Origin of the sequence: Rhodococcus koreensis, from assembly GCF_017068375.1 — a bacterium.
In the GTDB taxonomy this organism is placed as follows: domain Bacteria; phylum Actinomycetota; class Actinomycetes; order Mycobacteriales; family Mycobacteriaceae; genus Rhodococcus_F; species Rhodococcus_F koreensis.
Genome location: NZ_CP070609.1, coordinates 3,696,532 through 4,619,277, shown reverse-complemented (window position 1 = coordinate 4,619,277; position 922,746 = coordinate 3,696,532). Strand labels below are relative to the sequence as shown.

Annotated in this window: 805 protein-coding genes, 3 tRNA genes, 19 pseudogenes and 1 riboswitch (2 of these 828 cut by a window edge); of the genes and pseudogenes, 454 read left to right on the top strand and 373 right to left on the bottom strand. The window is 67.1% G+C overall.

Annotated elements, in window-relative coordinates; translation table 11 throughout:
• From JWS14_RS21120 to JWS14_RS21105, 4 genes are all read left to right on the top strand, one after another.
• Nucleotides 1-328, top strand: the 3' end of a protein-coding gene (locus tag JWS14_RS21120; RefSeq protein ID WP_206014272.1) for a hypothetical protein. Its footprint begins 554 nt before the window's first position; 328 of the gene's 882 nt are visible here — the last part of the coding sequence; the start codon falls outside the window, past its left edge; it ends in the stop codon at nucleotides 326-328.
• Between the two features lie 35 nt (nucleotides 329-363).
• Complete coding sequence (locus JWS14_RS21115) at nucleotides 364-1,344, top strand: substrate-binding domain-containing protein (RefSeq protein ID WP_206014271.1); 981 nt, start codon at nucleotides 364-366, stop codon at nucleotides 1,342-1,344.
• Between the two features lie 31 nt (nucleotides 1,345-1,375).
• Nucleotides 1,376-2,227 carry an amidohydrolase family protein gene (locus tag JWS14_RS21110; protein WP_206014270.1) on the top strand — a complete coding sequence of 284 codons (852 nt, stop codon included), beginning with the start codon at nucleotides 1,376-1,378 and terminating at the stop codon, nucleotides 2,225-2,227.
• Nucleotides 2,228-2,339: 112 nt separating this feature from the next.
• Nucleotides 2,340-3,566, top strand: a complete 1,227-nt coding sequence (locus JWS14_RS21105; RefSeq protein WP_206014269.1) for an MFS transporter — start codon at nucleotides 2,340-2,342, stop codon at nucleotides 3,564-3,566.
• On the opposite strand, the gene JWS14_RS21100 is transcribed toward JWS14_RS21105, so the two are convergent.
• Together JWS14_RS21100 and JWS14_RS21095 are read right to left on the bottom strand one after the other, a co-directional pair.
• A complete protein-coding gene (locus JWS14_RS21100) occupies nucleotides 3,563-6,817 on the bottom strand; it encodes a protein kinase domain-containing protein (protein WP_206014268.1) in 3,255 nt (1,084 codons plus the stop codon). The two genes, JWS14_RS21105 and JWS14_RS21100, sit on opposite strands and share 4 nt — an antisense overlap.
• A 131-nt stretch (nucleotides 6,818-6,948) precedes the next feature.
• Nucleotides 6,949-7,974: a LacI family DNA-binding transcriptional regulator gene (locus JWS14_RS21095; protein WP_206014267.1), complete on the bottom strand. Its 1,026-nt coding sequence runs from the start codon at nucleotides 7,972-7,974 to the stop codon at nucleotides 6,949-6,951.
• A gap of 163 nt (nucleotides 7,975-8,137) precedes the next feature.
• Here JWS14_RS21095 and JWS14_RS21090 point away from each other — a divergent pair, with 163 nt between their 5' ends.
• On the top strand, nucleotides 8,138-9,565 hold the full coding sequence (locus JWS14_RS21090) for a purine-cytosine permease family protein (RefSeq protein ID WP_206014266.1): 1,428 nt from the start codon (nucleotides 8,138-8,140) through the stop codon (nucleotides 9,563-9,565).
• 59 nt (nucleotides 9,566-9,624) lie between these two features.
• Nucleotides 9,625-10,743, top strand: a complete 1,119-nt coding sequence (locus tag JWS14_RS21085) for a C45 family autoproteolytic acyltransferase/hydrolase (protein WP_206014265.1) — start codon at nucleotides 9,625-9,627, stop codon at nucleotides 10,741-10,743.
• Between the two features lie 57 nt (nucleotides 10,744-10,800).
• Here the strand turns inward: JWS14_RS21085 and JWS14_RS21080 are convergent, their stop codons facing one another.
• The 4 genes from JWS14_RS21080 to JWS14_RS21065 form a co-directional block, all read right to left on the bottom strand.
• Nucleotides 10,801-11,451, bottom strand: coding sequence for a GntR family transcriptional regulator (locus JWS14_RS21080; RefSeq protein ID WP_072943589.1), 651 nt, complete (start codon nucleotides 11,449-11,451; stop codon nucleotides 10,801-10,803).
• Between the two features lie 116 nt (nucleotides 11,452-11,567).
• Nucleotides 11,568-12,560: a transketolase family protein gene (locus JWS14_RS21075; protein ID WP_206014264.1), complete on the bottom strand. Its 993-nt coding sequence runs from the start codon at nucleotides 12,558-12,560 to the stop codon at nucleotides 11,568-11,570.
• Nucleotide 12,561: 1 nt separating this feature from the next.
• Nucleotides 12,562-13,449, bottom strand: coding sequence for a transketolase (locus tag JWS14_RS21070; RefSeq protein ID WP_072943593.1), 888 nt, complete (start codon nucleotides 13,447-13,449; stop codon nucleotides 12,562-12,564).
• Complete coding sequence (locus JWS14_RS21065) at nucleotides 13,446-14,837, bottom strand: MFS transporter (protein WP_072943595.1); 1,392 nt, start codon at nucleotides 14,835-14,837, stop codon at nucleotides 13,446-13,448. Before JWS14_RS21065 ends, JWS14_RS21070 begins: the two co-directional genes overlap by 4 nt.
• A 238-nt stretch (nucleotides 14,838-15,075) precedes the next feature.
• Here JWS14_RS21065 and JWS14_RS21060 point away from each other — a divergent pair, with 238 nt between their 5' ends.
• The 3 genes from JWS14_RS21060 (at nucleotide 15,076) to JWS14_RS21050 (ending at nucleotide 17,718) form a co-directional block, all read left to right on the top strand.
• Nucleotides 15,076-15,849 carry an SDR family NAD(P)-dependent oxidoreductase gene (locus tag JWS14_RS21060; protein WP_072943597.1) on the top strand — a complete coding sequence of 258 codons (774 nt, stop codon included), beginning with the start codon at nucleotides 15,076-15,078 and terminating at the stop codon, nucleotides 15,847-15,849.
• Between the two features lie 145 nt (nucleotides 15,850-15,994).
• Nucleotides 15,995-16,417 (top strand): YciI family protein, encoded by a 423-nt coding sequence (locus tag JWS14_RS21055; RefSeq protein WP_072943599.1) that lies wholly within the window; start codon nucleotides 15,995-15,997, stop codon nucleotides 16,415-16,417.
• Nucleotides 16,390-17,718: an RNA polymerase sigma factor gene (locus tag JWS14_RS21050; protein WP_206014263.1), complete on the top strand. Its 1,329-nt coding sequence runs from the start codon at nucleotides 16,390-16,392 to the stop codon at nucleotides 17,716-17,718. The genes JWS14_RS21055 and JWS14_RS21050 overlap by 28 nt, the downstream gene beginning before the upstream one ends.
• Here JWS14_RS21050 and acmB read toward each other — a convergent pair.
• From acmB to JWS14_RS21030, 4 genes are all read right to left on the bottom strand, one after another.
• A complete protein-coding gene (acmB, locus tag JWS14_RS21045) occupies nucleotides 17,698-18,900 on the bottom strand; it encodes a methyl acetate hydrolase AcmB (RefSeq protein WP_095865603.1) in 1,203 nt (400 codons plus the stop codon). The two genes, JWS14_RS21050 and acmB, sit on opposite strands and share 21 nt — an antisense overlap.
• Nucleotides 18,901-19,092: 192 nt before the next feature.
• Nucleotides 19,093-21,477: an ATP-binding cassette domain-containing protein gene (locus JWS14_RS21040; RefSeq protein ID WP_072943604.1), complete on the bottom strand. Its 2,385-nt coding sequence runs from the start codon at nucleotides 21,475-21,477 to the stop codon at nucleotides 19,093-19,095.
• A 62-nt stretch (nucleotides 21,478-21,539) separates the two neighbouring features.
• The gene (locus tag JWS14_RS21035; protein WP_072943842.1) at nucleotides 21,540-21,950 is read right to left on the bottom strand and encodes a VOC family protein; all 411 of its coding nucleotides are present in this window, start codon (nucleotides 21,948-21,950) and stop codon (nucleotides 21,540-21,542) included.
• Between the two features lie 5 nt (nucleotides 21,951-21,955).
• Nucleotides 21,956-22,405, bottom strand: coding sequence for a helix-turn-helix transcriptional regulator (locus JWS14_RS21030; protein ID WP_072943606.1), 450 nt, complete (start codon nucleotides 22,403-22,405; stop codon nucleotides 21,956-21,958).
• A 399-nt stretch (nucleotides 22,406-22,804) separates the two neighbouring features.
• Here JWS14_RS21030 and JWS14_RS21025 point away from each other — a divergent pair, with 399 nt between their 5' ends.
• From JWS14_RS21025 to JWS14_RS21015, 3 genes are all read left to right on the top strand, one after another.
• Nucleotides 22,805-23,506: an RNA polymerase sigma factor gene (locus JWS14_RS21025; RefSeq protein ID WP_072943608.1), complete on the top strand. Its 702-nt coding sequence runs from the start codon at nucleotides 22,805-22,807 to the stop codon at nucleotides 23,504-23,506.
• A gap of 3 nt (nucleotides 23,507-23,509) precedes the next feature.
• Nucleotides 23,510-23,734, top strand: a complete 225-nt coding sequence (locus tag JWS14_RS21020) for an anti-sigma factor family protein (RefSeq protein ID WP_072943609.1) — start codon at nucleotides 23,510-23,512, stop codon at nucleotides 23,732-23,734.
• Nucleotides 23,735-23,854: 120 nt separating this feature from the next.
• The gene (locus JWS14_RS21015) at nucleotides 23,855-24,148 is read left to right on the top strand and encodes a hypothetical protein (protein ID WP_072943611.1); all 294 of its coding nucleotides are present in this window, start codon (nucleotides 23,855-23,857) and stop codon (nucleotides 24,146-24,148) included.
• Nucleotides 24,149-24,230: 82 nt separating this feature from the next.
• Here the strand turns inward: JWS14_RS21015 and JWS14_RS21010 are convergent, their stop codons facing one another.
• Entirely contained in the window at nucleotides 24,231-25,247 is a 1,017-nt protein-coding gene (locus JWS14_RS21010; protein ID WP_206014262.1) for an Lrp/AsnC family transcriptional regulator, read from the bottom strand.
• 85 nt (nucleotides 25,248-25,332) lie between these two features.
• Between JWS14_RS21010 and JWS14_RS21005 the strand changes: the two genes are divergently transcribed.
• From JWS14_RS21005 to JWS14_RS20990, 4 genes are all read left to right on the top strand, one after another.
• Nucleotides 25,333-26,811: an MFS transporter gene (locus JWS14_RS21005; protein ID WP_206014261.1), complete on the top strand. Its 1,479-nt coding sequence runs from the start codon at nucleotides 25,333-25,335 to the stop codon at nucleotides 26,809-26,811.
• A 34-nt stretch (nucleotides 26,812-26,845) separates the two neighbouring features.
• Nucleotides 26,846-28,240: an amidase gene (locus JWS14_RS21000; protein WP_206014260.1), complete on the top strand. Its 1,395-nt coding sequence runs from the start codon at nucleotides 26,846-26,848 to the stop codon at nucleotides 28,238-28,240.
• Nucleotides 28,241-28,277: 37 nt separating this feature from the next.
• Nucleotides 28,278-29,684, top strand: coding sequence for a M20 family metallopeptidase (locus tag JWS14_RS20995; protein ID WP_206014259.1), 1,407 nt, complete (start codon nucleotides 28,278-28,280; stop codon nucleotides 29,682-29,684).
• Between the two features lie 127 nt (nucleotides 29,685-29,811).
• Entirely contained in the window at nucleotides 29,812-30,276 is a 465-nt protein-coding gene (locus JWS14_RS20990) for a nitroreductase family deazaflavin-dependent oxidoreductase (protein WP_072943620.1), read from the top strand.
• Nucleotides 30,277-30,334: 58 nt separating this feature from the next.
• Here the strand turns inward: JWS14_RS20990 and JWS14_RS20985 are convergent, their stop codons facing one another.
• The 8 genes from JWS14_RS20985 to JWS14_RS20950 form a co-directional block, all read right to left on the bottom strand.
• Nucleotides 30,335-30,856 carry a universal stress protein gene (locus JWS14_RS20985; protein ID WP_072943622.1) on the bottom strand — a complete coding sequence of 174 codons (522 nt, stop codon included), beginning with the start codon at nucleotides 30,854-30,856 and terminating at the stop codon, nucleotides 30,335-30,337.
• Nucleotides 30,857-30,866: 10 nt separating this feature from the next.
• Nucleotides 30,867-31,232, bottom strand: a complete 366-nt coding sequence (gene crcB / locus JWS14_RS20980) for a fluoride efflux transporter CrcB (RefSeq protein WP_072943623.1) — start codon at nucleotides 31,230-31,232, stop codon at nucleotides 30,867-30,869.
• Complete coding sequence (locus JWS14_RS20975) at nucleotides 31,229-31,720, bottom strand: fluoride efflux transporter FluC (RefSeq protein WP_072943843.1); 492 nt, start codon at nucleotides 31,718-31,720, stop codon at nucleotides 31,229-31,231. The genes crcB and JWS14_RS20975 overlap by 4 nt, the downstream gene beginning before the upstream one ends.
• Nucleotides 31,721-31,926: 206 nt before the next feature.
• Nucleotides 31,927-32,706, bottom strand: coding sequence for an NAD(P)-binding domain-containing protein (locus JWS14_RS20970; protein ID WP_072943625.1), 780 nt, complete (start codon nucleotides 32,704-32,706; stop codon nucleotides 31,927-31,929).
• Between the two features lie 51 nt (nucleotides 32,707-32,757).
• Entirely contained in the window at nucleotides 32,758-33,159 is a 402-nt protein-coding gene (locus tag JWS14_RS20965) for a carboxymuconolactone decarboxylase family protein (protein WP_072943626.1), read from the bottom strand.
• 185 nt (nucleotides 33,160-33,344) lie between these two features.
• Entirely contained in the window at nucleotides 33,345-34,721 is a 1,377-nt protein-coding gene (locus tag JWS14_RS20960) for an NAD-dependent succinate-semialdehyde dehydrogenase (RefSeq protein ID WP_072943628.1), read from the bottom strand.
• 31 nt (nucleotides 34,722-34,752) lie between these two features.
• Entirely contained in the window at nucleotides 34,753-36,372 is a 1,620-nt protein-coding gene (locus tag JWS14_RS20955) for a flavin-containing monooxygenase (RefSeq protein WP_206014258.1), read from the bottom strand.
• A gap of 61 nt (nucleotides 36,373-36,433) precedes the next feature.
• Nucleotides 36,434-37,369 carry an alpha/beta hydrolase gene (locus JWS14_RS20950; RefSeq protein ID WP_095865597.1) on the bottom strand — a complete coding sequence of 312 codons (936 nt, stop codon included), beginning with the start codon at nucleotides 37,367-37,369 and terminating at the stop codon, nucleotides 36,434-36,436.
• 223 nt (nucleotides 37,370-37,592) lie between these two features.
• Between JWS14_RS20950 and JWS14_RS20945 the strand changes: the two genes are divergently transcribed.
• From JWS14_RS20945 to JWS14_RS20930, 4 genes are all read left to right on the top strand, one after another.
• Nucleotides 37,593-38,651 (top strand): alcohol dehydrogenase, encoded by a 1,059-nt coding sequence (locus JWS14_RS20945; RefSeq protein WP_206014257.1) that lies wholly within the window; start codon nucleotides 37,593-37,595, stop codon nucleotides 38,649-38,651.
• A 13-nt stretch (nucleotides 38,652-38,664) separates the two neighbouring features.
• Entirely contained in the window at nucleotides 38,665-40,455 is a 1,791-nt protein-coding gene (locus JWS14_RS20940) for a sigma-54-dependent Fis family transcriptional regulator (protein WP_206014256.1), read from the top strand.
• Between the two features lie 233 nt (nucleotides 40,456-40,688).
• Nucleotides 40,689-41,891: an acyl-CoA dehydrogenase family protein gene (locus tag JWS14_RS20935; RefSeq protein WP_206014255.1), complete on the top strand. Its 1,203-nt coding sequence runs from the start codon at nucleotides 40,689-40,691 to the stop codon at nucleotides 41,889-41,891.
• A complete protein-coding gene (locus JWS14_RS20930; RefSeq protein WP_095865593.1) occupies nucleotides 41,888-42,325 on the top strand; it encodes a WhiB family transcriptional regulator in 438 nt (145 codons plus the stop codon). The genes JWS14_RS20935 and JWS14_RS20930 overlap by 4 nt, the downstream gene beginning before the upstream one ends.
• A 79-nt stretch (nucleotides 42,326-42,404) precedes the next feature.
• On the opposite strand, the gene JWS14_RS20925 is transcribed toward JWS14_RS20930, so the two are convergent.
• The 9 genes from JWS14_RS20925 to JWS14_RS20885 all read right to left on the bottom strand — a co-directional run bounded on the left by JWS14_RS20925 (nucleotide 42,405) and on the right by JWS14_RS20885 (nucleotide 51,047).
• A complete protein-coding gene (locus JWS14_RS20925) occupies nucleotides 42,405-42,737 on the bottom strand; it encodes a helix-turn-helix domain-containing protein (protein WP_241031424.1) in 333 nt (110 codons plus the stop codon).
• A gap of 107 nt (nucleotides 42,738-42,844) precedes the next feature.
• Nucleotides 42,845-43,201, bottom strand: coding sequence for a hypothetical protein (locus tag JWS14_RS20920; protein ID WP_179377883.1), 357 nt, complete (start codon nucleotides 43,199-43,201; stop codon nucleotides 42,845-42,847).
• A 131-nt stretch (nucleotides 43,202-43,332) separates the two neighbouring features.
• Entirely contained in the window at nucleotides 43,333-44,835 is a 1,503-nt protein-coding gene (locus tag JWS14_RS20915) for a long-chain-fatty-acid--CoA ligase (protein ID WP_206014254.1), read from the bottom strand.
• Nucleotides 44,832-45,614: an esterase/lipase family protein gene (locus tag JWS14_RS20910; RefSeq protein WP_206014253.1), complete on the bottom strand. Its 783-nt coding sequence runs from the start codon at nucleotides 45,612-45,614 to the stop codon at nucleotides 44,832-44,834. Before JWS14_RS20910 ends, JWS14_RS20915 begins: the two co-directional genes overlap by 4 nt.
• Nucleotides 45,611-46,150, bottom strand: a complete 540-nt coding sequence (locus JWS14_RS20905; protein ID WP_206014252.1) for a GNAT family N-acetyltransferase — start codon at nucleotides 46,148-46,150, stop codon at nucleotides 45,611-45,613. The genes JWS14_RS20910 and JWS14_RS20905 overlap by 4 nt, the downstream gene beginning before the upstream one ends.
• Nucleotides 46,147-47,250 carry an alpha/beta fold hydrolase gene (locus JWS14_RS20900; protein WP_241031423.1) on the bottom strand — a complete coding sequence of 368 codons (1,104 nt, stop codon included), beginning with the start codon at nucleotides 47,248-47,250 and terminating at the stop codon, nucleotides 46,147-46,149. Before JWS14_RS20900 ends, JWS14_RS20905 begins: the two co-directional genes overlap by 4 nt.
• Nucleotides 47,240-47,539 carry a hypothetical protein gene (locus tag JWS14_RS20895; protein ID WP_206014251.1) on the bottom strand — a complete coding sequence of 100 codons (300 nt, stop codon included), beginning with the start codon at nucleotides 47,537-47,539 and terminating at the stop codon, nucleotides 47,240-47,242. Before JWS14_RS20895 ends, JWS14_RS20900 begins: the two co-directional genes overlap by 11 nt.
• Before the next feature lie 132 nt (nucleotides 47,540-47,671).
• On the bottom strand, nucleotides 47,672-49,291 hold the full coding sequence (locus JWS14_RS20890) for a flavin-containing monooxygenase (RefSeq protein WP_206014250.1): 1,620 nt from the start codon (nucleotides 49,289-49,291) through the stop codon (nucleotides 47,672-47,674).
• 373 nt (nucleotides 49,292-49,664) lie between these two features.
• Nucleotides 49,665-51,047, bottom strand: coding sequence for an MFS transporter (locus tag JWS14_RS20885; RefSeq protein ID WP_241031422.1), 1,383 nt, complete (start codon nucleotides 51,045-51,047; stop codon nucleotides 49,665-49,667).
• A 318-nt stretch (nucleotides 51,048-51,365) separates the two neighbouring features.
• Between JWS14_RS20885 and JWS14_RS20880 the strand changes: the two genes are divergently transcribed.
• Nucleotides 51,366-54,776, top strand: coding sequence for a serine/threonine-protein kinase (locus JWS14_RS20880; protein WP_206014249.1), 3,411 nt, complete (start codon nucleotides 51,366-51,368; stop codon nucleotides 54,774-54,776).
• 56 nt (nucleotides 54,777-54,832) lie between these two features.
• Here the strand turns inward: JWS14_RS20880 and JWS14_RS20875 are convergent.
• Together JWS14_RS20875 and JWS14_RS20870 are read right to left on the bottom strand one after the other, a co-directional pair.
• Nucleotides 54,833-55,192, bottom strand: a pseudogene (locus JWS14_RS20875) (TetR/AcrR family transcriptional regulator); the annotation flags it as partial.
• Nucleotides 55,193-55,298: 106 nt separating this feature from the next.
• Complete coding sequence (locus JWS14_RS20870) at nucleotides 55,299-56,084, bottom strand: GntR family transcriptional regulator (protein ID WP_206014247.1); 786 nt, start codon at nucleotides 56,082-56,084, stop codon at nucleotides 55,299-55,301.
• A gap of 269 nt (nucleotides 56,085-56,353) precedes the next feature.
• Here JWS14_RS20870 and JWS14_RS20865 point away from each other — a divergent pair, with 269 nt between their 5' ends.
• The 3 genes from JWS14_RS20865 (at nucleotide 56,354) to JWS14_RS20855 (ending at nucleotide 58,833) form a co-directional block, all read left to right on the top strand.
• Nucleotides 56,354-56,923: a class I fructose-bisphosphate aldolase gene (locus tag JWS14_RS20865; protein WP_338051551.1), complete on the top strand. Its 570-nt coding sequence runs from the start codon at nucleotides 56,354-56,356 to the stop codon at nucleotides 56,921-56,923.
• Nucleotides 56,924-57,058: 135 nt separating this feature from the next.
• Complete coding sequence (locus tag JWS14_RS20860) at nucleotides 57,059-58,024, top strand: sugar phosphate isomerase/epimerase family protein (RefSeq protein WP_206014243.1); 966 nt, start codon at nucleotides 57,059-57,061, stop codon at nucleotides 58,022-58,024.
• A 128-nt stretch (nucleotides 58,025-58,152) separates the two neighbouring features.
• The gene (locus JWS14_RS20855) at nucleotides 58,153-58,833 is read left to right on the top strand and encodes a class I SAM-dependent methyltransferase (RefSeq protein WP_206014241.1); all 681 of its coding nucleotides are present in this window, start codon (nucleotides 58,153-58,155) and stop codon (nucleotides 58,831-58,833) included.
• Between the two features lie 3 nt (nucleotides 58,834-58,836).
• Here JWS14_RS20855 and JWS14_RS20850 read toward each other — a convergent pair whose 3' ends face one another.
• Nucleotides 58,837-60,066: a cytochrome P450 gene (locus JWS14_RS20850; RefSeq protein WP_206014239.1), complete on the bottom strand. Its 1,230-nt coding sequence runs from the start codon at nucleotides 60,064-60,066 to the stop codon at nucleotides 58,837-58,839.
• Nucleotides 60,067-60,205: 139 nt separating this feature from the next.
• Between JWS14_RS20850 and JWS14_RS20845 the strand changes: the two genes are divergently transcribed.
• Both JWS14_RS20845 and JWS14_RS20840 read left to right on the top strand, forming a co-directional pair.
• The gene (locus JWS14_RS20845) at nucleotides 60,206-60,973 is read left to right on the top strand and encodes a hypothetical protein (RefSeq protein WP_143051423.1); all 768 of its coding nucleotides are present in this window, start codon (nucleotides 60,206-60,208) and stop codon (nucleotides 60,971-60,973) included.
• A gap of 143 nt (nucleotides 60,974-61,116) precedes the next feature.
• On the top strand, nucleotides 61,117-62,523 hold the full coding sequence (locus JWS14_RS20840; protein WP_206014238.1) for an amidohydrolase family protein: 1,407 nt from the start codon (nucleotides 61,117-61,119) through the stop codon (nucleotides 62,521-62,523).
• Between the two features lie 47 nt (nucleotides 62,524-62,570).
• Here JWS14_RS20840 and JWS14_RS20835 read toward each other — a convergent pair whose 3' ends face one another.
• From JWS14_RS20835 to JWS14_RS20820, 4 genes are all read right to left on the bottom strand, one after another.
• The gene (locus JWS14_RS20835) at nucleotides 62,571-63,041 is read right to left on the bottom strand and encodes an SgcJ/EcaC family oxidoreductase (RefSeq protein WP_095865578.1); all 471 of its coding nucleotides are present in this window, start codon (nucleotides 63,039-63,041) and stop codon (nucleotides 62,571-62,573) included.
• Between the two features lie 86 nt (nucleotides 63,042-63,127).
• A complete protein-coding gene (locus tag JWS14_RS20830) occupies nucleotides 63,128-64,291 on the bottom strand; it encodes a Gfo/Idh/MocA family protein (protein WP_206014236.1) in 1,164 nt (387 codons plus the stop codon).
• Between the two features lie 180 nt (nucleotides 64,292-64,471).
• Nucleotides 64,472-64,753, bottom strand: a complete 282-nt coding sequence (locus JWS14_RS20825) for a hypothetical protein (protein WP_072943639.1) — start codon at nucleotides 64,751-64,753, stop codon at nucleotides 64,472-64,474.
• Nucleotides 64,750-65,031, bottom strand: coding sequence for a hypothetical protein (locus JWS14_RS20820; protein ID WP_072943640.1), 282 nt, complete (start codon nucleotides 65,029-65,031; stop codon nucleotides 64,750-64,752). The genes JWS14_RS20825 and JWS14_RS20820 overlap by 4 nt, the downstream gene beginning before the upstream one ends.
• A gap of 423 nt (nucleotides 65,032-65,454) precedes the next feature.
• Between JWS14_RS20820 and JWS14_RS20815 the strand changes: the two genes are divergently transcribed.
• The 3 genes from JWS14_RS20815 (at nucleotide 65,455) to JWS14_RS20805 (ending at nucleotide 68,601) form a co-directional block, all read left to right on the top strand.
• Entirely contained in the window at nucleotides 65,455-66,735 is a 1,281-nt protein-coding gene (locus tag JWS14_RS20815; RefSeq protein ID WP_072943641.1) for a cation:proton antiporter, read from the top strand.
• 215 nt (nucleotides 66,736-66,950) lie between these two features.
• Nucleotides 66,951-67,520 (top strand): XRE family transcriptional regulator, encoded by a 570-nt coding sequence (locus tag JWS14_RS51775; RefSeq protein WP_072943643.1) that lies wholly within the window; start codon nucleotides 66,951-66,953, stop codon nucleotides 67,518-67,520.
• A gap of 10 nt (nucleotides 67,521-67,530) precedes the next feature.
• Nucleotides 67,531-68,601, top strand: a complete 1,071-nt coding sequence (locus JWS14_RS20805; protein WP_072943644.1) for a threonine aldolase family protein — start codon at nucleotides 67,531-67,533, stop codon at nucleotides 68,599-68,601.
• A 127-nt stretch (nucleotides 68,602-68,728) separates the two neighbouring features.
• Here the strand turns inward: JWS14_RS20805 and JWS14_RS20800 are convergent, their stop codons facing one another.
• Entirely contained in the window at nucleotides 68,729-69,940 is a 1,212-nt protein-coding gene (locus JWS14_RS20800; RefSeq protein WP_072943646.1) for a CaiB/BaiF CoA transferase family protein, read from the bottom strand.
• A 232-nt stretch (nucleotides 69,941-70,172) separates the two neighbouring features.
• Nucleotides 70,173-70,661, bottom strand: a complete 489-nt coding sequence (locus JWS14_RS20795; protein WP_072943648.1) for a hypothetical protein — start codon at nucleotides 70,659-70,661, stop codon at nucleotides 70,173-70,175.
• A gap of 531 nt (nucleotides 70,662-71,192) precedes the next feature.
• On the opposite strand from JWS14_RS20795, the gene JWS14_RS20790 reads away from it, so the two are divergent.
• On the top strand, nucleotides 71,193-73,370 hold the full coding sequence (locus tag JWS14_RS20790) for a glutamine synthetase III family protein (protein ID WP_095865576.1): 2,178 nt from the start codon (nucleotides 71,193-71,195) through the stop codon (nucleotides 73,368-73,370).
• 105 nt (nucleotides 73,371-73,475) lie between these two features.
• Here JWS14_RS20790 and JWS14_RS20785 read toward each other — a convergent pair whose 3' ends face one another.
• From JWS14_RS20785 to JWS14_RS20765, 5 genes are all read right to left on the bottom strand, one after another.
• Nucleotides 73,476-74,576 carry a phosphotransferase gene (locus tag JWS14_RS20785; RefSeq protein ID WP_072943651.1) on the bottom strand — a complete coding sequence of 367 codons (1,101 nt, stop codon included), beginning with the start codon at nucleotides 74,574-74,576 and terminating at the stop codon, nucleotides 73,476-73,478.
• Complete coding sequence (locus JWS14_RS20780) at nucleotides 74,573-74,926, bottom strand: hypothetical protein (protein ID WP_072943653.1); 354 nt, start codon at nucleotides 74,924-74,926, stop codon at nucleotides 74,573-74,575. Before JWS14_RS20780 ends, JWS14_RS20785 begins: the two co-directional genes overlap by 4 nt.
• Nucleotides 74,923-75,948 carry a TIGR03857 family LLM class F420-dependent oxidoreductase gene (locus JWS14_RS20775; RefSeq protein WP_095865696.1) on the bottom strand — a complete coding sequence of 342 codons (1,026 nt, stop codon included), beginning with the start codon at nucleotides 75,946-75,948 and terminating at the stop codon, nucleotides 74,923-74,925. The genes JWS14_RS20780 and JWS14_RS20775 overlap by 4 nt, the downstream gene beginning before the upstream one ends.
• A gap of 51 nt (nucleotides 75,949-75,999) precedes the next feature.
• Nucleotides 76,000-77,016: a phosphotransferase gene (locus JWS14_RS20770; RefSeq protein WP_338051190.1), complete on the bottom strand. Its 1,017-nt coding sequence runs from the start codon at nucleotides 77,014-77,016 to the stop codon at nucleotides 76,000-76,002.
• Nucleotides 77,017-77,125: 109 nt separating this feature from the next.
• Complete coding sequence (locus tag JWS14_RS20765) at nucleotides 77,126-78,865, bottom strand: PEP-utilizing enzyme (RefSeq protein WP_095865573.1); 1,740 nt, start codon at nucleotides 78,863-78,865, stop codon at nucleotides 77,126-77,128.
• 267 nt (nucleotides 78,866-79,132) lie between these two features.
• On the opposite strand from JWS14_RS20765, the gene surE reads away from it, so the two are divergent.
• Entirely contained in the window at nucleotides 79,133-79,918 is a 786-nt protein-coding gene (gene surE / locus JWS14_RS20760; RefSeq protein ID WP_072943659.1) for a 5'/3'-nucleotidase SurE, read from the top strand.
• Nucleotides 79,919-80,012: 94 nt separating this feature from the next.
• Here surE and JWS14_RS20755 read toward each other — a convergent pair whose 3' ends face one another.
• Together JWS14_RS20755 and JWS14_RS20750 are read right to left on the bottom strand one after the other, a co-directional pair.
• A complete protein-coding gene (locus JWS14_RS20755; RefSeq protein ID WP_095865572.1) occupies nucleotides 80,013-80,645 on the bottom strand; it encodes a hypothetical protein in 633 nt (210 codons plus the stop codon).
• Nucleotides 80,646-80,689: 44 nt separating this feature from the next.
• Nucleotides 80,690-82,198: an AMP-binding protein gene (locus JWS14_RS20750; protein WP_072943663.1), complete on the bottom strand. Its 1,509-nt coding sequence runs from the start codon at nucleotides 82,196-82,198 to the stop codon at nucleotides 80,690-80,692.
• Nucleotides 82,199-82,348: 150 nt separating this feature from the next.
• Here JWS14_RS20750 and JWS14_RS20745 point away from each other — a divergent pair, with 150 nt between their 5' ends.
• From JWS14_RS20745 to JWS14_RS20720, 6 genes are all read left to right on the top strand, one after another.
• Nucleotides 82,349-83,551, top strand: coding sequence for a cytochrome P450 (locus tag JWS14_RS20745; RefSeq protein WP_095865571.1), 1,203 nt, complete (start codon nucleotides 82,349-82,351; stop codon nucleotides 83,549-83,551).
• Nucleotides 83,544-84,974 (top strand): aldehyde dehydrogenase family protein, encoded by a 1,431-nt coding sequence (locus tag JWS14_RS20740; protein WP_072943665.1) that lies wholly within the window; start codon nucleotides 83,544-83,546, stop codon nucleotides 84,972-84,974. Before JWS14_RS20745 ends, JWS14_RS20740 begins: the two co-directional genes overlap by 8 nt.
• Nucleotides 84,971-85,777: a coniferyl-alcohol dehydrogenase gene (locus JWS14_RS20735; RefSeq protein ID WP_206014235.1), complete on the top strand. Its 807-nt coding sequence runs from the start codon at nucleotides 84,971-84,973 to the stop codon at nucleotides 85,775-85,777. The genes JWS14_RS20740 and JWS14_RS20735 overlap by 4 nt, the downstream gene beginning before the upstream one ends.
• Nucleotides 85,774-87,270 carry a pyruvate, phosphate dikinase gene (locus tag JWS14_RS20730; protein WP_206014234.1) on the top strand — a complete coding sequence of 499 codons (1,497 nt, stop codon included), beginning with the start codon at nucleotides 85,774-85,776 and terminating at the stop codon, nucleotides 87,268-87,270. Before JWS14_RS20735 ends, JWS14_RS20730 begins: the two co-directional genes overlap by 4 nt.
• Nucleotides 87,271-87,347: 77 nt before the next feature.
• Complete coding sequence (locus JWS14_RS20725) at nucleotides 87,348-88,055, top strand: TetR/AcrR family transcriptional regulator (protein WP_206014232.1); 708 nt, start codon at nucleotides 87,348-87,350, stop codon at nucleotides 88,053-88,055.
• An 82-nt stretch (nucleotides 88,056-88,137) separates the two neighbouring features.
• Nucleotides 88,138-89,178: a ferredoxin--NADP reductase gene (locus JWS14_RS20720; RefSeq protein ID WP_206014231.1), complete on the top strand. Its 1,041-nt coding sequence runs from the start codon at nucleotides 88,138-88,140 to the stop codon at nucleotides 89,176-89,178.
• Between the two features lie 22 nt (nucleotides 89,179-89,200).
• On the opposite strand, the gene JWS14_RS20715 is transcribed toward JWS14_RS20720, so the two are convergent.
• From JWS14_RS20715 to JWS14_RS20670, 10 genes are all read right to left on the bottom strand, one after another.
• Complete coding sequence (locus JWS14_RS20715; protein ID WP_206014230.1) at nucleotides 89,201-90,181, bottom strand: NAD(P)H-dependent flavin oxidoreductase; 981 nt, start codon at nucleotides 90,179-90,181, stop codon at nucleotides 89,201-89,203.
• 32 nt (nucleotides 90,182-90,213) lie between these two features.
• Nucleotides 90,214-91,569 carry a flavin monoamine oxidase family protein gene (locus tag JWS14_RS20710; RefSeq protein ID WP_072943676.1) on the bottom strand — a complete coding sequence of 452 codons (1,356 nt, stop codon included), beginning with the start codon at nucleotides 91,567-91,569 and terminating at the stop codon, nucleotides 90,214-90,216.
• A gap of 58 nt (nucleotides 91,570-91,627) precedes the next feature.
• On the bottom strand, nucleotides 91,628-92,323 hold the full coding sequence (locus tag JWS14_RS20705) for a transporter (protein ID WP_206014228.1): 696 nt from the start codon (nucleotides 92,321-92,323) through the stop codon (nucleotides 91,628-91,630).
• Between the two features lie 34 nt (nucleotides 92,324-92,357).
• Entirely contained in the window at nucleotides 92,358-93,656 is a 1,299-nt protein-coding gene (locus JWS14_RS20700) for an NAD(P)/FAD-dependent oxidoreductase (protein WP_206014227.1), read from the bottom strand.
• 2 nt (nucleotides 93,657-93,658) lie between these two features.
• On the bottom strand, nucleotides 93,659-94,036 hold the full coding sequence (locus JWS14_RS20695; RefSeq protein WP_072943681.1) for a hotdog fold domain-containing protein: 378 nt from the start codon (nucleotides 94,034-94,036) through the stop codon (nucleotides 93,659-93,661).
• Nucleotides 94,033-95,697 (bottom strand): flavin-containing monooxygenase, encoded by a 1,665-nt coding sequence (locus JWS14_RS20690; protein WP_206014225.1) that lies wholly within the window; start codon nucleotides 95,695-95,697, stop codon nucleotides 94,033-94,035. The genes JWS14_RS20695 and JWS14_RS20690 overlap by 4 nt, the downstream gene beginning before the upstream one ends.
• 107 nt (nucleotides 95,698-95,804) lie before the next feature.
• On the bottom strand, nucleotides 95,805-97,262 hold the full coding sequence (locus JWS14_RS20685; protein WP_095865560.1) for an aldehyde dehydrogenase family protein: 1,458 nt from the start codon (nucleotides 97,260-97,262) through the stop codon (nucleotides 95,805-95,807).
• A gap of 44 nt (nucleotides 97,263-97,306) precedes the next feature.
• Nucleotides 97,307-98,401 carry a Zn-dependent alcohol dehydrogenase gene (locus JWS14_RS20680; protein ID WP_095865559.1) on the bottom strand — a complete coding sequence of 365 codons (1,095 nt, stop codon included), beginning with the start codon at nucleotides 98,399-98,401 and terminating at the stop codon, nucleotides 97,307-97,309.
• Nucleotides 98,402-98,415: 14 nt separating this feature from the next.
• Nucleotides 98,416-99,195 carry an enoyl-CoA hydratase/isomerase family protein gene (locus JWS14_RS20675; RefSeq protein WP_206014223.1) on the bottom strand — a complete coding sequence of 260 codons (780 nt, stop codon included), beginning with the start codon at nucleotides 99,193-99,195 and terminating at the stop codon, nucleotides 98,416-98,418.
• Nucleotides 99,196-99,205: 10 nt separating this feature from the next.
• Nucleotides 99,206-100,828 (bottom strand): class I adenylate-forming enzyme family protein, encoded by a 1,623-nt coding sequence (locus tag JWS14_RS20670; RefSeq protein WP_241031420.1) that lies wholly within the window; start codon nucleotides 100,826-100,828, stop codon nucleotides 99,206-99,208.
• A gap of 307 nt (nucleotides 100,829-101,135) precedes the next feature.
• On the opposite strand from JWS14_RS20670, the gene JWS14_RS20665 reads away from it, so the two are divergent.
• Complete coding sequence (locus tag JWS14_RS20665; protein ID WP_095865557.1) at nucleotides 101,136-101,816, top strand: TetR/AcrR family transcriptional regulator; 681 nt, start codon at nucleotides 101,136-101,138, stop codon at nucleotides 101,814-101,816.
• 42 nt (nucleotides 101,817-101,858) lie between these two features.
• On the opposite strand, the gene JWS14_RS20660 is transcribed toward JWS14_RS20665, so the two are convergent.
• Nucleotides 101,859-103,328, bottom strand: coding sequence for an MFS transporter (locus JWS14_RS20660; protein WP_206014220.1), 1,470 nt, complete (start codon nucleotides 103,326-103,328; stop codon nucleotides 101,859-101,861).
• 290 nt (nucleotides 103,329-103,618) lie between these two features.
• On the opposite strand from JWS14_RS20660, the gene JWS14_RS20655 reads away from it, so the two are divergent.
• Entirely contained in the window at nucleotides 103,619-104,296 is a 678-nt protein-coding gene (locus JWS14_RS20655) for a TetR/AcrR family transcriptional regulator (RefSeq protein WP_206014219.1), read from the top strand.
• Between the two features lie 66 nt (nucleotides 104,297-104,362).
• Here the strand turns inward: JWS14_RS20655 and JWS14_RS20650 are convergent, their stop codons facing one another.
• Genes JWS14_RS20650 through JWS14_RS20640 form a run of 3 tightly spaced genes read right to left on the bottom strand, consistent with a single transcriptional unit; the run spans nucleotide 104,363 to nucleotide 107,146 of the window.
• Nucleotides 104,363-105,136, bottom strand: a complete 774-nt coding sequence (locus tag JWS14_RS20650; protein WP_206014218.1) for a gamma-glutamyl-gamma-aminobutyrate hydrolase family protein — start codon at nucleotides 105,134-105,136, stop codon at nucleotides 104,363-104,365.
• Nucleotides 105,133-106,488, bottom strand: a complete 1,356-nt coding sequence (locus JWS14_RS20645) for a glutamine synthetase family protein (RefSeq protein ID WP_095865553.1) — start codon at nucleotides 106,486-106,488, stop codon at nucleotides 105,133-105,135. The genes JWS14_RS20650 and JWS14_RS20645 overlap by 4 nt, the downstream gene beginning before the upstream one ends.
• The gene (locus JWS14_RS20640; protein ID WP_206014217.1) at nucleotides 106,481-107,146 is read right to left on the bottom strand and encodes a hypothetical protein; all 666 of its coding nucleotides are present in this window, start codon (nucleotides 107,144-107,146) and stop codon (nucleotides 106,481-106,483) included. The genes JWS14_RS20645 and JWS14_RS20640 overlap by 8 nt, the downstream gene beginning before the upstream one ends.
• 157 nt (nucleotides 107,147-107,303) lie before the next feature.
• Here JWS14_RS20640 and JWS14_RS20635 point away from each other — a divergent pair, with 157 nt between their 5' ends.
• A complete protein-coding gene (locus JWS14_RS20635) occupies nucleotides 107,304-108,269 on the top strand; it encodes an alpha/beta hydrolase (RefSeq protein WP_206014215.1) in 966 nt (321 codons plus the stop codon).
• Between the two features lie 16 nt (nucleotides 108,270-108,285).
• Here the strand turns inward: JWS14_RS20635 and JWS14_RS20630 are convergent, their stop codons facing one another.
• On the bottom strand, nucleotides 108,286-108,996 hold the full coding sequence (locus JWS14_RS20630; protein WP_095865550.1) for a TetR/AcrR family transcriptional regulator: 711 nt from the start codon (nucleotides 108,994-108,996) through the stop codon (nucleotides 108,286-108,288).
• A 141-nt stretch (nucleotides 108,997-109,137) separates the two neighbouring features.
• On the opposite strand from JWS14_RS20630, the gene JWS14_RS20625 reads away from it, so the two are divergent.
• Nucleotides 109,138-110,526 carry an APC family permease gene (locus JWS14_RS20625; RefSeq protein WP_206014214.1) on the top strand — a complete coding sequence of 463 codons (1,389 nt, stop codon included), beginning with the start codon at nucleotides 109,138-109,140 and terminating at the stop codon, nucleotides 110,524-110,526.
• Entirely contained in the window at nucleotides 110,526-111,671 is a 1,146-nt protein-coding gene (locus JWS14_RS20620; protein ID WP_206016134.1) for a serine hydrolase domain-containing protein, read from the top strand. Before JWS14_RS20625 ends, JWS14_RS20620 begins: the two co-directional genes overlap by 1 nt.
• 19 nt (nucleotides 111,672-111,690) lie before the next feature.
• On the opposite strand, the pseudogene JWS14_RS20615 reads toward JWS14_RS20620, so the two are convergent.
• Both JWS14_RS20615 and JWS14_RS20610 read right to left on the bottom strand, forming a co-directional pair.
• Nucleotides 111,691-111,870: pseudogene (locus tag JWS14_RS20615) on the bottom strand (FAD-dependent oxidoreductase); the annotation flags it as partial.
• Between the two features lie 196 nt (nucleotides 111,871-112,066).
• Entirely contained in the window at nucleotides 112,067-115,330 is a 3,264-nt protein-coding gene (locus JWS14_RS20610; RefSeq protein ID WP_206014212.1) for a protein kinase domain-containing protein, read from the bottom strand.
• A 241-nt stretch (nucleotides 115,331-115,571) separates the two neighbouring features.
• Here JWS14_RS20610 and JWS14_RS20605 point away from each other — a divergent pair, with 241 nt between their 5' ends.
• Nucleotides 115,572-116,102: a DUF1269 domain-containing protein gene (locus JWS14_RS20605; RefSeq protein ID WP_072943712.1), complete on the top strand. Its 531-nt coding sequence runs from the start codon at nucleotides 115,572-115,574 to the stop codon at nucleotides 116,100-116,102.
• 103 nt (nucleotides 116,103-116,205) lie between these two features.
• Nucleotides 116,206-117,231: an alcohol dehydrogenase AdhP gene (adhP, locus tag JWS14_RS20600; RefSeq protein ID WP_174705514.1), complete on the top strand. Its 1,026-nt coding sequence runs from the start codon at nucleotides 116,206-116,208 to the stop codon at nucleotides 117,229-117,231.
• A gap of 15 nt (nucleotides 117,232-117,246) precedes the next feature.
• Here the strand turns inward: adhP and JWS14_RS20595 are convergent, their stop codons facing one another.
• From JWS14_RS20595 to JWS14_RS20585, 3 genes are all read right to left on the bottom strand, one after another.
• On the bottom strand, nucleotides 117,247-119,601 hold the full coding sequence (locus tag JWS14_RS20595) for an arylsulfatase (protein WP_095865545.1): 2,355 nt from the start codon (nucleotides 119,599-119,601) through the stop codon (nucleotides 117,247-117,249).
• Between the two features lie 90 nt (nucleotides 119,602-119,691).
• The gene (locus tag JWS14_RS20590; RefSeq protein WP_241031419.1) at nucleotides 119,692-121,173 is read right to left on the bottom strand and encodes a DUF1254 domain-containing protein; all 1,482 of its coding nucleotides are present in this window, start codon (nucleotides 121,171-121,173) and stop codon (nucleotides 119,692-119,694) included.
• A 102-nt stretch (nucleotides 121,174-121,275) separates the two neighbouring features.
• A complete protein-coding gene (locus JWS14_RS20585) occupies nucleotides 121,276-121,569 on the bottom strand; it encodes a hypothetical protein (protein ID WP_072943717.1) in 294 nt (97 codons plus the stop codon).
• Nucleotides 121,570-121,901: 332 nt separating this feature from the next.
• On the opposite strand from JWS14_RS20585, the gene JWS14_RS20580 reads away from it, so the two are divergent.
• From JWS14_RS20580 to JWS14_RS20565, 4 genes are all read left to right on the top strand, one after another.
• Nucleotides 121,902-122,426, top strand: a complete 525-nt coding sequence (locus JWS14_RS20580) for a PRC-barrel domain-containing protein (RefSeq protein WP_206014211.1) — start codon at nucleotides 121,902-121,904, stop codon at nucleotides 122,424-122,426.
• A 179-nt stretch (nucleotides 122,427-122,605) separates the two neighbouring features.
• Complete coding sequence (locus JWS14_RS20575; RefSeq protein WP_206014209.1) at nucleotides 122,606-122,917, top strand: hypothetical protein; 312 nt, start codon at nucleotides 122,606-122,608, stop codon at nucleotides 122,915-122,917.
• 38 nt (nucleotides 122,918-122,955) lie between these two features.
• Nucleotides 122,956-123,444 (top strand): sigma factor-like helix-turn-helix DNA-binding protein, encoded by a 489-nt coding sequence (locus JWS14_RS20570; protein WP_072943723.1) that lies wholly within the window; start codon nucleotides 122,956-122,958, stop codon nucleotides 123,442-123,444.
• Nucleotides 123,445-123,458: 14 nt separating this feature from the next.
• On the top strand, nucleotides 123,459-124,208 hold the full coding sequence (locus JWS14_RS20565; RefSeq protein ID WP_241031418.1) for a rhomboid-like protein: 750 nt from the start codon (nucleotides 123,459-123,461) through the stop codon (nucleotides 124,206-124,208).
• 90 nt (nucleotides 124,209-124,298) lie between these two features.
• Here JWS14_RS20565 and JWS14_RS20560 read toward each other — a convergent pair whose 3' ends face one another.
• Nucleotides 124,299-125,000 carry an MspA family porin gene (locus JWS14_RS20560; protein ID WP_095865539.1) on the bottom strand — a complete coding sequence of 234 codons (702 nt, stop codon included), beginning with the start codon at nucleotides 124,998-125,000 and terminating at the stop codon, nucleotides 124,299-124,301.
• Between the two features lie 730 nt (nucleotides 125,001-125,730).
• On the opposite strand from JWS14_RS20560, the gene JWS14_RS20555 reads away from it, so the two are divergent.
• The gene (locus tag JWS14_RS20555) at nucleotides 125,731-126,432 is read left to right on the top strand and encodes a response regulator transcription factor (protein ID WP_206014207.1); all 702 of its coding nucleotides are present in this window, start codon (nucleotides 125,731-125,733) and stop codon (nucleotides 126,430-126,432) included.
• On the opposite strand, the gene JWS14_RS20550 is transcribed toward JWS14_RS20555, so the two are convergent.
• The 4 genes from JWS14_RS20550 to JWS14_RS20535 form a co-directional block, all read right to left on the bottom strand.
• Nucleotides 126,389-127,789, bottom strand: coding sequence for a sensor histidine kinase (locus JWS14_RS20550; protein WP_072943728.1), 1,401 nt, complete (start codon nucleotides 127,787-127,789; stop codon nucleotides 126,389-126,391). The two genes, JWS14_RS20555 and JWS14_RS20550, sit on opposite strands and share 44 nt — an antisense overlap.
• Nucleotides 127,790-127,849: 60 nt before the next feature.
• A complete protein-coding gene (locus JWS14_RS20545; protein WP_241031417.1) occupies nucleotides 127,850-128,767 on the bottom strand; it encodes a phosphatase PAP2 family protein in 918 nt (305 codons plus the stop codon).
• 161 nt (nucleotides 128,768-128,928) lie between these two features.
• Nucleotides 128,929-129,267, bottom strand: a complete 339-nt coding sequence (locus JWS14_RS51470) for a hypothetical protein (RefSeq protein WP_167372186.1) — start codon at nucleotides 129,265-129,267, stop codon at nucleotides 128,929-128,931.
• 396 nt (nucleotides 129,268-129,663) lie between these two features.
• Entirely contained in the window at nucleotides 129,664-130,365 is a 702-nt protein-coding gene (locus JWS14_RS20535) for a GntR family transcriptional regulator (RefSeq protein WP_072943730.1), read from the bottom strand.
• A gap of 184 nt (nucleotides 130,366-130,549) precedes the next feature.
• Here JWS14_RS20535 and JWS14_RS20530 point away from each other — a divergent pair, with 184 nt between their 5' ends.
• From JWS14_RS20530 to JWS14_RS20515, 4 genes are read left to right on the top strand one after another with little or no spacing between them, the layout of a single operon-like run.
• Nucleotides 130,550-132,331 carry an FAD-dependent monooxygenase gene (locus tag JWS14_RS20530; RefSeq protein WP_072943731.1) on the top strand — a complete coding sequence of 594 codons (1,782 nt, stop codon included), beginning with the start codon at nucleotides 130,550-130,552 and terminating at the stop codon, nucleotides 132,329-132,331.
• Between the two features lie 26 nt (nucleotides 132,332-132,357).
• Nucleotides 132,358-133,224 (top strand): fumarylacetoacetate hydrolase family protein, encoded by an 867-nt coding sequence (locus JWS14_RS20525; RefSeq protein ID WP_206014205.1) that lies wholly within the window; start codon nucleotides 132,358-132,360, stop codon nucleotides 133,222-133,224.
• A gap of 27 nt (nucleotides 133,225-133,251) precedes the next feature.
• Nucleotides 133,252-134,175, top strand: coding sequence for a VOC family protein (locus JWS14_RS20520; RefSeq protein ID WP_072943733.1), 924 nt, complete (start codon nucleotides 133,252-133,254; stop codon nucleotides 134,173-134,175).
• Nucleotides 134,165-136,171, top strand: coding sequence for an acetoacetate--CoA ligase (locus tag JWS14_RS20515; protein WP_206014204.1), 2,007 nt, complete (start codon nucleotides 134,165-134,167; stop codon nucleotides 136,169-136,171). Before JWS14_RS20520 ends, JWS14_RS20515 begins: the two co-directional genes overlap by 11 nt.
• A gap of 45 nt (nucleotides 136,172-136,216) precedes the next feature.
• Here the strand turns inward: JWS14_RS20515 and JWS14_RS20510 are convergent, their stop codons facing one another.
• Nucleotides 136,217-136,813 (bottom strand): TetR family transcriptional regulator, encoded by a 597-nt coding sequence (locus JWS14_RS20510; RefSeq protein ID WP_206014202.1) that lies wholly within the window; start codon nucleotides 136,811-136,813, stop codon nucleotides 136,217-136,219.
• Between the two features lie 85 nt (nucleotides 136,814-136,898).
• On the opposite strand from JWS14_RS20510, the gene JWS14_RS20505 reads away from it, so the two are divergent.
• Nucleotides 136,899-137,435 (top strand): GNAT family N-acetyltransferase, encoded by a 537-nt coding sequence (locus JWS14_RS20505; protein WP_206014201.1) that lies wholly within the window; start codon nucleotides 136,899-136,901, stop codon nucleotides 137,433-137,435.
• 4 nt (nucleotides 137,436-137,439) lie between these two features.
• Here the strand turns inward: JWS14_RS20505 and JWS14_RS20500 are convergent, their stop codons facing one another.
• Together JWS14_RS20500 and JWS14_RS20495 are read right to left on the bottom strand one after the other, a co-directional pair.
• A complete protein-coding gene (locus JWS14_RS20500; RefSeq protein ID WP_072943737.1) occupies nucleotides 137,440-137,886 on the bottom strand; it encodes an Imm63 family immunity protein in 447 nt (148 codons plus the stop codon).
• A gap of 7 nt (nucleotides 137,887-137,893) precedes the next feature.
• On the bottom strand, nucleotides 137,894-138,586 hold the full coding sequence (locus JWS14_RS20495; RefSeq protein ID WP_206014200.1) for a TNT domain-containing protein: 693 nt from the start codon (nucleotides 138,584-138,586) through the stop codon (nucleotides 137,894-137,896).
• Between the two features lie 337 nt (nucleotides 138,587-138,923).
• Between JWS14_RS20495 and JWS14_RS20490 the strand changes: the two genes are divergently transcribed.
• Both JWS14_RS20490 and JWS14_RS20485 read left to right on the top strand, forming a co-directional pair.
• Entirely contained in the window at nucleotides 138,924-139,217 is a 294-nt protein-coding gene (locus JWS14_RS20490; RefSeq protein WP_072943739.1) for a DUF4193 domain-containing protein, read from the top strand.
• A gap of 336 nt (nucleotides 139,218-139,553) precedes the next feature.
• Nucleotides 139,554-140,198: a dihydrofolate reductase family protein gene (locus tag JWS14_RS20485; RefSeq protein WP_072943740.1), complete on the top strand. Its 645-nt coding sequence runs from the start codon at nucleotides 139,554-139,556 to the stop codon at nucleotides 140,196-140,198.
• Between the two features lie 59 nt (nucleotides 140,199-140,257).
• On the opposite strand, the gene JWS14_RS20480 is transcribed toward JWS14_RS20485, so the two are convergent.
• Nucleotides 140,258-140,953, bottom strand: coding sequence for a helix-turn-helix transcriptional regulator (locus JWS14_RS20480; RefSeq protein WP_206014199.1), 696 nt, complete (start codon nucleotides 140,951-140,953; stop codon nucleotides 140,258-140,260).
• 92 nt (nucleotides 140,954-141,045) lie between these two features.
• On the opposite strand from JWS14_RS20480, the gene JWS14_RS20475 reads away from it, so the two are divergent.
• Nucleotides 141,046-141,510 (top strand): hypothetical protein, encoded by a 465-nt coding sequence (locus JWS14_RS20475; protein WP_206014198.1) that lies wholly within the window; start codon nucleotides 141,046-141,048, stop codon nucleotides 141,508-141,510.
• A gap of 88 nt (nucleotides 141,511-141,598) precedes the next feature.
• On the opposite strand, the gene JWS14_RS20470 is transcribed toward JWS14_RS20475, so the two are convergent.
• Nucleotides 141,599-142,648 (bottom strand): type III polyketide synthase, encoded by a 1,050-nt coding sequence (locus JWS14_RS20470; protein WP_206014197.1) that lies wholly within the window; start codon nucleotides 142,646-142,648, stop codon nucleotides 141,599-141,601.
• Nucleotides 142,649-142,830: 182 nt separating this feature from the next.
• Here JWS14_RS20470 and JWS14_RS20465 point away from each other — a divergent pair, with 182 nt between their 5' ends.
• From JWS14_RS20465 to mhpA, 3 genes are read left to right on the top strand one after another with little or no spacing between them, the layout of a single operon-like run.
• On the top strand, nucleotides 142,831-144,126 hold the full coding sequence (locus JWS14_RS20465; protein ID WP_206014196.1) for a nucleotide disphospho-sugar-binding domain-containing protein: 1,296 nt from the start codon (nucleotides 142,831-142,833) through the stop codon (nucleotides 144,124-144,126).
• A 9-nt stretch (nucleotides 144,127-144,135) separates the two neighbouring features.
• Nucleotides 144,136-144,813: a YceI family protein gene (locus tag JWS14_RS20460; RefSeq protein ID WP_206014195.1), complete on the top strand. Its 678-nt coding sequence runs from the start codon at nucleotides 144,136-144,138 to the stop codon at nucleotides 144,811-144,813.
• 6 nt (nucleotides 144,814-144,819) lie between these two features.
• Complete coding sequence (gene mhpA / locus JWS14_RS20455) at nucleotides 144,820-146,403, top strand: bifunctional 3-(3-hydroxy-phenyl)propionate/3-hydroxycinnamic acid hydroxylase MhpA (protein ID WP_206016126.1); 1,584 nt, start codon at nucleotides 144,820-144,822, stop codon at nucleotides 146,401-146,403.
• Here mhpA and JWS14_RS20450 read toward each other — a convergent pair.
• Entirely contained in the window at nucleotides 146,396-146,971 is a 576-nt protein-coding gene (locus tag JWS14_RS20450) for an endonuclease/exonuclease/phosphatase family protein (protein WP_338051550.1), read from the bottom strand. The genes mhpA and JWS14_RS20450 overlap by 8 nt on opposite strands.
• Entirely contained in the window at nucleotides 146,857-147,540 is a 684-nt protein-coding gene (locus JWS14_RS20445; RefSeq protein WP_206014193.1) for a hypothetical protein, read from the bottom strand. The genes JWS14_RS20450 and JWS14_RS20445 overlap by 115 nt, the downstream gene beginning before the upstream one ends.
• Nucleotides 147,541-147,929: 389 nt before the next feature.
• On the opposite strand from JWS14_RS20445, the gene phoU reads away from it, so the two are divergent.
• Nucleotides 147,930-148,577, top strand: a complete 648-nt coding sequence (gene phoU, locus JWS14_RS20440; protein ID WP_206014192.1) for a phosphate signaling complex protein PhoU — start codon at nucleotides 147,930-147,932, stop codon at nucleotides 148,575-148,577.
• A 156-nt stretch (nucleotides 148,578-148,733) separates the two neighbouring features.
• Nucleotides 148,734-149,132, top strand: a complete 399-nt coding sequence (locus tag JWS14_RS20435) for a DUF7144 family membrane protein (protein WP_095865525.1) — start codon at nucleotides 148,734-148,736, stop codon at nucleotides 149,130-149,132.
• 142 nt (nucleotides 149,133-149,274) lie between these two features.
• Here JWS14_RS20435 and JWS14_RS20430 read toward each other — a convergent pair whose 3' ends face one another.
• On the bottom strand, nucleotides 149,275-150,606 hold the full coding sequence (locus JWS14_RS20430) for an MFS transporter (protein ID WP_095865511.1): 1,332 nt from the start codon (nucleotides 150,604-150,606) through the stop codon (nucleotides 149,275-149,277).
• 283 nt (nucleotides 150,607-150,889) lie between these two features.
• On the opposite strand from JWS14_RS20430, the gene JWS14_RS20425 reads away from it, so the two are divergent.
• Complete coding sequence (locus tag JWS14_RS20425; RefSeq protein WP_206014191.1) at nucleotides 150,890-152,479, top strand: GntR family transcriptional regulator; 1,590 nt, start codon at nucleotides 150,890-150,892, stop codon at nucleotides 152,477-152,479.
• Nucleotides 152,480-152,549: 70 nt separating this feature from the next.
• Nucleotides 152,550-152,810, top strand: a complete 261-nt coding sequence (locus JWS14_RS20420; RefSeq protein ID WP_072943759.1) for an acyl-CoA-binding protein — start codon at nucleotides 152,550-152,552, stop codon at nucleotides 152,808-152,810.
• A 61-nt stretch (nucleotides 152,811-152,871) separates the two neighbouring features.
• Here the strand turns inward: JWS14_RS20420 and JWS14_RS20415 are convergent, their stop codons facing one another.
• Nucleotides 152,872-153,828 (bottom strand): alpha/beta fold hydrolase, encoded by a 957-nt coding sequence (locus JWS14_RS20415; protein ID WP_206014190.1) that lies wholly within the window; start codon nucleotides 153,826-153,828, stop codon nucleotides 152,872-152,874.
• A gap of 163 nt (nucleotides 153,829-153,991) precedes the next feature.
• Nucleotides 153,992-155,116, bottom strand: coding sequence for a serine hydrolase domain-containing protein (locus JWS14_RS20410; protein ID WP_206014189.1), 1,125 nt, complete (start codon nucleotides 155,114-155,116; stop codon nucleotides 153,992-153,994).
• 150 nt (nucleotides 155,117-155,266) lie between these two features.
• Here JWS14_RS20410 and JWS14_RS20405 point away from each other — a divergent pair, with 150 nt between their 5' ends.
• Nucleotides 155,267-156,331: an MBL fold metallo-hydrolase gene (locus tag JWS14_RS20405; RefSeq protein WP_072943762.1), complete on the top strand. Its 1,065-nt coding sequence runs from the start codon at nucleotides 155,267-155,269 to the stop codon at nucleotides 156,329-156,331.
• 36 nt (nucleotides 156,332-156,367) lie between these two features.
• On the opposite strand, the gene JWS14_RS20400 is transcribed toward JWS14_RS20405, so the two are convergent.
• Nucleotides 156,368-156,706, bottom strand: coding sequence for a winged helix-turn-helix transcriptional regulator (locus JWS14_RS20400; RefSeq protein ID WP_072943763.1), 339 nt, complete (start codon nucleotides 156,704-156,706; stop codon nucleotides 156,368-156,370).
• 91 nt (nucleotides 156,707-156,797) lie between these two features.
• On the opposite strand from JWS14_RS20400, the gene JWS14_RS20395 reads away from it, so the two are divergent.
• Nucleotides 156,798-157,409: a malonic semialdehyde reductase gene (locus tag JWS14_RS20395; RefSeq protein ID WP_072943764.1), complete on the top strand. Its 612-nt coding sequence runs from the start codon at nucleotides 156,798-156,800 to the stop codon at nucleotides 157,407-157,409.
• On the opposite strand, the gene JWS14_RS20390 is transcribed toward JWS14_RS20395, so the two are convergent.
• Nucleotides 157,410-157,700 (bottom strand): hypothetical protein, encoded by a 291-nt coding sequence (locus JWS14_RS20390; protein ID WP_072943765.1) that lies wholly within the window; start codon nucleotides 157,698-157,700, stop codon nucleotides 157,410-157,412.
• A gap of 260 nt (nucleotides 157,701-157,960) precedes the next feature.
• Between JWS14_RS20390 and gvpJ the strand changes: the two genes are divergently transcribed.
• Nucleotides 157,961-158,329, top strand: coding sequence for a gas vesicle protein GvpJ (gene gvpJ / locus JWS14_RS20385; protein WP_072943766.1), 369 nt, complete (start codon nucleotides 157,961-157,963; stop codon nucleotides 158,327-158,329).
• A gap of 80 nt (nucleotides 158,330-158,409) precedes the next feature.
• Nucleotides 158,410-158,892: a carboxymuconolactone decarboxylase family protein gene (locus tag JWS14_RS20380; RefSeq protein WP_072943768.1), complete on the top strand. Its 483-nt coding sequence runs from the start codon at nucleotides 158,410-158,412 to the stop codon at nucleotides 158,890-158,892.
• 12 nt (nucleotides 158,893-158,904) lie between these two features.
• On the opposite strand, the gene JWS14_RS20375 is transcribed toward JWS14_RS20380, so the two are convergent.
• The 5 genes from JWS14_RS20375 to JWS14_RS20355 all read right to left on the bottom strand — a co-directional run bounded on the left by JWS14_RS20375 (nucleotide 158,905) and on the right by JWS14_RS20355 (nucleotide 165,137).
• Nucleotides 158,905-159,798 carry a LysR family transcriptional regulator gene (locus JWS14_RS20375; protein ID WP_072943770.1) on the bottom strand — a complete coding sequence of 298 codons (894 nt, stop codon included), beginning with the start codon at nucleotides 159,796-159,798 and terminating at the stop codon, nucleotides 158,905-158,907.
• 103 nt (nucleotides 159,799-159,901) lie between these two features.
• Nucleotides 159,902-161,173: a glucarate dehydratase family protein gene (locus tag JWS14_RS20370; RefSeq protein WP_095865507.1), complete on the bottom strand. Its 1,272-nt coding sequence runs from the start codon at nucleotides 161,171-161,173 to the stop codon at nucleotides 159,902-159,904.
• Complete coding sequence (locus tag JWS14_RS20365) at nucleotides 161,173-162,108, bottom strand: 5-dehydro-4-deoxyglucarate dehydratase (protein WP_206014188.1); 936 nt, start codon at nucleotides 162,106-162,108, stop codon at nucleotides 161,173-161,175. The genes JWS14_RS20370 and JWS14_RS20365 overlap by 1 nt, the downstream gene beginning before the upstream one ends.
• A 25-nt stretch (nucleotides 162,109-162,133) precedes the next feature.
• The gene (locus tag JWS14_RS20360; RefSeq protein ID WP_206014187.1) at nucleotides 162,134-163,729 is read right to left on the bottom strand and encodes an aldehyde dehydrogenase (NADP(+)); all 1,596 of its coding nucleotides are present in this window, start codon (nucleotides 163,727-163,729) and stop codon (nucleotides 162,134-162,136) included.
• A 49-nt stretch (nucleotides 163,730-163,778) separates the two neighbouring features.
• Nucleotides 163,779-165,137, bottom strand: a complete 1,359-nt coding sequence (locus JWS14_RS20355; protein ID WP_072943777.1) for an MFS transporter — start codon at nucleotides 165,135-165,137, stop codon at nucleotides 163,779-163,781.
• A 185-nt stretch (nucleotides 165,138-165,322) separates the two neighbouring features.
• Between JWS14_RS20355 and JWS14_RS20350 the strand changes: the two genes are divergently transcribed.
• On the top strand, nucleotides 165,323-165,877 hold the full coding sequence (locus tag JWS14_RS20350) for a GNAT family N-acetyltransferase (RefSeq protein WP_206014186.1): 555 nt from the start codon (nucleotides 165,323-165,325) through the stop codon (nucleotides 165,875-165,877).
• A gap of 16 nt (nucleotides 165,878-165,893) precedes the next feature.
• Entirely contained in the window at nucleotides 165,894-166,718 is an 825-nt protein-coding gene (locus JWS14_RS20345) for a class II glutamine amidotransferase (RefSeq protein ID WP_095865504.1), read from the top strand.
• Between the two features lie 18 nt (nucleotides 166,719-166,736).
• Here the strand turns inward: JWS14_RS20345 and JWS14_RS20340 are convergent, their stop codons facing one another.
• Nucleotides 166,737-168,086: an APC family permease gene (locus tag JWS14_RS20340; RefSeq protein ID WP_095865503.1), complete on the bottom strand. Its 1,350-nt coding sequence runs from the start codon at nucleotides 168,084-168,086 to the stop codon at nucleotides 166,737-166,739.
• Between the two features lie 338 nt (nucleotides 168,087-168,424).
• Between JWS14_RS20340 and JWS14_RS20335 the strand changes: the two genes are divergently transcribed.
• From JWS14_RS20335 to JWS14_RS20315, 5 genes are all read left to right on the top strand, one after another.
• Nucleotides 168,425-169,561, top strand: coding sequence for a M24 family metallopeptidase (locus tag JWS14_RS20335; RefSeq protein ID WP_206014185.1), 1,137 nt, complete (start codon nucleotides 168,425-168,427; stop codon nucleotides 169,559-169,561).
• A 71-nt stretch (nucleotides 169,562-169,632) separates the two neighbouring features.
• On the top strand, nucleotides 169,633-171,087 hold the full coding sequence (gene gadC / locus JWS14_RS20330; RefSeq protein WP_095865502.1) for a glutamate/gamma-aminobutyrate antiporter GadC: 1,455 nt from the start codon (nucleotides 169,633-169,635) through the stop codon (nucleotides 171,085-171,087).
• Nucleotides 171,084-171,530, top strand: coding sequence for a hypothetical protein (locus JWS14_RS20325; protein WP_072943786.1), 447 nt, complete (start codon nucleotides 171,084-171,086; stop codon nucleotides 171,528-171,530). Before gadC ends, JWS14_RS20325 begins: the two co-directional genes overlap by 4 nt.
• Before the next feature lie 3 nt (nucleotides 171,531-171,533).
• Nucleotides 171,534-172,880, top strand: coding sequence for a dipeptidase (locus JWS14_RS20320; protein WP_206014184.1), 1,347 nt, complete (start codon nucleotides 171,534-171,536; stop codon nucleotides 172,878-172,880).
• Entirely contained in the window at nucleotides 172,877-173,266 is a 390-nt protein-coding gene (locus tag JWS14_RS20315) for a DUF7144 family membrane protein (RefSeq protein WP_072943790.1), read from the top strand. Before JWS14_RS20320 ends, JWS14_RS20315 begins: the two co-directional genes overlap by 4 nt.
• On the opposite strand, the gene JWS14_RS20310 is transcribed toward JWS14_RS20315, so the two are convergent.
• Nucleotides 173,256-174,266 (bottom strand): AraC family transcriptional regulator, encoded by a 1,011-nt coding sequence (locus JWS14_RS20310; RefSeq protein WP_072943791.1) that lies wholly within the window; start codon nucleotides 174,264-174,266, stop codon nucleotides 173,256-173,258. The genes JWS14_RS20315 and JWS14_RS20310 overlap by 11 nt on opposite strands.
• 220 nt (nucleotides 174,267-174,486) lie before the next feature.
• On the opposite strand from JWS14_RS20310, the gene JWS14_RS20305 reads away from it, so the two are divergent.
• From JWS14_RS20305 to JWS14_RS20260, 10 genes are all read left to right on the top strand, one after another.
• Entirely contained in the window at nucleotides 174,487-175,461 is a 975-nt protein-coding gene (locus JWS14_RS20305; RefSeq protein ID WP_095865500.1) for a quinone oxidoreductase family protein, read from the top strand.
• A 35-nt stretch (nucleotides 175,462-175,496) separates the two neighbouring features.
• On the top strand, nucleotides 175,497-176,411 hold the full coding sequence (locus tag JWS14_RS20300; protein ID WP_206014183.1) for a TauD/TfdA dioxygenase family protein: 915 nt from the start codon (nucleotides 175,497-175,499) through the stop codon (nucleotides 176,409-176,411).
• 51 nt (nucleotides 176,412-176,462) lie between these two features.
• The gene (locus JWS14_RS20295) at nucleotides 176,463-177,515 is read left to right on the top strand and encodes a beta-keto acid cleavage family enzyme (RefSeq protein ID WP_072943797.1); all 1,053 of its coding nucleotides are present in this window, start codon (nucleotides 176,463-176,465) and stop codon (nucleotides 177,513-177,515) included.
• 124 nt (nucleotides 177,516-177,639) lie between these two features.
• On the top strand, nucleotides 177,640-178,947 hold the full coding sequence (locus JWS14_RS20290) for an MFS transporter (protein ID WP_206014182.1): 1,308 nt from the start codon (nucleotides 177,640-177,642) through the stop codon (nucleotides 178,945-178,947).
• 16 nt (nucleotides 178,948-178,963) lie between these two features.
• Nucleotides 178,964-179,557, top strand: coding sequence for an RBBP9/YdeN family alpha/beta hydrolase (locus JWS14_RS20285; protein ID WP_072943801.1), 594 nt, complete (start codon nucleotides 178,964-178,966; stop codon nucleotides 179,555-179,557).
• A gap of 36 nt (nucleotides 179,558-179,593) precedes the next feature.
• Nucleotides 179,594-181,165, top strand: coding sequence for a long-chain-fatty-acid--CoA ligase (locus JWS14_RS20280; RefSeq protein ID WP_206014181.1), 1,572 nt, complete (start codon nucleotides 179,594-179,596; stop codon nucleotides 181,163-181,165).
• Nucleotides 181,166-181,217: 52 nt separating this feature from the next.
• A complete protein-coding gene (locus tag JWS14_RS20275; protein ID WP_206014180.1) occupies nucleotides 181,218-182,918 on the top strand; it encodes a PHA/PHB synthase family protein in 1,701 nt (566 codons plus the stop codon).
• Between the two features lie 27 nt (nucleotides 182,919-182,945).
• Nucleotides 182,946-183,398, top strand: a complete 453-nt coding sequence (locus JWS14_RS20270; RefSeq protein WP_206014179.1) for a MaoC family dehydratase — start codon at nucleotides 182,946-182,948, stop codon at nucleotides 183,396-183,398.
• Nucleotides 183,395-184,249, top strand: a complete 855-nt coding sequence (gene phaZ / locus JWS14_RS20265; protein ID WP_206014178.1) for a poly(3-hydroxyalkanoate) depolymerase — start codon at nucleotides 183,395-183,397, stop codon at nucleotides 184,247-184,249. Before JWS14_RS20270 ends, phaZ (JWS14_RS20265) begins: the two co-directional genes overlap by 4 nt.
• Before the next feature lie 85 nt (nucleotides 184,250-184,334).
• Nucleotides 184,335-185,915: an MFS transporter gene (locus JWS14_RS20260; protein WP_072943810.1), complete on the top strand. Its 1,581-nt coding sequence runs from the start codon at nucleotides 184,335-184,337 to the stop codon at nucleotides 185,913-185,915.
• A 7-nt stretch (nucleotides 185,916-185,922) separates the two neighbouring features.
• Here the strand turns inward: JWS14_RS20260 and JWS14_RS20255 are convergent, their stop codons facing one another.
• Together JWS14_RS20255 and JWS14_RS20250 are read right to left on the bottom strand one after the other, a co-directional pair.
• Nucleotides 185,923-187,614: an alpha/beta hydrolase gene (locus JWS14_RS20255; RefSeq protein ID WP_206014177.1), complete on the bottom strand. Its 1,692-nt coding sequence runs from the start codon at nucleotides 187,612-187,614 to the stop codon at nucleotides 185,923-185,925.
• A gap of 62 nt (nucleotides 187,615-187,676) precedes the next feature.
• On the bottom strand, nucleotides 187,677-188,084 hold the full coding sequence (locus tag JWS14_RS20250) for a DUF7144 family membrane protein (RefSeq protein WP_072943814.1): 408 nt from the start codon (nucleotides 188,082-188,084) through the stop codon (nucleotides 187,677-187,679).
• Nucleotides 188,085-188,249: 165 nt separating this feature from the next.
• Here JWS14_RS20250 and JWS14_RS20245 point away from each other — a divergent pair, with 165 nt between their 5' ends.
• Both JWS14_RS20245 and JWS14_RS20240 read left to right on the top strand, forming a co-directional pair.
• Nucleotides 188,250-188,648 (top strand): DUF7144 family membrane protein, encoded by a 399-nt coding sequence (locus tag JWS14_RS20245; protein WP_206014176.1) that lies wholly within the window; start codon nucleotides 188,250-188,252, stop codon nucleotides 188,646-188,648.
• A 6-nt stretch (nucleotides 188,649-188,654) separates the two neighbouring features.
• Nucleotides 188,655-190,052 (top strand): hypothetical protein, encoded by a 1,398-nt coding sequence (locus JWS14_RS20240; RefSeq protein WP_206014175.1) that lies wholly within the window; start codon nucleotides 188,655-188,657, stop codon nucleotides 190,050-190,052.
• A 32-nt stretch (nucleotides 190,053-190,084) separates the two neighbouring features.
• Here the strand turns inward: JWS14_RS20240 and JWS14_RS20235 are convergent.
• The 5 genes and pseudogenes from JWS14_RS20235 to JWS14_RS20215 form a co-directional block, all read right to left on the bottom strand.
• Nucleotides 190,085-190,353 (bottom strand): annotated as a pseudogene (locus JWS14_RS20235) (IS630 family transposase); the annotation flags it as partial.
• A gap of 65 nt (nucleotides 190,354-190,418) precedes the next feature.
• Complete coding sequence (locus tag JWS14_RS20230) at nucleotides 190,419-190,796, bottom strand: SHOCT domain-containing protein (RefSeq protein ID WP_072943820.1); 378 nt, start codon at nucleotides 190,794-190,796, stop codon at nucleotides 190,419-190,421.
• Nucleotides 190,797-190,826: 30 nt separating this feature from the next.
• Complete coding sequence (locus tag JWS14_RS20225) at nucleotides 190,827-191,111, bottom strand: SHOCT domain-containing protein (RefSeq protein ID WP_206014174.1); 285 nt, start codon at nucleotides 191,109-191,111, stop codon at nucleotides 190,827-190,829.
• A 33-nt stretch (nucleotides 191,112-191,144) separates the two neighbouring features.
• On the bottom strand, nucleotides 191,145-191,594 hold the full coding sequence (locus JWS14_RS20220) for a DUF6325 family protein (RefSeq protein WP_072943823.1): 450 nt from the start codon (nucleotides 191,592-191,594) through the stop codon (nucleotides 191,145-191,147).
• Nucleotides 191,595-191,685: 91 nt separating this feature from the next.
• Entirely contained in the window at nucleotides 191,686-191,904 is a 219-nt protein-coding gene (locus JWS14_RS20215; RefSeq protein ID WP_072943824.1) for a three-helix bundle dimerization domain-containing protein, read from the bottom strand.
• A 228-nt stretch (nucleotides 191,905-192,132) separates the two neighbouring features.
• Between JWS14_RS20215 and JWS14_RS20210 the strand changes: the two genes are divergently transcribed.
• Genes JWS14_RS20210 through JWS14_RS20195 form a run of 4 tightly spaced genes read left to right on the top strand, consistent with a single transcriptional unit; the run spans nucleotide 192,133 to nucleotide 197,903 of the window.
• Nucleotides 192,133-192,531, top strand: coding sequence for a DUF7144 family membrane protein (locus tag JWS14_RS20210; protein WP_072943825.1), 399 nt, complete (start codon nucleotides 192,133-192,135; stop codon nucleotides 192,529-192,531).
• Between the two features lie 24 nt (nucleotides 192,532-192,555).
• Entirely contained in the window at nucleotides 192,556-193,395 is an 840-nt protein-coding gene (ppk2, locus tag JWS14_RS20205; RefSeq protein WP_072943826.1) for a polyphosphate kinase 2, read from the top strand.
• 28 nt (nucleotides 193,396-193,423) lie between these two features.
• Nucleotides 193,424-196,177, top strand: coding sequence for a cation-translocating P-type ATPase (locus JWS14_RS20200; protein WP_206014173.1), 2,754 nt, complete (start codon nucleotides 193,424-193,426; stop codon nucleotides 196,175-196,177).
• A 10-nt stretch (nucleotides 196,178-196,187) separates the two neighbouring features.
• On the top strand, nucleotides 196,188-197,903 hold the full coding sequence (locus JWS14_RS20195) for a SulP family inorganic anion transporter (RefSeq protein ID WP_206014172.1): 1,716 nt from the start codon (nucleotides 196,188-196,190) through the stop codon (nucleotides 197,901-197,903).
• 5 nt (nucleotides 197,904-197,908) lie between these two features.
• Here JWS14_RS20195 and JWS14_RS20190 read toward each other — a convergent pair whose 3' ends face one another.
• Nucleotides 197,909-198,883: a GlxA family transcriptional regulator gene (locus JWS14_RS20190; protein WP_206014171.1), complete on the bottom strand. Its 975-nt coding sequence runs from the start codon at nucleotides 198,881-198,883 to the stop codon at nucleotides 197,909-197,911.
• Between the two features lie 71 nt (nucleotides 198,884-198,954).
• On the opposite strand from JWS14_RS20190, the gene JWS14_RS20185 reads away from it, so the two are divergent.
• The 7 genes from JWS14_RS20185 (at nucleotide 198,955) to JWS14_RS20155 (ending at nucleotide 207,265) form a co-directional block, all read left to right on the top strand.
• Entirely contained in the window at nucleotides 198,955-200,265 is a 1,311-nt protein-coding gene (locus JWS14_RS20185) for an MFS transporter (protein ID WP_072943829.1), read from the top strand.
• A 50-nt stretch (nucleotides 200,266-200,315) separates the two neighbouring features.
• Nucleotides 200,316-202,166, top strand: a complete 1,851-nt coding sequence (locus tag JWS14_RS20180; RefSeq protein WP_206014170.1) for an AMP-dependent synthetase/ligase — start codon at nucleotides 200,316-200,318, stop codon at nucleotides 202,164-202,166.
• A 39-nt stretch (nucleotides 202,167-202,205) separates the two neighbouring features.
• Nucleotides 202,206-202,967, top strand: a complete 762-nt coding sequence (locus JWS14_RS20175; RefSeq protein WP_206014169.1) for a MerR family transcriptional regulator — start codon at nucleotides 202,206-202,208, stop codon at nucleotides 202,965-202,967.
• Nucleotides 202,968-202,983: 16 nt separating this feature from the next.
• Entirely contained in the window at nucleotides 202,984-203,373 is a 390-nt protein-coding gene (locus JWS14_RS20170; RefSeq protein WP_072943834.1) for a DUF5313 family protein, read from the top strand.
• Between the two features lie 168 nt (nucleotides 203,374-203,541).
• A complete protein-coding gene (locus JWS14_RS20165; RefSeq protein WP_095865491.1) occupies nucleotides 203,542-205,164 on the top strand; it encodes an acyl-CoA carboxylase subunit beta in 1,623 nt (540 codons plus the stop codon).
• Complete coding sequence (locus JWS14_RS20160; protein ID WP_095865490.1) at nucleotides 205,161-205,460, top strand: acyl-CoA carboxylase subunit epsilon; 300 nt, start codon at nucleotides 205,161-205,163, stop codon at nucleotides 205,458-205,460. Before JWS14_RS20165 ends, JWS14_RS20160 begins: the two co-directional genes overlap by 4 nt.
• 26 nt (nucleotides 205,461-205,486) lie before the next feature.
• On the top strand, nucleotides 205,487-207,265 hold the full coding sequence (locus JWS14_RS20155) for an acetyl/propionyl/methylcrotonyl-CoA carboxylase subunit alpha (RefSeq protein WP_206014168.1): 1,779 nt from the start codon (nucleotides 205,487-205,489) through the stop codon (nucleotides 207,263-207,265).
• A gap of 39 nt (nucleotides 207,266-207,304) precedes the next feature.
• Here JWS14_RS20155 and JWS14_RS20150 read toward each other — a convergent pair whose 3' ends face one another.
• Nucleotides 207,305-208,210: an IclR family transcriptional regulator gene (locus JWS14_RS20150; protein WP_072942838.1), complete on the bottom strand. Its 906-nt coding sequence runs from the start codon at nucleotides 208,208-208,210 to the stop codon at nucleotides 207,305-207,307.
• Between the two features lie 115 nt (nucleotides 208,211-208,325).
• On the opposite strand from JWS14_RS20150, the gene JWS14_RS20145 reads away from it, so the two are divergent.
• Nucleotides 208,326-209,249 carry an oxygenase MpaB family protein gene (locus JWS14_RS20145; protein ID WP_095865488.1) on the top strand — a complete coding sequence of 308 codons (924 nt, stop codon included), beginning with the start codon at nucleotides 208,326-208,328 and terminating at the stop codon, nucleotides 209,247-209,249.
• A gap of 116 nt (nucleotides 209,250-209,365) precedes the next feature.
• Complete coding sequence (locus tag JWS14_RS20140; RefSeq protein ID WP_095865487.1) at nucleotides 209,366-209,764, top strand: hypothetical protein; 399 nt, start codon at nucleotides 209,366-209,368, stop codon at nucleotides 209,762-209,764.
• Nucleotides 209,765-209,794: 30 nt separating this feature from the next.
• Here the strand turns inward: JWS14_RS20140 and JWS14_RS20135 are convergent, their stop codons facing one another.
• The gene (locus tag JWS14_RS20135) at nucleotides 209,795-210,475 is read right to left on the bottom strand and encodes a TetR/AcrR family transcriptional regulator (protein WP_072942833.1); all 681 of its coding nucleotides are present in this window, start codon (nucleotides 210,473-210,475) and stop codon (nucleotides 209,795-209,797) included.
• Nucleotides 210,476-210,511: 36 nt separating this feature from the next.
• Nucleotides 210,512-211,357 (bottom strand): SDR family oxidoreductase, encoded by an 846-nt coding sequence (locus JWS14_RS20130; protein WP_206014167.1) that lies wholly within the window; start codon nucleotides 211,355-211,357, stop codon nucleotides 210,512-210,514.
• 41 nt (nucleotides 211,358-211,398) lie between these two features.
• Here JWS14_RS20130 and rraA point away from each other — a divergent pair, with 41 nt between their 5' ends.
• Entirely contained in the window at nucleotides 211,399-211,869 is a 471-nt protein-coding gene (gene rraA / locus JWS14_RS20125; protein ID WP_005563989.1) for a ribonuclease E activity regulator RraA, read from the top strand.
• Nucleotides 211,870-212,024: 155 nt separating this feature from the next.
• Here the strand turns inward: rraA and JWS14_RS20120 are convergent, their stop codons facing one another.
• Nucleotides 212,025-212,252 (bottom strand): RNA-binding S4 domain-containing protein, encoded by a 228-nt coding sequence (locus tag JWS14_RS20120; protein WP_005263380.1) that lies wholly within the window; start codon nucleotides 212,250-212,252, stop codon nucleotides 212,025-212,027.
• Between the two features lie 110 nt (nucleotides 212,253-212,362).
• On the opposite strand from JWS14_RS20120, the gene lysX reads away from it, so the two are divergent.
• From lysX to JWS14_RS20100, 4 genes are read left to right on the top strand one after another with little or no spacing between them, the layout of a single operon-like run.
• Nucleotides 212,363-215,704 carry a bifunctional lysylphosphatidylglycerol synthetase/lysine--tRNA ligase LysX gene (gene lysX, locus JWS14_RS20115; protein WP_206014166.1) on the top strand — a complete coding sequence of 1,114 codons (3,342 nt, stop codon included), beginning with the start codon at nucleotides 212,363-212,365 and terminating at the stop codon, nucleotides 215,702-215,704.
• The gene (locus JWS14_RS20110) at nucleotides 215,701-216,381 is read left to right on the top strand and encodes a DUF998 domain-containing protein (RefSeq protein ID WP_206014165.1); all 681 of its coding nucleotides are present in this window, start codon (nucleotides 215,701-215,703) and stop codon (nucleotides 216,379-216,381) included. The genes lysX and JWS14_RS20110 overlap by 4 nt, the downstream gene beginning before the upstream one ends.
• Before the next feature lie 14 nt (nucleotides 216,382-216,395).
• A complete protein-coding gene (locus JWS14_RS20105) occupies nucleotides 216,396-217,214 on the top strand; it encodes an alpha/beta fold hydrolase (protein ID WP_206016124.1) in 819 nt (272 codons plus the stop codon).
• Between the two features lie 5 nt (nucleotides 217,215-217,219).
• Nucleotides 217,220-217,819, top strand: a complete 600-nt coding sequence (locus tag JWS14_RS20100) for a histidine phosphatase family protein (RefSeq protein ID WP_095865482.1) — start codon at nucleotides 217,220-217,222, stop codon at nucleotides 217,817-217,819.
• Nucleotides 217,820-217,835: 16 nt separating this feature from the next.
• On the opposite strand, the gene JWS14_RS20095 is transcribed toward JWS14_RS20100, so the two are convergent.
• The 5 genes from JWS14_RS20095 to JWS14_RS20075 form a co-directional block, all read right to left on the bottom strand.
• Nucleotides 217,836-219,053 carry a DUF7159 family protein gene (locus JWS14_RS20095; RefSeq protein ID WP_206014164.1) on the bottom strand — a complete coding sequence of 406 codons (1,218 nt, stop codon included), beginning with the start codon at nucleotides 219,051-219,053 and terminating at the stop codon, nucleotides 217,836-217,838.
• Between the two features lie 70 nt (nucleotides 219,054-219,123).
• The gene (locus tag JWS14_RS20090) at nucleotides 219,124-220,578 is read right to left on the bottom strand and encodes a DUF7159 family protein (protein WP_206014163.1); all 1,455 of its coding nucleotides are present in this window, start codon (nucleotides 220,576-220,578) and stop codon (nucleotides 219,124-219,126) included.
• A 232-nt stretch (nucleotides 220,579-220,810) separates the two neighbouring features.
• Nucleotides 220,811-221,512: a dienelactone hydrolase family protein gene (locus tag JWS14_RS20085; protein ID WP_095865480.1), complete on the bottom strand. Its 702-nt coding sequence runs from the start codon at nucleotides 221,510-221,512 to the stop codon at nucleotides 220,811-220,813.
• Between the two features lie 11 nt (nucleotides 221,513-221,523).
• On the bottom strand, nucleotides 221,524-221,817 hold the full coding sequence (locus tag JWS14_RS20080; RefSeq protein WP_072942817.1) for a putative quinol monooxygenase: 294 nt from the start codon (nucleotides 221,815-221,817) through the stop codon (nucleotides 221,524-221,526).
• A gap of 61 nt (nucleotides 221,818-221,878) precedes the next feature.
• Entirely contained in the window at nucleotides 221,879-222,376 is a 498-nt protein-coding gene (locus tag JWS14_RS20075; RefSeq protein ID WP_072942815.1) for a hypothetical protein, read from the bottom strand.
• A gap of 31 nt (nucleotides 222,377-222,407) precedes the next feature.
• Here JWS14_RS20075 and JWS14_RS20070 point away from each other — a divergent pair, with 31 nt between their 5' ends.
• Nucleotides 222,408-223,316 carry an SDR family NAD(P)-dependent oxidoreductase gene (locus tag JWS14_RS20070; protein ID WP_072942814.1) on the top strand — a complete coding sequence of 303 codons (909 nt, stop codon included), beginning with the start codon at nucleotides 222,408-222,410 and terminating at the stop codon, nucleotides 223,314-223,316.
• Nucleotides 223,317-223,409: 93 nt separating this feature from the next.
• On the opposite strand, the gene JWS14_RS20065 is transcribed toward JWS14_RS20070, so the two are convergent.
• From JWS14_RS20065 to JWS14_RS20045, 5 genes are all read right to left on the bottom strand, one after another.
• On the bottom strand, nucleotides 223,410-223,859 hold the full coding sequence (locus JWS14_RS20065; protein ID WP_206014162.1) for an acyl-CoA thioesterase: 450 nt from the start codon (nucleotides 223,857-223,859) through the stop codon (nucleotides 223,410-223,412).
• Between the two features lie 22 nt (nucleotides 223,860-223,881).
• Nucleotides 223,882-224,796 carry a cutinase family protein gene (locus JWS14_RS20060; protein WP_072942812.1) on the bottom strand — a complete coding sequence of 305 codons (915 nt, stop codon included), beginning with the start codon at nucleotides 224,794-224,796 and terminating at the stop codon, nucleotides 223,882-223,884.
• A gap of 181 nt (nucleotides 224,797-224,977) precedes the next feature.
• Nucleotides 224,978-226,429: a glutamate synthase subunit beta gene (locus tag JWS14_RS20055; protein ID WP_072942810.1), complete on the bottom strand. Its 1,452-nt coding sequence runs from the start codon at nucleotides 226,427-226,429 to the stop codon at nucleotides 224,978-224,980.
• A complete protein-coding gene (gene gltB / locus JWS14_RS20050) occupies nucleotides 226,422-231,020 on the bottom strand; it encodes a glutamate synthase large subunit (protein WP_206014161.1) in 4,599 nt (1,532 codons plus the stop codon). The genes JWS14_RS20055 and gltB overlap by 8 nt, the downstream gene beginning before the upstream one ends.
• 306 nt (nucleotides 231,021-231,326) lie before the next feature.
• Nucleotides 231,327-231,875, bottom strand: a complete 549-nt coding sequence (locus JWS14_RS20045) for a TetR/AcrR family transcriptional regulator (RefSeq protein WP_072942804.1) — start codon at nucleotides 231,873-231,875, stop codon at nucleotides 231,327-231,329.
• A 55-nt stretch (nucleotides 231,876-231,930) separates the two neighbouring features.
• On the opposite strand from JWS14_RS20045, the gene JWS14_RS20040 reads away from it, so the two are divergent.
• From JWS14_RS20040 to JWS14_RS20025, 4 genes are all read left to right on the top strand, one after another.
• A complete protein-coding gene (locus JWS14_RS20040) occupies nucleotides 231,931-232,953 on the top strand; it encodes an FAD-dependent oxidoreductase (protein ID WP_179377879.1) in 1,023 nt (340 codons plus the stop codon).
• Between the two features lie 300 nt (nucleotides 232,954-233,253).
• Nucleotides 233,254-234,120 carry a glycoprotein gene (locus tag JWS14_RS20035; protein ID WP_206016122.1) on the top strand — a complete coding sequence of 289 codons (867 nt, stop codon included), beginning with the start codon at nucleotides 233,254-233,256 and terminating at the stop codon, nucleotides 234,118-234,120.
• Nucleotides 234,121-234,190: 70 nt separating this feature from the next.
• Entirely contained in the window at nucleotides 234,191-234,868 is a 678-nt protein-coding gene (locus JWS14_RS20030; protein WP_095865474.1) for a DUF8176 domain-containing protein, read from the top strand.
• On the top strand, nucleotides 234,865-235,632 hold the full coding sequence (locus JWS14_RS20025; RefSeq protein ID WP_206014160.1) for a hypothetical protein: 768 nt from the start codon (nucleotides 234,865-234,867) through the stop codon (nucleotides 235,630-235,632). The genes JWS14_RS20030 and JWS14_RS20025 overlap by 4 nt, the downstream gene beginning before the upstream one ends.
• Before the next feature lie 371 nt (nucleotides 235,633-236,003).
• Here JWS14_RS20025 and JWS14_RS20020 read toward each other — a convergent pair whose 3' ends face one another.
• Complete coding sequence (locus JWS14_RS20020; RefSeq protein WP_174705503.1) at nucleotides 236,004-236,399, bottom strand: SRPBCC family protein; 396 nt, start codon at nucleotides 236,397-236,399, stop codon at nucleotides 236,004-236,006.
• A 113-nt stretch (nucleotides 236,400-236,512) separates the two neighbouring features.
• Between JWS14_RS20020 and JWS14_RS20015 the strand changes: the two genes are divergently transcribed.
• Nucleotides 236,513-236,908, top strand: a complete 396-nt coding sequence (locus tag JWS14_RS20015; RefSeq protein WP_095865684.1) for a VOC family protein — start codon at nucleotides 236,513-236,515, stop codon at nucleotides 236,906-236,908.
• On the opposite strand, the gene JWS14_RS20010 is transcribed toward JWS14_RS20015, so the two are convergent.
• The 4 genes from JWS14_RS20010 to JWS14_RS19995 are packed head-to-tail and all read right to left on the bottom strand — an operon-like array spanning nucleotide 236,898 to nucleotide 239,189.
• Nucleotides 236,898-237,581, bottom strand: a complete 684-nt coding sequence (locus JWS14_RS20010) for a helix-turn-helix domain-containing protein (protein WP_095865472.1) — start codon at nucleotides 237,579-237,581, stop codon at nucleotides 236,898-236,900. The genes JWS14_RS20015 and JWS14_RS20010 overlap by 11 nt on opposite strands.
• Nucleotides 237,582-237,627: 46 nt before the next feature.
• Complete coding sequence (locus JWS14_RS20005) at nucleotides 237,628-238,089, bottom strand: RDD family protein (RefSeq protein ID WP_072942794.1); 462 nt, start codon at nucleotides 238,087-238,089, stop codon at nucleotides 237,628-237,630.
• Entirely contained in the window at nucleotides 238,086-238,739 is a 654-nt protein-coding gene (locus JWS14_RS20000) for a hypothetical protein (RefSeq protein ID WP_095865471.1), read from the bottom strand. Before JWS14_RS20000 ends, JWS14_RS20005 begins: the two co-directional genes overlap by 4 nt.
• Before the next feature lie 54 nt (nucleotides 238,740-238,793).
• A complete protein-coding gene (locus JWS14_RS19995; RefSeq protein WP_072942790.1) occupies nucleotides 238,794-239,189 on the bottom strand; it encodes a DUF6292 family protein in 396 nt (131 codons plus the stop codon).
• A gap of 273 nt (nucleotides 239,190-239,462) precedes the next feature.
• Between JWS14_RS19995 and JWS14_RS19990 the strand changes: the two genes are divergently transcribed.
• The gene (locus JWS14_RS19990) at nucleotides 239,463-239,909 is read left to right on the top strand and encodes a hypothetical protein (RefSeq protein WP_206014159.1); all 447 of its coding nucleotides are present in this window, start codon (nucleotides 239,463-239,465) and stop codon (nucleotides 239,907-239,909) included.
• Nucleotides 239,910-239,990: 81 nt separating this feature from the next.
• Here the strand turns inward: JWS14_RS19990 and JWS14_RS19985 are convergent.
• Nucleotides 239,991-240,076, bottom strand: a tRNA-Leu gene (locus tag JWS14_RS19985).
• A 255-nt stretch (nucleotides 240,077-240,331) separates the two neighbouring features.
• Here JWS14_RS19985 and JWS14_RS19980 point away from each other — a divergent pair.
• The 7 genes from JWS14_RS19980 to pknB all read left to right on the top strand — a co-directional run bounded on the left by JWS14_RS19980 (nucleotide 240,332) and on the right by pknB (nucleotide 250,083).
• Nucleotides 240,332-241,630: a DUF3662 and FHA domain-containing protein gene (locus JWS14_RS19980; RefSeq protein WP_206014158.1), complete on the top strand. Its 1,299-nt coding sequence runs from the start codon at nucleotides 240,332-240,334 to the stop codon at nucleotides 241,628-241,630.
• 256 nt (nucleotides 241,631-241,886) lie between these two features.
• Nucleotides 241,887-242,351, top strand: coding sequence for an FHA domain-containing protein FhaB/FipA (locus JWS14_RS19975; protein ID WP_005249074.1), 465 nt, complete (start codon nucleotides 241,887-241,889; stop codon nucleotides 242,349-242,351).
• A complete protein-coding gene (locus tag JWS14_RS19970) occupies nucleotides 242,348-243,835 on the top strand; it encodes a PP2C family protein-serine/threonine phosphatase (RefSeq protein WP_072942784.1) in 1,488 nt (495 codons plus the stop codon). Before JWS14_RS19975 ends, JWS14_RS19970 begins: the two co-directional genes overlap by 4 nt.
• Nucleotides 243,835-245,289 (top strand): FtsW/RodA/SpoVE family cell cycle protein, encoded by a 1,455-nt coding sequence (locus tag JWS14_RS19965; RefSeq protein WP_009476773.1) that lies wholly within the window; start codon nucleotides 243,835-243,837, stop codon nucleotides 245,287-245,289. Before JWS14_RS19970 ends, JWS14_RS19965 begins: the two co-directional genes overlap by 1 nt.
• Entirely contained in the window at nucleotides 245,286-246,773 is a 1,488-nt protein-coding gene (locus JWS14_RS19960; protein ID WP_095865469.1) for a penicillin-binding transpeptidase domain-containing protein, read from the top strand. The genes JWS14_RS19965 and JWS14_RS19960 overlap by 4 nt, the downstream gene beginning before the upstream one ends.
• 2 nt (nucleotides 246,774-246,775) lie before the next feature.
• Nucleotides 246,776-248,167, top strand: a complete 1,392-nt coding sequence (locus JWS14_RS19955) for a serine/threonine-protein kinase (protein WP_095865468.1) — start codon at nucleotides 246,776-246,778, stop codon at nucleotides 248,165-248,167.
• Nucleotides 248,164-250,083: a Stk1 family PASTA domain-containing Ser/Thr kinase gene (gene pknB / locus JWS14_RS19950; RefSeq protein ID WP_206014157.1), complete on the top strand. Its 1,920-nt coding sequence runs from the start codon at nucleotides 248,164-248,166 to the stop codon at nucleotides 250,081-250,083. The genes JWS14_RS19955 and pknB overlap by 4 nt, the downstream gene beginning before the upstream one ends.
• A gap of 60 nt (nucleotides 250,084-250,143) precedes the next feature.
• On the opposite strand, the gene JWS14_RS19945 is transcribed toward pknB, so the two are convergent.
• A complete protein-coding gene (locus tag JWS14_RS19945; RefSeq protein ID WP_072942778.1) occupies nucleotides 250,144-250,797 on the bottom strand; it encodes an aminodeoxychorismate/anthranilate synthase component II in 654 nt (217 codons plus the stop codon).
• 54 nt (nucleotides 250,798-250,851) lie between these two features.
• Entirely contained in the window at nucleotides 250,852-251,553 is a 702-nt protein-coding gene (locus JWS14_RS19940; RefSeq protein WP_072942777.1) for a DUF881 domain-containing protein, read from the bottom strand.
• A 119-nt stretch (nucleotides 251,554-251,672) separates the two neighbouring features.
• Between JWS14_RS19940 and crgA the strand changes: the two genes are divergently transcribed.
• On the top strand, nucleotides 251,673-251,936 hold the full coding sequence (crgA, locus tag JWS14_RS19935) for a cell division protein CrgA (protein ID WP_005249082.1): 264 nt from the start codon (nucleotides 251,673-251,675) through the stop codon (nucleotides 251,934-251,936).
• A gap of 67 nt (nucleotides 251,937-252,003) precedes the next feature.
• Entirely contained in the window at nucleotides 252,004-252,462 is a 459-nt protein-coding gene (locus tag JWS14_RS19930; RefSeq protein WP_083395680.1) for a PH domain-containing protein, read from the top strand.
• Here the strand turns inward: JWS14_RS19930 and JWS14_RS19925 are convergent.
• Both JWS14_RS19925 and JWS14_RS19920 read right to left on the bottom strand, forming a co-directional pair.
• Nucleotides 252,456-253,373 (bottom strand): rhomboid family intramembrane serine protease, encoded by a 918-nt coding sequence (locus tag JWS14_RS19925; protein ID WP_072942775.1) that lies wholly within the window; start codon nucleotides 253,371-253,373, stop codon nucleotides 252,456-252,458. The genes JWS14_RS19930 and JWS14_RS19925 overlap by 7 nt on opposite strands.
• A 13-nt stretch (nucleotides 253,374-253,386) precedes the next feature.
• Nucleotides 253,387-253,914: a peptidylprolyl isomerase gene (locus JWS14_RS19920; RefSeq protein WP_025431550.1), complete on the bottom strand. Its 528-nt coding sequence runs from the start codon at nucleotides 253,912-253,914 to the stop codon at nucleotides 253,387-253,389.
• 100 nt (nucleotides 253,915-254,014) lie between these two features.
• Here JWS14_RS19920 and JWS14_RS19915 point away from each other — a divergent pair, with 100 nt between their 5' ends.
• Both JWS14_RS19915 and JWS14_RS19910 read left to right on the top strand, forming a co-directional pair.
• Nucleotides 254,015-254,554 (top strand): hypothetical protein, encoded by a 540-nt coding sequence (locus JWS14_RS19915; protein WP_072942774.1) that lies wholly within the window; start codon nucleotides 254,015-254,017, stop codon nucleotides 254,552-254,554.
• A gap of 139 nt (nucleotides 254,555-254,693) precedes the next feature.
• The gene (locus tag JWS14_RS19910) at nucleotides 254,694-255,158 is read left to right on the top strand and encodes a hypothetical protein (protein WP_072942773.1); all 465 of its coding nucleotides are present in this window, start codon (nucleotides 254,694-254,696) and stop codon (nucleotides 255,156-255,158) included.
• On the opposite strand, the gene JWS14_RS19905 is transcribed toward JWS14_RS19910, so the two are convergent.
• The 21 genes and pseudogenes from JWS14_RS19905 to dnaA all read right to left on the bottom strand — a co-directional run bounded on the left by JWS14_RS19905 (nucleotide 255,148) and on the right by dnaA (nucleotide 279,198).
• Nucleotides 255,148-256,119: a helix-turn-helix domain-containing protein gene (locus JWS14_RS19905; protein WP_072942772.1), complete on the bottom strand. Its 972-nt coding sequence runs from the start codon at nucleotides 256,117-256,119 to the stop codon at nucleotides 255,148-255,150. The two genes, JWS14_RS19910 and JWS14_RS19905, sit on opposite strands and share 11 nt — an antisense overlap.
• Before the next feature lie 50 nt (nucleotides 256,120-256,169).
• The gene (locus JWS14_RS19900; RefSeq protein ID WP_072942771.1) at nucleotides 256,170-256,760 is read right to left on the bottom strand and encodes a chorismate mutase; all 591 of its coding nucleotides are present in this window, start codon (nucleotides 256,758-256,760) and stop codon (nucleotides 256,170-256,172) included.
• Nucleotides 256,761-256,779: 19 nt separating this feature from the next.
• A complete protein-coding gene (locus JWS14_RS19895) occupies nucleotides 256,780-257,613 on the bottom strand; it encodes a siderophore-interacting protein (RefSeq protein WP_072942770.1) in 834 nt (277 codons plus the stop codon).
• 94 nt (nucleotides 257,614-257,707) lie between these two features.
• Nucleotides 257,708-257,780 (bottom strand) — tRNA-Ala (locus JWS14_RS19890).
• 120 nt (nucleotides 257,781-257,900) lie between these two features.
• Nucleotides 257,901-257,974, bottom strand: a tRNA-Ile gene (locus tag JWS14_RS19885).
• A 131-nt stretch (nucleotides 257,975-258,105) separates the two neighbouring features.
• On the bottom strand, nucleotides 258,106-259,173 hold the full coding sequence (locus JWS14_RS19880) for a DUF3566 domain-containing protein (RefSeq protein WP_206016120.1): 1,068 nt from the start codon (nucleotides 259,171-259,173) through the stop codon (nucleotides 258,106-258,108).
• A gap of 305 nt (nucleotides 259,174-259,478) precedes the next feature.
• The gene (gene gyrA / locus JWS14_RS19875) at nucleotides 259,479-262,001 is read right to left on the bottom strand and encodes a DNA gyrase subunit A (protein WP_072942768.1); all 2,523 of its coding nucleotides are present in this window, start codon (nucleotides 261,999-262,001) and stop codon (nucleotides 259,479-259,481) included.
• A 151-nt stretch (nucleotides 262,002-262,152) separates the two neighbouring features.
• Complete coding sequence (locus JWS14_RS19870; protein ID WP_095865465.1) at nucleotides 262,153-262,995, bottom strand: MHYT domain-containing protein; 843 nt, start codon at nucleotides 262,993-262,995, stop codon at nucleotides 262,153-262,155.
• Nucleotides 262,996-263,006: 11 nt separating this feature from the next.
• Nucleotides 263,007-263,558 carry a GTP-binding protein gene (locus JWS14_RS19865; RefSeq protein WP_005249094.1) on the bottom strand — a complete coding sequence of 184 codons (552 nt, stop codon included), beginning with the start codon at nucleotides 263,556-263,558 and terminating at the stop codon, nucleotides 263,007-263,009.
• A gap of 13 nt (nucleotides 263,559-263,571) precedes the next feature.
• Nucleotides 263,572-263,946 (bottom strand): DUF742 domain-containing protein, encoded by a 375-nt coding sequence (locus JWS14_RS19860; protein ID WP_072942764.1) that lies wholly within the window; start codon nucleotides 263,944-263,946, stop codon nucleotides 263,572-263,574.
• Nucleotides 263,947-263,953: 7 nt separating this feature from the next.
• Nucleotides 263,954-264,370, bottom strand: a complete 417-nt coding sequence (locus JWS14_RS19855; RefSeq protein WP_005249096.1) for a roadblock/LC7 domain-containing protein — start codon at nucleotides 264,368-264,370, stop codon at nucleotides 263,954-263,956.
• The gene (locus JWS14_RS19850; RefSeq protein WP_206014156.1) at nucleotides 264,367-267,213 is read right to left on the bottom strand and encodes a sensor histidine kinase; all 2,847 of its coding nucleotides are present in this window, start codon (nucleotides 267,211-267,213) and stop codon (nucleotides 264,367-264,369) included. Before JWS14_RS19850 ends, JWS14_RS19855 begins: the two co-directional genes overlap by 4 nt.
• Before the next feature lie 425 nt (nucleotides 267,214-267,638).
• Entirely contained in the window at nucleotides 267,639-269,681 is a 2,043-nt protein-coding gene (gene gyrB, locus JWS14_RS19845) for a DNA topoisomerase (ATP-hydrolyzing) subunit B (protein WP_072942754.1), read from the bottom strand.
• A gap of 197 nt (nucleotides 269,682-269,878) precedes the next feature.
• Entirely contained in the window at nucleotides 269,879-270,817 is a 939-nt protein-coding gene (locus JWS14_RS19840) for an alpha/beta fold hydrolase (protein ID WP_206014155.1), read from the bottom strand.
• Nucleotides 270,818-270,858: 41 nt separating this feature from the next.
• Entirely contained in the window at nucleotides 270,859-271,977 is a 1,119-nt protein-coding gene (locus JWS14_RS19835) for a PDR/VanB family oxidoreductase (protein ID WP_206014154.1), read from the bottom strand.
• Nucleotides 271,974-272,882 carry a metal-dependent hydrolase gene (locus JWS14_RS19830; protein ID WP_072942749.1) on the bottom strand — a complete coding sequence of 303 codons (909 nt, stop codon included), beginning with the start codon at nucleotides 272,880-272,882 and terminating at the stop codon, nucleotides 271,974-271,976. The genes JWS14_RS19835 and JWS14_RS19830 overlap by 4 nt, the downstream gene beginning before the upstream one ends.
• 125 nt (nucleotides 272,883-273,007) lie before the next feature.
• Nucleotides 273,008-273,571 (bottom strand): DUF721 family protein, encoded by a 564-nt coding sequence (locus tag JWS14_RS19825; protein ID WP_072942747.1) that lies wholly within the window; start codon nucleotides 273,569-273,571, stop codon nucleotides 273,008-273,010.
• Nucleotides 273,561-274,793 (bottom strand): DNA replication/repair protein RecF, encoded by a 1,233-nt coding sequence (gene recF, locus JWS14_RS19820; protein WP_095865460.1) that lies wholly within the window; start codon nucleotides 274,791-274,793, stop codon nucleotides 273,561-273,563. The genes JWS14_RS19825 and recF overlap by 11 nt, the downstream gene beginning before the upstream one ends.
• Nucleotides 274,794-275,726: pseudogene (gene gnd / locus JWS14_RS19815) on the bottom strand (phosphogluconate dehydrogenase (NAD(+)-dependent, decarboxylating)); the annotation flags it as partial. It lies immediately after the preceding gene.
• A gap of 40 nt (nucleotides 275,727-275,766) precedes the next feature.
• Nucleotides 275,767-276,951, bottom strand: coding sequence for a DNA polymerase III subunit beta (gene dnaN / locus JWS14_RS19810; protein WP_072942744.1), 1,185 nt, complete (start codon nucleotides 276,949-276,951; stop codon nucleotides 275,767-275,769).
• Between the two features lie 660 nt (nucleotides 276,952-277,611).
• Complete coding sequence (gene dnaA / locus JWS14_RS19805) at nucleotides 277,612-279,198, bottom strand: chromosomal replication initiator protein DnaA (RefSeq protein WP_072942742.1); 1,587 nt, start codon at nucleotides 279,196-279,198, stop codon at nucleotides 277,612-277,614.
• Nucleotides 279,199-279,937: 739 nt separating this feature from the next.
• Between dnaA and rpmH the strand changes: the two genes are divergently transcribed.
• The 10 genes from rpmH to JWS14_RS19755 all read left to right on the top strand — a co-directional run bounded on the left by rpmH (nucleotide 279,938) and on the right by JWS14_RS19755 (nucleotide 288,130).
• Nucleotides 279,938-280,081, top strand: a complete 144-nt coding sequence (gene rpmH, locus JWS14_RS19800) for a 50S ribosomal protein L34 (RefSeq protein ID WP_005263481.1) — start codon at nucleotides 279,938-279,940, stop codon at nucleotides 280,079-280,081.
• Between the two features lie 27 nt (nucleotides 280,082-280,108).
• On the top strand, nucleotides 280,109-280,486 hold the full coding sequence (gene rnpA / locus JWS14_RS19795; RefSeq protein WP_072942740.1) for a ribonuclease P protein component: 378 nt from the start codon (nucleotides 280,109-280,111) through the stop codon (nucleotides 280,484-280,486).
• Nucleotides 280,483-280,848 carry a membrane protein insertion efficiency factor YidD gene (gene yidD, locus JWS14_RS19790; RefSeq protein WP_072942738.1) on the top strand — a complete coding sequence of 122 codons (366 nt, stop codon included), beginning with the start codon at nucleotides 280,483-280,485 and terminating at the stop codon, nucleotides 280,846-280,848. Before rnpA ends, yidD begins: the two co-directional genes overlap by 4 nt.
• Nucleotides 280,849-280,852: 4 nt before the next feature.
• On the top strand, nucleotides 280,853-281,956 hold the full coding sequence (gene yidC, locus JWS14_RS19785) for a membrane protein insertase YidC (protein ID WP_206014153.1): 1,104 nt from the start codon (nucleotides 280,853-280,855) through the stop codon (nucleotides 281,954-281,956).
• Between the two features lie 19 nt (nucleotides 281,957-281,975).
• Complete coding sequence (locus JWS14_RS19780; RefSeq protein ID WP_037234922.1) at nucleotides 281,976-282,530, top strand: Jag family protein; 555 nt, start codon at nucleotides 281,976-281,978, stop codon at nucleotides 282,528-282,530.
• Nucleotides 282,531-283,296: 766 nt separating this feature from the next.
• A complete protein-coding gene (locus tag JWS14_RS19775) occupies nucleotides 283,297-283,698 on the top strand; it encodes a YybH family protein (protein WP_206014152.1) in 402 nt (133 codons plus the stop codon).
• A gap of 721 nt (nucleotides 283,699-284,419) precedes the next feature.
• Nucleotides 284,420-285,103: a 16S rRNA (guanine(527)-N(7))-methyltransferase RsmG gene (gene rsmG / locus JWS14_RS19770; RefSeq protein WP_012690670.1), complete on the top strand. Its 684-nt coding sequence runs from the start codon at nucleotides 284,420-284,422 to the stop codon at nucleotides 285,101-285,103.
• A gap of 69 nt (nucleotides 285,104-285,172) precedes the next feature.
• Nucleotides 285,173-286,186 carry a ParA family protein gene (locus tag JWS14_RS19765; RefSeq protein WP_206014151.1) on the top strand — a complete coding sequence of 338 codons (1,014 nt, stop codon included), beginning with the start codon at nucleotides 285,173-285,175 and terminating at the stop codon, nucleotides 286,184-286,186.
• Entirely contained in the window at nucleotides 286,183-287,274 is a 1,092-nt protein-coding gene (locus tag JWS14_RS19760; RefSeq protein WP_072942730.1) for a ParB/RepB/Spo0J family partition protein, read from the top strand. Before JWS14_RS19765 ends, JWS14_RS19760 begins: the two co-directional genes overlap by 4 nt.
• Before the next feature lie 157 nt (nucleotides 287,275-287,431).
• The gene (locus JWS14_RS19755; protein WP_206014150.1) at nucleotides 287,432-288,130 is read left to right on the top strand and encodes a GNAT family N-acetyltransferase; all 699 of its coding nucleotides are present in this window, start codon (nucleotides 287,432-287,434) and stop codon (nucleotides 288,128-288,130) included.
• A gap of 15 nt (nucleotides 288,131-288,145) precedes the next feature.
• On the opposite strand, the gene JWS14_RS19750 is transcribed toward JWS14_RS19755, so the two are convergent.
• From JWS14_RS19750 to JWS14_RS51770, 5 genes are all read right to left on the bottom strand, one after another.
• Nucleotides 288,146-289,345: an N-acetylmuramoyl-L-alanine amidase gene (locus tag JWS14_RS19750; RefSeq protein WP_072942726.1), complete on the bottom strand. Its 1,200-nt coding sequence runs from the start codon at nucleotides 289,343-289,345 to the stop codon at nucleotides 288,146-288,148.
• Between the two features lie 163 nt (nucleotides 289,346-289,508).
• The gene (gene trxA / locus JWS14_RS19745) at nucleotides 289,509-289,832 is read right to left on the bottom strand and encodes a thioredoxin (protein ID WP_005249122.1); all 324 of its coding nucleotides are present in this window, start codon (nucleotides 289,830-289,832) and stop codon (nucleotides 289,509-289,511) included.
• 47 nt (nucleotides 289,833-289,879) lie between these two features.
• Entirely contained in the window at nucleotides 289,880-290,863 is a 984-nt protein-coding gene (gene trxB / locus JWS14_RS19740; protein ID WP_206014149.1) for a thioredoxin-disulfide reductase, read from the bottom strand.
• A gap of 111 nt (nucleotides 290,864-290,974) precedes the next feature.
• Entirely contained in the window at nucleotides 290,975-292,162 is a 1,188-nt protein-coding gene (gene nox, locus JWS14_RS19735; protein ID WP_206014148.1) for a 4,4'-dithiodibutanoate disulfide reductase, read from the bottom strand.
• A gap of 29 nt (nucleotides 292,163-292,191) precedes the next feature.
• Complete coding sequence (locus JWS14_RS51770; RefSeq protein ID WP_420855119.1) at nucleotides 292,192-292,626, bottom strand: NAD-dependent epimerase/dehydratase family protein; 435 nt, start codon at nucleotides 292,624-292,626, stop codon at nucleotides 292,192-292,194.
• Nucleotides 292,627-292,715: 89 nt separating this feature from the next.
• Between JWS14_RS51770 and JWS14_RS19725 the strand changes: the two genes are divergently transcribed.
• Nucleotides 292,716-293,285, top strand: coding sequence for a TetR/AcrR family transcriptional regulator (locus JWS14_RS19725; RefSeq protein WP_206014147.1), 570 nt, complete (start codon nucleotides 292,716-292,718; stop codon nucleotides 293,283-293,285).
• Nucleotides 293,286-293,288: 3 nt separating this feature from the next.
• On the opposite strand, the gene JWS14_RS19720 is transcribed toward JWS14_RS19725, so the two are convergent.
• From JWS14_RS19720 to JWS14_RS19700, 5 genes are all read right to left on the bottom strand, one after another.
• The gene (locus tag JWS14_RS19720) at nucleotides 293,289-294,038 is read right to left on the bottom strand and encodes a hypothetical protein (RefSeq protein ID WP_072942716.1); all 750 of its coding nucleotides are present in this window, start codon (nucleotides 294,036-294,038) and stop codon (nucleotides 293,289-293,291) included.
• Between the two features lie 90 nt (nucleotides 294,039-294,128).
• Entirely contained in the window at nucleotides 294,129-294,710 is a 582-nt protein-coding gene (sigM, locus tag JWS14_RS19715; protein WP_005263510.1) for an RNA polymerase sigma factor SigM, read from the bottom strand.
• A gap of 47 nt (nucleotides 294,711-294,757) precedes the next feature.
• Nucleotides 294,758-298,669, bottom strand: coding sequence for a murein biosynthesis integral membrane protein MurJ (gene murJ / locus JWS14_RS19710; protein WP_206016118.1), 3,912 nt, complete (start codon nucleotides 298,667-298,669; stop codon nucleotides 294,758-294,760).
• A 113-nt stretch (nucleotides 298,670-298,782) separates the two neighbouring features.
• Complete coding sequence (locus JWS14_RS19705; protein ID WP_206014146.1) at nucleotides 298,783-301,179, bottom strand: DUF6049 family protein; 2,397 nt, start codon at nucleotides 301,177-301,179, stop codon at nucleotides 298,783-298,785.
• Between the two features lie 2 nt (nucleotides 301,180-301,181).
• Nucleotides 301,182-301,757, bottom strand: a complete 576-nt coding sequence (locus tag JWS14_RS19700) for an NUDIX hydrolase (RefSeq protein ID WP_072942710.1) — start codon at nucleotides 301,755-301,757, stop codon at nucleotides 301,182-301,184.
• A gap of 149 nt (nucleotides 301,758-301,906) precedes the next feature.
• On the opposite strand from JWS14_RS19700, the gene JWS14_RS19695 reads away from it, so the two are divergent.
• From JWS14_RS19695 to JWS14_RS19670, 6 genes are all read left to right on the top strand, one after another.
• On the top strand, nucleotides 301,907-303,358 hold the full coding sequence (locus tag JWS14_RS19695; protein WP_072942709.1) for a CCA tRNA nucleotidyltransferase: 1,452 nt from the start codon (nucleotides 301,907-301,909) through the stop codon (nucleotides 303,356-303,358).
• A 238-nt stretch (nucleotides 303,359-303,596) separates the two neighbouring features.
• A complete protein-coding gene (locus JWS14_RS19690; RefSeq protein WP_206014145.1) occupies nucleotides 303,597-307,733 on the top strand; it encodes a bifunctional nitrate reductase/sulfite reductase flavoprotein subunit alpha in 4,137 nt (1,378 codons plus the stop codon).
• Between the two features lie 86 nt (nucleotides 307,734-307,819).
• On the top strand, nucleotides 307,820-308,224 hold the full coding sequence (locus JWS14_RS19685; protein WP_072942706.1) for a TOBE domain-containing protein: 405 nt from the start codon (nucleotides 307,820-307,822) through the stop codon (nucleotides 308,222-308,224).
• Nucleotides 308,221-309,030 (top strand): molybdate ABC transporter substrate-binding protein, encoded by an 810-nt coding sequence (gene modA, locus JWS14_RS19680; RefSeq protein ID WP_072942704.1) that lies wholly within the window; start codon nucleotides 308,221-308,223, stop codon nucleotides 309,028-309,030. Before JWS14_RS19685 ends, modA begins: the two co-directional genes overlap by 4 nt.
• Entirely contained in the window at nucleotides 309,027-309,833 is an 807-nt protein-coding gene (locus tag JWS14_RS19675; protein WP_072942702.1) for an ABC transporter permease, read from the top strand. Before modA ends, JWS14_RS19675 begins: the two co-directional genes overlap by 4 nt.
• Nucleotides 309,830-310,909 carry a sulfate/molybdate ABC transporter ATP-binding protein gene (locus tag JWS14_RS19670; RefSeq protein ID WP_072942701.1) on the top strand — a complete coding sequence of 360 codons (1,080 nt, stop codon included), beginning with the start codon at nucleotides 309,830-309,832 and terminating at the stop codon, nucleotides 310,907-310,909. Before JWS14_RS19675 ends, JWS14_RS19670 begins: the two co-directional genes overlap by 4 nt.
• A gap of 21 nt (nucleotides 310,910-310,930) precedes the next feature.
• On the opposite strand, the gene JWS14_RS19665 is transcribed toward JWS14_RS19670, so the two are convergent.
• Nucleotides 310,931-312,490, bottom strand: coding sequence for a DUF4185 domain-containing protein (locus JWS14_RS19665; RefSeq protein ID WP_420855118.1), 1,560 nt, complete (start codon nucleotides 312,488-312,490; stop codon nucleotides 310,931-310,933).
• 188 nt (nucleotides 312,491-312,678) lie between these two features.
• Here JWS14_RS19665 and JWS14_RS51765 point away from each other — a divergent pair, with 188 nt between their 5' ends.
• Nucleotides 312,679-313,092 (top strand): hypothetical protein, encoded by a 414-nt coding sequence (locus tag JWS14_RS51765; protein ID WP_206014144.1) that lies wholly within the window; start codon nucleotides 312,679-312,681, stop codon nucleotides 313,090-313,092.
• Nucleotides 313,089-313,499 (top strand): PaaI family thioesterase, encoded by a 411-nt coding sequence (locus JWS14_RS19655; RefSeq protein ID WP_072942698.1) that lies wholly within the window; start codon nucleotides 313,089-313,091, stop codon nucleotides 313,497-313,499. The genes JWS14_RS51765 and JWS14_RS19655 overlap by 4 nt, the downstream gene beginning before the upstream one ends.
• Nucleotides 313,500-313,507: 8 nt before the next feature.
• On the opposite strand, the gene JWS14_RS19650 is transcribed toward JWS14_RS19655, so the two are convergent.
• Nucleotides 313,508-314,806: an MFS transporter gene (locus JWS14_RS19650; protein ID WP_206014143.1), complete on the bottom strand. Its 1,299-nt coding sequence runs from the start codon at nucleotides 314,804-314,806 to the stop codon at nucleotides 313,508-313,510.
• A 10-nt stretch (nucleotides 314,807-314,816) separates the two neighbouring features.
• On the bottom strand, nucleotides 314,817-315,758 hold the full coding sequence (locus tag JWS14_RS19645; RefSeq protein ID WP_206014142.1) for an NAD-dependent epimerase/dehydratase family protein: 942 nt from the start codon (nucleotides 315,756-315,758) through the stop codon (nucleotides 314,817-314,819).
• A gap of 143 nt (nucleotides 315,759-315,901) precedes the next feature.
• Between JWS14_RS19645 and JWS14_RS19640 the strand changes: the two genes are divergently transcribed.
• The 3 genes from JWS14_RS19640 (at nucleotide 315,902) to JWS14_RS19630 (ending at nucleotide 317,534) form a co-directional block, all read left to right on the top strand.
• Nucleotides 315,902-316,597, top strand: a complete 696-nt coding sequence (locus tag JWS14_RS19640; protein WP_206014141.1) for a TetR/AcrR family transcriptional regulator — start codon at nucleotides 315,902-315,904, stop codon at nucleotides 316,595-316,597.
• 67 nt (nucleotides 316,598-316,664) lie between these two features.
• Nucleotides 316,665-317,270: a YqgE/AlgH family protein gene (locus JWS14_RS19635; protein WP_095865449.1), complete on the top strand. Its 606-nt coding sequence runs from the start codon at nucleotides 316,665-316,667 to the stop codon at nucleotides 317,268-317,270.
• Nucleotides 317,271-317,357: 87 nt separating this feature from the next.
• Complete coding sequence (locus JWS14_RS19630; protein WP_174705501.1) at nucleotides 317,358-317,534, top strand: hypothetical protein; 177 nt, start codon at nucleotides 317,358-317,360, stop codon at nucleotides 317,532-317,534.
• Here the strand turns inward: JWS14_RS19630 and JWS14_RS19625 are convergent.
• Nucleotides 317,522-318,304, bottom strand: a complete 783-nt coding sequence (locus JWS14_RS19625; protein WP_206014140.1) for a Mut7-C ubiquitin/RNAse domain-containing protein — start codon at nucleotides 318,302-318,304, stop codon at nucleotides 317,522-317,524. The genes JWS14_RS19630 and JWS14_RS19625 overlap by 13 nt on opposite strands.
• Before the next feature lie 9 nt (nucleotides 318,305-318,313).
• A complete protein-coding gene (locus JWS14_RS19620) occupies nucleotides 318,314-319,618 on the bottom strand; it encodes an MFS transporter (protein ID WP_083395683.1) in 1,305 nt (434 codons plus the stop codon).
• A 68-nt stretch (nucleotides 319,619-319,686) separates the two neighbouring features.
• On the opposite strand from JWS14_RS19620, the gene JWS14_RS19615 reads away from it, so the two are divergent.
• Complete coding sequence (locus JWS14_RS19615; protein WP_072942684.1) at nucleotides 319,687-320,364, top strand: FadR/GntR family transcriptional regulator; 678 nt, start codon at nucleotides 319,687-319,689, stop codon at nucleotides 320,362-320,364.
• 32 nt (nucleotides 320,365-320,396) lie between these two features.
• Here JWS14_RS19615 and JWS14_RS19610 read toward each other — a convergent pair whose 3' ends face one another.
• On the bottom strand, nucleotides 320,397-321,368 hold the full coding sequence (locus tag JWS14_RS19610; protein WP_206014139.1) for a DUF1648 domain-containing protein: 972 nt from the start codon (nucleotides 321,366-321,368) through the stop codon (nucleotides 320,397-320,399).
• 22 nt (nucleotides 321,369-321,390) lie between these two features.
• Entirely contained in the window at nucleotides 321,391-321,792 is a 402-nt protein-coding gene (locus tag JWS14_RS19605; RefSeq protein ID WP_072942681.1) for an SdpI family protein, read from the bottom strand.
• A gap of 115 nt (nucleotides 321,793-321,907) precedes the next feature.
• Here JWS14_RS19605 and leuS point away from each other — a divergent pair, with 115 nt between their 5' ends.
• Nucleotides 321,908-324,772 carry a leucine--tRNA ligase gene (gene leuS, locus JWS14_RS19600; RefSeq protein ID WP_206014138.1) on the top strand — a complete coding sequence of 955 codons (2,865 nt, stop codon included), beginning with the start codon at nucleotides 321,908-321,910 and terminating at the stop codon, nucleotides 324,770-324,772.
• Nucleotides 324,773-324,886: 114 nt separating this feature from the next.
• Here the strand turns inward: leuS and JWS14_RS19595 are convergent, their stop codons facing one another.
• Complete coding sequence (locus tag JWS14_RS19595) at nucleotides 324,887-325,621, bottom strand: haloacid dehalogenase type II (RefSeq protein WP_206014137.1); 735 nt, start codon at nucleotides 325,619-325,621, stop codon at nucleotides 324,887-324,889.
• 132 nt (nucleotides 325,622-325,753) lie between these two features.
• Between JWS14_RS19595 and JWS14_RS19590 the strand changes: the two genes are divergently transcribed.
• The gene (locus JWS14_RS19590) at nucleotides 325,754-326,392 is read left to right on the top strand and encodes a GntR family transcriptional regulator (protein ID WP_206014136.1); all 639 of its coding nucleotides are present in this window, start codon (nucleotides 325,754-325,756) and stop codon (nucleotides 326,390-326,392) included.
• 244 nt (nucleotides 326,393-326,636) lie between these two features.
• Here the strand turns inward: JWS14_RS19590 and JWS14_RS19585 are convergent, their stop codons facing one another.
• Complete coding sequence (locus JWS14_RS19585; RefSeq protein ID WP_206014135.1) at nucleotides 326,637-327,065, bottom strand: hypothetical protein; 429 nt, start codon at nucleotides 327,063-327,065, stop codon at nucleotides 326,637-326,639.
• A gap of 256 nt (nucleotides 327,066-327,321) precedes the next feature.
• Here JWS14_RS19585 and JWS14_RS19580 point away from each other — a divergent pair.
• Nucleotides 327,322-327,549, top strand: a pseudogene (locus tag JWS14_RS19580) (type II toxin-antitoxin system RelE/ParE family toxin); the annotation flags it as partial.
• A 5-nt stretch (nucleotides 327,550-327,554) separates the two neighbouring features.
• A complete protein-coding gene (locus tag JWS14_RS19575) occupies nucleotides 327,555-327,860 on the top strand; it encodes a helix-turn-helix domain-containing protein (protein WP_206014134.1) in 306 nt (101 codons plus the stop codon).
• 206 nt (nucleotides 327,861-328,066) lie between these two features.
• Here the strand turns inward: JWS14_RS19575 and JWS14_RS19570 are convergent, their stop codons facing one another.
• The 3 genes from JWS14_RS19570 to JWS14_RS19560 form a co-directional block, all read right to left on the bottom strand.
• A complete protein-coding gene (locus JWS14_RS19570) occupies nucleotides 328,067-329,299 on the bottom strand; it encodes an MFS transporter (RefSeq protein WP_206016114.1) in 1,233 nt (410 codons plus the stop codon).
• Nucleotides 329,300-329,370: 71 nt separating this feature from the next.
• The gene (locus JWS14_RS19565) at nucleotides 329,371-329,793 is read right to left on the bottom strand and encodes a cupin domain-containing protein (RefSeq protein WP_095865680.1); all 423 of its coding nucleotides are present in this window, start codon (nucleotides 329,791-329,793) and stop codon (nucleotides 329,371-329,373) included.
• A gap of 103 nt (nucleotides 329,794-329,896) precedes the next feature.
• A complete protein-coding gene (locus JWS14_RS19560; RefSeq protein ID WP_259375867.1) occupies nucleotides 329,897-331,381 on the bottom strand; it encodes an APC family permease in 1,485 nt (494 codons plus the stop codon).
• A gap of 563 nt (nucleotides 331,382-331,944) precedes the next feature.
• Here JWS14_RS19560 and JWS14_RS19555 point away from each other — a divergent pair.
• From JWS14_RS19555 to JWS14_RS19525, 7 genes are all read left to right on the top strand, one after another.
• Entirely contained in the window at nucleotides 331,945-332,508 is a 564-nt protein-coding gene (locus tag JWS14_RS19555) for a TetR/AcrR family transcriptional regulator (protein WP_095865439.1), read from the top strand.
• A gap of 223 nt (nucleotides 332,509-332,731) precedes the next feature.
• Complete coding sequence (locus JWS14_RS19550; RefSeq protein WP_179377876.1) at nucleotides 332,732-333,970, top strand: aromatic ring-hydroxylating oxygenase subunit alpha; 1,239 nt, start codon at nucleotides 332,732-332,734, stop codon at nucleotides 333,968-333,970.
• Between the two features lie 173 nt (nucleotides 333,971-334,143).
• Entirely contained in the window at nucleotides 334,144-335,115 is a 972-nt protein-coding gene (locus JWS14_RS19545) for a PDR/VanB family oxidoreductase (protein WP_095865437.1), read from the top strand.
• 259 nt (nucleotides 335,116-335,374) lie between these two features.
• Complete coding sequence (locus JWS14_RS19540; protein ID WP_206014132.1) at nucleotides 335,375-338,638, top strand: protein kinase domain-containing protein; 3,264 nt, start codon at nucleotides 335,375-335,377, stop codon at nucleotides 338,636-338,638.
• A gap of 285 nt (nucleotides 338,639-338,923) precedes the next feature.
• Nucleotides 338,924-339,241, top strand: coding sequence for a hypothetical protein (locus JWS14_RS19535; protein ID WP_143051425.1), 318 nt, complete (start codon nucleotides 338,924-338,926; stop codon nucleotides 339,239-339,241).
• A complete protein-coding gene (locus tag JWS14_RS19530) occupies nucleotides 339,234-341,021 on the top strand; it encodes a thiamine pyrophosphate-binding protein (protein ID WP_072942672.1) in 1,788 nt (595 codons plus the stop codon). Before JWS14_RS19535 ends, JWS14_RS19530 begins: the two co-directional genes overlap by 8 nt.
• Nucleotides 341,022-341,106: 85 nt before the next feature.
• On the top strand, nucleotides 341,107-342,159 hold the full coding sequence (locus JWS14_RS19525; protein WP_206014131.1) for an aldo/keto reductase: 1,053 nt from the start codon (nucleotides 341,107-341,109) through the stop codon (nucleotides 342,157-342,159).
• Between the two features lie 99 nt (nucleotides 342,160-342,258).
• Here JWS14_RS19525 and JWS14_RS19520 read toward each other — a convergent pair whose 3' ends face one another.
• From JWS14_RS19520 to JWS14_RS19510, 3 genes are all read right to left on the bottom strand, one after another.
• Nucleotides 342,259-343,494, bottom strand: coding sequence for an NAD(P)/FAD-dependent oxidoreductase (locus tag JWS14_RS19520; protein WP_072942670.1), 1,236 nt, complete (start codon nucleotides 343,492-343,494; stop codon nucleotides 342,259-342,261).
• On the bottom strand, nucleotides 343,491-343,814 hold the full coding sequence (locus JWS14_RS19515; protein WP_206014130.1) for a 2Fe-2S iron-sulfur cluster-binding protein: 324 nt from the start codon (nucleotides 343,812-343,814) through the stop codon (nucleotides 343,491-343,493). The genes JWS14_RS19520 and JWS14_RS19515 overlap by 4 nt, the downstream gene beginning before the upstream one ends.
• Before the next feature lie 88 nt (nucleotides 343,815-343,902).
• Nucleotides 343,903-345,285 (bottom strand): NAD(P)/FAD-dependent oxidoreductase, encoded by a 1,383-nt coding sequence (locus tag JWS14_RS19510; protein ID WP_206014129.1) that lies wholly within the window; start codon nucleotides 345,283-345,285, stop codon nucleotides 343,903-343,905.
• A gap of 242 nt (nucleotides 345,286-345,527) precedes the next feature.
• On the opposite strand from JWS14_RS19510, the gene JWS14_RS19505 reads away from it, so the two are divergent.
• The 3 genes from JWS14_RS19505 (at nucleotide 345,528) to JWS14_RS19495 (ending at nucleotide 348,572) form a co-directional block, all read left to right on the top strand.
• Nucleotides 345,528-346,181 carry a TetR/AcrR family transcriptional regulator gene (locus JWS14_RS19505; RefSeq protein WP_206014128.1) on the top strand — a complete coding sequence of 218 codons (654 nt, stop codon included), beginning with the start codon at nucleotides 345,528-345,530 and terminating at the stop codon, nucleotides 346,179-346,181.
• Between the two features lie 3 nt (nucleotides 346,182-346,184).
• Nucleotides 346,185-347,819, top strand: a complete 1,635-nt coding sequence (locus JWS14_RS19500; protein WP_338051181.1) for a PucR family transcriptional regulator — start codon at nucleotides 346,185-346,187, stop codon at nucleotides 347,817-347,819.
• 237 nt (nucleotides 347,820-348,056) lie between these two features.
• Nucleotides 348,057-348,572, top strand: a complete 516-nt coding sequence (locus JWS14_RS19495) for a VOC family protein (protein WP_206014127.1) — start codon at nucleotides 348,057-348,059, stop codon at nucleotides 348,570-348,572.
• Between the two features lie 160 nt (nucleotides 348,573-348,732).
• Here JWS14_RS19495 and JWS14_RS19490 read toward each other — a convergent pair whose 3' ends face one another.
• From JWS14_RS19490 to JWS14_RS19450, 9 genes and pseudogenes are all read right to left on the bottom strand, one after another.
• Nucleotides 348,733-350,292: a GMC oxidoreductase gene (locus JWS14_RS19490; protein ID WP_206014126.1), complete on the bottom strand. Its 1,560-nt coding sequence runs from the start codon at nucleotides 350,290-350,292 to the stop codon at nucleotides 348,733-348,735.
• Between the two features lie 151 nt (nucleotides 350,293-350,443).
• A complete protein-coding gene (gene aspA, locus JWS14_RS19485) occupies nucleotides 350,444-351,901 on the bottom strand; it encodes an aspartate ammonia-lyase (protein ID WP_206014125.1) in 1,458 nt (485 codons plus the stop codon).
• Complete coding sequence (gene hisD, locus JWS14_RS19480; RefSeq protein WP_072942659.1) at nucleotides 351,898-353,223, bottom strand: histidinol dehydrogenase; 1,326 nt, start codon at nucleotides 353,221-353,223, stop codon at nucleotides 351,898-351,900. Before hisD ends, aspA begins: the two co-directional genes overlap by 4 nt.
• A gap of 416 nt (nucleotides 353,224-353,639) precedes the next feature.
• Complete coding sequence (locus JWS14_RS19475; RefSeq protein WP_072942657.1) at nucleotides 353,640-353,945, bottom strand: Dabb family protein; 306 nt, start codon at nucleotides 353,943-353,945, stop codon at nucleotides 353,640-353,642.
• Entirely contained in the window at nucleotides 353,885-354,253 is a 369-nt protein-coding gene (locus JWS14_RS19470; RefSeq protein WP_206014124.1) for a WhiB family transcriptional regulator, read from the bottom strand. Before JWS14_RS19470 ends, JWS14_RS19475 begins: the two co-directional genes overlap by 61 nt.
• Nucleotides 354,254-354,434: 181 nt before the next feature.
• Nucleotides 354,435-355,360, bottom strand: a pseudogene (locus JWS14_RS19465) (VOC family protein).
• Between the two features lie 12 nt (nucleotides 355,361-355,372).
• Nucleotides 355,373-356,253: pseudogene (locus JWS14_RS19460) on the bottom strand (fumarylacetoacetate hydrolase family protein).
• Nucleotides 356,254-356,344: 91 nt separating this feature from the next.
• Nucleotides 356,345-357,556: an acyl-CoA dehydrogenase family protein gene (locus tag JWS14_RS19455; RefSeq protein WP_095865425.1), complete on the bottom strand. Its 1,212-nt coding sequence runs from the start codon at nucleotides 357,554-357,556 to the stop codon at nucleotides 356,345-356,347.
• Between the two features lie 48 nt (nucleotides 357,557-357,604).
• A complete protein-coding gene (locus JWS14_RS19450) occupies nucleotides 357,605-358,177 on the bottom strand; it encodes a flavin reductase family protein (protein WP_206014123.1) in 573 nt (190 codons plus the stop codon).
• Between the two features lie 224 nt (nucleotides 358,178-358,401).
• Here JWS14_RS19450 and JWS14_RS19445 point away from each other — a divergent pair, with 224 nt between their 5' ends.
• Entirely contained in the window at nucleotides 358,402-359,421 is a 1,020-nt protein-coding gene (locus tag JWS14_RS19445) for an AraC family transcriptional regulator (RefSeq protein WP_241031412.1), read from the top strand.
• Nucleotides 359,422-359,605: 184 nt separating this feature from the next.
• Here JWS14_RS19445 and JWS14_RS19440 read toward each other — a convergent pair whose 3' ends face one another.
• The 5 genes from JWS14_RS19440 to JWS14_RS19420 all read right to left on the bottom strand — a co-directional run bounded on the left by JWS14_RS19440 (nucleotide 359,606) and on the right by JWS14_RS19420 (nucleotide 363,887).
• On the bottom strand, nucleotides 359,606-360,919 hold the full coding sequence (locus JWS14_RS19440; RefSeq protein ID WP_206014121.1) for an MFS transporter: 1,314 nt from the start codon (nucleotides 360,917-360,919) through the stop codon (nucleotides 359,606-359,608).
• Between the two features lie 67 nt (nucleotides 360,920-360,986).
• Entirely contained in the window at nucleotides 360,987-362,222 is a 1,236-nt protein-coding gene (locus JWS14_RS19435) for an alpha/beta hydrolase (protein WP_072942638.1), read from the bottom strand.
• Complete coding sequence (locus tag JWS14_RS19430) at nucleotides 362,219-362,464, bottom strand: hypothetical protein (protein WP_072942636.1); 246 nt, start codon at nucleotides 362,462-362,464, stop codon at nucleotides 362,219-362,221. The genes JWS14_RS19435 and JWS14_RS19430 overlap by 4 nt, the downstream gene beginning before the upstream one ends.
• On the bottom strand, nucleotides 362,461-363,105 hold the full coding sequence (locus JWS14_RS19425; RefSeq protein WP_072942654.1) for a VOC family protein: 645 nt from the start codon (nucleotides 363,103-363,105) through the stop codon (nucleotides 362,461-362,463). The genes JWS14_RS19430 and JWS14_RS19425 overlap by 4 nt, the downstream gene beginning before the upstream one ends.
• 23 nt (nucleotides 363,106-363,128) lie before the next feature.
• Nucleotides 363,129-363,887, bottom strand: coding sequence for a maleate cis-trans isomerase family protein (locus JWS14_RS19420; RefSeq protein ID WP_072942635.1), 759 nt, complete (start codon nucleotides 363,885-363,887; stop codon nucleotides 363,129-363,131).
• Between the two features lie 277 nt (nucleotides 363,888-364,164).
• On the opposite strand from JWS14_RS19420, the gene JWS14_RS19415 reads away from it, so the two are divergent.
• The 10 genes from JWS14_RS19415 (at nucleotide 364,165) to JWS14_RS19370 (ending at nucleotide 379,431) form a co-directional block, all read left to right on the top strand.
• Nucleotides 364,165-366,267, top strand: a complete 2,103-nt coding sequence (locus tag JWS14_RS19415) for a hydantoinase/oxoprolinase family protein (protein ID WP_072942633.1) — start codon at nucleotides 364,165-364,167, stop codon at nucleotides 366,265-366,267.
• Between the two features lie 12 nt (nucleotides 366,268-366,279).
• Complete coding sequence (locus tag JWS14_RS19410; protein WP_206014120.1) at nucleotides 366,280-368,604, top strand: hydantoinase B/oxoprolinase family protein; 2,325 nt, start codon at nucleotides 366,280-366,282, stop codon at nucleotides 368,602-368,604.
• 40 nt (nucleotides 368,605-368,644) lie between these two features.
• The gene (locus JWS14_RS19405) at nucleotides 368,645-370,342 is read left to right on the top strand and encodes a (2,3-dihydroxybenzoyl)adenylate synthase (RefSeq protein ID WP_206014119.1); all 1,698 of its coding nucleotides are present in this window, start codon (nucleotides 368,645-368,647) and stop codon (nucleotides 370,340-370,342) included.
• 158 nt (nucleotides 370,343-370,500) lie between these two features.
• The gene (locus JWS14_RS19400; RefSeq protein ID WP_206014118.1) at nucleotides 370,501-372,084 is read left to right on the top strand and encodes an FAD-dependent monooxygenase; all 1,584 of its coding nucleotides are present in this window, start codon (nucleotides 370,501-370,503) and stop codon (nucleotides 372,082-372,084) included.
• Nucleotides 372,085-372,122: 38 nt separating this feature from the next.
• Complete coding sequence (locus JWS14_RS19395) at nucleotides 372,123-372,923, top strand: TetR/AcrR family transcriptional regulator (RefSeq protein WP_174705500.1); 801 nt, start codon at nucleotides 372,123-372,125, stop codon at nucleotides 372,921-372,923.
• A gap of 401 nt (nucleotides 372,924-373,324) precedes the next feature.
• Entirely contained in the window at nucleotides 373,325-374,371 is a 1,047-nt protein-coding gene (locus tag JWS14_RS19390; RefSeq protein ID WP_072942625.1) for a LacI family DNA-binding transcriptional regulator, read from the top strand.
• 79 nt (nucleotides 374,372-374,450) lie between these two features.
• Nucleotides 374,451-376,070: an acyl CoA:acetate/3-ketoacid CoA transferase gene (locus JWS14_RS19385; protein WP_072942623.1), complete on the top strand. Its 1,620-nt coding sequence runs from the start codon at nucleotides 374,451-374,453 to the stop codon at nucleotides 376,068-376,070.
• The gene (locus JWS14_RS19380; protein WP_241031411.1) at nucleotides 376,067-376,903 is read left to right on the top strand and encodes an enoyl-CoA hydratase/isomerase family protein; all 837 of its coding nucleotides are present in this window, start codon (nucleotides 376,067-376,069) and stop codon (nucleotides 376,901-376,903) included. Before JWS14_RS19385 ends, JWS14_RS19380 begins: the two co-directional genes overlap by 4 nt.
• Nucleotides 376,904-376,949: 46 nt before the next feature.
• Complete coding sequence (locus JWS14_RS19375; protein ID WP_095865419.1) at nucleotides 376,950-378,383, top strand: MFS transporter; 1,434 nt, start codon at nucleotides 376,950-376,952, stop codon at nucleotides 378,381-378,383.
• Nucleotides 378,384-378,420: 37 nt separating this feature from the next.
• Nucleotides 378,421-379,431 carry a LacI family DNA-binding transcriptional regulator gene (locus JWS14_RS19370; RefSeq protein WP_072942619.1) on the top strand — a complete coding sequence of 337 codons (1,011 nt, stop codon included), beginning with the start codon at nucleotides 378,421-378,423 and terminating at the stop codon, nucleotides 379,429-379,431.
• 45 nt (nucleotides 379,432-379,476) lie between these two features.
• On the opposite strand, the gene JWS14_RS19365 is transcribed toward JWS14_RS19370, so the two are convergent.
• Entirely contained in the window at nucleotides 379,477-380,280 is an 804-nt protein-coding gene (locus JWS14_RS19365; protein WP_072942617.1) for a sugar phosphate isomerase/epimerase family protein, read from the bottom strand.
• 1 nt (nucleotide 380,281) lies between these two features.
• A complete protein-coding gene (locus JWS14_RS19360; RefSeq protein WP_206014117.1) occupies nucleotides 380,282-381,439 on the bottom strand; it encodes a dihydrodipicolinate synthase family protein in 1,158 nt (385 codons plus the stop codon).
• 167 nt (nucleotides 381,440-381,606) lie between these two features.
• Here JWS14_RS19360 and JWS14_RS19355 point away from each other — a divergent pair, with 167 nt between their 5' ends.
• From JWS14_RS19355 to JWS14_RS19345, 3 genes are all read left to right on the top strand, one after another.
• Nucleotides 381,607-382,356, top strand: coding sequence for an SDR family NAD(P)-dependent oxidoreductase (locus JWS14_RS19355; RefSeq protein WP_072942614.1), 750 nt, complete (start codon nucleotides 381,607-381,609; stop codon nucleotides 382,354-382,356).
• Entirely contained in the window at nucleotides 382,353-383,186 is an 834-nt protein-coding gene (locus JWS14_RS19350; protein ID WP_072942612.1) for an aldo/keto reductase, read from the top strand. Before JWS14_RS19355 ends, JWS14_RS19350 begins: the two co-directional genes overlap by 4 nt.
• Before the next feature lie 89 nt (nucleotides 383,187-383,275).
• A complete protein-coding gene (locus JWS14_RS19345) occupies nucleotides 383,276-383,920 on the top strand; it encodes a dihydrofolate reductase family protein (protein WP_095865414.1) in 645 nt (214 codons plus the stop codon).
• 81 nt (nucleotides 383,921-384,001) lie between these two features.
• On the opposite strand, the gene JWS14_RS19340 is transcribed toward JWS14_RS19345, so the two are convergent.
• Nucleotides 384,002-384,796, bottom strand: a complete 795-nt coding sequence (locus JWS14_RS19340) for an IclR family transcriptional regulator (RefSeq protein ID WP_072942609.1) — start codon at nucleotides 384,794-384,796, stop codon at nucleotides 384,002-384,004.
• Between the two features lie 87 nt (nucleotides 384,797-384,883).
• Between JWS14_RS19340 and JWS14_RS19335 the strand changes: the two genes are divergently transcribed.
• From JWS14_RS19335 to dmpG, 3 genes are read left to right on the top strand one after another with little or no spacing between them, the layout of a single operon-like run.
• Nucleotides 384,884-385,699 (top strand): 2-keto-4-pentenoate hydratase, encoded by an 816-nt coding sequence (locus tag JWS14_RS19335; RefSeq protein WP_072942608.1) that lies wholly within the window; start codon nucleotides 384,884-384,886, stop codon nucleotides 385,697-385,699.
• Nucleotides 385,696-386,667, top strand: a complete 972-nt coding sequence (locus JWS14_RS19330; RefSeq protein WP_072942606.1) for an acetaldehyde dehydrogenase (acetylating) — start codon at nucleotides 385,696-385,698, stop codon at nucleotides 386,665-386,667. The genes JWS14_RS19335 and JWS14_RS19330 overlap by 4 nt, the downstream gene beginning before the upstream one ends.
• The gene (gene dmpG / locus JWS14_RS19325; RefSeq protein ID WP_206014116.1) at nucleotides 386,664-387,695 is read left to right on the top strand and encodes a 4-hydroxy-2-oxovalerate aldolase; all 1,032 of its coding nucleotides are present in this window, start codon (nucleotides 386,664-386,666) and stop codon (nucleotides 387,693-387,695) included. The genes JWS14_RS19330 and dmpG overlap by 4 nt, the downstream gene beginning before the upstream one ends.
• Here dmpG and JWS14_RS19320 read toward each other — a convergent pair.
• Nucleotides 387,678-389,150 carry a catalase gene (locus tag JWS14_RS19320; RefSeq protein ID WP_206014115.1) on the bottom strand — a complete coding sequence of 491 codons (1,473 nt, stop codon included), beginning with the start codon at nucleotides 389,148-389,150 and terminating at the stop codon, nucleotides 387,678-387,680. The two genes, dmpG and JWS14_RS19320, sit on opposite strands and share 18 nt — an antisense overlap.
• Before the next feature lie 298 nt (nucleotides 389,151-389,448).
• On the opposite strand from JWS14_RS19320, the gene JWS14_RS19315 reads away from it, so the two are divergent.
• From JWS14_RS19315 to JWS14_RS19245, 15 genes are all read left to right on the top strand, one after another.
• Entirely contained in the window at nucleotides 389,449-391,083 is a 1,635-nt protein-coding gene (locus JWS14_RS19315; RefSeq protein ID WP_072942602.1) for a ferritin family protein, read from the top strand.
• A gap of 85 nt (nucleotides 391,084-391,168) precedes the next feature.
• On the top strand, nucleotides 391,169-392,212 hold the full coding sequence (locus JWS14_RS19310; RefSeq protein ID WP_072942600.1) for an FAD-binding oxidoreductase: 1,044 nt from the start codon (nucleotides 391,169-391,171) through the stop codon (nucleotides 392,210-392,212).
• Between the two features lie 51 nt (nucleotides 392,213-392,263).
• Nucleotides 392,264-393,370: an aromatic/alkene monooxygenase hydroxylase subunit beta gene (locus JWS14_RS19305; RefSeq protein ID WP_072942598.1), complete on the top strand. Its 1,107-nt coding sequence runs from the start codon at nucleotides 392,264-392,266 to the stop codon at nucleotides 393,368-393,370.
• On the top strand, nucleotides 393,367-393,708 hold the full coding sequence (gene mimD / locus JWS14_RS19300; protein ID WP_072942597.1) for a propane 2-monooxygenase effector subunit MimD: 342 nt from the start codon (nucleotides 393,367-393,369) through the stop codon (nucleotides 393,706-393,708). The genes JWS14_RS19305 and mimD overlap by 4 nt, the downstream gene beginning before the upstream one ends.
• A gap of 117 nt (nucleotides 393,709-393,825) precedes the next feature.
• Nucleotides 393,826-394,872, top strand: a complete 1,047-nt coding sequence (locus JWS14_RS19295; RefSeq protein ID WP_206014114.1) for a zinc-binding dehydrogenase — start codon at nucleotides 393,826-393,828, stop codon at nucleotides 394,870-394,872.
• A gap of 65 nt (nucleotides 394,873-394,937) precedes the next feature.
• Nucleotides 394,938-395,990 carry an amidohydrolase family protein gene (locus JWS14_RS19290; protein ID WP_072942593.1) on the top strand — a complete coding sequence of 351 codons (1,053 nt, stop codon included), beginning with the start codon at nucleotides 394,938-394,940 and terminating at the stop codon, nucleotides 395,988-395,990.
• Nucleotides 395,987-396,730 (top strand): iron-sulfur cluster assembly protein, encoded by a 744-nt coding sequence (locus JWS14_RS19285; protein ID WP_206014113.1) that lies wholly within the window; start codon nucleotides 395,987-395,989, stop codon nucleotides 396,728-396,730. The genes JWS14_RS19290 and JWS14_RS19285 overlap by 4 nt, the downstream gene beginning before the upstream one ends.
• Complete coding sequence (locus JWS14_RS19280) at nucleotides 396,727-397,752, top strand: NAD(P)-dependent alcohol dehydrogenase (protein ID WP_072942590.1); 1,026 nt, start codon at nucleotides 396,727-396,729, stop codon at nucleotides 397,750-397,752. The genes JWS14_RS19285 and JWS14_RS19280 overlap by 4 nt, the downstream gene beginning before the upstream one ends.
• A gap of 46 nt (nucleotides 397,753-397,798) precedes the next feature.
• Complete coding sequence (gene groL, locus JWS14_RS19275) at nucleotides 397,799-399,448, top strand: chaperonin GroEL (RefSeq protein WP_072942588.1); 1,650 nt, start codon at nucleotides 397,799-397,801, stop codon at nucleotides 399,446-399,448.
• 112 nt (nucleotides 399,449-399,560) lie between these two features.
• Nucleotides 399,561-399,887 (top strand): putative quinol monooxygenase, encoded by a 327-nt coding sequence (locus tag JWS14_RS19270; protein WP_072942586.1) that lies wholly within the window; start codon nucleotides 399,561-399,563, stop codon nucleotides 399,885-399,887.
• A 48-nt stretch (nucleotides 399,888-399,935) separates the two neighbouring features.
• Complete coding sequence (locus tag JWS14_RS19265) at nucleotides 399,936-401,306, top strand: FAD-binding oxidoreductase (protein ID WP_072942585.1); 1,371 nt, start codon at nucleotides 399,936-399,938, stop codon at nucleotides 401,304-401,306.
• Nucleotides 401,303-401,623: a hypothetical protein gene (locus tag JWS14_RS19260; protein WP_095865404.1), complete on the top strand. Its 321-nt coding sequence runs from the start codon at nucleotides 401,303-401,305 to the stop codon at nucleotides 401,621-401,623. Before JWS14_RS19265 ends, JWS14_RS19260 begins: the two co-directional genes overlap by 4 nt.
• A 190-nt stretch (nucleotides 401,624-401,813) precedes the next feature.
• A complete protein-coding gene (locus tag JWS14_RS19255; protein WP_095865403.1) occupies nucleotides 401,814-403,562 on the top strand; it encodes a sigma-54-dependent Fis family transcriptional regulator in 1,749 nt (582 codons plus the stop codon).
• Nucleotides 403,563-403,760: 198 nt separating this feature from the next.
• The gene (locus JWS14_RS19250) at nucleotides 403,761-404,003 is read left to right on the top strand and encodes a hypothetical protein (RefSeq protein WP_072942579.1); all 243 of its coding nucleotides are present in this window, start codon (nucleotides 403,761-403,763) and stop codon (nucleotides 404,001-404,003) included.
• A complete protein-coding gene (locus JWS14_RS19245) occupies nucleotides 404,000-404,362 on the top strand; it encodes a hypothetical protein (RefSeq protein WP_072942577.1) in 363 nt (120 codons plus the stop codon). Before JWS14_RS19250 ends, JWS14_RS19245 begins: the two co-directional genes overlap by 4 nt.
• 21 nt (nucleotides 404,363-404,383) lie before the next feature.
• On the opposite strand, the gene JWS14_RS19240 is transcribed toward JWS14_RS19245, so the two are convergent.
• Both JWS14_RS19240 and JWS14_RS19235 read right to left on the bottom strand, forming a co-directional pair.
• The gene (locus tag JWS14_RS19240) at nucleotides 404,384-405,283 is read right to left on the bottom strand and encodes a DMT family transporter (RefSeq protein WP_206014112.1); all 900 of its coding nucleotides are present in this window, start codon (nucleotides 405,281-405,283) and stop codon (nucleotides 404,384-404,386) included.
• 36 nt (nucleotides 405,284-405,319) lie between these two features.
• On the bottom strand, nucleotides 405,320-405,949 hold the full coding sequence (locus JWS14_RS19235) for a TetR/AcrR family transcriptional regulator (protein ID WP_005249163.1): 630 nt from the start codon (nucleotides 405,947-405,949) through the stop codon (nucleotides 405,320-405,322).
• 254 nt (nucleotides 405,950-406,203) lie between these two features.
• On the opposite strand from JWS14_RS19235, the gene JWS14_RS19230 reads away from it, so the two are divergent.
• The 7 genes from JWS14_RS19230 to JWS14_RS19200 all read left to right on the top strand — a co-directional run bounded on the left by JWS14_RS19230 (nucleotide 406,204) and on the right by JWS14_RS19200 (nucleotide 414,252).
• Complete coding sequence (locus JWS14_RS19230; protein WP_206014111.1) at nucleotides 406,204-407,037, top strand: SDR family NAD(P)-dependent oxidoreductase; 834 nt, start codon at nucleotides 406,204-406,206, stop codon at nucleotides 407,035-407,037.
• Nucleotides 407,034-409,106 carry an acetate--CoA ligase family protein gene (locus JWS14_RS19225; RefSeq protein WP_206014110.1) on the top strand — a complete coding sequence of 691 codons (2,073 nt, stop codon included), beginning with the start codon at nucleotides 407,034-407,036 and terminating at the stop codon, nucleotides 409,104-409,106. The genes JWS14_RS19230 and JWS14_RS19225 overlap by 4 nt, the downstream gene beginning before the upstream one ends.
• Before the next feature lie 19 nt (nucleotides 409,107-409,125).
• A complete protein-coding gene (locus tag JWS14_RS19220) occupies nucleotides 409,126-410,325 on the top strand; it encodes an acyl-CoA dehydrogenase family protein (RefSeq protein ID WP_206014109.1) in 1,200 nt (399 codons plus the stop codon).
• A 4-nt stretch (nucleotides 410,326-410,329) separates the two neighbouring features.
• Nucleotides 410,330-411,058 carry an enoyl-CoA hydratase/isomerase family protein gene (locus tag JWS14_RS19215; protein WP_206014108.1) on the top strand — a complete coding sequence of 243 codons (729 nt, stop codon included), beginning with the start codon at nucleotides 410,330-410,332 and terminating at the stop codon, nucleotides 411,056-411,058.
• Nucleotides 411,059-411,132: 74 nt separating this feature from the next.
• Complete coding sequence (locus tag JWS14_RS19210; protein ID WP_206014107.1) at nucleotides 411,133-412,542, top strand: MFS transporter; 1,410 nt, start codon at nucleotides 411,133-411,135, stop codon at nucleotides 412,540-412,542.
• A 161-nt stretch (nucleotides 412,543-412,703) separates the two neighbouring features.
• Complete coding sequence (locus JWS14_RS19205) at nucleotides 412,704-413,078, top strand: nuclear transport factor 2 family protein (RefSeq protein ID WP_072942565.1); 375 nt, start codon at nucleotides 412,704-412,706, stop codon at nucleotides 413,076-413,078.
• A gap of 70 nt (nucleotides 413,079-413,148) precedes the next feature.
• On the top strand, nucleotides 413,149-414,252 hold the full coding sequence (locus JWS14_RS19200; RefSeq protein WP_206014106.1) for a DUF6777 domain-containing protein: 1,104 nt from the start codon (nucleotides 413,149-413,151) through the stop codon (nucleotides 414,250-414,252).
• A 9-nt stretch (nucleotides 414,253-414,261) separates the two neighbouring features.
• On the opposite strand, the gene JWS14_RS19195 is transcribed toward JWS14_RS19200, so the two are convergent.
• The gene (locus JWS14_RS19195; protein ID WP_206014105.1) at nucleotides 414,262-415,071 is read right to left on the bottom strand and encodes a CPBP family intramembrane glutamic endopeptidase; all 810 of its coding nucleotides are present in this window, start codon (nucleotides 415,069-415,071) and stop codon (nucleotides 414,262-414,264) included.
• A 185-nt stretch (nucleotides 415,072-415,256) separates the two neighbouring features.
• Here JWS14_RS19195 and JWS14_RS19190 point away from each other — a divergent pair, with 185 nt between their 5' ends.
• On the top strand, nucleotides 415,257-416,399 hold the full coding sequence (locus JWS14_RS19190) for a TIGR03364 family FAD-dependent oxidoreductase (protein ID WP_206014104.1): 1,143 nt from the start codon (nucleotides 415,257-415,259) through the stop codon (nucleotides 416,397-416,399).
• Nucleotides 416,400-416,448: 49 nt separating this feature from the next.
• Nucleotides 416,449-417,150 carry a phosphonatase-like hydrolase gene (locus JWS14_RS19185; RefSeq protein ID WP_072942559.1) on the top strand — a complete coding sequence of 234 codons (702 nt, stop codon included), beginning with the start codon at nucleotides 416,449-416,451 and terminating at the stop codon, nucleotides 417,148-417,150.
• Nucleotides 417,151-417,243: 93 nt separating this feature from the next.
• Here JWS14_RS19185 and JWS14_RS19180 read toward each other — a convergent pair whose 3' ends face one another.
• Nucleotides 417,244-417,999, bottom strand: coding sequence for a GntR family transcriptional regulator (locus JWS14_RS19180; protein WP_072942558.1), 756 nt, complete (start codon nucleotides 417,997-417,999; stop codon nucleotides 417,244-417,246).
• A gap of 122 nt (nucleotides 418,000-418,121) precedes the next feature.
• Between JWS14_RS19180 and JWS14_RS19175 the strand changes: the two genes are divergently transcribed.
• Nucleotides 418,122-419,084 (top strand): alpha/beta fold hydrolase, encoded by a 963-nt coding sequence (locus JWS14_RS19175; protein ID WP_072942556.1) that lies wholly within the window; start codon nucleotides 418,122-418,124, stop codon nucleotides 419,082-419,084.
• Here the strand turns inward: JWS14_RS19175 and JWS14_RS19170 are convergent.
• The 3 genes from JWS14_RS19170 to JWS14_RS19160 are packed head-to-tail and all read right to left on the bottom strand — an operon-like array spanning nucleotide 419,065 to nucleotide 421,096.
• Complete coding sequence (locus JWS14_RS19170; RefSeq protein WP_371851553.1) at nucleotides 419,065-419,388, bottom strand: SCO6045 C-terminal-like domain-containing protein; 324 nt, start codon at nucleotides 419,386-419,388, stop codon at nucleotides 419,065-419,067. The genes JWS14_RS19175 and JWS14_RS19170 overlap by 20 nt on opposite strands.
• Complete coding sequence (locus tag JWS14_RS19165) at nucleotides 419,385-420,230, bottom strand: MbnB/TglH/ChrH family RiPP precursor modification enzyme (RefSeq protein WP_206014103.1); 846 nt, start codon at nucleotides 420,228-420,230, stop codon at nucleotides 419,385-419,387. Before JWS14_RS19165 ends, JWS14_RS19170 begins: the two co-directional genes overlap by 4 nt.
• Nucleotides 420,227-421,096 carry a TIGR04222 domain-containing membrane protein gene (locus JWS14_RS19160; protein WP_206014102.1) on the bottom strand — a complete coding sequence of 290 codons (870 nt, stop codon included), beginning with the start codon at nucleotides 421,094-421,096 and terminating at the stop codon, nucleotides 420,227-420,229. Before JWS14_RS19160 ends, JWS14_RS19165 begins: the two co-directional genes overlap by 4 nt.
• 149 nt (nucleotides 421,097-421,245) lie before the next feature.
• Here JWS14_RS19160 and JWS14_RS19155 point away from each other — a divergent pair, with 149 nt between their 5' ends.
• The gene (locus tag JWS14_RS19155) at nucleotides 421,246-421,896 is read left to right on the top strand and encodes a maleylpyruvate isomerase family mycothiol-dependent enzyme (protein ID WP_095865392.1); all 651 of its coding nucleotides are present in this window, start codon (nucleotides 421,246-421,248) and stop codon (nucleotides 421,894-421,896) included.
• A 3-nt stretch (nucleotides 421,897-421,899) separates the two neighbouring features.
• Here the strand turns inward: JWS14_RS19155 and JWS14_RS19150 are convergent, their stop codons facing one another.
• The 5 genes from JWS14_RS19150 to JWS14_RS19130 all read right to left on the bottom strand — a co-directional run bounded on the left by JWS14_RS19150 (nucleotide 421,900) and on the right by JWS14_RS19130 (nucleotide 424,773).
• A complete protein-coding gene (locus JWS14_RS19150) occupies nucleotides 421,900-422,241 on the bottom strand; it encodes a hypothetical protein (RefSeq protein ID WP_072942546.1) in 342 nt (113 codons plus the stop codon).
• Between the two features lie 153 nt (nucleotides 422,242-422,394).
• A complete protein-coding gene (locus tag JWS14_RS19145; protein ID WP_206014101.1) occupies nucleotides 422,395-423,063 on the bottom strand; it encodes an SDR family oxidoreductase in 669 nt (222 codons plus the stop codon).
• Between the two features lie 56 nt (nucleotides 423,064-423,119).
• Nucleotides 423,120-423,524: a TIGR03668 family PPOX class F420-dependent oxidoreductase gene (locus JWS14_RS19140; RefSeq protein WP_072942541.1), complete on the bottom strand. Its 405-nt coding sequence runs from the start codon at nucleotides 423,522-423,524 to the stop codon at nucleotides 423,120-423,122.
• A complete protein-coding gene (locus JWS14_RS19135) occupies nucleotides 423,524-424,105 on the bottom strand; it encodes a hypothetical protein (protein ID WP_206014100.1) in 582 nt (193 codons plus the stop codon). Before JWS14_RS19135 ends, JWS14_RS19140 begins: the two co-directional genes overlap by 1 nt.
• 47 nt (nucleotides 424,106-424,152) lie before the next feature.
• On the bottom strand, nucleotides 424,153-424,773 hold the full coding sequence (locus JWS14_RS19130) for a LysE/ArgO family amino acid transporter (RefSeq protein WP_206014099.1): 621 nt from the start codon (nucleotides 424,771-424,773) through the stop codon (nucleotides 424,153-424,155).
• A gap of 72 nt (nucleotides 424,774-424,845) precedes the next feature.
• On the opposite strand from JWS14_RS19130, the gene JWS14_RS19125 reads away from it, so the two are divergent.
• On the top strand, nucleotides 424,846-425,721 hold the full coding sequence (locus JWS14_RS19125; protein ID WP_206014098.1) for a LysR family transcriptional regulator ArgP: 876 nt from the start codon (nucleotides 424,846-424,848) through the stop codon (nucleotides 425,719-425,721).
• 45 nt (nucleotides 425,722-425,766) lie between these two features.
• Nucleotides 425,767-426,765, top strand: coding sequence for a PHP domain-containing protein (locus tag JWS14_RS19120; protein ID WP_072942652.1), 999 nt, complete (start codon nucleotides 425,767-425,769; stop codon nucleotides 426,763-426,765).
• 33 nt (nucleotides 426,766-426,798) lie between these two features.
• On the opposite strand, the gene JWS14_RS19115 is transcribed toward JWS14_RS19120, so the two are convergent.
• Complete coding sequence (locus JWS14_RS19115; RefSeq protein WP_241031410.1) at nucleotides 426,799-428,721, bottom strand: AfsR/SARP family transcriptional regulator; 1,923 nt, start codon at nucleotides 428,719-428,721, stop codon at nucleotides 426,799-426,801.
• A gap of 86 nt (nucleotides 428,722-428,807) precedes the next feature.
• On the opposite strand from JWS14_RS19115, the gene JWS14_RS19110 reads away from it, so the two are divergent.
• Nucleotides 428,808-429,686, top strand: coding sequence for an alpha/beta fold hydrolase (locus JWS14_RS19110; protein WP_206014097.1), 879 nt, complete (start codon nucleotides 428,808-428,810; stop codon nucleotides 429,684-429,686).
• A 116-nt stretch (nucleotides 429,687-429,802) separates the two neighbouring features.
• On the top strand, nucleotides 429,803-430,696 hold the full coding sequence (locus JWS14_RS19105) for a class I SAM-dependent methyltransferase (protein WP_206014096.1): 894 nt from the start codon (nucleotides 429,803-429,805) through the stop codon (nucleotides 430,694-430,696).
• A 1-nt stretch (nucleotide 430,697) separates the two neighbouring features.
• Here the strand turns inward: JWS14_RS19105 and JWS14_RS19100 are convergent, their stop codons facing one another.
• Both JWS14_RS19100 and thiG read right to left on the bottom strand, forming a co-directional pair.
• Nucleotides 430,698-431,507 (bottom strand): MBL fold metallo-hydrolase, encoded by an 810-nt coding sequence (locus JWS14_RS19100; RefSeq protein WP_206014095.1) that lies wholly within the window; start codon nucleotides 431,505-431,507, stop codon nucleotides 430,698-430,700.
• A 41-nt stretch (nucleotides 431,508-431,548) separates the two neighbouring features.
• A complete protein-coding gene (gene thiG / locus JWS14_RS19095; RefSeq protein WP_072942526.1) occupies nucleotides 431,549-432,316 on the bottom strand; it encodes a thiazole synthase in 768 nt (255 codons plus the stop codon).
• Between the two features lie 206 nt (nucleotides 432,317-432,522).
• On the opposite strand from thiG, the gene JWS14_RS19090 reads away from it, so the two are divergent.
• The gene (locus tag JWS14_RS19090; protein WP_206014094.1) at nucleotides 432,523-432,738 is read left to right on the top strand and encodes a hypothetical protein; all 216 of its coding nucleotides are present in this window, start codon (nucleotides 432,523-432,525) and stop codon (nucleotides 432,736-432,738) included.
• An 8-nt stretch (nucleotides 432,739-432,746) separates the two neighbouring features.
• Here JWS14_RS19090 and JWS14_RS19085 read toward each other — a convergent pair whose 3' ends face one another.
• From JWS14_RS19085 to JWS14_RS19035, 11 genes are all read right to left on the bottom strand, one after another.
• A complete protein-coding gene (locus JWS14_RS19085; RefSeq protein ID WP_206016108.1) occupies nucleotides 432,747-434,918 on the bottom strand; it encodes a serine/threonine-protein kinase in 2,172 nt (723 codons plus the stop codon).
• Between the two features lie 40 nt (nucleotides 434,919-434,958).
• Nucleotides 434,959-435,969, bottom strand: coding sequence for a glutamate ABC transporter substrate-binding protein (locus tag JWS14_RS19080; RefSeq protein WP_072942523.1), 1,011 nt, complete (start codon nucleotides 435,967-435,969; stop codon nucleotides 434,959-434,961).
• The gene (locus tag JWS14_RS19075; protein ID WP_206014093.1) at nucleotides 435,969-437,315 is read right to left on the bottom strand and encodes a hypothetical protein; all 1,347 of its coding nucleotides are present in this window, start codon (nucleotides 437,313-437,315) and stop codon (nucleotides 435,969-435,971) included. The genes JWS14_RS19080 and JWS14_RS19075 overlap by 1 nt, the downstream gene beginning before the upstream one ends.
• A 144-nt stretch (nucleotides 437,316-437,459) precedes the next feature.
• Complete coding sequence (locus tag JWS14_RS19070) at nucleotides 437,460-438,875, bottom strand: amino acid permease (RefSeq protein WP_241031678.1); 1,416 nt, start codon at nucleotides 438,873-438,875, stop codon at nucleotides 437,460-437,462.
• Between the two features lie 300 nt (nucleotides 438,876-439,175).
• On the bottom strand, nucleotides 439,176-439,772 hold the full coding sequence (locus tag JWS14_RS19065) for a short chain dehydrogenase (protein ID WP_072942519.1): 597 nt from the start codon (nucleotides 439,770-439,772) through the stop codon (nucleotides 439,176-439,178).
• Nucleotides 439,769-441,694, bottom strand: coding sequence for an APC family permease (locus JWS14_RS19060; RefSeq protein ID WP_072942518.1), 1,926 nt, complete (start codon nucleotides 441,692-441,694; stop codon nucleotides 439,769-439,771). Before JWS14_RS19060 ends, JWS14_RS19065 begins: the two co-directional genes overlap by 4 nt.
• A gap of 143 nt (nucleotides 441,695-441,837) precedes the next feature.
• Nucleotides 441,838-443,331, bottom strand: a complete 1,494-nt coding sequence (locus tag JWS14_RS19055; protein ID WP_206014091.1) for a gamma-aminobutyraldehyde dehydrogenase — start codon at nucleotides 443,329-443,331, stop codon at nucleotides 441,838-441,840.
• Nucleotides 443,331-444,443, bottom strand: coding sequence for a proline racemase family protein (locus tag JWS14_RS19050; RefSeq protein ID WP_095865381.1), 1,113 nt, complete (start codon nucleotides 444,441-444,443; stop codon nucleotides 443,331-443,333). The genes JWS14_RS19055 and JWS14_RS19050 overlap by 1 nt, the downstream gene beginning before the upstream one ends.
• A gap of 37 nt (nucleotides 444,444-444,480) precedes the next feature.
• Nucleotides 444,481-445,383, bottom strand: a complete 903-nt coding sequence (locus tag JWS14_RS19045) for a dihydrodipicolinate synthase family protein (protein WP_095865380.1) — start codon at nucleotides 445,381-445,383, stop codon at nucleotides 444,481-444,483.
• An 18-nt stretch (nucleotides 445,384-445,401) separates the two neighbouring features.
• Complete coding sequence (locus JWS14_RS19040) at nucleotides 445,402-446,109, bottom strand: GntR family transcriptional regulator (protein WP_072942513.1); 708 nt, start codon at nucleotides 446,107-446,109, stop codon at nucleotides 445,402-445,404.
• A 44-nt stretch (nucleotides 446,110-446,153) separates the two neighbouring features.
• Nucleotides 446,154-447,419, bottom strand: a complete 1,266-nt coding sequence (locus tag JWS14_RS19035) for an NAD(P)/FAD-dependent oxidoreductase (RefSeq protein ID WP_072942512.1) — start codon at nucleotides 447,417-447,419, stop codon at nucleotides 446,154-446,156.
• Between the two features lie 268 nt (nucleotides 447,420-447,687).
• Here JWS14_RS19035 and JWS14_RS19030 point away from each other — a divergent pair, with 268 nt between their 5' ends.
• The 6 genes from JWS14_RS19030 (at nucleotide 447,688) to JWS14_RS19005 (ending at nucleotide 452,813) form a co-directional block, all read left to right on the top strand.
• Nucleotides 447,688-448,416 (top strand): GntR family transcriptional regulator, encoded by a 729-nt coding sequence (locus tag JWS14_RS19030; protein ID WP_095865379.1) that lies wholly within the window; start codon nucleotides 447,688-447,690, stop codon nucleotides 448,414-448,416.
• 387 nt (nucleotides 448,417-448,803) lie between these two features.
• Nucleotides 448,804-449,652 carry a substrate-binding periplasmic protein gene (locus tag JWS14_RS19025; RefSeq protein WP_072942510.1) on the top strand — a complete coding sequence of 283 codons (849 nt, stop codon included), beginning with the start codon at nucleotides 448,804-448,806 and terminating at the stop codon, nucleotides 449,650-449,652.
• Between the two features lie 11 nt (nucleotides 449,653-449,663).
• A complete protein-coding gene (locus JWS14_RS19020; RefSeq protein ID WP_095865378.1) occupies nucleotides 449,664-450,398 on the top strand; it encodes an amino acid ABC transporter permease in 735 nt (244 codons plus the stop codon).
• A 52-nt stretch (nucleotides 450,399-450,450) separates the two neighbouring features.
• The gene (locus JWS14_RS19015; protein ID WP_072942507.1) at nucleotides 450,451-451,239 is read left to right on the top strand and encodes an amino acid ABC transporter ATP-binding protein; all 789 of its coding nucleotides are present in this window, start codon (nucleotides 450,451-450,453) and stop codon (nucleotides 451,237-451,239) included.
• Between the two features lie 45 nt (nucleotides 451,240-451,284).
• A complete protein-coding gene (locus tag JWS14_RS19010; protein ID WP_206014090.1) occupies nucleotides 451,285-452,058 on the top strand; it encodes an SDR family NAD(P)-dependent oxidoreductase in 774 nt (257 codons plus the stop codon).
• On the top strand, nucleotides 452,055-452,813 hold the full coding sequence (locus JWS14_RS19005) for an SDR family NAD(P)-dependent oxidoreductase (RefSeq protein ID WP_206014089.1): 759 nt from the start codon (nucleotides 452,055-452,057) through the stop codon (nucleotides 452,811-452,813). The genes JWS14_RS19010 and JWS14_RS19005 overlap by 4 nt, the downstream gene beginning before the upstream one ends.
• 21 nt (nucleotides 452,814-452,834) lie before the next feature.
• On the opposite strand, the gene JWS14_RS19000 is transcribed toward JWS14_RS19005, so the two are convergent.
• Together JWS14_RS19000 and JWS14_RS18995 are read right to left on the bottom strand one after the other, a co-directional pair.
• Nucleotides 452,835-454,430: an alpha/beta fold hydrolase gene (locus tag JWS14_RS19000; protein ID WP_241031409.1), complete on the bottom strand. Its 1,596-nt coding sequence runs from the start codon at nucleotides 454,428-454,430 to the stop codon at nucleotides 452,835-452,837.
• 93 nt (nucleotides 454,431-454,523) lie between these two features.
• Nucleotides 454,524-456,131: an SLC13 family permease gene (locus tag JWS14_RS18995; protein ID WP_206014088.1), complete on the bottom strand. Its 1,608-nt coding sequence runs from the start codon at nucleotides 456,129-456,131 to the stop codon at nucleotides 454,524-454,526.
• 295 nt (nucleotides 456,132-456,426) lie between these two features.
• Here JWS14_RS18995 and JWS14_RS18990 point away from each other — a divergent pair, with 295 nt between their 5' ends.
• Together JWS14_RS18990 and JWS14_RS18985 are read left to right on the top strand one after the other, a co-directional pair.
• The gene (locus tag JWS14_RS18990) at nucleotides 456,427-457,974 is read left to right on the top strand and encodes an amino acid permease (RefSeq protein WP_206014087.1); all 1,548 of its coding nucleotides are present in this window, start codon (nucleotides 456,427-456,429) and stop codon (nucleotides 457,972-457,974) included.
• A 37-nt stretch (nucleotides 457,975-458,011) separates the two neighbouring features.
• Nucleotides 458,012-459,037: a glutamate ABC transporter substrate-binding protein gene (locus JWS14_RS18985; protein WP_206014086.1), complete on the top strand. Its 1,026-nt coding sequence runs from the start codon at nucleotides 458,012-458,014 to the stop codon at nucleotides 459,035-459,037.
• Nucleotides 459,038-459,085: 48 nt separating this feature from the next.
• On the opposite strand, the gene JWS14_RS18980 is transcribed toward JWS14_RS18985, so the two are convergent.
• The 4 genes from JWS14_RS18980 to JWS14_RS18965 are packed head-to-tail and all read right to left on the bottom strand — an operon-like array spanning nucleotide 459,086 to nucleotide 463,348.
• Nucleotides 459,086-459,769 (bottom strand): phosphonatase-like hydrolase, encoded by a 684-nt coding sequence (locus tag JWS14_RS18980; RefSeq protein WP_206014085.1) that lies wholly within the window; start codon nucleotides 459,767-459,769, stop codon nucleotides 459,086-459,088.
• A gap of 43 nt (nucleotides 459,770-459,812) precedes the next feature.
• On the bottom strand, nucleotides 459,813-461,525 hold the full coding sequence (locus tag JWS14_RS18975; RefSeq protein WP_206014084.1) for a cobaltochelatase CobT-related protein: 1,713 nt from the start codon (nucleotides 461,523-461,525) through the stop codon (nucleotides 459,813-459,815).
• 10 nt (nucleotides 461,526-461,535) lie between these two features.
• A complete protein-coding gene (locus JWS14_RS18970; RefSeq protein WP_072942491.1) occupies nucleotides 461,536-462,504 on the bottom strand; it encodes an AAA family ATPase in 969 nt (322 codons plus the stop codon).
• A 10-nt stretch (nucleotides 462,505-462,514) separates the two neighbouring features.
• A complete protein-coding gene (locus JWS14_RS18965; RefSeq protein ID WP_072942490.1) occupies nucleotides 462,515-463,348 on the bottom strand; it encodes an IclR family transcriptional regulator in 834 nt (277 codons plus the stop codon).
• Between the two features lie 198 nt (nucleotides 463,349-463,546).
• Between JWS14_RS18965 and xsc the strand changes: the two genes are divergently transcribed.
• Nucleotides 463,547-465,355, top strand: a complete 1,809-nt coding sequence (xsc, locus tag JWS14_RS18960) for a sulfoacetaldehyde acetyltransferase (RefSeq protein ID WP_095865371.1) — start codon at nucleotides 463,547-463,549, stop codon at nucleotides 465,353-465,355.
• A gap of 163 nt (nucleotides 465,356-465,518) precedes the next feature.
• The gene (locus JWS14_RS18955) at nucleotides 465,519-466,274 is read left to right on the top strand and encodes a sulfite exporter TauE/SafE family protein (RefSeq protein WP_095865370.1); all 756 of its coding nucleotides are present in this window, start codon (nucleotides 465,519-465,521) and stop codon (nucleotides 466,272-466,274) included.
• A 5-nt stretch (nucleotides 466,275-466,279) separates the two neighbouring features.
• On the opposite strand, the gene JWS14_RS18950 is transcribed toward JWS14_RS18955, so the two are convergent.
• Nucleotides 466,280-467,461, bottom strand: coding sequence for a PucR family transcriptional regulator (locus JWS14_RS18950; protein WP_206014083.1), 1,182 nt, complete (start codon nucleotides 467,459-467,461; stop codon nucleotides 466,280-466,282).
• A 176-nt stretch (nucleotides 467,462-467,637) separates the two neighbouring features.
• Here JWS14_RS18950 and JWS14_RS18945 point away from each other — a divergent pair, with 176 nt between their 5' ends.
• From JWS14_RS18945 to JWS14_RS52225, 4 genes are all read left to right on the top strand, one after another.
• Complete coding sequence (locus JWS14_RS18945; RefSeq protein ID WP_072942478.1) at nucleotides 467,638-467,895, top strand: DUF3311 domain-containing protein; 258 nt, start codon at nucleotides 467,638-467,640, stop codon at nucleotides 467,893-467,895.
• Nucleotides 467,892-469,385, top strand: coding sequence for a sodium:solute symporter family protein (locus JWS14_RS18940; RefSeq protein WP_206014082.1), 1,494 nt, complete (start codon nucleotides 467,892-467,894; stop codon nucleotides 469,383-469,385). Before JWS14_RS18945 ends, JWS14_RS18940 begins: the two co-directional genes overlap by 4 nt.
• Nucleotides 469,386-471,002: an amidohydrolase gene (locus JWS14_RS18935; RefSeq protein ID WP_206014081.1), complete on the top strand. Its 1,617-nt coding sequence runs from the start codon at nucleotides 469,386-469,388 to the stop codon at nucleotides 471,000-471,002.
• A gap of 211 nt (nucleotides 471,003-471,213) precedes the next feature.
• Nucleotides 471,214-471,600 carry a hypothetical protein gene (locus JWS14_RS52225; protein ID WP_257890969.1) on the top strand — a complete coding sequence of 129 codons (387 nt, stop codon included), beginning with the start codon at nucleotides 471,214-471,216 and terminating at the stop codon, nucleotides 471,598-471,600.
• Between the two features lie 374 nt (nucleotides 471,601-471,974).
• On the opposite strand, the gene JWS14_RS18925 is transcribed toward JWS14_RS52225, so the two are convergent.
• Both JWS14_RS18925 and JWS14_RS18920 read right to left on the bottom strand, forming a co-directional pair.
• Nucleotides 471,975-473,069: a CaiB/BaiF CoA transferase family protein gene (locus JWS14_RS18925; RefSeq protein ID WP_206014080.1), complete on the bottom strand. Its 1,095-nt coding sequence runs from the start codon at nucleotides 473,067-473,069 to the stop codon at nucleotides 471,975-471,977.
• Nucleotides 473,070-473,323: 254 nt separating this feature from the next.
• On the bottom strand, nucleotides 473,324-474,553 hold the full coding sequence (locus tag JWS14_RS18920; RefSeq protein WP_241031408.1) for an MFS transporter: 1,230 nt from the start codon (nucleotides 474,551-474,553) through the stop codon (nucleotides 473,324-473,326).
• 355 nt (nucleotides 474,554-474,908) lie between these two features.
• Between JWS14_RS18920 and JWS14_RS18915 the strand changes: the two genes are divergently transcribed.
• Entirely contained in the window at nucleotides 474,909-476,657 is a 1,749-nt protein-coding gene (locus JWS14_RS18915) for a hypothetical protein (RefSeq protein ID WP_206014079.1), read from the top strand.
• 407 nt (nucleotides 476,658-477,064) lie between these two features.
• Here the strand turns inward: JWS14_RS18915 and JWS14_RS18910 are convergent, their stop codons facing one another.
• The 3 genes from JWS14_RS18910 to JWS14_RS18900 all read right to left on the bottom strand — a co-directional run bounded on the left by JWS14_RS18910 (nucleotide 477,065) and on the right by JWS14_RS18900 (nucleotide 481,001).
• Entirely contained in the window at nucleotides 477,065-478,258 is a 1,194-nt protein-coding gene (locus tag JWS14_RS18910) for an acetyl-CoA acetyltransferase (protein ID WP_206014078.1), read from the bottom strand.
• Entirely contained in the window at nucleotides 478,255-479,700 is a 1,446-nt protein-coding gene (locus JWS14_RS18905) for an OB-fold domain-containing protein (RefSeq protein ID WP_206014077.1), read from the bottom strand. The genes JWS14_RS18910 and JWS14_RS18905 overlap by 4 nt, the downstream gene beginning before the upstream one ends.
• A 113-nt stretch (nucleotides 479,701-479,813) precedes the next feature.
• The gene (locus JWS14_RS18900; RefSeq protein ID WP_206014076.1) at nucleotides 479,814-481,001 is read right to left on the bottom strand and encodes a TetR/AcrR family transcriptional regulator; all 1,188 of its coding nucleotides are present in this window, start codon (nucleotides 480,999-481,001) and stop codon (nucleotides 479,814-479,816) included.
• Between the two features lie 276 nt (nucleotides 481,002-481,277).
• Here JWS14_RS18900 and JWS14_RS18895 point away from each other — a divergent pair, with 276 nt between their 5' ends.
• From JWS14_RS18895 to JWS14_RS50130, 9 genes are all read left to right on the top strand, one after another.
• Nucleotides 481,278-482,174: an SDR family oxidoreductase gene (locus tag JWS14_RS18895; protein ID WP_206014075.1), complete on the top strand. Its 897-nt coding sequence runs from the start codon at nucleotides 481,278-481,280 to the stop codon at nucleotides 482,172-482,174.
• Nucleotides 482,175-482,186: 12 nt separating this feature from the next.
• Nucleotides 482,187-482,642: a MaoC family dehydratase N-terminal domain-containing protein gene (locus JWS14_RS18890; protein WP_206014074.1), complete on the top strand. Its 456-nt coding sequence runs from the start codon at nucleotides 482,187-482,189 to the stop codon at nucleotides 482,640-482,642.
• Entirely contained in the window at nucleotides 482,639-483,076 is a 438-nt protein-coding gene (locus JWS14_RS18885; protein WP_206014073.1) for a MaoC/PaaZ C-terminal domain-containing protein, read from the top strand. Before JWS14_RS18890 ends, JWS14_RS18885 begins: the two co-directional genes overlap by 4 nt.
• On the top strand, nucleotides 483,073-484,218 hold the full coding sequence (locus JWS14_RS18880) for an acyl-CoA dehydrogenase family protein (protein WP_206014072.1): 1,146 nt from the start codon (nucleotides 483,073-483,075) through the stop codon (nucleotides 484,216-484,218). Before JWS14_RS18885 ends, JWS14_RS18880 begins: the two co-directional genes overlap by 4 nt.
• Nucleotides 484,219-484,241: 23 nt before the next feature.
• Nucleotides 484,242-485,795, top strand: coding sequence for a long-chain-fatty-acid--CoA ligase (locus tag JWS14_RS18875; protein ID WP_206014071.1), 1,554 nt, complete (start codon nucleotides 484,242-484,244; stop codon nucleotides 485,793-485,795).
• Nucleotides 485,792-486,985, top strand: coding sequence for an acyl-CoA dehydrogenase family protein (locus JWS14_RS18870; RefSeq protein WP_206014070.1), 1,194 nt, complete (start codon nucleotides 485,792-485,794; stop codon nucleotides 486,983-486,985). Before JWS14_RS18875 ends, JWS14_RS18870 begins: the two co-directional genes overlap by 4 nt.
• 31 nt (nucleotides 486,986-487,016) lie before the next feature.
• Complete coding sequence (locus JWS14_RS18865) at nucleotides 487,017-487,871, top strand: acyl-CoA thioesterase domain-containing protein (RefSeq protein WP_338051179.1); 855 nt, start codon at nucleotides 487,017-487,019, stop codon at nucleotides 487,869-487,871.
• Between the two features lie 1,736 nt (nucleotides 487,872-489,607).
• Nucleotides 489,608-489,943 carry an ATP-dependent DNA ligase gene (locus JWS14_RS51460; protein WP_338051178.1) on the top strand — a complete coding sequence of 112 codons (336 nt, stop codon included), beginning with the start codon at nucleotides 489,608-489,610 and terminating at the stop codon, nucleotides 489,941-489,943.
• A complete protein-coding gene (locus JWS14_RS50130; RefSeq protein WP_338051177.1) occupies nucleotides 489,940-490,581 on the top strand; it encodes an ATP-dependent DNA ligase in 642 nt (213 codons plus the stop codon). Before JWS14_RS51460 ends, JWS14_RS50130 begins: the two co-directional genes overlap by 4 nt.
• Before the next feature lie 296 nt (nucleotides 490,582-490,877).
• Here JWS14_RS50130 and JWS14_RS18855 read toward each other — a convergent pair.
• The 4 genes and pseudogenes from JWS14_RS18855 to JWS14_RS18840 form a co-directional block, all read right to left on the bottom strand.
• Nucleotides 490,878-492,095, bottom strand: a pseudogene (locus JWS14_RS18855) (ISAzo13 family transposase); the annotation flags it as partial.
• 543 nt (nucleotides 492,096-492,638) lie between these two features.
• On the bottom strand, nucleotides 492,639-494,039 hold the full coding sequence (locus JWS14_RS18850; RefSeq protein WP_206014068.1) for an amidohydrolase family protein: 1,401 nt from the start codon (nucleotides 494,037-494,039) through the stop codon (nucleotides 492,639-492,641).
• 35 nt (nucleotides 494,040-494,074) lie between these two features.
• Nucleotides 494,075-495,121, bottom strand: a complete 1,047-nt coding sequence (locus JWS14_RS18845; protein WP_206014067.1) for an ABC transporter permease — start codon at nucleotides 495,119-495,121, stop codon at nucleotides 494,075-494,077.
• Complete coding sequence (locus tag JWS14_RS18840) at nucleotides 495,118-496,680, bottom strand: sugar ABC transporter ATP-binding protein (protein ID WP_206014066.1); 1,563 nt, start codon at nucleotides 496,678-496,680, stop codon at nucleotides 495,118-495,120. The genes JWS14_RS18845 and JWS14_RS18840 overlap by 4 nt, the downstream gene beginning before the upstream one ends.
• 487 nt (nucleotides 496,681-497,167) lie before the next feature.
• Here JWS14_RS18840 and JWS14_RS18835 point away from each other — a divergent pair, with 487 nt between their 5' ends.
• The 4 genes from JWS14_RS18835 (at nucleotide 497,168) to JWS14_RS18820 (ending at nucleotide 501,247) form a co-directional block, all read left to right on the top strand.
• Nucleotides 497,168-498,160: a sugar ABC transporter substrate-binding protein gene (locus tag JWS14_RS18835; protein WP_206014065.1), complete on the top strand. Its 993-nt coding sequence runs from the start codon at nucleotides 497,168-497,170 to the stop codon at nucleotides 498,158-498,160.
• The gene (locus JWS14_RS18830) at nucleotides 498,157-499,680 is read left to right on the top strand and encodes an amidohydrolase family protein (protein WP_206014064.1); all 1,524 of its coding nucleotides are present in this window, start codon (nucleotides 498,157-498,159) and stop codon (nucleotides 499,678-499,680) included. The genes JWS14_RS18835 and JWS14_RS18830 overlap by 4 nt, the downstream gene beginning before the upstream one ends.
• A gap of 13 nt (nucleotides 499,681-499,693) precedes the next feature.
• Entirely contained in the window at nucleotides 499,694-500,605 is a 912-nt protein-coding gene (locus JWS14_RS18825; protein ID WP_206014063.1) for an alpha/beta fold hydrolase, read from the top strand.
• A gap of 72 nt (nucleotides 500,606-500,677) precedes the next feature.
• Nucleotides 500,678-501,247, top strand: coding sequence for an NADPH-dependent FMN reductase (locus JWS14_RS18820; protein ID WP_241031407.1), 570 nt, complete (start codon nucleotides 500,678-500,680; stop codon nucleotides 501,245-501,247).
• A gap of 73 nt (nucleotides 501,248-501,320) precedes the next feature.
• Here JWS14_RS18820 and JWS14_RS18815 read toward each other — a convergent pair whose 3' ends face one another.
• The 3 genes from JWS14_RS18815 to JWS14_RS18805 all read right to left on the bottom strand — a co-directional run bounded on the left by JWS14_RS18815 (nucleotide 501,321) and on the right by JWS14_RS18805 (nucleotide 503,430).
• Nucleotides 501,321-501,995, bottom strand: coding sequence for a GntR family transcriptional regulator (locus JWS14_RS18815; protein ID WP_206014062.1), 675 nt, complete (start codon nucleotides 501,993-501,995; stop codon nucleotides 501,321-501,323).
• Nucleotides 501,996-502,130: 135 nt separating this feature from the next.
• Nucleotides 502,131-502,532, bottom strand: coding sequence for a cupin domain-containing protein (locus JWS14_RS18810; protein ID WP_082764510.1), 402 nt, complete (start codon nucleotides 502,530-502,532; stop codon nucleotides 502,131-502,133).
• Nucleotides 502,533-502,584: 52 nt separating this feature from the next.
• Entirely contained in the window at nucleotides 502,585-503,430 is an 846-nt protein-coding gene (locus JWS14_RS18805) for a fumarylacetoacetate hydrolase family protein (RefSeq protein ID WP_206014061.1), read from the bottom strand.
• 176 nt (nucleotides 503,431-503,606) lie between these two features.
• Between JWS14_RS18805 and JWS14_RS18800 the strand changes: the two genes are divergently transcribed.
• The 6 genes from JWS14_RS18800 to JWS14_RS18775 all read left to right on the top strand — a co-directional run bounded on the left by JWS14_RS18800 (nucleotide 503,607) and on the right by JWS14_RS18775 (nucleotide 510,123).
• Nucleotides 503,607-504,071, top strand: coding sequence for a cupin domain-containing protein (locus tag JWS14_RS18800; RefSeq protein WP_133988261.1), 465 nt, complete (start codon nucleotides 503,607-503,609; stop codon nucleotides 504,069-504,071).
• Between the two features lie 64 nt (nucleotides 504,072-504,135).
• Nucleotides 504,136-505,059: a VOC family protein gene (locus JWS14_RS18795; protein ID WP_206014060.1), complete on the top strand. Its 924-nt coding sequence runs from the start codon at nucleotides 504,136-504,138 to the stop codon at nucleotides 505,057-505,059.
• Between the two features lie 19 nt (nucleotides 505,060-505,078).
• A complete protein-coding gene (locus tag JWS14_RS18790; RefSeq protein WP_206014059.1) occupies nucleotides 505,079-506,122 on the top strand; it encodes a ketopantoate reductase family protein in 1,044 nt (347 codons plus the stop codon).
• Nucleotides 506,123-506,134: 12 nt separating this feature from the next.
• Nucleotides 506,135-506,431 (top strand): Dabb family protein, encoded by a 297-nt coding sequence (locus JWS14_RS18785; protein ID WP_206014058.1) that lies wholly within the window; start codon nucleotides 506,135-506,137, stop codon nucleotides 506,429-506,431.
• A 172-nt stretch (nucleotides 506,432-506,603) separates the two neighbouring features.
• Nucleotides 506,604-508,970: an ATP-binding protein gene (locus JWS14_RS18780; RefSeq protein ID WP_241031406.1), complete on the top strand. Its 2,367-nt coding sequence runs from the start codon at nucleotides 506,604-506,606 to the stop codon at nucleotides 508,968-508,970.
• A 430-nt stretch (nucleotides 508,971-509,400) separates the two neighbouring features.
• Nucleotides 509,401-510,123, top strand: a complete 723-nt coding sequence (locus JWS14_RS18775; protein WP_206014057.1) for a FadR/GntR family transcriptional regulator — start codon at nucleotides 509,401-509,403, stop codon at nucleotides 510,121-510,123.
• A gap of 16 nt (nucleotides 510,124-510,139) precedes the next feature.
• On the opposite strand, the gene JWS14_RS18770 is transcribed toward JWS14_RS18775, so the two are convergent.
• The 5 genes and pseudogenes from JWS14_RS18770 to JWS14_RS18750 form a co-directional block, all read right to left on the bottom strand.
• Nucleotides 510,140-510,568: a hypothetical protein gene (locus tag JWS14_RS18770; protein ID WP_206014056.1), complete on the bottom strand. Its 429-nt coding sequence runs from the start codon at nucleotides 510,566-510,568 to the stop codon at nucleotides 510,140-510,142.
• A 734-nt stretch (nucleotides 510,569-511,302) separates the two neighbouring features.
• A pseudogene (locus JWS14_RS50125) lies at nucleotides 511,303-512,181 on the bottom strand (serine/threonine-protein kinase); the annotation flags it as partial.
• Between the two features lie 115 nt (nucleotides 512,182-512,296).
• Nucleotides 512,297-513,361, bottom strand: a complete 1,065-nt coding sequence (locus JWS14_RS18760; protein ID WP_206014054.1) for a hypothetical protein — start codon at nucleotides 513,359-513,361, stop codon at nucleotides 512,297-512,299.
• Nucleotides 513,362-513,363: 2 nt separating this feature from the next.
• Entirely contained in the window at nucleotides 513,364-514,521 is a 1,158-nt protein-coding gene (locus JWS14_RS18755) for a tyrosine-type recombinase/integrase (RefSeq protein WP_420855140.1), read from the bottom strand.
• Nucleotides 514,522-514,573: 52 nt separating this feature from the next.
• Nucleotides 514,574-514,942: a hypothetical protein gene (locus tag JWS14_RS18750; protein ID WP_206014052.1), complete on the bottom strand. Its 369-nt coding sequence runs from the start codon at nucleotides 514,940-514,942 to the stop codon at nucleotides 514,574-514,576.
• A 1-nt stretch (nucleotide 514,943) separates the two neighbouring features.
• On the opposite strand from JWS14_RS18750, the pseudogene JWS14_RS50120 reads away from it, so the two are divergent.
• Nucleotides 514,944-515,220 (top strand): annotated as a pseudogene (locus tag JWS14_RS50120) (NAD(P)H-dependent flavin oxidoreductase); the annotation flags it as partial.
• Between the two features lie 133 nt (nucleotides 515,221-515,353).
• Here the strand turns inward: JWS14_RS50120 and JWS14_RS18740 are convergent.
• A complete protein-coding gene (locus JWS14_RS18740) occupies nucleotides 515,354-515,956 on the bottom strand; it encodes a TetR/AcrR family transcriptional regulator (protein WP_241031405.1) in 603 nt (200 codons plus the stop codon).
• A 315-nt stretch (nucleotides 515,957-516,271) separates the two neighbouring features.
• On the opposite strand from JWS14_RS18740, the gene JWS14_RS18735 reads away from it, so the two are divergent.
• Both JWS14_RS18735 and JWS14_RS18730 read left to right on the top strand, forming a co-directional pair.
• Entirely contained in the window at nucleotides 516,272-517,429 is a 1,158-nt protein-coding gene (locus tag JWS14_RS18735) for a serine hydrolase domain-containing protein (protein ID WP_206014050.1), read from the top strand.
• A 190-nt stretch (nucleotides 517,430-517,619) separates the two neighbouring features.
• A complete protein-coding gene (locus JWS14_RS18730) occupies nucleotides 517,620-518,387 on the top strand; it encodes an IclR family transcriptional regulator (protein ID WP_241031404.1) in 768 nt (255 codons plus the stop codon).
• An 827-nt stretch (nucleotides 518,388-519,214) separates the two neighbouring features.
• Here the strand turns inward: JWS14_RS18730 and JWS14_RS18725 are convergent.
• Nucleotides 519,215-519,796, bottom strand: coding sequence for a dihydrofolate reductase family protein (locus JWS14_RS18725; protein WP_206014049.1), 582 nt, complete (start codon nucleotides 519,794-519,796; stop codon nucleotides 519,215-519,217).
• Nucleotides 519,797-520,046: 250 nt separating this feature from the next.
• On the opposite strand from JWS14_RS18725, the gene JWS14_RS18720 reads away from it, so the two are divergent.
• On the top strand, nucleotides 520,047-520,610 hold the full coding sequence (locus JWS14_RS18720; protein WP_206014048.1) for a dihydrofolate reductase family protein: 564 nt from the start codon (nucleotides 520,047-520,049) through the stop codon (nucleotides 520,608-520,610).
• Between the two features lie 81 nt (nucleotides 520,611-520,691).
• Here JWS14_RS18720 and JWS14_RS51760 read toward each other — a convergent pair whose 3' ends face one another.
• The 9 genes and pseudogenes from JWS14_RS51760 to ald all read right to left on the bottom strand — a co-directional run bounded on the left by JWS14_RS51760 (nucleotide 520,692) and on the right by ald (nucleotide 530,203).
• A complete protein-coding gene (locus JWS14_RS51760) occupies nucleotides 520,692-521,111 on the bottom strand; it encodes a hypothetical protein (protein WP_420855159.1) in 420 nt (139 codons plus the stop codon).
• A 21-nt stretch (nucleotides 521,112-521,132) separates the two neighbouring features.
• Nucleotides 521,133-522,030, bottom strand: a pseudogene (locus JWS14_RS18715) (serine hydrolase domain-containing protein); the annotation flags it as partial.
• 191 nt (nucleotides 522,031-522,221) lie between these two features.
• Complete coding sequence (locus JWS14_RS18710) at nucleotides 522,222-523,763, bottom strand: alpha/beta hydrolase (protein ID WP_241031403.1); 1,542 nt, start codon at nucleotides 523,761-523,763, stop codon at nucleotides 522,222-522,224.
• Between the two features lie 393 nt (nucleotides 523,764-524,156).
• Nucleotides 524,157-524,669: a hypothetical protein gene (locus JWS14_RS18705; RefSeq protein WP_206014047.1), complete on the bottom strand. Its 513-nt coding sequence runs from the start codon at nucleotides 524,667-524,669 to the stop codon at nucleotides 524,157-524,159.
• Nucleotides 524,669-525,427, bottom strand: coding sequence for a ParA family protein (locus JWS14_RS18700; protein ID WP_206014046.1), 759 nt, complete (start codon nucleotides 525,425-525,427; stop codon nucleotides 524,669-524,671). The genes JWS14_RS18705 and JWS14_RS18700 overlap by 1 nt, the downstream gene beginning before the upstream one ends.
• 183 nt (nucleotides 525,428-525,610) lie before the next feature.
• Entirely contained in the window at nucleotides 525,611-525,862 is a 252-nt protein-coding gene (locus tag JWS14_RS18695) for a hypothetical protein (protein WP_241031402.1), read from the bottom strand.
• A 728-nt stretch (nucleotides 525,863-526,590) separates the two neighbouring features.
• Nucleotides 526,591-527,196 carry a dihydrofolate reductase family protein gene (locus JWS14_RS18690; RefSeq protein WP_095865359.1) on the bottom strand — a complete coding sequence of 202 codons (606 nt, stop codon included), beginning with the start codon at nucleotides 527,194-527,196 and terminating at the stop codon, nucleotides 526,591-526,593.
• A gap of 312 nt (nucleotides 527,197-527,508) precedes the next feature.
• A complete protein-coding gene (gene pdxR / locus JWS14_RS18685) occupies nucleotides 527,509-528,978 on the bottom strand; it encodes a MocR-like pyridoxine biosynthesis transcription factor PdxR (protein ID WP_206014045.1) in 1,470 nt (489 codons plus the stop codon).
• A 103-nt stretch (nucleotides 528,979-529,081) separates the two neighbouring features.
• Nucleotides 529,082-530,203: an alanine dehydrogenase gene (gene ald / locus JWS14_RS18680; protein ID WP_206014044.1), complete on the bottom strand. Its 1,122-nt coding sequence runs from the start codon at nucleotides 530,201-530,203 to the stop codon at nucleotides 529,082-529,084.
• Nucleotides 530,204-530,421: 218 nt separating this feature from the next.
• Here ald and JWS14_RS18675 point away from each other — a divergent pair, with 218 nt between their 5' ends.
• From JWS14_RS18675 to JWS14_RS18665, 3 genes are read left to right on the top strand one after another with little or no spacing between them, the layout of a single operon-like run.
• Complete coding sequence (locus tag JWS14_RS18675) at nucleotides 530,422-531,792, top strand: aspartate aminotransferase family protein (RefSeq protein ID WP_179377872.1); 1,371 nt, start codon at nucleotides 530,422-530,424, stop codon at nucleotides 531,790-531,792.
• A 41-nt stretch (nucleotides 531,793-531,833) separates the two neighbouring features.
• Nucleotides 531,834-532,910: a phosphotransacetylase gene (locus JWS14_RS18670; RefSeq protein ID WP_241031401.1), complete on the top strand. Its 1,077-nt coding sequence runs from the start codon at nucleotides 531,834-531,836 to the stop codon at nucleotides 532,908-532,910.
• A 50-nt stretch (nucleotides 532,911-532,960) separates the two neighbouring features.
• Entirely contained in the window at nucleotides 532,961-533,692 is a 732-nt protein-coding gene (locus JWS14_RS18665; RefSeq protein ID WP_072944983.1) for a sulfite exporter TauE/SafE family protein, read from the top strand.
• 7 nt (nucleotides 533,693-533,699) lie between these two features.
• Here JWS14_RS18665 and JWS14_RS18660 read toward each other — a convergent pair whose 3' ends face one another.
• Entirely contained in the window at nucleotides 533,700-534,605 is a 906-nt protein-coding gene (locus JWS14_RS18660) for a LysR family transcriptional regulator (protein WP_206014043.1), read from the bottom strand.
• A 101-nt stretch (nucleotides 534,606-534,706) separates the two neighbouring features.
• On the opposite strand from JWS14_RS18660, the gene JWS14_RS18655 reads away from it, so the two are divergent.
• The 3 genes from JWS14_RS18655 (at nucleotide 534,707) to JWS14_RS18645 (ending at nucleotide 538,623) form a co-directional block, all read left to right on the top strand.
• A complete protein-coding gene (locus tag JWS14_RS18655) occupies nucleotides 534,707-535,762 on the top strand; it encodes a YeiH family protein (RefSeq protein WP_206014042.1) in 1,056 nt (351 codons plus the stop codon).
• Nucleotides 535,763-535,959: 197 nt separating this feature from the next.
• Nucleotides 535,960-536,922 (top strand): MBL fold metallo-hydrolase, encoded by a 963-nt coding sequence (locus tag JWS14_RS18650; protein WP_206014041.1) that lies wholly within the window; start codon nucleotides 535,960-535,962, stop codon nucleotides 536,920-536,922.
• A gap of 36 nt (nucleotides 536,923-536,958) precedes the next feature.
• The gene (locus JWS14_RS18645; RefSeq protein WP_206014040.1) at nucleotides 536,959-538,623 is read left to right on the top strand and encodes an FAD-dependent monooxygenase; all 1,665 of its coding nucleotides are present in this window, start codon (nucleotides 536,959-536,961) and stop codon (nucleotides 538,621-538,623) included.
• Between the two features lie 96 nt (nucleotides 538,624-538,719).
• On the opposite strand, the gene JWS14_RS18640 is transcribed toward JWS14_RS18645, so the two are convergent.
• The 6 genes from JWS14_RS18640 to JWS14_RS18615 all read right to left on the bottom strand — a co-directional run bounded on the left by JWS14_RS18640 (nucleotide 538,720) and on the right by JWS14_RS18615 (nucleotide 543,043).
• Nucleotides 538,720-539,127 carry an arsenate reductase ArsC gene (locus JWS14_RS18640; protein WP_206014039.1) on the bottom strand — a complete coding sequence of 136 codons (408 nt, stop codon included), beginning with the start codon at nucleotides 539,125-539,127 and terminating at the stop codon, nucleotides 538,720-538,722.
• Entirely contained in the window at nucleotides 539,124-540,215 is a 1,092-nt protein-coding gene (arsB, locus tag JWS14_RS18635; RefSeq protein ID WP_206014038.1) for an ACR3 family arsenite efflux transporter, read from the bottom strand. The genes JWS14_RS18640 and arsB overlap by 4 nt, the downstream gene beginning before the upstream one ends.
• Nucleotides 540,212-540,601, bottom strand: coding sequence for an ArsR/SmtB family transcription factor (locus tag JWS14_RS18630; RefSeq protein ID WP_206014037.1), 390 nt, complete (start codon nucleotides 540,599-540,601; stop codon nucleotides 540,212-540,214). Before JWS14_RS18630 ends, arsB begins: the two co-directional genes overlap by 4 nt.
• A gap of 78 nt (nucleotides 540,602-540,679) precedes the next feature.
• Nucleotides 540,680-541,522: a class I SAM-dependent methyltransferase gene (locus tag JWS14_RS18625; RefSeq protein ID WP_206014036.1), complete on the bottom strand. Its 843-nt coding sequence runs from the start codon at nucleotides 541,520-541,522 to the stop codon at nucleotides 540,680-540,682.
• Nucleotides 541,523-541,623: 101 nt separating this feature from the next.
• On the bottom strand, nucleotides 541,624-542,154 hold the full coding sequence (locus tag JWS14_RS18620) for a DinB family protein (protein WP_206016090.1): 531 nt from the start codon (nucleotides 542,152-542,154) through the stop codon (nucleotides 541,624-541,626).
• Nucleotides 542,155-542,179: 25 nt separating this feature from the next.
• A complete protein-coding gene (locus JWS14_RS18615; RefSeq protein WP_072944999.1) occupies nucleotides 542,180-543,043 on the bottom strand; it encodes a helix-turn-helix domain-containing GNAT family N-acetyltransferase in 864 nt (287 codons plus the stop codon).
• Between the two features lie 103 nt (nucleotides 543,044-543,146).
• On the opposite strand from JWS14_RS18615, the gene JWS14_RS18610 reads away from it, so the two are divergent.
• The 5 genes from JWS14_RS18610 (at nucleotide 543,147) to JWS14_RS18590 (ending at nucleotide 548,859) form a co-directional block, all read left to right on the top strand.
• Nucleotides 543,147-544,490 carry an NAD(P)-binding domain-containing protein gene (locus JWS14_RS18610; RefSeq protein WP_206014035.1) on the top strand — a complete coding sequence of 448 codons (1,344 nt, stop codon included), beginning with the start codon at nucleotides 543,147-543,149 and terminating at the stop codon, nucleotides 544,488-544,490.
• A 4-nt stretch (nucleotides 544,491-544,494) separates the two neighbouring features.
• Nucleotides 544,495-545,721 (top strand): MFS transporter, encoded by a 1,227-nt coding sequence (locus JWS14_RS18605; protein ID WP_206014034.1) that lies wholly within the window; start codon nucleotides 544,495-544,497, stop codon nucleotides 545,719-545,721.
• 284 nt (nucleotides 545,722-546,005) lie between these two features.
• Complete coding sequence (locus JWS14_RS18600; protein ID WP_206014033.1) at nucleotides 546,006-546,932, top strand: ATP-binding cassette domain-containing protein; 927 nt, start codon at nucleotides 546,006-546,008, stop codon at nucleotides 546,930-546,932.
• Nucleotides 546,929-547,738 (top strand): ABC transporter permease, encoded by an 810-nt coding sequence (locus tag JWS14_RS18595; RefSeq protein ID WP_206014032.1) that lies wholly within the window; start codon nucleotides 546,929-546,931, stop codon nucleotides 547,736-547,738. Before JWS14_RS18600 ends, JWS14_RS18595 begins: the two co-directional genes overlap by 4 nt.
• A 488-nt stretch (nucleotides 547,739-548,226) precedes the next feature.
• Nucleotides 548,227-548,859, top strand: coding sequence for a sigma-70 family RNA polymerase sigma factor (locus tag JWS14_RS18590; RefSeq protein WP_095865344.1), 633 nt, complete (start codon nucleotides 548,227-548,229; stop codon nucleotides 548,857-548,859).
• A 105-nt stretch (nucleotides 548,860-548,964) separates the two neighbouring features.
• On the opposite strand, the gene JWS14_RS18585 is transcribed toward JWS14_RS18590, so the two are convergent.
• The 6 genes from JWS14_RS18585 to JWS14_RS18560 form a co-directional block, all read right to left on the bottom strand.
• Complete coding sequence (locus tag JWS14_RS18585; RefSeq protein WP_179377871.1) at nucleotides 548,965-549,141, bottom strand: hypothetical protein; 177 nt, start codon at nucleotides 549,139-549,141, stop codon at nucleotides 548,965-548,967.
• 72 nt (nucleotides 549,142-549,213) lie between these two features.
• On the bottom strand, nucleotides 549,214-551,289 hold the full coding sequence (locus JWS14_RS18580) for a heavy metal translocating P-type ATPase (protein WP_206014031.1): 2,076 nt from the start codon (nucleotides 551,287-551,289) through the stop codon (nucleotides 549,214-549,216).
• A 37-nt stretch (nucleotides 551,290-551,326) separates the two neighbouring features.
• A complete protein-coding gene (locus JWS14_RS18575) occupies nucleotides 551,327-551,641 on the bottom strand; it encodes a metal-sensitive transcriptional regulator (protein ID WP_206014030.1) in 315 nt (104 codons plus the stop codon).
• Nucleotides 551,638-553,908, bottom strand: a complete 2,271-nt coding sequence (locus JWS14_RS18570) for a heavy metal translocating P-type ATPase (RefSeq protein WP_206014029.1) — start codon at nucleotides 553,906-553,908, stop codon at nucleotides 551,638-551,640. The genes JWS14_RS18575 and JWS14_RS18570 overlap by 4 nt, the downstream gene beginning before the upstream one ends.
• Nucleotides 553,908-554,798, bottom strand: a complete 891-nt coding sequence (locus tag JWS14_RS18565; protein WP_095865341.1) for a hypothetical protein — start codon at nucleotides 554,796-554,798, stop codon at nucleotides 553,908-553,910. Before JWS14_RS18565 ends, JWS14_RS18570 begins: the two co-directional genes overlap by 1 nt.
• 30 nt (nucleotides 554,799-554,828) lie before the next feature.
• Nucleotides 554,829-555,035, bottom strand: coding sequence for a heavy-metal-associated domain-containing protein (locus tag JWS14_RS18560; RefSeq protein WP_095865340.1), 207 nt, complete (start codon nucleotides 555,033-555,035; stop codon nucleotides 554,829-554,831).
• A 235-nt stretch (nucleotides 555,036-555,270) separates the two neighbouring features.
• On the opposite strand from JWS14_RS18560, the pseudogene JWS14_RS18555 reads away from it, so the two are divergent.
• The 3 genes and pseudogenes from JWS14_RS18555 to ggh form a co-directional block, all read left to right on the top strand.
• A pseudogene (locus JWS14_RS18555) lies at nucleotides 555,271-556,089 on the top strand (class I SAM-dependent methyltransferase); the annotation flags it as partial.
• A gap of 189 nt (nucleotides 556,090-556,278) precedes the next feature.
• Complete coding sequence (locus JWS14_RS18550; RefSeq protein ID WP_072945113.1) at nucleotides 556,279-556,602, top strand: ribbon-helix-helix domain-containing protein; 324 nt, start codon at nucleotides 556,279-556,281, stop codon at nucleotides 556,600-556,602.
• 66 nt (nucleotides 556,603-556,668) lie between these two features.
• Nucleotides 556,669-558,006 carry a glucosylglycerate hydrolase gene (gene ggh / locus JWS14_RS18545; RefSeq protein WP_206014028.1) on the top strand — a complete coding sequence of 446 codons (1,338 nt, stop codon included), beginning with the start codon at nucleotides 556,669-556,671 and terminating at the stop codon, nucleotides 558,004-558,006.
• Between the two features lie 52 nt (nucleotides 558,007-558,058).
• Here the strand turns inward: ggh and JWS14_RS18540 are convergent, their stop codons facing one another.
• The 4 genes from JWS14_RS18540 to JWS14_RS18525 form a co-directional block, all read right to left on the bottom strand.
• Nucleotides 558,059-559,747 (bottom strand): flavin monoamine oxidase family protein, encoded by a 1,689-nt coding sequence (locus JWS14_RS18540; protein ID WP_206014027.1) that lies wholly within the window; start codon nucleotides 559,745-559,747, stop codon nucleotides 558,059-558,061.
• On the bottom strand, nucleotides 559,744-560,544 hold the full coding sequence (locus JWS14_RS18535; protein ID WP_206014026.1) for a carbon-nitrogen hydrolase family protein: 801 nt from the start codon (nucleotides 560,542-560,544) through the stop codon (nucleotides 559,744-559,746). Before JWS14_RS18535 ends, JWS14_RS18540 begins: the two co-directional genes overlap by 4 nt.
• Nucleotides 560,541-561,998, bottom strand: a complete 1,458-nt coding sequence (locus JWS14_RS18530; RefSeq protein ID WP_206014025.1) for an amino acid permease — start codon at nucleotides 561,996-561,998, stop codon at nucleotides 560,541-560,543. Before JWS14_RS18530 ends, JWS14_RS18535 begins: the two co-directional genes overlap by 4 nt.
• A gap of 93 nt (nucleotides 561,999-562,091) precedes the next feature.
• The gene (locus JWS14_RS18525) at nucleotides 562,092-562,712 is read right to left on the bottom strand and encodes a helix-turn-helix domain-containing protein (RefSeq protein WP_072945029.1); all 621 of its coding nucleotides are present in this window, start codon (nucleotides 562,710-562,712) and stop codon (nucleotides 562,092-562,094) included.
• A 108-nt stretch (nucleotides 562,713-562,820) separates the two neighbouring features.
• Between JWS14_RS18525 and speB the strand changes: the two genes are divergently transcribed.
• On the top strand, nucleotides 562,821-563,837 hold the full coding sequence (gene speB / locus JWS14_RS18520; RefSeq protein ID WP_072945031.1) for an agmatinase: 1,017 nt from the start codon (nucleotides 562,821-562,823) through the stop codon (nucleotides 563,835-563,837).
• A gap of 297 nt (nucleotides 563,838-564,134) precedes the next feature.
• On the opposite strand, the gene JWS14_RS18515 is transcribed toward speB, so the two are convergent.
• The 4 genes from JWS14_RS18515 to JWS14_RS18500 form a co-directional block, all read right to left on the bottom strand.
• Nucleotides 564,135-564,488: a helix-turn-helix domain-containing protein gene (locus tag JWS14_RS18515; RefSeq protein WP_072945033.1), complete on the bottom strand. Its 354-nt coding sequence runs from the start codon at nucleotides 564,486-564,488 to the stop codon at nucleotides 564,135-564,137.
• Nucleotides 564,481-564,687, bottom strand: a complete 207-nt coding sequence (locus JWS14_RS50115; protein ID WP_241031399.1) for a hypothetical protein — start codon at nucleotides 564,685-564,687, stop codon at nucleotides 564,481-564,483. The genes JWS14_RS18515 and JWS14_RS50115 overlap by 8 nt, the downstream gene beginning before the upstream one ends.
• Nucleotides 564,688-565,110: 423 nt before the next feature.
• Entirely contained in the window at nucleotides 565,111-566,133 is a 1,023-nt protein-coding gene (locus tag JWS14_RS18505; RefSeq protein ID WP_206014024.1) for an alpha/beta hydrolase, read from the bottom strand.
• Entirely contained in the window at nucleotides 566,130-591,794 is a 25,665-nt protein-coding gene (locus JWS14_RS18500) for a non-ribosomal peptide synthase/polyketide synthase (protein ID WP_206014023.1), read from the bottom strand. Before JWS14_RS18500 ends, JWS14_RS18505 begins: the two co-directional genes overlap by 4 nt.
• 241 nt (nucleotides 591,795-592,035) lie before the next feature.
• Here JWS14_RS18500 and JWS14_RS18495 point away from each other — a divergent pair, with 241 nt between their 5' ends.
• A complete protein-coding gene (locus tag JWS14_RS18495) occupies nucleotides 592,036-592,782 on the top strand; it encodes a glycoside hydrolase family 25 protein (protein ID WP_206014022.1) in 747 nt (248 codons plus the stop codon).
• 9 nt (nucleotides 592,783-592,791) lie between these two features.
• Here the strand turns inward: JWS14_RS18495 and JWS14_RS18490 are convergent, their stop codons facing one another.
• The 3 genes from JWS14_RS18490 to JWS14_RS18480 all read right to left on the bottom strand — a co-directional run bounded on the left by JWS14_RS18490 (nucleotide 592,792) and on the right by JWS14_RS18480 (nucleotide 595,352).
• A complete protein-coding gene (locus tag JWS14_RS18490; RefSeq protein ID WP_206014021.1) occupies nucleotides 592,792-594,054 on the bottom strand; it encodes a hypothetical protein in 1,263 nt (420 codons plus the stop codon).
• Between the two features lie 107 nt (nucleotides 594,055-594,161).
• Nucleotides 594,162-594,482 carry a nucleoside triphosphate pyrophosphohydrolase family protein gene (locus JWS14_RS18485; RefSeq protein ID WP_206014020.1) on the bottom strand — a complete coding sequence of 107 codons (321 nt, stop codon included), beginning with the start codon at nucleotides 594,480-594,482 and terminating at the stop codon, nucleotides 594,162-594,164.
• Nucleotides 594,483-594,572: 90 nt separating this feature from the next.
• On the bottom strand, nucleotides 594,573-595,352 hold the full coding sequence (locus tag JWS14_RS18480) for a DUF899 family protein (RefSeq protein ID WP_072945055.1): 780 nt from the start codon (nucleotides 595,350-595,352) through the stop codon (nucleotides 594,573-594,575).
• Between the two features lie 426 nt (nucleotides 595,353-595,778).
• Between JWS14_RS18480 and helR the strand changes: the two genes are divergently transcribed.
• The 3 genes from helR (at nucleotide 595,779) to JWS14_RS18465 (ending at nucleotide 599,359) form a co-directional block, all read left to right on the top strand.
• Nucleotides 595,779-597,917 (top strand): RNA polymerase recycling motor ATPase HelR, encoded by a 2,139-nt coding sequence (gene helR, locus JWS14_RS18475; protein ID WP_206014019.1) that lies wholly within the window; start codon nucleotides 595,779-595,781, stop codon nucleotides 597,915-597,917.
• Nucleotides 597,918-598,041: 124 nt separating this feature from the next.
• On the top strand, nucleotides 598,042-598,458 hold the full coding sequence (locus JWS14_RS18470; protein WP_072945059.1) for a hypothetical protein: 417 nt from the start codon (nucleotides 598,042-598,044) through the stop codon (nucleotides 598,456-598,458).
• Nucleotides 598,459-598,579: 121 nt separating this feature from the next.
• Nucleotides 598,580-599,359: a DUF899 domain-containing protein gene (locus JWS14_RS18465; RefSeq protein ID WP_072945061.1), complete on the top strand. Its 780-nt coding sequence runs from the start codon at nucleotides 598,580-598,582 to the stop codon at nucleotides 599,357-599,359.
• 9 nt (nucleotides 599,360-599,368) lie between these two features.
• Here the strand turns inward: JWS14_RS18465 and JWS14_RS18460 are convergent, their stop codons facing one another.
• Entirely contained in the window at nucleotides 599,369-599,791 is a 423-nt protein-coding gene (locus JWS14_RS18460; RefSeq protein WP_072945063.1) for a hypothetical protein, read from the bottom strand.
• A 51-nt stretch (nucleotides 599,792-599,842) separates the two neighbouring features.
• Nucleotides 599,843-600,433, bottom strand: a complete 591-nt coding sequence (locus JWS14_RS18455) for a DUF2867 domain-containing protein (protein WP_095861483.1) — start codon at nucleotides 600,431-600,433, stop codon at nucleotides 599,843-599,845.
• Between JWS14_RS18455 and JWS14_RS18450 the strand changes: the two genes are divergently transcribed.
• The 7 genes from JWS14_RS18450 (at nucleotide 600,411) to JWS14_RS18420 (ending at nucleotide 608,174) form a co-directional block, all read left to right on the top strand.
• Entirely contained in the window at nucleotides 600,411-601,067 is a 657-nt protein-coding gene (locus JWS14_RS18450; protein ID WP_095861484.1) for a TetR/AcrR family transcriptional regulator, read from the top strand. The genes JWS14_RS18455 and JWS14_RS18450 overlap by 23 nt on opposite strands.
• A gap of 178 nt (nucleotides 601,068-601,245) precedes the next feature.
• Nucleotides 601,246-602,220 carry a LysR family transcriptional regulator gene (locus JWS14_RS18445; RefSeq protein WP_206014018.1) on the top strand — a complete coding sequence of 325 codons (975 nt, stop codon included), beginning with the start codon at nucleotides 601,246-601,248 and terminating at the stop codon, nucleotides 602,218-602,220.
• A gap of 236 nt (nucleotides 602,221-602,456) precedes the next feature.
• Nucleotides 602,457-603,173 carry an SDR family NAD(P)-dependent oxidoreductase gene (locus JWS14_RS18440; RefSeq protein ID WP_206014017.1) on the top strand — a complete coding sequence of 239 codons (717 nt, stop codon included), beginning with the start codon at nucleotides 602,457-602,459 and terminating at the stop codon, nucleotides 603,171-603,173.
• Between the two features lie 28 nt (nucleotides 603,174-603,201).
• Complete coding sequence (locus JWS14_RS18435) at nucleotides 603,202-604,497, top strand: flavin-containing monooxygenase (protein ID WP_206014016.1); 1,296 nt, start codon at nucleotides 603,202-603,204, stop codon at nucleotides 604,495-604,497.
• A 64-nt stretch (nucleotides 604,498-604,561) separates the two neighbouring features.
• Complete coding sequence (locus tag JWS14_RS18430) at nucleotides 604,562-605,959, top strand: MFS transporter (RefSeq protein ID WP_072945071.1); 1,398 nt, start codon at nucleotides 604,562-604,564, stop codon at nucleotides 605,957-605,959.
• Nucleotides 605,960-605,998: 39 nt separating this feature from the next.
• Complete coding sequence (gene gdhA, locus JWS14_RS18425) at nucleotides 605,999-607,378, top strand: NADP-specific glutamate dehydrogenase (RefSeq protein ID WP_206014015.1); 1,380 nt, start codon at nucleotides 605,999-606,001, stop codon at nucleotides 607,376-607,378.
• A gap of 34 nt (nucleotides 607,379-607,412) precedes the next feature.
• Nucleotides 607,413-608,174 carry an SDR family NAD(P)-dependent oxidoreductase gene (locus JWS14_RS18420; protein WP_206014014.1) on the top strand — a complete coding sequence of 254 codons (762 nt, stop codon included), beginning with the start codon at nucleotides 607,413-607,415 and terminating at the stop codon, nucleotides 608,172-608,174.
• Nucleotides 608,175-608,216: 42 nt separating this feature from the next.
• On the opposite strand, the gene JWS14_RS18415 is transcribed toward JWS14_RS18420, so the two are convergent.
• A complete protein-coding gene (locus tag JWS14_RS18415; RefSeq protein WP_206016088.1) occupies nucleotides 608,217-609,389 on the bottom strand; it encodes an MFS transporter in 1,173 nt (390 codons plus the stop codon).
• Nucleotides 609,390-609,531: 142 nt separating this feature from the next.
• On the opposite strand from JWS14_RS18415, the gene JWS14_RS18410 reads away from it, so the two are divergent.
• Nucleotides 609,532-610,893: an amidase gene (locus tag JWS14_RS18410; protein ID WP_206014013.1), complete on the top strand. Its 1,362-nt coding sequence runs from the start codon at nucleotides 609,532-609,534 to the stop codon at nucleotides 610,891-610,893.
• Between the two features lie 18 nt (nucleotides 610,894-610,911).
• Here the strand turns inward: JWS14_RS18410 and JWS14_RS18405 are convergent, their stop codons facing one another.
• Entirely contained in the window at nucleotides 610,912-612,099 is a 1,188-nt protein-coding gene (locus JWS14_RS18405; RefSeq protein WP_206014012.1) for a CaiB/BaiF CoA transferase family protein, read from the bottom strand.
• Between the two features lie 182 nt (nucleotides 612,100-612,281).
• On the opposite strand from JWS14_RS18405, the gene JWS14_RS18400 reads away from it, so the two are divergent.
• The 10 genes from JWS14_RS18400 to JWS14_RS18355 all read left to right on the top strand — a co-directional run bounded on the left by JWS14_RS18400 (nucleotide 612,282) and on the right by JWS14_RS18355 (nucleotide 626,605).
• Nucleotides 612,282-613,385, top strand: coding sequence for an XdhC family protein (locus JWS14_RS18400; RefSeq protein ID WP_072945077.1), 1,104 nt, complete (start codon nucleotides 612,282-612,284; stop codon nucleotides 613,383-613,385).
• 91 nt (nucleotides 613,386-613,476) lie between these two features.
• Nucleotides 613,477-615,180, top strand: coding sequence for a PucR family transcriptional regulator (locus tag JWS14_RS18395; protein ID WP_095861492.1), 1,704 nt, complete (start codon nucleotides 613,477-613,479; stop codon nucleotides 615,178-615,180).
• A gap of 165 nt (nucleotides 615,181-615,345) precedes the next feature.
• On the top strand, nucleotides 615,346-616,782 hold the full coding sequence (locus tag JWS14_RS18390) for a uracil-xanthine permease family protein (RefSeq protein ID WP_072945079.1): 1,437 nt from the start codon (nucleotides 615,346-615,348) through the stop codon (nucleotides 616,780-616,782).
• 76 nt (nucleotides 616,783-616,858) lie between these two features.
• The gene (locus JWS14_RS18385; protein WP_095861493.1) at nucleotides 616,859-617,770 is read left to right on the top strand and encodes an FAD binding domain-containing protein; all 912 of its coding nucleotides are present in this window, start codon (nucleotides 616,859-616,861) and stop codon (nucleotides 617,768-617,770) included.
• The gene (locus JWS14_RS18380) at nucleotides 617,767-618,417 is read left to right on the top strand and encodes a (2Fe-2S)-binding protein (RefSeq protein WP_083395698.1); all 651 of its coding nucleotides are present in this window, start codon (nucleotides 617,767-617,769) and stop codon (nucleotides 618,415-618,417) included. Before JWS14_RS18385 ends, JWS14_RS18380 begins: the two co-directional genes overlap by 4 nt.
• Nucleotides 618,414-620,915, top strand: a complete 2,502-nt coding sequence (gene cutA / locus JWS14_RS18375) for an aerobic carbon-monoxide dehydrogenase large subunit (protein ID WP_206014011.1) — start codon at nucleotides 618,414-618,416, stop codon at nucleotides 620,913-620,915. The genes JWS14_RS18380 and cutA overlap by 4 nt, the downstream gene beginning before the upstream one ends.
• Nucleotides 620,912-621,568 carry an SRPBCC family protein gene (locus JWS14_RS18370; RefSeq protein ID WP_072945087.1) on the top strand — a complete coding sequence of 219 codons (657 nt, stop codon included), beginning with the start codon at nucleotides 620,912-620,914 and terminating at the stop codon, nucleotides 621,566-621,568. Before cutA ends, JWS14_RS18370 begins: the two co-directional genes overlap by 4 nt.
• Before the next feature lie 180 nt (nucleotides 621,569-621,748).
• Nucleotides 621,749-623,851 (top strand): hydantoinase/oxoprolinase family protein, encoded by a 2,103-nt coding sequence (locus JWS14_RS18365; protein ID WP_206014010.1) that lies wholly within the window; start codon nucleotides 621,749-621,751, stop codon nucleotides 623,849-623,851.
• Nucleotides 623,848-625,797 carry a hydantoinase B/oxoprolinase family protein gene (locus tag JWS14_RS18360; protein WP_206014009.1) on the top strand — a complete coding sequence of 650 codons (1,950 nt, stop codon included), beginning with the start codon at nucleotides 623,848-623,850 and terminating at the stop codon, nucleotides 625,795-625,797. Before JWS14_RS18365 ends, JWS14_RS18360 begins: the two co-directional genes overlap by 4 nt.
• A 4-nt stretch (nucleotides 625,798-625,801) precedes the next feature.
• On the top strand, nucleotides 625,802-626,605 hold the full coding sequence (locus JWS14_RS18355) for an NmrA family NAD(P)-binding protein (RefSeq protein WP_206014008.1): 804 nt from the start codon (nucleotides 625,802-625,804) through the stop codon (nucleotides 626,603-626,605).
• A gap of 43 nt (nucleotides 626,606-626,648) precedes the next feature.
• Here JWS14_RS18355 and JWS14_RS18350 read toward each other — a convergent pair whose 3' ends face one another.
• Nucleotides 626,649-628,718 (bottom strand): PhoX family protein, encoded by a 2,070-nt coding sequence (locus JWS14_RS18350; RefSeq protein ID WP_206014007.1) that lies wholly within the window; start codon nucleotides 628,716-628,718, stop codon nucleotides 626,649-626,651.
• Between the two features lie 156 nt (nucleotides 628,719-628,874).
• Here JWS14_RS18350 and JWS14_RS18345 point away from each other — a divergent pair, with 156 nt between their 5' ends.
• The 3 genes from JWS14_RS18345 to JWS14_RS18335 all read left to right on the top strand — a co-directional run bounded on the left by JWS14_RS18345 (nucleotide 628,875) and on the right by JWS14_RS18335 (nucleotide 632,466).
• Nucleotides 628,875-629,891 carry a PHP domain-containing protein gene (locus JWS14_RS18345; protein WP_072945131.1) on the top strand — a complete coding sequence of 339 codons (1,017 nt, stop codon included), beginning with the start codon at nucleotides 628,875-628,877 and terminating at the stop codon, nucleotides 629,889-629,891.
• Nucleotides 629,888-630,709 carry an alpha/beta hydrolase gene (locus JWS14_RS18340; RefSeq protein WP_206014006.1) on the top strand — a complete coding sequence of 274 codons (822 nt, stop codon included), beginning with the start codon at nucleotides 629,888-629,890 and terminating at the stop codon, nucleotides 630,707-630,709. Before JWS14_RS18345 ends, JWS14_RS18340 begins: the two co-directional genes overlap by 4 nt.
• A gap of 89 nt (nucleotides 630,710-630,798) precedes the next feature.
• Entirely contained in the window at nucleotides 630,799-632,466 is a 1,668-nt protein-coding gene (locus JWS14_RS18335) for a transposase (protein ID WP_420855139.1), read from the top strand.
• A gap of 116 nt (nucleotides 632,467-632,582) precedes the next feature.
• Here JWS14_RS18335 and JWS14_RS18330 read toward each other — a convergent pair whose 3' ends face one another.
• Genes JWS14_RS18330 through JWS14_RS18320 form a run of 3 tightly spaced genes read right to left on the bottom strand, consistent with a single transcriptional unit; the run spans nucleotide 632,583 to nucleotide 635,424 of the window.
• Nucleotides 632,583-633,194 carry a LutC/YkgG family protein gene (locus JWS14_RS18330; RefSeq protein WP_206014004.1) on the bottom strand — a complete coding sequence of 204 codons (612 nt, stop codon included), beginning with the start codon at nucleotides 633,192-633,194 and terminating at the stop codon, nucleotides 632,583-632,585.
• A complete protein-coding gene (locus JWS14_RS18325) occupies nucleotides 633,191-634,672 on the bottom strand; it encodes a LutB/LldF family L-lactate oxidation iron-sulfur protein (protein ID WP_095861499.1) in 1,482 nt (493 codons plus the stop codon). The genes JWS14_RS18330 and JWS14_RS18325 overlap by 4 nt, the downstream gene beginning before the upstream one ends.
• Entirely contained in the window at nucleotides 634,669-635,424 is a 756-nt protein-coding gene (locus JWS14_RS18320) for a (Fe-S)-binding protein (RefSeq protein ID WP_206014003.1), read from the bottom strand. Before JWS14_RS18320 ends, JWS14_RS18325 begins: the two co-directional genes overlap by 4 nt.
• A gap of 79 nt (nucleotides 635,425-635,503) precedes the next feature.
• On the opposite strand from JWS14_RS18320, the gene JWS14_RS18315 reads away from it, so the two are divergent.
• Nucleotides 635,504-636,199: a FadR/GntR family transcriptional regulator gene (locus tag JWS14_RS18315; RefSeq protein WP_206014002.1), complete on the top strand. Its 696-nt coding sequence runs from the start codon at nucleotides 635,504-635,506 to the stop codon at nucleotides 636,197-636,199.
• 16 nt (nucleotides 636,200-636,215) lie between these two features.
• Here the strand turns inward: JWS14_RS18315 and JWS14_RS18310 are convergent, their stop codons facing one another.
• A complete protein-coding gene (locus tag JWS14_RS18310) occupies nucleotides 636,216-636,929 on the bottom strand; it encodes a GntR family transcriptional regulator (protein ID WP_206014001.1) in 714 nt (237 codons plus the stop codon).
• 94 nt (nucleotides 636,930-637,023) lie between these two features.
• Here JWS14_RS18310 and JWS14_RS18305 point away from each other — a divergent pair, with 94 nt between their 5' ends.
• From JWS14_RS18305 to JWS14_RS18280, 6 genes are read left to right on the top strand one after another with little or no spacing between them, the layout of a single operon-like run.
• Nucleotides 637,024-638,367: an MFS transporter gene (locus JWS14_RS18305; RefSeq protein ID WP_338051172.1), complete on the top strand. Its 1,344-nt coding sequence runs from the start codon at nucleotides 637,024-637,026 to the stop codon at nucleotides 638,365-638,367.
• A complete protein-coding gene (locus JWS14_RS18300; protein WP_072945144.1) occupies nucleotides 638,360-639,148 on the top strand; it encodes a putative hydro-lyase in 789 nt (262 codons plus the stop codon). Before JWS14_RS18305 ends, JWS14_RS18300 begins: the two co-directional genes overlap by 8 nt.
• Nucleotides 639,138-639,893: a LamB/YcsF family protein gene (locus JWS14_RS18295; protein ID WP_072945146.1), complete on the top strand. Its 756-nt coding sequence runs from the start codon at nucleotides 639,138-639,140 to the stop codon at nucleotides 639,891-639,893. Before JWS14_RS18300 ends, JWS14_RS18295 begins: the two co-directional genes overlap by 11 nt.
• Nucleotides 639,890-640,531 carry a 5-oxoprolinase subunit B family protein gene (locus tag JWS14_RS18290; RefSeq protein WP_072945148.1) on the top strand — a complete coding sequence of 214 codons (642 nt, stop codon included), beginning with the start codon at nucleotides 639,890-639,892 and terminating at the stop codon, nucleotides 640,529-640,531. Before JWS14_RS18295 ends, JWS14_RS18290 begins: the two co-directional genes overlap by 4 nt.
• Nucleotides 640,528-641,391 carry a 5-oxoprolinase subunit C family protein gene (locus tag JWS14_RS18285; RefSeq protein ID WP_206014000.1) on the top strand — a complete coding sequence of 288 codons (864 nt, stop codon included), beginning with the start codon at nucleotides 640,528-640,530 and terminating at the stop codon, nucleotides 641,389-641,391. Before JWS14_RS18290 ends, JWS14_RS18285 begins: the two co-directional genes overlap by 4 nt.
• 43 nt (nucleotides 641,392-641,434) lie before the next feature.
• Nucleotides 641,435-644,836 carry an NAD-glutamate dehydrogenase domain-containing protein gene (locus JWS14_RS18280; RefSeq protein WP_206013999.1) on the top strand — a complete coding sequence of 1,134 codons (3,402 nt, stop codon included), beginning with the start codon at nucleotides 641,435-641,437 and terminating at the stop codon, nucleotides 644,834-644,836.
• A gap of 68 nt (nucleotides 644,837-644,904) precedes the next feature.
• Here the strand turns inward: JWS14_RS18280 and JWS14_RS18275 are convergent, their stop codons facing one another.
• Both JWS14_RS18275 and JWS14_RS18270 read right to left on the bottom strand, forming a co-directional pair.
• The gene (locus JWS14_RS18275) at nucleotides 644,905-645,630 is read right to left on the bottom strand and encodes an amino acid ABC transporter ATP-binding protein (protein ID WP_072945155.1); all 726 of its coding nucleotides are present in this window, start codon (nucleotides 645,628-645,630) and stop codon (nucleotides 644,905-644,907) included.
• 4 nt (nucleotides 645,631-645,634) lie between these two features.
• Nucleotides 645,635-647,446: an ABC transporter substrate-binding protein/permease gene (locus tag JWS14_RS18270; protein WP_072945157.1), complete on the bottom strand. Its 1,812-nt coding sequence runs from the start codon at nucleotides 647,444-647,446 to the stop codon at nucleotides 645,635-645,637.
• Nucleotides 647,447-647,582: 136 nt separating this feature from the next.
• Here JWS14_RS18270 and JWS14_RS18265 point away from each other — a divergent pair, with 136 nt between their 5' ends.
• From JWS14_RS18265 to JWS14_RS18255, 3 genes are read left to right on the top strand one after another with little or no spacing between them, the layout of a single operon-like run.
• Entirely contained in the window at nucleotides 647,583-648,218 is a 636-nt protein-coding gene (locus tag JWS14_RS18265) for a TetR/AcrR family transcriptional regulator C-terminal domain-containing protein (RefSeq protein ID WP_072945159.1), read from the top strand.
• Nucleotides 648,219-648,238: 20 nt separating this feature from the next.
• A complete protein-coding gene (locus tag JWS14_RS18260; protein WP_206013998.1) occupies nucleotides 648,239-649,744 on the top strand; it encodes a class I adenylate-forming enzyme family protein in 1,506 nt (501 codons plus the stop codon).
• Nucleotides 649,745-649,762: 18 nt separating this feature from the next.
• Nucleotides 649,763-651,454 carry an acyl-CoA dehydrogenase family protein gene (locus JWS14_RS18255; protein WP_206013997.1) on the top strand — a complete coding sequence of 564 codons (1,692 nt, stop codon included), beginning with the start codon at nucleotides 649,763-649,765 and terminating at the stop codon, nucleotides 651,452-651,454.
• A 60-nt stretch (nucleotides 651,455-651,514) separates the two neighbouring features.
• Here JWS14_RS18255 and JWS14_RS18250 read toward each other — a convergent pair whose 3' ends face one another.
• The 4 genes from JWS14_RS18250 to JWS14_RS18235 all read right to left on the bottom strand — a co-directional run bounded on the left by JWS14_RS18250 (nucleotide 651,515) and on the right by JWS14_RS18235 (nucleotide 657,599).
• Nucleotides 651,515-652,828, bottom strand: coding sequence for a PucR family transcriptional regulator (locus JWS14_RS18250; RefSeq protein ID WP_420855117.1), 1,314 nt, complete (start codon nucleotides 652,826-652,828; stop codon nucleotides 651,515-651,517).
• Entirely contained in the window at nucleotides 652,825-654,258 is a 1,434-nt protein-coding gene (locus tag JWS14_RS18245; RefSeq protein ID WP_206013996.1) for a phytoene desaturase family protein, read from the bottom strand. Before JWS14_RS18245 ends, JWS14_RS18250 begins: the two co-directional genes overlap by 4 nt.
• Nucleotides 654,255-656,066, bottom strand: coding sequence for a DUF3556 domain-containing protein (locus JWS14_RS18240; protein WP_206013995.1), 1,812 nt, complete (start codon nucleotides 656,064-656,066; stop codon nucleotides 654,255-654,257). The genes JWS14_RS18245 and JWS14_RS18240 overlap by 4 nt, the downstream gene beginning before the upstream one ends.
• A 66-nt stretch (nucleotides 656,067-656,132) precedes the next feature.
• Nucleotides 656,133-657,599 (bottom strand): class I adenylate-forming enzyme family protein, encoded by a 1,467-nt coding sequence (locus JWS14_RS18235; RefSeq protein ID WP_206013994.1) that lies wholly within the window; start codon nucleotides 657,597-657,599, stop codon nucleotides 656,133-656,135.
• Between the two features lie 254 nt (nucleotides 657,600-657,853).
• Here JWS14_RS18235 and JWS14_RS18230 point away from each other — a divergent pair, with 254 nt between their 5' ends.
• On the top strand, nucleotides 657,854-659,068 hold the full coding sequence (locus JWS14_RS18230; RefSeq protein ID WP_206013993.1) for an acetyl-CoA C-acetyltransferase: 1,215 nt from the start codon (nucleotides 657,854-657,856) through the stop codon (nucleotides 659,066-659,068).
• Nucleotides 659,069-659,136: 68 nt separating this feature from the next.
• On the opposite strand, the pseudogene JWS14_RS18225 reads toward JWS14_RS18230, so the two are convergent.
• Nucleotides 659,137-659,930, bottom strand: a pseudogene (locus tag JWS14_RS18225) (LLM class F420-dependent oxidoreductase).
• A gap of 108 nt (nucleotides 659,931-660,038) precedes the next feature.
• On the opposite strand from JWS14_RS18225, the gene JWS14_RS18220 reads away from it, so the two are divergent.
• Both JWS14_RS18220 and JWS14_RS51755 read left to right on the top strand, forming a co-directional pair.
• A complete protein-coding gene (locus JWS14_RS18220) occupies nucleotides 660,039-660,518 on the top strand; it encodes a nitroreductase family deazaflavin-dependent oxidoreductase (protein WP_072945177.1) in 480 nt (159 codons plus the stop codon).
• A 6-nt stretch (nucleotides 660,519-660,524) separates the two neighbouring features.
• Nucleotides 660,525-660,840 (top strand): annotated as a pseudogene (locus tag JWS14_RS51755) (MFS transporter); the annotation flags it as partial.
• Between the two features lie 466 nt (nucleotides 660,841-661,306).
• On the opposite strand, the gene JWS14_RS18205 reads toward JWS14_RS51755, so the two are convergent.
• The 3 genes from JWS14_RS18205 to JWS14_RS18195 form a co-directional block, all read right to left on the bottom strand.
• On the bottom strand, nucleotides 661,307-661,831 hold the full coding sequence (locus JWS14_RS18205; protein WP_072945182.1) for a TIGR04338 family metallohydrolase: 525 nt from the start codon (nucleotides 661,829-661,831) through the stop codon (nucleotides 661,307-661,309).
• The gene (locus tag JWS14_RS18200; protein ID WP_072945185.1) at nucleotides 661,828-662,646 is read right to left on the bottom strand and encodes a DUF2786 domain-containing protein; all 819 of its coding nucleotides are present in this window, start codon (nucleotides 662,644-662,646) and stop codon (nucleotides 661,828-661,830) included. The genes JWS14_RS18205 and JWS14_RS18200 overlap by 4 nt, the downstream gene beginning before the upstream one ends.
• 72 nt (nucleotides 662,647-662,718) lie before the next feature.
• Nucleotides 662,719-663,687, bottom strand: coding sequence for an ABC transporter substrate-binding protein (locus JWS14_RS18195; protein WP_206013990.1), 969 nt, complete (start codon nucleotides 663,685-663,687; stop codon nucleotides 662,719-662,721).
• Between the two features lie 61 nt (nucleotides 663,688-663,748).
• Here JWS14_RS18195 and JWS14_RS18190 point away from each other — a divergent pair, with 61 nt between their 5' ends.
• The 7 genes from JWS14_RS18190 (at nucleotide 663,749) to JWS14_RS18160 (ending at nucleotide 671,930) form a co-directional block, all read left to right on the top strand.
• The gene (locus tag JWS14_RS18190; protein WP_206013989.1) at nucleotides 663,749-664,681 is read left to right on the top strand and encodes a sucrase ferredoxin; all 933 of its coding nucleotides are present in this window, start codon (nucleotides 663,749-663,751) and stop codon (nucleotides 664,679-664,681) included.
• A gap of 238 nt (nucleotides 664,682-664,919) precedes the next feature.
• Nucleotides 664,920-665,993, top strand: a complete 1,074-nt coding sequence (locus tag JWS14_RS18185; RefSeq protein ID WP_206013988.1) for an ABC transporter ATP-binding protein — start codon at nucleotides 664,920-664,922, stop codon at nucleotides 665,991-665,993.
• Nucleotides 665,994-666,141: 148 nt separating this feature from the next.
• The gene (locus JWS14_RS18180) at nucleotides 666,142-667,416 is read left to right on the top strand and encodes an ABC transporter substrate-binding protein (protein ID WP_206013987.1); all 1,275 of its coding nucleotides are present in this window, start codon (nucleotides 666,142-666,144) and stop codon (nucleotides 667,414-667,416) included.
• 15 nt (nucleotides 667,417-667,431) lie between these two features.
• Nucleotides 667,432-668,481, top strand: a complete 1,050-nt coding sequence (locus JWS14_RS18175; RefSeq protein WP_072945195.1) for a carbohydrate ABC transporter permease — start codon at nucleotides 667,432-667,434, stop codon at nucleotides 668,479-668,481.
• Nucleotides 668,478-669,371 carry a carbohydrate ABC transporter permease gene (locus JWS14_RS18170; protein ID WP_012690442.1) on the top strand — a complete coding sequence of 298 codons (894 nt, stop codon included), beginning with the start codon at nucleotides 668,478-668,480 and terminating at the stop codon, nucleotides 669,369-669,371. Before JWS14_RS18175 ends, JWS14_RS18170 begins: the two co-directional genes overlap by 4 nt.
• Nucleotides 669,372-669,383: 12 nt before the next feature.
• Nucleotides 669,384-669,575 (top strand): hypothetical protein, encoded by a 192-nt coding sequence (locus tag JWS14_RS18165; protein WP_095861518.1) that lies wholly within the window; start codon nucleotides 669,384-669,386, stop codon nucleotides 669,573-669,575.
• Between the two features lie 132 nt (nucleotides 669,576-669,707).
• Nucleotides 669,708-671,930, top strand: coding sequence for a transglycosylase domain-containing protein (locus JWS14_RS18160; protein ID WP_206013986.1), 2,223 nt, complete (start codon nucleotides 669,708-669,710; stop codon nucleotides 671,928-671,930).
• Here the strand turns inward: JWS14_RS18160 and JWS14_RS18155 are convergent.
• The 6 genes from JWS14_RS18155 to JWS14_RS18130 form a co-directional block, all read right to left on the bottom strand.
• The gene (locus tag JWS14_RS18155) at nucleotides 671,927-673,177 is read right to left on the bottom strand and encodes a T3SS (YopN, CesT) and YbjN peptide-binding chaperone 1 (protein ID WP_072947298.1); all 1,251 of its coding nucleotides are present in this window, start codon (nucleotides 673,175-673,177) and stop codon (nucleotides 671,927-671,929) included. The genes JWS14_RS18160 and JWS14_RS18155 overlap by 4 nt on opposite strands.
• Before the next feature lie 132 nt (nucleotides 673,178-673,309).
• Entirely contained in the window at nucleotides 673,310-674,395 is a 1,086-nt protein-coding gene (locus JWS14_RS18150; RefSeq protein WP_072947297.1) for an inositol-3-phosphate synthase, read from the bottom strand.
• Complete coding sequence (locus tag JWS14_RS18145; protein WP_005264441.1) at nucleotides 674,388-674,945, bottom strand: PadR family transcriptional regulator; 558 nt, start codon at nucleotides 674,943-674,945, stop codon at nucleotides 674,388-674,390. Before JWS14_RS18145 ends, JWS14_RS18150 begins: the two co-directional genes overlap by 8 nt.
• 180 nt (nucleotides 674,946-675,125) lie before the next feature.
• Complete coding sequence (locus JWS14_RS18140; protein ID WP_206013985.1) at nucleotides 675,126-675,917, bottom strand: DUF1707 SHOCT-like domain-containing protein; 792 nt, start codon at nucleotides 675,915-675,917, stop codon at nucleotides 675,126-675,128.
• A 7-nt stretch (nucleotides 675,918-675,924) separates the two neighbouring features.
• Nucleotides 675,925-676,749 (bottom strand): DUF1707 SHOCT-like domain-containing protein, encoded by an 825-nt coding sequence (locus JWS14_RS18135; RefSeq protein ID WP_206013984.1) that lies wholly within the window; start codon nucleotides 676,747-676,749, stop codon nucleotides 675,925-675,927.
• Between the two features lie 24 nt (nucleotides 676,750-676,773).
• The gene (locus JWS14_RS18130) at nucleotides 676,774-677,628 is read right to left on the bottom strand and encodes a DUF1707 SHOCT-like domain-containing protein (protein WP_206013983.1); all 855 of its coding nucleotides are present in this window, start codon (nucleotides 677,626-677,628) and stop codon (nucleotides 676,774-676,776) included.
• An 88-nt stretch (nucleotides 677,629-677,716) separates the two neighbouring features.
• On the opposite strand from JWS14_RS18130, the gene JWS14_RS18125 reads away from it, so the two are divergent.
• The 3 genes from JWS14_RS18125 to JWS14_RS18115 all read left to right on the top strand — a co-directional run bounded on the left by JWS14_RS18125 (nucleotide 677,717) and on the right by JWS14_RS18115 (nucleotide 682,436).
• Complete coding sequence (locus JWS14_RS18125; protein WP_072947293.1) at nucleotides 677,717-678,148, top strand: DUF5318 domain-containing protein; 432 nt, start codon at nucleotides 677,717-677,719, stop codon at nucleotides 678,146-678,148.
• Nucleotides 678,149-678,523: 375 nt separating this feature from the next.
• Nucleotides 678,524-680,800, top strand: coding sequence for a transglycosylase domain-containing protein (locus tag JWS14_RS18120; protein WP_241031397.1), 2,277 nt, complete (start codon nucleotides 678,524-678,526; stop codon nucleotides 680,798-680,800).
• Between the two features lie 22 nt (nucleotides 680,801-680,822).
• On the top strand, nucleotides 680,823-682,436 hold the full coding sequence (locus JWS14_RS18115; RefSeq protein WP_072947292.1) for a glycosyltransferase family 87 protein: 1,614 nt from the start codon (nucleotides 680,823-680,825) through the stop codon (nucleotides 682,434-682,436).
• On the opposite strand, the gene JWS14_RS18110 is transcribed toward JWS14_RS18115, so the two are convergent.
• Nucleotides 682,433-682,720 (bottom strand): CD225/dispanin family protein, encoded by a 288-nt coding sequence (locus JWS14_RS18110; RefSeq protein ID WP_072947291.1) that lies wholly within the window; start codon nucleotides 682,718-682,720, stop codon nucleotides 682,433-682,435. The genes JWS14_RS18115 and JWS14_RS18110 overlap by 4 nt on opposite strands.
• 111 nt (nucleotides 682,721-682,831) lie before the next feature.
• Nucleotides 682,832-685,126, bottom strand: coding sequence for an ATP-binding protein (locus JWS14_RS18105; RefSeq protein ID WP_206013982.1), 2,295 nt, complete (start codon nucleotides 685,124-685,126; stop codon nucleotides 682,832-682,834).
• Between the two features lie 221 nt (nucleotides 685,127-685,347).
• Here JWS14_RS18105 and JWS14_RS18100 point away from each other — a divergent pair, with 221 nt between their 5' ends.
• Both JWS14_RS18100 and JWS14_RS18095 read left to right on the top strand, forming a co-directional pair.
• Nucleotides 685,348-687,024: a flavin-containing monooxygenase gene (locus tag JWS14_RS18100; protein ID WP_206013981.1), complete on the top strand. Its 1,677-nt coding sequence runs from the start codon at nucleotides 685,348-685,350 to the stop codon at nucleotides 687,022-687,024.
• 27 nt (nucleotides 687,025-687,051) lie between these two features.
• Nucleotides 687,052-687,996, top strand: coding sequence for an alpha/beta hydrolase (locus JWS14_RS18095; RefSeq protein WP_206013980.1), 945 nt, complete (start codon nucleotides 687,052-687,054; stop codon nucleotides 687,994-687,996).
• Nucleotides 687,997-688,011: 15 nt separating this feature from the next.
• Here JWS14_RS18095 and JWS14_RS18090 read toward each other — a convergent pair whose 3' ends face one another.
• Nucleotides 688,012-688,596, bottom strand: a complete 585-nt coding sequence (locus JWS14_RS18090) for a GNAT family N-acetyltransferase (RefSeq protein ID WP_206013979.1) — start codon at nucleotides 688,594-688,596, stop codon at nucleotides 688,012-688,014.
• On the bottom strand, nucleotides 688,593-689,954 hold the full coding sequence (locus JWS14_RS18085; protein WP_095861530.1) for a glycosyltransferase family 87 protein: 1,362 nt from the start codon (nucleotides 689,952-689,954) through the stop codon (nucleotides 688,593-688,595). The genes JWS14_RS18090 and JWS14_RS18085 overlap by 4 nt, the downstream gene beginning before the upstream one ends.
• Nucleotides 689,955-690,150: 196 nt before the next feature.
• Between JWS14_RS18085 and rpsF the strand changes: the two genes are divergently transcribed.
• The 6 genes from rpsF to JWS14_RS18055 all read left to right on the top strand — a co-directional run bounded on the left by rpsF (nucleotide 690,151) and on the right by JWS14_RS18055 (nucleotide 695,296).
• The gene (gene rpsF, locus JWS14_RS18080; RefSeq protein WP_005249677.1) at nucleotides 690,151-690,438 is read left to right on the top strand and encodes a 30S ribosomal protein S6; all 288 of its coding nucleotides are present in this window, start codon (nucleotides 690,151-690,153) and stop codon (nucleotides 690,436-690,438) included.
• Between the two features lie 65 nt (nucleotides 690,439-690,503).
• Nucleotides 690,504-691,025: a single-stranded DNA-binding protein gene (locus tag JWS14_RS18075; protein WP_012690423.1), complete on the top strand. Its 522-nt coding sequence runs from the start codon at nucleotides 690,504-690,506 to the stop codon at nucleotides 691,023-691,025.
• A 38-nt stretch (nucleotides 691,026-691,063) separates the two neighbouring features.
• Nucleotides 691,064-691,306 (top strand): 30S ribosomal protein S18, encoded by a 243-nt coding sequence (gene rpsR / locus JWS14_RS18070; protein ID WP_005249686.1) that lies wholly within the window; start codon nucleotides 691,064-691,066, stop codon nucleotides 691,304-691,306.
• A gap of 17 nt (nucleotides 691,307-691,323) precedes the next feature.
• Nucleotides 691,324-691,779 carry a 50S ribosomal protein L9 gene (gene rplI / locus JWS14_RS18065; RefSeq protein WP_072947285.1) on the top strand — a complete coding sequence of 152 codons (456 nt, stop codon included), beginning with the start codon at nucleotides 691,324-691,326 and terminating at the stop codon, nucleotides 691,777-691,779.
• Between the two features lie 574 nt (nucleotides 691,780-692,353).
• Nucleotides 692,354-694,501: a replicative DNA helicase gene (gene dnaB / locus JWS14_RS18060; protein WP_072947314.1), complete on the top strand. Its 2,148-nt coding sequence runs from the start codon at nucleotides 692,354-692,356 to the stop codon at nucleotides 694,499-694,501.
• Between the two features lie 420 nt (nucleotides 694,502-694,921).
• Entirely contained in the window at nucleotides 694,922-695,296 is a 375-nt protein-coding gene (locus JWS14_RS18055; protein ID WP_206013978.1) for a hypothetical protein, read from the top strand.
• Nucleotides 695,297-695,442: 146 nt separating this feature from the next.
• On the opposite strand, the gene JWS14_RS18050 is transcribed toward JWS14_RS18055, so the two are convergent.
• Nucleotides 695,443-696,225 carry a DUF3109 family protein gene (locus JWS14_RS18050; RefSeq protein WP_206016084.1) on the bottom strand — a complete coding sequence of 261 codons (783 nt, stop codon included), beginning with the start codon at nucleotides 696,223-696,225 and terminating at the stop codon, nucleotides 695,443-695,445.
• A gap of 325 nt (nucleotides 696,226-696,550) precedes the next feature.
• Here JWS14_RS18050 and JWS14_RS18045 point away from each other — a divergent pair, with 325 nt between their 5' ends.
• Together JWS14_RS18045 and JWS14_RS18040 are read left to right on the top strand one after the other, a co-directional pair.
• Complete coding sequence (locus JWS14_RS18045; protein WP_095861531.1) at nucleotides 696,551-697,411, top strand: GNAT family N-acetyltransferase; 861 nt, start codon at nucleotides 696,551-696,553, stop codon at nucleotides 697,409-697,411.
• Between the two features lie 274 nt (nucleotides 697,412-697,685).
• Entirely contained in the window at nucleotides 697,686-698,021 is a 336-nt protein-coding gene (locus tag JWS14_RS18040) for a hypothetical protein (RefSeq protein ID WP_072947281.1), read from the top strand.
• Nucleotides 698,022-698,278: 257 nt separating this feature from the next.
• Here the strand turns inward: JWS14_RS18040 and JWS14_RS18035 are convergent, their stop codons facing one another.
• Nucleotides 698,279-698,986, bottom strand: a complete 708-nt coding sequence (locus JWS14_RS18035; protein ID WP_095861533.1) for a cutinase family protein — start codon at nucleotides 698,984-698,986, stop codon at nucleotides 698,279-698,281.
• 993 nt (nucleotides 698,987-699,979) lie between these two features.
• On the opposite strand from JWS14_RS18035, the gene JWS14_RS18030 reads away from it, so the two are divergent.
• The 7 genes from JWS14_RS18030 to JWS14_RS18000 all read left to right on the top strand — a co-directional run bounded on the left by JWS14_RS18030 (nucleotide 699,980) and on the right by JWS14_RS18000 (nucleotide 708,926).
• Nucleotides 699,980-701,440: a glyceraldehyde-3-phosphate dehydrogenase gene (locus tag JWS14_RS18030; protein WP_072947279.1), complete on the top strand. Its 1,461-nt coding sequence runs from the start codon at nucleotides 699,980-699,982 to the stop codon at nucleotides 701,438-701,440.
• 235 nt (nucleotides 701,441-701,675) lie between these two features.
• Nucleotides 701,676-702,107 carry an LAGLIDADG family homing endonuclease gene (locus tag JWS14_RS51750; protein ID WP_371851593.1) on the top strand — a complete coding sequence of 144 codons (432 nt, stop codon included), beginning with the start codon at nucleotides 701,676-701,678 and terminating at the stop codon, nucleotides 702,105-702,107.
• Between the two features lie 619 nt (nucleotides 702,108-702,726).
• On the top strand, nucleotides 702,727-704,235 hold the full coding sequence (locus tag JWS14_RS18020; protein ID WP_083395701.1) for an aminobutyraldehyde dehydrogenase: 1,509 nt from the start codon (nucleotides 702,727-702,729) through the stop codon (nucleotides 704,233-704,235).
• Nucleotides 704,236-704,284: 49 nt separating this feature from the next.
• A complete protein-coding gene (locus JWS14_RS18015) occupies nucleotides 704,285-705,553 on the top strand; it encodes a D-arabinono-1,4-lactone oxidase (RefSeq protein WP_206013977.1) in 1,269 nt (422 codons plus the stop codon).
• A 19-nt stretch (nucleotides 705,554-705,572) separates the two neighbouring features.
• The gene (locus JWS14_RS18010; RefSeq protein WP_072947277.1) at nucleotides 705,573-707,207 is read left to right on the top strand and encodes an APC family permease; all 1,635 of its coding nucleotides are present in this window, start codon (nucleotides 705,573-705,575) and stop codon (nucleotides 707,205-707,207) included.
• 149 nt (nucleotides 707,208-707,356) lie between these two features.
• Nucleotides 707,357-708,091, top strand: a complete 735-nt coding sequence (locus JWS14_RS18005; protein ID WP_143051431.1) for a cache domain-containing protein — start codon at nucleotides 707,357-707,359, stop codon at nucleotides 708,089-708,091.
• Between the two features lie 148 nt (nucleotides 708,092-708,239).
• Entirely contained in the window at nucleotides 708,240-708,926 is a 687-nt protein-coding gene (locus JWS14_RS18000) for a FadR/GntR family transcriptional regulator (protein WP_167372189.1), read from the top strand.
• A 163-nt stretch (nucleotides 708,927-709,089) separates the two neighbouring features.
• On the opposite strand, the gene JWS14_RS17995 is transcribed toward JWS14_RS18000, so the two are convergent.
• A complete protein-coding gene (locus JWS14_RS17995; RefSeq protein ID WP_241031675.1) occupies nucleotides 709,090-709,359 on the bottom strand; it encodes a LysR substrate-binding domain-containing protein in 270 nt (89 codons plus the stop codon).
• Nucleotides 709,360-709,409: 50 nt separating this feature from the next.
• On the opposite strand from JWS14_RS17995, the pseudogene mmsA reads away from it, so the two are divergent.
• From mmsA to JWS14_RS17930, 13 genes and pseudogenes are all read left to right on the top strand, one after another.
• A pseudogene (gene mmsA / locus JWS14_RS17990) lies at nucleotides 709,410-710,545 on the top strand (CoA-acylating methylmalonate-semialdehyde dehydrogenase); the annotation flags it as partial.
• A complete protein-coding gene (locus JWS14_RS17985) occupies nucleotides 710,538-711,077 on the top strand; it encodes an enoyl-CoA hydratase/isomerase family protein (RefSeq protein ID WP_095861536.1) in 540 nt (179 codons plus the stop codon). The pseudogene mmsA and the gene JWS14_RS17985, both read left to right, overlap by 8 nt.
• Nucleotides 711,078-711,169: 92 nt before the next feature.
• Nucleotides 711,170-712,051: a LysR family transcriptional regulator gene (locus tag JWS14_RS17980; protein ID WP_206013976.1), complete on the top strand. Its 882-nt coding sequence runs from the start codon at nucleotides 711,170-711,172 to the stop codon at nucleotides 712,049-712,051.
• Nucleotides 712,052-712,255: 204 nt separating this feature from the next.
• Entirely contained in the window at nucleotides 712,256-713,470 is a 1,215-nt protein-coding gene (locus tag JWS14_RS17975; RefSeq protein ID WP_206013975.1) for a CaiB/BaiF CoA transferase family protein, read from the top strand.
• 23 nt (nucleotides 713,471-713,493) lie between these two features.
• Entirely contained in the window at nucleotides 713,494-713,835 is a 342-nt protein-coding gene (locus JWS14_RS17970; protein WP_241031396.1) for a YidH family protein, read from the top strand.
• Between the two features lie 31 nt (nucleotides 713,836-713,866).
• Nucleotides 713,867-714,175: a DUF202 domain-containing protein gene (locus JWS14_RS17965; RefSeq protein WP_241031395.1), complete on the top strand. Its 309-nt coding sequence runs from the start codon at nucleotides 713,867-713,869 to the stop codon at nucleotides 714,173-714,175.
• Between the two features lie 140 nt (nucleotides 714,176-714,315).
• Nucleotides 714,316-715,449, top strand: a complete 1,134-nt coding sequence (locus tag JWS14_RS17960; RefSeq protein WP_206013974.1) for a thiolase family protein — start codon at nucleotides 714,316-714,318, stop codon at nucleotides 715,447-715,449.
• Between the two features lie 27 nt (nucleotides 715,450-715,476).
• A complete protein-coding gene (locus tag JWS14_RS17955; RefSeq protein ID WP_206013973.1) occupies nucleotides 715,477-716,622 on the top strand; it encodes an acyl-CoA dehydrogenase family protein in 1,146 nt (381 codons plus the stop codon).
• Between the two features lie 13 nt (nucleotides 716,623-716,635).
• On the top strand, nucleotides 716,636-717,634 hold the full coding sequence (locus tag JWS14_RS17950; RefSeq protein ID WP_095861542.1) for an NAD(P)H-dependent flavin oxidoreductase: 999 nt from the start codon (nucleotides 716,636-716,638) through the stop codon (nucleotides 717,632-717,634).
• 112 nt (nucleotides 717,635-717,746) lie between these two features.
• On the top strand, nucleotides 717,747-718,427 hold the full coding sequence (locus JWS14_RS17945) for an enoyl-CoA hydratase/isomerase family protein (RefSeq protein WP_206013972.1): 681 nt from the start codon (nucleotides 717,747-717,749) through the stop codon (nucleotides 718,425-718,427).
• Nucleotides 718,418-720,721 (top strand): acyl-CoA dehydrogenase family protein, encoded by a 2,304-nt coding sequence (locus tag JWS14_RS17940; RefSeq protein ID WP_206013971.1) that lies wholly within the window; start codon nucleotides 718,418-718,420, stop codon nucleotides 720,719-720,721. The genes JWS14_RS17945 and JWS14_RS17940 overlap by 10 nt, the downstream gene beginning before the upstream one ends.
• Nucleotides 720,722-720,871: 150 nt before the next feature.
• Nucleotides 720,872-722,302 carry an MFS transporter gene (locus JWS14_RS17935; protein WP_206013970.1) on the top strand — a complete coding sequence of 477 codons (1,431 nt, stop codon included), beginning with the start codon at nucleotides 720,872-720,874 and terminating at the stop codon, nucleotides 722,300-722,302.
• Between the two features lie 4 nt (nucleotides 722,303-722,306).
• The gene (locus JWS14_RS17930) at nucleotides 722,307-724,367 is read left to right on the top strand and encodes a 3-hydroxyacyl-CoA dehydrogenase NAD-binding domain-containing protein (protein WP_206013969.1); all 2,061 of its coding nucleotides are present in this window, start codon (nucleotides 722,307-722,309) and stop codon (nucleotides 724,365-724,367) included.
• Between the two features lie 4 nt (nucleotides 724,368-724,371).
• On the opposite strand, the gene JWS14_RS17925 is transcribed toward JWS14_RS17930, so the two are convergent.
• Nucleotides 724,372-725,292 carry a LysR family transcriptional regulator gene (locus tag JWS14_RS17925; protein WP_072947263.1) on the bottom strand — a complete coding sequence of 307 codons (921 nt, stop codon included), beginning with the start codon at nucleotides 725,290-725,292 and terminating at the stop codon, nucleotides 724,372-724,374.
• Nucleotides 725,293-725,418: 126 nt separating this feature from the next.
• On the opposite strand from JWS14_RS17925, the gene JWS14_RS17920 reads away from it, so the two are divergent.
• The 9 genes from JWS14_RS17920 (at nucleotide 725,419) to JWS14_RS17880 (ending at nucleotide 733,189) form a co-directional block, all read left to right on the top strand.
• On the top strand, nucleotides 725,419-726,312 hold the full coding sequence (locus JWS14_RS17920) for a LysR family transcriptional regulator (protein ID WP_206013968.1): 894 nt from the start codon (nucleotides 725,419-725,421) through the stop codon (nucleotides 726,310-726,312).
• Nucleotides 726,313-726,411: 99 nt separating this feature from the next.
• Nucleotides 726,412-727,263: a crotonase/enoyl-CoA hydratase family protein gene (locus JWS14_RS17915; protein ID WP_206013967.1), complete on the top strand. Its 852-nt coding sequence runs from the start codon at nucleotides 726,412-726,414 to the stop codon at nucleotides 727,261-727,263.
• A 127-nt stretch (nucleotides 727,264-727,390) separates the two neighbouring features.
• Nucleotides 727,391-728,083: a GntR family transcriptional regulator gene (locus JWS14_RS17910; protein WP_072947260.1), complete on the top strand. Its 693-nt coding sequence runs from the start codon at nucleotides 727,391-727,393 to the stop codon at nucleotides 728,081-728,083.
• Nucleotides 728,083-728,877 carry a LamB/YcsF family protein gene (locus JWS14_RS17905; protein ID WP_206013966.1) on the top strand — a complete coding sequence of 265 codons (795 nt, stop codon included), beginning with the start codon at nucleotides 728,083-728,085 and terminating at the stop codon, nucleotides 728,875-728,877. Before JWS14_RS17910 ends, JWS14_RS17905 begins: the two co-directional genes overlap by 1 nt.
• Nucleotides 728,870-729,505, top strand: coding sequence for a 5-oxoprolinase subunit B family protein (locus JWS14_RS17900; protein ID WP_206013965.1), 636 nt, complete (start codon nucleotides 728,870-728,872; stop codon nucleotides 729,503-729,505). Before JWS14_RS17905 ends, JWS14_RS17900 begins: the two co-directional genes overlap by 8 nt.
• Nucleotides 729,506-730,429, top strand: a complete 924-nt coding sequence (locus JWS14_RS17895; RefSeq protein ID WP_072947258.1) for a 5-oxoprolinase subunit C family protein — start codon at nucleotides 729,506-729,508, stop codon at nucleotides 730,427-730,429.
• A 58-nt stretch (nucleotides 730,430-730,487) separates the two neighbouring features.
• Nucleotides 730,488-730,940 carry a VOC family protein gene (locus JWS14_RS17890; RefSeq protein ID WP_072947257.1) on the top strand — a complete coding sequence of 151 codons (453 nt, stop codon included), beginning with the start codon at nucleotides 730,488-730,490 and terminating at the stop codon, nucleotides 730,938-730,940.
• 141 nt (nucleotides 730,941-731,081) lie between these two features.
• Nucleotides 731,082-732,401 carry an MFS transporter gene (locus JWS14_RS17885; RefSeq protein ID WP_083395704.1) on the top strand — a complete coding sequence of 440 codons (1,320 nt, stop codon included), beginning with the start codon at nucleotides 731,082-731,084 and terminating at the stop codon, nucleotides 732,399-732,401.
• Nucleotides 732,398-733,189, top strand: coding sequence for a D-glutamate cyclase family protein (locus JWS14_RS17880; protein WP_072947256.1), 792 nt, complete (start codon nucleotides 732,398-732,400; stop codon nucleotides 733,187-733,189). Before JWS14_RS17885 ends, JWS14_RS17880 begins: the two co-directional genes overlap by 4 nt.
• Before the next feature lie 210 nt (nucleotides 733,190-733,399).
• Here JWS14_RS17880 and JWS14_RS17875 read toward each other — a convergent pair whose 3' ends face one another.
• The 5 genes from JWS14_RS17875 to JWS14_RS52220 form a co-directional block, all read right to left on the bottom strand.
• Complete coding sequence (locus JWS14_RS17875; protein WP_072947255.1) at nucleotides 733,400-733,660, bottom strand: hypothetical protein; 261 nt, start codon at nucleotides 733,658-733,660, stop codon at nucleotides 733,400-733,402.
• Nucleotides 733,661-733,947: 287 nt separating this feature from the next.
• Nucleotides 733,948-735,345: a chromate efflux transporter gene (chrA, locus tag JWS14_RS17870; RefSeq protein WP_206013964.1), complete on the bottom strand. Its 1,398-nt coding sequence runs from the start codon at nucleotides 735,343-735,345 to the stop codon at nucleotides 733,948-733,950.
• A gap of 60 nt (nucleotides 735,346-735,405) precedes the next feature.
• On the bottom strand, nucleotides 735,406-735,837 hold the full coding sequence (locus tag JWS14_RS17865) for a chromate resistance protein ChrB domain-containing protein (protein ID WP_072947253.1): 432 nt from the start codon (nucleotides 735,835-735,837) through the stop codon (nucleotides 735,406-735,408).
• The gene (locus JWS14_RS17860) at nucleotides 735,834-736,343 is read right to left on the bottom strand and encodes a Chromate resistance protein ChrB (RefSeq protein WP_241031394.1); all 510 of its coding nucleotides are present in this window, start codon (nucleotides 736,341-736,343) and stop codon (nucleotides 735,834-735,836) included. Before JWS14_RS17860 ends, JWS14_RS17865 begins: the two co-directional genes overlap by 4 nt.
• A gap of 301 nt (nucleotides 736,344-736,644) precedes the next feature.
• The gene (locus JWS14_RS52220) at nucleotides 736,645-736,998 is read right to left on the bottom strand and encodes a hypothetical protein (RefSeq protein WP_241031393.1); all 354 of its coding nucleotides are present in this window, start codon (nucleotides 736,996-736,998) and stop codon (nucleotides 736,645-736,647) included.
• 77 nt (nucleotides 736,999-737,075) lie between these two features.
• On the opposite strand from JWS14_RS52220, the gene JWS14_RS52215 reads away from it, so the two are divergent.
• The 6 genes from JWS14_RS52215 (at nucleotide 737,076) to JWS14_RS17830 (ending at nucleotide 741,568) form a co-directional block, all read left to right on the top strand.
• The gene (locus tag JWS14_RS52215) at nucleotides 737,076-737,519 is read left to right on the top strand and encodes a hypothetical protein (protein ID WP_241031392.1); all 444 of its coding nucleotides are present in this window, start codon (nucleotides 737,076-737,078) and stop codon (nucleotides 737,517-737,519) included.
• Nucleotides 737,520-737,824: 305 nt separating this feature from the next.
• The gene (locus JWS14_RS17850) at nucleotides 737,825-738,583 is read left to right on the top strand and encodes a ParA family protein (RefSeq protein ID WP_206013963.1); all 759 of its coding nucleotides are present in this window, start codon (nucleotides 737,825-737,827) and stop codon (nucleotides 738,581-738,583) included.
• Complete coding sequence (locus JWS14_RS17845) at nucleotides 738,583-739,065, top strand: hypothetical protein (RefSeq protein ID WP_095861549.1); 483 nt, start codon at nucleotides 738,583-738,585, stop codon at nucleotides 739,063-739,065. The genes JWS14_RS17850 and JWS14_RS17845 overlap by 1 nt, the downstream gene beginning before the upstream one ends.
• Before the next feature lie 285 nt (nucleotides 739,066-739,350).
• On the top strand, nucleotides 739,351-739,971 hold the full coding sequence (locus JWS14_RS17840) for a dihydrofolate reductase family protein (protein WP_206013962.1): 621 nt from the start codon (nucleotides 739,351-739,353) through the stop codon (nucleotides 739,969-739,971).
• A gap of 41 nt (nucleotides 739,972-740,012) precedes the next feature.
• Nucleotides 740,013-740,336, top strand: coding sequence for a YciI family protein (locus JWS14_RS17835; RefSeq protein WP_072947306.1), 324 nt, complete (start codon nucleotides 740,013-740,015; stop codon nucleotides 740,334-740,336).
• A complete protein-coding gene (locus JWS14_RS17830) occupies nucleotides 740,333-741,568 on the top strand; it encodes an RNA polymerase sigma factor (protein WP_206016081.1) in 1,236 nt (411 codons plus the stop codon). Before JWS14_RS17835 ends, JWS14_RS17830 begins: the two co-directional genes overlap by 4 nt.
• A gap of 109 nt (nucleotides 741,569-741,677) precedes the next feature.
• Here the strand turns inward: JWS14_RS17830 and JWS14_RS17825 are convergent, their stop codons facing one another.
• Nucleotides 741,678-742,004, bottom strand: coding sequence for a hypothetical protein (locus tag JWS14_RS17825; RefSeq protein ID WP_241031391.1), 327 nt, complete (start codon nucleotides 742,002-742,004; stop codon nucleotides 741,678-741,680).
• Nucleotides 742,005-742,140: 136 nt separating this feature from the next.
• Nucleotides 742,141-742,992, bottom strand: coding sequence for an SDR family oxidoreductase (locus JWS14_RS17820; RefSeq protein WP_206013961.1), 852 nt, complete (start codon nucleotides 742,990-742,992; stop codon nucleotides 742,141-742,143).
• 261 nt (nucleotides 742,993-743,253) lie between these two features.
• Here JWS14_RS17820 and JWS14_RS17815 point away from each other — a divergent pair, with 261 nt between their 5' ends.
• From JWS14_RS17815 to lexA, 4 genes are all read left to right on the top strand, one after another.
• The gene (locus JWS14_RS17815) at nucleotides 743,254-744,516 is read left to right on the top strand and encodes a PucR family transcriptional regulator (RefSeq protein ID WP_072947248.1); all 1,263 of its coding nucleotides are present in this window, start codon (nucleotides 743,254-743,256) and stop codon (nucleotides 744,514-744,516) included.
• 105 nt (nucleotides 744,517-744,621) lie between these two features.
• Complete coding sequence (locus JWS14_RS17810; protein ID WP_095861552.1) at nucleotides 744,622-745,515, top strand: hypothetical protein; 894 nt, start codon at nucleotides 744,622-744,624, stop codon at nucleotides 745,513-745,515.
• Between the two features lie 107 nt (nucleotides 745,516-745,622).
• Entirely contained in the window at nucleotides 745,623-747,944 is a 2,322-nt protein-coding gene (locus JWS14_RS17805; protein WP_206013960.1) for an ATP-binding protein, read from the top strand.
• Between the two features lie 103 nt (nucleotides 747,945-748,047).
• Complete coding sequence (gene lexA, locus JWS14_RS17800; protein ID WP_072947245.1) at nucleotides 748,048-748,710, top strand: transcriptional repressor LexA; 663 nt, start codon at nucleotides 748,048-748,050, stop codon at nucleotides 748,708-748,710.
• A gap of 10 nt (nucleotides 748,711-748,720) precedes the next feature.
• Here lexA and JWS14_RS17795 read toward each other — a convergent pair whose 3' ends face one another.
• A complete protein-coding gene (locus JWS14_RS17795) occupies nucleotides 748,721-749,854 on the bottom strand; it encodes a helix-turn-helix transcriptional regulator (protein WP_206016079.1) in 1,134 nt (377 codons plus the stop codon).
• A gap of 103 nt (nucleotides 749,855-749,957) precedes the next feature.
• Between JWS14_RS17795 and JWS14_RS17790 the strand changes: the two genes are divergently transcribed.
• Nucleotides 749,958-750,428: a grhN gene (locus tag JWS14_RS17790; protein WP_241031389.1), complete on the top strand. Its 471-nt coding sequence runs from the start codon at nucleotides 749,958-749,960 to the stop codon at nucleotides 750,426-750,428.
• A gap of 11 nt (nucleotides 750,429-750,439) precedes the next feature.
• Nucleotides 750,440-751,243 carry an MBL fold metallo-hydrolase gene (locus tag JWS14_RS17785; RefSeq protein WP_206013959.1) on the top strand — a complete coding sequence of 268 codons (804 nt, stop codon included), beginning with the start codon at nucleotides 750,440-750,442 and terminating at the stop codon, nucleotides 751,241-751,243.
• Between the two features lie 253 nt (nucleotides 751,244-751,496).
• On the opposite strand, the gene JWS14_RS17780 is transcribed toward JWS14_RS17785, so the two are convergent.
• From JWS14_RS17780 to JWS14_RS17740, 9 genes are all read right to left on the bottom strand, one after another.
• Complete coding sequence (locus tag JWS14_RS17780; RefSeq protein ID WP_072947242.1) at nucleotides 751,497-751,742, bottom strand: hypothetical protein; 246 nt, start codon at nucleotides 751,740-751,742, stop codon at nucleotides 751,497-751,499.
• A gap of 108 nt (nucleotides 751,743-751,850) precedes the next feature.
• Complete coding sequence (locus tag JWS14_RS17775; RefSeq protein ID WP_206013958.1) at nucleotides 751,851-752,795, bottom strand: PDR/VanB family oxidoreductase; 945 nt, start codon at nucleotides 752,793-752,795, stop codon at nucleotides 751,851-751,853.
• Nucleotides 752,785-753,987, bottom strand: coding sequence for an aromatic ring-hydroxylating oxygenase subunit alpha (locus JWS14_RS17770; protein ID WP_072947240.1), 1,203 nt, complete (start codon nucleotides 753,985-753,987; stop codon nucleotides 752,785-752,787). The genes JWS14_RS17775 and JWS14_RS17770 overlap by 11 nt, the downstream gene beginning before the upstream one ends.
• Before the next feature lie 118 nt (nucleotides 753,988-754,105).
• Nucleotides 754,106-754,861, bottom strand: coding sequence for a VOC family protein (locus JWS14_RS17765; RefSeq protein WP_074933829.1), 756 nt, complete (start codon nucleotides 754,859-754,861; stop codon nucleotides 754,106-754,108).
• Complete coding sequence (locus tag JWS14_RS17760) at nucleotides 754,858-756,006, bottom strand: PucR family transcriptional regulator (RefSeq protein WP_072947238.1); 1,149 nt, start codon at nucleotides 756,004-756,006, stop codon at nucleotides 754,858-754,860. The genes JWS14_RS17765 and JWS14_RS17760 overlap by 4 nt, the downstream gene beginning before the upstream one ends.
• 181 nt (nucleotides 756,007-756,187) lie before the next feature.
• The gene (locus JWS14_RS17755; RefSeq protein WP_083395706.1) at nucleotides 756,188-757,102 is read right to left on the bottom strand and encodes a LysR family transcriptional regulator; all 915 of its coding nucleotides are present in this window, start codon (nucleotides 757,100-757,102) and stop codon (nucleotides 756,188-756,190) included.
• A 181-nt stretch (nucleotides 757,103-757,283) separates the two neighbouring features.
• A complete protein-coding gene (locus JWS14_RS17750) occupies nucleotides 757,284-758,819 on the bottom strand; it encodes an APC family permease (protein WP_072947236.1) in 1,536 nt (511 codons plus the stop codon).
• A gap of 32 nt (nucleotides 758,820-758,851) precedes the next feature.
• Nucleotides 758,852-760,348 carry a flavin monoamine oxidase family protein gene (locus JWS14_RS17745; protein WP_206013957.1) on the bottom strand — a complete coding sequence of 499 codons (1,497 nt, stop codon included), beginning with the start codon at nucleotides 760,346-760,348 and terminating at the stop codon, nucleotides 758,852-758,854.
• Between the two features lie 166 nt (nucleotides 760,349-760,514).
• Entirely contained in the window at nucleotides 760,515-761,993 is a 1,479-nt protein-coding gene (locus JWS14_RS17740; protein ID WP_072947234.1) for an aldehyde dehydrogenase family protein, read from the bottom strand.
• Between the two features lie 586 nt (nucleotides 761,994-762,579).
• Between JWS14_RS17740 and JWS14_RS17735 the strand changes: the two genes are divergently transcribed.
• The 6 genes from JWS14_RS17735 (at nucleotide 762,580) to JWS14_RS17710 (ending at nucleotide 769,875) form a co-directional block, all read left to right on the top strand.
• Nucleotides 762,580-763,524 (top strand): dihydrodipicolinate synthase family protein, encoded by a 945-nt coding sequence (locus JWS14_RS17735; protein ID WP_259375865.1) that lies wholly within the window; start codon nucleotides 762,580-762,582, stop codon nucleotides 763,522-763,524.
• Nucleotides 763,525-763,529: 5 nt separating this feature from the next.
• Nucleotides 763,530-765,206 (top strand): NADH:flavin oxidoreductase, encoded by a 1,677-nt coding sequence (locus tag JWS14_RS17730; protein WP_206013955.1) that lies wholly within the window; start codon nucleotides 763,530-763,532, stop codon nucleotides 765,204-765,206.
• A complete protein-coding gene (locus tag JWS14_RS17725; protein ID WP_072947231.1) occupies nucleotides 765,199-765,951 on the top strand; it encodes an SDR family oxidoreductase in 753 nt (250 codons plus the stop codon). The genes JWS14_RS17730 and JWS14_RS17725 overlap by 8 nt, the downstream gene beginning before the upstream one ends.
• 107 nt (nucleotides 765,952-766,058) lie before the next feature.
• Complete coding sequence (locus JWS14_RS17720) at nucleotides 766,059-767,369, top strand: MFS transporter (RefSeq protein ID WP_206013954.1); 1,311 nt, start codon at nucleotides 766,059-766,061, stop codon at nucleotides 767,367-767,369.
• A 46-nt stretch (nucleotides 767,370-767,415) separates the two neighbouring features.
• A complete protein-coding gene (locus JWS14_RS17715) occupies nucleotides 767,416-768,939 on the top strand; it encodes an APC family permease (RefSeq protein ID WP_206013953.1) in 1,524 nt (507 codons plus the stop codon).
• Between the two features lie 159 nt (nucleotides 768,940-769,098).
• A complete protein-coding gene (locus tag JWS14_RS17710) occupies nucleotides 769,099-769,875 on the top strand; it encodes an SDR family NAD(P)-dependent oxidoreductase (RefSeq protein ID WP_206013952.1) in 777 nt (258 codons plus the stop codon).
• Nucleotides 769,876-770,047: 172 nt separating this feature from the next.
• Here the strand turns inward: JWS14_RS17710 and JWS14_RS17705 are convergent, their stop codons facing one another.
• Nucleotides 770,048-771,229 (bottom strand): PucR family transcriptional regulator, encoded by a 1,182-nt coding sequence (locus tag JWS14_RS17705; protein WP_072947302.1) that lies wholly within the window; start codon nucleotides 771,227-771,229, stop codon nucleotides 770,048-770,050.
• A gap of 145 nt (nucleotides 771,230-771,374) precedes the next feature.
• Here JWS14_RS17705 and JWS14_RS17700 point away from each other — a divergent pair, with 145 nt between their 5' ends.
• The 5 genes from JWS14_RS17700 to JWS14_RS17680 are packed head-to-tail and all read left to right on the top strand — an operon-like array spanning nucleotide 771,375 to nucleotide 777,075.
• On the top strand, nucleotides 771,375-772,886 hold the full coding sequence (locus tag JWS14_RS17700) for a long-chain-fatty-acid--CoA ligase (RefSeq protein WP_206013951.1): 1,512 nt from the start codon (nucleotides 771,375-771,377) through the stop codon (nucleotides 772,884-772,886).
• 2 nt (nucleotides 772,887-772,888) lie between these two features.
• Nucleotides 772,889-774,592: a PHA/PHB synthase family protein gene (locus tag JWS14_RS17695; RefSeq protein ID WP_206013950.1), complete on the top strand. Its 1,704-nt coding sequence runs from the start codon at nucleotides 772,889-772,891 to the stop codon at nucleotides 774,590-774,592.
• A gap of 19 nt (nucleotides 774,593-774,611) precedes the next feature.
• Nucleotides 774,612-775,064 carry a MaoC family dehydratase gene (locus tag JWS14_RS17690; RefSeq protein WP_206013949.1) on the top strand — a complete coding sequence of 151 codons (453 nt, stop codon included), beginning with the start codon at nucleotides 774,612-774,614 and terminating at the stop codon, nucleotides 775,062-775,064.
• Nucleotides 775,061-775,894, top strand: a complete 834-nt coding sequence (phaZ, locus tag JWS14_RS17685) for a poly(3-hydroxyalkanoate) depolymerase (protein ID WP_206013948.1) — start codon at nucleotides 775,061-775,063, stop codon at nucleotides 775,892-775,894. Before JWS14_RS17690 ends, phaZ (JWS14_RS17685) begins: the two co-directional genes overlap by 4 nt.
• Entirely contained in the window at nucleotides 775,891-777,075 is a 1,185-nt protein-coding gene (locus tag JWS14_RS17680) for an acyl-CoA dehydrogenase family protein (protein ID WP_143051433.1), read from the top strand. The genes phaZ (JWS14_RS17685) and JWS14_RS17680 overlap by 4 nt, the downstream gene beginning before the upstream one ends.
• A 104-nt stretch (nucleotides 777,076-777,179) precedes the next feature.
• On the opposite strand, the gene JWS14_RS17675 is transcribed toward JWS14_RS17680, so the two are convergent.
• The gene (locus JWS14_RS17675; RefSeq protein WP_095861566.1) at nucleotides 777,180-778,403 is read right to left on the bottom strand and encodes an NAD(P)/FAD-dependent oxidoreductase; all 1,224 of its coding nucleotides are present in this window, start codon (nucleotides 778,401-778,403) and stop codon (nucleotides 777,180-777,182) included.
• Nucleotides 778,404-778,473: 70 nt separating this feature from the next.
• Complete coding sequence (locus tag JWS14_RS17670) at nucleotides 778,474-779,073, bottom strand: short chain dehydrogenase (RefSeq protein ID WP_095861567.1); 600 nt, start codon at nucleotides 779,071-779,073, stop codon at nucleotides 778,474-778,476.
• Between the two features lie 69 nt (nucleotides 779,074-779,142).
• Here JWS14_RS17670 and JWS14_RS17665 point away from each other — a divergent pair, with 69 nt between their 5' ends.
• Nucleotides 779,143-780,036, top strand: coding sequence for a LysR family transcriptional regulator (locus JWS14_RS17665; RefSeq protein WP_206013947.1), 894 nt, complete (start codon nucleotides 779,143-779,145; stop codon nucleotides 780,034-780,036).
• 641 nt (nucleotides 780,037-780,677) lie between these two features.
• The gene (locus tag JWS14_RS17660; RefSeq protein WP_241031388.1) at nucleotides 780,678-781,898 is read left to right on the top strand and encodes an Lsr2 family DNA-binding protein; all 1,221 of its coding nucleotides are present in this window, start codon (nucleotides 780,678-780,680) and stop codon (nucleotides 781,896-781,898) included.
• A 427-nt stretch (nucleotides 781,899-782,325) separates the two neighbouring features.
• Here JWS14_RS17660 and JWS14_RS17655 read toward each other — a convergent pair whose 3' ends face one another.
• Together JWS14_RS17655 and JWS14_RS50100 are read right to left on the bottom strand one after the other, a co-directional pair.
• On the bottom strand, nucleotides 782,326-783,471 hold the full coding sequence (locus tag JWS14_RS17655) for an anti-sigma-D factor RsdA (protein WP_206013945.1): 1,146 nt from the start codon (nucleotides 783,469-783,471) through the stop codon (nucleotides 782,326-782,328).
• Nucleotides 783,468-783,722: pseudogene (locus JWS14_RS50100) on the bottom strand (RNA polymerase subunit sigma); the annotation flags it as partial. The pseudogene JWS14_RS50100 and the gene JWS14_RS17655, both read right to left, overlap by 4 nt.
• A gap of 426 nt (nucleotides 783,723-784,148) precedes the next feature.
• On the opposite strand from JWS14_RS50100, the gene JWS14_RS17650 reads away from it, so the two are divergent.
• Entirely contained in the window at nucleotides 784,149-784,607 is a 459-nt protein-coding gene (locus JWS14_RS17650; RefSeq protein ID WP_206013944.1) for a QcrA and Rieske domain-containing protein, read from the top strand.
• Nucleotides 784,608-784,894: 287 nt separating this feature from the next.
• On the opposite strand, the gene JWS14_RS17645 is transcribed toward JWS14_RS17650, so the two are convergent.
• Nucleotides 784,895-786,490: an AMP-binding protein gene (locus tag JWS14_RS17645; protein WP_206013943.1), complete on the bottom strand. Its 1,596-nt coding sequence runs from the start codon at nucleotides 786,488-786,490 to the stop codon at nucleotides 784,895-784,897.
• A 224-nt stretch (nucleotides 786,491-786,714) separates the two neighbouring features.
• Here JWS14_RS17645 and JWS14_RS17640 point away from each other — a divergent pair, with 224 nt between their 5' ends.
• Nucleotides 786,715-787,944, top strand: a complete 1,230-nt coding sequence (locus tag JWS14_RS17640; RefSeq protein WP_206013942.1) for a PucR family transcriptional regulator — start codon at nucleotides 786,715-786,717, stop codon at nucleotides 787,942-787,944.
• Nucleotides 787,945-787,966: 22 nt separating this feature from the next.
• Here the strand turns inward: JWS14_RS17640 and JWS14_RS17635 are convergent, their stop codons facing one another.
• Nucleotides 787,967-789,148 (bottom strand): acetyl-CoA C-acetyltransferase, encoded by a 1,182-nt coding sequence (locus JWS14_RS17635; RefSeq protein ID WP_095861571.1) that lies wholly within the window; start codon nucleotides 789,146-789,148, stop codon nucleotides 787,967-787,969.
• Between the two features lie 29 nt (nucleotides 789,149-789,177).
• Complete coding sequence (locus JWS14_RS17630; RefSeq protein WP_095861572.1) at nucleotides 789,178-790,320, bottom strand: acyl-CoA dehydrogenase family protein; 1,143 nt, start codon at nucleotides 790,318-790,320, stop codon at nucleotides 789,178-789,180.
• 101 nt (nucleotides 790,321-790,421) lie between these two features.
• Between JWS14_RS17630 and JWS14_RS17625 the strand changes: the two genes are divergently transcribed.
• Nucleotides 790,422-791,006 carry a TetR/AcrR family transcriptional regulator gene (locus JWS14_RS17625; RefSeq protein WP_095861573.1) on the top strand — a complete coding sequence of 195 codons (585 nt, stop codon included), beginning with the start codon at nucleotides 790,422-790,424 and terminating at the stop codon, nucleotides 791,004-791,006.
• A 187-nt stretch (nucleotides 791,007-791,193) separates the two neighbouring features.
• Here JWS14_RS17625 and JWS14_RS17620 read toward each other — a convergent pair whose 3' ends face one another.
• Nucleotides 791,194-792,336: an RNA-guided endonuclease TnpB family protein gene (locus tag JWS14_RS17620; RefSeq protein ID WP_206013941.1), complete on the bottom strand. Its 1,143-nt coding sequence runs from the start codon at nucleotides 792,334-792,336 to the stop codon at nucleotides 791,194-791,196.
• 71 nt (nucleotides 792,337-792,407) lie between these two features.
• Between JWS14_RS17620 and JWS14_RS17615 the strand changes: the two genes are divergently transcribed.
• Entirely contained in the window at nucleotides 792,408-793,784 is a 1,377-nt protein-coding gene (locus JWS14_RS17615; RefSeq protein WP_206013940.1) for an FAD-binding oxidoreductase, read from the top strand.
• Between the two features lie 46 nt (nucleotides 793,785-793,830).
• On the opposite strand, the gene metE is transcribed toward JWS14_RS17615, so the two are convergent.
• Complete coding sequence (gene metE, locus JWS14_RS17610) at nucleotides 793,831-796,092, bottom strand: 5-methyltetrahydropteroyltriglutamate--homocysteine S-methyltransferase (RefSeq protein ID WP_206013939.1); 2,262 nt, start codon at nucleotides 796,090-796,092, stop codon at nucleotides 793,831-793,833.
• A 136-nt stretch (nucleotides 796,093-796,228) separates the two neighbouring features.
• Nucleotides 796,229-796,424, bottom strand: a riboswitch (cobalamin riboswitch).
• 267 nt (nucleotides 796,425-796,691) lie between these two features.
• On the opposite strand from metE, the gene JWS14_RS17605 reads away from it, so the two are divergent.
• Nucleotides 796,692-798,041 carry an MFS transporter gene (locus JWS14_RS17605; RefSeq protein WP_206013938.1) on the top strand — a complete coding sequence of 450 codons (1,350 nt, stop codon included), beginning with the start codon at nucleotides 796,692-796,694 and terminating at the stop codon, nucleotides 798,039-798,041.
• Nucleotides 798,042-798,055: 14 nt separating this feature from the next.
• On the opposite strand, the gene JWS14_RS17600 is transcribed toward JWS14_RS17605, so the two are convergent.
• On the bottom strand, nucleotides 798,056-798,529 hold the full coding sequence (locus JWS14_RS17600) for an Lrp/AsnC family transcriptional regulator (protein WP_072946680.1): 474 nt from the start codon (nucleotides 798,527-798,529) through the stop codon (nucleotides 798,056-798,058).
• 169 nt (nucleotides 798,530-798,698) lie between these two features.
• Here JWS14_RS17600 and pdhA point away from each other — a divergent pair, with 169 nt between their 5' ends.
• The 5 genes from pdhA (at nucleotide 798,699) to JWS14_RS17575 (ending at nucleotide 807,261) form a co-directional block, all read left to right on the top strand.
• Nucleotides 798,699-799,784, top strand: a complete 1,086-nt coding sequence (pdhA, locus tag JWS14_RS17595; protein WP_206013937.1) for a pyruvate dehydrogenase (acetyl-transferring) E1 component subunit alpha — start codon at nucleotides 798,699-798,701, stop codon at nucleotides 799,782-799,784.
• On the top strand, nucleotides 799,781-800,782 hold the full coding sequence (locus JWS14_RS17590; RefSeq protein ID WP_206013936.1) for an alpha-ketoacid dehydrogenase subunit beta: 1,002 nt from the start codon (nucleotides 799,781-799,783) through the stop codon (nucleotides 800,780-800,782). Before pdhA ends, JWS14_RS17590 begins: the two co-directional genes overlap by 4 nt.
• A gap of 16 nt (nucleotides 800,783-800,798) precedes the next feature.
• Nucleotides 800,799-802,064 (top strand): dihydrolipoamide acetyltransferase family protein, encoded by a 1,266-nt coding sequence (locus tag JWS14_RS17585; RefSeq protein WP_206013935.1) that lies wholly within the window; start codon nucleotides 800,799-800,801, stop codon nucleotides 802,062-802,064.
• A gap of 62 nt (nucleotides 802,065-802,126) precedes the next feature.
• Nucleotides 802,127-803,503 carry a dihydrolipoyl dehydrogenase gene (gene lpdA / locus JWS14_RS17580; RefSeq protein ID WP_206013934.1) on the top strand — a complete coding sequence of 459 codons (1,377 nt, stop codon included), beginning with the start codon at nucleotides 802,127-802,129 and terminating at the stop codon, nucleotides 803,501-803,503.
• Between the two features lie 479 nt (nucleotides 803,504-803,982).
• Nucleotides 803,983-807,261 carry a protein kinase domain-containing protein gene (locus JWS14_RS17575; RefSeq protein ID WP_206013933.1) on the top strand — a complete coding sequence of 1,093 codons (3,279 nt, stop codon included), beginning with the start codon at nucleotides 803,983-803,985 and terminating at the stop codon, nucleotides 807,259-807,261.
• Nucleotides 807,262-807,294: 33 nt separating this feature from the next.
• On the opposite strand, the gene JWS14_RS17570 is transcribed toward JWS14_RS17575, so the two are convergent.
• The 4 genes and pseudogenes from JWS14_RS17570 to JWS14_RS17560 all read right to left on the bottom strand — a co-directional run bounded on the left by JWS14_RS17570 (nucleotide 807,295) and on the right by JWS14_RS17560 (nucleotide 810,221).
• Nucleotides 807,295-807,600 (bottom strand): DUF1416 domain-containing protein, encoded by a 306-nt coding sequence (locus JWS14_RS17570; protein ID WP_072946686.1) that lies wholly within the window; start codon nucleotides 807,598-807,600, stop codon nucleotides 807,295-807,297.
• 21 nt (nucleotides 807,601-807,621) lie between these two features.
• Nucleotides 807,622-808,455 (bottom strand): sulfurtransferase, encoded by an 834-nt coding sequence (locus tag JWS14_RS50095; RefSeq protein ID WP_072946777.1) that lies wholly within the window; start codon nucleotides 808,453-808,455, stop codon nucleotides 807,622-807,624.
• A gap of 87 nt (nucleotides 808,456-808,542) precedes the next feature.
• Nucleotides 808,543-808,995 (bottom strand): annotated as a pseudogene (locus JWS14_RS50090) (DUF4395 domain-containing protein); the annotation flags it as partial.
• A gap of 296 nt (nucleotides 808,996-809,291) precedes the next feature.
• Nucleotides 809,292-810,221 (bottom strand): NADP-dependent oxidoreductase, encoded by a 930-nt coding sequence (locus JWS14_RS17560; RefSeq protein ID WP_206013932.1) that lies wholly within the window; start codon nucleotides 810,219-810,221, stop codon nucleotides 809,292-809,294.
• An 806-nt stretch (nucleotides 810,222-811,027) separates the two neighbouring features.
• Between JWS14_RS17560 and JWS14_RS17555 the strand changes: the two genes are divergently transcribed.
• Entirely contained in the window at nucleotides 811,028-811,165 is a 138-nt protein-coding gene (locus JWS14_RS17555; protein WP_206013931.1) for a hypothetical protein, read from the top strand.
• Nucleotides 811,166-811,249: 84 nt separating this feature from the next.
• Nucleotides 811,250-811,504 (top strand): hypothetical protein, encoded by a 255-nt coding sequence (locus JWS14_RS17550; protein ID WP_241031387.1) that lies wholly within the window; start codon nucleotides 811,250-811,252, stop codon nucleotides 811,502-811,504.
• Here JWS14_RS17550 and JWS14_RS50085 read toward each other — a convergent pair.
• Nucleotides 811,429-811,598: pseudogene (locus JWS14_RS50085) on the bottom strand (heat-shock protein HtpX); the annotation flags it as partial. The gene JWS14_RS17550 and the pseudogene JWS14_RS50085 overlap by 76 nt on opposite strands.
• Nucleotides 811,599-812,507: 909 nt before the next feature.
• Between JWS14_RS50085 and JWS14_RS17545 the strand changes: the two are divergent.
• Nucleotides 812,508-812,783: a response regulator transcription factor gene (locus JWS14_RS17545; RefSeq protein WP_206013930.1), complete on the top strand. Its 276-nt coding sequence runs from the start codon at nucleotides 812,508-812,510 to the stop codon at nucleotides 812,781-812,783.
• Between the two features lie 59 nt (nucleotides 812,784-812,842).
• Here the strand turns inward: JWS14_RS17545 and JWS14_RS17540 are convergent, their stop codons facing one another.
• Together JWS14_RS17540 and JWS14_RS17535 are read right to left on the bottom strand one after the other, a co-directional pair.
• The gene (locus JWS14_RS17540) at nucleotides 812,843-813,166 is read right to left on the bottom strand and encodes a hypothetical protein (protein WP_241031386.1); all 324 of its coding nucleotides are present in this window, start codon (nucleotides 813,164-813,166) and stop codon (nucleotides 812,843-812,845) included.
• 185 nt (nucleotides 813,167-813,351) lie between these two features.
• The gene (locus JWS14_RS17535; protein WP_072946690.1) at nucleotides 813,352-813,678 is read right to left on the bottom strand and encodes a hypothetical protein; all 327 of its coding nucleotides are present in this window, start codon (nucleotides 813,676-813,678) and stop codon (nucleotides 813,352-813,354) included.
• Between the two features lie 309 nt (nucleotides 813,679-813,987).
• Here JWS14_RS17535 and JWS14_RS17530 point away from each other — a divergent pair, with 309 nt between their 5' ends.
• The 3 genes from JWS14_RS17530 to JWS14_RS17520 all read left to right on the top strand — a co-directional run bounded on the left by JWS14_RS17530 (nucleotide 813,988) and on the right by JWS14_RS17520 (nucleotide 816,143).
• On the top strand, nucleotides 813,988-815,265 hold the full coding sequence (locus JWS14_RS17530; RefSeq protein WP_206013929.1) for an APC family permease: 1,278 nt from the start codon (nucleotides 813,988-813,990) through the stop codon (nucleotides 815,263-815,265).
• A gap of 223 nt (nucleotides 815,266-815,488) precedes the next feature.
• Complete coding sequence (locus JWS14_RS17525; RefSeq protein ID WP_095861583.1) at nucleotides 815,489-815,743, top strand: WhiB family transcriptional regulator; 255 nt, start codon at nucleotides 815,489-815,491, stop codon at nucleotides 815,741-815,743.
• Between the two features lie 7 nt (nucleotides 815,744-815,750).
• Nucleotides 815,751-816,143: a barstar family protein gene (locus tag JWS14_RS17520; RefSeq protein WP_206013928.1), complete on the top strand. Its 393-nt coding sequence runs from the start codon at nucleotides 815,751-815,753 to the stop codon at nucleotides 816,141-816,143.
• A gap of 10 nt (nucleotides 816,144-816,153) precedes the next feature.
• Here JWS14_RS17520 and JWS14_RS17515 read toward each other — a convergent pair whose 3' ends face one another.
• The 4 genes from JWS14_RS17515 to JWS14_RS17500 all read right to left on the bottom strand — a co-directional run bounded on the left by JWS14_RS17515 (nucleotide 816,154) and on the right by JWS14_RS17500 (nucleotide 818,560).
• Nucleotides 816,154-816,684 carry a hypothetical protein gene (locus JWS14_RS17515; RefSeq protein ID WP_206013927.1) on the bottom strand — a complete coding sequence of 177 codons (531 nt, stop codon included), beginning with the start codon at nucleotides 816,682-816,684 and terminating at the stop codon, nucleotides 816,154-816,156.
• A 163-nt stretch (nucleotides 816,685-816,847) separates the two neighbouring features.
• Nucleotides 816,848-817,795: a DUF808 domain-containing protein gene (locus tag JWS14_RS17510; RefSeq protein ID WP_206013926.1), complete on the bottom strand. Its 948-nt coding sequence runs from the start codon at nucleotides 817,793-817,795 to the stop codon at nucleotides 816,848-816,850.
• Nucleotides 817,796-817,974: 179 nt separating this feature from the next.
• Nucleotides 817,975-818,223 carry a hypothetical protein gene (locus tag JWS14_RS17505; RefSeq protein WP_072946696.1) on the bottom strand — a complete coding sequence of 83 codons (249 nt, stop codon included), beginning with the start codon at nucleotides 818,221-818,223 and terminating at the stop codon, nucleotides 817,975-817,977.
• A gap of 133 nt (nucleotides 818,224-818,356) precedes the next feature.
• On the bottom strand, nucleotides 818,357-818,560 hold the full coding sequence (locus tag JWS14_RS17500) for a hypothetical protein (protein WP_206013925.1): 204 nt from the start codon (nucleotides 818,558-818,560) through the stop codon (nucleotides 818,357-818,359).
• 225 nt (nucleotides 818,561-818,785) lie between these two features.
• Here JWS14_RS17500 and JWS14_RS17495 point away from each other — a divergent pair, with 225 nt between their 5' ends.
• The 7 genes from JWS14_RS17495 (at nucleotide 818,786) to JWS14_RS50080 (ending at nucleotide 825,659) form a co-directional block, all read left to right on the top strand.
• A complete protein-coding gene (locus tag JWS14_RS17495; protein WP_072946698.1) occupies nucleotides 818,786-820,186 on the top strand; it encodes an MFS transporter in 1,401 nt (466 codons plus the stop codon).
• A 58-nt stretch (nucleotides 820,187-820,244) separates the two neighbouring features.
• Nucleotides 820,245-820,904, top strand: a complete 660-nt coding sequence (locus tag JWS14_RS17490) for a response regulator transcription factor (RefSeq protein WP_072946699.1) — start codon at nucleotides 820,245-820,247, stop codon at nucleotides 820,902-820,904.
• Nucleotides 820,905-820,921: 17 nt separating this feature from the next.
• Nucleotides 820,922-822,358 (top strand): sensor histidine kinase, encoded by a 1,437-nt coding sequence (locus tag JWS14_RS17485; protein WP_206013924.1) that lies wholly within the window; start codon nucleotides 820,922-820,924, stop codon nucleotides 822,356-822,358.
• On the top strand, nucleotides 822,351-823,163 hold the full coding sequence (locus JWS14_RS17480; protein WP_241031385.1) for a TAXI family TRAP transporter solute-binding subunit: 813 nt from the start codon (nucleotides 822,351-822,353) through the stop codon (nucleotides 823,161-823,163). Before JWS14_RS17485 ends, JWS14_RS17480 begins: the two co-directional genes overlap by 8 nt.
• Nucleotides 823,164-823,423: 260 nt before the next feature.
• A complete protein-coding gene (locus JWS14_RS17475) occupies nucleotides 823,424-824,614 on the top strand; it encodes a CaiB/BaiF CoA transferase family protein (protein WP_206013923.1) in 1,191 nt (396 codons plus the stop codon).
• An 8-nt stretch (nucleotides 824,615-824,622) separates the two neighbouring features.
• Nucleotides 824,623-825,402, top strand: a complete 780-nt coding sequence (locus tag JWS14_RS17470; RefSeq protein ID WP_241031384.1) for an alpha/beta fold hydrolase — start codon at nucleotides 824,623-824,625, stop codon at nucleotides 825,400-825,402.
• 86 nt (nucleotides 825,403-825,488) lie between these two features.
• Nucleotides 825,489-825,659 (top strand): LysR family transcriptional regulator, encoded by a 171-nt coding sequence (locus JWS14_RS50080; protein WP_241031383.1) that lies wholly within the window; start codon nucleotides 825,489-825,491, stop codon nucleotides 825,657-825,659.
• A gap of 819 nt (nucleotides 825,660-826,478) precedes the next feature.
• Here the strand turns inward: JWS14_RS50080 and JWS14_RS17460 are convergent.
• The gene (locus tag JWS14_RS17460) at nucleotides 826,479-827,696 is read right to left on the bottom strand and encodes a fatty acid desaturase family protein (protein WP_072946704.1); all 1,218 of its coding nucleotides are present in this window, start codon (nucleotides 827,694-827,696) and stop codon (nucleotides 826,479-826,481) included.
• Nucleotides 827,697-827,816: 120 nt separating this feature from the next.
• On the opposite strand from JWS14_RS17460, the gene JWS14_RS17455 reads away from it, so the two are divergent.
• Nucleotides 827,817-828,524 carry a TetR/AcrR family transcriptional regulator C-terminal domain-containing protein gene (locus JWS14_RS17455; protein WP_072946705.1) on the top strand — a complete coding sequence of 236 codons (708 nt, stop codon included), beginning with the start codon at nucleotides 827,817-827,819 and terminating at the stop codon, nucleotides 828,522-828,524.
• 19 nt (nucleotides 828,525-828,543) lie between these two features.
• On the opposite strand, the gene JWS14_RS17450 is transcribed toward JWS14_RS17455, so the two are convergent.
• Entirely contained in the window at nucleotides 828,544-828,927 is a 384-nt protein-coding gene (locus tag JWS14_RS17450; RefSeq protein ID WP_072946706.1) for a PPOX class F420-dependent oxidoreductase, read from the bottom strand.
• 180 nt (nucleotides 828,928-829,107) lie between these two features.
• Here JWS14_RS17450 and JWS14_RS17445 point away from each other — a divergent pair, with 180 nt between their 5' ends.
• Nucleotides 829,108-829,560: a winged helix-turn-helix transcriptional regulator gene (locus JWS14_RS17445; protein ID WP_072946707.1), complete on the top strand. Its 453-nt coding sequence runs from the start codon at nucleotides 829,108-829,110 to the stop codon at nucleotides 829,558-829,560.
• Between the two features lie 43 nt (nucleotides 829,561-829,603).
• On the opposite strand, the gene JWS14_RS17440 is transcribed toward JWS14_RS17445, so the two are convergent.
• Nucleotides 829,604-831,112, bottom strand: a complete 1,509-nt coding sequence (locus JWS14_RS17440) for a protein adenylyltransferase SelO (RefSeq protein WP_206016074.1) — start codon at nucleotides 831,110-831,112, stop codon at nucleotides 829,604-829,606.
• 785 nt (nucleotides 831,113-831,897) lie between these two features.
• On the opposite strand from JWS14_RS17440, the gene JWS14_RS17435 reads away from it, so the two are divergent.
• From JWS14_RS17435 to JWS14_RS17425, 3 genes are all read left to right on the top strand, one after another.
• Entirely contained in the window at nucleotides 831,898-834,276 is a 2,379-nt protein-coding gene (locus tag JWS14_RS17435) for an alpha-L-rhamnosidase (RefSeq protein WP_241031382.1), read from the top strand.
• Between the two features lie 50 nt (nucleotides 834,277-834,326).
• Entirely contained in the window at nucleotides 834,327-835,625 is a 1,299-nt protein-coding gene (locus JWS14_RS17430) for an MFS transporter (protein ID WP_206013922.1), read from the top strand.
• 323 nt (nucleotides 835,626-835,948) lie between these two features.
• Nucleotides 835,949-836,701, top strand: coding sequence for a FadR/GntR family transcriptional regulator (locus JWS14_RS17425; protein WP_206013921.1), 753 nt, complete (start codon nucleotides 835,949-835,951; stop codon nucleotides 836,699-836,701).
• A 182-nt stretch (nucleotides 836,702-836,883) separates the two neighbouring features.
• On the opposite strand, the gene JWS14_RS17420 is transcribed toward JWS14_RS17425, so the two are convergent.
• Entirely contained in the window at nucleotides 836,884-838,218 is a 1,335-nt protein-coding gene (locus tag JWS14_RS17420) for an L-fuconate dehydratase (protein WP_206013920.1), read from the bottom strand.
• A gap of 232 nt (nucleotides 838,219-838,450) precedes the next feature.
• Between JWS14_RS17420 and JWS14_RS17415 the strand changes: the two genes are divergently transcribed.
• From JWS14_RS17415 to JWS14_RS17405, 3 genes are all read left to right on the top strand, one after another.
• Nucleotides 838,451-839,479 (top strand): zinc-dependent alcohol dehydrogenase, encoded by a 1,029-nt coding sequence (locus JWS14_RS17415; protein WP_206013919.1) that lies wholly within the window; start codon nucleotides 838,451-838,453, stop codon nucleotides 839,477-839,479.
• Nucleotides 839,476-840,237 carry an SDR family oxidoreductase gene (locus JWS14_RS17410; RefSeq protein ID WP_206013918.1) on the top strand — a complete coding sequence of 254 codons (762 nt, stop codon included), beginning with the start codon at nucleotides 839,476-839,478 and terminating at the stop codon, nucleotides 840,235-840,237. Before JWS14_RS17415 ends, JWS14_RS17410 begins: the two co-directional genes overlap by 4 nt.
• 73 nt (nucleotides 840,238-840,310) lie before the next feature.
• Nucleotides 840,311-841,303, top strand: coding sequence for a sugar kinase (locus JWS14_RS17405; protein WP_206013917.1), 993 nt, complete (start codon nucleotides 840,311-840,313; stop codon nucleotides 841,301-841,303).
• 474 nt (nucleotides 841,304-841,777) lie between these two features.
• Here JWS14_RS17405 and JWS14_RS17400 read toward each other — a convergent pair whose 3' ends face one another.
• The 9 genes from JWS14_RS17400 to JWS14_RS17360 all read right to left on the bottom strand — a co-directional run bounded on the left by JWS14_RS17400 (nucleotide 841,778) and on the right by JWS14_RS17360 (nucleotide 851,539).
• Nucleotides 841,778-842,155: a hypothetical protein gene (locus JWS14_RS17400; RefSeq protein WP_206013916.1), complete on the bottom strand. Its 378-nt coding sequence runs from the start codon at nucleotides 842,153-842,155 to the stop codon at nucleotides 841,778-841,780.
• 187 nt (nucleotides 842,156-842,342) lie between these two features.
• Complete coding sequence (locus JWS14_RS17395) at nucleotides 842,343-843,824, bottom strand: rhamnulokinase (protein WP_206013915.1); 1,482 nt, start codon at nucleotides 843,822-843,824, stop codon at nucleotides 842,343-842,345.
• A 5-nt stretch (nucleotides 843,825-843,829) separates the two neighbouring features.
• Entirely contained in the window at nucleotides 843,830-845,872 is a 2,043-nt protein-coding gene (locus JWS14_RS17390; RefSeq protein ID WP_206013914.1) for a bifunctional aldolase/short-chain dehydrogenase, read from the bottom strand.
• Nucleotides 845,873-845,881: 9 nt separating this feature from the next.
• The gene (gene rhaI / locus JWS14_RS17385; protein WP_206013913.1) at nucleotides 845,882-847,048 is read right to left on the bottom strand and encodes an L-rhamnose isomerase; all 1,167 of its coding nucleotides are present in this window, start codon (nucleotides 847,046-847,048) and stop codon (nucleotides 845,882-845,884) included.
• A gap of 514 nt (nucleotides 847,049-847,562) precedes the next feature.
• Entirely contained in the window at nucleotides 847,563-848,168 is a 606-nt protein-coding gene (locus JWS14_RS17380; protein WP_206013912.1) for a TetR/AcrR family transcriptional regulator, read from the bottom strand.
• Nucleotides 848,161-849,030 (bottom strand): ABC transporter ATP-binding protein, encoded by an 870-nt coding sequence (locus tag JWS14_RS17375; RefSeq protein ID WP_206013911.1) that lies wholly within the window; start codon nucleotides 849,028-849,030, stop codon nucleotides 848,161-848,163. The genes JWS14_RS17380 and JWS14_RS17375 overlap by 8 nt, the downstream gene beginning before the upstream one ends.
• Nucleotides 849,027-849,851, bottom strand: a complete 825-nt coding sequence (locus JWS14_RS17370) for an ABC transporter ATP-binding protein (RefSeq protein ID WP_124391520.1) — start codon at nucleotides 849,849-849,851, stop codon at nucleotides 849,027-849,029. Before JWS14_RS17370 ends, JWS14_RS17375 begins: the two co-directional genes overlap by 4 nt.
• Nucleotides 849,848-850,927, bottom strand: coding sequence for an ABC transporter permease (locus JWS14_RS17365; RefSeq protein WP_206013910.1), 1,080 nt, complete (start codon nucleotides 850,925-850,927; stop codon nucleotides 849,848-849,850). The genes JWS14_RS17370 and JWS14_RS17365 overlap by 4 nt, the downstream gene beginning before the upstream one ends.
• 78 nt (nucleotides 850,928-851,005) lie before the next feature.
• Nucleotides 851,006-851,539, bottom strand: a complete 534-nt coding sequence (locus tag JWS14_RS17360; RefSeq protein WP_206013909.1) for a putative immunity protein — start codon at nucleotides 851,537-851,539, stop codon at nucleotides 851,006-851,008.
• 191 nt (nucleotides 851,540-851,730) lie between these two features.
• Between JWS14_RS17360 and JWS14_RS17355 the strand changes: the two genes are divergently transcribed.
• The 4 genes from JWS14_RS17355 to JWS14_RS17340 are packed head-to-tail and all read left to right on the top strand — an operon-like array spanning nucleotide 851,731 to nucleotide 856,099.
• On the top strand, nucleotides 851,731-852,108 hold the full coding sequence (locus JWS14_RS17355) for a PEP-utilizing enzyme (RefSeq protein ID WP_206013908.1): 378 nt from the start codon (nucleotides 851,731-851,733) through the stop codon (nucleotides 852,106-852,108).
• On the top strand, nucleotides 852,105-853,301 hold the full coding sequence (locus tag JWS14_RS17350; RefSeq protein ID WP_072946713.1) for a hypothetical protein: 1,197 nt from the start codon (nucleotides 852,105-852,107) through the stop codon (nucleotides 853,299-853,301). The genes JWS14_RS17355 and JWS14_RS17350 overlap by 4 nt, the downstream gene beginning before the upstream one ends.
• A gap of 3 nt (nucleotides 853,302-853,304) precedes the next feature.
• A complete protein-coding gene (locus JWS14_RS17345) occupies nucleotides 853,305-854,930 on the top strand; it encodes a PEP-utilizing enzyme (protein WP_206013907.1) in 1,626 nt (541 codons plus the stop codon).
• A 23-nt stretch (nucleotides 854,931-854,953) separates the two neighbouring features.
• The gene (locus JWS14_RS17340) at nucleotides 854,954-856,099 is read left to right on the top strand and encodes an Rv3169 family protein (protein WP_241031381.1); all 1,146 of its coding nucleotides are present in this window, start codon (nucleotides 854,954-854,956) and stop codon (nucleotides 856,097-856,099) included.
• A 45-nt stretch (nucleotides 856,100-856,144) separates the two neighbouring features.
• Here the strand turns inward: JWS14_RS17340 and JWS14_RS17335 are convergent, their stop codons facing one another.
• Nucleotides 856,145-856,975 carry a helix-turn-helix transcriptional regulator gene (locus tag JWS14_RS17335; protein ID WP_206013906.1) on the bottom strand — a complete coding sequence of 277 codons (831 nt, stop codon included), beginning with the start codon at nucleotides 856,973-856,975 and terminating at the stop codon, nucleotides 856,145-856,147.
• Between the two features lie 166 nt (nucleotides 856,976-857,141).
• Between JWS14_RS17335 and JWS14_RS17330 the strand changes: the two genes are divergently transcribed.
• The 12 genes from JWS14_RS17330 (at nucleotide 857,142) to JWS14_RS17275 (ending at nucleotide 869,376) form a co-directional block, all read left to right on the top strand.
• Nucleotides 857,142-857,813, top strand: coding sequence for a PEP-utilizing enzyme (locus JWS14_RS17330; RefSeq protein ID WP_206013905.1), 672 nt, complete (start codon nucleotides 857,142-857,144; stop codon nucleotides 857,811-857,813).
• 4 nt (nucleotides 857,814-857,817) lie between these two features.
• Entirely contained in the window at nucleotides 857,818-859,395 is a 1,578-nt protein-coding gene (locus tag JWS14_RS17325) for a hypothetical protein (protein WP_206013904.1), read from the top strand.
• The gene (locus JWS14_RS17320) at nucleotides 859,382-860,851 is read left to right on the top strand and encodes an AMP-binding protein (RefSeq protein ID WP_206013903.1); all 1,470 of its coding nucleotides are present in this window, start codon (nucleotides 859,382-859,384) and stop codon (nucleotides 860,849-860,851) included. Before JWS14_RS17325 ends, JWS14_RS17320 begins: the two co-directional genes overlap by 14 nt.
• Nucleotides 860,852-860,874: 23 nt before the next feature.
• Nucleotides 860,875-861,483: a hypothetical protein gene (locus JWS14_RS17315; protein WP_206013902.1), complete on the top strand. Its 609-nt coding sequence runs from the start codon at nucleotides 860,875-860,877 to the stop codon at nucleotides 861,481-861,483.
• Complete coding sequence (locus JWS14_RS17310; RefSeq protein ID WP_206013901.1) at nucleotides 861,480-863,219, top strand: pyruvate, phosphate dikinase; 1,740 nt, start codon at nucleotides 861,480-861,482, stop codon at nucleotides 863,217-863,219. The genes JWS14_RS17315 and JWS14_RS17310 overlap by 4 nt, the downstream gene beginning before the upstream one ends.
• 206 nt (nucleotides 863,220-863,425) lie before the next feature.
• Entirely contained in the window at nucleotides 863,426-863,734 is a 309-nt protein-coding gene (locus tag JWS14_RS50075) for an acetyl-CoA carboxylase biotin carboxyl carrier protein (protein WP_241031380.1), read from the top strand.
• Nucleotides 863,727-865,136, top strand: a complete 1,410-nt coding sequence (locus JWS14_RS17300) for an acetyl-CoA carboxylase biotin carboxylase subunit (RefSeq protein ID WP_206013899.1) — start codon at nucleotides 863,727-863,729, stop codon at nucleotides 865,134-865,136. Before JWS14_RS50075 ends, JWS14_RS17300 begins: the two co-directional genes overlap by 8 nt.
• Nucleotides 865,133-866,635, top strand: coding sequence for a carboxyltransferase (locus JWS14_RS17295; protein WP_072946722.1), 1,503 nt, complete (start codon nucleotides 865,133-865,135; stop codon nucleotides 866,633-866,635). The genes JWS14_RS17300 and JWS14_RS17295 overlap by 4 nt, the downstream gene beginning before the upstream one ends.
• Nucleotides 866,632-867,045: a Zn-ribbon domain-containing OB-fold protein gene (locus tag JWS14_RS17290; protein WP_072946723.1), complete on the top strand. Its 414-nt coding sequence runs from the start codon at nucleotides 866,632-866,634 to the stop codon at nucleotides 867,043-867,045. Before JWS14_RS17295 ends, JWS14_RS17290 begins: the two co-directional genes overlap by 4 nt.
• Nucleotides 867,042-868,181: a thiolase family protein gene (locus JWS14_RS17285; RefSeq protein ID WP_206013898.1), complete on the top strand. Its 1,140-nt coding sequence runs from the start codon at nucleotides 867,042-867,044 to the stop codon at nucleotides 868,179-868,181. Before JWS14_RS17290 ends, JWS14_RS17285 begins: the two co-directional genes overlap by 4 nt.
• A complete protein-coding gene (locus JWS14_RS17280) occupies nucleotides 868,178-868,954 on the top strand; it encodes a tyrosine-protein phosphatase (RefSeq protein ID WP_206013897.1) in 777 nt (258 codons plus the stop codon). Before JWS14_RS17285 ends, JWS14_RS17280 begins: the two co-directional genes overlap by 4 nt.
• Entirely contained in the window at nucleotides 868,945-869,376 is a 432-nt protein-coding gene (locus tag JWS14_RS17275) for an SRPBCC family protein (protein WP_206013896.1), read from the top strand. Before JWS14_RS17280 ends, JWS14_RS17275 begins: the two co-directional genes overlap by 10 nt.
• Before the next feature lie 109 nt (nucleotides 869,377-869,485).
• Here JWS14_RS17275 and JWS14_RS17270 read toward each other — a convergent pair whose 3' ends face one another.
• The 3 genes from JWS14_RS17270 to JWS14_RS17260 form a co-directional block, all read right to left on the bottom strand.
• Nucleotides 869,486-870,049: a pyridoxamine 5'-phosphate oxidase family protein gene (locus JWS14_RS17270; protein WP_206013895.1), complete on the bottom strand. Its 564-nt coding sequence runs from the start codon at nucleotides 870,047-870,049 to the stop codon at nucleotides 869,486-869,488.
• A gap of 66 nt (nucleotides 870,050-870,115) precedes the next feature.
• A complete protein-coding gene (locus JWS14_RS17265; protein WP_206013894.1) occupies nucleotides 870,116-871,117 on the bottom strand; it encodes a MerR family transcriptional regulator in 1,002 nt (333 codons plus the stop codon).
• A gap of 14 nt (nucleotides 871,118-871,131) precedes the next feature.
• Nucleotides 871,132-871,797, bottom strand: coding sequence for a HEAT repeat domain-containing protein (locus JWS14_RS17260; RefSeq protein WP_206013893.1), 666 nt, complete (start codon nucleotides 871,795-871,797; stop codon nucleotides 871,132-871,134).
• A 99-nt stretch (nucleotides 871,798-871,896) separates the two neighbouring features.
• On the opposite strand from JWS14_RS17260, the gene JWS14_RS17255 reads away from it, so the two are divergent.
• On the top strand, nucleotides 871,897-872,412 hold the full coding sequence (locus JWS14_RS17255; RefSeq protein WP_072946729.1) for a putative immunity protein: 516 nt from the start codon (nucleotides 871,897-871,899) through the stop codon (nucleotides 872,410-872,412).
• Nucleotides 872,413-872,431: 19 nt separating this feature from the next.
• Here the strand turns inward: JWS14_RS17255 and JWS14_RS17250 are convergent, their stop codons facing one another.
• Nucleotides 872,432-873,046: a hypothetical protein gene (locus JWS14_RS17250; protein WP_206013892.1), complete on the bottom strand. Its 615-nt coding sequence runs from the start codon at nucleotides 873,044-873,046 to the stop codon at nucleotides 872,432-872,434.
• The gene (locus JWS14_RS17245; protein ID WP_206013891.1) at nucleotides 873,030-873,965 is read right to left on the bottom strand and encodes an alpha/beta hydrolase; all 936 of its coding nucleotides are present in this window, start codon (nucleotides 873,963-873,965) and stop codon (nucleotides 873,030-873,032) included. Before JWS14_RS17245 ends, JWS14_RS17250 begins: the two co-directional genes overlap by 17 nt.
• Before the next feature lie 76 nt (nucleotides 873,966-874,041).
• Here JWS14_RS17245 and pip point away from each other — a divergent pair, with 76 nt between their 5' ends.
• A complete protein-coding gene (pip, locus tag JWS14_RS17240) occupies nucleotides 874,042-874,998 on the top strand; it encodes a prolyl aminopeptidase (protein ID WP_206013890.1) in 957 nt (318 codons plus the stop codon).
• Nucleotides 874,999-875,036: 38 nt separating this feature from the next.
• The gene (locus JWS14_RS17235) at nucleotides 875,037-875,942 is read left to right on the top strand and encodes an amidohydrolase family protein (protein ID WP_072946730.1); all 906 of its coding nucleotides are present in this window, start codon (nucleotides 875,037-875,039) and stop codon (nucleotides 875,940-875,942) included.
• 26 nt (nucleotides 875,943-875,968) lie between these two features.
• Here the strand turns inward: JWS14_RS17235 and JWS14_RS17230 are convergent, their stop codons facing one another.
• Nucleotides 875,969-877,138, bottom strand: a complete 1,170-nt coding sequence (locus JWS14_RS17230; protein WP_206013889.1) for a serine hydrolase domain-containing protein — start codon at nucleotides 877,136-877,138, stop codon at nucleotides 875,969-875,971.
• Between the two features lie 279 nt (nucleotides 877,139-877,417).
• A complete protein-coding gene (locus JWS14_RS17225) occupies nucleotides 877,418-878,467 on the bottom strand; it encodes an NAD(P)H-dependent flavin oxidoreductase (protein ID WP_206013888.1) in 1,050 nt (349 codons plus the stop codon).
• 458 nt (nucleotides 878,468-878,925) lie between these two features.
• Between JWS14_RS17225 and JWS14_RS17220 the strand changes: the two genes are divergently transcribed.
• Entirely contained in the window at nucleotides 878,926-879,120 is a 195-nt protein-coding gene (locus JWS14_RS17220; protein ID WP_005565087.1) for a hypothetical protein, read from the top strand.
• A 103-nt stretch (nucleotides 879,121-879,223) separates the two neighbouring features.
• On the opposite strand, the gene JWS14_RS17215 is transcribed toward JWS14_RS17220, so the two are convergent.
• Both JWS14_RS17215 and JWS14_RS17210 read right to left on the bottom strand, forming a co-directional pair.
• Nucleotides 879,224-879,400, bottom strand: a complete 177-nt coding sequence (locus JWS14_RS17215; RefSeq protein WP_206013887.1) for a PAS domain-containing protein — start codon at nucleotides 879,398-879,400, stop codon at nucleotides 879,224-879,226.
• 226 nt (nucleotides 879,401-879,626) lie between these two features.
• Nucleotides 879,627-879,827, bottom strand: a complete 201-nt coding sequence (locus JWS14_RS17210) for a hypothetical protein (RefSeq protein WP_072946732.1) — start codon at nucleotides 879,825-879,827, stop codon at nucleotides 879,627-879,629.
• Nucleotides 879,828-880,077: 250 nt separating this feature from the next.
• On the opposite strand from JWS14_RS17210, the gene JWS14_RS17205 reads away from it, so the two are divergent.
• The gene (locus JWS14_RS17205) at nucleotides 880,078-880,305 is read left to right on the top strand and encodes a hypothetical protein (protein WP_072946733.1); all 228 of its coding nucleotides are present in this window, start codon (nucleotides 880,078-880,080) and stop codon (nucleotides 880,303-880,305) included.
• A gap of 192 nt (nucleotides 880,306-880,497) precedes the next feature.
• On the opposite strand, the gene JWS14_RS17200 is transcribed toward JWS14_RS17205, so the two are convergent.
• On the bottom strand, nucleotides 880,498-882,855 hold the full coding sequence (locus JWS14_RS17200) for an arylsulfatase (RefSeq protein ID WP_206013886.1): 2,358 nt from the start codon (nucleotides 882,853-882,855) through the stop codon (nucleotides 880,498-880,500).
• Nucleotides 882,856-883,323: 468 nt separating this feature from the next.
• Between JWS14_RS17200 and JWS14_RS17195 the strand changes: the two genes are divergently transcribed.
• On the top strand, nucleotides 883,324-883,689 hold the full coding sequence (locus JWS14_RS17195; RefSeq protein WP_206013885.1) for a hypothetical protein: 366 nt from the start codon (nucleotides 883,324-883,326) through the stop codon (nucleotides 883,687-883,689).
• Between the two features lie 21 nt (nucleotides 883,690-883,710).
• A complete protein-coding gene (locus JWS14_RS17190; RefSeq protein WP_083395717.1) occupies nucleotides 883,711-884,172 on the top strand; it encodes a hypothetical protein in 462 nt (153 codons plus the stop codon).
• A gap of 415 nt (nucleotides 884,173-884,587) precedes the next feature.
• Here the strand turns inward: JWS14_RS17190 and JWS14_RS17185 are convergent.
• Nucleotides 884,588-884,899: pseudogene (locus JWS14_RS17185) on the bottom strand (nitronate monooxygenase); the annotation flags it as partial.
• A gap of 226 nt (nucleotides 884,900-885,125) precedes the next feature.
• Between JWS14_RS17185 and JWS14_RS17180 the strand changes: the two are divergent.
• Complete coding sequence (locus tag JWS14_RS17180; RefSeq protein ID WP_095861622.1) at nucleotides 885,126-885,692, top strand: TetR/AcrR family transcriptional regulator; 567 nt, start codon at nucleotides 885,126-885,128, stop codon at nucleotides 885,690-885,692.
• A 212-nt stretch (nucleotides 885,693-885,904) separates the two neighbouring features.
• On the opposite strand, the gene JWS14_RS17175 is transcribed toward JWS14_RS17180, so the two are convergent.
• Nucleotides 885,905-887,275 (bottom strand): MFS transporter, encoded by a 1,371-nt coding sequence (locus tag JWS14_RS17175; protein ID WP_179377567.1) that lies wholly within the window; start codon nucleotides 887,273-887,275, stop codon nucleotides 885,905-885,907.
• A 540-nt stretch (nucleotides 887,276-887,815) separates the two neighbouring features.
• On the opposite strand from JWS14_RS17175, the gene JWS14_RS17170 reads away from it, so the two are divergent.
• From JWS14_RS17170 to JWS14_RS17100, 15 genes are all read left to right on the top strand, one after another.
• Nucleotides 887,816-888,679: an isocitrate lyase/PEP mutase family protein gene (locus tag JWS14_RS17170; protein WP_259375864.1), complete on the top strand. Its 864-nt coding sequence runs from the start codon at nucleotides 887,816-887,818 to the stop codon at nucleotides 888,677-888,679.
• Nucleotides 888,680-888,781: 102 nt separating this feature from the next.
• On the top strand, nucleotides 888,782-890,071 hold the full coding sequence (locus JWS14_RS17165) for an aromatic ring-hydroxylating dioxygenase subunit alpha (protein WP_095861625.1): 1,290 nt from the start codon (nucleotides 888,782-888,784) through the stop codon (nucleotides 890,069-890,071).
• 68 nt (nucleotides 890,072-890,139) lie between these two features.
• Nucleotides 890,140-890,304, top strand: coding sequence for a hypothetical protein (locus JWS14_RS17160; RefSeq protein ID WP_164062506.1), 165 nt, complete (start codon nucleotides 890,140-890,142; stop codon nucleotides 890,302-890,304).
• Between the two features lie 79 nt (nucleotides 890,305-890,383).
• The gene (locus tag JWS14_RS17155; RefSeq protein WP_095861627.1) at nucleotides 890,384-891,457 is read left to right on the top strand and encodes an amidohydrolase family protein; all 1,074 of its coding nucleotides are present in this window, start codon (nucleotides 890,384-890,386) and stop codon (nucleotides 891,455-891,457) included.
• A complete protein-coding gene (locus JWS14_RS17150) occupies nucleotides 891,454-892,620 on the top strand; it encodes an acyl-CoA dehydrogenase family protein (protein ID WP_179377568.1) in 1,167 nt (388 codons plus the stop codon). Before JWS14_RS17155 ends, JWS14_RS17150 begins: the two co-directional genes overlap by 4 nt.
• A gap of 2 nt (nucleotides 892,621-892,622) precedes the next feature.
• On the top strand, nucleotides 892,623-894,701 hold the full coding sequence (locus JWS14_RS17145) for an acetate--CoA ligase family protein (RefSeq protein ID WP_206013883.1): 2,079 nt from the start codon (nucleotides 892,623-892,625) through the stop codon (nucleotides 894,699-894,701).
• Nucleotides 894,694-895,461 (top strand): 3,4-dihydroxyphthalate decarboxylase, encoded by a 768-nt coding sequence (gene phtC, locus JWS14_RS17140; protein ID WP_206013882.1) that lies wholly within the window; start codon nucleotides 894,694-894,696, stop codon nucleotides 895,459-895,461. The genes JWS14_RS17145 and phtC overlap by 8 nt, the downstream gene beginning before the upstream one ends.
• Nucleotides 895,462-895,495: 34 nt before the next feature.
• Complete coding sequence (locus JWS14_RS17135; RefSeq protein WP_206013881.1) at nucleotides 895,496-896,467, top strand: DODA-type extradiol aromatic ring-opening family dioxygenase; 972 nt, start codon at nucleotides 895,496-895,498, stop codon at nucleotides 896,465-896,467.
• Complete coding sequence (locus JWS14_RS17130; RefSeq protein ID WP_206013880.1) at nucleotides 896,449-897,123, top strand: RraA family protein; 675 nt, start codon at nucleotides 896,449-896,451, stop codon at nucleotides 897,121-897,123. Before JWS14_RS17135 ends, JWS14_RS17130 begins: the two co-directional genes overlap by 19 nt.
• A complete protein-coding gene (locus tag JWS14_RS17125) occupies nucleotides 897,113-897,808 on the top strand; it encodes an RraA family protein (protein ID WP_095861632.1) in 696 nt (231 codons plus the stop codon). Before JWS14_RS17130 ends, JWS14_RS17125 begins: the two co-directional genes overlap by 11 nt.
• A complete protein-coding gene (locus JWS14_RS17120; protein WP_095861633.1) occupies nucleotides 897,805-898,407 on the top strand; it encodes an RraA family protein in 603 nt (200 codons plus the stop codon). The genes JWS14_RS17125 and JWS14_RS17120 overlap by 4 nt, the downstream gene beginning before the upstream one ends.
• Before the next feature lie 5 nt (nucleotides 898,408-898,412).
• On the top strand, nucleotides 898,413-899,417 hold the full coding sequence (locus tag JWS14_RS17115) for a Gfo/Idh/MocA family protein (RefSeq protein WP_095861634.1): 1,005 nt from the start codon (nucleotides 898,413-898,415) through the stop codon (nucleotides 899,415-899,417).
• Nucleotides 899,414-900,442 (top strand): amidohydrolase family protein, encoded by a 1,029-nt coding sequence (locus JWS14_RS17110; protein WP_206013879.1) that lies wholly within the window; start codon nucleotides 899,414-899,416, stop codon nucleotides 900,440-900,442. The genes JWS14_RS17115 and JWS14_RS17110 overlap by 4 nt, the downstream gene beginning before the upstream one ends.
• Before the next feature lie 106 nt (nucleotides 900,443-900,548).
• A complete protein-coding gene (locus tag JWS14_RS17105) occupies nucleotides 900,549-900,827 on the top strand; it encodes a hypothetical protein (RefSeq protein ID WP_095861636.1) in 279 nt (92 codons plus the stop codon).
• A 458-nt stretch (nucleotides 900,828-901,285) separates the two neighbouring features.
• Nucleotides 901,286-902,164, top strand: a complete 879-nt coding sequence (locus tag JWS14_RS17100) for a helix-turn-helix domain-containing protein (protein ID WP_206013878.1) — start codon at nucleotides 901,286-901,288, stop codon at nucleotides 902,162-902,164.
• 65 nt (nucleotides 902,165-902,229) lie between these two features.
• Here JWS14_RS17100 and JWS14_RS17095 read toward each other — a convergent pair whose 3' ends face one another.
• Both JWS14_RS17095 and JWS14_RS17090 read right to left on the bottom strand, forming a co-directional pair.
• The gene (locus tag JWS14_RS17095) at nucleotides 902,230-903,525 is read right to left on the bottom strand and encodes an MFS transporter (RefSeq protein WP_095861638.1); all 1,296 of its coding nucleotides are present in this window, start codon (nucleotides 903,523-903,525) and stop codon (nucleotides 902,230-902,232) included.
• The gene (locus JWS14_RS17090) at nucleotides 903,515-904,321 is read right to left on the bottom strand and encodes a FadR/GntR family transcriptional regulator (RefSeq protein ID WP_095861639.1); all 807 of its coding nucleotides are present in this window, start codon (nucleotides 904,319-904,321) and stop codon (nucleotides 903,515-903,517) included. The genes JWS14_RS17095 and JWS14_RS17090 overlap by 11 nt, the downstream gene beginning before the upstream one ends.
• Before the next feature lie 385 nt (nucleotides 904,322-904,706).
• Here JWS14_RS17090 and JWS14_RS17085 point away from each other — a divergent pair, with 385 nt between their 5' ends.
• The 6 genes from JWS14_RS17085 (at nucleotide 904,707) to JWS14_RS17060 (ending at nucleotide 910,285) form a co-directional block, all read left to right on the top strand.
• On the top strand, nucleotides 904,707-905,660 hold the full coding sequence (locus tag JWS14_RS17085; RefSeq protein WP_241031379.1) for a PDR/VanB family oxidoreductase: 954 nt from the start codon (nucleotides 904,707-904,709) through the stop codon (nucleotides 905,658-905,660).
• Between the two features lie 274 nt (nucleotides 905,661-905,934).
• Nucleotides 905,935-906,996 carry an LLM class flavin-dependent oxidoreductase gene (locus tag JWS14_RS17080; protein ID WP_179377570.1) on the top strand — a complete coding sequence of 354 codons (1,062 nt, stop codon included), beginning with the start codon at nucleotides 905,935-905,937 and terminating at the stop codon, nucleotides 906,994-906,996.
• A gap of 32 nt (nucleotides 906,997-907,028) precedes the next feature.
• Entirely contained in the window at nucleotides 907,029-907,541 is a 513-nt protein-coding gene (locus JWS14_RS17075; RefSeq protein WP_206013877.1) for a flavin reductase family protein, read from the top strand.
• Nucleotides 907,538-908,290 carry a 3,4-dihydroxy-2-butanone-4-phosphate synthase gene (locus JWS14_RS17070; protein WP_206013876.1) on the top strand — a complete coding sequence of 251 codons (753 nt, stop codon included), beginning with the start codon at nucleotides 907,538-907,540 and terminating at the stop codon, nucleotides 908,288-908,290. The genes JWS14_RS17075 and JWS14_RS17070 overlap by 4 nt, the downstream gene beginning before the upstream one ends.
• Complete coding sequence (locus JWS14_RS17065) at nucleotides 908,290-909,339, top strand: TIGR03619 family F420-dependent LLM class oxidoreductase (RefSeq protein WP_095861643.1); 1,050 nt, start codon at nucleotides 908,290-908,292, stop codon at nucleotides 909,337-909,339. The genes JWS14_RS17070 and JWS14_RS17065 overlap by 1 nt, the downstream gene beginning before the upstream one ends.
• 13 nt (nucleotides 909,340-909,352) lie before the next feature.
• Nucleotides 909,353-910,285, top strand: a complete 933-nt coding sequence (locus JWS14_RS17060) for an SDR family NAD(P)-dependent oxidoreductase (RefSeq protein ID WP_241031377.1) — start codon at nucleotides 909,353-909,355, stop codon at nucleotides 910,283-910,285.
• A 63-nt stretch (nucleotides 910,286-910,348) separates the two neighbouring features.
• Here JWS14_RS17060 and JWS14_RS17055 read toward each other — a convergent pair whose 3' ends face one another.
• The 3 genes from JWS14_RS17055 to JWS14_RS17045 all read right to left on the bottom strand — a co-directional run bounded on the left by JWS14_RS17055 (nucleotide 910,349) and on the right by JWS14_RS17045 (nucleotide 913,137).
• On the bottom strand, nucleotides 910,349-911,719 hold the full coding sequence (locus JWS14_RS17055) for an MFS transporter (RefSeq protein WP_206013874.1): 1,371 nt from the start codon (nucleotides 911,717-911,719) through the stop codon (nucleotides 910,349-910,351).
• Nucleotides 911,720-911,751: 32 nt separating this feature from the next.
• Nucleotides 911,752-912,243 (bottom strand): MarR family winged helix-turn-helix transcriptional regulator, encoded by a 492-nt coding sequence (locus JWS14_RS17050; RefSeq protein ID WP_095861644.1) that lies wholly within the window; start codon nucleotides 912,241-912,243, stop codon nucleotides 911,752-911,754.
• Nucleotides 912,244-912,525: 282 nt separating this feature from the next.
• Complete coding sequence (locus JWS14_RS17045; RefSeq protein WP_095861645.1) at nucleotides 912,526-913,137, bottom strand: TetR/AcrR family transcriptional regulator; 612 nt, start codon at nucleotides 913,135-913,137, stop codon at nucleotides 912,526-912,528.
• Between the two features lie 108 nt (nucleotides 913,138-913,245).
• On the opposite strand from JWS14_RS17045, the gene JWS14_RS17040 reads away from it, so the two are divergent.
• The 4 genes from JWS14_RS17040 (at nucleotide 913,246) to JWS14_RS17025 (ending at nucleotide 920,065) form a co-directional block, all read left to right on the top strand.
• Complete coding sequence (locus JWS14_RS17040) at nucleotides 913,246-914,046, top strand: SDR family NAD(P)-dependent oxidoreductase (RefSeq protein ID WP_206013872.1); 801 nt, start codon at nucleotides 913,246-913,248, stop codon at nucleotides 914,044-914,046.
• 360 nt (nucleotides 914,047-914,406) lie between these two features.
• Nucleotides 914,407-915,240: an oxidoreductase gene (locus JWS14_RS17035; protein WP_095861647.1), complete on the top strand. Its 834-nt coding sequence runs from the start codon at nucleotides 914,407-914,409 to the stop codon at nucleotides 915,238-915,240.
• 125 nt (nucleotides 915,241-915,365) lie between these two features.
• The gene (locus JWS14_RS17030; protein WP_095861648.1) at nucleotides 915,366-916,166 is read left to right on the top strand and encodes an SDR family NAD(P)-dependent oxidoreductase; all 801 of its coding nucleotides are present in this window, start codon (nucleotides 915,366-915,368) and stop codon (nucleotides 916,164-916,166) included.
• Between the two features lie 389 nt (nucleotides 916,167-916,555).
• Nucleotides 916,556-920,065 carry a serine/threonine-protein kinase gene (locus tag JWS14_RS17025; protein ID WP_206013871.1) on the top strand — a complete coding sequence of 1,170 codons (3,510 nt, stop codon included), beginning with the start codon at nucleotides 916,556-916,558 and terminating at the stop codon, nucleotides 920,063-920,065.
• A 261-nt stretch (nucleotides 920,066-920,326) separates the two neighbouring features.
• Here the strand turns inward: JWS14_RS17025 and JWS14_RS17020 are convergent, their stop codons facing one another.
• Nucleotides 920,327-922,420, bottom strand: a complete 2,094-nt coding sequence (locus tag JWS14_RS17020; RefSeq protein ID WP_206013870.1) for an ISAzo13 family transposase — start codon at nucleotides 922,418-922,420, stop codon at nucleotides 920,327-920,329.
• A 130-nt stretch (nucleotides 922,421-922,550) separates the two neighbouring features.
• On the opposite strand from JWS14_RS17020, the gene JWS14_RS17015 reads away from it, so the two are divergent.
• Nucleotides 922,551-922,746 carry the 5' end (the start) of an MDR family MFS transporter gene (locus JWS14_RS17015; RefSeq protein WP_206013869.1) on the top strand. Its footprint extends 1,265 nt past the window's final position, so only the first 196 of its 1,461 coding nucleotides appear in the window; its start codon is at nucleotides 922,551-922,553; its stop codon lies off the right edge, out of view.

Here is a 922,746-nt window from a genome sequence, read left to right as displayed (position 1 = left end):
CCTCGCGGTCGCCGCCGAATGGGCCGCACGCAAGGGTTTCGCTCCGATCAACCACGTGGTGGGGTTCAGCGCGGCGGCCGCCGGCGAGGACCCGAAGGCGATACTCGCGGTGTACGACGCGCTGGCCGAGGCCGCCACGACTGCCGGTCCCGCAGCGGGTCCGGTGAACCTGAGCCCCGTCGGGTTCGACGGTCTGCGCGGGCCTGTCACCGACGCCGCCCGCTACGCCTACGAGCAGGGGGTGCTGCCGCGCCGCGTCGAGTTCGACGAACTGGTCGATCGCACCTGCGCCGCGCTCGGGGTGACCGCGTCCCGGCTCGGCGGCTGAACCACTCGCTCCCTCTGGAATACGAAAGGCTGAACATGAACACGCTCTCGGTCGCACTCGGCGACTACCGGCACGTGCAGGCCCTGCTGGGCGGCGACGTCACGGTGAACGGCTACGAGGTGAAACCGGTCGAGGTCAGCCCGATCATCGGCGCATACCGCCGGATGATCCGCGACCTCGAGTTCGACGTGTGCGAACTCGCGCCGACCTCCTACCTGATGGCGTTGCAGGCCGGGGTTCCGCTCACCGGCATCCCCGTCTTCCTCAACCGCCGCTTCCACCACGCCGACGTGCAGTGCGGTTCGGCGTCGGGAATCCGCTTCCCCGCCGATCTCGAAGGTAAGCGGATCGGTGTCCGCGCGTACACGGTGACCACCGGGGTGTGGATGCGCGGCATCCTGCGCGACGAGTACGGCCTCGACATCGACACCGTGAAGTGGGTCGTGGACGACGACGACCACATCGAAGGCCGGGCTCCCTCGAACGTCGAGCGCGTCACCGACGGCCGGTCGCTCGGCGAGTTGCTGCGGGCCGGCGAGATCGACGCCGCATTCAGCGGCAACGCCGGCACCGGACGTGCGGGGGCGCCGCGGGCCGGGTGGTCGGCGGCGGCCGAGCAACCCAGGGTCGAGGACGGGCCGTACCCACTGTTCCCCGACCACGAGGTGCTCGCCACCGACTGGTACCTGCGCACCGGGATCTATCCGCTGCACTCCGTGATCGCGATCCGCAGCGAACTCGTCGACCGCGACCCGGGGCTGCCCACCGCCCTGTACGCCGCATTCGCCGAGAGCAAGCGCCGTCAGATCGAGGCCGATCCACAGTGGTCGGCGCTGGCGCGACTGGGCAAGCAGGCCAAGCAGATCCAGAGCGATCCGATCCCCTACGGTCTCGATGCCAACGACGCGAGTGTGCGTGCGCTCGTGAAGTACTCCCGGGACCAGGGTCTCCTCGACCCGGACTTCTCCACCGATCCCCACCAGGTGTTCGCCAAGGGCGAGTACCCGGACGCCTGAGCCAGCCCACCGAACGAGAAAGGTGTAGACCTTGGACATCGTCGACACCCACTGCCACATCATCTCCGACGACGTGACCCGCTACCCCCGGGCTCCGATCGGCGGGACCCAGTCCGGTTGGGCGACCACCCGCCCGGTCACCGCCGACGGCATGGTCGAGCGCATGGACGAAGCCGGGATCTGCCAGGCCGTACTGGTACAGGCGACAACCGCCTACGGCTACGACAACTCCTACGTACTCGACAGCCGCGCCCAGCGGCCGGACCGGTTCATCGTGGTGGGCACGGTGGATCCGTTGCGGCCGGACGCCGCCGGCAACCTGGAGGCGGCGGTCGGCGACAACGGCCTCGCCGGGGTCCGGCTGTTCACCAGCGGTAGCACGGTGCCCACCCAGGGCGAGTGGTTCGCCGCGCCGGAGACGTACCCCTTCTGGGACAAGGCCACCGAACTCGGAGTCACGGTGTGCCTGCAGATGCGGCTCGGACCGGCGACCGATCAAGTGCACCAGCTGCTTCGCCGGTTCCCGTCGGTCCGCGTGCTGCTCGACCACATGGGGTACCCCGACATCGCGGCCTCACCCACCGACGCCGGCGAAGCGGTGGCGGAGCTGGCTGTCCATCCTGGCCTGCACCTCAAGCTGACCCACCGCAATCTCGAACCTCTCCACGACGCAGGCGAAAAGGCCTCTGGTTTCCTCGATCCGGTGCTGGCAGCGTTCGGAGCACACCGGATCGCGTGGGGTTCCAACCTGCCCGCCGCCGAACAGTCACTGCCCGAACTCGTCGCCCTCGCCCACAAGGTACTGGCCGACGTACCCGAGCCCGAACGCCGCGAGATCTTCGCGGGCACCGCGCGACGGCTGTATCCCGGCCTGGCCGGATAGGTACTTTTCGCGAGAAACCCGCGGGTCTTGCCGGGTGTTCGGTTCTTTCGAGCCGAACACCCGGCCGACCAGCCTGTTCAGGATCGCCAATGGAAGGGAGCAAACCACGCCGATGACCGTCCTCTCCGGCCTCCGCGGACAAACCTTCACGTCGCTGCGCACCACCAACTTCCGCCGTTACATCACCGGCCAGACGATCTCGCAGGCCGGCAAGTGGATGCAGACCATCGCCCAATCATGGCTCGTCCTCGAACTTTCCGGCTCCGCCACCGCAATCGGTGCGGTGATGGCGTTGCAGACCGTGCCGATGCTCCTCGTCGCCCCGTATGGCGGCGTCGTTGCAGATCGGGTCGACAAGCGGCGCCTGATGATCGCCTTGCAAACCCTGATGGGGGTGCAGGCACTGGTCCTCGGAATTCTCACCGTCACCGGAACGGTCCACCTCTGGCAGGTCTACGTTCTCGCTCTCGTGCTCGGCCTGAACCAGTGCTTCGAAACTCCGACACGCCAATCGTTTCTCCTCGAAATGGTCGGGGCCGATCGACTTCGCAACGCCGTCAGCCTGCAATCGGTGCTCACCTCCACGGCACGGATGGTCGGTCCTGCCGTCGCCGGGCTCGTCATCGCCGCCGGCGGTGTCGGTCTGTGTTTCCTTCTCAACGCCGCAAGTTTCGTCGCGGTCGTGATCTCCCTGCTCACCCTCGATGTCTCGCAGCTCAATCCGTCACCACCGACGGTCCGGGCTCGCGGTCAGCTCCGCGAAGGTCTCGCGTACGTCCGGCAGTCCGCTGAACTGACCGTACCGCTGACCATGATGGCGCTGGTCGGTTGTTTCGCCCTCGAATTCCCCGTAGTGCTACCGGTGATCGCCGACCAGACCCTCGACGCCGGGCCGGGAGCGTACGGCTTCATCACCGCCGCGATGGGAGCGGGATCGGTGGTGAGCGGGCTCGCTGTCGCAACCTGGGGCCGTACCGGAACCGGGCCGCTCGTCGTCACCGCGACGGCGTTCGGAGCCGTTCTCCTCGTCGCCGCCGTCGTCCCCAATCTGTGGGTCATGCTGGCAGTCATGGCCTGTGTCGGAGCCTGCAGTGTCGCGTTCAACTCGACGACGAACAGCACACTGCAACTCGCCGCCGCACCGGACAAACGCGGGCGGGTCATGGCCCTGTTCGGCATGGCATTCATCGGATCCACCGCGGTCGGCGGGCCCATCACCGGATGGGTGTGTGAGCAGTGGGGCGGCCGCGCAGGATTGCTTCTCGGGGCCGTCGCCTGCCTGATCGCCGCTGCTATCGGTGCACTGTGTCCGAGAGACCGGACTCGGCCACCGACCTAGCCGTGCGCCTGCTCCACGACCCAGGCCGCGACCTGGGTGCGGGAGGTGAAACCCAGCTTGGCCAGGATGTGCTCCACGTGACCCTGGGCGGTGCGCGGTGAGATCACGAGGCGGTCGGCGATGGCCTGGTTGGTCAGGCCTTCGGCGATCAGGTCGGCGACCTGGCGTTCCCTCTTGGTCAGTCGCGTCGGCGCGTCGGTGTCCGGTGTGGAGGTACCGGGCTGCGCTTCGTGGAGGGCGTAGGCGATGGCCGCGTCGAAGCCGAGCTGTTCACCTTTGAAGTGGGCCGCCGCGAATGCTGTGTCCCCGAGTTCCCGCCGGGCCTTCTCGGCGAATTCAGTCTGGTAGACAATCAGATTGGAATGGATGACCGCAGCACTGCCCACCGACCTCGCCAGCCATTGCGCGGCCCCCATCAGCACCGCGGCCCGAGTCGGATCTCGCCTCTCGCACGCGATCCAGGCCAGCGCTTCGACGGCGGCTGCGGCGAAGCGGGGGCTGTGCACCTGCCGCGACAGCTCCAGCGATTCCTCGAGGTACCGAACTGCGCGATCGGCGACGCCCTGTCGCCACACCGCAATCCCCAAGGCCCACAGCGAATGCGATCGGTACATCTTCTCGCCGTACTTTTCCGTGATCGCGAGGACCCGCTCGTGGCGCTCGACGGCCCGCTCGGTCTGGCCGGACAGTCCGTAGGCCAACCCGAGAAGATAGAGCACGTTCGTCTCGAGTGTGCGATCCCCGCGTGTGCTGAACTCCGTGAGTGCAGTTTCGAGGTGCGCGCATGCGTCTGGGAGGTCCCCGCTGTAGAGGGCCAACGTTCCATCGGCGAAGGAGACGAACGCACGCATCATGGGGTCGCTCGTGTGCGCGATGAGGTTCCGCGCCTCCGCCACGAGCGCGGCACCGGACTCGAGATCGCCCTGCACGTTGGCCATCACGCTGGCGCAGTAGAGCGCCCTGATCCGCTCGACCGTCGGCGCTCCGGGGCAGCGGGCCAGTAGGTCGGAGAACCAGCGCCGCCCCTCGCTGTACAGACCCTGGGAGGTCCAGAACCAGCGGAGTGCGGCGGCGGTGCGCAGGCCGGCGGCGGGATCGTCGTCGATGCAGAACTCCAGTGCCTCACGGAGGTTCGGTTGCTCCCGCTTCAGGCGGGCGATCCAGTCCAGTTGCCGGGCGCTGATCCACTCGGCCTCCGCGGTGAGCGCCAGCGCCTCGTACCAATCCCGGTGCCGGCGACGCAAAGTCACGGTCTCGCCGGTCTGCTCGAGTTTCTCGTAGCCGTACGCGCGGAGGGTCTCGAGCATCCGGAACCGCACCACCGACCCGTGCTCCTCCCGGATCAGGATCGATTTCTCCACCAGGGAGGTCAGCGTGTCGAGCAATTCGTCCGGGCCCAGTCCGTCGCCGCACACCTGCTCGGCGGCATCGAGTTCGACGCTGCCGGCGAAGACCGCCAACCGACCCCACATCAGTTGCTCACCGGCGGTGCACAGTTCGAAACTCCAGTCGATCGACAACCGCAGGGTCTGCTGCCGCGTCGGCGCACCGCGGCTGCCGCGGGTCAGCAGGGTGTAGCGGTCGGTCAGACGCCCCAGGATCTGCTCGGGCGACATCGCCCGCAACCGGGCCGCGGCCAGTTCGATCGGCAACGGCAACCCGTCCAATCGGTGACAGATCCCCGCCACCGCCGCCGCGTTGTCCTCGGTGAGCGCGAATCCGGGAACCGCGGCGGCGGCGCGTTCGGCGAACAGGTGCACCGCATCGTATTTCGGTAATCCCCGCAACGACGGCCTGCGATCGGGATCCGGCACGGCCAGCGGCGGCACCTGCAGCACCGCCTCCCCGCCGATGCCGAGGGATTCGCGGCTGGTCGCCAGAATCCGCAGCGCCGGGCACACCCGCAACAGCGTCTCGGTCAGCTCCGCCACCGCGTCCACCAGGTGCTCGCAATTGTCGAGGACCAGCAGCAGTTCCCTGGAGGCGAGGAACTCGATCAACACCTCGCGCAGCGGCCGCGCCGAATGGTCCCGCACCCCCACTGCCGCGGCCACCGCGTCCACCAGCGAAGACCCGTCGCGCAGTTCGCCCAACTCGACCAGCCGCGCACCGTCGCCGTAGTCGCGTTGCACCCCCGCGGCGACGCGCATCGCCAGCCGCGTCTTGCCGACCCCTCCGATCCCGGTCAGCGTCACCAACCGCGACCCGGCGAGCAGGTTCTTCGCCTCGGTGAGCTCGTGCCGGCGGCCGACGAAACTCGTCAGTTCCAAGAGGAGGTGTCCCGTCACGCCGCTCGCTGGTGTCGTGCCGCGCGGTCCGTGCCCTCGGTCGTGGACCTGCGCGTCGGGTTCCGTGCGGAGGGCCATGTCGTCGACGGAAAGACCGCGATCGAGTTGGATCCGCCGCAGTTCCTCCCCGAAGTCGGCGGCCGTCGCCGGACGTTCACCGGGAGTACGGGACATCGCCCGGGCGATCACGTCGGACACGTCGTCGGGGATCCCGTGCTCCCGCAGGTCGGGCACGGGTTGCGTGGTGATGCGCAGGAATTGCGCGACCACCCGCTCCCCGCTGCGGCGTTCGAACGCGGCATGACCGGTGAGGGCACTGAACAGCGTCGCCCCGAGACCGTAGACGTCGGCGGCCGGGCTCGGCGGGTCACCCTGGAGGACCTCCGGCGCGGTGTAGGCCGGCGACCCGGTGACAGCGCCGGTCGCGGTCTCGAAACCGCCGCTGATGTGGGCGATGCCGAAGTCCGTCAACTCCGGTTCGCCGTAATCGGTGAGCAGGATGTTCGCGGGTTTGACGTCCCGGTGCAGGATGCCGAGCCGGTGCGCCGTCTCCACCGCGCCGGCGACCTTCACCCCCAGCCGCAGCACCTCGTCCAGTTCGAGGGGACCGTCCTTGCGTACCCGGGCCTCCAGCGACCCGTGCGGATGATAGGGCATCACGATGTACGGAACTCCGCTGTCGGTGGCCCCGACCTGCAGGACGCCGACGATGTTCGGATGACCGGTGAGCCGGCCCATCGCCCGCTGCTCCCGGAAGAACCGGGCCTTGTTCTCCTCGTCGAGATCGACGGTGAGCACCTTCACCGCCACCGTGCGATCCAGATCCGCCTGGGTGCAGCGGTAGACCACTCCGAAGCCGCCGCGTCCGATCTCCTCGGCGTCGTCGAAACCGGCCGCACTCAGCTCCGACGCCACGACGGGGACGACGTACCGCTGCGTGTCGAGCGGATCACCTTCACCCATCGGACGGACCACTCACCCCGTCGGCTCGTGCCGCCGCGCGCTGGTTCCGACGGCACGACCAGAACGCAGATACAACCGTGGACTCGCCTCTCGATGGCGTGCCCACAAGGATATCGCTGCCATCGGTCGAATCATGACGTCCGGGTGGAGTTCCGCACGATGAGGCGTCCGTGGAGTTTCCCCGGCGGCACGGGCCGGTCGAGGTTGTCGAGGCGGTTGACGAGCTGTGTGACGGCAACGCGGGCAAGGAGTTCGGGCTGCAGGTCCACCGAGGTGATGGGGGGCGTCGCGGATCGGGTGTGCTCCGAGTCGGAGCCGCCGACGATCTGGACGTCGCCGGGAACGTCGAGTCCGCGTTCCCGGGCTCGTGCGAGCACTCCGGCCGCGTGCCTGCCGGTGAGGCAGTACACCGCGTCGGGCGGGTCGCTGCGGTCGAAGAGTTCGTCCGCGGCGTCGCGGCCGCCGGCCTCCCCGGTGGTCTCGGGCCGGTGGGCGACCAGCGGGTCCTGACCGCGCGTCTCCGCCCAGGCGCGGTAGGCGGCCTCGGCGCCGAGGTTCCACGAATTGGGGTCGGTTCCGGCGACGAGGGCCACCCGCGTGGCGCCCGCTTCGTCGAGGTGCCGCAGCACCAGGTCGGTCATGAGTTCGGTGTCGGTGTCGATCCAATTTTCGTACTCGGCCCGCGCCGGATCTTTGCCGACGGACAGGAACGGCACGCCTTCCCCGAGGAGCATCTCGATGAGGGGATCGTCGGTGACGGGTTCCGTGATCAGGAACCCGTCGCAGGCGAGGGCGGCGGCCGGTGACTCTTCGCGCGTCGGGTCCGACACCAGCATGAGTCCGTATCCGAAGTCCATCGCGGCCAGCGCCGCCGAACCCGCGAACCGCAGGAAGTAGTCGACGCCCTCGGGGAGCGAAGAATCCAGCGTCTCGAGGGGCCGGAGCACGAGGGCGAGGATGCCGAGACGGTTGCTGCGCAGCCCCCTCGCCACCACATCCGGCCGGTAGCCCAGGGACTTCGCGGTCGCGCGGACCCGCTCCCGCGTCGCGGCGGCGACGACCCCTTTGCCGCTGAACGTGTGCGACACCGTGGTGGTCGACACCCCGGCGTGCCGTGCCACGTCGGCGATGGTGGGTCGCGATCGTTTCTCCGTCACCAGATCAGGCTACCAACTGTCCGACCTGCACCAAATCGATTTGTAAATTGGTTTCTCACACTCTTGTCCAAATCGATTTGGTTCCGTACGGTGACCCGGGTCACGCCAGATCGGCGATTGCGCCGCCAGCCGCACATCCGTGCTCGTCTACCCGGAGGACCCCATGGCATCGACTCGAGCAGACTCCCGCGCGGCGAAACCCGGCACGACGCCGCCGGCCGACCGTGCCGGGCAGGTGGAGACGCACGGCATCGACTTCATCCCCGACGGCGAGCGACACGGCCGCGCCCGGGACCTGTTCGCGGTGTGGGCGGCGCCCAACGTGAGCTACCTGGCCCTGGTCGTCGGCGGCGCACTGATCCTGATGGGCCTGTCGTTCTGGCAGGCGCTCGCGGTGATCGTGGTCGGCAACCTGTTCTCGATCCTCACCGGGATCGTCGCCGCCAGCGGACCGGCGTCGGGCACACCCAGCGAGGTAATCACCCGGGCGATCTTCGGCATCCGCGGCAATCGGGTGAACATCCTCGTGACCAGCTGGTTCATCAGCGTCTGCTACCTGGCGCTGAACTGGGCGGCCGCGTCGTACACGGCGTTCCGGCTCCTCGAACGGTTCGGCATCCACGCGACCACCCCGGTGAAGGTCGTCGTCATCCTGGCGATCGCCGCCGCCACGCTGGCCATCGGTGTGTACGGGCACGCGACGATCGTGCGGCTCTACCAGCCGCTGGCCGTCGTGCTGATCCTGATCTTCGTGGTGATGGCCGGCTACGTCCTCGGGAACGCCGACTGGGGTTACCAGCCGGCGGAGGCGCTCCACGGGATCGGGCTGTGGGCGACGGTGGCCGCGGGTGTTTCCATCGTGGCGTCGGCTCCGCTGTCCTACACCAACAGCGCGGACTTCGCCCGCTACCTGCCGGCGACCACGTCGCCGGTGTCGGTCACCGTCTGGACGGCACTCGGCGCGTTCGTCCCCAGCGTGTTGTTCACCGCGCTCGGCGCACTCGCCGGCACCGGACTCGACATGGCCGACCCGCAGATCGCACTCGAGGCCATCCTCCCGTCCTGGTTCACGCCGATCTTCCTACTCGCCGTCATCGTCGGCACCATCGCCAACAACGCGATGACCGCCTACAGTTCCGGGCTCGCGCTGCAATCGGTCGGCCTGCGCCTGCGTCGCTCGCGCAGCGTCCTCCTCGACGGCTCGATGGGCGTCGCCATGACGCTGTACGCCCTGCTCGTCTCCAACTTCCTCGACACCGTCAGCAACATGATGCAGCTCGTCGTGACCGTGATGGGTCCCGTGATGGCCGTCTACGTCGCCGACGTCCTGTGGCGCCGCAACCGCTACGACGGCCTCGGGCTCGGCGACGAAACCAGCAGCAGCCCCTACTGGTACACCGGCGGGATCAACTGGGCGGGAACGGTCGCCGTCTTCACCGGCATCGCCGCGGCCGCGCTCTGCGTCGCCGCCCCGGTCTACACCGGACCCGTCGCGAACGCGGTCGGCGGCGTCGACCTGTCGTTGCCGGTCGGTTTGCTCGTGTCCGCGGCGCTGTACGTCGTGCTGATGCGCTCGTACCGAACCCGCTGACCCTCTGTGATCAATTGCTCCACAGCTTTATTCACACCATCTGGATAACGAGGACGATCATGACCGACTCCACCACTGCCCGCCCTCACGTCTGCGTCGACGACACCCGGCCGCGCGAACGCGGTGTCGCCCGCGGCACGCAGCTGCGCACCGACCTGCCCGCGTCCGTGGAACTGTATCTGCGCCTGTTCGATACGGTCGGCGTGAGCGAGAACCGCACCCGCGACAGCGCGCACCGACTCGCGGATGTCCTGGGGGCGTGGGGTCCCCGGTATCTCGAGGAGATCGAGGGCATCGCTGCCGGCGCCGGGCTCGAACCCTGGCACGTCATGGCACTGAACGGTCGCACGGAGATCCTGTCCCAGGCCACCGCGGCCCGCCCCGGCGAGTGCTCCACCATCGCCTACGCACCCGCGGATCGCGCGTCGGCGCCGTTCGGGATTCAAACCTGGGACTGGCATCAGGAACTCGACCCGTACTGGCACACCCATCAGGTGCGCGGAACCCGCCACGCCTACGTCGGGCTGACCGAGCACGGCATCCTCGGCAAGATCGGGATGAACAGTGCGGGCCTCGGCGTGTTCTTCAACATCCTCGGCCACCGCGACGACGCACCGGCCGGGGTGCCCGTGCACATCCTGTCGGCGGCGGTCCTCGGTGAAGCCGGAACCGTCGGCGAGGCCCTCGATCTGCTGCGCTCGGCGCCGATCGCAACCTCGGGCGCGCTGACGCTGATCGACCCCGACACCGTCGCGTGCGCCGAGGTCAGCCCCGTCGGCGTCGCCGCCCTGCACCCGACGGACGGATTCCTGACGCACACCAACCACTTTCTCGACCCGGCCAACGCCGCCCGCGAGAAGGCCGGCCTGTACGAGCCCGACTCCCAGGACCGCTACGGGCTGATCGCCTCCCGGCAGCAGCGGTACGCGGCGCCTGCCGTCGCCGATCACCTCGTCGAGTACCTGTACTCCGATCCGGGGCAGCCCCAGCTGTGCTGCGTCCCCGCCCCGGACGCGGTCTTCGGTCAGCGCTGGGCCACCCTGTCGACGGTGCTGCTCGAACCCGAGCACCGGCGGGCCCGCATCCTCCCCGGCACGCCGCTCGACGCCCGCCGACGGTCGTGGACCACCCTCGACGCCCCCGCCCCCGCGCCCGCACCCGCGTTCGTGGCCGGGTGACGCCGGGTACGTGAGCGGCAAAGCGTGCTCCCGCACTCTTTGCCACTCACGTGGGGGTCAGGCAACCAGGTTCGCCGAGGCCCAGTCCATGTGCGTCTGAATCGCTTTGGCCGCTTCGTCGGCGTCGCCGGTTTCGATGGCGTCGACGATGGCGCTGTGCCGGCCGACGTCCATGTTGCCGACGGCGCGGTCGAGGCCGGCGAACATGATCGACATCCGGATGGATCCCTCGAGAGAGATCCAGGAGTGCAGGAGTGTGTCGTTGCCGGTCAGCGAGCACATGGTGCGGTGGAAGTTCAGGTCGGCCTCGATGCGAGCCTCGAGGACCGCGGTGTCCATGACGTCGAGGGCAGCGCGCAGTTCCGCGATGGCGGTGGTGCGGTCGGCCAGGCCGGCGAGTTCCCGGACCGCCAGTGCCTCGAGGGCGGCGCGGACAGCGAAGATGTCGCGGATCTCCTTGGAATCGAGGTGCCGCACGTACAGGCGACCCCGCGCACCGGCGGAGATCAAGCCCTCTTGCTGGAGTTGCCGCATCGCCTCGCGGAGCGTGCCGCGGCTGATCTGCAGCATCTCGGACAGTTCCGTCTCCACGAGCGGGCTGCTCGGCGCCAGTTCCCCACTGGTGATCGCGACCCGCAGGGCGGCGACGGCCTGCTGACGGAGGCTGGTCTTCTCCAGCCCGAGCAGTGCGGCGGGTTGTCCGGCCATGGGTGCCTCCGTGGGGTCGGCGATCAACTGTCGACAGCAACCTGTTGACAGCAACCTGTTGACAGCCATCGTACGGCCCTCGCCCCCGGACCCGCGGCGAGGGCCGTACGTGCAGGTCATCCCAGTTCGTCCAGCACCTTGGCGACGATCCGGTCGGTGCTCAGGCCGTACCGATCGTGCAGGGTGGGCAGGGCGCCGGCGTCGAGAAACTCGTCCGGGAGGGCGATCGGCACGACACGCTTGCCGAGTCCGGCCGTGACGACGGCGGCCGCGACGGTTTCGAAGAGTCCGCCGATCACGGTGTGGTTCTCCAGCGTGACCACCAGGCGGTCGGTGTCGATCTCGGCCAGGACGGTCGCGGCATCGAACGGTTTGATCGTCGGCGTGTGCACGACCGCGACGTCGACGTTGTGCCCGGCCAGCCGATCGGCGGCCTGCAGCGCGCGCATCGTCATCAGCCCGCTGGTGACGAAGACGACGTCGTTGCCGCCGCGGAGCACCTTCGCCTTGCCCAGCTCGAACGTGTAGTCGTACTCGTCGAGCACGGTCGCGACCTTCCCCCGCAGCAACCGCAGGTACGTGGGACCGTCGGACGCGGCGAGTTGCGGGACGGCCTGCTCGATGTCGATCGAGTCGCACGGGTCGACGATGGTGAGGTTGGGGATGCCCCGGAAGATGGCCATGTCCTCGGTGGCCTGGTGGCTGGGCCCGTATCCGGTGGTCAGGCCGGGGAGGCCGCCGATGATGTTGACGTTGAGGTTCGGTTCGGCGATGTCGAGGCACAGGAAGTCGTAGGCGCGGCGTGCGGCGAACACCGAGTACGTGGACGCGAACGGCACGAGGCCGGTCTCGGCCATCCCGGCGGCGGCTCCGAGCAGAAGCTGCTCGGCCATCCCCATCTGGAAGAAGCGGTCGGGGAACTCCTGCGCAAAGATGTGCATGTCGGTGTATTTGGCGAGGTCGGCGGACAGCCCGACGATCTTGTCGTTCTCCCGGGCAGCCTTCACGAGGGCGTGCCCGAACGGTGCGGACGTGGTCTTCTGGCCGTCGTCGACGAACGAGGCGATCATGGCCGACGTCTTGAGCTTCGGCTTGCTGGCGGTGGTCATGTCAGGCGTCCTTGTTGTCGAAGCCGGCGGTGAGCTGGTCGCGGCAGATCTGCCACTCGTGTTCGTCGATGCGCATGAAGTGCGCCTTCTCCCGGGACTCGAGCAGGGGCACACCCTTCCCGACGCGGGTGTCGCAGAGAATGATCGACGGTTTGCCGTCGGATTCGGCGGCGGCGTTGTCGAACGCGCGCACCAGCGCGGTGACGTCGTTGCCGTCGACGCGTTCGACGTGCCACCCACAGGCCGCCCACTTGTCGTGGACGGGTTCGGTGCTCAGCACCGTGGAGGTCGCACCGTCGGCCTGGAGGGCGTTGATGTCGACCATCGCGGTGAGATTGCCGAGCCGGTGGTGGTGGGCGCCCATGGCCGCCTCCCACGTCGAGCCCTCGTCGAGTTCGCCGTCGGACAGGAAGTTGAAGACGCGGGCGGTGGAGTGCTGGTGGCGCAGCCCGAGCGCCATCCCGACCGCGATGGTGAGGCCGTGGCCGAGGGAGCCGCCGGAAATTTCCATGCCGGGGGTGTACGTGGACATCGCCGACATCGGCAGCCGGGAGTCGTCGGAGCCGTACGTCTGCAGTTCGCTGCGGGGGATGATTCCGGCCTCGGCGAGTGCGGCGTAGAGGCCGATCGCGTAGTGGCCGGTGGAGAGCAGGAACCGGTCGCGGCCTTCCCACGCGGGATCGTCGGCGCGGTACCGCAGTCGGTCGGCGTAGACGGTGGCGAAGATGTCGGCGGCCCCGAGCGCCTGCCCGACGTATCCCTGGCCCTGTTCCTCACCCATGTCGATGACGTTGTGCCGCATGCGGTACGCGAACTGCTCGACGGTCGCGATGCGCGACGCTTCACTGGTCGTGTCTTCGGCCGCGGTGGTGGCGGTTGTGATGGTCACAGGAGTTCCTTTTCCTTGCGGATCGTGGGCGTGGTGCCGGTCGACGTCGGCGCGTCGGCGCTTTTGGAATCGGCGCGCTCCGCGGCCTCGGCGGCGAGGCGACGTTCGGTGGGTCCCCAGGTCTCCCTGGTGATCAATGCCGCCCACAGTCCGATCAGGGCGTACGTGCTGAACAGCAGCGCGGGGCCCCACCAGCCGAAGGAGACGAACAGCAGCGTGGTGACGAAGGGCGTGAAGCCGGAGACCATCGCCGAGATCTGGTAGGCGAGGGACGCTCCCGAGGCACGGCGCGAGGCGTCGAAGAGTTCGGGGAACCACGCACCCTGCGCTCCCGCCAGCGAGTTCTGGCAGACGCCGTAGGAGATCACGATGGTGGCGATGATCAGGACGAAGAGACCGGTGTTGACCAGAAGGAACATCGGAATTCCGAACAGTGCGGCAAAGGCGCAGGACGCAATGTAGAGGGGGCGTCGTCCGATGCGGTCGGTGAGCCGGGCCCAGGCGACGGTGGCGAAGATGCCGATCGCGGACGCGATGCACAGGGCGACGAGGGTTTCGGACTTTCCGGCGAGACCCTGGTTGTGCAGGTACGAGATCATGTACGTGATCGACACCGCGTAGCCCGCCGTCTCGGCGACTCGAAGACCGATGCCGCGCAGGATGTTTCGCCAGTCGTATTTGATGGATTCGAGCACCGGCGACTTGACGATGTCGCCTTCGTTCTTGACGTCCTCGAAGACCGGGGACTCGGGCACCTTCGACCTGATGACCAGGCCGACCATGACCAGGACGATGCTGGCGAGGAACGGCACCCGCCAGGCCCAGTCGCCGCCGAGGTGCACGCTGAACAGGAACACCAGATTCGCCAGCAGCAGCCCGACGGGGAAGCCGGCCTGCACGATGCCGGTGAACTTGCCCTTGGATTTCCAGGGGGCGTGCTCGTAGCTCATCAGGATCGCGCCGCCCCATTCGGCGCCGAAGGCGAGGCCTTGGATGACACGGACGAGAACCAGCAGCACCGGCGCGATCAGCCCCACCTGCGAATAGGTGGGCAGCAGGCCGATCGCGAAGGTCGCGAGACCCATCGCGATCAGCGACGCCACCAGCACCGGCTTGCGGCCCAGCTTGTCGCCGAGGTGCCCACCGAGCACGCCGCCGAGCGGGCGCGCTGCGAAGCCGACACCGAGCGTCGCGAACGCCGCGAGTGTTCCGGTGACCGGATCCGCGCCGGGAAAGAAGGCCGTACCGAAGTACAGCGCCGCGGCGGTGCCGAACCCGATGAAGTCGTAGGTCTCGATGACGGCACCCACGGAGGAGCCGATCGCTACGCGCCTGGCGTCCTTCGTGCCATGGACAGGACCTCGCATCCTGAGTGTTTCGGTACTCATGGGGACTCCTCTTCGGGCTGCCGGTTTCTACGATTGCCGCGGATTTGTTGACTGTCAACAGTGCGGTGTTCACAGTGTGATCCGAGCCACGTTCATCTGTCAACCGTTATCCGACGACGGTTGACTGTTAACAGTTGATCGATTTACTGTGGTGGCAGTCACCTACCGCGTCGTCGACCGGCTTCCTGCACTCCACCGCAGGCCGGGACCCGCGATCCCAGCTACACGAGGAGCGATCATGTCGTCCATCCAGCGCACCGCCGTCATCACCGGCGCCACGTCCGAGCGCGGTATCGGTCTCGCCACCGCCCGCCGCTACGCCGAAGAGGGCTGGGCGATCGTCGTTCTCGACCTCGACGGCGAGAAGTCCGCGAAGGCCGCCGCCGAGATCGGGAACGAGTTCGGCGTCCCCGCGTTCGGTCACGACATCGATGTCGCCGACGAGCAGTCGGTCCAGCGGGCGCACGACGCCGTCGCCGCCGAGGTCGCCGGCGGAAACCTCCCGGCCGTGGGGGCGCTCGCGAACATCGCCGGCATCACGTCGCCGGTGCCGTTCCTCGAGACCACGCTCGAACTGTGGAACAAGGTGATGGCGGTCAACGCCACCGGCACCTACCTGGTCACCCGCGCGTTCCTGCCCGCGATGATGGACAACGGGTGGGGCCGCATCGTGAACATGTCGTCGGTCTCCGCCCAGCGCGGAGGCGGCGTCTTCGGGAAGGTTCCGTACTCGTCCGCGAAGGCCGCGGTCCTCGGTTTCACCAAGTCCCTCGCGCGGGAACTGGGCGACAGCGGGGTCACCGTCAACGCCGTCACCCCGGGTGCGGTCGACACCAGCATCCGGGTCGGCAGCACCGCCGAGCAGGAGGCCGCGCTCTGCCGCGACATTCCCCTCGGCCGGGTCGCGACCACCACCGAGGTGGCGGCGGTCATCACCTTCCTGTCCTCCCAGGACGCCGCGTACCTCACCGGCACCACCGTCGACATCAACGGCGGCAGCCACCTGCACTGACCGGATACGTGAGTGGCAAAGAGTGCGGGAGCACTCTTTGCCGCTCACGTGAAGGTTTTTTGAAGGTGTGTCGATCCATGCCACCCCCCGTTCGACCTGAGGATGAGAAGGTCCAAGAGGGCCCCGACATCCAAGGAGACGAACCATGAAGTACATGCTGATCATGCGCGCCACGGACGAGACCTTCGCGGCATTCCAGGACGCCGACTTCGGCGAGATCATGGACGCGATGGGCAAGTTCAACGACGAGATGATCCGGGCGGGTGTGCTGCTCGCCGCCGAGGGCCTGGACCCCGACCCCGAATCGGGTGTCGTGGTCGACTACTCCTCCGAGACTCCGGTGGTGACCGACGGCCCCTACGGTGAGACGAAGGAGTTGTTCGGCGGCTTCTGGATGCTCAACGTGGCATCGAAGGAGGAGGCCGTGGAGTGGGCGAAGCGTGCCCCGATGGCCGGTCCCGGTTCGAAGGCGGAGATCCGCCGGGTCACCACGATCGACGAGTTCCCGCAGGACAACGAGTGGATTCAGAAGGAGCGGGCGTGGCGCGAAGAGACCGGCCAGCTCTGAGCGGGTCGGCGGGCGGCGGCCACACCGGGCGTGAGGCCGTCGCCGCCGTCTGGCGGATCGAGTCGGCGCGGATCGTCGGTGCGCTCGCCCGGTACACCGGCGATTTCGCGCTGGCCGAGGACCTCGGTCAGGAGGCGCTGGCGGAGGCACTCGTGAGCTGGCCACGCGACGGCATTCCCCACAACCCGGCGGGATGGTTGCTCACCGTCGGCCGCCGCCGCGCGATCGACGCGTTCCGTCGGCGCGCCGCCCTCGACGAGCGGTACGCCGTCCTCGCCCACGAACTGGGCGAGGGCGGCGCCGTCTCGGGTCCCGCGCCCGCCGATGCGGCCCGCGGCACCGGCGACGTGCTGTGGGATCCGGACCAGATCGACGACGACATCCTGGCGTTGATGTTCATCTCCTGCCACCCTGTGTTGTCGCGGGAGGCGAGGGTGGCGCTCACGCTGCGGGTGGTCGGCGGTCTGACTAGCGACGAGATCGCGAAGGTGTTCCTCGTCCCGACCGCGACTGTGCAGGCCCGGATCACCCGGGCGAAGAAGACGCTCGGCGCGGCCCGGGTGCCGTTCGAGGTGCCGCCCGCCGGGGAGCGGGCCGAGCGGCTCGGCTCGGTGCTGAGCGTGATCTACCTGATCTTCACGGAAGGGTCGTCGGCCAGCTCCGGCGGCGACCTGATCCGCGTCGACCTGGCGAGCGAGGCGCAGCGCCTCGCCCGGGTGCTGACCCGGCTCGTACCCGACGAGCCCGAGGTCCACGGCCTGCTCGCGCTGCTCGAGCTGACCGCGGCGCGGTTCCCGGCCCGCACCGGGGCGGACGGTGAGCCGGTGCTGCTCGAGCAGCAGGACCGCCACCGATGGGACCGTTCCGCGATCCGGCGTGGACGAGCCGCCCTCGCCCGCGCCGAACAGGTCGGCCGGGGCCTGGGCGCCTACGGCCTGCAGGCGGTGATCGCCGAATGCCATGCCGTCGCGCCGTCGGTCGACGCGACGAACTGGGAGCGGATCGTCCTCGTCTACGAGGCACTCGGCCGGCTGGCGCCGTCACCGGTGGTCGACCTCAACCGGGCGGTGGCGGTGTCCATGGCCCAGGGACCGGCCGCGGCGCTGCCGATCGTGGACGAACTGGTGGCCGCGCAGGCGCTGTCGAACTCGCACCTGCTGCCCAGTGTTCGCGGCGAACTGCTCACCCGCCCGGGACGCACCGGCGAGGCGCGGACCGAACTCGAGCTCGCTGTGACGCTGTGCGGCAACGAGCGCGAGCGGACCGTGCTCGAACGGAAACTATCCGACCTGGACGGGTGACGCGAGCGGGGCGTGCCGGTAGGCCGCCGTCTCGAAGTCCAGGTAGCCGCCGAACGAGACGGGGTCGGCGAACGGCAGGATCTGTGTGGCCCAGTACCCGGCGATTCCGGTGCGACGATCGATCCAGTAGTACGAGTTTGCGAGCCCCGCCCACCCGAGTGACCCCCGCGGACGGCCGGTGGGTGCGTCCTCCTCGTTCACCATGAACGTGTACGCCCACGACTTACGCTGTCCGGGAAAGAATTCGGCGTCGTTCGTGAGGGACGGAATCACGGCCGGCAGCATCCCGACCTCCTGACCCTCCAGACCGTTGCACACGGCCGCCTGCACGGTGTCGGCCCGCAGTACTCGTCCACCGGGCGCGTCGCCGTCGTTCAGCCACATCCGCAGGAACTTCAGGTAGTCGCCGACCGTCGAGTACAGGCCGTGCCCGCCCATGTGGATTTCCGGGTCCTGCGGGAGCACCAGATCCAGTGGGGTGAGCCGGCCGTCCTCCTCGCGCTGGTGGATCGTCGCGCGCCGGGCCGCCATCGACCCGGTCAGGGTGAACGACGTGTCACGCATGTCGAGCGGTGCGAAGACCCGCTCGGCCATCACCTCACCGAGTCGCTTGCCGCGGATCGCCTCGACCACCTGACCGGCCCAGTCGATGTTCGTCCCGTACTGCCACTTGGTGCCCGGATCGAACAGCAACGGCGTCTTCAGCGACGCCCTGCTCGCCGTGATCACGCTGGGCTGGTCGTGTTCCACCCCCAGCCGGTTGTAGGTCTCGTCGAAGAAGGCGTATCCGAACCCGGCGGTGTGCAGCAACAGCATCCGGGTGGTGATGTCGCGTTTCGGGGCCCGCAGCACCGGGTCGCCGTGGTCGTCGAATCCCTCGATGACCTGGATGTCGCCGAGTTCGGGAACGTACTCGCGGGCGGGCGCGTCGAGGTCGAGCAGCCCTTCTTCGGCGCACTGCAGCACCGTGGTCCCGGTGATCGCCTTGGTGGTGGAGAAGATCGCGAAGACGGTGTCGGTGGTCATCGGTTCGCCATCCGCGACCGACCGCACGCCGGCCGCACCCTCGAACACCGTCCGGTCGCGGTCGGTCACCATCGCGACCACTCCGGGTACCCGTGGCGCATCGTCCGCGGTGACGTCGTCGAGAACCTTGCCGAGCGCGGCATTGAGATCGGACATTCCACTCTCCTGTCGTGTCTGTGGTCACTGGCGGAAAGTGACGCTAGGACCGACGGGAGGGTAATGACGTCTCTGTTCGGCAGGGCACGTCTCGGTTCGGCACTATCCGGTGGCGGGCGTCACAGTCGCGGCGCGACCGGCACACGGAAAGGCCCCCGGCTGCCGTGGGCAACCGGGGGGCCGACGCCGTGGTCAGGAGCCGACGTACGCCGCGAGGTGCTCGCCGGTGAGGGTGGAGCCTGCGGCCACCAGATCTTCCGGCCTGCCCTCGAAGACGATCCGGCCGCCGTCGTGGCCTGCGCCGGGGCCGAGGTCGATGATCCAGTCGGCGTGCGCCATGACCGCCTGGTGGTGCTCGATGACGATGACCGACTTGCCGGAGTCGACGAGCCGGTCGAGCAAACCGAGCAACTGTTCGACGTCGGCGAGGTGGAGGCCGGTGGTCGGCTCGTCGAGGACGTAGATCTCGCCCTTGTCGGCCATGGCGGTGGCCAGCTTGAGCCGCTGCCGTTCGCCGCCGGACAGCGTGGTGAGCGGCTGCCCGACGCTGAGGTAGCCGAGTCCGACGTCGGCGAGCCGCTGCAGAATCTTGTGCGCCGCCGGGATCCGTGCCTCGCCGGCGCCGAAGAACTCCTCGGCCTCGGCCACCGGCATCGCGAGCACTTCGGCGATGTTCCGGCCGCCGAGTTTGTACTCCAGCACCTCCGCCTGGAACCGCTTCCCCTCGCACTCCTCGCAGGGGGATTCGACGGTGGCCATCACGCCGAGGTCGGTGTAGATGACGCCGGCGCCGTTACAGGTGGGGCAGGCGCCCTCGGAGTTGGAGCTGAAGAGCGCCGGCTTCACACCGTTGGCCTTCGCGAACGCCTTGCGGATCGGTTCGAGCAGTCCGGTGTAGGTGGCGGGGTTGCTGCGCCGGGAACCCTTGATCGCGCCCTGGTCGATCGACACCACGCCGTCCCGGTCGGACACCGAACCGTGGATCAGCGAACTCTTGCCCGAGCCCGCCACCCCGGTCACGACCACCAGCATGCCGAGTGGGATGTCGACGTCGACGCCGCACAGGTTGTGGGTGTCTGCGCCGCGCACCTCCAGCGCCCCCGACGATTCGCGGACGGACGACTTCAGCGTGGCGCGGTCGTCCAGGTGCCGTCCGGTGAGCGTGTCACTGGCCCGCAGACCCTCGACGGTGCCCTCGAACACCACCTCGCCGCCCTCGGTGCCTGCGCGCGGGCCGAGATCGACGACGTGGTCGGCGATCGCGATCGCCTCCGGCTTGTGCTCGACGACGAGCACCGTGTTGCCCTTGTCGCGGAGTTGCAGCAGCAGGCCGTTCATCCGCTGGATGTCGTGCGGGTGCAGGCCGATGGTCGGCTCGTCGAAGACGTACGTGACATCGGTGAGCGAAGAGCCGAGGTGGCGGATCATCTTCGTGCGCTGCGCCTCTCCGCCGGACAGCGTGCCGGACGGCCGGTCGAGCGAGAGGTAGCCCAGGCCGATTTCCGTGAACGAGTCGAGGAGGTGCTGCAGCCCGGTGAGCAGGGGCGCCACCGACGGTTCCTTCAGGCTCCGCACCCAGTCGGCGAGGTCGCTGATCTGCATCGAGCAGACGTCGGCGATGTTCTTCCCCTTGATCTTCGACGATCGCGCACCCTCGCTGAGCCGGGTGCCGTCGCAATCGGGGCAGGTGGCGAACGTGATCGCCCGCTCCACGAACGCGCGGATGTGCGGCTGCATCGCGTCGACGTCCTTGGCCAGGAACGACTTCTGGATTTTCGGGATCAGGCCCTCGAACGTGATGTTGACGCCCTCGACCTTGATCTTGGTCGGCTCCTTGTAGAGCAGGTCCTGCAACTGCTTCTTGGTGAACTTCGAGATCGGCTTGTCCGGGTCGAAGAAGCCGCAGCCGCGGTAGATGCGGCCGTACCAGCCCTCCATGCTGTAGCCGGGAATTGTCAGCGCGCCCTCGTTCAGCGACTTGCTGTCGTCGTACAGCGCAGTCAGGTCGAAATCGGTGACCGATCCCCGGCCCTCACACCGCGGACACATGCCGCCGGTGATGCTGAAACTGCGCCGCTCCTTCGTCTGCTGGCCCCCGCGCTCGATGGTGACCGCGCCCGCGCCGGAGATCGACGCGACGTTGAAGGAGAACGCCTGGGGCGAACCGATGTGCGGCTTCCCGAGGCGGCTGAACAGGATCCGCAGCATCGCGTTGGCGTCGGTGGCGGTGCCGACGGTCGAGCGGGGGTTCGAGCCCATCCGCTCCTGGTCGACGATGATCGCCGTCGTCAGACCGTCGAGCACGTCGACGTCGGGTCGCGCCAACGTCGGCATGAACCCCTGTACGAACGCGCTGTACGTTTCGTTGATCATCCGCTGCGACTCCGCGGCGATCGTGGCGAACACCAGCGAACTCTTGCCCGAGCCGGACACCCCGGTGAACACCGTCAGCCGGCGCTTCGGCAACTCGACGCTGATGTCCTTGAGGTTGTTCTCGCGCGCACCGTGCACGCGGATCAGGTCGTGACTGTCGGCAAGATGCAGCTCAGGCGACTCCGATTCCGTGGCCATGCTCATCGTGTCTCCATCTGTTCGGGCGGAGCCGCGTTCACGGTCTCCGTCGGTCGACTTGCTCGAACTCAGCGCAACTCTTGGATGCGGACCATGTTGCCCGCGGGGTCGCGGAATGCGCAGTCGCGGATCCCGTACGGCTGGTCGGTCGGCTCCTGCACCACTTCGACGTCGCCGGCCTGCAGCTTCTCGAAGGTGCTGTCGAGGTCCTTGGTCGCCAGGTTGATGGCGGCGTAGGTGCCCTTCGCCATCATCTCGACGATGGTCCGGCGTTCCTCGTCGGTGACCCCGGGGTCGGCGGCAGGCGGGTGCAGGACGATGGAGGTGCCGGGCTGGCCGACGGGGCCAACGGTGATCCACCGCAGTCCGTTGTATCCGACGTCGTTGCGGACCTCGAAACCGAGGATGTCGCGATAGAAGCCCAGCGCGGCGTCCGGATCGTCCTGTGGGAGGTAGGTCTGGTGAATGGTGATGTCCATGACCATCACGATAAATGCGGCTCGGCGACCGGCGCTTCTCTATTCCTGATCGGTCTGGTGACCTGTTTCGCGACGCACGACGGTATGCCCGCCGTCGCCTGCTCCGCGTCGCGCTTGTAGGTGCTGGGCGGCACGCCGACCAACTCGGTGAAGCGCGTGCTGAACGTGCCCAGCGACGCGCAGCCGACCGCGAAACAGACCTCGGTGACGCTGAGGTCGCCGCGGCGCAGCAGCGCCATCGCACGCTCGATGCGCCGCGTCATCAAATACGAGTACGGCGACTCTCCGTAGGCGAGCCGGAACTGGCGGCTGAGGTGCCCGGACGACATGTTCACGCCGCGGGCGAGCGCGTCCACGTCCAGCGGTTGTGCATACTCCCGGTCGATCCGGTCGCGGACGCGGCGCAGGCGCGCGAGGTCGCGCAGGTAGTGCGCCGGGGCAGGGCTGCTGGACACCTACGAAATCGTGCCACGTCGAGCGACAGTTGCCTACCCTCGCGGGTCAACTCGGCAGTGGTCGACGAGCGAGACGTGTTCGTGCGCCGCCGGGAGCCGGTCCCGCTCGGCGCCGCCGACGTGACGGGCCTCCGTTGAACCGAGTTCCTCCCAGTAGCTTTCCGAACGCGCCTGCGGAGTTCGCCGAACGTTCATGCGCCGCCCTTTCGGGATTGCCGGGTCGGGTGGTCCGTGGGGACCCGGGCCGCAGCGACCGTTGCCGATCGCCGCGGACCGCCACCACCCCTCCGAATCGAGTCTTCCCCGCACCGTGCGGTCAAGACAGGGCCGTTCGGCCCTACCCACCACACGATCGGGCGCGGACCGATCGACGGCTGTGGCCGAGGTCAGTAAGGTTGTATGTCATCCGGCCGTCTCACGCGGCCACGCTTCCGGAGCACCTCGATCACCGAGGAGGAGCGGATGACGGAGATCGACACCTCGTACGAGCAGCGCCTCGTCGATTCGTTGCGGGCGCGCGACGAGTCAGCTTTCGCCGAACTGGTCGACCGGCACACGCCGATGATGCTGCGTGTGGCGCGGGGTTATGTGGCCAGCGCCGAGGTCGCGGAGGACGTCGTCCAGGAAACCTGGATCGCCGTGCTGCAGGGCATCGACCGATTCGAGGGCCGCTCGACGCTCCGAACCTGGCTGTTCCGGATCCTCGTCAACATCGCCAAGAAGCGGGGTGTCCGGGACCGGCACGATTCCGACGCCGAACTGGCCGCCTTCACGGGCAGCCCCACCGTGGACCCTGGCCGGTTCCTGCCGAGGACGGCACCGGAGGATCCACACCACTGGGCGACTCCCCCGACCAGCTGGCCGGAGTCTCCCGAGGGTTCGGTCCTCGGTGCGGAGGTCCTCGACGTCGCGAGCCGCGAACTCGAGCACCTTCCCGACCGCCAGCGCATCGTGGTCGTCTTGCGAGACGTCCTCGGCTACGACGCCGCGGAAGTGTCCGCGATGCTGTCGATCACCGCGGCGAATCAGCGGGTGCTGCTGCACCGGGGTCGCGCACACGTGCGTCAGGCCCTCGAGGACTATCTCGGAACGGGAGCGTGAGAAATGGACTGCCAGGACCTCGTCGAACTGGTCACGGCGTACCTCGAGGACGACATGGATCCCGACGCCCGGGCCCGATTCGAGACCCATCTCGGCGAGTGCTCGGGTTGCGCCACTTATCTGGAGCAGATCGAGCAGACGGTGCACACCCTCGGCACGCTGCCCCCGGAGGAGCTCGATCCGGCGCTGCGCGACCGTCTGCTCGACGCGTTCCGGGAGTGGCGCTAGCGGCGGGAGAGTTCCCGCAAAAAATAATGTCCGGCGGGGCGTAACGTTTCGCGCCCTCGCGGACACCGTTCTAGTAGCTGTGAACGCTGGGTTTGCGGCACTCGGACAGGAATTCAGACCATGAACGCCACACATTCGCACCAGGACGCCCGACGCACCCACCGCGGCTCGCTGCGGAAGCGGATCGTCACCGTGGTGGTGGCCGCGGCTGCTCTCGGCGTCCTTCCCATCGGCGCCGCGGCTGCTGTTACCCCGGTCGCCGACCACACGGTCGTAGCAGTGGCCGCCCCCGACACCGGCCGCGACATCCCCGGCGGCAACGACGACCGGACCCGCGACCGTCAGCGTGAACAGCGGCAGGAGCGCAGGGCCGAGGACATGCCCGCGATCATCTGGACCATCCCGCTCACCTGACGTTCAGCCGTTGCTGGACAACTAGTTTCGCAGCAGTCGCGGGTGCGACTGCTGCGAACGGCGTGCAAGGTCGGGTGAATTTCTAGGCCGGGTCGTCGTGCAGTGTGGACAGCCCGGTGACGAATCCCCGGGCATCCAGCAGGCGCCCCGAGTGCACCGCGGGGCGGATGACGACGGCGCGGTCGGCGATGCGGGCGCCGGCGAGGACCTTCTCGAGTAGGGCTTCGAAACGGTTGACGTCGGCCAGGTCTCGCACCCACAGGGTCATGAGGAGGTTGTACCGGCTCGCGGTGGTCACCGCGAGCCGGACTTCCGCGAGCCGGGACAGCGTCGACCGGAGCCGGTCGATGGACGACGCAGGCACCTGCACGAAGTACCAGGCGTTGATCGGCCACCCGGTGTAGCTGCGCGCGACGTCCGTCCGGAGGACGAGGTCACCCGAGTGGCGCATCGTGGCGATGGCGTCGGCAACTCGCTGGGTGCTGACGCCGGCCTTCGCGGCGATGTCACCGGCCGGGGTCCGGCCGTCGCGGTACAACGCGCGGATGACGACCTCCTGAAGGTCGGCGGGAACTTGCCGGGCGGCACGCGGCCGCGGTGCTTTGGCCGCGGGGATCCGCTGCGCTTCTTCGTCGGAGAGTGCGTTCAACCTCCAGACACTGCCCTCCGCGAGGATCTCGGTGACGAGGTGTGTACGGGCGTGGGTGATCAGACGCTGATCCCCCAGCCGGTCGATGACGAACGCCGACAAGGACTCCAGGTCCGGTCCCGCGACCACGGCGACGAGATCGCGCCCACCGGACGTGTGATCGATGGTGCGCACGATTTCTTCGTCGGCGAGCAGAAATGCGGTCTCGGCGGCCTTTCCCTGCGCGCATTCGATCTCGACGACGGCCACGGCGGGAAAGTGACGACGCTGCCCGCTGATCCACGCGAGCCCCTCTTCGGTGATCCTGGCCCAGCGCCGGGCGAGCGCGACCGGATCGGTCGCGAGAGCCCTACCCAGTTCGGTCCACGACGCCCGCGGCTCGAGTTGCAGTGCGTGAATCAGCCGTAGATCGGCGTCTCTCCGCAGAGAATCCTGATTCGGTGAAGTCACTTTGCATCAATTCCTGACATTTTACCTATCGGATTTCAATCCAGCTGAGGATACGGCCACCACACGGTTTCTGCTGGAGGAACATATGAGCACTGCGCCACACACCGGCACGAGGCGGACCACCGGAACGTCCGCGGCGGTCGGTTTTCTGATCGTCATGGAGTTCGGCAGCGGTCTGCTGCAGGGGTGGTATCCCCCGCTCCTCACGAGCATCGGACAAGAACACGGGACCTCGGCGGCAGCGCTGAACTGGGTGAATGCGATCTTCCTGCTCGCATCGGTGGCCTGCGTTCCGATCATCGCCAAGCTCGGTGACATGTACGGCCACCGCAGGATGCTCGTGGCGTCCGCAGCGGCGGTGGCCGTAGGATCCTTCGTCGTCGCGTTCGCTCCGTCGTTCGCCGTGCTTCTCGCGGGCCGCGCCCTGCAGGCCCCGCTGATCGCTTTCCTGCCTTTGGAATTCGCCATCGTCCGGCACCGCGCTCCCGACCGGGCGGGGCGCAACATCGGCCACCTGATCGGGGCACTCACCGGCGGTGTGATCGTCGGTGGTTTCGTCGCCGGCTGGTTCATGACCCGAATCGACAACCTGACGGTGGTGCTGCTGGTTCCCGGAATCATGCTGGCGCTCTGCGTTCCCGTCGCCCATTTCCTGGTGCGGGAGACGACCGTTCGCAGTGCGGGGCGGATCGACTGGGCCGGGGCGGCACTGCTGTCCGCCGGTCTGCTCATGGTCCTGGGAGGGGTGTCCAACGGCAACGCCATCGGGTGGGGAAGCCCACTGATCGTCGTCCTCGTCGCCGGGGGTGCGGCCACCCTGGTCGCGTTCGCGGTCGTCGAGAATCGAACGGTCAATCCCCTCATCGACTTTCGTGTCCTGACGAAGGGCCGGCTGGTTCTCCCGATGCTCATCGCCGCACTGCTTGGAGCCCAGTCGTTCGGTTCCCAGGCGCCCATCTCGCTGTTCTCGAGGGCCGACCCGAATGCGTACGGATACGGCCTGGGCGTGTCGGCCACGATCGCGGGTCTCCTCCTGTCGATCACCGCCACCGGCGCCTTCATCGCCTCGACGATCAGCGACCGGATCGCTCGCGCACTGACACCCCGTTATGCGGTCGCATTCGGCGCCCTCGTCAGCGGAGCCGCGTATGCGGCGATGATCGTCTCCCACGACGGCGTGCTCACCTTCTCGATCTGGTTGTTCCTGCTGGGATTCGGCGTCGGAACGCTCGCCGGCGTCGTACCTGCGATCATCGTCAGCCGCGCTCCCGAAGACTCGGTCGGAATCGCCTCCGGTGTCTACAACAGCTCCCGAACGGGTGCGGGATCGATTGCAGGCGCGATGTTCGCCCTGCTGATGTCATCACTGGTCACGTCGGTGACCGTCGGTGAGAAGACGAGTTCGATCTCGTCGTTCACCTCGTACGCCACCGTCTGGGCGATCTGCGCCGCCCTCTGCATCGGCATCGCCGTCCTGTCCCCGTTCCTCGATTCGCGCCGCCCGCGGACCGCCTCCGAGACCCCCGCACCGCCTGCCGGCGAGAACGAGCCAGCACCCGCCTGATCACGTCACGTCATTCGAACGAGAGGAAATACCCATGCCCGACCAGACAATCGCCGGACGCAGCGTCGCCGAACTGAACGACGCCTTCGCCGGCGGATCGTTGACACCCCTCGACGCACTGGAGTCGACCATTGCGCGCATCGCCGCCAAGGACGACACGCACCGTGCGGTCTATGTGATCGACGCGGACGAGGCCCGCGAATCCGCCAGGCGCAGCGGCGAGCGGTGGCGCAGCGACGCCGCACTGGGCCCGCTGGACGGAATCCCGGTGACGATCAAGGAGAACACCGCGAAAGCCGGTCTGCCGCAGTCGTACGGAACCGCCGCGCGGGAACCGGTGATCGCAACGGAGAACTCGCCCGTCGTCGACCGCCTGCAGGAGGCGGGCGCGGTGGTGGTCGCCAGCACCAGCATGCCCGATTTCAGCGGGCTCGGATCCGGGGTGTCGTCCCGGCACGGCATCGCGCGCAACGCCTGGAATCCTGCCTGGAACACGGGCGGCTCGTCCTCCGGTGCGGCCGTCGCCGCCGCACTCGGCTACGCGCCGGCCAACATCGGCACCGACATCGGCGGGTCGATCCGCATACCCGCCGCGATGAACGCCGCGTTCGGTTTCAAACCGTCCTACGGGCGCGTCCCGATCAACGACACCTATCTCGGTCGCTGCGCGGGCCCGATCACCCGCACCGTTCGCGACGCCGCCCACACGATGGCGCTCATCGCCCGCCCCGATTCCCGCGACCACACCTCGCTCCCCGACGAATCGATCGACTGGACCGACCTGGACGTCGACATCCGCGGGCTCCGCCTCGGCGTCAATTTCGGCCCGGTGGAGGGCAAGACCGCCGACCCCGAGATCGTCGCCGCGATACGCCGGGCCGTCGCCGTGTTCGAGGCAGCGGGCGCACAGGTGGAGACCGTCGAGCCGTATCTGTCCCGGGACTACCTGAGCACCGGATTCATCCCGTTCTTCACCGCGCATCTGTGGGCGCAGATGAACGACAAGAACATCGTCGACGATCTGAGCCGGGCCGATCAGGAGATGGTCGCTGCGGTCTCGCGCATCGACTCGCTGTCCTCCCTCGAGCTCATCCAGGCGTACGACTCGATCGGGCCGTTCGTACAGGAGACCGTGAACATGCTCGGACGCTACGACGCCGTCCTGTCGCCCACCTCCGGCATCCTCGCCGGACCCGCGGAGAGCCGGATGATGACCGAGTTTGCCGGCCCGGCGAACTTCACGTCCGCGTTCAACGCCGCGGGCACCCCCGCCGCGTCGATCAACTGCGGCTTCTCGAAGGACGGACGGCCGATCGGCCTGCAGATCGCCGCCGATCGACGGCGGGACCTGACCGTTCTTCAGGTCGCCGCGTGGTACGAGGCACACCGCGGCCCCGAGGCGACACCGCAGTGGAATTCCCTCGACTGATCACCCATCGACATCTCCTTCGACGGATAGGACGAACATGAGCACCACACACGACCTCGCCCGACTGATCGACGAGCTCGCACCCCGATACACCGCACTCAGCGATGCCATCTGGGACGACCCCGAATTACGTTGGGAAGAAACAGCATCAGCAGAACGGCACATCGAGCTGGCACGCGCGGAAGGATTCCGCATCACCCCGGCGATCGGCGGTGTGCCGACCGCGTTCAGCGCGGAAGCCGGTTCCGGTGAACCCGTCATCGCCGTCCTCGGCGAATACGACGCACTCGCCGGCCTCAGCCAGGAGTCCGGCAACCCGGAACGCACCCCGGACCCGGCCAACACCTCGGGCAACGGCCAGGGCTGCGGTCACCACCTCCTCGGCGCCGGTTCCCTCCTCGCCGCCACCGCCGTCAAGCGCTACCTGGAGAAGAACGGACTGCCCGGGACCGTCCGCTACTACGGGTGCCCGGCCGAGGAAGCCGCAGCCGGGAAGACCTTCATGGTCGCGGCAGGCGCATTCGACGACGTCGATGCGTCGATCTGCTGGCACCCGGGCGACAGCACCCTCGTGCAGCGCGACCACAGTCTCGCGTACATGCAGTCGTACGTGCGTTTCACGGGCCTCGCCTCCCATGCCGGGGCGTCACCGGAACTCGGTCGCAGCGCGTTGGACGCACTCGAACTGATGAACGTGGGCGTCAATTTCCTGCGCGAGCACATGCTCTCCGACTGCCGCATCCACTACGCGATCCTCGATGGCGGCGGCCGCTCGGCGAATGTCGTCCAACCGTACGCCGAGGCGTACTACGTCGTCCGGGCACCGAATGTCCGGGAGATGCGTGCGTTGTTCGAGCGGGTTCGCAAGATCGCCGAGGGCGCCGCCCTGATGACCGAAACCACGGTGGAGATCGAGGTCGACGGGGGCTCCTCGAACCTTCTCGGCAACACGGTGCTGGAAACGTCGATGCAGGACACGCTCCTCGAACTCGGACCGGTGCCATTCGACGAGCAGGACCTCGCCACGGCGCGGCAGTTTCTCACCGACAAGCCGCTCGACATGTTCGGTACCCGAATCGAAGAGGGTGACAGCCCACTGCACGACGGCGTGATCACGTTCGACGCCGGCGCGCCCCGGCGAGTGCTCACGGGGTCGACGGACGTCGGCGACGTCAGCTGGGTCACTCCCACCATGCAGTGCACCACCGCCTGTGTCAGCCGCGGCACGCCCGCGCACTCGTGGCAACTGGTCGCGCAGGGGAAGCTCCCCGCCGCACACAAGGGCATGGTCCACGCCGCCAAGGTCATGGCCGGATCGGCGATGAATCTCCTCACCGACGCGACCCTGCTGAAGCTCGCGAAGGAGGAGTTCCTCGAACGGACCACGAAGCAGCCCTACGATTCGCCGCTCGTCGACGGCGTGATCGCACCGCCGCTGCGGTAGGTGTGACGAGGCGGGCACTCATCCGAGTGCCCGCCTCGGATCGATCAGGAATCGAGAAGCGCCGCTCACCGGACCGCCCGTAGCGTCATTATCGGAACACGACGGCTGGACCGATGGGAGAGAGCACATGACCACGAACAACCGAGCAGACAAGCGCAAGCCGGGTACGCCGGGTGCATTTTCGCGGTGGATGCAGCGGAAGATGAACGCCCGCATGAACCGCAAGATCCGACGCGGCCACGGCCAGTTCATGGGCATGGACGTGCTGATCCTCAACACGGTGGGCCGCCGGAGCGGTCAACCGCGGCAGTCACCCCTGGCGTGGTTCCCGGACGGTGACGACGCCCGGCTGGTCGTCGCGTCGGGCGGGGGGAGCCAGAATCCCGACTGGCACGCCAACCTGATGGCGCACCCCGGGAAGGTGTCGATCGAACTGCCCGGCAGCGACGCCGCCTCCGTCGTCCCGCAGCAACTCGAGGGCGCCGACCGTGAGCAGGCCTGGCAGCGCATCGCCGCCGCCCAGCCCCGCATCGCGAAGTACCAGAGCAAATCCGATCGTCAGTACCCGGTCATCCGGCTCACCTCACGATGACGGCGGCTCGGCAATGCCGCGGCCACCTTCACCCTGCTCGGCGGCCGCCCCTTACCGTTCAGGTCGGTACGAGCAGCACCGGTCGTCGGGCGTGGTGGACCAGGGCACCGGACACCGATTCGCCGAGGAACCGTTCCAGCAGTGACATCGCTCCGCCGCGGGAGGTGCCGATGATGATCATCAGGGCGTCGTTGGCTTCGGCGATCGTGGTCAGCAGCTGTGCCGGGTTCCCTTCCCTGGAGTAGTAGGCCCAATTGCCGGGCAGCGTGCCCAGCATGGTGCAGGCCTCACGGCGCTCGGATTCGACGGCGTCAGCGAAGCGCTGCTCCCAGTCGTCGCGGTCGGGTTCGACGGGCATGTCGTCGATATCAACGATGTGGGCGACATGCAGAAACGCCCCGAGTCGGCCGGCGAGGTCCATCGCATAGGTCAGGGCGGCGTGGCTCGCCCGGTGTCGGTCGAAGCCGACCACCAGATGGCACACCGCGGCGGTCGGTGCAGCGGGTCCGTCCACCCGCAGCGGAGTGCGCCAGTCCCGCAGATTGTCTCGGGCGACGTCGTGGTTTTCCTTCTTGGTCATCATCCTCTCCTCACACCGAGGCCAGAGCGAGGCCGATACCACCGGCGACGATCGTCACCAGCAGGGTGCCGACAGCGTTCGCTGCCCCTGTCAGATACTGCTGCCGTTGGATCAGCCGGACGGTCTCGAAACTGGCGGTGCTGAAGGTGGTGTACCCACCGCAGAACCCGACACCGACGATCCACTGCACCTGATGCGACACGTCGGCGAAGAGCACCAACCCGACGACGAAGCCCAGTAACAGGGACCCGGTCACGTTGATCGTCGCTGTCGCCCAGGGGAACTCCGACGCCTTCCGGTGCCTTATCGCCCCGTCGAGCACGAACCGGGCGATGGCGCCGAGACCGCCGGCGCAGGCGATCCACACGGCGATCACTGCGCAGCCTCCGCCCGCCGCGACCGGATCCGGGCACCGGCCGCGATCCCGGCGACGGTAGCCACCAGACCAGCGAGCACGCTGCCGGCCGCGTAGGTGCCGGCCTGCCACCACTGGTGACCACGCAGGAGCAGGTCGGTATCGACGGCGAGGGTGCTGTAGGTGGTGAACGAGCCGAGCACCCCGGTCCCCACCAACAGGCGGGTCCGCTGGCGCCACCGGGTGTCCGGGCCGAGCCTGGTCAACGCCTCGAGCAGCCACCCGAGCAGGAGCGCCCCGGCGATGTTGATCGTGAACGTGGTGACCGGCCACCCACCCGCCACGGTGGGGAACCACACCCCGAGGTAATAGCGCACCGGTGTTCCCAGGAGTCCTCCTACGCCGACGGCGGCAATGGCCGCGGGGCGCACATGCAGCGGCCCCGGCGTGCGGGGTGCGGTATCGGGATCGATCGGCAGCGTCGGATTCGGATCGTGGTGACCGTGCACGGACATGCTCCTTCCACATCAGGGAAAGGAGCCATCAGCCCCGGGCTGGGGCGGTTCAGACAACCCCTTCGCGGGAGTGTCTCGGCGGAGATCCATCGCCGAAACAAACAATAGCGCCCCCTGCCGGCGGGCGCACCCCTGTCTGGTGCCCTGCGTGACCTAACCCCTCAGCCCTCCACCGACCGTCGTGGCGGTGGGAGACGAACCTAGCGGGCGCCCAGTAGTGCACGCGCCCGCAGGATCGCGTGTTCGACGTTGTCGTCGAGATCTCCCGATGGGAGCGCACCGATTTCGCCGCGGAGCAGCTCGACGTCCTTGAGCAGCAGGTCGTATTGGACATCGACGAGATTGTCGCTCATCCAGCTCTGGCCGGTCGATACCCCGATCACCTCGAGGAGGCCCGCGGCTGGCGTGCCGAGATTCTCCGCGAGATCGAGCATCCGTGCGGTGGCGGCCAGGTTGTAGGTGGCCAGCGCATTGTTGAGGAGTTTCACCAGGGCCGGCTGACCGTAGGACTCCATGCGGAACACGCGGCCGGAGATGTCGTCCAGCAGTCGGTCCTCGGCGGGGGTGGTGTCGGGTCCGGCGAGGAAGATGGTCATCGAGCCTCGGCGCGCACCCTGGGGGCCGCCCGACACGGGGGCTTCGAAGACGCGCCAGTCGTCCGGGGCCGAGGGCATGATCTTCCGAGCGTCTTCCGGCGCCAGCGTGGTGTGGACGAAAACGGTCAGCGGCCGCGTGGTGTGCTCCCGGAGCGCCGCGAAGACGGACGACACCTGGTCCGCCAGCCGCACGGCGACGTGAACGCTGTCCACGGACGGCCAGTCCAGAGCTGCCAGGTCGCTGCCGGCCGGTGACTGGGTCTCCTCCGACCACTCGCGGACGCGCTCCGCGTCGAAGTCGTAGCCGTACACCTCCCGCCCGAGTTGGGCGAGGTGTGCTCCGATGTTTCCGCCGATGGGTCCGAGCCCAATTATCAAGTGCATGAACGTTCCTCGGGTGTGAGATGTATGTGAGAAGTGCCGGGCGGCAGCCTCTCAGCCCTCGGTGAGGCCGCGCTCCGCCATGACCTGCTTGACGAGGGTCAGGCCGTTGAGCACGCGCGGGAACCCGATGTAGGGGATGCAGTGGATCAGGGCTCCGACGATCTTCTCCTTGGTCAGGCCGACGTTGAAGCCGGTGTTGATGTGCAGCTTCAACTGGGGTTCGGTACCCAGGGCGACGAGCGTGGAGATGGTCACCATCGTCTGCTCCTGCTGGGTGAGGCCATTGCGGGAGTAGATGTCGCCGAAGGCGAAGGAGACGATGTAGTCGGACAGGTCCGCGTCCAGGCTCTTGTAGGACTCCACGAGCTTGACGTGGTCGAACGTGTTGACGTGGTCGGTGGAGACGAGCTCCATCATGCGGTCGAGGCCGCGCTGGTAGCGATCTGTGGACATGAGTATTCCTCGTGAGCGGGTCTGAAAGTGTGGATGATGTGCAAAAAACGATACGTCGCGTAGCGAGCGGCTCGCCCATGGACGACGGATTCGGAAAGCGGCTCGTCGCCACGCTGCTCCCCTCGTTCGCAGCCCCGGGGGGAAGCGCTCCGGAATGATCGGAGCGCCTCCCATCCACGACTGAATTACTTCTGTCCCTGTGGGTTTCGCACGAGTTTCTTGTTGGCGAACTCGTTGAAACCGTACCGGGCCAGCTCGCGGCCGACGCCGGATCCCTTGACGCCGCCGAACGGGAGGTCGGGCGAACTCTTACTGGTGCTGTTGATCCACACCATGCCGGTCTCGAGTTCCGCGGCGACGCGGTCGGCCTTCTCCGGACTCGAGGTGAACACGCTCGACGAAAGCCCGAACGGGGAGTCGTTGGCCAGTTCGATCGCCTCGTCCAGGGAGCCGACGCGGTGGACGACCGCCACCGGACCGAACAGTTCCTCGTCGAAGGCGCGCATCTCGCGTGTGACGCCGGTCAGGACGGTGGGCGGGTAGTAGGCCCCCTCCGGCCGCCCACCGCCCAACAGCACTTCGGCTCCGTGTGAGATCGCTTCCTGGACAAGCTCGTCCAGCTCCTCGGCTCCCGAGTTCGACGCCATCGGTCCGAGCTTGGTCTCGGGGCTGGTCGGGTCGCCGGGCTGCCAGCCGGACATCCCGTCGACGAATTTCCGCACGAACTCGTCGTACACCCGTTCCTCCACGAGGAACCGTTTCGACGCGGTGCAGGCCTGCCCGCCGTTGCCGAGGCGGCCGACGACGGCGGCGGCCGCCGCGGCGTCGACATCGGCGTCGGCGAGCACGATGAACGGGTCCGAGCCGCCGAGTTCCAGCACGCACTTCTTCATGTGCCTGCCGGCGATCTCGCCGACGGCGGACCCGGCCTTCTCGGAGCCGGTCAGCGACACACCCTGGACGCGGGGATCCGCAACGGCGTTGGCAACCTGCGCCGAAGAGATGAAGGCGTTGAGGTAGACGCCCGCGGGCAGACCGGCCTCGGTCAGGACCCGTTCGATGGCGAGGGCGGACTGGGGGCAGTTCCGGGCGTGCTTGACGATGATCGTGTTGCCGAGAGCGATGTTCGGGGCAGCGAAGCGTGCCACCTGGTAGAAGGGGTAGTTCCACGGCATGATCCCGACGAGCGGGCCGATCGGCTCGGTGCGGACGACGGCCGTGCCGGATCCCGTGATGTCGAGGGGCTCGTCCGCCATGAAGTCGTCCACATGGTCGGCGTAGTACTGGTAGATCGAGGCCACCAGCTCCACCTCGCCTCGGGCCTGCGCGATCGGCTTGCCCATTTCCAGGGTGAGGAGCTTGGCCAGCTCGTCGGCCTGTTCCCGGTGGATCTCGGCGGCCCGGGTGAGGACGGCGCGGCGCCGCTCCAGCGGAGCGGTCCGCCAGCAGCGGTAGGCCGTGGTGCTCCGGCCGATGAGGTCGTCCAGCTCGGTGTCCGTGATCTCCGGGTATTGCGCGTTCTGGTCCCCGGTGACCGGGTCGGTGGTGGTGTACACACCCATGGGCGTTCTCCTGTGTGGTGATGAAACGGTGTCAGGCCGCGATCGTGTCCGCGGACTCGAAGCCGCGGTAGCCATCGGCGGTGACGTCGGCGAGGACCGCACGATAATTGCCCAGACCACCCAGATAGAACAGGACACTGGGCTTCTTACCCGGAATGTTCGCGCCGAAAATCCACGAATCCACCTTCGTGAACACCGTCATGTTCGCGATCTCCGTGCACGTGTCCGTCCATTCCGCCTCCGCCTCCGGCGTCGGCTCGATCGCCCGCAACCCGCTGCGCTCGGCATACGCGATCGTCTCGCTGATCCACTCGACCTGCGTCTCGATGCTCGGCGGCAGATTCGTGAACGGGCCGTTCGGGCCCAGCACCATGAACCAGTTCGGGAAATTCGCCGTGGAAATCCCCAGATAACTGGTCGGCTGCCCGCCCCAGTGGTCGTTGATGTTCAAACCGCCCCGGCCGCGGATCTCCATCCGCCGGTAATTACCGTCCACGGCATCGAACCCGGTCGCGAAAACCAGCACATCCAACTCGTGCAGGACACCGTCCTCGGTCACCACACCCTTCGCGGTGACCTCGCGGATCGGGTTCTCCTTGATGCCGACGGCGTCGACGTTCGGCCGGTTGAACACCCGGTGGTAGCCGTCGTCGCACAGCGGGCGCCGGGCGAACAGACCGGTCGGGGTCAGTGTGCGGGCCGTTTCCGGGTCCTCGATGACCTCGGCGATCTTGGCACGGATGAACGACGCGGCCGCCTCGTTGGCTTCCTCGTCGGTGGCGATGTCACCGAAGGTGGCGAACATGAAACGGAAACCGCCACCGTGCTGCCAGGCCTCCTCGAAAACGCGGCGGCGTTCCTGTTCGGTGACGCTCATCGCCGGCACCGTGGACTCCTCGAAGCCGAACGCCACGGACGATTTCTTGACCTGCGACCAGATCCGGTCGTAATCGGCCTTGACCGCATCGATCTGCTCGGTGGTCACGGGACGCTTGCCGACCGGGACGGAATACTGCGGCGTCCGGACGAACACGGTCAGGTGCTCGACCTCCGGCGCCAGCGCCGTGACGACCTGCTGGCCGGTGGAGCCGGTACCGATCACCCCGACACGGCGGCCCGCGAGGTTCTTGCCCTCGGGCCAGGCGGCGGTGTGGATGGTCTCGCCCTCGAACGTGTCCAGGCCGGGCAGGTCCGGGAAGTTGATGGCCGAGAGCAGTCCGACGGCATTGATCACGTACGTGGCCCGATACACCGCGCCGGTGTCGGTGGTGACCTCCCACAGGGCCTGATCGTCGAGGTAGACCGCGGAGGTGACCTCGGTGCCGAAGCGGAAGTGGCGGCGCAGATCGAACCGGTCGACCACACCCTCGAGGTAGTCGAGGATCTCGGGCTGGGTGATGTACGTGTGTTCCCAGGTGCCGTCCTGCAGCAGATCCTCGTCGAAGGAAAACCGGTAGACATGACTCTCGGTGTCGGAGAGAGCGCCCGGGTAACGGTTCCAGTACCAGGTGCCGCCGGGGCCGTCGGCCTTGTCGAAACCCACTGTGGTGAGACCGAGTTCGTTGTGCAACTTGTGGACGGCATAGATACCGCCGAATCCGGCACCGATGACGACGGCGTCAACGATCTGGGGTGTGGTTCGGGAAGTCATGGCGAACTCCTGTGTCGTTCCGATGCAGAGAAGAAAAGGGGTGAAAGAGGGATTGGCGTTGTTACGCGCGGTACCAGGCGGCGAGCTTCTCGAACTCCTCGGCGACGAGGGCGGAGCGGCCGGCCAGGAAGGGGTAGACGTGCTGCTGGCCGTCCCCGATGGACAGGGTGACGTCGACACCCGCTGCCGTGGCGCGTTCGGCCAGCCGGGTGGCGTTGTCGAGGAGCGACTCGACGCTGCCGGCCGTGACGTACAGCCGTGGGAAACCGGTGAAGTCGGCGTGCAGCGGGTTCGCCAGCGGAGTCTTCGGGTCGACGGTTCCGCCCAGGACCCCGGCGATCATGCCTTCGAGTAGTTCCGGGGTGATCAGGGCGTCGGTGTCGTTGTTGGTGAGGAGGGTTTCGCCCTCGTTCTCCATGTCGAGCCACGGGGAGAAGGCGATGACCCCGCCGGGGCCCGGTTTGCCCTGTTCCCGGAGGGCCAGGGCGATCGCGATGGCGAGGTTGCCGCCGGCGGAATCGCCGATGGTGGTGATGTTCCCTGGCGCGGTGCCGGATGCGACGAGCGCATCGAAGGCGGCCACACCGTCCTCGACCTGGGCAGGGTGCTGGAACTCGGGGGCCCGGCGGTAGTCCAGCACGAAGCTGACGGACCCGAGAGCTTTGGCGACGTGGCCGGCGAGCTTGCGGTGACTGGAGGCCGAGCCGACGGCGAACCCGCCGCCGTGCGTGTACAGGAGCACCTTCGAACTGTCCGCTCCCTCCGGCAGGCACCAGATGCCCGGGACTCCGCCGACGGTGTCCTCGCGGTACGTCACGCCCTCCGGTTCGACGGTCGGCTGGTGCCACTCGTCGAACATGGAGCGGAACAGGCGCATCGTGAGGTCCGGCGTCGCAGCCATGATCTGGGACCAGTCGGCGTAGAGGTCGCGCAGCACGTCCCGGTCGTCGGCATCGGCGGAAGTGACGCTGAGCTGTTCGGAGATGTTGGTGGTCATGATTGCCTTTGGCTCGGTGTCGGACCAGGTGGTTGACGCCTCGTCCGCTTGCTGTGTCCTACCTGCTGCGGCGGTCCCGATGTGATGGCCGCCACGGCGTCTAGGTCAAACATAGGAGTGGGTTCCGGCTCCCCTGTGTTCCGATGTGAAACACATCGAGCCTCGAAAGTCTGCTCATGATGAGGGGGCACCTGACACCCACCGTGAACGAGGTACTCCCCCAATGCATGCATTCGCCGTCCTCCCCGATGACGCCACGATCCATGACCTGGACATCCCGACCCCGAGCCCGGAAGGCGGGAAGGTCCTCTTGAAAGTCACGCGGGCCGGCGTCTGCCACACCGATACCCACCTGCGGGCCGGCGGATACGATCTGGGCAGCCGTGGGCTGATGAGCATGAAGGACCGCGGCATCGAATACCCGATGGTGATGGGCCACGAGGTGGTCGGCATCGTCGAACAGGTCGGTGACGATGTGGAATCCGTTCGTCCGGGCGACGTGCGACTGATCTACCCGTGGATCGGTTGCGGGGAATGCCGCCACTGCCGCGACGGCAACGACAACCGTTGCGCTGCGGGACGAAACCTCGGTGTGGCCCGCCACGGCGGCTACGCCGAATACATACTCGTGCCCGACGAGAAGTACCTCGTGGACATCGACGGTATCGACCCGAGTTGGGCTGCCACGCTGGCTTGTTCGGGTCTGACCGCCTACAGCGCCGTGGACAGGATACTTCCCCTCGAACCGGACGAGCCCGTCGTCCTGTTCGGCGCGGGAGGTCTGGGCCTCACCGCGGTCGCCTTACTCCGCGCCCGGGGGCACCGCAACATCTGCGCGGTCGATGTCGCCGAGGGAAACCTCGCCCTGGCCCGGGACATGGGCGCGTCGAGCACCGTCCTCTGCGGGCCCGCCAGCGGCGCCAAAGACATCCGACACGCCGTCGGCGGACCTGCGAGCGCCGTCATCGACTTCGTCAACACCGGCGTCACGGCCACGTCGGCCTTCGACGTCCTGACCAAGGCGGGGCACATGGTTCAGGTCGGACTGTTCGGCGGCGAAGTCACCATCCCGACCGCGCTGCTCGCCCTGCGCATGATCCACCTCGAAGGCAGCTTTGTCGGGACTCTCTCGCAGCTGCAGGACCTGGTGCGGATCGCACGAAGCGGAAAGCTACCCAACATCCCGGTCGTCGAACGGACGCTGTCCGCGGCGGAGGTATCCCGCGCCCTCGACGACCTCACCGCCGGGGGCATTGCTGGACGCATCGTCTTGACTGCCTGACACTGGGATGGTGATGGAAAAGTCACGCCGCGAGGACGAGGTCCGGAGTGCCCGGGAACTGCTGATCACGCAGGGACTGGTCCGGGCTTCCGTTCCCGCGTCCCTGGTCGCCGCGGAGATCGAGCAGAGCTGGCGCCGCTCGGTCTCGCACCGCGTCGATCCCGGGGCCGGACCCCACATTCTGGGGGAGATCGACCCGGACAGCGCCATCCTGCGTGCCGCAGGCCGGATCCTGGACCAGTGGCAGACGAACCTCACCGACTCGCGGATGACCCTGTTCCTGGCCGACGAGGCCGGCCGCATCGTGTCCCGCCGCATCGTCGACGCTCAGGACGAGCGGACACTGGACCAGGCCAGCGCAGTGGAAGGATTCGACTTCTCCGAACAGTCCCTGGGCACGAACGGGCTGGGTACTCCCATCGAGTCGCGCGGAATCGTATTCGTCCGCGGCACCGAGCATTTCAACGACGCCCTCGCTCAACTGGCGTGCGCGGGCGCTCCGATCAAGCACCCCATCACCGGGCGGATGGTGGGCTCGCTCTCCATCGCCTCGCACATCGACGCCGCCAGCCCCTTGATGGTCGCGATGGTGCGGCAGGCCGGATATCAGATCGCCGAAGCGCTCGAGCTGATGGCCGACTCCCGGGACCTCGAGCTCGCGCGCACCTACCGACTCTTCCGGTCCTCCCGGCACCCCGTCCTGGTGATGAACTCGGAAACGGTGATGACGGACCTGCCCGCCCTCGCCCACTTCGACGCGGAGTCCCACGCCGACTTGTGGGAAAAGCTACGCCGGCACCGCTGGGATCAGGACGAACTGCAGTTGGAGTTGCCCACGCTCGGTACCGAGGCCATGGTTCGGCGCCTCGGCCGCGCCGGTCAGGACGCGATCTTCGCGCTGGAGTTCACCGAGCAGGCCGCGGCGGCCGGAGCCGAGCAGGTGACCGTCGCCCACAACCCGGACAATGCGGCCGCACCTGCCGGCGGTGCGGCGCCCCATCGGACTCGGCTGAACCCGTACGGCGATGTGCAACGGCGGTTGAGCGCTTGCGCAGACGTCGACGGGCTCATCCGTGTCGTCGGGGACCCCGGCGCCGGCAAACGCCACCAGGCCTCGATATGGCTGCGCCGACGCACCGGCCAGGAGCCGAATGTCGTCACCGCCCGCGATTTCGCTGCGGACGACGCGGTCTGGGCCAAAGGGGAAGCCGTGTTGCGTGAGGGCCGTGGAATCGTCGTGGTGGGAGGAGATGAACTCGCCGACGACGTCCGCGCACGTCTCGGAGACTTCGCCGTGATCGCGCGGCCCGGAGTACCCGCAGGTGCCCGTGTCATCCTCACCGAAAGCACCGGCGATGCAGGCGAAGACGATGCCGTACGCGTCCCGTCTCTCGCGGAACTGCGCAGCGAGTTGCCAGAGATCGTGCGCGAGGTCGCTGCCGAACTGTTCCCGGGCGCGCCGGCACTCCGGTTCTCCCCCGCTGCGCTGCAGTGCCTGCTGGCCTGGCGTTGGCCCGGCAACGTCGCCGAGCTGGCCCAGCTCCTCACCGCCCTCCCGTATCCGGTTCGGAGCGGCCTGATTCAGACCAAGGACCTGCCTGCCCCCATGCGGCAGACGGCCTTGTCCTCGCTGAGCCGCTACGAGCAGGCAGAGCGCGAGACGATCGAGGGCGCCCTCCGCGAAGCGGACGGCAACAAGGCGCGCGCCGCCAAGATTCTGGGCATCGGCCGCACGACCCTGTACCGCAAGATGCGGGCCCTGAAAATCAATGCCGACGAGCGAATGATCGCTCCCGGTCCTTGACGTCGGTGCTCTCCGCCCGCCGGGGGTGACGGTTCCGCGTTGCGTCTCAATGATTCCGACGGCGGGTTGTTCCGCTTTGGAACACCCCGAGGAGTGCGGTATGGCCCATTCTGGGATTACGGCGCCAGGCAACCGGCGCCACGAAACGCGGCTGGGACGGATGCGCGCTGAGCCCTGCACCGCCTCACACGCATCGTCCGATCCGCCGATCGGCCCATCATCAGGAGAATGACGTGACCTCAACCGTGAGCAGCGATCCGACAACGCAGGTGGATGACGAGGATTTCCGCGACATCCTGTCCCACGCCCGGACTTTCGTGCGCGACATCGTGGTTCCGCGGGAGCAGGAGATCGACGAGAACGACGCGATCCCCGCCGAGATCCGGGCCGCGGCCAAAGACATGGGCCTGTTCGGATTCGCCATCCCCCAGGAGTGGGGTGGCCTCGGCATGAACCTGATCCAGGACGTCGAACTCGCAATGGAGTTGGGATACACCACTCTCGCCCTCCGCTCGATGTTCGGCACCAACAACGGGATAGCCGGTCAGGTGCTGGTCAACTACGGCACCGAGGAGCAGAAGACGACCTGGCTCGAGCGGATCGCGTCCGGTGACGTCGTCGCCTCGTTCGCGTTGACCGAGGCCGGTGCCGGATCCAACCCGGCCGGGCTGCGTACCAAGGCGGTACGGGATGGGGACGATTGGCTGATCACCGGGGAGAAGCGGTTCATCACCAACGCGTCGAACGCGGACCTGTTCGTCGTGTTCGCCCGCACCCGGCCCGCCGACGGCGATGGACCCGGCATCGCCGTGTTTCTGGTCCCGGCCGATGCTCCGGGTGTGCAGGTCGGCGGCAAGGACCGCAAGATGGGGCACGCGGGGTCGACAACGGCCACAGTGCATTTCGACGACGTGCGGGTGCCGTCGTCGGCGCTGGTCGGCAGCGGTGAGGACGTCGGCTACCGTGCGGCGATGACGTCGCTGGCCCGCGGCCGGGTGCACGTGGCGGCGCTTGCGGTCGGGCAGGCGCTGCGTGCGCTCGACGAGTCGGTGGCGTACGCGGCGACCGCGACGCAGGGCAACACGGTGATCGGTGATTTCCAGTTGGTGCAGGCGATGCTCGCCGATCAGCAGACCGGCGTCATGGCCGGGCGCGCGCTGGTGCGTGACGCCGCCCGCGCTTGGGTCGAGGGCACCGATCGACGGATCGCCCCGTCGGTCGCGAAACTGTTCTGCACAGAGATGGTCGGTAAGGTTGCGGACCTGGCGGTGCAGATTCACGGCGGCAGCGGGTACATGCGGGAGGTCGCGGTGGAGCGCATCTACCGGGACGTCCGGCTGCTACGTCTGTACGAGGGCACCAGCGAGATCCAGCGTCTGATTGTCGGCGGCGGCCTCGTCAAGCGGGCCGGCAACGCGTCATCCGGGCGCCAATGAGCGAACAGACTCTGGACGATCGGTTCTCGAGCAGGGAAACCGGCACTCGCGACTCCGGTGAGTGGCGGGCGCGTGCCGCGTGCCACGGTGCCGAACTGACGGTGTTCTTCTCGCCCGACGCCGAGCGCGGCCGCGCCCGCGACCGCCGGGAAGCGCGGGCACGGCAGATTTGCCAACGCTGCCCCGTACTCGCGCCTTGCCGCGATCACGCGCTCGCGGTGGGCGAACCTTACGGTGTTTGGGGCGGGATGACCGAAGGCGATCGGCGAAAGTACATCCACCAACTCCGCCGGAACAGACGTCGACCGCTCGAATCCCGGCACACGCGACCAGTGGCCGATGTCCCGCAGACTCGATCGTCCACACAGGCTCTTCCTCAGCCGCCAATTGTGGCATCACCGGGAGGGGCGGCGAGGGGTCGTCCCTCCCGGTGATGCACGCCGGCTGCGCTCACCACACTCTTGGTGGCCGCGCGTATTGTGCGCTGAGACGCGAGCCGGATCGCGGACCGAGTCACGCGTCCGTTTCGTTCGCTTCGATGTAGCTGCGATACACCGAGAGCAGAGCACGTTTCTGCGACTCCGAGAGCCTCCGGTCGGCGCGCAACGCAGCCTCGGTGGCGTCGTCGTCGGCCCGAACGGATTCATCGAGCAATCCGGCCTGTTCGAGCATGGCTTCCGAGGAGAGATTGAGTGCGGTGGCGATCGACTTGAGGATCCGAACGGACGGTTCGTGCATGCCGCGCTCGATCTGGCTGAGATAGGGGTTGGAAACCGCAGTCATTGCGGAAAGCTGGCGCAGCGACAGATTCGCCATCTGTCGCTGCGCCCTGATGAAGTCCCCCAAGAGCTTGGTCCTGTCATCTGGATCTGTCGGCATTGTCGTCCCTGGTGTGATCGAGGCGGCGGATGCCTTCGAACCTACTCGGTCAGTCTGCCGTCGGATCTACTCGGTCAGGACGCCTTTGCCGGTGCGAAGGCAGCCGCGAGGTTGGTGGCGAAGTCACGCTGAGCCGTCAGCAGTGCGATTGCTACGTCGAAGCCGGATGCCGTGAGGGCCTGGAAGTCGGGCAGTTCCGGAGCGCCCTCGATCTTGAGCAGTTCGGGCGTCGGGATGGAGGGGGTCAGCTTCGCGACCGTCTTCGCGACATCCAGGGCGACCTTCTGCCCCTGCTTGACGGCGGAGACGAGCTGGTCGCCGGCTTTGGTGGAGGTCTCCGCGGTCGGGGCGGTGGGGGTTCCCGGGGTGGTCGTGGCGTCCTCGGAGTTCGCGGCGGTGGGGGTCTTGATCGTGGTGGTAGTGGCGGCCATGGTGGGGCTCCTTGCTGGTCGATTTTTCGCTGGCTGATTTATCCAACGTGGTAAATATATAAATCATTTGCTTGATATGTCAAGCAGGATGTTTTTCACGCGGCGGGTGCAACGGTCGGATCGGTTCTCGTTCACGGCGCCGGCGCTCCGAGAATGTCGGCAGGGAACTCGATTTCGCGTTTGAGGATCTTGCCGGTGGCTCCCTTGGGAAGCTTGTCGACGAGCCAGAGGTGGCGCGGGTACTTGTAGGCGGCGACCCGGGCCTTGACGTAGCCGCGCAGCTCGTCGGGAGTGGCGGAGGTCCCGGGTCGCAGCGTGATCGCGGCGGCGACCTCTTCGCCGAGGGTGGGATGGGGCACCCCGATGACCGCGGCTTCGCGCACTGCGCGGTGTTCGTAGAGCACTTCTTCGATTTCGCGTGGGTAGACGTTGTAGCCGCCGCGGATGATGATGTCCTTCTTGCGGTCGACGATGAAGTAGAAGCCGTCGTGGTCGCGGGTGGCCATGTCGCCCGTATGAAACCAGCAGTCGACGATCGCGGCGGCGGTGGCGTCGGGCCGATTCCAGTAGCCCTTCATCACGTTGTGCCCGCGGATGACGATTTCCCCGACCTCACCGGGCGGCGTGTCAGTTCCGTCCCGGTTGACCAGATTCAGCTCGACACCGTCGATCGGCCATCCGATCGACCCGGCCTTGGAATGCGCGGGGCGGTTGAACGTCGCGGTTGGTGACGTCTCGGACAGTCCGTAGCCTTCGAGGATCGGTGCGCCGAACCTCTCCTGGAAGCCGCGCAGTACCTCGACCGGCAGTGCTGCACCACCCGAGACACAGATCCGCAAGCTGGAGGTGTCCACCTGTCCGGTGTCGGTGTGGAGCAGGGAAACGTACATCGTGGGGACGCCCGCGAAGACGGTCACCCGGTGACGTTCGATGAGCTTCGCTACCGCCGCGGCCTCGAACCGCGGAACCAACGACACGCTCGCGCCGGCCGCGATCGAGGCGTTCAGTACGTTGCTCTGCCCGAATGCGTGAAAGAACGGAAGGCAGCCGATCACCACGTCGTCCTGGCAGAAGTCGAACAGACCCATGAAGGTGGTGGTGTTGCGGTACAGGTTCGCGTGGGTGAGCTCTGCGCCCTTCGGAGTGCCGGTCGTGCCCGAGGTGTAGAGGATGACCGCGGTGTCGGCGCCCTCGCGGGCGGTGACCGCCGGTGAGGACGGCCAATCGGCGGTGGCGGCGAGCGTGTCGTCATCGATGACCACCAGGTCGGTGCCGGTCGCTGCGGCCGCCGGCTCGGCCTCGGCGACGACGGTGCGCCACACCAGTGCCATCTTGGCGCCCGAATCGCGGAGGTGGTGTTCGATCTCGCGAGATTTGAGGAGCGGATTCATCGGCACGACCGTCGCGCCGACCCGCAACAGGCCGTAGTAGAGAACCGGGAATTGCACGACGTTCGGCAGCGAAATCCCGACCCGGTCGCCGGGGTCGATGCCGCGGGCCCGTAACCAGCCTGCCGCGCGTGCGGTCAGGTCATCGAGTTCGGCATAGCTGACGACGTCGTCGTCGATACGGATCGCCGGCCGGTCTGGATGACGGCGTGCGGACTCGGTCAGGATGTGGGCGAGGTTGGTCATGATCGGCTTTCGGGTGCTGGATAGGACATAGGCAGGAAGGACGGTGGCCGGAACGGTGTCCAGTGGTCGGCGGGCAGGGCGAGACGGTCCGCGACCGCCCACAGCGCCGCGGGGTGACTGGCGATGCCGAGGTGACTGGCGAGAACGGCGATGTTCTCCGCACGGGGTCCGGGCTCGTCCAGGCAGGTCCGCCAGGCGACGATCCCGTCGAGCGGGGTGTAGATCGACGTTGCGGGGACCGGAAGCGGCCCCTCGTCGCGTTCGAGCGGGAGGTCCAACGGCTCGATGTGCTGGTGCGAGTGGCGATGGAACAGGCGGTTGGCGCGGCTTTGGTCGTGTCGGGCCAACCGGATCGGGCTGCCCAGGGTGATGACCTGTCGAACGGCTTGCGGGGTGCGGCGGGCAAGTTGGCGCGCGTAGATGCCGCCGAGACTCCACCCGATGAGCGTGACCGGCTGCTGATAGCGGTTGGTCAAATAGTCCAGCCGCGCCCGCATGCCGTGCACCGCTTTGCTCGTGGGGCCGATGTTGCGGCCGAGCCGCCACCCGTGCGTCCGGTATCCGAGTCCGCGGAGGACGGTATGCAGTGTGGCGGTGGAGGTATCGCTGCCGTTCAACCTGGGGAGCACGAGGACAGGGTGGTGGTCGCCGCGCGGAAATGCGGCAAGCAGCGGTGCCGTACAGGCCATGAGCGCGTAGTCGATGGCCGCACGCGCGGGGTCGGTGAAATAGAGCAGGTCGCCCGGTGCCGCGGTGCCCCGCAGCGATGTGCCGGTCACCGTGCGCTTTCTTCCAGGCCGAGTTCCGCACTGACGCCGATGGTGTCCATGGACGCCCAGGTGTGGTCGACGAAGTGGGCGAGCATGATCAGGTCGCGCAGGTTGCCCTGGCGGTCGCGGATGTGGTCGCGCAGCAGCGCCTCACCCTCGAAGCCCAGCGAACCGAACATCGCCAGCGAGTGTTCCTGGTCGGCGGCGAGCTCGACGACGACCTTGCGCCGACCTGCGCGGACCGCGTCGGTGAGTGCATGGCGGGCCAACGTGCGGCCGATGCCGGCTCGTCGGTGAGCCGAGTCGACAACGAGTCGCAGTTCGCCGACGTGGTCGGACCAGCTGGGCAGCGGGCGCACCGCGGCGAATCCGACGACCGCGGCGTCGTCGAGCGCGACCCAGTGCGCCGGGCGGTCGGCCCAGCCGCGCACCGTGTCCGGCTCGGTGACATCCTCTCGCATGAGTGTCAGGTCTTCGGCGGGCAGGCGACCGAAGAATTCGATCAGGGCGTCGCTGTGTTCCCGGCCCAACGCGACGATGTTCATTCCTGTGTCTCACTTCGCTGGATGAGGAAATCGATGATCGTGGGGATGGTGGTCTTGGCGGCGGTTCGGCCGACGAGCAACCCGACGTGCCCGCCGTCGAGGCGCACCTCGTGTTTGTCGGGCGAGCCGATCAGGTCGATCAGCGGGGCGGCGGAGGCTTCCGGCACGATGTGGTCGCGGTTGCCCAGCACGGTCAGGAACGGCACCGTGATGTCGGCGAGGTGCACGCGGTCGCCCCCGACGACCAGGGTGTCGTTGACGATGGCGTTGTCCCGAGTCATCTCCGCGAGCTGCCGGGCGACACCACCGGGCAACGGAATGTGGTCGGTGGCCCATCCGATCATCGCCTGGTGCGCTGCGACGTAATCATCGCTCCACAGTCGTTCCCACAGGTCCACATATTGGGTGACCTGGGCGGTCGGTTTCAGGACTTGGAAGCCCTGGTAGATGACCTGCGGCGGCACATTGCCGTCGGCGTCGAGCACGTTCTCCACGTCCAGTCCCCCGCCCCCGACCACGCTGGTCAGCGGACCCAGTTGCTGCAGGTCGACCGGGGTGGTCATCACGGTCAGGCTGCGTAACGGCGCATCGAGATGGTGGGCGGCGTAGAGCAGTGACAGGACGCCGCCGAAGCAGTAGCCGAGCATATTGATCTGCTCGGTGCCGGCAATGTGCCGCACCCGTTCGACCGCGGCGGGCAGGTAGTCGTCGACGTAGTCCTCCAACCGGTTGGCGGCGTCGCGTTCGTCGGGAACGCCCCAGTCCAGTAGGTAGACGTCGAATCCGGCGGCGAGCAGCCGTTCGACGAAGCTGTTGCCCGGCTGCAGATCCAGGATGTAGCTGCGGGAGAACAGGCTGAACACGATCAACAGCGGCGGCGACACCCGCACGTTGTCGTTGCGGTAGCGCCACAACTCGGACCGGCCGTGTCGCCACACCACATCCTTCGGTGTCTGCCCGACCTCCGGCCGGGAGAGACCCGCCGCCATCCGAATACCGTTGCGCGCCCGCAGCGCAGTGCGTTCGACCTCACGACGCACCCGGTCGACGATGCTCGCCGACGTCGGTTCCATCGTCACCACCGCCCGATCACTCTCCATGGGGGTGGCCCCGGCGCTGTTCGAGTTGCAGCGACAGTCGTCGCACATCCCGGTCCAGCGCCCCGATCTGTGTCCGGAGCCGATGCACATCGGTGCCCGCCGGCAGATTGACCAGGTGCCACACTCGTGACGCGACACCGTTCACGCCGTGGCCCACCGTGCGCCGCAGATCGAAAATCGCGGCGGCCGCGGTGGCGAACTGCCCGCTACGCACCAGCGCCTCGGCCAGCGGTGCCACCGCACGGTCCGCGGCGTCATATGGCTTGCGCCAGACCGGCTTTCCTGTCATCGATCCAGCCCGCCGTACATGTCCAACTCGGCGTCCGTGATCTCCGGGTATTGCGCGTTCTGGTCCCCGGTGACCGGGTCGGTGGTGGTGTACACACCCATGGGCGTTCTCCTGTGGTGGTGATGAACGGTGTCAGGCCGCGATCGTGTCCGCGGACTCGAAGCCGCGGTAGCCATCGGCGGTGACGTCGGCGAGGACCGCACGATAATTGCCCAGACCACCCAGATAGAACAGGACACTGGGCTTCTTACCCGGAATGTTCGCGCCGAAAATCCACGAATCCACCTTCGTGAACACCGTCATGTTCGCGATCTCCGTGCACGTGTCCGTCCATTCGGCCTCCGCCTCCGGCGTCGGCTCGATCGCCCGCAACCCGCTGCGCTCGGCATACGCGATCGTCTCGCTGATCCACTCGACCTGCGTCTCGATGCTCGGCGGCAGATTCGTGAACGGGCCGTTCGGGCCCAGCACCATGAACCAGTTCGGGAAATTCGCCGTGGAAATCCCCAGATAACTGGTCGGCTGCCCGCCCCAGTGGTCGTTGATGTTCAAACCGCCCCGGCCGCGGATCTCCATCCGCCGGTAATTACCGTCCACGGCATCGAACCCGGTCGCGAAAACCAGCACATCCAACTCGTGCAGGACACCGTCCTCGGTCACCACACCCTTCGCGGTGACCTCGCGGATCGGGTTCTCCTTGATGCCGACGGCGTCGACGTTCGGCCGGTTGAACACCCGGTGGTAGCCGTCGTCGCACAGCGGGCGCCGGGCGAACAGACCGGTCGGGGTCAGTGTGCGGGCCGTTTCCGGGTCCTCGATGACCTCGGCGATCTTGGCACGGATGAACGACGCGGCCGCCTCGTTGGCTTCCTCGTCGGTGGCGATGTCACCGAAGGTGGCGAACATGAAACGGAAACCGCCACCGTGCTGCCAGGCCTCCTCGAAAACGCGGCGGCGTTCCTGTTCGGTGACGCTCATCGCCGGCACCGTGGACTCCTCGAAGCCGAACGCCACGGACGATTTCTTGACCTGCGACCAGATCCGGTCGTAGTCGGCCTTGACCGCATCGATCTGCTCGGTGGTCACGGGGCGCTTGCCGACCGGGACGGAATACTGCGGCGTCCGGACGAACACGGTCAGGTGCTCGACCTCCGGTGCCAGCGCCGTGACGACCTGCTGGCCGGTGGAGCCGGTACCGATCACCCCGACACGGCGGCCCGCGAGGTTTTTGCCCTCGGGCCAGGCGGCGGTGTGGATGGTCTCGCCCTCGAACGTGTCCAGGCCGGGCAGGTCCGGGAAGTTGATGGCCGAGAGCAGTCCGACGGCATTGATCACGTACGTGGCCCGATACACCGCGCCGGTGTCGGTGGTGACCTCCCACAGGGCCTGATCGTCGAGGTAGACCGCGGAGGTGACCTCGGTGCCGAAGCGGAAGTGGCGGCGCAGATCGAACCGGTCGACCACACCCTCGAGGTAGTCGAGGATCTCGGGCTGGGTGATGTACGTGTGTTCCCAGGTGCCGTCCTGCAGCAGATCCTCGTCGAAGGAAAACCGGTAGACATGACTCTCGGTGTCGGAGAGAGCGCCCGGGTAACGGTTCCAGTACCAGGTGCCGCCGGGGCCGTCGGCCTTGTCGAAACCCACTGTGGTGAGACCGAGTTCGTTGTGCAACTTGTGGACGGCATAGATACCGCCGAATCCGGCGCCGATGACGACGGCGTCAACGATCTGGGGTGTGGTCTGTGCAGACATGGCGAACTCCTGTGTCGTTCAAATGCAGAGAAGAAAAGGGGTGAAAGAAATTGGGGCGGAGCGGCACTGCGCGATTGCTGGGTCAGACGGTCGATTTCTCTTCCGCGTTCTGTGCCCTACCCGCCGCGACAGTCGTAATGTGATAGCCGCCACCGCGTTTGGATCAAGGATAAATGCAAGGTCCAGCACAACTGCGTTCCAATGTGAAACACCTTATGGAAATTTCTGTGCGCGATCGGGCGCGAGAGAATCGAGGGCGCGTTGTGGGAAGTATGCGGAAACAAGGCCCGTGCCACGAAGATCCTGGGCCGAATGAACAGACCCCCGGGCAGTGGATCGTCGGGGGTCTGTTCATTCAGGAGTTCTCGGTGGGCTAGCTCATCGTTGCGTCTGCAGGGCGTGCTGCAGGAGTGGCAGGTTGGGGCGAGCTCAGTTGACCGATCAGCTCTTCAGCTCTCGGACCGCCGAGGAATTCTGCCGGGGTCTTCGACGTCTCGCGCATTCCGATAACCGCGATCGCACCGATTCCGGTGGCGATCGCACCGAAGAATGCGACCGGAAGCCAGCCCGACGGGCCCGCGCCGAGGAGCACGGCGGCGATCAATGGAGCGAATCCTGCAAGAAGGTTCCCGAGCTGGTTGCTCACAGCCATGCCGGTGAATCGCACCGGTGCCGGGAACTGCTCGGCGAAGAACGACGTCCACACGCCGTTGTAGCAGCTGAAGAACAGCGACATGTTGACGAACGCGAAGATCGCGATCAGCATGACATTCGCCGTCGAAATCGCCCACAGGTAGGGGAAGATGCTGAGCGCACCGCCGACAGCGCCGATCAGCATCGTTCGCTTCCGGCCGATCACGTCGGAGAGGTAGCCGGCTGCCGGGATGCCGAAGATCGACAGGGCTATCGACCCGGAGATGATGGCGAGCATCGTGCCCCGCTCCACCCCGACCGAGGTGGCGTACGAAAGGCTGAACACGGCGAACAGCGTTTGCATCGACGCCATCAGTGATGCTCCGGCGACTCGGATCACGTCGCGCCAGTGATGCGTAATCACGTCGTTCAGCGGCCGCTTCCGGACCTGATCTTCTTGTCGCGCTTCGGTGAAGGCCGGAGTTTCGTCGAGATGGCTTCGCACGTAGTAGGTGATGACGACGACTACGGCACTGAGCCAGAAGGGAATTCGCCAGCCCCAGGTGTAGAGCGCGTCGTGGGGCAGCATCGCGATCGGGAGGAACACGACGGTGGCCAGTGAGCAGCCGACGGCGTAGCCGACCATGACGAAACTGGTGAAGAACCCCCGACGTCCGACCGGGGAATGCTCGACGGTCAGCGTCGACGCACCCGCCGATTCGGCACCGGCGGAGAATCCTTGCACGACGCGGAGGGCGACCAGCAGCACCGGGGCGACCAGGCCCAGCTGGTCATACGTCGGAAGGCACCCGATGGCAAAGGACGCGACGCCCATCATCACGACGGTGGCCAGCATGACGCGTTTGCGGCCGAGCCGGTCGCCGAAGTGTCCCATCACCACAGCGCCGACCGGGCGGGCGACGTACCCCACGGCGAAGGTGGCGAACGATGCGATGAGCGCGACGGTGGGGTCGCCGGAGGGGAAGAACAGCACGTTGAAGACCAAGGCGGCTGCGGCGCCGTATACGAAGAAGTCGTAGTACTCCAGCGCGCTGCCGAGGAGCGCGGCCGTCGCCGCGCGACGGGGAGTCATCGCGGGCGGCGACGAGGTCGTGCTTGTCATGTGTTTCTCCTGAAGCAGGCTCAGTGGTAGCAGGGCGGGGGCCGAGGATGTTTGTGACCCTTGGCATCGGCGGGGCGACCTTGTGACGGCCGCCACGGCGTGTGGATCAAACGTAAGAGAATGTTCCAACCCACCTGTGTTCCGATGTGAAACACCGCTTGCCCTACCAGGTCGATATTCCGAAGGCCGCCGATCGGCGTCCCCGGTCGGTACCCCTGGTATCGGTCGCGGGGATACTCTGGGATCACCCGCCCGCCGACGACGGGATTACTCGAGCCTGGCACCGGTGTGGTGACGCCGACCGGGATGGGGTGTGCGATGGCCGAATTCGACCCGTTTGCCACCCAGCGTGACAACGCCGGGGACATAACGGCAGAGCTGGAAGCCGCCGGATTCACCGATCTCGAAGAAATCGGCCGCGGAGGGTTCGGCGTCGTCTACCGATGTCGTCAGCCGCATTTGGACCGCACGGTGGCGGTCAAGGTACTCGCCGCGGACCCGGCGCCAGAGGATCTGGAGCGGTTCCTGCGCGAGCAACGGGCGATGGGCCGGCTGTCCGGGCATCCCCACATCGTCACCGTTCTGCAGGTGGGCACCACCGCGGCGGGCCGCCCTTACCTCGTGATGCCGTATCACCGGTACGGCTCGCTCGACGCCACGATCCGCCGCACCGGCCCCCTGAACTGGGCCGATACGCTGAATCTGGGGATCGCGTTGGCCGGGGCTCTCGAGACCGCCCATCGGGCCGGGATCGTGCACCGCGACGTCAAACCGGCGAACATCTTGCTGACCGAGTACGGCGACGCGCAGCTGGCCGATTTCGGCATCGCCCGGATTTCCGGGGGTTTCGAGACCGGTACCGGTGTGATCACTGGTTCGCCGGCGTTCACCGCCCCCGAGGTCCTCGCCGGGCAGAGCCCCACCCCGGCGTCCGACATCTACAGCCTGGGCGCGAGTTTGTTCTGTGCACTTACCGGGCACGCAGCATTCGAGCGGCGCAGCGGCGAGCAACTCGTGGCCCAGTTCGTGCGGATCACCACCGAGCCGGTGCCGGATCTGCGGGATCCGGCCATTCCCGCTGCGGTGACGGCGGTGATCGGGCACGCCATGGCCGCCGAACCGACGGCTCGCCCACACACTGCGGCTGAGTTCGGGGACGAGTTGCGCGACACTCAGGCCCGGGCCGGAGCACTCGCCGACGTGCCCACGGTCGCGCCGGAATCGGTGCCCGTGCCGACCGAGACACCCGCCGGCACGCAACGTGTGCGGCGTGCGCCGCCGACTCCGGCGACGAAGTTCCGGCCACCCACCGCACCGAAGGCCCTGGTGCGCCGGGCACGGCTGCTCGAGGCTCTGCGGGCCGCGAGGCGGCGCCGACTGGTACTCATCCATGCGCCCGCCGGGTACGGCAAGTCCACCCTTGCCGCCCAGTGGCGCGAGGTGCTCGTCTCCGGAGGCACTGCGGTGGCGTGGCTCTCCGTCGACAACGACGACAACAACCTCGTGTGGTTTCTCGCGCACCTGATCGAGGCGATCCGGCGTGTGCAGCCCACCCTGGGTCACGATCTCGGTCAGGTACTGGAGGACCGCGGGGCCGACGCCGACCGCTACGTGCTGACCTCATTGGTCGACGAGGTGCACGACCGAGGGCTACCGGTGGCGGTGATGATCGACGATTGGCACCGGGTCACCGATTCCGCGGCCCTCGCCGCCCTGGGCTACCTGCTCGACAACGGCTGCCACCACCTTCAGCTCATCGTCACCAGCCGGACCCGGTCCGGACTGCCGCTCGGCCGAATGAAGGTTCGCGACGAACTGGTCGAGGTCGCCGCCGCGGACCTGCGTTTCGACCTGGACGAATCCACCCGGTTTCTCGTCGACGTGAACGGACTCGCGCTCGCCGATTCCGAGCTCGCCGCGCTGACAACTTCCACCGACGGGTGGGTGGCCGCTCTGCAGCTCGCGTCCCTGTCGCTCCGCGGCCGATCCGATGCGGGCGAATTGATCGCCCACCTGTCCGGGCGACATCACGCCATCGGAGAGTTCCTTGCCGAGAATGTGCTGAGCGCACTCGAACCCGAACTTCTCGACTTCCTGATGGCCACCTCGATTCCGGAACGAATCTGCGGCGAACTCGCGGGGGTCCTTGCCGACACGACCCGCGGGCAGGCGCTACTCGAGGAGGTCGAAGAGCGGGATCTGTTCCTGCGCAGCCTCGACGACGACCGGGACTGGTTCCGCTATCACCATCTGTTCGCCGAGTTTCTCCGACGCCGGCTCGAGCGCGACGCACCCGAGCAACTCGCACGGTTGCACCGGAGAGCGTCGGACTGGTTCGCCAACCATCACGCGCTCGGCGAGGCGGTCGATCATGCGCTGGCCGCCGGCGATGACGACCGTGCCGTCGACCTGATCGAGTCGCACGCGATGAACCTGATCGAAAGCTCGAAGATGGGGACGGTCCTCGCTCTGGTCGCGAAACTTCCCGCACTGCTCGCACAGAACCGGGCCCGGCTCCAGCTGATCGTGGCGTGGGCCAACGTCCTGCTGCATCGGCTCGAGCCGATGCAGGCCTCCCTGGCGCGGGTCGAGGCTGCCCTCGACGAGCACACCCTGACCGAGGCGCAGGTGATCGATCTGCGGGTGGAGGCGGCAGTCATCGCCGACGTCGGTCGGTGCCACGCCGACGTCATCGACGGGGCCGGCGAGCAGGTCCGCGAATGTTTGACACGGCCGAACACCCTGCCGCCCTTCGTCGTCGCCGCGGCAGCCGACGTCACTTCCTTCGCCGACATCTGCACTTTCGACTTCGACGCCGCCCGTCGACTGCAGAACTGGGCACGGCCCTACCACCAGCAGACCCGCGGCCCGCACTTCGGGATGATCGGGCACTGTTTCGCCGGTATCGCCGCCAACGAACTCCTCGACATCACCGCCGCCGAGGATCACTTCCGGGCCGCCTGGGACCTCGCCGTTTCCACCGTCGGTGTCCACTCGTATGCGGCACAGCTGTCCGGGGCCCTGCTCGGTGACCTGCTGTATCAGCAGGGCACGATCGATGAGGCCGAGCGCCTGCTGGATGCCAGTTACCGCCTCGGCGCCGAGGGCGGCGTCGTGGATTTCATGCTCGCCAGTTACGGCACCGGAGCCCGGATCAAGGCCCTGCGCGGTGACATGCCCGCGGCCGCGCAGCGGTTGGACGAGGGCGCCGACACCGCCCGGAAGTTGTCACTGCCACGGCTCGCCGCGCGGATCGACAACGAGCGGATTCGCTGCGGATGGGAACCGGGCACCGAATTCCACTCTCGGACAGAGCGGTCGACGCCCGGAAACCAACCCACCGTCATCGGCAGACGAACGACCGAAATCGACGAAGACTCCCAGATCCGGCTGCTCCTGACCGCCCACGCCTACGCCCAAGCCTGCACCCGAGTCGAGGCGGTGGTGCGGACACTCGAAACAGCGCGGCGACCGCGGGCCCTCCTCGAGGCGAGGATGCTGCACGCCCAGTGCCTGGCCGCCGCGGGAAGGGTCATGGACGCGAAACAAGTCCTCATTCCCGTTACCGCCGACTGCGCCGAATACGGCCTGCCCCGACTGGTTGCCGACGGCGGCGAACTCGTCACCGCACTCCTCACCGGGATCGCCGACGATCAACGCCACGGCCGCTGGCGGCCCGAATGGCCGTCCATCCCGGAGTCCTTCCTTACCCAGACGCACCCGCACTAGCGTCGCGGAGTGCGCCTCTCACCGAAGAAACGCATGTGGCGGGCCGGTCAGCGCTGTTACTGCACGGCCGAAACCTCGGGGAGTGAGGGCAGCGGCCGGGATGCGACGTCCCGTGCCTCGTCCGGGGCGACGCCGACCATGCACAGCATCGCCTGGGCGAAGACTTCGTCGGTGCGGTCCTGTGCCGGCGCTGACACCACGTGATGGAGGGTCGACAGCAGAGCGCCGAATACGCTCGCCGTGGCTATCTCGACATCGGGAATCGTGAAGCTTCCGCTGTCCACGCCCTTGCGCAGGTCGCGGGCGGCCCGGGGGCCGAGGATGTCGATCAGCTTGGGGTGGGCCACGCCGAGGCGCACCACGAACCACCCCCACAGGGGACTGATCGCATGGCGCACGAGGTGCCGCACACCGACGAGGAAACACCTCGGCGGCGCCGGGCAGCCTCGGCGACCGCTCCTGGGCGCGAGCGCGTTTCGACATCGTCCTGGCGCCTGCGGGCGTCTGACGTCCGATCCCGGATCAGCGGACCGCGTTGCCGAGGTCGACCGTGCTCACGTCGACCTCCAGCGGGATGATGTCGCTGCGCACCCAGGTTTCGTAGACGTCGTACCGGACACCTTCGGGCGTCCAGGACGTGGAGCGGATGCACAACATGGGTTCGTTCTCGTCGATCGCCAGCGCCTCGGCGATCTCCGGCGTCGGCCTGGCGGCGCGGATGATGCGGTTGGCGCCGCCCAGGCTGAATCCCGCGTTCGTCAGCAGTGTCGTCAGCGACGCCTCGCCGGCGAGCACGTCGGTCGCGGACGCCAGGACCGGAGTCAGGATCGGCGGGCTGTAATTGGTACTGAACAGTGCGGGCGTGCCGTCGAGGGAGCGAACCCGCACCAACTCGAAACCCACTGTCTCGCTCGGCAGATTCAGCGCCTGGCAGACGTGGTCGGGAAACGTGGCAGTTCCCGAGCGCAGCACCCGGGTGCTCACCGACCGGTTCTGGTGGCCCATCGCATTCTCGAGGAAGCCTTCCTTGCCCTGGATGACCCAACCGGTGCCGTCCTTGGGGGCGCTGGCGAACACTCCGCGGTTCGGGATTCGCTGAGCGACCCCGCGAGATTCCAGGAACTGCAGAGCCTGACGGACGGTGGCCCGCGACAGTTCGAACTGGACGGAAAGCTCGTTCTCGCTGGGCAGCTTGGCTCCGCGGGCGATGGCCCCCGACGAGATCCGACCCTCCAGCACGGACGCCAGCTGCTGGTAGTACGGCACAACCGACTGCCGATCGATCGAACCCTCGGTACTCGTAGTCACGGAGCGGCTCCTTTCGGCTCTCTGATGTCTCGATCGTAGGTGTTGAACGGCCAGGCGTTGTCCACGACCTTGCCCCTTGTCCATTTGCGACCCACCCAATAGAGTGCAGATTGTACGTACGATACGTATAATCTTATTCGACAGGATCAAGGGCCTCGAAACCCCCTCCGCACCGTTCGCCGCCTGGGCCGACACCGACGTCACCGGATTCATGATGACCCCCGGACAGGTCAAACAAAACCGAAAAATTCTTCGCCGAACACCCCCACCTGAGCCGCGTACTCACCATCGACACCTACTACGACGTCACCACCCTCGACGGCGGCGGCTCCCACGAACTGATCACCACCGTCGAAGAAGCCGTCCGCATGGGCGTCGACGCCGTCAAAATGCTCTTCCCCTGGAACATCTCCCGCAGCGAACGCGCCACCATGTGCGCCCGCGTCGGCAAGATCGTCACCGCCTGCGACGCCTGGGACATCCCCCTCGTCCTCGAACCGGTCATCATGGGCGCGCCCCGCACCGACGACGTCGTCATCCAAGAAGAAAAGGTCGCCCGCATCGCCTACGACCTCGGCGCCCACATCATCAAGATCGCCTTCCCCGGCGAGGAACGCACCGCCCGCCTCGTCGACGAACTCCGCGTCCCCCTCGTCATCGCCGGCGGACCACTGGCCGGCGACGTCAACGACACCGTCGACGCCATCGGCCAGACCCTGCGCGCCGGCGCCCGCGGAATCATCGTCGGCCGCAACATCTGGCAACGCGAACGCAGCGAAGGCGAACGCGTGCTCAAGGAGATCGGCACCCTGACCCGGGGCGTCAGCTTCACGTCCTGAGCGGGTGAACGGCAGCGGCGGACGCGTCGGCGAGCATGCCCGGCTCGCCGTCGCCGCCGGCCATATGTCTTGACAAATAGGGATACTAGAACGTACTAGTTGTGTACGACGTCTCCCGACAGGAAGTGCACAGCGATGAAAATCGGACTACTCACCGACTCGGTCAGCCATCTGCCCTTCGACGCTGCACTGGACCTGGCGCGCACGCACGGACTGTCGTCCGTCGAGGTCGCCACGGGAAACTGGTCGGAGAGTCCGCATGCCGATCTACCCGCCCTCGTGTCGTCCGACGGGGCGAGGGAGGAGTTCCTCGGCAAGATCACGTCCCGCGGTCTGACCCTCAGTGCTCTCACCGCCAACGGCAACCAACTCCACCCCGTCACTGGGGAGCGGCAGGCCGAAGTCGTCCGCGACACCGTCACGGTGGCCAGTGCGCTCGGAGTCCCGACGGTGGTCCTCATGTCGGGATTGCCGGGCGCCGAAGGTGACTCGTCGCCCAACTGGATCACCACGTCCTGGCCGCCGGAGAACTTGGACATCCTCGCCTACCAGTGGCAGGAGGTGGCAATTCCGTACTGGAAGGAACTCGCCGCCTTCGCGCGCGACGCGAACGTGCGTCTTGCCGTCGAAGCCTGTGGCGCCCAACTCGTCCACAACGTGTCGACTCTGCACCGGCTGATCGACAGCGCCGGGGCCGACGTCGTCGGCGCCAATCTCGACCCCTCGCACCTCATGTGGATGGGCGCAGACATCCCCGCCGTCATCCGATCCCTCGGCGAGTCCATCTTCCACGTCCACGCCAAGGACATCCGGATCAACCGGTGGAACGCCGACAACGACGGACTGCTCGACACCGTTCCGATCACCACCCCGCACGACCGCGCATGGAACTACGTCACCCTCGGCCTGGGACATCCGGACGGGCAGCAGTTCTGGGCCGACTTCGTCTACAACCTCCGGTCCGTCGGCTACGACGGCACGCTCAACATCGAGCACGAGGACGCGCTCGTCAGTTCGATCGAGGGCGTCGGCCGGGCGGCCGACTTGCTGAACCGGGTGGTGCTCACCGAAACCCCCGACTGGACACCGGCCCGCGTGTAGGTGGACAACCGTATAGACGGACCGCGTGTTCGCCAGGTAACCCTTACTCTATGAGCGACAACGGCGCGGACAGTCGACCCGCACAGGTTCGGGCGCCGTGGGAAACCGGGACACCTAGGAGCGCGACCATGCCGCCGGCACCGTTCGACCCCATCACCGCGATCTACACGCCGGCGCACGCCTGGATGTACGAGACCATCGTGGCACCGGCCGTCTACCGCTCACGCCGCGTCATCGACGAGTACTTCCTGCCGCATCTCCCCCCGAACGCCCGCATTCTGGACGTCGGATCGGGTGGGGCGCTGTTCACCAAGTACATCGCCGACCAGCGCCCCGACGTGCACATTCTGGGTCTCGATCTGTCGCAGGCGCAGATCAAGCGCGCCACCAAACGCATGCGCAGCTACGGCGACCGGGTGCGCTTCGATGTGGGCGACGCCACGAAACTGGAGTTCGCCGATCAGACGTTCGACGGCGTGATCAGCTACGGCTCCATCAAACACTGGTCGTCGCGCGAGGCCGGGCTTGCCGAGTGCGTGCGCGTCCTGAAGCCGGGCGGACCGCTGCTGATCACGGATGCGGACCGCAGCACGAGTTTCGAGGACGCCGAGAAGTTCGTCGAGGCCTACAAGGCGCCGCGCATTCTCGGTGCGGTCAACCTCGCGATCTTCCACACCTGGATTGCCGGGCGCTCGATCAGTCTCGACGAGGCGCGTGACCTCGCGGACCGGATCGAGCTCGACGACGCGACCGTAGCGCGCATCACCGACATGCCGCTCGTCATGATTTCCGGTCGCCGGCCTGCGTGAACGTCACGGCCGGTCGCCTGCCCGGGCCGGCAGTGACGCGATTCCGCTGACGAATGCGGAGAGCAGCAGCTCCGGCTCGCCCACCGCGTGGAGTCCGGGGTGGGCGGCGAACAGTTCCTCGAGCATGACCCGCAGTTCCAGCTTTGCGAGGTTCACGCCCAGGCAGTGGTGGATGTCTTTCGCACCGAAACCGAGCTGCTTGCCCGCGTTCGGGCGGGTGATGTCGAACCGGTCCGGATCGTAGAAGACGCGCTCGTCGTGGTTCGCGGACAGGTACCACATGACGACCTTGTCCCCGGCCGCGATGTGGGCCCCGCCGATCTCGGTGTCGACGGTCGCGGTGCGCCGCATGTAGGGCACCGGGGACGCGAAACGGATCACCTCGTCGATCGTGTTGTCGATGCGGCCGGGGAAATCGGCGAGCAGCAGTTCCTTCTGGCCGGGGTGCCCGCTGAGCAGGTGCAGCGCCCACGCCAGCGCTTGCCGGGTGGTCTCGTAACCCGCCGTGATCAGCAGGATGACGAACGACCCGAACTCCGTCGGCGTGAGGGTCTCCCCGTCGACCGTCGTCGACACCAGGCGGGACGTCAGGTCGTCGCCGGGGTCCGCCTTGCGTTTCTCGCCCAGTTCGAGGGCGTACCCGTAGATCTGACCGAGACCCGCCGCACCGCCGGGGGCGGTGACGAACTCCTGATCCCCACCCCCGGAAATGACGTCGGCGGCCGCCGCCAGGATCATCGGCCGGTCGCGCTCCGGGATCCCGAGCAGCTCGCAGATCACCTGCACCGGCAACCGGGTCGCGACCTCGGGGACGAAGTCGAACACCGTATCTCGGGGCAGGTCGGCGGCGATCTGCGCGGCGTAACCGCGCACCCTCTCGGCGATGCCCCGCACCGACGCGGCGGTGAACGCCGATTGCACGATCCCCCGCAGATGCTGGTGCCGGGGGTTGTCCATCGCGATCATCGACATGGCGAACTCGAGGATCTCGACAGGGACGTCGTCGATGGTGAAGCCCTTGGCCGAGGAGAAGACCTCCGGGTTCCGGCTCACCGCCACCACGTCGTCGTAGCCGACGACCGACCAGAAACCCGGACCGTCCGTTTCGGTGTGGAACTCGATAGGCGACCGCTGACGAAGCCCCTCGAACAGGGCGCGACGATCCGCGAAGCTGCGGTCCCAGAACACGCGTGTGGCAGGCGAGATGATTCTTTCGGACGCAGAACCCGTCACCGGTCCCCCTCGGTCGGTCGAACAGTCACTGCGACCCTACTGGGCGACCAGCGGTTGCGCAGGTGAGGAATCACCGCAGGTCAACGGCTATCATAGAGTCGGCCTGCGGTGCGCCGGAGATGAACGGGGAGGACTACCTGTGACGTTGAGGCTTCGACTCGGCGACCTGCGGGAGATGCGCGATCATCCGTTGGGGACGACCGAAGCAGGGTTCCGGGCCGGCTTGACCCAGCAGGAGGCCTTCACCAGAGGTCGGGGCCCCTTTTCCGGCGACGCCGGGAGCGTCTTCTCCGAACATGAACTGTTCGTCACCGCGCCCGACGACGAGGTGCTGGCGGTCGCGACGATCACCGGGGTCCGCGAGTACGACGGCGAGTTGCTCGTCGACGGCGACCTGGTCGTCGACCACGAGCGGGTGGGGACGCGGCTGCTGATCCGGACCCCCGCCGAGAACGTGTTCTCCTGCGCCGACGAGGAATCGGCGTGGGCAGGCTCGGTCGAACGAGCACGGTGGATCTACGTGCGGGCGCTGGTCGAGGTCGCAACCGTCAAGACGGCCTCCTACGACCGTCGGCTCGCGGGCGCGGATCCTGCTGCCGACCCCGCAACGACCCTCGCCACCGCCGACGAGACGATGCAGGTGGTGCCCCGGTACGTGATGATCCACCGCAGCGGGAAGCTACGACTCGGCGGCCCGTACGCCGACGTCGCGGACTGGGACGGGCACGTGGAACCCTGGTCCGACTACGGATACGTCGACTGCCTGCGCCTCGACGACGTCCTGGGCACCAGCGGCGACCTCGACATCGACGCTCTTCGGCCACTCACCTCGCGGGCGGCCGCCGCGGAACTCCTCGAGTCGCTGGGATGGGACAAGGTCATCCGCCGATTCGTCGAGGCCCGCTGACCGTTGCGGTGACCGCCGGGCGCGCAGAATCCGACGCAGACGGCTTGGTCTGTTCGGCCGCGATCCAGGTCTGATCGGTGGCATTGTAGGTGTGGGCTGTTTTCTCATCGCATGATCCGTTACCACTCGACGGGAGTTCACGCATGGCCACGCACCTCCACCTCGGACACATCTTCCACATCGCAGGCGCGCCGAAAGTGACCGAAGCCGCGGCCGCCTTGGTTTCGATACCCGACGGCGCCCTGGTGCTGGACGACGATGGGCGAATCGTGTTTTGCGGTGACCGCGCCGAGCTCCCGTTCGAATACGAGTCCGGCACCGTGTACGACCACCGGCCCGGGTTTCTGCTGCCCGGATTCGTCGACACCCACGTCCATTTCCCTCAGACGTACGCCGGCGACTCCTACGGCGGCGGGCAACTTCTGGAGTGGCTGACCCTGTGCATGTTCCCGTCGGAGGCGAAGTTCGCCGACCCGGAGTTCGCGCAGCAGGCGGCCGTCGAGTTCACCAACCGGCGCATCTCGGCGGGCACGACCGCCGCCATGGTGTTCGGTTCGGCGTTTCCGCACGCCCAGGACGCGTTGTTCACCGAGACGCAGAAGGCCGGCCTGCGCATCGTGAGTGGCCGCGGAATTCAAACCGTCGGTGACGAAACCGCCCAGCCGTTGATGACGTCCGAAGAGGACGCCATCCGGCTCACCCGCGAGGAGATCGACAAGTGGCACGGCGCCGACACCGGCGACGTCGACACCGCACTGCTGCACGTGGCGATCATCCCGCGGTTCTCGCTGTCGGTGACGACGGAGACCTTGAAAAATCTCGGGGAACTCTACGACGAGGTGCGCGACCGCGGGGTGTACGTGCACTCGCATCTCAACGAGAACAACCGTCCCGGCACCGGCGAGGTCGACTCGACCAAGGAGACGTACCAGGTGAACTCGTACCTGGACACCTACGACGGGAAGTTCCTGCCCGGCTCGGCGGTCGGCGGAAAGAGCCTGCTCGGCAGGCGCACGATCCTCGCGCACTGCGTGCACTGCCAGGACGTCGAGCTCGAGCGGATGGCCGAGACCGGTACGTCGGTCTCACACTGTCCGATCTCACAGCTGTTCCTGGGATCCGGAACGATGCCGTGGAAGCGCACGGTCGCGTCGGGTGTCACCATCTCCGTGGGAACCGATTTCGGCGGCGGCGACGAATGGCTGATTCCGCGGGTGCTCGGCGACGCGTTCAAGGTGCACATCACCGAGCCCGGTGACGACGGGGTGTCGATGCATCCCGCCGAGATGCTGTTCGTCGGCACCCTCGGCGGCGCCCGGGCACTGGACATGGAGAACCGGTTCGGCAACTTCGACCTCGGGAAGGAAGCCGACTTCGTCGTCGTCGGCCCGGCGGGCACACCCGCACTCGACGGGTTGCTGCGCAACGCCTTTCGGTCCGCCGACCCCGAACTCGCCCGCGATCAGACCCTGTTCGCGCTGCTGATGGGGATCCGCGAGACGTCCATCACCGAGGTGTACGTCGCGGGTAAACGCGCCAAGTCGTCCTGAACCGACGGTGGTGGCCGGCCTTGCGGGTCGGCCACCACCGCGTCGCCTCAGCTGGGGTTCACCGACGAATGATGGTTGGCGATCAGCCACTTTCCGTCTTCGTACCGGTACACCCACGTGACCCTCGCTGCCACGTCCTGGCCGTTGGCGTTGATCACCCAGCGGCCCACGTTGTAGGCCAGGTCGCAGTCCGAATACTTGTAGCTTTCTTCCATCCGGGCCGTGGGATCGGCCTTGATCAGATTGACGAAATACTCCGTTATCTCCTCCGGGGTGTCGGCGATGGGCACCGATAGAGTCGGCAGCAGTATCGCGTCCGGCCGGTACAGCGCGGCCACCCGGCTCGCGTCGCCGGAGACCAGTGCATCGTTCCAACTCGTGAAAAGCGCATCCAGCTCACTGTCACTCGCGCGGACACAACTGTCCTCGCTGTCGGAGGAAGTATCCGACGAACACGAAACCACCGAAATCGTCAACGCGAGAATCGCAATGCCTATGCCGAACGGTTTGGCATTCATACCAACCTCCGCGGAGAAGGGGCGCGTACGGGAACGACCCGCCAACCGATCAAGCGTAACCCCGCGACCACACGGCGCGGATCGGATCAGCGCACCCCGACCCACGCACCCGATGCGACCGATGCCGTGATGGCGTCGAGGGTTTCGGCCGCGGCGACGGCGTCGGCGATCGTTGCGCCCTGGGGCTTTCCGTCGACGATCGACGTGATGAAGTTGTTTCCCTCGATGACCTTGAGGTCGTCGTAGCTCATCGAGGACGCGGAACCCGGCTGGAAGCGGGCGTATGCCCCGGCGTCGGGTCCCACCCAGACCGTCGTGACCGGCTGGTCCTGGTACCTGCTGCCGAGACTCGTGCCGAGTTCGTTCATCCGGCGGAAGTCCCAGTACACCGCACCTTTCGTGCCGTGGATCTCGAACCCGTAGTTGTTCTGCTCGCCGACGGCCACGCGGCTGGCGTCCAGTGTCACCCGTCCGCCCGATGCCAAACGGACCAGCGCGCTGACGAAGTCGTCGTTCTCCACCGCTCCCAACTTGCCGCCGGTGGCGCGCGCATGCCCGCTGGTGGCCCCCCTCGGGACGGCGCGCTGCGGGATGAAGACGGCAGTGTCGGCCACCACGGCGTCGATGTCCCCGAGCAGGTACCGGACCAGGTCGACGCCGTGCGAGGCGAGATCGCCCAGCACGCCCGACCCACCGCGCGCGTTCTCGTAACGCCAGCTCAGCGCGCCGTCCGGATGTGCGGCGTAGTCGCTGAGGAAACGGAACCGTGAATGTGTGATGGTGCCCAGTTCGCCCGAGGCGATGAGATCGTGTGCCATCGCGACGGCAGGTGCGTGCCGGTAGTTGAACCCGACGGTCGACTGGACGCCGGCCTTCTCGACGGCGGCAGCAACAGCCTTCGCGTCCTCGGACGAGAGCCCGACCGGCTTCTCGATCCAGATGTGTTTGCCCGCCTCGGCCATCGCGACGCCGATCTCGCGGTGCAGGAAGTTGGGTGCGGTGATGCTGACCGCGTCGATGTTCTCGTCGGCGGCGATGTCGCGCCAATCCGTCAACGCTGCGCCGAACCCGAACTGGGCGGCTGCTTCCTCGGCGCGACCGGGTACCTCGTCGGCGACGGCGCCCAGCCGGATCGTCGGGGCTTCCGGGAAGTGGTGGCGCTGCCGCAGATACGCGTTCGTGTGCACTCGGCCCATCCAGCCGAATCCGGCCACTGCAACTGCGATCTCGGTGGGGTGGGCGTTGGTCAAGGTCGACTCCGGAACTACTCGGCGCGGCGGGTGTCTCTACGACAGTGCTGTGCGCCGGCAGCGAAGTCAACCGTTTGTGCGGACAAAGTAGCTCTCGAGGGGAATTTGATGGGTTTCCGCTCGGCGCAGGGCGGGGACCGCCGGCCCCCGGACCAGCGTTCCCCTCGCCTTCCTCGACGGCTATGCGTCCGCGCGTCGCACCAGCGTCGGGACGCCGGCATCGACCCGAATCACACACTGATCGAGCGACTCGAACATCTCCTCCCCTGACGCTCCGGAGACGGAGACTTCATGCAACACTTGCCCTTCCGAGGCGAGAAGCGAGACCTGGGGTGCAACGTCCTCACCCGAGTCCGGGATCGAGTCCGCCCCCGCGGTCCGCATGACGGCGGCCAGAATGCTGCCGCTGTCGTCCGCCAGGACCTGCACGTGGGACACCTTCGGTGATTCCTGTGTCGTCATGCGAGTACGCCTCCTTCGAGATGGAACCAGATGCCCGAATTCGAGCTGTTATGAATGCCGAGCGCGTACCACTGCCTGCTGGGGCCGCCGAATACCGGTTCGTTGGCGGTGCCCTGCCACTGCGTCACCAGGACCTTCGTGCCGCCACCACCCTGACTGGCATCGAGTTTCGGCGTCGCCAACTGCGGCCCCTTCCAGATGTCCCCGAACGAGAAGGAGAATTGATTCGCCTGACCAGCGGCGAGAAAAAGCCCCTGCGGCGTTGTCGACCAAGCCATTTCAGTGTCCTTTCGTCGATTCGCGAATGCGATACAGGACCGACCGTACGGCGACCTGCGCCGGTTGGACCGAGTAGTCGACTACGCGAATCTCGCGCCGGACGCGGCGTTCGGTGCGGACACGATGCCGGCGAGGCTGAAGGGGGGCCAGGACGGCTCTCACGTCGCCGCAGGAGATCGTGTTCGTGTTCGTACATGGCCCGCGCTCCGGCCGCGAGGTAGTCCTCTGGCCCTCACGGCTGGACCAGCGCAGCGATCCGGTCAAACCATGGTGAACGCGGGGTTCGTCGTGCTTGGCTGGATGCACGAGACCCGATGAGGAGCCAAGGTCATGAACGAGCCGTTCACTGGTGATCCCGCGCTCGACGAAGTGGGATCCGCCGCGGTGGCCTCGCCGCCCCGCCCTGCCGGGGTAGGGACGCGATGACCTGGGCGATACCGGCGATCGCCGCGATGCTGCTCGCCTTCGCCGCGATCTCCCGGAAAGTTGCGGGTACCCCGCTCACCGCGCCGATCGCCTTCACGGTGGGTGGACTCGCGCTGGGTGCGGAAGGGGTGGGCCTGATCGAGGTGGACGTCACGGGCGAGATCATCAAATTGCTCGCCGAGGTGACGCTCGCGCTCGTGCTCTTCACCGACGCGTCGAACGTCGACCTCACCGCGCTCCGTCCCGAGATCGCGCTCCCGGCACGACTTCTCGGATTCGGACTGCCGCTGACGATCGCCGCGGGCTTCGGCGCCGCGGTGCTCGTGTTCGACGATTTCGGCTGGCCGGAGGCGTTGCTGCTGGCGGTGATCCTGGCGCCGACCGACGCGGCGCTCGGACAGGCGGTCGTGACGCTGCCCTCTCTACCGACGCGGGTGCGGCAAGGCCTCAACGTCGAGAGCGGACTCAACGACGGCATCTGCGTGCCACTGTTCCTGATCGTCCTCGCGATCGCCCGCGCCGAATCGGGGGCGATCGGCGGTGGCTCGGCCGCGATCCTGGTCGCCGAGCAGATCGGCTACGGCATCCTCGCCGGCTTGGGCGCCGGAGCGGTCGCGGCAGCAATCGTGGTCGTCGCCGGCCGGCGCGATGCGATCGACCCGCTGTGGATCCAGATCGTCCCGGTCGCCGCCGCCGTGCTCGCGTACACGATCGCCGTTCCGCTCGGCGGGTCGGGTTTCATCGCGGCGTTCGTCGGTGGCCTCGCCTTCGGTGCCATTCGGCGGCGGGCGGGGGGCGAGCTCTCGCACATGATCGAGGAGTCCGGCGATCTCTTCAACGCGGTGACCTTCATCGTCTTCGGTGCGGTGCTGCTCGGCCCCGCGCTCGGTCACCTGTCGTGGCAGGTGCTCGTCTACGCGGCGCTCAGCCTCACCGTCGTGCGGATGGTGCCGGTGGCGCTCTCCCTCGTCGGCCTGCACGCACGGGGGCCGACCATCGCCTTTCTCGGCTGGTTCGGCCCGCGCGGGCTCGCCACCATCGTCTTCGTGGTCCTGATCGTCGAGGAGTCGGGCGAACTCCCGCACGAAAACCTGCTGCTGACGACCGCGCTGGTCACCATCGGCGTCTCGGTCCTCGCCCACGGACTCACCGCCGCGCCGCTCGCCGATCGTTACGCGGCCTGGTTCCGGGGGCATCCCCGGCCGGAGACCCTCCACATCGAAGCGTCCGGGGAGAGGCCGGGCGATGTCCGTCCTCGCGTGGACGACGGCGGCTAGCAACAGCGGAACCATCCGGTGGGCAAAATGAAGAGGGCCGCCGGCACCTTCTCCAGTGTCAGCGGCCCCTCATCCGCTCCGGGAACGCCACGCAATGCAGCTCAGCGACGGGTTGCCCGCCAGCGCGACGATCATTACACTGAACGAATAGTTCACTTTACCGAACGCAATGGTGAGCCGAGTCCAAGTGACGGTTGCCAGATCGAGGTGTGGGTATGCCCGGACCCGAGGGGCAATCGGTGAACGACAGGTGCGCCGCCATCGGTGAACAGATCGTGATGCGGCGAACCCAACGCGGAATGTCCGCAGCTGAGCTCGCACGCCGCGCAGGGATCAGCAAAGCGACCTTGTCGGGACTCGAATCAGGTACGGGGAACCCGACGATCACTACCCTGGATTCGCTTGCGGTGGCACTCAGAATTCCGCTCACGGACCTCATTTCCGGCGATCGAGACCCTGGGCCACTCCATCTGCGAGGAACCGGCGTCGAGTCGGGCGAGGTGAAGCGTGAACTTCTCCGCAGGATCAGCGGCGGGCATTCGGTCGAAATATGGCGGATGCGACTACCCGCGAACCACTCCAGCACAGGCCTCCCTCACGCAGACGGCACAGTCGAGCAGCTCTTTATCTCGTCTGGGCACCTTCGTGCAGGACCCGTGGACAACCCCACCGCGCTGGGACCGGGCGACTTACTCGCCTTTGCCGGCGACGCGCCGCACGTGTACGTCACGTCGAACGAGCCAGTTGACTTGACCGTGACATTCATTGTTCCAGTATCGAATTGAAAGGTCATCCATGACCTCGGCCGCCACACCCCTGCAGGGATACCTCAGTGACAACGCTGCAGGCGCGTCCCCCCAGATCCTCGCCGCGATGACGGCAGCAGCGGAGGGCCTGGCCGCGCCGTACGGCAATGACGAGCTTTCGCAGTCGGTGCGGACGAAGTTCGCCGACGTCTTCGACCATCACGTCGACGTATTCCCGGTCGGCACCGGTTCGGCGGCGAACGGACTCGCGTTGTCCGCTCTGACGCCTCCGTGGGGCGCAGTCCTGTCCCACCCGGACGCTCACATCAACAACGACGAGGCAGGCGCACCGGAGTTTTTCACGAATGGTGCGAGATCAATCCTGGTGGACGGCCCGGATTCCAAGATCGACGCGGACTTGTTCCGCGCAGCAGTGGGCCGGAGGAGAGGAGATGTCCATAGCGTGCAGCCCTCCGTCGTCAGCCTCACGCAGGCAACCGAGTCCGGCAGCGCATACAGTCTGGACGAACTCGCGGAACTGTCGTCGATCGCGCACGAAGCGGGTCTTCGTGTCCACATGGACGGTGCCCGTTTCGCCAACGCCTTGATCGCCATCGGGGCGACCCCGGCCGAAATGAGTTGGAAGGCAGGAGTGGACATCCTGTCGTTCGGTGCCACGAAGAACGGCGCGATGACCGCGGACGCCGTGATCTCGTTCGACGGCCGGCTGGCTACCGAACTGCAATACCGCCACAAGCGTGCAGGTCAACTCACTTCCAAAATGCGCTTCCAGACAGCGCAACTCGGCGCCTACCTCGACGACGACCTCTGGCTGAACAATGCACGCCACGCGAACGACATGGCGACGAGACTGCGCGACGGCCTCGCAGGCCTCCCCGGCGTGAAGATCCTGAGCAAGAGCGGCGCCAACATTCTGTTCTGCCACTTCCCCGATCACCTGTCGGCTGATCTCAGGGCTCAGGGGTACGCCTTCTACGGCGACCGCTGGGAGCCGGGAGTCGTTCGGTTCGTGACGTCTTTCGCCCATCACTCATCGGACATCGACACGCTTGTGTCTTCGGTCACCGAACTTACGCGCGGGTACCGATCTGTGCTGTAGGGCGAGAGCAACGATAGACCGCCTCAGCGCGACAACGCCTTTGGTGGCCACGAGACCTCTGTGGCCGCCATCGGATCTGCCTTCGTCGATGCGCTGAGCCATGCGATCTCAGCTGCGGGACGGGAGGCTAACCGACGGCGCCTCCGGTGCGAAGTCCGGCGATCGCGGTGTCGGTGAGGCCGAGTTCGCTGAGCACGGCGTCGGTGTGCTCACCGAGGGCGGGAACAGGTCCCATGGGCAGTTCGACATCGGTGAACGTCATCGGCGGCAGTACCGCTCGCACTGGCCCGGCGGCGGTGTCGACCTCCCGCCACCGGGCACGCTCGGACAGTTGAGGATGGTCGATGAGGTCTCTCATTCCGTTCAGGCGGGCGGCGGGCACGCCTGCCGCGGCGAGTCGTTTGTCCAGTTCCTCGGTGTCGAAACGGCGGGTGTGCTCGGCGACGACCTGGTCGGTTTCGGGTCGGTGCTCCACCCGCAGGATGTTGGTCGCGAACTTCGGATGCTCCGCAAGATCGGATCTGCCGAACACCTCGGTGACCAGCGCCCGCCAGCCGCGGTCGTTCTGCACCCCGATCAGGATCTGCCCATCAACGGTCGGGTACGCGTCGTACGGTGCGATCGAGGCGTGACTCAGACCCATCCGCTCGACTTGAGTGTCCTGGTACATCTGCAGGTACATGGGGTGCCCGAGCCATTCGACGGTCGCGTCGAACATGGACACATCCACCGCGGCCCCCACACCGGTGCGTTCGCGCCGAAACAGTGCTGCCTGCACCGCAGTCAGCGCATACATGCCGGCGGCGATGTCGGCGGCTGGAATTCCCGTCTTGGTTGCCGTCTCGGGGGTGCCGGTGATCGAGCACAAACCGGTCTCTGCCTGCACCAGCATGTCGTACGCCTTACGTGCCTGCAGTGGGCCTGCGGTGCCGTAGCCGGTCATGTTCACCACGATCAGTTCGGGGCGGTCGCGGCGCAAGGCGTCGGCGCCGAGACCGAGACGTTCCATCGCGCCGGGAGCAAAGTTCTGGACGACGACGTCGGCCCGGTCGAGGAGCCGACGTATCACCTCGAGCCCCTCCGCTGACTTCATGTCGACGCAGACCGACTCCTTGCCCCGGTTGAGCCACACGAAATGGGAGGCGAGGCCGTGCACGGCGGTGTCGTAGTTGCGGGCGAAATCGCCCTCCCCCACACGTTCGATCTTGATCACGCGGGCTCCGAGATCGGCCAGGTGCCGGGTGGCGATCGGGGCGGCCACCGCCTGCTCGAAGCTGACCACGGTGATCCCGTCGAGAGGAAGGTCCCGGCGCGCCGTCGAAGTCACAATTGAGGTCACGTGAAATTCTCCTGATGATGGACCGCACGCCGCAGACGGAGCGTTCGGTGCCGGCTACCCGGCATGGTGACTCCAGGATCGACCACCGCCCCACGACGCGGGTGTTCCAAAGCGGAACACCACAGAATCCGATCCGGGGAGCGCTGTGAGAGTCCGCTGAACGAGATCGCGGATTCACGGCGTTGCCGTGCCCTCTACCGGCGGAGGCGAGGACACCGGACTGACCGCCCCGCTATGCGGTGGTGACGTCGGGAGGGTCGGGAAGGTCGACGTCGAGAACGAAGTCGAGCCAGATCAGGGCATCGGAGAGCGTCTCCGCCCGCATGGTCACGTCGAATTGCTCGGCAGCGGTCAGCGACCGCTGCGCTTCGGCGAGATCCTCGGCGAGGAACGCCGACACCGTCCGCAGCACCCAACGCTCCGACGCCGAGAGGGCGTCTACGTCGACGAACCCGCCGTCCGTGAAGCGCAGGTCGAGGATGAACCTCTCCCCCGGTCGCGCGGCGCCCAAACGCGCGGTGACCACGCCGACGATGGCATCGACGACCCAGGCGAGCACGTCGCCGTACTCCGGTTGCTCTCCGACAGCCGGCGGTTCGGCGCACACCCGGGATATCTCGCCCGAGAACCGGACGACGTCGCGGTCACCGACCAGTTGCATCAGCCGGCCGCCGACTGCCGCGGCCGACGAACTGGTGGGGCTGCCCGCGTTCGATCCCATACTTCGAGAATGCCCGGTGCGGGGCACCGCCACACAGCGCGGTGGATCACTCCCAGTCGCCGGTATGGCCCCACCGGTCCCGGCCGCCCAAAGCTGACCGGTGGGGTCCACCGCCCGTGTAGCGGCGTCCGACGGAATTCGATTCGACGTCGGCGCGCTGCGTACGGGCACACCGCCCGATCCCTCGATGGGCGGACTCTCACCTCGGTCTGGAGGTGGCGAATTCGCGATTCGCTTCGCCTGCAACTGATTGGACGCTATCGCGAAATAAGGTAAAGCGCAAGTAAAGTTCCGTCGAGGGCTCGACGTTCCCGCCCCTGCCGGCCGGCGACGGCCTCAACCGACGGACCGAATCCGAACGGTGTAGTTTTGCTGTGGGCCTTATCCTCAGGGGACTCTGCGTGAGCACCGTCACGGCGGTCTGACACGGCCGAGAAATCTGCACGAAACATTCACGTTACGTTCCGTTCGTACAGTGTTGCCCCGACGCACCCCCACCTCATCCGCGGGGTACACGCGAGGGAGAAACACATGAGTGGGAATGCCGTCCGTCTGCAGGCGATCAAGGACGTCGAGGCCTACGTGCCCCCGGCCGTCAGTTTCGTCGACGACGAGAAGCCGGGCGAGATCTTCGGTCAGAACGTGTTCAGCAAGACCGTGATGCAGAAGCGTCTGCCGAAGTCGGTCTACAAGTCCGTCATCGCCACGATCGAGAAGGGCAAGCCTCTCGACCCGATGGTTGCCGACGCGGTCGCGTCGGCGATGAAGGACTGGGCACTCGAGAAGGGCGCCACGCACTACGCGCACGTCTTCTACCCCCTGACGGGCCTGACCGCGGAGAAGCACGACAGCTTCTTCGACCCGGTCGGTGACGGGTCGGCGCTCGCCGAATTCGCAGGTAAGACGCTCGTCCAGGGCGAGCCCGACGCGTCGAGCTTCCCCAACGGCGGGCTCCGCAACACGTTCGAGGCGCGTGGTTACACCGGGTGGGACGTCACCAGCCCGGCGTATGTGCTGGAGAACCCGAACGGCAACACCCTGTGCATTCCGACGGTGTTCGTGTCGATGACCGGGGACGCGCTCGACCACAAGACACCGCTGCTGCGGTCGCAGCAGGCGATGGGTGTCCACGCGGAACGCATCCTGACGCTCTTCGGCCACGACGACGTCGAGAACATCGTCTCGTTCTGCGGACCGGAACAGGAATACTTCCTCGTCGACCGGCACTTCTTCCTCGCCCGGCCGGACCTGCTCAACTCCGGCCGCACCCTGTTCGGCGCCAAGCCGCCCAAGGGCCAGGAGTTCGACGACCACTACTTCGGCGCCATCCCGGAGCGCGTTCTCGGCTTCATGATGGACACCGAACGTGAGCTGTTCAAGCTCGGCATTCCGGCGAAGACCAGGCACAACGAGGTCGCCCCCGGCCAGTTCGAGATCGCACCGATGTTCGAACGCGGCAACATCGCCGCCGACCACCAGCAACTGCTGATGACGACGCTCAAGACGATCGCCAAGAAGCACGGCATGGCCTGCCTGTTCCACGAGAAGCCGTTCGACGGTGTCAACGGGTCCGGCAAGCACGTCAACTTCTCGCTCGGCAATTCCGACCTCGGCAGCCTCCTCGTTCCCGGCGACAACCCGCACGACAACGCCCAGTTCCTCGTCTTCTGTGCTGCCGTCATCCGCGGGGTGCACAAGTACGGCGGCCTGCTCCGCGCCTCCGTCGCGTCGGCGACCAACGATCACCGTCTCGGCGCGAACGAGGCTCCCCCGGCCATCATCTCCGTCTTCCTCGGAGATCAGCTCGCCGGCGTGTTCGAGCAGATCGCGAAGGGTGCGGCCACCTCGTCGAAGGGGAAGGGCACCATGAAGATCGGTGTCGACACCCTGCCCGTGCTCCCGACCGATCCGGGCGACCGCAACCGCACGAGCCCGTTCGCCTTCACCGGCAACCGGTTCGAGTTCCGGGCGCCGGGTTCGATGCAGACCGTCAGCGGACCCATCGTCACGATCAACACGATCATGGCCGAGTCGCTCGACTACATCGCGACCGAACTCGAGACCGCGGTCGCGAACGGCACCGACTTCGACACCGCGGTGCAGAACCTGCTCACCGAGATCATCACCAACCACGGTGACGTCGTGTTCAACGGTGACGGGTACTCGGAGAACTGGCAGAACGAGGCGGCCGCGCGTGGACTGCCGAACCTGCGCACGACCCTCGACGCGTTGCCCGAACTGATCACCGAATCGGCGGTCGAACTGTTCGGCAAGTACCAGGTGTTCAACCACCGGGAGATGCACTCTCGCTACGAGATCGGTCTCGAACAGTACGCGCTGACGATCGGTGTGGAAGCACGGCTGACCCTGGAATTGGGACAGACGTCGATCCTCCCCGCCGCGATTCGCTACCAGACCGAGTTGGCGCAGAACGTTGCGGCGCTGAAGGCCGCAGGCGTGGACGCGGACCTGTCCGCGCTCGAAGCCGTGTCGGCACCCCTGACAAACCTCAGGGTCGCGCTCGCCGAGTTGAAGTCCGCGCTCACCGCTCAGGGTGAATCGGAGGCATTGGCGGAGGCAACGCATGCCAAGGACGCCCTCCTGCCCGCGATGGCTGCCGTTCGCGCAGCAGCAGACAGCCTCGAGGACATCGTGGCCGACGACCTCTGGCCGCTGCCCACGTACCAGGAGATGCTCTACGTCCTCTGACGGACTGGAGTAGATCTGCACGCAGACAGGTCCGGAACCTACGGCGGAAGCTGTGGGTTCCGGATCTGTCTGTCGGCTCACACCGCCCGGGTCTCTGGGTGTCTGTCAGTGGCGAGATGCGGCCAAGTCGCCGAGCGCTTCGACGGATTTCCAATCGACCACGGCTGCGCAGTTACGCCGTAGCAGCGCGAGAATCAGCTGGTTCACCACATCGTTGTCGGGGAGAACCGCGACCGCGGCGAGTGTGACGTAGAGGCCGCTGAGTAGCTGGATCCTGTAGTCGGCCGTCGCCTGCCCCTCGTCGTATCCGGAGGATTTCTCCGCGAACACGTCGATGTACGTCTTCAGCAATCGTGTTTCGTGTAGTCGGCGTTCGGCGACGTCGACACTGCCCGACATGAAGTACGCGAAGTCGTACATCGGATTGCGCAAGCCGGTGAACTGCCAATCCAGGAGCACGGCCGACACTCCCGCCTCCGACCTCTCGAAGAGAACATTGTCGACGCGAGGGTCGCCGTGAGTGAGTGTCAGGTGTTGCTGCGGCAGCCCGTACCAGGTGCGAACGAGTGCGACGGCATCTCGAACGGCGGCGAGGAAGTCCGGCGGGAGGTCCCCGGCGAAGCGAGTCAGCGCGGCCGCGGCCCCGCGTTCCGCCGCATCGCACCAGTAGTCGGAGACCTCGGACATGCGCACCAACCACGCTGGCGCTGCCTCGTCTGTCAGTGGGAAGAAGCTGGAGTGCAGGCGAGCGAGTTCCGCGACAAGGGATTCCGCCTCGGCCACACCACACCCCGCGGCTTGATTGCCGGGCGTCGTCGTTGCCGTCAAGTCCTCCAGGACGAGGTTGATGTTCGTCTCGTCGCCGGCCACCCAGAAGCACCGCGGAATCCGGCAAGCCTGTCGGCCACCGACTTCCCGGTAAGCGCCGATTTCGCGGTGGTATGCACCGCTCCGCAGTCCGTGCGCGTGCGCACCCGGTGCGCTCGGACGAAACTTCACCACGACCGCGGCGGGGGAACCCGATTCGGCTCGTGCGTACTCGATGCCGATTCGTACGGTGTCGCTCACGTTGCCTGCGCCGATCGGCTGCGCCGAGATCGACGCGACCTCGACCCCAGTGTGGCCTGCCTGCCGTAGCACGGACTGCACCCATGCGGTGTCGATCTCGGTGGCGACGTCGAGCACTCTGGGAGTCGGGTGATTCATGACCAGGACCCTTCGAAGTAGTTGGAGTTCCACACATCCGTGATGAGTCCCGCGGTCGCTTTGAAGACCTCGATTCCGCAGAGCCGCTCTCCGGTGGACAGGCGGATCGCGTTCCACGTCAGCGTCGCGAATTCCTCGTTGCCGGAGAGGTTGGTCACCTCAAATGTCGGCTGGTTCGACGCCAGGTCGGCACGAATGCGCTCGATTTGCTGATTCCGGCTGAGCGCGACGGTGTTACCCGCTTCGTGTCGAATGACCGGGTCTCCGCAGATTTCGTGGATGAGCTCGACCCGTTGCTTGTTGTAGATCTCGAACACATACTGTTCGACGAGTTCGACGGGGGTTCTCACCGGAGACTCCTGTACGTCTCGACGACCGGCTCGAGTTCTGCCGGGGTCGAGCAGTGCATGATGACACCGTCGACACCGAGATCGAGTTGGGCGGAGACCTTCTTCGCGCAGGCCTCGGCTGATCCTGTGGCGGCTGCGTCGAGCCACTCGGCGGGCAGCACTGTGCCGATGTGCTCGATCTCGGACGGGGTCGCCACCGCATCGCACCAGCCGTTCAATCCGGCGACCACCGGATCTTCTCGGAACCGCTGGAGCGCGTTGGGGTCCCAGTTGTTCGTCTTCACCATCAGGTCTCCGTACACCTGCAGGTAGGTGGCGAGTCTAGCCACGGTCTTCTTCAGTTGCAGTTCGACGGGCAGGTGATCGGGAACAGTTGCGTAGCAGGACCACACCTTGACCGCTGCGGGATCACGACCGGCCTTCTCCGCGGCGGTGCGGACCGCGTTCACACACCGCACGACAGTGTCGTCCGAGAAGTACGTGTGGAGAACGACGACGTCAGCGGCTCGCCCGGCCAGGGCCAGGGTCGCAGGCCCGAATGCGGTCAGCCCGATCGGAATGTTCTCGTCGAATGTCGGGTCGAGGCGCAGCGCCGGATAGTTTCCGGCCGGGCCGCTATGGCCCTCGACGGTCTCTCCCTTCCACAATCGGCGCATCAGACCGATGAAATCCTCCAGTTGCGCGGTGGTGACCGGCGGGAGGCCGAAGGCTTTCAGTTGCGGTGCCAGCCCACGACCGAGGCCGAGGACGAAGCGGCCGTTCGTCAGCCGGTGCATCGTCGTCGCCCATGCTGCTGTCACCATCGGGTGGCGGGTGTTGTGGTTGGTCGCAGCAGTGGCGATGTTCAGGCGTTCGGTCACCGCACCGGCCGCGCCCGTCAACGACCCGAGTTCCTTGACGTTGAACCGTTCGGAAAAGAACGCGGTGCCCAGGCCGAGACGCTCGGCCAGTGCCAGTTCGCCGTACATCTCTCGGGGAGACTCGACGTGTCCGCCGAGTGCGTAGAAGCCCAGTTCAGGCATCGAATCGTTCACTGAGTGTGCCTTTCGTGAGAACCGCAGTCGGGCGCCGACCTACCCACGGTTCACCGCGGCGAGTGGGTGGATCCCGATGTGGCGGGTGCCGTCGCGGTCCCGTGCATGTGTCAGGGAATTGGTGACCATGGACAGAAACAGGTCGTCACCGCGCTCCGTTCGTTCCACCAGCATCGCAGCCGCAACCCCGATGATGAAGTTGTGGAAGGTCGCGCACGCATAGTCCTGGACGAGACGTTCGAACGGATAGCCTTCGACCCCGAGGTCGACGAGTTCCGAGTGGTAGTGGAGGAGTAGTTCGTCCTCGTTCGCTCGACGTGTCGCGGCGTCCAGCGCGCCACCGATGAAGTAGGCGACGTCGACGACTCCCGGTGCGTACACCACTGTTTGCCAGTCCAGTACAACGAGCGGTACTTCTCCGCCGTGCGCGTCGAACAGAACGTTGTCGGGTCGGTAGTCTCCGTGCTGGACGGTGTAGGGCATCCTCTCCAGCGCCTGGTAGTACCCGGCGATGTTGTCGACGAATTCCTGCCCCAGTGCGATGTCGGCCTCGCTGAGCCGGCCGGCGTAGCGCTGACGGAATCCGTCGTACCATTCGGGCATCATCTCGGCGAATCGCTGCCAGTAGCTCGACGAGATGTCCATCCACGGGTTGCCCCTGAGTTCTTCGGAACCCCAGTAAGGCGCGTGGATCCGCGCGGCTTGTTCGACGGCGAGCCGCGTTTCGGCCACCGTGCAGCCGGTCAGCTGGTTTCCGGGACGTGCGGGAGTGAGATCCTCCAGGATGAGAACGAATTCGGTATTGTTCGAATCGATTTCGGCGTGGAAACAGGACGGGACGCGGACCTGGAGGTGCGGCGCGATCTCGGTGTAGAAGCCGACCTCACGGGCGTAGTTGAGCTCGCTGCGTCCGGCGGCGCGGCTCTGCTCGCTGTCGGAGGTCAGTTTCGCGACGAGCGACACGGGGCCGCTGCCAGGGTCGGAGTACGAGATCGTGATCTGATAGCTGTCGGCGACCAGACCTGTGCCTATCGGTTCGATTGCCGTGTCGGTCACCCGGTTACCGGAGGCGAGTATTCCCTTGTCGCGCAACACTCGATCCAGCCAGCTCGCGCAAATATCAGCTGCGTGCAATGTCTTCTCCTTATCGAGGGCCGGTACCGACTCAGATCTCGAGCACCGTCACGACACCTGTCGTGCCGTCGACCTCGATGAGTGCTCCGTTCGGGATGCGCTTGGTCGCGTCGGTGGCCGAGACGATGCACGGGATACCGATTTCCCGGCTGACGATCGCGGCGTGCGAGAACGGGGCTCCGACGTCGACGACCACCGCGGAGGCGGCGACGAACAGCGGTGTCCAGGACGGGTCGGTGATCGGGGCGATGAGGATCTCTCCGGGCTCGAGCGCGGAGGGGTCGTCGGGGGTGGTCAGGACCCGGGCGATGCCCCGGGCGGTGCCGGTGCAGCCGGACACGCCGACCACAGACTCGCCCGCGGCCAGCGCAGCACCGGCGGCGCCTGCGCGGAGCGACCAACCCTCTAGCGGCGGAACTTCCTCGGACACCACGAACGGCGGCTTGACGTCGAAGAGCGCGATGTAGCTCTTTTCCCGCTCGCGTACGATGTCGGTGAACGCAGCGGGATCGACGAGGTAGGCATCGAGTTCGTCGGCGAAGAGCATGAAGATCTGCTCCACGCTGTCGAGGGCTCCCGCCTCGACCCCGCGTCGGCCGAGCTCCCGTGCAGGAAGCCGGATTTCGTGGATCACCATGGCCGCCGTGGTGCGAGCGCGTTCGCGGCCGCGGAGCCAGAGAGCGGCGGCGGCGAGGGTTGCCTCGAACTGGGCGGAGGTCTCGGGATCCCCGGCGAGGAGCTCACGGACCACCGAAGCGGCGGCCTCGCGTTCCTCACTTCGGATGGCGCCCTTACCTTCCGGCGCCTCGTCGTCACCGACCCGCCGCATGCGGTCGACGGTGGCCAGCGCCAGTTCCGGTTTGACGCCCCATGTCTGGGCGCGGATCTCCCATTCCGCCGGGCCGCGGAAGTCCCAGTCCGACAGGAACGCGTCGAGATCGGTGCGGAACGCGGTGACGGCTGGGTCGGTGCTCGCCGACAGCCGGTCGTAGAGGCCGGGGACGCCCTCGTCGAACACGGCGGCCACCGCCGGATCCTGGGCGGTGCGGCTGAGGGTCCACATCCGCTTGGAGGGTCCGGTGGAGTCGACGTCACCGATGCCGCCGACCAGGGTGAGGGCGAGCTCGGGCCTGCCGACGGCGGCGGCGATCTGCGCGACGGCCCCCAGCCCGACACCCGATTTGAGGCTGGCCTCGATGTGGTGCTGGAACAGCGGCCGCAGGATGTAGTCGAAGGAGGTAATGCGCTCGCGCAACTGCTGATCGGTCAACGCGGACATGTCGGGCCGGTCGGCGCGGATCCGCACCACGTCCTGACGGTCGGCGTCGTACTCGGGCAGCCCGGTGGCCCCGATGACCTCCTCGACCAGCCAGGCGCCGGCGCGCTCGGCGAACTCCGGGTTCTCGTCGAAGTCCCGCTTCTCGCTCTCGTAGCTGGGAATCCCGGGCATGTCACCGAAGTACTGCAGATCGACCGCCTCCGGTGACATCCCCGGCACACGGACGCCGAACAGCCGCATCAGCGACATGTTGATGTACAGGTAGCTGCCGAAGGCCGGGAGGATGTTGTAGTCGACCGTGGCGTCGTAGAGGTCGTGGCCCCAGACCTTGCATGCGACGAAGGCGTCCCGCCAGCCCGGTTCGAGATTGTGCTGGAATCCGGCGGAGGCGTTCAACGGACTGATCGGGTCGGGGAAGATCTCCCCGACGTTCGCGCGGGAGTACAGGGGAAACACCTTCGACACAGTGTCGTTGATGGGCCACTCAGCCATGCGATGCCTTCTTTCAGACAAATGTTTGGAGTGCCGGTTTCATTCCGGAACGATGCACGTCGCCTTTCGTGTTAGCGACTGTGAATTCACATTCTTATGTGAGTGGCGTCACTCTGTCAAGATTCCCTGGCCTTGACCGACCTCACGTCTGACGAGTTTCCACGTTTGCCGGTAGACAAAAGTGTGAATACTGCGTCACAATCCTTGGATACGAGGTCTGAGCTGGCGTCTGGTTTGTGGAGGTCGGCAGGGAAGGAGAGCGCTCACATGCGCATTTTGGTCACCAACGACGACGGCATCGACGCACCCGGACTGCATGCGGTGGCGACAGCTCTGGCAACCGAGGGGTACGAGATCACCATCGCCGCGCCGCGCGGCGAGTGCAGCGGCAGCGGCTCTTCGCTGGGCACCCTCGAGCACGGAGCGGAGATCGCCTACACGGAGCGCCGCTTCGAGCACCTGCCGGGAGTGCAGGCGCTCAGCTTCGACGCCCCGCCCGCATTTGCGGTGTTCGCGGCGTGCGCGGGGGTGTTCGGCCCTCCGCCGGACCTGGTCGTCAGCGGCATCAATCCGGGCCCGAACACCGGCCGGATGATTCTGAATTCGAGTACGGTGGCGGCCGCGCTGACCGCGTCGACCCTCGGCGTCCGCGGTCTCGCCGTCAGCTGCGGGTTTCCGCCGGAGCACCGATTCGACACCGCCGGCCGCATCGCGGTGTCGGCGGCACAGTGGATGCTCGCCCACAGCGCCCACCGTGCCGTGCTGAACGTCAATGTGCCCGATCTCGACATCAGTGAGGTCAAGGGCGTGCGGATGGCGCCGCTGGCACCGCGAGGACTGCTCGGCTTGACCTTCGACAAGACCCCGGACACGGTGCGGCTGTTGCGATTCGCCAATACCGAACGCCTCGGCACCGGAACCGACTCCGCTCTCGTGCGTGACGGCTACGTGTCGATCAGCGCCATTTCGGCCGTGGCGGCCAACTCCGAGGGCTCAGGCGTCGCGGCGCACGTCGAGGCGTGCCTGCCGTTCCCGGTGGCCGCCGAGTCCTAGGCGCAGGATTTTCCTGCGCTGCACCGTATATCGAACGCAGAAGGGTCGGGCCGGTCATCGACCGGCCCGACCCTTCTGCGTGTTGTGCGCTTGGTCAGCCTTCGTCGGCAGCGCCCCGGGTCCGCCCGGCGCTGAGGATGAGGTCTTCGTGCAGTTCCATCCAGATGTCGTGGTAGCTGTCGTACATCGGCCGCGCGAACGAGGCGTTGTCGCCGCCGCGGATGCGGTCGAGCGCCGCGGAGAGGCGCGGCAGGTAGCGACCGAACCGCGGCAGCGCATCGACCAGTTCCGGGAGCGACGCCCGCAGTTGCTCGTCGGTCTGCGCCAGCGCGCCGACGACCTCGCCGTCGTAGGTCGGGTCGCCGTGATCGTTGGGGGTGTCGTCGCTGCGCATCTGCCAGCGCTGACACACCATCTTGAAGTCGGAGTTGATCGGCAGGAATCGGTCGTAGAAGGCTGTCAGTGCGGTGGCCGCGGCGGTGGTGGCCGGATCCTGTGCGAGTAGCCGCAGATGCTCGGCCTTGCCCGCGGGGGTCAGCATCGCTCCCGGCATCCGGCCCTCCCGGCGCACCACCAGACCCTGCTCGACGAGCGGATCCAGGGCTGCCGGCAGGTCCTCGACGGGCACGCCCGACAGGGCGCTGAGCACGTTGTCGTTGGCCAGTCCCTTCACGCGGAGCGAATGCAGGACGTCGAAGGTGTGTTGATCTTGCTGGGCGTGAACCATGTCTGGCTCCTGTTCGGGTGAGCGGTGGTCAGATTGTGTCTTCGTCAGGAATTCGCGAAATAGTGCGAGCGCAGGGCCTTCTTGTTGAGTTTTCCGGTGGGCAGCCGCGGCAGGCGGTCGACGAAGTCGATCGAGCGGGGCGCTTTGAAGGTCGCCAGGCAGCCGCGGCAGTAATCGATGAGGTCGGCGGCGGTGGTGGCGTCACCCGGTACACCCTCGCGCAATTCCACCATCGCCTTGACCTGTTCCCCGAATTCCGGGTCGGGGATGCCGAATACCGCAGCGTCGACGACATCGGGATGGCGCACCAGGGCGGCCTCGATCTCCTCGGGGTAGATGTTGACCCCGCCGGAGATGATCATGAAACTTTCCCGCCCGGCGAGGTAGAGGAATCCGTCCTCGTCGAGGTAGCCGCGGTCGCCCATGCTTTTCCAGCCGGCACTCGTCGCGGTGTCTCCCGCGTTGACGTAGGCCGCCGCGGCCGGCGGTTCGAACCAGACCTTGCCGATCTCACCCGTCGGCAGCGGGGTGCCCGCGTCGTCGGTGACGTGCACACGGGTGCCGCCGAGGGGTCGGCCGACCGACCCGGGGTGGTCGGCGGATTCGGCCGCGGAGATGTACGTGTGCCCGTAGCCCTCGGAGGCGCCGTAGTACTCGTGCAGGACGGGCCCCCACCACGCGTTGATCTGTTCCTTGACCTCCACCGGGCAGGGCGCGCCGGAGGTGACGGCGGTGGTGTGCGTCGGCGACAGCGCGATGGCGCTCCTGTCGGGCAGGGCGAGGATGCGCAGCAGCATCGTCGGCACCCACTGCGAGTGGGTGACCCCGTGGGCGGCGATCGCCGTCATGGCCGCGGACGCGTCGAAGCGTTCCATACACACGACCGTGCCGCCGGCGGCCATCGTCATCAGCTGGAAGGTGAACGGCGCCGCGTGGTAGTTCGGGGCGGGCGAGAGCAGCACCGTGTCCGAGTCGATGCCGAGTTTCAGGGCGAGGCCCGCGTGACGGGTGGGGGCGTCCGCGGGATGGATGTCCAGCAATTTCTGCCGGAACGCCTTCGGACGGCCGGTGGTGCCGCCGCTGTAGAGGACGCGGGCGCCGAAGCGCTCGTCCGCGATGGGAGTCCTCGGGTGGTTCGCGATCGCCGCGGCGAGGTGCTCGACCCCGGGAGCAGGATCGGTGCACAGGGTCAGCGCGGTGTGCCCGCCGGGAAGGGCGTCGGCGACCGCTCCGGCGAGCGAGCCGCTGGTGACGACCGCGGCCGGTGTCGCTTCGGCGAGGAGCGCGGCGAGTTCGGCGGCGCCGAGGTGCCAGTTCACCGGTGTGACATACAGGCCCGCGCGCATTCCGGCCGCGACCACCACCGGCCATTCGATCCGGTTCTCCATCACCAGGACGATGGAATCGCCTGCTGTCACGCCTCTGCTGCGCAGGAGATGGGCGAGCTGGTTGGACTGCTCGTCGAGCTGCCGGTAGGTGAGCGAAGAACCGGAGGCGGCCATCACGAACGCGAGAGAATCAGGATGCTCGGTGGCGATTGCGGGTGGGTACACGTGACCTCTTTTTGTGAATTGTTCGTCACTATCTAGGTCAGGCTACAAGCGATTTGACTCGTCTTACAAGGGGTATTTGCAAATCCGGCGATTTGTGCTTTAGTGACACCAATGTCACAAACGAACGTGACCGTGACGGGAGACATCCAAATGACCACCAGCAGTGGTATCGACCTGATGGACCTGCGGGCATTCGCCTCCGGCTACGCGGACGAGATCTTCGCGCAGTTGCGCAACGAGGACCCTCTGCACTGGAACGAGGAACCGAACGGCCCGGGATTCTGGTCGGTGACTCGATACGCCGACGTCAAAGCAGTTGCCGCGGACCACGACACGTTCACCGTCACCCAGGGGACGCAGATCGCGAGCAGGCGCGCCGAAGGCGAAGGCGCCCGCAGCATTCACCACGTCGACCCACCGGAGCACGGTCCGCTGCGCAAGATCGTCACCCCGCACGTGCGACCCGCCAAGGTGAAGGCCCTCGTCCCGGACATCGAGGCGGTGATCGACGACCTGCTGAACAAGGCCGTCGGCGCGGGGCCGATCGACCTGGTCGCGAACATCTCCGCCCAACTGCCACTGGTGATGATCGGTCGACTGCTCGGCGCCCCGCTCGAGGACTGCCCGAACCTGCTGCGGTGGACGAACCAGATGGCCTCGGAGGACCCCGACTACTCCGCGGGCCCCGAGACCGCCGTGCGCGCCCGCGACGAGGTGTTCGCCTACTTCCGGGCCCTCGAGACCGAGCGTCGGGCCTGCCCGGCCGACGACCTGGTCAGCGTGCTGACCGCCGCCGAACTCGACGGGGTCCCGCTCAGCCGAGGTTACCTCGACGCCTACTACCTGATCCTGATGGTCGCCGGGAACGAAACCACTCGGAACCTGCTGTCGGGCGGTGTGCTCGCCCTGCACGAGAACCCGCAATGGTGGGACGTTCTGCGCGAGAATCCGGGCAAGATCCGCTCCGCGGTCGAAGAGATGGTGCGTTGGGTGTCGCCGGTGCTGTCGATGCGGCGCACCGCCACCCGGGACGTCGAGATACACGGCAAGACCGTGAAGGCCGGCGACAAGGTCGTCATGTGGTTCTGTTCCGCGAACCGGGACGAGCGGGTGTTCGAGGAGCCGGACACGTTCCGGGCCGATCGGTTCCCGAACGAGCACCTGGGTTTCGGGTGGGGCGATCACGCCTGCCTCGGCGCCAACCTCGCCCGCCTCGAGGCGAAGCTGTTCTTCACCAAGCTCGTCGAACGCGGCATCGACATCGACGTGGCCGATTCCCCGAAGCGACTGCAGAGCAACTTCTTCCGCGGCATCAAGACCCTGCCCGTGCGATTGGAGCCGCGCAATGGCTGACACCTTCGACCGGGCCGGTTGTCTGATCGACGGCGACTGGTTCGTGCCGGCCGGGCCGGTGATCGAGGTGATCGACCCGTTCACCGAGTCCGTGATGGGTGAGGTCGTCGACGCCGGATCCGAGGTCGTCGACGACGCCGTGCGGTCGGCCGCAGCAGCCCATCCGGCGTGGCGGCGCACCGACGTCGCCGAGCGGGCGGAGTTGCTCGACCGTGCCGCGGATCTGCTCACCCGTGACGGCTCGGCGATCGCGGCACTGGTCAGCCGGGAAATGGGTATGCCGATCTCGCTCGCGGAGGTCACACAGGCCCAGCTCCCCGCCGACGTGCTGCGGGCCACCGCCCGCACCGCCCGCGACTTCCCGTGGTCGCAGGACATCGACGGGGCCACCCTGGTCCGACGCGGCAGCGGGGTCGTCGGCGCGATCACGCCGTGGAACATGCCGGTCCATCAGATCGTCGCCAAGGTCTCGGCCGCACTCGCCGCCGGATCGACCGTGGTGCTCAAGGCGTCGGAGATGACCCCGTACGACGCGAACGCGCTCGCCGCGCTGTTCCTCGAGGCGGGATTTCCGGCCGGGGTGTTCAACGTCGTGACCGGAACCGGTGCGGTCACCGGAGCCGCACTGGCCGCGCACCCGGGCCTCGCGCACGTCTCGTTCACCGGCAGCGTCGTCGCCGGCCGCACGGTGGCCTCCCTGGCGGCGCAGACGTTGACCCGCTGCACCCTCGAACTCGGCGGAAAGTCACCTGCCGTGGTGCTGCCGGACGCGGACCTCGAGACCGCGCTCACCGGGGTCGTCACATCCGGTCTGGTCAACTCCGGTCAGGCCTGCAACGCCACCACCCGCCTGCTGATCCCGGAACACCTCGCCGCCGACTCCGTCGACATCATCGAAGATGCAGTCGCGCAGCAGGTCCTGGGTAATCCCGCGGACCCCCGGACGCGGCAGGGGCCGCTCGTCTCGGCGCGCCAACGTGAGCGCGTCCTCGACCACATCGGTGACGCCGTCGCCGCCGGCGGGCACCTGCTCACCGGCACGGGCAAGCCGTCGGAGGCGTCCCCGACCGGGTACTTCGTCGATCCCACCGTCATCACCGGACTGCCCGAGGACGCCCGGGCCATCCGTGAGGAGATCTTCGGCCCCGTCATCGCCGTGCAGATCTACACCGATGTCGACGACGCCGTCCGCATCGCCAACGACTGCGCGTACGGGTTGTCCGCGGAGGTGTGGTCGGGCGACGTCGAGCGCGCCCGCGCCGTCGCCGGACGGCTCGACGTCGGCCAGGTCAAGATCAACGGCGTCCGCACCCGCAATCGGCCCACAGTTCCCTTCGGTGGCGTCAAGAATTCCGGCTACGGCCGCGAACTCGGCCACCTCGGCATCGAGGAGTTCACCGACGTGACGGCGGTAATGTCATGACCGGCAACACTTTCAGCGGAAACATCGTCGTCACCGGCGCGGCATCGGGGATCGGACTCGCCCTCGCCGACCAGTTGAGCTCGGCAGGCGCCACGGTCTACGCCCTCGACCGGCGCGACTGCCCGATCGGACCGGCGCGCACCCTGCTGTGCGACCTCTCCGACCCCGGCTCGATCAGCGACGCCGTCGCGGCCCTCCCCGGTGAGGTCACCGGGCTGGCGAACGTCGCCGGTGTCCCGGGCACCGCTGCCGCGCAGACCGTGCTGGCGGTCAATCTTCTCGGGGCGCGCCTGCTCACCGAACTTCTGCTCCCCCGCATGACTGCGGGAGCGGCGATCGTCAACGTCGCCTCCGTCGCCGCGTACCGCAACACCGAATCCCCGGAGTCGATCGACGAACTGCTGCGGGTCCGCGACCGCGCGGACCTGCACGCCTGGTTGCGTGACCACCCCGTCAAGGGGCCCGCCGCCTACGACACCTCCAAACGCGCCCTCGTCGACTGGACGCAACTGCTGTCGGCGAAACTGACGGCACGCCACATCCGGGCGCTGTCGGTCAGCCCCGGACCGGTCGAGACACCGATCCTCGCCGACTTCGAAGCCAGCATGGGCGCCGACGCGATGGCACGATCCCACGACGCGGTCGGCAGACACGGCTACCCCCATGAGATCGGCGCGGTCGTCGCGTTCGCCCTCTCCCCCGCCGCGTCGTGGCTCAACGGCATCGACATCCCGGTCGAAGGTGGCCTGTTCGCCACCCGTGCGGCCGCCAAATCCCCCGTTTTCGAAGGACTCTCGCTATGACCTCCTCCAGCAGTCCGGCCGAGCACGTCATCACCCTCGACGGCACCCACCCCAGCACCCGCGAGGTACTCGGCGGCAAGGCCTACAGCGTCAACAAGATGCGGGCGATGGGACTGCCGGTCCCCCCGGCGTTCGCGCTGCCCACCGGTGTCTGCGCGGTCTACCACGACAACGGCCGATCCCTGCCGGACGAGATCTGGCAGCAGGTCCTCGAACACCTGCGACGACTCGAAACGGAGACCGGCCGCCGGTTCGGCGCCGGTCCGTCCCCGCTGCTGGTGTCCGTTCGGTCCGGCGCCGCGCAGTCCATGCCGGGCATGATGGACACCGTCCTCAACCTCGGCCTGACCCCCGAACTGTGTGAGGCGCTCGCCGCCGAGACCGGCGATCAGCGGTGGGCGACGGACACCTGGCAGCGGTTCTGTCACAGTTACGCCGACATCGTCGCCGGCGACCCCGGTGCCGCGCCGCCGAGCGATCCGCTCGACCAGTTGCGATCGGCGATCGGCGCCGTCTTCGATTCCTGGACCAACGAGCGTGTGAAGGCGTATCGCGCCCGGCACAACCTCGGCGCCGGCGCCGGAACCGCAGTCACCGTGCAGGCCATGGTGTTCGGCAACCGCGACGAACGGTCCGGGACCGGGGTGCTGTTCAGCCGGGATCCGGCCACCGGCGAGAACACTCTCTACGGCGAATGGCTGGCGAAGGCGCAGGGCGAGGACGTCGTGTCCGGGGAGAAGACCCCGAACCCGCTCGTCACCGTCGGCGACATCCTGCCCGACGTGTACCCGGAACTCGAGCGCATCGCCGAGGTCCTCGAACGTGAGCACCGCGACCTGGTCGACATCGAGTTCACCGTCGAAAGCGGCCGGTTGTACGTCCTGCAGTGCCGGGCCGGGAAGCGTGCTCCGCGCGCCGCGGTCCGGATCGCCGTCGACCTCGTCCGCGAAGGTCTCATCACGGCCGACGAGGCGGTCTCCCGCGTCTCGGCCGAGCAGGCCGCGAGCCTGGCGAAAACGCAGGCGGTGCACGCCGACCGGACGGTCCTGGCCGGCGGCCTCGGCGCCGGCCCCGGTGTCGCCGTCGGGCAGGCCGTCAGCGACCTCGACCAGGCCCTCGACCTCGCCGCGGCCGGCACACCCGTCGTGCTCGTTCGCCCCTCCACCGCTCCGGACGACGTGCCCGCGATGTTCGAATCGGTCGCCGTCGTCACCGAACTCGGCGGCAGCACCTCCCACGCGGCGCTGGTGTGCCGGGAGATCGGGCTGCCGTGCGTCGTCGGCGCCGGAGTCGGCACCGTCGCGAAACTGACCGGGCTGACGGTGACCGTCGACGGCACCACCGGCGCGGTCTACGAGGGCGACGCCCTGCACACCCCCGACGAGGGCGACGTCGACGAGTACCTCACCGAACTCCTCGGCTACCTGCCCGACACCGTCCCGGTGGATCATCCGCTCGCACAGTTGCGCTCTGCGCACCTGGAACGGGCATAACACGAGGTCAGGACGATGCGACATCCACGGTCAGTGATATCTTGTTCGCAAACTCGGGCGACGGAGAGGGGGCGGCGATGACCACACAGCGACAGGTCCCACCGCGCACGCTCGACGACGTCTACACGCACGTCGGCCTCGTCGAACCCGGCGCGGCCACCCCGAAACGTCCCAACCGCCGCGGGGAGCTCACCCGGGAACGCATCGTGCAGGCCGCCATCGAATGCTTCAGCGAGTACGGGTACACCCGCACCCGGGTCTCCGACATCACCCACCGCGCGAAGACCGCGCAGGGAAACTTCTACCGGCACTTCACCGACCTCGACGACGTCTTCCTCGCCGCCATGCACACCGGGCTCCAGGAATTGTCCGAGGCCACCAGCCGCAAGACGACCACCAGCGGCGAACTCGAAGCGCTGATCGAGGTCAACAGCACCTACCTGCACGCCTACTCCCGGCACCGGCACATCCTGCGACTGCTGCGTGAAGCTGCCGCCGCCAGCGCCAACGAGGGTTTTCAGCAGCTGTGGCTGCAACTGCGTGACGACTTCATCGCACGCACCCGCCGCTGGCTGGAGAAACTGCACGACCGCGGGGAGATCGGGGACACCAACCTCGACCTGCTCGCCGAGTCGCTCGGCTGCATGACCGAGCAGATGGCCTACGTGCACGTCGGTCTCCCCGCCTCGACCCCCAAACGCGAACGCATCGACGAACTCGGCCGCGCCCTCGGTGAGGTCTGGTTCCGGGCGCTGCCCCCGGCCGCGTCGCCGTCCGAGCACTGACGGCGTTCCACCGGTTTCGTTCGGCCGCCGACGGCCGGAACGTGTCGCTTCCCCATCCTGAGCTGCAACGAAAGACGCACCCATGACCAACGTCGCACCCGATTCTCTCGGCTACACCGTCCGTGTCGCCGACGTCATCGCCGAGACACCCGACGCCTCCTCCCTCGTCATCGACGTCCCGCAGGAGATCGCCGACAGGTTCGCGTACCGGCCCGGGCAATTCCTCACCATCCGGATCCCCAGCGAACGCACCGGTTCGGTGGCGCGTTGCTATTCGATCGCCAGCTCGCCCACCACCGACGACCGGATCAAGGTGACGGTCAAACGCACCGTCGACGGATACGGCTCGAACTGGCTGTGCGACAACATCACCGCGGGCGACGACGTGCATGTGCTGCCACCGTCGGGCACGTTCACCCCGCACAGTCTCGACGGCGACTTCCAGCTGTTCGCCGCCGGCAGCGGCGTCACCCCGGTGATGTCGATCCTCAAGTCCGTGCTGGCGTCCACGACCGGCACCGTGTCCCTGTACTACGCCAACCGGGACCGGGAATCGATCATCTTCGACGCCGAACTCGCCGACCTCGCCAAGAAGCACGCAGACCGGCTCACCGTCGAGCACCGACTCGAGAGCGAGGCGGGGCTACCGACCCCGGACAATCTCACCCAATTCGCCGACGGCGGCCAGGACGGCACCGTCTTCGTCTGCGGACCCGCACCCTTCATGGCCATGGTCAAGGAGACGCTGACCAGCATCGGGTACGACCGGCACCGGATTCACATCGAGGAATTCCGGTCCCTCGACGGCGACCCCTTTGCGCCGATCAAGCAGGTCACCGCCGACGCCGCCGCGTCGTCGACCGTGGACGTCACCCTGGACGGCGACACCCACACCCTGTCCTGGCCGGCCGACGCAACCCTGATCGACGTGATGGTGGGCGCCGGGATCGACGCCCCGTACTCCTGCCGCGAAGGCGAATGCGGATCCTGCGCCTGCACCCTCCTGGAAGGGACCGTCGATCCCGGGGTCACCGACGCCCTCGATCCCGACGACGTCGCCGACGGCTACATCCTCGGCTGCCAGGCGAAGCCGACCAGTCCCACGCTGAAGATCGAATTCTGAAGCGTCCGGTTGCCGGGCTGATTCAGCCGCGGAGCTGATCGGGCAATGAGCGGGTGATGATCTGCTGAGCCTCGGTAAGGATCGAGTCCACTACCTCCTCGCAGCTGCCGATGTCGTGGATCAGGCCCTGAGCCTGACCGGCCCACCACATGCCGCCTTCGACGTCTCCGTTGCCGTACACCTGCTCGCGGCCGCGGACACCGCTGGCCAAGTGGGCGATGTCGTCGAACGTGGCACCCGGTCGCCGCGACAGTGTGGCGATTTCTTCGGACACCGAGTTGCGGGCGACACGGGCGGAGTTGTGGAACTCGCGGAAGACGATGACGGTGTCGCGTTCGGTGTTGTCGACGATCTGTTGTTTGACGTTGTGATGGATGGGCGCCTCGGTGGTCGCCATGAATCGGGTGCCCATGTTCACCGCCGACGCTCCCAGCGCGAGGGCGGCGACAAGTCCGGCGCCGGTGGCGAGTCCGCCGCTGGCGATGATCGGGATCGACAGTGCCCGGGCCGCAGCGGGGATCAGCACGAGCCCGGGAACGTCGTCCTCACCGGGGTGCCCGGCGCACTCGAAGCCGTCGATGCTGATCGCGTCGACGCCGAGTTGCTCGGCCTTGACGGCGTGCCTCACCGAGACCGCCTTGTGGATCACCTTGACACCCGCGGCTTTGAAGGTGGGCAGGTGTGGGGTCGGGTTGCCCCCGGCGGTTTCGACGATGGTGATGCCGCTGTCGACGATGGCGTCGCGGTATTCGTCGTAGGGCACCGGCTGGATGGTCGGCAGGATGGTCAGGTTGACGCCGAACGGTTTGTCGGTGAGGTCGCGGCAGCGGGCGATCTCCTTGACCAACGCTTCGGGGGTCGGTTGGGTCAGGGCGGTGAGGAATCCGAGCGCCCCGGCGTTGGCCACCGCGCCGATCAGGTCTGCGGTGCCGACGGCGGTCATGCCGCCGCACACGATGGGGTGTTCGATCCCGAAGGTCTCGGTGAAGGTGTTGGTGAACATGCGCTTCCTCGTTCTTCTGTTCGGGGACTGGTCTAGCGCTGCCGGCTCAGGCTCGCCAGTACGGCCTTCGCCGCGCGCTCGCCCGACGTGGCTGCGTCGGCGAGCGACGGCAGATCGAGCTGGTAGTCGCCGGCGAGGTAGATGGTGCCGAGCGGATCACGCAACGTCGGAAGCGAGTTCCTCCGCCCGGGCGCCCAGAAGGGCACGACCCGATGGTGCTTCCGCACGATGCCCTCGCCCAGCTTCCCTTCCAGCTCGGGGAACACTGCGAGCAGGTCCTGCCGGTATCGCGACACGATCTCCTCGTCGGGGAGGTCGAACAACGCGTCGGCGTGAGCGCCGCCGGCGAAACAGGCCAGTGCTCCACCGGGCTTGCGGTCGTCGCCGTTCCGCATCGCCGCGGCGTGGTTGAACATCGCCTGGAACGACAGTTGCGGCGTCGAGACAGCGAAGTACTCGTCCCAGCGTTGCGGCCCGACTTCGTCGGTGAAGAATCCGACGATCACGTACCGGCCGTAGGTGATGTCGTCGAACGCATTCCGGTGCTGCTGCGGGAGGTCCGGGATGATCCGCTCGGCGATATCGGCGGGTGCGGTCACGATCGCGCGCTTCGCCCGCAGCCGCACCGGTCGGTCACCGTCGTGGTAGTCGACGACCACGCCGTCACCGTCGCGCCGCACCGAGTGCACCGCCGAGTTCAGCCGGATCCGGTCACCGAGATCCTCCGCCAGCACGTCGGTCAGCGTTTGGTTGCCACCCACCGGCAGCGAGAAGTTCGGGATCTTCTCCGGGTCGGCCAGTGCGAGGCCGACCGACGTGACGAACTGGGTGGCGGCCGTCTCCTCCACCTCGCATCCCATCCACTGCGCCGACCACGACCGGACGACGTCGGCGGCCAGCTTCGACCGGACGCCCTTCAGTAGGTACGACGCCAGCTTGGTGTCGAGGTTGGCGCGAACCCGTTGTGCAATACGGCTCTGCGACTCCAGGAACGGCGTGACCGCGAGGATGCGTGCACCGACGATGGCCATGCCGATTCGGTCCATCAGGGTCATCCGCGTGCGGAACATGAGTGCGACGGGATTCGAGGTGTCGATCACCTCGCCGTTCAGGTACAGCGCGACGCTCTTGCCTGCGAGCGAGCCCATCTCGATGCCGTGCCGGTCGAGGGCATCGATCAGTGTGCCTGTGCCCTCGGTGAACTGAGTGCCGACGTTGATCCAGTAGTCGCCCTTCCGGACGGTCTCGACTCGGCCGCCCACGCGGTCGGTGGATTCGAGCACGACTACGTCGGTCTCGGGCGACAGCGACGTCGCCGCCGTCAAACCCGCCATTCCGGCGCCGACGACGACCACCTCGGTGGTCTCTTCCTGTACGTGCGTTGTCATTTCGGTTCCTGACTCTCGAAAACTATGGGCCTCGCTACTGCGGCGGTCAGGGCGCGGATCAAGCCGTGACCGGGGCGCCGCCGCTGACGGCCTGAGCGTCGACGCGCTTGTTGTGGGCGTCGAACGCCCGGTACGCACGGAAGTACGTGAACATCTGCAGGCCCCACGTGGACAGCGCGAAGATGTAGAAGATCGTGTGCTCCGCGTCGTCGCCCGGAATGTGGACGAAGTCGTAGGTCGAGGCGATGACGAATCCGCAAGCGGTGGCGAGGGCGACCGACATGGCGTGACCGTGCTCGCCGATACCCCACAGGCGCTTGACGAAGTAGATCAGGAACAACGTGGTGAGCACGTTGACAACGATGAAGAAGATCTTGGCGGGGGTGCCGATGTGGTACTGGTACCCGAGGAGGAGGAAGCCCACCACCGCGGCGAGTGCAAACGCGCCGATGTCCACCGCGACGGACGGCTTGTATCGGTGGGTGACCTTCATCAGCCCCAGAACCAGGATCAGCGTGATGCCGACCGACCGGGAGAAGGCGTCCAGAAAGGCTGCGCCGGTGTACATCGGACTGTCGTGACCGGCCTTCAGGATGCCGTAGACGAGGAAGTTCGAACCCGACGTTGCAACGATGATCCACTCGAGGCCGAGCAGGTAGTTCTTGTAGTTCCGGATGAACTTGATCCCGTATGTGAATCCGACGGCGATCATCCAGATGTCCGCTACCGCGAAGAGCAGTTCTCGGATGGACATGATTTTCTCCTTGGAGGGTGGCTTACGCCGATGGTTATTTCGTGAGGGCTGCCAGGCGATCCGAGGCACGGTCGGCGAGCCAGGCCGCGTGCAGCGCCGGGCCGCTGACGAAGCTGGGCCAGAAGCGCTTCCGGCCGTGCCAGATCGCGGCCAGGTCGTCGTGTAAGGGCGCGCCGCCGATGCGGTCCGCGAGCAGGTGGCCCACGTACTGTGCCTGGGCGAAGCCGTGGCCGTTGCAGGCGAGCGAGTAGAGCACGTTGTCGGAGGCCTCGCCGGCGACGGGAAGCCACGTGGAGCTCATGCCGATCCAGCCGCCCCAGGCCTTCTGCGGTTCGATGTCGCGCAGGCCGGGGAAGCGGTCGCGGAATCCGCGGACGAGGTCGTCGGCGACGTTCCGGGCAGGGGTGCGGTCCGGCAGCGGATTCCGCCCGGTCTGCACGCGGCGGGTGCCGAACACGATCGTGCCCCGTGGGGTCACACGGTAGCTCTCGATGATCATGTGCAGCGTGACCATCGGGGCACGGCTGGTCCAGCCGATCTCGTCGAGTCGCTCGGGCGCAACGGGTTCCGTCTCGACCAGCGATGTCCACACCGGGGTGGCGAGGTTCTTCGGCGCGCTGGAAAGGCCTGCGCTGTAAGCGTTGGTGGTCAGCAGCGCCTTGCGCGCCCGAACCCGTCCGTCCGGAGTTTCGACGGTGACCCCGCCGCCGGTGTCCGTAACGTCGCGGGCGGGGGTGTGCTCGTAGACGCGCACACCGGACGCGATCGTCGCGGCCCGCAGGCCGAGGACGAATTCACCCGGGTTGAGGGTCCCACCGACGCCCTCGCGCATTCCGCCGAGGAAGCCGTCCGGAAGGCCCGCCTCGCGGCCCTCGACGAATTCGGCCGACGATCCGGCCTCGGCCATGACCTTCGCGTTGCGGCGCGCATGCCGGAGCTGCCCCTTGGACACGGCGGCCATCACGATGCCGGCCTGCTCGTAGCCGCAGTCGATCCCGTGGTGGGCGATGGCGTCCTCGGCGAAGTGCACCGCGTTCTCGGCGTACCGGTAGAGGTCGCGCAGCCGCTCGCTCTTCAGCAGAAAGCCCAGCAACTCCGGATCGGCGGCAATCGAATTCGTGACGTATCCGGCGTTGCGGGAGCTGGCGCCCCAACCGAGGGTCTGCGTCTCGAGGAGCACCACGTCGACGCCCTTCTCGGCGAGGCGGAGTGCGGCCGACATGCCGCCCCCGCCGCCGCCGATCACCACCACGTCGCAGTCGATGTCACCGGTCAGGGGTTGTTCGGCGGTGGCGGGCGTTGCGGCCCAACCGGTGTCGTAGATCAGCTCCATGGTTACGCCTCCGTCTCGTCTGCGGGAATGACCGCGGTGCCGCGAGCGCGCACCGCGACCAGTGGCGGCTCCAGGACGTGCGAGCTGCCCGTGTCGTCGGAGACGCGGCAGATCACCCGAAGCTCGAAATCCACCGTGCGACTGCGATTTCCCTTCTTCACCAGCGTGGCCTCGGCCTCGACGACATCACCGCCACGAACAGCGGCGAGGAACTCGACGGACGAGTAGCCGGCGAACAGGCCCTCGTGACCGTCCAGCTCGATCGACAGGTTCGTGCCGACGTCCCCGAAAAGTTTCAGGGCGTAGGCGCCGTCGACCAGATTGCCCGCGTAGTGCGCATCGGAGAAGGCGACATAGCGCCGGTGGACCGCCTTACTCATGAAATCTCCTGATGGATCGCGCCGAGGTGGCGGGACTCTGCCTCACCGTCGATCTCGACGCCGGGGTAGCCGCGCTTGGCGATCTCGGTGCACATCCGGCGGTACTTGCCGACACCGCCGACGTAGCCCATGAACGTGTTGGGTTTGCCCTCGACGTTGGAGCCGCGGTACCAGGAGTCGGTGGTGGCGTACAGCGTCTGGGCGACGGTCTCCTCGGTGATGTCGACCCAGTCGTTCTGACCCTCGACGGTGGTCTCGACGAGCGTCGCTCCGGAGTCGCGGGCGTGCTCGATGAGGTCGGCGATCCAGTCGACGGCCTGCTCGATGGTCATCACCACGTTGCTGGCGAGCGCGGGGCTCTGGGGGCCGCCGACCATGAAGAAGTTGGGGAAGTCCGTGGTCATCATCCCGAGGTAGGTCCGGACACCGTCGCGCCAGGCCTCCTGCAGCTTCGTGCCGGACGCACCGGTGAGACCGAGCCCGTACAGCGGGCCGGTGAAGGCGTCGAACCCGATGGCGAGCACGACGGCATCCGCCTCGTACGTGCCCTCCGATGTGACGATCGCGTTCGCGGTCATCGTCTCCAGCGGCTCGTCGCGCAGCGACACCAGCGACACGTTCGGCCGGTTGTAGGTCTCGTAGTAGTCGGTACCGAAGACACTGCGCTTGGCGCCCAGCGGGTGGTACCTGGGCACCAGTAGCTCGGCGGTGGACGGATCCTCGACGATCTCGCGGATCTTGTCGTGGAGAAATTCCGAGGCGGTCCGGTTCGCCTCGGCGTCGGTGAGGAGGTCGGCGAACTCGGCGCCGACGCCCTGGAAGCCGCTGCGCTCGTACGCCGCCTCGTAGCGCCGCCGGCGCTCCTCCTCCGACACGTCGAAGGCCTTGTCGGCCACTGGGCGGTCGGGGATGCCGCCGGGCGAGTGCCGGCACTCCTCACGGATCGCCGGGTAGTCGACCTTGATGGATTCGATCTGCTCCGTGGACAGTTCGGTGTTGCGGGCAGGCATCACGTAATTCGGGGTGCGCTGGAACACCGTGACGTGCTCCGCGACCTCCGCGATCAGTGGGATGGCCTGCACGCCCGAAGATCCGGTGCCGATCACGGCGACCCGCTTGCCCTCGAGGTCGTCGAGCGAGATGTTCCACCTGCTGGTGGACACCTGGAGTCCGGTGAAGTTCCCGAGGCCCGGCACGTCGAAGTCCTTGGGGGTGGACAGGCCACCCGCACCCGAGATCAGGTAGCGGCTACGTCGGGTCTCGCCGTTGTCCAGCCGCACCTCCCACAACCGGTCGGCCGCGTTCCACGTCGCGCCGACCACGCGGGTGTCGAAGGTGAAGTGCTTGCGCAGGTCGAAGCGGTCGGCGACGTGTTCGATGTAGCCGAGGATTTCGGCCTGCGGCGCGAATCGCTGGCTCCACGTCCATTCCTGCTGGAGTGCCTCGTCGAACGAGTAGGAGTAGTAGATGCTCTCGACGTCGCAGCGGGCGCCCGGATAGGTGTTCCAGAACCAGGTGCCGCCGACGCTGGGTCCGGCCTCGAAACCCGCGAAGGTCCACCCGGCGTTCGTGAGCCGGTGCGAGAGGTAGAGGCCGGAGAAGCCGGCACCGACGCCGATGACATCGACGATCCCGCTGGCTGAGGTGGAGGTGGAGTTCATGCTGTCGCTTTCATTGTATTGGTCAAACGACTCGATCAACTGACTTAGTTGAGTAGACCAGTGGTCCCGGTCACAGTCAAGGGGTGACGCGAAAGTAGACGCGATCGCTACAGAGGGAGGTCGGGTGAATCGACGCCGACCACGCGATCGCCGCAGAACACCCGGACGGACTCACCGGGGGCATGACCGCCGATTCCGGAAGCACCCCAGAAGCTCTGCGCCGAACCGTCGGCGAGATCGGCGATCTTGGCACCGTTCACCCGCACCTCGCCCGACCGCACCCGGGATCCGACCTCGATGGCGCGGTCCAGGTCGCCACCGAACACGTACGCGTCGAGACCCGAAGGGTTCGCGTTGGCGACGCGCAGTGCGTCCTCGTCGGACTCCACGGCGTGCAGGCTGACGAGCGGCCCGAACAGTTCGGCGGTCGCCATCGACGCGTCGACTCCCGAAGCGACTGTGGGGGAAAGGAAGAACCCGTCGAGTGCGGGGAGCTCTGCGGGCTGATGGATCGTCCCGCCGTGGGCCCGCAGCCCTTCGATCCGGCTCTGCAGCGTGGCGAAATGCGGGGCGTTCGAGATCGGGCCCAGCTGCGTGTTCTCGTCGAGCGAGTGCCCGATGCCGATGCGGGCGATGCGATCGAGCAGCGACTCCAGGAGCGGCTCGACGAGGCTCTTGTGCGCCAGCACCTTTCCGGGGCCCTCACACCATTGACCGTTGAGCTTGGTCATCCCGTCGAGGATCCCGTCGGCGGCCACGTCGATGTCGGCATCGTCCAGCACGAGGGCGGGGTTGTTGCCGCCGAGCTCGAGCTGGAGCACCTTGAAGTCCTCCGCGGCCGCGCGGGCGATCGCGCGGCCGGCGTTCGGGCCGCCGGTGAACGAGACGATCTTCACGCGGTGATCGCCGGTGATCGCCGCGCCCACGTCGCCCGCGCCGTGGACGAGCTGCAGCGCACCGTCGGGCAGCCCGGCCTTGACGAAGCATTCGACGATGATCTGGGCGCTGCTCGGCGCGTGCTCGGACGGCTTGAGGATGACGGGGCAACCGGCGGCGAGGGCACTCACCATCTTCGCGGCGGGGATGAAACTGGGGCCGTTCCACGGAGTGAGGATGGCGGCGGGGCCCCACGGAACCTTGTACAGCCGCACGTCGCGGCCACCGGCCTCCAGCGCCGTGCGACGCGGGATGGCGCGCAGATCCGCAGCGGACGAGCGGATCCGGTGCGGGAGGAACTGCGCGACCATCCGAGCCTTCGCGATCGGGACGCCGCTGGTGAGGGCATCGGTTCGAGCGATGTCCTCGATCAAGGACTCGACGACGTCGGCCGCACGCTCGATAACCGCCGCGCGTTCCTCGCTCGCCGCGTCGTCCCAGCGCTCGAAGCCGTACGCCCGCTCGGCATGCCGCAGTGCGCGCTCCACGTCGTCCGGACCGGTGGTGACGGCGCGGTGGACCGGCCGGCCCGTGTTGGGGTCGAGATTCCACGCGTCCGGGATCGTCCGGCACTCGGACCACTCGTCGGCGATGTAGTTGATCGGCTGGGGCAGTTGAGGGTTCGACATCCGCGTCTTCCTTCGGTGCGTGGGTATGGGTGGGGTCGGTGCGGTCACACGGTGAGGTCGGCGACGATGCGGGTCACCTCACCCGACTTCATCGCCTCGAAACCCTTGTCGATCTCGCGGAACGGGATCACGTCGCTGACCATCTCGTCGAGCAGCAGGCTGCCCTGGAGGTACAGACGCGCGAACTGGGTGATGTCCTCGTGCGCCTGGCCGGACCCCATGTACGAGCCGATGAGGCGCTTCTCGCCGAAGAAGAAATCCGACGCGGGAACGGTGAGGTCGGTGCCGTCCGGTGCGATGCCCACCAGGCATGCGGTACCCCTGGCGCGCAAGACCGACAGCGCGGTGGCCGCGGTGCGCGCGGAGCCGACGGCCTCGAACGAGTAGTCCACCCCGTCGCCGAGCACCTTCCGGATCTCGGTGGGGACATCGGCCGCGCCGTTCACGGTGTGCGTGGCACCGTATGTCCGCGCCGCCGCGAGCCGTGCATCGTCGAGATCCACGGCGACGATCGCCGAGGCACCGGCGAGCCGCGCGCCCTGGATGATGGCCGACCCGACACCGCCGCAACCGATCACGGCCACGGTGGCGCCGGGGCGTACCTGCGCGCCGCGGAAGACGGCACCGACGCCGGTGATGATGCAGCACGACAGTAGGCACCCGACGTGCAGCCCCACCTCGTCGGGCACCGTCACCAGCGAGTTCTCCCGCATCAGGGTGTGGCGGGAAAACGCGCCGATGTCGCCGAGCCGCTCCACGACCCGGCCTCCCGGCCGCTGGAAAGCGGGCCGGGGCCGCTGCCGGATCTGCGAGGCGCGCTGGCACTGCGTCGAGTGCCCGGCCTGACAGTTGCGGCACGACCCGCACGAGGGCGTGAGGGCGCCGACGACGCGGTCGCCCGGACGCAACGAGGTCACCGCGGAGCCGACCGACTCGACGATGCCCGCCACCTCGTGCCCGACCACCACCGGCAGGTCGGCGTGCACGGTTCCGGTCATGTAGTGCAGGTCGCTGTGGCACAGGCCCACGTTGGAGACCGCGACGCGGACCTCGTGGGGCTCCGGGTCGTCGACCTGGATCTCGGTGAATTCCAGCGGCTCGTTCACCGCGGTGAGAAGTGCTGCTTCGGTGGTGATCACTCTTGTCTCCGATCTCAATTGCTCGTCGTGGGCGCCGTCGGCGCCGCGTTCTTCGATGCCCAGAAGCCCTCGATGCCCTCGGTGAAGGCGCCGGACTCCCACGAGTGGCGGGCGGCGTCGTCTTCGCGGGCGAACGCGGCCTCGATGTCTTCGGGCCGCGGCCGCAGCAGACCCAGGTGCAGTGCGGTGGTACGGGGATCGGAGTTCCACTGCCTGATCACCTCGACCGCGCGGTCCACCAGTGTCTGCGGGGCCACGATCTCGTCGAGCAGCCCGATCCGCAGAGCCTCGTCCGCATCGATCTGGCTGGAGGCCAGAATGATTCGCGTCGCATGGTTCCGAACCAGGCGACCCAGGAGGAAGCTCGAGGCGTTCGAGATGATGATCCCGCGGTGGTTCTCCGGCTGGTAGTACTCGGCGGCGGGAGTGCCGATCCGGGAGTCGCAACACAACGTGATCTCCGAGGCGCCGCCGACCGCGATCCCGTTCACGGCCGCGATCACGGGGACCTTCGTCTCGAGAATCGCGCGGGTGATGTCGTGGAACGTCGCGAAGGCCTCGTGAATCTCGTCGTAGCTGGTCGGCACCGACTGCAGGTCCTCACCCGCGGAGAACGCCCGACCCGCACCCGTGAGCACGATCCCGCGGACGACGTCACCCGTCCCGAACCGGCGGATCGTCTGCGCGAACCTCACCCGGGTGGCCACGTCCATCACATTCAGCTTCGCCGGACGGTTCAGTGTGAGCACGGCGACGTCGCGGTCGATGTGCACGTCCAGGTAGTTCTCGGTCATGTCCGGCTCCTCAGCTACCGCTGCGGACGGTGCGCGGCGGTTGCAGGTCGTAGGTGGTGCGCGGGTGTTCTGCGGAGCGCGCCTTCAGGACCGGCTTCGACACACGCTCCGACGGGGTGCGCGGGAAATCGGCGACGAACTCGACGTAGCGCGGAACCTTGAAACGTGCCAGCTGGGCTCGCGCGCCGTCGACGATTCGCTCTGCGGTTCCGCGGCTCTCGTCGACGCCGGTGGCCAGCTGCACGAAAGCCTTGACCTCCTCGCCGAACAGCTCGTCCGGGACGCCGACCACCGCTGCCGCGACGACAGTGTCGTCGCGCTCCAGGACGCGTTCGACCTCGGCGCTCGCGATGTTCTCGCCGCCGCGGCGGACCATGTCCTTGATCCGGCCCACCAGGCGGTAGCTGCCCGCCTCGCGGACCGCGACATCGCCGGTGTGCAGCCAGCCGTCGCGCAGGACCTGCGCGGTGTCTTCGGGCCGGTTCCAGTAGCCCAGCATCATCGGTCTGCCCGAGGTGATCAGCTCGCCGGATTCTCCCTCGGCAACCTCCGCGCCCCGCGGATCGACCACCCGGACCTGCTTCGTGGGAACCGGCCGCCCCAGCCGCCCGCTGCCGACGTCGGCCGTCCGCTCGGGGAAGCTGACCAGGTCGACCCCGCTTTCGGTCATCCCGAAGATCTCCCGCCACGGTGCACCCCAACGCTGTTCGAGCTCAGCGTGCAGCGCGACGGGGATTGCCGAGCACAGCACGAGGCGTAGGTCGTTGTCCCGGTCCTGCGGGCTCGGCTCCTGCTTGAACAGCAGCGTGGGCATCGAGCCCAGCACGTAGCAGAATGTGGCCCGGTGCCTGCGGACGTCCGCCATGAAACCCGAGGCGGAGAACCGGGGCAGTACCACCAGCGGTGCGCCGATCGTGAGACACAGCGAGGTGTTCCACTGCGGGTCCATGTACGAGAACGGCTGCGAGGTGAGCGCCACGTCGTCGGCCCCGAGGCCTGCCGCGCTCGCGCAGACCCACCCCAACCGAACCCAGTAGTCGTGGGTCAGCATGCACGCCTTCGGGAATCCGGTAGTGCCCGAGGTGTACTGGAGATTCGCGAGCGTCTCGCCGGAGATGGCGACCCCCGGCCTGTCCGCCGGATACTGCGCGAGTTCGTCGCACGAGGCGGCTTCGACGATCCGGACATCGGCCAGATCGGCGTTCGCGGCGCGCACCTGTTCGACGAGTGGGGTGTGTTCGGCGTCGGTGACCATCACCCGGGCGCCGGAATCCCGCAGCACGAATTCGAGGTCTGCGCGCTGATATGACGAATTGATCGGCACCGCGACGCCGCCGGCCGCGAGAATCGCGAGCCAGGCGACCGGCCACTGCACCACATTGGGCAGCATGATCGCGACCCGGTCGCCTTCGCGGACCCCGTCCTCGCAGACAAGTCGCTGCGCCAGGCGTGACGTCCAGTCGTCGATCTCGCCGAAGGTCCACGACCCTTCCGTGAACCGGAGGAACTCGCGGTCCGGATACCTGAGGGCCTGGATCGCCAGCAGGCCGACGAGGGTGTCGATCGGCGGGTCCTGCGCCAACCGGGCCAGGGCTGGTACACGTTCCAGTCGAACTGAGTCGACTCCGGTCATGGTCATCCTCTTCAGACTTGTCGGGTGCGATGCGGCGTTGATGCGGGTGCTGCTCGCGATCTCATGTCGTGACGGCGCATTTCGCGGTGCGCTCGTGCCCCTCCGATCGCGATGGCGCCGGGCACTGGGCTCAGTCATAGCGTAGAAGAACATAGTCATATGATCAAGGCAAATGACTAGATACCCATAAACGCTGCGAGTCGTGGGGTTCCCATCTCGGCGATGAGGCAGCTCGCCCGCCCAGCCGACTGGTAGCGTTTGCATTGACTTGATCAGTCGTTCACATCTGATTCGACAGGAGAAACGCATGGCCCGCATTCCCGCCGCCGAACGTCGCGCCGAATTGGTGGCGGCGGCCGTGCGCATGATCGCCGCCCACGGAGTGGACGGCGCGACCACACGCCGCATCGCGCAGGATGCGAACGCTCCGCTGGCCACGCTGCACTACTGCTTTGCCACGAAAGAGGTGCTGTTCGCCGCGGTCTTCGAACACGTCACCGCGCAGTATCGAGAGGTGCTGGCGCGCAACGATGTCCAAGGTGACATCGAGACCACCGCGCGCGCCCTGTTGCGCGGCGTGATGGAGTGGTACCTGGCGAATCCGGATTTCGGCGCGGCGATCGTCGAGCTGATCAGCTGGGCCCAGCGTCAGGAGGGCAAGCAGGCCGAGATGGTGTACGACGAAGCATTCGCGACCATGCGGCCGATCCTCGAGGCCGCCGCGACCGATGCGGGCCAGTCGGTCGACCCGAAAACGATCGCCGAACTGGCCTACATCGTGTCCACGTTGTCCGACGGATTCGCGCTCAACTGGCTGGTGTTCACCGACCGTACAGCGGCCGAGCTGCAGATCGAGCTCGTCCTGGGTGTCCTCGACGCGTGGATGGCCGCCAACGTCGGCGATGTGCCCAGACCGGCGGCTCCGGCCGCGAAGGCGTCACCCGAAGACGCCCTGCGTTCGCTGGTGTCCTGGGTGAGCGTGGAGTGACGCACCCTCGACGCCGAGCGTGGAGACAGGCGTGGGACGGATTCAGAACACGGCGCTGTCGACGCGTCGACCGGACCGGGCGCGTGAGATCAGCACGGTCACCACGACGAGCAGGGCGAGAACGCCCGACAGCCAGTAGCCGGTGCCGTAGAGGCCCTTTGCCGCGACCTCGAGGCCGGTGCCGACCACCGGAACCAGGGAGGCACTGAGGTCGCCGCTGACGAGTGCCGTGCCGAAGGCGAAACCCACGGCCATGGACGTGCCGGCGACACCGGCCGCCATCCCGGCCTTCTCTTCGGGCACTGCCATCTGCACCATGGTGAAGCCGGCTGCGTAGCCGATTCTGGTCCCGAGCCCCATGACGGCAGCGCCCACGAGGTATTGCCACTGCTGGTCGTGCGCCAGGGCGAGCCAGGCCAGCCCCGATGCGCTGGTGAGCGCTCCGATGACGAAGACGGGGACACCACGGCCGTTGAGCAGGGCGCGGTCGAGCACGGTTCCGCGGACCAGGAACGCCGCCGCGAAGGGTGCCATGAGCCAGCCCGTCTGCAGCGCGCTGAGCCCGAGTCCGTAGGAGTCTTCGGGCCGAAGATTCTCGGGAGAGATCTGGGCGTACGTGCTGAGCAGCAACAGAAAGGCCGAGTTCACCGCTGCGAACAACGCGATGCACAGGCACGACGCGGTGACCAGAGGCGTCTTCATCATTGCGACGTCGAACACCGCCGAGGTCGACCGGCGCTCGACGCGCACCCATGCGATGCCACCGACGATGCCGACCACCAACGGAACGAGTGCCGCGACGCCCCACACGAGGCCTTGCGTCAGAGTCAGCAGGATCGCCGCGACCCACGCGATCATCCACACCGTGCCGAGTACTGCGATGCGGCCGTTACGCTCGGCAGGCGGGGCATGTGGGATCGTGACAAAGCACGCAATGGTCGTGGCCGCGCACACTGCGGTGAGGATGACGAAGAAGCTCCGCAGCGACAGGCTCTCGACGATGAAGCCGCCGCCGATCATGCCCACGACGATGCCGACACCGGTGGCGACTACCAGAACCGCGACGCCCACCGTGATGCCCTCCTCGCCGAGATTGCGACGCAGGAAGCCGAGCGGAAGCAGCTGCGCCGCACCACCGAAGCCCATGAGCATGCAGCCGACCAGGAGGGTCGGATAGGAGTCGCCGACAGCCGGAATGGGCGCGCCGACCGCCAGGAATGCGGACGCCGCCACGGAGGCGTTTCGGTCGCCGTACAGATCGGCGAGGCGCGGCAGCAGGATGAAGCCCGCTCCCCCGCCGAGGGTCAGCGCCGTGTACAGCCACGTCGTCTCGGCCACTGTGGCAAGGCCGTACTGCGCCTGGATGATCGGCAGCAGTGGCGGCAGGATGAAGATGACGGCGTTGGTCAGGACGATCAGCAGCGTGCCGACACCGATGAGCACTCCTTTGTTCGGCGCAGGGCGACCGACAACCTCACTGGCGAGTCCGGCTTGCGGGTGGATCTCTGTCATAGGTTTCTCCGATTCGTGATCAGGCGCGGGAGTTCGTTCGTCGTCATGAGGGGTCTGTTCCTTCGAAAGTGGGCTGGTCGCAGTGAAGGGACGCCGACGACTGTGTGATCTGGCTCATACCGTAGGTCAAGTCAGTCATACGATCAAGATGTTTGACTCATAAATTTGATGGCACTACCTGCAGCTCGAGGCGGCCCCTCTCGGCGATGTGCCAGCTCACTTTCCGATCCGACTGCTAACGTGGGAACCGACTTGATCATCTGCTCAGCTCTGTCCAGACAGGAGAACGTATGGCTCGCATCCCCGCCGCCGAACGTCGCGCCGAACTGGTGGCGGCAGCCGTACGCGTAATCGCCGCCCACGGGGTGGACGGCGCCACCACTCGCCGCATCGCGGAAGAGGCGAACGCACCGCTGGCCACGCTGCACTACTGCTTCTCCTCCAAGGAGGTGCTGTTCGCGGCGGTGTTCGAGTACGTCAACGCGCAGTATCGAGAGGTGTTGACGCGCAACGATGTCCAAGGCGACGTAGCGACCGTCGCCCGCGCTCTGTTGCGCGGCGTAATGGAGTGGTACGTGGCGAATCCCGATCTCGGCGCGGCAATCGTCGAGCTGATCAGCTGGGCCCAGCGCCAGGAGGCCAAGCTGGCCGAGATGGTGTACAACGAGGCATTCGCGACCATGCGGCCGATCCTCGACGCCGCCGCTACCGCTGCGGGCCAGTCGGTCGACCCGAGAACCATCGACGAACTGACGTACATCGTGTCCGTATTGTCCGACGGATTCGCGCTCAACTGGCTGGTTACCGACCGCACATCGGCAGAGCCGCAGATCGAGCTCACCCTCGGCGTGCTCGACGCGTGGATGGCCACGAACCTCGGCGCTTCCTCCGTGCCGGTGGGCCGAGCGTCGACGGTCTCCTCCCAGCCAACCCTGCGCTCGCTCGTGTCCTGGGTGAGCGTGGAGTGATACCGCACTGATCCGAAAGACAGCTGTCGGCCGCCCCTTTCGGTGGCGGCCGACAGTCTCTTGTGGTCAGATCCGCTGGTTGCCTTCGGCGACGATCCAGCTCAGCGCCGGATCGTCGCGTTCCATCCACTCGGGATGCCACTGGACACCGAGCACCGCGGCCCCCGGCAGCTCGACCGCTTCGACGACGCCGTCGGCCGCGCGACCCGTGACCACGAGGCCGGTACCGCAACGGTCGACCGCCTGGTGGTGCCACGAGTTGGTCACCGCGCCGGCACCGAACAGCCGTTCCGCGATCGAACCGGGCTCGAACGTCACCTTGTGGTCGTCGGCACCGTCGGTGAGCGGGGGCGAAACCGACAGGTGCTCGACGGAGCCGGGCGGGAGGTCGGCGATCAGCGTGCCACCGAGAGCGACGTTCAGGATCTGCAGGCCGCGGCACACCCCGAGTACCGGAATGGGCCTGGCGAGTGCGGCACGCACGAGAGCGATCTCGAACTCGTCCCGATCAGGGTCGTGGACCATCGGATCGTCCCGCGGATCCACGTCCCGGACCACCGACGGGTCGCCACCCCAGCGCGCGGGATGAACGTCCTGGCCTCCGGTGACGACCACGCCCGCCAGCCAGTGGCAGAGTGCCTCCGGGTCGGCATCGTAAGGCAGGTTCACCGGAATGCCACCGGCCCTGGCGATCCGGTCCGAGAAGTCGGACATGAAGGCGTCGGCGAACAGGTGGCCGTAACGCTTGTCGAGTCCATCGACCAGCCCCAGCCGGAACCGCCGGCCGGTGATGCCGATCAGCGGCCGGATGGTGCCCGGCGTCGCGTTCTCCGTGCTCACGGGAACTCGAAGTATCGCGCCGACTCCCATTCCGAGAGCTCGGCGAACGGATCGCCCCCCGCGGTGTGGAACTGCATCCACTCCCATCGGCGGGTACCCACCCAGTAGTCGACGAACTCGTCCCCGAGTTGTTCGCGCAGGATCGGATCTGCCTCGAGAGCGGCGGCCGCCTTGGTGATGGAGTTCGGCAACCGCTCGAGATCGGGCGCACACCACGCCATGTCGTTGACCGGCTCGGGCGGCTCGATCGCGCCGTCGAGGCCGGCGATCACCCCGGCGAGAATGGCCGCGACCGCGAGGTACAGATTCGCGTCGGCACCGGGAACCCGGTACTCGAGGCGGGAGTACGCCGGATGCCCGCACACCGCACGCACCGCGGTGGTCTTGTTGCTGATGCCCCACGTGACCGTCGTCGGCGGGCCGCTCAGGTCGACCAGGCGGCGGTACGAGGTGATCTGTGGGAGCACGATCGACGTCGCGCCCTGCATCGTCGCGAGGAGTCCGCCGATCGCGTGCCGCATCGTCGGCGAGGGTCCGTCCTCGGCGTAGAACGCGTTGACCCCGTCGCGCTGCAGGGACAGGTTGACGTGCGAGGCCTGACCGTATCCGGCCGTCGGCTTGGCCATGAAGGTCACGGTGTGACCGAGTTCGAAGGCCACCTCGCGCATCACCTGCCGGGCGCGAGCCCAGGCATCGCACACCGAGATCGGGTCACCGGGAACCAGGTTGAGTTCGACCTGGCCTGCCGCGTCCTCGTCGCTCCACGCCTCCCACTCGATGCCGATCTCTTCGAGGCGACGGGCGACCGCCGACATGTAGTCGACCCAGTCCTTCGATTTCGCGAGGTGGTACGCGGTTCCGGCGGAACCGCCGAGCGGCGTCAGGTCGCGATATCCCTTGGCGCGGGCCTCGTGAATGGACTCCTGGAACAGGGTCGCCTCGATCTCGACCGCCACGGTGGCCGTGAAACCATGCGTTGCGAGTCGGTCGACCAGCTTTCGGGCCAGGTTACGCGGACAGGTCCCGACCGGGGTGCCGTCGGTCTGCCAGTAGTCACCGATCACGGACTGCAGGCCGGGCTCCCACTGCACGAGCGTCGACATGTCGGGCCGGAACTGGACGTCGGCCAGGTGCCCACGCCAGTCGGGGTAGGCGAATCCAAACGTGGGGTCGTTGCCCAGATCGAGGCCGAACAGGAGATCGGCGAACGCGAAACCCGACCCCGCGCTCGCGGCGAACTTCTTGGGCGCCACGTTCTTTCCGAGGAACGAGCCATCGTGATTGGTGGCCTCGAGCCGGACCGTGTGGACGGCGGCATCGCGATCCGTTGCGGTGGCGGTGATTTCAGACATCGTATCGAACCTTCCAGGATGCGGCGACGAGCACCGACAGCTGAGAGAGCGTGCCGCGCACGCCGATCAGACCGGTGGACAGGGCGGCGATCAGATCGTCGGCGCCCGAGAAGATCCCGGCCAGCAGCTCCGGGGGGCCGGCGATCACATAGTGCGTCTCACCCTCGCCGACGACCAGCTGGGCCAATCCGTCGGGGCCGTCCGCGACCGCGACGAGCACGTCGGGGATCCCCGGTACCGACCGGGCCGCGGCCCAGAACGCCTCCGCGGCAACCTGCCAGTCCGGCAGCGGCGGCGACAGCAGTGCCAGCGACGTTGCCGCGAGGTCGCGCTCGCCCGCGGGCTCGCCGACCGGGGCGAGCCGCGCGTTCAGGTCGACGGTCAGGGTGACGTCGGGTGAGGTGAACACGCCGCTCGACACCGCGACGACACCGTTGGAGATGCTGATCGTCGCAGCCTGCGGGGTGTCGTGGGAGCGGACCGCGACGATGCCTTCCACCCCCTCCACGATGGAATCCGCATGGTTCGCGCGGACGGAATCGGTGATCGTGCGGCCGATCAGCCGGACGATCGGACTCGCATCGTCCTCGATCCGGATGTCGACCCCGTCGACCGCGTCGGCCTCGCATGTCGCGTGGCCGATCGTCGTTTCGGTCATCCTTCAGTCCTTTCGATTCGACGAGATCATGTGCGCGGTACACCGTCAGCAGCGGATCCCAGTTGGAATGCGACCTTCACAGTCAAACGTCTTGGTCACGTGACTATGATGGTGAGGCACAGATCACTTGTTGTCAATGACTTGCGAGGTTTCCGAGATGAACGACGACGCGCCCACCTGGTGGAATCTGCTCGACGGCGATGCGCAGGCCGCGGCCCGGATGATCGCCCACGCCCTGCAGAAACCGATCCGGGAGCTGGGACCGCAGCAGGCCCGGGCGCTCCTGAACACGACTCCACCTGCCGAGCCGATCACGCCGCTCGACCGTGTCGAACAACTGACCGTGCCGACCCGCGCAGGTGCGATCCGGGCTCGCCTGTACCGCGCGAACAGTGCTGCTCCGGACGGCGACACGCCCGCCCTCGTCTATCTGCACGGCGGAGGTTTCGTCCTGGGAACCCTGGAGGGAGCCGACGAGCTGTGTCGCGCGATCGCCGCCGGATCCGGATGGACGGTCGTGTCCCTGGACTATCGGCTGGCTCCCGAGAACCCCTACCCGGCAGCGCTGGAAGACTGCGTCGACGCCTACGCGTGGCTGACCGGGACAGCATCGGAGTTCGGTATCGATCCGGGAATGATCGCGGTCGGGGGCGACTCCGCCGGCGGCAATCTCGCCGCCGCCCTCTGCCTGCACCGACGCGACGAGCGCAGCCCTCTACCCGCGACTCAGGTCCTTGCCTACCCCGCCGTCGACGGGACATTCACTACGCCGTCGTGGTCGGAATTCGCCGATGCGCCGCTGCTGAGCACCGTGGACGCGCGCTGGTGCTGGGACCACTACGTCGGCCCCGGACTTCGGGCGGACGACCACCTCGCGGCACCCATGCGCGCCGCATCGCTGCGCGGCCTGCCGCCTGCCCTGATTCTGACCGCGGAGGTCGACCCGATCCGGGACGACGCCGAGGCATACGCCGGACGGCTGCGGCGCGACGGCGTCCCCGTCTCGCTGACCCGCTATGCCGGCGTCTTCCACGGTTTCGTCACCGAGATCGGTGTGTTCGCGCAGGCGAAACAGGCGATCGACGAGGTGTGCCTGCACCTGCGCGAGATCGCGCGGGCATAGCTCGTCGCTCAGCGCCTCACAGACCGGTTTCGCGGCTCTCGCGTTCGGCCGCCGCCAGGATCGCCTCGATCACCACGTCGAAGACGGCGCGGCGATCGATGCTGGTCAGTTCGGTGATGTGGGCACGGGCGGTGGGGTACTCGCCGTCGGGCAACTGGGCGTAGATGCGGGTCCACGACGACGCGTCCTTCGCCTGGATCTCGGGGTCCAGGGTGGCGAGTGTGGCGACCTGGCCCGCGAGCCCGAGCGCAGCGTCGACGAACGCCCGGTAATACCGGACGGTGGCGCTCCGGGACAGACCGGACCGCGAGAACGTGTCGAGAATCAGCTCCACCATCCGGCGCTCCGCAGGCCCGCCGGTCGTGCGCGCGAACGTCAGCGCGGCGATCGCCGGTGAGTGGGCCGCCGTCGCCCAGATCCGGTCGGCGATCCGCCGCAGCGTGTCCTGCCAGTGCTCGTCCTCGTTCACCTCGCCGATCTCGTCGAGCTCGATCGCGGTCGCGTGATCGTAGACGGCGAGCAGCAACTCGTCCTTGTCACGGAAAAGCCTGTACAACGTGCTCGCGTCCACGTTCAGCGCTTCGCCGAGCCGTCGCATCGTCAGCCCACCGACACCTTCGCGTCGGGCGAGTTCGAAGGCCGCCGCGACGGCCGCCTCCTGTTGCACACCCCTGCGTTCCCGCCGGGAGGGCCGCGGCGTCGTCGCAGGTGCCGAGTCCTTTGCCATCGTTCTCCCCTCGATTCCCGCGTCCACCGTAGCAATCCCTGTTTCCGACCGCGTTGCCAACAAAACTGTCAACGCTGTTGACAACAACGATGCGATGCCTGTTTAGTGTGGTCGATCACAGCACTCCACGGAGGAATTCACATGACGGATTCGCAGGCCGCGACAGCGACGGACGAACCTCGATTGACCCCGCGACTGACGCTTCCGTCCGTCGTGGCATTCGGCCTGTCGTATATGGCGCCGAGCCTGGTCATGATCATTTTCGGCGTCATCGCCGTGGCGAGCGCGGGCACGGCGCCCACCGCGTTCCTCGTCGCGACGGTGGCGATGCTGCTCACCGCACTGAGCTACGCCCGCCTCGCCCGGATCTGTCCGGTGTCGGGTTCGGCGTACTTCTACGCGCGCCGCAACCTGGGGTCGTCGGTCGGATTCCTGGTGGGATGGGCCATCCTGCTGGACTACCTGTTCCTGCCGATGGTCGCGTGGCTGGCACAGTCGATCCTGCTCAACGCCCAGTTCCCCGCCATCCCGATCTGGGTGTGGATGTTGATCAACGCGGGTCTGACGACAGCCGTGAACGTGATCGGCATCGCGCTCGCCGACCGCATCAATCGGGTGTTGCTCGCCGTGTCGGTGTTCCTCGTGTTGCTGTTCTTCGCCTATTGCGTCAAGTTCGTCGCGGGCAACCCCGTCGCGTCCTACACGGAACCGTTCTGGAATTCGAACAGCATGATGTCCGGCATCTCGGTCGCCGCGGCCATCGCGGCGTACTCGTTCCTCGGGTTCGACGCCGTCACCACTCTCGCCGAGGAGACCAAGGACGCCGCCCGCAACATCCCGCGAGCCATAATCTGGATCGTCGCGATCGGCGGCCTGATCTTCGTCACCGTCGCGTACGTGATGCAGCTGGTCCACCCCGGCGGTGTCTTCGAGGACGCGCAGGCGGTGGCGTACACGATGTCGGTCGACGTCGGTGGCCAGTTCTACGCCGATTGGACGAACCTCGCGGGCATCGTCGCCGGGTCCGCGTCGTGCCTGGCCGTCCAGCTCAGTTCGAGCCGACTGCTGTACATCATGGGCCGGGACGGTGTGCTCCCGCGTCGCCTGTTCGGGAAGCTCAACGCCCGCACGCGCACTCCGATCTTCTGCGTGCTGGTGACCGGCGCGATGTGCTTCGTCGGCATGAACATGCCCCTCGAAACCGCAACAGGATTCATCAACTTCGGCGCATTCTCGGCGTTCACCGCTGTCAACCTCTGCGTCATCGCCTACTACGTCCGCCATCGCTCGACCCGGCCGCTGAGCAGAATTCGCTTCGTCGTGATGCCGGCGATCGGCGCAGCCGTGACGCTGGGCATGATCACCCAGCTCAGCGAGCACGCACTGATCTCGGGCATCTCCTGGCTCGCCGTCGGAATCGTCTACCTGGTATGGCTCACTCGCGGATTCCGCCGGCCGACACCCGAAATGAACCTCACCCACGAGCAGGATGTCGTGGCCGCCGCACAGATCAGCGAGGGCCGGAAATGATGATCGGAACCGAACCACTTGTCACACTCGCGGATTGGCAGAGTCCCCCGCACAACCGGTACACCTTCGGCCGAATGCGCCAGATGGTGCCGACGGCACGAGTCGCGGCAGGCCCCGCACCGTTGCGGCTACCCGAGGACGGCGCACTCGACCTCGATCTTCCCGTCGGCAACGAGACCGTGCGTTCGATCCTCGAGCGCACCTACACCGACGGCTTCATGGTCCTGCACCGCGGCGCCGTGCTCGCGGAGCTGTATCCCGGCGATCTCGACGCCGACCGGACCCACATGCTGTTCTCGGTGAGCAAGTCGATCGTCGGCACGGTGGCCGCGAACCTGATCGCGACCGGCACATTGGATCCCGACGCCCCACTCACCGCGTATGTTCCGGAATTCGCCGACTCGGGCTACGCCGGAGCCACCGTGCGGCACATTCTCGACATGCGGTCGGGTATCCGATTCTCGGAGGAGTACCTCGAACCCGGCGCCGAGGTACGCCTTCTCGACCAGGCCGTCGGCTGGGTTCCGCGCGTCGACGATTGGGTCCCGCAGTCGATGTATGGATTCCTTCCGATGCTGAAAGCGGCTCGCCCACACGGTGGCCCGTTCGAATACCGATCGTGTGAAACGGACGTACTCGGATGGGTCTGCGAACGCGCCGCCGGTGAGCGCATGCCGTCGCTGCTGTCGCGCCTGATCTGGTCCCGGATCGCCTCGGACGACATGGATGCCGGAGTGGACCGCGCGGGAGCGGTATTCGCCGACGGCGGGCTCGCCGCCACACTCCGCGACGTGGCGAGATTCGGCGAGATGCTCCGATGCGGCGGACGAAACGCCACCGACCAGGTGGTGCCGCAATCCTGGATTGAGGACGCCCTGCGCGGCGCGCCCGATTCCCGTGCAGCGTATGCCGAGTCACCGATCGCGACGCCACTGCCGGGTGGCATGTACCGCAACCAGTTCTGGGTGCCGCACGCCGATCGGCAAGTGCTGCTGTGCCTGGGGATCTACGGCCAATCCATCTACGTCGACCTCGACCGAGACGTCGTGGTGGTGAAACTGTCGTCGTGCCCGACACCGGTGGACGACGAACTCGACAACGCAAGCTTCGCGGCCGCCGAGGCGATCGCGGCATCACTGGCCTGACCGGCAATCCCGGCCGGCCTCACGAGTTCAGTTGTGCCAGCACTTCGGCCGCGGCTCGGTAGCCGGACCGAATCGCCCCGTCCATGTAGCCGTTCCAGGTGTCGGAGGTTTCCGCGCCTGCCCGGTGCACACGCCCGATGGGATCGGACAGGGCGGCACCGTACTGCGTCCACACGCCCGCACCGAGTCGGCCGCCGTAGGCAAGCAGCTGGTGATCCCGTCTCGGCCTGGGACTTCAGTACTCTGCTCGGTGTGGCCATTCGACCGTGGATGCCCGGCACGGACCGTAACCCATTCGGCTGGTGAACCGCCGCTGACCGGCCACCGGACGCGATCGTGCAGCAGTGGGCCGAACGCAGTGATCGCATTCGTCGTCGACACGGTGGAGGCAGAGGTCAGGTCGATTGCCGCTCCTCCACGACCCAGGCCGCGACCTGGGCTCGCGAGTTGAATCCGAGTTTGGTGAGTATGTGTTCGACGTGTCCCTGCGCGGTGCGTTGTGAGATCACGAGCCGGGCGGCGATGGCCTTGTTGGTCAGCCCCTCGGCGATCAGCTCGGCGACCTGTCGTTCACGTTTCGTCAGTTTCACCGATCCGGAGGGTCCGGAATCTTTCTGGAGCCGTTCGCCGAGTGCGTACGAGACGGCCGAGTCGAGATCCATCTTCCGGCCTTGTTGCTGCGCCTGCTCGTAGGCGTTCTCGGTGAGCGCCCCGCGGACGACCCGTTCGCACTCGTCGTGATGAACGAGCAGGTCGGGGACGAAAACCGAGGAACTTCCCACTGCGTGACCAATGGCTTCGGCGGCTCCCATCAAAATGCCGGCGCGCTCGGGATCACTGCCGCCGGCGATCCACGCGAGAGCTTCGAGGCTGTTTGCGCAATTGACCGGATCGTCGACGAGACGGCTGAGCCGCAGCCCCTCCTCGAGCAATTCGGTTGCACGACGCCGTTCGCCCTGTCGCCACTGCGCAACCGCCATGACCCACAGGACGTAGGCCCGGTACACGGATTCGCCGTGGCGATCGGTGATCGAGAGGGCTTCCTCGTAGCAGTCGACCGCCCGGCCAGGATCGTCGTCGAGCAGCTCGTAAGTCAGACCGAGCAACGTGAGCGTCTCGACGTGTATGACCAACTCGCGCTCCGCTTCTCGAAGCACAGTGAGGGCCCGCTCGAAACCGGTACACGCGCGCACGAGATCACCGTTGAAGATCCCGAAGACGCCGTCCGCGTGATCGACGATGGCGCGCGCGACGGGATCGGGCACATGGTCGGCAAGGGCATGCGCCTGCTCGACGAGGGCAGCACCTCGCTGATGGTCCCGTTGCTGTTCGGCCATCAGGCAGTTGGCGTAGAGCGCTTTGACCGTCACGATCGTCGGCGGCAGATTCGGTGACGAGAGGAATCGGTCGAGCCAGCGCCGTGTCTCGCTGAGCAGACCGCGCGTACTCCACAGCAGGGACGAGGCGGTCGCGATCTGCAAACCTTCCTCGACGTCGCCCTCGGTCAGGCAGAATTCCATGGCATCCCGCAAGTTCGGCTGCTCGCGACTGAACCGGGAGAGCCATTCGATCTGCCGAGGGCCTATGAACTCGGCTTCAGCGGTCCGGGCCAGCTGGCGATACCAATCCCGGTGCCGACGACGCAGGTCCGAATAGTCGCCGGTCTGCTGAGCCTTTTCCCGGCCGTAGTCGCGGAGAGTCTCGAGCAGCCGGTATCGCACCGTGACGCCCTGGTCCTCCCGGTTCAGGATCGACTTGTCGACGAGCGATGCCACCGCGTCCAGGAGGTCCTGTGCGTCGCTGTCTGCACCGCATACCTGTTCTGCCGCATCCAGTTCGAAGCTACCCGCGAATACCGACAGTTGTTCCCATGCGCGTTGCTCTCGCACGGTGCAGAGTTCGTAGCTCCAATCGAGGCACAACCTCAACGTCTGCTGGCGCGACGGTGCCCCGCGGCTTCCGCGTGTCAGCAACGCATAGCGGTCGCTCAGGCGTTGCAGGATCTGCTCGGGCGACATCGCCCGCAACCGCGCCGCCGCCAGTTCGATCGGTAGCGGCAACCCGTCCAGTCGGCGGCAGATTCGGGTCACCGCGGTCTTGTTCGTCTCGGTCAGGGCAAAGGCCGGTACCGCGGCGGTGGCGCGTTCGGTGAACAGCGACACGGCGTCGTAGCGGGGAAGACCCTGGAGTGACGGCTCGCGATCCGGGTCGGGGACCGCCAGCGGTGGGACGCGCAAGGTCGCTTCACCGCCGATTGTCAGGGGTTCCCGGCTGGTCGCGAGAACACGCAGGCGGGGGCTCTGTTGCAACAGTGTCGTCGCGAGGTCCGCCACGGCATCGACCACTTGTTCGCAATTGTCCAGTATCAGCAGAAGTTCTCGCGAAGAGAGGAAGTCCAGCAGGACTTCACGAAGAGACCGAGCCGTCTGGTCACGCAATCCGAGGGTGGTGGCGACGACGTCGATCACCAGAGACGGGTCGCGGACCTCCCCGAGTTCGACGAGCCATGCCCCGTCGGCGAATTCGCGCTGCATTGCCGTAGCGACGCGTATCGCCAGACGGGTCTTCCCGACTCCGCCTATTCCGGTCAGCGTCAGCAGCCGCGATGCTGCCAGTAGATTTTTCGCCTCGGTGAGTTCGTGCCTGCGCCCGACGAAGCTGGTCAATTCCAGCGGGAGATTTCCCGTCCGATGAGCGGAGGGACCGAGCGGTGTTCGCCGTGGAGTGTCCGCCGGGTCCGGGGCGGCGGTGGTCGGCGATGCGTGCAGAGCCATGACGTCGACGGGCACACCACGGCCAAGCTGGACGTCGCGCAGCTTCTCACCGAATGCGGCGGCAGAGGGTGGCCGGTCCTCGGGTCGGCGGGCCATTGCCTGCTCGATCACGGCGGTGACGTCGTCCGCGATCCCCTGCTCCCGAAGGTCCGGTGTCGGTTCGGTGGTGATGCGGACGAACTGGGCCACCAACTGTTCGCCGCTGCGCCGCTCGAACGCTGCGTGCCCGGTGATCGCACAGAACAGGGTCGCACCCAGCCCGTAGATATCCGACGCCGGGCTCGCGGACGCGCCGCCGAGGACCTCGGGCGCGGTGAACGCGGGCGAACCCGTGACGATGCCCGTCGCGGTTTCGAAGCCCCCGGACATGTGGGCGATCCCGAAGTCCGTGAGAGCCGGCTCGCCGTATTCGGTGAGGAGGACGTTTGCGGGTTTCACGTCACGGTGGACGATGCCCTGCCGGTGTGCGGTCTCGAGTGCACCAGCGAGCTTGACCCCGAGGTGCAGCACCTCGTCCACCGACAGCGGACCGTGCCGTCGGATACGAGTGTCCAGGGAGCCCTGCGGGTGGTAGGGCATCACGAGAAACGGATCACCGCTTCCCGTGATGCCGACTTCGAGCACGGTCACAATGTTCGGGTGGCCGGTCAGACGACCCATCGCCCGCTGTTCCCGGAAGAATCGTTCCCGATTCTCCTTCGCGAGATCCGTGGTCAGAACCTTGACGGCTACGGTCCGGTCGAGCGTGGCCTGCGTGCACCGGTAGACGACGCCGAAGCCACCGCGCCCGATCTCCCGGGCGTCGTCGAATCCGTCCGCACTCAACTGCGCGGTGGCCGTCGGGTCCACATCGCGTTGGGTCTCGAACGGATCGTCATCGGCCACTGCTAGGTCGATTCATCCGAGCCATGTCGCCGGTTCAGCACCACTTACCTCTCGAGGACGCCTCCCCAGGATATCGCCGACGACGGGCAACAGCGGTGACGTTTGCGCGGCGGAGACATCGTGAGCGCTCGCTGCGCGCCGACGACACGCCGGTGATCACCCGTTTTGGGCGATGCGAGCGGGACCGCGGGTGCCGAGGCTGGAAGCGGGTCCACCGTCAACCAACCCATCGGAGGAAATCATGGCCCTCGATACATTCGCCCTACTCGCGGCGGTCTATGACTCGCAAGACGCAGCGATCGCCGACTACGACGCCGTGCACGATCTCTACGTCGAGGCGGACCTGATCGATACCTACGATGCGGCCGTCATCACCCGGACCGAAACTGGCAAGGTCAAGATCGTCAAGAAACATGAGCAGCCGACCCGGCAGGGAGCGTGGGGTGGGCTCGGCATCGGCCTGGTTGGAGGTGCACTGGTTGCCCTGTTCCCGGCCGTCGGGCTCGGTGCCGGGTTGTTGCTGGGCGGTGCCGGCGGCGCCGGTCTCGGGGCACTCGGCGGGCACGTCGCCGCCGGGATGAGCCGCTCCGACCTCAAGGACGTGGGTGAGCTACTCGACGACGGGGACAGCGGACTGATCGTCGTTGCGGCGACGGACCTCGAGGCGCGGGTCGAGAAGGCGCTCGAACGCGCATCCAAGGTGACAAAGAAGCAGCTCGAGGCGGACACGGAGCGGGTCGGCAAGGAGATCGACGAGGCGTCCAAATCCTGAGATCCGGCGCCTGAACCGCGTATTCCGCGTGGCATCCGGCGCAGCCGACCCACCGTAGTGGCACCCCCGCTCGTAGTGTGCACCACAGACGCAAGGAGGCCCCATGACCAGCACGATGAAGGCCGCGGTCGTCAAAGAATTCGGACGGCCGCTGACCATAGAAGAGGTGCCGATTCCGACGCCGGGCCGCCATCAAGCGCTGGTGAAGGTCGAGACGACCGGTGTTTGCCACACCGACCTCCACGCCGCGGACGGAGACTGGCCGGTCAAGCCCGCCCCACCGTTCGTCCCCGGCCACGAGGGCTATGGGACGGTCGTTGAACTGGGCGAGGGTGTGGCCGACCTCGAGATCGGCGAGCGGGTCGGGAATGCCTGGCTGTGGTCGGCCTGTCTGGACTGCCGGTACTGCCGCACGGGTTGGGAAACCTTGTGTGAGAAGCAGATCAATGGCGGATACTCGATCAACGGATCCTTCGCCGAATACATGCTGGTGGACTCGCGCTTCGCGGCGCGCATTCCGGACGGTTCCGACCCGGTGGAGGTGGCGCCGATACTCTGCGCCGGTGTGACGGTGTACAAGGCACTGAAGGTCACCGACCTCGAGCCGGGTCAGTGGGTGACGATCTCGGGAATCGGAGGCCTCGGTCACGTCGCGGTCCAGTACGCGGTGGCGATGGGGTTCAGGGTGGCCGCCGTCGACGTGTCGGATTCGAAGCTCGAACTCGCCCGGAACCTCGGCGCGGAAGTCCTCGTGAATGCGACCAAGGAGGATCCGGCCGCTCGAATTCAAGCGGCGACCGGCGGAACCGACGGCGTGCTGGTCACGGCCGTGCATCCTGCCGCGTTCGGGCAGGCCATCGCAATGGCCCGGCGGGGTGGGACGATCACTTTCATTGGTCTGCCACCCGGGGATTTTCCCGCTCCGATCTTCGACACCGTCCTCAAGGGGCTGACCATTCGGGGGTCGATCGTCGGCACTCGGCAGGACATGCGCGAGGCACTCGACTTCTATACGCGCGGGAAGATTCATCCGACCGTGCACACCCGCAGACTCGACGAGATCAACGACGTCTTCGACGAGTTGCGCCAGGGCACGGTCGACGGCCGTATCGTGCTGCAATTCGCATGAATGCGGTCAAGTCCTCTATTCCCGCATCAGCATCAGGGCGGCTTCCCGCTCGAGGTCGAGGTACGGTTCACCGCTGACGTCGATCGCGACCCGGTTGATCGTGCCGCCGGTGAAACGATGGGGTGATTCGCCGGGGTAGTCGTCGGTGATCGGCTCGCCCGGGTGCCTGCCGACGTACAGCCCCGCACCGGCGATCGCGAACGCCCCCATCTGAGTTCTGATCCGGCCCTCGCCGACCTTCCGATCCCCATGGAAGAGGGACAGTGTTCCCAAGGTGGCGGCAGGTTCCTGCTCGTCCTTGTCGAAGGACGCGGACAGAATCAGGTCGGTGCCGGTGGGGACGTCCTCGGAGCCGACGATCATCTGTTCGTCGCTGCCCACGAAGTTGTTGACGTAGTGCAGTCGGTTGTCCTTCACGTACAGTGCGTGCCCGCCGAAGCGGGATCCGATCGCGAAGAGCACGCCCTCGGCGCCCGGCTCGGGGATGTCGACGAGCGCCCCGATCACGAAGGACCGCCCGCGGGTGTTGACCGCTTGCCATTCGGACACCGCGGCCACGTCCGGGTAGTACACGTACCGGTCGCGGGCAGCGGCCAGTTGGGGGCGGGGCGTGCCCATGATTTCGACACCCGATCGATCGTCGAGTGGAAACGCCAGGTTCGCGCCGGCCTCGGCGAACCAGATGTTCACCAATTCCCGCAGCTTGTCCGGGTGCTCCGACGCCAGGTTGTTCACCTCTGCCCGGTCGACATCGGTGTGGTAGAGCTCCCACTCGTCTTCGTTGAAGTGGCCCCACCCGGCGATGGTCGGGTGCGTCGTGACGGCCTTCCAACCCTCGTGCCAGATCGATCGCGAGCCGAGCATCGAGTAGAACTGGGTCCGGCGCGCCGAGGGCGCGGACTTGTCCTCGAACGTGCCCCGCATGCTGACGCCGTCGAACTGGGCCTGGGTATGGCCCTTGATGGTCTCGGGTGGTTCGACGCCGATCAGGTCCAGGAGCGTCGGCACGATGTCGATCGCGTGATGGTACTGGTCACGGATCTCGTCCCGCGCCTTCGTTCCGGCCGGCCACGAGATGATGCACGGGTCCGCGGTGCCGCCGTTGAACTCGTAGCGCTTCCACATCTTGAACGGGGTGTTGAACGCCATCGCCCAACCGTTCGGGTAGTGGTTGTACGTCTTGGGTCCGCCGAGATCGTCGAGCTTCGAGAGGTTCTCCGCGAGGTCGTCCGGGATGCCGTTGGCGAACTTCATCTCGTTGACGGAGCCGTTCGGGCCGCCCTCACCACTCGCGCCGTTGTCGGAGACGACCACGATCACGGTGTTCTCCAACTCGTCGTTCTGCTCGAGATAGTCGAGCACCCGCCCGATGTGATGATCGGCGTGGGCCAGGAAACCCGCGTAGACCTCGGCCATCCGCGCGAACAGCCGCTTCTCGTCGTCGTTGAGCGTGTCCCACGGGCGGGTGTAGTCGAGTTCCGGGAACGGCTGCCCCTCGGGTCCCGACCGGGTGTCGGGGGTGCCGATCGGATTGATCGGCGGCAGCTCGGTGTCCGCCGCGACGATGCCCATCTCCTTCTGCCGGGCAAGGGTCTGCTCACGGACCGCGTCGTAACCCATGTCGAACTTGCCCTCGAACTTCGCGATCCACTCCTCCGGGGCGTGATGCGGAGCGTGACACGCACCGGGCGCGTAGTAGAGGAAGAACGGCTTCTCCGGCGCGATCACCTTGGCGTCCTTGATGAACTCGAGCGCCTTGTCGGTGATGTCGTCGGTGAGGTGGTAACCGTCCTCCGGCGAACTGGGCTGGTCGACCGGGTGGTTGTCGTAGACCAGATCCGGATACCACTGGTTGGTCTCCGCACCGAGGAACCCGTACCAGCGCTCGAAACCACGCCCGCTCGGCCAGTTTCGGCGGGTCGCCGCCAGGTTCATCTCGTCCGTCGGGCACAGGTGCCATTTGCCCACCATGTATGTGTTCCAACCCCGCTCGCCGAGGATCTCCGAGAGCATGCCGTTCTCCGGCGGGATCGTGCCACTCGCATTGGGGAATCCGATCGACGCCTCCGTGATGCAGGCCATGCTGTTACGCGTGTGGTTTCGCCCGGTCAGCAAACAGGACCGCGTGGGCGAGCACAGCGCCGTGGTGTGCCACTGCGTGTACCGAACCCCCTTCGCAGCGATCCGATCGATGTTCGGCGTCTCGATCGGCCCGCCGTAACATCCCATTGCCGAGAATCCGACGTCGTCGAGCACGATGTAGAGCACGTTCGGCGCTCCGTCAGGGGCCCGAGGGGGCTCGAACGGCGTCCAATCCGGGACCGAATCCCGGATATCGACGTTGACAACACCGCGAAATGGCTTGACCATGATGCGCCTCTCCTCGCCTATACTCCTGCTGACAGCCTCGACACTCGTGCGCTCACACACCTCACCCGACACGGGTGAACCCGAACCCGCCTACTGTTTTCGGATGACGTCCGGGAACTGGTAGGAGTCGTCGAGGATGGTCCGGTCGGGGACGTACGCACGGATGATCAGACAGAACTCACCGTCGGGCGCGGGGAGCCAATTCGCCCGTGCAGCAGGGTCACTGGGCTCCTCGTGCGACAGGTGCACAGTGAGTGTCCCGTCGCGGAACACGAGGTCGCCGGCGTCGAGGTCGACGGTGCCGAGATTGACACGCCCACCGGGGGCACCGGCGAGCATGAAAGCGTCCTTGTCGTACATGGTCAACGACCAGAACCCGCCACGGCTTCGGTCGACCGGTGGCAGGGCGTTCTCGGCGAACGTCATCGTGTACTGCTCGCGGCCGTGGAGGAGACCACCGGCGCTGTCGGTGCCCCGGATCAGGTAGACCGCCTCGTGGAAGTCGTTGACGTAGATGTAGATCACCGAGGCGAGGGCCCGGCCGAACCAGTCGGTACCCCACACACCGCCGTTGCGTTGGCGCTGCCACCCGTTGCCGACGTCCACGCCGACCTGGACGTAGGTCGCAGACGCATGGAGGGCGACGTCGGCGCTGAGCGCGGCACGGTCGAGGAGCGCGCGGTACGACTCGTCGGATCGGTGCAACGCGACGAGTGTGCGCGCTTGATCGGCCATCGGGGTGTCGGAGTCACTCATCCGGGGATTGAAGTCGAGCATCGCGCCGAGATCGGCCCAGAACGATTCCGGCTTGACCCATTGCGGCCTGCTGGCGTCCGGATTCGCCGCGAGCATCTCGGCGGTGAGGCCCGGGGGAAAGATGGCAGTGGCGGCGTCGGCCTCGTATCCGAACGATCGTTGCCCGGGCTGATCCTCGTCGAGGGGATACATCCCGATCTGGTCGAGGACGACGCGGGCCTGCTGCTTGGATTCCTCCGAGTGCGCGGCGAAGCTGCGCGGAATCACCGCGGCCACGTTGGTAGGCATCCGCAGGACGCTCACGAATTCCGCGGCCTCGTGCCCCTCCCAGGCGGGTCCGACGAGCAGGAACTTACCGCCGGGTGTGCCTGCGGCCGAGCCCAGTTGGTGGATGACGTTGGTGAGTACGTCGACGATCTGGACGGTCCAGTAGTGTCTGGCGGGAACGTCGGTCGGCGTCTGGACGACTACGGCGTCCCGGGTCAGATCGGCGAACCCGACACCGTAGATCGTGTCGTTGTTCGGCGAGACCACCCACCGCTGCGCCGGACTCATGTAGTCGGCCAGCGCACCGGTGCGGTTCTTCGGTGCGCCGGGCAGGATGCCGAGTTGCAGTCCGGCCCTGCCCTCCATGAGGTCCCACATGGACGTGCGGCCGAACGTGTCCACCGCCGGGTATCCCCAGTAGTAGACGACGCGGGCGAGGGCCTCCACATAGCTTTCACCCGCCAGTGCGGCAGGAACCCCCGCAGACCGGGCCAGCCCGGCGTGTGCGGGCGTGAACCCTCTGGCGACGTCGTCGAACGAAGTACCCATCCGAACACGGTGCCCCCGCGGCGCCCACCCGGCCATCACCCGTGCCGGGTGAAAACGCCGGCATGCCTCACAACAGGATTCACACCGGGGGCGGGTTCGGCGTCATTTCATGAAGACGGTGCCCCCGCCACCGTCCTTGGTGGTGTCCCGCGGCTGCCCTTGCCACTGCGTGCACCAGTCACCGAGGGGATTGCTCGGCGCGTCGAAATCCCAGTGCGGGGCGTCCTGGAACGGACCACAGGTCGGTTCCTTGGGCGGCGTGGAGGACGGCGCCGACGGCTGATTGACGACCGTCTGCGCGGGCGTCGCCGCCGACGCGAGAGACATTCCCGGACCAGCCAGCGCGAAGCCCGCCGCGACGGATCCGACCACGATGACATTCTTGACGATATTCATGACGACCTCTCGAGGTTGCTGCCACTGTCCCACTCCACCTCGGCGTGGCGCGCCATCCACATGTGGGACTTCCGCCTGCCGCAAGGCGTGACCGAGGGGTGCTCCCAGCACTGGGCGAAGCGGGGCACATATCGAACATACTCCGACGCAAGACCATTCATTTCAGATCCTCAGCGAATACTCAGGAAGGGCAGGATCATCGCCCGGCGACCGTGCGTAGCCTGGTCACATGGGGTCGCATCACCCCGGCAGTCCCCCGCACACTGCCAAGCCCTGGCATTTCGCAGAATAGATCGACGAAACAGCAAGGTATGAAACAGAAGTAGACCGCAATGAATGCCCATCGGCGCAGTTCCTCTGCGGCGCCCACCACGGGGTCGGCGCGGACGGTCGTGACTGTGGCGCGGTTGCTCGGTAAATCGATCATCGCCCGTACCGGCCGGTCTGTCGGTCGCGTCGACGACATCGTCGTCCGAGTCGACGGCGGCAAGGAGTCCCCACCGGTAACCGGAATCGTGGCCGCGGTCGGCGGGCGCCGGGTGTACGTGCCGACCTGGCGGATCCGCAGCCTCGCCCGCGGTCGGGTGTCCTTGTCGACCAATGCGATCAGCTCGCGTGGGTTCGCACTCCGCAGCGGGGAGATCCTCGTACGCGCCGGCATTCTGGGCCATCGGTTCGTCGACCGGTGCACCGCTGAACTCGTCCTCGCCGTCGACGCGGAACTCGACAACACCGGTGGCGAGTGGATGCTCAGTCGAGTCGTCACCTGCCCCCGCCGCCGGATCGGCACGCACTGGAGAGTCCACGACCGGGGACGAATCACTCGCGACTGGACCCGAGTCGAACCCTCCGCCTAATTGCCGTCAGCGGATATACGTTGTGCCACTACGTTTTTCCCACACCCTGAATGCTGCCAGGAGATTCACAGGTTCATGCCAGCCGACCGCCAGGATGCGGGCCTGCACTGGGATTGTGCACTCCTCGACCAGGGGTGCACCAACCCACCTCCCCGGTGGGTTTGCCAGTGAAAGGATCGATGATGATCACACACTCCACGACGACGGGAACACGGCGACGTCTGTCGAGAATCGCCGTCACAGCGGCACTCGCGGCCATTCCGCTGGCCGCGGTCACCGCGCCGGCATTCGCTGCCACCACCACACCAGCGCAAGTTCAGGTGGACCGAGGCCGGCACGACGGGAACCACCACGACAAACAGCACGAGAACTGGCAGGACACCGACCCCTGGCCCCCGCAGACCGACAATCAGACCCCCGCTCCGACCACCAACCCCTTCGCCGGGCTGCTCGCGACCAACCCCTTCGCCGGGCTGCTCGGGTCCAGCTGACACCGGGTAAGTGGAACACGAAAGTGAGCTGAGGTCCGATGAGATCATCACCGTTCGGTGCGCTCGACACCCTGGCCGACACGGCAGCCACCGGAGATCGGGACGCCGCCAGGCACCTGCTCGACATCGTCTGGCCTATCCTGGTCCGACGTTGCCGGGCCGAACTCGACAGCACAACAGCTGATTCCGTCGCGACAGCGGTGTCATCGACGGCGCTGCGCGCATTTCCGCACCGCAGGCCACCCCAGCAGCCGTTGCTGCGCGTCCTCGAGGCGACTACGAACTCGATGATCGACCGCACCGGCGCGGCCGACCCGACCTCCCGGAAACCCGGACCGCTCGCGGCCTTACCGGGCACCCAACGAGAGGTCCTGATCCTGCGACTCGTGGTGGGACTGAGCGTCGACGACACCGCGACCTCCCTCGGGCGCACATCCGCCGAGGTGCTGCTCGACCAGCATCGGGCCCTGCAGAAATTGCGCGAGATCGGCATCCCCCGCGAACGACTGCCACCATCGCGACGATGATGAGGAGGGTCGCGATGCGGAACGAGGTCGAGCGGCGTGCCTGCGCCGATACCACCACCCGGCGCATACTTACCCCGGTGGACGCCGCCATCTCGTCGCACCTTCGATCGTTTCCGCGGGCAGCCTGGACGTACATCCGGCGGGCACCCGGCACCTACGTCTGGCTGGCGATACTGCTGGTCACGACTGTGGTGGCGAGGCACCTGTCGCCGGATGTGCTCCACGACGTATTGGGTAACCGCTCGACCAACCTGCACCACCTCGCCGAGGACCCCGTTCGAGTCCTGATCGCGAGCGCCTTCTGGCTCGCCGGCGGCGGATGGATCACGTACTTCATCGTCTACAACATCTTCCACGTGCCGGCGGAGCGGTGGCTGGGAACACTTCGATGGTTGTGCGTGGTGGCGATCGCGCACATCGGTGCCACCTACATCAGCGAAGGTGCACTGTATGCCGCGATCCGTCATGGCCGCGTCCCTGCCTCGGCGGTCGACACCCTCGACGTCGGCGTCAGCTACGGACTGGCCGGGGTGGTCGCGATCCTCACCTACCGAATCGCGGCGCCCTGGCGCTATCTCTACCTCGCCGGCGTGCTCGCCTTCTTCGCGGTACCCCTCTTCGTGCATCTGACCTTCACCGCGATCGGCCACTTCGCCGCCGTTCTCATCGGCCTGTGCTGCTACCCGCTGACCCGTGCCCGCACCGGCACTTGGTCGCCCGCCGACACGGCCCGACGATTTCGCCGAGAGCACGGCAACGCGTAGGCAGGCGTCACCACAGACACCGCTGCCCGGCACCGATCGCGGATCGGTGTCGGGCAGCGGGCCGAAACGTCTGCCACGAAGCGTGAACTGCTAGTTGAGCTTCTGCGGCACTCCGTAGGTCGTGACGGTATCGCCCCCGGCCGTCACAGCTGTCGCGTACGGCCGGATGGTGACTGCCCCGAGCGCGCCCGAGATGGAACCGTGTATGCCCTGCAATCGCACCGATGCCGCCGGACCGTCGAACGACTGGTTCTCCAGGAGCGGAACTGTGGTGATGCCACCCGGTGCCAGATCGATGTCCAGTTCCTGGGACGGAATGATGTCGCCGGCGAGGTCGGCGTGGTTCGACGCATTCAGGCTCAGCGAGGGTGTCGGGACGAGGCCGAGGTCGATTCCGTTACTTGCGCCGATCACGAATCCGAGACCCGGCGAGTTGAGCACCACAGTGGCGCCGGACAGAGCGATCGGATAGCCGATCTGGTAACCGATGGTGAGTGTGGTGCCCTTGAACTCCGCGGCATTCGGCCCGGTGATATTCACCCCGGCGTAGCCGTTGTGAAAGAACTCGACCGACGTGGGCACACCGTCCAGCGGCGGAACGACCTGAAACTGAGTGTCACCCTGCAGGACCTCGACGCGATTGCCCCTCGCATCGACAACGGAACTCGAATTGTCCACGCCCGCAGACGCGGTACCATTGCCCAGCACCATCGCAAGCGCCGCAACACCTGCGACCGCGAGGGCGCGGGTAAGACCGGTGTACTTCGAGCGAGATTTGCTGATGTTCGTCATACCGACCCCATTCGTTCGGAATTTTCTACGAAATGCGTAGGAGCTGAGGGTAACCGGTGATTTGGCCTGCTGCTCGGGATACAAGGAAAACCGCGAATCCTGGTCACATCGGCAGGGATCATCCCGCCTGCGCGCACACCGACGGCTCCCGCCGGCCTCTGGGGTCGCGGCCGGCGGGAGCCGACGAACCGGAGCTCATCTCTCGCCTGGGAATGAGGGCCCGGTGCACTGACGTATCGGTTGCATCGATCATCATCAGCATCCGAATGCTATTCCACCGCAACGTTGTCCGGAAAGTACTGAGCGCCGATTCTCAGCGGGGTCTCAGACACGCCCGGACTCCGACGGGCGAGCCCGGCGCCTCTCAGCGTTCCCACAGGATGCCGGGTGCATACTCGCCAGTTGACAGAAGGACCCAACCGACAGAAGGGGCACAACAGACGCATATCGGAACCGTCCCACCACCACCGCGAGCAGTAAATGCCTTCTCTCCACACAGTTTCGGCACACACCGCTCGCGGTACAGCGCTGCCTCCCCACGGGACTCGCTCACCCGAATTCTGCTTCGCGGCAACGGAGTTGAGAAACAGGACGGTCACCGTGAACGCGGCACACGAAGTCACCTCGACGAACGGCTCGGCGTCCGGAATTTCTCCGGCATCAGGCCTCTCGGACATCTCGGGTCCTGGCCGGGATACGGTGGTCACGTGTTCGATCACAGGTCTGTGCAATGAGGGTGCTGGTCGTCGAGGATGAACCCAGGCTGGCCCAGATGGTCCGTCGCGGCCTCGAGCTGGAAGGATTCGTGGTCGTCACCGCCGCCACCGGACCCGACGGGCTCTGGCGCGCCACCGAGGAATCGTTCGATGTGATCGTGCTCGACATCATGCTGCCGGGGATCAGCGGGTATCAGGTCGTCCGCGAAATCCGGGCCAGGCAGAACTGGACGCCGATCCTGATGCTGACCGCCAAGGACGGCGAGTACGACGAGGCCGACGCCTTCGACCTCGGCGCCGACGACTATCTCACGAAGCCATTCTCCTACGTCGTGCTGGTCGCGCGGCTGCGGGCGCTGGTCCGGCGCGGCGCACCCATGCGGCCGGTAGTACTCACCGCCGGGGACCTGAGCCTCGATCCCGGCCGCCGCCGGGTCACCCGCGGGACCGAGGAGTTGCAGTTGACCCGCCGCGAGTACGGACTGCTCGAGTACCTGATGCGGAACCCGGACACCGCGCTCACCAAGAACGAGATTCTGCGGAACGTGTGGGACGCGAATTACGCGGGGGACGAAAACGTCGTCGAGGTGTATGTGGGGTATCTCCGTCGCAAGATCGACACCCCGTTCGGTACCCGCACGATCGACACGGTGCGCGGGGTCGGTTATCGACTCACGACCGGCTGTCCGGACGCACCTCCTGCACCGGAAGCGTGACCACCACTCGTGTCCCGCCGTGCTCGGCCGCGTCGATGCGCACCGAACCCCGATGCGCCGACACGATTTCTGCGACGATCGCCAGTCCGAGTCCGGAACCCCCGTGAGCGCGGGAGCGGGCGCTGTCGAGTCGCACGAAACGCTCGAACACACGCGCACGATCGGACTCGGGAATGCCGGGTCCGTCGTCGTCGATGGTGACGCACGCCTGGCGGCCGGATCGGGACACCCCGATGGACACGGTGGTGGCGGCGAATCGGACGGCGTTGTCGACGAGGTTGCGCACCGCCCGGGACAGCTGGGCGGCGTCACCGCGGATGCGGACCGGGGTGAGCGTTGCGGTCACCGTGACGGTGGTGTCGGCGCGGGAGCGGCGGACTTCGGTGTCGACGATGTCGTCGAGATCGACGTCGGCGACCCGCAGCGGCAATCCGTGCTCGTCGGCCCGTGCGAGCAGCACCAGGTCGTCGACGAGAAGCTGCATGCGGGTGGTCTCGGGACGCAGGGTCCCGCGGACCAGGTCGCGGTTCAGGACTTCGGGCCGCGCATCGGCTACGTCGAGGGCGGTGGTCAGCGTGGCCAGCGGGCTGCGCAGCTCGTGGGAGGCGTCGGCGATGAACCGCCGCTGGGCCGCGTGCCCAGCCTGGATGCGGGCAAGCATGTCGTTCATCGTGCGGGCGAGCGCGGCGATCTCGTCGCGTGGACGCGGCACCGGGACCCGTTCACCGAGGTCGGTGGTCGAGATCGCGGCGACCTGGGTGCGGATGCGCTCGACCGAGCCCAGCGATCGGCGCACCAGTTTGTAGGTCACTCCCGCCGCGACGAGGGCGATGACCGGTGCTCCGGCGGCGACGAGCCCGCCGACCGTGGCCAGGGTTGCTTCCACCGACTCCTCGCTCGCGGCCACGATCACGGTGTAGTCGCCGCCGACCCCGTTCGCCCCTTGCACGGTGGTCCGCAGATCTGCGCCGCCTGTTTCGTGAGAGACCAGACTGCGGACCGGTGCACCGCCTACCGGTGGCCGCACCACGGTGACCGGGAGCCCGAGATCATCCTGTGAGGAGCGCACCACCGCGCCGGCGTTGTCGACGACCTGCACCAGAGCGATGCGTTGGTCGGTGTCGAAGAGCTGGCTGTCGAGATCAGCGGGCGAATCGGTGCGCAATCCAACGGTGAGGTCGGCGGCGCGGCCGGTCGCGGCGTCGTCCAGGGCCGACAACAGGGTCCGGTCCAGCACGAACAACAGGGCTGCGGCGCCGAGCACCAATGCGACCGCCACCACCGCTCCGGCGCTCAGGGCCGAACGCAGGGCAAGCCCCCACCGCGACGGAATGAGCCACACAGGTGCGCTGTTCATGGGGCCATCCTCCGCCACCGGACACCCGCGGGCGAGAAGCCGGAACGGCGCCCCAGGACGTCACGCCGCTCGTCCCGTCGTCGCCGCATCGACAGGTGAGACCGCGTGTGGGGGATCAACCTGTGTGGCACTGTGCACGCGATCAGAGGCTCGCCGCATCCAGATGCCATAGAGCGCGGAACCGATCAGGGCGGCGAAGCCGCCGAGGAGAATTCCGCCGATCACGTCGGTGAGCCAGTGCTCGCCGAGGTAGAGGCGGGTGACCGCGACCACCACGGTCACCGTGAACGCCGCGGCGAGCAGCAGCCCGCGCCGGGCAGCCGGCGACCCGCATCCGAGGATGACCGCGACCATGGTGGACAGCACCATCGCCCCCGTCGCGTGCCCGGACGGGAACGAGTGGTCGGTCTCGAGGAGTACCTGGGACACGATCGGCGGGCGCGACCGCCCGACAATGGATTTGGTGACGGTCGACGCGAGCGCGGCAGCCCCGACGGTCCCGATGAGAATCAATCCCGGGACGAGTGATCGTGCCCGCCGGGACAACAGCGCCCCCAGCACCACCGCGATGAGGACGGTGCCGACGGGGCCGCCGGCGTCGGTGACCGCGATTGCCGGACCGGTCACCCACTCCGTCCGGTGATCGGCGAACCAGCCCAGCACAACGGGATCCGCGGTGGTGACCCACGCCCCGACCCTGACCTGGTAGGCCAGCGCGCTCAACGCCACGGTCAGCCCGAGGATCTGCAGGCCGATCAGCGGTGGTGTCGCCGAACGCCGGTTCGTCCCCGCCACCGCCCGCCAGGTGGTTGCGGCCAGGAAAACAGCCGCTCCGGCCACCATCAGCGAGAATGCAAGAGCGGCGCCGGTGCTCTGGTGCACGTCGGCGGCGGCGTCGTGGGCTCGTCCGATCAGATTGTCGTGGTGTCCATACGCCGATGCCTTCGAAAGCAAGAGAAGTGGTGGTGCCTGTTTCACGTTCGCAGTATCGGCGCCGGCTGCTGTGGAAGCGCTGAGAGCGCGACCGGCGTCGCCCGGCACTGTCAGAGGGACGCCGTCTCTCAGCGTCCTCACAGCGCGCCGCGTACATACTCGGGCCGGTTGACCGAAATCCCCTGATGATTGGAGCTCCGACGCAATCACCAACTGCCACCGCAGAGCCGATCGTGGTCACCTTGCGCGGCACGACGATGCGCCTCCTGCGAATCAACTACCGGCTGTCGCGTATCCCGCTGCGATTCGTCGAAGCGGTGCTGACCCGATTCGACGAACAGGCGCCGATCCGGCTCGCCTACGAAGAGGTACTGATCGAATGTGATCGCGCCGCCGCCCAACTGCTCGGTGATCACAATGCGGACAGGCGCGCCACCGAACTGCACCGGCATACGGCCGCTGTGCGAGAGGCGATTACGCGCGCAAACAGCAGGCGCGACCATCACGGCCTGATACTCCTCGACGAGCAGCGCGATCGGTTTCACCGTCGGCGCCGCCAAAGGCAATTCGAGGGCATCTCCTGACGGAGCCCGTTCCGATCGTCACCCAGGTCGCCGATGCGTTGCGCTGGAGGGCATTCCGGCGCCGAAGAAGCCTCGGCGATTCCGCGGATTCGCACCTGCGGTTCGATCATGCCGACTGGGTGGGGTGCGATGATACCCCCCTCGCCGAGCGCCTTCCACTGCCGGTAGTCGCGAGCGACCAGCGCCCCCACGCCGGCCGCCGTCACGGCCAACCCCGCCGCGACAAGATCCTCGGGACCATCAAGTGTTCTCCTCCGGGTAGCGATTCCACTGCACGGCAAGCACGAATTGCGAGAGCGATGCGTAAGACTCGAGATCGATGTCGGATAGCTGCGCCAGGTGGTGCCAGCGCTTTGCTCAGGCGAGGGCGCGCTGGTCGTCCCTGCCGTCGAGCTGCTCGGCGTACCGGACGAGCGCGGCGGTGGTGCGTTCGATGTGCTCGCGCAGCGCCTGGGTCGCGCCTGTTTCGTCGCGGGCGACGGTGAGTTCGGCGATGGTCTTGTGCTCGGCGGCGATGTCGCGGGTGGCGTCGCGGGCGAACTCCTGGGACCAGTGCTGGTAAAGCTCAGCGCAGTCGCGCAGGCCGGTGGCGATGGCGGCGAGCCGTGAGCTGCCGCAGCCGACGAGCAGAGTGCGGTGGAAGTCGCGGTGGACGGTGGTGAAGGCCGGGTCGACGTGCCCTTCGCTGGTCATCATGGGCGTGTGGGCCAGCGCATGGTGCGTGGCAATGACCGAAGCCTCCCATGCCAAGTCGCCGTGCTTGATCGACTCCGCGAGGGCCAGGGTCTCGATCAGGACCCGGGTGCGCGTCAGGTCCTGCAGGTCGTCGATCGTGAGTGTCGTGACGGCGAAGCCGCGCTGGGGTGTTGCTTCGACGAGGCCCTCGCCGGCCAGTCGGATCACGGCCTCCCGGACTACGGAGAGGCTCACGCCGTACTGCTCGGTGAAGTCGTTCATCTTGAGCTTGCTCCCAGGCGCCAGCTCGCCGCTGAGGAGGTCGCCGCGGATGCGGTCGTAGACCTCCTGGACGCGGGTGGGCTTGGCGGGAGTGTTGGTCATGCGGTCAGTCTACGGAATCCACCGAAATATCGGTATGGGAAGAAATAATCGATTTTTTGTTGACACATCGATGAGATCTGGAGCACACTGTGATCCAGGCAATACACCTGCCAGGGCCTCAGCGCCGGGCCGTCGGCAACCCTCTCGTCCACTCGTTCGGCGGTCCCGATAAAGGAGACATTCCATGACTGACATCCAGGTTCCCGTTCTCATCGTGGGCGGCGGTGGCGCCGGGCTCACGGCGTCGATGTCGCTGTCCAACCTCGGCGTCGACTCGCTGTTGGTGAGCGGTCTGCCGGGCACGTCGACGCTGCCGAAGGCGCACGTGCTCAACCAGCGCGCGATGGAGATCTTCACAGAGGTGGGGGTGGCTCCCGAGATCTACAAGCGCAGCACCCCTGCGGCGAACATGCGGGCGAACGGCTGGTACGCCGGCCTGGCCGGCGCCCACGACGGCTACGGACGCAAGCTCGGCGAGCTCGAGGCGTGGGGCGGCGGCTACACCGACCCCGACTACGTGGCCGCGAGCCCCTGCCGGACCTGCAACCTGCCGCAGATCCGGCTCGAGCCGGTCCTGAAGGGGCACGCCGAGAAGCTGAACCCAGGTGGGATTCGGTTCAACCACGAGCTCATCGATCTGGTCCAGGACGCCGACGGTGTGACCGCCACCGTGCGGGACAAGGACGCCGACGCGACCTACCAGGTGCGCTCGCAGTACCTGATCGCTGCCGACGGCGGCCGGACGGTCGGCAAGCTCGTCGGGGTGGAGATGAACGGACCGCGGGACATCATGAAGATGGTCTCGATCCACATGACCGCGGACCTCTCCCCGTGGGCCGCCGACGACGACGTGCTGATCCGCTGGCTGGTCAACCCCGACTTCGGGGGCTCGTGGAGCGGGGTGCTGGTCCCGATGGGACCCGACCACTGGGGCCCGGAATCGGAGGAGTGGGTCTTCCACATGCAGTACGCCACCGACGACCCGGACGCGATGCAGGAGGAGAAGGTCCTCGCTCGGATGCGCGCCTCACTCGGCCTTCCGCCCGACCTGGTGCCGACGGTGCACCGAATCAGCCAGTGGGTGATGGAGGGCGTCATCGCGGACAAGTTCCGCCAGGGCCGGGTGTTCTTCGCGGGTGACGCCGCGCACCGTCACCCCCCGACCGGTGGCCTGGGCCTGACCTCGGCGATCCACGACGTCTACAACCTGAGCTGGAAGCTGGCCGCGGTCCTGGCCGGCCGCGCCGGCGACGGCCTGCTGGACACCTACGAGGCCGAGCGCAAGCCCGTCGACCAGAACAACATCGACAACGCAATCGCCAACGCGATGAACCACTTCACGATCGACAAGGCCCTGGGCCTCTCGCCCGAGAAGACCCCGGAGGAGAACTGGGCCGAGCTCGCCCCGCTGTGGCACGAGCTTCCGGAGTCGGCGGCCAAGCGGCACGCCCTCAACCGGGCGATCGGCTCACAGACCATGGAGTTCCGCCACCACAACGTCGAATTCGGCTACCGCTACGACTCCACCGCCATCGTGTCCGACGGGAGCCCGGAGTACGTGCCGCTCGACCCGGTCCGCCTCTACGAGCCCAGTACCCAGCCGGGCCACCCGATGCCGCACGCGTTCGTGGAGCGACGAGGCGAGCGGATCCCGCTCGGCACCCTCGTCCACGGCGGCAAGTTCCTGCTCCTCGCCGGCGAGGAGGGCCACGCCTGGGTCGAGGCCGCCAACAAGATCGCCGCCGAGAACGACCTCCCGCTGGTCGCCGGCACCGTCGGCGTCCTCGACTCCGACTTCATCGACGTGCGCTGCGCCTGGTTGAAGAACCGCGGCATCTCCTCCACCGGCGCCGTCCTGGTGCGGCCCGACCGATACGTCGCGTTCCGGTCGAGCGACGGCGTCGCCGACCCGCACGCCGCGCTCGAGGACGCCCTGTCCCAGGTGCTCTCCACCGAGCTCCGCTGACCTAGATCTCACAAGGAGAATCCCCCATGCGTATCGCCAACCTCGCCGGACGGCTCGTCCTGGTCACCGACACCGGTGCCGTCGACGTCGAAGAGGCCAGCCGGGGCCAGTTCGGGCCCGACCCGACCGCCATCTACCGCCGGTGGCCCGACTTCACCGCCTGGGCCGAATCGGCCGAGCTTCCGTCCGGCCGACCCTACGACGACGCCGAACTCGGCGCACCGGTCCCGGAGCCGGGTCAGGTGTTCGCGATCGGTCTGAACTACCGCGCGCACGCCACCGAGAGCGGGTTCGACTTCCCGGTCGAGCCGCCGGTCTTCACCAAGTTCCGCACCTCGATCACCGGTCCAGTCGGTGACCTCGCCCTACCGGGCGAGACCGTCGACTGGGAGGCCGAGCTGGTCGTCGTCATCGGCCGCGAGGCCCGTCACGTCGCCGCGGCAGACGCGTGGGACTACGTCGCCGGCCTGACCGCCGGGCAGGACTACTCCGAGCGCACGCGGCAACTCGTCGCGCCCGCACCGCAGTTCAGCCTCGGCAAGTCGTTCCCCGGCTTCGCGCCGATCGGCCCGGTCGTCGTCACGCTCGACGAGCTGCCGGACCCCGCAGACCTCGAGATCGGCTGCAGCATCGACGGGGAACAGGTCCAGAAGGCCCGCACCAGCGACCTGATCTTCTCGATCCCGGTCCTCGTCGAGCGACTCTCCGCGGTCCTGCCGCTGCAGCCGGGTGACCTGATCTTCACCGGCACACCCAGCGGCGTGGGCGGCGGACGAACCCCGAAGCGGTTCCTCGTCCCCGGCGAGGAGGTCGTCACCTGGATCGAGGGCATCGGTGCACTCCGTCAACGATGCGTGCCCGGCACCCCGCACACCACCGCCTCCGCCTCGTAACACCTGACAGGGAAGGACAGACCCGCCATGGCTCTGCACCGCCTCACCTCGATCACCGTCGGCGTCCCCAACGTCGAGGAAACCGCCGCCTACTACACCGACTTCGGTCTCACACCGCTCGGGGGAAACGCGTTCGCCACCACCGACGGCGGCGAGCAGTTCAAGCTCGCCCACGCACCCCGCAGGCGCCTCGTCGAGATCGGCATCGGCGCGGAGAATCCCGACGACCTCGACCGCATCGCCCGTCAGCTCCGCACCCTGGACCTGCCGGTCGAGCGGACCGCCGACGCGCTGGTCACCGAGGAGCCGATCGCGGGCTTTCGCGCCGTCGTCTCGGTGGCACCCCGCATCGAGCAGCAGCGCACCGAGCCCACCCCGTACAACGGGCCCGGCCGGATCGACCGCGCCAACGTGCGGGCGCCGGGCATCGTGCGCGAGGGCCCGGTGGCCCCGCGCAAGCTCGGGCACGTGGTCATCGGGTCCACCGACCAGGCCGCGACCCAGCGGTTCTTCACCGAGGGCATCGGGTTCAAGGTCAGCGACGTCGTCCCGTCCATCGCCGCGTTCATGCGGTGCTCGACCGACCACCACAACGTGCTGGTTCAGCAGGCACCGGTGAACTTCTTGCACCACACCTCCTGGCAGGTCGAGGACATCGACGAAATCGGCCGCGGCGCAATGGCGATGCTCGAGGAGAACCCCGAGCGGCACGTCTGGGGCCTGGGTCGCCACCACGTCGGATCCAACTTCTTCTGGTACCTCAAAGACCCGGCCGGCAACTTCTCCGAGTACTACTCCGACATCGACTGCATCGTCGACGACGCGCTCTGGACACCCGGCACCTGGGAAGGTGTGAAGGGCCTGTTCAACTGGGGCCCGCCCCCGCCGCCGTCCTTCCTCATGCCCGAGGACGTCGCCGCGATGATGACCGGGGCCCACAATGCCGGTTAATGACCGTGCACACGTCCCCGTGCCGGCGTGGACCCCGACAGCGGACGCCGCCGCCCGAACACAGATCAGCACGTTCGGGCGGTGGCTGGCCACCGAAGGACGTGGTGAGTTCGGCGGCTACGACGAGCTCTGGCGCTGGTCGACCACCGAACTCGAGGAGTTCTGGCAGGCGATCGCCGACTTCTACGACGTGCGCTTCCGCCAGCAGGCAACGCGAGTGCTGGCCGACGACGCGATGCCGGGCGCGGAGTGGTTCCCCGCCGCCACACTCAACTACGCCGACCAGGCGCTGCGCCACACCGGCGACAGGACCGCGATCGTCGCCGTCTCCGAAGGCGGGCACCGGCACGAGGTGACCCGCGACGAGCTCCGCAACCAGGTCGCCTCCCTCGCACACTGGCTCCGAACCCAGGGCATCGGCCCGGGCGACCGTGTCGTCGGCTACCTCCCGAACGTCACCGCCACCGTCGTCGCGTTCCTCGCCACCGCCGCCGTCGGCGCCACCTGGTCGGCCTGCTCCCAGGAGTACTCACCCGACGGCGCCGCCGACCGCCTCGGCCAGCTCGAACCCACCGTGCTGTTCATCGCCGACGGCTACCGCTACGCCGGCAAGGAACACGACCGCTCCACCCACAACGACGAACTCCGGCGCCTGCTGCCCTCGGTGCGAACCACCGTGTGGGTGCCGCACCTCGGCGCGGCCCAGCCACCCGGCACCGAGCACTTCGACACCCTCACCCAGGGCGACCACCTGCTCGAAACGACCCCGGTGCCGTTCGACCAGCCGCTGTGGGTGCTGTACTCGAGCGGCACCACCGGCCGCCCCAAGGGCATCGTGCACGGCCACGGCGGCGTCACCCTCGAGCACCTCAAGTTCCTCGGCCTCCACCTCGACCTCGACGCCTCCTCCCGCTTCGCCTGGTACACCAGCACCAGCTGGATGATGTGGAACATCCAGGTCTCCGGCCTGCTCCTCGGCGCCACGATCGTGCTCTACGACGGCAGCCCCGGCTGGCCACACCCCGGCGCCCTGTGGCAGCTGGCCGCCGACGAGCAGCTGACATTCCTGGGCACCAGCGCCGCCTACCTGACCGCCGCCCACAAGGACGGCACCCACCTCGCCGCGGCCTACGACCTCCAGCTGACCGGCCTCGGCAGCACCGGCTCACCACTGCCCGCCGGCACCGCCCAATGGATCCACGACACCCTGCCCACGACCTGGCTCGCCGCCGCCAGCGGCGGCACCGACATCGCCTCCGGGTTCGCCGGCGGCGTACCCACCCTCCCGTCGTACCCCGGCGAGATGCAGGCCCGGTTACTCGGCGTGGCCCTCGAATCCTGGGACGGACACGGACAACCCGTCACCGACGAGGTCGGCGAGCTCGTCGTCACCCGCCCGATGCCGTCCATGCCGCTGTACTTCTGGAACGACCCCGACGGAGCCCGATACCGCGACGCTTACTTCTCCACCTACCCCGACGTGTGGCGCCACGGCGACTGGGTCACGGTCAACACCCGCGGCGGCGTCATCGTCCACGGCCGCTCCGACGCCACCATGAACCGGTACGGCGTCCGCATGGGCAGCGCCGAAATCTACGAAGTCGTCGACCAACTCGAAGAAGTCGCCGACGCAGTCATCGTCGGCGTCGAGGAATCCGACGGCGGCTATTGGATGCCGCTCTTCGTGGTCCTCGCCGACGGACACGACCTCGACCCCGACCTCATCGCCCGAATTCGCGGCCGGATCCGGTCCGAAGTCTCCCCCCGCCACGTCCCCGACGACGTCATCGCCGTTCCCGCACTGCCCCACACCATGACCGGCAAACGCCTCGAAGTCCCCATCAAGCGAGTCCTCCAGGGCGCCGCACTATCAAGTGTCGCCAACCCGGCCGCACTCGACGACGCCGACGCGCTTGCACAGTTCGTCCCGATCGCAGCCCAACGAAAGACGGCCCTGCACACTGACATTCCTCACACCTCGTCACCGGCGACCTGACCCCACCAGCCATCCGACCGGCCCGGACAGCCAGCCGACTTCGCCTTACGTCGCCGCATCCGAGGACAGCGCGGCGAGCTGGTGCCGAACCGCGGCGGTGACGCGCTGCCGGTCGTCGGTGGCGAGGAGGTCGAGCAGGGCGCCCCGCAGTACCGCCAACGCCGCGGTGCGACGGACCGCACCGGCCTCGCTGTCCCTCTCCGGCTGCGGTTGGCACGAGGCGAGGACGGCCAACCAGTCGTCGACCGTGGACCGGGCGAATCCGGTCCACGCACCGTCGGGTTCGACGAGTGAGCGGGCGTACGCCTCGGTCCACAACCGCAGCAACGGACGATGCTCCTCGGCGGCGAGCCACTCCCATACCCGCTCGACCGCCGCGGGCAGCCCGATCGGCTCCGCGCCCGCGCCCTGCCCGAGGCGGTCCAGCATCGTCAGCTCGTCGCTGCGGGCCTTCGTCAGCAAGGCGCGCACCAAGCCGTCCTTGTTGCCGAACAAGAACATCAGCACACGTGGGCTCGAGCCGATCGCCGCCGCCAACGGACGCAGCGACAGATCGGCCAACCCGTGCTCGAGCGCGTAGCGGTAGGCGGCGTCGAGCAACTCGGTCTGCCGCGCGGACGGGGTTGTCGTTTCCGAAGGCACGGCGGTAGCCTACCTCCACTGAAACAGTCGTGTCAGTGAGCGCAGAGCATCACCCACCAGGGACGCGCTCCGGGAAAGGAAACCCATGTCGTCGCAACCACCCCAGCGACCGGAAGTCGTGGTGCGCCCGGCCGATCGTCCCGGCGATCTGGGCTGGGCCGTGATGGCCCACGGCGAGATCTACCACCAGCAGTTCGGGTGGGACGCCGGCTTCGAGGCGCTGGTCGCACAGATCGTCGCCGACTACGCCACCGACCACGACCCGGCCCGGGAAGGCGCCTGGATCGCCGAGGTCGACGGCCAGCGCGTGGGCTGCATCTTCTGCGTCGCCGGCGACGAACGCGCAGTCGCCAAACTACGGATCCTGCTGGTCGCCCCGGGCGCCCGCGGTCTCGGCGTCGGGTCCCGGCTGGTCGAGCGATGCATCACGTTCGCCCGCGACGCCGGCTACCGGCAGGTCACGCTGTGGACCAACGACGTGCTGGCGTCGGCCCGCAGGATCTACGAGGGTGCCGGGTTCGTCCTCACCGACGAAGAACCGCACCACAGCTTCGGCCACGACCTCGTCGGCCAGAATTGGACCCTCGACCTGAGCGTGACCACGACGGCGACCGGTAACTGACGACCTACGGAGGCGCCGGCAGCATGTCGAGGACGGCCCGCTCGGCGCCGGCGGCCGTCAACGCCGACCGGGTCGCGGCGAGCCACGCATCGGCCCACGCCGGTTCGATGCCGCGCAGCAACTGGTACTGCGCGTGCCAGGACGCGGCCCGGAATCCGGGCTGTTCCGGTGGATGCAGGCGCAGAGCGATGCGCTCGGCCACCGACTCCGCGACCCAGGACACGAACTCGTCCGGATCGGTGGTGTGCCGGTCCGACAGCAACCGATCGCGTTCCCGGACGGTCAGATGCCACCCGCCCTCGGGCGCACTCCAGCAGAACGGACGCGCGTCCTCGTGCGCCTGCCCGAGCGCCGGCAGATCCTCCGGGCGCGCACCCATCCGCCCCGTCACCTCCAGGATCCGCCGGCGCATGTCGTGATCGAGCAGGTCGTCGTTCAACGGATCAACCATGTACGCGTCACTGCAGCGGGTACACGCTGCGCACATACCCGGCGCATCGCAGCCAGCTGACATCGACCTTCGTCCCGCATTCGGCGACCTGCGGCAGCAAGTCAGGCACCACCTCGAACTGCGTACCGAACCCCTGCTGCTCGAACCACGGTGCAATAGGACCGGTGTACAGGGGAAGGGGCTTGGTCACGACGTAGACGTGGTAGTTGCAGAAGTCCGCGGGATCGGACACCAGGTTCACCGGCGGAAGCGCGCGGGAGGTGTAACTCGCGCCGGCCGGGGCCAGGAAGTTGCCGCCTTCGCTGCCGTACCGGTCGATCAGCGTGCCCACATCCAACTGCCCCTGCACCCGCCGGGGGTTCCCGCTGCCGTCGAGGACGTAACCGTTCTTCGGCGGGTACTTGTAGGAACCCGCCGGAACCACCGTCGGATCCCAGTACTTGCTCAGAAACTGATCGGCCGTGAGATCGCCGGTGCGCTGGTATCCGGCAAGCTGCACGGCAACCGGGAACAGATCCGACAGCGTCTGCGGTCCGAGCCTCCGGTCACCGTCGAACAACTCCGTCGAACAACCCTGCCCGCCGAGGAGATCACTCGAACCTGCCGACGAACCCGGCGCCGCACTGGCGACCGCCCCTTCGGCGAACAGAATCGACAACACGAACCCGACCACAAGGAACAGCTGGCGACAGCGATGCATAACGAACCCTTCCCCCTCGAATGACGATTCCGATGCGGTCCCATCTGACCGGGCATCGAGCACAGCAAGATCATTTACGAGAGAATCGTGACAGATCCGTCCACGATCGTGACCGAACTTGCGACCGCGCGTCGCCCCCAACGGAATAGCAGCCACCACCGGGGGTATCCAATCCCGACACACGCCGCGCCACACGCGTGCCCGATCGACGCGGCCGAGCCCAGCCACCCCTGACCTGGCCCTTTGCGAGCACCGTCACACCCCCCGGACGCATCCCGTGCTGCCGGGGGCTCTAACCTGGCGGGTCAGAACACGCAGATCACGAGGTTGAACAATTATGGCCACCGATTACGACGCACCCAGAGTCACCGATTCCGACGAGTCGACGGACACGTCGCTCGAACAGCTGACCGCCAGCAGGAAAGAATCCCAATCACCCGCGGTGGACATCGACGACACCGACCCCGCCGAATCCTTCGACCTGCCCGGCGCCGACCTGTCCGGTGAAGAATTCACCGTCCGCGTCATCCCGAAGCAGTCCGACGAATTCACCTGCACCAGTTGCTTCCTGGTCCATCACCGCAGCCGACTCGCCCCGGGTGGGCAGCTGATCTGCCGGGACTGCGTCTGACAACACCGATGCGCGCGTCTGCGGCGATGACCGGACAGCGCCGCGGTCCGCGTGCCATCCTCGGGGGGTGGCACGAACGTGGTTGTCGGTGACAGTGGAACTGCTCGGCGGGCGCGGGGACGCGACGTCGACGACACGCTACAACAGGTGAGGCCGGGATACCGATGGGACCGGAACCGCGGCGGGAGCACGCCGGGCCGGTGGCGCCGCCGGTCATCAACCGGCTCCCGGGACGGCCGACGGAATACGATGTTCGACGTTCCGCGATGAGTTCGGCCGCCTCTTGCGGTCTGCCTATTCGTATCCCGGTCCATCCGTTCATTGAAGGAGTCGCGCATGCCCCGCACCCGGATCCACAACATGAACATCTCCCTCGACGGCTACGCCGCCGGCGAGCACGTGACGTTCGACGCCCCGATCGGCGGTGCCGAACGGCTGTTCGCCTCGTTCGACGGACGCGTCATCCACGGGGTCGACCGGGTAGACGACCCGATCACCCTGGACCGCGCCGTGACCAGCCTGTGGGGCCAGGGCATCGGCGCGGAGATCATGGGCCGCCGCAAGTTCGGGCCCCAAACCGGCGATTGGCCCGACGACGGGTGGCGAGGCTGGTGGGGCGACGAGCCGCCATTTCGAACACCGGTGTTCGTCATGAGCCATCACCCACGCCCCAGCATCGACTTTCCCAACGGAACCAGCTTCCACTTCGTGGATGCGTCACCCCATGAGGTGCTGCGCATGGCCCAGGACGCTGCCGACGGTCAGGACGTCCGCATAGGCGGAGGCCCCTCGACGGTGCGGCAGTTTCTGCAAGCCGACCTGATCGATTTCATGCACTTGGTGATCGTGCCCATCACCCTGGGGCGCGGCGTATCCCTCTGGGAGGGCTTGGACGGCATCGAAGACCGCTTCACCGTCGAGACCGTCGCCTCCCCCAGCGGGCTCACCCACCAGTTCTGGAACAAGAACGGTCACGACTGACCCCGGTCCTTCGGCCGATCGGGATCGTCTCGAGCGATGACGACAGGGTGGGCGATGTCTCAAGCGGGGCGCGAGTCCGAAGTGACCGGTGCTGCATCGTGGAGTACCACACAGCATCGACCCGGCTCGGGGGCCAGTTCGGCGCGCGCTCCGCTCCGGCCGCTGCCGGCGATCACTCCCTCGACCAGTCGTAAATTCAACCCGCACACGACCTCCAGGTGGTCACGGGCAACCCGATGAAACGGACAGTTGCGTAGGTCGACACGGCCGTCCGCGTCGATCTGAGGGAGATATCCGCAGCCGCGGAGCGCCGCCAGGAGGTCTCCGCCGGCGTCGGCCGCAGCCCGCTTGCCGGCGTCGAGCGCTGCCTCGTTCACTGCCGCCCTGACGACTCCGCTGGTGTCATGTTCGACCGAGGAGACCAGCAACCGGGCAAGCAATTCGTAATCCCGGGGAGGCACGCTGACAGACATTTCCGTCGTCGCCCGGGTGTAGAGCTTCGCGGGGCGCCCGGCGCCGGGTCCGCCGCGACCGGCCGGTCTCTGGTAACTGACCGTCAACAGCTCGGCGTCGGCCAGCTTGTCGAGGTGATAGGCCGCGAGGGTTCGGCCGATGTCGACGGCGGCAGCCGCTTGCTCCCGCGAGACCGGCGTGTCGCTTTCGGCCACGAAATCATAGAGTCTGCGCCGCAACGGATCGTCCAGGTTGCTCAACGCCGCCAATGCAGTTGGGGCTGCGGACCCGGATGCGGACATACCCCGACTGTAACACCAAACAGTATTGACAAATAGGGCGCGGCGGACGATTCTAAAAACACATCCCATTACTTTTACAAGGAGGTTTTCTGATGGCCACCCCAACGCCTGCACACTCGCCCGGGCCTCTCGAACGCGCCCGCAGCGACCCCGCATACAGCGCGTTCCTCTTGCTGCGGATCGGATTCACCATGCTCCCGATCGCCATGGGCCTCGACAAGTTCACCAACGTGCTCACCACCTGGGAGGACTACCTGGCACCGTGGATCGTCGACCTGAGTCCGCTCGATGCGCACGACACCATGCTCGTTGTCGGTGTCATCGAAATCGTCGCCGGGATCGCCGTCGCGATCAAACCACGATATGCCGCTTATATCGTGGCCGCCTGGCTCGCCGGAATCGTGATCAACCTGCTGACCTACCCGGGTTTCTACGACATCGCACTGCGTGACTTCGGACTGATGCTCGGCGCACTCACCCTCGGCCGGTTGGCCTACGTGTACGACCCCGCCTGGCACAGACACACCGTTCCATCCGCGAATCTCGCTGCAGCATAGCGATATCGGTCGCGCACCTGATCGCCTCCCGCGACAACATCATCCTCGCGTCCACCCGACGGGCCCACCGGCCCCGTCGGGTAGAGGGTCAGATGTGGAACAGCATCGTTTCTGCGGTCAGGCCCGGGCCGAATGCCATGGCGCAACCGGATCCTGTGGGTCCGCCGTTCTTCGCTCGCTCCATGATTTCAGCGAGAACGAAGAGGACTGTCGCCGAGGACATGTTGCCGTAGTTGTCGAGGACATGACGGGACGGTGCAAGGTGTCGATGGTCGAGTCCGAGAGACTCTTCCACGGCGTCGAGGATCGATCGTCCACCGGGATGCACGGCCCACAGGTCGATGGAATCCTTGTCGGCGCCGGCCAGGATGGTTTTCAGATTCTTCTCGTCGAGTGCTCGCGAAAGGGCGCCGGGGACCTTTCCGGACAACACCATGTCGAAGCCGATGTCTCCGATGCGCCAGGTGATCAGCTCGGAGGTGTCCGGAACCATCACGGCGTTGAACGAGTCCAGAGCGATGCCTTCCTCGTCCGCGGATACCAGCACCGCGGCGGATCCGTCACCGAACACGAGGAACGACAGCATCGTTTCGAGCGACTCGGACCGCTGCAGGTGAAGCGAGCACAATTCGAGGCTGACGACGAGCACGCGGGCACCGGGTTCGCTCCGCACGATGTGATGGGCGAGTTTGAGTCCGTTGATGCCCGCAAAGCAGCCCATGAAGCCGATCTGGGTGCGTTCGACGGACGAGCTGATTCCGCACCGCTTGATGAGCTCGAAATCTATTCCGGGGGAATAGAACCCGGTGCAGGTGACGACGATCAGGTGGGTGATCTCGGCGGCACGGTCGCCGAGTTCGAGACCTTCGACGGCCCGGACGGCGAGATCTGGTGCGTTACGTTCGAATTCGACCATCCTGGTCGCGGTGTCCACCTTGTTCGGATCGTCACCGTAGAAGGATTCCGGTGAGGCGATACCCGCCCATCGGTGCGAGATCTGGCACCTGTCGGCCATCCGGCGGAAGAGCAACTGCTTGCGACGTTGGCTGAACGTGCCGTCGGCGAAGTCGACGAATGCCTGATGGACATCGTGCTCCGGAACAACCGTACTGATGCGATTGACAAAGGCAGTAACCATGACGGGGTGCTCCGAAACTGGATGAGGAACCGATGGAGGCAGTGTGGGTGCAATCGCTGAACCGACGACGGCGAGAACGTTAGACCGCGTTCCGCCGCTCTGCAAGAGCACCGTCGGTCGCCACTCGAGGGTACGGTCGCAACGTCATGCAAGTTCCGTCGAGCCTCTGCAGGAGGAACGCGATGTCGTCGATCCTGCTGTGCAGCGCCCCGCTGACCGGCCATGTGCAGCCGATGATTGCGATCGGCCGACAGTTGGTGCAGGACGGGTGTGACGTGTCGATCCTGACGGGGCGCAAATTTCGGCCCCACGCCGAACGTGCCGGGATCCGGTTCATCGCGCTCCCCGACCGCTGCGACTACGACGAAGCCTCGCTCAACGAACGGTTCGCCGGTCGCGCCCGGAGGCCGGCGTTTCTCCGGTCCCGGTTCGACGCGGAGCGGATGTTCGCGGCGCCGCTGGCGGACCAGTACCGTGCCGTCCTCGAGGCCCTCGAGCGGGTGGACGCCGACACGATCCTCGCCGAGAACCTGTTCCTGGGCATGCTTCCGCTGATTGGCCGGAGCCCGGGCACGCGCCCGCGCGTGTTCGGCGTGTGCACGTCCCCGCTGATGGCAACCAGCGTCGATACCGCGCCGTTCGGTCCGGGGCTGTCCCCGGCGACCGGAAGGCTCGGACGTCTGCGCAACCGGGTACTCAACGCCGGCGCGCGGGGCGTCGTGCTGCGCCGGGCCCAGCAGATCGCCGCGGCAGCGACACGCGACTGCACCGGGGCCGAGCCCCCGTGCTTTCTACTGGACTGGGTGTTGCACGCCGAGACGGCCTTCATCCTGACCACGCCCGGCTTCGAGTATCCGCGAAGCGACATCGGACAGCGCCTGACCTTCGTCGGCCCGATTCTGCCTGCCGCCCCCAGCGACGCACCGAAGCCGCCCTGGTGGGACCGCCTGAACACCGACCGGCCCGTCGTCCTCGTCACACAGGGCACCCTGGACAATCACGACCTCGGCCGCCTCGTCGAGCCGACCATCGATGCCCTCGCCGACACCGATGCGCTGATCGTGGCCACTACCGGGGGACGCCCGATCGCGGCGGTGCGGCGTGACTCTCCGAATCTGATCGTGTCCGAATTCGTCCCCTTCGACCTCCTCCTCCCACACGTCGACGTCATGGTCACCAACGGCGGCTGGGGCGGGGTACATTTCGCGTTGTCGCACGGCGTCCCCCTCGTCGTCGCGGGCAGTACCGAGGACAAAGCGGAGGTGGGTGCGCGACTCGCGCGATCCGGTGCAGGCGTGCGACTGCGCTCGGGCAGCCCCGGCCCGGCCCGGATTCGCCGGGCTGTCGAGACCGTTCTCCGCGATCCCGCATACCGGACCCGCGCCGAGGAATTGGCTGCCGAGTTGGCCGAACTCGACGCAACCAGATCGATCTCGCAGGTGATCATAGGTCGCGCGCGATCAGGTTCGGTCGGCTAGGTTCACTCCATGCGCAAACGGGTGTGGTGGATCATTGCGGGTGTCGTCGCCGTGATCGTGCTGGTTGTCGGCGTCGGACCCTGGGCGTATGCGAAGTTTCTGCACGGTGATCAGCCCGATGCGCTGCACCTGTCGGACGACCCGGCGGCCGCCGCGACAGGCCCCCTCGACGGCACGTGGTCCGTGTCTCCCGGCTCGCACGCCGGGTACGAAGTCTGGGAAACCTTGAGCGGCCAACGAACCTTCGTGCGCGGTCAGACCGATCAGGTCACCGGTACCGCAGCTGTCGAGAATTCCGTACTCACAACAGGGAACGTGAAGGTCGACGTGAAATCGATCGCCACCGACGACACCCGCCGGGACAACATGTTTCGCACCCTGGTGATGAACACAGCCTCTCAACCCACAGCGACGTTCGAGATTTCCCAACCCGTCGACCTCTCCGAATTGCCTGCCGACGGCACCGCGGTCACCGTCCCCGTCCACGGCACACTGACATTGCGCGACCAGACCCGCGACGTGACCACGAATTTCCAGATCCGCAGGTCAGGACAGAATATCGAGACGGCGGGCGCAATCGACACGGTCTGGACCGACTACCAGATCAACAAACCGACCCTCTTCCCGAACATCGTCGTCGAGGATGCCGGACAGGTGCAGTTCGCGATCGTGCTGAGCAGGAGCTGACCGACGATCACCACCACCAACCGGATTCCGCCCACCGTTCCGGTTCTGATCGTCGGTGGCGGACCGACCGGTCTGACGACCGCGAACCTCCTCTCCCGCTACGGCATCGAGAGCATCGTCCTCGAACGTCACCGCGGTCCCTATCCACTGCCGCGGGCCGTCCATCTCGACGACGAGGTCCTCCGGATCCTGCAAACGGTCGACGCGGCCGCCGAGATCACCCGAATATCGCGCCGCGCACTCGGAATGAGACTGGTCGACGGCGAGCTACGGACACTGGTCGAGATCCGGCGTGACCGCCCGGTCGGGTTGCACGGTTGGCCGGAGACCAACATGTTCGATCAGCCTGACCTGGAACAGGTTCTACGGACGAACCTCGAAGAGCGCGTGGCGAATGCCCTCGTCTCCGGGTGCGAGGCCGTCCGGGTGCAACGACGGCCGAACGGCACCGTCGATGTCACGATCCGCGACACCCATACCGGACACGAGACCGTCACGACAGCCCGGTACGTGCTCGGGTGCGACGGCGCGAACAGCATGGTCCGATCCGCGATCGGCACAGGCACAAGAGATCTCGGGTTCACACAACGATGGCTGGTGGTCGATGCCGAGTACGACCACGATCTCGGGATGTGGCCGGGGGTCCACCAGGTCTGCGCCGGCGTCGAATCTGCAACGTTCATGCAGATCGGTGACAACAGATACCGGTGGGAATTTCGCCTCCCGGACGAGTGCCGATTCGACTCCGACGACGACATCAGCCCGGCCGATGTGCGCGACCTGCTCGAACCATGGGTACCGGCAGGAGACACCGGTCTGCGGGTGCTGCGGCACACCATCTATTCTCACCGCGCCCGGGTCGCACGCACCTGGCGCAGGGGACCGCTCCTTCTGCTCGGCGACGCCGCCCACCTCACGCCGCCATTCATCGGGCAGGGTCTCGGTGCAGGACAACGCGACGCCATGAACCTCGCCTGGAAACTCGCCGCCGTCCTCGACGGCCACGCCGACGATCGACTGCTCGACACCTACGAGCCCGAACGCAGCAGACATGTCGTCCGGGCCATCCGCGCCGCCACCGCGATCGGCCGAATCATGGCCACGCGCCCCACACGTCCCGTTCGAGCCGGACACGCTGTGCTGCGCCGAGCATCGGCGCTACCGGGGCCCGACGCACTGGCGACACGCGTCCTCGCACCACCGCTGCGCGGAAGTGCACTGACCCCCAGCGTCCTCGCTCTGCCGTCGTACCGGACCAGGACCGTCGGCACACCGATCCCGCAGGACGTCCTCGACGGCGAGACCGGGACCGCGAGAACCGACAGTGTGCTCGGCCCCGGCTTCGCACTCATCTGCGCCGGGGAGCCGCCGCACGCCCTCGCCGATGTCGGCCGCCGACTCGACGCGAAGGTCGTCACCAGCGGCTCCCTCGCAGGATCGACCGGTGAAATCAACCGCTGGATGCGTCGCAATCACCTCACCGAAGTGCTGGTGCGACCTGATCGGATCGTCCTCGCTACTGTCGACCGCCGGGGTCGCACGAGTCCGACAACGTCCTGGTTGCCATTGCTGACCGGTGAGGTCAGCTGAGGTCGATGTCGGCGTAGATCGCGGCGTGGCCGGAGGAAGCGTGCACCGGTGCCGTCATGGTCGGAAAGTGCTCGAACAGCGTGCCGTGCTTGCCACCCCAGACACCCTTGCGGAAGATCGCCCCACCCGTCGCCCGATCGAACAGCGCAGGAGAGAGCAGCACATAGTCGATCTTGTTGCTCGCGGTGCCATTGGCGTAGGTTCCGGGCCGGCCGCCGTCATCGAACCCGGCCACCTCCGAGACGTCGCGCAGATCCGTGCCGACCAGCAGCGGCTCGAGCGACGCACTGTCGGGGGTGTCGTTGAGATCGCCGACAACGGCCACGAACTGCGCGCCGTCGGCGCGCAGTTGCCAATAGATCGCGGCGACCCGCTCGGCCTGCCGAAGGCGGCGCGCGTTGCTGTCGGCAGGCGTGCCGTAACCCTTGCTCTGGAAATGGTTGACCAGCACCGTCAACGACGAGCCGGCCAGCGTGCTGGCGCCCGGGAAGTCGAAGGTGAACTCGGGGCAGTCGCGGCTGAAGATCGGTCGACCGGTCGGGGTGCGGTCGTCAACGTGCGAGCGGATGCCCCGCAACGGATAGGCGTCCTTCGACAGGATTCCGACAGCAAGCCGCGATCGTCGTTGCCGTCGATCACCATCGCGTGCGGAAACAGCGGATTCCGGTCCTGGTCGACGATCGCAGCCTCGGCGAAACGCTCGAGAGCGATCCGGCCCTCGACCTCGACGACGGCAGCGATATCGGCGTCCACCTCGCGCAACACCTGGGCGGTGTGCGTCATCGCCAGCGCATCGATGCGTTCCTTGGTCAGCTCCACCCACCCGACCCAGTCGCCGCGCCCGTCGGCAACGACCGACACCGCGGCCTTCGAACGCTTGACCAGTCGTCCGTGGACCTGCCGCAGTACCGCGTAGGTGGTGGTGTCGGATCGGTCGAGATCCAGGGCCACCAAGAGGTCGAGGATGAGCTTCTTGTCGTCGTCGGTGTAGGTGTCCTGGGCGATCAGCTCGCCGAGCTGGGCGTGTGCCTCGAGGATGTCGCGCCCGTCATCGTCCGGCGCGCTGCCCATCGCGCGGGGACGGGAGAAAAGGTTCTCGACGTTGAACGAGGCAATGCGGAGCGAGGTGGACGACACGATGACTCCCGGTTTGACTTCGGACGGCGGAGAAGACGACGGGGTGATGGTCGATCGAGCACGGTGCGAGCCCAGGCCCGCAGACGGCAGCCTATCCGGGCGCCGACCGGAACGGAACACAACCGAGCCACACCCGCACGACCGGGAACGATCCTGGATAGGCACGAAAGGCGTTGCACCCTTTACTTATCGGATCGGCAGTCGATTGTTGCGCTGCCGACTGTTCACAGGGCATCCGGCCAATCCACCGCGCCTGTATACCTAGAGTTCTCCGACTGTGAGCGGCATGACTGATTTCCCCCCGGAGTGGGTATCCCCGGGCTGTGCGCCATCCGGCCCGCCCGGTCTCGAGCCTGGTGCCAGTCGATCGCGAGAGGAACTCCGGGACGATGCGGGAACAATTCGACGAGCAACTCGAACAGATCAGGGACGACCTGGTCGAACTGTGCACCCTGACCGAGCCCGCGATCGACTGCGCAACCCGGGCCGTGCTCGATACCGACCTCTCGGCAGCCGACCGCGCCACCGAACTGAGTGCCGACATCGAGGCCCGCGCCGGAGAACTCGATCATCGAGCACTCACGCTGATCGCCCGCCAACAACCGGTGGCACTGGACCTGCGATCCCTGATCGGCGGCATGCACAACATCGCAGATCTACGGCGGATGGGCAGTCTGGCGGCACACATCGCCGAGGTGGCCCGGCTGCACCATCCCGAACCGGTCGTTCCCCACGAGCTGCGGGGCATCATCTCGGACATGGGCGTCGCCGCCACCGCACAGGCCGCGGCGGCACGAGAAGTCCTCCGCACCCGCGACGAGGCGGCCGCATTGGACCTCATCTGGGCGGACGAACGAACCGACGAACTACTCCGCAGACTGTTCGCCGCCACCAAGAGCGACGAGTGGCTGCACGGCGCCGCGTCCGCCGTGAACATCACATTGCTGGGCCGATTCTACGAACGCTTCTGCGATCACACCGTCGAGATCGGGCGGCGCGTCATCTTCGTGGTCACAGGAGAAATTCCCGACCAATGACAGCTCGGCGGAACCGGATCCGTCGGCTGAGCACAGACATTCGTGCACCGGAATTTCGCCGACACGACACCGCCACGTACCTGCAACCGCCTACGACGCCCGGGAAGAATGGCAAGAGCGCAGACCACGTAACACCGTGCCGAGGAAGGGGCGGGCATGTCCGAGGAATTACTGGTCAAGCAAGGTGTGGCAAAAGGAACCGCGATGGGTGGAGCGGTTCTCCTCGTCACCGTCGGTGTGCTCGAATTTCTGCAAGGCATCTCCGCGGTGGCCAAGGACGAGGTGATCCTCGTCGGAGTGGAATACACCTACAAACTCGACGTCACCGCATGGGGGTGGATCCACCTCGTCCTCGGGGCGGTCGTCGCGGCCACCGGCATCGGATTGTTCAGCGGGGTGATCTGGGCGCGAATCTCCGCGCCCATCATCTGCGGCCTGTCGATCGTCGTCAATTTCCTCTGGCTGCCCTACCAGCCGTGGTGGGCGATCACGATCATCGTGCTCAACGCCGTCGTCATCTGGGCCGTGGCGACCTGGGATCCCGCCAAGATCTGAGCGCGACAGGCCCCAGCCGGACGGGCGCGAGGACCGGACCAAGTCCCTTGTCCCTCGCGCGACGGTGGTCCTGTGCGGTAGACGGGACGAGAACGTAAGAGTATGTCGACCAGCGAACCGAAACGCGAGCCCGCCTCCGACGTCAGATTCGCGCGGAGTCGGCGAGGGACTTACCACGCGTCTCGGGCGCCCAGGCGGCACTGACAGCGAGGCCGATCAGGGCGATCGCGGCAGCGCCGAGCATGGTCGGGCCGATGCCCCAGCGGTCCAGGGCGATCGGGACCATATAGGTACCGACGGCGCCACCGACTCGGCTGAGTGACGAGGCCAATCCCACCGCACTGCCTCTGATTTCGGTCGGGAAGAGTTCGTTGGGGTACACGAGCTGAAGGACCTGGGCGCCTCCGGTGAAGATCGCGTATGTCGCGAACAGGCACAGGATGACAGGTACCGGACTGCCCGGGAACAATCCCAACAGGAGCAGGGTCAGTCCGGACCACGCGAAGCTGTGGATCAGCAGGGTGCGGCGACCCAGTTTGTTGATGGCGGTCAGCGCGATGACGCAGCTGACCAGGAGCAGGATCGTGACGACGGCCGAACCCATGTTCGCCACTCGCCCGTCGAGGCCGAGACCGGCGAGGATCCTCGGCCCGAAGGCGTACACCGCGAACAGCGGCACGACGGATGCGGTCCAGAAGGTCGTGACGAAGACGATTCGTCCGAGGTAGCCCGACTTCCAGAGCGGGCCGATTGCCCCGGCGGAGCTGCCGGGCTCGATCTCGAGTGTGGCGTGTGGGCCGAAGATTTTCGTGATGATCGCACTGGCTTCGGCGACGCGCCCCTTGCCGGCGAGCCAGCGCGGTGACTCCGGTGTGCCGGCGCGGGCGAGCACGGTCAGGGCAGCCGGTACCGCGGCGCTGGCCAGCACCCACCGCCAACCCTGATCACCAACTCCGCTGACGAGGTCACCGACGACATAGGCGGACGCGGCACCGAGGAACCACATCACGGTGAGCGAACCGATGAAGGGGCCACGATATTTCTTCGGGGTGAACTCGGTCAGAAGTGAGGCGGCCACGGGATAGTCCGCCCCGATTGCCACTCCGATCAGAACCCGGAGCAGGAACAACCACCAGAAGCCGTCCACCCAGAACTGCGCGACCGAAAAGACGACGACGGCGATCAAGTCGAATGTATAGAGACGCCGGCGGCCGAAGCGGTCGGTGAGCCGTCCGCCGAGGAACGATCCGAGGAAGATACCGATCGTCGCCGACGCGGCAATGAGGCCTTGCTGCGCCGAATTCAGACCCCACTGCGGCGTGATCTGCACCATGGCGATGCCGATGATGCTCAGCACGTATCCGTCGAGGAAGGGTCCCCCGCCGGCGTGGAGTGCGAGTCGTTTGTGGAAGCGCAACAGCGGGGCATCGTCGACGAGGAACGCTTCTGTCCGGGCGTGAGGTGGCTGGTCCATCGAGTTTCTCCTGAGCTGATTGCGGCCACAGGGGCCGTATCCGGGCTCGCATGACGACGGGCGCGTCGTCACGCACAGGGAACCCGCGCGCGCCCTGTGCCTGCGCCTCGGTGAGTATGCATGCGCCGCCTGTTTGTTGACCATCGACTCGAGTCGAAACGGTCACCTTGTTGGGATTTGATTCATAAGTACCTGAGCAGACTGAAGGCACAACATGCCAGCTCACCCGCGCCGATGCCTGCTCTACTATTTGTGAGTCGATCGCGAGGAAGGGGAGGCGGACGTGCCACTGTCCGAGGCGGAACGACGTGCACTCGAGCGGCTGGTGTCGGCACCGAGCACCCCCCAGTCGCTGGCCCTCCGCGCCCGCATCGTTCTGGCGAGTTCCGAGGAGTCGATTTCCACTGTTGCTCGCGCCCTTGGGGTCTCACGCAACACGGCACTGAAATGGCGGACCCGATTCGGCACCCACGGTCTGCAGGGGCTCGAGGATCTGCCGAGGCCGGGTCGTCCGACCGCCTCAGGGGACGACTTGCACCGTGCGATCCTGCGTATTCCGCTGCAGCGACCGCCGGACCGGGGGTGGACCACACGCACGATCGCCGAGGCACTCGGCACCAACCAGGCAGCGGTGAGCCGGGTTCGGCGTCGGTGGTTCGCAGATCGGCCCGACCTCATCTCACATTCGGTCCTGGACTCGCCGAACTCGATGGTGCTCGCGGCTGTCGTCATCGATCCCGGCGTGCGGGTCCTCGTCTTCCACCAGCCGGCAACGCCCGCAGCGCGACCGCACAGCAGACAGACCAGTCAGCTCACCGAACCCGTCCGTGTCCTGCTTTCGGCCCAGTTCGCCTTCCCTCGCGAAACCCCGGCCACCGGGAACGACATCTCCCCGACGCTGCTGACCACGTTGGGCGAGGTCGACGCCGCGGTGCCGCGTAATTGGCCGGTTACCGCGCTCGTCGATCGTCCGATACCGCCTCGGGTGGACCGTTGGCTTGTTGGGCATCCCCGATTCAGTGTGTACGAAGTCGATCCCGACTCGTGGCTCGCGCAACTGAACTCGATCACCGCAGTCCTCGACCCTCGCCAATCGCCGGGACTGCTCGATCTCGAACACAGGGTGCGCCGGTGGGCGGAGCAACCGAGCACACCATTTTCCTGGGTCCGCGCCTCACCCACCCGCGCTTCTCGCCGGCCCGCGACCGAAGACCACCGGTCACGCTCCCCCTCACCCATATTGGCATCGGCAGTGGTCGAAGCACTACGCGAGTCCCTCGCCACCGGCGCGTTCCGGCCGGGGCAGCGCATCGCAGAACAGCCTCTCGCCACTCGGCTCGGTGTCTCCCGCGGGCCGATCAGGGACGCCCTGAAAATCCTCGCCGAGGACGGACTGATCGAACTCGAACCGCACCGCGGCGCGTACGTGCCCCTCCCCACTCGGCGCGACGTCTACGACACCTACACCGCCCGAGGCCCCCTCGGAGCCTTGCTGCTCCGCCGCATCGCCACGAACGGATCATCCCGTCTGGCCGCGGCGAAAGACGCGCTGGACGACCTCGTCCAGCATGCGGAAATGCGCGACGTTCCCGGCACGGGCGACGCCGACATCCGGTGGCAGGACACCCTCGCTGCCGCAGCCGACATGCCGAGAATCGAGAAGATGTTCGTCCGTCTCTCGCTGCAGTTGCGGATGTTCGTCTCGATTCTCGGTCTCGAATACACGTACTCGGTCGATGAGATCGTCGCCGACAACACCGCGATACTCCTCGCTCTCGAGGCCCAGGATCCCGAAGAGGTCACGCGGCTCTGGCGCCGCAAGATCGACAACGCCGTGACCTACATGGTCGGACAACTCGGCCATCTCGACTGAGTGAACCAGCCGCCATCGGCTCCGGCCGCTACGATTGCGTCGAATCGTCCGTCCGAGAGCCAGGGGTGCCATGTCGGAGTTGGATCAGGCGTTTGCCGATGCACAGGAGAACGTCAACAAGCTCACCTCGCGACCGGACAACGATCAGCTGCTGCAGCTGTACGCGCTGTTCAAGCAGGGGTCGAAGGGTGATGTCGAGGGCAAGCGGCCCGGTCGGTTGGACATGGTCAAACGCGCCAAGTACGACGCCTGGGCCAAGTTGACCGGTACGAGCAGCGCCGACGCCAAGCAGGGCTACGTCGACCTGGTAGCCCGGCTCACGCAGGGCTGAGTTCAGCGGGCCCCGAAGCACCAGTCCTGGACATGCTGATCGTGCGCGAACTGTGCACCGATCAGGCAGTCAGCACCAGGTTCGCGGATTCTGCGGTCTCCGAACCGCGTATCCGGGTCACGAGGCGAGCAATCGCATCGGCAACCGCGGTCGGTTGTTCGAGGATCACCGAGTGGCCGGCGCCGTCGACGCAGACGAAATCGGCGTCCTCGACCTGCGCGGCGATTGCCACCGAATGGGTGGGCGGCGTCATCAGGTCCGCGGAACCGCACAGCACGAGCGTGGGAATCGCCGAGAGCGCCGGCAACGTCTCGAACTCGTCGTAGGTCGTGAACGAGTTCAGGAAGCTGGTCATCGTCACGATCGGGGTCTCGTCGTGCATCGCGATGGCGAGCTCGAGGACGTGTGGGCTGACCTTCCGGTCACCGAATTCGGCCCCGCGGATGACCGGTGCGAATACCTTGCACCCGAGGCGCTTCACCTGCTCCATGGATGTCGGTGCTCGGCGCACGGCCTCCTGGACCCAGGACAGGACCGGGGCGCGCAGCAGTCGGCCGAATCCGGCGTCGGCCAGACCACTCGCGGCGGTTGCGATCAAGCCGATCCCGACGATGCGGGTGCCGATCTCGTGCGGATACCGGCGCGCGTAGGTCAGTGCGGTCATCCCACCCATGGAGTGTCCGACCAGAACGACCGGATCGGTGGGGGCGATGGCGTCCAGTACCGCGTGGAGGTCGCGGCCCAACTGCTCGAGGGTGTAAGTCGCAGCGGGCGCCACGTCGGAATCGCCGTGACCGCGGTGGTCGTAGCTGACGATCCTGGCGTCGGTGTACTGCCGCATCAGTTCGTCCCGCACCAGGATCCACGATTCGGCACTCAGGCAATGGCCGTGCAGAAAGACGATCGTCATGGGGGCGTCGGTGGGGCCGTACTCGCGAACCGCAAGCGAAACACCGTCGTCAGCCGAGACAGTGGTCCTGCGCTGGACCGGGGCTTGGGTGGTGCTCTCGATCGACATGCCGGCCTCCCTCCTCCTCGCGATGACAGGTTCTACTGTCCATCGCGCAGGTTCGGGAAATAAGCACCCCGAGTGCTGTCCGTAATCACCCGCGGGTGACCGTCCCGCCACCCAGGGTGGATCCGGCCGCGCCGCTCCGCCGACCCGCGGTTTCGTCGGATCGCTACGACGGCGGCGCAGGCCACGGGTGGTCGAGGCTGACGATCTTCACGATCTCGGTGAAGAAGTTCCACACGCCCAGCGGGTCGGCGTTCGAATTGACCAACACCACCACCGTCTTGCCCTCGGGGGGAAGGTAGTAGGCATAGGTCTGGAAGCCCGCGATGTTTCCGTTGTGGCCGATCCAGCCGTTCTGGTTCTCGACCCCGAGTCCGTACAGCGAACCCGTGCCTTCCGACGGCGCCGGCTGAAACTGCTCCCGTTCGTGCTGGGTGGCGGGCGAGAGCATCGTTCCTTCTGCCAAGTCGCGCACCCACACGCGCAGATCGTCGAGCGTGGAAATCATGTTTCCCGCGCCGAATCCCCACGACGGGCTCCAGTCGGTCGCGTCCACCGTCGCGCCGTCGGGTGTTTTCGCGTATCCCCGGGCGTGCCGTGACGGAAGGGCCGCAGTGGTGGGGACCGAGGTGTCGTCGAGATTCTCGGGTTCCGTGATCCGCTCGGCGATGTAGGTATTCAGCGGCAGGCCGGATGCCTTCTCGACCACGAGACCCAAGAGGAGGGTGTTGGTGTTGGAGTAGTCGAACGCGGTTCCCGGCGCGAAGAGGGGTGGACGGCTGAAACTGATCGCGAGCAGTTCCTGGGGTGTCCATTGGCGCTGCGGCTGACTCGGGAGCGCCGGAATCACCACCTCGGAGTAGTCGAACAGCCCACTGCGCATGGCCGCCAACTGGCGGAGGGTGATCGCCTCGCCGTTGGGGACGTCGGGCACATACCTGTCGATCGGATCGTCGAGGCCGACCTTTCCCTCATCGACCAGTTGCAGCACGGCGGTGGTGGTGAAAGTTTTGGTGAGGCTGCCGACGCGCATGAACAGGTCCGGCGACATGGGGTCGCCGGTGGCGGTGTCGCGTACCCCGAACGCCTGCACGTAGGGTGCAGCGCCGTCCTGCCAGACACCGACGATCGCCCCCGGAACCGAGGCGTTCTCCATCGCCGTCGGGATGGTTTCGGTGAGCTGTGCATCGGGCAGGACCGGTGCATCGTCCGATTCACCGCATCCCGCCAGTCCCGTCGTGAGGACCGCCAGAACGGCGACCAGTCGCCGCACCGAGGATGTTCGTGCCACCCCGCTCTCCCATCGCTGTCTCGAATCTCGACCTGCTCGAAGCTTGCGTGGAACACTGTTTCCAGTATGGGCGGCCGTACCCAGCCGGGGAGGCGGATTACTTCGGGTGAACCGTCACCGACGAGTCGGGTGGCGTGTTAGAACGAACGAGTGGCACTCGGCGAACAGATCGAGATCGACGCTCGGACGCGCATGATCGTGGGTCAAGCGCTCGACATGGCCGCGCACCAGCCGGACGTGGGCAACGTGATCGTCCACCGGGCCGGAGATCTCCTGGTGCTCGTCGACAGCGGGGTGACCACCGCTTTCCGCGACGCGATCCGATCCGCCGCCGACGACCTCGCCCCGTGGTCGAAGATCCTGCTGCTCACCACCCACGGCCACCCCGACCATGTCGGGAACAACGACCTCGTCAACGACCTCGGCGACGGACTCGACCGCTCGAACGTGCAGCACTTCGTCAGCGCACACGACGCGAGCCAGTACCGCGATGACGGTCTTCCCTACTGGATCACGAGTCTCGAGCGCGTGTCCGGACTGGTGCCGGGGTTCGAGGATCCGGCTGACGCAGCGCGCCGGCTCCTTGCCATGTACCGGCCCTACGTTCCCGTCACCGACGTCACCCGGACCTATGAGGAACTCCCGCTCGAGCACCTCGTCATCGGCTCTCAACACGTGTCGGGTTGGTCGTTCGGAGACGGTGCCGTCCAGGTCGTCCGCACCCACGGCCACTGCGCCGGCCAGGTCGTCGTCCACCTTCCCGGGGCACGATTGCTGCACCTGTCCGACGAACCGAACGGGCCGTGCGGCGCGATGCACGACGCCAACCAGATGAACATCTTCGCCGCGGCCGCCCTGGCGCTGACGCTGGTCGAGACCGGCGCCGTCGACGTCGTCACGGAGGGCCACGCGTTCGAGGTGTTCGATCGCCCGGCCGCAGCCGAGCGCCTGGCGTCGCTACTCGATCAGGCTTCGGCGCTCGACGGCGCCGCACAGGCATTGCTCACCGATCGCATCGACGATCTACCGGCGTTCGTTCACGCCTTCATCGCGCGATCCCAGGAGCTGGGCGTATCGGGTGCGAATCCGAACCCCATGTTCAACACGATGATGACGATCGCCAAGTTGCGCGAGCTCGGCCTCGTAGCGAAAGGTGCAGGTTCGCAACAGACGTGGACCCGACCCGCGCTCGACGACTCCACGCGCGCACCCTGATCCCCGGTTGCGGCAGTTCAGGTCGGGACTTGCCGGTCACTGCACCGTGAGATGCGTCTTCGCCCACTCCGCCAGTTCGTCGAGGACCGGCATCAGTGACTGGCCGGCCTCGGTCAGCTGATAGGTGACCGACACGGGCGGTCCCTCGCAGACTTCCCGCGTCACCAGACCGGCCCCGGCCAGTTCGACGAGACGGTCGGAGAGCACCGAATCGCTGATGCTCCCGACCGATCGTCGCAGCCCGGAGAACGTCGCCGGGCCCGACATCAGCGTCGCCAGAATGACGCCGTTCCAGCGCTTGCCCAGGAACGTGAACGCTCTCGCGAGCGCGCCGTCGCACGCTCGCGGATCGTGCTGTTCGACGCCTGAGCTCATACCTCGACCATAGCAAGGTGCTAGCATCCAACTGTCAACTAGTTTTTTACTAGTAACATTTTTGTTGCTAGTCATCGAGAGGGAAGCAACCATGAGCTCAGACGTACAGACGCGACCGGAACTGGACGAGGCGGGTCGCGCCCTGCTGTTCAGCGAGGCACGCACGGCCAACAGTTTCGCGTCCACCCCGGTGACCGACGAGCAGCTCGCCCAGATCTGGGACCTCGCGAAGTGGGCACCGACCGCGGCGAACACCCAGCCCCTGCGGATCGTTTTCGCCCGGACCGACGAGGGTCGCGCGCGACTGCTGCCACACATGAGCGAGGGCAACAAGGCAAAGACCGAGTCGGCGCCCGCGGTCGCCATCCTGGCCGTAGACACGCAGTTCCACGACCACATCCCGGCGTTGCTGCCGTTCCGGCCGGAGCTGCGCGACGTCTTCGAAGGCGACGAGAAGATGCGCGAGCGAACGGGCGAATTCAACAGTGCACTCCAGGCCGGCTACTTCATCCTCGCCGTCCGATCCCTCGGCCTGGCCGCAGGCCCGATGGCAGGCTTCGACGCCGCCGGAATCGACGCCGAGTTCTTCCCCGACGGCCGCTTCCGTTCCATTCTCGTCGTCAACGTCGGGCACCCCGGCGCGAACCCGTGGTTCGATCGGCTCCCCCGCCTGGACCCGGCCGACACCGTGTCCTGGATCTGACTACCCGTCGGAACTCTCACGACGGTGCGTCCCCCGCCGACCGGATCGAGGGCTGGGATCGACGGTCACCTCGTCCGTGTCGGCGAAGACGAGGCGCCCGTCGTCGAGTGCGATCGCCCACCGATGCGCCGGCGCCCAGTCGTGCCCGGCACCACCCGGCTCGGTGAGTGCCGCGTAGTCCTCGACGACCTCACCGGTCGCGTCGGCCTCGGCCTTCCTGCGGACCAGCACCCGCGTGCCGACGGTCAACTCGGGGCCGGGCCCCGACCTGTCATCGCTTGCGTCGCCCATCGTGCACCTCTTCGTTCGGCGAACCTGGTCAGGAGCATAAGCACCTGCGGGCCCCGGGGCGACCCGAGCACCGAAAGAGCCGACCGTCCGGACCGTTTCCCGGCCGGCACGAGGAACGAATTACCTAGTCAATTCCCGTCTTTGACCGATTAGGTTCCCTCGGTTCCGGGTAGTCCGGTAGCCGCACGATATTCACGGTTTCCGCCATGTCGCAGGGCATGCGGTAACGGGCGGCACGAGCAAAAGCGAGGTGCACGGCAATGACCACAGCCGGTGGAGGCCCGAGCTCGAGCAGCCTGGCCGATGTCATCGACACCATCTTGGACAAGGGCCTGGTCATCGACGCCTACGTCCGGGTCTCGCTGGTCGGCATCGAACTACTCACCATCGACGCCCGCGTCGTGGTCGCGAGCGTCGACACCTACCTGCGTTTTGCCGAGGCGGCGAACCGACTCGCGATCGGCAGCGAACCGAAAGGCCTGACCGATCTCGTCTCCGACGTCAAGGGCAGCGGCAGCACGAAATCCAAGACCAAGGGCGTACTCGAGGGCGTGGGCGAAACGCTCAGTGAGCTGCTCGGCGGATCGGACAACGAACGCGAACCCGCACCCCGTCGGAGGCGGACATGACCACCGCCGCTGAGGCCACTGCTACGTAGAACACGTGTCAGATCTATCGCCCGCGACGGCATTCGCTGTAGCATTCGGGGATGAGTCGAGTAGGTAGCTACAGTGACGATGACGTGGCAGGTTGGCTGTCGATCTCACCCGAACTGGGTGGTGCGCTCGGCGCCTTCACGGATGCGGTATACAACCGGAACCGGTTACCGTTACGCGTGCGGGAGATCGCGCGGATGGCGGTCGCGGAGGCCAACGAGTGCGCCGTGTGCCTCGGCACCCGCGACAGCAGTGGCGCCGACGCGGGCATCGACGAGCACTTCTACGATCACGTCCTCGAGTGGGAGTCGTGGCCCGGGTACAGCGCGGAGGAGCGGACGGCGGCGGAGTTCGCGCACCGGTTCGCCACCGATCACACGGCGCTGCGCGAGGACGAGGACTTCTGGGCGCGGTGTCACGAGCATTTCACCGACGAGATCCTGACCGACCTGGCGTTGTCGTGTGCGTTGTGGCTGGGGACGGGCCGGGTGCTGCGGGTGCTCGACATCGGTCAGACGTGCAAGCTCACGCTCTGAGCGTGCCGGCCCTCATTCCCATTCCCGCTGCGGCAGGACGTCCTCCATGAGCCTGCGCAACGCGGGGTTCCGGCTGTCCGAGCGCCAGGCGGCGTTCATCTGGACGGGCCGGTCGCGGATCGCGGAGACAGGCCGGAACACGACCCCTTCCGGGTGCATCGTCTGCGCGGATTCCGGGACGAGGGCCAGGCCCAGCCCGGACCGGACGAGCACCAGCATGGTGTGCACCTGCGTGACGTACTGGACGTAGCGCGGGGAGGCCCCCACGATCGTGAACGTGCTGATGAGCAGTTCGTGGAAATACCGCGCATCGACCGGCGAATACATGACGACGGGCTGGTCGTCGAAATCCTCCACCGCCAACTGGCCGGCGTCGGCGAGGGGGTGACCCGCGGGCAGCGCGGCGACGAGACGTTCGTGGTGGATGGGGCGGGTGTCGATGCCGGGGCGGGTGAGGATGGGGCGGATCAGTCCGAGATCCAGTTCACCGCTGATCAGCGATTCGATCTGCACCGACGTGACCATCTCCCGCAGAACAATTTTCACGTCCGGCAGCCGGTCGCGTGCGGCCTCGAGCAACCTCGGCAGCACCGCGTGCGCGGACGCGCCGGTGAACCCGACGACGACGGTGCCGAGATCACCGGCAGGCACCCGCCGCACCGTCAGGGCGGCACTCTCCGACAGACTCAGAATGCGCCGGGCGTCGGGCAGGAACGCCGCCCCGGCCGCGGTGAGGGTGACGGATCGGCTGGTGCGGTCGATCAACTGCACCCCGAGTTCGCTTTCGAGCTGCTGGATCTGACGGCTCAGCGGCGGCTGCGTCATGTGCAGGCGCTCCGCGGCGCGACCGAAATGCAGCTCCTCCGCGACGGCGATGAAACACGACAGCCGTGCGAGGGAGAACATTCGATCCACTCCTTTGCCTCGAGGTGGGCCCGAGCCCGAAGCTCAATCTAGCCCACCCGGAAGACGCCGACCGAGTTCGCGGTCGGCGTCTTCCGTGAGACAGCTACCAGCGAGGGCAGGTGTTCTCGAACGTCGGGTCCACCGACTTCATGTACCCGGTGTCGTCGCGGTCGCGCACCCCGCAGTCGAGGTACTGCTGGTGCAGGGCGGCGAGCGCGTCCTCGTCGATCTCGACGCCGAGACCCGGCGTCGTCGGCACCGCGACCGCGCCGTCGACGAACTTCAGCACACCCGGCTTGACGACGTCCTCGGTCTTCCACGGCCAGTGCGTGTCACACGCGTACGTGAGGTTCGGGGTGGCGCCGGCGAGGTGCACCATCGCGGCCAGGCTGATGCCGAGATGCGAATTCGAGTGCATCGACAGGCCCAGGCCGAAGTTGTCGCAGATCCCGGCGAGCAGCCGCGACCGCTGCAGGCCACCCCAGTAGTGGTGATCCGACAGCACGACCTGCACCGAATCCTTCAGCACCGCAGGCTTGAGCTGATCGAACGCGACGACGCACATGTTCGTGGCCAGCGGCATCTTCGCCTCACGCGCCACCTCGGCCATGCCGTCGAGACCGGGTGTGGGGTCCTCGAGGTATTCGACGATGCCGTCGAGTTCCGACGCCACCCTGATCGACGTGTCGACGGTCCACGCGGCGTTGGGGTCGAGGCGCAGCGGCAGGTCGGGGAACGCGGCCCGCAGCGCCTTGATACCGGCGATCTCCTCGTCCGGGGAGAACACGCCGCCCTTGACCTTGATGGCCTCGAAGCCGTACTCGCCGATCATCTTCTGCGCCTGGCGGACCAGACCGTCGGGGTCGATCGCCTCGCCCCATTCGTCGGGCTCGGCACCGGGGTGCCCGGCCCACTTGTAGAACAGGTAGGCGCTGAACGGGACGGCGTCGCGTACCTTGCCGCCGAGAAGGTCGGACACCGGCCGGCCGAGTGCCTTGCCCTGCACGTCGAGGCACGCCACCTCGAACGGGGAGAACACGCGGTCGGTGGTGCTGGCCGTGGTGATCATGCCCGCGACACCGTCGCCGCCCGTGACGGTCAGCGTGGCGATCTTCGCGTCGATCGCCGCGCGGATCGCGTTGAGCGCGAACACGTCCAGCCCGACGATCGCCTCGGCGGCCGCCTCGAGCCGGAGCAGGTGGGCCGTGTCGGCGTACGTTTCACCGAGTCCGACGAGACCGCCGTCCGTGTCGAGCTGGATGATCGCGCGCAGCGCGTAGGGCTGGTGCACGCCGACGGTGTTGAGGAGCGGCGGATCGACGAACGCGACGGGCGTGATCCGCGCGCCGGTGATCCGGATCGGTGCGGCAGTCATCAGACCGCCGCCTGCACGGCGAGAGCGTCGGCGAGAACGGCGCGGCCGGCTGCGGTGATCCGAATGAGCTCACGCAGGTGCACGTCGCTCGTGGGGACGAGCGGCGGCCGCACGGGCCCGGCGTCGATACCTTCCATCGCGACACCCGACTTGATCAGCGACACCGCATATCCGGGCACCTGGTCGCGCAGGCGCACCAGGGGGTGGAAGAAGTCGCGGAGCAGTGCGTCGGTGAGTTCCTGGTTGCCGGATTCGAGTGCGTCGTAGAAGCCGAGTGCGAGTTCCGGCGCGAAGGCGAACGTGGCGGACGAGTACAGCGTGACACCGATCGCGCGGTACGCCTGCTGGGTGACCTCGGCGGTGGGCATGCCGTTGAAGAACAGGAACTGCTTGCCGGACGGGGCGAGCGCGTCCTTCACCGCACGGACGATGCGGCCCACCTTGTCGAGGTCACCGGTGCCGTCCTTGAACCCGACGACGGTCGGGAACTGCGCGACTTCCACGGCTGCCGCCTCGTCGAAGCGGGCGTTGCCGCGGTTGTAGACGACGAGCGGCAGGTCGGTGGTCTCGGCGACCGCGCGGGTGTACTCCACCAGTCCGGCCTGCGGCATCGTCACCAGGTACGGCGGGAGCAGCAGGATGCCGTCGGCGCCGTTGGCTTTCGCGCTGGCGGCGAACTCCTTGGCCTGCTGCACGGAACCGCCTGCGCCGGCGAAGACGGGGACCCGTCCGGCGACGACCTCCGTGGCCTTGGCGACGATCCTGCCGAACTCCTCCAGCCCGAGGGCATGGAATTCGCCTGTGCCGCAGGCGATGAAGACGCCTCCGGGGCCGGCGTCGACACCCTTGGCGACGTGCTCGGCGAGCCGGTCGTAGTCGACGTCGCCGGATGCTGTGAACGGGGTGACGGGGAAGAACAGGACGCCGTCGAGCATGGGGAACTCCTTCACGAGGGAAAAATCAGGCTTGGGTGAGTCGGCCGTCGATGCGACGCCACAACTGGTCGGGGTTGCCGTCGGCGATGGCAGCGGGGAGCAGCGAGCTCGGAACATCCTGGTAGGCAACGGGTCGCAGGAAGCGTTCGATCGCCAGCGAACCCACGGACGTGGTGCGCGAGTCGGACGTCGCGGGGTGCGGACCACCGTGCACCATCGCGTGACCGACCTCGACCCCGGTGGGCCAGCCGTTGAACAGGATTCGCCCGGCCTTGAGCTCGAGGACGGGCAGCAGGCGGCCTGCCTCGTCGAGATCGGCGTCGTCGACGTGGACGGTCGCGGTCAGCTGGCCTTCCAGCTTCGCCGCCACGGCGCGCACCTGCTCGGCGTCGCGGCAGCGGACGATCAGACTGGACGAGCCGAACACCTCCTGCTGCAACACCTCCGAGCCCAGGAACGTGTCGGCGGCGGCGCTGAACAGCGCCGCCCGGCCGGTGTTGGGCGCGTCGGATTCGGTGCCGCGGGCCTCCACGGTCGCAGCTCCGCTGAGCGCGGTGACGCCGTCGGCGTAGCAGCCGGCGATGTTCGGGGTGAGCATCGGGGTGGGCGTGCTCTCGGCGACCGCGGCGCGCGCGGACTCGACGAACGAGGTGAGGCCGGGACCGTCGACCGCGATGACGAGACCGGGGTTGGTGCAGAACTGTCCGGAACCGAGGGTCAGCGACCCGACGAAGGCGCGACCGAGTTCGGCGCCGCGGGTGGTGAGCGCGTTCTCGAGGAGGAACACCGGGTTGATCGAACTCATCTCCGCGTACACCGGGATCGGTTCCGGGCGACCCGCGGCGGCTGCGACCAGAGCGGTTCCGCCGGAACGGGATCCGGTGAAGCCGACGGCCTTGATGCGCGGATCCGTGACCAGCGCGGTGCCGAGCCCGCGGCCCGAGCCGAACAGCAGGGAGAACGTCCCCGCAGGCATGCCGGTGCTCGCGACGGCGTCGGCGATGGCGCGGCCGACGAGTTCGGACGTGCCGGGGTGCGCGTCGTGGGCCTTCACGACGACGGGGCAGCCCGCCGCCAGCGCCGACGCGGTGTCGCCGCCGGCGACGGAGAACGCGAGGGGGAAGTTGCTGGCGCCGAACACCGCGACCGGTCCGAGCGGGACCTTCCGCTGGCGGATGTCGGCACGCGGCAACGGGGTGCGGTCGGGCAGCGCAGGATCGATGCGGGCACCGTTCCAGCCGCCGTCGCGCAGGACGCCGGCGAACAGCCGCAGCTGTCCGGAGGTGCGGCCCACCTCGCCGGTGACGCGGCCCTGGGGGAGTCCGGATTCGGCGCACACCCGGGCGATCAGCGTCTCGCCGAGCGCCTCGATGTTGTCGGCGATCGTCTCGAGGAACCGGGCGCGCTCCTCGGACGTCGTGGCGCGGTACGGCGCGAACGCCTCGGCGGCGGCGGCGCAGGCCGCGTCGACGTCCCGGTCGTCACCGTGCGCGAAGCCGGGCTCGAGCTGGTGGCCGGTGGCGGGGTCGATGCCGTGGATGGTCGTGCCGGAACCCTGGACGGGGTTGCCCGCGATGATCATCTGTCCGGTCACGTCGGTCCGGTTCACCGTTGCTGTCATGATGCGATCCTCGAATTCTCGTCTGCGTTTCGTATGGTCCGGTGACGGGTCATTTGGTGGCCAGGGTGTCGTCGGACGCCACCTCTGCGACGTTCGCGACTTCGTCGATGTCTTCCTTGTCGCGCCGGAAGTACGTCACCGCCGCGGCGGCGGCCAGGGCGAAGAGCGACAGCACGATCAGGCCCATCGTCACCGTGCCGGTCTGCTCCTTGATGACACCGAAGCCGAACGGGGCCACGAAGCCACCCAGGTTGCCGAGCGAGTTGATGATCGCGATCGCCGGTGCCAGCACCATCGGATGGAGCGTGCGCTGCGGAATCGACCAGAACAGCGGGCTCGCGCTCTTGAACCCCATCGTCGCGACGCACAGCAGCGGCAGGGCCAGCCAGGGCGTGACGAACGCGGCGGCCATCGTGCCGATACCACCGATGAGCAGCGCGGCGACGAGGTACGGCTTGTGCCGTCCGGTGCGGTCGGCGGAGCGGTTGGAGAAGTACATCGCGAAGATCGCGCAGATCCACGGGAGCGAGGACAGCAGCCCGACGGTGACGTCGGTGGTGCCCGGGATGCGGCGGATGATCGACGGCAGCCAGAACGTGTTGGCGTAGATCGCCATGGTGATCGCGAAGAAGATGCCGCAGCACACCAGGATCCGCGGCTGCAGGAGCAGCTTCCAGCGCGAGCCCGACTCGCCGCGCTTCGCGGACGCCTCGCTGCGCAGCACGTCCTCCTCGGCGATGACGGCCTGCAGGTCGTGCTTCTCCGGGCCGGTGAGCCACTTCGCGTCGTCGATCTTCGAGTCGAGCAGGCGGTAGGCAATGCACCCGACGACCACCGACAGCAGGCCCTCGAGGGCGAACATCCACTGCCAGCCGTGGTGCCCGCCGAGTCCGTCGAGGGACAGCAGCGGTCCGGACATCGGTCCCGAGATGGCGGCCGCGATCGACGAACCGGCGATGAACAGGGCGGTGGCGCGGCTGCGGTGGTTGTTCGGCAGCCAGCGGGTGAAGTAGAAGATGATGGCCGGGAAGAAGCCGGCCTCGGCGACACCGAGCAGGAACCGCAGGGCGTAGAACATCTCGGGGCCGTTGACGAACGCCATGGCCGCGGACACCAGGCCCCACGAGATCATGATGCGGGTCAGCCACACCTTGGCGCCGAACTTCTCCATCAGCACGTTCGACGGCAGTTCGAAGATCGCGTAGGCGATGAAGAAGACACCCGCGCCGAATCCGTACGCCGCGGCGCCGATGCCCACATCTGCTTCGAGGTGGGTCTGGGCGTAGCCGATATTCGAGCGATTGAGCTGGTTACAGATCAACATCACGATGAACAGCGGCACGACACGGCGGAAGATCTTGGAGACCGCGCTGTCGACTGCCGGCGAGACGGCGAGGGGGAGGGTCATCGGTGACTCCTCTCTCTGGATTCGGGGGGTGACGAAGTTGGGGGACTCTGATCACGCCCCGATCCGGAAGCGTGACCTGAGTCATAGGAATCACGCTAGAGGGATGTTCGATACATGTCCAAGTCAAAGATTCTCGTTATCGATACCGAAGTTGTATCGACTCGGGTGGTGCTAGTTTCCCTACCGTGAGCGCCGGCGCAGTCACCTTCGAGTTCGTCCACACTACCCGCGAATTCTTCCCTCAACTGCAACGATGGCTCCGCGAACCGCACGTCGCGCGGTTCTGGAACCACGACACCGCGGACGCCGACATCGAGCGCGACTTCGGCGGCAGCATCGACGGCACCGAACCCTGCGAGGATTTCCTCGTGCTGCGGGGCGGCGTGCCGTTCGGCTTCATCCAGCGATACCGGATCGCCGACTATCCCGAGGACCTCGCGCTCCTCACGGCCCTCGTCGACATCCCACCGGGCAGCATCTCCATCGACTACTTCGTCGGCGACCCCGGGCGTATCGGCCGAGGGCTGGGAACGGCGATGATCCGGGCGTTCGTCGCCAAGTGCCGCTCCGACCTACCCGACGCCACCGCGATCGTCGTCCCCGTCGTCGTCCCCAACCGGGCGTCGTGGCGGGCGCTGGAGAAGGCCGGCTTCCGACGCGTCGGCGAGGGCTATCTCCCACCCGACAACCCGATCGATGACGGAAGCCACTACGTCAGCAGACTCGACCTGCTTGAATGAGAAGATGTGCAGGTGGATGGCATACTCCGGCGATCCGATCCTCGTCGAGGACCTCCTCTTCCGGCCGGTCCATTCCCTGATCGACCAGAGCTTGCACTCCCGCATGGGTGCGACCACCACGAACGGTGACGGGTTCGGCATCGGCTGGTACGGAGACGGCCCCACCCCGGCCCTGTTCAAATGCATCGAACCCGCCTGGAACGAACGCAACCTGCGGGAGATCTCCCGCCAGATCCGGACGCCGATGCTCTTCGCGCACGTGCGCGCGTCGACGGGAACTCCCGTGCAGCGCAGCAACTGTCACCCCTTCCGGCACGGCAACTGGCTGTGGATGCACAACGGCGCGCTGCGCGGATTCACCGAGATGAAGCGCGAACTGGCCCTGGCCGTCGACCCGAGTCTCTACCCGCAGATCGAAGGATCCACCGACTCCGAGACACTGTTCTTCCTCGCGCTGACGTTCGGACTCACCGACGACCCGTTCACCGCCGTCGCCCGCGCCGTCGGGTTCGTCGAGGACGTCGGCGCCCGGCACGGGGTCGAGAACCCGGTGCAGGCGACGATCGCCACCACCGACGGCGTCTCCGTCTGGGTGTTCCGGTACTCGACCGAACAGCAGACGCGCTCGCTGTTCTTCTCCACCGCGATGGACAAGGTCCGCGCCCTGCACCCCGAGGTGGAGGTACTGCGCGAACTGGGCGACGAAACCCGGTTCGTGGTGTCCGAACCGCTGCGCGACCTCGAGGGCGCGTGGCAGGAGGTGCCCGAGTCCCATGCCGGGGTCATCCGCCCCGGCGACGACGAGATCCGGCCGTTTCTGCCCGTCCCACCCGTCCGCTGAGACCGCGCCCCACTCCCCTCACCGCGTGCGGGACGCCCGGCGAGCGCGCACCGCGCTCCAGAACAACTCGAGCACAACCGCCAGCACCACGATCCCGATCATCGCCACGAACGTCTGCGGGGCGGTCAGCAGCGTCTGCACGGCGAAGACGACGAGAACGACGACGGTCAGTACGATTCCGGCGACGAGGATGCCTGCGCGGGAATCCGTTTCGTGGCGGAGCCGGTAGGCCGCGATCGACATCACGAGAAAGATCGCGAGAGCCACGGCGCTGCCGAGGGAGGCGATGGCGGTGAGATCCACCAGATTCGCCAGGAGCAGGATCAGCGCGACCGAGATGGTCAACCCGCGTGTGCCCCCGACCCAGGCTCGACTACCGAACACCGGTGGAAAGGTCCCGGATTCGGCTAGTTTGGCGGTGGAGCCGGCCGCCGCATAGACGTTGGCGTTGACCGAGGAGGAGGTGGCCAGCAGCGCCGCGAGAGCCATGATCGCGAACCCGGCGTCGCCGAGAGCGGGTTGGGCCGCAACGGCGAGGGCCGTATCGCCGTTGTCGATGACCTCCTGCACGGTCAGGGTTCCGAAGACTCCGAGAGCGATCAGCACGTACAGGAGGATCGTGATGCCCAGGGCCAGGTACATCGCACGAGGCAGGTTGCGACGCGGGTCGGGAAGGTCGCCGCCGGTGAAACTGATGACGGTGAAGCCCAGATAGGCGAAGAAGGTCAGCGCCACGCTGCCGACGATGTCCAGTGTCGGCGGGTACGTGGACGGTGCCAGCAGGCTCGGGTCGAGTTGAGCGAGTGTGACGACGACGAAGACGGCGAACACCGCGAGCAGGATCACCACGATCGCGGTCTGGACCCGGTCGATGAACTTGGTGCCCGCGATGTTGATCGCCGCCACGAGCACGACCACGCCGGAGGTGAGTATGCGACTCCACGCACCCGAATCGTCGAAGAACAGTGCGGCGCCGTAACTCCCGAACGAGACGGCCACCATGGCGGTGACGATGAGCGCCGCGAAGTAGAGCAGCCACGACGTGATTGCGGTGATGTGCCCGCGGCCGTACCCCTGGAGCAGGAATGTCACGATGCCGCCCGAGGACGGGTAGCGCGCCCCCAACTTCGCGACGGCATAGCCCTGCAAGGTGGCCACCACGCCGGCAAGGAGGAACGACAGCCACACCGCGGAGCCGGCCACGGCCCCGGCCTCCCCGAGGAGGGCGAAGATGCCGGCACCGACCATCGAGCCGACGCCGAGGAACGCGGCGCCGCGCACGGTCATGGCCTGAGCGCCCGCGGGGGCACCCTCGCCGGAGTCACGTCCGTCGAGGGGTTCACGGGCCATGTCGTCCATGTCATTCATGGTGCAACCGCCACGTCTGCGAAGGGCCGAGATCGGTCGCATCAGTCCGATGTCCAACTGGAGAACTGTGCCGGCCTCGTCCCCGTTACCAAGATGGCAATTGAATTTTACCGGAATTCTGCTGCGGTTTCGGTCCGGGCAGGCGCACAATTCGATTTGGCGGGCCTTCACGCGCCCGTGGGAGGTGGACCGTGGCGATGCGGTGCCGATCGAGCGGAGTGCCCTGAGCAACCGTCGTCATGCGGTCATGGACGCGGCGAGTTCGCAATGCGAATTCGGTTTCTTTGTCTCGAATTTCGGGTGGCAGTCGAAGATCTCCACACTCACCGGAGGGCTCGATGACATCGATCGCGCATCCGACGCCCACGCCGTTCACCGGCGAAGACTACGCCGCCCGAATGGCACGAGTCGTTCACGACGCCGTCGCCGCGGGCTTGGACGGTCTGCTCGTCACGCCGGGACCGGACCTGGTGTGGCTGACGGCGTATCGGCCGACCGCGATCACCGAACGACTCACGATTCTGGTGCTGTGCCCGGATCGGCAGCCGACCATGGTGGTGCCCGCGCTCGAACGACCCGACGCCGAAGGTGCGGACGGGACGGCTGCGGTGTCGCTCGTCGAGTGGTCCGACGGCACCGATCCGTACCAGGTGGCCGGCGCACTGCTCGACCCCACGGGTAGATACGGCGTCTCCGACTCCGCCTGGGCGATGCACCTGCTGGGCCTGCAGCGACAGCTACCGCGCTCGTCGTATGTGGCACTGACCGACGGGATGCCGATGTTGCGTGCCGTCAAGGACCCCGCCGAGCTGGCTCGGCTGTCCGCGGCCGGCGCCGCAGCCGATGCAGTGTACGAGCAGATCGTGCAGACACGTTTCGCCGGTCGGCGAGAGAACGAGGTCGCGGCAGAACTTGCCGGATTGTTGCGCCGATTCGGGCACGAGCAGGTCGATTTCACCGTCGTCGGCTCCGGACCCAACGGCGCGAATCCTCATCACGAGGCCGGTGACCGGAAGATCGAACGCGGTGACACCGTCGTCCTGGACTTCGGCGGCCTGATGTTCGGCTACGGCTCGGACACCTCCCGCACGGTCGCGGTGGGCGAGCCGGCACCCGAAGTGCAGCAGGTGCACGACATCGTCCGGCGGGCGCAGCAAGCGGGCGTCGAGGCCGTCCGACCCGGGATCAGCTGCCAGCAGATCGATCGGGTGGCGCGGTCGGTGATCAGCGACGCCGGCTTCGGCGAGCAGTTCATTCACCGCACCGGACACGGGATCGGGGTCACCACCCACGAGCCGCCGTACATCGTCGAGGGCGAGGAACAGCTCCTCGTCCCCGGCATGTGTTTTTCGATCGAACCGGGCATCTACCTCGCGGGCAGGTTCGGGATCCGCATCGAAGACATCGTCACCGTCACCGAAGACGGCGGACGCCGCCTGAACAACACCAGCCACGACCTGCGGGTTGTCGACTAGGAGGGCAGTGGGATGACACGCAGCAGCGAGGCCGGGAACGCCGACCGCCGGTTCCGGGACAGGTGGATGTCATGAGTGCACCGGACATACCCTCCGACCAGCCGCCCGCTCAGGCCGAGGCCCGCACCCGCGGTCCGGCGGGGTCGTGGATTTCCTGGCTCGCCCTGGCGTTGATGACCACCAGTTCGGTGGCGAGCCTGCGTCCGTCGCCGACGATGGCCGTGTACGGCCTGGCGTGCGTGTTCCTGTACCTCATCCCCGCTCTGGTGTTCCTGCTACCGACATCGCTGGTGTCGGCCGAGCTGGCATCGGGATGGGAAGGCGGCGTCTACAATTGGGTCTCCCGCGGGATCTCCAAGCCGATGGGATTCCTGGCGGTGTGGTGCCAGTTCGCCATGACGATCTTCTACTATCCGAGTCTGCTCGGGTACGTCGCAAGCACGCTCGCCTACGTCATCAATCCGGCCCTCGCGAGCAACGGAGTGTGGACCGCGATAGTCATCATGGTGACCTACTGGTCCGGGGTCTACATCTCCTCGCGCGGAACGAAGGGTGTGGCAGGTCTTTCCAGCGCCGGCCTGATCATCGGCACCCTGGTGCCCGGTGCACTGCTGGTGATTCTGGGAACGGTCTTCCTGGGCCAGGGCAATGCCTCCGCCGCACCGATGACCGCCGACCACCTGCTGCCTGCGTGGGCCGGCCTGGCAAGCCTCGTGTTGATCGTCAACAACTTCCTCTCCTACTCCGGCATGGAGATGAATGCGGTGCACGTGTCGTCCCTGCGGAACCCGGGCAAGGAATTCCCTCGCGCGATGTTCCTGTCCATGGGCCTGGTCCTGGCGATCTTCATCCTGCCCGCGTTGGCGATCAGCTGGGTGGTACCGGCCGAACAGCTGTCCCTGACCGCCGGGGTGATGCAGGCATTCGACGCGGTCTTCGCGGAGTTCGGCTGGCAATGGCTCACACCGGTGATCGGAATCATGCTGGTGGCGGCGTCGCTCGGTGGCATGTTGACCTGGCTCGCCGGCCCGTCCAAGGGCTTGGTGCTCATCTCCCGGCAGGAAGGCTACCTGCCGCCGTTCCTGCAGCGGGTCAACAAGCACGGCGTGCAGCAGAACATTCTGGTCACGCAGGGCCTGGTCACCACAGTGATCGCCCTGCTCTACGCGTTCATCCCCGACGTGTCGAGCGCGTACTGGATCTTCTCGGTGATCACCACGCAGGTGTACCTGATCATGTACCTGCTGATGTTCGTCGCCGCGGTTCAGCTGCGCCGCAAGGCCCCCGACCACCCGCGTGGATACCGGGCACCGATGCTGGTCGGATTGTGCGGGGTCGGGTTCGCCGCCTCACTCGCCGCTCTCCTCATCGGCTTCATCCCGCCGTCGCAGTTCAGTTCCGGCAATGCCGGCGTGTACGTCCTGATCGTCGCCGCGGGAGCACTCGGCCTCGGCCTGCTCGTGCCCTATCTGTTCTACAGGGCCCGGAAGCCCTCGTGGAAGCAACCCGAGGAGAGCGAGTCATGACCACCGCGAAGGAAGCCTCGAGCCGACGCGACCGCATGATCATCTACGGTCTCGTCACCTTCATCATCGTGATCCTCACGATCATCGCCCTGCTCCTCTTCCCCTATGTCTCGTCGAACCGGGAAGCCGACGACAAGGCGGATCAGCTCATCGCGGCCCTCGACCAGGCCGGTGCCCGGACACCGTCGCACGACCAGATCGTCGGGGTGCTAGGGGACGACGGCGGGGCGATCTGCGCCAACCCGAACGCTCCCCTGGCCCGGGCCACGCTGCTGTCCCAGATGGCCAACGGAGCAGGCGGGCCTGGAACCCGGCCCGTCGTCGTGGACGAACGGGTGGTGAAGGGGGAACTGTTGGTCATCCAGATCTACTGCCCCGACAAACTTCCCGAATTCCAGCAGTTCGTCGGCGACCTCGAGACCAGCGACGTGGCGGGTGAGTGAGCGATGAACCTGAGAGAACGCATCAGCGACCTGATGCCGCAGGCGCGAGAAGAACTGACCGAACTCGTCGCCATGCAATCGGTGGCCGACCCCCGCCGGTACCCTCCCGAAGAATGCCACCGTGCGGCCGAATGGGTGCGAGCGAAATTCGCGCAGCACGGCTTCACCGACGCCCGTCTGGAAGAAACGTCCGACGGCAGCCACGCCGTGGTCGGGTCACGCCCTTCCCCGAACCCGCACGCCCCCACCGTGCTGCTCTACGCCCACTACGACGTCCAACCCCCGCTCGACGACACCGCCTGGGAAACACCACCATTCCAGCTCACCGAGCGGAACGGACGCTGGTACGGACGCGGCACCGCCGACTGCAAAGGCAACATCCTCGTCCACCTGACGGCGCTGCGAGCCCTCGGAGCCGAACTCCCCGTGCACCTGAAACTCGTCGTCGAGGGGTCGGAGGAGCAGGGCACCGGCGGTCTTGAAGGCTTCGTCCGCGAAAATGCCGATCTCCTGCGCGCCGACGCGATTCTCGTGTGCGACACCGGTAACGCCGATGTGGGCCTGCCGGCCGCCACCGTCAGCCTGCGGGGACTGGTCAACGTCGTCGTCACCGTCGAAGCACTCACCTCAGATCTGCACTCCGGCATGTTCGGTGGCGCCGCCCCGGACGCCCTCGCCGCGTTGATCGCGATGCTGGCAACGCTGCGAGACGCCAAGGGCAACACCACCGTCAACGGTGTGGACAACACCCAGACCTGGACCGGAGAACTCTACCCGCCGGAACAGTTCCGCACCGACGCCGGAATGCTCGACACCGAATCGTTTCTCGGCGACGGCACCGTCTCCGACATGCTCTGGGCGCGTCCGGCGCTGACCGTCCTCGGCATCGACTGCCCGCCGGTGGTCGGATCGGCGGCCGCGATCGCACCGCGGGCACGCGCCCGCCTGAACCTGCGGATACCGCCCGGGCTCGAACCCGCGCAGGCACAGCGAGCGCTGATCAACCATCTGCACTCCGCGGCGCCGTGGGGGGTGGCCGTCGACGTCGAGGTCGAGGCCTCGGGGGCGCCGTACCGGACCCGCACCGACGGACCTGCCTACCGGGCCCTCGGTTCGGCCATGGAGGAGGCCTACGGCCGGCCCATGGTCATGCTGGGACAGGGCGGCTCCATTCCGCTGTGCAACGTCCTCGCCGACACGTACCCGGACGCCGAGATCATCTTGATGGGCGTCGAGGAACCCCGGGCACTGATCCATGCCCCCAACGAAAGTGTCGACCCCTCGGAGATCGCGGCGATGTCGCTGGTCGAAGCCCGGTTCCTGCAGAACTACGCGAGTATCCGCTCATGACGTCCGCGGCGGGTCCGGCCCGCACCTCACCGCAACTGGGCGCGGCGGTCCTCCTCGTCACCGTCGGGGTGCTCGAGATCCTGCAGGGCCTCTCCGCCGTGTCCAAGGACGAGGTGCTCGTCGTCGAGGCCGGATACACGTACGAATTCGACGTCACCTCGTGGGGGTGGACCCACATCGTGCTCGGGGCGCTGGTCGCCGCGGCGGGTGTCGCTCTGCTCGCCGGGGTGACGTGGGCCCGCGGCGCCGCCTTCGTGATCTGCGGTCTGTCGATCGTCGTCAACTTCCTGTGGCTGCCGTACTACCCGATGTGGGCGATCACCCTCATCGCGCTCGACGCGGTCGTGATCTGGGCTGTGGCGGCCTGGCATCCCACTAGGGTCTGACGTCCGCGTGCTCGGCTCGCCATCTGCTCGGGCTGACCCCGAACCGGCCGCGGAACCACCGTGAGAAGTTGCTCGGCGCCGAGAACGCCAGCATGTCCGCGATCTCGGTGAGGTTCAGCCGCGGATTCGCGACCATCCGTTCGGCGAGTTCGGTGCGGGTGCCGTCGAGGACGGTGGAGAACGACTCTCCACTCTCGGCGAGACGGCGGTGCACGGTTCTCCGGTCGACCCCCAGGCTGCGGGCCACCTGCTCGACGGAACAGCGGCCGGTGGGAAGCAGCAGTTCGATCAACTCGCGGACCCGGCTCACGATCGTCACGTCGTCCGACGGCTCCCACGATTCGAGCAGTTGCTGGGTATAGGGGCGGAGCAGCGGATCGGACATCTTGTTCGGCGCGTTCAGGTCGCCGGCCTCGAGGACGATGCCCGCGAACTCGTGGTCGAACTTCATCGCAGGCCCGAACAACCGGCGGTGCGTCGCGGCGTCGGCCGGGGCCGGGTGCGGGAAGCAGACGGCGAGCGGTTTCCAGCCGCCGCCGAGGAAGCCCCGCAGGAGCCGGTGCAGCACCCCCACCGCCAGTTCCACCGACTGCCGGATGTCGGTGGCCTCCCCCACATCGAGTTCGATTCGCAGAGTCACCAGCCCGCCGCGCTCCGACATCCGGGTCCGCAACGCTTCGTTGTACGTGTGGTCGTAGCGGGTGAGGACACGCAGGGCGCTGCGGACGTCGGGTTCCTCGCGGACGACGAGGCTGAGCGGTCCGAGGTTGGAGAACTGCCTGCGTTCGGCGAGGCGAACCCCGAAATCCGCGTATCCGGATCTGTCCGCCGACTGCTCGAGCAGTCGCGCGATCGCTGCGGCGGGTATCCAGCGGTCCTGCAGACCGAGCCCGGACGGGTCGAGGCCGGCGGCGCGCAGCAGCGGTGCCGGCTCGAGTCCGAGCGACCGGCACAGTTCCACGTACCCGTTCAATGATGCGTAACGCGCGAGAGGTTTCATATCCCGTCCCTGCCCTCTCCCGACACCTGGCCGTGTCCCGAAATGATAGGCGTCCTGTCCCGTCAGGATAAGCATACGACCGGACGCGGCCCTACTGTTAGGTGCATCACAGAGAGACGGCGCGGAGAGCTACCCCACGGCACCGGATCACCCCGGCCCGCCCCGCGAGCAGTTCCGCAGCGGTACCGCGCCGATCATCACGTCGAAGAGGAGAAATACTGTGGCACAGGCTGTTCGGTTCTACGAGCACGGCGCACCCGAGGTCATGCAGTGGGAGTCCGTCGAGGTCGGAGAACCCGGCCCGCACGGGGTCCGGATCCGCCACGAGGCGGTCGGCCTGAACTTCGCCGACACCTACTTCCGCACCGGCCTCTACCCGGCCGAACTGCCCGCGGGCATGGGCGTCGAGGGCGCCGGTGTGGTCGAGGCGGTCGGAACCGGAGTGACCCACGTGCAGGTCGGCGACCGCGTCACCTACACGGGCAGTCCGCTCGGCGCGTACAGCACCGAACGCGTGATGCCTGCCGCCCCGCTCATTCCGCTGCCGTCCGCGATCGGCTTCGACACGGCCGCCGCGATGACGATGCGCGGGCTCACGTCGGCCTACCTGCTGCGCCGCATCGCCCCGCTGAAGGCCGGCGACACCGTGCTGCTCCACGCGGCCGCCGGTGGCGTCGGACTCATCTTCACCCAGTGGGCGAAGCTGCTGGGCGTCAACGTGATCGGCACGGTCTCCACCGACGAGAAGGCCGCGATCGCCCGCGCCCACGGCTGCGAGCACGTGATCGTCTACACCCGCGAGAACGTCGCCGAGCGGGTCCGCGAGATCACCGACGGCGCCGGCGTTCCCGTCGTCTACGACAGCATCGGCCAGTCCACCTTCGAGACTTCGCTCGACTGCCTGTCCCGGCGGGGACTGCTCGTGTGCTTCGGCACGGCGTCGGGACCGATTCCGCCGATCAACGCGATGCAGTTGGCCGTCAAGGGTTCGCTGTTCGTCACCCGGCCCGCGCTCGCCGACTACATCGCGGACCCGGCGGAGCGCGCCGAACTCGCCGGTGAACTGTTCGGCCACGTCGAGGCGGGCCGGATCCGCATCGAGATCAACCAGAGCTACGGACTCGAGGACGCCGTCCAGGCGCACCGCGACCTCGAATCCGGCACCAGCATCGGCTCCTCGGTGTTCCGGCTCTGAGCCTGGCCACCCTTCACCACGACGGAGACACCATCATGAACGACACCGCGCAACTGACGTATTCGCCCGAGCGGCACGCGATCCTCTCCCCCTCCGGTTCGTTCCGGCTGACACCGATGACCTGCTCTCTCGGCGCCGAGTTGTTCGACGTGAACCTCGGCGACGTCTCTCGCGACGACGCCCTGTTCGCCGAACTCCGGGAACTGCTGCTCGAGTACAAGGTTCTGTTCTTCCGCGACCAGGACATGAGCCGGGCGGAGCACGTGGCGCTCGCCGAGCGCTTCGGCCCGCTCGAGGATCATCCCGTCGCGGGCAGCGACCCCGAGTATCCCGGGCTGGTGCGGATCTACAAGGACCTCGACAGCCCGGCCGAGCACTACGAGAACGCCTTCCACTGCGACGCCACCTGGCGTGACAACCCGCCCATGGGGTGTGTGCTCCGGGCCGTCGAGACGCCGCCGGTCGGTGGCGACACCATCTGGGTGAACATGGCCCTGGCCTACGAGAAACTCCCCGACCGGGTGAAGGAGCAGATCGACGGACTGCGCGCCCGGCACAGCATCGAGGCCTCGTTCGGCGCGGCCCAGACGCTGGAGCAGCGGCACGCCCTGCACGATCGCTTCCCCGACGCCGAGCACCCCGTGGTGCGCACGCACCCGGACACCGGCGAAAAGATCCTGTTCGTCAATTCCTTCGCAACCCACTTCGTCAATTACCACACCCCGGACAACATCCGGTACGGCATCGACTACGCGCCCGGCAGCAGCAACCTGCTCAACTACCTGATCAGCCAGGCCTCGATCCCCGAGTACCAGGTGCGGTGGCGGTGGACCCCGAACAGTGTTGCGATCTGGGACAACCGGTCCACACAGCACTACGCCGTCCAGGACTACTGGCCCGCCGTCCGCAAGATGGAACGCGCCGGAATCGTCGGCGACCGGCCCTTCTGAATTTCTCACTTCCCCTAGTCATCAATTCCGATTTCGAAACGGAGAACACCCATGCATTTCCACGACGACGCCCTCTTCCCCGAAAACCAGGAGAAGCTGGTCATCACGTGTGCCCCGTACGGTCCGGAGTGGGAGCCGGACGACTTCCGCGAGGACCTGCCGCTGACGATGGACGAGCACGTGCAGAAGGCGGTGGACTGCTACGAGGCCGGCGCCACCGTGCTGCACATCCACGTCCGTGAACTCGACGGCAAGGGCTCCAAGCGGCTGTCGAAGTTCAACGAACTGCTCGCCGGACTGCGGCAGGCGGTGCCGGAGATGATCCTGCAGGTCGGCGGTTCCATCTCGTTCGCCCCCGAGGGTGAGGGCGCGGACGCGAAGTGGCTCTCCGACGACACCCGGCACATGCTCGCCGACCTCGATCCGGCACCGGATCAGGTGACGATCGCGATCAACACCTCGCAGATGAACATCATGGAGTTGATGACCGCCGACGACATCGCGGGCACCTCGATGCAGCGGCCCGAGCTGGCCGAGGCGTACCGGGAGATGACGGTCCCGGCCGGTCCGGCGTGGGTGGAGGAGCATCTGCGTCGTCTGCAGGCGGCCGGGATCCAGCCGCATTTCCAGCTGTCGAGCATCCCGCAGCTCGAGACGGTGGAGCGGTTGATCCGTCGTGGGGTGTACACCGGTCCGCTGAATTTGACCTGGGTCGGTATCGGTGGCGGCTTCGACGGCCCGAACCCGTACAACATCATGAATTTCGTGCAGCGGGTGCCGGACGGTGCGTGCCTGACCCTCGAGACGTTGATGCGCAGTGTGCTGCCGGTCAACGCGATGGCGATCGCGATGGGTCTGCATCCGCGGTGCGGCAACGAGGACACGATCTGGGGTCGCAAGGGCGAGAAGATGACGTCGGTCGCGCAGGTCGAGCAGTTGGTCCGGGTGGCCGGGGAGCTGGGCCGGGAGGTGGCCACCGGTAAGGAGGCCCGCGACATCTACCGGATCGGTCAGACCTACGCCGACGCCGACGAGACCCTCGCCAAGCTCGGTTACGCCCCGAACCGCCGTCCCGGCCAGGTCGGCTTCACCCAGCACGCCTGAGTTCCCGCACCTGAGGGGATTTCGTCACGAACGGGGAGGGAGCCGGAGAATTCGCTGCTCCTGCCGAGCACGCCCGGCTCCCTCCCCACACCCTTTACCAATCCTGTCGGCCATAGGAGGCCTCATGGGACCGAACACCACCACCGCCCCGGACACTATCGGCGCGACCGCTGCGCCGGCCCGGCGGTCGCGGGTATACCCCTGGATCGTCTTCGCGCTCACCTTCGGACTGCTGCTGTCGGACTACATGTCCCGGCAGGTTCTCAGCGCCGTCTTCCCGCTCCTCAAAACCGAATGGGCGCTGTCCGATTCACAGCTGGCGTCGCTCAGCAGCATCGTCGCACTCATGGTCGGCCTGCTGACCCTCCCGCTGTCGCTACTGGCCGACCGGTGGGGCCGGGTCAAGAGCCTGCTTCTCATGGCCGTCCTGTGGAGCGCCGCCACGCTGCTGTGTGCGCTCGCCACCAACTACGAGCAGATGCTCGGCGCCAGATTCCTCGTCGGTGTCGGCGAAGCCGCCTACGGCAGTGTCGGCATCGCAGTGGTGCTCAGCGTGTTCGCCCCGCGCGTGCACTCCGCGCTCAGCGGCGCCTTCATGGGCGGCGGATCGTTCGGTTCCGTGATCGGTGTCGCCCTCGGCGGCGTCATCGCCGTCAACCTCGGCTGGCGCTGGTCGTTCGCCGCGATGGCCGTCTTCGGCCTCATCCTCGTCGCCCTGTTCCGTGCCCTCGTATCCGAACGGAAACTGACGGACGCCGCCGTCCTCGACGACCCCGCCGACACACCCACCGGTTTCCGGGCACCGCTCTCGAGCCTCTTCTCCACACCCGCCGTCGTGCTGGCGTACATCGGTGGCGGTCTGCAGATGTTCACCGCGGGCGTCCTGCTGGCGTGGCTGCCGAGCTTCTTCAACCGGTCGTACGGCCTCGCCCCCGACAAGGCCGGCGCAATGGCGTCGATCTTCGTCCTCGCCGTCGGCAGCGGCATGGTGGTGTGCGGCATCATCACCGACCGTGTGAGCCGGGACGATCCCACCAAGAAATGGACCACGGCCGTCGTGTACGGCGTGCTCTCGCTCGTGTTCCTCGGAGCCGGTTTCCAGATGCCGTCCGGTTCCACCCAGCTGATCCTGATCGGCATCGGCGCCTTCTTCTCCGCCGGCTCGTCCGGTCCGATCGCCGCGATGGTCGCGAACCTCACCCACTCCTCGGTGCGTGCCTCGGCCTTCGGCACCCTCACACTCGCCAACAACCTTCTCGGACTGGCACTCGGCCCGTTCGTCGTCGGACTGCTCGCCGACCGCTTCGGCCTCGTCACCGCCCTGCAGATCGCGCCCCTGATCTACGTCGTCGCGATCGTCGCCCTGATTCTCGGCAAACGTGCCTACCCGGCCGGACGCCGCAAGCTCGCCGCCCTTACCGCCATCTCTTAGGAAACTGGAGCCGACCGTGACCACCTCCACCGAACCGACCGTGGTGATCGTGCCCGGACTGCGCGATCACGTCGCCGACCACTGGCAGACGTTGCTCGCCGAGCGACTCGACAACGTGCGGACGGTGCCGCCGCTCGAGCGGGACAAGCTCAGTCTCGCCGCGCGGATCGCCGCCCTCGACACCGTTCTCACCGACATCGACGGTCCGGTGGTGCTCGTCGCGCACAGCGCGGGCGTGGCGATCACGGTGCACTGGGCCCAGCAGGCGTCCCGTCCCGTTCAGGGCGCCCTGCTGGCCACCCCACCGGACTTCGAGGAGCCGCTGCCCGCGGGCTACCCCGCACGCGGGGACCTCGACGCGAACGGCTGGAACCCCGTCCCCCGGCGCCGGCTCCCGTTCCCCAGCATCGTGGCGGCGAGCACCGACGACCCGCTGGCCCGGTTCCGTCGGGTCGCCGGGATGGCCGAATCGTGGGGCAGCAAGCTCGTCGACCTCGGCGCCGTCGGTCACCTCAACCCGGCCGCCGGCTACGGGTACTGGCCGTACGCCGAAGAGCTGCTCCGCGAGCTGATCAACTCGACCGCCGCCACCGCCGCGTCGTTCGCGTAGCGCGACGGCACTGTTCCCCCGACGAGAAAGTTCACCGTGCTCAACCTCTCCGTACTTCTCGAAGACTCGGCCCGCCGATTCCCCGACCGCGTCGCCCTGGTGCTCGGTGACCAGCGGATGACCTACGCCGACCTCGACGCCCAGTCGAACCGGGTCGCGAACCTGCTGGTGTCGGCGGGCATCGAACCCGGCGACACGATCGCGCTGTCGTGCCCCAACATTCCGCAGTTCCCCGTCGTCTACTACGGCATCCTCAAGGCGGGCGCGGTGGTCGTGCCGCTCAACGTTCTGCTCAAGGATCGTGAGATCGCGTATCACCTCGACGATTCCGATGCCAAGGCCTACTTCTGCTACGAGGGCACCCCCGAACTGCCGATGGGCGAGTACGGACTGTCCGGCTTCGCGCAGAGTCCCCGCTGCCGCGCCCTGTTCCGCATCACCACCGACCCGGCCGCCCCCGCCATGATCGACGGCGTCGGGACGCTCGCCGACGCCCTCGCGCGGCACGACAGCAACTTCGACGCCGTGGTCCGCGAACCCGGGGACACCGCCGTCATCCTGTACACGAGCGGCACCACCGGAAAACCCAAGGGCGCCGAACTCACCCACGCCAACATGGCGCTGAACGCGCTGACCGCCAACCGGCTGTTCGACAGCACACCCTCGACCCACGACCGGTATCTGGTGACGCTGCCGCTGTTCCACTCCTTCGGCCAGACCGTCACCCTCAACGCAGGCATCTCGGTGGGCGCGACCCTCGTGCTGCTGCCCCGGTTCGAGGCCCGGGCCGCACTCGACCTCATCGAACGGGAGGACATCACCGTCTTCGCGGGTGTGCCCACCATGTACTGGGGTCTGCTCGGCGCCCTCGACGAACATCCCGTCGACATCGACCGCATCGCCCGGAACATGCGCCGTGCCATCTCCGGCGGCGCCGCGCTGCCGGTGGAGATCCTCACCCGGTTCGCCGACCGGTTCGGGGTGCAGATCCTCGAGGGCTACGGGCTGTCCGAGACGTCGCCACTCGCGACGTTCAGCGATCCCGCTCTCGAACCCCGGCCCGGATCGATCGGCGTTCCCGTCTGGGGCATCCAGGCGCGTCTCGTCGACAAGGAGTGGAACACCGTCACCGGGACCGATCAGATCGGTGAGATCGCGCTGCGCGGTCACAACATCATGAAGGGCTACTACAACCGCCCCGAGGCCACCGCGGAAGTGCTGCGCGACGGCTGGTTCCGCACCGGCGACCTCGCGCGGGTCGACGAGGACGGCTTCTACTACATCGTCGACCGCGCCAAGGACCTCATCGTGCGCGGCGGTTTCAACGTCTATCCCCGCGAGATCGAGGACGTCCTCATCGGGCACGACGCCGTCTCCCTCGCCGCCGTCGTCGGTGTCCCCGACGACAGCCACGGCGAGGAGGTCAAGGCCTACGTCATCCTCGAACCGGGCGCACAGATCACCCCCGGCGAGCTGATCGCCTGGTCCAAGCAGCAGATGGCGAGCTACAAATACCCTCGCACCGTCGAATTCGTCGACTCCCTGCCGATGACCGCCACCGGCAAGATCCTCAAACGCGAACTCGGCCGCACGCCGGCCGCGCTCTGACTCACTCCGCACTCTGACATCTCAGAGCACACTTCCATCGAAAGCTCCGCCCATGAGTACGTCGTCCCCCACTCCGACGACCCCCGACGAGCTGACCGCTCCCCTCGACCTCCTCCTCACCCGCGGAACCCGCGGCGTCGCCGCCCGCATGCTCCCCGACAGCTCCTGGAGCCGGTTCGGCATCAGCCTCGCCGGCAGGCCCCGCACGGTCGCCCTGCGCGGCGGCGCCCTCGTCCGTGAACTCGGTGCGATCGTCGCCGGCACGTCCGACCGGGCTCCCGCCAAGGCGGACAAGCGTTTCGGCGATGCCGCGTGGCAGCAGAATCCCGCCCTGCGGCGGGCCATGCAGGCGTATCTCGCCACCTCCCACACCGCCACTGCCCTGCTCGAGGACGCCGACCTGGACTGGCGCGATCACGAACGGATGCGGTTCGTCTTCGACAACCTGGTCGAAGGTCTGTCGCCGACCAACAATCCGTTCCTCAGCCCGCTCGGGTGGAAGGCCATGGTGGACACCGGCGGACTCAGTGCGGTACGCGGCGTCCGGGCCTTCCTCCGCGACATGCAGTCGAGTCCGCGGGTGCCTGCCATGGTCGAACCCGACGCGTTCGAGGTCGGGGAGCACGTGGCGGCGACGAAGGGTGCCGTGGTCTTCCAGACCCGCACGTTCGAGCTGATCCACTATGCGCCGCAGACGGAGACGGTCCACGCCACACCGCTGCTGATCGTCCCGCCCGTCATCAACAAGTACTACATCCTCGACATCGCACCGGGCCGCAGCCTGATCGAGCACCTCGTGCAGCAGGGACAGCAGGTCTTCGCGATCTCCTGGCGCAACCCCCACGCCCGGCACCGGGACTGGGGTGCCGACACGTACGGTGCCGCGATCCTGGAAGCTCTCGACGCGGTGCAGTGCATCGCCGGAACCACGAGCGCGCACGTCCTCGGCACCTGCTCGGGCGGCATTCTCGCCGCCATGGTCGCCGCACACCTCACCGAGATCGGCGAGGGCGACCGTATCGCCGGCCTCACCCTGGCCGTGACCGTTCTCGATCAGACCCGCGCCGGAACGGCGTCGGCCATGATGAGCGAGCGTGCCGCTGCCGCGGCGATCCGGGACTCGGCCGCGAAGGGATTCCTCGACGGTCGCACGCTCGCGGAGATGTTCGCATGGCTGCGTCCCACCGATCTGGTCTGGCGGTATTGGGTCAACAACTACGTGCAGGGCCGGTCTCCGGCCGCGTTCGACGTGCTGTTCTGGAACTCGGACACCACCCGCATGGCGGCGGCACTGCACCGCGACCTCGTGCTGCTCGGCCTGCGCAACGCGCTGACGATCCCCGGTGCCGCCACCATGCTCGGCACGCCCGTCGACCTCGGCACGGTGACCGCGGATTCGTACGTGGTCGGCGGGTCCGCCGACCACCTCTGCCCGTGGCAGTCGACGTACCGCAGCGCTCGCCTCCTCGGCAGCAAGGACGCCCGGTTCGTGCTGTCGTCGAACGGACACATCGCCTCACTCGTGAACCCGCCGGGCAACCCGCGGGCGTCGTACCGGTTCGGCGAACCGGCCTCCGACACGCCGGACGCGTGGCTCGCCACCGCGGAGACTGCGACGGACTCGTGGTGGACCGATTACGCGCACTGGCTCGCCGAACGCAGCGGACCCGACGTCGACGCACCGCACAGCCTCGGTGCCCGGCAGTACCCGCCGCTGGCGCCCGCCCCCGGCACCTATGTGCACCACTCCTGACCCGCTCGTCACCGACAGAGGAACACCATGACCCTGCATCTCACCCATCCCGCCGAACTCGTCGAGTCGGTCGGCCGGACCATCGGAACCACTGGCCCCTACAAGGTCCTGCAAGACCAGGTGAACCTGTTCGCGGAGGCGACCGGCGACTTCCAGTGGATTCACACCGATCCGGATCGCGCCGCCGACGGACCCTTCGGCGGCACCGTCGCACACGGCTATCTGACGCTGTCGCTGGCGCCGAGCATCCTCGCGGAGGCACTCACCGTCGACGGCGTCGACGCCGCCCTCAACTACGGACTGAACAAGGTCCGGTTCCCGGCGCCGCTTCCGGTCGGATCCGTCCTGCGCGCCACCGTGGCTCTCACCGCAGCCGAAAAGAAGCCGGCCGGCGTCGAAGCAGTGTTCCGGCTGACCTACGAGATCGACGGCGGAACCCGTCCGGTGTGCGTCGCCGACGTCGTGGTGCTCTACACGTGACGGTGACCGAACTGTTCGGCAGCCGCGACCGGTTCGAGGACAGGGTCGTTCCGGTGTGCGGGCTGCGGATCCGGGTGCGGATCCGCACCGGCACCGGGGTGCCCCTGGTGCTGTGCAACGGCATCGGGGCCGGCCTGGAAGTGCTCGAACCGCTGGTCGCCGCACTGGATCCGACCGCGACGATCATCAGCTTCGACGTCCCGGGCACCGGAGGTTCACCTGCCTCCCCGGTTCCGTACGCAATCCCGGCCCTCGCCTGCGGTCTGAGCCGGTTGCTCGACGAGATCGGGGTCGGCACCGTCGACGTCCTCGGGTTGTCGTGGGGCGGAGCGCTGGCCCAGCAGTTCGCCCTGCAGCACCCGCGGCGCTGCCGTCGTCTCGTCCTCGTCGCCACCGGCACCGGCGCCCTCATGATTCCGGGTCATCCGCGCGTGCTCTCGAAGATGCTGACCCCGAAGCGGTTCACCGATCCCGCCTACGCGTCGGCCGTCGCCGGCGACCTGTACGGCGGCGCCGCCCGCCGCGCCGGCGGCGACGGTGACGTGGCGCGGATCTTCGGGAAGCAGCGGCAGGCCGGCTCCCGGGTCGGCTATCTCCACCAACTCCTCGCGGGCGCCCTGTGGACGAGCCTTCCCGTCCTGCCGCTGATCCGGCAGCCCACGCTCGTCGTGGCGGGCACCGACGACCCGATCATTCCCGTCCTGAACGCGCGCATCATGAACGCACTGCTGCCACACGCGACGTTGCACATCCACGCCGGCGGGCACATCGACATCGTCACCGACGCATCCGGACTCGCACCGGTCGTCGCCGGGTTCCTCGCACACCCGGAAACGGGTGAATCCACGTAGGACGCCCCCTGCACGTGGGAGACTCGGGTCTGGGAATCACCGCTCGGCGCGACACCGCAGTGGCCGGTCGGCACAGGAGGCGCCCGTGTCCGAAGACCGAACCAACAGCTCGGGTACCAACCTGGAGGGGTCGCAGCGGCTGCTCGCCCTGCTGCTGGCGATGGCGATGTTCGTGCTCGTCGTCGACACCTCACTGATGAACGTGTCGATCTCAGCCGTGGTCCGCGACCTCGACACGACCGTCAGCGGCGTCCAGGCGGCGATCGCACTCGAGGCACTGGTGTCGGCCGCGTTCATCCTGATCGGCGGCAAGGTCGGCGACCTGATCGGACGCAAACGGGCGTACGTGATCGGTCTGCTCGGGTATGCCGTGGGCGCATCCGCGATGGCGCTCGCGCAGAGCCTGACCGCGATCATCGTGTTCTGGGCGATCCTCGGCGGAATCGGTGCGTCACTGCTGTTGCCCGCCATGCAGTCCCTGATCCACGGCAACTTCGAAGGTGCTGCGCAGAAGAAGGTCTACGCGCTGGTCGGCGCGGCGGCGGCGATCGCCGCCGCAGTCGGACCGCTCCTCGGAGGTTTCATCACCACCTTCCTGTCGTGGCGCGTCGCATTCGTGCTCGAGGTCGTCATCATCGCGATCGTGCTGTCCGGGATCCGACTCGTCCGCGACGTGCCGTACACCGGGCCCCGGGGAATCGACCCGGTGGGTGCGGGCCTCTCCGTCCTCGGGATGGGCGGCATCGTGCTGGGAATCCTCGTGTGGCAGGAAGGCGGCGAAGCGGTGGCCGCCCTGCTGGTCGTGGGTGCGCTGGCGCTGGCCGGACTGGGGTACTGGCTCGTCCGCCGGAAGCGTCGCGGGGAACCGCCGCTGCTGGACCCCGATCTGTTCCGCTCCACAGTGTTCCGACTGGGAATCTCACAGCAGATGCTCCAGCAGATAGCGTTGGGCGGCACGATGATCGCCCTTCCGATCTACCTCCAGATGGTGCTCGAGTACAACGCGATGCAGGCGGGACTGTCACTCGCCCCCCTCTCGCTCAGCATGTTCGGCGTGGCGCTGCTGGCGGGCAAGAAGGCGGGAGATCGCAGTCCGAGCAGCATCATCCGCTGGGGATTCGTCCTCGTCACGATCGGCGTCGCAATACTGATCCCGATCGTGCCGCGGGCCGAGTTCGGCTGGGCATTGCTGCTCCCGCTGGCAATCGCGGGCTCGGGGCTGGGTTTGCTGGTATCCCAACTCAACAACTACACGCTCGCCCCGATCTCGGAGGAGCACGTCAGCGAGGCGGCAGGCGCGAACTCCGCAGCGGGATCGTTCGGGCTGTCGTTCGGACTGGCGTTCGCCGGCGCCATCATGCTGGCGACACTGTCCATCACGTTCACCGCCATGGCGCAATCGAGCACCGTCCTCCCGCCGGCCGACCAGCAGCACGTGGCGCAGGTACTCGAGGACGACGCCGAGGTCATGAGCAACACCCAACTCGAACAACTCCTCGTCGGCCAGCCACCCGAGATACGAGACGAGGTGGTCCGAATCAACACCGACGCACGGCCACTCGCCCTGCAGGTGGCGCTGCTCGTACCCCTCCTCGCCGGTCTCGCCGGACTGCTCAACTCGTTCCGCATGAGACGAGAACAGGACCCCGCGCCGCCGCAACCGTGACGACGGGTCAGCCGTCCGCCCCCATCTCGGCGAGCACGGTCCGCAATCGCTCGTTGTCCGCCGGGGTCCAGCCGTCCGGCGCCAGGATCGCGCTCCACGCATCCGCGATGTCGACGACGTAGGTATGCCCGTGCCCGTCGGGGACGCCCGTCGACACCGCCATGTCCGCCGCAACTTGGAGGAACGTCACGAACGGGAACCATTGCGTGCTGTCCAGGACGTCGTACCCGCGCTCCTCCTTCAGCCAGTCGGGCTCGCTCACCAGCAGCTCCGGCGACCACCAGACGATCGGGTCGGACGCGTGCTGCAGGTACACCATCCGTGGCTTCCCCCACGGGGTGTCGGGGCGGGGCAGATCCTCCGGCGCCCGCGCACCGAAGCGCACGGTCTCGCCCTGCTCGTAGATCGGAAGCCATTCGGGTGAGCCGGGATCCCGGTTGGTCGTCACGTCGGTCCAGATCTCGTTCGCGTTCGGCGGTCCGGTGAACAGAACGCCGTCGGAACGCGCCTCGACGTCGTCGACGCTGCCGAACGCGCTCTCGCCGCCGAAGGAGCCCAGGCTCTCCCCCATCACGACGAGTTTCGGACGGGTCTCCGGTGGCAACTGCTTCCACTTGTCGTACACCGCGTCGAATTGCGCCTCCCCCGCCTGGCGGGCCCGCTCCTTGTCCACCAGGAACGACAGCCAGCTGGGGAGATACGAGTACTGCAACCCGACGATCGCGGTGTCGCCGTTGTACATGTACTCGAGTGAGGAGGCGAGGCTCTCGTTGATCCATCCGGTGCCGGTGGTTGTCGCCACGCCGATCACCGCGCGATCGAACCCGCCGGCCCGTTCGAGTTCGTCCGCTGCCAGTTGGGCGCTCTCCCGGATCGAATCGCCACCGCTGGCGAGCCCGGCGTAGGTCCGGATCGGCTCCAGTGCGGGCCGTCCACCGTTGAAGGCGGACAGTTCCTCGACGGTCGGGCCACGCGAGATGAACGACCGACCCTGCCTTCCCAGCGAATCCCACGTGACCAGCGATTCCGGTCCGCCCGAACGCAGCGTCGTCGTCGGCGGTTCGTCACCGGCCTTGGTCTCCTGGTTCACCGCGGCGAACGAATTGTTCAGACCGGTCATGATCACGCGGACCGCCACCCCGTTGAGGAGTGCGAACAACAGCGCTACCGCCAGCACGCCGATCACGGTCGCCGAGATCCGTCGCGGCACGACACGGCTGATCTTGCGTTCGACCCACCGCACCGCCCGCAGCAGCAACCGGGAGATCGCAACCAGCAGCACGAAAATCAATACCGCCACGATCACCGTCACGACGTAGCCCGTCCACGGGAACGATGCGGCGCTCATGAGTGCCCGAAGCTGATCCTGCCAATTCGCGAACCACACCAGCATCGCCGCGGTGCCGACGAGCCCGATCACCAACGCCCCCCGCCGAACCCAGGTCTTCACGCGCGCCGACGGCTCCCGCCGCACGAGATGACGAACCAGAACGGAACCCAGAAATCCGAGGGCGTAGCCGACCGCCGCCGAAACACCGGTGACCAATCCCTGGAAGAACGGACCCCGCGGCAGCAACGTCGGCGTCAACGACAGCCACACGAACAGCACGGCAACGACCAGTCCCCCGAACGCATACCGGTCCGGCAGCCAGCGACGGTACTGCTGGGGCGGTCGTGACGATCCGGATTCGTCGGTCATCTCATCCTCTCCGTGACGGGGCGGACGCGACGATTCCCTCGTGCCGCGTTGGGAACAACGACCTAAATGCTCTCCTCGTAGCCCGGATGCCACGTCGCCACGGCCCAGATCACGAACACGTCGAGCAGAATGATGACGATCGACCACAACGGGTAGTGGGGCAGCCACAGGAAATTAGCGAGTATCGACAACGCGCAGATCACCATTGCGCCGACACGGGCCCACGTCGCACCGGTGAACAGCATGACGCCGACGAGCGCGACGATCACGCCGAGCACGAGGTGGATCCACCCCCACGCCGTCGTGTCGAACTGGTAGACGTATTCCGGCCCGGCCACGACCAGGTCGTCCTTCATCAGCGCCGAGATACCCGAGAGCACATGCAGTATTCCGATAGTGAGCAAAACTATCGCTGCCACCATGGACGTGGCGGCGGCGACCCCCTGCTTGGCCAACGATTGATCGGACATGACGATCCCCTTCCCCGGATATGCGGTGGGATGCAGACATTGTCTGCCGCCGCGTCGCGCAAGGTCAACATACGCCCGGTACCGGAATCTCGCTGACAGCAGCAATCCGACGGGGGATACTCGTTATACCAGTTCATTTCGTACGTTGACGAAAGAGGAACGGTCATGTCCGAGGAATCACTGGTCAAACAAGGTGTGGCAAAGGGAACCTCGATGGGCGGGGCGGTTCTCCTCGTCACCGTCGGCGCGCTCGAATTCCTCCAAGGTATCTCCGCAATCGCCAAGGACGACGTCATCGTCGTCGGCGTCGAGTACACCTACAAATTCGACGTCACCGCGTGGGGATGGTTCCATCTCGTACTCGGCGTGATCGTGGCCGCCGTCGGCATCGCGTTGTTCACCGGAGCGACCTGGGCCCGCGTCGGAGCCATGGTGCTCTGCGCCGTCTCGATCTTCGTCAACTTCCTCTGGCTGCCGTACTACCCCCTGTGGGCGATCACGATCATCGCGTTGAATGCGGTAGTGATCTGGGCGGTTGCCACCTGGAACCCAGACGAGGCCTGACCGACCATGAACGAGGCCTCGAGCGCGGACGCGCTCGGCAAGGACGAACGCGCCGAACTACTCCGGTTGCGCGACGAAGTCACCACACTGCGAGCCCAGGCGGCAGGTGAAGCTGCCGGTGTTCCCGCCGAACCGGTTTCCCGCCCACCCCACAACGGGCTGCGCTGGACCGCGGTGACGATCCTGCTCGTGCTGGTCGCCGTCCTCGCGGTCGCGTCGGTCACCGCCCGCTTCACCCGCAGCCAGATCCTCGACACCGACCGCTACGTGAGCACGGTCGCGCCGCTGGGCTCGAATCCCGCACTGCAGGCTGACATCACCAACCAGATCACCGACGAGATCTTCGCGCGCGTCGACGTCGAGGGTCTCACCACCGAAGCCCTCACCGCGCTGACCGACATGACGAATCTCGCCGCGAACGCGCCGCGCCTCGACAAGGCGGTCGTCGGCCTCGCACCGGTGCTCACCAGCCAGGCCAAGAACTTCGTCCACGACACCGTCAGCTCGCTCGTGCGATCCCAGCAGTTCGAAGACCTGTGGATCCAGGCGAACCGGGCCGCACACAACGCACTCGTGGCAGTGATGACCGGAAACTACGGCCTCAGCTCCGTGGAGGTCGACCAGAGTGGCACCGTCAGCATCTCCCTCGGCACCGTCATCGACCGCGTGAAATCGGAACTCGCCGGCCGCGGCTTCGCGTTCGCCGACAAGATCCCGTCGGTGGACAAGCAATTCGTGCTCTTCCAATCTCCCGAACTCGTGAAGGCGCAGCGCGCCGTCCGCGCACTCGACAAGGCGTCGGCCATCCTGCCGTGGCTGGGCATCGCCTGTGCCGCCGCTGCCGTGGCCGTCGCACCCACCGGCAGGAGGCTCCGCGCTCTCGCCCTTGCGGGACTCGCGATCGCTCTCGGAATGCTCGCTCTCGCAATCGGCATTCTCATCGGACGGGCCATCTATCTCGACAGCGTCCCACCTGACATCCTGTCGCCCGATGCGGCGACGGCCGTCATCGACACGGTCCTCGTCCCGCTGCGGACGAGCCTGCGCGCGGTCGCGGTACTGGGCCTGGTGATCGCACTCGGCGCCTACCTCATCGGTGGCTCGTCCTCGGCGACCGCCGTGCGTCGCGGCTACGGGCAGGCACTCGACTTCGTTCGGCGGTCCGGCAGCGGCCGGCCACCGAACGAGGTGGAGCGGTGGGCCTACCAGCTCCGCATTCCGTTGCGCTGCGCGGTGATCGGTATCGCCGCAGTACTGCTGATGTTCTGGCGCTACCCCACCGGACTGGTCGTGCTGTGGATCGTCATCATCGGCCTGCTGGCACTCGTGGCGATCGAGTTGCTCATCCGTCCGGCCCGCACTTCCGCCGCGGCGACGGACGCTATGCCAGCGTCTTCGCCTTGATCGACTGAGTGACGTCGGCACTCGGCGAACGCGGCCAAACCGAACGCGCGCCACACCCTCGAAACCGTCGATTGCGAGATATCGGAATGCTCGGCCATCGAGCGTGTGGACCAGTGTGTGGCGTTCTTCGGTGTCGTTTCGAGGGTCGAGGTAATCAGATCCTTGATCTTGTCGTCGTCGATCGTCCTCGGTTCAACCCCAGCCTCTGCGCCACTTCGGTATTCGATCCACCATCGGCAGCAGCAAGGATGATGCGCGACCGTACCGCCAAACCTGCAGCGGTCTTGCGTCGCCGCGCCCACAGGGACACTAGTGAAGGCGCAGCGCAGCCGCCGCAGCTTCGGGCAGCCGCGGCGACGGACGCTGCTATGCCAGCGTCTTCGCCTTGATCGACTGGAACTCGGCCTCGGTGATCGCGCCGGAGTCGAGGAGCGCCTTGGCATCCGAGATCTGCTGAGCCGGAGACTGCCCGGCGACATCCCGAATGTAGGTGTCCTGCGCCTGCTTCACTTGCTGGGCGGCAGCCATCGACCGCTTCGCCATGCCGTCGCTGTTGACGATCAGGTAGATCAGCGCCGACAGGAACGGAACGAAGAACAGGAAGAAGATCCAGATCGCCTTCACCCACCCCGAAGTGTCGCGGTCCCGGAACAGATCCGTGATGATCGAGAACAGCACGGTCAGGTACGCCACGAAGGCGAAACAGACGAAGATGAACCAGAAAAACTCCCAGAAGCCTTCCATTTTCAGTGCTCCGTCCACTCGGTGTTGCGGTCAGGAGGCCAGGATCTTGGCCTTCTCTGCGTTGAATTCTTCCTCGGTGAGGACCCCCTGAGTGCGGAGTTCACCGAGTTGTTTCAGGGCCGCAATACGATCCGTGCCAACGGCCGGCGGTGCGGGTTGCGCCGGCGGAGGCGGCGGAGGCGGAGCCTGCTGCTGCGGGGCCGGCTGGTTCCCCGCCCACCGCTGCCCTTGTCGTCGGGAGACCCGGTTGGAGACGGCGGTCGCGGTACCCGCCACGACGGCGGTCCGGGCGATCCCGCGCAGAAGTCCTGGCATGATGTGCTCCTCAGCTCTGGATTCGGCAGCCTGTCAGCTGGAGGCGTCGAGCGCGTCGAGCGCCGCCAGAATGCCTTGGACGGGGATGCGCCCGGATGCCACGAGCTGGGCCCCTTCGCGCCGCAGAGCGGAGGCGAACGGTGCGGCCCAACAATTCTCATAGACGAGAATCGCCCCGGAACACCCGGGCTCGAGCACGGCCGCGGCTTCCTCGAGGTCGGTGCGGTCGATCAGGCCCGTTGCCGCTTCGGCGAAGAGCGTCACGTCCACTCCGCCCTCGAACCCGAGGTCCTCGATCGCGATACCGGACAGCGCTCCGTCGGGTTCCTTACGGACGAAGATCAGGTCGAGTACCCGGATGATGTTCCGATCGACGAGATCGATCAGCAGTGGTAGTGCCGAACCGTCGGGTTTCCGGTCTGCGGGGAACTCCACGACGAGATAGTCGATGGGCCCGAGTACATCCAGATCGTTGTCGTTCACCGCAGGACCTCTCTTCTGAAGACAGCAGCGGCAGCCACACGGGCCTGCGCTCAGTATCCATGAGCCGGTGCGGAACCGCTAGAGTACAAAGTCACCCGACCGATTCCGTCGCTGTCGCACGGGCGGCGAGGTCGCGCCGAGCCGCCTTCTCGACGAGAAGGGGGATGAAGTCGCGAACGCGGCTCTCCGCCAGTCGTTTGTGGACGGTGCGCACGATGTGCTCGATGTCGACCGACGAGACCGACGGGTATCGAGTGATCAGGCGCTCGATGACCTTTTCGACTTGAAGCAGTTCGTCGTCCCCCGTCATCGATCAATCGTCATCCCGGCGGGCGGCTACCGTCAAGACACGAAATGAACTCTCGAACAACGCGGTTCGGTTCCGCTCCGCGCATGTGCGGGATCCTGGAATGAATCCAGTATCCGACTCCGTCCGGAAATATCGTTTCACGACTGCGGCGGGGGTGGAACGGCGGACAATGGGGGTACCGGGCCGCCGGCTCGCGGTAGAGAACTCGCGGTAGAGAAAGGGACTGTCATGTCCGAGACATCATCGGTCAAACAGGGCGTCGCGGCAGGCACCTCGATCGGGGCAGCCATCATCCTCGTCACGGTCGGCATCATCCAGTTCTTCCAAGGGGTCGCCGCGGTCGCCGAGAACGAAGTCTTCGTCGTCGGTATCGAATACGTCTACAAGCTGGACCTGACGACGTGGGGCTGGATCCACATCGTGCTGGGCATCGTGATCCTGGGGGTCGGCCTCGCGCTGTTCACCGGAGCGGGCTGGGCGCGGGTGTCGGCGATCGTGGTCGCGGCCGTGTCGATTCTCGCCAACTTCCTGTGGCTGCCGTACTACCCGTGGTGGTCGCTGCTCATCATCGCACTCGACGTCGTCGTCATCTGGGCCGTGTCGACCTGGAAGCCGGAACAGGTCTGATCACCCGGCAAAGCGGGAGAAACCGTGGGAAAGAAGAGCAAGGACAGGGCCGGGGCCGAGCTGTCCCGGCCCGACGGCGCCGAGCCGTCCGCACCGATGAAGAACAAGGAGTACCGGCGACTCCTGAAACCCCTCCATGCCGAACTCGTCGCGCTGCAGGAGTGGGTGAAGTCATCCGGCGCGAAGGTGTGCGTCGTCTTCGAGGGCCGTGACACCGCGGGCAAGGGCGGCGTCATCAAGGCGATCACCGAACGGGTGAGCCCGCGGGTGTTCCGGGTGGTCGCGCTGCCGGCCCCCACCGAGCGCGAGAAGTCGCAGATGTATGTGCAGCGGTACCTGCCGCACCTGCCCGCCGGCGGAGAGGTCGTCATCTTCGACCGAAGTTGGTACAACCGCGCGGGGGTCGAACGGGTGCTCGGCTTCTGCACCGAGGAAGAAACGGAGCACTTCCTCCAACTGATCCCGACGGTCGAACGCTCGATCGTCGACTCGGGAGTCATCCTGCTCAAGTACTGGCTGGAAGTGAGCGAGGAACAGCAGACGATGCGCCTGCAGAGCCGGATGGACGACCCCCGGAAGTACTGGAAGCTGTCGGAGCTCGACCTGAAGTCGTACAGCCGCTGGTACGACTACTCCCGCGCGCGGGACGAGATGTTCCATCTCACCGACACCGGCTGGGCGCCGTGGTACGTCGCGATCAACGACGACAAGAAACGCGGACGGCTCAACGTCATCAGCCACTTGCTGAGCCAGGTCCCGTACGAGCCGCTGGACCGCCCCGACCTCACCCTGCCGAAGCGGCAGAAGGCGGAGGGCTATCAGGAACCGGGGCAACCCCTGCACTGGATCCCCACCCCGTACTGAGGATCCGAGCCGGAAAGGACGAGCGGTCATGGTCTCGACGGAATCCGCGCAGACGCACACGGCCTGGTACGCCCAGGACGCCGATGCCGTCGTCGCCGCGACAGCATCCGATCGGCAATCAGGCCTGACGGCCGGAGAGGTGGACGAACGGCGCCGACGGCACGGTCCCAACGAGATCGCCTCGGAGCCGGGCCCGTCCGCGTGGGCGATCGCGCTGCAACAGCTGAAGGATCTGATGAACCTGATGCTGGTCGCTGTGGCGATCGTCAGCGTCGTCATCGGCGAGGTCTCGACCGCGATCATCGTCGCGGCACTCGTCGTGCTCAACGTCGTGCTGGGCACGCGGCAGGAACTGAAGGCGCGCGCCAGCGTCGACGCGCTCGCGAAGATGCAGACACCGCAGGTGCGGGTGACCCGGGACGGGACTCTCCTGCAACTCGCCGCCACCGGCCTCGTACCGGGCGACATCGTGCAACTCGAGGCCGGCGACGTCGTCCCCGCCGACGGCCGATTGCTCACGTCGGCGACCCTCGAGACCCAGGAGGCGGCACTGACGGGTGAGAGCGCACCCGTCCCGAAGGACACCCAGACCCTCGGCGCCGCCGACGTGCCCCTCGGCGACCGCAGCAACATGGTCTTCCAGAACACGTCGGTCACCCGGGGCACCGCGACCATGGTGGTCACCGAAACCGGAATGAACACCCAGATGGGCCAGATCGCGTCGATGCTGTCGGCCGTCGCGCCGAGCAAGTCTCCGCTTCAGCGCGAACTGAATTCGCTCACCAAGGTGCTCGGCATCATCGCGTGGACGGCGGTCGCGCTCATCGTGATCCTCGGGGTGATCCGCGGACAGAGCCTGACGACGGTGCTGCTGCTGGGCATCTCCATGGGAGTGTCCGCGATCCCGACCGGCCTGCCCACGTTCGTGCAGGCGATGCTGGCCTTCGGTGCCCGTCAACTGGCCGAGGCGAAAGCCGTCGTGAAGAACCTCACCGACGTCGAGACCCTCGGCGCCACCAGCGCGATCAACTCGGACAAGACCGGCACGCTGACGATGAACCAGATGACCGTCCGGTCACTGTACTTCCACGGCCGGTGGTACACCGTCGACGGCGAGGGATACAGCAAGACGGGCCGGATCACCCAGACCGCAGGCGAGGCCGCCCCCGACTTCACCCTGCTCGCCTACGGGCTGTGCCTCGACAGCGACGCCACCGTCTCCGACACCGGTGACGTCGTCGGCGATCCGACGGAGGCCGCGCTGGTCGTGCTCGCGGCCAAGATCGGCGTCGACGCTCCGCTCACCCGGCGCACGTATCCCCGCATCGCGGAAGTGCCGTTCGACTCCGCGTACAAGTTCATGGCGACGTTCCACCACCTCCAGGTCGACGGCAGCACCCAGTTCGTCGAACTCGTCAAGGGCGGCCCCGACGTGGTCCTCGCCCGCTGCGCCACCGCCTTCCTGCCGGGCAGGCACGCGGTGCCACTCGACCAGGTCCGGGACGAACTGACCGCGGCAAACCGGGAGTTGTCCGAGAAGGGTCTCCGCGTGCTGGCGTTCGCCGCCCGCAGGCTCGACGGGCAGGAGGACGCCGCGGCGGCCGACCCCATGTCGTTCGTCGAGGACCTCACGTTCGTCGGGATGGTCGGCATCATCGACCCGCTGCGGCCGGAGGCGATCGACGCCGTGCGCACCGCCCACGCAGCAGGTATCGAGGTCCGCATGATCACCGGCGACCACGCGATCACGGCGTCGGCGATCGGTGCCGAACTCGGCCTCGGCCCCGGCGCGATCGGCGGTCCCGAACTCCAGGCCATGACGGACGAGGACCTCACTGCGGCCCTCCCGCGCCTGCACGTGTTCGGCCGCGTGACCCCACAGGACAAGCTCCGTCTCGCCGACATCATGCAGCGGAGCGGTGCGGTGGTGGCGATGACCGGCGACGCCGTCAACGACGCCGCCGCACTGAAGAAGGCCGACATCGGCGTCGCCATGGGTTCGGGCAGCGAGGTGACGAAACAGGCGGGCAAGATGGTGCTCACCGACGACAACTTCGGAACCCTGATCACCGCGATCCGACTGGGCCGCAACATCTACGAAAAGATCGTGTCGTACATCCGGTACCAGATGTCGAAACTGTTCTCGCTGGTTCTGCTGTTCCTCGTGGCGAGTATCTTCGACATCAACGACGGGGTCGCGCTCACCCCGCTCATGGTGTTGTTCCAGCACTTCTTCATCACGCTGTTCCCCGTCGCGGTCATCATGCTCGATCCGGCGCCGCCGGACCTGATGAACAAGCCGCCCCGCGACCAGCACACGCCGATCGCCAACAAGACGGCGTTCGGGCAGTGGCTGGCGTACGGCATCCTGCAGTTCGCCGTCACCCTCGCCGCGATGCTGCTCGCACCGGGCGACATGAGCACGACCGAGGCGAGCGTTCCGATGACGACGGCATTCGTGGTGCTGTCGCTCGGGTCGATTCTCGCCGGACTCGTCATGCGGCGCGACCCGGAATCGGGCCTCACCGCACCGATCCTCGGCGCACTGAAGATCCTGTCGATCCCGGTCGTCGTCACCGTGTTCGCGGTCGAGATCGGCTTCCTCCAGGACCTCCTCATGACCACGTCGCTGACCGGTGGGCAGTGGCTCGCCTGCCTCGGGTGGTCGCTGATCATCCCGGTGGTCGTGGAGGCGGAGAAGGCTCTCCGCCGCAGGCGGCACGCGCGTCCGGTCACTCCGATCTCCGCGGCAGCCGCGGTCGACCCGCAACGTGCGCGCTGAGGCCGGCACCATGTCCTTGACAGGAGGCCTCGCGCAGTTGCCCGGGATCGTGACGGCACGGGCGTACCGCCGCGAGTGGCTGCGACCTGACATCACCGCCGGACTCGTCCTCACCGCGCTCCTCATCCCCGCCGGGATGGGATACGCGGAGGCCGCCGGGTTGCCCGCCTACGCCGGGCTGTACGCCACCATCGTCCCTCTCCTCGCGTACGCGGTGGTCGGACCGTCGAAAATCCTTGTTCTCGGACCTGATTCGTCGCTCGCGCCGCTCATCGCCGCGGCGGTCCTGCCCCTCGCCGTCACCGACGATCCGGAGAGCGCCCTGGCCCTCGCAGGCATCCTGGGCGTCCTCATGGGCCTCATCCTCCTGGTCGGCGGGTTCCTGCATCTCGGCTTCGTGACCGAACTGCTGTCGAAACCCATCCGGCTCGGGTACCTGAATGCGATCGCGTTGATCGTCGTCGTCGGCCAGTTACCCAAACTGCTCGGGTTCGACGTCGACGCGTCCGGACTCATCGGGGAGATCGGCGGGATCGGAAAGGCGGTGTTCGGGGGCGACATCGACCCCGTCGCCGCCGCGGTGGGTCTCGGCTCCCTCGCCGTCATCGTGGCGTTCCGCATCTGGATTCCCCGCATCCCGGGCGTTCTGGTGGCGGTGGTCGGGGCGATGATCCTGTCGGCCGCGCTCGGGCTGACCGACGACATCGGGATGGTCGGCGCCCTCCCCGCGGGCCTGCCGCTGCCGTCGTTCGGCGGCGTCGACTGGGGCGACGTGGGACAACTCGTCGGACCGGCCGCCGGAATCGCCCTGATCGCGTTCGCCGACACGGGCGTGCTCTCGCGCACGTTCGCCGCCCGGCGCGGCGAAGATGTGAACGGCAGCACCGAGATGAAGGCGGTCGGCGTCGCCAACATCGCGGGCGGGCTGTTCGGCGGCTTCCCGATCTCGGCCAGCGGGTCCCGCACGCCGGTGGCCGAACAGAGTGGCGCCCGCACGCAATTGGCGTGTGTCGTCGGCGCCGTCGCGGTGCTGGTCTTCGTCCTCGTCGCCCCCGGTGTCACCGCCTACCTCCCCGACGCGACGCTGGGCGCCGTGGTGATCGTCGCGGCCACGGCGCTGGTGGACGTGGACGGCATGGTCCGCATGTGGCGGATGAGCAGCGTGGAATTCGGGCTCGCCGTCGCCGCGTTCCTCGGGGTCGCCCTGGTCGGTGTGCTGCAGGGCATCCTCGTCGCGATCGGGCTGTCCTTCGTCGCCGTGGTCGCGCAGGCCTGGCAGCCGTACCGCACCGAACTCGTCCGGACGGCGGACCGGCCGGGCTTCCACGACGTCGAGCGCCACCCCGGCGGGGACCGCATCCCCGGACTGGTGCTGGTGCGCTTCGACGCCCCCCTGTTCTTCGCGAACGGTGAGATCTTCGACGAGTACGTGCGTTCGGTGGTGGCGGAGGCGCCGACCCCGGTCGAGTGGGTCGTGATCGCCGCCGAGCCGATCACCGGACTCGACACCACCGCCGTCGACGAACTCGTCGACCTCGACACCTACCTCGAAGGCAAGGGAATTCAGCTGGCGTTCGCGGAGATGAAGGGCCCGATCAAGGATCGGCTCATCCGGTTCGGGGTGGGCGACAGGTTCGACGCCACGCACTTCTACCCGACCATCGACTCCGCGGTGGAGGCATTCCGCGACCGGGCCGAAAGCGCCGGGGATCCGGCCGAAGACTGACTCGCTCAGACGGCCCGGCCTCGAAAGGTTCTGCGATACGCCGACGGCGGAACCCCCAGCACCGCACCCATGTGCTGCCGCAGGGAGGTGCCGGTTCCGAACCCGACCTCACGGGCGATGACGTCGACGGACAGGTCGGTGGTCTCCAGGAGTTGGCGCGCACGGTCGACCCGGCGGGTGGTCAGCCAGCGGTTCGGGGTGGTGCCGACCTCCTCGCCGAAGCGCCGGGTGAACGTGCGGACGCTCATGTTCGCGTGCGCCGCCAACCGGTTCAGCGCCAGCGGTTCGCCGAGGCGATGCAGCGCCCACTCGCGGGTCGCCGCGGTGGACTCCGACGTGGTCTCCGGGATCGGCCGCTCGATGTACTGGGCCTGCCCGCCGTCGCGCCACGGTGGGACGACGCATCGGCGCGCCACCCGGTTGGCGACGTCCGACCCGTGGTCGCGGCGCACGATGTGCAGGCAGAGGTCCAGTCCGGCGGCGACGCCCGCCGAGGTGAGGATGTGGCCCTCGTCGACGAACAGCACGTCGGGGTCGACCCGGACCTGCGGATACGTGCGCTGGAAGTGCTCGGTGTTGCGCCAGTGGGTGGTGGCGCGCAGGCCGTCGAGCAACCCCGCCGCGGCGAGGATGTACGAACCGGTGCAGATCGAGACGTACCGCGTGCCGGGCCGGACGTACGCGAGCGCCCGCGCGAGGTCGGCGGGCAGACGGCCTTCGTCGTACGCCGGGCCGAGTTCGTACGACGCGGGGATCACGACCGTGTCGGCCTCGGCCAGCAACTCCGAGCCGTGGTTGACGGACACCGAGAAGTCGGCGTCCGAGCGCACCGGCCGTCCGTCGGCCGTGCACGTCTGCACGTCGTACAGCAGATTCCCGTCGGCGTCGTGCGCCCGCCCGAAGACCCGCGACGGGATGCCGAGTTCGAACGGGATCACACCGTCCAGGGCGAGCACGACCACACGATGACGAACGACCATGGCCAGATTCTTTCACATGTTGTCATTCCGGCAACTGTTCCGGCGCGGCGCCGTCCCGCAGACTTACCGTCGTGACGTCCGACATCGCGCCCCCGGCACCTCCTGCCCAGACGGCCCCGCCGCGCCTGCACTACGCCTGGCTCGTCGCGGCCGTCGCATTCCTCGCCCTCGTGGGAGCCGCCAGCTTCCGGGCGGCGCCCTCGATCCTGATCGACCCCCTGCACGAGGACTTCGGCTGGTCACGGGCGAGCATCTCGTCCGCCGTGTCGATCAACCTGGTGCTCTACGGGCTGACGTCGCCGTTCGCGGCGGCGCTCATGGAACGCTTCGGCATGCGCCGGGTGGTCACCGCCGCGCTGGTCCTGGTGTCCGCCGGCAGCGGACTGACCGTCTTCATGACCGCCACCTGGCAACTCGTACTGCTGTGGGGTGTGCTCGTCGGTCTCGGTACCGGCTCGATGGCGCTCGCCTTCGTCGCCACCGTCGTCGACCGCTGGTTCGTCGCCCGCCGCGGCCTCGTCACCGGCATCCTCACCGCGGGCAGCGCCGCCGGACAGCTGGTGTTCCTGCCGATCCTCGCGATGGTCGCCGAGCACTACAACTGGCAGACCGTGGCGCTGACGGTGTCGTTCGCCGCCCTCGCCGTCGTGCCGCTGGTGCTCGTGTTCCTGCGCAACCGGCCGTCGGACGTCGGGACGGTCCCGTACGGCGCCGGGCCCGACTACGTCGCGGAACCACCCGCCCCGACCGGTCGCGGCGGCGCCGCTGGCCGGGCCGTGACGGTGCTGCTGTCGGCGGCGCGGACCCGGGTGTTCTGGTTGCTGGCCGGCACGTTCGCGATCTGCGGGGCCAGCACCAACGGACTCGTCGGCACCCACTTCGTCCCGGCCGCGCACGACCACGGCATGCCGGTGACGGCGGCGGCGACCCTGCTGGCGGTGATCGGGATCTTCGACGTGATCGGCACCATCGCGTCGGGCTGGTTCACCGATCGGTTCGATTCACGCAAGCTCCTCGGCATCTACTACGTGCTGCGCGGGATCTCGCTGATGCTGCTGCCGATCCTGTTCGCGAACACCGTGCACCCGCCGATGATCGCGTTCGTCATCTTCTACGGCCTCGACTGGGTGGCGACCGTGCCCCCGACCGTCGCGCTGTGCCGCAAACACTTCGGCGGCGACGCCCCCATCGTGTTCGGCTGGGTGCTGGCGTCCCACCAGATCGGCGCCGGCCTGGTGGCGTTCCTCGCGGGACTGGTGCGCGACCAGTTCGGCGGCTACGACGCCGCGTTCTACGTCGCGGGCGGGCTGTGCGCGATCGCGGCCGTGATGTCTCTGGCCATCGTCGCGAAACCCCGCACGGTGGCGTCCGGGATCGGCTGACCTGCGCCGAAACCACTCCCCGGAACGCTCCCGGTTCCTAAGATCGGTACATGGCAGCTCAGCGCGCGTCGGACGAAGTCATTGACCGCTCCAAGATCGAGAATCGGGCTCCGTCGGTAGCCGCACTGTTCGTGGATCGGGTGGCCCACTCGCCCGGTCGCGAAGCGTTCCGATACGTCGACCCGGACGACCCGACCATGTGGGCCAGCGTCACCTGGTCCGAGGCGGGCGACCGGGTGCGCAACCTCGCGGCCGGTCTCATCGTCCTCGGTGTGCAGGCCGAACAGCGCGTCGCGCTGGCCTCCGCCACCCGCTACGAATGGGTGCTCGCCGACCTGGCCGTGATGTGCGCAGGCGCGGCCACCACCACCGTGTATCCCACCACCACGGCCGCCGACGTCGCCTACATCGTCGCCAACTCCGGCAGCCGCGTCGTCTTCGCCGAGGACGACGCGCAGCTCGCCAAGCTGCGCGAGAACCGCAGCGAACTCGGCGACGTCGAGAAGGTCGTCCTGATCGACGGCACCCCCGGAGACGACGACTGGGTCATCACGTTCGACCAGCTACACGACCTCGGCGAAGAACTGCTGGCCGAGACACCCGACGCCGTGCACGACCGGATCGAGGCGATCGACCCCGACGACCTCGCCACCCTGATCTACACGTCGGGCACCACCGGCAGGCCGAAGGGTGTGCGACTGTCGCACTCCGCGTGGACGTACGAGGCCGCAGCGATCGACGCCACCGGCATCCTCGACGCCGACGACCTGCAATACCTCTGGCTCCCGCTGTCCCACGTGTTCGGAAAGGTCCTGCTCACGCTGCCGCTGCAGATCGGTTTCGCGACGGCGGTCGACGGTCGCGTCGACAAGATCGTCGAGAACCTCGCGGTCGTCCAACCCACGTTCATGGGCGCCGCCCCCCGCATCTTCGAGAAGGCGTACGCGCGGATCGTCTCCACCGTCCGAGCGGAGGGCGGGCCGAAGGAGAAGATCTTCGACTGGGCCATCGGCGTCGGCCTGCGGGTGTCGAAGGCGAAGCAGGCCGGCAAGGGCCCGTCGCTGCTCGACTCGGTGCAGCACGCCGTCGCGGATCGGCTGGTGTACAGCACGATTCGCGAACGCTTCGGCGGACGCCTGAAGTTCTTCATCTCCGGATCCGCGGCACTCAATCGTGATGTCGCGCAATGGTTCGACGCCGTCGGCATCGTCGTCCTCGAAGGGTACGGACTGTCCGAGACCAGTGCCGCCTCGTTCGTCAACCGCCCGTCGGCGTACCAGTTCGGCACCGTTGGCTGGCCCATCCCGGGCACCGAGACCCGGATCGCCGACGACGGCGAAATCCTCATCAAGGGTCCGGGCGTCATGAGCGGGTACCACGAGAACCCCGAAGCCACAGCCGAAGCGCTCACCGACGAGGGCTGGTTCCACACCGGCGACATCGGCGAACTCGACGACAAGGGCTACCTGCGGATCACCGACCGCAAGAAGGACATGTTCAAGACGTCCAACGGCAAATACGTCGCACCGTCCGCGCTGGCGGCCACGTTCAAGGGCATCTGCCCCTACGTCGGTGAACTCATCGTCGACGGCGAAGGGAAGTCGTACTGCGTCGCCCTGATCTCCCTCGACGCCGAATCGATCGAAGAATGGGCGAAGAACAACAACCTGGGCGGCAAATCTCTCGCCGAGATCGCCAACGCCCAGGAGACCCGCAACCTGATCGGCGGCTACGTCGAGGAACTCAACGCGGGACTGAACCGGTGGGAACAGATCAAGAAGTTCCGCATCCTCGAACGGGAACTCACCGTCGAGAACGGCGAGATCACCCCGAGCATGAAACTCAAGCGCAAGGTCGTGATGACCAACTTCTCCGGCGAACTGGAAAATCTCTACACCTGAGTTGACCCTCACGCGACGTAAGGCTGCACGGTAGAGGACGTGAGCGAGAAACACACGGTCGGCGTGGTCGCCAGACTGGTCGGAGTGAGTGTGCGCACCCTGCACCACTACGACGAGATCGGCCTGGTGACCCCGTCCGACCGCACCCCCGGTGGGTACCGCAGCTATTCGGACGCCGACGTGGAACGTCTGCACCGCGTACTGACGTACCGCGAACTGGGATTCCCCCTCGAGGAGATCGCAGCCCTCCTCGACGACCCGGACGTCGATGCCCTCGCGCATCTACAGCGACAGCACGCGTTGCTGAGCGAACGGATCGATCGCTTACACGAGATGGCTGCAGCCGTGGAGAAGATGATGGAGGCGAAAAGCATGGGCATTCAACTCACCCCCGAAGAGCAGAACGACATCTTCGGCGACAACTGGCCGGGCGAGGAGTACGCGGCCGAGGCCGAGGAGCGGTGGGGCGACACAGACGCGTGGAAGCAGTCCCAGAAGCGCACCGCGAAGATGAGCAAGGACGACTGGAAACGCATCAAGGCCGAGGGCGACGCGGTCGAAGCCGCACTCGCACAGGCGATGACCGACGGCGTCGAACCCGGATCCGATCGGGCCAACGCACTCGCCGAGCAGCACCGCGCCGGCATCGAGCGGTTCTACGACTGCGATCACGCGATGCAGGTGAACCTCGCCGAGATGTACCTCGCCGACGACCGCTTCCGCAGGCACTACGACGACGTCGCCCCGGGCCTGGCGCAGTACGTGCGGGACGTCATCGTCGCGAATGCGGAAAAGCAGTAGCACTATCCTGAAATGCATGTCCGATTCGCAGCGTCCCAGTCCCAGTCAGTACGTCGGGTATCTGTTCGGTCGGACGCTGCCGGATTCGATGCAGGACTGGGTCCGCAACGACCTCGTCGGGCCGGGCGCCTCGGTGCGGTACGTCCTCCGTTTCATGCTTCCCGTCGCGGCGGTGCTGGCGTTGTTCCTCCTCATCCCCGGTCCGATCTGGATTCCGCTGGCGATGATGGCCCTGCTGCTGCTCCCGCTGCTCTACTTTGCGGTCGCGCTGATGAACATCTACCGTCGCCACCGTCTGCTCAGCCACGGCCTCGATCCGGACCTCGTCGGCGAGAAAGCGCAGCGCCGCGCCGACCGCACACGCGAGGACTACGAACGCCGCCACGGCCGCACCGAGGACCGGTAGCAGCAGCGTGACGCATCACACCCTCTCGTCGAGAGTGATGCAGCGCACGTGAACGATCGATAAGTAATGCGTTAAAGTGGCGGCGTCCGAGTGGGTACTCCCACGAACCGCGTACCCCACAGGGTTCAGCGCAGGTTCCGACAGCCTCGACGGGAAGAGCAGTCATAGATGACAGTCACAGATTCGGCGGTCACGCCCGATATTCACACGACGGCGGGAAAGCTCGCCGACCTGCGTAATCGTCAGGCCGAGGCGCAGCACCCGAGCGGTGAAGCCGCGGTCGACAAGGTCCACGCCAAGGGCAAGCTCACCGCCCGCGAACGCATCACCGCCCTGCTCGACGAGGGCTCCTTCGTCGAACTCGACGCCCTCGCCCGCCACCGCTCGGTGAACTTCGGCCTCGCCGACAACCGCCCCGTCGGCGACGGCGTCGTCACCGGCTACGGCACCGTCGACGGCCGCGACGTCTGCGTGTTCTCCCAGGACGCCACCGTCTTCGGCGGCTCCCTCGGCGAAATCTACGGCGAAAAAATCGTCAAGGTCATGGACCTCGCCCTCAAAACCGGGCGCCCCCTGATCGGCATCAACGAAGGCGCCGGCGCCCGCATCCAGGAAGGCGTCGTCTCCCTCGGCCTCTACGGCGAAATCTTCCACCGCAACGTCCAGGCCTCCGGCGTCATCCCCCAGATCTCCCTGATCATGGGCCCCGCCGCCGGCGGCCACGTCTACTCCCCCGCCCTGACCGACTTCGTCGTCATGGTCGACCAGACCTCCCAGATGTTCGTCACCGGCCCCGACGTCATCAAGACCGTCACCGGCGAAGACGTCACCATGGAAGACCTCGGTGGCGCGCACACCCACATGGTCAAGTCCGGCGTCGCCCACTACGTCGCCTCCGGCGAACAGGACGCCCTCGACTACGTCAAGGACCTCCTCTCCTACCTGCCGTCGAACAATCAGGCCGCCGCCCCCCGGATGCTGCCCACCGACCCGATCACCGGCGCCATCGAGGACTCCCTCACCGCCGAGGACCTCGAACTCGACACCCTGATCCCGGACTCGGCGAACCAGCCCTACGACATGCACGAGGTCATCCGCCGCATCCTCGACGACGACGAATTCCTCGAGGTCCAGGCCGAACGCGCCGGCAACATCGTCGTCGGCTTCGGCCGCGTCGACGGCCGCTCCGTCGGCATCGTCGCGAACCAGCCCACCGTCTTCGCCGGCTGCCTCGACATCGACGCCTCCGAAAAAGCCGCCCGCTTCGTGCGCACCTGCGACGCGTTCAACGTCCCGATCATCACCCTCGTCGACGTCCCCGGCTTCCTGCCCGGCACCGACCAGGAATACAACGGCATCATCCGCCGCGGCGCCAAACTGCTCTACGCCTACGGCGAGGCCACCGTCGGCAAGATCACCGTCATCACCCGCAAGGCCTACGGCGGCGCCTACGACGTGATGGGCTCCAAGCACATGGGCGCCGACGTCAACCTGGCCTGGCCCACCGCCCAGATCGCCGTGATGGGCGCCTCCGGCGCCGTCGGGTTCGTCTACCGCAAACGCCTGCTCGAGGCCGCCAAGAACGGTGACGACGTCGATGCGCTGCGCCTGCAACTGCAACAGGAGTACGAGGACACCCTCGTCAACCCGTACGTCGCCGCCGAACGCGGCTACGTCGACGCCGTCATCCCCCCGTCCCACACCCGCGGGCAGATCGTGGCCGCCCTGCGCCTGCTCGAACGCAAAATGGTCACCCTCCCGCCCAAGAAGCATGGGAACATCCCGCTATGAGCGGCGGCGAATCATTCGGCACCTTGACCGCGGAACTGGCGGTCGACGAGGTGCTCGACGAGATCGCGCTGGGCTCCGGCATCGCCGAAGAGCCGCCGGCGGCGCCGGCCGTGACGTTCTCGGGCAACCCGAGCGACACGGACATCGCCGCGGTGCTCGCAGTGTTCGCTGCGATCGCCTCGTCCGGTTCCGCGGCGGAAACGCCCGCGTCCGATGACGATTCGTGGGGCACCCCCGCCCTCATTCTGCGCCGGCAAGTAGCCGCCGCTGCCGTCCTGGTCAACGCAGGCTACTGAAACTGTAGAAAAGGGAAGACATTTCGATGAGTAGTGCACGTATTTCCAAGGTGCTCGTCGCGAACCGCGGTGAGATCGCAGTGCGGGTGATCCGGGCCGCCGCCGATGCCGGCCTGGCCAGCGTCGCCGTCTACGCCGAACCCGACGCCGACGCCCCGTTCGTGCGCCTGGCCGACGAAGCCTTCGCCCTCGGCGGACAGACCTCCGCCGAGTCCTACCTGGTGTTCGACAAAATTTTGGACGCCGCCGCCAAGTCCGGTGCCGACGCCATCCACCCCGGCTACGGCTTCCTCTCCGAAAACGCCGACTTCGCCCAGGCCGTGATCGACGCCGGCCTGATCTGGATCGGCCCCTCCCCACAATCGATCCGCGACCTCGGCGACAAGGTCACCGCCCGCCACATCGCCGAAAAGGCGAAGGCCCCGATGGCCGCCGGCACCAAGGACCCCGTCAAAAACGCCGACGAGGTCGTCGCCTTCGCGAAGGAATACGGCGTCCCCGTCGCCATCAAGGCCGCCTTCGGCGGCGGCGGCCGCGGCATGAAGGTCGCGCACACCATCGAGGAAATCCCCGAACTGTTCGACTCCGCCACCCGCGAGGCCGTCGCCGCGTTCGGCCGCGGCGAATGCTTCGTCGAACAGTATCTGGACAAGGCCCGGCACGTCGAAGCGCAGGTCATCGCCGACCAGCACGGCAACGTCATCGTCGCCGGCACCCGCGACTGCTCCCTGCAGCGCCGCTTCCAGAAACTCGTCGAGGAGGCCCCCGCCCCGTTCCTCACCGACGACCAACGCAACCGCATCCACAGCTCCGCCAAGGCCATCTGCAAGGAGGCCGGCTACTACGGCGCCGGCACCGTCGAATACCTCGTCCAGGGCGACACCGTCTCCTTCCTCGAGGTCAACACCCGCCTGCAGGTCGAACACCCCGTCACCGAGGAAACCGCCGGCATCGACCTGGTGCTGCAGCAGTTCAAGATCGCCAACGGCGACCAGCTCGACATCCTCGAGGACCCCACCCCCCGCGGCCACGCCTTCGAGTTCCGCATCAACGGTGAGGACGCCGGCCGCGGCTTCCTGCCCGCCCCCGGACCGGTCACCAAGTTCGTGCCCCCCACCGGCCCCGGCGTCCGGATGGACTCCGGCGTCGAAACCGGATCGGTGATCGGCGGCCAGTTCGACTCCATGCTCGCCAAGCTGATCGTCACCGGCGCCACCCGCGACGAGGCGTTGGCCCGGGCCCGCCGCGCCCTCGCCGAATTCCAGGTCGAAGGCCTGGCCACCGTCATCCCGTTCCACCGGGCCATCGTCTCCGACCCCGCCTTCATCGGCGACGGCACCTCATTCGACGTCTACACCAAGTGGATCGAAACCGAATGGGACAACCAGATCGAACCCTTCACCGGCGCAGCCCCGCTCGACGACGAGGACACCCTGCCCCGGCAGAACGTCGTCGTCGAGGTCGGCGGCCGCCGCGTCGAGGTGTCGCTGCCCGGCCAGTTCACCCTCGGCACCGGCGGCGCCCCGGCCGGGGCGGCCCGTAAGAAGCCCAAGGCCCGCACCCGCGGCGGCGCCGCCGGCGGCGCCGCATCCGGTGACGCCGTCACCGCCCCCATGCAGGGCACCGTCGTCAAGGTCGCCGTCGAAGAAGGACAGCAAGTCGAAGAGGGCGACCTCATCGCCGTCCTCGAGGCCATGAAAATGGAAAACCCCGTCAACGCCCACAAGGCCGGCACCGTCACCGGCCTCGCCGTCGAACCCGGCTCCGCCATCACCCAGGGCACCGTCCTCGCCGAGCTCAAGTAGCTCGTGAGTACTTGTTAACCGCCCGCGGTTAACAAGTACTCACGGGTGGCGGCCGTGCATGGCGGTCGTCACCCGGGCCGCGGCGTCGCGGACCAGTTCACCGATTTCCGCCGTGCGCACCCCCGACATCGGCCGGGACGCATCGGCGACGCACAGCACGACCGCCGGTTCGCCGTCGCGGTCGAACGCCGCCGCGTTGATCGACAGCGGCTGGTAGCTGCCCTCCGGGTCGATGTCACCGACCACCGCATCCGCCGACAGCAGTTTGCGCGCCTCCCGCAGCGCGACGGTCGAGCGGTGCCCTCCCACTCCGCGACCGCGCAGTTCCGACACCGCGTCCGCCAGCGAATGCTGTTGCTGCTGCATGCATTCCATCGCGTATCCGCGCTCCCGAACGAGCGCGAGAGCCGGCTCGTACGTCGCGCGCAGCACGTCCACGTCGACACCCAGGCTCTGCCCGCCGAGGGCATACCACTCGTCGCGCTGCTCCTGCGGATACCAGGCCGCGATCCCCGAACCGATCGGCGGCACCAGCAGCACCTTGTCGCCGAGGCGCAACCCGAGGGTTCCCCGGCGCCCGCCGACCGGTTGCACCACCTCCGCCACCACCACGTCGCTTCCCGATTGCACGAACGCGATGGACGCCATGTCGGACGCGTCGGCCAGTTCGTGCATCACCGACCGCGCGAGATCGACGACGTCCGTGGCTGCCTCCGCTGCCCGCCCGACCGGGATCAGCGCGGGACCGAGTCGGTAGGTCTTGCGGGTGGGGTGCCGAATCAGCCAGCCGGCCTCGGTCAGTGCGACGACCATCGGATAGCAGGTGGCCTTCGCGACGCCGAGGTGCCGGGCGATGTCGGCGAGGCTCCGGGGCGTCTCCGGCTCGTCGGCGAGGAGTTCCGTCAGCATCACGATGCGGTCGGTCTGGGGTGAATTTCGTGCCATGTGTTTGCATAATGCCACTCTGGTGTCGCACTGTGACAGGGGATACAGTCGAGCCATCTGAACGATCGCTAAATTGCCTGGCCATCTGTCACAGCCGCTGCAGGAAGTGAAACTCATGAAACGCTTCGACCTACGTCGCCGGACCGACCGCCTCGACCCCGAGACGCAGTACGAAGAGATCGCCCGGATTCTCGCAACGCAGGAATTTCCCTGGGACATCAACCAAGCCCTCAGCTTCGCGCTGTTCCGGACATACGCGGTGCCCACCATCGGCAGGCTGCTGTTCGAGACCGGCGAATTCACCGAACGCGTGCAGAAACGCTACGACGACACCGGCCTGATCCTCGACGCGGTCCTCGAAAACGGCCTCACCAGCGACCCCGGCCGCGCCGGCATCCGACGGATGAACCAGATGCACGGCTCCTACGACATCTCCAACGACGACATGCGGTACGTCCTGTCGACGTTCGTGGTGATCCCGGAGCGCTGGATCGAGGACTTCGGCTGGCGGAAGCTCACCCGCAACGAGATCGTCGGTACCACCAACTACTACCGTGCGCTCGGCAAGTACATGGGCATCAAGGAGATTCCCGAGACCTTCGAGGCGTTCGAGAAGTTCCTGGACGACTACGAGCGGGAACACTTCCTCTTCGACTCGGGCGGCCGCGCCGTCGCCGACTCCACGCTCGACCTCCTCTGCACGTTCCCCCCGAACAATCTCGCACCCGCCGCCCTGATCAAACGGTTCTCCTGGGCCCTGATGGACGATCCGCTTCTCGACGCGTTCGCCTACCGTCGGCCGTCCCGCCTCGCGCGGACGCTGTCCCGGGGTGCGCTGAAGGCCCGCGCCCGGCTCGTCCGGTTCTATCCCGTGCGCACCGTGCCCAAGTTCGCTCGCGACCTGCCCAATATTCGCAGCTACCCGAACGGGTACGAAGTGGAGAAACTGGGCACCTTCCCCCGAACCTGCCCCGTGCAGCACACCAACGGTACGGTCGCGCCGGAAAACACCGCATCCCGAACCGCTTTGGACGCCTGATCGACGTAAAACCGTGTGTTCGAACTATTCTCGGACACACGGCGAATGGGGATGGGTAACTCCCGGTTCTGCCGTAACGTGGCTGCGCGTAGCGACCGTCGACAGGAAGGGATTTTGTGAACTTCTCGCGAGGGACCCTGACCATTGCCGCACTGGCAGGAGCGGCCTCACTCGCTCTGGCCCCCACGGCAACCGCCGCCACCACCTACCAGATCACCGTCATTCCGCCGATCGGCACCGTCCGCGCCAACAATCTGGTGACGCTCGGCGCGCTGGTCACCCCCACCCCGACGGGGACGGACGGATCCACCCCGGTCGAGCTGGAACTCACCGACCCCTCCGGCGACGTGACCGCGCGGTCGATCCCCCTCACCCTGGGCGCCGGGACGGCCGCGATCCGGACCCACGAGGCCGGCCGCTACACCGCCGTCTTCACGTTCGCCCCACCGAACGGCGAGCCGACCGACACGACCGCGCAGTTCGACGTCGTCGCGTCATCGGGTCTGGGGAGCTGACGACCGCACCCTGCCGGGGCGCACCGCCGGTCAGACGTCGGCGGTGCGCCTCTTCTTCGGCTTGACGGGAAGCTCGGTGGAGCCGACCGTCTTCATGGCGATCTCGACATACTTGCGGGCCACGGCGTCCGGGGTCAGCTTGCCCTCGGCGTGATACCAGCGCGGAATCGACTGGCACATACCGAGAAGCGCCCGCGTCGTCTCCGCGGCATCCGCAACGTCGAACAGCTCCCGCTTCTTGCCTTCCTTGACGATCTCGAGGACCAGCTCCTCCACACCCTTGCGGACGGTGCGGTACCGCTGCCGGTTCTCCGGGCTGAGGTACCGGACCTCGCTCTCGAGTGCCGCCAGCCGGGACCTCATGGTCATCCGCAGCACGATCGCCTCGATGACATTGGCGAGCCGTTGCACCGGATCGTCGCCGCCGTCGGCGCTCGCGGCGTGGGCCCGCTCGAGGACGTCGCTGGTGGACAGCTCGAGAAGCGCGAGGAGAACAGCTTCCTTGTTCTCGTGGTGGTAGTAGAGAGCGGGTACCGTGACACCGACTCGGCGGGCGATGTCGCGCACCGAGGTGCCGTGGAAGCCGTGTTCGTAGAACGCGTCGAGGGAGGCGCTGAGGATCGGCGTCAACTTCGTGGGTTCGAGGCGGCGCCAGTCTGCCGCGTTGCCGACCTCGATGGGCGGCGTCGCACCCTTGGATGAGCTGACCATCAAAGACCTATCTACCGCTCGCTATGCCAGGACGGGTCAAGTGTAGCTGTAAAGGTAGTCGGCGAAGGTCCGCGGCGGGCGCCCGGTGAGCGCCTCGACGTCGCCCGTCACCACCGCCAACTCGCCGGCCGCGATCGCTGCGTACGAGGTCACCCACCCTGCGACCTCGAATTCCGGCGCCCCGTAGTGGGCCCGGGACGCGTACGCCTCCTCCAGGGTCTCGTTCTCGAAACGCACCGAACGTCCGGTCACCCTCGTGATCGTCTCCGCGGCCTCGGTGAGGGTGAACGCGTCCGGTCCCGTCAGTCGGTAGGTGACGCCGTCGTGGTCGCCGTTACCGGTGGTGAGGACGGCCGTCACGGCGTCGGCGACGTCGTCGGGAGCCACCGCGCTCACCCGGCCGTCCCCGGCGGGTCCCCGGATGACTCCCTGATCGTCGGCCATCAGCGGGATCATCGACTGATACCAGCTGTCCTGCAGGAACGTGAACTTCAGGCCGCTCTCCCGGATGTGCTGCTCTGTGAAGTAGTGGTCGCGGCCGAACGTGAACGTGCACTCGGGCGCCGCACCCAGAAACGACAGGTAGACGATCCGCTCCACCCCGGCGGCACGGGCCGCGTCCACGGTGGTGCGGTGCTCTTCGCGCCGGGTCGCGCTCTCGTGACCCGAGACGAGGAACAGCAACCGGACGCCGTCCAGCGCGGCCGTCATCGCCGGACCGTCGGCGTAGGTGGCCAGGGCGAACCCGGAGTCGAAATGCTCGGCCAGTGGCCCCAGCCGCTGCGCGTTCCGCCCGATCAGCCGCACACCGGCGCCGCCGCCGAGCCGCTCGAGCACCTTGCCGCCGATGGACCCGGTGGCTCCTGTCACTGCGATGGTCATGGCCCGAATTCTTCCAGCGCCGGCCCTCTATCCTGGCGCGTATGACTGAACCCGTGGCAACCGCTGACCTGGCAGACGAGATCGGACCCGACATCCGGAGCTGCGACACGCAGTTCATCCAGTTCGGCGGCCGTGAAGTGTTCTCCGGCCCCATCACCACCATCAAATGCTTCCAGGACAACCTGCTGGTCAAGCAGACCCTCGGCGAGCCCGGCAACGGCGGCGTCCTCGTGGTCGACGGCGACGCCAGCATCCACACCGCCCTGGTCGGCGACATCATCGCCGGCCGCGGCGTCGACAACGGCTGGGCCGGCGTGATCGTCAACGGCGCGGTCCGCGACTCGGCGATCCTGAAGACCCTGGACATCGGCGTCAAGGCACTCGGCACCAACCCCCGCAAGAGCACCCAGACCGGCTCCGGTGAGAAGAATGTCCCGATCGAGATCGGCGGCGTGACGTTCAACCCCGGCGAGACCGTGTACAGCGATCAGGACGGCGTCGTCGTCCGCTGATCCCGCCGGGAACCTGAGCGGCGGGATCGGTCCCCATCGGGACCGACCCGCCGCGAGGCGTGCCGGACCGGCCCCGACGCGCTCGAATGTGCCTGTCTCGCGTCGGGTTCCGTCGCCGAGGCACTGTTCCTGCAGCGGTTCTCGACCGCGATCCGTCAGGACTGAGAACTCACCCGAGCCGTCATCCCACCGATCTCCACGACGTCCCCGTCCCGCAACTGCCGACCCCGCCGCACCTCGACCTCACCGTTCACCGACACGAGTCCGTCGGCGATCACTTCCTTCGCCTCGGCCCCCGACTCGATGAGGTTGGCGAGCTTCAGGAATTGGCCGAGACGTATGGATTCGTCGCGGATCGGCACGGCGTCGTGAATGTCGGACATGCCTCTATCTTCCCTCTTCACCCAAATCGCGGCCCAACGGCTCACACTGAACACTGGAACATCTGTCTCCCGTGATCGGTACGTATCTCTTGCCGGGAAGGAAACGCTCGATGTCAGCTAGCACCGAGACACACCACGCGTCCGAGGCCGACCTCACCGCACCACGGCCCCGACCCGCACTCGGCTCGAAGAATGGGCGCCTGCACCAGGTTCCCCACATCGCGGGACTGATCCTGGGCGTCTTCTCGGTGCTCGTATTCCTGTGGAGCATCTCGCCGGTACTGCGCTACTACGTGCACGTGCCGCGGGAGTACGTCGACACCTACTACTTCGACGCTCCCGACACCAGCCTGTCGTGGGCGCTGGTGGTCGCGCTGCTCGCGGCGGCGCTGGCGAGCCGCAAGCGCATCGCCTGGTGGCTGCTGACGATCTATCTGACTCTGATCCTGATCACCAACGTGATCGTGAGCATCACCGACCGGAACGTGAACGCGATGGTCGCCGCCGTGGTCCAGGTGGTGCTGATCGGAATCCTGATCGCGGCCCGGCCCGAGTTCTACACCCGGGTCCGGCGCGGCGCAGGCTGGAAAGCGCTGGGCGTGCTCATCGTCGGACTCGCCATCGGCACCCTCATCGGGTGGGGACTCGTCGAACTGTTCCCCGGCACGCTGCCGCAGGGCGAGCGTTTCCTGTGGGCGCTCAACCGCGTGACCGCGCTCGCCGCCGCCGACAACGAACAGTTCAGCGGTCGACCACACGGATTCGTCAACACCCTCCTCGGCCTGTTCGGCGCGATCGCCCTCCTCGCCGCCGTCATCACCCTGTTCCGCGCCCAGCGCTCCCACAACGCGCTCACCGGCAACGACGAATCGGCGTTGCGCGGACTGCTGTTGCAGTACGGCGCCGACGACTCCCTCGGCTACTTCGCCACCCGCCGCGACAAGGCCGTCGTGTTCGCCCCCAGCGGGAAAGCGGCCATCACGTACCGTGTCGAACTGGGCGTGTGCCTGGCCAGTGGCGATCCGATCGGCGATCCGGAGGCGTGGCCGCACGCGATCGAGGCGTGGCAGGCGCTCGCGTCCCAATACGGTTGGGCCACCGCCGTGATGGGCGCCAGCGAGACCGGGGCCACCGCCTACAACAAGGCCGGTCTCACCGTCCTCCAACTCGGCGACGAAGCGATCCTCCGCACCCGCGAGTTCAACCTCAGCGGACGCGACATGCGGCAGGTCCGCCAGGCCGTCACCCGCGTCCGCCGCCAGGGCGTCACCGTCCGGATCCGCAGGCACCGCGACGTTCCCCCCGAGGAGATGGCCGAGGCCATCCGGCTCGCGGACGCGTGGCGCGACACCGAGACCGAGCGCGGCTTCTCGATGGCTCTCGGCCGGCTCGGTGACCGCCTCGACGGCGACTGCCTGCTCGTGGAGGCCATCGCCGAGGACGGCGAAATCGACGGCATCCTGTCGCTGGTTCCGTGGGGGCCCACGGGCGTCTCCCTCGACCTGATGCGCCGCAAGCCGACCTCCCCCAACGGCGTGGTCGAGCTGATGGTGTCCGAACTGGCCACCACCTCCGACCAATTCGGCATCACCAGGGTGTCGCTGAACTTCGCGGTATTCCGCTCGGTCTTCGAGGAGGGTTCCCGCATCGGGGCCGGGCCCATCCTGCGGATCTGGCGCTCGATCCTCGTGTTCTTCTCCCGCTGGTGGCAACTCGAGGCGCTCTACCGGTCCAACGTGAAGTACCAGCCGGAGTGGGTGCCGCGGTTCCTCTGCTTCGAGGACAACCGGCAATTGCTGCGCGTCGGCTTCGCCTCGGCCGTCGCGGAAGGATTCGTGACGCTGCCCCGGTTCGGCCGTTCCGGAACCCACGACGCCATCGCGCACACCGGCCACCACGCCTCGGTTCCCGCCGCACTCGTCGCCGCCGAGGGACTGCACTCCGACGGCAGCGCACCCGGCGAGGGCCTCGCGCCGACGGCGACCGGACCGAAACGTCCCGAGCAGGTCCGCGTCCGGCTCGACAAGTTGGCCGGTCTCGCGGAACAGGGCATCGACCCGTACCCGGTCGCGTATCCGCCCTCCCACACGGTGACCGAGGCCGTGGAGTCGCCGGAGGGGACCACCGTCCGCATCGCCGGCCGCCTGCTCCGGATCCGCGACTACGGCGGCGTCGTGTTCGCCGTGGTCCGGGACTGGTCCGGCGACATCCAGATCCTCGTCGACGAGGCACGGGTGGGTACCGATCGAATCCGGGCGTTCGCCGCCGAATTCGACCTCGGTGACCTCGTCGAGGTCGCCGGCGTCATCGGATACAGCCGTCGTGGTGCGCTGTCGCTGCTCGCGAACGAGTGGCGCATGACCGGCAAGTGCCTGCACCCCCTGCCCGACAAGTGGAAAGGCCTGTCCGACCCGGAAACCCGGGTGCGGCAGCGGTACGTGGACCTCGCCATCAACTCCGACGCCCGCCGCCTGCTCGAGGCCCGCAGCGCCGTCGTGAAGTCGCTGCGCGATTCGCTCGGCGGCCGCGGCTTCCTCGAGGTGGAGACCCCGATCCTGCAGCAGGTGCACGGCGGAGCCAACGCGGCCCCGTTCCTCACCCACATCAACGCCTACAACCTGGATCTGTACCTGCGGATCGCGCCGGAGTTGTACCTCAAGCGGCTGTGCGTCGCAGGCATGGAGAAGGTGTTCGAGATCGGCCGCGTCTTCCGCAACGAGGGCGTCGATTTCAAGCACAACCCGGAATTCACGATCCTCGAGGCGTACGAGGCGCACAGCGACTACGAGAAGATGATGGTCCTGTGCCGGGAGCTCATCCAGACGGCGGCGGTCGCGGCGTACGGGCGCGAGATCATCATGCGGCCGGGCCCCGACGGCGCGCTGGTGGAGGTCGACATCTCCGGCGAATGGCCCGTCAAGACGATGCACCAGGCCGTCGCCGAGAAACTCGGCGTCGACGTCTCCCCCGAGACGCCGCTCGCGGAACTGCAGCGACTGTGCGACGAACACGAGATCCCGTACCAGTCGGCGTGGGACGCCGGCGCCGTGGCGCAGGAAATGTACGAGCACCTGGTGGAGGACTACACCGAGTTTCCCACGTTCTACACCAACTTCCCGACGTCGATGTCACCGCTGACGCGGCCGCATCCCACGATCCCGGGGGTCGCCGCGAAGTGGGACCTCGTCGCGTGGGGCATCGAACTCGGCACCGCGTACAGCGAACTCACCGACCCGGTGGATCAGCGGAACCGGCTCACCGAGCAGTCGATGCTCGCGGCCGGCGGCGACGAGGAGGCGATGGAACTCGACGAGGACTTCCTGCAGGCCCTCGAGCACGCCATGCCCCCGACCGGTGGGCTCGGCATGGGCGTCGACCGGGTGGTCATGCTCATCACCGGCGGCAGCATCCGCGAAACCCTCGCCTTCCCCCTGGCCAAGCCGAGGCAATGACCGCCCGTGGCCGGGTGGCCGTCGCGGCTCTGCTGATCCTCGGCGCCGTGGGCTACGCGTCGTGGCTGCTCGAATTCGTCCTCGACACCGGCATCGATCCGCTGCGGGGGTTCGCGAGCGAACTCGCCGCCGCGGACCAGCCCTACGGATTCTGGTTCCGCACCGGCGACCTGCTGACCGGATGTATCGTCGCCGTGGCCGGGGTCCTCGGACTGTCGCGGTACTCGCAGGGCTGGGTGACGGCCGTCGGGTGGATCGCTCTGATCGTGTTCGCATTCGCGACCGTCGCGGATTCGCGCCTGCCGATGAGTTGCGCGGCCACCAACGACCCCGTCTGCGCCGCGCGTGAGGCCGGCGGACACCTGCCCCTCACCCATGATCTACACGCCATGACCAGCGCGTCCGCGTCGACGGGAGCCGTGGTGTCGTGCCTCTCGTTCCTGTTGGCCGCGTTCCGCTACCGCTGGCCGACGTGGTTGAAAATTACCGGCGTGGCCGTGGCGACGGTGTTCGTCGGGGGCACGGTGTGGACCCTGACGGCCGCCGGGTTGCGCGGCCAACAGGACGCCTGGCTCGGACTCGGCCAGCGCGTCCAGTTGCTCGCGTTTTGCGGCTGGCTGATCTTCGTGGCGCTCAGCGTGATTCACGTCACCCCGGAAAGGGATGGTTCCACGTGAAACGTCCTGGGGAAATGGTGGTGGGAGTGCATGTGGTCGTCGACGGCGACGGCCCACCCGTCGTCCTCTACGGCGGCCTCGGCGGGAACTGGTTCGACTGGGACGAGGTAGTGACACTGCTGTCCGGGACCTGCCTCGTCGTACGGATCGATCGACCCGGATACGGACTCAGTCCCCCCTCCGGCGATCGGCCGTCCGCTCGTGGCGAGGCCGACAGAATCGCCGGCGTCCTCGACGCGCTTCGGGTGACCACCCCGGCCGTGCTCGTCGGCCACTCGCTCGGCGGCATCTACGTCGAGGCGTTCGCGCGGCTGTACCCCGAGCGAACCGGCGGCGTGATCCTGCTGGACGCCACCGTCACCACCCGTCCGCACCGCGTGATCCCGACCCGGTGGCGCGTCACGGCAGGCCGGCGGGTGGCCCGGGCGGCCAGCGCGGTGGGACTGCAGAAACTCCTCGGCCCCACGGTCCGCCGGATCCTGAACCATTCGACACCGCCCGACGGGTTCGCCCCGGACACTCGCCAGTGGGTCGAGCGGATCTACCGCGAACCCGCCTACCTCGAATCCTCGATCGTCGAGAACGCGTCGTACCCGGCGCTGGCCCAGGAACTGGCCGCACTGCGCGAGACCACGACGATCACGGCGCCCGTCGTCGTGGCCGCCGCCCACACCGGCCGCACGACGCCCTGGGGGTCGGCGTGGATCCGCACGCAAAGGCAGTTCGCGCAATTCCTGGGCGCCGCGTTCCGCGTCGTGCGACCCGCGCACCACCACGCGATGATCGATCAGCCCGGCCAGATCGCGGCGTTGGTGCGGGAGCTGGCAAGCTGAGCTGCGTGCAACTGCTATTGATCCGCCACGCGCTGCCCGAGCTCGTCACCACGTCCGGCGGGCGCGCAGACCCCGCACTGACCGAGGAAGGTCACGCGCAGGCCAAGCGGCTGCCCGCCGCGCTGGCCCCGTACCGCATCGCCCGGATCGTGAGCAGCCCGCAACGCCGCGCACTCGAGACGGCGGCGCCGGTCGCCGAGGCGCTCAACCTTCCCGTCACCGAGTACGTCGGGCTCGCGGAATACGACTACGACCTCGACCACTACATCCCGTTCCACGAGGCGGAGGCACGCGCGCCGGAGGCCTACGCCCGCATCCGGGCAGGCGAGTTCCCGAAGTCCGTCGACGCCGACGCGTTCCGCACCAGGGTGTTCGAATCCCTCGGCCGCATCGTCGAGGAGTCCGGTCACGAGGACACCGTCGCGGTGTTCGCCCACGGCGGCGTCATCAACGTGTTCCTGCAGGAGCTTCTCGGCCTCGACCGGCCCCTCGTGTTCCCGATCGAATACGTGTCCGTGACGCGGGTACTCGTCTCCCGCAGCGGTGAGCGACGGGTGGCGTCGGTCAACGAGACCGGCCACGTCCGGGACATGCTGCGTCGGTAGAACCCGCTCCGATCCGCTAGAGGCCGGGAATCCGGGGCAGCGGAGGAAGCGGCGGGGGCGGCGGGAGGGTCGGCAGCTGAATCTGCGGCAGACCGGGAATGAGGGGTCGCGGGGCGGGGGCCGGTGCGGGCGCAGGTACCGGCACGCTCGCCTCCTGCTGGGCCGGCTCCGGAATCGACACCGCGGCCGGCGGTGGCGCCGCCGGTGACGGCGCGGGCGACGGTGACGTCTCCTCGGCGCTCGGCTGAGTGGCGACCGGACGTGCGTCACCGTCGGAGCTCTGGCTACCACCGAAGCCGAGACCGAGACCGATCACGGCGACGACGGCCAGCGCACCGCCTGCCAGCGCACCACCGCGGATCACGGGTTTGGCGAACCTCTCGGCGCCGCCGCGGTCCGAAGAGTCCGCGCGGTCCTGTGCCAGCAGCGCAGCGCCTTCCGCGGCCACCAGTTCGGGCTGCACCGGCACGATCACGGGGAGCGCGAGCCACGATTCCATCAGGGACGCGACCAGCGGGATATGCGCGCCGCCCCCGATCAGAACCACCGCGTCGGCACCACGCCCGGACGATTCGATCACCTCGCGGGCCAGACGCGCCGACGCCTCGACGGGACGGACGATGAGCGAATCGAGATTGTCCTGCGAGAGCAGCAGCAGACCGCCGTCGCCGGGTACGCAGACCGCGGTGTTGGTCGACAGTTCCTCCTTGGCCCGCCGGCAGCGTTCGGTGAGCGCCCAATCCGCGGCCTCGTCGACCGGGTGGGCAATGCGTTCCTGCTCGAGCTGGTGGTCGCGGATCAAGCGATCGATGCCGTCGCCGCTGATCTCGTCGGTACGCGCCGACGAGAGCACCGCACCGGTGAATCGGTCGACCACGGTGACGGTGAGGCCGGAACTGCCGAGGTCGTAGAACACGAGCGTCGAATGGTCGCCGAGCTGTCCCGACGCCTCGAGCATCCAGAGCGCCGCAGTCACTTCCGGGACCAGATGGCAGTCGATCGCGGCCTCCACGGCAGCGGCCTGCGCCTCGTCCCGATACGCGACACCGAAGACCTGCACGTCGTCGTCGGCGGAGCGCTCGGCCATCACCGTTTCGATGGAGTCGGCAACCAGCAATTCCGGTTGGGTGTGGGCCGAATCCACGGGAAATGACCGGAATACGGCCCCCTCGTCGTCCGGGTACGCCACGCGCACCGCGCTGGCACCGACGGATACACCGAGAACTGAAACCATGGAAAGACTATAACGGTTTGGTCACGACAGGCGTGCCGGGGCCTCACTGCGACCGCCGTCGTTATTCGGCTCAGAGCCCGGGGATCCGCGGCAATTCCAGTGGTGCGGGCGGCGGAATCGTCGGCATCTGGAACTGCGGCAGACCCGGGATCAGCGGAGCGGGTTCCGTCGTCGTCGGCGGAGCCGACGTGTCGGTCGGCGCGACACTCTGCGTATCGGGGGCGACCGGCACCTGCGTCGGACTCTGCGTCCGCGTCTGCGTCCGTGGCTGATACGTGCTGCGCACCTCGGTCTGCGGCGGGATCACCGGCTGCTCGTCGACGACCGACGGAGCCGCCTCCACCGGCGGGGGCACTTCCGCGGTCGTCGTGGACTGCGGCGGTGCGGCCTGTTGCGCGGCGGGCGCCTCCGTCGTCGCCTGTGTGACGGCCGGCTGGGCGTCCTCCTCCGAACCCTGCAGAAGGTCGGTGCCGAAGCCGAGTCCGAGACCGACCGCGGCGACCACGGCAACGCCGGCGAGGACGAGGCCACGACGCTTCCGGGCCGGTGCGATCGCCTCGTCCGAGTACGAGTGCGAGGACGAATGCCACAGGGCCTGCGTCTCGGGTTCCAGCTCCAGCTCAGGTTCGTGCTCCGGCACCGGCTGGGGCAGGGGTGCCACGAACTCGTCGAACGTCGGGATCGCCAGCAGGGCCGCACCCTCCGCCGCCACCAATTCGGGTTGCGCGGGGACGATCACGGGAAGATCGAGCCAGGACTCCATCACCGACGCGACCAACGGAATGTGCGCGCCGCCGCCGATCAGCACCGCGGCGTCGGGGGCGCGTCCCGATCGGCGGATGACCTCGCGGGTGAGGCGCGCCGAGGTCTCGACGGGGCCCACGATGAGCGAATCGAAGCTGTCCTGCGACAGGAGCAGCAGACCGCCCTCGCCCGGCATGCACACCGCGCCGTTCGTGGACAGCTGCTCTTTCGCGTCGCGGCACCGCGCGGCGAGCGCGAAGGCGGCCGCAGCGTCGGCGGGATGCGCGAAGCGGTGCAGTTCGAGTTGGTTGTCGCAGATCAGCCGGTCGACGAGGTCGCCGCTGATCTGATCCGAGCGCGCACTGCTGAGCACCATGCCGGTGTCGCGGTCGAGGACGGTGACGGTGAGACCCGAACTGCCGAGGTCGTAGAACACGAGCGTCGAGTGGTCGCCGAGTTCCCCGGACATCTCCAGCATCTGCAGCGCGGCCGTGACTTCGGGGACCAGTTGGAAGTTGCCGATCTGCAGTCGGGCCATCGCAGCCTGCATGGCACCGGCCTGCGCGTCGTCCTGGTACGCGACGCCGATGGCCTCCACCACGTCGGTCTCGTCCCGCTCGGCGAGCACCGTCCCGATGGATTCGGCGGCGAGCTCCGCCGGCCGTTCGAGTGTTGCGGTCACCGACCGCGATTGGAAGGTCGGGGTTTCGAGGCTCACGGCGTCGTGGCACGCGAAGCGCACCGCGCTGGCGCCGACGGATACACCGAGAACTGAAGTCATGCCGCCGACTATAACGGTTCGGTTACGGGTCTCGCGCAGGGAGGAGTTCGGAGGCCACGTCAGGCGGGTTTTCGACGTACTCCTGTGACGCACATCGTATTCCCGGCGACCCGTCGGCGTCGAAACCTGCGGAAATGCAACGCCCGAAACGCGGTGAACGCAACACGCCGTGACGTGTCTCCTTGGTGGACGAATATCGCGTTGCCGTCCACCCGAGGGGATTCGGCCGCGGTCAGTCGGTTCCGGCTGCGCGTGTGCCGTCCACGTGGGTGACGAACCACTGCAGCGTGCGCGCCCATCCGTCCCGGGCGGCCGCCTCGTTGTACACGGCGGGTCGGTCGTCGCAGTGGAAGCCGTGCTCGGCCTCGGGGTAGCGGACGATCTCCGTGTCCACCGGGGCGTGCGCGACGGCGGTGCGCAACTCCTCGACCTCCTCGGCCGGGATCCCCTTGTCGCGGTCACCGAACAGGCCCAGCCACGGCGTTCGCAGCAGGCCGGCGGCGTCGAGTTGCGTCGGATACCCGAACCGCCCCTTCGCGATGCCACCGCCGTAGAAACTCACCGCCGCCCCGAGCTCGAGCCGTGTCGCCGTGTGGAACGCGACCGTCCCGCCCATGCAGAACCCGACGATCGCGGTGTTCGACGGGTCGATCGAGGCCGCCGACAGAGCCGCGACGGCCCCGTCGACGTCCTCGTCGATGTTCGCCGCGGTGAGCTCACCCATCAGCGGCATCGCCGCCTGAAGGTCGTCGTAGTTCAGCACCGGATCGCCGCTGCGGTGAAACAGGTGCGGCGCGACGGCGTGATACCCGGCCGAGGCGAAACGACGGCAGACGTCGACGATGTGATCGGTGACGCCGAACGCCTCCTGGATGACGACGACGCCGCCGCGGGCCGGACCTTCGGGGGCAATGACGGTGAGTGGTGTGGTCACGAAATACGACTCTAGGAAACCGGCTTCAGCGGGTGGATTCCCGGTGCCCCGGCGAGGTGCTCACCGAACTTCCCGAGCGCGGCCTGGAAGTGCGGCGACTGCATGTGCGCGTCGAGCGCCTCCTGGCCGGTCCACACCTCCACGGTGACGAAGGTTCCCGCGACCGCGGCTGATTCGAAGACCTCGTACGAGATGCAGCCCTCTTCCTTGCGGCTCTCCGCGGCCAGCGCGGACAGTCCGCCGCCGACAATGTCCTCGGAGCCGGGCTTGGCAGGAATGGTCGCTACGACATGCAGATCGGACATCGACTCCCTTTCGTGAACGCCACCTCGTGTGGCCCGTCTCACGTAAGCACAGTTGGGTCGGCTAGGAAACCCGAAGTCGCGTCAAATAATCGGCGACCTTCGGTTCGTCCCAGCCGTGCGCCTCGCGGAGACCGTCCGCGATGGTCGCGAGATAGGCGGGCGCGGGCGCGTTCCTGGCGACGACGTCGCCGCGGGCGCGGGTGGTGAACGTGCACATGGGGACGCCGTTGCGGGATCCGAGTGTGACCAGGCGGTCGTAGCAGGCGGGTTCCTGCGCGTGAATGTCCTCGAACTGTTCCCGCGTCACCAGGAAGGCGCGGGCCGCGACGGTGCCGGGCGCGTCGGGGTCGTAGAACGCGCGGCCGCCGCCCCAGATCCGCGACTCTCCCGCGAAGAACACCGTGCCGGGTATCACCACCGGCATCGACGCCCGTGGAGCACGCGCGTCGCGGGCGCCCGCGTGCACGAGGTTGCCCCCGGCCGGGCGCCCACCACTCAGGTAGCAGGTCAGACGCGTCGCAGCCATGTTCGATCCATAGCTGACGTACCAGATCAGCACACGAACGACCGTACTCGGACAAGATGGTCACATGAGTCTTCTCGGCGAATTCAGGGGCTGGCGCAGCGGTGCACGGAAGCATCACCGCCTGCGGGATCTCGACGGCACCCTCGTCGTCGTCACCGGCGGCGGCAGCGGGATCGGGCGCGAGACCGCGCTGGCGTTCGCGTCCGAGGGCGCGGTGGTGGTGGTCGCCGATCGCGATCTCGAATCCGCGCAGCAGACCTCCGATCTCATCAACTCCGCCCAGATGAAGGGCGGCGGCGCCGTCGCCATCTTCGGTGGCGGCTCCCACGCGTATCAGGTGGACGTCGCGGTGGAGGACGAGGTGCAGCGCTTCGCGGAGACGGTGCAGGCCGAGCACGGCACCCCCGACGTCGTGATCAACAACGCCGGAATCGGATACTCGGGCACGTTCACGCAGACGCCACAGAAGGACTTCGAACGGGTGATGGACGTGAACTTCTGGGGAGTCGTCTACGGTTCCCGCGCGTTCGCCGAGCAGATGATCGAACGCGGAACCGGCGGGCACATCGTGAACCTGTCGTCCGCCGCGGCGTTCACGCCGCAGAAGCGACTCACGGCGTACGCGACGAGCAAGGCCGCGGTGTTCATGCTGTCGGACTGTCTCCGAGCGGAATTGGTGAATCACGGCATCGGCGTCAGCGCCATCTGCCCGGGACTCGTCCACACCAACATCATCCAGGCCACCGACTTCGCCGGCGCCACCCCGGAGGAGCAGGCGAAGATGCGCGACCGGACCGACAAGCTCTATCGCAAACGCGGTTTCACCCCCGACCGGGTGGCGACCCAGATCGTGAAGGCCGTCAAGTCCAACAAGGCCGTCGTCCCCGTCACGCCCGAGGCCAAGTTCGGGCGCCTGCTGAGCCGCCTCACCCCGGGCAGCATGCGGCTCGGCGCCCGCCTCGACCTCGGCTGATCCGAGACGTCAGGGGGTGGGCGCCTGCACCCGGCCGGCCCCCGACGACTTCCGCACGTGAGTGGGAAAGCGTGCCGGAACACACTTTGCCGCTCACGTACGGGACCAGCGGGCCAGGTACTCGCGCTCGGTGGGAGTGATGCGGCGTAGCCGCTGGGCGTCGACATCCGCAACGGCCATCTGCGTGGTCGCGGTGACGGCGGGCGGATCGGTGATCGGGGTACGCGCGCCCCGGACCTCGTAGCCGATGGTGAAGTCGACGGCCCGGTGCTTCGCGATCCACATCGTGACCCGGAGCGGACTGTCGGAATGCCGCAACTGTCCCCGGTACCGCACGTGGATGTCGGCGATGAACGCTCTCGTGATGAGCGACGAGTTCTCGCTGCCCTCGCTGAGCAGCCAGTCGATCCGGGCCTCTTCGAGCAACGTCACCATCCGCGCATGGTTGATGTGCTGGAAGGCGTCCATGTCGGACCACCGGACGGTCACGAAGGCGTCGTAGCCGACGACGGCGGCAGGGGAGTCGGTCACGATGGACATCATCCCCTGCCGCCGTCGGTGGAACTCACGCGCTGTCGCGCAACCAGTTCCTCAGCCACGTGGTGGCCGGCGTACCCGAACCGTCGACCGCGTAGCTGGTGTAGTCCTGGTGGGCCTGCGACTTGTAGAACTGCTCCAGCTCGTCGATCCGCTTCTCGTTGTGCTGCTCGTCCAGCTGAGCCATCAGCGCGGGCACACCGCCGACCGCGAGGATGTCGTTCCAGATCGCGAGCGCTTCCTGCTGGTAGCGGCCGAACAGGTTCGGCGTCGGATCCGACGTCTGCGCGAGGAACCCGGCGAGCCGCGTCACGAAGTCTTCCTTCGGCGTGGAGCAGTACAGGTCGCCGTACGCGCAGAAGGTGCGTGTGTTCTGGCTGACCCAGCCGAACCCGCCGATGCGGGGACCACCGGCGCCGCTGCCGGCGACGGCGGGGCCGACGAGGGCGTCGGTCGGCGACCGCCGCGGATCGGAGACGAGTCCGACGGCCGCGATCTTGTCGGCCGGGACGACACCGAGTCCGGTGCCGATCTCGGCGGCGAGATCGCCCGCGGCGTCGGCGCCCTGGCTGTAGCCGATGATCGACAGCTTGGTATCGGGGCACTGCTGCGACATCGACGACAGCATGCCCTTGGCATTGGTGACCGCCTGCGCCTTCGAGCGCCCGTACACGTCCGACTCCCACGGGAAGGCCGTGGCGGCGTACGTGACGTAGTCGGTGCGGATCGACGACGGCAGGCCGTTCGTCACCGCGGACAGCAGACCCGGAGTCGGCCTGACATTGGCGTTGGTGGACGTTTCCCACGTCCCCGGAATGGCGACCACGTACAGGCTCGGGCAGGGGTCCGCGGTGGCTACTGCGCTCGTACCCATCACCCCCGACGCCACCGGGATGGCCGCGGCAGCGGCCACTGCGGTCAAGAATGCGATAACCCGTCTCATTGCCATGGCATCAACCTGTTCTCCCCTTCGCCGTCCGGCAGACGGGATGCTGCCAGGACGACGTGACCTAAAGATGCACGATCGGTAAATGAACGTTACCGACCGAACGTGACCCCCGCACGATAAACCGGCACCCCGGTAGGAAAACCTACCGGGGTGCGGATTGAACTGGCGGTTACAGCTACCGCTGCGGGGCGGTGGTGGGCTCGATCGGAGACGGCAGCGCCGTCTTGCCCTCGAGGTACGCATCGACCGCTGCGGCCGCGGAGCGACCCTCGGCGATGGCCCACACGATCAGCGACTGTCCGCGTCCCATGTCGCCGGCCACGAAGACGCCGTCGACGTTGGTGGCCCACTTCGCGGAGCGGGCGACGTTGCCGCGCTCGTTGAGGTCGACGCCGAGATCGGTGAGCAGGCCCGGCTTCTCGGGTCCGACGAAGCCCATCGCCAGCAGGACGAGGTCGGCTTCGAGCTCGAAGTCCGAGCCCTCGACCTTCTCGAAGCGACCCGACTTCATCTCGACCTCGTGGGCCTTCAGTGCGGTCACCTTGCCGTCGGCACCGACGAACCGTTCCGTGTTCACGGAGAAGAGGCGTTCGCCGCCTTCCTCGTGAGCGGACGCGACGCGGTACATCAACGGGTACGTCGGCCACGGGGTGTGCTCGGCGCGGGTCTCGGGCGGTCTCGGCATGATCTCGAACTGGTAAACGCTCTCGGCACCCTGACGGTGCGAGGTGCCCAGGCAGTCCGCGCCGGTGTCGCCGCCGCCGATGATGACGACCTTCTTGCCCTCCGCGGTGATGGTCGGCTGCTCCAGATCGCCGAGCTGCACGCGGTTGGCGATCGGCAGGAACTCCATCGCCTGATGGATGCCGTCCAGCTCGCGGCCGGGGATCGGCAGGTCGCGGGCCTCGGTGGCGCCGCCGGCCAGGACCACGGCGTCGAACTGCTCGCGCAGTGCGTCCGCGGTGATGTCGACGCCCACGTTGACACCCGTCTTGAAGACGGTGCCCTCGGAGTTCATCTGGTCCAGACGGCGGTCGATGTGCCGCTTCTCCATCTTGAACTCGGGGATGCCGTACCGCAGGAGCCCGCCGATGCGGTCGGCCCGCTCGAACACGGTGACCATGTGCCCGGCGCGCGTCAGCTGCTGCGCTGCAGCGAGACCCGCGGGACCGGAACCGACGACGGCGACCTTCTTGCCCGTCGAACGCGTCGGGTGCACCGGCTTGACCCAGCCCTCGTCGAAGGCGCGGTCGATGAGCTCGACCTCGACCTGCTTGATGGTGACGGGGTCCTGGTTGATGCCCAGGACGCACGACGCCTCACAGGGTGCGGGGCACAGCCGCCCGGTGAACTCCGGGAAGTTGTTGGTCGCGTGCAGACGCTCGATGCCGTCGTGCCACCGGTCCTTGTACACCAGGTCGTTCCACTCGGGAATCAGGTTCCCCAGCGGACAGCCGTTGTGGCAGAACGGGATACCGCAGTCCATGCACCGGCTGGCCTGAGTCTTCAGGGTGTCCGACGAGAACTCCTCGTAGACCTCGTTCCAGTCGAGCAGACGCAACGGCACCGGCCTGCGAACCGGAAGTTCGCGTGACGTGTGCTTCAGGAAGCCGCTTGGATCACCCACGAGCTGCCTCCATCACTGCCTCGTCCACGTTCTTTCCATCCTTCTTCGCGGCCTCGATGGCCAAGAGCACCTTCTTGTAATCGCGGGGCATGACCTTCGCGAAATGATTGACCTGCTGCGACCAGTCGGAGAGGATGCGCGCGGCAACCTCGGAGCCCGTCTCGTCGCGGTGACGCTCGATGGCGGACTTCAGCCAGGTGAAGTCGTCACCCGTCAGGTCCTCGAGATCCACCAGTTCGGTGTTGAGGTTGTCCTCGAACGCCTTGTCCGGGTTGTAGACGTACGCGACGCCACCGGACATGCCGGCACCGAAGTTGCGTCCCGTCGCACCGAGGATGACGACCTTTCCGCCGGTCATGTACTCGCAACCGTGGTCGCCGACACCTTCGACGACGGCGGTGGCACCGGAGTTGCGGACCGCGAATCGCTCGCCCACCACACCGCGGAGCAGAGCCTCACCGCTCGTGGCACCGAACAGGATCACGTTGCCGCCGATGATGTTGTCCTCGGCGACGAACCCGGGCGCGGTCTGCAGCGGCGGGCGCACCACGAGGCGTCCACCGGACAGGCCCTTGCCGACGAAGTCGTTGGCATCGCCGTGCAGGCGCAGGGTCATGCCCTTGGGGACGAACGCACCGAAGCTGTTACCGGCCGAACCGGTGAACGTGATGTCGATCGTGTTGTCCGGCAGTCCGTCGCCGCCGTACGCCTTCGTCACCTCGTGGCCGAGCATGGTGCCGACCGTGCGGTTGACGTTGGTGATCGGTGACTCGAACGTGACCTTCTCGCCCTTGTCGAGAGCGTTGCGGCTCTGGACGATCAGCTGCTGGTCGAGCGCCTTGTCCAGGCCGTGGTCCTGGGTGCCCGTGCAGTACAGGTCCTGGTCCATGAACGCCGACTCGGTCTCGTGCAGGATCGGCGACAGGTCGAGGTTACCGGCCTTGCTGCCCTTCCAGTGCTCGAGCGCCTTCGTGGTGTCGAGGACGTCCACCTGCCCGACCGCCTCGTCGAGGGTGCGGAAGCCGAGCTCCGCCAGCAGCTCGCGCACCTCTTCGGCGATGAAGAGGAAGAAGTTCTCCACGAACTCCGGCTTGCCGTTGAACCGCTTGCGCAGCACCGGGTTCTGCGTCGCGACACCCACGGGGCAGGTGTCGAGGTGGCAGACCCGCATCATGATGCAACCCGACACCACCAGCGGGGCGGTCGCGAAACCGAACTCCTCGCCACCGAGCAGCGCGGCGACCATGACGTCGCGGCCCGTCTTGAGCTGGCCGTCGACCTGCACGACGATGCGGTCGCGCAGACCGTTGAGCAGCAGCGTCTGCTGGGTCTCGGCGAGGCCGAGCTCCCACGGGGCGCCCGCGTGCTTCATCGACGTCAGCGGGGTGGCACCGGTGCCACCGTCGTGACCGGAGATCAGCACGACGTCCGCGTGTGCCTTGGACACACCCGCGGCGACGGTGCCGACACCGACCTCGGACACCAGCTTCACGTGGATCCGGGCCTGCGGGTTGGCGTTCTTCAGGTCGTGGATCAGCTGCGCGAGATCCTCGATCGAGTAGATGTCGTGGTGCGGCGGCGGCGAGATCAGTCCGACGCCGGGCGTGGAGTGCCGGACCTCGGCCACCCACGGGTACACCTTGTGCGCCGGCAGCTGGCCGCCCTCACCGGGCTTCGCTCCCTGCGCCATCTTGATCTGGATGTCGGTGCAGTTGGTCAGGTAGTGCGAGGTGACACCGAAGCGTCCCGACGCAACCTGCTTGATCGCGGACCGCCGCCAGTCACCGTTCTCGTCCGGGGTGAAGCGGGCCGGGTTCTCGCCGCCCTCACCGGAGTTGGAACGACCGCCGAGGCGGTTCATGGCGATCGCGAGCGTCTCGTGCGCCTCGGCGGAGATGGAGCCGTAGCTCATCGCACCGGTCGAGAAGCGCTTGACGATCTCGGTGGCGGGCTCGACCTCGTCCAGCGGGACGGGCTCGCGCACACCCTTCTTGAATTCGAAGAGGCCGCGCAACGCTGCGAGGCGCTCGGACTGGTCGTCGACCAGCTTCGTGTACTCCTTGAACACCTCGTACTGCCCGGTGCGCGTGGAGTGCTGGAGCTTGAACACCGTGTCCGGGTTGAACAGGTGGTACTCGCCCTCACGACGCCACTGGTACTCGCCGCCCACCTCGAGCTCGCGGTGCGCGCGCTCCTCGGGACGGTCCAGGTACGCGTTGGAGTGGCGGACCGCGACGTCGGCGGCGATCTGGTCGAGACCGATGCCGCCGAGGCTGGACTGCAAGCCGGTGAAGTACTCGTCGACCAGGTCCTGCGACAGGCCGATGACCTGGAACAGCTGGGCGCCGGTGTAGGACGCGAGGGTGGAGATGCCCATCTTGGACATCACCTTGAGCACACCCTTGCCCGCGGCCTTGATGTAGTTCTGGATGGCCTTGTCGAGGCTGACACCCTGCAGTTCGTTGTTCTGCACCGCCTCGTCGACGGTCTCGAACGCCATGTACGGGTTGACCGCTGCCGCACCGAAGCCGATGAGGAGCGCCATGTGGTGCACCTCGCGGGCGTCGCCGGCCTCGACGATGAGGCCGACCTTGGTGCGGGTCTTCTCACGCACCAGGTGGTGGTGCACGGCCGAGGTCAGCAGCAGCGACGGGATGGGCGCGTACGTCTCGTTCGACTCACGGTCGGACAGGACGACGAGGCGCGCACCGCCGGCGATGGCCTCCGACACCTGGTAGCGGACGTCGTCGAGGGCCTTGCGCAGACCCGCTCCGCCCTCGGCCACCGGGTACAGACCTCGGACGATGACGCTGCGGAAGTTCGGGAATTCACCGTCGTCGTTGACGTGAATGAGCTTCGACAGGTCGTCGTTGTGCAGGATCGGCTGCGGCAGGAAGATCTGCCGGCAGGACTCCGCGGTGGGGTGCAGCAGGTCGTGCTCGGGGCCGATGGTGCCGCCGAGGCTGGTGACGACCTCCTCGCGGATGGCGTCGAGCGGCGGGTTCGTGACCTGCGCGAACAGCTGCGAGAAGTAGTCGAACAGCATCCGCGACCGCGAGGACAGCACGGCGATCGGGGTGTCGGTACCCATGGAACCGAGAGCCTCGGCACCGGAGATCGCCATCGGCTTGACGAGGAGGTTGACCTCTTCGTTGGTGTACCCGAACATCTGCTGACGCAGAACGACGCGCTCGTGCGACATGTAGGTGTACGGGCGGTCCGGCAGGTCGTTCATGTGGGTCAGACCCTGGTCGAGCCACTCCTGGTAGGGGTGCTCGGCGGCCAGTTCCGATTTGATCTCGTCGTCGCTGATGATGCGACCCTCGGCAGTGTCGACGAGGAACATGCGGCCGGGCTGCAGCCGGATCTTCTTCACGACGGTGGCCGGGTCGATCGGCAGGACGCCGACCTCGGAGGCCATGACGACGAGGTCGTCGTCGGTGACCCAGAGGCGGGAGGGGCGCAGGCCGTTGCGGTCCAGGACGGCGCCGATGACGGTGCCGTCGGTGAAGCACACCGACGCCGGTCCGTCCCACGGCTCCATGAGCGACGAGTGGTACTGGTAGAACGCCCGGCGTGCCGGGTCCATGCTCTCGTGCCGTTCCCACGCTTCCGGGATCATCATCAGCACGGCGTGCGGCAGGCTGCGGCCACCGAGGTGCAGCATCTCCAGCACCTCGTCGAACCGCGCGGTGTCGCTGGCGCCCTTCGTACAGACGGGGAAGATCTTCTCGAGTTGATCGCGACCGCCGAAGATGTCGCTGTCGATGAGCGCCTCACGGGCACGCATCCAGTTCTCGTTGCCGGTGACGGTGTTGATCTCACCGTTGTGGGCCACGCGCCGGAACGGGTGGGCCAGCGGCCACGACGGGAACGTGTTGGTGGAGAAGCGCGAGTGCACGAGGCCGAGGGCCGACTCGAGGCGCTCGTCCTGCAGGTCCAGGTAGAAACCCTTGAGCTGCGGGGTGGTGAGCATGCCCTTGTAGACGAACGTCTGGCTCGACAGGCTCGGGAAGTACACGGTCTCGCGACCGGGGCCGTCCTTGCCTGCGCCTTCGCTGCCCAGTTCGTGCTCGGTGCGCTTACGGACGACGTAGGCGCGGCGCTCGAGGTCCAGGCCGGTGAGGGCGTCGTTCTCGCTGCCGATGAAGATCTGCCGGAACGTCGGCATGGCGTCGCGGGCCAGGGCGCCGAGCGACGAGTCGTCGGTCGCGACCTCACGCCAGCCGAGAACCTTCAGGCCCTCGCTCTCGACGATCTTCTCGACGGCTTCGGCGGCGCGCTGCGCGTCGGCCTTGCTCTGCGGCAGGAATGCGATGCCGGTGGCATACGTGCCTTCCGCGGGCAGCGGAAAGTCGACCACGGCGCGGAAGAACTTGTCCGGGACCTGGAGGAGGATGCCGGCGCCGTCACCCGTGTTGGGTTCGGAGCCCGCGGCACCACGGTGCTCGAGGTTCACCAGCGCGGTGATCGCCTTTTCGACGATGTCCCTGCTGCGGCGGCCCTTCATGTCCACGACGAACGCGACACCACAGGAGTCGTGCTCGTTCGACGGGTGATACAGCCCCTGGGGGCCTGGAAGTTGCTTCATACCTAGCCTTCGTATGCCAAAAGATGCACCGACGACCAGCAGCGCTGATGGCCATCAACTTGCAATGCAGGTGCCGTCACGACGTGCTCGGCACCACCGATCGGCTATCGCCCTTTTGCAGCACGCTGGGTGTGGTCCTCGCACCAGGCGACGTGGCTTTTCGGTCGGGTCGGACTTTCGTGGGTCCAACGTGTAACGAAAACGATAATTCAGAACCCCTGACGAAACACAACTTAGGTTGGCCTATTTACCCTCTGAACTGGGCATTGTCGAGGGCGGACCTCGTCCGACTGCACTGAGTACATGTTAAGTGAGCGCGCCGAGGACCGCTGTAATTCCCGCAGTCGGATCGAAATCGAGATCCGGGACGGTGAGCTGGTGAAGGATGAGACCGTCTAGGTAGTCGGTGATCACGACGGCGTCCGAGGCGGGGTTTTTCGAACCCACGAGTTCCAGCATGTCCGCGCCCCATTCCACGAGGGCGCGCCGTGCCGATCCGATCTTCGCGTCGAGCCCCGGCGTGACGGAGGCCTCGACGAAGAGCGCGTATCGCGCGCCCGTGCGGACCCGGTCCGGACCGGTGGAGAATCTCACGAACGCGACCAGCGCGTCGACCAGCGCATGCTTGCTGTCGGGGCGGAGATGCGCGAACTTTTCCCAGTCCTCCCGGTCCCGTTCGACGAGCCGGGTGACGATCCCTTCGAGCAGTGCACCCCGGCTGCGGAAGTAGTTGGACGTGGACCCCTGCGGCATTCCGGCCAGTTCGTCGACGCCGCGGTGCGTGAGGGCCCGTACCCCCTTCGTGCCGAGAAGCGCGATGGCGGCGTCGAGCACCTGCTCCCGTTTGTCTGCCATGACACCGACACTACATCGGTAGTAAATTCACTACACCCGTAGTAGCGTGATGGTCATGACGCACTCCGCAGCAGTCCTCGGCGGCGGCATCGGCGGGCTCGCCGTCGCCCGCTACCTGTCCCGCGCCGGCTGGCACGTCGACGTCTTCGAGCGTGCCGACACCCTGCCCACGTCGGGCACCGCACTCGGCATGTGGCCGCAGGCCCTCGACGCGCTGGACGCGATCGGCGCCGGCGATCGGGTGCGCACGCTGGGATCGCCGCAGCACCGCGGCTCGCTCCTGCGCCCCGACGGATCCGTGATCGGCACCATCGACAACCGCGACCGCACCGCCTACCTGCTGTCGCGGCCCGCCCTGCTGGCCACGCTCGCCGAGACGCTGCCCGACGGCATGATCTCGTTCGGCACCCCCGCTCCCACCCTCGACGCGCTGACGGACCGCGACGTCGTGATCGGCGCGGACGGTCTGCGCAGCCCCACCCGCACGCAACTGTTCGGCGAGAAATTCGAGCCACAGTATGTAGGAGCCACCGCCTGGCGCGGCTGGGTGCCCGGACATCGCGACACAGTCAGCGAAACCTGGGACACAGACGCACTTTTCGGCATCACCCCGCGCGACGGCGAACTCGTCAACTGGTTCGCGTGCATCCGCACCGACGCCGGGCACCCCGGCGGCCTCGACTTCCTCCGGTCCCGGTTCGGGAGCTGGCACGCCGACGTGCGGGCAGTACTGGATGCGGCCACCCCCGACGCGATGCTCCACCACGACCTGTACGAGTCGCCGGCCCTGCCGTCGTACGTGTCGGGCACCACGGCGCTGCTCGGCGACGCCGCCCACGCGATGGCGCCGAACCTCGGCCGCGGCGCGTGCGAGGCCCTCGTCGACGCCGTCACGCTCGGCCGATTCCTCACCGCCGACACCGACATTCACACCGCGCTGCGCCGCTACGACCGCACGCGGCGGCCCGCGACCCGGCGGCTGGTGCGTGGATCGCGCGCCATGTCCGCCGTCGCGATGACCGGCCGCCTCCGTCCGCTGCGCGATCTGACGGTGAGGCTGGCCGCGGGCCTGGCCTGACCGGAATCCGGGGGCGCGGGAACGGTTGCCCGTCTGGTACTTTGCCGCGGTAGGGGGAAGAGAAAGAACCGGGGGCGGTCATGGGGGCGGTGAACGACGGCTGCGGCAGTGCGCCGGCAGCACGGACGGATCTCATCGGGGAAACAACACATCCACCGTGTCGGTGGAGGCATTCTGCTGTGCTCGCTTCCCTCTTTCGGTGCCTCTGATCTGCATCTCTCTTGCGTTTGCTTCGTCAGCGCCAGTCCGTTCGATCAACCATGTCCGTTCGACTTCAGGAGTCACGACTTGAGAATCCGCATGCACGCTCTGGCCGCCGCGATCTCGGTGTCCGCCGCCGCTCTGCTCGGGGCCGCGACGGCACACGCCGCTCCGGCCACAGCGCCGTCGACGTCGCAGCCTGGCGTCACCGATCCCTCGACGCCGCCCACCACATCGCAACCCGGCGTGACGGTCCCGTCCACACCGCCCGGCACGTCCCAGCCGGGTGTCACCGACCCGGCGGCCCCGGCCACGACGCCGCCCGCTCCCCCGCAGGCGCCGCTGGCGGTCCCGGGCGCCGAGACGGCCGCCCCCGCAGCACCCGACCTGGCACAGGGCGAGGCTCCGGCGGAACCGGCACCCGCGGCGCAGTCCGTGCCCGCCGAGCAGGCCGCCCAGCCCGCGACCGTGTGGATCGACCCCGACGACATGCCGAAGTCGCACCAGGCACCCGTCGCCCCCGCCCTGCCCGTGCCGAAGCCGGTGGTCGAGGTGAACGCGGCCGCCGACACGCTGGTCGGCGCGGTGCCGGTGGCCGTCAACGGCCGCCAGTACGGCAACCCCGAGGGGTACGTCGGGACCATCGGTTGGCGCGTCGATGACGCCACCGGCACCGCGGGCGTCGCCGTCGACCCGTCCTCGCCGACCGCCGCCACCGTCTCCGCGTTCTCGGCCGACTCCAACGCCGAGCACCCGACGAACTGGTCGGCACCCGTCGACGTCACACAAGTCGCCGCCGTGATCGCGGACGCCGCCGACCGGTCCCCGGCGTTCGGGCAGCTGGTGCAGACGATCGCGTCCCTGCCCGCACCGCAGCTCCCGCAGCTGCAGTCGACCGACAGCGGTCCGGCGACCACCACGATCGGCGGCGTGAACGTGCGCAGCCAGGCGACGCTGCACGTGTGATCCGATTCCCCCGCGCGGAGCCGTCAGGGGTGGGCTCCGCGCGGGGGAATGAGGTGTGGAGGATTCAACTGTGACAGAACCGCCGAACAGGGCAGCCCTCGACCGCTTCTCGCACTGGTACCCGCCCTTCCCGTCGGCCGCGGCACCGACGGTTCCCGTCGCGGAGCCCGAACCCGAACAGCTGCCCCCTCCCCCCGCGCCGACATGGCTGGCGCCGGGCGACGAACCCGATCCCACCCCGCCCGTCCGGGACGGTCGCGGCAAGCGGAAACTCGCGGTCGCCGGAGCCGCCGCAGCGGTGATCGCCGTCGTCGTCGGTGGGGTCGCCGTGTTCGCCTCCACTTCCGGTGACGCGCGCGGAAACCCGGTCGCCGCAGGATGGTGCACCGCATCCCGCGACGGTGCGACGGTGGTCGGCAACGGTCCCGGCGGGACCTCCGACGGCGTCGCCGCGATCCTGGCCTTCGATCACGCCTACTACGTCGCACGAAGCGGCGCGAAGGCCCGCGAGGTGGTCGCTCCCGACGCGCCGCTGGGGTCCGCCGAGACCATCCAGGGCGGCATCGACTCGCTGCTGCCCGAAGGCACCGAGCACTGCCTCTCCATCACCGAAACCGAACCCGGCCACTACGCGGTGACGCTGTCGGAACTGCGACCGGACGGGTCGACGAAACGGTACGAGCAGGTCGTGACCACCGCGGACCGCGACGGTCGCACGTACATCACATCCATTGGAGACGCGAAGTGACCGACCCACTGCAGCAAGCACTTCCGGTGTCGACCCTGGTTCTCGGGGCGTGCGGAGGAGCAGGCGCCACCACGACGACGCTCGGGCTCGCCAACACCGAGGCGGCCCGCGGCGGTGCGGTCGTCGCCGTCGACGCGACTCCCGCGGGCGGCGATGTCGCCGAACGCGGCGCCGACGCCGTGCTGTCGGTGAGTGGCCTGGAGCAGCTGGTGGCCGCCGGCCCCGTCGCGGACGACGTGTTCGACGGGTACTGCTCCCGCACGAGCGCCGGGACCCGCATCCTGAACCGCATCGGCAACCAGACCGCGGCCGACCGTGAATTCCACACTCTCACAGTGGCACTGCGTGCTCGCAGGGTGAGTGCCGTCCACGACCTCGGTCACCGGTTGCGTGCCGCGTACCTCGCGCCGCTGCTGGCCACCCCGTCGCCCATCGTCCTCGTCGTGCCGTGCCGGGCCGACGCGTTCAACCGCCTCCGGTCCGCACTGCAGTCGATCGGCGACACGCTCGGCGAACCCGGACTCGCCCGCACCGTCGTCACCGTGTCCAATCAAGACTCCACCGGTTGGCAGGTGGATCTCGACCTCCTCCGCGAATACCTGGGCGGACAGGTATGGGGCGTCGAGACCATCCCCTACGACGAACACCTCGGCATGGGAATCGTCATCGAACACGGCAAGCTCGCACCCGAAACCCGGGCGGCGTACCAGCGCGTCGCCGCAGCGGCAACGGCCGTGGCCGAAGGTCGTAAGGAACGAGTCTGAGCGCGGCACGTCCAGTACCCTTCCGGGCCGGGAGGACATTCGACATCAGGGGGCTGTCTTGGGGGGAACCCGTTCGGCGCTGCTCCTCATCCCGGGCCGAATTCAACTCGCGAAATCGCACTAAATGCCTTCAACATGCTGATCGACATGCAAAACCAAGCGGTTACCATCGAGGACGAACTCGACGTCGAGCGATCGACAGAGGTCCCTCTCGCTCAGATGCGCGCCATTCTCACCGCCAAGTGATTCCATTCGGTTCGAGCTGAGCCGCTGACATCCGCACACGAATTTGCCATTTGCGCCCGCAATTGCGTGAGATTCTGGCTAATCGGTGTGCAAACGCAACAACAAGCGACTACAGCGCGACCGCCTCACGCCTCCAGCAATTCCTTCAGCTTCTGGAGGTCGGCGGTGACGGTTGCGGCGTCCTGCGCGAATTCTTCGGCGCTCACGCCGTCGCGTCGCCGGATGGTGAAGACGACTTCGCTGTGGTCGCCGTCGGGGATGACGCGGACGGGGTTGTAGACGGTGTCGCCGCCGGGGAGGGTGACGTCGTGGTCGAGGATGCCGTAGTCGTTGGCAGGCGCGAAGGTCACGGCGACCTGGCCCATCGGGGAGTCGGCGAGCCAGCGGTCGCCGTCGCGGGTGATGGTGCTGCTGAGGCCGGCCGCCCAGGCGGGGAGGTTGGCGGGGTCGCTCGCGTACGCGTACACGTCGGCGGCGGTCCGGGCGATGAACACACTGACATGGGTTGATTCGGTGGTCATGACTCCCAGCATCCCCGCTGCACGACCCGGATGATTGAAGAAATCGGACCCCCGGGTGCGCGATGTCCGAAACCTTCAATGCGGGTCCGCCCGAGATCGTTAGCGTTCTGGACATGACCGCAACATTCAGTGCCATCGAACTGGTCGTCCGCGACCTGCCCACGTCGCTCGCGTTCTACCGGCGGCTCGGACTCGACATTCCCGCCGACGCCGATCAGGCGCCGCACGTCGAATTCGAACTTCCGGGTGGGGTCCGCCTGCTGTGGGACACGATCGAGACCATCCGCTCGTTCACCCCCGACTGGACCGAACCTTCCGGCGGGCATCGGATCGCGCTCGCCTTCGACTGCGGGACCGCTGCCGGCGTCGACAATCTCTTCGACGAGATCACGGGCGCCGGGTACAACGGCAAGAAGAAGCCGTGGGACGCACCGTGGGGGCAGCGCTACGCCACCGTCGACGATCCCGACGGCAACTCCGTCGACCTCTTCGCCGCGCTCACGCCGTGACGAGCTGACCGAACGTGCGGCCCGTCAACTCCTGGGCCTCCCGGATCAGGTGGGCCTGGTCGGCGAACCCGGCCATGCCGGCCGCCTGCGCAGCGGGAATGGCCGACCCCGCCAGCCCGACCGCCGACTGCAACCGGAGGATCCGGGCCAGCATTTTCGGCCCGTAACCGAACTGCCGTCGGCACAGGCGGTGCAGTTGACGCTCGCCGACACCGATTCCGTCCGCGACGTCGCGGACGGAGGCCTGCTGCTGCAGAAGTCGCACGACCACGGAGATTCTGCCGTCCGACGGCGGCCCGAGGAGCCGGCGTGACCGCGCGAACTCCTCGAGTGCCCGGCCGGGGTCGGCGGCGTCGGCGATCCTGCCGAGGAATTCTGCGGTAGCGCGGTCGCTCAGCACGTCGGCGAGCGGCACCCGCTGATTGATCAACTCCTCGGCCGGGGTTCCGAGAAGATCCGGCAGAGTGCCCGGGGAACAACGTAACCCGACGTAGTGGTCGCCCGCTCGGCTGCGAGTGAGATACGGGCGGGAGTCCGGGCCGGCCACGACGACGTCGCCGTTCATCCAGATGAGGTCCATGCAGCCGTCCGGCAGGATCGCCGCCTCACCGCCGGCCGCCGTCTTCTGCCACACGACGGCGCCGGGAAACACCGACCGCCGCTCCGTATACATGACCCCATGCTAGGCAGCCCCTACGACAATCTGCCGGGGTGCGCGGTCAGGCGCCCGGCTCGCCGACGTGCAGATCCGGCTCCCAGTCGTAGACGACGGCGGTCCGCAGCAGAATGTCCTGCAGCGACCGGCGCCGGCCGTCGACAGCCGCCCACAGCAACCCGAACCCGAACATCACGCACAGCACCGCGCGGAGAAGGGCGCGCAGCCAGCCGATCAGTTCACCGTTGCGGCTGACCACCCGCAGCCCCATGATCACGGCGCCGACGGTGCGGCCGCTCACCGCCCAGCACGCGGTCAGGTACAGCACGGCCACGCCGATGAACATGCTGACGGAGAGCAGGGCACTGGCGTCGGGAAACGTGAACTCCTGCGGGGAGAACAGCAACCGCACGAACAGTGCGCCCACGTAGATTCCGCCCATCACGGCCATGACGATCGCCAGATCGATGCCGCAGGCCAGACCCCGGGTGACGATCCCGGCGGCGCGATGCGCCGGGGCGCTCATGCATCGTCCGGTTCGTGCCCGCGCCCGAACAACTTGCCGACGAACCCGGCGACGGCGTCGTCGGCCTGCATGCCCTGGGTGCGCACCCCGCGGACCGCCTCGTTGGACATCGAGTCGGTCGATTCACGGATGATGCGCGGGAGGTCGACGCCCTCGATCACGGTGTCGGCGAGCACGACCAGGTCGACGCGTCCGATGACGGAATCCACATCGACGCGGTCGACGATCGCATCCACGTCGACCCGCGCGGCGACGGCGTCGATGTCGACGCGATCGAGGATCTGCGGAATGTCGACCCGGGCGGCGATCGCGTCCACGTCCACCCGGTCGATGATCCGCTGGATGTCGATTCCCTCGGCGACGACGTCGAGGTCGACGTGATCACGCACGATCGTCGTGAGGTCCACCTCCTGAAGAGCGACCTGCACGACCTTCCGCAGCACCGCGTGCAGCACCCGGTCCGCGAGTTCGTCGGCGCCGCGGAGTGTCTCGGTGCCGCGTTCCTCGAGGGTGACCAGAACGGGGTCGACTCCCGGCAGGCGTCGCGCCGTGTCGATGCCGAATCCGATCACGCGCTGCAGCGCGCCGCCGGCGGTCGCGGCGGCGCCGACCGCGAGGTGCAGCGGATCGGGGGCTCTCCTGCCGTCCATATTCGCTATCCAAGCCGGTCGACGCCGGGGCCGCACGGGTTCCCGCGAACTGGGTCACCCGCGAGGAGCGCCGGGGCCGTGCACGATTCGCGGGGCGGGCTGTCCGGACGCCCGCTGAGGGGCCCAGCCGGCGAGTTCGGTGAGCATCTCGGCGACCCGATCCGAGCACAGTGCGGGATCCGGGGCCGGTCCCAACCCGAGCGCCTCGACCACCAGAACGTTGCCCTGCGAGAGTCCGTGGACCCCGAGCGACCACCCGAAGTGACGGTTCCAGGCCAGGACCGCCTTCCGGCCGCGGTAGTAGGGGATCTCGCTGGAAAGGGTCACAACCACGTCGAACGCTGGGGTGAACCACCAGTCGACCGACAGGGCCTCCACCATCGTCGCGACGGAACCGACGTACTCACCGACATTCGCCGAGCTGGTGGCCCGGACCTGGCTGATGCTCATCTACAACCCACTCTCGACGTTCGCAGAAACCGAGCGGAAGAAGCCGGACGGCAGGTTCACACTCGAGTCATTCGTCACGAACCGCCGGGGGGACGGGTTCCGGTCCGGAAGGGCCGGAGGGTCGCGACGTGGCTTCCACTCCATCGTCGGGCTGCGCCGACCACCCGGGTAGGCACCCTGGGGTGGGGATGACACCACCCCGGCGGGCCCGTCGGCTAACGGATTCCGGTGCCGTACCGACAAGAGCAACGTACGGACCCGAAGGAGTAGTCGATGACCCACAGGTTCCTCACGATTCTCGACGTCGCGGCCGCCCTCGCCGCGACGGTGGTCACCGTCAGCGCCGCACCCGCCCAGGCCGAACCCACGGCCGACTGTCACACCGCCACCACGCCCACGTCCGGCACCTCGCACTGCACGGCGCAGGACGTGCCCGCCGGCAGCACCGCCGTGCACATCGGGACGGTCGAGTGCTTCGGCCTGACGCCGCGGGCGATTCCCGGCCCCGGCGGTGTGTCGCACATTCCCTGGATCCAGGGCTACCGCCGCGACGGCGTGTGGGTTCCGGCCGGGACACCGTCCACCGGATCGTGCGTCGCCGGTTACGGCGCCCCGTGGTGGGAGGTCGGCGTCTCGACGGGCGCCTACACGACCTGCGGACTGCAAGAAGGGATCGTCACGTACGTCAGCGTCGCCTGCAATCCGATCCGCCCCCAGTAGGCACCGGTACGGCCAACGAAACGAGGCCACGAACTCCGTGGAGTTCGTGGCCTCGTTGTCGCGATTCCGAAGAATCGCCTGTGGTGGGCGAAGGGGGACTTGAACCCCCACGTCCCGAAGGACACTGGCACCTGAAGCCAGCGCGTCTGCCATTCCGCCACTCGCCCGAGCGACCCGGAAACATTAACACGAGGTCGCCAGAAATCACGATTCGTACAGGTCAGGACCCGAAACGACGACAAAAACACCCGTCCAGGCAAAGACCGATATCATGCAAGGGCGTAGACCCGCGTCATGGCTCGAGGCAATGACAGTACCGTGGGATCCACGCACGGCAGTGGCGCGACACGGACGTGTCTTGTCACGGCTGCCGCGCACCGAGGACAGAAGGCCCGACCGACAGGCACCGTGAGGAGGTTCCGATGGGGATAGTTCAACGTTTCGAGCGGAAGCTCCAGGGAGCCGTGGGTGACGCGTTCGCCCGGGTCTTCGGCGGTGGTGTGGTGCCGCAGGAGGTGGAGGCCGCGCTTCAGCAGGAAGCCTCCGACCGGATCCAGCAACTGGACGGTGGGCACCTGCTCGCGCCGAACAGCTATGTCATCGCCATCAACAACTCGGACCACGAAGAACTTGCCGCCGACCGCGAGTTGACGGTCAAGGCCTTCGCCCGACACCTCGAAGACTTCATTCGCGACCAGGGCTGGCAGACGTATGGTCCCATTCATGTCGCGTTCGAACCGTCGCCGTCACTGCACACCGGGCAGTTCCGCACCCGGGGTTCGGTGGATCCGGACGCCGGCCGCCAGGGTGCGGCCACGCCGGGGCGACCCGAACCGCCACGCGGTCCCGCACCGCGACCACAGGCACCGTTTGTACCCGTCACGTCGAATCCAGGAGCTGGCCCCATGACGCAGAACTCAGGCTACGACCCCAGCCGCGAACCAGCGGGCAACCGCAATCCCGACCCGCAGTACGCGCGCAACGGTCATGCCCATGCGGGTCAGGACCAGCGGTACCCGCAGGGCTACCAGAACGGTTACGACCGCGGCGGCTACCAGCAGGGCGGCTACGACCAGCAGCAGTACCCCGACGACCAGCGCGGCGGGTACCCCCAGGATCAGGCCTACGGTCAGGCATACGACCAGGGCGCGCAGGCCCCCGGTTACGAGCAGCCCGCGGACGCCGGTTACGACTACCAGCAGGGCGGCTACCAGCAGGACTACCAGGGCGGCTACGACCAGCAGGCTCCCGCGCGCTACCCGGACGGCTCCCACGCCGACGCCGGCTACCAGCAGCCGCAGGGCTACGACCAGGGTTACGACCGCGGCGGCTACCAGCAGGGTGGCTACGACCAGCAGCAGTACGACCAGCAGGGGTACGCCGACTACGACCAGGGCGGCTACGGCCAGCAGGCGTACGCACCGGACGGGCACACGTTCACGGCGACCCTGCAGCTCGAGGACGGCAGCGGACGCCACTTCCAGCTGCGTGAGGGCAACAACATCATCGGCCGCGGCCAGGAGGCACAGTTCCGCCTGCCCGACACCGGTGTGTCGCGCCGCCACATCGACATTCGCTGGGACGGTCAGGTGGCGATGCTGTCCGACCTGGGCTCGACCAACGGCACCACCGTCAACGGTGCGCCGGTGCAGGACTGGCAGCTGGCCGACGGAGACATCATCCGGGCGGGTCATTCGGAGATCCTGGTCCGAATCCTCTGAGGCTCCACCGAGTTGGGACCCCGAAGACACATCGCCGAGACCCGAACCCGAACTCCCTCGCCGAGACACAACCGAGACGGCTTCGATACTGGACCGACATCGCGTCGGAGCCCGTGTCGGACGTAACACGGTGGGGACTCCGTATCGTTGTGGGCTGTCCGTATCCTGATCGCAGGGTGCGGGTTGCCCCTATGATGCTGCGAGAAAAAGACGCCGGAATCTCGACTGTTCCGGCCACAGAAGGAGGTGGACTGCCGTGCAAGGTTTGATTCTGCAACTCACACGAGCAGGTTTCCTGCTCCTGCTGTGGCTGTTCGTCTGGACCGTCCTGCGGGCGTTGCGTGGCGACATCTACGCCGGCTCCGGCGTCCGTGTGCCGCCCCGATATTCGCGCAGCGGCAATGTTCTGCCGTCGCTGGGGAAGACGAAGACGGCCAAGTATCTGGTGGTGACGCAGGGCGGCCTCGCCGGCACGCGCATCACTCTCGGCACTCAGCCCGTCCTCATCGGCCGGGCCGACGACTCCACGCTCGTCCTCACCGACGACTACGCATCCACCCGCCACGCTCGGCTCTCCCCGCGAGGCGCCGACTGGTACGTCGAAGACCTCGGCTCGACCAACGGCACGTACCTGGATCGCGCCAAGGTCACCACATCTGTCCGCGTGCCGCTCGGTACCCCCGTACGGGTCGGCAAAACGGTAATCGAGTTGCGCCCGTGACCCTCGTACTCCGCTATGCCGCCCGCAGCGATCGTGGCCTCGTCCGTTCCAACAACGAAGATTCGGTGTACGCCGGGGCCCGCCTGCTGGCGCTCGCGGACGGCATGGGCGGTCACGCGGCCGGTGAGGTCGCGTCGCAGTTGATGATCGCGGCCCTCGCGCATCTCGACGACGACGAGCCCGGCGAAGACCTGCTCGGCAAGCTGGAGGCCGCCACCCGCGAGGGCAACGACACCATCGCCGATCACGTCGAGGAAGACCCCGAACTCGACGGCATGGGCACCACGCTCACCGCAATCCTGTTCTCCGGCAACAAGCTCGGGCTGGTCCACATCGGCGACTCCCGCGCCTACCTGCTCCGCGACGACTCCCTCGCACAGATCACCCGGGACGACACGTTCGTGCAGTCGCTGGTCGACGAGGGCCGGATCACCGCCGAGCAGGCGCACACCCACCCGCAGCGCTCGCTCATCATGCGCGCCCTCACCGGCAACGAGATCGAACCGACGCTGACGGTCCGCGAGGCCCGCGCCGGCGACCGCTATCTGCTGTGCTCCGACGGACTGTCGGACGTGGTCAGCGACGAGACCATCGAGAACACGATGCGGGAGGGCTCGCAGGACGAGTGCGCCGACCGGCTCATCGAACTCGCCCTGCGCAGCGGCGGCCCGGACAACGTGACGGTCGTCGTCGCCGACGTCATCGACCTCGACTACGGGCAGAGTCATCCCATCGTGGCCGGTGCCGCCTCCGCCGACGACGAGGAGGACGCGCCGCCACCCAACACGGCTGCGGGACGTGCCGCGGCGATGCGTCCGCCGCGTGCGACGCCGAAGCGGGTGGTCCCGCAGGTCGAGGAACCGCCGACGAAGAAGAAGCGTCACCGCATGTGGTGGGCTGCGCTCGCGCTCGGTCTGATCGTCGTGGTCGCCGTCGCTGCCTTCGTGGGGCGGGCTCTGGTCCGCAACAACTACTACGTCGGCGCCGACGGCGAACGCGTCACCGTGCTGCGCGGAGTTCCCGGTTCGGTGCTCGGTTACTCGCTGCAGGAGGCGAACCTGGTCGGCTGTGTCAGCGACTCCGGCGACCTGACGTTGATGTCGCCCACCGAGGCACCGAACGGGTGCACCATCCTCGAGGTCGACGACCTCCAGCCGTCCGCCCGTGAACAGGTGCGTGCCGGGCTGCCCTCGGGCAAGCTCGACGACGTCCGCAACCAGATGACGCGGCTCGCGCAGAACGATCTGCTTCCGGTCTGCGAGTCGGAGTCGGCCACCACGACGACGACCACCCCGGCACCGAGTCCAGTTCCGACGCCGGCACCCGCGCCCGTCCCGGAGACCACGGCGCCCGCGCCCGCACCCGCTCCCGCTCCCCCGGCAGCGTTGCCGGCACCGGAGACACCTGCACCCCAGACCCCGACCGCCACCCCGGCGCCGACCGTGACCCAGGTTCCCGGTCAGAACTGCAGGACGGCTAGCTGATGTCGGTCGCAAGTGCATCACCGGGGGCGCAGTTTCCCAGTCCACCCGGCGGGTTCGCGCCAGCCCCCGTGCAGTCGACGCGCCGGGGCACCGAGCTGATCCTGATCGGTTTCGCGATCCTGATCACCACGATCTCGCTGGTGCTGGTGGAGGCCAGCCAGGAACAGAGCATCACCTGGGACCTCGCCAAGTACGCCGCCGCCTACTCGGCGCTGTTCCTGATCGCGCATCTCGCGGTGCGCCGGTTCGCGCCGTACGCCGACCCCCTGATCCTGCCGATCGTCGCGCTGCTCAACGGACTCGGCCTGGTGCTGATCCACCGGCTCGACCTCGCCGACGCACAGTCCGCCGCCTACTTCGGGCTGCCCGTCCCGTCGCCGGACGCCAACCAGCAGGTGCTGTGGACGACGCTGGCCATCGCCGGTTTCGTGGCCGTGCTGGTGCTGCTCAAGGACTACCGCCTCCTCGCCCGCTACAGCTACACCCTGGGCCTCGCCGGACTGGTGTTCCTCGCCATCCCGGCGATCCTGCCGTCGAGCTTCTCCGAGGTGAACGGCGCGAAGATCTGGATCCGCCTCCCCGGCTTCAGCATTCAGCCCGGCGAGTTCGCGAAGATCCTTCTGATCATCTTCTTCGCCTCCGTCCTCGTCGCGAAGCGCGACCTGTTCACCACCGCGGGCAAGCACGTGTTCGGCATCGACCTTCCCCGCGCCCGCGACCTCGGGCCCATCCTCGTCGCGTGGATGGTGTCGGTGGGTGTGCTGGTGCTGGAGAAGGACCTCGGCACGTCGCTGCTGCTGTTCAGCACCGTGCTCGTGATGCTCTACATCGCCACCGAACGCGTCGGATGGCTGCTCATCGGTGTCGGACTGCTCGGCATCGGTTTCTTCTTCGCGTACCAGTTGTTCGGCCACGTCCGGGTCCGGGTCAGCACCTGGCTCGACCCGCTGGCCGACTACAACAACACCGGCTACCAGATCTCGCAGTCGCTGTTCGGGCTCGCGACCGGTGGCGTCGCGGGGACGGGGCTCGGCAGCGGCAGGCCCGCCCAGGTGCCGTTCGCGAAGACCGACTTCATCGTCGCGACGATCGGCGAGGAACTCGGACTCATCGGTCTCGCCGCCGTCCTGATGCTGTTCCTGATCCTCGTCATCCGCGGCCTGCGCACCGCACTCGCCGTCCGCGACAGCTTCGGCAAGCTCCTCGCCGCCGGTCTGTCGTTCACGATCGCGGTGCAGGTGTTCGTGGTGGTCGGCGGCGTCACCAAACTGATCCCCCTCACCGGTCTGACCACGCCGTTCATGTCGTACGGTGGGTCGTCCCTGCTCGCCAACTACCTCCTGCTCGCGATCCTCATCAAGATCTCCGACGCTGCCCGTGAGCCGGCCGTCCCGAAGAAGAAGGGCCCCGCACCCATCGCCGACGCCCCGACCGAGATGGTGCCGCGCTCATGAACACACCGCTGCGTCGTGTCGCGATCGCCGTCATGGTGATGGTGGTCGCCCTCCTCGCCAACGCCACCTACGTCCAGGTCATCAAGGCGGACAACCTGCGGGCCGATCCGCGGAACTCGCGCGTGCTGCTCGACGAGTACTCGCGTCAGCGCGGCCAGATCTCGGCCGCCGGGCAGGTGCTCGCGGCATCCGTGCCGACCGACGACCGCTACAAGTACCTGCGCACCTACCCGCCGAACCCGGCGGCGCCGTCGAGCCCGCTGGCCAACGCACCGGTCACCGGTTTCTACTCCATGCAATACGGCAGCACCGGACTCGAGCGGTCCGAGGACCCGGTCCTCAACGGTTCCGACAACCGGCTGTTCGGGCGTCGCTTCTTCGACCTCGTGTCCGGACGCGACCCGCGCGGCGGCAACGTGGTGAGCACCATCAACCCGGTGATGCAGCAGGTGGCGTACGACGAGCTGACCGCGAAGGGCTACACCGGTTCGGTCGTGGCGATCGAGCCGAGCACCGGACGCATCCTCACGATGGTGAGCACCCCGAGCTACGACCCCAACTCGCTCGCCAGCCACGACGGCACCGAGACGACGCAGGCGTGGGAGGCCCTGAACGCCGACCCGGAGAAGCCGCTGATCAACCGCGCGGTGTCGCAGACGTACCCGCCCGGTTCCACGTTCAAGGTGGTGGTCACCGCCGCCGCGCTTGCCGCCGGAACCACCCCCGACACCCAGCTGACCGCGGCCCCGCAGATCACCCTTCCCGGCACGTCGACGACGCTCGAGAACTACAACGGCTCCACCTGTGGCGGCGCACCCACCGCGTCGCTGCGGGAGGCGTTCGCGCGGTCCTGCAACACGGCGTTCGTCGAACTCGGTATCAAGACCGGAACCGACGCCGTCGGCGACCAGGCCAGCGCACTCGGCATCGGCGGGCAGATGCCCGGCGTCCCGTTCCCTGTCGCCGACAGCACCATCGGGTCGATCCCCGACGACGCCGCGCTCGGCCAGAGCAGCATCGGCCAGCGTGACGTGGCGCTCACCCCGCTGCAGAACGCGATGATCGCGGCTACCGTCGCCAACGGTGGAGTGCGCATGCAACCACAGCTGGTGTCGGAACTGCAGGGCCCGGACCTGTCCAACCTCGCGACCACCAACCCGGTGTCCGAAGGCCAGGCGATGTCGTCCCAGGTGGCGGCTACCCTGACCGAGCTGATGATCGGTTCCGAGAACAACACCAGCGGCGAGGGCAAGATCCCGGGCGTCCAGATCGCGTCCAAGACGGGCACCGCCGAGCACGGAACCGACCCACGGAACACCCCGCCCCACGCCTGGTACATCGGATTCGCACCCGCCCAGAACCCGACCGTGGCCATCGCGGTCATCGTCGAGGACGGCGGAGATCGTGCACTGGCCGCAACCGGCGGCTCGGTGGCTGCACCTATCGGCCGTGCCGTCATCGCAGCCGGACTACAAGGGGGCTGATTGTGGCACTGAACAACGGCGCGCTGATCGCCAATCGATACCGCCTGATCCGGCTCATCGCCACGGGCGGAATGGGACAGGTCTGGGAAGCGACCGACAACCGGCTCAACCGTCGTGTCGCGGTGAAGGTTCTGAAGTCCGAGTTCTCTTCCGACCCGGAGTTCGTCGAACGGTTCCGCTTCGAGGCGCGCACCACCGCGCAGCTGAACCATTCCGGCATCGCCGGGATCTACGACTACGGCGAGGTCCGCGACGCCACTGGCGACTCCACCGCCTACCTGGTGATGGAACTCGTCAACGGTGAGCCGCTCAACGCCGTCCTCGCGCGGGTGGGCCGTCTCGCGGTGCCGCACGCACTGGACATGCTCGAGCAGACCGGGCGGGCGCTGCAGGTGGCGCACGACGCCGGAGTCGTGCACCGCGACGTGAAACCGGGCAACATCCTGATCACCCCCACCGGTCAGGTGAAGATCACCGACTTCGGCATCGCCAAGGCCGTGGAGAACTCGCCGGTCACGCGCACCGGCATGGTGATGGGCACCGCCCAGTACATCGCCCCCGAGCAGGCGCTCGGCCAGGACGCGACCGCGGCCAGCGACGTGTACTCTCTCGGCATCGTCGGCTACGAAGCGCTGTCGGGACGGCGCCCGTTCATCGGCGACGGGGCCATCACGGTGGCGATGAAGCACGTGCAGGAGGCGCCGGCACCGTTGCCGAACGACCTGCCGCCGAACATCCGCGAGCTCATCGACATCACGATCGCGAAGGATCCGAGCACCCGCTACGCCAGCGGCGGAGAGTTCGCCGACGCGGTCGCGGCGGTCCGGGCCGGCAGGCGGCCTCCGCCGCCGGGTGTGTCGGGCACGGGGGCGGCGCGGGTGCTGCGCCCGCCGATGACCGGTGCGACCCAGATGATGCCGCCTTCGCAGACCGCGTACGCGGGACCGGTCACCGGGCAGGTGCCGCCGGACGACGCGAACGGTGACGGCAAGAAAGGCGGGTTGACCAGCGGCCAGAAGGCCGTGGCCTGGGGTGCAGGTGGTTTGATCCTGCTGGCGGCGATCATCGCGCTCGCACTCGTCCTGTTCGACGGTGGTGACACGAAGGACCCGACGTCGCCTGCGATCACATCCTCGCTGCGGACGATCACGACGACACCGCGGCCGACGACCACGACGACGACCGAGGAAGAGACGTACACCACCGAGCCGACGTACACGACGACGACCACCCCGCCGCCGCCGCCGACCACGACGACCACCACCCAGCCGCCGACCACGACGACGACAGAGCCGACGACGACTACCACCACGACCACCACCGCACCCACGACGACGACCACGACGACCACGTCGGAGGAGTCAACTACTCCGACCCCACAAGGACAGCCATGACGACACCGCGCAACCTCTCCTCACGCTACGAGCTGGGTGAGATTCTCGGCTTCGGTGGCATGTCCGAGGTCCACCTCGCCCGGGACGTCCGGCTCAGCCGCGATGTCGCGATCAAGGTCCTGCGTGCCGACCTGGCCCGCGACCCCACGTTCTACCTGCGGTTCCGCCGCGAGGCGCAGAACGCGGCGGCGCTGAACCATCCGGCGATCGTGGCCGTCTACGACACCGGCGAGGCGGAAACCGACGCGGGACCGCTGCCGTACATCGTGATGGAGTACGTCGACGGCGACACGTTACGGGACATCGTGCGCGGCGAGGGCCCGATGGCGCCGCGCCGGGCGATGGAAGTCATTTCGGACGTGTGCGCGGCGCTCGACTTCAGCCACCGCAACGGCATCGTGCACCGTGACGTGAAGCCCGCCAACGTGATGATCAACCGTGCGGGCGCGGTGAAGGTGATGGACTTCGGCATCGCGCGGGCGATCTCCGACGCGTCCAGCCCCATGACGCAGACGGCCGCCGTCATCGGCACCGCCCAGTACCTCTCGCCCGAGCAGGCGCGCGGCGAGCAGGTCGACGCCCGGTCGGACGTGTACTCGCTCGGTTGCGTGCTGTTCGAGATCCTCACCGGCGAACCCCCGTTCAAGGGTGATTCCCCGGTCGCGGTCGCCTACCAGCACGTGCGGGAGGACCCGCAGACGCCGTCCGTGGTCAACCCGGACATTCCGCGCGAGCTCGACTCGGTGATCCTCAAGGCGATGAGCAAGAACCCCGCCAACCGCTACCAGACCGCCGCGGACATGCGCAGCGACCTGGTCCGGGTTCTCGGCGGGCAGCGCCCCAGCGCGCCGATGGTCATGAGCGACGAGGACCGCACCACGATCCTCGGTGCCGTCGACTCCGGCGCCGGAAACTACCGGCGTCCGCAGACCGCCACCCAGGCGACGGCGACGAAGACGGACGGCGGCGAACCCGACAAGAAGAAGAACCCGATGCGGCTGGCACTGATGGCGCTGGGCGCCCTCATCGTCGTCGGCATCGTCGGCGCGTTCCTGTGGTCCGTGGGCCCGGGCTCGAAGGCTGATCAGGTGACCATGCCGGACGTCACGAACCAGGCGGCCGACGACGCCGAGACCACGCTGCAGAACCTCGGCTTCCGCGTCTCCCGGCAGCAGAAACCCGACGCCGTCGTGGCGACCGGCAACGTCATCACCACCCGGCCCGTCGGCGGCGTGCAGGTGGACGAGGGCAGCACGATCACCCTCGAGGTGTCGTCGGGCCCCGAACAGGTGAAGGTCCCGCGGCTCGCGGGTCTGACCCAGCAGGAAGCCCAGCAGGAACTGAACGCGGTCGGTCTGCGGCTCGACACCGCCGTCGCCCGCGCACCGTCCGACGCCTCCGACGTCGACAAGGTGATCCAGCAGAACCCGTCCTCCGGCGCGAGCATCTCCCTCGACTCCGAGGTCGCCGTCACGCTGGGCACCGGACCCGAGCAGATCCGCATCCCCGACGTCACCGGCCAGAAGGTCGAGGTCGCGCAGGCGAACATCGAGGGCGCCGGCTTCAAGGTGCAGATCCAGAACATCGATTCCGGTGTGCCCAAGGGGCAGGTCGTCTCCACCGATCCCGTCGGCGGCTCCACCGCCGCCAAGGGCGACACCATCCAGATCCGGGTGTCGAACGGCAACAACATCGAGATGCCCGACCTGACGGGCAAGACGGTGTCGCAGGCACTCGCAGAGCTGCGCAGCGCCGGCTGGAGCGGGTCGTCGGCCTCGCTGAATCAGACGCAGACGTCCACGCTGGACCCGGAGATGGTCGGCAAGATCATCAGCCAGGAACAGCCGCCGGGATCGGAAATCACCAAGAACGCTGTCGTCTCGGTCGGTGTCGGCGCGCTCGGCATCCCGCGGTAGGCGGCTCCGCCGCCCGTGCGCCTTTCTGGTAGCTACAGCAACCAGAAAGGCGCACGGGCGCTACGCGCCCAATGCCTGCGCGACCTCGGCTTCGAGGGTGGCGACGAGGGATTCCTTGGGGGCGTCGCCGCAGACGGTGAGCCAGTTGGCAAGCATCCGGTGCCCGCCCTCGGTGAGCACCGACTCCGGGTGGAACTGGACGCCGTGGATCGGCAGTTCCCGGTGCCGCATCGCCATGACGATGCCGCTGTCGGTGTGCGCGGTGACCTCGAGTTCGTCCGGGATGGTGTCTTCCAGGACGGTCAGCGAGTGATAGCGCGTGGCGGTGAACGGGTCGGGCAGACCCGCGAGAACACCCTCGCCGGTGTGGTGGACGATGCTGGTCTTGCCGTGCAGGAGTTCGGGCGCCCTGTCGACGGTCGCGCCGAACGCGGCGCCGATCGCCTGGTGTCCGAGGCACACCCCGAGTAGCGGCGTGCCGGCCGCGGCGCATGCCGTGACCAGGTCCATCGTCGCTCCGGCGCGCTGCGGTGTGCCGGGGCCGGGGCTCAGGAGAATGCCGTCGAACTCGGCCGCTGCGGCCGCGATCGCGTCGGGCCCGGTGAGGTTCGGATCGTCGTTGCGCCAGACCACTGCCCGGGTTCCCAGCTGTCCGAGGTACTGGACCAGGTTGAACACGAAGCTGTCGTAGTTGTCGACGACGAGAATCCTCATGGGAGCAGGGTATTCTGCTCGCCCCGAGCCCCGCACGGCCGGGGACCGTTCACGTCAGTGGCCCGCGTACCCGGGCACGGACAATTGGCCGGACGCGGCCTCCGAGTAGCCGAGGCCGAATCGCGTCGCGTACTGCTTGAACACCCGGATTCCGGGTTCGTTGGCGAGTGCCGCCTCCAGTCGCGCCGGATCCCCGATCGCCGACATCACGTACGGCGGGCTGTAGGTGCGGCCGTGCAGCAGCAGCGTGTTGCCGATGCAGCGCGGCGCGGACGTGTTGACGATCCGCTGGTCCTGCATGCCGACGGCCTCGGCGCCGCCCACCCACAGCGCGTTCAGCACACTCTGGACGTCCTGCTGGTGGACGACGAGATCGTCCGGCGACGCGTCGACGGGGTACTTGCCGTCCGCGTCGCGGGGGGCGTCGGTGAGTGTGACGGTGACACCGGGGCCGGTCATCGGTGTGAGTCCGGCATCGGTGGCGAGCGCTTTGCTGTCGGCGAGCGCCTGCGCGACGCCACTGTCGGACGCCGCCGCGTCCTGCTGCAGCGACTCCACCTGCGCCGCCAGGTTGTCGCGGGTCTCGGCCACCTGATCGGTCTCGGACTGTGCGTTCCGCACGAGGTCGGACAACCGGGTGGAATCACCGGCACGAATCTCGTTGCCGTGCGACACCTGGCGGGTGGTGGCCACCAGCAGGCCGGCCACGAGACACACCACCAGCACCGCGATCCGCCAGAAGATCGACCTGGTCACCGGTGTTTCCGTCCCCTCGTCCTCGCCGCGCGAATCGCGGCTACGTTAGCGTGTACACACGCAGGTATTTCCGAATCTACCTGCCCACATTCCCGCAGAGCCGCACGAACGAGGACGTCATGCCGAAGTCGAAGGTCCGAAAGAAGACCGATTACACCATCAACCCTGCGAGCCGCACCCCGGTGAAGGTGAAGGCAGGCCCCTCGAGCACCCTGTACGTCTCGGTGATGCTCGGGTTCATGCTGGTCGGCCTGGTGTGGCTGCTCGTCTACTACCTGGCCGCCGACCAGCTCGAGTGGATGAACAACCTCGGTGCCTACAACTTCCTCATCGGATTCGGCTTCATGGTGGTCGGGCTGATCATGACAATGCGCTGGCGTTGACGATCACAATTACACGTATGTCATTCATCCCCAATGTGGACAACGCCTGTGGATAGCCGCAGGTCGAGTGCCGATGTCTGCTGACGAGGCACCGCTGGAGTGGTCGACGCCGCTCGGTGCGGTGATCGCTCTGGCCGCGGGCGGGCTCGTGTTGGGGGTCGCGGGACTGTCGGTGTCGATCGAGCCGGCGGGCCGTGTCCTCGTATGCGTCGCCGCCCTCGGGCTGCTGCTGACCGCCGCGTCGGCGCTCCGGCAGCGCCCGCGCCTGGCCGTCGACAAGGAGGGCGGCGGCATCGTGGTGCACCGGCTGACGGGCCGCCACGGGTACACCCGTTCGCAGATCGACCGGGCGCGTCTGGTGCGGTACCCACGGCTGGGCCGTCGGGTGCCGATGCTCGAGATCGACGTCCGCACCGAGGACGGCACCGAACGCCTCCTGATCTTCGGCCGCTGGGATCTCGGCACCAATCCGGAGGACGTGTTCGATGCCCTCGCGGTGCACCGTCTGGTGGGCCGGGGTCAGTAGCCGAAGCTCGCGCGGAGCTGCAGGGTGCGCACCGCGATGACGGCGAGCGGCACCAGCACCACGACGCCGAGGCAGACCCAGCCGACGGTGACGGCCTTCTCCCGGTTGTTCCCGGCGCCCAGCAGCTGAGGCCCGTAGAGGATCGCCGCAGTGGCCGCGGCTCCGGCGACCAGGCCGCCGAGATGCCCCCACAGTGAGATGCCGGGGATGGTGATGCTGATGATCACGTTGATGGCGATCACCGAGATCACCGGCGCCGGACTGCGTCGCAGCCTCAGGAGGATGACCGCCTGCGCGCCCATCAGCCCGAAGACGGCGCCCGACGCACCCGCGGTGACCGCGTGCAGCTGGAACAGCATCACCGCGGCGGAACCGCCGAGGATCGACGCGAAGTACACGAAGGCGTAGCGGGCGCGGCCGAGGACCAGTTCGGTGTCGCGGCCGATGATCCACAGCGCGAACATGTTGACGGCCAGGTGGATGAGACCGAAGTGCAGGAATCCGCTGCCGATCACGCGGACGAACTGACCGTCCACGACAGCGGGTGGGAACAGCGCCCAGTCGGCGAAGAGCGTCGATCCCGCCTGGTTCTGCATGATGCTGCGGGACTGCGCCGCGGTGATCAGGAAGATGCCGACGTTCGCGGCCATCAGGATGTACGTCACCAGCGGCACCGCACGCTGCGTGGTCACGGCGCCTGCGACGTTGCGGACCGCGCGGACGTCACGCTGCCCGGCGGCGACACAGTCGACGCACTGGTAGCCGACTGCGGCTTCACGCAGGCATTCGGGACACGCGGGGCGACCGCACCGATTGCACGACAGTGCAGTGGGGCGATCGGGGTGGCGGACGCACCGCGGCTGGGGCGGAGTGCCCTCGTTCGCGGCACCGCCCCAGCCGGGGTTGGTCATGTGCTGCGGTTCCCTACGCGATGGTGACGCTGTTGATCACGACCGGCTCGAGCGGACGGTCCGCGCGATCGGTGGCCGTGGTCGAGATGGCGTCGACGACCTTCTTCGACTCCTCGTCGACGACCTCACCGAAGATGGTGTGGCGACGGTTGAGGTGCGGCGTCGGGCCGGTGGTGATGAAGAACTGCGAACCGTTGGTTCCCGGGCCCGCGTTGGCCATGGCCAGGATGTAGGCGCGGTCGAACTGCAGTTCCGGGTGGAACTCGTCGCCGAACTTGTAGCCCGGGCCGCCGGCGCCGGTGCCGGTGGGGTCGCCACCCTGGATCATGAATCCGTCGATGACGCGGTGGAAGACGGCGCCGTCGTAGAACGGTCCGGAGTCGGTGCCACCGGCGTTGGCGGTGCTGTAGTCCTTCGAACCGTCGGCCAGGCCGACGAAGTTCTCGACGGTCTTGGGCGCGTGGTTGCCGAACAGCGCGATCTTGATGTCGCCGCGGTTGGTGTGCAGCGTTGCGGTTGCGGTCTGATGAGGTGAAGTCACACCACCATGTTGCCATTGTGCGGTTCCGCGTGGTTCCGCCGCCGTGACTCGAGTACTTCGGATCGGTTCGTGCCGCCGGTTCTTGTGACAAAGTGGGGTCATGACACGAGCGACGGAGTCCCTCACGCACCTGCTTCCGACCGAACGCGCCGAGCACCTGCAGGAGCAGGTGTCCGAACGAGTCGAGACCGCGCTGGCCCACGTCGAGGATTCGGCTGTTCGGGTCAAGGAATCCGAGGCTGTCGATCAGGCCCTGCGCTGCGCGCGCTCGGCTGCGCTCGCCGCGGCCCGCGGCGCCGGGCAGGTCAGTGTGTTCCTCGGCAGGCAGGGGGCGTCGCTGGCGAAGAAGGGGTACGAACGCGCCCGGACCGCACCGGTGAAAGAGGTCGCCCAGGACGTCATTCGTCCCCTCACCTCGACTGTTGCGCCGGTCGAGGAGAAGAAGTCGCGGAAGGGCCGTCGCGTCGCGATCATCGTGCTGATCGGTGCCGCTGTCGCCGGGGGCGCGGTGTTCTTCAAGAGCCGCCGCCGGGAGCAGCCGCGGGTGGCGTCCGCTCCCCCGAACCTGAGCGATATCGACAGCGCGGACACGCAGGAGGCCACGCCGCCGACGGCGACGAAGCCCCTCGCGGCCAACTGATCCGTCCTCCCCGACCGGCAGGGCGCGCGCTCGTGCGGTGTCGTCTGGCGTGCGGTCATGTCTTCGTTTCACGGCTTGTACCAGGGGTATCCCGCTGGTAGATGCGCACCAGCGCGAGGATCCGTTCCGAGGAGCAGACATGGCCGCCACACGTATCGCCCACCGCATCGCCGTCGTCGCGTTTCCGCTCGCCGCCACCGCGGCCCTGCTCACGGCCGGGCCCGCCGGCGCCGACCCACCCCACCCCTTCGGCGGACCGGCCCTCACCATCGGATGTCCGAACCAGGGCAGTCTGATGTCGTTGACGGCGCTCACCGGGCAGTCCGGACCGGAGGCGGTCCCGCCGATCGCCGACGGCGACATCCGGTTCGAGTCGCACCCCGCCGCGCCACCGATCCCGGCGGCCGCGCAGGTCACCGTCGCCTGGGTCAACACCGACAGCGGACGTTCGGGGATCGTGAACCTCGGCGGCGTCTACCCGTTCCTGTCCGCGACGGTGAACACCGGCGTCGGGAACGTGGTGGCCACGGCGTTCGGGTCGATCAACTTCGGCAGCAGCCCGATCTGCCAGGCGAACCCGGCCATCGGAACGTTCATTGCGTGAATTCGGCTGTGTGGCAGCCGAACCGGCGACGGTAATCGCCGGGCGCGAGGCCGACCACCCGGTTGAAGTGGTGGCGCAGCAGCGCACCGGAACCGAATCCGGTGCGTCTCGAGATCGCCTCGAGACCGAGGTCGGTGCCCTCGAGTAGCTGCCGCGCGTAGAGCACGCGCTGCGTCGTCAGCCACTTCACCGGGGTGGTGCCCGTCTCGGCCGCGAACTTGCGCGCGAACGTCCGCGTCGACATGGACGAGCGGGCCGCGAGCTCGTCGATCGTGTGCGGCAACTCGAGGTTTTCGCTCATCCACGCCATCGTTTCGCTCAGGCTGTCCGACGTGCACGCGACCACCGGCTGCTCGATGAACTGCCGCTGCCCGCCGTCGCGTTGTGGCGGCACGACCATCCGGCGGGCGATCGTGTTGGCCACCGTGGAACCGAGCTCCCGGCGCACCACGTGCAGGCAGGCGTCGATGCCCGCCGCGGTGCCTGCGCTGGTGACGAGGTTGCCCTCGTCGACGAACAGGACGTCGGGGTCGACCACCGCGGTCGGGAACCGGGCGGCCAGTTCCTCGACGTACCCCCAGTGAGTGGTGCACTTGCGCCCGTCCAGCAGTCCCGCCTCGCCGAGCAGGAACGCACCGGAGCACAGGCTGAGGACCGTGGCACCGGCCTCCGCGGCCGCGCGCACGGCGTCGAGCGCCTCGTCCGGAAAGCCGGACTGCGCCCCCGGCGGCGGGACCACGACGAGATCCGCGTCGCGCAGCGAGTCCAGCCCGTACTCGGCGGAGAGCGTCAGCCCCGGGGTGATCGATGCGAGTGGTTCGCCGGGGCAGATCCCGCAGATCCGGAAATCGAATGCCGGCACCCCGTGTTCGGTGCGGTCGATTCCGAACACCTCGCAGACCACACCGAACTCGAACATCGACACCCGGTCGAGGAGGAGTGTCGCGACCTTGGAGATCATGCCCCCAGTCTAGTTGGCGATATCTTGCCGGACCATGTCGAAACGGTCAGTCATTCGCGGACTGCGCCGCAGATCGACACGAGCGCGCGGGCCAGCGTCGCCTGATGCAGTGCGTCGAGGCGCTGTTCGGCCGCCACCGCGACCGCGGCGTCGACGAGAGCGGGCACGCAGCCCGGACCCGCGAGCAGATCCTCCTGCTCACGCAACTGCAGGAGGATGTCCGTGTTCTGGCGGTCGATGATGGGACGGACCTGCGTCAGGTCGGGCCGGACGGTCGGCGCCGCGCCCGGCGCGACACTCCACCAGGAGAACAGCGCGCGCTGCACAACCTTGTTGGCCTCGATCTGATCCCGGAAGATCTGCTGCACCCGCGGCGCGCTGAGGCCCTCGTCGGCGGCCTGGGTGGCGACCGCGCCCAGCACCTGCGCCTCGCGCGCGGGATCGTCGATCGGCGACGGCGTGCCCCACTTGGCGGCCGCGACCGTGTCCGCCGTGGCGAGGCGCAGCGACACCGCCAGGGCGATCGGTTGCAGCGGGCGGGTCTGCGCATTCGCGGGCGCGGCACCGGCCGCCGTCAGCATTCCGAGCATCGCCGCGGCCAGGACCGCTCGGCGGGCGAGTGCGGGCCGGGCCGTCGTCATGGTGCGAGTGTAGGGCCGGTCAGTCGTCCAGACCGGCGACTCCGCGTTTCCAGTAGCCCGTGAACAGCGACTCCATCCGGTCCTTGCTCCACGCGCGCAACGGCTTGATGTCGTTCGCCTCGCCGGCCGCGAACAGGAACGTGCGGCCGTCGGGCAGCGCGAGCGACTGCACCGTCGACGCCAGTGTGGACTCGCTGCCGTCGCGAACGAGCCACGTCACGTCCACGTCGTCGCGCGCGGCCAGCGGGTAGCCGTGCTCGACGGCGTCGTCGGTCTCGATCACGACGTGCGCCGACACTTCGGCCGGGGATTCGTCGAGCCACCGCGCGACCGCGGGAAGCGCGGTGGAATCGACGGCGAAGACGTAGTGGTCGAAGTTGTGGGCGAACGCCTTCGCGCCGGGCGGGCCGGCGATTGTCACGTCGTCGCCGATCTCGACCGTCGTCGCCCAGGACGACGCGAGCCCGCCCTCGTGCAGCACGAAGTCCAGGTCGAGTTCGCGGGCGTCGGCGTCGTAGCGCCGGACGGTGTACTTCCGGCTGGTCGGGAGCGGTCGCGGCCAGTCGAGCATCATCGCGTCGTTCGCGACCGGGATGCGGCGGGTGCCGTCCGCATCGGGGAACACGATCTTCACGTGATCGTCGGCCTGATAGGTGTGGAACCCGTCCAGTCCGGGACCACCGATCGTCAGGCGCACCATGCGGGGCGTGAGGTACTCGCGCGCTCGGACCGTGACCGTGCGGACTCCGATCGGGTAACCGATGCGCGCGGTTCCCTCCCCCGTCCGGTGGTGCGACGCCACGCGGCTGCGCGGATCGAGACGGTCACGGGCTGCGGGATCGAGGGCGGTCATGAAGTAAGGGTAACCTCACTCGTAATGGGGTCCACACAGCAGTGTGCCCCGGACTCTTCCGAATCCGGGGCACACCGTTACTTCTTTCAACTTGTGGAGCCTAGGAGATTCGAACTCCTGACATCTGCCTTGCAAAGGCAGCGCTCTACCAACTGAGCTAAGGCCCCGTTACCTCGTGCCACACCTCGTTGCCGCGGAGCAACTTGGTCAGTCCGATTGCCACCAGCACTCCGGCTCCCACGAACAGGAGGACCTTCATGCGACTGACCTTTCACCGGCACCAGGAGTGGGCCTAGGAGGACTTGAACCTCCGACCTCTTCGTTATCAGCGAAGCGCTCTAACCGCCTGAGCTATAGGCCCCTGAAGTCCGGAAACTCATCTCGCACAGTTCCCTGAACCGAGTCGGAAGATTACCCCACCGGACCGGCAACTACCAAAACCGGTCCGGCGAGACGCTCTTTTCCCAGCTCAGTCCCTATCGGTTTTCGCGTTCAGTCCCGGTCCGCGAGCGTCACTTCGACGCCCCCGACGAGGTCCGAACACAGGTTGTAGATGAACGCGCCGATCGTCGCCAGCGCGGTGAAGAGCACCATGTTGGCGAGACCGATGACGGCGGCGTATCCGAAGACCTGCCCGGCCGTCACGAGCCCGTCAGAGCTCGACTCCGCGACGATATCGGTGAACGCGTTGTTCAACCGGTCCCACACGCCCATCCCGTCCAGGACGACGTACAGCAGACCGACGGCCACCATCCACACGAAGAACAGCGACACCGAGATCACGGACGAGATCTTCAGCGTCGACCACGGGTCGATCTTGCGGACCTGCACCGACGCGCGGAGGGCCTCACCCTCCTCGACCCGCTGCGGGGCCACGGCGATCTTCGGCTGCTGACCTGTGGCCGCCGCCCCCGGCAGGGGGTGCTTGGCCTCGGACAGGTCCGGCATGTCCTTGGGGAGGACGTCCCGGTTGATGTGCCGGGTGGGTCCGTCGATCGCGGACGCCTTCGCCTTCGCGGCCTCCCGCTGCGTCACGGCCCCCGCCGCGGCTGCGCCGGACACCGCACCGACCGCCGCGGTGGCAGCCGTCGAGGACGCTGCGCGATTGGTCTCCTGCTTCTGCGCGGGCTGACCCTTGGCGGGTGCGGACGAGTTCGCTGCCGGCGACTTCTGCGTGGGCACCGCCTGGGTGGGCACGGCCTGGGTGGGAGCACCCGGGTTCTGTCCGCCCTGCGGTCGCTGCCCCTGGGGTGCACCCTCGGGCTGCGACTTCTGCGGCGAGGTGGTCTGCGAACCGCCCGGGGCCTTCGCTGCCGCGGCACCCGCGGCCGCCGTTCCCGCACCGTTGGCCGGGTTCGGCTGCCCCTCCGGGCGCGAGGCCTGCTTGGCTCCCGCCCCGCCCTGCAGGGGCCGCTTCAGGTTGGTCTGCGGCTCACGCTGCATTCCCCGCTGCCACGGCGGTGCCTGATTTCCCCGGATGGACTCGGTGGGCACACCACCCGCGGGAGCCCGGTTACCGGGGGCCTGCTGGTTCGGAGCCTGACCCTGCTGCGGTGGCACGGACCGGCCCTGCGGGGTCTGTGTACGCGGACCCTGATGCTGGGGCGTCGACGGAGACCGGGTCGGATCGGCCGGGGCCTGCCGATCCGGTCTCGCATCGGGAGCACCGCCCGGCCGGGCAGCCGGCCCCGCCTGAGCGGGGCCACGACCGGCTGACGCCTGCGGCCCCTGCGGCGCGGAACCCTGCTGCGGGTTCGGTCGCGCCGACCCGTTCTCGGGAGTCCGGGAGGCCTGCTGGTCGGGTCGCGCCTGATTGGCGGAACCCGGGTTCTGCCGGTCACTGCCTGGCTGGTTGGGAGTGCTCACTAGGACTCCTTAGCTCCTTTGCCGCTGCTCTCGGCGTTGTCGTCGGTCTCGTCGGGTTCGTCGGCATTGCGCGCGATCGCGAGCAGGGTGTCGCCTTCCCCGAGGTTCATCAAACGAACACCCTTCGTCTGCCGACCCGCCTTGCGGACCTGCTTGGCGGCGGTGCGGATGACCCCACCGCCCGACGTGATCGCGTAGAGCTCGTCGTCGTCGTTCACGATGAGCGCTCCGACCAGGGTGCCACGTTTCTTGTCGTATTGAATCGTGAGTACACCCTTTCCGCCGCGTCCCTGGACCGGGTAGTCCTCCATGCCGGTGCGCTTCGAGTAGCCGCCCGACGTCGCCACCAGCAGGTAGGTCCCCTCGCGCACCACGTTGAGCGACAGCAGTTCGTCGTCGCCGTTGAATCGCATGCCCTGGACGCCGGACGTGGCGCGTCCCATCGGGCGCAGCGCCTCGTCGGTGGCGGAGAAGCGGATCGACTGTCCCTGCGCGGAGACGAGCAGCAGGTCGTCGTCGGAGGAGCAGAGGACCGCGCCGACCAGTTCGTCCTCGCCGCGCAGGTTGATCGCGACGATGCCGCCGCTGCGGTTCGAGTCGAAGTCGGTGAGCTTGGACTTCTTCACCAGACCGTTGCGGGTGGCGAGAACCAGGTAGGGCGCGTCCTCGTACGTCTTGATCTGGATGACGCTCTGGATGCGCTCGTCGGGCTGGAACGCGAGCAGGTTGGCGACGTGCTGTCCGCGGGCCGTGCGGCTCGCCTCCGGCAGCTCGTACGCCTTGGCCCGGTACACGCGGCCCTTCGTGGTGAAGAACAGCAGCCAGTCGTGGGTGGAGCTGACGAAGAAGTGCGAGACGATGTCGTCCTGCTTCAGCCCGGCGCCCTGCACACCCTTGCCGCCGCGCTTCTGCGAGCGGTACAGGTCGGTCTTGGTGCGCTTGGCGTACCCGGTCTCGGTGATCGTGACGACGACGTCCTCGCGGGCGATCAGATCCTCGTCGGCCACGTCACCGTCGGCCGCGATGATGCGGGTCCGGCGGTCGTCGCCGTGCTTGTCGACGATCTCCTTCAGCTCGTCCCGGACGATCCCGCGCTGACGCTCGGGCTTCTCGAGGATGTCCTTGAGGTCGGCGATCTCCCGCTCGATCTCGGCGAGTTCGTCGATGATCTTCTGACGCTCGAGGGCGGCGAGGCGGCGCAGCTGCATCGCGAGGATCGCATCGGCCTGGATCTCGTCGACGGTGAGCAGCTCGATCAGGCCTGCCCGCGCGATGTCCACGGTCTGCGACGCCCGGATGAGCGCGATGACCTCGTCGAGGGCGTCGAGGGCCTTCACCAGTCCGCGCAGGATGTGAGCGCGTTCCTCGGCCTTGCGGAGCAGGTACTCGGTGCGCCTGCGGATGACCTCGACCTGGTGGGCGACGTACAGGCGGATCATCTGGTCGAGGCGCAGGGTGCGCGGCACGCCGTCGACGATGGACAGCATGTTGCAGCCGAAGCTGGTCTGCAGCTGGGTGTGCTTGTACAGGTTGTTGAGCACGACCTTCGCGACCGCGTCACGCTTGACGGTGACGACGATGCGCATACCCGCGCGGTCCGAGGACTCGTCGTGGATGTCGGAGATGCCGGCGATCTTCGCGTCGCGCACCTGCTCGGCGATCGACGTGATCAGGTTGTCGGGGTTCACCTGGTAGGGCAGTTCGGTGATGACGATCGTGGTGCGCCCCTTGGCGTCCTCCTCGATCTCCACCACACCGCGCATGCGGACCGAACCGCGACCGGTGGTGTAGGCGTCGTGGATGCCCTGGCCGCCGACGATCAGGCCGTGCGTCGGGAAGTCGGGACCCTTGACGCGTTCCATGACCGCCGTGAGGGTGGACTCCTCGTCCGCTTCCCAGTTCTCCAGGGCCCAGTAGATGGCCTCGGCGACCTCGCGCAGGTTGTGCGGCGGGATGTTGGTGGCCATACCGACGGCGATGCCGCCGGAACCATTGATCAACAGGTTGGGGATACGGCTGGGGAGAACTGACGGTTCCTGTGTACGACCGTCGTAGTTCGGGGTGAAGTCGACCGTCTCGTGGTCGATCTCCCGGAGCATTTCCATCGCCAGCGGAGTCAGCCGGCACTCGGTGTACCGCATCGCGGCCGCGCCGTCGTTGCCGCGGGAACCGAAGTTGCCCTGGCCGTCGACGAGCGGGTACCGCAGCGACCACGGCTGGGCCATGCGGACGAGCGTGTCGTAGATCGAGGCGTCGCCGTGCGGGTGGTAGTTACCCATCGTCTCGGCGACCGGTCGCGCAGACTTCACATAACCGCGATCGGGCCGGTACCCGTTGTCGTACATCGCGTACAGAACGCGGCGGTGCACCGGCTTGAGGCCGTCCCGCACGTCGGGCAGCGCACGGCCCACGATCACGCTCATCGCGTAATCGATGTAGCTGCTCTGCATCTCCTGCTGAATGTCGACGGGCTCGATGCGGTCGTGCCCCGGTCCCTCCGGCGGCAACGTTGTGTCGGTCATGAGCTCCTTCTTCTACTCGGCTTGACGTCTCCTCGCGGACTCGCGGTCCAGCACGACGTCGCGCAACCACCCGAGTCTATAGGTGCAGGTCAGCTATGAGGGTGAAGGACTCGGGTGCGCCCGGGAATCGGTGCCGCAGGAGTCGCCCGATCTACTGGAGTTCGAGCTCCCTGCCCTGCGTTTCGGCGGCGAGGGATTCGGCGGCGAGCATGTCGGCCTCGAGTTCGAGCTCGGCGGCGACGCGGTCGGGCGCCATCAGCAGGGCGGTGATCGGGATGGTGACCACCAGCATGCCCAGCACGAAGACGGGGAACAGGATCGAGAACACCTCGAGGCCGTCCGGACGCGCCACGGCCTGGTCGACGGCAGCGCTCAGCCCGAACACGCCGGTGTAGTGCATGGCCACCAGTCCGGCGGCCACGACCACCGACGCCACCAGCCGCAGCGTGCGCGACTCGAGGGCCGAGATGGACCACATGATTCCGGCGCCGACGCCGAGGCCGATCACCGCCGACGCCGAGGTCAGCAGGACGTCGGAGTTCACCGAACCCTGGATCTCGAGGGATGCGACGATCGCGAGGTCCATTCCGGTGAACCCGATGCCGAGGAGCACCGCACCACCTGCGAGGCGGCCGATCTCCACCGTTGCACTCGGCAGCCGGTGCTTCGTCGGCGGCGGGCTGATGATCAGCAACGCGACCGCGGCGGCCGCGACGGGCACGACGAACGAGATCACGATCCACAGGACGTCGTAGCGCACCACGCTGCCGTAGACCTCGAACCCGACCATCGCGATGTAGTGCGGCAGCCACGCGCCGATACCGCCGATGGACAGTGCGCCCCAGGCCAGCCACAGGTACCGCTGCCTCGGGTTCGGCGCGGTCACCGCCTTGCGGGCGCTGGCGATACCGACGAAGACGCCGATGAACGACGTGACCGCGGCGAGGCCGATGATCCACGTGCCCATGGAGAAGTGCTGCAACTCGTCCGACATGTTTCGAATCCTCAGTACGCGGCCGTGTGGAGCTTGGTCAGTGCGTATTCGGTGATCGCGACCAGGGCGCGTTTCGCCGATTCCCGGTCACGCGCGTCGATCGGGATGATCGGCACGTCCTCGGAGATCGCGAGGGCCGCCCGAATGTCCTCGATCGGATAACGGGGGGCGTCGTCGAACTCGTTGATCGCGACGAGGAACGGCAGCTGCCGGGCCTCGAAGAAGTCGACCGCCGCGAAACTCTCGTCCAGCCGGCGGGTGTCGATCAGGACGATCGCGCCGATCGCACCGCGGATCAGGTCGTCCCACATGAACCAGAACCGGTGCTGACCGGGCGTGCCGAACAGGTACAGCACCAGGTCGTCGGCCAGGCTGATGCGACCGAAGTCCATGGCGACGGTGGTCGTGCCCTTCTGCGGTGTCGCAGCCAGGTTGTCGACGCCGTCGCTGGCGTTGGTCACGAGCGCCTCGGTGCGCAGCGGGACGATCTCGGAGACCGCCCCCACCAGCGTGGTCTTGCCGACGCCGAACCCGCCGGCGATCACGATCTTGGTCGAGGTCACCCGATTGCGGGGATCAGATTTCGCGAAGTCCACTGAGGACCCTTTCGATGAGTTCACGACGTTCGGAGTCGGTCGAGTCTTCCTTCAGGGTGGCCAGGATCTGAAGATGACCGGCCTCGACCAGGTCGGCGACGAGGACGCGTGCCACTCCGAGGGGCACACCCACCCGGGCGGCGATCTCGGCGACCGAAGGCGACTGCTGGCACAACGCGACGATGGCCGCGTTGACGTCGTCGAGTTCCCACTGCCGGTCCACCGACTGCGGCAGTGCCTGAATCAACGCTTCGAGCGCGAGCTCGACCGCGGGCCGGGTCCGGCCCGACGTCAGCGAGTACGGGCGCACGATGTTCGGGCCCCGCTGCTCCGAGTGGTGGTCGTTCATGGGCATGGGCTGGTCAGAGGCCCTGCGGGGTGCGGGCCGTGGCCTGCACCGATGCGCCGACGCGGTCGACCAGGATCGCCATCTCGTAGCCGACCTGCCCGATGTCGCACTCGGCGTCCGTGAGCGTCGCGAGGTGCGAGCCGTCGCCGACGCTCATGAGCAGCAGGTACCCGTGCTGCATCTCGACCACCGACTGCAGCACGCCGCCGCCCTCGAAGAGCCGGGACACGCCGGCCGACAGGCTTGCGAGCCCCGACGTGACCGCGGCCAGCTGCTCGGCCCGGTCGATCGGGAGGTGGGCGCTGGCCGCCATCAGGAGACCGTCCGCGGACACCAGCACGGCGTGCGAGACACCGGGGACGTCACTGGCGAAGTTCGACACCAACCAGTCGAGAGGTCGCGTGACGTCGGATCCATGAGCGGTGTTCATCGGTCTCCTTCAATGCTGTTACGTTCCGCGAGCCTCGTGGCCCTGCCGTTTCGGACGCCCTGCTGGTGACGACTGAGATTGGCGCGAATCGTCTCGGGGTCGCGCACCCGGCGCAGGGTCCCCGTATTGTGCGCGCCTTCGACCGTGCCGGGAACCAGCCGGTCACCGGGGCGCCGCTTCGGCAGTCCGATCTCCGGGTCGACCTCGACGGGGGTCTCGCTGATCCGTTCCGCGGCGGACCATCCGGCGTCGCCGGCGGAGTGCCAGACGCCGGGTGCGCCCTCGGCGCCGGTCGGATCGGTCAGCCAGTCGGACACCATGTCGGAGAAAATCGGGGTGCCGCCGCCGGGCCGCGGGGTCGCCGCGGCCGGGGGCGGATCGATCCGCGACTGGAAGAACGACGCGGTCTTCGCCGAGTTGGTGCGGTAGCGGTGCCGGACCGGTGCCTGGTCGTCGCCGTTCGACAACAGGGGCGCCGGTTGTTCCGCGGTCCGCGCCTCGATGCGGTTCTCGCTGCGGGGTGCGTGCGGTGCGTGCTGCGGCTGCGATTCCGCCGGCGCCGTCTCCGGCCGCGATGCCGGGGTCGCCGCCTGCGGCCGCCGCACGGGCAGCTTCGGCATCGCTCCGGATCCGCGGACGTTGACGGTGTCCTGGGACTGCGCGGCCGGGGCAGCGGCCGACGATCCCGCGCCGGCCGCGATGCCGCTGGCACCGGGCTGCCGTCGGGGCAGGCTGGTGCCCGACGCCGTCGTCACCGCACCCGCGGGAGCCGGGCTCGGCGCCGGCGGAGGCGTCGACGGGGTGCGGGTCGGCAATCCGTTGCGGGTCGCCGGCAACTGCGGGGTGTCCTTGCGCGGCGCCGGGGCCGCGGGCGCCGGGATGGCGGTCCGAACCGGTGCCGCGGGAATCTTCCGCTGCGATCCCGTGTCCTGCCGCGCCGCCTGCGACACGATCAGCGCGTTCGGGATGTGGATGCTCACGGTCACACCCGGGTTGCGGGCGGTGTCGAACGTCGACCGCAGGCGCACGGTCAGACCGTGACGCTTCGCGAGCCGGCTCACGACGAACAGGCCCATGTGGCGGGCGGTCTCGGGACCGACCTCGCCACCCGACGCCAGGCGTTCGTTGACGGCGCGCATGTCGTCGGCGGGGATACCGATGCCGCGGTCCGCGATCTCGAGCAGCACTCCACCGTCGACGGCGCGAGCGAAGCTGAACGTCACCGCCGTGTCCGGCGGCGAGGCGCGCAGCGCGTTGTCGACGAGTTCGGCGAGCAGGTGCACGACGTCGGTGACGACGGTGCCGCTGAGCGCACCTTCGGGGGTCGCACCCATCTGGACCCGCTGGTAGTCCTCGACCTCGGAGATCGCGGCGCGCAGCACGTCACCGAGCGGGATCGGCGCCGCCTGGGACCGACGCACGCGGGTGCCGGCCAGAATCAGCAGGTTCTCGCCGTTCCGGCGCATACGCGCGGCCAGGTGGTCCAGCCGGAACAGGCTCTCGAGGCGCTTCGGGTCCTTCTCCTCGAACTCGAGATTCTCGATCAGGCCGAGCTGCTGGTCGACGAGCGACTTGCTTCGGCGGGCGAGCGTTTCGAACATGTCGTTGATCTGCAGACGCAGTTGCGCCTGCTCACCGGCGAGCTTGAGTGCCTGCCCGTGGATGTCGTCCACGGCGCGGGCGAGCTGCCCGATCTCCTCGGAGGAGTGCACGGCCACCGGTTCGAACGACAGCCCCCTCGGATCGTCGCTGGCCTTGATCTGCTCGATCGCGTCCGGCAGGTCGCGGCGGGCGGCCTTCAGCGCGCCGTACCGCAGTCGGCGGATCGGGCCGATCAGCGACCGCGACACGAGGAGCGCGAGAACGAGCGCGGCGAGCAGCGTTCCGAGGACGATCGCCGTGTCACGCAGCGCGGCGGACCGGGTCTCGGCGGCGCGGATCTGCACGGTGGACGCGATGTCCTTCGCCACTTCGCTGGTCAGGTCCTGGTAGATGTCGCGGCTGGCGATGAGCGAGGAACGCAGCTGCAGGATGGGCAGCACCCCGCCGCGTGCCGCGTCGGCCAGACCCCGGTCGATGAGGGCGTTGCGGTCGTTGATGTTGTTCCGCAGCGTCTGGAGGCGCTCGTCGCCCTTCGGGTAGTACCGGTCGAGGACGTCGAGGAGGCTCGATTCGGCGCCGGCGGCCGCGACGACGGCCGAGGTGGGAATGTTGCCCGTGCGGGCCTTCTCCCGTCCTTCGGGACTGGCGTACACGTCCTTCACGATCACGAGACCCATGGCCTGTTCGAACAGGCGACGCTGCGCCTGCCAGGCGTTGGTCAGCTGGTAGCCCTTGTCGACGACCTCGCTGTCCTCGATGGGGCGGACGATGTCGTCGACTTCCCGGATGAAGTCCGCGGCGAACGCGCGCTGGCGTTCCGCGAGCAGATCGGTGGCGACACCCGGGGAGTCCATCAGATTGAGGAGGGCCCGGCCGTCCGAGACGGTCTGGTTGATGGAACTCGCGACGGCGGGATCCAGTTCGGGGTTCCGGGCCTGTTCGGACACGTCGTTCATCAGGGATTCCGCGACCGCACGGTCTTCCTTGGTGAGGGTGCCCGAGGCGTAACCACTGGTCACGGTACCCATCGAGGCCTCGAGGGCCACGATGTCCGGGACGACGACGATCTGGTCGGCGGCCTCGGTGAAGTGGACGGCGTTGCTCAGCTCGCCCTGCACGCGGAGCCCGCCGAGCACCATGGCGACGGTGACGGGAACTGCGAGTACCGCAGTGACCTTCCACCGCAGGCCCCAGCCCTCGATATCCCAGAACTTTGCCCGGGGCGGCGAATCGTCGCTCATCCCACGCTTCCTTTCCAACCACTCATAGCTTGTCGCTCTGTGCTCGTGACCCCGCCCGCGAGAGGGCAGCCGTACCGGATCGGACGACACGCGTCGACAGAGGAAAGTGATCGATCAGTTGCGCTGTGCGCAGCGCTGCCCGACGCACCGATTTCCGAATGTAACGAGTTCATCACATCCCCATGGGGAACGTTCTTACCACAGAAATTCCCCGATCCTTACTTCCAAGTAACATCCGCACCACTGATCCCAGACGTTGCCGCCGCGGGGTCGATCAGCCGACCAGGCTACACAGAATCGCCGTTCACAGTCGAGGACGGAATTCTGCGTCATCCGTTCCCGCAACCGGCCCAGACGGGTGCAGCCACCGGGGTCTTCCGACCACCGGTGGCTGCACGCGATCCGTATTCTGTTGTGCCGGATACCTAGACGTCGAGGAAGCGGACGTCCTTGGCGTTACGGGTGATGAAGCTTCGCCGGGCCTCGACGTCCTCGCCCATGAGGACGCTGAACAACTCGTCGGCTGCGGCCGCGTCGTCGAGCGTCACGAGACGCAGGACACGCACGGTCGGATCCATCGTGGTCTCCCACAGTTCCTTGGCGTTCATCTCGCCGAGACCTTTGTAGCGCTGGATGCCGTCGTCCTTGTTGATCTTCTTGCCCGACTCGAGGCCGGCCTTGACGAGGGCGTCGCGCTCGCGGTCGGAGTAGGCGAACTCCGGGTCGGCGCGCTGCCACTTGAGCTTGTACAGCGGGGGCTGCGCCAGGTACACGTGGCCGTGTTCGACGAGCGGCCGCATGAAGCGGAACAGCAGCGTGAGCAGCAGCGTTGCGATGTGCTGGCCGTCGACGTCGGCGTCGGCCATCAGCACGATCTTGTGGTACCGCAGCTTCGCGATGTCGAACTCGTCGTGGATGCCGGTGCCGAACGCGGTGATGATCGACTGGACTTCGGTGTTCTTCAGCACCCGGTCGATGCGTGCCTTCTCGACGTTGATGATCTTGCCTCGCAGCGGCAGGATCGCCTGGTACATCGAGTCACGGCCGGACTTCGCGGAGCCGCCTGCGGAGTCGCCCTCCACGATGTAGATCTCGGACTTGCTCGGGTCGTTGGACCGGCAGTCGGCGAGCTTGCCCGGCAGGCCGCCGAGGTCGGTGGCGCTCTTGCGCCGAACCAGTTCGCGGGCCTTGCGGGCGGCGACGCGGGCCTGCGCCGACGACACCGCCTTGTTCACGATGGTCTTCGCGTCGGCCGGGTTCGCCTCGAACCAGTGCGACAGGTGCTCGTTGCTCGCCTTCTGCACGAACGACCGGACCTCGGTGTTGCCGAGCTTCGTCTTCGTCTGACCCTCGAACTGCGGTTCACCTACCTTGACGGAGATGATCGCCGCTAGGCCCTCACGGATGTCGTCACCGGTGAGTTTCGGGTCCTTCTCCTTGAGGAGTTTCTTGTCGAGCGCGTACTTGTTGACCGTCGCCGTCAGAGCGGACCGGAAACCCTCTTCGTGGGTGCCGCCCTCGTGGGTGTTGATGGTGTTCGCGAACGTGTGGACCGACTCCGAGTAGCCGGAGTTCCACTGCATCGCGATCTCGAGTTCGTGGCCGGTGCCCTTCGCGGTGAACCCGACGACGGAGTTGTGGATCGGCTGCTTCGTGCGGTTGATGTGCCGCACGTAGTCCTCGAGGCCGCCCGGGTAGTGGTAGACGCGGGTCTTGACCTTGTGGACGGCCGGCGCATCGGCTTCGGCGTGCTCGTCCTCGGCGGACTTCGGGGCGTCCGCGACCTGGCTGACGACCTCTTCCGTGACCTCGGCGTCGCTCACGCGCTCGTCGGTCAGGGTGATCGTCAGGCCCTTGTTGAGGAAGGCCATCTCCTGGAGGCGGCGCGCGACCGTCTCGAAGCTGTAGACCGTGGTCTCGAAGATGTTCGGGTCGGCCCAGAACGTGACCGTGGTGCCCGTCTCCTTGGTGGCCTCGCCCTTGACGAGTTCACCCGGCTTCGAGTCGGTGTAGGTCTGGTTCCAGCGGAAGCCGTCGCGCTTGATGTCGACGTCGAGCCGGGTGGACAGCGCGTTGACGACGGAGATACCGACACCGTGCAGACCGCCGGACACGGCATACGAGTCGGAGTCGAACTTGCCGCCGGCGTGCAGCTGGGTGAGGACGACCTCGACGGTGGGGACACCGGAGGCGTGCATCCCGACGGGGATGCCTCGGCCGTCGTCGACGACCTGGACGCCACCATCTTCGAGAAGGGTGATCTCGACCTTGCTGGCGTAGCCGGCCATGGCCTCGTCGACGGAGTTGTCGACGACTTCCCAGATCAGGTGGTGGAGACCGCGTTCACCGGTGGAACCGATGTACATACCCGGTCGCTTACGGACGGCTTCGAGTCCCTCGAGGACGGTGATGGAAGAAGCGCCGTAGTCCTTGCTGGAGGTGCTTTTGTCTGACTTCTGGGCAGCCACGGGTGGGTAGCTCTCCTTCTCCGTCCAATGCCCGACGCAGGCGCCCACCGCCCTGGTCGGGCACGCGGGAGACGAGAATCGGGAATCTTGCCGCTAGTTACCTCGGCCATCTTACTGGTACGTCTGGCCCAGGAGCGGGCTATGACACCCCTGAGCGCCCCGTAGACGAATTTTCAGGGCGCCTCGGGAGTGAAAACCTAGGCTGACGCACTCTCGGACGGCCCGTCCGGGGCATTTCCCCATTGCCGGTCCTCGACGTCCAGCACGAACTCCGCGGCGAGTTGCGCAATGTCCTCGGCGTGGGAGATGGGCGACCAGTGACCGGCGTCGACCCCTCGACGGCGCAGATCGGGTGCCCATTTCTCGGTGTCCTCGTACCCGACGGGCCGTACCGCCTTGTCGTTCTCGTTCAGGATCAGCTGGACGGGGACGTCGGTGTACCGCTCACGCGGCCGCAGCAGGCTGGTCCGGATGTTCGCCCGGTACAGCTTGAGACCGTTGACCATGTCGTCCGCCAGCGTCGGCGCCGGACGCACCAGGGCCGGGTCGAGGCGGTCGAAGAACTTCAGGAACGCCGGCCAGTGCCGGGAGAACCCCAGCCGCAGCGGCAGCGTCGCCAGGCCCGGGATCTGGAACAGGACGGTGTAGCCGGACGCGACGGCCTGCGCGAGCGGCCCGCCGAACCGGCGGTCGGAGATGCGGCGGCGCATCCACTTCCCGAGGTGGTCGAGGTTCGGCCCGGAGACGGACGTGAACGACGCGATCCGCGTACGGGCGCCCGGTTCGCAGACCGCCTCCCACGCCTCCACCGACCCCCAGTCGTGCGCGAGCACGTGCACCGGCCTGCCCGGGCTGACGGCGTCGATCACCGCGAACAGGTCGCCCGCCAGGGCGGGCAGCCGGTAGTCCTCGACCCGGGTGGGCACGGTGCTCTCGCCGGCGCCGCGGCTGTCGTAGCTGACCACCCGGAACCGTTCCTTCAGGAACGGCACCACCCGGCTCCACAGTTCGTGGGTGTCGGGCCAGCCGTGAACGAGCACCATCGTCTCGCCGGCGGGGTTGCCTTCCTCGAACACGGCGAGGTCGACGGAACCGTTGGTGATCCGCCGGGCGGTACCGGACGTGGATGGAGTCATGGGTGTCCTCTGGTTCGGGTTCGGGTTCGGGAATCGGTGGATTACAGGTCGAGGACGAGGCGGCCGCCGTCGGCGCGGGACACGCAGATCAGCATCTCGTTCTCCTGCTCGGCGTCGGTGAGCCGCGTCTCGCGGTGGTCCGGGGTGCCGGACAGCACCTTGACCCTGCAGGTGCCGCAGAATCCCTGCTGGCACGAATACCCCACTCCGGGCATCGTCTTCTTGATCACCGTGAGCGCGGATTCGTCGGCGGGCACGGTGAGCACCTCACCCGTGCTGACGAGCTGCACTTCGAATTCGGTGCCGCCCCGGACCGGCGGCGCCCCGAATCGCTCGAAATGCAACGCGGTGGCGGGGCTTCCGGGAAAGGCGCGGCGCACCGACTCGAGCATCGGCGTCGGCCCGCAGCAGTAGACGGCGCCGCCGGGCGCGGCACGCTCGAGCAATTCCTCTGCGATTGGCAGTCCGAATTCGTCGTCGGGGCGGATGAAAATCCGTGACGGATCGAATGTTTCGATCTCGTCGAGGAACGGCATCGACTCGCGGGACCGGCCGGAATACACGAACTGCCAGTCCATCCCGAGATCGCGCGCGGCGCGCACCATCGCCAGGATCGGCGTGATGCCGATGCCGCCGGCGACGAAGAGCGCGCTCCCCTCGCCCACGAACGGAAATCCGTTGCGGGGTCCGCGAACCGTCACCGACGCCCCCGGCTCGAGGGCATGCATCTCGAGGGATCCGCCACCTCCGTCGGGGATCCGGCGGACGGCGATGCTGTAGCCCGTGCGGTCGGACGGATCCCCGCACAGCGAGTACTGGCGTCGCAGCCCGGACGGCAGGTGGAAGTCGAGGTGCGAACCCGGCTGCCACGCAGGAAGTTCGGCGCCGTCCTCGGCCTCGAACCGCAACTGCACGACGTTGTCGTCCAACGCGACGACGTCCCGTTGGGAGACAACCATTTTCATCGCCACATCGGGGTTGTGACCGGCGACGCCGGGGTCGTACTCGTACGCGGTGAGAACACGAAGGTACTTGGCGGCCACGGCCTCGGTGATCCGCATGGCGCGGTCGGGACGCGAGCGGCCCTTGATGTCTGGCGGCGCGTCGTACCGGGGCAGGCCCTGCCCGGTGAACACCTCCCGCACCTGGGACAGCTTCATCGCTCGGCCGCCTGAGCCGCCGGCGAGGACGCCAGGTACTTCACGGCCTGCGCCGTCGAACCCTCGTTGCTCGGGTGGTACGACCGCGTGAAGTACGTCGACATCCGCTTGCCGAGTTCGCGGGCCGTCGGGAGGGTGCCGCGCTTGCCCGCCGCGAAGAAATCGGTCAGGTGCGGCTTACGCCGGTGCGCCGACCACTGCGCGAGCTCCGGATCGTTCCGCATGAGGAATCGGGTGCCGCGTACCCACAGCCATACGATGACCGGAGTCACGATCAGCTGGGTGCGGATCCGCCGCGACTCCCGCTTGTCGAAGTACCGCATGACGTCGTACGCCACCGACCGGTGCTCGACCTCCTCGGCGCCGTGCCAGCGCAGCAGGTCGAGCATCGTCGGATGCATCCCCACCCGATCGAGGCCCTCGGCGCCCAGGACCCAGTCGCCGAGGAACGCGGTGATGTGCTCGATGGCGGCGATGACCGCCAGCCGCTCGATCAGGTAGTTCTTCTCGCGCAGACCGGTCAGCGGTCGCGGTCCGAGGATCTTGGAGAAGGTCCATTCCATCTGCTCGGTGAAGGGTGTCGGATCGAGCCCCTTCTCCTTCAGGTGCACCAGCACGCCGGTGTGCGCGTTGGCATGCATCGCTTCCTGGCCGATGAACCCGACGACGTCGTCGCGGAGCTGCTCGTCCTCGATCAGCGGCAGGGCCTCTTTGAACGTCTCGACGAACCACTCCTCGCCCGCGGGCAGGAGGAGGTGCAGGACATTGAGGACGTGCGTGCTGAACGGGTCGCCCGGGATCCAGTGCATCGGGAGGTTCGACCAGTCGAACTCCACGTTTCTGGCCTGCAACAGGATGTGGTCCGGTTCGGGGATCGCGTTCCGGGGCGCAGTCGGGGCGGACATCTCATTACTCCTTCGTGCCGGCGGCTGCGCCACGACGAAGGCTTGTGGCACAGTTCACTCGATGACTTGGAGTAACTGTAACACCGGGTAATAGACAAAACTAGGGACCGAACGCCCGCTCCGGCCTATCCGTAGGTGTCGCGGGGGCCGCGCCCCCGGATGTGCCGTTCCCCTTTTCGCCAGCTCGGCGCGGTCGGACCGGTGATCCGCAGCGACTTCACGACGCCGTCGCCGACGGCCGCGGCGATCTTCGCGAGAATCTGCGACTGCATCATCCGAAGCTGGGTCGCCCAGGCCGTCGACTCCGCGGAGACGCTGAGAATCCCGTCCCGCAGCCCGGTCGGCTCGGCGTGCGCGGCGATGTCCTCACCGACCACCTGCACCCACCGACCGAGGACCGTTCCCTCGGACACCTTGGGAGACCAGCCGCGTTGTTTCGCGAGCGCGCTGGTCAGCGCACCGAACGGCTGGGGATCGCGGTCGTCGGGCCCCGGACCGGACCAGCCTCGCCTGCGCCGGGCGCGCAACGCCCGCACACCGGTCCCGGACCGGCGGCCCTGCCCGACGGATTTTCCGCTCGCCTTCGCCGCGGCCCGCGCCTCCTCGAGGGCACGCCGGGCGAGATCGATTCCCTTCACCTCCGGTTCGGGGGTCGCCGCGGGCACGGTGGGTTCGGCATCATCCGTCACGGCGGTCCTCCGTCTCTTCCAGGATGTGTGAGATTCTTCCTCGATCGGTGTCGCGGGCCTCGACGCCGTACCGGACTGCGTCGAGTTCTTCCGGTACATCTTCCGGTACGGCGGCCGTGATCAACACCTGTTCGGCGTCCAATGCGACCTTGGCGAGGGCGCGGCGACGCTTGCGGTCGAGTTCGGCGAACACGTCGTCGAGCATGAGGACCGGATCGCTGCCTTCCGACCGCAGCAGGGCGAATCCCGCGAGCCGCAGCGACAGCGCGAACGACCACGACTCGCCGTGACTCGCGAATCCCTTCGCCGGGGTGTCGCCGAGTTGCAGTTCCAGATCGTCACGATGCGGTCCGACGAGGCACACACCCCGCTCGATCTCCTTCGAGCGCATCACGGACAACTCCTGGAGAAACCGCTCCTCGAGGAACGCGATGTCGCCGGACTCGGGCGCTCGCGCCGGTTCGGTGAACTCCGGCGGCAGCGAGGACCCCAGACTCGAGCGGTAGCGGATGCTCGCGGGCCTCGACTCGGGTGCCAGCGACTGGTACGACTCGGCCAGGTGCGGCGCGAGGTCGTGGACGAGATGCAGCCGCCCGGCGAGCAGCTGGGCGCCGTGCGCAGCGAGGTGTCCGTCCCAGACCTCCAGTGTGGCAAGGGCACTCGCACCGTCCTCGCCCGGCTGACCGCTGCCCCGCGAAGACCGCCGCAACGCGCCGCCCGCGGTCTTGAGCAACGCCGACCGCTGGCGCAGCACCCGTTCGTAATCGGCGCGCACCGCCGCCATCCTGGGGATCCGGGACGTGAGGAGTTCGTCGAGGTACCGGCGTCGCTCCCCCGGATCTCCGCGGACCAGCGACAGATCCTCCGGCGCGAACAGCACCGTCTGCAGAATCCCGAGAATCTCCCGCGGCCGCCGGGTTGGCGACTGGTTGATCCGCGCGCGGTTCGACTTGCCCTCGTTCAACTCGAGATCGACGGTCAGTTCCCGGCCAGTGTTGACGACGGTGGCCCCCGCGAATGCCTGAGCGGTACCCGTCCTGATCAGCGGTGCGTCGGAGCTGACCCGATGCGACGAGAGCGTCGACAGGTAGCCGAGCGCCTCGAGCACATTCGTCTTGCCGTGCCCGTTGGGTCCGACGAAGACGGTGCAGCCCGGACGCAGGTTCAGACCGAGGGCGTCCCAGGAACGGAAATCTCTGAGCGAGAGTGCGCGAACGAACACCTACGTTCCAGAACCGGCTTCTGCCTCGCCTGCCGCCTTCTTCACGGCGTGACCACCGAACTGGTTGCGCAGCGCGGAGACGGCCTTCATCGCGGGGGAATCGTCCTGACGGGACGCGAACCGCGCGAACAGCGCGGCCGAGATCACCGGCGCGGGCACGGCGTGGTCGATCGCCTCCAGCACGGTCCAGCGGCCCTCACCGGAATCGTCTGTGTAACCGGAGATCTCGGCGAAATCGGGATCCTCACCCAGTGCCTTGACGAGCAGTTCCAGCAGCCACGACCGGACGACGGTGCCGTTGGTCCACGCGCGCAGCACACCGTGGACGTCGGTGACGAGGTCTTCGGCCTCGAGCAGTTCGTAGCCCTCGGCGTACGCCTGCATCAGCCCGTACTCGATGCCGTTGTGGATCATCTTCGCGTAGTGGCCGGCGCCGATCGGGCCTGCGTGAACGAACCCGTCCGCACGCTCACCCTCCGGGCGCAGTGCGTCGAAGATCGGCAGCGCCCGCTCGACGTCCGCGGCCGACCCGCCGACCATCAGCCCGTAGCCGTTCTCGAGTCCCCAGACCCCGCCGGACACACCGCAGTCGAGGTAGCCGATGCCGTGGGATCCGAGCAGCTCACCGTGAATCTTGTCGTCGGTGTATCTCGAGTTGCCGCCGTCGATCACCAGGTCGCCACTCTCGAGCACCGACGCCAGCCCGGTCACCGTGTCCTGGGTGATCTTTCCTGCCGGAACCATCACCCACACGACGCGCGGAGACTCGAGTCGCTGGGCGAGTTCCGCCAGTGACGCCACATCCGTGACCTCGGGGCGGGGGTCGTAGCCGACCACCTCGTGCCCGTGCGCGCGCAACCGCTCGCGCATGTTGAATCCCATTTTTCCGAGCCCGACCAACCCGATCTGCATCGTGATCTCCGTCCACTCGTGAGATTTCTTACGGCAGTACTGGTTTCGCTTCCGCGAATCGTCAGCCCGGCAGACGCACCGGCATCAGCAGGTACGTGTACGCGCTCTCCGGTGCCGCGAAATTGCCGGAATCGTCGGGCTCGATCTCTTCCTCGGTGGCCGGACGCAGCACCGCGGGGCGGCTGGGGGTCGTGAAGCCGAACAGCACCTGCTCGCTGTGCAGCGAGGACAACCCGTCGATCAGGTAGCCGGGGTTGAAGGCAATGGTGAGCGGCTCGCCCTGGAACACCGCGTTCAAGCCTTCCTCGGCCCGACCGGCGTCGTCGCCGCCGGCGGAGAGCAGCAGCCCCTCGGTGGAGAACTGCAGGCGGACCTGCGCACCACGCTCGGCGACGAGCGCCACACGCTTGATGGCCTCGACGAGCGGAGCGATCTCCACGGTGGCCAGTGCAGTGTGCTCGGACGGCAGCAGCTGCCGGAACTTCGGGAACTCGGCGTCCAGCAGTCGGGTGGTGGTGCGACGGCCTTCGTTGACGATGCCGAGGAGGCCGTCGTTTCCGACCGCGGAGCCCGAGCCGAGAGCCAGCTCGACCGGTGAAGTGGCATCTCCCGCAAGCGTTTTCGCCGACTCGGAGAGGGTCTTGGCCGGGATGAGGACGGCCGCGGCGGTGTCGGGGTTCGCCGGCGACCACTCGAGTTCACGAACCGCGAGACGGAACCGGTCGGTGGCCGCGAGCACGATCGCGTTGCGTTCGATCTCGACCCGGATGCCGGTGAGCATCGGCAGGGTGTCGTCCTTGCCCGCCGCGACAGCCACCTGACTGATCGCCTCGGAGAACAGGTCCGCGGGAATCGAGCCGGTCTGCTGCGGCAACTGCGGAAGCTGGGGGTAGTCCTCGACCGGCATGGTGGGCAGGGAGAACTTGGCGCTACCGCAGGTGATCAGCACACGAGTGCCCTCGAGCGTCACGTCGACGGGCTTGTTGGGAAGCGACTTCGTGATGTCGGCGAGAAGCTTGCCCGAGACCAGGACCTGACCGGCGCTACCGACCTCGGCCCCGACCCTGACCTGGGCCGACACCTCGTAGTCGAATCCGGAAACCGTCAACCCTTGCTCGGTCGCGTCCAGGAGAACTCCGCCGAGGACGGGCACGGGAGGCCGCGACGGCAGACTGCGAGCGACCCATGCCACTGAATCAGCGAATTCTTCCCGGGAGACACGAAACTTCAGGCTTCCAAGCTCCATCGCCGGGTTGTTCCTCTCGGTAGGCACGGTTGTTCGCCACGGTCGGGCCGTGACCACAGCACTGCAGTCTTTCACAGAGCGGCGATGCATAACCGTATGCCCTCGAGGACGAACTTGAAAGCGGAACGCCTCCGTCCTCGAGTCTCCGACGGAGGCCTGTGAACGGACGCGATCCCCAACCCTGTTTTCAAAGAGTTTTTTATAAGAATTAATGAGAAGTACTATTAGGTCCTGTGGAATCTGTGGACGAACAGCTGTAGACGCTGGTCCCTCCGCGTACTTGTATGGGGAATTCTCGAGGACAAACTCGAGGACCGATCCGGCACCCGTGTGGACTACTCGAGGTTGTTCAAAGTTCTGCACGTTCTGTCCACAGAGATTCCACCTCATCCCCACATTTATCCACAGGTGTGCATGCTTTATCCCAGGTCCCGGCGTCGGCGTGTTGCCCCGGTGTGTCGCGCCGGCGGGGGTTTGCGCGAGCCTCGAGTAGACCCTCGAGCGGTGCCTCGAGGACCCGCTCGAGCCCACCCTCGAGGACCCGCTCGAGGAGCCCCTCGAGTTGCTTGCGGCGGCGGAGTCGGACCATCACGCCCGCAAAACGACCTGTGCCCCCGGTAGGCGAGCTACCAGGGGCACAGGAGAGGCAGAGGCGGGTGACTACCTCTTGGAACGCTGCTTGATCCGGGCGGTGAGCTCCTGGACCTGGTCGTAGACCTTCCGCCGCTCCGTCATCTCCTTGCGAATCTTCTTGTCCGCGTACATGACGGTGGTGTGGTCGCGGCCGAACGTCTGCCCGATCTTCGGAAGGGACAGATCGGTCAGCTCCCGGCACAGGTACATGGAGATCTGGCGGGCGGACGCCAGCGGACGCGCCTTGCCGGGCCCGCACAGGTCGTCGATCGACATGTTGAAGTACTCCGCGGTGACCGCCATGATCGTCGCCGCATTGATCTCGAGACTCGACGAGTCCGGCATCAGGTCACGCAGCACCACCTCGGCGAGCGTGAGGTCCAGAGGTTGCCTGTTCAGGGACGCGAACGCCGTCACCCGGATGAGGGCACCCTCGAGTTCCCGGATGTTGCGTTCGATCCGGGAGGCGATCAACTCGAGGACGTCGTCGGGCACCTCGAGCCGGTCCATTCGGGCCTTCTTGCTGAGGATGGCGATACGGGTTTCGAGTTCGGGGGGCTGAACGTCGGTGATCAGGCCCCATTCGAAGCGGGTGCGCAGGCGTTCCTCGAGTGTCGCCAGCTGCTTCGGCGGCCGGTCGGAGGAGACGACGATCTGCTTGTTCGCGTTGTGCAGGGTGTTGAAGGTGTGGAAGAACTCCTCCTGGATACCTTCCTTGCCCTCGATGAACTGGATGTCGTCCACCAGCAGCACGTCGGTCTCGCGGTAGCGGCGTTTGAACGCCACCTTGCGGTCGTCGCGGAGGCTGTTGATGAAGTCGTTGGTGAATTCCTCGGTGGAGACGTATTTGACGCGCATCCCCGGGAACAGCCGCTGGGCGTAGTGGCCGGCGGCGTGCAACAGGTGCGTCTTGCCGAGGCCGGACGCTCCCCAGATGAACAACGGGTTGTACGCGCGCGCCGGTGCCTCGGCGATGGCGACCGCCGCGGCGTGGGCGAACCGGTTGGACGAGCCGATCACGAACGTGTCGAACGTGTACTTCGCGTTGAGGCTGTTCCCACCCGTCGCCGCAGGTGCCGGGCCCGCGGGCGGCTTCGTGAAATACGACGGCCAGGATTCGTGGACGCTGGCGAGGGCCTCGGTGTCGTCGTCCACCTCCTCGAAGTCCGTGGTGTCCGAGTAGGGCTGGTCTTCTCCGGAGCCGAAGCGGCGCCTGCGGAACGTGCCGGAACTGGTGACGGAAGGCTCGAGATGGCGAGGGGTGTGGACCGGTTCCGGGTCCGGCCTGCGCTCCCGGCTCGGGGCCTCGGATTCGGGTTCGTCGTCGACCGGGGCGGCGATGCGCACACCGAGACCCTCGACCTGCTCACCGAGATGCCGGCCGAGCGCGTGGAGGATCGGCTCACGCAGATCCCGTTCGATCGCTTCCTGCGCGAAGGGCGACGGAACGGACAGGAGCGCGAAGCCCTGTGCGAGTGTCAGCGGTTTGACGAGCGCCAACCACGCCTTCTGTCCCCTCGTCAACGGCGGCAGATCGCCGCCGGGCGAATCGGATGTGAGGTCGGCGACGACGTCGATCCAGATCCGTGCGAGCGCATTCGGATCGTCGTTCACGTGGTTCCTCCCCAGTGTGTTCGCGGACTCGGCGGGTGCGGTGCCGAGTCCAGTGTCGGTGCCGTCGTCGAGGCGGAAATGGGAGCTTCCCCGACCTGAGGATGGACCCCGTACGGACCTACGAATATGCCATCTGAACTGTGTTTCCACACAATTATCCACAGATGTGGACAAACCGCAGACGCCTGCTGTCGCGGCGTCGTGTGACGGTGAGGAGTCCAGATTGAGCGCGCTGACCTGCGCATATGCATGCGAAACCTGGATGAGCGGGTGTGGGGACCCGAGAAGTGAAGGGTGTCAGGAACCCTCGTGATGATCCGAAGCGGGACACCATCTGTGCCCTGTGGATGAATTGTGGTGAATGTGCAGATGAGAACGCTGAAGTCGAGAGCTGGGCACTCGATCAGGGTTCATCGGCGAGACCATGCATAGACGCTAGCAACAGTGTCGGCAACCTCACAGCGGTTTGGCACATTGGAAGTTGGGGTGCAAGCATTTGTCGATCCTCGGCGTGTCGGTCAGCCGATTCGCGGGGGAATCGCAGGTGAGCGAGTTTGACCTGACCGGGAGTGGTAAGTACTCTCGAACAGTCACCCTGTGGTGAGGTGGCGGTTTCGTGCTGGCTTGAGTCCAGTTTCGAAGTCGTTTCATCCCCACCCTGTGGATGAACACCTGAGTTTTCGCCAATGTTAGATCCATGACGCCGGGAGGCGTCGATGAACTTCGAGGAGTGTTGACCGTGGCCAAGGGCAAGCGGACGTTCCAGCCGAACAACCGACGCCGCGCGCGCGTTCACGGCTTCCGTCTTCGTATGCGGACCCGTGCGGGTCGTGCAATCGTTTCGGCGCGTCGCCGTAAGGGCCGCGAATCCCTCACCGCCTGATCCCGACACTGGGTTCGGGAGCTCGGGGTGTTGCCTGAGCCGCACCGATTGCGTCGTCATTCAGATTTTTCGTTGACTGTGCGACGTGGTCGTCGGATGGGAAGACGCGACCTGGTTGTGCATGCTTTCGACCGTGTGCAGGCAGATGAGCTGGTGAGTAGCGGCGGTCCGCGATTCGGACTGGTTGTGAGTAAGGCTGTCGGGCCGGCGGTGATTCGACATCGAGTCGCACGCCGGCTTCGTCATATCTGCATCGACCTCGTGGACGTGGTTCCACGGGGAACCGATGTGGTGATTCGCGCTCTTCCGGGAGCTGCGACTGCAAGTAGCCGGGACCTGGAGAAGCAACTTCGTGCAGGTCTCCTTCGATTGGACCTTCTTGCGCCCGTGAGTAACTCCACATGAAACGCGCACTCCACGAGTCGCGCACCGACACGGCCGAGGGCAGCTCCTCGGCCTCTTCCGCGTGGAAGTCGGTCCGTGCGTTACCGGCGCGCACTCTCATTTTCTTCATCGAGCTCTACCGGACGTATGTGTCGCCCTTGAGGTTGCCGACCTGCCGGTTCATGCCGACCTGTAGCGAGTACGCGGTGGAATCCCTGCGTACCCACGGGGCGATCAAAGGCCTTCTTTTGACGGTGGTTCGGTTGGCGAAGTGTGCCCCCTGGCACCCTGGAGGGTGGGACCCGGTCCCTGCCCGTCACGACCGTCATGCGGGTAGCCGTCGTTGCTGTCCGGCGAACGTGGACGAACAGAGGAGTACATAGAGCCGTGCTCGACTTCATTTACTATCCGGTGTCCGGGATCCTGTGGGTCTGGCACAAGGTTTTCGGTGCCATTCCCTTCCTGGGTCCGGACAGCGGCATCACGTGGGCGCTCTCCGTGGTGTTCCTCGTGTTCACGCTGCGTGCCGTGCTGTACAAGCCGTTCGTCAAGCAGGTCCGCACGACGCGCCAGATGCAGGAACTTCAGCCGCAGATCAAGGCTCTGCAGAAGAAGTATTCGGGTGACCGCCAGCGTCAGGCCACCGAGATGCAGAAGCTCCAGAAGGAGCACGGGTTCAACCCGATCATGGGCTGCCTCCCGGTTCTCGCGCAGGCGCCGGTCTTCATCGGCCTGTTTCACGTGCTTCGCTCGTTCAACCGCACCGGCACCGGTATCGGTCAGCTCGGCATGTCGGTCGAGGCCAACGCGAACACACCGAACTACTTCTTCAGCGTCGAGGACGTGCAGTCCTTCCTGAGTGCCCGCCTGTTCGGTGCCCCCATCTCGGCCTGGATCACCATGCCGAAGGCTCAGCTCGACGCGTTCGCCGCATACGGTCCCATCCCCACGGTGCTGAACATCGCCGTCGTCGCGGTTCCGCTGATGATCATCGCCAGCATCGCAACGCACTTCAACTCGCGTGCCTCCGTCGGGCGCCAGAGCCCCGAGGCGGCCGCGAACCCGCAGTCGGCGATCATGAACAAGCTCGCGCTGTGGGTCTTCCCGCTCGGTGTGCTCGTCGGTGGCCCGTTCCTCCCCATCGCGATCCTCCTGTACTGGGTGAGTAACAACATTTGGACGTACGGGCAGCAGCACATCGTCTTCCGCAAAATCGACGAGGAAGAGGAAGAGAAGAAGCAGGCTGCCATCGCACGCCGGGCGGACAACGCTCCGAAGCCCGGCGCACGGCCCGATCTCACCAAGAAAAAGAAGAAGGCCGCGACCGAAACGGACGGTTCCGACGCCGACAACGAAACGGAGATCGTCGAGGGCATCGTCGAAGGCGACATCTCCGATCAGCCGAATGGTGACGGTTCGGCGTCGAAGCCGAAGCCCGGTGCCCGCCCCCAGTCCAACCGCGGAAAGTCCCCCAAGCGCAAGCGGCGCTGATTCAGAAAAGAGAACGAGCATGGCTAGTGAGCCTGACATCGCAGTGGACGGAGATGAGACAGACGTGACTGCACCGACGCAGAACCCGGACACCGAGGTGGATTCCGATTCTGACGACTACCTGATCGAGGAAGGGGAAATCGCCGGCGACTACCTGGAGCAGCTGCTCGACGTACTCGACTTCGACGGCGACATCGACCTGGACGTCGAGGGTGACCGCGCTGTTGTCAGCATCGACGGTGGAGACGATCTCACCAAGTTGGTCGGGCGCAAGGGTGAGGTGCTGGACGCACTTCAGGAACTGACTCGCCTCGCCGTGCAGCAGGCGACGGGCGAACGCAGTCGACTTATGCTGGACATCGCCGGATGGCGTGCCGGCCGTCGCGCCGAACTCACCGAGCTGGGTTCCTCGGCGGCACGTCGCGTACTCGAGAGCGGTGAACGCGAGGAGCTCGCTCCGATGACGCCGTTCGAGCGCAAGATCGTTCACGACGCAGTCGCGAAGGTCGACGGCGTCTCGAGTGAGAGCGAAGGCGCCGAGCCGTCACGTCGCGTGGTCGTCATCAAGGACTGATCCACCCACGCACCAAGGCGGGGCTCCCGGATTCACTTCCGGGAGCCCCGCCTTTTTGGTCCCACCCCGTCACTTTGGGTGCGTTTCGTTTCACGTGAAACACAGACCCCTCCCCTCCCCCACCGAGGGGTCCGTGCCCGGCCTCCATCGCGCAGCAGAATTCAGACGCGGCGGAACCCGAGAACTGAACGCAGTGTGGCAGTGAAGAACGCCGACAGTGCAGCGGGCGCAGTGGGCGGCACACGACGAGGTATCGGATCTCGAGTAAGTTCCGGTGCCCGCTGATCCCGACTCGAGTCGGCCAGGAGGGGCGCCGGGATGTTGTCCGTGGAAGGTCGGGCAGAGGCTGCGTACCGGCGGATCGAAGTCACCGACGACTTTCCCGCGGGGGCGCCCCCAACCACAACCGCCAACCGAGAAGGGCAATCTTCAGTCGCCGAAGAGGGGGTCGGTATTCGGGTTCCGGTAGTGGGATAGGTCGACCAGGCGCGACACCTCAATGCAACCGTCGTGAACAACAGTCGGCGTCACTCTGACAGGCACGGATCGCGAGCCCGATCGCCAGGTGGATCTTGCCGGTGCCCCCGAAGTCGAGCGGCCCCGGTAAGTGCTCGAGTCCCGCTCGAGACGATGGGCGCCGACGATGGGAACTCCTCGAAATGAATTGCGGTCCCGGACGTCGCACCGGCGATGAGTTTCGACGCGTTCCGAAGTCCACACCTTCCAAGGGGCCGAACCGGGGCCCGTCGACTGGATGGAGTGACAGATGAGCGAGGACGAACAACAGATCCGGAATCTGATCGAAAGTTGGGCCGAGGCTGTGCACGGTGGTGATATGGCTGGGGTTCTCAGGGACCACACCGACGACATCGTGATGTTCGACGTGCCACCACCCTACGAGGGCGCTCGCGGAATCGATGAGTATCGCGAGACATGGCCGTCATTCTTCGAATGGCAGTCGAGAGGTGCCAGGTTCGAGTTGGTGTCATTGGATGTGACTGCGGGCGAGGATGTCGCATTCGCCCGCGCGCTCCTCCGGTGCGGAACGGAAGCGGAGCTCGCCGACAATCCGGAGAACCGTCTTCGGCTCACCGTCGGGTTGCGGAAGGAAGACGGTCGTTGGCTCGTCGCTCACGAGCATCATTCCTTTCCGGACACCAGTGTCTGACGGGCGATCGATGTGGGTCGGCGACAGTCATTCTTTGGGGCCTTTTCGGGCGAATTTAGGTTGTAGTTTCACCCACCCAACCACACCCGGGAGTTTCGTCACTGTGATGATTACGAAATCGGAATCGTAGGTGTGAAAGCGAAATTTCGATAGAAGGGCGCGCCCGGCTCGAGTAACGTTCGCGAGACGGTTGGCACCGATCCCACAGAGTGTGTTCCACGTGAAACACCACCCCGATGTTCCCCGTGAAACTGCTCGCGACTCGACCGGCGCGGTGAACTCTGCTCGTCGAGGTGACACGGGTCCGGCCGGGTAGGAACGAGAATCAGTGCCATCGAGGGCGCGGCGACGTGACCTTGCCGCGACACCGCGCTCGCCGCTGCGGTTCCACGTGAAACATCCCGCGGGCGACCCCGATGCGGTGTGGCGCCATCAACGGCCGAAGGCAGCGCGCCGTTGGGAGGATGCGCACCGAGTGTCATGGCTCCCGCGGCTAGACTCATCCGTCCCGTATCGAGACGTCACGTCGTGACGAGACAACCCCGCCCGCGGCGCGATACGTCGCGTCGCCGTTGGAATGCCCAACCCCTCCCCTCCCCCACCGGAAGGGGTGCGGCTCGACACTGTCCGGCGTTGCGCGTTCGAGTTGAGGGACATACTCGCGGGCGAGGGCGGATAATGGAGAGGCTGTGTTTGTTGATTTCGCGTTATTCGCGGGAGGATGTTTCACGTGGAACCGAATGCTGGAGAGCCGGCCGAATGGGACGAACAAGCGGCGGCACGCCAGGTGTTCGGTGAACGATTCGATATTGCGGAGCGCTATTACAAATCGTTGGCGACCGACGGTGTCGAGCGGGGGTTGATCGGACCGCGAGAGGTTCCGCGACTCTGGGAACGTCACCTCCTCAACTGTGCCGTCGTCGGCGAGCTGATCGCTGAGGGCGAGTCGGTCGTCGACGTGGGAAGCGGTGCCGGTTTGCCCGGTATCCCCCTCGCGATCGCCCGGCCCGATCTCCGGATCACGTTGGTCGAGCCGTTGCTGCGACGGTCGGTGTACCTCGCGGAGTTCGTGGAGTCGAACGGTCTGGACGTGCTCGTCGTCCGGGGTCGCGCCGAGGAGTCCGGGGTGGTGAAGGAAGCCGGTGGCGCGGATGTCGTCACTTCCCGCGCGGTGGCCCCGTTGGAGAAGTTGGCCAAGTGGTCGCTGCCGCTGATTCATGAGCATGGGAGAATGCTCGCATTGAAAGGTTCGAGCGCCGCCGAAGAGATTTCCCGTGATCGCGCTTCCTTGACTCGGTTGGGTGCTGGCAAGCTGGATATCGTGGAATGCGGAGTGGGCCTGCTTCCTGTCCCCACCGTTGTCGTTCGGGCAGAACGTTTACCGAAACGCCGTCAGCGTCGATGACGATGAGCACACTGGACCAGGGAGTGAGTATGTCGAGTAACGAGCGATTCCCAATCGAAGGAGTAGTCAATGTCGGGTGGGCCTGAATCCGCCGTTTCACGTGAAACCGTTTCACGTGAAACCGACCATCAATCCGACCAGGCGCCTAGCTCCGGGAACGGAGACGACGGATTCACTGCCCCCTACAACGGAATCTCCGTCGAGGAGACTCCGATCGGTGCCGCCGCGCACCGCGCGAGCCAGGTGCTGCACCCGCACTCGGTGGGCCTGCCGAAACCACCCGAACGGCGGATCCTCACCATCGCCAACCAGAAGGGCGGCGTCGGCAAGACAACGAGTGCCGTCAACCTCGCATCCGCTCTCGCGGTTCAGGGGCTGACTGTTCTGGTGATCGACCTCGACCCGCAGGGCAACGCCAGCACCGCGTTGGGGGTGGCCCACCACTCCGGTGTGCCGTCCAGTTACGAGCTTCTGCTCGGTGAGGTGACGGCCGCGGAGGCGATCCAGAAGAGTCCGCACAACGACCGGCTGTTCTGCATTCCGGCCACGATCGACCTCGCCGGCGCCGAGATCGAACTGGTCTCCATGGTCGCTCGCGAGGGACGGCTGAAGGGTGCGCTGTCCGAGAAGGCGCTCGGCGAGGTGGATGCCGATTTCATCCTGATCGACTGCCCGCCGTCGCTCGGACTGCTCACGGTGAACGCGATGGTCGCCGCCAAGGAGGTACTGATCCCGATCCAGTGCGAGTACTACGCACTCGAGGGTGTGGGACAGCTGCTGCGGAATATCGAACTGGTGCAGGCGCATCTCAACCCCGACCTGCACGTGTCGACGGTTCTCCTCACGATGTACGACGGCCGCACCAAGTTGGCGGACCAGGTGGCCGAGGAGGTTCGTACCCACTTCGGGGACGCCGTCCTCCGCGCTGTCATTCCGCGCAGCGTCAAGGTGTCCGAAGCTCCCGGGTACGGGATGACTGTGCTCGACTATGACCCCGGTTCACGGGGGGCCATGAGTTACCTCGATGCGGGACGTGAACTCGCAGCACGCACCGCGCACATCACGAAGCAGGAGCAGCGATGAGTCAGACGCGTAAGGGTGGACTTGGCCGTGGACTGGCTGCGCTCATTCCTACCGGGCCGACCACGACCGGACCGGGGTTGGGCAACGCCGCCGCCGACGTCGTGATCGGGACGGACCGGCGCAACGTGCTGACCGCGCCCGCACCGAACTCGTCGGACTCTGCGACCGACGAGAAATCTGCTCCCGCGTCCACGGGAAACAACGGAAGGCGCAAGGGAGCTAGCAAGGGCGCCGACGGCGCATCCGGCAACGGTGCCCAACCCCTCCCCTCCCCCACCGGTGCGGTGTACCGGGAAATCGCTCCCGACCTGATCGAGCGGAACCCGAAGCAGCCGCGTCAGGTGTTCGATGACGACGCTCTCGCGGAACTCGTTCATTCGATCCGCGAGTTCGGTCTGATGCAGCCGATCGTGGTGCGCCCGCTCGAGGACGGCAAGTTCCAACTCGTCATGGGCGAGCGTCGGTGGCGTGCCAGCCAGGAAGCCGAGCTGGAGACGATCCCGGCCATCGTCCGTGAGACCGGCGACGACGCCATGCTCCGCGACGCGCTGCTGGAGAACATCCACCGCGTCCAGCTGAACCCTCTCGAAGAGGCTGCGGCGTACCAGCAGTTGCTCGAAGAGTTCGAGGTGACCCACGAGGAACTGGCGGCGAAGATCGGCCGCTCCCGTCCCGTCGTGACGAACATGATCCGACTGCTGAAGTTGCCGATTCCCGTGCAACGACGCGTCGCGGCGGGTGTGCTGTCCGCCGGTCACGCTCGGGCCCTCCTGTCCCTGGAGGCGGGTGCCGATGCGCAGGAAGTGATGGCGGCCCGCATCGTCGCGGAGGGCATGTCGGTTCGCGCGACGGAAGAGGCGGTGACGCTCGCCAACCGCAGCGACGACCAGGCGCAGCCCGTCCAGCGACGCAAGCCGATCCAGATGCCGGGCCTGCAGGACGTCGCCGAACGGTTGTCCGATTCGTTCGACACGAGGGTCACGGTCAGCCTCGGTAAGCGCAAGGGCAAGATTGTGGTCGAGTTCGGTTCGGTGGACGATCTTCAGAGGATCGTTGGGATGATGGAGGCACAGAAGGCCGATTCGTGAGCGCCTGAGAGAGGTAGAAGGACCCGCGGATGATCCGTCACTGTGACAGCGGCCGCCGGCGGACCGATTCCAGCAGAACTATCGGGGGCGAAACACATTGAATACCAGAGGATGTCGAATGATCTGCGGTAGTGACATTTGGAGGCTGAGCTAGCCAGTGTCGACTCACGTCACATCGCTCACTCTCGACGGCTTGGACAAACTCTCCGCCCATGCCCGTCGCTGTGTCTTCTGGGAGATGGATCCGGCGGCGATCCACAGTTCGCGCGGATTCTGCGACCAGGAATTCGAGAAGGAAGCCTGGCTGTCGATGGTCATGCTCGAATGGGGATCGTGCGGGCAGGTTGCCGTCATGGACGGGAAGCCGGTCGGCAGCGCCCTCTACGCTCCCCCGCGGACCGTGCCCCGCGCGCAGTTACTCCCGACCGCTCCGGTCGGCGCCGACGCCGTCCTCCTCACGAGTCTCCGGCTCGAGCCCGCCGGCGAAGAACAGAACCTGGGGACCAGGTTGATCCAGGCCGTCGTGGCCGATCTGGTGCGCCGCGGTGTTCGTGCCCTCGAGGCGTTCGGGATCCGCAACACGGAGGGAACCGGGCCGATCGACACAATGGGACTGGCCTCGGCGACCGCGGCTCGCGAATGCTCCCCCGAGGAGTGCATGATTCCGGCGACCTTCCTCGAGGACAACGGTTTCGAGATCGTCGCGCCCCACCACCGGTTCCCGCGACTGCGGCTCGAACTGAACCGGGATCACGGATGGAAGGAAGACGTGGAGGCCGCGCTGGAGCGTCTCATCCACACCGCCTCGGTGAGCATGGTCGACATCGGAGAACGCACGCCCGTCGGAGCGCACTGAGCGCTCGGCGGGAGATCAGGAACGTTCGGAGGAAGACAGCTCTTCGGCGAGCAACTCCGCGAACGTGAACGTTCCGGTCGGCTGATCGTCCTGACCGAGCAGGTACAGGCGCTTCACGGAGATGAGGATCGCCTCGGCGATGGCGTCGCGCGCCCGCGGGTTGGAGAGCACCGCGGCGTCCAAGTCGTTGGTGAGGTACCCGAGGTCGATCTGCACGGTCGGCATGTTCGTCAGGCGCAGCAGATCCCAGGTGCGGCCGTGGGTGCGGCAGTCCTGCAGCGGCGTGCGTGCCACGATCTCCCGCTGGATGAATCCGGTGAGAACCTGACCGATCATCGACGTCGAACCGTGCGAGTTCCCGAAGTGGAAGCTGGCGACACCGTTCGCGGAGGGGCTGGTGTTTCCGTCGCAGCGCAGCGAGATCATCAGGTCGGCATCGAAGGCGTTCGACGTGGATGCGCGTTCGATGTCTGTGGGGTTCTCGTGGTGCGGGCGGGACAGGAACGTCTCCATCCCGGTGGCGGCCATGCGACCTTCGAGTCGGCTGGCGAGGTCCCACAGGATATCGGACTCCGAGATCGTGCCGTACGGGGAACGGACGATGGTTCCGTAGGTGTTGCCGCCGAGGCCCGGATCGATGACGATCCGCTTGCCGCTCAGCTGCGGCCCGGAGCTGCGGACCATTTCCTCTTCGCTCATCGCGTGCGGGGACCCACCGGTGACGCGGGTGCCGAGCAACTCGAGCGACCGCAGGGTGGCGGGACCGCAGATGCCGTCGGCGGCGATGCCGATCTCCCGCTGGAACGAGGACAGGGAGTCGTGGGTCTGCGGGCCGAAGAAGCCGTCGACCCGTCCGACGTAGAAGCCGAGGTCCTGCAGGCGGGTCTGCAGGGTGGCGACGTCGTCGCCGTAGAGCGGTGCGGACAGCTGGTAGATCAGCGTGCGCGCGCCCAGGCGGTACGACGCCTCTTTCATGGACCGGTAGGTGGCCGGACCCACGATTCCGTCGACGAGGAGCCCACGCTGCTGCTGGAAGGCCCGTACGGCGCTGTCCAGGTGATGATCGAACACGGCGTCGGGGGCGATCCAGTGGGATCCGTTGGCGCTCTCACGCCGGGTGCCGGGGACACCGTTGTGCAGGAAACCGAGACCGGCCAGAGTGCCCCGAATCTCAGCGACGGCCGGACCATGGTCGCCGTGACGGAGTCGGTGCATGTTTCAGGGCCTCTCAGTCCGAATCAACGAGAAATACGAATCTCGGTACAAACAAAACGATCGATGTGCCCGGTCGGTCTAGCTGATGCGACTGGAGCACATCGATCGATTGTCTCAGAGATTCCCACAAAATCGGGAATCGCGCTGGGTGTTCGGGTGTCGATCAGAGAACGTCGGCGAGCTCTTTCAGCAGCGCAGCCTTGCCCTTGGTGCCGACGATCGTGTTGATCGGCTTGCCGTCCTTGAACAGGATCAGCGTGGGGATCGACATGACCTGGAAGTCGCGGGCAGCGCCCGGGTTGGCGTCGATGTCGAGCTTCGCGATGGTCAGCTTGTCGCTGTGCTCACCGGCGATCTCCTCCAGGACGGGGGCGATCATCTTGCAGGGGCCGCACCAGGTGGCCCAGAAGTCGACGAGGACGGGCTTGTCGCTGGAAATGACGTCCTGCTGGAACGAATCATCGGTGATGGTGACGGTATTCGACACGGGGATTTCCCTTACTCGAGATGGGTAGGTGGGTGTGGGTGGCCGGCTCAGGCGTCGACCGGTGAGCCGGCGGCGGCGACGGTGTTGGCGGTGATGTCGCCGCGCTCGGCCAGCCAGCGCTCGGCATCCATCGCCGCGGAACATCCGGTACCGGCAGCGGTGATCGCCTGCTGGTAGATGTGATCGACGAGGTCGCCGGCGGCGAAGACGCCGTCCACCGAGGTGGCGGTGGACGGGTTCTCGACGATCACGTAGCCGGCGTCGTCGAGGTCGACCTGACCCTTGACCAGTTCGCTGCGCGGATCGTGACCGATGGCGACGAACATGCCGGTGACGTCCAGCGTGGACGTGTCACCGGTGACGGTGTCGCGGATCACGAGGCCGGTGACGCTGTTCTCCCCCAGCACCTCGACGGGCGCCGCGTTGGTCACGAACCGGATCTTCGCGTTCGCCTTGGCGCGCTCGAGCATGATGCGGGACGCGCGGAACTCCTCACGGCGGTGCACCACGGTGACGCTGCGGGCGAAGCGGGTGAGGAAGGTGGCCTCCTCCATGGCGGAGTCGCCGCCGCCGACCACGACGATGTCCTGATCCTTGAAGAAGAATCCGTCGCACGTGGCACAGGCGCTGACGCCGCGGCCGAGCAACTTCTCTTCACCGGGAATCCCCAGGTAGCGGGCTGCGGCACCCATCGCCAGCACGACCGCGTGAGCCTGGTAGGTCTCGCCGTTCACGACGACCTTCTTGATCGGGCCGGTGAGGTCGAGTTCCTCGACGTCCTCGGTGCGGATGTCGGTACCGAAGCGCTTGGCCTGCTCGCGCATCTGGTCCATCAGGTCGGGTCCCATGATTCCCTCGCGGAATCCGGGGAAGTTCTCGACGTCGGTGGTGGTCATGAGGGCGCCACCGAACTGGGTCCCCTCGAACAGCAGCGGCTCGAGTTCCGCGCGCGCCGCGTAGACGGCAGCGGTGTATCCGGCAGGTCCCGAACCAACGATGATGAGTTCATGAACCGTCGATGGAGTGGTCATGCGGGCCTTCCAGTAGTGAGGGGTGCTCAGTCGTATGGATCAACACAAGACTAAAGGGTGTTGTTCCCGGACTGCAGGTGATACCGGTCGCTCCCCCGGCAGGCCACGTGATCAGCGCAGAGTCTCCCGGATGACGCAGCGCGTCCCCGTGTAGATCGTGGGCATGCACTTGTTGCAGTGGATGCACAGTCCCTCGGCGACGTGCCGGTCGCGGAACTTGTTCACGAGGTCCGGGTCGCGGAGCAGTGCGCGGGCCATCGCGACGAACTCGAATCCTTCGCCGAGCGCGTTCTCGATGGTGTCGAGCCGGTTGATTCCGCCGAGGAGGATGAGCGGCATCGACAGGGCGTCGCGGAACTGCCGGGCCATCGGCAGGAAGAAGGCCTCCTCGAATGGGTAGGTCGGAAAGATGCGCGGCCCGTACACCTTCAGTCCCCAGCCCACCAGCTTCGGCTGTGAGGCAACGAATTCCGCCATCGGGACTTCGCCACGGAAGAAGTACATCCCGTTGAGCAGCGAGCTGCCGCCGGTGAGCTGCATCGCGTCGAGGTGCCCGTCGGCCTCGAGGAGCTGGGCGATGCGGAGACTGTCGTCGAGCCACAGCCCTTTCGGAACACCGTCCGTCATGTTGAATTTGGCGGTGACGGCCACCGAGTCGCCGACGGCGTGGCGCACCCGCTCGAGCACCCGGCGCGGGAACGCCGCCCGTCGCTCCAGGCTGCCCCCGTACTTGTCCGTGCGCCGGTTGAGATTGGGGCTCATGAACGAGCTGAGCAGATAGTTGTGGCCGAGGTGGACCTCGATCGCGTCGAATCCGGCGTCGACGGCGTTGCGTGCCGTGCTCTCGAAGTCGTGGGTGACCTCCTCGAGTTCGTCCCGGGTGGCACCTCGCACGAGACCCATCGCCGGCGGGCTGAGCCGAGTGGACGGCGCGAGCGTCCCGGTGCGGTTGGACAGCGTGTTCGCGACCAGACCGGCATGACCGATCTGGGCCGCGGCCAATGCCCCCTCGGCGTGGACGGCGTCGGTGAGCCGGCGCAGGTCGGGGACGCGGGCGCGGTCGAGCACCAGGGTGTTTGCGTGGACGCGTCCGCCGGGTGAGACGGCGCAGTACGCGACGGTCGTCAGTGCGGCGCCGCCGCGGGCGACCTCGGCGTGGAAGTCGACGAGCCGGTCGGTGACGCGGCCGCGTGGCATGACGCCCTCGAACGTGGCCGCCTTCACGATGCGGTTGCGCAGCGTCAGGGGGCCCAGGCGGGCCGGCTCCCAGATATCGGGCTGGGGTGGTGGAACGGTCATGGTGGTCTGCCTTCTGGGGTGCTGGGTGCTCAGGCGAAGGTCGCGGCCAGCGCCGCGCGGGCCGGTCGCCAGGTGAGCCCGAGTTCGTCGCGGGTTCTCGAGTCGTCGGTGGGGGTGGCCGAGGTGAGGAGCCAGGCCGCCTCGTAACCGAGCCCGGGGCTGAGGTGTGTGAGTCGGGCGCTGAAACTCGCGACGTGGACGATCGGATCGAGTCCGAGGAAGGCCGCGCGGGTGAGGATCGCGGCGGTGGCCTGCGTGTTGATCTCCCACATCAACTGTTCGCGGCGGTCGTCGGTGCCCACTACGCCCGCGGCGTGGAGGAGGGCGTCGCAGCCGTCGAGGAGGCGCGCCACCGTCTCGGCGTCGCGGATGTCGCCGACCACCGGTTCGATCCGCGCGGCCTCACGGCGGCCGCCGCGAGCAGGGCGTCGGGAGTTTCGGTGGCCGGTGACCGCGGTCTTCATGTATCCGCCCCCATCGAATTACGGTGCCACTGGACCCGTAATGGGTACGATATAGCGCGGACGGCACTTCTGTCCCACAATTCGAACCAATGAATGCAACCGGAACCGGCCGCCCCCGCGACCCGCGGATCGACACCGACGTCCTCGCGGTCACCCGCGCGATGCTCGTGGAGTCGGGCTGGGAACAACTGAGCATGCGAGCCATCGCGACGCGGTCCGGGGTGAGCAGGGCGTCCATCACCAGGCGGTGGCCGTCGAAGGCGCACCTGGTTCTCGACGCCATCCTCGGCGCGACACCCGACCTGACGCCGTTCGAGGGCACCGATCGCGAAGGCTGGATCCGCTGGGTGGTGACCGGCAGCGCCGAACTGTTCTCACGACCCGAGGTGCGGGCGGCCACGCCGGGACTGCTGGCCGCGATACGGGACCACGACGATCTCCGGACCGCGCTCTGGCGGGGATTCAGCGGGCCGAGTACTCAACTGTTCGGAAGCGCGGATTCCGGGGAGTCGAGCACCGCGACCGCCGTGCTGGTGCTCGCCGCCGGCGCGGCCCTGTTCACGAGCATGATCGCCGTGGAGGACGACACTCCCGCATTGCGGGCGAAGATCCTCGAGTTGCTCATGCCGGTCGCCCATTCGGAACCCGAACGGGACTGAGGGTCAACCGATGTCGGTGACGGCGATCGTGGCCGGGTCGCCTGCGCCGCACTCGCGGCCCACCACCAGGGCGGTGATCTGCGGCGGGCGCGGCGCGGCCACCAGGAGCAATACCCCGGGCACGCCGTCGAGGCGGACCTCACCGGAACCGAGAAGCGCACGGGCCGGATCGATACCGTTGGCGCGCAGGCATTCTGCCAGCTGATCAGGATCCTCGAGCGGTCCGAGCTGCCGCGAACCGATCACGGTGAGGAGGCGTCCGGAATCGAGATCGGAGCCCAGGTCGAGAACCTCCGGTGCCTGCGAGGTCTCGGAACTGGGCAGGGCAACGGGCGGCGGCTCGGATTCCCGGCCGTCCGGTACGACGACCGCAACGGCCACCACGACCGCTGCTGCCGCCGCGAACGTTCCCGCGGCCGCGGCAGCCCACTTCCGGCGCCGGGCGATCGGCACGACGGTGGCCTCGGCGGGGGTGTCGCGTTCCGCGGCGAGCGCGCGGTTGATGCGGTCGGCGATGTCGGCGGGAATCGGGGTCGAGACGGAGTGATCGCGGCCGAGCGCACCGAGCTGATCGGTGACCCGGTCGAGGGCGTCGATGACGGCCATCGCCTGCGGGTCGCTGCGGACGAGCGGCCACAGACGATCGCCGACCGACTCCGGCAGCACCCCGGCATGCAGATCCGCGAGTAGGTCCTCGGAATAGGGAGGTTCGGGCAGTGCGGCATCGGACGGCTCGGATTCACGGTCGGCCATGGCACCTCCTCACCGAATCATCGTGGTCCGGGACATGGTCCGGGACGTCAGGACACTTCCCCGCTCCTATTAGGTTTTGACGCTGCGGAGTCATGATCGGTTCCCCTCCACCCGAAAATATTCGAGAGAAGCGGCCAGCTTCTTCCGGCCGCGGGCGCAGCGGCTCTTCACGGTGCCCTCCGGAACCCCGAGGAGAGCCGCGGCCTCGCTGGTCGACCGGCCCTCGAGGTCCACGGCCACGATCGCGGTCCGCTGATCCGGCGGGAGCTGCGCCAACGCGCGCTCGACCACCAGGCTGAGCTCCACCTCGGAGACGTAATCGCGGGTGTCGCGCGGTTCGTCGTCCTCGTCGGCGGACAGGGACACCGCCGGGCGGGCCTTGTTCCGGCGGATGCGGTCGAGGCAGGCGTTGACGACGATCGTGTGCAGCCAGCTCCGGACCGCGGCGTCCCGGCGGAACGAGCCCGCGTTGCGATGGGCCGACAGCAGCGCCTCCTGCAGGGCGTCCGCCGCGTCCTCGGTGGTGTAGCTGGTGCGTTTGGCGACGTGCCACAGGTGGTCGTAGTGCCGTCCGAGCAGGGTTTCGAAGGCGTGCCGATCGCCGGCGACGTGCGCAGCCAACAGGTCGACGTCCGAGGGCTCACCCTCGGAATCCCCCCGGAAGATTCGCACCGGCGGATGTTAGCTCAGTTCGCCGGCCCGCGAGCACCGGGTGCCGACTACGTGGAGGCGTTGAAACCGATGTCGGCGATGGACGATTGGTTCGTGCCGCGGGAATTGCTCAGGCCGGTGATCCACACCAGGACGTTCTTGGTGGGTCCCTCCGACTTGACCGGGATCTCGGTGACGCCGTTGCCGAGGACCTTCGAACCGAGCACCTGCGTCTGGTCGAGCGTCGGATTCTCGGACGGGGCGCTGCGGATCTCGACGTTGGTGCCCGGGGTCGGCGAGTTGATCCACACACTCGACAGGGTCGCCGGCTCGTCCAGCGTGACCATCAGGCCCACACCGTTCTTCAGCGAAGGGAACGGCTGAAAGTACGAGTCGGTGCTCCACACGGTGGACGTGTTGCCGTCGATGGCCAGCCGGGCGTTGGCGGCGGAGTCGGGTGTGCCCTGCGGCGAGAACACCGTCGCGCCCGAGGGGGTGATCGGAGCGACGTTCGCCGCCGGGGCGGGCGCGGCGGCGGGCGACTCCGGGTTCGGTGGGGCCTCGGCCGAGGTGGTGAGTCCGAAGTCCTGTTCGGTGAGCGGCGCGTCGGAACTGCTGCCCGTGAGGAACGTGGCGAGCCAGAATCCCAGCAGCGCCAGCACGATGATCGTGACGACCGCCAGGCCGACGAGCGCGGCGATCATCCGGTTGGACTTCTTCTTCTCTGCCTCCAGCGCTTCCGGGTCGGCGAGAGCGTGACCGGACGGGCTGGGGCCCCGCTGCCCGAGCCGCAGCACGGGGATGAACTCGGTCTTGTCGTTGACGACGGCCGCCTGATCGAGGATGTGCTGCACGGTGGCCGCCGTGCGGATTCCACCGTTCGGCTCGAGCGAGCGCAGGGCCACCGCGGAGATCTCGAACGGGACCTCCGGCCGGATCACCCGCGGACCGATGGGCTGCCCGCTGGAGTCGCGGTCGGCCAGTCGCATGCCGCCGACGCTGCCCGGGCGGTTCGAACCCGACGGCTCACCCGCGGGAGCGGACGGGTCGCCGAGCGGCCAGCGGGCGGTGATGAGCGCGTAGAGCATGGCGCCCAGCCCGCGCACGTCGGAACTCGAGTCGGAGTCGGCGAGCGTGGCCGGGAACGCCAGCACGGCATCGCCGTTGATGCTGATCCGGACGCGGTCGGGATGGTCGATGGACAGTGCCCCGCCGGCCCGGTGCGCGGTCTCGGCGGCCGCGGCGAGCGCGCGGATGGCGCTGGCGGCGCCGATCGGAGACGGCTTGGTGTCGGCCATCTCCCGTAGCGACCGGCCCGGAGTCCACTCGGCGACGACGATGCCGCCGGAGCTTCCCCGGACCACGTCGAGGACACGGGCGAGACCGGGCGAATTGATCCGGCCCAGTCGCAGGGTGCGCGACAGAATTGCTTGCGGGCCTTCGGGACCGGCCGAGGTGGAGCGCTGCTCGGAGTCGACGAACGTCAGCGCCACCTCGCGGTCGAGCTTGACGTCCAGTGCCTGCCAGAACTGCAGTCCCCGCGAACCGCCGTGCGGGGTCAGCAGGCGGTATCGACCACCGGCGACGGAGGCGCCGGGAATGAGCTTGGGGCCACGGGGAGTACGACGCGGGCCCGCTCCGGGGTCACGACCGGGCGCGGGTGTGATCGGAATCACGCCGGTGTCGTAGCTGAGATCCCGTGCGGGTGCGGAGCCCATGTGACGTGTGTCTCGACGTTCGTCGGCGGGCGACTCGCCGGAGTTTTCGCTGGGAGTCTTCGGCGCCGCCTTCTTCTCGGCGTTCGCCCCGGTCTCGTTGCTCTGCGCAGGTTTCGGAGTGCCGGCAGAGGCCGCGGACGCGTCGGCGGCCTTCTTTTGCGAGGTGTCCGCGTCTTTCTTCTGCGGTGCGTCGGCGCCGGCCTTCTTGTCGGACTTCGCGGAGTCGGTGGAGGCCGACTCGGACAAGATCCGGGTCGTCGGGGCGTCGACGCCGTTGGGTGCGGCGGCCGAATCGCGTTCGGACGCTTGCACCGTAGAACCTCCGGCTCTCTTGCTGCCGGCCACGTCGTCGTCGCTCACCCTCACTCCTTCATTTTCGAATGCCCAACTCCGACCAGTGCCGGGCGGCGATCCGACCCGCTCGTGTCCAGGGTACGGGAGTCCACCGGGTCGTTCGATACCACGCGGCTGTCCTCCGGCGTCGCGCGGTGTGGCGCGGACCACGGGAATCAGTTCTGTTTCGGCGTCTGCGAGCGGGTCGACCTCCGGTTCCGGTGCGGCGCCGCGACCGCGCAGGGCGCGGACCTTACGGGTGACGGCGACGGTGATGGACACGATTTCGGGGATCTTCGCGAACCAGAGGATCGCGAACGTGACGACGAGCATCAGCATGCCGCTGATGGCGACGCGGACCATGGAACCCGGTCCGCCGAACAGTTCGGTGAGCCGGTCGAGTTGCAGCAGCCGGTCGGCGCCGAGCATGGCGAGGGCGCCCGCGAGGGATGCGAGGACCACCACCCACACGGTCTTGCCGACGTTCGCCATCTGGAGATTGCCGAGACTGCGGTGCAGCAGGTACCCGCCGACGAGGGCACCGGTGATGTAGCCGAGGCCGTTGGCCACGCCGAGCAGGATCACCACCTGGTCGTCGCTCGAGGCGATCATCGGGGTGAGCGCGGACAGCGCGATCTTCACCGCGGTGATGCCGAGGACGATCCACGTGGGAGTCCACGCCTGTTCGCGGGCGTAGAACACGCGGAGCTGGATCAGCACGAGCGAGTACGGGATGAGCGTGAACGCGGACCAGCTGACGGCCTCGCCGAGACGTTCGGCGTCACCGGACCCGAAGTTGCCGTACCCGTACAGCGCCTGACCGATCTCCGGTCCGGCGAACGTGAGGAACGTGATGATCGGGATCAGGGAGATCATCGTCAGCCGGGTGGCGACGGACAGGTCGTCGACCACGGCGGGGGTGTCGTCGGCGGCGGCGTTGCGGCTGAGTCGCGGCATGATCGCCGTCAGCACCGTCACGCCGAGCACGCCGTACGGCAGCTGCAGCAGTAGCCACGCGTTGTTGTAGATCGCGGGACCCGACGCGTCCGCGTGGGACGAGATGCGGGTGGCGACGATCATGCCCGCCTGGCTGATCAGCACGTACAGGATGATGGCGACGGCCATGCCGCCGAACTGCTTGAGCCGGTCGTCGAGGCCCCACAGCGGTTTCAGCGAGATGCCCTCGCGCCGGATCGCCGGCACCAGACTCATCGCCTGCACCACGACACCGAGCGTGACGCCGACGCCGAGGACCAGCAGTTTCGGGTCGCTCATCCGGACAGGGTCGAGGGTGATCTCTCCCGGCGTGGCGTAGTAGATCACCAGCACGGTGAGCATCACGACGTTGTTCAGCACGGGGGCCCAGGCACCGGGTTTGAACACCTGCCGGGTGTTGAGAATCGCCGTGAGCAGTGCCGACAGTCCGTAGAACAGGATCGCGGGCAGCAGCAGATAGGACAGGGCTGTGGTGAGGGACGTGTTCACCTTGCCGTCGGCCGACAGGAAGACGTGGGTGGTGAGCACGGGCGCCGCGGCGGTCGCCAGCAGCGCCGCCGTTCCGAGCAGCACACAGGTGGCGGTGAACAGGCGGCGCACGAACGCGGCACCCTGGTCCGGGTCCTCCCGCTCGGCGCGCACCAGGACGGGCACCACGATGGCGGTGAGCACCGCGCCCAGCACCAGCTCGGAGATCATGTTCGGGATCTGGCTGGCGACGGTGAACGAGCTGGCCACCGACCCGCCCAGCAGTGTCAGGACGAGAAGCTGCTTGGCGAAACCGGTGATGCGGCTGACGAGCGTCGCCACCGCGATCGACCCGGTCGACGCCAGCAGGCGGGAGTTGCTCTGTTTCTGCGGCGCCGTCGACGGCCCCGAGTCCTGGACCGGAGGTGGTGGCGGAGGGTCGACCCGGATGGCCGCGAACTGCACCGTCGGCGCCTCGTCCGGCCGGATCTCCCGAGCCCAGTGGTCCCGCTCCCACGGCGCGACCCGGGGATGGGAGCGATCGGGAAGCCTCTGGCCCCTACTGGGCAAGTTCCCGGTCATGAACGTTCGTACCCTTCGTCAGCTGGATCCGGCTGGCCGCGGAATCGATGCCACAGCCGGCGGCCGGCGAGGAACAGCAGCAGAGCACCCGCGCATGCTGTCAGTATCGCCAACGCCTGCCCGTACGCGTTGGACCGTACCGTCACGCTGGTCGGCTCTCCCAGTTGCTGTCCATCGGCGGTGGTCAGAGAGAAGTTGACGACGAGCTTGCGGGAGTCGTTGGCCTCGGTGGGAACGGTGAGGGTGCGACTGCCCCGCGGAGGCAGCGTGGTGGGGCCGATGTCCGTGATGGTCATCCCGGAAGGCGCGTCCACCTGCAGACGGACGGTGATCCCGACCGGGAGGTCGTTTCTGGCGACCAGCAGCAGCGGGCTCTGTTCCGACGCCAGCGTGTAGACGCCGCCCGGCGACACGACGGTGACGGCCCCGAACATGTCGTCCATGGTTTCGGCCACCTCGTCGGCGCGCGTGTCGGACGCTTCTTCCGCGGACCGGCGTTCGTCGTCGCGGCGATGCGCGAGGCTCATCGACCGCACCAGGTCCTCGCGGAGCGGCGCGGTGAACCGCTCCGGGGTGAGCGGGGCCTGCGGGTCGTCGACCAGCGCCGCGTTCAGTGCCTCGATCCGGGGCATCTGGGTGGCGGCGGCGTCGCGGATGTGGGCGGGGACGCCGTCCTCGGCGGCCTGATCCGGGTAGTCCAGGCTCGCGACCTCGGGTGATCCGGGCTGACGTCCGAGCAACGCGGGCAACGGCCGGGGCGTCGCGAGCCCCGAGCGCATCAGCGACGACACCGTCGACAGCAGCGTCTTCGCGTCGTCGGCGCCTGCCGTCCACAGCTGCGGCGGCACCACCATCAGCGATCGGGGGACACCGGCGGCCCGTGCGGCCTCGGGTTCGAGGGCCGACCACGACACCGCACCGAGCGCGTCCTGCAGCCGGGCGGTCTGGGAATCGTCCGAGAGGTCGTACCGGGCGCGCTGGGGTGTGTAGGACGGAGTCTGCGGAGTCGTTCCCATCGCGGCGAGCGCCGTGCCGACGGACGGATCGAACAGCAGCGCGTCGACGCTCCCCGTGGCCGCGGGCGTCTCGGTGGCCGCCGGGGTGGTGGTCTCCCCGTTCGCCGGGACGGGGGCTGCGGGCGGCGGTGTCGCCTCGATGACGTGGGCGCTGTCCCGGGGCGTGGTCGTGTCGACGGAGTTCGCGGCCACGAGCGCGGTGGTCGCGTCGTCTCCGCGGAGCATCTGCGCGGTCGCGTCGTCGAGCACGCCGGCGTCGCTCCACACGAAATTGCGCAGCGACGTGACACCCAGCACATTGTCGACGATGTCGGCGGGGGCGTCGACGGCGGTCGCGGTGAGGTCGGCGTTCCCGACCTCGGTGATCGCGGACAGGTCGGCCTGCGCGAACGGCACCGACGTGGTGCACATCGTCGCGGCCAGCGTCCGGGCACGCTCGAGCCACGCCGACGCGGCCTCCTTGCCCGCACCCTCGTGCGCGGAACCGGTGGGATCGGACGGGTTGTCCACCACCAGATAGCCGCGCGTCATGTTCTCGACGGTGATCAGCAGGTCCGGGTCCACCGCCAGGCACAGACTGTCCCTCAGCGTGTGGTCGCGGTCGACGCTCTCCCGGGTGGCGAATTCCGCCGCCCCCAGCAGTTCGTCGAGCCGGCCGCCGTCGTCCAGTGAGGTCGCGAGGTCGTCGTCGACGAGACGCACCGGTTCGGTGACGGAGCCGGCGACACCCGCCGCGAGCCGGGGGCGGTCGGCGAGGGGCCACATCATGGTGACGGCGACGGGACTGGAGATGTCCGGGGGCACCGCCGGACTGCCCGGGACACCGAACACGGGCAGCAGGAACCGGGCGTCGTCGAGGCGCGCGGCCCCGCCGTACTCGGGGGTGCCGTTCACGTTCACCATCAGCGGGTACACGCCGGGTTCGGTGATGTCGAGAGAGAGGTCGGTGTCGGAACGCAGCGGCAGCGACAGCGTGAACTGCTTGCTCTGGCCCTCGTCGAGGCGGCCCGCGACCGTGTCGAACATGCCGACCGTGTCGTAGCGGGACTGATCGAGGGTGAGGGACGTGCGGAGACCCTCGCTGCTCGCGACGGCCGGAGCGCGTTGCAGTCGCACACTGACGTCGCGGACCGTGCGGTCGCCGATGTTCTTCACCGAGCCCGTGACGGTGACGATCGGGTCGCTCGTGGTGGTCACCGTGGACGGGGTGACGTTGTCGATGTGCAGTTCGAGGAACTCGGGGTCCTCGTCGACGAGCTGGGTCCCGGCGCTCTCCGGCGGCACGGGTTCCTGGGCCGACGCCACCACGGTGCTGGTGGGAACCAGAACGACCGCGAGTGCGGTCAACGTCACGGCACCGACCCGACGCAAAGCCATCCTCATCCGGCGTCTGGCCCCTTCTGGAGCTTCAGGTCGGAAGTGGGCGGAGTGGTAGTCATCTTGGAGATCAAGTCACCGGCGATTTCTGCGAGTTTCCGTTCGTCTGCGTAGGCCAGGCGTGATCCCAGCTCGGCGAGCGGCACCCACGCTACCTCGGTGACTTCCACGTCTTCGTCCGACAGTTCCCCGCCGAGGCATCTCAGCAGATAGTGATGGACGGTCTTGTGGACCCGGCGGCCCTCGGTGACGAACCAGTAGTCGATGCTGCCGAGTGACGCCAGGACGGTGCCCTGGATGCCGGTCTCTTCCTGGACCTCACGCATCGCGGTCTGTTCGGCGGTCTCGCCCTGCTCGATATGCCCCTTGGGCAGTGACCACAGCAGCCGCCCGCGACGGTCGGTGCGCCCGATCAGCGCGGCGCACAGATTCTCCCGCGGGCCGCCGAGTCCGTTGACGACGAGCCCGCCCGCCGACGTTTCCCGCACCGTCCTCATGTGGGGTTTCGCGGGTTTGCCGACGGCGCCGCGCCGCCGCGAGTTGCGGCGACTCCTGTTCGCACGTTCGGCAGCAGACACCCCATCGATAGTAGTTGGCTTTGCCGTTTCCACCGGAACGCCGCACCCGAACCGAGACGCTTCGTGACACACCTGTGGTGAACCGAACTGCGAGGTGACAGCGTGTATGCGTATCCCGCTATTTGCGCACCTCGGTAAGCTTCCTGGACGTGACTGCCCCTTCTCTCGACGACGAGCGCCGTACGCGACTGCTTGCCGGCGCCGCGGTGACGCTGCGCGAGCTGTCCGAAGTCCTGACGCCGCTCGGTGAGAAGTTCGCTTCCGCCGGTCACGAGTTGTACCTGGTGGGGGGCAGCGTCCGGGACGCGATCCTGGGTCGCCTCGGCACCGACCTCGACTTCACCACCGACGCCCGCCCGGAGCAGGTGCAGAAACTGCTGTCCGGCTGGGTCGACAACCAGTGGGACACGGGTATCGAGTTCGGGACGATCAGCGCCGCCAAGGCGGGTCAGCAGATCGAGATCACGACGTACCGGGCCGATGCCTACGACCGGGTGTCGCGCAATCCCGTCGTCCAGTTCGGGACGAAACTCGAGGACGATCTGGTGCGGCGCGATTTCACGGTCAACGCGATGGCCGTCCGGATCGGTGCGGACGGCTCGCAGGACTTCGTCGACCCCCTGAACGGCATGGACGCGCTGCTGGCCGGGGTGCTGGACACGCCGTCGGCGCCGGAGAACTCGTTCAACGACGACCCGCTGCGCATGCTGCGGGCCGCCCGGTTCGTGTCCCAGCTGGGATTCACCCTGCAGGAGCGCGTGCATCGGGCCATCGTCGACATGGCCTCGCAGATCGAGCGGATCACCGCCGAACGCGTGCGTGCCGAACTGGACAAGCTGATCCTCGGCGAGTTCCCCATCGACGGCATGAACGTGATGTGCGAGACCGGTCTGGCCGATTTCGTGCTGCCCGAGGTGCCGCAGATGAAGCTCGAGATAGACGAGCACCACCAGCACAAGGACGTGTACTGGCACTCGCTGACGGTGCTGAAGCAGGCCGTCGACCTCGAGGACGGCGACCCCGACCTGGTGCTGCGCTGGGCGGCGCTGCTGCACGACATCGGCAAACCGGACACGAAGCGCAACGAGCCGGGTGGCGGCGTGAGTTTCCACCACCACGAGGTGGTCGGCGCGAAGATGGTCCGTAAGCGGATGCGGGCCCTGAAGTACTCGAAGCAGATGGTCGACGACGTCTCGCAGCTCGTGTTCCTGCACCTGCGGTTCCACGGCTACGGCAAGGGGCAGTGGACCGATTCCGCGGTGCGCCGGTACGTGACGGACGCCGGTCCGCTGCTGCCGCGCCTCCACAAGCTGGTCCGCGCCGATTGCACCACCCGCAACAAGCGGCGGGCGGCTGCGCTGCAGGCGACGTACGACGACATCGAGGAGCGGATCGCCCGGATCGCCGAGCAGGAAGACCTCGCCCGGGTGCGCCCCGACCTCGACGGCAACGCGATCATGGAACTGCTCGGCATTCCCGCGGGGCCGGAGGTCGGGAAGGCCTGGAAGTACCTCAAGGAGCTCCGGCTCGACCGCGGTCCTCTCAGCCGGGACGAGGCCGAGGCCGAACTCCTGTCGTGGTGGGCCGCGCAGCAGGCCTGACCGATCCGCTGGTTCCTCCCCTGCTCAGCCACCCTGCACACCCAAATCGAGTGACGTCGGTCACATGAACTGGCCGTTGCCGTGGTGCCGACATCACCACCGCGCCCGCGGCCGGGTGCGAGAGACGTCATCGAACGCTCACCGGGGTTAATCCCGACGAAACACGCCGGTCGGCACCATTGATACAGGTCGTGAGCCAGGTGGACACGCGGCGACCGTGCAGGTGAGGAGCGAGTCGATGCAGCAGCAGAAAGCCGGGACTTCCACAGTGAAGACCGCCTGCTCGTACTGCGGTGTCGGCTGCGGCATGGTGCTCGAGGTCGGGATCGATCCCGAGACGAATGCCCGCCGGGTGCTCAAGGCGTCCGGCGACAAGGACCATCCCACCAACTTCGGGCGGCTCTGCACCAAGGGCGCGACGAGCGCGGAGATGCTCGTGGCCGGTGGCCGCATGGAAACCGGGTACGTGCGGGACGAGCGCGGGGAGGCGCCCACCGCGGTGGACGTCGGCGCCGCCATCAGCGAGACCGCCCGCCGGCTGAAGGAACAACTCGACGAGCACGGTCCCGACGCCCTGTCCTTCTATGTCTCCGGCCAGATGTCCATCGAGGCCCAGTACCTGATCACCAAACTGGCGAAGGGCTTCGTCGGGACCAACCAGATCGAGTCGAACTCGCGTCTGTGCATGGCCAGCGCCGGCACCGGCTACAAGCAGTCCCTCGGCGCCGACGGTCCGCCCGGCTCGTATCAGGACTTCGACAAGGCCGACGTGTTCTTCGTGATCGGCGCGAACATGGCGGACTGTCACCCCATCCTGTTCCTGCGGATGATGGACCGGATCAAGGCCGGCGCCAAGCTGATCGTCGTCGACCCGCGCCGCAACGCGACGGCCGACAAGGCCGGCCTGTTCATGCAGATCGCGCCGGGCACCGACCTCGCACTGCTCAACGGCCTGCTGCACCTGCTCGTGCAGAACGGGCACACCGATCCGGCGTTCATCGCCGAGTTCACCGAGGGCTGGGAGGTGATGCCCGAGTTCCTCGAGGAGTACACCCCCGAGAAGGTCGCGGAGATCACCGGCATCCCCGAGGCCGACATCCGGCAGGCCGCCCAGTGGATCGGTGAGGCCGAGAACTGGATGAGCTGCTGGACGATGGGCCTCAACCAGAGCACCCACGGCACCTGGAACACCAACGCGATCTGCAACCTGCACCTGGCCACCGGGGCCATCTGCCGTCCGGGCAGCGGCCCGTTCTCCCTCACCGGTCAGCCGAACGCCATGGGCGGCCGCGAGATGGGATACATGGGTCCCGGACTGCCTGGCCAGCGGTCCGTGCTCGCCGCCGACGACCGGGCGTTCATCGAGGATCTGTGGGAGCTGCCCGAAGGCAGCATCCGCACCGAGGTCGGCACCGGCACCGTCGACATGTTCGAGCGCATGGTGGCGGGCGACATCAAGGCGTGCTGGATCATCTGCACCAATCCCGTTGCCACCGTGGCCAACCGGCGGACCGTGATCGAGGGCCTCGAGGCCGCCGATCTCGTGATCACCCAGGACGTCTTCCTCGACACGGAGACCAACGGGTACGCCGACATCCTGCTGCCCGGCGCGCTGTGGGCGGAGTCGGATTCGGTGATGATCAACTCCGAGCGCAACCTCACCCTGCTGCAGCAGGCCGTCGACCCGGTCGGCCAGGCGCTGCCCGACTGGCAGATCATCGCCCGCGTCGCCTGCGAGATGGGATATGCGGACGCGTTCACCTACGAATCCTCGGAGGACGTGTTCGAGGAGATCAAGCGCACCTGGAATCCGAAGACCGGCTACGACCTTCGCGGCGTCAGCTACGACCGGCTGCGGGAGACGCCGGTGCAGTGGCCGAGCCCGCCCGGCAACCGTACCGATCGCAACCCGATCCGCTACGTCAACGACGGCGTCAGCCAGAACCTGCTGTCCGCTCCCGACGGTTCACTCCCCCGCCTCGCGTTCGCCACCGCGAGCGGCAAGGCCGCCTTCTTCCCGCGCCCGCACATGCTGCCCGCGGAGATGCCCGACGACGACTACCCCCTGGTCCTCAACACCGGGCGCCTGCAGCACCAGTGGCACACCATGACGAAGACCGGCAAGGTCGCCAAGCTCAACAAGTTGAACTCCGGCCCGTTCGTCGAGATCAACCCGGCCGATGCGCAGAAGCTGTCGATTTCCGAAGGCGACAAGGTGGAGGTCGCGTCCCGGCGCGGTCGCGCGGTGCTTCCCGCCGTCGTCAGCGACCGCGTGCTGCCAGGAGGCTGTTTCGCCCCGTTCCACTGGAACGACTCGTTCGGTGAATACCTCAGCATCAACGCCGTCACCAACGACGCCGTCGACCCCACGTCCTTCCAGCCGGAGTTCAAGGTGTGTGCCGTCTCCCTGACCCGGGTGGCCCCGGTGTCCGAGCCCGAGGTTCCCGAATCGGGTGGGGCTCTCACCCTCGCGAGCGGCTCGCCCGCCGCGGAGATGAGCCGCATTCTCGGACTGGATGATTCGGCATCCCCCAGCTTCGACGAACACGAGCGCACGTACCTCGCCGGACTTCTGGCGGGTCTGCAGTCCACCGAACTGCAGGGCGTTCCGGTTCTTCCGCGCACCGCGCCGATCTCCGGGTCGAAGAGGGTGTGGCTGGACGGTCTGATGGCGGGGCTGTTCTCCCGCTCCGCCGTACCGGACGGCTCCGCGGCGCCGGACACGAGTCCCGCGACCGCTGAATCGGTCCAGCACCCCGTGGTCGTGGTGTGGGCGTCGCAGACCGGCAACGCGGAGGAGTTCGCCGCCGAATGCGCCCGCCAGCTCGAGGAAGCCGGCCACGGCACGCACCTGACCAGCATGGACGACTACGACGTCGCGGGCCTTGCCGACGTCCGCGATCTCCTGATCATCACCAGCACGTTCGGGGACGGCGACGCCCCCGACAACGGCAGCAGCTTCTGGTCCGCGCTCAGCAGCGACGAGGCACCGAGGCTGGCGCAGACCCGCTACGCCGTACTGGCTTTCGGAGACTCGAACTACGACGACTTCTGCGGGCACGGCAAGCGGATCGACGCCCGGTTGGAGCAACTCGAGGCGAAGCGGCTGACCGAGCGCGTCGACTGCGAACCCGACTACGAGGACCAGGCGCACCAGTGGCTGACCCAGGTGCAGAACCTGGTCCGTGAGCGCGCGGCCGGCGGTGCTGCCCAGGCCGCCCCAGCGCCTGCCAGGCCCGCGGCGAAGAAGGCGGCGACGTTCACCCGGAAGTCTCCCCTCGTCACCCGGTTGACGAGGAACATCCCGCTCAGCGCGGCCGGTTCGTCGAAGGACGTGCGGCAGTTCGGCTTCGAGGTGAACGATCCGGAATTCTCCTACGAGGCGGGCGACGCGCTCGGTGTGTGGCCCACCAACAGCGATGGCGTCGTCGACGAGTGGTTGAAGGTCACCCGGTCGATCCCGGACACACCCGTCACGCTGCCGGACCTGCCGGAGATGACACTGCGGGAGGCGCTGCGCACGAAGCTCGAGATCACCAAGGTGACGCCCGAACTGCTGCGGTTCGTGCAGAGTCGCACGCAGGACACCGAGTTGGCGCGACTGCTGCGCCCGCACAACAAGATCGCGCTCCAGCAGTGGTTGTGGGGACGGCAGTCGATGGACGTGCTGGCGCAGTACGAAGTCGACGCCGACGCGGAGGAGTGGCTGGGCGTCCTCAAGCGCCTCCAGCCGCGGCTGTACTCGATCTCGTCGAGCCCCAAGGTGGACCCGGGTGAGGTGCAGCTGACCGTCTCCGCGGTGCGCTACAACCACGAGGGCAAGAACCGCTCCGGGGTGTGCTCGACGTTCCTCGCCGATCACTGCGACGACGTCGACGTGCCGATCTTCGTGCAGAAGTCGGCGCACTTCCGTCCCCCGTCGGCCGCCGATGCGCCGATGATCATGGTCGGTCCCGGCACCGGGATCGCACCGTTCCGCGGATTTCTGCACGAACGCAGGGAATTGGGTCACACGGGCAAGAACTGGATGTTCTTCGGTGAGCAGCACGAGGCTACCGACTTCTACTACCGCGAGGAGATGGAAGCTATGCACCGCGACGGATTTCTCACCCACCTCGATGCGGCGTTCTCCCGGGACCAGCGGCAGAAGATCTACGTGCAGGACCGCATCCGCGAACACGGCGCCAAACTGTGGGGCTGGATGCAGGAGGGTGCCTCCCTCTATGTGTGCGGCGACGCCAGCCGGATGGCCAAGGACGTCGACGAGACGGTTCGTGAAGTCGTCCGCACCCACGGTCGCCTCGACGAGGAGGACACCGAGCTGTACATGAAGCAGCTGTCCAGCGACAAGCGCTACGTGCGGGACGTGTACTGATCCGCATCTTCGGCGGTTTCTACTTGTTCGGTCCGTATATGCCGACATAGTATGGCGGTCATGACGCATGCGCGGACGACCTCCGGATGACGGGTATCCGGATACGACAGGCCGCGGAACTCCTCGGCGTCAGCGACGACACGGTCCGGCGGTGGATCGACAACGGCAGCCTCGCGGCGGACAAGGACGAGTCGGGCCGCAAGGTGATCGACGGTCCCGCCCTCGCCGAGTTCGCGCGCGCCAACGCGTCGAAGTCGCCCGACCTGCTCGGATCGGAATCCTCGGCACGTAACCGATTCACCGGCATCGTCACCGCGGTCGTGATGGACAAGGTGATGGCCCAGGTCGAGATGCAGTGCGGGCCTTTCCGTGTCGTTTCCCTGATGAGCAGTGAAGCCGTTCGCGACCTCGGGCTCGAGCCCGGCAAGGTCGCGGTAGCCGTCGTCAAGTCGACCACGGTGATCGTCGAAACTCCTGGAGGAATTTCATGAAAATGTCCTGGCGCCGGGTCACGACGGGGGCTGCTGCGGCCGCGCTCGGTCTGGGCCTTCTCACCGGTTGCGGTTCGAACGACGACAGCGGTGCCTCGGGTTCGGCCGAGTCGACGTCCGCGGCCGCATCGGGCGGCGACATCACGGTGTTCGCCGCGGCGTCGCTGAAGGGCACGTTCACCGAACTCGGCGAGATGTTCGAGACCGCGAACCCCGGATCCCACGTGGAGTTCAGCTTCGCGGGTTCGTCCGACCTCGCCGCGCAACTCGACCAGGGCGCTAGCGCCGACGTGTTCGCGTCCGCCGACACGAACAACATGAAGAAGGTCGTCGACGCCGGACTCGTCGCGGGAACCCCCGTCAACTTCGCGACCAACACGCTGACCATCGTGACGGCACCCGGAAACCCCAAGGGCATCACGTCGTTCGCGGATCTGAACCGTGAGGGAACGCTCGTCGTCACGTGTGCCCCGCAGGTTCCGTGCGGTTCCGCGACACAGAAGGTCGAGACGGCTTCGGGTGTCGACCTCACCCCCGTCAGCGAGGAGTCGTCGGTCACCGACGTGCTGAACAAGGTGACGGCCGGTCAGGCGGACGCCGGACTCGTGTACGTCACCGACGCGGCAGGTGCGGGCGACAAGGTGACCGCCGTGCCCTTCCCGGAGGCGGCGCAGGCCGTGAACACCTATCCGATTGCCGCGCTGTCCGCTTCGAAGCAGCCGGAGGCGGCGCAGGGCTTCCTCGACCTCGTCACCGGACCCGAGGGCCAGGCGGTGCTGGCGAAGGCCGGATTCGCTCAGCCGTGATCCGAGCGCCGCGCGTGAAGGTTCCGTCCGGGCTTCCGGGCTGGATCTTCGTGCCCGCAGCGGTGGGCGGCCTGTTCGTCGTCCTGCCGTTGTTTGCGATGCTGGCGAGTGTCGACTGGACGCGCTTCTTCGAACTGGTCACGTCGGAATCCTCACTCGCGGCGTTGGAACTGAGTCTGCGCACCGCCGCCGCAAGTACTGCCCTGTGCATCCTGCTGGGCGTCCCGATGGCGGCGGTGTTGTCCCGCAGCAGCTTTCGCGGACTCAACGTGCTGCGTTCGCTGGTGCTGCTGCCCCTGGTACTCCCACCGGTGGTCGGGGGCATCGCCCTGCTCTACACGTTCGGCCGGAAGGGTCTGATCGGGCAGCACCTCGAGGTCGCGGGCATCCACATCGCGTTCACCACCACGGCCGTGGTGCTCGCACAGACCTTCGTCGCGCTGCCGTTCCTGGTGGTGAGCCTCGAAGGGTCGCTGCGGACCGCGGGCAGGCGGTACGAGCACGCCGCCGCCACGCTCGGTGCGAGTCCCACCACCGTCTTCCGGCGGGTGACGCTCCCCCTGGTGCTGCCCGGACTCGTGTCCGGTTCGGTGCTGGCGTTCGCGCGGGCGCTCGGCGAGTTCGGGGCGACGCTGACGTTCGCGGGCAGTCTGCAGGGCGTCACACGGACCCTGCCGCTCGAGATCTACCTGCAGCGCGAGACGGACGCGGATGCGGCCGTGGCATTGTCGCTGGTGCTGGTGATCGTCGCGGTCGTCATCGTGGTGGGTTCGCGGGGCTGGGCGTCGAGGGCGGCGCTGTGACCGGCCTGAGCGTCGAGGCCAGGGTCGCGGCGCGCGGCGTCGAGGTGGGATTCGACCTCGCCGACGGTGAGGTGCTGGCGGTCCTCGGACCGAACGGCGCAGGCAAGTCGACGGTGCTGTCGGTGGTCGCGGGCCTGGTCCGGCCGGACGCCGGACGTGTCGAACTGAACGGTCGCGTGCTCACCGACACCGAGCGTGGCATCGCGGTGCCGCCGCACCGGCGCGGTATCGCGCTGCTCGCGCAGCAGGCACTGCTGTTTCCGCATCTGACGGTGGCCGCGAATGTGGCGTTCGCGCCGCGTAGTTCGGGCCGCGGACGCCGGGAGTCGCGGGCGGTCGCGGAGAAGTGGCTGGACGCAGTCGATGCGGCGCAGTTCGCCGATCGCCGTCCGCACGAGTTGTCCGGGGGGCAGGCGCAGCGGGTTGCGGTCGCCAGGGCACTCGCCGCGGAACCGCAGGCGCTGCTGCTCGACGAACCCATGTCCGCCCTCGACGTCGCTGCGGCCCCCGCCCTGCGGGTGCTGCTCAGGCGGGTGCTGCGGGAGGGCGACCGGACCGCGGTCGTCGTCACCCACGACGTTCTCGACGCGCTGGCACTGGCCGACCGGGTGATCGTCGTCGAGGGCGGACAGGTCGTCGAATCCGGTTCGGTGCGCGACGTGCTGACGCGCCCGCGCAGTGCGTTCGCCGCGCGGATCGCCGGACTCAACCTCGTCCCCGTGTTCGCGGCGCAGGACGGGTTCGAGACGGAGACCGGTGTTCGGATGCAGGGTCTGCTCGACGCCGACTTCGTCGGGGGCGCGCCGGCCGTCGCGGTGTTCGCACCGCATTCGGTGGCCGTGCACAGGCGGTCTCCGGAAGGCAGTCCACGCAACGTCTTCCAGGTGACCATCTCGGAGATTGAGGTGCGCGGGCCGACGGTCCGGGTGCGCGCCGCCGAAGCCGGAGGCCGGCTGGAGCTGAGCGCCGACGTGACCGCGGCGTCCGTCGCGGAACTCGATCTGGTGCCGGGCCTGGACGTGTACTTCGTGGTCAAGGCCACCGAAGTTGCGCTTCACACCGTGCGTACTTGTTAACGTCGGGCGGTTGAGAAGTACTCACGGGTGCAGGGACGCATGCATCAGGTAGACGTTGTAGCTGTCCCACTCCGAGATCGTGAAATACAGATCCTCGCCCGTCGACCACGGGTGGATGAAGCCGCCGTACGCCTTCGGATAGTCGGCCGTGTCGACGAGCGTCGCCGCGTCCGACCATGCACCCTGCGGGCTCGACGACTGCCGGAGGATGATCGAACCGCCGACGGGTTCGAGGTAGCTCATCTGCCACGTGTCCGCGGCCGCGTCGTAGCGCACCGACAACTCGCTGGCCACCCCACCGACGATGGGGGTCGCGAGGCGCTGGGACACGGGTGTCCACGTGCCGTCCGACCAGTACTGGTACGACGTGGTGTTGAGTACCTGGTCGACGGGTACCCGGGCCAGGCCGATGGTGCCGATCCGCCCGTTGGGGGTGCCGAACATGTACACGTAGTCGCCGTGCGGCACCATCGCGGACACCTGGAACCGGGCACCGAAGATGTTGTCCCACTTGGCGTGCTGATCCTTGATCCAGGTCTGCCCGTTGTCGTCGGAGTAGGCGATGCCGCCGTAGTTCGTGTACCACATGCCGGGGACCATGCTCCAGCGCTTCACCGACATGTAGCTGAGGTACTGACGGTCACCGATCGCGAACCCCGACGTGGGGATGGTGGTCGTCTCGAAGTTGTTGATGTGCCTGCTGTCGATGATCTCGGCGGCGTGGCACCGGCTGTCCTGGACCATGCTGTCGATGGTCATGCCGTCGGACAGGTCGGTGTCGGTGCTGTGGCCGAGAACGTTGCTCCGCCAGTCCTCGCCGAAGGCGCCGGGCGGGGCCCAGTCCTTGCCGAACGTGTCACCGAACGCGACCGCCACCTCGCCGGGCCTCGTCTCCCACGTGATGCCGAGGTCGGTGCCGTCCACCTGCCAGCGCTTGTCCGTCCGGTTCTCCGAACCCTGTCCGGTCAGCTGCGACACCAGCCGGACGTCGCCGACGGCCGGCTTCGCCATCGCGGCGGTGAGGGAACCACGTACGGCCGGGTTGATCTCGACCGGCGGCGCCGGTTTCGGTTCGGGTCCCGGACCGCCGGGAACGGGAATGGGAATGGTCTCGGGCCGCGGATCGATCGAGATCTTCGGGATGGTCAGCGCACTCGAGCCCGACGACCCCGATGACCCCGACGACCCTGCCGAACCCGAAGAACCCGGGCCGGTTTCCGGTTCGTCGACGTCGTCGGTGAGGTCGGGGCACGGGTCCGCGCACGGATCGGCGGGGAGGTCCTGGGCGACGCGGCTCTGGTCGATGCGCGGTCCGGGGACGGGGACGGGCACGAAGTCGGGGTACGGGATCGGGATGCTCACGGTCGGCGGGATCGGGGGCAGCAGTGGCCCGCCCGGGCTCGGCGGCTCCTTCGCCGGGTTGAATCCGGTCTCGCCGCAGGCGTTCACCGGGAGCCAGGGCAGGGTCTCGGCTGACGCCGGTGCGGCGGTGAAACCGATCGTCGCGGCGACGACGGCGGCCACGTACAGGGGCACTCCGGGCACAGACCAGGACTTGTCGACCACGGGACCCCTCCACATCGGTGGTCGGAGTGACGGTGGACCGACCTGCACGCGCGGGGTCGAAGATAACATCGGGGGACGGCATCCGCGGCGCACGCGCCCGGCCCGTCCGGTTGCGGTCCGGTCACAGTGCGGTTTCACCGTCGCAGCGGAATTCGCGGATATTCGGTGGAACCGGATGCGGTCGCGCTGCGTCCAACCTTCATATGGATCCTCTCGAGTACTCGTTCGGAACCGGTGCCGACGCCCCGGTGGCGTGGACGTCGCCCGCCGATCTCGACCTCGGACCGTCCGGCGGTGTCGACGCGGTACGCCTGGACTTCGACGGCGACGGACTTCTCGACGACGCGATGTGGGATTCGGACGGCGACGGGGTGGCCGATCGTTCGGTGCTCGACTACGACGCCGAGGACGAGTCCCGCTACTTCACCGATCCTTCCGGCGGCGGGACGTGGAACGCCGAGATTCCGCGCGAGCCACCGGTGATCGCGGCGGTGCACACGTGGCGCCCCGATCCGGTGGTCGGCACCGCTGGGACCATTGACGCCGGCGCCGAAGCCGGGCAAGGTGGGTTGGGATTTCAAACTTACCGAGGGTTCGACGAGGAGAACACACGATGACCGATCTGACCCGCGAGGCGGCGAGCGCCTTCGTCGTCGCAGCCGGACTGGAACTCGACGAAGTGTCGGGAACGAAGGTGGTCGGCCACATCGACCTGTCCGCCGACCATCACACACCGTGGGGAGTAGTGCACGGCGGCGTCTACACGACGGCGGTCGAATCGGCCGCGAGCATCGGCGCGAGCACGGCCGTCGCCGACCGCGGTCAGTTCGCGGTGGGCGTGCACAACGGCACCGACTTCCTGCGGGCCCGCACCGAGGGGCGGGTCGACGTGGTCGCGGTGCCCATCCAGCAGGGCCGCGTGCAGCAGTTGTGGTCGGTGGTGATCACGGCGTCCGACACCGGCAAGGAGGTGGCTCGCGGTCAGGTCCGCCTGCAGAACGTGCCGATGCCGGGGTCGGAATAGCCCGGTTCTCAGGCAGGTTCGCGCCGGGTGTTGAACAGCACGCCGACCAGTCCGAGGCCGTAGAACGCCCCACCCGCCAGCACCAGTGCGAGTGATCGGCCGTCGGGGGCGATCACGAGGGACGCCGCGGCGATCGACCCGATGAACGCGACGTTGAACACGGTGTCCTGAAGCGCGAACACCTGTCCCCTGCGGTCGTCCTCGATCTCGATCTGCATCGCCGCGTCGCCGCTGAGTTTGATGGACTGTCCGGCGAATCCGAGTAGCAGCGCGCCGCACAGCAGCGACGCCTGCGTGAGGGTCGCGACGAACGTGCACTGCACGACGAGCGCGAGGATCAGGCCCCCGACGATGGTGCGGGACCGTCCGATGCGCGGAATGAGGAACGGTGTCGAGATCGCTGCCAGCAGCATGCCCGTGGCGGTGGCGCCGAGCGCGACACCGAAACCGGCGAGGCCGCCTGGCAGGGCGCTGACGGTGGCGGTGTCGCGCAACACCAGAACCATGATCAACGTGTTGACGCCGAACACGATCCGGTGCGTGCCGATCCCGATCATGGCGGTCGTGACGCCCGGAGAATGCCACACGGCGAGCGCCCCGTTGCGCAGTCCGGCGGCGACGGCGCGGACCGCCCCGTATTCGGGTTTCTCGTCGGCGTGCGGACCGAGAAGTCGATGGTGGAAGCGCGACGCCGCGAACGCGGCCACCGCGGAACCGCAGGCGGCGGCCGCCACGGCGATTCCGGAGCCGCGGTCACCGGCGCCCACGAACGAGATGATGGCGACGGACGTCGCGGCCCCCAGCGCGGCGACGACGGAACCGGTGGTGGCGAGCACCGAATTGGTGGCCACGAGCCAGGAACGGTGCACCACGCGCGGCAGCGCCGCCGAGACTCCCGCGAGAACGAACCGGCTCACACCGATGGCGGAGAGGGCGAGCACGAGGAGCGCGGATTCGCCGGTCCCGGTCTCCAGCAGCGCGGCGGTCACCAGAATCAGCAGTCCGCGCAGCACATTCGCCCACAGCAGCACGCTGCGGCGGTCCCAGCGGTCCAGGAGTGCGCCCGCGTACGGTCCGATCACCGAGTACGGCAGCAGCAGCACCGCGAAGCCGGCGGCGATCGCGACGGGATCCGTCTCCCGCTCGGGGTTGAACAGAATCGCGCCACCGAGTGCCGCCTGGAACATGCCGTCGCCGAGTTGGCTGGCGAATCGCACGGTGGCGAGACGGGCCAGTCCGGGCGACCGCCGGAGCGTGTACGCCGTTCTGCGCCACGCCTCGCGCCGGTCCCCGAGCTGTTTCGCCATTCACAGGACCCTATCCGGCGGCCGCGACCGACCTGTCCTGCCACCACCGGACTGTCTCCTCGGCAGCCCGGTCGAGTGGCGTCGGGGCCAGTCCGAGGCGGGCCTCGCTCTCGGACGAGTCCATCACGAACGGCTCCTCGAACTGGTACAGCATCTCCGCGAGTTCGCGGGTCCCCTGGTGGACGAGCCCGCCGCCGCGGATCACCCAGCCGGGCAGGGTGCCCACCTTCGGGGCGGGAACCCCGGCGGCCTTCGCGTAGGCCTCGACCATCTGCCGCTGGGTGACGGCCGGCGCGGTCGGTGCGTGCAGCACCGAGTTCCACAGCGCCGGGTCGTGGGCCGCGGCGATCATCGCGGCCGCGAAGTCGTGGATGTACGTGAACGAGTGGGGCAGGTCGGCGGAACCGAGGACGCGCATCGTCTTGCCCGCGAGGACGACGGGCACCATGCGCTCGCCGGCGTGCGCGTTCAGCACCCGCGGTCCGAAGAAGTCGGACGCGACGACGCTGACGGTGGGCGTCGAGGACTCGGCGCGGGCCTTCAGCAACCGGGTCCGGATGCCGCGCTTACCGGAGTCGGCCGACCGCGGCGTGTGCTCGGTCATCGGCTGTCGAGACGCGTCGTAGGAGTAGAGGCTCTCGGGGAAGACGACGACCGCGCCGACGCGTCCGGCGGCCTCGAGGACCGTCTGCTCGGCGGCGGGGAGTTCGCGCTCCCAGGCGTCGGCGTTGTAGGCGGCGTGGATGCAGTGGTAGACGGCGGTCGCTCCGTCGAATGCCTCCTGCAGCGCGGCGGCGTCGGAGACGTCGACCTTCCGCCGCTCGATCAGGGGATGGTCCGGGCCGCTGCCCGAGCGGGTGAGGACCCGCACCCGTCGGCCCTGTTCGGCGAGCTGCCGGGCGACGGTCCAGCCGACGGGTCCTGCTCCGGTGACGATCTCGAGGTTCGACATTTCTGCTCCCGCTGAGTGAGTCGATTTCGGTGATTCGAGAGCACTGCTCTCTGTTATTCGAGAATGCTCCCTCCGGTCCGCAATGTCAAGAGCAGTGCTCTCGTTTGTTGACACTGCTCTCTGAAATTGCGACGCTGGACCCCATGCCAGGAACACCACGCGAGCGCGCCCGCGAGCAGACGTTGCAGGACATCACGAGGATCGGTCGCGAACAGTTGGCCTCGGTCGGGGGTGCGGCCCTGTCGCTGCGGGCCGTCGCGAGGGACCTCGGCGTGGTGTCGTCCGCCGTGTACCGGTACGTCAAGAGCCGCGACGAACTGCTGACGCTGCTCGTCGTCGACGGATACAACGAACTCGGCGACGCCGTGGAGGCCGCGGTGGCGTCCGCGGCCGGACCGCGGGAGCAGTTCCTGGCGCTCGGACGTGCGGTGCGGGAGTGGGCGCTGCGCGAGCCCGCCCGCTACGGATTGCTGTTCGGCAGCCCGGTTCCCGGTTACGACGCGCCCGGGGAGCAGACGACGACTCCGGGAACGCGGGTGATCTACGCGCTCGTCGGGATCTTCGACAACGCGTTCCGGGCGGGCAAGCTCGCGGCGGACGCGGCGGCGCCCATCGACGACCGGCTCGCCACCGACCTCGACCGCGTTCGCGCCGAACTCGGCCTCACCACACCCGACCATCTGCTCGCCCGCGGCGTGCTGGTGTGGTCGGCACTGTTCGGGGCCGTGAACTTCGAGGTGTTCGGGCAGTACGGCGCCGACACGTTCACCACACCGGGCGCACTGTTCGAGCACCACCTCGCCGTACTTGCCGAGACGGCGGGGCTGCCTGCGGCGTAAAGCGGCGAACCGGACGCAGGTCGCGTCCTCCGTCACATCGCGTTCGCCGCGGTGGGATGATGTTCAGGTGGCGCACGCAGAAGAACCCGAAGATCGAACGGCGTCGACGGAACCGGTGGTCCGGCCCGGCAGCCTGTTGGTCTCGTCCACAGATCTCGTCGAACCCGCATTCCGTCGCACCGTGATCTATGTGATCGAGCACAACGAGGCCGGAAGCCTCGGTGTGGTCATCAACCGTCCCAGCGAAACCGCCGTCCACGACGTGCTGCCACAGTGGGCGCCGCTCACCGCGCGCCCGTCCGCGCTGTATGTCGGCGGTCCCGTCAAACGTGACGCCGCACTGTGCCTGGCGACGCTGCGCACCGGCGCGCAGGCCGACGGCGTCCCCGGTCTGCGCCGGGTCCACGGCCGCGTGGTGATGGTCGATCTCGACTCCGACCCCGAAGTCGTCGCCCCGCTGGTGGAGGGTGTCCGGATCTTCGCCGGCTACTCGGGCTGGACATACGGTCAGCTCGACTCGGAACTTCAGCGCGACGACTGGATCGTCATCTCGGCGCTCGCGTCGGACGTCGTCGCCCCCGCCCGGGTCGACGTGTGGGCGCAGGTGCTGCGCAGGCAGCCGCTCCCCCTCGCCCTCCTGGCCACCCACCCGATCGACGTCGAGCGGAACTAGCCGACACACCCCGCGCACGTCCCTGGGCTGTCGGGGACGGGTGGTATCAACAGAGGTGGGGAACGAGAAGTGAGGAGGACAGCACACGTGATCGACACCTGTCACGGAACATTGATCGTGCACACGCTCTACGGAGCCGAATGCACCGACGAGTCGTGCGTCGAGTTGTCCGAGGTCCGGCACGCACTGATCATCGACTGCGACGAATTCGGTGACTGCGGGTGCTCGGCGGAGTTCGCCGAGCAGTTGCGTCACGCCTCCTGAGAATCCACCTCGAGCGTCACCCCGACCTCCGACAGTCGCCGGCTCAGCTTCGGGAGATGGCTGCCCGGCCAGTACAGCTGCGCACAGTCCCGGCACCGGCTGAACTGGTGTTCGTTGCGCGCGACCCCCGGCGGCGCCTCGGCGAGCGCGTCGTCGCGGGGAATCGGCGTGAGTAGCCCGTTGCATCGCGCGCACCGCGTGAACGGCGTGATCCGCGACCGAAGGTCGAAGCGGTCCAACACTTCCCGCAGCTGCCGGCGTGGGTCCGTTTCGTGTAGGAACGCCCCGTGGGTGACCGCCGACCTCTTGAGCAGTCCCGTGTCCCGGGTCAGGACGATGCGGTGCTCGGCGAGGGAGATGTCCACCAGTTCCGTGTCGTCGAAGTCGTTGCGGTAGCGGGTGTCGAAGCCGAGCAGGCGGAGGTAGCGGGCGAGGCGGCCGAGGTGCACGTCGAGCACGAATGTCGGGTCCCGCAACGGTCGCGGGCGCAGTTGCGTCACCCCGGTCAGGTCGAAACGCTCGAACACGGGATACACCGCGACGCGTTCGCCGCCGCGCAGGAGATACGCGAAATCGACGGACACTTCGTCGACGAGGATCAGATCCACCTCGGTGTGCGGGACGCCCAGCGCCTCGATGCGGTCCTTCACCGACGGGGTGCCGTCGAATCGGTGCTCGAAGGTGCGCTTGCGCTGCACCGGCGGCAGAAAGTCGTTCAGCTCCTCGTAGAAGCGGAACTCGCAGTGGCGAAGCGGTTCGGGCATCGGCATTTCACGTCCTCAGGCCACAGTACTGGCCGCCTCGGCCCGGTCCCCACCCTTCGTGCGGACGCCCAGCACGGCGACGACGCCGCACAGGACGGCGCCGATGATCGCGAGTTCGAGGACGGCCACGTGCATGCCCTGGACGGTGATGGCGATGCCCGCGCAGATGGACGGTACCGCGAGACCGACGTAGCCGACGGTGAAGAACGCGGCGAGTGTCCCGCCCTGGGCATCGGGGGCGTGCTCGGCGGCCGCGGCGCCCACCGCGCGCATCGCACCGGCGAACGAGAGTCCGTGTCCCACACCGACGACGACCGTCACGGCGCACAGCAGGGCGAGGGACGGCGCGAAGTCGACGACGAGCAGACCCACCATGCCGACGCCGACGGCGCCGATGCCCAGCGTTCGGCAGAGCACCGTTCCGAGCCGGTTGGCGACGAGTTGCGCCGACACCGAGCACACCATGACCAGTGCGGCGGCACCGCCGGCGACCACCAGGTTGCTCACGTCGAGCAGGTCGATGATCCACGTCGGGACCACCGACTGGAACAGGCCGACGGCGCCCCACGCCAGCGCCACTCCGAGGGAGGACAGCCAGAACACCCGGCGGAGCGGTGCGGGGACGTGCGGCACCTGGAACAACTGGGTGGGGCGTGACTGTCCGCCGGTGGGTGCGGGGAGCAGCAGCACCAGGATCAGCGCGGGCAGGAGCGCCAGCGTGAACAGCACGTACGGCAAGACCAGGGCGTGTGGAAGGTACTGCGCGACGGCGCCGCCGAAGAGCGGGCCGAGCGCCGCACCGAGGGCGGTGGTGAGGGTGGCGGCGAGACCGGCGCGGCGAAGGTTCCGGGCGGGTTCGTGCTCGATCAGGGCGGCGGAACCGGCGGCCGAGCACGCGCCGACGGCGATCCCCTGGGAGATCCGGCCGAGGAACAGCCAGACGGTCGAATCGGCGAAGGCGAGGAGCACGGCGCCCAGCACGCTGAAGAAGATCGCGGCCAGCAACACGAAGCGGCGTCCGAGCGCGTCCGACAGCGGGCCGAAGAACAGCAGCGAGGGAAGCAAACCGGCGACGTAGACGGCGAAGATCAGCGTCTGGACCAGCGGGGTGAAACCGAATTCGTGGCGGTACAGCGAGTACAGCGCCGTGGGCATGTTGGAGCCGAGGAGCAGGACGACGAGGAGATAGTTCAGACCGTGGAAGTGGCGGCTGGTGGTGCGGGCGGTGGCGGTCGGGAGGGTGCCGGCGCGAGCGGTTGACGTGGACGTGTGGGGTCGCCTCCTCGGGCTGTCCGAATATGTGAAGCTGTCCAAATACATGGGACGTCCTACGTAGTTTAGACGGGCCGGTCGGGACGAGCGAGCCGACGAGGTGTGAGGATGAGTACATGACGGTGGTTCGGCGCGAGTCCGCGTATCAGCAGTCCCTGGACTGGATGCGCGGCAGGATCGCCGAGGGCGACTGGAAGGTGGGCGAGCGCATCCCCACCGAACCCGAGCTGATGACGCTGCTCGGGGTCGGGCGCAACACCGTGCGCGAGGCCATCAAGACCCTGACGTCCACGGGCATCCTCGAGATCCGGCGGGGATCGGGGACGTTCGTGCGGGCACGCACCGACATCGGCGGGCTGCTCGGGCGGCAGGTCGCGGTCGCCGAGATGCTCAACGTCTTCGAGGTCCGGCGGGCCCTCGAGACGGAGGCCGTCCGGCTGGCGTGCGGGCGGCGCACCGACGACGACCTGCGGTCGCTGTCCGCGCTACTCGACGAACGGCAGCGCACCGCCGACGAGGCATCCCGATTCGCGGACGCCGACCTCGCGTTCCACCTCGGGGTCGTGGAGGCCGCGCACAATCCGGTGCTGTCCGACCTGTTCGCCGGGATCCTCGAACCCACCCGCGCCACCTACGACTTCACCGAGGGCGTCCACCCGCCGTCGCTGACCACCGACGACCACCACGCCGTCGTCGACGCGATCGCCGCCCGCGACGAGGACGCCGCCGTCCGCGCCGCCCTCGGCTACCTCGACCGCGTGCTCGACGCGGTGCACCAAGCCTCCCGCCCGTGAGTGGTTAGCGAGTCCCTGCACTCTTTGCGCACTCACGGGCGGCGGAGCCGCCTGTCGGCGAACGCGTTGAGTGCGCCGGCCATCTCCTCGGCCCGCGCGCTGGTGACGGTCAGGCGGTCGCCGCACGCGGTCGTGACGATCACTGCGGGGCCGGTCCTCGTCACGACGCCGTAGTTGCGCCTGCCCTTGACCTTGAGTCCCCAGCCGCCGAAGTCGTCGAACGGTGCGATGACGTCGACGCGGGCGCCCTCGATCTCCTCGATCCCGTACTGCAGCGCGGTCATGCCCATGTTCACCACCCGGATACCGGTCCGGTCGACGATCACCCGGAATCGGAGCAGGCTCACGATCAGCAGCCCCACCGGAACGAACACGGCGAGCGGCCACCACGCGTCGACGAGCAGGCAGACCGCGAGAGCAGGCACGACACCGAGCAGCAGGAGCAGCACCAGCGAGCCGACGGTGCCGAACCCGACCGTGTCCGCGACGGTCGCAGGGTCGTCGGCGCGCGGCAACCGTGGGTCGGGAGTACCGGTCGCGGCAACCCGGGGCCGGTAGTCGCGGAGCAGGGCGGCGCCGATCAGGCCGACGACGGCGCCGATCACGACACCGAGGCCGAGCGACCACAGCGGGAGTTCGGTGTCCGCGGGGTCGGTGACATCGAGTTGGACGTAGAGCAGCAGCACCTGCACCGTGAGGATCAGGCCGACCACGGACAGCCCGACGACGAGCATCGTGCGGCGCATCATCAGCATTGCCTGGGCGAGGGCGGCGATCGCGGCGCATCCGCCGCCGAACAAGACCGTCACCAGGGCGAACGTCCAGGCGCTGGACATCGGGGTGGAGAAGCCGTCCGGCGAGGTGGTGGTCCAGTGCGTCGCGATCTGCGCCGGGAGCCGCGGTTCCCAGACCTTCGTGAGGATCACCCCGGACAGCGCGGCGATCACCGGGAGCAGCAGACCGAAGACTGCGCCTGCGGGGTCGACGACGCGCGAGGAGTTCACCGGACGGGCCGTCGCCTGCCGGTCAGGACGGCTGGCAGGCGCCCTTCAGGGAGCACGCGCCGCAGGAACTGCCGCATCCGCCGGTGTCGGCGGCGGGCACCGACGCGGCGGCACGGGCACCGAGCGATCCGCCCGTCGCCGCGGTGAGCGCGGCGGCCACGACGCTGACGAGGACGGCGCCGATTCCGAAGACTCCGCCGATCAGGATTCCGGCGATTCCGCCGATGACGAGGAGCCCGGCCGCGGCGAGCAGGGTGGGCCCCGCGACCTTGTTGGCCAGCGCAAACGTCTGATCGTCCCGCATCGTCTCGGGGGTGCGGACACCCGCCCACCGGTTGCGCGGGAGGCGCTCGGCGAGGCCTGCAACGGCGACACCGGAGACGGCGACGGCGAGCACGAACAGCACGACGGAGGCAATCAACACGTGACCAGGATACGGCGGACCCGGATGCGCAGGTGAGCCCGGGTGGGGTGAGGCTCTACCCTGGTTGTCGGTATCCCCCTGATCCAGAATGTCAGCCAAGTAGATAGCGACCACAGTGACCGAGCACGTGCAGCCCGCCAACCCGTCCGACGCGACCCCGCAGCACCGCTACACCGCGGAGCTCGCCGGCCAGATCGAGCAGCGCTGGCAGGACCGGTGGAGCGAGGAGGGCACGTTCGACGCGCCCAACCCGGTCGGCCCCCTCGCCGGCGACGTGCCCGCGGACAAGTTGTTCGTGCAGGACATGTTCCCGTACCCGTCGGGGACGGGTCTGCACGTGGGCCACCCGCTCGGCTACATCGCCACCGACGTGTTCGCCCGCTATCACCGCATGCAGGGCCACAACGTGCTGCACACCCTCGGCTACGACGCGTTCGGTCTGCCTGCCGAGCAGTACGCGGTGCAGACGGGCACGCACCCGCGGACCACCACCGAGGCCAACATCGGCAACATGAAGCGCCAGCTGCGCCGCCTCGGGCTCGGCCACGACGAGCGCCGCACATTCGCGACCACCGACGTCGACTTCTACCACTGGACGCAGTGGATCTTCCTGCAGATCCACGACGCGTGGTTCGACAAGGAGGCCGGCAAGGCCCGCCGCATCTCCGAGCTCGAGGCCGAGTTCGTGTCGGGGGCGCGCGCCCTGGAAGACGGACGGGACTGGGCGTCGCTGTCCGTGACCGAGAAGGAAGCGGTCCTCGACTCCTACCGCCTCGTGTACCACTCCGATTCGATGGTCAACTGGTGCCCCGGTCTGGGCACGGTGCTGGCCAACGAGGAGGTCACCGCCGACGGTCGCAGCGACCGCGGCAACTTCCCTGTGTTCCGTAAGCACCTGCAGCAGTGGATGATGCGCATCACCGCGTACTCCGACCGTCTGGTGGACGACCTGGACTACCTGGACTGGCCGGAGAAGGTCAAGACCATGCAGCGCAACTGGATCGGGCGCTCGCACGGTGCGCAGGTGCGGTTCCAGGCAGTGGTCGAGCGAAGCGAGGGTGAATCCTCTGCTCACGACATCGAGGTGTTTACGACACGGCCGGACACGCTGTTCGGTGCGACGTACGTGACGCTGGCGCCGGAGCACGAACTGGTCGACGAGATCGTCGCGGCCGCGTGGCCCGAGGGTGTGGATTCGCGCTGGACCGGCGGTGCCGCAACGCCCGCCGAAGCGGTTGCGGCGTACCGGAAGTCGATCGCGGCCAAGTCGGACCTGGAGCGGCAGGAATACAAGGAGAAGACGGGCGTCTTCCTCGGCACGTACGCGCTGAACCCCGTCAACGGGCACAAGTTGCCGGTGTTCATCGCCGACTACGTCCTCACCGGGTACGGCACGGGCGCCATCATGGCCGTGCCGGGCCACGACCACCGCGACTACGAGTTCGCCACCGAGTTCGGTCTCGACATCGTCGAGGTGATCTCCGGCGGCGACCTCTCCAAGGACGCGTACACCGGCGACGGCACGATCGTGAACTCCGACTTCCTGAACGGCATGTCCGTCGCCGACGCGAAGAAGGCCATCACCGAGCGGCTCGAGGCGGACGGCACCGGCAAGGGCACCATCCAGTACAAGTTGCGCGACTGGCTGTTCGCGCGGCAGCGGTACTGGGGCGAGCCGTTCCCGATCGTGTACGACGCCGAAGGCAACGCCCACGCCCTTCCGGAATCGGCTCTGCCCGTGGAGCTCCCGGAGGTCGAGGACTACGCACCCGTGTCGTTCGATCCCGACGACGCGTCCTCGGAGCCCTCTCCCCCGCTGGCGAAGGCCGTCGACTGGGTCAACGTCGAACTCGACCTCGGCGACGGACTGCAGACGTACCGCCGCGACACCAACGTGATGCCGCAGTGGGCGGGCAGCTCGTGGTACCAGCTGCGCTACATCGATCCCACCAACCCGGACGTGTTCTGCGACAAGGAGAACGAGCGGTACTGGACGGGTCCGCGTCCGGAGATCCACGGGCCGAACGACCCCGGCGGCGTCGACCTGTACGTCGGTGGTGTCGAGCACGCGGTGCTGCACCTGCTGTACTCGCGGTTCTGGCACAAGGTGCTGTTCGACCTCGGGTACGTCAGCTCGAGCGAGCCGTACCGCCGCCTGTACAACCAGGGCTACATCCAGGCCTACGCGTACACCGATGCGCGCGGCGTGTACGTGCCCGCCGACGAGGTGGAGGAGAAGGACGGCAAGTTCTTCCACCAGGGCGCCGAGGTCAACCGCGAGTACGGAAAGATGGGCAAGAGCCTCAAGAACTCCGTGTCGCCGGACGACATCTGCGAGGAGTACGGCGCCGACACGCTCCGCGTGTACGAGATGTCGATGGGTCCGCTGGACACGTCCCGTCCGTGGGCGACCAAGGACGTCGTCGGTGCGCAGCGCTTCCTGCAGCGCGCCTGGCGTGTGGTGGTCGACGAGGAGTCCGGCGCCGTGCGCGTCACCGACGACGCCCCGACCGAGGACACGCTGCGCGCGCTGAACAAGGCGATCGCCGGGGTCAGCGAGGACTACACCGCACTGCGCGACAACACGGCCGCGGCCAAGCTGATCGAGTACACCAACCACCTCACCAAGGCGTACCCGACCGGTGCCCCCCGCTCGGCGGTGGAACCGCTGGTGCTCATGCTCGCACCGCTGGCCCCGCACCTCGCGGAGGAGCTGTGGTCGCGGCTCGGCCACGAGAAGTCGCTGGCGCACGGACCCTTCCCGGTCGCCGAGGAGAAGTGGCTCGTCGAAGACACCGTCGAGTACCCGATCCAGGTCAACGGCAAGGTCCGCAGCCGCGTGACCGTCGCCGCCGACGCGCCGCGTGAGGAGATCGAGAAGATCGCGCTCGCCGACGACAAGATCGTCGCACTGCTCGACGGTAAGGATCCGCGCAAGGTCATCGTCGTGCCCGGGAAGATGGTCAACATCGTCCTCTGACGCGTACCGCGGTCCCGCGTACCGCACAGCCGGAAGCCCATCGCCGTCACGGAAGGTCGTGACGGCGATGGGCTTCGGTCGCTGACGGTTGGCCGCGTGGGGCCCCGCGGTGAGTCATTCGTTCCGCCCGGCCTCCTTCGCGACGCGTGCGGCGGCAGCGAATTCCGCCATGGTGGGGAATTCGAGGGCGTAGGTGTACTCGGCGGAGGGTTCGGGGGTGGCGCCCCAGCCCGGGCGGTCGTGGCGGCGGTTGATCCACACCGAGGGCAGACCGTGGCGTTTGGCGGGCACGTGGTCGTGAAAGAGGCTCTGCGCCACATGCAGAAGACGCTCGCGGGGAACTTCGAGTTCTTCGAGCGCGCCGTCGAGAGCCTCGAAGTGGTTCGGCGCAGGCTTGTAGGCCTTGACGTCCTCGGCGGTGATGATCTTGTCGAACTCGACTCCCAGGCGTGCCTTGCTGCCGGTGAAGCCCGCACGGTGGACGTTGGACAGGATGATCAGTTTGTAGTCCTTCGCCAGGGAGGCAAGCGCTTCGGCGGAGTCGGGAAACGCCGGCCAGTCGGGGACCGATGCGCCGAGCCTGGCTGCCCATTCGTCGCCGACGTCCTTGCCGAGCGTCTCCCCCGTGCGGCGGAAGGCCTCGGGGAGGATCGCCGAGTACAGCGCGTCGGGGGTGTCGCGTTCGGCCCGGGCCTCGTTGTCCGCGTACGCGAGGAGCAGTTCCTCGTCGGTCAACGCAAGTCCGACTTCCTTCGCCCAGGGCGCGAGAACCGCGGCGATGCCGGCTTCCCAGTCGATCAGGGTGCCGTAGCAGTCGAAGCTCAAGGCGTCGTAGTCGGCCAGATTCATGGTGGTTCTCCTTGCGGTGTCGTCGCAGTGTCCTGATCAGGCGGTAACTCGGTATTACTGTTATACAGTACAACAGGGAGGGCGGGAGTGGTAGGCGGTATAGCAGATATACTGCGCCCGGAGGAGGACGGTATGAGTCCAGTGCTGCAAACCCAGACCACCCGCGACGCGCTGGTGGCGGAGATCCGTGCCCAGATCCTCGGGGGTGCCCTCGCGCCCGGTACTCCGTTGACCGAGACAAGTCTGGCGGCCATGTTCGACGTCGCTCGCCCCACGGTGCGGTCGGCGCTGCAGGTGCTGACGAGCCGTCACCTCGCCCAGCAGTCCCAGGGTCGGTCGCTGATCGTTCCGGTTCTCGATCACGAGGACGTCCGCGATCTGTACTTCGTGCGGATTCCACTCGAACTCGAAGGCGTCCGGGTCATCGTCGAGAACGGCATCCCGCTCGGTGAGGCCGAGCGGTATCTCGAGGAGATGGAGCAGATGCCGGCCGACGCCAGTTGGGCGGACCGAGTCGAAGTCCACTCGGCGTTCCACGTCGCCATCATCGACGCGGTCGGCAGCAATCGACTGAGCCGAATCTATTCGACACTGCAAGACGAAATGCAGTTGTGCCTGGCGCAGATCCAGAAGTCGTACCCGAATCCCCGAGATCTCGCGACGGAGCACCGAAAACTCCTGGGCGAGTTACGATCCGCCGACCTCGATCGTGCGCAGGGTGAGATGCGCAGACACCTCGAGCGGGCGGTGGAGAACTACGAGAGCACCTGATCGCGTCCCGTTGGCGTGACGGCGATTCCGTAGGTCCGGATGGCGCGGTAGAGAGTGGTGCGGTTGATCTCAGCTGCTTCGCGGCGGCCTTCTTGCTTCCGCCGGCGTCCTCGAGCGCCTTGACGATGGTGTCGCGCAAACGGTGGGACACCACCCCAGCGCCATCGCGCCGGCATGAAACCGATCAGCTCGCCATCTGGTGACCCCTGATCACCATGCAGGCTGATCTGCGTAAGCCGCTATCTCACGGGACATTCCAGGTGCCCGCGCCGGGCAGTGCCGTGACGGCAACGCCGGAACGGCCGTCGACCGTCATGGCGGCTACCAGGGTTCCCGAGCCGGTTACGACGGGTGTCGGCTTGACCGCCGGGACCATGGTTCCTCCCACTCCGGTCGACATGTTGCGCCAGTGCACGGTGCAGGAGCAGTAGCCGACGAACTCGGTGATACCCCGCCGCTCCGGGTCGGTGCGCACCGTCACCTGCGTGTAAACGAGGCTGGGGAATCCCGTGGGCAGCGTGGTGATCCCGACGACCGGCACCGGAAGGGCGGCGTCGGCGGGCGCTGCGGTCGCGACCGGTGCGGCCCCGAGGATGAGAGCACCCAGTCCGACCAGGACAGTGGTGATCGACGTCCGGCGTCCGGGTCGGGCGTTCGAGGTACGGCGTCGCATCGGATCTTTTCCTCCCGTGAGGACTCTCATTCGGTTCGCTCGCGGCCACGATCGGCGGTGCGGTCGTTGGGGTCACCGATGCTGTCGTCACGCTCTCGTCATTCGTTACCTTCGACCTGGCCGGACCCCGGGGCTCCGCGCACCGCTGCCGGGAACCCGCACTCCGCCGGCCGTCGATCCCCAGTTATCACTCTAAAGTGATATCATCTAGGTGTGATATTCTCGCGCGGTGGGGAAGTGGACCGCAGAGGTGGGGCTGGTCGACACGGTGAAGGCGTCCCGTCACAAGAACATGAAGGAACTGCGGCCGGGGTCGAGTGGTCGCTCGGAGCTGCGGGTGCTCTTCGCGTTCGATCCCGAACGAAAGGCGATCCTGCTGGTTGCCGGCAACAAGGCCGGACAGTGGAAAGCTTGGTACAAGGTCAACATCCCGATCGCAGATGACCGCTTCGCGGACCATCTGGACGAGTTGGAAGGTAGGTGAACACGATGGCAAAGAGTCTCGAGCAGATGCTCGCCGAGCGTCCTGTCGATCGCGGCGCAGTCGAGGCGCACAAGTCCCGCATGATCGAGCAGGTGCGCGCGTATCGACTTCAGGAGTTGCGCGAGTCGGTGGCGATGACGCAGAAGCAGCTGGCCGAGCGGCTCGGAGTCGGGCAGAACCGCGTGTCCAACATCGAGCATGGCGACCTCGAGCGGGTGCAGATCGACACGTTGCGCCGGTATGTCGAGGCCGTCGGCGGAGCCCTACGCGTCGAAGTCGAACTCGGCGACGAGCGCTTCCAGATCGCGTAAGACCGACACTCCACGGGGCAGCCGGTGGGGTGGGCCCGGTCCGGAAAGCTCAATCGCCCGTTACGGGCATCGGCGCGCCCGGTAACAATCCCGACGTGGTGCCTGAGGGTGGCGTCCGGCGCGAAGAGCCGACCTCGGTGCTGGATTCGTCAACCCATTCATTGGTGCGTTGGTATCGGCACGAGCGCTGGACTTGCCGCTGCAGTTCACACCTCGCGTCCGACGTGCGCGACCGTGTGTGCCAGGTCTTCCCGGCGCGTGCGCTCCTGTGATGGTCGCACCGCTGGCGAGAGAAACGCTGCGATGGTCAACAAAGCCAGGACGACGATCATGGCGGAGCGCAACCCGTTGTGCTCACCCAGGAACCCGAGAAGCGGCGGGCCGACCAGGAACGCGAAGTACCCAACAGTCGATACAGCGCTGACCCGGGCCGCGGAGGCATGGGCAGAGTCGCCGGCGGACGAGATGGCAACGGGAAACCCCAGCGAAGCACCCAGACCCCACAACATCGCGAAAGAACCTGCGAGAATAGCGTTATCGGAGAAGATCACGACTGAGAGCCCCACAGCTCCGAGGGCGGCACTCGCACAGATCACCACTACACGCCCGAAACGGTCCACGAAGTACCCACCGCCGAGCCGGCCGATCGTCATCGCCGCCGCGAACCCTGCGTAGATGAGAGAACCTGCTGTGGCGCCGAATCCATGACCGTCGACCATGAGAAGTGGGAGCCAGTCGTTGGCTGCACCTTCGGCCAGCGCCATCGCAAGCGTGATCACCCCGATCAGGATCAGACGTGAGTCCTTCCAGGCCACCCAAGGTGAGGGGCGTCGGCTATTGACGGTGGAAGTACCCCGCTCGCAAAGCTTTCCGGTTCCCACCGGGACGTGTCGCATTCCCCACCACGCGATCGGAATCGACACAGCGCCGACGATCAACAGGTGAGAATCCACGGGAAATGACGTCGCTGTCAAGGCAATGCCGACGAGGGACCCAACAAGGGACCCAAGACTGAAACACCCATGCACGGTCGGCAATACCGACCTTCCGATGCTTCGCTCGACCTCTGCACCCTCGACGTTCACCGCAACGTCTGCCGACCCCATCCCCAGCCCGAACAGGAACAACCCGCCGGAGACGACGGAAGGGGCGGACCACTCCGTGCCGATGGCCATCGTGAGGAGACCGGATATGACGATTGCTGTGCCCGCGCCGATGACCGGCCTCGTCCCGAATCTCCGAACCAACGCACCCGATGACAGGATCCCGGCCATCGAACCGATCGACAGTCCCGACAGAACGAGACCCATTTGCCCAGTGGATAATCCGAGTTGGTCGCGGATGGTAGGTGTTCGAACCACCCACGATGCCAGTCCCAGTCCGGGGACGAAATAGACAACGAACAATGCTAGGCGGCGCAACCGTAGTTCGGGGTTCATGGATGGCCTCTCGGCAGCGTGAACTGCAGTACGCAGTTTCTCGTGGAGCGTTGAAGGTCTTTCGTCGGCGTTCAGCTGCCGTCGGTTTCGATATCCCAGTGTGTTCCGGGTGGCGCTTCGATTCCCGTGGGATTGGGGCCTTGGACGGTGAGCATCCTCGCGTACCGAGGAGCCCAATACCTGCCGATCTGCCCGGCGACGACCTGTACGGAATCACCCTTCCTGGCGATCACGGTGCTGCCCCCGGTCTCCACGTGGAGCTCTCCGTCGAGGACATAGTTGGTTTCATCTTGTGGATGAACGTCCTCCCAGCCCGCTTTCGTGAGCTCCCACTCCGCGAGCAAGATGCCCGACCAACCTCTCGGATCCGGCGGTATGATCCACCGGCCGCGCTGGCCCGGGTACTCCTGCGCGAGATCCTCGTGCCGCCACAGCCGAGGGGGCTGTGCATCGGCTCGGACGTAGTCCACGTGCTCGCTGGACTCGGCAACCATGCTGATCTCCTTTTCACAATAGGAATGTGGATCGAACGGCCGTGGTCGTGGAGCCGACACCGTGTCCGGCTCCACGACCGCTCGATCTCGTGCTGCGGTTCGACTACCTGGGATCGTCTTCGAGGTCGAGGTCCTGGCGTCCGATCCGGCGATAAACCTCGGGGTGACGGATCTTGTATCGCAGCGCCACGACCACGCCGACCACGATGATGAGCACCAGCAGGGCGTCAGCAACGTAGCCGCCGGTCTTACTGCCGACCATCGTGTCCATGTGCTTCACGGCTAGTGCCATCGTGGCTGCGATGCCGATGAAGGCCAGTACCGGGGAAATCCAGGACTTCCAGATTCCGACGTGACCGGGGTTGCGTCGGAAGAAGATGATCACCGACAGGCTCGTCCCCAGGAGAAGGGGAAGTACGCAAATGGTTCCGAATCCGGCCAGCGCCCCGTATGCGGCAACCACGTCGCTGCTCAAGGTCACTACGAGAAGGTAGATGACGAGGCAGATGGCCGCGGTCGTGAGAACTGCAATGTACGGGGAACCCAGTCGCGGATGGACCCGCGCCAACCGCGGAGACAGCACGCGATCTCGCCCGAGGGTGTAGAAGTAGCGTGCTGCGGCGCTCTGGGTGGAGTTGATCGCCGCAACGATGCTGGTCACCAGCAACACGGAGACCATGGTGGAGAAGAAGCCGCCCATGTAGTTCTGGACACTGTCGAAGAATGATCCGACGGGGTTGTTTCTCGCGTCGTCGTGAGCGTTCGAAGGTCCCACCGCGATGATGTAGGCCCAGATTCCGGTGCCGTAGAAGACGGACATGAAGGTGATGGCCGCGTACGTTGCCCTTGGTACAGTCTTCTCCGGATTCCGGGTCTCCTCACGGAACACCGCGGTGGATTCGAGTCCGATCAGCGACGCCAAGGAGAACAAGATCGCAAGACCGACGCTGCCGGACGTGAAGGTGTTCCAGGTGAACGATGAGGCCGAATAGCCTTCGGAGCCTCCTTTGGCGAACACCACCGCCTGCCAGATGGCCACGACCGTGGTTTCGATGACAACGATCGTTCCGAGCACTCTCATCGAGAGGTCGATGCGGAGAATATTCAGCACGGTCACGATTCCGAGAACGATCAAGCCCCAGTACTGCCACGGAATCGGCGAACTTCCGAACAATTGATCCATCAGGTTGACCGTGATCAGACCCATGTAGGGATAGCCACCGACAGTGATGGTGATGTAGGCAATCAGTGCGAGAAAGGCGCCGGCCAAGCCGGCAGGCTTGCCCATTCCTTCGGCGATGTAGCAGTAGAAGGCGCCGGGACTCTTCATATGCTTGCTCATGGCGATACAGCCGACTTCGAACAGAAGCAACAAGACTCCGGCCACGATGGAGGCGAGTGGTGCACCGATACCGTTGCCGAAGGCGATTACCAGCTGTTGATAGCCCGCCATGATCCCGAGTGGCGCGCTGAATGCGACGAAGATGAGTGTCAGAGCCGGGGCGCCTAGCCTACGCGGCAACCGATCGGGCCTCGATTGGGTCACATGGGATACTTCGTCAGTGTTGACTGGTGGGGACGTTGTCATCTGAGGATACCCTCCATAGTGACCGGAACATCTGATGGTTCGTACATTCGCTGAGCCTCACTTTGTGCGTGTCGAGTCGATGGTCTTCATGAAGTCCGGGTGCCGTCACCGTCGGGATGGCATCCGATCCACGATGCGACTCGTCTGTTTCAGCTTGTGGTCACAAGCGAGAACGTGAAGATTGCGGTACACCGCGTCGAACGGGCCGAGCAAGGCAAGGTCATCATCGGACGTAGGACTTGATCGCAACATCCGCAGACGTATCGCGGGTCGGCTCATGGCGATCGAGCAGGCTCACTGCGCAGCGCATCGGTAGGCGTGGGGAGCGTCCGCCGGAAGTGCCTGGTCGGATTCTCGATGACATTGCAATCCTCCGCGGATTGAAGTGGGGCCGGACCGATGCATCCTGGCTTTGTTCGGTGCGTCACAGTTCAGTCTGCTGCGTTCACCGAACCCCCGATAGGGGCAATCTGCGAAACGTGACCACGCTTGGTTTCACGAACCGTGCAGACATGGCGGCCATCGCCGGCACCGAGCTGTTTGTGCGTTGCTAGACTCGCGCAATGGCGAGCACCACCCGCAGCCCCCGCGGGCCGACAGATCGCGAACGGGCGTCGCGGATCGCGCGAGCGACAATCGACGTACTCAGGCAGGGCGGCCTCGCCGGGCTGACGCACCGTGCAGTTGCTCGACAGGCCGACGTGCCCCTGGGCTCGACGACATATCACTATGCGAATCGCCAGGAGCTGCTCGAGGCTGCTATTCGTGTGGGAATCGCGGAGTTCGAGGAGCTGATCGCGCAGTGGGCGGTTGGACTTGACGCGAACAATGTGGCCTCACGGCTTGCGACGCTGATTGCGACACAGTCCTTTCCAGGCGAAGCTCGCGACGGAATCCTGGTCGAGTACGAGCTCTACCTGGCGTCTGCGCGCACCGTGGACCTGAGGCCGCTGAGCCATCAGTGGGACGCGGTGTTGCGCACCGTGCTGGAGGATCGAGTCGGCAAGAGCGCGGGACGCGTCTACTTCGCCGCGTACGTCGGCTTGATGTTCGAGTCGCTGATCAGTGACGAACCGCTCGATCAGGCCGAGGTCGAACGTATCCTCGGCGCCATCGTGCCCGACTGACGAATCTGTTTCGACAGTTCCCGATTTACTTTCTCTTGCAACACATTACGCCTTTAGAGCAGGTAACCCCACCAGCATAAGGGCCAGTTCCGGCCGCACGAACAGCCCGGCGGCCGAGGCCCGTTCGTCGAGTGACTGTTGACACACCACTGCCCTCGTTCTACATTTGCCTCACTCGATGTGTACACGAGTACACATATGGAGGGATCCAGGAGGACGAAACATGTCAATCACCCACCCTGAACGTGTTGACCAGGGAACTCGTGGGAGCCTCGACCCGGACGGGGCGGTCGGGCAGGCGATCGAGAACGGCCAGACACTCCCCTCGAGCTGGTACACCGACGACTCCATCTTCGAACAGGAGAAGCATGCGATCTTCCGGCGCTCGTGGGAGTACGTCGGGCATCGCGGTCAGGTGGCCAAGCCCGGAGACTTCTTCACCTGCGAGGTCGGTGGCCTCCCGATCGTCGTGGTCTGCGGGAAAGACATGGTTGTGCGCGCGTTCCACAACATCTGCCGGCACCGTCACCACTCGGTGGCCATCGGAGCCGGCAACCGAAAACTGCTCCAGTGCAACTACCACGCATGGACGTACAAACTCGACGGATCGTTCAACGCGGCGCCGCGCTCGAAGGAGGACCCGAATTTCGACGGCACGCCCCTCTGCTTGAAGACCGCAAAGGTCGATTTTCTCGGCAACATGGTATTCGTCAACCCGTCCGGGGACGCTCCCTCGCTGACCGAAGCGCTCGGGCCGATCCCGATACTCGCCCGGGATCGAGCCCTCCCACTGGACGAAGCCACCTTCCAGGGACGCAAGTCTGTCGACTTCGACTCCAACTGGAAGATAGTGTGGGACAACAATTGCGAGTGCTACCACTGCCCCACTGTGCATCCGTCCTGGTACAAGACGGCCCGGTTGGACGGCGAGCACCTGTACAGCTACCCCATCGGACCGCTCCAGTTCGAGGTCGTCATGGAGCAGTACGAGGGCCTGCGTGACGACAACTCGTACTACTGCTGGCCGGCCATCTTCTTCATGAGTTCGGGTGGTGCCGGGAAGCTACCCGACAGCGTCGCCGACGGTATCGAGGAGCAAGCCAAGCAGCCTGGATTCATTGCCTTCCGCTTCGTTCCGATCAGCACCCGTGAGACACGCATCGACGTCGATGTGTTCAGCATCGACCCCCTCACCGAGCAGCAGGTCGATGACTGGCTCGAACTCATCCTCACCGTCGTTCGGGAGGACCGCGACGTCTGCTCCCGGGTGCAGAAGGCGCACGACGCAGGTGGAAGCGAACTCGGGACGCTGATCCCCGGGATCGACAGCGAGTACATGACCCAAACGTGGGAGAAACTCGTTCACCGGGCACTGGTTCACCCCGAGGTTCCGATGTACGCACCCATCTTGGAACGCACGGACACGTGGCCTCCGGCCTCTGTACCTGCCGGCCAATCCTGACATCCCCTCCCACCGCACCGCGGTCGAGCAACGGTAATCATTGTGCAGCACAACGTAGACCGGCGCTCGACCGCGGGCGCGACCGCCGCCGACGAAGCGCTGCGCAGTCCTCGCTCCGGATCCGCACCCAGTGGCATCCGACAAAGCCTTGACAAGATGAAAGAAGCGATCGGATGATCGATACAGAATCGGACCGCGTGAAGGTCAACGTGCTCTCGACCGAAGGTGTCACCGCCCACGTCGTGGCCCTCACGCTCGAGCCGACCGCAAATACGCCCCTGCCCGCTTGGCAACCCGGAGCTCACATTGATCTGGAGCTGCCATCCGGCCTCGTCCGCCAGTATTCGCTGTGTGGTTCGCCGCACGACGAGAAGACCTACACCGTGGCGGTCTTGCGGGAGCCGAACGGCAGGGGTGGTTCCGCCGAAGTCCACGACACACTGACACCGGGTACTCAGTTGACCATCAGGGGACCGCGGAACCACTTTCCGTTGGTGGAGTCGAACCGCTATCTCTTCATCGCCGGCGGCATCGGGGTCACTCCGATGCTCCCGATGATCGAAACCGCGGAACGTAACCGCGCCGACTGGACGCTGATCTACGGCGGACGGACGCTGACAAGCATGGCCTACCTTGACCGGCTACTCGAATTCGGACCGGACCGAGTGACGCCCGTTGCCGAAGACGTGAGCGGCCGGCCGGATCTCGGGGCCCTCCTCTCCCAGATCGGAACCGACACTCAAATCTACTGCTGCGGTCCGTCGGGATTATTGGATGCCGTCGAGGCAGAGTGCTCGAGTCGTGGTCTGGCCGGGCAGCTGCATATCGAACGTTTTGCCGCACCGGCGAATACTGTGACAGGACCCGTCGACGGCGACCTCCCGTTCGAAGTGCATCTGCAGCAATCGGGAGTGACCGTCCAGGTCGGGGCGGACCAGACAATTCTTGATGCCTTGGAAGACACCGACGTCGAGGCACCCTTCTCGTGCGAGGAAGGGTTCTGCGGAGCATGCGAAGTAAGGGTTCTCGGCGGAGTCCCCGACCACCGCGACAGCGTATCGCCGGCCGCCGACCACGACGCCGCCAAAACGATGATCATTTGCGTCGGGCGCTCGAAAAGCCCGCGCCTGGTCCTCGATCTGTGAACCCTCTGCCTCAGAATCTTCGATCCTTTCGCACCACGCGTTCCAGTCAGTTCACGACCAGACTGGTTGGTTGGTTTCGCAATTGGCGCCCGCCGCAGCGTCTGCTGTGTGAACCGGCGTCGGGACGGTGGCAAGATAGGAGATCTCCGGTCACGGACAGCCTTCGCCGTGGTCGGAGGTAGCGCCGGATACATTTTCTGCGAGGTGCAAGATGTCATATCGTCAACGCTGTCGCGGACTGGACGAATCGGCGTAAGCGATGTCCGGGATCGATCCGTTCGAAACCCAGCGGGATGTGGTTCTGCCGATCACGACGGAGCTGGAGGCGTGCGGATTCGACGACGCCCAGGAGATCGGTCGTGGCGGCTTCGGGGTGGTCTACCGCTGCCGGCAGTCCGTCCTGGACAGAACGGTGGCTGTCAAAGTGCTGACCACCGACCTGGACGAGGAGAACCACGAACGCTTCTTGCGTGAACAACGGGCGATGGGGCGCCTGACCGGTCACCCTAACGTCGTCAACATTCTGCAGGTCGGTGCGACAGAAAGCGGGCGCCCCTACCTCGTGATGCCCTACCACCCGCACGATTCACTCGACGGCGAAATCCGACGTCACGGACCTCTTGCAGTGGAGGAAGTGCTGAAACTCGGCGTGAAGACGGCGGGAGCACTGGAGACTGCGCATCGGCTCGGAATTCTCCACCGCGACGTCAAACCCGCCAACATACTCCTCACCGAATACGGTGAACCGGCCCTGACCGACTTCGGTATCGCACACTTCGCCGGAGGATTCGAGACAGCGACCGGCGTCGTCACCGGGTCCCCCGCATTCACTGCGCCCGAAGTACTCGCGGGACAAACCCCGAGTCCCGCAGCGGACGTCTACGGTCTCGCCGCTACCCTCTTCTGCGCCTTGACCGGGCATGCCGCGTTCGAACGCCGTAGCGGCGAGCAACTAATGGCCCAGTTCGTCAGGATCACCAGCCATCCTCCCCCCGATCCACGCGAGCACGGGGTCCCTGACGACCTCAGCGCGGTCGTCGAACGAGCGATGTCACAGGATCCAGAGATCCGACCTACAGCGATGGAACTCGGCGACGAACTCCAAGAGGTGGAACTCCGCCACGGGCTTCCGCTTGACGAGATGCCCGTGCGCCCGGTTGCGGACCGACGTCCCAGCCTGACACCGAACTCCCGCGCCAAGGCACCGTCGGGGGCAGATCCGGGGAGACCACTCGCGGGAAATCTCCCCGTCGCGTTGACCAGCTTCGTCGGTCGCCGAAGCGACCTCGCGGAAGCGAAGAACCAGCTGAAGGTATCTCGCCTCGTCACGCTGACCGGGATCGGCGGTGTCGGGAAAACTCGGCTCGCATTGAAGGCAGCAGCACAATCAGACCGTGCGTTTCCCGATGGTGTGTGGCTGGCCGAACTCGGCGAACTGCGCGACGAATCCCTGTTGGTCGACGTCGTGACCGGCGCACTGGGACTACGGGAACAGTCGGCACGTCCGGTTCAGGACCTGCTCGTGGAATTCCTCGGCTCGAAGCGGATGCTGCTCGTTCTCGACAACTGCGAACAGCTGGTGGACGCCGTCGCGAAACTGGTCGAGATTCTCCTGCGCAGCTGCCCGGAACTCCGCATACTCGCCACCAGTCGAGAGGCCCTCGCCATCGGCGGCGAAGCAGTCCTTCGTGTTCCCCCGCTCACCGTCCCCGAGTCCGACCGCCCTTCCTCATCCAGGAGCATGCCCCGATCCGACGCAGTCCGGTTGTTCGTCGAGCGTGCCGCGGCCGCTGTCCCGGGCTTCGAACTCAACGACAGCAATCGAGCGGCCGTCGCCGGAATCTGTCGAAAGCTCGACGGGTTGCCCTTGCCGATCGAACTGGCTGCCGCCCGCCTGCGCGCCATGTCGCCGGAGCAGATTCTTCGACGGCTCACCGATCGCTACGAATTGCTGACCGGTGGCACCCGAAGCGCGCCGACCCGACAGCAGACGCTTCGCTTGTGTATCGACTGGAGTTACGAGCTGTGCACCACGCCCGAGCAGTTGGCTTGGGAAAGGCTAGCGATCTTCGCAGGAAGTTTCGAACTCGATGCGGCAGAGGAAATCTGCGGCTTCGACCTCTCACCATCGGGGGTGGTCGACGTTGTGACCTCTCTGCTCGACAAATCGATCCTCATTCGCGAGGAATCCGGCCCCGTGGTTCGATTTCGGATGCTCGAGACACTTCGAGGCTTTGGCGCGGAGAAAGCACAGGAAAGCGGCCGATACCGCGACCTGCGAGTGCGACACAGAGATTGGTACCGCCGGTTGGCTGAGGATGCCAATACACAGTGGATTGGTGACAGACAGCTGGAATGGTTCCAGCGAATCGAACGTGAGCAACCCAATCTCCGGGAGGCGATGGAATTCTGCGCCTCCGAAGATCCCGTCATCGGCTTGACGATCGCGAGCGCTCTCTTCCAATTCTGGAACTCGAGGTCGCTGTTCAGTGAAGGACGGTATTGGCTCGACCGGATTCTGGATCGCCACAGCGGGCAGCCGACAATCGAACGGGTCGAGGCGCTGTATGCCGATAGCGTGTTGGCGGAAATGCAGGGGGACCTCTCGGTCGCAGCCCGGTTGGTGGCGCAGGCACTCCAGCTCGCCGAGCAGACGCAGGACTCGACGATCGATTCCCTCGCCGCCCATGCGGAGGGGCTTTGCGCACTGTTCAGTGGTGACCTGCCCAAGGCGTGCTCTCGGCTAGAGGCTTCGGTGTCGGCTTTCGTCGATCCGCGCGATCTCTCCCTCCGGCTCGAGGCGTTGATGTCGCTCGGTATCGCTTACGAATGGCGGGGCGATACCGACCTTGCGATTTCCCGCTTCGAAGAGGTCCACGAGATCACCCGATCGCGAGGGGAATCGGTGTTGCAGGCCTATTCGCTGTGGGCTCTGGGCGTTGCCTGGTGGCGGCGGGGCGAACCGCGTCGCGCAACGGAGCAGCTCGAGCGGGGGCTCCGATTGGCACAGGTCGCGAACGACCAGGTCGGGGCTACGACCTGTTTGGAGACACTCGCATGGATTGCGGCGAGCGACGAGGAGCCTCGCCGCGCCGCGGTGTTGATGGGGGCTGCCGAAGTACTCAGCCGTGCGGTAGGCAGTTCCTCCGCATATCTTCCGAACCTCCTCGACTACCACAACGACTGCGAGCGGAGGGCGCGGCAAGCTCTGGGCACAAAAACTTTCGAGGCCGCACGCCATGAGGGGAATGCTCTCGACCTCGATGCCTCGGTTACCTTTGCGCTCAACAGGCAATCCTCCGACCAAGCGGGCAAGATTCCCAAGCCATCTCTTCTCACCAAGCGCGAGCACGAGGTCGCCGAACTCGTGGCGCGGGGGCTGACCAACAAGGCGATCGCTGCCGAACTCGGCATCTCCCCGCGGACGGTCCAGGGGCACGTCGAGCACATCCTCACCAAACTCGGATTCACGTCGCGGGTCCAGATCGCGGCGTGGATGGTCGAACAGATCAATGAGATATGAAGGCCTCTCCCCAAATGCCGGAATGGCAGCCAGTCTGTGACGTGCCCCAGGCGTCGGCGCCATCAGGTACCGGCACAGTGGTTGGCCGTTTGAGGCTCTGAATTCGGTTCAGACCCAAGCTAAGGCGAACTCGTAACGGCATCGGCCGGGTGGTTCCCATATTCCCAGTGGATCGGAGACCTCTCACTCGCGAATGCAGCGTTGCTGCACAAAAGGCGAAGCAGTGGAGCCGTCATATGCACACTATGGGTCTAACTATCTCAGTTGTCTCGCTGCAGACTGAACATGAACAACGTCACGCGAGGAAGTTCTGAGATTCATGTTCTCTACCAGAAGCAATATTCGTCGCATGAGCGGGCGTCGATCCCGCGGCGTGTGCGTTGCCAGGCCTCGCGGCTGGAGCCCCGCGGGACGGTGGAGCCTCGGCAGAGCAGGCTGCCGGTGTCGATCGCAGAGCTGAGCGACGGGATCATCGCGAAACCTCACGAAGCCTCGAACGCCCCCGAAGGCGACGCCATCGAGATCGCCGAACTCCTCCGGGCGCACCACAACCACACCGATTCCCTTGATTCTGCAGAGCAGGAAAGGACCACCCATGCCTAAGCTGACAGGCGGCCAGGTCGTCGCACAGGTCTTGAAACAGTACGGAGTTCCGTACGTCGCCGGCATCCCCGGCCACGGGATCTGGTCATTGACCGATGCGTTTCTGGAGAAGGGATCCGAGATCCCCTTCATCCAGGTGTTCCACGAGCAGAGCGCCGTGCACCTTGCGGACGGCTTTTATCGGGCGTCCGGCAAGCCGATGGCAGCGGTGACCTCCATTGGTGCGGGCGCCGCGAACACCGTTCTCGGCCTCGCCACCGCGTACAGTGACTCGACGAGCCTGCTCTGTATCACCGGCGGCCCGCCGACCCACATGCGGGGACACGGCTTGCTGCAGGAACTCGACCGCCACACCGACAACGGTTTCCCGCAGGTCACCGACGCGGTATCGAAGCGGAGCTGGGTCGCGACCCGCGTCGAGGAACTGCCGTTCATCATGCACCGGGCGTTCAACACGATGCTGACCGGCCGTCCGGGCCCCGCCCACATCGAGGTTCCGATGGATGTGCAGGCAGAGGCAGCCGAGGTATCCCTGCATGACCTCGCGCGGCGGCTGCCGGTCGGGCTGCAGCAGCCCGACCCCTTGGCGGTCGATCGAGCCGCCCGCGTCCTCGTGGACTCGGCGCGTCCGGTGATCGTTGTCGGCGGCGGCGCGATCACTGCCGATGCCGCTCAGGAAGTCCTGCGGCTCGCCGAAACATGGCAGATCCCCGTGGTGACCACATGGAACGGCAAGGGCGCCTTCCCCGAAGACCACGACCTGTTCGCGGGCAGCGTCGGACAGACCGGCACCATCGTCGGCAACGCCATTGCATCCAAAGCGGATGTGGTGATCTCCGTCGGGTGCCGGTTCACCGACTGGTCGGCATCGAGTTACGCCCAGGGGGTGACCTTCTCCATTCCGCCGGCCAAGCTCATCCACATCGACATCGACCCGCACGAAATCGGTAAGAACTACCCGGCCGAGGTCGGCATCGTCGCCGACGCCAAGCCGACAGTCGATGCCATTACCGCGGCACTGCCTTCCGCCTCGCCGCAGCGTGGCGAGTACCTCGCCGAACTGGGGCGTCTGAAGGAGGAATGGGAGGAACAACTCGCCTCTCGCCGCGACTCGGATCGGTACCCATTCACGTCACAGCGTCCCCTCGGCGGATTACGCAATGTAATGGAGCGAGACGGAATCATCGTCGCCGGCTCCGGCAACACCCAGGGCGCGGTCAAGCAGACCTTCCCGGTCTACCAGCCACGCACGCACCTGACCTCCGGTGGGTTCTCCTCGATGGGTTGGGCGATTCCCGCCGCCATGGGAGCCAAGCTCGCCGCCCCCGACCGTCAGGTCGCGTGTGTCGTCGGTGACGGGGACTTCCTGATGACTGCGCAGGAGATCGGGATCTGCGTCACCCATGACATTCCGGTTGTCTTCGTCGTCCAGGACAACTCCGGGTTCATGTCGATCCGCGGCGGCCAGCGTAAGCAGACCAGTCGGCACATCGGTACCGAATTCAACCGACCGGACGGCACGCCGTACAGCCCCGATTTCAAGGCCCTCGGAACGGCATTCGGGCTCGAGTCGTTCCGCGTCGAGGATCCTTCAGATCTCGAGGCGACCTATCGCAAGGCCTTCGAATCGAAGGCTCCGGCCCTGATCGAGGTGCCCACCGACCGCGACGCGGCCGGACCGTGGGTTCCGGGTTGGTGGGACTTCCCGGTTCCCGCGTATATCGACGACGAACGCCAGGGCGAATACTCGTCCATGCGCGCGAAGGAACAGCACCTGTAGGAGCGTCCACCGCGCGGAGCCGCCGGCGGGGGGCGGCTCCGCGCGACCGAAAGGCGAACAATCCCAGAACCCCGGAAAGCGAACGATGAAGATCACCGATACCAGGCAGCTGGCCAGGTCCGGGCTGTCGCTCGGTGTGATGAGTTTCGACGGCGCGCCCATAGGCAATGTTCTCGGGCGCGTCACCGACGACGCGGCACACGAATTGATCTCCTCGGCATGGGATCTGGGGGCGAGATACTTTGACAGCGCTCCGTTGTACGGCAACGGGCTGGGTGAATACAGGCTGGGCCATGGTCTGCGTGAGCGTGATCGCGACTCGTATGTGTTGTCCACCAAGGTCGGCAGGGTCATCTCCCCGTCATCCTTATCCTCGCGACGCGCATCATGCATGGACACCGCGCCGCTCGAGCCGAGCTTCGACTACAGCTACGACGGCGTGATGCGCAGTGTCGAACAGAGCTTGCACCGGATGCTGACGGATAGATTCGACATCCTGTTCATCCACGACTGCGACCGCCACACTCATGGTCACGATCAGCCTGAGATATTCCGTCAAGCTCTCTCCTCGGCGTACCCGGCGTTGGAGTCTCTGCGAAGCCAGGGCGTCGTCAAGGCGCTCGGGTTCGCGACCAACGAGGTGGACGTCTGCCACAGCGCGCTCAAGAACACCGACGCGGATTGTTTCTTGCTCTCCGGTCGCTACACCCTCCTCGAGCAGGAGTCGCTCGACGATCTTTTGCCCGCGTGCCAGGAGGCCTGCGTCGGGCTGATTCTCGGAGGGGTCTACAACAGCGGAATCCTCGCAACAGGACCGGTCAAGGGCGCGACATTCAACGATGCACCCGTACCACCAGCGGTGCGGAAGAAGACCGCACGGATTCAAAAGATCTGCTCGGATCACAACGTGCCGCTTCGTGCAGTGGCGCTTCAGTTCGCGATCGCGCACCCTGCAGTGGCGAGTGTGTGTGTCCGCGCGGGAAATCAGCAGGAACAACAGTTCGATGCCGAGTTGTTCGAATACGACATCCCTACCGAGTTGTGGGCAGACTTGCGTGCCGCCGAATTGATTCGTGCGGATGCGCCCACTCCGGGTGACGTTCCTCGAACGACTGGGCACGCCTACTCTCCCACCTGAACGCTGATGGCTGCAGCGGATCAAGCCTGCCGTGAGGATTCTGCGAGACATTGGGGCCGACCGCAGCGGTCGGCCCCTGTTCGCGGATGCACCCCGATGTCAGGGAACAGCCACGAGGGCTGCCGCGCCGTCCGCGACTCTGTCCGGTGGGATGGTCATGCGCTGTGACAGAGCCTTCCTCGCGAGCATGTAGTCCTGCGGCCTGTTGACGGCGTGGACGGCCAGGAGCCGTCCGTCTCGGTAGTAGAACGCCGAAAACTTCTCGGCCGCAGGTTCACCACGGAGCTCGACGTGGTCGTAGCCCTCCGTGAGACCTGCCATCTGGAGCTTGAGATCGCCTTGGTTCGACCAGAACCAGGGCAGCGCCGAGTGCGTGAACGGCTGCCCTGCAATAGATGCAGCGGCAACCTTGGCCTGGTCGACTGCGTTCTGTACCGATTCGAGCCGGACGAAGCCGGAACCTGTCATCGGATTCGGCCCGACGGTGCAATCTCCTGCGGCGACGACCCGGGAATCGCTCGTCCGGGCGAAGGAGTCGACGACGATGCCGCCGGCGGTCTCCAGTCCGAGGCGTTCGGCCAGCTCGAGGCGGGGTGTCATGCCGACCCCGACGATAACGACGTCCGCCGGCAGCAGACTTCCGTCGGACAAGCGGACACCGGTGGCCTGTCCGTCGTTGCCTTCGATCGCGGTGACGCCGTCCCCCAGCCGGATGTGCGTTCCGCGACGCTGGTGGGCTTCGGTGAGGAAGGCGGACATCTCGGGAGCTACGGTGCGCGAGAGCAGTCGTTCTGCGAGTTCGACCACTGTCACGGTTTTGCCTCGCCCGCGTGCCATGGCCGCGGCCTCGAGTCCCACGAACCCGCCGCCGATGACGACGACGGATGCCCCGTGCTCGAGGTGGCTGATGAGTTGTACCGCGTCGGCGATGGTCCGTAGGTAGCACACGCCTGTGAGGTCGGAGCCCGGGACCGTCAAGCGGCGGGGTCGGCCTCCCACCGCCAACATCAGGTGGTGGAACGACTTCTCCGTACCGTCATGGAGTTGCGCGGTGCCTGCGGCATCGGCAGTCCCGCCATCGAATTCGATGTCGGTGACCCGCTGATTGCACAGGACTTCGACACGTATCTTGTCGTAGTACGCAGGTTTGCGGAACTGAAGGGTTTCGTGATCGGCGGTTCCCGCGAGGAACGCCTTCGACAGCGGTGGCCTCTGGTACGGGAGGTGCGGCTCCGAGCCCACGATGGTGATGTCCGCCGTGTAACCCATCTCCCGCAATGAGAACGCCGCCTGCGCTCCGGCCTGGCCGCCGCCGACGATGAGTGTGCCGGTCATGACTGCTCCGGTGCGATCTCGATGCGGAGGCCGTCGAGGCCGTGGTGGAATTCGATCTGGCAGGCCAGCCGGCTGGTGTTTCTCCGTTCGGCCATCGTGCCGTCGAGCATGTCGTCTTCGAGATCACCGGGCGGTCCGACGCGGTCGGCATACGCCGGGTCGATGTAGATGTGGCAGGTTGCGCACGCTCCTGCGCCGCCGCACTCGGCGACGATCCCCGGCACACCGTCCTGAACGGCGATTTCCATCACCGACGTTCCGGGCTCGGCCTCGAGCGTGTGGGCTTCGCCCTGTGGAGTGACGAATTGAATAGTGGACATCTGAATCCTCCTTGCGCGCACTGGCCCGGCACGAGAACGAACAGTGTTGGTACAGAATCGTTCCGGTTCTGCCGAGTTCAGTTGGAAACTAGAAAGTGGCGGCCGCCGCGGTGGAATCGGTGGACCGGACCTCGGTGGGGTAACGGCCTGGATCCGCGCCACCTGTGGTGCGTTCGCTGTCGATCCAGTCTTCGACCCTGAGCTGGATTGCTTCGGTCCGCAGAACCTCCGGGTCGATGTAGAACGCTGCCATTCCGGCGGCGAGGGCCACTTCAGGGTCGACGGTCGCCAATTCCTCTACTGCGGCGGCGTAGGCGCACTCCTCGGGTGAGGGCGGGGTGAAGTTTGTGCATTCGGAGCCTTCGAACATCGAGTCGACTGCCGCGGACATCGAGAACGCGGCGTCGATTACTCTCGCCAGATCGCCTTGTACGTCGTGTGCCAGAGCGTCGAGCGACGATCCCGTGTCGAGCGCGGCTTTGAGGAGACGTCCCCCGGATGCCGCCAGGGTCATGCCCTGACCGTAGATGGGATTGAACGATGCCGACGCGTCACCGACGACGAGCAGCCTGTCCGGAAGGGACTCGTCCTCCCAGCGCCGCCGCAGGTTGCCATCCTGGTGGTAGGTATTGATATCACTTACGGGAACACATCGACGCGCGATCTCGCCGAGCAACGGCGAGCGGGCATCGTCGAGGAAATCGAGGAAGCCTTCTCTTTCTCGCGGCGGGTAGTCCCGCATCATCCCGATCGCGCTCAGGGAATGGACCCCGTTGTCGGCCGGCAAAAGCACACCGCCCCGGTGGTGCCCGGGCTCGGGATGCACTACGAGACCGAGAGCGCCGTCGAGAACTCCTTCCGGGATGCGAACGAACTGCGTCGCGTAACCCATGTAGGCGTTCGCGCGGACTTCGGTGGGTGCGCCGAAGCCGAGGTCTTGCAACCATGCCGGGGACTTGGTGCGTCTGCCCGAGGCGTCGACGACGAAGTCTGCTTCGATCTCGGATCCATCCCTGAGGCGAGTGCCGAGGACGCGCGAACGATCATCCGACAACAGGAATCCGCGCGCAGACCCGTGCCGAATGCTGACGTTGCCGAGTGCCAGGACACGCTCTCGAATGACCAGCTCGAAAAGGGGGCGGCGGAATGCGACGGCATTCGCGCTGTCTACCCGCACCTTCCAACCGGATTCGGACATCATCGGCACCGTGGCGAGTTGATCGAACTCGAGGCACCCGCGTTCGACGAAGTTTTGTCGAATGCCGGGAAGCACTTCTTCCATGCGTTCGAGGCCGAGCGGGAGGATCACGTGAACTTGATTTCCTTGGGGAACACCTGCTCGGGGCTCGGGGCTGCCCGAAAGTTGATCGCGCTCGACCACGGTGACGCGCTCGAAACGGTCGCTTGCGGCGGCGGCGGCCATCAGGCCTGCGACGCTTCCGCCGATCACGACGAGGTGACCATGTGTCATGTCAGTACTCCAATGGTGAGAAGGAATCCGGTGCGATGACGGCGCTGAGCGAGTGGGCGGCTCCGGCTGCGGGAGCCGTCTGCACTTCGCGTCCGTGTACATATGTACATGTACATTCGTACATTATGGGTGTACGTTTGTACACGTGTCAATCGTGTGGATCCAGGGCGAGCCTGGTGGACCTGGAACCGAGCGACGTCCCCAGGCATCGAGGAGTGGTGACGATGAGGAAGGAACCGCGTGTGACGACGCGCCCAGCAGTGAGCAAGCAAGGACAACGCGACCCGGGTCGGCGCGATCGACTGGTTGATGTTGCCGTCGAGGTGATCGCCGAGCGCGGAGTCGCAGGTGCCACGCACCGTGCAGTTGCCGAAGCTGCGGGCGTGCCCCTCGGATCGACAACCTACTACTTCAAATCTCTGGAAGATCTTCACGCCGAAGCGATCACGCGACATGCCGCGAACATTTTCGGCGTCTTCCAGGCTCGGCTCGAGGGCGTCAGAAGTCGCGAACAGTTGCTCGACTCTCTCGTCGATCTCGTCATCGAGGATCTGACCGGAGACAAGCGAGGGCTCGTAGTGACGATCGAGCTGTACGCCCTCGCAACCCGCAAGGCAGCGTTCTTCGACATCGCGGACGACTGGGTCCGAGTCACGCAAGCGCTCTTCGAGCTCCATATGGACGAGGAAGCCGCGCAGGCGGTGAATGCGCTGATCGAGGGCATCGTGATACACAGCGCTCTCTCATCCACACACATCACGAGCCAGCACCTTCGCCGGCAACTGGAGCAACTGGTCCCGAATGCCTCATTTTCACCCAGTCGCGCAACGGTTCCAAGCACGCCCGTGTCAGAACAGCTGGTGGCCGCACGCGCCGCGGCACAAGACCAAGGCTAGAAAATGACGTCATCCACGATCGCACACCATGCATTTGCCGATTCATCCGCGCGCCGGTCCAGAATGAGCGAGAAGCCGCTGACAATCGAATCGGCGCTGAAACTCGAGGTCTTCAGGCGGATACCGTTGACGATATTCGCCGGCGAAACCAACCTGTCGCGATCGATACGATGGGTGCACCCGGTCGAGGTACCTGATATCGCGCGCTTCCTTACCGGTGGAGAAATGTTGCTGACCGCCGGCCTCGGCATCGCCCGAGACCCGGAGCAGCAACGGCGTTTCATCCGCGAGATCTCCGACGCAGGCGCCTCCGTTCTCATTCTCGAACTGAGCGGCCGCGCATACAGTGACATGCCCGACGCTCTCGTCGACGAGGCTGTATCGAGGAACTTCCCCTTGGTGGGTCTGCGAGGCGAGCTTCCATTCGTGGAGGTGTCGGCGCAGGTTCACGAATCGCTGGTCGATGAACGCGTGCTAGAACTCACCACATATGAACGACTGAACGATGTGTTCATGCAGTCGCTGCTCGAAGGTCGCGACCACGTCTCGTTTGCCGAGAAGCTAGCCGCCGAGGTAGATCATCCTGTGGTTCTGGAAGACACCCTTCACCAGGTCGTCGCATACTCCGGCGCCACCGCGAAAGCCGATGTCACACTGACTGATTGGGAACGACACTCGCGAGTCCTCCACGATACTGCGACGAACGCACACGGTGCCGCGCACGCGGCGGGGGAGCCATCCGAATGCACGCGACGGGCGGTCATCCTGCGTGGCGAACGGTGGGGATGGTTGCACATACTCCACGGCACCGAACCGCTCGACCGGGCTGACCTCTACGCTCTCGATCGTGCGGCGGATGCGGTCGCCATCACTCTCCTGGGTGCCCGCGAGAGCGGCGCGAAGGCGGCTCAGCGACAGAATGCCCTGGTCAATCGGCTGCTCCTGGGCGACATCTCGGGCGAAGCTTTCGTCACCCGTGCCCTCCGAATCGGCCGCGATCTGCGAGAACGATCACTGGTCGTGGTCTTCGTCAGCAAACGGTCGTCGATCGCCTCGCCGCTCGACGAGGCATTGGAGGAGTTGTGCCGCACACTGCACGTCCCCTCCGTGGTCGCCGACATCGGCGATCACACACTGGCAATCATCGGCCTGTCGCGTCAGTGCCCCGAAGAAACCTTGGTGGAGAAGCTGTCCACGCTCCGGGTGCGAGCGGGCGTCAGTAGGCAGGTGGCGGCAAGTCAGGTCCCGCAAGCGGTGGAACAGGCGCGCAGCGCAGCCTCCGTCGCGGCTGCGCGAAACGACGAACGAGTGCTGCGGTTCGACGAACTCGGCGTGCTTCGGCTCCTGGTTTCCCTGGCCCAGGGCCCAGAACTGGCCCGCTACGTTGAGGACGAACTCGGTCCCGTCCTCAAGCACGACGCGAATTCCGCCAGTCCGTTGCTCCCGACTCTACGTGCGTTCCTGACTTACGACGGGAACAAGACCCATGCGGCCGAAGCGCTGTTCGTGCAGCGACGCACGATGTACTACCGAATCGATCGACTGAACCAGTTGCTGAAAAGAAAACTCGACGATCCCGACGTACGTCAGGCACTGATCTTCGCGGTCCGCGGGCACGATCTCATGCACAAGTGCTGAATTGAACGAATTGCGCAACTTCTGGGCGAGAACTGCACACGCTAGGTAGCGCGGTAAGGGCGGGCCGGCCGTAAAGTGAGAATGCGCGAACGGTAGCGCTTCGTATCGCCGGGCCGTACTCGGCAGACCGATCACGATCGGTGCAGTACCCGAACTTCTGCCTCCCGCTCGAATCCCCATAATGGATGGAAAACAACTGTGTCTGAAAATGTTTCACGAAATCCGAAGATTCCCACCGTGCGCTCGGTCGATCACGTCGCCTACACCGTGCCCGATCTCGATGCCGCGGTCGCCTTCTTCGTCGACCACTTCGCCGGCGAGTGCATCTTCTTCGACGGCCCCTTTTCCGACAGCGAGGACGGCATGGCTCGCCGCCTCAACGTCCACCCCGACGCCAAGTGCCGTCTCGCGATGGTCCGCCTCGGGCTGACCACCAACATCGAGTTGTTCGAGTACTCGGCGCCCGACCAAACCACCCAGCCTCCCCGCAACAGTGACATCGGCGGCCATCACCTCGCCCTCTACGTCGACGACATCGACGAAGGCTACGACTACGTCCGCTCGATTCCGGGCGTGGTCGTCATGGCAGGCCCGAACGGTGTCGCGCCGGACTCCCCCGTTGCCGGACAGCGGTGGTTCTACTTCCTCACACCGTGGGGCATGCACATGGAACTCACCTCGTGCCCCGGTGGTTCGTTCTACGCGGGACTTCCGGGTGAGCGGATGGCGCCGCCGAGCGACCGCTGGCTCTGACAAACCGACCCTGGATCCGACACGTTCGGATCCAGGGTCGAATACTGCTTTGACACAGCAGATCCAACGGTAGGGGCACCCGACAACGACCGCCCGCGGCCATCGACTGTCATTCGTCGACGGCCGCGGGCGGCCTCCGTTTACGCCTTCTGGATCGGCCTCAGGCGGTCAGTGCACCGGAGTGACCCAACCGGAGGGCCAGGGCGGCCACAGTGATCGCCGGGTTGACCGCAGCCGACGACGGGAAGGGGGAGCTGTCCGCGATCCACAGATTGTCGAGATCGTGCGCCTTGAGATCCGCGTCGAGAACACTCGTCGCAGGGTCGTCACCCATGCGGGCGGTACCGCACTGATGGGAGGTCGCCTCGACACCGAGACCTTCGTGCAAGGTGATCGGGAACCCGGCGCGGTGGACGAGTTTCTTCATCCGCCTGATCAGTTCTCGATGTGAGGACATGTTGGTGGCTGTGCGCCTCACCGTGATGTCTCCGTTCGAGTTGAGCGCGATCCGGTTTTCCGGTAGCGGGAGGTCTTCGGTTTGCAGAAACAGGTCGAGGGTGTGCCGGGTGACCCCCTCGAGGATCGGGGTGGGGATGAGTGGGCGTGCGCGCTTTGCCATCTCGCCGCGCAGCTTGCCCAGACCCTGCACGTTCCCGAGCGGATACCGGTTGTCGGCACCGGCCGTGTACCAGTCGTTGATACCGATGGTCTTCTGATAAACGGCGTCGTTCGTGCGACGGGGGTCGATCGCCAGGAAGAACGTCGTCACGTGCGCCATGTAGTTCCGCCCGACCTGGTCGGAGGAATTCGCCAGCCCGTTGGGGTGTGTGGACGACGACGAGCGCAGCAGCAGTGCGGCCGTGTTCGCGGCACCGGCGGCGACCACGAACCGTTGTGCCTGCACGGTGATCGTGCTGCCGTTGTGTCGCACCTGGGCGCCGGTGACCTGACGACCGGTGCGGTCCGTGTTCAGGCGGGTCACCTCGGCATTGGTGAGGAGTTTGACCATGGCTGATTTGAGAGCTGGCCGCACCGCGGAGACGTCGGCGTCGCCTTTCGCGTCGATCATGCAGGGGAAGGCGTCGCACGTCGGACACAGCACGCAGGCGCCGCCGGGGCGGACGTCGAGGGACTGTGGTGCGGCGAATGGGTGGAGGCCTTGTCGGCGCGCGCCGTCCGCCAGCCGGGCCATGGCTCCTTCGTGGGCGATGCCGGGGAAGGGGTAGTCGGTCGAGCGCCACGGGTCGGTGGGATCTTCGCCCTTGTTGCCGTGCACCCAGAACATGTGCTCGGCCTCACCGTAGTGGGATTCGAGGTCTGCGTAGGAAATCGGCCAGGCTGGGGAGATACCGTCGGGGTGTTCGACCTCGCCGAAGTCGTGCTCCCGGAATCGGGGCAGCGTGGCACCATAGAGTTTGGTGCTGCCTCCCACGTAGTGGTAATTCCCAGGAATGAAGCTTTTCTTGGCGATTTCGTCGTACCAGGGTGCGGAATTCTTGTAGCGCCCCTCGGCAACTACCGCCTTGATCGACCAGTTCTCGCGCTCACGGGGCAGGAAGTCGCCCTGTTCGATGATGAGCACGCGCGCCCCGGACTCACGCAGGGCGTAGGCCAGGGTGCCGCCGCCCATGCCGGAGCCGATGATGGCGACATCGCAATCGACCACCTGGGGTGGATTGGTGATGACCGAAGGTTGGTCAGGGGCGAAAAGGTCGGGCATGGGAGCTGCTCCTGGTTGTCGGCGCCACCTGCGCGGCGCCAGCTCGTGTACTTCTTCGACGGTAGATCTGTTTCGGGGGCAATACGAGCGGCGTTGCGTGCACGCTCGAGGTAACTGATTGCCCACACTGTGCAGTGACGTCGGATCGATGTCAGATGGGGCCGGGGACTCGATGCTTGCTGTCGGCACGGTCGGCGACGGTCGCGTACCCGTCGATGGGATCGACACTTCGCGTCAAGTTTTGCGGATCGAGGATCTTGTCCAATTGATCCTGCGTGAGCAGTTCACGTTCGAGGACGAGCGAGACGACCGTGCGGCCGCTCGCAAGTGCGTCCGCGGCGATGGTCGTGGCCTCGGTGTACCCGATATACGGGTTGAGTGCGGTCACGACTCCAATCGAGGCAGCCACCATCTGCTGCAGGTGTTCGGTATTCGCGTCGATACCGACGACGCAGCGCTGCGCGAGCGTTCTGCAACCCCGGGTCAGCAGTTCGATCGACTCGAAGAGGCTGTGCGCGATGATCGGCTCGAACGCGTTGAGCTGAAGCTGCCCGCCCTCGGCCGCCATCGTTACGGTCAGATCGTTTCCGATGACACGAAATGCGATCTGATTGACTACTTCCGGGATCACGGGGTTGACCTTGCCGGGCATGATCGACGAACCCGCCTGCACGGGCGGAAGCGTGATCTCCCCCAGTCCCGCACGCGGTCCCGAGGACAAAAGACGCAGATCATTGCAGACCTTCGACAGCTTCACCGCGGTGCGCTTGAGCACCCCGGACAGCTGAACAAACGCCCCGACGTCCTGGGTCGCTTCGATCAGATCCGACGCGGTGATCAAGGACAACCCCGTGATAGCGGCGAGATGCGCGCGGACGCGCCATGCGTACTCGGGGTGGGCATTGAGCCCCGTGCCGATGGCTGTGCCACCAAGGTTGATCTCCGAGATCAGGGCCGCCGACTCGGCGAGCCGCTCCGCGTCCTCGTCCAGCATGAGCGCGTACGTTCCGAACTCCTGCCCGAGGGTCATCGGCACCGCATCCTGTAACTGGGTACGACCGACCTTGAGGACATCGACGAACTCGGCGGCCTTGCCCGCGAATGCGGTGGCCAACTCCCCCATGGCTTGACGTAGATGCACCAACGCCGTCTGGAGACCGATCTTGACTGCAGTGGGGTAGACATCGTTCGTACTCTGGCCGAGGTTGACCTGCTCGAGCGGATGAAGGAACTCGTAGTCCCCCTTTGCATGCCCCAGCAACTCGAGGGCGCGGTTGGCCACGACCTCGTTCGCGTTCATGTTGGTCGATGTGCCGGCCCCACCCTGGATGACGTCGACGACGAAGTGGTCGTGCAGGGCACCCGAGCGGATCTCCTCGCACGCCCTCGTGATCGCCCCCGCCTCGCGCAGTCCGATCAATCCGAGGTTGGCGTTCGCTTGCGCCGCAGCCTGCTTGACCGCGGCAAGCGCCGACACCAGATCCGGATGCGCGGAGATCGGAACACCAGTAATCGGGAAGTTCTCGATGGCCCGCAGCGTATGCACGCCGTAGTACGCGCCCGCCGGAACCTCGCGGTCACCGAGGAGATCGTGCTCGATCCGGGTCATTGTTCGGTCACGGCGCGGGTGGGAATCTCTCCCCAGAGCAGGTCGGCGCCACCGAACTTCGCGGCCCGCAGATCACCCGACCTGGCATGGCCTTCGAACTTCTCGAGCCGTGACAGACGTCCGCAGATCTCGCCGAGCTGGGCGCTGGCAGCAGGATCACGCACCTCCTGGTAGGTGAGGGTCTTGAGGAACTTACCCACCCACAGACCACCGGTGTATCGCGCCGCCCCCAATGTCGGAAGCACATGGTTAGTGCCGATCACCTTGTCCCCATAGGGAACACAGGTTCCCTCACCGAGGAACAACGCCCCATAGTTCCGCATCGATTCGAGCGCCTGCCGCGGCTCCTCGGTGAGGATCTGCACGTGCTCGGACGCGAACCGATCCGCCAGCGCATACGCCTCGGTGAGGGTGTCCGTGACGTGGATCTGGCCGTAATCACGCCACGCCGGTCCGGCGATGGCGTTGGTCTGCAACCCGGGAAGCAGCGCATCGATGTGATCGAGCACCGCACGGCCGACTGCCTCGGAGGTGGTGATCAGGACACACGGTGAGTCTGGCCCATGTTCGGCTTGACTGAGCAGGTCGACCGCGACGGTAAAGGGATCGGCATAATCGTCGGCGACGATCAGGGTCTCCGTGGGGCCCGCGAACAGGTCGATTCCGACTTCACCGAAGAGCTGACGCTTCGCTTCGGCGACATATGCGTTGCCAGGCCCGGTCAGGATGCTGACCGGCGCGATGGTCTCTGTTCCCAGTGCCAGCGCAGCGATGGCCTGCACTCCACCGAGCACCAGAATTTCGTCCGCTCCGGCGAGGTGCATCGCCGCGACACTGATCTGCGGCGGAAGTCCCTCGTTGGGAGGAGTAGTCGCGGCCACCCGCTCGACACCAGCCACCTTGGCCGTCAGCACCGTCATGTGCGCCGAGGCCGTCAGCGGGTACCGGCCGCCGGGAACGTAGGCGCCCGAGGCGTCGATTGGAATGTTGCGCTGTCCCAGGAAAACTCCCGGCAGGGTCTCGGTCTCGAAGTCCTGGATCGAGTCCTTCTGCGCTTGAGCGAATCCGCGAATCTGACGCTGCGCGAATCGAAGATCGTCCAGTGTCGACTCCGGAATGGATGACACGATGGAGCGCACCTCGTCCTCGCTCAGGCGGAACGACTTCGGGGACCACCCGTCGAACTGCTGCGAGTACTTCCTGACCGCATCGTCGCCGTTGGTGCGCACGTCGGCGATGACCGATGCGACAGTATCGACCACAGCCGGGTTGCTCGTACGCTGCGTCGGCTCACCAGCGGCGGGCTTGAGAACAAACGACATGATGGCTAGCTCCTTCAAGCTTCACGGAAAGCACCTGTTCGCTGTCGACGTGCCCTGCCTGCGGAGTAAAGAGCTCTCTCGGGTGGGACTCGTCTTGTAGCTGTAGACCAGAGTGCCGCCCCGCTCGGACGTCCGTAAGACGCACTATGCGCACCATTCTCCACATCTTGTGCACGATTCGAGTAAAATGACGAGTCGCGTCCGTCGAACTTCCAGGTGAGATCGCGGACAGTTCGGTGACACTGCGCACCCGAAAGAGAAACGGATGGCTCCTGCTTGTAGTTACGTCGGTATTTCGGGGTTCGAGTGCTGAGTGCGAGTGCCTCCGGCCGAACGATGTTCTGCGACTATCGGCGACTACTTCGCGGTCAAAGACGGAGGCGTTAACTGATCCGGGACACGGTGTTGTTCCGGTATCAGTGGGAGGAGACGGGGAACTGTACCGAGCTCTTGTCGCGTAGGTGGGGCACGATGAGTTCGGTGATGATGCGCTGGTGTTCGGGCGAGGTCATGTACGCGGTGAGGGCATCGTGGTCGGTGAAGACCGCGGAGACCGCGTAGTCGGCGTTTCCCGGACGAATCCGCAGGTCGGGTCCGTGCTGGTAGGACTCGATGCCGGCGGTCGCCGCCGACAGAGCGTCGAGGGACTCGGCGAGCGCCGTCAGTGTCGCGGTGGGCAGGTCCGGCATGAAGGTGAAGATGACGACGTGGCCGATGGCCATGATGGGGCTCCTTGGGCGGTGTTCTGGGCAGAGTTGGTGGTGGTGAAAGCGGTTCGTCGGTCGAGTTCGGAGGTTCCGCCCCAGACCCCGTATCCTTCGCGGGCCGAGAGCGCATACTCTCGGTATTGGTCGAGCACCGGGCAGCGCAGACAGATGCGTTTCGCCTCCCGTTCGCGTCGCACTCGGGGCCCTTTCGGCTCGTCCTCGGGGGCGAAGAACAGGTAGGGGTCCATCGATCGGCAGAGGGCGTGCAGACGCCACGCCCACGTGTCATGTGCCGGTCGGACGGGATTCGCTGCGCAGGTCATCAGTATCTCTCAGGTCGTACAACAGCAACGAGCGGGTGACGGGCACGGTCCGGGGCGTCGACCACCGACGCCCCGGACCGTGCCCCCTTGGTCCGTGCCTGCGGGTGAAGAGGCGCTCCGGTCGTGGCACGGACCCGTTCCTAGCGGGTTGAGTGCGTGTATCGCGCGCATTCCAACCCGATCACCCTGTGGTGGAATGTGTTCCGGTCATGAGGGCGGCGAGGTCGTCGGGTTCGAGGAACGACGGCGGGGGCGGCGGTCCCCAGGCGTAGAGGCCTTGGAGTCCGTGCAGCACTTCCGGGGACCAGAGTTCGTCTTCGGGGACGGTGTCCATGTCGGAGTAGTACTCGGAGAAGTTCCCGGCGGGGTCCTTGAGGTACCAGAAGAAGTTCGCGCCGGCGTGGTGGCGGCCGAGTCCCCAGATGTGGCGTTCGGGGTTGTTCTCGAGCATGGTGTGGGCGCCGCGCCCGACCTCGTCGATGTCGTCGACCTGCCAGCTGGTGTGGTGCATGAAGTTCACCGGTGCGGCCATGACGAGGACGTTGTGGTGCTCGACGGAGCAGCGCAGGAACGCGGCCTTGTCGCCCATGTAGTCGCTGACCTTGAAGCCGAGGCCGTCGGTGAAGAACTTCATGTGGTCTCGAGGTCGGTGGACCCGAGCACCGCGTGTCCGAGTTTGCGGGGGCGTACCGGGTCGGTGCGGGTGAGGAACGGGGCCCGCCCCCACCGGTCGATCCGGCCCGGGCCGTTGTACGGCGTCGGCGACACCGCGGGCTCGATGACGATCCGGGGTCGCACCGCGACGTGCACCAGGGTGCCGGTGATCGGTTCGACGGCGCTGACGGAGGTGTCGTCGTGCTGGATCGCGGTACCGAGCTTGGTCAGCCGTGCTGTGGTGGCGGTGATGTCGTCGGGGTCGTCGGCGGCGACGGTCAGCTCGACCAGTCGCCGGGTGGGCGCGTGCACGATGTGGAGTTGTTCGCCGCCGTTGCGGGTGGCGAATACCCCGTGTCCGTGGTGTTCGAGTCCGAAGTCGGTGTAGTAGGCGATGGTGTCGTCGACGTTGGGGACGCCGATGGTGACCTTGCCCAGTCCGTGTAGTGCCATGACGTGGTGTCCTTACTGCGCGTCGGGTTCGGCGACGAATCTCTGGTGCAGCTGACCGATGCCGTCGATCCAGCTGTCGAGTGTGTCGCCGGGCTGCAGGAACCGTTGCGGGTTGCGGCCGACACCGACACCGGCGGGGTGCCGGTGAAGATCACGTCACCGGGGTAGAGGGTGACGGTGTGGGAGAGGGTGGCGATGAGCGTGGAGACGGGGAAGATCAGGTCGCGGGTGCGGCCTTTCTGCACTTGTTCGCCGTCGATGGTGCAGCCGAGTTCGAGGTCGTCGGGGTCGGCGAACTCGTCCGGGGTGACCAGCCACGGTCCTTGCGGGGAGAACCCGGCGTAGGATTTGCCGAGACCGAATTGCGGTGCGGGACCACGGGTCTGGGTGATGCGTTCGGAGATGTCCTGTCCGGCGGTGAGTCCGGCGACGTGGGACCAGGCGTCGGCGGCGTCGATGTTGCCGGCTTCGCGGCCGATGACGGCGACGAGTTCGACCTCCCAGTCGACGTTGCCGCCGGTGGGGATGATCACGTCGGTGTCGGGGCCGGTGAAGCTGGAGGCGTATTTGGTGAAGACCGGTGGCAGGTGGGTGGGGGATTCGAAGCCGGATTCGGCGGCGTGGGCGTGGTAGTTCAGGCCGACGGCGAACACCTGCCGGGGAGCCGGCGACGGTGCACCCAACCGGGTGCGGTCGATCGGGAAGCTGTCGTCGGCCAGAGCCGAGAGGTCCTGGACTGCGGCCCATTCGGTGACGTCGTCCCAGGCTTCGTAGAGAGCCTGCAGGCTCGGGCCGAACCGGCCGCGGGAGGCGTGGGCGATGTCGACGGCCCGCTCCGCGCCGGTTTCCCCGATCACGAGGGCGGCTTGACCATCGATGTTGGCGATACGCATGAAACTGATCTCCTACAGAAGGGTGTGAATAGTGCTGAGCGGAACATCTTTTGGCCACAGCAATTGGTGGACGAGGGATTGCTCCGCGTGCTCAGATCAGCGGTGTGATCCGTTCCTCGACACCGAGAAGCGCTTTCCCGTACGACTCGAACGCCACCGCCGGGGCGACGACGGCATGGCGGGCGGCGGTGGAGGAGTCCCGCCAAATCCGCTGGAGGGGATTGACGTCGGCGAAACTGCCGGCACCGTGCGCACTGAGCAGGATGTTGATGGCCTTGACGATGCTCTCGGCGACGAGGCCGGTATCGGCGCGCAGCCGGGCGCGTTGCGTGAAGTCCGGGTAGGTGCCGGTTGCTGCCGCGGTGTCGATGTCGTCCGCCGCCCGGTACGCGTGCAAATGGGCGGTGTCGATCAACATCGCGGCCTCGGCGACTTGCAACTGAAAGGCGACAGAGTCGGACTGCGCAGTGAAGTAGGTGTAGGCGATCGGCTTGTTCGCCTTGGCCTGCACGAGCTGCAGGGCGGCTCGCCCCAAACCGAGCTGGGGCCCGACCAGGACGAGCGCGAGAATCGGGACGAATGCGGAACGGTAGAAGGGCTCGTCGGCCAGATTCTCCGACGGGTACGTTCCCTCGATCGCCGGCGGTACCGCCATCACGCGGTGGTCGGGCACGAACACATCCGTCGCCACCAGGCAATTGCTGCCGGAGGATTTCATGCCTGCGACGAACCACGTGTCCTCGAGCTGCATCTCGCTCGTCGGGATGAGAGCGAGCCCCTGATCGATGACCTCACCGGCGTCGTTGGTGATCGGGATCCCCAGGACCGCCCAGGTGGCATGCCAGGATCCCGAGTTGTAGTACCAGCGGCCGGTGACCCGGTAGCCACCGTCGACCCGGGTGGTCTCCGACGTCGGTGTCAGAACACCGGACACCTTCGCGTCCGGGTCCGCGCCGAACACCTCGTCCTGAGCGCGGGTCGGGAACAACCCGGTCAGCCAGGCACACACGTTGGTCAGCGTCAGCACCCACGCGGTGCCCCCGTCGGACTCGGCAACCGCGGCGGAGACATCGAGCATGGTGCGCATCGAGGTCTCATAACCGCCGTACCGCTTCGGTACCGCGAGCTTGAACAGCCCGGCATCGGTCATCGCCTGGATCGATTCCTCGACGACGCGGCGGTTGCGCTCACCCTCGGCGGCGTTCTTCGTCAAGATGGGCGCGATCTCGCGGACACGGCCGACGAGGTCGGTGGCGGTGGGGACAGATGCGCTGGAGCTAGCGCGTTCGGTGACGGTTGTCATGATGGAACCTTTCAGAAAATGGGGTGGATGCAGGCAGGAAGGGCTGATTCAGCTCGACGCGCAGGCGGCAATCTGGTCGATGATGGGTCGGCGGGGACGTTCGGCGTAGCGGGAATGGGTGCCGAAGGTGCGGTGCGCGTACACCAGCGGAGGCAACTCCGCCTTACTGACCTTGGTGACCAGGCCGAACAGCAGCAGATGGTCACCACCCTCGACGGTGTCGTACAACTCGCAGGCGACCCAGCCGGCGGCGCCGTCGATGCGTGGCAGGCCGGTGTCGTGATGCCAGGGGGCGCTGTTGAATCGCTCGGCGCCGGCACCGCGGCTGGCGAACACCATCGCAAGATCGTCCTGTCCGTGCCCGAGCAGGTTGATCCCGAAGCGGCCACTGGATCGGATGCGCTGCAATAGCGCGGATCGACGATCGAAGGCGACCGTGATCAGCGGCGGGTCCTGCGACAGCGCGGCGAACGAGCTGGCAGTAGCTCCATGAGGGCCGTCGTCGTCGGCAGTCGTCACGATCGTCACCGGTGCGCAGACCCGGGACATCAGATCCCGGAAGTTCTTCGGGTCGATGCCAGCGGCGGATGCGGTCGGCTCACGGCCAGGTGCGGTAGTCATGTGAGTGCTCCTCGGTGGGGTGGCTCGCAACACCACGCAAGAAGGTCTGTTGCGTAGGTCACTCTGTCGTGCTAAATCCGACGGTAGAGGTGTGTGCGGCGGGCGGAAATCCCCTTTCGGAGAGGGCCTGGCCGCTTTGCGAACCCACACCCAGGTGCCGACGCGGACGCCTTCGGAACCCGGCGCCGAGGGTGCTCGAACAGTGAGAAAAGGACGTAATGCGTGTGATCGATCCTCAGGACCCACCGGACACGGCGCAGGTCTTCCCGGTCGAGCTGCCGGGCGGCACGGTGTACCGATCGGACGATCTCGACGTCTACCGGGCCGGCGTCAACAGTGTTTTCTACCCCGCTCGCCTCGACCTGGTCAGGCCGCATACACACCTGACGCACGCCCGGCTCTCCGCCGTGCGACTGAGCCACCTCACCCTGGGAATCGTGCACTTCGGCGCCGAGGTACTCATCGACCCCGGCGATGTGGGCGGCTACCACATCAACATCCCCCTGTCCGGGGCAGTGGATTCCCGATGCGGTGCGCAGCAGACCATCGCTACCCCAGGACATGCCGCCGTCTTCACCCCGAACGAGCACACCATCCTGCCCTCGTGGAGCGCAGACGCCACCCAGATCTGCATCAAGATCGACCGCGGAACACTCGAAACCGAACTCACCCACATCCTGGGGCGGCCCCTCGATCGGCGAGTGAAGTTCGACATCGGTCTCGACCTGACCACACCACCGGGACGCCGGTGGTGGTCGACACTGCAGATTCTCGTCGACACCATCAACGACCCCGGCCCGATCCCCCGTCGGGTCCTCGCCGCCCAGGTCGACCTCCTCGAACGCGCCCTCATCACCGGGCTGCTGCTCAACCACAGCCACTCCCTGACCGAAGCACTCCACGCCGACGACACCCCGGAGAATCCGAGGGCATTGCAGAAGGTCGTCGAACTGATCGAGAGCACCCCCGGCGCCCAGCACACCATCACCGACCTGGCTCGCGTATCCGGTGTGGGCGCACGCCAATTACAAAAACTCTTCCGGGACCGATACGACATGAGCCCCTCGGTGTACGTGCGCAGTGTCCGCCTCGAACGCGTGCGGTCCGACCTTCTGACCGCCACCGACGACACGGCCACCGTCAGCGACATCGCCTACCGATGGGGTTTCAACCACCTCGGCCGGTTCGCCCGGTTCTACCAGCAAAAGTTCGGCGAACCGCCCTCCCACACACTGCGCCGATGAACACCACGCGGATTTCCAGTCGGAACTCAGGGAATCCCTCAGTTTCGAGCGAAATTGCGGACAAGCCCTGTCATCTTCCGACTTGAATGGCGTGGCGGCTTCGTGCTCGAACTGACGGGTTCGATGGATCGCATCAGTCGCCAACCATGTTGCGCGGCAACGAATCCGGAAATTGCGCCGAGGGTCATCGCACAGCTTCCCGGTCGGTGGGGTCGGTGGCCGACACGGCCGGTGTCGGGTTCACGTCGTCCCTTCGCAGTGGTACGAGTGCGGCCAGTGCTGCGCCCACGACGGCCGGGGCGGCGAAGGCCAGCAGCTGCCAGGTGGTGCCCGCTCCGACGGCGACGAAGAAGCCGCCGTACGTCGGTCCGATGATCGCCCCGATGCGTCCGACTCCGAGTGCCATTCCGATGCCGGTCGTCCGGCATGCCGCGGGGTAGTGACCGCCGATGAACGTGTTGAGCAGGATCTGGGTTCCGGTGGTGCCGACGCCGGCGAGCAGCACCAGCAGGTAGACGACGGCGATGGGCGGACCGGTGGCGATCAGGATCAGTGAGACTGCGGCGCAGAGGAATCCGAGTGCGGTGACGGGTTTGATCCCGTACCGGTCGGCGAGTGCGGCGCCGCCGAGGGCTCCGACTGCGCCGCCGACGTTCAGGGTCAGCAGGAAGGACAGCGCGGCCCCCAGTGGATATCCGGCCGACTTCATCAGGGCGGGCAGCCACGTCGCGACACCGAAGAGCACCAGCAGACACACGAGGGTCATGCCCCAGAACAACAGTGTCGCGGTCGTCCGTTCGCTGCCGAACAGTGCACGCAGTCGGCGTTCGGAGTGCGGACCGGTCGAGGTGGCGGGCTCGGGTTCGAGCCCGTACCGGGCGGCGATCGCCGTGGCCGCGGTGGTGCGGCCGCGGGCGGTCAGGTATGCGGGCGATTCGGGGAGATACCGGAGCATCAGGGGCAGGAACAGCAGTGCCGGAACCAGCCCGGCCACGAACATCGCCCGGAAACCGAACGTGGGCACGAGCCACAGCGACAGCACACCGGCCAGAATTCCGCCGATGCTGGTGCCGACGAATCCCATCGCGACCGAGCGTGCCCGGGTTCGACTGTGGGAGAACTCGATCAAGGTGGAGGCAGCGGTCGGCATGAGGACGCCGGCGCCGACTCCGACCGCCATCCGGCCGACACCGAATACCGCCGGGGTGGGCGCGAGTGCGCAGACACCCATCGCGGCGGAGAACACCAGGACCGCGGCGAGGAGGGTGCGGCGGCGGCCCCAGCGGTCGGCGACGCCGGCGGCGACCAGCGCGCCGACGAGCATTCCCACGCCGGTGAGGGAGCCGAGCATGCCGACGTCGGTGGCGTCGAGTTGCCAGGGCGCGTACGCGAGGAGGGAGGGAACGACGGTGCCGTACATCAGCAGGTCGTACCCCTCGAGGACCAGCGCCATCAGGCAGAGACCGATGACGGGGGCGGTGGTGGGGCGGGCAGTCATGTGTACTCCGCTCGACCGGGCGCCCGACGACCGCGGCGCGGTATCGGGTGCCCGGATGTAAAGGGGGTCAGGAGAATCGGTCGGACAGCCAGGCGCCGATGTCGGCCGCGGCGAGGGCTGCCCCGGTGGGTGCGCCCTCGGCGATGGGTCCGCCGAAGTGGGTGCCGGCGACCCGGACGTGGGTCTTGTCCGCCGACCCGAGGGCATCGCACATGGTTTTGGCGTCGTCGGGGAAGCAGGCCTGGTCGGCGGTGAGTTCGACGAACAGGGCGGGGGCGGTCACGGCGGGCGCGCAGCGCAGGAAGTCGGCGTTGGTGCTGAGCCCGGACCACGTCGACAGCCAGGCATCGGGGGTGGCGAAGCGGCCGAAGCCGACGAGTCCGTAGTTGGTCAGGTCCGGCCGCCGACCGAACAGTGACCCGTAGGGGCGCTCGTTGGGGCTCAGGGACAGGTCGGTGAACCGCAGGTCCGCGTCGGTGCGGTAGACGGTGAGGACGCGGGGCACGAGCGCGGCGCGTCGGTCGGCCGGTTCGGCGGTGCCCCTGTACCGGCGACGCGCGTCGGCGGCCTCGTCGACACGCTGCCGGGCGATCTCGTCGAGGCGGGCGACGCGGTCGTGCTGCGCTGCCCGGTAGCGGGTGACGAACTCGGGTGCATACGCCGAACTGTGTGGGGGTTCGGCGAATCCGTTGGCCGGATCGAACGGATTCAGCTCGGGATCGGCCGTCAACGGATCGGATTCGTCGACGACGGACGGGTCGATCAATCGGAGCAGCAGGGCGCCCTGCCCGGGGTGCGGGGCCATGAACACCGCGCCGTCGGGCAGCGGCATCTGTGCCCCGGCCAGATCGATCGGTCGTCCGGCGGGAGTGTGGGCCAACCGCTCCGCCCCGGGCAGACCGGCCTGCTGGTGATAGAACGCGAACAAGGTGCCGCCGCCCGAGTGCCCCAGGGTGACGACGTGCTCGAAACTCTTCTCGCGCAAGAAGACCTGACCGGCCGCCGCATCGAGCAGAGCCTGCTCGTGCACCAGGGCGACGTCGTTGTTGACCGAGCGGGTGCCCTGCGTCCACACCGCGTAACCGCGGGCGAGCAGTTCGGGCACCAGCACGTGGTGCGTCAGGTCCTGGCGGGGGTGCATGAGTGCGACGACGGTACGGGCGCCGGGGACGACCCGCAGCACACCGGTGATTTTCGCCCCGTCCGCGGTCGCGAGTTCGTGCACCGACGTGACGGTGCTGTCCGGCGCCTGCGCGGCGTCGATGTACCGGCCGGCGCCGAGCCGCCGGGTGTCCGCGCTCATCGCGGCTCGATCCGCATGGCGTCCTTGTCCCACTGGGTGATCCGGGACTGCGCCAGTCCGGCGACGCTGCTGTACCAGACGGCGTGACGGCAGCCGGTGGTCCGCCGGTCGATGACGATGTCGGAGTCGGACACGATCCGGAAGTAGGGTCCGACGTGGTCGACGGTGACCGCCGGATCACGGCCCGCGACCTCCGCGACCGCAGTGTTCTCGGGGACGTCGAGGACGAACAGGGTGGTCATCGGGTCGCCATCTCCTTCGATTCCTGTTGCTGTTGCCAGGCGGCGGCGCGTTCGGTGATCAGTTCTGCCTTGCGGGTCAGCAGGGCGTCCATGCTGGGGTCGGGCCCGGTCACCACGTCGACGAGGGCGTCGATGGTGAGGTTGGCGTCGAGGTCTTCCTGCGGGGTGACCGGGCGCAGCGCCCGGGTGATCTCGATCATGTAGCCGTTGGGGTCGTGGGTGTAGATCGACTCGATCGTCTCGTGCTGGATCTGCATCTCCACCGGCCACGCGCTGCCGTCGAGGCGGTGGCGGTATTCCATCAGGTCGTCCTCGCTGTCGACGTGGATGGCGAGGTGCCGGGAGCGGATGAAGAAGATCGGGACGTCCTCGGCGAAGCGGGAGTACGAGTCACCCTGCGGTCCGCCGTCGAAGGGTTCGAGACCGAAGTAGTAGAAGAAGGCCAGCCGGTCGTCGTTGCCGATGTCGAAGAAGAAGTGGATGAAGTCGGGGTGCTTCTCCGGTCCCCACCCGGCCGCGCAGATCGAGTGGACGACCGGGAACCCGAGCACGTCGCGGTAGAACTTGACGGTGCCGGCCGGATCGAAGGTCGGATAGGCGACGTGATCGACGCCTTTGACGGTGTGCTGCAGTTCGGACATGGTGAACTCCAAGGGGTTCGGGGTTACTGACGGGCGGCGGCCGGTGCGTCGGCGCGGAGCAGACTGCCGGCGCCGGGGATGTCGACGGTGAGGTCGAGGGCGCGCAGCAGGCTGTAGGCGCCGGCGGTGGCGGCGGAGAGGACGGGCAACCCGAACTCGTCCTCGGCGGCCTGCACCAGGGGAAGCGAGGGCATCTGCACGCAGGCGGAGATCACGAGTGCGTCCACGCCCTGCAGGTCCAGGGATCGGGCGGCGTCCATCACCCGGTCGCCGGGGATGCATCCGACCTCGGCGTTGTCGGCGACCTCGAGTGCGCGCCAGTCGTGGACCTGGATGCCTTCGGCCTCGATATACGCGACGACCTGCTCCGCGAGGGGGCGCAGGTAGGGGGTGACGAGCGCGATGCGCTCGGCCCCGATCGCCCGGAGCGCTTCGATCAGCGCGCCGGCACTCGAGCGGACCGCCGCCTCGGAGCCGCCGGTGGCGAGTTGTTCGGCGACCAGCCCTTCGACGCGCTGATGCTCACCCGGTCCGACCGACATCAGCGCGACCAGGCAGGCGTAGAGGACGGCGTCGACTCCGGCGTCGCCGAGTTCGAGAATGCACCGCTCACGCTGGGCATTCATCGCCCGCAGTTGCTCGGGCGAGACGGCCTGCATGCGCATCCGGCTCGAGTGGAACGAGAACTGTGCGTCGGCGTGCTGACCGAGCAGCGCCGGCATCTCCGTCTCGACGGTCACATTGGAACTCGGGACGACGAGTCCGATGCGATGAATCCCCATGGTGTGCCCTTCTGATGTCGATTTGTCGCGAAGCGGGGGAGTGAGCACCCCGGCGCGCGGTGATTTACGCTCATGCCGAGTATTCGACGTTCGCGACAATTCGTCAAGCCCCCACGTCCGGGCCCGCAGGCAGCGCCCAGGACGTGACTGCTCTCACAGCCCGCTCTTGACATGTCATCAGACACGTCGAATACTCGACATTGACGTAAGACGGTGTTGGAGGACGACCTCGCACCGGTCGGGAACTTCCACCTCATTTCGAAGGAGCGCAGAGGTAATGGCATATGTGATCGGAGTGGACGTCGGTGGCACGTTCACGGATGCGGTATTGGACGACAATGCCGGCACAGTTCTCGCCGCGAAGGCTCCCTCGACCCCGCCGGACTATTCGCAGGGCGTGATCGACGTCCTCGACGTGCTCGCCGAGCAACTGGGGTGTCCGGTCGAGGAGATGCTGGCGAACACACACCACATCGCGCACGGGACCACGTCCTCGCTCAATGCCCTGGTCATGGGGAACGTGCCGCCGGTCGGGTTCCTCACCACCAAGGGACACCGCGACTCGATCTACATCATGAACGTCGAGGGGCGGTATCTGGGCAGCTCCCCGGAGCAGCTGCAGAACGTGATGGGGCAGAGCAAGTCTCACGGCCTGGTGCCGAAGAAGCATGCCCTGGAAGTGACGGAGCGCCTGGACCGCGACGGCAACATCGTCGTGGCACTGGACGAGGATTCCGCCCGCGAGGCGATTCACGCCCTCGTCGACGACGGGGTGTCGGGCATCGCGGTCTCGCTGCTCTGGTCGTTCCGCAACCCGGCGCACGAGCAGCGGATCCGCGAACTCGTCCACGAGATCGACCCGACGATGTTCGTGTCCCTGTCGAGTGAGGTGAGCCCGCGTATCCGCGAGTTCGCCCGCAACGCGACCACCATCATGAGCACCCAGATCGGCCCCGGGCTGCGGGACTACCTCGGCGAACTGGAGACGAAGCTGCGTGACCGGAAGCTCGCCGGACCGCTGCTGGTGATGCAGAGCAACGGCGGCGCCGTCGCCGCCGCCGAGGCGCCGAAGAACGCGATCAGCACCGTCGGATCGGTGCTCACCGGCGGCGTCGTCGGAGCGGTGTCGCTCGGCACCCAGCTCGGGCACCGCAACATCATCGCCACCGACGTCGGCGGCACCACCTTCCTCGTCGGACTCGTCGTCGACGGTGAGCCCGTGCGCGCGTCCAGCACGATCATCAACCATCACCCGATCAACGTCCCCACCCTCGAGGTGCACGCCATCGGATCCGGCGGCGGCGCGATCGCCTGGGTCGACCAGGGCGGCAACCTGCAGATCGGCCCGCACAGCGCGCAGGCCGTGCCCGGGCCTGCCTGCTACGGGCAGGGCGGCACCGAACCCACCAACGCCGACGCGAACCTGGTGCTCGGGATCCTGCCCGAACGCGGCCTTCTCGGTGGCCGCAAACCACTCGACAAAGAACTCGCACGGGAAGCGATCCGCACCAGGATCGCCGAACCCCTGGGCCTGTCGATCGAGGACGCCGCCGCCGCGATCTACGCGGTGCAGAACGCCCAGACCGGTGACCTGCTCCGCAAGACCGTGGTCGAGGCCGGACACGATCCTCGCGACTTCGTGCTCTACGCATTCGGCGGTGCCGGCCCAGCGCACTGCGCCGCCTACGCCCGCGAGGTCGGGGTCCGCGAGGTCGTCGTCCCGCTCGGCCAGGTGGCCTCCGCGTTCTCCGCCTACGGTCTGGCGTCGTCGAACATCGTGCTCGCCGCCGAGCTGTCGGACCCGGCCGCGATGCCACTCGATCCCGTCCGGGCCGAACGCAACTTCGACCAGCTCGAGCACCAGGTCCGGGCAGCGCTCGACCGGCAGGGGCTGAAGTTCACCGGCGTGGAGGTCGAACGGGAGATCGACATGCGCTACACCATGCAGCTGGCGGAGGTGGCGACACCGGTGCCGGCCGGAAGCCTCGACGCCGAGGGAGTCGCCCGGGCGTCGGACCTGTTCGAGCAGCGCTACGCCGAACTCTACGGACAGGACAGCGGATTCCGGGAGGCCGGGATCCAGGCGATCACCTACCGGGTGCGCGTCACCGGCGTCCTGCCCTTCTCCCCCACCCTGCCCGAACTGAAATCCGCGGACTCGGCCGACGCGTCCGCCGCAAAGATCGGCACCCGCAAGGTGTGCCTGGACGGGCGGATCGGCTACACCGACACCGACGTCTACGACTACAGCAAACTGCTCGCCGGACACGTCCTCCAGGGCCCCGCGATCGTCGAGGTCCCCACCACGACGGTCGTCGTCCCGCACGAGACCACCGGCACCGTCGACCGCCTCGGCAACCTCAACATCGTCGCCCAGTAGGAGCACCCGAAGATGACCATGCAAATCCCCGGCGCCGAAATTTTCTCGAGCCGACCGATCGACCCCGACGAACTCTCACGCTCACTGCCGCCGTCGCTGCCCGTCCACAGCGTCACCCAGGAGCAGATCGACGAACTCGACCCGCTGACCTACGAGGTCATCCGGCACCGGCTGTGGTCGGTCACCGACGAGATGGGCGAGGCCCTCAAGCGGATGTCCGGCTCCCCCATCGTCACCGACGCGAACGACTTCGACTTCGCGATCAGCGACGAGATCGGCCAGGAAGTCCAGGTCGGTCTGTACAACACGATGCTCGTCGGCGCCGTCGACCTCGCCATCTACTGGACCCTCCGGCACCGCGCCACCAACCCGGGCATCACCGAGGGCGACATGTTCCTGTGCAACGACCCCTGGGTCGGGGGCGGCCTGCACCAGAGCGACGTGATCGTCTACCAGCCGGTCTTCTACGACGGCAAGCTGTTCGGGTGGACCAGCGCCATCTGCCACGAACCCGACCTCGGCGGGTCCGGGCTCGGTTCGTTCGACCCGTCGGCGAAGGACGTCTTCTCCGAGTCGTTGCCCACCCCGCCGATCAAGGTGGTCCGCGACTACGAACTGCAGCGCGACGTCGCCGACGCCTGGGTGCGGCGGTCGCGGGTGCCGATGCTCGTCGGCCTCGACCTGCGCGCGAAGATCGGCGCCAACACCGTCGGCCGCAACCGTCTGCTCGCGGTGATCGAGCAGTACGGCGCCGACACCGTCAAGGCCGTGATGAAGCGGATGATGGCGGACGCCGAGGGGCGTCTGCGCGGCAAACTCGACTCGTTGCCGGACGGCACGTGGAAGGCCACCGGCTACCAGGACCAGTCCCACACCGGTGACCGCGGAATCCACAAGATCACCGTGGCGATGACGAAGACCGCGGACCATCTCACCTTCGACTTCACCGGCACCGATCCGCAGACCGGTGTCATCAACTGCACGTACGCCGGCATGCGCGGCGGCGTGATGCTCGCCCTCCTGCCGATCCTCGCGGGTGACATCCCGTGGTCCGCAGGCGGGCTGATGCGCTGCTTCGATCTGGTCTCCGAAGAGGGCACGATCAACAACGCCACGTTCCCCGCCGCGGTCAGCCGCGGTCCGATCGGACCGGCCTGGCTGACGGGCACGCTGATCGCCGAGTGCCTGTCCCAGATGCTCGACCGTTCCGTCGATCTCGGCAAGAGCGTTCAGGCCGCGTGCTGCGGCACGTGGGACACCGCGGTGATCGCCGGTCTCGACGAGCGGCCCGAGCAGTCGGTGCCGTTCCTGAACATCATGATGGAACCCATGTCCGGTGGGTACGGGGCCCGCCCGACCGCCGACGGCATGGACACCGGTGGCCTGTTCTGCATCCCGATGGGCCGGATCCCGGACACCGAGATGACCGAATTCCTCTACCCGCTGCTGACGCTGTGGCGCCGGGAGGAACCCGACTCCGGCGGGCCGGGACGCCAGCGCGGCGGTGTGAGTGCCTCGATCGCCGTCACCCCGTACGGCACCAGCCTGCCGATGGGATTGGTCCTGGCGTCCGCGGGCAAGGCCGTCGCCCAGAACAACGGACTCGCAGGCGGTTACCCCGGCAACACCGGGGTGGAAGTCCTCGCCCGCGACACCGGCGTGGTCGAGCAGTTCGCTGCCGGCCGCATCCCGGGCTCGCTGGACGACCTCGGCGGCGGTCGCGAATTCGGTGCCTGCTACGCCGAAAGCTATGTCGCCCCGGGCGAAGTGCTCTACATGCACTGGCAGGGCGGCGGCGGATACGGTGACCCCCTGCTGCGCGATCCGGTCGCGGTGGCCGCCGACGTCCGCGAGGGCAAGGTCACCGAGCACGGTGCCGAGACCGTCTACGGTGTCGTCCTCGCCGACGGTGACGCCGATGAGATCCGGACCTCGGATCGGCGGGACGCGATGCGCACAGAGCGCCGGAATCGCTCCGGAGGAACCCTGCCGGACGCCCCCGTGGTCGACCTCGCCGGGGCGCGCAGGCTCGACGACAACCTGGCCGAGGTCACCGTCGGAGACACCCGGGTGATCGCGTGCGCCCAGTGCGGACGCCTCCTCGGCGACGAGAAGAACAGCACCTCCCTCGATCTGGCGCGGTTCGAGGGCCCGTCGTCGACGGCCGGGCCGCAGGTCACGTCCGATCCGGCAGAGTACGTGGACGCCCCGGTCGTCTTCCGGCAGTTGTGCTGCCCCGGTTGCTGGACGGCCGTCTACTCCGGCATCGTGCCCGCCGATCACCCCGATCACGCCCTCGATGTGGCCCGGCTCCTGCCCGCGGTGGCGGAGCGGTGACTTTCCGGGTAATCGCACAATGGAGGGAAGGAGGACCGCGGTGACATTCTCGGACTGGGGCGGACGCCTCGTCACGTTCCCCGGCGACCGGGCCGCCCGCTATCGCGACAGCGGGGCGTGGAGCGACGACCCCACCGGGCGGCGGCTGCATCAGGTCGCCATCCGGTTCCCGGATCGGCCGGCGGTGATCAGCGCGGAAGGCTCGATGAGCTTCGCCGAGCTGGACAGGCGCACCGACGAGATCGCGGCCGGGCTGATCGGGCTCGGACTCCGCCGACTGGATCCGGTGATCTTTCAGCTGACCAATCGGCTCGAGACGGTCCTTGCGTGGTACGGATGCATCAAGGCCGGGCTGGTCCCGGTGGCCACCCTGGCCGCGCACCGCATGCACGAGATCGGGCACGTGAGCCGCACGGTCGGCGCCGTCGCCCACGTCGTGGAGGCCGGACTGCCCACGTTCGACCTCGTCGACTTCGCCCGTGAGCACGCCGACGGCCACCCCAGCATCCGGCACGTCATCACCGTCGGGGACGGGGCGGGCTCCGGCGGGCCGGACGTGATTCGACTCGAGGATCTCGGAGCCGGCACCGATCCCGGTGCGGCCCGGGCCGCCGTCGAGGAGATCGAGGCGCACACCGATCCGCTCGACGTCGCCGCGTTCCAGCTGTCCGGCGGCACCACCGGTGTCCCCAAGGTCATTCCGCGGATCCACGCCGAGTACTGGAACAACGCCCGGATGTACGCGCAGCGGCTCGGATGGGACCAGGACAGCCGGGTGGCGCACCTGATCCCGATCATCCACAACGCCGGAATCTCGTGTGGGCTGCACGCGGCGCACTCGGTCGGTGCCTGCCTGGTGCTGGCCACCGCCGATGCGCCGACGGCCTTCGAGTTGATGGCGAAGGCGCAGGCGACCGAAGTCCTCATCGGACACGGCCACTACCAGGCGGTGCTGGGCCCGGACTTCGACAAGGCACGGGAAACGCTGCGTCGCGTCGTCCTGTCCGGTGCCAAGGTCCCCGCCGAATTGTTCGACCGCGTCGACGACGGTGCCGGCCACTGGGCGGGGCAGTTGTTCGGGATGTCCGAGGGACTGTTCACGGTGACCCCGCTCGACTCCCCCGCGCGGGCCCGCCTGACCACGGTGGGCACACCGATCGCCTCCGACGACGAAATTCGCATCCTCGAACCCGGCGGCGAGAGGGAACTCGCCGACGGTGAGGTGGGTGAATTGTGTTGCCGTGGGCCGTACACCATTCCCGGCTATTTCGACGCGGCCGACCACAACGCGGCCGCCTTCACTCCCGACGGCTTCTACCGCACCGGAGACCTCGCCGCGATCACCGTCATCGACGGCGGGCGCTATCTGTCGATCGAGGGCCGCATCAAGGACCTCATCAACCGGGGCGGTGAGAAGGTCAACGCCGAGGAACTCGAACTACTCCTTCTCGAGCATTCCGGCATCGCGGATGCCGCGGTCGTCGCCATGCCCGATCCCCGCCTCGGGGAGAAGACGTGTGCGTATCTGATCGCCAGGGACGGGGAAGGTTTGCCGCTCACCGAGATTCAGGAGCACCTCGCGAAACTCGGCGTCGCCAAGTTCAAGTGGCCGGAACGACTCGAGTGGGTACCCACCCTGCCCCACACGAACGTGAACAAGATCGACAAGAAGCGGTTGCGTGCCGAGATCGCGGCGAAACTCCTCGCCGAGGCGGACGCGCCCCGCGCGGTCGTGTAGGGACCGCAGCGCGAATCGACTGCGGATCAACACTTTCGGGGCATGCCTGCACAGGTGTGCCCCGAAAGTCGTTCACCCCTATTCGTCGCCACTGGATTGACCAATCGACATATACGTAGAATAATCAACACAAACGTCACACAGACTGGAGTCAGCCCATGAACCTCGAGCGAGTCGCAGTGATCGGCGGCGGCCCCGGCGGTCTCTACGCCGCGAGACTGCTCAAGCGAAGCCACCCGGACGCCGAAGTGACCGTCTACGAACAGAGTTCTCCGGACACGACATTCGGATTCGGTGTCGGTCTGGCTTCCCGAACCCAGCGCAACCTCCGTGACGCCGACGCCGCGTCGCTGGACGCGATCGTGGCCGCCGCTCACCCGCACGAGATGTCGATGCAGGTCGGGAGCGAGGTCGCCCGGCTCGCGCACGGCGATCTCCTCGCGATCGCGCGCACGACGCTGCTCGCGGTGCTGCAACAGCACGCCCAGGATGCCGGCGTGCACCTGCGCTTCGGCGAACGGCGCGAGGCCGCAGATCTCGACGCGGACCTCGTCATCGCGGCGGACGGGATCAACAGCGCCACCCGCACGCAGCTCACCGACGAGTTCGAACCGCGAATCGACACCGGTGCCGGACTGTATCTGTGGTGCGGGACCGACTTCGCTCTCCCCAGCGCCATCTTCGTCCCGGTCATCACCGAACACGGCACGTTCGTCGCCCACGCCTACCCGTACGCGGCGGACCGCAGCACCTTCCTCATCGAAACCGATGAAGCCACCTGGCGGCGAGCCGGATTCGACGCGTCCACCGATCGCACCGCACCCCAGGACAGCGACGAGGTCTCACTGCAGTACCTCCAGGACGCGTTCGCGGAGACCCTGCAGCATCATCGGCTCATCGGAAACCGCACGAAGTGGATGCGGTTCCGCACCGTCGGCTGCACGCGCTGGCACAGTGGCAACGTCGTGCTCCTCGGCGACGCCGCCCATACCGCGCACTACTCGATCGGGTCCGGCACCAAACTCGCGATGGAGGACGCCATCGCGCTCGACCACGCCCTGACGAGCGCGGCGAACCTCGACGATGCCCTCACCGAATACGAGCGGATCCGTCGCCCCGCCGTCGAACACCTTCAGCAGATCGCCCACCGCAGCGAACTCTGGTGGGAATCGTTCCCGCAGCGCATGGACCTGCCCGTCGACCAGCTGATGATCGCGTACATGACCCGGGCGGGAAAGGTCGGTCTGGACCGGTTCGCCGAGTCGGCGCCGACCGTCGTGTCCCAGGGCCTCGCGAGTTACGCGAGCCGGCCCGCCGGCACCGTGTCCCCCACCGACATCACGGACTGGATCCTCGCACAACCACTGGCCTACCACGGTGCGGACTTCGCCACCAGGATCGCGCCGGCAGACCTGCGCGACGCACCCACGACGGCGAAGCTCGACGTCGTATCGACCGCCGCCTGGGACGCAGAGGCCGACACCGTCGTCGACAACGCACCGCAGGCGGAGATCCTCTGGCTCACCGGACCGGACTCCCGCGCCGCCGTGCTGAACCGCCTCGACCTCGCCGAACGTCTACTCCGGGCCACTTCGGCGACCGTCGTCGTCGAGGCCCCCGAGACCCACCGCGCCGATGTGGCGGCCGGCCTGGCGAGCGCACGAGCGCACCTCGCGTTCTTCACCGAACCGGCGTCCGCGGAACCCGAGCCGATCATGTCCGGCACCGGAGCGCCGACATGACCGCGCGGACCGCTTCCGGCTCCCACTATCCTTCGGACATGACACGTGAGCAGGCCACGCCCAGCCGGCGAGGCCGCGGCAAGGCATCGGCAGGCCCGGCAGCGCAGCCCTCCGAGGACAGCGCAGCCGGTCGCAATCCCCGCCGCGAGCTGGTCGAGAAGCAGATCATGGAGCAGGCCACCCGGTTGTTCGCCGAGCGGGGATTCGCCAGCACCACCCTGCAGGACATCGCCGACGCCACCGGTCTGACCCGGCCCGCCCTCTACCACTACGTTGCCAACAAGGACGAACTGCTCTCGCGGCTCGTCAGCGAGAGCACCGAGACTCCCGCCGCCCTGCTGCACGAGATCAACGAGCGCACCGAACTCGGCCCCACCGAGAAACTGCGCGAAATGGCGGTCGCCATCGCCATGCACCAAGGTGAGAACCCCGACCGGTTCAGGCTGATCATCCGATCCGAAGCGGAACTTCCGGAAGACATCGCGCGCAGGTACCAGCAGAGCCGACGGCACGTGCTGAAGGAATTCATCACCGTCATCGAAGACGGCATCAAAGCCGGCGAGATGCGTCCGGTCGATCCGCGGACTTCGGCACTCGGCATCATCGGCATGCTCAACTGGATCGCCTGGTGGCACCAGCCGGGGAAAGAGGACGACGACCGCGCCGTCGCCGCTCAACTCGCGGACATGGCACTGCGCGCCGTCGTTCACGAAGAGTCCACCCCGACCGGGCTCGAAGGACCCGCACGGGCGATCGCACTGCTCCGGCAGGACCTCAACTACCTCGAACGACTACTCGAGAGCACGCCGAAAAGCCCGAGCGACGACGCGGACGGCTGAGCAGCGACCCGTCTGGCAGAGCGCTGCGCCTTCGAGCGGTGCGGTGAGGCCGAGTGGCCGAGTCGGTTCATCAGCGTCTCGCCGGAAGGCATTCGGAGGAAGTCGATTTCGCTGCTCCGCCCGCGCCGCGGTGCAGGCCTCCGGATAGGAACATGCCTGGGTCATGCGCGCCTGGTCGGCTCCAACACCCAGTTCCCTCGTCGTCGGGCCCTTGTTTTCGGAACGGACCGGACAAAATGTTTTGGATCGATCCAGCAATGTTTTCCCTGATCGCCGCAGTTTCGGGGACCTGAATCGGCATATCTTCGCCTGACGTGGTCCATTTGCCTCTTGGATCGATCCAGCGTTGTGCGGTATGGTCTGTATCGCAGCTCACACCGATCAGCAGAAAGGGGCCGGACATGGGCCGAGTCACCCTCACCGACGTCAGTCGGCATGCCGGAGTGTCCCGCTCGACCGCGTCCCTGGTGCTCAACGACAGCCCGAGCGTCGCACCGGAAACCACCCGCAAGGTTCGGGAGGCGATGAAAGCGCTCGGCTACGTCTACAACCGGCACGCGGCGATGCTGCGCAATCAGCGGTCGATGACCCTGGGGCTGGTCGTCACCGAGGTGCAGAACCCCTACTTCGCCGAACTCGCGATGACGCTCGAGGACGTCGCCGATCGCAGCAACTACGCGGTGTTCATCGGCTACAGCCGTGACGATCCGGCTCGACAGCGCAGACTGCTCGACCGCTTCGTCGAACGCAGCATCGACGGCCTGATCCTGCTCCCGGCCGGGGACACACAGGCCGCTGAGATCGACGAACTACTCGCGTCCAGTGGCATCCCGCTGGTGCTGCTCGCCCGGCACTTCCATCTCAGCCACGACTACGTCGGTGCCGACAACGTCGAGGCCGGACGCCTGCTCGGCCGCCATCTGCGGGCAATGGGCGTGCGGACGGTGGCCATGGTCGGCGGTCCTCAGCACACCTCGGCTCGCCGCGAGCGCGAGGACGGCTTCCTCGACGCGATCGCGGGGTCGGACATGACCATGTCCCCGACCGAGGGCCTGTTCGGGGAGGCCACCCCGGACGGCGGCGCCGACGCCACCCGCCGGCTTCTCGACCGCGGCGAGATTCCCGACGCGATCGTGGCGTACAGCGACATCGTCGCCGTCGGCGTATACGCCGAACTCACCCGCCGGGGACTCGAACCCGGCCGCGACATCGCCGTCGGCGGCTTCGACGACATCGCCGGATCCGCGCACCGCACCCCACCCCTGACCACCGTCGCCACCTTCCCGACCAAGATCGGTGAGAAGTGCGGCGAACTGATCCTCGACCGGATCGGCCAATCGCTGACACCGAACGGTGCCGGCTCCCCGCCCGCGCACAGCCATCACCTCGTCGCCCCCGCACTTCGGGTGCGTGCCTCCACCGCTGCCTGGCGGCCTCGTCGCCCGTAGCGCGACCCCTTCCGCGTAGACCAGCACGGATCCGCTGCACCTATACCCGCCAAGTAAGCGCTTTCAAGGAGATTTTCCGATGCACACCCCTCGCGTACTCACCGCCCGCCAGGCCGCCGACCTCGTCCACGACGGCGACATCGTCACCGTCAGTTCGTCGTCCGGGCTCGGCTGCCCGGATGCCGTGCTCGCCGGTCTCGGACAGCGGTACGAGGAAACCCGGTCGCCGAAGAACCTGACCAGCATTCACCCGATCGCCGCCGGCGACATGTGGGGCATCAAGGGGATCGACCACATCGCTCGGCCCGGTCTGCTGTCCCGGGTGGTGGCCGGGTCGTACCCGTCCGGGCCGTCGTCGGCGGAGCCGCCGCGGATCTGGCAGATGATCGAGAACAACGAGATCGAGGCCTACAACTTCCCGTCCGGGGTGCTGTATCAGCTGCACCGGGCCGCCGCCGCGAAGCAGCCGGGTGTGCTCTCGAAGGTCGGTCTGGACACCTTCGTCGACCCGCGGATCAGCGCCGGCCGGATGAACACCGTCACCCCGGACGCGTTCGTCCGCGTGCACGAACTCGACGGCCAGGAATGGCTGTTCTACGACGCTCTGGTCCCGAACGTGGCGATCATCCGCGCCACCACCGCCGACACCCACGGCAACCTCACGTTCGAGGAGGAGGCGTCCCCGCTCGGCGCCCTGGACCTGGCCTACGCGGCCCACAACAACGGCGGTGTCGTCATCGCCCAGGTCAAGTACCTCGCCGAGGGCGGCAGCCTGAGCCCGCAGGCGGTGCAGGTGCCCGGAATCCTCGTCGACGCCCTGGTCTTGGCGCCGGATCAGTTGCAGACCACCCAGACCGAGTACGACCCGGCAATCTCCGGGGGGATGCGACGTCCGCTGAGCACCCTCGAGCCGGTGCCGTTCACCCTCGAGAAGATCATGGCCCGCCGCGCCGCGGCCGAGTTGCAGTCCGGGGAGATCGCCAACCTCGGCTTCGGTGTCTCCGCGCTGGTGCCGCACGTTCTGGTCGAGGAGGGATTGGCCGACGCGGTGTCCTGGGTGATCGAACAGGGCCCCGTCGGCGGAGTACCGTTGCTGGACTTCGTCTTCGGTGTCGCGCAGAACCCCGATGCGATCATGCAGAGTTCGGATCAATTCACCCTGCTGCAGGGCGGCGGGTTCGAGCACTCCCTGCTGTCGTTCCTCGAGATCGATCAGCACGGCAACGTCAACGTGCACAGTCTGCCCAAGCGCAGGCACGTCACCGCCGGAGTCGGCGGGTTCGCCGACATCACCTCCGCCGCCCCGTCCATCGTGTTCGTCGGATCGTTCACGGCAGGCCGCCGCGACATCGGCATCGAGAACGGCGCCCTGCAGATCCGGGCCGACGGCCCGCACACCAAATTCGTGAAGGAGGTCGATTCCCCGACCTTCTCCGGAAAGCGAGCGCTGGCCACCGGGCAGAAGGTTCTCTACGTCACCGAGCGGGCAGTGCTCGAACTGCGACCGGAAGGGTTGACCGTCATCGAGATCGCCCCCGGTGTGGACCTGCAGCGGGACGTTCTCGACAAATCCGAGTTCGAGCTGCGCGTCGACCCGAACCTGAAAACCATGGCGGCCGAGCTGTTTCGCCCGCAGCCGCAGAACCTGACCCTGGCCCCGCTGCCCGAGCACCCGCGCGTGCAGGCGGTGTGGGCATGACCGCAACCACCCCGACCGAGGACCATCACATGACTCCCACCGACGTCCGCACCGACACCGGCCGGATCACCGTCCGCTACTCCCACGAGGGCCGGATGGCGACCGTCCTGATCGACCGCCCCCGCAAACTCAACGCCCTCACCCTCGAGCTCCTCGACGACCTCTACACCGAACTGCGGGCGATCGAGCACTCCGACGCCCGGGCGGTGGTGGTGAAGACCGCGGGCGAGAAGGCATTCTGCGTCGGAGCGGACATCACTCAGTTCGCGCACTTCACGCCCGCGCACATGTGGAAGCGGTGGATCGCCGAAGGGCACCGGGTATTCAACTACCTGGCCCGGTTGCGTCAGCCGACGATCGCCGTCGTCGACGGGATTGCCGTCGGCGGCGGACTCGAACTCGCCCTGGCATGCGATCTGCGGGTCGGCGCCGGCACGGCGCGCCTGGGGTTGCCGGAAACCAGCCTCGGCACCATCCCCGGGTGGGGCGGCACCGAACGGCTCACCGCAGTGGTCGGCGCGGCCCGTGCCAAGGAACTGATCTTCACCCGCCGCCAACTCGACGCCGACACCGCCCTCGGGTGGGGCTTGCTGAACGCGGTCGCCGAACGTGACGACCTCGACACGGTGACGACAGAGATGGTCGACCGCATCCTCGAAGGCGCCCCCACCGCCGTCCAGGTGAGCAAGCAACTCGTCGACGCGGCCGCCGCCGGCGCCCCGTCCTCGATCCTCGAGGCGCTCGCCAGTGGGTTCACCGCGGCTACCGACGATTTCGCGATCGGCGTCACGGCATTCCAGAACAAGACCACCCCCACCTTCACGAACTCCTGACCCCCGCACCTCCCGCAGCGATCCCCTCGAACGGATTGGCAGATCCATGACCCTTGATCCTCACCCCGCGGCAGACCCCGACGCAGACACCCAGGTCCCGGTGGTCACCAAGGAAGACCTCCGCAAGGCCGCCTGGGGCGCCTCCGCAGGCAGCGCGCTCGAGTACTACGACTTCGCCCTCTACAGCCTGGCGTCCGCGCTGGTGTTCGGGCCCCTGTTCTTCCCGACCGACAATCCCGCGACGGGCCTGGTGCTCAGCTTCGCTACCTACTTCATCGGCTTCGCCGTCCGCCCGCTGGGTGGGGTGTTCTTCGGCCGACTCGGAGACCGGCTGGGCCGAAAGTTCGTACTGATGGCCACCATCATCCTGATGGGTGTGGCCAGCACCTGCATCGGTCTGCTGCCGACCTACTACGGCAGCGAGGGCGACTGGTACTCCGGCGGTGTCGGAATGCTCGCGCCGATCCTGCTGATCGTCCTGCGCATCGCCCAGGGCCTCGGGGCCGGCGCCGAGATGGCTGGTGCGTCGATCCTGATGACCGAGTACTCGCCGCCGAAGAAACGCGGCTTCTACGCCTCGCTGCCCTTCCTTGGTGTGCAGGTCGGCACGGTCGTTGCGGCCCTGGTGTACTTCCTCGTCTACCGCGGGCACAGCGAGATCACCGACACCTGGCTCTGGCGGGTGCCGTTCCTGGCCAGCGTCGTCATCCTCGCCGTCGCGATGTACCTGCGGGTCAACCTCAAGGAATCGCCGACGTTCAAGAAACTCGAAGCCAAGGACCAGATCGACGAGCGTCCGCTGCACAACCTGCTGAAGCACTCGCGTCCCTCCCTGCTGCGCGGCATCGGGTTGCGGCTCGCCGAGAACGGGTCCTCCTCGATGTACCAGGCCCTCGCCGTCGCATACGTGACCAGTGCCGCCGTCGGCATCAAGGGCCCCATCGGCGCCCTCTCGCTGGTGTTCGCCGCCTCCCTCGGATCGATCGTCATTCCGATCGCCGGCAAACTCTCCGACCGTTTCGGCCGGGTCAAGACGTACCGCGCCTTCGCTTACTTCCAGTTGGTGTCCGCCTTCCCGATCTGGTGGGCACTGAGCCAGGGCAGCGTGGTGCTGACGATCGTCGTGATCTCCCTCGCGCTCGGCATCGGCACGTGGGGCATGTTCGGATCCCAGAGCGCCTTCATGAGTGAGTTGTTCGGGTCCCGTCAGCGCTACCTCGGCGTGTCGGTGGCCCGTGAGGTCTCCGCGGTACTCTCCGGCGGCATCGCACCGCTGATCGGCGCCTGGATCATCGCGATGGTCGTCGCCGCCGACGGCGGCAAGGAGGTGCCCGGCGCAGGGCTGGGATCGTGGGTGTTCATCGCCGGATACCTGTGCATCCTCACCCTCATCACGATCGGCACGACGTACATCACCCCCGACCCGATCAACCGCGACCTCGACGACCCCCTCGACGCGGTCTCTGCCGCCCGCAACTGACCGTACGACGCGACCCGTCGAAGAACAGGGGAATCCGGTGGCACAGCGGACCCGAGCGTCAGCGAGCCGTCGTCCGACGATCATCACGGTGGCGAAGGCCGCCGGGGTGTCGACCGCGACTGTCTCCCGGGTGCTGAGTGGAAGCTCCGCTGTGACACCGGATCTCGCTGCTCGGGTGCACAAGGCCGCCGACGACTTGTCCTACCGCCCGAGCAGCGCCGCCCGGGGCCTGGTGCTGGGGTCGATGCGCAGTGTCGGTGTGATCCTGCCCGACCTGGCGAACGCGTACTTCTTCGACGTGGTCAAGCAGATGCATCACGGCGCCACCGAAGACGGATACCGGATGCTCGTCGCCGACTACTCCGGTACGGCGGCCGACGAATACGCCACCGCCCTCGACCTGCTCGGCCAGGTCGACGGGCTCGTTCTGCTGTCTTCGCGAATTCCGTTGGCGGGACTGACGGAACTGGCCCGGCAGCCGGCTCCGGTGGTGCTGGTGAATCGGATCGAACGCGGAATCGACCTGCCCATGGTCGCGATCGACAACTTCACCCCCATGATGCAGCTGTGCGGGCACCTGGCCCGGCTCGGTCACCGCCGGGTCGTCTACCTCGCGGGATCGGAACTGTCGTGGCAGAACCGGGAACGGTGGCGCGGCCTCGAGATGGCGAGGGCATTCGGGATCGACGCGGTCGAGGTGGCCTCGGACGGCACCATCGAGGGCGCGTACACCGCCGTCGACGAGGCGCTCACCCATGAGCCGACCGCACTGATCTGCTTCAACGACCTGTCGGCCCTCGGGGCGATCTCGAAGCTACGTGGGCTCGGACTTTCCGTGCCCGAAGACATTTCGGTCACGGGGTTCGACGACATCGCCGTCGCCCGGCACATCGACCCTCGCCTGACGACCGTGGTGAGCCCGAAGTCCCGGCTCGGCGACCAGGCGTGGGCCTTGATGCACGCGGCACTCGCGTCCGCACCCAGCACCTCGCCCCCGCTTTTGTCCGCCGACATGGTGATCCGCGACTCCACCGGCCCGGCGAAGTGACACCGGTTCGAGCGCCGGCCTCACCCGAGGCCGACGCTCGGACGCTCAGATGCGGGCGAGGCCTTCGGTGGCGGCCTCGGTGGCTGCCAGGGCGGTCTCGGCCCACCAGCGGTCGCTGAGGACTTCGACCTCCACGAGTCCCCGATAACCGGCGCGCTCGCACTCGGCGACGAATCCGGTCATGTCGATGCAGCCCTCGCCGGGCATGCCGCGGCTGCTCAACTCCCCGTGGATCGGGGTCACCCAGTCGGCGAGCTGGACCGAGAACAGCTTGTCGCCGGCCCGGGCGATCTGTTCCGGCAGCGCCGCGTCCCACCACACGTGATACGAGTCGATCCCGATCCCCACCAGGTCGGAGTCGATGGACTCGACCAGATCGTTCGCCTCCTGCAGCGACGTGATGACGGATCGGCTCGACGCCATCATCGGGTGCATCGGTTCGACGGCGAGCCGCACACCGGCCGCTCGCGCGTAGGGCTCGAGTTCGGCGATGCCGTCCGAGACCTGCCTGCGGCCGCCTGCGAGGTCGCCGTAGGCGGCGCCGCACACGAGGTAGAGGCATTCCGCGTCCAGGGCGTGCGCCTGATCCACGGCGACCCGGTTGTCGTCCATGGTCTTTCGCCGCAGCGTGGCGGTCGGTTGCGGGAACATCCCGCCGCGGCAGACGCTGCTGACCCGCAGGCCCGACTGCCGCAGCCGGGTGGCCGCCGCGGTCAGGTCCAGGTCCTCGAGCACGTCCCGCCACAGGCCGACGCCGCCGAACCCCCACATCTCGGCGAGGTCGGCCACCTCCGTGAATCCCGATCCCTTGACGGTGACGGAATTCAGGCTGCACCGCGCGAGGTCCATGTCAGCGGATCCCGTGCACCGCGAAGTACGCAGAGGCGCGTGCGGCGGTGAAGTCCGGATCGGTGAACAGGCCGATCGCGTCGCCGGCGCGGACCAGTTCGGCGAGATGCGTCAGGCTGCGGCCGGTTTCGAAGCCGCCGATCATCCGGAAATGGTCCTGCTTGCCGCCCAGGTACGCCAGCCACGCCACCCCGACCTTGTAGTACTGCGTCGGTGCGGCGAACAGCAGCCGGCTCAGGGTTTCGGTGGGGCCGAGGATGTTCCGGAAGCCCTGCTCGTCGCCGTCGTCGAGGCGGGCGAACGCGGCGGAGGCGAACGGGCCGAGCGCGGCGAACGCACCGAGGAGCGCGTCGCTGGTGTGGGTGCCGTCGCCGGCGATCAGGTCGACGTAGTTGTAGTCGTCGCCGGTGAATACCCGGACACCGTCGGGCATCCGCCGCCGCAGGGCGATCTCGAGGGCGGGGTCGAGCAGCGACACCTTGATGCCACGCACCCGTTCGCGGTGGTTGTCGATGATCTGCAAAACGGTGTCCATCGCCGCTGACGGGTCGGAGAATCCCCAGTAGCCGTCGAGTGCGGGGTCGAACACCGAACCCAGCCAATGCAGCACGACCGGCCGGGTGGCCGCCGACAGCACCGCGTCGTAGACGGAGAGGTAGTCGTCGGGGCCGCTCGCCGCCCGGGCGAGGTGCCTGCTGGCCATCAGCACCACCTCGCCGCCGGCGGATTCGATCGCCTCGACCTGCTCGAGGTACGCGTCGCGGATCTCCTCCAGCGAGGGCGAATCCGTTTTCAGCTGATCGGTGGCGACACCGACGACTACCCGGCCGCCGACCGACTTCGCCTCGGTGAGGGTGCGGACCGCGAGTTCGCGCGCGCCGGCCCAGTCGAGCCCCATGCCCCGCTGCGCGGTGTCCATCGACTCGGCCACCCCGAGTCCCAGCGACCACAGGTCGCGGCGCAGTTGCAGGGTGGCGTCCCAGTCGATCTGGTCCGCGGCGTTCTCGGCGGACGCGCGCAGCGGATCGGCGACCACGTGCGAGGCCGCGTACACCGCTCTGCTGGTCGGTGCCGTGGACCGGGTGTCCAGCCGGGCGGGCTCACCGAGCACGAGCGTGCCGGTCGAACGATCGAGGTCGGGAAGAACAATCGAGGCCATGAAATCTCCTGAAATCGCTTTCTTGCTGAAGTATGGATCACGATATACTGTGATGAATAGCAAGGTCTAGACCGTATTGAGTCTCAGTTCATTCACTGAAAGCATTTTCCGGCGCGACTGGGTCGGCATTGTTCGCCGTCGCCGCGCCACCCGAAGGGAGCCACACCGTGGGCGCATCAACACAGGTCACCGAACTGAAGGGCAAGGCCGCCATCGTCACCGGCGCGGCCGGAGGAATCGGATCCGCTATCGCCCGGGCGCTCGCGGCGCAGGGCGTCGTGGTGGTGGGAGTCGACGCCGACCCGAAGATCACCGAGGTCATGGACGGGATCGGCGGGCACGGGCTGTGCGGGGATCTCACCGATCCAGCCTTCAGCGCATCCGCCGTCGACCTCGCCCAGCAGGTGGCCGGAAGCCTCGACATCCTGATCAACGCGGCAGGCATCCAGCTGCGGACCCCCGCGATCGATGTGGAGGAGGACGGCTGGCAGCGGCTGGTCGACGTGAACCTGTCGGCCGTGTACCGGCTGACCCGGCAGGCGATGAAATCGCTGATCGCGTCGGGCGGCAGTGTCGTCAACATCGCCTCGCTGTCCGCCGACCGCGCGGTGCCCGGCATCGTGCCCTACGGTGCGACCAAGGCGGCGCTCACCCAACTCGGCAAGGGCCTGGCGGTCGAACTGGGGCCGCAGGGCGTGCGCGTGAACACGATCGCGCCGGGCTACATCGAAACCCCGATGACCGCCGAGGTGCTCGGCCAGGAGGAGTTCCGCGCCCAGAAGCTGAGCCGGATTCCGTTGCAGCGGTTCGCCGACGGTGACGACGTCGCCGATGTCGTGCTCTTCCTCGTCTCCGGCGCCGCCCGCTACGTCACCGGCGTCGTGCTGCCCGTCGACGGAGGGTACTCGATCACATGACCGAAGCAACGACGATTCCGTCGGTCACCCTGAGCAACGGGGTCGTGATGCCCGCCATCGGATTCGGGGTGTTTCAGATTCCCGACGACGCCATGTGCACCACCGTCCGGCACGCACTGGCGGCCGGGTACCGGGCCTTCGACACCGCTCCGATGTACGGCAACGAACGCTCCCTCGGTCGTGCTCTCACCAATTCCGGTGTGCCCCGCGAGGAACTGTTCGTGACCACCAAGGTCTCCAACGAGGACCAGGGTTACCAGTCGACCCTCGACGCCGTCGAGAGCAGCGTTGCCCGCCTCGGCCTGGACTACGTCGACCTGTGCCTGATCCACTGGCCCGCCCCCGCTCGTGGCGCGTACCTCGACACGTGGCGGGCACTCGAACAACTCCACGCCGCCGGACGGATCCGGGCGATCGGAGTCTCGAACTTCCAGGCCGATCACCTGGACCGGCTGCTCGAGGTCGCCGCCGTGCGTCCGATGGTGAACCAGATCGAAATACATCCACTGCTCCCCCAGCAGCCGATGGTGGAACTGCACCGGAGCCTGGGCATCCACACCCAGGCATGGGCACCACTCGCCCGTGGCCGGCTGCAGGAGAATCCGGTACTCACCGAACTCGCACGCCGGCACGACGTGTCCCTCGCTCAGCTCGTGCTGCGGTGGCATCTGCAGCGCGGCACAATCCCTCTGCCGAAATCGTCTTCACCGGAACGAATGCGCGCGAACATCGACGTGTTCGACTTCGCGCTCGACGCCGACGAGATCGCGCAGATCACGGCACTGGACCGGAACGAGCGAACAGGACCTCACCCCGACGACGTCCACTGAACCAGGCCCCAGGAACCCGCGCCGATGAGTTTGTCCTGCCCTCGGAGTCTCTTCCTCGTTACCATCGTCGAGAGCGCAGGAGGAACCGAATGAGTCAACTGCTGAGGGTCCAGAACTTCAACGTGTCGCGTGACGGGTTCGGTGCCGGTGACGGCCAGAGCTTCGAGAGGCCGTTCGGTCACGCCGACCCTGGTGTCCTGTTCGCGTGGGCGGGTGCCACGGCGAGTTGGCACATGCGCACCGGCCCCGGCGGGAGCCGCGGCCTCGACGACTACTTGATCCGCGACTATGACTGCAATATCGGTGCCGAGATCATGGGCCGTAACAAGTTCAGTCCGCATCGCGGGCCTTGGGCGGATTACGAGTGGCGCGGCTGGTGGGGCGACGAACCCCCGTTCCACACCCCGGTATTCGTGCTGACCCACCACGTCCGTCCGTCGTTCACGCTCTCCGACACCACGTTCCACTTCGTCGACACCGATCCGGCCACGGTCCTCGAGCAGGCGCGGGAGGCGGCGCAGGGTAAGGACGTCCGGCTCGGTGGCGGGGCGACCACCATCCGGGAGTTCCTCGACGCCGACCTCGTCGACACCCTGCACGTGGTGGTGTCACCGATCGAACTCGGATCCGGGGCGCGACTCTGGGAATCTCCCGACGAGTTGCTCGACCGGTTCCACTGCGACGTCGTGCCCAGCCCGAGCGGCGTGACCCACCACCTGTTCTGGCGGAAGTGACACAGGCGCACTTCGATATGGCCGAGGGACGAGGGCCCTACTCGTCCTGCTGTCGCCGGCCGGCTGATTCCAGCGCCGACCTCACCGACCGGTACTTCGATCCCCGACCTCGGTGAGCGCTCGTGTGATGCTCAGTGCGGTGGTGTGCACGGCGGGCCCGACGCGCCGGATGTCGACCTTGCCGATCCACCCGGACGCCGAGACGGCGGCCACCGGCGGACCGTCGTCGACGCGGACGGCACTGGCGACACACGCGACGCCGGGTGCCGACTCCTCGTGCTCGTACGCGATGCCGGTCGACGCGATCCGCCGCAACTGACGTACCAGCGCTCCGGGCGCGGTGATGGTGCGCGGACCCACCCGCGACAGCCCGGCCGCGACCACGGCCTCGAACGCCGCGGGCGGTGATCCCGCGAGCAGAGCCTTGCCCACCCCCGTCGCGTGTGCGGGGAGACGCCCACCCACGCCGGACGGCAGCCACGGCGCATCCCGCCCCGGGAGGATCTCGACGTACACCACCTCGGCCCCGTCGAGGATCGCCAGGTGCACCGTCTGCCGTGTCGCTTCCCGCAGGTCGGCGAGGAACGGCAGCGCCACCTCCCGGACCGAACGTCGCCGCGACGCCCGTTCCCCGAGTTCGAACAGCCGCAGTCCGAGCCCTACCTTGACGCCGCTGCGCTCGAGAAACCCGACGCCCTCCATCTCCTTCACCAGCCGCGACACCGTCGCCTTCGGGATCCCGGTGCGCCGGGTCAACTCGTTGACACCCAGCGTCGTGTCGGTGGGACCGAACGCCGCGAGCAGATCCGATATCCGCCGGACCACCGACGTCGGCTCGTCACCCGCTGCCGAAGTGTTCCGTTCTACGGGACTCATTCGTTGAGTATCCCCATTCGGCCCAGCACAGTACAAGCAGCAACGCGCGCAACGTCCCACTCGAACCAGCCCACAGCGAGGTCATCGATGCCACCCACTACCTCTACGGCCCTCCCGAATTCGTCGATTCAGGCCGCCGCGGAGCGGCTCACGGCCGCGACCGCACGACCGTGTGCGCCCGTGCGGGACCTGCTCGGGACCACCGACATCGGCGCGGCGTATGCCGTGCAGCAGCTGCTGACCGACCGGCGTCTCGCCGCCGGGGGGACGGTCACCGGCCGCAAGATCGGGTTGACCTCCCCCGCCGTGCAGCAGCAGCTCGGCGTCGACCAGCCCGATTTCGGGGTGCTGTTCGCCGACATGGACGTCACCGCCCTGCCCGAGGTGCCCAGCGGCCGGTTGCTGCAACCGAAGGCCGAGGCCGAGATCGCGTTCGTGCTCGGCGCCGACCTGATCGACGGCGACCTCGACGACACCCAGATCCGTGCCGCCGTGGCCCGCGCCGCCGCCGCGCTGGAGATCGTCGACTCGCGGATCGCCGACTGGGACATCACCATCACCGACACCGTCGCCGACAACGGCTCCTCCGGGTTGTACGTCCTCGGCGAGAACTGGCTCACCCTGGACGAATTCGAACCCCGCGACGTCGTGATGCGGCTGTACTCGGGCGACGCACTCGTCTCCGAGGGCACCGGCGCCGCCTGCCTCGGCGACCCCCTACAGGCCCTGGCCTGGCTCGCCCGCACCGCCCGCGAGTACGGGCAACCGCTGCGCGCCGGGCAGGTCATCCTCTCCGGCGCCCTCGGCCCGATGGTCCCCACCCCACCCGGCACCACCGTCCGCGCCGAACTGTCCACCCTCGGCACCGTCACCGCCACCTTCTCGAAGGGCACCCACTCATGAGCGAGACCCCCACGATCAAGGTCGCGATCATCGGCTCCGGCAACATCGGCACCGACCTGATGATCAAGGTCCTGCGCAACTCCGACATCCTCGAGATGGGCGCGATGGTCGGCATCGACCCGAACTCCGACGGCCTCGCCCGCGCCGCCCGCCTGAACGTCCCGACCACCGCAGACGGCGTCCGGGGTCTGATCGCCCTCGACACCTTCGCCGACATCGACATCGTCTTCGACGCCACCTCCGCCGGGGCCCACCGGGCCAATGTCGCCGCCCTCGCCCCCTACGGGAAGAAGCTGGTGGACCTCACCCCGGCCGCGATCGGCCCGTACGTGGTGCCGCCGGTCAACCTCGAGCAGCACCTCGACGGGGACGTCGACAACGTCAACATGGTCACCTGCGGCGGGCAGGCCACCATCCCCATGGTCGCCGCCATCTCCGCCGTCACCGCGGTCGCCTACGCCGAGATCGTCGCGTCCATCGCGTCGAAGTCCGCTGGCCCCGGCACCCGGGCGAACATCGACGAGTTCACCGAAACCACGTCGCACGCCATCGAACAGGTCGGCGGCGCGGCCCGCGGCAAGGCGATCATCGTCCTCAACCCCGCCGAACCACCCCTGCTGATGCGCGACACCGTCCTCGCCCTCATCGGCGACGCCGACCACGACGCCATCCGCGCCTCGATCACCGAGATGGCCGCCCGCGTCGCCGAGTACGTGCCCGGGTACCGGCTCAAGCAGGACGTCCAGTTCACCCCGATCCCCGACGGCGAACCCGTCCACACCCTGCTCCCCGACGGCACCGGACCGGTCACCACCAAGGTGTCGGTGTTCCTCGAGGTCGAGGGCGCCGCCCATTACCTGCCCGCCTACGCCGGCAACCTCGACATCATGACCTCCGCCGCCCTGCGCACCGCGGAATCCATCGCCCGACGCATCCAGAACACGATCCCCGCGGAGGTCGCACCATGACCAAGCTCTACATCCAGGACGTCACCCTGCGTGACGGCATGCACGCCGTCCGGCACCGCATCACCCCCAGCGACGTCGGCCGGATCGTCGCCGCCCTCGACGCCGCCGGGGTAGACGCCATCGAGGTCGCGCACGGCGACGGTCTCGCCGGCGGCTCCCTCAACTACGGGCCCGGCTCCAACACCGACTGGGAGTGGATCGAGGCCGCCGCCGACAACCTCACCCACGCCACCCTGACGACCCTGCTGCTGCCCGGTATCGGCACCATCGCCGAACTCGAACAGGCCCACAAGCTCGGGGTCCGCTCCATCCGGATCGCCACCCACTGCACCGAGGCCGACGTCGCCGCCCAGCACATCACCAAGGCCCGCGAACTCGGCATGGACGTCTCCGGGTTCCTGATGATGAGCCACATGACCCCCGCCGACAACCTCGCCAAGCAGGCGAAGTTGATGGAATCGTATGGGGCGCACTGTGTGTACGTCACCGACTCCGGTGGCCGGCTCACCATGAACGGTGTCCGCGACCGGGTCCGCGCCTACCGCGACATCCTCGACCCCGGCACCCAGATCGGCATCCACGCCCACGAAAACCTGTCGCTGTCCGTCGCGAACAGTGTCGTCGCCGTCGAAGAAGGCGTCACCCGCGTCGACGCCTCCCTCGCCGGGCACGGCGCCGGCGCCGGCAACTGCCCGATCGAAGCGTTCGTCGCCGTCGCCAACCTCCACGACTGGGAGCACGGGTCCGACCTGTTTGCGCTGCAGGACGCCGCCGACGACCTCGTCCGGCCCCTGCAGGACCGGCCCGTGCGCGTGGACCGGGAAACCCTCACCCTCGGCTACGCCGGCGTCTACTCCAGCTTCCTCCGGCACGCCGAAACCGCCTCGAAGAACTACGGCATCGACGTCCGCACCATCCTCCAAGAAGTCGGCAAACGCGGCCTCGTCGGCGGACAGGAAGACATGATCACCGACATCGCCCTCGATGTGCTTCGCACCCGTGAGTACTTGTTAACCACGGGCGGTTAATAAGTACTCACGGGCGCGGAGCGCATGGCGCACACCTTCGCCGTAGGCGGGATCGGCTTGGGTGCAGTGGGCGATGTGGCGTTCGATGACGGCCACCGACGCCCCGGTGATGGCGCGGGCGGTGTTCTCGAACAGTGCAGTCTGCTGCTCGGCGTTCATGCTGCGGAAGAGGTTCCCGGGCTGTTCGAAGTAGTTGTCGTCGTCTGCGCGGTAGTCGAACCGGTCGGCGACGGCACCCACTCCGAGCGGCGGTTCGGCGTAGCTGGGCTGGTCGGCAAACCGGCCGTGGGAGTTGGGTTCGATGCTCGGGATGCTGCCCTGGTTGCCGTCCACTCGCATGGCACCGTCCCGGTGGAAGGAATTGACGTGCGCTGCGCCTCTCGGGCAGTTGACCGGGATCTGGTGATGGTTGACGCCGAGGCGGTAGCGGGCGGCGTCGCCGTACGAGAACAGTCTGCCTTGGAGCATGCGGTCCGGGGAGAATCCGATGCCGGGAACGATGTTCGCCGGGGAGAACGCCGCCTGTTCGACGTCGGCGTGGTAGTTCTCCGGGTTGCGGTTCAGTTCGAGTTCGCCGACCTCGATGAGGGGGTAATCCTTCTTCGACCACACCTTGGTGAGGTCGAAGGGATGGTAGCGGTAGGTCTGGGCGTCCGCTTCGGGCATGATCTGGACGAAGAGGGTCCACTTCGGGTAGTTGCCCTCCTCGATTGCGTTGAAGAGGTCGCGCTGCGCCGACTCGCGGTCGCCGGCGACGACGACGGCGGCTTCTTCGTCGGTGAGGTTCTTGATGCCCTGCTGGGTGCGGAAATGGAATTTCACCCAGGAGCGTTCCCCGGCGTCGTTGACGAACGAGTAGGTGTGTGAGCCGAAGCCGTGCATGTGCCGGTAGCCGTCGGGGATGCCGCGGTCGGACATCACGATGGTGATCTGGTGCAGGGCCTCGGGGAGATTGGTCCAGAAGTCCCAGTTATTCTGCGCCGAGCGAAGATTGGACTTCGGGTCGCGTTTGACCGCGTGGTTGAGGTCGGGGAACTTGAGGGGGTCGCGGAAGAAGAAGACGGGGGTGTTGTTGCCGACGACGTCCCAGTTGCCCTGTGCGGTGTAGAAGCGGACGGCGAAGCCGCGGATGTCGCGTTCGGCGTCGGCGGCGCCGCGCTCGCCCGCGACGGTGGAGAATCGCAGGAAGATCTCGGTCTGTTTGCCGACTTCGGAGAAGACGTCGGCATTGGTGTGCGCGGTGATGTCGTGGGTGACGCGGAAGGTGCCGAAGGCGGCGGAGCCTTTGGCGTGCATCCGGCGTTCGGGGATGACTTCGCGGTCGAAGTGCGCGAGCTTCTCGAGGAACCAGACGTCCTGCAAGAGCATCGGACCGCGCGCGCCGGCGGTGAGACTGTTCTGGTTGTCGGGTACCGGTGCACCGGCGACGGTGGTGAGTCCGTTCGGGTTGGTCATCGATTTCTCCTGTCTGTCACCCGGCGCTGGTCGGGTGAATGTGGTTCGGCGAGAGCTTCCCTCAGGACCGAGCGCGATGGCGTCTCAATTTGACATCCCCCGGTGAGCCCGTTCGGAACACGATGCCGAACTCGCGGATCGTGCGGTAGATCGTCGCCCGTCGCCCGTCACCCGCCACGCCTGGATGTGATAGCCGTCTCACACTGAGACGGTCGAGAGCTGGGTCACACGGTTCAATTCATTGCACAACGTCCCCCGCAGCCGGCACCCGGCCGGCTCTTGATCCAGGAGGCGCACATTGAGTAGGCAAAGCCTGACAAAGGCCCACGCGAAGATCACCGAACTGTCCTGGGATCCGACATTCGCAACCCCGGCCACCCGGTTCGGCACCGACTACACCTTCGAGAAGGCTCCGAAGAAGGATCCTCTCAAGCAGATCATGCGGTCCTACTTCCCGATGGAGGAGGAGAAGGACAACCGCGTGTACGGCGCCATGGACGGTGCCATCCGCGGCAACATGTTCCGCCAGGTGCAGCAACGGTGGCTCGAATGGCAGAAGCTGTTCCTGTCGATCATTCCGTTCCCCGAGATCTCGGCCGCCCGAGCGATGCCGATGGCCATCGACGCCGTCCCCAACCCGGAGATCCACAACGGTCTCGCGGTGCAGATGATCGACGAGGTGCGTCACTCGACGATTCAGATGAACCTCAAGAAGCTGTACATGAACAACTACATCGACCCGGCCGGGTTCGACATGACGGAGAAGGCGTTCGCGAACAACTACGCGGGCACCATCGGCCGGCAGTTCGGCGAAGGATTCATCACCGGTGACGCGATCACCTCGGCAAACATCTACCTGACCGTGGTCGCCGAGACCGCGTTCACGAACACCCTGTTCGTCGCCATGCCCGACGAGGCCGCCGCCAACGGTGACTACCTGTTGCCGACCGTCTTCCACTCGGTGCAGTCCGACGAGTCGCGGCACATCTCCAACGGTTACTCGATCCTGCTGATGGCCCTCGCCGACGAGCGGAATCGCCCACTGCTCGAACGCGACCTGCGGTACGCATGGTGGAACAACCACTGCGTCGTCGACGCCGCAATCGGCACCTTCATCGAATACGGCACCAAGGACCGCCGCAAGGACCGGGAGAGCTACGCCGAAATGTGGCGTCGCTGGATCTACGACGACTACTACCGCAGCTACCTCATCCCGCTCGAGAAGTACGGCCTGACGATTCCGCACGACCTGGTCGAGGAGGCGTGGAAGCGCATCACGGACAAGGGTTACGTCCACGAGGTGGCCCGGTTCTTCGCCACCGGTTGGCCGGTCAACTACTGGCGTATCGATGCCATGACCGACAAGGACTTCGAGTGGTTCGAGCACAAGTACCCGGGCTGGTACTCGAAGTACGGCAAGTGGTGGGAGGAGTACAACCGGCTCGCCTACCCCGGTCGCAACAAGCCGATCGCATTCGAAGAGGTCGGGTACCAGTACCCGCACCGGTGCTGGACCTGCATGGTGCCCGCCCTCATCCGCGAAGACATGGTCGTCGAGAAGGTAGACAACCAGTGGCGGACCTATTGCTCGGAAACCTGCTACTGGACCGACGCCGTCGCGTTCCGTGAGGAATACCAGGGTAAGCCGACCCCGAACATGGGACGGCTCACCGGGTTCCGTGAATGGGAGACCCTGCACCACGGCAAGGACCTCGCCGACATCGTCTCCGATCTCGGTTACGTCCGCGACGACGGCAAGACCCTGGTCGGTCAGCCGCACCTCGATCTGGACGACCCGAAGAAGCTGTGGACCCTCGACGACGTGCGGGGCAACACCTTCCAGAGCCCGAACGTGCTGTTGAACCAGATGTCCGACGCCGAACGCGACGCTCACATCGCCGCGTACCGCGCAGGCAGCACCGTTCCTGCCTGATCCAGGCTCGGTGGGTGGCGCCGCGGCCACTTCCGGCGCCACCCACCGCTTCACCATTCACTTCACAAGCCCAGGAGAATCCCCCGTGGCCGACAAGCACCGTATCAACTTCGAGCCCGTCGACATCGAGATGGAAGTTGGCGAAGACGAGTACATCCTCGACGCCGCATTCCGGCAAGGCATCCACCTGATGCACGGCTGCCGCGAGGGGCGGTGCTCGGCCTGCAAGTCGTTCGTCCTGGACGGCGACATCCAGATGGAGAACTACTCGACATTTGCGTGCAACGAATCCGAGGTCGACGAGGGGATGGTATTGCTCTGCCGCTCAACCGCGTACAGCGACTGCACGATCGAGCTGCTCAACTTCGACGAGGACGAACTCCTCGGCGGTGTCCCCATCCAGGATGTACGCACCCAGGTGACCGGGATCGAGTCGATGACCAAGGACATCGTCTCGCTGCGATTGCAGCCCGTCGAACCCGCCGCCTACGAGTTCAGGCCCGGCCAGTACGCGGACCTGAAGATCCCGGGGACCGAGGAACATCGGTCCTTCTCGATGGCAACGACACAGTCGACACCCGGCCATATCGAATTCCTCATCAAGAAGTATCCGGGCGGAAAGTTCGCCGGGCTGCTCGACAATGCCATCTCGGTCGGCGACGAGATCAGCTTGACCGGTCCCTACGGGTCGTTCACCCTCAAGGAAGGTCACGTCCTGCCGATCGTGTTGATCGGCGGCGGAGCCGGAATGGCCCCCGTCCTCTCACTCCTGCGGCACATGAGCGAGACGGGCAATACCCGACCGGTGCACTTCTACTACGGTGCCCGGACGCCCGCCGACCTGTTCTACGTCGACGAGATTCTCCGACTCGGAGAGGGACTCACGGATTTCACGTTCGTGGCCTGCCTGTCGGAATCGATGGTCCCACAGCCGGCGGGGTCGATCGTCGTCGAAGAAGGCAATGTCACCGACGTCGTGAGCCGCCGCGAACCGGACATCGGCAAGACCGAGGTCTATCTCTGCGGACCACCACCGATGGTCGACGCGGCGCTCGCCCTGCTCGAGGCCACCGGCACCCCGAGCGATCAGATCTTCTACGACAAGTTCACCAGCCCCGCCTTCGAGTAGCCCACCACAGGAATTCACAGCCCTCTTTCCCCGACAGAACTGAGAAACGAGATGACCGCAACCTCCGAGCCCAAGCAGCGGAGCTTTCCGAAGATCGAGTTCACCGACTCCGAAGCCGGTGCGCTGGAGTTCCCCAGCTCCCGCAGCCGTACGTTCAACTACTACACGCCGGCCAAGAAGCGGTCCACGATGTACGAGGACGTGACCGTCGACGTCCAACCCGACCCGGACCGCCACCTCTCCCAGGGGTGGATCTACGGATTCGGCAATGGACCGGGCGGATATCCGCAGGACTGGACCGTCGCGAAGTCGTCGAACTGGCATGCCTTCCTCGACCCGAACGAGGAGTGGGACCAGACGATCTTTCGCAACAACTCCAAGGTCGTCCACCAGGTCGAATTGTGCCTCTCCAACGCCAAGCGCGCCCGCGTCTACGACGCCTGGAACACCCCCTGGTTGACGTTCATCTCCCGCAATCTCGGCGCGTGGATGCATGCCGAGAACGGTTTGGCGTTGCATGTCTTCACGTCCATCCAGCGGTCCGGGCCGACCAACATGATCAACACGGCCGTCGCGGTGAATGCCGCCCACAAGATGCGCTTCGCCCAGGACCTGGCGTTGTTCAACCTGGACCTGTCCGAGGCCACCGAGGATTTCGACGGCGACGCGCACAAGGCCGTCTGGCAGTCGGCGCCCGAGTGGCAGCCGACCCGGGAGGTCGTCGAGCGGCTCACCGCCGTTCCGGATTGGTGTGAGCTTTTGTTCGGCTCCAACATCGTCTTCGAACAGCTGGTCGGTTCGCTGTTCCGCACGGAACTGGTCATGCAGATCGCCGCAGGCAACGGCGACTACATCACCCCCACGATCGTCGGCACCGGTGAGCACGACTACGACCGCGACCTCGCGTACACCCGTAACCTGTTCCGGTTGCTCACCCGCGACCCCGAGCACGGTGAGTCGAACAAGGAACTGTTCGGCACGTGGCTGGCCACCTGGGTGCCCCGCTGCCTCGACGCCGCCCGCGCGCTGCAACCGATCTGGTCGCAGCCCGCCGACAAGGCTGTCACCTTCGCCGACAGTCTCGACGCCGCCACGGCGAAGTTCCGTTCCCTGCTCGAGGAGATCGGGCTCGACATCCCCAAGGAGTTGGACCAGTGAGCATGCAATTCGGATCGTCCACCGAGTTCTCCAACATGTGCGGCGTCACGTTGATGAACACCCCGATCGGCCGGGTCGTCGCGGAGGTGATGGGCGCGAAGGACGGTGTGGAGCTGACCGAGTACCCGTCGATGATCCGCGTCGACGGCCAGAAGCTGCTCGACTTCGACTACGAGGAACTGACCGACGCCCTGGGGCAGGATTTCGACGGCTCGATCTTCGAGGAGATCAGCTCCACCCACTACGGGCGCATGGTCCACCTCGACGAGAAGACCCTACTGTTCGCCAGCCCCGAGGATGCCGCCGAGTACATCGGATTCGACCTCACGGAGCACTAGACCGCAGTTGTCCGGGCCGACGCCGCCGACCGAACAGTGGTGGGCGGCGCCGGTTGACCGAGAGGCAACCCGGGAAGCGGTGGCTGCTTCGCCAACCCCTCAGAGAATGAGATCACTGTGAAAGCACTTGTGTTCCAAGGTACGGGCACGATGTCGTGGACCGATGTGCCCGACGCACGCCTGATCGACCCCACTGACGTAGTGGTCCGCGTCGATACCACCACGATCTGCGGTACCGACCTGCACATTCTCGGGGGAGATGTGCCCGCCGTCATCCCCGGCCGCGTGCTCGGGCACGAGGCGGTCGGCGTCATCACCGAAGTCGGGTCGGCGGTGACGTCGCTCGCGATCGGGGACCGAGTACTGGTGCCGGCCATCACTTCCTGCGGTAAGTGCGGTCCCTGCAAGACCGCCATGCCCTCACATTGCGCCTCGGTCGGTGGTATCGGCTGGATCTTCGGACACCTCATCGACGGCACGCAGGCCGAGTACGTTCGCGTGCCGTACGCCGAGACCAGTGTCCATGTGCTGCCCGACGCCGTCGCCAACGAGCAGGCCATCTTCCTGGCCGACATTCTGCCCACCGGATTCGAGATCGGTGTGCAGAACGGTCACGTACAACCGGGTGACACCGTTGTCGTCGTCGGTGTCGGACCGGTCGGGCTCGCCTCGATCCGTACCGCTGGTCTCTACGGCGCCGCCACCGTCGTAGCGGTCGATCTCTCCGAGGCGAGACTGAAGCGGTCACTGAGTTTCGGTGCCGACGAGACGATCAACAGCGGCACCGAGGACGTCCGCGCCCGAGTTCTCGAACTCACCAATGGTCTGGGCGCACATGTGGTGGTCGAAGCGGTCGGAATTCCCGCGACCTTCGAACTGTGCACAACGCTGGTGCGTCCCGGAGGTCGCATTGCCAACGTCGGTGTGCACGGCAAGCCCGTCGACCTGCATCTCGAAGACCTGTGGATCAACAACATCACGATCACCACGGGACTCGTCAACGGCACCACCATTCCGACCCTGCTGGACCTGCTGGCCAACGGCAAACTCGACGCCGGCGCCTTCAGCACTCATTCCTTCGGTCTCGACCAGATGATCGACGCGTACGACGTCTTCGCGCACGCGGACTCACACGATGCCTTGAAGGTGACCATCAGCCGATGAATGCCGCTACGGGAGTTCCGTAGTCAATTCTGTACCAATAGTTCCCGAGCATTGGAGACTCCAGCATGTATGAGAAGAACGGCGAAAAGTACTTCATCGTCGACGGGCACGTGCATATCTGGGACGGCCGCGAGTCGAACCAGAAGAACGTGCACGGCAAACAGTTCATCGATTGCTTCTACGACTACCACAAGAACCTCAGCCCCGAAGAGGTCGTGTGGGACTACGACACCTACACGTACTACGGCAGCGAACGCTTCGAGCGCGACCTCTTCGTGGACGGATACGTCGACCACGCGATCTTCCAGGCCACCCTGCTGAGCGACTTCTACCACAACGGATTCGGGCAGACGGACGAAGCGCTGGCCCTGGTCGCAAAGAATCCGGGCAAGCTCACCTACAACCACGCCTACGACCCGCGTCACGAGGAAGCCGGTCTCGAACAGCTCCGCAGGGACGCGGACCGGATGAACCTGCAGGGCGTCAAGCTCTACACCGCCGAATGGCACGGCGACTCCCGCGGCTACAAACTCGACGACCCGTGGTCGCGGCGCTACCTCGAAGAGTGCATCACGCTGGGGATCAAGAACATTCACGTCCACAAGGGCCCGACGATCCGTCCCCTGGACCGCGACGCGTTCGACGTCTCCGACGTCGACAAGGTCGCCACCGACTACCTGGACCTGCGATTCGTCGTCGAGCACGTGGGCCTGCCGCGGCTCGAGGACTTCTGCTGGATCGCCACCCAGGAGTCGAATGTGTACGGTGGCCTGGCCGTTGCCCTGCCGTTCATCCACACCCGGCCCCGCTATTTCGCCCAGATCATCGGCGAACTGCTCTATTGGATCGGCGAGGACAAGATCCTCTTCGGCAGCGACTACGCGCTGTGGACCCCGAAGTGGCTGATCGAGAAGTTCGTCGACTTCCAGATCCCCGAGGACATGCAGAGCGAGTACGCCCCGATCACCGTGGAGCAAAAGCAGAAGATTCTCGGCCTCAACGCGGCAGCGCTGTACGACATCGACGTTCCCGCCGACCTGCAACTGGCCGAACCGGCCGGGCAGGAAGGTGTGGAGGCCGCCGCCGGGGCGCGAGAGCCGGAATCCGTACCGTCATGACCGCCGCCGTCGTCTGCACCGAAGAGGACGTCCTGATGGCCCTGTCGACGGTCAGCGACCCGGAACTGGACGAACCCATCACCGATCTCGGGTTCGTCCGGTCGGTCACCCTCGACGACGACGGGGTCACCGTGCACCTGCGGTTGCCCACCGCGTTCTGCTCGCCGAACTTCGCCTACCTCATGGCCTCCGATTCCCTCGACGCGCTGCGTCTGATCGAGGACATCGGTGAGGTGCGGGTGCTGCTCGACGACCATCACGACAGCGACAAGATCAACGCCGGCCTCGCCGCCGACGCCGGATACGTCGGGACGTTCGGTTCCGAGGCGGAGGACAGTCTGCACGAGTTGCGCCGAACGTTCCGGTCCAAGGCGCACGCCGCCGCGATGGAACGCTGCGTGGAGGCGCACCTGAAGACCACCGATCTGGGTGTGAACGAGATCTACCGGCTCACTCTCAGCGACCTCGCTTCGGGAAAATCCAAGGCCGCGCTGCTGCGCCGCCGGATCGGCATCGGGTTGAGCATCTGCCCGGCCAGTCGGGTGTTCGTCGACGACGACGGCAAGCGCATCCCCCCGGAATCGGTGCCGCTGCGACTGCGCTTCGCCAAATCGGTGCGCATCTCGATGGAGGGCAACGCCCACTTCTGCCGCGGCCTGCTCGCCACCCGCTACGCCGACACCGAATCCGTCGGCGCCACACCGCGAATCACCAACCTCAGAACCAGGAGCCCGCGATGAAGGCCGTGCAAGTGGTGGGATACCACACCAAACTGCAGCTCACCGACATTCCCGAACCCACGGTCGAGGGCCCCCTCGACGTCGTCGTGCGCATCGGCGGCGCAGGCGTGTGCCGCACCGATCTGCACATCCTCGAGGGGCAGTGGGAGGAGAAATCCGGTGTCGCGCTGCCGTACACGATCGGCCACGAAAACGCCGGCTGGGTCCACGCCGTCGGCGATGCCGTCACCAACGTCGCGGTCGGCGACAAGGTGATCCTGCACCCCCTGATCACGTGCGGGCTGTGCCGGGCATGCCGATTCGGTGACGACGTCCACTGCGAGAACAGCCAGTTCCCCGGTATCGACGTCAACGGCGGCTACGCCGAGTACCTGCGCACCACCGCCCGTAGCGTCGTGAAGATCGACGACACGCTCGAACCGGCGGACGTCGCCGCACTCGCCGACGCCGGCCTGACCGCGTACCACGCGGTTGCCAAGGCCGCGAACACGACCCGGCCCGGGGACGTCTGCGTGGTGATCGGGGCCGGCGGCCTCGGCCACATCGGCATCCAGGTCCTCAAAGCCATCTCCGGCGTCACCGTCGTCGTGCTCGACCGCAACCCCGAAGCCGTCGAACTGGCCGTGAAGATCGGTGCCGACCACGGCATCGTCGCCGACGGCACCCACATCCAGCAGGTACTCGACCTGACCGGCGGACACGGCGCCGAGGCCGTCGTCGACTTCGTCGGCGAAGGCGGCGCCACCCGGGAAGGCATCGCGATGCTGCGCCGCGCCGGGAACTATTACGTCGTCGGATACGGCGAGAACATCGACGTCCCGACCATCGATGTGATCTCCACCGAGATCAACTTCATCGGAAACCTCGTCGGCTCCTACAACGACCTCCAGGAGCTCATGACCCTTGCCGCCCAGGGCAAGGTCACGTTGCACACAACCCGGTACCGGCTCGAGGACTTCCAGCAAGCCCTCGACGATCTCGATGCCGGGCGGGTGCGCGGCCGGGCGATTCTCGTCCCGTAGCACGCCGCATTCTCCGCATAAGAAAAGTAGGAAAGGACCATCAGCCATGGCAAAAGAGCTGCGGTACAACACGGACGCCCGAGCCCGACTCGAACACGGCGTCAACGCCCTCGCCGACGCGGTCAAGGTGACCCTCGGCCCCAAGGGGCGCAACGCGGTGCTCGAGAAACTCACCGGGCCGCCGACCATCACCAACGACGGCGTGACCATCGCGCGCGAGATCCAGCTCCGCGAACCGTTCGCGAACATGGGCGCCCAGCTGGTGAAGGAGGTGGCGATGAAGACCAACGGTGTCGTCGGCGACGGCACCACCACCGCAACCGTGCTCGCCCAGGCCATGGTCCGTGAGGGGCTGCGCTCCGTCGAGGCCGGAGCCAACCCCATGCGGGTCCGACGCGGCATCGAACGAGCCGTTTCCGTCGTCGTCGACTCCCTCCGCGAGCAGGCCTCGCAGATCGGCGGCCAGAGCGATCTGCAACGCATCGCGACGCTCGCCGCCAGCGACGACGACGTGATCGGACACGCCATCTCGAAGGCCGTCGACTACGTCGGCAAGTCCGGAGTGGTCACCACCGAGGAAAGCGACACCCTCGGGTTGTCGGTCGACATCGTCGACGGCATCGAGTTCGACCACGGTTACACCTCGGGGTACATGGTCACCGACCCGGAGCGGATGGAAGCGGTCCACACCAATCCGCTGATCCTGCTGACCAACAAGAAGATCACCCAGGTCCAGGAGATCATGCCGGCCGTCGAGGTCGCCAAGCGCGCCGACCGGCCGCTGGTGGTGCTCGCCGAGGAGGTCGACGGACCGGCCCTGCAACTGCTCGTCGGCGGCAACATGCACAAGACGATGCAGTCGGTGGTCGTTCGGGCCCCCGGTTTCGGGCACCGTCGGGTCGCCGAGCTCGAAGACCTCGCGGTGGCGCTCGGTGGGCACGTGATCGCCAAGGACACCGGGATCGAACTGTCCGAGGTCAGCGTCGAGCATCTCGGTTCGTGTGACCGGATCACGGTGACCGAGAACGAGACCACGATCGTCGGTGGCCACGGCGACCAGCGCCTCCTCGACGCGCGCATCGCCCAATTGGAGTCCCAGCTCGAGCGCGCCAAGATCGAGGCAGATCAGGAAAGCCTCGAACTGCGTATCGCCCGGCTCACCGGGCGGGTCGCCGTCATCCGCGTCGGCGGCGCGACCAGTGTCGAACTCAAGGAGCGGATGCTGCGCGTCGAGGACGCCCTGGCCGCCACCCGCGCGGCGGTGGAGGCGGGCATCGTCTCCGGCGGTGGCACCGCGCTGGCACAGTCACACCGGGCACTCTCCGACCTCGACCTGTCCGGAGACGAGGCCATCGGGTGCGACGTCGTACGGCGCGCCCTCGCCGAACCGCTGCGCTGGATCGCGATCAACGCCGGATTCGACGGCGACGAAGTCGTCGAGGTGGTCGCCGGTCTCCCGCTCGGGCACGGATTCAACGCGCTCACCGGTGAATACGGAGACATGTTCGACGACGGGGTGATCGACCCGTTCAAGGTCACCCGCGCCGCACTCGAAAGTGCGGCCTCGATCGCGGCACTGCTGATCACCACCGAAACCGCTGTGGTGGAGGAGATCATCGGCAATCCCGGCGCCATCATGGCGCCCGGCTTCGGCGATCTCGCCGAAGGCATGGTTCGCCCGTCGAACATTTACTGATGCAGCCGAGTGGGTCGCCGCCACGACCGTCTGACGAGGCGGTGACCCGCTCTCGCTGCTCGCGCAAACCCACCCCTCCGGCGCCCGTATGCCCGAAAGAAAGTGAAGCATCGTGATTTTCATCGTGGTGAAGTTCAAGGTCCTCGACAAGCATCAGAACGACTGGCTGCTCGTCACCAAGGAGTTCACCGACGCGACCCGATCCGAACCGGGCAATCTGTGGTTCGAGTGGCACCGCAGCGCCGACGACCCCGCCGAATTCGTATTGATCGAGGCGTTCCGGGACGGGCAGGCCGGTTCTGACCACGTCGCCGCCGACCACTTCCGGAAGGGACTGGACGCGATGCGTCCCGCGCTGAGTGAGACACCGCGCATCATCCACACCGACCTACCCGGTACCGACTGGTCCCGCATGGGCGAACTGGAAATCACCTCGTAATCGATCCGAGCCGGCGCATCACATCCGGCCGGCAGGGAAGGACAAGGCATGACGGTCGTGACGAGCGGCCCCGTCGCGGATCTGATCGCGGAACTGGGCGATGCCGCGGTAACCGACAGCGACACCATGATCGCCTACACCCGCGATCAGGCGTTACTCTGCCCGTCCGGGCTTCCGCTCGCCGTCGTCCGCGCCCGGACCGTCGACCATGTCGTCGCGACTCTGAAAACAGCGCACCGACATGGTATTCCGGTCGTAACGAGAGGTGCGGGCACCGGGCTGGCCGGCGGAGCAAACGCTATCGACGGCTGCTTCGTGCTGAGTACCGAGAAACTCGACCGCATCCTCGCCGTCGACGAACAGTCCCGCACCGCCACGGTCGAGGCGGGAGTGATCAACGGTGACCTCGCGACCGCGGCGGCAGCGCGCGGACTGTGGTACGTCCCCGACCCCGGCAGTCGCGCCATCTCCACGATCGGCGGGAACCTCGCAACCGACGCCGGCGGCGCCTGCTGTGCAAAATACGGGGTCACCGGCGACCACGTCGCCCGGATCAAGGCGGTCCTCGCCGACGGCCGGATCATCCACACCGGCGCCGTCACCCGCAAGAATGTGGCCGGTTTGAACCTGACTCGACTACTGGTCGGGTCCGAGGGCACCCTGGCGGTGATCGTCGAGGCGACCATGCGGCTGCGCCGGACGCCGGTGCACACGGCCACCGTCGCCGCCGCCTTCCCCGATACCGTCCAGGCGGTCGACGCGGTGCTGGCGATTCAGGCGGTGGCCGACCCGAGCCTGGTCGAACTCATGGACCGCACCACCATCGCGGCCGTCAACGACATGACCCACATGGGTCTCGACGAGACGGCCGGCGCGCTGCTGCTGATCCAGTGCGACGGTGACGCCGCAGAGGCGGAAGCCCAGCGCAGCGCGGACGCCTGCCGCGCCGCCGCGGCCACCGAGTTGTACGTGAGCACCGACGCCGCCGAAGGTGACGCCCTCATGCAGGCGCGCCGTGTGGCGCTGACCGCCCTGGAACGCCGCGGCAGCACCCTGCTCGACGACCTGGCCGTGCCGGTCCCCCGGCTACCGCACATGCTCGAGGCCATTACCCGGATCGCCGACCGCCACCGACTGCTCATCGGCACGTTCGGGCACGCCGCCGACGGGAACCTCCACCCCACGATCGTGTTCGACGCGGCCGACCCCGACTCCGCCGACCGGGCCCATCGGGCCTTCGACGAGATGGTGACCCGATGTCTGGCGCTGGGCGGATCGATCACGGGCGAGCACGGCGTCGGCAGCCTCAAACGCCGCTACCTCGAACCCATGATCGGCTCGGTGGAGAGATCCCTGATGACAGGCATCAAGGCGGCGTTCGACCCGACCGGAATTCTGAACCCGGGCCGCGCGATATGACGACCACGACCCTGCATGCCCGGTCGACGCGGGACGACGACCTGGTCCTGGAATTCGGCACACGGTGGGCGGTGTTCGGCGGCGGCAACGCCGAAGACATCTTCATGACCTTCGGCTGGACGGAGGCGCGGTACTTCCGACGACTGCAGGTCCTGGCCGGGCGTCGGTTCTCGCCCCTCGACGCCTCACTCCGGCACCGTCTTCTCGCCGTCTGCACCGAGCGCATACAGCAGATCGATCATCCGCCCCACCCTGCGACGAAAGGCCCCGACCATGACAGCGCACCCCGGACGGCGGCGCGGCCGTCCCGCCACTGAACCCGGCCCTCCTCCGGTTCCGGGCACCCTCACACCGGCCGACCTCGCCAGCGTCCTCGAAGTACTGACCGGTACCCGGGCAGCGGTCGAACACCCCCCGACGGACCGTCTCATATTGAGACGCGTCTCACATCGAGACGACGTACGCTCAGGTTCATAGACCTGTGGAGAAACGGGGCGTAAACACGGCATGACCACCAAGGACCTGCAGAAGGCGCGAGAGCTGTTTCTCGCCGACAACGATCTCGACAGCTCCGTTCGCCAACCCATCTCGTTCTCCTGGCAACGATCGAAGTCGCTCAAGGTGAGCCCCGATCAGCTCGACCTCCCATTCGTCCGAGAGCCGAATCTGGACTGTCCTCTCGTCGCGGCCGCCGAACCCGTGTTGCGACAACTAGCGGACGGCCTGGTCGACGAACCGGTCAGCGTGATCCTGACGTCGGCTGACGGAGTGATCCTGACCAGGATCACCGCCAGCCGGCAACTCAATCGCACCCTCGACGACGTCCAACTGATACCCGGATACAGCTACTCGGAAGAGTTCGCCGGCACCAACGGCATCGGCACGACCCTGGAAACCCGCCAGCCCACCCTCGTCACGGGCGCCGAACACTATGCCGACTGCCTCGGGCAACTGGCCTGCGCGGGTGTCCCGATCACCCATCCGATGTCCGGCACTCTCGTGGGTGCACTCGATCTCACCGGCTGGGTAGAGGACGGCGGCCCGTTGCTGGCCACGCTCGCCAAATCCGCCACGGCTCAGATCGAAGGCCGTCTCCTGGCGCAGGCCAGCGCCGACCAGACCTCGTTGCTCAACGCGTATCTCAAGGCGTGTCGCCGATCGCCGCAGACCGGGGTGCTTGCGCTCGGAGACGATGTCGTCCTCGTCAACCGACGACTTCGCGTGGCGCTGGACGCCCAGGATCAGGCAGCGCTACTCGAACACGCCGTCGACCTGAGCAGCGTAAACGCCACCTATCGGCATATCGTCGCCCTGCCCAGCGGTCAGACGGCCAGGTTGTCCTCGATCGAGGACTTCGGGCTCGGAGCCCGCAGGCCGATGGCCTTGTTCTACGTACATCTCCTCGACGTCCCCACATCATCTGTCGCCTCTGCACCGGCAAGCGCCGTGCTTCCCGGCGTCACCGGCACCAGCGCGTCCTGGCGCCGCACTTGCCAGCAGATCGCTCGCTGCGCACGCGAGCAGCAGTGGGTCATCGTGTCGGGTGAGCCCGGAAGTGGTCGCGGATCCGCTCTCAAAGCTGTTGCCGTCGAGCATATTCCCATTCGAACCCGGATCTTCACGGCAGCCGAACTCTCCGACGACGGCACTGCGCTGCCGGCCCTCGAACAGGAACTCGACCAGGAACGATTCAGCGTGATCCTGCGCGACATCGACCTGCTCAGCGAGCCACAGCAGCGGGTTGTCGCCGACCTGATCCAAGGGCGCGAACATGCCGGATGGATCGGCGCGACCATCGGCGGCACCGATCACAACACCGATCTCGATGCACTGCTCCTTCCCCACTTCAGCCACACCGTCACGATGCCGGCCCTCCGGCATCGCATCGACGATCTGCACAGTCTGGTACCGCATCTGCTACGACAACTCGGTCGCGGCGCGGAGCTGTCCCTCTCGCCTGCGGCAATGCGCCAACTCTGCAAGTACAGTTGGCCCGGAAACGTCACCGAACTCCGGCAGGTCCTGCACGAGGTCGTCCAACGTCAGCGCTCCGGCGTCGTCGAAGTCGAGCAGCTGCCCCCGATGTGCCGGGCCCTGAGCCGGCACACCCTCACCCAGATCGAAGCCCTCGAACGCGACGCTATCGTGCGCAGCCTCGAAGAGAACCACGGCAACAAGAAGGCCGCGGCAACAGCTCTCGGCATCTCGCGCGCCACGATCTACCGCAAGATCAAGGAATTCGGCATCGACGTGTGACGCGCCGTTCGTCAGACAACCTATTGTCATCCCTCCGTTCTATTGTCATCCCTCCGTTCGTGTCAGGAAATGAGACAGTCACCGCGCCGCAGTCGGCGGAACATGAGGTCAGACAGAAAAACCCACGCGGATCTCGACTCGTCGACGAGCAACCCCTTTCGGGTACGGATCCGCGGCCGGAGTGGACTAGGACGACCCATGAACACGAATCCGCTTGGCGCAGTGACCCGCTCGGAATCGCACTGCAAGACCGCCCGCGTGTGGCTGGTCGCCGGGCTGGCGCACACGTCCGAACCCGCCGACCGTCCCGCCGTACGTGACGATCTCATGCGAACCTGGGTTCCGGAGCCGGGCAGCGGTTACCGCACTCCCGACGGCCGCCGTCGCACGACGTGGGCGCAACTGCACTCCCGGTTCGATCTCGTCGAGGTGACCCCATGACAACCCCCTGCACGATCCGGCCGGCCCCGCGCCTTCGCCACGCGACACTGAATGATCAACTCGCGCGGGAGGACGCCGCCGAGGACGCGCAGCGCCTGTCCCCGGACGACCGCACGACGTGTCCGTTGCACCGGCGGTGGATCCACCAGTGCGTCGCCTCGCCGGTCCACGTCAACGCAATCACCCGGCACCGCTGGTGCCGTCGATGCGCCGTGCCGCTCACGGTGACCGTGGACGAGGTGACACGGACGGTCACGATGGTCTGCCCGGCCTGCGGTGACGGTGGCAGCCCGGCCACCGCGCGTCTGGTGGTCGCCTGTCGTGCCAGTTTGGGCTTCGCCCCCGTGAGTACTTATTAACCACGGGCGGTTAATAAGTACTCACGGGCGCGGAGCGCACGCGGGCAGGGCCGCGGACGCGAGGAGGACCACGGCCATCCCCGCCCACTGCGGTGGGGACAGTTGCTCGCCCAGCAGAGCCTGTGCGGCGAGCACCCCGACCACCGGTTCGAGCAGCCCGAGGAGGGCGACGGACGCCGATCCGAGTGCGCGCACGGCGATGAAGGAGCAGCCGATCCCGATGGGCATCAGGAGGAGTCCCTGGACCAGGATGGACCCCCACCCGCTGGGTGCGAACGTCCAGGACTGTCCGTCGACGACGGCGATCGCGCCGGTGGCGATTCCGGCGCCGAGTGATGCGAGTGCGCCCGCGGCGACGGGGCTGACCTGGTGCACCCATCGTTCCCCGACTACCAGGTACAGCGCGTACCCGGCGGCGCTGAGGAGGGCGAGCACCGCCCCGTTCACGGCGACCGCGGAGGTGCTGGCACCCGCGACGAGTGCGATGCCGCCGGACATCGCGACGGCCAGCACCAGCTGACCGCGGTTGATCCTGTTCCGGGTGACCACCCAGACGAGTGCCATCACGAACAGCGGGTAGATGTGGACGATCACGACCGCGATCTGGGCACCGGTGACCCGCACCGCGGCGAAGAAGCACAGCAACTGGATGCCGAACAGCGGGCCGCAGACGCAGCACAGTCCGACGGCGGACTTCCAGGTGACGCCCTTCAGCCTTCCGGTGGACCAGGCGAGAAGGAACAGCAGTGCGGCACCGACGAGGCTGCGGAGGCAGACGAGGACGGCCGGTGACACGCCGCCGGCGTAGCCGATCGCGGCGAACGTGGGGGTGAGTCCGTACGCGATCGCGGAGGCGGCACCGCATCCCCAGGCGACCGCACCGCCGCCGCGCGTCCGCCGTTCCGTGGTGCTAGCGACCATGGGCCCGAACGCGCCGGGCGGCCCGCGGAGGCCGGGTCACCATGTGCGCGGCGCGACGAGTTCGTCGTGGACGAACTGCACGAGTACCTCTTTCATCGCGGCGACGGTCATGTTCGGTGCGCCGGTGAGGACCTGGATGGCGGTCCCGTCGGTGAGCGCGGTCAGTCGCTGCGCGATCGTCTCCGGGTCGACGTCGGTGCGGAAGATTTCCTGCCGTTGTCCGCGCCGGACGATCTTGACGACGGTCTCGTGCCAGCGCGCGTAGTACGTGTTGTGGAAGGGGCGGAGTTCGGGTCGGAGCGTTGCCTCGGCCCAGAACTGCAACCAGATGGACCACTCGTCGCGCAGCGGCCCGACTCGGGGCAACTGCATGTCGATCAGGCGGAGCAGTCGTTCGTGGGCGTTGTCGATCGCCTTGAGTTCACGGCTCTGCCGGTCGAAGGCGTTGTCGATGGCGTGGCGGAGGGCCGCGGTCAGGACGTCGCTCTTGCCGGGGAAGTAGTAGTGCACCGCCCCGGTGCTGGTGCCGACGACCTGGGCGATGTCGGAGATGCGGACCGAGTGGTATCCGCGCTCGGCGATCAGTTGAGCCGCAGCATCGAGTATCGCCGTTCGGCGCGCGTCCTCGGTGAGTTGAGCGGTCACTGTCCCTCCTTCGATTGTCATCTGACTGATTCATCAAATCATACGCGTCAAACTGACGCATCAGTCAGACAGCTGTTTCCGGACCCGGAAATCGTCAACGGCCGATCTGAACGCGCATAACAGCAGGTAAATGGTGGTAATCACGCTAAATTCACATCTGATCGTCGGATCAGTTTCGACGCAACCCTTGACATCTGTGGGCTGGATCACGGTATAACTGATGCATCAGTCAGACCCCATTGGTCGGAACAGTAGCGACGAGAGGCGAACGCTCGATGGAATGTGAGAACCCAGGTGGAGGCGCCGGGCAGGTGCTGCGCCCCGACGTCCATCGCGGGCGGGTGGCACTGATCACCGGTGGAGGCACCGGGATAGGGCGCGCGATCGCACTGGACATGGCGCGGTGTGGAGCCGACGTCGTGATCAGCGGCCGCAGGCCCGAGCCCCTCGAGAAGACCGTCGCCGAGATCGAGGCACTGGGCGGACGGGCGCTCGCCGTGCCCGCGGACATTCGCGACGAAGAGCAGGTGACCGCCCTGGTCGGCCGGGCCCTGGAGCGGTTCGGACGCATCGACATTCTGGTCAACAACGCCGGCGGTCAGTTCGCGGCGCCTGCCGAGGACATCACGAGCAAGGGGTGGCGCGCCGTTCACCGTCTCGCCGTCGACGCCACGTGGGCGGTCACCCGGGAGGTCGCCGTCCGAGCGATGATTCCGCAGCGGTCGGGATGCATCTTCTTCATGGCGTTCTCCCCGCGCCGGGGGATCGCATCGATGGTCCACGCGACGTCGGCCCGCGCGGCCCTCGAAAATCTCGCCTCCGGACTGTCGCTGGAGTGGAGCCGGTACGGAATCCGGTCGATCTGCATCGCCCCCGGCACCATCGCCACGGAGGGCATGGAGGAGAACTACACGGAAGAGGCCCGCGCGCAGTGGACGTCGGCGGTGCCGCTCGGACGCCTGGGCACGGCCGAGGACGTGTCCGGGGTCGTCACGTTCCTCGCCTCGCCCGCAGGCAGTTACGTCACCGGGACCACGCTGGTGATCGACGGCGGCGCCGACGCCTGGGGCACGGGCCACCCCGCACCGAAGGTCGAGGAGACCCGATGAGCACGATCACCGGCCGCGACCTCACGGCACTGTTCGACCCGCGGTCGGTCGCCGTCCTCGGTGCGAGCAACGACGAAACCAAGTACGGCAACTGGATCAGCGTCCAGGCGCTCCGGATGACGGGCCACCGGTCGGTCCACCTCGTCAACCGGCGCGGCGAGCGCATTCTCGGTCAGCCGTCGCTCCGGAGCCTGTCGGAACTCGACGAACGGGTCGACCTCGTCGTCATCACCGTTCCGGCACAGGGTTTCGAGGAGGCGGTGGACGACGCCCTCGCGGCGGGCGCCACCGCGATCGTCGGTGTCACCGCCGGCTTCGCCGAACTCGGCGCTGCCGGAAAGGCGGTGCAGGATCGGGTGGTGGCGCGGGTGCGGGCGGCCGGAGCGGTTCTCCTCGGGCCGAACTGCCTGGGTGTGCTGGATTCGAGCACCGCGCTGACGCTGGCGTCGAACCCGCTGCCCGCCGGACGGGTCGCGCTGCTCTCGCAGAGCGGCAACATGGCACTCGAACTCAGCCAGTTCCTCGAGGCTCGCGGACACGGGTTCTCCCGGTTCGCCTCGCTGGGGAACCAGGCGGACCTCGGCGCCGCCGACCTCATCCGCTCGTGCGTAGAGCACGACGAGACCGAACTCATCGCCGTGTACTGCGAGGACTTCGGCGACGGGCGGGCGTTCGTCGATGCCGCCGCCCAGGCGTCGCGGGCCGGAAAGCCGGTGCTGCTGCTGACGGTGGGTGGCAGCGAGGCCTCCATCCGCGGGGCGCAGTCACACACGGGATCGCTGACGTCCGACAGCGCGGTCATCGACGCGGCTTGCCGCGCAGCCGGGGTGTACCGGGTGTCGAGTCCGCGGCAGCTGGCGGACGTCGCCGCGACACTCCTCGGGTACGGACCGGCGGAGGTGCGCCGGGTCGGTGTCGTCGCCGACGGCGGCGGGCACGCGGGTGTCGCGTCCGACGTGGTGGAGGCGGCCGGACTCACGGTTCCGGAGTTCCCCGCCGACATCAGCGGCGCACTGCGCGACCTGTTGCCGCCGTCCGCCGGAGTGACCAATCCGGTCGACCTCGCGGGCGCCGGGGAACAGGACATCACCTCGTTCGTCTCGGTCCTCGACACCATCCTGCAGAGCCCGGCGGTCGATTCCGTGCTTCTCACCGGATATTTCGGCGGCTACGGCAGTTACGGCGAGAACCTGGCGCGCAAGGAGATCGACACCGCCCGGGCGATGGCGGAAACGGCGCGTGCCCACGGCAAGCCGGTCGTCGTGCACACGATGCATCCCGACAGCGCCGCGGCGAGGGTGCTCGCCGACAGCGGGGTCCCCGTCTTCCGTGCGGTGGAGGACGCCGCCGGGGCGCTCGGCGTCATCGCCGAAACCGCTGCGCCGCAACATCGGACGAGTACGAACAGCCTGCCGTCCGTCTCGGTGACCAGCGACGCGTACTGGGATTCGCGTGAACTGTTCCGCGCCGCCGGCGTCGAATTCCCCGCAGCGCGTCTGGTGCAGAATTGCGCCGAGGCGGTGGCGGCGGCCGAAACCGTCGGATTCCCGGTGGTCCTGAAAGCGATGGGCCTGCTGCACAAGTCCGACTCCGGCGGGGTCGCCCTGGGTCTGGGGTCGGCGGAACAACTCGCCGACGCGTTCACCCGCATGGACGCCTCGCTCGGAGCGTCCGCCTACTGCGTCGAGGCGATGGCCGACCTGAGCGAGGGCGTCGAACTCATCGTCGGGGTCCAGACCGACCCGCGGTTCGGTCCGGTGGCGATGGTGGGTCTCGGCGGCATCTTCACCGAGGTTCTCGCCGACGTGTCCTTCGCACTGGCGCCGGTCGACGCGGAGACCGCCCGCGGCCTGCTCGACAACCTGCGGGCGTCCGCTCTGCTCCGAGGGGTGCGCGGCAGGCCGCCGATCGACCTCGACGCCGCCGCGGACGCCGTCGCCGCGATCACGGCCGTGGCCACCGCACACCCCGAGATCGCGGAACTCGAGATCAACCCCCTGCTCGTCACCCCGAAGCAAGCCCTCGGACTCGACGCGCGCATCGTCCTGAACTCATCGAACACCAACTGACACAAGGAAGTTCTGAACCATGGAATTCGCATACAGCCCCCGCCTCGCCGACCTCAAGGAGCGCGCCCGCGCCCTGACCGACACGATCATGCAGTTCGAGGACGAGTGCGAACGCAACAACGGGATCTCCGACGAATCCCACGCCACCATCAAGGTGGCCGTCCTCGCATCGGGACTGCAGGCGATCAACACCCCCGTCGAATACGGCGGAGCCGGACTGACGGTGCTCGAGCAGGCCGTCGTGCAGGACGAACTCGGCAAGCTCACCAATGCGCTGTGGGACACGGTGTGGCGGCCGGCGAACCCGCTGACCCACGCGACCCCCGAACAGCGGGAGCGCTACCTGATCCCCGGCGCCCGCGGCGACCGCCGCGACGCCGTCGCGATCTCCGAGGCCAACGCCGGTTCGGACTTCTCCGCGGCGAGCACCACCGCGACCCCCGACGGCAACGGCGGCTACATCATCAACGGCGAGAAGTGGTTCGTCACGGTCGGCGACGTCGCCGACTACCTCATCGTGCTGGCCAACGTCGAACCCGATCACGCTGCGACGATCTTCCTGATCGACGTCGACACCCCGGGCGTGAAGATCAAGCACATCCCCCGCTACACGCACACGTTCGTCTACGAGCACCCCGAGTTCACGTTCGAGAACGTGCGCGTCGGCGCGGACGCCGTGCTCGGCGGCATCGGGCAGGGCCACGACCTCACCCGGGACTGGTTCACGGAGGAGCGGCTGATGATCGGCGCACGCACGATCGGTGCGGCCGAGCGGGCGCTGACCCTGGCCGTCGACTGGGCGCGGGAGCGGGTGCAGGGCGGCGAGCCGCTGATCAACCGTCAGCTGATCCAGGGCATGATCGCCGATTCCGTCGTGGACATCACCACCAACCGGGCGCTCACCCACCAGGTGGCGTGGGAGTTCGACCAGGCCGACCCGAACGACGCCGACCTTCGAAAGACCCTGCACGCCAAGGCCTCAACCGTGAAGCTCGCCGCCTCCGAGGCGTCCAACCGGGTGGTGGACCGGGCCGTCCAGATCTTCGGCGGCCGCGGCTACATCCGCGACTACCCCGTCGAGCGGCTGTGGCGCGAACTGCGCGTCGACCGCATCTGGGAGGGCACGTCGGAGATCCAGCGCCTGGTCATCGCGAACGAGGCCAACAAGCGGGGTCTCAAGAACCTGCTGTCCTTCCGCTACGAGGCCGGGGAGAAGTAACACGATGCCGACCGAGAACACCGGAACCGTCGACGTGCGCCGGGACGGCGACGTCGCCGTCGTCACCCTCCGGCGCGAACAGAAGCGGAACGCGCTGTCCACGCACATGGAAGCCGCACTGCTCGCCGCGCTGGGCTCACCCGAGGTGAAGTCCAGTCGGGCCGTGGTCGTCACCGGGGGCGACTCGGTGTTCTCGGCCGGCGCGGACGTCACCGAACTGCGGGACATGACGCCGGAGGCGATCGCCGAGTACTACCGGACCTCCGGGTCGGTGTACGAGGCGCTCGCGGCGCTCCCCCAGCCCACGGTGTCCGCGATCACCGGCTACTGCCTCGGCGGCGGCCTCGAACTGGCCCTCGCCACCGACATCCGGGTCGCCGATCCGGCCGCGGTCTTCGGGTTCCCGGAGATCGGCATCGGGATCCTCCCCAGCTCCGGCGGCGTCACCCGCATCACCCGCATCGTCGGGGCCGGCCGTGCCCGCGACCTCGTCCTGCGCGGTCGGCGCTTCGATCACGCGGACGCCGAACGCTGGGGCGTCGTCAGCGAGATCGCCCCTCCGGCGGAGCACGTGAAGCAGGCCCTGAGCATCGCGCACGAACTCGCGGCGTATTCGCCTCTGGCGCTGAGCATCACCAAGCAGGTGCTGGATGTCAGTGCGGACGCCCCGCACCACGCGTCGCTGCTGCTCGAGCAACTCGCCTACTCGGCGCTGAACAAGACAACCCCTTAGCGGTACCGGCCGAGTACGGCCGACTCGACCGCCACCCCGAGGGTGACGGCACCAATCTACGTAGTGGAGACGACATGAGTTCCTTCGACGTGATGGACAGACCCGCCAAACGCGGGTTCCACACCAAGCTCCTGATCGCGTGCTGTGGCGGACCATTCCTGGACGGGTACGTCATGAGCATCATCGGCGTGGCCCTGCTCGGCGTGCACGAGCAGCTACACCCGACGACGGCCGAGGCGGGGTTGATCGGTGCGGCCTCGCTGATCGGTATCTTCTTCGGCGCCACCGTGTTCGGCTTCCTCACCGACCGGGTCGGCAGGGAGAAGATGTACGCCCTCGACCTGGTGGTGCTGGTTGTCGCGTGCGTGCTGTCGGTGTTCGTCCAGTTGCCGTGGCAGCTGATCGTGCTGCGGTTCGTCATCGGCGCGGCCATCGGTGCGGACTACCCCATCGCCACCTCGCTCCTCACCGAGTTCACCCCCACCAGGAAACGCGGCGCGATGGTCGGGATGTCCGCCGTCGCATGGTCGGCGGGCGCCGTGGCCGCCTACGTGGTCGGGGCGCTCGTCGTCGGAATCTCCGGCGGCAACGACCACTGGCGTCTGCTGCTCGCGTCGAGTGCGGTTCTGGGCCTGATCGTGATCCTCGTGCGGCGCGGAATCCCGGAGTCGCCGCGGTGGCTCCTGAAGAACGGCCGGGTCGCGGACGCGGAGGCCGTGGTCGAGCAGATCTACGGCGAAAAGCTGGATCTGAGCACCGTCACCGTCGAAGACACCGCCGACAAGCCGAAGGCGGACATCAAGATCTACTTCCGGGGCCAGTACCTCGCCCGGCTGATCATGTGCAGCGCTTTGTATCTGGCGGTCGTCACCCCGCTCTACGCGCTGCTGACGTTCCTGCCCACGATCCTGTCCGGCTTCTCGATCTCCGGCGACGGTTCCGCGGGGCTCATCGTCGAGACCGTCATCATCGGGCTCATCGTCGCCGGATCCATTCCCGCGCTGTTCCTGGTCGAGAAGTGGGGCCGGCGCCCGATCGCCGTGGTCCCGTTGGCGCTGATGGTGATTCCGCTGGCCGGGCTGTGGTTGTGGGCGGACGGACCGCTCTGGTTCGTCGTCGCCGCCTTCTGCGCGTACGCGTTCATCTCCGGCGGCCCGAGCATCCTGGTGTGGATCTACCCGAACGAACTCTTCCCCACGGAGTTCCGGGCTACGGCCGTGGGAATCGCCACCGCCGTCAGCCGGTTCGGCGCTGCGACCGGCACCTACCTGCTGCCGCTGAGCATCTCCTCGCTGGGCACCGGCACCACGATGCTGTTCGGGGCGGTCCTGACGGCGGTCGCGTTCGTGATCTGCTTCTTCATGTCGCCCGAAACCAAGGGCAAGTCGCTGGAGGAGGTGTCGTCCGTGTCCGCGGCGCCGGTGACGGGGAGGAGCGCTCCGCGGCTGGAGAAGCTGGAGGAGGCGTCCGCGCCGCGAACCTGAGAGATCGCCTTCCTCCTCCCCTGCCGACCTTCGCTCCCGTCGGCAGGGGCGGACCCCTGCGCGGTCACGTCCCGCTGCCTGGGAGAAGGGGCTCCCCACCGGCGCAGTGCTGCGTTACTCTCTCGGCTAGAACACGTTCTATCCGACTGAGGAGTCGCATCATGGCACCGTCCGCAGAAGACATCCGCAAGACCGTCGAGAGGTACATCGAGGCGGTGGCCACCGGGACCGCCGCCGACGTCGTCGCGTTGTACGCCGAGGGCGCCACCGTGGAGGACCCGGTGGGCACCGAGCCGCGGACCTCGGTGGAATCGCTGCACGAGTTCTACGGGGTGATCGAACCGCTGAAGCAGACCGGCGAACTCCTGACGCTGAAGATCGCCGGCAACTCGGCGGCGTTCCACTTCTCCCTCGTCACCGACCTCGGTGAGCAGAAGCTCGAGATCGCGCCGATCGACGTCATGACCTTCGACGACGACGGCAAGATCACGTCGATGCGGGCGTTCTGGTCGCAAGAGGACATGATCACCGGCTGACCGACGGCCGGGCCGGCAACCACACCGCAATACGGCCCGGCCGATCAGCGACTGTGCCTACGATGGCGGGGTGGCCACCGACGACGCCGGGCCGGCTGCACGGCGTGCCCGACGCAGACGAGTCGTTCGAGCCGGTACGCGCCCCGGGCGCGCACCGCGTAGCTGGCTGGCGGTGCTTGGGGCCCTCACCGCGGCGGTGGCCGTGGCATGCTCCTCCGGTTCCGGGGGCAACCCCGACCCGATCGACCTCGATCGGGCCACCGACCAGGGACAACTTCCGTGGACCGAGGTGCTGCTCCCGCCGCAGACGCCGACGACGGTCCCGTTCGGCCCGCCCGGAACCGACCTGCCGGGCGAGCCCCGGGCCGCCGGTATCCGGGTGATCGGTGACCGCGCCGGACTCTACGGCGGAAGCCCCGACCGGGTGCTCTGCGACCGGCAGCGTCTCGTCGACGACCTCGAGGGGGATCCGGCGAGATTGGAGGCCTGGTCGAGTGTGTTCCAGGTCGATGACGTGCGCAATTACGTCCGGACCCTCACCCCCGTCCTGCTCCGCGCGGACACCCGCGTCACCAATCACGGCTTCGACGACGGCCACGCGACGGCATTCCAGTCGGTGCTCCAGGCCGGGACCATCGTGCTGATCGACGACCACGGCGTTCCCCGCGTCCGGTGCATGCGCGGCAGCCCGCTGCTGTCCCCGGTGGTGAACCAGGACGCGAAACTCGAGGGCGATCCGTGGCCGACTTTCCAGCAGGACCGGCTGTACGTCGTGCAGCCCTCCAACCTGGCGATGACCGAAGTGGCCGTGGTCGACCTGATGACCGGCGGATTGTCGTCGGTGCCGATAGGCTCCGGTCCGCAGCAGCCCGCGGAGCGCCCGAATCCGGTAGCCCCCGTGGAAGCCCAGGCGCCGGTGGTCGATTCGCCGCCCGCCGTGGTGCAGCAGGCCGCTCCCCGGCCCGCGCCTGTCCCCTCCCCGGAACCCGCGCCTCCGCCACCGCCGCCGCCACCACCTCCCCCGCCGCCGGCACCCGTCGCCGTGCCGCCGCCCGCACCCGAGCCGCCGGTGTACAACCCGCCGCCGGCTCCCGCGCCGGTGCCCGCTCCGCCGCAACAGATTCAGGTGCAGATACCGGGTCTGCCGCCGATCGTCATCCCGATTCCGAACTGACGAGCTCGCCTACAGGGTGACGAGCGCGGCGTTGATCACGATCGCCTGGGTGAAGAGCGTCCAGTCGTTGATGATGTGCGCGCCGGTCGACACCCACAGATTCTTGGTGCGGATGTACGCGAGCGTGAGCACCAGCCGGGCCCCGCCGATCACGATGAACGCCTGAGCGAAGTTCCAGTCGTAGGTTTGCAGATGCGCGGCGCCGAACCAGACCGCGCTGAGCAGCCAGGCGAGGACGATCGCCGTCTTGCGGGACAGCTTCGCCTTGGCGTACAGGAAATACAGCAACGCGAGGAACGGGACGATGGTGAAGACTTCCTCGCCCACCAACTGGATCCCGGTTCCCACGTAGAACGCGGCCGTGTCGAGCACGCCACCCTTGCCTGCATCCTCGACGGCTTCGTTGGACGCCACCCCGAACAGGGCCTGCACGATCAGCGCCAGCGCGGACGTGACCACGAGGTTGAGTACCGCGAAGCCGATCATCGTGAGAACGTCCCGGCCGTGCACCTTCCGGAACAGTGCGGTCCAGTGCTCCCGCGTCACCATCGCCAGCACGACGAGTGGGATGCCGACGAACAGAATCCGCGGAATCAGCGCCACGAGATTGCCGGGTTGCGGGATGAGGACCAGGGCCGCGAATCCGACAACGACGGACACCCACATCAGGATCCACTGCCGCGTCGACAGCGCTGTGGGCGTCCCGTTGTAGAACGGGAAGTCGGTGTCGTCGCGGCGTTCGATCAGGGGTCCGAACCGGTCGCCGGGCGACGCCGGTTCGTAGACGGGGACGGAACTGGATCCGGAAGCACCACTCATCATTCGCCCCTCTGCGGTGGGTGGACGCGAGAGGCAATTTTCGCAGCAACCGCCTGCCGGTGCCACCCGGCGCGCCCGCACCGACCCGCAACGGACGGTGAACGGACGGAAACTTATCTATACCTGTGGTGAACTCGAACCACTTGTATTGACAAGTTGAGCGTCCGGGGGCCAAGGTGGAATTCATGACACATCAACGACGCTACGACGTGGTGGTTGTCGGCGCCGGAATCCTCGGTCTCGCGCACGCCTACCACGCGCTCGACCGCGGCCTGTCGGTAGCGGTGATCGATCATGCCGACCGCGTCGCCGGCGCATCCGTCCAGAACTTCGGCCACGTCTGCATCACCGCCCAGTCGGGTGTCGCCCGCGACTACGCGCTGGCCGGCCGGGACCACTGGCTCGACCTGTCGCGCAAGGCGGGGTTCTGGATCTCCGAGTCCGGAACATATTGTGTGGCACGGCACGACGACGAAATGGCCGTCATGACCGAGTTCGCGGACAGGCGCGGACCTGCCGAGGTGGAACTGCTGCCGCGCGAGCGGATCCTCGCCGCGCTCCCCGTCTCCGGCGATCGCGTCGTCGGAGGCATGTATCTGGCCGGCGACCTCCAGGTCGACCCGCGGGAGGCGGCCCCCGCCATCGCGCGGTGGCTCGACGCGTCCGGCGTCGACTTCTTCTGGCGCACCGCCGCAGCCGGATTCGGCACCGGAGTGGTCCACACCTCGCGGGGCGATCTGCATGCGGAGACGGTGTTCGTCACCGTCAACCACGACATCGACCGCCTGTTCCCGGAGCAGGCCGAGCGCCGGGGGCTCCTGCGGTGCCGGCTCCACATGCTGCGCGCGAGGATGCCGTTGCCCGCACCGTTGCCCGGGCCGCTGTTCACCGGCTGGTCGCTCGTGCGGTACAGCGGTTTCGCGGAACTGCCCACGACGGCGGCACTCGCGGCGCGGTTGCGCGCGGAGCACCCCGACTACGCCGACCTCGACCTCCACCAGATGTACACCCCACAGCCCGACGGATCGATCCTGCTGGGAGACACCCACATCCGTGATATTTCGGCGGAGCCGTTCCAGGCGGAGCAGGGGTTCGAGGTGCTGATCCGCGAGGCCGCCGCCCTGTTCGGCGTCCCGGACGTCACCGTCACCGCGCGCTGGCAGGGCGTGTACAGCTCGGCCCCTGACTCGGAGTTCCTGATCGAGGAGCCCCTCGACGGGGTGCACATCGTCACCGTCACCACCGGTATCGGCATGACGACCGGCATGGGTCTGGCGAAGGACCGGATCGACCACGTCTTCGGCCGCGAAGTCGCATCAGAGCACTGAACAAGTTATCCCACAAGCACATTCACCGAGATTCGAGAGGACCACGACAATGGGAACACATCACCGGGACATCAGCCTCGTCGTCTTCGACATGGCAGGCACCACCGTGGAGGACAGCGGGCTGGTGCAGCAGTCCTTCCTCGCCGCGGACGCGCATGCCGGGCTGTCGAAGACGGACGACGATCGGCGGCGGATGCTCGAGTACGTCTCCGACACCATGGGCCAGTCCAAGATCGTCGTCTTCCGCCACCTCAGCGGCGGAAACGAGGAACAGGCGCAGGCGGCGAACAAGGAATTCGAACGCTGCTACGCGCAACTCGTCGACGACGGCCGGTGCAGCGCCGTTCCCGGAGCCGAGGAACTCCTCGGCTCCCTGCGGGAGCAGGGCATCAAGACGGCGCTCACCACCGGGTTCGCCCACGAGACGCAGATGTCGATCATCCGCGCGCTCGGCTGGGAGGACGTCGCCGACGTCGTGCTCTGTCCCGGTGACGGCGTCCGCGGCCGCCCCTTTCCCGACATGCCGCTGACCGCGCTGATGCGCGCCGGCGCCCCGTCCGTGCAGTCCATGGTGGTGCTCGGCGACACCACGTCGGACATCACCACCGGCCTGCGCGCCGGAGCCCGCGCCTCCGTCGGTGTGCTCACCGGCGCCCACGACGCCACCCAGCTGTCCGAGGCCGGGGCCACCCACGTCCTCGACAGCGTCGCGGACCTGCCCGGTCTGCTCGACCGGCTGCGCAGCGCCTGATCCGCCCCCGCCTCCGCGACGAACGGGACGCTCGTTGCGTCAGATCGAACGAGCGTCCCGTTCGTCGCACCGGAATCGCCTGCCGGCCGCCGACTAGAGGCCGTTGCTGTCGCCCGGCGGGACCCGCGGGTCGACGGTCCGGGCGTTCACGATGCTGAAGGCGACGAGGTCGGGCCGGTACCGGTCGTCGGCGTACTCGAAGATGTCGCCGTGCTGATCCCGCGACGTCCGGCGTTCCCGCAGCAAGGGGCTGCCGGGGGCGATGCCGAGATGTTCGGCCTCGGCCTCGGCGGCGGCGACGGCGTCGAGTACGTGCTCCATCGATTCGAACCGGACGCCGCGGGAGGTGAGGTAGTCGGTGATCGACCCGGAGTCGATGTCGAACTCGAACAGCAGGGAGCCGACGCGGTCGGTGAACGTGCTCCGCTCGAGCATCGTCGGTTCGCCGTCGAGCAGTCGGACGCGGAGAACCTCGACGACGAAGTCGTCCGGGTCCGCTCCCAATGCGGCGGCGGCGGGTTCGGACACCCGGCGGCGGGAGATCTCGAGCGTGCGGCTCCCCGCGGTGCGGCCAGTGCGCCGCGCCCACTGGGTGAACGGGGTGAACGTGTCCAGCGTCTGTGTGATGTCGTGGCTGCGGACCACGGCCGGCTTGCCCTGGGACAGCTGGATGAGCCCCTCGTTCTTCAACGTCGCGAGGGCCTGGCGCACCGGGCCGCGCGACACCTCGAATTCTGCGCACAGCATGCTCTCACTCGGCAGAGACTCTCCCACCGCGTACTGCCGCTGCATGATGCGCTGCCGGAGCTGGACCGCGACGAACTCATGGCGGGAGCGTGCCTCCACCATTGCGCATCACTCCACTTCCCCGGTCGGTCGACGGTTACCACTGCGAATCAAGTGCATTCTAGTGGCGTCGCCGTTACGGTACACTGCGAGAACGCGTTCCAGCCGGTGGAGGGATTCGGAGCATGGCGACGTCGACGGAGCGATCGATCACGGTCGACGGATTCCGTTGGCAAATCAGCGAGCTGGGTGACGGTCCGCCCGTGATCCTGTGCCACGGGTTCCCGGGCCTCGGCTACAGCTTTCGGCACCAGATGCTGGCCCTCGCGGCGTCCGGGTACCGCGCGATCGCCCCGGACATGCCCGGCTACGGCGGCACCGACGTGCCCCGCGACATCGACGACTACACCAACGAGCGGGTGTCGGACGCACTGATCGGTCTGCTCGACGCCCTCGGACTCGACCGTGCCGTGTTCGTCGGCCACGACTTCGGCGCTCCGGTGGCCTGGACCGTCGCGCTGCGTCACCGCGAACGCGTGTCCGGGCTGGTGCTGCTGTCCGTTCCCTACATGCCCGATCGTTTCCCACTGCGCCCGTCGGAACTCTATGCGTCGCTGGCGCGCAAGCACTTCCTGCACATCCACTACTTCCAGGAACCGGGTGTCGCCGACCGCGAACTCGACGGCGACCCCCGTGGCTTCCTGCAGCGAGTGTTCTACGCATTGTCGGGCGACTACCGCTACCTGGACATCTGGCAGCACCCGTCGGAAGGCAACGGGTACCTGGACGTGCTGCCCGACGCCCCACCCCTGCCGTGGTCGTGGCTGACGGAGGACGAGTTCGCGCACTACGTGGAGGTCTTCACCCGGACGGGATTTACCGGCGGCCTGAACTGGTACCGGGCTTACGACGCCAACTGGGAACGCGCCGCGAGAGTCGGGGTGGCCCAGATCGAGGTGCCGACGTTGTTCGTGGCCGGTGCGAACGATCCCGTCGTCGCGATGAGCGGTGCGCAGGCACTCGACCGGATGCGCGACACCGTCCCCGACCTGCGCGGCGTGCACCTCCTCGACGGCGCCGGCCACTTCGTCCAGCTGGAACGGGCCGAAGAGGTGAACGAGCTGCTGCTCAATTTCGCCGCAGGCTGAACAGGCGCCGCCGCGTCGGTGCGGGCAGTTCGCCGATCGATTCGAGGTGCGCGGTGAACGCCGCGGCGTCGGCGCGCGTGCTCACCTTCGGCCTGCCCTCCGCCCAGGCGGTGAACAGCACGACGAATCGTTCGCCGCATGCTGCGCGGACGTGCGGAATGCACTCACCCACCTCGCCGGACCGCTTGCGCAGCAATGCCTTCGATGCGATGCCGAGTGCGTCGCGGTCGAATCCCTCGGGCGGTTCCCCCGACGCAACGAGAGCCCGCACCAGCGCCGCCTGCCGATCGGCCAGCCCTGTCACGACAGGCTCCATTCGGCGCCCCGGGTGATCCGCTCGAAACCGGCCGCGTCCGCTATCGCATCCAGTTCGCCGAACAACTCCGAGGCGGGCGGATAGTTCCCGTCGCGCTCGAGCATCATCGCGGGGGCGCCCCCGGATGCCCACTCCCGGACCAGGTCCAGCACCTCGACGGGCACCGGGTCGGTGTGGGTGTCGTGGTACGCGCCGTCCCGTTCGGATCCGCCTGCGACGTGGCAGTACGCCACGCGTTCGAGGGGGAGCCGCCGGAGTTCCTCGGCGGCGTCGCGGCCGCGGTTGCGGGCGTTCGCGTAGACGTTCGCGACGTCCAGCAGCAGGTGGACCCCGGTGCGTTCGACCAGTTCGGCAAGGAACTCACCCTCGGAGTACTCGTCGTCCGGCCAGTCGAACAGGGCCGCGATGTTCTCCACCGCCAGGGGCACCGGCACACACTCCTGCGTGCGCCGGACGTTGCGCACCAACACGTCCAGCGCCTCCGCCGAGCGCGGTACCGGCAGTAGATGCCCGGCCTCGAGACCGCCCGCCCGCACGAACGCGACGTGCTCGCTGACGAGCGGTGCCCCGAGCGCGTCGGCGCACCGCGCGAGGTGCTCGATCCGGTGCTGCTCGACGGGCTCGGCGCCACCCAGCGACAGTGAAATGCCGTGCGGGACGACGGGAACCCCCAGCGACCGCAGCTCGTCCGGAACGTCGACCCCGCGTCGGCGTGCCGGCAGCGATTCGGCGATCACCTCGCAGAACCGCAGGCCGTCCAGTCGGTCGATGATCCCGCAGATCTCCGGCCGCCAGCCGATGCCGAGGCCCGGCTCGATCAGGACGGTCATCCCCCGCACCCGCCTCCGCCGCCGCAGCCACCGCCACCGCCGCAGGAGGAGGAGCTGTCCCCGCCGCCACTGTCGCCGCCGCCGCTGCTGCTGTCGGAGATGCCGGCCGCGCTCGCGAACCCCGGCGAGAACAGGGCGACGGAACCCATCCCGAACAGTGCCGTCGACAACGCGATCGGCGTCGGACCGTATGCGGTCAGGGACGGGCGCATCCGCGGCGACAGGTACGAGTGTTCGCGGCGCAGTCGTTGCAATTCCGCCGTCCCCTGGCGCGTCCTGCGGCCGGTCCGTCGAACCAGCTCACGTGAGGCCGAGAGCAGCACCACCGCGACCAGCAGGAATCCGATCGGCTTGCCCGCGGCGAACCCGGCGACGAGGCGTGCGACGCCGATGGCCACGACGACGAGGATCGGGATGGTCGCCCGGCGGTTCCACGCCTTCTGCTCGGCTCCGGTGAGCAGTCCCTGCGCGACGAGGATGGTCCGCAACTCGTCGAGTGGGGCCCGCAACCGGCCTGGGAGCCGAAGGTTGCCGAGGGCGCCGCGCCCGGAGGCGAGTTCGTCGTAGACGGCGCGCGTGAACCACCCGAGGGCGTTGTCGGGGACTCCCCACGCCCGCAGGATCGTGCCGTCGTCGGAGATGATGCCGGCTCCCCGCAACAGCGTCAGGGATGCGGCGACGGCGCGATCGTCGCTGGTCAGCATGCCGGTCTGCACCGGGTCGAGGCGAACACCGGCGGTCGGCGCGGGAGGGTTGCCGTGGGAACGGAGAAACAGAGCCAGCCCGACCGAGAGCACGGCGGCGGCGATGTAGATCACCAGGAAGGTCTCACTCGGTATCCCCCACGTAGCGGATTCGTTGTACATCACACACCACCTTTCAACCACGTTGTCCGACAGTCGATCTCAGTATCAGTACGATTGTCCCAGATGCACCCGCCGGAAGCCGATCGTCACCGTTCCGTTATCGGGATCCTGGGACTTCGCCGTGGTCGAGTTGTGGGAGCATCGTCTGCATGACGTCACCGGGGCCCGCACTGTCGTATGTCGAACTGCTCGATGCTGTTGCCGAATCACACCGGACGGTGGAGGCCGCGCTGGCGGGGTTGACCGACGATCAGGCGCGGGGGCCGTCGCTGCTGCCGGGGTGGAGCCGGGGGCATGTCGTCACGCACCTCGCGAGGAACGCCGATGCGCTCCACCGATTCGCCGTCGGGGTGCTCACCGGCGAGGCCGCGCCCGAGATGTACCCGGGCGGTCCGGCCGCACGGGCCGCGGCGATCGAGGAGGGGGCCGGGCGTCCGGCGGAACTACTGGTGGCCGATTTCCGCTTCGCGGGCCGGCGGGTGATCGAGTCGCTGCGCGGGATCACCGAAGATCTGTACGAGACGCCGGTGAACTGGCGTCAGCGGGTGCCGGCGCGTCAGGTGCCGGTGCTGCGATGGCGTGAACTCGAGATCCACCACGTGGACCTCGGCCTCGACTACACGGCGGCCGACTGGCCGGAACTTTTCGTGGAGCACACCTTGGAATCGGAGCTACCCGCGCTGGCCGTCCGATACCCGGAGGTCCGGGCGCCGGAACTTCCGCGCACCGAACTGCTGGCCTGGGTCGTCGGACGCCCCACGCGGGAGGGCCTGCCGCCCGTCCCCGCGTGGCCGTTCTGACCGTCAGGCGTATTCGACGCTCTCGAACGTGTCGACGTCGTCGAGCGCGTCCCAGATGATCGCGTAGCGCTTGTGGGTCATCTCGTCGGCATCGACGAGGAGCGCGTCGAACAGGGACTTCGGGTTCTCCTGCCACTGCTGAACCAGGGCCGCGACCGCCTGCGGCGTGAACAGACCGGACCGCGCTGCCGCCTCGATCCACTCGTCGAAGTCGCCGCCGTGAATCCGCTCGACCGCGTCGCGATCGACCTCGCCGTCACCGAGATCGAGAGTGAACATCGTCGCGAAGACGTCGCCGTCGACCGCGACGACGGTGTCGCTGTGCATACGCTGTTCGGTGTTCATCGTGGGGATACCTCCTGGGAGTCAGCTCGCTGGAGCCGACTCGCGTTTGCGATCTCTGCTGATGAGAAGAACTGTAGGGCGACTGATTGTGAGCAGCTTAAAGCCTTTCTGCGAGATCAATCTGTGATGTATCTCACGCAGGTTTCTCCGCTGTCAGCGCACCCTCAGCACGACTTCTGTAGGGTGCGCGTCACGCGGCGTCTCCACCGCAGTACGCACGGCTTTTGCGACGGTCGACGGCTGCAGGTACTTCTCCGGCCGGTACTCGTCGCCCTCGCCGGCCACGATGGCACGCTGCATATCGGTGTCGATCCGACCGGGGTGAACAGATGTGACGCGCAGTAACGGCTCCTCGAGCCGCAGCGCGTCCCCGAACGCCCGGAGCGCGAATTTGCTCGCCGCATACGACGCCCAGCCGGCGTTCGCGCGGATGCCGGCACCCGAGTTGATGAGCACCACGTGGCCGCCTGCGGCGCGCAGAGCGGGCAGCAGCAGTCGCGTCAGTTCGGCCACCGCGATCACGTTCGCCTCGAGCGTGTGCCGCCACTGTTCGACGGTCGACTCCGCGACGGTCGCGAGGTCGGCGACGCCGGCGTTGTGGACGAGGACGTCGAGCCGGTCGATCGGTGCGCACGCCGCCGCCACCGCGTCGTAATCGGTCAGCTCGGCCGGCCAGGGTTTCGCGCCCGGCAGCTCGGCGAGGATGCCGGTCAGCGACCCGGCCGACCGGGCGCCGAGCAGGAGGTCGTGGGTCGGTGCGAGTTCGCGGGCGATGGCGGCTCCGAGGCCTCGGCTGGCGCCGGTGATCAGGGCTGTGGGCATGCGGAAGAGGCTATCGCCCTGTGAGTACTTGTTAACCGCCGGCGGTTAACAAGTACTCACAGGGCGGACCAGTGATGCCACCTCAGGTCGCGGATCGCGATCACCGGCCCGTCCGGGCGGCGGTCGACGTATTGCGGATACTTCGCGGCGAGGACGTCGAGCGCGGCGGCGCCCTCGTCGGAGTCCGGGTCGAGGATCCGGGCCCGGCCGTCGACCCGCACCCACCACAGGTGGTCCCAGTTCTCGTCGTAGTGATCCACCAGCAGGGTGACGGCGGGGTTGCCGGAGATGTTCTTCAGGCGCCGCAAGGCCGTGGTGCGTTTGGGTTTGTGATCGACGCAGGAATAGATGGCGTCGGAGTCGAGCGCGAAGACGAGCGGGACGAGGTGCGGCACCCCGTCCGCCCCGACCGTGGCGAGCCGGGCGACGCGGGCGGCCGCGAATCGTGCGACGGCGTCCATCACGGTTCCATCAGGTAGTCGCCGCTCACCGGTTCGGGGAGCGCGGGGATGCCCAGCGGGCGCTTGAAGTACGCCCACGGGAACCACAGCGTCCCGACCTTCTGCCAGCCGTCGGCCTCGAGTTTCTCGCGGCTCGCGAGCGCCGACGCCCGGGTGTGCTCCCACTGTTCGTCGGACTTGCGGACGGTGTGGAACAGGGTGCCGAATCCGACGGAGTGCCAGCCGTACGAGCCGGCGCGGTTGAGGATGCGCATCTCGTTGAACGCGGTCAGTGGGGTGAGCCGGCGGGTGCGGCCGTCCGGGTCCGGGTCGGGGGCGTCGCCGATCCGTTTGCCGAAGCGTTGTTGCGCCGCCTGCCGCGACATGCCGAGGGCGGCGCCGACCGTGTCCCAGCTGTGGCCGGCGGAGCGTGCGGCGGAGATCGCGGAGACCAGCAGTTCGTCGACCGAGTCCCGCGCCTGCGACGTGAGCCGGACGAGGGCCAGGTAGGCGGCGGGGTCGTGATCGAGCCCCGGGTCGATCCGGGGGTCCGCCTTGGCGATCGCGTCCGACAGCAGCTGGGTGAGCGCGGCATCCGACATCTGTCAAGTATTGGTTGACAGGATGTGCTCTGTCAACAAAAAGTTGACTAGCTGGTGACGAGGGTGATGCCGAGGGCGAGCATCAGCGCGGCGATCCCGGCGTCGAGCACGCGCCACGCGTTCGGGCGGGCGAACACGCGATGCAGGAACTGGGCGCCGTAGCCGAGTGCGAGGAACCAGGTGACACTCGCGGTGGCGGCGCCGAGACCGAACAGCCACCGCCCCGAATCGCCCTGGTTGTTGGCCACCGAGCCGAGCATCAGCACCGTGTCGAGGTAGACGTGCGGGTTGAGCCACGTGAGCGCGAGGCAGGTGAGGATCGACGTCGCGAGGGTCGCCGATCCGACTTCCATCGTGGCGTCCAGCGTTCCGGGGCGCAGAGCGCGACGGGCGGCGAGCACGGCATAGGAGACGAGGAATGCCGCTCCCGCCCAGCGGATCACGGTGACGGCGGCGGGAGCGTGGGCGAGTACGGCCCCGATTCCGCTGATCCCGACGGCGATGAGTGCGACGTCGGACACCGCGCACAGCACGACCACCGGCAGGACGTGCCTGCGGACGATCCCCTGTCGCAGGACGAACGCATTCTGCGCGCCGATCGCGACGATCAGCGACAGGCCGGTGCCGAAGCCGGCCGCCGCCGTGAGCAGGGCAGGGGTGAGGTGCATGGGAACCACGCTACGAACCCCACCGTCATCAATCCAGCTAATTATCCTTCATTGCCATTAGCATCGCTTCATATGGATCTGGACCTGTCCGCTCTCCGCACCTTCGCCGCCGTGATCGACGAAGGCACCTTCGACGCCGCGGCCCGGGTACTGCACATCACGCCGTCCGCGGTGAGCCAGCGGATCAAGGCGCTCGAGCAGCAGGTGGGACGCGTCCTGGTGCAGCGGGCCAAGCCGGTCCGGGCCACCGACTCCGGGCACGTCGTGCTCACGCTCGCCCGCCAGATGGCGCACCTCGAGCGTGAGGCCATGTCTTCGCTCAATCCCGAACAGGCGGCGACGAGCACGCTGCCGCTCGTCGTCAACGCGGATTCGCTGTCCACGTGGATGATTCCGGCTCTCGCCCGGCTGGCGCCGGAGTACCGGGCGCTGTTCCACCTGCACCGGGAGGACGAATTCCACTCGACCACCCTGCTGCGGGAGGGCACGGTGATGGCCGCCGTGACGTCCGTTCCGGAGGCGGTGCAGGGCTGCACCGTCGAGAAGCTGGGGTCGATGCGGTACCGCGCGCTGTGCAGCCGCGACTACGCCGAACGCTGGCTTCCCGACGGCCCGACCGCGGACGCCCTCGCGGTGGCACCGATGCTCGACTTCGATCGCAAGGACGAACTGCAGGCCCGGTTCCTGCGCGGATTCACCCGGCGCCGGTTGCAGCCGCCGCGACATTTCGTGCCCGGGTCCTCGGCGTTCTCCGACGCCGTCCGCTACGGACTGGGCTGGGGACTGCTGCCGGAATTGCACACCGGCGACGACCACCGGCTCGTGGAACTCGACCCGTCCCGTCCGATCGACGTTCCGCTGTACTGGCAGCGGTGGAAGCTGGATTCGCCCATTCTCGCGGCGCTCACGACCGCGGTCCGGGACGGGGCGCGCGAAGCGTTGCGGTGACGTCCGGGTGGGCGCAACACTGGAGTCATGGACGCCGACAGCCCGATGGACCCGGTGCAGGCCCTGCGAGAGACAGCGTTCTGGCTCGAACGGTCGCGGGCGGAGACGCACCGCGTGAAGGCGTACCGGCGGGCGGCCGACGTGGTCGCCGAACTGTCCGACGAGCAGCGGGACGTCCGCGGGCGTACCGACAGCTGGAAGGACCTGCCGGGCATCGGGCCGAAGACGGCGACGGTGATCCGGGAGGCGCTCGACGGGGTGCCCGTCTATCTGGCGGAACTGCGAGAGAATGCGGAGCCGATCGGCGGCGGCGCGTTGCGTCAGGCGCTCAAGGGCGATCTGCACACCCATTCGGACTGGTCCGACGGCGGCAGCCCGATCGACGAGATGATGCGCAGCGCGGCCCTCATCGGCCACGAATATTGCGCTCTGACAGACCATTCCCCACGGTTGACCGTCGCGAACGGGCTGTCGGCGGAGCGGCTGCGGTCTCAGCTGGAGGTGATCGCCGAGCTGAACGAGGAACTCGCGCCGTTCCGCATCCTCACCGGCATCGAGGTCGACATCCTCGAGGACGGTTCGCTCGATCAGGATCCGGACCTGCTCGACGAACTCGACATCGTCGTCGCCAGCGTGCACTCCAAGTTGCGGGCGGAGCGCGGGGCGATGACCCGGCGGATGGTCAGAGCCGTCGAGAATCCGCTGGTGGACGTGCTGGGTCACTGCACGGGCCGGCTCGTCGAGGGCGGGCGCGGGACCAGGCCGGAGTCGACGTTCGACGCCGAGCAGGTGTTCACGGCCTGCCGCGACCACGGCACCGCCGTCGAGATCAACAGCCGTCCCGAGCGCCGCGACCCCCCGAGCCGGCTCATCGATCTGGCCATGGACCTGGGGTGTCTGTTCTCCATCGACACCGACGCGCACGCCCCGGGTCAACTCGCCTGGCAGGGTTACGGATGCGAGCGCGCGATGCGGTGCGGGGTCGACGCCGACCGCGTCGTGAACACGTGGTCCGCCGACGACCTGCTGGAGTGGGCCAAGTGACGCCTGTGCGTGGCTAGCGAGTGCAGGGACTCGTCAACCACGCACGGGCCGAAGGCCCATCGTGAGCATCCCGCTCCCCGCCCCCGCGATTTCGCCTGCGGCGGGTGCTAATTCGGCTCGGGCGCGCTCCTGCAGATCGTGATCGCCGACGGCGGCCGCGGCGTGTTCGATCAGCGACCACAGCGCCTCGACGAGCAGATCGCGCGGCGGCTCGGGTGCCCGGCGCAGGGCGGCCGCCGCGTCGTCCGGGCGACCGTCCGCCAGCAGGAGGTGGGGCCGCGCCCACGGTTCGTACGGTCCCCACTCGGTGTCGGCGTCGAACGTCGCCGGCAGGCCCCGCGACACCCGCAGGCACAGCAGCGCCAGCGGGAGGATCCCGTGCTCGAGGCCGGGCATCCCGCTGCCGTCGAGGAGCTTCGCCGCCGCCCGGTAGCCGGCCTCGGCGTCCGCGTCGGACGCACCCGTCGCCGCCGCGCGCATCGCCCGGTACCACGTCGTGAACACGGCGACGAGCGGTCGCTCGTGCCGCTCGGCCAGGTCGTCCGCGGCGGCGGCGTGCTCGTCGGCGCCGGCGAAGTCGCCGAGCGCCCCGAGCGCCTGCAGCCGAACGAGATGCCCGAGTACCTCGAAGTTCACGAACCCGTGTCGCACCGACAGTGTGATCAGTTCCCGGCCGATCGCGTCCCGCTCGGGAGCGAGGCCCGAGCGGTGGAACGTGTGCATGAAGACGCCGTTCAGCGCGGATGCGAGCAGCGCCGGGTCGTCGAGTGCGCGGGCGATCGCCTCGGACTCCCGGGCGGCCCGCAACCCGCGGTCGCCCGGTGTCCCGCGGGACTCCAGGGCGATCGTGGCCAGCAACCGAGCACGGGCAGTGTCGTGGACGCCGGGCGACAGCCGCGCGAGGGTGCGTTCGGCCGCGGCGACGATCAGCGCCGCCTGCTCCGGGTCGTCGGATCGGGTCCAGATGCCGGGAACGTCGTAGGCCCCGATCACGCGGGCGGTCAGCTCTGGGTCACCCAGTCGTTCGGCGGCGACGATCGTCGCGAGCCGTTGCTCCCGGGCCGCCGCGAGACCGCTGCCGCCGGCCACGGCGAGGCTGCGCAGCAGCCCGACCGTCGATTCGAGTCGCGCCCGGGCACCGGACGCCACCGTGCGGTCGTAGGCGGCGGCCGCGCGCTCCCACATCCGGTCGGGGTCGAGTTCGAGGCGGTCGTCGCGGCGCAGGATGTCGGTTTCGAGGGACGTCAGCTGCGGGCTCGGGTCGATTCCGAGTTCTTCGGCGAGCAGCTCCCGCGCCCGGCGCAACACGGCCAGTGCCTCACCCTGGCGGCCGCAGCGGTAGAGGGCGAGGGCCAGCAGCCGCCACGCCCCTTCCCGCCAAGGGTGTTCGGCCACAAAGGCATCGAGGTCCGGTACGGCCTCGGCGGCGAGCCCGACGGCCAGCCGGGCCTCCGCCCGCCGCTCCACCGCGGACAGTCGCAACTCCTCGAGCCGCGTCCTGTCGGCGTGGGCCCACGACTCCCCGGCGAACTCCGCGTACGACGGGCCGCGCCACCACCCCAGCGCTTCCTCCAACAGCTCGAGTGCCCGCCCCGGTGCGGCGGTCGCGGCCTCGGCGACCGTGTGCTCGAACCGCCATGCGTCCACGGACTCCGGGCCGGCCCGGAGCGCGTACCCGGGACCGTCGGTGACGAGCAGCCTCGCGGCGGTACGGGCCGCGCGCTGCGGCTCGAGGGCACGCCGCAGCGCCGAGACGAACGTCCGGACCGCGCCCTTCGCTCCGGCGGGTGGGTCGACCCAGAGGTCGTCGACGATGACGCCGACCGGGACGACCCGTCCGCGGGCGACGATCAGGCGGGCGAGCACCGCCCGGTGACGTGGTCCCTTCAGCTCGACGGGGCCGCCCGTCTCGTCCCACGCGACCACCGGCCCGAGCACACCGAACGTAGGAGTCACTCCGCCACGGTATAGCGCTCATCGAATGCTCATCGACCGCCCCGAGACTGGACGAGAACCACCCCGAGCACGGAAGGCCACCACCTATGACCCCTGTCATCCCCGGATTCGACTACCAGCGCGTGACCGTCGCCGACGACGTGGACCTGCACGTCGCGGTCGGCGGTTCCGGCAGCCCGATCGTCCTGCTGCACGGCTTCCCGCAGACCCACCTCATGTGGCGGCACGTCGCCACCGACCTGGCCGCCGACCACACCGTCATCTGCCCGGACCTGCGCGGCTACGGCGCCAGCGGCAAACCTGCCGAGACGGACGGCACCGTCTATTCGAAGCGGACGATGGCCGCCGACGTCGTCGCGCTCGCGAAGGAACTGGGCCACGACCGGTTCGCGCTGGCCGGGCACGACCGCGGCGCGCTGGTCGCCATCCGCGCCGGACTCGACCACCCCGATGCGATCAGCCATCTCGCATCGCTCGACGTGCTGCCCACGTTGGACATGTGGGACATCCTGCACGGAGTAGACGCCGCGGTCGCGTTCCACCTCTACCTGATGGCGCAGCCACCCGGACTGCCGGAGCAGATGATCGGCGCGAGCGCCGACGCGTTCTTCGGCCACTTCCTCGACGCCTGGACCGCTGATCCCGACGCGATGCCCGCCGACGTGCGTGCCGAGTACCTCCGGGCGTCCCGTGACGCCGTGCCGTCCATCGTCGCCGACTACCGGGCGTCGGCGGGCATCGACGTCGAGCACGACCGGGCGGACCGGGCTGCCGGGAACCACCTGCGGATGCCCGTCACCGTCGTCCAGCAGGACTGGGGCAGCGTGCTCGGCTACGACGCCGCGGGCCTCTGGCGGGCCTGGGCACCCGACCTGGTGCACGACACCCTCGCCGCGGGTCACTTCATGGCGGAGGAAGCGCCCGGGGACATCGTCGACGCACTGCGTGCGCTTCTGAAGAGGTAGACGCCGAAACAGGTTGTACAGCAACATCATAGATGCAGTGAGCGTGGCGGCGTAGAATCGCCGGGGAGCCTGGTCGGTCGTCATGTCCGACACTTCGGCACGATCGGGAGGTATTCATGCGCACCGACGGTGATTCCTGGGACATTGTCAGCAGCGTGGGGCTCACGGCCCTGGGGGTGGCGACGTTCCGGGCGCTGGAAACCGGCCGTCCCGATGCCCTGATCCGCGACGACTACGCGCCGTGGTTCGTGGAGGCGGCGGGCGAACCGCATTTCACCGGGCTGCTGGCCGACCCGTCCTCGCTGGGAGACACACCGTTCTCCGGTTTCATGGGGTTCCGGACGCGGTTCTTCGACGAATTCTTCCTGACGGCCGCGGCGGACGGAGTGTCGCAGGCGGTGATCCTCGCAGCCGGGTTGGATGCGCGGGCGTATCGCCTCGACTGGCCGGCGGGCACGACGGTGTTCGAGGTCGATCAGCCGAAGGTGCTGGAGTTCAAGGGGGAAGTGCTGTCCGAGCACGGTGCGCGGCCGAAGGCCGATCGCCGCGCGGTGCCGGTCGATCTCCGGGACGATTGGCCGGCCGCCCTCGACGCCGCAGGCCTCGACCGCGGCAAGCCCACCGCGTGGTCGGCCGAGGGACTGCTGGCGTACCTGCCGGGCGCGGCACACGACGCGCTGTTCGAGCGGATCGACGAACTGTCGAGCCCGGGTAGCCACATCGCTGTGGACAACTTCGCGCCGGGCGCCGACGCGAAGCGTTTCGACGAGATCAGGAAGAAATACTTCGACAAGGACCCGTTCGGCGACCTCGACATCACCCAGTTGTTCTACGGCGACGAGCGCGCCGACCCGGAGCACTGGCTGACCGAGCACGGCTGGTCGGTGCGGAGTTATTCTCCGTTCGCGCTGGCCGAGTCGTACGGCAGGCCCGCGCCCGAACTCCCGGAGGAACTCGCGGACCTGGCCGACCGCGCGACCTACCTGACGGCAGTGAAGACCGGCGGCTGAGTCAGCCCCGCTCGGCGGCGAGTTCCTCGAACAGCGTCGGGTCGTGGGCGGAGAAGACCCGGACCCGCGGGGCCACCTGATTGTTCAGTTCCCGCAGCCGGCGGTGATTGTCGCGGATCTTCGAACGGTCCACCGCGATCAGCTCTTCCATCACCCGCAGTGCGCGACCGGTGGTTCCCGGCGGCACCTGCCCGGGGGCGGCGACGGTGCTGCGGTGGTAGAACGCGTCGCCCGCGTGCAGCAGCCAACCGCGGTCGCCGGTGTCGACGGCCACCGCCGCGTGACCGCGGGTGTGCCCGGGCATCGGGACGAGCACGATGCGGTCGCCGACCCCGTCGATCGGGTGGGCGCCGGAGAAACCGAGCACGGATTCGCCCGGCCCCGAATAGGTGTGCGTCCTCGGCCGCGGGGTGAGCTGGGCGGGGCGGTACCGCACCTTCTCCCGGAACGACGAACGTCCCTCCGACGCAGCCTCTTCCGCGGCGGTGGTGTGCAGGGTGGCATTCGGGAAGTCGGCGACCCCGCCGATATGGTCGAAGTCGAGGTGCGTCGCGACGATGTGGGTCACGTCCGAGGGATCCAGCCCCAGCTTGCCGAGTTGGCGGACCGCCGTCTCCGACTCGCGGAACCGGGCGCCGATCAGCTTCGCGTACTTGCCGACGCGACCGATGGGGTCGGCGACATCCGCCAGTCCGAAACCGGAGTCGACGAGCACGATGCCCGTGTCGGTTTCGCATGCCAGCACGTGGCACACCAACCGCCCGATGAGCGCCGAGGAGAACGAGCCGCAATTGAGGTGGTGTACCCGCATGGGCGTTCACGCTAGCCGAGTCGGCGTTCGCGGGCGCCCGATTACACCGCGACCGGGGACGACGCCTGCGCCCAGAACCGTTTCGGTATCCGCCCGGCGGTCCTGGCGCGACGTCCGGCCGTGACCGCCCCGGCCATCGCCGCCGCCATTAGCGGCGGGTCCGACGCCCGCGTCACCGCGGAGGCGAGGAGGACGGCGTCGCAGCCGAGTTCCATCGCCAGCGCCGCATCGCTCGCGGTGCCGATCCCGGCGTCGAGAATGACCGGGATGTCCGTGCGCGCGACGATCATCTCGATGTTGCGGGGATTGGAGATGCCGAGCCCGGTGCCGATCGGCGACCCGAGGGGCATCACGGCGGCGCACCCGGCATCGACCAGACGCTGCGCGAGCACCGGGTCGTCGTTGGTGTACGGCAGCACGACGAAGCCGTCGTCGACGAGTTGTTCTGCTGCCGACACGAGTTCGATCCCGTCGGGTAGGAGGGTGCGCTCGTCGGCGATCACCTCGAGCTTGATCCAGTTGGTGCCCAGTGCCTCCCGGGCCAGCTGTGCTGTCAGCACCGCCTCCGCGGCGCCGCGGCAGCCGGCGGTGTTCGGCAACAACGCGATGCCCAGCCGATCCAGCAGTTCGAGCAGACCGGTCCTCCCCACGGCATCCACCCGGCGCATCGCCACCGTGGTCAGTTCGGTGCCCGAGGCGATCAGCGCCTCTTCGAGAACGGCCAGGTTGGCCGCACCCCCGGTACCCATGACCAGCCGCGACGAGAAGTCCCGGCCCGCGATCGTGAGTGCGTCGGTGTGATTGCGCATAGGTACCTCTCCGATCGGGTTGAGTACCCGAACCCTACGGTCGAACCGTCCCCGACGTCAGAGCCACTTGTGTGCTGCGTCATAGGTCCAGATTGGACCCCTGCGCCGCCGTTCTTCTGGATCTTCTGGACCCGTACCAGATGCCGCAGAGTTGTCGGTCAGATGAGCTGAGTGGCACACGCAGCGACGTCACGATGGGAGCAGGCATGAACACGATGGTCGCCGGCAGGAACCGCACCGCGAGGTCGAGGGAGGAGCAGCGTTTGGCCGCGGAATTGGAGGATGCCCGGCGTCGCATCATCGAACTCATGGGGCAGCTCGCCGAAACAGTGCGCAGTCGTGACGCTTTGAGCGATCGGATGCAGGTGATGACGTGGAATGCCCGGTGGGGCCGCGAACCCGTTGGATTCGGCGGGCTCTGACCCCGGCGCTACAGCCACGTGGTCGGGCGGATCAGATTCGCGAGATCCACCAGCGTGTACCGGTGCCTGCGCTCGGGCGCCTTGCGGGCGAGGGCACGGAGCGCCGCCTCCGCCCCGGTGCGCAGACCGCGCTCGGTGAACGGCACACCGAGGATCCTCGTCGCCTCGGGGACACCGCCGGCATGCAACCAGTCCACGGCCACCCCGAGAACGAGCACGCGGGTCTGGAGCGCGCGTCGCTCGTCGTGGGCGAGCAGTTCGACGCGGCGGGCCGCCTCCTGCAGATCCCGTTCGCTCACCTCCGCGAGGGGCCGATCGTGGACGAGCATCAGCACACTCGTCAACCGCGCCTCGGCGTAGTGCCGGGACGTCGGCGGCACCTCGTCGAGCGCCTCCACCGCGTTGACCCGGTCGTCGCGGTGCTCGAGTTGCCGTGCCAGCCCGAACGCGGCACTGACCGCGCCGTGATCGGTGCGCCACACCGTGCGGTAGTACTTCTCGGCGGTCCCGCGCCACCGCCCGAGGTTCTCGGCGGCGCGGTATTCGCACCACATCTCGGACGTCGCCGCGAGCGCGAGTTTCGGGGCCTCCTCGCCCGGTAGCGCCGTCAGGACCGAATCGAAGCGGGTGAACGCCTCCTCGAAGTCGCCGCCCACCAGAGCGCACAGCCCGGTGTGCCAGTCGACGCGCCACGTGTCCTCGAGTTCGTGGTCGAGGGATTCGAGGATGGTGGTGGCATCACGCGGCTGCCCGAGGTCGAGGTGCGCGCGCACCTCGGCGAGCGGGATCTCGATGCTCGTGGACTCCACGCCCTCCTTCGCCGCCACCTCCTTCGCCCGGTGCAGCGAATCGAGGAGTTCCCGCGGTCTGCTGTGCACGACGGACAACAGCGGGGCGGCCGGATCGTCCGGGTCCACCAGCGGAATCGGCAGTGCCCGAACGATGCTCATCGCGCTGATGCGTTCGTCCCGGCGATGCCCGTCGACGTAGACGTCGGTGCGGCTGATCGTGAGGTCGGTCCCGAACGTCGTGCGCTGCGGGCTGAAACGGTGGGACAGTCCCGGCTGCGGGTTTCCGGTCCGCTGGGCCCGCACCTCTCGCAGAACACCCTGGAGCTGCGTCGACATCTCGTCGGCCGACGCGAAACGCTTGGCCGGGTCGGGGTGGATGGACCGGAGCAGCAGCCGCTGGTAGAACTCGTATTCCGCCAGCAGCGGCGACGCCTCCGGAGTCGGCAGGCCGTCGACGTAACAGCCCCCGGCGGTGGGCATGTCGAGGGTCAGGACGGCGAGCGTCCGCCCGACGGTGTAGATGTCCGAGGCGACGGTGGGCCCGGTGGTGGCGATCTCGGGGGCTTGGTAACCCTGTGTGCCGTAGATGTATCCGTGATCGCCGATCCTGGCGACCGCGCCCATGTCGATGAGCTTGAGCTGGTCGTAGTCGTCGCCGATCATGATGTTCTCGGGTTTGAGGTCGTTGTACACCAGCCCCATCGAGTGCAGGTATCCGAGCGCGGGCGTGACCTCGAGGAGGTAGCGGATGGCATGCTCCACCGGCAGCCTCGGTTTCGGGTCGTCGGGCGCCGCCTCCTCCTTCAGTTCGGTGAGCACGTCGCGCAGGGTCCGGCCCCGGACGTACTCCATGACGATGTAGCCGACGGGATTGCCGTCCATTCCGGGGTGTTCGACGAAGTTGTAGATCTTCACGATGCTCGGGTGCGTCACCTCGGCGAGGAACCGGCGCTCGGCGAGCGCCACTTCCTGGGCCTCGGGGTCGCCCGAATGCAGCAGGCCCTTGAGGACGACCCAGCGGTCGCTGACGTTGTGGTCGAGCGCGAGGTAGATCCAGCCGACGCCGCCGTGGGCGAGGCACCCGAGAACCTCGTACTGACCCGCCACCAACTCGCCCGCCTCCAGTTGGGGGGCGAACGAGAAAACGGTCCCGCAGTGCGTGCACACCCCCTCCGTGTCGCCCGGCCGGGCCGCGGTGGAGCGTCCGACCGGCCGCTTGCAGCGGTCGCAGTACCGTTTGTGCTCGGCGAGAACGGGATTGGTCAGGAGCATCGACAGGTCGGAGGTGTGCGCGGCGTCCGGCACCGTGCGGGACGAGGGGACTTCGTCCTCGTCGTCGTCCGCGAACGGATCGAACCGCACTCCGCGTGTGGATTCCGGTTCGTCCATCGGGGTTCGCCTGGTCTCGTCGCTCACGGTCGGTGACACCTCAGTCCCGGTAGGTGGCGGTCGGCGGTCCCGTGACGGGTCCGAGTACCGTCAGCCAGCTGTCGTAGAGCCTCATCCACGTTCCGTCTGCGCGCATCCGATCCAGCGTCCCGTTCACGAAGCGCACCAGATCCTCGTTGCCCTTGTTGACCCCGATACCGTACGGCTCCGACTGCAGCGGCGGGCCGACGATCTCCAGATTCGGATCCTGCTCGGCGAGCCCGGCCAGGATGGAGTCGTCGGTGCTCGCGGCGTCGGCCCGACGCTGCTGGAGCGTCACGAGGCAGTCGTCCCAGTCGGGCACCGTCACGATCGTGGCCTCGGGCTGCACCCGGCGAACGGTGTCCAGTGAGGTGGTGTCGGCGACGGTGCAGACGCGCTTGCCCGCCAGATCCTCCGGGCCGGAGATACCGGAGACCTTCGGCACCAGCAGTCGCTGGTACGCCTGGAAGTACACGGTGGAGAAGGCGACGCGCTCGGACCGTTCACACGTGATCGTCGTGCTCTTGACGACGAGATCCACGGCCTTCTTCTCGAGGGCGTCGAAACGGTCGCCGGACGTGAGCAGGCGGAACTCGACCCTGCCGGGGTCGCCGAACAGGTCCCGCGCCATTTCACCCGCGACGTCGACGTCGAATCCCATCAGCATGCCGGTCGTCGGGTCCCGGAAACTGAACAGGTTGGTGTTCTGGTCGATCCCGACGACGAGCCTGCCGCGCGCGGTGATCTCGGCCAGCGCGCTTCCCGGCGCCCGGACGTCCGGCGCGGTGACCGGGCGGAGGCTCGCCAGCGCGCCGCAGGAGTCGGGTGCGGGTGGTTCCGCGGGCACGTCGCCGGTCGGCGGATGGATCTGAAGCCCGTTCGTCAACGGCTGTTCGGAGTAATCACCGCTGGCGATGGGAGTGAGGGGTTGCGGGGCGGCGCATCCGGCCGCGAGAACGGTGGCCGCGGCGGCCGAAAGGATGAGGGCGCGCGGGCACGTCCGCCGTCTCGGTCGCCTCACCCGCGTCATCAGTGGTACTCGTTCAGTCTGGGCCAGATCCCCCCACCGACGGCGAACCCGCAGAGCACGCCGATCACCATGCTACCCACCGCGAGCAGCGACAACGAGCGAAAGGACTCGGTCATTCCGTCGACTTCCTCGCCGCGGAAGCTGTCGATACCGTGCTGCAGCGCCTCGTCGAGGGCCGCGAACGTCGCGGGAGACGCGGAGTCCGCGGGGCCGATCGCGACGGCCGTCGCCCCCGGGTAGTCCCCCACCTCCAGCCTCTGCTCCAGCATGTCGTGCGCGTGCCGCCAGTCGCCGAGTGCCGTCACCGCCTCGTCGATCGGCTGCGTGGCGCCCGGTTCGTGAGAACCGCCCTGCAGGCCCGCGAGCACGTCGGCCAGCGCGGCGGAGCGGTGGGCGTAGTCGATCTCGGACTGTTCGTCGGAGCCACGCTGCAGCAGCGCGAGGGTCTCGTCCGCCCGGGCCTGCTGAGCGAGGATCCTCGCCTGGGTGATCGTCGCGAGTGGTTGCGCCCCTTCGGTTCTCGCCCGATCAGTGGCCGCGGTGGAGACCAGGGTGGCGCCGGCCAGCCAGACCAGGAGGGTGGCGGCGAGCAGGGACGCGACGACGAGGCCGGGGTTGATGCGGCGTTTGCTCTTGCGCGCCAGGTACACCTGCGCGAGGAGGAGCGCGACGAGCAGAGCGACGGTGGCGGCGAACGCGACTCTGGGGAGCCGCCCGGTGAGGACCTGGGTGTCGGCGACGGCTCTCGACTGCTCCGAGTACAGACGTTCGGCGGCGGGCAGGATCGTGTCCTGCATCATCGAGGACGCGTCGCTGAGATAGGCGACGCCGACCGGGTTGCCCGATCGGTTGTTGGCGCGGGCCGTCGCGACCAGGGTGGTGTACGCGGCGAGGTTCCGGGACACCTCGGACAACTGGGCGAGGGCGGCGGCGTCGGTCGAGTCGACCCCGTTCGACGCGGTGACCAGCGCATTCGACGCGTCCCCGATCGCCTGGTTGTACCGATTGCGGACGGCGATCGGCTCGACGCCGCCCGAGATGAACGACGTGGCTGCCGCGGCGTCGGCGATGGACAGCGAACTGTAGAGCCGTTCGGCCGCGTAGGTGAGGGGTTCGGTGTGCGTCCGCAGGGTCTCGATGCGTTGTTGCCGGGCGCCGATCGCCGCCGACGTGACCGCCCCGGTCGCCAGCGCCGCGGTGACGAGCACGATTCCCAGCACGGACAGCCGTCCCGGGGTCGAGACGAGGAATTCCCGCCACGGCCGGCGCCGGGAGTCGGGCTCGACGAGCAGCGACTCGTCGAGCGAGTGTTCTTCGGTGACGACGTCGTCTCCGCGGTGGAACACGGTGTCCTCCTCCGCCGAGGTCTTCTGCAAGTGTGCCCCGATTCGCGGCGGGTCGTGCCGGAAAAAGCCGATGTGGCATCGGGGGCACAAAAGAGGGGCAGGGACCGCCGGTGCGGTCCCTGCCCCTCTTCGACAAGGTGTGTGTCAGTGTTGTTCGTGCGTCACGACGCCGACGAGTTGTTCCGCTTCGGCACCCGTGGCGGCGGGTTCGGCGGCCGGTTCCGCGGGCGGGGTGACGGTGTCGAGGCGTTCGGCGCTGGTGCGGCTGCGCCGGCGGAACTCGTAGCCGATCAGGATGAAGGCCAGAGTCACCACACTCAGCCAGAACTGCGAACGGGTGGTGGGGAGCACGGCCATGGCCGCGATCACCGTCCCCATCAGCGCGATGGTCGCGTAGCTGAGCCAGGGGAACAGCCACATCTTCAGGGTGAGGGCCCCGGGATCCTGCGCCTCCAGCTTCCGGCGGAGCGCGACCTGGGAGATCGCGATCATGAGGTAGACGAAGAGCGCCACGGCGCCGTACGAGTTGACCAGGAACGAGAACACGAGATCCGGGGATACGAACGCGGCGATCACCGAGGCGTATCCGATCACCGTCCCGGCGAGGATGGCGCGCCGGGGCACTCCGCCACCCGACAGGCGGGTGAACATGTGCGGGGCGTCGCCGTTGCGGGTGAGGGCGAAGAGCATCCGCGAGGACGTGTACAGGGCGGAGTTCAGGCAGGACAGCACCGCGGTGAGGATGACGACGTTCATGATCGTGGCCACCCCGGGAATGTGGAGGGCGGACAGGGCCGCCGCGTAGGGGCTGACTCCGACGGCTTCGGCGCTCCACGGCACCACGGCGACGACCACGAAGATGGATCCGACGTAGAAAGTGATGATCCGGACCACGATGGAGCGCATCGCCCGGGCGACGGCCTTCTTGGGTTCCGCGGACTCGGCGGCCGCGATGGTCACGATCTCGGCGCCGGTGAAGAAGGCGACGCAGGGAACGACCGCGGCGAGTACCGCGCCCCAGCCGAGCGGAGCGAATCCGCCGTGATCGACGAGGTTCGCCACCCCGGGGGTCGAGTCCGGCCACAGTCCGGTGATCCACAGGGCACCCAGACCGAGGAAGAGGACGATCGCGATCACCTTGATCGACGAGAACCAGTACTCGAACTCGCCGAACGACCGGGCCGATACCAGATTGGTGCAGGTCAGGATGACGAGAAGGCCGAGGCTGAGGATCCACAGCGGCGCGGACGGCAGGTAGAGCTGGAGTATTCGGCCACCGGCGATGGCTTCGACGGCGACGACGATGACGAAGAAGTACCAGTACATCCAGCCGACGGAGAATCCGGCGCGATTGCCGAGCGCTTCCCTGGCGTACACGTAGAACGATCCGACCACCGGCTTGGCCACGGCCATCTCCGCCAGCATCCGCATGATCAGGAGCGTGATGACCCCCGCGATGAGAAACGACACGATCGCCGCCGGGCCCGCGCTCTCGATGACGACACCGCTGCCGACGAACAATCCGGCACCGATCACGCCGCCCAGGGCGATGAGATTCATGTGCCGCTTCTTCAGACCCTTCCCGAGACCGGAGTCCTGGGATTGGGCCGGGGGTGGTGTTGCAGTCACGTTTTCCTCCACTGTGCGCTGACCGGAAACGTCAGGTCGCCATCGCGATCCGGGTCGGATCACCGGCGGTTGGAACGGAGAACAGTGCCGGCGGAGAAAGAGGAGACGATCCACCGCGAACTGAACTGTTGATGTGATGCACAACACTGTATGGAGGGTGCGGTGGGGAGCACAGTGCCAGTTCCGGTGCGCCTCTGAGGTCCAGATTGTGAGGTTTGACGGTTGCTGCCGTTACCCCAGTTCGTAGACGCGGCCGGTGTGGATCCCGGCCACCGATTTGACGAACGCGCGTGCGACGTCGGCGGCGGGAACGGGCGCGAATCCGGGGAAGAAGTCGCCGTAGACGTCGAGTGCTTCGGTGACGACGCTCGGGCTGACCGCGTTGATGCGGATGCCGCGCGGAAGTTCGGCTGCGGCCGCTTTCACGAACGCCTCCAGGGCCCCGTTGACGGTCGACGCGACCACACCCGAGCGAATGGGTTCGCGGGCGAGCACCCCCGTGACCAGGGTGAACGAGCCGCCGTCGGCGACGAACGGCAGCCCGCGCAGGACCAGTTCGATCTGCCCGAGCAATTTGTCGTCGAAACCCTGCCGGAAGTCGCTGGTCGTGGTGTCGCCGAAGGCAGGGAACGGGGTGACACCCGCGGTGCTGACCACCGCGTCCACCGTCCCGACCCGTTCGTACAGCGCGGTGACGGACGCGGCATCCCGGAGGTCGACCGCGACCTCGGTGGAGCGGGATGCGACGACGACGTCGTGGTCGGGTGTCAGGGCGTCCACCACCGCCGTGCCGATGCGGCCGGTGCCTCCGACGACGAGAACCTTCACGAGTTGACCTCCTGTCCGTGCACGGCGGCGACCGGTGTCGCCCGGTGTGCCGGTGTGCGGGTGGGTGCGGCGGGTTCGACCGCTAATCCGGAGTCGGCGAGCGCGGCGTCGAGTTGTTCGGTGTGGAAACCGCTGCGGACGGCCCACACGTAACTGACCAGGGCCAGCGTGATCACGACCAGCAGGTCCCAGTAGTCGGCGAGCGGCGGTTCGTCGAGAGGACCGAATTCGCCGTAGTAGGACACCAGCAGCGTCGCGAGGAGGGTGGCGATCAGCCAGACACCGGCGTCGAGGTGACGACGGCCGGCCGGAGTGCTCACCACCCGCAGCGCGAGCACGAAGGCCAGCAGTGCCGCGGTCATCGCCGCGAAGTAGACCGGGAACGACCAGCTGCCGGCCCGCTGCACCTCGGTGGTGTTCATGAACCATCCGCCGCGGGAACTGACGTAGATCCACACGACCAGGAACACCGCCGAGATGGACCACCCGGCGGGCCTGCGAACCCAGCCGTGGTTCACCGACGTGTAGGCGCCGTAGATGCTCACCCCGGCGAATGCGATGACCAGGAGCTGCGCGAGGGACGCGAAGCCTGCGGCGTAGACGATGAACAGGCCTGCCGCGTAGCCGGCGGGCGCCCAGAAACCGATTGCGGGCAGCCGCCAGGTGCGGTCCGCGTGGGGTGCGGTCTTGCGGAGCACCGGTGCGATCGCGCTGCCCATCAGGTAGCTCAGCACCAGGCAGACCGACACCACCGACACCAGCTGGTACCAGCTCGGGAACGGGAGCATGAAGAGCGCGCTGACCACGATCGCGACCACGAGCGACACCCACGGGATGCCGTACCGGTTCACCTTGGCGAGACCCTTCGGCGCGTACTTGTCTATGCCGAACGCGAACGAGGCCCGGGCGGCACTGCCGAGGGTGACCCAGCCGTTGCCCGCCGGGGAGATGGCGGCGTCGATCAGCAGGACGGTGGCGAAGGCGCCGAATCCGGCCGCGCCGAGAGCCTGGAACAGCGGGGCCGACGCCCAGTCGCTGGTCCGCAGACCCGCCCAGTCTCCGACGGAGATCCCGGCGTCGGACCAGTCGAGTGCGCCGAGGAAGCCGATCTGCAGGCCGATGTACACGACCATCGGGATGAGGATGGAGAGCACGATCGCCAAGGGGATGTCGCGCTTGGGGTTTCGCGCCTCCCCGCCGTAGTCGAGCACCTGCCGGGAGCCGAGGTAGCCGAACGCGATCCCGCCGATCGCGAGAGCGTGCACGATGCCGCCCGCGCCGGTGGGGAGGAAGCCGCCGCCGACGGTGAGGTTGCTCGAGTTGAACGCGAAGAACAACAGGAGGAACGTCAGGCACGGGACGACGAGCTTCCACATCGTCACATACGTGTTGACCTTCGCCAGCAGTTTCACGCCGAACAGGTTGAGGACGAAGAAGATCGCGAGAATGCCGATGCCACAGAGTATTCCGTTCGGCCAGGCGAGGATGGTGGTGCCCTGCTCCACCTTCACCAGGCCGAGATGAGGGAAGCGGCCACCGAGATAGGTCAGGACGGCCTGCGCTTCGATGGCGGGCAGGCAGACGGTCCCGATCCAGTATCCCCAGCCGGTGATCCACCCGGCGAATGCACCGTGAGAGAGCGCCGGATAGCGCACGATCCCACCCGATCTCGGGAACAGGGTGCCCAGTTCGATCCAGGTCAGCGACACGACGATGAACAGGCCCGCGCCGAGGATCCACGACAGGATGGCGGCCGGGCCTGCGACCGACGCCGACGACAGCACCGCGAACAACCAGCCGGAGCCGATCTGCGTGCTGACCCCCAGCAACGTCAGCTGCCAGAGTCCGAGGGTTCTCTTCAGTTTGTGATCGGGAGCGTCCGGGGACCCGGGCGCAGAAGGTGAATCCGGTAATGTGCTCATGTGAATCCTCCTTGGGGATTCAGGTGCCCGCTCTCATTGGCGTGAGGTTTCGGCGGGCGCCGGGGACCATCGTGTCCGGGGGTCGACCTCCTCGGCAGAAGAGATCGACCCCGCCCCGGTGGGTTGCTGAAAAGTGTTCGGGGTCAGTGTCTGCCGAAGATGAGGTCGTGCCAGCCCTTGTGTGCCTCTCCGGTGATGTCGGACATGACGTGCTTGACGTTGGTGTACTCGTCGAACGAGTAGGTGGACATATCCTTGCCGAATCCGGAGGCCTTGTAGCCGCCGTGCGGCATCTCGCTGATGATCGGGATGTGGTCGTTGACCCACACGCACCCGGCCTGGATTTCCCGGGTGGCCCGCTGCGCCCGGTACACGTTCTGCGTCCAGGCGGATGCGGCGAGGCCGTAGGGGGTGTCGTTGGCGAGGGTGATGGCCTCGTCGTCGGTGTCGAACGGCAGTACGACCAGGACGGGGCCGAAGATCTCCTGCTGGACGATCTCGGAGTCCTGCGTCGCGTCGACGATCAGCGTCGGCTCGTAGTACGCGCCCGCGGTCGGGGTGTGTTTCGGGATACGGCCGCCGCGAACCACTTTCGCGCCGGAGTCGCGGGCCCGGTCGACCATCGCCGCGACCTGGTCGCGCTGCTTCAAGGAGATCAGCGAACCCATGTCGGTGTCGGTGTCGTCGGCGGGGCCGACCTTCACCTCGTCCATCAGTTCGGCGACCCGCTGGACGAAGTTCTCGTAGAGCGGACGCTGGACGTAGGCGCGGGTGGCGGCGGTGCAGTCCTGGCCCGCGTTGATCAGCGAACCGGCGACGGCGCCGCGGGCGGCCGCCTCGATGTCGGCGTCGTCGAACACCACGAACGGTGCCTTGCCGCCGAGTTCCAGATGGACCCGTTTGACGCTGCCGGCCGCGGCCGCGGCGACCTGCTTGCCGACCGGCGTCGACCCGGTGAACGAGACCATGTCCACATCGGGATGCTCGATCAGAGCCTGTCCGGCAATCCGTCCGGCTCCGGTGAGGATGTTGACGACGCCGTCCGGCACGCCGGCTTCCTTCGCGGTCTCGGCGAAGAGCAGCGACGTCAGCGGGGTGAGCTCGGAGGGCTTGAGGACGATGGTGTTGCCTGCGGCGACCGCGGGCAGGATCTTCCAGGCGGCCATCTGCAGCGGGTAGTTCCACGGCGAGATCGACCCGACGACGCCGATCGGCTCGCGCCGGATCGACGAGGTGTGATCGCCGGAGTACTCCCCGCTCGCCTTGCCCTCCAGATTGCGGGCGGTGGTGGCGAAGAACGTGACGTTGTCGATGACCCCGGGGATGTCGAAACCGTCGGCCAGCTTGATCGCCTTGCCGCCGTTGCGGCTCTCCAGGGCGGTCAGCTCCGTGCTGCGGGACCGCAGGACCTCGGCCCAGCGCAGCATGATGTCCGAGCGTTCGGCGGGCGTGGTGCGGGACCAGCCCGGGAACGCGGCGCGAGCGGCCGCGACGGCGGCGTCGACATCCCCGGTGGCCGCGGCCAGGCCGGTGGTGATCGGCTCACCGGTGGACGGGTCGATGATCGTCAGCTCCGTGTCGGAGCTGCCGTGCCGGCGTTCCCCGGCGATGAACTGCAGCTTCTCGTGGGTGGTCATCAATTCTCCAGATCGAGTTGGTCGAGTAGTTGCCGGGCGTCGTCGCCCTGGGACTCCGGGCCCCACAGGTCGCCCAGGGTGTAGCCGCGCGGAAACGGGTCGTCCGCGTCGAGGACGTACTGGTTGAACCCGGTGATCCAGCCGCGACCGCTGACCGACGGCAGCACCGCCCGGTGCGGTCCGACGTCGGTGATGTCGGTGAGTGTGCCGGTGAACGTGGTGCCGAGCAGGCTCTCGTGGACGAACTGCTCTCCGAGCGCCAGTTCGCCGCGCGCGTGCTTGGCGGCCATCCGCCCGCAGGTGCCGGTGCCGCACGGCGACCGGTCCAGCGCGCCGGTCCACGTCGTCGGGTCGTCGAGGTCGACGGTGCCGTTGGGCAGGACGACGGTGTTGCGCCCGGAGACCCCCGGGGTCGGGGACGGGCCGTGGATCATCGTCAGTGCGACGTGGTCGATGTCCGGGTTGAACGGGTGCCGGACCGCGACATCGCGTTGCGCGACGGTGCGCAGCACGGCCCCGGCGCGGGCCAGGTCCTTCGCGGCGCCGGGCACCAGTTCGACACCGAGGTCGGCGGCCTTGGCCTGGACGAAGAACTGCCCGCCGAAGACGATGTCCACCGGGACGGTGCCGTATTCGGGCAACTCGAGCGGATGGTCGATGGCCACGGCGAACGCGGGGACGTTGTCGAAGGTGACCCGCACGACCCTGCCGCCGGCGATGTCGGCGCGCACGTGCACGACACCGACGGCGGTGTCGACCTTCAGCTTCGTCACCGGCTCCTGCACCGGCAGGGTGCTGGTCTCCAGGAGCGCGGTGACGGCGCAGATGAGGTTGCTCCCGGACATCGGCCGGAATCCCCCTTGTTCGAGCACCACCATGCCGAAGTCGCTGTCCGGGTTGACCGGGGGCAGCACCAGGACGGCGCACAGTCCGGGATAGCCGCGCGGCTCGTGCAGCATCAGCAACCTCAGATCGTCGAGGTGCTCACGGCAGTACTGCAGCCGGTCGGCCATGGTGGCGCCTTTGACGTGCAGGTGGCTGCCGATGAGCACCCGTCCGGGCTCGCCGGCGGCGTGGACGTCGACGGCGTTGATGGTCTGCCTGGGGATCACGGTCTCGTCCTTCGGTTCTAGTTCTCGACGACCGGTTCTAGTTCTCGACGACGCTGACGCCGGCCGCGACGAGGAGGCGGCGGAACTCGTCCCGGAACTCCGGTGCCAGTGGCAGCACCGGGCGGCGGGTCGGGCCCGCGTCCTGGCCGACGAGCTCGAGGCCGGTCTTGATAGCGCAAGCGTAGTTGTGTGATTCGAGGAATTCGCAGATCGGGAAGATCTTCGTCCACAGTTCCCGGGCGGCAACCAGATCGCCGCGGACGGCGAGGGCGTCGAAGAAGTCCGCGCACAGCTGCGGGATGACGCTCGCGGTCCCCCACACCGACGCCTTCGCGCCTGCGGCGAGCCCGGCGAACGAGAGGGTGTCCCAGCCGTTCAGCGCGGTGATGTCCGCGGCGTGGTGGTTCAGCACGGACGCGAACTTCGCCGCGTCTCCGCCGGTGTCCTTGTAGGAGTTGACGCGGGTCTTGCGTGCCAGTTCGGCGAACTGCGCCGGCGCCAGGTCCACCCCGGTGGCGGAGGGGAGATTGTAGTACATGATGTCGATGTCGACCGCGTCGGACACCGCGCTGTAGTGCGTCAGCAGTTCGTCCCAGGACGGGGTGTCGTAGAACGGCGGGACGATCATCACCGCGGCGGCGCCGGCGTCGGCGGCGTGCTTGCTCAGCTCGACGGTCTCGGCGGTGCTCAGTGCGCCGGTGCCGGCGACGACGGGGACCCGGCCCGCCGCGGCCTCGATGTACAGCTCCGTCGCCCGCTTGCGTTCGTCGGTGGACAGGGTCGTGAACTCACCGGTGCTACCGCCGGGGACGAGGCCGTTGATGCCGCCGCCGATGATGTGCTCGGCCTGACGCTTGATGCCGTCGGGGTCGACGGCCGATCCGTCGGCGGTCAACGGGGTGACGACCGCGGCGAGGATTCCGCTGAACTGCGTGCTCATGAATTGTCTCCTTGTGTGTCAGGGGTGGTCGGAGTCGCCGATGATCGAGACGACTTCTTCTGCGCTGCTTCGGATGTGCCGGGTCACTTCGGCCCGGATGATGTCGGGGTCCCCCAGTTCGATGACGTCGACCAGCCGGGCGTGCATGGCGAGGTCGCGGTCGGGGTCGTAACGGGTGGCCTGGTCGACCGTCATGGCCATGCGGATCTGCGCCGCCACGAGAGGCCAGATCTTGATCAGCATCTCGTTGCCCGACGCCAGCCACAGCGTGCGGTGGAACTCGAGGTGCGTCAGGTCGGACGCCACCACGTCGCCGGAGGCGATCGCCGTTCGGTGGGCGTCGAGTGCCTGCCGCAGGGTGTCGAGTCCGCCGCGGGTGGGGTCGGCGGCCAGCCGTTGCGCCGCCGTGGTCTCCAGCGAGACACGGACCTCGGCGAGGTCGAGCAACGCGTGCGGGCTGGTCTGCGCCACCCGAATCCCCTTGTACGGCTCCTGGATCAGGGTTCCCTCGTGAATCAGCACGTGCACTGCTTCGCGCAGGGTGGGCCTGCTGACGCCGAGGACGGCGGCGAGTTCGACTTCCTTGATCCGCTGGCCGGGTTGCAGTTCCCCCGTCAGGAGGGCCCGGCGGATCGAGTCGGCCACTTCTTCCCGGCGCGTGCCGCTGCTGATCGGCTGCAGACCGCGGACGACGCCGGTGCCGGTAGCCGGTTGTGCGATCGTCATGGCGTGAGGTTTCTTTCTCGGAAGGCGCCTGCCGAGACGGCCGATCAGGCGCGGCGCAGGGCGCGCCGGGACAGGAAGCGGTTGGGCGAAATCGAGGTGGCGATCTCCGGAACACGATGATTGACAATGGTTTCGGTGATGATCTCGGCGGTACCCGGCGCCAGGGTCAGGCCCAGCATGCCGTGCCCGGAGGCGATGTAGGCGTTGTCGAGGTTCCCGAACTTGCCGACGATCGGCAGGCCGTCCGGGGTCATCGGACGCAGTCCCGCCCACGGCGCCGCCGCTCCGGGCGGGTTGTCCCAGCCGTCGAAGTTCTCGGCGGCCGCACGCTGGATGGCGGCGACCCGGGTCTGGTTCACGCTCTCCTCGAAGCCGCCGAACTCCATGGTTCCGGCGAGCCGGATCATGCCGTCGAGCGGGGTGACCGCCACGCGGGCGTCCTCGAGTGTCAGGGAGGTGTTCAGCTTGATCGGCGCCGGACTGTAGTCGACGCTGTAGCCCTTGCCCGGACGGATCGGCATCGGGGCGCCGAGTTCCTTCGACAGCGGGCCACTCCACACGCCTGCCGCGAGCAGCAGCGCGTCGCCGTCGATCTGCTCGCCCGTGTCGGTGACGACACCGGTCACGGTGGAGCCCCGGCGCAGGAACCGGCCCACCTTGGTGTTCTCCCGGATCTGCACCCCGAGTTCCTCGCAGCGCTTGACCAGCGCACGGGTGAGGGAGTCCGGTTCGAGCTGGCGGTCGTCGGCGAAGAAGAGGCCGTGCTTGATCCGGTGGTTGAGCGCGGGCTCGGTTTCCTGGACGCCGTCGCTGTCCAGGTGGGTCGGGTGCATGCCGAAGCCCTCGAAGATCTGCAGGGATCCGCAGTGCTCCTCGTAGCGCTCCCGGGTCTCGAACGCCAGCAGTACACCGGCCTTGTGCATCTCGAATTCGATGCCGTCCTTGGTGTATTCGTCGAGCAGGTCGTTCGCGTCGGACGCCAGCCGCAGGTGTGTCTCCAGCCCGAAACGGAAGTCCCGGGCGTTACAGTGCCGCGCCATCGTCAGCATGAACTTGATGAAATCCGGTGCCACCGAAGGCTTCACGTAGAGCGGGCTGTCGGGCTTGAGCATCCACCGCAGTCCCTGCAGGATGACGCCCGGCGCCGGGACCGGCCCGCTCTCGGCCAGCGCGATCTTCGCGGCATTCCCGTGGGTGGCGGCCGACCCCGCGGTCCGGGCTTCCAGTACGACGACCTCGCAGCCGGCCTTGGCGAGACGGTACGCACTCGCCAAGGCGACGACACCACCTCCGACAACAACGATTCGCATGATGTCTTCAGCCTCCTGACAGCGCCGACCGGCGCTTCGATGCAACCGGTGGGTCGCGAAAAATGTGAGATGCAGTTTGTCAGACAATCTGCGCTTGTGATGGGCAACACTAAGCACTCCGTCGACCCGCTGTCAACGGCTGGGGAAAATTGGCGTCCCTCCCGTGATCGAACGGGGCTTCTCTACGTCCATATGGGTCCCAGGTCCGGGATTGTCAGGCAATATGCATAATGGGTTTCAAGGAAGTCCCCACTCGACAAGGCGGATCATGGCGAAGTCACCGGCCACGGCCGACGGCACGGCGGCAGTCGCACCGAGCAGTGCCTCGGCGCTGCTGCCGGTCGCCTCGACCACCCGCCGCGACGGCGTCATCGCCGAGATCAAGCGCGCGATCGTGCTCGGCGCCCTGCAGCCCGGCGAGAAGCTCACCGAGGCCCAGCTGTCATCTTCGCTGAGCGTGAGCAGGCCTACCGTCCGCGAAGCCCTCAACCAGCTGGCCCAGGAGGGGCTGCTCGTGCAGGAGCCGTACCGCGGCCTGCGGGTGGCGTCTCTCGACGCCAAGGCCCTCCTCGACATCGCCGAGGCGCGCGTCGCGATCGACATGCAGGCGATGACCGCGATCCTCGCCGACGGCTCCGGCCGACGCCTCGAGATGGTGATGGCCAGCTGGCGCGAGTACGCGCGGCTCGCCTTCGACCCCGACCCGCTCGTCCAGCACGATGCCCACCTGCGATTTCACCGCAGCATCTGGGCGGCGTCGGAGAACTACCTGCTGCTGAAGCTGTGGCCGGTCACCGAGGCCCACATCACGATCGCGCTCGCGCAGGACCAGTTCACCCGGTCGGACCCTCAGCGTGCCTTCGAGGTCCACGAGCGGCTGGTCGACGCGATTCGCACGCGCAACCTCGACAAGATCCGGGCGGCTTTCGTCGCGCACACCATCGACAGCGCCGAAGAACTCGTCGCACTGATGGCGGCCGCCGAGGGCTCGGACTGAGCTTCGGGCCCCTTCGGAAGGCTGCGGCCGCCGAGATAACCCGAAATTTACACACCGTCGGCTGACGCGCACCGGCGCAGGCGCGACCGGACAATCCCCAGCTCAGCTGCCCGTGGGCTCCTCTGCGCACGATGGTTTTGTTTCGTCCGGGTGACGCCGATCGACCGAAGTCTCGAAAACCTTCCGCGACCTCTTGCGCTCCGTCTGATTGTTTGACAATCTTACGTAGGAGGAAATGCGGCGTGGATCACACTTTCGCCGACTTCCGCACCAGCCGAGCCATGGAGACACACGCGCTTCGCTCGAATCGCCTCACCGAACTCGGAATTCGGACCCAGTGCCGCCGCACCCCACGGCGCCTGCACCCTGCACACGAAGAGGGCAGTCATGCAAAAAAGCACCAAGAGAGTTCTCGGCGTCGCCGGTATCTGCGTCGTCGCCGCGGCATCCGGCTACGTCGGCGCCGGCCTGAGCAGCGGATCGGAGTCCGGCGGCGTCGGGGGTCCGCAGGGCTCGTTCATCGACGACATCAAGGATCGGGGGGAACTGCGGGTAGGTGTGGCAATCGCCGCGCCGATGACCGTCCAGGGCGCCGACGGAACGCTCGGGGGACCGAACCTCATCCCACTGCGGGCGCTGGCGGACCAACTCGGGGTGGAACTGAAGCCGGTGGCCGCCGAATGGAAGAACATCGTCGCGGGACTGCAGGCCGATCGCTACGACTTCGCCGCCAACCTCGACTACACCGTCGAACGGTCGCTGGCCATCCAGTTCACCGATCCGGTCTACGAGTACCAGGCGGTGTACGTGGTGAAGGCCGACTCGCCGCACACCACCGCCGAACAGATCAGGGCGGACGGGGGTGCCGTCGCGACCGCGCAGGGCTCCGCTCCTGAAAAGGCGGTTCAGGAAACAGGATTGACCGTCATGCCGGTGGACAACTATTCCAACGCGCTCTCCGCCCTCCAGGCAGGTCGCGTGATCGCGGAGTTCGCCGATCTGCCGACCGCCGAGGCCCAGACCCTCGCCGATCCCAGCCTGAAGATCGTCGTGCCCAATCCGCCGATCTACTCCGCGTCGGCCGCGTACGGTATCCCCGCCGACACCGACACGCGGTCGCTGCAGATCATCAACATCGCCATCGAGCGTGCACGCGAGAGCGGACAACTCGCCCGCGCCTACGCCGACGTCGACTACCACGAGATCGACGATCTCGGCGACCTGGTCAAGAAGTAGGGGCGGCAGCCATGAACTACGAATTCGACTGGACCATCGTCGCCGACGCGTTTCCCCTGATGCTCGAGGGCCTGGTCGTCACGCTCGAACTCACGGTCGTCACCATCGCGATCAGCATGGTCCTCGCCGTGCCCGTCGCGGTCGCGCGGATGTCGGAGATCGAACTGGTCCGCTGGGGGGCGCAGGCCTACATCGAAGTGTTCCGGTGCACCCCGATGCTCGTCCAGCTCTTCTGGATCTTCTACGCACTCCCCGCCCTCACCGGTCTGACGATCTCCGGATTCACCTCGGCGATTATCGCACTGTCGGCGAACCTGACCGCATTCATGGCCGAGGCCTACCGAAGCGGATTCCAGGCAGTGCCCGTCGAGCAGGTCGAAGCCGGCAAGATGCTGCGCCTGACGCGACTGCAGCAGTTGCGCTACATCATTGTTCCCCAGGCGATTCGGCAGCAGACGCCGGTCATCCTCTCGCTGAACATCTCGATCTTCAAGGATTCGGCCCTGGTGTCGACGATCGCGGTCGCGGACCTGATGTTCGTCGCCAACACGATCTCGTCCGAGACGTACCGTTCGCTGGAAGTCTTCACCCTCGCCGCGGTGATCTACTTCGCGGTCGCGTTCCCGGTCTCCCTGGCCACCAGCAATCTCGAACGACGCATGCAGCAGAACTCGGCACGCGGGGCAACGGGCAGCCAGAGCTTCCTCAGCCGCATGATTCCCGGGCGACGGGTGGCGACGGCATGACGACCGACCACCGCACCCCCACCGATCGCACGAACCGAACCAGAGGCCAGCGATGAAAACCCTCGAATCCACCGCACCGTTCCACACCGAAATCGGCGGCGTCCTCGTCTCCGCCCGCGGCCTGCAGAAGAGCTTCCACGGCCGCACCATCATGCGCAACGTCGACTTCGACATGCACGCCGGCGACATCACCGTCATCATCGGCAAGAGCGGATCCGGCAAGAGCACCATGCTGCGCGCGCTCGCCGGTCTCACCGAGCCCGACGAGGGAACCATCGACTTCGACGGCGTCCGAGTCTTCGAGGACCAGCAGCGCACCGAGGCGTGGGCGGACAAGAGCTTTCACGTCGGCATGGTGTTCCAGACGTACACCCTCTGGCCGCACATGAACGTCCTCGACAACCTCACCCTCGCGCCCCGCAAACGGCTCGGCATGTCCGGCTCCGAAGCCCGGGACCGCGCCGAGTCCGCGCTCGCGGAGGTCGGGATGAAGCAGCACATCCTGAGCCGGTGCACCCAGCTGTCCGGCGGTGAACGCCAGCGCGTCGCCATCGCCCGCGCGTTGATGATGAAGCCGCGACTGCTGCTGTGCGACGAGATCACGTCGGCGCTCGACCCGCCGGTGGCCGCCGAGGTGCTCGAGGTGCTGCGGCGCCTGAAGGCCGAGGAGGGCATCGCCATCGCACTGGTCACCCACGACATGGCCTTCGCGTCGAAGGCGGCCGACCGCCTGGTGTTCTTCCAGGACGGCGAGATCGCCGTGAACACCACGCCGGAACTCGCGTTCACCAGGTCCGACAACGAAGAGCTGAACAAGTTCATCGACGCCGTCCGGTTCTGACCGCACCACCCCCCGACACTCCGATCGAACGGGAGCCGCTAGACCATGAGCCCAACCCAGACCATTCGTAGGTTCGAAGACCACGTCGTGATCGTCACCGGCGCCGGCGGCGGCATCGGTGCCGCGATCAGCGCCCGGTTCGCAGGCGAGGGCGCCCGCGTCCTCGTGTGCGACGCCGACGACGCAGCCGCCAAGGCCGTCGCCGACGAGCTCGCCGGGCGGGGTCTGCTCGCCGAGGCCCGGGTCTTCGACGTCACCGACCCCGACGCGTGCGCGGCACTCGCCGCGGACGTCGTCGAGAGCCACGGCCGGATCGACGTCCTGGCGAACAACGCGGGCATCAACCGCCGCGGCGACCTTCTGTCGCTGACCGAGGACGACTGGTCCGCCACGTTCGCCGTGAACGTCGACGCCCTCTTCCACCTGTGCCGCGCAGTCCTGCCGACGATGATCGGGGCAGGCGGGGGCGCCATCGTCAACACCGCGTCCCAGTGGGGCCTGTACCCCGCCCCGGGGCACGTCGCCTACAACGTCTCCAAGGCCGCCGTGGTCTCCTTCACCCAGAACCTCGCCCGCGACTACGCCCCGCACAACATCCGGGTCAACGCCGTGTGCCCCGGAGAGATTCGCACCCCGATGCTCGAGGCAGGCCTGGCCCGCAAGGGCCTGACGGTCGCCGACCTCGACGCGAAGGTCCCGTTCGGGAGGATCGGGCGACCCGAGGAGGTCGCCGCGCTCGTCGCGTTCCTCGCGTCGGACGAGGCCCCGTTCCTCTGCGGTGCGGCCGTGGAAATCACCGGCGCGCAGGCTGTCTCGTGAGCGCCCTCGCGGCAGGTCCGCTCGCAGGGAAGGCTGTCCTGGTGACCGGTGCGTCCCGGGGTATCGGTGCGGCCACCGCCCGCGTGATCCACCGGGACGGTGGCACCGTCGTCGTGCACTACGCGTCGAATGAGCGCGCGGCGAAGAACCTTGCCGAGGAACTCGGCGGCACCCGGGTGCACCTCGTCCAGGGGGACCTCACCGACCCCGCCGCCACCCGCGACGTGTGGGAGGAGGCGGTGCGTGTGTGCGGGCGGATCGACGTGCTGGTCAACAACGCCGGTGCCTGGATCGCGTCCCCGATCGACGACGAGTCCGAGTGGAACGAGGGGTGGACTCGCAACCTCGCCTTGAACCTCACCGCGCCCGCCGATCTGACCCGGTACGCGATCACGCATTTCCGCGGACACGGCGGCGGCGCCGTGGTCACCGTCGCCAGCCGCTCCTCCCATCGGGGTGACGACGCCGACCATCTGGCGTACGGTGCCGCGAAGGGCGCGATCCTGGCGCTCACCCGAGGTGTCGCCCGCGGCTTCGCCGGCGACGACATCCTCGCGTACGCGGTGGCACCGGGATGGGTGGCCACCGATCTCGCCGACGACGCGGTGACCAGCGGCGCCGCCGCCGCGCTACCCCTCGGCGAGGTCACACCGCCGCAGGACGTGGCCGAGACGATCGCGTTCCTCGCGTCCGGTCGTGCCCGTCACGCGACCGGGGCCACCGTCGACATCACGGGAGCCGACTACGTTCGCTGACGGTCCGGACGCGGACCGGGTTCACAGCGGTGCGGTGATCGGCGCCTCGGGTGCCTCCGTGACGTTCGTGTGCCCGGTCTCGAGGTACTCGGTGACGGCCTGGTCGACGACGGCGTTGCCGCCCTGGATCCCGGCGCCGTGATCTCCACCCCCGACGGTGACGAGGTTCGCCCCCATGTCGTGGGCGAGCCGAACTCCGCCCTGATAGGGCGTCTGCGGGTCGCGCAGTCCCTGCAGGACGAGCGGCGCCGTCGCCAGCCCCCGATTGGTCAACGCGGGCGGCGCGACGACGGGCGGCGCGCCGGCGCAGAACGTTCCGGAGCTGTAGCCGTACCCGATGAGGTCGAAGAGATCTCCGGTGACGAACGTGGAGAACAGCCAGCCGGGGATGCGGTCCGGCCGCGCCGCGACGGTGTTCTCGTTGCACAGCACGAGCGTCTGCATCATCTGGGACTGGAGCAGTCGCGCGTACTCCTGCTCCGTCAGGTCGTTCAGCCCGGCACCCTCGGGGATCGCGCCGGGTCCGTCGCGGACCACCCGGGCCAGGAGCGGCCAGTTGTTCCGGGCGGGAAGCAGTTGCCGTGTCATCACGTAGATGCTGGACGACGTCTGGGTGTGCGACGGATTTGCGATGCCCCGGATGAAGGCCTCGAACTGGACCCGGGCAGGCCCGGTCAGATCGACCCCGCCGCGGTAGGCGTCGGCGAGCGATTCCAGGCCGGGCGGTACGTCACCCACCTGCGCGGGCGGCGGCGCGAGTGTCGGGTTGCCGCCCGCCTCCTCGACGATCCGGTCCGACCACCGCTGGTAGACCTTCAGCGGGGTGTCGCCGAGCCCGTACGTGTCGTCGTGGGCGGCGACCCAGTCCATGAGGTCGTAGAAGCGTTCCTTGTAACCGTCGTTCTGCTGCCACAGCACGTCGTTCCACAGCCACTTCTGGTCGACCGCGGAATCGAGGACCATCCGGCCGGTGTGCTGCGGGAACAGCGTCGCGTAGGTGGATCCGAGGATGGTGCCGTAGGACAGGCCGTAGATGTCGATGACGTCCTCGCCGAGTGCCGCCCGGACCTGCTCCCAGTCCCGCGCGGTGTTCTCGGTCGTCAGGTGCGCCGTGGTGCCCGGCGCCGCGGACTCGCACGCGGCACGCGTTGCGGCGCCGCCGAAGCCGAGGCCCATCGCCGTCGTCTGCTCGGGGGACAGGGCGCAGTCGACGGCACCGGCGTACGGGAGCCCGCGCGGTTGCACACCGATCACGTCCCACTGTGCGCGGACCGCGTCGGGCAGCACGTCGACGAACATGCTGTTCGAGCCGATCGCGTCTCCGCCCGGCCCACCGGGATTGGTGAACAGCACGCCTCGCCGCGCGCCGGGATCCTCGGCGCGGTGGCGGGTGACGAGGACGTCGATCGTGCCGGCGGCCGGATCCGCGTAGTTGCGGGGCACGGTGACCGACCCGCACTGCTCGGACGCCGGATCGAGTTCGTATTCGGCCGGGCAGGGCCCCCAGTCGAGTTCGTCGCTCGGCGCCGGCTGCGCGGCGGCGATCGGTGTGACCCCCGCCGCGACGACGACGCTGATGCCGACGGCCAGGGCCGCTCGTCCGAAGATCCCCCGCATACTCCCGCTGCCCCCTCGTGGTCTCGCGATCGTTCCGCGGCCAGTCTCTCAGATCTCGTCCACCGCAGCGGGATGTGCGACCGCGTCCGTGCGTCAGCCGGCGCCGAGACCGACCACGGCGACCATCAGTGGCAGCAGGACGATGATCAGGATTCCGCCGATGATGTCGAACGTGATCCCGCTTCGGATCATCGTGGTGATCCGTACCGCTCCGGAGCCGTAGACCACGGCGTTCTGCGGCGTCGACACCGGCAGCATGAAGCCGAACGACGCAGCGAACGTGGCCGCGAGGGCCGGGACGAACGGGTTGACCCCGGCCGCGATCGCCACCGGAATCACGATCGGCACCACGACCGCCGCGGACGCCGTGTTGCTCGTCGTCTCCGACACGGCGATGGCGAGGAGCACGGCGAAGATCGTGATGGCGACGACGCTCGTCAGGCCCAGCGAATCGGCGACCGAGGTGCCGATCGTCTCGGCGAGACCGGTGTCGGCGAGCAGCGACCCGAAGATGATGCCGGTTCCGAACAGGACGATCGTGCCCCAGTCGATCTGCGCCGCGTCTCGCCAGCGCAGGGTGAATTCGCGTTGTTTCCAGTCGGTCGGCAGCAGGAACAGCAGCGCCGCCCCGAACACCGCCACCATGCCTTCGTCGAGGCGGTCGCTGATCGTCGCGTAGAGGTCGGAGTCGTTGCCGGTGATCACCGCGACGACGCCGGGCAGGATCCACAGCGACACCGTGACCCCGAACGCGATGAGCGTGTTCTTCTGGGCACGGGACAGGGGGCCCATTTCGGCGCGCTGCTCCGCCAGGTAGTCGGAGACGCCTTCGATGCGCCGGATCTCCGGCTTGTTGAGGCGCAGCAGGATGAAGGTGAGCGCAATGAACATCACCAAGCAGATCGGGACGGCCATGGCCACCCACTGCCCGAAGGTGATCCGCTCCCCGGTGGCCTCCTCGATGAGCCCCCGTCCGATCAGGTTCGGGGGGCTCCCGACCGGCGTCAGCAGGCCGCCCACGCTGGCGCCGTACGCGAGCATCAGCATGATCGCGGCGCCGACGCGGAGCCGCAACGGGTCGAAGTCCGGAGCGACCACACCGCGGTGCTGCATCACCTTGGCGATGACCCCGAGGATGCCCAGGGCCGTGGGCAGCAGCATGGCCACCGTCGCGGTGTTGGACACGAACGCCGACAGCCCGCACGTGATGACGCCGAACGCGACGATGACCCCGGTGGTGGACTGGCCGACCCGGGGCAGCGTCAGGATCCGGAACGCGAACCGCCGCGCCACGCCGTGCTCGAGCATCGCCTGGGCGAGGATGAACGCGCCGATGAACGTGAAGATCGTCGACGAACCGAACGCCGAGAGGACCTCGTCGGCAGGCGCCACCCCCAGAAACACCACGACGGCCACACCGAGCAGCCCGCCGATCGGGATCGGCACCGCCTCGGACACCCACAGCACGATGACGCCGAGCAGCACGCCCGCCAGCGTCTGCTGGTTCGGCGGAATGTCGAGGGGAAGCGCGAGGAATCCGATCGTGATCAGCGGGGCGAGAAAGAGCCCGATCGTGCGGCGGCCCTTCTCGAATCGCTCCTCCGCGGGCGAGAGGTGCTGCTCGCCGAGGCTGCGGTACGTCGAGTGTCCGAGCAACGCCTTGTCGACGTCGGTTCGGTCGCCCTGGTTGTCGGTGGTCATGGCGCCTCCCGCGGCGACGTGGATCGGTACCGAAGTAGTACCCGTCGGGAGGGGCGTTATGCGCTCCGCGCGTCCCGGGCCCGACCACCGCCGACCTCGGATCCGTACAACCTCTGGTCCCTCTCCTCCCCGCAAATCTGGCTCTGGGCGGGCGCTGTTTCCGAGTCGTAAGGTGAGGTGACTCACCAAATGAGTGATGTGGATCACACCTACTCGGTGCCCGCCCTGCACCACTGTCCGGCGACGGGCGGCCGCAGGCAGCCGGCGCGCTCGGTCAACGCCCTCTGGAGGAAATGTGGACAGTACCGTTCCCGAACACACCGACAGTTCCGGTCTCGGAAAAGGCCTGAAACGCCGGCACATGAACCTGATCGCCCTCGGTGGCGTGATCGGTGCCGGCCTGTTCGTGGGCAGCGGCGTCGTCATCGGCGGCGCGGGACCTGCCGCGATCATCTCCTTCCTCATCGCGGGCATCATCACGTTGCTGATCATGCGGATGCTGGCGGAGATGGCGGTGGCCAGGCCGGTGGTCGGATCGTTCTACGTCTACGCCCGCCAGGCGCTGGGGCGTCGGGCCGGGTTCGCGACGGGGTGGATGTACTGGTATTTCTTCGTCATCGTCGTTGCGGTCGAGGCCATCGCCGGCGGCCGGATCCTGCAACTGTGGATCCCGATGGTGCCGCTGTGGATGCTGAGCCTGGGGCTGATGCTGCTGCTGACGGCCACCAACATGGTGTCCGCCCGCTCCTACGGCGAGTTCGAGTACTGGTTCTCCTCGATCAAGGTGGTCGCGATCGTCCTGTTCCTCGGGATGGGCGCCCTCTGGATCACCGGGCTGTGGCCGGATTCGACGCCGGGGCTCGGCAACCTCGTCAGTCACGGCGGATTCACCCCGCTGGGCTGGGGTGCGGTGCTCGCCGCGGTCGTCCCCTGCGTCGCCTTCTACACCGGGGCCGAGATCGTGACGATCGCCGCCGCCGAGTCGGAGGAACCGAAACGTGCTGTCGCCCGGGCCATGCGGTCGATCGTGGCGCGGATCGTGACGTTCTACGTCGGGTCGATTCTCGTGGTCGTCACGATCCAGCCGTGGGACACCGAGAGCGTCGGTGTCAGTCCGTACGCGTCGGTGCTCGAGGTGCTCGGGATTCCCGGCGTCGCCACGATCATGAACTTCATCGTCCTCACCGCGGTACTCTCCTGCCTCAACTCCGCGCTGTACACCACGTCACGAATGTTGTTCGCGCTCACCCGGAACGGGGATGCGCCCAAGTTCTTCACCAAGCTCTCCCGCAACGGCGTGCCGCGTCGCGCGATTCTGCTCGGCACGACCATCGGCTACATCTCCGTCGCCTGCACGTACGTGTGGGGCGACATCGTGTTCAACTTCCTCGTCAACTCCTACGGCGCCGTCGCGCTGTTCGTGTACCTGCTGATCGCCGTCTCCCAGGTGGTGCTCCGCCGGCGCCTCGAGCGCGAAGATCCCGCGGCACTGCAACTCCGGATGTGGTTGTTCCCCTGGCTGAGCTACGCCACCATCGCGCTGATGGCCACGGTCATCCTCGCGATGGCCTTCCTCCCGAGCACCCGCTCGCAGTTCCTCATGAGCGGTCTGACGTTGATCGCCATCCTGATCAGCTACGAGGTGCGCAAGTGGCTCGGCAAGGCAGGTGTCGACGACGAATCGCTCTCCGCCGCTCCCCTGGTCGGTTCGGCGGACGAGTCCGTCTCGCAGGCCGAGAAGCGCATCGAGTCGGTGGAGACGCTCGGCGGCTCGGACATCGAACTGGCCGCGGCGGCGCAACAGGAGCCGAATTCTCATCGCCACCACCGGAGGCAGTCGTGAACACCCCTGCGGTGACCTGATCGAACTGTAACGGCCGATGACGAGATCGTGGAGACGAACCCCGGCCGGCCCGCTCCTGCGGTGCCGGGTGGCGCTCGTCGCGGCAGTGTCTCTGGGTGTGGTGGGTGTGGCGTGCGCGGCCCCCTCGGCGCTGCCCCCACCCCTCGCCGGCGACTATTCGCACTACTCGCTCCCGGACGGTGCCGAGATCCTGCCGCCCACGGCTGTCGTTCCGCCGCCCCCACCGGATCCCTCCTCGTGCGGCGCGCTGTCGAGTCTGCGGCCCGATCCCGGTCTGCGGCCGGAGACGGCGCCGCCGGGGTCGGCGCTGGCCGCGATCGTCGCGCGGGGACGGCTGATCGTCGGAACCGACCAGAACACGAACCTGTTCAGCTTCCGGGACCCGTCGACCGGCACGCTGTCGGGGTTCGACGTAGACCTGGCCCGGGAGATCGCCCGCGACCTCTTCGGCGACCCGGACAAGGTGGAATTCCGTCTGCTGACGTCGGCCGGCCGCTTCGATGCACTGGAACGAAACGACGTGGACCTGGTTGTTCACGCCACCTCCATCACGTGCGAGCGCGCCACCCGGGTCGGATTCTCGTCCGTGTATTTCGAGGCGTTCCAGCGACTGCTCGTACCGGAGGGATCCGGCATCGCCTCTCCCGCGGACCTGGCCGGCAAACGTGTGTGCACCTTCATCGACACCACGTCCCTCGCCACGATCCAGCGGGTGGCACCCGAAGCCACGATCGTGGCTGTCCCCGACTGGGACGATTGCCTGACCACGTTGCAACTGGGCCAGGCAGACGCAGCGACCACCGACAACTCCATCCTCGCCGGCCTTGCAGCGCAGGATCCGAACCTCGAAATCGTCGGCCCGAATCTGGAACTGGAGCCGTACGGCGTCGTCGCGAACAAGAACAACGACGCTCTGGTGCGCTTCGTGAACGGAACCCTGGAACGGATGCGCGAGGACGGGACGTGGAATCGCCTGTACGACCGGTGGTTGGGCCTGCTGGGGCCGACGGCGGGTCCACCGGCGCCGAGTTACCGGGACTGACGGGTCACGGGCCGGTCCTGCGCGGCAGGACCGGACCGCACTCGTCGATCAGCCCAGCAGTTCGGGAATCTTCGCGGCGCTCTCCAGGATGTGCGTGTGAGGCTCGGGGCGCAGCGTCGCGGCGTCGTGGGCGCCGGTCAGAACGCCGACCACGTACCGCGCCCCGGCGTTCGTGCCCGCGCGCAGATCGTTGGGGGTGTCGCCGCCGACCAGGACCTCGTCGACACTCTGCACGCCCGCCAGTTCCATCGCACGGAAGATGAGATACGGCGACGGCCTGCTCATCCGCACCTGATCGCTCGTGATCACACCGTCGATGTCCCGCCCGATCTCCCACCCGACCTGCTCGAGCAGCGGTTCCGCGATCTCGCGTGAATAACCGGTCTGGAGAACGATCTTGATGCCGCGCTCCCGCAGGGTGCCGAACGCGTCGTGGACTCCCGGCAGTGCGGTCGGAGGCGTCTTCCGGTACGCATCGAGAAGCATTGCGGTGAACTCCGATTCGACGGAGTCGAGAACGGCCGTGTCGGCCGGGGCTCCGCTCTCGCGCAGCAGTCCCTCGATGGCCTGCCGCTTGCCCGTGCCCTTCCACCGGTCGAACCGATCGTCCGGAAGCGGCTCGCCGAGGTGCTTCTCGACGGTGTCGCGTAACGCGACGTACACGGCGCCGCCCTCGTCGACGCTCGTGCCGGCAATGTCCAAGGTAACCAGCGAAACCCGGGGTTCGGTCATGGGGGTGACTCCTTCACAGTTGAGCCACTCACAGGCGCGCCTGTCAGTGGGCGATCATCGACAGCACGTCGGCGATGACGTCGCTGTTGGTTCCGTGCGTCAGATCGAGCGTCCGGCAACGGTCGTAGTACGGGCTCAGATCCAGCCCGACGCCCAGGCCGTAGACCTCGACCGCGCGTTCGTCCTCGTGCCGTTCGACCACGACCTGGAGGTGGTGGTCCAGGTAGAACTCGTCGTTGGCCAGCGCGGTGGCGCCGTCCAGTGGGCTGCCGTCCGAGATCACGAACAGCAGCCTCCTGCCCGGGCCGCGGTCGCGCATCCGTGAGCACGCCCAGTCGACGGCCTCGCCGTCGACGCCCTCCTTGAACAGGTCGTCCTTGAGCAGTCCCGCGATGGCGGGACGCGCGCGGCGCCAGGTGGTCTCGGCGTCCTTGAACACCAGCTGCCGGACCTCGTTGAGACGTCCCGGATCGTCCGGACGGCCGGACCGGAGCCAGTCCCTGCGGGCCCGGCCGCCGTTCCACGCGGTGGTGGTGAAGCCGAGGATCTCGCACCGGGCGTCGGCCAGTTCCAGCGCCCGCGCGAACACGTCGACCAGGACGGCGACCGGTTCGCTGAACTTCTTCATCGAACCGGAGCAGTCGATGAGGAACGTCACCGTCGCGTCGTTCCGCGGTTCGGTGCGTTCGGCCCGGAAGAGTCTGCGTTCGGTGGGCGAGGTGACAAGCTGCGCGAGCCGGCGACCGTCGATGTAACCCTCGTCGCGCCCGCCCTCCCAGCCGTCGCGGTCGGGCTCGGACAGCAGGGTCTTCAGCTGCCGTCCGAGCTTTCGGACGTTGAGACGATTGTCTTCGATGCCGACGTCGAGGCGCCGGCGGAAATCCCGGAGCAGTTCGGGCCGGACGAGGGACGTGATCTGCCGGGTCTCGTCGTAGGCGCGGGTGAACACGCGGTACCCGTCCCCGCCGTCACCCAGCGCGCGGCTGTGGCCCGACGCGGCCGTCGCGAATGTGTCATTCTCGTCCGGCTCGAAGTCGAAGAGCAGGGAGAAGGTCGCGGCGCGGTCGTCGCGCCTCGTATCGTCGGACTCGTCCGCGTCCGCGGCCTGCTCCAGTCGTCGGCCGATCACGTCGGCGACGGCCAGCGCATGCACCGCGAAATCCGATTGCGAGTGCCGGGTTCGGCGTAGCTGCGGAAGCTGGTCACCGAGCACGGAGGCGAGGCCGAACCGGGTCGATTCGATCAGATCCTGCGTGGTCTCGGGTATCGGCTCGGCGGTGATCCGTGCCCGGCACATCTGGATCACCGTGAACAGCAGCATGCCGTGCACGGTCTCCGTCAGGCCGGACGCCACGAACTCCTGCGACCACCGCGAGAATCGGTGGGCGAGATTCGCGCGCACCCCGTCCCACGCGCCGGCGGCCAGCGATTCGACGCGGAACTGTTCGAGGGTTTCGAAGATCAGCCGACTCGGCGTGTCCTCCGGGTACAGGCTCCGGTGCAGGGCGGGATCGGTGTGGAGCAGTCGCAGCGCCATGCCGTCGCCCGCACCGCGGAAGGAGGCGACGTCGGCGCGGCCGAACGACGGGTGCAGGTGCGGGGCGGGCATCGGCACCCGCCGATGTCCGCGATGAAGTTCCGTTCCGCGGAAATGCAACTCACCCTGACCGGTCAGAGCGCGGATGCTGCCGGCGCAGAGTTCACGAACCTCCTGCCGACGACGGACCGATTCGGGGCACACGGGCAGTTCTGCCATGACCGCCCGCTCAGGCCGTGCTCGCCGCGAGCATCGCCGACCACTCGGGTTCCTCGTCGAAGCATCGCTGGAAGTACTCGGCGACGATGGGCCGCTCGGCCTCGTCGCACTTGTTGACGAACGACAACCGGAATGCCAGCGCCGGGTCGTGGAAGATCTCGATGTTCTCGGCCCAAGTGATCACCGTGCGCGGCGACATCAGCGTCGACAGGTCGCCGAGCCGGAAACCGTTGCGGGTCAGATTCGCCACGGCCACCATCGACGCGATCAGCGACCGCCCCACGGACGGCACCCGCGCGGACACGATCTCGATCTCCTGTTCCGCGGGGAGATGATCGAGCGTCGCGACGATGTTCCAGCGGTCGATCTGCGCGTGATTGAGCCGCTGCGCACCGTGATACATCCCGTTGAGGTTGCCCAGTCCGACCGTGTTGGCGGTGGCGAACAACCGGAACGCCGGATGCGGAGACAGCACCCGGTTCTGGTCGAGCAGGGTGAGTTTGCCGTCGCGTTCGAGGAGGCGCTGGATGACGAACATGACGTCGGGGCGGCCGGCGTCGTACTCGTCGAGGATGAGGGCGACGGGACGCTGCAGCGCCCAGGGCAGGATGCCTTCCTGGAATTCGGTGACCTGCTTGCCGTCTCGCAACACGACCGCGTCCCTGCCGATCAGGTCCAGCCGGCTGAGGTGGCCGTCGAGGTTGACCCGCACGCACGGCCAGTTGAGCCTCGCCGCGACCTGCTCGATGTGCGTGGATTTGCCGGTGCCGTGCAGTCCCTGCACCATCACCCGGCGGTTACGGTCGAACCCGGCGAGCAGGGCGGTGGTCACCGCGTGATCGAACCGGTACGCGTGGTCGACGTCGGGGACGTGGTCGACCGGTTCCCGGAAGGCCCGAACCGTCAGGTCGGTGTCGAGTCCGAACAGCTCACGCGCGGAGAGCACGTGGCTGGGTGCCGCAGTGGTCATTTCGGGCATGCGCCCTCCTTCAGTTCAGGTCTGCCGTTCCGTCGTCCTGGACCTCGTTCTCGATCTCACCGATGGCGTCGGCGGCCCGCCGCAACGCGGGTAGCAGTTTGAGCGCCTTGTCGGGGGTGAGTCGCATGACCGGGGCCTGGACTGCGATGCAGAGATTGGAATTACCTGTGGCGCAGGGGACGAGCACCGCGGCGCACACGAGGCCGGGCAGGAACTCCTCGTCGTCGATGGCGTAGCCGTCGCGGCGGACCTGCTTGAGTTCGGTCTCGATGAGTTCGACGTCGGTGACCGTCTTGTTGGTGTACCGCTCGAGCGGCATCCGCCCGAGGAGTCGCCGGCGCTGCGCGGGGCTGAGTTGCGACAGGATCATCTTGCCGCTCGCCGAGCAGTGCGCGGGCACCCGCGACCCCGCATGGAGTGTAAACCGAAGGGGTTCGGAGGTTTCCACGCGGTCGAGGTACACCACCTCGCTACCCGACAGGGTGGTGACGTTGCAGCTCTCGCCGAGTTCGGCGACGAGGTTGCGGAGGATGGCGTGCCGCGCCCCGTGGTGGGTGTCGTTGAGCAGCAGGTTCTCGGCGAAGCGGCGCAGGCGCACACCGGTGCCGTAGTGCCTGCCGTTGTTCTGCCGGGTGAGGAGTCCGGCCCCCTCGAGTTGCTGCAGCATGCGGTGCAGGGTCGGCTTGGCCATGCCCGTCTCTTCGACGAGCCCCTGCAACGTGAACAGCTGGTCCTTGGACGCGATCATCTCGAGCAGCGCGAACAGGCGGAGCGTCGGTGTGTCTCCGGGTAGCTCCGTCGTCGGGTGTCCGTTCGACTCGTCGATCCGGTGAATCTCACCCACGGTTCCTCCTAGGCAGAACGGCGACGCATTCGCATCATGTATCGAAAAATCATACATCTGGTTCCGGTTTTAGGAACATTCATTGACGAACCGTGTGACGTGGCCTACTGTCACTGCAGATCACAAAATCACGAACGAAACGTTCCGATTTTTGACATTCTCGGCCGGTTCCGGCGCGCCCCTGAAGGAGGATCACACATGACCAAGAAGAAGAACGGTGCCGATCGCACCGCTGTTTCCGGCGTACAGAAGATGACACCGTCGGAGGCGTTCGTCGAGACGATGGTCGCGAACGGCGTAACCGACATGTTCGGCATCATGGGATCGGCCTTCATGGACGCGATGGACATCTTCGCTCCCGCCGGAATCCGGCTCGTCCCAGTCGTGCACGAGCAGGGCGCCGGACACATGGCTGACGGATATGCCCGGGTCAGCGGACGTCACGGCATGGTCATCGGGCAGAACGGCCCAGGCATCAGCAACTGCGTCACGGCGATCGCCGCCGCATTCTGGGCGCACAGTCCCGTCGTCATCGTCACCCCCGAGGCCGGCACCATGGGAACGGGCCTGGGCGGCTTCCAGGAAGCCAACCAGCTGCCGATGTTCCAGGAGTTCACGAAGTACCAGGGCCACGTCAACAACCCCAAGCGCATGGCCGAGTTCACCGGCCGCTGCTTCGACCGTGCGATGTCCGAGATGGGCCCCACGCAGCTCAACATTCCCCGCGACTTCTTCTACGGCGAAATCGAGACGGAGATCCCGCAGCCCACCCGCCTCGATCGTGGCCCCGGCGGGGAGAAGAGCCTGAACGAGGCGGCGGAACTGCTGGCGCAGGCCAAGTTCCCGGTCATCGTCTCCGGCGGCGGCGTGGTGATGGCCGACGGCGTCGACGAGTGCAAGGCGCTCGCCGAGCGTCTCGGTGCCCCCGTCGTCAACAGCTACCTGCACAACGACTCGTTCCCCGCCAGCCACCCGCTGTGGACCGGACCGCTCGGCTACCAGGGCTCGAAGGCCGCGATGAAGCTGATCAGCCAGGCCGACGTCGTGCTCGCCCTCGGCACCCGCCTCGGCCCCTTCGGCACCCTCCCGCAGCACGGGATGGACTACTGGCCGAAGAACGCCAAGATCATCCAGATCGACGCCGACCACAAGATGCTCGGCCTGGTCAAGAAGGTCTCCGTCGGAATCTGCGGCGACGCGAAGGCCGCTGCCGTCGCGCTCACCGAGCGGCTCGAGGGCAAGGCCCTCGCGTGTGATGCCAACCGAGAGGAGCGCAGCAAGAAGATCGACGCCGAGAAGGCGGCGTGGGAGAAGGAACTCGACGAGTGGACCCACGAGCGCGACCCGTTCAGCCTCGACATGATCGCCGAACAGGAAGGCGAGGACGGCAACTGGCTGCACCCGCGTCAGGTGCTGCGTGAGCTGGAGAAGGCGATGCCGGAGGACGTGATGGTCTCCACCGACATCGGCAACATCAACTCCGTCGCCAACAGCTACCTCCGCTTCGAGAAGCCGCGCAGCTTCCTCGCCCCGATGAGCTTCGGCAACTGCGGTTACGCACTGCCGACCGTCATCGGCGCGAAGGCCGCGGCACCGGAACGGCCCGCCATCGCCTACGCAGGCGACGGCGCCTGGGGCATGAGCCTGGGCGAGGTCATGACGGCCGTCCGGCACGACATCCCCGTCACGGCGGTCGTGTTCCACAACCGGCAGTGGGGCGCGGAGAAGAAGAACCAGGTCGACTTCTACAACCGCCGCTTCGTCGCCGGTGAGCTCGAGAGCGAATCCTTCGCCGGAATCGCGCAGGCGATGGGTGCCGAGGGCATCGTCGTCGACAAACTCGAAGAGGTGGGTCCCGCGCTGCAGCGCGCGGTCGCCGCACAGATGAACGAGGGCAAGACCACGGTCATCGAGATCATGTGCACCCGCGAACTCGGCGACCCCTTCCGCCGCGACGCCCTGTCGAAGCCGGTTCGCCTGCTCGACAAGTACAAGGATTACGTGTAAATCCAACCGCTGCCAGCACGTGGCCTCCGGCGATCACGCCGGGGGCCACGTCCCGTGCGGTCCTGGTACCGACGATTCGACGCGGTCTGGACCTGTCGCTTTACCGCCGCGACCCCCACACTTCTGACGGAGACCACGACGAACGGAAGCGGAGCAACAGGGTATGGCGGCAACGGTGTGGGATCTGTCGCTGCCCGCCCTCCTCTTCGCCCTCGGCATCGTGGTGGCCGGTGGCGTCGTACGCGGCTTCGGGGGTTTCGGTGGTGCGATGGTGTGGGTCGCCGGACTCGTCGTCCTGCTCCCGCCGACGTCCGTGATTCCCACCGTGTTCGTCCTCGAGGTCGTCGCCAGCGCCGCGATGCTGCCCCAGGTGTGGCGACAGGTGCACTGGAAGTCGTTGCGCTGGTTGTTCGCAGGCACCCTGATCGGAATGCCGGTCGGCATGTGGGCGCTCACGCAACTGTCCGGTGACCTGGTGCGCGTACTGCTCGGTGCCGCCATCATCGGATCCGCCGTCGCCATGGCCGCCGTCCCCGACCGGCAGTCGCTGCCGGGCCCCGGTGTCACCGCCGCGACGGGAATGGCGTCCGGACTCCTCAACGGCGGCTTCGCCCTCGGCGGCCCGCCCGCCGTCCTCATGTACTTCTCCGCGTCCACCCACGTGGCCGCCGGACGCGCCTCGCTCGTCGTGTTCTTCCTCGTCATCGACGCCTTCGGCGCGGCGGGATCGGCCGCCGGCGGCCTCCTCACGCTGCCCGTCCTCGCACAGATCGCCCTGTTCACACCGCTCTGCATGCTCGGCGCCGCCGCGGGGAAATGGATGTTCGACCGCACCACCGCCCACCAGGTCCGCCAGCGCGTGCTGTGGCTGCTCGGCTTCCTCGGCGCCGCCGTCCTCGTGCAGGTGGCGTTGCGGTAGAGCTGCTACTCCCCTGCGGTGTCGGAGGTCGTGTCGCCCGAATCGCGGTGGAACAGTCCGAGACTCAGCACCGAGCGCTGCAGGCCGTCGAGGGTTCGGGGATCCCAGCCGGTCAGCTGCTGCCAGCGGTCGAGTCGGTAGGTGATCGAGTTCGCGTGGAGGTGGATGTCCCGGCCGGCCGCGCTGATGGAGAAGCCGTTGCGGGCGAAGGCCGACACCGCCTCGACGAGGTGGGGGTGGTCGGCGGCGACGGTGGCCCCGGGTTCCAACAGCGTGGTGAGTTCGGCGCGATGATCTGCCAGCGTCGCGGCGACCCATTCGTCGGCGAATCGGACCACGGCGCCGGTGGGCGAGGCCAGTTGCAGGACCCGCCGCGCGTCGGTGATGCTCATCGCCGCTCCGGCCAGGCCGGGGCGGTCCAATCCGACACCGACGGTGGTGCCCGGGTGGCTGAGGCGGACCTCGCGGATGATGTCTTCGACCGGTGCGTGCTGGCTCAGGGCGACGATGACGGTGCCGTGCCCGCTGCATTGAGTGGTGCCCGGGATCGTGTCGAGGGTGCGTTGCAGCCGTTCGAGCTGCGCTTCCGACCATTCCTCCGCGGCGACGCACACCGCTCGAAACCCGTGTTGCGGTGTGAACCCGAGCGCCTCCGCCAGCTCGCGCACATCACGGTCGTCTCCGTCGGGGGACCTTGCGAGTGCCTCGAAGAACCGGTACCGCACGCCCGCGCGGATGGTCTGTTCGCTTCGGGTCGCGTCCGTGTGTCCGACGGCGACCGCGCTGGTGGCGGTGTGGACGAGATCCCACATCATGCCGCCTGCACGCAACAGGTCGGTTGTCGGTTCGGCCGCTCTGGCGACCATCGTGTTCCATAGTTCGCGGGACGCGATGTGGTACGTCTCGATGACGTCGGACAGTGGTAATCCCTGCATTGCCCGGCGCCGGCCGAGCTGACGTGAACGCTCGAGGACGTCGTCGGCGAGGGGTTCGCACTCCGCGAGGGCGCGCAACGTCGCCGCGAGCTGCCGGGCGATGTACTCGTGCTGTTCATCGATCGGAACGGCAGCGTACGACTGCAACTCGGCACGGATCTGACGCACCGATCGGTCGGTTACCGACTCGATCTCCTCCGAGACCTGCCGGCACAACCGCTGGATCGTGTCTTCACCCGCGGACTCGGGCACTTTCCCCTCGCATTCCACACTCCCGTGAAATTCACGAACCGCTTCGGCGTTTTCCGGGATTCGCCCATGGCCCGCGGGGAGTGACTCGGACCACACTAGTGCCAGAGTGCACGTCGCCAGGCACCGGACCACACCGCGACGCCGGTCGACGCAGTCAGAATAGGAGCCCAACAATCATGTCCAACGAGGCAAAAAGCGCCTTACTCGCGATAGGTGTCCCGTTCGCCGGGGTTCTGGGCGGCATCGTGGTCCTGTCCGGATCCACGGCCGCGGTCTTCGGAGTTCCGATCCTGTTCGCGTGGTTGTTCCTGTGGATGCCGCTCACCTCGCTGTGCCTCCATCTCGCCTGGAAGCTATTCGACCGCAAAGACTTCGAAGCTGCCGAACGTGCCGAATCCGCCGCTGCGGGCAGTGGGATCGGAGAACAGTCATGACCGCGGCGTTCTTCACGCTCGTGCTGATCCTCGCCCTCGGGGCGGGCGTGCTGTCGCGGCGCGGCAGCAAGAAGGAGATCTCCGACTACCTGGTGGGTGGCCGGTCGTTCGGTCCGCTGCTGGTCTTCATCCTGGGGGCGGGTGAGGCGTACAGCATCGGCACCCTGATCGGGTTCCCCGGCGGCGTGTACGCGCACGGCGCGAGCTACGGCGTCTGGTTCATCGGGTACATCCTGCTGGCCTACCCGATCGGGTACTTCTTCGCGCCCTACCTGTGGCGGGCGGGCAAGCGGTACGGCGCCATGACGTTGCCCGATGTGGCCGGACGCCACTTCCGGTCGCGGGGACTGGAATTGACGATCGCTATAGCGTCGGTCGTATTCCTCATCCCGTGGGGGCAGCTTCAGCTCGCCGGTCTGCAGATCGCGCTCACCGGGCTGGGGATCTCCATCGATCCCACCGTCGCGGTGTTCGCGGGAGCGGCACTCGCGCTGCTGTTCCTCATGCTGTCCGGGGTGCGCGCCCCCGCATTCGTGTCCTACGTCAAGGACACCGCCCTGCTGCTCGGCGCCGTCCTGATCGGACTGGCGGCAGTGATCGAGACCGGTGGCACCGAGAAGCTGTTCGCCGCGGCGGCAGCCAGTGGTGGCGGCTCGGCCTCGCACTCCACGGTCACCGGGTCGTCGCTGACGTTCGTCCTGACGACCATCGTGTTCCAATCGGTGGGGTTCTTCATCTTCCCGATCATCGTGCAGGCCGTGCTCGCGGCGAAGTCCGAGGCGACGATCAAGCGGGTCGCCAAGTTCAATCCCCTGTACATGCTCATGTACCCGTTCCTCGTCGCCGCCGCCTTCGGGGCGATCACGCTGCTGCCGACCAAGCTCGAGGGCACGGAATCCGACCAGGTGCTCCTGCAGTTGTCGCGACAACTGTTGCCCGAGTGGCTGACCGGCGTCGTCGCGGGCGGCGCGGCCCTCTGCGCGATCGTGGTGCTGTGCGGGGCGGCCCTCGGTATCGGTGCGATCGTGTCGCGCAACATCATTCCCGGGATCCCCGAATCCCGCCAACGGATCTGGGTACGCGGAGTCGTCGTGGCGTATCTGGCGATCTCGCTCCTGCTCACCCTCGCGACCCCTCAGCTCCTGCTGACCCTGGTCAACACCGCGTACTACGGCGTCACACAGGCCGCCGTGGTGTTCGCGACGATGGTCTTCGGCTGGAAACTGCGCCCCTCCGCCCTCGCGATGGGCGTGGTGCTCGGTGACGTCGTGGTGCTGTGGCTGTATCTCGACAAGCACGGCCCCGTGTCCGTGTGGCTCGCCGAGCACGGTGTCAACCTCGGCGCGGCCGCACTGGTCCTCAACATCCTGTTCGTGGTGGCGACGCGGTTGTTCTGGCCGGCCACCGACCCCGTCCGCGGCCTTCGCACCGAAGGTCGCACACCCGCCGCCGTGAAATCCACGGCCACTCCCAGCCAAGTAGGTGCCTGAATGTCCCGAACACTGCTCACCGCCGATGCGATCCACACCCAGGACCCGTCGTCGCCGACCGTCGAAGCGCTGGTCATAGCCGGCGACCGCGTGCTCGCGACCGGCACCAGGAAGGACATGGCCGACTGCGCCGGGATCGGCGCCCGCCGCGTCGACCTGCCCGGCGCCACGGTGATCCCGGGACTCATCGAGTCGCACATCCACCCCACGTACGCCGGTCTCACCGACGGTTGGGCGGACTGCCGGACGCCACCGTGCCGGTCGATCGCCGACATTCAGCAGGCGCTGCGTGCCTCGGCCGGCGGCAGCGGCTGGATCCGGGGGTGGGGTTACGACGACACCCAGATCGCCGAGGGACGGCACCCGACGCGGACGGATCTCGACGCGGTCAGCATCGACAGGCCGGTCATCGTGCTGCACATCTGCGGGCACTTCGCCGTCGCCAACACCGCCGCACTCGCGGCGGCGGGCATCGACGAGTCGACGGTGCCGATGGACGACCCGCTCTTCCCCCGCGGGGACGACGGCCGGCTGACCGGGATGGCGTGGGAAATCGATGCGGTGTCGAGGCTCACCGCGGCGGTTCCCGCGCTGACCGAGCAGGAGGTCAACGGTGCCTTGCTCCGCAGCCTGCTGTCGGCGCGGGCACGGGGAATCACCACGATCCACGATCTCGGGGTGGGTCTGTCGGCGGGCGAGCAGGAGCTGGCCGCCTACCGCTCACTGGACGTATCGGGTGAGCTACCGGTCCACGTCGTCGGGTTCCTCCGCGGCGACCTCGCGCTGCAGGCCGTCGACGACCGGGGAGTCACGTTCGAGCACGCACCCGCGGCCGGAGCGCACTTCCGGCTGGCCGGCGCGAAATTCTGGGCCGACGGATCGATCCAGGGACTGTCCGCCGCACTCCGCGCCCCGTACGCCTGCGACCCCGGTCATCACGGCGACCTGCTCTACCCGCAGGAGCAACTCGACGAGATGATCCTGCGGGTGCACCGCGCGGGTGGTCAGGTCGCCGTGCACGCCAACGGCGACGCCGCCGTCGGCGCCGCGATCACGTCGCTGCGGCGGGCGCAGGCCACCGACGGCCGGGTGGGACGGCACCGCATCGAACACTGCCAGGTGAGCGCACCGAGCGACCTGGCCGCGATCCGGGAAGCCGAACTCGGGGTGAGTTTCTTCGTCAACCACGTCTTCTACTGGGGCGATCGCCACCGCGACCGCTTCCTCGGCGCCGAGCGGGCCGCCGACATGGATCCCCTGGCCTGCGCCGACGAACTGGGTCTGCGATTCGGGCTGCATTCGGACTGTCCGATCACGCCGATGGACCCGCTGGCGACCATCCGCACCGCGGTCACCCGGATGACACAGGGCGGCACCGTGCTCGGCGGGAACCAGCGGATCGGAGTGGATCGCGCGATCCGGGCCATGACCGTCGACAGCGCGTACCTGGTCCACGACGAGACTCGCGTCGGCAGCCTGACCGCCGGCCGTCGCGCGGACCTGGTGGCGTTCGACGGCAGCCTCGGCGATCTCGGAGACGGCACCGTCGACATACCCCGTCCGGCAATGGTGATGATCGACGGAGAAGCGGCAGACATGCACCCAGCCCGGGTGTAAGTGATTCAGCTGCAATGGAACTGGAACCCGTCCTCGCCGATCAGGTGAGGGCGGGTTCCCGTTGCCGGCGGAAGCTCCGGGAGCTCCCGGAGGCACTGAGCGGCGACTGGGCGGCGGAAATGAAGTACGACGGGTGCCGCCTCTCGGCGGCGGTCAGGGGCCGGTCACCTACCTTCCGTTCGACGTTCTCTCTGCCGACGGTTCCGATTTGATGGCGGCGCCGTATCTGGAGCGCCGTGCAGCTCTCTCCGACCTCGGTCACGCGCTGCCCGGGGTCGGCGTGCCCGTGCAGATCTTGCCGCACTGGGAAGGAGCGGACGGTGCCGTCATTCTGGAGGCCGCCAGAAATTCCGGGATGGAGGGCGCGGTTTTCACACGGGTGGGGTCGCCCTATCCGCCGGGTCAGCGCACTCGGTCGTGGCGGAAGGTTCTCCTTCGCACGAGGAGCTCTTGCTTGATTGTTGGTTGGATCGCGGGCGGGGGTGCGCAGCGGAACATGGTCGGCTCCCTCGTCCTCGGAGCATGCGATGACCAGGGCGTTCTTCGCTACGTGGCAATGGCGGGACTGGGCTCACGATGGCGGTGCGCCGCCAGCTGAAGGAGAAGCAGGCCACGCTCGAACGCCGCACCAGCCCGCTCGGAACCGATGCCGCGGCAGCGGAGGCCACGGGATCGTGCGCTGGGTCGAACCGGCGATTGTGGTGGACGTCGTTATCTGCGCACACGCCTGTCTCACTGCCCTTGAGCTGAGCATCTCTAAAGCAGTGCGCTCTGATTGACTTGTTGAACACAACACGCTCATGGGGTGCGGGTGGCTGTCGTATAAACACTTATGCAGCACCTTGGTGAAATCGCAGGTAAGCCCGATTTTCGCTCTGCAGGGCGAGCTGGGCGGACGCCGACCTCTTCCGGATCCGGTAAGCCGAGAGACCCTGTCTCTGGACTAATTGCCGATTCTCGGGTCGTCACCCTTCAGTGCCACAGCGTGGCGGCGACGACTGCTTCGGTAGCGGGGGCGCCGGGAAGGCCGGGCTCGCTGCGGGAGAATCGCGGCGCGGGCCGGTGCTGGGTGACCCCGTCCAGTTCGATGAGGGAGCCGCGGGCTGCGATGTGCGGGTTCCGCGGTGCCTCGGCGAAGGTCAGCACCGGTGTGGCGCAGGCGTCGGTGCCGTCGAAGATCGCCGCCCACTCGTCGCGGGTCCTGGTGAGGAACACCTCGGCGAACAGTTTCTGCACCTGCGGCCAGCCGCTCCGGTCGTTCTGGGCCGGCAGGTCGGCCGGGTCCAGACCCAGGCCCTCCAGCAGCAGTGCGTAGAACTGCGGCTCCACCGCACCGACGGCCATGTACCGGCCGTCCGCGGTCTCGTAGGTGTCGTAGTACGGTGCACCGGTGTCGAGCATGTTCACCCCGCGCTCGTCCGACCACCGGCCCATGCCGCGGAAGCTCCACATCATGTGCGACAACGCCAGGGTGCCGTCGACCATGGCCGCGTCGACGACCTGACCCTTGCCTGATGTGTGCCGTTCGATCAGCGCAGCGAGGATGCCGAACACCAGGAACATCGAGCCGCCGCCGAAATCGCCGACCATGTTCAGCGGCGGCACCGGGCGCTCCCCCTTCCTGCCGATCGCGTGCAGCACACCGGTCAGCGAGATGTAGTTGATGTCGTGGCCGGCCGCCTGCGCGAGCGGACCTGCCTGTCCCCAGCCGGTCATCCGGCCGTAGACCAGGCGCGGATTGTGCGCCAGTGCGACGTCCGGTCCCAGGCCCAAGCGCTCGGTGACGCCGGGGCGGAAGCCTTCGATGAGCACGTCTGCCCGCTCGATGAGGCCGAGGACGAGCTCGATCCCGGCAGGATCTTTGAGGTTCGCTTCCACGACGCGGCGGCCGCGCTGGGTCTGGTCGCGGCGCTGCCCGACAGTCGGCAGCAGACCGGCCCGTTGTACGCGGACCACGTCCGCGCCGAGGTCGGCGAGCAACGTCGCAGCGTGCGGGCCGGGACCGATGCCCGCGAGTTCGACGATGCGAACACCGATGAGAGGTCCGTTTCCGGTGGTGGTCGCCATGAATGCTTCCTCTGCTTCTCTGGGGATGGAATCTGTTGTGGTGCGCTAAATGTTCAGCGAACGGTGGGGGTTGCGTGAGGGCAAGGGGTGGTCACGGAGTTCCTGCCCGGTCGTTTTCGGCAAACATCGCGCGGGGTGGATCTTCGGATCGGGAGGATCCGAAGATCCACGGCGCCGGTGCGAACTCGCTGCGCCCTGCGCTCTCGACCCGGGCGGGCGAGCGGTCGAGGGAGAAACCCGGCTTCTCTCTGGAGTCAGCGGGCGAGGCGTAGCGCGTCGCGTACCGGGTTGACCGTGAGAAGTGCGATGACGGCGCAGACGAGGTTGATGATGCCGAGGATTTGGAAGGCCGAGGCGTAGCCGGTTGCAGCGTCTGGTGCCGCATCGACGAGTCGTCCCATGAGGTAGGGGGCGAAGAGGCCGCCGAGGGACATGATGGCCAGGAAGATACCCAGTGCACCGGCAACCTGCCGTGGTGGACAGATTTCGGACAGTCCCGAGTTCAGCAGGGGGAAGGCGATGGCGCCGAGTCCATAGCCGAGGGAAACCAGGACGACGGCGATGACCGGGGTGTGGATGTAGGGCAGCGTGACCAGTGCCAGCCCGCACAGGAGGATCCCGATGCTCGGCACGATTCCCCGGATGACGCGTGAGCTGGCGCCTCGGACGAGGAGTCGGTCGCCGATGGACGTGGTCAGCAGCAGGATCACGAACACGGCAATGCTGGGAATGCCGAACATGGCGCCGGCCTGGACCCGCGTGTACCCCAGTCCGACTTCGAAGTATGAGGGCAGCCAGGTGAGGATGACGGTGGAGACGGCATACATGGAGAAGACTGCCGCAGCGCCGCCCAGGAATGTCGGTGTCCGGAAAATTGTGACCCACGGGACGCGCGTGGTGGTGGTGTCCGGGGTGGCGGCGTCGTTCGCGGGATCGTCGGCCGCGGAAGAGCGTCCCCCGTAGGGGCCTTCTCTCCAGAGAAGCAGCCAGGCACCACACCAGATGACGCCGACGGCAGCAAGGGTGAGGACCGCTGCGCGCCAGCCCCAGTTGGTTGCGACCACTGCGAGCGCGGGAGCGAACAGGACCTTCGCCAGTGAACCCGACACACTGATACATGCCGAGGGGAACGACCGCTTCTCGGTGGGGTGCCACGAGTACACGCCGGTGTGGACGAGGGCGCTTGACGGTCCTTCGGTCAAGCCGAGGAACATTCGGCTGATCAGCACCATCGCGAAGCCGGCCACCACGACGAGCGGAACCATCGACACGGCCCAACCGACGGACAGCAGTACCAGGGCCCAGCGCAGTGACATCCACTTGTTGAGCAGGCCGGCGAACAATCCGCCGATGGTGAAGGTGAGGAAGAAAGCGCTGCCGATCAGACCGATCTGGGCGGAAGTGAGCCCGAATTCCTTGGCGACCGGTTGTGCGATGATCCCGAACACGGCCTTGTCGGCCCAGTTGATCATGTACAGAAACATCAATAACCCGGTGAAACCCCAGGCCTTGCCGCGGGACTCATCTCCCGGCCGCAGGACGGCGGGTCTAACGCGGATTCCCGCAAGGTCGTCATGGGCGATCAGGCTGGCGTTGGCTGGGATCGGGTAGTGCCCGATTGGCTTTGTCTCTCTGCGGCTTCGGCTTCTGAGGTAATTACTTCCAGCGCCGGCTGGGGTAGGTTTCGCTGCCTGTCGCAGCTTGTATCCGTATCACGTTGTGCAACCGACGGCAGCGAGAGCCGCAGTGCATCCGAACAAATCACAACTCTGTAAGTAGTTTCCGCTTCGCTGGGCGGGTCGCCTTGACCCGCCCCGACCAGACTGTTCTAGTACAAGGGTGGAACAGGCAGCGGAATCGACCCCAGCTGGGGCCGCTCGGCCCGGTGGTGAGTTCTTCGCTGCCCCGACCGAGGTGAACCACCGCCGTTACGAGGCGCTGCGCGCCTACCTGTTCGAAGGTGCCTCGGCCGCACAGGCTGCCGCCCGGTTCGGCTACACGCCGGCCGCCCTGACCTCGTTGGCCCGTGACTTCCGGGCCGGACGCACCGACTTCTTCGCGGCCACCAAGCCGGGCCCCAAGTCGGCGCCGACCAAGGACGCGGCGCGGGGACGGATCATCGAGCTGCGACAGGCGGGCCGGTCCGCGCACGAGATTGCGGCGGTGCTGGCCGAGGAGGGCACGCCGCTGAACCGGACCGGGGTGGCCGAGGTGCTCGCGGAGGAGGGCTTCCCCAGACTGTGGCCCCGGCCGCACGCCGAGCGGGGTCTGTCACGACGTGAGCCCCCGACCCGGACGAAGGTCGTCGACTTCACCGACCTGCCCGAAAGCTCGGAGACGAAGCTGGCCGGGCTGCTGCTGGCGATCCCGGATCTGGTCGCCCTGGACCTGCCCGGCCTGGTCGGCGCCGCCGGCTACCCGGGCACCCGGGTGATCCCGGCCCTGAACTCGGTGTTGGCGCTGCTCGCGCTCAAGCTCACCGCGACCCGCCGGGTCTCCCACGTCGAGGACATCGCCGCCGACCCGGGCGCCGCGCTGTTCGCCGGACTGACCAGCCTGCCCAAGGCAACCGCGCTGACCAGCTACTCCTACCGGCTCTCCCACGACAAGCAACGCGCGTTCCTGGCCGCGCTGGACCAGGCCACCCTGGCCGCCGGACTTGCCGACGGCGAAGCGTTGAACCTGGACTTCCACGCGGTGATGCACTGGGGTGACGACGCGGTGCTGGAGAAGCACTACGTGCCCCGACGCTCCCAACGCACCCGCTCGGTGCTGACCTTCTTCGTCGAGGACGCAGCCACCCACAACCTGCTCTACGCCAACGCCGATCTGGCCAAGGCCACCCAGAACACCGAGATCCTCGCCTTCGCCGACCACTGGAAGCAGGTGACCGGGACCGACCCGAAACGGTTGATCTTCGACTCCAAGGTCACCACCCAAACCCAACTCGGCGAGCTCACCGACCGCGGCATCGGGTTCATCACCCTGCGCGCCCGCAACCCCACACTCACCGCACACCTGCACGCACTGCCGCCCAGCGCATGGACCGCACTGACCGTGGCCCGGGCCGGCGGCAAGACCCGCAAAGTCAAGGTCCACGAGAACCCCGCAGCGACACTCTCGGCCTACCCCGGCACCGTCCGTCAACTTGCCATCGCCGGCCTCGGCCACGACGAACCCACCATCCTGATCACCAACGACACTGACACCCCCATCAAGAACATCATCGAGGCCTACGCCCGCCGGATGAACATCGAACAACGCCTCGCCGAAGCCATCCGCTCCTTCGGCCTCGACGCCCTGGCAGGCGCCGTCCCCCTCAACGTCGACCACGACGTCGTCCTCACCGTGCTCGCCCACACCGTCTGCAACGCACTGCGACGTCGGCTACCCGGCTACGCCACCGCCACACCCGACACCCTGCAACGACGGTTCCTATCCACCGGCGGACAGATCCTCAACCGCGGCAACGAGATCACCGTCCGACTCGACCGGCGCACCTACTCACCCGTCCTCCGCCAAGCCAACCTCCCCGACACCGAGGTCCCCTGGTGGGATGGACGAACCCTGCACTACGAGTTCACCTGAACTGGGGTCGAACTTCCTGCGCGAGAATCCGCGCTAACGGTGTTGGTGGCCATTGTCGTTGATCCTTTCGGGCTGCCGCGACGGTGTGCGACGGCGGAGAAGGCACGGCCAGCGTTCATCATATGATCCCGCTGATACAAACGTTCACGTCTCCTCGGGTGAGGATCGACGGATCTGTGCGCGCAGTTCGACGATAGTCGCTAACTCTGAGGAGAATTGGGGCGATATCGGTCCGCGCTTCCGTGCAAATCGAGGCTATCTGTGAACTGAATCATAGTCAATGGTCGTTAAATTGTTGAGATTGCCCGGGCTGAAAACGCGGCAGTCCCCGGGTGGGAAGCGGGGAATCGCTTCGCACAGCCGGGGACTGCCTCGGGTGGGGGTGGGTACGTTGGCGCGTGTGTCGGTCAGCCCTTCTGCGCGCCGACCACGGACACGAACGACACGCATTCTCCGGGGCCGCCGCCAAGGTTGTGGGTGAGGCCGTATCGCTTGCCCTTCAACGGGATTTGGCGGTTGTCGGGAGCTTCACCGCGTAGTTGGAGCCAGCATTCGAACAACATGCGCAGACCGGAGGCGCCGATCGGGTGCCCGAAGCTCTTGAGGCCGCCGTCCGGGTTCACCGGCAGGTCGCCGCGGAGGGTGAACCGGTCGGCCATCGTGTCCGTGCACGCCTGCCCGCGTGGTGAGAAGCCGAGGTCCTCCATCAGGACGAGTTCGGTGGGGGTGAAACAGTCGTGGACCTCGGCCATCATCAACTCGTCGCCGGGTGAGGTGATGCCTGCCTGTGCGTACGCGTCCCGTGCCGAGCGGACCACCTCTTCGAAGGTGGTGTAGTCGTATTCGGGGTCGATGGGTCCGCTTCCCGGCCCTGCGGCGAAGGCGAGAGCTTTCACGTACAGCGGTTTGTCGGTGTATTTGTGGGCGTCCTCGGCGCGCACGATGATGGCGGCCGCGGCGCCGTCGCTGACGCCGGAGCAGTCGAAGATACCGAGGTCTCCGGCGACGCGGGCGGAGGCGGCGATGGTGGCTTCGGGGACTTCCGCCTGGAACTGAGCTCGTTCGTTGCGTGCCCCGTTGTAGTGGTTCTTCCACGCGACGTGGGTCATTGCCGCCTTGAACTCGTCCTGGGGCACTCCGTACTTCTCGCAGTAGGCCGGGGCGAGCATGGAGAACCGGGCCGGTGCGGTCAAGGTGGTGCCGGTGCCGTCCGAGGGTGGGTTGGCGCGGGTGAGCCCGGAGTACCCGGAATCCTTGAGCTTTTCCACGCCCACCGCCATCACGACGTCGTAGGCGCCCGACGCGACGGCGTAGCACGCATTGCGGAAGGCCTCGGAGCCGGTGGCGCAGAAGTTCTCGACCCGGGTGACCGGCTTGTAGTCGATCTTGAGCGCCGCCGAGAGGGTCATCCCGGAGAACCCGGAGTTCATCGTGCCCAGCCAGTAGGCGTCAATCGCGGCCTTGTCGATGTTGGCGGACTTGAACGCGTCGGTCGCGGCATCGACGACGAGGTCGGCGGTCGACGATTCCCAGCGTTCCCCGAACCTGGTGCACCCCATGCCGACAATGGCAACCTGATCCTTGATTCCGTGCGAGCTCATGATCGGTGTCCTTCGGCTGTCGGGGCGTCGGCGCTGGGCCGGGCCTTCCAGAAGTAGTTGTGGATGCCTTCGGCGGTGGAGAGCCGGCGGAACGTCATCTCCACCCGCTGCCCGATCTGCAGGGTGTCGGGATCGATGTCGGTGAGCTCGCAGGAGAACCGCCCACCGCCGTCGAAGTCGATGACCGCGCCAACGACCGGCGGGGCGGGAGAGAACGCCAGGTGATCGATCGTGTACGTCGCCACGGTGGCGTGAACGTGTGCGAGCGGCGCGGGGACCATCCGGTCGGTGGCCCCGCAGCGCAGGCACACTCGCTGGGGAGGCAGGTGCTCGGTGTCGCAGTCGAGGCACCGACTTCCGACGAATCCGTACTTCCAGTCGACCATCCGGTATGAGGCGGGCGCTGCGGCCCGGTCGGGGTCCGGCCGGCGCGGCGTCTGCTTTGCGACCAGGCCCCGCCACGACAGGAAGTCGACGTAGGACAGGGTGTCGCGCCCGGCCGCGATCTGGTCTTCCACTGTGGTTGCCGGGCGTGCGGTGGCGATCGCCTCGGTGGTGCGGAAGAAGAGGGTGTCCGCGCCGTCGGCGAGCACGGTGAGGGCCAGGATCTGACCGGGCGATGCGGTGTCGAGCATCGCCGCCAGCGCCACACCGGCGTGCGCGGCCCCGCAATGTCCGATGCGTCCGACGAGATCGTCGGCGACGGCGCCGCGTGGCACCCCGCTGGTCGCGAGGAAGCTGCGGGCCGCGCGGGGCGAGAGTCCGGTGACCGAGTATTTGTCCACCTCCCCGATGGACAGCCCGGTGTCCTTGAGCGCGTTGGTCAGTGACCGTGTCGCGGCTTCGGTGTAGGCGCCTTCGCCGAAGCGTTCCTCCCACGTCTGAGACCAGGGGTCGCCAGGAGTGCGCCAGCGGTCGAGAAATTCCGTGGACGCGGACCCGGCGCCGAGGAACTCGGCGATCAGCGGTGCGGACTCGGTGGCCGGACCCACGACGAACGCCGCCGCAGCGTCGCCGCCGGTGGCCTCGTCGCTGCTTCCGCTCGGGCCGGTCCGGGTGTCGGCCAGCGCGACCAGGGTTCGGCCGGGCCGTTCGAGGCCGGTGATCAACGCGCAGGTCCCGGACCGGACGGCGCCGCCGATATCGGCGGCGCGGGCGTCGGGACTGAGCCCCACCGCGGCGTGAACGGCTGTTGCGTTGGTCTTGTCGATGTACGCCGGCGCCGTGGTCGCGAACAGGACGGCGCCGACGTCGTTCCCGGCCCCGGCCAGGGCGCGGCGTGATGCCTCCACCGCCATGGTGGTGGTGTCCTCGTCGTAGCCGGCGACCGTGCGTGCACCTTTGCCCACGCGCTTGCCCACGGCCTGCTGAATGGTCGCGTGCGTCAGTCGCCAGTACGGAAGGTGCACTCCGTATGCAGCGATGCCACTGAGTGTGCTCATTGTGCCTCCGAGTAGATGATCCCCACCCGAAAAGTACATACCCGTTAACGCTCGGTCAATGGCTGTTTAGTCTCTGACCATAAAATACCAGTTAGATGCATTTATTCTTCCGGTTACCGCAGGTTCAACCCGGTCACATCGATGGCTAACATCGTTAATTCTTCGGCGAGGTTGGGGCGCTGCGCGAGGCCGTCGTTGATGATCACTTCGTTGATCAGGGAGTACGCGCATCCGGCGCGGACCTTGGCTTCGGCGGCACTCAAGTCAGGGACCGCGAGCTCGATGACGTGGGCGAGTTCGTCGACGTACATCCGCTGACTCCGGCGCCGAAGCGCCCGCACATTCTCGGGGAGCGAGTGCATCTCGGTGGTGTAGATGGCGATGAGGTCGCGGCTCTCGATGGCGAGGGTGGCATAGCGGGCAACGATGTCCACCACCGCCTCGGACGCGGAGCCCGCGTGTCGCAGCGCGGTGGCGATGGCGCCGGCGATCTGCTCGCCGGCCCGGTTGAAGGCCGCGGCGAGAAGTTGTTCCTTGTTGTCGAAGTTCCGACTCACCGCGGAGGCGGTGACGCCGACCTGATCGCCGATGTCGCGCAGGGACACCCCGCCAAACCCCCGTTCCCGGAACAATTGAGTCGAGACGGTGAGGATGGCTTCACGGCGGGAGGCGTGCCGCAGCGGTCCGGGCGCGGTCGCGTCGGAATCGGTCGGGGTGGCCACGGATGCGGACGCCGGGAGCGTCGTACTCAGCAGAGACCGGACCATGCCGGCGGCAAGGCGTTCGCGGGGCAGCTTCGCGGACTGTGTCGACAGTGCCACCCGGATCAGCACCCCGGCGGACGCCCGCAGGCGCAGCCCCAGGGACGCGCCGAGATCCTCGGGATCGAGCAGAGAGCTCCACGGCGCCACGATCGACTCCTGACGCCGGGTCAGTTCGTCCCGGCTCGCAGGATCGAGATTGCCCATCTGGCGCAGATACACCACGTGCGCATCGGGATCGGCCAGGCAGGTGAGCACCGACGCGCGTAACACCCGCTCCTGCAACGGCATATCCGCGTCGGCCGACTCGCGGGCGCTCTCCATCTCGGTCAGATGCCTGCCGATGACCGCGGCGAGGATCGCCTGCTTGCTGGAAAAGTACCGGTAGACGGCCGGGCCGCTGAGCTCGAGCGCGGCGCCGATGTCGTCGATGCCCACCCCGACGAACCCGCGCTGCCGGAACAGCACCGCCGCGGCCTCGACAATCTGGGCCGAGCGGTCCTCGGTGCGCTGGGTAGGTGTGCTCAGTGATTGGTTCACGACGAGTGACGTCCTTTCGATCGTGTCGGGTCAGCCTATCGGAGCATCCCGCCCCTCCCGCGGCGCGTAAGCCCGCGTGAGCGGAGTCGGACCCTCCTCGCCAACTCAAGAAAATTAACGAGTGTTGACTATGTGTCACAGCACACGTTACCTTCGGTGGAGCGGTGAGGGTGCTCGGTCGACACACGTTTGCACCAGGTGACATGCACATGGTTCGCCGATCTGCGGGGATTCCGCCCTCCCTCTTCACAACATCCGGACGTAAGGAATGAACGAATGGCTACTTTCAAGGGGCGGACTGCCGTCATCACCGGTGCGGGCCGCGGCCTCGGCCGGGAGCACGCGTTGCTCCTCGCCGACCTGGGCGCCAACATCGTGGTCAACGACAACGGGTCCAGCGCCGACGGAAGCGGCGACGACGCCACCCCCGCCCAGCAGGTGGTCGACGAGATCACCGCACGCGGTGGCAACGCCGTCGCGCACATCGGGAGCGTGTCGGATTGGAAGACCGCCCAGGAGATGATCGATCTCGCGGTCGACACCTTCGGTGGGCTCGACATCCTGGTCAACAACGCCGGCATTCTCCGTGACCGCACTCTGGTCAATATGACTGAGGGCGAGTGGGACTCGGTGATCGATGTGCACCTCAAGGGGCACTTCTGCCCGCTCCACCACGCCGCCAACTACTGGCGCGAGCAGTCGAAGGCAGGAAAGGCGGTGTCGGCGGCGGTCGTCAACACCTCATCCGGGTCCGGGTTGCGCGGCAACCCCGGTCAGGTCAACTACGCCAGCGCCAAGGCGGGTATCTCGATCATGTCGGTGGTAGCCGCCCGCGAACTCGAACGGTACGGGGTGCGGGTGAATGCCATCGCCCCGGTCGCCCGCACACGCCTGACGATGGCGGCGCCCGGACTCAAGGACCGCCTGGGCGCAACGGACGGGTTCGACAAGTGGGCACCGGAGAACATCTCCCCGCTGGTGGCGTGGTTGGCGTCCGATGAGTGCGCGGTGTCCGGTCAGGTGTTCACCGTGATGGGCGGTCACATCGGCTGGCAGCGCGGGTGGGAAGAGCAGCAGTCCTTCGACCGCGACAGCCGCTGGACGGTCGACGAGATCGCCGACGCCCTGGCCGTCATTCCCGCGGGTCCGCCGGCGTTCACGATGTCCGCATAGAAAGGCGCCGTCATGATCGATCCCACCGATCTCATCGGTCGGCAGCTGCCGAGCTTCACGGCCATCGCCGAGCGTGGCCAGCTACGATTCTTCGCCGACGTTCTCGGCGAGACCGACCCGGTGTACACGGATCTGGCCCACGCCCGCGAAGCCGGATACCCGGATCTGCTGATCCCCCCGACGTTCCTGTTCAGCCTCGAGCTCACCCGACCCAACCCGCACGGTGTCCTCGGTGAACTCGGCGTCGACATGCGCCAGGTGCTCCACGGCGAACAGTCGTTCCGCTACCACTCGCTCGCATTCGCCGGCGAGGAGTTGGTGCTGACACCGTCCTACAGCGACTACTACGAGAAAAAGGGCGGTGCGCTGCGCTTTCTCGTCCGCCGCACCGCCATCACCCGGGAGGGTGAACCCGTCGCCGAACTCGAAAACGTCCTCGTCATCCGAGAACTGGAGCTGACGACATGACCACCATGTTGCAGGAACTCACTGTCGGCGCCGAACTGCCACCGCTGGCACTTCCGCCGATCAGCAGGACCACCCTCGCTCTGTTCGCCGGCGCATCGAACGACCACAACCCCATTCACATCGACTCCGACGTCGCCCACAGCGCCGGACTCGACGACGTTTTCGCCCACGGCATGCTGTCGATGGCGTACCTGGCCCGATTCGTCACCTCCACGGCGCGGCAGTGGGACCTGCGCAGTTACCGCGTCCGCTTCGCGGCAATCACCCCCTTACACGGCCGGCCCACCTGCACCGGCCGCGTCGCCGCCATCGAGGAACGAGGCGGCGAGCGGCAAGCGGACCTCGACCTGACCGTCACCCTCGCCGACGGAACGGTCACCCTGCGCGGCACCGCCACGGTGGCGCTTCACAACGATCAAGGAGATCTTCCATGACCAGACGCACATCCCCCTGGATGACCGGGGACATCGACGCCCTACACGAGATGGCCACCTCATTCTTCGATCGGGAGGTGACGGCGAACTCCGAACGGTGGGAGCAGCAACACCACGTCGACCGCGAGTTCTGGAAGAAGGCAGCCGAACTCGGTCTGCTGTGCGCGGCCATTCCCGAGGAGTACGGCGGCGGCGGGGGGTCGTTCCTGCACCACGCGGCAATCGCGGACGCCTACTCGCACACCGGCGACCGGGCCTGGGGAAACTCGGTGCACAGCGGCATCGTGGCGCACTACCTGCTCGACTACGGAACCGAGGACCAGAAACGTCGCTGGCTGCCGCACATGGCATCGGGAGACATGGTCACGGCGATTGCGATGACCGAACCCTCCGCCGGCAGCGACCTCAAAGCGATCCGCACCCGCGCCGTGCGCGAGGGTGACGAGTACGTCATCACCGGCTCGAAAACGTTCATCACCAACGGTTCCACCGCCGATCTCGTCGTGGTCGCCGCGAAGACGAATCCGGAGGCCGGTGCGCGGGGTATCTCCCTCATCATCGTCGAGACCGCCGACTGCCCCGGGTTTTCCGTCGGCCGGGTTCTCGACAAGATCGGCCAGCACGGTGCCGACACCTCCGAGCTGTCCTTCGATGGTGTCCGGGTTCCGGCAACCAACCTCCTGGGCGAGGAGGGCACAGGCTTCGCCATGATGATGAGCCAACTCCGGCAGGAGCGACTGATCATCGGAATCAGCGCGGTGGCCGCCACCGAACGCGCACTGGACCTGACCGTCGAATACGTCAAGCAGCGGGAGGCCTTCGGTGCGCCGTTGATGGCGTTGCAGAACACCCGTTTCCAGCTCGCCGAATGCGCAACGCTCACCAAGGTGGCGCGGGTGTTCCTCGACGACTGCATCGCTCAGCACATGGCCGGCAAGCTCGATGCTTCCGCGGCGGCGATGTGCAAATGGTGGCTGACCGAGGTGCAGTGCCAGGTCATCGACAAATGCCTGCAACTGTTCGGCGGCTACGGATACATGCGCGAGTACGGCATCGCCCGGCTCTACGCGGATGCCCGCGCCCAGAAGATCTACGGCGGCGCCAACGAAATCCAGAAAGAACTCATCGCGCGCTCGTTGTAGCACGCCCGATGGAAAGAGACGACGTGTATCTCACCCAGGGACTTCACCGCAGCGTGAGCCAGTGTCCGGACAAGATTGCCCTCGTCAACGGGGACAGACAGTTCACACACACCGAACTGATCGACCGGATCGGCCGGCTTGCAGCGGCGCTGGCCGGACTCGGCGCCGCCGAAGGCGACCGCATCGGCATCCTGGCCACCAACTCGGCCGAGTACGTCGAGTACGCACTCGCCTGCCCGTGGGGCGGATTCGTGCTCGCGCCGATCAACAACCGGTGGAGCCTGACCGAGATGGCGTACCAGGTCGACGACGCCGAGATCACGGTGCTGATCACGGATCCTGCTTCCCTCGCGCAGGCCCGCGAGCTCCGGGACAAATGTTCTACCCTCGCGTCCATCGTGTGTTACGGAGCCGCGCAGCTCCCGGACGACTGCCTGGACTACGAGGACCTGATCACCGCGAGCACCCCGATGGCCGACCGGCGACTCTCCGGTGATGCACTGGCGGCGATCCTGTACACCGGGGGAACCACCGGGGTACCGAAGGGGGTGATGCTCGGTCCCGGGCAGATCATGGTCTCGGGTATGGGATCACTGCTCTCCGCGGGACTTCCCAACCGGCCCGAACGGTTCCTGCACGTCTCACCGCTTTACCACATGGCCGCGCTGGCCGGCATCTACCAGCAGGTAATGCTCGGATCGACCCAGTATGTGCTCGGGGAATTCGACGTGCACCGGCTGGCCGAGACGATCGAGCGTGAGCGAATCACCGCAACAACCCTGGTGCCGACGATGATCCAGCGATTGCTCACGTTGATCGAAACGACCGGCGCGGATCTGTCCAGCCTGATCCACCTGGGTTACGGAGCCTCGCCGATCTCCGAAACCGTGCTGCGGCAGGGATTGCGGCTCCTCCCGCACTTGCAGATGTGCCAACGCTACGGGATGACCGAACTCGGCCCGGTCGCCACACTCCTGACCCCGGCCGATCATCGGGACGTCACCCACCCGCAACGGCTGCGGTCGGCGGGACGGGCGGCAATGCACACCGAGGTACGGGTGGTGGGGGAGAACGGCGAGGAAATGCCGGTCGGCCAGGTCGGCGAAGTCGTCGTTCGCGGCGGCAACATCATGCTGGGCTACTGGAAGAAGCCGGCCGAAACCGCGCACGCGCTGCGCGGCGGCTGGATGCACACCGGAGACATGGGCTACTTCGACGACGACGGCTACCTGTACGTCGTCGACCGGCTCAAGGACATGATCGTCACCGGCGGCGAGAACGTGTACAGCGCCGAAGTCGAAAGCGTTCTCTCCCTGCACGAGTCGGTCGCCAGCTGCGCCGTGATCGGGGTCCCCGACCCCGACTGGGGCGAACGCGTCCACGCGGTCGTCGTCCTGACCCCGGGACACGAGAGCGACGCATCGACATTGCGCGAATTTTGCGCGCAATACATCGCTCGGTACAAGGCGCCGCGCACCGTCGAGTTCGTTCCCGCGCTCCCGCTGTCACCGGTCGGCAAAATTCTCAAACGGACACTGCGCGAGCAGCACAACACATCGATGGGACAACCCTCATGACGCATCGGCCGTCGCAGCCGCGGACAGATTCACCGCGGTATCTCACCGAGGATCGCCTGGCGATCCGGGACCTGGCTCGCGAGTTCGCGATGACGCAGGTGCTGCCGGTCGCGAACGAGTTGGATCCGGTGCAGGGCACGATCCCGGACACGTTGAAGAAGGCGATGGCCGAGGTCGGGTTCTTCGGGATCATGATCCCGGAGGAGCACGGCGGTCTGGGCCTCGGTGTGTTCGAGTACTGCCTGGTGGCGGAGGAGTTGTCGCGGGCGTGGATGAGCGTGTCCGGGTTGCTGGCCCGCGGCAACGGGATGGGCGGCGGCTTCACCGCGGAGCAGGAGGCGGCGCTGCTGCCGAAGGTGGCCCGCGGTGAGTACCTCGGCGCGTACGCCCTGTCCGAGGCCGAGGCCGGCTCCGACGTCGCGAACATCTCCTGCCGCGCGACCCGCGACGGCGACGACTGGGTGATCAGTGGCACGAAGATGTGGTGCACGTACGCCGACGAGGCCGATTATCTGGTGTTGTTCGCGCGCACCGATCCGACCAAGGATCCGGCGAAGCCGCACCGCGGGATCAGCGCGTTCCTGATCGACAAGCAGCGCGGAGGCTTCCCCGAAGGGATCAGCGGGACGAAGATCCGCAAGATCGGGTATTTCGGGTGGAGCACGTGGGAGTTGTCGTTCGACGGCTTCCGGGTGCCGGCGTCCGCGATGCTCGGCGAGGAGGGCAAGGGTTTCTACCTGGCGGTCTCCGGTCTCGAGGTCGGGCGGGCGCACACCGCGGCCCGGGCGATCGGACTGGCCCGGGCGGCGTTGGAGGACTCGATCGCGTACCTGCACACCCGCCGTCAGTTCGGGCACGAGTTGGCCGATTTCCAGCATCTGCGGTTCAAGGTCGCGACGATGGCCGCCGACATCGAGGCGGCGCGGCAGTTGATGTATGCGGTGGCCACCGATATCGACACCGGCCGTCGGTGCTCGTTGGAGGCGTCGATGTGCAAGCTGGTGGCTACGGAGATGGCCGAGCGGGTGACCAGTGAGGCCGTGCAGATTCACGGCGGTGCCGGGTATACCACCGACTTCCAGGTGGAGCGGCACTGGCGCGATGCCCGGTTGACGAAGATCTTCGAGGGCACCAGCGAGATCCAGATGCGGATCATCTCCGACGAACTGCTGGGCAGGACCTCGTCCTGAATGACGCGCTCGATCATGGAAGGGCAAGAACGTGGCAGATGGAAGTGTCCGGGTTCGTCAACCATCGAAGAATTCGGCCCACCACGGGGAGCCGTTCTTCACTCGGACAGGTTCCGGTTTCGAACCGTTGACGAGCGCAGTGAGCGGTTGGTCCGCCGACATGGTTGTCGGGCCAGCGATACTAGGTCTGCTCGCCCGAGCCGCCGAGGAGAGAAACCCAGATGAGGGTTTCTTCGCTACACGGTTGACCGCAGACCTGTTCCGGCCGGTGCGGATGGCGCGAATCGATACGAACTCCCACGTTGTGCGCTGGGGACACCGGATTCGTGTCGTGGATTCGGCTCTCCTGCAAGACGGCGTCGTGGTGGCACGTGCATCAGTCGTCTTCTACCGGAAGGCGAATAACGCTGAGGGTCAGCGATGGGCCAGTCCCGACACACCGAAACCTCCGCCAGCAGAGACACACCCCGGGGAACGCATGATCGGAATCTCAGAGCCATCGCACGGGTGGATGCCCTGGTCCCGGACGGCCACTGCCCTGTACACCGGAACCCGCAAGCGGATATGGGCCCGGAACTGGGCGGCCGTTGAAGACGAAATGACGACACCGTTCGTGCGCGCGGCGATGGTGTCCGACCTGACCAACTTGGTGACCAATCTAGGCACCGCCGGCATCGGCTACATCAACGGAGACGTCACACTGACGCTGGCCAGGATGCCCGAAGGCCCAGACCTCGGCCTGGAAGCCGACAGCCATCTCGACTCGAACGGCATCGCGGTAGGCTCGGCAACCCTGTTCGACCGGCACGGTCGCCTAGGAACCTGTCTCGTCACTGCAATCGAGCGCGCCGGTCACAGCATCCCGGCTGTAGCACATCCACGGTAATCAACGCTGACTTGGTAACGTCCCCGGTAGACCTGTCCGGTGGAAAGTTGTCATATCGGAGCGCCAGCCGGAGTTGTATCGGATGGATTGTCGCGACGTATCTGAGGAAGCTCGGATAGGAGCCCTCGAGTGGCGAGTGTCTGACGTAGGGCCTCGTTGTCCAGGGTGAGGGCTTGGACATGCTGGGCGAGCTTATGAGCCCGTAGGCGAAGTTCGATGACTTCCTCCCGTTCGTGGCGGCTGCGGGCGGCGAGTTCGGCCTCGAGTGCGCGGATGCGGGTTGTAGGAGGAATGACCACATACCGGTTAATAAATTGTTCAGGGATAGGAATGGCCTAGGACTGTGGATTTCTTTAGTCCTAGGCCATATCAGACTCAGTATTCAGTTGCTACATAAAGAAGGTCTGCCAGACATTCATGAACCAGTTGGCGGCAAAGCCGATCATTCCTGAATGATCCCACTGATCCCACACGTTGCCACTCATGATTGCTCCTTAGAACTCATTGAACCAGTCCACGAAGTTGTGCCACACTTCCATGCCCGGTGCCAACCACATTATGTAGGGCAGGTCAAACAAGTTGCCGATCATAGTGGATTCCATAGTGCTGCGAATCCGTTCCACAGTGCGCTGAACCATCCCCATACGGGAGGCTGTAGCCAGAGGTCTGGCAAGTTGCCGATCATGATCCACCGCCAAAGAACGGCATAATCATCGTTCCTATCCAGGCGAACACGTTGTACGGGAAAATGTCCCAGGGTGAGTTAGGCATTGCAGACTCCTTACAGTCGGCCTTACCAGGGATAGCCGGTGAGAGGGTTGTAGCCGTTCCTGATCAGCCAGGCAAAGCCCCACGCGCCTGTGTACAGCGGGTACGCCCATGCTGGCAGCCAGTCCAACTGAGGTGGGTACAGGTCACCGTTCTTCATACGTGCTCCTTCGGCCTCCCGACCTGATACGTGTATCGAGCTAGGTTGACTGTCGTTACCTGAGCGCTGAACAACGTGGACTCGTCTCAGCCTGAGCTTTGGCCTGCTTGTACGTCAGATCAGGTATCGAATAGAACAGGTGAGTAGCTCTACTGGACAGCCCAGGAAAATACGCCTTCAGCGCCGCGGTGAAGTTTCTCGTCCCGGCGCAGTCCTGATCGTCTCTGTCGGAGGGACGATCTACTCTGGCAACCGCGACGAGCAACAGGTCGCCACTGCCCAGACCGGTGATCTGATCACGGTCCTGATCTGCGGTGTTCCGCGGATTGGCAGGTGCGTGGCGGCCTGTTTCTCTTTGCGATCTGGGGTGAATCCGCCATCACTCGGCCTGCGCCTACAGGCCCACTCGATTGGGGTAGCTGTACCGATCCGCCTCCGGCGGTCGATACACAGCGCAGGAGGGGTGCGCTTCCATTCAACTGAGCCCGTTTCCGACCAAGGAGTTCGTCATGTTAGACCTGGGGTTTTCTACGCTTTCCCTGAGATCACCGCCGCCATCATGGCACTAGGGAACGCAGTGCGGTGGTGGCAGTCGCTTCCATTCAACTAACCCCGGAGGTGATGAGGTGATTCCGATCCCCCCGTACGGGTTGGGCGGCAGCTGGATGGTGTGGACGCCCTGGCTGGTGCCCATAGTTCTTTGGTGGAACTCCTGGCACTGACCCTGTACCTATCGCGCGCCGCCGGCGACGCGCTGTCCTGAGCCTTCTACCTGCGTAGCTCCCAGGTCACGGGCACAATCGGGGATATGCGGCTGATTGCGCCCATGCTGGCCACGGCCGGCACGCTTCCGGACGACACGGCGGAACGGCCATGGAGTTTCGAGATGAAGTACGACGGGTGCCGGATGCTGGCCTCGGTGGGCGGCGGCCGCGAGCCGGTGCTGTGGACCCGCGCCATGAACGTGGTGACACCCTCATATCCCGAGATCACCGAGGCATTGACAGCGGCGTTCGGCGGCCGCGGCCGCATCGTTCTCGACGGCGAACTGGTAGCTCTCGATAAGGGCGAGCCATCCTTCGGGCTGAACGCCGAATGGGGGTCGCCCATGCGACGAAGCCGTTGCAGCGGCGAATCCCTGTGACATTTTTACCCTTTGACGTCCTCGCGCTCGAAGGAGACGATCTCACGAAGGCGTCGTATCTGGAGCGGCGGGCGGAGCTGGCCGAGCTGGATTCGGTCATCCAGGACGTCGGTGGCCTGCCCATCACTGTCCCTCCGTACTGGGAAAATCAGAGCAGCAAAATCATGCTGAATGCCGCGAAAAGTGCTGGCATGGAGGGGATTTTGGCCAAAAGGTCGACTTCGATCTACCTTCCGGGCCAGCGGAGCCGGTCCTGGGTCAAGCATGCAATCCGTACTCGCAGTTCGGTTTTGGTGATCGGCTTCGTCGGCTCGAGTCGATCGGTCGCGGCGCTGATCCTCGGAGCGTACGACGCGGAAGGACGGTTAGTCCAGGTAGGTTCTGTCTCCAGCGGACTCACGGTCTCGATGCGCCGACAGCTCCGGGAGGACTTCCGGCCGCTGGAACGCCCTAGCAGCCCTCTCACGGACCCGTCAGCGGCCGCGGAGACCTTCTCTGGGGTTCAAGTGGCTGAGTCCTCGGCTGGTCGTGGACGTGGTTATCTGCGCACGCCACTGTCTCGCTGTCCTTCGACCAGCGCATCCATCCCGAAGGAGCGCACCCAAGCATCGTGCGGACCGATTGGCTTGACGCACTAGGGATGCCACACCGCATTCGTTAGGTGTTGGTAATTGCTGAGAAATTCTAGGGAGCGTCTCGGTCGAAGTCGCAGATCAGCACGCTTTCTGCATTGCAACGAGTTTGAGGTGTAACACCCTGCAGAGCAGAAGTGCTCAGGTCGCGCCGGTGGTAACAGCACAGATCAGTCGGCCGGTTTTGTACGGCCCGATTCGGTGTGCGTCATCTGAGGTCGGTTGGTTGTAGACCGTGTCTGAAGCACGTCGGTGGTCGTTAGGGCCTGCGATGAATTAACTTAGTCAGGTTCGGGCGTGTCGGGGTTCGGGTGGAGGGTGTAGTTCCATTCGCCGTGGAAGTCGTGGCGGGTGAGGGTTCCGGTGTCGGTGAGGGCGGCCATGTCGCGGTCGGGAATCTTGACGCCGGTGGGATATTCGGCGGTGTCCAGTTCGGCGCGCACGCGCAGGCCGGTGCGGGTGGTGGTGGCTGCGATGGTCTCGACAATGACCTCGTGACTCTCCAGTGGGCGTCCGCGCCAGTTCATCGAGATGTGGGAGAACAGCCGGTGCTCGATCTTGTTCCATTTGCTGGTGCCGGGCGGCAGGTGAGAGACGGTGATCGTCAGTCCGGTGCGGGCGGCGAGCGCGGCCAGCTCGGTCTTCCACGCCCGGGTGCGGTAGCCGTTGGATCCGCCGCCGTCGGCGCAGATCAGCAGACGACCGGCGTGCGGGTAGGTGCCCGAGCCGACCGCGTCCCACCAACGGCCGATGGTCGCGACCGCGAACGCGGCGGTGTCGTGATCGGTGCCGACCGACACCCATCCGGCGTCGGCGGCGAGGTCGTAGACACCGTACGGGTTGGCCTTGCCCAGTGCGGGATCGACGAAGTCGTGAACCTTGACGTGCTCGGGTTGCCCGGCCGCGGCCCATTCCCGGCCGCCGTTCTTGTAGCTGCCGACCAGCTCCTTCTTTTTGGTGTCCACGCTGATCACGGGATCCCCCGACGCCATGTGCTCTTCGGTCCGCTCGTGCAGATACCGGAACTGGGCGTCGCGGTCGGGATGCTGGCGGCCCTCAGTGGTCTTGGCGTTGGCCTGCAGGCTGTAGCCGAGTTCCTTGAGCAGTCGCCGAACCACGAAATCGCTGACTTGATAGCCATTTTCGGTCAGCGCTCGCGCGAGGGCACGGGTTGACTTGCAGGTCCACCGCAGCGGTGACTCCGGGTCGCCACGGGTGTCGGGATCGATCAGCGCCTCCAGCGTGGCCACCAACTCGGGCTCATGGGCCTCCGCACGTTTACGGCCGCCGCCGGGTTTACGTGAACGTTCCACCGGCACCGCGGATGTCACCTCCTCGGCTTCCGCGCGGCCACGGCGCACGGTATCGGCGGCCACACCCGTCGCGGAGGCCACGATCGCCACACCACCGGGACCGAGCTGCGCGGCCTCGACCCCCAGCCACACCCGACGTTGGCGCTCGTTCAAGTGCCCACGAATAGTCTCGTAACGCCATCCCAGCGCCTCTGCCGCATCCGCCATGCCACAACGGTAACGCCATCATCATTAAAAGCGACGTTAATTCCTCGCGATCCCTTAGTGGCGTGAGGGTTGGTAGACCTCGGCGAGTTCATCGATGAACGGGGGTGCGAAAAGGCAGTTTTCGAGTATGCGCCAGAGCGTCTCGATGAAGCGGTCGACGGACATCCCGAATCTGACGAAGATCTCTTCGTCAGGCGCTCCGCCGTAGGGTGCCCACGCGTGTGCGAACTCGATGACTGCGTCGGTGTCGCTGTGTCCGGTTTGCCAGTCGTGGGTTTGTCGGCGCAGTCGTTGGCGGCGTTGTCGCAGGTGCCGGTACCGGGCGACGTCGTCATCGACCGTGTGCAGTGGTTTGGTTGTGCCGGTTGGGAATGTTCGGCCGTGGTGGGGAGGGATCGGGTGTGCGGGGTGCTCGGGCATGCGTGACCACTCACTGTCGGGGTTCCGGGCTGTGGAATGTGATGATTGCGTTCCGGGGCGCCTGGCTTCTTCGGCGGGTCGCTCCCCTCGACCTGCCTACAGGCTGTGCTGCTGGGTTTGGTATCACCAGCCCTGTTCGGTCGGTAGTTGTGGCGGTGGGCTGGGGATGAGGGAGCCGTCGGTCTGTCTTGCCTGTTCGGCGATTCGGTCGGCCAAGTCGGTCAGCCGGGAGCGCTGGGTGCCCCAGCCGGGGTCGCGAAGTTTGCCGTCGTGTTTGACGATGTCTCCTGCGACCATGACGGTGTCGATGTCGGCGGCAGAAGATTGGGTGACGACGGCGGCTGCGGGATTGGAACGCAGGTAGCCGGCCATGTCCGGTGATGTGGTGCGGAAGAGCACGAGATCGGCCTGTTTGCCGACGGTGATACTCCCGATACGGGAGTCGATGCCGAGCGCCTTGGCGCCATTGATGGTGCCCCACTCGAGCGCCTCGTGCGCGGTGACGGAAACCGCTTCGGGGTTGTGTCCTGCGGCGAGTTGCGCATGCGCGTCGGCGAGGCGCACGATCTGCATTCCCATCCGGACTTGGGCGATTACGCCGCCGCCGCAGCATCCGACGGAATCGACGCCAACGGTGGGTGCCAGGCCGAATTCCCGCTGTTTCCGCAGAGACGGCTCGCCCTGTGCCATGGCCATCTCAGCTTCGACGCAGGCGCAGATGGCGGCGCCGCCGTCGGCGACCTGACGGTATTCGTCGTCGGTGCTGGCTTCACCGTGCACGAAGACGACGTCGGACGCGATGAGCCCTGCCTTCGCCAGGCGCGCGATCTCGCCGACACTGTTCTGGACCGCGTTGATGTGCAGGGTGAGGGTAGCGCCGAATGAGCGGGCTAGTGCGAACTGCTCGGCGACAACGTCTTCGGATGCCATGAACAGCTCGACGGGGGCGACGCCGAGTTGGACCCGCGCGGTGGCGGAGGTGAAGAACTGGTCCCGGAGTTTGTCGAGGACCGGAATGTAGTCGGCGGTGCGGCTGAAGACGCGCGGCGCGAGCGGGGCCTGCCCCATACCGAGGGCGTAGACGCCGCGCACGCCGGCGTCGACCATGGCCTGTGCGCCGGCAAAGGCGTGCTCGGTGGTGTTGACGTTGTGTTCGTAGCCCAGCACCGTGGTCACGCCGTTGTTGAGGCATTCGAGGGCGCCGGCGTAGGTGGCGGTGTAGGTGTCGTCGGCGGTGACCATGGGGGCGATGTGCAGGCGGATACCGTGCATGTACTGCAGAGTCGTCCAGTCGGCGAAGACACCTTTGATCGAGGACTGCCACAGGTGCCGGTGGGTGTCGACGAATCCGGGGGTGAGAATGGCGCCAGTACCGTCGATCTCCTGGGCGTCGACCGCTCCGAGGCCGGGACCGACGTGGACGATCGTGTCGTTCTCGACCAGGACATCGGCGTTCTCGAGGGTGCCGATTGCCGGGTCCATCGAGATCACGGTGGCGTCGCGGAAGACTGTGCGCGCGTTCATGTTCGTACCTTCTCCTCGGAATTTGTCGGTGGTGCTTACTGGCCGATGGCTGCTGCGCCGGTGCGTCGGCGGCGGAAGACCGCGGACAGTCCGACTGCGATGATGACCGCCATGCCGTTGAAGACGTCGGTGATCCACGGTTCGACGCCCATGAGGGACAGTCCGCTGATGGCGGTACCGACGAAGAAGAGTCCGATCACGGTCCCGATCAGGTTGTAGGTGCCCGGTTTGATGGTGGTTGCGCCCAGGAACACCGCGGCGAGGGCGGGCAGCATGAAGCCGATGCCGCCGACCTGCGGGTTGCCGTTGCCCTGGCTGGCGATCTGGAGGACACCGGCGATTCCGGCGAGCAGGCCCGCGGCGACGAAGCTCAGCAGGACCGTCCGCCGGACCGGGAGACCGATCAACGCGGCGGCCTTCTCGCTCGAGCCGACCGAAGCGAGGTTGCGCCCGGGGACGGATTGTTCGAGGACGAACCACACGGCGGCGGCGATGACCAGCATGAGCACGAACAGCACGGGAATGCCGATGAACAGTTGGTTGCTCAGCCCGGTCAGTGAAGGCGAGAGGCCGGCGCTGATGGGGATGCCTTTGGTGTAGGCCTGGACGATGCCGCCGATCACGGTAGACACGCCGAGAGTGGTGATGATCGAGTTGATGCCCAGATAGGCGACCAGCAGGCCGTTGATCACTCCGATGGTGCTGCCGACCAGGACGGCCGCGGCGATGGCCACGATCACGGGGAGGTCGAAGTCGGCCATGATGGCGGCGGCGACGATCGAGCACAGTCCGGTGTTGGCGCCGACGGAGATGTCGAACCGGCCGGTCACCAGGGGGAAGAGCAGAGCCATAGCGACGACGGCGAGGACCGACTGTGAGGTGGCGATGGTCCGCCAGTTGCCGCTGGAGGCGAATGTCTGCGGTAGCAGGATCGTGAAGACGATGACGACGAGGATGAACAGCAGTGGCAGCCCGAACTTTTCGAGTGTGCTCGACAGCGCGGAGCGGGCAGTGGTCGGTGTCGTCGTCGGCCGCGGTTCGGTGGGCGAGGGATGCTCGAGGGTCGGCTCGACGGTGGTCATGCTGACTGCTCCTTGGTGGTGAAAACGAGTTCGGTGAGGGTGTGGCGGTCGAGGTCGTGTCCGGAGACCTCGGCGGTGATGCGTCCGTTGTCGAGGACCAGGACGCGATCGGACATATCGGCGAGTTCCTCGAAATCGGAGCTGACAAGGATGGCCGCGGCGCCGGCGGTGACCGCGCGGCGGATCAGGGCGTAGGCGTCGGTACGGGCGCCGACGTCGACGCCCTGGGTGGGTTCGTCGAGAAGCAGTAGGCGCGGGGATCGGCTCATCCAGCGTGCCAGGATCACCTTCTGCTGGTTGCCGCCGGACAGGGACGACATCAACGCGCTGTCGTTTCGGGTGCGGATGGCGTAATCGGTGATCGACCGTCGAGCCAGGGTGCGTTCGCGTCGTCGGCTGAGTCGGTTGAGGGTGCTGACCGCAGAGAGGCTGGCCGCCGAGATATTCTGCGCCACGGTCTGATCGGGGAACGCTGCTTCCAGGTCGCGGTGCTCGGGCACGTACGCGATCCCGAGGTCCATCGCGCGGCGCGGGGAGGGGATGGCAACGGTGTCGCCGTCGACGGTGACGGTCCCGGCTGACGCGGGATTGCTGCCGAACAGAACTTGCAGTAGTTCCGAGCGGCCGGACCCGAGAAGGCCGGCGATCCCGAGGATCTCGCCGCCGTAGACATCGAGGTCGACGCCGTTCACACCGGGGGCGCACACATTTCGGAGGGAGGCGACGACCGGGCCGAGAGCGCTGCGGGTCTTGGACTTGGGGAAGACCTCGTCGAGGGGGCGACCGACGATGTGGGAGATCAGTGTCTTTTCGGTGAGGTCGTCGGTGGTCGTGGTGGTGATGTGCTGACCATCGCGTAGCACGGTCAGGTCGGTGCACAGGGTCAGGATTTCGTCGAGGCGGTGGCTGATGTAGACGACGGCGACGCCGGCGGCCGCGACCCTGCGGACGGCGTCGAGCAGCACGGCGACTTCCTCCTCGGGCAGTGCGGCCGTCGGCTCGTCGAGCACGATGGCGGACACCGGTGCCCGCCCGGTGACGTGATCCTGCAGTGCCCGGGCGATCGCGATCATCGTCTGATCGGCCAGACGCAGTTCGCCGACCGTCTCGGTGGTGGCGATGTCGATGTCGAAGTAGTCGAGCAGCGTCCGTGCACGCGAGTGCAGCGCGGCTCGGTCGACTCGGCCGTAGCGGAGCGGCAGTGGTTCGCCTGCGGCGAGGTTCTCGGCTACATCGAGGGTGGCGAACACCGCTGGATTCTGGTGGACGAAACGCAGGCCAGCGTGTCGCGACCAGGACGGGGTCACCTCCGATGCGGCGACGGTGGTGGTGCCGACGGTGATGGCGCCACCGTTCGGATCCGCGGGTTGGACACCGGCGAGGCACTTGACCAGGGTCGATTTGCCGCTGCCGTTACCGCCCACCAGTCCGTGGACCGCGCCGGCGCGGATGTTGAACGTGGCCTGGTCGAGGGCTCGTCCGCCGGGGAAGGTCTTCGACACATTCTCGACGGAGACGGCGACTCGCCTGTTCTCCGTGGCGGCAGGGGGTGCAGTCATGGTGCCGTACTCCAGGTAGGTAGAGGAACTTTCGAAGCGGAGCGGTCTGTGTTCTGGGCCGCGTCTGGCGATAGCAGTGACGCGGCTCACCAACGAGTCTAAACAGAATCGAAGGTAAGTCAAGATTTCGAAAGTACTTGTTGTTATCAAAATGACGTGCTAGAAAGTGAGTCCGACCACAGTGCGGTCGGACTCAATCCAGCACAGGGTGCGAAGCCTCCCTGTCTTGCCCGCGCGCGGATCTGCCGCAGCGCTGTCGATGGAGACCCCCATGAAGTACTTCTCACGAGTCGGGACCCCGCCGCGTACGGGCCGGTCCCGCCGGCTCCTTGGCGCGGGGCGCGCCCTCGCCGCGGGTGCCGCGGCGCTCGCGCTCGTATCCGGCTGCACCACCGTCGGTTCGGATACACCGGACACTTCGACAGTCAACGCCGACCTCACCCCCGAACAGGCCGAGGCACTGCAGGCGGGATACGACGGCACCGCGATGCAGGAACCGACCCGCACCGGGCCAGTGGCCCAGCCCGGAAAGAATGTCTGGGTGATCTCGTGCGGTCAGTCCTACCAGGCCTGTTCCATCCTGGCCTCCAGCTTCACCGATGCCGCGAAACAGCTCGGCTGGAACACCAACCTGGTCGACAGCAAGGCTGACCCGTCGGTGGCCACCTCGTTGATCAAGCAGGCGGTCGCGGCCCGCGTGGATGGGATCGCGTTGTTCTCGCTCGACTGTCCCGGCATCAATTCCGGGTTGAAAGAGGCGCGGGCCGCGGGGATCCCGGTGGTGCAATACACCTCCATCGACTGTGACGATCCCGCCTTCGGCGGTGGTGAGGAGTTGTTCACCGCGAGCCTGAATGTCATGGGTTCGACAAAGGTCGCTGATTACTACCGGGCCTGGGGCGGTGCACGCGCCGAGTATCTCGCAGCGCTGCTCGGTGGCCAGGGCAAGGTGCTCGAGATCCACGAGACCTCGCAGCGCCCGCACGCCTACTCGCACGAGGGCTTCATCGACCAGATGAAGATCTCCTGCCCCGCCTGCGAGATCGTCGACGTTCCGTTCACGTTCTCTCAGGTGCCGAAGGAGGCGACCGCGGTCTGGAACTCGGCGCTGCTGCAGAACAAGGACGCGGCCGCGGTCTCCTTCAGTATTGATTCGCTGATGGGTCTGGGGCTGCAGAGCGCGCTGCAACAGTCTGGTTTCCGCGGCATCACGGCCGGTGGTGAAGGTCTGAACCTCGACTTGGTGCGGGAAGGGCGGCAGACTTCAGAGACACCTGTACCGTACGAGCTCGCCTCGTGGGGGTTGGCGAACACCCTGAACCGCGTTTTCGCCGGCGAGGATCCCAAGTCACTGCCCAGCGAGGGCGGCGGATGGGTCTTCCTCGACAAGGACCACAACCTTCCGGCCGAAGGAAGCTGGGAACCGAGTTTCGACTTCAAGAACATCTACACCTCGATGTGGACGGGACAGTCTGAATGATCACCGAGCGACCGGCGCCGCGGGCGTACTACGACATCACCGACTCCGAGGCCGCGCATCTGCGCACGCGCATCCTCGCCGGCGAACGCAGCGACACCGGCGCCGGTCGCCCCGTCCTGTTGCGCGGCGCCACTGTGATCACCATGGACCCGGAGATCGGTGACCTGCACCCCGGCGACGTGCTGATCAAGGGCGAGCAGATCGCCGGGATTGGCCCCGACCTGCTCGACTGCGCCGGTCCCGACGCCGTCATCGTGGACATGGCCGGGATGATCGTGATGCCCGGATTGATCGACAATCACCGGCACTGCTGGCAGAACGCGTTCCGTCGGCTGATCGCCGACGCCGATCTCGACTCGTACGTCGCCACCACGCACGGCGGTATGGCCATGCATTACCGGCCCGAGGACATGCACATCAGTGTTCTGGCCACCACCCTCGGCGCGATCGACCAGGGCGTGACCACCGTGGTCGACTTCTCCCACAATTCGCGGAGTGGCGCGCACTCGGATGCGGTGTTCGACGCCTACCGTGAGTCGGGTATCCGCGCGGTGCACGCCTCGGCCGCCCCCAACGCCGGCGCGTGGGAGGAGCAGTGGCCGGCCGATCTCACCAGGATCCGTGAGCGGCACTGCGGCGCAGCGGATTCACGGCACAGTATCCGTATGGGCCTGGACATCAGCCGGGTCCGTCCGGTGCGGGAGTTGCTGTCGATCGCCCGGAGCGAGGGTCTCGGGATCACCTTCGACGGTGTGCTGGGAGCCGGTGCCGCGCCCGAGATCGGCGAACTCGCCCGCGAGGGCCTGCTAGGCCCGGATGTCACCCTGATTCATTGCACCGACCTTCCGGACGAGGTATGGAGGATGCTCGCCGCCAGCGGCACCCACGTCACGCTTGCGACGACCTCGGACGAGCAGATCGGCATCGCGACCGGGTTGCCTCCGATCCAGACCGCCCTCGACCACGGTATCCGCCCCAGCCTGAGTGTCGACGTCGAGATCTCCCTCGCCGGAGACATGTTCACCCAGATGCGCTCGACCCTGATGACCCAGCGGATGGGGACCGCGATGCGCCGCTACCGCGGGGACACCGACTGCCCGGAGATGCTCACCAACCGGGATGTCCTCGAGTTCGCCACCGTCCAAGGTGCCCGCGACAACGGTCTCGGCGCGGTGACCGGTTCACTGACACCGGGACGTGCCGCGGACATCGTCGCGCTGCGGGCCGAGGACATCACCAACATGCCCCTCAACAATGCGATCGGGACGATCGTGCAGGGTGTCGACGCCAGTCACGTCGACACCGTGTTCATCGCCGGGCGGCTGCGCAAATGGCGGCGGGATCTCGTCGGCGCGGACATCGACGCGATCCGGCGGCGCCTGACCGCCTCACGCGACCACCTCGCGGACCGTACCGGATGGACCGTCGACCCGCTCCGCCCCGCGGGCAACACCCGGCCGGCGTTCGATCACCTGGCCTCGTTCGTCGATCACCAACAACATGACCTGCTCGAGAGCTGACAGGAAGCACCCAATGACCGACTTCTTTCCCGGATTCGACTCCGTGACTTCCACGGTGGACGGCGTCGAGCTGTTCGCCCGGGTCGGCGGCCCCGCAGACGGCGCCGCTGTCGTTCTTCTGCACGGATTCCCGCAATCGCACCTGTGCTGGCACATGGTGGCCCCGACCCTGGCTACCCGATTTCGGGTCGTCTGCCTCGACCTCAAGGGGTATGGGCGGTCGCAGGCAGCTCCCGGCGACCCCGAGCACGTGGGGTACTCCAAACGCACGATGGCCGCTGAGGTCGTTGCGTTCATGGCAGCGCTCGGGCACGACCGATTTTCGGTGGTCGGCCACGACCGCGGCGCCCTCGTCGGATACCGGCTGGCCCTCGACACCCCGGAGGCGGTGGACGCGCTCGTCATCTGCGACAACTATCCGACCCCGGTGATCTGGGACAACATGGCGGTGGACCCGAACTTCACCCCGCACTGGCGGGTGTTCGCCGCAGAGGGGACCGACGCCGAGGACGCGATGGCTCCCGACCTACTCGAAAAGCTGGTCGCCGCCCACACCGCCTCCGGAACGGTCGACGAACTCGGCGACGACGTGATGAACGAGTATCGGAGCGACTGGCGTGATCCTGCACGGATTCTCGCCTACTGCGAGGACTACCGCGCCGGCGCCGGAATCGACCCGCAACTCGACCGCGCCGACCTCGACGCGGGTGCCACGGTTGCGTGCCCGGCGCTAGTGATCTGGGGCGAGGCGTTCCTCGGTAAGGCACCCGAAGCCACCGTCGATGTCTGGCGCCGCACCTTTGCCCCGCACATCCTCGGTGTCGAGGTACCGGGCGGCCATTTCAACCCCGAGGAAAGTCCCGCGGAGACCACCGCCGCGCTCATGGATTTCCTCTCCGACCATGCCGGCACCCCGGCCAGCTAGCTGGCCCCGGCCTTCACCCGACTCCGCCCGGTACCCGCCCCCGCGGAACGATCCTGTTCAGGAAGAGATCCCGTGTCCTTGCCCGTTCTCCAGATCATCGTTGCCAGCACCCGGCCGGGCCGCGTGGGACTTCCGGTCGCGCAGTGGTTCGCCCACCATGCCACCGACCACGGCGGCTTCGAGATTGAGATCGTCGACCTCGCCGAGATCGACCTGCCCATGTTCAACGAGCCGGCGCATCCCCGGCTCGGGCAGTACTCGCATGCCCACACCAAACGATGGAGCGAAGTGATAGCCCGCGGCGACGCGTTCGTCTTCGTCACCCCGGAGTACAACTACGGATTCAACGCCGCCCTGAAGAACGCCATCGACTATCTCTACAGCGAATGGCATTACAAGGCAGCGGGTTTCGTCAGTTACGGTGGGATCGCGGGAGGCACTCGGGCGGTTCAGATGCTCAAGCAGGTCCTCACCACGCTGAGCATGGTGCCGGTGTTCTCTTCGGTGAACATCGCCTTCGTCGGCAAGCTCATCACCGATGAGGGCGGGTTCGAACCGACCGAGGCTCTCATTGCGTCTGCCGACGCCATGCTCGGAGAATTGGCGAGCTGGACCCCGGCGGTCGCGGCCATGCGGACCTGACCGATAACGAACATACGAGAGGGCCCGTCCGATGTGGACGGGCCCTCTCGTATGTTCGTGTCGGAGGAACCGGTCAGTCGGCGATCGAGCTGTCCGTCGACAGAAGGAATTCCGTGGTCAAGGAGATATGGCGGTGCAGCAATGCCGCTGCCAACTCCGTGTCCCGGGCAAGGACCGCCTCGACGATGTCGCGATGCTCCTTCGCGATGTCGCGATCGGAAGAATGCCCCAGCGGCACCGACCAGCGCCGGTACAACTCGGCGGCGGCACGCAAATCGTTCGCAGTCCGGCGAAGCCGCGGATTCTCACAGCCGGCGAGCAGGGTCTCATGGAACGAGGCATGCAACTGTGCCCACCGCTCGTTGAAACGTGCAGGATCGTCGGGATCCATCTGAGGACACCGCTCGAGCTGATGGTGGATGGCGAGAACCGACGATTCCCACGTCACGTCGCCGTCGCGGATCGCCCGCCGGAGTGCGAGGATCTCTATCTCACACCGCGCGTCGGTCAGCCACAGAAGGTCGCTGCGCGAAAGCGGCGTCACGGTGAACCCGATCTGCGGGACGCTCTGTACCAGGCCCTCGCCCACCAAGCGGGTCAGTGCCTCTCGTATCACGCCGACGCTGGTGCCATACCTCTCGCACATCTCTGCGAACGGGAGTTTCTGGCCGGGTTCGAGGCGGCCGGAGAGAACGTCCGCGCGCAGAGCGTCGTAGGCGACCTGCTGCCGCGTACGTTTCTCGCTCATCGCAACACCCTATCACAATCGAACATTACTAGCATTTTCGAATAAGTGTGCCCGATGGCCACTTCGGTATGGTGGCCATCGGGCAGTGTCCTGGGCTGGCTCGCGGTGGATGTCAGCCGATGCGAGCCCGCCGGATCACTCGGTGAGCGCGACCGGGGTGAGGTCGACGTCGATGTGCTGCGATCCCTGACCGGGATAGCCGAGCGCGTATACGAAGGCGCGGAAGTCGCCGGATGGATCTGCGATTACCTGATGCGGGGTGTTCGGCGGGGTGTAGATCAGGTCGCCGACCGTGATGACGCGGGCCTCGTCGGCGATCTGCATCACGCCCTTACCCTGGATGACGAACCAGTACTCGTGCGTCGGGTGCTGGTGCGCCTTGAGTTCCTCGCCGGCCTGCACCTGGAAAACCCCGGCCAGGGCCATGTACGTGCCGGTAGTCTCCGACTCCTGCGCTTCTTTCGGGATCATGTATTTGGTGGTCGCGGTCCCGCGGTGTTCGGGAACCGACTCCATATCGATGGACCAAACGTGCATGGCCAAACTCCTTGTGCTCGTATTGATGTGGGGTTGATCTGCGCCGCCTGAATCAGGCCCGTGTCATCGTTTGCGTGAGTGTGCCGATGCCGTCCACCCAGCTCACCAAGGTGTCGCCGGGCTGGAGGAACACCTTCGGGTCCCGCCCGACACCCACGCCGGCCGGTGTTCCGGTGAAGATCAGGTCGCCGGGAAGCAGCGTCACGATCGCCGAGAGCTTCGCGATCAGGCTCGGCACAGAGAAGACGAGGTCTCGGGTGCGACCGAGCTGCATCTGTTCACCGTTGATCGTGCACCCGAGTTCGAGGTCGGCGGGATCGTCGACCTCGTCGAGCGTGACCACCCACGGCCCGGTTGGACTGAACCCGGGAAAGGACTTGCCCAGGCTGAACTGGGGCACCGGGCCGACGAACTGAGCCTTGCGCTCAGACAGGTCCTGTCCCACCGTCAGGCCTGCGACATGGGACCACGCCTCCGCTTCAGAGACGTCGTGGGCGGTGCGACCGACCACGGCGACCAGCTCCACCTCCCAGTCGGTGTTGCCATCGGCTGGCAGGGTCACGGTGGTGTTCGGCCCTGTCACAGACGAGACGAACTTGGTGAACACCGTGGGCGCTTCCGGGACGGTGAAACCGGACTCGTCGGCGTGGTCACGGTAGTTGAGGCCAATCGCGAAGATCTGGCGCGGTGTCGGCACCGGGGCCTGCAGATCGGCGGGGGCGAACTCGATCGACTCGGACAGCTCCGCGGTCGCCGCCCACGTCGTGAACTCGTCCCACCGCTCGTAGATCGACTGCGGGTCGGCATCGAAGACGCCTCCACTGGCCTTGTTGACGTCGACGGCGGTGCTCGGTCCGGTCACCAGTGACAGGCGGCCGCCGATGCTGGCGATCTTCATGAATTTCTCCTGGATGTCGAGGAACGGAGGCCGGTGACCCGGTCGCCGCCTGGGTGGGATGGCGCACTCGAACCGTCGAACGTAATGCTTGCCATGTTTCGAAAATAACAATAAGCTTCGAACATAGTCAATGGCAGCGAACTGTCACGACGAAACAAGACTTCGAGGAGTTCGACGTGAGCGACATCGTTCGAGGGACCACCGTGCTGGCCGGCCCGCTGGAAACCACCTTCGAGATCACCGGCGACATGGTCGGCGGCGCGTACTGCGTGGTCCGGCAGACCGTGAAGGCCGGCAGCCTGTTCTGGCCACACATCCACGTCAACGAAGACCAGGTCATCGTGGTTCTCAGCGGAGAGCTGGGCGTCCGCGTCGGAGACGAGGAATGGACCGCATCCGCCGGTGAGACGGTGTACCGCCCCAAAGGATTACCCCACGCGGTGTGGAACTCCGGTGCGGTGGACGTCGAAATGCTCGAGATCACCAGCCCAGGGAACTTCGACCAATACCTCGCCGGCATGGCCGAAGTCACCGCCTCCGGAGACGCACAGGCACGCGCAGCGCTACTCGAGCGCTTCCAGGTGAGCCCTGTCGAGGGATGGTCCGCCGAACTGTGCGCCAAGCACGGAGTGTCCGAATAACACTCCACCACCAGCAATCCGACGCCACCACCGCACGGTACGTCGGCATCGACGAGGAGAACTGATGTCACTGCATCGACTTGCATCCGTGGTCATTGGCGTGCCCAACGTGAATGAAACACGGAGCTACTACGAGGAATTCGGCCTCACCCCCGATTCGGACGGATGGTTCCGCACCACTGACGGAGGTCGGCAGCTCCAGGTGACCGGCGCACCGACCCGCCGGCTGATCGAACTCGGAGTCGATGTCGACGACGAGGACGACCTCGATCGTGTGGCACACAACCTGCACCGGCTCGACATCGAGTTCGAGCGGACTGCACACGCATTGACCTCGGTCGACCTCACGACAGGGGTGACGGCAACGCTGCGGGTGGCGCCACGCCGAACGCAGCCCACCGTGCCCGCCACCGTATACAACGGTCCCGGCCGGATCGATCGCGCGGGCCGGGCCCCGGGCATTTTGCGAACCGACCGTGTCCATCCACGCAAGCTCGGCCACGCCGTCGTCGGCACGACCAATCTGGCCGCCTCGACCCGATTCTTCGTCGAAGGACTCGGGTTCCGCGCGAGTGACTTCATCAAGGACAAAGGCGCGTTCCTGCGTTGTTCGAACGATCACCACAATCTGCTGGTCCTCGAAGCGCCGGTGACGTATCTGCACCACACTTCCTGGCAGGTCGACGACATCGACGACATCGGTCGCGGCGCCCAACGCATGCTCGAAGACCACCCCGAGCGGCACGTCTGGGGACTCGGCCGGCACCACGCCGGCAGCAACTTCTTCTGGTACCTCAAAGACCCGGCCGGAAACTTCAGCGAGTACTTCTCCGACATGGATTGCATCGTCGAGGACCAGCTATGGACTCCCGAAATCCTCGAGGGAGCCAAGGGCCTATTCAACTGGGGACCAACGCCGCCGCCGTCGTTCATCAACCCGGACGACCTCGCCGGACTGATGGCCGGCACCCACTCGATGACCCCGTGACCAGAAAAGGCAGATAGCAATGGTCGACACCAAAATCGCCGTACTCGGCAGCGGAGCCAACGGTGCCTCCATCGGCGCCGACCTCACCCGAGCCGGACTCGACGTCACCCTAATCGAGCAATGGCCCGAACACGTCGAGGCAATGCGCACCCGAGGCGTCGAAGTGCGGATGCCCCACTGCACCGAACTCACCCCGGTCCGGGCGTTCAACCTCTGCGACGTCGCCACCTTCCGCGACAAATTCGACGTCGTCCTGATCCTGATGAAGGCCTACGACACCCGCTGGGCCAGTGAACTCGTCAAACCCGTCCTCGCCGACGACGGAATAGTCGTCGGCATCCAGAACGGCATGACCATCGACCCGATGGCCGACGTCCTCGGCGCCCACCGCACCCTCGGTAGCGTCATCGAAATTGCCTCGAACATGTTCGAGCCCGGCATCGTCAACCGGGACACCCCCCGCGAACAGTCCTGGTTCGCGGTCGGGGGCATCGAAGAACGCGCCCACGCACGCGCCGCCGACATCGCCGCGATCTTGGCCCACGCCGGGCGCGTCGAAGTATCCGACGACATCCGCTCCTCCAAATGGATGAAGCTGGTCGCCAACAGCACCGAACTGGTCACCTCCGCAGTCCTGAACATGACCGTCATGGAAGCTGTGCAGGTCCCGGGCATGCACGACCTCATGATCGAAGCCGGAAACGAAGCAGTGCGAACAGCCCTGCAACTCGGGCACACGTTGCGGCCGATCATCGGGATGACCAAAGCCGATCTCACCGAGCCCGACCGGTTCGCCGCAGCATTGCTCGACGTGGTGCACGACGTGTACTCGATCCCGGGCCAGAAGACCACCGTCCTCCAGGACTGGCTCAAGGGCCGCCGCAGCGAGGTCCACGAGATCAACGGTCACGTCGTACGTGAACAACTCCGACTCGGTGGCACAGCACCCGTCAACAGCGCCGTGGTCGACATCGCGGAAGCCGTCGAACAGGGCACCCTCACCGCAGGACCGGACGTCGCACCGATGCTCATCGAACGCGCCGGCCTCTCGACCGTGAAATAGAAAGGACCGCAGATGCCGATCTGCCACATCGTCACGCTGAGCTTCACCGCCGACCTCCCCGAAGAGGTGATGCCGCAACTCGAACAACGCCTCACCGAGTTCGTCGACGGCCGCCCAGGGATCCTGTCCTACACCTGCGGCATCGATCTCGGGCTACACGAGTCGAACGCGGACTTCGCCATTGCCGCCACCTTCGACTCGATGACCGCGCTCGAGGCCTATACGAGCCATCCGCAGCATCAAGCGATCATCACCGAGTTCGCGCGTCCGTACCTCGTCACTCGCTCCGCGGCACAGTTCGAACTCTGACCTGACTGACACGACCGACGAAGACAACCGGCATGGTGTATTCGGACCGATAGCGCCGAATGTCCAGGCAGCAAGATAAACCAGGCTGGACGCGGTCCGGTCTCAGCGTGTCGCTGGCAACGAAGCCGACACGGGAAGGTGGTGATGATCGGCTGAGTGCGGCAGTCCCGGGGTGCCGAAATTCGACGGGGGATTGTTTGAGAGTGAGCATGTGATGCCGCCCGCCGTTCGTTGCAAGACTGGAAACTTACCCTTCGAACTCACGAGTTTCGTAGGACGCCGCCGCGAAATTGCCTATGCCAAACAACAGCTGGCGAAGTCGCGGTTGGTGACCCTCACCGGGATCGGTGGGGTCGGTAAGACACGGACGGCTCTGCGAGTTGCTGCGGATGCGCGGCGGGCGTTCGACGGACTCTGGCTGATCGAACTGGGCGAGCTGCAGAACTCAGCAATGATCGCAGACGCGGTGGTGACGGACCTGGGACTGTATGAGCAATCACCGACCGCCGCCCTCCCACTTCTCATAAAGCATCTCGCGGATCAGCGGTTTCTGCTGGTTCTCGATAACTGTGAACACCTAGTCGATGCGGCTGCAGAGTTCGCGGAGACTCTTCTGCGAAATTGCGCCGAACTTCGGATCCTTGCAACGAGTCGTGAACCACTCGGGATCGGCGGTGAGGTCGTATTGCGGATTCCACCGCTGGCAGTTCCCGGAACCGGCCACGCTCCGTCCCTTCAAGGGCTCCCCGGATACGACGCCATAACGCTGTTCGCGGAGCGAGCAGTCGCCGAAGTGCCCGAATTCGGCCTCACCGAGCAGAACCGGGTTGCAATTACGCAGATCTGTCAGCGGTTGGACGGCCTTCCATTACCGATCGAACTGGCGGCGGCACGACTGCGTGTGATGTCTGCTGAACAGATCCTCCAACGACTCTCCGACCGCTACCAGATACTGACAGCAGGAACCCGTAGGGCTCCCACACGACAGCAGACGCTGCGGTTGTGCATCGACTGGAGCTACGCCCTGTGCTCGGTAGCAGAACGCGACATGTGGGGCCGACTCTCAGTATTCGCCGGTAGTTTCGAACTGGATGCGGCAGAAAGTATTTGCGCCAGCGAAACGGCTCCAGAGACCACGTTGGACGTCGTTGCTTCGCTGATCGACAAGTCGATACTGATTCGGGAGGAAGTCGGTCGCAGTGTGCGTTATCGGCTGCTCGACACACTTCGGGACTACGGGCGGGAGAAGCTGCAGAAGGCCGCCGACCACGAGCCCCTTCAGCGCAAACATAGGGATTGGTACCGGCAACTGGTGCTGCGTGCGGAGGCCGAATGGATTGGCCCTCAGCAAGTGGAGTGGATTGCACGGCTGACTCGGGAACTGCCCAACCTACGCGACGCGATCGGCTTCTGTCTCGCTGTCCCGGGTGAGGAAGCCGCGGCACTCGAGATCAGTGCCGCCTTGTACCCATTCTGGTTCTGCCGTGGGCTCCTCACCGAGGGGCAACGATGGCTGGACCAATCGCTGAACCTGCACGACGGAAAGCCCACCGTAGATCTGGCGAAAGCCCTCTGCGCGGACAGTGTCCTCGCTGACAGGCAAGGGAACCTGCCGAAGGCCGCATCGCTGCTCGACTCACTCCGCGGTATTGCCGAGGACACCGGTGATACCGACATCTGCGGGTTTGTCGCGTACACCGCCGGGCAGTTGGCTCTTCACCAGAGTGATCACCGTCAAGCAGTCGAGGCCTTCGAGAACGCTCTCGCAGCATTCCACGCGGATCAAAATGGTCTCCTCTTCAGAATTGGTGCGTTGCAAGGACTAGGGCTCGCACGTTGCCTGCTCGGAGACTTCACCCGCGCCGCTGCCTGCCACGCAGAAATACTGGCTGTTACCGAACCCCGCCAAGAGCAGGTCTACCGGATCTACGCCCTGTGGGCTCTCGGTTTGGCCTGGTGGCGGTCGGGGGATACGGCTCGAGGGGCGGATCTCCTCAAACAGAGCCTGCGAATTCTTCGTGTCGTCGATGACCCACTTGCGTCCGCTTGGTGCCTAGAAGGGTTGGCCTGGATCGCCGCCGGCGAACGCCGGGCGCAGCGCGCAGCCGTATTGATGGGTGCTGCCCACTCACGATGGAATGCGGTCGGTAGCCCCAGCGTCCACCTTCCAGGAATGGTCGTTTTTCACAAGCAGTGCGAACGACAGAGCCGCTCCGCCCTCGGCGACCGAGCCTTCGCAGCATCCTTCCGCCGAGGAGCACGTGCAATATGCGCGGACGCCGTCACCTATGCCATCGACGAACACGTGCATGCGCCCACTGACTCACCTCGCAACCGGATCAGCCTGACGAAACGAGAACGCGAGGTTGCCGGTCTCATAGCTCAGGGTCTCACCAACAAAGCGATCGCTGGCGAGCTTGTGATCGCACAACGCACAGCGCAGGGGCATGTCGAACACGTTCTTGCCAAGCTAGGCTTCACCTCCCGCGCCCAGATTGCTGCTTGGGTAGTCGAGCAGGGGAAGAGTCAGCGTCCCTAACCGTGTTGCACGCAGAGCGTACGGACCCTCATACCGTGCTTTCTTCTGCCGCTATCGGTCATTGGCTCTGCACATGTACGCGCGCTGGCGGCCGAGACGATCGGCGATCCTCCATCCATAGTGGGTGGCGGTGGCACTCGCTTACGCGATTCGACCGTGACCGCCCATTTGTCGATGTTCCCGACACCTACGACACGGCCGGGAGTTTATCGCCCGGCTGGGTGGCATCGGTCCCAACGAGCATCGACGTCGCGACATCGAGAGTTGCCTCCTGCATGTTGTCGGCCGTTCCTCCGGTTTTGAGTATTGAGCATCGTCACTATGTGCACGATCGTGTAACCCGACCTCACCGTCACGATCCGAGTCGTATCGATCGCTATTGAGCATGATTAGTGCGGCAAGATGGGACCACACGATAAGCGGAGGCACGATGACCGATCTTGCGCAGCGCATGCTGAAGGATGCGGCGCTGAGCCGTCCCGAGCAGGCTGCGCTGGCGATCGGTCAACTCGCGGAACGGGCACCTCAGGGGGCGCGGCTGGGTACGAAGAAGGAACTTCAGGAGCAGTGTGGCGTGGCCAAGAGTACTTTCAACGAGGCCCTCCGCATCCTGCAGTCCCGTGGGGTCATTACCGTCCGGTCAGGTCCCGGCGGGGGGCTGTTCGCAGCCGCACGAACCCCCATTGCTCGTCTTGGAGACTCCATCCTCTCCCGCGGTGCGGCGGAAGGAAATTTCGCCGACGTCGTCCGCGTAAGGGACGCTCTCGACCCCCTTGTGATCGAGTACGCACTCGATCACAGTTCCGCCGTCGATATCGCCCGCATGCGCACTGCCCTTGGCGTCATGCGGCAGTCCGCCGACGACGGCGACGCAACCGCCTTCGTCCGAGCGCACGGGGAACTGCACGCCGCGATCGCCCGGGTGAGCCCCAACGCGATCCTGAAGTCGATCTACCTCAGTCTGCTGGAGGTGGTCGAGTCGCCTACCGCGCCCGATCATCCGGTCGGCCGGAAACCACTGGCGGAGTATCTCGCTGAGCTCCACCAAGTCGACGTCGATCTCGTCGACGCCCTCGATACGCGTGATCGCACCGGGGCGATGCGCCTTATTCACAAGCACAACATCTCTCAACCCCCGAAAGCGGCATCCTGAGCGAGATCCGTGGAGGTCAATCCACGGGGGCCGCGTGGGGTGGGAGTTGGTGCAGGAGGTCGTGGTCGGCCAGTGTCTTACGCAGGGCTTCGTTGTCCAAGGTGAGAGCTTGGACGTGTTGGGCGAGGATATGTGCCCGTTGGCGAAGTGCGCCGACTTCTCTGCTTTCGCGGCGTGTTCGGGCCGCGAGTTCCGTTTCCAGCGTGCGGATCCGTTGTCGCAGAGACTCGGGGTTCGTGCCGCTGTGGGTCTGGCTTGTCGTAGTTGCGGCGCGCAAGCGTTCGATGGTACGGCCGGCGCGGTTGGCCGTGGCCCGGGAAACACCCGCCTCGCGGGCGAGGCCCGCGACGGTCAAGGCCCCGTCGGTCCGTAGCGGTTGCCCCGACAGCAGCCGATCGAGAGCGGTCTCCAACGCCTGCTCGGTCGCCGTGCTGACGCCCGTCACGCTGGGCTCTCCCCGTCGATCGGTGCGAGGAGGCAGGTCATCGTGGAGATTTCCTTCTTCAGGGCGTCCCGCTGGGGTGCGGAGAGTCGTTGAACTGCCATCAGTTCGGTGGCGTCGGCGATGACGGTGCGGATGGCGGGGGCATGGGCGGTGGTGACGCAGGAATTGCGGCACAGTTCGGGTCGGCAGTGGTTGGTTACCGGCTCCGTGGCTGCCGAGGGTTGCGGGAGACAGAGCGCTGTGGCGGGGTCGAAATAGCAGTCGTTGAGTATGCCCGGGAAGTAGGTGCGGGCGGTGTTGGCGAGCATTGCACGGACACGGGCGCGGTCGACCACCCGGCCGGGGAGGTCGCCGAGTTCGGCCCGGATCTGGCCGAATTGCTCGGCCAGCCGTGGTGGGGTGCGGACACCGGCGATGAAGTCTTCGTACTGGTCGAGGAAGGAGTCGAGTTGGGCGAGCGCGCGTTCGTCCTCTACCTCGGAGCGAAAGCCGGAGGCCGAGGTGCCGGCGTAGCCCTCGAAGATGGCGACGCGAACATATTTGTACTGGATTTTTCCGGCGACGACACCGAACGGTTGCCGGGCGATGTGCCAGGCGACGGTGCGGCGAAACTGACGGGTGGTGAACCGCCACGGCCGACCGTCGATGTCGGGAATCGGATCATGCGGCCGGATCAGGGCCAGGTGGTCGCGGAACCGGTTGAGGAAGTAGTTGATGTCGTGCGCGATCAAGTCCTGGTCGACGGGCAGGCCATGACGCTGTTGCACAGCACGCAATTCGTCTCCGAGTTCGGCCGCACTGGATGGCCTGTTCTCAACGGCGCGTGCCATGGCGTGTTCGATGACGGTCGCCAGATCGTGGGGGAAACCGCCTTCTCGCAGGTCCGGGACCGGGTGGCTGGTTATGCGGAGGAATTGGGCGACGATCTGCTCGCCGCTGCGCCGTTCGTGGGCCGCGTGGCCGGTGAGTGCGCAGAACAAGGTGGCACCGAGACTGTAGACGTCCGATTCGGGAGCCGGAGGCCGCCCCTCGAGGACCTCTGGTGCGGTAAACGCCGGGGAACCGGTGATCGAGCCGGTCGAGGTCTCGAAACCACCCGAGATTCGGGCGATACCGAAGTCGGTCAGCTGGGGCTCTCCATAGTCGGTGAGCAAGATGTTCGCAGGTTTGACGTCACGATGAAGGGCGGCGCCGAGGTGCGCCGTCTCGAGGGCGCCGGCGATCTTGACTCCGAGTCGCACCACCTCCGGCCACTCGAGCGGGCCGTCCCTGCGAATCCGCGCATCCAAGGATCCACGCGAGTGATACGGCATCACCAGGAACGGTCGCTTGGTCCTGGTGACGCCGACCTGATAGATATCGACGATATTCGGATGCCCGGACATTCTCCCCATGGCGCGTTGTTCGCGAATGAACCGCGCAAGATTTTCTGGGTCGAGGTTCGAAGTGAGAACCTTGACCGCCACGGTCCGCTCGAGATCCTCCTGCTCGCATCGGTACACCACCCCGAAACCCCCACGACCGATCTCCGCGGCATCCTCGAAACCAGCCGCGGACAGTTCGATCGCGACATCGACGTCGCGTTGGGTCGCCGATGGGTCAGCGTCCGTCATAGGTTAGGCACCACCTCTGACATGCCTTTTCAGGATAGACGGGTTGTGTAGCTGCCCTAGCCGAACTGCAGAGCTGCTCACGTCGAAGTCGCGTTCACACGGTGAGAGCGGACAATCATCTCGTCGTCTTCGGGTCGCCCGACTCCCGCGCCGTCCCCGAGCGTTGGGTGTCGCCTGCGTGGTCAAGAATTGTGAGCAGGTCGGCGAGGAGCTTGTCGGCTTCTTCTTCGATGCCGTCGAGAAGGTCGGTGACGTCCTCGAGGTGGGTGTGGGCTTCTCGGCGGGCGGCGATGCCGCGGTCGTAGTAGCCCTGATCCAGCTCGATGTCCACCACGACCGGGACCGGTGCGTCTTCGCTTGACTGTGTCGGGGGCTGCTTGGTCGGAGGCCGCTTGTGTACCGGTGCCTGCCCGGCCAGGTGCGCCCGGACCAGGACGGCGATGGAATGCCCGGTCAGCGGAGTCGGATCGAAGGGGGTATGCCCCCACCGGTCGATGGATGTGAAAAGTGGTTGCTCGTCGCAGCGCGCGCTGTCCGCGAACGCCGATAGGCTCGCACCTTTGTCGAGGCGGCCGGCGAGAAGCTGGGTGCTCGGATACCGGTCCAAGAACCCGAGCACCTCAATCCAATTCCTATACACGGCTGCCGGATTCGCTTCGCTGGAAGCAATGCGGGCCCAGCCCTCCCCCACTCGCACCACCAGCTCATCGTGTTCAGTGGTGACATCAGTGCGGCGCAGCCGGGCGATCTGCTCGAACCCCAGACCAGCGGCGGCCAGAGTGAGGAGGAGAGCGTCGCGGCGGCCGAACAACCCGCCCGGCCACCCGGTCAGCGGAATCCGTGGCACCACCTGCGCCACCCGCTCCCCGACCCGAGCCAGCCGGTCGGCGCGCGCGTTGCTGAGTAGCTGTCGGATCGTTTCCGTGCGGCCCGGCGCCGCAAAGCCGGCGCTCGTGTGGACGGCGTTGATCGCAGTGACCCGGCGGCGCTGCGTCCCATCGGCAGCCGGATGGTCGGCGAGGAACTCCGCCAGCACCGACGGAATCGCGGGCAGAACGCGGTAATCGCAGGCCTCGCACCAGTCGACGAACAAGGCCCAGTCGTGCCGGTAACGGCACGACACCACCAGATCCGCACTGTTACCCACCGATGAGGTGATGGTGCCGGAGTCGACGTACACGGTCAGAGTCCGATGTCGGTGACGGCGTTCCCGACGAGGGGTGCGTGTTCGCGGGCGTAGAGCTCCACAGTCGCGGGGTTGGTGTGTCCGCTCTGCCGCATGATCGCGTGCGCGTCGGCGCCGTTGCGGAACGCCTGGGTGACGAACCCGGCCCGCAGCGAGTGCGCACCGAGTTGAGCGACGACGTTGTCGTCGTAGCCGGCCGCGGCGGCGCGGCGGCGGATCGCCGCGTGCACCGACGCCCCCGACAACGCGGTGTCGGAGAGGTTGCCGTTCTTGGCGATCGCCCGGAACAACGGTGCCCGGGCCCGCATGCGCGGCAACCCTGTTCGGCAGACATGGCCCTCGAACGGTGGTGCGGTGCGCAGCAACCGGATCACCCCGGGTCGACTGGCGAGATCGTATGCGGCGACGACCTGCGCCCACCGCACATACGCACACGGTGGGCAACTGTAATGGTGGGTGGTGAACGGCAACGCCCGCACCGTGCCGGTGCCGTCCTGGTCGGTCTTCGACCGCCGCAACCGCACGTGCACCCCGTCCAGCCTGTGCACGGTCACGTCCCCACAGGTGAGGGCGACCAGTTCGCTGCGCCGGAACGCGCCGGCGAAACCCATCAACAACAGAGCAGTGTCACGGCGTTCGTGCACCTCGGCCGCCCAGCCGGTAACAGCCCGCCGGGCGGATCCGACGATGGTGACGACGTCGTCGACCAGCAACGGGGCCCGGGGACTGCGGGGTCGGTCACCGTTGGTGGCGTAGGTGCGGCGAATCCCCGACAGCGTTGAGACCACCAAGGCCTCGGTGCAAGGGTTCCGCAGGTTCGCGGTCCGGTGGTAGTGCCCGATCACCGACACCCACCGGTTCAACGTCGACGGGGAGTAGGCCTTCTCCCCCACCTCGGTGAGGGTATCGGCGGCGTCGACCAGATACGCGGCCACCGTCGCCGGGTGCGCCGACAACGCCGCGTGGCCATAGGTGTGGCACCAACTGCGGAAGCGGCGCCAGTCCGAGGCATAGACGCGGCGGGTTCCCGCCGATTGCGACGCCTCGAGCGCCCCAGCGATCTGCGCCACAACCTGCTCCGACAGCTCCGGAACCGCACCCCACCCACCGTCGGCCGGACTCAACCCTGCCGGCGTGCTGGCGGTTACCTCGATCGTCACACCGGGAATCTACCCACGGTCACCGACACCACCGGTGCCGCGCCGGTCAGTGCCGAGAGCGGGACTGCTCGTCGGTGTGCATCGCCAGCACGGCAGCGAACGCGGTGATCAGCAAACCCAGCAGAAGCAGCACATTCATCGTCTCTCCCCCGCCGCCGACCTCGACCACTACCGGACGATGCGGAAGAGCCTCGGCCTCGACCGAACCGTGTTCGTCCAGGCCAAGTATTTCGGCACCGACAACACCGCACTCCTGCACGCCATCGCCCGCAGCGGCGACCGGGCACGGGGCAGCCGACTCGACGCCGGCGGAGTACGCGGACTGCGCTTTTCCGTCTGGAACCCCGCCGACACCGTCACCACCATCGACATGATCGCTCCCCTCGCCGCCCGGATCGCCGACCTCGGCTGGCACGTCCAACCTGTTCACCGGCGTGCCACGGCAACTACCTGCGCGGCAGCATCGAAGCCGCCGGACTCGACCCGAACAACCTCGCCGTCTCCGACCCGTCCGCCATGGACTTCGGCGGCGGCGAGGACGCCGACACCGCCGCGAAGTCCTAAGCCAAGCCCTGGCGCGACATCTGGGGCGCCGGGCAGGGCATCGGCGCCGTCGTCCCCGCGGCACAGATCGTCGAACGCCTCAGCCGCGAGTACACAGTCGCGAAAGGTCAACTGCTACAGCCGGTCTGAAGTCCGATCGGTCGAGATCGACTCCAGCTCGGATATGACAGGCCAGAGTCGATCTCGCCCATCGGAGTCGGGGACCTAACCGATACGGCGCCCCACGTCGAACAAGGGAAACGACGTACATGGAGGTCCTCGATTACCGAACTCTTGGACGAGCTACCAGCTCAATGGCGGCCTCGAAGGCCCGATCGATCCGATCACGGTCCCTGGTCATGATGAGATCCAGCTGCAAACCACGCACCTGCGCCAGCAGGAGGGTCGCCATGACCGCGGCTTCGTCAGGAAGCCATCCATCCTGCACCAACCGCTCCTCGATCGGTACGAGCCAGTCATTGATGATCGACTGCACCAGGCGGCCCCCGCGATCGGGTTGACGGCCCGTGCGCCCGACCAACTCGAACAGCAAAACGAACTGCCGTTGCTCCTGAGGCTCACACAGCCAACGCCACGCCGCCCGAAGGAACCCGGATGCCGACTCCGCAGAGCGCAGTCCCTCATCCGACCTCTGTCGATCCCGGAACTCGGCATGGATCTTTCCCAGCACCTCGAGGAGCAGCTCGTCCTTGGACGAGAAGTGCCGGAGCAACGTCGCGTGCGTGACCCCGAGTTCTTGCGCGATTGGACGCAGGGACACGTCCCCGATGCCATGGTCGAGAACGTACTCGGTTGCCGCCGCCAACAACTCCGGTCGCCGATGCTGATAACGGACGGTACGACCGTCCACGCGCTCTGCGTTCATCGCCAAATCCTAACCCTGTCTTCGAACCAAATTTAGCAGTACCAAATGGTTGTGATAACCAGTCGGTACTGATAAATTTCAGTGTACCGCCGATGAACAGGACCTGACCGACCTGCACCACCCGCCGGCATCTCCGCCGGGTGGTCACGCCGCCCCTACGCGCAGAGGGGTCGCCACAGCCCCGAGGCAGCGTGCGCCCCAAAACCTCGAAACACAATGCAAATAAGCATAATTCGATACACGCCGCAGGAATGATTCGGCACTACAACACCAAGACCTGCACAGCCCACCACCCTCCGCACCCAAAGGACGACCATGACCGACAAACCGACCACCTCCTTCGCCGGGTTGGGCTTCTTCACCGGCATCGCCCAGCACGAGAATTTCTGTCAGATGGCCACCCTGCTCCCGTCGACAACGTTGGCCCCGTCCTCTGACCCGTACGTATGGCCGACATCCGACACCATCGCCCTACCGGAGAAGTACGAGTTCGGCGGCGCCACCAAGTCGTTCGAAGACTTCTTCGTCGAGACCGACACCGCGGCCCTGCTGGTGCTCGTCGACGGAGCCATTCGTCACGAGCGGTACGCACTCACCGGTGGCCCCGACGTACCGTGGATCTCGATGTCAGTAGCGAAGAGCTTCATCTCGACACTTGTTGGTATCGCCGTCGAGGAAGGCCACATCAAGAGCATCGACGACCCGATCAGCGACTATGTCCCGGTCAACCCGGGATCCGCCTACGACGGCGTCCCGATCAAGCAGGTTTTGCTAATGTCGTCGGGGGCACGCTGGAACGAGGATTACAACGACAGCGAAGCCGACGTCTTCCGCCTCGCCGCAGCCATGGATGTCGGCGGTTCCCTCGACGAGTTCGTCGCCAGTGCAGTGCACCAGGAGACGCCGGGAACGCTCTGCCGCTACAACTCCGGCGACACCCAGGTACTGGGCGCGCTGCTGGTGAAGTCGACCAAGCGCTCGATCACCGACTACATGCAGGAAAAGCTGTATGAGCCCCTCGGAATGACCTCACCCGGGCACTGGCTGACCGACTCGGCCGGGATGGAGGCCGTATTCGCGTGCCTGAACATGACCGCCCGGGACTTCGCCAAGATCGGCGAGCTCTACCGCAACGGGGGGCGGTGGCAGGGCAAGCAGATCGTTCCGGAACAGTGGGTACGGGACTCCGTCGTCCCGAGCGGCGCGCAGTTCCAGCCAGGACAACCGATCGTCGGCACGCACCGGTTCGATCTCGGCTACGGCTACCAATGGTGGATTCCTGCCGGCAACCGTGGCGAGTTCAGCGCCATCGGTGTGTACAACCAGTTCGTGTATGTCGACCCGTCAACGAATGCCGTCATCGTCAAGCTGTCAGCGAACCGCGCGTACGGAACCACCGATAGCGAATCCACCAATCGTGAGAGTGAGACGGTCGCCTTCCTCCGATCCATCACAAACACTTTGCGGGACTGATGATCGGGATTCCTCGCCGCGAACCAAGCATTGCTGCGGTAGACGGCGAGGAAAACTCCCGAACAATGACCGTCAATGGTTGCGCTGCCCGCCCCCGAGGACGACGCCAATCAGGCGACAAACCCGGGGTCGGGCCCACAAACCGCTGGCGCGCAGAAGGCCGCAGCAACCACTCGTATCCGGATAAAGCGTGAATGTTCAGACCGCAGGCTCCGCCCCTGTTATCTCAGGACGACAACCACGGGCGATCCAGAACGCATTGAGGATTCTCACGGAAGTGGCCCGCGCGGGCGAAGGAGTAACGGCCAGGGACATCGCAGTCACACTGGCCATACCCCCCGCGACCGTATACAGACTACTGACGCTTCTCATCGACGACGGATTCGTCCTTCGGCGACCTGACCGTCCAGGCTTCGCACTTGGCCACAAGGTCGCCGCGCTCGCCAACACCGCCGTCAGGCCAACCCTGTTCACCGCGGCCCGCGACCTCCTCACCGAGCTGCGTAAGGAGACCCCCTTCGGTGTCCACCTCTACTCCTACACCGCCACAGCGGTACGCCAAGTCGACCCGGATCCAGAATGCCAGTACCGGTCCGAGGAGAACTACCTCAACCAGCACCTCCACGCCAGCGCCGTCGGCAAACTAATCCTTGCCGAGCACGACGTGCTCGACTCGACCTTCCAGCCCAGAGGCCCCCAACAGCTCACCGCCCGGACCATCCACGTACGCAGCGAACTGCGCCGGCACCTCAACCTCGTCCGCGACCAGGGCTATGCCACTCAGGTGGGCGAGCTACGCAACAACTCCGCCTGCCTCTCGGTGCCAATCCGATCCACCACCGGCACCCTCGTCGCCGGCCTGGCTCTGTCGGGACACATCGACCATTTCCACCTGATATTTCGCCACCTAGACGCACTGCAACAACAAGCTGCTCAGCTGGCACCACTGCTCTCGTAACCAGTACCCCCAACAAATCAGCCAGCACAATACCGAGACGATGTGCGGCAGCTCCTGCGCCCGCGATCTTGACTGCGATCCGCAGCACCCCTCCAGCGCAAGTGGGCCGTGCCGGACGATCCGCGCATCGAGTGAGCCTTGGGCGCAAAAGGGCCTCACGATATCCGGCCGATCATGGGCGGTGACCCCGACCTGCAGAATGTTGACAACGTTCGGGTGGCCGGCGAGGAGCTGGGTGCTCGGGTACCTGTCCAGAAAGCTGCTCGTTGCCGGGTTCGGTCGGTGCGACTCCGGCGCGGGTCAGCGCATCAGGCGCCGTGGTGTGTCAGCCGCGGTGCGCGGCGAGGAAGCCGGAGATCGCGCCGAGGACCGCGCTGACGATCAGGCCGGCGGCGAGAAACGGGATGGGGTTCACCGATTCCATGTGCCCGGTGGTCACGTAGAGGGCCTATATAGTGCCGCGGCCGTGGATTTCGTGCAGGTGGGGACGGAAATGCCCGTGACGGGCCGGCGCCGGGCGGCCTCGGTAACAGCACAGTCGGTGATCGCGAAGTTGATCTTGTGTGGACACTGATACTGATCGGAAACACTGATACTGATCGGAACGGCCCTCGGACTCGGCGCGGGTCTGGTGTGTACCAGCCTGTTCGCCTGGTGGCTGTCATACCCGGTACACGTCTACACCGCCATCTACGAATCGCTCGGCGCCGAATATCGGCCCTCTGCAGAGAAAAAAGTATGCTCACCAGCCTTTTTAAGCGAGACGTTGCGTAAATGCTTTTTTACAGCACCAACCCCGTACAAATCCGCGTACCCGCTCCGATCGGTCAACGGCGCACCCGATAGCGCAGGTGAAGGACCCGGTTGCCCTGAATCACCACATCAGGATCCTCCAACAGGTGCTGCGCGTGGACCGACCCGAAGTAGCGCTTGCCGGACCCGAACACGACGGGTACGACGTCCATGCGCACCTCGTCGACCAGGCCCGCGGCAAGCACCTGGCCACCGACGTCGCCAGCGGCGACCTCGACGATGCGGTCACCCGCAAGCTCCTGCGCCTTGGCCACGGCTGCCTCGACGCCGTCGACGAAGTGAAACGGTGTCTCGGGGTCCCAGCCCTCGGGCTCCGGCCGGTGCGTCACGACGACCACGTGGTCGATCCCGCTCGGAGGCTTTCCGTCCCAGCCGTCGGTCATGTCGAAGACGTGGCGGCCGACGAGTGTCGCCCCGATCTGGTCCCAGTACGGCCGGGTGTAGTCGTAGGACGTCTGTGACACCTTCACCTCGCCGCTCTCGTCCAACGGGACGTCACCGCTGGACAACCAGTCGAACAGCGGTCCGGGCTGGTCATTCTCGTCCGCGATGAAGCCGTCCACCGACACCGAGCTGTACATGACCACCTTGCCCATGGGGCGCTCCTCTGCTTTGGGGTGCCCCAAATTTAGCGTGTCGTGAGCTGTCGTTCTTGTAGGAAATCAATCGGCTGGCCGCGGCCAGCTGTCCAGCACGTGGCCGGGATGTTCGCGCAGGAACTGCCGCCGGACTCCGTACGCACATCCGCTTGGCGTGGTGGAACTGCCCTCGGTGTGGCCTGACCGATGATTGCTTCGCGCCGTGCTGGTCTGTACACCGAGTACCGACCCACGGGAGGCTGACACCATGCGGAAACTGACCTTCGCCATGAACGTGAGCGTGGACGGCTACATCGCCGCACCCGGCGACGACCTCGGCTGGAGTGTGCCGAGCGACGAGCTGTTCCAGTGGTGGTCCGACCGGGTGAGGGCGACAGGCACAGCGCTGTACGGGCGCAAACTGTGGGAGACGATGAGCTCCCACTGGCCGACCGCCGACCAGCAGCCGGGTGCCACACCGGCGGAGATCGAGTTCGCCCGCCGCTGGCGGGACATGCCGAAGGTGGTGTTCTCCTCGACGACCAGCACGGTCGACTGGAACACCCGCCTGGTCACCGGCGACGCGGTCACCGAGATTGCCCGGCTCAAGGCCGAGGACGGCGGCCCCATGGATATCGGCGGCGCCACACTCGCTGCAGTGGCCATGCGTGATGGGCTGATCGACGAGTACGCGATCGTCACCCACCCGGTCCTGGTAGGTGGCGGCACGCCGTTCTTTGCGGCCCTGGACAACTGGGTGAACCTGACCCTGGTGGAGACCGGGACGTTCCCTGACGGCGTGGTCCTGACCAGGTACGAGACCAGGCGCTGAGTACCCACCCTCGGATCGGCGTGGGCTTCGGGCCGGCACTGATTCAAATTTCGCATTGCGCCACCGGCGTTCCCGGGGTGGCTATTGGTTGCTGAACCAGGCGACATTCCCATCGGACCCCCGAACGAAGTTGGATCGGGTGCCGGTGGGTTCGAGGTCGGGGCCAAGGTCAAGCCCATAGTCGGTCTTGTAAAGCGCAAGACCGAGATTCGGGACTGTCTGCTCATCCGGAAGGTAGGTACCATCCGGGGCGTCGCTCATGTTGCCGACGAGCTGGCCGTCTTTGCCGCGGAAGTGGATCACGACGGTCCCCAGGGTGCCCGATTGATCGATGTCGTCAGTGGCATACGCCCCCTCGTAGGGCGCCAACTCGGCCGTGCTCAACTTCTGGGGCGTTGCGGGCAGGTTAGTGATTCCGGCGAAGCGGCGAAGCGACCAGTCCTCGGCGAACAGTTCGTTGAGCAGTTTCCCTCCACCCTCGGAATTGGTGAGCACGGTCATGGCGAAGTTACGGCTGGGCACCATGAAGAACCCGGATCGTTGACCCGCCCAGGTCCCGCCATGTTGGACGATCGTCTCGTTCTCCGCGGACGGCCGCAGCATCCATGTCACTCCCACGCCGGTGAGTTCGACCTGAAGCGTGCCGCCGACGCCTGGATTCGAACGCATGGCGATGAGCGAGTCTTTGCTCATCAACCGATCTCCCTTGGGTGTAGTGCCGTCGCCGAGGTGGAAGCGCGCGTAGCGCACCTGATCCCGCACGCTGGATATCAACGATCCGGTCGGATTGCAACTGCGCGAGAAGAACCAGAAGCCCGGATCCACAACGGCTTTTCCGTTGTCGACGTTGTGTGAGGCGGCGATATTTTGGCCGATTATCTGGTCCGAGAAGAAAGCGGGTGTGACTTAACTCGAGCGGGTCCAGCAGCATCTTCTGGACGGCGTCCTCATAGACCGATCCGGTCACGGCCTCGACGATCCGCCCCGCCACAACCAACCCCGCATTGTTGTAGGCGAAGACCGTGCCCGGCGGGGTCTTTTGTGGGAGCCGGGTCATCGACGCCACGAACTTGGTTATCGCGTCGTCACCTCGACCGAAGTCCTGGAGATCGTCACCGAGCCAACCCGACGTGTGGTTGAGCAGTTGTCGCACCGTCGCCGTGGCGCTGGCGTCTGGATCGGCGACCGCGAAATCGGGCAGATACTGGCGTATCGGTGCCTCCAGATCGATTTTGCCCTCGTCGACGAGGCGCATCACGGTCGTTCCGGTGAACGTCTTCGTCGTGGAGCCGATCCGGAACAGGGTGTCGCCGTCCACCGGGGTCGGGTGGTCGACATTGGTGACCCCGTACCCCTTGATGTACTCGTCACCGTCGGTAATGACGCCGACCGCAACCCCGGGGATCGCGTAGTCCCGCATCGCCTTGTCGATCTTGGCGTCGAGCTCGTTGAATGCGTCCTTCGCGTTCGCCGGGACGCTCGTGGCTGTGGTGGTCGACTCCGTCGACGAACATGCCGGCGACACGAGCACAATCAACCCGGCGACCGCCCCGCCTAGCACCGCCCGGCGCGACAACTCGGGGCCACCGACGGCGAACACCTCGGTCGTCATCAGCGTGGCGCGAGAATGTCGTATGCCGGCAGTGGCGTCGTGTCCGTGCAGGATGTGTCCGGGTTCTCCGGATTGTCGAAAAACGACGCGATTATCTCGGCTCCGCACGGCGGCTCTGCATACACACCGTGTGCAGCTCCGGGCACTACCGCGACTATGGATTGCGAGAGATCCTTCGCGATGTAGTCGCCCCACACCGCTCCGGTCTGCCCGTCGTAGGTACCCGACAGCACAAGCGAAGGGATGTCACTGACGGTGATGTCTCGGATCGAGTCAGGGGCCTTCGGCACGTCCCACACCTCGCAGGCGTCGCGCAGGAACGGCAGCTGTGGCGCTTGGGCCCGAACGGACTCCGGGAGTTCAGGGAATTCCTGTTCCGCCTGTTGCAGTGACTGCTCGACGGTCTCGAACGGGATCCATTCACGGCACCAAATGCTCAGGGTGAGGCCCCAATGGAGGACGCCCCTCTCCGGATGCCCCCACACCTCGGCCCACCGCGATGCAATGGGCTGCGCATTCCCGTGTGCGAGCTCATCGACCGTGGATGGGAACTCCTTCGGTAGATGGGTAGCCACGGGGACGAACCAGTTCAGCAGCATTCCGCCGTCGACGACAACCTTCGTCTCTCCTACACCCTCAACGTTGACCGTCGTGGTGATGGGCTTCGCTTCAAGCTCATTGACCAGCCGGATGAACGTGGCCCCCAGGTCGGGATAGCGCTCCTTGCATGCCGGCTGGTCCTCGCACGCCTGGACCATGTTGTCGAATGCTTGGCGAGCGCTGGCCCAGGTCCACGCCAGGGCACCAGCCGATGGAGGCGTCACTCCGTCGAACACGATCGACTCGATGGCGTCGGCGTCTTGACGCATGTAGATCAGCGCAAGGTCGGTACCGTACGAGTGGGAGAACACATTCCACTTCTCGAGGCCGAGTGCCTTGCGTAAATCAATCAGGTCATAGGTGCTCTCGGTCGAATTGAACGCCGAGAGGTCAACGGTGGGAGCGAGGCGGTCGTGGCACTCCTGCACCGCTTCTACGTACGCATCCCGTGTGGACTCAGCGTTCCACGCCATTCCGATCCTGTTGGCGAAGAACTCGAAAATCTCCGGGCAGGGCAACGGCGAGCTGGACGTGATGTTGCCGCGCTGTCCCATCAGGATCAGATCGCGATCACGGTTCAGCGGCACGTCCGGGTTGACCGGGGGATCGGTGACTGCATCCTGACCGGGCCCGCCCATGAGAAAGACGATCGGAGCCTTGGCCGGCGGCTGCGTTTCCGACGGAACGATCGCCACTGCCAAGCGCAAGGATCCGCTGTCTTCTCTGGTGCGGTTCACCGGTACCAATAGTTCGCCGCAGCGAGCATTCTCCAGCAGTGGGACCGGATTTGGCGTCTGCGCGCACGGACCTTCGACAAACTCCGCCGGCGGATGAGCCACAGCCGTCGGTGGCGAACCGGACGGATCGGAATTGCTGCCACACGCTGAGCTGACGAGAATCGAGACAAACGCAATCGCCGTTATTTGGTTCACAAACCGCATGTCAACCACCCTGAATGGCGACCGCCCGAACCTTGTGTTCGGGCTCGGTCCGAGTATCTACTCGGATAAATCCTGGCACACCCATAGCATTGGGAGCGCCGTTACCGGCGAAGCAGCCACACCGGCCGCTGAAATCGGCCTCGATACCTCGGTGAGGACCGCCGTCGCCTTGGTGAGGGCGTCGAGTTTGCTGTCGGCGTGGGTGTGGCCGTTGTCGTGGCAGACTCGCATTCGCAGACCCTGCGATTCGATATCCATTGGTTCACCCGATATCGACCAGTCGGAAAGCCTTGCCTGTCTTTACCTTTCAACGATGCGTCCGGGCGGGCACGCTCTGGTCGTCACGAATGCGCTCGAGACCATGCAGACCGAGCGTACCGACCGCCTGGGCGGCTACTTGATGCGTGATCCCCGGACGCGTTCGGCGTTGCGCGGCGGGAAGGGTTCGCCATCGTTGTATTCGCGTTCGAGAACGGAGAGGTAGCGGGCGAGGGCTTCGTCGACGAGGTCGGACCAACTGTCGGGGGCGCCGGCGATATGGCCGATCGCGGCGACAGCATTCTTGCCGCCTTCGACCTTGGCGCGGTTGATATAGATGGATTCCAGCGTCTTGTCCGCGGGTACCCGTTTGGTGGTCGTTTCCTCGTCGGGGGCCACCGGCCCCTGCTGGGTTTCGCCGTTGGTGGCCGCTTCTCGTGCGACGTCCACGCCCTGCTCGACGAGGTTCGGCAGCCGCCGCTTGCGTTCGGCGGGGCTGTTGGCGAGTCCGGACTCACGGGTCACGTTGATCAGGAGATCCTTTCGACGAGTTCTCGAGCACGTCCCGACCTGATGGGCGCCTGCGCGAGGCTGGGGACGTCGGTCGAGGGGGTTGCTGGCGAGTCCGGGCTTACGTGTCGCGCTCATCAGGGCATCCTTTCGACGAGTTCTCGGGCGGCGTCGCGGTAGGCGCGTGCCGCCGACGACGACGGTGCCCACCTGACGACGGGTTCTTCGGCGCTGTAACTTTCGCTGACACGGACCGACTTCGGGATGATGGTGCGCATCGTCTGCTCGGGGTAGGTCTCGCGGAGCGCGGCGAGGACCTGCTGGTCGATGATCTGGCCGAGTTCGACGCGGCCGCACAGAATGTGATTGAGCCGTGCGGTGGGGTTGAGCAACTCGACCTGCTCGCTGATGTAGTTCTCGATCCGCATGAGCGCTTCGAGTTCCATCGCTCCCGTCATGACAGCGGCGAGCACGTCGGTGCAGGCGACGAGTGCGCTGATGGTCAGGTGGTCGAAGTCTCCGGGGCAGTCGAGGAGGTTGAAGTCGACATCGGGGGCGCCGGCGAGGGCCTTGCGCAGGACGCCGTGCGCACCGGGCTTCTTGAGGAAGTAGGGCCCGACGGAATCGAGTTCCTTGGTGGCAGGAACGAGGTGAATCCCGGAGGCGGTGATGGTGGTGGCATCCTCGATGCTCGCCACCATCATCAGCACCGACAGGACATCGTTGTCGACGGCCTCGGGCGTGGCACCGAGCCAGGTGGTGGCGTTGCATTGCGGGTCGAGGTCGACAACACGGACGGTGTAGCCGGCTTCGACGAGGGCCTGGGCGAGGTTGACGGTGCTCGTGGTTTTGGTGGAACCACCTTTGTGGTTGACCACCGCGATGGTGCGGGTCATGGGCCTGTCCCTTCGTGCAATAAATAGTGCCGTAACGTGCACTGATCCGTCGGGGGCGTTCAGTGTCGCGTTGACGTTTCTCGTTCCGGCGGAGTCCTGCGATCATCGCTGACGGCGGACGATCTACTGTCACTATCGCGACGAGCACACAGGTCGCCACACACTGCCCAGACCGCTGATCCGTCACGGTCCCGATCTGCAGGATTCCGCGGATCGTTGTGTCGCGGTCTGCCTCTCCTGAATCGATGCCATCAGCTCGGTCAGGCCGGTGTCGGCCGCGATAAGCGCCGTGATGTAGTCGTTCGCGGTCATGCCATGCGCCTTCGCGGCGCTGGCAGCTGCTTCCTTGAGCTCCGGTGGCACCAGCGCCTTGACCACAGCACGGGTTCCCTTACTGGGCCGCCCCCGGCGGCGGGAAGCAACGATCTCGGCCATACCCGCAATTCTGGGACCAGAAAGTCGAACGACCTAACCGCCACACCGCACCCCCCCCAGAATTTCTCGCGGCCGGGCATCGCGTGCAGTGCCCGAGAACTCGACAACAGGAAATACTCACCGCGGCGGATCACGTTGACCTACCGGCTTCCCGGAAGGCGGTGCGGGAAGCGGAATTCTCGTCACCAACCGCGCGCATAAACCGGAAGTAAGCCGCCAAGGGGGCTGTGAGAGTGCTCCGGAACAGCGTCTTGCAGGTTCCACGTTTCGGTGTCGGTTTCCACATTTCGTGTCGGTAGGACACCCGAACCAGGCACGTTTTCGCAGGTCAAAGACTGGATGGCAGAGCGGCTCCTGTACTGGCGCATGAGGAATCCGACGCACCGGACTGAGCAACCGACACGAAGCGCCGGAACCTACACGTCTGAGGCATTGCCAAAGCGCCTGGGCAAGTGCGGGTTCCTTGCTATCACGTTGAAGTCGACAGTCAGGACTACCGAGCGTTTTCGGGTGAAGGGTACGTCGCTGTACGCCCTGCCCGCCTCATCAATATGGAAGGAACACCGCCGGGCTGCGTTGCCACATTGTTCAGTCCGCTGGTCAGCGGGTCCCAACCTTCTCGGCATTGCGGAGAAGGACGGAGTCGGAGCGTGCGATCACCTACCCTTGTCGAGTGGACTCATAGCTCGGCCAAGGCCAGGTGTTCGTACGAAGCGGACGGGGCGACGTCACGCAGGGGCGCCGAGCGGCGGGTGCTCGAGCACGCGTGGCTTGTACTCGACCAGCTGGATGCGGCCGTCGAAGGTCCGGTGCTCGATCATCTCGAGGGCGACGTCCGGGTAGCCCTCGTAGATGCGTTCTGCGCCCGTAGCCCCGGTGATCACCGGGAACATCACGACTCGGAAGCGGTCGACGAGTCCGGCCCGTAGCAGGGACCGGCACAGGCTGAGGCTGCCGATCGTGCTGAGGAGCCCCGAGCCATTCGACTTCATGGCGCGGACCGTCTCGACGGCGTCGTCGCGGACGAGCGTGGAGTTTGCCCACGTCAGTGGCTCCTCCAGCGAGGAGGAGAACACCACCTTGGACGCTTGCGTGAGCTCGTCGACGGACGCCTCTTCTTCGGCCCTGAACTCATCTTGGCCATTCGGGACCTCGCCGGCGGCGAAGCCTGACATCAGGCGGTAGGTGTTCGCTCCCATGAGGTAGGTGACCTCGGGCTGCTCGCCGAGCCAAGCGAGGTACTCCGGGCCCTCGAGGCCCCAGAACCCGGGCCAGCCCTCTCCCGATGCGTTGCCGTCGAGGGAGGTGATGAAGTCGACGAGAAGTTCTGACATGGCGGTGTCCTTTCCTCGGGTGTTACGAGTTTGGACCGGCCGCGGGCGACGAACTCATCGGATCCGTTCGGTTGTTTCGATGATAGGTCGGCCATGGATCAGAAACCGTCGAATGGGATACACCCAAAACAGCGCACAACTATCCAGAGCAGATCGTCTGATGTCCCGTTTGTCGCCCCGATTCGGGATTCGTCACCGGACGGAGCTATCGGGACCTCTGCGGCGCAGCTCGTTCCGGCAACGGCCGACTTTCGGGACGTGCCGGCCATCGTTAGTTAAATGGTGCGGCCGGGCCGCGGGTGTTGTCGGGGTCTACCTGCCAAAGCGGAAACTCGCCTGGCACGCCTGGCCGAGGAGGGCGATGCCTTCCTCGATGGAGCGCAGGGGAATCGCCCCGTAGCCGATGCGAAAGTGGTTGCGGGGCGGTACCGGCTGGGTGAAGAAGATGTCGCCCCGTTCGATGAGGACGCCGCGGGCCTCGGCCTCCCGCGCGAGCACCCGGCAGTCGAGATTCTCCGGACCGGTCATCCACAGGCTGACCCCGCCGGGCGGGTACGGCTCCTGCGGCCAGGGGAGATACTTGTCGACGGCCGCGCACAGGCGTTCCCATTTGTGTTTCATCTGGGTGCGGTGATGGCGCAGCGCGCGGTGATACTCGCCGCTGTCGATGAGCATCGCCAGGGCCCGCTGCTGATGACCGGGTGGGTGCCGCAGCACGTACCGGCGGGCTTTGCGCAGCTCACGCACCAGATCCGCGGGTCCGACGAGGTAGCCGAGGCGCAGACCCGGGGCCAGGAATTTCGAGAATGTGCCCAGGTACACGGCATCGCCGCTGGAGTCGAGGGCCTTGAGCGCCGGGCTGGGACTGCCGTGATAGCGGAACTCGCTGTCGTAGTCGTCCTCGACGATCACGGTGCCGGATTCCGCGGCCAGCTGCAGCAGACGCTGCCGCCGGTCGATGCCGAGCGTCACGTTGGTCGGATGGTGATGGCTCGGCGTCAGATACATCAGGTCCGTGCCGCGCAGCGTCTCCGGCGGGCGCAGGCCGTGCGCATCGACGTCGATGCCGTACACCTGAGCGCCGGTGCGCAGGAAGATGTGTCGCGCGTCGAGGTAGCCGGGGTTCTCGATCGCGACGCGGTGTTCGGGTCCGAGGAGAACGCGGCCGACGAGATCCAGCCCCTGCTGGGAACCGACGGTGACGAGAACCTCGTCGGCACCGGCCTCGATACCGCGCGACGGCAGCAGGTGCTGGCGGATCATGTCGATCAACATCGGATCGTCCGCGCCGACGCTGTCCTGCAGGCTGGCGTAGGCATGCGGCTGGTACAGCGCGTCGCGCAGGCAGCGGACCCACGCGCGGGCCGGGAAGCTGCGGATGTCGATCTGCCCGGCCAGGAACGGATACGGGTAGCTGTGCCAGTCGAGGTTCTTCTCGATGTGCGGAACGTCGGCGTCGGGGTACCGCCGGATACGGGACGACCAGTCGATGCGCGGAATGGTGGCGCGGGCGTCGGATGCGAGCGTCTCGATCATGTCGGGATTGACGAACATGCCCGAGCGCTGGTGGCTTTGAACGAGCCCCTCGGCGATCAGTTCCTGATAGGCCAGGTTGATCGTGTTCCGGGAGATCGCGAGATCGACCGCCAGTTCCCGTGAACTGGGGAGGCGGTGGCGTGGATCGAACAGTCCGTTGGCGATGCCGTGTTCGATCGCCCGTCGAACCTGCCGGTAGAGCGGTTCGGCGGAATTGCGGTCGATCTCGATCAGTGTTCTCGGCACGCATCGCCTCCTGTGGATCCAAGAGTGGCCAGGTGTAGGCCGACCCGGCACGCCGAGAAGTTCCCGAACGAGCACTTCTCAGTATGCCGGGCCGGCGGCGAAATCAAACCAGGTTGAGCGCGTCGTCGACGCCGACCGACTCGATCCCGAGTGCGGCACCGACGGCATCGTTGGTGAGGCGTCCGGAGATCGTGCTGACGCCGGCGCGGAGTGCGGCGTTCTCCCGGGCCGCGCGGGCCAGGCCCTTCTCCGCGATCTGCAGCGTGTACGGCAGGGTCACGTTGGTGAGCGCGTACGTGGACGTGTGGGGCACCGCTCCCGGCATGTTCGCCACGCAGTAGAACACCGAGTCGTGGACCTTGAACGTGGGGTCCGCGTGGGTGGTGGGCCGCGAGTCCTCGAAGCAACCACCCTGGTCGATCGCGATGTCGACGAGGACGCTGCCCGGCTTCATCCGTGAAACCAGCGAGTTCGAGATGATCTTCGGTGCCTTGGCGCCCGGGACCAGCACGGCGCCGATGACGAGGTCGGCCTGCATGACCTCTTGCTCGATGGAGTAGGCGTTGGCGGCGAGGGTCCGGATCCGCCCCTGGTACATGCGGTCGGCCGCGCGCAGCTTGTCGACGTTCTTGTCGAACAGGACGACGTCGGCCCAGGTGCCTGCGGCGACGGCGACGGCGTTCATGCCCGATACGCCGGCACCGATCACGACGACCCGCGCCGGGGACACACCGGACACGCCGCCGATCAGCACACCCCGGCCACCCTCCGGGCGCATGAGTGCCTGCGCACCGACGAGGGGAGCGAGCCTGCCGGCGACCTCACTCATCGGGAACAGCAGCGGCAGCGAACCGTCCGGAAGCTGAACCGTCTCGTACGCAACCGAATTCGTGCCGGCGGCGAGCAGGGCCCGGGTGCACTCCTCACCCGCGGCGAGGTGCAGGTAGGTGAACAGCGTGAGGTCCGAACGCATCCGGTGGTATTCCTCCGCGATCGGCTCCTTGACCTTCAGCAGGAGTTCCGCGCTCTGCCACACGGCGTCGGCGCTGTCGAGGATCTTCGCGCCGGCCGCGCCGTAGGCGTCGTCGCCGATCGACGAGCCCTCCCCCGCACCGCGTTCCACGAACACGTCGTGCCCGTGGGCAACCAGCTCGTGGACACCGGCGGGAGTGGCCGCCACCCGGTACTCGTGGTTCTTGACTTCCTTGGGGATACCGATCCTCATCTGAGACCTCCGTTAGCTGGGGCTGTTCCGCTCCGACCACATGCCGTGGTCCCCGAGCGATACCGAAGTCTGGATCACTCTGGCATGGGACCAGAAGGACCAGTTGGGGACCGTCTACGGGGACCAGTCTGGACCCATCGAATACCGCTGTTCTGGTTCTGACCTGCGGTCCGCCTCGGCGGTATGTTGTGGATCACAGCCATTCGACAACGAAGGAGATGGTCGTGGACGTCACCGAATTGCGAGCACGGGCCCGTCGGCACCTCGGACCTCATTTCACCCGCAAGGACACCTGGGAAAGCGACTTTCCGGTGTTCGTTCGGGGTGAGGGTAGCTATCTGATCGACACCGAGGGAGACCGTTTCCTCGACGGTCTGGCTGGTCTGTTCTGCGTGAACATCGGTCACGGCCGCGACGACATCGCGAAGGCGGCGAGCGAGCAGATCGGGACGCTGGCGTACGCGTCCAACTGGGGCAGCGCCCACATTCCCGCGATCGAGGCGTCCGCGCTGATCGCCGATCTGGCGCCCGGTGACCTCGGAACGACGTTCTTCGTCAACTCGGGTTCCGAGGCCGTGGAGACGGCCGTCAAGTTCGCCCGGCAGTACCACCGCAGCCAGGGCAACCCGCAGCGAACCAAGATCATCAGCCGTGAGATGGCCTACCACGGAACCACTCTCGGCGCCCTCTCGGTGACGCAGCTGCCCAAGATCAAGGATCCGTTCGGCCCGCTGCTGCCCGGCGTCCGCTCCGTACCCAACACGCTCGGCTACCTCGGCGACTGCGGCCCGGCGAACGAACTCGACTGCATCGCCGCGATCGAAGCCGTCATCGAGGAAGAGGGCGCCGAGACCATCGCCGCCGTCTTCGCCGAGCCGGTCCAGAACGGCCGCGGCGCGCTGGTCCCGCCGGACGGATACTGGGCGGCGCTGCGCGCACTGTGCGACAAGCACGGGATCCTGCTGGTCTCCGACGAGGTGATCTGCTCATTCGGCCGCCTCGGGCACTGGTTCGGACACGGACTCACCGGTGTGGTGCCGGACATGATCACGTTCGCGAAGGGCTCCACGTCCGGATACGCCCCGCTCGGCGGTCTGATCGTGCGTGAGCAGCTGGTGCGCGAACTCTACGACTCGCCCAAGGGCGGCGTGTTCACCCACGGCGCGACGTGGGGCGGGCACCCGGTGTCGACGGCGGTCGCGGTCGCGAACATCACCGCCATGCGCGACGAGAACGTGCTCGGCAACGTCAGCGCACGCGGCCCGAAGCTGAAGACGGCACTCGATTCGCTGATGCGCTCGCACCGCTGCGTGAAGGACGTCCGCGGCACCGGATTCTTCTACGCGATCGAACTGATGGCGGACAGCGACAGCGGCCGCGAGTTCACCGAGCAGGAGTCGCTGACGGTGCTGCGCAAGGTGCTGCCGGAGGCGTTCGCCCGCACCAAGGTGATCCTGCGCGGCGACGACCGCGGTGCCACGATGCTGATGATCTCCCCGCCGCTCGTCGCCGACGACGAGGTGCTCTCGGAACTGCTGCACGGCATCGACAGCATGCTCACCGACATCGAGAAGGCGATCCAGCCGTAGGGAAGGGCACCTTCCCCGAGTTCCAGCGGGTGGCGGTCGTCGTGATCGACGACCGCCACCCCTCTTCGTATCGACGGGAGAGCGAGGCCATGGCCCCGGGCGCCACCACTGCACCACCCACCGACATTGCACGACTGAATGATTCGTCTCTGATCGACCACTGGACCGCCACCCTGAGCGGCCGGAACCGGACCGTCGCCCTCGCGGACGGAGAGGACGGACGCGCGATCCGTGCGGCCCACCATCTGCACCACAAATGCGTCGTCGCCCCGCGCCTGTTCGGGCGGCGGGACGTCATCCGGCGCACCGCCGAGGCCGCGGGCATTCCGCTGGCCGAGGAACTCGTCGTCGACCTGGACGAGGCCGCCGCCGACCCCGCGATCCGCGACGCCGTCGCATCGGGATTCGCGAAGTATCCCGACCGGATCGAGTCGGCGCTGTCGGACCCGGTGTGCCTGGCCGCGGCGGCGGTGCGCGCCGGGGTGGTCGATGCCGGAGTCGCGGGTGCGAGCAGACCGACGTCCGACGTCCTGCGTGCCGGACTGCGCATCGTCGGACTCGCACCGGGTTCGAGCACCCTGTCCAGTGCGATCCTGATGTTGCTGCCGGACGGCAGGCAGCTGACGTTCTCCGACTGCGCCGTCGTCCCCGACCCGACGGTCGAGGAACTGGTCGACATCGCGCTCGCCGCCAGCGCCACCCACTTCCAGCTCACCGAGCAGACCCCGATCGCGGCGATGCTGTCGTTCAGCACCCAGGGCAGCGCCAGCCATCCGCGCGTGGAGAAGGTCCGCGAGGCCGCGGAACGGGTGCGCGTCCGGGACCCGCAGTTGCACGTCGACGGAGACCTCCAGTTCGATGCCGCGCTGGTCGCCGAGATCGGCGCGTCCAAGGCGCCCGGGTCCCGGGTCGCCGGCCGCGCGAACGTCCTGGTGTTCCCGAACCTCGACGCCGGCAACATCGGGTACAAAATTGCCCAGCGGCTCGGCGGTGCAATAGCCTTGGGGCCCATCCTGCAAGGATTGGCCGCGCCGTGGAACGACCTGTCCCGCGGATGCACCGGCAGCGACATCGAATTGATGGCGCTGGTGAGCGCAGTCCAATCCCTCGCCATCTGAGCGGCGGACCAGGCACGGGACCGTGCCACCGGATCGAGAAGGGAGTCGCGATGACGATGCTCCTCGTGGGTGCCCTGTGCATCGGCATCGCCTCCGTCATCGGAGGGGCCACCGGGTTCGGGACGGCCCTGATCGCGACGCCGGTGATGCTGATGATCGGATTCGCCGTTCCCGAAGTGGTATTCGTCAATCTCGTCGCCGGGCTGATCACCCGCATCGGCGCGGCGTATCACCTGCGCGAACACATCAGCTGGGGACGAGTGGCACTGCTCGGTGGGGGCAGTCTGCCCGGCGCCTGGCTGGGTGCGGTCACCCTCGGGTTGGTGCCGGAACAGTATCTGAAGCCGGCGGCGGGAGTCGTGGTCATGCTGTGCGGGGTCGCGATGGCACTCCCGACCCGGACCCAAACCACCCGGACCCCCTCCACCACCGCACATGTCCTCACCGGCTCCGTGGGCGGCTATCTGGGCACCACGACCTCCCTCAACGGACCGCCCCCGGTGTTGTTGCTGATGCGTGCGCGGCTGCCACCGCTGGCGTTCATCGCCGATCTCGCAGGCTATTTCATCGTCGCCAACGTGATGGCGCTCGGTGTCCTGTGGTTCCACGACGAGATCACGGAGTCGATGTTCTGGCCGCGTCTCCCGATCTTCGTGACGGCGGCGGTGATCGGCAATGTCGCCGGACTGGCGATCGCCAGGCGACTGCCGCCGGGCGTGTTTCGGTCCGCCGTCATCGTGCTGGTGATCGCGGCCGGCGCGGCAACGTTCCTGCTCGGCTGAGCGCCGGTCAGTTCTCCGCCCCGACCCGGCGGACCAGGCGCACCAGTTCGCCTGCGGGACCGTCGAGCTGACGCGCGCCCCGCCACACGGCCCGCAGAACCCGGTCGAGTTCGAGGCCCTCGACGTCGATCACCTTCAGCTCCCCGGCGGCGACCTGCTCGGCGACCGCGAGGGTACTCATCACCGCCGGTCCGACCCCGGCCAGCACGCTGGTACGAATCGCGGCGGCGCTGCCCAGTTCGAGAAGCGGTGCGGCCCGTTCGTATTCCTGCAACGCCACGTCGAGGGTGGTCCGGGTGCCCGATCCCGGTTCCCGGACCAGGAGCGGTGTCACCGCCAACTCGCTGACGGACAGTGCTTTTCGCCGCCGTGCCCACGGATGGGTGGGGTGAACGACGACGACCAGCCGGTCGCGTGCCACCGTGAGACTCTTCAACGGACGCGGCACCGTCGGCGACTCGACGAACCCGACGTCGCAGATCCTGTTGTTGATGCGCTCGAACACCTGAGTCGAGTTGTGCACCTGCAGGTGAATGGTGACGTCGGAGTGCAACCGGCGGAACTGTCCCAGCCACCCCGGCATCAGATGTTCCGCCACCGTCATGCTGGCGCCCACCGTCAACTCGGCCGAGCGTTCCGCGCGCAGCCCCTCGGCCACATCGAGCAGCCTGCACGCATCGGACAGCACCCGGCGCGCCCAGTGCGCGATCACCGTGCCCTGTGGCGTCAGTATCGAACCCGTCGGGCTGCGCTGCAGCAGGGTCATGCCGAACTGGCGCTCGAGTTGCTTGATGGCGCGACTCGCATTCGGCTGCGCCATGCCCGCGAGTCTGGCGGCAGCGCTGAGGCTTCCGTGGTCGTCGACTCCGACGAGCAACTCGAGCACCGGAAACTCCGGCCATTTGCGGGACATGCACCGAGTATATGACCCTGCCACAAGACATATCTGATTGATATGTGTTCATGCCGAAATGACGGCTATCGCAAAGTGCCGCAGTGACGGACCGTAGGAGCATGAGCACCGAACTGAGCGAATCGAAGCCCGAGGAACAGCGCGTCGAGAGCACGGGAACGCTGCCGCGGCTGCAGACCGCCACGGCGACTGTCCTCCCGGGCCTGGCGCTGTGCGCCGCCGCCACCGCTCTCGCGATGGGCATCGGCCGGTTCCTGCCGACGGTGAGCCCGCTGTTGATCGCCATCGTGCTCGGCGCCGTACTGTCGAACGTCACGCGACTGCCCGAGCGTCTTCGCCCGGGACTGCAGTTCTCCGCCAAGAAACTGCTCCGGGTCGGCATCGCCCTCCTCGGGCTGCAGTTGATGTTGAGCGACATCCTCGGACTCGGCTGGGGCGTCATCGTCGTGGTCGTCTCGATCGTCTGCCTGGGCATCGTCGGCACCATGTTCGCGGGCAAACTGCTCGGCCTCAGCTGGACGCAACGACTGCTCATCGCCTGCGGATTCTCGATCTGCGGTGCGGCCGCGGTCGCGGCGGTGGACGGGGTGGTGGACGCCGACGAGGAAGAGGTGATCACCGCCGTCGCGCTCGTCGTCATCTTCGGCACCCTCATGATCCCCGCGATCCCCCTGCTGTCGCGGGCGCTCGGGCTCTCGGACACCGACGCCGGCCTGTGGGCGGGCGGGTCGATCCACGAGGTCGCGCAGGTCGTCGCGGCCGGCGGAGCGATCGGCGGTGCCGCCCTCGGCGTCGCCGCGGTGGTCAAGCTGGCCCGCGTCCTCATGCTCGCACCGGTCATGGCCGTGCTCAGCGTGCGGCAGCGCTCCCTCGCCGGTAACGACGCCGACGTGAAGCGCCCGCCGCTCGTCCCGCTGTTCGTCGTCGCGTTCCTCGCCTGCGTCGGCCTCCGGTCGTCCGGCCTGCTGCCCGCGGGTCTGCTCGCCGACGCCAAGATCCTGCAGACCGCGCTCCTCACCGCCGCGATGTTCGCCCTCGGCGCCGGCGTCCAGATCGCCACCATCAAGAAGGTCGGCGCCCGCCCCTTCGTCCTCGCCACGATCTCCACCGTCTGGGTGGCCTCGATCGCGCTGGTGGGCGTGCTGCTCGCGGGGTGAGCACGTCCCCACCGCCTCCCCTTCCGCGACGAACGGGACGCTCGTTGCATCTGACGCCACGAGCGTCCCGTTCGTCGCGGCGGGGTGGGGTAGGGCGGAGAAATCCCGGACAAATTTTGATCAAGGCTTTCATTATTTTGTGAGCCGGGTTACTGTGGTCACCATCAATCAAACCTTTGATTAGTTAGGTGCATCGCATGAGCCCGACAAGCTTCGCGTCCTCGGCCGACCTCGGCGAGAAGGAACAGACCCTGGAAGTTCTCGCCGAAGGCGTGTACGCGCTGACCGCCGAGGGTGATCCCAACATCGGCGCCATCGAGGGCGAAGACTTCGTCGTCTGCTTCGAGGCGCTCGCCACCCCCGTGGCCGCTCAGGACTGGCTGCGCAAGCTGCGCGAGCACACCGACAAGCCCATCCGCTACCTGGTGCTCTCGCATTACCACGCCGTCCGCGTGCTCGGTGCGTCCGCGTTCGACGCCGAGACCATCGTGTCGCACGAGACCACCCGCGCCCTCATCGAGGAGCGTGGAAAGGAAGACTGGGCAAGCGAATTCGGTCGGATGCCGCGCCTCGCGAAGGCCGCCGACTCGGTGCCCGGACTGACGTGGCCCACCCTGACGTTCGCCGACAAGCTGACCATCGACCTCGGCGGCGGGCGTGGCGACCTGGTGCTCCAGCACTTCGGCCGCGGGCACACCGAAGGTGACATCACCGCGTGGCTGCCGAAGCAGAAGATCCTCTTCGCCGGCGACCTCGTGGAGGCGCAGGCCGCGCTCTACACCGGCGACGCCTTCCACCGCGACTGGTCGACCGGCACCCTCGACCGGATCAAGGCGCTGGGCGCCGAGGTCCTCATCGGCGGACGCGGCGCCGTCTCCCACGGCCGGGAGGCCGTCGACGCCGCGATCGAGCAGACCCGCCACTTCATCGAGGTCATGCTCGCGGAGGTCGGGGCGGTGCAGCAGCGCGGCGGCACCCTGAAGGAAGCGTTCGAAGCCACCCACGCCGCACTGAACGAGCAGTACGGGCACTGGCCGATCTTCGAACACTGCCTCCCGTTCGACGTCTCCCGCGTGTGGGACGAACTCTCCGGCATCGAACGGCCCGTCATCTGGACCGCCGAGCGCGACCGCGAGGTCTGGGACCAGTTGCAGGGCTGAAATCCGTCACCGTTTCACACTGACAAGGCGAGGATCATGGGAAGACGACACACCCGAGGCGGCACCGTCACCGTCGTCGGCAACGGCCCGGTGGGGCAGACGACGGCGTTGCTGCTGGCCCGCTGGGGCATACCGGTCACGCTGCTCGACGCCCGGGCCGAACGCGATCCGATCGGGTCGAAGGCCATCTGCCAGCAGCGGGACGTCCTCGAGGTGTGGGACGCGATCGGCGTCGGCCGTCAACTGGCCGACGAGGGGGTGACGTGGGGGTGCGCCCGCACGTTCCACCGCGACCACGAACTGTTCGCGCAGACGTTCGTCGACCGCGGCATCTCGTCGTTCCCGCCGTTCGTCAACATCTCGCAGGCCCGCACGGAGGAACTACTCGACGAGCGGATCGCGGCTACACCGTCGATCGACGTCCGGTGGGGGCACGAGGCCACGTCCGTCGACCAGGACGAGACCGGCGTGACCATCACGTGCCGCACCGACGACGGTGACCGGGTGATCGAGTCCGACTACGCCGTGGTCGCGGTGGGGTCGCGGGGCAGCACGATCCGGCAGCAGCTGGGGGTCACGTTCGACGGCCGCTCGTTCGACGACAAATTCCTCATCTGCGACATCGCCGCCGACATCCCCGGCTGGGCCGACGAGCGCCGCTTCTACTTCGACCCGGAGTGGAACCCGGGCAGGCAGGTGCTCATCCACCCCTGCCCCGATTCCACGTTCCGCATCGACTGGCAGGTGCCCGGCGACTACGACCTCGAGGCCGAGGAGCGGTCGGGGGCGCTGGACGAGCGGATCCGGAAGATCATCGGCGACACCGACTACCGCATCGTGTGGAAATCGGTGTACCGCTTCCACTCCCGGGTCGCGAACCGGATGCGCGTCGACCGGGTGCTGCTCGCCGGCGACGCCGCGCACATCGTGTCCCCGTTCGGCGCCCGCGGTCTGAATTCGGGTGTTGCCGACTCCGAGAATGCCGCCTGGAAGCTGGCGTTCGTCCTGCGCGGCTGGGCGGACGAGTCGCTGCTCGAGACGTATCACACCGAGCGGCACGCGGCGGCGGTCGAGAACATCGCCGTCACGACGGCGACGATGGACTTCCTCGTCCCGCAGTCGGACGAGCAGCACCGGCACCGCCGCGACGTGCTCACCGCGGCGGTCACCGACACGCAGGCGCGGGCGCAGGTCGACAGCGGCCGCCTCGCCGAGCCGTTCTGGTACGTCGAATCACCCTTGACCACAGACGATCCGGGACGAATCTTCGCCGGGCGTCCGGATCGTGGATGCACACCGGCCGCGGCGCCGGGAATCCTCGTGCCCGACACCCCGGTAATGCTGCGCGACGGTGGCGGCACCCGGCTCCGCGACATCGCCAGGAACGGCATCCTGCTGCTGCTCGGTGACGGCGTGGACGCCGACGAGATGCGCACGGCGGCCCTCGGCGCGGTGCACACACCGATCCGTCTGGTCCGGCTGTCGGAGATCGACACCACCGGTGTCCTCACCGCCGCGCTGGACGCGAAACCCGGCGAGGTGTGGGTCATCCGCCCCGACGCCTACGTCGCGGCGGTCACCGACACGGTCGACCGGCTGGTGTCCGCGCTGCACAGGATCACCGAACCCGTCGTCGACGTGATCAGTGCCGGCTCAGCCGTTCCGGATCCAGATCGAGTTTTCGCAACAGCTGCACGTTGAGTGCGACGGCCGCACCGACCATGTCCTCGCCTCGGGCGTCGTAGAGGGGCGCCATTCCTCTCGCCAGCCGGGGAGGGCGCAGATGGATACTTCCCGTCAAGGCGCGATGGGGACGAGTTCGGCGATCAGGGCTTCGACCCGCGCCTTGATCTCGTCGCGGATCGGTCGCACCGCCTCGACGCCCTTGCCTGCCGGATCGTCGAGGGCCCAGTCCCGGTAGCTCGTGCCGGGGAAGACGGGGCAGGTGTCGCCGCAGCCCATGGTGATGACGACGTCGGAACTTTCGACGGTGTCGGGTGTGAGGATTTTCGGGGACTGGCCGGAGATGTCGATGCCGAGTTCGGCCATTGCCGCGACAGCGGCCGGGTTGACGGTCTCGGCCGGGGCGGTCCCGGCGGAGCGGACCTCGATCCGGTCGCCGGCGAGGTGGGTGAGGAATCCGGCGGCCATCTGGGAGCGGCCGGCGTTGTGGACGCAGACGAACAACACGCTGGGCATGGTCATCGGAGCGGGCCTTCCGTGGCGGAGGTGTGGAACCGGGAGCGCAGTGCGAGGGAGACGTAGACCAGGCCGACGAGGACGGGGACCTCGATCAGCGGTCCGACGACACCGGCGAGGGCCTGTCCGGAGGTGGCGCCGTAGGTGGCGATGGCGACGGCGATGGCGAGTTCGAAGTTGTTGCCGGCGGCGGTGAACGCCAGGGTGGTGGTGCGTTCGTAGCCCAGGCCCATGACGGCGCCGAGGGTGTAGCCACCGCCCCACATGATCGCGAAGTACGCCAGCAAGGGAATGGCGATCCGGACGACGTCCCAGGGCCGGGAGGTGATCTGCTCGCCTTGGAGGGCGAAGAGGATCACGATGGTGAACAGCAGGCCGTAGAGCGCCCACGGCCCGATGCGGGGAAGGAATGTCGACTCGTACCATTCGCGGCCCTTGGCCTTTTCCCCGAACCGGCGGGTGAGGTAGCCGGCGAGCAGGGGGATGCCGAGGAAGATCAGCACCGACTTCGCGATCTGCCACGGCGAGGTGTCGATGGTGGTCTGCTCGAGGCCGAGCCAGCCGGGTAGTACGGACAGGTAGAACCAGCCGAGGACGGCGAACATGACCACCTGAAACACCGAGTTGATCGCTACCAGGACGGCGGCGGCCTCTCGATCACCGCAGGCCAGGTCGTTCCAGATGATCACCATCGCGATGCAGCGGGCCAGGCCGACGATGATCAGGCCGGTGCGGTATTCCGGCAGGTCCGGCAGCAGCAACCAGGCGAGGGTGAACATCAGCGCCGGGCCGAGGACCCAGTTCAGCACCAACGAACCGATGAGGAGTTTGCGGTCACCGGTGACGGTGTCGAGTCGGTCGTAGCGGACCTTCGCGAGCACCGGGTACATCATGATCAGCAGGCCGAGGGCGATCGGCAGCGAGATGCCGTCGATCTCGACCGCGGACATCGCGTCGCCGAGGCCGGGGATCATCCGGCCGAGCAGCAGACCCGCGACCATGGCGATGCCGATCCACACCGGCAGGAACCGGTCGAGGGTGGAGAGTTTGCCGACGACGGCCGGGTGCTGGTGTGCGGTGGTGGCCTCGCTCACGCCGGCACCTCCGTGGTGGTGCAGGCCTCGGACGGGACGACCGGTCCGCCCTCGGTAAGCAGCACGGCAGACAGTTGCTGCAGGGCCGAGGGGATCACCCAGTAGTACACCCAGGTGCCGCGGCGTTCGCAATCCAGCAGTCCGGCCGAGCGCAACACCTTCAGGTGATGCGAGATCGTCGGCTGCGACAGGTCGATCGTCGCGGAGATGTCGCAGACGCAGGCTTCACCCCCGGCGTGGGAGGCGATCAGCGACAGTAGGCGCAACCTGACCGGATCACCCAGGGCCTTGAACATCCGGGCCAGATCGCCGGCCCAGTCCTCGGTCAACGGTTCGCGTGCCAGGGGTGAGCAACAGGCACCGCTCTCCGAATTTTGATTCGACATACGTCGATATTGACAGGTGTCGAATCAGGAGGCAACCCAACAGGCGATGCGCTGCCGGTGACCGAGGGCCGATGCGGGCTACCGCTTGCGCGCGGTGACGAGCAGGTACTCGGCGTCGTAGTGTGTCCGACGGGGCGCATCGGCCCGATTCCACGCGGTGAGGAATTGCAGGAAGTCCCGCTCGAGGTTCGCGATCCGATCCGGATCCGCGGCATTGTGGCGGTGCACGGCGATCGTCGGGCCGTAGTTGCGTTTCCAGAACTCCCGGAACTCGGTCGGGTCTGCGAAGCGGTCGATCGCGAGCGACTGGCGGTGCGCGTCGAGCGCGGTCACCCGGTCGCCGAACAAGTCGCGGACGTGTTGCTCGTCGCCCCACAACGGCGGCGGGGTCGCACCGCGCGGCGGGGGCGGTGCGTAGGGTGCCATGGTCTTGAACAGGTTGCCGATCAGACCCTGCGGTGTCCAGTTGATCATCGCGATGGTGCCGCCGGGTCGGCAGACGCGCAGCATCTCGTCGGCGGTCTGCTGATGGTGCGGCGCGAACATGGCCCCGACGACCGAGATGACCGCGTCAAAGCTGTCGTCGTCGAACGCCAATGCCTCGGCGTCGGCCTCGACCCAGTCCAGCTCGACGCCGCGCTGGGCGGCGATCGCTCGCCCTGCGTCGAACAGTTCCGGCGTCAGGTCCGACGCGACGACGGTGGCGCCGCGCGCTGCGGCCGGGATCGCGGCGTTGCCGCTGCCGGCGGCGACGTCGAGCACCCGCTGGCCGGCGCGGATATCGGCTGCCTCCACGAGCACCTCGCCGAGGGTCGGAATCAGCTCGGCGGCGACGGTCGGGTAGTCGCCGGAGGCCCACAACGCCCGGTGCTTGGCCTTGAGCGCGCGGTCGGTGTCTGTATCGGTGGGAATGGTGGTCATGTCGTTTCCTCGTCCTCGATGGTGGGTGCCGGATGTCGGCATACCAATAGACGACGGCCGGCCCGGAAGGACGCACGCAAGCTGATTTTCGGCGGAATGCGTCAGCCGACAGTGAGCTGGGCGCGGTGGAAGTCGAAGTGCTTGCCCGGGTATCGGTAGACCTGCTCGAGGGTCATGGTCTCGGTGAAGAACGGATCCCAGCGCACCGGGAACGCCATGCTGAGCCGTAGGTTCGTCTCGGATTCCCGGGTGAGGGAGCGTTGCAGCTTCGCGATGACGCGGTCGCATTGGCGGCCCATCCGCCTTTGGTTGAAGACGGTGGCCGCCGCGCACGAGCCGAAATAGTTGATCTGGTGGAACACCGGTGTCGCGGCGTTCAGGGCGCGGGCGAACCCTCGGCCGACCGGGTCGGGCAGCCGGGAGAATACCCGGACCATGATCAGCAGCCGCCGGACGACCATGTAGCCGAACACCATGTGGAACAGCAGTTGCTCGTTGGTCCAGCGGGTGCCGGACGAGCGCCGAGCGAGCTGCTCGGTACTCGCGCCGTCGACCAACTCGTGCAACGCGACCCGGGCCCGCTCCAGATCGGCGGCGATCGCGGCCCGATCAACCGGTGGCGGCTCGGACATCATGTGCCCCAACTGTTTCGAGAGGTTATCCGGCGACAGGAGAACGGCGTTCGAGGAAGACGGTGTCCCGCCAGATCCCGTCGAGCTGGGCGATGCGTTCACGGACACCGAGGGTGCGGAACCCGGCGGAGTGGTGCAGGGCGATGGAGGCCCGATTCTCCGGGAAGATCGAGGTCTGCAGCGTCCACAGCCCGGCCTCGTCCGCGGCGATCACCTGGGTACGCAGCAGTGCCTTTCCGACGCCTCGCCCGCGCATGCCGTCGGCGACGTAGACGGAGTTCTCGGCCACCCCGGCGTAGCAGTCCCGTCCGGAGGTCGGGGACAGCGCGGCCCAGCCGACCACAATGTCGTCGATCTCGGCGACCCACCGATGCCCCGGCAGCCACTGCGCGTCCAGAGCGGTCTGGAGGGGGACCTCGGTGGTGAAGGTGGCAGTGCGGGTGGCGATGCCCTCGCCGTAGATCCGGCGCACCGCGTCCCAATCCTGCTCGGCCATGGGGCGGACGGTGACGTCGTCGGGCAGGTCGTCCGGGCAGCACGGGCGCGGGGTCAGCACCCCCATCACCGCGTCCGCGGCGTGCGGCAACCCGGTGCAGCACGCCGGGTTGACCATGACGACGGTGCTGGTGCTCCGCTTGTGCACCGAGACGAAACCGACATCGGCGAGCTTGCGGACGTGGTGCGAGACGGTCGGCTGCCCGATCCCCAAGGCCTCCGCGAGCTCGCCCACGGTGATCCCGGCCGGACGGGAGGCGACCTGATGCAGCAGCCGCACCCGGGTCGGATCGGCCAGGCAGGCGAACCACCCGGCGTAGGTGGCCGCGTCCTCCGGCGCCAACGCATCCACTTCGCCGGGGGTGCGGACGGTGGGCATGTCCAGGGAAGTCATGCCCACCACTATATCGATATCCATCGATGGTTGCATTCATCGACGCACGTCGATACTCTCCGATAGCAGAAGATCGATGAACGTCGATGGAAGGATTTTCGAGATGAACACCATGCCCGTAGTCGTCGTAGGCGCCGGACCGATCGGCCTCGCCGCCGCCGCCCAGCTGCGTGAACGCGGCCTGACCCCGCTGGTCTTCGAACGCGGTGACAGCGCCGGTGCCGCGATCGCCGAGTGGAACCACGTGCGGCTGTTCTCCCGGTGGGGGGAGCTGATCGACCCGGCCGCCCGCCGCCTCCTCGAGACCACCGACTGGACGGCCCCGGACGACGAGGCGTATCCAACTGGCCAGGACTGGACCCAGGACTACCTGGTCCCGCTGGCCGCCGCACTCGGCAACATCGTGAAACTGGGCACCGAAGTGGTCGGCGTGGCCCGTCGCGGGCGGGACCGGGTCGTCGACGCCGGCCGCGACACCGAACCGTTGTCGGTGCACCTGCGCCGTGCCGACGGCACCGAGGACCGCATCACCGCCCAGGCCGTGATCGACGCCTCCGGGACCTGGACCACCCCCAACCCGCTCGGCGGCGAGGGCCTGCCCGCGCTCGGCGAGAAAGCAGCGGCCGACGTCCTCGAATACCGGGTCCCGAACGTCGACGACCCCGAGGTGCGCGCCCGGTACGCGGGCAAGCACATCGTGATCGCCGGCAGCGGGCACTCCGCGCTGACCGCCATCGTCGCCCTGGCCAATTTGGAGAAGCAGGCGGCGGGCACTCGGATCAGCTGGGTGCTGCGCCGCGGCGACGTCGGCGGAGCCTTCGGCGGCGGCGAGGACGACCAGCTGCCCGCCCGCGGCGCCCTCGGCCTGCGCGCCAAGGCCGCGGTCGACGACGGACTGCTGACGGTGGTTCCCGGGTTCCGCACCGCCACCATCGAACCCCACGGTGACCGGGTGGTGTTGGTGTCCGACACCGGCGCCCGCATCGAGGACGTGGATCGGGTGGTGGCGCTCACCGGGTTCCGCCCCGACCTGTCCTGGCTGTCGGAGATCCGCCTCGGCCTCGATCCGGTGCTGCAGGCCCCCACCGAGTTGGCGCCGCTGATCGATCCGAACGTGCATTCCTGCGGCACCGTCTACCCGCACGGGGTCGCCGAACTGTCGCATCCGGAGCCGAATGTGTTCCTGGTCGGGATGAAAAGCTACGGGCGGGCACCGACGTTCCTGGCGATGACCGGGTACGAGCAGGTCCGCAGCATCGCCGCCGCCCTGGCCGGGGACCACGAGGCCGCCGCCCGGGTCGAACTGACCCTGCCGGAGACCGGGGTGTGCGGCGGCGCCGGGGTGTTCGACGACCCCGACACCCCGGCGGCAGCGGAAGAATCCGTGGGGTGCTGCGCCGCCCCGGACCCGCAGCTGATCGCCCTGTCCACCCGCGCGGGCGGATAACCCGGTGACCGGCACCCGGACCCTGCCGCAGACCGCGTCCCTCGACGAGACCGGTCTGCGGCGGGTGCTGGCGGTACTGTGCCTGACCGAGATCACCAGCTGGGGCATCCTCTACTACGCGTTCCCGGTGCTGTCGGTGTCCATTTCGGCGGACACCGGGTGGTCGCTGCCGGTGCTCACCGCCGCCTTCTCCCTCTCCCAACTCGCCGCAGCACTCACGGGCATCCCGGTGGGACGGATCATCGACCGCATCGGGCCCCGGGTCGTGATGACCGCCGGCTCCGTCGTGGCCGTCCCGTCCCTGCTGGTGGTCGCGGCCGCACCGAACCTGCCGATCTTCTACGCCGGATGGATCGCCGCCGGGATCGCGATGGGCGCGGTGCTGTATCCGCCCGCGTTTGCGGCGCTGACCCGCTGGTACGGCGACAAATACGTCAAAGCCCTGATGATCCTCACCCTCGCCGCCGGGTTGGCCAGCACCGTCTTCGCCCCGCTGACCGCGGCGCTGGTCGGCCGGTACGACTGGCGGGCCACGTATCTCGTCCTCGCCGCGATCCTGGCGATCATCACCGTGCCCGGGCACCTGCTGGGGTTGCGCGGTCGGTGGCCGCACCCACCTGCCCCGACCGGGAACCATCCGGTCGATCACCGGGACGCCTCCCGCAGCCCGGCTTTCCTCGCCCTCGTTGCGGCCCTGAGTCTCGGGGCGTTCGCCGCGTTCGCCGGGGTGTTCAACCTGGTGCCGCTGCTGATCGAGCAGGGCTTCTCCCCATCCCTCGCCGCCCTGACGCTCGGACTCGGCGGTGCCGGGCAGGTCCTCGGCCGCCTCGGCTACCTCCCGATCGCTGCCCGCACCACTGCCCGCACCCGCACCGTGGTGATCCTCGCCGCCACCGCCGCGAGCACCGCGTTGCTCGGGATCGTGACCTCGGTGGTCGCGCTGATTGCTGTCGCCATCGGCGCGGGGCTAGTCCGCGGGATCTTCACCCTGATCCAGGCCACCGCGATCACCGACCGATGGGGCGCCACCCACTACGGGCGCCTGAACGGGCTGATGTCCGCGCCGGTCGTCATCGTCATGGCTCTCGCCCCCTGGGCCGGGACCGCCCTGTCGGCGTGGACGGGCAGCTACGCCCACGCCTACCTGATCCTCGCCGCCCTTGCTGTGGTCGCCGCCCTCATCGGGGCCGCCAGCATCCCCCACCACAGCAAGGCCGCCAATCCTTCTTGAAAACTTGGGTCGGTCTTGGAGTGGCAACGCTCGCTGTCATCGGCGTCGTTGCGCATGGTGGGCCGCGACTCCCACCACCTGGTGAGCAGGCTCAGCCGCGTCCGATAGGGAGCTGATTCGACGGCGGGTGCGTCCCTCTCGCGGGTGGTTCGTCTGAGGAGGTAACTTCCATCCACATCGGGTGGGAGCAAGCCCTTCTTCGAGAGGAATCCTCCGATGTCCACCCACCCGTTCTCTCCCACCGGAACCGGCCACGCGGCCGGCGGCCACGGCGGGGGTGTGAAATGACCGCCCCCGCCGTCCTCGTTGAGGACCTGCACGTCGCCTACGGCACAACCTGGGCCCTCGACGGCGTCGACCTGGAAGCCGCCGCCGGGACCACGCTCGGGGTCCTCGGCCACAACGGTGCCGGCAAGACCACCCTGATCCGCACCCTCACCACCCTGGTGCGCCCCACCGTCGGCCGCGTGCAGATCGAGGGCCTCGACGTCATCGCCGACGCCGACCGGGTGCGCCGCCGGATCGGGGTGACCGGCCAATACGCCGGACTCGACGAATTCCTCACCGCCCGAGAGAATCTGGAGCTGATCGGCCGACTGACCGGGCTGCGCCGCACCGCTCGGGCGCGGGCCGACGCGCTGATCGACCGGCTCGGGCTGCACGAGTACGCGACCCGCCGGGTCGGGGAACTCTCCGGGGGCTCGCGCCGCCGAATCGATCTGGCCGCCAGCCTCGTCGGATCCCCGTCGGTGCTGTTCCTGGACGAGCCGACCACCGGCCTGGACCCGATCGCCCGCGCCGGACTGTGGGACGTCGTGGACGAGCTCACCACTGCGGGCACCACCGTGATGCTCACGACCCAGTACCTCGAGGAGGCCGACCGGCTCGCCGACCACATCGTGGTCCTGCGCCGGGGGCGGGTCGCCGCCCGTGGCACCCCCGCCGAACTGAAACGGATCGTCGGCGGCAAGGTCCTGACCGCCACCGTCCCCACCCACCAACTGGGAAGTCTGCCGTTCATCCCGGACACGGACCGGGTCGACGGCGACCGGGTTCGGGTGTCGGTCACCGTCGACGACGCCCCCGCCGCGACCGCCCTGGTCGCCGGCCTGCACCGCGGAGGCATCGAGGTCACCGACCTGGACGTGACCTCCCCGAGCCTCGACGACGTCTTCACCCACCTCGCCCACACCCCCGGAGCCCACCGATGACCACCACCACGCCCGCGATCGCCCGGGCTTCGATCGGGAACCAGCTCGTCGCTCTGACCGTCCGGAACCTGCGCACCAGTGCCCGGGTTCCGCAATTGCTGATGTTCTCGCTGACCATGCCGATGGCGATGCTGGTGCTGTTCAGCCAGGTCTTCCGCAGTGTCGCGGCCGGCCCGGGCTTCCCGGCGGGGGTCAGCTACATCGTTTTCCTCACCCCGGCGATGCTCGCCGTCTCCACAGTGATGGCCGGCACCAACGCCGGAGTGTCCGCTGCGATCGATCACACCAACGGCCTGCACGACCGCTTCGCGGCCCTGCCGATGCGCGCAGGCCTACCCGGTATCGCTCGCACCATCAATGAGGCCGTGTTCACCCTCGCCCGGGCCGCATTGCTCGGGATCGCCGCCGTGGCTTTGGGTTTCGAGTTCCACGGCAGCGCCGTCGATGCCGTGTCCGCGGTCGTGGTGCTGGTGGTGCTGGCGGGGGCGATGAGCGCGTTGTTCGGACTGATCGGGGATCGGCTGCGGCGCCCGGACGTGGTCCAGTTCGCCGGGATGATGGTGATGATGCCGCTGATGTTCGTCTCGAGTGCGTTCGCCCCGATCGAGACCATGCCCGGCTGGATGCAGGCAATGGCCACGGTGAATCCGGTCGCGCACGCCACCGACGCCCTGCGCGGGCACGTCCTCGGCACCGCCACCGCCGGCGACACCGCCGCAGCCCTGGTTGCGGCGGTCGGGTTGTGGGCGGCGGTGACCGCCGTCCCCGTCCTCACCCGCCTGATTCGGTCGGCCCGCGGCCGCTGAACAACGACGAACCTGCCCTGTCCCTCCCGAGTAAGGAGAGGGACAGGGCAGGCTTTGTGTGCGGCGCCTACCCGGAGCCGGGCACTCTTCTGGCCCCTACCCGCAGAGGGGGTAGAGGCTGGGAGAGCGCTGTGGTCAGCGGATACGCCCGGTGCGGGCGTCGACGGCGCTCATGCGGCGGCGTCGAGCAGATGCAGTTCCTCCGCCACGATCAGATCGACCTCTTCGCTGGTCAGACCCGAAAACAGGTGTGTGGTCAACATCGCTCTCACCTCCTCGCCGCGCTTCTACTGGTACGTCGAATCGGAGAACCCGTCATCGACATCGACACCCATACAGACGAGGCAAACCGGATTCGGACGCAGACTGCGTTCTATCGCGGGTGCGTCCGATTGCGGCCGCCGCCGTCGGTACCGGAGAGGTCGTTCCCCGGGGTCGCCACCGCGCCGCCGGACGGGGATGCTGGAAACGGAAAGGAACCACGGATCATGAGCGAGGAATCGACCACCACCGCGACCGCACCCCATCAGGAGCCAGCTGATCTCGAACAGCTCTGGCGCAGCTTCTCGAGCGATTTGCGGGCCTTCATAGCCCGCAGGGTCTCGCGCCCCGAGGACGCCGACGACATCTTGTCGATCGTGTTCCTGCGGATGGCCAAGAGCCTGGACAATCTGCGCGATCAGGACCGCCTCCTCGGGTGGATGTATGCCATCACCCGCAACGCGATCACCGACTTCTACCGCTCCGCGCCGCACCGGCGTGAGCTGGTCGTCGACGCCGTCCCCGACACTCCACCGGACGACGAATCGGATGTCGACGAGGCGGCGGAGAAGGAACTCGCCTCCTGCCTGGTGCCGATGCTCTCCGGGCTGCCCGCCGAGCAGGCCGCGGCGGTGAAGATGGTCGACCTCGACGCCCGAACCCACGCCGCGGCCGCGGGTGAGGCGGGAATCTCGGTGTCCGGGATGAAATCCCGGGTCCAGCGAGGCCGCGCCGCCCTTCAGGCCCAATTGCACGCGTGTTGTGAGATCAGCCAGGATCGCGCCGGGCACGTGCACGACTACCAGCCCCGCAGCGGCGGATCCTGCGCCTGCGGAGCCACACCCACGACGGACCAGTAGACCGGCACACCCGCTCGAGAGGCGCCCCTAGATCGCGCGACACCACGCACAGACGGCGGTGCGGTGCGAGCCCAACGCTCGCACCGCACCGTTGCCGGGTAAGGACTACTGGCAGCCGCACCCGCCGCCGGCCGTTGCCGCCGGACCGCAGCACGTCGACTTCTCGCTGCGATCGCAGCAGGTGGTCTGCCGTTCGGTGCTGCAACACGTCGGCGCCGCGGCCTGCGGTGTCATGTCCGTCCGATCCGTCGCCGGGGTCTCGAACTCGTTCGGGTTGCTCATGGTGAACTCCTTGATCCGTGGGGATGGGTACCCGAACAGACGGAGGAGAATGGGAATGGACGCAGACCCCGGTCAGTGCCGGCTCAGCCGTTCCGGATCCAGATCGAGTCGTCGCAACAGCTGCGCGTTGAGGGCGACGACGATGGTGGAGATCGACATCAGGATCGCCGCGACCGCGGGGGAGATCGCGACCCCGGCGAACGCGAGGACGCCCGCGGCCAACGGGACGGCGATGATGTTGTAACCGGTGGCCCACACCAGGTTCTGCCACATCTTGCGGTAGCTCGCCTGCGATAGATCGATAATCGACAGAACCGCACGGGGGTCGTCGGCGGCGAGGACGACCCCCGCCGACTCGATGGCGACGTCCGTGCCGGCTCCGATGGCGACACCCACGTCGGCGCGGGCGAGCGCGGGGGCGTCGTTGACCCCGTCGCCGACCATCGCGACGCGGTGGCCGCGGGCCTGGAGTGCCGCCACCTGTGCGTCCTTGTTCTCGGGCAGGACGTCGGCGAACGCCTCGTCGATCCCGAGGTCGGCGGCGACGGCGTCGGCGACCTGCCGGGCGTCGCCGGTGATCATCGCGACCTTCACACCCCGTGCGTGCAGGGCGTCGATAGCCTGCCGGGACTCCTCGCGGACGGCGTCCTCGAGCGCCACCGCGCCGAGCGCCTTCCCGTCGCGGACGACGTGGAGGACGGCGGCGCCGCGCTCGACCCACCGTTTCGTGTGCGCCGCAACGTCGTCGGGGACCGTCACGTTCAGTTCGGCGAGCATTGCCGGTCCGCCGACGGCGACCTCCTCGCCGGCGACCTCGGCGCGGACGCCGCGTCCGGGCAACGACCGGAATTCGGTGGCGGTGCGGCGGGACTCGGCGGGAACCTTCGCGGCAGTCTCGGCGACGATCGCGCGGGCGACCGGGTGCTCGCTATCGGCCTCCACGGCGCCGGCGAGCGCGAGCAGGTCGGTGTCGGTGACACCGGCCGTCGCGACGAGGCCCGTCACCGCGTGCCTGCCCTGGGTGAGGGTGCCGGTCTTGTCGAACAGCACGACGTCGACGCCGCGCATGCGTTCGAGAGCCAGCCGGTCCTTCACCAGCACACCGGCCCTCGCGGCCCGCTCGGTGGAAATGGCGATCACGAGGGGGATCGCCAGGCCAAGGGCGTGCGGGCAGGCGATCACCAGAACGGTGACGGTCCGCACCACGGCCTCGTCCACGTTGCCGAGCAGCGACCACACCACGAACGTGAGAAGTCCTGCGATCGAGGCGAAATAGAACAGGAACGCGGCCGCGCGGTCGGCGAGGGCCTGGGCGCGGGACGAGGACGACTGCGCGTCGGCGACCAGTCGCTGGATGCCGGCGAGCGCGGTGTCCTCCCCCACGGCGCCGACGGTGATCCGCAGCGCGCTGTCGGTGGCGACGGTGCCCGCGACCACGGGGTCGCCGACCGACCGTGGGACGGGGGTGGATTCGCCGGTGATCATCGATTCGTCGACCTCCGCGCGGCCGTCCTCGACGGTGCCGTCGGCGGGAATGCGGCCGCCTGCCCGCACCAGCACCAGGTCGCCGGTGGCGAGTTCGGAGACGGGCACCTCGGTGACGCCGTCGTTGGTGACCCTGTCCGCGGTGTCCGGGAGCAGCGCGGCGAGCGCGTCGAGGGCCCCGGACGCCGACCCCAGTGCCCGCATCTCCAGCCAGTGACCGAGCAGCATGATGACGATGAGAAGCGCCAGTTCCCACCAGAAGTCGAGGTTGAACCCGCCGATCTGCAGGGTCGTCACCCACGACGCGAGGAACGCGACCGTGATTGCCATCCCGATCAGCAGCATCATGCCCGGCTGCCGCGACTTCAATTCGCTCCACGCGCCGGTGAGGAACGGTGCGCCGCCGTAGAAGAAGATCGCGGTACCGACCACCGGCGGAATCCACGACGCACCGGGAAAGTCGGGGACGGTGTAGCCGAGGAGGTCGGCGAACATGTGGCTGAACACCACCACCGGCACCGACAGCGCGAGACTGATCCAGAACTTCTGCCGGAACACCTCACCGTGCGCGCCGTGGCCGGCGTGCCGATCGGTGTGGGCGTCGTGATTTTCGTGTCCGGTGTGCCGGACCTGTTCCATTTCCTTCTGATGATCGTGAGACATGCCTGCTCCCTCGGAAGCTGCTCTCGTGGTCAGGTTTTCAGGAACGCACCAGTCGTGCGATGGCGTCGGTGGCTTCCTTGATCTTCGCGTCCGCCTCGGAGCCGCCCGCGACGGCGGCGTCGACGACACAATGGCTGATGTGGTCTTCGAGCAGACCCAGCGCCACCGCCTGCAGCGCCTTGGTCATCGCCGAGACCTGGGTGAGGATGTCGATGCAGTACTTCTCGTCCTCGACCATCCGCTGCAGACCCCGCGCCTGGCCCTCGATGCGGCGCAGTCGCTTGAGGTAGTCGTCCTTGGCGCTGATGTATCCGTGGCCGGATTCGGTACCGGTGTGCGGTTGCTCGGTCATGATTGTTCCCCTCGGGTGGGAGTGGTCAGGGGTTGGAACCGGCGCAGTCGCAGGCTGTTGCTCACGACGAACACCGAAGAGAATGCCATGGCGGCACCGGCCAGCATGGGGTTGAGCAGGCCCGCCGCCGCCAGTGGCAGCGCCGCGACGTTGTAGGCGAAGGCCCAGAACAGGTTTCCCTTGATCGTGCTCAACGTTCTGCGCGACAACCGGATCGCGTCGGCGGCGGCCCGGAGGTCGCCGCGGACCAGGGTGAGGTCGCTGGCCTCGATGGCCACGTCCGTGCCGGTGCCCATGGCGAGACCGAGGTCGGCCTGCGCGAGCGCGGCGGCGTCGTTGACTCCGTCGCCGACCATCGCGACCACCTTGCCCTCGGCCTGCAGACGCTTGACCACGTCCACCTTGTCCTGCGGCAGCACCTCCGCGATCACCTCGCCGATGCCGACCTGATCGGCGATGGCCCGGGCCGCGGACTTGTTGTCGCCGGTGAGCATGATCGGCGTGAGGCCGAGTTCCCGGAACTGCGCCACCGCCTCGCGGGACGTCGGCTTGACGGTGTCGGCGACGACGAGCACGCCCCGCGCCTGTCCGTCCCAGCCGATCCCGACCGCGGTCTTGCCGTCCGCCTCCGCCGCCTCGACGACCCGCTGGAGTTCGGTGGTGAGGTGCAGCGACCAGTCGCGGAGCAGTTTCGCGCGGCCGATGACCACCGCGTGACCGTCGATCATGCCCTGGACGCCGAGTCCCGCGACGTTGGTGAACTGTTCGACGTCGGGGAGGGTCGTCAGTCGCTCCTTCGCGCCGCGGGTGATCGCCCGGGCGATGGGGTGCTCGGACGCGTCCTCGAGTGCCCCGGCGAACCGGAGAACCTGTTCCTCGTCCTGACCGTCGGCGGCGATCACGTCGTGCAGCGACATCGTGCCGGTGGTGACGGTGCCGGTCTTGTCGACCACTACGGTGTCGACGCGCCGGGTCGATTCCAGAACCTCGGGGCCCTTGATCAGGATGCCCAGCTGGGCGCCCCGTCCGGTGCCGACCATGAGGGCGGTCGGGGTGGCGAGTCCGAGCGCGCACGGGCACGCGATGATCAGGACGGCGACGGCGGCGGTGAACGCGGCGGCGACCGCACCGCCGGTTCCGATCCAGAAGCCGAGGGTCGCGACCGACAACGCGATCACGATCGGGACGAAGATGCCGGAGATCCGGTCGGCCAGGCGCTGCACCTCGGCCTTGCCGGTCTGCGCGTCCTCGACCATCCACGCCATCTGCGCGAGCTGGGTGTCGGCTCCGATTCGGCTGGCACGAACCACGATCCGGCCGCCGACGTTGACCGTCGCGCCGGCCACCTCGGAGTCGGGCGAGACCTCGACGGGCACGGATTCGCCGGTCAGCATCGACGCGTCCACCGCCGACGAGCCCTCGACGACGACGCCGTCGGTGGCGATCTTCTCGCCGGGGCGGACCACGAACAGGTCACCGACGTCGAGCTGGTCGATCCCGATCAGCTGCTCGGTGCCGTCCCGCAGCACCGACACTTCCTTGGCGCCCAGCTCGAGCAGCGCCCGCAGCGCCGCACCGGCCCGCCGCTTGGCGCGGGCCTCGAAATAGCGGCCGGCGAGGATGAACGTGGTGACGCCCGCCGCGGCCTCCAGATAGATGTTGCCGGTGCCGTCGACCCGCGCGATCGTCAGCTCGAACGGGTGCGTCATCCCCGGCATGCCGGCGGTGCCCCAGAACAGCGCGTACAGCGACCAGCCGAACGCGGCCAGCGTGCCCATCGACACCAGCGTGTCCATGGTCGCCGTGCCGTGCCGCAGATTCGTCCACGCGGCCTGGTGGAACGGCCACGCACCCCACACCACGACCGGGGCCGCGAGCGTGAGCGACAGCCACTGCCAGTTGGTGAACTGCAGCGCCGGGATCATCGCCATCGCGATGACGGGGACCGTCAGCACCGCCGACACGAGCAGCCGCTGCCGCAGTCCCGCCGCCGGGTCCTCTTCCTCCGGAGCCGGGGGCTTCACCTCGGGCAGTCGCGCCGTGTATCCGGCCTGCTCCACCGTCGCGACGAGGTCCTCAGGCGAGACGTCGGCGGCGTCGTAGTGGACGCGGGCCTTCTCCGTCGCGTAGTTGACGGTCGCGGTGACGCCGTCGAGCTTGTTCAGCTTGCGCTCGATGCGGTTGGCGCACGACGCGCACGTCATCCCGCCGATGGCCAGTTCGATCTGGGAATCGGGCGGTGCCGCGATGTCGGCCGCGTGGGTCATCACTTCTCCTCCGGTCCGGCGGTGGCGGTGAATTCCGCGGTGTGGACGACGCCGGCGTGCTGGAAGTCCAGGAACAGCCGGTAGTCGCCCGCGCTGGGTGCGGTGACGGCGAAGTCGATCCCGGGACCGGCCGCGGTGACGCCGTCGCCGGGATGTCCGTCGGGGTGGACGTGCAGGTAGCCGAGGTCGGCGGTGCGCAGCGCCACCAGGTGACCGTATGCACCGAGGTACGGCTGCAGATCGGTGACGGGTAATCCGTCGCGGCTCACCGAGAGGGTGACGTTCGACGTCTCGCCCGGTCGCAGCGTGCCGTCGAGTGTGACGGTGTAGCCGTCCACGATGGTGGTCGGCGCGGGTGCGGGCAGTTCCTGTGGGTCGTAGGTGCCGGCCACGCGCAGGTCGGTGCCAAGGGTGACGCCCTCTCCGCCCGCCGGGGTGAAGTCCGCGAACACGCGGTAGTCGCCGCCGCGGGTGAGGTCGAGGGGGACGCTCCACGTTCCGGTCGCGTCGAGCGTCGGGTGCACGTGCTGGAACCCGGCGAGGTCGCGGCGGACGACGATCAGGTGCAGCAGTTTCTCGTGCTCCGGGGTGTAGTCCGTGACGGATACCCCCGAGGGATTCGTGATCCGGAACTGCACCGGGACCGCGGCACCGGCGGCGACCTGGTCGGATGCCAGTTCGAGGGTGTAGCCGTCCGCCGTCGGCGACAGTCCGCCCGGCGTCGAGTCGGCGACGGCGTCATGACCCGCCGCGCCGTGCCCGTCGTCCCCGGCCGTGTGCGCGGCGGGCTCGGCCACGTCCGGGCCGGCAACCGACCCGAGGGCGAGCGCGGCACCGAAGATCACGACGAGGCCGACGGTGAATCCGGCGAACTTGCCGGTTGCGTTCATGATGGGGCTCCTGTGCTGGAGTTTGCCGGCTCAGCCGGCGACTGAGTACCCGGCTTCCGCGACGGCATCCGCGAGGGCGCCCGGGTCGAGGTCGGTGGTGCTCTCGATGACGACCGTGCCGGTGGCCAGATCGACGTTCACGGCGGTGACGCCGGGGAGTTCGCTGATCTCCTCGGTGACCGAGGACACGCAGTGGTCGCAGGTCATGCCGGTGACGGTGACGCTGGAGGTGCTCACGGGGGTTCGCCTCTCTTCGGGGTATCGATGTCTTCTCTGAGAACTACCATACCCCCCTACCGTATTCCCGCAAGCGTGTGCCGAGTCGGTGTTCCTCGCCCACGCGGGCCCGAAAAGGTGATTGAGTGGTGTACCGGATCTCACCGGGAACGGAGCCTGGCAATGTCGATGGACACGTTGCGCACCCAGACGCTGCGCCGCACACCGCTCGCCGAGAACCCCGACCCGGTGCGGAATGCCTGACGACGGCCGGAAGCGGGTGGACGCCACCACCCTGACCGGTGTGCCCGCGACGATGATGTGGACGCTCCGCAACCGCGCCGTCGAGGCGGCGCGCCCGGACACCGCGTTCGAGGACCCGCTCGCCGTGAAGCTCTACGAGACCCTCGACTATCCGTACGAGAACTTCGGGAAACCCGGTCAATCCCACGCCCTGCGCGCGCAGGCGTTCGACGACGAGATCCGGGCATTCCTCGCCGCCCATCCCGACGGAACCGTCGTCGCGCTCGGCGAGGGCTTGCAGACCAGCTACTGGCGGATCGGCGACCCCGACGTCCGGTGGGTGTCGATCGACCTGCCCGAGGTGGTCGCGCTGCGCAGGCAACTGTTGCCGGACGAGCCGAACGTCACCACCCTCGCGGTGTCCGCGCTGGACCGGTCGTGGATGGACCACGTCGACACCGGCCGGGGTGTGTTCGTCTCGGCGGAGGGCCTGCTGATGTATCTGCCGCCCGACGAGTCGCTGTCCCTGATCGGCGACTGCGCCCGGCGATTCCCCGGTGGCCGGATGATGTTCGATTCGGTGCCGAGATGGTTCAGCCGCAAGACGCAGAAGGGACTGCGGATCCACGGCGACTACACCGTCCCGCCGATGCCGTTCCACCTCTCCGCAGGCGAGGCCGCGGAACTGCCCGCACGGGTCCCGGACGTCGCATTCACCCGCGAGGTCGCGTTACCGCTCGGCCGGGGCCTGTGGGGTTCGGCTTTCCTCCGCCGGCTGTCGGATCTACGGCCGCTGCGCGACTCGCGCCCGACGCTGACTCTGTGCGGATTCGCCGCGGATTCGCCGGCTGAGTGCACGCACGTGGACGCTCGCACTCTCGATTGCAGGCTTAGTGCTCCAGGCGCGCCATGTTATAGATGCGGTCGACCAATTATGTCGTACAAAATTAGTGTGGGGCCGACCGAATGTGGGCCGCTGAAGAGGTGACCGCAGCGCAACATACCCGGAGGGATGACACAGATGAACACTGAAAACGAGGAGCCCGATTTCGGCCGGCTCGCCGAGTGGGCGGAGCGTGACATGAAGTTGCCCGAGAACTCCGCAACCGCAAAGAGAGGCCAGGACGCTGCCGCAGACGGCAGGGAGTTGCTGGACCGGGTCGGGGCGGGCCGTCCGTCCTTGGGGCAGGCCGATGGTGTGAGCGGCGAATCGCCTCGCCGGCAGGTCCGGCTGCCGCGTCCGTTGAGTGAGAGACTCGATCGCTTCGCCGAGAATCAGCACAGGAAGCCCAGCGACGTCATGCGCGAGGCGGTCGAGGAGTACCTCGAGGCGCACTCCGGCTAGGTCTAGACCGCGCCCCTGAACCCCATCCGACGAGCGGTGTGGGCCGACCCGCAGCAGAATGGTGCAATGGCGGACCGCGGATTCACCCCCACACAGCTCGCGGCACGTGCCGCGTACCTGCTTCGCGGCAACGACCTCGGCACGATGACGAGCGCCGCGCCGCGCCTGTACCCGCACATGTGGAGTTGGGACGCCGCGTTCGTCGCGGTCGGACTGGCGCCGCTGAGCGTGGAGCGGGCCGTCGTCGAACTCGACACCCTGCTGTCGGCGCAGTGGAAGAACGGGATGATCCCGCACATCGTGTTCGCGAACGGCGTCGACGGATACTTCCCCGGCCCCGGGCGGTGGGAGTGCGGGACCCTCGCGGCGCACGCGCCGAGCGGCACCCAGACGTCGGGGATCACCCAGCCGCCCGTGCACGCCATCGCCGTGCAGCGCATCCTCGACCACTCGCGCAGGCACGGTCGCAGCACCCGCGCCGTCGCCGAGGAGTTCCTCGACCGGCGCTGGCCCGACCTCGTGCGCTGGCACCGCTGGCTCGCCCACGCCCGCGACCTCGACGGCAACGGCCGGATCGCGCTGTACCACGGCTGGGAATCCGGGATGGACAATTCGCCGCGCTGGGACCACTCGTACGCCAACGTCGTGGCCGGGGCGATGCCCGCATATCTGCGCGAGGACCTGTCCCACGTCGCCGACACGGGACAGCGGCCGTCGAACGGCGAATACGACCGCTACCTGTGGCTGCTCGAGGAGATGAAGACCGTCCGCTACGACGACGCGGAACTGGCCACCGCCATGAGCTTCGCCGTGGAGGACGTGTTCGTCAGCGCCGTGTTCTCGATGGCGTGCGAGGTGCTCGCGACCATCGGTGAGGAACATTCGATGCCGAACTCCGATGTTCGGGAACTGCACGGGTGGGCGGCCCGGTTCCGGCAGGGCGTCCTCACGACCACAGACGAACGGTCCGGGGCGGCACGCGATTTCGATCTGCGCAGCGGCCGGTGGATTTCCACCGAAACCCTCGCCATGTTCTCTCCCCTGCTGTGCGGCGGCCTGAGCCGCGACGCCGAACGCGCCCTCCTCCGCACGTTCGAGGGGCCGAAATTCTGCGGCCACCCCGACCTTCGGTACGCCGTGCCGCCGTCGACGTCGCCGGTGTCGGGCGACTTCCGCCCGCGCGAATACTGGCGCGGTCCGGTGTGGCCGGTGATGACGTGGCTGTTCTCCTGGGCGTTCGCCCGCCGCGGGTGGGCCGAGCGCTCGCACCTGCTGCGGTCCGAGGGGCTGCGGCAGGCCAGCGACGGCAGCTTCGCCGAATACTACGAGCCGTTCACCGGGCAGCCCCTCGGCAGCATGCAGCAGTCGTGGACGGCCGCTGCGGTTCTGGACTGGCTGGGCTGACGCCCCCGTGAGTACTTATTAACCACCCGTGGTTAATAAGTACTCACGGGCGCTAGTCGCACAAGCGGATCGGACCGAGTTCGGCGTACCGGTCGCCGGGTCCGGGGTTGTCGGCCGGGGCGGCGCCGCCGAGGTGGTGCATCACTCCCCAGACGGCGTTGAGCGCGGTCTGCACGGCGCCCTCCGCCCAGCCCGCGGTCCACGAGATGTCGTCGCCGGCCAGGAAGATGCCGCGATGCCGCGGGTCGAGTTCGTCCTGCACGAAATGGCTGAACAGCCGCTCCTGGTACCGGTAGTGGCCGGGCAGGTTCGCCTTGAACGCGCCCATGAAGTCGCGCTCGGTCTCCCACGACAGCGTGACGGGTGTCGAGATGATGTGACTGCGGAAGTCGACGCCCGGGTAGATCTCCTCGAGCGACTTGATCATGAGGTTCATCCGCTCGGTCGCGTCGAGCGGCAGGAGTTTGAGCGAATCGTCGGACCACGTGTAGGACAGGCAGATCAGGCCGGGCTTGTCGTCGCCGTGGTCGAGGAGGTAGGTGCCGCGGCTCATCCGGTCGGTCAGCGTCATGCTGACGAGGTCGCGGCCGGTGACCGGGTCCTTGTCCTTCCAGAATGGACGGTCCACGAGGGCGAACACCTTCGTCGAACCCATGTAGTGGGTGCGTTCGATGGCGGTCCAGTGGTCGATCGGGAACAGGTCGTCGTCGCAGTGAATGTTGTTGAGCAGCATCCAACTCTGCGCGGTGAAGACGGCGGCCGGGTAGGTGCGGATCTCACCGGACGAGTCGGTGACCGTCACCTGGTGCGGTGCGGTGCGCCGGACCTCCGTGACGCGGGGACGGGTTTCCCCGCCGTTCAGCGAGCGCACCGACGTGCCGTCCGGCCAGTGCGCCATCCCCGACGGGGTGTCCGTCCACAGGTGCAGCGGCAGTTGCTGCGACCCGCCGACGATGCCGCGGTGGTGGTCGTCGGCGGCGGTGATCACGACGCGCAGGATCTCGAGGATCGAATTGGGGAAATCGGTGTCCCAGCCGCCTGTTCCGAAACCGACCTGCCCGAACACTTCCCGGTGCCGGAACGACGCGAAGTGCTTGGACGACGCGAGGAAGCCGTAGAACGTCTGATCGTCCAGCCGGACCACGAGGTCGTTCCAGATCCGCTTGAGTTCGGCGGTGTCGCGATCGCGGATCGCCTGCTGGAGCGGGATCAGTTCGGCGTGGTCCTCGAGGGTGCGCTGCCACGCGTCGGAGACCTCCCGGAACACGGGCGGCAGATCGTCGAGGTGCTGCGCGTAATAGGTTTCGCCCTTGAGGTCGATGACCGTGCTGGGGGTGGCGTCGGCGAGCGGGTTGGGGAACGCCTCGGTCCGCAGCCCGGTGGCGTCGAGGTAGTGGAACAGGGTGGTCGACGACGGTGGGAACCGCATCGCGCCCATCTCGGCCACCACACCCGGGTGGCCCTCGAACGGCTGCGACCGCATCCGGCCACCGATCTGATCCGCCTCGTAGACAATCGGTTTCAGGCCCAACTTCATCAGCTCGTACGCGGTGACCATGCCCGACAGTCCGCCGCCGATGACCGCCACCTCGGTGCCGTGCCGGTCGGCGGGCACCGCACCGAGGCCCGACGGGTGGGTGACGTAGTCGTCGTAAGCGAAAGGGAAATCGGGACCGAACATCGTCAGCGGCGGGACGTCGGTGTCCGTGGCGGTGCTGTCCGGGGTGACGGGGATCGTCATGAAGTCTTCTCCTGCGGGAAGGGGTAGAGGTCGACGCGTCGGTCGTCGAGATGGGTGTTCTCACGGCGGGATCGGTGGAGGACGTCGAGTTCGAGGTCGACGACAGCCAGTTCTTCGTGGCGGCCCGCCCGGGCGAGTTCGGTGCCGTCGGGTGCGACCGCGCAACTGGACCCGCAGTAGTCGAGGTCGGTTTCGGTGCCGCACCGGTTGACGTACGTGACGAACATCTGGCTCTCGTAGGCCCGGGTGGGGACGACGCTCTCCGCGATGAATTCGTACGGACTCATCAGACCGGTGGGGACGACAAGCCACTGGGTTCCCCGGTCGGCATGGGCGCGAACGGCTTCCGGGAACTCGACGTCGTAGCAGATCAGGAGTCCGCACCGGATGCCGTCGTGGTCGAACTGGACCACCAATTCGTCGCCGGCCGCGAAGTGCGACCGGTCGAGTTCGCCGAACAGGTGCGTCTTGCGGTAGTTCGCCAGCGACGTTCCGGACGGATCGAGAGCCTGCACGCTGTTGTAGACGACGCCCGCGTCCGCCTCGGGGTAGCCGTAGACGACGGTGATCCCGGACTCGCGAGCGATCTCCGCGATCCGTGCCGCGATCGGTCCGTCCGCGGGTTCGGCCCGCTCAGCGATGAGGGATCCGATGTTGTAGCCGGTGACCGCCATTTCCGGGCAGACCAGGATGGACGCCCCGGATGCGGCCGCGCTCTGCGCGGCGGAGGCGATGGCGGAGAGGTTCGCCGCGACGTCGAAGGACAGTTCGGGACCTTGGAACAGTGCCGCCCTCATCGCGCCTCGACCTCTTCCGGCCTGCTGCGGAGTTCGGACTTGCGGACGCCGTAGGCGAAGTAGATCGCGAGCCCGACCGCCATCCACAGCGCGAACGCCACCCACGTCGAGACGCCGAGGCCGAACAGCAGCAGCGCGCAGAACACCACGCCGAGGACCGGCATCAGCGGGAACAGCGGGGTCCGGAAACTGCGGTGCAGGTCGGGGTGGCGGCGGCGCAGGATGATCACGGCTATGTTGACGAGCATGAACGCGAACAGCGAGCCGATGCTCGTCGCGTCGGCCAGTTCGCCCAGCGGCACGAACCCGGCGAGCGCGGACACGATGGCGCCGACGACGACGATGTTGACGACGGGCACCCGGGTGCGCGGGCTGACGCGGGAGAAGATCCGCGGCACGAGACCGTCGAGCGACATCGCGTACAGAATGCGGGTCTGTCCGTACATCACGGCGAGGACGACGCTGGCGATGGCGATCACCGCGCCCGCGGACAGGAAGATGGCGGGCCAGGTGCTGGTGGTCGCGGCATTCAGGATGGTCGCGAGCGCGGCGCCCTCACCGGCGATGTCCTGCCACGGCATCGCCCCGACGGCCGCGATCGCGACCAGGCAGTAGAGGATCGTGACGATCAGGAGCGAGAGGATAATGGCGCGGGGAAGGTCGCGCTTCGCGTTCTTCGCCTCGTCGCCGGCGGTCGACGCGGCGTCGAACCCGATGTAGGCGAAGAACACCTGGGACGCCGCGGCCGTCACGCCCGCCGCGCCGAGGGGAATGAACGGTGCGAAGTTCCCGGCGCGGAACGCGGTGAACGCGACCGCGCAGAAGAACACGAGCACGAGGATCTTCAGGGCCACCATGACCGTGTTCACCAGGGCGCTCTCCGACGCCCCCCGGGTCAGCAGGACCACCGCAACGAGCACGATGACGATGGCGGGCACGTTGACGATGCCGCCTGCTCCCGGTGATTCGCTGATCGCGGCGGGGAGCGCGATGCCGAACATGCCGTGGAGTAGTTCGTTGATGTACTCGCCCCAGCCGACGGCGACGGCCGCGACCGAGACACCGTACTCGAGCATCAGGCACCAGCCGCAGATCCATGCGAACAGTTCGCCCATCGTCGCGTAGGTGTACGAGTAGGAGCTGCCGGAGACGGGGATGCTGCCCGCGAGTTCGGCGTAGGAGAGGGCGGAGAAGAGGGCGGTGAACGCCGCGAGCACGAAGGCGAGGACGACGGCGGGGCCGGCCTTGGGTGTCGCCTCGCCGAGGATGACGAAGATGCCCGTGCCCAGCGACGCACCGATGCTCAGTGCGGTGAGGTGCACCAGGCCCATCGACCTCTTGAGACCGTGACCGGGTTCTTGGTCGTTGCGCGCCACGATAGCGTCGACCGATTTGCGGGCGCGCAGTGCGCCGGCGAGTCCGGGCGGGCGCGGAGAAATCTTGGTGATGTCCAACGTTGAGCTCCTGAGCGGTGGAGTGATGCGCACAACAATGAACGGGCGAGCCGTGACTGTCAACACATGTTTCCTAAACCGCTTGACGGTTTCCTAGCGGGAGGTGGGCCGGACATCGTCCGGTAGTGCTGGGGCCAGAATCCACAGAACGGTCGCGGTGTCGTCGCCGAGCGCGCGGAAGCTGTGCGGCAACTGCGGGGAGAAGGTGAACGCGTCCCCGGTCGCGAGCGACACGTCCTCGCCTGCCCCCGGGCCGTTGAAGGAAATGCAGATCTCGCCCGACACGACGTAGACGAAGGCGACGTCGACCGGCAGTTCGTACGTTTCCGAGCCGCTCCCGCCGCCGGGTTCGATCCGGCTCAGGAGCGACTGGACGCGGCGCTCACCAAACGGGGTCAACAGGAACTCGGCCATGCGCTCCCCGCCGAAGCTGATCGGCGGGTAGGCGTCGGCGCGTACCACCTCACCTGCGGCGGAGCTCTCGAACAGCGACCCGACGGGAATGTTCAGGGCGGCGCAGATCCGCACCAGCGTGGCGACGGACGCGCTCGCGTGGTCCCGCTCGATCTTCGACAGGTAGCCCTTGGTGATGCCGCAGCTCGCGGCAAGTTCGTCGAGCGTGAGGCGCTGTGCCTGCCGGGCCGCCTTGAGCCGGGGGCCGATCCTGGGCGCGTCGACGCCCGACGCACCTTCGGTTGCGAGGTCGTTCGCCATGCATCGATCCTTCGTTGTGTCTCGTATAGGAAACAGGTGTTGACAAGAATGCGTTCCAAGGAAACGATACGACGAAGCCACGTCTCCGGCACACACCGAAGGATTCCGATGACTACAGACCACGACGCAATAAAGGGCCCCGTCGACGCGACCCGCACCCCGCGCTACGCCGAACCCAGCACGTTCGCCCGCCTCCCCCGGCTCGACGAGGTTTCCCGCGCCGACGTCACGGTGCTGGGTGTTCCGTTCGACTCCGGCGTGAGCTACCGTCCCGGCGCACGCTTCGGCCCCGGCCACATCCGCGCCGCGTCGAAGCTCCTGCGCCCGTACAACCCCGCACTCGACGTGCACCCCTTCGGTGCGCAGCAGGTCGCCGACTTCGGTGACATCGGCGTCAATCCGTTCGACATCCAGGAAGCCCTGGCCACCGTCGACGGTGCCGTCACCGACCTGCGCAAGGACGGCTCGACCGTGCTGACGCTCGGCGGCGACCACACCATCGCCCTGCCGATCCTGCGTTCCCTCGCCCGCGACCACGGTCCGATCGCCGTCCTGCACTTCGATGCGCACCTCGACACGTGGGACACCTACTTCGGCGCCCCCTTCACGCACGGCACCCCGTTCCGGCGGGCCAGTGAGGAGGGGCTGATCGACCTCGAGCGGTCGCAGCACATCGGCATCCGCGGCCCGCTGTACAGCAAGAAGGACCTCGAGGACGACGCCGTTCTCGGCTTCCAGGTCATCCGGTCCGACGACTACGAGGTGGACGGCGTCGCCAGCATCGTCGAACGGATGCGTCGACGGCTCGACGGCGGTCCGGTCTACGTGTCCGTGGACATCGACGTCCTCGATCCCGCGCACGCGCCGGGCACCGGCACACCCGAGGCCGGCGGCATGACGTCCCGCGAACTGCTGAACACGCTGCGCGGACTCGTCGGCCTCAATGTGGTCGGCGCCGACATCGTGGAGGTCGCGCCCGCATACGACCACGCCGAGATCACCGGCATCGCGGCAGCGCACGTCGCGTACGAGTTGCTGTCGGTGCTCGCGATCAACGCGTCGTCGGCTCCCGGACGGGCAGGCCGCGGCGAGGCACTCCGGCAGGCGGCGTATGTGACGAAGTGACGCCGCCGGCCCCGGTCAATCGCGCGAGCGTCAACCGGGGCAATCCGGTCGGGTACTCGAACGGTGCGAAAAGCGCATTCCATACCCGTCGCCACGCCGTACTCGTTCGCCGAGATGTTCGTCTGGCCAGGGTTGCAGCACTGCCGCTTTCGCCTTTTCGTCAGACGGCGAGAGTAATGGTCCAAGACGCGTCCCCGCGGGACGGACTCACCGTGTTGGACTAATTCGAGTTGCTTGTTCGAGGCAGGCGCGGGGGCCAACGTATGTGTAAGGAGAACCTCGCCACAAACTGCACGGCTATGTGCCCGAGAAGGTGTCCAGGTCCAGGCTGACCTCGATCCCATTCTTCTCCACGACGATCCGCGGATGCTCGGCCCCGGTCGCCGCTAGGTACTGCCGCAGCGTCGAGAGGAGCAAGTCGTCGCGCCGCTCGATCTTCGACACCGCCGCCTGCTCCACGCCGAGCACTTTCGCCACCTCGGTCTGCGTGAGATCACCGGCCCTACGGATGTCGGCGAGAGTCTGCACGTAGACCCGGTTCATTTCCGCCGTCTCCGCACGGACACGCTCCACCTCACTGGTGATGGCGGAGTGCGCCGTCAGCTCTGCGATCCTCTCGTTCGCCCGCCTGAACGTGCGCTTGTCAGTCATGATCCTCACCTCGGGTTTCGAAGAGCCACTGCTCGATCGCCGCATCGGCACGAGAACCGACGCTGTTGTAGAACACATCCCCCATCTGCGCCTTGTCCCCCGCGAACAGCGCCACCACCACGACGTCGGTGCCCAGCGGGAACCAGCAGATCACCCGGACCGCGACACCCTCGTCGAACGGGTGCGAGGTCCGCCACACCGGATACCCGCCTGGACTGACGCACCCGCTTCAATCCTGGCAGATCCACCGATGGTGGTTCCTCCAGTGCGGCCAGATCCGCCAACGCGGCCGTCACATGTGCCAACACCTGCACCGCGTGAGCGTCCCCACGCTCCGCCTGCTCCTCGAGGCGATCGAGGTAGGCGAAGAAGTCTTCCGGCATGTCGACGATCACCCACAGAGCATTCCATTGATGGAATAGTCCGTCAATGGAATGCAGAGCAGTCTCGAGCGACGTCCAGAGATCCGGAAGGGGTCGAGTCCGAGCCGCAATTCGGCGGCTTCGTGCTCGCGCAAAAGCCTGCCATCAGAAGTGCAACTCGGGCACCAAGTCTTCGCCGTCGGTTCACACAGTGCATGGCCGCCGATACTCCGCTCGACGACGAGGACATACGGCTGGTGTCAGGTGAGTTCGAGGGCCCGGGCGAGGACGGGCCACGATTCGTGCAGGGCGTCCTGCCAGTAGCCCCACGAATGTGTGCCGGTGTCCCGGAAGTTCACGGTCGCGGGGATGCCGAGGGTGTCGAGCCGGTCGACCAGCCGGTGCGTGCAGTAGTTCGTCGCCGCCTCGATGACGCCGCCGATCACGATCTGGTCCGGGAGCGGGGGCGCCGCGGCGGGGCGGACGGCGTCGAGGGCCTCGTACGGTCCGGGCAGTCCGCTGGCGTTGGAGATGTACAGCTCGAGCCCGCGGAGTTTGTCCGCGTTGACGTAGGGGTCGTGTGCGGTCCAGGCCGGGTCGTCGGTGGGGCCCCACATGTTCTCGGTGTTGCCGCCGCCCACCACCTCGACCACGAGCCGGACCAGGTTCTGCCCGATCGGGTCGCTGGTCATCGCACAACCGCTGTACGACGCGACACCCCGGTACAGGCCCGGTGCCTGGACCGCGAGGTCGATCACCGAGCCGGCCGACATCGACAGTCCGCCGATCGCGTTCACCCTGTTGGCGCCGAGCGCGGTGTCCAGCACCGGCGGCAGTTCCTCGGTGAGGAACGTCTGCCACTGGTTGCGCCCGAGGACGGGGTCGTCGTTCCGCCAGTCGGTGTAATAGCTGATGTAGCCGCCGACGGGGATCACGACGTTCGCGTTCTTGTCGGCGAAGAAGTCGACGATGTCGGTCTGCCGAATCCAGTTGGCGCCGTCCTCACCGGCTCCGGCCCCGTTCAGCAGATACAGCGTGGGACGCGGAACGCTGGTGTCGGCGGGGCGCAGCACCTGCAGTTCCACGACCTCGTTCATCGACGGCGAGTACACGAAGACGTTCCAGCGCCGATCGTCGATCTTCTCGATCCGGTCGAGGCTGCCGGACGCGCTCGGCGCCACCACCGCACCGCCGTCGGCGGGCTCGGCCATCGCTACCGGGCCGGGCAGGCCCAGGAGCAACGCTGCGGCCACGGTGGCCACGCCCGCGGTGAACAGTCTCATCGGTCGATCTCCATTCTCGAAACGTGATTCGCGCCGTCGGTGAGGTAGTCGGCGAGCAGCGGGCCGATCACCCGGACCGCGGCCGGTTCGGTGATCTGCCAATGATTCGACTGAACCGGGTGATTCGTGATCCGCCCGTTCACCCAGGGACGCCAGGTGCCGACCGCTCGCCGCAGCGTCGGGTCGTCGTGCGCCGCCGTGAAGAACAGCACGTCCCCGTCGAACAATCCCGGCCGGTAGTCGCGCATGAGGCCCGCGTTGTGGTGCGCGGCCGCGGTCAGGCGGCGCACGTGCTCGGGGCTCAGGGCCGACAGCACTGAGGCCGTGTCCTCGCCGTCCCCGGGTGCCGGCTGTTCGGTGATCTCCTGCGACTGCTGCGTTTCCGCGAAGCTGTCGAGCATCACCAGTGAGCCGACCGCGTGTCCGGACTGCTGCAGTTGCACCGCCATCGCGTGGGCGATGACGCCGCCGATCGACCAGCCGGCCAGATCGTAGGGACCGTCCGGCTGGATCCTCCGCACCTCGGCGAGGTACCGGGCGGCGAGTTCCTCGATCGAGCCGGGCAGCACCTCCCCGGCGACGGCCGGGGTCTGGATGCCGAAGACGGGCCGGTCGTTGTCGATGTGCTCGGCGAATCCCGTGTAGCACCAAGACAGTCCGCTGATCGGGTGAATCCAGAACATCGGCGTACCCGCGCCGTCGGCCCGGATCGGGAAGACCACGTCGAGGGCGGTGTCCGCGGTGTCGCCGTCGGCCGCGTCCATGCGCGCGGCGATCGCGGCCGGTGTCGGTTCGGTCATCAGCCACTGCAGCGACACGGTCACGTCGCTGCTTGCCCGCAGACGGCTCATCGCCCGCATCGCGGACAGCGACGTGCCACCGAGGTCGAAGAAGTTGTCGTCGGCGCCGACCCGGTCGACCCCGAGGACCGCGGCGAAGACCGTCGCGATCGCGCTCTCGTGCCCCTCGGCAGGCCGACGGTATTCGGCGGCAACGAAATCGGGGCGGGGCAGCGCATCCACGTCGAGCTTCCCGGTGGGCGTGAGCGGGACGGAATCGATGCACACCACCGCCGACGGCACCATGTGCGTCGGGAGGAACTCGGACACGAACGCTCGAATCCGCGCGGGATCCGGGGCGGATCCCGCGGCGGGGACCACATACGACACGAGCACGGTGTCGCCGGACGGGCCGCGGCGGCCGAGCGTGATCGCGTAGTCGACGTCGGGGTGTTCCAGTACGGCGGCATCGATTTCGCCGAGTTCGATGCGATAGCCCCGGACCTTGACCTGGTGATCCGAGCGGCCGAAGTACTCCAATTCTCCCGCCGCGGTCCAGCGGACGACGTCGCCGGTGCGATACATGCGGTCGCCGGGTGCGCCGTTGGGGTTGGCGACGAACCGTTCGGCGGTGAGGCCGTACCGGGCGTGATAGCCGCGGGCCAGTGCCGGTCCCGCGACGTACAGTTCGCCGGAAACCCCGGAGGGGACGGGACGCAGCCGCGCGTCGAGGACCATGACCTCGAATCCACGCACCGGGTGCCCGATGGTGATCGGCTGCCCGGCTGCGAGGTCGCCGACGGTGGAGATGTCGGTGGCCTCGGTGGGTCCGTAGCCGTTGAGCATGGTTCGTCCGGGTTGCCAGCGGGCCACCAGTTCGGGGGTGCATGCTTCGCCACCGACGCCGAGTACCCGCAGCTCCTCCAACCCCGCAGGGTCGATCGACGACAGCATGGCCGGGGTGATCAGCGCGTGCGTCACGTGCTCGCCGCGGACGAAGGCCGCCAGTTCCTCCCCGCCGATCACGCTCGGTGGGGTGATCACCAGAGTCGCTGCGGCGGAGAGGGCGGACATCATCTCGCCCACCGCCATGTCGAAGCTGGGCGACGTGTTGTGCAGGAACCGGGACGACGGGTCGACGCGGTAGTGCTCGCGACGTTCGGTCGCGAGGTTCGCCAGCCCGCCGTGGGTGACCACGACACCCTTGGGTCGCCCGGTGGAGCCCGACGTGTAGATCATGTACGCCGGATTCTCGACGCGCACGGGCCGCGCGCGTTCCGCATCGGTCACCGGGGTGGCCGGCGCGGCTTCGAGTGCGCCCGCGAGTTCGTCGAGGACGAGCCAGGACACGCTGTCCGGCAAGGCGTCCTGCTCCCCGGCGACGGTGATGCCGAGGTGGGCGCCGGAGTCGAACAGCATGTGGTCGATGCGGTCCATCGGGTAGGTGGGATCGACCGGGAGGTACGCGGCGCCGGTCTTGGCCACCGCCCACACCGACAGCACCGATTCCACCGACCGCGACAACGCGACCGCGACAAACGTTTCGGGTCCCACGCCCTGCGCGAGCAGAAGCCGGGCCAGACGGTTCGACCAGGCGTCCGCGTCGCGGTACGTCCAGTCACGACCCTGCCAGGACAGCGCGATCCCGTCCGGCGCGGAAGTCGTGGCGGCGTCGATGATCCCGGCGAGTGTGGCCGGCGCTGCGGTCGGCAGACCACGGACTGGGGCGAGGGCAGTGCGTTCCTCGGGGTCGAGGATCTCGATCCCGCCGATCGGTGCGGCGGGGTCGGCGACCAGCGCGGTGAGCACCTTCAGCAGCCGTGCGCGGAGCGCGGTCACGTACGTCGCGTCGAACACGTCGGTGCGATACCTCAGCGTGAACCGCAACCCGTTCTCGGCGAACACCGTGAGGGTGAGCGGGTAGTGGGTGGCTTCCTCGCCGGACACCCCGAGGACGGTCATGCCGTCGATCGACGTCACCTCGGCCAGCGCCGCGGTGTCCACGGGATACGACTCGAACACCGTCAGAGTGTCGAACAGCGCACCGCTGCCGGTGGTCTGCTGCACGTCGCTCAGGCCGAGATAGTGGTGATCGAGCAGGGTCGCCTGTTCCCGCTGCACCCGGATCAGGAGGCCGGCCGCCGACTCGTCCGGGTCGACCCGCACCCGCACGGGCAGGGTGTTGATGAACAGGCCGACCATCGACTCGACGCCCTCGAGCTCCGCCGGCCGCCCCGACACCGTCGCCCCGAACACGACGTCGTCGCGGCCGAGCATGCGGGACAGCAGGATTCCCCACGCGGCCTGCACCAGCGTGTTGAGGGTGACACCGAGTTCCGCGCCGAGCGCGGTCAGCTGCGCGGAGAGGCCGGGTCCGGCGTCCGCGTCCACCGCGGCCACCTCTGCGGGTCCGGGTAGTCCGGGACCGTCGGAGGCGACGAGCGTCGGCTGCTCGACGCCGGTCAGCGCCTCGGCCCACACCTGCCGGGACGCGGCGCGGTCGCGCGACGCCAGCCACGACAGGAACGCGCGGTACGACGGCACCCGCGGCAACACGGACGCGTCACCCCGGGTGGCGTACAGGACCAGGAGTTCCTTCAGCAGCAGCGGCATGGACCAGCCGTCGACGAGGATGTGATGCAGGGTGACGGCGAGCGCGTGGTGCCCGTCGCCGTCGTCGATCAGCGTGAACCGCAGGAGCGGGGGCGACGCGAGGTCGAATCGGCGTTCGCGGTCGGCGGCGAGCGCCTCGTCCCGCGCAGCCAACCGGGCGGCCTCGTCCATAGCCCCGAGATCGATGGTGCGCCACGGAATCTGCACGCGGTCGAGGACCACCTGGACGAGCTCGCCGGTGCTCGCGCCGACGAACGCGGTGCGCAGGTTCGGGTGCCGGTCGAGCAGCGCGGAGATCGCCGCACGCATCCGGTCGGCGTCCACGACGCCGCCGAGTTCGAGCACCGTCTGCGTCGTGTAGACGTCCACCGTGTCCCGCGCGAGCTGTGCGTGGAACGCGAGCCCGTGCTGCAACGGCGACAGCGACCAGACGTCGGACAGCGCCTCGAACTGCTCTTCCCACAGTTCCAGGTCGCGCTGCCCCACCAGGACGAGGGGTACGTCCGACGGGGTGAGCCCGCCCGCGGTCCCGCTGTCCACGTGCGCGGCGACCGCGGTGAGCGCGCGCGTCCACAGGTCGGCCAGTTCCCGGACGTCCGTATCCGAGAGCAGTTCCCGGGGATACGAGAACGTGGCGGTCAGCCGGGATTCACCGTCCACGCCGGTGACGATCGCATTGACGTCGAGAACGGCGGCGGCGGGCATGTCGTCGTTGCCGGCGCCCCGGAGGTCGTCGATGTCCGTGGCGGGGGTCCAGCCCAGGTGCGCGAACTCCTCCGGGATGTCGGCCTCGGAGACCCGGCCCAGGTAGTTGAAGCTGATCTGAGGGGTCGGGAGTTGCTGCAGCGCGGCGGCGGTCTCGGAGTTGAGATGGCGCAGCAGCCCGTAGCCCAGTCCGCGGGCGGGCACCGCGAGCAGGTCCTCCTTGACGGCCTTGACGGCACGGGAGGTGTCGGCCGTCCCCGCCAGGGCGGCGTCGACGTCGATGCCGCCGAGGTCGAGACGGACCGGATACACGCTGGTGAACCACCCGACCGTGCGGGAGAGATCGGCGCCGGGCGCCGCCTGCTCCTCGCGTCCGTGGCCCTCGAGTTGCAGGAGCAGCGACGGCTCCTCGATGCCCCGGCGTCGTCGCCAGGCGCTCACGGCCAGGGCGAACGCGGCGATCAGCCCGTCGCCCACACCGCCGCGGAAGGCAGCCGGAACGGAGGTCACGAGTGATCGCGTCACGGACGCGTCGAGTTCGACGCGCACGTGATCGACCGTCGCCAGGACGTCGAGGGCCGGATCGAACGGCCGGGTTCCGAGCGTCGGATCGGGACCGTCGAGAATCCGCTGCCAGAGAGGCAGTTCCGCAACACGTTCCGTGCTGCGTGCATCCTCGGTGAGGGCGTGCGCCCATCGCCGCATCGACGTGCCGACCGGCGGGAGCGTCGCGGCCCCACCGGACGAGATCTGCGCCCAGGCGGCGATCAGATCCGGAATCAGGATGCGCCAGGACACGCCGTCGACCACGAGATGATGGGCGGCGACGATCAGACGGCCACTGCGTCCCGGTGTGCCCACCGGATCGAGCCAGACGCACTGCAACATGATGCCGGCCCGCGGATTCAGGCGGCCCAGCGCCGAATCCAGTTCCCGGCGTGCCGGTTCCGTCGGATCGACACGCGGATCCCAGTCGATCCGGTGCACGAGGGAGGCGACGTCGACGGCGCCTGCCGGTGCCACTTCGAGCGCGTCGCCGCCGACGAGACGGGCACGCAGCATGTCGTGGTGATCGATCACGGCGGACAGGGTCGCGAGCAGACCCACCCGGTCGATGCCCACCGGCAATTCCAGCGCGACCGACTGCGAGTAGCGGTCGAGGGTGCCCCCGCGCTCGGTGACCAGACGCATCACCGGGGTGAGCGGAAGCGGGCCGACACCCCCACCCGGAAGTTCCTCGAGCACGCCGGGTTCGGTGTCGTTGGCCCGCGCCGCGACCAGTGCGAGAGCGGCAACGGTCTTGTGCTCGAACACGTCCCGGGGCGAGATGATCAGCCCGTGCGCCTTCGCCCTCGACGCCAGCTGGATCGACGCGATGCTGTCGCCGCCCAGGCCGAAGAACGAATCGTCGACGCCGACCGTCGGGACGCCGAGGAGTTCGGCGAACACGGCCGCCAGGACCTTCTCGGTGTCGGTGACCGGCGCCCGGAACCGTGCGGACGCGGTGACGAACACGGGCTCCGGCAGCGCCGCGCGGTCGAGCTTCCCGTTCACCGTCACCGGCAGCGCCTCGATCACCACGTAGGCGTCCGGGATCATCGGCGCCGGCAGAGCATCCTCGAGGTGGCGGCGGATCGTATCCGTGTCGACTGCGTGACCGGCTGCGGGCACGAGGTAGGCGGCGAGACGCTGACCCGACGGGGTGTCGTGGACGACGACCGCCGCCTGGCCGACCGTGTCGTGCCGGGACGCCGCCGACTCGATCTCCCCCAGCTCGATCCGGTTGCCGCGGATCTTCACCTGGCTGTCGCCGCGGCCGAAGTACTCGAGTCCGTGTGTTCCGGTCCAGCGGACGACGTCGCCGGTGCGGTACATGCGGTCGCCGGGTGCGCCGTAGGGGTTGGCGACGAACCGTTCGGCGGTGAGGCCGTGCCGGGCGTGGTAGCCGCGGGCCAGTGCCGGTCCCGCGACGTACAGCTCGCCGGGCACGCCTGCGGGGACGGGGTGCAGCCGGGTGTCGAGGACCATGATCTCGAAGCCGCGCACCGGGTGCCCGATCGTGACGGGTGCACCGGATACGAGGTCGCCGACCGTGGAGATGTCGGTGGCCTCGGTGGGCCCGTAGCCGTTGAGCATGGTGCGTCCGGGTTGCCAACGGGCCACCAGTTCGGGGGTGCACGCTTCGCCACCGACACCGAGCACCCGCAACTGCGGGTGCCCGTCGGGATCCATCGTGGCCAGCACCGCCGGGGTGATCAGAGCATGGGTGACCCGCTGACGATCCAGGAGGCCGGACAGTTCGTCGCCGCCCACGATCTCGGTCGGTGTGATCACCAGCGTGGCGCCGGCGCTCAGTGCCGACACCATCTCGCCGACGGCCATGTCGAAGCTCGGCGACGCCTTGTGCAGGAACCGGGACGACTGTTCGATACGGTAGTGCTCGCGGCGTTCGGCGGCGAGGTTCGCGATGCCGCCGTGGGTGACGACGACGCCCTTGGGCAGACCCGTCGAGCCCGACGTGTAGATCATGTACGCCGGATTCTCGACGCGGGCCGGGCGGATCCGGTCCCTGTCGGTGATCGGTTCGGAGCTCGCGGACTCGTGCCGGGCGGTCACGTCGGCGGTGTCGAGGGTCAGCCAGACAACGGTGTCCGGCAACGCGGCCCGCTCACCGGACAGCGTGACACCGAGGGTGGCGCCCGAGTCGGTGAGGATGTGCGCGATGCGATCCGCCGGGTACGTCGGATCCACCGGCACGTACGCGGCACCGGTCTTGGCGACCGCCCACACGGACAGCACCGATTCGAGCGAACGCGGGAGGGCAAGGGCCACGAACGTTTCCGGGCCCACACCGTGCGCGAGCAGCACCCAGGCCAGCCGCGTGGACCACTCGTCCGCCTCGCGGTACGTGTACTCCCGGCCGTTCCAGCTCAGCGCGGACGACTCCGGATCGGTCCGGACGGCGGCGTCGATCAGGCCGACGAGGGTGGCCGGGGGCGCCGACGGCACACCTCGAACGGGGACCGCGGCCCACTCGGCCGGATCGAGGAGGTCGATGTCGCCGACGACCGCGCCAGGGTCGGACACGGCGGCGTCGAGGACACGGACGAACCGCCGGGCGAAGTCCTCCGCGGTCGTGCGGTCGAAGAGGTCGGTGGCGAAGCGCAACGCGCCCGACAATCCGGCCGGCGACTCGCCCTCGGAAACGACCAACGCGAGGTCGAACTGGGCGGTGTCCGCCTCGAACGGAACGGGTTCCACGGTCACACCCGGCAATTCGAATCGCGTGACGCCGCGATGCTCGAATGACAGCGCCACCTGGAACAGCGGTGTGTGGGCCTGCGTGCGGGCGGGGGCCAGGACGTCGACGAGCCGCTCGAACGGGATGTCCGCGTGCCCGTACGCGCCGAGGTCGGTGTCCCGCGCCCGTGTCAGGAGTTCGGTGAAGCTCTCGTGCGCCGCGACGTGCGTGCGCAGGACGAGGGTGTTGACGAACATCCCGACCAGGTCGTCCAGGTGCTGCTCGCCGCGACCCCCGACCGGGGTGCCGACGGCGATGTCGGACGTCGACGACAGCCGCGACAGCACGATCGCCAGCGCCGCGTGCAGCACCATGAACACGGTGGCGCCGTGATCGCGGGCCGTCTGCTCGAGTGCCACGGTGGTCGCCGCCGGAATGTCGAAGCGCACAGTGTCGCCGCGCTGCGTCGGCACGGCCGGGCGGGGACGATCGGTGGGCAGCTCCAGCAGGTCCGGGAGCCCGGACAGCGTTTCGGTCCAGTACCGGATCTGCTGTGCGGACAACGATTCCGGGTCGGTCTCGGAGCCGAGTGCCGCATGCTGCCAGATCGCGAAATCGGCGTACTGCATCGGCAGCGGTGACCAGTCCGGCGCCCGGCCCGCACTTCGGGCGGTGTAGGCGACCATGACGTCGCGGGCGAGCGGGCCCATGGACACGGCGTCGCCGCTGATGTGGTGCACGACGATCACGAGCACGTATTCATCGACGGCGGTGCGCAGAAGCCTTCCCCGGATGGGGATTCCCGCGGTCACGTCGAAGCCGCCGTGCAGGGTGCGGCGAACCTCGTCCGGAAGTTCGTCGGCGGTCACGTCGACCGGGGTGAGATCGAGGTCGACCCGGTCTGCGGGCAGGATCACCTGCACGGGGCCGTCCCCGTCGTCGGGGAACACGGTACGCAGCGACTCGTGACGCTCCAGCACGTCGTGGACGGCGGTGTCGAGGGCCGCGACGTTCAGGATTCCGGTCAGCCGGATGGCGAGCGGAAGGTTGTAGGCGGCCGACTCGGGATCGAAGCGGTTGAGGAACCACATCCGGTTCTGTGCCGGCGACAGCGGGATTCGCTCGGGACGCGGGGCCGCCTCGAGTGCCGTCCCGCCACCCGTGCCGGCGAGCCCGGCGACGCGGGCGGCGAGTGCTTCGACGGTGGGGTTTTCGAAGAGTTCGCGGACGGGGATGCGGGTGTCGAGGGCGCGGCCGAGTCGGGCTGCGACCTGGGTGGCGATGAGGGAGTTGCCGCCGAGGGCGAAGAAGTCGTCGTCGAGGCCGATGCGGTCGAGGTGGAGGACGTCGGCGAAGGTGTGAGCGACGGAGGTCTCGGCGGGGGTGGTCGGGGCCCGGAAGGTGCGGGTCTGGAATGTTGGTGTGGGTAGGGCTTTTCGGGCGAGTTTGCCGGAGGTGCCGAGGGGGAAGCTGTCGAGGACGAGGATAGTTTCGGGCAGCATGTAGGTCGGCAGTGTGTGCGCGATGTGGGTGCGCATTTCCTCGGTGTCGAGGTTCGTGCCGGTGGTGGGGACGACGTAGGCGGCGAGGTGGTCGCCGGTGGGGGTGGGGACGACGAGGACCGCGGCCTGCGACACGCCGGTGTGGGTGAGGAGGGCGGTTTCGATTTCGCCGAGTTCGATGCGTTGGCCGCGGAATTTGACCTGGAAGTCGGTGCGTCCGGTGTAATCCAACTCGCCGGTGGTGGTCCAGCGGACGAGGTCGCCGGTGCGGTACATCCGTTCGCCGGGTGCGCCGTGGGGGTCGGCGACGAAGCGGTCGGCGGTGAGGTCGACGCGGCCGTGGTAGCCGCGGGCGAGCTGGACGCCGGCGAGGTAGAGCTCGCCGGGGACTCCGGCGGGGACGGGGTGCAGCCGGGAGTCGAGGACGTAGACGCGGCTGTTCCATTCGGGGGTACCGATGGTGACGGCGCCGCCCTCGGGGGTGTCGGTGACGTCGGCGTAGGTGATGGAGACGGCGGCTTCGGTGGGCCCGTAGAGATTGTGGACCCGGGCGGTGGAGATGTCGGTGAAGTCGTGGACGGTGGCGGCGGGCAGGGCCTCCCCGATCACGAACACGTCTTGCAGGGACGTGATCTGCTGTGGATCCACGGACCCCGCGAACACGGAGAGCATGGACGGGACGAAGTCGGTTGCGGTGACGCCGTATCGGTCGATCAGCTCGGCGAGGTACTGCGGGTCGCGGTGCCCGTCCGGGGTCGCGACCACGAGGGTGGCACCGACCCGGAGCGGCAGGAAGAAGCCCCACAGCGACACGTCGAACGTCGTCGCCGTCTTCTGTAGGTACACGTCGCCGGCGCCCAGCGGATACTGGTTCGCCATCCACGCGATCTGGTTCACGATGGCGCGGTGGGTGACTGCGACGCCCTTCGGTTTGCCGGTGGAACCGGACGTGAAGATCACGTACGCCACACCGTCCGGGTGCACCGTCGAATTCGTCAGCGGCGCCGAGGAAACGCCGTCGACATCGAGGGTGTCGAGAAGGAGGACGGGCCTGTCGCTCGTGAAGGCGTCCCGGGTGGTGGTCAGGACGCAGGTCGGGTCGGCGGCGTCGAGGATGTAGCCGATGCGGTCGGTGGGGTGGTCCGGGTCGACGGGCACGTAGCCGCCGCCGGCGGTCAGGACGGCGTACATGCCGACGACCAGGTCGAGGGAGCGGCGCATGGCCAGGGCCACCAGCGATTCCGGTCCGACACCCTCGGAGATCAGGACCCGCGCGACCTGGTTGACCCGGTTCGCGAACTCCCGGTAGGTCAGCGATTCGCCCTCGAAGACGATCGCCGTTGCGTCCGGGGTCCGGCGAACCTGATCTGCGAAGGTGTCGAGCAGCAGGGCCTCGGGCAGCGGATGGACCGTCCGGTTGCGAATGTCGACCAGCTCGTCGTACTCACCCGAATCGAGCAACGACACATCACCGACCGTTGCGGATGGGTCGGCGGCCACGGCCCGCAGGATGCGCGTGAACTGTTCGGCGAACGTGGCGACGGTCGAGGCGTCGAACAGGTCGGTGGAGTAGGTGAACGACGCGTGGATACCGCCCTCGGCCTGCTCGGTGAGCGTCAGATGCAGATCGAACTCGGCGGTCTGCAGCTCTGCCGGGACGGTCGAGACCACGAGTCCCGGCAGGTCGAACGTGGCGGGGGCGAGATTGTGGAAGGACAGGGCCACCTGGAACAGCGGGTGCCGCCCCTGGGAGCGAACCGGATCGAGTACTTCCACCAGCCGCTCGAACGGCACGTCGGCATGCGAGAACGCACCGAGGTCGGTCTCGCGGGTGCGCTCCACCAGTTCCTCGAACGTGGCCGCCGGGTCGATCTGGGTCCGCAGGACCAGGGTGTTGACGAACATGCCCACGAGGTCGTCGAGGGCCTGCTCGCCGCGACCGGCGACTGGAGTCCCGACCGCGATGTCCGCCGTGTTCGACAACCGGCTCAGGAACAGTGCGTATGCGGCGTGCACGGTCATGAACAGGCTGGCGTCGCGGGCGGCCGCGAGTTCGCGCAGCAACCCGTGGGTGTGGGCGTCGACGGTGAACGTCAGTTCCCTGCCGCGGTGCGACTGCCGACGCGGGCGCGGCCGGTCGGTGGGCAGGGTGAGCTCGTCCGGAAGATCGGCGAGAGTGCGCGCCCAGTAGTCGGTCTGGCGAGACGCGAGCGACGTGGGGTCGTGCTCGTTGCCGAGCAGTTCGCGGTGCCAGAGGCTGTAGTCGCCGTACTGGACCGGGAGCGGCGACCACGCGGGCACGTCCTGCTGCGCGCGTGCGGTGTACGCGAGCATCACGTCGCGGGCCAGCGGCGCGAGCGAGAATCCGTCGGCGGCGATGTGATGGACCACCACGACGAGAACGTGCTCGTTCTCGGAGACCGCGAACAGACCGGCGCGCAGGGGCGATTCGGCGGTGAGGTCGAATCCCGTGGCCGCGAACTCCAGGGCCCGCTGCAACGCTTCGCTCTCGCTCACGTCGAGCACGGTCAGGCTGGGGAGCGCCGATTCGGTGGCGAGCAGGACCTGGTGCGGACCGGTGGGTGAGTCGGGGTAGATCGTGCGCAGCGCCTCGTGCCGTTCGAGGACGTCGCCGAGAGCTGTCCGCAGCGCGGAGACGTCGAGCGTTCCGGTCAGGCGGAGGGCGAGCGGCAGGTTGTCGACGGCGGAGGCCGGGTCGAACCGGTTGAGGAACCACACCCGCGCCTGCGCCGGGGACAGCGGAATTCGATCGGGTCTCGGACGTGCCTCGAGGACCGGACGGTCGGACTGTCCGGCGGCGTCCACGGCGGCGGCCAGTGCCGCGACGGTGGGTGCGTCGAACAGCGACCGCACGGACAGGGACGTGCCCGTGGCCGCGCGCAGGCGGGCGATCACCTGTGTGGCGGACAGGGAGTTGCCGCCGATCTCGAAGAAGCTGTCGTCGGCGCCCACCCGCTCGACATCGAGAACATCCGTGAACACCTGCGCGACCAGTAGTTCGGACGCGGTCGACGGCGCCCGGAACTCCGTCCGCGCCGCGAACGTCGGGGCGGGCAGCGCCGGGCGGTCGATCTTGCCGGCCGGGGTGAGTGGAATGGCGTCGAGCACGGTGACGGTCGCCGGCACGAGCGCGCGGGGCAGGACTTCGACCGCCGCCGCCAGGATGCCGGAGACGTCGGGGCTGGTGCCCGGCGCGGGCACGACGTAGCCGACGAGTTGATCGCCGAGCCGAGGGTGGTGGTGGACGGACGCTGCCGCGGCGACCACATCGGGATGCCGGGACAGCGCGGCCTCGACCTCGCCGAGTTCGAGGCGCAGGCCCCGCAGTTTCACCTGGGAGTCGGCGCGGCCCACATACGTGAGCTGCCCGTCGGTGCGCAGCCGCACCAGGTCGCCGGTCCGGTACATCCGGGATCCTTGGGATCCAAAGGGATTGGCGACGAACCGTTCCGACGTCAGGCCGAGCCGGGCGTGGTAGCCGCGGGCGAGGCCGGGGCCGGACAGATACAGCTCACCCGTGACACCGCGCGGCACGGGCCGCAGCCGGGAGTCGAGGACGAGTGCCTGTGTGCCGTCGAGCGGGCTGCCGATGGTGATGTCGTCGACCGGGGTGAGCGGTTCACCGATGGTGACGACGATGGTGGTCTCGGTCGGTCCGTAGCTGTTGAAGAAGCGACGACCCGGGGCGAACTGTTCGACCAGTTGCGGCGGGCACACCTCGCCCCCGACGACGACGGTGCGCAGGTCGTCGAGTTCACGGGCGTCGACGGTGCTCAGTGCCGCCGGGGCGGTGAGCACGTGGGTGATGCGCTGGTCGCGGAGCAGGGCGGTGAGGTCTTCGCCGCCGACCACGGACGGCGGTGCGATCACGAGGGTGGCCCCGGCGCTGAACGCCTGGATCATCTCGAACACGGAGGCGTCGAAACTCGCCGATGACAACCGGAGCACGCGGGACTGCGCCGTGGTGCCCAGTTCCGGGCGCGCCTCCGCCGTGAACGCACTCAGCCCCGTGTGGGTGACCGTGACGCCCTTCGGTGTTCCGGTGGAGCCGGACGTGTAGATCAGGTACGCCGGGTGTGCCAGGCGCAGCGGCGTCGTGCGGTCGCGGTCGGTGACCGGCGCGGCCGACGCGACGAGTGCGGAGTCGTCCAGCAACAGCCACTCGGCGCCGGTGGGCAGCACCGCCGCGGTGGCGGTGTCGGTCAACCCCAGCGTCGCACCCGAGTCGGCGAGCATGTGCTCGATGCGTTCGCGCGGGTAGCTCGGATCGACGGGCACGAACGCGGCGCCCGTCTTGGCCACGGCCCACACGGCGAGTGCGGCCCGCGCCGTCCGCGGAAGTGCCAGCGCCACCACCGTTTCCGGCCCGACGCCGTGCGAGATGAGCACGCGCGCCCACTGGTTCGACTGCGCGTCGAGGTCGGCGTAGGAGAGTTCGCCCTCCTCCGAGACGAGTGCGATCCCGCCGTGTTCGGCTCCGCGAGCGAAGATGTCCGGCAACGCCCGCGCGGCCACGGCGGAGGGTGCGGGCAGCACGGTCAGTGTGGCGCGTTCGGCGGCGTCCAGCAGGTCCAGGTCGCCGACCGCGCGCCCAGGTTCGGTGATCGCGACCCGCAGGATCCGCTCGAAGCGGACGGAGAACGAGTCGATCGTGGCGCGGTCGAAGAGATCGGTGGCGAAGATCCACGACGCCGCCATCCCCGTGCCGTCGGGACGGAGGGTCAACTGCAGATCGAACTTCGCGGGCACCACACCGAGATCCATGGCGGACACGGACAACCCGGGCAGGGCGAGCTGGTCTACGGTCTGGTCCTCGAGCGACAGCGCCACCTGGAAGATCGGCGAATACGCCTGCGAGCGAGCCGGTTGCAGCAGATCGATCAGCCGCTCGAACGGCAGGTCGGCGTTGTCGTACGCCGCGAGATCGGTCTCCCGGACATGTCCCAGCACCTCGGCGAACGAGTGCGCCGGATCGATGTGGGTGCGCAGCGCGAGTGTCCCCACGAACATGCCCACCAGATCGTCGAGCGCCTGCTCGCCGCGGCCCGCGACGGGAGTGCCCACCACCACGTCCGTGGTGGCGGCGAGGCGCGCGAGGAGGGTGGCGAGGGCCGCGTGCGCCACCATGAACAGGGTGGCGCCGTGGCTGCGTCCGAATGCGGTGGCCTGCTCGACGAGTGCGCTGTCGAGGCGGAACGTCGCGACCTCCCCGCGCAGCGACGCCACGGCCGGGCGTCGCCGGTCGGTGGGAAGTTCGAGCAGCTCCGGGGCACCGCGCAACTGCTGACGCCAGTACGCGGCCTGACGCGCTGCGACACTGCGGTCATCCGTCTCGTCGCCGAGAAGCTGCCGCTGCCACACGCTGTAGTCGGCGTACTGGACCGCGAGCGGTGACCATTCCGGTTCCCGGTGCCCGGCGCGTGCGGTGTACGCCAGCATCAGGTCGCGGGCGAGCGGCCCCATCGACGCACCGTCCGCGCTGATGTGGTGCACCACCACGACGAGGACGTGTTCGTCCGGTGACAGTCGGAATATGCTGCTGCGCAACGGGACCGCCGTCGTCACGTCGAATCCGGTCGACAGCTCGGCGGTCAGCAGTGCGAACAGCTGGTCTTCGTCCTCGGCCAGGCGCGGTTCGAGATCCACGACGAGGTCGCCCAGGGGAACGATCCGCTGGTACGGACCGTCGGCCGACTCGGGGTACACGGTCCGCAGCGCCTCGTGGCGCTCCAGGACGTCCCGCAGTGCCGCATCGAGGGCGGCGGTGTCCAGGTCGCCGGACAGGCGCAGCACGAGCGGGATGCTGTAGGCCACCGACTCGGGGTCGTAGCGGTTGAGGATCCACATCCGGGACTGCGCCGCGGACAGCGGAATACGATCCGGCCGTGCGATGCCGGCGAGCACCGGGCGGTCCCCGCGCTCGGCCGTGTCGATCACCGCGGCGAGGGCGGCGACGCCGGGCGCCTCGAAGATCACCCGCACTGCCAGCGACGTGCCCGCCGACTCGTTGACCCGGCCGATCACCCGGGTGGCACTCAGCGAGTTGCCGCCGAGGTCGAAGAAATCGTCTTCGGCTCCCACCATCTCGGCACCGAGCACGTCGGTGTAGGCGGCCGCGATCAGCCGTTCGGTGTCGGTGCGCGGGGCCACGTACGCGCGAACCGCGAAGACGGGTTCCGGCAGGGCCGTGCGATCCACCTTGCCTGCCGGGGTCAGCGGAACCCGGTCGAGCACCATCACGGTGGACGGCACCATGTAGCCGGGCAGGAGGCCGGCGGCGTGCGCCGTCACCTCGACCGGGTCGACAGCAGATCCGCCGGCGGGCAGTACGTAGGTCACCAGTGCCGTCGCGTCGTTTCGGACGGCTACCGCGGTGGTGACCGCGAATTCGACGCTCGGGTGCGCCGCGACCGCGGCATCGATCTCGCCGAGTTCGATGCGGAAGCCGCGGATCTTCACCTGGAAATCGGCGCGGCCGAGGTACTCCAGTTCACCGTTCGGGGTGTATCGCACCAGATCGCCGGTGCGGTACAGGCGCCCGGGGGCGTACGGGTTCGCCACGAAACGCTCGGCGGTGAGCGCGGGACGGTCGTGGTAGCCGCGGGCCAGCGCGGGCCCCGCCAGACAGAGTTCACCCACGACACCGTCGGGAACGGGGTGCAACCGCGAATCCAGTACCAGCGCAGTGGTTCCCCGGATCGGGGCGCCGATCCGCACCGGGTCGCCCGCCGTCATCGGACCCGACAGGGTTGCCATGATCGTCGACTCGGTGGGCCCGTACGCGTTGAACATCCGGCGGCCGGGTGCCCACTTCTCCACCAGAGACGCATCGCAGGCGTCGCCGCCCACCACGACGGTTCCGAGTTCCGGCAGCAAGTTCGGGTCGAGGGTGGCGAGCGCGGCGGGAGTGACGAAGGCGTGGGTCACCCGCCGGTCGCGGATCCGGGATGCGAGGTCCTCCCCGCCGTACACAGCGGTCGGCACGATCACGAGCGTCGCGCCTGCGGCGAACGCCATCAGCAGTTCGAGAATCGACGCGTCGAAACTCGGTGATGCGAAATGCAGCGTCCGGCTGAGCGGGTCGAGTGCGTATCGCTCCACCTGCTCGGCTGCGAAACTGTCGAGGCCGGCGTGGGTGATGCTGACGCCCTTGGGGATTCCGGTCGAACCCGACGTGTAGATGAGGTAGGCGGGGTGTTCGGCACGCAACGGCAGCGTCCGGTCGGCGTCGGTGATCGGATCGGCCGACGCGCCCGCACCCAGTTCCGGGTCGTCCACGACGAGCCAGTCGGTGGTTCCGGGCAGGGTCGCCGCGGCGTGAGAGTCGGTCAGGCCCAGCGCCGCGCGGGAGTCGGTCAGCATGTGCTCGATGCGATCCGTGGGGTAGTCCGGGTCGACGGGCACGAACGCGGCACCGGTCTTGGCCACCGCCCACACCGCGGACACGGACAGCGCGGAGCGGGTGAGCGCCACCGCGACCACCGTTTCTGGGCCCGCGCCCCGCGCAAGAAGAACCCGGGCGAGGCGATTCGAGCGGGCATCGAGTTCCGCGTAGGACAGTTCCCCGTCCTCGGTGACCAGCGCCGTGCCGCCCACAGCGGCACCGTCGGCGAGAATCTCTGGAAGCGTGCGACTTCCGGGGTTCCGGATGTCGGTGCGGGTGACGAGAGCGGCGCGTTCGGTGTCGTCGAGAAGGTCGATGTCACCGACCGCGAGGGCGGGTTCCGACACCGCGGCGGCGAGAATCCGGACGAGCCTGCGCCCGAACGCCTCGACGGTCGCGCGGTCGAACAGGTCGGTTGCGAACGTCCACCTGCCCCGGGCGCCGGACCCGTCCGCGTTCTCCGTCACCGACAGTTGCAGGTCGAACTTGGCGACGGCCTCGTCGAGCGGAAGAGCCGCGACGGTCAGTCCGGGGAGGTCGATGCTCGGCGGCGCGACGTCGTCGATCGACAGCACCACCTGGAACAGCGGGTGATGGGCGGTCGAGCGGGCCGGGCTCGCGATCTCCACCAGCCGCTCGAACGGGATGTCGGCGTGCGCGTAGGCGGCGAGGTCGGTGTCGCGGGTCTGCTCGACAAGCGCGCCGAACGTCAGCGCCGGGTCGACCTGTGTGCGCAAGACCAGGGTGTTGACGAACATGCCGACCACGTCGTCGAGTTCGGCCTCCCCGCGGCCGCTGACCGGCGTGCCGACGGCGAGGTCGGTGCTACCGGACAGCCGGGACAGCAACACGGACAGGGCGGTGTGCAGCACCATGAACGGGGTCGCCCGCACGGATCGGGCGAGTGCGGTGACCGCGCCGTACGTCTCGGGGTCGAGGGCGAAGTCGACGGTGTCACCGCGGTGCGACGCGACGTGCGGTCGCGGACGGTCGGTGGGGAGTTCGATCCGTTCCGGCAACCCGGCGAGGGTGTTCGTCCAATAGTCGATCTGTCGGGCGGCGAGCGATCCGGCGTCGCCCTCGTCGCCGAGGACGTCGAGCTTCCACAGGGCGTAGTCGGAATATTGCATGGGCAGCGGTGGCTGCTCGGGTGCGGTGCCCGCCGCGCGGGCGACATACGCGGACATGACGTCCCGGGCCAGGGGTCCCATCGACCAGCCGTCGGCGCTGATGTGGTGGGTCACCAGAACCAGCACGTGCTCGTCCGGCGTGACGCGGAGCAGGGCCACGCGCAGCGGAACGTTCGCCGTCACGTCGAAGCCACGGGTCACGAGGTCTTCGACGGCGAACGGAAGTTCCTGCTCCGTGGTCGGGGCCGGCGCCAGGTCAGCGGTGGTCCTGTCGAGCACCACCTGGTGCGGTCCGTCGGCGGAATCGGGGTAGACGGTGCGCAGGACCTCGTGACGCGCGATGACGTCGCCGACGGCCGCGCCGAGCGCGTCGACGTCGAGCTCTCCGGTGAGCCGCAGCGCGGCGGCGATGTTGTAGGCGCCGGACGTCGTGTCGAAACGGTTGAGGAACCACATCCGGTACTGCGCCGGAGACAACGGCAGCCGCGACGGGCGCCTGCCGGCGACGAGGGCGGGACGGGTGTGCCCGGGATCCGCGGTCGACGCCGCCGCGAGAGCGCGGACGGTGGGAGCATCGAACAACTCCCGAACACCGAGCGCGGAACCCAGTTCGGCGTTGATCCGGGCGACCGCCCGGGTGGCGGTCAACGAGTTGCCGCCGAGGTCGAAGTAGTTGTCGGTGGCGCCGACGTCCGTGACGCCGAGGACGTCGGCGAAGATCCGGGCGACGGCGATCTCCGCGGCCGTCGCCGGCGGTTCGAATGTGGCGGTCGCGAGTGCGGGCTCGGGCAGTGCCCGGCGATCGAGTTTGCCGTTGGGACCCAGGGGCAGCGCGTCGAGGAGGACGAACGCCGACGGCACCATGTAGGAGGGCAACTCCGCAGCCGCGTGAGCGGACAGCCGCTCGGGGTCCGCGGTGCTTCCGGACCGGAGAGCGACGTAGCCGATGAGCCGTTCGGCAGAACCTTCCCCGCGCACCAGGACGGCCGCCTGCGCCACGTCGGGATGGTTCAGGAGTACGGCCTCGATCTCGCCGAGTTCGAGTCGCTGTCCACGCAGCTTCACCTGGAAGTCGGTGCGGCCCAAATACTCCAGCTCCCCGCCGTCGGTCCAGCGCACCAGGTCGCCGGTCCGGTACAGGCGGGCACCGCCTGCGGAGAACGGATCGGCCACGAACCGGTCGGATGTCAGGTCGGGGCGGCCCACGTACCCGCGGGCGAGTTGGGTGCCGGCCAGATACAGTTCGCCGGGAGCACCGACGGGCACCGGGCGGAGCCGGGAGTCGAGTACGTACACCCGGGTGTTCCACACCGGCGCACCGATCGGCACCGGACCGGTCGCGGACGGATCGGTGCGGTGGAACGTCACGTCCACCGCGGCCTCGGTCGGCCCGTACAGGTTGTGCAACGCGGCACCGAACTGGCGGTGGAAGCGCGTGACGGTGGTCCGCGGGAGCGCCTCACCGCTGGCGAAGACCTGCCGCACGCTCGTGCAGAGCGCGGTGTCGGCGTGTTCGAGGAACACGTCGAGCATGGAGGGGACGAAGTGCAGCGTCGTGACACCCTCGTCGTGGATCAGCCGGGACAGGTAGTGCGGGTCCCGGTGCCCGTCGTGCTCGGCGATCACGGTGCGGGCACCGGTCAGCAACGGCCAGAACAATTCCCACACGGACACGTCGAACGTGGCCGGGGTCTTGTGGAGCACCACGTCGTGCGCTTCGAGGGGGTAGCTGTCCTGCATCCACAGCAGCCGGTTGACGATCGCGGCGTGCGACACTGCCACACCCTTCGGGCGTCCCGTCGAACCCGACGTATAGATCACGTACGCGGGGTGGCCGGGGCGCAGCGGCGCGAGACGCTCCGCGTCGGACAGCGGTGTCGTCGCGACGGTGGACAGGTCGAGCCGGTCCACCCGCACCGTGCGCAGGCCGTCGGGGACGACCCCGGTGTCGGCCGCGGTCGCGAGCACCAGCGCAGGGCGGGCGCTGCCGAGTACGTGGGCGATGCGCGCCTGCGGATGCCCGGGGTCGACGGGCAGGTAGGCCCCGCCCGCGCGAACGACGGCGTGGAGGGCGACGAGCTGGTCGAGCGACCGGCGCAGCGTGACGGCCACGATGGATTCGGGGCCCACTCCCTGCGAGATCAGATGGCGGGCCAGGGCGTTCGCGCGGGCATTGAATTCGGCGTACGACAGCGAATCCTGCTCGAACGTCACCGCCGCCGCGTCGGGTGTGCGGAGCGCGGCGGCGCCCAGGAGATCGACGAGGGTGACGGCGTCGATCGAGCGTTCGGTCGCGTTCCACGCGTGCAGGGTAAGGGCACGTTCGGCGTCCCCGAGCAGATCGACGGCGCCGACCGGGGTGTGCGGCCGGGTCATCGCCGTGAGCACCCGCGCGAATCGATCCGAGACCCGGTGGGCGTCGTCCGCGCCGAATGTGTCGGCCGAGTACTCCAGCGTGAGACGCAGTTCCGGCTCCAGCACCGTGACGAGCGCGAGGGGGTAGTGCGTGGCGTCGGTGACGTCGATTCCGCGGATCCGCAGTCCGTCGATGTCGGTGTCGGGGTCCAGGGCCGAGCGGTCGACGGGGTACGACTCGAACACGGTGAGCGTGTCGAACACGCTGCCCGGACCGGCGACCGACTGGATCTCGGTGAGACCGACGTGGTGCCGGTCGAGGAGCCGCACCTGCTCGACCTGCAGCCGGCGCAGGAGGGACGACACGGGTTCGTCCGGATCGAGGCGCAGACGGACGGGAACGGTGTTGATGAACAACCCGAGCGTCTCCTCGACGCCGGGGAGGTCGGCCGGACGTCCGGAGACGGTGGCGCCGAACACCACGTCGTCACGGGACAGCAATCCGCCCAGCAGGATTCCCCACGCTGCCTGAATCACCGTGTTGACGGTCACGCCGTGCTCGCGGGCGATGCGGACTAGCTGTTCGGCCACCTCAGCAGTGACCGGGATGTCGACGTCCCGGGGAGTCGACCCCTGGCCCGTGTGCTGCGGGGCGAGGACGGTCGGTTCGGTGGCTCCCTCGAGGGCGGCGGCCCAGTCGTCGAGCGCGCCGGCGCGGTCCTGTCCGGCGAGCCACGACAGATACCGGCGGTAGGGGCGCGCGGGTGCCGCGATCGGCGCGTCCGACGCGTACAGCAGCAGGAAGTCCTTGACGAACAGCGGCATCGACCAGCCGTCGAACAGGATGTGGTGGTTGGTGATCACCAGCGTCGACCGGTCGCCGGAATGTGCCAGCACGAATCGCAGGAGCGGTGGTGCCGCCATGTCGAACCGCGTCGCGCGCTCGGCGGCGACGAGTTCGTCCAATCCGCCGGACCCCTGCACGTGGATCTCGCGCCACGGCACGGTCACCGAATCGAGGACCAACTGGGCTGGGACGCCGTCGGTGTCGTAGACGAACGCGGTCCGCAGCGCCGCGTGCCGATCCAGCAGGCGCTGCGCCGCGCGGTGCAACCGGCTCGCGTCGACGTCGCCACCGAGGTCCAGCACGATCTGCGCGGTGTACACGTCCACCGCGCCGGCCGAGAGCCCGGCGTGGAACAGCAGACCCGCCTGCAGCGGCGACAGCGACCAGATGTCGTCGAGCGGGCCGTAACTGTTCTCCCACAGCTCGATCCGCTCCTGGTCCACGGACACCAGCGGAACGTCGGACGGGGTCAGTCCGGCGGGCCCCGCACCCCGCACGTACGAAGCCAGCGCCTCGAGCGCCGTCCGCCACAGTTCCGCCAACCGCTCGACGTCGGACGCGGTGAGCACCCCGGACGGGAAGTCGAACGTAGCGGACAGCCGGCCGTCGTCGCCGACCGACGCATTGATGTCGAGGACGAAGGCGGTCGACAGTCCGGCGCCGCTGAACGCGTTGACGTCGATCCGGGTGGCGTCGGGAATCCACCCGTTCTCGCGCACCGCGTCCGGGAGGTCGCCCGCGCCGACGCGTCCGAGGTAGTTGAAGCTGACCTGCGGCGAGGGCAGGGAGTTCAGGATCTCGGCACTGTCGTCGCGGAGGTGGCGTAGAAGCCCGAAACCGGTGCCGTTCCCGGGAATACGACGCAGCTGCTCCTTGACCGTCTTCACGGCCCGCCCGCCGGCAGGCCCGCCGGCCAGTGCATCCGCGATATCGAGCGCGCCCAGTGCGATCCGGGCCGGGTAGGCGGTGGTGAACCAGCCGACGGTGCGCGACAGGTCGGCGCCGGGCACGAGGGTCTCGTCGCGGCCGTGGCCCTCGAGGGACAGCAGTAGCGTGCGGTCGCCGCCCCACGCGGCGAACGCGAGACCGAGTGCCGTCACGAGGCCGTCGGTCACGCTCCCGCGGAACGCGGTCGGCAGGGTCGTGAGGAGGTCGGCGGTGGCGTCGGGTCCGATCTCGGCGGACACCCGGCCGGTGGTCGCGCCGGTGTCGACGGCGGGATCGAGCGGACGGGAACCGAGTGCCGGAACCGGGCCGTCGAGAATGGACCGCCAGACGTCGAGTTCGTCGAGCACCGAGTCGGTTTCGGCCGCCTCGACGAGGGCATGGGCCCAACGGCGGGCCGACGTCGCGACGGGCGGAAGTTCGGGGGCACGGTCGGCGGCCACCTGCGCCCAGGCCGTCGCAAAGTCCGGCACGAGGATCCGCCACGACACGCCGTCGACCACTAGGTGATGGGCCACCACCAGGAGTACGCCGCGCGCATCGACGGGGTCGATCCACACCAACTGCAGCATCACACCCGCGGCCGTGTCGAGACGGTCTGCCGCGGCCCGGCACTCGGCGTCGAGTACCGCGTCGAACCGTGCGTTGCCCGGAACGCAATCGGTACGTACGTATGTGACGGCGCTGTCGGCGCTCACGGATCCGGCCGGCTCGACCATCAGTTCCCGGCCGTCCGCCGAGAGGTGGGAGCGCAACGCGTCGTGGTGGTCGAGGATCGCGGCGACGGTCCGGTGCAGCCGCGGCAGGTCGACGTCGGCAGGCGCCGTCAGCGTCACGGCCTGATAGAAGGCATCGAGGTTGGTACGGTTGCCGCGGCTGCGACCGAGGACATCGCGGCCGATCGGCGTGAGGGGCAGGACGCCTACTCCCCCGCCGGGCAGCTCGGGCAGACGCGACTTCTGCGCCGCCGCGAGGTCGACCGCGACCTCGGCGAGGCCGGCAACGGTCTTGCGTTCGAACACGTCCCGCGGGGTGAACACCACACCGGCGGCCTTGGCCCGCGACACCAGCTGGATCGCGACGATGCTGTCGCCGCCGAGCGCGAAGAAGGAATCGTCGACGCCCACGGCCTCGACGTGCAGCACCTCGGCCACCGCGTCGGCGACGATCTGCTCGATCGGCGTCGACGGTGCGCGGAACGGCGTTGCGGTGATGTCGAATTCGGGTGCGGGCAGTGCGTTGCGGTCCACCTTGCCCGCCGGTGTCAGCGGAATGGTGTCGAGCGGCACCGTCAGCGACGGCACCATGTGCGCCGGGAGGAATTCACCGGCGAACGCGGCCAGCGCGGCGGGATCGAAACGGTGATCCGGCCGGATTCGCACGTACGACACCAGCACCGGCGTGCCACCGTCACGTTCGTGCACGGCGGACACGGCGAAGTCCACCGACTCGTGTGCCGACAGCACCGCGTCGATCTCGCCGAGTTCGATGCGCAGTCCCCGCAGTTGCACCTGGAAGTCGCTGCGCCCCACGTACTCGAGCACGGGACTGTCGCCGCGGCTCCATCGCACGAGGTCGCCGGTGCGGTACAGGCGGTCGCCCGTGGCCGCGGGGAACGGGTCGGCGACGAAACGGGACGCCGTCAGACCCGATCGGCCGTGATACCCCTCGGCGAGTCCGGGGCCGCCGAGATACAGCTCTCCCGTCACTCCGCGCGGCACCGGCCGCAGCCAGCGGTCCAGGACGAGTGCGCGTGCACCCTGCATCGGACCGCCGATGGTGATCGCCGCGGGGTCGGTCTGCGGACCCGTCATGGTGATGACGATCGTCGACTCGGTGGGGCCGTAGCTGTTGTACAGGCGGCAGCGGCCGCCGAAACGCTCGACGAGATCCGGCGGGCACACGTCGCCGCCGACGACCACGGCCTCGAGCGAGTCGAGACCGGTGGCGTCCACGGTGCCCAGAACCGCGGGCGCACTGATGATGTGGGTGACCTGCTGCGCTCGGAGCAGTGCCGCGAGGTCGTCGCCGCCGTAGACGTCGGCAGGTGCGATCACCATCGCCGCGCCCGCACTGAACGCCTGCACCATCTCGAACACGGACGCGTCGAAGCTCGACGAGGAGAAGCGCAGCACCCGCGAGTGGCGGGTCACACCAAGTTCGGGCCGGGCCGACGCGGCGAACGTGGCCAGTCCGGTGTGCGTGACCACCACACCCTTCGGCGTACCCGTGGAGCCGGACGTGTAGATCATGTACGCCGGATGCTGCGGCATCAGCTTTGCCGGACGGTCGGCGTCCGTCACCGGCGCGACCGCCATGTGCGCGCACGCCGATGCCAGGGCGGGGTCGTCGAGGGCGAGCCAGTCGACGTCGGTTCCCGCGAGCACGTCGCGGTGCGCCGTCGCCGTCAGCCCCAGGGTCACCCCGGAATCGGACAGCATGTGCGCGATGCGCTCGGCCGGGTAGGCCGGGTCGACGGGGACGAAGGCGGCGCCCGACTTCGCCGCGGCCCACACCGCCACCACGGAGTCGACGGACCGGGTGAACGACACGGCCACGAAGTGGCCCGGGCCCACCCCGCGGTCCAGCAGCAGCCGTGCGAGCGCGGTGCTGCGCTCGTCGAGTTCGCGGTAGCCGATCGTGCTGTCGCCGAGGATCAGCGCCGTGCCGTCCGGGTTCGCGCGGACACCCGCCGCGAACAGGTCGGCCAGCAGTGCCGGGCCGGGTGCCTGCGGGCCGGCCGCGGGCACGAGTTGGGCGTGCTCGTGCGCGGTCAGCACGTCCAGGGCGGCGACCTTTGCGCCCGGGTCCGCGTCGGCGTCGGCGAACCGGGCCAGCAGGTCGAGGAAGCGCGCGTGGTGTTCGGCGAGCTCCCCGTCGCCGTACAGGGCCGGGTTCGCCTCGAAATCGATGCGCGACGAACTCCCCGCGACACTCGGGTAGAGGTTGACGGAGAGGTCCTCGACGGGTCCCGTCGACAGCACGTGGAACTGCCCGGTGAGCTCGCCGAGGGTGATCTCGGAGTGGAAGTTCATGATGTTGATCGCGAGCCCGAAGAAGCCCCGCTGATCCCGGGCGGCGCCGGCGTCGCGCCGGATGTCCTCGCTGCGGTACCGCTGGTGCCGGAGCGCGCCGGTGAGTTCGAGCTGGACGGCGGAGACCAGCGCGGCGACCGTCGTGTCCGGGGTGATCGACACCCGCAGCGGCACCACGTTGGACACCATGCCGCCCGACCGGCGCAGCACCGCGTTGGTGCGGGCCGACACGGGCAGGCTGAGAACGACGTCGTCGGAACCCGTCATCCGGGCGACGAACGCGGCGGTCGCCGCCACGGCGACGGCGGCGAAGGCGGAGTCGAGACGCTCGACGGCCCCGTCCACCGCCCGGGCGATGCCGGTGGGCACCGGCCCGCCGTGCCATCGCGACCGGGCCTGCGCCGGTGCACTGCGGCCCGCGAGCCCGGTCGGCGCGGGAAGGTCCCGGGAGCGGGTGGCCCAGTAGTCGCGGTCGGAGAGGAACCGGGACGAACCGCGGTACACGTCCTCGGCGGCCGAGACGTCCCGGAGGTCGCCTGCCACCGACACCGCGGGTTCCACGCCCCGGACCTCGGCGGTGTACAGCTCGGCGGCGCGGTTCATGAACTTCATCGCGCCGTACCCGTCGAGCGCGATGTGGTGGATGCGGCAGTACCAGAGGTGGTGGTGCTCGCCGATCTGCAGCGTGGCGCCGCGGATCAGCCGGTCCGAGAGCAGGTCGAGCGGGGCGGTGTAGTCGGCGCGCATCCAGCGCAGGGCGGCGGCGTGGGGGTCCGGCTCGGTCCGGAAGTCGTGATGCTCCACCCCGTCGTCGAGGGTGAAGTCGACCGTCTGGAGCGGCTCGCCGTCGACCTCGACGATGCGGAGCATGCCGCTGCCGATCTCGCGGGCAGCGGCCTGACCTGCACGTCGCAGGGCGTCGACATTCAGTTCGCCCTCGATGTCGACGTATTGCGCGATCGTGATCGGCACGTCGCCCATGAGGTGCTGGGCGAACCAGATCCCGCGCTGAGCGGCGGTCAGTGCGAAGGGGCGCGCAGCGTCGTCGCTGCCACTGGTCTCGGTGCGGGCGGGGCTACCAGCCGCGAATTCTGCCGGTTCCAAGGGTCGTTCTCTTATCTGCTGGGAGCAGCGGGTGACGACTCGTGCTCCGGGGACCGACTACGGAAAAGCTCTAGTTAGGTTTGGGTAACCTATGGATTTGACTAGGGAAGAGTCGCATAACCTACCGCGATGGTCAAATTTTCGGACAAAACAGACCGGGGGGATCGTTTCCCGTTCGCGTGTCCCGGCAACCCTCGTCATTGACCGGAACTGGGACGCCGCAACCACTACCCTCGGGCGCATGGCTATCGGGGTGAAGGTCCGAAGGTTCTCCAAGATCGCACCGCTACTGCTCGCCGGTGCACTCGCGGCCGCGGTGCCGGGGCATGCCGCAGCCGAACCCGTCCGAGGTCCGGACGTGGCGTCGTGGCAACACCCGGGCGGGTCGCCGATCGACTGGTTCTCCGTCCGCAACGCAGGCCACGACTTCGCGATGGTCAAGGCCACCGAGAGCCTCAACTACGTCAATCCGTACTTCGTCCAGGACTGCCTCGCCATGCGCGTCGCCGGGGTCGCCCGCGGCGCCTACCACTACGCGGACCCCACCCAGTCTCCCGAAGCGCAGGCCGCCTTCTACTCGACGGTGGTCCTGGGTATCAACGGTCCGGGTGACATGCCCCCGGTCCTCGACCTCGAGCACTCCGCCGGGCTGCCGCCCGCCGCGCTGATCGACTGGACGCACCGCTACCTCAACACGGTCCAATCGCTCACCGGCCGTCAGCCGATCATCTACACGTACCCGACCTTCTGGCGGACGGCGATGGCGAACACCAACGAGTTCGCCGGATACCCCCTGTGGATCGCCGACTACAACGGTCAGAACACGCCCGGCCCCCTCCCCGGCGGCTGGAGCAACTGGACGTTCTGGCAGTACACCAGCACCGGTCGCATCCCCGGCGTCAACGGCGACGTCGACCTCAACGTCTACAGCGGGGCGCAGGGCGACTTCGCGCGGTACTCCAACAGCGCGTCCCCCTTCGGTAGCTGACGGGCGCGATCAGCGGCAGGCCGGATTTCCGGGGAACGGGGTAACGCCCGCGCGGCAGCCGACGTCGGTCACGGCGGTCAGCCGCTCGACCGGTTCGCGGATCTCGAGCGCCGGCAGGAGGCCGTCGTTCAGGAGGGCGTTCTTCGTCGCGGGTGCCGTGGCGCGCGCATCCAGCGTTCCGCGTGCTCGCGCGAAGTTGACGAGTTCGTCGTACACCATCGACAACGCAGCCTCGGTCGTCTGGTCTTCCGGGTTCAGGCCGGCGAAGTCCACACCCGTCTCGTATTCGTGGCGGACCGCGTGCGGACCCTGGTCGCAGGTAGGCTGATTCAGGTCGATGCGGAAGTCCTGCCCGGCAGGGCCCGGCGGGGTGATCGTGCCGGCGTCGGTGCACACGTGGTGCGAGATGCGGTCACCGAGAGCGTGAAGGTAGATGCCGGTCCGGGCGTTCCAGGAATTCTCGCCGATCCACGAGTCGAACTGTGACGACAGGACGTTATCGGTGATGACCTGCTGCCCGGTCATGTTGGTGAACGGGATGGCGGCCGGCGTCTCGAGGCTGTACGTGCCGTTGATCGGGACCGGGTTCGCGTCTCCGTAACACGTTGCGCCCGTACCGTAATCGCCGCTGGCCGACGGGTTCGTGAAACCTCCCGTGCACAACGGCGCGTTGCTTCCCGGACCGGCCATGGCCCACGTCCGCAGGTGCGTGAGCATGATCTCGTGCCGCGGATCGTCGACGTTCGGTTGTAACCCGTTGGGCAGCGGATCCGCCGGCCCGCGCAACGTGGGCAGGAAGTGGAAGAGGAACCCGCCGGTGTCGAAGTGCGTGCGCACCAGGCCGCTGATGTCCTTGGTGGTCAGCGCGTCGGCGCCGGGGGCAGGCCGGCCGAAGATGTCGCGTGGGACGAACGTGCCGAGGTCGGTCGCCTCGTCGTACGCCGCGATCCAGTACGCATCTTGTTCGGAGAAGCCGACAGTGCGGGCGATGATGTACGTCGAGTCCGAGTGCACGAGACTCCGTCCGCCGAGCGGGCGGCGCAACGTGAACCCGTAGCGGAGGAACGCCTCGGCGCCGCAGATCGGCGAGTTGGGATCGTCGAGTAGACATTCGGGGGGCAGTGGCGCGCAATTGTGCGGCGGGGCACCGTCCTCGGTGTAGCAAATATCCTCGGCAAATCCGTACACCGGTGGCGGTGACACGACGAAAGCGGCCGCGGTGAGCGTCATTGCCACGAGGGTTCCACCGGCTCTTCGAGCGAATCTTCTCATCGAGGTGCACCTTTCGGTGAGGACGAGTATTCCCACATTAACACCGGGGAATACGCGCGCGGACCGGATTCGACGCGGGGTCGAAATCATCACCACCCGTGAAAGTTTCAGGACCCGATTCCACGTTCCGCCCACACCAGCCATTTGTCGTTCACTGCACTCGTCAGGTCGATGTCGTGAAAGCGGGCGAGCAGCAAGGTCTGGCAGAACACGTCGGCGACTTCGCGCCGGAAAGCCTCGTCCAGTTCTTCCGGTGATCGTCCTTTCTCCCGTGCCTGGCCTGTCATCATCAGAAAGGCCTGGGTCAGCTCGCCGACCTCTTCCTGCAACTTCAGAAGGAACCACGTTGCATCACGCTCGATGCCGAACCTCGCGGCATACACCTGTGAGACGTGCTCGACTTCGTCGGAGAGTTGGGTCAGATCCACGTTCTCAGTGGATCAAGTGTTCGAGTTCGCGTCGAGAGTTCCGCTTGCCGTGATCGATACCGTCGCTCGGACGGCTCGGTCCAGCGCGCGTCAGTGGTGGCCGTTCCGGCCGAGGGTCTCGACGGGGGTCGCGCCGGGGCGGGTCCACTGCGGTACGGGACGGCTGGTCGGGCCCCAGGTGGCGTTCCCGTCCGCGTCCGAACGCCAGGACCAGCACGCGTTCCTGCCCTCGGGCCAGCCCTCGGGGTTGTCTTCCCACGCCTCGCCGCGGCCGTAGGGCGTCATGTCGAGCAGGCCGAGGGAGCTGTTGATCCGCTCGTTGCCGCGGCCCGTCGTGGAGTAGGTGAGGAACACGCGGTCGCCGTCCCGCAGGTAGGACGTGAGGGAACCCATGCTGTCGCCGACCGGCGCGTCCAGGTCGCGCACCGAATACCACGGTTCGGTGTAGCCCATGAACTCGACGTAGGGGGCCACCTCGTCCCACCGGCCCGTGGTCAGGACGGCGTACGAGACGCCGCGGGCGTTGAGGTACGCGGCGTCCTTCACGTGCCACGCCGTGGTGGTGCAGCCTTCGCACTGCCCCTGGTGGGGCGCGCCGTCGTGCCACATGTGCTTGTAGACGACGAGTTCGTCGCGGCCCTGGAACAGGTCCAGGAACGGTACCGGGCCGCCCGGTCCGACGACCTCGACGGTCCCGTCGAACTCCACCATCGGCAGCCGGCGCCGGGCCGCGGCGAGGGCGTCGCCCTCACGGGTGTAGGCCTTCTCGCGGACCATGAGTTCGTCGCGGGCGGCCTGCCAGGTGGCTCGGTCGACGACGGGCGGACGTCCGGGCAGCGCGGCGGTCGGGTCGTTCGGCGTGGTCGTCATGGTGTCCTCCGTGGTGTCTCGTGCCGGGCAGAGTCGTGCGGCGTCCCAAGCCGGTCACGAGTACGGACTCGCGATCCGGCCGAAACTCATCGCGACGCTGACGAACATCGTCAAATGTACTGACGGTCTACCTGATTCGACTTCCGAACGCGAGTATGCGCGTCTCGAATATTCGGGCGGACCTTGCCCGCGTCGAATCGACGGGGGTTTACTGCGCAAAGGGGTTTGACGGTCCGAATCGGACGAGGGGAGGAATGAGTGCAACTCTCTTCCACTTTCAATATATAGCGCACCCCGGGGCTTGCGGCAAGGCCCGGGTGGTGTCGCAGAATTACCGGCCTGACCCGGAACCTGCCGAAATGGGAGTCGTGAGTGCGCGCCGAAAATCTGAATCCACAACACCCACGACAGATCGGAGTTGTTGACGTGAGACCCCTTACTGCCGGCGCTTTCGACCTTCCCGACCACCTCGCGCCCAAGGCCGACCCGGCGCTGATCGCCGGCGACGAGCGGCACTTCGCGGCGATCGAGGAGAGCCTCGAGCAGTCCATCGCCGATCTGTCCCGCCGTATCGATTCCGAGCGCAAGGCGCCCCGACGCCTCGGTCAGGAGGCGATGGAGCGGGACATGATGGTTCACGACCTGAGCGCTCAGCTGCGCGCCCTGCGCCGATTCGGCCTGGACCTGTGCCTCGGGCACATCGTCGGTGCCGACGACTCCGAGCCCGTGTACATCGGACGCCTCGGCCTCATGGACAGCGCGGGCAATCAGCTGCTGGTCGACTGGCGGTCCCCAGCGGCCGAGCCGTTTTTCGGCGCGACCCACGCCAACCCGATGGGCCTGGCCAGCCGACGCAGATACCGCTGGGCCCGCGGCCGGATCAGCGACTACTGGGACGAGGTCTTCACTCCGGACGGGTTCGACGGGAACGCCGCGCTCGACGACCAGTCCGCGTTCATCGCCAGCCTGGGCAGCAACCGGTCGGCCCGGATGCGTGACGTGCTCGGTACCATCGCGGCCGATCAGGACGCGATCATCCGCGCGGGATCCGGCGGCGCCCTCGTCGTCGACGGCGGTCCGGGTACGGGCAAGACCGTCGTTGCGCTGCACCGCGCCGCGTACCTGCTGTATTCCGATCCCCGGCTCCGTCACGGCGTGCTGTTCGTCGGCCCGCACGAGCCCTACCTGGCGTATGTCGCCGACGTGCTGCCCAGTCTCGGAGAGGAGGGCGTGCAGCTCTGCACGCTGCGGGACCTCGTCACCGAGGGTGCCACCGCCCGGGTCGAGCAGGATCCGGAGGTGGCGCGGCTGAAGTCGTCGGCAGATCTGGTGAAGGCGATCGACGCGGCCGTGAAGTTCTACGAGGAGCCGCCTGCCAAGGGCATGACGGTCGCGACCGACTGGTCCGACATCTGGCTGAGCGCCGAAGATTGGGCCGAGGCGTTCGAAGCGCCGGAGCCCGGTACCCCGCACAACGAAGCGCGCGAACAGATCTGGGAGCTGCTGCTCACGATCCTGGTGGACAAGTACGACGGCGACGCTCCCGCGGCCCAGGTTCGGAAGTCGTTGCTGCAGAACGACGAACTGCGCGCAACCCTCGACAACGCGTGGACGATGATCGAGGCCGCCGATCTCGTCGGCGACCTGTGGTCGGTGCCCGCCTACCTGCGCAAGTGTGCGCCCTGGCTCAGCCCCGGCGAGGTTCGGGCACTGCAGCGCGCGGACGCCCAGAATTGGACGGTGTCCGATCTGCCGCTCCTCGACGCGGCACGGCAGCGGCTCGGGGACCCGGAGGCGTCGCTCCGGCAGCGCCGGTACAACGCCACCGTCGCCGCCGAACGCGCCCGGATGAGCACCGTCGTCGACGACCTGATCGCGGCCGATGACTCCGAGTTGCTCGTGATGTCGATGCTGCGCGGCCAGGACCTGCAGCAGTCCCTGGTCGACGAGACCGCTCTGCCCAGCGCCGACCCCGATCTGCTGGCGGGACCGTTCGCGCACGTCGTGGTGGACGAGGCCCAGGAACTCACGGACGCGGAGTGGCAGATGTTGCTGCTGCGCTGCCCGTCCCGCAGCTTCACCATCGTCGGCGACCGGGCCCAGGCCCGGCACGGGTTCACGGAGTCCTGGCGGGAACGTCTCGAGCGGATCGGGTTGGACCGGATCGACCTGGCCGCGCTGAGCATCAACTACCGGACGCCGGAAGAGGTGATGGCGGAAGCCGAACCGGTGATCCGGGCCGCGCTCCCGGACGCCAATGTGCCGACCTCCATCCGCAGCAGCGGCATTCCTGTCGTCCGCGGCCCGGTTTCGGATCTGCGCTCGATCCTGGACACCTGGCTGGCGTCGAACTCTGACGGGATCGCCTGCGTCATAGGCGATCCGACGTTCCAGGCAACCTCGCGCATCCGGTCGCTGTCGCCGCAGCTGTCGAAGGGGCTCGAGTTCGACCTCGTCGTGCTCGTCGACCCGGAGTCGTTCGGCGAGGGCATCGAGGGTGCCGTCGACCGCTACGTCGCCATGACCCGGGCCACCCAGCGACTCGTCATCCTCACGAGCTCCTGACGTCGCCGCGGTGGTTTCGTTTAGAGAAGCGAACCACCAGTGACAATCCCGAGGCCGCCGACAAGGATGAGAACCAACCGGTCGTGTTCGAAGGCGGGCAATTCTGGGAAGTGGGAGTGGAGAAATGGCTGACTACAACAGCGTTGTTTCGTTGTCCCGTGAGGAATTCGAGCAGTCGGGGCCGAGCCAGGCGGAACTCGACGACGAAACCAAGTCGACGAAATCCGATGCAGTCGACATAGCGAAGATGGAGCGGCTCCTGGACTTGCGGCCGGGCATGCTCGCCGGTGACGAGTACTACCTCGAAAGACTGTCCTGTCAAAGTTGCGGACGGCTGCTGACCATGTACGACTTCGTCTTCACCGGCCTGGTGGACGCGAGCCACTCGAAGTCGCTCATCGTGCATACGTTCGTCGGAAACAAATTGGTGGTGAACGAGCCGCGGCGCATCAGGTGTTCGGCGTGTGGTGAAATCGCTCGGCACAGTCCTTGGTACCGGATGCCACAAAGTTACGGGTGTAGACCGGCCCATTTCGAATAGGACCCGCGCGAGTTCGCGTCGACGCGAATTATTCGTGAGGCGAGGTAGCGCGCGCGGTCGGGGAGCCATCGCAGAGAGTCTCTTGCGAGGATTACAGGTGCCCTTCGAGAGGAGACGAACGATGACAGCGTCCGATCCACAGGTCACCACCCGCGAGCAATGGCTCGTCGCGCGGCGCGAGTTACTTGCACAGGAGAAGGAGCTGACCCGCCACCGCGACCGGGTCAACGCCGCCAGGCGTGCGCTACCGATGGTCGAGATCACCGAGAACTACGAGTTCGACGGTCCCGGGGGCAGGGCCCGGCTCGTCGACCTGTTCGACGGCCGCGGCCAACTCCTGATCTACCACTTCATGTTCGAACCCGACGCCGACGAGGGATGCCCGTCCTGCACGTTCACGATGGACAACGTCGGCGACCTCCACCACCTCTACGCCCGGGACACCTCGTTCGCGGCCGTGTCCCGCGCACCCCTGCACAAGCTCGAGCAGTACCGGCAGCGCATGGGCTGGACCATCCCCTGGTACTCCTCGCTCGGGAGCAACTTCAACTACGACTTCCATGTGACTATCGACGCGTCGGTCGCGCCGGTCGAATACAACTACAAGGACGAGGCGGAACTCGAGCGCATGGACCCGGCGTGGAAGGGCTGGTCGGGCGAGGAGCACGGCGTCAGTGCCTTCCTCCGCCAGGGTGAGCGCGTCTTCCACACCTACTCCGGCTACGCGCGCTCCACCGACATGCTCGTCGGCACCTATCACTGGCTCGACCTCACCGCGCGCGGTCGTCAGGAGGACTGGGAACCGGAACCGCGCCGCGGCGACGACCCGTTCATGAGCTGGCTGCGCCGCCACGACGAATACGAACCGGACGCGATTTCAGGAGAGAAGACCCCCGACTGACCGCGCGATCTACATCAGTTCGTAGCCCGTCGCCTGCAGCTCCAGATAGTCGCGCACCAGCAGGTGAGAACCGGGCGTGGACACTGCCGTCCACGGAATGTGCTTGGGCAGTTGCAGTGCCAGCGATTCGGGTACCGCTTCGCGGCACCTGATGCCAGCCCGGGTTCGCGGCGTCAGCGAGTTCCACCACGAGTCGAGGACGCACCGGCATTGGGCGAGGTACTCCGAGAGCGGCCCCTGGAGCATCGCCATCTGCGGAACCGGATCGGGTCCACCGGTGATGCCCACGACGCACGCGTGCCCGCACACGGCCATCACCTGCCCGATGAACTGCGGCGGCATGATGCCTTCGGGGTCTCGCAGCAGGGCGAGGCGCGCGCCGGCGGAGAGCGCTTCATACGCCGTCACGGGGTCGATGGCCTCGTCACCCATGCCACGAAGGTACCCGGCTGGGGCCGTCTCCTATCGGGAACAGTGATTTGTTCACCTCGCGGCGTAGTCACGCCAGGCGCGTTCCCATTGCCGGGTCAGGGCCGGGTAGACGAGGAGATGCCGGAACGGTGCGATGGCGGCCATGTAGAGCCGCCCGAACCGGCCGTTGGGTTTGACGAGGACGGTCATCTGGAGCCCGTAGTCGCCGTCCGCTGCTTGCACCCAGCCGAGATGCATCACGGTGTGCACGGTGGTGTTCGCCAGTTCGCGGGCGGCCTCCGTGTCGAGTTCGTACACCGCTGTGAGCGGCATGCCCGCGTCGTCGGGGCCGCGGGGAGCGTCGCGGAGGTCGTCGGGCAGGCGGTCGCGGAGCGAGGCGACCCGTTCGCCGACGCCCGCCGACGGATCGTCCCAGCCGAACAGTTCGCCGAGCTTCCACCGGACGGCGAACAGGAATCTCACGACCCGGGGCTGTTTCCCGAGTCCGCCCTGGGCCCGCATCGCGGCGAGCATTGTGGGGAAGTCGTCCGGACCGGCTCCCGGAGTGCGATACGACCACACGTCCTCGACGTCGAAGTCGCTCGTGAATTCGTGGATGCGCCAGGGCTGCTCGGTGTACGTGGCCTCTGCTATTCGTGGCACTGTCGTCCCCGATCTATACGGTACCGTATATTTCATCTATACGGTACCGTACAAATTGACCGCGATCAATGGAGGTGGACCGATTCCCGCCGTCGCCCGCACCACACGAGCCCGCTGGATAGAGGCCGGGCTCGACGCCCTCGCGCGAGGCGGACCGGACGCCGTCCGCGTCGAGGCACTCGCCGCCGAACTCGGCGTCACGAAGGGCGGGTTCTACGGCTACTTCGACGGCAGGCCCGCGTTGCTCACGGAGATGCTCGACGAGTGGGAACGCCGCTGCACCAAGGCCGTCATCGCCCAGGCCGACGCCGAAGGCGGCGACGCGGCCGAGCGGATCCGGCGCGTGGGTCAACTCACCTACTCGGAGGACCTGCACCGGATCGACCTCGCGATCCGGGCCTGGGCGCACCACGACCGGTCCGTCGCGGCACGCCTGCAGCGCATCGACAACGAGCGGATGCAGTTCCTGCGCACGATGTTCGGCACCTTCGTCACCGACCCCGACGAGATCGAGGCGCGCAGCACCCTGATGTTCGGGCTCGCCATCGGCCGCCACTTCATCGTCGCCGACCACCCCGGGTACACCAAACGCGAAGCCATCCGGCTCGCCGGAGAATTCCTCTTACGCCCGTAGCCGGGAACACGCGGCTCGATCACCGTCATCGCGCATTCCTTCTCGACGTTCCGTATCGGTGGTTCCGGAGTGCGTCGAAGGTGTTGTGATGGCGCCGTTTCAGCGCGTCGACGCCGGCCGGTGTGCGGCATACTGGGACTCCAGACCAAGGAAGCTCCTATCGAGAAGGTTTCTGCCGATGTCCGAAGGGCCGACTCTGCGTCAGCTGCGGTACTTCCTGCGCTCGGTGGAGGCCGGATCCTTCTCGGCCGCAGCCGCGGCCGAGCACGTGGCCCAGCCGAGCCTGTCCGAGCAGATCCGACGGCTCGAGCGCAACATCGGCGCGCAATTGTTCACGAGGACGAACCGGACGCTACAGCTGACCGACGTCGGCCGAATGATCATTCCGCTGGCCCGGCAGACCGTGCGCAGTGCCGACGACCTCGCGGCCACCGCCCGCGAGGCCCGCACGCTGACTGGCGGCGAGGTCTCGTTCGGCACGTTCAGTAGCGCGCACCGTTACCTCCTCACACCGCTGATCACGGAGTTCCGGTCGCTGCACCCCCAGGTCAAGGTCAAGATCGTCGGGTTGAACTCGTCCGAGGTGGCGAACGCGGTCCGCAACGGCGATCTCGAGGCGGGACTCGTCCAGCTGCCGATCGACGAGACCCGCCTCGCCGTGAGCGACCCCGTTCTGGTGGACGAGGTGGTGTACGTGAGCGCCGACGCGAACCGAACGGGGCAGCCGATCTCCATCGAGGATCTGTCCCGGGCGACGCTCATCCTGTCGGAGGCCCGGTGGCAGGCCGACGACCCGCTTCGCCGCAGTATCGCGGCACGCGCCGAGGCGGCGTCGGTGGAGGTGGCGCCCACCATCGAGGTCGAATTCCAGTCGGCGGCCATGGAGCTTGCCGCCGACGGAATCGGTGACACCCTCGTCTCCTATCTCGTCGCCCGGTCGCACGAGAGCGCGAACAAGGTGACGTGGGTTGCGCTCGACCCGCCCTACGAGGAGCGTTTCGCGTTCGTCACCCACGCGAGCGGGAGCCTGTCCCCGGCGACCCGGCAGTTCATGTCCCTGGCCCACCGTCACATCTCCGCTCTGCAGAGTGTGGCCTCGGGGTGGAGCGGCCGACGGCCCACCCGGACGGCGGCGAGCGAGAACGGGCGCTGACACCGCCGCCCCTCCGCCCGTCGTGGCATCGCTGTGACACATCCCGCTCCCCGTGAAATACGGCAGTAACCTCGCCGATCCCAACGCTCAACATTCGCCGGTATCTATAGGTAAAACCTAGAACTGGCGCTGTGACTATGCCGTTTACGAGCCCCCAGGCGTCGCACAGACTGGGGAAACAGCAAGTCGAGTGTGGGCTGGAACACACCGGCGAAAGTCGATCGAAGGAGTTCACGATGGCAGGCCTGGGCGAAGTGAAGACAGCGGTCGTCACCGGTGCGGCGAGCGGGATGGGACGGAGCACGGCGGCCGCTCTGGTGAAGGAGGGGTGGGACGTCCTCGCCCTCGACCGCGTCGCGACGGAGTTCGAGGCGCCCGGTGCGACGGTGCGGACCGTCGAGGTCGACGTGACGTCGCGGGAGGCCGTCGGCCGCGCGATCGCCGATCACCTCGCGGACGGATCGAGGTCCCTGGAGCTGGTAGCCAACATTGCCGGCATCTACCCGCCCAGCACCCTCGAAAACTTCACCGAGGACCTGTACCGCACGGTGTTCGACGTCAACGTCCTCGGCGTGCTCAACGTCGCGGCCGAGGCGGTGACGCACATGCAGCGCGGCGCGATCGTCAACTTCGCGTCCGTCGACGCCTTCACGGTCTCGCCGGGACAGATGCTCTACGGCGCCTCGAAGGCAGCGGTGGTGATGATTACCAAGGAACTCGCACTGGAGCTGGCGCCGAAGGGAATTCGCGTCAACGCCATCGCGCCCGGCTGGGTCAACACACCCGGCAACGCGGCAACCGGCCGGATGGCCGCCGCGGCCGCAGGCATTCCGCTGGGCCGGGTGGCCGAACCCGAGGAAATCGCCCGCTGGGTGTCCATCCTCGCCGGCCCCGACGCCGCGTTCATGACCGGCGAAACCATCGTCCTCTCCGGCGGCGATGTCATCCGCTGACGTCCGATCCCTCTTCGAAAGGAACACCATGACTTCCTACTGTGTCATCGGCGCCGGCGCGGCCGGACTCTCGGCCCTGAACGTGCTGACCGAGCGTGGCTACCAGGTCGACTGTTACGAGAAGAGTGATCGCGTCGGCGGCCACTGGAACACCGACTACGACGCCCTGCACCTGATCACCTCCCGCGACATGACCCACTTCGAGGGCTTTCCGATGCCCGCGGAGTACCCGCACTTCCCGCGGCGCGACCAGATCCGCGACTACATCGCCTCCTACGCCCGTGCCCGGGGGCACGACAAGCGGATCTCGTTCGACACCGAGGTCCTGTCGGTCACCCCCGTGGACACCGACGGCCCCACCGGATCGGCGGGGTGGAACGTCACGACCACCAGCGGCGCCGGCACCTACGACGGCGTGCTGATCGCCAACGGACACCTGTGGGACCCCAAGGTGCCCCACGTTCCGGGCACCTTCGCGGGCAAGCAGATTCATTCCGGCAGCTACCGGAACGTCGGGGATATCGAAGGCAACCGTGTGCTCGTCGTGGGGGCCGGCAACTCCGGCTGCGACCTCGCCGTCGACGTCGCCCAGCACCGTCTCGAAGCCGACATCGTGGTGCGGCACGGTTCGTACTTCCAGCCGAAGATGTACTTCGGCCGCCCGCGCCAGGAACTGCCGTTCATGGCCGAGTTCTCACCCTCCGAACAGGACCTGATCGCCCGGTTGCTCGCCCGGGTGTCGATCGGCGAGAACGCCGACTACCCCGGGATGCCGGTCCCGAAGCACCGCACGCTCGCGGACGGTGCCACCGTCGTCAACGACCTTCTGCTGTACTGGATCCACCACGGCCGGGTCGGCGTCGTCGGCCACGACATCTCCCGATTCGACGGCAACACCGTCCACTTCGCGGACGGCACGGCGAGGGAGTACGACACCATCCTGTGGGCCACCGGGTTCCACCCGAGCGTGCCGTTCGTCGACGACGCCCTCATCGCCCGCCGCAACCAGCGACCGCTTCGCTACGCCGGCGGCATCATCCCGCAGGGCCTCGAAAAGCTGTACTACATCGGAATGGCCGCGCCGCGCGGCCCGCAGATCCCCGTCTACGGCCGGCAGTCCGAGATCGCCGAACGCATGATCACCCTGCACGAGCAGGCCGGGCCGGGTGGCGCCGACGTCGCCGCCTACGTCGCGCGACTGCAGGAGGCCGAAGACCGCATCGACATCCCCCGCGACATCTGGAACGACCAGATCGCCGACACCGAACGGCTTCTCGACGCCTACGCCGCGACAGTCGGCGACGCCGCCCGCATCGGCAAGTGACCGTCGCGACCGCGCATCCCGACGCTGTGCCAACCCCCTGACCTCCCCTCCCCGAGGACACACCATGACCACTCATCTCATCGACGACAGTCCGCTGACGCGATACCACAAGAAGCTGATCGTCGCCTGTTCCGGTGGCCCGTTCCTGGACGGCTACCTACTCAGTATCGTCGGCGTCGCCCTCGCGGGTGCGAGCGCCGACCTCGACCTGGACGCGAGCACGCTCGGATTCGCCGGCGCGGTCTCGCTTGTCGGATTGTTCTTCGGAAGCTTGATCTTCGGCCCCGTCACCGACCGGATCGGCCGACGGGTGATGTACACCGCCGACCTGCTGGTGATGATCCTCGCCTCCGTGGCCTGCCTGTGGATCGAAACCGGGTGGCAGCTCATCGCCCTGCGGTTCGTCATCGGCGCAGCGGTGGGTGCCGACTATCCGATCGCGACATCTCTTCTGACCGAGTGGATTCCGAAGAAGTCCCGCGGCGCGATCATCGGCCTGCTGTCGGTGGTCTGGTTGGTCGGTGCGGTGGTCGCCTACCTCGTCGGCTTCGCGCTGACGAGCGTGTACGGACCGGAGTCGTGGCGGTGGATGCTGGCGAGCGGCGCGGTGTTCGGCGTCATCGTCCTGCTCCTGCGCATGGGTGCCCACGAGTCGCCCCGTTGGCTGGTCGCGAAGGGCCGACTCGAGGAGGCGCGCGAACACGTGTCGGACGTGCTCGGCCGCAATGTCACCCTCGAGGAGATCGCGACCCTGGCCGCCGACGAAGATTCCCCCGGCCCGGGCCGGTTCACCGAACTGCTGCGCGGCGACTACCTGCGACGCGTCGTATTCTGCGGACTGTTCTGGATGTGCTTCGCGATCCCGCAGTTCGCGCTGTTCACCTACGGGCCGATCATTCTCTCGCACATGGGTTTCAGTGGAAACGGTGCCTCGGAAACTCTCGGTCAGATCATCCTGAATCTGGGCTTCGTTCTCGGTGCACTTCCCGGGATGCGATGGGTCGAGACGCGGGGACGGCGGCCCCTGATCCTCGGTAGCTTCTTCTTCGGCGCCCTCGCGCTCGTGCCGTTGGGCGTGTGGCCCGGTGCCCCCTCCTGGTTCGTCATGGTGTTCTTCTTCCTGTTCACCCTGATCAACAGCGCCGGAAACATCCTGGTGTTCATCTACCCGAACGAGTTGTTCCCCACCCAGATCCGTGCCAGCGCGGTCGGGCTGGCGACCGCGATCAGTCGCGTCGGTGCAGCGGCCGGGACCTTCCTGGTGCCGGTGTCGCTGGACACGCTGGGCACGGGCACCACCATGCTCATCGGAGCCGCAATCACCCTCCTCGGCTTCGTCATCAGCTTCTTCTGGGCCGAGGAGACCCGCAACCAGTCGCTGGCCTCGGCGGCGCAGACCACCGCGACCCCTGCGGACCTCCCCACCGGCACCACCCTCACCGGCCCGAACGGCGCCTCGTAGAACCCGACCCCCTATCGACACTTCGTTGCGGAGGAAGCAATGACACTCCTGGACACCGACACTCTCCCTTCCACCGATCACGTTTCCGTGGTTCTCCGTAGCGTTCGTCATCGCAGCCCCGGGGAATCGGTCTTCCATCAGGCGGTGGAGGAAGTCCTCGCCGCCCTCGGACCGGTCCTGGACCGGCATCCCGAGTACGTCGAGGCGCGGATCCTCGAACGGCTCTGCGAACCCGAACGCCAGGTGATGTTCCGCGTTCCGTGGGTCGACGACACCGGACAGGTACAGGTCAACCGCGGATACCGGGTCGAATTCAACAGCGCCCTCGGGCCGTTCAAGGGTGGACTCCGCTTCCACCCGACCGTCGACCTCGGAGTCATCCGGTTCCTCGGCTTCGAGCAGATCTTCAAGAACGCCTTGACCGGGCAGGGCATCGGCGCCGGTAAGGGTGGCAGCGACTTCGACCCGGCCGGGCGCAGCGACGCCGAGATCATGCGGTTCTGCCAGTCGTTCGTCACCGAGCTCTACCGCCACCTGGGCGAGCACACCGACGTGCCGGCCGGCGACATCGGCGTCGGTGTCCGGGAACTCGGCTACATGTTCGGACAGTACAAGCGCATCGTGAACCGTTTCGAAGCCGGCGTGCTCACCGGGAAGGGCGTCGGGTGGGCCGGATCCCATGCGCGGACCGAAGCCACCGGGTACGGGGCCGTGTACTTCCTGCGCGAGATGCTGGCCACCCGCGGCGGGACGCTCGAAGGCCGCCGCGCGGTGGTCTCGGGTTCGGGCAACGTGGCGATCTACGCGATCGAGAAGGCCCATGCACTCGGGGCCACCGTGATCGCCTGCTCCGATTCGGGCGGCTTCGTCGTCGACGACGCCGGCATCGATGTGGACCTGCTCAAGGACGTCAAGGACGTCAAGGAGGTCCGGCGGGCCCGGCTGTCCGCGTATGCCGCCGAACGCCGGTCCGCCACCTACGTCACGACCGGTTCCGTCTTCGACCTGCCCTGCGATGTCGCCCTTCCGTGTGCCACCCAGAACGAACTCGGCGAACAGCACGCAACCGCCTTGATTCGCAACGGAGTTCAGGCCGTCTCCGAGGGTGCGAACATGCCGTGCACCCCGGGGGCGGTCGCACTGTTCCGCGACGCCGGCGTCCTCTTCGGTCCCGGCAAGGCGGCGAACGCCGGGGGTGTGGCCACCTCCGCCCTGGAGATGCAGCAGAACGCCGCCCGGACGTCGTGGACGTGGGCGGAAACCGAGAGCCGCCTCGAAAACATCATGCGGGACATCCACGATCACACCCGGGCCACCGCGGCCACCTACACCGACGACGCAGACAATTACGTCGCCGGCGCCGCCATCGGCGGATTCATCCGTGTCGCCGACGCCATGCTCGCGCAAGGAGTCGTGTGATCCGTCCCCGACCCCACCACCGAAAGGACTTTTCGTGCCTACCTCCGGCAATGGAATTTCCCACCGTCTCACGAACCGCGTCGCACTCGTCACCGGCGGTGCGCGAGGTCAAGGCGCCGCCCACGCCTACAGGCTGGCCGGTGAAGGTGCCGTCGTCTTCCTCGCCGACGTCCTCGACGACGACGGAGCCCGCACCGCCGAAGAACTCCGAGCCAAGGGCCTCGACGCAACCTACCTGCACCTCGACGTCTCCACGCCCGACGACTGGGACGCCGCCTATCGGCTGCTCGATGCGAAGCACGGCCGGCTCGACATTCTGGTCAACAACGCGGGGATCGTCGACGTCACCCCGCTCGAAGACCTCGGCCTCGACGTGTGGAACCGGGTGCTCTCGGTCAATCTCACCGGCGCCTTCCTGGGGTTGAGGACCCTGATCCCGCTCCTGCGCAAAGGAACCGGGAGCGCAGTGGTCAATACTTCCTCGATCTTCGGCCCGTCCGGCGCCATCGGCTATGCCGCCTACGCCGCCAGCAAGGCCGGCATGCTCGGGCTGACCCGTACCGCGGCACTCGAGCTCGCTCCGGACGGCATCCGGGTCAACGCCCTCGTCCCCGTCGGTGTCAGCACCCCGATCAACGCCCAGGAGCCCGACGGCGGGGTCGTGCCGGAAACGCCCCTCGGTCGACGCGCCGATCCCACCGAACTCGCCGCGGCCGTCGCCTACCTCGTCAGCGACGATGCCAGCTTCGTCACCGGCTCCGAACTGGTCGTCGACGGCGGGTTCAGCACCCGCTGACCCCAGGTGAGTGGCAAAGCGTGCCCGGGCACACTTTGCCACTCACGTGGGGGTGAGGTGCGGATCCTTCGCCTTGCGGCCCACGGCCACGGACGCCAGCATCAGCAGCGCCGCCCCCGCGAAACAGGCGGCGTAGCCGACGTGCGGGGCGAGGAGTGAGATGACGAACGGGACGGCGAAGCCGACGTAGATCAGGCAGTAGAACACCGCCACGGTCTGCGCGAGTTCGTCTTCCGGCGACAGCTTCTCGACGGATGCGAGACCGGACCCGAGCAGGATCCCGTAGCAGGATCCGAGAAGGAAGGCCGCGACGACGATCGCGACCACCGGCAGCGCACCGTGCGTATACGCGACCACGGTCGCGGCCCCGAAACCCAGCACCCCGAGCACGATGCCGACCCGGATCCCGGTGGCGTCGTCCTGCTGCGACCACCGTTTGGCCCACGGCTGGATCACCGCCCCGGTGATCAGGGTCAGTGCCGCGACGAGACCGGTGAACGCCACCGAGGTGGAGCGCAGTGACTCGGACACGAGCGGCGGAAGCGTCGCGAACGACACGGTCGCCACCCCGAACACCCACGGCGCCCAGGGCGCGATGCCCCACCGGAACCGGGAGGTCGCGAGCGCCGACAGGGGCTTGGCGACGAGGTCCGTCGCGCGGACCCGCGCATCGGGCACCGACCACACCAGTGCCAGGGCGCCGACCATCAACACGATGTGCACCAGATACGGGAGCAGTTCCGGCTCGGGGAGCCACTGCGCGATCACGCCGGCGAACAGCGCTCCGCAGCCGAATCCCGCGGACAGCGACATGGCGGCGCGGCGCGCACCCGCCCCGGCCGGCGACGTGGAGCTGAGTTCCTTCATCCAGGCGGTGCCGGCGCCGAACGCCATGCCGGAGGCGAGTCCGGCCAGCACCCGTCCCAGATAGAGCAGGTCGGGGACGGCGGCTCCCGCGATCAGGACTAGGGAGGAGACGATGCCGACGGGGATCATCGGACGGATCACCGCGCGCCGGCCGAACCGGTCGGACACGCGCCCGAAGTACAGCAGCGCAGGGATCAGACCGACGACATACGACGCGAGCATCGCGGTGAACGAACCGCTCCCGAGACCGAGATGCTCGCGGTAGACCAGCTGCATCGGGGCGAACTGGTTGGCTCCCCAGCTGACCGCGAACAGCGCGACGGCAAGGCGGACCCAGGGCGAGAGCATCATCCGATCCTCCCAGAGCCGGTAGCGCGGCGAAGTATCAACTCTTCACAGGTCGGGCTCCGCATTCCTGTGGACACTGGCCGTGTGCGGCGGGTCCGGGGATGTCTAGCGTCGACCCCTGAGCACGAGCCGAGGAGGACATGTGTGGGGTAACGACGGCAGCTGGGTCGGCTCGGACGCGCGGACGATCGCCCGCGCCGTGACGAGCCGGGAGGTGTCCGCGAGCGAGGTGCTCGACGACCACCTGGCGCACATCAAGGCGCGGAACCCGGAGCTGAACGCCGTCGTCACCGTCGCCGAGGACCAGGCGATCCGGGCCGCCGACGACCTCGACAGCCGGATCGGCCGAGGTGAGGACGTCGGTCCGCTGGCCGGGGTGCCGTTCACGGTGAAGGACCTGATCGCGACCGCGGGTGTCCGGACGACGGCGGGATCGCGCGCGCTCGAGCACAACGTGCCTTCTGTCGACGCCCCCGCGGTGGCCGCGATGAGGGCGGCCGGCGCGATCCTCGTCGGGAAGACGAACACCCCGGAGTTCGGGGCCAGCGGCCTCACGCACAACGACCTGTTCGGGTACACCGTGAACCCACTCCGGCCCGACGGCGTACCCCGCTCACCCGGCGGGTCGAGCGGCGGCGAGGCGGCGGCGATCGCGTCCGGGATGAGCGTGGTCGGCCTCGGTACCGACTTCGGCGGTTCGGTGCGCTGGCCCGCGCACTGCACGGGACTGCGCTCCGTCCGCCCGACCGTCGGCCGGGTCGACCCCGACGGCCAGTATCCCGGTGTCCCGTCGGGCGATCACCTGCTGACCAATCCGGCGACCATGCACGGCACGCTGCAGACGATCGGTCCGATGGCGCGGACGCTGGACGACGCGGCCCTCGTGCTGCGGGTGCTCTCGTCCCGGCAATATCGGTGGACCGACCCGGGCACGGTGGACCTCCCACGTCTCGACGTCACGTGGGCACCCGGTGAGGGGACCGTCCCGGTGGACGAGGAGATCGTCGCGGCCGTCGCCGGTGTCGCCCGGCAACTCGGTGCCCGCCCGTACCGGGGTGCGGCGCTGGCGGAGGGGAACGACCTGTTCGGGAAGTTGCGGTCCGTCGAAACCCACACCGACATCGAAGAACTCGGCACCGGCTTCGGGGCGAACATCGCGGCGATGCTCGCCGACGGGCGGGACGTGGACCGGCGCGGGGTCGAACGGCTGTGGGCGCGGCGATCGGAACTGGTGCACCGGCTGCTCGGCGAGATGGGGGACGTCCTCGTCCTTCCCGTCGCCTCGATTCCGGCGCCGCCGCTCGGCGAAGAACTGTTCGACGTCGGTGGGCAGTCTCTCACGTGGGCTCAGGCCCTGGCGAGTTGCCGCGCGATCAGTGTGACGGGTCTGCCGTCCGTCGTCGTTCCGGTGGGAATCACGAAGTCGGGGTTGCCGATCGGCGTGCAGGTCGTCGCGCGGCCGTGGTGCGAGCACGTCGCGCTGGCCGTGGCCGCCCGGTTGTGAGGCGACCACGGCCAGGTGTCAGATCACGTGGTCGCGACGCAGACCCTCGATGTCTGCTTCGCTCAACCCGAATTCGCCCAGCACCTCCGCCGTGTCCTGCCCCAGCACCATCGGTGGCGCATTCCGGATCGGCAGGGTTTCCTCGTCGACCCAGAACGGGCTCCGGACCAGCGGCACCTCACCGCCGTCCGGGGTGGCCACGGGCTGCACCATCTTCAGGGCCTGCACCTGCGGGTCGGCGAACGCCTGATCGATCGTGTGGACGGGACCGCACGGGATGCCCGCCGCGCGAATCAGCGTCACCCATTCGGCGGCCGGACGCACGGACAGCAGTTCGAGAAGTTCCTTGGTGAGCTGGTCCCGGTGCGCGAGTCGTGACTGGCCGGTGCGGTATTCGGGCCGGTCGGCGAGGGCGGGATCCCCGAGAACCTGGCACAGCGAGTCCCAGTGCTTGTCCGAGCCGGTCGCGATGATGATCGGGAAATCGGCGGTGTCGAACGTGCCGTACGGCGTGATCGTGGGGTGCGTGTTCCCGTTCGGCTCCGCGACGCGTCCGGTGCTCAGGTAGTCCTGGGCCTGGAACGACATGATCGACAGCGCCGATTCGAGCAGGGACGTCTGCACGTGATGACCCGCACCGTCCCGCCCCCGGGCCACGAGTGCCGCCGTGATGCCCAGCGCCGCATAGATACCGGACACCGTGTCGATGATCGGGATCCCGACGCGCATCGGCGTGTGGTCACCGGCGCCGGTCACCGACATCAGCCCCGACATGCCCTGCGCGACCTGATCGAGTCCCGGCGAGAACTGCTCGGGACCGGTCGGGCCGAAACCGCTGACGCTCATCACGATCACCCCGGGATTGTCCGCGGCGAGCGACTCCTGGTCGAGTCCCATCTCCGCGAGAACGCCGGGACGGAAGTTCTCCACGATGACGTCCACGCCGACGGCAATGCGGCGCAGCAGTTTCCGGCCCTGCTCACTACGCATGTCGAGAGCGACCGAACGTTTGCCACGGTTGACGGAGGTGAAGTAGAGGCTGTCGCTGCCGTCGAACGGCGGCCACTGCCGGGAACTGTCGCCACCGGAACGGGTCTCGACCTTGATGATGTCGGCGCCGAAATCGGACAGCAGTGCCGTGCACAGCGGTCCGGCGAGGGCCCGTGTGAGGTCGAGGACCCGGATCCCGCTGAGCAACTGGTTCATGGTGGATCCTCGGTTCTCTGAGAAGGAAGGGGACCGTCCGAGAATTGCGGACTCGCCGGTCGATAGCGATGGCGAGAATGCACAAGCGGCCGCTGGGGATTTCGGCGCATTGTGTGCCGCGACGGCAGGTCACGGCCGGTTAGCGTGAGCTACCCGAAGAAGCACCCGAGGAGGACGAGACGATGCGCGACATCCTGACGGGCCTGGAATCGTGGTTCGACCGCGGCGAGACGTTCGCGCTCGCTACGGTGGTGCGCACCTGGAAGTCGTCCCCGCGGGCGCCGGGCGCGGCGATGGCCGTGTCGGAATCCGGTGAGGTGCTCGGAAGTGTGTCCGGTGGGTGCGTCGAGAGCACGCTGTACGAGACGGCGCGGGACGTGCTGGCCGACGGGCGGAGCCGCACCGAGGTGTTCTGTGTGGCCGACGACGACGCGATCGGGGTCGGACTGACGTGCGGTGGCACCATCGAAGTGTTCGTCCAGCGCATCGGGCGGCACGACTTCCCGGGTTTCGCGGACGCGGCGCGGCGCATCCGCGGCGGCGAATCGATCGCCGTCGTGACGGAAACCGGCGACGGATCGCGGACCCGGCGTTGCGTGATCACCGGCGACGGGCCGGTGGGCGACCTCGACCTGCCCGGCGCCGACGTCGACAGCGTCCGCCGGCGGCTCGAGGCCGGTGAGTCGCAGGTGTATCAGCTGCGGTCCGAGACGGTGTGCATGGTCGAGATCTTCGCGCCGCCACCGCGGATGTACATCTTCGGGGCCATCGACTTCGCCGCCGCCATGTGCACGCTGGGCGCGTTCGCCGGCTACCACGTCACGGTGATCGACGCCCGCGCCGTGTTCGCGACGCGCGCCCGGTTCCCGGACGCCGACGACGTCGTCGTGATGTGGCCGCACCGGTTCCTCGAGACCGCACCGGTCGACCACCGGACCGTCCTGGCCGTGCTCACCCACGACGAAAAATTCGACATCCCGCTGCTGAAACTGGCCCTGCGATCGGACGCGGCGTACATCGGCGCGATGGGCAGTCGGGCCACACACGAGCGCCGGGTCGCGCTGCTGTGCGAACAGGGGACGACCGCGGCGGAGCTGGCGCGGCTGCATTCGCCGATCGGCCTCGACCTGGGTGCCCGCACCCCCGAGGAGACGGCGGTGTCGATCCTCGCCGAGATGATGAAGACGACCCGCGGAACCACGGGCCTCGAGCTCCAGCAGCTGAGCGGTCCGATCCACCGTGACGCGCCCGCCGGGACCGGCCGTCCGCTCGAGTGCACCGCGTGAGCGACGTTTGACGGGTATTCGGGTCGAGACTTAAGGTCAGGCTTTCGCGCCATCCGGGGCGAGTGTCGGATCAGGTGAGCAGGGTGTTGCAGTGACGACGAGGGATGCCGGTAGTTCCGCTCCCGGGTTCCGCGCAGCCGCCGACACCGGCAACGGGCCTGGTCCGGGCGTTGCGCCGCAACCGCTCGCCGACGTGTTGGCATCCGATCTGCTCGTCTCCCCGACCCTCGTCGCCGGCGAGAGCGGCACCTCGCGTGAGGTGTCGAACATCGCCGTGATGGCGGTGCCGGGCATCGGACCGTGGCTCCGGACCGGACAGTTGCTGATCACCACGACCGCGGTTCTCGGCCGGCTGGTCGAGCCGATCGACGCGTTCCTGGCCCGGCTCGACCGGCGAGGTGTCGCTGGGCTCGCCGTGCGCCTCGACGACCCCACCGCGCCGCTGCCGGCCGAGATGTCCGATGCGGCCGACGAACTCGGGCTTCCGGTCGTCGTGGTCGCCGACCTGTACTCGCAGGCACATCCGCTGGCGGCGGCTCTCGCGGAGTTGTCGGCCCGGCAGGTCGACGCCGTGTTCGAGGCGGACCGGCTGCGGCGGGTGCTCGTCGACGTCGTGATGGCAGGCGGCGGGTTCGCCGAACTGTCCGTCGCCGTCGCCGCCGAATTGGGCGGGGCGGTGCTGATCACGACACCCGACGGACGTCAGTTGTGCCGGGCGGGCGACGAGTCGGAACTGAGCCGGCTGGCATCGAGTGCAGCGCTCGACTCCACCGGACGGGTCCGCACCGATTCCACGGAGGGCGGGCTCGGCCTGCACCGGCTGGGCGACGAGTCCATCGCGGTATCAGCGATTTCGGCCAACGGCATCGACCACGGGCGGCTGGTGCACTCTTGCACCGGACGCGCGCTGCGCAGCGAGGACCTGTACCTCGTCGAGCAGGCGGCCGCGGTGTGCGCCCTGGTGGTGGCCCGCGAACTGGTCGTCTCCTCGGTGGAGGAGAAGCACCGCGCGAACTTCGTGCGCGACCTGCTGCTCGGCCGCGGCGGCGAACACGAGCACGTGGTCGCGCACGCCAAGACGTTCGGCTGGGACCTGGACCGCCCCGTGGTGGTCGTGGTGATCGAACCCGACCCGGTCGGCGAGGACGAACCGTCGATGCCCACCCGGATGCCGCTCGTCGAGCGGCAGGCGCGGGCATTCACCAGCGCCGTCGCGGGCCGCGACCAGGGCGCCGCCGTCACCGCGCTGGCAACCGAGACGGTGATCCTCATGGGTGTCGGCACCGACACGATGAACCTCGTCCACGAACTCGTCGCCACTGTGCGCGGCGCCGGTGGCGGCGGTCGCCGCCCGTTCGGGGTGGGCGTTTCCCGGCCGACGGACTCGGTGGACGGCATCCCCGCCCTCTACGGTCAGGCTCGGACCGCGCTGAAGGTGGGACGGCAGATCACCGGCGCCTGGGCGGTGACGCATTTCGACGACCTCGGCGTGTACCGGCTGTTGAGTCTCGTCGAGGACGACCGTGAACTCGAGTCGTTCGCGAGCGAGACGCTGCGCGAACTGACCGCGGACACAGCGGAGGCGCAGGACATGCGGCGCACCCTCGAGGTGCTGCTCGCCACCAACATCAACATCGCCGAAACCGCACGTCAACTCCACTTTCACTACAACACCCTGCGGTACCGGGTGGTGAAGCTGGAGAAGATGCTCGGGTCGTTCACCGATCACCCCGAATTGCGCCTCGACCTGTCGCTCGCCCTCAAGATCATGGCGATGCGCGGCATCAATTCCTAAAGTTGCCAATTTCGCCGGGCACGCCCTGGCAGATTCTTCTCACGCCGGGTGGCTGACGCTGTAATAACGTTTCCCTCCTATCGAGGTGTAATTGTGACGTGCGGCACATCGCCAGAAGCGGCCCGCCGGCACCCCTGCACCGCCACCTGTCTGAAAGGTCCCCCTATGCCTATCTGGACACTGCACGGAGATGGCAAGACCATCGCACCCGGGGAGGTCGTCACCCCCAGCGAACGGCTCAGCTGGGGCCGCACGATCGGGCTGGGCGGGCAGCACGTGGTCTCGATGTTCGGGGCCACGTTCGTCTTCCCGATCATCATGGGCCTCAATCCTCAACTGGCCGTGATGATGTCGGGATTCTGCACGCTCTTCTTCCTGCTCGTCGTCAAGGGCCGGATTCCCAGCTACCTCGGGACGTCGGCCGCATTCGTCGGCGGCATCGCCGCGATCCGTGCCCAGGGCGGCACGTCCGCGCAGGTGACGGGCGCGATCCTGGTGTCGGGTCTCGTGCTCGCCGGGATCGGCGTGCTGATCCACTTCCTCGGCGGCGGGGTGGTGTTCAAGATCCTGCCGCCCGTGGTCACCGGCGCCGTCGTCATGCTGATCGGGTTCAACCTGGCCCCGGTGGTCGCCGGAACGTACTGGCCCCAGGACCAGTGGGTCGCGTTGACGGTGATGGTCGTGCTGGTGGTGGCGAGCGTCGCGCTGCGCGGATTCCTCGGGCGGGTCGCGATCTTCCTGACCCTGCTGTTCGGCTACGTGCTGTCGTGGGTGCTCGACCTGACGACCGGCATGATCACGTCGTACGACCCGGTCGCCGGCGCGGTCACCGAGCACTTCCGCGTCAACTGGGACGGCGTCTCCTCGGCGTCGTGGATCGGGCTTCCGCCGTTCTCCGACGAGGCGAACGGCATCGTCGGCATCCACGCGCCGTCGTTCAGTCTCACGTTCATCGTCCTCGTGCTGCCCGGTGTCATCGCCCTGATCGCGGAAAACGCCGGACACGTCAAGGCCGTCGCGGAGATCACCAAGACCGACCTCGACCCGATGATGGGACGCGCCCTGATCGGCGACGGCCTGGCCACCACCATTGCTACCAGCGTCGGCGGATCCCCCACGACGACGTACGCGGAGAACATCGGCGTCATGGCCGCGACCAAGGTGTACTCGACCGCCGCGTACGCCGCGGCCGGGGTGATCGCGATGCTGCTGGGCTTCTCCCCCAAGTTCGGTGCCGTCATTTCCGCGACCCCCGGCGGCGTGCTCGGCGGAATCACGGTTGTGCTCTACGGGATCATCGGCCTGCTCGGCGCGAAGATCTGGAAGGAGAACGGCGTCGACTTCGGTAATCCGCTCAACCTGATGCCCATCGCGGCGGGCCTGATCATCGCGATCGGTGACGTGGAGCTGACGTTCAGCGACAGCTTCTCCCTCAGCGGCATCGCGCTCGGCACGATCGTGGTGATCGGGATGTACCACCTGTGCCGCGTCATCGCCCCGAAGGACGCCGACAACCCCGACGACGCAGGCACCGGCCGTCACCACCCGAAGCCGACCACCGACGACGGAACGGTCCCGGACCGGGTCGGTCAGCTCACGTGATCTGCCAGCGTCAGCACGTGAGGTTTGTCACTAGTTCACGAAACGTCGAGCGTACGATACGGGCAGGATCTGAGGAATGAAACCGTCGCCACTGACTTATCACCGACCTCGGTCGATCGACGAGGCCTGTCAGATCCTCGCGGACGTGGCTCACGAGGGAAAGGTGCTCGCGGGCGGGCAGTCGCTGATCCCGTTGCTCTCGATGCGGCTGGCCGCGCCGGCGCACCTCGTCGACATCGGGTCGATCCCCCGGCTGGACGCGGTGTCGTCGTCACGCGACCTCGGTGTCACGTTCGACGCCCTGACCACGCATTCGGTGCTCGAAGCCGACCGCGGCGCCGCCCAGGTGCAGCCGCTGATCGGCCGCGGGCTGCGTCTCGTCGCGCACCCGACCATCCGCAACCGCGGCACGACGGTCGGGTCCATCGTGCACGCCGACCCGTCCGCCGAGATGCCGGCCGTGCTCGCGCTGCTCGGGGGCTCGATCACCGTGCGCTCGGTGCGCGGGGTCCGGGAGATCCGGTCGACCGACCTGTTCGCCGGGCCGCTCGAAAGCACCCTCGAGGCGGACGAGATCGCGACCAGTGTCACCGTCCCGGCCGCCGAGCCCGGTGTCGGGACGGCGATCGACGAGATCGCCCGCAGACACGGCGACTACGCACTCGTCGGGGTCGCGGCGCAGGTGCGGGTCGAGGACGGCGTCGTGGCCGAGGCCCGGATGACGTACGTGTCGGCCGGCGAACTCGGTGAGGTCGTCGACTACACGGACATCCTCCAGGGCGCGTCCGCGACGGACGACCGGGACCCGTTGTGGCGGAATCTGTCCGAGTTCGCGCGGGAACGGATCGACACCGAACCCGACATCCACGCCACGGCGCGGTACCGGTCGCAACTGGTGGCGGCGCTGACCGCACGGGTCGGGTTCGCGGCCGCGCAGGATGCAGTGCTCGACGGTGCCGCCGTGCACGCGTCGGCGGGAGGAAGATGACCATGGCAAAGGCAACGACCAGCATCGACGAGCAACTCGCCGAGCTACAGGAGGAGACGGGCGAACAGCACGTCGCGGTGACGTTCACGCTCAACGCGGTGACGCAGACGGTGCTGCTGCCGTCGCGGACGCTCGCGTCCGACGCGATCCGGCACCATCTGCGCCAGACGGGAACCCACGTCGGCTGCGAGCACGGCGTGTGCGGCGCCTGCACCGTGCTGCTCGACGGCAAGCCGGTGCGGTCGTGCCTGGTGCTCGCCGCGAGCCTCGAGGGCCGGGAGGTCACCACCGTCGAGGGTCTCGTCGAACCCGACGGCACGCTGCATCCGGTGCAGCAGGCGTTCATCGACTGCCACGGCCTGCAGTGCGGGTTCTGCACTCCCGGGTTCGTCACGACCATCGCTGCGTTCCTCGAGGAGAACGACTCGCCCACCCGCGAGGAAGCCACCGACGCGATCGCCGGCAACCTCTGCCGGTGCACCGGCTACCAGAACATCCGGGCGGCCGTGCTGCGCGCCGCGGAGATCAAGCGGGAGCGTTCGGGCGAATTCCCGCTCGGCAAGGACGACGAGTCGGCCCGCGCGTCACTCGATCCGAAGGTCCGCGGCACCACCAACCCCGTCGGGGGAAGGGCAGGGAGAGCATGAGCGTCACGAAACCCCGCACCGCGCCGGCAGGCACGAAGCGCACCGGACGGGACACCGCCGAATCCGAGAAGCTGTTCGGCAAACCGATTCCCCGCACCGAGGACGCCCGTCTGCTGTCCGGCAACGGCCGCTACCTCGACGACCTGGGCCACAACGCGCTCATCGCCGCGTTCGTCCGGTCACCGCACGCGCACGCCCGGATCACCGGCATCGACATCGACGCCGCCCTGGATCTGCCCGGCGTGCACGCGATCTACACGTACGACGACCTCGCGGACGACTCCCCGGAGATGGCCGAGAACCTGCCCCTCCTGATCCCGCACCCGGCGATCACCGCCCCGCGCAACGGGTATCCGCTCGCCAAGGACGAGGTCAACCACGTCGGTGAGGCGATCGCGATGGTCGTCGCCGACAGCCGGTACATCGCCGAGGACGCGTGCGCCAAGATCGACGTCACGTACGAAATGCTCCCGCCGGTCGTGGGTATCGACGTGGCACGGCAGGCGGACAACGCCGTGCACGCGGACGTCCCCGACAACGTCGCGGCGCACCTGCAGCACGGATTCGGCGACGTGGACGCGGAACTGGCGAACGCACCGCACCGGCTCACGCTGAACCTCGAGATCGAGCGGTCGGCGGCGATGCCGATGGAGGGCAAGGGCGTCTACGCGCGCTGGGACACCGACGAGCAGGCGCTCACGTTCTGGACGTCGACTCAGACGTCGACGTCGGCGCGTGCCGCGATCGCGGCCCGGCTGAAGATGGCGCACAACAAGGTCCACTGCATCGCCCCCGACGTCGGTGGCGGCTTCGGTGTCAAGATCGTCCACCCGTGGCCGGAGGAGGTCATGGTCACCTGGGCCGCGCGGCGGCTCGGGACGGCGGGCATCTCGAGCGAGGTCAAATGGGTCGAGGACCGGCGCGAGCACTTCGTGTCGAGCGCGCACGAACGCGGCCAGATCCAGGAGGTGACGGTCGGATTCGACGACGACGGCACCCTCCTCGCGTTCGACTTCACGTTCTGGCACGACAACGGCGCCTACCTGCCGTACGGCATCATCGTCATGCTGAACACGTCGACGCAGGTGCTCGGGCCGTACAAGCCGAAGTCGTTCCGGGTGGACGCGTATTCGCTGTACACGAACACCGTCATCGTGACGCCCTACCGCGGCGCCGGGCGCCCGCAGGCCGTGTTCGCGATGGAACGGGCGATGGACGCGATCGCGAAGTATCTCGGCAAGGACGTCATCGAGGTCCGCGAGCACAACTTCATCCGGCCCGAGGAGATGCCGTACGACTTCCATCTCACGTTCCAGGACGGCCGCCCGCTGATCTACGACACCGGCGACTACCAGGCCGGGATCGACAAGCTGAAGAAGCTCATCGACTGGGACGGGTTCGCCGAGTACAAGAAGCAGGCGAAGGCCGAGGGCCGGGCCGTGGGCATCGGGATCGGCGCCTACGTGGAGGGAACCGGGCCGGGCCCGTACGAGGGCGCCCACGTCCTCGTCGAAACGTCCGGGAAGGTGAAGGCCGCAACGGGTCTGACCACTCAGGGGCAGGGCCACCAGACGGCGTTCGCGCAGATCGTCGCGGACGACCTCGGCGTGCCGGTCACCGACGTGGAGATCGTCACCGGCGACACCCGCCGATTCGGCTATGCCGTCGGCACGTTCGCGTCCCGCGGCGCCGTGATGTCCGGGTCGGCGTTCCACGTGGCCGCGCAGATGGTCGCGGAGAAGGCCCGCAAGATCGCCGGGGACGCGCTGAACCTCGATCCCGCCGAACTGGAACTTCGCGGTGGGCACGTGTGCAAGATCGGCACGCTGCCCGGCGCCGAGGGCACCTCCATCTCGCTGGGCGTGGTCGCCGTGCTGTCGAACCCGCTGCGCTACGCGTTCGACGACGCGTCGCGGCAGGCCACCGGATTCGCGAAAGCCGACACGGACATGACGATTCCGCCGGTCCGGGAAGGTGAACAACCCGGGCTCGAGGCCACCGGCTACTACTCGCCCCCGACGTCGACGTTCGCGTCCGGCGTGCACGCGGCGATCGTCGAAACCGATCCGGTGACGGCGGAAATCCACGTCCGGCGGTACGCCGTCATCCACGACTGCGGCAACGTCATCAACCCGCGGATCGTCGAGGGCCAGGTCATGGGCGCGGTCGCGCAGGGGGTCGGCGGCGCGCTGTACGAGAAGATCGTCTACGACGAGCACGGCCAGATGCTGAACGCGTCGTACATGGACTTCCTGATGCCGTTCGTCACCGAGATGCCCGACTCGCTCGAGATGGACCACACCGTCACCCCATCCGGCCTCAATCCCCTCGGTATGAAGGGTGCGGGCGAGGCGGGCGTGATTCCGACGTCCGCCGTCATCGCCGCCGCGATCGAGGACGCGGAAGGCATCCCGATCACATCCATGCCGATATCCCCTTCGGAGTTGTTCGAGCTTCGCCTCGCGCACGCGTCGTCACAGAGCAAGGAGAACGAATGAGAATCGCAGGCACCGCCCTACTGACCGCACCGCCGGAGGCCGTGTACGACAACCTGCAGGACGGAAAGGTCCTCGCGGCCACCATTCCCGGGGTGCAGTCCCTCGAGCAGGTCAGCGACAACCATTACAAGTTGTCCATCACCGCGGGCGTCGCATCCATCAAGGGCACCTATGACGGCGAAGTGATTCTGTCGCAGCAGAATCGGCCCCAGTCGTTCGTGATGACGGCGTCCGGAGCCGGTGCGCCCGGCACCGTCAAGGCCGACGTGACGGTGCGGCTCGAGGAACGCGACGGCGGCACCCTGCTCAGCTACGACGCGGACGCCGTCGTCGGCGGCATGGTCGGCGGCGTCGGGCAGCGGATGATCACCGGCGTCGCGAAGAAGATGGCCGGGGTGTTCTTCAAGGGCATCGACGGCGTCATCGCCAACGGCATCCCACCGGCCGAGGTCGCCGCCGCGGCGGGTGAGGCCCCGGCGGTCGCGGGTGTCGCGCAGGCAGCCCCGGTCCCCACGGCGGCCGCGGCCCGGCTGCGGGCGCCCGAGGCGGCGTCCACGGCAACTGTTCTCGCGTCGGCCGCACTGGGCGCCGGCATCGCCCTCGCCGGTGTCCTCGTCGGCGGCATCCTCGTGCGGGGCACCTGCTCGAAATAACCCGCGCACACCCTCGACACAGCACCCCGAACCGCCCGGTTCGGGGTGCTGTCGTCTGTCCAGGGGTGCGGCCGCGCGGGCAGCGCCGAACGAGGACCGCCGAGTTCGGCGATATGTGACAAAGAAACCGGGCGGCGGAAACGGTGCAATTGCCTTACAGAGACGAGCCCAGGAGGAATCGTGGAATCCAGGAAGATTCGGGTCGGTATCGACACCGGCGGAACATTCACCGACGTCGTGGCTGTGGACGAGGAGTCCGGAGCCGTCGTCACCACCAAGACACCCTCGACGCCTGCCGACCCGGCGCAGGGATTCCTCACCGGAATCGAGAAGGTGCTCGCCAAGCTCGGCGAGACCGGCGACGCGATCGGCGCCGTCAGCCACGGCACCACCGTCGCCACCAACAAGCTCCTCGAAGGCAAGGTCGAGAACCTCGGGTTCATCACCACCGAGGGGTACGAGCACGTCCTCGAGATCGCCCGCCAGTCCGTCCCCGACGGCTACGGCAACTCCTACTTCTGGGTCAAGCCCGACCGCATCGTCCCCGCCGACCGCGTCCGCACCATCGGCGGCCGGCTCGCGTTCGACGGCAGCGAGATCCGCCCCCTCGTCGAGGACGACGTCCGCCAGGCGGCCCGCTTCTTCGCCGACCGCGGCATCCGCACCATCGGCGTGTGCCTGATGCACTCCTACGCCAACCCGAGCCACGAGAACCGCGTCCGGGATCTTCTGCTCGAGGAATACCCCGAGGCGACGGTGAGCATCTCCAGCCAGGTGCTGCGCGAGTACCGCGAATACGAGCGGTCCATCACCACGCTCGTCGACGCGGCCGTGAAGCCGAACATCCGCAACTACGTGAACAACATCGCGAACCGGCTGCGCGAATTCTCCTCCGACGAGGGCGAGGCCCGCGACATCCCGTTCTACGTGATGAAGTCGAACGGCGGCGTGCTGTCCGCGAAGGAGGTCGTGCACCAGCCCATCACGACCGTGCTGTCCGGCCCGGCGGCCGGCGCGCTCGGTGCGGCGCTCATCGCCAGCGTCGCGGGTGTCGAGCAGGTCCTCACGTGCGACGGCGGCGGAACGTCGACCGACGTCACCGTCGTGGTCCGCGGCGAGCCCGCGCTCACCACCGAGGGCCGGGTCGGGGCGTACCCGTCGAAGATCCCGATGATCGACGTCGTCACCGTCGGCGCAGGCGGCGGCTCCATCGCCTGGCAGACCCCCGAAGGCACGCTGCGCGTCGGACCGCAGTCGGCGGGCGCCGACCCCGGCCCGCTCTGCTACGGCAAGGGCGGCAGCGAGCCGACCATCACCGACGCCCACGTACTGCTCGGCCGCATCCCACCCCACCTGCTCGGCGGCGAGATCCCCCTCGACACCGAACTGGCCCGCAAGGGCGTCGAGCAGCTCGCACACCAGCTGAAGCTCGACTTCGAGGCCTGCGCCACCGGCATCCTCGAGGTGTCGGCGTGGAACCAGGCCAACGCACTGCGGCAGATCACGGTCAAGCGGGGCCTCGACGTCCGCGACTTCACCCTGGTGACGTTCGGCGGCTCCGGGTCGCTGCTCGCCTGCCGGCTCGTCGACATCCTCGGTCTCAAGGACGTCCTCGTCCCGCTGAACCCGGGCAACGTGTCCGCGTTCGGACTGCTCACCGTCGACGTCCGCAACGACTACGTGCAGACCCACGTCTGCCGGCACGACCGGCTGGAGATCGCCGAACTGCAGTCGGGGCTGGACGCGCTCGCCGCCGAGGCGGAAATCGCACTCGCCGACGAGGGCTTCGGCGAGGCAGAGCGCAAGTACGCGCGTTCGGCCGACCTGCGCTACCTCGGCCAGGCGTTCGAGGTGCGGGTGCCCGTCGGGGACGGTCCCGTCACCCCGGAGCTGATGGACGAGGCCGCGGAGCGGTTCCACCAGGCGCACAAGGAGCTGTACGGGTACGACTTCCGCGGCGACCCGCATCAGCACGTGGAGTGGGTGAACCTGCGCGTCAGCGGCATCGGCCCGATCAAGCGCCCGACGCTGAACGAGATCGCGGCGGGCACGGGAGCGGAGTCCGCCGTGACCGGCACCCGCCCGGCGTACTTCGACGAATGGGTCACCACCCAGGTCTACGACCGGGCCAAGCTCGGCGCCGGCGACGTGCTCGAGGGCCCGGCGGTGATCGAGGAATTCAGCTCCACCATTCCCGTGCACCCCGGATTCCGGGCACGGATCGACACCTTCGGAAACATCCGCATCACCAAGATCGCCGACTCGAACGGAGCGAACCGATGACCGTCACCACCGAACCCGTTGCAGTGCAGCCGGTCAAGCCCTACCGGCTGACACCGGTCGACGGTACGACGCCCGACCCGGTGCTGGTGGAGATCGTCGCCGGCTACCTCGCCAGCGTCGAGATGGAGGTCGAGACGTCGATCTCGCGGACCTCCCGCTCCCCGATGATCCGCGACGCGCACGACTTCCGCGCCGGCATCCACGACCGCAACCTCCGGAAGCTCACCGGCCGTTCGTATTCGGCGCTCGTGCATCCGGTGGCGCGGGACTTCCCGCTCGACACCATGAAGCCCGGCGACGTCTACTTCCACAACGACGTCTACCTGTCCGAAGGCGGCATCGGCCACCTCCCCGACCTCTGCGTCACCGTCCCGGTGTTCGCGACCCGGCCGGGCGAGGAGGAACCGTCCGTCGTCGCGTTCGTGCAGGCGTTCGGCCACCACGACGACATCGGCGGCTGCTGCCCGGGATCGATGCCGTCCGGCGCGACCACGGTGTACGAGGAGGGCCTGATGGTCCCGCCGATCAAGCTGTGGGATCAGGGTGTGCCCAACGAGGCCGCACTGCGCATCATGACCCGCAACTCGCGGATGCCCGACGCGCTGGCCGCCGACCTGGACGCCGAATGCTCGGCGTGCCTCATGGGCGCCCGTCGCCTCACCGAGCTGTTCGAGCGGTACGGCTGCGACACCGTCGAGGCCTGCTTCGACGCGATGATGGACGCGACCACCGAGACGTACCGGCGGGAGATCCTCAGCAAGATCCCCAAGGGCGAATACACGTGGGAGGACTACGCCGAACACGACGGCGTCGACGAGCCCATGCTGCACCGCCAGCGGATCACGCTCACCAAGACCGGCCCGGAGGACGAGGGCGGCGAACGCCTCATCCTCGACTTCAACGGCACCGGCCCGCAGGCCAAGGGTCCCATCAACCACTGCGGTGACTACGCCGACGGCAACTTCCTCATCAAGTGGCTCGCACCGATCCTGCGCAACCTCGCCGACAGTCCCGAGCGGATGGCGGAACTCGACGTCAACGAGGGCGTCGTGCCGTTGATCGAGATGAAGTTCCCGGAGAAGGGCACGCTGATCACGCCGATCTTCCCGGCGCCCACCAACGCCCGGACGTTCGTGATCCTGCGGCTGCTCGGCGTGCTCGCCGGCGTCGTCGCGAAGGCCGTCGACGGGAACATGCCCGCCGACCAGGAGACCATCCGCTACACCGGGGTGTACGGCGAGGACTTCGACGGGCACTCGTACCTGATGCGCGAGGTGCTCGGCGGCGGGTCCGGCGGCAGGCACTACGCGGACGGCGAGGACACCATCCACGTCGTTCCCGACTCGCGGAACCTGCCGACCGAGTTCACCGAGAGCCGGTTCCCGTTCATCGTCGAGAAGCTCGGCCTGGCGAAGGACTCCGGCGGCGCCGGACGCTACCGCGGCGGCCTGGGCTACGAGAAGCACATCCGGATGCTCAAGGACGCCAACTTCATGTCCATCGCCGACCGCTCGATCCTCTCCTGCTGGGGAGTCAAGGGCGGCAAGGCCGGACGGCCGTTCTCGGTGGTCCTCGACCCGGGCGGCCCGAACGAGCGCGAGTTCGACGCGCTCACCGACGCCGAACCGATCAAGGCCGGCGAGGTGGTGCGCATCCGCACCACCGGCGGCGGCGGCTGGGGCGACCCCCTCGACCGTCCCATCGAGGAAGTCGTCCGGGACGTGCTGTGGGGCAAGGTGTCCGCGGAGGGTGCCCGCGCCGACTACGGTGTGGTGCTGACGTCGTCGACCGAGGAACCGGTCGCGGACGTCGACGCCACCGAGGCGCTGCGCGAGCAGATGCGCGACAGCCGCGGACTGGACGAGCCGTTCTTCGACCGCGGTCCCGGTTACGAACGCCTCTCCGGCGGTGCGAAGTTCGCCGAGTTCGACTTCATCGACCGGTGATCCGATGACCGAGTCACTCTCCCGCGGCGCCGGCATCGCCGTCGTCGGCGCCGCGGGGAAGACCGGAGCCGCCGTCGTCGCGGCGCTCGAGGGACTCGCCGACGTACGCCGGGTGGTGCACACCGCCCGGCGTTCCGGCGATTTCGCCGTCGACCTCGAGACCGGTGCGGGACTGGCCGACGCGCTGTCGGGGTGCCGGGGCGTGTACTTCATCGCCCCGAATGTGCATCCCGACGAGCCGGCCCTCGTGCGCCGGGTTCTCACGGCCGCCGCCGACGCGGGCGTCGAGCATTTCGTCTACCACTCGGTCGCGTGGCCCTACACCCCGGCGATGCCGCACCACGTCGACAAGGCGCGGTGCGAGGACATGCTCCGGACGTTCGGCGGGCTCCGGTGGACGATTCTGCAGCCGTGCGCGTACGCGGAGAACTTCGCGTCGGTCCTCGACGGCACGGCCACCGAGGTCGACGTGCCGTACAGCCCCGACGCGAGGTTCTCGTTCGTCGCACTCGCGGACGTCGCCGAGGTGGCGGCGCGAGTGCTGATGGAGGGCCCGGACATCCACCACGGCGCCACCTACGAACTCGGTGGCCCGGAGGCCCTCACCGTGCGGGAACTGTGCGACCGGGCGGCCGGTCCGGTGTCGGTGAAGCAGGTGTCCGTCGACGAGTGGATGTCGCGGCACGGGCGCGACCTGACGGACGACGGTCGCGCCCGGTTGTCCGCGATGTTCGAGTTCTACGACCGGCACGGCTTCACCGCGGGCAATGCCGTGTTCGAGTCGCTGCTGGGCCGCCCACCCAGGTGAGCGGCAAAGCGTGCCGGGGGCACACTTTGCCACTCACATGGGGTCAGACGCCGATCCGGCCGCCCGACTTCCACACCGCCACGACGGCGGGACGCGGCTGCATATCGCCGCCGTCGGGCCAGTGCGACGCCGGGTTGTCGGCGCTCGCGTCGTCCAGTTCACCCGGGTGCTGCACGCACACCGTGACCCGCTCCTCGCTGACGATCGGACCGCACGTCTCGGCGCCCTTGGGCACGGAGAGGAACTGCTTGGTCTCCCCGCGGTTCGCGCCGTCGAGGACGACGCTGAACAGGCCGTCGTTCGACTTCAGCGCGTTGCCGTCGGTGGAGATCCACAGGTTGCCGTGCGGGTCGAACGCCAGGTTGTCGGGGCAGGAGATCGGGCTGACGCTCTCCTTGTCGAACCCGCCGAAGTAGGTGTCGGCCGCCGTCGGGTCGCCGCACACGAGCAGCAGATTCCACGTGAACGCGGTGCCGGCGTGGTCGTCGGTCAGTTCGAGGACCTGGCCGTTCTTGTTGTTGTTCCGCGGGTTGGCCCCGTCGGCGGCCGCGGCGCCGTCGACGCCGCGCTTGGTGTTGTTGGTCAGCGCCACGTACACCTTGCCGGTTGTCGGGCTGGGCTCGAAGTCCTCGGGGCGGTCCATCTTGGTGGCACCGACCTTGTCGCCGGCCTGACGGGTGAACACCGCCACCTCCTCGGCGCTCATGCCGTCGACGAGTGACTCGCCCCGGCCGTCCTCACCGGTGCGCAGCAGCGGGATCCACTCCCCGGTGCCGTCGAACGTGCCGCTCGTCGGCAGCGCCCCCGACCCGTCGATCTCGTCCGCGGAGTTGCCGGCGAACTTCGCGACGTACAGGGTGCCCGCGTCGAGCAGCGTCATGTTGTTGCGGACGGCGGCCTGGCTGTTGCCGTCCATCATCTTCCGGCTGGAGACGAACTTGTACATGTAGTCGAAGCGTTCGTCGTCGCCGCTGTACGCCACGACGGTGCCGTCGTCGGTGACGTGGATGGTGGCGGCCTCGTGCTTGAACCGGCCCAGCGCCGTGTGCTTGACGGGCGCGGACGTCGCGTCCCACGGGTTGACCTCGACGACCCAGCCGAAGCGGTTGACCTCGTTCGGCTCCTGGGCGAGGTCGAAACGCTTGTCGAATCGCTCCCACTTGCGTTCGGATGCAGCACCTTCCACGCCGTACCGCTTCAGTCGCGGGGCGACGGTGGGGTCGGTGACCAGTTCGGCGTTCGCGAAGTACTGGTTGAAGTTCTCCTCCCCCGACAGCACCGTGCCCCACGGGGTGACGCCGCCGGAACAGTTGTTGAGCGTGCCGAGCACCTTGGTGCCCGTCGGGTCCGCGGACGTCTTCAGGAAGTCGCTGCCCGCGGCGGGACCGGTGACGACGAATTCCGTCGTCGCCGTGATGCGCCGGTTGTACGGCCCGAAGTCGGGAGTGAGCGCGCCCGAGCCGGATTCACCCTTCACCTGCACCACGGACAGTCCGTGGGCGGCGAGCGCCGTCTGGAACTGCTCCGGCGACGGGTTCTCGGCGTCGTATCCCTTGAACATGAACGGCTCGGTGGTGTACTCGTGGTTGACCACCAGCAGGAAGGTGTTCGGCTGCCCCTCGACCGGCAGCAGTCCGGCGAAGTCGTTGTTGAACCCGAACTGCTGCGCCTGCGCCTGGGCGGTCTGGTTGTCGAAGTCGAATGCGGGGGCCCCGGGCAGCACTGGGTCGCCCCAGCGGATCACGACGGCCTGCTCGTACCCCTCGGGGACGACGACGGCGTCCTCGGTGTTGGGGGCGACGGCACCGAAGTTCGTTCCCGCCGGTGTGGCGCCGTCCGAACCCCCCGTGCCGGAGACACTTCCGCTGCCGGAGTCGTCCGAGCAGGCGGCCAGCGCACTGCCCGCGCCGACGGCGAGGACGGCCATCCCCGTCCCGCGCAGCATTCCGCGCCGCGACAGGGCGGTGCGGGCGATGTCACGGAAGTACTCGCCGTGCGAGGTGTTGGGCACGTCGTGGGAGCACGCGTTTCCGCACTTGTACTGGCAGGTGACGGAGGCGCGTGAGGACGCGCCGTCATGGTTGACGAACAGTGCGAGGGGTTTCAAACTCACCGTGGCTCCCGATTCGAATGCGGACAACTCCGGCACCGTAGAAGTCGTAAGCGAGGGAAAGGGAACGTAGGTGTGAACGCGCGGACAACGAGGCGACCCTAAGTCTGGAGTGATTTACGTCTAGCCAGCAGCCCGGACGGCGTGCACGATGGATAGATGGACGCCGTCGATGCGCTGCGGGAAATTGCGTTCTGGCTCGAGCGTTCGCGCGACGAGGGACCCAGGATCGGCGCCTTCCGCCGGGCGGCCGATGTGCTCGAGTCGTCGACCGCCGAGGAGCGGGAAGCCCTGGCGGCGAACGGCTGGGTATATCTGCCCGACATCGGCTCCGAGGCGGCCGCGATCATCCGTGAGTGCGCCGATGCGGTGCCGCTGTACCTGACGTATCTGCGCGGTTCCGCGGAGCCGATCGGTCTCGGCGGAACGGAACTGCTCGAGGCGCTCCGCGGCGACCTGCACACCCATTCGGATTGGTCGGACGGCCGGTGCCAGCTCCGGGAGATGATGCGGCGCGCGGCCGCGCTGGGGCACGACTACTGCGCGATCACCGACCACTCGCCGCGGCTGACGGTCGCGAACGGGCTGTCGTCGGAGCAACTGCTCGTCCAGTTGAACGTGGTCGCCGAACTGAACGTCGAACTCGCGCCGTTCCGGGTGCTCACCGGAATCGAGGTCGACATCCTCGACGACGGCACCCTCGACCAGGACGACGACGTGCTCGCCGACCTGGACATCGTGGTCGCGAGCGTGCACTCGCATCTGGACACCGACCGGGCGACGACGACCAAGCGGATGCTGCAGGCCGTCAAGTCTCCGCACGTTGACGTGCTCGGGCACTGCACCGGCCGCCTCGTCGAGGGGGTGCGGGGACCGCGGCCCGAATCGAAGTTCGACGCGGAACGGGTGTTCGACGCGTGCCGCGAGTACGGCACCGCGGTGGAGATCAACTCCCGACCCGAGCGCCGCGACCCGCCGGGACGCCTGATCGACCTCGCATTGAACAGCGGCTGCAAGTTCTCCATCGACACCGACGCGCACACCACCGGGCACCTCGCCTGGCAGGGCTACGCCTGCGAGCGCGCCGCGGAGCGCGGAGTCGAGCCGTCGGATGTGATCAACACCCTGCCCGTGGCCGAGTTGCTGGAGTGGACCGGCGCGCCGATTCGGCAATGATCCGTGTCGTGCTGATCGCGGCCGCGGTGATGGCACTGCTGATCGCCGCGGCGTGGGTGCTGCAGCGAAAACTGATCTACTACCCCGACACCACCCCGGTGCCCCCCGCCGGCCGGCTGATCGCCGGGGCGGAGGACGTCACGCTGACCACGTCGGACGGCCTCGAACTCGGTGCCTGGTACGTCCCGCCCGCGGTCGGCGAGCCGCGCATGACCGTCCTCGTGGCCGCCGGGAACGCCGGCAACCGGGCCGACCGGGCACTGCTGGCCTCGGACCTCGCCGCCGCGGGTTTCGCCACCCTGCTCTTCGACTACCGCGGGTACGGCGGCAACCCCGGTCAGCCCAGCGAGGAGGGGCTGGCACTCGACGTCCGGGCCGCTCGCCGGCACCTCGTCGACGAACGTCGCGTGCCGCCGGGGCGGCTGCTCTACTTCGGCGAAAGCCTCGGAACCGGCGTCGTCACCGAACTCGCCACCGAGCACCCGCCCGCCGGACTGCTGCTGCGGTCGCCGTTCGCCGACCTCGCCGCCGTCGGCAGGGCGCACTACCCGTTCCTGCCGGTTCGGTTGCTGCTACGCGACCGATTTCCCGTCGCCGAGTTCGTCGCACGCATCGACGTGCCTGTCACCGTGGTCTACGGGACGGCGGACACCATCGTCCCGCCGGAGCAGAGTGCCCGCGTCGCCGAAGCCGCGCTCGGCGACGTCGACACCGTCGTGCTGTCCGGCGCGGGGCACAACGACGACATGATGTTCGGCGGCCCGGAGATCGTCCGCGCCACCGCCGAACTCGCCGCGAGGGCGCTCCGCGCCCCGTGAGCCTTTTTGGTTGTTCCAGGGGCTGTTGCAAAATTCCGGGTCGGGGTGTCCGCGTGTCACCATGGTCTGACCTGGGGTTCCTGGATAATGTGTTGGTGGCCAAGGGATATCGACCGGTGAATCGTGATCAGCAGTTCCTGTTGCCGCCGGACATGCGGGAGTGGGTGCCGCCCACGCATCCGGTGTGGACGGTGATCGAGATCGTCGACGAGCACCTCGACACCTCGGCGTTCCACGCTTCTCGTCGCACCGGGGGCGCCGGCCGGGCCGGGTACGACCCGGACATGCTGGTGACCCTGCTGATCTGGGCGTGGTCGCGGGGGATGCGGTCCTCCCGGCAGATCGAGCGGGCCTGCACCGAGGTGGTGTCCTACCGGGTGATCTGCGCCGGCGACACCCCCGACCACGTGACGATCTCCCGGTTCCGCAAGGACAACCACACCGCCTGTCAGGACCTGTTCACGCAGGTCCTGATCCTGGCGGCGTCGCTGGGGTTGGGGCGGCTCGAAACGATCGCGTTGGACGGGGTGAAGATCGCCTCGAACGCCTCGAAGGACGCCAACCGCACCGAGGCCGGGCTCCGCAAGGCCGCCGCCGCCGAGGCCGCGCGGATCGCCGCGGCCGCCGCGGCGGCGCACGCGGCCACCGATGACGCCGAGGACGACCTCTACGGCGAGGACGATCCGGGCTCGGGCCAGGTGCCGGCGGAGTTGGCCGATCCGGGCACCCGGTCGGCGCGGATCGCGGAGGCGTTGGCGCAGCTCGACGCGGACAAGCGGGCCGAGCAGTCCGAGCGGGACGGGAAGTCACGGCACTACCTGGCCCGGCTCGACGCCGGCCAGACGGTGATGGGCCGGGTCCCGGTCGGGGCCGAGGTCGCCGCCGCCGAGCGGCGACTGGCCCAGGCGGTCACCGCCCAGCAGGCGGTGCTCGACCGATACGAGGAGCGCACCGCGTCCGGGGCCCGGGGCGGGTTCGTCCCGAAACCGGTCGACGAGCACCACCTGGTCCGGCGGCGGCGCACCGAACTCGACACCGCCCTGCGCAAGCAGGCCGCACGCGATGCCACCGCCGGGCAGCGTCGCCGCAACACCACCGACCCCGACTCGCGGCTGCAGCCACTACGCGGCGGCGGCTGGCTGCAGGGCTACAACTGCCAGGCCTTCACCAGCGTGGACGGGGTGATCCTGGCCACCGGGGTCGGGACCGGCCCCGCCGACTACGACTACTTCCCCGAGATGGTCGACAAGGCCGGTAAGGCCGCGCAAGTGATCGACACCACCCGCCGCCACACCAACCCGAACCCCGCCCCCGCTCCGGCTCCGGCTCCGGCCCCGGCTCCGGCCCCGGCTCCGGAGGAGTTGATCGGGGTGATGCTCTTCGACGCCGGCTACTGCTCCCGCGAGAATCTGACCGCCCCGGGCCCGGACCGGTTGATCGCCACCGGCAAAGCCCGTGACCTCGAAACCGCGGCGGCCGAGAACCCGGTCACCGGATCCCCACCACCACAAGCCGATCCGATCGCAGCGATGACCCACCGACTGCGCACCGAGGCCGGCATCGCCACCTACCGCCAACGCTCACCCATCGCCGAAACCGTGTTCGGGCACGCCAAACACAACCTCGGATTCCGCCGGTTCACCAGCCGCGGCCTCGACCGGGCCCGCAGCGAATGGGCCTTCCACGCCGCGGTCCACAACATCGGCAAGATCCTCACCCACCTGACCGCAGGAAACACCCTCCCGGCCACCACCTGACCAGGCGGGGCCACCCCCGCCCGCACCGGCACCCGCCACAAGCCACGAGAGGGCCACACCACCCTCACTCAATTCCGCAACATCCCCTCCAGCTACCAAAAAGGCGCACGGGGGCGTCAGCGCACGATCACGACGTCCAGCGTCCGGGGACCGTGCACGCCTTCGACGCGGTTGAGTTCGATGTCGCTGGTGGCGCTGGGACCGCTGATGAACGTCAGCGGTGTGGTCGCGTCGAGGGTCTGGAAGGCCTGCGGCACGGTGTCGACGATGTGGTCGGTGCGCACGATGCAGATGTGGTGATCCGGGACCAGCGTCAGCGCCCGGCGTCCCTGACCGGCGCCGCCGTCGAGCACGATGGTGCCGGTGGCCGCGATTCCGAGGGTGCAGCCGGTGACGACCACGTCGATGGCGTCGAGTTCGAGCGTCGACAGTTCGGCGGGGGCGCCGTCGACGACGACGTCACGTCGCGGCCGCCACGACTGCGGCAGGTCCGGTGGGACGACGGCCCGCTTCCCCTCCGCGATCAGTCCGGTGACGATCTCGGCGACGGTGGTCTCGTCGGCGCGGTGGACCTGTGCGCGGTAGTCGTCGACGGTGTGGGCGAACAACTCGACGTCGCCGGGGCCGGACGCGGGCTCGCGGTGGTAGTCGCGGGGAACGGGGTCGGGGGCCGGCGCGTCGGCGAGCGCCGACCGGATCCGGGACAGTATCTCTGCGCGTGCGGTCATCGTGTCGTGTCCTCGTGTGTGCGGGCCCACCATTGTCGGAACGTTTCCTTCGGCGGGGCGGGCAGGTCGCGGCTCGCGGTCCATTTCGATGCCGGGTACGGCAGCGACGTGATGCGTCCGGACCGGCCGCCCAGCACCCGGCCGACCTTGGCCGCCGTCTCGGCGGCGGCGAACCGTTTCTCCGAACCCATCACGAAGCCGGCGGCTTTCATCGCGAGGTCCTGGCCGCCGGGAAGTCCGTGCCGTTCGGAGTCGACCTGTTCCGCGCGTAGGTGCACGAGGATGCTGGGGATGTCGATGCGGACCGGGCAGGCGTCGAAGCAGGCGCCGCACAGGGTGGAGGCGTAGGGCAGTGAGGCGTTCGGGTCGTCGTGGCCGGTGGTCCCGGTGAGTTGTGGGCTGAGGATCGCGCCGATCGGCCCGGGGTAGACCGACCCGTACGCGTGCCCGCCCGCCCGCTCGTAGACGGGGCACACGTTCAGGCAGGCGCTGCAGCGGATGCAGTGCAGTGCCGCCCGCCCGGTCTCGTCCGCGAGGACGTTGGTGCGACCGTTGTCGAGGAGGACGACGTGGAAGTTCTGCGGGCCGTCGCCGGGGTGCACCCCGGTCCACATGGAGGTGTACGGGTTCATCCGCTCGGCGGTGGACGACCGGGGCAGCAGTTGCATGAACACCTCGAGGTCGGTGAACGTGGGGACCAGTTTCTCGATGCCCATGAGCGTGATGAGGGTGTCGGGGAGGGTCAGGCACATCCGTCCGTTGCCCTCCGACTCCACCACCGCGAGGGTCCCGGTTTCCGCGATTCCGAAGTTCGCGCCGCTGATCGCGACCTTGGCGGACAGGAACTTTCGCCGCAGGTGCGCCCGCGCGGCCATCGCCAGCGCGCGGGGGTCGTCGGTGATGTCCTTGTCGACGCCCGGCATCGCGTTCAGGAAGATCTCGCGGATTTCGGCGCGGTTGCGGTGGATGGCGGGAACGAGGATGTGGCTCGGTTTGTCCTCGCCGAGTTGGACGATGAGTTCGGCGAGGTCGGTTTCGATGGCCGCGATCCCGTTCTCCTCGAGATGCTCGTTCAGGCCCGTCTCCTGGGTGGCCATCGACTTGACCTTCACCACCTCGTCGGAGCCGGTGGCCCGCACGAGGTCGGTGATGATCCGGTTCGCCTCCTCCGCGTCGCGCGCCCAGTGGACGGTGCCGCCGTGGGCGGTGACGTTCTCCTCGAACTGCACGAGCAGTTCGGGGAGCCGGGCCATCACGTCCGCCTTCAGGGCGCTGCCGGCCCGGCGCAGTTCCTCCCAGTCGTCGACCTCGGCGACCGCGGCGATCCGTTTGTTGCGGATGGTAGTGGTGGCGGCGCCGAGGTTGGCGCGCAGCTGGGTGTCGGTGAGTGCCTTCCGTGCGGCGTCGGGGAAAGATTCTGTGCCCCGGATGTTTCCGGTGCCGGCGTGGAAGGTGGGTGAGCCGAGGAACGTGGTCATGCGTTGCTCCCGATCTTCTCGGTGCTCGCCAGGATCTCGGCGAGGTGGACGGTGCGGACCCCGCTGCGCAGCCGGGACAGCCCGCCGCCGATGTGCATCAGGCAGGACGAGTCGCCGGCGCTGCACACCTCGGCGCCGGTGCTCAGGATGTTGCCCATCTTGTCGGCGAGCATCGCGGTCGACGTCTCGGAGTTCTTCAGCGCGAACGTTCCGCCGAAGCCGCAACAGGATTCGGCCGCGGGTAGCTCGATCAGGGTCATCCCCCGCACCGCGCGCAGCAGTTGCAGCGGTTTGTCGGCGACCCGCAGCATCCGCAGCGAGTGGCACGTCGGGTGGTACGTCACCCGGTGCGGGTAGTAGGCGCCGACGTCGGTGACGCCGAGGACGTCGACGAGCAGTTCCGACAGCTCGTACGTCCGGGACGCGATCTCCTCGACGCGGGTCGCGAGCGATTCGTCGCCGTACCGGCGGGCGACCATCGCGTGCTGGTGCCGGACGGATCCGACGCACGAACCGGACGGGGCCACCGCGACGTCCCACGACGGTCCGCTCTCGAACGCCTCCACGTGGTGACGGACGAGCGGCAGCGCCTCGGCCTGGTAGCCGGTGTTGACGTGCATCTGCCCGCAGCACGTCTGCTTCGGCGGGAACACGACCTCGTGGCCGAGCCGCTCGAGCAGGCGGACCGTGGAGGTGGCGGATTCGGGGAACAGGGCATCCGCCAGGCAGGTGGCGAACAGGGCGATTCTCATCGGGTACTCCAACCGGGCTGGGCTGTGGTCTGACCACAGTAGCGCACTGTGGTCAGACCACACCAGGTAAACTTCGGTCGTGCGCACACACGAGGTCGTCCTGCACCGCATCGAGCAGGATCTGGCGGCCGGCAAACTCACCGTCGGCGGTCGTCTGCCCGCCGAGCGCGCACTCGCCGAGGAACTGGGCGTCGGACGCTCGTCCGTCCGCGAGGCCATCCGCGTGCTCGAGGCGATGGGCATCGTCCGCACCGCCGTCGGCTCCGGACCGGACGCAGGCGCGATCGTCGCCGCCGACCCGGCCGCGTCCATCGGCGCGGCCCTGCGGCTGCACATGGCGACGCGCACCCTGCCGATCCGCGACGTCGTCCAGACGCGCACGCTGCTCGAGTCGTGGGCGGTGCAGGAAGCCGCCGGACAGTCCGGTGACCTCGACTTCTCGGCCATCGACACGCTGCTCGACGCGATGGACGACGAGGACCTCTCCCCGGAGGCGTTCCACCGTCTCGACGCCGACCTGCACGTCGCGATGGCCGGGCTGGCCGGCAACGTTCTCGTCGAGGCGATGATGGTCTCGCTCCGCGACTCCATTCACGGCTACGTCATGCAGGCCGTGCCGCTGCTCGACGACTGGCCCGCGGTCGCGACCCACCTGCGCTGCGAGCACCGCGGCATCGTCGCCGCCCTCCGCGGCGGACACGGCGCCGAGGCCGCCGGCTTGGTGCGGGAGCACATCGAGGGGTTCTACGGGCGCTTCGCGCCCGTGCGTGGGTAACGAGTCTCTGGACTCGTCAACCGCTCACGGGGCGGTACGCCCCCAGGATCTGCGCCTCGGCGTCTTCGAGGTAGGTCTTGAGCAGCTGACCAGCGGCTTCGGTGTTGCCGGCGACGAGGGCGTCGTAGATCTCGTGGTTGCGGGTGAGGTACGGCCCGTGGAATCGGTGGGCGTCGTCCATGACGTGGAAGACGAGCCGTGCCTCGTTCCAGACGCTGCGCATGAGTTCGTCGATGCGGTTGCTGTTGTTGAGGCTCGCGAGGGCGCTGTGGAAGTGGATGTCGGCGGTGCCGACGCCGGTCCAGTCCTCGACGGCGTGCCGTTCGTCGGCCAGGTCCAGGGCCTCGGCGACGCCGGACAGGTCGCCGGTGGCGGGGTCGAATCCGTTGACGCCGGCGCATTCGACGACGCGCCGGCAGATGTAGAGCTCGGTGATGTCCTCGGCGGTGGGTACGCGGACGAAGACGCCGCGGTTGAGTTCGTGCGCCACCAGCCGGTCTTCGATCAGGATCTGGAAGGCCTCACGGACGGTGTTGCGGGAGACGTCGAGGGCGGCGCAGATGTCGGGTTCGGACAGTCGCGCCCCTGGTTGGAACGTTCCGTCGATGATGGCGTCCCGCAGAATGCCGGCGACCCGCGTGGTCCTGCTGGTGCGTTCGAGCAGGCCGCGGTGAGCGGCCAGGCGGGAATGCGCATCGCCGCGAAGGGCATTCGAGCTGGTCAAGTCCACTCCTCAGGTTTCGATCTCGACCGCAATCATAGTTGTCAGCTCGGTTCCGCGATTTCTTCCAGGATAACAATCCTCTCGAGGTATTGCAGGATCGTTGAACGATTTGTACCGTGATGGGAGTTACATCGGATTCTTCGAGCAGTTACATCCCTTCTTCAGGCGAGGTGCCATGACCACAGATACACAGACCGAGGTCGCGCAGGCGCGCCCCTTCGACTGGTTCCGCACCCTCGGGCCGAAGGGAAAAAGAGCCTTCATCGGCGCGTTCGGCGGATACGGGCTCGACTCCTACGACTTCCAGGTCCTCCCGCTCGGCCTCGCGGCCATCGCCGCCTACTTCGGCCTCACCACCGGTCAGGCAGGCCTGCTGACCACCGTGACGCTGGTGGTGTCCGCGCTCGGCGGCGCCCTCGCCGGCATCCTCGTCGACAAGATCGGCCGGGTCCGCACGCTGCAGGTCACCGTCGCGACGTACACGATCTTCACGGTGCTGTGCGGCTTCGCGCAGAACTTCGAGACGCTGCTGATCTTCCGCGCCTTCCAGGGCCTCGGCTTCGGCGGTGAGTGGGCGGCAGGCGCGATCCTCGTCGCCGAATACGCCCGCGCCGAGTACCGTGGCCGGGCCGTCGCCTTCGTGCAGAGCGCGTGGGCCGTCGGCTGGGCGCTGGCCGTGATCGTCTACACCGTCGTCTTCCAGCTGTTCGACCCCGACGTCGCGTGGCGCGTGCTGTTCTTCACGGGTGTGCTGCCCGCCTTCCTCATCATCTGGGTGCGCCGGAATCTGAAGGACCCCGAGGTCGTCACGGAGCGCCGCGAGTCCGCGGGCAAGCAGACGGGCTCGTTCGCGGCCATCTTCCGCGGCGGACTGCTCCGCACCACCGTGCTCGCGTCGCTGCTCGCCACCGGTGTGCAGGGCGGCTACTACACGCTGGCGTCCTGGCTGCCGACGTTCCTCAAGACCTCGCGCGGACTCGACGTCGTCGGCACCGGCGGCTACCTGGCGATCCTCATCTCCGGAGCGTTCCTCGGCTACGTCAGCGGCGGCATCCTCACCGACAAGCTGGGCCGCAAGCGGACCATGCAGCTGTTCGCGTTCCTGTCGGCGATCTTCATGGTCGGCTACACCCAGGTGCCCGAGGGTGCGAACATGCTGATCCTGATCCTGGGCTTCCCGCTCGGCTTCTGCACGTCGGCGATCTTCAGCGGATTCGGATCGTTCTTGTCCGAGCTGTACCCGACGCAGTCCCGCGGCACCGGCCAGGGCTTCACGTACAACTTCGGCCGCGCGGTCGGCGCCGTGTTCCCCGCCGTCGTGGGTTTCCTGGCCGCCACCCAGCTGGGCATCGGAGGCGCGATGATCTTCGGCGCGCTCGGTTACGCCATCGCCGTGTTCGCCCTGTTCTTCCTCCCCGAGACCCGCGGGAGCGAACTTGCCTGACTCGCCGACCGACCTCCGCTCCGCGTTCCGCTCGGGACGCGTCACCCCGACCGCCGGTCTGGCACCCGGATTCGCGCAGACGAATCTCATCGCCGTCCCGCAGGACTGGGCATACGACGTGCTGCTGTTCACCCAGCGCAACCCCAAGCCGTGCCCCGTCCTCGACGTCGGCGACGCCGGCTCCCGGACGACGATGCTCGCCCCCGGCGCCGACATCGCAACGGATCTGCCGCTGTACCGGGTGTGGAAGGACGGCGAACTCGCGGACGAGACCACGGACGTGTCCTCGCTGTGGCGGGACGACCTCGTCGCGTTCCACATCGGGTGCAGCTTCACGTTCGAACACCCGGTGGCCGCTGCCGGGGTGCCGCTCCGGCACGTCGAGCAGGGCAGCAACGTCCCGATGTACGTCACCGACCGCGAGTGCAGGCCCGCGGGCCGGGTCAGCGGGCCGATGGTGGTGTCGATGCGACCCGTCCCCGAACACCAGGTGGCGCTCGCGGCGGCGATCTCGGCGCGGATGCCCGCCGTCCACGGTGGCCCCGTGCACGTCGGTGATCCCGCGGAACTCGGCATCGCCGATCTCGCGGCCCCCGACTTCGGCGATCCGGTGAACTTCGAGCCCGGCGACGTCCCGATGTTCTGGGCCTGTGGGGTCACCCCGCAGGCGGCGGTGATGGCGTCCCGGTTGCCGTTCGCGATCACCCACGCACCCGGGTACATGCTGATCACCGACACCCCGGACAGCGAGTACGTCCTGGAGGTCCCCGATGCGCGTTGACCTGAACTGCGACCTCGGCGAGGGCTTCGGGCAGTGGACGCTGGCCGACGACGAGGCCCTCCTCGACGTCGTCACCAGTGCGAACATCGCGTGCGGGTTTCACGCGGGCGATCCGATGATCATCCGCAAGGCCTGCGAGAGCGCGGCCGAGCGAGGCGTCGCGATCGGGGCGCACGTGGGCTTCCGGGATCTGGCCGGATTCGGCCGGCGCGAACTCGCGGTGTCGCCTGCGGATCTTCGCGATGAGACGCTGTACCAGATCGGCGCGCTCGCCGGGTTCGCCCGCGCCGCCGGATCCTCGGTGACGTACGTCAAACCGCATGGTGCGCTCTACAATTCCGCGGCACTCGACTTCGAGCGGGCCGATGCGGTCGCGTCGGCCATCGACGAGTTCGCCGAGCCGCTCACGCTGATGGGACCACCCGGATCGCAGTTGCAGCGGGCCGCGGAGGCGCACGGCATCGAGTTCGTCGCCGAAGGGTTCGCCGACCGCCGCTACACCGCCGCGGGCACGCTGACCCCGCGCTCGGTGCCCGGCGCCGTCATCGACGATCCCGACGTCGCCGCCGCCCAGGCCGTGCGGATGGTGTCGACCGGAACGGTGGAGTCGATAGACGGCGACGACGTCGCGGTCGCGGTGCGCAGCATCTGCGTGCACGGCGACACGCCCGGGTCCGTGCACACCGCGCGCCGGGTCCGTCACGCGCTGGAGAGTGCCGACGTCACGCTCGGATCCTTCACATGACCACCCCCACCCGGATCCTCCCGGCGGGCGATCGGGCCCTGCTCGTCGAACTCGACTCGGAACCCCTGGTCGTGTCGCTGACCGAACGCCTGCGCCGGACACCGGTTCCCGGTATGGAGGACGTGCTGCCCGCGGCGCGCACGGTGCTCGTCACCACCACACCGCGGACCGACCTCGACGAGGTGCGCCGCGCGCTGCGGACGTTGACCGTCGACCTCGAGGTGCACGACCACACCGGCGTCCCCGAATCGGAACCGATCACCATCCCGGTCCGCTACGACGGCGCCGATCTCGCCGATGTCGCCGACCTTCTGCGGATGAGCCGCGAGGACGTGATCGCCGCCCACACCGCCGCCACCTGGCGTTGTGTATTCATCGGATTCGCACCGGGTTTCGGCTACCTGAGTTGCGGCGACGACCGGCTCACCGTGCCCCGGCGCGCGCAGTCACGCACCGTGGTGCCCGCCGGGTCCGTGGCCCTCGCCGGCGGCTACGGCGCGGTGTATCCGCGGTCCTCACCCGGCGGATGGCAGATCATCGGAACCACGGACTCCCCGATGTGGAACCTCGACGCGGAACCCCCGGCGCTGCTGCAGCCGGGACGTCGCGTCCGATTCGTCGACGAGGAAACGCTGTGAGTGAACTCGAAGTACTCGAAACGGGTCCGCTCAGCCTGATCCAGGATCTCGGCCGCCCCGGCTACCTGAGTTCGGGTGTCGGCGTGTCCGGCGCCGCCGACCGCGGGTCCGCGAGGCTCGCGAATCGTCTGGTCGGGAACGACGAGAACGGCGCGTGCATCGAGGTGCTGATGGGCGGGCTCGCCCTGCGTGCGCAGGCGGTGACGACCGTCGCCGTCACCGGTGCCCCCGCCACGGCGCTGCTCGACGGCATCCCGATGGGTCACGCGAGCGTCATCGTGATGCAGCCGGGGCAGACGCTGCGGTTGCAGTATGCGCACGTCGGGCTGCGCAGCTACGTCGGGGTCCGCGGTGGCCTCGCGGTGCCGGACGTGCTCGGCTCCCGCAGCACCGACACCCTCTCCGGGATCGGGCCGGAAGCGTTGAAGCCCAACGACGTCCTGCCCGTCGGCACGTGGACGAGGAACTTCCCGAACGTCGACGTCGCGCCCCTCCCCGCGATGGACCCCGGACCGCTGTCGGTGCGGGTCATCGGCGGCCCCCGCGACGACTGGTTCACCAACCCGGACGCGCTGACCACGGGTGCGTGGGCGGTCTCCCCGGACACCGACCGCATCGGCGCCCGGCTGAACCGGCACGCCGGCGCACCTGCCCTGCAGCGGACGTCCGAGGCCGAACTCCCCACCGAGGGCGTCGCACTCGGGTCCATCCAGGTTCCGCCGAGCGGGCAGCCCGTCGTGTTCCTCGCGGACCATCCCATCTCCGGCGGTTACCCCGTCATCGGCGTCGTCGCGGACGAGGACATCGACCGGATCGCCCAGGCCCGCCCAGGCCAACTGATTCGCTTCACCACTGCGTGATCGGCTGCGCGCCGATCCCACTACAGGAGATCACCCCATCGCCATGAACAGCATCGGCACGGAACTCGACACACCCTGGTCCCACGAGTTGTGGCGCAACACGCTGCTTGCGGAACCGCACCGTCAGGGCACCGCGGTCGCGCGCCACTACGCGTCCGCGCTGCCGATCAGCTACGCCACCGAAACCGATCCGGCACAGGCGATCCGCGACGTCGCCGCGGTGGAACGTCTCGACGTCGACAGTGTGGCGCTGACGTTCACCACCACCGAGGCGTCCGCGCCGTACGAGAACCTCAAGATCTACGCCGTCGGGAAACCCGCACCGCTCAACGAGGTGCTGCCGATCCTGTCCAGCCTGGGCGTCAACGCCCTCGACGAACGTCCGGCCGCGCTGACCCGGCCGGACGGCAGTCGCGCCTGGATCTACGACCTGACCGTCGACCTGCCGGCCGTCACGGACGGCCACGGGTCCACTCGGGACGGCCGGATCGCGGACGCGTTCCGCGCGGCGTGGACGGGTGAGACCGAGGTGGACGGGTTCAACGCCCTTGTCCTGCACGCCGGGCTCGGCTGGCGTCAGGTGACCGTCCTGCGGGCGTACGCCGCATACCTGCGGCAGGCCGGGCTCCCGTACAGCCGCAGCAACGTCGAACGAGTCCTGCTGGGCAACACCGGCATCACCCAACTCCTCGTCGAGTTGCACGCACTCCGGCTCGACCCCAGCCTGGAACAGGACGCCGCCGCGGAGAGCGCGCTCGAAGACCGCATCTCGGCCGCGATCGACGCCGTCGCCGGAATCGACGCCGACCGGATCCTGCGGGCCCTGCTGTCCCTGATCCGCGCCACCACCCGCACGACCTACTACGCCGGCGACCCCCGGCCCGGGCGCGCCCTCGCGTTCAAGTTCGACTCCTCGTCGATCGACGAATTGCCGCTGCCCCGGCCGAAATACGAGGCCTACGTGTACTCGCCGCGGATGGAGGGCGTGCACCTGCGGTTCGACGACGTCGCCCGCGGCGGCCTCCGGTGGTCCGATCGGCGCGACGACTTCCGCACCGAGATCCTCGGACTCGTGAAGGCGCAGGCGGTCAAGAACGCCGTCATCGTCCCCGCCGGGGCGAAGGGCGGCTTCGTCGTCAAGAACCCGCCCGCGGCGACCGGCGACGCCGCCGCCGACCGGGAGGCGATGCTGGCGGCCGGAATCTCCTGCTACCGCGAATTCATCTCGAGCCTCCTCGACATGACCGACAACCTCGACATCGCGACCCGGCACGTGATCGCGCCGGACGGCATCGTCCGCCGCGACGGCGACGACACCTACCTCGTGGTCGCCGCGGACAAGGGCACCGCGGCGTTCTCGGACGTCGCCAATGCCGTCGCGCTCGCGCGCGGGTACTGGCTGGGCGACGGTTTCGCGTCCGGCGGGTCCGTCGGCTACGACCACAAGGCGATGGGCATCACCGCCCGCGGCGCGTGGGAGAGCGTCGTGCAGCACTTCCGTGAGATGGGCGTCGACACCCGCACCGACGACTTCACCGTCGTCGGGATCGGCGACATGAGCGGCGACGTGTTCGGCAACGGGATGCTGCTCAGCCCCCACATCCGCCTCGTCGCCGCGTTCGACCACCGCCACGTCTTCATCGACCCCGATCCCGACCCGCAGACGTCCTGGGACGAGCGGGCGCGGCTCTTCGGCCTCGGCAGGTCCAGTTGGAAGGACTACGACAGGGCGGTCCTCAGCGAGGGCGCGATGATCGTCGACCGGTCGGCGAAGTCGGTTCGGCTCACACCGCAGGCGCGGCGCGCGCTGGGGATCGACACGGATCGGGCGCTCACCACCGTCGAACTCGTCCGCGCCGTCCTCGGTGCGCCCGCGGACCTGCTGTGGAACGGCGGCGTCGGCACGTACGTCAAGGCCACGTCGGAGAGTCACGCGGACGTCGGCGACAAGTCGAACGACGCCGTCCGGTTGGACGCGCCCGCGCTGCGCGTCCGGGTGGTCGGCGAGGGCGGCAACCTCGGCCTCACCCAACTCGGCCGAATCGAATACGCGCGCCACGGCGGTCGTGTCAACACCGACGCACTCGACAACTCGGCCGGTGTCGACTGCTCCGACCACGAGGTCAACATCAAGATCGCCCTCGCGGGCGCCACCGCCGACGACACGCTCACCGCGCAGGATCGTCGAGAACTGCTGTCCGACATGACCGAAGACGTCAGCAGGCTCGTCCTCGCCGACAACCGCAGCCAGAACGAGATGATGAGCCTCAACCGGGCGCAGGCGGCGACGCTCGTCAGCTTCCACTCCCGCATGGTCGACGACCTGGAACGGCGCGGCCACGTGGACCGCGCGATCGACGTGCTCCCGACGTCCGCCCAGTTCGGTGCCCTCGAACGCGAGCAGAAGGGCCTGACCAGCCCGGAACTGGCGCAGCTCACCGCGCAGGTCAAGCGGTTCATCAAGAGCGAGTTGTCGGGCACCACGCTCCCCGACAACAAGGTCTACGCCGGCCGGCTCCACGACTACTTCCCGCCGCGGCTCGGCCGCGAGTACGCGCACACGGTCGCCGCGCATCCGCTGCGCCGGGAGATCGTCACCACGTCGGTCGTCAACGACATGGTCGACCGTGCCGGGATGACGTTCGCCTTCCGGCTGCGGGAGGAGACCGGCGCCGACTCGGCGGAGGCGGTGAACGCCTTCACCGCCGTCACCGAGATCTTCGACCTCGGAGCGACTTTCGCGCGGATCCGGGCGGCGGCCGACACGACCCCGGCGTCCGGGACGAACGCGCTGACCGTGCAGACCCAGCGGCTGATCGACCGGGCGTCGCGGTGGCTGACCACGCACCGGCCGCAACCGCTGCCGCTCGAGGCCACCATCGCCCGCTACCGGCCGGTGGTCCGCGAACTCGGACCCCGCGTGCGGGAATGGTTGCAGGGCGACGAGATCACCGCCGTCGAGGGCCGAACCGAGGCCCTGACGTCGCGGGGTGCGGACGCCGGGATCGCCGCCGACGTCGCGGACCTCCTGCACACGTACTGCCTTCTCGACATCGTGGACATCGTGGACATCGCGGAGATCTCCCAGCACCGCGCGGAGGACGTCGCGGAACTGTATTTCGCGCTGTCGGCGCACCTGCACATCAACACCGCGCTGACCGCCGTCACCGCGCTCCCGCGGCTGGACCGGTGGCACGCCCTCGCCCGCCTCGCCCTGCGCGACGACCTCTACAGCTCGCTGCGCGCCATCACCCTCGACGCGCTGTCCGTCAGCGAACCCGGCGACGCCGCGGCCGACAAGGTCGACCAGTGGGAGCAGCACAACGCCGCCCGGCTCGCCCGCGCGCGGGCGCTGCTCACCGAGATCGAGTCGGAGGTCGCCACCGAACCCACGCTGGCGCTGATCTCCGTCGCGGCCAGGCGGATCCGGGCGATGACGCGGTAGGCGCTTCGCGCCCGTGCGTGCTCAAGGAGTCTCTGGACTCGCTAACCACGCACGGGCCGCGGAGCGACCTACAGCACCTGCGACAGGAACTGCTGCAGCCGTTCGGTTTCGGGCTTGTCGAACAGCTGGTCCGGTTTGCCGGTCTCGACGACGGCGCCGTGGTCCATGAACAGCACGGTGTCGGACACCTCGCGGGCGAAGCCCATTTCGTGGGTGACGACGACCATCGTCATGCCGCCCTTCGCGAGGTCGGCCATCAGGGCGAGGACGCCCTTCACCAGTTCGGGGTCGAGTGCCGACGTCGCCTCGTCGAAGAACATCACTTCGGGTTTCATCGCGAGGGCGCGGGCGATCGCGACGCGCTGCTGCTGCCCGCCCGACAGGTTGCCGGGCCGTGAGTCGGCCTTGTTGGCGAGGCCGACGAGTTCGAGTTGCTCGAGCGCCACCGACCGCGCCTCGTCCTTCGACATGCCCTTGAGCTTGCGGGGGCCGAGCGCGATGTTGTCGACGACGGTCTTGTGCGGGAACAGGTTGAAGTGCTGGAACACCATGCCGATGCGCTGCCGCAGCTTGTCGGGGTTGTCCTGCAGCACGGATTTGCCGTCGAGCAGGACGTCGCCCTGATCGGGTTCGTGCAGCCGGTTGAGGACCCGCAGCAGCGTGGACTTGCCGGAGCCGGACGGCCCGATGACGGTGACGGTGTCGCCGGCGTCGACGTGGAGGTCGACGCCGCGCAGCACCTGGTTGGTGCCGAACGCGAGGTGCAGGTTGGTTCCAGTGAGAGAGACGGCCATCGCCCTATCCCCTTTCCACGACGATGGACTGTTCCACCGGGTCGAGCGTGCCGGACGTGTCGGCGCGGCCGGTGCGCAGACGGTTGTCGATGTAGTTGACGAGGTGCGTCAGCGGGATGGTGAGCGCCAGGTAGAACAGGCCGGCGGCGACGAGCGGTGACAGGTTGCCGGTCTGTGCGTTGAGGTCGCGGCCGACGGCGAACAGTTCCCGCTGGCTGACTAGCAGGCCGAGGAAGTAGATCAGCGACGAGTCCTTGATCAGGGAGATGAACTGGTTCATCAGCGCGGGCAGCACCCGCCGCACACCCTGCGGGACGACGACGAGCGTCATCGACTTCCGATAGCTGAAGCCGAGCGCCCGGGACGCCTCGAGCTGTCCGGGTTCGACGCTCTGGATCCCGGACCGGAAGATTTCACCGATGTACGCGGACGCCAGCAGCGACAGTGCGGCGGCGCCGAGCCAGTACGGGTTGTTGCCGGTGAGTCCCTTGACGACGGGTCCGGCGCCGAGTCCGACGATGAGGATGATGACGACGGCGGGCAGACCGCGGAACACGTCCGTGTAGACGCGGGCGGGCCAGCGCAGCCAGCGGGTGCGGGAGATGCCGGCCATCGCGAGCAGCATGCCGAGGACGGTGCCGACGATGCCGGACGCCAACGCCAGGATCAGTGTGTTCGGTAGACCGGTCTTCAACAGGTCGGGGAAGGCCCGGGTGTAGAGGTCCCAGTCGAAGAACGTGTCCTTCAGTTGCTGGAGTGTCGACTTGGGTTCGGCGACCGGGGTTTCGGTCGTGTCGTTCGCGTTCTGGGCGGCGATCGCGGCGAAGTCCGGAAGGTCGGGCGCCGGCGCCGCCTTGCTGCCCGGCTTCCAGCCCTCGGGCAGTTCGCGGGGCACCCAGTCGGAATACAGCTGGGCCCAGGTGCCGTCGGCGATGACGGCGTCGAGCCCGGAGTTCAGTGCGTCGACGAGCGGCTGGTTCTCCTTGTTGACGGCCCAGCCCACGTAGTTGTTGACGCTGAAGGTGTTCTCGACGATCGACGTGGGATCGCCGGGTGCGATGGCGCCCTCCGCCTGCTGCGACGGCGCGACCCAGGCGTCGATCTGCCCGGTCTTGAGGTTGGCGTACGCGGTGGCGTAGTCGGGGAACTTGACCGGGTTCAGCTTCAGCGTGTTCACGACGTAGTCGTCCTGGACGGTGCCCTGGACGACGCCGATGCGGGTCGACGCGTTCAGGTCGTCGAAGCTCTGGATCGGTCCGCCGTTGGGAACGACGAGCGAGAAGTAGCCGAAGTCGTAGCCGTTGGTGAAGCCGACGGTGTTGCGGCGCTCGTCGGTCGTGGTGATGGACGAGGACCCGACGTCGAAGCGGCGCCCGGCGACCTGGGCGAGAAGCCCGGCGAACTCGGTGCCGACGAAGTCGACGCGCAGGCCCAGCTTGTCGGCGACGGCCCGCAGCAGTTCGTTGTCGTAGCCGGTGAACTGGTTGTCCGAGTTCACGCAGATGCTCGGCGGCGCGTCGGACAGCGTGCCGACGGTGAGCACCCCGGGGGTGATGAGGTTCAGTTTCGACGTGTCGATCTGGTCGAGCGGGGTGGTCGACGGCGTCGTGTAGCGGTCTTCGGCCGCGGCGCCCGCGGCGGCGAGGTTGGTCGGGGCGGCCGTGGCCGCGCCGACTCCCGGCGGGGAACACAGATCCTGCGGCGCCGACCCCGAGGTGTCGCCGCCGCTGGAACAGGACGACAGGGTCAACGCCAGCAGGGCGGTGAGCAGTAACGCCACCACCACACGGATCTTCGCTCCGACGGAAGAAAACATGGTGAGCAGCGTAACCCTGGCAGGCGGGTTTTCCGGGCTCGGAGGACGCCTCGGGCGACGCCCGTCACTCTCCTTGTTTGTCATACAAACAAAGAGAAGTTATTGTTTGTCGTACAAACAACTTGGAGGGGCAGCCATGGCGTCGCAGACGGGCCGAGCAGCGCGCGCAACCCGGGAGTCCGGTCGGCAGACCCGCGACGCCCTGTTCACCGCCGCCACCGAACTCTTCCTCGAACACGGCGACGGCGTCGCGATCACCCAGATCTGTGCCGCCGCCGGAGCCCACCCCAACCAGGTGACCTATTACTACGGGTCCAAGGAACGGCTCTTCGTCGAGGTGGCCTGCGCTGCCGTGCTGCGCGCCGGCAAGCGGGCCGAGGACGACGCCGCCACCGCCGAGACCGTCGGCGACTACACGGAGAAACTCGTCGGCTCCCTGCTCGGACCGGGCGCGCCCAGCGTCGAACTGTTCGTCGAAGCGATGCTCATGACGGGCCGCCGCGGCGAACTCCGCGACCTCATCACCGACACCCTCCGCACCCTGCACTCCTCGGGCGAGGACGCGCTCATCCGCACCCTGATGCGCACCGGGTGGCAACTGCGCGCCGGCATCGACGTGGAGGCGAAGGCATTCTGGTCGGCGATCTTCGGACTGGTGATCCAGAAGACCGCCACCGGCGAGAGCTTCGGCTATTCGCTCGAGGAGGCCGTCGCCGTCATCTTCGCGAACCTGCAGATTCCCGAGACCGTCCTCAACACCTCCATCGACTGACCCCCTCTTCAAGGAGCGCGATGAACATCGTTCGCGTATTCGACAGCAACGTCCGCAAGACGCCCGACAAGGCGTTTCTCCACTTCCAGGGCCGGAACCATACGTATGGTTCCGTGCAGGACGGCAGCCGCCACGCCGCGGCACTCCTGCAGAAACTGGGGGTCGGGCGCGGTGACCGCGTCGCCCTCATGTGCTTCAACACCCCCGGCTTCGTCTACGCCATGCTCGGCGCCTGGCGCGTCGGCGCGGTGGTGGTGCCGGTCAACCACAAGATGCAGGCACCCGAGGTCGACTACATCCTGCGGCACGCACACGTGAAGGTGTGCATCTTCGACGGCGAACTCGCGCCCGTGATCGAGCGGCTGCAGACGCCGGTGGTGCTGCTGTCCACCGACACCGCGGTGGACGGGTACACCTTCTTCGACGACGCGATCGCGGACCTCGACCCGATCGACGGCATCGACGTCGACGAGAACGACCCGGCCGAAATCCTCTACACGTCCGGCACCACCGGCGCACCCAAGGGCTGCGTCCACAGCCACCGCAACGTGGTGCGCGTCGCGACCACGGCGGCGCTCGGCCTGTCCATCACCCGCGACGAGCGGCTGCTGATGGCCGTCCCGATCTGGCACGCGTCCCCGCTGAACAACTGGCTGATGGCCACGCTGTACATGGGCGGCACCGTGGTGCTCCTGCGCGAGTACCACCCGATCCGGTTCCTGGAAGCGGTTCAGCAGCAACGCATCACATTGTGCTTCGGGCCGCCGGTCATCTACACGACGGCGCTGAACGCGGTACCGGATTTCGCCGCATACGACCTGTCGAGTGTCCGCGCCTGGCTGTACGGCGGCGGGCCGATCGGCGCGGACGTGGCCCGCAGGCTCGTCGAGTCGTACCGGACCACCCGCTTCTACCAGGTGTACGGGATGACCGAGACCGGTCCCGTGGGGGCCGTTCTGTATCCGGAGGAGCAGCTCGCGAAGGCCGGCTCCATCGGCCGGGCGGCGCTCGCCGGCGTCGACATGCGCCTGGCCGGCCCCGACGGCGCCGACGTGCCTGCCGGGGGGATCGGCGAGATCTGGCTGCGCACCGACACCGTGATGCAGGGCTACCTCGACGACCCCGACGCCACCGCGGCCGTGTTCGCCGACGGCGGCTGGTACCGCACCGGCGATCTCGCCCGCAAAGACGACGACGGCTATCTCTTCATCGTCGACCGCGCGAAAGACATGATCATCACCGGCGGCGAGAACGTCTATTCCAAGGAAGTGGAGGACGCCATCTCCGGCCACCCCGACGTCGTCGACGTCGCCGTCGTGGGGCGCCCGCACCCGGAGTGGGGCGAGACCGTCGTCGCGCACGTCGTGTGGCGCGAAGCGGATGTCGTGGGAGCCGACGACCTCCGCGACTATCTGTCGGACAAGCTGGCGCGCTACAAGATTCCCCGCGACTACGTGTTCGCCACCGTGCTGCCCCGCACTCCCACCGGCAAGATTCAGAAGCACCTGATCCGCACCGCGAGCTGACTCACGAAAGACACTGCCATGACTACCTTTTCCGAAACGAATGTCACCCATCCCGCGCCCCACCGGACGCACACCGTGCTCAACCAGTCGGTGCCCCGCACCGACGTCAACGAGTTCACGCTCGACACCGTGCTGTCCGAGGGCGTGCGCCGCCACGACGCCGACTGGGCCACTGCGGAACTCACCGACATCGGTGAGCTCGTCGGCAGCGCCACGTTCCAGCACGACGCCGAACTCGCCAACACGATCATCCCCGAACTGAAGACGTTCGACCGCTGGGGCAACCGGATCGACGAGGTCGAGTACCATCCGTCCTACCACCGGATCATCTCCGCGGCCGTCGCACACGGCGCGCACACGTCCGCGTGGGCCGATCCGAAACCCGGCGCGAACGTCGCTCGCGCAGCCGCATTCATGCTGTTCGCGCAGATCGAGCCGGGCCACTCCTGCCCGATCTCGATGACCAACGCCGTCATCCCCTCCCTCGAACTGCAACCCGACGTCGCCGCGATCTGGAAGCCGCGCGCCCTGTCCCGCAGCTATACCCCGGAACTCGACGCACCGGGCAAGGCGTCCGCGATCTTCGGCATGTCGATGACGGAGAAGCAGGGCGGCTCCGACGTCCGCGCCAACACCACCGTCGCGAAACCCGCCGCACGCGGCGGTTCCGGCGCCGACTACCTGCTCACCGGTCACAAGTGGTTCTGCTCCGCGCCGATGTCCGACGCGTTCCTCGTACTCGCTCAGGCGGAAGGTGCGGGCGGCGAAGGGCTGTCGTGTTTCCTGCTGCCGCGCATCCTCCCGGACGGCACCCGCAACGTCTTCCGCATCCAGCGGCTGAAGAACAAGCTCGGCAACAAGTCCAACGCGTCGTCCGAGATCGAACTCGACGGCACCGTCGGCGTCATGGTCGGCGAACCGGGGCGCGGCGTCCGCACCATCATCGAGATGGTCGCGCGCACCCGCCTCGACTGTGTGCTCGGCAGCGCGTCGGGGATGCGGCAGTCCGTCGCCGAGGCCGTGTGGCACGCCCGGCACCGTGCCGCGTTCGGTGCCGTCCTGGCCGACCAGCCCGCCATGACGTCGGTGCTCGCCGACCTCGCGCTCGAGTCCGAGGCGGCCACCGTCACCGCCCTGCGACTCGCCCGCGCCCACGACGAGGACGCGAGCGAGCAGGAGCGCAGCTTCCGCAGGCTCGCGACCGCCGTCGCGAAGTACTGGATCTGCAAGCGCGGCCCGCACCACGCCTACGAGGCGCTGGAATGCCTGGGCGGCAACGGGTACACCGAAGACTTCCCGCTCGCCCGCCGCTACCGCGAACAGCCCGTCATGGCCGTCTGGGAGGGGTCGGGGAACGTCATCGCCCTCGACGTCCTGCGCGCGATGACCCGCGAACCCGACAGCGTCGCCGCGTTCGACGCGGAGGTGAACCTGGCCCGCGGCGCCAACACCGTGCTGGACGCGCACCTCGACCGGGTCCGTACACAACTCGGCGACCTCGCCGGACTCGACCCCGCCGACGCCCAACGTCGCGCCCGCACCGTCGTCGAATCGATGGCCCTCGCCCTGCAGGCGTCGCTGCTCACCCGGTTCTCACCTGGCGCCGTCGCGGACGCGTTCGTCGACGCCCGCCTCGGCCCCGACCGCAGCCACGAATACGGCACCCTCTCCCCGGCCGCCGACCTGCAGGCGATCCTCCGTCGCGCGTAGCGCCCGTGCGTGGTTAACGAGTCCAGAGACTCCTTTCCCACTCACAGGCGGCGAAGCCGCCTACCGCAGGACCGCCGGGCCCAGGAACTCGCACACCTGCAGGGCGAGTGCGAGATCCAACTTGCTGTGCGTGCCGGTGGCCGGGTCGCCGAGTGCCTTGGTGATGCGGTATTTGACGGTGTTGCGGTGCAGGTTCATCTGCTGCGCGGTGTGGAGGTGGCTCTCGCCGGTCGCGAAGTAGGTGCTCAGCGTGGTCCGCAAGGTTGCGGCCTGGTCGGTGTTCTCCGCGAGCGGGCCGAGGACCTCCCACACCCACGCCCGGGTGGAGTCCAGGTTCTCGGCGAGGAGGGACACGACGGCGACGCCGCGGTCGCCGAAACCGACGATCGGCCGGACCTGGGTGTGGGGCACGGTGGCGACGGAGTAAGCGGCCCGCGCCTGTTCGTGCGACCGCCGGAATCCGGCGATCCCGGGTGCGGGCAGGCCGATCGCGGTCCGGATGCCCGGTTTCGACGGCAGGGCGGCGGCGAGTTCGGTGGTGTCGAGAGCGGGCTTGCGGCGACCGAAAGGGAGCCAGGCCCAGAGGGTTCGGCGGTCGATAGCGGTGACGATGGGCGCGGAGTCGGTGGCGAGGTGACGGGCGAGGTCGCGCACGTAGTGGTCGAGCGCGTTGAGGCTCGCCTCGGTGTCGGCTCCGGTGGACCACAGAATCATCGCGACGTGCGTCTGGTCGAGCCGGTACTGCGTCTCGGCCTCGAACGCGGACCCGTCGTTCCCGGTCCCGGTGAGGAGGGTGTGGATGGTCGACGAGTGCACGTTGCCGCGGGCACCCAGCCACCGCCACCGTTCCTGCTCGTAGGCGTCGAACACGTACAGCGTGATCCAGTCGATGTAGCTGTACACGACCTCCGAGATATGTTTGAGCACCGCGAGAGTCAGCGGTCCGGGCAGGTCGAGGGCGCTGACCTCGTCGTAGCAGATCTTCATCAGATCGTCCTGGCCCATGTGATACGCGCGCACCAGCGAGTTCGACGTCACGTCCCGTTGCGCCAACCGCAGCGCGTACTCCACGGCGGCGGTGGTGGGCTGGAGATGGTCGACGGGAATGTCGTTGGCCAGGACGTGGACGATCGTCGAGACGTTGCCGTGCACACTGGCCTCGAGCAGTTCGACGAGCTGCGGGTCCTCGTCGAGTTGGTCGATCTCGTGCGCGAGCAGCGCGCTCATCGCGCGGGTGATCTCCGCCTGCCGCACATCGAGTTTCCGTGCGATTCCGGCCACGATGTCGAGGACCTCGGTCTCCGCCATCGCCGGCACCCGCGCCATCCGGCGACGGGCACCGGCGCGGCGGTCGCCGGGGGCGGGACTGCTCACAGCACGTCCCCTCCGGCGCGGCGCAGGTAGCGCAGCGCGGACTGGGCGGCGTTGTACCCGCACATGCCGTGCGCGCCGGCGCCGGGCGGTGCGGACGCCGAGCACAGGTAGGTGCCCGGGATCCCGGTGCTGTACGGGTCGAGGGCGATCCGGGGGCGCAGCACCACCTGGGTTTCGGTGTTGGCGCCGCCGATGATGTCGCCGCCGACGTAGTTCGCGTTCGACTCGGCCAACTGCACGGGACCACTGCTGACGGTGGCGACGACGCGGTCCCGGAACCCGGGGGCGAACCGTTCGATCTGCGTGATCACCGCCTCGGTCGCGTCTCCGGTGTATCCGTGCGGGACATGGGCGTACGCGTACAGCGGGTGCAGGCTCCCGTTCGATCGGCCGGGGTCGGCGACATACTGCTGTCCGACGAGGACGAACGGCCGCCGCGGCATCCGGCCCGTCGCGACGTCGCGTTCGGCGTCGGCGATCTCCGCGAAAGTTCCACCGAGGTGCACGGTTCCGGCGCGACCGCAGGCGGGGTCGGTCCACGGCACCCCGCCGTCGACGGCGAAGTCGACCTTGAACGCGGCGGGTCCGTGCCGGTACCGGCGGTAGGCCTTGGCGACCCGCGGCGGCAGCCGGTCGCCGAGGATGTCGGCGGCGGCGGACGGCGCGAGGTCGAGGAGGACGACGTCCGCAGGCGGAATGTCCCGCGGGCTGCGGACCCGGGTGCCGGTGGTGATCTTGCCGCCCCAGTCGGTGAGCATCGCGGCGAGCGCGGCGGTGATCGACTGCGACCCGCCCTCTGCGACCGGCCATCCGTAGCGGTGCCCGGCGGCGACGATCATCAACCCGACCGCGGACGTCGCGGGCCGGTCGAGGCGGTAGTACGCGTGCGCGGCGACGCCGCCGAACAGTGCGCGGGCCTTCTCGGTGCGCCACCAGCGGGCCGTGACGGTGGCCGGCAACAGGGCGCGGGGGCCGAAGCTTGCGAGCTTGATCGGGTGCCGGGGGATGTTCGCGATCGGGCGCATGAGGTCGGCGGCGAGGTCGTCGAAGCCGTCGGCGAGTCCGCCGAACATCCGCTGCCAGCGTGTTCCGTCGTCGCCCAGGCCGGCGGCGGTGTCCTCGACGGAGCGGTGCAGCAGCCCGGCGTCGCCGGTGTCGAGGGGGTGCGCGCAGTCGATCTCCGGCCACTTCCAGGTCAGCCCGAACCGTTCGAGGTCGAGGGTCTGCAGGTACGGCGATCCGGCGCCCATCGGGTGGAACGCGGAGCATTCGTCGTGCAGCAGTCCGGGCACGGTGAGTTCGGCGGAGCGGGTGCCGCCACCGATGGTGTCGGCGGCCTCGAGGACCTGGACGTCGACGCCGTGCCGGGCGAGGTGGACCGCGGCGGCGAGCCCGTTGGGCCCGCTACCGACCACGACCGCGGTCGTCACGGCCGCACCGCCACGTTCGGCTTCGTCAACTCGCTCTCCCGCTCCTCGACGTCTCCCCCTAGTCTCCACTGCACGTCGAACGGAATGGGCCCGTTCGGCAGCCACGGCTGCTCGTTGATCGCGTCGGACACCTTGTAGGTGCCTCGTTCGATGACTCCGAGCGCCGCGTCGATCACCTTGTACTCTTGGATGCCCTTGTGGATGGGCTGCGATTCGATCCAGGCGATCACGAATTCGCCGGGCGCGAAGTTGCAGCGCCGCTGGAGTGCGGCGATCAGGAACTCGTTGTGCAGGTGGCCGTCTCCGAAGTTGAACGCCACGAGTGAGTTACAGCTGAACTCGGCCTCCCGCAGCGAGTACGTGTCGATGTCGTCGCCGAGGTGGTTCATCAGCAGCGAGTACAACGCGCGGCCCTGGCTGTGCATCGACCGCCAGCCGAGCAGTTGGTGCATCACCACGTCCGCGACCTCCGGCGGGTAGGTGGCGAGCAACTGGGTGCGGGTGTTCTGGCTGGGCCGCTTCACGAATCGGTCGAGCTTCTCCTCGGCGCCCGGCGCGAACGCCCAAGTGGCCGACGCCCAGTTGCCGGCGTACTGGCGCATCGACGGCAGGAACGAGACGAGGTCGGGGCGCAGGTTGCCGAGGATCGGGAAGAACACCAGCGCGGCGACGATCGCCGCGGTCAGCCACACCGACGACATGTCGGCGATGCCGTACCCGTCCCAGGCGGGGAATCCGACGAACAGGAAGATCGACGCGTAGGCGAACAGCAGATTCCATTCGAGCGGCACCGCGAGCGGGAACGTGGACAGGATGAACAGGTGGAATGCCACCATCAAGGCGACCGCGAGCAGCGTCAGCGTGCGGTTGGTGGAGAACAGCAGCACCAGCGGGGTCACCACCTCTACGACCGTGCCGAGCACGTGGGCGACACCACCGGCGACGATCGACGGTCGCAGGTCCTCGGGGAAACTGCGGTAGTGGGCGCGCTTGATCTTCTTGAACGGCATCCACGGGGTGTTGGACAGCATCGGCGGGACGACCATCGAGAAGTGGTGTCCGAGTTTGGAGATCCCGGCGCCGACCCACACCGACACGATGAGCAGCTTGAGGGCGATGATCATGTCCACGAACGGCAGGACGCCGAAGAAGACGACGGCCGGGAAGTACTGCTCGCCGCGGGCGGCGATGAAGATGACCTTGTCCCGCAGCCCGATCACGATCAGCAATGCGATCAGCGGCAACAGGAGTGTGGGGTTCACCAGGCCGTGGTTGCCGGGCAGTACCGCGTCGATGGACGGGGTGTGCACGCCGGCGAACCCGAGCGCGAGCATGATGTTGATCAGAATCGCGGCGTAGATCAGGACGTCGAACACGGTGCGCGTGTCCCCGGAGGTCAGCGGTACCTTCCCCGGCCACGGTGGGAGCCGGATGGTGCCGGGCCGCAGCCAGAACAGGGCGCCACCCATCATCGGCTTGAAGTGGCCGGCGAGCGGACCCCAGGAACCGCCCAGGCCGATCGTCTCGACCAGCAGGGTCCACAGGATCAGCTTCTGGTACACGATGGGTGCGTTCCACCACGCGCCGACGTCGAGCACGTTGTACCCGGAGGTGAACGTCGCGATCGACAGTCCGGCACCGAGGTAGAGGACGAGCAATTTCAGAATGTAGATGGTGTGCACCATCTTCGGGGTCCCGAAGCCGTAGTCGACCCAATGCGTCGACATGGCGCGCAGACGGTCGCGGAACGGGAGGTCGAGGAAGGTGGCGGGGTCGACTTCGGGGAAGTTCCCGGTCTTGAATCCCATGGGGAGGCTCCTTGCGGGTAGGGGTCATCGCCTCGGGTGGCGCCCGAGGTCTGGGGTGGTGCTGGATCAGTTGACGGCGGCGGGCCGGTGGCGGCTGCGCAGACCGGGCTTGTCGATCTTGCCGACGGGGTTGCGGGGCAAGGCGTCCACGATGTGAATGGCCACGGGCAGTTTGACTTTCGTCAGCCGGTCGCGCAGATGGTCGTCGAGCTGATCGTCGGTGACCGGGCTGTCGGGGTAGGCGACGACGTAGGCGACCGGGACCTCGCCGTACACGTCGTGCGGGGCGCCGATCACGGCGGCCTCGAGGACGTCGTCGTGGGTTGCGAGGGCGTTCTCGATCTCCTTGGGGTAGATGTTCTCGCCGCCGCGGATGATCATGTCCTTGATGCGGTCGACGAGGGTGAGGTAGCCGTCCTCGTCGAGGCGTCCGACGTCGCCGGTGTGCAGCCAGCCGTCGACGACAGTGCGTTCGGTTTCGTCGGGCCGTCCGAGGTAGCCGCGCATCACGTTCGCGCCCCGGATCACCACCTCACCGACGGTCCCCACCGGTGCCGGTGCGCCGGACTCGTCGACGATCGCGATGGTCTGACCCGGCAGCGCGGGCCCGACCGTGCCCAGCTTGCGGACGCCGCCCGGCGGGTTGCACGCCGACGCGCACGTCCCCTCGGTCAGCCCGTAGCCCTCGACGATGACGAGACCGAAACGCTGCTCGGCGCGGTCGAGGAGTTCCTTCGAGATCGGGGCGGCCCCGCACACCGCGAACCGCAGCGACGAGAGGTCGGTGTCGGCGTCCTGGGAAACCAGCAGGGCGTAGATGGTCGGGACGGCGGAGAAGTACGTCGGGCGCAGTCGGGCGACGTCGTCGAAGAACCGGGCCGGGGAGAACCGTCCGGTGACGCTCAGCTGACCGCCGGCCAGCATCGGAGCAAGGAAGCTGACGCAGATCGCGTTGACGTGGAACAGCGGCAGGATCAGCAGGCAATGGTCGTCGGCGGTGAGCGAGAAGTGCTGAACCATCGACGAGCTCATGAACTGCAGATTCTCGTGGGTGAGCATCACACCCTTGGGGCGTCCCGTCGAACCGGACGTGTAGATCAGCAGGGCGAGGTCGCCGGCGCCGGCGGTCGGGCCCGGCGCCCAGTCGGGGTCGGGGCTGGCCGCCATGTCGTCGACGGCGATCGTCGGCCGTCCGCCGGTGGGTGCGTCCGGTCCCTCGTTGACGACGAGAACTGCGGCGGCGTCCGCGATCTGATACTCCGCCTCCGTCGCGGTGAAGGTGGGATTGACCGGGGTCGCGGCCGCCCCGATCCGCCAGGACGCCATGAGGGCGACGAGCAGTTCGGCGCGGTTGGGCAGCATGATCGCGACGACGTCACCGCGACCGACGCCGTGCCCGGACAACTGCGCGGCGAACGCGTCGACCCGCTCCGCGAACTGCCGGTAGGTCAGGTCGAGGCGGTCGTCGCGCAGGCACGGCGCATCAGCGCGCTGTGCGGCGCGGTCCCAAGCGAAATAGCCGATGTGCGACACGATTTCGATCCCCTTCGGTGGTGGTGTGATGTACGACACTATCGGCGGGTTTGGGGGTGGGAAACGGTCTCGGGGGCTCGAGTTCGGACGCCGCGTTGTCGGTTGAGCACAACCGCAGGGGCCCGGGGGTTGACACCGCGCCGCGGCCGTGGTCAATATATGCAAATGCTTAGAAAATAAGCAGATGCTTAGAACTGAGGGGCTGCAGGTCCGCACCGACCGCCGTCCACCACGTCAATCGGTAGGAGTTACCCATGCCCGAGGCCGTCATCGTTTCCATTGCCCGTTCCCCGATCGGTCGTGCCATGAAGGGGTCGCTGGTCGGCATGCGCCCGGACGACCTCGCCGCGCAGATGGTGCAGGCGGCCCTCGACAAGGTGCCCGCACTCGACCCGACCGACGTCAACGACCTCATCCTCGGCTGCGGTCTGCCCGGCGGTGAGCAGGGCTTCAACATGGGCCGCAACGTCGCCGTCCAGCTCGGCTACGACTTCATCCCCGGCACCACCATCACCCGCTACTGTTCGTCGTCGCTGCAGACCACCCGCATGGCGCTGCACGCCATCAAGGCCGGTGAGGGCGACGTGTTCATCTCCGCCGGCGTCGAGACCGTGTCCCGGTTCGTCAAGGGCAACTCCGATTCGCTGCCCGACACCCAGAACCCGCTGTACGCCGACGCGCAGACCCGCACCGAGAAGCTCGCCCAGGGCGGCCAGCAGTGGGTCGACCCCCGGCAGGAGGGCCTGGTCCCGGACACCTACATCGCGATGGGCCAGACCGCCGAGAACGTCGCCCAGGTCACCGGCATCACCCGCGAGGAGCAGGACCGCTGGGCGGTGCGCTCCCAGAACCGCGCCGAGTTGGCCATCAAGAACGGCTTCTTCGCACGGGAGATCACCCCGGTCACCCTCCCCGACGGCACCGTCGTCTCCACCGACGACGGTCCCCGCGCCGGCACCACCTACGAGGCCGTCTCCCAGCTCAAGCCGGTGTTCCGCCCGGACGGCACCGTCACCGCCGGCAACGCGTGCCCGCTCAACGACGGCGCCGCCGCCCTGGTCATCATGTCCGACACCAAGGCCAAGGAACTCGGACTGACCCCGCTCGCCCGGATCGTGTCCACCGGGGTGTCCGGTCTGTCGCCGGAGATCATGGGACTCGGCCCGATCGAGGCGTCCAAGCGCGCCCTCGCGATCGCGGGGCTGGGCATCTCCGACATCGACCTCGTCGAGATCAACGAGGCATTCGCGGTGCAGGTGATCGGGTCGGCGCGGGAGCTGAACATCGACGAGGACAAGCTCAACGTCTCCGGCGGCGCGATCGCCCTCGGTCACCCGTTCGGCATGACCGGTGCCCGCATCACCGCCACCCTGCTCAACAACCTGACCACCCACGACAAGCAGTTCGGCCTCGAAACCATGTGCGTCGGAGGCGGTCAGGGCATGGCCATGGTCCTCGAGCGGCTGTAGGCGGCTCCGCCGCCCGTGCGCCTTTTTGGTAGCCAGAACAACCAGAAAGGCGCACGGGCGCGAAGCGCCTAGGCCAGGCCCGACAGCGGCGGCGGGGTGTTCTCGTCGCGCCAGGCGATGGCCTCCTTCAGCGTGCCGAGGTCGTAGTCGGGACCGCCCACACCCACGGTGAAGAGCGTGACACCGGCGTCGACATGGGCCGCCGCGTCGTCGACACCCGGCCACGACGTCGAGTGCTGGATGCTTCCGGGCTGCGTCCCGCATCGTGTGCGTACCCGGCCAGGATCCCCGACTTACGTTGGTACGTGTCCATGTCGCTGAAGCTGTGCCAGATGTCGCCGTATTTGCCGACCAGCGGCAACGTCTTCTTCTCGCCGCCGCCGCCGATGAGAATCGGAATGTGCCGGGTGGGCGCGGGTTCCAGCTTGGCGAACCGGGCGGTGATCCGCGGGAGGTACTCGGCCAGCAGGTCGAGGCGCGACCCGGCGGTGCCGAATTCGTAGCCGTACTCGTCGTAGTCGCGCTCGAACCAACCGGAGCCGATGCCCAGGATCAGGCGTCCGCCGCTGATGTGGTCGACGGTCCGGGCCATGTCGGCGAGGAGGTCCGGGTTGCGGTAGCCGGCGCACGTGACGAGCGCGCCGATCTCCACCCGTTCCGTCTGTTCGGCGAACGCCCCGAGCATCGTCCAGCATTCGAAGTGGGCGCCTGCGGGGTCGCCGTACAGCGGGTAGAAGTGATCCCAGTTGAAGACGATGTCGACGCCGGCGTCCTCGGCCCGCAGCACCGCGTCGCGGATCATCCCGTAGTCGGGCGCGTGTTGCGGCTGAAGTTGGACGCCGATGCGAACTGGACGAGTCATTCTGGCTCCTCGGAGTAGACGGTGGGCCTTCTCGATCCATACTGCTCGCGCGACGGCCGGGCGCACAACGAACCGCCGAGCGGACGGTCGCCGTGGAAGACTGGGCGTGTGAAGGTCACCCAGCGGCCCGACCCGCCCACCGGCTTCCGGCGGGCGTTCTTCCGCGCGCCGATCTACCTCTACCGCTGCCACCTCGGGTTCCTGCTCGGCGGCCGGTTTCTGCTCCTCGAACACGTCGGGCGCAAGACCGGCGCCCGCAGGCAGGTCGTGCTCGAGGTGGTCAACCACGACGCCGTCGGCGACGGGTACGTGCTGGCCGCCGGGTTCGGTCCCAAGTCCGATTGGTACCGGAACCTGCGGGCGCAGCCGAACGCGACGGCCCAGGTGGGCCGCCGGCGACTGTCCGTGACAGCCGAATTCCTCGATCCCGAGACCGGTGCGGACTTCATGGCGCACTACGCGGCGGAGCATCCGAAACTCGGGATGCGGATCGCCCGGGGCATGGGCTTCGACGTCGACGGCAGCGCGTCCGACTTCCGGGCGGCGGGCCGCGAGATCCGTTTCGTCAGGCTGCGTCCCCTCGTCTGACCCAGGCTCGGGTACCGGATCGGACGCCGCACCCTGATGCTCCTCGGCGGTGCCGGGTTCGCCGCCGCGTCGGTGGTCGCCGCCTTCTCCACGAGTCCGGAGATGCTCATCGCCGCACGCGCCCTGCTCGGCATCGCCGGGGCGACGCTGGCGCCGTCGACACTCGGCCTGATCAGCACGATGTTCCGCGACGCCAGATAGCGGTCGGTGGCGATCGGACTGTGGATGATCGGGTTCATGGGCGGCGCCGCCGGACCCGTCGTCGGCGGATTCATGCTCGAGCACTTCTGGTGGGGCTCGGTGTTCCTCCTCGGCGTGCCGGCGATGGCCCTGTTGTTCGTCATTGAATCGCTGATGTTCTTCACCGCCCAGTTCCTGCAACTCGTCGCCGGTCTCACACCGCTGCAGGCGGGGTTCGCGATGCTGCCGGCGGCGCTCGCGGCGATCGTGAGTTTCGGTGGGGCTCCGATACTCGGCACCGGGATCGTCGTCGGTTCGGTGCCCAGCGCGAAAGTCGGCTCGGCGGCCGCGATATCCGAGACGAGTGCCGAGTTCGGGTACGCCATCGGGCTCGCCGTCGTGGGCAGTCTCGGCGCGCTCGTGTACCGCACCCAGCTGGCCATCGCCCCGGACGTTCCCGGTGAGCTGGCGGAATGGGCACGCGAAAGCCTTGCCGGCGCTGCGAATTCGGCCGCGCAACTCGGGCCCCGCGGCACCCCTGAGTGGGCGAATGTGCCGTCCGTCGCCTCGGATGCGCCGAAAGGTACGTTCGCCCGGCCGTCCGGGCGTCAGTTCAGCCGCACCCCGCCGGCGAGGAGCATGGTCCGCAGGACGAACGCCGCCTCGGGGCCGATGATTTCCCCGACCAGGGTGAGGTAGCGGTCCACGTATTCCGGTCCGTGCGGCGCGACCGTCGGGTATTCGGGATCGGACGGGTCGAGGTGGTGGGCGATCTCGTGCAGCACCACCAGTTCGCGGAACGCCCAGGCGTTGCCGTTCCGGTGCTCGGGTACGGCGATTGTCGCGCAATCGCTTTCGTAGTGCGCGGCCTTGTTACCCGACCTTGCCCGGACGTGGATCGGGGTGGCCGCCCGCGTCCACGTGGATCGCACCCAGTTCAGTGCGAGCACGCGGTCGACGTAGTCCTGCACCGAATCGATGGACGCGAACTTGCGTTCCACCGGCAGCGTCACCTGCGAACCCAGGACGTCGACGACCCGCAGGCCGCGTTCGTCGGCGCGGTCGAACATGATGCGCACCAACGCTTCGGCGTCGTAGACGGCGGTGCGCTGAGTGTCGCGGGGTCGCTTCACGACGGGATCTGTCTGCGTGCGACAGACAGTTCGGGAGAATTGCTCAACCGTGCGGTCCGGGCGGCGCGATCCCCCGCCCGCTGTGCACTCGACGAATGTCCGGCGGACGCCCGGCCGCCGCGCCACGTGCCGCGGGCCTGCGAGTTCTCCGAGTAGTAGTCCTTCAGCTCGAGCTGCTTGTCGCGCAGGACCAGCGCCGTCTCCGCCGACGACTCCGGCACCGACACCGCCTGCTCCTCGGCATCCTTCTTGGCGTCGGCGAGGCGCTGCCCGACCCGCGCGGCGTAGGCGAGCTGGAAGTTCAACCGGGCGGTGACGCCGGCGACGGGGCGTCGCACCCGGGTTGCGACCCGGCGGCGTCCGCGCGTCTCGACCTGCGTCCGGACCGTCGTCTCGTCGCGGTACTCGCCGGACTTGATGTAGGCGTCGGACGCCCGGACCATCTGGATCAGCAGACTCGCGTACAGGGCCTCGCAGATGTCGATGTCGCCGGCGAACCCGTACGCGTAGATGACGGCCGACGTCTGGGCGATGTCGCACTGCACGTCGTTGGCGGCGGCGATCGCCAGGAACAGCTGCGCGTACGTCCGCAGACCCTTCTTGCCGGGTTCACCGATCGTGATCAGCCGTTGCGTGGGCGTCGCCCGCTTCTCCCGGCCTGCCGCGTGGGCGCGCGCCACCGCGAGGTCGATCGAGGAGGCGGTGGCGAGCCGCTGGGCCGCCGCCATGAAGGCCTCGCCCTCGTGCGGGTTGTCGGTGGATTCCGCCTGCCGGAGGAGCCCACCGATGCGGGTCAGCATCTTGTCGGAACTCACCAGGGCAGGCTACGCCCGTGCGTGGTTGACGAGTCCTGACACTCCTTGACCGCGCACGGGCGGCGAAGCCGCCTACAGCCGCTCGAGGTCGTCGAGGATCAGGTTTGCGCCGGTGAGACCGATGCCGGTGATCCACACCCGGTAGTCGGTCTGGCGGACGCCGTCGCGTCGTGACGGCCCCATCTGCCCGACGAGGACGGGGTCGATGCCCAGGTCACCGGGTGCGGCCGTGTTGGCGACGAATGCGATGGCGGAGTCGATCCGGGCGACGTTCTCGAGCGAGATCTCGGACATGTCGTTCTTCGCGTCCCACGGCTGCCCGGTGATGGTGTAGCCGGCGGCGGTCAGCACCGAACCCGAGAACGTGCCGGGACCGTGGAGGCGCAGTCCGTCGTCCATCACGCGGATGACGTGTGCGGTGCGGCCCCGGGTGGTTTCGCTCAGCGCGGCGGCGCGGGCGTGGAACTCCGACAGTTTCTGTTCGGCGGCCTGCGTTTCGCCGATGGCCTCCGCGAACAGCCGCAGCGTCGCCTGCCAGTCGACGGCGGGCGACACGGAGAAGACGGTGGGTGCGATCGCCGACAGCGCGTCGTACAGGTCACCGTGCCGCTGCTTGCTGCTGAGGATGAGGTCGGGCTGCAGCGCGGCGATCGCCTCGAGGTTCGGTTCGGCGATCGACCCGACGACGGTGGTGCTGTCCAGTCCGCCGCCGAGGTAGGCGGGCAGCGCGTCGGCGGAACCGGCCTGAGCCGCGCCGACCGGGATCTTCCCGAGCGTGACCACGGTGTCGATGGGCAGGCTGTCGAGGGCGACGATGCGACTGGGCCGGTTGCTCACCGTCGTCGTTCCCATCGCGTGGGTGACCGTCCGCCGGCCGCCGCTGTCGCCGTCCGACGCCGCGTCGGGTCCCGCGCACGCGGCGGTGAACGCGGCCAGCGCTGCTGCTCCCAGCCCGGCACCGAACTGTCGTCGCGTCAGGGCGTCGACGATTTCCTGCCATTGGACGTCGGTGACATTCGGGGAGCACGTGGCTGAACGCATCCTGGACCTCGATCTCGAAGGGGGTGGAAGATAGGCGAACCTAACCTTATACAGTCCGTGTGTGAGTGTGCAGACGACGACGCCGCCCGAGGGGTGGACGCCACCGGCCTGCGCGGCGCTCTCCCGGTCACTGCAGGAGCCGTTGTGCGGCACCGCACCCCGGGTGAGCGGATGGCTGCTGATCGAGCAGCCCGGACCGTGGGGCCGCGACCGACTGCGGCAGAGCCGCCTCGACCCGGTCCTCGGCGACGCACTCGCCGCCCGGTGCGCCGACGCCGGGGTGCGTCCGGTGCTGATTCGCACCCGGCAGCGCCGCGACCTCGCCGCCGGCCGGCACGTCTACCTCGCCCGGCCGGGCCGCGCCGACGGCTGGGCCGAGCGACTGCTGGTGCGCGAGGACCGGGAACTGCTCGACCTGGACCTCACCGTCGACGCGCCACCCGGGCTCGGGGATCGTCTCGACGCCACCGAATCACTGTTCCTGGTCTGCACCCACGGCAAGAAGGACGCCTGCTGCGCGTCGTTCGGACGCCCCGTGGTCACCGGCCTCGGCCATCGCGGCGGCCGGGTCTGGGAGTCGACGCACGTCGGCGGCGACCGGTTCGCCGCGACCATGGTGTGCCTGCCGTCCGGCATCTATTACGGGAGGGTCACGGGCGAGGCCGCGGAACATATTGTCGCCGAGCACGATCGCGGGCGGGTGGTGCTCGAGCACTACCGCGGTCGGTGCACCGACGACCCGGTGCTGCAGTTCGCCGAGCGCACCGTCCGGGCGGAGCGGTCGCTGCTCGGACTCGACGACGTGATCCCGCTGTCGGCGGTCCCACGCCAGGACGGCGACACCGACGTCCTGGTCAGGCACCCCGGCGGCACCGACCGGGTCCGGGTCCGCACGACCCGCGCCGAACCCCGCCTGACCGCCTGCAGCGCCGGTGTCGTGGACAGCCCGGACCGGGTCGAGGCGGCTCCGCCCGTGCGCCTTTCTGGTAGCTAGGACAACCAAAAAGGCGCACGGGGCGCGAAGCGCCCTGTGTTCACACGGTATTCACGCCCCCGTTTCATTGCGGGGTTCATCCCCAGCTGTGGAGAAACCTGTACATGAATCCGACCAACATGATTCGGACCGAGGGGAATTCGTACCGGACCAACCCACAGGTGAGTGAGAAAGTGTGTCAACAGGTACATTTTCACGCACCTGAGCGCGGCGCCGGGTAGAAGGGACTTCGACGTTCATGGCCACAGTGACCTACGACGGTGCCACCTGCCTGTTCCCCGGCTCGGACAAGCCGGCCGTCGACACGCTCGACCTGAAGATCGAGGACGGCGAGTTCCTGGTCCTCGTCGGCCCGTCCGGCTGCGGCAAGTCGACGTCGCTGCGGATGCTGGCCGGGCTCGAGGACGTCCACAGCGGTCGAATCCTCATCGGTGACCGCGACGTCACCACCCAGGAACCCAAGGAACGCGACATCGCGATGGTGTTCCAGAACTATGCGCTGTACCCGCACATGTCGGTCGCCGAGAACATGGGTTTCGCGCTGAAGCTCGCCGGCGCCGCGAAGGACGACATCCGCACGCGGGTCGAGGAGACGGCGAAACTCCTCGACCTCGAGCCGTACCTGGACCGCAAGCCGAAGGCGCTGTCCGGCGGTCAGCGGCAGCGCGTCGCGATGGGACGCGCCATCGTCCGGCAGCCGCAGGTGTTCCTGATGGACGAGCCGCTGTCCAATCTCGACGCCAAGCTCCGGGTGCAGACGCGCACCCAGATCGCGCAGCTGCAGCGGCGCCTCGGGACGACGATGGTCTACGTGACGCACGACCAGGTCGAGGCCATGACCATGGGCGACCGGGTGGCAGTGCTGAAGGACGGGGTGCTGCAGCAGTGTGCGTCGCCGCGCGACCTCTACAACCGGCCGGCGAACGTGTTCGTCGCCGGTTTCATGGGGTCGCCGTCGATGAACCTCTTCACGCTGCCGATCACCCCCGACGGGGTGCTGCTCGGCGACGCGACCATCCCGCTGCCCCGGCAGCTGCGTTCCGACACGGACGAGCGTCAGGTGGTCGTCGGGATCCGCCCGGAGCACTTTGAACTGTCGACCACCGGCATCCCGATGGAGGTGGCGGTGGTGGAGGAACTCGGATCCGACGCCTACATCTACGGCCGCAGCACCGTCAACGGGGAGACGCAGCAGTTGGTGGCCCGCGCCGACTGGCGGAACCCGCCCCGCAAGGGTGACCTGGTGAAACTGCACGTCGACCCGTCGCAGGTGCACCTGTTCTCGGCGTCCGAGGGGTACCGGCTCAGCTGATCGCGGCGTCTCCTGACCGATTCAGGTCGGGGGTAATGCCGGACAGTGGCGGTGTTCCATGCCACAGTATGTTCCGACGCCGCAGCGGTGCCTCGAAATCTCGTCGCACCGTGGCGGGGTCATCCACCTTTACCCACGGGGAGACTCCATGGTTCAGATTTCGAGAGCGGTTCGGCGCGCCGCGGTGTTTGCCACCGCTGCCTCGCTGGTCACGCTCACCGCTTGCTCGAGCGACAGCGGCAGCGATTCCACGTCGGAGAACCTCGACGGTCGCGGACCCATCACGTACGTCGAGGGCAAGGACACCACCGAGACCGGTGTCGTCCGCCAGATCATCGACGCATGGAACGCCGAGCACCCGGACGAGCAGGTGACGTTCAAGGAGCAGTCGAACGACGCCGATCAGGCGCACGACGACCTGGTCCAGCACCTGCAGGCCAAGCAGTCCGACTACGACGTCGTCGCACTCGACGTCCCCTGGACCGCGGAGTTCGCGGCCAAGGGGTGGCTGCAGCCGCTGACCGGCGAGTTCGCGGTGGACAACACCGGAATCCTCCCCGCCACGGTCGACAGCGCCACCTACAACGGCACCCAGTACGCGGCGCCGAAGAACACCAACGGCGGCCTGCTGTACTACCGCAGCGACCTGCTGCCCGCCGCACCGAAGACGTGGACCGAGCTGGCCGCCGCGTGTGAGGTCGCGAAGACCAACAATATCGACTGCTACGCCGGTCAGTTCGCACCGTACGAGGGCCTGACGGTGAACACCGCCGAGGTCATCAACGCCTACGGTGGCTCGTTCGTCGGCGAAGACGGCAAGACCCCCACGGTCGACAGCCCCGAGGCCCGCGCCGGCCTGCAGGTTCTGGTCGACAACTTCAAGAACGGCGACATCCCGGCTCAGGACACCACGTTCAAGGAGCCCGAGAGCCAGAAGGCGTTCGAGGACGGCAAGTCGCTGTTCCTGCGCAACTGGCCCTACGTGTACGGCACCGCCGACAAGGATTCGTCCGCGGTGAAGGGCAAGTACGCGGTCGCCCCGCTGCCCGGCAAGGACGGCATCGGCGCCTCGACGCTCGGCGGCTACAACGCGGCCATCAGCGCGTACTCCGAGAACAAGGCGACGGCCCGCGACTTCCTCACCTTCCTGCAGGGTGAGCAGGCACAGCGGATCATCGCCATGGGCTCGCTGCCGCCGGTCCGCGCCGCACTGTACGACGACCCAGAGATCATCGCCGCGTTCCCGTTCATGCCGACGCTGAAGGTGTCGATCGAGAACGCCGTCCCCCGTCCGGTCACGCCGTACTACCCGGCGGTGTCGAAGGCCGTGCAGGACAACGCCTACGCTGCCATCAAGGGTGAGAAGTCGGTGGATCAGGCGATCACGGACATGCAGTCCGGTATCCAGTCCGCAGGCTCGTAGAGCACAGGAGTGAACATGGCCGTTCCGACTGGGACCACCAGTGGAGCGCCGGCCGGTACCGCGGCCGGGGGTTCCGACCCCGGCCGCGGTTCGCGTGAGAAGAGCGAGAACACGCGAAGCTCCGGGCTGAGCGGTCGTCGCGCGTGGATGTTGGTCGTACCGACGCTGGTCGTGCTGGCCGTCGTCATCGGCTACCCGGTGGTCCGGGCAGTGGTGATGTCGTTCCAGAAGGACGCGGGACTCGATCCGACGACCGGCATGTTCGTCGAGGGCGGCTGGGCCGGATTCACCAACTACACGCACTGGATCCTGCAGCAGTGCACGTCCCCGAGCGGGGTGGCGGTCGCGTGCCCGCCCGGCACGCTCGGCTCCCAGTTCTGGTCGGCCGTCGGGAACACCGCGTTCTTCACGGTCGTCACGGTGACTCTCGAGGTCGCGATCGGCCTGTGGATGGCGATCATCATGGGCAAGACGTTCAAGGGCCGCGCCCTGCTGCGCGCGGCGGTCCTGATCCCGTGGGCCATCCCGACCGCGGTCACCGCCAAGCTCTGGTACTTCATCTTCGCCTACGACGGCATCGCCAACCGCCTCCTCGGCACCGAGATCCTGTGGACTTCGGACGCCTGGCCGGCCCGGTTCGCGGTGATCATCTCGGACGTCTGGAAAACCACCCCGTTCATGGCCCTGCTGATCCTCGCCGGCCTGCAGATGATCCCGCAGGACGTGTACGAGGCGGCGCGGGTCGACGGCGCCTCCGCGTGGCAGCGGTTCCGGCAGATCACGCTCCCGCTGGTGAAACCGGCGCTGATGGTCGCGATCCTGTTCCGCACCATGGACGCCCTGCGCATGTACGACCTGCCCGCCATCCTGACCGGCGGCAACCCGGCCACCACGACGGTGTCGATCCTCGTCGTCGACCAGGTGCGGCAAGGGTTCAACAGCGCGTCCGCACTCTCGACCATCACGTTCCTCCTGATCTTCGCGGTGGCATTCGTGCTTGTGAAATTCCTCGGCGCCAATGCCGTCGAAACTCAGGAAGCCCAGCGAAAGGGCCCGAAGCCGTGACCCACCGCGCCCCGGAGCTCGAACTCCCGAGCAAACCCCCCGCCCGCAACCGTCCGAAGCGGCTCGCGTTCAAGAACTCCCGCATCTACATCGGCGTCGCGATCATCCTGGTCTGGGGACTCGCGCCGTTCTACTGGATGATGGTGACGGCGTTCCGCGACCCGGACTACACGTTCGACACCACCCCGTGGCCCACGCACGTCACGCTCGAGAACTTCCAGAACGCACTGTCGACGAGCAGCGGCAACAACTTCACCCGCGCCGTCGTCAACAGCATGATCATCGGCGGAATCACCACCGTCATCGCCCTCGCCGTCGGCATCTTCACCGCCTACGCGCTGGCCCGCATCGAGTTCCGGTTCAAGTACGTGGTGGTCGGCATCGTCCTCGGCGCGTCGATGTTCCCCGTCGTCGCCCTGGTCACCCCGCTGTTCCAGCTGTTCACGAACATCGGCTGGATCGGCACGTACCAGGCGATGATCATCCCGAACATCTCGTTCGTCCTGCCGCTCACCATCTACACGCTGACGTCGTTCTTCAAGGAACTTCCCTGGGAACTCGAGGAGGCGGCCCGCATCGACGGCGCCAGCCGCGGTCAGGCGTTCCGGCTGGTGATGCTGCCGCTCGCGGCACCCGCCCTGTTCACCACCGCCATCCTCGCGTTCATCGCGACCGTCAACGAGTACCTGCTGGCCAGCCAGCTCTCCAGCGACGCCACCGAACCGGTCACGGTCGCGATCGCCCGGTTCTCCGGCAACGACCCGCACGTCGTGCCGTACGCGGCGATCATGGCGGCGGGCACGATCGTCACCATTCCGCTGGTGATCATGGTGCTGCTGTTCCAGCGTCGCATCGTGTCGGGCCTGACGGCCGGCGGCGTGAAGAGTTAGGCGGGGTCGGTCGTGCATCCGGTGGCCAAGCGGCAGCGGCTCGAAGTCCTGATCGGGATCCTCGGGTTCTTCACGGTGATGGCGTTCGTCGCCGCGGTCGTCGAGGTGTTCCGCGGCGACCCCGGCGTCACCCCCGCGCTGGTGTTGCTCGGGTGCCTGGTGCTGTCGGGGCTGGCGATCACCGCCCGGAAGCGTGTGCGCTGAAACCGTCCGGCCGGTACGGATAGTTGCTGAGCGATAGCGCGCCGCACGCCACGCCTCCAGTCGTTCACATAACATACGTACGGGTGGGTGCGACGATCCTCCGTGACCGGATAACTGACCGGGAGTGTGTAAGTGAGTTCAGGCAACGACGCGACGGACAATCGTGCCTCCGATCCCGGAGACACACCGCCCGCAGACGACGGTTCGGCCGAGACGACCACCCCACCACCGGACGGGACGAAGAAGCGCACCCGGTGGCGCACGGTCCGCCGGGTGAGCCTGGTCGTGATCGCGTTGCTGCTGGTCATCCCGCTCGTCGTCTTCCTGGTCAGTTACATCCGCGCCGAGGTCCCGCGGCCGTCGGACATGAAGACCAACCAGGTGGCGACCGTTTTCGCCGCCGACGGCACCACCGAGCTGACCAAGGTGATCCCGCCGGAGGGTAACCGCACCGAGATCGCGCTCGACGCCATTCCCCAGCACGTCCGCGACGCCGTCCTGTCGGCGGAGGACCGCAACTTCTACTCCAACCCGGGGTTCTCCGTCACCGGGTTCATGCGTGCCGCCCGCGACAACGTCCTCGGCAAGGAAAGCGCGGGCGGCGGGTCGACGATCACGCAGCAGTACGTCAAGAACGTGCTGGTCGGCGCGGACCGCAACGTGTACCGCAAGATGCGGGAACTCGTGATCTCCACCAAGATGGCCCGCGAGTGGTCCAAGGACGAGATCCTCGCCGCCTACCTGAACACCATCTACTTCGGTCGAGGCGCGTACGGCATCGAGGCGGCGTCGCGCGCGTACTTCGACAAGCCGGTCGGCGACCTCACCGTCGCCGAGGGCGCGGTGCTCGCCTCGGTGATCCAGAGCCCGTCCTACCTCGACCCCGAAGCGAACCTCGACCAGTTGCAGGCGCGGTGGAACTACGTGCTCGACGGCATGGTCTCGATGGGTGTGCTGAGCCAGCAGGACCGCAGTGCCGCGGAGTTCCCGGTCACGGCGCCGTCCAACCGGCCCACTGACGCCAACTCCGCGCCCGGCCCCGACGGCCTGATCCGCAACCAGGTGCTGCGCGAGTTGTCGGATGCGGGCATCTCCGAGCAGACCCTCAACACGGAGGGCCTGCAGATCACCACCACGATCGACCCGCGGGCGCAGCAGTCCGCGATCGACGCTGTCCACGACAACCTCGAAGGTGAGGATCCGGCGCTGCGGACCGCGGTCGTGTCCATCGACCCGCGCACCGGCGGTGTGCGCGCATATTACGGCGGCGAGGACGGCGCCGGCTTCGACTACGCGCAGGCGCCGCTGCAGACGGGGTCGTCGTTCAAGGTCTTCGGCCTGGCCGCCGCACTGGATCAGGGCATCCCGCTCTCGGCCCGGTTCAGCAGTGCTCCCCTTACTGTCGGCAGTGTGCAGATCGGCAACGTCGAGGGCGAGTCCTGCGGCACGTGCACCATCGCGGAGGCGACGAAGCGGTCGCTGAACACGAGCTTCTACCGGTTGATGATGTCGATGGACAACGGCCCGCAGGCCATCGCCGACGCCGCGCACAAGGCGGGCATCCCGGACTTCATTCCCGGCGTGCAGGGCAAGACGCTCAGTGAGAACGGCGGCGAACCGGAGGGCGGCATCGTACTCGGCCAGTACCTGTCGCGGCCGATCGACATTGCGTCCGCGTACGCGACGCTCGCGGCGTCCGGGGTGTATCACCAGCCGTACTTCGTGCAGCGTGTCGTGACCGCCGACGGTATCGTGCTCCTCGACCGGGCGCCCAGCCCCGGCGAGCAGCGACTCGACGCGGCCGTCGCCGACAACATCAGCCAGGCCCTGATGCCGATCGCCTCGTACTCGCGGGGCCACGCGCTGGCGGGGGGACGCCCGTCCGCGGCGAAGACCGGCACGGCGCAACTCGGCGACACCGGTGAGAACAAGGACGCCTGGATGGTCGGCTACACGCCGTCGCTGTCGACGGCGGTGTGGATCGGTAAGGCCGACGCCACCGCCATCAACAACACCTGGGGCGGGCTGATCTACGGTTCGGGTCTGCCGTCGGACATCTGGAAGGACACGATGGACGGCGCGCTCGACGACACCGACTGGGAAGACTTCCCGTGGCCCGACCCGATCGGCGGCCAGGCCGGCGTGCCGACGTGGAGCGGTCAGACCGGCGGCGACGGAACGGCTCCCGGCACCAGCGGGGCCGTCCCACCACCCGGCGCGCCCACGCCCGCACCGGTCGAGGTTCCACCGCCGGCCACCGTCCCGGTGCCGCCCGTCCCACCGGTGCCCGCACCCGTCCCGGCGCCGACCCAGATCGAAATCCTGCCGGGCGTCATCATCCCGCTGCCGGGTTAGCCGAGGTTCTGGAACCCGCCGCGCGGCGGAGTTCGGTGCGGCAGCACCACAACTCGCAGCGCGGCGCGGAGGCTTTCCTTCGTCTTGGCCCAGGCCCGCGCCTCGTCCTCGCACATGTCGGCCTCTTCGGCGTCCTCTTCGCGGGCGAGTTCGCCGTTGTGCCGCCACTCGATCTCCTGCTCGGAGCAGAGGCGGAGGAATTCCAGGATGGTGTCGCGGTCGCGTCCGCAGATTTCCGCGACGTCGTCGGGGTCGAGACCGCTCTCGGAGTCGAGGTGGATCAGGGTCACGAGGGCGGCGGGGAACTCGTCCGCACATTCGTGCTCGGCGGACGAGGCGGTGGCCTCGGGTGTGGAATTGATCTTGCCGCCAAGCTTTTCGGCGAACGCGTCGTCGACGGTGTCCACGAAATGCTCGAACATCCGGAACACCGACACCAGATGATCGGCGACGAACGGTGACCCGTCGACACGCATGACGGCGACCACGTTGTCGACGATGAGCAGGAACTTGATGTCGGGCCACTGGCGGTTGAGGTCGGCCAGCGCCTCCGCCGTGCGCGTGCGGTCGCTGATCGTGTGGACCACGCGGGCGAACACCTCGACGCGGGCGTCCTCCTCGATGACCCGCACATACGTGGGGAGGTCGCCGACCCACACGAGGATGTCGCCGTCCGCGTCCTTGCCCGGTTCCTGCTCGAGCATGGCCTCGACCGCGGCGTCGACACGGTCGCGCAACCCGGTGCCGTCGCGGAGCTGGGCGGGGACGTCGGCGGTACCGAACTCGGCGGTCTCGTCCCGGCCGCCGGTGATCGCCTTCAGGAACGAGGGGTGCAGAAGGTCCCAGATCTCGCGGAACACGGTGACCGTCATCGACGCCAGCAGGTGGGCGTCGTCCCGGTCGGCGTCGAGGTAGTACGACGCGGAGCCGTTGCCCTCGTCGACGTGCTCGCACAGGTCGGGGCGGTTCCAGCCGAGTTCGATCAGCCGTTCGTGCTCCTCCGCGGTGAGCGCCCGCGCCGGGTGCAGGAAGCGGTTGGACGGCACCTCGCACCGCACCCTGTCGCCGGCCCACGCGAAGAACCGCACACACGCGGCGGTCTCGACGAGGCCCTCGTCGACGCTGTCGTACTGCGACTGCAGCACCAGTTCGTCGTCGTCCTCCATCGCGTGCACATAGCCGGTCAGACGGTCCTGGAGCTCGGTCCAGGCGTCGTCGATCTCGCGATCGAAAGTGTTGTCGGACATCACGCCTCCCTCGATGAATCCTGGGTGTCACCGTAGAGGGAGGGTCTGACAAGAAGTCGAACACAAAGGCGAATGCACCTTTCGTCGCCGTGAAGACGACGAAAGGTGCATTCGCCCGTAAAGCTGTGTGGATTACTCCGCGTCGATGATGAACGCCTCGAGCTCGATGCGAGCCTTGTCGTCCGCCATCTGGACCGGCGGGGACTTCATCAGGTACGCGGACGCCGGGTAGACGGGTCCGCCGATGCCGCGGTCCTTGGCGATCTTGGCTGCGCGGACGGCGTCGATGATGATGCCCGCCGAGTTCGGGGAGTCCCAGACCTCGAGCTTGTACTCCAGGTTCAGCGGAACGTCACCGAACGCGCGGCCCTCGAGGCGGACGTACGCCCACTTGCGGTCGTCGAGCCAGCCGACGTGATCGGACGGGCCGATGTGCACGTTGCCCGGACCGAGGTCGCGGGTCAGGTTCGACGTCACGGCCTGCGTCTTGGAGATCTTCTTCGACTCCAGGCGGTCGCGCTCGAGCATGTTCTTGAAGTCCATGTTGCCGCCGACGTTCAGCTGCATCGTGCGGTCGAGCTGCACGCCGCGGTCTTCGAAGAGCTTCGCCATCACGCGGTGGGTGATGGTGGCGCCGACCTGCGACTTGATGTCGTCGCCGACGATCGGGACGCCGGCGTCCTTGAACTTCGCGGCCCACTCGGGGTCGGACGCGATGAAGACGGGCAGGGCGTTGACGAACGCGACACCCGCGTCGATGGCGCACTGGGCGTAGAACTTGTCGGCGTCCTCGGAACCCACGGGCAGGTACGAGACCAGCACGTCGACCTTGGCGTCCTTCAGAGCCTTGACGACGTCGACGGGCTCGGCCTCGGAGATCTCGATGGTCTCGGCGTAGTACTTGCCGATGCCGTCGAGGGTGGGGCCGCGGAGCACCGGAACGTCGGCCGGCGGGACGTCGGCGATCTTGATGGTGTTGTTCTCGCTGGCGAAGATGGCCTCGGACAGGTCGAATCCGACCTTCTTGGCGTCGACGTCGAACGCGGCGACGAACTGCACGTCGCGCACGTGGTACTTGCCGAACTTGACGTGCATGAGGCCGGGAACGGTCGCCGTCTCGTCGGCGTCCTTGTAGTACTGCACGCCCTGAACCAAGGACGAGGCACAGTTCCCCACGCCCACAATGGCTACGCGCACCGCGGTGCTGTTCTCACCCATGGTCGGGTTCTCCTTTTTTCTTAGGTGTTGCTGTCGATTGCTCGGCGGCGATCAGCTCGTTGAGCCAGCGCACTTCACGCTCGCTGGACTCGAGACCGAGCTGGTGGAGCTGCTTGGTGTAGCGATCCAGCGTGCCGCTCGCTTTTCCGATCGCGTCGCGGAGTGCCTCCCGGCGCTCCTCGACCTGGCGTCGTCTGCCTTCGAGAATCCGCATCCGCGCCTCTGCGGGTGTGCGACTGAAGAAGGCGAGATGAACGCCGAATCCATCGTCGGTGTAGTTCTGCGGACCCGTGTCGGCGACCAGTTCCTTGAACCGCTCCTTGCCGATCGGCGTGAGCTGGTAGACGCGGCGGGCGCGACGCTTGACGGTCCCCGGAGGACCTGCGTCCTCGGCGATCAAACCGTCCGCCTGCATGCGTCGGAGCGTCGGGTAGAGGGAACCGTACGAAAAGGCGCGGAATGCACCCAGGAGTCCCGTCAACCGCTTGCGTAGCTCGTATCCGTGCATGGGTGACTCGTGGAGCAGCCCGAGAATTGCCAATTCGAGCATGTCCACCCCCTGAGTCGCCCGACCTAACCGTGTGATGCGATTCAAAACTATATCGCACCGATATATAGGACGATACGCCCGCTCGATACATGGAACAAGCCGTCACAGGTTGTCAACCCTGGTCCGGGCGCGCGGAAGCGCCGACGATGTTTCAGGGGGGCGGGACAGCCGCCCGGACGCTCAGCCCTCGTACGGGTAGATGTCGAACGGCTCGCCGTCGAATCCGACGACCATGTGCCCGCTGTCGCCGTCGGCGTTCTTCACGTGGATGGAGATGGTCGGCGGTCCGTCGTCGGAGCCGGGTTCGTAGCCGAAGGACACGATCTCCACCGCACCGTCGGGGACGCGCAGGGTTTCGGGTGCCCCGGCGAGCAGTCCGGCGATCGCGACCTGGTCGACGGTGCCGAGGTCGAAGGACCTCTCGTCGGCGGCGCGGCTGGAGGAACTGCCCCAGTCGTCGAACTCGCCGTCGTAGAGGTAGGAATCGGACTGCCTCGCGGTGCCGGCGGCCGGCCGGTCGACGACGGCGTGTTCCGGGTAGAGGCCGACGTCGTCGGCGACGGTGTCGCCGTACTCGGCGCGGTACTCGTCGAGGAAGAAGTGCAGGCCCGCGCCGGTGGTCAGGTTCGGCACCGATTTCGACGGGCCGAGGTCGCTGTTCGCGACGACTCCGGCGATGCCGCCGACGGCGGCCGCGGCGAAAACGAGGATCGCCGCGTACACCCATCGCCGGGGCGATCGGCGGCGGCGCGGCGACACGACGGGGCTGGCCGCGAGCCGGCTGGGGATCTGCAGGTCCGCGATCAGGCGTCCGAGTTCGTCGAACGTCTTCGCCCGCATCGCCGTGGACGTGCGGGAGGCGTGTTCCGAGGCGGACAGTTGACCGTCGGCGAGGGCGGCGTCGAGCAGCCCGCACGCGTCGGCGCGGTCGGAGTCGCGGGCGCGGATACCGGCGAGTGTGGTCCTGGGCATCTGCGTCCTATCGGCCGAAGGGGCGGACGCTCAGTGGTTCACCGGACGGGGTGAGTTCCATGTATCCGCTCTCGCTGAACTCGTTGTTCACGTAGACCGACACGGTGGGGCCGGCGCTGCCGGTCTGGAACGAGATGTGACTGACTTTTCCGTCGGGGACGTTCAGGCTCACCGGGGCGCCCGCGACCGTTCCGCCGATCCTGTCCAGGTTCAGCGTCGTCAGGTCGAACACGGGGGTGTCGACCTTCCGGGTGGTCGGGGTGCCGGACGGCGTGAACCCGCCGCGGTAGTCGTAGCTCACCATCCGGTTCGGTTCGAGTGGGAGCGCGCGTTCGAGGCTGGCGTGGCCGCCCTCGTAGAGGGTGAGGTCGTCGACGATCAGGTCGCCGAACTTGGCGCGGTACCGGTCGAGGAACACCTTCATGCCCTCGGGGGACACAGGGTTCGGGGTCGCGACCACCAGCGGTTCGACGGCATCGAAATCGATCTGCTGCGCGACGGGCGTCACGGTGGCCTCTGCGTCGTCGCCGTCGGCGAGGGTGAAGGCGCCGACCGCCGCCGCGACCGCGACCGCGGCGACGGCGAGCGGGAACCAGGGCCTGGCGGTGTCGCGCGGGGGCCGGGCGTCCGGCGGTGCGTCGGCGGGCCGCTGCAGGTCGCCGACCAGAACGTCGAGGTCGGCCAGGGTGCGGGCCTCCGAGGCGAGTTCGGACATCGCGCGGTGCTCGGCCTTGTTGATCTGGCCGTCGCCGAATGCGGCATCGAGCAGTGCGGACGTGTTGGCTCGATCGATGTCACGTGCCCGCGTGTTCGGCGGGTATCGGCTGGCCACCCGAGGATCTTAGAGCGCAAACCCCTAGTTCGCGGGGTTCACCTGCCACACGTCGCCGCCGAGGGTCGCCCGCAGGTAGCCGCCGCCGGTCTGGGCCTTGTCGTAGACGTACACGTTGATCGTCGGTCCCTTGCCGCCGTCGGCGAGGAGAACGTGCCCGATGGTGCCGTCCGGGACGCCGACCAGCCGCGGTGCGTCGGCAATGAGCGCGACGAGTGCCCCTACGTTTACCTGTGCGAGGTCGACTTCACCGGTTCCGGGAAGGCGCTGTGTGCGGATGCCCGAGCTCTTGAAACCGCCGCGGAAGTCGTACCGGTCGACCTTCTCGGGCGCGTCCGGGGCGGTCCGAGACAGGATCGCGTACTGGTCGTACAACCCCAGTTCGTGGACGGTGAGGTCGCCGAACGTCTGCCGGTACTGCTCGAAGAGGGCGTAGATCCCGTCCTGGGTGAGGGGTTGCGCCTGGCCGACGATGATCGGCTCGACGGCGGGCACCGCGACCTCCGGCTGGGCCAGGGGCTTCTCGACCTGCGCCGGGACCGGTGTGACGACGGGGTCCGGGCCGTCCTGCCCGGTGAGCGCGAGACCGATCGTGCCGACCGCGCTCACCGCCCCGCACGCGACCGCGATCCGCAGCGCCCGCCGGGGTGATCCCGGGGTCCGGACGGGTGCCTGTTCCGTGACCGCCGAGGGCAGCTGCAGGTCGCTGATCAGCAGGTTCAGCTCGGCCAGGGTCTTCGCGGACATGGCCTGGGCGGACCGGTCGTGGTACTCGCCGGCGCCGAGCTGGCCGTCGGCGTACGCGGCGTCGAGTTGGCTGCATGCGTTGACCCGGTCGAGGTCACGTGCGCGAGTCTGCGAGGACGGTCCTGAGGCCACATCGGCATCGTAGTGCGGTAACCGTGTTTGACCAGCGTCACTCGACCGACCCCTTCTCTCCGAACGCGACGCACGTACTCTGGTCTCCGTGCGGATACAGCGGCAGGTGGTGGACTATGCGCTTCAGCGCCGGTCTCTCCTGGCCGAGGTCTACTCGGGCAGGACGGGTGTCAAGGAGGTCTGCGACGCCAGCCCCTACCTGCTTCGTGCCGCAAAGTTCCACGGCAAGGGCAGTGACGTGGTGTGCCCGATCTGCCGTAAGGAGCAGTTGACTCTGGTTTCCTGGGTCTTCGGCGACAAGTTGGGCCCGGTGTCGGGTTCGGCTCGTACGGCCGAGGAGTTGGTGCGTCTTGCGTCCACTCAGGAGGAGTTCTCGGTTCACGTGGTCGAGGTGTGCCGGACATGCAGCTGGAACCATTTGGTTCAGTCCTATGTTCTCGGTACCGTGCCCGCACCGAAACGGCCCAGGCGGTCGTCGCCACGGCCTCGGCCTCCGAGCCGTCGCACCGCGAGCGAGTAGACACGCCCGAACACGGACGCGGGCCGAAGAATGCCCACAGACGTAACGCAGGACTGAAGCCGGTCCACAACCACTGGAGATTTGTACGTGAGTTCCCCCCGCAGCAACGCCCCGGGTGATCGACCGAACGGACCGAGACGACCGAGTGGCCCCCCGCCACAGGGGCGCCCCGGAGGTCCACCACCCCGCGGCGGACAGCCTGCGGGTGGTCCCCCGCCGCGCCGGATGCCGCCTCCGCCCCCGCAGAGTGGTGGCCGTCCCCCCGGCCCGCCGCCGCGTCGTCCCGGTCCGCCGCCGCAGGGTGGTGGCCGGCCGCCCGGTCCCCCGCCGCGCCGTCCCGGTCCCCCGCCCGGACGTCCCGCGGGTGCGCCCCCGGTGGCGCGTAACCAGTCGGGCCCCGGTGGGCGCCCGCCGGGACCGCCGCCGTCGAACGGCCGCAAGACCGGTGGCGGCCGCGGTGGTGAACCGCCGAAGGGTGGAAAGAAGACGGCTGTGAAGAAGTCGCGGTGGAAGATCGTGCGCCGGACGGCGTTCGCGTGTGTCGCGCTGGGTCTGATCATCCCGATCCTGCTGTTCATGGCGGCCTACGTCGTCCAGGACGTTCCGCGTCCCGGCGACCTCAAGACCAACCAGGTCGCCACGATCTACGCGTCCGACGGCACGTCGGTGCTGAGCAAGGTGGTGCCGCCGGAGGGCAACCGCACCGAGGTGACGCTCGACCAGATCCCGAAGCACACCCGTGACGCGGTGCTCGCTGCCGAGGACCGGGACTTCTACTCGAACCCCGGCTTCTCGATCGGTGGTTTCGCGCGTGCCGCCCGCGACAACGTCCTGGGCAAGGACAGCGCCGGTGGTGGCTCGACCATCACGCAGCAGTACGTGAAGAAGACGATGGTCGGTTCCGAGCGTTCGCTGACGCGAAAGATGAAGGAACTCGTCATCTCGTCGAAGATGGCCCGTGAGTGGTCCAAGGACGACATCCTCGCCGCGTACCTGAACACCATCTACTTCGGGCGTGGTGCGTACGGCATCGCGGCCGCGTCGAAGGCGTACTTCAACAAGCCCGTCGACCAGTTGACGGTCGAGGAGAGCGCGGTGCTGGCGTCGTCGATCCAGCTGCCGTCGCTGCTCGACCCGGAGACCAACCCGGAGGGCGCGCAGGCGCGCTGGAACTACGTGCTCGACGGCATGGTGTCGGCGGGGACGCTGCAGCAGTCGGCCCGGTCGGTGATGCAGTATCCGCCGTACGTGCCGATCGCTCAGGTCGACAACGGCAACCAGGATTCCGGACCGGAGGGTCTGATCAAGAACCAGGTTCTGCGGGAGCTGGGTGAGGCGGGGATCAGCGAGCAGCTGCTCAACACCGAGGGCCTCGAGATCACCACCACCATCGACCCGGTCGCCCAGGCGGCGGCCGTGGATTCGGTCCGCTCGAACATGGAGGGTGAGCCGGAGAACCTGCGCACCGGTGTGGTGTCGGTCGACCCGAAGACGGGCGCGGTGCGGGCGTACTACGGTGGCGAGGACGGCGGCGGCTACGACTTCGCGAACGCCGGCCTGCAGACCGGTTCGTCGTTCAAGGTGTTCGGTCTCGCCGCGGCCCTCGACCAGGGCATCCCGCTGTCGCAGATGTACGACAGCTCGGAGCTGACGGTCAACGGCATCACCATCAGCAACGTCGAGGGCGAGGGTTGCGGCACCTGCACCATCGCCGAGGCGTTGAAGCGGTCGCTGAACACCAGCTTCTACCGTCAGGAACTCGAACTCGACGGCGGACCGCAGGCGATCGCCGACATGGCCCACAAGGCGGGCATCCCGCAGGAGATCCCCGGCGTCGGGCCTTCGCTGACCGAGCCGGACGGCAGTGGTCCGAACAACGGCATCGTGCTCGGCCAGTACCAGTCGCGGGTCCTCGACATGGCGTCGTCCTACGCCACACTGGCCGCGTCGGGCACGTACCGTGCACCGCACTTCGTGCAGAAGGTCGTGAGCGCGGACGGGACGGTGCTGCTCGACCGCGGCGGCGACACCGGTGAGGACCGCATCGACAAGGACGTCGCCGACAACGTGACGTCGGCGATGGAGCCGATCGCCGGGTACTCGCGTGGCCACAACCTGGCAGGCGGACGCCCGTCGGCCGCGAAGACCGGTACCGCGCAGCTCGGCGACACCGGGAAGAACAAGGACGCCTGGATGGTCGGGTACACCCCGTCGCTGTCCACGGCGGTGTGGGTCGGCACCACCGACGGTCAGGCGCTGGAGAACAGCGGCGGCGCCATGATCTATGGTTCCGGTCTGCCTTCCGACATCTGGAAGGACACGATGGACGGCGCCCTCGAGGGCACCGACGTCGAGAAGTTCCCGAAGCCGGGTGCGATCGGTGGTCAGTCGGGTGTCCCGGCCTATTCGGCGCCCGCACCGACCAAGACGTCGGCGCCGCCGTCGAGCACGTTCCAGTTGCCGACGGAACTCGTGCCGCCGGTGGTCGTGACGCCTTCGCCGGTGGAGATCCTGCCCGGCATCACCATCCCGATCCCGGGACTGGCACCGCGGCAGACCACCCCGGCCCCGGCCGTTCCGGCGGAACCGGAGACGACGACACCGCCGAACGCCGGTAACGGCAACGGCCAGCAGCAGGTTCCGACCCGTTAACGGCGACCGGTAGCCTCGCGGAGTGGCCGACAACCGTGACGCGCACGCCGTCCGAGACGCGGGCGAGACGGATTTCGTCTCGCCCGCGCCGCTGGCGAAAGACCGGCGTTCCGCGGATTGGCGGGACCTTCCGGGCCGCACCGACCCTCTGACCGCCGATCTGTCCGGCGTGATCGGCGGTCCGGTCGGACGGCACGCGGTCGTCGGGCGCAGCCGGTTCTTCACGCCGATGCGCGCCATTCTGTTGCTGGCGATCGTGTTTCTCGCGCTCGGCTGGTTCGCGAAGGCGCCGTGCATCCAGCAGGCTCCCGTCGGTGAGAACGGTGCGCTCGGGCTCGACTGGAGCGGCAGCAGGCAGTACGTCGCGATGTGTTACTCGGACACGGTGCCCCTGTACGGGGCGGAACGGTTGAACGAGGGCGCGTTCCCCTACAAGAAGTGGTGGGAAGAAAGCGCAGGCAACGGCCAGATCCAGCGTCGCTACATGGAATACCCGGTGATCTCCGGGCTCTACCAGTACGGCGCGATGACGATCGCGAAGTCGTGGGATGCGGTGCACTGGTTGCCCGGTGCCCTGCAGGTCGCGATCTATTTCAACGTCGTCGCACTCGGTCTGGCACTGGCCTGGCTGGTCACCGTCTGGGCGAGCGCGCTGCTGGCCGGACGCCGGATCTGGGACGCCGCGCTGATCGCCGCGTCCCCGCTCGTGATCGTGCACGCGTTCACGAATTTCGATCCCCTCGCAACGGCTTTCGCCGCGGGCGGGCTGCTGGCGTGGTCGCGAAAACGGCCGGTGCTCGCCGGGATCCTGCTCGGGCTCGGCGGCGCCGCCAAGCTGTATCCGCTGCTCCTCCTCGGACCCCTGCTGGTGCTGTGTCTGCGCACGGGCCGGGTGCGGGACTGGTCGGTTACCGCACTGACCGGGGTCGGCGCGTGGATCGCGGTGAATCTGCCGATCGCCGTGCTGTTCCCGCGCGGCTGGGCCGAGTTCTTCCGGCTCAATTCCGAACGCGGCGCCGACCCCGACTCCGTCTACAACGTCATCTCCTCGTTCACGGGCTGGACCGGATTCGACGGCATCCTGGCGGCCGGTCAGGCGCCCACCGTGCTCAACGCGGTGTCGTTCCTGCTGTTCGCGCTCGTGTGCGTCGGGATCGGGTATGTCGCGCTGACGGCGCCGAGACGGCCGCGGCTCACCCAACTGTGCTTCCTGCTGGTCGCGGGTTTCCTCCTCACCAACAAGGTGTGGAGCCCGCAGTACTCGCTGTGGCTCGTGCCGCTGGCCGTGCTCGCGTTCCCGCACCGGCGGATCCTGCTGGCCTGGATGACGATCGACGCACTCGTGTGGGTGCCGCGCATGTTCTACTACCTCGGCGTCTCCAACAAGGGGCTCCCCGAGCAGTGGTTCACCGCCGCGGTGGTGGTCCGCGACGTCGCGGTCGTGGTCATCTGTGCGCTGATACTCCGCCAGATCTACCGGCCCGACGAGGACCTCGTGCGGTACGGCTTCATCGACGATCCGGTAGGCGGGGTGCTCGACCAGGCGCCCGATGCGCAGCCGCGGTGGCTGCCTGCCTGGCTACGCCCGCGGCCACCCGTAGAAGCGTCTCCCGCTCACGGTGTTTCGCCAGGCTAGGGCTTCGACAGCACCAGCACAGCCCCGACCGCGAACACGGCGATCGAGACACCGAGGGCGATCGCGCGGATCGACCACTGGCGGGCGTCGGCGGCGGCGCGCACCGACAGGTCGTACTCGCCGCGCTCCCACAACCGGTGGACGGTGCGCGCACGCAGCAGCGCGACGATACCGAACGGCACGAACGCGACAATCGCAAGTACGGCGAGCGGCAGACTGCTGGCCGGCGGCGGTGCCAGCGGCCCGCGGTAGTCCGCCCCGGTGTCCTGCTGCTGCGACGTCATGCGTTGCCTCCCCGTGGTGGTGCCCACGACCGTGGGCGACGACGTGGAGTATAGACCGTCGAGATCTCCGACTGTGCAGTGCCTTTCGCGTGGCCGGCGGCTACGGCCCGGCTACCGGCCGGTCTCCACGGCGGGCGGATGCGCCCGGGCCGCGACCCACGCCGCCACCTGGGTGCGGGAGCTGACGGCCAGCTTGTCGAAGATGTGCTCGACGTGCCCGTCGACGGTGCGCCGCGAGATCACCAGCCTTTCGGCTATCTGCCGATTACTGAGACCCTGCGCGAGCAGTTCGGCGATCTCCTGTTCCCGTTTCGTCAGAGGCGACGCCTCGGCGACGGGCGCCGCCGCGTCCTCGGTCCGGGTGCCGAGCGCGAGATCGACCGCCTGCTCGATGGTGAGCCGGATCGCGGGCGTTGCGAGTTGGGCGAATTCGCCGGGCCCCACCATGCGGGCGGCGTCCCGCTCGGACGACTGCGAGTCGTCGGTGATCTGGGGGCCGAACGCCGCGACCGACGTGCCGAGCCGATGCCACACCCCCTTCGCGGCGCCGCACAGGGTCGCCGCCGCGTTCGCGTCGCCGCTCGACGTCGCCACCCACGACAGCACCTCGATCGACAGGGCCGTGCAGATCTTGTCCTTGAAGTCGCGTTGGATCCGCAGCGCCTGCTGGGCGGCGTCGACGGCGTCGTCGGCCCGGCCCAGGTGGAAGTACGCGACGCTCGAAACCCAGAGGGCGTAGGCCTTGTTCCACTTCTCGCCGTGCCGGTCCGCCACCGCGATCACGTCGCGGCACGTCTCCAGTGCGTCGTCGAGGCGGCCGTCGTAGGTCTGCGCCATGCCCAGTTCGAACGACGCCGTCAGAGCCGAGGCCGTGTCGCCGACGGCGCGGTGGACGGCGATCGCGTCACGGAACAGCAGGATCGCGTCGGCGGGGCAGCCGGAGAACACCGCGTGGATCCCCGCCCAGTGATCGGCGTGCGCGCGCAGTCGCTCGTCGCCGAGTGCCGTCGCGATCGCGGTGCATTCGTCGAGGTGTTCCCGCGCGGCGTCGCGGTCGCCCTGGATCAGCGCGGTCCACGCGGTCACCCACAGCACGTCGCCCCGCTCCCGGGTCGGTTCGGTGAGCCGCTGCAGGATCCGCTCGAGCCGGATCCGCCCGTCGGACAGGTTGCCGCCGGCGATCCAGTGATACCGCAGGGCGACGGCCAGTTCGGCGGCCGCGGCCCGCTGCGAGTCGTCGTGCAGGGCCCAGTCCAGGGCGGCGACGAGGTTGGGGTGGTCGATCCGCAGTTCCGCGAGCGTCTCGGATTGTCCTGGCCCGCACCAGTCGAGCGACGACCGGCGGGCGCGCTCCGAATAGTGCTCGAGGTGTCGCCGGTACATCTCGTCGCGCTCCCCGCTCAGCTCGAGGAGCTCGTGCCCGTACTCCCGAACCGTCATCAGTTGCGAGTAGCGGAGTCGCTCGGTCGAACGGTCGACGGTGACAAGGCATTTCCCGACGAGCCGATCGAGGACGTCGATGACCGGTGAGTCCGACAGCGCACCGAACCCGCTGATCGCCTCCGCGGCGTCGAGATCGAAGCTTCCGGGGAACACGGCGAGCCGGGACCACAGCAACCGCTCGGTGTCCGAGCACAGTTCGTAACTCCAGTCGATGAGGGCGCGCAGCGTCTGCTGACGGGGCAGTGCCGCCCGGTCGCCGCCGGTGAGGAGCGCGAAACGCTGGTCGAGGCGTTCGACGAGTTGCGACGCGGACAGCGACCGCATTCGGGCCGCGGCGAGTTCGATGGCGAGCGGGATCCCATCGAGCTGGTTGCACAACTGCGCGATGGCGGGGGCGTTCGCGTCGGTGAGGCGGAAGTCGGCGACGACGCCCTGCGCGCGCTCGACGAGCAACGACACCGATTCGAACGGGGCGATGTCCGCTGCGCGGCAGCCCTCGATATCACCCGGAGTGCTCAGCGGCGGAAGGAGGTACGTGAATTCGCCGGCGATTCCGAGCGGTTCGCGACTCGTGGTGAGGATCCGGACCTCCGGTGCCGAGGCGAGGACGGTGCCGACGAATTCGCTTGCGGCGGACAATAGGTGCTCACAGTTGTCGAGGACGATCAGCAGGTGCCGGGACTGCAGGTGGTCGATCACCTTGTCCATCACCGCACGGCTCGACTGGTCGGTGACGCCGAGGGCGGCCGCGGCGGCGGAGGGCAGTGCGTCGGGATCGCGGACGGGCGCGAGGTCGATCCACCGGACCGAGTCGCGGAAGGCGCGCGCCGAGCGGACCGCGAGTTCCTCGGCCAACCGCGTCTTGCCCACGCCGCCCGCGCCGAGCAGCGACACCAGCCGGGACTGTTGGAGTCGGGCGCGGGCTTCCTCGATCTCGCGCCGCCGGCCGATGAAGCTGGTCATCGACCTGGTGAGTTCTCTCGATCGAGTCAGCGGATGTCTCCCGTGTCCGGTCGGCCAGGTGTGGCACGAACCTACTCCCACCTGCTGTGACGGACAACACAGGTAATCAAGGGGGTGTTTCACCCCGTGTGGGGGTGCTGTGACGTGGGTCATTGTCGTTGGCATACCCCGGTTGCCCGCTCGACTCCAGCCGGAACCCATCGCCCCGAGGAGCCCAACACATGTCAAAGACCAATTCTTCCGCCGACGTCGATGTCGTCGTCGTGGGTGCCGGGTTCGCCGGCCTCTACGCGCTCCGCAAGCTGCGCGACACGATGAAGCTGTCGACGCGGGTGTTCGAGGCCGGTTCGGACGTGGGCGGCACCTGGTTCTGGAATCGGTACCCCGGCGCCCGCTGCGACATCGAGAGCGTCCACTACTCGTACTCGTTCGACGAGGATCTGCAGCAGGACTGGCAGTGGAGTGAGAGGTTCGCCGGACAACCGGAGATCCTCCGCTACCTCGAACACGTCGCCGACCGCTTCGACCTGCGGAAGGACATCACGTTCGACACCCGCGTGGTCGGCGTGCACTGGGACGACGAGAACTCGGTGTGGACGGTCCGCACCGACGACGGCGCCGTCGTCCGCAGCCGGTACTTCATCTCGGGGGCGGGCAACCTGTCCGTGCCGAAGACGCCGGAGTTCGGCGGCATCGACAACTTCCGCGGGGAGGTGCTGCTCACCGGCAACTGGCCGCGCGAAGGCGCCGACTTCACCGGCAAGCGGGTCGCCGTGATCGGGACCGGGGCCAGCGGCATCCAGGCCATCCCGTTCATCGCCGAGGACGCCGCCGAACTGGTCGTCTTCCAGCGCACCCCCAACTTCGCGACGCCCCTCGGCAACGGTCCGATCGACCCGGACGAGGTGGCCGAGATCAAGGGCAACTACGCGGACGTGCGGAACGCGGCCCGCAACCACTTCCTCGGCGTCCCGTTCGATCAGGTGCAGCCGTCCGCGCTCGCCGTCGACGCCGACGCGCGTCGCCGCACGTTCGACGAGCGCTGGAACGCCGGCGGGTTCCGGTTGTTCATCGACTCCTATCAGGACATCCTGTTCGACAAGGCGGCCAACGACACCATCGCCGACTACATCCGGGAGCGGATCCTCGAGCGGGTCCAGGACCCGGCGAAGGCGGCGACACTGGCCCCGACCGGCTACGCGTACGGCACCAAACGTCCCCCGCTCGAGACCAACTACTACGAGGCGTTCAACCGCGACTCGGTGAGCGTCGTCGACGTGAAGACCACGCCGATCGACGAGATCACGCCGACCGGAGTCCGGGTCGGTGACCGCGTCTACGAGGTCGACACCATCGTGCTCGCAACCGGATTCGACGCCATGACCGGCCCGCTGATGGCGATGGACATCCGCGGTCGGGGCGGTCTGCCGTTGGCCGAGAAGTGGGAGCACGGACCCAGGACGTACCTCGGCATCATGGTCAACGAGTTCCCGAACCTGTTCGTCATCACCGGGCCGCAGTCGCCGTCGGTGCTCTACAACATGCCACTCGCCATCGAGGACCACGTCGACTTCGCGACCGACGCGATCGACTACCTGGACCGCCGCGGCCTCGACGTCATCGAGCCCACGCCGCAGGCCGAAAGCGAGTGGGGTGCTTTGACCAACGACATCGCCAACCAGACCCTGCTGCCGGAGACGAACTCCTGGTACATGGGCGCGAACATTCCCGGCAAGCCCCGTGCCTGCATGGTCTATCTCGGCGGCGCCCCCACCTACCGGGCCACCTGCGAGGACGTCGTCGCCGGCGGCTACTCCGGCTTCGCGCTCACCCGGGCGGAGGCCCGCGTGGCCTCCCCCGCCGGGCAGCGTGTCCGCCGGGCTTCCACAGTGTCCTGACCCCGAACCCCGACAGAGGAGACCGACATGGCACTCGATTCACACGCAGCCGACCTGATCGCCGGACTACAGGCGCAGCGGCTGAAGGCGTTCGAGCACAGCACCGTGGAGGAGGTGCGGGCGGTGGTGGCGACGTTCACCGGACTGCAGGCGCAGCCCGAACCCGTCGCCCGCGTGGTGGACGCGCACTACGAGAGCGGCGGAGCGCAGATCGCGCTGCGGGTCTACATCCCCGAGGGGCAGGCGCCGCACCCGGTGGTCCTGTACTTCCACGGCGGCGGATTCGTCGCGGGCGACCTCGACGTCGTCGACGAACCCGCACGCGCGGTCGCGAACGGCGCAGGCGCGATCGTCGTCGTCGCGACGTACCGGCGCGCCCCGGAACACCGGTTCCCGGCCGCCGCCGACGACGCGGCGGCCGCCCTGCAGTGGGTGGCGGCCAACGTCGGGACGTACGGCGGTGACCCCGGCAACGTCGTCGTCATGGGTGACAGCGCCGGCGGCAACCTGGCGGCGGTCACCGCGCTGCGCGCACGCGACGAGGACGGGCCGCGGCTGCGAGGGCAGGTGCTGATCTATCCGGTGATCGACCCGAACGCGGAGTTCCCCTCCCGGCGGGAGTTCGCCGAGGGATACGTGATCGGCGCCGGCGACCTCGACTGGTTCTGGAGCAACTACCTGCGCTCGCCCGAGGACGCGACTCATCCGTACGCCGTCCCGAGCCGCGCCGCGAGCCTCGAGGGACTTCCGCCCGCGCTCGTGCTCACCACCGAGAACGAGGTGGCCCGCGACGAGGCCGAGGCGTACGCCGGGGCGCTGCGGCAGGCGGGTGTCGACACGGAGGCGATCCGCTTCGACGGACTCCTCCACGGCGCGTTCTGGATGTCCGGGGCGGTTCCGCGCAGCAGCGAAATGCGCTCGGCCGTCGTCGAGTTCGTGAAGCGGGTGACGGCCACCGCGCCCGTCCTGTGACGTGACCCGGCCGCGTCAGCCCTCGACTCGCGCCTCGAGTCGGGGGCAGAGGCGCGGCCATTCCTCGTCGACCATCGAGAACAGGGCGGTGTTGCGCCACGATCCGTCGCGGCGGCGCCGGTGTTTGTGCAGGATGCCCTCGAACTCGGCACCCAGCTTGGCGATGGCGCCGCGGGAGTGGGCGTTGCGCTCGTCGGTGTGCCATTCGACGCGGACGGCGCCGAGGTCCTCGAACGCCCGCCGCAGCAACAGCAGTTTCGATTCCGGGTTGATCAGCGTTCCCTGCGCGGAACGCGACAACCAGGTGTGCCCGATCGCGAGACTGCGGTTCTTCGGGTCGATCAGATACAGCGACGTCGAACCGACGATCCGCCCGGCGTGAACGTCGATCTGCGCGTACGCCAACCGGGTCGGATCCTCGTCGGCGCCGCGGACGAACGCCGCGGCGTCGTCACGGTCGGCGATGGCGACGGACGTCCAGTGGAAGATGCGGGGGTCGTCGACCGCGTCCAGCAGGCCGTCGACGTGGTTCTCGCCCAGCGGTTCGAGGCGTACGTGCCGTCCGGTGAGAGTGGGATGCGCGAACCAGGATTCGCTCATCGCGCCGGCTCGGGAGATTTCAGCATCGGCCGCCGGCCGGACCCCGGACCGGTGCGCCCGCGGACGGGCGGATGCCGGAGAGTCGCGCGCAGAAACACGAAGAACAGCACCACCAGCAGTCCCGCCCGACCCCACACCCCGAACTTCACCAGCACCTCGAACGTCGACGCGTCCGTCTGGGCGGCGAGGGCGCCGAAGTACTTGAAGACGCCGATCCCCATCGACAGGTCGGCCACGAGATACGCGGCGACGAGCCCCCACGGGACGCGCAGCAGCACGAAGAACGGGATCAGCCACAGCGTGTACTGCGGCGAATGAACCTTGTGCAGCAGCAGGAATCCGCACAGCATGGCGGCGCTGACGGCGATCCACGGGTACACGCCGTCGCGGTGGAATCGCAACCAGCCGAGTCGCAGGGCGATCGCGAACGCGGCGCACACGAGGAGCGGCGACAGCAGGCTCACCGTCTGGTCGTACGCGGGGAGCGGGACGTCGTCGGCGACCGGCCCGAACAGCGGACGCAGCCCCCAGTACCAGATGGAGTTGGTGGTGAGATCGGCCTGACGGTTCTCCTGGAACGTGAACGACGCCCGCCATCCGCTGTAGGAGATGAGGGCGAACGGCAGGTTCACCGCCACCACCGTGGTGATCGCGGCGACCGCGACCAGCACCGCGCCGCGCACGTCGTAGCGTCGCTCCGCGGTGCCGTTCCGGGTGAGGACGTACGCGATCAGCGGCAGCACGAACGCACCCGGATACAGCTTCAGGCAGAACCCGACGGCGAGGAGCACCGCCGCGAGGACAGCGCGGGTGCGGAGCGGGATCCGTTCGAGTGTCATGACGAAGATCGCGGCCACCGACGTCGCGACCACCGGCAGTTCCCAGTTGTGGAAGGCGTACAGCACCAGCGGCGGCGTCGCCGACCACAGCAGCGCCCACCAGCCGGCCAGCCGTCCCAGCATCCACGCCGTGAGCAGGCCGAACGGCGCGAGGATCAGCGCCGAGTGCAGCAGGAAGTCGGCGTCGGTGTGCGAACCGATGCCGCCGAGCCACATCAGCACGCCACTCAGCACCGGGTACTCGACGGTGCCGCCGGTGAGGACGCCGTCGGCGTTGATCCCCCCGGTGATGTACGGGAAAACGTGCAGGTTGACGTCGCGGCCGAGCCACAGGAACTGGATGTCGGAATAGCAGACCTGCGTGTCCTTGATGCGGTCGAAGATCAGGCTGCGCCCGACGCCGTCGAACGGCGCCCCCGCGCACCGCGCCTTCTGCAGGTAGCCGGCGAGCATGGCGAGGCCCGCCAACCCGACGACGACCGCCGTGATCGGCGACCGCTGCCGAGCTCCGATATGCATGAATCCACACTAGGGCGCTCCGCGCCCCGTGCGCCTTTCTGGTAGCCACAACTACCAAAAAGGCGCACAGGGCATTGCCCAATTTCGCTGGTCAGGGGCTCGTCGTGTACCCTGCAAAGGTTGCTGACGCAACGACCCTCCTGCCACGGACAGTCCGTGGCCGTTTTCACTAGTCCATAGGAGGTGATGAGGTCTTATGCGTCATTACGAATTGATGGTCATCCTTGACCCCAGCCTGGACGAGCGCACTGTTGCTCCTTCGCTGGATACGTTCCTCAATGTTGTTCGCCAGGACGGCGGCAAGATCGACAAGGTCGATGTCTGGGGTAAGCGTCGTCTCGCCTACGAGATCCTGAAGCACAGCGAAGGCATCTACGCGGTGATCGACATCAGCGCTACGCCCGCCACCGTCGCGGAGCTCGATCGTCAGCTCGGTCTGAACGAGTCGGTGCTGCGTACGAAGGTTCTGCGCCACAACAAGTGATTTCTGTCGGTCACCAGCCCTAGGCTCGTGCCCAACCGAACTCCACATTCTGCAGGAGGAACCATATGGCAGGCGACACCGTCATCACCGTCATCGGAAACTTGACGGCTGATCCGGAGCTTCGATTCACCCCCGCGGGTGCCGCGGTCGCGAACTTCACTGTCGCGTCCACGCCCCGCACCTTCGACCGTCAGACCAATGAATGGAAAGACGGCGAAGCACTGTTTCTGCGTTGCAACATCTGGCGCGAGGCAGCCGAGAACGTCGCGGAGAGTTTGACCCGTGGCTCGCGAGTGATCGTGAGCGGCCGGCTCAAGCAGCGCTCCTACGAAACTCGTGAAGGTGAAAAGCGCACTGTCGTCGAGCTCGAGGTCGACGAGATCGGCCCCTCGCTGAGGTACGCCACGGCCAAGGTCAACAAGGCCAACCGTGGTGGCGGCGGCGGTGGAGGCTTCGGTTCCTCCGGCGGATCGGGCGGCGGACGTCCGCAATCCAATACCGGCGGAGATGATCCGTGGGGCAGCGCGCCGCAGGCGTCCGGCTCCTTCGGAGGCTCTGGTGGTGGGAGCGACGAACCCCCGTTCTGATCCGTACCTGATCGGAACATCCAGAAAAGAGCAAACAAATGCCGAAGCCGCCCTTGCGCGACAAGGTAATGAAGAAGAAGATCTGCATCTTCTGCAAAGAGAAGAACACGCAGATCAACTACAAGGACACGACGCTGCTGCGTAAGTACGTCAGCGACCGCGGCAAGATCCGTGCGCGCCGTGTCACCGGCAACTGCGTCCAGCACCAGCGCGACGTTGCCATTGCCGTCAAGAACTCACGTGAGGTGGCGTTGCTGCCTTACGCCACCGTGGCTCGCTAAGGAAAGGGAGGAAAGACATGAAGCTCATCCTCACCGCTGACGTGGACAACCTCGGTGCGCCTGGCGACACCGTCGAGGTCAAGGACGGCTACGGCCGCAACTACCTGCTGCCCCGCGGCCTGGCCATCGTCGCCACCCGTGGCGCCGAGAAGCAGGTCGAAGGCATCCGTCGTGCGCAGGAAGCCCGCGCCGTGCGCGGTCTCGACCACGCCAAGGAGCTCAAGGCCGCCATCGAGGGCATCGAGAACATCTCGCTGACGGTCAAGACCGCCGGTGACTCGGGCAAGCTCTTCGGTTCGGTTACCGCCGCCGACGTCGCCGCTGCCATCAAGGCTGCCGGTGGACCCGTCGTCGACAAGCGCAGCCTGGAGCTGCCGAAGGCTCACATCAAGGCGACCGGCAAGCACGCCGTCGTCGTGAACCTGCACCCCGACGTGGTTGCGAAGTTCCACCTGAACGTCGTCGGCGCCTAGTCGACCCGTTCACACACAGGCCCCCCGGACGCCTTGGCGTGCGGGGGGCCTGCGCTTGTCGATTCCGGCTCTCAGCCGCCCTCTCCGGCCCGTTTTCGCGGGTGTGAAGCATGCAGAGGAGCGGCTTCCAGGTGTGTCTGGAAGTTAGCCGCCCGCGCCGGAGATCTGTGAGGTGAATCATATTGCCACCCGGGGGCGACCAACTCAACACGCCCGAGTCGTCAATGCGAAAGACACGCCGAACGGGTTTTCATCCACAGTTGTGAGAATCCAAAAAATGGCTCTGAGCTGGGTACTTGGGATTGTGATATGCACTTATCCTCAGGTTGTCCCCATGGGGTTAACAAACGTACCCAGCGGTTTACACAATTTGTCCCCAGCTGTGTACACAGGCTGGTTTGAACACCGGGTAGCTAATCCCTAACGTCGTCCCGGCGTGTCTCGCGATCACGACGCCGGCTGCCAGGAAGAGCCTGCGAAGGTTGTCGGTGGGGGCGAGTACAAAGAGTTCGTAGCACCAACACCGGGAAGCTTTTCCCGGGGCGGCGCAACAGTGATGGGGAAGGTCGGTCGAGTGGCTGTAGTAGACGATCGGGGCCATTCCGAATACCCGGGTCCGCCCGACGCGGAGCCCGGTGAAGAGTTCGGTCGGCAGCCCCCGCAGGACATGGCGGCGGAGCAGTCGGTGCTCGGCGGCATGCTCCTCAGCAAGGACGCCATCGCAGACGTGCTCGAGGTGCTCCGTCCCGGCGACTTCTACCGTCCCGCGCATCAGTCGGTGTACGACGTGATCCTGGACCTCTACAGTCGCGGTGAGCCCGCCGACCCGGTGACGGTGTCCGCGGAACTGGATCGCCGCGGTGAGCTCCGTCGCATCGGCGGCGCGCCCTACCTGGTGACGCTCACCCAGACGGTGCCCACCGCCGCCAACGCCGGCTACTACGCCGAGATCGTGGCGGAGAAGGCCATCCTGCGTCGCCTCGTCGACGCAGGCACCCGCATCGTCCAGTACGGCTACACCGGAGCCGACGGACAGGACGTCGCCGAGGTCGTCGACCGTGCGCAGGCCGAGATCTTCGAGGTCACCGAACGCCGCACCACCGAGGACTTCGTCCCCCTCGAGGAGCTCCTGCAGCCCACGATGGACGAGATCGACTCCATCGCCAGCCGCGGCGGCATCTCCCTCGGCGTCCCCACCGGCTTCGTCGAACTCGACGAGATCACCAACGGCCTCCACCCCGGGCAGATGATCATCGTCGCGGCGCGGCCCGGTGTAGGTAAGGCGCTCGCCCTCGACACTCCCCTGGCCACGCCCACCGGCTGGACCACCATGGGTGACGTCCAGGTCGGCGACCACCTCATCGACGCCGACGGCAAGCCCACCCGCGTCGTTGCCGCCACCGACGTCATGGTCGGCCGGCCCTGCTACGAGGTGGAGTTCTCCGACGGCACCGTCCTCGTCGCCGACGAGCAGCATCAGTGGTTGACGGGCGTCGACGGGCGGGGCGCCGTGCGCACCACCGCTCAGATCGCCGGATCGATCGACCTCGGGCACAAGGTCGCGCACACACGCGCGTTGCAGCTGCCGACGTCGACCGTGCACGTCGACCCCTACGCCCTGGGCGCCTCGCTCACTGTCGGGGGCAAGCGAATCCCGGCGGAACTGTTGCGTGGGTCGGAATCGGAGCGTCGCGAGTTGCTGGCCGGCCTGCTCGATGCCGCAGGGTCGGTCGCCGACGACGGCGCGGTGCGGTTCCAGACCGGGAATCCCCCGTTGTCGCAGGATCTCGCCGAACTCGTCGTCAGCCTGGGATACGACTGCCGTCCGATCGACGGCGGGGTCACGTTCTACGCCGACGACGAGGTGTTCCAGCTTCATCGGAAGGCCATCCAGCACAAGGAACTTCGCGGCGAGGTGAGTGGTTTCCGCCGCATCGTCGCGGTACGTCCGATCGACAGTGTCGCAGTGCGGTGCGTCGAGGTCGACAATGCCGACCATCTGTATCTGGCGGGTCGTTCGATGGTGCCCACCCACAACTCCACGCTCGGCATGGACTTCCTGCGTTCCTGCTCGGTGAAGCACGGCATGGCCAGCGTCATGTTCTCCCTCGAGATGAGCAAGACCGAGATCGTCATGCGTCTGCTGTCGGCGGAGGCGAAGATCAAACTCGGCGACATGCGCTCCGGCAAGATGACCGACGACGACTGGACGAAACTCGCTCGCCGTATGAGTGAGATCAGTGAGGCGCCGCTGTTCATCGACGACTCCCCCAACCTGACCATGATGGAGATCCGTGCAAAAGCGCGGCGGCTCAAGCAGAAACACGACATCAAACTGATCGTCATCGACTACCTGCAGCTGATGAGCTCGGGTAAGAAGGTTGAGTCGCGTCAGCAGGAAGTCTCCGAATTCTCCCGAAGCCTCAAGCTCTTGGCGAAGGAACTCGAAGTTCCCGTGGTCGCGATCTGCCAGCTGAACCGTGGTCCCGAGCAGCGGCAAGATAAGCGCCCGCAGGTTGCTGACCTGCGTGAATCGGGATCGCTCGAGCAGGATGCCGACATGGTGATCCTCCTTTACCGCCCCGACGCGACCGAACGCGACGACCCCCGCGGCGGCGAGGCCGACCTCATCCTCGGCAAGCACCGAAACGGCCCGACCGCGACGATCACTGTGGCGCACCAGCTTCACCTGTCCAAGTTCGTGGACATGGCGAGAGGTTAGGCAGCAGCCATCTGAGGCGCCGCCCTCCGTTGCAGAGAGAATGAGGGCGGTCCACTGCGCTGAACCGGTAATCCGCGACATCGCCCCACGTGGCCTAGCCCTCTGCGTTTCCGACATGGTCGACGACGAGCGATTCGGCTCGGCGGCGGGCGGGGGTGCGCGCGGAGTCGTGCTCACGGGCGGGGGTCGACATGTCCGACTCCGGTGCAGCGACTGCCTGTGGTCTGTGAGAAGCCGGCCACATCTGTTCCGGGTAGGCGAAAACGGGGTCGTGCGGTACCCCCGGAACCGCCACCCAGGGGTGATCTTCCACCCCCTGTCGGGTCGCCGATCACCCCCTCGGGGGTGTTATCGAACGGCGGCTTCCGGCGAAAACTAGTGGTCGTCCGAGAACCACCCCCGAACTTCAGGAGCCACAGAATGTCCTCGATCACAACACGCACCGCAGCCTCAGCAGCGATCGGCGTCGCCCTCGGCTTCGGTGCCGTGCTGGCCCAGGGCGCCACCGCCGCCGCCGCACCCGCGGATGGCGCCGCCCCGCAGGTCCCGTACACCGTCCAGGTGCGCGACCGCATCGGATGCGCCAACGCGTGGCCCATGGTCGCCTGCGATGCCCCCGACGAGGACGTTCCCGAGCAGGTCGAACTCTACGAACCGGGCACCACACTCACCGAGCCGGGCGGCGTCGACCTCTTCGGGTCCTCCAGCGCCCCGTACCACGCCGCGAACTACCCCCTCGAACCCGACGACGGCGTGATCTCCCATTCCCTCGACCCCGACATGCCCTGGATGTGACCACCGCCGGCTCCGGCGCCGAGTTCCCCCCGCCGCCGGAGCCCATCTGTGACGCGACGCCGAGAGTGTCCGCCGGTACGTCGACCCTGCCGAAGATGCACACAACGGGGTGACCGGGGTCGCCATCCTCAGGGACCGCCGCTCCGTTACCGGGAATTCTTCTCGGCGACCGCGGTCGCCGGGTGCACGGCGATCAGGCCGAGACCTTCGCGTCGCTTGCACAGCCGCGCCAACTCCCGATACGCGGCCTCACCGAGCAACTCGGTGAGCTCCGGCGCATACGACTCCCACACCGCCTTGGCTCCGACATGCGCATCCGGCGAGCCGGAGCAGTACCAGTCCAGATCCGATCCGCCCTCACCCCAACCGCGGCGGTCGTACTCGGTGATCGTCGTCTTCAGGACCTGCTCACCGTCGGGTCGCTCCACCCATTCGTGGGTCCGCCGGATCGGCAGCTGCCAGCACACGTCCGGCTTCACCTCGAGCGGCTCGATCCCACGCCGCAGCGCCATCGAATGCAACGCGCACCCGATCCCACCCTCGAAGCCGGGACGGTTGAGGAAGATGCACGCGCCCTTGTAGCGGCGGGTACGCAGCGCCGGCTCGTCCTCGAGCTCATCCTCCTCGATGTACCCCGTCTCCCCGAGACCCTCCTTCCTGAACTGCCAATCCTCAGGTCTGAGCAGCTTCACCGACTCGTGCAACCTCTCGACATCCTCCTCGTCGGTCAAGAACGCGCCGTGCGAGCAGCAGCCGTCGTCGGGTCGGCCCGCGATGATGCCCTGGCAGGCCGGGGTGCCGAACACACAGGTCCAGCGTGAGAGCAGCCACGTCATGTCCGCGGCGATGAGATGCTCGGCGTCGTCGGGATCGAGGAACTCGACCCATTCCCGAGCGAAGTCGAGCGCAACCTCGGGGCTGGGCGCCATCTTGTGCGCACGCCGCGCACTACCTGCTGTCACAAACCCCCACGCTAGCCAACCCACATAACAGCCAAGGACTGATCCGATCCCCGTCCGGGATCAAACAATGCCGCCACGAATCGCGCCGATACGCCAGGGAGACCACCGCTGCGATAGACGACCGATCAACCCCAGCACCATTGCCGCACAACGGACAACCGTTGATGGGCACAGCCCACAACGTCTGGCGCCCGCGCCCCGTGGAGCGTCGGCCGTTGCCTCAACAGATGAACCCACCTCTGAAGCCGCCATTAGCGGTCACCGTCGGCAACGCACGCGCGACAATAGGTCAATGACCGAGCTGCAGATCCGCGAGGCGACGCCGGACGATGCCCAGATGTGTGGGCGAATCATGTTCGACGCCTTCGAGGCGCTCGCCACGCGCCATCACTTTCCGATCGAAGCGGGCACACCCGAACTCGCCGACTTCCAGATCAAGGCGATGCTGGACACCGACGGCATCTACGGCCTGGTTGCCGAGCGTGACGGCCACATCGTCGGCAGTGCCCTACAGGACGAGCGCGGAAAGATCGTCGGCATCGGACCCGTCAGTGTCGACCCGGTGGCATCGGACGCGGGGGCGGGCCGTGCGCTGATGAATGCTCTGCTCGAGCGATCGCGAGAGCGTGAGGTCGCGGGCGTGCGGCTGGTACAGACGACGTACAACTATCGGTCCTTCTCCCTGTACGCCAAGCTCGGCTTTGCCGTCCGTGAGCTGTTGTCCGTCTTCCAGGGAACAGCACATGGGTCCGCGATACCCGGCGCAGTCGTACGTGCAGCGACACCGGACGACATCGCCGCCTGCGACGAGATCTGTCGGCAGGTGCACGGCCACGACCGCCACGGCGAGCTGCAGCAGTGGGTCGGTGCCGGAACCGCCCGCGTGGTCGAGCGTGGCGGCCGGATCACCGGCTATGCGACGGGTTTCGGCTACATCTGGCATGCGGTTGGCCAGGCCGACGACGACGTCATCGCACTGCTGGCCGGCGCCGACGAGTTCACCGGACTCGGGTTCCTCGTGCCCTCACGCAATACCCGCCTCATGGCCTGGTGCTTCGATGCCGGGCTGCAGCTCGTCCAGCAGTCGACGCTGATGACGACCGGGCTCTACAACGAGCCGCAAGGCGCGTGGCTGCCGTCGATCGGCTACTAGTGGCCCAGGAGTCGACCGGGGCGGCCGTTCCAGTCGTATCGAAATGCGCGAATCCCCGCGGGCCGCGCGACAGCTCAAAAGATATGATGGGAATGGACTCGCAATCGGGCTGCCTTGGAGCGCCACACTGAGCGGGCATCCGGGGCAACCGAGGCGGTCACGTACAACAGCAGCGCGACACGGCACGATGCTGGCTCACGATCAACGCGCGAACGGCGTCACTCGCGGGGTGCCGTATCCGACGGCTTCAATTCATGCCGATGGAGCACCGACAATGAACACAACCACGAAGGCACGCACGAAAAGCCTTCTGATCAGGCTAGCGGTGGCCGGATCGATCGTCACGTTACCGGCGGGACTCGCCGCCGCACCCGCGGTGGCCTCGGTCGCCGCACCCGCGGTGGCGTCCGCCGCCGCATCGACCGCCCCGCCGGGGCAGGACCCGTGCGATCCCAACAACAACTGGCTGCTGCCGCCGGACCAAATTCAGCAGCAGATGAACATGTGCGGCAACAATGGCGGCCAAATGCAACGGGATCGGAACCGCGAGCAAAATAACCCGCCGGCACCCTTCAGGATGTCTCCGCCGCCGATGTTCGGCTCCTCCTGACGCGGACACCCACCCCGCGGTTCCGGCGCGACCCGGCCCACGAACGCCTGGCGGCTCGCGGGCAGCGGACTCTCGCGCGCGAAACGCGGGGTCTCACGCCAAGGCACAGGAGGGCGTCCCGGCGGGCTGACAGTTGATCCCCCGCCTGCGGACAGCTGATCTCCCTGTCCGCGATCAGGTGATCTCCATCGAGGCGCGTCCGACGCGCGCCAGCCCATCCTCGAGATCTGAGGCGATGCACCAAGCCCGCGGACCGACTAGAGGCGAGCGGCGGCGAACTGTGCAGCCGCAATGGTCATCCCGTTCACGGGATACAACGCGTGCACGGCATTGGGGCGCCCCAGAGGGGCACCATCGCAGATGTTGTCGCCGGGAGCGCACAAATCGATTGCCTTAGGACCGTACAGCGGCCCGACAACGATCGGCGGACTGCCTGCATCACGCATAAACCGCTCCGACGGTTTTCCGAAGAAGACGACCGCGGCAACGTGGCTCGCCACATCCGGCGATAACGGCCCGGGTAGGCCTAACTCCGTGGGTAATCCGGCTGGATTTCCGTCTGCGGTGACAAACCCTGCCACAGCCGCACCTTGAGAGTAACCGCCCACTACCATCCTCGTGCCGGGGCAATTTGTCGCCATGAACTGAATCCGAGAATGCATGTCCCGCATCCCGTCGACGAAGGTGCGGACAAACGCTTGCCGATCATCAAAATTGCTACCGGCAGGGTAGTTGACGGCGTACACCCCGATCGACCGCGCGCCCGCGAACAAGCGCAGTGATTCGACGAATGAAAGTCCTGTGATGCCCACGCCATCCGGTTGATCCGTACCACGGGCGAACGCCACCTCGACATCGGGACATGGCTGGGCGGACGCGAGCGGGGGTTCGACGGGTACGACAAGCAGCGCCGCAAACGCCAGCATCGCCGTACACAGGAATCGAGCGAGCGTGCGTGTCGCCATGAGGTAAACACTACATTCAGTCCCGACCCGATCAAGCTTCCTTTGCCGACTCGGGAACCGTTCGCCACCGACCGGTCGATTACCACACGTCCAGTGCACACCCGGTCCCCCGAGCCCGGCCCCACCCTCGGCGACAATCCCGCAGTGCCACCCGGTCAGACGGTGAAGAATTCGCTCAGGCCCATGCTGTGGAGTGCGCGGCGGTAGGCGACGGAGCCTGCGGTCGGCGGGTGCGACGGAGTGATGCACATGCTCGCTGCCCTCGATTTGTGTAGCGGCAGACTGTATTACCGGATCAGGCCGCGTAAGCGATCGGGCGAGTTCCTCGATTTTCTGAAGTATCTTCGCGCCTGTTGGACCGGGGAGAAGTTGTATGTGGTGCTCGATAACTTCTCCCCGCACCGACATCCGGCCGTGCGTCGGTGGCCGGCAACGATGTCGAACTCGTGTTCTTACCGACCTACGGGTCGTGGTTGAACTGGATCGAGTCTTCGGTTCACGGCGTTGCGGTACTTCGCGGTGAACGGCACCGATCACCGCAGTCATGCAGGGCCGAACGCAGCGATCGGGGCGTACATGCGGGGCGCAATGCTCGTGCCGAACCGAAAACTCGGTTTGCTCCTGATCCGGTCGTGAGTCACCGATCCGGTCGTGGACCGAGTACCGACTTTGTCGGGCCCCGATTGCTTGACGAACCACCAGATCGGGAACCTACAGCAGCAAGCAGTCGGCAGCTTGCCTGCTTGCTGCCGCCGCACTCCCCTCCTCCTCACTCGGCCTGTTGCCTGCCGGCGTCTCGTCCCACCGGACGTTTCGGCGACCGGCTTGTCGGCCCGACGAAACGCTTCCATATGATGTGTGCGTCGGGCGCGCCGGTGTCCGCGAGTCGCGAAACCGGGTCCGGTGATCCAGGTCACCGCTGGTGGAGCGGTTGCGCTCGCCGGCATCCGACGCAAGGACACGCCACATGAGCCGGGAAGGCAGACAAGCGCAGTGAGCACAGTGGAACTGGCCCAGTGGAACTCCGAGGAAGCTCTCGCGGAGGCAATGATCCCGATCATCGGCGGTCTACACCGTAGACACTCGGTGACCATTCTGCTTCACAGTCGCTCCCTGGTGAACAAATCGGTCATCAGTATCCTGCGAACCCATCGGTTCGCCCGGCAGATCAGCGGCGATGAACTGTCGGTCGAGGAGACGTTCCCCTTCCTCGAAGCGCTCACTCACCTCGATCTTCGGCCCTCGAAGATCGACCTCGGACTGCTGGTGATGGCCTATCGCGCCAACGGTGACGGAGCATCGGTCCCGGAGTTCGTTGCACGGAGCCTCGCCGACCTGGTCGGCGGCGCCCAGACGAGCCCCGCGCAGCCGCAGGACGTGGTCCTGTACGGATTCGGGCGTATCGGTCGCCTCGTCGCTCGACTGCTCATCGAGAAGGCCGGCTCGGGCAATGGGCTGAACCTGCGTGCCGTGGTGGTCCGCAAGGGTGGCAGCGACGATCTGACCAAACGCGCATCGTTGCTGCGCCGTGACTCCGTCCACGGGCAGTTCAACGGCACGATCAAGGTCGACACCGACAACAACACGCTGATCGCCAACGGCAACGTCATCAAGTTCATATACAGCAACGACCCGGAGAGCCTCGACTACACCGAGCACGGCATCGACAACGCCATCCTGATCGACAACACCGGAATCTGGCGCGACCGCGACGGACTGTCGAAGCACCTCCGCCCCGGCGTCGCGAAGGTGGTGCTCACCGCACCCGGCAAGGGAGACGTCCCGAACATCGTGCACGGCGTCAATCACCGCGACCTCGACCCGAACGAGCAGATCGTGTCGTGCGCATCCTGCACCACCAATGCCATCGTCCCGCCGCTGAAGACGATGGACGACGAATTCGGTGTGTCGCGAGGCCACGTCGAGACCGTGCACTCGTTCACCAACGACCAGAACCTCTTGGACAACTACCACAAGGCCGACCGTCGTGGTCGTTCGGCGCCGTTCAACCTCGTGCTCACCGAGACCGGCGCCGCGTCGGCGGTCGCCAAGGCGCTCCCCGAGCTGAAGGCCAAGATCACTGGCAACTCGATTCGCGTTCCCACTCCGGACGTGTCCGTCGCCATCCTCCACCTTCAGCTGGGTCGGGAGACCACCAAGGAGGAGGTGCTCGAGCATCTCAGCCAGGAGTCGCTCACCGGAGCGCTGAGCCGGAACCTCGACTACACCGCTGCAACCGATGCCGTGTCCAGTGACTTCATCGGTTCGCGCGCCGCGTGCATCGTCGACGCGAATGCGACGATCGTCGACGGCGACACCGCCATCCTCTACGTCTGGTATGACAACGAGTTCGGATACTCGTGCCAGGTGGTGCGCACTGTCCAGTACCTGTCCGGTGTGGAGTACCCCATCTACCCCGCGGTCGACGCCGCTGATGCGATGTCCGTGGGCTGACCGGCGGTACCGTAGGTTTGCGACGCCCGGGCCGAGCAGTGGCTGCTCTCCCGGGCGTCGTCGTGTATTCGGTGGGCCTCGCCGCTGAAGGCTCATCGTTCGTATGGTTCTCGACGTTGAAATTTCCGGCACCGAGGCCCGTCGATCCCGAAACCCGCAGCAGCAAGTCAAGCACCAGTAGCCGAAGCCGTAGTTCGAGCGGCGGCGCCATTGCTCTTGGGGTGGCGCCGCCGCTGTGATTGCGAGCGCTTCAGCACGTGGCGAACTCGCGTGGGAATTCGGAGTGCGTCGTCGGTTCTGTACTCGGAGTTTCCTTTTTCGCAGCGTTGTAAATCGTCTCGCCACCGTGTGGCCGCTGAATCGCGAAACATGTTGTAGCAACAAGCAATTAATCGACTCAGGATGCTTGTCATGGACGACCATCGCGGCGTCGACGAGCCGTCGCCTGGTCGACGATGTCGCGATGCTACTGCTGCGGCTCGGTGTTCACGGCCGGATCAAACGGGTCCGTAAGAAGGGCTATCGTGATTGCTGGCACCTGACCATTGCCGGCTCCCAGAACCAGACGCAGTTTCTCTCCGTGGCGGGTGTTCATGGCGCGAGGGGCGAAGCTGCGCGAAGGGTGCGGCCAGCCCGCCATCTGCAATCTGCGGGAGGGGTTCGGTAATCCTGCGCCGCGAGACCGCTTCCTATCGGGATAGTTGCGTCGAGTCGGTTCTGCGGGGTTCGTCCTGCCTGATGGTCGAGATCCATGGTCGGGACGAGCATCGCGGCGGGTCAGCCGACGAGACCGGGCTATGGCTGCCGGGAACCTCACCCGAGCGCGCTTCTCACGCCAACCGTTTCGACGCCGTGGACCGATGGGTGGGCTGGGCGACGCTCTGATACCCACTGATAACCGGGTCGTGCACCGCGGCCGACGGGTGTTGCCATGCCGGCGTCGGCATAGGGGAACTGCCCGATTTGGGCGGAACCGGACAGTTCTGTCGACAGGCGCTCGGGCTACTGCGCAACCGGGGAATGTGGCACCGCACGGCGATTGTCATCATGTCGGGCCCTCGGCTGGAGCGAATTTTCCCAGTTCAAGGGATCTTTTCAAGATGATCTTGCAGCAAAACGTTGACGTGGCCGCCATCACAGTGAAAGATGCTCATATGAAACTTTAATTCGAATCTTTTATTGGCGGATGAGGAACGCATCCGTTCCTCATGGCTCCCCTCGGTAGAACTCCCCGTGGATCGCGCTTCGGAATCCACGACAATCACCCACTGCGGAAGGCAAGTTTCATGACCCAGACTGTCGCGTCGACCCCCACCCAGGTCCGTCGCGGTGACGGCACCTCACTCGTGTCGGCCGAAGACTTTGCACCTCGCAGGCACTTCATCGCAGGCGAGTTTGTCACCGGCGCTAGCGGTGCATCCATCGACGTCGTCAACCCGGCTGACGGCTCGGTGCTCACCACGGTTCTCGAAGGCACCGCCGACGACGTCGACAAGGCGGTCGACGCAGCCCTTGCCGCGAAAGCCGGCTGGGCGCGGCTGGTCCCGAAGGAACGCGCCGAGATCCTGCACAAGATCGCCGATCGCCTCGCCGGCAACGCAGACCTCCTCGCCCGGCTCGAATCGGCGAACACCGGTAAGCCGCTGATGGTTTCGCAGGACGATGTCTCCGGATCGATCGATACGTTCCGGTTCATGGCGGGGGCGTCCCGGGCCATCACCTCCCAGGCTGCCGCGGACTATGCCGAAGGGCACCTGTCGGTCATCCTCCGTGAACCCCTGGGTGTCGTCGGTGTCGTCACGCCCTGGAACTACCCGCTGCTGATGGCGGCGTGGAAGATCGCCCCCATCCTCGCCGCCGGCAACACTATGGTCATCAAGCCGTCCGAGCAGACGCCGCTGACCACCCTCAAGTTCGCCGAACTGGTCGCGGACCTGCTTCCCGCCGGTGTGTTCAACGTCGTCACCGGCTACGGTCCCGTCGTCGGAAACCGGCTGTCCGGGCATCCCCAGATCGACATGATCGCCCTGACCGGATCCGTCGGCAGTGGAAAGGCGGTGGCGCAGAAGGCAGCCGAATCCCTCAAACGCGTGCACCTCGAACTCGGCGGCAAGGCGCCGGTCATAGTCTTCGACGACGCCAACCTCGAGGAGGCCGCGACGTCCCTGCGCGCGGCCGGCTACTGGAACTCCGGCCAGGAATGTGGCGCGGGATGCCGGGTGCTGGTGCACGAATCGGTTGCCGAAGAATTCACCGAGCACCTGGTCCGCGAGGTCGGATCACTGGTCGTCGGCGAGCCCGGCGCCGGTGACGACATCGAGATCGGCCCCCTGGTTTCGAAGGCGCACTTCGATCGGGTTTCCGGATTCCTCACGCGGGCAAGCGAACAGGGTATCCGTGCCGCACTCGGCGGCGCCCCGATCGACGGCCCCGGCTACTTCGTGCCGCCCACCGTCCTGGTCGACGTTCCCGACGGAGCCGAATGCTCCCGGGAAGAGATCTTCGGCCCCGTCGTCACCGTCGAAACCTTCACCGACGAGAACAACGCCATCGACCGCGCCAACGACGTGCCCTACGGTCTCGCCGCCTCGGTGTGGACCGAAAACGCCCGCCGCAGTCACGACCTGCCCGCCCGACTCGACTTCGGGACGGTCTGGGTCAACTCCCACCTCGTCCTGGCCAACGAAGTGCCGTGGGGCGGTTTCAAGGGGTCCGGCTACGGCCGCGACCTGTCGATCTACGCACTCGACGACTACTCCCGCACCAAGCACGTGATGCACAACCACAACCGCTGACCATCCCCGATAGTCCACCCACACCTCTCGAGTAAAGGTTCACACAGACATGCCTACCAAGCTCTACGCCACCCCGCCGATCCCGTACGTCACCGAGAAGCCGTGGACGAACTGGGGCGGCAACCAGGCCTGTACGCCCGCATTCACGGTCCGCCCGAAGAACGAGCAGGAGGTCCTCGACGTCGTCCGCTTCGCAATCCGTGAGGGTTTGCCCGTCCGCGCCGTCGGCGCCGGCCACTCCTTTACCCCGATCGTGCAGACCGGCGGTGTGCTCATCGACACCGAACTGCTTACCGGCGTGACCGGAACCGACACCACCAAGAACCGTGCCCGCGTCCTCGGCGGCACCCGTATCAGCGACATGGGCGCACCCCTGTGGGACGCCGGGCTGTCCCTGTCGAACCAGGGCGATATCGACAAGCAGTCGATCTCCGGTGCCATCGCGACCGCCACCCACGGCTCCGGCATCAACCTGGGCAGTTTCTCCTCCCGTCTCCGCTGGGCCCGAATCATCAACGGCCACGGCGAGGTTGTCGAAGTAGACGAGAACGATCTGAACACCCTGCGCGCCGCCCAGGTCGCGATCGGCACTCTCGGCATCATGACCGAGGTCGAACTCGAGGTGTCGCCGCGCTACCACATCAAGGAAGAGATCACCTTCCCGACGTGGGACGAGACCAAAGCCGGGTGGGACCAGAACATCGCCGACTACCGGCACTACTCGTTCATCTGGTGCCAGGCCGACGACTCGGCCGCTCTGTACGAACTGCCCACCCCGGCCGGTGAATCGATGGTCAACCGCACCTACACCAAGAAGTACGTCGCCGCGAACCTCGACGAGGCCGGCGAGATCGTCACCACCGAGAACCGTCGCGCCGACCGGGCATACAAGATCTACGCCGGCGGGTACATGATCCCCTTCCACGAACTCGAGTACTACGTATCCGCCGAAAAGGGCTTGGCCGCAGTCGAAGCCGTGCAGAACCTGTTGACGACCAAGCACACCGCCGAGCGCTACCCGATCGAGGTCCGCTGGGTCCAGGGCGACGACGCCTACTTGTCCCCGTTCTACAAGCGCGACACGACCGTGCTGTCGGTCTCCGGCGCCCCCGGCACGGACTACTGGCCCTACCTACGCGACCTCGACGCGCTTCTCGAGGACTTCGATGCCCGCCCGCACTGGGGCAAGATCCACTTCCTCACCCGCGACCGCATCGAGAAGATGTACCCCGAATACGACAAGTTCGTCGCCGTGCGCCGAGAGTTCGACCCCGACGGCGTCTTCCTCAACGACAATCTGCGTTCCCTCGTAGGCTAACCGGACGGATGACTACGTCATGACCACTACGCAACCGTCACACCATGGTTCCGACGAGGGCGGCGTCGACGAGTACGGCTACAACCAGAAGCTCGACCGAAGCATCGGCAAGTTCGCCAGCTTTGCCGCCGGCGTCAGCTACATCTCGATCCTGACCGGTGTCTTCGGGCTCTTCTACGTCGGCTTCGGCACCGGCGGCCCGGCCTACGCCTGGTCGTGGCCGATGGTCTTCGTCGGCCAGCTCATGGTCGCGCTCTGTTTCGCCGAGCTCGCCAGCCGCTACCCGGTCGCCGGGTCGGTCTACAACTGGGCGAAAAAGCTTGCCTCACCGACCACATCGTGGATGGCGGGCTGGCTGCTACTGACCTCCTCGATCGTGACCGTCGGCGCGGTCGCGCTGGCGTACCAGATCACGCTCCCGCAGATCTGGTCCGGTTTCCAGATCGTCGGCGACGGCACCGGCGAACACGACTTCTCCCTCAACGGTGTGCTGCTGGCCGGGGCGCTGATCGTGTTCACCACCCTGGTGAACGCGTTCGGAGTCAAGTTGACCGCGCTGATCAACAGCGTGGGTGTGTTCGTCGAGCTGATCGCGGCGGTGCTGCTGGTGATCATCCTCGGTGTGCACGTCGTCCGGGGACCCGGTGTACTCCTCGAGACACACGGACTGGGAGAAGGCCACTCGCTCGGCTACTTCGGGGTATTCCTGGTCGCGTCCCTCGCCTCGGCGTGGGTCATGTACGGATTCGACACGGCGAGCTCGCTCGGCGAAGAGACCAAAGACCCGAAGAAGACCGCGCCCCGCGCGATCATCCGGGCCATCACCGCCTCGTTCCTGCTCGGTGGCGCCATCTTGTTCTTCGGCATCCTCGCCGCACCCGATCTGAGCGATCCGCAGCTGGGATCGCCGTCCGGTGGTCTGCAGTACGTGATCCTCTCGCTGCTCGGTGGGACCCTGGGCAAGCTGTTCCTGATCTGCATTGCGGTGGCAATCACAGTGTGCACGTTGGCTATTCAAGCTGCCGCGGTGCGCATGGTGTTCGCCATGGCGCGGGACAATAATCTGCCGTGCGGTCGCTGGCTCGCTCACGTGCACCCCGAGCGTAAGACGCCGGCGAATGCGTCGATCACCGTCGGTGTGCTGGCAATTGCGATCTTGGTGCTGATGATCACCCAGCCGCAGATCTACGTCGTGCTCTCGGCGATCGGCATCGTCCTGATCTACGCGGCGTACCTGCTGGTCACCGGTCCGATGCTGCGGAACCGGTTGCGGGGCCGGTGGCCGCTGCCGGGCGCACCCGCACAGGACGAGTTCTCGCTCGGACGGCCCCTCGGCCTGGTGGTCAACGCCATCGCTGTGGTCTGGGGTGCCGCCATGATCGTGAATCTGGTCTGGCCTCGCGCCGAGGTCTACAACCCCGCCGCGCCGTTCCACTGGTACCTGCAGTGGTCGGGAGTTCTGATTCCGGCGCTGCTCACCGTGGGTGGCCTGGTGCTCTACCGGGTACGGATCCGGCACCGGACCGGGATTCTGGCAGAGCACGCCGCGGTCGTCACGCCCGCCTCGAGCGGGCCGGCCTCGCAGGCACCGTTAGAAACGGACCTGTCCGAGCCCAGCGACGTCGACCCGGTCGAACCCGTGCAGCGGGTCTGAGTCACGGCGCCGTGTGGGAGCGGAACGTGGGGGTCGCGGTGCCATCGGTCGGTGGCACCGCCGCCTCCGCGATCGAAGCAAGTCGACATGGGTGTGCAGGTACATTCCCCGTGTACAGGATCGGCGATGATGGTGGTGGGAGCGCAGACGTGAACGACGAGGAGCTGAACGCACTGCTCGAAACGACCGCTGCCGCGATCGGCAAGAGGATCGACGGCCTCTTCCAGTTCGTCGCCGAAGTACGTGCCCGGGTCGACGACGTCGCCGCCCGCGCGGCCGAGCACCGCAAGCCACTCGACCGCACTGCACTCGCCACCATCCGCCCGCTGGTGCAGAACATCCTCCAGCGCGACGAACCGCTCCTCGAAGGGATTGGGGTGGCCGTCGGGCGAGAAGCCCTCGTCGACACCCCGCGATGGCTCGAATGGTGGCGACGAGACACTGCGGACAGCAGTCACTTCGTCCGGCACATTCTCAACCCCGACGCGGTCGGATTCTACGACTACCAGTCACGAGAATGGTTCGTCCACCCGATCGAACAGCAACGCCCCCTGGCTATCGGACCGTACGTCGATGCCGGCGGCATCGAGGTCTGCACGGTTACCTTGACGATGCCTCTGCCGCTCGCCACGGGTGACGTGAGCGTGGTGGGCGGAGACCTGTCCATACCGGCGATGGAACATCTCCTGCTCGAGAGCCTGGGAACCCTGCGCCCGCCGATCGCCTTGGTCGCGGCGAACGACCGTGTCATCGTTTCCAACAGTGCGCGATACGTCACCGGATCCCGCCTGCGGCCCAACACGACAGTGGTGCGCACCGTCCCCGTTCCCTCCCCGGACCCCGAGCGGCTGCGCTGGCGACTACTGGTGCTGGACAACTCATGACTGACCAGGTGTGACTCAGATGCTTCCGGGTTTGTCCTATTCTGAATCAGTGACCGGTCTCGAGCATCTCGACACTCGAGCCCCCTTTGCTCTGGTAGCGCTTCTGCGGACCAGTGAATTCGACGGTGCGAGCAGACCGGATCAGGTCATGCATCAGCTCGAGACCGCAATCGCCGTCGGACTCATCGGGGTCGGCGAACGACTGCCCCCCGAGCGGGAACTTGCTGCGCAGCTCGGCGTGACCATGCTGCAGATCCGCCACGCCCTGGCCACGTTGCGCGACCGCGGTCTGATCGAAACGCGACGCGGACGCGGCGGCGGCAGCATCGTCTGCGATACCTCCGCTGTCAGCCGTGAGGAAGTAGAACGCCGACTGCGTGAACGTAGCACCGAGGAACTGCGAGACCTCGGGGATCTGTCCGGATCGCTGGCCGGAGCGGCGGCCCGGTTCGCTGCCGCCCGGGCCGACGGCCCCGAGATCGACCGTCTCGAGCTGCTCGCCTCTCAGTTCCGCGAAGCCGAGAGCGTACAGGATCTGCGCCGAGCCGACAGCCGTTTCCATATCGGACTGGCGATCGCCGCCCAGTCGCGGCGCCTGGCCACCGCGACGGTGCAGATCCAAGGCGAGCTCGCACCGCTACTGTGGGCGCCTTCGGACGTGGGGGTCGACACCACCGATGCCGCCACCGCCCACGCCGCCATTCTCGAAGCCATCACCGACGGCGACGAATTCCGCGCCCAGGAAACGGCCATAGCTCACGGCGCACACGAGACCGAATTGCTCATCGAGGCTCGCCTCGAACTGATGATGAATCGGGCACTCGACGGTCGCTGAAGTCTGCCGGTCGCTCATCGCGGGCCCGGATGAACAGGTACTTTATGGCGGCGCTACTGGAATCCCTTTGAGGGGAGCGGGCGTTTGAACGTTTCGGGTATGCGATTGTCCTTCGGCTCCGGTCATCCGACGCGGGTGATCAAGCTGTCGTGGTTCGCGTCGATTATCGCAGTGTCGCGATGGTGGTTCGGACCCTGGCGCGCCGTTGCAGTTCTCGCGGCACGATCAGCCAGTACTTGCGCAGTACGGTGACCTCCTCGGGCAGTATCCGCACCAGCGTCGGGTCCGGGTCGCCGACGTAGAGGGGGAGGGCGGAGACGCCGAGGCCGGCGGCGGTGGCGGTCCACTGGCCGGTGATGTTGTTGGTCTGGATGCGTGTGCGGTGCCCGGGCAGGACTTCGTCGAGGATGCGCAGCGCCGGAACGTCGAGCAGGGAGTCGACGTACCCGATCAGCGGATGGTCGTGCAGGTCGAGGACGTGAGCTGAAGGGTGAGTTCTCCGAGAATGTCGGCCGAGCCGTCGACGGGGTCACCTTCTGCCAACCGCTCGGCGTCGTCGCCGGGATCTCCCCGTTCAACTTCCCCGCCATGGTCCCGATGTGGATGTTCCCCGTCGCCCTCGCCTGCGGGAACACGTTCGTGATGAAGCCGTCCGAGAAGGACCCCACCCTCAGTGTCGAACTTGCCCGGCTGCTCACCGAGGCCGGCCTGCCGGACGGGGTGTTCAACGTCGTGCACGGCGACAAGATCGCCGTCGACGTGCTCGCCCACCAGCAGGTGGAGGCGGTCAGCTTCGTTGGCTCCACCCCGATCGACGAGTCCATCCACAGCACCGCCGCCGCGCAGGGCAAACGCGTTCAGGCCCTCGGCGGGGCGAAGAACCACATGGTGATCATGCCCGACGCCGACCTCGACCAGGCCGTGTCCGCGCTGATGGGGGCCGCCTACGGTTCCGCCGGGGAACGGTGCATGGCGATCTCCGTCGCCGTGCCGGTCGGGGAGGGCACCGCGAACGCGCTGCGCGCGGTTGATCGCCGCCCTGGCCGATCTGAAGGTCGGGCCCGGCACCGACCCCGAGGTGGAGATGGGTCCGCTGGTGACGGGGGTGCGCCGCGACAAGGTCGCCTCCTACATCGACATCGGGGTCGAGGAGGGCGCCGAGCTGGTCGTCGATGGGCGGAAGAGTATTCCGGCGGCCGGTGGGGAGGGGTTCTTCCTCGGCGGCACCCTGTTCGACCACGTCACCCCGACCATGCGGATCTACCTTGAGGAGATCTTCGGGCCGGTGTTGTCCGTCGTGCGCGCCCAATCCTTCGAGGAGGCAATGCAGTTGGTCAACGACCACGAATTCGGCAACGGCCGCCATTTTCACCGCCGACGGTAACACCGCCCGCACCTACCTCGCGCAGTTCAAGGCCGGCATGGTCGGTATCAACGTCCCGATCCCGGTGCCGATGGCGTTCCACTCCTTCGGCGGCTGGAAGCGGTCGCTGTTCGGTGACCACCACATCCACGGCCCCGAGGGCGTCCGGTTCTACACCCGCAACAAGACCGCCACCACCCGCTGGCCCAACGACTCCCAGGTCCGCGCCGACTTTTCCATGCCTACCCATGAGTGACGGAGCGACCGTGACCACCGCCGCTCTCGCCGACACCGTCCGCGCCGAACGGCGCGGCGACATCGGCGTCATCACCCTCGACCGGGTCACGGCCCTCAACGCCCTGAACACCGAGATGGTGGACACCCTCGACATGGTGCTGGCCGAGTGGGAGAACGCCGGCCTTCGGGCCGTGGTGCTCGACAGCGCCAGCCCGAAGGCGTTCTGCGCGGGCGGTGACATCCGCGCCGTTCGGCAGAACAGCCTGGCCGGCGACCCGGAGGCGAGCGAGCGGTTCTTCGCCACCGAGTACCGCCTCAACGCCCGCATCGCCGACTACCCGGTCCCGTTCATTTCGCTCATCGACGGCATCTGCATGGGCGGCGGGATGGGCCTGTCGATTCACGGGACCTTCCGATCGACGAGACCCCCCAATATCGACATCTCGGCGATCCTCAACGGCGCCACCACACCCGAGCAGGAGCGAGCCGTTGCTTTCGCCAGAGACGTGCGATGCGGACTGGCCGACGGTGAATTGCGAACAGGCGAGTAGCACCGCTTCCATCGGGCGTCTCGACTCCCACCGCAACATCGGCCGAATATCGACATTCCAGGATCTTCCGAGGCCGAATATAATCAAGGCTTATGGATAGGCGGCACATCGTGCATTTCCTCGCCGTCGTGGACGAGGGATCCATCTCGGCTGCCGCTCGCAAATTGGGTTTGAGTCAGCCCTCGGTGTCGCAGACGATCCACGAACTCGAGCGGGAGCTGGAGTGCACGCTGTTCACCCGCGGCCGCGGGATGAGCGCGACGTCGAATGGGCGCGCGCTGATCGGACCGGCGCGGTCGGCGTTACGTGCTCTGGACACGGCGCGTTGGGCGATCGAGGACGTCTCGGAGTTGAAGTCCGGCGAACTCGACATCGGCAGTGTCGTCAATCTCGCGGTCGACCCGCTCGTCGATCTGGTGAAGCGATACCGGGCCCGCCATCCGGGAGTGACGATCCACATTCGCCGGGTGCACGTCGGTGCGCGTGGGTTCGACGATCTGGCCCGCGGTCACGTCGAACTGCTCCTGACGGAGTATCCACCGGCGGCGACCGGCTATCAGGAGGTTCCATTCGGGGAGCGCCCGCTCGTCGCCGTGTTCCCGCCGGGCACGCCACTCGCCGATCGTCCGATGAGGATCGAGGAACTGGCCGATCGGGAGGTCATCTCCGCACCCTTTCCCGGTGCCATCGGACGCGCGCACATGAACCGGCTGCTGGCTGCCCGCGGATTGGGCAACTTGGTCCCGGTGCTGGAGACCGCGCATCGGCACGCGGTGATACCGCTCATCCTGGCTGGGGTGGGCGGCACGATTCTGCACGGGACCGAGGCGGATCTCGCGGCGCGGCTCGGCGCCGTCGTTCGGCCGCTGGATGTGAGTCTCCCGACCGGTCATGCGCTGTACTACCGCTCCGACGAACTGTCGCCGGCTGCGCGTGCGTTCGTCGCGCTGGTGCGGGAGTCGACGGTGGCGTGACTCAGCCGGGGCAAGGCATAAGTGGTACCTATGTTTTGTATCGGGTGATTGCGTCTATACCTCTGTGTGGATCGATCGTAGGGTCGAAGGTGCATGGAGGGATGGCCGCGTACCGCGGATGGTCCCCAATGTGCTGCGGGATCGGTGTTCTCACACCGCCGTGCATGCATCTGACCTGAACCCTGCTCGCGATCGGACCCGCTGATGATTCACCGCCCACTCGAAGGAATCCGCGTTGTCGACTTCGGCCAATTCGTCGCCGCGCCCGGCGCATCACAATCTCTCGTCGATCTCGGCGCCGAGGTAATCAAGGTCGAACCGCCGGAGGGTGACTGGGTTCGCTCGGGCACATCGTTCGGTGAATCCATCCTGCGCGCGTACAACCGAGGAAAACGATCGATTGCACTCGATCTCAAAGACTCTCGTGGCCTGGAGGTGGCCGAGCGCCTGGTTTCCGACGCCGACGTCGTCATCCAGAATATGCGTCCAGGTGCGATGGAGGCGCTGGGGCTCGGCCCGGACCGGGTCCGGGAGTTGAACCCGCGTGCCATCTACGCGACGGTCAGCGGCTTCGGTCTCCACGGACCTTCGCGCCACCGGCCCGGACTCGATATCGCGGCGCAGGCCGAAAGCGGGTTGATGGCCATCACCGGTGAGCTCGGCGGGCGGCCGTTGCGGGTGGGAACGACCATCGTGGATGCGGCCACGGCGCACGTACTGACCGAAGCCGTCCTCGCGGCGCTGCTCGAGCGTGAGCGTTTCGGGCAGGTTGCAGCTGTCGAGGTCTCCCTGCTCGAGGTTGCTCTGCACCTACAGTCGGCGGACTGGACCGGCTACTCGATCACCGGGTCGACGCCGTGTCGCCGTGGCAACGGTCAGCCAGGAGTCGCGCCGGCGGCCGATCTGATCGAAACGTCGGATGGGTACATCGTGCTGTCCGGTTACTCGGCGCAGCATTGGCCGCGACTGTGTGAGGTTCTCGGGCGTGCAGATCTCGCCACCGATCCACGCTTCGCCGACAACGAAGCGCGCGTGGCCAATCGCGAAAAGCTCCTGAGCGAGCTGGCGGTCGCTCTCGGTGGCCGCACCAGCGAGGAATGCGTTCAACTGCTGGCGAGCAATGGCCTCGTCGTCGGGGCTGTCCGTAGCTACGATCAGGTGCGCGAATCCGACGATGTCATCGCCGGTGAGATGTTCACCCGTGGAGAGCACTTCGACGGATCAGCATTCGACGTCGTCCGAGTTCCGTTTCGCCTGGGTGGTGAATGCGAGCGAACGATGCGACGCGTGCCTTCCCTCGGCGAGCACTCCGCTGAAATTGTCACCGGAATCGGTTACAGCGCAGAAGAGTTGGACGCACTGTTGCAGGCGGGCGTTCTCTCGTGCAAGGAGTCGAGTGCGGTCGGGACACCGGCATGACAGTGAGACCCAGGACGAACTCGTTGGCCGGTCTTCGCCAGGGCGTCGACCCCGACCCGCGATTCACGTTGGCAAACGAGCGAACCTATCTCGCCTGGATCCGGACTGCGCTGGCACTCATTGCGGCCGCATTGGCGCTCGAAGCGTTCGGGGGAACCGTCGTGCCGACGACGATTCGTCTACCCGCAGCAATCACGATACTGATCGGTGCTGTCCTGGTTGTCGGGTTGGCATTGTGGCGTTGGCTCCGCATCGAGATTGCCCTTCGCCGTCGGCAGAGCTTGCCGCTACCGGGATCGATTGTCGTGGTGGCCCTTCTGGTTGCCGGTGCCGGCGCCGCCGCGATTGTGGTGCTGATCGGGTGACGACCGGACGCGCGACGGACGGCGTGGGTGTGTGATCACCCACGACGACCCGGGACTGCAACCTGAGCGGACCGCGCTCTCGTGGATCCGGACAACCGCGGCGCTGGCCGTACCCACACTGCTGCTGTTGCGGTTGGGTCCCCCCGTCGTCACGGTGCCGGCCGCCGCGACGGTGATCACCTTCTGCTCGGCCACACTTATCCGTTCTCGTGCGGCGCATTCCGGCCGGATCCGGCAACTTCAGCTCGGCGCAGGAACTCCGAGTGTGATGGAGTGCGTGGTTCTCGGGGGATGTGCGATTCTCGTGGCGGTAGCCGGCATCGCGTCGATCGCGGTGTAGTGCGTGTCCTGCGGGCCCGTGTGATCTGTCCAAACCCATAAGCCGATCCGATCGCAGAATGCGCATTCGCGTCTTTGTGTGACGTGCATGGCGCTGATTGATTTGAGTGTGAGTTGAACAAGGGCGCAAAGGAGCCACACATGCGGGACGCAGTCATCGTCGATGCGGTACGGACACCGGTCGGAAAACGCAACGGATCGCTGGCGGAGATTCATCCAGCGGATCTGTCCGCACACGTGTTGAACGCTCTCGTCGAGCGAACGAATATCGATCCGGGTGTCGTCGACGACGTCGTGTGGGGATGCGTGGGTCAGGTCGGGGATCAGGCGAACAACATCGGCAGGAGCGGCGTACTCGCTGCAGGTTGGCCGACATCGGTTCCGGCGACCACAGTGGACCGCCAGTGCGGGTCCAGCCAACAGGCGCTGCACTTCGCCGCGGCGGGCGTGATTGCCGGTCAGTACGACGTTGCGGTCGCCGGTGGAGTGGAGTCGATGTCGCGGGTTCCCATGGGGACCAGTCGCCACACGGGACAGCCGTTTGGACAGACCGTGCTGGACCGATTCGGAGTCGAGGCGTTCAACCAGGGCATCGGCGCCGAGATGATTGCCGAAAAATGGGCGCTCTCGCGCCGGCGACTCGACGAGTTCGCCGCAGACTCGCACGAGAAAGCCGCCGCTGCGACCGATTCGGGCGCGTTCACCGGCCAGGTCGCCGCTCTGCCCGGCGTGTTGGACTCGGACGAGGGCATTCGGCGCGGTACCACCGCCGACACACTTGCCGGACTGAAGACGTCCTTCAAAGCGGACGGAGCGATCCACGCCGGCAACGCCTCGCAGATCTCGGACGGTGCCGGAGCCCTGCTGGTGACCACGACCGAGAAGGCACGTCAGCTCGGTCTGACACCGATCGCCCGAATCCACACCGCCGTGACAGTGGGTGACGATCCGGTGATCATGCTGACCGGACCGATCCCGGCGACCGCGAAGGTCCTCGAGCGCTCCGGATTGTCGATCGCCGACATCGGCGCATTCGAGGTCAACGAAGCATTCGCCTCGGTGCCTCTGGCCTGGCTCGCGGAGACGGGAGCCGACCCGGCCCTGGTGAACCCGCTGGGCGGCGCGATCGCCGTCGGCCATCCTCTCGGCGGCTCCGGTGCCGTTCTGATGACGAGGCTGGTGCATCACATGCGAGACAACAACATTCGATATGGCTTGCAAACGATGTGTGAGGGCGGCGGCATGGCCAACGCCACGATCGTCGAATTGCTCTGACCACCCGACAGAAGGTGTCTGATTGATATGAAGAGAACCGTATTCAACGAGGACCACGAGACATTCCGCAAAGTGGTCCAGGACTTCCTGGCTCGCGACGTCCAACCGCACTATGAGGCGTGGACCGAGGCGGGCAGGGTCGACAAGACTGTCTTTCACAAAGCCGGCGAGATCGGCATTCCCGGCCTCCAGATACCCGAAGAGTACGGCGGCGCGGGTATCGAGAGCTTCAAATTCAACGCCGTCGTCGCCGAGGAGCTGGCTCGATCCGGCGTCACTCTGGGTGGTCTCGCACTGCAGACCAATGTGCTGCTCCCCTACTTCCTCGAGTACGCAACCGAGGAGCAGCGGCGGCGCTGGCTGCCCGGCATGGCCAGCGGCCACATCGTCGGCGCGATCGCGATGACGGAGCCCGGCACGGGCTCGGACCTGGCGGGCATGGCCACGACCGCACGGCGGGTCGGCGACAATTATGTTCTCAACGGCGCCAAGACCTTCATCACGGGTGGTATCAACTGCGACCTTGTCGTCGTGGTGGCCCGGACCGACAAGGGGGCCGACCGTCGAGACGGGCTGTCCCTGCTGATCGTCGAGGACGGCATGCCCGGGTACGAGCGGGGCCGGAACCTGACGAAGCTGGGTCTGAAAGCGCAGGACACCGCGGAGTTGTCGTTCACCGACGTGCGGGTTCCGGTGGAGAATCTGCTCGGTGAGGAGGGCAAGGCCTTCGGGTACCTCGGGTTCAACCTCCCGCAGGAGCGGCTGTCCACTGCGATCAATGCTCAGGCCAGCGCGGAAACGGCTTTGGATCTGACCGTCGAGTACGTCAAGGAGCGCAAGGCCTTCGGGACAACCATCGGCAGCTTCCAGAACACCAAGTTCGAACTGGCGTCGTGCGCGATCGAAATCGAGGCGGGTCGCGCGATGGTGGACAGGGCGCTCGACGAACTCGACGAGGGCACGCTGACCGCGGCGGACGCGGCGAAGGCCAAGGTCTATTGCACCGAGCTGCAGTCCCGGGTGATCGACCGCTGCCTGCAGTTGCACGGCGGCTACGGGTTCATGATGGAGTACCCGATCGCCCGGATGTATGCGGATGCCCGGGTGACGCGAATCTTCGCCGGTACCACCGAAGTGTGTAAGTCGATTGTCAGCAAGTCGCTGGGTCTGTAGGGGTAGGGAATTCATGCTGAGTACACGATTTACGGAGCTGTTCGGGATCACCCACCCGGTGGTGCAGGGTGGCATGCAGTGGGTCGGGCGTGCCGAACTCGTCGCGGCGGTGGCGAACTCGGGAGCGCTCGGGTTCATCACCGCGTTGACCCAACCCACTCCGGACGCGTTGGCCGCGGAGATCGCCCGCTGTCGCGAGATGACGGACATGCCTTTCGGTGTGAACCTGACGATGCTTCCCTCGATCACTCCGCCGCCGTACGCGGAGTATCGCGACGTGATCATCGACTCCGGTGTGAAGATCGTCGAGACCGCGGGGAACAGTCCGGCAGAGCACATGCCGGCGTTCCTAGCCGCTGGAGTGAAGGTGCTGCACAAGTGCACCAGCGTGCGACATGCAGTGAAGGCCGAGGCGCTGGGCGTCCATGCGCTGAGCATCGACGGGTTCGAATGCGCCGGACATCCCGGTGAGGACGACGTTCCGGGCCTCATCCTGATTCCCGCCGCAGCGCGGGCATTGCGAGTTCCTGTCATCGCGTCGGGCGGCTTCGCGGACGGGCGGGGGCTGGCGGCAGCGTTGGCGCTCGGCGCCGAGGGTGTCAACATGGGCACCCGGTTCATGTGCACGGCGGAGTCGCCGATCCATCGGACGATCAAACAGCAGATTGTCGACGCCACCGAACTCGACACCGAGTTGATATTCCGGTCGCTGCGGAACACGGCCCGCGTCGCGAGCAACACCGTCAGCCGGGAAGTGGTCAGTGCGCTCGCTGGCGGGGGTGCGTTCGACGATATCCGGCACCTTGTGTCCGGTGCGCGCGGCAGAACGGTGTACGAACTCGGCGACCCCGAGGCAGGCATTTGGTCGGCAGGTCTGTCGCAGGGCCTGATTCACGACATCCCCACGGTTGACGAGCTTGTCACGCGGATCGTCGCGGAGGCGGCAGACCTGATCCAGGGTCGGCTCGCCGGTCTCTGTGATCGCAATGCGGCCGTCCTCGTCGACTCCTGATGGTGAGAGCCGGCCCGAACGGCAAACCTGTCGCTCGCGATTCTGGAAGGAATGCCGTGAATACATCTTTTCTACTGGGCTGCAACGCAAGTCGGGTCATCGGGAGTGCGTTGTGAGTCACCCGGAGACCGATTCGGTGCTCCTCCGGCACCATCCGAGCGGGCGGTTGGACATCGAAATGAACCGCCCCGAGCGGAAGAACGCCTTGACTGTCCCGATGGTGATCCAACTAGCGGACGCCCTCGCGGACGCCCGAGGCGACGACACCGTGACGGCAGTGTTGCTGCACGGGGCAGGCGGCTGCTTCAGCTCCGGATTGGACCTCGCCGAGGTGCGCCCGGGGGACCCGGAGATTTCCTCCGCAATCGCCGAACTGCACACATGCCTCGCCGCCCTCGGCAAGCCGTTGATAGGTGCCCTGCAGCGGGCCGCTGTCAACGGCGCTGCGGCGATCGCGCTGGCCTGCGACCTGCTCGTGGTGGGGCAGACGTCGTTCCTGATGGTCGGCGAGGCGGAGATGGGAGTGGCGGCCCCGAACAACCTACGTTGGTTGCTCGCGAAGTACGACGTGAACCAGGCACTGCAACTCACATTGGGATGTGAACGCCACTACGGGCCGGCGCTGCTGCGCCGAAACTTCGCCTACGACATGGTGCCGGACGACCGGGTTCTGGCCCGGGCAACCGAACTCGCCGAGAAAGTGGCCGCCTACCCCCATGGCGGGGGAATCGCGATGAAACAAGCGATCATCGCGCTCGAGGGAATCGCGAAGGAGACAATCGAATGGGAATAGCGACAACCGCGGAACACCGCGCACTTCGCGAGGCGGTTCGGGGCTTTCTCGCCGACACCAGCGGGCCGACCGAAATCCTGCTCGTTCAGGACTCGGAACTCGGCTACCGCCCCGAGATGTGGGCGACGATGGCGGAACAACTCGAACTGCAGGGAATGCTCGTCGACGAAAAGCACGGCGGTTCCGGCGCGGGGATCCGTGACCTCGTCGTCGTCGCCGAGGAATTCGGGCGCTCCGCGGCGTGCAGTCCGTTCTTCTCGAGTTCCGTGCTGACCACGCTCGCGATCGCGGACTGCGCCCAGGAAGCGTGGAGCACCGAGTTGCTGCCGGGTCTCGCTGCGGGCACACGGCTCGGGTGCCTCGCGTTCGCCGATGCCGACGGGTGGTGGCAGGCCGGGACGGAGGCGGTGCGTGCACACCCGGACGGCGACAGCTGGCGGCTCGACGGACGGGCCCACCACGTGCTCTTCGGTCACTGCGCCGACACCGTCGTCGTCGCCGCCCGCACCGAAGAGGGGACCGGACTCTTTCTCGTGGATCCATCGGATCCGAATGTTCGGCGGGTCCGGTGCCCGGCGTTGGACCTGACTCGACCACTGACGACCTTCACCTTCGCCGGGGCGGCGGCGCAACGGATCAGTGGTGCCGTCGACATCTCCGAGGCGCTGTCGAGGGCACTCGACAAGTCGCTCGTCGTGCAGGCTGCGGAGAGGGTCGGCGGAGCTCGCCGGTGCCTTGATCTGACAACCGAATACGCGAAGACCCGAAACCAGTTCGGTCGTCCGGTCGGTGCCAACCAGGCCGTTAAGCACGGGCTCGCCGATCTGATCCGCGCGCTGGAACCGGTCGCCGCTGCGGTCGACGTTGCCGCTCACGCCGCGGATACCGATTCCCCGGAGCTGCCGACACTGGTGAGCCTGTTGTGTGTTGCGGGGCCGGAGAGGTACCTGCAGATCGCCGGAGAAGCCATTCAACTGCACGGCGCGATCGGCTTCACCTGGGAGCACTGGGCTCACATCCATCTCAAGAGGGCGAAGACGGATCAACTGATGTTCGGATCGTCGACGTGGCACCGGGAGCGCCTACTCGCCGGAGCCCTCTCCGCCGCTGCGGTCGAGGGCTGTGTGCGGACCGACGAACCCGCGCCGCTGGCGGAACTGCGCTCCGAGGTCCGCGGGTGGCTGGTCGAGCATGGAACCGAGGGGATGCCACTCGAGTACGCGCAGGAACCGTTCGGGCACGAAGACACCGACACCGAGAAGCGCTGGATCGACCTGCTGCGTCAGGGGCGGTGGTTGTGCCTGTCGTGGCCGGAGGAACACGGTGGGCGGGGCCTGGGTCCGGTCGAAACGCTTGTGGTGGAGGAGGAGTTCGCCCGCGCGGGACTGCGTCGCCCGCAACTCGGCATGGGCGAGATCCTCCTGGCGCCTGCCCTGTTGGCACATGGAAGCGAGGCCCAGAAGCGGCGATTCCTGCCGCGCATCCTGTCGGGCGAAGACACGTGGTGCCAAGGATTTTCCGAACCCGAGACCGGATCCGACCTCGCCTCCCTGCGAACCACCGGAACCGTGGCCGGCGACGAGTTGCGGATCACCGGCGACAAGATCTGGACCAGCCACGGCGATCAGGCCGACATGATGTTCCTGTTGTGCCGCACCGACCGCGACGCGCCGAAACACCGCGGCATCTCGTTCGTGCTCGTTCCCATGACGGACAACGGCGTTTCCGTCGATCCGATCCGGATGGCGTCGGGCGCCAGCGGCTTTGCGCAGGAACACATTACCGATGCCCGAACGCCTCTGAGCAATGTGGTCGGTGGGCTCGGCAACGGTTGGGCGGTCGCGATGACCACACTCGGCGCCGAGCGGGCCGGCAAGGCTGCCACGCAGTACGTCGGCTATCGCCACGAATGGGACGTCCTGGTGGAGCGGCTGGACAAGAACGCGCGACTCGACGACGCGATCGTGCGCCGGCAGTTGGCGGAACTCGTGATCGAGGTCGAACTGATGCGCGCCGTCGGGTCCGTGATCAGCGCCCGGATCGCCGAGGGGCAGTCCGTCGACGAGTTGCTCGCGATCGACAAGATCAACTGGTCGGAATATCACTGCAACTTCGGTTCGACCAGCCTCGAACTTCTCGGTGCTTCGGCTCTGAACCGCCCCGAGGGGGACGGCTATCAACTCGACCCCCTGCAGCGGGTGTTCCTGGAGAGCCGGGGACGCCGGATCGCACGTGGCTCGAATCAGATTCAGCGCACGATCATCGGTGAGCGGATCCTGGGCCTGCCGAAGTAGGGGACCGATCGGTCGCTCCAATCGGTGAGCCGGACGGCATATGTTTCATCGATCGTCGCAATAGGGGTCTGGTCTTTGATGTCTGTGACCCACGTCATTTGAATTGACTTCACTGAATACAATCACAACTGTTGAGGCGGAGGCCTACCTATGACTGTCGCGAACGGCCCACATCGTGCGGACAATTCCGCGGGGACGATGCCCGAGGCCAGGACGCCTGTGGGCGCGCGGACCGCACGCACCGCCTGGAGCATCACCTTTCTCGTGATGATTCTGCAAACGGTGAACTTCGCCGACAAAGCCGTGTTGGGGATTGTCGCCCGACCGTTGTCGGAGGATCTCGGCCTGTCCAACGCCGACATCGGTCTGTTGGGCAGCGTCTTCTACGTTTTGTTCGTCGTGACCGGGCTCCTGGGTGGATTCATCGCCGACCGCGTGAAGATCGTCTGGGTGCTGTTAGTGATGGCACTGCTCTGGTCGCTGGTGCAGATCCCGATCCTGTTGGTCGGAACATTCGGGGCATTACTCGTCAGCAGGGTTCTCCTCGGCGCCGCCGAGGGTCCGGCTGCATCGCTCGTGAACGTCGCGGTGTTCGGCTGGTTCCCCAAGAAAGAACGTGGGCTGCCGTCCGCCGTGGTCTCGTCCGGCTCCTCTCTGGCGAAGATTCTGATGGCTCCCGCGCTGACCCTCATCGTGGCCGCATACGGGTGGAGGGCGGCGTTCATCACCATGATGATCATCGGCGCCGTCTGGGCCGCGGTCTGGCTGGTCGTCGGCAAGGACGGCCCCTACTCCGTGAACAGCGCCCGCGAGCGCGCCAAGACCGGCGACACGGACACGGTGACGCGGGTAAGCATCCTCCGGATCGCGGCGCTCCCCACGTTCTGGGGCGGAGTGCTCGGCATGTTTGCGGTCTACGGCATGGTCGCGGTCGTCCTGACCTGGCTGCCGTCATACTTCGAGGAGGGCCTCGGCTACACCCGGATCAACTCCGGATTGCTGTTCGCGCTGCCCAGCGTCACCGGAATGACCGCGATGTTGCTCGGTTCGTTTGTCACCGACCGTCTGGCAGGACGAGGAACGACGGTGCGGGTGTCGCGCGGGCTCGTGACGGTGGTCGCTCTGGTCTTGTGCGGTGTGTGCCTCGCCGTGATCCCGTTCGTCACCGAATCGTGGATCGCCGTGGCGCTGGTGGTCACCGGCTACGGCGTCGGAGTCGCCACCCTCCCGCTGATGTTCGTCGCCGTGAGTTACATCAGCCCGGATCGTCAGGTCGCGTCGACATTGGGAGTGTTCGTCGCGTTGTTCCAGGCCTCCGGGATCCTGGCCCCGTGGCTCACCGGGTACCTGGTGGACGCGGCACCGACCCCAGCGGACGGGTACACCTCGGCGTTCCAGATACTCGGTGTGGTGGCGATCGTGGGTGCGGTGGTGATGTTCTTGACCATCGACCCGGAGCGGGACCGGGCGCGGATCGCGGCGATCGATCCGCTGACCAACGCCGACGGCTCGGCCGAAGACGAGGAGCTGTATGCCGCCACCCACGGCGAGGAATCCGGGCGAACCAGAGAAGGATCGTGACGCTGTGTCCACGCAGTACAGCGTCGCCGGCAGTGTCGCGATCATTCACCTCGACAATCCGCCTTTGAATGGGCTCTCGCTCTCCACCCGGCAGGGGATTCTGCGGGACTTCACCCGCGCTCTGGACGCACCCGGGATCGACTCGATCGTGTTGACCGGCAATGCCGCCGACTTCTCGGCCGGTGCGGACATCTCCGAAGTCGCCGCACCCCGGTCCGCTGCCGGGCCGTCGCTGCGTGAGTTGATCGAGGCCTTCGAGGACTCGAGCAAACCAGTTGTCGCGGCAATCGAGGGCACCTGTTTCGGCGGCGGCCTCGAGCTCGCTCTGGGCGCGCACTATCGTGTCGCGGCAACGACGGCGAAAGTCGCTCTGCCGGAGGTGAAGCTGGGGCTCGTACCCGGCGCAGGTGGCACCCAGCGACTGCCGCGGGCGCTCGACATGCGGACAGCCGCCGACATGATCACCGGCGGATCGACCCGCACCGCCGGTTCGCTCGCTGCCATCCCCGGGCAGAAGCTGTTCGATCTCGTCGTGGATGCCGATACCGTGGCTGCCGCAATTCGTTTCGCAACCCGGATGGCCGCGAGCGGCCGGCGTCCGCGGATACGTGACCTCGTTGCCGCCGAAGGCGACGACCTGGGGACCCTGCACACGCAACTGACCAAACGGAGTCGAGGGTTCGCAGCTCCCCTGATCGCCCTCGACCTCGTGGAGAGGGCACGCGGCCCCTTCGCGGAGGGGCTCGACGCCGAGCAGGCGGCCTTCCTCGAATTGGTGGGCAGTGATCAGTCGGCGGCGCTGCGGCACGCGTTCTTCGCTGAACGGACTGCGCGGAAGATCCCGGGAATGGCGGCCGGAACGGTCGCACGGCCGGTGCAGAAAGTCGCGGTCGTCGGCGCAGGCACGATGGGCGGCGGCATCGCCATGAACTTCCTCGACGCCGACATCCCGGTCGCCATGCTCGAGACGTCGCAGGAACCGCTCGACCGCGGTCTGGCCACGATTCGCCGCAATTATCAGTCGCAGGTGAACAGGGGAAAGCTGACGCCCGAGGCCCTGGAGAGGCGGATGGGACTGCTCGATCCGACCGTCGACTACGCAGACCTCGCGGACTGCGACCTGGTGATCGAGGCCGTGTTCGAGGACATGGACGTCAAGCGCATGGTATTCACGAAACTCGACGAGGTGATGAAGCGCGGTGCAATCCTGGCGTCGAACACCTCGACGCTCGATGTCGACGTCATCGCCGAGTTCACCGGTCGGCCTGCCAATGTGGTGGGGATGCATTTCTTCAGTCCCGCGAACGTGATGACACTGCTGGAGATCGTTCGAGCGGACAAGACCGCCGACGACGTTCTGGCAACGGCGTCGGCTCTCGGGAGACGCGTCGGCAAGGTGACGGTGGTGGCCGGCGTGTGCGACGGGTTCATCGGCAACCGCATGCTGGCCCGATATCGACGGGCATCGGATCGTCTCCTCGAGGTGGGAGCGTCGCCGGAGCAGATCGACTCCGCCATGGAGGGTTTCGGATATGCGATGGGCCCGTATCGGGCCGGCGACCTGGCCGGCGGCGACATCGGCTGGGCGATTCGCAAGCGGCGCTATGCCGAGAATCCCGCCGCGCCACATAACGAACTGGCCGACCGGCTGTGCGAGATGGGCCGATTCGGGCAAAAGACGGGGGCGGGCTGGTACGACTACGAGCCCGGGCGGCGTGACGCGATCCCGAGTCCGGTCGTGGCAGAGCTGCTCGAGTCGTACTACCGGGACACCGGCATTCGGCGGCAGAGTTTCTCGGCGGAGGAGATCGTGCAGCGACTGGTCTTCGCGCTCGTGGACGAGGGCGCACGGATTCTCGACGAAGGGATAGCGTTGCGTGCCTCCGACATCGACGTGGTGTATCTCGCGGGCTACGGCTTTCCGCGCCATCGCGGTGGACCGATGTTCCACGCCGACGGTGTCGGGCTCGACCGAGTGGAAGAAGCGCTGCGGAGGTTCGACGAAAACACCGAACACGCGCCGTTGTTGACGAGATTGGCGAAGGAAGGAAGAACCTTCAACTGACCCGTTACCGGGTCGTTCCATCGTCCCGGTCCCGTCGGCGGAGGGCCGCGTCGAGGAGCGCGCGCGCAGCGGGGGAGAGCACACCCGGCCGATGCATGACCGCGACCGTGAGAATCACCGGCGGCTCCATTGCCCGTGCCACCACGCCCGGCTCACCGGCGTTGTCGACGACTGCCCTGGTGACCCAGGCCATTCCGGCGCCTGCAGCAACCAGCGGCACGGTGGCCTGGCGATGCGCCGTGACCACACCGAGCGTTGTCCGTCGTGATGCACGGCGTAACGCGGACTCCACCGAGACCCGCCCCTGCGCGCCACCGGTCACCGCGATCACCGGAAGATCGGGGATCTGCTCGAACGGCAGGGGATCGGGGAGACCGTCCGCGATCACCCGCGGAAGGGCGATACACAATTCGTCGGTGCCCAAGCTGTGGGTGTCGAGGTCGCGGCGGTCGGTCACTTCTGTGGAGTCGGCCGGTTCGAGAAACCCGAACCCCAACTCCACGGTGCCGTCGCGCACCGCCCCGGCGACGTCGTTCTCGGACCGAAACTCCCTGATGCGGACGGTAACCGTGCCGTACGCCCGCCTCAGGTCACCGATCAGGTCGGGGAGCGGGGACTCGTAGAGGCCCGCGGTAGTGCCGATATCGACGTGTCCACCATGGAGGCCGGAGAGTTCGGCAACGGAGGCCTGCGCGGTGGCCATGTCCCGGAGTAGTTGCCGGGCAGGAGCAACCAGCGCCGCACCCACCGTCGTCGGAACGAGCCCACGGCCGACACGATGGAACAGGGGGGTGCCCAGATCACGTTCGAGGACGCGGATCGACTGCGACAGAGAGGGCTGCGCGAGGTGGAGCGCGGCGGCCGCGCGGACCACACCGCCGTGTTCGACCACGGCAAGGAAATGCTCGGCCTGCCGGAACTCCATGTCCACCTCCATGCCACCGTGGCCCGCGCGTGAGGGACGTGACCGCCGTCCGGAGCGCGAAACGCGAAGACCACTGCTTCGCCAGTGTCACCTTATCGCCCACGTCACGTTGGGTAGGGTCGGGAAGTGGACTCACGTCAACTGCGCTACTTCCTCGCTGTCGTCGAGAACGGCAGCGTGACCCGGGCAGCTGAGGTTCTGTATGTGGCCCAGCCGGCGCTGTCGCAGTCGCTGCGGGCGCTGGAAGGTGAACTGGGGGTCGAACTCTTTCGGCGGGTGCCACGAGGAATGGAGTTGACCGATGCGGGTGCGGCATTGCTGGGGCCCGCGCGCCAGGTGCTGCAGTCGTCCCGCCGTGCGGACGAGATCGTGCGGGGGATCGCCACGCTCGAGAACGGCTGGCTCGATGTGGCCAGCCCGCCGGACCTCGCGGTGGAACCGCTCGCCTCGTTGGTGGCACAATTTCGGGCACAGTACCCGGGCGTGTGGGTCAATCTGATGGATCCGGGGCCCAACGCCGACGTGGAGACTCTCCTGAGAACCGCTCGATGCGAAGTCGGGATCGACTATCTCCCGGCCGACGACGACAAGCTGTCGACCCGTGTGCTCGGCCGTCGCCGACTGCTGCTGGGGCTACCGGCTGAGGCACCCCAGACGCAGACGCCGATCTTCCCGATCGATCGACTGTCCGAGCTACCGTTGATCGCCGGACCGAGGGGTACAGCTGTTCGCGACGAGGTCGAACGTGCTTGCGCTCAACACGGTTTCAGCCCGAACGTGGCGGTGGAGGTCGAACATGAACACAACGTGTATCTACTCGTCGAGGCCGGAGCAGGCGCGGCCTTCCTGACCGACTCCGAGGCCCGTCGAGCCGAGCGTCGCGGAGTGCGGGTGATGCGAACCGAGCCCGAGTTGGGGCACGACTACGGTGTGGTGTTCCGGTCGGGACCGTTGTCACCGGCGGCCGCAGCGTTCGCCGCTCTCGCCACCGGCTCGGCCCCCGGGGAGAGGCATGCGTGAAGCCGATTGCTCTGGAAGGCAACGGATCTTTGACCCGAGCCGCCGAATCGAGGACGGTGAAGCCGACGTGCTCGACAAGTCCGAAGAGACAGGTTCCCGATGAAGTTCAATACCATTCGCCTCGAGGTCGACGACGGCATCGCCACGGTCACGCTGGACCGTCCCGATCAGCTCAACGCATGCACGACGGAAATGAAATCGGAGATCATCGAAGCCTTCGATCACACCGACGCCAGCGATGCGGTCCGCGTGGTGATCATGACCGGCTCCGGTAGAGCGTTCTGCGCCGGCGCCGACCTCTCTGGAGGGGGTTCGCGATTCGACGCGCCGGAGGAGACCGACGGTGGAGTGCCCCGCGACGGCGGCGGTGAGATGACCCTGCGGATCTACGATTCGACGAAGCCCGTGATCGCGGCGATCAATGGTCCGGCAGTGGGAGTCGGCGCGACCATCACCCTCCCCATGGACATCCGATTGGCCTCGGAGGGGGCGAAGTTCGCGTTTCCCTTCACCCGCCGCGGCATCGTTCCCGAGAGCTGCTCGAGTTGGTTTCTCCCGCGTCTGGTGGGGGTCGAGCGGGCGATGGAATGGCTGTACACGGGACGGCTGTTCACCGCAGCGGAGGCGCACGAAGGCGGCCTGATCAGTGCCGTCCATCCGCCGGAAACGTTGCTCGCTGCCGCTCGGTCTCTCGCGGCGGAGATCATCGACAACACGGCACCCGTGTCGGTGACGCTGACCCGGCAATTGGTGTGGCGGATGCTCGGCGCCGCACATCCGATGGACGCGCACATCGCGGAGTCCCGGGGTATGCGCGCACAGGGCGCCAGCAGCGACGCCTACGAGGGCGTCACGTCCTTCCTGGAAAAGCGCCCACCCCGGTTCACCCGCAAAGTCACCTCTGATCTTCCGGACATCTTCCCGGGCTGGGTCCGCCCCGGGTACCGGTAGGCCCTCGTCAGGGCGCCGATCGAATCCGGTTATCGGTGTGTTTCGTGATGCTTCGGTTCTGTAAAACATCCACTCCCAGGGCGAATTGGGCTGGACAGGGCAACCGGATCCACTGTATACAGTGAATATGTCGCCTACGTCACACGAGTTCGGGTCTCCGGAAGGGGACCTGACGTCCCGGCTCCGAACCTCCATCGTCGAGGGCATCTATCCCCCTGGCCACCGCTTGGTGCAGGAGGAACTCGCCGACCGGTTCGGGGTGTCGCGGATTCCGCTGCGCGAAGCCATGCGGACCCTCGCGGGGGAGGGCCTGCTGCGCACGGTCCCGGGCCGCGGCACGTTCGTCACCGCGCTCGACCTCGACGAGATCGACGAGATCTACGACCTGCGCCGCCTGGTCGAGCCGAGCTTCGCCGAGCACGTCACCGAGCGAGTCTCGCGGCGCGACATCAGCCGCTTCGAGACGATGGCCGAGCAGATGGATCAGGTGGCCGACACCGGCGCCGGAGCGTGGTCGCGGACCAACCTGGCGTTCCATCTCGACATGTACCGGCTCTCGCGCCTGCCGATGCGCTACGAAATCATCGCCCAGATGTATCACCGGCTCGAGCCCTATTCCCGGTTCTACGTGCACGGGACGTGTGCGTACGACCGGGTCCAGGACGAGCACAAGGCGATGGTTCAGGCGCTCGCCGACGGCAATTCCGAGGAGTTGGCTCGGCAGATCATCCTGCACATCGACGGTGGGCAGACCGGTCTGCACCGCGCCTGGGAGAACTCGGCCGAGGACATGCGCACCTACTGGGCCGAGCGCAGCTGATGGGCACTCGGACGGTCTCGATCAACACCGACATCGGTGAGGGGTTCGGCGTCTGGGGTGTCGGTGACGAGGCGCCGCTGATGGATCAGGTCACCGCCGCGAACATCGCCTGCGGCTTCCACGCCGGTGATCCCGACATCCTGCGCCGCACCTGTGAGATGGCCGCCGCCCGTGGGATTTCGGTGGGCGCGCAGGTGTCGTACCGCGACCTTGCCGGCTTCGGTCGCCGATTCATCGACGTGCCCACCCCGACGCTCGTCAACGACATCGTGTATCAGATCGGCGCCCTGCAGGCCTTTGCGCGGATCGCCGGGACGGTCGTGTCCTACGTCAAGGCGCACGGGGCGTTGTACAACACGGCCGCACGGCATCCGGGCCAGGCGCACGCCATCGCCGAAGCGATCGGACGGGTCGACCCGGACCTGCCCGTGCTCTGCCAGTACGACACGGTGCTGTGGCACACCGCTCTCGACGCCGGACTGACCCCTCAGGCGGAGGTATTCATCGATCGGTCGTACACGGATGAGGGGCTGCTGGTACCACGGTCGCACCCGGACGCATTGGTCGTCGACCCGTCCGCAGCCGCGAAACGGGCCGTGGACATGGTCGTGACCGGTTCGGTCGACGCGGTGGACGGCGGGACGGCCACGGTACTGCCGGACGGGGCGGCGACGATCGCGATGTGCGTGCACAGCGACACCCCCGGTGCGGTCGACATCGCCCGGCAGACCCGGGAACTGCTCGGGCGCAACGACGTGGCTCTGGTCGGGATCGGGGGTGGACGCCATGACTGAATCCGGCAACCTCCTCCGCGCGGGCGATCGTGCCTGGCTCGTCGATGTCGCACCCGAGCGGATCGCCGGTGTCGTGGCCGCGGCGCGTGCTCAGACCTGGTCGGCTCTGCTGGAAGACGTCGTCCCTGCCGCGCGTTCGATCATGTTCCGCGCCAACACCTCATCCGACATGCGGCTGCTCTCCGACCATGTCCGTCACCTTGTGGACACTGCCGGCGCAGACGCGTCGGCGGCATTCCTCGAACGCGAACCGGTAGTCATCCCGGTGCGCTACGACGGCGAGGACCTCGAGGAGGTGGCACGGAGACTGGGCATGACCACGGCGGCGGTTGTCGCTGCACACACCTCCGCCGAGCATCGCGTGGGATTCTTCGGTTTCGCCCCCGGGTTCGCCTACATCGACGGCCTGCCCGACGCGCTCGAGTTGCCTCGCCGCACGTCGCCGCGCCGACGGGTCGGTGCGGGACTCGTCGCCATCGCCGGCACCCAGACCGTTGTCTATCCCGGCGGCACACCGGGTGGCTGGCACCTGATCGGCTCGACGTCGGAGGTCCTGTGGGACATCGACGCGGTGAATCCCAGCCGGCTGTCCGTGGGTGACCGCGTCGTCTTCGAGGCGGTGGAGTAGATGACCTCGGTGCTGACCAGGCCCGTTCGACTACCTTCCGGTACTACGGTGTGCGCGCAGGTGTCGGTGATCGACGCCGGGCGGAGCACGACGCTCCAGGATCTGGGCCGGCCCGGATTCGCGCACCTCGGGGTCACCGCGTCCGGTGCCGCCGACCGAACCAGCCTGACGTTGGCGAACCGCCTCGTCGGCAACGCGGACGGCGCCGCCGCGCTCGAGAACACCTTCGGCGGGCTCGCGATCGCCGTGTCCGCGGACCGGTACGTGGCGATCACCGGTGCCACCGTCGAGATTCGTGTCGACGGCCGCGCTCCGGCGGAGGGCCGGCGAATCCTGCTGCGGGCCGGGCAGATTCTCTCGCTGGGCCGTCCCGTCACGGGACTGCGCACTTACGTCGCGGTCGAAGGCGGAATCGACACCGATCGGGTCTTCGGTTCCGCCGCCACCGACTGCCTGTCCGGGGTCGGTCCGACACAGGTCCGGTCCGGCACGACCCTCGCGCTCGGGGCGGGTCATCCGGTACCCCACGACATCCCGCTCGAGCTGACTGTGCCCCGACTTCCGGTCGGGGCGGCAGAGGTGCGATTCCGGTGGGGCCCCCGGGACGGCCTGTTCGCGCCACAGGATCGGGCCGCGCTGACCGCCACGACGTGGACGGTGAGTGCGGACTGCGACCGCGTCGGCGCCCGGCTGACGGGACCGCCGCTGACCGTCGGGTCGGTGGACTTGCCGAGCGAAGGCATGGCTCTCGGGGCGATCCAGATTCCACCGTCCGGGGAACCGATCGTGTTCCTCGCCGATCATCCCGTGACCGGGGGCTACCCGGTCATCGGGGTGGTGATCGAACGTGACGTCGACCTCGTGGCGCAGGCAGCACCAGGCACCCGGATCCGACTCGCAGCGCTCCCGAGGGGACACGACTGACCCGAACCCCGCACGTCCCGTCCATCTCCGAGTTCACGAATCACAGAAGAGGAAAAGTATGACCGCCCAACTGACGAACCTTGTTCCTTTCCACCTCGCCATTCCCGTCGACGACATCGACGCCGCCCGCAACTTCTACGGCGGTGTACTCGGATTCAGCGAAGGTCGGTCCGACACCAAGTGGATCGACTGGAACTTCGGCGGACACCAGGTTGTCACCCATCAGGTCGGTGACGGTCCCAGCGCGACGCCCCGCGACGGGGTGGCCGGGACGAACCCGGTCGACGGACACAATGTTCCGGTTCCTCACTTCGGGCTGGTTCTGCCGGTCGACGAGTTCAAAGTTCTCGCAGAGAAACTCACGTCCATCGGGACGGAGTTCGTGATCGAACCGTACGTGCGATTCGAGGGCGAGCCGGGCGAACAGTGGACGATGTTCTTCCTCGACCCCGCCGGAAATGCTATGGAATTCAAGGCTTTCGCCGACCTGGACCAACTGTTCGCCGTCTGAGTCCGCGGACACAGGTCATCGGCAGGACTGCCATCCTGCCGATGACCGCTTGGGCACCCCAGCGCCGCGGTGCCACGTTTTCCGACCCCGCGATCGGGACCTCCTCGCAGCACCTCCGCCACTTCTTCGTTGGAGTTCGCCATGACCACCGTACCTGCCTCCGTGCCCCACACGGGCGATCACCTGCCCGCCCCGCCCCCCATGCAACCCCGCCGCGCCGCCGTTGCGGCCGCGGCCGGTACCGCCGTCGAGTATTACGAGTTCGGCGTGTACGGCTACCTCGCCGTCATCATCGGGCCCCTCTTCTTCCCCAACGACAACCCGACCGCCTCGCTCCTGGCCACGTTGGCGGTCTTCGGCAGCGCCTTCGTCATGCGCCCACTCGGTGGAATCGTCCTGGGCCGCCTCGGCGATCGGGTCGGACGCAAGCCAGTGCTCATCGCGACCATCGTGGGCATGGGAACGGCGACCGCCGCCGTCGGGCTGCTTCCCACCGCCGGATCGATCGGTATCGCCGCCCCGATCGCCCTGCTGCTCGTGCGGTTGGCACAAGGCTTCTTCGCCGGCGGCGAGGTCACCGGATCGGCGACGTATCTGTCCGAATCAGCACCCGCCGGCCGCCGCGGATTCTTCGGCGCCTTCACCCCGGTCGGTGTCGCCCTCGGTGGTGGTACGGCCGCCGTCGTGGCCGGTATCACCACCACGGCACTGACTGACGATCAACTCCGCGACTTCGGTTGGCGCATACCATTTCTGCTGGCACTCCCGCTGATCGCGATCACGTTGATCGCTCGCAGCAAACTCGAGGACTCGCACGCGTTCGTCGCCGAAACCCAGCAGCACGCGCCCGCGAAGTCTCCGCTCATGGAGGTGCTCACCGAGCACACCGCGGCCGTCTTCAAGGTCATCTTCCTGTCGATCGGATCCAACGCCGGATATTGGGTCGGCCTGATCTTCATGAACATCTACCTGACCACCTACCTCGGGTACCCGAAGTCGAACACCTTCTGGATCATGGGCGCCATCAGTTTCTTCGTCGCGATCCTGATGCCGTTCTTCGGGGGACTGTCCGACCGGGTCGGCCGCAAGAAGGTCATCACGATCGGTTTCCTCGGCTACGCGATCCTGGTCTTGCCGGCCATGATCGTGATGGATCAGGGCAGCTTCGCCCTCGCAGTGGGTGCCATGGTGGTGCTCGCGCTGCCGATGCCGATCGTGCAATCGGTGACCTACCCGACCTATGCCGAACAGTTCCCCACCCGCGTGCGGTACACCGGCCTGTCGATCGCCTTCAACATCGGCACCATCATCGGTGGTGGGCTCACCCCGTACCTGGCCACCTATCTCATCTCCCGCACCGACAACCTCCTGGCCCCCGGGTTCCTGCTGATGGCCGCGGTGGTGCTCGCCCTGATCACCCTGCGCACCGTGCGCGAATCAGCCAAGGAGACACTGCAATGACGCTGCCGTCACCGACGCACCCGGAGGATCTGCGCCGACTGGTCGCTGCGGGGCAGTGGACCGCACCGACCGCCGGGATCCTCGACGACTACCAGCAGGCCAACCTCGTCGTCGTGCCGTCCGCCGCCGCCGACGACTTCGCGGAGTACTGCCGCCGCAACCCCGAGGTGTGTCCGCTGCTCGCCAGGACGAATCCCGGCGACCCACAGTTGACCTACGACAACTGCACGGTCGACGTGCGCACCATGCTCCCGCGCTACCGGGTCTGGGAGTGCAACACCCTGGTGGCCGAACCCACCGACCTCACCGAACACTGGCGCGACGACGCGGTCGCCTTCGCTCTCGGATGCAGCCACACCTTCGACGCCCCGCTCCGCCGAGCCGGGATCCCCGTCAGCCATGCCGCACCCCCGGTGTACGTCACCGATCGCGAGACCGTGCCGGCCGGGATCTTCGCCGGACCCCTCGCCGTCAGCATGCGCCCCGTGCCCACGTCGCTGGTCGACACCGCAATCGAGGTCACCGGACGGTATCCGACCGGCCACGGCGTCCCCGTGCACGTCGGCGATCCATCGGCACTGGGAATCGCCGACCTCGCTCGACCCGACTTCGGGGTCTACCCCGGCGTCGGCGAGCACGCCGTACCGGTGTTCTGGGCCTGCGGAGTGACACCGCAACTCGCCATACCGGAGGCGCACCTCGATTACGCGATCACCCATTTCGCCGGTCACATGCTCGTCTTCGACACACTGCTCGACGCATCCGAACCCCTCACCCGAGATCGTTGACGATGTTGGGTAGTCCAATCCTCGGTGGGAAGCAATGGAATCCGGTCACGAGTGCGTACGACACGCGGTCAGCTCGATTGCTCAGCGGCGTCGGCCGTTCCTTGCGCGGAGAAGGTGGCGAAGGCTGCGCGGCAAGGGCAGGTTGACCTCGCGGTGACGCACGAGGAAGCCGTTGCCGTCGCCCCCTGCGGTGGGCAGAAGGTTTGATGGTCAGAAGGAGTTGATGCCCACAAGGACCGCGCCGACGGCGGCGGGGATCAGCACGCCCAGTCCGAGCGAGGCGAACCGGGCCCCGGTGGCGCGGTGACCGGCTATTTGGAACACGGCCGGCCCGGTCAGTCCGAGGGCTGCCGCGGCCAGCACCAGATAGATCGGTGTGAAGATCAGCACCGCGCCGCAGCCGAGGACCAATCCGGCGAAGGCCCAGCTCCACCGTAGATCCTCGACCTCGAGACTCGATGGTGAACCCATCACCTTCTCCCTCGCTGACCTGCAATTCTACCCGGAACGTTGATCCCTGAGCCCGCATCGCTTGCCTTGCGGACGGAGTGCGAACGCTATCCCTCCGCCGGCGACGACCACCGCGATGGCCTTGTGTTCGGCCGTCAGCAAGGGTCGATGCGAACGAGGGGATGACCGAGCGGTTCCGGCTGCGGCCGTGCCGGGGTCTCGTGTCGGTTCGATCTGTAGCGCCCGGCGATGTCGGAGAACTCGTCGGGGTTGTGGTGTCGGTGGTGTGCGGCGACGACGGCTCAGGGTTAGGTGACGGGGAGACCGACCAGCCCGGCCGTGAGGCCGAGGAGAGCGCAGACCCCGAGGGTGCGCAGCACCGACCAGTTCAACCGGTAGATCATCACCCCGGCCAGTACACCGATGACCAGGGCGAGCGGGCGGAACGAGCCGAGTTCCGGCACCAGCAGATGCAGCGGTCCCCAGTGCAGCATCGCGGCGTCCGCGAACAGGGTGTGGACGGCGAAATATAGGGCCAGGTTCGCGATCACCCCGACCACCGAGGCGGTGATCCCGTTCAACGCTGAGGTCAGCTGTGTGTTGTTGCGGAGCCGCTCGACGTAGGGGGCGCCGAGGAAGATGAACACGAAGCACGGCACGAACGTCACCCACGTGGTGAGCAGCGCGCCGATGGTGGCCGCCACCCACGGATCCAGCTCACCGGGGTTGCGGTAGGCGCCGAGGAACGCGACGAACTGCACCACCATGATCAGCGGGCCGGGGGTGGTCTCGGCCAGACCCAGGCCGCGGACCATTTCACCGGGGGCGAGCCAGCCGTAGGTTTCCACCGCCTTCTGCGCCACGTAGGCGAGGACGGCGTAGGCGCCGCCGAAGGTGACCAGCGCGGTGCCGGAGAAGAACAGCCCCTGCTCGGTGAACACACTGCTGCGGCCGGTGAACACGACCACCGCGACCATCGGGATGGCCCAGGCGATCACGCCGACACCGAGGACGAGGATCGTGCGTCGCAGGCTGGGGGCGTCGGCGTGCAGAGCGTCGTCGGCGATCAGCGGCGGCGCCTCGTCGCTGTCGCTCGCGGGTTTACTGCTGCGGTCGGCGCCATGGGTGCGGCCGATGAGCCAGCCGGCGAACCCGGCGACGGCGATGACGATCGGGAACGGGACCGCGAACAGCGCCAGCGCACCGAAGGCGCAGACCGCGATCACCCAGTGGGCGGGCCGGGTCGATGCGCGCTTGGCGACCCGGGTGACGGCCTGCACCACCACCGCCAGCACGGCGGGGGCGATGCCGGCGAAGATGGCCAGCACGATGGTGGTGGCGCCGAAGGCGACGTAGATCGCCGCCAAACCCAGCATCGCGATCATCCCCGGCAGGACGAACAGCACCCCGGCGATCAGACCGCCGAGGGTGCCGCCCAGCAGCCAGCCGGTGTAGATGGCGAGCTGCTGGGCCTCCGGGCCGGGCAGCAGCATGCAGTAGTTCAGCGCGTGCAGGAACCGTTTCTGCCCGATCCACCGCTTCTCGTCGACCAGGGTGCGCTGCATGACGGCGATCTGCCCCGCCGGGCCGCCGAAGGTCTGCAGCGAGATCAGGAACCACGCCCAGCTCGCCTGCCGCAGCGAGATCAGGTCGCGGCGGCCAGAGCTGGTCGGCGTGGCGCGGGTGGAGGGTTCTTTACTGCTCACGTCGGTCTCCGAAACATGAAAAGTTGAAGTGCGGCAGGAAGAGCGGGCCCCGCTCGATGGTCAGGACGGTTCGCGGCCGGACAGGACACGTTGGCGATGGAACTCGTACAACCCGTCGAAGATCCGGGTCGCGATGGCGAGAGTGTCGTCGTCGGTACCGGTCAGGGACAGCCCACGCAGCACCGAATCCAGGCCGGGGGCCTCGGGGGCGTCGAACTTTCCGTCGTCGATGTCGGCCTCGTGCACGATCTCGGCGAGCACCCAGAGCACCGGGTCGGTGAGCTCGTAGCGGCGCAGGATCGTCTCGAAGCTGCAATCCCCGTGATGGTGCGAGAGTTCGACTCCGCGCATGTCGAATGCGGTCGCCTCGGCCGGCACGTCCGCCGGGTCGGTGACCCACAGGAACTCCGCGTCCGGGTCGATGTTGCGGCGGATCAACCACGCACACGCGGCGCGGTCGATGTGGATCCCGGCGCGGGTCGCCCACTTCATCGCGGCACCTGCGCTTCCACGGTGTGGCCGGCCGCTAACTCCGTGAGCGCCGCCTCCGCCCCGTCGCGCGGCGCGGTCGGGAAGAAGGTGCGCTTGTCGATCTCCCGCATCCGGCGACGCAGCTGGGCGAGCTTCTTGGCCCGCCCAGCGGGATCGGGCAACGCTCGTGCGACCTCGGCGGCGTCGGTGATCTCGTCGTACTCGGCGCCCCGATCCGCCGACAACTTCGCCCGCATCCGGTCCCGCTGGTCTCGGGTGGTGGGGGCGGCGGTCCAGACCTCCGCCTGCCCGCCCGCCTCGACGACTTCCTCGGCGACCCAATCGAGCTGTTCCCGGGTTCGTGGTGACGCCGGCAGCACCACCACGCCGTCGGCGAGCTGGAACACCCCGTACTTGCGGAGCTTGCGCCACACCGCGATCCGCGGCGTCGACGGCTCGCGGGGGATGCGATACACCAGCATCACCCACTCGTCGGGACGCTCATCCGAGGTCGATTCCAGATCCACACCATTGATGTAACCACGGTTTCATATCGATGTCCATCCGTGGTCAGCGCGCCGGTCTGGCAACTCGGGGCGCGCGCCTGGACACCGTACTGTAACCGTGGTTACCGTGAAAGCGGCTGCCGTTCGGGAGGCTGTAGAGACGACGAAGAGGTGCTCGATGCATCACAATCGATCCCGGCTGCTGCCCGCACTCATCATCGCGTTGATCCTGGTCGGCGCGTGTTCCTCCGAGGCATCGTCGCCCGGCGGTAGCCCGCTGCCATTGCGCCCGGTCGCGGAAATCGTCCTCACCGGGGACAATTCACGCTTCGATTACGAGAGCCTCGACCCCGAGCGTGGACTGCTGTTCATTGCCCACCTCGGCGCCAGCGAGGTCATCGAAGTCGACGTCCACACCCGACAGGTGGTCCGAACGGTTCCGAACCTGTCCCAGGCACATGGAGTCCTCGTCGTCCCCGAATTGCGCCGGGTCTACGTCACCGCCACCGGCGACAACCGCCTGGTAATCCTTGACGAAGACACCGGAACCGTGATCGGACAGGCTCCCACCGGTGACTATCCGGACGGGATCGCGTACGACCCGAAACGCGGTGCGGTGTGGACCACCAACGAATCCGGCGGCACCGAAACGGTCGTCGACGCCGGCACCGCGCAAGTACGTGGCACTGTCGACCTCGGCGGCGAGGTCGGCAACGTCGCCTACGACCCGGTCGCCGACCAGATGCTCGTGCCGTGCAAGGGAAGGGTGATCTCGCCGCCATCGACCCCGAAACATTGGACGTCATCCGCAGGGTTCCGACGCCCGGCTGCCGCAGCGGCCACGGACTCGCCCTCGACTCCGAGGCTCGGCTCGCGTTCGTGGCCTGCGAGGACAACGCCACCCTGCTCACCGTCGACCTCGCAACTTGGCAGACCGCCTGCAGCAACACCGTTGGCCAGCAACCCGACGTCCTCGCCTACGACCAAGGCGCGCACCGCCTTTACGTCGCCGCCGAAAGTGGCACCGTCAGCGTGTTCGACCAACACGACAAGCACCTCACCGAGGTCGGATCCGGGCACCTCGCCGACGGCGCACACGTCGTGATCGTCGACCCCACCACCGGCCACACGTACTACCCGGTGCCCACCGGGAATGACGGCCACCCCGCCCTCCTCGAGCAGGCGCCGGAGGGTTAGGGACAGCACGGCCCGCGCGCCGGCAAGTGCGGTTACGTTCGAATCTGGTCCGACGCAAGTACTGCCCCCGACTTCGATCCCCTGATCTGGTCTGCCGGCCGGTGTTTGATATCAACCAGTGCCGCGACGTCGAGGACACCCTCGAAGACAGCGCCGGCGATGATCAGCCGCGGCCACTCGGCCCGAAACCATGCGGTGCGTAGACCGGGTCCCCGGCAACACGGCTCAGATCGGCGGCTCGTCCGCGTGTCGCGCCGAAGTTAAGTATCTTGAGATACCTCAGTATGTTTAACCGAAGGGACACCATGACCCGCACCATCGCGGTGGTCAACCATAAGGGCGGCTCGACCAAAACCACGAGCACCGTCAATCTCGCCCAGGCCCTCGTCGAAGCCGGCCACACCGTCCGTGTTGTCGACCTCGACCCGCAATGCAACGCCACCACCTGGCTCGGTGCCACGCCCGAGGCCGTCGACAACGATGTCCTGTCGGTACTCATGCTGGTGGCGAGCATCGAGGAAGCGACCACCATCACCGCGTCCGGGATCCACCTCGTTCCTGCCACCAAGGAACTCGATTCCGTCGGGCCCTACTTCCTCAAGAAGCCCGGTGCCCACGGCATCCTGCGCAAGGCCCTCGCCGGCGCCCCCGATGTCGACTTCAACCTCCTCGACTGCCCCGGAGACTTCGACCACCTGACGATCAGCGCACTCGTCGCCTGCACCGAAGTGCTCGCCGCTGTCATGACGGGCGCCATGGAACTCGAAGCGCTCATGCGGATCGAGAACTACATCACCCAGCAGGTCGAGTTGCTCAACCCCACCGCGCGGCTCAATCACATTCTGTGCGGCCGCGTCGAACTCGGCCAGGTCATCGACCAGCAGGTCCTCGCCGCGCTCCGCGAGACCTACCCCGACCAGACGATGCGCACCATCATCCCGAAGTCCGTCCGTGTCAGCGAAAGCTACAGCGCCGAAGAACCCGTCGTCAGGTGGGCACCGTCCTCCTCCGCATCACGCGCCTACCGCGACGCCGCCCGAGAACTCGTCGAAAGGATGCCCTGATGACCGCGACACGTAAGCCCGGACTCGCGAGCAACCCCCTCGAACGCCGCGAACAGGCCCGCGCAGGCGCCCACCCGGACGGGACGTACTCGCGGACACGTCGAAAGGAGCTCCTGGTGGGCGTGACACGTGAGCCCGGACTCGTGAGCAACCCCCTCGAACGCCGTAAGCGGCGGCTGCCGAACCTCGTCGAACAGTGCGTGGACGTCGCGCAAGTAGGAGCTCTCGGCGAGGAAAAGATGACCGCGAAACGGGCCCCCGCAGGCAAGAAGCAGGTTTCCGTCTCCATCGAGACCGCCAGGGTCGAGCACGGCAAGGACGCCGTCGCCGCCATCGGCCACATCGCCGGCGCCCCCCAGAGTTGGTCCGACCTCGTCGACGAAGCCCTCACCCACTACCTCGCCGTTCTCGAACGCAGGTACAACAATTGCGAACCCTTCCCCCCGCGCAACGCCGAAACTGTCCGGAGACCACGCCGCTGAGCCATCCTGCCGGTAGCGGCGCGCGCGCACCTGGGAAAGCGGCGCTGCAAGGCCTGCACGCGGCAGCCGATACCGCCGCGCTGCCGCACGAAATACGCATCTGAACCGGCGCGCTTTTGTCGAGCGCAGATCGCCTGGTCGCCGATGAAGCATGCGCCCGAAGCACCGGTGTCGGAAAAGTTCCTCGAAAAAATCCGGGACGCGGTGTCCGATCGGGGCGGTGGCGTTCGTGGACGGGGTGAGGCCGCCCACGAGGGGCGGCGCCGAGGCAAAGGAACCGCGACCATGAAGCTCACCACCATGACCCAGGTCACCCTCGACGGAGTGATGCAGGGCAACGGCGGCGCGTCGGACGAGGACCGCAGAAACGGATTCGAGCGCGGCGGATGGGCCCGGGGCAAGGGCGACAACGAGACCCACGCGTTCATCAACGAGACCTACCAGCGCGCCGACGCGTTCCTGCTCGGCCGCCGGACCTACGAGCTGTTCGCCGGCTCCTGGGGGTCTTTGACGGAGCAGGACGTCCCCGGCTGGGAGCCCGTCATGCGGGCATTGAACACACAGCCCAAGTACGTGGCATCGACCACGCTCGCCGATCCCGAATGGCCGGACACCACCGTCCTGTCCGACGACCTCGCCACCGTCATCGCGGACCTGAAGGCCACGCCGGGCGGTGAGCTGCAGGTGCACGGCAGCGGCGCTCTGACCCGGTGGTTGCTGCAGAACGATCTGGTCGACGAGATGACCCTGATCGTCGTTCCCGTGGTCCTCGGCCAGGGCGCGCGGTTGTTCCCGCAGGCCGGACCGGACCTTGCACTCGAACTGGTGGAGTCGCGAGTCGACTCGAAGGGCGTGACGATCCAGGTCTTCCGGCCGGCCGGGCGCCCCCGGTACGCGACGGCGTGACGTCCCCCAACCGGTACACCACCACAGGAGAGGATCTTCCGATGCAATATCTGGTTTCCGTAATCGACGACAAGAGCAATCCCGGCAGCACCGACCGGCAGCCTGGCATCAGCGCGTTCAACGAACGACTGATTGCCGAGGGCTACTGGGTCTTCGCCGGCGGACTCGCAGACACCACCACGGCCACGGTCATCGACAACCGGGGCGAGCAACCGGTGTTCAGCGACGGGCCGTTCGTGGAGTCGAAGGAGTACCTTGCCGGCGTCTGGGTTTGGGAGGCCCCCGATCTGGATGTGGCGCTCGCGCTCGCCACCGAGGCGTCGAAGATCTGCGATCGCAAGATCGAGGTGCGGCCATTCCACTGAGCGACGCCCGTGAGGCGGTCACCCGGGCCCACCACGAGGAGTGGGCCCGGGTAGTCGCCGCACTGACCAGGCGTTTCGGCGACCTCGACATCGCCGAGGACGCGGCCGCCGAGGCGTTCGCGACCGCCGTCGAGCGATGGCCGGCTGACGGCGTGCCCCCCAACCCCGGAGCCTGGCTCACCACCACCGCCAACCACAAGGCGATCGACCGGATCCGGCGCGAGAACAAGCGCGACGACAAGAACAAGGAGGCTCAGGTGGTGCATGACGATGACCCGCCCGAGCCGCTCGGCGCCATCGACGACGACCGGCTCCGGCTGATCTTCACCTGCTGCCACCCGGCGCTGGCGATGGAAACCCGCGCGGCGCTGACGTTACGCATGGTCGGCGGTCTGACCGTGCCCGAAATCTCCCGCGCGTTCCTGGTGACCGAGAGTGCGATGGGGCGGCGGATCACCCGCGCGAAGGACAAGATCAAGGCGGCGCGTATCCCCTATCGAGTGCCGTCCGCCGACGATCTCCCCGCACGGGTGTCCGGTGTCCTCGCTGTGCTGTTCCTCGTGTTCAACGAGGGCTACCTGAGCACCGGCGCCGACGCCGATCCGGTACGTGACGACCTGACCGCCGAGGCGATCCGGCTCACCCGCCTGATCCGGGACCTGCTCCCCGACGATGGGGAGGTGGCCGGGTTGCTGGCGCTGATGCTGCTCACCGAGGCCCGCCGCACCGCCCGGGTGTCGGCGAGCGGCGAACTGGTCGCTCTCGACGAGCAGGACCGCGGGGCCTGGGACGCGGCACTGATCGCCGAGGGGCACCGGCTGGTGCGCGAGCGCCTGGCCGCTGCCGCCGCCGGGGTGGCTCCGGGTCGCTACCAGATCCTCGCCGCGATCAACGCCGTCCACACCTCCGCCCGCGACATGCGCGACACCGACTGGTCGCAGATCCTCGCCCTCTACGACCAACTGGTCCGCATCGACCCCTCGCCGATCATCGCACTCAACCGGGCCGTCGCCGTCGCCGAATTCGACGGCCCGGAGGTGGCACTGGCAACCGTCGACCGTCTCGAGGACAAGTTGGCCGGCTATCACGCCTACCACGCCACCCGCGCCGACCTGCTACGCCGATTGGGTCGTAGTGAGCAGTCGCGCGCCGCCTACGACAAAGCCATCGATCTGGCCGGCAACACCGCCGAGACTGCCTACCTGACACGACGCCGCGACCAACTGCGGTAGCGCCCACCGATCCCGGCCCGCCACATACGGCCGACGCGGTGCCCGTGAAGATTCCGAACACTTGCTCCTACCCGACATCAACCGGGCATGCAGAAGCCACGAGCGCGGTTCACAGTTGCGCCAGCATGGGGAAGAGGGCAATCGCGGAGACGGTGATGCCCGCTGCCCCGGCGACGACGCCCAACAGGGCCCGCAACGACGCTGCCTCGTCGTCGACATCCGCGGACCGCGACGTTGCGACGGCGCCGCAGACGACCGCGGCTATTCCCAAGATGAAGCCGAGACCGACCACCCAGAACGACGCAACGGACACAGCCCCCAAGGCGATCGAGACGGCAGGCAACCGCGAACCGTGCTGTTTCCCTGTCTCGTCGGTGTCGACGGAGGAAGACATGCAGTTGTCGGCACGGGGGCTGTGGGGGACGGCGGCGGTCATGATCCTCCTTCGTACGGATGGCGCATCGGGTCGGCGGGCTCGGTTTGTGACGTAGACCCCACCAAGAAATTAGCACTCATGCCGCGTGAGTGCTAGCTCTTTTTGCTAAGTAACTTGCCTCGGTACTTTGTCGGTCTCACATGTGGTGTGCGAGATCCGGTCCGTCGACGAAGATGTCGACCGTCAGTGGTTGCTCACCGCCGTATTTCGCGAAGTCGGATACCCCGGCCTCTGCGAGGACCTCGACGTCGAGGAGGGTTCTGCCGTTGTCGGTGCCGGCGGGGCGGCTGAGGAGTTCGGTTGCCGCGTCGGCCATGATCTCGGGTGACCGAGAGTGGTGCAGGCTTTCCCGGCCGCCGAGCAGGTTGCCGACTGCCGCGGTGGCGATCGTGGTCTGCGGCCACAGACAGTTACAGGATAGGGTCGTGTTCCGGTACTCGGCTGCAATACCCAACGCTGCCAACGTCATTCCGTACTTGGCGAGCATGTAGCCCGGGTGCGCGCCCAGCCACTGCTGTGACAGATTCAGGGGAGGCGACAATGTCATCACGTGCGGGTTGGCGGACTTCTGAAGGTAGGGCAGGCAGGCGCGAGTCAAGGCGAAAGTGCCGCGAACGTTGACCTGCTGCATCAGATCGAATCGTTTGAGTGTGAGGTCTTCGGTCGGTGACAGGTCGAGCACGCTCGCATTGTTGATCACGATGTCGATGCCGCCGAAGCGGTCGACGGCGAGATCGACGGCCCGCGCGATGTCGTCGTCATTGCGGACGTCTCCCACCACGGGCAGGGCGTGTCCGCCGAGTTCGGTCAACTCGCTGACCGCGGTGTGGATGGTTCCCGGTAGCCGGGGGTCGGGAGTGCCGGACTTGGCCAGCAGGACGACGTTCCCGCCCCGGCGTGCGATTGCGCGCGCAATCGCAAGACCGATGCCGCGGCTCCCTCCGGACATGACTGTGGTTCTTCCTCGGAAATTGCTGGGGTCGTTCAAGGTTGATTCCTTCGTCTGTGGCGGCCCGTGCGGAGTGGCGGCTGACCGAACGACTCCACGATAGGGAGCATTCGAGACCGTGGCGACGTCCTGGAGAAATCAAGAATGCTCGCCTATTTGTCCGGTAAGGACAAATAGCGCGACAGTCGGGTGTCGAGGAAATTGGGTTCGCTGATTCGCAAATATCCAGGTAGGGAACGCCTGAGGTGATGGTTGGGGGATTCGTCGTCCATTGGCACCGAAGACCGATATTGTCTTCGCATGGCATCGAACGAGGAACGAGCCGCATTGCTTGTTGCCAGAATCGCGCGTTCGCTCAACGAGCGGCTGGTGTCGCTGACGGCGGACATCACCAGCGTGCTCTACGCGGAGATCCCGGATCTGCGGGCGGACCGCCAATTGTTCGATCTGCTGGGGGCGAGCGTGGAGGGCAACCTCGACACGATCTTCCATACCTTGCAGCACAACATCGCTCCCGAGGATCTGGACGCACCGGCCGCCGCCTTGGAGTATGCGAGAAGGCTCGCCCAGCATGGCGTTCCCGTCAACGCACTGGTTCGCGCATATCGGTTGGGGCAAACCAATCTGCTCGGGCTGGTTTTCGACGAGTTGCGTGCAGCTTCGGTGCAGCCGGAACTCAGCATGCCGGTGCTCGAACGCATCATCACGGTCATGTCTGTCTACATCGACAGGGTGTCACAGCAGGTGGTGACCGTGTACGAGCGCGAAAGGGAACGGTGGCTCGCTCATCGGAGCAGTGTCCGCGCCGTGCGTGTTCAGGAGATTCTGGCGGGCAACGCACTTCCTGATGCAGGGGCCGCCCTGGGTTATGTTCTGCAGCAGAGTCACTTGGCCGCGATCGTCTGGAGCTCCGACTCCGATGCGTCCGACATGCTGTCCCGAATCGAATCTGCGGCACACGATTTCGCGAGCCATGTGGGCGCGGTAGCCGACCCGCTGTTCGTGGCCGCAGACCGGGTGACCGGCTGGGTGTGGGTTCCGCTCGGCTCACGGGCACGTCCCGAGCGGGCGCAGGAAGATATGTGCGACTTCCTCGAGCGGAGGCATCCCGGACTGGTCGTGGCGCTCGGTGCCGCGGCCGCGGGAATCGACGGTTTCCGGCAGTCCCACGGTCAAGCGCAACGTGCGCGAGCCGTGGCCATTGCGGCGGGGCGGAGCGCACCGGTCGTGACCGCATACGACGAACCCGGAGTATCGACGGTTGCCCTGTTGATCGAGGACTTGGTGGCCACCCGCGCCTGGGTGCGCGGCGTTCTGCGCGGACTCGCTGCCGACAACGAGAATTCGGCCAGGTTGCGCGAGACCGTGCGGGTCTATCTCGCCCACAACCTGAGCAACGTCGCTGCCGGAAAAGAGCTTGATCTCCACCACAACTCGGTGAAGTACCGAGTGAAACGGGCAGCCGAAGTGCGGGGTAAGGACTTCACCGGAGATCGGCTGGACGTCGAACTCGCACTGCTCGTGTGCCAATGGCTGGGACCCGCGGTCCTGATCCCGGACTAGGTCACCGCCACCGCGGTGGGTGACGCAAGTCTTGACACAGCGTCAGCCGCGACGTTTGACTGGTCATAAGTTATCTCGCCGGATGGTGCTCTGGGAGGTTGACGTATGCGCGGCACAGGTTTGGCGGGACATCGACGCGGAGCAACCCCCCACCGCAGGATGTTCTCGGTACTGGCACTGGTGGGCGTGTGCCTTCTCTCCCTGGCAACTGCCGGGACGGCCGGCGGTGAACCGGCTGTCGGCACCGGGTTCGCGATCCCCTTCTCCGGGGACCCCGGCTACGAGGGTCTGGCGCCGACGCAGGTGACGAGCCCGGGTCAGCTCAACGCGCCGCTCGGTCAGCAGGTGGCGGACGAGATCGCCAGGCAGATCGGGCTCGACCGGTCCGACGCGCTGTCCGAGCAGCAGTATCGCGACCTCATCACCGGCGGCGGAGTCGGCGGCAGCAGCGACGCCGCCGAGGTGATCGATGCGTGCGCCCGGATCCTCACCAACACGAACGGCCGTCCCCTCTATTCCGACGTCGACGGCCGCAACACGCCGTCGGTTCTGGCCAGCTACGGGCTCTACGTGAACCCGAGCGGACTGCTGGAAAGTCCGGCCAACGCCGACGCGCCGACGAGGCAGGTGAACTCGTTGATCGCTCCCGGCGGTTTCGTGGGCACCTGGTTGAGGAACAACGGTGCGACCCACACCCTGATAGCGCTGTACGAGTCGGCGTACACGGTGCAAGCGGCTTTTGGCTTTGCAGCGCAACAGATGTCAGGCGAAGCTCAACTGGTGACGAACACCAAGGGCGGTGTGAGCGCGGAGGTCGGCATGTCGATGGCGCCGCCGCTGTGGATTGTGAACTTTGCACTGCTCTACGTGCTGCAGCCGTCCCTGGCGGCCGCGATGCCCGCCTACTGGGCTCCCATTCCTGCGGCGGTTGCCGACGCCGTACGGTCGAGCCCCACCGGCCAGGTTCCTTTCAGTGACTATGCGTCCTACTTTCAGTGATCCGATTTCGGGTTCGACCCACTGCCGCCTCGATCGCGTCGCTGCGAATCCGGATTCTGCGGAGGTACCTTGGTCGGAGGCGCGCGTGAGATGAAAGTGACGGCTCCATGGCTCCCGGTGACAGGACGAATGCGGGAAATCTTCCCCATGAGCTGACGAGTTTCGTCGGCCGTCGCCGTGAGGTCGTCGAGGTTCGCAGTCTGCTGTCGGTGTCGAGGCTCGTGACGTTGACCGGTATCGGGGGTGTCGGGAAGACCAGGCTCGCGTTGCGGGTCGCCGCCGATTCTGCTCGCGCGTTCGAGGACGGCGTGTGGTTGGTCGAGTTGGGGGAGGTGTACGAGCCGGGTGCGGTCGTCGACGCGGCGCTGTCGGCGTTGGGGCTGCGCGAGGGCGCGGGCGTCGCACCCGAGGCATTGCTCGTCGAGTATCTCGAGCCCCGGAAGCTGCTGCTCGTCCTGGACAACTGTGAGCATCTCGTCGAACCGGCCGCCGACCTGGCCCGTCCTCTTCTGCGCGCCTGCCCGGAGCTTCGGGTTCTCGCGACCAGCCGGGAACCCCTCGGCATCGGGGGAGAAGCAGTGTTCCGGGTGCCGCCCCTGACCATGCCGGACCCCAACCGCCAGACCCAGGCCGCCGGGGAGTTCGACCACTACGAGTCGATGAGTCTGTTCGCCGAGCGCGCGGCGATGGCGGTCCCGGGCTTCGCCATCACCGAGAACAATCAGGACGTGGTGGCGCGGATCTGCCGTCGACTGGACGGCCTGCCGCTCGCGATCGAGCTGGCGGCGGTCCGGCTGCGGGCGATGTCGGAGGATCAGATCCTGCGACGGTTGACGGACCGCTTCGGCCTGCTGACCACGGGCAGCCGTGGCGCGCCGGTCCGGCAGCAGACCCTGGCCTGGTGTATCGACTGGAGCCACGAGTTGTGCTCGCCCGCCGAGCGGGAGTTGTGGGGCCGGCTGGCGGTCTTCTTCGGCAGCTTCGCGCTCGACGCGGTCGAAGGCATCTGCGCCCACACCTCGGCGGCGGACCAGGTGGTGGATGTGGTCGGGTCGTTGATCGACAAGTCGATTCTGATCCGGGAAGAGGCCGGGGGAACGGTGCGGTACCGGCTGCTCGAGACGCTGCGTGATTACGGTACGGAACGGTTGCAGGAGACCGGGGAGTTCGCATCGCTGTTGCGACGGCACCGAGACTGGTACGAACACCTGGTGCTGCGGGCGGAGTCGGAATGGATCAGCTCGCGGCAGGTGGGCTGGCTGGTGCGTCTGGACGCGGAACTGCCCAATATTCGTGCGGCGCTGCAGTTCTGCCTGACCGGTCCGACCGAGGCGGGGGCGGGGCTGCGGATGGCGGCGGCGTTGTACCCGTACTGGCGGGTGCGCGGCCGGTTGCGGGAGGGCATGCGGTGGCTCGCGCAGCTTCTGGCGGTTCAGGGCGGCACGGCCGACGTGGAGCGGATCAAGGCGTTGTACGTGCTCAGTGTGCTGTCCGGGCTCAACGGCGACCCGGATGCGTCGGCGCTGTACGCCGAGCGTGGCGCCGCGATGGCGGCGCAGCTCGGTGATCGTCTCGGCGGGGCGCTGATGGCCGATGCCGCCGGTTGGCATGCGCTGTTCACCGGCGAGTCCGTGACAGCGTGCGAGTACTTCGAATCCTCGCTCCCGGTGTTCCGGGAGGACGGCAACCCGCTGTATCTGATGTGGTCGCTGCTCGGGCTCGCGCTCGCTTGTGACGCGGCCGGAGACCGTGCTCGGAGTGAGGAGTGTCAGCGGGAGATTCTGGCGGTCACCGAGTCGCGGGGCGAATCGGTGTACCGGGGGTGGTCGTTGTGGGGTGCGGCGATGGGGGCGTGGCGGCGGGGCGAGGGTTCCCGTGCGAAGGATCTGGTGACGCGGGGGTTGCAGCTCGCGCGGTTGGTGGACGACCGCATCAGTGCGATGGGGTGTCTGGAGCTTCTGTCGTGGATTGCGGTGGACGACGGGGCGCCGCGGCGCGCGGCCAGGTTGATGGGTGCCACCGAGGCCCTTGCCCGCACGGTGGGGAGGCAGAGCACGATTTTCCCGAACGCACACGTCGAGCACGCCCGGTTCGAGCAGGAGGCCCGGCAGGCGATCGGTGACCGCGGATTCGAGACGGAGTTCCGGCAGGGCCTCGGAACGCGGTTCGACGACGCCGCGGCGTTTGCCCTCGAGGAGACGGGACCTTCCGACAGCTCGGCCGAGCCGGGGGCGACGAGTCTCACGCGACGCGAACAACAGGTCGCCGAACTCGTCGCCGAGGGCCTGACGAACAAGGCGATCGCGGCCAGGCTGGTCATCTCGCAACGCACCGCGCAGGGGCATGTGGAACACATCCTGTCCAAGCTGGGCTTCAACTCCCGTGCGCAGATCGCGGCGTGGAGCATCGAGCAGAAGCGCGGCGAGTAGCGCTGATCGCACGCCGGCCCCGGGTGACTGAGCGCGACAGCGCCGCTGGTCGCCTGCCCACACCCTGCCGAAGGGGTTGTCGTCACCCCCTACGATTCCTCGGGTGACCGATTACGACGATCTCGACATGTTCGGTGGCCTCGACGCCTCCACCCTGCCACCGCGCCAGCAGCGGATTCTGGCCACGATCCGGGACTGGGTGGCGGCACACGGATGCTCGCCGAGCACCAGGCAGATCGGGGACGCCGTGGGCCTGCGGTCGACGTCGTCGGTGTCCAAGCACCTGAAGAGTCTCGAGGAAAAGGGCTTTCTCCAGCGAGGCTCGGCGATGGCCCGGCAATTGGACGTGCGCCCGTTCCTGTCCGAGGCGAAGCAGGGACGCTCGTCCGACAACAACGTGACGGTGCCGGTGGTCGGCGACATCGCGGCCGGCGCGCCGATCCTCGCGGAGGAGCATGCCGACGAGATGCTGACGCTCCCGCGCGAACTCGTCGGCTCCGGCACCGTGTTCGGGCTGCGGGTGCGCGGCGAGTCGATGATCGACGCCGCGATCTGTGACGGCGACGTCGTCGTGGTGCGCCGCCAGGACGAGGCCCATTCCGGTGAGATCGTCGCCGCGATGATCGACGGCGAGGCCACGGTGAAGGTGCTCCGGCGCCGCGACGGCCACGTCTTCCTCGAGCCCCGTAACCCTGCCTACACCGTCATCGACGGCGACGACGCGGTCGTCCTGGGCAAGGTGGTCTCCGTGATGCGGCGGATCTGAGGAAGCCCTCTCAGCGGCGACGATCCGTCGGCCAGGGCCCACCCCGGAGCGGCCGGTCGGCGAGCGCTCGCGTCTCGTTGTCACGGAACCGTGGTTCGTAGTGGTGGAAGAACACCGTGCCGACCAGGTCTCGTCGGCTGTGCACGCCGGTCTTCTCGAAGATGCTCTTGAGGTGTTGCTGGACGGTGTGCGCGGACACGGAAAGTTCGGCGGAGATCTGCGACGTCGACGCCCCCTGCAGCACCAGAGTGGTGACTTCCTTCTCCCGCTCGGTCAGCCCGTACGCCGACATCAACAGGGGATGGAGCCGACTCGGATGCGCGGGTTCGACGATCACGGCGATCCGCCGTCGCCCGGTAGAGGAGAGGCACGCACCGTGGAGCACCACCCAGGATCCCGAGCGTGAGAGCACCCGGGAGAGCGCGACCTCGCCGAGGTGATCGCGGTCTTCTGCCGAGCGCAGCGCACGGGCGGCGAGGGTGATCACCGCGGGCGGCAGCTCGCCTCGGTCCCAGTTTCCGCCGGGGAGGTCCGCCATCCACCGGTCGACACCCGGGGTGGCCGATTCGACGTCCCACTGGTCGTCGAGCACGATCAGTCCCGGCGAATCGGAGTACTCCGGCTCCGCGGCCTGCCCGCACAGCAGTGCGCGGCGGGCGCCGCCGGCGAGGGTCGGCGAAACCTCTGCGAGAAAAGACTTCTCGGATTCGGTGAACATCGGCATGCCTTCGGCGCGGTAGAGGGACAGCGCTCCCCAGGTCTCGCCCGAGCGGGTGCGGAGGCGGGCGATCAACTCCTGATCTCCGCCGAGCGTGCGGTTCCTGCGCCAGCGCGGGCTGTGCGACGGATCGCCCCCGGCGGCATCGTGCAGCGTGGAAAGCCCAGTGGTCGAACGCATCACGCCGGGCACCGACTGGACGTCGTCCTCGTAGTACTCGGCGGCCAGCCACTCGCCGGGGAACTCGTCCATGCCGAGGTGGTAATGGCTGGTCATCAGCAACGACACCGGGTCGAGAGTGAACCAGCAGGGTGTCCAGAAGTAGGGGACAACCCCGGCAACGACTTCCGACGCGTCCTGCCACAACGCGATCAGGCCGCGCGGTGCGGCGCACAATTGTGTGATCTTGTCCGCCGCGCACTGCATGGAATCCACGCTCACCCGTCAATGGTACGAGTCCGGATCGGCCGCCGGGAATACCACATTTATGGAATGGCACCCCTGCCGCGCCGCGCATAGCGTCGGTGACATGTCCAAGTCCGATACCGCGACCGTCCGCCTGAGTCCGCCGCCGCCCGCACTGATGCGGCTCGTGAATCCGGTGGTGCGGCGTGTGCTCACGACCCGGTGGTCGGGCCGGCGAATTCGACGCCAGGGATTGATCGAGTTCACCGGGCGCCGCACCGGCCGCACCCTGCGTGTGCCGGTATGCCTTCACGACGTCGACGGTGAGACGCTGATCTTCACCGAACGGCCGTGGCGGTTCAACTTCGCCGGTGGTGCAGCCGTGACGGTGACCCGATGCGGCCGCGTCCGACGGGGCCGTGCCCTGCTGCTCGACGTCACGCCCGCCGAAGCCGGCGCAGCGTTCCGGGCGGCTCTCGACGACGGGGCCTCGCCGTTCGAACTGGGACTGAAGGTTTCCCGTGGATACGTCCCTTCCGCAGCCGACCTGGCAGGGATCGCCAGGTCGTTGATCCGTATCGAATACGATCAGTGAGGAGAAATCTCATGCGTATCAACAGAATACGACACGACATCGCGGTTCTCGGTGACGCGCTGGAAGTGCCCGGAATCGGACATCTGCCGGTGAACGCCTACGTGCTGCTGGCCTCTGAGCCCGTCGTCATCGACACCGGACTGAGTCTGCCCGGCCGGGGCTTCATGGACGCACTCGGAACCGTGCTCGACCCCGCCGACGTCGAATGGGTGTGGTTGACCCACCCGGACCGCGATCACACCGGCGCACTGTTCGACTTGCTCGATCAGGCGCCGCACGCGCGCCTGATCACCACCTTCGCCGCTGTGGGCATCATGTCGTGCGAGCGGCCCGTCCCGTTGGACCGGGTGTACCTACTCAACCCGGGGCAATCCCTCGACGTCGGCGATCGCCGGCTGACCGCGCTGCGGCCGCCGCTGTTCGACAATCCGAGCACGGTCGGCTGCTACGACGACCGCAGCGGAACCTACTTCTCGTCCGACTGCTTCGGGGCCCCGATGGAGACCGCCGAACTCGCCACCGCCGACGACGTCGGCTACTGCGTTCCCAGCGTGGTTCGCGCCGCCCAGCACCTGTGGGCCACCGTGGACAGTCCCTGGGTGCACACGGTGGACGAAGCCAAATTCTCGGCCACCGTGTCGACGTTGCGGGATCTCGACCCCCGGCGAATACTCAGCACTCACCTGCCGCCGGCGGAGGGGCGCACCGCCGAGTACCTCGACATGCTCGCCGCGGCCCCGCAGGCCGATCCCTTCGTCGGGCCCGACCAGTTCGCGCTCGAACAGATGCTGGCGGGCTTCGAACCCGCCCACTGACAATGTTGCCGAATCCCGACCACGCCTGGTTGACATCTCGGGCGCGACGACGAGCCTGGTGGCCAGGGCGCCCCGGATCTCCGTTGTTCCCACCTGACAGAGTCTGGCGCAGACTGGGTCGGCACGGTCCCACGGCTACACCCTCGAGGTCTGCCGGGTTCGTCGGCTGTGGGTTAGCCAATAGCACACGCGAGTCCTTAGGCGGTCGGCGCGGACCATCAGGGTCTCGATCGGGGTGTGTACGCCGAGGTTGCTATCTACCGAGGTGCCAGAGTGTTCGAGCCGGCGACGGTGCCGCGCGGAGTTTGAGGGTGCACAACTCGGCGAGCCGGCGTCGGACGCTGTCGTTCACGCCGGGGTAGTAGGCGAGGAATGCTTGCAGTCGCCGGTAGAACTCGGTGGGGAGGACGCCGAACTCGGGAAGTATGTGGTCGTCTCCGCCTCCGAAAGGTGCCCATTTGACAGCGAAGTCGAGCATGGTCAGTTCGTCTTCGGTCACGTCGTCTCCGTTCTTTCCAGCATGACAAAACGGGAGTGCAGGCGTGGTCGCGCGATTCCTCGCCCGGCCACGCCTGCGTAGCTGGCCGAACCAACTCGCCCAACCTCGCTACAGGTCGAGGACCAGCCGTTCGCCTTTGGCGCGGGACACGCAGATCATCATCGACGTGCCCGCCTCCCGCTCGTCGTCGCCGAGGAGTAGGTCGCGGTGGTCGGGCACCCCGTCGAGGACCTTGGTCTCGCAGGTGCCGCACAGGCCCTCTCCGCAGGAGGTCGGGACGATGATTCCGGCGTCGGCCAGTGCTTCCACGATCGACTGGCCCGGCACCACCGAGCAGGCCACACCACTGCGTTCGGCGACCACGGTGAATGCATCGTTCGGACCGTCGGTGACTGTGCCCGAGAACCGTTCCAGGTGGAGCGATCCGGCGGGCCACGGCTTGCACAGCGCCTGCACGGCGTCGAGCAGGCCGGTGGGCCCGCAGCAGTAGACCTCGGTGTCCGGCAGCGGTGTGCCGAGCAGCCCGGGCAGGTTCACCAGCCCGAACTCGTCCTCGGGCACCAGCTGCACGCGGTCTCCGTAGCGCTCGAGTTCGCTGGCGAACGCCATCGTGTCACGGGATCGCCCGCCGTAGACGAGTGTCCAATCGATGCCTTCGCGCTCAGCTCGTCTGATCATTGCGAGAATCGGGGTGATCCCGATTCCGCCGGCGATGAACAGGGCCCGGCGCCGGGCAGCGAAGGCGAAGTTGTTCCGCGGCCCCCGCACGGGGATGACGTCGCCGACGCGCAAGCGGGTGTGCACGTATTCGGAGCCGCCGCGGCTCTGCGGCGCGCGCAGCACCGCGATCTCGTAGACCGACGGGTCCTGCGGGTCGCCGCACAGCGAGTACTGGCGCACAACTCCGTTCGGCAGCATCACGTCGATGTGTGCGCCGGGCTCCCACTCGGGCAGCACGGTTCGGTCGTGACGCTCCAAGCGCACCTGTCGCACACCCGATGCCGGTGATGCGACGGCGGTGACCTGGAGCGAAAACTCGGCGTCACTGGTCATCACGGCCGCCGAAGGTGATGGTTTGCGCGATGTCCCAGCGCCCGGTGAGGTATGCGGAAGCAAGCTGGGCCTGGAAGGCGCGGACGCCGTCCTCACGCGCGTCGAATGGCCCGGGCCGGTAGCCGTTGCCCAACAGCCCCTGGTACACGGACTCGCAGGCTGCGAAGTCCTGCCGATTGGTGATGTCCCAGAACCCTGCGGCGTACGAGGGGTCGAAGCCGGGGCGTTCGGCCACCTCCCGTGGGAAGAGCCAGGAGCACTCCACGAACGTCTCACCGGGAGACAGCGGCACCAGGCGGTGGGTCATTACGTAGTCCGGCTGCAGGGTCAGTAGCAGGTTGGGTGCAAGCATGAAGTAGATCGTCCGACGGGCCTGCTCGTCGCTGATCCCGGCGATGCGTTCCCCGCCGCTGCGGCCGTCGAGGCTCATGGTTTCCGCGTCATCGCGCAGTTCCAATGGTCCACCCAGCCACATGCCGGTGTGCCGCAGACCCATTGCGGTCTCCGGCGGGCTGACCCGGCAGAGCTCAGGGTGGATCGAGGGGCAGTGGTAGCACTCGAGGTAATTCTCGATCACCAATTTCCAGTTGGTCTGGAGCGTATAGCTGTGAGACTCGCCGACGACCATGTCCGTGGGATCCCAGGGGGCGACGACATCGGTCAGATTGCCTACCCACTCACCGAAGTCGGGGGCATCGTCGGAGGCGTTGACGAAGATCCAGCCGAACCACTCGACTGCGCGCAACCCGATGAGGGGCCACTCGTCCGTTGCGAAGTTGTCCGTGCCGGTGAACCGCGTCGCGGAGCGGAGTTCGCCGTCCAGTTCGTAGACCCACGAGTGGTAGGGGCACTGCACCAGACGCTTGTTGGTGCACGAGTCCACCGCCAACAGTTCGTGTCCCCGGTGTCGGCACGCGTTGTAGAAGGCGTGAAGGGTGCCGGAACCGTCGCGGGTCAGGAGGATGCCCTGGGTCCCGACCCGCACGGCGCGCTGGTCGCCGGGCTTGCCGACGTCGTTGCTGCGCCCCACGCAGACCCACGCAGCTTCCAAGAGGTGCTTGCGTTCCCAGTCGAGGACCTCGGGTGAAAGGTAGGCCTCCGCCGGAAGCGTTCGTGCGTCGGAGAGGTGTTCCTGGAGCACACAATCCAGCGCATCAGCGGTGAGGGGTGCGGGCGGGAGGGCGGTGGTCATGTCATCGTCTCCATCATTGGGGGAGCTGGAATGGATGACAATGAACTTAATCACTATTTCGGACCGTCAACATATTCTCGTGCACAGTTCGCGCCGCACGTTCTGTGCACGGTCACAGTTATCTCCGGATGGTGGCGTATGTCCTCAGGAGTTCGTCGGAGACCGGGGTCTGCAGCCCGAAGGCAACCCCGAACGGGTCGACGAGCACGGCGAACGGGCCCATCGCAGAGTCGGTGGCCGGCACCCGGACTCGTGCACCGAGGTCGCTCAGGCGTGCGACCTCCGCTTCCAGATCGAGGACCCGTAGGAACGGGATCCAGTGTGGCGGAACGGCAGAAGGCAGGACGTCCAACATGTCCACAACACCGGCCACGGGTCGATCCGCAGACACCAGTAGGCGGTAGTTGCCCGGGCTGGGCGCCGGCTCGTCGATCAAATGACAGGACAGCGTCTGGGCGTAGTAGGTTGCTGCCTCTTCGGCCAGCGGCGTGTACAAGTCGACGAAGGCCACGTCTCCCAGCCGCTGACTGTGCGGTCGGGAACCGGGAACGTCGGTCAGCCCGAACAGCGCCCCGTCGGGCGCGGAGTACACGGGTTGGTCCCGGCCGTCGACGGGAACGGTGCCGGCCGGACGTGCCCCGAGGTCGAGTGCTCGGCGACCGGCGGCCACGTGGTCGTCGGTACCGAAGCAGGGTACCCAACATCCCTGCGGTGGCACCGGTACATCACCAGCCGATACGAACGAGATACGCTGCCCAGGGCCGTCACTGCCACGCCCGTGGTCCATGGCCAGGGCGTAGAACGCCCGGCCGCCGGATGTGTCGCCGCCCACGAAAAGTACGGTGTCCGAGGTGATCCCGACACTGCCTGTCATTGTGGTCCCCGCCCGTCGAGAAGTGACGACAGATCTGCGGTGGAGCCTAGCTCCCAGCAGGTCGTGGCCAGCCAGAAATGGGTGCGGCTGCTCGGCGAATCGATGTCACGGCCGGTGAGCTCCTCGATCAGTCGGAGCCGGTTGCGTAAGGTGTTGCGGTGCACGAACAGTGCCGTGGCGGTTGCCGCCGGTGCTCCGTCCTCGGCCAGGTAACGGCGGAGTGTGTCCACCAGTGCGGTGCCGTGCTTCTGGTCGTACTCGAGGAGCGGGGCCAGTGCCTCGGCCGCCAGATCGCGCAGTGGCAGACCGGCTTCGATGCCGGCGATCAGCAGCGCTGTAGCCAGGTCCTGGATCCGGTGCACGTGCACACCGTAGCCCTCGGCGAGGGCGTTACGCGCCTCGAAGTAGCCCAACCGCAGTCCACGTACTCCGACGCGCGCTTTGCTGACCCCCACACGGGCATCCGACCCCAGGCTGGAAAGGTGGTCGTGGCACAGCCGCGCCACGAACAGTCCGGCTCCCTCCGGGACGACCAGGACGACGCGGTCGTCCACGATTGCTCGCAGGTGCGGGTCGTGTTGCTGGCTCAGTAGAGTGTGCAGGTTCCACGGGTAGGAGCGGAGCCGCCGAGGCGGACAGGCCACCGAACCGATGACGACCTCGTGCGCTTTGCCGGCGTCCAGGCCGTGCTCGCCGAGCCGCCGTGCGGTCTCCTGTTCGCTGGACTGACCGGCGATGACGTCCTCGAGGATCTGGCCGAGTAGCTCCCGTCGTCCGCTCAAGACGGCGTGGCGGCGCGACAGTTCGATACCGGCCAGCGTCGCGGCGAACGAGAACAGCGCCGGGGGCACGTCCTGTCCTCGCGCGCACAGCACGGCGACCGGCTCGCCTTCCAGCTCCACCGGCCGGAGCACGCAGTCGGCGACCACGTCCCCGGTCGGAGGTGAGGCAGCGACCAGTTCTTCGGCCGGCCACTCGGTCCGCGCAGGCACACTGACCAATACGCCACCGCGTAGGTCGATCACGGCCACCGGCGCGGCCGAGATCCCGTGTAGCGCGTTCACCAGTGCATGCAGTGGCCGTTCGGCGGTCAGTGTGTCGGCCAGGATCCGGTGGTCGGCGAGTTCAGGGTCGGCCGACGTCATACCGTGCATCCTACGCACTGGGCCACGTGGGTCACCTGAGTCGATGTCGCCGCGGATCCGGAAGTAAATGCGCTCCACGAGCTGCCGATGTTCGCCCAACCGGCGAGCCTGTTGCCGGGATCAGGGGCGGTGGAGCGTGCAATCCCATGCACAAGTGGCTCAGCGCCGCGCATGACGGAGTCTACTTCTCGTTCGCTCGACGTGGCTGTTCTTCCGGGGACGGGGCGAGACCGGAGTCGACGACGGCATCGCGAAGGAATTGCAGGACCTTCCGGGTGATTTCCCAACGGAGCTGAGCGGCCGGCAGGACTGTCCAGTAGTGCCCGGTAAATGTGACGTCCTCGGGGAGAACTCGGACCAGGGACGGGCGTCTACGTGCGATGTAGGTGGGCATGACGGCAATCCCCACACCGGCCAGTGCGGCTTCCTCGTGTACCAGGAGATTGTTGGACTGTAACCGAATGATGTTGGGCAGCATCGGTCTGAGAGCCGCGAAGTCGGGCACGGCTGCGAGAGGGTCCTCCGCGTACCAGCACAGGACGTGCTGTTGCAGATCCTCGATCTGTCCGATCGTGGGGTGTGTGTGCAGGTAGTCCTCGGTGGCGTAGAGCCCGATCTCGTAGGCAACGAGTTCTTGGACTTTGACCCGGGTAGATGTGGGTTTGGTGCGGACCACCGCCGCGTCGAAGGACACCCCGTCCCGGCTCGCCAGGGAATCTGCCGTCACGATACGCAGGATGACTCCGCTCTCGGCGATCAAGCGTCCGCAGCGCGGTGCCAGGACGGCCGCGGCGAACCCGTCCGGAGCGAGGATGGTCCATTCCTCCGGACCCGACACGATCGGGTCGCCGTCCGCGAACACATCGACACCGAGGGAAACCATGCGCGCTGCCGGCAGGAGACCTTCGCCCGTGGGTGTCAGCTTCCAGCCAGTTCCACTCCGGCTGAACAGCCGGGTTCCGAGCGCTTTTTCCAGCCGACCGATTCGGCGGCTGACGGTTGTGTAGTCAACCCCCAGCTCCTGGCTGGCGCGGACCAGGGTCTTGGCTTCGGCTACGACGTGGAAGTACTTCACGTCTTCCGCATCCACTCTCATCCGGTCCCTCAATGTCGATTTCACTTCGATGCGTGCCCTCGCCACCGGGGCCTACCCCGATGGCGAGGGCACCGTCCTCTACGAGCTACTGGTGACCTCACGCCCGATGCCGAGGCTGGAATCGTGGCCAGCGCGGTATCGGCCCGGAACCTGCCGGTCGGTCATCGTCCGCGCAGGATCCTCACAGACGTCCCTTCTCGAGTTCGGTTGGCGTCATTGGGTCACGGTTCGTCGAGCGGGTAGGAGAGGAACGCATCTGCTTCATCTCGTGCTCGAGGGCGAGCGCGTCGGCACCCTGGGGCATCGCCGGAGCGGGGAGCCGCCAGAGCATTGGAAGTTTGTCTTGAACAACACGTCGATACGCATAGAGCACGACCGAGAACAGCAGGACGGCCACCGCGACGAGGGACTCCCGGGCGCCGCCGTAGCCCAGAAGCTCGGGATTGAGGACGCCGATCACGGTGATGAATACGTTGAACACCACCAGGACGGCCACGACCGGAATCCACGCGTTACTCCGCCGAATCGGCCGCGGCCAGTTCGGGCGATCTTTGCGTAGCAGGATGAAGGCCGCCAAACCCAGGATGATCGCCAGCAGGTAGCCGAGATTGCTCGCCAGCAGGATGCTCACCGGATGCCCCACCAGGACCATGACGGTCGCGTTGAGGAGCACGTCCAGGGTCAGGGATCGGCCGGGCACACCCCACCGGTTGACCCAGTCGAGTTGCTTGATGGTCATCCCTTCCTGGGCAAGGCCGAACAGCGCGCGGCCCCCGTCGGCGGTAGTGGAGATGATGGAGATCAGCAGGGCCGAAGCGATCACGATCGTTCCGATCCAGGCCGCGCCACCGAATGCGTGGTCGAACGCCACCGCGACATAGTTCACCGGGTTGTCCCGGACCACGCCCTCGCCAAGACCACCCGCGAGAGCGGTCGGGACGACGACGAACAACACGATCATGAACAACGAAATTCGCGACATGGCCTTGGAAGTGTCGCGGGCGGTGTCCTTGTACTCGGGTGCGAAAGACGCAACGATCTCGCCCGCGTAGATCGTCCACGCGGTCACGTAGAACACGACGGCGACAGTTCGCCAGTCGCCGGCCACCGACCACGACAAGTTGGCCGTCGACCAATGGATCGACGGGCTGACCAGGCACGCCACCGTTATTACGGCTAGACCTGCGACGACCAGCAATCCGAGCACCTTGTTGACCGTGGCACCGAATTTCAAGCCGAAGTAGTTGAAGGCCCAGGCGAACAGCATGGCACCGAGGGCGAAGAGGTGTTCGAGCCCGAGTTGGTTGCCGAAGATGCTGAAGGCGACAGTGTTGTCCTGAAACCAGGTCGCCTCGATCAATTCGCCGAAGACCACGGAGGCCATGGAGATGGACAGTGACCAACCGAGCCAGTAGCCGAATGCGGCGATAGCTCCCAGTGGGGCGAAGTATTTCTTCCAGCCCTCGATTGCGTAGCGTGCGACCCCTCCGGAGTCGCGGGGGAACATTGCCGCCATCTCCGCAAAGACTTGGCATTGCAGGAAGCTGATCACCGCTCCGATGAACCAGATCGTAATTGCGGTCCACGCACCGACTACGCCGAGTAGGTAGCCGAAGGTCACGAACAACCCAACTGGCAGGGTCAGCGCCATGGCCATGCCATCGCGCCAGGTGAGCTTCTTGGCGAGTCTTCGATCGCCCATGCTGTTTTCGGTCATGTCTCGTCCTTCGTTTTTATTGTCCCCCCGAGCTAGGTCGACGCGATCGTCGGGATCGGCACCTTCTGGTGATCTGTGTGGACGGCAGGCCGGGACGCCAGGCCGCGGCGAGCGTCCCGGCCCTGCATGTCTAGGTCTTCACCCCGGAATTCGCGTGCATCCGAGTTGCGCGAAGGGGGTGCAACCTGTGACCGGGCTCGGCTGGGATTCCCGGAGATCCGTGCATGAATCTCTCGATCAGCCCGGATTCCGGATTCGATCGCGCCATCGATGAACCCGTTCCATCCATTCGCGAGATCCGAACCAGCGAAGAAGACCCTGCCCTCGGGCTTCTGCAGCTCCGCGAGCAACCTCGTTGTCTGGCCCGGTCGGAACATGCACCAGGTGCCGCGCGAAAACTCGTCGCTTGCCCAGTCATGTCCCGTGGTGGCGACGACTTCCAGATCCCCGAATAGCTTCTGGAGTTCTGCACTGACCTGGTCAACGTCACTGGCGTTCAGATCAGCTCCTTCGGGGCCGAATGCGATCAGCAACTGGCCGTCATCGAGAACCTTGTCCGTGACGACATAGTTGATCAAATGGTTCTCCGGAGCAACAGCGAAGAACGGCTTGGGCAAGTCCCCTCGAACGTGCACCCACGCTTTCGAACCACGGCCGGGCTGGCCCTCAGAAATCCCCGCTTGTTTTGCGGCGGACAGTGCGGGACTGAAATCAATGGCACCGAAGGTATTCAATGGTGCCGCGACGACCACGTACTGAGCCCGCAAGGTATCCCCTTGCCGGGTGGTCACGACCACACCGTCATCCGATTGTTCCACCGCGGCAACGGGGGTGCTCAGCCGAACTTCGGCTGAGGAATCGTCGGCTATGGCCTGGATCAGAGAGCGTGTTCCGTTCTTGAGTTTGTAGCGCCCAACCGTATCGAATACTGCATTGATATCGAATCCGCTCAGCGCATACCAACGCAGCGCAGCAACCAGACCGACGTCTCCACAGGGAGCGGAGCCCATGGCTGTCCACAAGCCATTGGCCAGGTCCTTCTCTTCTGGAGTCAGGTCGAGTCCGTCGATCCGATCTTGGATCGACAACTTGTCGACGACCTCCAGCGCATCCTGATGGTAAAAGGGCTCGAACGGTCGCTCGAGAACCTCCCGAGCGTCCTGAACGACCATCTCCATGAGGGACTCGATAGCCGCCGAGGCCTCCTCGTAGGGAACGCTCTTCCGCCGGCCTCCGGTCACCGTGGCCGCGATCTCAGGCGCGGACACTCCGATGGTTTCGACAAGCTCGAGGTTGTAGCGCGAGATTTCCGCGAACGCATGTGGCTGGAACCAATGAACCCACGTACCTCCCAACTCCAACGAGTGCCCTGGCAGAGCGTCGTCCTTGTACCAGGTTCTGCCGCCAATGCGATCCCTGCCTTCGAGCACGACCACGTCGTACCCCCGGCGACTGAGTTCCCGTGAAGCGGTGATGCCGGCGAAGCCGGCTCCAATGATCACAACATCACATGACTGGTTGTTTCCCATGTCCTCATCCACTGATAGTCAAGAATTATTTGTCGGTGACAATTTGATTCGGTCACCTTCGGAACGAAGTAAAGTCCCCGGAATTGGGGCTACTGTCCTCCGGTTGTCTCCACGGTCGCTCGGCTCGAATAAGCGCTCCTCTTTCCGATCCCTCTTTTGCGAAGCTTCAGTCGCTCTTCTTGACGATGTGAAGGACGCTGGTGTCGGTGAATTCCAGGAGCCCTTCCATGCCGAACTCAACGCCGAGACCCGATTGCTTGCGTCCGCCGAAGGGAACGTCAGGCAGGACGGCACAATGCGTATTCACCCAGACCGTGCCACTCTCGAGGCGCTGCGCGACCCTGGTGGCGCGCTCCACGTCGGTGCCCCACACCGAATTGCCCAGGCCATATTCGGTCCCATTGACCTGCTCGATCACCTCGTCGAGGTCGTCGTACTTCACGATGGCGCGGACAGGCGCGAAGGTTTCCTCGGCGACGAGTGGACTGGCGTGATCGATGTCGCGGACGACGGTGAGCTGCACGAAATAGCCGGGGCCGTCGAACACGTCGCCGCCGGCGATGATCTTTCCATCACGCGCTGCGATCTCGAGTGCCTTCTTGGCAGCCTCCAACTGCTTCGGGTTCTGCACCGGACCGTATTCGGTGTCCGGGTCGAGTCCGTGACCGACCTTGGCGTCGGTGGCCAACCTGGCGAACTCATCGCAGAACTCGTCGTATTGCGAAGCGTGCACGAAGATCCGCTTGATGTTGATGCAAACCTGACCGGAGTTCCAGAATGCCCACTCGAAGATGCCTTTGGCGACCTTCGATACGTCTGCGTCGTCGAGCACGACCGCTCCGTCATTCCCGCCCAACTCCAAGACAACTCGTTTGAGAGTCTCGGCGCTGCTGGCCATCACCTTGCGGCCTGCGACGGTGGAACCGGTGAAGGAGATCTTGTCGACCTTCTTGTGGGCGGTCAGGTAGGGGCCCAGGTCGCCTCCGTCGCCCACCACGTTGACCACTCCGGCCGGAACCAGATCCTGGAGCATCTCACCGATCAGCATCGCGTTGAGCGGTGTGGTTGGTGCGGGTTTGATCACGATCGTGTTGCCTGCGAGCAATGCCGGCGCCACCTTGTAGATGGTCTGGAAAAAGGGGAAGTTCCACGGGATGATCCCGAGCACGACGCCGATGGGCTTGCGGTGGATCTCGATCCTCGAGTCCTCGTCGTCACGCACCACTTCGGGATCGAGGCGCAGGTCGGCGATGTGGCGCATCCAGATGAGGGCCGAGTCGACATCACCGTCGGCCGAGGCAGCCGGTTTGCCTGTTTCCAATGTGATGATCCGCGAGATCTCCTCCCGCCGCGCCTCGATGCGCTGCGCGAGCTGGTGCAGGATTCGTGACCGCTCCTCCACCGTGGTGTTCTGCCACTCTCCGAATGCGCGGGCCGCACCCAGGTATGCATCATCGGCCTGCTTCTCATCGGCGACCGGCGCCGTCGCGATGACCTCACCAGTTGCCGGGTCGCGGACCGGCTGACTAGTTGCCCCTTCGACTAATTGCCCATCGATCAGCTGCTTGAACGTCTGATCCGACAGATCGACTCGGGCAACCGAAGTGTCCAGCTGAGGGGGTGCGGGAGAGGGGGCGGTGGTCATGTCGTTGTCTCCATCGTGGGGGAATTTCGGGGGCATCGTCGGTCGCACCTCGCCTCGTCGGATGCGGAGTGAGCGCTGGCCGACCGTTCCGATGGGTAAGGTGATCCGTCCGGCTGGATCGAGTGACAATGAACTTAATCACTAATTTCAGGTGGCAACATATGCGTGTGCACAGTCAAGGATGAACTGTCTGTGCATGCCCACACTCGGTGGCGCTTGATACGTCTTCTCCGAGGAATTTGGAGAAGCCGCGACTGCCGATGGATCGCTGCCCACGAAAAGGGCGTTGCCGAGGTCGTTTTGGGCGCTTTCTCCCGCGCGACTAATGGCGCCGAGTTCGAGATATCGCGAATAACTCAGCGGCACTGTATAAATCGACCGTTTCGGGGCGCAGAAGGCTCTCGCGGAGATCTGGAGGTCGAGGAGCAGGCCCTACTTGTCTCTGACCGCAAACGTGGAGGCGCGGACCAGGAATTCATCTGACCTGCAATTTCTGCACAAATGCATATCGGCGTGCAGGACTGTCCCTTGTTCGTCCACACGCTCGTTCCTACCTTTCTTCTAACCGCATCAGAAAGGGGACATCATGGTCCAGAGCGACTCGGTCTCGTCAGTTCGGGGTCTCATTCCAGCCCACCTCACTCCAATGTCGAGGGGAGGAGCGATTCACTGGGACGCATTCACCACCCATCTCCGGTGGCTTGCGGCAATACCAGGAGTTGAATGGATCACCACCACCGCCCACGCCTCGGAGGTCGCGACCCTGACCACCGACGAACGCCAACGCATGATCGAGCACGCCGTCTCCGTCGTTCCGGAATCCGTCGGCGTGGTCGCCGGCGTCTACGACGACGGCAGTGCCCGAGCCGCGGCCGAGGCACGACGTTCGGTCGACTCTGGAGCGAAGGCGCTCTTGGTCTTCCCCTCGGGAGTCTTCGCCGGCGGGTCACAGCAGCGCTCGGAATCGCAGCGTTCCCACTACGAAGCGGTCGCTGAAGCTGTGGACGTGCCCCTGATCATCTTCAAGTATCCGGTCGGCAACCCTCTCACGCTGCCGCTCGAGACCACCCTGGAAATCTGTCAGACCATCCCGACCGTGGCGGCCATCAAGGAATGGTCCTACGACATCGTCGAGTACGAGGACACCTGGCGGGCGATCAAGGCCGACGCGCCCCACGTCTCGGTCTTGAGCAGCTTCAGCCGCGCCCTCTTTGCATCCCTTCTGGTGGGCAGCGACGGGGTGCTGAGCGGTCACGGCAGTATCGTCGCGGATCTGCAGAGTGAACTCCTCGCCGCAATGCAGGCCGGCGACCTGACCGGGGCGCGAAAGGCCTGGGATCGCATCTACCCCCTTGCCGTTGCCTGCTACGCCGATCCCTTCTTCGACCAGCACAATCGGATGAAGGCGGCCCTGGGCATCTTGGGGCGAATCCCGAGCGACGCCACGTATGTGCGGCGCCCCTTGGTGGAGGTCGACGACACTGAGCTCGCCACTCTCGAGGCCGCCTGCGTCGCCGCTGGGCTCGTGTAACGCTCATGTCCTACGTCCACCTCTTCAGTCCGAGCGCGATCGGCGGCGTCGAGATGCGCAACCGGGTCGTGTTGCCCAGCATGACCACTCGCCTGGCCACCCCCTCCGGAGAGGTCACGCCGGAGCTCGTGAGTTACTACCAGGAACGAGCCAGGGGTGGCTGTGGTCTTGTGATCGTGGAGATGGCCTCGCCGCAGCGTCGTGGTCGGCACCGAGGGCGCGAGCTGGGCATCGACTCGGACGAGTACATACCCGGGTTGCGCTCCCTCGTCGCGGCCATCCACGAGCAGGGGGCTCGGGCCGGCATCCAACTGGGCCACGGCGGAGCGAGGGCGCTGCCGACGGAACTCGGCGGGCGCCCCCTGGCCTCGACTGCGGGGCCGGTTCCGGTATTCGAGACGGCACGCTTCGTGAACTTTCCCGAGCTCTTCGACGAGGATTCTCTGGAGCAGCTCGTGGTGGATCACGTCGCCGCGGCCAGACGGGCTGAGGAGGCGGGGTTCGACATGATCGAGCTCCACGGCGCCCACGGATACCTTCTGGCGCAGTTGATCAGCGCCGACGAGAACCAGGTGCTGCCGAACGCCGCGGCCCGGTACGACTTCCTCGCGTCGTTGGTGCGCCGCATCGTCGAAGCTGTCGGAATTCCCCTGAGCTATCGCCTCAGCGGTCAGGACTACTACTCCGCCGGACAAACCGTGGACGACTCGCTCGCGTTCCTTCCCTACCTCGAGAACGCCGGCGTCTCCGCCGTCTCGGTGACCGGCGGGCACTACAAGTCCGTCGATCCCGAGATCATGATTCCGCCGATGCCGTACGGGGACGGCGTATTCCTCGACGCGGCCAGGGCGGTCAAGGCGCGCACGCGCCTGCCCGTCATCGCGGTTGGGCGGGTGAATGCCCCGGCTGTGGCCGAGGACGCTCTCGCACAGGGGTGGGCGGATTTCGTCGCGGTGGGGCGCGGCCAGATCGCCGATCCGCACTGGGCGCGCAAGACGCAGCAACACCTGCAAGTGCGAGAGTGCCTGGCGTGCAATCACTGTGTGCGGACCATGCGATCGGGTCAACAGCTCGCCTGCGCGGTGAACCCCACCGTGACGACCACCGACCGGCCCGCCACTCGAACCGTTGCGCAGCGCCGACTCGTGTTCGGTGCCGGGCCGGCCGGCCTGACCTACGCAGTGGAATCGGCTCGAGCGGGACACGAGGTGTACGTCATCGCGCGGGACCGCACCTGGAAGGCGGCGGCAGCACCCACCTTCAACGGCTACCGACCGGATCGACAGCGGATGCGCCGCTACTTCGACGGACTGTGGAGGGAGGCCGTCGAGGCCGGGGTTCACATCGCCCCGGAAGGGGAGCGGGAACCACCGCCCGAATGGCGTACGAACGTCGACGTCGTCGCTGACGCCAGAGGCGCCACGTACGTGGGCAACCTCGGTCCCCTCGTCCGCATCCTCATCCGAGTCCTGTCCCGCGTACCCCTGCCGAAGCGGCTGATGAAAAGCGACCGGCTCCACCACATATTGCTCTACGACCTGCGCAACCCCCGGAGGAAGGAGCCGACCCGCATTCCGGGGGCTCGCACCATCAAGATCGGCGACGCGGCACAGCCGGGTGAGTTGGCCGCTGCCGTGCGCGATGCATACACCCAAGCGTGGAAGGAAAACAGTGATGACTAATCACCCGATGCGATGCATCGTCACCGGCGGCAGCCAAGGCATCGGCGAGGCCATCGTCGAGAAACTCCTGTCAGATGGAGCTGCTGTCGCCGTAATCGACCGGCAGGCGCCCTCGGCGCGACTGAAGGACCGAGTCGCTTTCGCCGAGTGCGACGTGAGCAACGCCGCGGCTATGGAGCAGGCCGCCGTGGCGTTGACAGCTGCATTGGGCGGGCCGCCCACCACGGTGGTCGCCAATGCAGGAAGGTGCGTATCCGGCCGGTTGGCGAGCGACCCGGTCGACAACCTCGTCAACCACTTTCAGATCAACACCTTGGGAGTGCTCAACACCTTCCGCCCCCACATCTCCCAGATGCGCGCCGAAGGGGGTGGATCACTGATCGCGATCACCTCGAACTGTGCGCACAAGCCCCGCCTCGACCTCGGCGCCTACTGCGCCACCAAGGCCGCCACCAAAATGATGGTCGAATGCCTCGCACTCGAACTCGCAGCTGACGGAATCCGCGTCAACGCTGTCGCTCCCGGTTCCTGTGACACCGAGATGCAGCGCCGTCAATGGGAGGAGCTCGGTGTCCCGAAGGACCGACAGGTCGTCGGCGACCTGACGTCCTATCGATCCGGCATCCCGGCAGGCAGGCTGGCGACGCCAAACGACATCGCACAGGCGGTCGGCTTCCTGGCCTCACCGGCGGCCGAGTTCATGCGAGGCGTGACGTTGGTCGTCGACGGCGCCCAGTCGATCTGAATCATTCGGGTGCGCAGTCGCTTTGAATCTCACAAAGCGATTGGCGCCACCGACCGTCCTCGCAGCGACCCAAAACGGGTCCTCCCGACATCCCCGGAGAATTCGTCATGACCGGCACCCAGGACCCCACGGCGACCGCCGAGTCGGCGACGCAACGCGGAAACGCATCCCCACCGTCCACCCGCAGGGCGATGCTGGGCCTCGGCCTCGGCAACACCCTCGAGTGGTACGACTGGATGATCTTCGGCCTCCTCGCCGCGTTCATCGGGCCGCAGTTCTTCCCGTCGCAAGACCCTGTGTCGTCCACCCTCGACGCGCTGGCCGTATTCGCGGTCGGGTTCTGCGTCCGGCCGCTGGGCGGAGTCCTGCTCGGCAATGTCGCCGACCGCATCGGCCGTCGCCGGGTGATGCTCTGGTCGGTCGGCATCATGGCGGCCACCACCCTCGGCATCGCGCTGCTGCCGTCCTACGACTCGATCGGCGTCTGGGCCGGGATCCTACTGCTGGCATGCCGGCTGCTCCAGGGCCTGTCCACCGGCATCGAGGCACCGCTGTCCACGGCGTACGCCGTGGAATTGATGCCGGCCGGACACGAGGGTAGGGCGGCCGGTTACATCAGCTTCTTCCAGAACTTCGGCATCCTGCTCGCCTCCGTGGTCAGCTTCGCGACCAGCTACACCATCGGCGGCGACGCCATGTCGACGTGGGGCTGGCGGGTCCCGATGCTGGTCGGTGCTGCGATGAGCTTTTTCGTGCTCTACCTGCGGCGTGCGCTGCCCGAGACACTGTCGGAGGAGGAGAAGGCCGAACGCACGTCGGGCACCTGGGAGGGCGTCCGACGGCACTGGCTCGGCCTAGCCGCGATCATCTTTGTCGTCGGCGCCGCGCAGGCCTACAACTACGCGTGGAACGTCGGTCTGCCCAGCCTGGCCCGCGGCACCTACGGCGAGAATCCGACCACGATCTTCGCCGTAACCAGCATCCTCGGCGTGATCATGCTGGTCGGATCGATCATCACCGGCCGGATCGCCGACCGGGTGCGCCTGTCCCGGGCGTTCGTTGTCACTCGCCTCGCGGTCGTCCCCGGCATCTTCCTGATGTTGCTGTACGCCGGCGACGGTCTGAGCACCTTCACCGTGGTCCTGCTGCTGGGTGGCGTACTGCTGGCAGCGAACATGACGCTCTACAACGTCGTGTCCACGTCGCTGATGCCCAAGTACTGCCGGGCAACCGGCACCGGGCTCGGCTACGGCATCGCCGTCGCCGCCTTCGGTGGCACCGCGTCCTACCTGATCGTCTGGTTGCAGAGCCGCAACTTGTTGTGGGCCTTCCCCGTCTACACCGCCGTTCTGTCGGTCATCAGCGTGGTCCTCTACATTGCAGCCCGCCGCCGCAGCGGCACCTTCGCCGGAGAGTGAACACCACGTCGCCAGCATGTACTGACCAACTACGAGGAGCACCACGATGAGCGACAGCGTTGACCAACATAGACTCGCCAAGACACTGACCTGGCGCGACGGAATGGCCCTTGCGCTTGCCCTACCTACTGGGTTGTTCGTGACATTCGGCTATCTTCTGGGGGTCGTCGGCGCCTGGGTTGCAATCACGGTCTGGTTCGTTGGTGCAGTTGTCAGCTATCTCCAGTGTCGGGTGTTCGCGGAGATGGCATCGATGTTTCCGCGCGACTCCGGGGGCGTAGCGCGCTACGCAATCGAGGGCTGGAAGAAGTACTTCGCCCCGATCGGTGCCATCGCCGCGTTCGGGTACTGGATCGGTTGGTCTCTGACAATCTCCATGGCTTCGGTCGTGTTCGGCGAACTGATCGAGGCGACGTGGTTTGAAGGAAACACACTCGACATCGACGTCCTTGGCAATCACCTCGGGCTCGAGCACGTCTTCGCCCTCGGTGCCATGCTGTTCGCCTGGGCATTCAACTACTTCGGCTTGAAATTCGGTGCCACGGTCAACAAGGTGCTCGGCCTGCTCGTGATCGCAGGTCTAGTCGTGGTGTCGGTGGCGTGCCTGGTCAGCCCGTCGATCCATTGGTCGACGGCCAACTTGTCGTGGTCGGTTGACGGAGACTGGAAAACCGTGGTCGTCGTGCTCTACGTGACCGCGTGGGCGGTGTACACAGGCGAGATCGTTGCGTCTTTCGCACCCGAATACAAGGACACATCCCGCGACACTTCCAAAGCCATGACGCGAATTTCGCTGTTCATGATCGTGCTGTTCGTCGTAGTGCCGCTGGCCCTGGCCGGCGGCCTTGGTGAGGGAACGATTCGCGACAACCCGGTGACCTATGTCGCGGTGGCGTTCGACCACGCGTTCGGCGGAGCGTCGTGGATCGGAACCCTCGTGATCGCCTTCTCGCTGCTGGTGGGGATGATCTCCACTACCGCCGACGGGGGCCGCGCGCTGTTCGGCCTTGCCCAGGAAGGGATGACCATCAAGCAACTCGACTGGGTCAACCGGTGGGGTGTGCCCGGCCGATCCCTGACCCTGGACGTGCTCCTCAACGCGACCGTCATGGTCCTGGTGGGGCATCCGGTGAGCATCCTGCTGGCGAGCAATCTCGGCTACCTGTTGGCGATCATCCTGGGTTTGGCGGCCTTCATCCTGCTACGCAAAGATCGCCCGAACTGGCCGCGGCCGATTCGGCGGAGTAACGCGTGGATTCCGGTCGTGGCCGTCCTGGTGGTGTTCAACGTGTTCATCACCGTGATCGGCGTCCTCAATCCCGGCTTGCTGGGCTACGGCGGCGCAAGGGAATCTCTGCTGGCAGTGGGTATCTTGCTGTTCTCGGTCGTGCTCTATGTCTATCGACGCGTCGTCCAGGACAAGCTTCCATTGGTCTGGCGACTCCCGGCTCCTGCCATGCCCGAGGGCGCGGACGCTCTCGCCCTCGAGCTCGAGATGCGCGTGACCAGGGGTGCTGGGACCGTCCACGAGGAGGTAGCCAATAACGCTGGGTTGTCCACTATTCGGTAGAGCCAGGAACCGAGCGTGCGGCCGGTAAAGGCATTCACCGACCACGACGTCTGATCCGGTGTACGCAAAGGGGCCCACACGCGAGAAGCACGGCGCGGGCAGCTACCAACGCGGCCTGTGCCGGCGGTCGGCCAACTTCATCTGAGCGAGGAAAGGGAAGTGACTGTGAACAACTCGGAAGCCGGTGTGGACCGCCGCGTCATTATCACCGGAGGTACCAAGGGTATCGGGTACGCCTGCGCAAAGCTATTTGCACGACGGGGTTATCGTGTGCTGATCTGCTCACGCAATACAGCCCAGGTCAATGCGGTGGCCGCGGAGCTGAGCCAGCACAGCGGTCAAGTTGCCGGAATGGCTGCGGATCTGGCGGATCCGGATGTGGGTAACAGCATTGTCGATCGGTGCCTCGATCTGTTCGAGGGGGTCGATTATCTCGTCAATAATGCCGGCATCTATGAGTCGATCGCGATGGTCGACATGACGGCCCAGGGATGGGACGCCACTTTGCACAACAACTTGCGTGGTGCGGCACTCACTTCTGCTGCGGCGGCCCGTGCCATGCGGTCCACCGGCGGCGGATCGATCGTCAACATCGCCTCGGTCAACGGGCTGGCGGCGGAGGCCAACTTTGCGCCCTACAACGCCTCGAAAGCCGGACTGATATCCCTGACTCAGACCAGCGCTATTGAGTGGGCCGATGAAAACATCAGGGTCAACTGCGTTGCGCCCGGCTGCATACGAACACCGATGGTTGATCCGCTGGTCGCCGATCTATCCGATGAGGTCATCGCGCGGTACGTACCGATGCGCCGACTGGGTACACCGTCGGAGATCGCGTCAGTGGTGGCCTTCCTCGTCTCCGACGATGCTAGTTACATCACGGGGCAGACCATCACGGTCGATGGCGGCACCCTGACCCGCCAGCCAATGCTCTGAGAAGACAGGACGCGAAGACGTTGGCGATCAGGACGCCGAGTAATGCGCCATCCCGTAACTGGCGAGCTTGTCGGTGACCAGCACCCGAGGAGCCAGGCACTGCCTGGTCGAGAGCTTTACGGAAGAGTCGTTCGTCGGCCTTGCAATCGCGCCTGCGCTGAACGCGGTGCCTTCAGGGCAGTAGTCGGTCGATCTCGAATGCCAGGCAGAGTTCGGCGACATCTCTTGGCCGCGACAGCGATTTACCGGTCCACTCCTCGATGCGGTGGAGTCGATGCCGGACGGTATTCGGATGGCAGTAGATCTTCGCAGCGGTCTCGTTCGCTGAACCACCTGTATCGAGCCACGCCGCGAAGGTGTCCACCAGAATCTTGCGCTCCTCGGGTGGCAGGTCATCGATCGGTCCGAGCACGGACTTCCCGATCCGTTTCATGGCCTCGGGTGCACTGACGGCGGCGAACGCGAGCGCAGACCCGTCGAAGACCGTGATCAAGGAGTCGCCGGACGGTCTCTCGCCGGTGGCTATCCGGGCGAGTCGAAGTGCTTCGCTGGTCTCGTTGAGGTCGTCGAATTGTGGGCTGATGCCGACGCGCGAGGTGGCAACGGTGTCGAGGACGTCGATCAGCTCGTGGAGGATGTCGGGGCGGCGGAGGAAGACGATGCCGACCTGGAGGTCGGGTAGCAGTCGCCATGCTGAGCGGATGTCACGGACGTCGAGCTTGCTTGCGATTTCCGGGAGACCGAGTTTGCCGATGGCGGGAACCTGCGCTGCCACAACGACATACGGGCCAGCTGTCGGCAACCGCAAGAGGTCGGCTGTCTCCCACAGACTCTGTATGTCGGTGATGCGGCGGAACAACAACGCTTCCACGAGCGCCGAACGTTCCTCCTCGTGGTTGAGGACCTGAATCGTTTGTTGGTGCCGGTACGCGTCGGTCATCGCCTGGGTGAACATGTCCTGGGCGATGAGGATCTGCGAGGTGGCGTTCAGGATCGCGGCGAGCGGCACCCCGCTACTTCTCGCCTCCGTGACCGTCTTCTCCCACATGAAGCGGAAGCCGACCCGGTACGCCGCCATCACCGCCGGCAACGGGACGCCGGCCAGCGCCCGGGAGGTCCCGGTCGCTTCCGCTGCGGAGACGTCCATATCGGTGTCTCCGGCCAGCGCACGAAAGACGAAGGTCATGTTCGCGCTGCAGCTGCGCTGGATCTCGTCGGTGCTCACGAGGGTGTTCGACCGGTAGTAGTCGATGTCGCGACGGATGACCGCGGCCAGCGCGGCACCGAACTCGTCGGCACGGGCCAGCATCGCGTCGGCGAGTTCGACGATGGGTGGATCTGGTCGTCCCTCCATACCGACACGATAGGCCGAATCGACGCCGGTTGTGAGCGCACACACCGGCGGCCGACGGACGTTGTTCCCGCGGCCATCGACTGAGGCGGCGCCAGGAGTCACCCTTGATTCAACGGCAAAACGCCAACAGTCACCGGAGGTCCTCTTGTCCAATCTGAGTTTGAATCTTGTTGCCTCAGCGCGAAAATACCCGGACAAGATCGCGCTTCGCTGCGGCGATCAGGAATTTACCTTCACCGAGTTCGACGCGGCGGCCGCGCGAGTCGCCACCTTCCTCGACCGCGAAGAAATCGCGGCCGGCGATCGGGTCGGGTTGATGCTGCCCAATACGCCGGCATTCGCGCTGGCCTTCTACGGCATTCTGCGCAGCGGTGCCATCGCGGTGCCCATGAACCCGTTGCTCAAGTCCCGAGAGATCGAGTTCTACCTTTCCAACACGGGTGCGACAGCTCTTTTCGCGACGCCGGCCTTCGCCCCGGAGGCCACCGCGGCCGCCGCGGCGGCCGGAGCGAAATGCTGGCTGGTCGACGATGCCGATCTGGTGAGGCTGACGGCGGATCTGCCCGAACAAGTGAGTCCGGTCGACCGTGCCGATACAGACACCGCCGTCGTCCTGCACACGTCGGGGACGACCGGCAAGCCGAAGGGGGCCGAACTCACCCACGGCGGCCTCGACCGCAACCAGGACGTCGCCGCGCGCACCCTGATCGAACTGGGGCCCGACGACGTAGTGATGGGGTGTCTGCCGCTCTTTCACGTCTTCGGGCTGACCTGCGGGCTGAACACCTCGGTGTCGGCGGGGGCGACGCTCACACTGATCCCCAGATTCGACCCGCACACGGCCCTCGACGTGATCGAACGCGACGCAGTCACGGTGTTCGAGGGCGTGCCGACGATGTACTCGGCGCTGCTCGGTGAGGCGAGGGGGTTTCCTTCCTCGGCGACGGCGTCCCTTCGCGTCTGCGTATCCGGCGGCGCCTCCCTGCCGGTTCAGGTACTCACCGACTTCGAGAAGATTTTCGGTGCCACGATCCTCGAGGGCTACGGGCTGTCCGAGACCTCCCCGGTAGCGTCCTTCAACCACCTGCACCGCGAGCGCAAGCCCGGATCGATCGGTACCCCGGTCGAGGGTGTCGAGATGCGGATCGTCGACCTGGTGGGCCACGAGGTCCCGCAGGGCGAGCTCGGCGAGATCCAGATCCGGGGCCACAACGTGATGAAGGGGTACTGGAACCTGCCGGACGCGACGGCGTCGGCGCTCTCGGTCGATGGCTGGTTCTCGACCGGTGACGTCGGCAAGGTCGACGAAGACGGCTATTTCTACATCGTCGACCGCAAGAAGGACCTGATCATCCGCGGTGGTTTCAATGTCTACCCCCGGGAGGTCGAGGAGGTGCTCTACGAGCATCCGGTGGTGGTCGAGGCCGCGGTCATCGGTCTTCCGCACGACTCACTCGGCGAGGAGATCGGCGCTGCGGTCGTCCTCGAGGACGGCGCGCGGGTCGATCCCACCGAACTGCGCGACTTCGTGAAGCAGCGAGTCGCCGCCTACAAGTACCCGCGCCGCGTGTGGATCGTCGACAGTCTCCCGAAGGGAGCGACCGGCAAGATCCTCCGCCGCGAGGTAACCGTTCCTACAACCGAAAGCACCAAGTAGTCATGACGAACCCGACCAAGAGCCCGACCACGAGCCCCGACGAGCTCGCCGCGCCGTTGGACCTGCTGCTGACCAGCTCCACCCGAGGATTTTTCGGCCGAATGCTCCCGAATGGGGCCTGGGCCCGGTCGGCGGTCAATCTCACCAAACGGCAGCGCACACTCGCTCGTCGCGGCACTACCCTGGCCCGCGAACTGGGCACGATTGCCGTCGGGACCTGCGAACGTGCCCCCGCGAGGGGTGACAAACGCTTCGTCGATCCGGCATGGCAGGGCAATCCCCTGCTCAAGCGAACCATGCAGGCGTACCTGGCAGCAGCGGAGACGGCCGACAAGCTGTTCGACGATGCCCAGTTGGATTGGCGCGACGCGGAGAAGATGCGGTTCGTTCTCGACAACATCGTCGAGGGGTTGGCGCCGACCAACAACCCCCTGATCAGCCCGGTCGGTTGGAAAGCAATGATCGACACCGGCGGGCTGAGCGCCGTGCGCGGATTGAAGGCCTTCGCCCGTGACATGCTGTCCCAGCCCAGAATTCCGGCGATGGTGGATCCCGACGCGTTCGCCGTCGGCGAGACCGTCGCCACCACCAAGGGGGCTGTGGTGTTGCAGACCCGGGCGTTCGAACTGATCCATTACGCACCGCAGACACCGAAGGTGCGCTCGATCCCGCTGCTGTTGATCCCGCCCGTGATCAACAAGTACTACATCATGGACATCGCTCCCGGTCGCAGCATGATCGAGTACTTCCTGCAGCAGGGCCAGCAGGTCTTCACGATCTCGTGGCGCAATCCCCAAGCCCGGCATCGCGACTGGGACGTCGATACGTACGGTGCGGCGATCGTCGAGGCGCTCGATGCGGTGCAGAAGATCGCCGGGACCGCCAGCGCGCACCTACTGGCGACCTGCTCGGGTGGCATCCTCGCCGCCATGACCGCGGCCCATCTCGCTGAGATCGGTGAGGGTGATCGGATCGCCGGACTCACGCTCGCCGTCACGGTGCTCGACCAGAACAGGGCCGGCTTCGCGTCGGCCGCAATGAGCGAGCGCGCAGCGCAGGCCGCCATCCGGGCGTCGAGGTCCAAGGGGTACCTCGACGGACGGGCGATGGCCGAGGTGTTCGCGTGGCTGCGACCGACGGATCTGGTGTGGCGGTATTGGGTGAACAACTACGTGCAGGGCCGCTCGCCCGCGGCCTTCGACGTGCTGTTCTGGAATGCGGACACCACCCGGATGGCGGCCGCGCTGCACCGCGACCTGGTGCTGATGGGATTACGCAACGCGCTGACCATCCCCGGGGCGGTGAGCATGCTGGGAACTCCGGTCGACCTGTCGAAGGTCACCGCGGACTCGTACGTCATCGGCGGTGTCGCCGATCACATCTCCCCGTGGCAGGCCTGCTACCGCAGTGCCCGGCTGCTCGGCAGCAAGGACAACCGGTTCGTCCTGTCGTCGAGCGGCCACATCGCGGCCCTGGTCAACCCGCCGGGCAACCCCAGGGCCTCCTTCCAGATCGGCCAAGTCGATCAGGACACGGCCGAAGACTGGGTGCAGACGGCCGAGCAGACCACCGACTCGTGGTGGCCGGACTACGTCAGCTGGCTGGCCGACCGCAGCGGCCCCGAAGTCGACGCACCGCAAACCCTGGGCGGCCCGGGCTATGCACCCCTCGCCCCAGCGCCCGGCACCTACGTGCACCAGAACTGACACCACCTGAGAGACGACGATGACCACACATATCGCCAACCCGGCGGACTTGCTCGACCTGACCGGACAGACCCTCGGAACCACCGCGTGGTACGAACTCGGCCAGGACCAGGTGAACCTCTTCGCCGACGCGACCGGCGACCATCAATGGATCCACACCGACCCCGAACGCGCCGCCCGGGGGCCGTTCACGGGGACGATCGCGCACGGCTACCTGACGCTCTCGCTGGCCCCGCGAGTGCTCGCCGACGTTCTGACCATCGACAACGTGCAGGCCGCGCTGAACTACGGGCTGAACAGGGTGCGGTTCCCGGCGCCGGTGCCGGTCGGTGCCAAACTCCGGGCAACGGTGACCGTCACGTCGGCCCAGCACAAGCCCGCCGGCGTCGAGGTCGTCTTCGGACTGACCTACGAGGTCGACGGCACCGAACGCCCGGCCTGCATCGCCGATGTCGTGGTGCTGTACCGATGAACGCGGACATCGAGGCCGAGAGATTCGTCGCGACCGCCGGTCAGCGGATCCGCGTCAGCATCCGGCCCGGATCCGCCGGCACCCGACGTGTTCCGCTGGTCTTGTGCAACGGAATCGGGGCCAGCTACGAGGTGCTCGATCCGTTGGTGGCGCAGCTGGATCCGGAGATCACCGTGATTCGGTTCGACGTTCCCGGCACCGGCGGATCCCCCGCGTCCGTTGCCCCCTACGGGTTTGCCTACCTGGCCTGGATGCTGGGGCGGGTGCTGACCACACTCGACTTCGGCGTCGTCGACGTGCTCGGGTTGTCCTGGGGTGGGGCGCTGGCACAGCAGTTCGCCGTCCAGAATCCGCGCCGGTGCCGGCGACTGGTCTTGGCCGCGACCGGCACCGGCGCAGTGATGGTTCCCGGCAACCCTCGGGTACTGGCCAAGATGCTGACACCGCGCAGGTTCCGCGACCCGGCCTACGCGGCCTCGATCGCCGGCGACCTGTACGGCGGCACCGCGCGCCGGCAGGGCGACGACGTTGCCGGGCTCTTCCTCCAGCAGCTGCACGCCGGATCGAAGATCGGCTACTTCCATCAACTGCTCGCCGGAGCGGTGTGGACGAGCCTGCCCCTGCTGCCCGCGATCAGGCAGCAGACCCTCCTCGTCGCGGGCACCGACGACCCGATCGTGCCCGTGGTCAACGCCCGCATCATGAATCAGCTGTTGCCACATTCAACCATCCATCTGCACTCCGGCGGACACATCGACCTGGTCACCAATGCCACCGAACTCGCGCCGGTGATCACCACCTTCCTTCACGACCCAGGAGTAAGCCCATGAGCCCCAGTCCGAACATCGACACATCGGATTTCTATGCATTCGAACAGATGCTCTCCGACTCCGAGCGCGCAATGCTGCACTCCGTGCGCGATTTCATGACCACCGAGGTCGACCCGATCATCAACACACATTGGAATGCCGGGACCTTCCCGTTCGAGATCGTGCCCGGACTCCGGAAACTCGGCATCGCCGGCGTGCCCTACCAGGGCCATGGCTGTGCCGGACGGAGTTACCTGCTCGACGGGATGATTGCGATGGAGCTGGCCCGCACGGATTCCTCGATAGCCACCTTCAACGGCGTGCATGGCGGCCTCGCCATGGGATCGATATACCTGTGCGGTTCGGACGAACAACGCGAACGCTTCCTCCCCTCGATGGCACGGTACGAGAAGATCGGATCCTTCGGGCTGACCGAACCCGACGTCGGCTCCGGTGCGTCGGGCGGGCTCACCACGACCGCCGAACGCGACGGTGACACCTGGACCCTGAACGGGCAGAAGAAATGGATCGGCAACGCGACGTTCGGCGATCTCACGGTCATCTGGGCCAAGGATGTCGCCGACGGCCAGGTGAAGGGATTTGTCGTCGAGAACTCCTCGCCCGGATTCACGGCGGACAAGCAGGAGCACAAGATCGCCCTCCGGATCGTGCAGAACGCGCTCATCACGCTCGACAACGTGCGGGTTCCGGAGCACAACCGCCTACAAGGCGCGAACACATTCAAGGACACCGCCGAGGTGCTCCGACTGACACGCGCGGGCGTGGCCTGGATGGCGGTCGGATGCGCGCGCGGCGCATACGAGAACGCGCTGAGATATGCCTGCGCTCGTGAACAGTTCGGCCGGCCGATCGGCGGCTTCCAGCTCGTGCAGGACCTGCTGGTGCGGATGCTCGGAAACATCACCTCGTCCTTGGCCCTGTGTGCACGGCTGTCCCAGTTGCAGGATCAGGGGCACGCCGAAGACCGGCACTCATCGCTCGCCAAGGCATTCTGTACAGTCCGAATGCGTGAAACTGTCGGATGGGCGCGGGAGTTGATGGGCGGCAACGGAATACTACTGGAACACAACGTAGGCCGATTCGTCGCCGACGCGGAAGCGATCTACTCCTACGAGGGCACCAGGGAGATGAACACCCTGATCGTCGGACGGTCGTTGACCGGACACAGCGCCTTCGTATGACGCCCGCGTGCGCCCGCGACACCGTCCCCGCAAATCTGCGCCGAGCGAGAACCCGGCCCACGTAGTCGCTCCCTCCGACACAGTAGAAGTGGCGCCGTTGGGTCTCAGATGACGGCCCGTTCCACCAGCGGCTCGTTCTTGGCGATGCGCTCGTAGGCGAGCGGGGACAGGTCGAGAGTCCGGAATTCACCGTAAGTGATCAGCTCGGCGACACCGCGACCACAGGCGGGTGCTTGCTGGCTACCGTGACCTGAGAACCCAGCGCACATCAGCAGGTTCGTGACCTCGGTATGGGGACCAAGGATCGCATTGTGATCGAAGGTGTTGAATTCGTAGTGGCCGACCCAGGAATCGATCACCGTGACCTCGCCGATTGTCGGCAAGCGGTTCGTGATGACCGGGAGGATCTTCGTCTCCCAGATGCCTTCCTCATAGGCGAAATCATCGAAACCCACTGCAGGATCGCCATCCCTCGGCGGGCACCCTGCGAGGTAGTTGTCGTCCCCGAACGACCTCATGTGGACGCCAGTGGGATCGATGGTCAGCGGCAGGTCCTGATCCAGCGGAGTCTCTGCGGAGAAGATGTAGGTGTAGCGGCGTCGAGCTTCGATCGGCAGATCCGCGCCCGCCAATTGCGCGACGAGTCCCGCGCGGGTGCCTGCAGCATTGACAACCGTTCCCGCGCTGATCACCTCACCGGTCTCGAGCGTGACGCTGTCGATGCGTTCACCTGAGCGGGTCATGGAGACGACTTCGTTCTCGATGTAGTCGGCACCATTTTCCCGGGCCTTGCCGCGGAGCCACTCGACCATGGCCAGGGCGTCGAAGGCGCCTTCGTCGACTGTGTTGAGGCTTCCCGCAACGATGTCGTCGAGGTTGTAGAAGGGATACTTCTCGGCGATCTGGTCACGCGCGAGAATCGCGGTGCCGGCCCCGCATGATGCCTGAAGCTGTTGATCCTCACGCAGTGTCTCGGCGAACTCCTCGTTGTCGGCGAGGTACAGGTACCCGAAGTTCCGGATCGGAATGTGCGGGATGGCGAGGTCTCCACCCAGGTTCTCCCGGAACTTCTTCACGAATTCAGCCGCGTACTGGGCGATCTCGACGTTGATCTGGGTGGCGAACTGTTGACGCATACAGTTGTTGCTTGCCATGGTGGCGGAGTGCGTCAGCCCGGCGTCGCGCTCGACAACCAGGATCGAGCCCGTGAAGTCGGGGTTGGTGCTCAGGTACCAGGCGATCGCAGAGCCGCTGGTGGCGCCGCCGATGATGACGACGTCGTACGCGTCCTGCGTGGGTTGCTGCGGGATGGGGGAAGTGGTGCTCATAGGGCGGGATCGCTTCCTGACAGGGAATAGTGAGATTTCGCTGAACGACTGGGTTTCTCAGCACGGAGATTTAGTCAAGTTTGTAGATTTGACCGGTCTGTGCGCCTTCTATGGAGCGGATGTAGGCCTGCGCGACGTCGGCGAGATCGACGGAGGAGAAGCCTGGGAAATAGTCCCCGTACGCATCCAGTGCCTCGGTGAACACGGTGGGGCTGACGGCGTTGATGCGCTGCGGGGCGATTTCGATCGCGGCGGCCCGAACGAAGGCTTCGACCGCCCCGTTCGCGAGGGACGCGGCGGTCCCGGTGGGAATGGGGGTACGCGCGAGGATGCCCGTGATGAGGGTGAACGATCCCGTGAGGGAGACCCGGTCGATCCCTTGGCGGACCAACTCCACCTGGCTGCGGACCTTACCCGCGTACGCGGCGGAGTAGTCATCGTCGGTCATCTGCTGAATGGGCTTGTACGGTACGACGCCTGCAGCGCTCACGACGGCGTCGAGTACACCCACCTTCTCGTAGAGTGCGGCCACGGCTCCAGGATCTGTGATGTCGGCACGGAAGTCGCCTCCAGTGCGGTTGGCGGTGACAATTTTGTGGCCACGATCTGCGAGTGCGGTGTAGACCGCAGATCCGAGTCGGCCGGTGGATCCGATAAGCAGGATGTTCATGCGGCCAAGTTATCGACACCGATAGTAGGAAGAGAAATACTTCTTGACGACCGGTTATGCTTGAAAGTTATGAATATCGAGTTGCGGCATCTGCGTGCGCTTGCGGCGATCGGGGACGAGGGAAGTATCACGGCTGCTGCTGCCGCCTTACACACGGCGCAACCAGCGTTGTCGCGCACACTCAATCAACTCGAGGAGCGGGTCGGAACACGGTTGGTCGAACGAACCACACGAAGCTTGGAACTCACCGCGGCAGGCAGGCGGTTATGGGAAAGGGCACACCGCATACTTCAGAGCGTCGACGACGCCATCGCCGAGGCCACGGCCGGACCAGCTCCCCTGCGGGTCGGATACGCATGGTCGGCGCTGGGGCGGCATACGGTGACATTGCTACGAACCTGGAAGGACGAAAATCCCGATGCGGCGCTCGTTGTCAGGCAGGTCGACAACCCCGAACTTGCCCTGAGGAAGGGCGAGGTCGACATTGCGTTCTTCCGGTCGTCGTTCCCCGGTCCGGACACGTTCGAACACGTGCTCCTAGGGTATGAAGATCGCATGGTTGCGGTTGCCGAGGACGATTCGCTCAATCAGACAGGTCCGTTGTCACTCAGCGATTTGTCGAGGCGACGCATTGCACTGTGCTCCACCGCGGGAACGGCTGACTTGGATTTGTGGCCGGCGAACGAGCGTCCTGAAAGTACGGTGGTCGTTGCAAATGTTGACGAGTGGTTGACCGCGATCGCTACAGGTGAAGCGATCGGGTTAACCAGTGTCGCCACGGAATACAGCCATCCGCATCCAGGCGTCAGCTACACCGCGCTACCCGATGTCGCCCCGGTGGAGGTGTACCTCACGTGGCCCCGGAACGATCGCCATCCGATGACCGGGCAGTTCGTCGAGCACGCGAGTTACCTGTTGAGTAAGGAGACCACCGCCGCCCATCGAGCGCCAACCGGGCGCTAGGGGATCACGGCTGTCGGTGATGATCGACGTCGCCAATGCATCCAGGTTGGCGGAATGGACTCGAGCAGGTCCGCCGGGATCACCCGCCCAGGGTGGGCACCAAATGATGCGGTGATGATGCCGATGGCGGGCAGGTCCTGAAGACGACGATCACCGCGTATCACCGTCGTGGCTGGGGTGAGGGCAATGCGGACGTTCATTGGGTTGGGGCAAGCCCCCTGGGGTCGCCTGCGGAGGGCTTTGGGCGAATAGTGACTCGCCGACGTCTGGGGTGTGTGTTTGGTAATCAACTGGTGAGGGTAGGAACGTAATTTGCATCGGTTATGGTGTGCTTACAGTTTCAGACCTCACGACTCGGTGCAGGTGTGATTCGGCACACGCTCTGCTGAAACCTCACATCGCCAAATGCGTCACAGCTTACGCATTTGATGCTGCAGCGGGCGAAGCATTTTCGGGGGTGGTGGGGAAGCGGCTTTCGGGGGGCGAGTCGCGCTGTGGAGCCCAGAGTATCGTGTTGGCCTGCCCAGATAGGTAATAGCTGGAGACGTCGAAAAGTTAGCTCAGGTGAGCTTTTTGACTACCGAGAGAAGTTTGCCGTTACTGTGTGCGTTCGACGATTGCCCGCGAAGAAGGAGAACAAGATGGCCCAGTCACCGAATGGTTCGAAAGGTTCGGCGAAGACGACCAGAGAGATTCGCGAGTGGGCGATCGGTGCGGGTCTCGATGTGTCGCCCCGCGGTCGGATTCCGGCAGAGATCGTAGAAGCCTTCGAGGACGCTCAGGCCAAGAAGGTTCAGGCGAAGACGGCTCCGGCGAAGAAGGTTCAGGCGAAGAAGGTTCAGGCGAAGAATTCGGCCACCGTGAAGGCGGCCGTGACGAAGGCAGCCGTGAATAAGGTGGCCGCGAAGAAGGCTCCGGCGGCGAAGACGACCAAGGATATTCGCGAGTGGGCGATCGGTGCGGGTCTTGATGTGTCTGCCCGTGGTCGGATTCCGGCTGAGATCGTAGAAGCCTTCGAGGACGCTCAGGCCAAGAAGGTTCAGGCGAAGACGGCTCCGGCGAAGAAGGTTCAGGCGAAGAAGGTTCAGGCGAAGAATTCGGCCACCGTGAAGGCGGCCGTGACGAAGGCAGCCGTGAATAAGGTGGCCGCGAAGAAGGCTCCGGCGGCGAAGACGACCAGGGATATTCGCGAGTGGGCGATCGGTGCGGGTCTTGATGTGTCTGCCCGTGGTCGGATTCCGGCTGAGATCGTAGAAGCCTTCGAGGGCGCTCAGGCCAAGAAGGGTCAGCCAAAGAAGGTTCAGGCAACAAGGGGTCCGGCGAAGAAGGTCGCTGCGGGCAAGCCGGCTGCTGAGAAGATAGCCGCGCAGAAGTCGGTTGTGAAGACGTCGGCCGTGAAGAAGGTAGATACGGAGAAGCCTGTCGTGAGGAAGGCTCCGGCGGCGAAGACGACCAAGGATATTCGCGAGTGGGCAATCGGTGCCGGTCTTGATGTGTCTTCCCGTGGCCGAATCTCGGCCGAGGTCGAGCGGGCCTTCCATGACGCTCAGGTACAGAAGGTTCAGGCAGAGACGGTTCGGGCGAAGAAGGTCGTCGCGGGGAAGCCGGCCGTGAAGAAGGTCGCCGCGAAGAAGACGGCCGCGAAGAAGGTAGCCGCGAAGAAGACGGCCGCGAAGAAGACAGCCGCGAGGACGGCTCCATTGAACAGCGCGGCGGCGAGCAAGGCTCCGGCGAAGAGGACGACCAAGGAGATTCGCGAGTGGGCGATCGGCGAGGGCCTCGATATATCGGCCCGTGGCCGGATCTCGGCGGAGATCGTAGACGCCTTTCATCTCGCTCAGGCCAAGGCGCCGGCCGCATAGGCAGCAGCAACACGGCCGTGATGAATCTCGTGGCAATCGTGCTGCGAAACACCCAAGGTGCCGTCGGGATACCTCCGACGGTGAGGTGACACGGCTAGCGCAGGGCAACCGCCCACGACATGCGCCGGAGATGGTGAATCCAACGAGTTCGCTCGGTGCCAGGTGACCGCCGAACTCGTTGCGATCACCGGAGCACGTCGATCCGGATATCGCCCACCCGCTCGGGGATGCACTCTGATCCGGCTGCTGTTGCCGCCGATCTCGAGGCCTGGTGCCGCCCCGGCGGGCTCTTGGGCAAAGCTCCTGACCGGATTCCTCCGGCCCCTCCCGTTTCCGTGAGGTTGATGCATCAGGAAGCGTTGGTGCACAGTAGGTTTGGGGTTCGCCGTGGGTTGCGCATCAAATCGAATGGTCAGTGCGGAGCGAGTCAGCTGGTCGGGACCGGCTGCGGGAGCGGCGCCGAGGAAGGCTCCTGCGGCGGCAGCTGGGTGGGTGGTTCCGTGGTCGGGTTTTCCGGCGGTATTTGCGGGAGCGGCGCCGACGAAGGCTCCTGCGGCGGCAGCTGGGTGGGTGGTTGTGTGGTCGGGTTGTCCGGCGGCACAGGCGGGGGTGGTTGTGTGGTCGGGGTGTCGGAAGGGACAGGCAGGGGCGGCTGCGGAGGCGGGACCACCGTGATGGGGGGTTCCGGGCTGGTGGATGGCAACGTCTCGGGCGGAAGCGGAAGCTGCTGCGGCGGCAAGGTGGGTAGCGGCGGCAGTGAAGTGGGCGGCAGTCCCGGAATCTGTAGATCCGTGGGCAGGGTTCCCGGCAACTGCCCGACTCCCGGCACCGTCGTGGAACCGGGTGTTCCCTGCACGGTGGCAGGCAGTTGGGTGGTCTGCGTCGACGCGCCGGTGGTGGTGGTTCCCGGCGTTGTCGTCGCCGGGGGTGGGGTGGGAGCGATCTTCTCGAGTTCCGCGGCCAGCTTCGCCCGCCACGCGTCGAGTTCGTTGCGCGTGTCAGCGTCGCGGACCCCGCCGGCACGGTCGGCGGCGCCGTCGAGCAGGTTCTTCGCCGACTCCGCGTCGCCCGCGGCGATCAGCCGTTCGGCCTCCTGCAGCTGGGACGTGGTGTCGATCTGTGCAACGGTCGAATCGGCCTGCTGGCTGAACACGACCGACTTGACGCTCCACAGCGGATCGCCGGGTGCGGCGTTGTACGAGAAGATGGTGGCGCCGCCCATGACGACCGCGATCGCGGCGGCAGCGCCTGCGATGGGTCGCAACAGCCGGAGCTTGCCGCGGGCGGCGCTGCGTGCGGAACGGGCGTCCGAGGCGTCGATCGCCGCGATCACGTCGTCGAGCAGCGGCCCGGTCGGCATCGGCGTCGACACGATGTCGGCACGCCAATTGGTCAGCAGAAGCGCGAGTTGGTCCTGTTCCGGCGAATCCGTTGCGACGGGACCGCCACCGGCGATCGCGTCGATCAGTGCGTCGTCGCGGCGCACAGCCGCGACGTCCACCGGTGCGTCGTCTCCTGGGAGATCGGCATCGGGATTGCCGTTGCGCTGGATGCCCCTAACCAAACCTCTCACCTGCCCTCGTCGCATGCGATGGCTTCGTGTTGAGCCGCACGGACCGCTCCTGCGGTACTACCCACGATTGGGGCCGTCTACTCGGCTGACGTACCGACCACGAGCTGGAGGATCAAGATCTCCCGGTGCTTCGTCGGCAGCGTGCTCAGCGGTTCGTTCATCAGCCTGCTCGCTTCCGAGTCCAGCGCCCGCTGTTCGGGTCCGTCATCGTAGGCTTCGTCATCTGGTTTGTCGGTGACGGGCTCCGATTCGTTACCGCATGTCAGAGGACTGTTGCGGTTGCCGCACGACCGCGCCCGTCCGTTTGGGCCGACCCCGGCGCACTCGGGCGGTCCTGAGGCCCTGGGCCGGGGTCGACGTTTTTGTAGGGGCATCGCTTCATCTGGGTGGACGATCCTCCTAGTTGGATTATCCCACCGGTGGCCGGTACTCGGCGAGGCTCCGCGCCGCCTCCATTGCTGGTGGGTCGCGCTGATCTTGTCGCCGACTTCGGCGACGCTAATGCCGTCCGCAAGGCGGACCGACCGCGCACGGTGAAGGGTTTCGCAGGCATCCGCCGGACACAGCCTGCCCGGCGTCGCGCATTGAACCAGTCGTGTGTGTCCTGCGTTAGAACCATTGAGAGAGCCGCAGTGATCGATCCCGCGTGACCCCAGCCCAGACAGGGAGACACCGCCATGCAGTCCGACGAACTCAACCAGGAGCAGAGCCTGCGGATCAACCAGATGGCGTTTCCGCGTCGTACGGTTATCGCCGGTATGGGTGTTGTAGCCGCCTTGGCCGCTGGTAGCGCTCTGTTCAGCAGAACTCGCGCGTCGTCTGCGTCCGGCGGCAGCGGTGGCCCAGCTGTGAAGGCTGCGAGTGCAACCGTGCCGACCGGCAATGTTCCCGTCGGTGGCGGCGTGGTGCTCGGCGATGTGGTCGTCACACAGCCCAGCGGCGGTGACTTCCGCGGGTTCTCGTCGACATGCACGCACGCGGGGTGCACCGTATCCGACGTCTCCGGTGGCACCATCAATTGCCCGTGCCATGGCAGCAAGTTCAATCTCGACGGGTCCGTGCACAACGGTCCGGCGTCCGTTCCGCTCGCCCCACGGAGCGTCTCCGTTCAGGGTGACTCGGTCGTGGTCGGCTGAGGTGTGTGACGACTCAGGGGTGTCAACGAATTGGTACGCGGCAGATTGACCTCAGCCCGCGTGCCCGCGCCGTGCTGGTCTGCCCCTGGCGAATGAAACAAACCGATTGGCCTGTTTTCTGGTAGCGTCGGGGCCGTCATGGTGGTCACATGACAACGCGCACGTCTCAGGCATATGAGGCGATTCACGCGAGGGGTGGAGTGCAGGTGCTGCCCGAGCTGCTGATTGGGCGGCACCTGCACTCACCGTCACCGGAGGTGGGCACTCCTGGCGAGTCGAATCGCGGTCTACTTACCCGCCGTTTCCCGCGTGCGCAGGTCTTTGCGGAGGATTTTGCCTGCGGCGGACTTGGGGACGAGGTCGATGAACTCGACCCTGCGGACCTTCTTGTGCGGGGAGACCCGGGCGGCGACGAACGCGATCACCGCGGCCTCGTCCAGATCCTTGGCACCGGGCTGGGCGACGACGAACGCCTTCGGCACCTCCTCACCCTCGTCGTCGAGGACACCGATGACGGCGGCGTCGGCGATCTGCGGGTGCGTGAGCAGCAGCGCCTCGAGTTCGGCGGGCGGCACCTGATACGCCTTGTACTTGATCAGCTCCTTCATCCGGTCCACGATCGTCACCACCCCCTCGGCGTCGACGGTCGCAATGTCCCCGGTGTGCAGGTACCCGTCCGCGTCCAGGGTTTCGGCGGTGGCCTCGTCGTTGCCGAGGTACCCGGCCATGATGTTCGGGCCCTTGCACCACAACTCCCCCGGCGCGCTGACCCCCTCGGCCGGGTAGGCGACCTCCAGCCCGGTGGCGGGGTCGACGAGTTTGCATTCCATGTTCGCGATCGTCGGGCCGACCGAGTCGAGGGCGATGTCGTCGCGGTCGAACGGGATCGCGTGCGAGACCGGGCTCATCTCCGACATCCCGTAGCCCTGCCGGACCCGGCACCCGAGCCGGGTCGCGACGGCCCTGCCCAGTTCCTGATCCAGCGGGGCGGCACCGGAGAACACCGAATGCACCGAGGACAGGTCGTAGTCGTCGACCAACGGGTGCTTGGCCAACGCCACCGCGACCGGCGGCGCGATGAACACATACGTGCACCGCTGCCCGGAGACGATGCTCAGGAACTCGACGAGGTCGAACTTCGGCATCGTCACCAGGGCGGCCCGGTTGTAGAGGGCGGCGTTGAGCAGCACCGTCATCCCGTAGATGTGGAAGAACGGCAGCACCGCCAAAAGCCTGTCGTCGGCGCCGATGCCCATCCGCGGGTTGATCTGACACACGTTCGCGACCAGGTTGCGGTGGGTGAGCATCACCCCCTTCGGGCGGCCGGTGGTCCCCGACGAATACGGCAGCACCGCCAGCTGGGTGGCCGGGTCGAACGACACCTCCGGGGCCGGGTGGCCCTCGGTGAGCAGATCCGCCAGGGACGGGTGCCCGTCGGCGCCGTCGAGGACGATCACATTCTCGGTGGGGATTCCGACCCTCGCCGCCGCATCCTTGGCCTGCGGCAGCAGCGGGGAGACGGTGAACAGGAACTTCGCGTGCGAGTCGGTGAGCTGTTTGGCGATGTCCTCGGCGGTGTAGAGGGCGTTGATGGTGGTGGCGACGCCGCCGGCGCGCAGGATGCCGTGGAACACCGCGGCGAACGCGGGCACGTTCGGTGAGTGCAGGGCCACCACCTCACCGACCGCGAGACCGCGGGCGGCCAGCGCCCCCGCCACCCCGCCGATCTGGGCGATGAGCGACCGGTAGGTGATGACCGCACCGGAGGCGCCGTCGATCAGGGCGGGCCGTTCCGCATCCGCCGGGTCGACCCGACCGAACAGGAAATCGTAGACACTGAGGTTCGGGATCTCGACGTCCGGAAACGGGCTCTTGAAGCTCACGTGGGTCTCTCCCTCGAAGATTGCGGCGGGCTCCCACGCGCGAATGGCGGCGAGCCTCGTGGGTCGTCCGGGCAACCATAGGCCGTGACAGCCATCACTTCATCGTGGTGCGACACCGAAGATGTTTGTGGTCGGCCCACAGTCCCCTGGTGGGAATGTGTCGAAGGTCCGAATTCTGGCTGTAGCCTGGCCACAGCGGGTGGACAGTATCGGAGGTCGTGGGGATGACCACAGCACACGGCGCGATGCGGCCGTTCGACGACGCGGCAATCGATCTCGCGAAGTGGGTGCACGACCGCCATCCAGAGATCGCGCGAGCCGCCACCGACGCGATCTGGGCGGAACTGCCGTCCTACCGCGCCACCGGACTGTACGACGATGTGGTTGCCCACGTCACCGCCGTCTTCGGGGTGTTCACGACCAGCGTCATCGAACAACGGAATCCGCGCCTCGACGATTTCGCGTTCACGTCCGGGCACGCCTCGGAGCGCGTCGCGCACGGCATCTCCCTGATCGACTTCCTTCACGCGTTTCGCATCGGGCAGATCGTCCTCTGGTCGTATGTTCTCGAATTCGTCCGATCGACGGAGGGGCAGCAGGAAACGGCACTGAGCCTGGTCGAGCACCTCATGCGCACGATCGAGGCGGGCTGCTCCGCCGCCGCGACCACCTACCTGCAGGCGCAGCAATATCTCGTGGCCGACCAGGAGCGCATCGCACTCGACTGTCTCGAGGATCTGCTCGCGGGGAACGTGCCCGCCGTACCGGTCCGCCTGGAGGCGATGCGCCGGGCCGGGCTCGCGGACGGCGCCGGGTTCGTCGTCATCGTCTGCCGGGCAAGCTCGGAGGCGGACGACGCGGATCCGATCCTCGACGCACGCAGGGTGCTCTCCCGGCATCTGTCGGGGATGTTGGTGCCGTGGCGGCAGGAACTCGTCGGACTCGTCCCGCTCGAACGACTCAGCCCCGGCGCCCTGTCGCAGAAGGTCGCTCGCGCAGCCACCGAGCTCGGGACGACCCGGACCACAGCGTCGATCGGTATCAGCTCGACGCACCTCGGGTTCGACCAGACGGCCGAAGCGTTGCTGGAGGCTCAGGTCGCCTGCGACCACCTGGGAGGCCGGCGCGAGGTCCAGATCTTCGACGATCTCTCGCCGCTGGACTACCTGGTGCGGCGCGCGGACCCGACCGCGCGCCGACTCGTCGAGCCCCAGTTGCGCGCGTTCATCGCCGAAGACCTGTCGGCGGGCGCGATCTACATCGAGACGCTGACGGCGTACGTCGCCCACGACATGAACGCGAAGGAGGCCGCCTCCGCGCTACAGATCCACGTGAACACGATGTACTACCGGTTGGGTCGGATCGCCGAGCGCACCGGCAAGGACCTTCGGCGGGTGGAGGACGTCGTCAATCTCCTCCTCGCGGTCCGGATCGCGTCAACGGAGCCGCGCTGAGCGGTGCGGCCGCGATGCGAGATCAGGGGACGCGCAGGATCAGGGCGTCGCCCTGTCCGCCACCGCCGCAGAGGGCGACGGCGCCGGTGCCGCCTCCGCGGCGCTGCAACTCGAGCGCGAGGTGCAGGGTGATCCGGGCGCCGGACATTCCGATGGGGTGCCCGAGGGCGATGGCGCCGCCGTTGACGTTGACGCGTTCGGGGTCGACGCCGAGTTCGCGGGTGGACGCGATCCCGACCGCGGCGAACGCCTCGTTGATCTCGATCAGATCCAACGTGGTCGGTGAGATACCGGCTGCATCACAGGCTTTCGCGATCGCTCCGGACGGCTGGAACTGCAGTCCCGAATCCGGCCCGGCGACCATCCCGTGCTCGCCGATCTCAGCCAGCCACGTCAGGCCTTCCGCCTCGGCGCGCTCCTTGCTCATCACCACCACGGCGCAGGCGCCGTCGTTGATGGTCGACGCGTTGCCCGCGGTGACCGTGCCGCCGGCTCGGAATGCGCCCCGCAGCCGCGCCAGGGTTTCGGCGGTGGTGTCCGGCCGGATGCCTTCGTCGCGGCGCAGCCAGGTGCTCTCACCCTTGCGTGCGGGGATCTCGACGGGGACGACCTCGTCGTCGAAGACTCCGCTGTCCCACGCCTTCGCGGCGAGCTGGTGCGAGCGGGCGGCGAACGCGTCCTGGTCCTCGCGGGCGATGACGTCCCTGTCGTTGCCCGCCTCGGTGAGCAGTCCCATCGGCTGGTCGGTGAATGCGTCGTGCAATCCGTCGAGGGCCATGTGGTCGACGAGGGTGACGTCGCCGTACTTGAAACCGCCGCGCGAACCGGGCAGCAGGTGCGGTGCCTGGCTCATCGACTCCATGCCGCCGGCGACGATTACGTCGAACGCGCCGGACCGGATGAACTGGTCGGCGAGGATGATCGATTCGACCCCCGACAGGCACACCTTGTTGATGTTGAGCGACGGCGTGTTCATCGGGATGCCGGCCTTCGCGGCCGCCTGACGGGCGGGCATCTGCCCGGCGCCGGCGGTGAGGACCTGTCCCATGATGACGTACTGGACCCGGTCCGGGGCGACACCGGCCTTGCCGAGCGCCCCCTCGATGGCGATGGCGCCGAGGTCGGCGCCGGAGAATCCGGCGAGTGAGCCCTGCAGCCGGCCGATCGGGGTGCGGGCGCCGGCGACGATCACGGAGGTGGTCATGTGCGGAAGGCCTTTCGGGGGTGGGTTCGTCAGTTCGCGGCGAGGGTGCGGCTGATGACCAGTCGCTGAATCTGGTTGGTGCCCTCGAAGATCTGGGTGATCTTCGCTTCGCGCATGTACCGCTCGACGCGGAAGTCGCGGGTGTAGCCGTAGCCGCCGAGGACCTGCACGGCGTCGGTGGTGACCTTCATTGCGGCGTCGGTGGCGACGAGCTTGGCGACGGACGCGTTGCGGGAGTACGGCAGGCCGGCGTCGCGGCGGCGGGCGGCGTCGATGTATGTGGCGCGCGCCGAGTCGACGGCGGCGGCCATGTCGGCGAGCAGGAACCCGAGGCCCTGGTGGTCGATGATCTTCTTGCCGAACGCGGTCCGTTCCTGGGCGTAGGCCACGGCCTCGTCGAGGGCCGCCTGCGCGAGTCCGACGGCGACGGCGGCGATGCCCAGCCGGCCGGAATCCAGTGCGCTGAATGCGATCTGCAGCCCCTGACCCTCCGCGCCGATGCGCCGCTCCACGGGCACGAAGGCGTCGTCGTAGTGCGCGGACGTGGTCGGCACGGCGTGCAGGCCCATCTTCTCCTCGGGCTTGCCGAACGTGAGTCCCTCGGTGTCCTTCGGGACCAGGAAGCAGGAGATCCCCTTCGAGCCCTCACCGGTGCGGGCGAAGAGGTTGTAGAAATCGGCGATGCCGCCGTGCGTGATCCAGGCCTTCGCGCCGTTGACGACGTACCCGCCGTCGGTCGCGGCGGCCTTGCAGGTCAGTGCGGCGGCGTCGGATCCGGCCTGCGGCTCGGACAGGCTGTAGGCGCCGACGGTGTTGCCGCCGAGCATGTCCGGGAGCCACTGCTGCTTCTGCTCGTCCGTGCCGAACGCCATCAGCGGGTGGCAGGCGAGGCTGTGGACGCTGACCGCCACCGCGACGGCGGCCCAGCGGGCGGCGATCTCCTCGAGCACCTGCAGGTACACCTCGTACGGCTGCGCGCCGCCGCCCCACTCCTCGGGGTACGGCAGGCTCAGCAGTCCGGCCTCGCCGAGGGTGGCGAACACGCCTTCGGGGTAGGTCTCCGACTTCTCGTGCTCGTCGACGATCGGCGTCAGGACCTTGTCGGCGACGTCGCGCGTGAGCTGGATCAGGTCACGGGCTTCGTCAGTAGGCAGCAAACGATCGACGGCCACGGTGTCTCCTCGAGAAGGCTACGGAAAGCAGTACTGGATTACGGCCCAGAGTACTGATTGCGAAATAGTACTGCAAGACACCTCCCAGTACTATTTCTGTCATGGAGCAGCCCACCCGACCCGGTTTCGCCACCCGACGGCGCACCCAGCTCTTCGACGCCCTCGTCGACCTCTTTCTGGTCGAGGGGTTCGCACACCTGACGCTCGACGAGATCGCGAACCGGCTGCGCTGCTCGAAGTCGACGCTCTACACCCTCGCCGGCAGCAAGGAGCAGCTGGTCCGGGCCGCCACGGTGCACTTCTTCCGCCGCGCGACCGAGGACGTCGAGTCGCGCATCGAGCCGATCGGCGGGGCCCGCGAGCGGATCACCGCGTACCTGTCGGCCGTCGGCAACGCACTCGCGGCCGCGTCCGACCAGTTCATGGCCGACCTCGACGCCTTCCCCCCGGCACGGGAGGTCTACGAACGGAACACGCAGTTCGCGGCCGGTCGGGTCCAGGAGTTGATCACCGAGGGCGTCGCCGCCGGCGACTTCCGCGACGTGCACGCCGCGTTCGCCGCCGACCTCGCCGCCACCATGATGGTCCGCATCCAGCAACGCGGGGTCCGCGACAGCACCGGGCTCGACGACGCGCACGCGTACGCCGAACTCGCCGCCATCCTCACGGGCGGCATCAGCGCCTGAGCCGGGTCACCAAGGTGTGGTGGTCGGGCGTCCACTCCGGCTTGGAATGGATGGAACCTGCATTGGCCGCGATCCGGATCGCAGCTACGTTTGAACCTTGACGTCCTCTCGGCCGTGAACGACCGAGATTCCCCTCGAGACTCGCGTCCCGAGGTTCCTGTTTCACCGACAGTCGCCACCCCGCACGTTATGTGCGAGGTGGTCTCACACCGTCTCCGCAGGCTGCCACCGTCAGTCCGACGGCCAAAATGTTCCTTGCCGCGTTCACGTCGCGGTCGTGGACGACGCCGCATCGGCACGTCCACTCCCGCACCGTCAGCGGCATCGTCGAGGCGACCGCCCCGCACACCGAGCAGGTCTTCGACGACGGATGAAACCGGTCGATCGCCACCACCCGGCGCCCATACCAGTCGGCCTTGTACTCGAGCATCGACCGGAACTCGGACCACCCCGCATCCGAGATCACCCGAGACAACGACCGATTCTTCACCATATTCCGCACACTCAGATCCTCGATGGCGATCACTTGATTTTCGCGCACCAAACGAGTGGAAAGTTTGTGCAGATAATCGCGACGCCGATCGGCGATCCGACCATGAATCTTCGCGACCTTCAGTCGGGCCTTCGCCCGGTTACGCGATCCTTTCTCCTTCTTGGCCAGCACCCGCTGCGCCTTCGCCAGCCGCTCACGATCCGTGCGCTCGTGGCGCGGGTTGGTGATCTTCTCCCCCGTCGAGAGCGTGTACAGGCTCGTGATCCCGGCGTCGAGCCCGACCGCCCGATCGGTCGACGGGGCCTTGGTGATCGTGTCCTCGACGAGAATCGAAATGTGGTACTGACCACGAGCATTGCGCGACACCGTCACCTGCGACGGCACCGCCCCCTCCGGTAGTGGCCTCGACCACCGAATCTCCAGGGGTTCGGACTGCTTGGCCAACCGGATCTGCCCACCCCGGTAGGTGAAGCAGTTCGAGAAGTAGGTCGCCGACTCCTTCGACTGGCCCTTCTTCTTGAACTTTGGGTAGCGGGTCTGCTTGCGCCAAAACCTGTCGAACGCGCCCTGCAACTGCCGCAGCGATTCCTGCAGCGGTCCCTTCGACGGCTCCGCCAACCACTCCGTCTCGGCATCGCGTTTCCATCCGGTGAGCATCTTCGAGGTGTCCGCGTAGGTGACCCGCCGCTGCTCCTGCGACCACGCCCGCGTCCGCTCGGCCAACGCCCGGTTATAGACATACCGGGTGCACCCGAACGTCCGAGCAAGCTGTTCCGCCTGCACCGCAGTCGGATAGAAACGATACTTGAACGCACGCTTCACCACCCTCCCCGCCATGCCCCAGACACTAACCCCACGGTCCGACAAAACCCGATCACCGTCTAGGCCGCAAAGGACTGGTTCTCGTCATGTTGATCGATGCATTGTTGGCAGCCCTTCCGGCGGATCGTGTCGTGCGCGACCCCGACGTCGTCGCCCGGTACCAGCACGACGAGGCGGAGTGGGCGCCGTACGCGGCGCCGCTCGCCGTCGTCCGGCCCCGAACGGCGCTCGAAGTCCAGGCCGTCGTGCGCGCCTGCCTCGAGCACGACACCGCCGTCGTCACGCGGGGCGCCGGCACCGGCCTGTCCGGCGGGGCGAACGCGACCGACGGCTGCGTCGTCCTCGCGCTCGAGGGCATGAACGCGATCAAGGAGATCGATCCCCTCGAGCGGTACGCCGTCGTCGAACCCGGCGTGGTGAACGATCATCTCCGGGCCGCCTGCGCCGAACACGGACTCTGGTATCCGCCGGACCCGGCCAGCGCGCCGTGGTCGACGATCGGAGGGAACGTCGCCACCAACGCGGGCGGACTGTGCTGCGTCAAGTACGGCGTCACCCGCGACTACGTGCTCGGCATGCAGATCGTTACCGGCACCGGTGAACTCGTGCGCCTCGGACGCAAGACCGCCAAGGGGGTGGCCGGCTACGACCTGGCGGGTCTGATGGTCGGGTCCGAAGGAACGCTCGGCGTCATCACCGAAATCACGGTCAAGTTGCGCCCGCTGCAAGACCCGCAGCGCACGGTGGCCGGCTACTTCGATTCCATCGTCGACGCGGGCCGGGCCGTCAGCGCGGTGGCCGCGGCGGGGCTCACCCCGTCGGCGCTCGAATTGGTGGACAGGCAGTGCCTCATCGCCGTCGACGCGTGGAAGAAGATGGGACTGTCGGTGGAGGCGAACGTCGTTCTCCTCGGCCGCATCGACACCGCGGGCGTCATCGGCGACCAGGAGGCGGAGAAGATGCTGTCGTGCTTCGACGAAGCCGGAGCCACATGGTCTGCCGTGTCCACCGACCAGGAGGAGGCGGATGCGTTGTTCGCCGCGCGCCGCCTGGCCTACCCGGCGATGGAGCGGCTCGGACCGGTTCTCACCGAAGACGTGTGCGTTCCGAAACGGGCTGTCCCCGAGATGCTTGCACGCATCGAACAGGTCGGCATCGCCCACGAGACCACGATCGCCAACATCGCACACGCCGGCGACGGAAACCTGCACCCGCTGCTCATCACACCCCGCGACGACGAGCCTGCCCGCGCCCGCGCGCAGGCCGCCTTCGCGGAAATCATCGACGCCGCGCTCGAACTCGGCGGCACCGTCACCGGCGAACACGGTGTCGGTCTGCTGAAGATGGAAGGTCTTGCCCAGGAACTCGATCCGGTCGTGCTGGACATGCACCGATCGGTGAAGAACGCCCTCGATCCCCACGGAATCCTGAACCCGGGGAAGGTCTTTGCCCCGGGCCCGTGAGTACTTGTTAACCGCCGGCGGTTAACAAGTACTCACAGGGGGTGTGTCAGAGGCCGGCGCGGACCAGCTTCGCGGCGTCGACGAGGTTACGCAGCGACGCCTCCACCTCCACCGGACCGCGGGTCTTCAATCCGCAGTCCGGGTTGACCCACAACCGTTCCGCCGGAACCGCTTCGAGCGCCTCCTTCAGCGAGGCTGCGATCTCCTCCACGCTCGGCACGCGCGGGGAGTGGATGTCGTAGACACCCGGGCCGACGCCGAGATCGAACCCGACGGCGTTCAGGTCACCCAGGACCTCCATGTGCGAGCGGGCCGCCTCGATCGACGTCACATCCGCGTCCAGGTTCGCGATGGCGTCGATGACCTCACCGAACTCCGAGTAGCACAGGTGGGTGTGGATCTGCGTCGAGTCCGCGACCCCCGAGGTCGCGAGCCGGAACGCCCCCACCGACCAGTCCAGGTAGGCGGTCTGCTCGGCCGCCCGCAGCGGCAGGAGTTCGCGCAGTGCGGGCTCGTCGACCTGAACGATCCGGATCCCGGCGCCCTGCAGGTCGACCGTCTCGTCTCGGATGGCGAGGGCCACCTGGTTCGCCGAGTCCGCCAGCGGCTGGTCGTCGCGCACGAACGACCACGCCAGGATGGTCACCGGACCGGTGAGCATGCCTTTGACCGGGCGCTGGGTGAGGGACTGGGCGTAGGTGATCCAGCTGACGGTCATCGGGTTCGGACGGCGCACGTCGCCGTAGAGGATCGGCGGACGGACGCACCGGGACCCGTACGACTGCACCCAGCCGTTCTCGGTGGCGAAGAACCCGTCCAACTGCTCGGCGAAGTACTGCACCATGTCGTTGCGTTCCGGCTCGCCGTGCACGAGGACGTCGAGGCCCAGTTCCTCCTGCAGCGCAACGACAGCGGCGATCTCGGCGCGCATCCGGGTCAGGTACTCGGCGTCGTCGATCTCACCCTTGCGCAGCGCCGCCCGCGCCACCCGGATCGCGGTGGTCTGCGGGTAGGAGCCGATGGTGGTGGTCGGCAGCAGCGGCAACTCCAGTGCGGCCTGGGCCGGGCGGCGCTGATCCGCGGGGGAGCGGCCGGGGTCGGAGGACAGGATCGTTTCCAGCCGGGCGCGGATTGCGTTGTCGCGCAGCCGCGGGTCGGTGGTGCGGGTCGAGGCCGCCGCTCGGGCCAGCGCGAACTCCTCGTCCACCGTCTCCCGGCCCTCGGTGAGCGCGGTGGCCAGCGTGACCACCTCGCGGACCTTCTCGGTGCCGAACGCCAGCCACGACCGCAGGGCCTTGTCCACGTTCTTCTCGGCCTGCAGGGTGTACGGGACGTGCAGCAGCGAGCAGGAGGTGGACACCGCCAGCGATCCGGTGCTGCCGAGCAGGGTGCCGAGGGTGGTCAGGGCGTTTTCGAGGTCGGTGCGCCAGATGTTGCGCCCGTCCACGACACCGGCGACGACGTGCTTGCGGGTCAGTTCGGGAACCGCGGCGAGGGTGTCGGATCCGGCGACCAGATCGACGGCGATGCCCTCGACCCCGGTCGAGGCGATCGCGGGCAGGGCGTCGCCGAGGCTGCCGAAGTAGGACGCCAGCAGGATCGCGGGACGGGTTTCGACGGCGGACAGCTGGTCGTAGACGCGCTTGGCGGTGGCGATCTCCTCCGGGGTGCGGTCGGCGACCAGGGCCGGTTCGTCGATCTGCACCCACTCGGCGCCGGCGTCGTGGAGCTGGGTCAGCAGATCCGCATACAACGGCACCAGCTCATCGATCCGATCCAGCAGCGGCGCCTCCGAGCCGACGGCCTTCGACAGCAGCAGGAACGTCACCGGACCCACGATCACCGGGCGGGCCGCGATGCCGAGTTCGAGGGCCTCACCGAGTTCGCCGAGCACCTTCGACGCATCCAGGGCGAACGAGGTGGACGGGGTGATTTCGGGGACGAGGTAGTGGTAGTTGGTGTCGAACCACTTCGTCATCTCCAGCGGGGTGACGCTGTCGGTGCCGCGAGCGGCGGCGAAGTACCGGTCGAGGTCGTCGTCGATGCCGGCGACACGGTCGGGCAGGGCGCCGAGCAGGACGGCGGTGTCGAGGACCTGGTCGTAGTACGAGAACGTGTTGACCGGGATCGAATCGAGCCCGGCATCGCGCAGGTCGGTCCAGGTCTGCCGGCGCAGGTCGGCGCCGACCGCGGCCAGGGCGGCGGCGTCGGCGCGGCCCGCCCAGTAGGCCTCGACGACCTTCTTGAGTTCGCGGTTCCGACCGATACGAGGTGATCCCAGTACGGTCGCGGTGAAGAGGGTGGTCACGGTGTTTCTCCAGTTGCATGCAGGGAAGGACCACCACCGGCAGAAACGAGTACACCTCTCGAGCCCGAGACAAAGCATGCTGCGACACGAGGAGGCCTACACGCCCATTCCCCGAGGCGGTGGACCGTCGGGCACGGCGTGCCCGACGCAGTCGGCAGGTCTTCGGACTCGCGGGCACCCGGTGGCATCCACCGGACCTAGTGGCCGTCGCTTCCCAGGCAAAATGCCCAGTGCATGATGACGGCGGTCGTTCCCACTCACCGCTGCGGGACAGTCCCGGATTCTCACCGGGTTCCCTCTCACACCCCGAGACCCCCGGAGGGATTCGCGGTGCTTCGACGCCTGGTGCGGTCTTCGGGGCTCCTCATGACCGTGCCGGGCGAACCAGCTGCACCGGTCAGCATAGGGGACAACCCCGTCCGGGTGGGACACCACACCCGCTTCCCAGGGGAGACGTTCGGCTGAGGATCCCTCCATTCATCGCGGTGTCGCATGTGTGGTTTCTCCATAGTTTCGAGCTGATCCGACTCATAGAGTGGTCCACGTCACGTCACGTCGCCCGGTCGGGCGCGCCCACTCTTCAGGAAGCCGAGACATTCATGTCGCCTGTACTGCAGAAACCCGAGATCGAGGCGAGGGTGGTCCGGAAGGTCGCCCGGCGGCTCATTCCGTTCCTCGGCCTGGCCTATTTCGTCAACTACCTCGACCGGACCAATATCGGGCTGGCGAAGTTGACCATGAGCGCGGAACTCGGCCTCACCGAGACGATGTTCGGCCTGGCCTCCGGGCTGTTCTTCATCGGGTATCTCCTGTTCGAGGTGCCGAGCAATCTCGCGCTGCACAGGTTCGGGGCACGCCGCTGGATCGCCCGGATCATGCTCACGTGGGGGATCATCGCGGCCGCCATGGCCTTCGTGCCCAATGTGGGATCGCTGTACGGGTTGCGCATGCTGCTGGGTATCGCCGAGGCCGGCTTCTTCCCGGGGGTCTTGCTCTACCTGACCCTGTGGTTTCCCCGCGCCTACCGGGTCCGGCTGATGGGCCTGTTCCTTCTCGCGCTCCCGGTGTCGTCGGCGCTCGGGGCACCGTTGTCGAGCGCCATCATCCAATACTGGGACGGCCTGTTCGGACTGTCCGGTTGGCGCGTGATGTTCTTGATCGAGGGGATACCCGCCGTCCTGCTCGCGGTGGTCACCTGGTTCTACCTCACGGACCGGCCGTCGCAGGCCACGTGGCTGGATGAGGACGAAAAGGTTTGGCTCACTCGCGAACTCGAATCCGAGGCTTCGGAATCCGGTTCCCACGGGTCGGTGCGCCGGGCGCTGACGGATTCCCGCGTGTGGATGCTGGGCCTCGTCTACTTCGGGATCACCTACGGGCTGTACTCGCTCAGCTTCTTCCTGCCCAGCATCGTCGCCGGTTTCAAGAAGACGTTCGCCACCGATTTCTCGCTGTTCACCACCGGGTTGATCGTCGCGGTTCCGTTCGCGGTCGGCGCCGTCGCAATGGTGTTGTGGAGCAGGCACTCCGACCGGACGGGTGAGCGGATCTGGCACGTCGCCGTCCCCACCCTGATCGGAGCCGTCTCCATCCCGGTCGCCCTGTACATGCAGTCGCCGCTCACGACGATGATCGCGGTCACCGTCAACGCGGTCGGTGTGTTCTGCGCACTGCCCGTGTTCTGGTACCTGCCCAGCACATTCCTGACCGGTGCCGGCGCCGCGGCAGGCATCGCCGTCGTGAACTCGGTGGGCAACCTGAGTGGTTTCGGGGCCCCGTACGTCACCGGGTGGCTGTTCGACGCCACCGGGAACTCGCGCGCCGGCCTGTGGGTCGTGGGGGCGGTCATGCTCGTCGCCGTGATGCTGGTTCTCATCCTCAGATCCCGGGTAAGTGCCACGCGCAGTACCGAAGACGCCGATACCCGCGTGGTCACCGCGAGTCGTTGAGCATGCGCCCGGGGTCAGCGCTCCTCGGCGATCCGCTCGAGCAGTGGGCGGGTCCGGTAGGGGATGGCGTCACGCATGGCGACGGACACCGTGGTGCGCTCGATCCCGGGCACGGCGAGGATGAGGCCGGCGACGCGGTACAGGTCGTCGGCATCGACGGCGACCACGCCGATGTGCAGGTCTGCCGCTCCGGAGATGCCGACGACCTCGACGACCTCGGCGATGTCCCGCAGGTGTTCGATGACGTCCTCGAGGCGGTGCTGGTCGACGACCGCGGTGACGAACGCCTGCAGGGGGTATCCCAGGTCGCGGGGTGACACGCAGCGGTCCACGGGCGCGAGCACGCGCTGCTCCTCCCAGCGAGACATTCGTGCCTGCACGGTATTCCGTGCCATCCCCAGCAGGGTCGCCAGTTGGACGCCGGTTGCGCGGGGGGCGTCGCACAGGGCGAGCAGCAGGCGGGCATCGGTTCGATCGAGTCTCGTCATGTAGCGCAGTATCCCACACTCCCCATGCCGAGAGTTGGGCATTCTGCTTAATTTGATAGACAACACTTGCGCATGCTGGATCCCGATGTTTGCATGAGTACATCATTCTGACCGAAACGGTCGCACATGGGCGGCGGTGCCTCCCGTTCCATCCCATTCGGAGGTATTCGTGTTCGACAACGATGATGTGGTGCAACTCGTCACCGAAACCGGTGCGCGAGTGGATCATCCCGACTACTCCCGGTACGTCGACGACGTGGACGTCGCCGCGGTGCGCGCACTGTACGAGGACCTCGTCGTGGTGCGGCGCATCGACGCGGAGGCGACCGCGCTGCAGCGTCAGGGCGAACTGGGCCTGTGGGCGCCGCTGCTGGGGCAGGAAGCGGCGCAGGTCGGGTCGGCACGCGCCCTCGATCCCGGCGACTTCGTCTTCGCCAGCTACCGCGAACACGGGGTGGCGTACTGCCGCGACGTCGATCCCACCCACATGCTCCGGTTCTGGCGGGGGTCGACGCACTCGGGCTGGAACCCGTTCGACTACAACATGACAACCCCCGCGATCATCGTCGGCGCGCAGGCACTGCACGCCACCGGGTACGCGATGGGCCTGCAGTTCGACGGCTCCGACGGCGCCTCGATCACCTACTTCGGCGACGGCGCCACCAGTCAGGGCGACATCTCCGAGGCCTTCGGGTTCGCCGCGAGCTTCAACGCCCCGGTGGTGTTCTTCTGCCAGAACAACCAGTGGGCGATCTCCGAACCGGTCAGCCTGCAGTCGCGGGTGAGCATCGCCGCGCGGGGCCGCGGCTTTGGCGTTCCCAGTGTGCGCGTCGACGGCAACGACGTGATCGCCGTGATCGCCGTGACCCGGGCCGCGCTCGAGCGGGCACGGGAAGGCAGCGGACCGACCCTGATCGAGGCCGTCACCTACCGGATGGGCCCGCACACCACGTCCGACGACCCGACCCGGTACCGCCCGGCCGCGCTCGACGAGGAATGGAAACGCAAGGACCCCCTCGACCGCATCCGTGCGCTCCTCGAGTCGGCGGGCGCGATCGACGACGACTACCTCGCCGCGGTGCAGCAGCGCGCCGACGACACCGCCGCCGCGCTGCGCCGCGGATGCCTCGAGACCGTCGAGCCCGAACCGATGTCGTTGTTCGACAACGTCTACGCCGAACCCCATCCCCTCGTCGACGACGAGCGCCGCCAGTTCGCCTCCTACCTCGACAGTTTCGAAGGGACCGACGCATGAGCACAGCCATCTCCGCGGCCGCCCCGACCACGCTTCCGCTCGGCAAGGCCCTCAACGCCGGCCTGCGCCGCGCCCTCGAGAACGACCCGAAGGTCGTGCTCATGGGCGAGGACATCGGCAAACTCGGCGGCGTCTTCCGCATCACCGACGGACTGCAGAAGGACTTCGGCCCCAACCGTGTCATCGACACCCCGCTCGCCGAGTCCGGGATCATCGGCACCGCAGTCGGTCTCGCGATGCGCGGCTACCGGCCGGTGTGTGAGATCCAATTCGACGGGTTCATCTACCCCGGCTTCGACCAGATCGTCTCGCAGGTCGCCAAACTGCACTACCGCACGGGCGGCAACGTCACGATGCCGATCACCATCCGCGTCCCGTACGGCGGCGGCATCGGCGCGATCGAGCATCACTCCGAGTCCCCGGAGGGCTATTTCGCCGCGACCGCGGGTCTTCGCGTCGTCACCTGCAGCACCGCCGCCGACGCGCACACGATGATTCAGCAGGCCATCGCCTCGGACGATCCGGTGCTGTTCTTCGAGCCCAAGCGCCGCTACTGGGAGAAGGGGCAGATCGACCCCGCCGCCGAGACGGGGCCACTGCACAAGGCCCGGGTGGTCGCCCCGGGTACCGACGTCACCGTCGTCGCGTACGGGCCGCTCGTGACGACGGCGCTGCAGGCGGCGAAAGTCGCTGCGGATGAGGGCCGGTCGGTCGAAGTGATCGATCTGCGGTCCCTCTCCCCGCTCGACGTCGACACCGTCGCCGCGTCCGTGCAGCGCACCGGACGCCTGGTCGTCACCCACGAGGCGCCCGTGTTCCTCGGCATCGGCGCCGAGATCGCCGCCCGCATCAGCGAGCGCTGCTTCTACCACCTCGAGGCGCCGGTCGCCCGCGTCGGCGGCTTCACCGTCCCCTACCCGCCGGCGAAACTCGAACAGCACTTCCTGCCGGACGTCGACCGCATCCTCGACGCCGTCGACTGCACCTTCACCGCGTAGGACCAGGAGTTCCCCCGTGCCCACTGTCAAGACATTCCTGCTGCCCGACCTCGGCGAGGGCCTCACCGACGCCGAACTGCTGACCTGGCAGGTCGCGGTCGGTGACACCGTGACGCTGAACCAGAACATCGCCGAGGTCGAGACCGCGAAGGCCTCCGTCGAACTCCCATCCCCGTACGCCGGAACGGTGGTCGCGCTGCACGCGGCGGAGGGGACGACCGTCGACGTCGGCTGCCCGTTCATCGACATCGAGGTCGCCGGCGAGGAACCGAAGGTGGACCCCGCGCCCCCGGCCGAGCGGACTCCGGTCCTCGTCGGCTACGGCGTGGCCGAGGACTCGTCCAGCAAGCGCCGCCGCAGGCACACAACCGCCGCGGCCGCTCGCATCGGCGACCTTCCCGCCCCGCATTCGACGCGTCCGCTGGCCTCGCCGCCCGTGCGGTTCGCCGCGAAGCGATCCGGAGTCGACCTCACCGCGGTGGTTGCCACCGGGGTGCACGGTGAGGTCACCAGGGACGACCTCGAACGTCATCGCACCGCCACCCCGGTGACGACGCCGACGGCCACGCCCGTGCCCGACGCCGACGAGGAACGCATCCCGATCAAGGGCGTCCGCAAGCACACTGCGGCGGCGATGGTCCGCAGCGCGTTCACCGCCCCGCACGTCACCGAGTTCGTCACGGTCGACGTCACCCCGACCATCGAACTGCTGGCTCAGCTACGGGACACGAAGCACTTCACCGACGTACGCCTGACACCACTGACGTTGGTGGCCAAGGCCCTGCTCGTGGCGCTGCGCACCAACCCGACCCTGAATTCGTTCTGGGACGAAGGCGCGCAGGAGATCGTGGTCAAACGCTCCGTGAACCTCGGCATCGCGGCCGCCACGCCGCGCGGACTCATGGTGCCCAACATCAAGAACGCACACACCCTCGGTCTGCCCGACCTTGCGATCGCCCTGTCGGATCTGACGACCACCGCCAAGGAGGGGAAGACCGGACCGGCCGACCTGGCGGACGGCACCATCACGATCACCAACGTCGGTGTCTTCGGCATCGACTCGGGCACACCCATCCTCAACCCCGGCGAGGCGGCGATCCTGTGCTTCGGGGCGATCCGCAGGCAGCCGTGGGAATACCGGGGCGAGATCGCGTTGCGGTCGGTGACGACCTTGAGCCTGTCGTTCGACCATCGACTGGTCGACGGCGAGCAGGGATCGCGATTCCTCGCCGCCATCGGCCAGATCCTGTCCGACCCGATGACGTTGATCGCGCTGAGCTGAGCCTCCGTTCGATCCGACCTTCCGGCACGTCCGATGACGTGCCCGACCGAGGGAGATTCCCCATGTCTGACCAACCCGACGTCCTGATTCTCGGCGGAGGATCCGGCGGATACGCCTGCGCCTTCCGTGCCGCGCAATTGGGCAAATCCGTCACCCTGATAGAAGAGGACAAGGTCGGCGGCACCTGCCTGCACCGCGGGTGCATTCCCACCAAGGCGCTCGTACACGCCGCCGAGGTCGCTGACACCGTCGCGCACGCGTCGGCCCTCGGGATCGGTGCGACACTCGACGGGATCGACCTCGATGGTGTCCACGCGTACAAGAACGCGATCGTCGAACGCCTCTACAAGGGTCTGCAGGGGCTGGTCCGCAGTCACCGGATCGAGGTGGTCCACGGCACCGGTCGCTACGCCGGAGGCCGCACCGTCCACGTCGGTGACCGCACGATCACCGGCGCGGCACTGGTCCTCGCGACCGGTTCGGAGGTCCGGAGTCTCCCCGGACTCGAGATCGGCGGCCGAATCCTCACCAGCGACCAAGCATTGACGTTCCCCGAGCTTCCGCGGCGCGTCGTCGTGCTCGGCGGCGGTGTCATCGGCGTCGAGTTCGCCGGCATCTGGGCATCCCTGGGCGCGGACGTCACGATCGTCGAGGCGCTGCCCCGGCTGATCGCCGCCGAGGACGAATGGGCCTCGAAGCAACTCACCCGGGCCCTGCGCAAGCGCGGCATCACGGTCATGACCGGCACCCGGTTCGCGAAAGCCGTTCAGGACGAGCGCACGGTCAGCGTCACCGTGGAATCGGGCGACACGCTCGAGGCCGACCTGCTGCTCGTCGCGGTCGGCCGCGGACCCCGCACCGCGGGCCTGGGACTCACCGAGCTGGGCGTCGACGTCGACCCCCGCGGATTCGTCACGGTCGACGATTCCCTGCGCACCTCGCAGCCGGACGTGTACGCGGTCGGCGACATCGTCGCCGGACCTCAACTCGCGCACCGCGGATTCCAGCAGGGCATCTTCGTCGCCGAAACGATCGCCGGCCTGAGCCCGACCTTGTTGGAGGACAGCGTAATTCCCCGGGTGACGTACTCGAACCCCGAGGTCGCGTCAGTCGGGCTCACCGAAGAACAGGCACGCGAACGCCACGGCGACGTCGCCACCGTCGTCTACGACCTCGCCGGCAACGGCAGAAGCCAGATCCTCGGAACCAGCGGCGGCGTCAAACTCGTCCGCGCCGGAGCCACGGACGGACCGGTCGTCGGTATCCACATGGTCGGAGAACGCGTGGGTGAACTCATCGGCGAGGCGCAATTGATCGTCAACTGGGGTGCCTACCCGAACGAGGTCGCCGCACTCGTTCACGCGCACCCCACCCAGGCCGAGGCGGTCGGCGAGGCGCACCTCGCACTCGCGGGAACCCCGCTGCACAGCCACAGTTGATCGAGAGCATTCAGCTGTGTCCCTTTGGCAGGGTGGAGGAGAGGGGATGGCGTGTGACGGCATGGTGCCGCCCGCAGGCGAGGAAGAGGGGGGCTCCCCGGCCGCGGGCGGCTGTGGCCCTCCAGCCGAGGGGTGACCGGTCAGGGGGCCTCGCTGGTCCGTGGGGCCGCCGGGCCCGCGGATCAGCGTAGATGGTGGGTACCCGATATGTGCGGGACTATTCACCGCGGGGAGCAACGATTCGTCCGGGTCGATCCTCGAAAACGACTGGGCGAGTGTCCAGTTGTAACGGAAACCCGAAGTGCCGGCCGATCGAACCGACCGGCCGGTTATCGCGTCGCGTCCCCGTCCCACACTCGGGTAGAACGCAAGTCGGCCATCGGAGGGGACGGTCGGCGATATCCTGGGGTACAACGTCGAGAGGTGGGCAGTGTGGCATGCGTCGACCGTGTTTCGAATGGGACGAATCGATGTAGTCGATGACTGATGTCGATCCGTTCGCCACCCAGCGCGACGTGTCCGGTTCGGTCACGGCGGAGTTGGCGGCGGCCGGATTCGAGGACGCTCAGGAGATCGGCCGCGGCGGATTCGGGGTCGTGTACCGCTGCATCCAGACTGCGCTGGACCGCACTGTGGCGGTGAAGGTCCTCACCGCCGACCTCGACGAGGAGAACCGGGCCCGATTCCTGCGGGAGCAGCGTGCTGCGGGCCGGCTGACCGGTCACCCCAACATCGTCAATGTTCTCCACGCCGGCGTCACCGAGAACGGCAGGCCCTACATCGTGATGCCGTACCAGGCGCAGGGCTCGCTCGACGAACGGATCCGCCGCCACGGGCCGCTCCCGCTGGACGAAGCGCTGCGTCTCGGGGTGAAGATGGCAGGCGCCCTGGAGACCGCCCACCGGCTCGGGATCCTCCATCGCGACGTCAAACCCGGGAACATCCTGAGCACCGATTACGGCGAGCCCGCACTCACCGACTTCGGCATCGCCCACATCGCGGGCGGGTTCGAGACCAGCGCGGGCATCGTGACGGGGTCGCCGGCGTTCACCGCCCCCGAGGTCGTGGCCGGCGAGGCCCCGAGTCCTGCCGCCGACGTCTACGGGCTCGGCGCCACCTTGTTTGCGGCAATCACCGGTCACGCGGCGTTCGAACGCCGCAGCGGTGAACAGCTGGTGGCGCAGTTCCTGAGGATCGCGTCCGAGCCGGTCCCGAACCCGCGCGAGCACGGCGTATCCGAGGAGATCAGCGCGGTCGTCGAACGTGCCATGTCGTCCGAACCCGGGGCCCGCCCGTCCGCCGTGGAACTGGGCAGGCAACTCCGCGACGCGCAACTGCGTCACGGCTTCCCGGTCGACGAGATGGCGATGTATGCGGGAACAGTTGCAGTGCAAGGCAGCACGTCAGAACCGGGCGCCGATCCCGGAGGAGAAGGTGCGTGGAGCCGGCCTGCCGGAGCGCCGGCGGACTCGGGCCGGACAGGTGGACTCCCGCTGGAGCTGACCAGCTTCGTCGACCGCCGCACGGAACTGGCGGAGGCGACGAACTTGCTGTCGACGTCGCGGCTGGTGACGTTGACCGGGATCGGCGGGGTGGGGAAGACCCGGCTCGCCATTCGTGCTGCCACCAAGGCACAACGGAATTTCGCGGACGGCGTGACGCTGGTGGAACTGGGTGAACTACTGGATGATTCGCTGTTGGCGGGAGTGGTCGTCGCTGCCCTGGGGTTGCGGGGTCAGTCGACGCGACACCCCCACGAGATGCTCGTCGAGTTCCTCGCCCCGCGAGACCTGCTGCTCGTGCTGGACAACTGCGAGCAGGTGGTGGCCGCGGCCGCGAAGCTCGCCGAGATCCTGCTTCGCGCATGCCCGCAACTGCGGATTCTCGCGACGAGTCGCGAACCGCTCGGGATCGGCGGGGAAGCGGCGCTGCTGATCCCTCCGCTGCCCGTCCCGGATCCCGACCATCTCCCGAAAGGGCTGCCCCGCAACGACGCGGTCACCCTGTTCGTCGAACGCGGTGTCGCCGCCGTCCCCGGGTTCGAACTCACCGAGGACAACAAGGTCACCATCGCCCGTATCTGTCAGCGGCTGGACGGCTTGCCGCTGCCGATCGAGTTGGCTGCGGCCAGGCTCCGTGCGATGACACCCGACCAGATCCTGCAGCGCCTGACCGATCGGTACCTGCTGCTGACCCGCGGCAGCCGGGACGCGCCCTCGCGGCAGCAGACACTGCGGATGTGCATCGACTGGAGCTACGACCTGTGTACTCCTGTGGAACAACGGATGTGGGCGCAGCTGTCCGTGTTCGCGGGCACATTCGAACTCGAGGCGGCCGAACAGGTCTGCGACGGTGACGACGTCGACGATCTTCTCGACACGGTGACCTTCCTCGTCGACAAGTCGATCCTGACGCGAGAGGAGTCGGGCACCGCGGTGCGGTTCCGGATGCTCGAGACCGTGCGAGCCTACGGGCGCGAAAAGGCGCAGGAGAGTGGCGTGTACACCGAACTGCGCCGTCGGCACCGGGACTGGTGTGACCGCCTCGCGGTCGAAGCGGAATCCGAATGGATCAGCTCCCGGCAACTTCCGTTGATCGCCAAATTGTCACGGGAACTGCCGAATATCCGCGAAGCGCTGGACTTCTGCGTGTCCGACAGCCCGGGCATCGGAGTTCGGATCGCGGCCGCGTTATACCCGTACTGGCTGGCCCGGGGGCTGTTCGTCGAGGGGCGACGGTGGCTCGATCGCCTCCTTGCGCGGCAGGTCTCCGAGCCCACGATCGATCGGGCCAAGGCGCTCTACGGCGCCGCCGTGCTGGCCGGAGTGCAGGGCGACATTTCGGTGTCGGACACCCTGGCGGAGGAAGCGCGGGCGCTCGCCGCCCGGACGCCCGACCCGGAGGTGCGCGCGCACCTCGACCACGCAATCGGATACGCAGCCTTGTTCGCGGGCCGCCTCCCCGAGGGGCGCGCGCATCTCGAGAAGGCCGTCCTTGTGTTCACGGCACGCAACGACGTCTTCGAGGTGGCCGCGGTCGTGGGTCTCGGCATGATGTACGACCTGTTGAACGACACGGAACGTGCCGTCGAATGCCACGAGCGCATCCTCGCGATCACCGAAGCTCAGGGCGAATCGGTGTACCGGTCGTATTCGATGTGGGCGCTGGCCGTCGCCGTGTGGCAGAAGGGGGAGAGAGCCCGAGCGGTGCGACTCCTCGGGCGAGCGCTCCAGGTGGACCGCCGGGTGAACGACCGGCTCAATTCCAGTGTGTGCCTGCAGGCCCTCGCGTGGATCGCCGCCGAGGAGCAGAACATGGAGCGGGCCGTCGTGTTGATGGGGGCGGCCGAGGCGCTCACCCGGTCGGTGGGCAGTTCGGCGGTGCTGGTGCCTGGACTGAGCGTGTACCAGGACGAGTGCGAACGCGCGACCCGGCAGGCGATGACCGAACCCGCGTTCGCCGCCGCCCGACGAAAGGGCGAGTCGCTCGGTTTCGACGCAGCCGTCGCCTACGCACTGGGCGAGCAGGTCTCGGCCTCGTCTACCTCCGCCGGCCAGTCCCCCAAACCGACGAAGCGGGAGCGTGAAGTTGCCGCCCTGATCGTCGAGGGACTGACCAACAAGGAGATCGCCGCCCGGCTCGTCATCTCGCCCCGCACCGCGCAGGGGCACGTGGAGCACCTCCTGACGAAACTGGGGTTCAACTCACGCGCGCAGATCGCGGCGTGGGTCGTGGAATCGCAGGGTGAGGGCTCCTGAGCTGGGCTTGTTGGGGTGTTCGGAGGCGAAATGCTATGCGGTCAAGGTGATGTCCACGGTGTGGATGCCGCTGGTCGTGGGCTTCACCGATGCCGTGCCGTTGCCGACCGGCGAGAGGGCCCGCACGGTCCAGTCGCCCGGTGCGACGAAGAAACGGAAGTCTCCGCTGCCGGAGGCGACGATCTCGGCGGTGAACGTGCCTGTGCCGTCGAGGAGTCGAACGAAGGCGCCACCGACAGGTTCTCCGTCGCCCGTGACGACCTTGCCGGTGATGGCCGTTTCCCTGCCGAGGTCGACGCCGGCGGGGATGGTGTGGGTTTGCGTTGATGCTGCGCTCATGTGCTTGTTCCCCGCGGTCCGCTACTTGCCCAGCTCGATCGGCACGCCGACGAGCGAGCCGTATTCGGTCCAGCTGCCGTCGTAGTTCTTGACATTCTTGTGGCCGAGCAGTTCCTTGAGGACGAACCAGGTGTGGCTGGAGCGCTCGCCGATCCGGCAGTAGGCGATGGTGTCCCGGGAGCCGTCGAGACCGGCTGCGCCGTAGATCGCGGTGAGTTCCTCGTCGGACTTGAACGTGCCGTCCTCGTTCGCCGCCTTGCTCCACGGAACGTTGAGTGCACCCGGGATGTGGCCGGGACGCTGGCTCTGCTCCTGCGGCAGGTGCGCCGGCGCGAGGATCTTGCCCGTGAACTCGTCGGGCGATCGGACGTCGACGAGGTTCAGCACACCGATCGCGTCGACGGCCTCGTCGCGGAACGCGCGGATCGACAGGTCGGGCTCGGCCGCCCGGTAGGTGGTGGACGGGCGGGTGACGGTGTCCTCGGAGAGGGGGCGTTGCTCGAGTTCCCACTTCTTGCGCCCGCCGTCGAGCAGCTTGACGTTGTCGTGGCCGTAGAGCTTGAAGTACCAGTAGGCGTACGCCGCGAACCAGTTGTTGTTGCCTCCGTAGAGGACGACCTCGTCGTCGTTGGCGACGCCGCGTGTCGACAGCAGATCGGAGAACTGCTCACGGTCGAGGAAGTCACGGCGGACCTGATCTTGCAGATCCTTCTTCCAGTCGAGCTTGATGGCGCCCTCGATGTGGCCGCCGTCGTAGGCGGACGTGTCTTCGTCGACTTCGACGAACACGATGGTGGGCGCGTTCAGATTCTGCTGAGCCCAGTCGGTGGAGACCAGGACGTCGGAGCGAGCCATGTTCTTTCCTTCACTGAGAACTTGCCGGGGTTTTCCATTGGGGGTCGGGTGGTCGGCGGAGGCGGACGATCGGAATCGGGCGACCAACGGATAGATCTGGCAGCCGAGGCAGATTCCGAAGGCCGCGTTGAGGAACGCCGCGAACAGTGCGAAGCCGGTGAAGACGGCACCGACGACGGGCGCGCTCAACGCGAATCCGACCAGACCTGCCGCCGCGAAGATGAAGCCGACCAGTTGGGCGAAGCGCAGCGGCGCGGTTGGTTCACGCTCGCTCGGCGGGCTGATGTGTGGGGCGACCAGCTTTCCGAAGATCTGGCCGTACGGGCTGCGCCGCGGCCCGACGACGGCGGCGACGGCGAACACGACGGTCTGAACCGCCAGGATCACACCGGCGACGACGGTCGAGAAGGACGCCGAGAGCAGGACGGCGGCGAGAACCGCCGTAGTGATCCAGGCGGCGAACCGGGGACCGCGGACGTCGACCTGGTCGACGGCCGCGGTCGGGGTGGTGGTGGGTGTTGTTGCTGGTGTGGTGGGCATTGACTGTGCTCCACAGAATGTGTCGGATGGCCGAGGGAATGCGATGGAACGCGATCGAGTCGATCACCGAAAAGGCAGGGAAGTCAGCACGTGACCGCAGGGCGAATCGAAAATGACACAGAAGCGCGGTCAGCGACGCCAAAGGCAACAGCAACCGCCGACGCGACACAGGTCGACTGTGCGGCGACGGGTGAGCAGCAGCTCGCGGCAGGTCTGCACCCGCCAAATTCTACGCGCCGCACCCTGCGCTGAAGACGGACAATTCGAGTCTCCGCGCAGGGGCGTGGTCCCGCGTCTCATGGGATCAGGATGAACTTCCCCGCGGGGTGGGGTTGCGCGAGTTCGCTGTGGGCCTGCGCGGCATCGATCAGGGGAAACGTCTTGGCGATGGTGACCGTCAGATGTCCGGCGCCGGCTTGCTCGACCAGTTCGGCGCGCGCCTTCAGCCGGGCTTCGGCGCTTGCCGGGTTGCCGCCGCCGACCGACGCGAAGCCGTCCTCTTGCGCCCGACCGAAAGCGGCGATGGTCACGATCCGGGTCTTGTCCTTGACCAATGCCAGCGACACGTCGACGGCCTCGTCGGTTCCGACGGTGTCGAGGGCCGCGTCGATGCCCTGGGGTGCGACCTCCAGCACCCGCTCCTCGAGTCCGTCTCCGTAGACGACGGGAGTTGCTCCGAGGTTCCGGACGTAGTCCTGATTCGCCGCTCCCGCGGTGCCGACGACCGTCGCGCCGCGGGCGACGGCGAGTTGCACGGCGAGGGCACCGACGCCGCCGGAGGCGCCGTGGATCAGGACGGTGTCGCCGGAACCGACCCCGATGGTGTCCAGGGCGTCGACCGCGGTGCCGCCCACCAGCAGCAGACCGGCGGCCTGTTCCCAGCCGAGGCCGGCAGGTTTGGGGGTGATTGCGGAGACGGGAACGACCACCTTCTCGGCGTAGAGACCGGTGCCGGGGCTGACAATCACCTCGTCGCCCACCGCGATCTCCGTGATTCCGGCCCCGACGGCCGCGACCACGCCGGCGGCCTCGCCGCCGACCCTGACCGGCAGCTTGTCGGGATCGTCACCGAAGGCGCCGCTGTAGAGCTTGTAGTCGATGGGATTGACGCCGATCGCCTTGACGTCGACGAGCACCTCCCCCGATGCGGGCGGCGGAACCTCCGCATCGACCACGGTCAGGGCCTCGGGTGTTCCGTATGATTGCGCGACAACAGATTTGGTCATGTGTGACGCAACCTCCCTCGAAGAGCTGCTATTCCTGTTGTGCGAGATTTACTCTCACGGATCCGAACGCTTGCTCGGTGGAGTACCGATGTCGCGCTCTCACGCAGTATCAGGAGGGCCCGGCGTGTGTGCAGTGCGCCGAGCAACAGGTAGAAGGCGACACCGAAGTGGGTCCCCTCCCGTATGCAGGCGATGAGGCCGAAAGCGCAAAGAACGAAGGGTGCCCACGGCATCGTTGCTCGAAACCACCGATACACGATCGCCGGAACCATCGTTTGTCGGCGGGGGCCGCGCCCACGCGCGAGCGTCGGCGCTTGCCTGGGCGGCGAAGAGTTTCGGGCGAGCATGATGGGAGGTCCGTCCTCGAGGGTCCACAATCGCGAATGTTGCAATGGCCGGCCGAGGCGCGGCTGGTGCGCAGGTTATCGGTCGCATCGACGTGCGCCCAAGGGTTGCGATCCGACTGCGTCGAACCTCGCAGGCGTCGTCGTTCAGGAGCCGTGGAAGTGGTCCCGGCACTGGCAAAACCCGATGAGCCAGATGTACGGATCCATCATCATGATTTCGGCGCACCGGGCAGGTAGCGGCGGGAGGCGCAGAAATCGCTCCACCCACCGCGACCCTCGGGCAGAGGTAGCGGGGTGACCACAACGAGGGCATCGGCCGGGCCGCTCCGCAACCAGCTCGCCGACATCTGACCAGTGCACGGATGCCAGACTGCTGAGCCGCCGGCGGATCGACAACACTTTGGCGCACACAGAATCGTGGGTGGGGACCTATTCCGATGTGGGTGACAGTCGTTCGATGTGTTCGAGCAATTCGATGAGTTCGCCGATGGTGAGTTCAACGGTGCCGAAAAGGGGATCACCGTTCTTGGCGGCGCGGGCGACGGCCTGTCCGATGCGGTCGGTGAGCTGTTCGATCAGTGGGTCGGCCATGACTGAGAATTCTCCTGGAAAGCGGGAACGTTGTCTTCCGGATCTGAAGGTTCTCGTTCGCGCCTGACCTGCTGACGGCCATCACGGCCGGTGACCGCGACACGATCGAATCGATCCTCGGTCCCGACTTCACACATCACCAGCGAGGGCCAACTCCTCGGTCGCGACGAGGAGATCGCGAGCATCGTCCCGGTGGCGTTCACGATGAACGCCACCGAGCAGACCGTCGACATCGTCGACGACACCGCCGAGATCCACGGTGTCAACACCCTTACCGAGTCCGGCATCGGTCGTACGGCGTCGACGCCCTTGCCTGCCGGATCCTCGAGCGCCCAGTCCCGGTAGCTTTGACAGTCTCGGCCGGGGCGGACCCGGCGGAGCGGACCTCGATCCGGTCACCGGCGAGGTGAGACAGGAATCCGGTACCGATCGACGAAATACGTTGTGCTACTTCCCTGGCTCGCGCGCATCACTCACGTCGGACAGATAAACGCTGACGTGGTCGGCAAGGCTGGGTGGGTCTCCGACAGGTCGCGTTCGCGGTAAATCGAAATATCGTCGGTGCCCCGCATCGTGTTCGGCCGCGACCTGCTCTTGCCAGTACACGCCCGATCGACTCTGCGAAAACCCCGATATATTCATGCTGAAACGACCCCTTCGACCCATGGGGAGCGCACTCCCTCACGCGGTCACACCCGTTTGTGGCTCGTGGTGCCCTGCGGCGACGAGCCCTGACCTCCATTTCCGTTTTAGCGGATCAGCTCGCAGGTGTCACGGACCGACCAGTCCCTATGAAACAGCGGTTCAGCTGCATTGATCCCGAATCACGAAACCCGCGTACGAATTCGGGTCGCTCGAGAATGCTGATTTACAACGTATTTGTTCCACCCTGGAAGCGGCGTGTGCCTGGTATCGAATCGACCGTTGAGGTCCGTCCGGCGACGACTTAATCTGGAAGGAGCGGGCCGTATCCCGTCGGGTCGAGATTTGACAGTCCGGGATACGACTCGCCGGAGGGGCTCGTCGCGGACACTGCCGGCTCGGACTGCGGTCCCGGTCGGAGCACGGTCGGGAGGGAGCGCCGCTGCCACATTTTCGCTGGTGACCTGGCTTCGCCTGCGCGCTGCCGCAACAACGTCGCCTACCAGGCGCCGGTCGACGACTTCCTCGAGCGAGCCCATGAGCAATGGCGGAACCAATCTCCACCAGGTGCGTTCGCGACCGCACGTCCACAAAACCGGCTTCAGGTACGGTTTGTTCACCGCGGTAAACAGCGTGCGTGCTGCGTCGGACGACAGGTGTGTGGCGTCAGGTAGCACCCACTGCGACTGGAGAAGGTGAGATGGCTATGACTTCCGGCACGGGCCCGCTGCCCGACTCCATCGCTGGGCCGCAGCGGATGCCCGCGCTGTCGCCGCGGGAGCTGGAAATCCTTCGCCTGTGGCTGCGGAGTGAATCGAAAACGGCTGCCGCATCCGACCTGGGAATCAGCCTGGGCACGATCAACACCCACCTGGCCCGGATCCGAGCGAAGTACGCCGCCGTCGGACGCCCCGTCACCGACAAGTCCGGACTGTTGGTCCGAGCACTTCAGGACGGTCTGGTGTCTCTCGCCGAGCTCTGACGGGCGGGTTGACACTTCCCCCGTGGGACCGTCCGGTACTGCGGTCGGCGGTGTCTCGTCTACGAGAGCCGGGACCGGGGCAGATCGTCGAGCCGGGCCGCGCGGGCATTCTCGTGGGCGACGATTGCCTCCTGCCAGTCCCGATCGGTCACGCCGAGCCCGTCGCGGACGGCTGGAGGTGGAACCGCGAGATCCGTGGCGATGTGCGCCCACGACCTGCCCGCCTGGAGGGCCTCGATCACCGCGCGGGCGAGGCGATCGTCGGTCTGGTCGCCATCAAAGAACGCATCAGCGCTGTCAGCGGCCACGGGAAGGATGTCCGGTCTGGTGCGCTCGATGAGCGCGGAGTCGTATTTGCATCCATGCGACTCTATCGGTTGCAAGGAAATGATGATATAGCGCTCCGGTGAGTTCGATGGTGGCGCGAAGACGACCCTGACCGTGCAGATGCGGCACGGTCACCATCGGACGAGGTCACCACCCGACTGCGATAGCAGTGATGTGCTCGCCTACGGAACCCGGGGCCCTGCCGCTTATCCTCCTCGGGCGGCCTCAGGCCGGGTCCTTACTACTCGGAGCGTCCGGACGGGAAATGCACCGACCCGTCGTTGCCGATGCAACCCCCCTGCACCGGGCCGCTGCCGAAGAAGACGCCATTGAGTTGCCCGCTGCCTCCAGGAGAGTTCGATCCGACTCCGGCACCCCCGACGCCGATCGCCCCGCACTGGTAGCTGTTCATGTCGTTCGGGGTGTCGTTGTGGACGTGGAGTTGCGTGCCGGGTGTGTTCGGGTCTCCATGAAATGCCGGTGCCGACGCCGCGATGCCGGAGCCGAGTGCAAAAGCGGTGGCGATCGCGGCCGATGTAACCGCCGTGCGCAATGCGAACGTGTTCATCTGATGTCACCTTTGATTCGATTGTCGCCCGGCTTTCACCGGCCGATGATTCTCGGGTTACAAGCAATCTTCGGGCTATCTATCCCGATGGAACAATTATGGTCCGAGCCGTCGGCGAAAATCACCCCTTCGCGTGGTTACCGGCAATTCGAATGCGCAGTCCACACCGGCCGTCGCGGCCCTGCTCGCAGCCCCGAGCGTGCCGCAGTGTCGAAACCGTGTGACCCCGTGGAGTTCACGTCTGTGTACCGGAGGGCGCTAGCGTTGGGCTGCCCGACATCCGCACGTTCGAAGGAGAAACTGCCTCGCATGGCCGGTGACGAGATTTCGGACGGCGAGAACGCGCACCCGGACGCGACGCCGCAGTTGCGCCGGCGGCTGGGGGTGTTCGACTCGGTGATGATCGGCCTCGGGTCCATGATCGGGGCGGGGATCTTCGCCGCGCTGGGGCCTGCCGCGTCCGCCGCGGGCGGTGCATTGCTCGTCGGGTTGGCCGTGGCCGCGGTGATCGCCTACTGCAATGCCAACTCCTCCGCCCGGCTCGCCGCGTTGTATCCGCAATCCGGTGGCACCTATGTCTACGGGCGTGAACGCCTGGGACCGTTCTTCGGGTATCTGGCGGGCTGGGGCTTCGTGGTCGGCAAGACCGCCTCGTGTGGCGCGATGGCCCTAACGGTCGGCGCCTACGCCTGGCCCGGCCGCGAGCATCTCGTCGCGGTGGTCGCCGTCGTCGCCATCACCGCCGTGAACTACTTCGGTGTGCAGAAGTCGGCCCTGGTCACCCGGGTCATCGTGTTCACGGTCCTCGCCGTCCTCGCCGTGGTCGTCATCGTGTGCCTGACCGGACCCGATACCGGGTTCGGTGGCCTGGCGATCGCCTCCGGCCACGGCGTGACCGGGGTCCTGCAGGCCGCCGGTCTGCTGTTCTTCGCGTTCGCCGGGTACGCCAGGATCGCCACGCTCGGCGAGGAGGTGAAGGATCCGGCCCGGACAATCTCCCGGGCGATTCCCCTCGCCCTGGCCATCACCCTCGTCGTGTACCTGTGCGTCGCGGTCGCAGTCCTGAACGCGCTCGGTGCCGACACTCTCGCGGCCGCGACGGATCCGCTCGCGCAGGCGGTGGCCGCTGCGGGATTCGAGGGTCTCGAGCCGGTCGTCCGGGTGGCCGCGGTGATCGCCGCACTCGGCTCGTTGCTCGCCCTGATCCTCGGGGTCTCGCGGACGACATTCGCGATGGCGCGCGACGGCCACCTGCCACGTCTGCTCGACGCCGTCCACCCCCGGTTCGCGGTGCCCTACCGGGCCGAGTTGGCGGTGGGGGTGGTGGTGGCGCTCCTCGCCGCGACGGCGGACCTGCGCGGCGTCATCGGGTTCTCCTCGTTCGCGGTGCTGTTCTATTACCTGATCGCCAACGCGTCCGCCTGGACCCTGTCCGCGAAACCGTGGCCGCGCCTGGTGGCGGTCGTCGGCGCCATCGGTTGCATCGTTCTCGCCGCGTTCCTTCCCCTGGCCTCGGTGATTCCGGGTGTGATCGTCCTCGGGCTCGGGGCCGTGATCTACGCGATCCGCTCGTCCCGTCGTCCCTGATCCGCGAGGAGGGGTACCTCTGTCCACCCGGGCGGGCTTCGACGCGCGATCGGCACGGGGTGCAGCTAATCTGTCATCGGTGCGATTGTCTCGTGCCTCGTCGCCGGAGCCGATGTGTTGCGAAAACCTGTCCGCAGCTGGATCTTTCACATGCTTCATCGGGCTGTGCCCGCATTCCCAGTGCCCTGACCGTGTTCGGTGTTCGAGAGGGGAATGACTCCACATGTCGGAACTCCACTGGATCACGCGAGGTCGGTGCCGAGACGGTGATCCGGATCAGCTGTTCGTGAGCGGCGCCGCGCAGCGCAAGGCCGCCGCGCTGTGCCGGCACTGCCCGGTGCTGATGGAATGCGGCGCGTATGCGCTCGACAATCGCGTCGAATTCGGCATCTGGGGTGGGATGACCGAACGTCAGCGCCGGGCACTGCTCGAGGCGCACCCCCGAGTCCGCTGGTCCGATCTCTTCGAGGGGAAATGATCGAACCATGACCGGAGAACCCGTGACGTACGTGATCGACGGTGCACGCATTCGCACGCTCGACGACGTCTTCACGTTGGCGGGAGAAGCGGTGCGCGGCGAAGGCGGGTATTTCGGGCGCAACCTGGATGCCTTCGCTGACTGTCTCACGGGCGGATACGGCACGCCCGAGGACGGCCGTTTCTACTTCGTGTGGGAGAACAGCAGTAAATCCCGCGAGGCGCTCGGTTACACGGAGACTGCGCGGCAACTGGGGCGGCGGCTCGAGCAGTGCCACCCGACGAACCGGGACAGGGTGCGCGCCGATCTCGAACGCGCTCTGCGGAAGGACGGTCCCACGGCGTTCGACTGGGTCGTCGACATCTTCGAGTTCCGGGACGTGCGACTCGACCTCCGGTAGGCGGTGGCGCTCACTCGGTGAGGTAGAGAACCACCCGGAAGTACCGGGAATCCCGGCGGAAGGTCGGTGTGGCGACACCGTACCGCTCGAAGAATTCGTGCTGCTCGATGAACCGGAGGTCGCCGGTGGTGCCGGGTACCGAACATTGCAGATTCGGCATGCGCCACGTGCCCGTGTCGGGCACGCACCACATCTGCACGGTGCCGGGCAAGAAGTTCCAGCCGTCGTCGGTGCTCAGTGCGAGGTTCGCGACGACCTCGATCGACGCGACCACTCCGCGCACGGACGCTACGCGCGCGGTCGATGACCCTGGGTACCTGTCGACGTAGAAGGCTCCTCTGCCGTAACCGTTCGGTCCCTCTTCGGCTAGTGATCGGATCTCGGCGGGAAGATGCTGTTCGTCGAGCCACGAGAGTGTGGTGGTCACGGTGTCAGCGGGGTGCCAGAGACGGTGCGCGGGGACGGGTTCGTCGTCGACGAAGACCGTGAGTGTCTGCTGCGAGCCGGGTTCGGGTGTGCGTCGTTGTCGGTCGGCGAGCATTGTCGTACCCCGCGCAGTAGGCGGGCCGATGGACGAAGCGATCGGGCGCGGGGTTACCTTGCCGCAGACGATACGCCGCTGCCACAGTGATTGCGGCAGCGGCGTTGTGTCCGGGGGTCAGTACGGCAGCGAGGAGCAACTGGGGCGGTGTCGGCCACCTCGGTCAGTCGGCGCGTTTCTTCCGTTTCGGGATCAGGTGCATGATCAGGACGACGATCGCGCCGACGACGAGCCCGACGAGTGCGGACACCACGGTCCCGGCAGTCCAGGACAGAACACCGCCGAGGCCGCCGTGGACGAGATCGCCGAACCAATGTTCGAGATCGTGGAGGCGATCGGCCGGCCAGTGGAATCCGGCCTCGCCGATGTTGACGAGCAGGATGTGGCCGCCGACCCAGAGCATCGCGGCGATCCCGACCACGGTGAGCACTGCCATGACCTTCGGCATCGCCGCGACGAGTCCTCGACCGATCCGCTGACTGAACGCGGACTCGCGTTGGGCGAGCGCCAGGCCTACGTCGTCCATCTTCACGATCAGGGCGACCACTCCGTACACCAGGACGGTGATGAGGATCGCGACGACGACGAGCACCAGCAGCCGGGTGAGGAACGGTTCGTCCTCGACCGAGGACAGTGAGATCACCATGATCTCGGCGGACAGGATCAGGTCGGTGCGGATCGCGCCGCTGACCATGGTCTTCTCGAATTCGGGTCCGCTCTGCCCTTCGGTTGCGCCCGCGGCCTCGTGGTGATTCCCGGTGAGTGCTTCGTAGACCTTCTCGGCTCCCTCGAAGCACAGGAACAGACCACCGGCGATCAGCAGGTACGGCAGTGCCTGGGGCAGGAACTCGCTCAGGATCATCGCCACCGGCAGGATGATCAGGAGTTTGTTGCGAATCGACCCGATTGCGATTTTGCGGATGATGGGCAGTTCGCGATTGGGGGAGAACCCGTGCACGTAGCGGGGGGTGACGGCGGTGTCGTCGACGACCACTCCCGCTGCCTTGACGCTGGCCTTGCCGGCCGCGGCTCCGATGTCGTCGATGGATGCCGCGGCCGCTTTCGCGAGTGCCGCGACGTCGTCCAACAGGGCGACGAGTCCACCAGCCACGAAAAACCTCCCACAGTTCGGATGTGTGCCGATCCAATGACCCGCGGTCGCGGGTCGACACGAACGGTACCGAATCGGTGGCCCTGCACAACCGGTAGTGCCGTGGGGTTACCTTGCCGCAGACGATACGCCGCTGCCGCAGTGACTGCGGCAGCGGCGTTGTGTCACCTCGATCGGGGTCAGTACGGCAGCGAGGAGCAGCTGGGGTGGTTTACGACGGCTTGACCCTCACACATTGCGCCCTGCGCGTCGTCGTCGAAACGGTCGCGCCGATCCCGGTCGCGGTTGTCGCGGTCCGACTGCGAGGTGACGGCGACGTCACCGCCCGTCGAGGCGGGCATGGCGTGCGCGATTCCGGCCGCGCCGGTGACGGAGAATGCGACTGCGGCGAACATCAGGCCGGCGCGAATGGCGGTGTGGCGAAACATGCGGAGTCCTTGCTGGTATGGGGTCGAGTGTTCCTTGACCACACCAACATTGCCCCCGGAACGAGCCGGTCGACAGCCACCCAAGGGTGCTCATTACCCACCCCCTGTTCGGAAGCTCACCGGCTGGTCGACGTCAGCGCATGACGAACGGGGTGCCGGACGGGGCACCGGTGTTGACCCACACGGTTCCCGACTGGATCGCCTCGGTCATGCGGAATGCCCGGGCCGAGCCACCGAGCACCGCGCGGGTGCCGTCCTGCTCGGCCAGGTCGATGTATTCGAGTACCTTCGCGAACTGCTGCCGGGTGGTGATCGGGCTGTTTTGTGATGGGATCATGACGATCCGGCATGCGCCCTCGGGCCGTGGCATTTTGCTCGGTCCTCGGCCGGGAAACGGCCGCGACCGGGGCGAATGCGCGCGCGGCACCGTTCTGCGGCACGCGCCGCGGTGTCGTCTAAAGCGAATGTAAGGAAAGCCGCTTATCCCTTCCCTCGCGCTGTGGTGACGGCCACATTGGTTCCAGTGGCTACGCACGATCACAGCATTCGAGGAAGGGACATCATGCGACACACGACTTCGAACCCAGCGTCGTCGACCGGCGAGAGGCGGGTTGTAGCGAATGTGGTTCGCGGCTGCATCGGCAACCTCGTGGAGTGGTACGACTGGTTCGTCTATGCAGCGTTCAGTGTGTTCTTCGCGGCATCGTTCTTCCCGAAGAGCAGCACGACCGCCCAGCTGCTTTCCACGGCACTGGTTTTCGCCGTCGGATTCCTGATGCGCCCGATCGGTGGCTACATCCTGGGCCGGTACGCGGACCGCTACGGGCGCAAGAACGCGCTGACGCTGTCGGTGCTCATGATGGCAGCAGGCTCGCTGATCATCGCCGCGACACCGAGTTTCGAGGCGATCGGGATGCTCGCCCCGGCGCTGCTGGTGACGGCGCGACTGATCCAGGGACTGTCCGTGGGAGGCGAATTCGCCTCAAGCGCCACGTATCTGTCCGAGGTCGCGACTCCCGGCCGCCGCGGCTTCTACTCGAGCTTCCAATACGTGTCGATCATCCTGGGTCAGCTCGCCGCACTCGGCGTCCAGATCATTCTGCTGCAGCTTCTCACCCTCGATCAGATGCACTCCTGGGGCTGGCGTGTTCCGTTCGTGATCGGCGCCATCGCCGCCGTGACTGTGATGCTGTTCCGGCGTGGCATGGACGAGTCGGACCAGTACAAGGACGAGGCCGCCCGGATTGCCGCCGAGAAGGCGTCCGGCACGACGCCGTCGGCCAAGCGTGGCACCCTGCGTCTGCTGCTGCAGTACCCGAAGCAGCTCGCGATGGTCTTCGGCCTCGCGATCGGCGGCACGGTCGCGTTCTACACGTACACCACGTACCTGCAGAAGTACATGATCAACACCTCGGGCATCGCCCCGGAAACGGTGGCGTGGATCAACTTTGCCGCACTGTTCGTGTACATGCTGCTGCAGCCCGTGGCCGGCCTCGTCTCCGACCGCATCGGCCGCCGCAAGGTCATGCTGTTCTTCGGTATCGGCTCGACCGTGCTGACCGTGCCGATCCTCACTGTTCTCGGCAACACCACCAACGCGTTCGTCGCGTTCGGCCTGATGATGACCGGACTGGTCATCGTGACCGCCTACAGCGCGCTGAGCGCGATCGTCAAGGCGGAACTGTTCCCGACGAAGGTGCGCGCACTCGGTGTCGGCCTGCCGCACGCGATCACCGCAGCCCTGTTCAGCGGTACCGCCGAGCCGCTCGCGCTCGCTCTCAAGCAGGCCGGACACGAGTCGGCGTTCTTCTACTACGTCGTCGGCTGCTCCGCGCTGACCCTCGTCGCGGCACTGTTCATGCCCAAGGGCAAGGGCGGCACCACCCTCGATCCCGCGACGGGCAGCCCCGCCCGCGACGGCCGCGAGGACGACCGCGACGGCCGCGAACTCGAGCGTGTCTGATCCCTCCGCCTCCGGCATTGTTCCCCCGGCCCACCGTGGCCGGGGGACAATGCCGGTTATGCGCATCGCGGTGGTCGAGGACGACGACGGCGTCGGCAACGCACTCGTCGCGGGGCTGACCCGGCAGGCGCACCAGCCTGTGCGGATGAAGTTCGGGTCGGAACTGCTGCTGCACCACGGCGAGGTGGACTTCGTGCTGCTCGATCTCGGGTTACCGGACCGCGACGGCCTCGAGGTGCTGCGCCAGCTGCGCCAGGTCAGCGGCGTCCCCGTCATCATCCTCACCGCACGCGACGACGAGCGGTCGGTGGTGCGCGGGCTGCGCGGCGGCGCCGACGACTACCTGGTCAAGCCGGCCCGGATGTCGGAACTCTTCGCGCGCATCGAGGTGGTGCGTCGGCGAAGCCTGGCCGTCGAAGGCGGCGCACCGCGGGAAGTGGCCACCGGGGATGTGCGCGTCGACCTCGATTCCCGCACCGTCACCGTGGCGGGCACCGACGTGGACCTGACGTCGAAGGAGTTCTCCCTCCTGGAGATTCTGCTCGAGAACCCGGGTGCCGCGGTCAGTCGTCAGCAATTGATGGATCGGGTTTGGGGTGACGCGTTCGTCGCGGTCTCACGCTCGCTCGACGTCCACATCGGTACCCTGCGGGCCAAGCTGGACCGGCCCGGGCTGATCAGCACCATCCGTGGTTTCGGCTACCGCTGGGTGTGCTGACCGGAGGTCGAAACGATATGCGCCGACGGCTACTGCTCATCCTCGCGATCCTCGGATCCTGCGCGGTCGCGAGTTTCGCGATCCCCCTGGCGATCGCGACCGCCGACTCACGGACACAGGAGTTCACCCTCGGCCGCGAGGGCGACATCCAACGGTTCGCCGTCCTCGCCGAGGAATACGTCCGGACCGGCGACCCCGCCAGGATCGAAGGCGAGGTGGACGCGTACGACGACGTGTACGGCGAGGGCGTTCTGGTGGTCTCCACCCGCGGTGTGCCCACCCTCGGTGTGGGCCTCGACGGCAGCGAACCCGGAATCGAGGCCGCGATTCGCAGCGGACTGCGCAACGAGCGGGTCTCCACCGTCGACCGGCTGTTCCCGTGGAGCGACGACGACGCCCTGTTCGTCAAACCCGTGGGGTCGGGCGCTCAGGTGAACGGCACCATCGTGCTGCGCGCCTCGACGGCCGAGGCGCGCTCCGACATCCTCCGGCAGTGGGCCGTGATCGCGGCAGGCGCGGTGCTGGCGTTGGTCGCGTTCGGTGTGCTCGCGATCGCCTTGAGCCGGTGGGTACTCGGACCGCTCGCGAACCTGTCCACTGGAATCGTGCAACTCATCCGCCGCATGCCCGACGCGAGGACGCCGTCGGCGTCCGAGCCTCCGCCGTCCGTCCTGCCCGCCACGGCCGCGGGCGGTCCTCCCGAGGTGCGCAGGCTCGCGCATTCGTTCGACGTGATGTCCTCGGCGGTGTTGCGGGCCGCGGACGCGCAGCAGCGTCTCATCGCGGACACCGCGCACCAGCTGCGGAATCCGCTTGCGGCGTTGCAGTTTCGCCTCGACCTCCTCGACGACGGGATACCGGACGACGCGCGCGAGGACTATCACCTCGTCACCGAGGAGGCCAAACGTCTGCAGACGATCCTCGACAGTCTGCTCTCCCTCGCCTCCGCCGAAACGCCGCGCTTCGGAGCCGAGGCCGTCTGCGATGCCCTTTCGGTGGTCGCCGACCGGGTCGATTTCTGGTCGGTGACGGCCCGGGAACGGGGCGCGCGCCTGACGACCGTCGCGGCACCCGGCGTCGACCGTGTGCCGGTCGCGATCGCCGAGAACGATCTGTCCCAGGTGCTCGACGTGCTGATCGACAACGCCTCCCGATACGCGGGCCCCCACCCCACCATCGAGATCGGGGTCGCAACGGAGCCGTCACAGCTCCACACCCAGGTGTGCGTGTGGGTGGCCGACGACGGCCCGGGCGTCCCGGCGGAACTGCGCGGCAAACTCACCGACCGCTTCTTCCGGGCCAGCGATCAGGCCGGGACGGGACTCGGCCTGTCCATCGTCGAGGTGGTCGCCGCCGCGTACGGTGGCCGACTCGACATCGACGAGGCCCCGGCCGGTGGTCTGCGCGTACGCTTGTGGCTCGAACCGCACGTGGAGACGCCCGACGATGATTAACCGGCGACAGTTCCTCGGCGGTGTGGCCGCGGCGGTCGCACTGTCCGGGTGTGCCCGGACCCAGCCGTCGGGGACGTACGAAATCGCGTCCGGTGAGCGCGACGGTTTCCAGTCCGAATTCGCCGAATTGCTCGCGGACGCGCCGTCCGCCTCGGGTGGCGATCTCCGGTTCACGGTGCGGTACACCACCGGTTCGCTGGAGAATCTGTCGCTGCTGGCGTCGGGGGAGGTCCTGATCGGGCTCACGTTGGCCGATTCGGCCGTGCTGTCGGACACCCCGATGCTGGCCATCGGCCGGGTGTACGAGAACTATCTCCAGTGCGCGGTGCCCGCGCGCTCACCGGTCCGGTCGATGAAAGATCTTCGCGGGCAGACGATCAGCCTCGGTTCCCCGGGTTCGGGTACCGCGCAGACTGGGCGGCGGGTGCTCGAGGCGAGCGGACTGTCCGTCGACGACGTGACGGTGCGCCCGGTCTCGCTCACCACCGTCCTCGACTCCCTCGCCGACGGCACGGTCGCGGCCGCGCTGTGGGCCGGGGGTGTGCCGACTCCGGCGGCGGTGCCGCGGCCCGGGCACGGTCCGGACGGCGGGATCCGGCTACTCGACCTGTCCGCCGAGTACGCGGAGATGCGCAGGGTCTACGGGCCGATGTACGAACCGGTTTCGGTGCCGGCCCGGACGTACGGCGACACCGCCGAGACCGCGACGGTGGGCGTCCCCAGCCTGCTCGTCGCGTCCCCCAACTGCCGGACGCCGTGGCCGGTGCGCTCGTCGACCTTCTCGTCGATCGGGCGCAGGACCTGATTCCTCCCGACACCGTCGGAGCCCAGTTCCTCGACGTCCGGTCGCTGATCCAGACGGCGGGCGTCCCGCGTCATCCGGGCGCGGTCGCGGCATACCGGCGCCACCACGGCTGACGGCCGTCATGTACGGCCATAATGGCCGGGTATCGCGGGTCGGCACCGCCGCCAACCTCAACTGCATGTAAAACTCCGGGCCCACGCGGTTGACTACTGCCCGCATCGGCTGCAAAATGGCCGTACATTTCCAGGAAGGCTGGCTCCATGGCATCGCAGACCGCCCTACCGCTCGCAGGGATTACCGTCGTGAGCATCGAACAAGCCGTCGCCGCGCCCTTCGCGACCCGGCAACTGGCCGACCTCGGTGCCCGGGTGATCAAGGTGGAACGTCCCGATGCCGGCGACTTCGCACGACGGTACGACGAGACCGTGCACGGCGAATCGAGCTACTTCGTCTGGCTCAACCGCTCCAAGGAGTCCCTGACACTGGACCTGAAATCCGACGAGGGCCGCGGCATCCTCGAAAAGCTGTTGTCCACAGCGGACGTCTTCGTGCAGAATCTGGCCCCCGGCGCCGCGGCCCGGATGAACCTCGACGCGCAGTCACTCCAGCAGCGGTACCCCACGCTGATTCCGTGCGACGTGTCCGGCTACGGCAACACCGGCCCCTGGTCGGGCCGCAAGGCCTACGACATGCTCGTTCAGGGCGAATCCGGCCTGATGTCGCTGACCGGCCCCGACGAGTGCCCGTCCAAGGCCGGAGTGTCGATCGCCGACATCGCGGCCGGCATGTACGCGTACAGCGGGATCCTGTCCGCGCTGTACACGCGCGCCACCACCGGCACGGCCCGCGCCGTCGAGGTCGCCTTGTTCGAGGCGCTCGGCGAATGGATGGGCTCACCCGCCTACTACACCGAATACGGGGGCCGGCAGCCGAGCCGCGTCGGAGCGGAACACGCGACGATCGCCCCGTACGGTCCGTTCCCCACCGCCGACGGCACGGTCCTGCTGTCGATCCAGAACGACCGCGAATGGTCCGCGTTCTGCGCGGAGGTGCTCGGCGACGCGTCGATCGCCACCGACCCGCGCTTCTGCCGCAACTCCTCGCGGGTGGAGCACCGCGAGGAGTGCAACGCAATGATCTCCGAGCGGACGCGTCTGCTCAGCACCGACGACGCCCTCGCGCTGCTCGACAAGGTGTCGATCGCCAACGGGCGGCTGGGCACCGTGTCGGACTTCCTGTCGCACCCGTCCCTGGCCGGCCGCGATCGTTGGCGGGAGGTGCAGACGCCGGGCGGCCCGGCGCGGGCGCTGTTGCCGCCGGCGAACCTCAGCGGTGTGGAACCGCGATTCGATCCGGTCCCGGCCCTGGGCGCGCACACCGATGCCATCCTGGGAGAACTCGGCTACACCGATGCCGCGATCTCCGAACTCCGCACGGCAGAGACGGTCTGAGGTCCGCAGTGCCCCATGCTGTGGCGTCCGACGGAACGCCGATCGCGTACCAGGAGTCCGGCGCCGGACCCGCGCTGCTGCTGCTCGCGGGTCAGGCCAACAACCATCACTGGTGGGACCGCGTTCGCACGGACTTCGACAGGAATTTTCACACCGTCACGATCGACTACCGCGGAACCGGATCCAGCGGAAAACCCGAGACCAAGTACAGCACAGAACTATTCGCCGAGGACGCGATGTGCGTGCTGGACGCGCTCGGCATCGAGACGGCGCACGTCTACGGCACCTCGATGGGAGGCCGGGTGGCGCAGTGGGTCGCGGTGCGCAACGCCCGGCGTGTCCGCGCCCTGATCCTCGGCTGCACCTCCCTGGGTGGAACCCATGCGGTGGAGCGAAGCCGCGAAGTGCGCGCGAACCTGGCACACCCCGATCCCGAACGGTCGCGCGGCGCCCTGCTGGAGTTGATGTATACCCGGGAGTGGCTCGGTCGAAATCCAGCCCCCTACAACACCCTCGGGGATGCAGGCATGCCCGCGCACGCCCGGCTCGCACACCTGCGGGCAAGCAACGGGCACGACGCGTGGGATGCGTTGCCGTCGATCAGCGCGCCGACCCTCGTTCTGCACGGGACCGATGACCTGCTCTCCCCGGTCGACAACGCGCCACTACTCGCCGAACGGATCCCGGACGCGCGCGTGCAATTGCTTCCCGGCGCACGGCACGCCTACTTCGAGGAAGAACGCGAAGTCGCGAGCACCGCGGCGATCAGCTTCCTCGCCGGGCACTGACATTCTTCCTTGTTATCGAAGTCGCCGTCAGATGTCGCGTGCTGATGGTGCGGGGCGGCGAGTAGCCCGGGAAGGTGGGTCGTCCGGTGGACGTCAAGCAGTTGACTGCACTCGTTGCGGTGGCCGACGCCGGGAGCGTGACCCGCGCAGCCGAACTCCTCCATCTCGTTCAGCCGGCGGTGACACGCCAAATCCACACGCTGGAGCAGGAACTGGGTGTTTCCGTCTCGAGCGCAGCTGTCCCGGAATGGAATTGACCGAGCCCGGCCGGCTCATGCTCGAACGCGCGCGGAGAGTGCTGGCCGAACTCGAGCGTGCCCGGGCCGAGATCCGCCCGAATCCGGAGTGCTGCGGGGAATCGTGACGGTCGGGCTGCTGGCATCCACGTCCGAACTGCTCGCCGAACAACTGGTCGCGGCGGTATTGCGGGAGCATCCCGCGGTCCGGTTGCGGATTGTGTCGGCCGGTCCCGGCTCGTCGTCGGCACCGGAGCTTCGGTTCTCGGTCCGATTGGTGGGAGAGGACTTTCTCCTCTACCCGCCCCGATGCCTGAATAGGCACACTGGGGATGACCGGGAGGGGTGCCGCCGCCGTGGCCGCTCCGCTCGGTCCACCGACGTGCGACTGAGAGTATTCACATGACCCGCCTGCAAGCTTCGTCCGTGAGCGCACCGCATCACTCGATTCCCACCCGCCGGGTACTGAGCACACCGGAGATCTTGCATCGGATTCAGGCGATGTTTGCCGATCGCGATGACCCCGGTTCCGCCGCCCCCGAAGAGAACCCGTCGTCCACCTGACATGCACTATTCCTGCCCGCCGCCGCGACCCGACACGCAGGTGTCGCCGGTGCACGCCACCGAATCCGACGAACGTCCCTCGACCACAGCCTCGCCCCAGAGCCACTCTCGCGGCCACGCCGACGATGAGCCGATCCGGTGGCCCGATCCCAGTCCGCTCGACTCGTGGTGGCGGCGGGTGATGTCCGACCGACACGGGCAGGCGCGCACGAGGTCAGAACGTACGCCTGAGGCTGATGGGCCGCGATGATGGCCAGCGCGCGTAGCCGATGGGCCTCAATGCCTTTTCGTTCGAGAGCGGGCCTCGCGCAACGCGGTGCGCAGTCCCGTTCGGCGTCCGGTGCCTCCGTCGGAAGGCGCGGTGAGGGGAGTGCGGAATTTCAGTTCGGACGCGGTCTCGGGAGCGTCGTCGGCGGTCGCGGACAGAAACCGGTCCGGGAACGCCAGCTTGTGGATGGTGCGCAGGGTCAGGAAGTATTGCTTGGCAAGCGAACCCGTGGTGTAGGGCAGATCGTATTTCTCACACAGTGCGCGGACTCTCGTCGCGATTTCCGCGTAGCGGTTGCTGGGAAGGTCGGGGAAGAGGTGATGCTCGATCTGGTAGCAGAGGTTGCCGCTCAGGAATGCCAGCACCGCACCGGCCCGGAAGTTGGCGGTGCCCAGCATCTGGCGTAGATACCACTCCGCCCGGGTCTCGTGTTCCAGTTCCGCGGGCGTGAACTTCTCTGCGCCGTCGGGAAAGTGTCCACAGAAGATCACGACGTACGCCCACAGGTTTCGCAGCAGGTTGGCCGAGAGGTTCGCCCTCAATGTCCGTCGCCACCGCCGCCCGCTGACGGCGGGGAAGAGCACGTAGTCCTTGCCGGCCTGGCGAACGATCTTGCCGAGCAGTGCCCGGGTGTGGGCGCTCTTCTCGGCGGCGGTGTCGACGCGGTCCCGTTCGGAATACAGGCCGTGCAGGGCGATGCCCCATTCGAATGTGGACGCCAACAACAGGTTCCGCAGCGGCTGCAGCAGATTGTCGGGCTTCCAGGGCTGGTCGCGGGTGATGCGGATGACGCCGAACCCGAGGTCGTCGTCCATCCCGACCACGTTGCTGAACACGTGGTGACGATAATTGTGCGAGTACTGCCACTGGGACGACACCCCTGCCATGTCCCACTCCCACGTGCTGGAGTGGATTTCCGGGTCGTTCATCCAGTCCCACTGCCCGTGAGACACGTTGTGCCCGATCTCCATGTTCTCCACGCTCTTGGCCACGGCCAGGGCCGTCGTCCCGAGGATCCACCCGATTCGTTCCCGGCTGCAGTGGATCACCAGGCGTGCAGCGGCGTCCAGCACACGCTGGAACGCGATCGTGCGACGGATGTACGTGGCGTCGCGCTCACCGAGCGAATCGGTGACGTCCCGCCGGATGGCGTCGAGTTCGGAGCGGAGCGACTCGACATCCTCTTCGGTGAGATGTGCGTATTCCTTGATGTCGGATATCGCCATTCTCAACTCCCGATTTCCCGACGTGCTCCGTGCCTCACCCTGAAGTGAACGCCGCATTTTGCAGACTGTCAACACTGTAGATCTACAGTTCAGGCCTACAGTGTTGGTGGAGGTGTCGTGATGGCCGATGAGCCCGAACGTCGTTCGACCCACTCCGACGGCGGCCCGATCACCCGGGAGCGGATACTCGAAGCAGCGCTCGCGATCGTCGACCGGGACGGAATCGACGGGCTGTCCATGCGTCGCCTCGGTAAGGCGCTCGGCCGCGACCCGATGGCGCTGTACCGCCACGCCCCGAACAAGGCCGCGTTGCTCGACGGTCTCGCCGAGCGGGTACTCGACGAACTGGAGGTCGATACCGGGGACGGCGACTGGGCCACTCAACTACGGGAGGTCGCGCGGGGCTTCCGCCGACTGGCCCTCGCTCATCCGCAGGTGGTGCCGCTCCTGGTCACCCGGCCGCTGTCGACGCCGCTCGGGCTCAGGCCGCTCGGCACCCTGCGCCCCCTCGAGGACATCCTGACCCTGCTGACCGGGGCGGGTTTCACCGACGCCGACGCCCTGCACGTCTATCGGGCGTTGTTCGGTTTCCTCTATGGCCACATCCTCAACGAACTGCAGGAACTCGTCGAGCGGCCCGACGAATCCGACGACCTCCTGCGCCTCGGACTGCACCGTCTGCCGATCGGTGAATTCCCGCTCCTGCGAGGTCTGGCGCCGGTGCTGGCGTCCTACGACGGCGCCGCCGAACTCGAACGCGGGGTCGACATTCTTCTGGCGGGCCTGACCGCGACGCTGAAGCGCCGGGACGGCGCACCACCGGGATGAGCGAGTATCGGTGATCGGCTCAGCCGACGCCGACGGTCTGTCGCTCGGGCTCGATCACGGCGACGACGCGCTCTTCCTCTCGGGGGTACGGCGCACCCGTGTACTTCGTGGACAGCTCGTCGATGATCTCCCACGCGGCATCGCCGTCGAGCCATTCGACCACCCGCCCGCGGACGACGACGGGCTTGAACGGGTTGTCCACGGGCGCGATGGACAGCGCCGCCCGCGGGTCGCGGCGCAGGTTGCGTGCCTTGCGTGACCCGGGACCGGTGAGGAAGACGATTCGGTCGCCGTGCGCGCCGATCCAGAGGGGAACGGTATGGGGCGAGCCGTCGGGGAGGGTGGTGGCGAGGTGAGCGATCGAGGTGCCGTCGAGTATGCGGCGCACGTCGGGATCAAGCATGGATCTGCTCCTTCATCTGAGGTTGCCGGCGCGAGGCCGACGTCGTGGGGGCGCGCAGGTTGCGAGGCCGGCTTCCCCGGCTGCGGCCAGGACTCCGTTCCTTTCGGAGTTCCTTCAGGAGACTCCATGAGCGTAGCAGTGTGAGTTCCTTGAGGGAACTCCGATTGTTAGACTGGTTCCATGCAACGCACAGATTTCGGTGGGATGGCGTGCTCGATCGCGCGAACGCTCGACGTCATCGGGGAGCCCTGGTCGCCGCTGATCCTGCGTGACGTGTGGGCCGGATTCACCCGATTCGAGCAGATTCAGGCCGACCTGGGCATCTCGCGCAAGGTCCTGACCGAACGACTCAGCCACCTCGTGGAGCGCGGAGTGCTCGAGCGCCGGCCCTACGACCGACGGCCGCGGTACGAATACGTCCTGACGGAGAAGGGCATCCAACTCCTCGACGTTCTGATGGCAATGGCCACCTGGGGCGACAACTGGCTCGCGGGGGAGGCGGGCCCACCCGTCCTCTACCGCCACCACGCGTGCGGCGAGATCAGCACAGCCGACCTGCACTGCGCACACTGCGGCGAGTCGATGCACGCTGGCGACGTCGAACTACTTCAAGGGCCCGGCGCCGCCGTGTGAACGGTGCGGTCCTGTCGGATTGCGAGTGTATTCGTCCTAGTGATTATGTGCCGCAGAAAGTTTGGAATGTTTGGCTGAATGACGGCGGGGCGGGTGTGGTGTAGTCGGACCATTCGTCGCGGCGGTCGAACGGATGGGTGACGACCTCCAGTAGTTTCTCGAATGGGGCGAGTTCACCGTCGGTCGCGGCCCGCAACGCAGCGTCGAGTTGATGGTTGCGTGGGATGTAGAGCGGGTTGACGCGGTCCATCGCGTCCGCGGTCTCCGCGGCCCCGCGCCCGTGGTGGGTCAGGGCGCTGCGCCAGCGTTGCAACCACGGCTCGGTGTGCTCGCGCGGTGCGAGGCCGTCGAGTGGTGCCGAATTTCCGCGTAGTTCGTCCGCGAGGGCACGGAAACCACTGGTCCAGTCGACGCCGTGGTCTTTCATCATCGTCAGAAGGTCGTCGATCAGTAATGGCTCGAGGGGTGTGCCGGCCATACCGAGCTTGACTGCCATGCCGGCTGCGTAGTGGCCGTCGTAACGCTCGTCGAATGTGTCGAGGACTGCCGATGCCGCGGTGATCGCGTCATCGGGCGTCTGGTCGATCAACGTGAGCAGCGTTTCGGCGAAGCGCGCCAGATTCCATTTCAGGACGGCGGGTTGGTTACCGAACGCATAGCGGCCGCCGTGGTCGATCGAACTGAACACCGCTGCCGGGTCGTAGGTGTCGAGGAAGGCGCACGGACCGTAGTCGATGGTCTCCCCGGAGATGGTCGTGTTGTCGGTGTTGATCACCCCGTGCACGAAACCGGTGAGCATCCACCGTGCCACCAGTGACGCTTGCGCCTCGACGACGGCCTCGAGGAATGTCAGGTAGCGGTTGCCGTCACCGTTCGCCGGCAGTTCGATCAGCTTCGGGTAGTGGCGGGCGATCGCGTAGTCGGCGAGCGGTTGCAGCAGATCGCCTTGCCGCGCTGCGTATTCGAACGTGCCGACCCGTAGGTGGCTGGCCGCGACTCGGGCGAGCACGGCGCCGGGCTCGGTACCGTTTCGGTGAACGGGCCGGCCCGTCGCGATCACCGACAGTGCGCGGGTGGTGGGGATGCCGAGGGCGTACATGGCCTCGCTGACGAGGTATTCACGCAGCATGGGGCCGATGACCGCGAAGCCGTCGCCGCCCCGGGAGAACGGTGTTCGCCCCGAGCCCTTGAGGTGCAGATCCACGTGCTGACCGTCACCATTGGTCAGTTCGCCGAGCAGCAACGCCCGACCGTCTCCGAGGAGCGGCACATATCCGCCGAACTGATGGCCCGCATATGCCATCGCTACCGGTTTTGCCCCGGTCGGTGCCGCCGATCCGGACAGGACGCCGACCCCGTCCCCGCTTCGCAGTGCGTGGACGTCCAACCGCAGCGACGCCGCGAGCTGCTCATTGAGCACGAGCATGGTGGGGTCCGGCACAGGGGCGCCCTGCCACGGCACCGTCAGGGCGCCCAGCTCGTCGGCGAACGTGCTCGCGAGGCCGGGCACCGCGGTGTTCGTGCGCACGGTGGAATCGGGGATTGCAGCCATCAGCTCAGGGTAATCGCCGCATGACCGGCGGTTGCCTCGCCCAGGGCACAGCCGGTTGGCGCCGGACTCGAGCGAGCGCCGGGGAGCTCGATCCTGGCTTTGCCCGGTGCGGCCGTTCCGCTGGTGGACGAGATTCTCGACCTCGTCGAGACCGATACGTTCGCTGACGAATTTCTTCAGCGGCAGACGGCCCTGCTGATACAGGTCGACCAGCGTCGGGATGTTGCGTTCGGGCAGGCAGTCGCCGTACCACGACGACTTCAACGATCCACCGCGGGAGAAGAAATCGATCAGCGGCATCTCGAGGATCTTCATCTCCGGAGTGCGGACGCCGACCAGCATGACGGTGTCGGCGGCGGCCCACAGGAAGCCGGGTCCCTGCGGGGTGAGCAGGCCTTGTGGCTGCGTGTTGGGGTGCTCGATCAAACTCGGGACTACATCACGGGTGCCAGTCCCGCCGTGCGATGGCCAGCTCCGCGGACTCATCGAGCGCTCCCACGGCCCTCGGGTGCAAAGTGGGTGGATGGGTGACCGTGGTGATCACCTACGTGGCAGGTGGGGCGATGGGCCCGCGGGCGCAGTCCGGCCTCCGAATCGTCGGCGCGGCTGCCTGATCGACCCGAACAAGTCATTCATCTGATCAATGTGACATTAATCTGGGCAAATCCGGGCTGTGATGCTAGTCTCTACCTAATTCATCAGATATATGCCGGTTGGATCGCGTCGGGCGGCCCATCCGACAGCCGCGATCCAGCGCGACCGGCCTGCGACGAAGGAGTCATCAAATGAATCAGACCGGGCGAAAGGCGCCCTCCGCGCCGTCCGAATGGCGCGCGACCATGATCGGACCGGACGAGGACTACTCCGGGGCACCGATCCTGCGGCGCGAGGTCGGCCTGGAGCCCGGCCACGGTGACGTGGCGGACGCGGTGTTGTACGCGACTGCGCGCGGCGTGTTCACTGCGTCGATCGATGGCACTCCCGTGTCGGACGATGTCCTGAGCCCGGGCTGGACCAGCTACGAGTGGCGACTGCGGTACCGCAGCTACGACGTCACGGGCCTGCTGCGTTCGACGTCCGCCGACAGTTCGGGCCGCAGCCGAACCGTCGTCCTCGGCATCGAACTCGGTAACGGCTGGTACCGCAGCGGTGTCGGATGTTCTTGGGGGCAAGCCACTTACGGTCCGGAACTCGGTGCCTACGCACAGCTTGAAATCACCTTCGCCGACGGTCACCGCCAGATCGTGACCACCGACGAGAGCTGGCAGGCCGGCCCGTCGCCGGTCACGGCCAACAACCTCTACGGCGGGCAGGCGATCGACGCACGACTTCGAGACAGTTCCTGGCAACGTGCGGGTTTCACCTCGGACGGTTGGGGCGGCGTGCACGCCCAGGAATTCGACACCGCGACACTCACCCCTTACGTGGGCCCGGTGGTGCGGCGCCAGGAAGAGCTGCACCCCGTGAGGGTGTGGACGTCACCGTCCGGCCGCACCCTCGTGGACTTCGGCCAGAATCTAGTGGGCTGGGTGCGCTGCCGCGTGCGCGGCGACGCCGGCTCCACGGTGACGCTGCGGCACGCGGAAGTTCTCGAGAACGGGGAACTGGGTACGCGGCCGCTCCGTAAGGCCGAAGCGACGGACCGGTTCGTGCTCAGCGGCGGCGGCGACGAGTTCGAGCCGACCCTGACGTTTCACGGGTTCCGGTATGTCGAGGTCGACGGGTGGCCGGCGGGACAGTTGTTGGATGAGTCGCTGATCGCGGTCGCGGTGCACTCCGACCTACGCCGCATCGGCCGCTTCACCTGTTCCGACGATCTGCTCAACCAGTTGCACCGCAACGTCGTGTGGGGTGCGCGAGGGAACTTCCTCGACCTGCCGACCGATTGTCCGCAACGCGACGAGCGGCTCGGCTGGACCGGCGACATCTCCGTGTTCACCCCCACCGGGGCGTTCCTCTTCGATGTGAAGAATTTCCTGCGCGACTGGTTCCGCGATCTCGACGCCGAGCAGCGCGCGGCCGACGGACAGGTCGCCTATGTCGTGCCCGACGTCCTCAAGTACGTCGGTCCGCCGGAAGGCACGCCGACACCCGTCACGACCGCGATCTGGAGCGACGCGGCCGCCTGGGTTCCCTGGGCGCTCTGGCAGGCCTACGGCGACGACACCGTGCTGCGAGAGTCCTATGGCGCCATGACCGCCCACCTCCGCCGGGTCGAGACCATGCTCTCCGACACCGGACTGTGGGACACGGGTCATCAATTCGGTGACTGGCTGGACCCGACCGCACCGCCCAACGAGCCCGGCCGCTCAAAGGTCGACAAGGGAGTGGTCGCGACGGCCTGCCTGTATCGGACCGCCCGGATCGTCACCGATGTCGCGACACTGCTCGGGCACCTCACGGATGCCGAAGAATTCGCGGCACTCGCCGAGCGCACCCGGGAGGCGTTCAACCGGAATTACGTCACCGCCGACGGTCGCATCCACAGCGACGCCGCCACCGGGTACGCGCTGGCGATCTGCTTCGACCTGCTCGACGACACAGGTCGTCAGCGCGCCGGCGATCGCCTCGCCGAACTGGTTGCCGAGGACGACTACCGGATTTCCACCGGATTCGCCGGAACCCCGCACCTGTGTGAGGCGCTCGCCGCGACGGGGCACCTGGACGACGCCTACCGCATGCTTCTCCAGCGGCAGTGCCCGTCCTGGCTGTACCCGGTGACGATGGGTGCCACCACGATCTGGGAACGGTGGGACTCGATGCTGCCCGATGGCAGCATCAACCCCGGTTCGATGACCAGCTTCAACCACTACGCACTCGGTGCGGTGGCCGACTGGATGCACCGCGTGATCGGCGGGATCGCCCCCGTAGAACCGGGCTACTCCGCGGTGCGGATCGCGCCCCGTCCCGGTGGCGGTCTCACCTGGGCGGAGACCTCCCTCGACACCCCGCACGGACACCTTTCGGTGGCATGGCGACTTATCCCGACCGGGGATCTCGACGTCGATGTCACCGTGCCGGACGGCGTCACCGCCGAAATCGACCTTCCAGGGCGTGAGCCGCAACGTGTTGCCGGCGGGCGCCACCACTTCGGCGTCGAATCCGGGACTCTCGACCGAGAGCCTCAGGGATTCCACCCTATTCAGACAACGATCCCGGCGTAGCCCGCGAGGGCCCGGGTACACGACAAGCCGTTCGACGAGGAGTTTCACCCATGATCAATCGAACCACACCACGGAGTATCGACCGACGGCTCTGGGGCCTCGCGGTCGTGGCGGGCATGGCGTCGTATCTCGACGCAGGCGTCATCGTCACCGTCGGCCTCAGTCTGGCGACGTGGAAGGAGAGCTTCGGGATCGACCCCCTCACTCTGGGAGTGATCAGCGGCGCCCTCACCTTCAGCATCGCCATCGGCGCGTTGTTCGGCGGCCGGATCGCAGACCTGCTCGGCCGGCGCCGAGTGTTCAACATCGACATCTTCCTGTACGTCATCGGCATCGTGCTGATCGCGTTCGCCCAGGGGCCGGTCATGATCGTGACCGGTGTGGTGATTGCCGGCCTCGCAGCGGGCGCGGACCTCCCCACCTCGGTCGCGGTGGTGTCCGAGCTCGCCCCCGAGCAGGCCCGCGGACGGCTCGTCGCCTTCACCCAGGTGATGTGGAGCGCCGGTGCCGTCGTCGTCACCGCCCTCGGATTCGCGGTCTCCGACCGAGGCCTGTTCGGCATCCGGATGCTCTTTGTGCACCTCGCCGTCCTCGGCGCCATCACCTGGACGATCCGGGTGTTCAGTTCGAACCTCCGCGAACTCGAAGCGCGCGCGGTGCAAAACACCGACAGTTCCGACCCGACCGTCGACTCCGACCACGCGTTCCCCCTGCGGTCCCTCTTCTCGAACCGGCGCTTCCTCGGCACGATCGCCCTGACCGGCGGGTTCTATCTGGCATGGAATCTGATGGCGAACACCATAGGCCAGTTCAAGGCCTACCTGTTGGTCACGGTCAGTGACACATCCCAGGCGGTGGCCACGGGCTTGTCGTTCGGGGCATCGATCCTGGCGATGCTCAGCGGCATCGTCTTCGTGCGGATCGCGGACACGAGATTCCGGCGTCCCATGTTCTACGTCGGCGCCTGCCTGCAGATAGTCGCGATGGCCATCGGCGCCGTCACCGGTGGCGCCGTCCTGGCCGCGATGATCGCCCTGCTCGCGATCTACATGCTGTTCAACCCCTTCGCAGGCGAGGCCCTCTACAAGGTCACGACCCAGGAAGGCTTTCCGGTCAACGCCCGCGCCACCGTCCAGGGGCTGACGTACTCGGTCTCGCGTTTCGCGTGCGCTGGATTCGCTGTGGTCACGCCAACGATCGCGAACTCCAACCCCGCGGCGCTGCTGTGGATCCTGGTTGGATTCGCGACCGTCGCGGCCATCATCGGGTCGCAGATGATCCGCCGACCCGCGTACCGGCCCGAGGCCGAGTCGACCAACGGCCGCGATGCCGTGACGTCCGCCTCGTAGACGCTCTTTGTGGTCCCGGTGGAGACGACGCACAGACATTGTGTAGGTCGTCCCCACCGGGATTTCTGCGTTCCGTGCTGATGCGTTCTTGCCCGAGAAGCGCACAGTCATCGGAGTGCGCGATCCGCTCGCTGCTCGTAAACGGCCGATTGCGGCGGCGTCCGACCGAACGAGGGCGCTAGCGCACACCCGAGATTCAGTATCGTATATGTCAGCAGCAGAGCGTATTTCCGATGAATCCCGACCGAAAATAGGCGCGAGTTTCTTCTGCCTGCCTCTGGTGTTCCCGCAGTCGCGGTGAGCGATCGAGCTAGAATCATCAGATGACAGTCACTCAGCATGTGCCCGCGCAACCCGCTAGTCGGTCGCAGTCGGAAGTCGTGATCGACGGGATCAAGAACATGATCACCAGCGGCGCTCTCTCGGCGGGATCGCGTCTTCCGGTCGAGAAGGATCTGGCCGAGGAATTGCGGGTCTCCAGGGGGTCGCTGCGCGAGGGGGTGCGGGCGCTTGTCCTGATGGGTGTGCTGGAAACACGGCAGGGCGACGGCACCTATGTCACCGCACTGGATCCGGCCACGCTGCTAGGGCCGTTGGCTGTCCTGGTGGATCTACAACGGCCCGGCAACGTCATCGACCTGATGAGTGTGCGCCGGGTGCTCGAAGTGGAGGCGGCGGGCCGTGCGGCCCTGCGCATCAGCGACGCCGAGTTGAGTGCAGCCGCTGACATCCTGTCAGGAATGGAGACGATGATCGCGCAGGAGGATGTCGATCATCAAGCCGTGATGGAAGCGGACGTCACGTTCCACCGAATCATCTCGCGGGCATCGGGAAACCCCACGCTGTGTGCGCTCATCGAGGGTCTGGCCAGCCGCACGGTGCGGGCCCGCACGTGGCGGGCGCTGCACGAGGAGGGCGTCGAATCGCGGACGCACGCGGAGCATCAGGCAATCCTGTCGGCGCTCACGGCACGAGACCCGGATGCCGCCCGGCTGCGGATGGGGGTGCATCTGCTCGGAGTCGAGGAGTATCTGGCAACTCAGCTGGACACGGATGCGGAGTGCGCGACGGCCTGAGGCCGGCCCGCCGGTAACTGCTGTTCGGGAACGCGAACTCGTCGATGGTGCTGCGGTAGATCTGTGGGGACGGCATACGACCGTGCGGGGCCCGCACTTGGCGGGCCCCGCACGAGGAGAACGTCGACTCACGGACGCACGCTGAGCATGCGTTCGCTCGGAGTCGAGCAGTATCTGGCAACTCAGCTGGACACGGATGCGGAGTGCGCGACGGCGTGAGACCGGCCCGACCAGTAACTGCCGTTCGGGAACGCGAACTCGTCGATGGTGCTGCTGTAGATTTCCGCGCTGTATCCCGCTGCCGTGGGAAGGACATACGCACCGTTGCGGACGACGCAGGGTTCGACGAAATGCTCATGCAGGTGGTCGACGTACTCCGTGACCCGTCCGTCCAGTGAGCCCGACACCGCGACATAGTCGAAGATCGAAAGGTGTTGCACCAGTTCGCACAGACCGACCCCGCCCGCGTGGGGGCATACCGGGACGCCGAACTTCTTCGCCATCAAATAGACCGCGAGGATCTCGTTGACGCTGGCGAGCCGGGCCGAGTCCAGCTGGCAGAAGTCGATAGCCTCCGCCTGGAACATCTGCTTGAACAGCACGCGATTCATGCCGTGCTCACCGGTGGCCACCCCGATCGGCGCCACGGCCTTCCGTACTGCGGCGTGCCCGAGGATGTCGTCGGGACTGGTCGGTTCCTCGATCCACAGAGGCTGGAACTGTGCCAATGCCCGCACCCACTCGATGGCCTCGGGCACGTCCCACACCTGGTTGGCGTCGATCATCAGATTCGCGTCGTATCCGATCACGTCCCGCGCGATGCTCAATCGTCGGATGTCGTCCGCGCGGTTCGCTCCGACCTTCAGCTTGATGTGCTTGTACCCCGCATCGACCGCCTCCTGGCACAGCCGACGCAGTTTGTCGTCCGAGTACCCGAGCCAGCCGGCACTCGTCGTGTAGCAGGGGTACCCGGTATCGGTGAGCGTGGCGATGCGATTCGCGCGGGTCGCCTCGAGCTCGGACAGCAGGGCGACGGCCTCGTCACGGGTCAGCACGTCGGACAGATAGGTCAGATCTGCAACCTCGACCAACTCTTCGGGCGACATATCGACCAGCAGCCGCCACAACGGCTTGCCCGCCGCCCGCGCGGCCAGGTCCCACACCGCGTTCATGACGGCGGCCATCGCCAGGTGCTCGACACCCTTTTCCGGTCCCAGCCACCGCATCTGCGAGTCCGACTTCAGGTAGCGGTATATCCCGCCCAGGTCGCCGATGACCTCACGCAGGTCCATTCCGATCAACGGCTCACCACGCCGCAGTGCCGCGAGTGTGCACACGTCGTTGCCGCGACCGATCGTGAAGGTGAATCCGAAGCCCGACAGGTGAGGATCATCGGTCGTGATGACCACATACGCGGCCGAGTAGTCGCCGTCTTTGTTCATCGCGTCCGATCCATCGAGGCTCAGGGACGTTGGAAAACGTAGGTCGATGGCGTCGACGCCAATGATCGTGGTCATGTCACTCCCGAATCGGGTAGGGGAAAGGTCCGCTCGCGCGGTACAAGTCCGCCGAGTGATACCGAGGTATTTGTCAGTGTATAGATCAGATGAATTGTGAGCAACGGCTCGACAGGGTGTGTGACGATCGGATATAAATGCACTTCGACGCCAATCTTCGTCGCGATCCTTCATCTTGACATCAGATGTATCGCGCGAGAATCATGAGGAACCCCAAGCGAAAGGAGGCCCCGTGCTGACGGTCAGCTATGTGGGTGCCCACAAGATCGAGATACGAGAGCAGGATCCTGAACCGGTGCACGCCGGTCAGGTACAGGTCGAGGTCGCGTACGCCGGCATCTGCGGAACGGATCTGCACATCCTGCACGGGCACATGGACGCCCGCGTCACGATGCCGGCCGTCGTCGGCCACGAGATGAGCGGCGTGGTAGCCGCAGTCGGGGAGGGGGTCGACCGGTGGAGCGTGGGTGACCGCGTCACGGTCATGCCGCTGGACTGGGACGGAACCTGCCCGGCGTGCATCGCCGGCCACCACCACCTCTGCCACAATCTGAACTTCGTCGGCATCGACTCTCCCGGAGCGCTGCAACGATTCTGGAATGTCGACGCCGACGTACTGGTGACGCTGCCGGACAGTCTGCGACTCGACCACGCCGCGCTGGTGGAACCGGTCGCCGTCGCCGTCCACGACGTCCGCCGCGCCGAGGTGTCACCGGGCGACCGTGTCGTGGTGATCGGAGGCGGGCCGATCGGCGTCCTGATCGCCACCGTCGCCCGACACAGCGGAGCCGACATCGTCGTCATCGAAGTGGATCCCCGGCGTCGCGCAGCTGTCGCGGAACTGGGGTTCGACGTTCTCGACCCGACAACCACCGATCAAGCCGCCTGGGTGAACGAGTGGACCGGACACACGGGCGCGGACGTCGCCTTCGAGGTGTCCGGCGCGGCCGCCGCCGTTCTAGGATCGACGGAACTGGTGAAAGTACGCGGAACCATCGTCGTCGTCGCCATCCACCCCCAGCCACGCCCGGTCGACCTGCAGCGGGTGTTCTGGCGCGAGCTCCGAATCCTGGGGGCGCGGGTGTACGAACGCAGCGACTTCGAACGTGCCATCGAGCTTCTCGACGCCGGGATCGTTCCGGCCGACGCACTGATCAGCAGCATCCAGCCCATCACCCGCACCGCCGCGGCGTTCTCCGAACTCGAGAGCGGACGTGCCATGAAGGTTCTGATCGACGTCGCCTCCGGAGGTCGGAAATGACGAATCCGATGTTCGATTTGACCGGGAGAACCGCGGTCGTGACCGGAGCGAAGCGCGGCATCGGACTTGCGATCGCCGAGGCGCTGGCCGCAGCCGGCGCCGACATCATCGGTGTCAGCGCGACCCTCGAGCCCGTCGGAAGTCTTGTGCAGCAACGGGTCGAAGCGGTCGGCGGAAAGTTCACCGCCCACCAGGTCGACTTCGCAGACCGTGATGCCGTACTCGACCTGGCCGCCGAATTGGCGACCGAAACCATCGACATTCTGGTGAACAACGCCGGAACCATCGAACGGACACCGGCCGCCGAACACCCCCTGGACATGTGGGATCGGGTCCTTACCGTCAACCTCGACAGCCAGTTCGTGCTCAGCCAGGCCGTCGGACGGTCAATGCTCGCACGCGGCTCTGGCAAGATTATCTTCACCGCGTCACTGCTGAGCTTCCAGGGCGGGATCAACGTCCCCGGCTACACGGCCTCGAAGTCCGCGATCGCCGGGCTGACCAAGGCACTGGCCAACGAATGGGCAAGCCAGGGTGTCAACGTCAATGCCATCGCACCCGGCTACATAGCCACGGACAACACCCGGGCACTGCAGGACGATCCCGAGCGAAGCAGCGCGATCCTCGACCGTATCCCTGCGGGCAGATGGGGGAAGGCCACCGACCTGGCCGGTGTTGCGGTGTTCCTCTCAAGTCCGGCCTCCGACTACGTTTCCGGCATCACACTGCCCGTCGACGGAGGCTGGCTCGGCCGCTAGAACGATGACCCCCGCCGATTCCCGGAAGGCACATCGTCGCCGATAGATCCGTCGACAGAATGAGGAGTGCACCATGACGATCTCGCTTGAACCCACCTCCCCGACGCCAAGCGGAGGAGGGGGATTGATCACGTTCGGCGAGACGATGGGCTTGCTCACCGCCCTGGACGTCGGGCCGCTGGAAATGTCGCGCCAGTTCCGGTACGGCATCGGCGGCGCCGAGTCCAACGTCGCGATCGGCGTCGCCCGCCTCGGTGGTTCAGCCACCTGGTTCGGCCGCGTCGGTACCGACGCTACCGGTGACATGATCGAACGACGCCTCCGCGCAGAACAAGTCACGACGCTCGCAGTCCGCGACGAAAGCAGCCCCACCGGCGTGATGATCAAGCACCACCGCTTCGCCCACGCCGGGCACCTGGACTACCACCGCCACCACAGCGCCGCCTCGCGGATCAGCCCTGACGACGTCCCCGACGACGCGATCCGACAGTCGGCGATCCTGCACGTCACAGGTATTACTCCCGCCCTGAGCGCCACCGCCGCCGACACCGTGCTCGCCGCGATAAACATCGCACGCACCGCCGGGGTTCTCATCTCCGTCGACATCAACTACCGCCGCAAACTCTGGGATCCCGAGGCCGCCGCCCCCACCCTGCGTAATCTCGCCTCCCGAGCCGACATCCTCTTCGCCGGACCGGACGAAGCCCAACTGGTTCTCGGAATCGGAGCCGGCGCAACCGCCGTCGAACTCGCCACCGCGCTGACTGCGCTCGGGCCGAAGGAAGCGATCATCAAGAACGGCGCCCACGGCGCCACCGCAGTAATCGACGGACAGCGCCACCGACGCGATGCATACGCCGTGCACGCCATCGACACCGTCGGTGCCGGCGACGCATTCGTCGCCGGCTACCTCACCGAACGCCTGAACAACTCCTCTCCCGAGGGCCGTCTGGAAACGGCTGTCCGCGTCGGCGCACTCGCGGTGGCGGTGCCGGGTGACTGTGAGGGACTTCCTCGTCTGAGCGACCTCTCAGTACCGTTCATCTCCGACGACGTTCTTCGCTGAAGAATCATGACACTCACACCCACACTTGTATTTCCGTACAGTTGAGCGCTCCGTAGGGAAGGCCGACTGCGAACCTGGTCTCACCGGTACCAGTCTCGCGAGAGCAGCCGCATTTTTCAGCGGATCACCCCGTACCGAGTCCCTTACGTAGAGACGTTCCCGTCAAGCTGAAAATGGCTTTGAATCGTCGATTCAAGGCCATTCTTGGCGTCACTGTCGGTGATACCGCTTCACACAGTCCTCGTGCCCACTAGTTCCGGCGGCCTACTTGATGCCGGACGTCGCAAATGCACTTCTCAGGGCTTTTCATGTCCCACGAGGAAGGTGATGAACACGGACAGCAAGGACACGACCGGCATCGTGAACATGGATCCCCCGGGACGTCGAGTACTGCGATTCCTGCGGCGACGGTGCGACGGCGGGGCGAGCAAGAAGGTCATCATTTGTCCCAGGCGCACCGTCGCTGGAATCGCCCTAATCGTCCGGTTTCGTGTGACGCGGGTAGACCGAAGACAACTCTCGAACGAGATCGGATGCACAGCCCGTGGTCTCGGCCGCTTTCCACAATCTCTCGAGAAAATCGTGCTCAACAATCCCGAATCGTTCAAAGATCAGCTCGGCGGGTACGCCACCGTACGGAATCCAGATACGAGCCAGTGCGATGATGTCGGACGATTCGCGGGCGCGGGCCTGTCGGTCGATGCTGGGTCTTATCCGTCGTCGTCGAATGTCTCGCCGACGTTCGGTTGCGTACCGGCGCACTTGTCGATTGAGTTCCGCCTTGCTTCGTGTCGGCCCGCCACCTGCGACGGGTGGCAGCGGGGCGCCGATATTCCATTCGGTCATTGTCAACTCCGCTATCTAAGAGGTGGATGGTGTAATCAACCTGTCGCCGAGGCGATGGCTTTTGCTCGGGTCGTGTCGTGTCGCGGCACGCTCCCCGACTCCGTCGGAGATGCTCGGGCTCGCGAGGGGCACGAACGCAATCGTGATGCCGGTGTCGCGCACCCGCATGCCGTCGACGTGCGAGCTACGCCGCTCATTCGACCAAATTGCGAAGCGGCCAACGACAGCCGGTTGCCGATGTTCCGGTGGTGACAGTCGGTCGGCGGAATGGCTTGTATCGCCGAGTTCGCTGGGTCTGCGCCAACATACTGCGGATGTCTTCGAGGGTGTCCGGTGCAGCCCCGTGGGCGCGGGCCTGGACCAGGACGTTCCCGAGTGCGGTCGCTTCAATGGGGCCGGCGATGACGGGCAGTCCGGTTCGGTCGGCCGTCAGCTGGCACAGCAGCGCGTTCTGGGAACCGCCTCCGACGATATGGATCACCTCCACCTCCGCCCCGGTCAGTGCGACCGCCTCGCGGACGGTGTCGCGGTACGCGGTGGCCAGTGAGTCGAGGATGCAGCGGACCACCTTGGCCGGGCTCGTCGACGACGGCAGTCCCGCGGCCGTGCAGATCCGGGTGGGCATGTCGCCGGGGCGGATGAACTCGGCGTCGTCGACATCGACTTCCGGTCCGCCGGCGGGGATTGTCGCGGCCTCGGCAAGCAAGGCGTTCAGCTCCGGGTTGCGTCCCTCGTCGGTCCAGGTGCGCAGGGATTCCTGGAGCAGCCACAGGCCCCCGACATTGCGGAGGAAGCGGGTGCGCCGGTCGACGCCGCCCTCGTTGGTGAAATTGGCGCGGCGGGCGTCCTCGGTCAGCACCGGGGCGGCGAGTTCGACACCGGCGAGCGACCAGGTGCCGCTGGAGATGTAGGCGAATCGGGTGTCCGTGGCCGGGACTGCGGCCACCGCCGATGCGGTGTCGTGGGAGCCGACCGTTGTCACCGCCGTCGACTGCGAAAGCCCGGTGCAGTCCGCCAGCTCTGCCCGCAGTATCCCGCGCTGTTTGCCCGGCTGCTGCAGCGGCGGCAGTAGCGACCGCGGGATGTCGAGACGGGTGAGCAGTTCCCGCGACCAGGTTCCGGTGCGCACGTCGAGCAGACCGGTCGTGGAGGCGTTCGTCGTCTCGGTCCGCAGCTCGCCGGTGAGCCAGTACGCCAGCAGATCCGGCAGCAGCACGATGTGCGCGGCCCGGTCCCACAGCTGCGACTTCTGCTCGGCGACGAGTTGGTACATGGTGTTGAACGGCAGGTATTGCAGGCCGTTGATCCCATACAGGGCCTGCGGGTCGATGCGGTCGTGGACGGCGTCGATCACCGCATCGGTGCGGTCGTCCCGGTAGGAGATCGGTTCGGCGAGCAGGTTCCCGTCGCCGTCGAGCAGTCCGTAGTCCACCGCCCAGGTGTCGATGCCGATCGATTCGACCTCCGGGAACCCGACCGCGAGGGCCCGCAGACCGGTAAGCACCTCCCGGTAGAGGCCGGTGATGTTCCAGCGCAGATGCCCGTCCCGTTCGCGGACTCCGTTGGTGAAGCGGTGCACGGTGTGCAGGGTGGTGCGGCCGCCGTCGACCACCCCGGCGATCACCCGGCCACTGGAGGCGCCGATGTCGACGGCACCGAAAACTCTGGCAGGCATGGGGTTTACCGGAGGAAGGCGGCGGCGACGCCGGCGTCGACGGGGATGTGCAGACCGGTGGTGTGACTGAATTCGTCGGAGGTGATCAGCGCGGCGGCGTTGGCGACGTGATCGGGCAGCACCTCCCGCTTGAGCAGGGTGCGCTGGGCGTAGAACTCACCGAGCTTGTTCTCCTCGACCCCGTACACCGCGGCGCGCTGGGCGCCCCAGCCGCCGGCGAAGATGCCGGACCCGCGGACCACGCCGTCGGGGTTGATGCCGTTGACCTTGATGCCGTGGCCGCCGAGTTCTGCGGCGAGGAGCCGGACCTGGTGCGCCTGGTCGGCTTTCACCGCGCTGTAGGCGATGTTGTTGGGGCCGGCGAAGACCGAGTTCTTGGAGGAGATGTAGACGATGTCACCGCCGAGTTCCTGGTCGATCATGGCCTTCGCGGCGGCCTGGGCCATCAGGAAGCTGCCCTTGGCCATCACGTCGTGCTGCAGATCCCAGTCCTTCTCGGAGGTTTCCAGCAGCGGCTTGGAGATGGACAGGCCGGCGTTGTTGACGAGCAGGTCGATCCCGCCGAAGGCGAGCAGGGTCGCGTCGACGGCGGCACGAACCTGGGCGGCGTCGGTGACATCGGCCGCGACACCGACCGCGACGTCGGCGGTGCCGATCTCCTCGGCGGCGGCCCGGGCCTTGTCCGCATCGAGGTCGGCGATCACCACGCAGGCACCCTCGGCCGCCAGGCGGGTGGCGATGGCCTTGCCGATGCCGCCGGCGGCGCCGGTGACCAGCGCGATCCGGCCGGCATGGGAGCGGGGCTTGGGCATGCGCTGCAGTTTCGCCTCCTCGAGCGCCCAGTACTCGATGCGGAACTTCTCGCTCTCGTCGATCGGGGCGTAGGCGGAGACGGCTTCGGCACCACGCATCACGTTGATCGCGTTGGTGTAGAACTCGCCGGCCACGCGGGCGGTCTGCTTGTCCTTGCCGTAGGAGAACATGCCCACGCCGGGGACCAGGATGATCGCCGGGTCGGCGCCGCGGATCGTGGGAGAGTCCGCGCCGTGCCGGTCGTAGTAGGCCTGGTAATCGGCCCGGTACGCCTCGTGCAGCTCGGCCAGCCGGGCGACGGCGTCCTCGACGGACGCGGCGGCGGGCAGGTCCAGCACCAGCGGCTTGACCTTGGTGCGCAGGAAGTGGTCCGGGCAGGAGGTGCCGAGTTCGGCCAACGGGCCCAGCTTTTCGCTGGCGAGGAACTCGAGGACGACGTCGGAATCACTGAAGTGCCCGACCATCGCCTTGTCGCGGGAGGCCACCTTGCGCAGGTGCGGCGCCAGCGCGGCGGCCTTGGCGCGCCGCTCGTCTGCGGGCAGGGCGGTGAACCCGTCGACGACACCGCCGAACGGTGCGGCGGATCCGTGCTGATCGAGGTACGCCTGCGCGGTGTCGATGATCCACTTCGAGTTGGCTTCGGCCTCGTCGCTGGTGGTGCCCCAGGCGGTGATGCCGTGGCCGCCGAGGATAGTGCCGATGGCATCGGGGTGGGCGTCTTTGACCTCGGCGATGTCGAGTCCGAGCTGGAAGCCGGGCCGCCGCCACGGCACCCACACGACCTTGTCGCCGAAGATGGTCTTGGTGAGCTGTTCGCCGTCCTTGGCGGTGGCGATCGCGATGCCGGAATCGGGGTGCAGGTGATCGACATGGGCGGCGTCGACGAGACCGTGCATGGCGGTGTCGATCGAGGGGGCGGCACCGCCCTTGCCGTGCAGGCAGTAGTCGAACGCGGCGACCATCTCGTCCTCTCGCTCGACGCCCGAGTAGACGTCGACGAGGGCCCGCATCCGGTCCAGTCGCAGTGCGGCCAAACCCTTCTCGGTGAGGGTGCCGAGGTCACCGCCGGACCCCTTGACCCACAACAGCTCGACGCTCTCCCCGGTGACCGGGTCGATCTCGGAGCCCTTGGCGGAGGTGTTGCCGCCGGCGTAGTTGGTGTTCTTCGGATCGGACCCGAGGCGGTTCGATCGGGCCAGCAACTGCTCGACGGTGGTGTTGGTGTTGTCGCTCATGATGTTCTTTCAGGCTCCCCATCCGGCTTGGGTGCCACCGACTCGTTCGGCGGCGATGTGGTCTGCGTACCCGCTGTCGCGGAAGGCCCGCATCGGATTCGCGGGCAGACCGCGCGAGCTGCGCCAGTCGGTCAGGTCCGAGCGGACATCGGTGTAGAAGGCGTCCATGAACACCTCGTTGGCGCCGAGGACGTCGCCGTCGCGTTCGGCCTCGGCCAGCGCGTCGCGGTCGACGAGCAGGGCGCGGGCGGTCATCTCCTGCACGTTCAGGACCGAGCGGATCTGCCCGGGGATCTTCTCCTCCACGTTGTGGCACTGATCGAGCATGAACGCCACGCCGCTGCCGGGTCCGTACCCGCCGCCGCGGACGACCTCGAACATGATGCGGAAGAGCTGGAACGGGTCCGCCGCGCCCACGATCAGGTCGTCGTCGGCGTAGAAGCGGGAGTTGAAGTCGAACGAGCCGAGCCGGCCCAGGCGCAGCAACTGGGCGACGATGAACTCGATGTTGGTGCCCGGCGCATGATGGCCGGTGTCCAGGCACACCAGGGCCCGTTCGCCGAGCGCGACGCAGTGCGCGTACGAGGTGCCCCAGTCCGGGACGTCGGTGGCGTAGAAGGCGGGCTCGAAGAACTTGTATTCGAGCACCAGTCGCTGCTGCTCACCGAGGCGCGCGTACACCTGCCGCAGCGAGTCGGCCAGCCGGTCCTGGCGACCACGCAGATCACCCTGGCCGGGGTAGTTGGTGCCGTCCGGGAGCCAGATCTTCAGGTCCCGGCTGCCGGTGACGTCCATGATGTCGATGCACTCGTGCATGTGCGCGATCGCCTTCGCGCGGACCTTGTCGTCGACGTGGGTGAGGCTGCCGAACTTGTAGTCCTCGTCCTGGAACGTGTTGGTGTTGATCGTGCCCAGCCGCACCCCGAGGTTCGCCGCGTGCGTGCCCAGTTTGTCGAAGTCGTCCACCAGGTCCCACGGGATGTGCAGGGCCACCGACGGCGCCAGCCCGGTCAGCTCGTGCACCTTCGCCGCATCGGCGATCTTCTCGTAGGGGTCGCGGGGCACCCCGGCGGTGCTGAACACCTTGAAGCGGGTGCCGGAGTTACCGAACGCCCACGAGGGGAGCTCGATGGCCTGGTCCGCGAGCAATCCCGCGATATCGCTGAAGTTCCGCATTAGGTCACTTTCATCAGATGAATAAATCGATTCAAAGTGTGAGCAGTGTAACGCCCCATGTCCGATGTCTGTCAATGACCCGGGTTGAGGAGTTGCAGAGGGCGGGTCTCAACGGACTCGGTTCGGGATCGCCTCTTTCATGCAGAACTAGGTGCACACAGCAAGTTACGCGACGTCAGACCGCCCGGACTTGATTGCCTGGATGGCGGAACCGGTAGGCCGTCTACGCGACCTCGTGCAAGGAATTGCCACAATTACCCGAGCTTCGGAGATTCCCGGCGATCGAGTCACGGATGCAAAATCATCTAATGAAAAGTTGTTCCAGGTAGACGGCTGCGTCCGTGTACGAGGGTCACAGGCCGTCGGAATCGAGTATCCAGCCTGCCCGCGGCCACGCCAGTCGACGAGGTGCGGGCGATCGCGGTGTTTGCACCTCGTGTTCGCCCGCATCGACCGGGAAGAAGCAGCGAAAGAGCCCGCGGCGGAGATCGAACACCGCGGGAGCGGTCACTCGTTACCCGTCGAAGTTGCTGAATAGGTAGTTGTCGATGTTCGGCCCCACTCGCTGAGCGAGAATCTCTATGGAGGCGTTGGCGACGTCGGGTAGCAGGAGGATGTACTTCGATATCGCCAGCCCGGCCGTTTGGCTGACCACCAGTGCGTAGCGCTCGTCCTGGTGATCGCTGCGGACGACATCGCCGAGTGCGCGCTGCACGAGTCCGAGGAAGAAATCTCGTACTCGCATGGCGATCTCGTCGTGCGTGACGGCGACTCGCAGCAGCGCGATTGCCCGTGCTCGCTGCTGTGGGTTCGTCTCCCAGAATTCGAGTACGCGTCGGACGAAGATCTCACCGGGCGCGTCGGTCTCGGGGGTGATTCCGGAGAATACGGTCTTCGCGTCGACCTCCGGCTGCAGGGCGGCCACCAGCAGCGCGTTCTTGTTGCCGAAGTAGTGATGGATGAGCGCCGGGTCGACTCCGGCCTCTTTGGCGATGGCGCGCATGGTCGTTCGGTCGAAGCCGCGATCGGAGAACAGCTCTCGTGCCGACCGCAGAATGGTGTCGCGCTTGTCGGCGGAGTCGGCAACGACCTTCGGCCGGCCGGGAGCGCGACTATCCATGTGCTCCGGCACGCGCGAGGACCAGCATGCGCTCTTCGATGGTGGCGCGCACGGGCCGGATGTCGGCGGCGATGCCGGCTGAGTCCAGTACGGAATCGATCGTCGCCGGATCCGTGTCCGGAACTCGGATCGCACGGCCGTCCAGGATCACGGGGATTCCGGCATCGTTCAGTGCCGCGAATGCCTGCGCCCATTCCGGAGTGTGCACCGCGACCGCGCGGGTGTCGCCGATGATGTCGTCCTCGCTTCCGGCGCCGACGAGTTGCCCGGACGACATCAGCAACAGGCGATCACACTGCTGCGCTTCTTCCATGTAATGGGTGGTCACCAGGACGCCGACGCCGTTGTCGGCCTGCTGCCGGATCGTGTCCCACAGTCTTGCCCGGGACAGTGCGTCCACGCCGGAGGTCGGCTCGTCCAACACCAGCACGTTGGGTTCGTGTGCCAGGGCCACGACGAACGCCACCTGTCGTTGCGAGCCCAGGGCCAGTTCGCGGACGAGGGTGTTGCGCGCGTCGTGGAGTTCGGCAGGAACACCGGGCACGGGGACACCGTAGGCCTCCGCGCTGAAGGCCAGGTTCTCTTCGACGGTCAGATCGCGGTAGAGACCGAGGTTCTGGGGCACGTAACCCATGCGCGCCCGGCGCTTTCGGTCCGGTGGACCGCCGAGCAACTCGACCGCACCTTTCGTCGCGGCGAGCAAACCCAGGAGCATCCGGATCAGCGTGGTCTTCCCGGCACCGTTGGCGCCGAGAAGACCGACCACCTCTCCGGGGGCGACGGTCATCGACATCGAGTCGACGGCAGTGAAGTCACCGAACTTCCGGGTCACCGAGCGTGCCCGTAGTACCTCACCGGTCATGATGCCCCGACCTCCCGCCGACGTGTCAGCGACAACGCGATGACGATGTCTTCGAGGTCTGGCGTGATGGTCGCGGCGTCGGTGCCGGGGTGTCCGTCCTCCCAGTACTCGTGACGCTCCCGGCCGCGGCGCCACGACCACTCCGGTCGTACCGGATCCGCTGCCGAGGTGATGGCGCCGGTGAATCCGGCGCGCACCTCGTCGTAGGAGCCCTGGGTCAGGATCCGGCCGGAGTCGAGGACGACGAGATGCCCGGCTCGCTCGGCCTCGTCGAGGTATGTCGTCGACATCACCACTGCTGCCCCGTCAGCGGCGGCTTCCGAGATCAATCGCCACAGGTCGATGCGGCTCACGGGGTCGACGCCGGTGCTCGGTTCGTCGAGGATCAGCATCTTGGGTCGGTGCAGCATGGCCATCGCCGTGCCCAGTTTGCGCCGCATCCCTCCGGACAACGCCGAGGCGAGTCGGTCCGCCGCATCACCCAGCCCGGCCCGGTCGATGAGTTCCTCGCGCCGCTCGGCCAATTCGTTGCCGCTCAGGCCATAGATGCCGCCGACGAAATCCATGTTCTGCCGGACCGTCAAGGCCGCCCAGCTCCCCGGGCCCGCGCAGAGGAACCCGATTTCGTGCTTGCCGGGGGCGTGGACGGTCCCACTGTCGGGGAGGACCTCCCCGACGAACGTCCGCAACAGGGTCGACTTTCCCGCCCCGTCTCCTCCGACCAAGGCCACCACCTGGCCGGCAGGCACGTCGATGCTCACTCCGTCGAGGGCTGTCCGGTCGCCGAACCGGACGACGACGGACTCGGTCGCGGCGATCACGAGGCGTCCGCACCGGTCGGATCGACCGATTTCGACCCCTCGGGCTTACTCGCCTTCGAGACGTCCGGCGCGAGATCTCGCCGGAAACGAAGCGTCGACCCGGTGAAGACCACGATCGCCATCACGGCCAACACGACCAGCGGCAACCACAACGACGAGATCGGCGCATCACGCAACATCACGCCCTGCGAGATCATCGTGAAATAGGTCAGCGGAAGCAGATAGCCGATCCAGCGAACCCCTGCCGCCATTGCATCGAGCGGAAAAATCATGCCGGACAACAAAATCTGTGGCATCAGGAACAGGAATGCCGTTTGGATCGCTTGTCCGGTGGTCTGCGAGATCGTCGATATCAGCACACCGAGACCGAGGACGACGAACAGGAAGAGCGCGGCGCCCAGCGCGAACACCAGTACATTGCCGTTGAACGGCACCCCGAACAGCACCATGCCCAGCACCGTCACGACGGTCATGTCCAGTGCGGCGAGCAGAAAATAGGGCACGATCTTGCCCAGGATCACCTGACTCGGCCGGATCGGCATGACCGCCAGTTGTTCGAGGGTCCCGGCCTCGCGTTCCCGGACCAGACCGATGCTGGTGACGATCGTGCCGATGAAAGTGAGGATCAGGCCGATGATCGCCGGCACCATCACCCACGACGTCTTCAGGTCGGGATTGAACAACACCTCGGTGCGGACCTGGTCGCCGAGTTTGTTCAGGATCGACACCGTCGACTGGGCAGCGAACAGATTCGAGCCGTCCACCAGTGCCGTCGACTGCTCGGCCGGGGTCGAGCCGGTCACCACGACGACGTCGACTTTGTTCTCCCGCAACAGATCCGTCGCCTGGGTGGTCGAGCCGCCGACGTCTGTCTGCGTCACGTCGAAGAACGGCGGCAACGACGTGCTCACCTGCTGAGCCGAGGGACCCATGACTGCCGTCTCGACGGAGGACACATAGAAGTTGGCCGCGTAGCCGAAGATGACGAGCAGGAGAAGAGGCAGCGCGATCAACATCGCCAATGTGCGGGGGTCCCGCCGAAGTTCGCGAAATTCCTTGAGAATCATGGCGCGCATATTCGATGCTAGGCACGCCGAATGGCCTGGGTCAACGGTTGATGAATTACACGCTTTGTCGGAGATCCGCCGCGTCTGTCACTGCCGAAGGGCGGCGTCCAGCATGCGGATCAACTCGCCGACCCGTCCGCCGCCACCCGGTGCCACCGGAAAGCGTCCGAGTACGTCGACGACGACTGGTGTCGCACGCTGGACCGCTTGCTCGACGTGTTCGGCGCCGACGGTCGGATCGTCCCCGGCGACGAGTTCGGCCGCTCTCGCCGCGTACGCGGCCGCTCCGAGTATGTGCTTGACCTGGGTGGCCTTCGCCAAGGGATGCAGGTAGGCGGCGCCAGCCGCGGTCATCGCCGCCCACGCCGCCTCGCGCGCGGCCTCGGTGTCTGTGTCCTTGGCAGCCGCGAGCGCCGCCCACGCTGCGTCGCGCAGAGGTTTCCCGCGCTCACCACCCCGAGCGAACTCCCACGCGGTAGTGATCGCGTCGCGAGGCCGTGCGTCGTCCGGCTGATCGGCCTCGAATATCTCGAGTACCCCCTCCGCGCACCCCGCGGCGAACGCGGTGACCTCACGAAGATCCTGATTGCTCAGAACGATTTCCGTTGCTTCCCCTGCCATGGATCCATTTTCGACCATCGGCCGCAACTGGGAGGAATTCGGTGTGCGTGCCGCCGCTGTGACCGGTATCGAGACTGTCCCCCAAAGTGGACTGTGGCGCACGACACAGCCACTCGTAGCCTTCCTGACACCGACGAAAGTGCGTGTTCAAGACAATCCCACGCCCACGAATGGGCCGAACGGAGTATGTGATGAGCGGAGACCTGAACGAGGTCGGGACCGGTGTCAACCTATTCACCGCAGGGGAGGTTCGCGGTACCGCGAGGTGGTTCAACGACACGGCCGACGTGCTGTCGATCGACGACGAAGATCTCGAGGACACGATCGCGTTCGTCAGTAAGGGCGGGATGACCTTCCTGTCGCCGATCCTGCCCGATCTGCGCGCGATCGTCTGTACAGCCGGCAGCCGGGAATCGCACCTCGCGATCCTGTCGCGAGAGTCGGACGTGCCCTGCGTGCTCGCCGCCGAACTGATCGGAACCATCGCAGACGGCGACACCGTGGTGCTGGACCTGTCCGATACCGAGACCGCACGCGTTGCTGTCGCTGCAGGGGCAGTGACGGCGTGACCGCGCAACTGACCACTCCCGTGAACGTGGAGGCTCTGTACACGGACCCGGCCTACGAGCCCACACTCGAGGAATGGAACTGGCTCGTGCACGCCGCGGGTGCGGCCTACAAGTCCGAACTGTCCGCGCGGACCGTGTTCGAGTCGGAACTGTTCGGCATGAACACCTACATCCTGATGTCGATGATGGAGGACTACCTCAGGGTGCCGGAGCGCATCCGCACCATCCGGCAGCACGCCACCCCCACCGAACTGGTGCGCAAGGCTCTGCCCATCGGCAACAAGCGCAGCTTCATCAACCTCGCGGCCACCCCGCTGCACTATCTCACCGGTCGTGAGCTGTTCGTCGACCTCGGAGAGAGCACCCTGTCGGATGGTCTGGAGGATCAGCTCGAGGTTCTCCGATTCTGGCGCGAGGCGACCATTGCGATGCGCACCGACAACGTCCTGTTCAACATGGACGCGGAGCCGGAGAACAGTTCTCATGTCATCGACGACGACGTGCTGGCGGAGATCCGGTCCCATCTGGTCCCTGCCGACGGCGAGGTCAAGGCGGGGATTCGCAAATTCGGTGCGCGGCTGACCGCGTACGCATTCCTGGAGAACTGCGACGCACGCACCGCGGTGTGCGACACCGGGCCCTATCAGCTCGAGGACGGCACGTTCCTCGCGCTGCGCGAGACCTGCACGGACGGTGACGGAGACTTCCCCTGGGTCGACGGCATCCGCGAAACGCTGCCCTACCATCATTTCGTCATCGCCTACCGACTGCCCGCCACGGTGAAGATGGACAACAACGTGTGGGGCACTGCCTGGTTCACACCCAGCGACTACCAGGCCGACATCATCGAAACCCGAGTGTTCTGCACCGACGACGGCACCCTCCGCCCACTCGGTGCCGACGAGGTCGAGGAGGCCACCAAAGCGATCCGCAAGGCGCACCGAGCGCTGTACCAGCGGTTGGCCGAAACCGATGCCGAGGAACGCAACCTGTACGCCACCGAGATGTACGCGTGGAAGCTCAAGGCGTGGGCACGGCTCGCCGGCTGCTACGACGAGATCGATTGGGCCATAACGCCGCGGATCGCCGAATCCTTCCAGAAGTTCAGCGATCCCGACCTCGCGCTGCAGTTGATCGGCGGCGTCTTCGTTCCGCAGGACCGCGACGGTTGCTTCCGTCCGCTGGGAGGTTAGGCGATGTCAATTCTCGGGAAGGGAAATCCGTCGTACGCCTTTGCGCCGGTTACCGGAACAGTGCGCCATTTCCGGTCGCCGGACGACGTGATCGCCTCGCTCGACAGCGACCTCGAGTCCACGATCGCTCTGGTCGCGTCGGGCGGCACGACGTTCCTGTCACCGATCCTGGGCCGGCTCGGGGGAATCGTCTGCCTGGATGGAACACTCCGCTCACACCTGGCGATCGTGTCGCGAGAGTTCGAGGTCCCGTGTCTGGTCGGTACCGAACTGTCCGAGGACATCCCCGACGGCACCGAAATCACGCTTCGTATCGAAGAGCAGACGGGGGTCGTTGCTTCCCCGGATCCTGACACCACATCGGACCGGTCCGCGGATGTGAGCGCCGCGTGGTGGGAATACATCCGGCGTGTGGGAGACGAGATCGCGGTCAAGGACTTCACGGTCGACGTCTCGGGCGCTGCGCTCGAGGCACTCCTCTCCGAGGAACTCACCGACGACCGTCTCGACGATCTCGTCCAGCACATGGGCCGGGCATTCAAACCCGAATTGACCCGCCGATCCGGGTTTACCTCCGAACTGTTCCCGATGCTGCCCTACATGTCGCTGTCGGTCATCGAGGATTTCCACAGCTACGTGGATCGGATACGCGTGATCGACGCGGCTGTGCCGGCGGAAGAGTTGGGCCGCCGGTTGCGTGAGGGGCCGAACAAGGTCAGCCCGCTGTGGATCTGGATGATCGGCTACCACTTTCTCTGCGGTCGAGAGTGCCTGATACAGATGGGCACCATCGAGCCCGGCGACCATCGGGACGATATTCGCACCGTCGTGGATTTCTGGCGCCGGCTCACCCTGGCGCATCGTGGTGACGGCACACTCGACTACAAGGACGCCGGATTCACCAACCGGTACCTGTCGACGGCCGTCGTCGACGAGCTGGCCGGCGCGGCAACGGCGTTGGACGCGACCACCGCGAAGAGCCTGAAGCGGCTGAACGCCACGGTCTCGGGATACTCGTTCCTGTACTTCTGTGATTCACGGGTCGGCATCTGCGACTCCGGTCCGTATCCGCGGCCGACGAAAAACCGGCAGACGATCGTGCGGGACTACCTCTCCCTCGGCCCCAGTGCATGGGCGTATCCGTGGGCAGACGATCTGGACCCGCCGTACACCGGATTGACGATGGTCCTGACGTTCGACCGCTCGAAGTTCACCGAATTCGAAATCAACGACTGGGGAACGACGTTCACCGAATCGGATCAACTTCTCGCCGTGGTCGACGAAGCTGCCGTGTACGGGTATCGCGCCGACGGCACCCGTGAGCTGATCGCGCCGGAAGACTGGCCGGGTGTTGCGGCGGATCTCAGCCGATGCCACATGGGCCTGTATCAGAAATTCGCCACCATGGACCGGAGCGACCGAATCATGGCCGCCACCACCATGTACACCTCAGGGCTTCGCCCCTTTGCCGCCCAGGCCGGGGTGACGGATCAGGTCGACTGGGCGATGTCGCCGAAGACCCTTGCGCTCTATCCTGATCCGTTCGACGACGACGACCGGGCTGCGGCCATATTCGGTGGAGCGTTGTTGGCACACGATATGCCCGGATCCTTCTCACCCATTCGCTGAACCACTCGAGAGGAGGCGCTCACATGCGCCAATCGATGCAGAAACTCATCCACGCCGACGAGCTGTTGTGTCATCAGACGCCCGAAACCTTCGCGACCATCAGCCATGCCGACACGTCCTGGACGGAGAAGCTCTGGTCTTCGCTCTTCGCTCGTGACGGGTCCATCCAGGTCGACATCGGCCTCGGGAAATACCACAACCGGAACGTGATGGACATGTTCGCCGGCGTCTCGCGGGGGAAGGAGCAGCTGACGGTTCGAGCCAGTCGCCAACTCGACCTCGACGGCGAGCGAATCGGTGTCGGACCGCTGGACTACGAGGTCATCGAGCCGCTCCGGAAGGTGCGCTGGGTCCTGCAGGAGAACGACGTGGTCCCACTGCGATTCGACCTCACCGTCACCGGAGTGCTGCCGCCGTTCCTCGAACAGAAGGATGCCCAGCGTGAGCCGCAGGGATTTCGGGTGCAGTCCGATCTGCTCCGGTACCACCAGGCGTCGACGGTCAGCGGTGAGATCTGGCTCGACGGCGAGCGTATCGAGGTCCGGGACGAGGAGTGGTTCGGCTTCCGCGACCACTCCTGGGGAGTGCGGATGGACGTCGGTGAGCCCGCACCGGATGTCTTCAAACCTCAGCGGCTCGATGGCGACTTCATTCTGACGTGGAGTCCGATGTGGATGCAGCGTCCCGACGGGTCCAGCTACGAGATCCACCACTATCTGCAATGGGTCGACGGTGCGGTGACCTACTTCTCGGGCTTCGAGAATCTTCCCGACGGAACCCAGCGCCCGCTGCAAGGATTGAGAGACGACCTCAAGTACGACCCCGACAACAGGCGACTCCTCGGTGGGACCCTGACCTTTGATGCGGGGTGGGGCGAGACGCGCACCCTCGAGATCGAACCCGTCAGTGACACCGGGTTCCACCTCGGCACGGGACTGTACTTCGGGTTCAAGGGCCAGCGGCACGGGCAATGGCAGGGACCCGAACACCTCGACGGTGAACGGTACGCGGACGTCTCCGATTCCGACACCGCACGCGAGGTACACCAGTTGCGGGACTGCGTAATCCGTTGCCGCGAAGGCGACGCCGTCGGGTACGGCATCTTCGAATCGATGGTGATCGGTGAACATCCCCGCTACGGGCTGACGAAGGAGACGTCCTTCCTCTGACCGGAGCATGACGGGGTCGCGGACGAATAGTCCGCGGCCCCTTTCTCATATCCGCTGCGCCCGCGCCAGCAGCGCCAGTTCCATCCGTGACTGGCAACCTGTGGTTGTGAGGATTCGGGTGACGTACTTCTTCACGCTGTCCTCGGCCAGGGAGAGGATCTCGGCGATCTGCGCATTCGACAATCCGTCCGCGACGAGCCGGACGACCTGCCGCTGCCGCACGGAGAGCCGTGCAAGGGCGGCCTGCGACTTCGACGCGGGCAGGCCGCGAGCCATGGCGGACATCTGCTGACTCAGCAGGCGCAGCGTGGCCGCCTCGGAGGTGCCGATCTTGCCGGGCTCCGGGTCGAACATTCCCAGCAGTGCCGTGTGTCCCGCGCTCAACTCCAGGCGCAATGCGGCAGCGGTCTGCATGCGCCACGTGGAGGAGAGGAAATATCTGACGTAGGCGTCGGCCGCCGCCGGCAACTGGCCCATCGACTGCAGTTCGTCCAATGACGACACCCCGCTGGAGACGAGTTGCCGCATCGCCGCCGGCGTGCCGAAGATGTCGTAGCGGGCCCACCGGTCTTGGTACTCGGGCAGCATCTTGGCGGTTTTGCCCGCTGTCAGGGGTGCCGAGTCCTCGAACACGGTGTGGAAGGTCGCGCCGGCGAAGAACGAGACATGTCTCAGGGCGAAATGCTCACTGATCGCCTCGACGGCCCGTTCCTTGAAGTCGGGAAGGCAGGCCGCACCGGAGCACTGTTCGAGGATGTCGAAGGCGCGCTCGTAGTCGGCCTTGCTCAGGTTGGCTCGGAACGGGGAGCGGTTTCGGGACGAGGACTTTGCACTCGGCGTTGTCCCGGAAGTGTCCCCCAACGTGGACTGGGTCACACCACGGAGCGTAACTAGTTTTAGGTCACAACGCCAAGAAGCCGGAGAAAAAAATACCAGGTAGCCACCTGTTTCCGGCCGCGTAGGCGGCTGCGTCCGTCCCGAGGAAACGTGAGGTGACATGTCCGACTCCGTGGTTACGCCCCCGAAATGGGGATCGACCGAAATGCTCCCATTGCCGGGCCGCTTCAACACCGCTGTGCGGTCGTTGGCGGCACAACGATTCTCCGCCACCGGCGAGCGGTGGAAAGACAGCGTGTTCGAACGCCAGTTCGAGATCTTCTCGGTGGAGGATGCGCGAGCGATCGAGCAGGAGGCCCTGGATTCCGGGTACCGGTTCGAGTACTCCGCGACGGTCTCGCTCGAATCCGAGCCGCACAAGTACAAGCGAACCGACCGAGAGGCGCGGGAGTTCTCGGAAGACCGGGACTCGGACGGTCGCCGTCACGTGGGTATCGGCGACAACGTGATCAAGAAGTCCCAGACGGTCATCGGACCGGTCGCGTTGATCTCCGCCGTCGAGCAGGTCATGGAATTCCTCGCCGACGGCATCCCGCCCGGCACGATCGCCGTGATCGACGACTCGGGCGGCACCTTGACCGCACCGATCATCGAAGGGTTCGCCGGCGTCATCTGCCTCGGCGGCACCGTGCGCTCGCACCTGGGCATCCTCGCCCGTGAGTACGACGTCCCCACGCTGATGAATTGCAAGATCAACGACCTGAAGAACGGCGACCTGGTCGAACTCGAAGTGACCGCGGCGCCCCCGGCAGCGGATGCATACGAGACGGGTGACACCGGGCATGCCCGGATCTGGCTGATCGAAAGCGAGAGCTGAGACCATGGCGAATCTGACCTACCGGACCCTGCTGGAGACCAACAACTACCTCCGGAGTCTGTCCGACACCACCTACTGGCTGTGCATCACGCGGACGGTGCAGGAGTCGAAGCTGTTCCCGATGAACCCGTATATGCTGGTGAGCTATCTCAACAGCTTCTACCGGTTGCCGACCCTGTTGCGCGAGATCGACGCGGCGACGCCCGCCGAGGAACTCGGAGACCGCGCCCGCGAGGTCAGCCTGAAGGTGGACACGGTCAACGCGGCGTGGGGCATGCCCGCGTTCTACCTCATCGGCCGCGAGATGCTGATGAACTGGGGCCTGCTGCGGCCCACCGACGCGGTCGACGACGTCGTCGACGTGCTCGACTTCTCCCGGCGGTTCAATCTGGCCTACCACCGCAACGACGGACACCTGACGAACAAGGAATTCGGCGACCGCAGCCAGTTCCTGCCCGAACGCACCCTGCAGGTCTTCGAGTCCGATCTGCACGGTGTGGTGCCCGGTGACCGCCTACACACCGCCGCAACCAAACTCGTCGCCCAACTGTCGCAGTACGCGTTCCTCGCGCACTGCGAGTGCCGCATCGGTCTGCACAACAGCGGCCCCTACGACTTCGGCAACAACCGGCAGATGATCATGCGGGACTTCTTCGACCTCACCGAAGGCGATTACCCGTGGCTCGACGGCATCGCCACCCAATTGCCGTTCAACAACCTCACGATCCCGATCGTCTTCAAGGGCACCAACTTCCACTTGATGGACGACTGGGCGTCCTTCGAGGCCGAACCCGGATACAACGCCGCCAACATCGAAGCGGTCGGGATGTACACCTCGGATGCGTTGACCGACGGATACATTCCGGTCGGCATGGACAACGCCGACACACTGGCCGACACCATGGAGCAGTACCGGGAGATCCTCAACGAGGCGACCACCGACCTGTGGAAGCGGATCGCGACCTGGTCACGCGAGCAGATGATCGACGCCGGCGCCCTGGTCTACTCCTCGGTCGGCAAGGACTTCGCTCATCTCGCCGGAACCTACCGGCAGGACGACTGGTTCCAGGTCGACGAACGAGTGCAGCGGTTCAAGCCCCTGCTCAACGACGAATACGGACGCGACAACCTCGGCGAGATGGTGGGCCTGCTGGGATTGCCCCACCAGACGAGCAACGAGTACACCATGGCCCGCTACTCCGACCTGAACCGCAACATGCTCACCAGCATCCCCTACTCGGTGCTCACCGACGACGACTACGCACCGACCGCAGGTGACCGGTTCACCGGCTCGTCGAGCCTGCCCGGCAAGTCCGGCTTGTGGGCCACCAGCGCCGGACGCATCGACATCGACGACTACAACACGCGCGCAAAGGGATTCACCCCCGCCGTGCTCGACGGCGGCAACCGCTACCTCGACGAGGAATGGGTGAAGTGGAACCACGGGACCCCGCAGGCGGACGAGTTGTACCGCCTCGCGCAGCGAGGCTCACGGAACATCGAGGGCCGCGGATCCGGGCTGCGTCGGGCCGACCTGCCCGCCACCGACGACACGAAGGGGTCTGGCGATGCAGATCGGTGACCTGATCCGCCGCGCCGGGCGGCAGTACGGTGCCGCGCCCGCGCTGATCGACGGCGACCGAGTGGTCAGCTTCGCCGAGTTCGACGAACTCACCGACCGGCTCGGCCACGCACTGCTGGCCCGCGGCCTCGATGCCGGTGACCGTGTCGCGGTGCTCATGCCGAACGGGATCGACGGCGTCGTCGTCTATTACGCGCTCGCGAAGGCCGGACTGGTCCGGGTCCCGCTCAACGTGCGCGAGACGGCCCACGAGCACACCTACAAAGTCGAGGATTCACAGGCGCGAGCCCTGGTCTACGCAGGGGATCCCCCTGCCCGGGTCGAGTTGATGATCACAGCCGACGAGCTGCCCGGACTCGTCGCCGGCGCGCCCGACGGCCCGTGTGACGTCCGGCGCGACCAGGACGAACCGCTGCGGTTGGCCTACACCGGCGGCACGACCGGCAAGCCCAAGGCGGTGGTCCTCACCACGCGCAGCGAGCTTGCCGAAGTGGCGAATTTCCTGGTCGACCTGCTGCCCAACCTCCGACCGGACTCGGTGATGCTGCATGCCGCCCCGATCACCCACGGCAGCGGCGCGTTCTTCCTGCCGCACCTGGTCAAGGGCGCACCGAACGTCATCGTGTCGAAGTTCTCGCCCGGCGCCTTCCTCGAGGCCGCGCAGAAGTATCGGGCCACGTCGACGTTCATGGTGCCGACGATGATCGCGATGCTGCTCGAGGATCCCGCCACGGCAACAGCGGATCTCGCCCTCGAGCGCTTGTGCTACGGCGGAGCCCCGATCGCGACCAGTGTGCTCCAACGCGGAATCGACATCCTCGGACCGGTTTTCGCGCAGCTCTACGGTCAGGCGGAGGCGCCGCTGGCGATCACCTGCCTGCAGCCGTGGGAGCACACACCGGAACGGCTGACCTCCGCCGGTAAGCCCTACACCTTCGTCGAGGTGCAGGTCCGGGCCGCCGACGGCACGGTGCTCGGACCCGACGAGGTCGGGGAGGTCCTGACCCGGGGGCCGCACACGATGAGCCGGTACTGGCGTCGCCCGGACGCCACCGCCGAGACGATCGAACCGGACGGCTGGTTGCACACCGGCGACATCGGACGCTGGGACGACGACGGGTACCTGCACCTGCTCGACCGCAGGCACGACGTCATCATCTCGGGCGGCTTCAACGTCTACCCCCGCGAGGTCGAAGACGCCCTGCTGACTCACCCGGCGGTCGTCGAGGCCGCCGTGGTGGGCCTGCCCGACGACAAGTGGGGCGAACGGGTCGCCGCCGCTGTCGTCACCCGCTCCACCGCCGAGCCCGACGAGATCCTCGAGTTCTGCGCCGATCGACTGGCCGGTTTCAAACGACCTCGTTCCCTGGAGATCTGGCCGAACATCCCTACCAGTCCGGTCGGGAAATCCCTGCGCCGCGAAGTGCGCGACCGCATGGTCGCCGCGCAGGTGTGACCCCGACACCGAAAGGACCCATCATGCTCGACCCCAACGAACTCACCGTTCACACCCTGACCCTGCGTCAGCTCGGATCCGCCGAGCAGCTCGCCGAGATCAACGCCCTCCCGATCGCCGACGTCGAGGCGGCGCTGGAGAAGGCCGTCGCGGATGGGGCGGTGATGGCCGCACGCGGCAACTACATGATCACCCCGGCCGGCCGCGAGTTCCTCGACGATGTGTACCTCCGCGCCTTCGCCGGTCTGCGCGCGGACCCGGCCGTCACCGACGCGATGGACTCCTTCGAGACCGGTGTCAACAAGCAGGTCCTCACCCTGACCACCGATTGGCAGACCATCGAGGTCGACGGCGCCCGCGTCAGCAACGATCACGCCGACGCCGACTACGACGCCAGGATCGTCGAGAAGCTCGGCCGCGTGCACGAGAAGACCCAGAAGGTCCTTCAGCCCCTGGCCCAGCAGAACCCGCTGGTCGATCGATTCCTCGACCGGATCGGCGCGGCGCTGATCCGCGCAGAGGGCGGCGAGACCGACTACGTCAGCGGCGTCCGCGTCGACTCGGTCCACACCGTGTGGTTCCAGATGCACGAACACATCCTCCGCCTCACCGGACGGGAGCGCCCCGAATGAGCACCGCAACAGGTCTTCGCTGGCTGGTCGTCCCCGACGAGAACGCCGCCGAGCCGAGCCGCGATCTGGTCGGCGGGAAGGCATGGAGCCTGTGGCGGATGCGGTCACTGGGCCTGCGGGTGCCACCGGCGTTCGTCGTCACCACCGCGGCCTGCGCGGCCTACTTCGCCGACGGCGGCCTGCCCGAGGGGCTGGCCGACGAACTGATCACCGGAATCCGCTTGCTGGAGAAGCAACTCGGCCGCACGTTCGGCGGCACCGAACGCCCGCTGCTGGTGTCGGTGCGCTCCGGCGCCGCGATCAGCATGCCCGGCATGATGGACACCATCCTCGACCTCGGCTGCAACGACGACGTCGAGGCCGCCCTGGCCGCCGAAAGCGGCGACCGCGACTTCGCTGCCGAGGTGCATCGCCGCTTCACCGGCTTCTACGGCCGTCTCGTCCTCGGCTGCACCGAGGAACTCGAAGACCTGCCCGATACCGCGTCGGTCCGGGCAGCGATCTCCTCCGACGTCGGTGACGCCGTGCCGGCCGACCCGTGGGAGCAGCTACGCGCCGCGGTGGCCGCGGTGTTCGCATCGAGTCGATCCCGGCGTGCCCTCGCCTACCGCAAGCACTACGGCATCCCGGACGATCTCGGCACCGCGGTCACCGTGCAGGCGATGGTGTTCGGCAACCTCGACGACGACTCCGGCACCGGGGTGCTGTTCACCCGTAACCCGGTGGACGGCTCCCGCGAACCGTACGGCGAATATCTGCAGCGCGGGCAGGGCGAGGACGTCGTGTCCGGCCGGATCACCCCGAAACCCCTGACCGACCTGGAAGAGCGCTGGCCGATCGTGCACGCCGAATTGCTCGACGCCGCAGAACGACTGGACCGCGAAGGCCGCGACGCGCAGGACGTCGAGTTCACCGTGCAGAGTGGCGAGCTGTTCCTGCTGCAGTCCCGGCCGGCGAAGCGCACCGCCCGCGCCGCCGTGCGGATCGCCGTCGAACTCGTCGACGAGGGTGTTCTCGAACCGGGCGAGGCCCTGTCCCGGGTCACCGCAGAGCAGATCCGCACGCTGCTGCGCCCGGAGATCGCACCTGGTGCCGCCGACACCGCAGAGGTACTGGTGACCGGGGTGGCCGCCAGCCCGGGTGTCGCCACAGGTGTCGTCGTGGACACTCCCGAAGCGGCACAGGCGAACCCGGGAAGCATCCTGGTCCGCAAATCGACCAGCCCCGACGACGTTCACGGCATGATCGCGGCCGCCGCGGTGGTCACCGAGCAGGGCGGCGCAACCTCACACGCCGCCGTCGTCAGCCGCGCCCTCGACACCCCCTGTGTCGTCGGCTGCGGCACCGACTCCGTGGCAAGCCTGGTCGGCCGCACCGTCACGGTCGATGCGACCACCGGCCGGGTCTACGCCGGCTCACTGCCGACCTCGGCGGTCGACGAGAGTGAGGACGAGGATCTGCGCCACCTCACCGAGTGGGCGAGCAGTGCCACCTCTTTGCGAGTGGGTCCCGACGTGGCGGCGGAGCCGGTGTTCGATGCCGACTCCCTTGCAGCCGAAGAGATCGGTGAGCACATACCCGACATCCCACCCGGAACCAAAACCGTTTGTGGAGCGGTGTTCTGCGCTCCGGACGGAGTCCGGGCAGCCCTCGACGCCGGGGTCGAAGCGGTTGTCACAACCCATCGGCTGCCGGTGCTTCTTGCAGCCATCGCACACCAGAGGAGCACGTCATGACCACGGCGGATCGTGTGACCCATCGCGAGGTGCAGGAGATTCTCCGTACCTTCACAGAGTCGGGATGGGCTTCGATGACCCTCGAACTCGACGGTATTCGCGTCACCGTCGGCAAGGACGGCCCGCCGGCACCGGCTTCGACCGCTGTGGCTCCATCCGCGCCGGCTCCGGCTCCGGCTCCTGCTCCTGCCCCTGCTCCTGCCCCTGTGGCAGCGTCGATTGCGGCCGCGCCCGCCCCGGCGGCGCCGCCTGCCGTCGACACCACCGGCTGCATCGAAGTGCGAGCCCAGACCGTCGGCGCCTTCTGGGTGGCCCCCGGCCCCGGCGAGCCGCCGTTCGTCCAGGTCGGGCAGACCGTCGAGGCCGGGCAGCAGATCGCCATCGTCGAGGTCATGAAGTTGATGAACCCGGTGGTCACTCCACAAGGCGGAGAGATCGTGCAGATCTGCGCCACCAACGCGGACCTGGTCGAATTCGACCAGCCGCTGTTCCTGATCAGGCCGACCGATGGCTAGCCCGTCGACCCTGTCCACCGAATCACCGCACCGCACGCCGCTCCGGCGGGTCCTGGTCGCCAACCGCGGGGAGATCGCGGTCCGCGTGATCAAGGCCTGCCGGGCCCTCGGCATCGAAACGGTAGCCGTGACCTCGACCGTGGATCGCGACGGGCTCGCCGCCCGGATGGCCGACCGCGCCGTGTGCATCGGCCCCGCCCCGGCATCGCAGAGCTACCTGGCGATCCCCGCGGTGCTCAGCGCCGCCCTCGGCGCCGGGTGCGACGCCGTCCATCCCGGCTACGGGTTCCTGTCGGAAAACCCGGAATTCGCCGCCGCCTGCGTCGCCGAGGGACTCACTTTCGTCGGACCGCGGCCGGAAGCGGTCGCGCAGGCCGGCGACAAGGCCCGCGCCCGTGAACTCGCCCGCTCGGCCGGCATCCCGGTGCTGTCGGGATCGCCGGTGGTCGACTCCACCGAGGCCGCGGTCGCCGCGGCCACCGAGCTCGGCTATCCCGTCCTGGTCAAGGCCGCCGCCGGCGGCGGCGGCCGGGGAATGTCGGTGGTCGAGAACGAATCCGAACTACGTGCCCGCTGGTCGTCGGCTGCGGCCGAGGCCCAATCGGCGTTCGGCGACGGACGACTGTACGTCGAGCGATTCATCCGCAACGCCCGCCACATCGAGGTCCAGGTGCTCGGGGACAAACACGGCAACGTCATCCACCTCGGCGAACGCGACTGCACCCTGCAACGGCGTCACCAGAAGGTCGTCGAGGAATCGCCTGCTCCCAATCTGCCCGAGAAGATTCGTCAGGACATCCGACGCAGCGGGGTTCTGTTCGCCGAGGCGCTCGGGCTCGACAGCGCCGGAACCGTCGAATTCATCTACGACGCAGACTCCCACGAGTTCGCGTTCCTCGAGTTCAACGCCCGAATCCAGGTCGAACACCCGGTGACCGAGATGGTCACCGGCGTGGACCTCGTCGCCGAGCAGCTGCGCTCGGCGGCCGGCGAACCGCTCCGGTTCACCCAGGACGACATCGACCTGACCGGACATGCCATCGAAGTCCGCATCACCACCGAAGACCCGGCCCGCGGCTTCATCCCCAACCCCGGGACGGTGCACACCTGGGAACCGCCGGAGGGCGAGGGCATCCGCGTCGACAGCCACTGCGAACCTGGTTACGTCGTCACCCCCTACTACGACTCCCTGCTCGCCAAGATCGTGGCATACGGCCCCGACCGGGACGTCGCCGCGGACCGGATGGTCGCCGCCCTGGGCCGACTGGGGGTGACCGGAGTTCCAACCACCGCGGATTTCGCGCGGGTGGCTCTGGACCATGCGGACTTTCGCGCCGGCACCGTCACCACCGACTGGATTGCCTCTCGGGGCCTCCCCGACTACTTGGAGAAGATCTCATGAGTTTCCTCGACAGTGCCCCGCGCAACGCCGACGGCAGCAAGCGCAAGATCGACATCGTCGACCAGACCCTGCGCGACGGCCCCCAGAGCTGGTGGGGCATGCGGCTGCGCAAGGACATGGGCCTGCCCATGGCGTCCGAGCTGGACCGCACCGGCTTTCACACCATCGATCTCGCCGGCAGTTCGATCTTCGAGGTGCTCGTGCGGCACTGCAAGGAAGATCCGTGGGAGCAGTTGATCTCGCTGTCGAAGTCGATGCCCGAGACGACGGTCCGAGCAGGAACCCGCAGCAACGGGATCGTCACATTCGGCCTCACTGCCGACAGCGTGATGGACCTGTGGGTGCAGCGGCTCAGCGCTCACGGCGTCGGCAGCTTCTGGATCTACGACGGGCTGTTCAACATCGACAAGATCGGCCGCCTCGTCAAGACCGTGCAGGCCGAGGGTGGTCAGGCGCTGCCGTGCATCCTCTACGCCGACACGCCGTACCACACCGACGAGTACTACGCCGCCCGCACACGGGAGCTGGTCGCGACCGGTGCGGACGGTATCGAACTCGAGGATGCCGCCGGCCTGCTGACCCCCGAGCGCACCCGCTCGCTCATCGCGGCCATCAAAGGTGCGGCCGGAAACCTGCCGGTGGAGGTCCATTTTCACAGCAACAACGCGCTCGCGCCGCTGAACTACCTGGAAGCCGTCCTCGCCGGCGCTGATCGTGTGCACACGGCAAGCCGCCCGCTCGCGGCGGGAGTGTCGCTGCCCTCGACGGAGAACACGGTGGCGAACCTGCGCTACGCCGGCTTCGACGTCGACCTCGACGAATCCCGCTTCGCCGCAGTCGAACAGCACCTCCTGCGCGTCGCGGAGTACGAGGACCTGCCGGTCGGTCAGCCGGCCGAGTACTCCCTGTTCCAGTACCGGCACCAGCTTCCCGGCGGAATGGCGGGCACCTTCAAGGCGCAGCTGCGCGACCGCGGCATGGAGGATCGTTTCGAGGAGGTCCTCGACGAGATGTCCCGGGTGCGGGAAGAACTCGGCTACCCCGTCATGGCCACCCCGTTCTCGCAGCTGGTCGGTACGCAGGCGGTGCTGAACGTGGTGACGGGATCCCGGTATTCCGTGGTTCCGGACGAGGTGATGATCTATTCGCAAGGCTTCTACGGCAAACCCGTCGCCCCGATGGATCCGAACGTGTACGACACCATCATGAGTTCGCCCAAGGCGAAGAGCTACGAGAACTGGGAGCCTCCGCAGCCGAGCCTGGGCGACCTGCGGAAGAAGTTCGGCGAATCGATCAGCGACGACGAATTGCTCCTGCGACTGCTCGTCCCGGAGAACGACATCGACGTCATGCGCGCGACCCCGCAACGCAACCGCGACTTCGCCCCGACCAGCAAGCAGATGAAGTACATCCGTGAACTCGTCGAGACGTCCGTGGGTGCCTACCTGCACATCGAGGCCGAAGACTTCTCGCTGACCCTGGAAGGCGATCACCGATGAGCGAGCTGGGTGTGGGGCGGCCGACCAAGCGCCGTGCCGGCTCCGCCGTCGGGGGACTGCCCGTCGCCGACTCGCGGCCGGTCCTCGACGGCGATGCCGTGCTCGGCTCCCGGTGCACGGTGTGCCGGTACCCGACCGCGCAACAGCATCTGCCGTGGTGCCCGGTGTGCTACGCCTCCACCGAACCGGCCCGCTTCGCCCGCACAGGCAGGACCTGGTCATCCACCGTGGTCGCGATCCCCGTGGGCACCCGCCGGCCACCGTTCGGGCTGGCGTACGTCGACCTCGACGACGGCCCCCGGGTACTCGTTCACCTCGGCGAACCCGCGGTACTCGAGATCGGTACACGGCTCGAGATCACCGGAGCAGACGACGGCGACCTCGTCGCCACTTCGGAGGTGCAGCGATGAACCAGGCCATGTTGTGGGGCGTCGGAACCTCGTCCTACGGCCGATTCCCCGACCAGCGAGTCGAGTCACTCGCCTGGACCGCAGTCGCCGAAGCGGTCCGGGACGCCGGCATCCGGCCCGACGCGATCGACGCCATCATCGTCGGATCCGTGTTCGGCCCGCCCGGGGTGGCCACCCGCATCCAACGCGGACTCGGCATTCCCTCCGTGCCCATGTGGACCGTCGAGAACGCCTGCGCCAGTGGCACCGCCGCCTATCACGAAGCGGTGGAGGCAGTGCGGCACGGGCGATTCGAGTGCGTGCTGGTTCTCGGGGTCGACCAGATGTCGACCCTGTTCTCCGGTGCCATCGTGCCGGAGGCGACGGACCCGGAAGGCGCTGCGTCGCTGCCGTTGCCGGGGCTCTACGCCCTGCAGGCGCAGCGGTACGTCGGCGAATTCGGTGTCACCCCGGAACAACTCGCAGCCATCGCGGTCAAGAACAAGACCAACGGGATGGACAACCCCCGCGCCCAACTGCGGGACACGGTGCCCACGGTTCGGGAGGTGCTCGACTCCCGCATGATCGCCGAACCGCTGACGTTCCTGCAGTGCTGCCCCACCAGCGACGGGGCCGGCGCCGCCATCGTCGGCGGCGACCGCGGCAACCGCAACGACCTGCGGATCGAGGCCTCCGCGATGGTCTCCGGTGCCCTGTGGGACCAGCGCAGCGAGGACGTCTGGGGATTTGCCAGCGTCGCCCGCGCCGCCGAGAAGGCCTTCGCGCAGGCCGATCGCACCCCGCAGGAGATCGACGTGCTCGAGGTGCACGACGCCTTCACCATCGGTGAGATCATCACCCTCGAGGCGCTCGGCATCGCACCCCGCGGCAAGGGCGCCGAACTCGCCCCCTCCGGCCACACCACCCGCGACGGTGCGCAACCGGTCAACCCGAGCGGAGGGCTGCTCTCGCGCGGGCACCCCCTCGGCGCAACCGGAATGGCGCAGCTCGCCGAAATCGCATGGCAACTGCGCGGACAGGCCGGACCGCGGCAGGTTGCCCGGCACCGGGTCGGGCTCGTCGAGACGATGGGTGGGGGAGCGGCCGGAATGGACGGCAACGCCTGCGTGGTCACCATCCTGTCGACGCAGTCATGACCGCGATCTACGCAGGGCTTCTCGGGTTCCGCGACGTCGGCGGACTGCGAACCCGGGACGGCGGGCGCGTGCGGGCCGGAGTGCTCTTCCGCAGCGGGACACCGCAGTTCCTGGACGAGGAGTCGGGGCGGGCACTGATCGCCGACACCGGGATCCGGGCGACCATCGATCTGCGGCTGCCCCACGAGGTCGCGGTGGAGGGGCGAGGACCTCTCGACGAGTTGGGGGTTCGCCACTTCCGTCACCCGTTCAGCATCGGCGACCGCGTGGCCGAGGACTCGGCGGTTGCCCCGATGGACGGCGACGATCCGCTGGTCACCCGCTATCTCAAATACCTGGCCGAGGACGCCGCCGGGGTCGTCTCCCTGACCACACGGCTTCTCGAACCCGCCGTTCTCCCGGTCTTGGTGCATTGCACCGTCGGCAAGGACCGGACCGGGGTGGCGGTGGCACTGCTCCTCGACGCCATCGGGGTGCTCCGCGAGGACATCGCCGCCGACTACGCGGCCGCCCCCGACGACGTCGCCGTATCCATGCGGCGTCTGCGGCAGATGGCGTCGTACGGCCCCGCCGCCGACCTCTACCCACCGGAGGCATGGACGGCGCCCGCGGATGCGATGGAACGGTTCCTCGGCAACGTCGACCGTCGGTACGGCGGGACCCGCAACCTGCTCCAGGACAACGGTATAGGGCCGGAGGAGATCCGCCGACTGACCGAACTGCTCCTCACCCACGACGACGCAACGAAGAAAGTGAGCGCCGCATGCGAGTAACTGAAACCTACGTCATCCGGGCAACACCCGATGCCGTGTGGAAAATCGGCGGAGACACCGCGAACGTCGCGGACTGGATCCCCGCGCTGGAAAAGTCCCACCAACACGGTGACCTGCGGTACGCGACCTTCGCCAACGACGGTGGCGAAGCGACGGAGCGGATCGTCCACCACGACGATCCACAGCGAAGCTACACCTATGAGTACGTCTCCGGGCCCCTGCCCCTGTCGTTCTATTCCTCGAACTTCACCGTCAACCCCCATCCCGAGGGCGCCGAAGTCGTGTGGAGTGCCGATTTCGCATCCCCCTCCCCCGAGAGTGAACCCGAACTCGCAGCGGCGATCACAGACATCTACCGGTCCGCGTTGATCGAATTGGCCAGCCACACAGAAGCACACTCGTCGCATCCGGGCGGGAAGTAGAGGGCCGCCGCAATGTCCCAGTACGGCGTCTTCACCGTGCCCTCGATCCAGTGCAACACTCTGTCGTCGAGTGCGCTGTGGTTCCGGCGATCCCATGCAGGCATCGTCATCACACCGAGCGGTCGGTCGGATCGATCGAGGGTCGTGAATCCGACTGCGCGACAAGCTTCGCGAAATCCGCGGCGTAGACGGTCATCCAGTGCGGATGCAGCCGGTAGTAGACCACGTCGTTGTCCCAGTCGAAGAAGTCTTCGCCGTAGAAGTCTTTGAAGTAGGCGAGCAGGTCGGGCCAGTCCGCGGCCGGCTCGCCGTCCTGCGGGTTGAGGATCTCCACCGTGCCATGCGCGAACACGCCGAGGTCCTCACCGCGCATGTGCGCCGCACTGGCGGCGGGCCGGGCGGCGAGGTGGCGGGCCTTGGCTGCGCCGCGCGCCGTGCCGAAGTGCCACTTCCCGTGTAGGAAGTGCCCGTCCACTCCGCTGATCCGCGGTTCGCCCGTGGCGGTGACGGTAGACAGCGCAAGCGTGCACATGCCGGTGACGACCTCGGTGAGCTGCTCCGCGGTCAGTGTTCTCTCGGTGTCGATGATCGAACGCAGATGTGCGGTCGAGCGGGACAGCGAGGCGTCGAGAAGTCGCTGGAGTTCACCGAGCTCTTCGGGTGTTTCGCGCATGGAGGTCCTTGTCTGTCGGTGGTGAAACCATGCTCGCACCCAGACCCTGACATCCTGTGTCAGGAATTATCCGCGATCCTGCGCCTGCATGATCGCTGCCGCGGTGGACGCGATCGTCCGATCGTCGTCGTGGGTCAGCCGGGTGAGTGCCTTCCGTGCCGCCGTGCCGGGAATCTCGGCGAGTGCCTGCGTGATCCGCAACCGGGTGGGCGCGTCGTCGACGGTGTCGAGCGTGTCCTGCATGGCCCCGACGATGTCGTCGGCCGTCGGAGAGAGGGTCGTCAGCAGACCCAGCACCTCGGCGGCCTCGACGTCGAGCCGCCCCGTAACGACCATCTGGAGGAGGACGGGTATCGACTCGCTGTTCCCGCGAGAGCCGAGCGCCAGGGCCGCGTACCCGCGGACCGTGGCGTCCGAGTCGTCGAGGGCACGTCTCAGATGTACGGCGGCCTCCTCGGTGTGGATTGCCGCTATCGCGGTGGTGGCGCGACGCCGGACGTCGACCTCCGCCGCGTCCAGGCCGTTGGCGAGATCCGCGAGTCCTCGACCGGCGATCCTCGCCAACGACCACTGCAGCGCGCCGGCCACATTGAGGTCGTCCTCCGAGAGGGCAGCCTCGACCAACGCCTCGACGGGCAGCGACGCCTTCCCGTTCGCAGAGAGGATCGCCTGTTGACGCCGGGCGGCGGACTCCGATTCGAGCGCCCGCAACAGGGTGACGAGGTTCAGGACGTCGTCCCACTCCGCGGGGGAGGCAGCGTCGACGCTTTCGAGCCTGCCGAGCAGTTCCTCCTCGGCGGCGATCCGCTGGCGGGTGTGCCGAATGAGGTCTCCCACCAGATCGGCCGGTGCGAAATCGGGCTCGTCCAGTGCGCGCTTGGCCTCGTTCAACGACAGCCCCAACGTCCTCAGGCTCTCGACGTGGAAGAGCCGTCGGATGTCATCGGCGGAGTACTCGCGGTAGCCACCCGACGTGCGGCCGGTTGGCTCGACCAGTCCCAACCTGTCGTAGTGGCGCAACATCCGTGTACTGACACCGCACCGCCGCGAGACCTCGCCGATCAACATCCCCATCTCCTCCCTTACGTGTCCGGACCGGCGACCGCGACGCGCGTCGCCATCTCGAGTGAGAGGGCGAATCCGCTGTCGGGGTCGTGGCAGAGCTGCCTCGTCGCATCGGCATGCGCGCGAACGTGCGGATCGGGACTGGTCCCGGCTGCGTCGAGGACCGGTAGGGCAGCGTCCCCGAGTCCCACGAAGGCACGGCTCAGACTGAGGTGCATCTGATGGTCGCTGCGTCCGAGTTCGATCATCAGTTCGGCCGCGAGCGCAGCCTCGCCGCCGGGTGGGACGAGGACCACGGCCGCCCGCCACGCGCTGCGCGCGACCTCGTCGTGCTCGTCGTGCAGCAGTGCGGACACCGCGGGCCAGGCGAGCCGATCCCCGATCTTGGACAGGGTGTGCAGCGACTGACTGCGGGCCTGCGCGGAGCCGGACCCGAGCTCGTGGACCAGTCTCGGCACCGTGACCTCGGCGGGCAGGCGGCACAAAGCCCAGGTCAGCATGTCGCGGACGTAGAAGTCCGGTTCGACGGCACACCGATCGACGAGAGCGTCCGCGAATCGGGGATCGGGGTGCGTGCCCGCAGCGAGCGCCGCCCGCAGCCGGGCCGACGGGTCGGTCGCGGCCAGAGCGTCGGCGAGGTGAGCATTCGGCCCACCCTGGTTGGTTGTGTTCACGACAACCACCTCCTTCGCCGACCATTCGAGTCCTTGTCACTGTGTCAGGGTCAAGCGCCGGTGTCCGGGAACGTCGGTTGGGTGGTGCACGTGTTGGAAGATCTAGCCATGATCCTCCCGAAGGTCCGAGACCCGCGCTTCGTGACGATCCGCCGCGGTGGCACCCTCACCGACGCGGATCACCAGCTTCTGGCCCTGTGGGCGGCATCGTGCGCGGAGCACGTGCTGAACCTGTTCGAGTCGGTTCGGCCCGACGACCCACGACCGCGTGACGCGATCGAGAACGCCCGCGCCTGGGTGCGTGGGGAGGTCAAGATGATGGAGGCCCGCGCCGCCGGCGGGCATGCCATGGGCGCGGCCAGAGACCTGCGTGGAGCCGCCCGGCACGCCGCCTATGCTGCGGGGCAGGCCGGGGCGGTCGCGCACGTCGCGGCGCACGAACTCGGTGCCGCCGCCTATGCGATCAAAGCCGCACGTGCTGCCGCGCCCGCGGGTGAGGGCGACGCAGCGGGACGACGTGAGTGCCGTTGGCAGCGTGACCAACTCCCCGAGGCGATTCGCGAACTCGTCCTCGACGACCAGCGGTTGCGGAACGACATCTGCTGGTCGGTGTTCGACTGCTGAGCGCGTCGGCTACCGGGCGTCACCCGTCCGGGCGGGGGCGGCGTCCCCGTCCGAGCACCCAGCCGGCGTAACCGATGAACACGACCCCGGCCCCGGCACCGGCCGCCGCGCTCGGCGAGACGGCGCCGGCAAGCCCGAGACACGCGGCGGCCACCGCGACGAGCGCCGCGACGACACCGGTCAGGGCAAGGCCCCGGGCGTGAAAGACCCTGCCCAGCGGAATGAAGTGGACACCGACGACGAACAGCGTCCACGCCGCGTCGTACGCCTGATGCCCGACCGCGGCAAGGAGGAGGTTTCCGACCACGATCAAAACCACCTCCACCGCAACGGTGAGCCAGTAGCGGCGGCGGACTCGTGGGTCTGCCATCGGAGAGCCGGTCGTCGTCAGTCGGCGCACCAGCAGCATCACCAGCGCGACCAGGAGTAGCGCCGAGATCACCGACCCGGCGACCAGGTACGGGACCCACGGTGCGGGCGGGTCCTGCTGCGCCCAGCCGAACCAGGCGATCCCCGCGACCGCCAGCACCGCTGCGCCGATCACCTCGCCGCGATCCCAGAGCGCCGCGATCGGTGCTACCGGAACGGAATTATCGGACAACTGATTCGAACGGTACTCACTGATGCCGACCACCTCCTGCACTCTCGCGGCGGTGGCTGTTCAGCCACATCTGCATGTCGTCGTGGGCCGCCCGAGCCATCGGGGTCGGGTGGCCGGTGAATCCGTGGGGTGAGTCCGGGTAGATACGGAGATCGACGTCGACGCCCGAAGCGGACAGCCGTGCGGCCATGGCCAGGTTGTCCTGGAGCAGAATGTCGGCGTCCCCGACCACCATCAGGATCGGAGGCAGATCGGTGAGGTCGGCATAGATCGGGGAGAGGTCGGGATGAGTGCGGTCCGACGCCGCGCCCGCGTAGGCGTCGAGGAAGTACTCGTCGGCGATCAGGCGTCCGGCGGGTGTCTGCGCGCTGAGGTCGTACGTTCCGAACTGCAGCACGGCGGAATCAATGGCGAATATCCCCCGATCGCGCAGCCGTAGAAGCGTGGTCATTGCGAGCGTTGCACCGGCCGAGAAGCCGCCGATGGAGAGCTTCGTCGTCCCGAAGCGGTCCGCGGCGTGCTCGACGAGCCAGAGTGCGGCGGCTTCGCAATCGTCGGGTGCGGCCGGCCACGGGTGTTCCGGAGCGAGCCGGTAGTCCACGCTGACGACCGCGACGCCGAGCGCGTCCGCGAGTCGGCGGTTGCGGACGTCACTGCCGGCAGCCGACCCCATGTAGAAGCCGCCGCCGTGGATCTCCAGGTAGACACCCGTCGCGGCCCGGCCGACGGGGGCGTGAATCCGCAGCGGGACTCGAAGACCACCGCTGACGACGACCTCCTCGACAGCCGGCGGTTGCGACGGGGCGGGGGCGGGGGCATCGGCTCGGACCGATCGAAGTTCCGCCCCGCTACTCGGACTCCGACCGGCGACGCGCTTCGCGTAGAACGCCCGCGACGCGTCGACGAGAGGCAGCAGGCGCGGGTCGATCAGATCAGTCAGTCCGAAGTGCATCGAGATCACAGTACGGACAGGACCCGCAATCCATCTCGTGACGCGCGGACGTCCGGCGTCGTGGCAGGGTGAGGCGGTGGGCGACGCACTGTATCCGGCGGTAGAGCCGTACGAGTCCGGACTCCTCGACGTCTCCGACGGTCACCGCGTGTACTGGGAGACCGTCGGGACCCCGACCGGGATCCCCGTCGTGTACCTGCACGGCGGACCGGGCTCGGGGAGTACCGCGGGAGCGCGACGCTATTTCGACCCGACCGCGTTCCGGGCGGTGCTGTTCGACCAGCGCGGGTGCGGTCGCAGCACGCCGTTGGCGGACGGCCCCGACTACGACCTGGGGTCGAACACGACCGCGCACCTGGTCGACGACATCGAGCGCCTGCGTGAGCATCTCGGGATCGAGCGGTGGATCGTCACCGGCGTCTCGTGGGGCGTCAGCCTGGGATTGGCATACGCACAGAAGTGCCCGGAGCAGGTGATTGCGGCGGTGTTCGGTGCGGTCACCACGGGTTCCCGGCGGGAGATCGACTGGATCACCCGCGCCATGGGTCGCGTGTTCCCGCAGCAGTGGGAACATTTCGTCGCGGCGGTGCCTGATATTGAACGGGCAGGGGACCTCCCGGCCGCCTACGCCCGCCTGCTGGCCGACCCGGACCCGGAGGTGCGCCGGACGGCGGCAATGAGGTGGTGTGCGTGGGAGGACACGCATGTTTCGCTGATGCCGGGGTGGCAGCCGAACCCGCGCTACGACGATCCCGCATTCCGGAGCGTGTTCGCGCGGTTGGTGACGCACTACTGGTCACACGACTGCTTCCTCGCCCCGAACGAGATCCTCGAAGGGATGGGCGCCCTCGCCGGCATCCCGGCGATCCTGGTACACGGACGTTACGACGTGTCCGGGCCGTTGGACACCGCGTGGGAGATCGCGCGGGCCTGGCCCGGCAGCAAGTTGGTCGTGCTCGACGACGCCGGGCACGGGGGAGAAGGATTCGCCGCCGCAGTCACCGCCGCCGTGGATAGTTTCAACGCGAGTTGAGCTCAACCAAGTCTCGGCCGGTCGTGCAGAAGTGAAATATGCTGTGTGAGGTGGACATTGTCGATGCGCACCATCATTTCTTGAATCTGCCCGACCTCGCGTACCCGTGGATCGACAATCGCCCACCCGCGCTGACCGCGCTGCTGTCGAATTACTATGACGCGGCACGCCGATACCTGCCGCACGACTACCGGGCACAGGTCGACGGGATACCCGTCGCGGCCTCGGTCGCGTGTGAGTTCGGAGCAGCGGACGGTGTCGCGGAGGCCCTCTGGATTCAGGAGTGCGCCGATCGTGTCGGCGTTCCGAACGCCTTCATCGCGGCCGCGCAGCTCGAATCGGATGGTCTGGCAGATGTTCTCGCGCGATACCGGGATCTGCCGGTGGTCCAGGCGGTGCGTCAGCCGTTGTACTGGGCGGAAGACCCCGTCAAGCGTCTGGGTGCGCGGGGCGACTACCTGTCGGACCCGGCCTGGCTGCACGGGTTCGAGAAGGTCGCCGACGCGGGGCTGGTGTGGGAGCTGCTCGTATACGACGAGCAGCTACCCGACACGCACGAACTCATTGCTGCGTTTCCCGACACCACCTTCGTGTTGGAGGCGGTCGGCTGGCCCGTCGACCTCACTGCCGACGGCTTCTCCCGGTGGGAAGAACGCCTCGGTGCGGTGAGTCAGTTTCCGAACGTCGTCCTCAAGTTTCAGGGAATCGCCCTCATCTTCGGAACTTCGCTGGACGCGATCGGGAGCTGGGTGCGGACGGCGCTCAGAATCTTCGGCGCCGGACGATGCATGTTCGCCTCCCATTACCCGATCGACCATCTGCTGTGGGACAGCGACACCATGGTGTCCACCGTGCAGGCAGCCCTCGACGACCTGTCGTCGGCGGAACAGGCTCTGTTCTTCGGCGAAACCGCGCGGCGGGTGTATCGCCTGCCGGCGCGTTAGGCTCACCGAACGCACCACAGCGGAGATCAGACGTTCGGGGGTCGGTCCGGGACGAGGAGAGCGCCGATGTCTTTGCCGATGGGGACGGCGTTGTTGGTGTCGGAGTTGGCTTTCGGTCCGAGGGTGCAGTAGACGACGATCGTCGTGTCGGTTTTCGTGTCGTAGAAGGCGACGCCGTTGTAGCCGCCGAATGCTGGGTTCATGTAGAGCCAGTCGTCGATGTGGACGACCCCGAACGCGAAGTACTTCTGCGCCGTCATGGGGCCGAGGCCGGCGGTGCTGGGGGCCATCATTTCCTTGAACTGCTCCTCGGAGAGCAACTTGCCTGCGGCGAGCGCACGCACCCACACGGAGACGTCGGCCAGGGTGGAGTTCATGTTGCCGCTGTTGAGGAATGCGGTGGGGTTCCAGAACGTGGAGTCCTCGAAGACGCCACGTTCATTCGTGTAGCCGTGCAGCGTCGGCTCCGTCATCTGGGGTGTGAGGACGACGTCGCTGGAGTTCATGCCGAGCGGGTCCAGGATGCGCTGCTGGATCAAATCGTGGAGGGTCGTGCCGGTGGCCTTCTCGAGGACCACGCCGAGCAGGCACAGATCGCTGTGGGCGTACGCCCAATTGGTGCTGGGTTCGAACAGCGGCGGCCGCGCGTTGGCGAGGTCGAAGATCTGCTGCGCAGTGAAGCCCGCCATCGGGTTGGCGTAGAACTGCTTCAGGAATTCGGGGTCGGTGACGTAGTCCGCGATGCCGGTGGTGCTATTGGCGAGCATCCGCGGGGTGATCTTGTCGGCGCGCGGGAAGTCGGGGACCCATTCGGCGATCGGCTTGTCGAGGGGGACGACGCCGTCCTTGTCGAGTTGCAGCAGCACCGTCGACAGCATCGGCTCCATCGGCTGACCCACCCGCAGCTGCATGTCGGGCGTCGCGGGGACGCCGATCGGGGATCCGCCCAGCGCGCCGACGGTGACCTGCTCGTCGCCGCGCCACACCCCGAACACGGCGGACGAGAGGTCGAGTTCGGTCATCTTGCCTTGGACGATCTGTTCGATCTTGGCGACGTCGGGCGATTCCGGGGCTGTCGACTCCGTCCCACCGCCGCTGGTGTCATCCGATCCGCAGGAGAGGGTGGCGAATCCGATGGCGACGGCAAGGGCGGTGGATGCACCGCGGCGCATCCACCGGTGAGTCGGCTTACTCATAACGGACGATCCCTTCGACGAGCGGGAATCTTGCGGGAGCAGCGATACGTGAATCTACCGTCGCCGACGCCGCGCGGGGAGCAAACGGCGGGTGCGCCCCGTCCGATCCGGTGACCGTGGTGCCTGCCGGCGTTCTCCCGAAGCCTGAGCAGCACATTTCTGATCGCGACCCGCCCAAGGGCATATGAAACACGGCGATGCCGGCTCTAACTCAGCGATGAAATACGGGGTGGCAACTGCTGTACACGACGGTGGCTCGGCGCGGACCCGACACTGAGGTCACGGCGGTGAGATCCGCTTCGCCGCAGCCTCGAGCGATACGCGGCACCCCTTGACCAGGCGCTGCACCACCTCGGCGGCGGGCCGATCCTTCGCGAGCTGGTAGGACTGCCCGGCCCAGAGATTCACCGCTTCGCCGTCTCCGCTCTCACGCGCGGCCTGGCGCAGCGGCGACGTCGCGTAGTGGATCTCCGGGTAGGCAGCGGGTGCGGTGGCGGTGTGTTCGTCGAGGAATCGGTTGCGGATGCCACGCGCCCACCGTCCGGTGAACGCACGAGTGAGCGCGGTCGGCCGGCCCCTGGTGAGTGCGTCGCGCACCACCGCCGAGGTACCCGCCTCCGGGCAGCGCATGAAGACCGATCCGAGCTGCGCGGCGGCTGCACCAGCTGCCAGCGCCGCTGCCAGCCCAGCGCCGGTGGTGATGCCGCCGCTGGCCACCAGGGGGACCGGGAAGACGGTGCCGCGCAACAACTGCATCAACGCGATCAGGCCGATCGGGTCGGTGAGATCGTCGCCCGGACGGGAGAGGAAGGTGGCACGATGACCGCCGGCTTCGGCTCCTTGCGCGATCAACACGTCCGCGCGCGCAGTCACGGCGACCTGCGCCTCGATGGTCGACGTCACGGTGACCCACACCTCGGACCCGACGGCGTGCAGTCGCTCGATCTCTGTCGGCGACGGGCAGCAGAACGTGAACGACACCACCGCAACGGGATCGGCGACGAGGAGGTCGAGCTTGGCGGACCAGTCATCGTCGTCGAAACGCGGTTCGCCGACTTCGGCTCCGGTCGCGGCGAGCTCGTCGAGGTACGGCGCGATCTGCTCGACCGGTGTCGGCTTTCCCGGCGCGAACAGGTTCACCCCGAACCCCGCCGAGGTGAGCTGCTGCGTTTGTGAAATCCGTTGCGCCAGCACGTCGGCGCTCAGATATCCGGCCGCGAGGATGCCGAACCCGCCCGCCTCGGTGACGGCCGCGGTGAGTTCCGGCGTGGACGGTCCGCCGGCCATCGGGGCAAGAACGATGGGCGCACCGATGGCGTCGAGGATCACGCGGACTCCAATTCCTCGAGTCCCAACCCGACGGCGCCGAGAATCAACACGATCCGCATCCCTCCAGTATTCCCCGGCCATCGGGGTGGTCGGGGGTGAATCGAGATCCGGCCCGGCGGCGATGCCGCGGCGGGTACCGGGGTATCGGTGGAGCCATCTGCTGCGCGTTCGGCGAGACAGTGCAGCGGCTCGTCGTCGCCCTCACCGCACGACGTGAGCAAACCGGCGGACTGCGTCCTCGGTCATCTCCTGAGTTGTCAGCGGAGCGTGATGCATACCTGTGTCAACCTCGCGTACCGTTTTTCGATGCCTCTATTGACGGAAGTGCCAGGTCCAAGCGATGATTTAGGTATCCCACCTGCGGGTGGGGAGGGCCCGTCCCTCTGTTGGAGATCACTCATTGGGCAGCACCACAACGGTCGCTGTCGTCGCGTGTCCGCCAACAGAAGGAGGTCCACATGGCCCAACCCGAAATTCTCGTCTCGATCGCCTTGGTGATTGCCGCGTGCTTTGTCTTCTTCGTGACCGCCTGCCTGGTCACCGCCATCCTCATTGTTATCCTCACCGGCAGCACCGCCGGTCTCCGCGACTTCGCGAAGGTGATCGTCGCCCTCGGCCGGGTGATCCGATTCTGGTTCCGGTTCGGTAACTGACGCGCGAGCCCTCAAACGCGAGGACAGTCCCCGGCCTCGGGTCGGGGACTGTCCTCACTTGGATTTCGCCTATCAGTGTTTCCGCATTACCGCTCCGGGGCTCTCACGGTATGGGTGCGTTCTCATGTGCGTCGAACGGTCGCGGCGAGCCGATGGCGGTGTCATTCAGGTGGATCACCTGGTGGACGTGCAGGCCGGCGATCTCGGGCAGGTCGTATCCCAGCAGGGTCGCGAACATCTGATTGACGTCGAGTAGGCGCGACTGGTCGTGCATGAGCATCGGAATAAGGCTGCGCGCCAACAGGTACCGCACTCCTCGCCGCTCAGCGCCACCGCCGTGCGCCGGTGGCGGTGTGTGCGGATGTTCGGGTTCCAAATCTCTGTGGTCCGCGGGATCGGTCGGGGGTGCGCTCGGTTCCCGGGCGGACGCCGCGCGTCTCGCGCGCTGACCCACCCTGCGGGGCGGTACCGTTGCTGGCCCCGCTGGTCGTGGTCGGCCGCGCGAGTCAGGTCGGCTCGGTGGTCGTCCCGCCGGTGATCGGTGCCGCCTGCGGGTCGGGACGGTCCATCCGCTCGAGATGGGCCTTGATCCACTCGGTGGTGTGTGTCCGTGCGGAACCTGGGGGCGTGTACTCGGCCGGTCCGTCGGTCATGGCGTCCTTTCGTGTGGAGTAGTAGCGGAGGGCGTTCGGGTGGCGTTGCGTCATCGGTAGTCGGTGCCTCAGTGGTTAGTGAGGTCCGGGCAGTTTCGACGTGTCGGTGTCGTTCTCGTCGGTGGACGGTCCTCCGGGGGCGGCTGATGGCGAGTACTCATGGAAGAGAGCGTGCCCGCACGGATTGAACACGCGGTAAACACCGTTGTCGGTGGGAGCCTGTCGACCGACTCCCGCCGATCGACATCTTGCTCGCCCGGCGCTCTTACGCTGGGAGGACCACGACACCAGCGGGAGAAGGATCATGAGTTACGAAGCGATCTACGACGGGGTCCGTTATCCGCTCGCCGATGCGGCCGCCGCCCACGGCCTCGAGGACGCCATCAGGGGCATCTTCGAAGACCACGGCAACGGCGGATTCGTCGGTTTCGTCAGCCAGAACTCGACGGTTCGCCTCCTGATTACGCCGGCGACTCCGGTCGCGATTCGGGGCAGCGACGAGCCGAACCCGAGCGTCGTCTCTCGCTGGTAGCCTCGCGGGCCGCTGGCCGGCGAGGCGCGCAGCAGGCAATACCGCGACGGCCGATCAGGACGCTGACGCCCGCATCTCGGAGTTGTTGGGGCACAACAGGAATGCTGATCGGTGGACACGTTCGACGGAAAGCGCGGGCTCCACCGAGCACATCATGTCGGCAGAGCCCGACGCCTCGTCGTTTCGATCTTGCTATTCGCGGGAGAGCATGGCGGCGGCTGCGCGTTCGAGGTCGACGTAGGGTTCGCCGCTGACGTCGACGGCGACCCGGTTCAGGGTGCCGCCGGTGAACGCCCAGGGTGTGGTGCCGGGGTAGTCGTCGGTGACGGCTTCGGCGCCCCCGCGGCCGGCGGTGAGGCCCGCGCCGCCGAGACCGAACGGGCCGGGTTGGGTCCGGATCCGGCCCTCGCCGACCTTGCGGTCGCCGTAGTACAGGCTCAGCACGCCTTGGGCGGTGCCGGGCGGATCTTCACCGTCCTTGTCGAAGGAGGCGGCCAGGATCACGTTGTGACCGGTCGGCACGTCTTCGGTGGCGTCGATCCTCTGCTGTTCGCTGCCGAGGAAGTTGTAGACGTAGTGCAGCCGGTTGTCCCTGACGTACAGGGTGTGGCCGCCGAACCGGCCGCCGTGGGCGAACAGCACCCCGGACGCGCCCGGGTCGGGGATGTCGACGAGTGCCCCGATCGAATACGAGCGGTTGCGGACACTGACCGCGACCGACTCGGGCACCGGGGCGCCCCCCGGACGGTAGACGTAGCGGTTGCGCGGGGCCACCGGCTGCGGGCGTGGGGTGGTGAGGATCTCGACGGGCTGACGATCGTCGAGGGGCAGCGCCTGGTTGGCGCCGGCCTCGTGGAACCACAGCCCGACCAGCTCGGCCAGTCGGCCGGGCTCCTCGGCGGCGAGGTCGCGGAGCTCGGCGCGGTCCACATCGGTGTGGTAGAGCTCCCAGGTGTCGTCCGGGAAATGGCTCCAGCCGCTGATCGTGGGGTGGGTGGTGACGGCCTTCCAGCCGTCGTGCCAGATCCCCCGGCTACCGAGCATCGAGTAGAACTGGGTGTGCTTGGCGGTGGGGATGGTGCCGGTGTCGAAGCTGTACCGCATGCTCACCCCTTGCAGCGGGTGCTGGGCGTACCCCTTGATCGTGTCCGGGAGTTCGAGGCCGAGGCAGTCGAGCAGGGTCGGGACCAGGTCGATGGCGTGGTGGTACTGGTCGCGGGTCTCGCCGCGGGCGGTGATCCCGGCGGGCCAGGAGATCAGGCACGGGTCGCAGGTGCCGCCGTTGAAGGTGTAGCGCTTCCACATCTTGAACGGGGCATTGAAGGCCATCGCCCACCCGTTGGGGTAGTGGTTGTAAGTGTTGGTGCTGCCGAGTTCGTCGAGCATCATCAGGTTCTCGGCCAGGTCGTCGGGCACGCCGTTGAACATCTTGTTCTCGTTGACCGAGCCGTTGGGTCCGCCCTCGCCGCTCGCGCCGTTGTCGGAGACCAGCACGATGATGGTGTTGTCGAGTTGCTCGATGTCCTCGAGGTAGGCCAGCAGGCGGCCGATCTGGTCGTCGCAGTGCGACAGGAATCCCGCGTACACCTCGGCCATCCGGGCGAACAGGCGCTTTTCGTCGTCGGACAGGGTGTCCCAGGGGCGGGTGAAGTCCAGCGGCGGGAACGGCTGACCGTCGAGGCCGGTGCGGTTCTCGGGGGTGCCGACCGGGTTGAGCGGGGGCAGCTCGGTGTTCTGCGGGACCAGACCCATCTGCTTCTGCCGGGCCAGGATCTGCTCGCGCATCGCCTCGTACCCGGTATCGAACTTCCCGCGGTAGTGATCGGCCCATTCGCGGGGCACGTGGTGCGGGGCGTGCGCGCAGCCCGGCGCGTAGTACAGGAACACCGGGCGGTCCGGGGCGATCGCCTTGACGTCGTCGAGGTACTCGATGGCCCGGTCGGTGATGTCGACACCGAGGTGGTACCCCTGCTCCGGCGTGGTCGGAGCCTGAACCGGGTGGTTGTCGTGCACCAGGTCCGGGTACCACTGGTTGGTCTCCCCGCCGAGGAAGCCGTAGAAGCGTTCGAATCCACGGCCGATCGGCCAGTTCCGTTTGGTGGATGCCGCGTTCATCTCGTCCTGGGCGCACAGGTGCCACTTGCCGACCATCGCGGTGGAATAGCCGTGCTCGACCAGGATCTCGGCGAGGGTGGCGCATTCGGGTGGGATGTGCCCATTCGCGCCTGGGAAACCGCTGGCGGCCTCGCTGATGCAGCCCATCCCGTTGGTGGTGTGATTGCGGCCGGTCAGCAGGCAAGAGCGGGTCGGGGAACACAGCGCGGTGGTGTGCCACTGCCCGTACCGCAGCCCGTTCGCGGCGATCTTGTCGATGTTCGGGGTCTCGATCGGGCCGCCGTAGCAGCCCAGGGCGCCGTAGCCGACGTCGTCGAGCACGATGTAGAGGACGTTCGGCGAACCGGGCGGGGCCTTCGGTTGCTCGTACGGACCCCAGTCCGGGATCGAATCACGAATATCGAGATTGACGACACCTCTGAACGGCTTGGCCATGACCGGCTCCTCGATCGATCGGGTCTGCCCCCCTTTCATCCACCAAAGCACTACCCACCCGGTCATCGCCAGAGGCTAATGGGGTAACACATCGGCGGGACGACCCGCGTGACACCAAGCCCACTGCGCTGGTGGGGGTGGCCCGAGCGCGCACGCGATCGCCGCTCGACATGGGCGTGGCTCCGTCGCCACGCAGGTCGCCCCCGGCGTCGTGAGCTCGGGGATGAGAGCTGCCGCTGACCTGCTGCCGGCCCCTCGGTTGGGGGTAGGGCCTCGCGGGGATCTCCGATTCGATCGCAGCTTCCTCGTCGTGATGTCGCAGGATGACGGCCCGAGCTGATCGCGTCGGTCGGTCACGGGATGCTCGACTTCACCATGCCGTATCTGCGCGAGTACCTGCGCGAGCACGCCGCCGAACGCGTCTGACGACGGTCGGCGTATTTCAGTTCCCCCGCTGTTCGTCCTTTCTTGCGGTGGGCCACCCGTATCGGCGTCGTCAGCACCCATCACGCAGCGGCGGCCCTCGCCCTCTGGGTACTCGCCGCGCTCGCCTTCGTGGGCACCTCCGCCTCGGAGGTCTCGGTGACCCTGGTCATCACTCTCGTGGTCGCGATCGCGGCAACAAGTGCCCTGGTCACGGTCACCCGGGAGCCGGCAAAGTCAGCGGCCGCGCGACGGGGCGCGCAGTCCGGGTATCCGGGTGTGCGGTGCGGCCACGCCGCGACAGCGATGGCTCCGATGAGACAGGTGAAATACGACGGTTCACCGATTCGGATCCTGGACGAATCTGATCAGCGGAGCCCCTGCCCATATCTTGCCGACCACGCACTTTAAAAGTACATTGAAAGTATGTCTGTGGGTGAGGTGCCGTTCTCGGATATCCAGAACAAGGGGAAGGCGACACTGTCGGAATGGCAGCGGTCGGGAGCGCGGCCGCTGCGGGTGACGCGCCGCGACGATGAGGATCTGGTGTTGATGACGGCGGCGCGGGCGGATCAGGCACGGGAGGTGCTCGCGGCGGCGACGGCGATGGTCGACGCCCTGCTGCACTCGGATGACCGTGATCTGGTGCGCAAGGTAGTTGCGGCGGCGTTCCCGTGGGTGAGCTACCTCTCGGGTGAGGAGGTCGCCGACTTCGTCGACGAGCTGATCGCCTCGCTGCGGGCAGGCTCATCGCTGGATAATCCGGCTCCGCCGGCCCGCACGATCGAGACGTGGCGCCACACGGCGGAGGTGTATGCCGATCCGGAGCTGGCCCGGATCCTGTCGGCGTCGACTGAGGGTGACTTCGGGGCCGTGCCGGTGCCGGAGCTGTGAGCCCGAAGCGATCGCCGACCATGTTCTGTTCGGTCGCGACCCGGTAGAAGGTCCGCTCCGAACAACCGACCGTTCCCGCATCGAACGCCCGCCAATACGTCTGCACCACAGGTAATTCGGCGTACTCGTCGGATTCGAGCACAGCGATGATGGCGGTGCGTTCGGCGGCGGTCAGCGCGGCCGGTTGCCGTCGGTTCTTCTGCGGTATCGGGTCGGCCACCGGCTGGTAATGCCGGTAGCGGCGGGTGAGCCGGTAGTAGGTCGAGCGTGGCAGCCCGACCCGCCCACACGCTGTGCGGACCCCGATCCCGGTTGCGGTGAGCTCGTCGACGAACGACCTTGTGTTTGAGTGCCGCATTCTCCTTGCGTAGTCGTGCCAGTTCGGCACGGTCGGCCTGCCCCTGGTGAGTGCGTCGCGCACCACCGCCGAGGTACCCGCCTCCGGGCAACGTATGAAGACCGATCCGAGCTGCGCGGCGGCTGCCTCATCTGTCAGCGCCGCGGCCAGCCCAGCGCCGGTGGTGATGCGCTGACCACCAGGGGGACCTGGAAGACGATGCCGCGCAACAAACTGCATCAACGCGATCAGGCCGATCGGGTCGGTGAGATCGCCGCCCGGACGGCAGGGGAAGGTGGCACGATGACCGCCGGCTTCGGCTCCTTGCGTGATCAACACGTTCGCGCGCGCACCATGATCCTGCACGGGCCCGATCCCGGGTCCGTGCATGTATGTGGTGAGGGCGTCGGAGGCGAGTAGGTTGGCGGCGATCCGGTCGTGTCGGCGGTGCACCAGCGACGTCAGTGTTGGAGCACGGGTTTCCGGGACGAAGCTGTACGGCAAGCGCAGCCGGGGGTTCCGCCGGATCGGGGTTCCGTCGTGTCGGCATTTGTTGCAGGAGGCGGCGCTAGATACAAGCAATTCAAACTGACTAGTTAGTTGTTATGATGGCGGTATGGCACGGGACTCAGAAGCGACGAAGAAACGAATTCTGGACGCGGCCACAACTGAGTTTTCGAAGTTCGGGATCGCGGGAGCACGTGTCGACAGGATCGCTGCCGTAGCGCAGGCCAACAAGTCGCTGATCTACGCGTACTACGGGAACAAGGACGGCCTCTTCGACTCGGTCTTCAGCAGTCAGGTGGTGGCGTTCACCGACTCTGTCCAGTTCGATGCCACCGACCTGGCCGGCTATGTCGGCCGGGCTTTCGATCTTTACGAAGACAATCCGTCGACGCTGAGGCTGGCAACCTGGTATCAGCTCGAGCGGCCCGACGGGGAGCCACTGCAGTCCATCGCGGCATCGAATCAGTCCAAGCTCGAAAAGATCACTCAGGCACAGCAGGAAGGGCATCTGCCGGCTCAGTACACAGCCCACGAAATTCTTACCATTGTTCGCGCACTTGCCATGTCCTGGCATATCCAGACACCCGAGCTTGGCGCGGTCGCACCCCGGGACAGAGCGCGCCGACGCCAGGTAGTCGTCAGCGCGGTCGAGAACCTCCTTTCGGCCTGCGAGTGAACATCTCGGACTGCGCGCGTTCCGGTGCCTGGAGCCTCCGATGAGAACCCTGGAGAGTGGTGTGGTGGTCACTCACAGCGCAGGAGAGCGTCCTGCCGGACTGGGTATCGGCTCTGCCCTGCAACCGTCTGGAGGTCGACGGCCAAGCGTCGTGTCGGAACGGATCGATGGTTCGGTCCGACACGACGCCCGGAGCTAGAGGGAGTTGGGCGTCAGCCGACGGGGTCGACTGCGGGCTGGGCGGGGTGTTCTCTGTCAGTGTTGCGGGCGCTCAAGCTCTTGCCGCTCGATTCCCCCGTTGTCCAGACCATGGTTGCCCCGAGCACGGCAACGATCGCGACCATCACAGCTACCCACTGTGCGCCGCCGTCCGCGGCGGTGATCAGAGAGGTGGCGATGACCGGGGCGAGGCCGCCGAGGATGGCGCTGCCCTGGTATGAAATCGATACCGCCGTGTAGCGAGACTCGGTCGGGAACATTTCGGTCAGGAGCGCCGCGATCACCGCCTGCATGCCGATCGCGACCACCGCGAACACGACGATGAAGGCGAGGAACAACAGAGCCGTGTTCATGGTGTGGATGGCCCAGAAGAAGGGATAGGCGATCACGACGAGCGTGAGTGCGGCAGTGATGTATACGGTGCGTCGCCCGACACGATCGGACAGCGAACCGTAGAGGGGCATGGTCACAGTGGACAGAGCCCATCCGACTGCGAGTGCGGTAAGCACGATGGAGCGGCTGTGGCCGGCGCCTACCGCATAGGAGACCGCGAAGCTGCCGAACAGCGAGGACGACATCGTCGAGGGCAGGCTGGCGAAGAGTCCGCGCAGCAGTGCGCCTCGGTTATCGAGGAGTGATCGGCTCATCTTGACGGATTCGCCTCGTTCGGCGTATGCCACGAACAGGGGACTTTCGGTCACCTTCAGTCGCATGTAAAGACCCACGATGAGGAGTCCGAAGCTCAGCAGGAATGGTACGCGCCAGCCCCACGAGAACAACTGCTCATCCGGGAGCTGGGTCGTGAGCGCCATGACCAGGGTCGATGCCACGCCTCCCGAAGCCATTCCGGCCTGGCCGATCGCTGTGTAGAGGCCGCGGCGACCGTCCGGCGCGTGCTCGGCAGTCATCAGTGCGGCACCGCCCCATTCCCCGCCGACCGAAAAGCCCTGCAGAATACGAAGAAGAACGAGAAGGATCGGCGCGATTGCTCCGACCTGGTCGTATGTCGGAAGAAATCCGATCAGGCCACTGCCGATCCCCATGATGGTCATAGTCATGAGAAGGGTGGACTTGCGTCCATAGCGGTCGCCGAGGTATCCGAAGACGACGCCGCCGAGGGGGCGCGCAACATAGCCGGTGGCGAGGATGGCGAAGGATGCCATGGTCCCGAGGGCGGGACTGAGGTTCGAGAAGAACAGTGGGCCGAACACCAAGGCGGCAGCCGAGGCGAAAAGTGTGTGGTCGTAGTACTCGATCGTGTTGCCGAGGTAACTGGAGATGGTTACGCGACGGACTTCCTGTTGGGAGACAACGGTGTTGCCGTGTGTCTGGGCCAGGGGAAGATTGGATGGGTCTCCACTCATTGCTGAATTCCTCTGATGGTTGGTATGCCGTGCGTCTGAAGCAGGTGAGCAGACAGGCGGCCTCGCGTCCCGGTGTGTGAGGTTGGTCCTATGATTACCCTCTATGTGACGTGCGTCAATACCGAATGTCGTACCCATTCCAATGGCGGAGTCCGGACCGACAAATGGCGGGTAGCAGACAGCGATTCGCTCACAAATGGCGGCTGAACTGCGACGAGGTATCGAATAGAGTGGTCGGCACCACACGTTTGCGACGCCGTGGAACCACTGAGAAAGTGTGAAAAATGTGGCACATATCGAATAATCATTGAACCAATGGTCTATCGTAGGGGCACACCGCATGGCTCCACCCCGAATCTTGCTTCTGATCGATGGCGGCGATTGCGAGTTCGACTGCGAGAAAACGAGTTACCGGTGCCATCAGCCGCTGAGCGAATCCGTTGTGCGAGCAGCGCAGTGGCGTAAAGGTGCTCGGTGGGTGAGCGGGCAGTCATAGCGGACATATCCCATCGATCTGATCCAGACAGGAAACGCGACCCGATGACTCGAATCGACAGAGCCAGCTTTCGACGCCGTCTCGAAGGCAAGGACCCGATTATCGTGCCGTACACGCCGGACGCGCTCACCGCGCGGTTGTGTACGCGCCTGGGCTTCGAGGCGGGGTATCTCGGCGGCGGAGGCCTGGGGTATTCGCTGGCGGTGTCCGAGGCGCTGCTGACCCTTACCGAGCTGGCCTCCGCCGTGGCTGCGGTGCGGCGGCGGTCCACCCTGCCGCTCATCGTCGACGGGGGAGTCGGATTCGGTGATGCCGTTCACCTGGCCCGCACCGTGGCGGAACTGGAGACGGCGGGAGCACACGCGATCGAGATCGAAGACCAGGTCGCGCCGAAGCGGGTGAGCCATCACCGCCATATCGAGCACCTCATTCCGGCCGAGGAGATGGTCAAGAAGGTACGATTCGCCGTCCAGGCGCGCGAGGATCCTGACCTGCTGATCATCGCGCGAACCGGGGCGATCCAGAATGAGAGTTTCGATGACGCCATAGAACGCTGCAGGGCGTATCGCGATGCCGGCGCCGACGCTGTGATGTTGCTTCCGGAGGGGTCCGAACAACGGGCCCTGATTCCGGAGAAGCTCGACTGCCCGGTCGCCACGTTGACGTCATTGGATCTGCACACGCCCGACGAGTGGGCGGATATGGGTTACGCCCTGGTGATCGACCCCGTCACCGGCCAGACCGCCGCCTGGGCGGCGGTCACCGAGGTGTATCAGCGGCACGCGGAGGGCCGGTCCAGCGGCCGAAATCCCGCGGACGCCTTCCGGATCTGGGAGGAGTTCCAGGAGATGGCGGGGCTCGAGGAGTTGTATGCGATCGAGCGCGAAACCACCGAGCCGGGAACGTAGGTTCCGCCGAAATCTATTTGCTCTACCCTCTTGCTAGGAGGTTGGTCCTATGATTAGCCTAATTGATGAAACAACGTCCGTTTCGGAAAGTGCGAGGTCCTGATGCTTCAACCTGAACTCAACGAACGACTCAGCCGCGTCGGCAAGGGAACTCCCGCTGGAGAGCTCTACCGGAGGTATTGGCTGCCGGTCGCCGCCGCGACAGAGCTCGACGAGAACCCGGTCAAGCCGGTGCGAATCCTCGGTGAAGACCTGGTGCTCTACCGTTCGGAGGCGGGAGAATTGGGTCTGGTCACACGGAAGTGCCCGCACCGGGGTGCGTCGTTGGCGTACGGGTTCCCTGACGGGCCAGGGCTGCGATGTGCTTACCACGGGTGGCTCTTCGACGGCACGGGTAGTTGCCTCGAACAACCCAATCAGGAACCGGCCTCGCCGCGCCTGCGAGAGCGCGCCTCGATTACCGGCTATCCGGTGCGTGAACTCGCCGGCCTGATTTTCGCCTACCTCGGCGAAGGGCCGGCCCCGGCGCTGCCCCTGCTCGATCTGTTCACGCTCGAGGAAAACGGCACGCAATTTCGGGACATCGGATCGGCGATCATCCCCTGCAACTGGCTCCAGATCATGGAGAATTCGTTCGATCCCACCCACGTCGAGTGGTTGCACGGCAAGTACTTCAATTACACCCTCGAACGTGCCGGCGAGGAGCCGACCGAACTGGCCGGTCACCACATCAAGATCGGATTCGATCTCGTCGACTACGGCATCATCAAGCGTCGTCTTCGTGAAGGACAGACCGAGGAGTCCGAGGACTGGCGGACCGGACACCCCGTGTACTTCCCCCACATTCTCAAGGTGGGCGGATACGGACTGCAGTCGCTGCAGATTCGTGTTCCCGTCGACGACACGAACACCCTGCACTTCTGGTACTGCTGGTTCGACGTGGAGGAGAAGTTCTCCCATCTGGTCCAGCAGGTTCGACAGCTTCCTGACATCTACGACGTCAAGCTGCAGGACGACGACGGAACCTTCCGTATGGACACCATCGACTCGCAGGACGCGATGGTGTGGGTGACGCAAGGACCGATTGCGAGCCGCCACGACGAGAACCTCAGCTCCTCGGATCAGGGCATCGCTCTCTTCCGGACCCTGCTCCGCAAGCAGCTCGACTCGAACGAGGCGGGCGAACCGGTGATGAACGTGTACGACCCGGCCACCGAAGGCAATGTCATCGAGCTTCCCATGGAGCGTAAGGAACTCGGCTTCGGCGGCGCCTCCAAGGGCAACCCCGTCTCGGCGTTCCTGCGGACCCAGAGCCTGTACAGTCCTCGACTGACCGCGCTCTCGAAACTGATCGATGCCGAGGCAGAGCAAGCGAGCCGAGTTCCTTCATGAGAACCGATCTCATCGAGTTCGCCAGGAATTCCAATCCGAACCGCCAACCGTGCGAACACCCAGGGCACGTGAAAACCGGCAGTATCTGCGCGGTCTGTGGAGAGTGGCTCCCCACCGCAGTGTGCCGGGAACGCGATTGTGGGTGGATCGTGGCCATCGGTGAGGACACCATCATCGCGGCCGTCGAGCACTACCAACAGACCCGTCACCCGGTTCGGGTGTACACCGAATAGCCCCCCGGGGCGACACGCCGGCAATCCCCCCACCTATTCCCTCCATCTCAAAAAATCTTCAAATCAAGGAGAATTGTTCATGCCTCGCAAGGTAATTGACGTACACGGCCACATCGTGGCCCCGTCGGAGCTCTACAGCTACCGTGAGTTCCTCATCGGCACCCGCGGTCACTACGGCCGCCGCCTCAAGGGCTTCTCCGAGGCACGTGAGGGTATGAGCCACGGCCGGACCGGAGTCATCCCCCCGGAGGAACTCGAGCACTTCGCCCGCGAGCACATCTCCTGGCTCGACCACGTGGGTACAGACGTGCAGCTGGTGTCGGCGCGCCCGTACAGCCTCATGCACTCGGAGAAGCCGGCCCGCATCGTCCACTGGTGGGCACAGACGGTCAACGACGCCATCGCCACCCAGTCCGCCTTCTTCCCGGATCGCCTGCAGGGAATGGCCAACCTCCCGCTGGCATGGGGCGCCCCGATCGAAGACTGCTTCGACGAACTCGACCGTTGCATGAACGACCTGGGCTTCGTGGGTGTGCTCCTCAACCCCGATCCGAGCGAAGGCCGTGCACCGCAGGAGGTTCCGGGCTTAGGTGACGAGTACTGGTACCCGCTGTACGAGAAGCTCGTCGAGTACGAGGCACCGCTCCTCGTGCACTCCGCCGGCTGCGTGTCGCTGCGTGAGAACCAGAGCCTGCACTTCATCTCCGAAGAGAGCGTGGCCGTGATGTCGCTCGTCCAGTCCGAGGCTTTCGAGCTGTTCCCTGATCTCAAGGTCGTCGTCCCCCACGGGGGCGGCGCGATTCCCTACCAGCTCGGACGCTTCCGCGGCACCTATTGGGAGGGCACCGGCCGCACCGGCACCTTCGACGAGGCAGTCCGCAACTGCTACTACGACACCTCGCTCTACACCGAGGAGGCGCTGGACCTGCTCGTCAAGGCCATCGGCGCCGACCGGATCGTTCTGGGCACCGAGCGTCCCGGCGACGGCTCGCACAAAAAGACCACCACCGAAGGCTGGGCCGACGACATCGCGGCCGTGCTGCGTGGGCTGCCCGGCGCCGAGGAGAAGGGCCTGGATCAGATGCTCGGCGACACCGCCCTCGAAATCTTCCCGCGCCTGCGGAAGAACCTGGAAGCGGCAGGAGCGCTGTGACCAGCATCCTCGAACCGTCCGTCGACACCGCCGAACGTGACTCACTGATTCAGTTGGTCCGTGATTTCGCGCGCAGCGAGGTTGCCCCCCGGGTCCAGGCGTACGACGAGGCGGAGTCGATTCCCCTCGACCTTCTCCAGCAGATGGCAAGCCTCGGCTTCTTCGGCGGGGTGGTCCCCGTCGAATGGGGCGGTATGGGTCTCGATCACCTGACCTTCTCGATGATCATCGAGGAGATCTCGCGGGTCGATCACTGCCTGGGTGTCTTCATGAGCATGCCGTCCGCCCTCGTCGGCGGCGGCCTGCTCGCCTTCGGCACCGACGAGCAGAAGGAGCAGTGGCTGCGCCCACTCGCCGAGGGCCAGATCTTCGGCGGCGCCGGCGTGACCGAACCACGCTCGGGAAGTGACGTCGCCGGTACCGAGACACGGTACAAGCGGACCGGAGACGGCTTCGTACTCAATGGTGCGAAGGCATGGATCACCAACCTCGACAAAGCTTCCTTCTTCGTGACCTTCGCGACCAACGATCCCGCACTGGGTAAAAAGGGGCTCTCGGCATTCATCGTTCCCGCCGACACGCCCGGTGTCATCAAGAACCCGATGCGCAACAAACTCGGATTCCGGCCGCTGTGCAGCGGTGACCTGGTGCTCGACAATGTCCAACTCGGTCCCGACGCCCTCCTCGGCGAGGAAGGCGACGGCTTCACGGTCGCGATGACCGCCGTCGAACGCGGCAGACTCGCCGTCGCCTCACGTGCGGTGGGACTCGCCCAGTCCTGCCTGGACGCATCGGTGCAATACGCGAAGGAACGCATCGTCTTCGGAAAGCCGATCAGCAGCTTTCAGATGACCCAGCAGAAGATCGCCGATATGGCGGTCTCGATCGAGGCGGCCCGGCTGCTGACGAACAAGTGCGCGTCCGAGATGGAGACGGGAAGCCGCGCGCGGATCGAAGCCAGCATGGCGAAGATGTTTGCGAGCGACGCCGCACAGGCGGCGGCCACCGATGCGGTGCAGATCCACGGTGCCTACGGTGTTTCCGAGGAATACGGGGTCGCCCGGGCGTATCGCGATGCGAAGGTATTCCAGATCGTCGAGGGCACCAACGACATCCACCGTCTCCTCATCTCCCGCGATGCGCTCAACAGGGGAGGTCTGTGACCGTGACCGCAACAGTTCCCCGGACCGGCACGTGGGGTGAATCGAGCACACGCGACCTTCTCGCGTCGCTCGACTTGCCCTTCGTCACCAGTGTGCGGGTCACCCACAATGACGAAGCGGTCGAGACGGCTCTGCGTCTCGGCGGGACCGTCGTGCTCAAAGCTGTGTCCGACGAGGTGGTCCACAAGACGGACGCCGGGCTGGTGGAACTGAAGCTGTCCACCTCGGACGCGGTGCGCGGGGCGTATGAGCGGCTGGACCAGAAGATCTCGGAGCTCGGTCTCTCCGACGCCGGCATCGTCGTTCAGGAGATGGCGCCCCCGGGCACCGATCTTTTCGTCGGATGGAACCGGGACGCCACCTTCGGTCCGATTCTCATCGTCGGGCTCGGCGGTGTCACGGTCGAGTTGTTCCGAGACGTGGCCCGCCATCCGGCACCGGTCACGGCCGAACATGCTGCAAGGATGCTGGACTCCCTGGTGTCCTCGCGGCTACTCCAGGGATTCCGCGGGGCGCCTGCGGTCGACACCGCACAGTTCTGTGGACTCGTAGAGCGAGTGAGCAGGCTCGCCGTCGAGGCTCCGGAGATCGCGGAACTGGATTTGAACCCGGTTCGGATTCTTCCGGACGGCCGATGCCTGGTCCTCGATGCGAGCGCGGTCGTCTTGCCTGTGCAGGAGTCCACGCCCGCCGCCACCGGGCCCGACCTCACAGCGCTGTTCCGGCCCCGATCGATCGCCGTCGTCGGCGCCTCCCGGGCTCCGGATAGGCCGGGCGGAAAGGTGATTCGGGCGCTGCAGCGCAACGGTTTCGGCGGACCACTGTACCCAGTCAACCCGGCAGGCGGAGAGATCGAGGGCCTCCCCGTGGTGCGGAGCATCGACGAAATCGTCGATACCCCAGATCTGGTGTGCATCGCCCTACCGGCCTCAGCCAGCATCGCCGCGGTCCGCGAGTGCGTAGCACGAGGCGTTCGCGCAGTGATGGTATTCGCCTCCGGATTCGGGGAAGTCGGGGCAGAAGGTGCCGCTCTCGACGCCGAACTGCGTGACGCCGTCGCAGGGTCCGGCACGCTCCTGTGCGGCCCGAACACTATCGGGATCGTCAGCGCGCATCACAAGATGGCGGCGACGTTCTCGCAAGCAATCGACAAGTTCCCCGACACCCCGGCGGGAGTGTGCCTCGTCGCCCAGAGCGGCGCCGTCGCCGGCAGCCTCGTCTCACGCGAGATTTCCGATGGCTACAGCATCGGCGACTGGGTCACCGTCGGCAACCAAACCGATCTTGATGTGGCGGACTACATCAGCTACCTCGCCGGTCTCGACACCACGCGATCCATCGCGGTGTTCCTCGAGGGGGTCTCCGACGGTTCTGCATTCCGCCGGGCACTGCACACCGCACGAGATGCCGGCATCCCAGTCATCGTCTTCAAGACCGGTGTCACCGCTGCCGGCCAACGCGCGGTCGCCTCGCACTCCGGTGCCTTGGCCGGCAGTCAAGACGCCTACCGGGCGGTCCTGGAGGAAGCGGGCGCCATCCAGGTCGAGGAAATGAGCCAGCTCCTCGAAGTCGCATCCACTCTCGCGGACTACCCGACTCCACGAGGGCGGCGGGCCGCGGTCATCACGACATCCGGAGGAGCGGGCAGCGCCACCGCGGATCTGCTGGTGTTGAACGATCTGGACACAGCAGAATTCACCGAGGGCACCGCTCGAGCCCTCGCCGGTCTTCTGCCCAAGTTCGCCAGCGTCGCCAATCCTCTCGACATCACCGCCGAGGGAGCCTTCACACCCGGCCTGTTCACCGAGGTAATCGACGTCGTCGCCGTCGATCCGCACGTGGACGCGATCTGCATCGTCCTCACCAGCATCACCGGCAACGATGCCGTCCGGGTCGCCAACGAAATCGCAGCGGCGAAGTCACGTTCGGATGTACCGATCCTCGTCACCTGGCTCGTTGCCCGCCCACTGGCGGAGGCGGGCATGACCACTCTGGCGTCGTCCGGAATCCGGGTATTCACCGAGCCCGCCCGGATGGCCGCCGCCCTCCGCCATCTGACGAAAGGAACCTCACGTGTCTGACTCCGCCGATATCCAAGCCCTGAGGGAATCCGTCGCGCTGTCCTGCCGGATCCTCGCGGCGACTGGCTGCGTGCGGGAAATCACCGGGCACGTAAGCATGCGTGTCCCCGACAGCGACATGTTCCTCGTCCGGTGCCGCCCACCACACGATCCCGGCGTCCAGTTCACCATCGCCGATGACATCCACATCGTCGATCTGGAATCGACGAACACAGACCTCCCAGGCGGCTATGCGTTGCCCGGAGAATGGCCCATCCACACCGAGATCTACCGCAAACGGCCCGATGTGGGTGCGGTCGTCCACGGCCACCCGCGGTCGTCCCTGCTCGTCGGAATACTGGGATTGCCGCTCACTCCGACCATCGGGGCCTACGATCCCGGCGCAATGGAACTTGCGGTTCGCGGCGTGCCGATCTACGAACGGGCCGTCTTGATCGACCGCCCCGAGCGCGGCGGGGAGTTGGCCGCCGCGATGGACGACAAGGACGTGTGTCTTCTGCGAGGCCATGGCGTGGTCGCGGTCGTAGCGACACTGCAGGAAGCCACAGTGCGGGCGATCAAGCTCGAAACCCTGGCCGACCTGACGCTCTCGACCTACGCGATACCCGGCGCCGAACCGGCCGTGCTGACCCAAGCCGACGCCGAAGACGTTTCCGGCTTCGTCAACAGCCGTAAAGCCGCTCTGACCTACGCGGAGTGGACATGGGACTACTACCGTCACTCGCTCGGATCCGCCGCCGACGTGAGTGTCCGGCTGTAAGCCGGACAAATCAACAAGATTGGAAGGGATACACATGGCGTACATTGTCGGCGGCGCGGGAGTGTCACACAGCCCGCAGCTGTCAATCGAACCCGGCGGGTGGCGCGCACACGGTGACCTCGAGCAGCCGCACCTGAGGGAACTCAATCTTCCGTCGTCACCACGCACACCCGAGGAACTCGCTCGGGAGATCGAGATTCGGCAGATCGAGGCCCGCCACAAGGCATGCCAGGAAGCGCTCGAGCGCACGCGCGATGAACTGCTCGAGATGAAACCCGATGTCCTCCTGGTCGTTGGTGACGATCAGCGCGAACTCTTCCTAGACGACATCATGCCCGCGGTCGCGATCTTCCGAGGCGAGTCCCTCGACGATCGTCCCCCTGGAATGGAGGTCTATCCGAAAACCATGGAATCGGCGTACGAGTACTACCACGCCGATGAGGACGAGACCTACCGCACCGTTCCCGAATTGGGCCAGCATCTCGTCGAGCACCTCGTCGAAAACGGCTTCGACATCGCCCAGTTCAGCGAGCAACCCACCGGCCGCAGCCTCGGGCACGCATTCACCTTCATCTACCGCCGGCTCTTCGAGGGATTGCCTCGCCTGCCGCTGGCCCCAATCATGCTCAACACCTACTATCCCCCGAACCAGCCCACACCGCGGCGGTGCGTCGAACTCGGGCAGGGACTCCGCGCCGCCATCGAAAGCTGGGACTCCGACGTGCGCGTCGCTCTCATTGCATCCGGTGGACTCACGCACCCCATCATCGACGAGGGCCTCGACCGGGGTCTTCTCAGCGCCCTCGAACGCCACGACCACGAGGCACTGGCGCAGATCCCGGTCGCCGGCCTGACCGAGGGAAGCTCGGAGATCCGTAACTGGATCGTCGTCGGCGCAGCGCTCGAGGACGCGACCGCCAAGGTCGTCGACTACATCCCCGCCTACCGGTCCACAGTTGGATCCGGCTGCGGCATGGGATTTTTGACGTGGACGAGATCGCTGTGAACAGCTACCGCGATCGCCTACTCGACCTCGACGCATGCGTAGTGTCCGATGCGCTCGACACGCTCGGCCTGACCGGTGGTGTCGCAGGGTTACGCCCGGTCTGGGAGGGCAGCCGCACGGCGGGCCGAGTAGTCACGATGCGCACGGTCCCCGCCGACGGACGAACGAGTAGTCGGCATCTAGGTACCGCGGCGATCGAGCGGGCCAACGCCGGCGAGGTCATCGTCGTCCAGCAAGAGCACGGAGGCACACCCACCGCCGGCTCGTGGGGCGGTCTGCTCGCGCAAGCCGCCGTCATCAAGGGCGTCGGCGGGGTCATCGTCGACGGCGCCTGCCGCGACGTAGACGAGATCCGCGAACTGAGACTGCCGGTGTCCGCGCTCACCACCGTGCCGTTCACCGCGCGTGGACGCTTCGTCGAGGACAGCGTCGGTGACCCCGTACAGATCCACGGCGTCACCGTCACCGACGGCGACTACGTCATCGCCGACGGCAGCGGCGTCACCTTTGTCAGCGCCTCGGACATCGGCAGGGTCCTCACTACGGCCGAACGGCTGGTGGCCAAGGAACGCCTCATGACCGAGGACCTGAGGCGAGGCCTGCTGCCATCACAGGTCATGGGACGCAACTACGAGGAGATGCTCAATGCCGGCTGACGAAACAACCACTTCGACCCTGCCCGACGTCACACTGCTCACCCGGGTCGGTGCAATCAGCACCTCGACCCTGTCGGATGCGTTGGACAAGCTCGGGCTGCCGGGTGCCGTCCCAGGCATCCAGCCGTTCGACCCGAGCTTCCGGCTCTGCGGGCCGGCGTTCACCGGCCAGTACGAACCGGTCGACGAGAATGGTGGCACTGTCGGCGACTTCATCGATGACGTCGCCCCCGGCGAGGTCGTCGTGCTCAACAACGAAGGCCGGCTCGACTGCACTGTCTGGGGAGACATCATGACCTACGTCGCCTCCTCCCGCGGAATCGCCGGAACGGTCATCGACGGTGTCTGCCGCGACGTCGCACCGAGCCTGGCACTGAAGTACCCGGTCTTCACCAGAGGCCGGAACATGCAGACCGGCAAGGACCGGGTGCGGCTGGCGGCAACCGGGGTACCGGTCGCCCTCGGAAACGTCATCGTGCACCCCGGTGACCTCGTCGTCGCGGACGCCGACGGAGTGGTCGTGTTGGCGACGGCCGAGGTCGAACGTGTCCTCGCCGTCGCCGAGGCCATCGAGAATGCCGAAGAACGCATCCGCCTTGCAGTCGCTGGCGGAGCGCGTCTCGATCAGGCCCGCGCGCAGGCGGGCTATCACCAGCTGCAAACCGCCGAAGAGGAAACGCGATGACCACTCTGTCTCCGGCCCTGCGGGAACTCGGTGCCGCCTCACTCCACGAGTCCGGCGCCACCCCGCTGCCCCCGCGGATCCGACCGCTCGATCCGGCATGGCGGATCTGCGGCCGCGCCTTCACTGTCGACCTCACACCGGGGCACAACATCTGGCTCCACCGCGCACTCTATGCCGCCCAGCCGGGGGACGTACTCGTCGCCGCTGCCGACACCGACATCGAGTACGGCTACTGGGGCGACATCCTGGCCCATGCCGCAGCCGAACGTGGACTTGCCGGCTTGGTGATCGACGGTTCGGTCCGAGACTCGACCGACCTCAAATCCATCGGATTCCCGGTGTTCGCCCGGGGACTGTGCGTTCGCGGAACCGGCAAAGATGCCACGTCGGGCGGCTTCGACGTCTCGATCCAGCTCGGCTCGACGACAGTGCACCCGGGCGACATCATCGTCGGTGACGCCGACGGTGTGGTTGCCATCGATGCCGGCCAGGTCAAGGCCGTCGTCGAGCGGGCACTGCAGCGGGAACGGTCCGAGGAGAAGATCCGTACCCGGATCGCGGCGGGCGAGACCACACTCGACATCTACGGGCTGAGCTGACCGACATGCGTTTCCACGCTCCTCGCAGACTCGGGATCGTCGGTGCCGGCGTTGCCGGCGCGTTGATGTCCCGCGCTGTCCTACGCAGCAACCGGTTCGTGCTCACCGGCCTCGCGGACCCCGATCCGGATGTTCGAAACCGAGTGTCGGCCGAATGGGGCTGCCCGGCCTTCATCGATGCCACCGAACTGGTCACCTCCGGAACAGTGGACGTGGTGTACGTCGCGGCGCCGACAGCGCACCACCTGGGCGCCGTCTCCGCCGCGGCCGCGGCCGGTGTGCACATCATCTGCGAGAAACCGTTGGCGACCACCGCCGCTGACGCACGGGAGGCTGTGGATTGCGCACGCCGTGCCGGGGTGAGCCTGCTCGTGGGCCCCACTGTGAGCTACGACCCCCGCTATCGGGTGCTGCGGCAGATCGTGACCGACCGTCGGCTCGGTGATCTGCTGTCGGTGCAGGCGACCTCGTTTACCGATTGGCATCGCCGCCGGACCCGTACGGCGCACGACCTCGATGCAGCAGTGGGCAACGGTCTGCTGCTTCGGCAAGGGGCCCATCAGATCGACATTGTGCGACTGATCTGCGGTGGAGACGTGCGCGCGGTTTCCGGAGCCCTCCACGGCGGTGCGGGAGGCGCCGAACAGGGATTCTCGACGCAGCTGAGTTTCGCCAACGGAGTACAGGCCAACGCCTACTACGACGGTTCCGGAGCTGTACCCGAGGCGGACGAGCTGTTCGCCACTTTCACCGGTGGCGGCGTTCGAGTCCACCCCGGTGGTCTGCACCTGTATTCCGACGGACAACTGACCGACCTGCCCGTCGACCCCGCAACCTCGGTCTGGGATCAGGCGCTTGTCGAGATGGACCAGACGCTCGACGGCCGGATCCCGATCCATGACGGGGAGTGGGGGCTGGGAACCCTTGCCACGTGTCTGGCCATTTATGAAGCGGCGGCGACCCACTCCATTGTTTTCACCCACCAATCGCTCTACCAGGAGAAGTCATGATCATCGACTCCCACGCCCATTTGAACGCGCCGCCGGAGCTGTACGCGTACCAGGCCGCGTTGCTATCCTCCCGAGGAGGCCAGGGCCGCAACGGTTCCGGTGTTACCGATGCGCAGCTCGAGGAGTACGGCGACCGCACGCTGGCGGTGATGGACAGCGTCGGCACCGACGTCCAACTCATCTCGCCGCGTCCATTCCAGGCATCGCATTCGGCGACCCCGTCCAAGGTCGTGCACTGGTGGACGGCGGAGGTGAACGAGGCGATCGCTCGCCAGGTCCAGCAGTTCCCCGGCCGCCTCGCCGGCGTCGCCGGACTGCCCCAGGCATACGGGGAAACACCCGAGAAGTGGGCGGGTGAACTGGAAACGGCGATCAAAGATCTGGGGATGGTCGGCTGCCTGCTCAACCCGGACCCGTCCGAGGGAAGCGGCTACGTGCCCCCGTTGGGCGATCCGTGGTGGTACCCGCTGTACGAAAAGATGGTCGAACTCGATGTGCCGGCACTCATCCATTCCGCGAGCTGCCAGAACGGTCGTGAATCGTACAGCGAGCACTTCATCACCGAGGAAAGCATCGCTGTGCTCTCCCTGCTCAATTCGGAGGTGTTCCTACGCTTCCCGACGTTGAAGATTGTCGTCTCACACGGTGGCGGCTCGGTCCCCTACCAGATCGGGCGCTGGCGGGCGGCTCGTCTGCACCCCAAGTTGCGGACCGGCCAGGTGCTGCAGGAGTCGTTCGACGAAAGTTTGCGGCGTCTCTGGTTCGACACCGTGTTGCATGCGCCGCTGGCGCTGGAACTGCTGGTCCGGACAGTAGGAGCGGACCGGTGTTTGTTCGGTACCGAAAAGCCAGGAAGCGGTAGTGCTCCGGATCCCACGACCGGGCGCGACCTCGACGATCTGAAGCCGGTCATCGAGGGCTTTGACTTCCTCGACACGGCCGAGAAGGACGCCATCTTCTACGGCAACGCTCTCTCGCTCTACTCCCTTCCGGCATTGGATGCCGCTGTCGGTGCTGCTCGCTGAAGGCAGTCAGCACTGATCGCCGTCGTGGCGGCCTGACCAGGCCGCCACGACGGCGCACTTGTTGTCACTGGTCGTCCTCGCCCTACAACCAAGGAGGTGGCGGAGCGTGAGCAAGAATCGTGGCAAGAGAAGGATCGAGTCCCGTCCGGACCACATCACCGAGATGATCGAACTCGCTGCGAAGTGGGTGGCCTTCGGCGACATCCCCGCGGAAGAGATCTGGGTGCGTTTCGGCCTCGACCGTGTCACCTTCGGCTTCCGCCTCCTTCGTGCTCTGGGTTCCAGCTTCGTCCGCTACCCCGATCGGTCGCGGATCGTCGCTTTGGCCGTACGTCTCGCCCGGCTCGACGACCGCCAGTACGAGGCCGCCGGACGGCGGGATTGAGCGGGCTCTTTGCGCACCAGTGGCGGGCGACACCCCGCCGAGTGGCGAATAGAGTGGCATAGATCACTATCGCTGGAGGTAGCGCGGATGTTCATAATCGACGACCGAAACCCACACGCCGCCGAGCCCCTATTCCGCACGTCGTCCCGCCGGCGGGCGGAACCGACCAGGATGGTCGACGGCGGGATCGCATGAGCAGCGATAAGGCCGCCACTGAGGAGCCACGCGCGGAAGTCGGCCGGATGCGTGAGTTGCTCGGCCGGGTTGATGGTATCGACACTGACGTCAACGAGACATTACGCATCATCACGCAATTCGATGGGCTGATTCGGAGACGAGTCGGCATTTCTGCGCTCATGCGCGCGGCAGCAAATCTCACCGGTTGCGCTGTGGGCGCGGTGTATCCCGCACATCGGTTGGTGCGACGCGTGGATTCACGCGGCACCCCGATCACGCAGATGCCCAGTGCCGAAGAACTGGCGTTGTGGACTCGGCGCCCATTGGGCGACCTGGACGGGGGTGTGGTGTGGGTGGAGCGGAACACCGAGACCAGTATCAACGACGAGACCGTCCTCGATCGGCTGGCCTCGTCGATTCAGATCACGATCGATCGCACCATGGGCACAGTCCCCGACCACGCTGGTGCACTCGAAGCGCTCCTCGACCGCGAAGCCGCTCTGGGAACCAAGTTGGCGATCGCCCGCCGCCTCGGCCTGGAGGCCGGCTCGAAAATCTATCTCATCGTAATGCCGGTCATCTCCACCGATCCGGCGCCGATCGGGGTGACACACATCGATGCGGTGGTCGGCACCCGGTTCGGAGGTGTTCGCGCGATCGTCGCGGGAGCGGACTGTCCGCAGCCAGTCACCGGAACCTGCGGGATCGGTGAGACCGTCACCGTCGAGCGACTCGCCGACTCTTTTGACCAGGCACTTGTCGCACTCCGGCTTTCGCGTGCCGGTGAGACGGTGACTTATCGGGACCTCGGTGCCCTCTCGCTGCTGGTGCGAGCGCACGACGCGAGCCCTGTGCCACACCCCGATGCGATTGCGATCGGCACAGCGACCGCGTCCTCGAACATCGCTCGCAGGGTACTCGAGGCGATGGAGCTGAACACGACGGTGCGGGCGGCCGCGCACGAGCTGGGACTACATCATTCGACCGTGCAGGCTCACTGCGATCGTCTGGAGAAAGAACTCGGCTACTCATTCCGAACTGCTCAGGGGCGGACCCGCTTGGCCCTCGCCCTTGCGTTGCACCGGCTGGGACGTGATGTCTTCGATGTCGAAACGTCCCCGGACGGCAGGGAAAGACGAGGACGGAGCGATGACGTGTAACGCCGGGTGCCTCACGGCGGCGAGGAGCTCGACTCGGAGTCCACCCGAGTGGCAAACCGGATCGACTACGGCGATGCTGGTTTGGTCCTTCGAGCCTCATTGTTTCCGCGGTCCTGCGGCGGTCTGCGCCGCCGGTTGACCCCCAACACGATCGCGGCCACCACGATCGCCCCGACGCCGCCGACCGTCATGGCCGCGGTCGGTCCGAAAAGGTCGGCGAGGGCTCCTACAAGGACGCCACTGACCCCTTGCATTCCGATGAAGAAGGCGGAAAACAGCGACATCACCCTCACCCGGTAGCGCGGATCCGACTGAATTTGCAATGTCGCGTTAGCCGTTGAGGAGAAGACCTGATCCGCAGCACCGAGCAAGACCAAGAGCATTCCCAGGACGGCCATACCTGAGGTGAAAGATGTAGCAGCGACCACGATTCCGTAACAGAGCGCGGACACTGCCACCACCCGCGTCCCCGTCGGCGCCAAGGCCGCCACCGTCAATGCGGAGAGCAGGCTGCCCGCGCTCAGTGCGCTGAACAACAAACCGGCCGAGGACGCTCCCGTGCTCATGCGTTCGTGTGCGAGCAGGGGAAGCAGAACGGGATAGTTCTGCAACAGCAGTGAGACCACCGCCGTCAGTATTAGCGGCCACCGAATCCGGGGGTCGCGTAGGGCGTAGCGAAACCCGTCCAGCACGGACGCGTGTGACGACGTCTCGGTTGTTTGTGCCCCGGCGACGGTTCGCTCGGTGTGCAGGTCCCGGGTTCGCATCAGGGAAAGTGCGCCGAGAATTACGAGGTAGGAGAGTGCGTTGGCGAGAAAGCACCAGGATAAACCCACCGTGGAGGCCAGCAGCCCCGCGATCGCCGGGCCGACCAGCCGCGACGCCGTCATCAGCGTCGAATTGAGCGCAACTGCATTTGCCACTCGTTCGCGGCCAACCATCTCGAACACGAAGCTTCGCCGGGCAGGGTTGTCTACTGGCTGTACGAGCCCGAAACAGGCAGCCACGGTCAACGCCAACGGAACTGTCAGAGTGCCGATCGCGGACATCGACCACAGGATCGCCGCCAGTGCCGCTTGTACCGCCTGGGACACGAGCAATACATTGCGGAGCGGCAACCGCTCGAGCGCTGCACCGATCCAGGGAGCCACCACCAGCAGCGGCAGATACATCAGTAAGGTCACCGTGCCGAGCGCGACACCGCTGCCGGATTCGTCGAGGACGAACAGGGCCAGTGCGAGGGTCTGCATCCACTGTCCGGTAGAGGAGACGAGTTGGCCCAGGAAGAACAGTCGGAAGTTGCGTACCCGCAGTGACGTGAAAGGGCGCCGGGCACCCGTTCGTAGGGTGTCAGTCGGCAATGTCGCGCCACCTCACGGGTTGCCGGTAGATATCGGGAAAATGAGTCCTGACGTACTTGTGGAACTCTTTGATGTGCTGGCGCATTGCCCAGCGGGCACCCTCTGCGTCGTGCGTACCAATCGCGTCGGCCACGGCCGAGTGCGCACGCAACACCGCTTCTCGGCGCTCGATGGGGTAGCTGATGCCGAGGGGCATCCCGTCGGTGATCGCGTGCAGCGACGAGACCAGCAACGCGAACATCTCGTTGTCGGCCGCAGCGGCGACGATGTCGTGGAATCGGTCGTTCTCGGCGATGAAATTCTCCTCGTCGGCAAGGAACGCTTCCATGCCCCGCACCGAATCGACGATTTCCTGTACGACATCCTCGGTTGCGAATTCCGCTGCTCGACCGGCCAGTTCGGGCTCGAGCAATTCGCGTGCGTCGACCAGTGCGCTGAACGGCATAGACCGAAGTTGGAAGAACAACCCGAGCATGCCGGCGAGGTCGTGGGCATTCGGCTCCGCGACGATGGGACCGCCCTGTGGTCCGGCCTTGACCATGATCACGCCACTCATCTCCAGGAAGCGCAGCGCCTCGCGCAGCGTACCGCGTCCCACGTTGAAGCGAACCAACATTTCGCGCTCGCGGTCGAGTCGGGTGCCCGGGCGCAACCTGCCGGTGGTGATGTCGTCGACGATGTGCTGGGCGATGGACAGGGCAGCCTTGTATGCGCGCCGTGTCGTCGGTCGCCTCCGTGGCTGCCGATCCGCTTCGGGGGGACTATCCAGTCCGTGGTCGTTCACTTCGGTGATCATGGCCACTCCATTCTCCAACACGGTCCTATCATTATGCTAGTTGCCTCCGGAGCGGGCGAGCGGTTCACGGCCCGGGCTTCCCCTCTCCCGGTGCATGCAACGGCTGGGCACCGGGCGATAAATGCTGTGAACTGCGACGTTGTCTCCCCTGCGTCCTGCGGGTCGACTCCGCGCCAAGCTGCGGTGTCGACCAGCACTTATCCCGTCGCTTTGGCGATTGACCCCTTCGTATCCCATTATTAGGCTATTCATGAGACCAACGTGATGCCAACCACAGGTGACGCCATTCGTTACCTCCGGCACACGGCGGCTCGTCACCACGTTCGACCAGGAGGTCCAGGTGCTTATGGCAGGCGCTGCGACGGCTGAGCTCAACTTGGCCAAAGTGATTCAGATTCGTTGGGAAGCCGAGAAGGTCATTTCCCTGCAGTTGGTTCGCGACGACGGATCGGATCTGCCGGAATGGGCGCCGGGCGCGCACATCGAGGTCACGCTACCTTCGGGGCTAATTCGCCAGTACTCGCTGTGCGGCGACCCGTCGGACCGCAGTCAATACACCATCGCGGTGCTCCGCGACGATAGCGGCCGAGGTGGATCTGCCGAGATCCACGACTCGGTCATGGTGGGGCAGAAGCTGTGGATCCGGGGGCCTCGGAATCATTTTCCGCTCGAGCCTGCCGAGTCGTACGTCTTCATCGCCGGAGGCATCGGCGTGACGCCGATACTGAGCATGGTGCGGGAGGTTGCCGGCGGGCAGGTGCCCTGGTCCCTTCATTATGGCGGCAGGTCTTCGGAGACCATGGCGTTCACCCGAGACCTGACCGCGCTCGGTGCTCGGGCGGATTCGACGGTCCACGTGGTCCCCGAGGTCGATTCGGGACTGCTTCCCCTGCGGGCGATCCTCGAAGGCGTCGGCGTCGGTGGCGCGGTGTACAGCTGCGGACCGACGGCTCTGCTCGATGCGCTTCGTGCCCTTGCGGCCGAGATCAGGCCGGACGTGTCCGTTCACTTCGAGCTGTTCGGGGCTCCGGCCTCCGGAAGCGATGAGGACGTCGACGCGACCCGGCATGATCGTCCCTTCCGGGTCCGGCTGGCGCGCAGCGATCGCACCGTGGAAGTCGAGGACGGAACGACGCTGCTCCAAGCCGTTCAGGCTGTCCGACCCGAGGTTCCGTACTCCTGCGAGGAGGGATTCTGCGGAACGTGCATCACCAAGGTGTGCGGTGGTGTGCCTGTTCACCGAGACACCGTGCTGACCGAGCAGGAGCGTGCCGAAGGGGAGGCGATGATCATCTGCGTCGGCAGCTGCGCATCGGATGAACTCGTCCTCGATCTATGAACGGCTTGTAAAACGTTGTGCCACAACATATGGAATAAGGTGATGATCGACGCAGTGAGTGTGCCCGTAGCTGTGCGCTGCAGACGACCACCTCGGCCCACCACGTCTCGGCCGAGACGATTCGTCAGCATCCCGGCCGTGCCGCCGGACGCGTTTCACCTCACCATCTCTCGACCGGCAACGGTCGCCGACGAAGGACGAAATCATGACCACAACCCGTGCGGACTCCCTCCGGGAAGCCGGCAACCCCGTCTACAGCGACCGCAAGCTGCGGTTGGGCACGTTCTCGACAAACCTCCAGGGCGGCTGCGCCATCTCGACCATCGACGGGGTACTGCAAGCTGAGTGGCCCAACACCATCGAACTTGCAAAGCTGGCCGATGGCATGAATTTCGAGGCGGTCGTGCCGGTCGGAAGGTGGCGCGGATTCGGTGGTCCGTCCAACTTCAACGGGGCCGGTTTCGAATGCTTCACCTGGGCTGCGGGTGTGGGTACCGTTACCGAACGCACCGGTGTCTTCGCCACTTCTCACGTCTCCACCATCCATCCGGTGATGGCGGCGAAGCAGTCGGCCACGATCGATCACATCACCAATGGGCGTTTCGCGCTGAACATCGTCACCGGGTGGAACACGCCCGAGATCGAGATGTTCGGCGCCCCGCTGCTCGAGCACGACAGGCGATATGACCTGGCTGTCGAGTGGTTCCAGATCGTCAAAGCCCTGTGGACCAGCGAGGAGCCGGTCAATTTCGACGGCAAGTACTTCCGGGTGGTCGATGCGTCGATCGCACCTCACCCTATCCAGAAGCCGCACCCGGTGGTCATGAACGCCGGTGGTTCGGCTGCGGGACGTCACTTCGGCGCCAAGTATTGCGATGTCGTGTTCATCGCACCCAAATATGACATGGAGGAAATGGCAGAAGAGGTCGCCGCGTTCAAGCGGCTGGCACGTGAAGAGTACGGCCGGGAGATCATGGTGTGGACCAACTCATACGTGGTCCAAGACGAAACCGAAAAGGCTGCCCACACATTCCACGACTACTACGTCGATGTGAAGGGTGATTGGGAAGCGGCCGAGAACCTGGTGTCCACATTGGGTTTGAATTCGCAATCGATCCCACCGCAGGCTCTCGAGAAGATCAAGCGTCAGTTCATCGGAGGCTGGGCCGGCTTCCCGATTATCGGTACCAGCGAACAGGTCGTGGACACACTCAGCACGCTGACCGACTGCGGATTGGACGGTGTACTGATGTCCTTCCCTCGATACATCGAAGACATGACGCGATTCCGAAACGAAACCTATCCGCTCCTCGTAGAGGCCGGTCTGCGCGGATAACGTGCTGTATGAATGGCGATAGGGAGGTCGAGATGAGCACTACTGCCGTCGAGAAGCTAATCGACGAGAACCTCTTCCGGGAAGCGATGGGCAACATCTGCACCCCGGTAGCCGTGGTCACCACCCGTGACTACGCAGGTGAACCGTACGGGACCACCGTCAGCGCCTTCTGTTCCTTGTCCATGGCCCCGCCGATGATCCTGATTGCTCTCGACCGCGCATCCGGCCTCCTCGCAGCAGTGCGGGAGTTCGGCGCGTTCGGCGTGAACATCCTGTTGACCGAGGCCGAGGATGCCGGAAAGAAGTTCGCCAGGAAGGGAAAGGGAGACTTCACCTCCACTGACTGGCACTGGCACGACGGTGTTCCGCGGCTAGCGTCGAGCACATTCTTTCGGTGCACTACAGCCGATCTTCTCGATGGGGGTGACCATCTCATCGTCACCGGACTGGTCCATGCGGTCGGGCTCGGGGAGGGTGCCCCCCTGACCTACCACCGACGTACCTTCGGCACGCATGCCACGGTCAGCGGAACGCTGGGCCGATGACCCGGCTCAGGGTTGCTGGCCAGCGCGCTATCGCTGATCCAGCGACTTGGCTGGCCTGCGGTGGAGCGGTAGTCGTTCTCGATGCCCTCCGAAACGAGGGACTGATGGTGTTCGGTGCGGCATACGCCACCACCGACCTGATGGCGTTCGCTGTTCGACACGGCACCGGGTATCTGCGAGTCGGGATCTCAGCGGACGTCGCGGACCGGCTGGGCCTGCCGCCCATGCACAATAGCTTCCGTCAGGCAGTCCAGGGTGGGTTCACGGTGTCAGTCGACGCGAGATACGGTGTAGGCACAGGAATTTCCGCGCACGACCGAGCCCGCACCGCACGTCTGATCGCGGACCCGAGCGCGCAGGCCGACGATTTCACACGACCGGGGCACCTGCTGCCGGTGGTAGCGGGACCGCGGGACGGCGACGGTGAGGCGATGGTCGCCCGTCAAGCTCTCGCACTCGTGGAGGCGGCGGGGCTGACCGCCGCCGCTGTCTACAGCGAGATCGTGTCTGTGCAGGATCCGACCACGATCATGGCTGCAGACGAAGCCGAAGTATTTGCGCGCTCGGTAGGTGTCCCAGCCATTCGGATAGCGAATACTGCCCCGCAACACGCGGAAGCGAGGAATGGACGTAACAGGATGAACGATCGCCATGTCAGCGAGGACCTGGCACAAGTCATCGGTCGCAGTCCTTCAAGCAGCCACACGCAGTCCTCCCAACTCGCGGCCGTGGTGCCGATCCTCTCGTGATGTCGAGCCCCAGCACCGATCCCACCCGCGGAATGACCGCTGGCCACCTCGGGCGAACAGCATCCCGGCCTGGCGACCGGTCCTACCCTGCTCGGCTTGGCGAGACCCTGACGTCGAGCTTCGGCTTCTTCACACCGATCGTGCAGCCAATCAACCTCCAGCCCTGGGAAGATACGGCGGACCCCGAAGGCCTGGCCAGAATAGTGACCAAGGCCGAATCGCTGGGCTACAGCTACGTGACAGTCGGGGACCACGCCGCCATCGCCGCCGCGGAATCGGCCCTCTATGGGAGTCCACGCTTCTTCGATCCGATCGGCACCGTTGGTTACCTCGCAGCGCTGACCAGCCGCATCCGATTCGCCACGCACGTCTACCAGATTCCCCTACGTAGCCCACTGATCACCGCCAAGGCCTTCGCGACACTCGACGTCCTCTCCCGCGGCAGGATCATCGCGGGCTTCGGGGTAGGTCGGCGAGAGTACGAATCCCACGCCGCTCGCGTCCCGTTCGAGCATCGTGGTGACATCGCCGACGACTATCTCAGAGCAGTCCTCGCGTTGTGGGATGGCGACCCCACGACCCAACACAGCCAATTCGTCGACATCGATGACCTGGTGTGTCTTCCCAGACCCGTGCAGAGACCCCGCCCGCCAGTATGGATCGGCGGCGATCGCCTCGTCGGTCTGCGCCGTGCGGTGCGCTTCGGCGATGCCTGGACACCGTGGGCCCTCACACCCGACCAGGTCACCGCGACGGTGGCGCGACTAGCCGCTGCCCGCGAAGAACAGTTGCCACCGGGATTCCGAATCATCGTTCCCTTGGCTCCGCTCGGAGGGCGCGCGCCCCGAGGGCAACCGTCAGCCCCCAGCGTTGAACCCGGTCGTGAAGCCAGTGAGAAGTGCATCGAACAGATGGCGCGCTGGCGCGAGGCCGGCGCCACGGAGTTCCTCATCGATCTTCCCAGCCCGAGCCTCGAAGCGCTCGAAGACGCGATGGCGTGGTTCGCCGCCGAATTCATCGACCTCCCAGCCGGAGTACCGGCACCGTAACAACGAAAGCAGGATGATTGTGAGTACAGACGGACCGCTCGTCGGAAGAGTGGCAATCGTGACCGGCGCGGGCCGCGGCGTCGGGAGAAGTGAAGCACTGGCTCTGGCAGCGGCGGGGGCCAAAGTAGTCGTCAATGACGTCGGCGTAGACAGTGACGGCGTCGGGTCCACACACGGACCCGCCGATGAAGTGGTTGACACGATCCGCAGCACCGGTGGAGAGGCGGTCGCCAGTTACGAATCAGTCGCCGACTGGGCGGGTGCGGGCCGGGTGGTCGACACCGCGGTCGATGAGTTCGGCAGGCTCGACATCGTGGTGAACAACGCCGGCATCGTTCGGCAACAGATGATCGAAGACATCACCGAAGAGGACTTCGACGCGACCATCGCGGTCAACCTCAAGGGCACGTTCGCCATCTGCCGCCATGCTATTCCCGTCCTGCGACGATCCGGGTACGGGCGCATCATCAACACCACGTCGAACCAGTGGGCGGCACCGCTGGGAAACGCACATTACGCCGCCTCGAAGGGCGGTGTCACCAGCCTCACCTACGACCTGGCCTGGGAACTTCAGCACGACAAGATCACGGTCAACGCCATCGCACCGTTCGCGGCCACTCGTATGACACAGGATGCGAGCGAGCGGGACGCCGCTCTCATCCAGCAGAGAGTGATGAGCGCCAAGCGAGCCAAAGCGAAAGAGGCGCGCACAGATCCGGAACTGACCACTCCCATCGTCCTCTACCTCGCATCCGAAGCCGCGTCGGAGGTCACCGGCTGCGTTTTCCGTACCGGCGGCGGCAAGGTCGGTCTGTACACCCATCCGGTCGAGACACGGACGATCTTCCGTGACGAGAACACGGGCCCGTGGCCGTATGACGACCTCGTGGACCTGCTGCCCCGGAGCGTCCTGTCTGCCGGTTCGAAGGCTCCGCACATTCAGTGATCGCCTGAAACAACCCTGATGGGCGGTACCGCAAACGCGGTACCGCCCATCGGATTTGGTCAGCTAGCTGGGAGGGGAGAAGTTGCCTAGACGACGTAGACCTGTCGCGGTGAGCACCGCAAGCACGAGTGCGAGTGCGATCAGGGCGATGACAATCGAATGCAATCCCGCATCGGTGGCGTTGTCACCGAACGAGACACTGATCAAACCGGACGACAAGATCGCACCGAGATACATGAATGTGCGCATCAGGCCGGCGGCCACTCCGACATTCTCGGCCGGGGCCTGACGGTACAGTGCGGCCTGATTGCCGATCATGCCGAGGCCAGACATGATGCCGAAGATCGTGGGAACGACGACCAGTACCCACATCGGTGTATTCGTCGTGAAGGTCAGCAGACTTGTCGTACCCACGATCGCCGCGATCGCCGTCACCACGAGTGACGACCTGATCAGGTTCCGCCGGGCGAATGGCATCGAGATCACGATCGCGATCACCGACATCGGCAGCATCACGAGTCCAGTCTGTCCTGCCGACAGCGCTCGGCTTTCCACAAGCCACTGGGTCAGTCCGAACAAGATCGTGTAGTTCAACAAGAACGTCACCGCCACCCGAACGTATGTGCCGGTCAGGGCGCGGTTACGTGCGATCAATCCGACGTCGATGAATGGCTTGCCTACCCACAGTTCCCACAGGACGAAGCAAATGAGCAATACACCACAAAGGCTGACGACAACCCAGTTCGGGTGCTCGAGGTTGCCCAGCACGTACAGCAAGCTGGCGATCGTTCCGGCGAACAGGATCAACCCGCCCGGATCGAGATCCCGAACGAGCGATGCCCATCGCGTCCTCCCCGTTCTCGGATCCCGCGGCACCCACACGAGGGTCAAGATCAACCCGATGGCCGCCAACGGCAGGTTCATCACGTACGTCACTCGCCAGCCGCCGATGGCAATAAGAAGCCCTCCCAGCGGTAGTCCCACCGCCGCGGTCACCTGACCTGCGATAGCCAGGGCCCCGAGGGCGCCTCCTGTCCGGCCGGCCGGTCGTTCCTGCGACCACGCCCGGATGATCATCATCGCCGTGGGGTATCCGGCGGAGGTCCCGACTCCGAGCACCACGCGGGCGGCAACGAGCATCGGCATATTCACTGCGACGGTACCGAGCACCCCGCCCAGCGCCACGAGCACGAGCCCGCCGAGAAACACCCGTCGTGGTCCGAACACTTCGGCGAGTTTTCCCATGGCGGGTTGGCCGATTGCGCTCGCAAGGTAGAGCGCCGCAACCAAACTCGCCGTAGCAGCCGACCCGACGCCGAAAGCGCTTCCTACCGCCACGAGGGTGGTTGCGATGACCGAACTGTTGATCGGGTTCAACGCCGAGCCCAACAGCAACGGAGTGATCAGACGCCAACTCGGCGTCTCAGCCTGCATGGGTTTGGGCTGCTGGGTATGCACGGCCGGGCTCACAGAAGGGCCACCCTGGAGCGACCGGCGCGGCGAGCGACCGGTGGGACCTCGCAGTCGGCGAGCCGGTTGAGGATATCGACCAGCACCGGAAGTGCGTCGTACTCTTCCGGGCGTAACACATGATCCACGGCGGCGGTCAACCACGCATTGCGCAGTTCGAGTACCGACTGCAGCACTTCGCGGCCCGTTTCGGTAGCTGCGATCAGCATGCGGCGGCCGTCCTCGGGGTCCCGGTGCCGGACCACGAGGCCCTCCTGTTCCATCGGGCCCAGTACCGCGGCCATCGATTGTGGACGCATGGATTCCGCCGCGGCGAGATCACTCGCGGTACTCGGCGGGCCGTGCACGATCCGGTCCAGAGCAGATAGCTGGCTCCGACTCCACGGAGAGTTGTCGAGCCCCGACTCTGACCGAATGCGACCGCGTAGTCGCTGGATGGCTAGATCGAGATCAACGGCCGCTGACGAACGGCTCGAACCGGATTTCATAAGCAAAACTATACAGTTAATCTGAACAGATTTGGAGACAGATTTATCACATCGGCCTAGTTCGGTTCGAGGCTGCACGGATTCAGGACAAACCGAATAAGCTGCAGTGCAATAAAATTGAGACATATACGCTGCTGTCGCTAGGGGGCCACTGCGTGTGACGGGCCCGATGCGCCCACATCGCGGGCCCGCGAATTGCTGGCGCGAAGATGTCGGTGAGAAGGGGATGCCTCGGCCGGCGAATCTCGAGTGGACGTCGGTGGTGGTTGAACGACGATCTGGTCACTTCTCTCTGGAAGGGGAGAGGGCGATCACCAGCAGCGCTTCGAGTCGGCGGGTGAGTTCGTCCGGATCGGCGGTAACGAGTGCGGTGCTGCCCAGCATCTTTCGCATGAGCCAGAACCCCGCAATGACCGAATGCGCCAGCATCGCGCGCTCGTCCGCATCCGGACCCTCGAGCAATTCGCTCAAGTACCGTCCGGCGTGCCTTTCCACCCCTGCCCGCACGATCTCCGCCGCCCGGGGGTTCGAGGCGGAGCGAAGCATCAGCAGAAAGGGGTCGAGATGCTCGGATTCTGGTGCCGTGCGCTCGACCAGGCGTGCGGCTACATCACCGGCAAGCGTTGCTGGGTTGTCCGACAACACTGTTCGTGGGGCGAAAGCGGTATCGACCGCCTCGGTGAAGAGCTGTTCCTTCGAGCCGAAATAACGGTTGACCAACATCGCAGTGACTCCGGCCGACTGCGCGATCTCACGCACGCCCACGCCGTCGTATCCGTGCCGCGTGAAAGCGATAACCGCCGAGCGCAGAATCGCCTCCCGGGTAGCGGCGGCGTTGCGTACTCGCTTGGGTGGGGTGCTGCTCCGGGCGAGGTCCGCCCCGTCGTGGCTCATACAAGCAGTCTACCGCTGAAGTATACGGATGTAGACATTCGGTTCGGCTAAGTATACGGTTGTAGATATCGAGCCGTTCAGGCGCTGCCTCAAGGAAGACCATCGAAAATGGAACTGAAACTCACTGGTAAACGCGCTTTGGTCACCGGATCAAGTACGGGTCTGGGAGAGGCCACCGCGAAGTTGCTCGCCGCCGAAGGCGCTAGCGTCGTGGTGCACGGACGCAACGAATTTCGTGCGCAGGCGGTTGCGGAGGAAATTCGCTCCGCTGACGGCGTGGCGAGTGTCGCGGTCGGAGATCTTGCTACCGACGACGGAGCTGACGCGGTCGTCGCCGTCGCTCTCGCCGACGGACCGATCGACATCCTCGTTAATAACGCCGGTGCCTATGACCAGGTCGGCTGGGCGGAGGCCACCGCGGCGATCTGGGCGCAGACCTACAACGTCAACGTGATATCGGGGGTCCGAATGATCCAGAGGCTCGTTCCCGGCATGCGTGAACGGGGGTGGGGTCGGGTGGTCCAGATCGGCGGTGGTCTCGGCCTCCAGCCGATGGCCGTGCAACCCCACTACAACGCCACCCTCGCAGCCCGGCACAACCTGGCCGTATCTTTGGCGCGCGACCTCGAGGGCACGGGAGTCACCTCAAACACAGTGGCGCCCGGGGCCATCCTTGTGGACACGGTGCAGGAGCTCGTCACCAGCATCGCACCCGCACACGGATGGGGCGGATCATGGGACGAGATCGAACGCGCCGCGGCGAGCGAATGGGTGCCGAACGACGTCGGCCGCTTCGGTCGCCCCGACGAGATTGCCGCGGCGGTCGCCTACCTCTGCAGCGACTACGCCGAATACATCAGCGGTGCCACGATCCGCGTCGACGGTGGCACGATCCGATCGGCGTTCTGATTCGTCGTGTTGTGCGGGCGCGTCATGTACGCCAATCGGAAAGACGCAGTGTTCCTGTCCGAGTCTCGATATCGGCACTCGGGTCTCAACCAGGCGCAGGCGAGTGCTTCCCGCTCCGCCCTGTCGCGTTCCCGCGACGGGCGATCACGATCCCGGTCCGATGTCCGGTCGAACACTCCTTTCCCGGACATCGGACCGTATCCACCTCTCGTTCTGCGGCCCGGCAGTCGCGCCGGTTTTCTCTGCCGACCAGCTGTCGGCGAGGGTCGACGGGCAGTCGGGAGTGGCCCGCCTGGTAGGCGGGTGTGTGATGGAAAGGCATAACCAACTAGTCAGTTACTAAAGGTGGAGGAGAGAACTATGGCGAAGACTTGGCTTATCACCGGAGCTTCACGCGGATTCGGCCGCGACCTCGCAAAGGCTGTCCTCGATCGAGGGGACAACCTAGTCGCAACAGCGCGCCGCCCGGCGGATCTGACCTTTGTCGGTGACAACGACCGTGGGCGGATCTTCCAGCTCGACGTCACCGACGCCGCGGCGGCGCGCGCTGCCGTCCAATTCGCTGTCGTCGAGTTCGGCGCGCTCGATGTGGTGGTCAACAACGCGGGATACGCCAACAGTGCTCCGATAGAGGAGATGGATGACACGGATTTCCGGAACCAGCTCGAAACCAACTTCTTCGGTGTGGTCAATGTGACCCGCGCCGCCCTTCCGGTCCTACGGAAGCAACGCGGAGGTTTCTTCGTGCAGTTCTCCTCCGTCGGCGGACGTGTTGGTGGAACTCCCGGTCTGGGCGCGTACCAATCGGCGAAGTTTGCCGTGGAAGGATTCTCCGAGGTACTGGCCAACGAAGTGCAGCCATTCGGTGTCAAGGTGCTCATCGTCGAACCAGGAGCGTTTCGCACCGACTGGCAGGGGTCGTCGATGCAATTACCCTCTGTCGGAGCCGATTACGAGCACACCGTTGGCGCGGTCAACAGTTACCGGCGCGAGAACGATGGAACCCAACCCGGCGATCCAGCACGAGCAGCGAAAGTGATCATCGATGTCGTCGAATCCGACGATCCCCCGAGAAGGCTGTTGCTCGGAGCCGGCGCCGTCGAGATGGCACACAAATCGTCCGTCGAACGCGCCGCAGAGGCCGACAAGTGGGCAGCATTGAGCCGGGCAGCAGACTTTCCCACTGGTCCGTAGCCGTCACCCACTTGTGCTTCATTGCACCCATCTCCGGCGACGAGCACCGAAACTCCGAGGACCACACCCTGAGCGCCATCTCCCTGGTCGGCGCACCGATTACGACCCACTCAACAGGAGGAAACATGGAACTGAATCTCACCGGAAAGCGCGCCCTGGTCACCGGCTCGAGCGCCGGCTTAGGAGAGGCGACCGCCAAGCTTCTGGCGGCAGAGGGCGCCACCGTCATCGTTCACGGCCGTGACGAGGCCCGCACCAATAGGGTCGCCGACACAATTCGTGACGCCGGCGGCGCTGCCGTGGTAGCGCTCGGGGATCTCGCCACCGACCCCGGTGCGGACGCGGTCGCACAGACGGCTCTCGCCGGCGGTCCGATCGATATCCTGGTCAACAATGCAGGCTTCTACCGACACCTGTCGTGGGCGGACGCGACACCGGACGAATGGGCGTTCACCTACAACACCAATGTGATTTCCGGTGTGCGGATGATCCAGCGTCTCGTGCCGCAGATGCGTGAACAGAACTGGGGACGCGTCATCACGATTGGCGGTGGTCTCGCCCTGCAGCCGATGAACACGCACCCGCAGTACAACGCGACGCTCGCAGCACGACACAACCTGGCGGTCTCACTCGCACGCGAACTCGAGGACACCAGGGTCACGTCGAACATCGTCTCGCCCGGCGCGATCCTGGTGGAGGCAACACAGGAATTGGTGACCAGCATTGGGCCTGCTCGCGGCTGGGGGCAGACGTGGGAAGAAATCGAACCCAACGCGGTCAACTCGCTCATCCCCAACGATCGGGGTCGTTTTGGTTACCCCGACGAGATCGCCGGTGCAGTGGCCTACCTCTGCAGCGACTACGCAGAGTACGTCAGCGGCGCCACGATCCGCGTCGACGGTGGCCTCATCAAGGGTGCCTTCTAGAGGCCCGGACGAAACAACGGTCTGACGGGTAGGCCTGCTCATCACCGGGTCGAGTCGCGGCCAGGGGGAAGCACCGTGGCCTCTCTCGCCGCCGAGAGAATAGCAGTGCAAACCACGGCCGCAACGAAACTCGCGCATTCCAGGCCGCTGACACCAGCGCTGTCGAGGCCGGGTGAGTGTTTGCCGTAGGCGACGCGCCGTGCGGGTAAAGCGAGACTCGTACGGCTCAACCCCGCCGTGGGGTCTGATCCTTCTCGGCCGGCGGCGATGGCAGCACAGCGCGGACCCATCGGAACCGGAACTTATCGGAACTATGCTGAGAAAACTGGCGAGAGGTGACGAGATGGCTACACAGATGTGCACGGTTCACGTTCGCGCCGAGGACGACGATGGCTGGCTCAGAACCACTGGCGACGACACAGCGTGACCCGATCCCTGGCATCGTCGCCGAACTTGCTGCGGTCGGACTCACCGACGCCACGGAAATCGGGCGCGGGGGATTCGGCATCGTGTACCGCTGCCAGCAGTCGGCCCTCAACCGCACCGTCGCCGTCAAGGTACTGACCGCCGACTTCTGCGCCGCGGATCGCGAACGGTTCGTCCGTGAACAGCTCGCCATGGGCCAACTGTCCGGTCACCCTCACATCGTCGATATCCACGAGGTCGGGACGACAGCGAGTGATCGCCCCTATCTGGTCATGCAGTACCGGGCGCTCGGCTCCTTGGACACCCGAATCCGCCGCGGCGGCCCCCTCGGATGGGCACAGGCGCTGCGCCTGGGCGTCAAGCTCGCCGGGGCGCTCGAAACTGCACACCGCCTCGGTGTACTGCACCGTGACGTCAAACCAGGGAATGTTCTGCTCACCGACTACAACGAACCACAGCTGACCGATTTCGGCATCGCGCGGATCAGCGGTGGATTCCAGACCGCGGCCGGCACCATCACCGGGTCGCCAGCCTTCACCGCCCCCGAGGTGCTGCACGGGCAACCACCCTCCCCGGTCTCGGATCTGTACAGCCTCGGCGCGACCCTCTTCTGCGCCATCACCGGCCATGCTGCTTTCGAGCGGCGTAGCGGCGAACAACTCGTCGCCCAATTCCTGCGAATCACCACCCAACCCGTACCCGACCTGCGCGGGGGAGGGATACCCGACGACGTAAGCAGTGCCATCGAACACGCGATGGCGGGCGATCCTGATCAACGCCCCCCGACGGCATCGACCTTCGGAAACGAACTACGGGAAATCCAGGCCCACCACCACCTCCCCGTCGACGAAATGGCTCTGCCGACTCATCTCCGCACACCCGAAGAGATACCTGCCGAACACGGCGACCGGGCAGCGCGAGTCGCCCAGCTGACTCCACCTACCCCGGCAACCCGGTTCCGCCCGCCCAACACTCCTCACGAGTTGGTCCCACGCACCCGACTCATCGACACCCTGCGCGCCGGCCAACCGCGGCGACTGACCGTCATTCATGCACCCACAGGATTCGGCAAGAGCACTCTCGCCTCCCAATGGAGCGAGAACCTGGCCGACGACGGCGTGGCTGTCGCATGGCTGACCGTCAACCGCGATGACAACAATGTGGTGTGGTTCCTGTCTCATCTCATCGAGGCAATACGGCGAGTGCGGCCGGCCCTCGCCCGGGAGATGGGTTTAACCCTGGAAGAGCACGGAGACCAGTCGGAACATTACATTCTCACATCCTTGATCAACGAGATTCACCAGGCCGAAGGGACTATCGCCCTGGTCATCGATGATTGGCACAGAGTCACGAACCCGGACACCGTCGCCGCCCTGGCCTTCCTGATCGACAACGGTTGCCACCACCTCCAGATCATCGTGACCACCCGAACCCAGATGGGGCTTCCACTCAGCCGTATGCGTGTGCTCGATGAATTGACCGAGATAGATGCCAGCCAATTGCGTTTCAGCCCTGACGAGTCGAGAGCCTTTCTCGCCGAATCTGGATTGAAACTCCCTGATACGGCGATCACCGAACTATCGGCGAACACCGAAGGGTGGGCGGCCGCACTCCAATTGGCCTTGCTCTCGCTGCGCAAGACCACCGATCCCGGCGAGCTGATCGGACACCTGTCCGGCCGGCATCACTCCATCGGAGAGTTCCTCGCGGACAACGTGCTCGACACCCTCGAACCGCAGACGCTCGACTACCTGATGGCGACCTCGGTCACCGAGCGGATCAGCGGCTCACTGGCATCCGTCCTGACCCGATCCCACCGAGGCCAAGCCATACTCGAAGACATCGAGGAACGAGACCTTTTCCTGCACAGGCTCGACGATGAAGGACAGTGGTTCCGATACCACCACATGTTCGCGGAATTTCTCCAGAAAAGGCTCGAAAGAGATCAACCCGACCGCGTCGTCACCCTGCATGAAATCGCCGCCGAATGGTTCGGCACCCGGGGGCTACTCAGTGAGGCGGTTGATCATGCATTGGCGGCCGGAAAACAAGCCACAGCCGTCCGCCTGCTCGAACGCGACGGCATGTCCATGCTCGAACACGCCCAGATGGCGAGCTTTTTGGCGTTGATCGCCAAACTGCCCCCAGGGTTGGTCGAGCACAGTCCCCGACTGCAACTGACCACCGCGTGGGCCGAGTGCACCATGGTCCAGCCGCACCGTGCACGCGCAGCACTCGCCCGCGTCTACCGGTTGCTCGAGACGAACCAGGGCACCGACCACGACACCGCCGAATTGCGCTCAGAAGCTGACGTCGTCCAAGGACACATCGCGATCGAATCGGATCGCATAGGCGGCGTCGACGACCTGATGTCCCGATGCCTGAGGGATCCAGGGAGACTGCCCCCATGGGTCGTCTCCGCCGCCGCCGACATCGCGACTTTTGTCGACATCCATCAGTTCCGATTCGACACCGCGATCGATCGTCAAGTCTGGGCGGGTCCGTACCACGATCGCACTACGGGCCCCTTCAGCGTGATGTTCGGGCATTGCTTCGCTGGTCTCGCGCACCGTGAAAAACTCGCCCTCGCCGAAGCAGAGGCCGAGTTTCGCGAAGCGCTCCGTTTGGGTGCCACCCTGGGCGGAACCCAATCCCGTGCTGCGCGACTTGCCAGCGCGCTCCTCGCCGAACTGCTCTACGAACAAGGTCACATCACCGAAGCGGAACAGCTGCTTTATGAGAGCAACGAAATCCGTGACCAAGGCGGGGTCGTGGATTTCATGCTGGCCCGCTATGCCACCGGGGCACGGATCAAGGCCTTGCGCAACGACAGCGAATCTGCGAAACGGTACCTCGACGAAGGCACACGCATCGCCATCACCCGACGACTCCCACGACTACAGGCGCGGATGGACTACGAACGAATCCTCCTCCATCCAATGACCGGAGAACGACTCGACGGCATCGTAGCTACGCCCTATTCCCATCGCCGAACTCCCGTCGACAGCCTCGACGAAACCACCGTCCAGCTCGAGGAAGCAACCGCGATCCAGCTCCTCCTTTTCGAGCCCAACGCGACACCGCAGACGCTCGCACTCGCCTGCGATTGGGCCGGCCAATGGGTGCAGACGCTCGAGGGGCGAGGCCGGCCACGCGCTGCACTTGACGCGCAGCGACTCCTCGTGGAGGCCTTCGCCGCTGCCGGACGCACCGAGCAAGCCAAACACCTCCTCACAGCAGTCATGGCGAAATGTGCCCGCATCGGCCTGAGGCAGTACCTGCTCGACGGTGGACCACACGTCCTCCCACTCGTCCGTGAGCTGAGACAAGACGTCGAAAACGGCCACTGGCAGAGCAATTGGGAACTGGTGCCGTCCACCTTCCTCGATGACGTCCTGGTCGGCTCCGAACATCCCGCATCGGAACGCAACCAGGCTTCCGGCTCGACGGAGCGCCCGCAAGACCCGCGTTGATCCACGCCAACACGGTGTTTCCGAGTCTCCAGCATTTCTCCGTGGCCGGTCGGTGATCGTGGACGGGTTGTGTGCGAAAGACCACATTTGATAACTAACCGGTTGGTTGTATGGATGCTATTCTGACAAACAACCAGTTAGTTAGAAACGTTTGGGGAACGCCTGCGTCCCTCCGGGGGACGGACTTGGTCAGGCAGGTGCCCTAGGCCCTTCATTGCAGATCCGAGGTAATCATGCCTACTCCGTCGTGACTGTAAGGAATTAATGTGTCGATTCGGTTGTGTCGTCATCTCGTGGTGGTATGGCGGCGAGGAGGGCGGCGGCGGTGCGGTAGCGGGTGGGTGCCGGTGCCGGGGTGTAGCCGTCCTGTTCGAGCAGTGGCCGCACGTCGAGCAGGGCATTGCCAATGGTGCGAGGGCTGACCTGGAACAGTTCGGCCAGGACGGCGCGGTTGCAAAGTCGCCGCAGGTGCAGAACGGTGGCCAGGACGCGTTCGGCATCGGTGATCTTCTGGAGGAAGATTCCGCCGCGGCCCCCGGGCATGCGTTCGCCGCCGCGTTGGGTGTAGCGGCGCCGTTCGACCAGGGCGGCCTGCCGGACGGCGAGGCGTTTGACGAGGTCGCCCAGTTGCCGGCGACTCATGCCGGTCAGAGCCGGATGCGACAGTGCCTCGGGGAGCGGCCGATTCGGTGTCGGGTCGGGTGCCGTGCCGTCACGGAGAAATCCCGCGAGGTCTGCGGCGGTGCTGAAGCGAAGCCCGATGGTCGGGGTGACGTGATGGCCGTGTTCGTCGAGCAGCATCCGCGTTTCGGCGATGATTTCGCCGATGGAGTTCGGATTCACCCCGAGCAGATCCGAGAGCACCCGCTGAGGGCAGACCTGCCGCAGATACACGACGGTGATCAGCAGGGCCGCGGCGTCCGACAGCAGCCGTCGCCCACCGGCACCCGGGGCATTGCGGCGCCGGCCGCCGCGTTGGTGCCAGCGGCGTTGCTCGGCGCGGGCGGCCTGGGCCGGTGCCAGCCGTGCGGTGAGTTCGTCCAGCTCGTCGCCAGTCATGCCGGTCAGGCGCGGGTCGGCGAGCATCGCGACGGCCGCGGCACGCTCGCCTTCCCGGTCCCGGCCGGGAACCGGAGCGGCGTCGGCGTGAGTGGGTTCGATGGTGTAGTTCCACGTTCCGCACTGGGCGTGCGGGCGGATGGGCAACGCGCGCAACTCGTCTCGACCAACCGAGATCCCGATCGGGTAGTCGCCGGTGTCCAGCTCGGCGTCCACGCGCAGCCCGGTGCGGGTGCGGGTGGAGGCGATGGTCTTGACCACGACCTCGTGGCTGGTCAGCGGCCGCCCCCGCCAGTTCATGGTGATCTGGGAGAACAACCGGTGCTCGATCTTGTTCCACTTCGAGGTGCCGGGCGGGAAGTGGCAGACCGTGATCGCCAACCCGGTCTCGGTTGCCAGTGCGGCCAATTCGGCCTTCCACAACCGGTACCGGTAGCTGTTGGAGCCACCGGCGTCGGCGGTGATCAGCAGCCGGCGCGCGTGCGGGTAGTCGGCGGCGCCGCGGGCCTGCCACCAGCGGCGGATGGAGGCGACCGCGAACGCGGCGGTGTCGTGGTCGACGCCGACATTGACCCAACCGGCGTCGGTGGTCAGGTCGTAGACGCCGTACGGGATGGCCCGTTCCGCATTCGGTCCGGTGAAGAAGCTGTGATCGACCACCCGCACCGGATCGCCCTGCGGGCGCCACTCGCGCCCCGGGGTGGGCAGCTGGCCGAGTTGTTCCTTCTTCTTCGAATCGACGCTGATCACCGGCTCGCCCGCGTCCTGGTGCGCCTTGACCTGCTCGTTGATGTAGCGGAACTGCACGTCCCGGTCCGGGTGCTGCTCGCCTTCCAACGTCTTGGCGTTGGCCTGCAAACTGAATCCGTTGTCCCGCAACAATCGTCCCACCGTCGGTGCGGACACCGGATGGCCCTGCCGGGTCAGCTCCTCGGCCAGGTGTCGCAGCGACTTGGTCGTCCACCGCAACGGAGACTCCGGATCCCCACGCTCATCCGGCTCGACCAGCGCCAACAACGCAGGCACCAGCTGCGGATTCAGCGCGTCCGCACCCTTGCGGCCCCCACCCGGACGGCGGACCCGACCCGTCGGTGCCGGATGCTCGCCGGCCTCCAACTCGAACACGCCCCTGCGAACCGTGGTCTCGCTGACACCGACCGCCCGGGCCACCGCCCGCACCCCGCCATGCCCCAGCGACCGGGCCTCCGCCGCCAACGCCAAACGCCGCTGCCGCTCGTTCAGATGCGGCAACAAGACCTCGAACCGCTCCCGCAACCGCCCGTCGACCTCGCTCACAACCGCCCTACCGCACCGACCCGACTCAAACCGCAAAACACCATGTTATTACCTTACAGTCACGTCGTCCACGGAACCCGCACAGAACTCTGCCGAGCACGCCGGAACAGTGCCATCGGCAGGTCTTGCCATGAGCGCGCTGATAATGGCAGTTTTGCTCGCAGCCCTCGACCAGACGATCGTCTCAACCGCGCTGCCTGCGATCGCCTCCGACGTGGGCGGGTTCGCGTACATCGCCTGGGTCAGCGCCTCCTACCTCCTCGCGACAACGGCATCGACACCGCTGTGGGGAAAGCTCGGCGACATGTTCGGCCGCAGACGCCTTT

Excerpts from the sequence above, each read along its gene's own strand:
- JWS14_RS21115 (WP_206014271.1), top strand. The coding sequence starts at position 364 with ATGAACACGCTCTCGGTCGCACTCGGCGACTACCGGCACGTGCAGGCC.
- JWS14_RS21105 (WP_206014269.1), top strand. The coding sequence starts at position 2,340 with ATGACCGTCCTCTCCGGCCTCCGCGGACAAACCTTCACGTCGCTGCGC.
- JWS14_RS21100 (WP_206014268.1), bottom strand. The coding sequence starts at position 6,817 with ATGGGTGAAGGTGATCCGCTCGACACGCAGCGGTACGTCGTCCCCGTC.
- JWS14_RS21090 (WP_206014266.1), top strand. The coding sequence starts at position 8,138 with ATGGCATCGACTCGAGCAGACTCCCGCGCGGCGAAACCCGGCACGACG.
- JWS14_RS21085 (WP_206014265.1), top strand. The coding sequence starts at position 9,625 with ATGACCGACTCCACCACTGCCCGCCCTCACGTCTGCGTCGACGACACC.
- JWS14_RS21080 (WP_072943589.1), bottom strand. The coding sequence starts at position 11,451 with ATGGCCGGACAACCCGCCGCACTGCTCGGGCTGGAGAAGACCAGCCTC.
- JWS14_RS21075 (WP_206014264.1), bottom strand. The coding sequence starts at position 12,560 with ATGACCACCGCCAGCAAGCCGAAGCTCAAGACGTCGGCCATGATCGCC.
- JWS14_RS21065 (WP_072943595.1), bottom strand. The coding sequence starts at position 14,837 with ATGAGTACCGAAACACTCAGGATGCGAGGTCCTGTCCATGGCACGAAG.
- JWS14_RS21060 (WP_072943597.1), top strand. The coding sequence starts at position 15,076 with ATGTCGTCCATCCAGCGCACCGCCGTCATCACCGGCGCCACGTCCGAG.
- JWS14_RS21055 (WP_072943599.1), top strand. The coding sequence starts at position 15,995 with ATGAAGTACATGCTGATCATGCGCGCCACGGACGAGACCTTCGCGGCA.
- acmB (WP_095865603.1), bottom strand. The coding sequence starts at position 18,900 with ATGTCCGATCTCAATGCCGCGCTCGGCAAGGTTCTCGACGACGTCACC.
- JWS14_RS21040 (WP_072943604.1), bottom strand. The coding sequence starts at position 21,477 with ATGAGCATGGCCACGGAATCGGAGTCGCCTGAGCTGCATCTTGCCGAC.
- JWS14_RS21035 (WP_072943842.1), bottom strand. The coding sequence starts at position 21,950 with ATGGACATCACCATTCACCAGACCTACCTCCCACAGGACGATCCGGAC.
- JWS14_RS21025 (WP_072943608.1), top strand. The coding sequence starts at position 22,805 with ATGTCATCCGGCCGTCTCACGCGGCCACGCTTCCGGAGCACCTCGATC.
- JWS14_RS21020 (WP_072943609.1), top strand. The coding sequence starts at position 23,510 with ATGGACTGCCAGGACCTCGTCGAACTGGTCACGGCGTACCTCGAGGAC.
- JWS14_RS21015 (WP_072943611.1), top strand. The coding sequence starts at position 23,855 with ATGAACGCCACACATTCGCACCAGGACGCCCGACGCACCCACCGCGGC.
- JWS14_RS21005 (WP_206014261.1), top strand. The coding sequence starts at position 25,333 with ATGAGCACTGCGCCACACACCGGCACGAGGCGGACCACCGGAACGTCC.
- JWS14_RS21000 (WP_206014260.1), top strand. The coding sequence starts at position 26,846 with ATGCCCGACCAGACAATCGCCGGACGCAGCGTCGCCGAACTGAACGAC.
- JWS14_RS20995 (WP_206014259.1), top strand. The coding sequence starts at position 28,278 with ATGAGCACCACACACGACCTCGCCCGACTGATCGACGAGCTCGCACCC.
- JWS14_RS20990 (WP_072943620.1), top strand. The coding sequence starts at position 29,812 with ATGACCACGAACAACCGAGCAGACAAGCGCAAGCCGGGTACGCCGGGT.
- JWS14_RS20985 (WP_072943622.1), bottom strand. The coding sequence starts at position 30,856 with ATGACCAAGAAGGAAAACCACGACGTCGCCCGAGACAATCTGCGGGAC.
- JWS14_RS20970 (WP_072943625.1), bottom strand. The coding sequence starts at position 32,706 with ATGCACTTGATAATTGGGCTCGGACCCATCGGCGGAAACATCGGAGCA.
- JWS14_RS20965 (WP_072943626.1), bottom strand. The coding sequence starts at position 33,159 with ATGTCCACAGATCGCTACCAGCGCGGCCTCGACCGCATGATGGAGCTC.
- JWS14_RS20960 (WP_072943628.1), bottom strand. The coding sequence starts at position 34,721 with ATGGGTGTGTACACCACCACCGACCCGGTCACCGGGGACCAGAACGCG.
- JWS14_RS20955 (WP_206014258.1), bottom strand. The coding sequence starts at position 36,372 with ATGACTTCCCGAACCACACCCCAGATCGTTGACGCCGTCGTCATCGGT.
- JWS14_RS20950 (WP_095865597.1), bottom strand. The coding sequence starts at position 37,369 with ATGACCACCAACATCTCCGAACAGCTCAGCGTCACTTCCGCCGATGCC.
- JWS14_RS20945 (WP_206014257.1), top strand. The coding sequence starts at position 37,593 with ATGCATGCATTCGCCGTCCTCCCCGATGACGCCACGATCCATGACCTG.
- JWS14_RS20940 (WP_206014256.1), top strand. The coding sequence starts at position 38,665 with ATGGAAAAGTCACGCCGCGAGGACGAGGTCCGGAGTGCCCGGGAACTG.
- JWS14_RS20930 (WP_095865593.1), top strand. The coding sequence starts at position 41,888 with ATGAGCGAACAGACTCTGGACGATCGGTTCTCGAGCAGGGAAACCGGC.
- JWS14_RS20920 (WP_179377883.1), bottom strand. The coding sequence starts at position 43,201 with ATGGCCGCCACTACCACCACGATCAAGACCCCCACCGCCGCGAACTCC.
- JWS14_RS20915 (WP_206014254.1), bottom strand. The coding sequence starts at position 44,835 with ATGACCAACCTCGCCCACATCCTGACCGAGTCCGCACGCCGTCATCCA.
- JWS14_RS20905 (WP_206014252.1), bottom strand. The coding sequence starts at position 46,150 with ATGAACATCGTCGCGTTGGGCCGGGAACACAGCGACGCCCTGATCGAA.
- JWS14_RS20900 (WP_241031423.1), bottom strand. The coding sequence starts at position 47,250 with ATGGAGAGTGATCGGGCGGTGGTGACGATGGAACCGACGTCGGCGAGC.
- JWS14_RS20895 (WP_206014251.1), bottom strand. The coding sequence starts at position 47,539 with ATGACAGGAAAGCCGGTCTGGCGCAAGCCATATGACGCCGCGGACCGT.
- JWS14_RS20890 (WP_206014250.1), bottom strand. The coding sequence starts at position 49,291 with ATGTCTGCACAGACCACACCCCAGATCGTTGACGCCGTCGTCATCGGC.
- JWS14_RS20885 (WP_241031422.1), bottom strand. The coding sequence starts at position 51,047 with ATGACAAGCACGACCTCGTCGCCGCCCGCGATGACTCCCCGTCGCGCG.
- JWS14_RS20880 (WP_206014249.1), top strand. The coding sequence starts at position 51,366 with ATGGCCGAATTCGACCCGTTTGCCACCCAGCGTGACAACGCCGGGGAC.
- JWS14_RS20860 (WP_206014243.1), top strand. The coding sequence starts at position 57,059 with ATGAAAATCGGACTACTCACCGACTCGGTCAGCCATCTGCCCTTCGAC.
- JWS14_RS20855 (WP_206014241.1), top strand. The coding sequence starts at position 58,153 with ATGCCGCCGGCACCGTTCGACCCCATCACCGCGATCTACACGCCGGCG.
- JWS14_RS20840 (WP_206014238.1), top strand. The coding sequence starts at position 61,117 with ATGGCCACGCACCTCCACCTCGGACACATCTTCCACATCGCAGGCGCG.
- JWS14_RS20835 (WP_095865578.1), bottom strand. The coding sequence starts at position 63,041 with ATGAATGCCAAACCGTTCGGCATAGGCATTGCGATTCTCGCGTTGACG.
- JWS14_RS20825 (WP_072943639.1), bottom strand. The coding sequence starts at position 64,753 with ATGACGACACAGGAATCACCGAAGGTGTCCCACGTGCAGGTCCTGGCG.
- JWS14_RS20820 (WP_072943640.1), bottom strand. The coding sequence starts at position 65,031 with ATGGCTTGGTCGACAACGCCGCAGGGGCTTTTTCTCGCCGCTGGTCAG.
- JWS14_RS20815 (WP_072943641.1), top strand. The coding sequence starts at position 65,455 with ATGACCTGGGCGATACCGGCGATCGCCGCGATGCTGCTCGCCTTCGCC.
- JWS14_RS51775 (WP_072943643.1), top strand. The coding sequence starts at position 66,951 with ATGCCCGGACCCGAGGGGCAATCGGTGAACGACAGGTGCGCCGCCATC.
- JWS14_RS20805 (WP_072943644.1), top strand. The coding sequence starts at position 67,531 with ATGACCTCGGCCGCCACACCCCTGCAGGGATACCTCAGTGACAACGCT.
- JWS14_RS20795 (WP_072943648.1), bottom strand. The coding sequence starts at position 70,661 with ATGGGATCGAACGCGGGCAGCCCCACCAGTTCGTCGGCCGCGGCAGTC.
- JWS14_RS20790 (WP_095865576.1), top strand. The coding sequence starts at position 71,193 with ATGAGTGGGAATGCCGTCCGTCTGCAGGCGATCAAGGACGTCGAGGCC.
- JWS14_RS20785 (WP_072943651.1), bottom strand. The coding sequence starts at position 74,576 with ATGAATCACCCGACTCCCAGAGTGCTCGACGTCGCCACCGAGATCGAC.
- JWS14_RS20775 (WP_095865696.1), bottom strand. The coding sequence starts at position 75,948 with ATGCCTGAACTGGGCTTCTACGCACTCGGCGGACACGTCGAGTCTCCC.
- JWS14_RS20765 (WP_095865573.1), bottom strand. The coding sequence starts at position 78,865 with ATGGCTGAGTGGCCCATCAACGACACTGTGTCGAAGGTGTTTCCCCTG.
- surE (WP_072943659.1), top strand. The coding sequence starts at position 79,133 with ATGCGCATTTTGGTCACCAACGACGACGGCATCGACGCACCCGGACTG.
- JWS14_RS20755 (WP_095865572.1), bottom strand. The coding sequence starts at position 80,645 with ATGGTTCACGCCCAGCAAGATCAACACACCTTCGACGTCCTGCATTCG.
- JWS14_RS20745 (WP_095865571.1), top strand. The coding sequence starts at position 82,349 with ATGACCACCAGCAGTGGTATCGACCTGATGGACCTGCGGGCATTCGCC.
- JWS14_RS20740 (WP_072943665.1), top strand. The coding sequence starts at position 83,544 with ATGGCTGACACCTTCGACCGGGCCGGTTGTCTGATCGACGGCGACTGG.
- JWS14_RS20735 (WP_206014235.1), top strand. The coding sequence starts at position 84,971 with ATGACCGGCAACACTTTCAGCGGAAACATCGTCGTCACCGGCGCGGCA.
- JWS14_RS20730 (WP_206014234.1), top strand. The coding sequence starts at position 85,774 with ATGACCTCCTCCAGCAGTCCGGCCGAGCACGTCATCACCCTCGACGGC.
- JWS14_RS20725 (WP_206014232.1), top strand. The coding sequence starts at position 87,348 with ATGACCACACAGCGACAGGTCCCACCGCGCACGCTCGACGACGTCTAC.
- JWS14_RS20720 (WP_206014231.1), top strand. The coding sequence starts at position 88,138 with ATGACCAACGTCGCACCCGATTCTCTCGGCTACACCGTCCGTGTCGCC.
- JWS14_RS20715 (WP_206014230.1), bottom strand. The coding sequence starts at position 90,181 with ATGTTCACCAACACCTTCACCGAGACCTTCGGGATCGAACACCCCATC.
- JWS14_RS20710 (WP_072943676.1), bottom strand. The coding sequence starts at position 91,569 with ATGACAACGCACGTACAGGAAGAGACCACCGAGGTGGTCGTCGTCGGC.
- JWS14_RS20705 (WP_206014228.1), bottom strand. The coding sequence starts at position 92,323 with ATGTCCATCCGAGAACTGCTCTTCGCGGTAGCGGACATCTGGATGATC.
- JWS14_RS20700 (WP_206014227.1), bottom strand. The coding sequence starts at position 93,656 with ATGGAGCTGATCTACGACACCGGTTGGGCCGCAACGCCCGCCACCGCC.
- JWS14_RS20695 (WP_072943681.1), bottom strand. The coding sequence starts at position 94,036 with ATGAGTAAGGCGGTCCACCGGCGCTATGTCGCCTTCTCCGATGCGCAC.
- JWS14_RS20690 (WP_206014225.1), bottom strand. The coding sequence starts at position 95,697 with ATGAACTCCACCTCCACCTCAGCCAGCGGGATCGTCGATGTCATCGGC.
- JWS14_RS20685 (WP_095865560.1), bottom strand. The coding sequence starts at position 97,262 with ATGTCGAACCCTCAACTGCCCCAGCCGATCAACTACATCGCCGACGAG.
- JWS14_RS20675 (WP_206014223.1), bottom strand. The coding sequence starts at position 99,195 with ATGACCGAGAACTACCTGGACGTGCACATCGACCGCGACGTCGCCGTG.
- JWS14_RS20670 (WP_241031420.1), bottom strand. The coding sequence starts at position 100,828 with ATGACCGGAGTCGACTCAGTTCGACTGGAACGTGTACCAGCCCTGGCC.
- JWS14_RS20665 (WP_095865557.1), top strand. The coding sequence starts at position 101,136 with ATGGCCCGCATTCCCGCCGCCGAACGTCGCGCCGAATTGGTGGCGGCG.
- JWS14_RS20660 (WP_206014220.1), bottom strand. The coding sequence starts at position 103,328 with ATGACAGAGATCCACCCGCAAGCCGGACTCGCCAGTGAGGTTGTCGGT.
- JWS14_RS20655 (WP_206014219.1), top strand. The coding sequence starts at position 103,619 with ATGGCTCGCATCCCCGCCGCCGAACGTCGCGCCGAACTGGTGGCGGCA.
- JWS14_RS20645 (WP_095865553.1), bottom strand. The coding sequence starts at position 106,488 with ATGTCTGAAATCACCGCCACCGCAACGGATCGCGATGCCGCCGTCCAC.
- JWS14_RS20640 (WP_206014217.1), bottom strand. The coding sequence starts at position 107,146 with ATGACCGAAACGACGATCGGCCACGCGACATGCGAGGCCGACGCGGTC.
- JWS14_RS20635 (WP_206014215.1), top strand. The coding sequence starts at position 107,304 with ATGAACGACGACGCGCCCACCTGGTGGAATCTGCTCGACGGCGATGCG.
- JWS14_RS20630 (WP_095865550.1), bottom strand. The coding sequence starts at position 108,996 with ATGGCAAAGGACTCGGCACCTGCGACGACGCCGCGGCCCTCCCGGCGG.
- JWS14_RS20625 (WP_206014214.1), top strand. The coding sequence starts at position 109,138 with ATGACGGATTCGCAGGCCGCGACAGCGACGGACGAACCTCGATTGACC.
- JWS14_RS20620 (WP_206016134.1), top strand. The coding sequence starts at position 110,526 with ATGATCGGAACCGAACCACTTGTCACACTCGCGGATTGGCAGAGTCCC.
- JWS14_RS20605 (WP_072943712.1), top strand. The coding sequence starts at position 115,572 with ATGGCCCTCGATACATTCGCCCTACTCGCGGCGGTCTATGACTCGCAA.
- adhP (WP_174705514.1), top strand. The coding sequence starts at position 116,206 with ATGACCAGCACGATGAAGGCCGCGGTCGTCAAAGAATTCGGACGGCCG.
- JWS14_RS20595 (WP_095865545.1), bottom strand. The coding sequence starts at position 119,601 with ATGGTCAAGCCATTTCGCGGTGTTGTCAACGTCGATATCCGGGATTCG.
- JWS14_RS20590 (WP_241031419.1), bottom strand. The coding sequence starts at position 121,173 with ATGGGTACTTCGTTCGACGACGTCGCCAGAGGGTTCACGCCCGCACAC.
- JWS14_RS20585 (WP_072943717.1), bottom strand. The coding sequence starts at position 121,569 with ATGAATATCGTCAAGAATGTCATCGTGGTCGGATCCGTCGCGGCGGGC.
- JWS14_RS20580 (WP_206014211.1), top strand. The coding sequence starts at position 121,902 with ATGAATGCCCATCGGCGCAGTTCCTCTGCGGCGCCCACCACGGGGTCG.
- JWS14_RS20575 (WP_206014209.1), top strand. The coding sequence starts at position 122,606 with ATGATGATCACACACTCCACGACGACGGGAACACGGCGACGTCTGTCG.
- JWS14_RS20570 (WP_072943723.1), top strand. The coding sequence starts at position 122,956 with ATGAGATCATCACCGTTCGGTGCGCTCGACACCCTGGCCGACACGGCA.
- JWS14_RS20565 (WP_241031418.1), top strand. The coding sequence starts at position 123,459 with ATGCGGAACGAGGTCGAGCGGCGTGCCTGCGCCGATACCACCACCCGG.
- JWS14_RS20560 (WP_095865539.1), bottom strand. The coding sequence starts at position 125,000 with ATGACGAACATCAGCAAATCTCGCTCGAAGTACACCGGTCTTACCCGC.
- JWS14_RS20555 (WP_206014207.1), top strand. The coding sequence starts at position 125,731 with ATGAGGGTGCTGGTCGTCGAGGATGAACCCAGGCTGGCCCAGATGGTC.
- JWS14_RS20550 (WP_072943728.1), bottom strand. The coding sequence starts at position 127,789 with ATGAACAGCGCACCTGTGTGGCTCATTCCGTCGCGGTGGGGGCTTGCC.
- JWS14_RS20535 (WP_072943730.1), bottom strand. The coding sequence starts at position 130,365 with ATGACCAACACTCCCGCCAAGCCCACCCGCGTCCAGGAGGTCTACGAC.
- JWS14_RS20530 (WP_072943731.1), top strand. The coding sequence starts at position 130,550 with ATGACTGACATCCAGGTTCCCGTTCTCATCGTGGGCGGCGGTGGCGCC.
- JWS14_RS20525 (WP_206014205.1), top strand. The coding sequence starts at position 132,358 with ATGCGTATCGCCAACCTCGCCGGACGGCTCGTCCTGGTCACCGACACC.
- JWS14_RS20520 (WP_072943733.1), top strand. The coding sequence starts at position 133,252 with ATGGCTCTGCACCGCCTCACCTCGATCACCGTCGGCGTCCCCAACGTC.
- JWS14_RS20515 (WP_206014204.1), top strand. The coding sequence starts at position 134,165 with ATGCCGGTTAATGACCGTGCACACGTCCCCGTGCCGGCGTGGACCCCG.
- JWS14_RS20505 (WP_206014201.1), top strand. The coding sequence starts at position 136,899 with ATGTCGTCGCAACCACCCCAGCGACCGGAAGTCGTGGTGCGCCCGGCC.
- JWS14_RS20500 (WP_072943737.1), bottom strand. The coding sequence starts at position 137,886 with ATGGTTGATCCGTTGAACGACGACCTGCTCGATCACGACATGCGCCGG.
- JWS14_RS20495 (WP_206014200.1), bottom strand. The coding sequence starts at position 138,586 with ATGCATCGCTGTCGCCAGCTGTTCCTTGTGGTCGGGTTCGTGTTGTCG.
- JWS14_RS20490 (WP_072943739.1), top strand. The coding sequence starts at position 138,924 with ATGGCCACCGATTACGACGCACCCAGAGTCACCGATTCCGACGAGTCG.
- JWS14_RS20485 (WP_072943740.1), top strand. The coding sequence starts at position 139,554 with ATGCCCCGCACCCGGATCCACAACATGAACATCTCCCTCGACGGCTAC.
- JWS14_RS20480 (WP_206014199.1), bottom strand. The coding sequence starts at position 140,953 with ATGTCCGCATCCGGGTCCGCAGCCCCAACTGCATTGGCGGCGTTGAGC.
- JWS14_RS20475 (WP_206014198.1), top strand. The coding sequence starts at position 141,046 with ATGGCCACCCCAACGCCTGCACACTCGCCCGGGCCTCTCGAACGCGCC.
- JWS14_RS20470 (WP_206014197.1), bottom strand. The coding sequence starts at position 142,648 with ATGGTTACTGCCTTTGTCAATCGCATCAGTACGGTTGTTCCGGAGCAC.
- JWS14_RS20465 (WP_206014196.1), top strand. The coding sequence starts at position 142,831 with ATGTCGTCGATCCTGCTGTGCAGCGCCCCGCTGACCGGCCATGTGCAG.
- JWS14_RS20460 (WP_206014195.1), top strand. The coding sequence starts at position 144,136 with ATGCGCAAACGGGTGTGGTGGATCATTGCGGGTGTCGTCGCCGTGATC.
- phoU (WP_206014192.1), top strand. The coding sequence starts at position 147,930 with ATGCGGGAACAATTCGACGAGCAACTCGAACAGATCAGGGACGACCTG.
- JWS14_RS20435 (WP_095865525.1), top strand. The coding sequence starts at position 148,734 with ATGTCCGAGGAATTACTGGTCAAGCAAGGTGTGGCAAAAGGAACCGCG.
- JWS14_RS20430 (WP_095865511.1), bottom strand. The coding sequence starts at position 150,606 with ATGGACCAGCCACCTCACGCCCGGACAGAAGCGTTCCTCGTCGACGAT.
- JWS14_RS20420 (WP_072943759.1), top strand. The coding sequence starts at position 152,550 with ATGTCGGAGTTGGATCAGGCGTTTGCCGATGCACAGGAGAACGTCAAC.
- JWS14_RS20415 (WP_206014190.1), bottom strand. The coding sequence starts at position 153,828 with ATGTCGATCGAGAGCACCACCCAAGCCCCGGTCCAGCGCAGGACCACT.
- JWS14_RS20400 (WP_072943763.1), bottom strand. The coding sequence starts at position 156,706 with ATGAGCTCAGGCGTCGAACAGCACGATCCGCGAGCGTGCGACGGCGCG.
- JWS14_RS20395 (WP_072943764.1), top strand. The coding sequence starts at position 156,798 with ATGAGCTCAGACGTACAGACGCGACCGGAACTGGACGAGGCGGGTCGC.
- JWS14_RS20390 (WP_072943765.1), bottom strand. The coding sequence starts at position 157,700 with ATGGGCGACGCAAGCGATGACAGGTCGGGGCCCGGCCCCGAGTTGACC.
- gvpJ (WP_072943766.1), top strand. The coding sequence starts at position 157,961 with ATGACCACAGCCGGTGGAGGCCCGAGCTCGAGCAGCCTGGCCGATGTC.
- JWS14_RS20380 (WP_072943768.1), top strand. The coding sequence starts at position 158,410 with ATGAGTCGAGTAGGTAGCTACAGTGACGATGACGTGGCAGGTTGGCTG.
- JWS14_RS20375 (WP_072943770.1), bottom strand. The coding sequence starts at position 159,798 with ATGTTCTCCCTCGCACGGCTGTCGTGTTTCATCGCCGTCGCGGAGGAG.
- JWS14_RS20370 (WP_095865507.1), bottom strand. The coding sequence starts at position 161,173 with ATGACTGCCGCACCGATCCGGATCACCGGCGCGCGGATCACGCCCGTC.
- JWS14_RS20365 (WP_206014188.1), bottom strand. The coding sequence starts at position 162,108 with ATGCTCGACGGCGTCCTGTTCTTCCCCGTCACCCCGTTCACAGCATCC.
- JWS14_RS20360 (WP_206014187.1), bottom strand. The coding sequence starts at position 163,729 with ATGACAGCAACGGTGAACCGGACCGACGTGACCGGACAGATGATCATC.
- JWS14_RS20355 (WP_072943777.1), bottom strand. The coding sequence starts at position 165,137 with ATGACCCTCCCCCTCGCCGTCTCGCCGGCAGTCGACAGCGCGGTCTCC.
- JWS14_RS20345 (WP_095865504.1), top strand. The coding sequence starts at position 165,894 with ATGGCATACTCCGGCGATCCGATCCTCGTCGAGGACCTCCTCTTCCGG.
- JWS14_RS20340 (WP_095865503.1), bottom strand. The coding sequence starts at position 168,086 with ATGAATGACATGGACGACATGGCCCGTGAACCCCTCGACGGACGTGAC.
- JWS14_RS20335 (WP_206014185.1), top strand. The coding sequence starts at position 168,425 with ATGACATCGATCGCGCATCCGACGCCCACGCCGTTCACCGGCGAAGAC.
- gadC (WP_095865502.1), top strand. The coding sequence starts at position 169,633 with ATGAGTGCACCGGACATACCCTCCGACCAGCCGCCCGCTCAGGCCGAG.
- JWS14_RS20325 (WP_072943786.1), top strand. The coding sequence starts at position 171,084 with ATGACCACCGCGAAGGAAGCCTCGAGCCGACGCGACCGCATGATCATC.
- JWS14_RS20320 (WP_206014184.1), top strand. The coding sequence starts at position 171,534 with ATGAACCTGAGAGAACGCATCAGCGACCTGATGCCGCAGGCGCGAGAA.
- JWS14_RS20315 (WP_072943790.1), top strand. The coding sequence starts at position 172,877 with ATGACGTCCGCGGCGGGTCCGGCCCGCACCTCACCGCAACTGGGCGCG.
- JWS14_RS20310 (WP_072943791.1), bottom strand. The coding sequence starts at position 174,266 with ATGAAACCTCTCGCGCGTTACGCATCATTGAACGGGTACGTGGAACTG.
- JWS14_RS20300 (WP_206014183.1), top strand. The coding sequence starts at position 175,497 with ATGAACGACACCGCGCAACTGACGTATTCGCCCGAGCGGCACGCGATC.
- JWS14_RS20295 (WP_072943797.1), top strand. The coding sequence starts at position 176,463 with ATGCATTTCCACGACGACGCCCTCTTCCCCGAAAACCAGGAGAAGCTG.
- JWS14_RS20290 (WP_206014182.1), top strand. The coding sequence starts at position 177,640 with ATGGGACCGAACACCACCACCGCCCCGGACACTATCGGCGCGACCGCT.
- JWS14_RS20275 (WP_206014180.1), top strand. The coding sequence starts at position 181,218 with ATGAGTACGTCGTCCCCCACTCCGACGACCCCCGACGAGCTGACCGCT.
- JWS14_RS20270 (WP_206014179.1), top strand. The coding sequence starts at position 182,946 with ATGACCCTGCATCTCACCCATCCCGCCGAACTCGTCGAGTCGGTCGGC.
- JWS14_RS20255 (WP_206014177.1), bottom strand. The coding sequence starts at position 187,614 with ATGACCGACGAATCCGGATCGTCACGACCGCCCCAGCAGTACCGTCGC.
- JWS14_RS20250 (WP_072943814.1), bottom strand. The coding sequence starts at position 188,084 with ATGTCCGATCAATCGTTGGCCAAGCAGGGGGTCGCCGCCGCCACGTCC.
- JWS14_RS20245 (WP_206014176.1), top strand. The coding sequence starts at position 188,250 with ATGTCCGAGGAATCACTGGTCAAACAAGGTGTGGCAAAGGGAACCTCG.
- JWS14_RS20240 (WP_206014175.1), top strand. The coding sequence starts at position 188,655 with ATGAACGAGGCCTCGAGCGCGGACGCGCTCGGCAAGGACGAACGCGCC.
- JWS14_RS20230 (WP_072943820.1), bottom strand. The coding sequence starts at position 190,796 with ATGGAAGGCTTCTGGGAGTTTTTCTGGTTCATCTTCGTCTGTTTCGCC.
- JWS14_RS20225 (WP_206014174.1), bottom strand. The coding sequence starts at position 191,111 with ATGCCAGGACTTCTGCGCGGGATCGCCCGGACCGCCGTCGTGGCGGGT.
- JWS14_RS20215 (WP_072943824.1), bottom strand. The coding sequence starts at position 191,904 with ATGACGGGGGACGACGAACTGCTTCAAGTCGAAAAGGTCATCGAGCGC.
- JWS14_RS20210 (WP_072943825.1), top strand. The coding sequence starts at position 192,133 with ATGTCCGAGACATCATCGGTCAAACAGGGCGTCGCGGCAGGCACCTCG.
- JWS14_RS20200 (WP_206014173.1), top strand. The coding sequence starts at position 193,424 with ATGGTCTCGACGGAATCCGCGCAGACGCACACGGCCTGGTACGCCCAG.
- JWS14_RS20195 (WP_206014172.1), top strand. The coding sequence starts at position 196,188 with ATGTCCTTGACAGGAGGCCTCGCGCAGTTGCCCGGGATCGTGACGGCA.
- JWS14_RS20190 (WP_206014171.1), bottom strand. The coding sequence starts at position 198,883 with ATGGTCGTTCGTCATCGTGTGGTCGTGCTCGCCCTGGACGGTGTGATC.
- JWS14_RS20180 (WP_206014170.1), top strand. The coding sequence starts at position 200,316 with ATGGCAGCTCAGCGCGCGTCGGACGAAGTCATTGACCGCTCCAAGATC.
- JWS14_RS20170 (WP_072943834.1), top strand. The coding sequence starts at position 202,984 with ATGTCCGATTCGCAGCGTCCCAGTCCCAGTCAGTACGTCGGGTATCTG.
- JWS14_RS20165 (WP_095865491.1), top strand. The coding sequence starts at position 203,542 with ATGACAGTCACAGATTCGGCGGTCACGCCCGATATTCACACGACGGCG.
- JWS14_RS20160 (WP_095865490.1), top strand. The coding sequence starts at position 205,161 with ATGAGCGGCGGCGAATCATTCGGCACCTTGACCGCGGAACTGGCGGTC.
- JWS14_RS20155 (WP_206014168.1), top strand. The coding sequence starts at position 205,487 with ATGAGTAGTGCACGTATTTCCAAGGTGCTCGTCGCGAACCGCGGTGAG.
- JWS14_RS20150 (WP_072942838.1), bottom strand. The coding sequence starts at position 208,210 with ATGGCACGAAATTCACCCCAGACCGACCGCATCGTGATGCTGACGGAA.
- JWS14_RS20145 (WP_095865488.1), top strand. The coding sequence starts at position 208,326 with ATGAAACGCTTCGACCTACGTCGCCGGACCGACCGCCTCGACCCCGAG.
- JWS14_RS20135 (WP_072942833.1), bottom strand. The coding sequence starts at position 210,475 with ATGGTCAGCTCATCCAAGGGTGCGACGCCGCCCATCGAGGTCGGCAAC.
- JWS14_RS20130 (WP_206014167.1), bottom strand. The coding sequence starts at position 211,357 with ATGACCATCGCAGTGACAGGAGCCACCGGGTCCATCGGCGGCAAGGTG.
- rraA (WP_005563989.1), top strand. The coding sequence starts at position 211,399 with ATGACTGAACCCGTGGCAACCGCTGACCTGGCAGACGAGATCGGACCC.
- JWS14_RS20120 (WP_005263380.1), bottom strand. The coding sequence starts at position 212,252 with ATGTCCGACATTCACGACGCCGTGCCGATCCGCGACGAATCCATACGT.
- lysX (WP_206014166.1), top strand. The coding sequence starts at position 212,363 with ATGTCAGCTAGCACCGAGACACACCACGCGTCCGAGGCCGACCTCACC.
- JWS14_RS20110 (WP_206014165.1), top strand. The coding sequence starts at position 215,701 with ATGACCGCCCGTGGCCGGGTGGCCGTCGCGGCTCTGCTGATCCTCGGC.
- JWS14_RS20105 (WP_206016124.1), top strand. The coding sequence starts at position 216,396 with ATGGTGGTGGGAGTGCATGTGGTCGTCGACGGCGACGGCCCACCCGTC.
- JWS14_RS20095 (WP_206014164.1), bottom strand. The coding sequence starts at position 219,053 with ATGGTTTCAGTTCTCGGTGTATCCGTCGGTGCCAGCGCGGTGCGCGTG.
- JWS14_RS20090 (WP_206014163.1), bottom strand. The coding sequence starts at position 220,578 with ATGACTTCAGTTCTCGGTGTATCCGTCGGCGCCAGCGCGGTGCGCTTC.
- JWS14_RS20080 (WP_072942817.1), bottom strand. The coding sequence starts at position 221,817 with ATGTCCGATCTGCATGTCGTAGCGACCATTCCTGCCAAGCCCGGCTCC.
- JWS14_RS20070 (WP_072942814.1), top strand. The coding sequence starts at position 222,408 with ATGAGTCTTCTCGGCGAATTCAGGGGCTGGCGCAGCGGTGCACGGAAG.
- JWS14_RS20065 (WP_206014162.1), bottom strand. The coding sequence starts at position 223,859 with ATGATGTCCATCGTGACCGACTCCCCTGCCGCCGTCGTCGGCTACGAC.
- JWS14_RS20060 (WP_072942812.1), bottom strand. The coding sequence starts at position 224,796 with ATGAGACGGGTTATCGCATTCTTGACCGCAGTGGCCGCTGCCGCGGCC.
- gltB (WP_206014161.1), bottom strand. The coding sequence starts at position 231,020 with ATGAAGCAACTTCCAGGCCCCCAGGGGCTGTATCACCCGTCGAACGAG.
- JWS14_RS20045 (WP_072942804.1), bottom strand. The coding sequence starts at position 231,875 with ATGGCAGACAAACGGGAGCAGGTGCTCGACGCCGCCATCGCGCTTCTC.
- JWS14_RS20040 (WP_179377879.1), top strand. The coding sequence starts at position 231,931 with ATGACGCACTCCGCAGCAGTCCTCGGCGGCGGCATCGGCGGGCTCGCC.
- JWS14_RS20035 (WP_206016122.1), top strand. The coding sequence starts at position 233,254 with ATGCACGCTCTGGCCGCCGCGATCTCGGTGTCCGCCGCCGCTCTGCTC.
- JWS14_RS20020 (WP_174705503.1), bottom strand. The coding sequence starts at position 236,399 with ATGACCACCGAATCAACCCATGTCAGTGTGTTCATCGCCCGGACCGCC.
- JWS14_RS20015 (WP_095865684.1), top strand. The coding sequence starts at position 236,513 with ATGACCGCAACATTCAGTGCCATCGAACTGGTCGTCCGCGACCTGCCC.
- JWS14_RS20010 (WP_095865472.1), bottom strand. The coding sequence starts at position 237,581 with ATGTATACGGAGCGGCGGTCGGTGTTTCCCGGCGCCGTCGTGTGGCAG.
- JWS14_RS20005 (WP_072942794.1), bottom strand. The coding sequence starts at position 238,089 with ATGAGCGCCCCGGCGCATCGCGCCGCCGGGATCGTCACCCGGGGTCTG.
- JWS14_RS20000 (WP_095865471.1), bottom strand. The coding sequence starts at position 238,739 with ATGGACGGCAGGAGAGCCCCCGATCCGCTGCACCTCGCGGTCGGCGCC.
- JWS14_RS19995 (WP_072942790.1), bottom strand. The coding sequence starts at position 239,189 with ATGAGCATCAGCCAGGTCCGGGCCACCAGCTCGGCGAATGTCGGTGAG.
- JWS14_RS19990 (WP_206014159.1), top strand. The coding sequence starts at position 239,463 with ATGACCCACAGGTTCCTCACGATTCTCGACGTCGCGGCCGCCCTCGCC.
- JWS14_RS19980 (WP_206014158.1), top strand. The coding sequence starts at position 240,332 with ATGGGGATAGTTCAACGTTTCGAGCGGAAGCTCCAGGGAGCCGTGGGT.
- JWS14_RS19965 (WP_009476773.1), top strand. The coding sequence starts at position 243,835 with ATGTCGGTCGCAAGTGCATCACCGGGGGCGCAGTTTCCCAGTCCACCC.
- JWS14_RS19960 (WP_095865469.1), top strand. The coding sequence starts at position 245,286 with ATGAACACACCGCTGCGTCGTGTCGCGATCGCCGTCATGGTGATGGTG.
- pknB (WP_206014157.1), top strand. The coding sequence starts at position 248,164 with ATGACGACACCGCGCAACCTCTCCTCACGCTACGAGCTGGGTGAGATT.
- JWS14_RS19945 (WP_072942778.1), bottom strand. The coding sequence starts at position 250,797 with ATGAGGATTCTCGTCGTCGACAACTACGACAGCTTCGTGTTCAACCTG.
- crgA (WP_005249082.1), top strand. The coding sequence starts at position 251,673 with ATGCCGAAGTCGAAGGTCCGAAAGAAGACCGATTACACCATCAACCCT.
- JWS14_RS19925 (WP_072942775.1), bottom strand. The coding sequence starts at position 253,373 with ATGACCAACCCCGGCTGGGGCGGTGCCGCGAACGAGGGCACTCCGCCC.
- JWS14_RS19915 (WP_072942774.1), top strand. The coding sequence starts at position 254,015 with ATGACACGAGCGACGGAGTCCCTCACGCACCTGCTTCCGACCGAACGC.
- JWS14_RS19910 (WP_072942773.1), top strand. The coding sequence starts at position 254,694 with ATGGCCGCCACACGTATCGCCCACCGCATCGCCGTCGTCGCGTTTCCG.
- JWS14_RS19905 (WP_072942772.1), bottom strand. The coding sequence starts at position 256,119 with ATGATCTCCAAGGTCGCGACACTCCTCCTCGACCGGGTGTCGATGTTC.
- JWS14_RS19900 (WP_072942771.1), bottom strand. The coding sequence starts at position 256,760 with ATGACGACGGCCCGGCCCGCACTCGCCCGCCGAGCGGTCCTGGCCGCG.
- JWS14_RS19895 (WP_072942770.1), bottom strand. The coding sequence starts at position 257,613 with ATGACCGCCCTCGATCCCGCAGCCCGTGACCGTCTCGATCCGCGCAGC.
- gyrA (WP_072942768.1), bottom strand. The coding sequence starts at position 262,001 with ATGACCGACACAACGTTGCCGCCGGAGGGACCGGGGCACGACCGCATC.
- JWS14_RS19870 (WP_095865465.1), bottom strand. The coding sequence starts at position 262,995 with ATGTCGGACGAGTTGCAGCACTTCTCCATGGGCACGTGGATCATCGGC.
- JWS14_RS19860 (WP_072942764.1), bottom strand. The coding sequence starts at position 263,946 with ATGCCCATGAACGACCACCACTCGGAGCAGCGGGGCCCGAACATCGTG.
- JWS14_RS19855 (WP_005249096.1), bottom strand. The coding sequence starts at position 264,370 with ATGAACACCGCTCATGGATCCGACGTCACGCGACCTCTCGACTGGTTG.
- JWS14_RS19850 (WP_206014156.1), bottom strand. The coding sequence starts at position 267,213 with ATGAGCGACGATTCGCCGCCCCGGGCAAAGTTCTGGGATATCGAGGGC.
- JWS14_RS19840 (WP_206014155.1), bottom strand. The coding sequence starts at position 270,817 with ATGACTCCATCCACGTCCGGTACCGCCCGGCGGATCACCAACGGTTCC.
- JWS14_RS19835 (WP_206014154.1), bottom strand. The coding sequence starts at position 271,977 with ATGAAGCTGTCCCAGGTGCGGGAGGTGTTCACCGGGCAGGGCCTGCCC.
- JWS14_RS19830 (WP_072942749.1), bottom strand. The coding sequence starts at position 272,882 with ATGTCCGCCCCGACTGCGCCCCGGAACGCGATCCCCGAACCGGACCAC.
- dnaN (WP_072942744.1), bottom strand. The coding sequence starts at position 276,951 with ATGGAGCTTGGAAGCCTGAAGTTTCGTGTCTCCCGGGAAGAATTCGCT.
- yidD (WP_072942738.1), top strand. The coding sequence starts at position 280,483 with ATGAAACGCGCACTCCACGAGTCGCGCACCGACACGGCCGAGGGCAGC.
- JWS14_RS19780 (WP_037234922.1), top strand. The coding sequence starts at position 281,976 with ATGGCTAGTGAGCCTGACATCGCAGTGGACGGAGATGAGACAGACGTG.
- JWS14_RS19775 (WP_206014152.1), top strand. The coding sequence starts at position 283,297 with ATGAGCGAGGACGAACAACAGATCCGGAATCTGATCGAAAGTTGGGCC.
- rsmG (WP_012690670.1), top strand. The coding sequence starts at position 284,420 with ATGTTTCACGTGGAACCGAATGCTGGAGAGCCGGCCGAATGGGACGAA.
- JWS14_RS19765 (WP_206014151.1), top strand. The coding sequence starts at position 285,173 with ATGTCGGGTGGGCCTGAATCCGCCGTTTCACGTGAAACCGTTTCACGT.
- JWS14_RS19760 (WP_072942730.1), top strand. The coding sequence starts at position 286,183 with ATGAGTCAGACGCGTAAGGGTGGACTTGGCCGTGGACTGGCTGCGCTC.
- JWS14_RS19750 (WP_072942726.1), bottom strand. The coding sequence starts at position 289,345 with ATGCACCGACTCCGTCACGGCGACCATGGTCCGGCCGTCGCTGAGATT.
- trxB (WP_206014149.1), bottom strand. The coding sequence starts at position 290,863 with ATGACCACTCCATCGACGGTTCATGAACTCATCATCGTTGGTTCGGGA.
- nox (WP_206014148.1), bottom strand. The coding sequence starts at position 292,162 with ATGACCGTTCCACCACCCCAGCCCGATATCTGGGAGCCGGCCCGCCTG.
- JWS14_RS51770 (WP_420855119.1), bottom strand. The coding sequence starts at position 292,626 with ATGAAGACCGCGGTCACCGGCCACCGAAACTCCCGACGCCCTGCTCGC.
- JWS14_RS19725 (WP_206014147.1), top strand. The coding sequence starts at position 292,716 with ATGAATGCAACCGGAACCGGCCGCCCCCGCGACCCGCGGATCGACACC.
- JWS14_RS19720 (WP_072942716.1), bottom strand. The coding sequence starts at position 294,038 with ATGGCCGACCGTGAATCCGAGCCGTCCGATGCCGCACTGCCCGAACCT.
- JWS14_RS19705 (WP_206014146.1), bottom strand. The coding sequence starts at position 301,179 with ATGGCTTTGCGTCGGGTCGGTGCCGTGACGTTGACCGCACTCGCGGTC.
- JWS14_RS19690 (WP_206014145.1), top strand. The coding sequence starts at position 303,597 with ATGCAGCAGCAGAAAGCCGGGACTTCCACAGTGAAGACCGCCTGCTCG.
- JWS14_RS19685 (WP_072942706.1), top strand. The coding sequence starts at position 307,820 with ATGACGGGTATCCGGATACGACAGGCCGCGGAACTCCTCGGCGTCAGC.
- modA (WP_072942704.1), top strand. The coding sequence starts at position 308,221 with ATGAAAATGTCCTGGCGCCGGGTCACGACGGGGGCTGCTGCGGCCGCG.
- JWS14_RS19665 (WP_420855118.1), bottom strand. The coding sequence starts at position 312,490 with ATGTGGAGGGGTCCCGTGGTCGACAAGTCCTGGTCTGTGCCCGGAGTG.
- JWS14_RS51765 (WP_206014144.1), top strand. The coding sequence starts at position 312,679 with ATGGATCCTCTCGAGTACTCGTTCGGAACCGGTGCCGACGCCCCGGTG.
- JWS14_RS19655 (WP_072942698.1), top strand. The coding sequence starts at position 313,089 with ATGACCGATCTGACCCGCGAGGCGGCGAGCGCCTTCGTCGTCGCAGCC.
- JWS14_RS19650 (WP_206014143.1), bottom strand. The coding sequence starts at position 314,806 with ATGGCGAAACAGCTCGGGGACCGGCGCGAGGCGTGGCGCAGAACGGCG.
- JWS14_RS19645 (WP_206014142.1), bottom strand. The coding sequence starts at position 315,758 with ATGTCGAACCTCGAGATCGTCACCGGAGCAGGACCCGTCGGCTGGACC.
- JWS14_RS19640 (WP_206014141.1), top strand. The coding sequence starts at position 315,902 with ATGCCAGGAACACCACGCGAGCGCGCCCGCGAGCAGACGTTGCAGGAC.
- JWS14_RS19625 (WP_206014140.1), bottom strand. The coding sequence starts at position 318,304 with ATGCCGATGCCCGAACCGCTTCGCCACTGCGAGTTCCGCTTCTACGAG.
- JWS14_RS19620 (WP_083395683.1), bottom strand. The coding sequence starts at position 319,618 with ATGTATTTGGACAGCTTCACATATTCGGACAGCCCGAGGAGGCGACCC.
- JWS14_RS19615 (WP_072942684.1), top strand. The coding sequence starts at position 319,687 with ATGACGGTGGTTCGGCGCGAGTCCGCGTATCAGCAGTCCCTGGACTGG.
- JWS14_RS19595 (WP_206014137.1), bottom strand. The coding sequence starts at position 325,621 with ATGAATCTGGCCGACTACGACGCCTTGAGCTTCGACTGCTACGGCACC.
- JWS14_RS19590 (WP_206014136.1), top strand. The coding sequence starts at position 325,754 with ATGAGTCCAGTGCTGCAAACCCAGACCACCCGCGACGCGCTGGTGGCG.
- JWS14_RS19585 (WP_206014135.1), bottom strand. The coding sequence starts at position 327,065 with ATGCGACGCCGTACCTCGAACGCCCGACCCGGACGCCGGACGTCGATC.
- JWS14_RS19575 (WP_206014134.1), top strand. The coding sequence starts at position 327,555 with ATGGCAAAGAGTCTCGAGCAGATGCTCGCCGAGCGTCCTGTCGATCGC.
- JWS14_RS19570 (WP_206016114.1), bottom strand. The coding sequence starts at position 329,299 with ATGAACCCCGAACTACGGTTGCGCCGCCTAGCATTGTTCGTTGTCTAT.
- JWS14_RS19565 (WP_095865680.1), bottom strand. The coding sequence starts at position 329,793 with ATGGTTGCCGAGTCCAGCGAGCACGTGGACTACGTCCGAGCCGATGCA.
- JWS14_RS19560 (WP_259375867.1), bottom strand. The coding sequence starts at position 331,381 with ATGACAACGTCCCCACCAGTCAACACTGACGAAGTATCCCATGTGACC.
- JWS14_RS19555 (WP_095865439.1), top strand. The coding sequence starts at position 331,945 with ATGGCGAGCACCACCCGCAGCCCCCGCGGGCCGACAGATCGCGAACGG.
- JWS14_RS19550 (WP_179377876.1), top strand. The coding sequence starts at position 332,732 with ATGTCAATCACCCACCCTGAACGTGTTGACCAGGGAACTCGTGGGAGC.
- JWS14_RS19545 (WP_095865437.1), top strand. The coding sequence starts at position 334,144 with ATGATCGATACAGAATCGGACCGCGTGAAGGTCAACGTGCTCTCGACC.
- JWS14_RS19540 (WP_206014132.1), top strand. The coding sequence starts at position 335,375 with ATGTCCGGGATCGATCCGTTCGAAACCCAGCGGGATGTGGTTCTGCCG.
- JWS14_RS19535 (WP_143051425.1), top strand. The coding sequence starts at position 338,924 with ATGAACAACGTCACGCGAGGAAGTTCTGAGATTCATGTTCTCTACCAG.
- JWS14_RS19530 (WP_072942672.1), top strand. The coding sequence starts at position 339,234 with ATGCCTAAGCTGACAGGCGGCCAGGTCGTCGCACAGGTCTTGAAACAG.
- JWS14_RS19525 (WP_206014131.1), top strand. The coding sequence starts at position 341,107 with ATGAAGATCACCGATACCAGGCAGCTGGCCAGGTCCGGGCTGTCGCTC.
- JWS14_RS19520 (WP_072942670.1), bottom strand. The coding sequence starts at position 343,494 with ATGACCGGCACACTCATCGTCGGCGGCGGCCAGGCCGGAGCGCAGGCG.
- JWS14_RS19515 (WP_206014130.1), bottom strand. The coding sequence starts at position 343,814 with ATGTCCACTATTCAATTCGTCACTCCACAGGGCGAAGCCCACACGCTC.
- JWS14_RS19510 (WP_206014129.1), bottom strand. The coding sequence starts at position 345,285 with ATGACACATGGTCACCTCGTCGTGATCGGCGGAAGCGTCGCAGGCCTG.
- JWS14_RS19500 (WP_338051181.1), top strand. The coding sequence starts at position 346,185 with ATGACGTCATCCACGATCGCACACCATGCATTTGCCGATTCATCCGCG.
- JWS14_RS19490 (WP_206014126.1), bottom strand. The coding sequence starts at position 350,292 with ATGCCCGACCTTTTCGCCCCTGACCAACCTTCGGTCATCACCAATCCA.
- aspA (WP_206014125.1), bottom strand. The coding sequence starts at position 351,901 with ATGACCCGGATCGAGCACGATCTCCTCGGTGACCGCGAGGTTCCGGCG.
- hisD (WP_072942659.1), bottom strand. The coding sequence starts at position 353,223 with ATGTCGTTTGTTCTCAAGCCCGCCGCTGGTGAGCCGACGCAGCGTACG.
- JWS14_RS19475 (WP_072942657.1), bottom strand. The coding sequence starts at position 353,945 with ATGGCCATCGGCCACGTCGTCATCTTCACCTTCATGCCGGACCTGCCC.
- JWS14_RS19470 (WP_206014124.1), bottom strand. The coding sequence starts at position 354,253 with ATGACCTGCGCAGCGAATCCCGTCCGACCGGCACATGACACGTGGGCG.
- JWS14_RS19455 (WP_095865425.1), bottom strand. The coding sequence starts at position 357,556 with ATGACAACCGTCACCGAACGCGCTAGCTCCAGCGCATCTGTCCCCACC.
- JWS14_RS19450 (WP_206014123.1), bottom strand. The coding sequence starts at position 358,177 with ATGACTACCGCACCTGGCCGTGAGCCGACCGCATCCGCCGCTGGCATC.
- JWS14_RS19440 (WP_206014121.1), bottom strand. The coding sequence starts at position 360,919 with ATGACTGCCCGCCCCACCACCGCCCCCGTCATCGGTCTCTGCCTGATG.
- JWS14_RS19435 (WP_072942638.1), bottom strand. The coding sequence starts at position 362,222 with ATGAGCGCGGACACCCGGCGGCTCGGCGCCGGCCGGTACATCGACGCC.
- JWS14_RS19430 (WP_072942636.1), bottom strand. The coding sequence starts at position 362,464 with ATGACCACCCTGTTCGTCCTCGACGTCCCCGAGAACACTGCGGTCGCG.
- JWS14_RS19425 (WP_072942654.1), bottom strand. The coding sequence starts at position 363,105 with ATGTCCGAACTGCAGCACACCGTCAAAGGCGTCGATCACGTCGCCTAT.
- JWS14_RS19420 (WP_072942635.1), bottom strand. The coding sequence starts at position 363,887 with ATGGGGATTCATCGCATCGGACTCGTCGTCCCGAGTTCCAATGTGACC.
- JWS14_RS19415 (WP_072942633.1), top strand. The coding sequence starts at position 364,165 with ATGGCATATGTGATCGGAGTGGACGTCGGTGGCACGTTCACGGATGCG.
- JWS14_RS19410 (WP_206014120.1), top strand. The coding sequence starts at position 366,280 with ATGACCATGCAAATCCCCGGCGCCGAAATTTTCTCGAGCCGACCGATC.
- JWS14_RS19400 (WP_206014118.1), top strand. The coding sequence starts at position 370,501 with ATGAACCTCGAGCGAGTCGCAGTGATCGGCGGCGGCCCCGGCGGTCTC.
- JWS14_RS19395 (WP_174705500.1), top strand. The coding sequence starts at position 372,123 with ATGACACGTGAGCAGGCCACGCCCAGCCGGCGAGGCCGCGGCAAGGCA.
- JWS14_RS19390 (WP_072942625.1), top strand. The coding sequence starts at position 373,325 with ATGGGCCGAGTCACCCTCACCGACGTCAGTCGGCATGCCGGAGTGTCC.
- JWS14_RS19385 (WP_072942623.1), top strand. The coding sequence starts at position 374,451 with ATGCACACCCCTCGCGTACTCACCGCCCGCCAGGCCGCCGACCTCGTC.
- JWS14_RS19380 (WP_241031411.1), top strand. The coding sequence starts at position 376,067 with ATGACCGCAACCACCCCGACCGAGGACCATCACATGACTCCCACCGAC.
- JWS14_RS19375 (WP_095865419.1), top strand. The coding sequence starts at position 376,950 with ATGACCCTTGATCCTCACCCCGCGGCAGACCCCGACGCAGACACCCAG.
- JWS14_RS19365 (WP_072942617.1), bottom strand. The coding sequence starts at position 380,280 with ATGGACCTCGCGCGGTGCAGCCTGAATTCCGTCACCGTCAAGGGATCG.
- JWS14_RS19360 (WP_206014117.1), bottom strand. The coding sequence starts at position 381,439 with ATGGCCTCGATTGTTCTTCCCGACCTCGATCGTTCGACCGGCACGCTC.
- JWS14_RS19350 (WP_072942612.1), top strand. The coding sequence starts at position 382,353 with ATGACCGAAGCAACGACGATTCCGTCGGTCACCCTGAGCAACGGGGTC.
- JWS14_RS19345 (WP_095865414.1), top strand. The coding sequence starts at position 383,276 with ATGAGTCAACTGCTGAGGGTCCAGAACTTCAACGTGTCGCGTGACGGG.
- JWS14_RS19340 (WP_072942609.1), bottom strand. The coding sequence starts at position 384,796 with ATGAGTCCCGTAGAACGGAACACTTCGGCAGCGGGTGACGAGCCGACG.
- JWS14_RS19335 (WP_072942608.1), top strand. The coding sequence starts at position 384,884 with ATGCCACCCACTACCTCTACGGCCCTCCCGAATTCGTCGATTCAGGCC.
- JWS14_RS19330 (WP_072942606.1), top strand. The coding sequence starts at position 385,696 with ATGAGCGAGACCCCCACGATCAAGGTCGCGATCATCGGCTCCGGCAAC.
- dmpG (WP_206014116.1), top strand. The coding sequence starts at position 386,664 with ATGACCAAGCTCTACATCCAGGACGTCACCCTGCGTGACGGCATGCAC.
- JWS14_RS19320 (WP_206014115.1), bottom strand. The coding sequence starts at position 389,150 with ATGACCAACCCGAACGGACTCACCACCGTCGCCGGTGCACCGGTACCC.
- JWS14_RS19305 (WP_072942598.1), top strand. The coding sequence starts at position 392,264 with ATGACCGCAACCTCCGAGCCCAAGCAGCGGAGCTTTCCGAAGATCGAG.
- JWS14_RS19290 (WP_072942593.1), top strand. The coding sequence starts at position 394,938 with ATGTATGAGAAGAACGGCGAAAAGTACTTCATCGTCGACGGGCACGTG.
- JWS14_RS19285 (WP_206014113.1), top strand. The coding sequence starts at position 395,987 with ATGACCGCCGCCGTCGTCTGCACCGAAGAGGACGTCCTGATGGCCCTG.
- JWS14_RS19280 (WP_072942590.1), top strand. The coding sequence starts at position 396,727 with ATGAAGGCCGTGCAAGTGGTGGGATACCACACCAAACTGCAGCTCACC.
- groL (WP_072942588.1), top strand. The coding sequence starts at position 397,799 with ATGGCAAAAGAGCTGCGGTACAACACGGACGCCCGAGCCCGACTCGAA.
- JWS14_RS19265 (WP_072942585.1), top strand. The coding sequence starts at position 399,936 with ATGACGGTCGTGACGAGCGGCCCCGTCGCGGATCTGATCGCGGAACTG.
- JWS14_RS19260 (WP_095865404.1), top strand. The coding sequence starts at position 401,303 with ATGACGACCACGACCCTGCATGCCCGGTCGACGCGGGACGACGACCTG.
- JWS14_RS19255 (WP_095865403.1), top strand. The coding sequence starts at position 401,814 with ATGACCACCAAGGACCTGCAGAAGGCGCGAGAGCTGTTTCTCGCCGAC.
- JWS14_RS19250 (WP_072942579.1), top strand. The coding sequence starts at position 403,761 with ATGAACACGAATCCGCTTGGCGCAGTGACCCGCTCGGAATCGCACTGC.
- JWS14_RS19245 (WP_072942577.1), top strand. The coding sequence starts at position 404,000 with ATGACAACCCCCTGCACGATCCGGCCGGCCCCGCGCCTTCGCCACGCG.
- JWS14_RS19240 (WP_206014112.1), bottom strand. The coding sequence starts at position 405,283 with ATGGTCGCTAGCACCACGGAACGGCGGACGCGCGGCGGCGGTGCGGTC.
- JWS14_RS19235 (WP_005249163.1), bottom strand. The coding sequence starts at position 405,949 with ATGACAATCGAAGGAGGGACAGTGACCGCTCAACTCACCGAGGACGCG.
- JWS14_RS19230 (WP_206014111.1), top strand. The coding sequence starts at position 406,204 with ATGGAATGTGAGAACCCAGGTGGAGGCGCCGGGCAGGTGCTGCGCCCC.
- JWS14_RS19225 (WP_206014110.1), top strand. The coding sequence starts at position 407,034 with ATGAGCACGATCACCGGCCGCGACCTCACGGCACTGTTCGACCCGCGG.
- JWS14_RS19220 (WP_206014109.1), top strand. The coding sequence starts at position 409,126 with ATGGAATTCGCATACAGCCCCCGCCTCGCCGACCTCAAGGAGCGCGCC.
- JWS14_RS19215 (WP_206014108.1), top strand. The coding sequence starts at position 410,330 with ATGCCGACCGAGAACACCGGAACCGTCGACGTGCGCCGGGACGGCGAC.
- JWS14_RS19210 (WP_206014107.1), top strand. The coding sequence starts at position 411,133 with ATGAGTTCCTTCGACGTGATGGACAGACCCGCCAAACGCGGGTTCCAC.
- JWS14_RS19205 (WP_072942565.1), top strand. The coding sequence starts at position 412,704 with ATGGCACCGTCCGCAGAAGACATCCGCAAGACCGTCGAGAGGTACATC.
- JWS14_RS19195 (WP_206014105.1), bottom strand. The coding sequence starts at position 415,071 with ATGAGTGGTGCTTCCGGATCCAGTTCCGTCCCCGTCTACGAACCGGCG.
- JWS14_RS19190 (WP_206014104.1), top strand. The coding sequence starts at position 415,257 with ATGACACATCAACGACGCTACGACGTGGTGGTTGTCGGCGCCGGAATC.
- JWS14_RS19185 (WP_072942559.1), top strand. The coding sequence starts at position 416,449 with ATGGGAACACATCACCGGGACATCAGCCTCGTCGTCTTCGACATGGCA.
- JWS14_RS19180 (WP_072942558.1), bottom strand. The coding sequence starts at position 417,999 with ATGGTGGAGGCACGCTCCCGCCATGAGTTCGTCGCGGTCCAGCTCCGG.
- JWS14_RS19175 (WP_072942556.1), top strand. The coding sequence starts at position 418,122 with ATGGCGACGTCGACGGAGCGATCGATCACGGTCGACGGATTCCGTTGG.
- JWS14_RS19165 (WP_206014103.1), bottom strand. The coding sequence starts at position 420,230 with ATGACCGTCCTGATCGAGCCGGGCCTCGGCATCGGCTGGCGGCCGGAG.
- JWS14_RS19160 (WP_206014102.1), bottom strand. The coding sequence starts at position 421,096 with ATGTACAACGAATCCGCTACGTGGGGGATACCGAGTGAGACCTTCCTG.
- JWS14_RS19155 (WP_095865392.1), top strand. The coding sequence starts at position 421,246 with ATGACGTCACCGGGGCCCGCACTGTCGTATGTCGAACTGCTCGATGCT.
- JWS14_RS19150 (WP_072942546.1), bottom strand. The coding sequence starts at position 422,241 with ATGAACACCGAACAGCGTATGCACAGCGACACCGTCGTCGCGGTCGAC.
- JWS14_RS19145 (WP_206014101.1), bottom strand. The coding sequence starts at position 423,063 with ATGCCCACAGCCCTGATCACCGGCGCCAGCCGAGGCCTCGGAGCCGCC.
- JWS14_RS19140 (WP_072942541.1), bottom strand. The coding sequence starts at position 423,524 with ATGGACGCCGTCGCACGATTCGCGGCCGCCCGCGTCGCCCGGCTCGCC.
- JWS14_RS19135 (WP_206014100.1), bottom strand. The coding sequence starts at position 424,105 with ATGTCGGATGCCGCGCTCACCCAGCTGCTGTCGGACGCGATCGCCAAG.
- JWS14_RS19130 (WP_206014099.1), bottom strand. The coding sequence starts at position 424,773 with ATGCACCTCACCCCTGCCCTGCTCACGGCGGCGGCCGGCTTCGGCACC.
- JWS14_RS19125 (WP_206014098.1), top strand. The coding sequence starts at position 424,846 with ATGGATCTGGACCTGTCCGCTCTCCGCACCTTCGCCGCCGTGATCGAC.
- JWS14_RS19120 (WP_072942652.1), top strand. The coding sequence starts at position 425,767 with ATGGACCCGGTGCAGGCCCTGCGAGAGACAGCGTTCTGGCTCGAACGG.
- JWS14_RS19110 (WP_206014097.1), top strand. The coding sequence starts at position 428,808 with ATGACCCCTGTCATCCCCGGATTCGACTACCAGCGCGTGACCGTCGCC.
- JWS14_RS19105 (WP_206014096.1), top strand. The coding sequence starts at position 429,803 with ATGCGCACCGACGGTGATTCCTGGGACATTGTCAGCAGCGTGGGGCTC.
- JWS14_RS19100 (WP_206014095.1), bottom strand. The coding sequence starts at position 431,507 with ATGCGGGTACACCACCTCAATTGCGGCTCGTTCTCCTCGGCGCTCATC.
- thiG (WP_072942526.1), bottom strand. The coding sequence starts at position 432,316 with ATGCGCAATCACACCGACGCACTCACGATCGCGGGCCGGGACTTCTCG.
- JWS14_RS19090 (WP_206014094.1), top strand. The coding sequence starts at position 432,523 with ATGAACACGATGGTCGCCGGCAGGAACCGCACCGCGAGGTCGAGGGAG.
- JWS14_RS19085 (WP_206016108.1), bottom strand. The coding sequence starts at position 434,918 with ATGGACGAACCGGAATCCACACGCGGAGTGCGGTTCGATCCGTTCGCG.
- JWS14_RS19080 (WP_072942523.1), bottom strand. The coding sequence starts at position 435,969 with ATGACGCGGGTGAGGCGACCGAGACGGCGGACGTGCCCGCGCGCCCTC.
- JWS14_RS19070 (WP_241031678.1), bottom strand. The coding sequence starts at position 438,875 with ATGAATCTCATCGCCCTGGGCGGCGTGATCGGTGCCGGATTGTTCGTC.
- JWS14_RS19060 (WP_072942518.1), bottom strand. The coding sequence starts at position 441,694 with ATGAGCACATTACCGGATTCACCTTCTGCGCCCGGGTCCCCGGACGCT.
- JWS14_RS19055 (WP_206014091.1), bottom strand. The coding sequence starts at position 443,331 with ATGACCACCCACGAGAAGCTGCAGTTCATCGCCGGGGAACGCCGGCAC.
- JWS14_RS19045 (WP_095865380.1), bottom strand. The coding sequence starts at position 445,383 with ATGAGCACGCAGTTCAGCGGAATCCTCGCCGCGGTCGTCACCCCGTTG.
- JWS14_RS19040 (WP_072942513.1), bottom strand. The coding sequence starts at position 446,109 with ATGACGATCGCACAACCGGCTACCGGCACCGGCGTCGTCCGCGGTCTG.
- JWS14_RS19035 (WP_072942512.1), bottom strand. The coding sequence starts at position 447,419 with ATGCGAATCGTTGTTGTCGGAGGTGGTGTCGTCGCCTTGGCGAGTGCG.
- JWS14_RS19030 (WP_095865379.1), top strand. The coding sequence starts at position 447,688 with ATGGCGAAGTCACCGGCCACGGCCGACGGCACGGCGGCAGTCGCACCG.
- JWS14_RS19025 (WP_072942510.1), top strand. The coding sequence starts at position 448,804 with ATGCAAAAAAGCACCAAGAGAGTTCTCGGCGTCGCCGGTATCTGCGTC.
- JWS14_RS19020 (WP_095865378.1), top strand. The coding sequence starts at position 449,664 with ATGAACTACGAATTCGACTGGACCATCGTCGCCGACGCGTTTCCCCTG.
- JWS14_RS19015 (WP_072942507.1), top strand. The coding sequence starts at position 450,451 with ATGAAAACCCTCGAATCCACCGCACCGTTCCACACCGAAATCGGCGGC.
- JWS14_RS19010 (WP_206014090.1), top strand. The coding sequence starts at position 451,285 with ATGAGCCCAACCCAGACCATTCGTAGGTTCGAAGACCACGTCGTGATC.
- JWS14_RS19000 (WP_241031409.1), bottom strand. The coding sequence starts at position 454,430 with ATGCGGGGGATCTTCGGACGAGCGGCCCTGGCCGTCGGCATCAGCGTC.
- JWS14_RS18995 (WP_206014088.1), bottom strand. The coding sequence starts at position 456,131 with ATGACCACCGACAACCAGGGCGACCGAACCGACGTCGACAAGGCGTTG.
- JWS14_RS18985 (WP_206014086.1), top strand. The coding sequence starts at position 458,012 with ATGACGAGATCGTGGAGACGAACCCCGGCCGGCCCGCTCCTGCGGTGC.
- JWS14_RS18980 (WP_206014085.1), bottom strand. The coding sequence starts at position 459,769 with ATGACCGAACCCCGGGTTTCGCTGGTTACCTTGGACATTGCCGGCACG.
- JWS14_RS18975 (WP_206014084.1), bottom strand. The coding sequence starts at position 461,525 with ATGGCAGAACTGCCCGTGTGCCCCGAATCGGTCCGTCGTCGGCAGGAG.
- JWS14_RS18970 (WP_072942491.1), bottom strand. The coding sequence starts at position 462,504 with ATGCCCGAAATGACCACTGCGGCACCCAGCCACGTGCTCTCCGCGCGT.
- xsc (WP_095865371.1), top strand. The coding sequence starts at position 463,547 with ATGACCAAGAAGAAGAACGGTGCCGATCGCACCGCTGTTTCCGGCGTA.
- JWS14_RS18955 (WP_095865370.1), top strand. The coding sequence starts at position 465,519 with ATGGCGGCAACGGTGTGGGATCTGTCGCTGCCCGCCCTCCTCTTCGCC.
- JWS14_RS18945 (WP_072942478.1), top strand. The coding sequence starts at position 467,638 with ATGTCCAACGAGGCAAAAAGCGCCTTACTCGCGATAGGTGTCCCGTTC.
- JWS14_RS18940 (WP_206014082.1), top strand. The coding sequence starts at position 467,892 with ATGACCGCGGCGTTCTTCACGCTCGTGCTGATCCTCGCCCTCGGGGCG.
- JWS14_RS18935 (WP_206014081.1), top strand. The coding sequence starts at position 469,386 with ATGTCCCGAACACTGCTCACCGCCGATGCGATCCACACCCAGGACCCG.
- JWS14_RS52225 (WP_257890969.1), top strand. The coding sequence starts at position 471,214 with ATGGCGGCGCCGTATCTGGAGCGCCGTGCAGCTCTCTCCGACCTCGGT.
- JWS14_RS18925 (WP_206014080.1), bottom strand. The coding sequence starts at position 473,069 with ATGGCGACCACCACCGGAAACGGACCTCTCATCGGTGTTCGCATCGTC.
- JWS14_RS18920 (WP_241031408.1), bottom strand. The coding sequence starts at position 474,553 with ATGTTTCTGTACATGATCAACTGGGCCGACAAGGCCGTGTTCGGGATC.
- JWS14_RS18910 (WP_206014078.1), bottom strand. The coding sequence starts at position 478,258 with ATGAGCTCGCACGGAATCAAGGATCAGGTTGCCATTGTCGGCATGGGG.
- JWS14_RS18905 (WP_206014077.1), bottom strand. The coding sequence starts at position 479,700 with ATGAGCACACTCAGTGGCATCGCTGCATACGGAGTGCACCTTCCGTAC.
- JWS14_RS18895 (WP_206014075.1), top strand. The coding sequence starts at position 481,278 with ATGGCTACTTTCAAGGGGCGGACTGCCGTCATCACCGGTGCGGGCCGC.
- JWS14_RS18890 (WP_206014074.1), top strand. The coding sequence starts at position 482,187 with ATGATCGATCCCACCGATCTCATCGGTCGGCAGCTGCCGAGCTTCACG.
- JWS14_RS18885 (WP_206014073.1), top strand. The coding sequence starts at position 482,639 with ATGACCACCATGTTGCAGGAACTCACTGTCGGCGCCGAACTGCCACCG.
- JWS14_RS18880 (WP_206014072.1), top strand. The coding sequence starts at position 483,073 with ATGACCAGACGCACATCCCCCTGGATGACCGGGGACATCGACGCCCTA.
- JWS14_RS18870 (WP_206014070.1), top strand. The coding sequence starts at position 485,792 with ATGACGCATCGGCCGTCGCAGCCGCGGACAGATTCACCGCGGTATCTC.
- JWS14_RS51460 (WP_338051178.1), top strand. The coding sequence starts at position 489,608 with ATGCGGCTGATTGCGCCCATGCTGGCCACGGCCGGCACGCTTCCGGAC.
- JWS14_RS18850 (WP_206014068.1), bottom strand. The coding sequence starts at position 494,039 with ATGAACGCGCGCACAGTCTTCCGCGACGCCACCGTGATCTCGATGGAC.
- JWS14_RS18845 (WP_206014067.1), bottom strand. The coding sequence starts at position 495,121 with ATGACCACCGTCGAGCCGACCCTCGAGCATCCCTCGCCCACCGAACCG.
- JWS14_RS18840 (WP_206014066.1), bottom strand. The coding sequence starts at position 496,680 with ATGACTGCACCCCCTGCCGCCACGGAGAACAGGCGAGTCGCCGTCTCC.
- JWS14_RS18835 (WP_206014065.1), top strand. The coding sequence starts at position 497,168 with ATGCAGGAACCGACCCGCACCGGGCCAGTGGCCCAGCCCGGAAAGAAT.
- JWS14_RS18830 (WP_206014064.1), top strand. The coding sequence starts at position 498,157 with ATGATCACCGAGCGACCGGCGCCGCGGGCGTACTACGACATCACCGAC.
- JWS14_RS18825 (WP_206014063.1), top strand. The coding sequence starts at position 499,694 with ATGACCGACTTCTTTCCCGGATTCGACTCCGTGACTTCCACGGTGGAC.
- JWS14_RS18815 (WP_206014062.1), bottom strand. The coding sequence starts at position 501,995 with ATGAGCGAGAAACGTACGCGGCAGCAGGTCGCCTACGACGCTCTGCGC.
- JWS14_RS18810 (WP_082764510.1), bottom strand. The coding sequence starts at position 502,532 with ATGCACGTTTGGTCCATCGATATGGAGTCGGTTCCCGAACACCGCGGG.
- JWS14_RS18805 (WP_206014061.1), bottom strand. The coding sequence starts at position 503,430 with ATGAAGATCGCCAGCATCGGCGGCCGCCTGTCACTGGTGACCGGACCG.
- JWS14_RS18795 (WP_206014060.1), top strand. The coding sequence starts at position 504,136 with ATGTCACTGCATCGACTTGCATCCGTGGTCATTGGCGTGCCCAACGTG.
- JWS14_RS18790 (WP_206014059.1), top strand. The coding sequence starts at position 505,079 with ATGGTCGACACCAAAATCGCCGTACTCGGCAGCGGAGCCAACGGTGCC.
- JWS14_RS18785 (WP_206014058.1), top strand. The coding sequence starts at position 506,135 with ATGCCGATCTGCCACATCGTCACGCTGAGCTTCACCGCCGACCTCCCC.
- JWS14_RS18775 (WP_206014057.1), top strand. The coding sequence starts at position 509,401 with ATGACCGATCTTGCGCAGCGCATGCTGAAGGATGCGGCGCTGAGCCGT.
- JWS14_RS18740 (WP_241031405.1), bottom strand. The coding sequence starts at position 515,956 with ATGAACGCAGAGCGCGTGGACGGTCGTACCGTCCGTTATCAGCATCGG.
- JWS14_RS18735 (WP_206014050.1), top strand. The coding sequence starts at position 516,272 with ATGACCGACAAACCGACCACCTCCTTCGCCGGGTTGGGCTTCTTCACC.
- JWS14_RS18725 (WP_206014049.1), bottom strand. The coding sequence starts at position 519,796 with ATGGGCAAGGTGGTCATGTACAGCTCGGTGTCGGTGGACGGCTTCATC.
- JWS14_RS18720 (WP_206014048.1), top strand. The coding sequence starts at position 520,047 with ATGCGGAAACTGACCTTCGCCATGAACGTGAGCGTGGACGGCTACATC.
- JWS14_RS51760 (WP_420855159.1), bottom strand. The coding sequence starts at position 521,111 with ATGACCGTGCTCACCAATTCCGAGGGTGGAGGGAAACTGCTCAACGAA.
- JWS14_RS18710 (WP_241031403.1), bottom strand. The coding sequence starts at position 523,763 with ATGCGGTTTGTGAACCAAATAACGGCGATTGCGTTTGTCTCGATTCTC.
- JWS14_RS18705 (WP_206014047.1), bottom strand. The coding sequence starts at position 524,669 with ATGAGCGCGACACGTAAGCCCGGACTCGCCAGCAACCCCCTCGACCGA.
- JWS14_RS18700 (WP_206014046.1), bottom strand. The coding sequence starts at position 525,427 with ATGACCCGCACCATCGCGGTGGTCAACCACAAAGGTGGTTCCACCAAA.
- JWS14_RS18695 (WP_241031402.1), bottom strand. The coding sequence starts at position 525,862 with ATGGCCGAGATCGTTGCTTCCCGCCGCCGGGGGCGGCCCAGTAAGGGA.
- JWS14_RS18690 (WP_095865359.1), bottom strand. The coding sequence starts at position 527,196 with ATGTCAGAACTTCTCGTCGACTTCATCACCTCCCTCGACGGCAACGCA.
- ald (WP_206014044.1), bottom strand. The coding sequence starts at position 530,203 with ATGAGGATCGGTATCCCCAAGGAAGTCAAGAACCACGAGTACCGGGTG.
- JWS14_RS18675 (WP_179377872.1), top strand. The coding sequence starts at position 530,422 with ATGGTCGTGGACGTCACCGAATTGCGAGCACGGGCCCGTCGGCACCTC.
- JWS14_RS18665 (WP_072944983.1), top strand. The coding sequence starts at position 532,961 with ATGACGATGCTCCTCGTGGGTGCCCTGTGCATCGGCATCGCCTCCGTC.
- JWS14_RS18660 (WP_206014043.1), bottom strand. The coding sequence starts at position 534,605 with ATGTCCCGCAAATGGCCGGAGTTTCCGGTGCTCGAGTTGCTCGTCGGA.
- JWS14_RS18655 (WP_206014042.1), top strand. The coding sequence starts at position 534,707 with ATGAGCACCGAACTGAGCGAATCGAAGCCCGAGGAACAGCGCGTCGAG.
- JWS14_RS18650 (WP_206014041.1), top strand. The coding sequence starts at position 535,960 with ATGAGCCCGACAAGCTTCGCGTCCTCGGCCGACCTCGGCGAGAAGGAA.
- JWS14_RS18645 (WP_206014040.1), top strand. The coding sequence starts at position 536,959 with ATGGGAAGACGACACACCCGAGGCGGCACCGTCACCGTCGTCGGCAAC.
- JWS14_RS18640 (WP_206014039.1), bottom strand. The coding sequence starts at position 539,127 with ATGACCATGCCCAGCGTGTTGTTCGTCTGCGTCCACAACGCCGGCCGC.
- JWS14_RS18630 (WP_206014037.1), bottom strand. The coding sequence starts at position 540,601 with ATGTCGAATCAAAATTCGGAGAGCGGTGCCTGTTGCTCACCCCTGGCA.
- JWS14_RS18625 (WP_206014036.1), bottom strand. The coding sequence starts at position 541,522 with ATGACCACCATTCCCACCGATACAGACACCGACCGCGCGCTCAAGGCC.
- JWS14_RS18620 (WP_206016090.1), bottom strand. The coding sequence starts at position 542,154 with ATGTCCGAGCCGCCACCGGTTGATCGGGCCGCGATCGCCGCCGATCTG.
- JWS14_RS18615 (WP_072944999.1), bottom strand. The coding sequence starts at position 543,043 with ATGACTTCCCTGGACATGCCCACCGTCCGCACCCCCGGCGAAGTGGAT.
- JWS14_RS18610 (WP_206014035.1), top strand. The coding sequence starts at position 543,147 with ATGAACACCATGCCCGTAGTCGTCGTAGGCGCCGGACCGATCGGCCTC.
- JWS14_RS18600 (WP_206014033.1), top strand. The coding sequence starts at position 546,006 with ATGACCGCCCCCGCCGTCCTCGTTGAGGACCTGCACGTCGCCTACGGC.
- JWS14_RS18595 (WP_206014032.1), top strand. The coding sequence starts at position 546,929 with ATGACCACCACCACGCCCGCGATCGCCCGGGCTTCGATCGGGAACCAG.
- JWS14_RS18590 (WP_095865344.1), top strand. The coding sequence starts at position 548,227 with ATGAGCGAGGAATCGACCACCACCGCGACCGCACCCCATCAGGAGCCA.
- JWS14_RS18585 (WP_179377871.1), bottom strand. The coding sequence starts at position 549,141 with ATGAGCAACCCGAACGAGTTCGAGACCCCGGCGACGGATCGGACGGAC.
- JWS14_RS18580 (WP_206014031.1), bottom strand. The coding sequence starts at position 551,289 with ATGTCTCACGATCATCAGAAGGAAATGGAACAGGTCCGGCACACCGGA.
- JWS14_RS18575 (WP_206014030.1), bottom strand. The coding sequence starts at position 551,641 with ATGACCGAGCAACCGCACACCGGTACCGAATCCGGCCACGGATACATC.
- JWS14_RS18570 (WP_206014029.1), bottom strand. The coding sequence starts at position 553,908 with ATGACCCACGCGGCCGACATCGCGGCACCGCCCGATTCCCAGATCGAA.
- JWS14_RS18565 (WP_095865341.1), bottom strand. The coding sequence starts at position 554,798 with ATGAACGCAACCGGCAAGTTCGCCGGATTCACCGTCGGCCTCGTCGTG.
- JWS14_RS18550 (WP_072945113.1), top strand. The coding sequence starts at position 556,279 with ATGAACACTGAAAACGAGGAGCCCGATTTCGGCCGGCTCGCCGAGTGG.
- ggh (WP_206014028.1), top strand. The coding sequence starts at position 556,669 with ATGGCGGACCGCGGATTCACCCCCACACAGCTCGCGGCACGTGCCGCG.
- JWS14_RS18540 (WP_206014027.1), bottom strand. The coding sequence starts at position 559,747 with ATGACGATCCCCGTCACCCCGGACAGCACCGCCACGGACACCGACGTC.
- JWS14_RS18535 (WP_206014026.1), bottom strand. The coding sequence starts at position 560,544 with ATGAGGGCGGCACTGTTCCAAGGTCCCGAACTGTCCTTCGACGTCGCG.
- JWS14_RS18525 (WP_072945029.1), bottom strand. The coding sequence starts at position 562,712 with ATGGCGAACGACCTCGCAACCGAAGGTGCGTCGGGCGTCGACGCGCCC.
- speB (WP_072945031.1), top strand. The coding sequence starts at position 562,821 with ATGACTACAGACCACGACGCAATAAAGGGCCCCGTCGACGCGACCCGC.
- JWS14_RS18515 (WP_072945033.1), bottom strand. The coding sequence starts at position 564,488 with ATGACTGACAAGCGCACGTTCAGGCGGGCGAACGAGAGGATCGCAGAG.
- JWS14_RS18505 (WP_206014024.1), bottom strand. The coding sequence starts at position 566,133 with ATGAGACTGTTCACCGCGGGCGTGGCCACCGTGGCCGCAGCGTTGCTC.
- JWS14_RS18495 (WP_206014022.1), top strand. The coding sequence starts at position 592,036 with ATGGCTATCGGGGTGAAGGTCCGAAGGTTCTCCAAGATCGCACCGCTA.
- JWS14_RS18490 (WP_206014021.1), bottom strand. The coding sequence starts at position 594,054 with ATGAGAAGATTCGCTCGAAGAGCCGGTGGAACCCTCGTGGCAATGACG.
- JWS14_RS18480 (WP_072945055.1), bottom strand. The coding sequence starts at position 595,352 with ATGACGACCACGCCGAACGACCCGACCGCCGCGCTGCCCGGACGTCCG.
- JWS14_RS18470 (WP_072945059.1), top strand. The coding sequence starts at position 598,042 with ATGGCTGACTACAACAGCGTTGTTTCGTTGTCCCGTGAGGAATTCGAG.
- JWS14_RS18465 (WP_072945061.1), top strand. The coding sequence starts at position 598,580 with ATGACAGCGTCCGATCCACAGGTCACCACCCGCGAGCAATGGCTCGTC.
- JWS14_RS18460 (WP_072945063.1), bottom strand. The coding sequence starts at position 599,791 with ATGGGTGACGAGGCCATCGACCCCGTGACGGCGTATGAAGCGCTCTCC.
- JWS14_RS18445 (WP_206014018.1), top strand. The coding sequence starts at position 601,246 with ATGTCCGAAGGGCCGACTCTGCGTCAGCTGCGGTACTTCCTGCGCTCG.
- JWS14_RS18440 (WP_206014017.1), top strand. The coding sequence starts at position 602,457 with ATGGCAGGCCTGGGCGAAGTGAAGACAGCGGTCGTCACCGGTGCGGCG.
- JWS14_RS18435 (WP_206014016.1), top strand. The coding sequence starts at position 603,202 with ATGACTTCCTACTGTGTCATCGGCGCCGGCGCGGCCGGACTCTCGGCC.
- JWS14_RS18430 (WP_072945071.1), top strand. The coding sequence starts at position 604,562 with ATGACCACTCATCTCATCGACGACAGTCCGCTGACGCGATACCACAAG.
- gdhA (WP_206014015.1), top strand. The coding sequence starts at position 605,999 with ATGACACTCCTGGACACCGACACTCTCCCTTCCACCGATCACGTTTCC.
- JWS14_RS18415 (WP_206016088.1), bottom strand. The coding sequence starts at position 609,389 with ATGCTCTCGCCCTGGGTCCGCCTTGCCGTCGCGCTGTTCGCGGTCAGC.
- JWS14_RS18405 (WP_206014012.1), bottom strand. The coding sequence starts at position 612,099 with ATGAACCAGTTGCTCAGCGGGATCCGGGTCCTCGACCTCACACGGGCC.
- JWS14_RS18400 (WP_072945077.1), top strand. The coding sequence starts at position 612,282 with ATGCGCGACATCCTGACGGGCCTGGAATCGTGGTTCGACCGCGGCGAG.
- JWS14_RS18390 (WP_072945079.1), top strand. The coding sequence starts at position 615,346 with ATGCCTATCTGGACACTGCACGGAGATGGCAAGACCATCGCACCCGGG.
- JWS14_RS18385 (WP_095861493.1), top strand. The coding sequence starts at position 616,859 with ATGAAACCGTCGCCACTGACTTATCACCGACCTCGGTCGATCGACGAG.
- JWS14_RS18380 (WP_083395698.1), top strand. The coding sequence starts at position 617,767 with ATGACCATGGCAAAGGCAACGACCAGCATCGACGAGCAACTCGCCGAG.
- cutA (WP_206014011.1), top strand. The coding sequence starts at position 618,414 with ATGAGCGTCACGAAACCCCGCACCGCGCCGGCAGGCACGAAGCGCACC.
- JWS14_RS18370 (WP_072945087.1), top strand. The coding sequence starts at position 620,912 with ATGAGAATCGCAGGCACCGCCCTACTGACCGCACCGCCGGAGGCCGTG.
- JWS14_RS18360 (WP_206014009.1), top strand. The coding sequence starts at position 623,848 with ATGACCGTCACCACCGAACCCGTTGCAGTGCAGCCGGTCAAGCCCTAC.
- JWS14_RS18355 (WP_206014008.1), top strand. The coding sequence starts at position 625,802 with ATGACCGAGTCACTCTCCCGCGGCGCCGGCATCGCCGTCGTCGGCGCC.
- JWS14_RS18345 (WP_072945131.1), top strand. The coding sequence starts at position 628,875 with ATGGACGCCGTCGATGCGCTGCGGGAAATTGCGTTCTGGCTCGAGCGT.
- JWS14_RS18340 (WP_206014006.1), top strand. The coding sequence starts at position 629,888 with ATGATCCGTGTCGTGCTGATCGCGGCCGCGGTGATGGCACTGCTGATC.
- JWS14_RS18330 (WP_206014004.1), bottom strand. The coding sequence starts at position 633,194 with ATGACCGCACGCGCAGAGATACTGTCCCGGATCCGGTCGGCGCTCGCC.
- JWS14_RS18325 (WP_095861499.1), bottom strand. The coding sequence starts at position 634,672 with ATGACCACGTTCCTCGGCTCACCCACCTTCCACGCCGGCACCGGAAAC.
- JWS14_RS18320 (WP_206014003.1), bottom strand. The coding sequence starts at position 635,424 with ATGAGAATCGCCCTGTTCGCCACCTGCCTGGCGGATGCCCTGTTCCCC.
- JWS14_RS18295 (WP_072945146.1), top strand. The coding sequence starts at position 639,138 with ATGCGCGTTGACCTGAACTGCGACCTCGGCGAGGGCTTCGGGCAGTGG.
- JWS14_RS18290 (WP_072945148.1), top strand. The coding sequence starts at position 639,890 with ATGACCACCCCCACCCGGATCCTCCCGGCGGGCGATCGGGCCCTGCTC.
- JWS14_RS18280 (WP_206013999.1), top strand. The coding sequence starts at position 641,435 with ATGAACAGCATCGGCACGGAACTCGACACACCCTGGTCCCACGAGTTG.
- JWS14_RS18275 (WP_072945155.1), bottom strand. The coding sequence starts at position 645,630 with ATGGCCGTCTCTCTCACTGGAACCAACCTGCACCTCGCGTTCGGCACC.
- JWS14_RS18270 (WP_072945157.1), bottom strand. The coding sequence starts at position 647,446 with ATGTTTTCTTCCGTCGGAGCGAAGATCCGTGTGGTGGTGGCGTTACTG.
- JWS14_RS18265 (WP_072945159.1), top strand. The coding sequence starts at position 647,583 with ATGGCGTCGCAGACGGGCCGAGCAGCGCGCGCAACCCGGGAGTCCGGT.
- JWS14_RS18260 (WP_206013998.1), top strand. The coding sequence starts at position 648,239 with ATGAACATCGTTCGCGTATTCGACAGCAACGTCCGCAAGACGCCCGAC.
- JWS14_RS18255 (WP_206013997.1), top strand. The coding sequence starts at position 649,763 with ATGACTACCTTTTCCGAAACGAATGTCACCCATCCCGCGCCCCACCGG.
- JWS14_RS18240 (WP_206013995.1), bottom strand. The coding sequence starts at position 656,066 with ATGGGATTCAAGACCGGGAACTTCCCCGAAGTCGACCCCGCCACCTTC.
- JWS14_RS18230 (WP_206013993.1), top strand. The coding sequence starts at position 657,854 with ATGCCCGAGGCCGTCATCGTTTCCATTGCCCGTTCCCCGATCGGTCGT.
- JWS14_RS18195 (WP_206013990.1), bottom strand. The coding sequence starts at position 663,687 with ATGCGTTCAGCCACGTGCTCCCCGAATGTCACCGACGTCCAATGGCAG.
- JWS14_RS18185 (WP_206013988.1), top strand. The coding sequence starts at position 664,920 with ATGGCCACAGTGACCTACGACGGTGCCACCTGCCTGTTCCCCGGCTCG.
- JWS14_RS18180 (WP_206013987.1), top strand. The coding sequence starts at position 666,142 with ATGGTTCAGATTTCGAGAGCGGTTCGGCGCGCCGCGGTGTTTGCCACC.
- JWS14_RS18175 (WP_072945195.1), top strand. The coding sequence starts at position 667,432 with ATGGCCGTTCCGACTGGGACCACCAGTGGAGCGCCGGCCGGTACCGCG.
- JWS14_RS18155 (WP_072947298.1), bottom strand. The coding sequence starts at position 673,177 with ATGTCCGACAACACTTTCGATCGCGAGATCGACGACGCCTGGACCGAG.
- JWS14_RS18150 (WP_072947297.1), bottom strand. The coding sequence starts at position 674,395 with ATGGGTGAGAACAGCACCGCGGTGCGCGTAGCCATTGTGGGCGTGGGG.
- JWS14_RS18145 (WP_005264441.1), bottom strand. The coding sequence starts at position 674,945 with ATGCTCGAATTGGCAATTCTCGGGCTGCTCCACGAGTCACCCATGCAC.
- JWS14_RS18140 (WP_206013985.1), bottom strand. The coding sequence starts at position 675,917 with ATGCCCAGGACCACACTCGCCGGTATCCGCGCCCGCGACTCCGACCGC.
- JWS14_RS18110 (WP_072947291.1), bottom strand. The coding sequence starts at position 682,720 with ATGACGTCGCAGCAGCAGGACACCGGGGCGGACTACCGCGGGCCGCTG.
- JWS14_RS18105 (WP_206013982.1), bottom strand. The coding sequence starts at position 685,126 with ATGACCAGCTTCATCGGCCGGCGGCGCGAGATCGAGGAAGCCCGCGCC.
- JWS14_RS18100 (WP_206013981.1), top strand. The coding sequence starts at position 685,348 with ATGTCAAAGACCAATTCTTCCGCCGACGTCGATGTCGTCGTCGTGGGT.
- JWS14_RS18095 (WP_206013980.1), top strand. The coding sequence starts at position 687,052 with ATGGCACTCGATTCACACGCAGCCGACCTGATCGCCGGACTACAGGCG.
- JWS14_RS18090 (WP_206013979.1), bottom strand. The coding sequence starts at position 688,596 with ATGAGCGAATCCTGGTTCGCGCATCCCACTCTCACCGGACGGCACGTA.
- JWS14_RS18085 (WP_095861530.1), bottom strand. The coding sequence starts at position 689,954 with ATGCATATCGGAGCTCGGCAGCGGTCGCCGATCACGGCGGTCGTCGTC.
- rpsF (WP_005249677.1), top strand. The coding sequence starts at position 690,151 with ATGCGTCATTACGAATTGATGGTCATCCTTGACCCCAGCCTGGACGAG.
- JWS14_RS18075 (WP_012690423.1), top strand. The coding sequence starts at position 690,504 with ATGGCAGGCGACACCGTCATCACCGTCATCGGAAACTTGACGGCTGAT.
- rpsR (WP_005249686.1), top strand. The coding sequence starts at position 691,064 with ATGCCGAAGCCGCCCTTGCGCGACAAGGTAATGAAGAAGAAGATCTGC.
- rplI (WP_072947285.1), top strand. The coding sequence starts at position 691,324 with ATGAAGCTCATCCTCACCGCTGACGTGGACAACCTCGGTGCGCCTGGC.
- JWS14_RS18055 (WP_206013978.1), top strand. The coding sequence starts at position 694,922 with ATGTCCTCGATCACAACACGCACCGCAGCCTCAGCAGCGATCGGCGTC.
- JWS14_RS18050 (WP_206016084.1), bottom strand. The coding sequence starts at position 696,225 with ATGGCGCCCAGCCCCGAGGTTGCGCTCGACTTCGCTCGGGAATGGGTC.
- JWS14_RS18045 (WP_095861531.1), top strand. The coding sequence starts at position 696,551 with ATGACCGAGCTGCAGATCCGCGAGGCGACGCCGGACGATGCCCAGATG.
- JWS14_RS18040 (WP_072947281.1), top strand. The coding sequence starts at position 697,686 with ATGAACACAACCACGAAGGCACGCACGAAAAGCCTTCTGATCAGGCTA.
- JWS14_RS18035 (WP_095861533.1), bottom strand. The coding sequence starts at position 698,986 with ATGGCGACACGCACGCTCGCTCGATTCCTGTGTACGGCGATGCTGGCG.
- JWS14_RS18020 (WP_083395701.1), top strand. The coding sequence starts at position 702,727 with ATGACCCAGACTGTCGCGTCGACCCCCACCCAGGTCCGTCGCGGTGAC.
- JWS14_RS18015 (WP_206013977.1), top strand. The coding sequence starts at position 704,285 with ATGCCTACCAAGCTCTACGCCACCCCGCCGATCCCGTACGTCACCGAG.
- JWS14_RS18010 (WP_072947277.1), top strand. The coding sequence starts at position 705,573 with ATGACCACTACGCAACCGTCACACCATGGTTCCGACGAGGGCGGCGTC.
- JWS14_RS18000 (WP_167372189.1), top strand. The coding sequence starts at position 708,240 with ATGCATCAGCTCGAGACCGCAATCGCCGTCGGACTCATCGGGGTCGGC.
- JWS14_RS17985 (WP_095861536.1), top strand. The coding sequence starts at position 710,538 with ATGAGTGACGGAGCGACCGTGACCACCGCCGCTCTCGCCGACACCGTC.
- JWS14_RS17980 (WP_206013976.1), top strand. The coding sequence starts at position 711,170 with ATGGATAGGCGGCACATCGTGCATTTCCTCGCCGTCGTGGACGAGGGA.
- JWS14_RS17975 (WP_206013975.1), top strand. The coding sequence starts at position 712,256 with ATGATTCACCGCCCACTCGAAGGAATCCGCGTTGTCGACTTCGGCCAA.
- JWS14_RS17960 (WP_206013974.1), top strand. The coding sequence starts at position 714,316 with ATGCGGGACGCAGTCATCGTCGATGCGGTACGGACACCGGTCGGAAAA.
- JWS14_RS17955 (WP_206013973.1), top strand. The coding sequence starts at position 715,477 with ATGAAGAGAACCGTATTCAACGAGGACCACGAGACATTCCGCAAAGTG.
- JWS14_RS17950 (WP_095861542.1), top strand. The coding sequence starts at position 716,636 with ATGCTGAGTACACGATTTACGGAGCTGTTCGGGATCACCCACCCGGTG.
- JWS14_RS17940 (WP_206013971.1), top strand. The coding sequence starts at position 718,418 with ATGGGAATAGCGACAACCGCGGAACACCGCGCACTTCGCGAGGCGGTT.
- JWS14_RS17935 (WP_206013970.1), top strand. The coding sequence starts at position 720,872 with ATGACTGTCGCGAACGGCCCACATCGTGCGGACAATTCCGCGGGGACG.
- JWS14_RS17925 (WP_072947263.1), bottom strand. The coding sequence starts at position 725,292 with ATGGAGTTCCGGCAGGCCGAGCATTTCCTTGCCGTGGTCGAACACGGC.
- JWS14_RS17915 (WP_206013967.1), top strand. The coding sequence starts at position 726,412 with ATGAAGTTCAATACCATTCGCCTCGAGGTCGACGACGGCATCGCCACG.
- JWS14_RS17910 (WP_072947260.1), top strand. The coding sequence starts at position 727,391 with ATGTCGCCTACGTCACACGAGTTCGGGTCTCCGGAAGGGGACCTGACG.
- JWS14_RS17905 (WP_206013966.1), top strand. The coding sequence starts at position 728,083 with ATGGGCACTCGGACGGTCTCGATCAACACCGACATCGGTGAGGGGTTC.
- JWS14_RS17900 (WP_206013965.1), top strand. The coding sequence starts at position 728,870 with ATGACTGAATCCGGCAACCTCCTCCGCGCGGGCGATCGTGCCTGGCTC.
- JWS14_RS17895 (WP_072947258.1), top strand. The coding sequence starts at position 729,506 with ATGACCTCGGTGCTGACCAGGCCCGTTCGACTACCTTCCGGTACTACG.
- JWS14_RS17890 (WP_072947257.1), top strand. The coding sequence starts at position 730,488 with ATGACCGCCCAACTGACGAACCTTGTTCCTTTCCACCTCGCCATTCCC.
- JWS14_RS17885 (WP_083395704.1), top strand. The coding sequence starts at position 731,082 with ATGACCACCGTACCTGCCTCCGTGCCCCACACGGGCGATCACCTGCCC.
- JWS14_RS17880 (WP_072947256.1), top strand. The coding sequence starts at position 732,398 with ATGACGCTGCCGTCACCGACGCACCCGGAGGATCTGCGCCGACTGGTC.
- JWS14_RS17875 (WP_072947255.1), bottom strand. The coding sequence starts at position 733,660 with ATGGGTTCACCATCGAGTCTCGAGGTCGAGGATCTACGGTGGAGCTGG.
- JWS14_RS17865 (WP_072947253.1), bottom strand. The coding sequence starts at position 735,837 with ATGAAGTGGGCGACCCGCGCCGGGATCCACATCGACCGCGCCGCGTGT.
- JWS14_RS17850 (WP_206013963.1), top strand. The coding sequence starts at position 737,825 with ATGACCCGCACCATCGCGGTGGTCAACCATAAGGGCGGCTCGACCAAA.
- JWS14_RS17845 (WP_095861549.1), top strand. The coding sequence starts at position 738,583 with ATGACCGCGACACGTAAGCCCGGACTCGCGAGCAACCCCCTCGAACGC.
- JWS14_RS17840 (WP_206013962.1), top strand. The coding sequence starts at position 739,351 with ATGAAGCTCACCACCATGACCCAGGTCACCCTCGACGGAGTGATGCAG.
- JWS14_RS17835 (WP_072947306.1), top strand. The coding sequence starts at position 740,013 with ATGCAATATCTGGTTTCCGTAATCGACGACAAGAGCAATCCCGGCAGC.
- JWS14_RS17825 (WP_241031391.1), bottom strand. The coding sequence starts at position 742,004 with ATGACCGCCGCCGTCCCCCACAGCCCCCGTGCCGACAACTGCATGTCT.
- JWS14_RS17815 (WP_072947248.1), top strand. The coding sequence starts at position 743,254 with ATGGCATCGAACGAGGAACGAGCCGCATTGCTTGTTGCCAGAATCGCG.
- JWS14_RS17810 (WP_095861552.1), top strand. The coding sequence starts at position 744,622 with ATGCGCGGCACAGGTTTGGCGGGACATCGACGCGGAGCAACCCCCCAC.
- JWS14_RS17805 (WP_206013960.1), top strand. The coding sequence starts at position 745,623 with ATGGCTCCCGGTGACAGGACGAATGCGGGAAATCTTCCCCATGAGCTG.
- JWS14_RS17795 (WP_206016079.1), bottom strand. The coding sequence starts at position 749,854 with ATGCAGTGCGCGGCGGACAAGATCACACAATTGTGCGCCGCACCGCGC.
- JWS14_RS17790 (WP_241031389.1), top strand. The coding sequence starts at position 749,958 with ATGTCCAAGTCCGATACCGCGACCGTCCGCCTGAGTCCGCCGCCGCCC.
- JWS14_RS17785 (WP_206013959.1), top strand. The coding sequence starts at position 750,440 with ATGCGTATCAACAGAATACGACACGACATCGCGGTTCTCGGTGACGCG.
- JWS14_RS17775 (WP_206013958.1), bottom strand. The coding sequence starts at position 752,795 with ATGACCAGTGACGCCGAGTTTTCGCTCCAGGTCACCGCCGTCGCATCA.
- JWS14_RS17770 (WP_072947240.1), bottom strand. The coding sequence starts at position 753,987 with ATGACCACCGCCCTCCCGCCCGCACCCCTCACCGCTGATGCGCTGGAT.
- JWS14_RS17765 (WP_074933829.1), bottom strand. The coding sequence starts at position 754,861 with ATGACAGGCAGTGTCGGGATCACCTCGGACACCGTACTTTTCGTGGGC.
- JWS14_RS17760 (WP_072947238.1), bottom strand. The coding sequence starts at position 756,006 with ATGACGTCGGCCGACCCTGAACTCGCCGACCACCGGATCCTGGCCGAC.
- JWS14_RS17755 (WP_083395706.1), bottom strand. The coding sequence starts at position 757,102 with ATGAGAGTGGATGCGGAAGACGTGAAGTACTTCCACGTCGTAGCCGAA.
- JWS14_RS17750 (WP_072947236.1), bottom strand. The coding sequence starts at position 758,819 with ATGACCGAAAACAGCATGGGCGATCGAAGACTCGCCAAGAAGCTCACC.
- JWS14_RS17745 (WP_206013957.1), bottom strand. The coding sequence starts at position 760,348 with ATGGGAAACAACCAGTCATGTGATGTTGTGATCATTGGAGCCGGCTTC.
- JWS14_RS17740 (WP_072947234.1), bottom strand. The coding sequence starts at position 761,993 with ATGACCACCGCCCCCTCTCCCGCACCCCCTCAGCTGGACACTTCGGTT.
- JWS14_RS17735 (WP_259375865.1), top strand. The coding sequence starts at position 762,580 with ATGGTCCAGAGCGACTCGGTCTCGTCAGTTCGGGGTCTCATTCCAGCC.
- JWS14_RS17730 (WP_206013955.1), top strand. The coding sequence starts at position 763,530 with ATGTCCTACGTCCACCTCTTCAGTCCGAGCGCGATCGGCGGCGTCGAG.
- JWS14_RS17725 (WP_072947231.1), top strand. The coding sequence starts at position 765,199 with ATGACTAATCACCCGATGCGATGCATCGTCACCGGCGGCAGCCAAGGC.
- JWS14_RS17720 (WP_206013954.1), top strand. The coding sequence starts at position 766,059 with ATGACCGGCACCCAGGACCCCACGGCGACCGCCGAGTCGGCGACGCAA.
- JWS14_RS17715 (WP_206013953.1), top strand. The coding sequence starts at position 767,416 with ATGAGCGACAGCGTTGACCAACATAGACTCGCCAAGACACTGACCTGG.
- JWS14_RS17705 (WP_072947302.1), bottom strand. The coding sequence starts at position 771,229 with ATGGAGGGACGACCAGATCCACCCATCGTCGAACTCGCCGACGCGATG.
- JWS14_RS17695 (WP_206013950.1), top strand. The coding sequence starts at position 772,889 with ATGACGAACCCGACCAAGAGCCCGACCACGAGCCCCGACGAGCTCGCC.
- JWS14_RS17690 (WP_206013949.1), top strand. The coding sequence starts at position 774,612 with ATGACCACACATATCGCCAACCCGGCGGACTTGCTCGACCTGACCGGA.
- phaZ (WP_206013948.1), top strand. The coding sequence starts at position 775,061 with ATGAACGCGGACATCGAGGCCGAGAGATTCGTCGCGACCGCCGGTCAG.
- JWS14_RS17680 (WP_143051433.1), top strand. The coding sequence starts at position 775,891 with ATGAGCCCCAGTCCGAACATCGACACATCGGATTTCTATGCATTCGAA.
- JWS14_RS17675 (WP_095861566.1), bottom strand. The coding sequence starts at position 778,403 with ATGAGCACCACTTCCCCCATCCCGCAGCAACCCACGCAGGACGCGTAC.
- JWS14_RS17670 (WP_095861567.1), bottom strand. The coding sequence starts at position 779,073 with ATGAACATCCTGCTTATCGGATCCACCGGCCGACTCGGATCTGCGGTC.
- JWS14_RS17665 (WP_206013947.1), top strand. The coding sequence starts at position 779,143 with ATGAATATCGAGTTGCGGCATCTGCGTGCGCTTGCGGCGATCGGGGAC.
- JWS14_RS17660 (WP_241031388.1), top strand. The coding sequence starts at position 780,678 with ATGGCCCAGTCACCGAATGGTTCGAAAGGTTCGGCGAAGACGACCAGA.
- JWS14_RS17650 (WP_206013944.1), top strand. The coding sequence starts at position 784,149 with ATGCAGTCCGACGAACTCAACCAGGAGCAGAGCCTGCGGATCAACCAG.
- JWS14_RS17640 (WP_206013942.1), top strand. The coding sequence starts at position 786,715 with ATGACCACAGCACACGGCGCGATGCGGCCGTTCGACGACGCGGCAATC.
- JWS14_RS17635 (WP_095861571.1), bottom strand. The coding sequence starts at position 789,148 with ATGACCACCTCCGTGATCGTCGCCGGCGCCCGCACCCCGATCGGCCGG.
- JWS14_RS17625 (WP_095861573.1), top strand. The coding sequence starts at position 790,422 with ATGGAGCAGCCCACCCGACCCGGTTTCGCCACCCGACGGCGCACCCAG.
- JWS14_RS17620 (WP_206013941.1), bottom strand. The coding sequence starts at position 792,336 with ATGGCGGGGAGGGTGGTGAAGCGTGCGTTCAAGTATCGTTTCTATCCG.
- JWS14_RS17615 (WP_206013940.1), top strand. The coding sequence starts at position 792,408 with ATGTTGATCGATGCATTGTTGGCAGCCCTTCCGGCGGATCGTGTCGTG.
- JWS14_RS17605 (WP_206013938.1), top strand. The coding sequence starts at position 796,692 with ATGTCGCCTGTACTGCAGAAACCCGAGATCGAGGCGAGGGTGGTCCGG.
- JWS14_RS17600 (WP_072946680.1), bottom strand. The coding sequence starts at position 798,529 with ATGACGAGACTCGATCGAACCGATGCCCGCCTGCTGCTCGCCCTGTGC.
- JWS14_RS17590 (WP_206013936.1), top strand. The coding sequence starts at position 799,781 with ATGAGCACAGCCATCTCCGCGGCCGCCCCGACCACGCTTCCGCTCGGC.
- lpdA (WP_206013934.1), top strand. The coding sequence starts at position 802,127 with ATGTCTGACCAACCCGACGTCCTGATTCTCGGCGGAGGATCCGGCGGA.
- JWS14_RS17575 (WP_206013933.1), top strand. The coding sequence starts at position 803,983 with ATGACTGATGTCGATCCGTTCGCCACCCAGCGCGACGTGTCCGGTTCG.
- JWS14_RS17570 (WP_072946686.1), bottom strand. The coding sequence starts at position 807,600 with ATGAGCGCAGCATCAACGCAAACCCACACCATCCCCGCCGGCGTCGAC.
- JWS14_RS50095 (WP_072946777.1), bottom strand. The coding sequence starts at position 808,455 with ATGGCTCGCTCCGACGTCCTGGTCTCCACCGACTGGGCTCAGCAGAAT.
- JWS14_RS17560 (WP_206013932.1), bottom strand. The coding sequence starts at position 810,221 with ATGACCAAATCTGTTGTCGCGCAATCATACGGAACACCCGAGGCCCTG.
- JWS14_RS17545 (WP_206013930.1), top strand. The coding sequence starts at position 812,508 with ATGACTTCCGGCACGGGCCCGCTGCCCGACTCCATCGCTGGGCCGCAG.
- JWS14_RS17535 (WP_072946690.1), bottom strand. The coding sequence starts at position 813,678 with ATGAACACGTTCGCATTGCGCACGGCGGTTACATCGGCCGCGATCGCC.
- JWS14_RS17530 (WP_206013929.1), top strand. The coding sequence starts at position 813,988 with ATGGCCGGTGACGAGATTTCGGACGGCGAGAACGCGCACCCGGACGCG.
- JWS14_RS17525 (WP_095861583.1), top strand. The coding sequence starts at position 815,489 with ATGTCGGAACTCCACTGGATCACGCGAGGTCGGTGCCGAGACGGTGAT.
- JWS14_RS17520 (WP_206013928.1), top strand. The coding sequence starts at position 815,751 with ATGACCGGAGAACCCGTGACGTACGTGATCGACGGTGCACGCATTCGC.
- JWS14_RS17515 (WP_206013927.1), bottom strand. The coding sequence starts at position 816,684 with ATGCTCGCCGACCGACAACGACGCACACCCGAACCCGGCTCGCAGCAG.
- JWS14_RS17505 (WP_072946696.1), bottom strand. The coding sequence starts at position 818,223 with ATGTTTCGCCACACCGCCATTCGCGCCGGCCTGATGTTCGCCGCAGTC.
- JWS14_RS17500 (WP_206013925.1), bottom strand. The coding sequence starts at position 818,560 with ATGATCCCATCACAAAACAGCCCGATCACCACCCGGCAGCAGTTCGCG.
- JWS14_RS17495 (WP_072946698.1), top strand. The coding sequence starts at position 818,786 with ATGCGACACACGACTTCGAACCCAGCGTCGTCGACCGGCGAGAGGCGG.
- JWS14_RS17490 (WP_072946699.1), top strand. The coding sequence starts at position 820,245 with ATGCGCATCGCGGTGGTCGAGGACGACGACGGCGTCGGCAACGCACTC.
- JWS14_RS17485 (WP_206013924.1), top strand. The coding sequence starts at position 820,922 with ATGCGCCGACGGCTACTGCTCATCCTCGCGATCCTCGGATCCTGCGCG.
- JWS14_RS17480 (WP_241031385.1), top strand. The coding sequence starts at position 822,351 with ATGATTAACCGGCGACAGTTCCTCGGCGGTGTGGCCGCGGCGGTCGCA.
- JWS14_RS17475 (WP_206013923.1), top strand. The coding sequence starts at position 823,424 with ATGGCATCGCAGACCGCCCTACCGCTCGCAGGGATTACCGTCGTGAGC.
- JWS14_RS17460 (WP_072946704.1), bottom strand. The coding sequence starts at position 827,696 with ATGGCGATATCCGACATCAAGGAATACGCACATCTCACCGAAGAGGAT.
- JWS14_RS17455 (WP_072946705.1), top strand. The coding sequence starts at position 827,817 with ATGGCCGATGAGCCCGAACGTCGTTCGACCCACTCCGACGGCGGCCCG.
- JWS14_RS17450 (WP_072946706.1), bottom strand. The coding sequence starts at position 828,927 with ATGCTTGATCCCGACGTGCGCCGCATACTCGACGGCACCTCGATCGCT.
- JWS14_RS17445 (WP_072946707.1), top strand. The coding sequence starts at position 829,108 with ATGCAACGCACAGATTTCGGTGGGATGGCGTGCTCGATCGCGCGAACG.
- JWS14_RS17440 (WP_206016074.1), bottom strand. The coding sequence starts at position 831,112 with ATGGCTGCAATCCCCGATTCCACCGTGCGCACGAACACCGCGGTGCCC.
- JWS14_RS17435 (WP_241031382.1), top strand. The coding sequence starts at position 831,898 with ATGAATCAGACCGGGCGAAAGGCGCCCTCCGCGCCGTCCGAATGGCGC.
- JWS14_RS17430 (WP_206013922.1), top strand. The coding sequence starts at position 834,327 with ATGATCAATCGAACCACACCACGGAGTATCGACCGACGGCTCTGGGGC.
- JWS14_RS17425 (WP_206013921.1), top strand. The coding sequence starts at position 835,949 with ATGACAGTCACTCAGCATGTGCCCGCGCAACCCGCTAGTCGGTCGCAG.
- JWS14_RS17420 (WP_206013920.1), bottom strand. The coding sequence starts at position 838,218 with ATGACCACGATCATTGGCGTCGACGCCATCGACCTACGTTTTCCAACG.
- JWS14_RS17410 (WP_206013918.1), top strand. The coding sequence starts at position 839,476 with ATGACGAATCCGATGTTCGATTTGACCGGGAGAACCGCGGTCGTGACC.
- JWS14_RS17405 (WP_206013917.1), top strand. The coding sequence starts at position 840,311 with ATGACGATCTCGCTTGAACCCACCTCCCCGACGCCAAGCGGAGGAGGG.
- JWS14_RS17395 (WP_206013915.1), bottom strand. The coding sequence starts at position 843,824 with ATGCCTGCCAGAGTTTTCGGTGCCGTCGACATCGGCGCCTCCAGTGGC.
- JWS14_RS17390 (WP_206013914.1), bottom strand. The coding sequence starts at position 845,872 with ATGAGCGACAACACCAACACCACCGTCGAGCAGTTGCTGGCCCGATCG.
- rhaI (WP_206013913.1), bottom strand. The coding sequence starts at position 847,048 with ATGCGGAACTTCAGCGATATCGCGGGATTGCTCGCGGACCAGGCCATC.
- JWS14_RS17380 (WP_206013912.1), bottom strand. The coding sequence starts at position 848,168 with ATGGATAGTCGCGCTCCCGGCCGGCCGAAGGTCGTTGCCGACTCCGCC.
- JWS14_RS17375 (WP_206013911.1), bottom strand. The coding sequence starts at position 849,030 with ATGACCGGTGAGGTACTACGGGCACGCTCGGTGACCCGGAAGTTCGGT.
- JWS14_RS17365 (WP_206013910.1), bottom strand. The coding sequence starts at position 850,927 with ATGCGCGCCATGATTCTCAAGGAATTTCGCGAACTTCGGCGGGACCCC.
- JWS14_RS17360 (WP_206013909.1), bottom strand. The coding sequence starts at position 851,539 with ATGGCAGGGGAAGCAACGGAAATCGTTCTGAGCAATCAGGATCTTCGT.
- JWS14_RS17355 (WP_206013908.1), top strand. The coding sequence starts at position 851,731 with ATGAGCGGAGACCTGAACGAGGTCGGGACCGGTGTCAACCTATTCACC.
- JWS14_RS17345 (WP_206013907.1), top strand. The coding sequence starts at position 853,305 with ATGTCAATTCTCGGGAAGGGAAATCCGTCGTACGCCTTTGCGCCGGTT.
- JWS14_RS17340 (WP_241031381.1), top strand. The coding sequence starts at position 854,954 with ATGCGCCAATCGATGCAGAAACTCATCCACGCCGACGAGCTGTTGTGT.
- JWS14_RS17330 (WP_206013905.1), top strand. The coding sequence starts at position 857,142 with ATGCTCCCATTGCCGGGCCGCTTCAACACCGCTGTGCGGTCGTTGGCG.
- JWS14_RS17325 (WP_206013904.1), top strand. The coding sequence starts at position 857,818 with ATGGCGAATCTGACCTACCGGACCCTGCTGGAGACCAACAACTACCTC.
- JWS14_RS17320 (WP_206013903.1), top strand. The coding sequence starts at position 859,382 with ATGCAGATCGGTGACCTGATCCGCCGCGCCGGGCGGCAGTACGGTGCC.
- JWS14_RS17315 (WP_206013902.1), top strand. The coding sequence starts at position 860,875 with ATGCTCGACCCCAACGAACTCACCGTTCACACCCTGACCCTGCGTCAG.
- JWS14_RS17310 (WP_206013901.1), top strand. The coding sequence starts at position 861,480 with ATGAGCACCGCAACAGGTCTTCGCTGGCTGGTCGTCCCCGACGAGAAC.
- JWS14_RS17300 (WP_206013899.1), top strand. The coding sequence starts at position 863,727 with ATGGCTAGCCCGTCGACCCTGTCCACCGAATCACCGCACCGCACGCCG.
- JWS14_RS17295 (WP_072946722.1), top strand. The coding sequence starts at position 865,133 with ATGAGTTTCCTCGACAGTGCCCCGCGCAACGCCGACGGCAGCAAGCGC.
- JWS14_RS17290 (WP_072946723.1), top strand. The coding sequence starts at position 866,632 with ATGAGCGAGCTGGGTGTGGGGCGGCCGACCAAGCGCCGTGCCGGCTCC.
- JWS14_RS17285 (WP_206013898.1), top strand. The coding sequence starts at position 867,042 with ATGAACCAGGCCATGTTGTGGGGCGTCGGAACCTCGTCCTACGGCCGA.
- JWS14_RS17280 (WP_206013897.1), top strand. The coding sequence starts at position 868,178 with ATGACCGCGATCTACGCAGGGCTTCTCGGGTTCCGCGACGTCGGCGGA.
- JWS14_RS17275 (WP_206013896.1), top strand. The coding sequence starts at position 868,945 with ATGCGAGTAACTGAAACCTACGTCATCCGGGCAACACCCGATGCCGTG.
- JWS14_RS17270 (WP_206013895.1), bottom strand. The coding sequence starts at position 870,049 with ATGCGCGAAACACCCGAAGAGCTCGGTGAACTCCAGCGACTTCTCGAC.
- JWS14_RS17265 (WP_206013894.1), bottom strand. The coding sequence starts at position 871,117 with ATGTTGATCGGCGAGGTCTCGCGGCGGTGCGGTGTCAGTACACGGATG.
- JWS14_RS17255 (WP_072946729.1), top strand. The coding sequence starts at position 871,897 with ATGATCCTCCCGAAGGTCCGAGACCCGCGCTTCGTGACGATCCGCCGC.
- JWS14_RS17245 (WP_206013891.1), bottom strand. The coding sequence starts at position 873,965 with ATGCACTTCGGACTGACTGATCTGATCGACCCGCGCCTGCTGCCTCTC.
- JWS14_RS17235 (WP_072946730.1), top strand. The coding sequence starts at position 875,037 with ATGCTGTGTGAGGTGGACATTGTCGATGCGCACCATCATTTCTTGAAT.
- JWS14_RS17230 (WP_206013889.1), bottom strand. The coding sequence starts at position 877,138 with ATGAGTAAGCCGACTCACCGGTGGATGCGCCGCGGTGCATCCACCGCC.
- JWS14_RS17220 (WP_005565087.1), top strand. The coding sequence starts at position 878,926 with ATGGCCCAACCCGAAATTCTCGTCTCGATCGCCTTGGTGATTGCCGCG.
- JWS14_RS17215 (WP_206013887.1), bottom strand. The coding sequence starts at position 879,400 with ATGCTCATGCACGACCAGTCGCGCCTACTCGACGTCAATCAGATGTTC.
- JWS14_RS17210 (WP_072946732.1), bottom strand. The coding sequence starts at position 879,827 with ATGACGCAACGCCACCCGAACGCCCTCCGCTACTACTCCACACGAAAG.
- JWS14_RS17205 (WP_072946733.1), top strand. The coding sequence starts at position 880,078 with ATGAGTTACGAAGCGATCTACGACGGGGTCCGTTATCCGCTCGCCGAT.
- JWS14_RS17200 (WP_206013886.1), bottom strand. The coding sequence starts at position 882,855 with ATGGCCAAGCCGTTCAGAGGTGTCGTCAATCTCGATATTCGTGATTCG.
- JWS14_RS17180 (WP_095861622.1), top strand. The coding sequence starts at position 885,126 with ATGGCACGGGACTCAGAAGCGACGAAGAAACGAATTCTGGACGCGGCC.
- JWS14_RS17175 (WP_179377567.1), bottom strand. The coding sequence starts at position 887,275 with ATGAGTGGAGACCCATCCAATCTTCCCCTGGCCCAGACACACGGCAAC.
- JWS14_RS17170 (WP_259375864.1), top strand. The coding sequence starts at position 887,816 with ATGACTCGAATCGACAGAGCCAGCTTTCGACGCCGTCTCGAAGGCAAG.
- JWS14_RS17165 (WP_095861625.1), top strand. The coding sequence starts at position 888,782 with ATGCTTCAACCTGAACTCAACGAACGACTCAGCCGCGTCGGCAAGGGA.
- JWS14_RS17155 (WP_095861627.1), top strand. The coding sequence starts at position 890,384 with ATGCCTCGCAAGGTAATTGACGTACACGGCCACATCGTGGCCCCGTCG.
- JWS14_RS17135 (WP_206013881.1), top strand. The coding sequence starts at position 895,496 with ATGGCGTACATTGTCGGCGGCGCGGGAGTGTCACACAGCCCGCAGCTG.
- JWS14_RS17125 (WP_095861632.1), top strand. The coding sequence starts at position 897,113 with ATGCCGGCTGACGAAACAACCACTTCGACCCTGCCCGACGTCACACTG.
- JWS14_RS17120 (WP_095861633.1), top strand. The coding sequence starts at position 897,805 with ATGACCACTCTGTCTCCGGCCCTGCGGGAACTCGGTGCCGCCTCACTC.
- JWS14_RS17115 (WP_095861634.1), top strand. The coding sequence starts at position 898,413 with ATGCGTTTCCACGCTCCTCGCAGACTCGGGATCGTCGGTGCCGGCGTT.
- JWS14_RS17110 (WP_206013879.1), top strand. The coding sequence starts at position 899,414 with ATGATCATCGACTCCCACGCCCATTTGAACGCGCCGCCGGAGCTGTAC.
- JWS14_RS17100 (WP_206013878.1), top strand. The coding sequence starts at position 901,286 with ATGCCCAGTGCCGAAGAACTGGCGTTGTGGACTCGGCGCCCATTGGGC.
- JWS14_RS17090 (WP_095861639.1), bottom strand. The coding sequence starts at position 904,321 with ATGATCACCGAAGTGAACGACCACGGACTGGATAGTCCCCCCGAAGCG.
- JWS14_RS17075 (WP_206013877.1), top strand. The coding sequence starts at position 907,029 with ATGAGCACTACTGCCGTCGAGAAGCTAATCGACGAGAACCTCTTCCGG.
- JWS14_RS17070 (WP_206013876.1), top strand. The coding sequence starts at position 907,538 with ATGACCCGGCTCAGGGTTGCTGGCCAGCGCGCTATCGCTGATCCAGCG.
- JWS14_RS17065 (WP_095861643.1), top strand. The coding sequence starts at position 908,290 with ATGTCGAGCCCCAGCACCGATCCCACCCGCGGAATGACCGCTGGCCAC.
- JWS14_RS17060 (WP_241031377.1), top strand. The coding sequence starts at position 909,353 with ATGATTGTGAGTACAGACGGACCGCTCGTCGGAAGAGTGGCAATCGTG.
- JWS14_RS17055 (WP_206013874.1), bottom strand. The coding sequence starts at position 911,719 with ATGCAGGCTGAGACGCCGAGTTGGCGTCTGATCACTCCGTTGCTGTTG.
- JWS14_RS17050 (WP_095861644.1), bottom strand. The coding sequence starts at position 912,243 with ATGAAATCCGGTTCGAGCCGTTCGTCAGCGGCCGTTGATCTCGATCTA.
- JWS14_RS17045 (WP_095861645.1), bottom strand. The coding sequence starts at position 913,137 with ATGAGCCACGACGGGGCGGACCTCGCCCGGAGCAGCACCCCACCCAAG.
- JWS14_RS17040 (WP_206013872.1), top strand. The coding sequence starts at position 913,246 with ATGGAACTGAAACTCACTGGTAAACGCGCTTTGGTCACCGGATCAAGT.
- JWS14_RS17035 (WP_095861647.1), top strand. The coding sequence starts at position 914,407 with ATGGCGAAGACTTGGCTTATCACCGGAGCTTCACGCGGATTCGGCCGC.
- JWS14_RS17030 (WP_095861648.1), top strand. The coding sequence starts at position 915,366 with ATGGAACTGAATCTCACCGGAAAGCGCGCCCTGGTCACCGGCTCGAGC.
- JWS14_RS17025 (WP_206013871.1), top strand. The coding sequence starts at position 916,556 with ATGGCTGGCTCAGAACCACTGGCGACGACACAGCGTGACCCGATCCCT.